Here is a 907,933-nt window from a genome sequence, read left to right on the forward strand (position 1 = left end):
ATTTGCGGGACGACCTTGCTGCCCGTACCCACGAACATGATGATCGCCGCAGCAGCGATCCCCAGCGCGACAATATCGCGCCGGGCGCTGGCGAGCCCGTCCTGTCTCTTGCCCGGAAACTTTGCCATGATCCCCCAGTAGGCGGCTTCCCCTTCTTGAGGGGTTGGTAAGCTGCCGTTTATGACCACTGCGGTTGAAAATTGGGTAAATTGCTTGTTTACCCATCCCTTACCCTACCAGCCCTGCAGTCGGCAGGCTGGAGCGATCCATCGAATGAACAAGGAGATAGCCCGGCATGGCGCGGTATTGGCTGATGAAATCGGAACCCTTCAAGTACAGCTGGGACGATCTCGTTGCCGAGAAGGAAGGCACCTGGGACGGGGTCCGCAATTACCGCGCGCGTAACAACCTTGCGGCGATGAAGGTTGGGGACGAAGCCTTCTTCTACCACTCGCGTGAAGGGCTGGAGATAGTCGGCATCTGCGAAGTCAGCGTCGATGGGATCATGGATCCGACCGATCCCGAGCAGAAGTGGAACGCTGTGAAGGTCAAGCCCAAGACCAAGCTCCCTCAGCCGGTAACGCTCAAGCAGATCAAGGCAGAACCCAAGCTGGCCGATTGCGAGCTGGTGCGCCTGTCGCGCCTTTCCGTGGCTGAGATTACCCCCGCCGAATGGAAGGTCATCTGCAAGATGGGTGGGCTCTAGCGCGAACGCAAACCACTGACGGTCGCTCCGCTGGCGGCCAGCTGTTCGACATCTATGACGCAATGGATCAGGCGCAGGCCCTTGCGGCCCTGTGCCTCGAGCAAGGCGGATTTGAACTGATCGGTAGTCTCGGCCCGGGCTGCCCAACCCCCAAAGGAGATGGCAAGCGCCGCAAAGTCGGGGTTCTTCAATTCAGTCGCAGAGATTCGCGCGGGGAACTCGCGTTCCTGGTGCATGCGGATCGTGCCGTAAGCGCCGTTGTCGACAACCACCACCAGCAGGTCGACACCGTATTGCACAGCTGTTGCCAGCTCTTGCCCGTTCATCAGGAAATCGCCGTCGCCTGACACGGCTACGACAGTACGATCGGGGAAGCGGCGTGCGGCAGCGACCGCTGCGGGGACGCCATAGCCCATCGCTCCGCAAGTGGGCGCGAGCTGGGTGGGGTGCCCGTCGTATCGCCAGTAGCGGTGCCACCAGCCGCCGAAATTGCCCGCACCGTTGCAGATCATCGTGTCCGCAGGCAGCGTCTCGCGCATAAACCCGACACATGACGCGAGATCTAGAGGCCAGTCCGAGGGAGCCGGTGTAGACCATTCCTCCCATTCGGCATGGGCCTGCGGCCCGGCATCGAAGGGAATGATGCTGCCGTCGTCCCACAACGCAGCGGCTTCGGCGAATTCGGGCATGTCGGCACATAGCGCCAGGTCGGTACGGTAGACCCGGCCGAGCTCGCCCGGATCGGGATGGACATGGATCAGTTGCTGGTCCGGGTGATCCGGGGTGACGATGGTGTAGCCATCGGTGGTCGCTTCGCCCAGCCGCGCCCCGACCGCGAGGATCAGGTCCGCCGCCTTGATCCGCTCGACCAGTTTCGGATTGGGGCCATAGCCGAGGTTGCCGGCATAGACCGGCGAGCGCGGCGAGATCGCATCCTGCCGGCGGAAGGCCGTCGCCACCGGCAGGCCGATCCGTTCGGCAAAGGCCTGGAAGTGCTCGCGCGCCTTGGCGTTCCAGCCGGCCCCGCCGATGATGGCGACGGGGGAGGCAGCATCGCCGATCATGGCCATCATCGCCTGCATCGCGTCGGGGCAGGGTGGCTGCGCCGGACGGATGGCTTCGGGGCGCGGTTTGGCCTCGGTGGCGTCGGACAGCATGTCTTCCGGCAGGGCCAGTACCACCGGTCCGGGCCTGCCCGACATGGCGACGGACCAGGCACGAGCGACATATTCGGGGATGCGGTCGGCACTGTCGATGCGCGCCGCCCACTTGGCGATAGGGCCAAAGAAGGCCGCGAAGTCGACTTCCTGGAATCCCTCGCGGTCGCGCATCTCGCGTGCGACATCGCCTACGAACAAGACCATCGGCTGCGAATCCTGATACGCGACATGTACGCCGATGCTGGCGTTGGTTGCCCCCGGTCCGCGGGTTACGAAAGCGACGCCTGGGCGACCGGTCATGGCCCCGTCGGCGCAGGCCATGAAGCTAACACCGCCTTCTTGCCGACAGGTAATGACGTCGATGTCGGTCTGGCCGTGAAGCCCATCGAGGACCTGCAGGAAACTCTCGCCCGGAACTGTGAAGATGCGGTCGCAGTGCTGCTCGACGAGGCATTGGACCAGCAGGCGGGCAGCATCGGGCGTGGTATGTTCGTTCATCCAGCGGCCTCTAGCGCCACAGCGATTTTCCCACAACGCGGATGGCGCACACGGTGAACAGGAAAACTTAATGTCCCATCGCGCGACAACGCCGATTCATGCCGCGCGCAATGGTTAGCAAAGTGTAAACGCTTGTCTCATGACAACGAGAAAACAACGCCGGTCGCTGGTGCTCACCGATGAGGGTGCGCGCCATTCCTTCCTCGCTTCGCTGCCACCACATGTGCGCGGTGACACTATTGCGAGGGCACCGCGCTCTGCCTGGACTGTCAGCCGCGATGACGTGCGAGGTTTTGCCAGCGCCTATTTTGCTTGCCTTGCGGCAGCGCTGGTCTTCCTGGTCTGATCAAGGGCCTAGGCCGCTTCCGGTTGGTCGGCTAATTCGGCCTGGTGTAGCCGCTTGCCCAACCAGGCCGAAACGAGGCACATCGCGGCGCTCAGGAGGACCTGCTCGGCAATCGGCACACCTGCAGCGGTTAGAACCATTGCCATGAGCGACCCGGCCACCATTGCTCCGGAATTGACGATATTGTTGGCGGCGATCGTGCGTGACGCCTGGTCGGTCGAAACCCGTGTCGTGAGGAATGCGTAGAGCGGCACCACGAACATGCCGCCAGCCACAGATATGCCGAGCAGGCACAGCAGCAAGACCGATGCCATCGGCCAGGCGATGAACTCGGAAACATCGAGCAGTTCTGTCGGCTGGTCCATCTGCCACAGCTTGCAGACCAGATAGAATGCAAAGACAAAGCCTGCCATTGCCAGTACGGAGAAGGGTGCATATCGCGCCGAGACATCGCCCTTGAGCAAGTGGTTGATGGTTACGGAACCAAGCGCCACCCCGACCGAAAACACTACCAGGAACACGCTGGCGACTTCCTTGCTTGCCATGATCACGTTTTTCGCAAGCGGTGGGAACTGGATGAACAGCACTGCGCCGATGGTCCAGAAGAAGCTGATGGCAAGTATGGCGTAGAACACCTGCTTGTCATGCATGGTGTTGCGCACCAGCGCGATCGATGCGCGGATGATATGGAGGTCGATCTTCTCGACCTTGCCCAGCGGCGGTGCAGTGGGAACCTGACGTGCCGAAATATAGCCCAGGATTGACACGCCGATGATGCTGGCGGCGGCATACTGGACCGGGATCCAGCCGGCCAGGATCGTCCCGGCGAGGATGGCGACATAGGTTCCAGCCTCGACCAGTCCGGTACCCGCCAGCACCTCGTCCTTGTGCAGGTGCTGCGGCAGGATGGCGTATTTGATCGGGCCGAGGAAGGTCGACTGCACGCCAGTGAGGAACAGCGCGAACAACAACAGGATGATCGGGAAGGTCGTGTCTAGAGTGGTAAAGCCTAGCGGGATCGCCACCGGCATTTCGAACCCCTTCCACGACAGGTAAAGACCGGTCGCGCCGATCAGCATCAGTCCGATCTCGCAGAATTTGACGATGCGGATGATGCGCGCCTTGTCGCGCATGTCGGCGAGCTGCCCGGCGAGCGCCGACAGCACGAAGAACGGCAGGATGAACAGGCCCGAGGCGACCGCGCTGAACAACCCTTCCGCTTCTTCCGAATTGTAGACGAAATAGACCACGAACAGGACCATCGCGGTCTTGTAGAGATTGTCGTTGAAAGCGTTCAGCAGCTGCGTCGTGAACAGCGGCAGGAAGCGGCGGCGGCGCAGCAATTTGAGCGTCGTCATGGATTCCCCTCACGCGCGGATGCGCGCCTCGCGGCCGACACTAGAGGCACATCGCAGCTAGGGATAGGGGGTATGCAAGTGCTTTTGCCCGGCAGCAGAACGCGCTAAGCGCTAGGTTGACATGCTGACCTTGCCCAACCTCCTGACCCTGTCGCGCATCTTTGCGGTGCCGCTGCTGGCTTTCTTCTTGTGGTGGCCGGGATGGGAGCTGGGCTATGCCATCGGCTTCGTGCTGTATTCGATCATCGGCATCACAGACTATCTGGACGGGTACCTGGCCCGCGCGCAAGGTACGGTGTCGAAACTCGGCCAGTTCCTCGATCCGATTGCCGACAAGATCATGGTTGCCTCGATCATCCTTGTATTGACGGCGCAAGGCTTCCTGCGTGGGCCTGTGATGGGTGATTTTCACGTCATTGCCGGGCTGATCATCCTCGTGCGCGAGATCACTGTCTCGGGCTTGCGCGAATTCCTCGCCGGGCTGCAGGTGTCGGTGCCGGTGACCAAGCTCGCCAAATGGAAGACGACTTTCCAGCTGCTGTCGCTTGGGGCCCTGATCTTTTCGGGGGCTACACCGCAATGGCTGGCAACCGTGGGTGAGACGACCTTCAACGTCTCGCATACGATCGGCATCTGGAGCCTGTGGGGAGCAGCGATCCTGACGCTCGTGACCGGTTGGGATTACCTGCGAGTCGGCCTCAAGCACATGGATTGAGTCGATCGGCTCAACGATAGGCGGCGAGTGCTTCGCTGAAGGCAGCAACCGAACGGTTGAGCCTACGCGCTTTCGGCGGCTGGGCAAGCCGGGGCGCTGCCTCTTCGCTGAAACTGAGAGCGAGGTCTGCCATCATTCGATCAATCTCTCGCGCGGTGTGTGCTTCCATCTGAGACATGCCAGGCAAGTGTTTCAGGTCGAGATGCGTAAGCCCGAACGGAAACAGTTCACGGAAAGCGACCCGCTCGCTCAGGCCCTGGCCGATGCGGAAGTCGAGCTCACGTGAAAGCGCCTGCAAGGCTTCCGCGATCCGCTCGCCCTGGCGCTTTTCGGCATGGCGGACGCGGTTCTTGAACACGATCCAGTCGGTCGGAGCGAATCCGGCCTCGATGCGCTCTGCCCGCAGTTCCGTGACGAGTGAGGCAAAGCAGCCGGTCTGGCTGATCTCGCGGGTGACGGGATTGTGCCGACCCAGCAGTTCGAGATCGAGGAATGAGGAATTGACGGGAGTTACCAGCGTATCGGCGAGCGCCACGGCGCGGCGGAAGATCGGCGAGTCCGCCCCGGCGGCGTCGATAACGATGAAATCGGCAGCTGCATCGAGCCGCAGCACTTCCTGCCACAATTGCGCGGCGCTGGGCCGATCGAGCACTGCCCCAACGGGCATCGGCAGGTGCACGCCCACACTTGATGCTGTGCCGTGTCGGTATTGCAAGCCCCGGTGAAGTGTCCTCTGACGACGATCGAGGTCGATCGCGACCACGCGCTGGCCGAGACTCGCAAGTGCTACAGCCGTGTGAAAGGCGAGGGTGGATTTTCCGACGCCGCCTTTCTCATTGGCAAAGGTAATGACATGGCCGGGCAGGCGAAATCGGGCGGCGATGTCTGCGACGACGACCCGGGGATGCTCATCAGTAGCTATCCCGTCGCGAGATTGGGGCGGCTGGTCATTGTCATTGAGCATGCGCGGCGCTCCCCCTGTCTGCCGATGCTGGCAGACTTATCCACAAGGTGCTAACAGTTGGTGCACAGAGATGTCCCGGGCAAAAGGGGCTGTGGAGCGACGTCAGCCAAACAGAGGCAGTCCGAAGCGGTCGCGCGGATCCTCGGCATCGAACTTTTCGCTGGTTGCGGCGTAGCCGAGCATTTGCACGATCTTGTGATGCACCGGCGTGCCGAATTTGATCCCGGCATGCTGGTCGATGCGCCAGACAATGGCGCCTTGCGCTGTCACCATGTCACGCAGGTTGACTTCGACCTCTGCGCCTTCGCGGGCAGCCGAATTGCGGATCTCGATCATGCACCCGCCCGGGGACAGGTTATAGAGCGTCGCGACGTCGCGTTCGCCATTGATGATGACGTTGATTTCCTCGTCGGTTGCGAACCGGTTGTATGACCGCATGATGGCAGCCTTCCTGCATTATTGGACCCTTGAGTAGAGCACATTGTTACAAATAGGCAAAAATTTCGTGAACGCCGCGTTTAGGGCAATTTAGTGATTGAACACTGGCGTAATCCACCGGGTTAACGATACCGCTTTTGTCAGCCGGCACGCAATTCTTCGGCGAACAGCCTGAATTCATCACCCCGCGGCGAATTCTTGCGCCATATCAAAGCGATTTCGCGCTTGGCCGCAGCAGACTTGAGCGGTCTTGCCACGACATTGGTACCCGCAAGGATGTTCGCCTCCAGCGCCATTTCCGGCAGCATTGTCAGGCCAAGCCCGTTGTCGACCATCTGCACCAACGTGTGCAGCGAAGTGCCGATCATGGTGGCGCTGCCGCGCAATTCGGGCCGGTTGCAGGCAGCGAGGGCGTGCTCCTTCAGGCAATGCCCGTCTTCGAGCAGCAGCAGGCGGCCTTCGTCGATCATGCTGGGCTTCACGATCTCTGGCGGATCGCGCGGATCGTCCTTCGGGAAAGCGACATAGAGCCGGTCATCGGCAATATGCTCCATCTCGATATCGCCGGTGGCAAAGGGCAGGGCCAGCAGCACGCAATCGACCCGCCCGTGATGCAGCGATTCCACTGCATCGTGACTGGTCTCCTCGCGCAGGAACAGTTTAAGCTCGGGCCGTTCCTTGCGCAGCCGCGGGAGGATACGCGGCAGCAGGAACGGCGCGATAGTGGGGATGACGCTCATGCGGAGAGTGCCCGACAGCGGCTTGCCCGCCGCCTGCACCAGATCGGAAAGCTCTTCCGCCTCGCGCAGCAACCGGTGGGCCTTCTCCACCACCTGGTTGCCCAGCGGCGTAAACCGCACCACCCGGCGGCTGCGCTCGACCAGCGTCACACCGAGCAGCGATTCCAACTCGCGAATGCCGGCTGACAGGGTGGACTGCGAAACAAACGAAGCCTCCGCTGCACGCCCGAAATGCCCATGCTCATGTAGCGCGACGAGGTACTGCAGCTGCTTGATGGTGGGGAGGTAGGTGGACATGGGCGAACCCTACTCCGCCGCCTGCCGCTCCGCCAGTTCTTCGGCCATGTCGTCGACATGGGTCATGGTAAGCTTGCCGTTCTTCACTGCGAAGGCGAGCTTGCCTTCGACCAGTTCGAGCGCGTCCTTGCCGAAGACTTCATAGCGCCAGCCTTCGAGGATCGGCAAGTCGCGCACACCGGCGGCGAGGGCTTCCATTTCATCGGCGCGGGTCAGCAGGCGGGCGGCGATGTCGATTTCACGGGCGCGGATCTTGAGCAGCAGCTTGAGGAGGTCGGCCACGAGCGCGCCTTCCTTGCCCAGCGGGGCCCCGCGCTTGGCCTTTTCCGGCATTTCTTCCTTAGGCAGCGGCTCGGCCTTTTCCAGGACCTTGAGCAGCCGCTTGCCAATCTCGTTGTCGCGCCAGGCCTGGCTGAGGCCGCGGACCTTGGCGAGATCGGACTGCTTTTTGGGCGGATGGCTGGCGATATCGGCCAGCGTCTCGTCGCGGACGATGCGGCCGCGCGGGATGTTCTTGTGCTGCGCTTCGCTCTCGCGCCACGCGGCCAGCGCCTTGAGCCGACCCAGCACGGTCGGGTTGCGCCCCGGCGAGCGAATCCTCCGCCAGGCAAGGTCGCCATCGTTCTCGTAATTGGCTGGGTCAGCGAGCTTGTCCATCTCGGCATTAAGCCACGCCCCGCGCCCGGTCTTGATCAGCTTGTTCAGGATCTTGGGGAAGATGGTCGCGAGGTATGTCACGTCGCCGATGGCATATTCGATCTGGCGATCGGTTAGCGGGCGGCGGCTCCAGTCGGTGAAGCGCGCGCCCTTGTCGATGGTCTTGTTAAGCCAGCTTTCAACAAGGTTGGCATAGCCGATCTGTTCGCTCTGGCTGATTGCCATCATGGCGATCTGGGTATCGAAGATCGGGTGCGGTGTCTTGCCAGTGAAGTTGAAGACGATTTCCACGTCTTGCCCGCCGGCGTGGAAGACCTTCAGCACGTCCTCATTGTCGCACATCAGCTCCCATAGTGGGGCGAGGTCGATGCCGTCCGCCAGCGGGTCGACCGCGGCGGCCTCTTCCTCGTTGCCGATCTGGATCAGGCAGAGTTCGGGCCAGTAGGTGTTTTCGCGCATGAACTCCGTGTCCACGCAAACGAATTCGGATTTTGCGAGGCGTTCGCACAGTTCGCGAAGCGGCTCGGTGGTCGTGATCAGCTCGTGTATCTTCATCGGTCTTTCTTCGGTTGGGCGGAGTACCGCCCTCGGGAGTGATCCCAGTGACGCTCATGCGACTTGACAAAGTGCGGAGCATCCCCTGTTAGCGCGCGCGAAATCCGGCTAGGGGGCCAGCTCTAAAGCGAGTCAGGCCAAACCGTGCACGCGAACGCGCGCGCCCTTAGCCTCATAGCTCCGAAAATGGAAAGATTTTAGATGCACGCCTATCGTACCCACAACTGCGCAGCGCTGAGCAAGGAAAATGTCGGCGAAACCGTCCGCCTGTCGGGCTGGGTGCATAACAAGCGCGATCATGGGGGCGTGCTGTTCGTCGACCTGCGCGACCATTATGGCATCACGCAGGTGGTGGCCGACAGCGACAGCCCGGCGCTGCCGGTGCTGGAGAAACTCAAGCTGGAATCGGTCGTCACTATCGACGGTGACGTAAAGGCGCGTGCGGCAGAGGCGGTGAACCCCAACCTGCCGACCGGCGAGATCGAAGTCTTCGCTCGCAGCGTGACGGTGCAAAGCCGCGCCGAGGAGCTGCCGCTGATCGTCAACTCGGCGGAAGACTATCCGGAAGACATCCGCCTCAAGTACCGCTTTGTCGATCTGCGGCGCGAGCGCGTGCACAAGAACATTATGCTGCGTTCGCAGGTCATCACTTCGATCCGCAACCGCATGACGGCGCAGGGCTTTACCGAGTTCCAGACCCCGATCCTCGCTGCCTCGAGCCCCGAAGGCGCGCGTGACTACATCGTGCCGAGCCGCCTGCACCCGGGCAGCTTCTACGCGCTGCCGCAGGCACCGCAGATGTTCAAGCAGCTGCTGATGGTCGCCGGTTTCGACCGCTATTTCCAGATCGCGCCGTGCTTCCGCGATGAAGACCTGCGCGCCGACCGTTCGCCGGAATTTTACCAGCTCGACTTCGAAATGAGCTTCGTCACGCAGGAAGACGTGTTCCAGGCGATCGAGCCGGTGCTGGCCGGCGTGTTCGAGGAATTCGCGAACGGCAAGAGCGTGACTCCGGCCGGCAGCTTCCCACGCATCCCCTATGCGGATGCGATGCTGAAATACGGCACCGACAAGCCGGACCTGCGCAACCCGCTGGTCATCAGCGACGTGACCGATCACTTCCAGTCGAGCGGATTCGGTCTGTTCGAGAAGATCGTCGGCACCGGTGGCCGTGTCCGCGTGGTTCCGGCGCCGAATACGCATGAGAAGAGCCGCAAGTTCTTCGACGACATGAACGACTGGGCGCGCAAGGAAGGCTTCGCCGGCCTCGGCTACGTCACCCGCAAGGGCGGCGAATTCGGCGGGCCGATCGCCAAGAACCACGGCACCGAGGGCATGGAGAAGCTCTATGCCGAACTGAGGCTGGGCGAGAACGACGGCCTGTTCTTCGCTGCGGGCAAGGAAAAGGACGCCGCCAAGCTCGCCGGTGCCGCACGCACCCGCGTGGGCGAGGAGCTGGGCCTGATCGGGCAGGGCTGCTTCAAGTTCTGCTGGATCGTCGACTTCCCGATGTTCGAATACGACGAAGAGGCGAAGAAGGTTGATTTCAGCCACAACCCGTTCTCTATGCCGCAAGGCGAGATGGAAGCGCTGGAATCGAAGGACCCGCTCGAAATCCTCGCCTGGCAGTACGATATCGTCTGTAATGGCTATGAGCTCAGCTCGGGCGCGATCCGGAACCACAAGCCTGAGATCATGTATAAGGCCTTCGAGATCGCCGGTTACAGCCAGGAAGATGTCGATCGTGACTTTGCCGGGATGATCGAAGCATTCAAGCTCGGCGCACCGCCGCACGGCGGTTCTGCTCCGGGCATCGACCGCATCGTGATGCTGCTGGCCGATGAGCCCAACATCCGCGAAGTAATCGCCTTCCCGCTCAACCAGCGGGCGCAGGACCTGATGATGGGGGCCCCTAGCGCCGTGCCTCCGCGGGCGCTACGCGACGTCCATATCCGCACCGTCGAACCGCCGAAGAAGGAAGGCGCATAAGGCTTCCGCGACGGGTTGACCCCTCGCCAGCGTTTGGCCAAGCCTTCGGGCAAAGTTTGGAAGCGGAGTGGTTGATAATGCGTGGTTTCTTGCAGCTTGCTCTGGTTGCGGCGTTTGCGATTTTTCCGGCGGGCACCATGGCCGAAACGCTGATGGTCACCGGAATCTATCCAGCCGGGAACGATCGTGCCGCCGCGCTGGACTCGATTGCTGTCGAGCAATTCGGGGGTGTCGATGGCGGCACGCTTTCGATCAAGATCGAGGACCGCTTGCGTGGCGCAATTGTCGATGGCGATCCGTGGTTCACGATTTACGCGGCCAGCCTTTCCAGTGATGCCGAAGCGGCGCTGCGTGGGGCGGTGACGACTCGAGTCGATGTGGAGGATTCCTACGACAAGACAGTCGAGGACTGCATCAAGCGTGATGCCAAGAAGAAGTGTGTCGAGAAGCGCAAGCGCAAGATCCGCTGCCACAAGCTCGTGGTGCGGGTGGATCCCACCCTGCGACTGGTCGGCCGCAATGGAGACCTGATCGATACCGATGAAAGCTCCGCCACGCGCGAGCAGCGTTTCTGCATGGATGAGCGCCGCCCCGATTCCGAGCCGCTGGTTGAAGCTGCCCTCGACGAGGTCGCCGACCGGCTGAGATATGCGCTGGCTCCTGTCCAGCGCAGTGAAGGGATTCGCGTGCTGGAATCGCGCAAGGGCATGCCTAAAGCAGCTGGCGGCGAATTTCGCGATGCCATTCGCCAAACAAAGAGTGATGAATTGGGCGCATGTGCGTCATTCGCCGCACTGGAACCGGCAATTGGCGAGCACGAATCGCTGCTGTTCAACATCGGCTTGTGCGCTGAAGCGGCTGGGGATTTTGACGCTGCCGAAGGCTATTATCGCCGCGCTATCGCTGTCGACGGTAGCAGCGCCTATGCCAGCCTGGGTTTGGCGCGTATTGACGAGCGTCTAAGGGCGTTCGACCAAATGGATTCGCGCAACTGAGCCGATACGCGATGCCGCAGGGGAAAGGGGGATTTTCCATCCCTCTTGCCTATATCCCTTGCGTTCATTAGGGCGAAAGCCAACATTGTAACCCCACCAAACAGAGGGACACCTAAATGAGCGATACCGCTGACCGCGTGCAGAAGATTGTCGTCGAGCATCTCGGCGTCGAGGCCGACAAGGTCACCCAGGAAGCCAGCTTCATCGACGATCTGGGCGCAGACAGCCTCGACATCGTCGAACTCGTGATGGCGTTCGAAGAAGAATTCGGCGTCGAAATCCCCGACGATGCGGCGGAAAAGATCGCCACTGTCGGCGATGCGACCAAGTACATCGAAGAGCACAAGGGTTAAGCCTTTCGTGCTGCTCGCCCCGCCGGCCCGGCTGGCGGGGACTGACAGGCCCGACCCCCTATCGCGGGCCGGGCCTGTTCCATTTTGACGGAGAATTGCATGCGCCGCGTAGTTGTCACCGGGCTTGGTCTTGTCACTCCCCTCGGTGGGGACGTCGAGACGACGTGGAAGAACCTGATCGCCGGGGAAAGCGGCGCCGGGCAGATCACCCGTTTCGATACCTCCGACCAGAAGTGCACCATCGCGTGCGAGGTCAAGGGCAAGGATCATCCGTGGGGATTCGATCCTGACAAGCGCGTCGATCCCAAGATCCAACGTCAGGTCGATCCCTTCATCGTTTACGGCATCGATGCTGCCGGGCAGGCACTCGAAGACGCTGGCCTCACTGAGATGTCGGATGAGGAAAAGCGCCGCACCGGCTGCTCGATCGGCTCGGGCATCGGCGGCCTGCCAGGGATCGAAAAGGAATCGATCGTCTTGCACGAACGCGGCCCGGGCAGGGTCTCACCGCACTTTGTCCATGGCCGTCTGATCAACCTCATCACCGGCCAGGTGCAGATCAAATACGGCTTCATGGGCCCGAACCATGCCGTCGTAACCGCTTGTTCGACCGGCGCACACTCGATCGGCGATGCCGCGCGGATGATCGCGATGGACGATGCCGATGTGATGCTGGCGGGTGGGGCGGAAAGCACCATCAACCCGCTGGGCATTGCCGGTTTCGCGCAGGCACGCGCGCTCAACATGAGCATGAACGATCGCCCGACCGAGGCCAGCCGCCCCTATGACCAGGGCCGCGATGGCTTTGTCATGGGTGAGGGCGCGGGTGTGATCGTGCTGGAGGAATACGAACGCGCCAAGGCGCGCGGGGCCACCATTTACGGTGAAGTCACCGGCTATGGCCTCTCCGGCGACGCATACCACGTCACTGCGCCGCACCCCGATGGGCTTGGCGCGCAGCTGGCGATGGAAATGGCGCTGCGCAAGGCTGACCTCAGCGCCGGCGACATCGACTACGTCAATGCCCACGGAACCTCGACCATGGCCGACACCATCGAGCTCGCGGCAGTCCGCCGCGTGCTCGGCAGTGACCTTGGCGGGGCATCGATGAGTTCGACCAAGTCCGCCATCGGTCACCTGCTGGGCGGTGCGGGGGCAGTGGAAGCGATCTTCTGCTTGCTCGCCATGCGCGACCAAATCGTGCCGCCGACGCTCAACCTGCACAATCCGGACGAAGGGACCGAAGGCGTCGACCTTGTGCCGCTCAAGGCCAAGAGCCGAGAAGTGCGTGCGGTGCTCAACAACAGCTTCGGCTTCGGCGGCACCAATGCGTCGCTGGTGATGCAGAAGGTCGACTGATGCGGAAACTCGGCTGCCTCCTTGCAGCCGTCGTCCTGCTGGTGCTGGGGGCGGGCGCGTGGTTCGCCTCGGGCTGGTATGGTGCCAGTGCGCTGCAGGAAGATGCCAATTTCGTGGTTCCTTCCGGCTCCACGCTGACAGCTGTTGCGGAGAAGCTCGAGGAAGAAGGTGTGATCGGTTCGGCCGATGCCTTCCTGCTGCGGGCCAAGCTGCTGGGCGGTGGCGACCCGATCCAGGCCGGTGAGTTCGAGCTCGAGGCCGGTATCAGCCCGTCGGGAATCTTTGACAAGCTCCAGCGTGGCGAGACGATCAATCGCTTTGTCACCATCCCGGAAGGCATGCCTTCGATCATGGTCTGGGAACGGCTGATGGCGGAAGACCTGCTGACAGGCGAAATCCCGGTGCCCGAAGAAGGCTCGGTCCTGCCTGATACCTATTCCTTCGAGCGCGGCGAGGAGCGCACCGCAGTGCTCGCGCGAATGCAAGCCGCAATGCGCAATTATCTTGCTGAGGCCTGGCCAAAGCGTGGACCGGATACCGCTGTCGACAACATGAAGGACGCGGTTATCCTTGCTTCGATTGTCGAGAAGGAAACCGGCAAGGCTTCCGAGCGCGAGATGGTCGCCGGGCTATATTCCAACCGCGTGAAGACCGGGATGCTGCTGCAGGCCGACCCGACGATTATCTACCCCATCACCAAGGGTAAGCCGCTTGGTCGTCGTATCCGCCAATCGGAGATCGCGGCGATCAACGGGTACAACACCTATACGCGGCTTGGGTTGCCTGAAGGCCCGATCACCAATCCTGGGCGCGAGGCGATTGCTGCTGTGCTCAACCCGGCGAAAACCAGCGCGATTTACATGGTCGCTGACGGCACTGGCGGACACAAGTTCGCCGATACGCTGGATGAGCACAACGCCAATGTCGAAGAGTGGTACAAGCTGCGGGAAGAACGGGGCGAAATGTGACCCCCGATCGGGGTCCGGGGTGACATCGTGAGCCATCCACTGATCCTGACCGCATTGCTGCCCAAGGACCTGCATGGCTGGGCCACGGCCCTGCGAACTGCGCATTTCCCGCCCGAGCGGAACTATCTCGAAGCGCATGTCACGCTGTTTCATGCGATCCCCGCGCAATGCGAACGCGAGCTGGGCGAGCTGTGCAAGCGGCTGGCCGCGGAGTTCGCCCCGGTCGACGCGCGCCTGCTGGGCCTGATGTCGCTGGGGCGGGGCACGGCGCTCAGGCTTGAAAGCGAGGGCATCCTGCGCCTGCGCGATGGCATCGCCGGGCACTTTCGCGGCATGTTGACGACGCAGGACATGCATCGCCCACGGCTGCATGTGACGATCCAGAACAAGGTCTCTCCGAAGGAAGCCGAGCGGCTTCAGGCCCTGCTCGATGGCACTATCGAGCCTCGCGCGTTCGCCTTTCGCGGGTTGGGCCTGCACCGTTATATCGGCGGCCCGTGGGAGCATATTCGCGACTTCGTGTTCAGGGGCCAAGAAAAGGCCTGAAACGAGGTTGACCGGGGCGCACACCCGCCCTAAATGCGCGCCCTGCTTGCGGCCAATCGCCCTGGCAGAGATGCCTCCAAAGGCGACTTTGGTATGGCGGAGTAGCTCAGGTGGTTAGAGCAGCGGAATCATAATCCGCGTGTCGGGGGTTCGAGTCCCTCCTCCGCTACCAATTCCTTGAATTGCAGTCGGTTACGGTCGTTTTTTCCTGAACGAGCCTTTGGGGGGCTTGGCGGCCTTGCCATCCTGCTTGTTCTTGGCCCTGTCGAACTTCTTTTTGGTGGGCTTGGCCTTTACCCGCGGTTCGCCGGCATTTCCGCGTGCATGGTGTCGCTTGCGATTGCCCTTGGCTGCGTCACGAGGCCCGGTTTCCGACCTTTCGATAAGAACGGGATCTTCGTCACCGTCCGTACGCGCCGATCGTACAGTGGCCTCCGCGAATTTGTCGGCAATCTGGCGCGGGATCTGGAAGTAGGTTTCATCGGGTCCGATGCGGATCGCGCCGACTTCGTTGCGGGTGATATGGCCGCGGCGGCATAGTAGCGGCAGGATCCAGCGCGGGTCGGCATTCTGGCGGCGGCCCAGGTCAAGCCGGAACCAGACAGTGTCCTCGAAGCCGGGCCGGTGTCGCTCCTTCTGCGCTTCCCGCCGTGCCTCCGGCGTGTTGGCGATCAGGTCTTCGGGTTCGGGCATGGACGCACGGTGGGCCTGCACAAGCATGGCAGCGATTTCCGTGGGCGTCCGCTCGGCGAGCAAACGTTTGGCCAGTTCCCGGTCACCGTCGTCGACTTCGACAGGGGCGAGCAGCTTCTCCAGCAAACGCTCCTGGTCCCTTGTCTTGATTGCATCGCGATCCGGAGCTTCGGTCCACTGCGCGTTGATCTTCGCGTGGCGCATCATCGATTCGACACGTTTGCGACGTGAGAAGGGCACGATCAGCACGGCAGTGCCTTTCTTCCCGGCGCGCCCGGTGCGACCGGATCGGTGCTGCAAAGTTTCCGCGTCTCGCGGAATCTCGACATGGATGACCAGGCTGAGCGTCGGCAGGTCGATCCCGCGCGCGGCAACGTCGGTTGCGACGCAAACCCGAGCGCGACGGTCCCGCAACGCCTGCAGCGCCTGGTTGCGCTCGGATTGGGAATGCTCGCCCGACAGCGCCACGACGGCAAAGCCGCGTTCCTGCAGTGTGGCATGCAGATGACGCACCTTTTCCCGTGTCGCGCAGAACAGGATCGCGGTTTCAGCTTCGTGATACCGCAGCAGGTTAACGACGGCGTTCTCGATCTCGGGCGGAGATACGGTCACCGCCTGATAGGAGATGTCGCCATGGCCGCGTCCTTCGCTGATGGTGGCGATCCGCAAGGCATCGCGTTGGTACCGGCGGGCGAGTGCTTCGATCGGTCGTGGCATGGTGGCGGAGAACAGCAACGTCCGTCGCGTTTCCGGTGTAGCGTCGAGGATTTCCTCAAGCTCTTCGCGAAAGCCCATGTCGAGCATTTCGTCCGCTTCATCGAGCACCACTGCCTTGAGTGCCGAAAGGTCCAGCGCGCCCCGTTCGAGATGGTCCCGGAGCCGCCCAGGCGTTCCGACAACGATTGTTGCCCCCGAACGCAGCGTCTTGCGCTCCTGTTGCGGGTTCATGCCGCCGACGCAGGTGGCGATCCGGGCGCCGGCTTTGCCATACAACCAGGCGAGTTCGCGGCTGACCTGCAGGGCAAGTTCGCGCGTTGGCGCAATGATCAGCGCGAGCGGCCTCTCTGCGAATGGAATGGTGTCGCTGTGGCCCAGCAATTGTTCGGCCATGGCAAGGCCGAACGCAATCGTCTTGCCCGATCCGGTTTGGGCAGAGACGACCAGATCGCGTCCGGCCGCTTGGGGCTGCATGACTTCGGCCTGCACGGGAGTCGCAGCGGCATATCCGCGTTCGACAAGGGCAGCCTGAAGGCTGGAGGGAAGGGGAGGGAAGTTCATGGCGTGGGCCTGCAATCAGAGGGGTATGAGCATTCGCTGCGAATGGCGAATTCGCTCTTCGCATGGTGAGTGCTTGGGCAATCGGGCTTGCGTGCTCGCCGTCCCCATAGGCTGGTAATTCGATCTTGGCTTGCGAAAAATGGAATTCGCCCGCCGGCCCTTCGTTTCATTGGCAGGAATGAGCCCCGTTCACAGGGGCCGATCTTGCAACCGGCGAGAGGAAAGAAGCGGCGCGACCAGACACTAAGTACCAGCGCTACCGTCAGAATCCTCCAGGGCATGCTTGATAGCGAGGACCGCTTGGAACATGTCACGGGGCTTGGCGCCACTGGCAGCGGAAAGTGCATTGGCGATGGTCTTGGTCGATACGCCGTCAGCGAGAAGGCTGGTCGCCATTCTTGCCAGATCATCGGGCAGGTCGATCTCTTGGACCGGCTCGCCAGGAGCGATGACAATCGTGTACTCTCCGCTGACCGTTGGCCAGGTCGCAACTTCATCCAGCATTTCTTGCGCAGTACCGCGAAGGACGCTCTCACCCGGCTTGGTCAAGTTCCGGCAGACAGCCAACCTGCGGTTTGCCAGCAGCTGTGCGATATGGTGCAGCGTTTCTTTGAGCCGGTGCGGCGCTTCGAAGACAACCGTCGTATGCTCGGCTTCTCGCAGTTTCTTGAGCGTTCGTTCGCGCGCACCTGCCTTGGTAGGCAAGAAGCCCATGAAGCGGAAGTCATTGGTCGGCAGTCCCGCTATCGAAAGTGCTGTACCAATCGAGCTTGGGCCGGGTACAGGCGCGATCGCGATATCCGCGTCGATAGCGGCGCACAAAAGGGGATAGCCCGGGTCCGACAGCATCGGCATTCCGGCTTCCGAAATCAACGCGACCCGGCGTCCATCCTCGAGTGCGGCCATCGCCATGTCCGTTCTCTGCGCTTCGTTATGCGCGTGAAAAGAGACGATATTTGCTCGGACACTGCCGAGGACGTTCTTGGCCGAACGCGTGTCCTCCGCCAGGATCAGGTCGGCACTTTCAAGGGTGGCGATCGCGCGAGGCGACATATCCGAAACGTTGCCGATCGGCATGCCGACGACGAAGAGCGCTCCGCACCGGTCTCCTCCAGTCTCATTCACCAATATTTCCAGCTCCGCTCCCGGCAACCGAAGGGCAGCGACAAGGTCGCGATCGAGGGCTGCTGCACCCTTGTCTGCATCGACAAAAAGGCTGCGATGCTGGAATTGTGAGTTGGTGCGAATGATCAGGGGATCGGATGTGATGTAGAAAGGATTGACCCGGGCGTGGACTATGTCGCGGAAGTCGCCGCACACGAGTTCGATCCGGACCTCGCCGCGCAGTTCGAGAAGTTCTTCCCTGTTGCCGGTGGCTGCAACCCCGATGATACAGGTCCCCGACGCGCTGAGGTCCGTTTCCGGGACAAACTCGAACGTTCGCGCATGCGTGGCCTTGATGTTGGGATGCCCGTGCGCATGCAGGCGGACGGACGAATTCTCAGTCTTCTTGGACAATCTCGCCCTTTCTGATCGGTTCGTTTGGCGTTCTCGGCTAGATTGATCCGCTTCGCAACCAAAGGCGCACCTGCAAGAGTTCATGACGATCCCGGCCGAGCCTTGAAATGGCCGTTCATGGTCGCCAGACGGTATCAGGAAGGTGGCCTTCCGGGGCCGGCTCAAAACTATAGCCCTGCATGAAAGTCGAGAACAAATGGAAACGAGTGACTCAGCCAAGTTCCGGCAGATCCGCCACAAGCCGGTCCTTGAGGCGACGTCGGATGCCGACCTGATAGTCGCCTGCATGCAAATGCGAACCAACGCGAATCTTTCGGCGATCCTGCGAACTGCGAGTTGCTGTGGCTTGCAGCGAGTCCTGGTGGAGGGAAGGGCATCGGTCGAGAAAAAGATCGCGCGCGATGGCGCTAACACCATCGAGATCGAGAAGCGCAACACGCTGGAGCCAGCGCTGTTGCAGCTGCGGAAAGAGGGATACCGCCTCATCGGGCTTGAGCAGACCACGAACTCGAGCTGCTTGTACGACTTTGCCTACCCGCAGAAATCCGTGCTTGTGATCGGGAACGAGCGCTCGGGAATTAGCGAGGGCCTGCTCGATATTCTAGACGACGTGGTCGAGATCCCGATGTACGGGGTGCCGTACAGCTTCAACGCAGCCGTCGCGACGTCGCTGGCAATCTACGAGTTTCGCCGACAGCATAGGTAATGTGGCGACTCTGGGTGTAGTTTTCTTGGCCGATGTGAGGTCTGATCGCACGCCATGCGTTAGTCTGGGGGTAAGCCAAGAGGTCGCTATGCATTTGCCGGACGGGGAAGGGCACCTTTGGGTGGCGCCCATTGAAGATGAGGACAGCCAGGCGAGTGAGCGCTGGATAGAATGGCTCTCCGAGAACGAGCGCAAGCGCTATGAAGGGATCGTTCTGCCGGGGGCAAAGACCCAGTTTGCTGCCGGTCGGGCCTTGCTGAAGTCCCTCCTGTCGGAATATTGCCAAATCCATCCTCGGGAATGTGTCATTCGCCCAGATCATCTGGGTCGGCCATTTCTTGAATTCCCAACTGGCTTTGAAGCCTTTGATTTCAACCTTTCGCACACAGGTGGAATGGTTGTGTGCATGATTGCTAGGAATTGCAGATTGGGAGTCGATGTCGAGAATGTGCAAAGACGGCTAGAATACCCGACGCTCGCGCCGCTATTTCTTTCAGCGGAAGAACAGGCCCGAATTAGCCGATTGCAGCCTGCAGAGCGCGACCAATCGCTGATCGAAACCTGGGTTACCAAGGAAGCCTATGCCAAGGCCAGAGGTCTTGGATTACGACTTCCTTTGACAGGATTGATGTGCGACTTCACCAATAAGGTGCCAGAGGTGATTTTCTCAGAAGGATTCGAGCCAGATCCACCGTCTTGGTGTTTCTGGCGATTTGATCAATACGGCTTCAAAATCGCAGTCGCCGCGTCATCCAATCCGCCACTGTCACGGGTCATTGTAAAAGAACGATGCCTTTCACAGGCTTCGATATGATCAAGACCAATCCAGATCGGGCCAATTGCAGGGATCAGAAAGTCGACTCTGCATGCGATTGGGCTTTCTTCCATTCGCCGAGCAGACGATTGATTTCGGCGTTCGAATCATTGGGTGCACCTTGGTTCTCCGTCGCCAAGGCGATCATGGCTTTCGCCAGCCCTCCATGAAGGTCAATCCGAGGCTCGAACGGACCGATAAGGCTTTCCAGAAGGGTGAGATCGTAACGCTGATCCCAGCTCGACATTTCTGCAAGGAAGCAGTCAGGCCCCAATTTTTCTATCAACCAATCCGAGGGTATGCCGATTGGCTTGAAAATTCCCCCGACAGACTTGGCACACAGTTCATAATAATCGCGCCAAGATATGGTTTCCGGGTTAGCAAGCAGCACGGTGCGGCCGAATGCCTCGGGCCGCTCAATCAGTCTGGCGATCGCTGTTCCCGCATCGTTGGAGTGCAACACATTCCATAGTGCCGAACCATCGTCAGCCAGAACCGAGGGGCCCCCGGTCACCAACGGGGCTATCCAGTAGTCATCTTCAAACAATTGCCCGTCAAGATAACATCCCTCTCGGTAACATGCACCAAGACGAAGGATCAACGATGAAACCCTTCCGCCGATGGTGGCATCGTTGAATACCTGCTCCATTTCGTATTTGGCTGACGCGTATTCGGTAAGAACTGAAACTTGCGAACTCTCTGTAATTGGCCGAGGAATTCCGCCGCCATTAACCAGAACAGTCGATGTCGTTACGATACGCTGGCCAATCGGCACTGCCTCGATCAACTCCGCAGCTTCATCGGCGGTATAGCATGCAAGGTCGATAATGACCTCGAAGCGTTGCTGCTGCAGGAATTCCGAAAATGCGCCCTGCTTTCTATCGATAAGAATAGTTGAAGCAGGCGTCTCGAGAAAGGCATGCGTTGATTGGCCACGGTGAAGAAGCGTGACTTCGTGGCCGGCCTGGATACATTGGTCGACGACACCGACGCCTACCATTCCTGTGCCGCCAACTACCAAAACTCTCATTGTCCGCCTGGTCCTCGGGCTAGGTCGAGTCGTCGGCCATGTTTCCTGTTGCAGCGGCTCTGTCTGCCGCATGGAAGATGGATCGGTTGGAAATCCGGAAGCACGGGACGCATCCTAACTCTCCATGCTCATCGCGCGCGCCTTCGGCCGCGAAGACGAGGACATGCGGTCAAGAACGCGTTCAATGACGGTCTTGTGCACGGGAATGAGGGGAAGCTGCGAGGAGCCTGCGACCTTTCCGATGTCTTCGAGCAGGACCATCGCGACTTCATCGGCTGCACAGGATATCCTGCCGCGCTTGTTATCCTTCAATATTAGCTCGTGCACCCGATCGAGTCTGACGCTGCTCGGAATTCGTGTCGGGAGCCCGCACGCCTCCAGGAAACCGATATGATCTTCAGCGAGTCCGCGGCGGGCCACCCCGATCTCTTCGGCTACGTAGGCCGCAGCACACATTCCGATCGAAACTGCAAGGCCGTGCCTAATTGCATCGCTGCCATGCTGCTCAAGATCGGCCAGCTCTATGGCATGCCCCACAGTGTGGCCGTACTCGAACACTACGGCAGGGCCCTGTTCATAGGGATCGTCCAGCATCACTTGCTGTTTGGCAATCGTACCCAACTCGATCAGGCGCAGCCAGGTGTCGTTATCCCATGGCTGTGGCCGCCGGGCCAACCGGGTTATTTCCGACATCGTTTTGGGGGCTACAGACAAAGCGTTCTTTGCAAGTTCGGCGAGGCCGGAACGCCTTTCAACCTCCGGTAAAGTCGAAAAGACAGGCGCGTCAACAACAATTGCCGACGCGGCCAGATAACTTCCAAACGCATTCTTTCCGTTGTCGGAATTCACCCCGTTCTTAAGAGAAATGACCACATCAGCAGCTGCAAGCAATGTGGTCGGAACATATACGACTCGCAGTCCTCGATAGATCAGATTGGCCACAAGTCCAGCAATGTTGCAGACAACACCTCCGCCAAATCCGACCACCAATGTTCGCCGGGAAACCCCTGCCTGGATTGCCTCTTCGCAAAGCCTGTTCAAAGTTGTGAAGTTCTTTTCAGTTTCGCCTGCCTCCACAAGTAGCGAAACAACCGGTGCGTGTATTTCGAGGAGTCTCTGAATTTCTTCGCCATGCAAAGAATAAACAGTCTTGTCGGATATTAGCAAAATGCGATCTGTCGGCGGATCAACGTCTAACCATGAATGATCAGCTTCGCGGTCGAGCGACCAAAAATACGAAATGCGATGGTTGCCAAGGTCGACATTTGGAAGCATGTAAGAGACATATCGCCAGGCCAAGTTTCAGTCTAGATGTTTTAGTCGTGTAGTTCCTTAATCAGTCACAGTAATGATGTGAATCCCAGAGGTGGCTTGGGAATCGACGGGCGAATAGGAAAGAGACGTGCGGGCTGGCATTATTTGGTGAGGAGGGTCGAAGAGTCGATGCAAGCTCTCATAATGACGGGTTCGGGTCGCATGGCACTTGAGAACATCCCCGATCCCGAACCCGGCCCGGACGATGTGTTGATCGCGGTTGATGGGTGCACGATCTGTGGAAGCGACCTGCGCATTCTCGAGGGCAGCATGGACGGCGTGGATTATCCGCTGGTTCCTGGCCATGAGTGGGGAGGGAAGGTTGTAGACAGCGGCAAGGGGGCGTCTGATTTGGTTGGCGCGCAGGTTGTTGCCGATATTTTGCAGAGCTGTGGGAGCTGTTCAAACTGCCAGACCGGGTGGCGTAATCACTGCACAAATCTCATAGAGCCGGGTTTGAGCGCGCAGGGTGCGTTCGCCGATTATATCGTTGTTCCGCGCCAATCGGTGCGCAAGCTTCCAACCGGTATCGATGCCAACTTGGCATGCCTCGTGGAACCCATCGCGGTTGTCCTGCATGCGATCGCGCGCCAACCGGCATTTCATGGCGACAGGATTCTCATTATCGGTGGCGGTGGTATCGGCCAGATGTGTTTGGCAGTGCTTGCAAGCAGGGGGCTTGGGCCAATTGCCTTGATCGATCCCAATGAAGGACGCCGTGCCCATGCAAAGGCGTTGGGAGCAAGCGCTTTTCCGTCTTGGCACGATTTTCGAGAGGAGGTTGTAGACGCGCTCGGTGGGGTACCCGACATAGTATACAACGCGGCCAACAAGGCGGGCGCATTGGTCGATGCAGTGGACGCCTGCAGGACACGTGGCCGGATCTGCCAGATAGGTTACACCGGCTCGGAATTCGGCCAGATTCGCCCAGCCGAAATAATGGTGAAGGAGCTCTCGATTGTCGGGGCATTGTCTCCAACCGCCGACTGGAGTGCCGCGATTGATGTCGTCGCTCGTTGTGGTGAAACCCTTAGACCATTGGTGACACATGAGTTCGCGCTGTCGGAATACGAGCAGGCCTTCGCGATGATGCGAGACCGGAAGGAAGCGGCAATCCGCGTGATGCTCACCGGTGCAGCAGCTTCACGCCAGCACTAAACCAATCGAGTGTGGCTCTGGCAGCATCGGGAAGTGCCATGGAAACCGAATTAGACGACGTCATTTTCGAGCAAATCCCGCCTTCCAATGACGGGACAAATCCCAAGCTCTACGCTGAAAGGGCTTCCTGGTGGCCATTGATGTCGCCAAGATCCCACTACTGTAACGAGGCGGAATTTTTCACTCTCCTCTTCAAGCAACATGGTGCGCCAAAAGCGGCCACTTTGTTGGAATTGGGGAGTGGCGGCGGTCATCTTGCATCATACCTAAGTGATGAATTTGTCATCACCCTGAGTGACCTTTCAGAGGGGATGCTCACGGCGAGCCGGGCATTGAATCCTGACTGTGAACATATCGCCGGCGACATGCGCAGTCTCCGGACGGGGTGCGAATATGACATCGTCATAATCCACGACGCGATTCATTACATGACCACCCTGGATGACTTGGAGCGCGCTCTCATGACCGCTGCCTTGCATTGCAGGGAAGGCGGGCTCGCACTGTTTGTTCCCGATCATGTTGCCGAAACTTTCGTTCCCGGGACCCGCTGTCAGGACACCACGCTAGGCAAGAGGCGGCTGCGCTTCATGGAGACGGTCGACGATTTTGATCCAACGGACAATGCGTGCACTGCGGAACATGTCTTCCTATTCGAAGAACAGGGAAAGCCTCGCAAGATCAGTTACCAGCGGCTGACGTGGGGGGTGTTCAGCATCGACACCTGGCTGGCTGCCCTGCAGCGTTGTGGGTTTGAAGGAGAGGTTTTGGATGACGTTGAAGGTCGCCGTATCTTTCTGGCCAAGCGCACCTGAGTTTGTCGGTCTTTGGCTGCTGGGCTGAAATATCGAGAGAAGACGACCGTTGCCGTCGTCGCATCCATCGTATTCATAGATATGCTTGGGTTGGGCTTGATCCTTCCTGTCATGCCAGGGTTGCTCGGCGAGCTTACCGGGGCCGGGCCGGCCGACGCAGCGGCTTATGGAGGGCTGCTCCTTCTCTCCTATGCTGCCATGCAGTTCCTCTTTGCGCCCGTCATCGGCAACCTCAGTGACCGTTTCGGGCGTAAACCAGTTTTACTCGCAACGTTATTCGCATTGGCGATCGACTACTTGATAATGGCCTTTGCCCCCAGCCTGACCTGGCTGGTCATTGGAAGAATCCTCGCTGGGATAATGGGTGCTGCATGGGTCGCGGCCAATTCCTGCATCGCAGATGTGATGCCAGTCGATCGTCGGGGATCAGGGTTTGGCTGGATTGCCGGAGCCGGTGCAGCGGGCATCGTCCTCGGGCCGGTCGCCGGTGGAGTTACTGGTGAATTCGGGATCCGAGTACCATTCTTGCTCGCAGCAGGCCTTGCTTTGCTGGGAGCGATCATTGGCTGGTTCGTACTCCATGAAACTCTCTCCAAAGATGCGAGGAGTCCCTTCCGTTTGGCAAGCATCAACCCTCTGGCTGTTCTCTTTCGGGTTGCTAGAAATCCGGTCATTTCGACATGCCTTGTCGCAATCTTCCTGGTACAACTTTCGTCCCAGGCGCACATGTCCATTTGGGCTTTTTGGGGCGAGCAACGGTTTGGCTGGACCCCGTTTCTGAGCGGCCTCACGGCATCAATGTTCGCTGTTGTTCTAGGGACTGTCCAGGCAGTGCTTACTGGTCCAAGCATTGCACGTTTCGGGGCACTTCCTGCGGCGATCGGTGCGCTTGTATTCGGCATTCCCTCGTACCTATTGCTCGCTTTCGCCCCTTCCATGGGTTTTGTGCTTCTCGCAATTGTGCTGGGCGGGTTGACGGGAATCGCATTTCCCGCGCTTCAGACCATGATGACCGCCCAGACCGACAAGAGTGCACAGGGCGAACTTCAAGGCGCGATAGGGAGCACGCACAGCCTTTCAGCGATGGTCGGCCCGATTCTCATGACGCAGGTGTTTGCGCATTCAGCAGATGACCAGGGTGTTTACTTCCCCGGGGCGGCTTTTGTCCTGGCAACCTGTTTGCTCTGCATTGCCATAGTCCTCTTGCTATCACGCAAGAGCGAGATCGAACGGCGGGTTGGCGCAAGTGCGTCTACTGCCGACTAGAAGGAAGCTTGGCTCCGCAGCTTTTCACGAAGTGACTGTACGATGGGCTTGTCCGATAGAAACTTGTGACAGAAGTCGCAAATACTCTTGTCACTGCAATTCTGCGGAACTCTGGCTAGCAACTCTTCATCGAGGTTATCGATGAGAAACTGATGTCCCTTTTGTTCGATCGCCCTTGCGATGACATTCTTCTGGTCCCGGCGCAGGACGGTCCTGGCATCTTCGCGGATCAGGTTTCCGCTGTATAGGGGGAGATCGCGCCGCGCATGGGACCCTCGCAGTGCACCTGCGCATGAAATGATGTCACCATTCGTCAGGACTGTCGCTCCGATGCTGTCGCATCTCTTGGTTTGCAGCAGTACGGCATCGTTCGAAATCGTGTCGCCGCGCCCGACCGAAAGCAGTTCCTCGTAGAAATACGGGATTCCTCGCTGACGCAGCTCAGACAGAATCCGATCGTCAGAGCCGACATCCTCCGAGGCGACAACCAGGATTCTGCAAGGCAGATCATGACGAGTCGCATGCTCGTGAATGCGGATACAATACTCAATCCCACCAAAGGGTTCGTGATAGCTGTCCATACTGATCGCGATGCAATCGCATCCTGCCTCAATCAGTTGGGCCATTCTGCGTTTGGTTCTTCTATCGTCGATCGCCCATGAGCCATTGGTCTCAAGGATGCTATGCATACCTAGATCGCTGATCTTCTTTATGAGCCTGAGGATCTCCTTGTAGTAGAGCATTACTTCTCCACCCGTCAGATAGATTACGCGGTATCCGCAGGCGGCGGCGCTCTCGATAATGACCTCGGCATCTCTCTCGAGCATTTTTTCGGTCCGGTCAGGGCCGGAAGAGACGAAACAATGTTTACAAGCGTAATTGCACTTCAACGTATAGATGAGGTATAGGCGTTGGTGGTGGGGAGTATCGAGAAAGTAGTCTCGCTCGCTAGCCGATGACCCGTATGGCGTTGTCATGCCGACATCCCCCTTGGAGTATCGTTCTTGACCTGCAGGTCACGAAGAGTCCTTTTAAGACCCTCTTTTCGATCTGAGTGGAAAAGCTCCAACCAGTATTCGGTCGACGAGTAATACTCGCGCGTCGCAATCAGGCTGTTGTACCATTCTTGATGCTCGGGGTCGGCGCTTAGGTGAGCATCTACGATGGCTGGACTGGTCTCTTGCATTAGTCGGATCAATGGGTCGCCGGCTTCGCGGGTTAGGACCTCCTCGATTCCTTCCCTCCTGATGCTTCCAAGGGAGAACGGAGTGCCCTCAAACTCCTTGTTGTCGTAGCTGATATCCACATTTGCAAAGCAGTCGCCCCTGGGCGATACTCCAAGGTGCATGGAACCGATATCATGCAACTCCGCCGGTATCCGCTTGGGAAAATAGCTCTTCAGGTCTTCGACGTCGTTTCCATTCAAGCTTAGCCCATCGGAAAAAAATCCCCTCGCTTCGAGATCGAGCTCCTTGACGATCTGCGCGTTCAGGGTGTGATCCGGCCCTGGGCAATAGTTGATTTCGCAAGTCAATCCCACGGCGTCACACGCATCGATTACGTTTCTTACTTTTGTGAGGGATATGAATGGCAAGTGGTACGCATCTGCGCTCGGAAACAAACCATCGAGCCCGGCATCCTTTAGCTCTTGCGCAATGGAAAGCGCCTTCTTCTCACTCCCGCCCCAGTAGGCATTCGTGTCGCTGAAGACGGCGTACCCACGTGCCTTCGCTTCGCGGATCAAGTCGAGAGCGAATGGCAGATGAAGGAGGGGTTCGCCGCCTGTGAAAGAAACATAGTGTTTGCCATAGTTGCGCGCGATTTCGAGGAATGAAATCACTTCCTCTTTTTCTAGCCATTCTTTTCGGTAGGGGTTGGAACTCGTAATGCAATGAGCACAACTGGCATTGCATTGATATGTAAGTAGAAAGTCAATCTTGGTATGGTTCGGATATTCAAAGCATACGCCGTCGGCGGTCTCGTTTCGGTTTGAATTCTCCGTGAGGAAGCTCCCGTCAAACCGCCCGGGCTTTTCTTCGTCGCAGGAAGATAGGGAATTCATCCGGTTATCTCCCGAGGGCAAGCGCATTAGAGTCAGGGGCGTTTGTTTCCCGATAGCTAATGGCAGCACGTGTCAGGGCGTCGCGAAACCGCTGCTCAGCCAATGCATCTAGATAGAACTCGGTGGCGGAGTGGTATGTCTTTTGACCGAATGTGGAGACGTATTCCTGTCCGACGATCGGATCGTTGCGCAATACATCATCAATGACATTTTTCTGCTCAGCCATAAGGTATTGCAAGACCGGATCCTCGGCTTCGCGTTGGAAGACCGCATCAGCACCGTCATCAAAAATATTTCCAAGATCGAATACCGAGCCTTTGAACTCATCGTATCTGTACGTGATATTGCAATTGGCGATAGCATCGCCTCGCGGTGTGATTGCAAGATGGATCGAGCCGCAATCGTCGAGTGCATCGGGGCGTCGTTCTTCGAAAACAGGCTCAAGGTGGGAAACGTCTCTGCCTGACAGGATAAGCCCGTCAGTATAGAAGGGTTGTTCGTCGAGACCCAGCATCCCAATTATCTTGTTGTCTTTTTCGGGATCCAATGAAGGATAGAAATTGATTTCGCAAACCAGGCCAAGTTTGGCACATGCTTCTGCAGCATACGCCACTCTCTCGGTCGGAACATACTCGGCGTGGAAAGCCGTTGCGCTTGGGAACAGGGCTTGCAGCCCGGCATCGCGTAGGCGGCTTAGGCGCTCGTATGCAATTTCGGGTGACTTGGCCCAGAACGCATTGCTGCCCAGGCAGCAATAATACCCCAATTTCGTCGCTTCAGTATAGATGGCTTCGATTTCTCGGCGATACATAAGCGGCTCGCCCCCGGAAATCATGAGCCAGTTCTTTCCGTACCGGGTTCCCTTTTCGAGAAGGGTTTTGACCGCGTCGAGCGTCAGTTTTTCGGTCTTGGATGGGTCTGATTCTGTGAGGCAATGCTCGCAGGCGGCATTGCACTTGTAAGTGTACAGAAGAAAGATCTTCTCGCTTTGTTTGACAGAGTCGTAACAAACACCCTCCTTGTAGTAGTATTCCTCTGCCATTGTCTGTCTCCTTCTACGTTCCCTCGTGGAGCAAGCGAACCAGTTGTTAGCGTGGGGATAAAATCATGCTCTCACTGCAAGACCTTCGCGCGAGCCCGATACGAAGCTGCTGGGATCTCCATTCGTTTCATCGAAAAGATCACAACAGCGCATGCAGGTGGGCAATAAATTCTGGGCAATCTCGTTGCGGAAATCTTCGTATTTCTGGCCATGCCAGACTTCCGACATGCCTGTTTCCAGCACATTGCCGACTACGACATCCGGGTAGATCGTGCAGGGCGTAACATCGCCGTTCGGCAGAACGGTCGTTCGGAAAGACAGGACTTGGCAGGTTCGTTTCTTTGCCTGCTGTTCCCATGAGGGTTGGAAATAGGTGGCCAGTTCCTGCGGAGAGTACTCAACCGGTTGCAGGTACAGGTCGAACGGCCAGTCTCCGTTCAGTCCGCTAATAATAGCCTCGAGTTCATCAGGCGGGATCCCTGCAACTTCACTATCGATCTGGAAACCTCGCCAGGAATTGAACTCGATCGCTAGCTTTTCAGACAGGACGCGTTGCGCCTCTAACCCTTCATGTTTGTGGACGAAGCTGGGAAGATTGAAGAACAACTCATCGATCTCAAGTTCCTCGGCAAGCCGGGCCATGTCGAGCAGGTCGGTGAAGTTGCGGTTAGTGATAGTATAGTTGAGGGCTACCTTGGTCGGAGCGTTTCGGTGAGCGATGCTCTGCTTCAAATGCCGTATTCCGGCAATCGAAGCAGCGAATGACCCAGTCCCTCTCAGGGCATCGTTCTTCTCCTCCGATGAGCCATCGAGTGAAACATATATGGCATCGATACCTGCCTCAATGAGGTCGTCCGCGCATCGATCGAGGAACATGCCGTTGGTATTCATGTCGACATAGCTCGTCGACGCCTTCTTTATGTAGGAGATCATCGCGGGAAGATTTGTATGAAGACACGGCTCTCCACCCATGAGAAACACCGTCAACGGGTTACCTGCTTCAATCAGTGGGTCCACTGAGCGGGTAAAGACCTCCCAACTCATCGCACTGGCTTTGTTGGTTGTCATGTACGATCGTTCGACATCGGCCACTCCGTAGAGATAGCAGTGTCGGCATCGGAGATTGCAGGCATAGTTGACGTATAGCGTCAGTTGCTGCGGCAAAGGGCGCTGCGAGTCTTCCAGATTCATTCGGGCGGCTCCAGGTCGAAGGGCTGGTCAAAAAGCGATAGGAAGGCTTGGGCTACTTCAGGGGGCAAGGGGTCATTTAGCGTCGGCTGCATGGCAGCTCGCAACTGATCCGGGGTTCTTGTGCCTACCACCACAAACCGCGCCACGGGGTTACCGAGGAGGAAGCGCATTGCAGCAGAGTAGATGTCGAGGCCGTAATCCTCGCATACTTCGGCCACGCGCTCGCGCGCAGACTCGCCTGCAGCGTACCATTCACGGCGATGGTCCCCGGCCGCGAAATCTTGGAGGTTGCGATACCTATCCGTCAGCCAGCCACCCGCTAACGGGCGGATTGCAATGAAGTCGACTTCACCAGATTCAATCTCTCGCGGAACTGGGTCCACAGGAACGGTCTGTCGGATCAATGACTGATCACCAACGACAAAGTCCAAATCGCATTGGAGGGCCAACGCCAGGTGGGCTGCACTTTGGATTTCGGCACCCAGCTTCCTGATTTTTCCAGCCCTGCGGGCCTCTTCAAGCCTGTGCCGCAAGCGTTTCCCAGGCTTCAATTGTTCCAGCACTTCAGTCATCGAGACTTGGTTGGGAACATCTTCCCGACTTTCGACTACCTGGGCGAAATCGATGACCTCACGATCCAGCGCCGTCAAACTGCTGTCGATTCCCTCGGGCCCATTTAGCAGGCGATCGTTCTGCCCTTCGATCTTCACGCAAACTTGTGAGTGCGCCCTTGCATCCCCGGTGAGGGTCTGACGCAGAAGCGAAAATGCGTATCCGTTCCCGTAATGTCCGGCGCAATGGAAAAGTCGAATGCCTGAGTCGAACGCTTCTTCGATAACCGCTTTGGCAGCGGAGGTGTCTTGGCGTTCATTATAGGTCGAAACGAGCGCCATCGTACCGAGTGCAATCGGGCAACAAGGTCGCGTGTAGTTGTTTTCCTTGTTCATTGAACAGGCCCGAAACCGCGTAGGTTCAGTGTTCTATCTAAGGGTTGTCTTGATTGCCAGTATAATCGGCATTCTTTGGCCCAATGCCAAAATGTATTGTTACCCAAGAATTGTGGAAATTCTGAATTGCCCTGACTCGATTTGATTTTGAGTGCGTTTCATTACGTCACTATGGGCAGGTCATCCATTTTCTTTGGCAGGCTCTGACCTATCAAGCTCTGATATATTCGGGTGAGCATCCGAGTAGCCGAAGTTTGGGAGAAGTACCTGTTTACGCGCTCGGTTGCCGCGTTGGTCAATTGCCTCTTTGAATCGGGCGAGGCCAGGAGTTCAGCAATCGATCGCGCCATCGATCCAAAGTCTCCGTCGGTCACAAGGACGCCGGCTTCGCCGTCAGCGAGGACGTCTGGAATGCCGCCTACTCTGAATGCCACGCATGGTATTCCGGCTGTCATCGCCTCCAGCAGGACGCTGCCGAATTCCTCATGTCGAGAAGGCAGTACGAATACATCACAACACGACAACGCGATCGCTACATCTTCATTCGGGATGTAGCCTGTAACGATGAAGCGCGAAGCCAGGTCTTGCCGTTCAATTTCGTTCGCTAGTAGATCTCGCTCATTTCCGTCACCGCAAATCAGGAATACGGCATTTGCCAGCTCCGGGCTTTTCGCCAATTCGAGAAGGCCGCGCCATCCTTTTTCGCGCGCAATCCTGCCGACGTATCCTACCACAGGGCGATCCGAAGGTATGGCATGTCGGTTTTGAAACCGGGTCTTGGCCATGGGACCGGCTCGCATTCCGAAGGCTTGGGTATCGATGGAGTCCGGTACTACCCAAGTCTTTGCCGGGTTGATGCCGACCAGGTCCTGAAGGCGCTTTTCGGTTCGCTGGGTCAGCGTGACAACCGCGTCCATTTTCACGAGGGCGCTGGCTTCCACCTTGCGGGCAAACATGTGTTGCAAGTGATCCAGCCGCGACATCGCATGATACGTGACCAGGCTCGAACAATGCACTGTGGCAATTGATGGGATACCGGTGCTCCGTTTGAGATACCGTGAAAGCAGAGGGGGAATAGAAACACCACTCCAGTGGCAGTGGATGACATCCGGCGTTTCGATATGGCCAATTTGGGAAAGTACGCCAGCAGCCCACGAGGAATTAAGGTCGGCCATCCCGCGCAGCCTTGACCGGATAGGGAGAAGGGGGATGCGAACGCCGATGACCCTGGTCCTTTCGTCCACGTCCCACACCCGCGGGGCACCGGGAATCTTAAGTGTCAGAATGGTCTGGCGAATACCGGCATGTGACAAGGCAAGCGTTTGTCGGTAGATTTGCGTCTGCATTCCGCCAATGGCATCGAACTTCACTGGCCATCCGCTGTCAGCGAGTTGGGGCCAGTAGAAATGAGGCGTCAATCGGAGGACATGCATGGCAGTGTCTTTAGCCTTGTTTGACCAAAACAAGCCGCAAGTCGCGGTACAATGCCTCTGCAGCTGTAACGGCATGTCGAGAAAAAGACTTGTCTAGTTGGTCTTTGCAGAAACGGCGAGCGCACCAAGCGGGAATCGCGGGTGGTTCATAGGCGTAGCCGAACTGACGGGCTCCCTGAGCGCTTTCAACCCGGAACCCGGATTGCTGCGGAAGGGCCAGATGCTGAGCGAGGCTCAGTCTATTGATCCACGTTGAGGATTCGACGTACTCTGCCAAACGTCGACCGTCGCTTTCCCCGTTGAGTTCGATTGCGAGCTTCAAGAACTCATACGGCTCAAGCACAAGATGGCTCCACGATGGCATTTTTGCACCGTCCCAGAAGCTGTAACACCCGCCGTCCAGTTCGACATTTTCGAAATGCATTCCGTCGGGAGCAGTCCAGATTGGACCATAGTGTGCGAAGATCGCGGCACCTGGACGCATCACTCCGGCTAGCTGCCTGTAGGCCGATTCCAAGGATTCGATATGCTGGAAACTGTTGCAGGCGAAGACAAGGTCAACGTCATGGATCTCATCCGGCAGGTCTTCGGCACAAGCCGGGATCCGCTGCTGATGACCTGTATGACCAGCGGCTGCGTGAGCAGGATCGACCGACCACCAGATTGCTGCATCCTTGGTCATTGAGGCAGGTATGCATCCTCCCAACTCAAGCACACGTTTGCCAGAGATATCGAAATGCGCGAGAAAATCTGCAAGTACAGTCAATTCGTCGACAGCCAAATTAGCGTCGAGAATTTCAATTTGATCCGGGCTCAATTTTGCCATTATTTTCCAAGTCGCACGATTCGAGGCTCTCTGCACGGTGCCAACCTGTATTTGGCAATTGCCTTGTAATCGGTGCAGCATCCCCACTACAATAGAAAAAAAGTTCGGTTCAAGTTAGTCTGATCGTTTGCGGCCTTCGATGTGCAATTCGCCATTGGACAATAGGCACGCGCGTTCGTGTTTGGGGGATCGGGATGCGAAGTGCGATAAATCCGCAAGCGCTCCTCCCTTTCCGCTCGGGCCGTGAGAAGGCATGGTAACGACTGGAATGACTGCAATCTACGAAAGTGATGTTTGTATCATCGGGACCGGGCCCGCCGGTGCGATGGTCGCGACAAAGTTGGCCGGTGAGGGGCTGACTATCCATATGGTCGAACAGGGTGCGGCCGTCTCGCAAGCGAGCCTGGATGACGTAATCACGTCTTCCGAGCCAGCCTACGTCCGTTTGGAGAATGGTGCCTGGGGGCCTCTGGGCTACCCTTGGACGACTTGCAATATTGGGGGTGGCTCTGTCTTCTACGGCGCGGCCAGCTTTCGATTGAGGCGTGTCGACTTCGACCCTGCTCGTCATATTTCTTCCACAGACATCCCTATCGATTGGCCGATCGACTTTGAATGTTTGCGTCCACATTATGATGCCATCGAAAGTCAATTGGGCTTATCGGGGGCCCACCCCAGCGAAGACCCGACACATCCTGGCGGCTCGACTCCAGCCTTGCCGCCGTTAAGGCAAAGCCCGCAAGGGCGCCGGCTAAGAGCTGCCGCAGTCAACGCCGGCCTGTCTCCCTTTGCCACTCCGATGATGATCGTCTCAGAGGACTTTGGTGATCGGAAGGGATGCGATTATTGTTCGCCGTGTATCGAGCACGTTTGTACTCGCGGCTCCAAATTTGATGCCTATCGCCATCTCTTGGCCCCGCTGGAGAGGCGAAACGAAATACGCATCTTCCCCAATACGAAGGCTGTTAGGCTCCGGGATGACGACGGGGGGGGAGGGGTGTTCCTCGAAGGGATAGATCCACACAGCGGCGTCCATACGCAGTTTCGCGCTCGCAGGTTCGTTCTATGTGCAAATGCAGTGCAAACTGCTGCGCTGCTTTTGCGGTCATCGGCAACCCTGCGCCACGGTACACCTGCCGGTCGCCAACTGGTGGGGCGCGGGCTTTGCATGAAGCTGAACGAGTACGTGGTGGGCTATCCCAGCGAGCCGGCTGATGGTCTGGATGACGGAGATCCATGGATAAAAGGCCACGGACCATTTTCTACCTTCGCGGTGACGGACTACTACGTGGACAGCGAATGTCCTACTGGTCTTGGAGGACTGATCTACGAGACGCGCCCCGGGTGGAAATATGGGATAGCTCCGGAGGACGACATCGCACGACTAGAATGCCTGGTCGGCGATACACCTAGCTACAACAACCGGGTCCGGCTCAGTTCATCGACCGACAAGCATGGCATTCCCGAACTTATGATCGATTACCGTCCGCATCCGCAGGACTTGGCGCGCCTGGACTGGTTATGCGAGAAGGCCGAGACGCTTCTGGGTGCAGCGGGTTACCGAAGGAGTTGGCGCGAACCTGGCGGCTACATGCTTGGCAGCAGTCATTTCCATGGCACATGCCGCGCCGGCATCGACCCGGAAAAAAGCGTGATCGATGCGGAAGGCAGGCTGCATGAGCAAGAGCGGGTCTTTATCGCAGACGGCTCCTACATGCCTTTCCCGGGAGCGGTTAACCCTACCCTGTCGATTCAGGCGATCGCTTCGCATGTAGCCGATGGGGTGCGCAAATCACTTGGGTTTGCACCTCAACAATTTGTGTGCCCTTAGGCTTCGCCTGATGAGGTTCGGGCTTCGGTGCTCTGTCATCCCCGACCGGAATGAAAGTGCTCTCGTGCGGACCGAAAGGCAGCGGGAATAGCTTCCATTTTCTTGCCTTCCGCAAGCAGCGCGCGATGATGGACGATGACGGTGGTACGATGAATTTCGGCGCAATTGCTTAGTGGATCTGTGAATTCGAAGATTGCCGACCGGTGCTGGTCATTTACAGCATGACGCCTTTCTTCCGAGGCGCGCCAAAGCCGGTTTCTATTCATGGGCGGGTAAGTGCATGCCCATGGCAATCCGAGTTCAGCAGTAAGGTACTCAGCCAGCTGATCGGGAAATGCGTTACCGAAACTCTCCGGATCAAACCTCACCGGAAAGTGATAGACCGATTGGCGGTCGACCTGCTCGGGCCGTGACACCGTGCCAACGCCATCAATGTCGCCAAGTGACATCTCAAGGTACGCCAGCGCGGCCTCGCGATGAGCGATCTGTTCGTCTAGCCGGGCAAGGCCATCAAGCAATAGCGCCGCCTGAAATTCGGATAGCGCCATGTTGGTCCCAAGCACATCGCCGATCTCGACCAAATCAAACTCGCCTGGCCGGGCTGGTGGGTCGCGATGGCGTCGACCATTGGCTCGGAGTTGCTCCAGGCGGGCGGAAAGCTCAGGATCGTTGGTACATGCGGCACCACCTTCGCCCGAAGTCAGTGGCTTGCCCTGATGCATACTGAATATCCCAATATGCCCATGGCCACCGACCTTTTGCCCGGCGTAAATCGTTCCGTGACTTTGCGCGCAATCCTCGATCAAATAGATTCCGTATCGCTCTGCAACCGCTTTGATCTGTTCAATGTCACAGGTCGATGCATACAGATGGACGATAATGATCGCCTTCGTTCGAGGCGTGATCGCCGCTTCGATGGCCTCCGATGCGATGCAAAGGCTCCCTTTGTCGACATCGACTGGTACCGGAACTGCATTGACCGCTGTCACTGCTACGGCTGGTGCGACCCACGTAAGGCCGGGCACGATCACCTCATCTCCCACCCCTATATCCAGCGCAGCCAAGGCTGCGACGAGTGCGCTGGAGCCGCTTGCCATTGGGATGCAATGCGAAACGCCCACATAGTCAGCAAAGGCTTCGGAGAAACGACGTTCCAACGGCGTAGCCTTGACCGACGCGCCCGATATTGACCAACGGCCGCTCGTGTGAGCGTCAATTAGGAATTTGCGGGCTTGAGTCGTTGCAACCGGCCAATCCGGCCATCCCTGAGCATCGAGCCGATGCGCTTCACCGTCGGCATATTGGAATGGAGCGCGATCCAGAAAGGCGGCTCTATCGGTTGGTGAAGACAGAGGTAAGTGCGTCATCCCTGGGCTGCAGAGCTCGCACTATCAACACGGTTTTCTCTGGGCAAACGATCCAGGGCTGCCAGGGTACAGTCTACAACCCGGTCATCCAGCAAGATGCTGTGATGGAAAACCAAGAGCTGATCGAAGATCTTCGAGGCGTTGGGTGCGGCGCGTTCAATCGTCGACAATGCCATCATCGGACAATCTTGCGTAGGCTCGTCAGTCTCATGGATCGGAAATTTGAGAATTTTCTCAAGCAGTGGGCCCATGCGCGCAGCCGGCGATGGACCGAAAACGCTTGGCGAGAGCGAGAAGGCGAACTCGTGGAAAGCGCGGGTGGTTGTCCCTTCGGAAGTCTGGAGGGGATCGACGCCGTCCAGTTTGGATAATTCCTCTGACAGGCGAAGTGCATTCTTTCTGCGTCGCCTGCTCTCTTCTTCGAACCGCTCCAGCTGTACAGGTACCAAAGCTGCTGCGAATTCGCTCATGCAGGCGTTGCCCCCCATCACATCTTGCTGTGGAGCGTAGGAACGGCCAGTTCCTCCTTCTCTCAAGTAACCGTCCGTTCGCAGTGCGTGCAACCGGCGGTAGTAGGTTTCATCTGCCGTAATAACGCAACCGCCTTCTCCAACGGCAATCATTTTCTCCTGATTGAGACTGAAGCAGGCCATGGCTCCAAAGGTGCCGACCGGGCGACCGTCAAAGGCTGCGCCATGCGCCTGAGCGCAATCTTCGATCAAGGTCAGACCATGACGCTCGCACAAGGGGACAAGCGCCGAAAGGTTCGCGAGCGCGCAATGGAGATGCACTGCAACTACAGCTATCACATCAGGCCCGATCAATGATTCCACTGCAACCGGGTCGATGCAGCTCGTCAACGGATCGACATCGGCGAATACCGGCGTAGCGCCCGCACGCTTCACCGCAGCAGCGGTGGCGAACCACCCAAGAGCTGGAACGATCACCTTTGCTCCGGGTGGAGGCTTCAATGCACGAACAGCAAGTTCGACGGCGGTTGTACCCGACGAGACCATCAATGCGTACGGGCTCCCGGCAAACGAGGCGAATGCCTTTTCAGCAATCTCCGTGCGCGAAAGATCGGCGCCAGGCGAACGGATGGTCCAAGTCGTGCTGTGCAGAATCTCCTCGAACGAATGCAAGACGGCATTGATGTCGGTCCGTGGCCAAACGGGCCACGGCTTGCCTTTCAGGACAGTCTCAATGTCAAGCATCGAAGGCCCTCAATATGCTAGCCGCATTCTCTCCAGCGGATTGAACGCGTTCATAATTTCGAAGAGGGCGGCTAGTGTGCTGACACGGACCGGAACCCTGTTGCTCATCTCATCATTACCCAGGCCTGCAAGAACGATTAGCTTTCGGAAGCGATGTCTTGCTGACCTCTATTCGCCCTCCCGGGGATCACCACGACATAGTGCCCATGTCAGCCATCCAGCCGACTCTTGAGGATTCACGCAATTGTTTGGCAAGGCTGTTGTCTTGCAACACCACACTAACGGCGGCTTCCATGGCCACATTGATCGCCCGGATCGAGGGGTCTTCGGACCTCGCGAGCAAGGCCGCCCATTCCGCATCGAGCTTTTCCGGATTGTCACGAATAAACTCAGCAAGCTCCACTGCGAACTTACTGTTCTCGCGCATTTTGGATTTCTTCATAACCACTCTCCCTTGAGGTAACACGTCTATTGAAAGCTATCACGCACCGTCGAATTTTCAAGAAAATACAAAACTAACGATCCTTGCGACAGACTAAATCCGTTCTCTTGGGGGAGGGAACGTCTATCGGTCATCCTGATGCCAAACGTGCGGAATTTGATCGATTGGCAGGCGATAATCCACTAAGCCCCCAAATTCATGCAGCGTCCTGTAATTGAGAGCGACATCACTTGGCTTCCCGCTGCTGGCAATTGCCCTTTCCGGCCGGCGTGTGCGTACGGTCGTTATCGCAGAAGCCATGGTATCCAAGACCTTCTGAATGTTTGCTTGGGTATGAGCTACAGTGATCATTTGCGCGTCAAACGGGTGTAGTAGGACGCCTCCCTTCCGGCATTCGGCAACGATGTCTTGCCATAGGTCTTCATCATCGAACAGGATATGGAACAGCCCAGGATGACGAAAGGCTTCGGCGACGACTCCCTGCTGTTCAAATACGGCGTTGAGGCCATCGACAAGCATGTGTCCGTGAGCAAAAAGTTGATCGTACCGACCCGGTGCTCCCAGAACATCCAATGTGGCCAACGCAGCAGCAAACGGCGAGCGATCATGGTGGAACGTCCCGACGAGGTGTGTTTCTTCGCGGCGCGCCAAGATTTCCTTCCGACCAATGACGGCGGAAAGCGCGTGCCCGTTGGCCAAACCCTTGGCGATCGTCGCCATGTCGGGAATGACATTGCAGGCTGACTGATACCCTCCCAATCCATAACGAAATCCCGAAACAACCTCGTCGAAGATCAGGACGATACCGTGGGCGTCGGCTATCGCGCGCACCTCGAGGATGTAGTCGTCATCGAAGAAGTTCGGCTCGGGTGTGATTATGATGCATGCGATGTCGCCGGGATGTTCGGCGATCGTCTGCTCGAGCAAGTTCAGATTATACCGAAAATCTATGACGTCTGGGCATTTCTGCCGAAAGCGTGGAAATGGCGTAAGATGCCAATCATGCCACCCATGATAGCCGCTCGTAAGCACGATTGAACGGCCCGTATGCAGTCTCGCAAGGCGGATTGCTGCCGTCGTGGCGCAGGAACCCGTTCTGAAGAACAGGGTACGCTCCGCACATGGGAACACAGCACCCAGACGTTCTGCCAACTCGAGTTGAAGAGGAGACAGCGTTGATGGAAGCAAACCTCCACCTCGGCGCAGTTCATGGCAGACCGCGTCGGTAACCTGTGGATGTCCATATCCCAACAGTATGGCACCTGAACTTGCGGTCATGTCGATGTATTCTCGCTCATCGACATCATAGACGTAAGCCCCATCTCCGTAATCTATTATGACCGGCAGTGTGGCTTCGAGATCAGCGCGCATGGAAGCAGTCGTGGCGGTCGCCCGCGCCAAGATTTCTTCTGATTGGGAGGATTTGGAGTATTGGCTAGCGTCGCTCAATTTCTTTTTCCCCTGATGAATTCCATCGCGCTACTTCCTGACCCAGTATCGCTCCACGGCAAGGCCATTCCCTAGCTTTCTCGCATGATTCTTGACACACGAGCGAAGGTTGTTGTCGATCTGGCTCTCGTACACCCCAAGATTGCGGATCTTCTCGTCCAGCGCGGCTTCGATGTCGATATCGAGAGTGCCGGCGATAGCAAACCGGTCCGGTGTCGCAGACTGCCAATCGTGTTCTGCAGCGTAAGGCAGGTCCTGATAGAAAAGGACTGCCAGACCCGGGACTTGCCTCAATTCGTTTATGGCATCCGAGACAATCACATGATCGATATGGTTTCCGATCCCGGCTGGCCCGATCACCAGGTCGGGTCGAAACTGCATGACCCGTCCGTGGAGCGAAGCCTTGATCTGCTCGCGCCATGAAGCTGGATCGTGCGATTGCTCCCGCTCGCCGACATCGTCGTAATTCCTCAGGCTTGTATCCTCGAACGGCAAGACGTCACAGTCGGCTGCCAGCTGGCGGGCATATTTCATGTCTTCTCGCCTGCGGAGGGCGGTAACCGCCTCGACGTCTTTGACCTGGTTCACGGCATTGTGCGAGATCCAACGGCTTCGACCAAAGACCGTCAACAGCCCGATAGTGCTGGAACGATGCAGGTTCCATAACAGACCGCCTGCGGACAGGGCGACATCGTCCGGATGCGGCGAAACAGCCAATACCCGCAATCCCAATGGGCCGGCAGTTAAACCCAGGACGGACTGCAGGACCTGTTCGTTTGTCATATCGAAGCGCTTAGTTCGCCAGAATCCGGGTCGATAGATGCAGCGACTGGCGATCGGCACCGCGTACCAGTTGGCGGCCCCACTGGCTCTTGAACGGCGGATCACCACTGAAGAGCGTCCGTTCAGGTCGGGCAAAGCCTGCCTCGACATAGGTTTCGAGCAATGACGGATCGGTGGCCGGATCGGTGCTTTCGGAAAATCCAAGCCGGTCGAGATATTCCGGGTCCGTGAAAGTGCTGTAATTCAAGTAGATATCTACCCTGGCTCCCTGCTTTCCGCAGCCCTTTATCCGTTCGAGAAGCGTCTTTTGAGGGATGGAAACAATCTTCAGCAGCGATCCCCAAGGATAATTGATGGTGATGCGGTCGGCCAGGCCGGCGAATGGCCCCGGCAGCATTTCGGCAGTACCACGGATGAAGATGGCGTTGGGTACGCCGCCGCGCTTGATGCTGCTTTGGGCGGTACGAGCCGACTTCGCCATATTTTCCTTCACCGGATCGAGACCGATCCAGAGCCAATCAGGCTCTTCACGGGCGGCTGCGATGACGAAACGGCCGTCTCCGGTGCCAATATCGAGCGCTACGCCACTGTAGTCCTCTGCCCGTTGGCGGAGCCAATCCTCGTCAAGAGAAGAGGATTTTTTTCCAACGACGGTCTCGAAGTCTGCCGGCATGAAAAATCTCTCGCTTGAATGAGTTAGATCGGAGCGGTTTTGACGCCGGAGAGCGCGTGATAGATCGATCCCGGTGTCAGTTCCATCCGTTTGCTGATCATGCGCCTGATTGCGCTTGCCACTTCGGCGGGATCGTCCGGTGCGTCGGGGCCGCCCATATCTGTTCTCATCCAACCTGGATCGACGCCTATCATCCTGATGCCTTCGCGATGGAGGGCTGGCGCTGCATTTACGGTGAATGCCAATGCGTAGGCTTTCGCAGCACAATAGTGCGGGTAGGTGCCTTCCCAATGGCGAGGGAAGGCCATGTCCGAAAGGACATTTACTATCAATGATCCAGTCGTCAGAAATGGGTGTGCCGCGTGGGTTAGCGCCGCCACTGCAAAGCCGTTCACCATGCTGATTTCCACCTGAAGATCATGGTGCAATTGGAGGAATGTGGTTTCTTCAGTTTCGCTGAAGCACCCGGCATTGTTTATGAGGCATCCGATCCTGGCCCCCTTCGGCAAAGCTCTTGGGAATATCTCAAGGATGTCTTGTGGCCTGGCCAAATCGGCCTCTGCAACAATGATCTGGCCCGATGCGGTGTCTAAGATAGGCGCGAGTCTGGCGGTACTTCTGCCGATCAGGCAAAGCGGCAAACCCTCAGCAGCCATTTGCGTTGCAAGCTCGTGACCGAGCCCCCGAGTGGCACCTGTTATTACCGTGAAATCGTTGATCACTTCACCCATTGTGCGAAAGGCAATCCGTTCCTTTAGCCCAACGGCGCTCAACCACTCGTGCCGCAATTCACACAGTGGGCCGACCGTGCGACTTGGGCCGTACTAGCGCAGGGCCGAGAAAAGTGTCAATGTTAGGGGATGAGGTCTAGCTTGCGGGATTGCTTGCTGCAAATCTATGATTTGGAAGCGCAAAAGATCGTTCCCGTCAAGGCGCGCTCACTCGAGCATTCCGCGTATCGGCTCGATACACAAACCGGATCGTTCTTCCTCAAACCGCTGCCAAATTATCGATCGCAGATTGACCTGGAAGGGACGATCAGATTCCAGCAGGCGCTGTCTGAGCAAGGCTTACGAGTGGCAAAGTTCGTAGCGACGCGGAATGGCGATGTCTTGGGTGACATGCCGTTTGGCAAGGCGTCGTTGCAGTCTTGGCTAGAAGGTCGTCAAGGGCGGCCTGCATCGTGCGATGATTGTCGTGCGACACTGCTCGAACTTGATCGGCTTGATATCCTCGTTTCTTCACCCACTGCCAGGTTCGACAGTGCATTTGGCCGGAGGCGACCACTCCATCCTTGGCCTGATACGAAAGGAGATTGGAGTCGGCTCTCCAAGCACATTGTGGACATTGCCCAGCGCCACTCCGATCATTTGGGAAGGATAGCAGAAAGACTTCAGGACTCCGTAGCGATGCTCTCACATCGGATAGCCTGGCAACGATTGTCTTGTCGCTTGATCCATGGAGATCCGGGCCCGGGCAATACGATCTTTGAAGATCAGGAGGCTCATCTCATCGATTTCGATGATGCGCGGCTCGGCTATCCTCTATTTGACCAAGCCCGTGCAGTCGCGGAATACGCTGTCTTGCCGAGTGTCGGACCGAATGAACATTGCGAAGAAATCGAGATGAACTTCGTCGCGGAAATGATTGCTCGCGGGTGCGCCTTGAGAAACCCCAAGCCAGCAGAGTTGGAGGCTTGGTCGCCTGCCGTGGGATTGTCGCTCTGCTACGTTCTGATTGCCATGACCGATCTCGACTGGGAGATCTACGGACTTTCGGAACCACGACTTGTGGACGATGCAGAGGGGCTCGAGGCGCTTCTTTCACGGATCCTGGCGGCGATCTCACCGATCGTGTCCGGTTGATCTCTTTCTTGTTCCCTTTTGCATGGGGAGCGGCAGCAGTTCATTCGCTTTACCGCTCGTCAGGCCGATCGCATCCAATCCCGTGCCTCATCCATGATCTTGTTGACCGGTCTGTTGTTCGAGAGTGCGGAGCGCAATCGGGCTCCCAGAGCTGTTGCGAACTGAAGCTCTTCGAAATCCAGCCGATCGGTTCGGACATTCACATCATAACCCGTGAGTTGGTCGTGCTTGAAGGCGAGCCAGCCTTTCTCGTTGGCCTCCTTGTAGAATGCTGTCCCGGGATAGGCCGTGATCGTTGAAAGGTTAAACTCTTCCGGGCGAAGGTCGAGACGGTCAATAAACTCAAGTGTGCCGACAATATTCTCGCGGCCATCGCCGACCAACCCGATTACGAAAAGGAACTCAATGTGGATGCCGAGCTCTCTAGCCTGGTCACGGATCGCTACGACCCGGTCGAGATCGAGATTCTTCCTGGTGTTCCTTTGTTGGCTGCTGGCCTCTCCGCTTTCGATCCCAATTTCGATGCCGCGGCAATTGGCTTTACGCATATGATGCAAAAGCTCGGGCGTCAGGCGATCCAGCCTGGTTTCGCACCACCAGGGGATCGATAAACCAGCCAACAGCAATTCAGAGCAAAAGTCGCGGGTTCGGTTCATATCCATTGAAAAAACCGGATCGCGAAAGACAACGCCACCGATACCCAATGATTCGACTTGGGCAAATTCCGCTAGCAATCGATCCAGTGAAACTGCCGAGAACTTGCTGCCTTCAGCTGCTGGATAGGGGCAGTAATAACCACAGGGATAAGGGCACCCGTATCCGGCGTTCATGGTGGTGATGGTTTCTGCCTTGGAATCCAATCGCCGTAGTGGTTCGAACCGGTACGGTGAATGGTCCAAAAGGCTGCGATCAATTGGTAGCGCTAGATGGGAAGGCTGCGCGCTGCCAAGCAGAAATTCCGCAGCGTCCGCCAGGTTCCGGGGCGACACCAGCAGATCGGCGCCTGACTTTTCAAGTATGGTCCGGGTAATGTCCGGATCGGTAAGGGAGGTAACGATAATCAAGCGCTCGGCCTGTGTCCGATGCCGCAGGTTTCGAGCAAACGAGGAGTCTTCGACCAGAGTGGGCAGCGACAGGGTCACCACCAATCCATCTGGCCTTGCCGCCGGGAGCTGAGTTTCTTGAGCCTGCCAATCGAGTATCAGCGTGTCCTTGCCTGCCGCACGGAGAATGGTCCCTAGTCGGAGCAATTCCAGCGGCGGGAAGAAAATTGTCCCAGCCTGATCGGGATCGAGGACATCACCGTATCCGCCCGAATACGACCGAACCAAACGAGTGCCGAGAGTACTTGGAGCGTTGACAAGCAAATAGGTCATAGTTCTTTCTGAAAAAACCTATCGTCTTGCCTGCGAGAAATACGAGCTAAGAGCGAACTATGCTGCACGCGAACGAAGCTAACAGATCACCAGAGCGCTGCATAGCAGCGATGTCGCCCGAGCTTACGGGCATTGCAGAGCGGTTTGCTGATTTGGTCGATATGCCTCTGGCGAATGAGGCAAAGGATAGTTCGTATTCCAACGTCTGGGCGATGTTGGTTCTCGCTAAAGACTGGAGCCCCCGTGTTGCCAGGATTCTGCGGGGCGGCAATGATAGAATATCGGCCCCGGGCCTGATCCTGGCGATCGACGAAGCCGATGCGGAACGGCAAGTCGACCGATGGATTGAAGCGGCTTCACAGCCTGTGAAACCGGCCATGACGAGCCTTGAATTCCGCATATCGGAGCCGGGCGATATTCGACCTGCGGGACCAGGCCAACTCATCGCCGGGAACGCCACAAGTGGACCAGTCTTGCGCGCCTTGTTCAGCGCAGGGGCCGATGTGGTCAGGATTGCAACGCATGGCGATGGGTTGGATGCTTCGCTTGGGCAGGCGGGCCCGCTTTGCGCTTTGGCCGGAAGGCGTCCCGAAGTCTTGTCGAACTTGGAAGGTCCATTGCCAGCCTGCCTTGCGCAAGCAAGATGCTATCGTATGGATTGCGACGTCGAAGAAGCGTTGGATAGCGGACATTTGGTGTCTCCGTCCGAGGTCAATGCGCGTGTGGTGATTCTAGATACGTGCTCTGGATCGCATTTTTCGACCGCGTCGTTCGACGGTAGCCTCAGCCTTGCCATGTCGCTCCTCGCTGGCCCCAATCCCCCGGTTGTCATTACGCGATCAGGCATTTCCTTTGGTTATGCGGAAGCGGATCGCCAATTGATGGAAGACCTTAGGAAAGGTGCTACGATCGGCGAAGCGGTTGCGCGTTACAATGTTTCGAAGGAGCCGCAACGGATCGGGCGTGATTACCTGATAATCGGCAACCCGGCTGTGCGCGTCGCGAGCCCCTCAGGTGTTGTCAGCACCCACAACGCTGAGATGACCGTCAGGCTCCGGGACCCTGCGCTACCTGTGCGATCGGGTAGGGGCAAGAAAGTGCCGGTGAACTCTAGAAGCTCTTGGCTTGCTAACATTGCTGCGCGGGCTTGCGAATCTAGCGAGTTGAAGCGGCTGGACACTGCCACAAGGGCGAAACTGAAGGCACTGGCGAATACTCTTCAGCGCTCCGGGCTGCACGGCAATGGCAAGTCTGTATCCCCTGTTGCGATCGAGCGGTCCCAAGCCTCGCTAATCCGACTTGTTCCGTTACTGGGGCGCGATGCGTTGACGGATCTATGGGAAGCGCAGGCGGGCATGCATCTGCACCGCTTCGGGAAATGCGCAGCTTGCGGGGCGTTGGAAATGACTTTCCACGCGCGCATTTCCAAAGCTGAGGATCGCACTCTGGTTATATGCGAAGCCTGCGGTCTCATCGCCGACAGACCGGCGAGTTGGCCAAAATCACAGGTGCTTGCGGTCACTGGCAACGGCACCGTCGTTATACCGAAATTGCTCCGTGCTCCTGACACCGTAATGTCGCTGTATGCCTACGATATGCGCCCGGCAAAGCTATTGGAGAACAGACCATTTGCGAAGACTGTGCGCTTGCCGTTGCCGGCGGCATCCGGACCGTTCCAGATAGGCTATTGGCTTTACCGGGATGGTGCCATCGCAGTCCATTACTCCAGGGTCTATCTCGACAAGGAGACGGAAGCAGGAGGGCGCTGGGTCGTCCCCAAATGTTCTCCAACACAAGTGTGATCGCGGTTCGAAAACGCACCGCTATTGTCCCGACTATATAGAAGATAACTAACAAAAATTAGGCGAAAAGCAGCGATATCATCTGCTTGACTGACTTTGAAAAGAGTATAGCCTGAAAAAAGCGCGATTAACGTCCGTCACAGGATTGGACATGGCGAATTTGAATAAGGCCCAGGATGATTTTGTTTCTGCCTACATCAGGCAGCGGTTGGGAAATTTGCCACGAGAAGAAGTGTCGCGCCAAGGCGCTGGCCGATCACTTTTTTCCTTCAAACAACAAGAATGTATCGCTGCTGAAGAATGCGATCCGTTAGCGCGTGAATGCTCGAAGCAATTCATAATACTCTCTGTCGATGGGGCGATCATCGACCAAATGGTCCTCGCCATCAAAGACGTAGTCTCGTTGCAAGACGCCCTGAGGTTGAAGGTGGCCCAACGTGGTGGCGGCGGTTACGATTCTCAGCGCCACGAGATGAAGGATTTCCAAGTACATGTAATTTATGATCCGGAAGCTGATGACCAGGCTGTGATGGATGCGCTCACGCACTTCGCACTTGCGGACTACAGTCTTCTGAGTGGTGGTTGGTTATGTCGAGCTGCCATATTTTCGCGTGGTCGAGGTTCGTTCTGGATTTGCTTTGCTGTCCATCACATTGTTTTTGACTACTGGTCGCTAGGTCTTGTGGCCACTGGCCTGAAGCAGGCTTACGCTGACCGGCTTGCGGGGAGGGCGCATGGGCTACGCAAGTTGGCGCGGTCCTATGGAGAGTTCGCTGAATGGCAGCGAAGCCCGGAATTTTCTGATCGAGCTGCCCGTGAAATACCGGTTTGGCAGAAGCTCTACGATGGATACGAAAGGCCATCGCGTCTTTCACTCCGTGTCAATAATCCTGGTGCGTTCAGGCAGGGCCGTTTGGAAGTTCTCTTGTCTCGAGACAAGGTAACCAAGATCCGTCAACTGGCGCGTCATTGTAAGACGTCTTTCTACGCGGCCGCAATGTCGGCGTTCTTGCTCACGCTCGCCAAATTCGAAGCAGAGAAGGTTGTCCTTGTTGGTATGCCGGTGGTCGGGCGGCCGGATATTTCGTTCTACAAGACGATAGGACTGTTTGCGAACAATCTTGTCGTGCCGTTTGTGATCGACAAGACGGCTGCAGCTGAAGAATTTGTGCAGGATGTTTCGGCGCGAATAAAGTTATCAATGGCAAATCAATCCATACCGGGCAGCAAGATACAGGAGGCCGTTGGTAGTAGTTCGAGCTACCAGTTCATGTTTCTCCTTCAGGTCGCCGATGAAGTTTTACCGGAATTTCAAGACGCTGAGGCCCGGCTAGAAGCGCTGGAGGTCGGTCATAATACTGGTGCGAATTTCGGCGAACTTTGTTTGAGTCTTGTGGCCCCTGATGGATCAATGGCCGTGGATCGGGATGTATCCGGTTACATTGATTTCAATGGAGGTCTCTATCGCTCTCAAGATGTTGAAGAATTTTGGCATGCCATGGGCCAGATAGTCGACGACCTGAATGCGCGCATTGTGAAGCCGGAGCGATCCGATGCCTAGGAAGTGAGAGTCTGAAGCGCTCATGCAAATTAATGACAACAATTGCGCAGAATAAGTCGTATTGTAGAACAAATGGTTATAATTGAGGGTTGAAAACTATTTCGGAGTGAAAGTGTGAAATTCGGCGTTTTCTTCGAACTTCAGAATCCACGACCATGGTCGGAAGGCTGTGAACTCCAACTGTATCACGAAGCGCTCGACCAAGCGGAGCTGGCCGACAGGATCGGGATACAATACTGTTGGGCTCAAGAGCACCACTTTCTTGAAGAGTACTCGCATTCGACAGCACCTGAGGTTTTTCTTTCGGCGGTCAGCCAACGAACTGAAAGAATCCGGCTCGGACATGGCATCTGTCTAATGCCCCCGAAATACAATCACCCCGCTCGTATAGCGGAACGTGTATCGGCGTTGGACCTGGTCAGCCGCGGACGCGTAGAGTGGGGTACCGGGGAGTCTAGCTCGCGGATCGAGCTGGAAGGTTTCGGGGTCGATTTCGTAGAGAAACGCAGTATGTGGGCAGAGGCTCTCCGCGAGACCTGCCTGATGATGAGCTGCACACCTTATCCTGGGCACGTCGGCAAATACTTCTCAATGCCGGCCCGTAACGTCGTTCCAAAGCCTGCGCAAAAGCCACACCCACCCGTCTGGGTTGCATGCACCAATCGCGATACGATGAAGTTGGCAGCGCGCTTGGGGCTGGGGGCCCTAACTTTCGCCTTCATGGATGCATCCGAAGCGCGCTGGTGGGTCGAAGAATACTACGAGATTTTTGAGCGAGAGGTGAGACCAATAGCGCGGTCGGTAAATCCGAACATCGCGATGTTGGGAGGCCTGATGTGCAGACCAGATGGTGATGAGGCACGCCGGATGGGCTTGGAGGGGCAGCAATTCTTCAAGTACGGTTTGGCGCATTACTATCGCTTTGGGTCGCACGTTCCCGGGCTCACGAACATCTGGGAGAACTTCCAGAACGCTCCGCGGGAGCCAATGGCTGGGATTGCTGGAGTCGGCAGTCCGTCAGAGGTAACAGATGCCTTTGCCGCGCTTGAGGAAGCGGGGGTCGATCAGGTCATCCTGCTACAGCAAGCAGGAGGATACAAACACGAAGACATTATGGATTCCCTGCAACTCTTCGGAGAGGAAGTCCTACCGCAATTTCTTCGACGCGATGAGGAGGCGTCCGCTCGAAAAGCCGAGCGACTGAAAGCCCCGATCGAGCGTGCGTTGGCGAACCTTCCGGAAATTCCCGACCGTGAAATAGCGCCTGTCGATGCCTATCCATTGCTTGCGAAGAAAGAAGGGCATCGCGAGGAGATGGCACCGAAGCGTTCACTCGACAGTGTTTCCTTCTGGAAGAATCACATCGTCGGCAAGTCTCCGGTCAGCGACCAGGATTGAGGGATGCGCGGAGTCTCGCCACCTGAAAATGCAGGTCTCCCCGATCTGCTCCGTCATTGGGCAAGACACGGAGGAGACCGTCCGCTCTATCGCCACCTCGTCAATGGCGAAGATAGGGAAGAAGTATTGACCGCCGGCGAATTCCTGCGCCAGGTCAACTTGCTGTCGGACGATCTTCGGGCGCGGTATGAGCCCGGCACACGCTTGCTGCTTATGTTCCCAACCGGGCTGGAATTCTTAGTGGCGTTCTGCAGTGCGCTGTGCGCAGGAATGATTGCCGTGCCAATTCCGGCGGTGGGCCCGAACCGATTTGCGCGAGCGGTTCCCCGATTGCTCGGCATTGTTCAGGACTGTCGTCCCGGTGCGATTCTCACCACTCCCGCTCTGTCCGTCATGCGGGCAGTCGCGGCCGAGACAAGCTGGGAGCTTGCAGTCCCCGATTGGCGCTCCGTGGTGCTTGATCCTGCAGACCCGCGAACTCCAAGCGACCACTTTGCTCACAGCGCGGCCGAGGATATCGCATTCCTGCAATACACTTCTGGGTCCACGGCAGCGCCCAAAGGCGTAATCGTGACGTTTGATAACCTTCGGAACAATCAGCGTGCGATTGGTGACCTGATATCCCGAACCGATCGACCAACGCAGTCAGTAGCAGGATGGCTCCCCCATTATCATGACATGGGCCTGGCAGAGAAGATCTTCGGGCTTTTTCACGGTGTTCCAACGACGTTCTTTAGCCCAGCGCATTTTGTCCAGAAACCTGTTCGTTGGTTGGACATGCTTTCAAGGTACAAGGCGTCGACGACTTGTGCACCCAACTTCGCCTTGGAAGTGTGTGCTAAACGCATTCCTGAGGTTCGTCGCGGCGATATCGACTTGAGCGCGCTGAACTATCTGATTTTGGGTGCCGAGCCGATCGCCGCTTCTACGCTCGATCGCTTTGCTGCGACATTTCGCGACTGCGGATTCCGTTCTTCATCCTATCTCCCATCCTTCGGAATGGCTGAGACAACAGTGCTCGCCACCGGAGCGAGTCTGCGCGAGCCAGTCGTCAAGTCGATATGCAAGGAAGTGAAAATCGGCAGTTTGGTCTACCCGCCACCCAACGGAAACACGGATACCCGGCGTGTTGTCAGTTGCGGTCCGCCGCCGGAAGGTCACAGTGTTGAAATCGTAGAACCCGAATCAAAGGAAATACTCGCGGAAGGTTTTGTAGGGGAAATCTGGTATCGTGGCCCCAGCGTGGGAGCTGGATACTGGCAAAGCGAACCCTCCGCTGTCTCAGGCTTCAATGGAACATTGGCAGACGGTCGGTCGGGCTACCTGCGTACAGGAGATCTTGGTCTACTGATCGATCAGGAGCTCTTCATTGTTGGCCGGATCAAAGACGTCATAATTACAAGAGGGCGCAACATTTTCCCTCAGGACATTGAGCACTACGTTGCAGCAAGCATTGACGGAGTATCAGCGCACGGAGTTGTAGCAATTGGCAGCGCGCCGGAGGAAGCAGAGTCGGAAGCTGTCGTGATACTTGTGGAGGCGCATCGAACGCTATGCTCCACACACGATAATTATCGCCTTCATGAAATTGCCATGGAGATTCACAAAGAGATTCAATCGGAGTTCGAGATTACCGTTCAAGAGGTAGTCCTCGTGGGACCGAACCGGCTTCCAAAAACGTCGAGTGGCAAGCTGCGCAGAATGGCTTGCCATCAACAATGGAAAGAAGAGTTGTTTCCAAGGCTCGCTGACAGCCTTTTGCAGGACCAAGGGGAAGTGCGGGTATGAACGCTCCGGAAGTCGTTCGCTGGCTGAGAGAATATCTTGTCGCCAAATACCCGCTTCTCGAACGTGAGTTTGACCCGAACCTTTCGTTTGCCGCGCTCGGATTGGACTCGCAAGTCGCGCTGGAGATGCTTGGGGAACTACAAGATCGGCTGGGTCGCAACATAAGCCCGGCTCTTTTGTACGATAGCCAGTCGATCGCCGATTTCGTCGCGATGTTGTCCATGTCGCCTGACATGCCAGAGGAGCCCATAGCGTCAGCAACTCCAGATGAACCGGTAGCCATCGTGGGAATGTCCTGTCGGTTTCCCGGATGTGAAGATGGCTTAGGTTCCTTCTGGCTTTGCTTGCAGAACGGCCATGATCAGATTCGAGCTTTTTCTGAACTGGAACGGCCGGCAACGGACGTCCTGCCGCACCGGCGAGCAGGCTGGTTGGCCGACATCGACAGATTTGACGCTGACTTCTTTGCCATCCCACCGCGGGAGGCTCGAGCGCTCGATCCCCAACAGCGAATGCTGATGGAGCTGTCCTGGAACTGCTTTGAGGACGCGCTCATTGATCCCAGGAAATTGAGAGGCAGAAATGTTGGGGTTTTCCTTGGGATATCAACCAGCGAATATAGTGACCACCAACCTCGCAATGCCGATGCGTCGAGCATTACAGGGTCGGCACTCAGCATTGCAGCCAATCGTCTGTCCTATTTCTATGACTTTGGCGGGCCCAGCCTGGCAGTTGATACTGCATGCTCGTCGTCGCTGGTTGCAGTACATCTGGCATGCAATGCGATCAGGCGAGGGGAGGCAGAACTTGCCTTGGCTGCAGGTGCCAACCTCATTCTCAATGAAAAAGTCAGCCACGCTTTCGAGGCAGGCGGCCTGTTGTCTCCGACCGGGCGCTGCAATACCTTCGATGCTTCGGCGGACGGCTATGTGAGAGGTGAGGGGGCTGGTGTCGTTCTGCTCAAACCGCTGAGACAGGCGATTGCCGACGGCAACAAGATCTATTCGGTCATTCTAGGCAGTGCGATGGTTCAGGATGGTCGCACGAACGGATTGATGGCTCCAAGCGGCCGCGCGCAGCGCAAGGTGATCCGGGAAGCCTGCGCGCGAGCCGGATTGAAGCCCTCGCAACTGGATTATGTTGAAGCCCATGGTACCGGAACAAACTTGGGTGACCTTATCGAGCTGAGCTCGATGGAGGCAACGGTCGGCACGGCTCGTGGTGCTGGCAAGTGTCGAATTGGTTCGGTCAAGACCAATATCGGCCACCTCGAAGCGGCAGCAGGGATAGCGGGGCTCATAAAGACCTCGCTTTGCATGTTCCATGAGACATTGGTGCCATCTATCAACTTCCGCGAGCCCAATACGAACGCAGGGCTGTCGGAAATGGGACTTGAGGTTCAGGTTTCGCTTGAGCCCTGGCGACGAGAAAATCCTGATACCTTGGCGGGACATGGTCACGCGCAAGTCGATTCGAGGTATGCTGGTGTAAGTTCATTCGGCTTCGGTGGAACCAATGCGCATGCGGTGCTCACGTCGCCGCCTCGACGTGAAAATGCGAAGCCTGCTGCATTTCCCGCGGTCTTGCCGTTGTCAGCGAAGTCGGAAGAGTCTCTCAGCCGGCTGGCAGGTGCCTACGTTGATCTTCTGGAGCAGCCCGAGCCGCCGGTATTTTCACATCTCATCGACGCTACCAGGCGACGTCCGGCGGCGGCACCGGTTCGGGTGGCCATCAGTTTTCGCGATGAGGAGGCACTACGGCAAGAACTCAGGCAGGTTGAACAGAATCCGCATGGAAAGTCGTCTCAACCAAGTATCCAGAACAATGGGCCAGTGTTTGTCTATTCCGGGCAAGGGACGCAGTGGTCCGGCATGGGACGAGGGCTCTTCCAAGAGGATCCGATCTTTCGCAATGAGTTATTGCTGGTCGACGACCTAGTCAGGGAACACGTTCGCTGGTCATTGGTGGAGATGCTGTTCGACGAAGCGAATGCGGCGTCGCTTGCTCGCACTGAATTCGCGCAACCAGCGCTTTTCGCCATACAGTATGCGCTTTCAAAATCGCTCGGCTCTTTCAACGTAGAACCAGTGGCGACAATCGGTCACAGCGCTGGCGAGTACGCCGCGTTGGTCCAATCTGGCATCATTGAGCTCAATGAGGCTGTCGGTCTGGTCGTCGAGCGTGCATCCTTGATGGCTGATCGCGACGATGGAGCGATGTTGGCAATATCGGGCCAGTCAGAGGAAGAGCTTTCCACCATGATTGTGGAGCATGGCCTGCCAATCGACATTGCATGTCGTAACGCGCCGCGCTCATTGGTAATTTCTGGTCGACGCGACGCTGTCAAAGAGCTCGGTCGGGTGATGGCAGAACAAGGCATCGCCAGCTTGCCTGTTTCGGAAGACTATGCCTTCCACAGCCATTTGTTGTCCGATCAGGCTGATCGATTTGCTGCAATGGCCAAAAGCGTCTCGCCGCACTCAGGCAATCTCCCCTTCTATTCGAGCGTCACGGGTGGACGGCTTGAACAGCTTCAGGATTCCTATTGGCGGTCCAGCATCGTTGGCGCTGTGGAGTTCGAGAATGCTGTCGGAGCGGCTTTGGCCGATCAGCATACGCATTTCATAGAAATCGGGCCAAAGCCTGCTCTGTTGGCTCACATCAGGAAAATCGGCGAGAGCCAGCAGGTTGCGGCCCACACTTTCGCAACGTTGAAGCCGGGCAGTCCGGATACCCAACAAATTGCAACAGGATTGGCTCGGCTGTTTGAGAGCGGAGTTGACGTCCGCTGGCATCGGCGTTTCGAGACGATTGTCAACAACACTGCCATTCCCACCTACCCTTGGTCGGACATGCGCTTCTGGCAAGTACCATCACTGGGCACACAACTGCCGGGTGAAGGCCGATTTGTCCGTCAGACACTCCAGATTGCAGGCACAAATCGGCGCGTTTCGACGATACGCATTGATGGGAATCTGGGCGAAAATCTGAAAGATCACGTCATCCATGGCCGGGTTCTTCTTCCCGCAGCTGCCGTGATAGAAATTCTCCTTGAGGCTATCGAGACATCAGGTTCAAAGTCACGGCCTCAGGTCATTCTTGATGAGATTGAATTCCACACTCCTTTGGAACTGTCAGGGGAAGGAAATGACCTTCAAGTCGTTCATGAAGCCATGGGCGATGCCGTTTCTCTTGGAGTATTTGCCCGGGGCAAGGATGAGACCTGGATAAGCATCGCGACAGCGCGTGCGCTCACAACAGAATCTTCACCGCGAGAGAATGGTATCAATCCGGATTCGGTCAAGGAATTCTCCTATGAGATCATCGAAGGTGCCGACCTGTACGAACGCCTGCGGGAAGTCGGCTATGAATATGGTCACTCGTTCAGACGCCTTGACCGGGCCTGGCTCGATGGCGATTGCGCGGTGGCCAACGTAGCGACCGGGCACGCCCAATCGTTCATTTGTGACCCGATGTCGCTTGATAGCTCCTTTCATCTGGCAGGGGTCTTCGCCAGCCGTGACGGCTCTGACAAAACAATGTTTGTTCCAACGCGGGTTGGCCAACTTTCTGTTCAGCGAAAAGCCTTGGGACCGTGGACGGTTGCAATGCAGCTTACCGAGCGCACTTCTTCATCGTTCACCGTCGATTGTGAGCTGATCGACGACAAAGGTGTTTGGGCTCGCATAGAGGGACTGCGATTCAACCCGCTTGCGAACCAACCTCGAACCGATACCGGTCGTGTCGATGCTCTGGAGTTCTACAACGTAGGATGGTTGCCATGGGTGCCCAGCGCCAGGCTCCCCGATCTTGCAGGTGAATGGATTGTTCTTACCAATGACACAAAGTTGGGAAGTACCATTGCAGGTTCGTTGAAAGACCGAGGCGCCGGGAGCACGGTCGTTACCCCGTCCCCCGTTTTCGAATGTTTCGGCGATCGAAGTTTTGGAATGGACTTCGGCTCAGCCGAGGATTTGCATAAGCTGTTTTCTACGGTCACGGCCGATGGGAAGCGCATCGGCGGCGTCGTCTATTGTGGACTGCTTGATGGCAACGCCACCGCCACCGCCACCGCGATGCCGGCATGCAGCACAGGGCCGGTTTTCCTCCGGGAATTGATTCATGCTCTGATGGCGGTCGGAGCCGGTGGATCGGCGCACGTTCATATTGTTACAGAGGCTTGCCAGCCGGTTGTAGAGAAGGATGTTCGCAATCCTCGTCAAGCGGCAATATGGGGGTTTGCAAGGGCGGTCCCTTTCGAACATCCCGATCTGCGATGCACCCGCATAGATATCGGCGACAGCGCGAACGAGCGAGAGGTTGCCACCTTGTGTTCCTTGCTTGGCCTGCCCGATAACGAAGATCAATTTGCGATCCGCGGAGATCGGTCCTTTGTCGCGAGGTTGCTTGAAGGTGAGATCCAACCCAAGCAGACCGCCCTGGACCAGATGCCTGAAACGGATGGCGTGTGCCTTGTAACAGGGGCAACCGGGGCTCTTGCGATCCATGCCGCCCGGGCGGCCATAGCAGCTGGCTATCGAAATCTGGTTCTGTTGGGCGGTTCGAAGGCAGTGGATCTCGATCAGGACGCATGGATGGAACTTGGACGCCATGCGAGGATGGCAGCCCTAAAATGTGATCTACGCGATCAAGCGGCGGTTCGGACGGCAATCAAGGATATCGAGGAAACGGACGGCCGGATTGTTGCGATTGTCCACCTTGCTGGCGTGCTGGACGATGGAGCTATTGCGAAGCTGACGCCGCAGCGCATCACGAATGTAGTTACAGCGAAGGCGGATGGTCTCTGGTTCATTCTCGATGCTGTCGGAACGGACGCGCTCAAAACGGTAATGCTGTTTTCGTCGGCAGCAACCATTCTTGGTTCACCCGGTCAGGCCAGCTACATGGCAGCTAACGCAGTCTTGGATGCGACAGCGCATTTTCTTTCCGGCCGGGGGATATCGGCGACCAGCGTGAATTGGGGGCCCTGGGAAGGGCCGGGTATGGCGAGCGATATAACAGCCAGAGAAGGCAGGAATTCTCAGCTGGCGAGATCGATTAATCCAGCACAGGCCGTTGATCTCACACGAACACTGCTTGAGTCAGATGAAGTGCAGGTCGCCATTCTTCCCTTTGACGTGAAACCCTTGGTCCAATTCTATCCCAGCATGCGCGGCCTCGAGTTCTTCGAGAAGATCATGAACGACGATATGGAGGTTTTGCGTAGCGATGGGGGGCGTGAGCAATTGTACAAGCGGCCCAATCTCGACACGCCCTTCGTGGCTCCCGAGACGGAACTTGAACGCTACATCGCTGGCCTTTGGAGCAGATCGCTAGGTATGTCGGATATCGGCATAAACGACGAATTTTTCGCACTGGGTGGGGATTCAGTATTTGCCGGTCAGATCATCTCGGAGCTTGTCGCCACTTTCGATATTTCGCTGGATCTAGAGCAGGCATTCGACACCTTTACCATTTCCTCTATTTCGAAGTTGATCGAGGAAGCGATCGCAAAGAAAGCGGATGCGGTACAGGTCCATACCAATTCGGGCGCATGAGCTGGTACAGCTTCATACGTGGGTTCGAGATTGCAGGTATTCCAGACGTCGCTCATCTTCGAAGCATTTGTGACAGAAATCGCAGATCGAAGTGAATCGCGCCTTCTCCAAACCTGCAAAGACATCCTCTGAAGCGACCAGCCTACGAAAATAGGTTGGCGATGACTCATCGTAGAATTCTCGCAAGAGAGAGGCCTGCTGATGTGCACTACCTATGTCGATTTCCGATGCGTCCTTTGCAGTGTACCGGATCGGAGCAGGGCTGAGTGCTTCCTTGGCGGCGTTGATTTCGCAGCATGAGTAAATTTCTCCGTCAGCGTGCAAAGTCATCATCAAGGCATCACAATCCGGAAGCTCGGATAAAGCGAAGCTCTGTTCTCCTACCAGCTGCTGGTCGCTTGCCCTGCCTACATCCAGCAGAGGATTAATGATCGGATCTATCCCGGCGACCTCCAACGCGGTCAGAATATCGTCATCGATCTCCTGCTCCCCACAAGGGCAGAAATTCACTTCGACGAGCAAGCCCAGGTTGCGTGCTGCTTTGGCAGCGTTGATTGTCTTCCGGAGAGGCATTTCGCGAGTGTGAAACGCGTCTGCGCTTAGGACCAGGGCGGCTAATCCGTCTTGTTTTAGTGGCCTTAACCGATCTTCTGCTTGTTCGATCGAGCGAGCCCAATAGGCGTTGGTTTCAATGTCGACCGCATAGCCCAGATCATGGGCGGCGGTGACGAGCTCACTCAGTCGATTGCTGTCGAGGAAGGGCTCCCCGCCACTGAATATCACGTGTCGCTTCCCCACGGCCCAGCCATCGCGTAGCGCTTTAAGTACGGCGGCCGTATCCAACCTTTCCGTTCGCGAGGGGTTCGCCGCGACATTGCAGTGCCAGCAGGACAAGTTGCATTTCAGGAGCAGGTTGATGGCAAGGCGCTGAGAGATCGGGAATCGATCCCAGACTTTGTCGCGCTCAGTCTTTTTGTGCATGGCTTGCAACTCCGAGATACTTGTCCAAATGCCTGAGATCGAAGAGGGCATACCGGTAATCGGCGTCCTCAGTCCGAACGCGAAGCGCGCTCGCCCCCACTCGTCTTGGCAGGGCGCGATACACTCTCCACATCTGATGGCCGGGTTCAGACTCTTCGGGCAGGAATGGAAACTGATGGAGAGCAAATTTTCGAAGTTTGCGAGTCTTCATGAAAGCGGCAATTCCACGCAGCAAGATGGCAAGCCAATCTCGTTGGAATACCCGTCGAAGCGTGCGTATCGTACTGACGGCACCAAGACCTTCGACCGGTCCTCTGCCGATAGAAATTTCGTCGCCGTTCCTGATCTCGGTGGGCTGTCGTGATTGCATCAAATAGGAATAGCGCGCAGCAAGGTCGCTCTGGATTCCCGACACGTACAATGTATCGCCGTCTGTCGAACCGATCGCATAACCAACATAGCCCGGCATGCCAGCATCCATGAAATTCCAATCGGCCGCTTCAAACAATCGTTGCGGTAGCTCAGGGCAGTTTTTTAGGTAAAACCGCAGCGTCACTGCTTCACCGAACTTGGCGAAGCGTTCTCCAGCGTAGTCGTCACACAAGCCCAGCATTGGGACGACCTCAAAATCGTTCGTCTTGTTACGATATCTGACAGGCTCGCCCAAGGGTGCCGTATCGTTCATGCTTCGCAGCAGGGTTCCAAGCGTCACGCCCCGCCGACGCGCAATCTCGCTCCGGTCATCCTCGGAACAGATCGTTGTGGCATATTCTGTGCGGCGTGCCCCCAGATACTCGTTCATTGTAACATGACGGCAGAAAAAATCCTGCTCGCTGGTGGCCTTGTATTGTGTTTCGCAGGGTTCTGTTGCTGGCATTGTCGAAACCCCCCGATCAGTGATGGGCGAACAATGCCCTGTCGCTCTCTTGCAGGAGAGGCATCAGGGAACCTACCAGCCATTCAGCCTGGTCTTTTCGTGGCAATTTGCAGCGGGCGCACATGGGCGGGATCGGGCGCGCCTCGAGAACGGCACGTTTGCGCTGCTTGAGTGTTTCCCAATCATCGGTGAGCACCGATCCCAGGGGTATGCGGGAGCCGTTGAAGTAGTCGCAGCAACACATCAGGCACTCGCCGTTCCAGCCAAACGTTAGGCTGAAAGCGACTTCCGTGCACCAGATCGGCTTCGAGGTATCCGGTGCCTCAATCTGGTCAGGCAGATATTGTTGGTATTCGGCCGGAAGTTGATCTGCGCGGTTCCACAACTTGCCTCCAGTCAGACCGCAGGCGACTCCTCTACTTGTCCAGAACTCAACTATCTCCTTGTCAGTGCTCTTGATTTCCGGAACACCCACCCACTCTACCTTGAATGGTACTCCAGCCACGCGCGCTGCTCTCGCTGTCTTGATGACGCGGTCGAGCGATCGCTCATATGGCAGCCGCATTGCCGCTTCATACTCGTCCTGCGCGATACCCCAGAAACTACACGTTATCGATGCTGGTGCGACCTCCATCAGCTCTTCGATGCGCTTTGATGTAAGGGCACTGGCGTTCGTAATGATATGGAAGTTCTCTGTGTGCCCCTTGATCTGTTCCAGCAGCTGAATCGCATTTGAGTTCAGGAAAGGCTCCCCACCTCCTGCGATTGTTATTCTTGGCAGGTCATCCAAAGGCAAGTCGGCGAGCGGACGGTAGTCCTCCAAAATAGCTGCACGAATGGCAAGGATCCGCTCAAGTGTAACTGAGTCCAAACGACCCTGTGCTGGTAAATTGTCGCGCGGGCAAGCTACGCAATTTGCATTGCATTGGCTGATGAACTCTATTTCAATCTCGGTGGGCAATACCCGTTCGGCAAGCAGTCCAGGTTTTCCCATTCAAACCTCCGGTCAAACAGCAACAATATACATCTTGCCTGTGGTTCATAATGAAATACACCCGAACATAATAATCTGCTACATGAAAACTAATTCAGTTGTCGGCTGACTGCGGAATAAAAGCGCCTTTTTGATGAAATAACGGCATCAAGTCGCTTTGCGCCGTAGATTTTGGAGTGTTGATGCTCCGGGGCCCGCTTCGCCAAATGCAAGAATCTTGCCGTTTTCGAATGACCGCAATCTAGTCGATCAAACTTGGTAAGCGCGAGGAGCGGCTCATACTGCGCTCTCGTTGTACTGGTGCACAAGCGAACAGCGCACGAGTCGAAATATTGAGAGTGGTCGCCAGGAGATCCTGTAGTCCCCGTACCGAACTCATTGAGTCCTGGCTGGGATCCTGTCGAACTTGGCCAAGCCATGGTTGATAGTCTGCGAAACAGACTCAAATCCGTCGAACAGTTTGCGATCAGGCTAGGTATGGCGCGTGCGCTTCGCTGGCTGTTTTCCGGCCAGTGTAGGGCGAAGTTCCATGGCTGAATGCGTGAGCGCAGCGTCGCCCAGCGAGGTGGTCAGCCTTACTCAACCATGTAGCGGGTGCGCAGCGTGAAACTGGTGCTCGCCTTGAACTTACCCGAAGGCGTGAGGCGAATGTGGGTTATGTTGGTGTCGCAGCCATCGGCGTCGGCGGTAGGGGCGTAGGTCCAGCTGGTGCCACCGTCACTGGAAAACTCCAGATCGTCTGCAGTATTGCCGAGCGCGACATAATTGTAGGTCAGTCCTGAGACGGGAGACCCGTCGGTAAAGGCAACCGGCAGGCCGGTGCCATTGGCATCGAAGCAGATCTTGGCATTGGCCGGGCCGGCATCGGTGATCACTACCGTATCGGTATCCGCAGGCGAGATGCCGGCGTTGGAGACCGTGATCAGGTAATCGATCAGTGCGCCCGGAATCGCTTTGGGATTGGTCGCACCATTAACCGGATCCGAAGAGACCGAGCTGATCTTGGTGACAGACAGATCCGCATAGGGATTGCAGAAGGTAATGTCGTGGATGGCGATTGCCTGCCCGTCTGGATCAGAGGGGGCAGTATTGGCGTTGCCATAGATGATGGTGATGGCGTCGACCGCCTGCGTAAAGGTCACTACCACGTTGCCGTCACTCGAGGTTTCAGCTGAGCCACCGTCACCTACGGCAGTGTTGCCGATCACATAGTTGACCACGCCATTTGTCAGCGTGGGGTAGACGGTGGTCCCCTGGTAGCTGCCGACCACCGTCAACCTGTCGGCGAAGTCATTCGCGGCATAGTCGATATCGAACACCGTGAACTGCAGGCCCGGAACCGCCGTCGAGAGGGCAATGCTCGTGGTTGCCGTTTGATAGATGTCAGCGAAATCCAGGTACTGGTGCAGCGAATTCCCAGGCGTTGCCTGGCCGCCGGTGTTGGCGGCGCTGAGCGTCGGCGACTGGCCGCCAAAAGTCGGGTCGCTTACCCACGTGCCGCTGGACGAAAGGGTGAAGTCGAGCGTGCCGATATTACCTAGCGTGTAGGAATTGCTGAGCGAGCCAGCGGTCCAGCTGCGGGTGTCCCAATCGAACAGGGTCGAGCCGCGCGGGCAGGAGAGCGTGGGCGGGGTTCCAGCCGTTCGCGTGCCCTGCACGGTGAAGGCAGCCGAAGCGTAGTCATCCTCGGTAGAGAGCGAGTTTCCAGGCGAGGAATCGGGATCGTAGCTCGAACTGGACGCTACATAGGCAATGTTAGTGACAGTCACGCCTGCTGGAGCTGCGACTGTGCCTGTTATGGTCAGTGTTCGAGTGACCCCCGAAGAGATGGAACCTACATTCCATAGGCCGGTCGAGCTGTTGTAGGTCCCCGTTCCAGTCGCGGAAACGAAGGTAAATCCATCGGGCAGGATGTCGCTGACCGTCACGCTGGATGCGGTTTGCGGCCCGGAGTTGGTCACGCGTACCGTGTAACTTACCGTCGAGCCGATTGTCGGCGCGGTGTTGCTGACACTCTTGGTTACCGAGAGATCTGAAGTGTTGATACCGCTCTGCTGCCAGGTGAAGTCGGACAAGCCGATATATTGGTAGTCACCGGAAGGATTGCTGCCCGGGCTGCCCTGGCCGAACAGGTAGCGGATGCGCACCCGCTTCACCGTGGTCGTGCCGAAATTGACCGCGATATTGCCCGTGGTGCTGGTGATGCCGCCCGAGTAGTTGGTGCCGTGGAAGCCCGCCTGTCCGTTGATCGTCGTCGTACCAACCGCGCTGCCAAGCGTATAGGAGCCCCCAAGGTTGCGCAGGTTCTGCCAGCTCCCGCTCCCGGTATCGTATTCGATCACCACAGCATCATGGAAATAGGGATTGGCAAGGTACCGGTCGACATTGGCCACGGTGAAACGCAAGTTCGTTACGGCACTGCCGAGCGTGTAAGTCGTTTGGAAATAGTCACCCGCATCGAAGACGGAATGGTCCATGCTGTAGATCAGCGTGCCGGTCTGGCTGCCGATCTGGCCAGTGTAGTAGGCCAGCATCTGAGTCGAATAGTAGTTCGTGAAATTGGCGTCGTTGCTGTCGCCATCGGTCACGACCGCTGTGTTGACCGTCAGCGTGTTCACACCGAGGTTCAGCGTAGTGCCGTCGCTGACCGCCGACATGTTGACCTTGCCCAGCGAAGTCCAGTCAGCCGTGACGGTGGTCTGAGCGTATGCAACCTCAGGCCGGATCGCGAAATTCGCGAGCAACGCCAAGGTGGCGGCGAAGACAATTCTCAGCGCGCTCATCGACCAAGCCCCAGGAACGAGAAGGTATCGGCATCGAACTTGGCCCGGACAGCCACGAACACGCCTTTGTCGGTATTGCGCGATGCCGAAAAATCTTCGTCGCGGAAACCGGTAATGTTGTAACCAACAGTAACCAGCACGCCATCTGCCGGTACGAAACCGACCTGCGGTCCGACCGAGAAGCTGGTGGTACCATCGTCGACATTGGCCCGCACGGTGGCGCTGCCGCCGATTTCGAGACGTTCGCCGATGCCGATCCGGGCATCGACGCCGGCGAGGGCCGTGAAGCTGCCGAGGTCGAAGCCTTCGAAGCGGTCGAAATTGTAGCGCGCGCCCAGGAACAGGCCGAACTCGTCGCGGCGGGTCATCAGGCCATCGTCATCTTCGCCTTCGGGCGACCAGTTGGTCGAAAGGCTGGCGATGAGGCGGCGCGAGGTGGCATCGCCGTCGACCAGCAGCGTGGTGCGCCCGACCGGGCCGGTTTCGCCGGCCACGGCGCCCGTCACCTGGTCGCTGCGGTACTCGAGCTTGCCGAGGAAAGCGACTTCGGATTCGTCCGGACGGTGGGCGAAGGCGAGGGTGGCATCCATGATCTCGGTCGAAGCGCCGTTGACGCCATCGGCCTTGGTCCAGGTGAAGCCCGAGCCGACCACACTGCCTTCGCCAAGCTGGCGGATGGCGCCAAAGGTGAAGCCTTTGCGGTCAGCAAACTCGCCGTCACGGTATTCGCCGCGCGCGGTCGCGCTCCAGCGGGCCTTGCGCCAGGCAGCGCCGAGCGTGACGGCGGTGAAATCCTCGAACAAGAGGTTATCCTGCCCGATCGGTCCGCCGTTGGCGACCGGCTGGGCCGGGTTGACAATATCAGCGAGGGCAGGGGAGCTGCCCAAGGTCTTGTTGCCGTCGACAGTGGCGTCGATGGTCAGTGTGGGCGTCACTTGGAAGGTCTGGGCGAGACCGTAGGCAGCGAAACTGCGGTTCCCGTACTCGCCGATGCCCTGCTGGCCAAGCGTGGTTATGACCCGGCCACCCTGCCACGGAGTGACCTCGACGCCGCCTCGCACTGTGCGTGCGTCGATGGTGTCGCCATTGGCGATTTCATAGGAACCGATCAGCTTGACCGCTTGCGAGACAGCATAACGTGCCTCGAACCTGTGGCGAGCCGGCAGGTCGACCGAATCCGGGCCATCAAGCGCGATGCTCGTGGCTGCGCTCAGTTCGAGCTTGTTGTCGAGCAGGCGCTGCGTCGCACCGGCTTCGAGCAGGGTCGACGTGTTGCGGGTCCCGTCGGCCAGCCGATCATTGAAGTGCGAGATACCCAGGCGCAGGTCGGTATCGTTAGAGCGGTAGCCCAGCTGTACCTGCGCCGCGCGGCGGCGGCCGATGTCGGCCAGGCTATCGTCCTGCCACAGGCTGGTGAGCACGCTGAAGCGCTCGGACAATTCGTAGCGGGCATCGAGGCCGAACTTGCGACGACCGAGTTCGGCGTTGTTCTGCTGGCCGACGCCATACTGCTGGTCAACCGAGCGGGCGTAGGCGAGCACGTCGAGTTTGCCGGTCTGGTGATGGGCTTCGACCAGCCAGCCGTTCGAAGTATCGCCATCGCGCTTGCTGAAAGCGAGCTCGGCGCGGATTTCCGTGGCCTCTCCTACGCGAACCCGGGCATCCACGGCACCGATGTTGGTGCGCGAAGCGTCGCCCTGGTCGGAGATGGCTGTGGCGCCGATGCGGACGTCACCCGACTTGCTCGTCCAGTCGGCCCGTAGGCCGCCGTTCCATTCGCCGCCGCGGGCCTGTCCGGTTTCGTATTCGATCACGATGAACTGCGGGTTCAAGTCGAAATCGCGGCTGGTGATCGGCTGGCTGAAGGTGATTGTGCCCGACAGGACATCGACATCGTAGTCGATGAAGCGGGTCAGAGTGCGCGAGCTGACGATCAGCTCGGAACGAAAGCGATCGCGCACTTCCAACGTCACGGTTTCGCTGTTGGCCACGATAGCGCGGCTGGACAGGCGATAGGGGCCGCTGAGGCCATTGCCCTGGATCTCGTCGCGGCGGAAGCGGGTGCCGATCTTGGCGGCAAAGGCCTTGGCCCGGACTTCGCCGAAGCGCGCCTCTGCCTTCATGCCGGTCGCGGTCCGCTGGTAACGGGCGAGGCGGGTGTCATCGAACCCTGTCTCGAAATCGCCATAGAGGGCGAAGAAGGTGGAGGTTTCGATGCGGACGTAGAGCTTCTCGCGCGAAGGCGCGTCGAAGCGTCGGCTCGAGCCGTCGGCGAACACGGTGTAATAGGCATCGGGGTCAAGCGTGCCCAGCACGCGCTGGTCTTCGCGCTGCTTGGCGCTGTCATACGCCAGCGTCATGAGGTACTTACCCAGCACGCGGCCCTTGGCATAGAGCGCCACGCGGGCCTTCTCGCCCAGGTCGCTGTCGAAATTGCCGGTGCGCTCCATGTTGTCGGCTACGGTGCGAGCGCCGATCGAACCCTCGGCAAGGCCGACGATTGTCCATTCGATATCGCCGGGAACGACCCATGCATCGATGGCTTCGCGGCGCTGGATGGTGGTCCCATTGTCGAAGTTGAATTCGAGGCGCAGTGAACCGCTGACCATGGTCGGGGCGAGCTCGATGCGGGCTAGGCCCTGGTCGCCCTCGATCACCCAGCGGGCCGAAGAGCTGCCGATACCGGTCAGCTGGCGCAGTTGCTGCAGTTCGATCTGCGACGCACTTTCAAACGGCTCGTTGACAGTGAACTCACCCGAGACGCCTTCGCGGACAGGGCGGCCGTTGCGATCGGTCAGGCGAACCACGGCAACTGGGCGGGTGACGCCATCGGCGACCAGCACCGACTGTTCCTCTACCAGCTCAACCTTGGCCGGCTGTGAGGTGAAATACACCACCCGCTCGAGCGTGTCGTTGATGCCACCCATCGAATTGACGATCTCGGCCTTCAGCACGGTTCGCTCGTCGTCCAGCGGGATGCCGCGCCACAGGCTGACGGCAAAGGGACCGTTCTGCGCCGCCTTGGTGCCGTCGAAGGCATAGGGATCGACCGGCTTGCCATCGACATAGAGATTGATCGACTGGCCCTTGCGGTGGCGGAACGCGACCTTCACGGCAGGTGCGCGCGGGTTGGCGTCTTCAGCGGGCGTAAGCCAGCCATCGGGGCCGTCGCCGAGCGCCAGCCAATCCTGTTCGACAGCGCTTGCTGCTTCTTCCGGCTTTGCAAACGACAGGGCAGAGCGCTGCACGGGAAGTGTGGCTCCGGCCAGCGAAGGTCGGTCGAGAGCAATGCCATCGCTGGTGACATCGACGGGCAGCGCAGCGCTATCGACCTGCGAACCGGCATTGAGACGGCGTTCCTCCCTTGCGGCCGTTAGGGCGGCAAGGACATCTTCAGGGATCACGGCATGGAAATCGGCTTCGATCAGCGAGCCGCCCTGGCCAATGACGAACCGCGAATTGGTGCTTCCGGCATTGCGGCTGGAACGGCTGCAGTCAACGAACTCGCCGCCTTCGGGCAGGGTCATCCGTGCGGCCTGCACGACGTGAGTGCCGGGCACAACGCCTTCGAAGTGATAGCGTCCATCGGCATCGGTCACGGCAAAGCTGCCGTCTTCCATCATCACGCGTACACCGGGAATGCCTATGCGGTTCTCATGGATCGAACAATCGCCCGCAGTGATCCGGCCAATGATGGTCATGCGCCCCGCGATGGTGTCGCGCTCAATGTCCAGCGATGCGGATGCAGTTGCAGTCCGCCCCAGCGAATCAGTGGTTTGTGCACGGTTGATGGCTTGCCCTGGGGGGGCGTCGGCACGCACGACCATGGCGTAGGTCACACGCCGCTGGTCGCCGCCCTGGATGTCCCCGAGCGAGAAGGCAAGGGTTCGGCCGTCGTCCGAAACAGTAGCGGCAGCAGGCGCTGGTTGACCGTCGATGCGGATCGAATCCGTGCGGATTCGAAGCCATGGCGAGGGCGTGTCGACGAGCACGACATTGCGTTTGACCCGCTCGAGATCTGAATTGCGGGCGACGATGGTGTAGAACACGGCATCACCAGGCTGTGCCTGCTGGCGTGAGACATTCTTGCTCAGGCTGATGTCCAGGCTTGGCCGGTCGAGCGGGATATCGATCTGGATCGGTACCGGGCTATCCAGCACCAAGGTCCCACCATACGATGCATCTTCGATGATGAAGGCCCCGCCGTCCGGCCGCGTCAGCCGAGCAAGTTCATCGGGCGTAACCACCGATGGGGCTGTGTAAGGATCGGGCGGCTCGATAACCAGGCGGTATTGCCCAAGGAACGTGAGTGGGAACCAATACTCACCAGGCTCCATCGGGTAGACGTTGCCGGCTCCGTCCGTGATAGGCTGACCCGAAATAACTGTTGATGGCCAAGGGGTTACACCATCCTCGGCAAAGACCGTTGCTGGCTGGCCGGTGACAGCATCGACCAGCGTGATGCGCGCGCCGGAGACGGGCGTGCCGGTCTCGCTGTCGAACACAACGCCGAACGGATCGGCCAGGACATCGACGTCGGCATGGACGATGACGTCCGTGCCATCGGGTGTCAGTGCTGAAATGCCGATCACAGTTCCGCGCGCAACACTCAATTCGCAGTCACCGGCAACAGGTTGCGGCGGCATGCGTCGCGTGGCGATCCGGCCCATGAAAACGCCGGTGTTTTCACCGGTTTCATAGACGATCAGCTCTTCCCGGTCGCCTGTACTGGTCTGGATTTCGACCCGCAGGCTGTCGACTTGCGAGGAATCCGTGTTGGCTGCGGCGGCAATGATCTCGAAAATGACGAATTCGCCAGCCCGATACGTGCTGGAAGGGGTGATCGAGGCCGTAACGGCAGGTGCTTCGCTAGCCTCGCCGCCAGATCCGGTCGATTGGCTGGCTCCGCACCGAGGATCGGTAAAGGTGACCTCGTTGCCGGTTCCGATAACCGAAGTGAAAGTCGTAATTTGCGGAGGGAGGGGCTGCACTGTCACCGAGACGGTGTTGGATTGGCCCGCATCCGCTTCACCATCGAACTGCCAGCTTGCAAAGGCAGTGTTATCAATGGTTTGGGCACTGGCCCCACTCATAATGCAGACAAGCGACAGCAACGCTACGAATAGCGCTGCTGCCGCCTGCTTGAGTGGGACCAGTGTGCTCATTGACGCTCAGGCTGCCGCGATCAGTTGATCGTGGCCCGGAAATAGAGCGTGCGGGTTACGCCAGCGGCGATGTCGCTGAGCGACCCGCTGACTTCACCTGCAGAGAACGAGCCGCCCGACGAACCATCGGCCTGGCAAACGCCGCCGCCGTCGACTGTACCATCGACAAAGATGCCGAAGGTCGCGTCGTAGGTAACGTCAGCCGGCAGCGTATCGCTGACAGCAACGCCGGTGGCCGTAGCACTGCCCGAAGCGTTTGAAACGGCGATACAATATTCGATCGTCGCCCCAGGAATCGCCTTGGGATTGGTCGTACCGTTGACCGGATCGCTGATGATGGTGCTGGTCTTCACCGCCGACAGGGCAGCCGCCGAAACGGTATAGCTGTCAGTGTCGGAGAAGGCACCGTCGTTGGCGGCATCGGTATCGCCGGCACCATCTGCGAGGACGGTATCCACGCCGGAGGTGTTGGCACCCGCAGTTGCCGTCAATTCGGTACCGAGCGAGCTCGCGGTTCCACCAGCATGCGCATCGGCGGTCAGGATGACTTCCGAAACGTCGCCGGTTGCCTGTCCGAGCGGAACATCACCAACAACGAACACCGTGACGGTCTGGTCTTCGGCAATTTCGTCGAGATAGGTGACGAGCGTGTCGCCGGAATCGAACACACCATCGCCATCATCCAGGTAGATCTGGACGCTGGTCACGTCGAAATCGTCCGAAGTCGGCTGGGCGACGGTCAGAGCGAGGTCGATCGTGTCGTTCGACAGGTTGGTAACGGTAAAGGTGGTCACCGCCTGGGTCTGTCCAGGCGAGACACTGGTCGTGGCCGAACCAACCTCGGCAACCGTCACGTTGACCTTGCGGTCGACCGTGAAGGTGTCCGAAGCAGTAACGGCAGTCTGATCCACTCCGCCGACCTGGAAGTCCACAGTGACGGTGTTGGTGATCAGATCACCAGCGGTCGTCCCCGCGGCCAGGGCAGGCGAAGCACTGAATGCGATGAGCGCGAAGGAGCTCACGGCACCCAGCAGTTGCTTGCTGCGTTTCATGGTACTGGTCCTCAGTATTGCCCTCGCGCGAACCCGACCGCCCGCGAGGATTGGCGGTTATCGACCGCTTCTCAGCGGATGATTGCTGGATATTCGAGGCGTCCCTTTTCGCCGGGCTGGACCACGGCGAGGGTCCAACGGACATGGGTTACGTCGGCAGCGCTTGCAGCCCGCGTCACCATGTCGTCGGATGCGACTGTCAATTCGGCGAGTGTTCCCCAGCTCTTGCCGCCATCGACCGAGACGACCAACGCCGGATCGGCATCGTCGGCGAGCCGCACAGCGGACGGGAGGGGGTTTGTTACAACAAACTTTTCAACGGGTTCAGCGCCAGTATTGTGGTATTCCGTGCCAAAGATCAGGCGATCTCCCGGTACCACGACATCCGGCTTCACCAGTTCGGTGGAGCTGTTGCCAGCATCGTCGACGACGGTCTTCTCGACCATCACGTCACCGGACAGCTGGAGCGGCTGCTGGGCCAAGGCCGGCGCGGCCGGAATGGCAAGCACGAGTGCTGCAAAGGCGCCGAGTTTGAAGAGATTATTCATCATTTTAACAATTCCTTACTCGTCGATCTTCACGTCGAATGTGATATTCTGGGTGGTGCCACCTGCGACGGTGCCCAGGTCAACGGAAATCCCGGTTGCCGTTGCTTCGCCGGCATCATCGCCGGACGCATCGGTGAGCGAACCGCCATCGAGGGCCAGCGAGCTGGTGACGTAGGTGGTACCGACGGGGAAAGCGTCTGTGACAACCAGGCTGTCGACCGATCCGCTGCCTTCGACGATGGCGCTAATGGTATAGGTGATGGTGGCACCGGGGACCGGTGCGGAGCCACCGAATTGGTCGGTTACGACGGCTGATTTGACGAGTTCTACCGTGGTGATGCCCACTAGAAGGGCGCCATTGTCGCTATCGTCGGCACCGCTGGCACCCACGATTGCGTCGGAGCCACTTTCGCCAGCACCGGCGAAGGTCGTTCCTGGCGCGCCTGTGCCCGTAACGGCCTCGGCGATGAGCTCAACTTCGCTTGTATCGGTATCGACGGCGGTAGCGGGAACCGTCACCAGGACGAAGACCGTCAGCGTAGCGTCAGGGTCAAGGACATCGGTGGTCTCGGGTCCCGTCAGGATCTGGTCGATACCGTCGTCGTAGACCCCGTTGCCATTGGTATCGACCGCAATCCCGTCGACAGTGGCGTCAAAGTCGTTCCCGGCAACCGCAGGGTTTGCAGTCAGAGTGAAGGCTTCCGGTCCATTGCCGGTGTTGGTGATTTCGAAAGTGAGAACGTCCGTGCCGGGACGCGTTGCGATCGGGCCTGAATCCAGCGAGGCAACAGTGACATCGAGCAACTCGTCGACACGGATCGTAACCGTATTGGAATCGACGGTTTGTGTGCCATCGGCCGTCTCATAGGTGGCCTGCGCAGTGTTTTCGATCAAGGTTCCTGCATCGACTCCGCCAGCAATCGCAGCCGAAGGCATGGCGAGTGTGAGCAGTGTGCCGATAGCGGTCGAACGAAGAAGTTTTGCGGTCTTTTTCATGCCGCAAAAATCGCAGAAACTGGTTAACAACCCCCTTTCGGTTGCCCCCTAATTCGCATCCCCGATGTAAAATCCTGTATCATAAACGCCCGGAAATCCGCGAGTTCTTGTACATTTCCGCCAAACGGGAGGGTTCGGCAGGTTAGCTTCCAAGATAGGTTAACGCGGTTGCGACTTTCTTGCCGATTTCTTCAAAGCTGTGCGGCCCGGGGCATCGATACTAGCCAACCTGCTTCGCGACCGTTGCAAACACATCCACTGCGCGATCGATCTCCTCGCGGGTTATGGCCGAGGACATCTGAGTGCGAATGCGAGCCTGACCCCTGGGTACGACCGGGAACGAGAAGGCGGTGACATAGATCCCGGCTGCCCGCGCGCCAGCCGCGAAATCGGCCGCTTTCTTGGCATCGTAGAGCATGATCGGGATGATCGGGTGCTCGCCGGGCAGGACGTCGAAGCCGGCTTCTTCCAGCTTGCCACGGAAGTAGGCAGTGTTGTCCCACAAGGTTGCACGTTGCTCGCCGCGGCGGGCGAGTTCGAGCGCCTTGATCGACCCGGCGACCACTGGCGGGGCGACCGAGTTCGAAAACAGGTAGGGCCGCGAGCGCTGGCGCAGCAGGCCGACCACTTCCTTGCGCGCGCTGGTGTAGCCGCCGCTCGCCCCGCCGAGCGCTTTGCCTAGCGTGCCGGTGGTGATGTCGACCCTATCCATGCAGCCACGATATTCGTGCGTCCCGCGGCCGTTCTCGCCCAGGAAGCCGGTAGCGTGGCAATCGTCGAAGTGGACCAGCGCGTCGTATTTCTCTGCCAGGTTGCAGATCTCATCGAGCCGGGCGATAAAGCCGTCCATGGAGAACACGCCATCGGTAGTGATGAGTTTGAAACGGGCACCCGCCGCATCAGCATCTTTCAGGCATTGTTCCAGCTCGCCCATGTCATTGTTGGAATAGCGATAGCGCTTTGCCTTGCTGAGGCGAACGCCATCGATGATGCTGGCATGGTTGAGCGCATCGGAAATGATCGCGTCTTCCGGCCCCAGAAGTGTCTCAAACAGCCCTCCATTGGCATCGAAGCAGGAGGGGTAGAGGATCGTGTCCTCAAACCCCACGAAGTCGGAGATGCTCGCTTCCAGCTCCTTGTGCTGGTCCTGCGTGCCGCAGATGAAGCGAACCGAGGCCATGCCGAAACCGTATTCGTCGAGTGCGGCGCGGCTGGCGGCGAGGATTTCGGGATGGTCGGCAAGGCCGAGGTAGTTGTTGGCGCACAGGTTCACGACCTCGCGGTCGCCCAGTTCCACCGTTCCGCTCTGAGGCGAAGTGATCTGTTGTTCGTGCTTGGTCAGGCCCTGTTCCTCGATCGAATCGAGTTCAGCGGCCAGGTGCTCGTAGAATGCGGTGCTCATGGCTTTATTCCTCCCAGTTCAGCACGACCTTGCAGGCTTCGCCTGACGCCATGGCGGCAAAGCCTTCCTCGAAGCGGTCGACCGGCAGGCGGTGAGTGATGATCGGTGACAGGTCCAGCCCGGACTGGATGAAGACCGACATCTTGTACCAGGTCTCGAAGATTTCGCGGCCGTAGACGCCCTTGAGCGTCAGCATGCTGAAGATGACCTTGTCCATGTCGATGGTCGGCTTCTCTGCCGGCAGGCCGAGTATCGCCACGCGCCCACCGTGCGCCATGTTGTCGATCAGCGAAGCGAAGCCGGGTTGCGAGCCGGACATCTCAAGCCCGACATCGAAGCCTTCGCTCATGCCGAGCTCTTTCTGGATATCCTTGATGTCGCGCTTGGTGGGGTTGACGGTCGCTGTCGCCCCCATGCGGGCGGCGAGGGCGAGGCGATCCTCGTTGAGGTCGCTGACGACAATATGGCGCGCCCCGGCATGTCGGCAGACGGCTGCGGCCATGATGCCGATCGGGCCGGCTCCGACGACCAGCACGTCTTCGCCCAGAACGTCGAATTGCAATGCGGTGTGCACGGCATTGCCGAAAGGGTCGAAAATACTTGCAATATCGAGATCAATATCTTGATTATGAACCCAAAGATTAGCTGCGGGAAGCACCAGATACTCGGCAAATGCACCCGAGCGATTGACCCCGATTCCCTGCGCATCGGCGCACATGTGGCGGCGGCCGGCCATGCAATTGCGGCACCGGCCGCACACGACATGGCCTTCGCCCGAGACGATCTGGCCGATCTCGAAACCGGAGACATTGTCGCCGAACGCGACGATCTTGCCGACGAATTCGTGGCCCACCACCATGGGCACGGGGATGGTTCGCTGGGCCCATTCGTCCCAGTTCCAGATATGCATGTCGGTGCCGCAGATCGCGGTGCGCAGGATCTTCACCTTGACGTCATTGGGGCCGATGTCGGGTTCAGGGACATCCTGCAACCATAGGCCTTTTTCAGCCTTCGCCTTGACCAGTGCCTTCACTTTTTCACTCCTGAGAATTGCAAGCCGCGCACCGCCACCTGTGGGTCGCGACGCGGTCTCGCTTCAATGCCCGGCCCTATGCCCGACAGCGGAGCTGGGGACAACGCTAACCGCCGGTGAAATTGGGCGGGCGTTTTTCCATAAAGGCATCGACCGCTTCGGCGTGGTCGTCGGTCGTGTGGGCGAGCGCCTGGTAGGCAGCCGATAGCTCGAGAATATCCGACATGCGGCTGTGCTGCGCCTCGCGCAGGAGCCGCTTGGTGAGTCGCAGCGAGCGGGCCGGGTTGGCGGCGATGCGTTCCGCGATCTCCAGCGAGGCGTCGAGGAGTTCCGCATCGGGCACCACCCGGCTGACGAGGCCGAAGCCCTTCGCCTCTTCGGCCGAATAGCGATCCCCCGTAAGGAACATTTCAGCTGCCTGCGAATAACCGACCACGCGCTGCAGCGACCAGGCACCGCCATCGCCCGGGACAATCCCGACCTTGATGAAGCTGGCGGAGAATTTGGCGCTTTCTGCCGCCAAGCGAATATCGCACAGGCAGGCGAGGTCGCAGCCGAGGCCGACGGCATGGCCATTGACCGCCGCGATCAGCGGGACCTCGCAATCCATGAAAGCGCGGGTTATGCGCTGGACCCCGCGGCGATAGTTGCTGCGGGTCTCATCGGGCTTGTCGCGCGGGCCGATCCCGCTCTTTTCCTTCATTGCCTTGATATTGCCGCCTGCGCTGAAGCCCTTGCCGGTACCGGTTAGGATGGCGCAGGAAACGCCCGTGTCGTCCCCGATGGCGTGGAGTGCGGCGATCACATCCTCGCAATCCTCCTGCGTGCCAATGGCATTGAGCGTTTCCGGGCTGTTGAGCGTCATGATCGCGACCTTGCCGCGTTCTTCCAGCTTTACGAAATCGCCCATACTGTCTCTCCTTGTCGCTTTGCCGCTTCCCTAGCAGCACTTTTGTTGGTGACCAGATATTGCGACCAGAGCTTGCACCCACACGCGCTTTTGCGCATCAGGCGTGGGTGCAGACTTTTGTCATCCATCCCTTCGAAACGCCGCCCGATGCAATCGGCTGGCGCAAGCGGGTGCGCGCCACGGTGAGCGATTTCATTCGTCACCAGGCGCCCGAAAAGCTGGCCAATTGCTGGTCGGTCGCCGATCCGGAATGCTCGCGTGCGATGGGGCAGGCGGGGCTGGTCGGCATGCTGTGGCCGGAGCAGTATGGCGGGCATGAGCGCGACCCGCTGGAGCGCTACATCGTGCTGGAGGAAGTGCTGGCCGCCGGAGCGCCGGTCGGGGCGCACTGGATCGCCGACCGCCAGACCGGCCCGCTGCTGCTGCGTTATGGTACCGAGGCGCAGCGGGAGAAATACCTGCCCGGCATGGCGGCGGGCGAGCTATACGCCTGCATAGGCCTGTCCGAACCCAATGCTGGCTCGGATCTTGCGGCAGTGCGCACGACCGCTCGCAAGACCGACAAGGGTTGGCTCATCAACGGGCAGAAGATCTGGACCAGCGGTGCGCATTATGCCCATGTCATGCTGGCTCTGGTCCGCAGCGAGGAAGGCAGCGAGCGGCAGCAGGGGCTGAGCCAGTTCCTGATCGATCTCGACACGCCCGGCATCACTATCCGCCCGATCATGGACATGTTCGGGACTGCCGAATTCAACGAGGTCTTTTTTGAAGACGTTCTGGTCCCGCATGAGGCCTTGGTGGGGGTCGAGGGCGAGGGCTGGAAACAAGCCACCGCGGAGCTGGCGCTGGAGCGCTCGGGCCCCGAGCGCTATCTTTCCAGTCACGCCCTGCTGGCGGCGCTGATCAACGAGCTCAATCCCAGCTACCCGCCCGAGATTGTGGGCCTTGTCGGCAAGCTGTGGGCCGACATGTGGACCTTGCGGCAGATGTCGATGTCGGTCGCGGCCAAGCTGGCCAGCGGGCAGGACCCGACAGTGGAAGCGGCCATCGTCAAGGACCTGGGCAATAGCTACGAGCAGGAAATGCCGGTAGCAGTGCAGGCGGTGCTTGAATGCGACCTTGCGAACGACCGCCCAATCGAGCGGATACTTTCGCTATTGTTGCAAACCTCTCCGAGCTTTTCGCTGCGCGGCGGGACCAGGGAAATCATGCGCGGGATCATTGCCCGGGGGCTGGGCCTCAGATGAGCGAGAACCAGGCCCAACTGGTCGAGATGGCCGAACGCCTGTTCGCTGAGCTGCGCGGACTGCCTTTCGAGCAGGCGTGGCCGCGCATCGAGGAGGCCGGGTTCGGGCTGATGATGATCCCCGAGGAAGACGGCGGATTCGGGGGCGATTTCCGTGACCTCGGCGCGGTCATGCGGCTCGCCGGGATGCATGCGCTGTCAGCGCCGCTGGGCGAACATATCCTAGCGCGGCATGTCCTGCACCAGGCCGGCGTCGAAGCACCCGACGGGATGCTGTCGCTGGCGGAAAAGCATGGCGCGCGGGTGCCGTGGGGCCGTTTTGCCGCCGGAGTGGTAGTCGAGCATGACGAGGCTGCGCTGCTCGTCAGCGGCGCGATCGAAGAAGGCAGCAATCCGGCTGGAGAGCCGCGCGATGGCCTGCGCTACGAGATTGATCAGGCTACGCCGCTCGGACCGGCGTATCCGTTGTTCGACTGGGTAGCCTGGCTGCGGGTGTGCCAGACCGCCGGAGCGCTCGATGCCGCGTTGGCGCTGGCGATCGAGCATTGCAGCCAGCGCACCCAGTTCGGGCGACCCTTGTCGAAATTCCAGGCCGTGCAGCAAAGTATTGCCCTGATCGCGTGCGAGGCAGCGGCGGTGAATTGCGCGGCGCAAGGCGCGGCACGGGCGCTCGACTATGGCGGCGCGCGGTTCGAAGTGGGGGCTGCCAAACTGCGCGCCAACCGGGCGATCGGCACGGGTACGGCGCTGGCGCACCAGGTCCACGGTGCCATCGGCTTCACCCGCGAATATCCGCTCAACGAGTTGACCCGGCGCATGATGGGCTGGCGCAGCGAGGGTGGCACCGATGCCTACTGGAGCCTGTGGCTGGGCCGCCATGTCAGCATGATGCATTCGGTCGAGATGTGGGACCAGCTCACTCTGCGGTCCGATCTGATGAATCAAGACCTCATTTGAGGGCTGCATAGCTATCCATAGGCCCGGTGCCTTGCATGGTGCCTCCAAGCCGCTATGCCTGTGATCCATGTTGCAGCGCAGCACTCTCCCGCCGCCTCCGCCGCTCGCCGAGCTGGAGCGGGCGGCGTTGTTCCTCGATTTCGACGGGACGCTGGTGGAGATTGCCGAAGGGCCGGATGCTATCAACGTGGGTGAGGGGCTGGGTGCCCGACTGGAAGCGCTGGCTGGCAGGTTGGGGGGACGGCTGGCGCTGGTTTCCGGGCGCAGCATCGACAATTTGACTCAGTTCCTCGGACAGCTCTCGCTGCATCTCGCCGGATCGCATGGCGGGCATGTGCAGTCGCATGATGGCGAGGAGTTGCAAGAGGCGGAGCCTTTGCCGCCGGCAATCGGCGAAAGCCTTGGCCAGTTCGCGCAGGCTCATGGCCTCCTCTACGAACGCAAGTCGCATGGAGCCGCGCTGCATTATCGCGGCAAACCCGATCTCGAAGGGGAAGCGCATCGTTTCGCGGGCGAGCTGGCGGAGGAGCATGGCCTCGCCACCAAGTCCGGCAAATGCGTGATCGAGCTCGTCCGGCCGGGTGCCGACAAGGGGGGAGCGGTGCGATTGCTGATGGAGCGGAATCCTTTTGCGGGCACGACGCCGATCTTCATTGGCGACGATGTGACTGATGAAGACGGCTTTGCCGCCTGCCATGCGCTTGGCGGGTTCGGTATCCTGGTTGGCGACCGCCCTGAAACCGCTGCCCGCTACCAACTCTCCACCGTGAAAGACGTTCATGCATGGCTGAACCTGTGACTGCAGACCTTGAACTTTGGCCTATCGGCAATTGCCAGGTCTCAGGCTTGATCGACCGCACTGGGGCGCTGGTGTGGGGCTGTGTCCCCCGGGTCGATGGCGATCCGGTGTTCTGTGCACTGCTCAATGGCGATACACGAGACAAGGGCATCTGGCGCTTCGAGCTGGAGGGGCAGGTCTCCGCCAGCCAGCACTACATCCGCAACACGCCGATCCTGATCACCCGGCTGGAGGCCGAAGACGGCAGCGTGGTGGAGGTGCTCGACTTCTGTCCGCGCTATGAAGGCAAGGGGCGGATGTACCGCCCGGTCGCCTTCGGCCGGATCGTGCGCCCGATTGCCGGCAATCCGCGCATCAAGGTCGTGCTGCGGCCTATGAAGAACTACGGCGCGCAGACGGTCGAGACGACCAACGGCACCAACCATATTCGCTACCTAGTCGGACCACAGGCATTGCGGCTCAGCACCGATGCGCCAGTCGGCTATGTGCTCGAACAGCGTACATTCCGGGTCGAGGACGATTTGCATTTCTTCCTCGGGCCGGACGAACCATTTGTCGGGAACCTGCGCGAAGAAATCCGGCGGATGGAGCAATCGACCCGCAAGTACTGGCAGCAATGGGTGCGCGGGCTCGCCACCCCGTTCGAATGGCAGGACGAGGTCATCCGCTGCGCCATTGTGCTCAAGCTGTGCCAACATGAGGAAACCGGGGCCATTGTCGCTGCGCTGACGACCTCGATCCCCGAGGCCGCGCATTCGGAGCGCAACTGGGACTACCGCTACTGCTGGATTCGCGATTCCTATTACACCGTGCAGGCGCTCAACCGGCTGGGTGCGCTGGATGTGCTCGAGAAATACCTCGGCTACCTCAGGAATATCGTCGACGGTGCCAAGGGCGGGCAGATCCAGCCGCTCTATTCGGTGATGGGCGAAAGCGAGCTTGATGAGCTCACTGCCGCACATCTTGCCGGCTATCGCGGCATGGGCCCGGTGCGGCGCGGGAATGCCGCCTACAAGCAGGTGCAGCACGATTGCTACGGCCAGATCGTGTTGCCCACTGTGCAGGGCTTTATCGATCGGCGCTTGCTGCGGATTGCCGACGATCGCGATTTCGAAAGCCTCGAACAGGTCGGCGAAATGGCGTGGCAGATGCACGACCAGCCCGACGCCGGGCTATGGGAATTCCGCACGCGGCAGGAAGTACACACCTATTCCGCTGTAATGAGTTGGGCGGCTTGCGATCGATTGGCCGGGACCGCCGAACGCCTCGGCAAGCCAGAACGCGCCAAGCTGTGGCGCGAACGGGCCGATGCCATCAGGGCGAAGATCGAGACCGAAGCCTGGGTCGAAGGCGACGGGAATGGCAGTACGGGACACTACAAGGCCAGCTTCCAAACCGATTATCTCGATGCCAGCCTGCTGCAGATGATCGACCTGCGCTTCCTGCAACCCAGCGATCCGCGCTTCCAGTCGACCTTCGCTGCTATCGAAAAGGAACTGCGCCGCGGCGAGCACATGCTGCGCTATGCAACGGAAGACGATTTCGGTGCGCCGGAGACTGCTTTCAACGTCTGCACTTTCTGGCTTATCGAAGCCTTGCACCTGGCTGGTCGCAGCGAGGAAGCGCGCGGATTGTTCTGCACCATGCTCCAGCATCGCACCGGTTCGGGCATGCTCAGCGAGGATCTCGATTGGGAGAGCGGCGAGCTATGGGGGAACTTCCCGCAGACCTACTCGCTGGTAGGCATAATCAACTGTGCCGGGCTGCTGTCCCGACCCTGGAGCGAAGTGAGGTGATATGAGGTGAGCCGGCTGGTCGTCATTTCGAACCGTGTTGCGGTGCCCAAGGCCCGCGGTGCGGCGGGTGCGCAAGGCGGGCTGGCAGGTGCGCTCAACTCGGCGCTGAAGAAATTCGGCGGCATCTGGTTCGGCTGGTCAGGCCAGGAAAGCGAGGATCGCACCGGCAATATCAACCTCCAGCGCAACGATGGCGTGACCACTGCAACCATCGACCTCTCGACCCGCGACGTGGACGAATATTACAATGGTTACGCCAATTCCACGCTGTGGCCACTGTTTCACTATCGGCTCGATCTCACAGAATACGAACGCGAAACCGGCAAGGGCTACGAGCGCGTCAACGAACGCTTCGCCGAATGTGTCGAAGCGCTGATCGAGCAGGATGACCTCGTCTGGGTCCACGACTACCACCTGATCCCGCTGGGCGAACGCTTGCGGGCGAGGGGCCTCAAGAACCGGATCGGCTTCTTCCTCCACATCCCGTGGCCGCCGACCCGGCTGTTCGTCTCGCTGCCATTCCACGAGCGGCTGGTGAAGACGATGCTGCATTACGACGTGATCGGTTTCCAGACCCAGGAATGGCTGGAGAGTTTCCTGCATTATTGCGCCAAGGAGCTGGGTGCCGAGGTCAACGAAGCGACTGGCGAAGTTACCCATGAAGGGCGCACAGTGCTGGCGAAGGCCTATCCCATCGGTATCGACTGGGATCACTTCCAAGCCCAGGGCGAAACCGGCGAAGCGCGACAGGGCGCGCAGCGGCTGCTTGCCTCGACCCGGCATCGTACGGCCATGATCGGGGTCGACAGGCTCGACTATTCCAAGGGATTGCCGGAGCGGATCGACGGGATCGGGCGCTTCTTCGACCAGAATCCGGAGCGCGTGCGTGACCTGGTCTATATCCAGATAGCCCCACCGAGCCGCGAGGACGTCGAAAGCTATCAGAAAATCCGCAACACGCTCGAGCAAAAGACCGGCCAGATCAACGGTGCCCGCAGCGAAGTCGATATTGTCCCGATCCGCTATGTCAACAAGGGCTACAGCCACGCTGAGCTGTACGGATTCTTCCGTGCGGCCAAGATCGGGATGGTCACGCCGCTTCGCGACGGCATGAACCTGGTCGCGAAGGAATATGTTGCGGCGCAAGACCCGGACGATCCCGGCGTGCTGATCCTCTCACGCTTTGCAGGGGCGGCGGCGCAGATGCCGGATGCTGTGTTGGTCAACCCGCACAGTCCGGATGATCTCAGCCATGCGATCAAGACCGCGCTCGACATGCCGCTGGAGGAGCGCAAGCGGCGGTATCAGGCCATGATCGGCACAGTCCGCGACGACAATGTGCAGGAGTGGACAGCCAGCTTCATTGGCGACCTGAAGGGCTAGGGCCTCACACAAAACGCCGCGTTGGGATATGCGGTTGGTTCTCCGCTCGTATGCCGTTGGATTGGGCCAGAAACTCACGCAGGTCGCGATGCTTGGGGCCTTCGGCTCGCGCTGCCAGCACCTGGCGGATCTTGAGCAGCATGAACTTCTGGTCGAACGGCTTGCGAATATAGTCCTGCGCTCCGTTGTAGCGTGCCTGCTCTTCGTCGCTCGCGCCGCTCATGGCGGTAAACATGATCACCGGCAGGTCGTAAAGGCTTGGGGAAGCGCGGATTTGGCGCAGCACTTGCGCTCCGGACATGCCCGGCATGTCCTGGTCGAGCAGAACCAGGTCAGGTCGCTTCCAGTTTAGAAGTTCAAGCGCCTTCTTCCCGTCTGTGACCCAACCACAGGCGTGGCCGCCTGAAATCAGGATTTCCGCCGCCAGCTCGGCAATCAGCTCGTCATCGTCGACTATCAGGATATGCGCCATGGGCCCCGGCTCCTTGGGATTTGGTCATGCCGCGAGGATAGGCGGGAGTATGGCAAGCATCCGGAAACCGTACCCTAGGGATTTGTCCTGATAGGCGCAGACACAGCGGTGCTTGTGTCATCCGGATTCGTCATGCCAAGGCAGCGCGCATGAAATCCGATCGCGTCCTACCGCTCGAGCATGTCCACAATTTCCGCGACTATGGTGGCTATGCCATCCCCGGCGGAGGCCGTGTGAAGCGCGGGCTGCTGTTTCGTTCAGGCCACCACGCCGAAGCCAGCGAGGCAGACCTTCAGGCGATGGACGCGCTGGCGCTGGCGCATGTCGTCGATTTGCGCGGGAATGGAGAGCGGGCGGGGCAGCCGGTCAATCTGCCCGGCGGCTTCTCAGGTGAGCTGCTCTATTTCGATGGCGAGACAGCCGGGCTCGGCCATCACATGGAAGCGGTGGAAGGTGCCATGACGGCAGAGGATGCCCGCCAGGCGATGGAAAGGCTCTATTCGGCGCTACCGACGCGCACAAACCTGTTGTGGATCATGCGGCGGTATTTCGATGCCTTGGCGAAGGGGGAAGGGGCGAGCCTGGTTCATTGCCATGCGGGCAAAGACCGCACCGGCATGGCGGTTGACCTGTTGCATCAAGCATTGGGCGTTCACCCCGACGATGCGATGGAGGACTTCCTTCTCACCAACAAGGTGGGCGACCAGGAAGCCCGCATCGCGCAAAGTGCCCCGACCATCCGCGCCCGCTACGGTGATGTCGATGATGAGACCGTACGCGTGGTGATGGGCGTCGATGAGCGTTACCTGCTGGCCGCGCGCAAGGCGTTGACGGAACAATACGGTTCGGTCGAGACGTTCCTTGAAGAGGCGCTCGGGGTGGACGAAGCAAAGCGAGCCGCGCTGCGCTTGCATCTGGTGGAAAGCTGACCACATCGGCTGGACGGGCGCCGCGCCCCGTCGCAAAGGAACTTCTTTCGCGGGCAACCGCTCCGCGCGCTGACAGGACACTGACAATGGCTACCCACCGTACCAAGATGCTCATCATCGGCTCCGGCCCGGCCGGATATTCAGCCGCCATTTACGGCGCGCGGGCGATGATGGAACCGATCGTGGTGCAGGGCATCCAGCCCGGCGGGCAGCTGACCATCACCACCGATGTCGAGAACTATCCCGGCTTCGCTGACGTGATCCAGGGCCCGTGGCTGATGGAGCAGATGCAGAAGCAGGCCGAACATGTCGGCACGAAGATGATGTGGGATACCATCGTAGAAGTCGATATTGCCGGGGGCTCGCCCTTCCGCGCTGTTGGCGACAGCGGTGATGAGTATATCGGAGATGTGCTTGTCATTGCGACCGGAGCGCAGGCCAAATGGCTGGGCGTGCCGGGCGAACAGGAACTGGGCGGCAAGGGTGTGAGCGCTTGCGCCACCTGCGACGGGTTCTTCTATCGTGGCAAGAAGGTCGCAGTGATCGGCGGTGGGAATACCGCAGTCGAAGAGGCACTGTACCTGACCAATCACTCCGACGACGTGACGCTGATCCACCGGCGCGACGAGTTGCGCAGCGAAAAGATCCTGCAGGAACGGCTGTTCAAGAACCCCAAGATCTCGACGCTCTGGAACAAGACCGTCGAGAGGTTCGAAGCAGGCGAGAACGGCACTCTGGGCCATCTCGTGCTCAAAGACACCCAGACGGGTGAGGCCTCGACCCTGGAAGTCGATGGTGCCTTCGTTGCGATTGGTCACGCGCCGGCAACCGAATTGTTCAAGGGCAAGCTGCCGATGGACGAAGGCGGCTACCTGCTGACCGAACCGGGCTCACCGAAGACAGAGGTTCCGGGCGTCTTTGCGGCCGGCGATGTGACCGACCACACCTATCGCCAGGCCGTCACGGCAGCGGGTATGGGTTGCATGGCTGCGCTCGATGCCGAGCGATTCCTCGCCACGCTCGAGTTCGCTGAGGCTGAAGCGGCGGAATAGCCCCAAGGATTCAGCCCCAGCGTAGGCTGGGGCCTCCTGAAACTAATGTGCAGCCAGTTTGTGGGCGGTCCCAGCCTGCGCTGGGACACACCGCAACGTTACATGTGAATGTCGAACAGGAACAGGGTCGCGTGCAGAATAAGCGCGATCAGTACCAGGCTCGACAGTGCGAACAGGATGAAACGCACCAGCACCTTGTTTGCGGTAACCTGGACCAGCGAGTGGATCACCCGCAGCCCCATGTACATCCAGCCCAGCAAGGCATTGATCCCATCGCCCTGGCCGACAATGGCGAGGGTGATGGCAATAGCATAGAACACCGTTGGTTGTTCATGCAGGTGATTGTAATTGTGCGCTTTCCACTGGACGTTAGCAGGCAGGACCGCATCCAGGTCCTTGCCCGTGCCTCCAGTGAGGTTGGCCGTGTCTATTTCAGGCGCTTTGTTCATCGCCGGGATGCGGGTGGCGTACATCCACAGCCACATCACCATCGTCCAGATGGCGAGCGCAACGACAGGTTGAAGAATGGCCATGCCGGTGGTCATGCAAGAACTCCAGGATTGTGGAACAGGGTTGCCATCACTGCACGGATCGCAAGCGCAGTCAGAACGATGGTGGAAACGAGGAAGATCAGGAAGCGGACGCTGACGACATTGACCAGCGCTTGCCACAGCGAATGGACGATGCGCAGCCCGACATAGCCCCATGCCAGCAGCACGTCTGTCCCCGTGGCACCCATCATGGCGAGGATCAGGACGGTCGGATAGAAGATCGTCGGCTGTTCCATCAGGTGGGCGTAGTTATGCGACTTCCAGTTGACCTTGTCGGGGATCACCCCTTCCAGGTCCTGGCCGCGTCCGCCGGGCTTGGCTTCTTTCAGGTCCATCCCTGACTTGGCCATCGCTGGAAACCGCGTCCCCGCAGTCCAGAACAGCATGATGATTGACCAGACGACCAATACGGCGGCCGGCGCGAGCATTTGTGCTTGCATGGGCTCCCCTCCCTTGTGAAGCGCAAGTGGTGGCGGGGGCGCTGGCGATTGTCAAACGCAACCTATCCTGCGGCAATCGTCTCCGCATAGCTGGCCGCATCGGTATTGCCGCCGGTGAGCATGATCACCGTGTTCTGATCAAGCGGGACCTTACCGGCGAGGGCGGCGGCAAGTGCGGCAGCGCCACCGGGCTCCACGACCAGCCGCATCTTCGAAAATGCGAAACGCTGGGCCGCACGGACTTCGTCATCGGTGACAGCTACGCCGGCATCCGAACGGTCCTTGAGCACAGCGAGATTGATCGGCTTGGTGGCGGTTGGTTGCAGCGCATCGCAGATTGTCTTCGGCGGATTGGCACCGACCGACACGATCTCGCCGGCTTCGATGGCTTGTCCGACCATGTCCCACCCAACGGGCTCGACCGGGACGATGGCACTTTCTGGGCAGGCCAGCGACAGGCCCGCAGCTAGCCCACCGCCGCCGCAGCAGGCGAGTATGCGAGAGGGTTCACGCCCCAACTGTTCGGTGATTTCGATACCGGCGGTGCCTTGGCCCTCGATCACCCATGGGTCGCCAAAGGCATGGACCAGCGTGCCGCCCTGTTGCTCGATCAGGCTTGCCGCCACGGCATCACGATCCTCACCCGGGCGCTCGTACAGCACGATCTCTGCACCCAGCGCGGCGGTCGCGTCCAGCTTCACCTTGGGCGCATCACGCGGCATGACGATGGTTGCGGCGATACCGAGCTTGCGCGCCGCCCAAGCCACGCCTTGCGCATGGTTGCCGGAGGACACCGCGACTACGCCGCGTGCCTTCTCCTCGTCGGAAAGGGCAGACAGCCTGTGCCACGCGCCTCTGATCTTGAAGGCACCAACCGGTTGCAGCACTTCGGCCTTGGCCCAGCACTGCACGCCGTCGATCTCGACGGGGAGCAATGGGGTGGGCCGCAGGATCGCAGCGATCTTCTCCATCGCTTCGATGATGCCTGTGCGAGTTGGTGTTCGGATCATATTGCCCTGCCAGTGCATTTCCTTATGTGAGTCCCCGCGAAGGCGGGGACCTCGGGCAACCGGCGTTCCGCCAGAAATCATGAGGCCCCCGCCTTCGCGGGGGATCAGTAATGAAAGAGGGTTCCATGTCCACAGTTCTCGTGATCGGTGCCGGCGGCGTCAGCTCGGTCTGCGTCCACAAGATGGCGTTCAATCCGGAAATCTTCAGCGATATCCACCTTGCCAGCCGGACCAAGAGCAAGTGCGATGCCATCGCTGCCAGCGTGAAGACCCGCTGCGGGGTCGAAGTAAAGACCTACGAGATCGACGCCGAGGAAGTTCCGGCGATGGTCAACCTGATCCGCAAGATCCAGCCGAGCCTCGTGGTCAACCTCGCGCTGCCATACCAGGACCTGCCGATCATGGACGCCTGCCTCGAAGCGGGCGTGAACTATCTCGACACCGCCAATTACGAGCCCAAGGACGAGGCCAAGTTCGAATACAAGTGGCAGTGGGCCTATCACGACCGCTTCAAGCAGGCTGGGCTGATGGCGCTGCTCGGTTCGGGCTTCGACCCGGGCGTGACCAGCGTCTTCACCATGTGGCTGAAGAAGCACAAGCTCAAGACCATCCGCACGCTCGACATCCTCGATTGCAACGGCGGCGATCACGGCCAGGCCTTCGCCACCAACTTCAACCCCGAAATCAACATCCGCGAAGTGACCGCGCCCGCGCGGCACTGGGAGAATGGTGAATTCGTCGAGACCCCGGCGATGGGCAAGAAGGTCGAGTTCGACTTCGAGGGCGTGGGGCCCAAGAACATGTACATGATGTATCACGAGGAGCTGGAGAGCCTCGCCAGGTTCAATCCCGAGATGGAGCGCGCACGCTTCTGGATGACCTTCGGTGATGCCTATATCACCCACCTGACCGTGCTGCAGAATGTCGGCATGACCTCGATCGAGCCGATCAAGTACAAGGGCAAGGAAATCATCCCGCTGCAGTTCCTCGCCGCGGTGCTGCCCAAGCCGGAAACCCTGGGCGAGACGACCAAGGGCAACACCAATATCGGCTGTATCGCGACGGGCGAGACACTGGATGGTTCAGGCGAGAAGACCTTCTACATCAACAACATCTGCAGCCACGAAGCCGCCTATGAGGAAACCGGCAACCAGGCGGTGAGCTACACCACCGGCGTCCCGGCGATGATCGGCAGCGCCATGATGATGCAGGGCAAGTGGGCTGGTGACGGTGTCTTCAACATGGAAGAGATGGACCCAGATCCCTTCATGGACATGCTCAACCAGCACGGCCTGCCGTGGCAGGTGAAGGAACTGGACGGACCGGTGGATTTCTAACCATCGGGCGTCGCGACTGTTGTCAGTCTATGGTACCAATCCGTCATGCGAGTTTTGCCTACGACCTACAGAGGCGTGGAATTTAGATCGCGTGCCGAGGCGCGATGGGCATTCGCTTTTGATCGTCTGGGACTCGATTGGGACTACGAACCGGAGGGCTTCGATCTGCATCACGGCTGGTATTTGCCCGATTTCTATATCCCGTATTGGGATGCCTATTTTGAGGTTAAGGGGCGAAAACCAACTGCGCATGAAATCTTACTCTGCGATGATCTCTCGGTTTTCACCGAGAAGCCGGTGATCATTTCACATGGACCACCGCATCCTGACCGTTCGATTTTCGAGGGACACTTCTCAACCTTTCAACCTGAATTTGACGTTGATGGTAACCTGTATGCGGACTGGCATACTGGCGGTTTTGTTTATGGCAGGCGTGCCGATCACCCTAATTGCTCGTTCCATATCGGCAATCTGAATTTCCTAGGTTGTCCTCGAGGTGCTGAGCTTCGACGCGCCATTTCTATGGCGGCTAGCCACCGGTTTGGAAGTCACTAGAAATGGAAACCAAAGCCGGCGATCCGGGCGCGTTTGCGCATTTTGACCTGAACCGCGTCGATAGCCCTGCTTTCATTGTCGATGCCCCGAAATTGCGGTCGAATTTGCAGATCCTCGCTGAAATCCGCGACGCGGCCGAGATCAAGGTGCTGGCCGCGCTCAAGGCTTTCAGCATGTGGTCGGTGGCGCCGATCATCGGAGAATATCTCGATGGGGTCTGCACCAGCGGTTTGTGGGAAGCACGGCTCGCCAGCGAGTTCTATGATGGCGAGATCAGCACCTATTGCGCGGCCTACAAGCCGGAGGACCTCGAAGAGGTCTGCCGCCTGTCCGACCATGTCATCTTCAACTCGCCGCAGCAGATCGAGCGGGCGCGGCTGATCTTGGAACAGGCGCGGCTGACGGCGGGCGATTTCGAGATCGGGCTGCGCATCAACCCGATGGTGCCGACCGGCGAAGTCCCGCGCTACGACCCTTCCAGCCCCGGCTCTCGTCTCGGCTTCCCGATCGACCAGCTGACGCCGGAGGTCATGGAAGGGATCGATGGCATCCACTTCCACAATCTGTGCGAGCAGGATTTCGAGCCGCTGCACCAGACCTGGGACAAGGTGTTCGACGCGATCGAGCCGTGGTTCGGCCAGCTCAAGTGGATCAACATGGGCGGCGGCCACCATATCACCCGTGCCGACTACCAGCGCGAGGAGCTGGTCGAATTCCTGAGGGATGCCAAGGACGATACCGGGGCCGAGATCTATCTCGAGCCGGGCGAGGCGGTGGCACTCGATGCCGGGATCCTGGTCGGCACCATTCTCGATGCCGGTGTCAACGAAGTGCCCTTTGCGATCACAGATGTCTCGGCCACCTGCCATATGCCCGATGTCATCGAAGCGCCGTATCGTCCGGCGATGCTGCACGAGAGCGTGGAAGGTGAGGCGGTCCGCCTCGGCGGCCCTTCCTGCCTCGCCGGTGATGTTATCGGCGACTACCACCTGCCGGTGCCCTGCGAGCCGGGCCAGCGTTTCGCTTTCCTCGACCAGGCGCATTATTCGATGGTCAAGACCAACACCTTCAACGGCGTGCCTTTGCCGAGTATCTGGCTGTGGGACAGCGAAAACGACCAGCTCGAGCTGGTGAAGGAGTTCGGCTACGAGGACTTCCGCGACCGCTTGAGCTGAGCGCTAGCCGGACTGGTCGCTCCAGCCCAGCTGCTGGTTCACCTGCTTGGCAAGGTTGCCCATCGACGCGAATTGCTGGGCGCACTGTTCGACCATGGCGCGGTCACGCTCAGGGTTCATCGTGCCGCCTTCGAACATGTTGCCACCGCGAACCGCCACGATGATGTCGCCTTCGACGAAAAGCGAACAGACGTCTTTTCCTTCGAAGGCGTTTTCCATCGCCAGCAGCCGCTCGACATAGAGTGGATCTACCAGGTAGCGGGCTTCGACCTGGTCGTCGCTCCAGACCTCAAAGGTGTCCTCGAAATCCGGATGGACCATGTCGACCGCATCGAGCTGGTGGCCCTTGAACTTGACGCTGTCTTTCCGCCCGCCGAGCCCGAACCAGCTCTGGTGCTTGCCGGCACGCTGGACCAGTGTCGTGCCATGGAAGCGGCGTCCGGAGGCAATGCGGATGATTGCCCCGCGAAATACCGTAACCCAGCGCCGGTTCTTGCCTGATCCGCGTCGTTCCTCAAGGTGCGCCTCGTGCAGCAGGAACTGGTGCCCTTCGAGCTCACCGCTCCAATAGTCTTCGGTCGAAGACCGGTCATGCGAAGGCAGCAGGCGGAATTGCTTTGCCAGTTCGAACTCGCGCCCTTCGTCGCCATCGTGTGAATAAAGGATACCCAGCGCCTCGGCGATGCCTTGGTTGATGCCGATCTTGACCCGCTTCTTGGCTTCGCGGATCGGCCCGGTGGCCCATCCATAGGCAGCAACACAGGCAAAGCCGGCCCCCCAAAGCTTTACGGTGAAGTCGATCGGGATCAGGATAAGGCCAGCAAGCAGCAACGGACCGAGCACGATGGCCGCCTTCCAGCCACGGCTCCAGGCTTGCGACTTGGCTTCGGCACGGGCGCTGCGCTGCTCTTCAAGGAATTGCCCCAGCGATCCGGCCATCAGCCGGTCGATGTCAGGCATGCTAACCATTGGTCTTGACCCCCCTTGCGCCATGCTCTCCTATAGTCGGGTCATTAACAAGGGGGTAGGGCAATGGGCGTGATAATCGTTTTGGTCGTGGTGGCGGTCATCGCCCTGCTCGTGGTGGGGATATACAACCGCCTTGTCGGCTTGCGGCAGAATGTCCGCCAGGGGGTCGCCGATATCGACGCCCAGCTGCGCCAGCGGCACGACTTGATCCCCAACCTTGTCGAGACAGTGAAGGGCTATGCCACGCACGAGCAGGACACGTTCGAACAGGTGACCGAAGCCCGCAATCGCGCCGCAGCCGGGAACCTTTCGTCATCGGACGAAGCCCAGCTGAAGGTCGCTCTCGATCGTCTCCTGGCGCTGGCTGAAAACTATCCCGATCTCAAGGCCAACACCAATTTCCAGGAACTCCAGCGCGAACTCGCCAACACTGAAGACAAGCTGGCCGCTGCCCGCCGCGCGCTCAATGCAGCGGTGGCTCGCTTCAACACCGCGCGCGAGAGTTTCCCGGCCGTGATGTTCGCCGGCGCGTTGGGGTTCCAGGAAGCGGACTTCCACCGCCTCGACGACAGCGAGCAGGGTGTTGTTGACCAGGTTCCGCAGGTCAGCTTCAAGTAACTTTCCGGCTTTTTCGGAACACCTGCAATTCGCACCCATTGGTCAGGAAAACAGGGCACTTTTTCCTTGCGCTTGAGACGGTGCGCACGTAATGCGCGCGCTCCGCTGCCCCAAGGGGACTCTTAACCGCAAGGCAGCCTTGTTCAGAACTAAACCTTCTGGGGGTCCCTTGAGTTGCACATTTTTCCTGATGCCAAGGCTGTAGTCCGCGCCCTCGCGCCGGACGAGCCCGTAATCCTCAACCGCCCGCATGCCGCTGCGCGCGCCGCCCGCTTCTTTGTCGAGAAGTTCCCGGGCCGGGTGCTCTATGCCGTGAAGGCGAATCCGTCGCCTGAACTGCTCACCATCCTGTTTGCCAACGGCGTGACGCATTACGACGTGGCGTCGATTGCCGAAGTCAGGCTGGTGCGGGAGACGTTGCCGGAAGCGACGCTGTGTTTCATGCATCCGGTCAAGACGCAGCGCGCGATTGCCGAGGCCTATCACCAGCACGGCGTGCGTACCTTCAGCCTCGATACTGCCGAGGAACTGGAGAAGATCGTAGATGCCTGCAGCGATGAGCAGGGAAATCCTGCCAAGGACCTGAAGCTCTGCGTCCGCATCCGTGTCTCGTCCGACTATTCGGAGCTGTCGCTGGCAAGCAAGTTCGGCTGTGATCTCACTGAAGCTCCCGGCCTGCTGCAGCTGGCCCGCCAGCATTGCGACTGGCTGGGCGTCTGCTTCCATGTCGGCAGCCAGGCGATGACGCCGTTTGCCTATGTCCAGGCTATCGAGCGCACTCGCGCGGCGATTGCCGATGCGTCGGTCGTTATCGACATGATCGATGTGGGGGGCGGGTTCCCGAGTGTCTATCCGGGCATGGAGCCGCCGCCGATGGAAGATTACTTCGCCATCATCCACAAGCACTTCGAGGCGCTGCCGGTCGCTTACAACGCCGAGCTGTGGTGCGAGCCTGGTCGCGCGTTGTGCGCTGAATACAGCTCGCTGGTGGTGCGGGTCGAGAAGCGTCGTGGTGACGAGCTGTACATCAACGACGGTGCCTATGGCGCTCTTTATGACGCCGCGCATGTCGGCTGGAAGTTCCCGGTGCGCGCGCTTGAAGACGACCTGATCAAACCGGAGATGGACTTCGCTTTCTACGGCCCGACCTGCGATGATGCGGACTTCATGGAAGGGCCCTTCGCGCTGCCTGAAGACATCCAGGCCGGCGACTTCATCGAAGTCGGCATGCTGGGTGCCTATGGCGCAGCGATGAAGACCGGCTTCAACGGCTTCGGCAATGCCGAGCAGATCATTGTCGAAGATGAGCCGATGCAGAGCCTTTATCGAGGCGACCGCGAAATCCCGCAGACGGATAACGTCGTCAACTTGCGCTGATTATTCCTGATATTGCCGGATAAGGAAGACCGCCGCAGACGGGATCGGTCGCGGCGGTCTTCGGAGGAGCGACCCTCTGTTCGCAAGGATGCGACCAAGGCGGCTCTCGTCGCATGCTCGCTAGTGCCGGGTCGGTCGGAAGACGCTTCGGGAGGGACAGGAGGAAACTGTCGACAACCGACCCCGGCACTCGATTCGCTTAGGCCTGCTGTAGAAAGAAGAAAATACGGACCTTGGGCTATGGTCTGCGCCACCGCTCAAGCGTCACACACCGGCTTCGACGGCGATCCTGACGAGGTCTGCACTGGTCTTGAGGCCCAGCTTCTCCATCACAAGGCCCCGGTGCATCTTCACGGTCTTCTCGGAAAGGCCGAGTTTGGCAGCCACTTCCTTGTTGCGCAGGCCTGAAGCGACCAGCGTGGTCACTTCCAGCTGGCGTGGGGAAAGGGTCTTGAGCATCTGCGCAGCGCGCTCACGTCGGGCCATGCCCATGTTCGGCTGGTCGTCGGCGATCTCGACCTGGCTGCCGAGAAAATACTGCAATTGGTCATCATCGTCGAAAATCGGCGCTACAAGCACGGCGTTACGAAAGGGCGTACCGTCTTTCTTGTAGTTGAGGATCTCGACCAGGACGGATTTGTGTTCGCGCACGCCTTCCCGGATTTTCTCGGTCAGCCACGGTTCGGTACCGGTCCCGGCAAGAAACCGGCAATTGCGACCGACGCATTCTTCCTGAGTGTAGCCGGTCAGCTCGACAAAGGCGTCGTTGACGGCAACGAGCGGATTGTCGGCCTGGCGAGGATCGGAAATGACCGACGCAATCGGGCTGGCTTCGATCAGGTCGCGCACCCATTTGGCTGGCAAGGGCACGGGATGACGTTCGCCATCACCCGGCGTTGCAGCGCCCTGGTCGGTTGTTTGTCCCATCACAGTCATATTGAACCAACGCAAAAGGATTGCAAAGGTTGCAATGTGGCGGGAGTTTAGCCGTGGCCAACCTGCACTTCGAGGAACTGCGGCTTGCTTGTCGCGGCCCCGTGCATGCGCTCCATGGGATAGCTGCCCTGAGGCAGCGAAGTGAGCGGCATGCCGGCTGCGGCAAGCGCATAGGGTGAGACGCGATGACGCGTCACCAGCCCGCCAGCACCATCGCTGACAAGCGGAGTTTCGAATTCGACCGCGATCATGGCATCCGTGCTGCGGGTGACTTCGCACACCACCAGCTGGCCTGAACCAAGGTCGAGCACCAGCGGGGTTCCGATCGGGACACCGGCGATGCCATCGATGCGGGCTCCGGTGGTCGAGAGGTCGCGGATGACGGCTCGATAGTGGTGGTCATCGTGGATGATGCCGATCCGTCGGAACATGCTGCGGCGCTCGCGCCGATGTGTATCCGGCCCCTCGGGTTCGATCTTGAATTCGCCGGACTGGATCAGTTCGAGGATCTTTTCCTGCGGCATGGCCTTGGCGTAGAGCCAGCCCTGGATCAGGCTGGCACCCTTGTCACGCACGACCTTGAGTTGGTCGAAGGCTTCGACGCCCTCGACCGTTGTTTCCATGCTCAGCGCATTGGAAAGACCGACGATGGCGGCGATGATCTTGGCGCTGTTCTTTTCCTGCTCGGTACAGCTGTCGACGAAGCTGCGATCGACCTTGATCTTGTCGAACGGGGCTGAGCGCAAATAACTGAGCGAGGAATAGCCGGTCCCGAAGTCGTCGAGCGCCAGGCGCACTCCGAGCCCCTTGAGGGTCTTGAACGTGACTTCTGCGGCATCGGTATCGCCGAGGAAGACGCTTTCAGTCAGCTCCAGTTCCAGCCGGTCGGGATCGAGCCCGGACTGTGCAAGGACATTGGCCACGGTTTCAGGGAAGCCCTTGTGCGCGAACTGAACGGCCGAGACATTCACGGCCACGCGTACGGTGCTGGGCCATTGCTTGGCATCGTCGCAGGCCTGGCGCAGCGCCCATTCGCCCATCTGGATGATGAGGTCGGATTCCTCGGCCACGGGGATGAACACACCGGGGCTAACAAAGCCGCGCTCTTCATGGTGCCAACGCATCAACGCTTCTAGGCAGACAACCGTATTGTCCGTGGCACGAACAACGGGCTGGTAATTCAGCTCGAGATCGCCTTGGGCTAGCGCCTCACGCAAGTCGTCGAGCAGTTCCTGCCGTTCTTCTTCCTCGTCCTTGAGGTCGGCGTGGTAGAAGCGGAACTGGCCGCGCCCGCCATTCTTGGCGGAATAGAGCGCCAGGTCGGAGGCCTTGACCAATTCTTCCCGGTCGACCCCGTCGTAGGGAGCAATGGCGATGCCGACCGATGTCCCGATGACGGCACGCTTCTCGTCTTCGATGGGGTAGGGCTGGGAGACGATCTTGATGATCTTTTCGGCCATTTCACCCAAAGTGCCGCGGTCATCGAGATCAGGCAGGATGATCTGGAATTCGTCGCCGCCCAGACGGCCGATCTCACCGCGATCCCCGACAATTGCCCGGAGGCGTTCAGCCGCCTGGACCAGGACCGAGTCGCCGGCTGGGTGACCCATGGTGTCATTGACCTGCTTGAACTTGTCGAGGTCCAGCATCATCAGCGCGCAAGAGCGCTTGGCCGACCGGTACGCGGCAAGAATGCTTTCCAGCCGCTTGTTCATGTAGTGGCGGTTGGCGAGCCCTGTCAGCGAGTCATATTCTGCCAGCTTGGTATCGATGATCTTGCGTTCGTACTCGACTGTCACGTCCTTGGCATGGCCGCGATAGCCGCAGAACTTGCCCCCACGATCGAACTTCGGATGCGCTGTGATGGACCACCAGGTCTGTTTCACGTCATGGCGCGACTTGCCGTCGGCAAAGCGAACCACCAGGTCATTCAGCTTGTTATGCGCCTTGAGCTGGAAATTGAGCGGGCGCTGGGTGGCACCGTCAGGGTTGTCGGGATCGGTTTCAAACAACTCGACGATGGGCTTGCCCAGCAGCTCGCCGCGTTCCTTGCCGAGCTTCTCGCGCGCGCCGTCGGTCAGGTAAATAAGGCGGCCATCGGCATCGCTAGCCCATAGCCAGCCGATCCCGGCCTGCTCGATGTCTTCGAGCACTTCCAACCGCTTTTGCGTGTCTTCCGGTCCAATGACACCGGCAAGATCGCCTGATGCCCCGGAATCGCTGCGGGGCGATTTACCCTGGAAGAGGCTACGAACTGACATAGGCGGCGGCGTTCCCTTCTCGCGCAAGCGCGCGGCTTGGCGAGCAGGAGTAGGCCGGAAATGGTTACCATTGGGCTAAGGGCAGGCGGTAAACGCCCGTTTTTCGCGCCGTTAGTCCGGTTTGAAAAACGGCTTGTCGCCGGCGATTGTGACGCGTTCCATCACCCGCCTTGCAGGGAAATAGTCGCTCACCGCAAGGTGCTGGCACACGCGGTTGTCCCAGAACGCGATCGAGCCAGGCTGCCAGCGGAACCGGCACTGGATCTCTACGTCCCATGCAGTCTTGTAGAGATGGTCGAGCAGCCAGCGGCTTTCTTCGGGAGCCAGCCCTTCGATATGGCTGGTGAAGCCATTATTGACGTAGATCGCGCGTTCGCCGGTCTCTGGATGGGTCCGGATCACCGGGTGGCGCATCGGCGGATACTTGTCGTGCAAGTCCTCGGGTGCCTTGCCCAGCCGCTTGGCGAAGACCCGGGCGATATCGTGCACCGCTGTCAGCCCCTGGCAGAATTCCTGCATTTTCGGGCTCAGTCGCTCATAGGCGAGGTGCATGTTGGCAAACAGCGTGTCGCCGCCGACCGGCGGGATCTCGCGCGCCAGCAGGATCGAGCCCAGCGATGGGCATTCGCGCCAGGTAACGTCCGAATGCCAGTTGTTCTCTTGTCCCCGGCTCTTGGGCCCGTGGGCGATGCGCAGGACCTCCGGATTGGGCTGGTCCTTGGGCGTAGCCGGATGGATTTCGAGTTCGCCGAAGTGGCGCGCGAAGGCGATGTGCTGGTCCTGGGTCAGGTCCTGCTCGCGGAAGAAGATCACGCCGTATTTGAGCAAAGCCGAGCGGATCGCCGGGATACTGTCGGCGATGTTGCTCGCGCCAAGGTCGATTCCGTGGATCTCGGCCCCGATTGCTGGTGTCATCGGGCGTACATCGAGCGATCCCGTATCGAGCGCTTCGCGGTCGAAGGTCTTTGCGATGGTGGCCATGTCTCTCTCCCTTGCCTGAGAGAGTGCCGCGAACAACGCTGTCAGTCAAACCCCACGAAGCGCGCGGCTTCCGACACCTCACGGCGGGTGATCTTGACCGGATTCGCTGGAAAGTCAGGGTCGGGCCAACCCATGGCGACGGCTTTCATGATGACCTGGTCATCCGGAATGCCGGCATGTTCGCGCACCACAGGGCTCTGCATGATCCCCTGCGAGTTGATCACGCACCCTAGCCCGCGGCTCCACGCGGCGTTGACCAGCGCGGTGGTGACTGCTCCACAATCGAAAGCGGTATCGTCGCTGTCGGACAGTTCCTTGTCATAGGTCACGATCACGCACACCGGCGCATCGAACTGGCGGAAGCCGCGCAGCACCCAGTCTTGCCGCTTTTCCTTGTCGTCGCGCTCGATGCCCATGGCTTCGAACAGCTGGATGGCGCAGCCAACCTGCCGATCGCGGTGGACGCCCTGGAACGCATGCCCGCGGCGGAACTCGCGGCTGTCAGGGACACCGGCGAGGATGTTCTCGGTATTGCCCTTGCGGATCCGGTCGAGCGGCTCGCCGGTGATGACATGGAAGTGATAGGGCTGGGTGTTCATCGACGAAGGCGAGCGCATGGCCATCGCCAGCACCTCCTCGATCAGTGCCTGCGGCACCGGCTTGTCGAGATACCCGCGGATGGAGCGCCGCCCGAGAACGACTTCGTCAAATTTCTGGTCTGGATTGCCGTACACGCTCGTCTCTCCCGAATCTGTTTGCGGCAGAGCTAGCGCAAGCAAGAGCGAGGACAAAGGACGCTACGGAACGCGAATGCCTTATGCCGCTTTCCTGAGCTCCAGCTCCAGCCGGTCCCAGATTTCGACTAGTGCTTCGACCAATTCGCGCATCATGTCTTCAGTGTGCGCAGGGCCCGGGGTGAAGCGCAGGCGCTCGGTACCGCGCGGCACGGTGGGGAAATTGATCGGCTGCACATAGACGCCGTATTCAGCGAGGAGGATGTCGCTGATCTTCTTGGCGCGGACCGGGTCCCCCACCATCAGCGGGACGATATGCGTCGTGCTGTCCATCACCGGCAGTCCGGCATCGCGCATCAGCTGTTTGAGTTTCGCCGCAGCGGCCTGCTGCGCATCGCGTTCTTCGCTGCTGGCCTTCAGGTGACGGACTGAAGCGAGCACGCCAGCCACCAGCGGCGGAGCCAGCGAAGTGGTGAAGATGAAGCCCGGGGCATAGCTGCGGATGCAGTCGATGATCTTGGCATCGGCGGCGATATAGCCGCCCATGACGCCGAAGGCCTTGCCCATGGTGCCTTCGATGATATCGATCCGGTGCGCGGCCTCGTCCCGCTCCGAAATGCCGCCGCCATGCTCGCCATACATGCCCACGGCGTGGACTTCGTCGATGTAAGTGAGCGCGTTGTACTTCTCGGCCAGGTCGCAGATGGCGTGGATCGGAGCGACGTCGCCATCCATCGAATAGACGCTTTCGAACGCGATGACCTTGGGCGTTTCGGGTGCCTCGGCAGCGAGCAGCTCTTCAAGGTGTTCGAGGTCGTTATGTCGGAAGACGCGCTTCTCGCAGCCCGAATTGCGGATGCCGGCGATCATGCTGGCGTGGTTGAGTTCATCGGAAAAGATGATGCAGCCGGGCAGCAGCTTCGCCAGAGTCGACAAGGTCGCGTCGTTCGAGACATAGCCGCTGGTAAACAGCAGGGCGCTTTCCTTGCCATGTAGTTCGGCCAGCTCGTGCTCGAGCTGGATGTGATAGTGCGTGTTGCCGCCAATATTGCGGGTGCCGCCCGAACCGGCACCGACATCATGCAGCGCTTCTTCCATGGCTGCGATTACCTTGGGATGCTGGCCCATGGCGAGATAGTCGTTGGAGCACCACACCGTGATCGGCTTGGGACCGTTGTGACCGTGGAAACACCGCGCGTTGGGATAGGCACCCTTGTTGCGCAGGATGTCGATGAAGACCCGGTAGCGGCCTTCGGCATGAAGCCGGTCGATCGCCTGGTCGAAGATCTGGTCGTAGTTCATGGCTTGGGGAGCGCAGATAGTGCGATTTTTGCAAGGATTCCACCGTGATCTTTGCGAACGATTCGCAGCATCGCGCTTCAGCCGGGGCTGAACTCTTGCGGCAACGGGCCGTCGGTGTCGGTGCGCCAGAATTCCGGGCGGACCGAGTCCACGAAAGCGCACACCTCGGCGCGGATTTCCAGCCACATGGCGCGTTCGTCGGCAGCGTTTTCGGGAAGCGTCGCGAAGAGTACCTCCAGCATGCTGTCGACCAGCCCCATGTACCATTGCGGGCCGACCTTCAGAGTGTCGTGATGGTGGCCGATGGTGGTGCCTTGCTCGATCATGGTAGACTGCCGGTCGCTCGCCCATTGCAGCAGCATGTAGGCGGTGGCGGTGACCATGCGGGCTTCCAGCTCGGCGGTGTCGCCCAGTCCATGCTCGACGAAGGCTGCGCGCACATCGGGAAACCGTCGATAGTAGCTGGCCAGCACGTCTGCCGTGAAATCGCCGCGCTGCTCGACCAGTCGTTCCATGCCGCGCTCGGCGAGCTCCGCGCGGCCGGTCATGTCACAACTGCTCGATCCGATCGAAGCCGTAGGGCCTGAAGGCATCGAGCATGGCCTGGTCGGGCGGGGCAGTCACCACCACGCGGTCGCCATCACCCCTCGCGAATTCCTGTCCCTCGGTGAGATAGGCTATCCGACGCGCTATTCCTTCGGCACCGTGAACAAATCGGACCCCGCCGCCCATCGCCGCGCGCAGTTCGTCCTCCAGCAGGGGGAAATGCGTGCAGGCCAGCACCACAGTGTCGATCTCCATGCCTCGGGTATGGTCGCGTAATCCGGCGACCGTTGCGGCGATCGCGGCGCTATCGATCGTGTCACCGCGCAGCTTGCGCTCGGCCTGCTCGACCAGCTCGGGCGCGGCATGGCGGATCAGCAGCTTGTCGCTCGCAAACTGGCGCTCAAGCTCGTCGACATAGCCCTGGCGGACGGTAGCGGCGGTGCCAAGCAGGCCAATGACCCCGGTTTGCGTCATTTCCGCGGCAGGCTTGATCGCGGGGACGGTGCCGATGACCGGAACCTCAAGCACTTCGCGGACCATGCCAAGGGCGATGGTGCTGGCGGTGTTGCATGCGATGCAGATGGCGCGCGGGTGATAGCGCTCGCTCATCCGGCCCAGCAGGCCGCAGACCCGCGCGGCGACTTCGGCCTCGGTCTTGGTGCCATAGGGCAGGCCGGCATAGTCGGCAGCGTAGATCACGGGTGCTTCGGGCAAGACCTTGCGCAGCTCTGCCAGTACCGTGAGCCCGCCAACACCGGTATCGAACAGCACGATGGGTGCTGCCGGATCGACGGCCTGGTTGGCGAAGTGTCCCATTCTTGCTTGCTTCCTCGGCTGCGGAGCTATCTCCTTATTTTTCCGTAGCCCGATTGCAAGCGATCTGCCTATGATGGTTCGAAATGGGAGGGGCCCACACAATGGATTACAATCTCGATCCGTCGCTGGCTGCGCTGCTCGGTTATGCCTTCGGTTCGATCCCGTTCGGCTTGTTGCTGACGAAAATGGCCGGGCTGGGCGATGTCCGCAATATCGGCAGCGGCAACATCGGTGCCACCAACGTCCTGCGCACCGGCAACAAGGGGCTGGCAGCGGTGACCTTGCTGCTCGATCTGGCCAAGGGTTTCATTCCGGTATTCCTGGCCTGGCAGTGGTTCCAGAACGACATTGGCTGGGCGGCGCTAGGCGCGGTGGTGGGGCACTGTTTCCCGGTCTGGCTCGGGTTCAAGGGCGGCAAGGGGGTCGCGACCAATGCCGGTGTGTGCTTCGGACTCGGGTGGCAGATTGGGCTCGCATACGCCGTGGTATGGCTGGGCATGCTCGCAGTTACCCGGATCAGTTCGGTAGCCGGGATGACGTCGGTCATCGCCGCAGCCGGTGCCGCATGGTATTTCGACAGGCCGACCTTCGTTCCGCCGCTAGTGCTGATTGCGCTCCTCATCATCTGGTTGCATCGGGCCAATATCGGCCGCTTGCTGAAGGGAGAGGAACCCAAGGTAGGGAGCAAGCAGCAGTGATCTCCTGCGAAGACAGGAGTCTCAGGCCACCTGGTCCAAACCTCAGGGTGACCCCGGCCTGCGCCGGGGGTGGGTGATATTTGGCAGAGGTCGCACTCTCACAGGCTGAAGCTTTTGCCCGGATCCGGTTGTTGCGCTCGCCGAACATCGGGCCGGTCAGCTATGCGCAGCTGTTGCGGCGGTTCGGGTCGGCGGAGGCCGCGCTTCAAGGATTGCCGGATATCGGCAAGCGCGGGGGCCGCAGCTACAAGCCGATCGCAGCCGAAAAGGTCGAGCGCGAGATAGAGTCCGTGCGCAAGGGCGGAGCGCGCTACGTCTTCCATGACCAGCCCGAATATCCGGCGCTGCTGGGCGAGATCGAAAGCGCGCCGCCCATCCTGACATATCGCGGGGACCTGGCGCTGGCGGCCAAGCCTTGCGTGGCGATGGTCGGTGCGCGCAACGCCAGCGCCGCAGCGGTCAAGCTGGCGAGAGAGTTTGCCTCTGCACTAGCGGGCGAAGGCTTCACGGTCGTCTCCGGCTTGGCCCGGGGCATAGACGGAGCCTGCCACGAAGGCGCTTTCCCGTCGACGATCGGGGTCATCGCCAGTGGGATCGACATTGCCTATCCGCCGCAACACGCCGAATTGCAGGAACGGATCGCCAGTGAAGGCCTGTTGCTGGCTGAGCAACCTCCCGGCACTGAACCACGAGGCAGCCATTTTCCCAGCCGCAACCGGATAATCGCGGGCATGGCTGGCGGTACGCTGGTGGTCGAGGCTGCGCCCAAGTCCGGCTCGCTCATCACCGCGCGGCTGGCAGGCGAAGCGGGGAGGGAGGTCATGGCGATCCCCGGTTCGCCGCTCGATGCCCGATCCGCCGGCTGCAACCAGCTGATCCGCGAAGGCGCGGTCCTGGTCCAGGGACCTGAGGACGTGATCGAGCTGCTGCATGGCTTCGATGGCAATCCGCATTCGACTTTCCGTGATACCGGCCCCATCGAATTCGATCATGCGCCCGAGGAACTGGCAGAGGCGGAACCGGCAGACGTCGGTCGTTTGCTGACAACAGCGCCGGTGGCGGTTGACGAACTGATCCGGCAATCGGGCGAAAGCTCGGCTTCGGTCCAGCTGGCCCTGCTCGAACTGGAAATCGCGGGAAAACTAACGCGCCATGCTGGTGGGCGGGTGTCATTGGCCGCATGAAGTATAGATCATGGTCTTGGGGGTAATACTGTGAAGAGAAACTCCGATTTTGGCGGCTTCCTCGGCGAAGCCTTTGCCCTGGTTCGCGACGCCCTGCCTGGGGTGACGGTCTATGTCATCGTGATGGCCATGCTGGGGACGGTTCAGCTCTATTTCCAGGGTGGGGCCGATTCAAACTTCGGCTTCAGCCGGGGCTTCATGCTCACGGAATCGGTCGTGGCACAGGGCGCGCTTGCCATCCTGGTTGTCCTGGCAACGGGAATCGCCGGTCTGGTGGTGCAGTATTTTTATTTTTCCTACCTGCTTGCGAACCGTGGATACACCATCCCTCATAACCGTATCCTGGCCTACGTCGGGTTCACGATCCTGTTCGGGCTTGGCGTTGGCCTGGGGATTGTGCTGTTCATCATTCCCGGGCTTATCCTGCTGACTCGCTGGTCACCTGCGACGGGGCTGGTGGTGGGCACCGACACTCCGGTGATGGATAGTTTCGGGCAGAGCTGGGACATGACTGCTGGCTACGGCTGGCCGATCTTCTTTGGTTATGTCGTGCTGGGCATCGCGACTTCGATCGTCACCGCCATGGTGATCTTCCCGGTCGTCGGGTTTCTTGGTCAAACCAGCATCACCTATTTCTTCGTAAGCTCGCTGGCGGAGAACTTGCTGGGTGCGATCATCGGGGCCTTCACCATCGGCGTGTTTTACCTGCTGCACGACAGCAGCGAACAGTTCAGCGAGGTGTTTGAGTGAACGAGCAGGGCTACGCGGCCGATTTCTGGCCGCGCTTGGTTGACGAACAGGTCCGGGTAGCCATTGCCGGGAAATGGTACTTGGTCGGCTGCACAGTCGCGACCATGGCCCCCTACATGTATCTCGACGTCTACGCTTTCGAGAACGATGGCTTGTACGGGCTCATGGGCTTGGTCAGCTGGGCAATCAACTATGTCCTCTTCGTGGGCCTGATGAACAAGGCCGGTTACCTGGACCAGGGAATGAAGACCGGGATCGGGACATATTTCGCGCTCTGCATTGCGACCGGCATACCGATTGCCCTTGCGCTTGTGATGTTGATCCTGCCCGGCCTCTATCTCGCGATGCGCTGGCTGCCAGCCTTCTCAAGGGCGATGACGACCACAGACGGTATCGGCAATGCGATGCGCTGGAGCTGGGACAAGACGGAACCGGTACAGGGTTCGTTGGCGAGGACGCTGATCATTCCGGTCCTGCTCTATGCGGCAGGTATTGGCCTCCCGTTTGCCTATGAACGCTACTACGACCTGCTCGACTGGAATGCGTACGTCGCACTGGCGCTGGGGTGGAACTTCCTTGTAACGGCTGCAGCATTCTGGTGGACGCTGGCCGGAGTGGCGGCATTCGGCTGTATCGAAGGGCGCGATCGGTCTTGGGAGGCTGTCTTTGAATGACGACTTGACGAAGCGCGAATCCCGGCCCCACCTTCGCGCGTACGTACACGTATACGCGTAAGGGACCTCGCGCACATCTATGCAACTTGTAATCGTTGAATCGCCAGCCAAGGCGAAGACCATCGAGAAATACCTCGGCAAGGACTTCAAGGTTCTTGCCAGCTATGGCCATGTCCGCGACCTGCCGCCCAAGGACGGCAGCGTCCGCCCGGACGAGGATTTCGCGATGGACTGGGAACTCTATCGCGACAAGCAGAGCCGCTTCAAGGAAATCGCCGACGCGGCCAAGAAGGCAGACCGGCTTGTGCTGGCGACCGACCCCGACCGCGAAGGCGAGGCAATCAGCTGGCACGTTCAAGAGCTGCTGGCCAAGCGCAAGGTGCTCCCGGCCAAGGTCGACCGGGTTACCTTCAATGCCATCACCAAGAACGCCGTCACCGAAGCGATGGCCAAGCCGCGCGAGCTCGACCAACCGCTGATCGATGCCTATCTCGCCCGCCGCGCGCTCGATTACCTGTTTGGCTTCACGCTCAGCCCGGTGCTGTGGCGCAAGCTGCCCGGCGCGAAGAGCGCGGGCCGGGTGCAGTCGGTGGCGCTGCGCCTGATCTGCGAGCGCGAGCACGAGATCGAGATCTTCAAGCCGGAGGAATACTGGTCGGTCCTCGCCAGGCTGCAGCATGACGGGACCGAGTTCGACGCACGGCTGGTGAAGTTCGAAGGCAAGAAGCTCGACAAGATGGCGCTGGGCAATGAAGGCTCGGCGATGGCGGCCAAGGCTGCCGTCGAGCAGGGGCGCTTTACGGTCGAGGAGATCGAGACCAAGCCCCTCAAGCGCAATCCCGCGCCGCCGTTCACCACCTCGACGCTGCAGCAGGAGGCCGCGCGCAAGCTCGGCTATTCGGCCAGCCATACCATGCGGCTGGCGCAATCGCTCTACGAGGCCGGCGCGATCACCTACATGCGAACCGACGGTGTGCAGATGGACATGTCGGCCATCATGGCCGCGCGCGATGCCATCGTAGAAGATTTCGGCGAGGATTATCGCCCGGAAAAGCCGCGGTTCTATGCCACCAAGGCCAAGAACGCGCAGGAGGCCCACGAAGCGATCCGCCCCACCAGCTTCCTGCGCAAGACCGCCGGTTCGGGCGATGAGGCCAAGCTCTACAGCCTGATCTACAAGCGCGCGATGGCGAGCCAGATGGCGACGGCGCAGCTGGAGCGCACCACGGTCACCCTGCGCGACCCGACCGGCCAGCACGAGCTGCGCGCGACCGGGCAAGTGGTGAAGTTTCCGGGCTATTTCGCGGTCTACCAGGAGGGGCAGGACGACAAGGATGACGATGAGGATGGCTTGCTGCCGGTCCTCAACAAGGGCGACATGCCGGCCAAGAAGGCAGTCGAGGCCAACCAGCACTTTACCCAGCCGCCTCCGCGTTTTTCAGAGGCTTCGCTGGTCAAGCGGCTCGAGGAGCTCGGCATCGGGCGCCCGTCGACCTATGCATCGACGATCCAGACGCTGCGCGACCGCAACTATGTGCGGATGGAGAAAAACCGTTTCTTTGCAGAGGAATCGGGACGGCTCCTCACAGCTTTCCTGGAGCGGTTCTTCCCGCAATATGTGGCTTACGATTACACCGCAGGGCTCGAGGACGAGCTCGACGTCGTCTCCGACGGGCGCGAGGCCTACAAGGACCTGCTGACCAAGTTCTGGGCCGACTTCAAGCCCAAGGCCGACGAGGTGATGGAGAAGATGCCCTCGGAAGTGACCGAGGTGCTCGACGAATATCTGTCGGACTTCCTGTTCCCGCCGGTCGAGGGCGGCGGCGATCCGCGCGCCTGCCCGCTGTGTCGGGACGAAGGCCGCGAAGGCGGTCGGCTGTCGCTGCGCGGTGGCCGCAACGGGGCCTTCGTCGCCTGCAACAACTATCCCGAGTGCAAGTACACCCGCAATTTCGGCCGCCCCGGCGTGGATGGCGGGGCGGGGGCCGAAGATGGCCTCATGGGGCAGCACCCCGAAACAGGCGCCGATATCCATCGCAAGTCGGGCCGCTTCGGGCCCTACATCGAGATGGAAGTCGACGGGGAGAAGGCGCGCGCTTCGATTCCCAAGGACCTGGACGATTTCGATCTCGAGTGGGCGGTCAAGCTGCTCGAGCTGCCGCGTATCGTCGGCCAGCATCCCGATACCGGCGAGGATATCGAGGCGGGGCTGTGGCGCTATGGCCCGGCGGTCCGGCACCAGGGCAAGTATGGCAAGCTCCAGAACACGCGCGAGATTTTCGAAATCGGGATGAACCGCGCGGTCGACCTGATCGCCCAGGCCGCCAATCGCGGCGGTGGCACCCGGGGCAAGGCTGAACCGATCAAGACGCTCGGTGAACATCCGACCAGCGGCGGCGAGATCAAGGTCATGCCTGGCCGCTATGGCCCCTACGTAACCGACGGCACCACCAACGCGACCATCCCCAAGGACGTGAAGCCTGAGGACATCGAGGCCGCCCAGGCCATCGAACTGATCGATGCCCGGGCCGCCAAGGGTCCGCCGAAGAAGCGCAAGCGCAAGGCTCCGGCCAAGAAGAAAAAGGCGGCAACCAAGAAGGCCGGTTGAAGGAGTGTGTGAACCGATGCGAACGGCACTTTTCAGGATCTCCACGTCTCTCGTTGCTTTGCTGGTAGGGAGCGTGGCTGCTGCCGATATCCCGCGCGACGCGCAGTTGGGGCCGGACTATGCCGAGGTGACATTTGTCAGGGGTGCCCCGGCGGAGAAAAAGGCGACCCGGGTGCAGACCTATTCCAAGGCCTATGACCAGCATTGCCTTGCCAAGGAGAAGGTTGCGGAGTTTGCTCGTTCGAAGGGCAAGGACAAGGCCAGCTTGGTGGAGACGGGGCGTCCAACCCTGTTTTATGCTGAAACAGCCTATCTTGATTTTCGCAGCTCCGGCGCGGCGGTGCTCACCATGCGCGAACGAACTTGCGCCAACCGCGTGTTCTTTACGCCGCAACCAGGCGGACGGTATTCGATCAAGCAAACCAGCCTTAGTCCAGAAAGCTGTTCGCTCGAAGTGGTTGACCTTGCCACCGGGGCAGAACCCGAGGGGCTCACCCACAGTACCAAGCCATACTGCTCCTATATCAAGGGTTTGCCCGTGGAATAGGCAACCACGACAGGCAATCTTCATCCTGTTGGTAAATCATCAAGCATTGGCTGTTAGGGCTATCCCCAAGTTAGGGGATCTCGCGTGATCGAAATCGAAGTCCAGAACGAAACGCACCAGTCGCAGGAGCGTCTCCGCTTCGCTGCGGTGCCGCGCATTGGCGAAGGCCTGCGGCTGCGAGAGAAGAGCGGCATGTGGGCAAGCTATGACGTGCTCGACGTCTGGTACCAGAAGGCCGATTTCGGCGATGTCTGGATGCCGTATGTGCATGTCCGCCTGACTCCGGGTGAGGAAGTCGGCGGCGACAATGATGATGATGGCTACGATCGCGAATTCGATGACGATTTCGCGATGCAGGCAGCAGCTATGGGCGGGGAGATCGAACCATTCAAAATCTGATCAAGCGCCGCACCGGCCCGCATGCGGGTGAAGGTCAACCGGTCGAGGAAGCGAAAGCTCCCTTGAAGCCGCAGGCCGTGCCGCAGCCGGAACTGGAATCGCAGCAGGACCCTGCGCCCGAAGCAGCTCTCGACGACACCGACGCCATCATCCAGGCCGCCAAGGCCATGCGTGAGGGCAACGCCGCGCCTGCAGTTGGCGAGAAACGCTGCCTGGTGGTCGACGATTCGCGGGTCGTACGCAAGCTGTCGCGCAAGATTGCCGAAGAGCTGGGCTACCGCGTGGCCGAGGCCGAGAACGGCGAAGAAGCGCTCGCGCGCTGCCGCAAGGGCATGCCCGACCTCGTCATCACCGACTGGCAGATGCCGGTCATGAGCGGCCCGGTGTTCGTCTCGCAACTGCGCGCCATCCCCGGTGCCGATCGCGCCAAGGTGATCTTCTGCACCTCCAAGGGTGAAGCCACCGACATCCACGAAGGCATCGCCGCCGGCGCCGATGACTATATCGTCAAGCCGTTCGACGAAGCGAAGCTGAAGGCGAAGGTGGAGCGGTTGGTGGCGGGTTGAACCGAACGGTTCACCTAGCTTATCCAAGTTCCTTGCTCTTCTTTGAACTTCCACGAACCATCGTCCGCACGTTCATACATTACCAGAGTACCAGCGCCGCATAGCGGGCCACAAACCCTTGCGACGTTGAACCCGGCTGTCCCATTGTCGAAGTCTATGAAAGGCATCTCGATCGACAGCGTTTCGTAGCGATAGGATAGGCCATCCGCCGTCGTCGCGGGGTAGGCCTCGTTCGATTTGGGCTCATACGAATTTCTTTCGCTGAATTTCCTTAGCTCGGGACAAGCTTCAAGGGGCGTCATCTGGGAAGCGCGAAGCTGCGCGACGACCTGCTTTCTGACAGTGTCCGGCTTTGGGTTGCGACCTTGAGATCGCTCAAATTCAATGAAAGTCTGTATCCTTTCCTCCACCCCTTCGACGGGCGGGGTACGCCCAGTTTTCTCCCGGGAAAGATGAAGGGGTAGCCTACGCTCTTTCTTGAATTCATGTTCCACGAAATCGAGCAGTATTGAGCATCCGGTATCGACGGTTCTAGCTTGCTCCAGCTCGAGTTCATTTGCATCCGAAGCCGATGAACCGCAGCCACTCGCGACCAGGGAGGTCATTGCCGAAAACGTCAAGACGGGTCTCAAAGGCATTTCCTCACAATCCTAAATACCCCACCACCAAGCTCCCCACCAGTCCCAGCATGCTCGCGCCCAGCGCCAGCGCTGCGGGTCGTGCGGCGTTGCGGCCGTAAGCAATCGTCACCCCCAGCTTGACCGCCATATTGGCAAGGATCGTCCCGGCGATGGCCAGCGCGGCGAGTTCGTCGCCGATGGTGCCGGGCTCGAGCCCGCCGGCGGTGACGATGGCGGCGTCGACATCCATGCTCCCCATCAGCAGCAGCAACACCGCGATGCCCTGTTCACCGAACTCTCCCTGCGCCCAGCGCGCGGCCACAGCGGCTCCGGCGACAAAGGCGGTGAAGGTGAGGGCAGGGATCATGGCGATGGGGTTGCCGGGCGGGGCGGGGCCAGTGCTATGCGGGGCCTTGCGGTAGAGCCACCAGCTAACCGCGGCACCTGTCATCAGCGCGGGCAGGATTACTATCAAAAATGGCTTGAGCAGCGAGGTCGCGAGGATCGCGACCAGGACCAGTACCCGCAGGTACATCACCGCTGTCGCCAGCGCGATCCCGGCGTTCTCCGCGCCGCCGCCATGCCCGGCTCCGAGTTTCTGCGAGAAGGAATGGGTCACCGCGGTAGAACTGTAGGCTCCGCCGATGATCGCTGTCGCAATCGTCCCGCGCCGCGCCCCGAAGATACGGTTGGCGACATAGCCCACGAAGGAAAACCCGGTGACGAGGACAACCACCAGCCACAGTGTCTGCGGATGCCAGGCATCGTAGGGGCCGAAGCGACCGTGCGGCAGGAATGGGAACACAGCCAGCGCGATCACTGCATAGCGGGCGAAGGCCTTGATATCGGCGGCGTCGAGCCGGTCTATCAGCCCATGCATTTCGGCCCGTAGCGCCAGCACGAGCGTGACGATCGCGCCCCCGGCGACGGCCAGTGCCGGCTCTCCCACCCCGCCGAGGAAGCCAAGCGCAAGCGTGACCACGGCCGAGACCGATGTAGTGGCATCGGTGCGCCCGTCAGCCGCAACCGAGCGCGAATAGCCGATAGCGATAACAGCGGCGGTCACGGCAATGAAAGCGCCGCCCGCGATCTCGTATCCCGCTGCGGTGGCAAGCCCCGAAAGCGCGGCGACCAGCCCGATGAGAGTGAAGGTCCTGATCCCGGCGACACGCGAACCATCGGCCTGCGCACGCAGGTTCCAGCCACGCTCGATGCCGATCAGCAGGCCGACCGCCAATCCGGAGCCGGCCTGAAGCAAGATGTCGAGCGAGGGCACCATCGCGCCCATCTACCGGACCCAGTCGAGCCCGATTTCTTCGAAGATCTCGCGGCTCTCGGCCCAGTTCTCCTCCACCTTCACATGCAGGAACAGGTGCACCTTGATACCCAGCAGCTCGCTCAGTTCCTTGCGTGCAGCTTCGCCGATGGCCTTGATCCGACTGCCGCCCTTGCCGAGCACGATGGCGCGCTGGTTGTCGCGGGTGACGATGATCTGCTGGTGGATCTCGAGGCTGCCGTCGGGCCGGTGCTGGTAAAGCTCTGGCCGCACCGCGCTGTCATAGGGCAATTCTTCGTGCAGCTGCTGGTAGAGCTGCTCACGGGTGATTTCCGTCGCCAGCAAGCGTTCGCTGGCATCGGAGACCTGGTCTTCCGGATAGTGCCAGTCGCCTGCGGGCATCAACCCGGCCAGCGCATCTTTCAATTCCGGCACGCCATCGCCGGTCAGCGCAGAGACGAAGAATATCTCTGTGAAATCGACCTTCTGCGAAAGCTCCTGTGCCAACGCCAGCAGCGGCTCCTTCTTCGCTACGTCGACCTTGTTGAGGACGAGGATCTTGCGCTCGGGCCGGGTAGAAAGGCTTTCCAGCAGCGGTTCCAGCTCGTGCCGCCGTTGCTTGACCGGGTCGACCAGCAGCACGACGGCATCGGCTGCTTCCGCGCCTTCCCAGGCTGCGCTGACCATTGCCCGGTCAAGCCGCCGACGCGGGGCAAAAATACCCGGCGTATCGACGAGGATCATCTGAGTATTGGCGGTCTCGCTTTCATGGAGGGCAATGCCCAGCATCCGCGCACGCGTGGTTTGCGCCTTGGGGCTGGTGATGGCGACTTTTTGCCCGACGAGCTGGTTGACCAGCGTAGACTTGCCAGCGTTGGGCGCACCCAGGATGGCAACAACCCCGCATTTCGTGACGGTTTCACTCACCCGTATTGCTCCATGAAAAGGCGTGCGGCTTCGGTTTCCGCTTCCTGCTTGCTGTTGGCGGTCGCTTCGGTTTGGCCGACATTCTTGACGCTCACCTGCACGGTAAATCGCGCCGCGTGGTCGGGCCCGGAACGATCGACCAGCTTGTATTCCGGCGGCTTGCGCTGGTTGCCGGCGGCCCATTCCTGCAGCGCGGACTTGGGGTGCTTGGCCCGGCCCGCATGCCCGTTGAGTTCCTTGGCCCACAGCCGGTGGACGAGCTCTGCCGTGGCACCGTAGCCGGCTTCGATATAGTTAGCGCCGAGCAGAGATTCCATCACGTCGCCAAGGATGTTCTGGCTGCCTGCCGCGCCATCTTCGCGCGCCTGCTTGCCCAGCACGATGTGTTCGGGAACGCCCATTGTCCGGGCGATCTTGGCACAGGCACCCTTGCTGACCAGCGCATTGAGCCGCTGCGCCAATGCACCTTCGGCCCCACCCACATTGCGGTAAAGGGATGCGGCAATCGCGAGGCCGAGCACCCGGTCGCCGAGGAATTCGAGCCGCTGGTAATCGCGCAGGGCCCCAGTGCTGCCGTGGGTCAGGGCTTCCTGCCACAGCTCTTCGTCTTCCACGACGAAGCCGTGTTCAGTAAGCCAATCCTTGGTTGCGGGGTCGAGCATGATCATATCCCGTTTCCCATACGCCCGTCGCGGCCCGCCGTGAACCATGTCCACGGCTTGAGCCATTCCGCGCTGCCATCGGTCGACCACAGGATCATTTGCGCCTTGCCGACCAGCAGCAATTGCGGGACGAAGCCGATGCCCTTGCCGGGTTCGGCTGCGAAGCGGCTGTCCTGCGAATTGTCGCGATTGTCGCCCATCAGGAACAGCATGCCTTCAGGCACCTGTTCCGGCCCCCAATAGTCTTGCGGCACATCGCCGAAGTCGAACACGTCGTAGCTAACGCCATTGGGAAGCGTTTCGCGAGCGGCGGCATATTCGCACCACAGGCCTCCGTTAGCATCACGGACCTGCTCTGCACCCCAGGCGCAATTGGTGTTCTCGGACACGGGAATGCGGATGTCGGGAACAACTTCCTGCGGTACAAGCTCGCCGTTGATTGAAATGCGTCCTTCCTGGATGGAGATCATGTCACCCGGCAGGCCGATCACGCGCTTGATGTAGTCGGTGCCGTCTACCGGGTGCTTGAAGATCACCACGTCGCCGCGTTCGGGCTGGCCGGCGAAGATGCGGCCGGAGATCAGCGGGATGTCGAACGGCAGCGAATTGCGCGTGAAGCCGTAGTTCCACTTTGACGCAACCAGGTAGTCCCCGTTCATCAGCCGCGGCAGCATGCTCTCGCTCGGGATGCTGTAGAGCGAAAAGGCGAAGCTGCGGAAGCTGAGCGAGGCGAGCACGACGATAGCCAGGAAAGCCGGGAAGCTGAGGCCGCCCTTCTTCTCCTGTTCTGGCTCGACTGCATCCGTATTCGCGACGGTTTCGGGGTTTTCATCCATCGGCGCCTTCCCTAGGCGCGAGAGGACGAACGGCAAGGGGAAATTGCACAATGTCCGATGCAGCGACAGCGGCCTGGAAGGCCATCGAAAGCGTCGAGAGCAAGACTCTCAAGGAACTGTTCGCAGCCAACCCTGAGCGGGTGGCCAGGCTTAGTGGCCGGATCGAGTGGGGTTCGGACGAGACCGCCGGCGGCATCCTGTTCGACTGGTCGAAGACGCATATTGAGGATGGTTTGCTCGACGGGTTCGAGGCGCTGGCGGAGGCGATGGACTTCACCGGCGCGCGCGAGAAGCTGCTGACCGGCGCGAAGATCAACGTCACCGAAGGCCGCGCGGCCGAGCACACCGCGCAGCGCGGGACGGGTGCAGAGGCGAGCGTCGAGGAAGCGCAGGCACTGCTGGCGCGGATGAAGATGCTGGTCGATGCCATCCATGACGGCGCGCTGGGGGATGTAAAGCACCTGATCCATGTCGGCATCGGTGGCAGCGCGCTCGGGCCCAAGCTGGCGATCGACGCGCTGACCCGCGACCTTGCCAAGGTCGACGTGCATGTCGTCTCCAATATTGACGGTGTGGCGCTGGAGCAGGCGTTCGAGGCCTGCGATCCGGCCACGACGCTGGTCGCGGTTGCGTCGAAAACCTTCACCACTATCGAGACCATGACCAATGCACAGAGTGCGCTGGCGTGGCTGGCCGACAATGGCGTGAGCGATCCCAGCGGGCGGGTGATCGCGCTTACCGCCAATCCCGAGGCGGCGGTGGAGTTCGGGGTCGACGAGACCCGCATCCTGCCCTTCATGGAAAGCGTCGGCGGGCGTTATTCGTTGTGGTCGAGCATCGGCTTCCCGGTCGCGCTGGGCGCGGGGTGGGACGAGTTCGAGGCGATGCTGGCGGGCGCGCAGGTGGTCGACCGGCACTTTGCCGAGGCCGAGGGCCGCGCCAACTTGCCGCTGCGGGCCGCCTTTGCCGACCAGTACTACACCCGCGTGCGCCGCTGCCAGACCCGCGCCGTTTTCGCCTATGACGAGCGATTGGGGCTGTTCCCCGACTACCTCCAGCAGCTGGAGATGGAATCGAACGGCAAGCGGGTGAAGGCCGACGGCTCACCCGTCGACGGGCCGACCGCGCCGATCACCTGGGGCGGGGTGGGGACCGATGCTCAGCACGCGGTGTTCCAGCTGCTGCACCAGGGCACCAATCTCGTGCCGGTGGACTTCATCGCCAGCATCGCGCCGGGCGACATGCTCGATCCCGCGCATCACCGCATCCTGCTGACCAACTGCTTCGCGCAAGGGGCGGCACTGATGGCGGGCGGCAATATGGCCGCGGACGGAAAAGACCCCGCACGCGCCTTCCCCGGCGACCGCCCCAGCGCCACCATGCTGTGCGACGATCTCGACGCCGCAACACTCGGCGCGCTGATTGCCTTCCACGAACACCGCACCTTTGCGAACGCCGTGCTGATGGGCATCAACCCCTTCGACCAGTTCGGCGTCGAGCTGGGCAAGAAAATGGCGAAGGATATCGAAGCGGGTGGGGGTGAGTTCGACGCGAGTACGAAGGCGTTGCTGGAGGCGGCGGGGTTATGAGCATGGTATATGTTTTTATTGGACTCGCCATTCTAACAGCGCTCTCCGGAAGATTTCTCGCAACGGAAGGAACCATAGGTCCAAGTCTTCTGACTTTGGCGGTCGTCTATGCGCTCGTAGCGTTCTCCGTCTTTCTCGATACGCCTCCACGTCCTTTCGGGCTTGCGCTTGCGCGCGCTGCAACTTTGGTGGTCTACCTTTTACCGGTCGCATCAATCGCAGTGTTTGTTGCGTGGTTCGGATCCGAAAAAACAACCTGGTCTAGTACTGCCGTATTCGCCTTTGCTGGAATAGGGCTTGTGTTTGGAGGCATCCTGTCAGTCGGGCGGTTGCTTACCGGTGGCTGAGATGACCTTCCAACTCATCTTCGCCATCGCATGGGCCCTGATCCTCGGCCTCGGCGGTGGGCTGCTGACCAAGATCGGCCAATGGTACTACGCCCTCGAGAAACCCAGCTGGCAGCCGCCGGACTGGCTGTTCGGGCCGGCGTGGACGATCATCCTGGGCCTTGCGGCGTGGGCCTTCGTGCTCAGCTGGAACGGCACGGCAAGCGAGGGCGCGCGGCAGCTGCTGATCGCGCTCTATTGCGTCAACGGGCTGTTCCACTTCCTCTGGTCGCCGCTGTTCTTCACGCTCAGGCGGCCCGACTGGGCGCTGGTCGAGGTACCGTTCCTGTGGGCTTCGGTGCTGGCGCTGTGCGTGGCCTTGCGCGATTTCTCCGTGCTCGCGAGCTGGCTGATCGTGCCCTACCTCGCGTGGGTCAGCTTCGCGGCCTGTCTCAACTTCGTCATCGTCAGGCTCAACCGGCCGTTTGGGCACGCGCGATCTTAGCGCTGTCCTACCGCCGGTGAGGTGTGCCAGAACCCCTCGCATGATCGAACGGAAATCCAGCAGGGGGCGGGGGCCTACCCCATGCGGTGTCAAGCACCGGCCAGACCTTATTTGTACGCAAAAACATTAGGTTATACGCCGCTTCTGAAATTGACACGGTGTCAACTTCGTCAAGCAAATGTCAAGCAGGCACCGCATTTCATTGACTTTCATGTTGCGCTGCACCATATGCGCCGCAATCGAAACGCCCGAGCCAGCGTGAAGCGGCGGCTCTTGCAACATCCGCCCCGGCCGCGTTTCGTTCGATTTTCCCTGAGACTTCCCTTTTCACGCGGGTCGTTTTGACACCCGCGCTGCGCGACGATTCCGCCTGGAATCCGTCGACGCACCGCATTGAATGCGAGTACATATGACTACCACTTTCGAACACCTCGGGCTGTCGCAGCCCGTTCTCGCGGCCCTCGACATGAAGGGCTACAACACCCCCACGCCGATCCAGCAGCAGGCCATTCCCACGCTGCTCGAAGGGCGCGACCTGCTGGGTATTGCCCAGACGGGCACCGGCAAGACCGCCGCCTTCATGCTCCCCAGCATTGACCGGCTGCGCGAGGCCGACAACCAGACCCCGTTCAAGTCCTGCCGTATGCTGGTGCTGGCGCCGACGCGCGAGCTGGCCGGGCAGATCGCCCAGTCGGCCAAGGATTACGGCGCGATGGCGGGCCTCAAGGTCCAGTCGATCGTCGGCGGCACCTCGGTCGGCAAGGATCGCAACAAGCTGCACCGCGGCACCGATATCCTCGTCGCCACGCCGGGCCGCCTGCTCGACCTGATCGACCAGAAGGCGTTCAAGCTCAATGGGGTCGAGATCCTCGTCCTCGACGAGGCTGACCAGATGCTCGACCTCGGTTTCATCCACGCGCTGCGCCAGATCGTCCCGCTGCTCCCGGCCGAGCGGCAGACGCTGCTGTTCAGCGCCACCATGCCTTCGAGCATCAAGGAGCTGAGCAAGAACTACCTGACCAACCCCGCGCATGTCTCCGTCACCCCGGCGGCGACCACGGCGGAGCGGGTCGACCAGTATCTGTTCATGGTCCAGCAGGACGAGAAGCAGGCGCTGCTCGAGCTGATCCTCAAGGGCCGCCACGAGGTGCCGGGCAAGTTCGAACGCATCCTCATCTTCACCCGCACCAAGCATGGCGCGGACCGCGTCGTGAAGAAGCTGGCGCAAGTCGGCGTCGCTGCCAACGCCATCCACGGCAACAAGAGCCAGCCGCAACGGCAGCGCGCGCTCGACGAGTTCAAGCGGGCCAAGGTGCCGGTGCTGGTGGCGACCGATGTCGCCGCGCGCGGGATCGATATCCCGGGCGTGAGCCATGTCATCAATTACGAACTGCCCAATGTGCCCGAGCAATATGTCCACCGCATCGGCCGCACCGCGCGCGCCGGGGCCGATGGTATCGCCATTGCCTTCTGCGCCGAGGACGAACGCGCCTATCTGAAGGATATCCGCAAGAACACCGATGCCGAGTTCGAGCGCCTGCCGCTGCCGGACAACTTCCGCGCCGTGGTCGAAGGCGTCGGCCCGACCAAGCGCGAGCAGAAGCAGCGCGGACCCAAGGTGCGGGCCAAGCCGCGCGGTGACAGCGCCCGTCGCGATTCGCGCGGACCGGTCGAGAACCCGGCTAAAAAGGCTGGAGGCCCGGGCAAGAAGCACCCGAACCGCGCCGGCAAGCCGCGCCGCGATGGCGGTGCAGGGCGTCCGGGGGGTCATCCCGGCGGCCAGCGCAGCGCCGGTGGTGGCGGAAGCAGCCGTCGCCGTCGGAGTGGCGGGCGCCCCGGCGGCTCGCGCGCCTAGGCACCAAATCCCGCTGTGCGCGTTAAGCGGGCATGGCGGGTGAGAAAACCACTGTTGAACAGGTATTTGAAGCGCTCGTCATCGATGATGACGGGCGCGCTTGTCGTGACATTCCCGACAGCGCCTGCGGTGAAGAGCCACGCAATTTCCTCACCCATGTTGGTTCGCTGAGTCTCAGCAAGCTGGCTGACGGGCTGGTCGATCCCAAGCTGGTGCTGAGCTGGCTTATGACGACGCTTGGCGCGCCAGGCTATCTCATCGGCTTGCTGGTACCGGTGCGCGAGGCCGGCGCGCTGCTTCCGCAGATGTTCACCGCCGGTTCTATCCGGGCGATGCAACGCCGCAAGTACGCCTGGGCTGTGGGTGCCTTTGTCCAGGGACTGGGCGCATTGGGCATCCTCGCCAGCGCGCTCCTGATGGAAGGGAGGCATGCAGGCTGGGCCATCCTTGCCTCGCTGGCGATGCTGGCGCTCGCGCGCAGCGTCTGCTCGGTTTCGTACAAGGATGTCCTCGGCAAGACGGTGTCAATGTCGCGCCGTGGTTCGGCAACCGGCCTTGCTGGGTCGCTCTCGGCTGCTTTCGTCATTGCCTTCGCGCTCCTGCTTGTATCGGGCTGGATCGAGCGGATGGACATCGTTCTTGCGGGGTTGGCGCTCGCCGGAGCCTGCTGGATAGGCGGGGCCTTGCTGTTCGCGACGCTGGCCGAAGCCAGGGGCTCGACCGAGGGCGGGGCCAATGCCTTTGCTGTAGCAAAGGAGAACCTCTCGCTGTTGCGGGATGACCGACAGCTACGAACTTTCATTGCCACACGGGGCTTCCTGACCGCCACGGCGCTGGCACCCCCGTTCATGATCTCAGCCGGTTCGGCCGACGGGCAGTCGGCATTTGAAGGGCTGGGGTTCCTGGTCCTCGCGTCGTCAGGAGCCGCCTTGGTCAGTTCGGCCTTATGGGGCCGACTAGCCGACCGCTCGAGCCGCAAGGTGCTGCTGATCTCAGCGCTTGCCGGTGCTGTTGCACTGGGCGCTACAGCCGCTGCCGGGTGGGCGGGGATGTTACAAGGTACATGGGCGTTGCCGCTCTTGTTGCTAGGTCTGATGATCGCTTACCAAGGTGTTCGCCTGGGTCGATCGACCCACCTTGTCGATATGGCGAGCGAAGACACGCGCGCGGCCTATACAGCGCTTTCCAATACGATCATCGGTGTGATCCTGCTTGCGGGCAGCCTGTTGGGAGTCGCCGCACAGCTCTTTGGCAACGTATCGACAATTGGAGTCATGGCGCTGCTCTGCCTCGCCGGAGCATGGTTCGCCTCGCGCCTCGAGGAAGTCCAGGCGCGCTAGCGAGGGCGTAACCACAGACGGTTGGCAAGCGAAGCCCGGCGCGCCATATCGCGCGCCTGACAGGAGAATTTCATGGCCGAGTATGACTTTGACCTCTTCACCATCGGTGCCGGCTCGGGCGGCGTTCGGGCAAGCCGTGTTGCCGCTGCGCACGGCGCAAGGGTCGCAGTGGCGGAGGAATACCGGGTTGGAGGGACCTGTGTCATCCGAGGCTGTGTGCCCAAGAAGATGCTGGTCTACGGCTCCATGTTCGCCGAGGAGCTGGGCCATGCCGACAACTACGGATGGACAATCGAAGGCAAGAGCTTCGACTGGGCGGCGTTGCGCAATTTCGTCAATGCCGACGTCGACCGGCTTGAAGGGCTCTACGGCAAGACCTTGGCTAGTCACGAGGTCGAAGTTTTTGCCGAGCGTGCCACCATTACCGGGCCGCATGGTGTGAAGCTGGCCAGTGGGCGTGAAGTGAGCGCGAAATACATCCTCGTCGCCACCGGTGGTTGGCCGGCGATGCCTGATTTCCCGGGGGCCGAGCACTGCATCAGCTCCAACGAGGTGTTCCACCTTGAAGAGCAACCGAAGTGCCTGATGGTCGTCGGCGGCGGCTACATCGCGATGGAGTTTGCCGGAATTTTCAACGCGCTGGGCAGTGAAGTTACCGTCGTCAACCGGACCGACAGGATCCTGCGTAGTTATGACGAGCAGATCGTCGAGCGGATGCTGCATATCGCCATGGGTCGCGGGATCGATTTCAAGATGCACAGCCAGATCCAGTCGGTCGAGAAGCTCGACGATGGTTGTCTCAGTGTCGACCTTGGTGGGGCCAACCCGGTCAAGGTCGATCAGGTGCTGATCGCCACGGGGCGCAAGCCCAATTCAGCGGGCCTGGGCCTGGAGAACGCAGGGATCGAGCTCGGCGAAGGTGGCGAAATCCCGGTCGATGAATACAACCGCACCAGCTGCGAGAGCATCTATGCCGTCGGCGATGTCACCGATCGCGTGCAGCTGACACCCGTCGCCATTCGCGAAGGTCATGCCTTTGCCGATACCGTGTTCGGCGAAAATCCGCGCACGATTGACTATACCGCGATTCCCAGCGCGGTGTTCAGCCAGCCGCCGCTTGCCGGTGTGGGACTGACCGAAGCTCAGGCTCGCGAGCAGTACGGGAACATCAAGGTCTATTCCTCCGATTTCCGCCCGATGAAGAACATCTTCTCGCCGCACGCCGAGCGCGGGCTCTACAAGATGATCGTCGAGGCGACGTCGGAGAAGGTGCTGGGTGTGCACATGATCGGTCCGGAATCGCCGGAGATCCTGCAGGTCGCCGCCGTGGCGGTGAAGGCCGGGCTGACCAAGCAGGCTTTCGACGATACCGTCGCGCTGCATCCCTCCATGGCCGAGGAGCTGGTGCTGCTGAAATAGGCTAGCCGAAGCGTGCGGGGCTGAACTGCTCCGGTGACAGATCGTAGCGCTCGAACTCATCCGGCCATTCAAGGCCGAACAACAGCGCCTCGGCGATATCGGCAAGGGCGGGGGAGGTTTGCAGGCCGAACCCGCCTTGCCCGGCGAACCAGAAGAACCCCGGAGCATCGGCCGCAAAGCCTACCACGGGGCGCTCATCCGGTGCGAAGCTGCGCAAGCCGGCCCAGCTGTGATGGATGCGGCGGATTTCGAGGGTGGTGGCTTGCTCGACTCGGTGTGCGCCGGTGGCGATATCGATCTCCTCCGGCGCGGCATCGCAGGGTTCGCAAGGAGTTGCGTCCATCGGCGAAGCGAGAAGGCGACCGGTACCTTCAGGCAGCATGTAGAAGCCTTCGCCAACGGTCTTGGTAAAGGGCCAATGCGCGATATCTTCGCCTGCGGGTCCGTCGAACGAAATGACGGTCCGGCGGCGCGGCTCAAGGCCGATGGTGGCGACACCGGCCATGGCGGCTACGACATCCACCCATGCCCCGGCTGCATTGACGATCCGCTTGGCCATGTAGTTCTCGCCAGCCGTGCCGACGTTCCAGCCATCACCATCGCGCGCAACCGACAGTACCCTTGCATCGGCGACCAGCTCCCCACCGCCCGCGCGAACGGCGCGCAGGTGCCCTTGAAGCATTGTGTCGGCATCCAGCTTCAGCGCGGCGCGGTCGAGCAGTGCGCCAGCTGCGGCCTCGCGCTTGAGGATCGGCACCAGAGCTTGTGCCTCGGCTGTTCCGATCCGCTCGAAGTCTGCAGCATAGCGTTGGTGCTGCGCTTCCAGTTCGTCCAGCGCGGCAAGCTGGCCGGCATCGGCGATATGTAGCGAAGGATGGACAGTACCAGCTGGAGGGCTGCCATCCTGCGGCACTTGCGCAAGCCGCGCCATGCTCAAAGCCGTCAGCGCCCGCACTACCTCGTCGCCGAGCCCGAAATGCGCATGCGCCACGCTGCGTCCGGAGGAGTGGTAGCCTGGTGCGCTCTCCGCCTCCAGCACGACCACCGAGCCATGCTGCACGCAGCGTGCTGCCAGTGACAGCCCGGCAATTCCGGCTCCGATCACGATGGTATCGACGGTGCGCATGAGGAAGGGACTGACGCAATCCGTTGCGCGCTGCAACCATTCCTCTTACGCATGGCGCAAAGGAGAGAACCGATGGTGGGCACGGTCCTGGTAACAGGTGGTACGGGATATATCGGCGGGGAACTGATCAAGCAGCTCCTCGCCAAGGGTTGGACCGTCCACACGACGGTACGCAACACAGCGAAGAGCGAAGCACGGCTGCGCGAACGGTTCGGCCATCCGGATGATGACCTTCTGAAGATCTTCCAGGCCGAGTTGCTCAGCGATGACGGCTGGGCTGAAGCGGTCGCCGGATGCACTCATTTGGCGCATGTCGCTTCGCCGGTATCGGATACCGTGCCTGACGATGAAGATGAGCTGATCGTGCCGGCCCGCGAAGGCACGTTGCGCGCACTCCGCTTTGCCAAGCAGGCGGGCGTTACACGCTTCGTCCACACCAGCTCCATCGCGGCGGTCGCCTATGGCCGGGGCGAGATGGAATACACCGTCACTGAAGCGGACTGGACCGACGTCAACTCGCCCGACACCACGGCTTACGCCAAGTCCAAGACCATCGCCGAACGCACTGCGCGCGATTGGATTGCGGCAGAGGGTAGCGGGATGGAATATGTCTCGATCAATCCGGTGCTGGTGCTGGGCCCGGTCGACAGCGACGATTTCTCGGCCTCGGTCACGCCCGTTGTCATGCTGCTGACCGGCAAGGTGCCGATGGCACCCGACCTCGGCTTTGGCGTGGTCGACCTGCGCGACGTCGCCGACCTGCACGTGCGCTGCCTCGAAACGCCGGGCATCGATGGGGAACGGTTCATTGCCTCGGGCAAATTCATGAAGATGATCGAGATTGCCGATGTGATGCGCGCATGCCTGACGAGCGAGCAGGCGAAGAAGCTGCCCAAACGGACCATGCCCGGGTGGGTGGTGAAGCTCTTCATGCTGATCAACCCGCCGTTCCGCTCGGTGAAGAACGAGCTGGGCCGGGTGCGCCATTCGGATGCCAGCCATGCCGAGCAAGTGCTCGGCTGGAAAACCCGGGCCGAGGAAGAGAGCATCCTCGATTGCGCGCGCAGCCTGTTCGAACACGGTGTTGTCAAGCCCTGAATCGACGCAAAACATCTAGCAATTTACGTAAAACATAAAAAAGACATTGCGAATCGTATTGGCTGCTGTCATTGAACCTCCAACACAGTTTGGAGGAATCGAAATGACTGCAGTTTGGACGCGGCGCCTTGTGGATGCGTTGATCGTGTTGGTCGCGCTGGCGGCGCTGGGCGGGATCATCAAGGCCGGGGCCTCGATTGGCGAGGGCAAGTTCCACATGGTGAGCTATGCCGCATCAAGCGAGAATATCCGGATGGAGCATCTCGACAAGGAAGGGACGGCCTTCTGGCAGCTCCAGGAAGGAACGATCAGGGTCGACAATTACACCTGGTTGCGGTTGTTGCGGGTCGCGCTCCAGTTTACCTTTGTCGGGCTTTTTGCTGCAGCGCTGTGGAACCTCCGAGGGTTCCTGAGCCGGATTGCCGAAGGCCATGTTTTCACCGACGAGAATATCGCTGCGCTGACACGGATTGGGCAAATCCTGCTCGTCGGCGTGGCTTTGTCGGTGGTTGGAACCATCTTCATCCAGCACGTGATCATCAACGCTATCCCGCCGGTTGACGGGCGGGTCATTCATAGTTCGATCAGCTGGCGTGTGCAGGGGGTCGAGAACATCTGGCTCGAGTATTCACCCCCGATCGAAGCGCTCGTTCTTTCATTGCTCGCCTTTTCGGCAGCCGGGGCATTTCGCGCAGGAAAGGCCTACCGCGAAGACAGCGAGAGCGTGGTCTGATGGCGATCATCACCAATCTCGATGTGATGATGGCGAAACGGAAGGTCAGCTTGAAAGAGCTGGCTGACCGCATCGGCATTTCCAATACCAACCTGTCGCTGCTCAAGACCGGCAAGGTGCAGGGCGTGCGCTATCGCACGCTCGATGCGCTGTGCCGCGAACTCGACTGCCAACCGGGAGACATTCTCGAATTCCGCCCGGACGATGGCGACGAGGCAGCTGACTAGCAATGAGAGGCGATTGACGCGCGCGCTCAGGCATGGCTAGGCGGTTATCAACTGGTCGAACGGGAGAGTGCATGTCCGCCAATATCGCTGAAATGGAACGTCGCCGAGCAGCCTCGAAGATGGGCGGGGGCGAGAAGCGCATTGCCGCGCAGCATGCCAAGGGCAAGCTGACCGCGCGCGAGCGGCTCGACGTGCTGCTGGACGAAGGCTCGTTCGAAGAGCTCGACACCTATGTCGAGCATGACTGCACCGATTTCGGCATGGAGACACAGAAGATCCCGGGCGACGGCGTCGTCACCGGATCGGGCACCATCAACGGCCGACTGGTCTATGTCTTTTCGCAGGATTTTACCGTGTTCGGCGGCTCGCTGTCGAAGCGCCATGCGGAGAAGATCTGCAAGGTGATGGACACCGCGATGAAGGTGGGCGCGCCGGTGATCGGCCTCAACGATTCTGGCGGCGCGCGTATCCAGGAAGGTGTCGCCTCATTGGGCGGCTATGCCGAGGTATTCCAGCGCAATGTGCTGGCCAGCGGCGTGGTGCCGCAGATCAGCCTCATCATGGGGCCATGCGCGGGCGGGGCGGTCTATTCCCCGGCGATGACCGACTTCATCTTCATGGTGAAAGACAGCTCCTACATGTTCGTCACCGGGCCGGACGTAGTGAAGACCGTCACCAACGAGACCGTGACGCAGGAAGAGCTGGGCGGGGCGATCACGCACACCACCAAGACCAGCGTCGCCGATATCGCCTTCGAGAACGATCTCGAGGTTCTGCTGGCGACGCGCAATTTCTTCGATTTCCTGCCGCTGTCGAACCGAGAGACCGTGCCCGAGCGGCCCACCGCCGACCCGTTCGACCGCGAGGAAGAGAGCCTCGACACGCTGATCCCGGCCAATGCCAACCAGCCCTATGACATGCACGAAGTGATCCGGAAGGTGCTCGACGAAGGCGACTTCTTCGAAATCCAGCCGGCCCATGCGGGCAATATCCTGTGCGGCTTCGGCCGGGTCGAGGGGCGCACCGTGGGCGTGGTCGCCAACCAGCCAATGGTGCTGGCGGGCGTGCTCGATATCAACAGTAGCAAGAAAGCCGCGCGCTTCGTGCGCTTCTGCGATGCGTTCGAGATCCCGATCCTGACCTTCGTCGATGTCCCCGGCTTCCTCCCCGGCACCGACCAGGAGCACAACGGCATCATCAAGCACGGCGCGAAGTTGCTGTTCGCCTATGCCGAAGCCACCGTGCCCAAGATCACCGTGATTACCCGCAAGGCCTATGGCGGGGCTTACGACGTGATGGCGAGCAAGCACTTGCGCGGGGACTTGAACTACGCCTGGCCGACCGCCGAAATCGCCGTGATGGGTGCGAAGGGCGCGGTGGAGATCATCTTCCGCCAAGACCGCGACGATCCCGACAAGATCGCCGAGAAAACGAAGGAATACGAAGACCGCTTCGCCAACCCCTTCGTGGCGGCCCAGCGCGGCTATATCGACGAGGTGATCTACCCGCATTCGACCCGCAAGCGGATCGCGGTGGGGCTCAGGAAGCTAAGGACGAAGCAGCTTGAGAACCCGTGGAAGAAGCATGATAATATTCCGCTATGAACTTGTTGCGGAAATGGAGATTGTTCCGGCGTCTTAAGAACGAAGCCAAAAATTGCCCCGGCGGCTGGGTCTATGAGATCGACTGGGACTATGGCGACGACTACGTTCCACCCGAAGCGATTGTTGCCGGATTGGAGGTTGGTGCGAACGGGGAGCTTACTGGCATACGCAAGGAAAATCCCAACTATCGGGCAGTGATCCGACCAACGCGAAAGCCGAGAGACTATATGGAACGCTGCTTGAAGGGCGCATCGCATCTGCGGCAGAAGTGGGTTGTCGAAATTGACCCTGCGTTCGACGATCTGTTTCCTGACGTTCCCGAAGAGGGGCAAACTGGCAGCTGGTTCGTGGGAAGATCAGGGCGATTCACAGGAGAATTTCGTCCCAATCCACATTACAAAGGCGATTTGAAATGAAACTCGGCCGTCTCAACCATATCGGTGTCGCCACGCCTTCGATCGAGGAATCGATCCGCTATTACCGTGAGGTGATGGGCGCGACTTCGTTCCACAAACCGTTCGATCTCGAGGCGCAGGGAGTTAAGGTCTGCTTCGTCGATACGCCCGGTGAGGATGGCACCCACGGCACGCAAATCGAGCTGATCGAGCCGCTTGGGCCGGACAGCCCGATCGCCAGCTTCCTCGAGAAGAACCCTTCGGGCGGGCAGCACCATCTCTGCTACGAGGTCGAGGACATCGAAGATGCGCGCAAGTGGTTCGAGGACATGGGCAAGCGTATCCTCGGCCCGACCCGCATCGGCGCACATGGCACGCCGATCTTCTTCCTCCACCCCAAGGACATGATGGGCCAACTGACCGAGATCATGGAAACGCCCAAGGAAGGCAGCCACTGGTCAAATTGAAGACCTACCCCGCCAATCTCGTCATCCCCGCGCAGGCGGGGATCCAGATACGGTATCGATTGGCGAGAGGTCGGTTGGGCCCCTGCCATCGCAGGGGCGACGGAAGTTCTTTGCGGCATTGTACCTAGGCCCTCCAGTTTCACAGGGTTGCCACCCTGCGCCATCCGCGCCACAGACGGTTGCGAAACGAGACTTGTAGGGAGAGAGAACGCGTGAGCTACGAAACCATCATCGTCGAGCGGGACGGCCCGCTGATGACCATCACCCTCAACCGCCCCGACCGGCTCAACGCCATGCCTCCGCAGATGGCGGACGAGATCGGCGCGGCGTTCTATGACCTGCGCGATGCGCGCGCGGTGCTGATCACCGGGGCGGGCAAGGGCTTCTGCTCGGGCGCGGACCTTTCCGCACGCGGCGAACGTAGCGCGCTGGAGATGAAGGGCGGCAGCCACCTGGCGCTGCAGAACCACTATAACCCCGCCGTCAGCCAGGTGCTGCGCGCGCCGGTGCCGGTGGTCTGCGCGGTCAATGGGCCGGCGGCGGGGGTCGGCTGCTCGCTCGCGCTGGCGGCGGACTTCACCCTTGCCGGACGCTCTGCGTATTTCCTGCAAGCCTTCGTCAATATCGGCCTCGTGCCCGATGGCGGCTCGACCTGGCTGCTGACCCGCGCCATTGGCCGTGCCCGCGCCACCCGCATGATGATGCTGGGCGAGAAGATCGGCGCCGAGCAGGCCGAGGATTGGGGCCTGATCTACAAGGCGGTCGACAATGACGGGCTGCTGGCCGAAGCCCGCGAACTGGCGCTGAAGCTTGCCAATGGCCCGACCGTGGCGCTGCGCACCATGAAGCAGAACATCGCACTCGCCACCGACGGCTCGCTGCAGCAGGTCCTGCTGGCAGAGGCCGAGGGCCAGCGGCTCGCCGGCGCCACGGCTGATGCGCGCGAAGGCGGCATGGCCTTCCTCGAAAAGCGCAAGGCCGAGTTCAAGGGCGCCTGATGCTGTTCTACGACAGCCCGAACCCGGCGCCCAATCCGCGCCGGGTGCGCATCTTCGCCGCCGAGAAAGGCATCGGACTCCCGAGCCGCGAGATTTCGATCCCCGCGCGCGAGCAGAAATCCGAGGAGTTCCTCAAGATCAACCCGCGCGGGCAGACCCCGGCGCTGGAAACCGACGATGGCGAGGTGGTCACGGAGAGCGTGGCGATCTGCCGCTATCTCGAGGCGCTGCATCCCGATCCGCCGATGTTCGGGACCACGCCGCTCGAAATCGCGCATGTCGAGCAATGGTGCCGCCGGGTCGAGATGATCCTGATGGCACCGATTGGCGCGGTCTGGGTCCACACCCATGCCTTCACGGCGAAGCTACCGGGCCGCAACGAGGAATGGGGCGAGACCAACCGTCCGCGCGTGGAGGAGGCGTTCCGTTTCTTCGACGCCTCGCTGGAAGGGAGTGAGTTTCTCGCCACGGACAGCTATACGCTGGCGGACATTTTGCTCCTCACCACGATGGATTTTGCCGGGTTCGTGGGTTGCGGAGCGCCGGACAATTGTGCAGCGCTTCATGCGTGGCACGAACGTGTAAGCGCAAGGCCCAGCGCCAGCGCCTGAAGGACCGAGAATGACCGACAAGCCGACCCCCGCCGACTGGAAGGCCCTTGCCGACAAGGAAGTGAAGGGCCGCGATCTCGATTGGGAGACGCCCGAGGGTTTCACCATCAAGCCGCTCTACACGGCGGAAGACACCGCCGATGTTGATCCAGGCCTGCCGGGCTTCGCGCCGTTCACGCGCGGGGTGAAAGCGAGCATGTATGCCGGCCGTCCATGGACGATCCGGCAATACGCGGGCTTCTCGACCGCCGAGGAATCGAACGCCTTCTACCGCCGCAACCTCGCGATGGGGCAGAAGGGCCTCTCGGTCGCCTTCGACCTCGCCACCCACCGTGGCTATGACAGCGATCACCCGCGCGTGGTCGGTGATGTCGGCAAGGCGGGCGTTGCGATCGACACCGTCGCCGACATGCAGATCCTGTTCGACCAGATCCCGCTCGATCAGATGTCGGTCAGCATGACCATGAACGGCGCTGTGATCCCGGTGATGGCATTCTACATCGTTGCTGGCGAGCGGCAGGGCGTTTCGACCGAGCAGCTTTCGGGGACCATCCAGAACGACATCCTCAAGGAGTTCATGGTCCGCAACACCTATATCTACCCGCCCGAGCCGAGCATGCGGATAGTCAGCGATATCATCGCCTATACCTCCACCAACATGCCGAAATTCAACAGCATTTCGATCAGCGGCTATCACATGCACGAGGCCGGGGCGACGGCGGTGCAGGAGCTTGCCTTCACCATCGCCGACGGCAAGGAATATGCCCAGCGCGCGATGGCGACCGGGCTCGATATCGATGCCTTCGCCGGACGGCTGAGCTTCTTCTTCGGCATCGGCATGAACTTCTTCATGGAGATCGCCAAGCTGCGCGCCGCGCGCACGCTGTGGTGGCGGGTGATGGACGGGCTGGGGGCAAAGAGCGAACGTTCCAAGATGCTGCGCACGCACTGCCAGACGTCGGGCGTGTCTCTGCAGGAGCAGGATCCCTACAACAACGTCATCCGCACCACGATCGAGGCGATGGCCGCGACGCTGGGCGGCACGCAGTCGCTGCACACCAATGCGCTCGATGAAGCCATCGCGCTGCCGACCGATTTCTCCGCCCGCATCGCACGCAACACCCAGCTGGTGCTGCAGGAAGAAAGCGGCATCACCAATGTCGTCGATCCGTTGGGTGGCAGCTACTACATCGAAGCGCTGACGAAGCAGCTGGTGGACGATGCCTGGGCGCTGATCGAGGAGGTCGACGCGGCCGGGGGGATGACCGCCTATGTCGCCACCGGCAAGCCCAAAGCGGCAATTGAAACCGCTGCTGCCGAGAAGCAGACCGGCATCGACCGGGGCGAGACCGTGATCGTCGGGGTCAACAAGTACCGCAAGGACACCGAAGATCCGATCGAGACGCTCGAGGTCGATAACCACAAGGTCCGCCAGGGCCAGATTGCCCGCCTCAAACGCGTCCGCGACGAGCGTGATGAAGCAGCATGCCAGGCTGCGCTCAAGGCACTGAGCGATGGGGCGAGGCACAGTGTGAGTCCCCGCGCAGGCGGGGACCTCAGTCAGTCTGGCGCTACCCCTCCTGGGGCCCCCGCCTTCGCGGGGGAGCACAATCTCTTGGCCCTCGCAGTCGAAGCCGCACGTCACGATGCGACACTGGGCGAGATTTCCTCGGCGATGGAAGCGGTGTTCGGTCGCCACGATGCCACCCCGCAGCCGGTGAAAGGCGTCTACAAGAGCGCCTATGAGTTCGACCGTCGCTGGCAGCAGGTCACCGACGGGGTCGCCGCCGTCGAGCGTCGCCTCGGCCGCAAGCCCAAGATCATAGTCGCCAAGATGGGCCAGGACGGCCACGATCGCGGCGCCAACGTTATCGCCAGCGCTTTCGCCGACATGGGATTCGAGGTCGTCTCCGGCCCGCTGTTCCAGACGCCGCAAGAGACGATGGAGATGGCGCTGGAACACGGCGTCGACGCCATCGGCGCGAGTTCGCTTGCGGCCGGGCACAAGACACTGATCCCCGAGCTGATCAACCTGCTCAAGGAAGCGGGCCGCAGCGACATCAAGGTCGTAGCTGGCGGCGTGATCCCGCCGCAGGACTATGACTTCCTGCGCGAAGCCGGGGTACAGGGCATCTACGGCCCGGGCTCGAACGTGGTCGAATGCGGCGCCGACATGCTGCGCCTGCTGGGCCACAACATGCCGCCTGCCGGCGATGAGCTGGACGAGGCGGCGGAGTGAACTGATGCTGTTTGATCACTGCTCGAAGTTCATCAAGGGTATCCTTCTGGCTATCCCAAATATCCCTTTGCTCTTGCTTTGGTTCAGTGAGCGAACCGCGACAGAGAAAATCGTCGGCACTCTTATCTGGCTCGTAGTCATCGTTGCTCTCGCCGTCGTAATCACAATATGGCGAGCCCGACGCTATAACGGAGGCATTCCGCGTTGACCCAAATCCGCACCGACTGGACCCGCGCCGAAATCGCGGCCCTTTTCGATCTCCCGTTCACCGAACTGCTGTTCCAGGCCGCTACGGTTCACCGTGAGTACCACCCGCCCGAGCAGGTGCAGCTCTGCACGCTGCTCTCGATCAAGACCGGCGGGTGTCCGGAGGATTGCGGCTATTGCTCGCAGTCGGTGCATGCCGAAAGCGGCGTCGAAGCGACCAAGCTGATGGATGTGCAGGCTGTGCTTCAGCGCGCGGCGCAGGCCAAGGATGCGGGCAGCCAGCGCTTCTGCATGGGCGCGGCGTGGCGCAATCCAAAGGACCGGGACATGCCCGCCATCGTCGAGATCGTGAAGGGCGTGCGCGATATGGGGCTGGAGACCTGCATGACGCTGGGCATGCTGACGCCGCAGCAATCGGCGCAGCTGGCCGAGGCGGGGCTCGACTATTACAACCACAATATCGACAGCAGCCCGGAATATTACGAGCGGATCATCTCGACCCGCTCGATGAAGGAGCGGCTCGATACGCTGCAGAATGTCCGCGATGCCGGGATCAATGTCTGCAGCGGCGGCATTATCGGCATGGGCGAAACGCGCGAGGACCGTGTTGGCTTTGTCCACACGCTGGCAACGCTGGAGCAGCATCCCGAAAGCGTGCCGGTCAATGCGCTGGTGCCGATCAAGGGCACGGTGCTGGGCGACATGCTGGCCGACACGCCGCTGGCGAAGATTGACGACATCGAATTCGTCCGCACCGTTGCGGTGGCGCGGATCTGTATGCCCAAGAGCATGGTTCGCCTGAGCGCCGGGCGCGAGAGCATGAGCGAAGCAACGCAGGCGCTGTGCTTCCTCGCCGGCGCGAACTCGATATTCACGGGAGACAAGCTGCTGACCGCGCCCAATGCCGGCGACGACAGCGATGCTGCGTTGTTTGCCAAGCTAGGGCTGACGGCGCTGCAGGGCGAGGAACCTATGCGGGCCGAGAGATCGACGGTGCCAGCGGAATGAGTAAACGCCCGATCCTCACCAGCGTTGCCTACTGGTTGGTTGTGCTTGGAATTGTTCTCTACAACTTTTTCGACTGCGGCATCGGGGCGGGCTGGGATGAAGAGAGCCATCAGATGATTGTCGACTGCCACGCCGGGGCGGAGATCACCAACCAGGCGGTCGTGACAGTGGCGATCATTGTCTACTCAATCTGGTGTGTCGTCACGATCAAGCGTTTTCGCCGCGAGCAGGATGCGTGACGCTCGGCTTTTCTGTCCCCGAACTGCTCCCACACGCCCGCAATGGCGAAAAGCTCAAGATCGGCCTGCGCGCGCTGGGCGAGGATGAGTGGCTCCAGCCGCAACCCGACCTTGCAACCAGGGCGTCTGCTTTCGATACCCGTCCCGAAGCCGTCCAATTGACCGAGGAATCCGAGACACCCGGCGTAGAACTTGCCGAAATGCTTGGCCTTTCCGGCGGCTTGCCCGAAGCTGCTCGGGCGCACTGGGAGGATATGTGCCTCCTGACCCGTCAGCCCGATGAGGATTTCTACCGCCTGATTGGCGCCGCCGTTGGTTTCCCCACTGACTGGCGGGTAGAGGACAAGATGGGCCTGCCGCTCGCCGCGATGCACGCCCCGATCCACGGCTATGCCGAGCAGCTAGCCACCGGTGTCGATCGCTTCATGGCCAAGCTCAAACCGGGTGCGCTCTACGGCCGCAGTAACTGGTTCGTGGTCGACAGCGGGAACCTGTGCCACTTGCCGGGCGAGCGAGAATTGTTCGCCGGTGTGACTGCGGCGAACGCCGGAGAGCGCCTCTTCGCTCGCTGCGAACGACAGACCCTGCGCCGCTTGCCGCGAACCGGCGCAATCCTGTTCACCATCGGTGTCTATGTCGAGCCGCTCGGCAAACTGCGTGGAGATAGTGTCCAGTGGCTCGCCGAAGCCGTGAAGGCCATCCCGCCCGGGGAACGCGAACGGCGCGGGATAGGGGCTTACCTTCCAGCTCTGATAGGCTATGCGAACCGGCGAAGAGAGGAATTGACGGACTGATGTTCAAGAAAATCCTGATTGCCAATCGCGGCGAGATTGCCTGCCGCGTCATCAAGACTGCTCGCCGGATGGGTATCCAGACCGTCGCGGTTTATTCCGACGCCGATGCCCGCGCGCCGTTCGTGAAGATGGCGGATGAAGCAGTGCATATCGGCCCGGCACCGGCGGCGGAAAGCTACCTCATCGCTGACAAGATCATCGCGGCTGCCAAGCAGAGCGGGGCTGAAGCCATCCACCCTGGCTACGGTTTCCTGTCCGAACGCGCGAGCTTCGTCGAGGCGCTGGAGAAGGAAGGCATCGCCTTCATCGGCCCGCCTGCGGGTGCCATCGCGGCGATGGGCGACAAGATCGAGTCCAAGAAGCTGGCCAAGGAAGCGGGCGTCAATGTCGTACCTGGCTTCGTCGGCGAAATTCGCGATACCGACCATGCGGTCGAGATCAGCAACGACATCGGCTACCCTGTAATGATGAAGGCATCCGCTGGTGGCGGGGGCAAGGGCATGCGGCTCGCCTATAGCGAGAAGGACGTACGCGAAGGCTTCGAAAGTGTGAAGCGCGAAGGGCTCAATTCCTTCGGCGATGACCGGGTCTTCATCGAGAAGTTCATCGAGGACCCGCGCCACATCGAGATCCAGATCCTGGGCGATAAGCACGGCAACGTTCTCTATCTGAACGAGCGCGAATGCAGCATCCAGCGGCGACACCAGAAGGTCGTCGAGGAAGCCCCGTCACCCTTCGTCACGCCCAAGATGCGCAAGGCCATGGGCGAGCAATGTGTCGCGCTGTCAAAGGCAGTCGATTACCACTCGGCGGGCACAGTCGAGCTGATCGTCAGCGGCAAGGACCCGACTGGCGAGAGCTTCTACTTCCTCGAGATGAACACCCGCCTGCAGGTCGAACACCCGGTCACCGAAGCAATCACCGGGATCGACCTGGTCGAGCAGATGATCCGCGTTGCTGCCGGCGAGAAGCTGTCGATGACGCAGGAAGATATCGGCATCCAGGGCTGGGCGATCGAGAACCGCGTCTATGCCGAAGATCCCTATCGCGGCTTCCTGCCAAGCACGGGCCGCTTGGTCGAATACCAGCCGCCGCTGGAAGGCTGGACCGACGATGGCAGCGCCAATGGCCGCCGCGGTGTCGATGGCGTGCGGGTCGATGATGGCGTCTACGAAGGCGGCGAAGTCTCGATGTTCTACGATCCGATGATCGCCAAGCTGATCACCTGGGGCGAAACCCGCGACGAGGCGGCGGACCTGCAGATCCAGGCTCTCGATGCCTTCCGCATCCAGGGGCTGGGGCACAATGTCGACTTCCTTAGCGCCCTGATGCAGCATCCGCGGTTCCGCTCGGGCGAGCTGACCACAGGCTTCATCGTCGAGGAGTTTCCTGACGGCTTCACCGGCGCAGCGGTTTCCGACGATTTGCTGCGTGGGTTGGCGGCGGTTGCGGGTGTGATCGCCACCGCCGATGCCGACCGGGCGCGGCGGATCGACCAGCAACTCGACGGTCCGCTCTATGCTCCGGGCGACTGGGCCATCCGCATCGGCCTCACCGAAGCGGATGCGAAGCACTACGAGGTCAGCCTGATCGAGGATGCCATCCTGGTCGACGGCGAACCGGTCGAGCTCAGCTTCGACTACACGCCGGGGGACTGGATGGTGGATGTCGAGCTGGGTGACGAAGCGATGACGTTGCAGCTAGCACCGACCCGTATGGGTTATGCCATCACCACGCGCGGCGCGACACAGCATATCCGTGTCCTGCCGCAGCGGGTGGCGCATCTCGCCGGACACATGATCGAGAAGGAACCACCTGACCTTTCGAAGCTGCTGATCTGCCCGATGCCGGGCCTGCTGGTGAAGCTGCATGTGGGCGAAGGCGAGGAAGTCCAGCCGGGCCAGCCGCTGGCGACGGTCGAGGCGATGAAAATGGAAAACATCCTGCGCGCCGAGAAGCAGGCGACCGTAGCCAAGATCAATGCCGGTGAGGGTGACAGCCTCGCGGTCGATGCGATCATTCTCGAGCTGGAGTAGCAAACGGGGAAACCGCCAATGTCTAAACGTTGGGCTGGATTGTTGGCCTTTGTAGCTCTGTTGCTGAGCCATCACCCGGCTGTTGTGGCTGAGGAATTTTCAGGCGATCGTTATTCGGTTTCGGTCCAGTCGGACGTTACCTACGCACAGGGTCTGGTCGGTGCATCGGGCAGTGATCCGCAGGTGCGCGATCTGAAGCTGGACATCTATCGGCCGGTTGCCGACGGCAAGCTGTTGGCTGATCGTCCTGCAGTGATCCTTGCCTTTGGCGGTGCCTTCTTGCGGGGTTCGAAAGGCACCGCGCGATTCGAGGAAGATGGTGCTTCGGATTCAGCGATGGGCGAGTATTGCCGCGTCTTCGCGGCTGAGGGCTATGTCTGTCTGTCGATCGAGTATCGCGTGATGGTTGAGGATCCGGCCATGCCTCACGGCATGGATCCCGTCACGATGTTTCCCAAGTCGAGCGTGTGGAACCCGGCGGCAACCTCGCGCGTGGACGTGGTCAGGGGCAGGATGGGGCTGCCGCCACTCGACGATCAGACCCGCGAGCAGCTTTGGAGTACCATTTTTGCTGCTGCCGAAGATTTGGCAAGTGCGGTCGATTTTGCCCGAAGCCATTCGGACGAGCTTGGGATTGACCCTGATCGCCTGGCCATCGGTGGCTTCTCGGCAGGCGCCGTAACCGCGATCAATGCGGCCTATGGATTGGGCGTGCCGGTGAAGGCGATGTTTTCCCTGTCCGGTTCGACCGTTGGCTTCGACCTGCGCAGGACGGCAAGGGCCGGGATGCCGCCCGGCCTGTTCGTGGTCGGCCAAAACGATCTTGGAGGGATGCTGCTTGGTACGCGCGCGGTGATCGATGTGTTGGACAAGGCCGGTATCGAAACAGAATCTGCCTGGATACCCGGTTTCGGCCATTTCTATCCCATGGGCGCGCCGAGCCTTGGCGGCGATCTCGGCAAGATGACATTAAGGACGCGACTCCTGCAGTTCCTTGATCGCAACCTGCGAACAGAACAATAGCTGAGGAGAACCAAGTTGCTGCAACGAATTCCTGATCTATGCGGCTTGGCCTTGCTCGTCGCTGCAACGGGCTGCATCGCGCCGCAGGATGAGCCACAGCCCGGGCCGCCTGAGGGCGAGTTCGGGCACTCTGAAACCTCAAAGGCCGAGTGCGAGGCGAAGAAAGGCACCTACGCCAGGCGCGGCATGCTGGGGAGCTACACGTGTGCGGTGCCTTATCCCGATGCCGGCAAGGCATGCACCAAGCCAAGCGACTGCGAGGGGCAGTGCCGGGTGGAAAGCCCGCAGGACGAATTCGGCAAGTGCCAGGCCAACAGCAATCCCTTCGGTTGCTATTCCTACATCAACGAAGAGGACCAGGTCGTCGCGATCTGTGTGGACTGACCGATGTCGGGTGTTGCCGGGTGGAAGCGTGTGGATCCCAAATGGGCTGGAGTCGATGCGTTGATCGAATCCACCCTGCTGGGCGAGGACGAGGCTACCGCGCAAGCCGCACGTCACAGTGCCGCGTCCGGCCTGCCGGATATCGCTGTTTCGCCGGCGCAAGGCCGCTTCCTGCAAATGGTGTGTGAACTGATTGGAGCCCGCCGCGTACTCGAAATCGGCACTCTTGGCGGGTATTCCACCCTGTTCCTGGCGCGCGGCGTTGGCGTCGGCGGCGAGGTCGTGACGCTTGAGGCAAAGAAGACCTACGCCAAAGTCGCTCAAGAGAATTTTGACGCAAGCGGGCTGGGAGACCGGATTACCATGCACATTCGCGCTGCGCTCAAGTCGCTGGCCGACCTTGATGGCGTGTTCGACCTGACATTCATCGATGCCGACAAGCCCAACAATGTGAACTACGTTGAGCACGCGCTCTGCCTGTCAAGGCCGGGCAGTCTCATCATCGTCGACAATGTCGTGCGTGAGGGCAACATTCTCGATCCCGCCGAGGGCGATGAATCTGCCAAGGGTACGCGCGCGCTCTACGAACATGTGAAAGACCATCCGCGCCTGGAAGCGACGGCGCTCCAGACCGTCGGCGCCAAGGGTTGGGACGGTATGATGTTCCTGCGGGTGAAGAGCTGATGCATCTGAGCCATGATCCTGAAGCGCCCGCTGCCGAGCAAATCACCTTCGATGATTTCCTGAAGGCTGATATTCGCATCGGCACGATCATCGCCGCCGAGGAGTTTCCGGAGGCCCGCAAGCCAAGCTACAAGCTGCGGATCGATTTCGGCCCTGCCATTGGCGAGAAGAAGAGCTGTGCGCAGATCGCCGCCAACTATAATCTCGATGAACTGGTTGGCCGACAAGTCGCCGCCGTTGTCAATTTTCCGCCGCGCCAGATCGGTCCGGCCATGTCCGAAGTGCTGACACTGGGGTTTGCCGATCAGTCTGGTGATGTCGTGTTGTTTGCGCCGGATGTGAAGGTGCCCGACGGCTCGCGCCTATTCTGACGGCTTTGTCCGATGCCCGCAGTCAGGCAAGGGACAAGTGCAGGCACTGGTTGAAGGCAGTATTGGCATAGCCCGCGAATGCTTCGCCATTCTCGAAGCCACGCTTGCGGTAGAGTGCCAACGCGGCATCGAAGTGGGGCCCGCTGCCGGTTTCAAGGCTGAGGATTGCGAACCCTTCAATTATGGCGCGTTCGATAATAGCGTCGAGCAGGACTCCTGCGAGGCCTCGGCGCACAAAGTCGGGGTGGGTGCGCATGGATTTCAGCTCGATTCGCTCGGCATCGAGCCGCTTCATCGCTCCAATCGCTGCCACCCTGCCATCTAGCCGCACTGCAAGGACAGTAACGCGTGGATCGCGCAACCCTTCAAGATCGAGCGGGAAGCACATGTCGGGCGGCGAATTGCGCTGCATCTCCGCGTGATGGAAACGGACAAGATCGACGACCTCTGGATTTTCGAGGTCGGCAATTTCGACCTGCATCTATTCCTCCACCAGCGCGACCGCGCGGATCCAGCCGGCGCTGGCGCGCTCGATCTTTACCGGGAAGCAGCTGAAGGTGAAGCCGTGGCTGGGCAGGGCGGCAAGGTTGGTCAGCTTCTCGATCTGGTAATAGGGGCGGATCCGACCGGCCTTGTGTCCTTCCCAGATTATCGCCGGATCGCGGTTCTCGGCCCAGCGCCGGGCGGTATGGCTGAAGGGCGCATCCCAGCTCCAGGCATCGGTGCCCACGACTTCGACGCCGTGCTCCGTAAGCCAAAGGGTTGCCTCGGCCCCGAGGCCAACTCCCTGGTCGGTGAAGTTATCCGTCCCGTACTCCGCACCTGATTGCACCAGCACGATATCGAGCGGTTGCAGGTCGTAGCCAATCCTGTCGAATGCTTCTTCAACTTCGGTCGCCGACACGACATGCCCATGCGGCAAATGCGAGAAATCGAGCTTCACCCCAGGGCGGAAGAACCTGTCGAGTGGCGCTTCGTCAATGCTGGGAGCCGGGGCCGCGCCGCTATCTGTCGTCGAATGATAATGCCACGGTGCATCCATGTGCGTCCCATTGTGGGTGCTCAGCTCGAGCATCTCGACTGCCCAGCCTTCGCCATCGGGCAGGTCTGCTTTCTCTAGCCCGGGAAAGAACATGGCTATCTGCTGCCAGGTGTCTTCATGAGTCATGTAGGTGACCTTGGGGCGCATCACCTCGGGGTCGGAAATGACGTCGTTGGTGATCGGGATCGAGAGGTCGATGAAGCGTGTCATGCTGCGCACAATCGCCCGCAGCATGCGCGCCGTCAACGGGCGATCAGCTGCTCATCGAGAAAGGCAGCAACATCCTGAAGATCAACATCTTTTGCCAGATATGCTGCACCTGTGCTGCGCAACAAGAGAAAGGGGAGTGTGCCTGCATCCATCTTCTTGTCGTGCAACATGTGCTGAACGAGGGCAGCGCCATCGGCTGCGAGACCCAATGCGGATATTTCGCAAGGGAGGCCAACGCCGGCAATCGCTTCTGCAACGCGCTCCGCATCGCTGTCTGCCAACTCGCCACGCCGCGCAGAATAGCGCGCCGCGAGGACCATTCCGAGCGCGACCCCTTCGCCGTGCAAGAGCTTGTCCGAAAAGCCGGTTTCCGCCTCTAGCGCATGCCCAAAGGTATGACCGAGGTTGAGCAGCGCCCGCACACCGGTCGTCTCGCGTTCGTCTTCGGCCACGATCCGGGCCTTGGCCGCAACGCTGGTCGCAACAGCTTGTTCAAGCGCGGCGGGATCGCGTGCGAGGACTTTGGCACCGTTGGTTTCGAGCCATTCGAAGAAGCCGATGTCTCCGAGGATTCCGTATTTGATGACTTCGGCAAAGCCGCAGCGCATCTCGCGGTCCGGCAGGGTATCGAGCGCGCCAAGGTCGGCCAATACCAGCGATGGCTGGTGGAAGGCACCGATCAGGTTCTTGCCCGCGCGCGTGTTGATAGCGGTTTTGCCGCCCACCGAGCTGTCGACCTGTGCCAATAGCGTTGTGGGGATCTGGATGAAGCCGCAACCGCGCTTGAGGATCGAGCAGGCAAATCCGGTCAGGTCGCCCACCACGCCGCCGCCCAGCGCCACGACATTATCACCGCGTTCGACGCCCTGCGTCAGCATCCAGTCGGTAAGGGTTTCGAGGCTTTGCCAGCTCTTCGAATCCTCACCCGGCGGGACTTTGTAGAGCGCCACTTCCTTGCCAGCGCCCGCAAGACCCTCTGCCAGCGCCGCGCCATGGTGTTCCCATGCGTTCGCATCGGCCACGACTGGAACAACCGATTTGCGCAGCTTGGGCCCGGCGAGCTCGGCCAGCCTGCCGATCAAGCCGCGATCGACGTGCACGTCATAGCTTCGTCCTGCCAATTGCACCGGGATTACAGCCATTGATCAATCGCCTCTAGGATGCGGTTGGCAGTGTGCATATGCGGCCCGTCTTCGCTGCGTACGTGGATCGGGGCCTGCGAATAAAAGGGCTCGCGTTCATTATAGAGCCGCGTCAGGATTTCCTGCGGATTGCCCTGTTTGAGCAGCGGGCGTGTATTGCGGCGGCTCGTCCGTTCTACCAGTGTGGCAATATCCGCAGTGATCCACACAGCGATGGACTTGTCGAGGATGAGGGCGCGAGTTTCGTCGTTAACAAACGCGCCGCCACCCGTGGCAATGACCCCCTGCTTTTCTTCCATGAGGCGAGCGATGACGCGCCGTTCCCCGTCACGAAAGTACTCCTCGCCGAACTCTGCAAAAATTTCGGAGATCGACATCTGCGCTGCATCCTCGATCTCTTCGTCAGCATCGATGAAGTCGCGCCCAATCAGGCTGGCGAGGCGTCGACCCACCGTCGATTTGCCAACACCCATCAGGCCGACCAGCACGATCGGTCGATCGATCCGTTCGGCAAGGCCGGCGTAGTCCATGTTGCCGGGGGAGGGTGTTCCAGTTTGCATTGAAGCATGGCCTAGAGATGGGCTAGGGCGAAGGCAATAAAGGGTAACTTTTGTTGGAAGCGGGTTTGGTTATGGGTCGGAGGCGGCTGGGCATGGGCGCGCTGCTGGTTGTTCTGGTGACCCTCCTCTGGGCATGGTGGGATGGCGGCCGAGAACCCCTGCGCCCGATCGAACAGGAGATTCCCGTGCCGGAGGGTATGGAATGAAGCGGTTTCTGGTGTGTGGTCTGCTGGCTGGCGCGGGAGCGTTAGCGCTGACGACGGCCTATGCCGGTTTGCAGGCGGCGCCTGAATCACTGTTGCCGCCCGGATTCGATGATCCGGCACCGGCTCCGAGTCCTGCCCCACGGCCCACTGCGGCACCGAGACCTGTGGCTCCGGGTGGACCCGCCGCCCCAGGTTCGGGCAGCGTGCCGGTTATCCAACCCTTGCCGGTGGGCCCGGCACCCGATGCGGAAATCGCCTTGCCGGTGGAGCTTCCATCGCTGGAAGAACTGGAAGAGCTCGATCCGGATGAGCTCGACGAATTGCTCGGCCTCAAGCCCAAATACGACATTCCACCGGCTGCCCGTCGGTCGATGGAGCGGATCGGCATCATCAACTCCGCTGAAGGAGGCTTGCCAGTCGGCTCGCTCGGCCGGCAACCGGCTTCCATTGTCCGCGCTGCATTAGGTGGAATTCAGAGGCCCATGGTTTCGCGTTGGGGCCACATCATGCTGCGCCGTGCTCTGGCTAGTCGGCTTGAAACCCCGATGGGCATGGAGCCGGCGGAATTCGCCGGGATGCGCGCGGCGGCTCTCAATGCGATCGGCGAATTCGAGATATCGAGGGCGCTGGCCCAGGATGTCGATACCGGCAACTGGGGCAGGCCGCTCGCAGATGCGGCGGTTGAGGCTTATGTTGCGACGGGGGACATCGTCGGCGCTTGTCCGCTAGTCCGGTTCCAGGGCGGGCTACGCGAAGACGCCCAATGGGAGATGCTGCGGGCGATCTGCAATGCCTTCTCCGGGGAAAGCGCCCGTGCCCGCAGCGACCTGATCCGTATGCGCAGGGATGGTGATGCAGCGGCAATCGATGTCCTGCTGGCACAGCGGTATGCCGGTGCAGCCGGACGGGGACGTAGCGCCGTCAACCTGGAATGGGACGGGGTAGAGGAGCTGACACCCTGGCGCTTTGGACTCGCGACTGCGCTTGGTGCTGAAATTCCCGCATCCCTTTTGGAGGATCTTGGACCCGACTATCTCAAGGTGGCGGCCCGATCGGCCGCGTTGCCGCTGTCGCAGCGTTTGCGCGGAGCCGAACTCGCTGCCAGCGAGGGTATCCTCTCCTCCTCGGCACTGATTGACCTCTACTCACAGTTCTATGCGGAAGATGGCACAGGCGGGATATTCGGCCCTCAGGCGGTGCAATTGCGCGAGGCATATGTCGGCGTCGATCCGGCGACGAGAATGGCGGCAATCCAGTCGCTTTGGGGAGAGGGGTCGAACCCGGACTACGCCCGACTGGTGCTGACCGCCTATGCCGCAGCGCGAATTCCCGCGAGTGACGACCTTGCCGATCAAGCCGGAAAACTGATCGCGGCGATGCTTGCAGCCGGACTTGACCGTGATGCGATGGCATGGGGCAATGTGGTGGCTGAAGGCAGTGAAGGCTGGGCCTTGCTCGTTCTGGCCCAACCGACCCGTTCCAACCCTGTCGGTTCGGCGGCCATCGACAGCTTTGCCGGTGATGATGACAGCGAGGGAAAGCGCAAGTCAGCCTTCCTGATTGCCGGGCTGGCAGGTCTTGGCCGGTTGGAGACCGGCACCGCCAATGAGTATTCGGAGGCGCTCGGCCTTGAACTGCAACGAACGACGCGCTGGAGCCAACTGATCGATCGCTCAGGCGAACTGCAGAACCAGGCGCTTGTGGCGTATCTAGCAGGGGTCGGCATGCAAGGCCGCAACTGGGGCAGCATGTCTCCGCGTCATTTGTTCCACATCGTCCGCGCGCTCAATCGGGCAGGCATGCAGGCCGAAGCGCGCATGATCGCTGCGGAGGCAGTCGCTCGCGGATAGGACCGGCATGGCTATAGGTTCGGCAGAGATCGACGAGTTCCTCGCCATGCTGGCGGCAGAACGCGGGGCTGCTGCCAACACGCTGGCGGCCTACCGACGAGACCTCGAAGGCGCTGCTGAGCTTGTTGGTGACCTGGCCGCGGCTGAACGGTCGCAATTGTCCGGGCTTGGCAGCGCATGGGAAGCGCTTGCGCCGGCCACAGTAGCCCGCAAATCTTCGGCGCTACGGCAATTCTTCGGATTTCTTGTCGATGAGGGCATACGAGACGATGATCCGTCTCCTGCCCTTCCGCGGCCGGCCACCCGCAGGTCTCTCCCCAAGATTCTCTCGCACGGTGAAGTGGGAGCACTGTTTGCTCGCGCTGAACTCGAGGCAGAGCCGGGCCGGCCGACCGCCATCAGGATGCTGGCGCTGCTCGAACTGCTCTATGGCTCGGGGTTGCGGGCAACCGAACTGGTATCATTGCCGGTTGCAGCGGTACCCAGGGATGCGCCGTTCTTGACGGTCACAGGGAAGGGCGGCCAGGCGCGGATGGTTCCCGTTAGCGGTCGGGCACAGCAAGCGCTCGCGAAATGGATGCCGGTGCGAAATGCCGATTCGGCATTCCTCTTTCCTTCACGCAAGTCGCACCTGACCCGGGTGCGGCTGTTCCAGTTGCTCAAGGATCTTGCGGTTAGAGCCGGTCTGAAGCCAGAGAAGGTCAGTCCGCATGTCTTGCGGCATGCCTTCGCCACGCATTTGCTGGAGGGCGGGGCGGATCTCAGGGTTTTGCAAACGCTGCTCGGGCACGCCGACATCGCGACCACGCAGATCTACACCCATGTCGATGCATCGCGCCTCGTTGCGCTAGTAAACGAGCGGCACCCGCTTGCGGAACGCCGCCGAGGGGACTAGCGCAATCGCATGAACGCCTATCTCGAATTCGAGAAGCCTGTTGCCCAGCTTGAAAGCCGGATCGCGGAACTGCGCGCCGCGGCTGAAGGTGACGAGGTTGATATTTCAAATGAGCTCAAGCGCCTTGAAAAGAAGAGCGCGGACTTGCTCGCGAGCACCTATGCTGCGCTCACGCCGTGGCAGAAAACGCAGGTTGCCCGCCATCCGCAAAGGCCGCACTTTCGCGACTTTGTAGAGCATGCGTTCGATGAATTCATGCCGCTTGGCGGGGATCGCTACTACGGCGATGATGAAGCGATCATGGGTGGCTTCGCTACGCTTCGCGGGCGCAGGGTCATCCTGATCGGGCATGAAAAAGGCAACGATACCGAAAGCCGCCTGCGGCACAATTTCGGGATGGGCAAGCCAGAGGGCTATCGCAAGGCGATTCGCCTGATGGACCTAGCGGGCCGGTTCGGCCTGCCCGTGGTAACCCTGGTCGATACATCGGGCGCTTTCCCGGGTGTGGAAGCCGAAGAGCGCGGCCAGGCCGAAGCGATTGCCCGGTCGACCGAAGCATGCCTTGCCTTGCCGGTGCCAATGGTTTCCACCATCGTCGGAGAAGGAGGGTCTGGCGGGGCCGTGGCCCTTGCCAGTGCCGAGCGTGTGCTGATGTTGGAGCATGCGGTGTATTCGGTGATTTCGCCTGAAGGCTGCGCGTCGATCCTGTGGCGGACTGCGGAGAAGGCACCAGAGGCGGCCGAAGCGATGAAAGTGACCGCACAGCATCTCAAGAAGCTGGGTGTGATCGACCGCATCGTCAATGAACCGACCGGGGGTGCGCATCGCGATCCCATCGCTGTTGCAAATGCCTTGGCCGATGCAATCGACGAGGAGCTCGATGCCTTGGTCGACCTTCCCAGCGCTACAGTGCGCCGGATGCGCGAAGAACGGTTCCTCCAGCTCGGAGCATAATCGCGCCTGCAGTGTTACATCTTCTGAAGCGCATGGTCCTTGCAATTGTGCTAGGGCCTTGATGCAGTTGAAGAAGAGGAGACGCAGCTGATGGCTTACCGCTCAAAATTCGCCCTTTTGACAGGAGCTGCACTGAGCGTCGGTTTGACTGGCTGTATGGGTGCAGGCGGGGGCAGCATTCCCAGCGCATCGGCACCGATCTCCCAAAGCGAAGCACAGCAAGGTGCGGAAAACCACCCCAAGCTGCTGGCGGAGTTCGGCGGCGCGATGAGCGGGCCGCAAGCCGCCTATGTAGAGCAGGTAGGCAAGAACATTGCCGTGCAATCGGGCCTCGGCAATGCGCGCGAGGATTTCACCGTCAGCCTCGTCAACAGTCCGGTCAACAATGCTTTCGCGATTCCGGGCGGCTATATCTACACCACCCGGCAGCTGGTTGCGCTGATGAACAACGAGGCTGAGCTTGCAGCCGTGCTGGGGCACGAGGTCGGCCATGTGGCTGCGCGCCATTCTCAGCGGCGTCAGCAGACAGCGCAGCGCAATTCCATTGCCGGACTGCTCGGGGCGGTCGTCTCGTCCGTCTTGTTGCGGGATTCGGGCATTGGCAACACCCTGTCGAAGGCCTTCCTGCAAGGCTCGCAGCTGCTGACCTTGAAATTCTCGCGCAGCCAGGAACTGCAGGCCGATGAGCTGGGGATCCAATACCTTACCCAGGCTGGATACGATCCGCAGGCCATGAGCACTGTCTTGCGCAGCCTGGCGCTGCAGAACAGTCTCGACGCGCAGCTGCAGGGTCGCAATGCGTCGATCCCGGCCTGGGCATCGACGCATCCCGATCCGGCCAGCCGTGTAAGGACAGCCTCGGAGAAAGCGCAGGGCCTGCCGGGCTCTGTTGCCAACCGTGATACCTTCCTCGCTCGGATCGATGGTATTCTTTACGGCGATGATCCGGAGCAGGGTGTCATCGAGGGGCAGGATTTCATCCATCCCGACCTGCGCCTGCGGTTCAGCGCGCCGGCGGGATTCTATATGGTCAATGGTACGCGCGCTGTTTCGATTAACGGGCAATCCGGACAGGCCAAGCTAACGCTCGGGCAATATAATGGTGATCTAGAGGCCTATGTTCGCAGTGCCTTTGCCGGATTGAGCAACCAGCAACAGATTTCGCCGGCGTCGATCCGGCGAACAACTGTCAACGGCTTGCCGGCGGCCTATGGCACTGCACGGGTCAACAATGGATCCAGCCAAATCGACCTGACCGTGTTTGCCTACGAGTTTGCGCCGAACCAGGCGTATCATTTCCAGGCTATCACGCAGGCCGACAAGGCGAATGTCTTCAATTCGATGTATCAATCGATGCGCAGGATTTCGGCGGCGGAAGCCGGAGCTGTGATCCCCCGCAGGATCGACGTTGTGACGGTCCAACGTGGCGATTCCGTTGCGTCTCTGGCACGGCGGATGGCTTACGATACCGCCCAGGTGGAGCGTTTCCGTGTGCTCAATGCACTTGGAACCAATGATGTCCTGCAGGCTGGCCAGAAGGTAAAGCTCGTGGTGCGTGGTCGCTGACCTCCCGCCACATCTTCAAGGCACAAACAAAAACGGCGGGGATTGCTCCCCGCCGTCTTCGTTTTCGGTTTTGACCGAGGCTTAGACAGCCATCGTGGTCGAAACGTTGGTGAAGGTGTTGGTCAGCTGGTTGCCGAGGCCCTGCATGGCAGTGATGGCAGCAACAGCGATCAGAGCAGCGATCAGGCCATACTCGATAGCGGTAGCGCCTTCGTTGTCCTTCACGAGGTTCTTGAAGAAAGTCATGTGTAGTCTCCTGGTTTTCAGTCTTTGGTACCCGACTCTTTCCAGTTGATCCGGATCGAGTGATTTTGGGTTTAGGGCTGACCGGTTGACAAATTCCTAATGGAACCGCCGGATTTTTTTACGCCCCGGATCAGACGTTGGACTGGTTGATTGCTGCTTCGGATGAGGTCGAAATGGTGTTCCACAGCGCGATCGTCTCGTTGCCGACGCCTTGCACGGCACTGACCATGGCGAGGAAGACCATTGCTAGGATGAGGCCGTACTCGACGGCAGTAGCCCCGGATTCGTCGGCAAGAACCTTGCTGATCGTGTCGTCCATTGTAAATTCCACCCACTGCTACCCTTGAGGCCCCAATTTTCAGGGGCGAAGGTTAAGAATAGGTTTCCAACCCGGTCCGAAATGGCAAAAAATCTTACACCTTTGATTGTCGTAGCTGCGGCCCTGCAGGCTGCGGACGGCCGCTGGCTCATGCATCGCAGGCCGGAGGGAAAGGACCATGCCGGCCTGTGGGAGTTTCCCGGCGGCAAGGTCGAACCCGGTGAAACGCCGCCGGCGGCGCTGCGAAGAGAACTGGAAGAGGAAACGGGCCTGTTGGTCAACGAGCTGGAACTTCGCGAGATCGGGTTCGCGGTTTCAGAGCCGGATCATGTCGAACGGCAGATTGTCATACTTCTTTACACGACCCAGTCCTGGACGGGGTTGCTCGAGGCGCGGGAGGGCGGCACTTTCGCTTGGCATGATCACACTGGAATCGACGACTTGCCGAAGCCCCCGCTCGATGTCGCTCTTGCCCGGCAGCTGTTCGAAAAATCGGGCTAAAGGGGATTGCCAAGCTGTAGCGGCCCCCCTATGTGCCGCCCTCCGATGCGCGCCAGTAGCTCAGCTGGATAGAGTACCTGACTACGAATCAGGCGGTCGGAGGTTCGAATCCTTCCTGGCGCGCCAGAAAAGCCCATCCCGGCAACGGGGTGGGCTTTTTTGGTACGACGGGCGCTGGATTGTCGGGAACCCTTGTCATACCTAGGCCTTAATGCTTGGACGGCGGCCCGATGCTGCCGATATCTCGAGGAAGGCAAGATACACATGGGCTGCGATGCAGATCACGAAGACGATAACCCGCTTGGCAAGCCCGATGTGCCCGAAAACGTACAAGAGGCGATCCGCACCTTGATCGAATGGGCTGGTGACGATCCCACACGGGAAGGGGTGCTCGATACGCCTAAGCGGGTGGGGCGGGCCTGGCTCGAGTATTGCCAGGGATATGCAGAAGATCCCGCGATCCACCTCAGCCGCGTGTTCGAGGAAGTGGGCGGCTATGACGAGATTGTGCTGCTCAAGGACATTCCGTTCCAGAGCCATTGCGAACATCACATGGCACCCATTACTGGCAAGGCAGCGATTGCCTACCTGCCGCACAAGCACGTTGTGGGTATCTCCAAACTTGCCCGCGTGCTGCATGGCTATGCTCGCCGGCTGCAAATCCAGGAACGACTGACGGCCGAAGTTGCCCAATGTATATGGGACCATCTCGAGCCCAAGGGTGTTGCCGTGGTCATCGAAGCTCAACACGGCTGTATGACAGGTCGAGGCGTTCGCACTCCTGGTGTAGGCATGGTCACCAGCCAGATGATGGGGACTTTCCTGGAAGACCAGCGTAGCCGCAAGGAAGTACTGAGCCTGATGGGCTACGGCTGAAGCCGCTGACGGGGGAGGGACGATGGCACGCACATTCGAATTGGCGATGACCGCGGATGAGCTCTCGGCTTTCTTTGTCGAAGCCTTTCCAGGCGATCCCCAGCGCAATTTCACTTTCGATCGGTTCGAACCCGGATTCCTGCGTATCAAGATGGTCCCAGACGAGACGATGCTGCGGCCAGGAGAGCTGGTCTCCGGGCCGACCCAGATGGCTTTGGCGGATCGAGCGGCCTACGCCGTGATCCTCGCGCATATTGGTCCCGTTGCGATGGCGGTGACCAGCAATCTCAACATGAGTTTCTTGCGCGGCGTCAAGAAAGCCCCGGTCTTTGCCGATACGTCCTTGCTGAAGCTCGGGCGGAAACTGGCGTCAGTCGATGTTCGGCTCTGGCAGGGTGAAGAAACCCATATCGTGGCGCAATCGACTGTGACTTACGCCATTCCATGATCGAAACGAAAAGGCCCGCCAGCTGATCACTGACGGGCCTTTTTGCGATTTATTGCGATGCAGGCTCAGAGCTGGCCGAGCATGTGCTCCGCGCTGGACACCGAGAAGTCGCCAGGAGCTTCAACGTTGAGTTCTGTAACCTTGCCGTCTTCTACGATCATCGAATAGCGCTGGCTGCGGGTGCCGAGGCCGAATCCGCTGCCGTCCATGGTCAGGCCAATCGCTTTGGCGAGGTCGCCATTGCCATCCGCCAGGAATGTAATTTCCGGAGAACCATCGGCCTTCTGCCAGGCACCCATCACAAAGGGATCGTTGACCGAGGTGCAGACGATCTCGTCAATACCCTTGGCTTTCAGTTCGGCGGCTTTCTCGACGTAACCCGGCAGGTGCTTGGCCGAGCAGGTCGGGGTGAATGCGCCGGGGACAGCGAACAGCGCCACCTTCTTGCCGGCGAAATAATCACCCGACTGGACCTGTTCCGGCCCGGCCTCTGTCGGCTTGACGAGAGTGACGTTGGGAAGCGTATCGCCCTTGGAAATCGACATGTCGGCTGCATCCTTTGTTGCTGGAGGGATTTCGTGTCCCTCCACATAGGCTGCAATTGGCTGGGCGCAATGGCCTTGCTGCTGCTGCGATGATGGTGAATTCCGGTTCACCAATGAAGTTTAAGAACGGGTAAATCGGCTCGGTCAGTTTCCCATGCGCGAACGAGGGGGTTCGCCGGGGAGAACGACATAATGACTGCAACGGGGTTCAGGGCTGCGCTTGCGCTCGCAGCCATCGCGGCGAGCTTGCCTCTGGCGGCGCCGGCACAGGCGCAATTTTCATCAGGCGATGCGGAGGCCATTCGCAAGCTGGACATCATGCTGATGGTCAGTTCGCTCAGGTGCCGGTTTGGCGAAGACAATTTTCAGGCGGATTACGCGCGTTTTTCAGCCAAACACTTGCCGGCTTTGAATGCCGCGTACCAGTCGCTTCACGGCGACCTTGCGCGGCAATACGGAGCCAAGCGTGCCAAGCTCATGCTCGACAAGATCAGCGTTAGCATGGCCAATCGCTACGGGCAGGGACATCCCTGGCTCGATTGCGCGGCGCTCAAGACAACGACGCGAGAGCTGGCTGATCGACCGGCAGGTGCAGAGTTGCATGTCTCTGCGCAACATCTGTTGGCAGACCGCCCATCTGGTGCGCCAATGCTTGCGGCGCGCAAGTAGGCTCTGGCAAGATCATATAAAGATATCTTTATATTTGCCCTTGGGCATGCAGGTCGCTAAGGCGCGCAGGATTGTTTTTGCGCGCCTTTCCCCGATGGGTGACAAGGCGCGCTTCCTCCAAAGGAGCCGTTCATGTCTGCCCATGCTGCTTATGTCATCAAGGATATCGCGCTCGCCAAATATGGCCGCGACGAGATAGCCATTGCCGAAACTGAAATGCCCGGCCTGATGGCCCTGCGCGATGAATATGGCGAGGCGCAGCCGCTCAAGGGTGCCCGCATCACCGGCTCGCTGCATATGACGATCCAGACCGCCGTTCTGATCGAGACGTTGGTCGCATTGGGAGCCGAGGTCCGCTGGGCCACCTGCAACATTTTCTCGACGCAGGACCATGCAGCTGCAGCGATTGCTGATCAGGGCATTCCGGTGTTCGCGGTGAAGGGCGAGAGCCTGGCCGACTATTGGGACTATGTCGGGCGCATTTTCGATTGGTCGACCAACGATGATCCCGACCGCACCGCCAACATCATCCTCGATGATGGCGGGGACGCCACCATGTTCGCGCTGTGGGGCCAGCGCCTCGAAGCAGGCGAAGAACTGCCTGAACCCGAAAATGCCGAGGAGATCGAATTCCAGCGTGCGCTCAAGGCGTTCGTGAAGGAGAAGCCGGGCTACCTTACCCGTTCGGTCAAGAACATCGTTGGCGTTTCTGAAGAAACCACCACCGGCGTCCACCGCCTTTATCACATCGCCAAGGACGGCAAGCTACCGTTCCCCGCCATCAATGTGAACGACAGCGTGACCAAGTCGAAGTTCGACAACCTTTATGGCTGTCGCGAGTCGCTGGTCGACGCCATCCGCCGCGCCACCGACGTGATGCTTTCTGGCAAAGTCGCCTGCGTCGCGGGCTTCGGCGATGTCGGCAAGGGTTCGGCCCAGTCGCTCCGCAATGGCGGCGCGCGGGTGCTGGTGACGGAGATCGACCCGATCTGCGCGCTGCAGGCAGCCATGGATGGCTTCGAAGTCGTGACCATGGAAGACGCCGTGAAGGTCGCCGACATCTTCGTCACCGCTACCGGCAACGAGCACGTCATCACCGCCACCCACATGGAGGGAATGAAGGACAAGGCGATCGTCTGCAACATCGGCCACTTCGACAGCGAGATCCAGATCTCGGCGCTCAACAATTACGAATGGAACGAGCTCAAGCCGGGCACCGATGTCGTCAAGTTCCCTGACGGGAAGGAAATCATCGTTCTTGGCCAGGGTCGCCTCGTGAATCTTGCTTGCGCCACCGGCCACCCCAGCTTCGTTATGAGCTTCAGCTTTACCAACCAGACGCTGGCCCAGATCGAATTGTGGACCAGGGGCGACGAGTACAAGAACGACGTCTATGTCCTGCCCAAGCACCTCGATGAAAAGGTTGCGGCGCTGCACCTCGACAAGCTGGGTGTGAAGCTGACTCAGCTGAGCCAAAAGCAGGCCGACTATATCGGTGTCCCGGTGGCGGGTCCGTTCAAGCCGGACCACTATCGCTACTGATTGCGCGCAAATCATCGAAAATTCGGAAAGGCCCCCGCAATTGCGGGGGCTTTTCTGTTTCCGGCCAGTTGCATCGCATCGCTGCCCCGCATAGCTGCATAAGGACATGGAATTTACGCCGACCCTCTTGGCTATGCTTGGGCTGTTGCTTGCCGCTTGGACGGCAGGTGCGGCTTGGCTAATGATCGCCGCCGGAGCGAAGGCGAAAGGCGCGGAAACCAGTCGCAAGGCGGCGCGGCGCATGGCTCGGATGCTCGATGAAGCCCCGGCAATTCCCCTGCTGGTTCGGGCTGACGGCCGCATCGAAGGGTCTGAACGGCTCGCGCATTGGCTCGGTTTCGAGCGTTTGCCGCAATTCATCAGCGAGCTGGCCGACGGTGAGGATCGCGGGCTGACCAAGGCGCAACTGGCAGAACTGAGTGAAAAGGTTCGCCGAGCGCAGAAGACGGCAGCTCCTTTCCGGATGAACCTTACTGTACCAGGCTCTCAACGCAGCCTAGCTTTGAGAGGGCAATTGGCTGATCCCCAGGTTTCGCCGGGCGGTGCAGCATTGGTGTGGGTGTTCGACTTCAGCGAAAGCGCGACAGAGCTGGGGAGGATGCGCGAAGAGTCGGCGCGCGCCAAAGGGGATTTTGCCGCCTTGGTCGGGTTGATCGAAGCAGCGCCGATGCCGATGTGGTTCAGGGGACCCGACACGAAGCTCCGGCTGGTAAACAGCGCCTATGTCACAGCCGTCGGGGCGAAGAATGCCGATACGGTGGTGACTGAGCAGGTGGAATTGATCGAACCCGTCGATGGCCTCACTGCGGCCCAGGTTTCCGGACAGGCAGCGCAGCAAAACCATCCGATCGAACGCATTGTCCAGGCTACGATCGGAGGGGAACGCCGCGCACTTAGAGTATCGGACTTGCCCTTGGGCGAGGAGGGTATCGCCGGCTATGCGGTCGATATCCAGGAGATGGAGGAACAGGCACGTGAGCACCGTGCCTATACAGAAGCCCAGCGTGGAATGATGGATCGCCTTTCGGTCGGGGTGGCGCAGTTCAATGCCGAGCGCAAACTCACCTTCGCGAACCAGCCGTTCCGACGCATATTCGGCATGCGGCTCGGTATTGGCGGCGATGGTCTCACGCTTGACCGCTTGCTGACCGAGGCTCGTGACGCAGGCAAGACACCGGAGGTCCGCGATTTCCCGGCCTGGCGGGCAGATCATTTGGAATGGTTTGGCGCGGGCGAAGCGCAAGAAGAGGCCTGGACGCTATCTGACGGTACGCATTTGCGCATAGTCGCCCAGCCGATGCCTGATGGCGGCTTGGCGGTCATCGCCGAGGACCGGACAGAGCAGCTGGCACTCTCGGCCACACGTGACACGTTACTGCGCACCCGAACCGCCACGCTCGACAGTCTCTTCGAAGCGCTGGCCGTATTCGCTCCAGACGGACATCTGCAGCTGTGGAATCGCAGTTTTGCCGGGACGTGGGGCGTGGAGCAGGAAACACTCGACGCGCACCCGCTGGTTGACGACCTGCTGGAAGAAATCGCCGGTAACCTCACACGTCCGAAACGGGTCAAGGTTATCGGAGAAGTGATCCGCTCAGCCACACTCGATCGCAAGGAACAGGCCGGGCGTGTGTCGCTTGCCGATGGGCGGACGCTGGAGTTCGCGGGGATCCCGCTGCCGGATGGCAATGGCCTGCTGACGACGCTGGACGTGACGGCCAACGAACAAGCCGAAACGGCGCTGCGCGAGCGCAACCAGGCGCTCGAGCAGGCTGATGAAGTCAAGACCCGCTTCCTAGCCAACATGTCCTACGAATTTCGCACTCCACTGACTTCGATTGGGGGGTTCGCAGAGCTCCTGCAGGAAGGCGTGGCAGGTGAATTGTCGGCCCAGGGCAAGGAATATGCTGCCGCCATACTCGAATCGGTCGCCCGGCTGACTGACCAGGTCGAGAATGTACTCGACCTTTCACAGAGCGAAGCGGGGTTGATGCCGATCCAGAAGGAGAAGCTGGAACTGCAGTCTTTTGTCACCCGTGTCGTGCGCGAGCGTGAACAGGAGATCGAAGCCAAGGGACTGACACTGGACCTTCGCGGCGGTGCCAACCTGAAGTTCGAAGTCGATCGGCGGCAGATGGCCCGGGCCATCGGGCATTTGCTCGACAATGCCATTGTCGCAACCGATCATGGTGGGAAAATCCTCGTCGATCTTTCCAAGAAACCCGAAGGAACGCGCATTGTTATTTCCGACAATGGCTGCGGCATGTCGCCAGATGAATTGCGCCGGGCGATGGAAGGCTTGAGGCTGAAGCCCGATGGGTCCGGAATGGAGCGGCGGCAAGGTCTCGGCATCCCCTTGGCCCGGCAGCTGGTCGAAGCTCACGGCGGCGAGCTCACCATCCAGTCGCGCAAGAAGCTCGGCACAAGCGCCATGATACTGTTGCCGTGATTATCGACCTTCCGGATTTGCCCGCGATGAAGAGCTACGGGGCCCGTATTGCTGCCAAGCTCCAGCCAGGTGACATCGTGGCGCTGTCCGGAGGTTTGGGTGCGGGCAAGACGACACTGGCACGCGCCATCCTTGCGGCCCTCGGCCACCGGGGCGAAGTGCCATCGCCGACGTTTACGATCATCGAAACTTACGAAACACTCGCTCCGCCGATCGTCCACGCGGACTTCTATCGGCTGGAGACGCCGGGAGAAGCGGATGAGATCGGATTGGACGATTACCGCCAAGGCGCTGTGCTGATCGCGGAATGGCCGGACAATGCTGGTGGTTTCACGAATGAGCCCGGTTGTCTTTCGCTGACGCTGGAATTTGCGGAACAGGGGCGCAGGGCGATTGCCCTGGGTGGAACGGATTGGCTAGGGCGCATGCCATGAACGATACGGCAAGTGTGCTGCCCGCAAGTGGTGCAGAGTTTCTCGCTTCAGCAGGTTGGGCCGGGTGCTTGGTCGACCCAATTCCCGGCGATGCCAGTTTCCGGCGCTATTTTCGTCTGCGTCGCGAAGGCGAGGGTGCCATGCTGATGCATGCACCTCCTCCACACGAAGATCCTAGGCCGTTCCTGGACGTTGCTCGGTGGCTGTCGGGCAAGGGGGCGAGGGCACCTGAGATTTATGCCGCAAACGCGAGCCAGGGGTGGGTGCTCACAGAGGATTTCGGTACGGACCGCATGCGGGACTGGCTTGATGCCAACCCGCAAGGTGAAGAAGGGGCCTATTCGGCGGCCATCGATGCACTTGTGCCCTTGCATCGCGTCGAAGCGGGGCCATTCGCACCATATGACTGGGAAACGTATCAGCGCGAGGCCAACCTCCTGACCGAGTGGTATGCGCCGGCGATGGGCCTTGAGGTCGATGCTGAAACCTATGGGCATGCTTGGCGAGAAGCGCTGAGTCCCTTGCTCGCGAGGCAAGGAAACGGGGTTACCGTGCTAAGGGATTATCATGCAGAGAATATCATGCTGCTCAAACCATCTGACGATGGTTCAGGCCAGCAGGGCCTGATAGATTTCCAGGACGCATTGGCCGGGCACCCGGCCTATGATCTCGTGTCACTATTGCAGGATGCCCGGCGCGACGTGGATCCCGCGCTCGAAGCGCGGATGCTGGAACGGTACAAGGCACAAGCGAATGTGACTGATCATTTCGATGCCGACTACGCTCTGCTTGGCGCACAACGCAATGCCAAGATCGTTGGCATCTTCACGCGCCTCTACAAACGCGACGGCAAGCCGCGTTACCTCGATTTCATCCCGCGGGTCTGGGAAGCGATGGAGCGCGACTTGCAGCATCCCGCGCTGGGCCCAGTAGCTGCCTGGTTCGATCGCAATATCCCGCAGGAAGTTCGGAGAGATCTGGGCGGGAGGCCTGAGTGAGCAAGCTCGTTTCAGACACCGCCATGGTCATGGCTGCCGGTATGGGCAAGCGAATGCGCCCGCTGACCGCGACTCAGCCAAAACCGATGGTGCGTGTGGCGGGCAAGCCGTTGATCGACCACACGCTCGACCGCATCGCTGAGGCGGGGATCGCAAAAGCTGTCGTCAACGTCCACTACCTTGCCGATGCCATCGAGGCACATGTTCGGAACCGCAAGGCACCGTCAATCACGATCTCGGATGAGCGCGATGGATTGCTGGAAACCGGCGGCGGCATGATAAGGGCACAACCCCACTTGCCCGACCCCTTCTTCTGTCTCAATTCGGACAACATCTGGCTCGACGGGCCAAGGAATGCGTTTCATGAACTGTCTGCCCGCTGGGACCCGGCCGAAATGGATGCGCTCTTGTTGGTCGTCCCTCACTCGCGGGCAATGAATTTTGGCGGCAAAGGCGATTTCCATCTCGATCCGCTTGGGCGCATCCGGCGGCGCCAGTCAGGCCGTATTGCGCCTTATATCTACACCGGCATCCAGATCGTTTCGCACCGCCTTCTTCGCGATGCACCTGCTGGCAAATTTTCGACCAACGTGTTGTGGAACCGGGCGCTGGATGAGGGCAAGCTCTTCGCCCTGCCGTTTACCGGGCTGTGGTTCGAGGTTGGTACACCGGATGCGATCCGTCCCACCGAACTGGCTTTGACGAGTGGCTGACGCGCCCAGGCCTCAGGTCTACTCGATCGCCGCGGACCGTGGCTTTGTGGACGCGCTGGTGGCCGGGCTTGTCTCACGATACTCGAAAGAAGGGCTTGGCTTGGCCCGGTTGACGCTCCTGCTGCCGAGCACCCGCGCCATACGTACTGTCACCGAGGCTTTCATCCGCCAATTCGGCACCACCGGTGAAAGCGGTATGCTGATGCCGCGGATGGCCGTGGTTGGCGATCTCGATCTCGACGAGACTCTCGGCAGTCTCCTTGACCCATTGGGATCCGCAGACATCCCGGCAGCAGTGGATCCAATGTATCGCTGGCTGCGCATTGCCGAACTCTTGCGCGAGACGTCGGGAGACACGGCACCCAAGGGCGCAGCGCTCTATGGCCTCGCGCGGGAAACCGTCCGAACGATGGACCGACTGCTGGTTGAAGACATCGGGCCGGAAGAGCTGCTGCAAGATCGAGTGCTGGACCAGTATTGGAACCTGGCCGGGCACTGGCAGGCTTCATTGCATCAGTTTGCGACGGTCCAGAACCGTTGGCTCAAGGAACTTGATGCGAAGGGAGCGTTGGATGCTGCGGCGCGTCGAAACCGATTATTCGACCATACGGCTCGACGCTGGAAAGAGGCTCCGCCTGCCACCCCGATCGTCGCTGCCGGGGTGACGAGCGCTGCACCTGCGCTCGCACGCCTGCTGCGGGTGATCTCCGAATTGCCGGACGGGGCGGTGATCCTGCCCGATCTTGACCTGACGATGGACGACGAGGTGTGGGATGAACTGGGCTGTGCCGGTGCTCCTGTAGAACCGGGCGGACCGCCCTTTGCCAAGGGCGATGCAGTCACCCATCCGCAATATCACCTGAAGCTGTTGCTGAACCGGATGGGGATCGCGCGCGGCGAAGTACAACATTGGCATCGCAAAGGCACGGGCGCTGCGCGGCCCGAACGCAGCAAGGCAGTGAGTGCTGTCTTCCTTCCGCCAGAGGCAAGCAAGCGTTGGGTCTCGCTGAAGTCCGGAGAACGTCATCTCACCGGTATTCGGTTGCTGGAAACACCCAACCCGGAGGCCGAGGCGCAGGCGGTTGCACTGGCAGTCCGCGAAGCGCTGGAAGAACCCGAACGTCGCATTGCCATTGTCACCCCGGATCGCTCACTGGCCCGCCGGATCGTTCATCATCTGCAGCGGTGGAATATCGAAGCAGACGATTCCGCTGGTCGGCCTCTGTCGCAATCAACGGCGGGGCGGTTATTTCTGCTGTTGGCCGAACTTGTCGCCGAGCGCGCGGCACCGGTGCCACTGGTTGCGCTGCTGGGTCACCCCTTGGTGTGCCGCAACAATGACCGGCGCGAGTGGCTGCACTCCTTGCGGGCCTTCGAGCGGGAATTGCGGGGACCCCGCCCGAGGCCGGGGCTGGAAGCCCTGCGGGAGAAGGCCGGCGCAGCCAAGGTGAGCGAATGGTGGAGCGAGGCTGAAACGATTGTCGCGCAACTGCTTGAACTCCCTGATCCGATGCCGCTTGCCGACTTGCTCGATATGCTTGTGGCTGCGGGAGAGGCTCTCTGCGGTTTGGACTTGTGGGGGCAGGAAGACGGCCGGGCGCTGTCGGCTTTCGTCGAGGATCTGCGAATGCAGGCGAGGGCTGTTGGGACGTCGATCGATCCGCAGGATCTCCACGGAATCCTGACAGAGGCCATGGATAGTCAAGCAGTTCGGCCGCCTTATGGTGGGCATCCCCGCGTGGCGATCTACGGCCTGCTGGAAGCGCGTATGACGCGGGCGGACCTGGTCATCTGTGCCGGACTTAACGAGGGCAGCTGGCCCGCGCGGCCCACGGTCGATCCCTTGCTGGCACCGCAGGTGTTGCGCGCACTCGGGGTTCCGGGCGCGGATTTCCGCATCGGCCTGGCGGCCCATGACCTTGCCGGGGCGCTGGGCGCTCCCGAAGTGCTCCTCAGCCGCTCTGAGCGCGATGCAGAAGGACCGGCGCTGGCCTCACGCTTCTTGCTCCGGGTCAAGGCGCTACTCGGCGATTTGCTTGAGATCTACGAGGAGAAGGACCTTCCCGCGCTGGCCGGTGCGCTTGACGATGCGGATCTGGTCGAACGCTATCCGCAGCCGAAGCCGTTGCCGACCGCGGAGCAACGACGCGAGCGCATTAGTGTCACCGCGCTCGACCGCCTGCGCTCGGATCCGTATCAGTTCTACGCTTCTTCGATTCTGCGTTTGAAAGAGATCGAGTTGCTCGATGCCGAGCCCACCCCGGCATGGCAGGGGCAGCTGGCGCATGACATCCTCGAGCACTGGCACGGCAATGGTGGTTCGCTCAACGAAATCGCGCGCGAAAAGCTGCGTGAAATGGATCACCATCCGCTGTCTCGCGCATTATGGGAACCGCGCTTGCTCAAGGGCTTGGAATGGGTGGAACAAGAGCTGGAAAGGGATCCCAACCGCACACCCGTCCTATGGGAGGAGTGGGGCGAAATCGAACATCGTGGAGTCACGATCTTCGGCCGCATCGACCGGCTCGACCGGCTCGATGACGGGACATTCGCGGTCGTTGATTACAAGACCGGGAAGCTACCAACGGGCAAGCAGGTCGAGAAAGGCTATTCCTTGCAGTTGGGTACTTTGGGCCTCCTGGTAGAGGAGGGCGGATTTGCCAACCATGATATCACCGGGTCAGCCAGCAAGTTTGAATACTGGTCGCTGTCCAAGGACAAGAAGAAGAGCAAGTCGGACAGCGATTTTGGTTTCGTCGAAACGCCTCTGAGAGTGGGACGGAAAAATTCAGGTATCCTCCCAGAAGACTTTCTTCCAATGACCGTGACGTATCTCGACGAGGCCCTCAACCGTTGGATTCTCGGCAATGAGCCTTTCACCGCGCGGCTCAATCCGGACGCACCGAGATACGATACCTACGACCAGCTGATGCGGCTCGATGAGTGGCAGGGGCGGGAGGAATGAGCGGCAAGCAGCTCGTTTACCCACTCAGGGACCAGCAGTCTGAAGCGGTCGAACCGCGTGACAGCGTGTGGCTTTCCGCCAGCGCTGGTACCGGCAAGACCCAGGTGCTTTCGGCCCGTGTCCTGCGACTACTACTGAAAGAGGACTGCGAGCCCGAAAGCATACTCTGCCTGACCTTCACCAAGGCAGGCGCGGCTGAGATGGCCACTCGCGTCAATGAAGTGCTGGCCAGCTGGGTGCGGATGGATGACGACGCACTGAAGAAGGATCTTGAGGCCATCGGCGCGAGGTGCGGCCCTGAGGAGCAGGCCCGCGCTCGTACCCTGTTTGCGAAGGTGCTTGATTGCCTTGGTGGCGGCTTGCGGATCGATACCATCCACGCTTTCTCGCAGTGGATACTGGCAGCTTTTCCGGTGGAAGCAGAGCTTGTTCCGGGGACCAAGGCGATGGAGGATCGCGAGAAGGTCCTGTTGTTCCGCCAGGTGTTGTCCGAGTTGTTGCTGGAAGGCAATCCGGCCGACATGGAAGCGCTTGCCGACCTCTCGGTCAATCATGCCCCGGATGGTGCGAAAGGTTGGCTGATGCGCTGCGCCGAAGCGATCGAAGTTTGGACGGGCAGCAATGGCTGGGAGGAACCACGACCATTGCGCGAGCGGGTAATGAACTTGCTAGAGCTACCGGCGGACTTTGACGCCGCCCAACTCGCCCTGATGTGCACAGACGATGCGTTCGATGTGCAATCGCTCAAGAGGATTCGCGATTCCTACAAGGAGTGGGGGACGAAGAGTGGTCTCGAAATGGCAGGGTTCATTGACGAGTGGCTGACTCTGGCCCCGACCGAGCGCCTCGCAGCAATGGGTTTGCTGACCAAGAGTGTTCTGGTTGCGGATGGCAGCAAGATCAGGAGCTTCACGAATGTCCTGAAGGTTGACCCGGACATTGTATCTTTTGCGGACCGTGTATTCGATGCCTATTGGGAAGTTGTCGGTCGGCAAAACCTGTTGAGCCTCGCCGATCGCCTGACCCCTGCGCTCACGCTTGGTCGAAAATTCGCCCTGGCATGGGACGAGCGCAAGAAACGCGCCGGATTGATCGACTTCGATGACCAGATTCGTCGTGCGGCAGAGCTACTTGGTCGCGAAGGGCTGGGACAGTGGATCAATTACAAGCTCGACCGGCAGTTCGATCATATCCTTGTCGACGAGGCGCAGGACACCAATGAAGCGCAATGGCAGATCATCCGAGCGCTCACCGGCGAATTCTTCGCCGGTTATGGCCAGCACGACAACAAGGTGCGTACAATTTTCGTTGTCGGGGACTACAAACAGGCGATCTTTGGCTTCCAGGGGACCAGCCCGGAGAATTTCCGCCGCCAGAAGGAGATCTACCGGGCCGAGATTGAGGCCGCGATCAAGAACGCTCGCGAACTGGCTGAAGACGCGCGCACCAACATGCCCATCGAGCTGCGTGAGCTGCGCGAACTCGGTTTGGGCCGTAGCTTCCGCACTGCGCAGAAAGTGCTCGATTTCGTAGATGCTGCGATCGACACGATTGGGCGCGATGCCATTGGCCTTGGCGACGGAGATGAGCGGCATGTCGGGGAAGATCGGCCCGGACTTGTTACCTTGTGGAACCCGGTTTTCAGCACGGAGGATCAGGGCAACGCCACTGATTCCGATGATGAGAGCTGGCTCACACCATCGGATCGGAGAATGGCAGACCGGATCGCTGAGCAGGTCACACTCTGGCTCAAGCAGGGCCACCCTCTCGCGAAGGGCGAACCGCGCAACGCCGGACCGGGCGACATCATGGTGCTGGTGCGCAAGCGGCGTGCGCTGGCTGGCCTGATCGTCGCTAGGCTCCATGCTGCGGGGGTGCCGGTGGCTGGCGTGGACCGCTTGCGGCTTGGTGCACCGCTTGCCGTCAAGGACCTTGTCGCCGCATTGCGCTTTGCCGCGCAACCGCTCGACGATCTCAACCTCGCCAACCTGCTGGTCTCGCCGCTTGGGGAGTGGTCGCAGGAAGACCTGCTCGAATATGGCGACCGTGCGGACAAGGTACGCTTGTGGGACCATCTGCGCAAACATGACGCGCCGTTCGTGATGGCCACCGTCGACCGGTTACGTGCACTGCTGGAGCGGGTCGATTTCGAGCCACCCGAGTCCTTGCTGCACTGGATGCTCACCGGCCCATGGCAAGGTCGGCGCAAGTTGGTGGCCCGACTGGGGCGCGAGGCCAACGATCCGATCGACGAATTGCTCAACGCCGCTTTCGCTTACTCCTCTGCACATACGGCAAGCCTGGCCGGTTTCATCCATTGGTTTGATGCCGGGGATGCCGACGTCAAGCGCGAATCCGGTGGTGACAATGACCTGGTCCGGGTGATGACCGTACATGGCTCGAAGGGCCTGCAGGCACCCATCGTCATCCTGGCGGATGCAGTCGGCAATCCCAAACCGGGGGACAATCTCTCGCTATCGTTGGAAGATGAGGGAAGCGGAGAGCAGGTCCCAGTCTTGCCTGTCGCCAAGAAAGAGCGTGTCGGTCGAATCCTGGACCGTGCAGAAGCCATGACTGCGGCAGAGCTCGAGGAACACTGGCGGTTGCTCTATGTCGCCATGACCCGGGCAGAGGAAGCGCTTTATGTTGGCGGCGCACTGGGCAAGCAGGAGAAAGAACCCGCGCCTGATAGCTGGTACGCCCGGCTCGAACCGCTGATGACAGGTGATGATCTTGCCGATGATATCTGGGGTGGCCGGCGCGAATGGGGCGCTCTCCCCGCGAAGGTTGCCGAGAGCAAGCAGGGGAAGGACGAGCAAAGAGTCTCCGTTCCCACCTGGGCCAGGACGCCGATCGGTCCGGAACCGCGCCCGCCGCGGCCGCTCGCGCCTTCCAATGCGGGGGAGGATCGCAGTGCCGATCCACCGCTGCCCCCGGATCAAGTCGTGAAGGCTGCGCGCCGAGGAGTGCTAATACATGGCCTACTCGAACGCTTGCCGGACGTGCCCGGCGGTGAGCGCTCAATCTGCGCGCGGGCTTGGCTGCAACGGCAGGCGGCGGAGCTTTCCGACCCTGAGCGGGATGAAATCTTGAGTAGCGCACTGACAGTCATCGAGGATTCGGAGTTCGCGGCGCTGTTCAGTGAAGAGGCGCTTGCGGAAGTGCCCCTGGCTGCGATTGTCGGGGGGCAGGTCATCGCCGGGAGTGCCGACCGTCTCCTCATCACTGCCGACGAAGTAACGGTGATCGACTTCAAGACGGCCCGCCGCCCGCCGGCAACGCTCGATGCAGTCTCCGAACCGGTAATCAAGCAGATGGCGGCCTATGTCGCCGCGCTCGAAGTGATCTACCCCGGCAGGAGGGTGCGAGCGGGCGTCCTTTATACGCATACGCCGCAACTGTTCGTTCTGCCTGAAGCGACACTTGCGCCACACAAAGCGGCGTTGCAGACGTAGCAGGAAAGTTTGTCACCGATCCTGTTGCGAGAGCGAAGCCAGCACCTAGATTGGTACCAACCAACAGGAGAATGCCACCATGGCTACCGTCAATGTCACCGATGCCAGCTTCAAGGCCGACGTCATCGATTCAGACAAGCCCGTCCTCGTCGATTTCTGGGCCGAATGGTGCGGCCCTTGCAAGATGATCGCACCCGCTTTGGAAGAGATCAGCGCTGAGCTCGCGGACCAGGTCACAATTGCCAAGATGGATATCATGGCCAACACCGACACGCCGAGCCAGCTGGGAGTCCAGGGAATTCCCTATCTTGCGCTTTACAAGGGTGGCGAGAAGATTGCCGAGTTGACCGGCGCACGGCCGAAGAGCCAGCTCAAGGCCTGGCTCGAAGGCGAACTCTGAGAATTGAATTGTCCGGGTGGTCAGCCGCCCGGACGATACCCCGACTGATCGAGCCGGCTGACGAATTCGTCCCACAGGGCGGAATTGGCGGCGGCGATCATCCCTTTGCGATTGCTGTCGACGCGATAGGACGAACCGTCTTGTCGTGCGCATTTGCCGCCGGCCTCGTTGAGGAACAAGCAACCTGCCGCATGGTCCCAGGCAAGGGTCCGCTCGTAGATAGCGATGTCGCGGTCGCCAAAGGTGACTTGCGGATATTCCTCTGCGGCGCAGCCGGGTGCGGTAGCCTTGCCGTAATGAGGTGCGATCTCGGCCTCGAAAAGCTCGCGTTGGTCCGGAGCCATGAAGCGCGTCATTGCTGACAGGAGAGGCGGGTCCTCTCCGCTAGCTGCCGCGCGTACTTTCTCGCCATCCACGGATGCGCCGCCGTCCTTGCGGGCAGTCAGCAGGCGCGGCCTGACAGGATCGTAAATCCAGCTGGCAATGGTTTCACCGCCATCGGCGAGCGCCAGCATGATCGCGAAATGCCCCGAACCTTTCGCAAAGTTCGAAGTCCCGTCAATCGGATCGATGATCCAGCACTGGTCCGACAGGCGATCAAGGACAGACGAATCCGAGTGCGCTGCTTCTTCGCCTACTATCGCGATGCCGGGCTGTAGCTTTTCTAGCGCTTCGCTGAGGAACTCCTCCACCTCCCGATCTACAATGGTTACGAGATCGCCTTTGGCTTTCTCTTCGATTTCGCTCTCCCGCAGGTTCTGCCACCGCGGCAGGATCGAACGTTCCGCTGCAAAGCGCATCAGCGCCAGGATTTCCTCGTCGAGTGCGCTCATTGCTGCTCGCTCATGAGCGGTAATCGGCGTTGATGGCGATGTAGCCATGGGTGAGATCGCAGGTCCAAACGGTCGCGCGACCGGCCCCCATACCCATTTCGATATCGATGGCGATGTCTTGCCCCTCAAGGTGCTTTGCCAAAGGGGTTTCGTCGAAATCGGGAAGGGGCTGCCCTTGTCTGGCTGCCCAATGCCCGCCGAACCCGATCGAAAGCAGGTCGCGGTCCGCCGGTTCACCAGCCTTGCCGACAGCCATGACGACACGCCCCCAGTTGGCATCCTCCCCGGCGATGGCAGTCTTCACGAGCGGGGAGTTGGCTACCGAAAGGCCGATCCGTTGTGCGCTTTCATCGGATACGGCTCCCGTCACGCGAATTTCGATGAACTTGCTCGCCCCTTCACCATCGCGAACCACTAGCTGGGCGAGCTGACGGCAGACGTCTTCGAGCGCTGCGCCAAAGGCATCGGCACCAGGATCATCGAAGGATGCCAGTGGCGGATTGCCGGCCTTGCCAGTCGCGAATACCATCACCGTATCGCTGGTTGAAGTGTCGCCATCCACAGTGATGCACGAGTAGGTGCGGAGCTTTGCTCTTTCGAGCAGCTGTTGCAGGAAAGCGGGCGCGACCGCCGCATCGGTGAAGATGTATCCCAGCATTGTCGCCATGTCCGGCGCGATCATGCCGCTGCCCTTGATGATCCCGCAAAGCTCGACGCGAGTGCCTCCTAACATCGCGGAAGCATGGGCACCCTTGGGGAATGTATCGGTTGTCGAAATCGCCCGCGCTGCGTCCTCCCAATTGCACGGCTCTGCACGGAAAGCGGTGTCGAGGCCGGCATCTGCAACATCGATGGGTAGGGGGACACCGATCACTCCGGTCGAAGACACGAAGACTTCGTCATTCGCACAACCAGCATGGCTTGCGACTTTGGCGATGATCCGTTCCACAGCTTCACGCCCACGATAGCCGGTAAATGCGTTGGAGTTTCCTGCGTTCACTACCTGGGCGCGGGCGCTGCCATGCTTCACTGACTCGCGACCGATTTCCACTTCACTGGAGGCACAGGCGCTCTTTGTGAACACTCCAGCCACAGAGGTGCCTTCTGTAAACTCGATCAGCGTCAGGTCGGCTCGGTCCCACCCCTTGTAGCCGGCGCGCACTGTTCGCAGTGTGACGCCTTCGATCGCTGGCATGTCTGGAAACGGGCGTGCGAGAGGGGATGTCTCAAGGTCCATGCAATGCCCTCTACGGTGCAAGCTCCGCTGGGTAAATCACCAACGTGGCTGGACGACTGCTGGCGAAACCCCTATCTGGGGCTCATGCGTCGCTATATCCTCACCTTGCTTGCGCTCCTGACCGGGCTTGCCGCTGTCGGCACGCCTGCCAGCGCCGCAATGGGTGATCTGCTTGGTTCGCAAGTTCAGGCCGGATCGCAGGACAAGTCCGACGAAAAGCGTGAGGAGTGCCGCTTGCGCAAGGAGCGCGAGCGTAATCCGACGAAGCGTGAAGATACGCGCGATTGCGCGCTCCCCAAGCCGGTGAGAGTTTACCTGCCGACGGTGATGTTCGGCAGCGACCGCGCCTACGAATAGGGCACCTGTCCGACATTCCAGAATGCGACCGCTCCCGCGCGCCTAGCCGGGAGCGATTTTCCTATATCAGTCCCGTCAGGCATAATTCCAATGATCAACAAGTTCATGAAATCGATCTTCGGCTCGTCGAATGATCGCTACGTCAAATCGATCGGCAAGGTCGTCGACCAGGTCAACGCGCTGGAAGAGCAGGTCAAGGCGCTCAGCGACGATGAGCTCAAGGCTCAGACGCAGAAATTCCGCGACCAGCTCGCCGATGGCAAGACCCTCGATGACATCCTCCCCGAAGCCTTCGCTACCGTTCGAGAAGCTTCGATCCGCGTGCTCGGAATGCGGCACTTCGATGTCCAGCTGGTCGGCGGTGTCGTGCTTCACCGTGGCGAAATTTCCGAAATGAAGACAGGCGAAGGCAAGACCCTCGTCGCGACGCTAGCCACCTATCTCAATGCCATCGAGGGCAAGGGCGTGCATGTCGTCACTGTCAACGATTACCTCGCCCGGCGCGACGCTGAATGGATGGGGCAACTCTACAACTGGCTCGGGCTTACGGTTGGAGTGATCGTACCAAACCTTTCCGAGATGGAGCGTCGCGAAGCCTACAATTCCGACATTACCTACGGGACCAACAACGAATTCGGCTTCGACTACTTGCGCGACAATATGAAGCACGAGCGCAGTGCCATGGTGCAGCGACCCTTCAATTTCGCCATCGTTGACGAAGTTGACTCGATCCTGATCGACGAAGCACGCACGCCGCTGATCATCTCTGGCCCGACCGAGGACAAGACCGATCTTTACGTAACTGTCGATGCAGTCGTGAAGCAGATCGACCCGGAGTGGTATGAGGCTGACGAGAAGACCAAGAACATCAATTGGACCGAAGAAGGCAACGAGGCGGTCGAGCAGATGCTCAAGGACGCCGGCCTGCTGGAAACCGACAACCTTTACGATGTCGAAAATACGCAGGTGGTTCACCACCTCGACCAGGCCCTCAAGGCCAACATCATGTTCAAGAAGGACACTGACTACATCGTAAAGGACGACAAGGTCGTCATCATCGATGAGTTCACGGGACGCATGATGGATGGACGGCGCTGGTCGAATGGCCTGCACCAGGCCGTCGAAGCCAAGGAAGGTGTGAAGATCGAGCCTGAAAACCAGACCATGGCTTCGATCACCTTCCAGAACTATTTCCGCATGTATCCCAAGCTCGCCGGCATGACTGGTACCGCTGCGACGGAAGCCTCGGAATTCTGGGACATCTACAAGATGAATGTGGTCGAGATTCCGACCAATGTTCCGGTCCAGCGGATCGACGAAGAAGACGAGTTCTACAAGAACACGCAGGACAAGTTCCAGGCCATCGCCAAGGCGATCGCTGAGAAGAGCCAGATCGGCCAGCCAGTGCTGGTCGGTACGGTCTCGATCGAGAAATCCGAGTTGCTCAGCCAGTTCCTCGACAAGGAGGGCGTCAAACACGCCGTCCTCAACGCCCGCTTCCATGAGAGCGAAGCGCATATCGTAGCCCAGGCGGGCCGATTGGGAGCGGTCACCATCGCTACAAACATGGCCGGCCGCGGGACAGACATCCAGCTCGGCGGTAACGTCGAGTTCCGGATCGAGGACGAGCTCAAGGATCTGGAAGAGGGTCCCAAGCGTGAAGCGGCGATCGATCGCATCAAGGCTGAAGTGAAAGCTGAACGCGAGAAGGTTCTCGAGGCTGGCGGTCTGTTCGTCCTCGGTACTGAACGCCATGAATCCCGCCGCATCGACAACCAGCTGCGCGGGCGCTCGGGCCGTCAGGGCGACCCGGGCCTCAGCCGCTTTTACCTCTGCCTGGAGGACGACTTGCTGCGCATCTTCGGGCCGGACACGCTGTTCGCCCGGATGATGAACTCCAACCTCGAGGATGGTGAGGCGATCGGTTCGAAATGGCTCAGCAAGGCTATCGAGACCGCCCAGAAGAAGGTTGAAGCGCGCAACTACGACATCCGCAAGCAGGTCGTCGAATTCGACGACGTGATGAATGACCAGCGCAAGGTCATCTACGAACAGCGCGCTGAGATCATGGACAGTGAAGCCGTGGACGACGTCGTGATCGACATGCGCCATGACACGGTCAACGGTCTTGTCATGACTGCCTGTCCTCCCGGTTCTTATCCTGAGCAATGGGATATCGAAGGGCTCAAGGAACGGGTCGAAGAAGTCCTCGGCCTGACTCCTCCGATCGAAGCGTGGATGGAAGAGGAAGCGATCGAGCCAGAAGTCTTCGAAGAACGCATTCGCTCCGAGGCGGACGCAATCATGGAAGCCAAGATCGCCGCAACCGACGCCGGTATGTGGAAGCGGGTGGAGAAGGGCATCCTGCTCGACCGGCTCGATCATCACTGGAAGGAACACCTCGCGACGCTCGACGCGCTGCGGCAGGTGGTGTTCCTGCGCGCCTATGCGCAAAAGCAGCCGATCAACGAGTACAAGCAGGAAGCGTTTGGCCTGTTCGAAGGAATGCTGGACAAGCTGCGCGAGGATATCACCAGTATCCTGATCAAGAGCGAGTTCCGCATGGCTGCACCGCCACAGCAGGAGCTGCCGGATTTACCGGATTTCCTCACCGGCCATATCGATCCGTTGACCGGTCTCGACAACTCCAACGATGGTGATGGCTCTGCCAACAGGCCCGAACTGTTTGGAGCACTTGCCGGTTCGTCGCGTGCGGCCTTTGGTCCGGGCGGCGCTGCCACCGTGACCGATAACCCCTATGCGGGGCAGGAGATCAGCCGCAATGCGCCGTGTCCTTGCGGATCAGGAAACAAGTACAAGCATTGCCACGGAGCGGCAGTCTAAAGCGCTGCCTGCTCCGTCAGCGCGGCTGGCGGACCATGGCTTCGAGCGGGGGCGATCCTTCCACGGAATGGATCATTTGCACCCGCTCGAAACCGCATGAGCCATAAAAGCCGCGATTGTCAGGGTTGGAATTCTCGAGATAGGCCGGGACCCTCGCATCGTCGCAGGCGTCAAGCACAGGCTGGATGAGCTTGCGGCCAAGCCCCTTACCCTGTGCGCGCTGTCTCACGCCGATGGTAAAAAGATAGGCGTGGTCATAGCTGGGATGGTGAGATTCCATTGCCTCGACCGTGCGATTGATCCGGCGAAACCCGCCACGGCTGCTGCGCAAGCCCGCGAGCAGGACCGTTGGCATGGCGGCCAGGGGCAAGTCGCTGTTGCCACCCGGCAGCATCCACATCGCCGCGCCTTCGTCGCCGATCCGGTAGCAAAATCCGCGGGGTGCGTAGAGATGCCGGGCTAGACCTTTGAAAGCGGTTCCCATCGCCTTCGTGTTGCCGAACAGCCAGCGGTTGAACGGATCGTTGGTGAAGGCATCTGTGGTAATGTCACCAAGCTGGTCTGCTTCGGGTTGCAGGACCCGGGTAAGCCCGTCGCCGAGCGTTATGTCGTCAGGTGTCATTCCGTCCTCCCGCGCCGCGCGGCTTGTGGGCTAGCACTCGCGCCCCTGCACGTATAGGGACCGTGCATGCCGCTGCTCGCTGCCGCTTTCCTCATCACAGCCATACTGTATGCCAGCGTGGGGTTTGGCGGCGGTTCGACTTACAGCGCCCTGCTGGCGCTTGCCGGCTTCGACTATCGCCTTCTCCCGGTGCTGTCTCTCGTCTGCAATATCGCGGTGGTGGCGGGGAGCTCCGTGCGGTTCGCCCGGGCAGGCGTTACGCCGTGGAAAAGTGCCTTGGCCGTGACGGGCGTGGCTGCGCCCGCAGCCCTGCTGGGCGGTCTTACACCAATCGGAGAAGGGCAGTTCTTCCTGTTGCTGGGGAGTAGCCTGGTGCTGGCAGGCCTGGCGCTGTTTCTGCCGCACAGCTCCGTTGGAGCAGAGCCATCCCGGTTGGCCAAGGCGATGCCCTTGGTCGCGCTGCCACTGGGCTATCTGTCCGGTCTTGTCGGGATCGGCGGGGGTATCTTTCTCGCTCCGCTGCTGCACCTGACGCGCTGGAACGAAGCAAAGAGCATTGCAGCGACAGCGAGTCTCTTCATACTCATCAACTCGCTATTCGGTCTGATCGGTCAGTTGCTCAAGAATGGTCCGGATACGCTGGGATCAGCGGTCACGTTTGGCCTGCCGCTGATGATCGCAGTGGTCATCGGCGGCCAAATCGGGAGCCTGCTGGCGCTGAAAGTGTTCCCGGCCCGGGTCATCCGCTGGATGACGGCTGCGCTCACGATCTGGGTCGGATCGCGGCTCTTGCTGGGGCTTTAGGAAAGAATGGCTCCCCGAGTTGGATTCGAACCAACGACCAAGTGATTAACAGTCACCTACTCTACCGCTGAGCTATCGGGGAGCAGCCCGTTTCCGAGCGAGCCGCGCGTATATGGAAGCCGATTCCGTTTGGCAAGCCCTTCAGGTGACGAATTGTTCGGCGACGATTCTTTCGTCCAGCGAATGCCCCGGATCGAACAGCAGAGTGAACTCCGAAGAGCGATCGATAGCGACGGAAACCTCCGCAACATCGCGATATTCACGCTGGTCGGCAACGGCCGCGACAGGGCGTTTGGCAGGCTCGAGTACGCGAAAGGTAATGTCGCTGTATTCGGGCAGGATCGCTCCTCGCCACCGGCGTGGGCGAAAGGCGCTGATCGGGGTGAGGGCAAGGACCTGCGAATCGAGCGGAAGGATCGGGCCGTTGGCGGACAGATTGTAAGCCGTCGAACCGACCGGTGTTGCAACCAGCACTCCATCGCAGACCAGCTCGGCAATGCGTACCTTGTCACCCACCAAGATTTCGATCTTGGCTGTCTGGCGCGTTTCACGCAGCAACGACACCTCATTGATCGCGAAGGTGGCATGTTGTCTGCCGTCTTGATCGGTCGCCACCATGCGCAGTGGCGCAACCGTTCGAGCAGAGGCACGGTTGATTGCGGCCAGCAAGTCGGCTCGTTTGCGTGGTCTGTTCATCAGGAACCCCACAGTTCCGCGATTGATGCCATAGGCTGGCTTGACATCTCCAGCCTCAAGCATTGCATGCAGGGTCTGGAGCATGAAACCGTCGCCGCCGAGGACGACAACAGCGTCGGCCTCCTCCAATGGCACGAATTGGAAATCTTGCGAAAGCTCTGCAGCCGCTTCCTGCGCGCGCTCGGTATCAGTCGCAAGCAGGGCCAGCGTTTTGATGTGATGATCCTTGGCCAAGCTGCCCCTCCCGGTTGTGCAACCGCGCCCTAACTATGAAGGACCGTGCCATTTGGCAACGCTCGCGGATTGGCACGAGATTTCCTGACCGCTGCCGGTTAGGAAAGGGGGTGTCCGAAATGAACCTCCTCGACCCACAGCTGGCCCGTGTGCTCGATCACTCACCTGATCTTGCCGCCGCGATCGGGCGTGGCGAGATCGAGACTGTGTATCAGCCTCAATATGGCTTGCCGGCCGAACAGGTGATCGGGGCTGAGGCGCTTGCCCGTTGGCAGCACCCTGACCTGGGCGAGATAGGTGCGGGACCTTTGTTCGCCATCGCGGCGGAACAGGGAGCCAGGATTCGCCTGTCGCAACATATTGTCGACAATGCCTTCGCGGAGTTCGCCCGTTGGCCGGGGCAATTCCGCCTGTCCGTCAATGTCCTGCCGGAGGAAGTGGCGGCACCAGACTTTGCACCTGCGTTTCTTGCCCGTGTGAACGCATCGGGCATTGATCCTCGCAGGCTCACGCTTGAGATAACCGAAGAAGTCCTGCTGGGAGAACTCGCACGAGTGGCTGTCTCGCTTGATACGCTGCGCGAAGCCGGCCTCAGGATCGCTCTCGACGATTTCGGTGCAGGATTCTGCAACTTCCGGTATCTCAAGATCCTGCCGCTGGACTATCTCAAGCTCGACCGCTCGATGGTCGACGGCATCGCCGCCGATGCGCGCGACCTTGCCGTGCTGCGCGGTATCATTGCAATGGCCAGCGCCCTGGACCTGCGTGTTATCGCCGAGGGGATCGAGACTGAACGGCAATTGGCGATTGTGACGCAGGAAGGATGCGACACTTTCCAGGGTTTCCTGCGCGCTGCGCCGATGCCAGCGGAGCGGTTTCGGGCCTTGCTTGAGGATCAGCTGGCGGTTTGAGCCTTGCGATACCTGCGCACAACGCCGCTCAGGCCCTTGGTCAGCTGGAACAGGCCATTGAGGCGGCTCTGCGGATCGCCCCAGGCCCGGTTGATGACCAGTTTCATGTCGGGGCGCAGTTTGGCGGTGCCTTTGAGCCTGTCGACATAGGCAATAAGGCCGGGACCGTCGGGGAAATCGTCCTTATGGAAGGTCACCAGCGTACCCTTCGCGCCAACATCGATCTTGGCGATATTTGCAGTGATTGCCTGGTGCTTGATCTCGATCAGTCGGACAAGGTTCGCGGTGGCTTCGGGTAAGGGGCCGAAGCGATCGATCATCTCGGCCGCCAATGCTTCGATCTCGGCCTTATCCTGGGCCTGGTTCAGGCGGCGATAAAGCGCCATGCGAACAGCGAGGTCAGGGATGTACTCCTCCGAAATCATGATCGGCGCGTCGACGGTGATTTGCGGGCTGAGCGGATCGCGATCTTCAAGCAGCCCGGCGTCACCGGCCTTGGCGGCGAGGATCGCTTCCTCCAGCATCGACTGGTAAAGTTCGAACCCGACCTCGCGGATATGGCCCGACTGCTCGTCGCCCAGCAGGTTGCCGGCACCGCGAATGTCGAGATCGTGGCTGGCGAGCTGGAACCCGGCACCCAGCGAATCGAGATCGCCCAGAACCTTGAGCCGCTTCTCCGCGACTTCGCTCAGCTGGGTGTCGGCGGCGTAGGTGAGATAAGCGTAGGCGCGCAGCTTCGAGCGCCCAACACGCCCCCGGAGCTGATATAGCTGCGCGAGGCCGAAAATGTCGGCGCGGTGAATGATAATGGTGTTGGCATTGGGCAGGTCGAGCCCGCTTTCGACGATGGTAGTGGAGAGCAGCACCTCGTACTTGCCCTCGTAGAAGGCGCTCATGCGCTTTTCGATCTCGCCAGCGCCCATCTGGCCATGCGCCGAGATTGCCTTGATCTCTGGCACATTGTCTCGCAGCCATTGTTCCACGCCTTCCATGTCGGAAATGCGAGGCACGACGATGAAGCTCTGCCCACCGCGATGATGTTCGCGCAGCAAGGCCTCGCGCATTACCATGTCGTCCCATTCCATCACGTAGGTCCGGACCGCCAGGCGATCGACCGGCGGTGTCTGGATTGTGGAGAGTTCTCGCAATCCTGTCATCGCCATTTGTAGCGTGCGTGGGATCGGAGTTGCCGTAAGCGTCAGCATGTGAACATCCGCGCGCAATTGCTTGAGCTTCTCCTTGTGGGTCACTCCGAAGCGCTGTTCTTCGTCGACGATGACGAGGCCGAGGTTCTTGAACTCGGTCGATTTGCCCAGGATTGCATGAGTGCCGACGACGATATCCATATCGCCGTTCTTCAGGCCTTCGCGCGTGTCGCTGACTTCCTTGGCCGGGACGAGCCGGCTCAGGCGGCCAACCTTGAGGGGGAAACCGGCAAAACGTTCGGAGAAATTCTCGAAATGCTGGCGCGCCAGGAGGGTCGTAGGAGCTACAACGGCGACTTGCTGCCCGTTCATGGCGGCGACGAAGGCAGCGCGCAGGGCCACCTCGGTCTTGCCGAAGCCGACATCGCCGCAAACGAGCCGGTCCATTGGCTTGCCGCTCTCGAGGTCGCGCAGGACGTCGGCGATGGCCTGGTCCTGGTCGTCGGTTTCTTCCCACGGGAAGCGCTCGACGAACTGGTTGAAGGAGGATTCGTCGGTTGCGAGCACCGGAGCCTTGCGCAGGGCGCGGAGTGCGGCGGTCTTCATCAGCTCGCCGGCAATTTCGCGGATCCGCTCGCGCATGGCGGCGCGGCGTCTTTGCCATGCTTCCCCGCCGAGGCGATCGAGCATCGCTGCATCTTCGGATGAGCCATAGCGACTGAGGACATCGATGTTCTCGACCGGGATGTAGAGCTTGTCACCGCCCTTGTATTCCAGCATCACGCAGTCGTGTTGGCTCTTGCCGACGGCGATGGGCTCAAGACCCAGGTACTTGCCGATCCCATGCTCGACATGGACCACCAGGTCACCGCGGTTCAATGTTTGAAGTTCGGCAAGGAACGCATCGGAATCCTTGCGTTTTTTCTTTCTGCGAACAAGGCGGTCGCCGAGCAGGTCCTGCTCGGTCAGCAACTCCATCTGGTCATTGGCAAAGCCGGTCTCGACCGGCAGGACCAGCGCGACAGGTGTACCTTTGGCGGACAGCCCAATTGCTTCCTGCCAGCTGTCCGCCAACTTGGTTTCGCAACCCGCCTCCGAGAGGATTGATGCGATGCGGCTGCGGCTGCCGGTTGAATAGGCAGCAAGGAGCGGACGCTTGCCCTGGTTTGCCAGTCCTTTGAGATGTTTGGCAGCGACTTCGTAGATGTTGTCACCGCGCCCGCGTTCAGGCGTGAAATCGCGCGCAGAGGCAAACCCGAAGTCGACTACGGTTTCGCTTTCAGGCTCGGCAAAGAGGGTGGTGCGGTGCGCCGGGGCCTGCTCCAGCAGGTCTCGCCATTCGTCTTGGGCCAGGTAGAGCGCCTGCGGATCGAGCGGGCGATAGCCTCCTTTGGCCTGCCCGGTCGCGTTGCTACGGCTTTCGCGATAGTCGGTGATATCCTTGAGACGTTCTTCGACCGCGCTGGTGGCGGCGCCATCGACGACTACCAGGTCATCTGCCCCGAGATGGTCGAACAGCGTCACTAGCCGGTCTTCGAACAGCGGCAGCCAGTGCTCCATCCCGGCAAGACGGCGTCCATCACTCACAGCTTCGTAGAGCGGGTCCTGCGTCGCCGCTGCACCGAACAGCTCGCGGTACCGCCCGCGAAATCGCTTGATGCTGTCTTCGTCGAGCAAGGCTTCACTGGCGGGCAGCAGGAGGTGCGATCCGATGACCTCGGTGCTCATTTGCGTCGAGGGATCGAACAACCGCAGGCTCTCAAGCTCGTCGCCGAAGAAATCGAGCCGCAGTCCCTGCTCCAGACCCGAGGGGAAAATATCGACGATCGAGCCCCGAATGGCGTATTCGCCGCTGTCGACCACTGTGTCGACGCGCGAATAACCTTGACGGCGGAGCAGGGCGGAAAGGCGCTCCATCCCGATCTCGGTTCCGACGGCAAATTCGCGCACGCTCTCGCGGATACGGAACGGTGTCAGGGCTCGTTGCAGTGCAGCGTTGACGGTGGTGACGAGCAATTGCGCGCCGGCCTTGCCCGCTTGCAGGCGATGCAGTGCGGCGAGCCGCTTGGCGCTGACGCTCAGCGCAGGGCTGGCGCGGTCATACGGTAGGCAGTCCCAGGCCGGATACTCGATGACCTCGAGTTCGGGTGCGAAGTATTTGGCTGCCTCGGTGACGGCATGCATGGCTGCTTCGTCTGGGGCGATGAATACCGCTCGACCCTTTGCTGCTCGGGCAAGATCGCTCACCACCAGCGGCTGCGCACCGCGCGCGACCGAAGCGAGGGTAAGCTGCTTGTCGGCTTTCAGGATGCGGGAGAGATCGGGCATCGAAACGGGCTTTCCTGCATACGCAAAAGCCCCCTTCCGAGTTCGGGAGGGGGTGCAACGGATTGAATATGCGGCGGCGATAGCGGGTCCGATGCGACCGCGCTACCCCGACCAAGGTTCAGCGTGGAATATCTACGTAATCGAGCTTGCGCATGGCATCCATCAGCGCACCGGCAAAGCTATCCGGCACCGGTTGTGTGCCGAGCGCCCACGCCATGATGTCGACGTCATCTTCATCGAGCAACGCTTCGAACCATGCCAGCTCGGTTTCGCTCCAGCCTGTGGCATAGCGATCAAAGAACCCGCCGATCATGAAATCGGCCTCGCGTGTGCCGCGATGCCAGCCGCGAAACTTGGCCCGGGCGAGACGGGTGCTGAAGTCGGTCATGCGGGCCGGGTAGGGCACTCGCAATGGGCGTGCAAGCGGCTATAGGTGCCATCATGCGCCCGGATATCCTCAACCCGCTGTTTGCTGAGGTCGATACGCTCGACGGCGTGGGGCCGAAGCTGAAGAAGCCGCTCGACAAGCTCGGTCTCACCCGGGTGCGCGATGTTGCCTACCACTTGCCCGACCGCTTCGTCACCCGGCGGGCGGTTCAGAACCTCGATGAAGCAGGCGAGGGTGAACAGATCGTCATTGCGCTTACCGCGACCGAGCACCGCCCATCGCGCAACAATCGCGGGCCGCACCGGGTGTTTGCGCAGGATGCGATCGGCAATATCTGCGCGCTGACCTATTTCGGGCGTGCCAGCTACACTGCCAAGAAGCTACTGCCGGTGGGCGAGCTGCGCTGGGTGGCGGGAAAACTGGAGCGCTATGGCGACATGCTGCAGATCGTCCATCCTGACCATGTGCTGGAGCAAGGCGGAGAGAGCCTGCAGCGATTGTGCGAGCCGGTCTATGCATTATCCGAAGGGCTTACCCAACCAAAGGTGGCGAGCCTGGTCGGACAAGCCCTGGGCAACCTACCACGGCTTCCCGAATGGATCGAACCGGGCCAGTTCGAGAAGCAGCAATGGCCGGACTGGGCCGATGCGCTCAAGTTGGCGCACAAGTCCGAAAACGCGCTGGCACGCGATCGGCTTGCCTATGATGAACTGCTCGCCAACAGCCTCGCGCTGATGCTGGTGCGGGCTGACAATCGCCAACGCAGGGGCAGGGCCTTGGTTGGCACTGGCCAACTGCGCAACAGGTTGCAACTGCCGTTCCCCCTTACGGGGGCGCAGAAGCGTTCAATTGCCGAGATCGAAGGCGACATGGCGCAGGAAGCGCCGATGCTGCGCCTGCTTCAAGGCGATGTCGGTGCGGGTAAGACTGTGGTCGCGCTCGAGGCCATGCTGGTCGCGGTCGAGGCCGGAGCGCAGGCGGCCTTGCTCGCCCCAACTGAAATCCTCGCCCGACAGCATTTCGAGACCCTGCGTGACATGGCTCGCCCGACGGGCGTGGAGGTTGCGCTGCTGACTGGCCGCGACAAGGGTCGGGCGCGCGAGAGTATCCTGATGGGCTTGCTCGACGGTTCGATCCAGATCGTGGTCGGCACACATGCGATCTTCCAGGATTCGGTGAACTATCGAGACCTTGGACTGGTGGTGATCGATGAGCAGCACCGCTTTGGTGTTGCCCAACGGTTGCAACTGGCTCGCAAGGGCAAGCGAACGCCGCATACGCTGGCTATGACCGCCACCCCAATCCCGCGCACGCTGACCCTCGCGCAATATGGCGAGATGGACGTCAGCAAGCTCGACGAAATGCCGCTCGGGCGTCAGGCCATCGATACCCGCGTTGTTGGGCAGGATCGGCTCGGCGAGGTCGTCGATGCAGTCGGGCGCCATATCGAAAGCGGCCAGCAGGCCTATTGGGTTTGCCCCATGGTGCATGACAGTGAGACCACTGACCTCGCCGCGGCCGAAGCGCGCTATGCGGTATTGAGGGAACGGTTCGGTGACACCGTCGTGCTGGTCCATGGCCAATTGGAACCGGCGGCCAAGGATGCCGCAATGGAGCGTTTCGCCAGCGGCCAGGCGAAATTGCTGGTTGCGACTACAGTCATCGAAGTCGGTGTCGATGTCCCAGCGGCTACGCTGATGGTGATCGAGCAGGCAGAGCGTTTCGGCCTCGCCCAGTTGCACCAACTGCGCGGCCGAGTAGGGCGTGGATCGGAGAAGTCCGTCTGTCTTCTGCTACGTGGGGAGGCCCTGTCAGAAACCGGACGGAAGCGCCTTGCCCTGATGCGCGAAACGCAAGACGGGTTCCGTATTGCCGAGGAGGACCTCGCGCTTCGCGGCGGCGGCGAGTTGCTGGGCACGCGGCAATCGGGCGACACGCCGTTTCGGGTTGCGGACCTTGAGCAGATACAGCGTCTGCTACCGATCGCTCATGATGATGCCCGCCTGCTGATAGATCGCGATGGCGGCCTCAACTCGCACCGCGGTGAAGCAGCGAGAGTGCTACTTTACTTGTTCGACCGTGACTGGGGCGTACAGCTTTTGCGAGGAGGCTAGCCAAATCAAATTTGGGGACGCGATTTGTCGAATATTTCGGATACACGTCGATAACGAATTCGCGTTATTCCGATATGATAACGGATATTCACTCCGCTAAACGAGATCAGTACAAGACATGAATTCAACATCGATAGATTGACGGACGATCAATCTACTATACAAGGTCACCCATCCAAGGCGGCAGGTTCTTAATAATTGGGGCTTGTCAGTGAGAAAAAATGCCTTGGTAAGGAGTGGTGACGAAGATGAAAAAGATGTCAGTGAATTTCGACGACTTTGATCTTGGCGAACTCGATGCATTCGATGTCGATGTGGTTGAAACCTCGGCCGGCGCTGCCCGGGCTGAGACGGCCGCTTCATGCATTATTTTCTCGTGCAATGGATGCAGCTGCTCTTGTGATGGTGAGGAGCCCGACAAGGTAGCCTGATCGGGGCGTGGCGGCAGCATTCATGCCGCCACATCTCCCTTCTTGCATGGGTTGCCAGGTGATTCGAGTTGCCAAGTTGCGTGAAGGCGATTCCGAATTGTTTGGCGATTGTACCAAGCCGTTACGCGGCGCATGCTGGGAATCGACATTATTGATCCGATGTTTCTCACCACATTTACTGGTTCATGGTGATCTGATGTGCACTGACAATGGATTTCCCGGATTCTTGGTGAACTGTAGCAGTTTGTGAATCAGCAAGAGATCCTGGCAAACCTTGGTGTCTCCAATTCCTATGTCGATCAGCGCTCTCCAGGCAAATTGACCTCGGATATGCAGGATGCAACTGCGCGAAATTTCGTTGAAGATCAGTCTGCTTTGGCGGCGCGCTCCGCAGTCACGGTAGCGCCCCATCTATTCGTCCGGCTTGCTGGCCTCCCCATTTCCCACTCCTTGCTGACCGATCACACGGCAGCAAGAGCGCTCTTGCTGGTCGAAGAAGCGGATCTGGAAAGAATGCATGCTGTCGCGGCTGCCTGTTCCAGGTTGGAAGTCCTGGTGCCCAGCGGTTTTGAAGCGAGTCCGGAGATTGGCCGTGGGCTCATCACCATCAAACGCGATCTCTTCAACCATCGGGCTCTTCGACGCGAGAGGAACCGAGCCGCGGTAGATTGGCTCGGCTCAAGCGATCGACAACTTATTGATACGGCTTATCAAGCGATCGAGGACTCCGAAGCAACGCGAACACAATACGAGCGGGCACATGAAGAAGAGAGGCTGCGGACGCGCATTGCCGCGCTGAATGGCACTGCAGATGGTCGCCTGGGCGCAGGTCTCGCGGTGATCAACCCTGCTCTCTACGACGTTCTTGAAGCTGCGAGGGCGGATCGAACTGGCTTAACCGACAAGGAGTTCAACCAACTTACCTCGACCGCCATGCGATATCTTCTTCGCGCCTCCCGGAAAACCAGTCCCATCGCCACATTTGGTCCCGTTTGGACGGCAGGATGGGAGGGGGAATACACGGTTGGGCAAGGCATCGGCGCACCCGAGCTTATTAGCTGTACCAGGAAGGTACGCTCCGCTTTGCTCCAGCGGCTCATGCAACACCTTCTGATCGATTGGGAAAATTTGGCTGGTGACGCGCCAGTCGCACTCAACCGGTCATTGAGCTTTAGCGAAGAAGGGGCTTGGGATTGGTGGAAGCGTCGCTTTGATGAAGCACCCAATGCCATACTGTCAGGCGCGCAACTCGAGCGAGTTTCCGGTCGGTCCGGAGCGATCTCGGCGATAGCGAGGGTTTTTGGATCGCATGGCCACGGTTTCATGACCGTCGCTGAACTTCGACAGGTCCTAGGGACTGCAGGCGGCGAGCATGTGAGTGATCGAATGGAGAAGGCCCTCCGATCTGCGTGGCAATCCCAACTCCTGGTTCCGATGCTCCATGACCATCAGGATGGCCTCGCTTGGGCGCGCGCAGCGACGAAACTACTTGCCCCGCACCTGGCATCAGCCATCGGCCCCAGGATCGAGGCACTTTGCGAATTGAGCGTTGACGAAGACCTACCGACGCGCGTTCTCGTGAGAGAATACCAAGAGGAATTCGCAGGGCTGCACGAGGCTGCCGGTATTCAGGGTAGCGAAGCGGTCCGGTCGATACTGACGGTCGACGCGCGAGCTGGGGGATTGGGCGATCGCCATCCCCGTCTGCCCGGTTCTTTGATCGCCACGTTGACGTCGCTGTGTCGTGCCATGCCTGCGCTAGCGGCCGACACGCCGAGTGCTCAGATGTTGGCCGGGATGCGCCGTCTCTTCGATGATCGGAACCCACGTGGTTCGGAAGGCAAGGAGCCGCTGTCTTCATTCGTGCAAGCATATTTCGATGCTGGAGGGGAAACCCAGTCGGAGATTCTTCAGCGCGCGATGGGGATGCCCGGAGCCACTGGTGAATTCGACCCGGATCCGATAAATCGTGGCGGTGCAAGGTTTCTCGATGATCTCGCTGCAGAGGCACGATCTTGCGAGGAAATCCGGTTGTCCTCTGGTGAACTTGAGAGTTTCTCCGACAAGACAAGTGGGCACGATTTCGACTACGTATCGCTGCAGTTCCATATCCAGTCGATTGGGGGAGGGAAGACCTTCGTCCTCAATCAGATATTCCCCGGGGCATGCTCGACATTGACCCGTTTCCTTCCTCGGAAAAAGGCCCCAGAGCAAAGCGATTACCTACGCAGAACACTCGGTCCACGCATTCCGTTTGAGATAAATGCCGCCTTCGGATTCAACGCAAGTGCGCATCCCGATCTCGTGGACCTTGCCCTTTCCATTCCGCCAATTCCCGACTGCAGCGAACGTGAATTGATCGATATCAAGTCTTTGTGGGTTGAGCGGGGCAGCCGTCCGGACGAGTTGCGTGTAAGAGGTCCCGAAGGACAAGAATACGCTCCCATATTCGTTGCTGCGCTCAATCCCATGTCTTTGCCAAAACAGTATCAGGCATTGCATGCGCTTTGCGTAAATCACTGGCGACATTCGGGGCTTTCAACTTCGATCATTCGTCGCGCCATGGAGGGTTTTGACGGTTTCTGTGCGCTTGCGCGGGTAAGTATCGATGATGTGATCGTCTTGCGTCGAACCTGGCTGGTGTCAGTTGAAGAGCTGCCCGATGTGGAAATCGGGTCAGCGGATTTTTTCCGGGCATTCAATACTTGGGCCGATCAAAAAGGCCTGCCGGTGCATCTGTTCTACCAAGCCAATGCCTTTCCCATGCCAGGAGACGAAAGGCCATTGGATCGACCCCACAATCGAAAGAAGCCCCGCCTGTACAAACCCATGCCGCTCGATCGCAATTGCGCCCTCGGAGTTGAACTGTTCCAACAGGCCGCCAGGAAATCGACTCTGGGATTGCTGCTGTGTGAGGCTTTGCCGTCGCCAACGGATGGAAGCTACACGTGCGGCGGGGAACCTGTGGCGGCGGAACTGGCGGTTGAGATCACCTGCCACAGGTTGATCGATGATTGAGTACGGCCTCCGCGTCGGTTTTCCCGATCCAACCGATTGGGGTTCAGGAGTCTCGCTGTTGTGGGAGGCGCTGACCTGCTGTTCCACTGAGACAGGTTTTACCTTTGCCTTGAGTCTGTGTCCCGAACGGAAGAATTCAGTGCTCGTCGGTGTTCGCGGAGCATTCGAATGGTTGGAACTTGAAGAGCGTATCGAGAAAGCCGCACAAAGCTCAGGTCTAGCGGTGCAACTGGAACGCGGCACCTTTCACAGTCAAATCCCTCTCGGCTTGCCGAAACTTGCAAGCGTTCGTGATGATTTTCGAGAGGCTATGTTCGGCAATTTGTCCTGCCTGATGAAAGGTCATCCCCAGGACGCGCCCTCTCGTCTCATCGCCGTAGGCGAAACATTCCTGTTGCTTGACCGTATCGATTGGGCGGACGGTCTGCGCTTGTGGCCATTATCACTGATAGGGCAAGTTTGGGCATTTGAACGGACGGGGGGAAGCGCGGTACAACCGGCGTTTCAAGCGGCAGAGCGGTTGATCCCGGTTCTTGCTGCGTCAGAAAAGACGCATGGGCTTTTCCAGCACGACACGACGCTGCCCGAGCATTTGGCCGCACGCCTCAGTTGCCTCCAGACTGCCTATAAGGGAGTCTGCACTTTGGTTGCCGAAATCGCACCAGCCGAGCGCGACCGCCTGAGCGAAAGTGCCGGGACTTTGCTGGCCGATATCCTGTCCGCAACCCACACGGCTGACGAAGCTCGCCGCACAGCCGCCCATCCCAATCACATGGCATACAGGATTTTCATGAGTTTGATCTACGACCTGGCTCCCCTCATTGCGCTACCCACTACGCGCCGGATCATGATTTTTCGGGCCACTATTGAGCTTTTGCGGCGGCATTATCCGTCCGTGATGACAAATGTGTTCGAGAGCGGAAACCAGTTGAGGCAGCCAAGCCTGTGACCGGTATCGAACCGTCCCGTCTCAAACCGTCGGTGATCTGGCGGCGAACGAACGCAGGTATCCTTGTCGAGCATGGACGCAGAAGTTTCGAGATGCGTGGAAGCAGCAAGGTTTTTTCAGCTGTTACGCGCCTCCTCGGGTTACTGGATGGAACCCGCTCAATCGACGAAATCCACCAAGGCATTCCCGAGCCGGTTCAGAGCTTGCTCGATCGTTTGGTAGTCGAACTCACAAGCCGGAACATGCTTACGGCGAGCGGTGAGGTTCCGGCAGAATGCCGTCAGGTGCCCAATGAAGTCGTCCGTCTGGTCCAGGACAGGTGCGAAGACTGGCAAAGCGCTCTCACGAGTTGGTGCAAGCAAGACGTGAGAATTTTTGCGCCGGGCGAACTGACCGAGAAGATTGGGCGCTATTGCACCGGCTTGGGCGTACATTCTGTGCAGGGCTGCGAGCCCGATGGTCAACAGTTGTCCCAGCAAAAACCGCTATGGATCTGGGTCGCGACAAATTCATCGGACGCGCATCGAGCGTTGGAAGTCGGAGACTGCGCCGGTGTAGTAGGCGCGGCCATGCGGGGGCCGTTGGCAGCCTTGCTATCGGGAGAACACAACAGGCTGGCGCATTTGCCCGCATTGCTGGACAAACTTCCAGACCTTGACGAGGGCTTGAGTGAAGCGGTCGTCAGCGGATTCTGCGCATTGCTTGCTCATGAGGCGCTACAGCTACATTTGCAGCCATTTCAGGATGAAGACGGCCGACAGGCCAATGAGATGCGGCTGTTCCGGCGCGACGGTTCGGTGCGGAGGTTACAGTTGGATGCAGCACTGCTGTCATCAGGGCCGTTTGACGTTGACAGCGCATCGCTTGCAGCGATCCCGCAGGCCGAAGGTCACCTTGCGCCCTTGTTCGATCGCGATACGCGTCTAATGAGTTGGACTGATGATCGCACCCCCGGGGTGCCCTTTCCGCTCTTTCATCGCAGTCTTGCCTTGGCGCAGTTCGGTGTGGCGGAGCACGATTCAAAATCGGTCTGTGAATGGGGTCTGACACCGGAAGAGGCGGAAAATCGCGCGATCCGGAGTGCGTTGCTGGAGATTGCCCGACGGAGCGAAACTCATCCTGTTCCAGATAGTTATTCGCCCCTGCTGGTCGAAGCTGATGAGAGCGACGCGCTACACATGGCTCGTGCCCTGCTGGCTGCACAGGATCATAAGTTGTGGAATCGCTCGAACCAGACACGCGTTGAACTGGACCAGGGCTGTGACGCCGAGCTTGATGCAATGGTGAGGCTTGCCCGGCTTTTTGCTGGAGGCCGCATGCCAAAACTGTTCGTCGGGTCGGATCCGCATAAGGCGGCATTCGTAGGCACGGCGGAGATTGCCGAACGATCAGCCAGCCGATTGTCCACGACAAGAGATCGCGCGCTCTACGAGGCAATCGGGACAATTTTGAGCAGCGTCCAACGGGGCACTGAGCTGGAGGACTGTCTTCCAGACAAATTGGTTGGGGAGGGGGGAGAGTCTACTTTCGTACCTAACGACGTGCTTGAATTCAGCAACTATGGCTTCGCGGTTGGTCGCGTGCGGTTCGGGTAGTTGCATTGGGCCTGCAGGATGAAGATCGAATGGCGGTTATCGGACGGGCCGTCGCGCCGGGTCAAAGGCTTTGCTTTGCTCACTTGGCCGATCATTCGAGTTTGCAGGACATGGTTGCGGAAGCGCGGGAGCAGGGTGAAACGACCCTGTTGGTGGCTGGCGATCAACGCGATGTGTGGATTATCCCGGCGATCACCCAATCGGCTTGTTTTCATTGCTTTGAGCTCTGGCGATATCAAGACAAGCTACTCGAAACGCCGGTATCCTGGTCTGGCGACGATCAACTTGGCTGGTGCCGCTTGCCCGAAGCAGCACAGGCTTTCGTCGACATGGCAATAGCTACCTATCCGTCGCAAAGTCCGGAATCGGCGGCGAATGCGCGCCATTGCGATCTTGTTTCCCGGACCGTGGAGGATCACCGTCTCCTGCGGCATCCATCGTGCCGGCTTTGTGCGGCAAGCAACAAGCTAGAAGTGCCACCGCCGGCGTCCAGCACGTTTGACGAGTCCGGCCAATCAGCCTTTGAACGCGCGCTGAGTCTGGGACACTTGCAGGTCATCCTTCGCGAACGAATATTCGATGTCGAGCACGGGATTGTGAGATCTCTCACCCGCCAGAGCGGTAGCAGGATTATCCCGGTCGCTTCCGTCAATGGATACAACTACTCCGGCCCTGGATCGGCCACATGGAGCTTTGGTCGAACAGGCCACTGCAACACCGATTGGACCGTCGCATGTTTAGAGGCGGTCGAACGGTTGTCCGGGTTGAGGCCGGTTCGCGGGCGGCGCACGGTCAGGGGATCTTTTGAAGAGCTTTCCGACAGCGCCGTCGACCCTCGGCTGTTCCTGTTGCCCGAGCCTCCCGGGCCAGATGAAGACGGTTCGGTGTTTTCACCCTTTTCGCCCGAGATACGGTATGATTGGTGCGAAGGCTTCTCTGTCGCGCGGGCTGGACCCGTCCATGTCCCTCTGCAGCTGGCATATTATGGCATGGCAAAGTCCGAGATTGCCGGCGGTATTTTCGTTGATGAGAACTCGAACGGTTGTTCGCTTGGTGGATCGATCCTGGAAGCGGCCTTCCACGGCCTGCTGGAGCTGCTCGAGCGAGACGCGTTCCTGCGACATTATTATGCCGATGCAGTGGTGCCGACATTTCCCGCAGAGGCATTCTCAGATCCGTTCATCGATGGCCTTGCTGCGCGAATTCGCGCGGACGGCTATGAGATCGATTTTCTGCAATTGCCTACGGGCACTTTGGCTTGCGCGATTGCGGCGCGAATTCGCCACGAAGCGAGCACCACGGGACCAGCCCTGGCTTTTGCTGCGGGTGCGCATCTTTCGCCCACGCGCGCAGCGCGGGCAGCGGCATGCGAAGTCGCGTCGAACATTGCTTCCCCTTCATCGGAAACCCTTGCCGAAAATCGCCAGCGAGGATTGCAGCTGTTGAATGCGCCGCATGAAGTTAAAACGATGAAGGACCATGGATTGCAGGGTTGGCCGAACGATGCATTCGACATGCGTGACTTTCGTACACGGACCGGAAGCGGCTTGAACCCGTCTTCACTTGATATTGGGCTGAGTGAGGCGTTCCATTCGTTGACCGACTCACTCGCAGGCAGCGGCATTGATGTCATCGTCGTCGATCAAAGCCATCCCAACCTGGTCAAAAGTGGGCTGCATTGCGTTAAGGTGCTTGCACCCGGGCTATTGCCAATGACCTTCGGTCATCGCCGCCGCCGCTTGAATGCCAAGGCATTGGCGCGGCTTCCTCTGGATGATGCAAGGGTGACGGATCCAAGAACCGTTCGCCCGCATCTGTTCCAATAGAATGACTGTGCGCGACCTATCAAAGCAGGAGGCCATTCAGGCGGTTGCCGCCTATATCGTCGCAACCTGTGAACGCAGGTTGGAGTTGCAAGGCTACAAATGGGATGAAATTCGCGCTCTTACCTTGGGAGAGACGCCTCCTTCCACAGCGCGACCCAATGGTCCGCTTCAGCCTTCTGAAAGGGGGTGGGAGCGGTTCCTGCCTGGGGGCAATCCTGTCGAAGGATGGGCCATCGCCCGCAATTCAGAGGGAAGTCTGGCCGAAATACTCAGCCTTAGCTGTATGCCGCTTCGGTTCGAACCATCCAACGCTTCGCTTTTTCACAGAGGCATCGCATCGGCCGGGGCAACATATCCGATAGACGTGCGGCTGGATATTTCTGGTCTGGTAGGAGATAGTTTCTGGCTTCAACTCGATCCGTACCAGTCTTGCCTGTTGCAGACCGGGCAATCGGTGGGGACCGATGCTGCCTCCGGCGAGGTTCGGATCGTGCTGAGCGGCGACCTTCGCAAATGCCTTCACCCGTATGGCGACATGAGCGCCAATCTGGCGGCATTTGAAGCTGGTATGATCGCGCACCAGATATTGTCGTTCGCACAGGCATTTGGCTGGCACGCCGAGGCGTACCTCGTTGGCGACGCGCATAAGGCAAGGCGAGAGCTTGGCATCGGGACGCCCGACCTTTGGCCGCTGCTCCAATTGCATATTTCCACTGGGGCAGACGAACCTGGAAAAGGCTTGAATCGTGGGATGTTTCAACCCTCGGGGATGCCGTCGAGCGATTTGTCTGGAGCCAATTTCCCATTCCTGGAACGCTACCGTCATGCTTGTGAATGTCGCGCGTCTCGGATGGAGAACCTCAAGCTCGCCGCAACGCGGCTGGGTCTAGGTCGTTACCACTCGCGCGATGAACTGCGGAACCTTTGCCTGCGCCGAACCTCGGGAGCATTGTCCGGCAACGGTCGTCCCGACGAGGTGTGGTCCAACGACGAGATATCCGGGATTATCGATCATCTTTCCACCTCGATGGCCGCAGGTCCATGCGAACAAATGGCACGACTTTCGTCCGTCCATCTCTCGTTTCGTGTATCAGAGACCACAATTCGCTCGATCCAGTGGGAGCCCTCGACGGGCGAGTTTCTTGAGCGGCCGACAATGCCCGGCGAGATGGCGGCGCTGGAAGGCATGCAAGCAAGTTTCATCGCTACTTTCGCGATCGATGATACCGAAATGCTGTGCGAGGTCGGACCACGCGGTCATCTGGCATCGACTATCTTGGTGGGCTTGCTTGTCCAAATGGTGTCTTTGGCCGCTACATCATTGGGGCGAGATGCACGGGCTATCGGGGCGTATGACGGCACTGCGGCAAACTGTCTCTTCTCCTTCGACCGACGGGCACTTTTGCAGGTCAAGGCCAGCCGATCGGTAAGGCCGAATCCTTCTTTTGTGATCGGGTAGGGCGATGACAAAGCCTCGCGAGGCATATCCCGAGACCGGCTCACTCCTCACAAGCGACCTTCCTCCGGTCGATGGCTGGTCGGCGTGGCATGTCTTCCTCTATGATTTCGGGGAGCAGGATGCCTTCCTTCACGAAGTCGTTGCGCCCCTGCTCGAAGGGATGAAAGCTCGGCAAGGCGAGACCTTCCGCTGGTTCTACATCCGCTACTGGGAAAATGGCTCACACCTACGCTTGCGCTTCCGGCACCTCGGCAGGAGCGATTTTGAAGACATCGGCAGGCAATTGCTTGCTTCAGTCGAGCGGTTTGCAGGCACACCAAGCGCAAGTATGCTCCAGGCATCCGCATCGCCATCTGCCGGAGGTTCGGGTGGTCCTGAGATACCAGTGCTCTTTCCGGCCGGGACAGTTGCGGAGATTGCCTACGAGCCGGAAACACGGCGCTATGGTGGCCGGCAATGCATTCGGGGGTGCGAAGATGCCTTCGAAGTGTCCAGCTCGATAGCCCTGCACTTTCTGGGGAGCGACCGGGCCACTGCAGCGGGACGGCGTGGGCTGGGGCTCTTGCTGACTGCCATTGGTGCGGCAATGGCGACCTCGAACGAGATGGAACTGTCCGCCTTCATGGCAGAAACACAATCGACATGGGCGCACTACCTTGGCGATCTGGTCTCCGGTACATCATCGCCGCACAGTCGTGCTCCGCGCTCACAGGAGATCGCACACCACGTGCTTTCCCTCGCATTGGCATCGCGCGAAGGCCAAATCCCTAATGACCCGCTTGCTGGGCAATGGACCGACCTGCTTGTCGCTGAGAAGGAACGAATGACAGCCCTGCATGTGCTGGGCGCGCTGGTTTGCCCAAGGACAGGGGCTGTAACGCGGTCAGATCATGATCGGGACCGGGCGATCGCGAGCATATTCTCATCCTACAACCACATGATGATGAACCGGCTGGGGATCACACCAGCGCTGGAGTATGAGTTTGCCTCTCTGCTGGCAGAAGCTCTGGCAAGCAGTCCTTCTTTGAGTGAGAACTGAATGCTGGCTCCTCGGCGGTTGAGCTAAAGCTCAGAGCGGAAAGACCGGACCAGCGCCTGCGCAGCCATCCAGACGTCTTCCCATGTGTCTGCGAAGTTCTCTTCGCCGCCATAGTAGGGGTCCGCCACCGCTGCACCTTCACGGCCCGGAACCATATCCATCAGAAGCGCGACGTGTGCCTCATGGTCGCCGGGTGCAATGCGCCGGATATTTGGCAAGTTCGAATGGTCCAGCGCGAGGATGTGGGTGAAGCGGGTGAAATCCGCTGCCTGGATCTGTCGGCCCCGATAATGGGCAATTTCTATGCCATGCCTGGCAGCGGTGCGGATGCTTCGAACATCGGGTGGTTCGCCGACATGATAGGCTGCGGTTCCGGCACTGTCCGCCTCTGCGTCCAGACCGGCATCGGCCGCAGCCTTGCGAAAAGCGGCCTCGGCCAGCGGCGAACGGCAGATATTGCCGAGACAGACGAACAGGACAGCGGGCGTGATGCTCATGCGGTTTCTGCTAGCACATCTTCGACCGCTGCGCGGACATTGACGACAGCCTTGAGCCTTGCCCCGAGCAGCGCCGTTCCGCTGACCTTGCGTTGGACGAACAACGTTTCCGCCGGCGGCAGGTGCCAGCTCTGACGGTCCTGGGCGATGGCTATGCCTTCGTCGCGCAGCAGCGGGACGAAGGACCGGTCGCCGAAGTCGAAATCGGCATCGCGGCTCATTTCGGTCACGATGATGTCGATCATCCGGTCGATCCGCTCAGGATGGCGCTCGAGCACGGGTTCGTTGATGAAACCGGCAGCGAGCGCCTCCTGTTGCACTGCAATCGGATCTTGCCGCAATCCGGCTTCCACCAAGCGGCGGTAGGCCGCCCCCACTGCCGGATCGACTGCGCGGGTCGCCCCGAAATCCAGCAGCACAACCTTGCCGCTGGCCCTGTGGTAGCGGAAGTTGGCAAAGTTGGGATCGGTCTGCATCACACCGAATTCGAAAAGTTCGCGGGTGACCAGCCGGATCAGCCGCTCAAACACTTCGTTGCGTAGGACCTGTGGTTCGTGTTCGAGCGATTCGATGGGGATGCCTTCCTCGAAGCTCATGGCCAGGATGCGGTCGCGGGTCAGGCCTTCGTGGAGCCTGGGGACAATGAATTCGGGCCGGTCCACCAGCCGCTCGCGATAGAGCCGCATCTGCTCGCCTTCGCGGCGGTAGTCGGCCTCTTCGTGCAATTGCTCCTTGGAGGCCTTGAGCAAGGGCGCGGCGTCCAGCTCCTTCGGCAAGAGACCCGAGACCCGCAGCAGGGTCGCGACATTATCTACGTCGCTGTCAATGCTCTGCGCCACGCCGGGATACTGCACCTTGATCGCCAGCAACTCGCCCTCACGGGTCAGCGCGCGGTGGACCTGTCCGATACTGGCCGCTGCGATCGGGCGCGGCTCGAAACGGCGGAATTGCTTGCGCCAGTCCTTGCCCCATTCGCTGGACAAGACTTTGTCGAGTTGGGCAGGTGGCATGAAATTGGCCTGGTCGCGCAAGGTCGAAAGGATCTGTGACAGCTCGGCAGGGAGCATGTCGCCCGCATCCATGCTGATCATCTGCCCCAGCTTCATGGCTGCACCGCGCAGGTGTGCAAGTCTCTCGGTCAGGCGCCTCGCATTGCCTGGCGTCAGTACCAGCTCTTCGAAGCGAGGGCGCTCTCCAGCTGCCAGCCGCTTGGCGCCTTCGCCCAATACAGAACCCGCGACGCCGCCGGCCAATCGGCCAAAGCCGGCCAGACGTGAAAGTCGCCCGCTGGGAACCGCGCGGTGGCGCGAAGGATTGTCAGTGTCGGACATTGAAGATCGCAAGCAACGGGGGAACGAAGATTATGCAGGACAAACCGGCCAAGCCGCCGAGCGTTCCGGGCATGGCAAAATGGCTTGGTTATGCCGGCCTGCTACCGCAACTGATCGCGCTGGTGCTTGTGGTCCGCGGTGGGGCGCTGGAATGGATCGCGCTGGCCTCTAGCTACGCCTACGCCGCGCTGATCTTCAGCTTCCTTGGCGGGGTCTGGTGGGGACAGGCCGTCACTACGTCCGATTCGCCGAAATGGATTTACGGAGCTGCCGTGTTGCCCAGCCTGATCGGCTTGGCACTGTTCCTGCCGTGGACATTCGGCTCTGAATGGCCGGGGCCTTCGCTGTTGTGGCTTGGGCTAGCCATCGTGTTGTCGCCGCTAGTCGATCGCAAGCTGGGGTGGGGCGGCGGTGACTGGCTCACACTGCGCTGGCGGCTATCGCTCGGCCTTGGTGGGCTTAGCGTGGCGCTGGCACTGCTGGCAATGGAGCGGGCCTGACATCGCCGAAAGTTTTGAAACGGCGAAACTGGTCGGGGAGAGAGGATTCGAACCTCCGGCCCCTGCCTCCCGAAGACAGTGCTCTACCAGGCTGAGCTACTCCCCGACCGTGTCGGTCCCGCCGGACAAAGTGCCGTGGCGGGTCGAGGCAAGGCGCGCCCTATAGGTGGGACAAGCCGGGGTGGCAAGCGGGCAATTGCGCGCCTATGGAAATTGCATGGCCACTGCCTCTTCCCTGACCGATTCTTCGCCCGCGGCGCATCCTGAGCAGCAATATCTCGAGCTGATGCGCCAGATCTGGGAGCAGGGCAGCGAGCGGGTTGACCGCACCGGGGTCGGCACGCGCTCGGTGTTCGGCGCGCAGCTCCGATTCGACTTGGCCGGTGGCGCAATGCCGCTGCTCACCACCAAGCGGGTGTACTGGAAGACCGCCACGCGCGAGATGTTATGGTTCCTCACCGGCGATACCAATATTCGCCCGCTGGTGCTGCAAGGCGTGAAGATCTGGAACGAATGGCCGCATGCGCGTTACGTAAGAGAAACCGGCCAGGACATCGCGCTCGATGATTTCATCCAGCGGATCGCCGATGACGAGACCTTTGCCGAGCGCTGGGGGGATCTCGGCCCGGTCTATGGCAAGCAATGGGTCGACTGGCCGACATACCGCTATCGCAAGGACGGGCTCTACGAGAAGGGCAAAGGGATCAACCAGGTGGCCGATGTGGTCGAAAGCCTGCGCACCAATCCCGGCAGTCGCCGCCATATCATCGAAGGCTGGAATGTCGCCGAGCTCGATCGCATGGCCTTGCCGCCGTGCCACAAGACTTACCAGTTTCATGTCGCCGGAGACCGGCTCAATTGCCTGCTCTACCAGCGTAGCTGCGATGTTGCGCTGGGGCTCCCGTTCAACCTTTGGTCGGCGGCGTTGCTCCAGCGGATGATTGCGCAGCAGACCGACCTCGAACCGGGCGAACTGGTGTGGATGGGGGGCGACACGCACCTCTATCTCAACCATGAGCACTTGATCACAGAACAGCTGGCGCGGGAACCGCAAGGGCATCCGGTGCTTGAGATGGTCAGGCGGCCGGCAAGCATTTTCGACTACGCAATCGACGATTTCGTAGTGCAAAATTACACGCCGCATGCCCCGATCAAGGCACCTGTTGCGGTCTGAGCCCTCGGGGGTGCATTTGCTTGACCGCAGGCCGCGCGCGCAATAAAAGTACGCGCAATTGTAAGAATGCATCTGCCGGTTTGGGCAGAGGGGAGAGCGCCACATGGCCGATCGGCCCGCGGGGTCCAACAAGCCCCATCTCGAATTGCACGTGCCCGAGCCGAAGTACCGGCCGGGTGACAAGGCCGACTTTTCCTATCTCGACATACCCGAGGCAGGGGCGCAGCCTCGGCCTGACGAAGCCTGCGACCCGCGTGAGACCACGCCGCTGGTGCATGACCTGATCCGTGTCCTGGGCGATGATGACAAGGCGCACGGGCCCTGGGATCCCAAGCTCGATCCGGACACGCTGCGCACAATGCTGCGGCATTTCTCCATGGTCCGCGCCTTCGATGAGCGCATGTTCCGCGGGCAGCGGCAGGGCAAGACCAGCTTCTACATGAAGTGTACCGGTGAGGAGGCGACCAGCGTCTCCGCCGCCATGGCGCTCGCCAGCGACGACATGGTGTTCCCGAGTTATCGCCAGCAGGGCATATTGATCGCGCGTGGCTACCCGCTGGTCGAGATGATCAACCAGATCTACTCGAACAAGGCCGACAAGCTGAAGGGCCGCCAGCTGCCGATCATGTATTCGAGCCGCGAGCACAGCTTCTTCTCGATTTCCGGCAACCTTGCGACCCAGCTGCCGCAGGCGGTCGGTTGGGCGATGGCGAGCGCTTCGAAGAACGACAGTCGCATCGCCGCGACCTGGGTGGGTGAGGGCTCGACCGCCGAGGGTGACTTCCACGCCGCCTGCACCTTCGCCACTGTCTACAACGCGCCGGTCATCTTCAACGTCGTGAACAACCAGTGGGCGATTTCGAGCTTTTCAGGGTTCGCCGGGGCGGAACGGACGACTTTTGCGGCGCGCGGCCTCGGCTATGGCATCGCCTCGCTTCGCGTCGACGGGAACGATCCGCTGGCGGTCTATGCTGCCGAACGCTGGGCCGCCAACCGCGCCCGCGCCAACGGGGGGCCGACGCTGATCGAGCACTTCACTTACCGTTCCGAGGGGCACTCGACTTCGGACGATCCCAGCGCCTACCGCAGCGCGCAGGAGCGCGAGGAATGGCCGCTGGGCGATCCGATCAACCGGCTCAAGAAACATCTCATCGCCATCGGGGGGTGGGATGAAGATCGACACGCGGCGATGGACCTCGAAGCCGCAGAATACGTAAAGACCACGACCAAGGAGGCCGAGAAGAACGGCATTCTAGGCCATGGCTTGCACCAGCCGTTCCGGACGATGTTCCAGGACGTATACGAAGAACTGCCCTGGCACCTTGAAGAGCAGGCCGCGCAGGCGCGCCGCGAGCGCGAGGTCAAATGGCCCGGAGAGGAGCCCTGGTCATGAGCGACGTGAAGGAACAGGCTGTGGCGAAAGCGGGCACCGAGCGGCGGCTCAACATGATCGAGGCGATCAATGACGCGCTCGACATCATGCTGGAGCGCGATCCGAACGTTATCATCATGGGCGAGGACGTGGGCTACTTTGGCGGCGTGTTCCGCGCCACGGCTCACCTGCAAGAGAAATATGGCAAGAACCGCGTCTTTGACACGCCAATTTCCGAATGCGGCATTATCGGCGCCGCGGTGGGGATGGGGGCTTATGGCCTGCGCCCGGTGCCGGAAATCCAGTTTGCCGACTACATCTATCCCGGGCTCGACCAGCTGATCTCCGAAGCGGCGCGGCTGCGCTATCGCTCGGCCTGCGACTATATCGCGCCGATGACCGTGCGGTCGCCCTTTGGCGGCGGCATCTTCGGCGGCCAGACCCACAGCCAGAGCCCGGAGGCGCTGTTCACCCATGTGGCGGGCCTCAAGACAGTGATCCCATCGACACCCTATGATGCGAAGGGCCTGCTGATCAGCTGCATCGAAGATGATGATCCGGTCATCTTTTTCGAGCCAAAGCGCATCTATAACGGTCCGTTCTCAGGATATTACGACAAGCCGGTCGAGCCGTGGAAAAAGCACCAGGACAGCGCTGTGCCGGAAGGGCACTACACAATCCCGCTGGGGAAGGCGCGGGTGGTGACCGAGGGCGAGCAGCTGACCGTGCTTGCTTATGGCACCATGGTCCATGTGGCCGAGGCGGTCTGCCGCGAGAAAGGCGTCGATGCCGAAATTCTCGACCTGCGCACGTTGGTCCCGCTCGATATCGAAGCTATCGAAGCCTCTGTCGCGAAGACCGGCAGGTGCATGATCGTGCATGAGGCCACCCGCACCTCCGGCTTCGGCGCGGAGCTTTCCGCCCTTGTACAGGAACGCTGCTTCTATCACCTCGAAGCCCCGATCGAACGTGTGACCGGTTTCGACACTCCCTATCCGCACAGCCTCGAGTGGGCCTATTTCCCTGGCCCGATCCGCATCGGTGAGGCCATCGACAAGCTTTTGAAGGACTAACCCCATGGCAAAGTTTGTATTCAACATGCCTGATGTGGGCGAAGGTGTTGCCGAGGCTGAAATCGTCGAGTGGCACGTCAAGGTCGGCGACACGGTGTCGGAAGACCAGCATCTGGTCGATGTGATGACCGACAAGGCAACGATCGATATCGAGAGCCCGGTCGACGGCAAGGTACTCGAAATCGCCGGCGAGCCAGGCGATGTGGTGTCGGTCGGCGCAATGCTGCTGGTGATCGAAGTCGAGGGTGAAGTTCCCGAAGAGGTCGAAGAAGCCAGCGCGGCAGTTGCGGATGAGGCTCCTGCGCCTGAACCGGTGTCTGCGCCCGCTCCAGAACCGGTACCTGCGCCAGCACCCGTACCGAGCCCGGCACCCGCACCGGCAGCGGCGCAGAAGGTTGAGAGCAAGGTCCTCGCCTCCCCCGCCGTCCGCGCCCGCGCCAGGGATCTCGGCATCGACCTCGGCGATGTTAAGCCCGCTGAAGACGGCCGTATCCGCCACAGCGATCTCGACGCGTACCTGTCCTACACCGGCGGTTTCAGCGCAGCAGCGCCGACGCGCGGCGACGAAGAGATCAAAGTCATCGGCATGCGCCGCCGCATTGCCGAGAACATGGCCGCAGCCAAGCGCCACATCCCGCATTTCACCTATGTCGAGGAATGCGACGTCACCGATCTTGAGGCCATGCGGGCCCAGCTCAACGCCAATCGCGGAGAAAAGCCCAAGCTGACGATCCTGCCGCTGCTGATCACGGCGATCTGCAAGACATTGCCGGATTTCCCGATGATCAATGCCCGCTACGACGACGAGGGCGACGTAGTGACACGGCACGGTGCGGTGCACATGGGCATGGCGGCGCAAACCGACGCGGGACTGATGGTCCCGGTCATTCGCAACGCCCAGTCGCACAATATCTGGCAGCTCGCCAACGAGATCGCTCGGCTTGCCGAGGCGGCGCGAACCGGCAAGGCCAAGTCGGAAGAACTGTCCGGGGGTACTCTTACCGTTACGTCACTCGGCCCGCTGGGCGGGGTTGCCACGACCCCGGTCATCAACCGGCCCGAAGTCGCGATCATCGGCCCCAACCGGATTATCGAGCGCCCGATGTTCGTGCCTGATGGCATGGGCGGCGAGCGGATCGCGAAGCGCAAGCTGATGAATATCTCGATCAGCTGCGACCACCGCGTGGTTGATGGCTATGATGCTGCGAGCTTCATCCAGGCGCTCAAGCGACTGACAGAGGCTCCGGCGCTGATTCTTGCGGTTTGATCAGCGCACGATCGCGCTGTAGCTGAACACTCCACGGCCAAGGGCAGCCTGCGCGTTACTGACTTGCCAGCGCAAGTGCGTCACGTCCTCGGGACTGGCTTTGCGTGATCCAGTTCGCAGTTTGGTGAGATGGCCCCAGCTCTTGCCGCCATCGATCGACACTTCGGGTTCGTGTCCACCGCTGCGCTGGTAAGCGAGGTCGCGCGGCACACGGCTCGAAACGGTGAAGCTGTCACTGCGCCCTGCTGCGCTCCAGTTGAGCATGAGGACAACCGAATCGCCCCGTCGCAGCTCGTAGGCCGGCTCCAGCGCACGCACTATTCGATTGCCGTCGCGTTCGGCACGTTCGATGTAGACTGACCGCTCGATTTCGATCCCGGCTTGTGCTGCAACTGCACCTGCGGCGAGGCTGGCGATACTCATGAACAGCATCAATGTACGCACGGCCTACCCCCCGTTTGCCAGCGAATTGCGGTGCTTCGTGAAGTGCCGGAAAGAGCCGAATATATGGTTAACGGGTCAGTAAATTTCCGGCCTGAGAAATTTGCGTTCAATCCTTGTTGACAGCCTTGGGAGCCTGCCCTAATTGCGCCGCTCCCAAGAGGCGCTGACGCGCAAATGCGCGGGTGTAGCTCAGTTGGTTAGAGTATCGGCCTGTCACGCCGAGGGTCGCGGGTTCGAGTCCCGTCACTCGCGCCACTTGGGACCTAACCCTTCATTCTGAAGTCCCGGCCGCAGCTCCTTGCAGCTTGCGACCGTGCTAGCAATTCTATCCTTGAGCTTTGCCGCGTGTCGGGCAAGTGTCGCCAACAACGCGATACAGGGAGAGAATGCCATGAAGACTGCCATCACCGAAATGTTCGGAATCAAGCACCCCATTATCCAGGGCGGGATGCACTACGTGGGGTTCGCCGAGATGGCAGCGGCGGTCTCCAATGCGGGCGGGCTGGGGATCATTACGGGCCTGACGCTGGGTACCCCGGAAAAGCTCGCCAATGAGATCGCCAAGTGCAAGGACATGACCGACAAGCCGTTCGGTGTGAACCTGACCTTCCTGCCCAGCCTGACCCCGCCGGACTATCCCGGCCTGGTCAAGGCGATCATCGATGGCGGCGTCAAGGCGGTGGAGACTGCCGGCCGCAACCCGGTACAGGTGATGCCCGCGTTGAAGGATGCGGGGATCAAGGTGATCCACAAATGCACCAGCGTGCGCCACAGCCTGAAAGCGCAGGAGATCGGCTGCGATGCCGTTTCGGTGGATGGTTTCGAATGCGGCGGACATCCGGGCGAGGATGATATCCCGAACTTCATCCTGCTGCCCCGCGCGGCCGACGAGTTGGAAATTCCTTTCGTTTCCTCGGGCGGCATGGCCGATGGGCGCAGCCTCGTCGCTTCGCTCGCCATGGGTGCAGCAGGCATGAACATGGGCACGCGCTTTATCGCCACCAAGGAAGCGCCGGTGCACGAGAACGTGAAGAAGGCCATCGTCGCCGCCAGCGAACTCGACACTCGACTCGTCATGCGTCCGCTGCGCAATACCGAGCGGGTGATGACAAATGATGCGGTCGAGGAACTGCTCAAGATCGAGAAAGAGAAGGGCGACGATCTCAAGTTCGAGGACATTATCGAACAGGTCGCCGGGATCTATCCGCGCATCATGACCGAAGGCGACATGGATGCGGGCGCGTGGAGCTGTGGCATGGTTGCCGGGCTGATCCATGACATCCCGACCTGCCAGGAACTGATCGACGGGATCATGCAGCAGGCCGAGGACATTATTGCCCGGATGAACAGGCTGCAGGCGGGCTAATTCCTCGTCAGCGAGGAGAGCCGTTCAAGGTTCGCCTCGTGTTCCTCCTTGGTGATCCGGTAGCGGCTGATGGCAAAGATCATTGACAGCCATAGTAGCAGCAGGCTGGGAGCGTAGAGCGCGCCCAGCCACCACAGTGTGTCGGCCGGAACGTCCGCAGCGTTCTCCTGGCCCTGCGGGAAAGACACTGCCGACAGGATCAGCCCGCCGATAAAGGAACCAAGCCCGACCGTGCATTTGCGGGTGAAGGTCACCGCAGCATAAAACACGCCCTCTGAGCGGCGGCCGGTGCGCAGCTCGCTGCTTTCAACGAGATCTGCGATCATCGAATAAAGGACAGCCTGCAAAGCAATGATAAGGCTCAGGTCGAACAGGTTGATTGCTGCCACCAGCGGAAACAGGATCGGGTCCCCATTGTCCGGCATTAGGTCGAACAGGCGCAGGATCACCGGCATTGGCGCAACGGTGAAGGCGACGAGGCCCATGATGACGACGGCCTTCTTCTTGCCCCACCAACGCACAGTTCTGGGCGCAATGAAAAAGCCGACAATGGCCGAGAAGAAGACCGACGCGGTCCAGAGGAACTGCTGGAAGCTGGAAAAGCCCCAGAAGTATGTCAGGATGGTGAAGGCCAGCGCGGCAGCGAGACCGGTCGCGATCGAACCCAGCATCGTCGCCACAAACAGCGCCAGGAAGCTCTTTTCGCGGAGGGTTTCGAACATTTCGCCAAACAGCTTGCGCAGGGAGAAGGCGCTCTTTTCTGGCGGCTGCCGCAGCTGCGGAATATTTCGGTGTGTGAAAAGCGACGACACAACGATGGCGGTGAACATCAGCGCAGAGGCAATAACACCATAGGTTGCATAGCCATCGCGGTTGAGGATGCCGAGCTTGTAGGTCGCGGTTGGAACCAGCAGCGCGCCAAACATCAGGACCGTCATGGCATTGCCGCCGATCCAGCCGAACATGATGCGGTAGCTCTGCAGGCTGGCGCGTTCCTGGTAGTCGGAGGAGAGCTCGGGCAGAAGTGCGGCGCTGGGTGTTTCGTAGAAAGTGATAAAGGTGCGGATTAGCACCGCAAGACCGAGCAGATACACGAACAGCTCGCCCTGGCTCCAGTCGGGTGGGTTCCACAAGAGGTAGTAGCTGGCGGCGACAGGGATAGCTGAAGCATACATGAAAGGGTGTCTGCGGCCCCACCGTGAATGCAGGTTGTCGGACCAATAGCCCACCAACGGGTCGCTGATGGCATCGAGCACCAGCGCAATGAGGATGGCGAGGCCGACTAGGCCTGGTTCAAGGCCCACCACCGTGCCGTAGAACAGCAGGAGGAAGTAATTGAACCCCCCGTCCTTGACCCCGAAGGCGACCGAGCCAAATCCATAAGCGAGCTTGGTTCCGATGCCCGGAGCATCGGCCGCGCGATCAGGCGAAGCGGTTGGTTGTGCAGCCAGCTTTGTCTCTCCCTTATAGGGAGGCTAGCCGGTTGCAGGGCGGCGTCAACAACGCTGGTCGATTACTTTGCGCTTCCTGTCTCCATCCACACCAGGAAGTGCCGCAGCGGTAGTAGCCAGATCACGCCGAGAACGAGGTAGACTATGGTTTGGAACGCCACATGCCAGTCGCCGATCAGCTCCGGCACATAGCGCGCAATGACCAGGGCATAGGCGACGAGCGCGACGATCAGGATAAGGATCCCGACGGGAATGCGCCAGGTTGGCTCAGTTCTCATGCAAAAGGTCCGTATATCCGGGTCGGCGTGATAACTGCATCGAGCTGCTGGTCATGCGGTTCGAGAGGAAGGGATTCCACCAGCTGGACATCCCACGCAAGACCGACCTTGGTCTTGCCCGGATGGGCATCAAGCCAGCGATCGTAATGCCCACCGCCCTGGCCCAGCCGATGCCCATCGGCAGTAAATCCGACCAATGGCATGAACAGGACATCCGGCTCCATCGTTTCGGCATCGGGGGCCGGCTGCATGATTCCGAAAGGGCCTTTTGCAAGATCGCTTGCGCCGAATGGATCAGTATGAGTCGCGAACTCCATCGTGGAATCGCGCTGGGCAAAGCGGGGCAGGACAATCGCATGACCTCGCTCGTAAAAGAACTTTGCATAGGACGCCGTCGGCGCTTCATCCGGGGTAGAGTGATAGAGCCCGATGACCGCATCATCGGCAATCATCGCAAGCAAGGGAGCGGGTGGCCGATTGAACAGAAGCGCGCGGATAGCCTTAGGCTGCGCTCCTACATGGTCGCGCCGGAACTGGCGCAGTGATTTCCGGAGCTCTTGCTTGTCCTGCACTGAGTACTCTCTCCGAAAATCGAGTGGCGGAACCACCATGGGTCGTTGCCCGAGAAATCCTCTGACGCCTAAACGTCAGGTGGGCGCCGTTTACCCTGGTCCCCAGGACGAACCCGTTAACCAGGGCAGGGACAGCTCCCTAGGATTGCTTATAGCCTCAGGGATATTCAAACGGCTCGTGCCGGGCAGTCCCGCCGCCTGGCTATTTAGGATGGAGTGCTCGACGTCTCAAGTTTGGCGACGCAGTTTTCTAGCAATTCGGCAAACCGTTCGAGTGAGGGGGCGAGATCGGGATCCGTCATTGCTGCTGTCGGATTGGGGAAACTCTGCCGCTCGCTACTGGCAGGAAGTTCCGCAAGACGCTGTTCAAACGTATCCCTCTCCCGCTTGGCGGTCGCAAGTTCCGCATCCAGGCGAGACTTTTCCGCGTCAGCTTCCATAACGGCGATCTTGAACCGCTCGTTGTCCGCTGCGAGGTCATTATACTTGTTCGCTTCTTGCTGGTTGGCCGATTGAAGCCTGTCGAGTTCGCGTTCCAGGTCGGCGACGCGCACCTTGAGCTTTTCCGCCTGACTGACGGCAAGATCTGCCTCCCGCTTTGCGTTCGCGACATGGGTATCTGTGGCGGCCAGGTCTGCTGCGGCCTTTTCGGCAGTCAGCTGCGCGCGGTGGAGATCATCTGCCAGCTGCAGCGTGGCAAACAGGAGATTTTGCGAATAACGCGGCGCGAGCTGCTGAAATTTGGCGTCAATCTGTGCGCCGAGATTCTGGATATGCGGTTCGTCACCGGGTTGGCAGGCGATGGCAAAGGTTCGCCCACCGACCGTAAGATTGAGTGTGTTCATCCTTCGAGTTTCCCGATGATCTCATCGAGGCGCTTCAGCTCGTTCAGCACTGTTTCCCGAAGTTCCTCGTGCCGCACGACCAGCTGCGAAACATTGGGCGGCATCGGGGCTGGTGTGGCTGTCTGAGCCGCCGGAGGCTCGCGATCGGCGATCTCGGCAATTCGCGCCAAAGCCCGCTCGATACGTTGCACTGCAGTCTCGATCCGATTGCCGTCCATACTCCGTGATTTACCGCTATTATCTTGGATAGGCAAAGCCTTGGGTGGGGCTGTTGATAACTGGCCTGAACGATGCGACGCGAAGTAGCTGTTTGGGGACCGCTACCGCACCTGTCCTTGACCTTGCCCGGTGCCTCCGCGAAGGGTTCCGGCGCAGCGAATCGCCCTGCTACCTAGCTTGCCGGAGCCACTTGCCCATGAGCGTCGATCCCACCCGCCTTGCCCCGATGGCCAATGCTATCAGGGCGCTATCCATGGATGCGGTGCAGGCAGCGAATTCCGGTCACCCCGGAATGCCAATGGGCATGGCCGATGTGGCGACAGTCTTGTGGTCCAGCTACCTGAAGTTCGATCCTTCGGCCCCTGACTGGGCCGACCGCGATCGCTTTGTGCTGAGCGCAGGTCATGGCTCGATGCTGATCTACAGCCTGCTGCACCTGTCGGGCTATGCCGCGCCGACGATGGATGACATCCGCAATTTCCGACAACTGGGCAGTCCCTGTGCCGGCCACCCCGAAAACTTCCTGCTGCCGGGCGTCGAATGCACCACGGGTCCGCTCGGCCAGGGCCTGGCGATGGCCGTTGGCATGGCGATGGCCGAGCGCCACCTCAATGCCACTTTCGGAGACGAACTGGTTGATCACCGCACCTGGGTGATCGCTGGTGATGGCTGCTTGATGGAAGGGATCAATCACGAGGCCATCGGTCTCGCCGGACACCTGAAGCTCGGGCAGCTCAACGTATTGTGGGATGACAACGCGATCACAATCGACGGTGCGACCGATCTTTCAACGAGCGAGAATATCCGCGCCCGCTATGAAGCGACCGGATGGCATGTTGCCGAATGCGATGGGCATGATTTCGAAGATATTGCTCGAGCAATGGATGAAGCGATCGCCGACGAACGACCTTCGCTGATCGCGTGCCGTACGATCATCGGCAAAGGGGCACCCAACAAGCAGGGCACCAGCGCAACGCACGGAGCCCCGCTTGGGCCGGATGAGATCGCGGCGGCGCGCGCGACGCTAGGGTGGGAATCGGAGCCGTTCGTCATTCCCGACGGCATTATGGGAGCATGGCGCTCGATCGGTGATCGTGGACGCGACGCCCATTCCGAATGGGCCGGACGCTTGGCCGCTAGCGATCACATGGATGAATTCAACCGTCGGATGGCCGGTATCCTGCCCGAAGGCGAAGCGATGGAAGCCTATATTGCGGGCTTGATCGCCGAGCCGGTGAAGGTGGCGACCCGCAAGGCCAGCGAGATGGCACTGGCGCAGATCAATCCGCTGTTGCCGGAAACCATCGGCGGCAGCGCCGACCTGACCGGTTCCAACAACACCAAGGCGGGCGGTATCGAGCCCTTCACGGCTGACAATTACAGTGGTCGTTACGTCTATTGGGGCATTCGTGAGTTCGGCATGGCCGCGGCGATGAACGGGATGGCGCTGCATGGCGGAGTGATTCCTTACGGCGGTACGTTCCTTGTCTTCACGGACTACGCTCGAGGCGCGATCCGCCTTTCCGCGCTTCAACAAGTGCGGGCAATCTACGTCATGACTCACGACAGCATCGGCCTTGGGGAAGACGGGCCGACCCACCAGCCGGTCGAGCATCTGGCTTCGCTGCGGGCCATGCCGAATGTGCTGGTCATGCGTCCGGCCGATGCAGTCGAGACGGCGGAATGCTGGGCCATCGCGCTCAAGCAGTCGGACCGGCCTTCGATCCTCGCGCTCAGCCGCCAAGGCCTGCCGCAGATGCGGCTTGAGGCGATCGACGGCGTGCTTAGCACCAAGGGCGGCTACCGCATCAAGGTTGCAGAGAACGACCGCAAGGTTGTGTTGGTGGCAACTGGCTCGGAACTGCACATTGCCGCAGAATGTGCTGCGAGACTTGAAGAACAGGGCATCGGTGCGGATGTCGTTTCGATGGTCTGCACAGAACTGTTCGACGAACAAGACGAAACATATCGCGGGGATATCCTTCCCGCTGACGTGCTCAAGGTCTCCATCGAGGCAGGAACGACATTCGGTTGGGATCGGTATGTCGGATCGGACGGCCTGAAGATTGGTCTCGATCGCTTCGGCGCATCGGCACCGACAGAACAATTGTTCGAGAAATTCGGTTTCACAGCGGATGCCATCGTTCCGCAAATCACAGAAAAATTGAACGGATAAGCAGGAGTTTATCATGGCCACCAAAGTTGCCATCAACGGTTTCGGACGTATCGGACGCCTTGTCGCGCGCGCTATCCTTGAGCGCACGGATCACGACCTCGACCTCGTTTCGATCAATGACCTGGCTGACACCAAGTCTAACGCGCTGCTGTTCCAGTACGACAGCACTCATGGCCGTTTCCCCGGTACGGTCGAGGTTGGGGACAACGCGATCATCGTGAATGGCAAGAGCATTGCGGTTACCAGCGAGCGTGACCCTGGCAACTTGCCGCACGCAGCGCAGGGCATCGATATCGTTCTCGAGTGCACGGGCTTTTTCCAAAGCCATGAAGCAGCCGAACCGCACATCAAGGCTGGTGCCAAGCGTGTGCTCATCTCTGCCCCGGCCAAGAATGTCTCGGCCACCATTGTCTATGGTGTGAACCATGACACGCTGACCAGCGACGACATAATCGTCTCCAATGCCAGCTGCACCACCAACTGCCTCTCCCCTATGGCGAAGGTGCTGCATGAGACGGTCGGCATCGAGCGCGGATTCATGACCACCATCCACAGCTACACCAACGATCAGCGGATGCTCGATCAGATGCATGGCGACATGCGTCGTGCCCGTGGCGGTGCGCAGAACATGATCCCGACCACCACCGGTGCAGCCCGCGCGGTCGGCCTTGTCCTGCCCGAACTGGCCGGCAAGCTCGACGGCAGTTCGGTTCGCGTGCCGACGCCGAATGTTTCGCTGGTCGATCTCGTCTTCACCCCCGGTCGCGACACCACGGCGGAAGAACTCAACGCCGCGCTCAAGGCCGCTGCGGAGGGCAAGATGAAAGGCGTGCTCGACTATACCGACCAGCCGCTCGTCAGCAGCGACTTCAACCACTATCCGGCCAGCTCGACAATCGACAGCCTCGAGACTTCGGTCATGGAAGGCAAGCTGTGCCGCGTCGTCAGCTGGTATGACAACGAATGGGGTTTCTCCAACCGCATGATTGACACCACCGGCGTGATGGCGGGGCTGCTCTAGGTACGCATCCGACATTCGTACGTGCTGAGCCTGTTGAAGCGCGGTTGTGCCAACACCCTTCGACAGGCTCAGGGCGAACGGCTAAGTAGGTGATATGAGCATATTCAAGACCCTTGACGACCTTGGCGACATCACCGGCAAGGTCGCGCTGGTGCGCGTCGACCTGAACCTGCCGATGAAGGACGGCTCGGCCACCGATTTGACTCGGGTCGAGGCGGTCAAGCCGACCATCCTTGAGTTGGCAGACCGCGGAGCAAAGGTGCTCTTGCTGGCTCATTTCGGCCGTCCGAAGGGTGCAAGGCATTCGACCATGTCCACCAGCATGGTCCAGGGCGATGTCGAGAAAGTGCTCGATCGTGAAATCATGTTCATTCCCGAGGTGATGGGACCGGTAGTCGAACAGGCTATCGGCATCCTTTCTGACGGGGATATCGGCTTGCTCGACAACGTCCGTTTCTGGCCGGGTGAGGAAGCCAACGACCCGGATTTCGCCAGAGGCATTGCGGCGCATGGGGACTTTTACGTCAATGACGCGTTTTCCGCTGCCCACCGTGCGCATGCTTCGACCGAAGGCCTAGCCCATTGCTTGCCAGCCTATGCCGGCAGGGCAATGGAAAGGGAGCTCAAGGCGCTTGACGCGGCGCTGGGCAATCCGGAGCCGCCGGTTGCCGCCGTTGTAGGCGGTGCCAAGGTCTCTACCAAGCTTGACGTGCTGAAGAACCTCGTTGGCCGCGTGCATCATCTGATCATCGGCGGCGGCATGGCCAACACCTTCCTCGCCGCGCGCGGGGTCGATGTCGGCAAGAGCCTTTGCGAGCACGATCTGGCCGACACTGCCAACGCCATCATGGACGAAGCCGACCACGCCGGGTGCACAGTGCATTTGCCCTATGATGTTGTGGTGGCGAAAGAGTTTGCCGCCAATCCACCTTCTGTCCGCACTTGCAATGTGCATGAAGTTGGTGCCGACGAGATGATCCTCGATGTCGGTCCGCAAGCGGTCGAGGCCTTGGGTGACGTTCTCAAGACCTGCCGCACGCTGGTGTGGAACGGACCGATGGGCGCGTTCGAGATTGAACCCTTCGATGCCGCCACGGTGGCTCTCGCTAAGACCGTTGCTGCCCTGACGCAGGACGGTTCGTTGATCTCGGTCGCAGGCGGCGGTGATACCGTTGCCGCGCTGGCGCATGCCGGTGTGACAGATGATGTGACCTACATCTCGACAGCGGGCGGCGCTTTCCTCGAATGGATGGAAGGCAAGGAGCTGCCAGGGGTCAAGGCGCTGGGATGATCCGCTGGCTTGCAGCCATGTTCTTACTCGCGGCGGCGGGGCCGCTTGCAGCAGCCGACGAGGACTACCAATCCTTCGGCGAATTCCTTGAGCAGTTCCGGAAGGAGAGCGGCACACCGTCGCTCAGCGCCGTCATCATTCGCAACGACGAAGTCGTGTGGGAAGGCTACTTCGGGACCTATGACGATGAGGGCGAGCTGCCCACCGTCGCCGAGACAACCTACAAGATTGCTTCGGTCACCAAGCCGATCGTTGCGACGGCGCTCTATTCAGAGGCTTTCGCGGGCAGGCTCAACTTGGATATGCCCATGTCGAGCGACGGGCGCTGGCGCGAAATCTGCGAGTATTTTGTCACAACACCTATTCCCTTCATGAAAGGCGGGATTGATCCCCATGGCAATCCGATCCCGCCGATGCAGTGCGACAAACCAACAACGCTGCGTGAACTGCTGGATATGCGGGCCAATGGTGATGCTTTCGTCTATAATCCGATTGCCTTCGCCAGGATTGATCGTGCTCTGCCCCACGATCGTTCGCGTACATTGCGGGACATAGTGCGGGAACGTGTCGTCGATTACTCGCTGGGGCTCGATTACGATGTAGCGCTTGGCTGGCGTGATCCGTTCGGTGGGTCGGCCTTGCGGTATTTGGCGGAACCCTTCCACGTGGTGGACGGGAAGGCTGTAAAGCAACCTCTGCCGGACGACGACTTTCGTGCTGCGGCAGGGATCATCGCCAGCCCAAGGGCGATTGCCGAGATCGACATTTTCTTTGATCAGGGGCGTATCCTGGGCAGCGGACCGCTGCGCAAACGACTCGTTGAAATGGCGATTGGACCGCTAGGAGACTATCGCGCAGGATGGTGGCTGGAGGACTGGGAAGGCAAGCGCCTGATGTGGCATTCCGGATGGAACGAGAAGCAGTATTCAGCGCTCTATCTAAAGGTCCCGGAGGAAAGGCTCACTTTGATTGTCATGGCTAACACTGAGGCAATTTATTGGGGTAACTCGCTGGTGAAGGCCGAAGTGGTCAATAGCCCGATAGCGGCGCGCTTCCTGGAAGGTTTTGCGAGGTCGGAATGAGTGAGAACGAAGCGGTCGGTGCCACCGGCGGGTTGCAGCCCGTCACGGAAGGCGAATGGGCAGGGTGGTCGACCTGGCAAAGCGATGCTTTTGAACAGCGCGCCGGTCCGTTTTACGAGAAGCTGGAGGCTGATGGATCACGCGTGGCCGCATTCCGTGCAGAGGGACGGCACATGAATGGTGCGGGTTTTATGCATGGCGGTTGCCTGATGACCTTTGCAGATTCTGCGATCTTCACGATTGCGAGCGCCGAGATGGCGGATTCGCACGGTGTGACCATGAACCTGTCGGGCGATTTCCTCGATGCAGCGCGCGAAGGCCAGTTAATGGAGGCACGCGGTGAAGTGACGCGAGGAGGAGGCAAGACGATCTACGTTCGCGGTCTCGTGACAGCCGATAAGCAGCCGGTGTTGAGTTTCACCGGCATCATCCGCAAGGTCGGGCCGCGCAAGAGCTGACCATGGCAGAGACCCGCCGCCTTTTCTCGACTCCGTTCGTCATCGACACACTGCAGAGTGAGGAAGGCATTGGGATGCTTCGGCAGGCGATCGAAGACGAGCATGCGCGCGACTGTCAGGGTATCAGCATTTCGAACATCGGCGGATGGCATTCAAACACACGGATGCTCGAGTGGGGCGGTGAAGCGGCGCGTGCGCTGGTCTACAAGGCCATGACAATGGCCGATACCCAGACGTTGGACATCAAAAGCCAGCAAGAAAGCCGCTTTGGCTGGGTCCCGGAACTGTGGGCCAATGTTTCGACCAGGGGCAACGCCAACCAGTATCACTTCCACCCGGGCAGCTTCTGGTCAGTGGTTGCCTATGTCGATGATGGCTACAAGGGCAGCGACGATCCGGCGCTCGGCGGTGAGCTGCAATTGCTCGATCCACGCATGCCGATGGTTCGAATGACTGCGCCGGACTTGCGATTGCTCGATGTGGACGGCCAGGTTCAGTTGAACGAGATTCCTATCCGCCCGAAGACGGGGATGATCGTGATGTTTCCCAGTTGGCTGCAGCATGCGGTGCGCCCGTTTTATGGCGAAGGCACGCGGATTTCGATCGCGATCAACCTCGTCCCGGCGTTGAAAGCGCAAAACCTGGCTTAAGGACGTTGCCCCGAGAGCAGGCTCTGGCTAAGGGCGCGTGCATACCTATGCACGGCTACGAGATCGAGGGATTAGCACTGCCATGAACACCGAACAGATGACCGCCAAGATCGCCACCGGGAACGGCTTTATTGCTGCGCTCGACCAATCGGGTGGCTCAACTCCCAAGGCACTGCGCGGCTATGGCGTGGAAGATAGCGAATGGTCCGGCGACGATGAAATGTTCGCTGAGATCCACAAGATGCGTAGCCGCGTGATCACGGCACCCAGTTTCGGCAACGGCAAGGTCATCGGGGCGATCCTGTTCGAGAAGACCATGGACGGCGAAGTCGATGGCAAGCCGGCCCCTGACGCGCTTAAGGATCGTGGTGTGGTTCCGTTCATCAAAGTCGACCAGGGCCTCGAGGACGAGGCGAATGGCGTGCAGATGATGAAGCCGCTCGACAAGCTGCCCGCGCTGCTGGAAAAGGCGGTTGCCAAGGGGATGTTCGGGACAAAAATGCGCTCGGTCATCAAGTCGGCCAACGCCGGGGGCATCGCCGCAATCGTCGCACAGCAATTCGAGGTCGGCAAGCAGATCCTCGATGCCGGACTCGTGCCGATGCTGGAGCCGGAATATGACATCACCGCTGCCGACCGCGCTGAAGGCGAGCAGGTCCTGCTGGCGGAGATCATGAAGGGACTCGATGCCCTGGGCGACCGCATGGTCATGCTCAAGCTGTCCATCCCGGTCGAGCCTGGCCTTTATACGCCCGCAATCAACCATCCGAACGTGCTGCGCGTAGTGGCACTCTCGGGCGGCTATTCGACTGACGATGCCTGCGAACACCTGGCAAAGAACCCCGGCATGATCGCGAGCTTCAGCCGCGGCTTGCTGCAGGACTTGCGCAAGGGCCAGTCGGACGACGAGTTCGATGCAGCACTGGGCGGTGCGATTGACCAGATCTGCACCGCTTCTATGGCGGGTTGAGACTAGTCGAGCCGGGTCGGATGCCTGACGTCCGGGAGCTCCATTACTTCCGTGGTCTAGCCCCCATGATGTGGGTGCTGTTCGGGCTATCGATCATAGAGATTGGTGTCGTTCACTTGCTCGTAGCGCTCAGCTGGCCATGGATCGGATGGCCCTTGTCGATTGTATCGATCCTGGGCGCGATCTGGCTGGTATTCTTTATCCGCTCGCTCCGGAGGACCCCGCATCTTGCCGAGACCGATCGTCTGTTGCTCCGGCTCGGCACGCTCAAAACCGTTGAGGTAGCATATGCTCAGATTAGCTGTTGGACTGGAAGCTGGGAATCCGGTGCGCACAAATCCAAAGGTTCGCTGAACCTGGCCGCAATTGCCTATCCCAATCGGGCGATCCATTTGAAAGTACCGCTCAAAGGTGGAAAAAACCGAGTGTTCGTGCGCTTCGATGCGCCGGACGATTTTGACCAGCTGATGTCGCAACACGGCATTCTGCATTGCGGCGATTGAGACTGTCATTAGAGCATCGGTGGCGCTAACGGAACGCCATGAGCGAAACCGAAATCCCGACGCAGCTTTACTTGGTTTCACCGCTGGATGTCAGCGGTGACTTTCCCTCCCGGCTCGAACGTGCATTTGATGCGGGGGAGGGTTTGGTTACAGCGTTCCAGTTCCGTGTGAAGGATATCGACCAGCACGAAGCTGCCAGGCTGGCCGAGCCGCTACAGGCAATCTGTGCCACCCATGACGTGGCTTTCATCGTCAATGACAGCATTGCGCTGGCAAAGCGGCTCAAGGCGGACGGGGTTCACCTTGGGCAAGAAGATGGCTCGCCGAAGGAAGCGCGCGAGCAGCTTGGACGGGAAGCGCAGATCGGGGTTACGTGCCATGCTTCGCGGCATCTTGCGATGGAGGCCGGGGAAGCTGGAGCCGACTATGTGGCGTTTGGCGCTTTCTTTCCTTCTGCCACGAAGGAAACCAAGCATCAGCCAGAGCCGGAGATCCTGCAGTGGTGGTCGAATTTGTTCGAGATTCCCTGTGTAGCTATTGGAGGGATAACCCCCGAGAACTGCACTCCACTAGTCGACGCCGGTGCCGATTTCCTAGCCGTCTCCGGTGCTGTCTGGAACGGAGACGAAGCAGAGGTGATCAGGAAATTCGCCAAAGTCCTGCGGTAAGTGCTAGAATGCGCGTATGAATTTCATTGATCGCCTGCTCACTATCGTCATCACCGCAACTGTCACCTCCATGATCTGGATCGTGGCAGGTGGTAGCTTGATGGAAATGGCCTCCAGTGACAGCCAGATCCAATCGACGCGCCCGGCAGCAGCTGCGCCCAGCCCGCAAGCCAGCCTGGCCCGGAAACCGAGCGCAACTGAAGCGGCACCTTCGGTCGCCAGCGACGCGCCTTCGCTCGATATCGACGAATCTTCGCAGCCGACGGCGGGCGAATCCGCCAACCTGTTGATACCGGTGCTCAATGTTCGAGCATCCGATCTCACCGATACATTCAGCAATACCACCGATGGGGGTGTGCGACTGCACGAAGCACTCGACATCATGGCACCTGTGGGCACCACCGTGGTCACAGCAGCACCGGGCACGATTGAGAAGCTGTACCAGTCCAGTGCCGGCGGCAAGACGGTCTACGTTCGTTCAGCCGATGGCCGCACAATCCATTATTATGCACATATGGCCGAATACGCCGACGGATTGCGCGAAGGGCAGCGTGTCCGCCGTGGACAAAGGCTTGGAACCGTCGGATCGACCGGGAATGCGAGCGATGAAGCCCCTCATTTGCATTTCGCCATCCTCCGCACGACGGAGGATGCGGAATGGTGGGAGCCAGCCAACGCCATTAACCCGTATCCCCTGCTGGCAGGAGAGTAGGCCCTATTGCAGTGGACCCGTCCTGACGCAACGAACCCGGCTAAGTGATCCGTCGGCATTCTTGAGCCTAAGCATACCCGTGCCTTGTCGCTTGTATTGTTCGTCCTTGAGTGGACCCCGAGTGAAGACAAGGTCGTCCCCTGTCATGAGATAGGTCCCGGAGCCCTTCGGGCTGAGATAGCGAGAGGCGTTCTTGATGGAGAACTTCTTGTCAATCGGCACCCAGGCGCTGCCACCGGCATCCCCGGGCAGCGAGCATTGGTAGCGGCCAACGGGCAAGGTCTTGAGTGGCCCGTCGGCCAGCACCGGCGAGGCTGCGCCGGCCAGTGCGGCGCCACCTGCAACGATAATTGCCAGTCGTTTCATAGGGAGTAGTCCTAGCATGGCGGCCCGCTTAGCTCCACTAACCTTGCTCCTCCCTTAGCGCCAAGCTAAAGGGCGCTGCCAACAGCTGCGCCAAGGTGCGGCAATCACACCCTTACAAGGCTCTTGTCTCATGAAAATCAGCGGCGTGGACATCCGTCCCGGCAACATTCTCGAATATGAAGGCGGCATCTGGAAGGTTGCCAAGATCCAGCATACCCAGCCGGGCAAGGGCGGGGCCTATATGCAGGTTGAAATGAAAAACCTGCAAGATGGCCGCAAGACCAACGTGCGTTTTCGCAGCGCGGATACGGTTGAGAAAGTACGTTTGGATACCAAGGAATACCAATTCCTCTACGAGGATGGCGACATGCTGGTGTTCATGGAACAGGAAACCTACGAACAGATCTACCTCCCGAGCGACCTGTTGGGTGATGCACGACCATTCTTGCAGGACGGCATGCAAGTGCAGCTCGAACTGTGGGAAGAAAAGCCGATCAGCGTGCAGCTGCCGCAACAGGTCGAGGCCGATATCGTCGAAGCCGATGCGGTGGTGAAAGGCCAGACCGCATCTTCCAGTTACAAGCCGGCCGTGCTGGACAATGGGGTCCGCATCATGGTTCCGCCACATATCGAGAGTGGCACACGCATCGTTGTCGACGTCTACGAACAGACGTATGTCGGCAAGGCAAGCTAACGCACGGCCCTAGAAGGGGAAAGCAATGGGCACCCATCCGAAACTTGAGAAGATCAACCTCGACAAGAGTTACATCCTGGGGGTGATCTACGATGATGAATCGCTGACGCTGGAAATGGATTTCCGGCTTGAAGCGGACCATCCGGAGTTCAAGGCCCCCGAAGCCGGGCAGGATGGTTGCTATCGACAGGGCTTTGTTCGTTTCTCCGACATGGATGATTTGCGCCTGCGCAAGACCAAGGTCGAAGAAGGCAAGAACGTCGATCTCAGCATCATCAATGCGGCGACGATCGATGCCGACTATGCCTTTATCGACAGCGGTTGGGGCGAAATCGAATTGACGGCGCAATCGATCCAGATCGCGTTCGACTGACACAGAAAGAATTTGAGTAATGGCAGCCCTATCGGGTCTCATTCGCGTCATGGAAAAGGCTGCCCGCAAGGCGGGTGGCAAGCTGCGGCGTGACTTCGGCGAAGTCGAACATCTGCAGGTAAGCCGCAAAGGCCCTGCGGACTTCGTCTCAAAGGCAGATCGTATCGCTGAGCGGACGATCTATGACGAGTTGATTCATGCCCGCCCCGACTGGGGATTCGTGCTGGAAGAAGCAGGCATAATCGAAGGTGATCCGAACAAGCCGCGCTGGATCATCGATCCGCTCGATGGGACCAGTAATTTCCTGCATGGAATTCCGCATTTCGCAATCAGTATTGCAGTACAGGAACCCAAACTCGACGGTTCGGGCTGGGGCGAGGTAACTGCGGCGCTAATCTACCAGCCGATCACAGATGAGACATACTGGGCTGAGAAAACTCGCGGTGCCTGGCTCCATGACGGACGCCTGCGCGTTTCCGCGCGACGCACCCTTCCGGAGGCTCTGGTTGCAACAGGCATCCCGTTCCAGGGACATGGCGACTTCGCAGAATGGAGCCGCATTTTCGGAGCGATCGGCCCGGAAGTGGCCGGAATTCGCCGCTTCGGTGCGGCCTCGCTCGATCTCGCGTGGCTTGCTGCCGGCCGGTTCGACGGTTTCTGGGAGAGTGGCCTCAATGATTGGGATACTGCCGCCGGCTGCCTGATCGTGCGGGAAGCAGGCGGCTTTGTCAGCGATTTCCGTGGCCGATCGCAGCCCATTCATTCGGCGCAGGTTCTGGCGGCCAATGATGCGTTGCACTCGAAGCTGCACAAACTTCTCGCTAATGCGCTGAAGTAGACTACTTGCAGCCGAGGGCCGGCAGCGCTATCCGCCGCCCTCCTGGAAGCGTGCCCCTGTGGCGGAATTGGTAGACGCGCTCGACTCAAAATCGAGTTTCTAACGAAGTGCCGGTTCGAGTCCGGCCAGGGGTACCAATCCGACAATCCCTTACCTGGCAACTTGGCCTTGTAACCTGTCGTGTCTCCTGCACGAATAGCGACGGGTTGAACGCGGCGTGGCAAGCGCACACAATGCCCGCCGCAAACAGGGGATTGCACAATGACCTTCACACCTCGCGGGGCCGCCAAGGCTGTGGCCTGGGCTCTGCTGGCAACCGTCGCTACTCAGATATTCTACATGGCGGTGGTTGCGCCGACGGACGATGCGCTGTTGCGCAAGGCAACCTGGACGGCAGAGATGGCGCTGTTCTCGCTCGTCTTCGTAGCATCGCTTCCACTGGCTGGACGGAGCAAGGCACCGCTTGTCTGGTCAACCGTTGCCTTGGCAGGCGTGGTCAATGTCATCCAAGTGGGAATGGGGCTCGCTGAGTTCGGCCCGGCTCGTGAGGCAGCCGATGAACACGTATTCCGGACAGTTCTCAACGGCGCCTTCTTCCTCTATTTTCACGGAAAGGCGATGATGGGTCTCGCTGCGGTCGGGGTTGGCCTCGCAGCTATTCGGCAATCGAACACCACTGTGAGGATTATTGGTGGATTGTCGTTCCTGTCCGGTGCCGCTGCTGTCGTGCTTAATCTCTATAGTATGGCGAACGGGATGGACATCGTGTTTGCAGCGGGAGCGGCAGGTACGGTTGCGACAGCGTTCTTCGCCTTGATCGTTCTTGTAGGTAAGAATGAACCATAAATATCTGAATGGGATAGAAAAAATGGCATAGCCCACAGGATAAGCGAGGCCCCGGAAGAGATTACCGTTTGCGTCCTCCGAATGAGACGGTAACCTGTGCCTGGCTATGATCGAGGCACCTTCCTTTCATGCGATAGCTGCCATGGTCGTAACGATCGCGATGTTCGTGGCCTTCGTTCGCGGCAAAATGTCGATCGAGATCATCTCGCTGCTCACCATCGCCGTTATTGCCGTCGGGCTCTATTTCTTCCCTCTCGACGGTCATAACCCGGCAGACGGCCTTGCGATCGCGTTTTCCGGTTTTGGGCACTACGCCCTCATTACCATTTGCGCGTTGATGATAATGGGGCGGGGGCTTGTCGTTACCGGAGCGCTGGAGCCGGCAGCGCGGTTCCTCGAAGGCGTCTTCAAATACAATCTCCAGCTTGGGATGCTGGTCAGCCTGCTGATCGCCTTTGTTCTCTCCATGGGGGTCAACAACACCCCGGTGCTGGTGCTGCTGATCCCGATCTTCGTCACGCTGGCGGCGAGGGGGGCCTTGCCCGCCTCGAAAACGCTGATTCCGCTCAACGCGGCATCGCTGTTGGGTGGGCTGGCAACGACGATCGGCACATCGACCAATATCCTGGTCGTCTCCATCGCGGTCGATCTGGGCATGGATCCGATGGGTGTTTTCCATTTCACACCGATCGTGCTTGTCGCAGCAGCTGTCGCCTTGCCGTACCTCTGGCTGGTTATGCCTAGGCTGTTGCGCGACAACCGGGTCGAGAACCTGCAGCAAACGCGGCGGTTTCACACGCGACTGCGGGTTAATGCCGATAGCACTATAGCCAATGAGGAACTGGCGAGCGTAATTCCAAAGCTGCCTGCCGACTTCGAATTCCACCGGAAGGGTGATGGACCTGTCCGCCCGCAGGAACAGATCCATGTATCCGGCACGCACGACGCGCTTGAGGAAGCTATGCGCACGCTGGGCAGCGAAGTCGCTCCGGCGTGGGTGCTCGACAAGATCAAGCGCAAATCGAACGAGACCGGCAAGGACATCATCGTGTCGGAGATGGCCGTGACGGCTGACTCGCGACTGATCAGGCGTACCTTGCCCAGTTCGGGCATTGCCGATCTGTTTGGCGTCGCCGTTCTCGGGATCCACCGGCCTGACAGGCTGGTTGGAGAACGCGACACCTATAGTGAAGGTGGTGACCTCCGAATTGCGGAAGGCGATGTCTTGCTCGTCATGGGTGTGCAGGAAGACCTGCAGGATTTTGCCCGTGGCGACAGCCTCCTCATTCTCGAAGGCATGCGCGAATTGCCGCGTCGATCCAAGGCATTGCTCGCGGCGACCATCATGGGCGTTTCTGTAGGCCTTGCCGCCTTTGGCTTCCTTCCTATCGCCATTGCGGCGCTGGCGGGCGCGATCGTGATGTTCGTGACCGGTTGCGTGAAGTTTGACCGGGTTGGGCGGGCCTTGTCGGGCCAGGTTATCGTTCTGGTCGCGGCAAGCATCGCAATCGGGCGAATCATCGACGAAAGCGGGGCAGCGGAATGGCTGGGGCAGGTGCTCGCCTACGGGCTGCGGTTCGATGCACCCGGATCGCTGCAGCTGGCCATCGTTATCGCAGCGATCATGCTGTTTATGACCTTCCTGACCAATTTTGCGTCCAATGCCACAGCAGCAACAGTGGGGACGCCAATTGCGTTCAGCATTGCCAAACAGTTGGGTCTCCCGGCAGAGCCGCTGGTGCTGGCCGTCCTGTTCGGCTGCAACCTGTGTTACGCGACCCCGATTGCCTATCAGACAAACATGCTGATCATGGCAGAGGGGTCATACAATTTCAGCGACTATGTCCGCACCGGCATCCCATTGGTGCTGATCATGGTGACAACGCTCTCGTTCCTGTTGGCGCTGACCTACGGGATGTGAGCGTTTTTCCGCTCCGGTTCGGTTTTGAGATGAAGGGAAGAGCATGAACAAGGTTTGGGGAATCGGATCGGCGCTTGCGCTGGCTATGGTGCCGCAGGCAGCCCTGGCGGATGATCTTCGCGATGATGTCGCCGACGACCTGCCCGGTTTGATGGAGGTGTACAAGGACCTGCATGCCAATCCGGAACTGAGCTTTGAAGAAGTCCGGACGGCGGCCAAGTTGGCAACGCTTGTTCGGGAGCTCGGGTTCGAAGTCACCGAAGGGGTTGGACAGACCGGCGTAGTTGCAGTCTTGCGCAATGGTGACGGTCCCACCGTGATGTTGCGGGCAGATATGGATGGCTTGCCGGTGATTGAGCAGACCGGCTTGCCGTTTGCCTCCAAGGTCACTGCAACCCCGGCATCCGGCGTCACCACCGGTGTCATGCACGCATGTGGGCACGATACGCATATGGCGGCGTGGGTAGGTGCCGCGCAGCTGCTGGTTGAGCGCAAGCAGCAATGGTCGGGTACGCTGGTCATGATCCTGCAACCGGCGGAGGAGATCGGCCTTGGCGCGCTGGCGATGCTCGACGACGGACTCTTCGAGCGGTTTCCCAAGCCCGATTATGTGCTTGGCTTTCATGATGCGGCGCAATTCCCTGCCGGCATGATCGGGTATTCCCCGGGCTTCGCGCTCGCCAATGTCGATAGCGTCGATATCACGGTAAAGGGCGTCGGTGGCCATGGGGCCTATCCGCATACGACCAAGGACCCCATTGTCATCGCCAGTTCGATCGTGATGCGCTTGCAGACGTTGGTAAGCCGCGAAAGCTCGCCGCTGGATCCCGCAGTGGTTACTGTCGGTAGCTTCCTGGCCGGTGCCAAGCACAACATCATTCCCGATGAGGCGCGGCTGCAGCTGACGGTACGCTCGTATAGCGATGCTTCGCGCAAGCTCCTGCTTGATGGCATCAAGCGGATCGCCCGCGCCGAGGCGCTGGCCGCCGGATTGCCGGAGGAACTATTGCCGGTCGTCACCATCGAAGATCCCTACACCCCGGCCACATACAACACCCCGGAATTTACCGAACAGGTGATGGCCGGGTTGCGTTTGCGTTTTGGCGGGGATCGCGTGATGCAGGTCCCATCCGTTATGGGCGGGGAGGATTTCAGCCAGTTCTACCGCGCAGATCGCGAGAATATCGAATCCCTGATATTCTGGGTTGGAGGCGTTCCGCAGGAGGACATGGAGAGGGCCGAACGCGGTGAGATCACCCTGCCATCGCTGCACAGTCCCTTCTGGGCGCCGGATGCCGAGAAAGTGATTGCAACTGCAACAGAAGCCATGGTTGCAACGACGCTCGACCTGATGGCGCAGAAAGGCGGCTAGTAGTCGGATTCTTCCGGTTGTTGGCCGGGATTCGGATTGGCTCTCGAACGCGATGCCTCCGACATCTTCTTCATCGCCTCTCGCCGTTCTTCTTCCGTCCCGATGATCATCGGGTCATTGGTGCCGGCGAGCGATTTGCGAGTCTCGCTTGGCAACGCGAACCATTCCGCCTCCGTCAGGCCGAGCCGTTCCCAGATTTCCATGCCCGGCTTGGCACCCGGCGGCAGCCTGATGAAATCGCGCGAGCTAGAAGTGGCGGTTCCCATGCTGGCTGAACCTATGGCGCTGTCTGATCCGAAGCTACCAGCTGCCCCTGTCGCGTGCGGATCCTTGCGAATGATCTCCCGACTGCCGGAATTCTTGTCTGCTTCTTCGAGCCGGCGCTGCTCCGATTGCTTGGCCAGCTCGGTTTCGATCGCTTGCTGGGCCTCGCCGTCCGCAAGAACACCGACAAGCGCAGTCAAGCCAACCGTAACGATGGCGAAGTGGCGATACATCTTCGCCGTGTCGATCTTCTTGTGTTTCCGGTTGCGGATCATCTCGCCACAATAGCAGGAAATCGGTTAATCTTTCGCAAGGGATATGGTTTGAAAGTTGACGGCCGCCGGGGCGTTAACCCCGACGGCCGTAGTCTCCTCCCCAGGAGATTGGTTTGCGTTCAGCTTGGCGGGTTAGCCATAGTTACCCAAGCGGTGGTGCAAGGCATTGATCTTGGCGAGTTCCTCGCGGTCCTCGGTCGCCTTTGCGTGGCTTTCCAGCGCTCGACGCAACAGCTTGAAGTCAGCGGTCGAGAGCAGGGCGCGGGCCCGGCCAGGTTCTTTGGCGGTGGTATCGCTCATCATCACTCTCCTTACGCAGCTTCGAACTGGTTCATGGTGTTGTCCTTGCCGCCAGCCTTGAGGGCCGCTTCACCGGCGAAGTATTCCTTGTGGTCGTCGCCGATGTCGGAGCCGGCCATGTTCTGGTGCTTCACACAGGCGATGCCCTGGCGAATTTCTTCGCGCTGGACGTTCTTGACGTAGCCCAGCATGCCTTCGTCACCGAAGTAGCGTTTGGCAAGGTTGTCCGTGCTCAACGCAGCCGTGTGATAGGTTGGCAGGGTGATAAGGTGGTGGAAGATCCCTGCTTCGCGTGCGGCATCGGCCTGGAAGGTCTGGATACGGGCATCGGCTTCGGCAGCGAGTTCGGTCGCGTCATACTCGGCGTCCATCAAGCGGGCGCGGTCATAATTGGCGAGATCGCGGCCTTCCTCCTGCCAGGCGTCGAACACCTGCTGGCGGAAGTTGAGTGTCCAGTTGAAGCTCGGCGAGTTGTTGTAGACGAGCTTGGCATTCGGGATGACTTCGCGAATGCGGCTGACCATCCCCCCGATCTGGCCGATGTGCGGCTTCTCGGTCTCGATCCACAGCAGGTCGGCACCGTGCTGGAGCGAGGTGATGCAGTCTAGCACGCAGCGATCTTCGCCGGTCCCGGCACGGAACTGGTAGAGGTTCGAGGGCAGGCGCTTCGGACGCAGCAGCTTCCCTTCGCGGCTGAGGAAGACGTCGCCATTCTGGATGTCAGCCGGATCGACCTCTTCGCAATCGAGGAAGCTGTTGTACTGGTCGCCCAGATCGCCTTCTTCCTTGGTGTAGGCGATCGACTTGGTGAGGCCGGCGCCAAGGCTGTCGGTACGGGCAACGATGATACCGTCAGGAACGCCCAGCTCGAGGAAGGCATAACGGATCGCGCGGATCTTCTGCAGGAATTCCTCGTGCGGAACGGTAACCTTGCCGTCCTGGTGGCCGCACTGCTTCTCGTCCGACACCTGGTTCTCGATCTGCAGCGCGCAGGCACCGGCTTCGATCATCTTCTTGGCGAGCAGGTAGGTCGCTTCGGCGTTACCGAAACCGGCATCGATATCGGCAATGATCGGAACGACGTGAGTCTGATGCTCGTCGATCTTGCGCAGCAGGCGGTGCGTGTTGACGGCATCCCCGGCAGCCTTGGCTTCGTCGAGTTCGCGGAACAGGCCGCCCAGCTCGCGGGCATCAGCCTGCTTCAGGAAGGTGTAGAGTTCGCCGATCAGCGCCGGGACGCTGGTCTTCTCGTGCATCGACTGGTCGGGCAGGGGGCCGAACTCGCTGCGCAGGGCGGCAACCATCCAGCCCGAGAGGTAGAGGTAACGGCGCTTGGTGCTGCCGAAGTGCTTCTTGATCGAAATCATCTTTTGCTGCGCGATGAAACCGTGCCAGCAGCCCAGCGATTGGGTATAGTTAGCCGGATCCTTGTCATAGGCCTCCATGTCGGCGCGCATGATCTTGGCAGTGTAGCGAGCGATATCGATGCCTGTTGGGAAACGGTTCTGGATCTGCATGCGGGCCGCCGATTCGGCGTCGATCGCATTCCAGGGCGCACCATTGGCTTCGATGGTGCTGCGCAGCTGGTTGATGGCGTTGCTGTAGGTCACGGTCAGTCTCCAATCTGGGGAAGCGGGGCTATGCAGTCTATTTCGCACCAGCAGCATTACAGAGATAGAGAAAGTTACAGACTTTTTTGTCTTCAATCGCTAAGTCGGGCCTCATCGCGTGTAATAATGTAAGGAAAATGACAATGGCTGAACAGTCGCTTTTCGCCGGAGCAGCACTGCGAAGGCTGCGAAAACGCGAAGGCATGACACAGGCTGCGATGGCCAAATTACTCGGCATTTCAGCTAGCTACCTTACATTGATGGAGAGAAATCAGCGCCCCGTCTCAGCGCGGGTGATCGTGCAACTGGCCGAACAGTTCGATTTCGATCCGCGGTCCTTGCGCGAAGATGAGGCGATTGGGGGACTCGATGGCCTGTACCGCCGACTCAAGGATGAACGGTTCGCCGATCTCGATATCGACCGTGAAGAGGCGACCGAATTCCTCAACAATGCACCGCAGGCAGCAGCTGCATTTGCCCGGATGTTCGATGTGGGATCGGCTGATGTCGAGACATTCGATGATCCAATTGCCCTTTGCCGGCGCGAGATTGATCGGTGGCGCAACCACTTCGCCGATCTCGACGTTGCGGCTGAAGACCTGGCCGATACGCTCCGCCTCTCGCGGCAGGATTTCCTCGCCGCAGTGACCGATCGCCTGCGTGAGAAGCATCACCTCGCGATCCGTATCCTTCCGCGAGAAGTGATGCCTGACGCCATTCGTCGTTTGGATTTCCATGCCCGCCAGGTGCAGCTCTCGGAAATGCTATCGCCGGCGTCACGCAACTTTCAGCTCGCCCTTCAAATTGGTGAACTTGAACAAGGGCAGGTCATCGGCAGTATTGCCGCCGGGGCGGGCTTCCGGGATGAAGCGGCCCGCAAGCTGTTCGAGCGGCACCTCTCAGGCTATTTCGCGGCCGCCTTGATGATGCCTTACGGCCGGTTCCTGCGGGCTTGCGAAGCGACGGGGTATGATCTGGAAGTGCTGACGCGCCGCTTCGGTGCCAGCGTTGAACAGGTGGCACAACGCCTCACAACACTGCAGCGTGTAGGTCAGCGCGGCTTGCCCTTCTTCATGGCGCGGTTCGACCGGGCAGGGCAGTTTTCCAAACGCATAGCGGGGGCCAGCGGGACAACACTGATCGACGGCGAGCATTCCTGCCCGCTGTGGCAGGTCCATCATTCGTTTGGACGGCGCGAGGGTTGGCTGGTGCAGGCGGTCCTGCTTGAGGAAAGTGCGGGCGGGCCTTCGCACTGGCTCACGATGAGCTATGCCGTGGCGTCCGACGAAGGAGCGGCTTCAGGCCAATTCGCCATTGCCCTCGGTCTCGAAGCCCGGCTCGCAGCCGACCTCGCCCAAGCCCAAGATGTGTCATCACGCCCGGAAGATGCCACGCGGATCGGGCTGGGTTGTGCCCGGTGCTATTGGCCAGATTGCCGCCAGCGGGCCTTGCCGCCACGTGGGGCGACACTGGAATTCGGGCTCATTTCGCGACCGAACACCCCGTTTTCTTTCGGTCAGCGTTCTGCACTGAAGTAAGCTGAAATTAACCACGGAAGCCTGCGGATTGGGGCAATTTGCCGCTCAGTGTAAGATTTACCGACATTTCATATCTTTCGCTTAATCCGGAAATCCAATGAGAAGGATTTCCGGGCAGCGATCATGATCCGCCTCTTCAAGCACTATATTCCGCATGCCGTGCTGCTGCTCGGCCTGTTCGACCTTGCCCTGCTAATCGTTGCAGGTGAGGCCGCATGGCTTGTGCGGGCGTCGCAGATCGAAATGGACGCCGGGCCGATCATTGAACGGTTCGGGCTCCTCATGACCTTTGCGGTGATTGTCTGGACCGCGATGATTGCAGTCGGCGTCTACGGCGCGGAAGCCCTTCGCTCGATGCAGTTCGCCGGGACACGATTGCTTGTTGCCATCAGCCTGGGGATCATCGCTTTGTCAGTGATCGATTTCGTTCTCCCGGGCGCGACGATGTGGCGCTCGACATTGCTCTATTCGATGTTCATCGCGACCGGCCTCCTGGTAGCCAATCGCCTGATCCTTGGTAGCTTTCTCGGTACGTCGGCCTTCCGACGACGGGTGGTAGTGCTTGGGGCCGGCCCCCGCGCCAAGCGCCTGTCGGATCTGGCCAATCGCCCTGAGAGCGGGTTCGTGATCGTGGCTTACATCGCCATGACCGAAGCTGCCCGCGAGGTCCCGGAAGCCATCGCTCGCGAGGCTATTCATGACCTCGGACAATTCGTCAGCAATCTCGGCGCGAGCGAGGTCGTGCTGGCGCTGGAAGAGCGCCGCAATTCCCTGCCGCTGAAAGACCTGCTTCGGATCAAGACCAAGGGTGTGCACGTCAACGAATTCTCGAGCTTTCTTGAACGTGAAACAGGCCGGGTCGACCTCGACACGGTCAATCCCAGCTGGCTGATTTTCTCCGATGGTTTCAGCGCTGGCCGCACTTTCTCCAGCGCTGCCAAGCGGATTTTCGATGTGCTCGCATCCGGCCTGCTGCTGGTGATGACCCTGCCAGTAATCGCGCTTTTTGCGTTGTTGATCAAACTCGACAGCAAAGGGCCGGCGTTCTTTCGCCAGCCACGTGTCGGCCTCTATGGCGAGACTTTCGACGTCATCAAACTCCGTTCGATGCGGACCGATGCTGAAAAGGACGGCGTCAAATGGGCGGAAAAGGATGACCCGCGGATCACACGGCTCGGCAAATTCATTCGCAAGGTTCGGATCGATGAATTGCCACAAACGTGGAGCGTGCTGAAAGGCGAGATGAGTTTTGTCGGGCCTCGCCCGGAAGTCCCGAAATTCGTTGGCGAGCTCGAGCAGGAACTGCCGTATTATGCCGAGCGCCATATGGTGAAGCCCGGGATCACCGGGTGGGCGCAAATCAACTATCCTTATGGTGCCAGCATTGAAGATGCTCGGCACAAGCTGGAATACGATCTCTACTACGCCAAGAACTACACGCCGTTCCTGGACCTCTTGATCCTGCTTCAGACCCTGCGGGTTGTCCTGTGGCCTGAGGGAGCGCGCTGATCGACATGCTCTCCTTCTGGGCCTTTACCAGCTTCATGCTGCATCTGCTGGGAGCGGCTGCGTGCGCTATGGGTGTGGTCTGGCTTGTCAGGCAGCCAACGACCAAGCGGAGCGATCGCCGACCGACCATGGTTGCCTTGGCTATCTCTGGCGTATGGGCAGCGGTCGTCGCTGCTTATGGCATGGGTTCGGCTGCGGCGCAGCTGGCGGAAGCGGCGCGAAATATGGCGTGGCTCCTCGTGCTGTACCGACTGTTCGCCCATGACGGGCGCGATCTGGCGATGGTCGGGGTACGTCCGGTCGTGGTCGCATTGGCCTTTGTCGTGCTGCTGCAACCCGCGTTGCTCTATGTCGACGACAACTGGGCGATCACGCAAGAGCTGGTGGCCGCTACGGAACAGACATCTGCCATGTTCCATATCCTGGTGGCGATCGGTGTGCTTGTCCTGTTGCACAACCTCTATGGTGGTGCTGCACGCGAGACCCGAGAGGCTCTCCGCTGGAGTGCCGCAGGCCTGGCCGGTTTCTGGGCCTTCGAGTTGAATTTCTACGTGGTGGCCTATCTCACCGGTGAGACAACCCCGGAGTTGGCAGCGATGCGTGGCCTGGTGGCGGGCCTCATGGCTCTTCCCCTCACAGTAGGAGCGAGCAATGGCCTCGCCGGGCGCAAATTGCAGGCGAGCCATTCGGTGGCGTTCCAGACATTGTCATTGCTGGTGATCGGTGGTTACCTCGTTCTGATGGTCGTCGCTGCAGAGCTGCTGTCCCTGCTGGGCGGCAATCTCGGACGATTGGCACAGATCGGCTTCCTGGTCGCGGCGGCAACAGTCACGTTGTTGTGGCTCCCCTCCCAGCGAATGCGGGGCTGGCTGCGGGTCACAGTGCTCAAGCACCTTTTCCAGCACCGCTACGACTATCGCGAAGAATGGATGCGGTTCACCCGCACCATGGGCCAGACGGCGGAGGGTGCAGAAAGCCTGTACCAGCGCAGCGCCAAGGCTCTCGCCGATATCGTAGACAGTCCAGCCGCCCTGCTGTTCCTGCCGGGGGATGATGGCTTGTTGCGGGAAGCGGCGAGTTGGAACTGGCGGGGAGAGCAGCGTCCGGCGATTGAATTGCCGGGCGATTTGACCACTCGCCTGGAACGGGATGACTACATCCTCGAACTCGATGTAGTCCGGCAGGGCAAGCAGGATCAGGCGATCCTCCTGCCGCAGTCGCTGTTCACGGATCAGGATGCATGGGTTCTTGTCCCGCTAATTCACTACGACAGGCTGGTTGGCGTGGTGTTGATGGCGCGTCCGATGGTTCCGCGGAGGCTGGATTGGGAAGACTTCGATCTCCTGCGCGTGGTCGGCAGGCAATTGGCCAGCTACCTCGCCGAGCATGACAGCCACAGTGCGCTGATGGAGTCTGCACAATTCGATGATTTCAATCGCCGCATGGCGTTTGTGATGCACGATATCAAGAATCTCGCCAGCCAGCTTGCGCTGCTGACGCGCAATGCCGAAAAACACGCCGATAATCCCGAATTCCGTAAGGATATGCTGGTCACTCTTCGCAATGGGGCCGACAAGCTGAACCTGCTGCTCGCTCGGCTTGGAAGATATGGCACCGGACAGCCGAATGACGTGGCTCCGATCGACCTGGTGGCGACCGCTCGCCGTGTTGTCGGACGCTTTGAGAAGCATGGAACAGTTACGCTGACGCGCGCCGATTCCTGCATTGTGCTTGGCGATGCCGAAGGTCTGGAACAGGCTCTCGTGCACCTCGTCCAGAACGCAATCGATGCCAGCGATCCGGGAATGCCCATCGCTCTGGATGTTTCGTCGGACGGTCTCATCGGCCGTGTCGAAGTCATCGACAGTGGCAGCGGCATGGACGCCGAGTTTCTCCGCCACCGCCTCTTCAAGCCTTTCGTGTCATCGAAAGACGGCGGATTTGGCATTGGTGCATTTGAAGCGCGGGAACTTGTTCGCGGGATGGGAGGGAGGCTCGATGTCCAGTCTCGCCCCGGCGTCGGTACCCGCTTCACGATAGCGATCCCCCTTTCCGAAGCGAGGCAATTCCTTGTTTCGAAATCCAGCCAGGAGGCAGCCTGATCATGGCAGATTCAAAGCCCAAGCTCCTTATCATTGAAGACGACGAAGGCCTGCAGGCCCAGTTGAAATGGGCGTATGAGGATTTCGACGTAACCATCGCCGGCAATCGCGACCAGGCACTGGCAGCCTTGCGTTCGGATGAGCCTGCCGTGGTGACACTGGACCTGGGATTGCCGCCAGATCCCGATGGCACGAGCGAAGGGTTTGCCGTGCTCGACGCGATCATGGCGATGAAACCGGATACCAAGGTAATCGTCGCATCCGGCCACGGTGCTCGAGAAAGCGCACTTCAGGCCATCGCACGCGGGGCCTACGACTTCTACCAAAAGCCCGTCGACATTGATGATCTGGGGCTGATCGTGCGCCGCGCTTTCAACCTGCACGCAATTGAGCGCGAGAACCAGCGTCTGGCGGAGAAGGTCGGTGAAGAAGGCAAGGTGCTAGGCACGCTGATCACTGCGGCACCGGAAATGGCCAAGGTTGCCCGTACGATCGAACGGGTAGCCAATACCGATGTCTCGGTCATGCTGCTCGGCGCAAGCGGGACCGGCAAGGAGCTACTGGCGCGCGGACTGCATGAAGCGAGTAATCGTCGTGCTGCAGCGTTCGTCGCGATCAATTGCGCCGCGATCCCTGAAAACTTGCTCGAAAGTGAGTTGTTCGGGCATGAGAAGGGAGCGTTTACGGGTGCGGTGAAGACCACCGAGGGAAAGATCGAGCAGGCCCATGGCGGCACGCTGTTCCTCGACGAGGTCGGCGACATCCCGTTGCCGCTTCAGGTCAAACTGCTCCGCTTCCTGCAGGAACGTACGATCGAGCGAATTGGCGGTCGCAAGCAGATCGCCGTCGACACCCGGATCGTCTGCGCCACCCACCAGGATCTTGAATCGATGACGGTTGCAGGCACTTTCCGCGAAGACCTGTTCTATCGCCTCGCGGAAATCGTCGTGAAAATACCGTCTCTGGCCGAACGTCCCGGCGATGCGGCGCTGCTCGCAAAAGCCTTCCTCAACCGCTTCGCCAAGGAAATGAACCCGCAGGTGAAGGGGTTTGCACCTGACGCATTGGCAGCGATTGATGGATGGGGCTGGCCTGGCAACGTCCGCGAACTCGAGAACCGTGTAAAACGCGCCGTCATCATGGCCGATGCCCGGCTGATCAGTGCAGAGGATCTTGACTTAGCGCCTGAAGGCGATGGAGCCGAACAGGCGCTCAACCTCAAGGCAGCGCGCGAAATGGCCGATCGGCGTGTCATCCGCCACGCATTGGCAAGAAGCGAAGGCAATATTTCCAGCACTGCAAAGATGCTCGGGATTAGCCGTCCAACGCTCTACGACCTGCTCAAGCAATATGATCTCCAGGCTTGAGATAAGGCGCATCTGGTTGCTGCTGGCTGCATGCGCTCTCGCAGCGTGCAGCGAAACCGAGGTCGAATTGCCGCCGCTGCAAAGGGTGACGTCGGCGCTCGAATCAGGCGACGGTTTTGGTGCCGAGCTGGTTCTGCGCCAGATGCTTGCCGATGGAACTTCACGTGATCGGTTGGCAGCATACATGGGAGAGGCCGAGCTGCTGCAAGGCCAGCCTGTGGAAGCCCGCAAGTGGCTAGGTGACGGCGAATTCTCGAAGGATACAGCCGGTAGAGGTTTTCATATCCTCGGCCGGCTCGAAATGCGTGAAGGAAATCTTCCGGCCGCCGGGCAGGCGTTTGACCGGGCGATTGGGTATATTCCCGAGGACCCGCAACTCTGGGTCGATATTGGTCGCCTGCGCTATCGCGGGGGGGAACAATCAATGGCGGTCGAAGCGGCGCTCAAGGCTGTCGAGCTCGATCCCGGAGATCCCGAAGCGCTGCTCTTTCGTGGGCAGTTGGCGCGGGATGCCGAGGGCATGGTTGCCGCTCTACCGTGGTTCGAGCAAGCGCTGGAACGGAGGCCTGACAGGCTCGACCTCCTGGCCGAATATGCCGCGACGCTCGGCGAGGCTGGCGAAGCTCAGGACATGCTCGAGATCGTCCGCCGGATGGCTGAATTGAACCCGGGGTATCTGCGTGCCTACTACCTTCAAGCGGTGGTCGCTGCGCGCGCCGGGAAATACGATCTCGCTCGCAAGCTGTTGGTCCGCAGCGGGGATTTCGTGAAGAACAGTCCTGCCGGCAATCTTCTCGCTGGCGTTATTGACCTCGAGACAGGCAACTACGCCAGCGCTGCCCAGGTGTTCGACCGACTTTACCGACAACAGCCGCAAAATGCCCGTGTGAGAGAACTGCTCGCGCGCTCGTTATCGATGGGAGGAAACCATCGCGAGCTTATCGCGCGTTTCGGAGAGGGGGCGCGGATGACCAGCGGGTCGCCATACCTCCAGGCAGTTGTTGCTCGTTCCCATGAAGCCTTGGGTCAACGTGAGCAGGCCGCGGCGCTAATCGATCTGGCTGCGGCCAGGGAAACGGGTAATCTGGTTGCGCTTCGACCAGCGGGGAATTTTGAAACCGTGTCCCGGCGTGATGCTCGCTCAGGTGAAGATGCCATGGCGCTCGTCCGCAACAACATTGTCAATGGGCGAGGGAACGAAGCGATCCGCGTGGCGGAGCAGTTTCGCCAGCGTTTTGCCGGTTCAGCAGATGCATTGGCGCTGGCAGGTGACGCCCAGTTGGCTGGACGCAACGTATCGAAGGCCTTGCAGTATTACGCGCAATCGGCCCGCATCAGGCAATCATGGCCCCTCGCGCGACGCAGGATTGTCGCTTTGCGTGCTGCCGGTCGGAGCACAGAGGCACACAGCCTGTTGGAAAAATTTGTCAGCGGGCATCCTGCCGCACTCGAACCACTGATGCTGCTTGCCCGGGCGCAGTATGACCGCGGCAATTTGCCACGCGCTGCAGTTTTGCTCGACCATGCCATTCTTGTCGGGGCGGATCGAGATCCCGAGCTGCTGGCACTGCGGGCTGTCGTTGCGTTGCGACTGGACGATCCTGAGCTGGCGGAGATGCTCGCGCAGAGGGCGATGGAAGTGCAACCTACGCATCCCGCCTCGCTCCAGGCTTTGGCGATGGTAGGGGGAGATGACCTTGCATCGGTGTTGATCGCGAAAGCGGACAATCTCGACCGGAGCGTCCAGCTCGCAAGGCGCTAGGCCGTCTCCACTCGACTCCCCGCCTGGAAAGCGGCAGGGGAAGAGTGGCCATGGCGTCTTGGTTCTCCCTCCTGCGCGATCCGATGATCGCCGTATTGCTCCTCGCAACTGCACTGGCGATCGTTTCCCCTGCAAAGGGGGAAGCGCGCGAGATCGCGGCGGGGATATCCAACGCAGCGATTTTCCTGCTCTTTCTTGTTAACGGCATGCGGATCGCCCGGCGGGAAATTTGGGCGGGCGCGCGCAACTGGCGGTTCTTCCTCCCGCTCGGGCTTTGGGTATTCGGAGCAATGGCGCTTGCCGGACTTGGATTTTCGACTCTGGCTAGCGAAGCGCTGCCCCCACTGGTTGCGCTCGGTTTCCTCTATCTTGGTACGCTCCCTTCGACGATCCAGTCAGCGACTTCCTACACCACCATGGCCGGCGGTAACGCCGCTCTCTCGGTCATCGGGGCAGCCCTCATCAACATCGTCGGTGTTTTCATCAGCGCGCCCTTGTTTGCACTGCTGGGCGGAGGCGAGGCGGCCGATGTAGGAAGCGGTGTGATTACACGTATCGCACTGCTGCTGATCCTGCCGTTTGTGATCGGCCAGGCCGTGCAGGGGCTGACGTGGGACTGGATCAGCCGCCATCGGAGCCGGATCGTTTGGCTCGACCGGATTGTGATCGGAATTGCGGTTTATGTCGCGTTTTCGGGTGCAGTCGAACAGGGCATCGGCCAATCCATCGAGCCGCGCGGATGGGCCATACTGCTTGGCCTGGTCATCCTGTTCCTGCTGCTTGCCAACATCGGCGTATGGTGGCTGAGCCGTTTGCTGCGTTTCCCTTTCAAAGACCGGGTCGCGTTTCTATTCGCGGGGAGCCAGAAAAGCGTGGCGATCGGCGCGCCGTTGGCGGCGTTGCTGTTTCCTCCAGCAGATGCAGGCTTCGTAATCGCGCCCCTGCTGCTCTATCACCTGATCCAGTTGATGGCGGCAGCACCGCTTGCGACAGTGCTCAGCCGTTCGGAGCGATAGGCCCGTCGCTCTGGTGCTGGCGATTGTGCCGGATCGACCACCACAAGGACAAGCCGATCAGCATGGCGCCGATCAGCCCTGTGACGGTTTCCGGAATGTGCACCTTGGCCGAGATCAGCATGATCGCGCCCAGGACGATAATGGCCCAGAATGCCCCGTGTTCAAGGAAGCGATATTGCGCCAGCGTGCCCTTGCGGACGAGGTGGATCGTCATCGAACGGACGAACATGGCGCCGATCGATAAGCCAAGGGCAATCACCACCATGTTGTTGGACAAGGCGAACGCACCAATGACGCCGTCAAAGCTGAAGCTCGCATCGAGCACGTTAAGATAGAGGAATCCGCCAAGCCCGCTGCGCACGACTGCGCCTGCGAGACGCTGCTTCTCTTCATGCAGTTCCAGCATTGTATTGATACCTTCGACTGCAATGAAGGTCACCAGCCCGAGGATACCCGAGACGAGGAAAGTCAGGGCTTCGGACGGGTCGAGCAGCGTCGAAATCCCCCACAGGGTGAGCAACAGAACTGCGATCTCGGCAGCCGGCAGGGCTGCGAATTTTGACAGCTGGCGCTCGAGCACACCGATCCAGTGGATGTCCTTGTCGAGATCGAAGAAGAACTTCAGACCGACCATGGCTAGGAAAGCGCCGCCAAAACCGGCAATTCCGACGTGAGCCGAGCTGACAATCCGCTCATATTCTTGCGGGTCGTTGAGCGATAAGTGGATGGTTTCGATCGGACCGAGCCCCGCAGCAATGGCAACTATTGCCAACGGGAACACAATCCGCATGCCGAAAACTGCAAAGGCAATGCCCCAGGTCAGGAAGCGCCTTTGCCAGACCTCGTCCATCTCCTTGAGCACAGACGCATTCACGACCGCGTTGTCAAAGCTCAGCGAAATCTCGAGCACGGAGAGGACGACGATGATCCACAACATGCTGGCGGTGCCAGCGACTGTACCAGTGCTTTCCCACCCGTACCAGACGCCAAGGCCCAGGCAGAGCAAGGTAAAGAAGAACGAGAAGCCGTAAAAGCGCCAGAGGGTCTGCATGGGTGGTCAGCTAGAACCTTTGATGCCGTCGGACAACGGTTTGCTTGTGACCTTCCCCAATGCCGGCTGTCGCCTACTTGGGCTGGTAGGTCTGGTCTTCACCCGGGAAGGTGCGGGAACGGACTTCGTCGGCATAGGTCTTTGCCGTCTGCTCGATAATTTCCGCAATGGCGTTGTACTTCTTTACGAAGCGCGGGACGCGTTCGAACATGCCCAGCATGTCTTCCGTCACCAGCACCTGGCCATCGCATCGGGCCGAGGCACCAATGCCGATGGTAGGGCAACTGACCGCCTCGGTGGCCGCAATGGCAATCGGTTCCACCACTCCCTCGATGACGATAGCGAAGGCACCGGCTTCATCCAGCGCCTTGGCGTCGCTGACGATCTTGTCCGCCTCGGCATCGCTCCGACCGCGTGCCATATAGCCGCCAAGGACATTGACCGCCTGCGGGGTCAGGCCGACATGGCCCATCACCGGGATGCCGCGCTGGTTGAGGAAGGCGACCGTTTCCGCCATCGCTTCCCCGCCTTCGAGCTTGACCGCTGCGGCACCACTTTCCTTGAGCAGGAAGCTGGCGCTTTCGAAGGCGTGCTGCGGCGATTGCTCGTAGGATCCGAACGGCATGTCGACGACAACGACCGAATGATAGCTGCCCCGGACGACCGCTGCGGCGTGGTCGGCCATCATCCGCAAGGTCACCGGAATTGTCGATGGAAGGCCGTAAATGACCTGGCCAAGGGAATCCCCGACCAGCAGCAGGTCGCAATGAGCATCGAGCAATTGCGCCTGCCGAGCGGTGTAGGCGGTCAGCATAACCAGAGGTTGTTCGATCTTGCCATCCTGCTTTCGCGCACGGATGCGTGGCACCGTCAGCCGCTTCATCGGTGCAGGGGTCGGATTGGCGCGGCTCGTGCTCGTATCGAGCTGGAATGTTGTCGACATGGGAGCGGATTAGCGTTGCTATGCGGCAAAGGCAAAGCATCCCCCCTTGGCGAGCGCGGTATTTTCTTGCACTAAGGCCATATCAAGAGAGCGTGCCCAAGGGCCTGGGCTGGCGCATCGAGGGGAATTTTCACACATGGTAGCAGCAGCATCTGCAAGCGGCGCTTCGCGCGACGGGTGGTCTTCGCGTTCGGCATTTATCCTTGCCGCAATCGGCGCGGCCGTGGGCTTGGGCAACGTTTGGCGTTTCCCGACTCTGGCCGGAGAAAGCGGCGGCGGAGCCTTCGTGATTTTCTATATCGCCTGCGTTTTCCTGCTCGGCCTTCCTTTGGTGCTGTCGGAAATTTTCATCGGGCGCGCGGGTCAGACCGACGCGGTGGGATCGATCAAGAAAGTGGCCGAGGATTCCGGTGCTTCACCCCGCTGGTCGATCTTCGGTGCGATGGGTGCCGTCGCGGCATTCCTCATCGTTTCCTTTTACTCCGTCGTGGCGGGCTGGGTTCTTTATTATGCAGGCGTGATGGGCTGGGACCTGTTGCAGGCCATCGGTTCAGGCGAACCGTTCCGCGGAGCGCTGGTGGGTGAGAGCCAGGAAATGATCCAGGGCCGCATGGGCAATCTCTTCGCCAGCCCGGGAATGCTGCTATCGATGCACCTGCTGTTTATGGGTCTGACTTTATGGATCGTGGCGCGCGGGGTCGGCTCCGGGATCGAAAAGGCAGCGACGTGGCTGATGCCAATGTTCTTCGTGCTACTGGTAGGTATCACCATCTATGGCGCGGTGGTCGGCGACATGACCGACGCGATCAAGTTCCTGTTCACGCCTGACTGGTCGAAATTGACGCCTGCGGTAATGAACTCGGCACTGGGGCAGGCGCTGTTTTCGCTGTCGCTCGGTGTTGCGGGACTGATCACATACGGTTCTTACATCCAGGAAGGCAGCAAGCTCGGTTCGACTTCGGCGGCGATTGCGATTGCCGATACCAGCGTGGCGCTGATTGCCGGGATGATGATTTTTCCCATCGTCTTTGCCGTTGGCCTGGACCCCGCGGCGGGGCCGACCCTCGTGTTCCAGACGCTGCCCTTCGCGTTCCAGTCGATGCCGGCGGGTGCCTTGATCGGCTTCCTGTTCTTCGTCCTTATCCTTGTGGCAGCTGTGACCAGCTCGATCTCTCTGCTCGAAGTTCCGACAGCATGGGGCATCGGCGAACGTGGCTGGAGTCGGCACAAATCGGCGCTGATTTTTGGCGGCGGGGCATTCCTGATCGGGATCGCTTGCCTGCTTGGCTACAATGTCTGGGCGGACGTGCGCCTACTGGGATTCTGGTCGCTGTTCGAGAATACCGACATCCTCGATACGGTGGATGGCTTTACGGGCAAGGTCATGCTCCCGTTGGGTGCGCTCCTCACGTCGATCTTCGTTGGCTGGAAAGCCGACCAGAAGATGGTGCAGGACGTGACAGGTCTCACCGGGCCTATGTTCGGGGTGTGGCGTTTCCTGATCGCCTGGTTGTGCCCGCTGGCGGTCGGCATCATCCTTGTTACCGGCCTGTTCCCGTCGGTTCTGGGGGGATGATTTTCTCCATTGGCGTGCGCATAATTCGGGAGTAGCTCTCGCTTTCGACTGGCAGGGCGAGAGGGTCTCGCTGCGGGTCGGTGGGAGCTCTCCCGGTTATGTTTCTTGATCGTGTAAAACCGCTCGATGCGATCCTTGCGACCGCTCAAAAGAAATCGCTGCATCGCTCGCTCGGGTGGCTGCAACTGACGCTACTGGGGATCGGCTGCGTTATCGGCACCGGCATCTTCGTTCTCACTGCAGTCGGGGCCCAGAAAGCGGGTCCGGGCCTGATGGTGGCTTTCGCCATTGCCGGGGCGGTCTGCATCGTGGCAGCGCTCTGCTATGCCGAGATTGCGGCGATGGTTCCTGTTGCGGGGAGCGCCTATACCTACAGCTATGCCACTATGGGCGAGTTCCTGGCGTGGACAGTGGGTTGGGCGCTGATTATGGAATATGCGATTGCCGCCAGTGCCGTGTCGGTCGGATGGTCGGGATATTTCAGCGGTACGATCCTCAACGAATTCTTTGGTATCCAGTTGCCCGCCTGGCTCAGTGCTGGGCCTTTGGCACTTGGCGGTGCTGAAGGCGGGTTTGTCAACCTGCCGGCATTGTTCATCGCGCTGGTTGTTACTGGCCTGCTGGTGATCGGGACCAGCGAGAGCGCCAAGGTCAATGCGATCCTCGTCGCAATCAAGGTCACGGCACTGACCGCTTTTATCGCGCTCACGTTGACTAGTTCGGAATTCAGCGCCGAGAAGTTCAACCCCTTCCTTCCTGCGGGTCTGTTCGGGGGGTGGGGTACCGGTGTTGGAGCGGTCGGTGCGGCGGCGACGATGTTCTTCGCCTACGTTGGGTTTGATGCGGTTTCGACTGCCGCAGAAGAGACCAAGGACCCCCAGCGGAATGTGCCTATCGGATTGGTGGGGTCGCTGCTCTTTTGCACTGTGTTCTACATCCTAGTGGCTGCCGGAGCGATCGGGACGCTGGGCGGTCAACCGATCATGGATGCCGCCGGTTTCCCGCTTGAGGCCGGGTCGGCTGAATTGGCGCGGCAATGCGCCATGCCAGAACACGCCGGTGCGCTGGTGTGCTCGAACGAAGCATTGGCACATGTCCTGCGGGCGATTGGTTTCTCCGGTATCGGTAATATGCTCGGCATCGCGGCTTTCCTGGCTTTGCCTTCGGTCATTCTCGTGCTGATCTTCGGACAGACCCGTATCTTTTTCGTGATGAGCCGCGACGGTTTGCTACCGGAAAGGCTCAGCGCCGTGCACCCGAAGTACAAGACTCCGCACGTGGTGACGATCCTGACCGGGCTTGCTGTTGCCATCGGTGCGGCGTTTTTCCCGGTTGGCCAGCTGGCTGACATTTCCAATGCCGGCACGCTCTATGCCTTCCTGATGGTTGCAGTGGCAGTGATGGTGTTGCGCAAACGGGATCCCGACCGCCAGCGACATTTCCGTGTGCCGTTTGTGTGGGTGATTGCGCCGCTGACGATCATCGGTTGCGTCCTGCTGTTCTTCAACCTGCCCAGTGCAGCGATGCTTTTCCTGCCGGGTTGGGGCCTGATCGGCATTGTGATCTACTTCGCCTACAGCCGTGGCCGGAGCCATCTGGGCCGCGGGATTGTCGAGGTTGTCGACGATGTTGCAGGCGAGGAGACGATGGTTCCCATCCATCCGGACCAGCCATAGTTTTTGGTGCATTGTGAGATCAGGGCCGTCCTCGGGGCGGTCCTTTTCGTATGACCATTGCATATCCAGGCGCGATGGAACATAAACGGAACATACGAGTAGATTCGCCATGCGCCCGACAGACACCCTGCCAGCGCTCCCGACTCTGGGAAGCGCCGATATCGCCGCCCTTTCGGCGGCGCGGAGCAATCGCTGGCGTCCGGGTCTTGCCCGGCAGGGGCAGTTTGCACGGCATAGCGAGGTTTTCGCCAGCGCGCGTGAAGCAAGCGGGGCGGGGGTGGCACTGTCGCTGGCACTGGACGAGCTGCGCTCGCGGGTTTCGGGCGAAACCGATGAGGCGGAGGATCGCCGGGCGATCATCTGGGTGCAGGACCGGCAGGCGGCGCGGCTGACCGGACGACCGTATCGCCCGGGCCTGCCGCAGGCGATCCGACACCGGCTCATCCATGTGCTGGCAGACAAGCCGCAAGACCTGTTGTTCGCGCTCGAGGAAAGTCTGCGCTGCCGCGAGGTGGCCTGTGTGATCGGCGAACTGGCCGGCAATCCGAAGGCGCTCGATTTCACCGCTTCGCGTCGCCTCAGCCTCGCGGCAGAAAAGCATGGCGTGTCGCTGTGGCTGGTGCGGCTCGATGCCGCGCGCGATCTTTCGTCCGCCCGCCTCAGGTGGGACGTGACCAGCGCGCCATCGCCTGCCCCCGAATGGAACCCGCAGGCTCCGGGCATGCCGAGCTGGAAAGCCGAACTGTTCCGGGCGCGCAGCCATGCGCCGGGCAAATGGATGATGCGTGATGACGGTACAGGATGTGTCGCCAGTCGCCCGCACCACAATGACGGCAAGCGATCCGCCCCGGCGAATCCTTTCCATCTGGTGCGCGCGTCTCGCGATCGATCGCTGGCGGCTTGCTGAAGGGTGCGAGCGGGGGGAAGGGCCAGACGCCGAACCGCTCGCGCTGATCACCGAGACCGCCCATGGCCCGCGGATCGACGCGGCCAACAATGCTGGCACCGCTGCCGGTGCGCGCAAGGGGATGATGCTGGCCGATGCGCGGACGCTGTGTCCGCAGCTGAAAGTTGCTCCCTCCGATCCCGCCGGCGATCTCGATGCGCTGGAGAAGCTCGCGCTGTGGGCACAGCGCTGGGGGCCATGGAGCGCGCTCGACCCGCCCGACGGAGTGATCGTCGATGTCGCTGCGGTTGCGCACCTGTTCGGCGGGGAAGCGACGCTGCTGGCCGATGCGCAGGCGCTGTTCGAGAAGCGCGGGATCACCGCCCGGCTCGCCATTGCACCCACTGCGGGGGCGGCCTGGGCGTTGGCGCATCATGGCCCGCCGCGCAGCATCCTGTCGCCCGATGACGATATGGCCACGCGCCTGTCCGAACTGCCTGTCGCAGCACTGCGGCTTGACGACGATGTCATCACCATCCTGCGCCGCCTGGGCCTCAAGAAACTCGGCGAACTGGGCTCTGTCGGCCGCGATGCACTGCTGCGCCGGTTCCGCAACCGCCGTTCGCCCGCTGCCAACCCGCTGGTGCGGATGGACCAGCTGCTGGGCAAGGTGCCGGAACCGCTGCTGCCTGTCATCGCCCAGCATGATCCGCTGGTCCAACGGCGCCTGCTGGAGCCGATCCGGCATCGCCAGCTCCTCGACCAGGTGCTGGCCGACTTGGCCGAAGACATGGCGCGCGAGCTGGAAGGGCAGGGCAAGGGCGCCCGACGGCTCGAACTGGGCCTGTGGCGGGTCGATGGCGAAGTGGTGGTGCGGCGGCTCGAACTCGCCGCCGCCACCCGTGATCCGGCGCATATCTGCCGCCTGTTTTCCGAGAAGCTCGAGGGGATCGACGCCGGTTTCGGGATCGAGACCGTGCGCTTGCGCGCCAGTTGGGCCGAGCCGCTAGCGCTGGCGCAAGGGGATATCGAGCAGGCGGCAGAACAGCATGGCACTTCGCTCGCGGCTTTTATCGACCGGCTGACCACGCGACTCGGCGCTCAAGCGGTGCGGCGTCCGATACCCTATGGCAGCCACATCCCCGAACGGGCCCAGCGCTGGCAGCCCCCGCTGGAGTCGCCGCCAAGCGAGCAGGAGGAACTGCGCTTCCACACCCGCCCGCTCAAGCTGCTCGACCGGGCCGAGCCTATCGCAGTTCTCTATGCCACCCCCGATGGCTATCCCCAGCGCTTCCGCTGGCGCGGCAAAGTGCATGAGGTGACCCGCTGCGAGGGGCCTGAACGAATCGCGCCGGAATGGTGGCGCGAACGCTCGACTGTGCGCCTGCGCGATTACTACCGGATCGAAGACAGCAAGGGGCGGCGCTACTGGATCTATCGTCACGGCATCATCGGCGATGGGCGGGGTGGCTTGCCCGAATGGTTCCTGCAGGGTCTATGTGCCTAGCCGCCAGCGACCAATCCCCTGCGCCCACGCCGTGCAACAGGGATGTTGCCGAAGTTTGCAATCGGACCCGATTCCACTTCCTCAATATAGACAGTCGCGTTGAACACGGCCTGCGGGATAGGCCGCTCGAAAACGAAGCCGCACCGGCCATCTTCCGTCCACACCACAGTGCCGAAAAATTCGCGCCCGTTCCAAGAGAGTAGGCCCGACACACCTTTCGCAGGAGGAGTTTCGGTATCAAAGCGAGCCCCTGTGCGAGAGAGGTCCGACAGGACCACATCCAGAACCCCGCCATGCGTTTCGAAACAAGCTGGGCAATGCACCGTCTGGCGCTGCATCTTGCGGCGTTCTTCCCGCACCGGCTCTGTCAGTTCCTGCCCCCCTGACAGCATGGCCATCGCCTGCATCCTGTTCATCTGTGCACCCCGTTTTTCCTTATGGGACCGGAATGCCTTGCAATGGTTACCCATGGGGCAGCGTAAATGGTTAGCGGCGCAGGAAGGATACAAAGAAAGGCCCGCCCCATGACGTCACGATCACAAGGCGGGCCTGATATATCCTGCAGGCAGGATGGGGGGGATCTTACTCTGCCGGTGCAACCAGCAAGCGGTTGCCAAGCGGCTGCACGGAACGTGCCGACGGGCCAAGCGCTTCATACAACGCTTCGATCTGTTCGGCGCTGGCGGTCATGGTATTGCTGGCGACATGCCAGTTGACGCCTTCGCTGCACGGCGGCGTGGTGAGCGAACCCATGTAACGATAGACCGTGAGATCGGCCGGGATCATGGCCGAAGTGTCGAGCATTACATCGGTGCCGGCGCCGGTGGTCATGGCGGCGATGATCTTGTCGAGTTCCGGGTTGGCATCGCCTTCCACGAACATGACGCCAATGACGCCCAGCGCGCCGTCGTCGGTGGCATGCACGAAGTGCGCAACCAGCGGGTGACGCTCTCCGTCGAAGGCGTGTTCTGCCGGAGTGTGGAAGTGTACTTGCAGCAGGTTGAAGTGCTGCGTGCCCGAATGCATGAACTGGCCCGGTGCGAAGTCGACCTGGACCTTCTCTTCACCCACGACCAGCTTGCCACCGGTGGCGCCGTAATTGGTCATGACGGTGATATTGCCGATGACCTTGGACGAGCCGAGATCGATCGGTGACTGCATGTCACCGGCATCGCACATCGCATAGTCGGGGTTCACCTTCGACCATTCTTCCGGGGTCGTGCCATCGCCAAAGTTCCAGTCCTTGCCATGATGGTCAAAGGCGAAGGCGGGTGTGGCAGCAAGCGCGGTGGCTACGAGAAAAGCAACGGGTTTCATATCCTACTCCTACTTGGCGAGAGTATGGCGGGAGTAGGGGCCACACGCTCGCATCTTGCGAAACTAATTGGCCGATACTGTGAAGGTGTTAATCGGCCTGGTGTTGCGTCCGACATCACGAATGCTTGTGCATTCGCCAGAGGGGCCCGGTCCGTGCCCCCAATACGCCATCGGAAAACCTTGGTTCCCGGCTTTCGGCTAGGAGTTGCAAATTTTGAACTGGTGCGTGTGCAGGAAGGAACATATAAAGAACATATGTCCGCTCAGACGATCCTTCAAAAGCTCGAAATCCTTGCAGATGCGGCGAAATACGATGCCTCCTGCGCATCGTCAGGCACGGCGAAGAAGAACTCTCTCGGCGGGAAAGGTATCGGCTCGACAGAGGGGATGGGCATCTGCCACGCCTATGCGCCTGATGGTCGCTGCATCTCGTTGCTCAAGGTACTGCTGAGCAATCACTGCATCTTCGACTGCCATTATTGCATCAACCGCAAGAGCAGCAATGTCCGCCGTGCGCGCTTCACGCCGCAGGAGATCGCCGACCTCACCATCAGTTGCTACAAGCGCAACTATATCGAAGGGCTGTTCCTCTCTTCCGGCATCATCAAGAGCTCCAACCACACGATGGAACAACTGGTGGAGGCAGCGCGGATCCTGCGCGAGGAGTATGATTTCCGTGGCTACATCCACCTCAAGTCGATCCCCGAGGCCGACCCGGAGTTGATCAGGCAAGCCGGGCTTTATGCCGATCGCCTCTCCATCAATGTCGAACTGCCGACCGAGGCCGGGCTGACGCGGCTCGCGCCGGACAAGGATGCACGCCAGATCGAAGGCGCCATGGGCGGAACCAAGTCGGCGATTATCGAGGCGAAGGATGCGAGGAAGCGTTTTCGCCACGCGCCGCGCTTTGCCCCGGCCGGCCAGTCGACGCAGATGATCGTCGGGGCGGACGGGGCGAGCGATGCCGATATCGTCGGCAAGGCGAGTGGGCTCTACGGCACCTTCGGGCTGCGGCGGGTCTATTACAGTGCTTTCAGCCCGATCCCTGATGCCAGCGCGGTACTGCCCCTCAAGCGTCCGCCGCTGGTGCGCGAACACCGGCTTTACCAGTCGGACTGGCTGATGCGCTTCTATGGCTACCAGCCCGGCGAGATCGTGCAGGCGGCGGAGGCCGACGGGATGCTGCCGCTCGATATCGACCCCAAGCTGGCCTGGGCGATCAAGTTCCGCGAACACTTCCCGGTCGATGTCAACCGCGCGAGCCGCGAGCAATTGCTGCGCGTGCCGGGGCTGGGGACACGGGCGGTCGGCAGGATACTGATCGCGCGGCGGCACCGGACCTTGCGGCTTGAAGATGTCGCGAAGCTGACGGTTTCGCTCGCCAAGGTGCGGCCCTTCATCGTCACCTGCGACTGGCGACCGACCTTGTTGACCGACCGCGCCGATTTGCGACGGATGCTCGCGCCGAAGCAGGAACAGCTGGAGTTGTTTGCGGCATGACCGCCCTAAACGCTCTTGGGCAAAACGTCCGCCTCGGCGCCTATTACGCGGTCAACCTGCCGCGGCCCGACGACTTTACCTTCTGGCGCGAGCGGGCGCGGCAGCTGGTGCAGAGCGATGTCCCTCCTGACCGGGTGGCATGGACCCTGCCGGGTGGTCCGGGCGACTTGTTCACCGGTGGAGATACGCGGCTGCCGGTCCCGCCTGCCGATGCCCGGCCGATCCGGGCCAGCAAGCGTTTCCTGCAGCTGGCACGCAATGCCGCGCTGCATTCGGACCCGGAGCGGTTCGCGCTGCTCTATCGGCTCGTCTGGCGGCTGCAGTCGAATCCGCGGCTGATGGAGGACTCGACCGATGGCGATGTCCGCCGCGTGGAAGAACTCAACAAGGCGGTGCGGCGCGACAGCCACAAGATGCACGCATTCGTCCGCTTCCGGCAGGTGAAGGAAGAGGGTGGCGGCGAACACTATGTCGCCTGGTTCGAGCCCGAGCATCACATCCTGCGCGCCAATGCCGGGTTCTTCAAACGCCGTTTCGCCAATATGCGCTGGTCGATCCTGACCCCGCGCGGGACGCTGCACTGGGATGGGCAGGTCATGCGCGAAGGGCCGCCCGCGCAGAAAGGCGACGCACCGCAGGGAGATCCGGCGGAAGACCTTTGGCGGACCTATTACGCGTCGATCTTCAACCCGGCGCGGCTGAAGGTCGGGGCGATGCTCTCCGAAATGCCCAAGAAGTACTGGAAGAACCTGCCCGAAGCGTCGCTGATCCCCGAACTCATTGCCGGGGCACAATCGCGCGAGGCAGCGATGGTAGCGGCGGGCGCACGCGATGTGGTGGAACGGCCCGACAATCTCAAAGCCATCGATCGCGCGATCCACCAGTGCCGCCAGTGCGATATCGGCTGTCTCGATAATCAGGCGGTGATGGGCGAGGGGCCTCATGACGCCACTTTGATGATCGTCGGTGAGCAACCGGGGGAGCAGGAGGATCGCGCCGGCCGGCCTTTCGTCGGGCCGACCGGGCAACTGCTTGATCGCTACCTCGAGCAAGCCGGGATCGAACGGCGCAGCGCCTATGTCACCAATGCAGTGAAGCACTTCAAGTTCACGATGCGCGGCAAGCGTCGCCTGCACCAGTCGCCGACGGCCAAGGAGATCGATACCTGCCGCTGGTGGCTGGAAAGCGAGCGCGCTTTGGTGCAGCCGAGGATCGTGCTGGCGCTGGGAGCGAGCGCAGCGCGCGGGATGCTGGGCAAGACTGTCAGCATGGCCAAGGTGCGCGGCGCCCCGATGGTGCTGGAGGACGGCAGTGAATTGTGGGTAACGGCGCACCCTTCTTACCTCCTGCGCCTCGATGGTGCGGCACAGGAGGAGCAGGCGGCGCTGTTCGCACGCGATCTCGCTGCGGTGAAGGCGCGGTTGGGGGAGTTGGGAGCGTGACGCGCTCACAAACCTTGTCCGTCGCCCCTGCGAAGGCAGGGGCCCATATATCCTCGCAGCAACTTGCAACCGTTATCTGGATCCCTGCCTGCGCAGGGATGACAGCGCGCTGAGGGCCTGTCCGTCATGCCCGACCAGCCCCTAACCCCCGACAAGCGCCGGATCGAGCTCGATCCCGATGCGATAGACCCACCGCCCCGTGCAACTTTCGTGGAACTGGGGCTGGTGAGTTGCTTCAGCTTCCTGCGCGGGGCGAGCGATGCAGTCGACCTGGTGATGACCGCCCACGCCCATGGCTATGACGCGATTGGGATTGCTGACGCCAACACCATGGCGGGCGTGGTGCGGATCCATACCGAGGCGCAGACGCTCAAGCTACGCCCGGTCATCGGTACGCGGATCGAAACGGTCGAGGGACTGTCCTTCCTGGCCTATCCGAAAAACCGCGCCGCCTATGGCCGCCTGTGCCGCCTGATCAGCGCCGGTCGGATGGCGACGCTCGATGGCGAATGGCAGGTGAAGGGCGAGTGCGACATCTCGCTCAGGATGCTGGCCGAGCATAGCGAGGATGTGCAGCTGATCCTGCTCCCGCCGGACGATCTGGAGACGGAGTTCACCATTGAAGTGGAGAGCAACGTAGTCCCCTTCCGTCACCCCGGACTTGATCCGGGGTCCCACTGCACTTCGGGCGCAGCGCAAAAGGAAGTGGGACCCCGGCTCGGGGGCCGGGGTGACGAGAGAGTTGAGTTCAAGGGCAAGTTTCCCGATCTCCTGCCCCATCTCACCCGCCAGCTACCCACGTTTCGCCACCTCGCCGCGAGCTATCTTTATCGTGGCGATGACCTTGCCCGGATCGACCGGCTCGATGCGCTCGCGAGGACCAATAGTCTGACCATTCTCGCGACAAATAACGTTCATTATCATGTGCCTGAACGGCGTCCCTTACAGGATGTCATGACCGCGATCCGCCACAAGACGACCGTCGCCAGGGCCGGACACCTGCTGCATGGCAACGCCGAGCGCTATCTCAAGCCGCCCGAGACGATGCTGCACCTGTTCGCCCGCTGGCCACACGCCATCGCCGCAGCACGCGAAGTGGCAGATACCTGCAATTTCAGTCTCGAAGAGCTCAGATATGAATATCCGCAGGAGATCTATCCTGACGGCATGACGCCACAGCAATTCCTCGAGAAATCGGTCTGGAAAGGCTCGAAAACGCGTTATCCCAATGGCTTACCCGAGAGTGTGCGTGATACCCTGCTGCGCGAACTGGCGCTGATCGAAAAGCTCGATCTCGCGCGCTACTTCCTCACCATCAAGGATATCGTTGATTTTGCACGCGAAGGTGTCTCGCCGCCGATCCTGTGCCAGGGGCGGGGCAGTGCGGCGAACTCGGCAGTGTGCTTCGTGCTTGGGATAACCAGCGTAGACCCGGCCAGGCACCAGCTGCTGTTCGATCGCTTCATTTCAGAGGAGCGCAAGGAACCGCCCGATATCGACGTCGACTTCGAACACGAGCGGCGCGAAGAGGTTATCCAGCATATCTACAGCAAGTACGGTCGCCACCGTGCAGGGCTGTGCGCCACGGTGATCCACTATCGCCCGCGCATGGCGATCCGCGAGGTTGGCAAGGCGATGGGCCTCAGCGAGGATGTGACCAGCGCGCTGTCGCGCACCGTCTGGGGCGGGTGGGGGCGCGAGATCGGCGAAGACCATGTCGCCGAGACCGGGATGGATGTTAGCGATCCGCAGCTGAAACGGGTTCTGACTCTCACCCGGCAAATGATTGGAATGCCGCGACATCTATCCCAACATGTCGGCGGGTTCATCCTCACCGAAGGCGCGCTGACGGAGACCGTGCCGATCGGCAATGGCGCGATGCCCGACCGCAGCTTCATCGAATGGGACAAGGATGACATCGAAGCGCTTGGCATCCTCAAGGTCGACGTGCTGGCGCTGGGGATGCTGACCTGCATCAGGAAATGCCTCGATCTGCTTGAAAACCATCATGAAAGGCGGATCGAACTGGCCACAGTCCCGCGCGAAGATCCCGAGACCTATGCCATGCTGCGCAAAGGGGATTCGCTGGGGGTGTTCCAGGTCGAAAGTCGGGCGCAGATGAACATGCTGCCGCGCCTGCGCCCCCGCGAGTTCTACGACCTGGTGATCCAGGTCGCGATTGTCCGTCCCGGGCCGATCCAGGGCGACATGGTGCATCCCTATCTCAAGCGGCGGCGCGGGGCGGAAAAGGTCGTGATTCCAGCACCTTCGCCTGAGCATGGCCCGCCGGACGAGCTCTCCAGCATCCTCGGGCGCACGCTGGGCGTGCCGATCTTCCAGGAGCAGGCGATGAAGATCGCCCTCGATGCGGCAAAATTTTCCAGCCTGGAAGCCAACCGCCTGCGCAAGGCAATGGCAACCTTCCGCAGCCGCGGCATGGTCGACGAGTTGCAGGACATGATGGTCGGCCGCATGGTCACCCGTGGCTATGATCCCAACTTTGCCGAGCGCTGCTTCAACCAGATCCGTGGTTTCGGTGAATACGGCTTCCCTGAGAGCCACGCAGCGAGTTTTGCGCACCTGGTCTATGTCTCGAGCTGGCTCAAATGCCATTTCCCCGCCGCCTTCGCCTGCGCTCTGCTCAATTCGCAGCCAATGGGGTTCTACGCTCCGGCGCAGATCGTACGCGATGCGGCCGAGCATGGCGTCACGGTGCTGCCGGCTGACGTCAATCATTCGGATTGGGACTGCACGCTGGAGCAGGTGGGTGAGGCACGCGATGCCCGCGAGGGTCGTTTCGACCGTCACATCGCGCTGCGCCTGGGCCTACGGCAGGTCGATGGCTTGCCCGAGCATGTGGCGGCCCAGCTGATCGCAAACCGCGAAAGTCAGGGGTTTTTCGATGACGTCATGACGTTGCGGGATCGTGCAGGCATCGGCCCGGCGCATGTCGAACGGCTCGCCAGCGCGGACTGTTTTGGATCGCTGGGTCTGTCACGACGTCAGGCGCTGTGGGATGCCCGCAGCTTGCTCGCCGGGCCCGATCTCCCGCTGTTCCGTGCGGCACAGGAGCGTGATGAAGGGGCGGAACGACGTCAGACCGTCTTGCCCGCGATGCCGCTGAGCGAGGAAGTGGTGGCGGATTACCAGACCATGCGGCTGAGCCTGAAGGCGCATCCCATGGCCTTCCTGCGCCCTGAACTGGCCGAACGTGGCTTTGTGCGAGCCTGTGACCTCAGGGATCGAAAGTTCCGCAGCATGGTGCAGGTCGCCGGTGTAGTGCTGATCCGCCAGCGCCCGGGCAGCGCCAAGGGTGTCTGCTTCATCACCCTCGAAGACGAGACGGGGGTGGTAAACTTGGTCGTCTGGCCCGATCTCAAGGAGAAGCAGCGCAAGGTGGTGATGGGTTCACGCCTGATGGAGGTGCGGGGGCGCGTGGAATATGACGACGAGGTAATCCACGTGATCGCCCATCACATGACCGATGCCACCCACCAGTTGGCGCGCCTGTCCGAAGACATGCTGCAGGCACCGCTCGCGAGAGCCGACCATGTCAACAATCCCCTTCCTGAAAAACACAATTTAGGAAAGGGTTTAGGCGCTGAAGTTGTCACGACCTACGATCCGGTCGAACCGTGGCAGGAGGGCACCGGCGCACAAAAGATCCGTCCCCGCGAACTGATCGACGAATTGCCACCGACGCGCGGTCATCCCCGCAATGCGCGAATCATTCCCAAGTCACGCGATTTTCACTGAGGAAGGGTCGCCTCAGGCAGATTCGAGCGAGTAACCAGCAGAGCGCACCGTACGGATCGGGTCGTCTGCCCCGGGCACCTCAATTGCCTTGCGCAGGCGGCGGATATGCACATCGACCGTGCGCAGCTCGATATCGCTGCCGGTACCCCACACACCGTCGAGCAGCTGGTTTCGGCTGAACACGCGGCCAGGGCTCTCCATGAAGAATTTAAGCAGCCGATATTCAGTCGGGCCAAGCTGCAAGATTTCACCCCGGCGCTTCACCTTGTGCGCAACCGGATCGAGATGAATGTCGCCGACCTGGATGGTCTCGCCAGCGAGCGCCGGGCGAATGCGCCGCATGACGGCGGCAACGCGGGCCAGCAGTTCACGCGGGCTGAAAGGCTTGGTGACATAGTCGTCAGCCCCGGTATCGAGCCCTCGAATGCGGTCATCCTCGGCCTCGCGCGCGGTCAACATGATGATCGGGACATGGGCGGTCGCCTTGTCGCGCCGCAGGCGCCGGCAGACCTCAATGCCGCTGGTTCCTTCGATCATCCAGTCGAGCAGGATCAGGTCCGGCACATCCTCGCTGGCAAGCAGCAAGGCCTCATCACCGTCACCAGTGACGCGGACCTGGTAGCCTTCGTTGGTGAATCGATATTCCAGCAGCTCCGAAAGAGCAGGATCATCCTCCACCAGGAGGAGTTTGGCTGACGGCACTTCTACCACCCCATGTAATTACCTTGGCGATGGCTAGTAAGGCAATCCAGCGTCAGGATTGTTTCAACGGTGACAGTTTTTAGTCAGCGTCAGCCGGATAATCTCCGGTGACCGCAAAGTGCACCATTTCGGCAACATTGGTCGCATGGTCGCCGATCCGCTCGATATTGCGTGCGATAAAGAGCAGCTGTGCGGCGCTGGAGATCGTCGCAGGATTTTCCACCATGTGACTGACAAGGTTGCGGAAAATGCTGTTGTAAAAGGCATCGACCTTCTCGTCGGTGGCAATTACCTCGAGCGCCAGTGCCGCATCACGCGCGGAATAGGCAGTCAGTACGTCATGAACCATTTCAGCGGCAATATCGGCCATGGCCGGCAGCAAGGTAAGCGGCTCGAACCGATCATGACCTTCAATCCGGCCGACCCGCTTGGCGATGTTCTTGGAATAGTCGCCAATCCGCTCGACAACGCCGGCGATCTTCAAGGCAGCGATGACCTCACGCAGGTCGTCGGCCATTGGCGCACGCAAGGCGATGATCCGCACCGCCAGCTTGTCGACTTCGGATTCGAGTGCATCGATTTCCTTGTCGCCTTGCACGACCTTGGCTGCACGCTCTTCGTCGCCCTTGACCAGCGCCGCGAGGGACTCCTGCAAAGCGACCTCGGCTAGCCCACCCATCTCTGCGATCAACCCGCGCAGGCGGGTGATGTCCTCATCAAAGGCTTTTACTGTGTGTTCCTGGCTCATCCGTATCGTCCGGTAATGTAGTCTTTTGTACGCTCTTCCAGAGGATTGGTGAAGATTTCTTCGGTGGGGCCATATTCGACCATTTCACCAAGGTGGAAGAAGGCCGTGCGCTGCGAAACGCGGGCGGCCTGCTGCATGGAGTGTGTGACGATCACAATGGCATAGTTGCCCTGTAATTCGTCGATCAATTCTTCGATCTTCGCTGTCGCTATCGGATCGAGCGCAGAGCATGGCTCGTCCATGAGGATCACCTCTGGATCGACTGCAATGGCTCGGGCGATGCAAAGGCGCTGTTGCTGCCCGCCGGAAAGAGCCGTGCCTGACTCCTGAAGGCGATCCTTCACTTCGTTCCAAAGGCCTGCACGCTGGAGCGAGCGTTCCACGATACCGTCGAGCTCGGTCTTGTCATTGGCAAGGCCATGGATGGTCGGGCCATAGGCGATGTTGTCATAGATCGACTTGGGGAAGGGGTTGGGCTTCTGGAAAACCATCCCTACTCGTGCCCGCAGCTGCACGACATCCATGCTGCTGCCGTAAATGTCCTCGCCATCGAGTTCGATGGTTCCTTCGACGCGAGCGGTGGGAATGGTGTCGTTCATACGGTTAAGGACGCGCAGGAAAGTCGACTTGCCGCAGCCCGACGGGCCGATGAATGCCGTCACGAACTGGGCCGGGATCCCGATGGATACATCGTTGATCGCGCGTTTGTCGCCATAATAGACCGAGACATTGCTTGCCCGCATTTTCGGGTTCGTCGGCTGTTCCATGTCGTGGATGATGGTCACCAGGTCTTCTCGAATTTGTTGCGGAGGTAGATGGCAAGGCCGTTCATAAGCAGCAGGAACAGCAGGAGCACGATAATAGCGGCACTGGTCCGCTCGATGAAGCCGCGGTCGATTTCATCGGACCACAGGAAAATTTGCACCGGTAGGACGGTGGCGGGCGAGGTGAAGCCATCAGGCGGGGTTGCGACGAATGCCCGCATGCCGATCATCAACAGTGGTGCGGTTTCGCCCAGCGCCCGGGCCATGCCGATGATGGTACCAGTCAGGATTCCGGGCAAAGCCAGCGGCAGGACGTGATGGAAGACGACCTGCACCGGAGAAGCACCGACGGCCAACGCCCCGTCGCGAATCGATGGGGGAACCGCCTTGATGGCATTGCGCCCGGAAATGACAATCACCGGCATGGTCATGAGCGCGAGCGTCATCCCGCCGATCAGCGGCGCAGAACGCATGTTGGGGAACATCCAGAGGAATACTGCAAGACCCAGCAGACCGAAGATGATTGAAGGAACTGCTGCCAGATTGTTGATCGAGACTTCGATGATGTCGGTCCAGCGGTTCTTGGGCGCATATTCTTCGAGATAGACTGCGGCCAGCACACCGATGGGGAATGCCATCACGAGTGTCACCAGCATGGTAAGCATCGAGCCTTTGAGCGCGCCCCAAATACCCACCATTTGCGGATCGGTCGCGTCAGATCGTGTCAGGAATCCCTGGTCGAAATTGGCGTCGAGCTTACCTTCTGCCTCCAGCTTGCTGGCCAACTGCTGGATTTCAGGTGTCCCTTCGCCATCCACACCTTGCGCTAGGTCTCCCGATGCTGGGAGCCAGAAAACGGTTTCCTTGGCCATCAGAGAAGGGTCGGCAACGATCTGCTGGGCGACTTCCCGCCAGGCCTCGTCGCTGACCTCGGCCGCACCTTCAGCGCCCAATTCCTGGGTGGCAGCGAAATCGACGACCTGCGGCAAACCCTGCAACTGCAGCGATTGAACGGCACCTGTCGCCTTCAGCGTCTGCGCGTCTGCGGCAATGCCAGATTCCGCCAGATTGATGGGGACCCTTAACTCATCGCGCTGAAACCCGGAAATGCCGGTCAACAGCATGTTGCCCAGCAGCAGGATGAGGATGGCGACGGAAAATGCAATCGCGCCAAGCCCGATCAGCTTGAAGCGCTTCTCTGCGGCATAGCGCTGCTTCAGGCGCTTCTCGAACGCCGGCGTGCGAGTGGGCCCGCCTTCGGTGGGTGCGGAACTATTCATAGGCTTCCCGGAACCGCTTGACGACGCTGAGCGCGATGAAGTTCAGGCCCAGTGTGACCATGAACAGGACAAACCCCAGCGCGAAGGCGCTGAGTGTGGCGGGATGATCGAAGCTGCCTTCACCGGTCAGCAAGGCAACGATCTGCACGGTCACCGTGGTCATGGCTTCGAGCGGGTTGGCGGAGAGATTGGCGGCGGTCGACGCGGCCATCACCACGATCATGGTTTCGCCTATCGCACGGCTGATGGCGAGCATGACCCCAGCGACGATCCCGGGCAGGGCGGCGGGGATAAGTACACGCTTGATGGTTTCCGACTTGGTCGCACCCATGGCCAGGCTGCCGTCGCGCATCGCCTGCGGGACTGCGGCGATGCTATCGTCAGCCATGGATGACACGAACGGAATGATCATCACGCCCATGACAAGCCCCGCAGCCAGTGCGCTTTCGCTCGAGGCATTCGAGATGCCGACGGAAATCGCGATATCGCGAATAAAGGGTGCCACGGTCAGCGCTGCGAAATAGCCATAGACCACGGTCGGGACGCCGGCGAGGATCTCAAGCGCAGGCTTGAGCCACTTGCGCCACTTCGGATTGGCATATTGTGTGAGGTAGATCGCGCTCATCAGCCCGAGCGGAATCGCTACGATCATGGCGATGATGGCACCGATAAAAATCGTGCCCCAGAACAGTGGGATAGCACCATAGCGATCGCCCTGCGGCGCGTCCGGATTTGCCATGGGGTCGGGATTCCAGCTGGTCCCGAACAGGAAGTCTATCGGCGAAACCATCCCGAAGAACCGTATGGTCTCGAAAATAAGGCTCGCAAGGATACCGAACGTCGTGAGGATCGCGACCAGCGAAGCGACCAGAAGGATCACCATCACACCTTTTTCGACCCGATTACGGGCATGAAAATCGGGCTTGAGCCGGGTGTAAGCCCACAGGCCTGTAACGACCGCGATGCAAGCCGCCAGTGCGGCGCCGATCCAGTTGTAGAAGGAGATTGCTTCGCGAAACGGTTCGACCAGTCCGCTTGCAGCGGGATTGAAGACACTAGCCGAAGCGCCCGTCGCCACGGCGCGGGCTTCTGCGAGCATGGTATCGCGCTGAAATCCGAAGGCGGGCAGGGCCTGTGCCGCCGGGTCGGCCATAACCGACTGCAGCACCAGCGAGGGGGCCAGTGAGCTCCAGATAATCGCGAAAAGGATCATCGGTATGCCGACCCAGAGAGCGACATACCAGGCATGATAATTGGGGCGTGCCAACATTCGGCGATCGGGTGACGCCCTCAGGAAAGACCATGCCCGAGCGCGACCAGCCAGCCAGCCTGCAAGCCCGAGGGCAATAGCCAAGAGAAGGAGGAATGCTGGCGACATTACCTGAATACGTCCCTGAAGGTTTCCAAGTGAATCCGTGGCTCGATTATCCGGGCGATCTGTAGCGATCCCTGCTGCGGACCTGGGCCAGCATTCATCCCCTGCGCCTTGATGAAGCTGTATGACAGATTGATGACAGTGCGCATCGGATCAGGCCACCTTGTCATCCGGTTCTGGCAAGGGTCGCCCGATCGCCGCCATTTCCGTTTCGTTCCAGCGCGGAATGCGAACGGTGATCGTCGTGCCTACGCCCGCTTCGCTGGCAATATCGAGCCTGCCCCTGTGACGCTGCACGATATGCTTCACGATCGCCAGTCCGAGCCCGGTCCCGCCTGAGGCAAGGCTGCGACCTGGATCCGTGCGATAGAAGCGCCGGGTCAGATGTGGCAAATGCTCGGCACTGATGCCGGGACCGCGATCAATGACTTCCAGCTTGGTATCGCCATTGGCGGCGGTTGATAGCCGTACAGTCACCGGCGATTCCGCTCCGCCGTACTTGAATGCATTGTCGACGAGATTGCGAACCAACTGTTCGACCTGCTGTTCGTCCCCGGCAATCGGATACTCACCGGCGAGGTCGAGTTCCAGCCTGCCGTCGCGCTCTGACGAGATCGAAACATCGCGCGATGCCCGCTCAACCAGCTGTCGAAGGTCGACCCGCGACTGTGGCCGCTCATGCTTTTCAGCCTCGATTCGTGACAGCGACATCAGGTCGCTGACAAGCGCCTGCAACCTGCGAGCTTCGCGATGGATGGTATCGAGAAACTTCTTGGCCGTGGACGAGTCAAGGTTCTCTGGCGCTTCGCTGAGGGTTTCGACATAGCCTATGATCGAAGCGAGTGGTGTGCGCAGTTCATGGCTGGCGTTCGCGACGAAGTCGGTGTGAGCGCGACTGATATCGACTTCGGCTGTCTTGCTAACCAGTTCCAGGACCGCCAGTTCGTTTTCCATCTGATAACGTGAGAGACGCCAGATATCCTTGGGTCGCACAAGCCCGGTTATGATGGCCTCACCAGCAGTCTTGCGATCGACCAGCGACACCGCTTCGGGATGGCGCAAGGCAACTCTGACATCCTGACCGATGATGTGCTTGCCCAGGATATTACGTGCCGAACGATTGGCAATGATCACGCGGTTGCGTTCTGTGAGGAGAAGTGGTGAGCCGGAATGCTCGATCATTTCGGCCATCCCTTCGCGTGAGAAGGGTGTCTCCTGAGGCCTTGCAATAAGCTCTCGCGGGGTCGGCCTGACCAGCCATAGTGAACCCGTCCAGACGACCAGCGCCAGGAAAGCGAGCAAGGGATCAACCCCTGCGAGTGCGAGCACGACTGTCGTCGATACTGCCAGAGCAAAGCCAGACCAGGGAAAGGAATCACCCGCTTCCATGTTTGCGGGCCTTAGTGATCTTGGCAGGGTGGTTCCAGCCGGGCCGTGGACAAAGCCGTGTATTGCGCGAGATTGCGCGAAAAATGGATGCTCAGCGATGTTTGAAATGCGCCTCCGGGTGGTGACCCGTACGGGAATCGAACCCGTGTTTCAGCCGTGAAAGGGCCGCGTCCTAACCGCTAGACGAACGGGCCAAAGGTGCCCATCCCGGAGGCGAGCCGCGCAATTAGGGATGTGAATTCGAGCGGTCAAGTGTTGAATGCACATGACAGCGAGGTTTTGCGTTCAATCAGCCCAGGCAGCGTCTTCCAGATGCAGTTCAGCTGCCGGCCGCGCTCCCCAATCGTCGATCTTGGCCCGGCCTGCCAACCACAGTTTTCGCCCGCGCGCACTGTGCAGGATTGCCTGGCCCCAATCTGTTTCCGCCGCCCGGAATGCGATTGCCTTGATGGAACCTCCCTCAGGGCTGCCCGCGATCAAGCGAAGGTGGTCATTCCCGACGATATCGGCCTTGATGACATGCACTGGCCCGATGGCCACGCGCGGCCCGGGCCATCCTACGCCATAAGGACCGGCCCGGTCGAGCGAGTGCACGAGCTCGGGCGTAAGGCCCCGCGGGCCGACCGCCAGGTCTAGAGTCATGACCTGCTCCGCCATGGCCCGACCGACCGGTCCTTCAAGCCGTTCACACAGCCAATCATGAAAGGTTTCGATCTTGCCTGATTCGATCGTCAGTCCGGCGGCCATGGCGTGCCCGCCGCCTGCAACCAGCAAATCATCTTCGCGCGCGCCGATAATCGCTGCGCCCAGATCCACGCCGGATATCGAGCGCCCCGATCCCTTGCCTTCACCGGTCTGGCCGTCGACAGCGATAACGATAGTTGGCTTGCCAGTCTTTTCCTTGATCCGCCCAGCCACGATCCCGATCACTCCGGGATGCCAGCCTTCACCTGATACCAGGTGGACAGGGCGATTGTGCTGTCCGGACAATTGCGCTTCGGCATCGGCCTGAACGGCAGCCTCAATGGCACGGCGCTCTTCGTTCAGCCCGGACAGCTGCGAGGAGATGGTCCGCGCCTCGTCAGGATCCTCAGTTGTGAGCAACCTGACCCCGAGAGTAGATTCTCCGACGCGACCTCCTGCATTGATACGCGGGCCTAGAGCAAACCCGAGGTCGCTGCATATCGGGGCCCGTTTGAGCCTGCTGGCGTCGATCAAGGCACTCATGCCGGTATTATTGCGCTTCGCCATGACCTTCAGCCCTTGCGAAACAAACGCCCGGTTGAGGCCATGCAGAGCAGCGACATCTGCAACAGTGCCAAGTGCGACGAGATCCAGCAGGCCGCGGATGTCCGGTTCGGCCCGGTCGGTGAAGTAGGCGCGCTCTCTCAGTGTGCGAACCACGGCGATGGCAAGGAGAAACGCCACACCCACGGCAGCCAGGTGCCCGTGGGCGGCGGCTTCATCGGTTTCATCGAGTCGGTTGGGATTGACCAAAGCGATCGCAGGCGGGAGTTCTGGTGGACATTTGTGATGATCCACGACGATGACATCGACCCCGGCATCTCGTGCCATGGAAAGTGCTTCCTGGGCCATGGCACCGCAATCGACGGTTACGATCAGGCTCGATCCACCCCGGCCAATCTCGACCAATGCCTCGCCGCTTGGGCCATACCCTTCGAGCAGGCGATCCGGGATGTAATAGTCGGCATCATGGCCAAGCAACCGGAAGAGCCGGATCATCAACGCAGCACTGGTCGCGCCGTCGACATCATAGTCGCCGTAAATCGTTACCTTCTCGCGGGAGATAATCGCCTGTGCGATCCGTTCCGCCGCTGTATCCATATCCTGGAAGCAAGATGGATCGGGCAGGAAACCACCAAGTGTCGGCGTGCGATGGCGATCCAGATCATCGCGATCCACCCCACGTGAGAGCAGTAACTGAGTGACGATATCGTCTTCCAGTCCGATGGCTCCTCCATCGAGTTCCATATTGCCGCCTCGCCATCTCCAGGCACGACCGGATAGCGAGCAGGAAACGCCAAAGACGTGAGATAGAGCATGCGATGCCATGTTCGGATACTAGCCTGCTTAAGCCACCGGGCAAATGCAACGGGATTGACTTTCGACAGCTGGCAGCGAACCCTTGGCATGTGATGCAATCCGGCAAACTCCTCATTGCCTGGCACAGTCGAACCGGAGCGAGCCGGGCGATGGCCCACAGTGCTGCTGTGGGAGCGGGCGATGGTTCCCTCCTGCTTGCTGCCGAAGATGTCTGTGCCGATCACCTGTTGCAGGCGGCTGGCTATCTTTTCGTGTGTCCCGAGAATCTCGCAACCATGAGCGGGATCATGAAAGACATGTTTGATCGCTGCTATTATCCGGTTCTTGGAAAGATCGAGGGACGTCCTTACGCTACGGCTATCGCTGCGGGATCGGACGGCGAGGGCGCACAACGGCAAATTGACAGGATTGCCAAGGGCTGGCGGCTCAAGCGTGTGGCTGATCCGCTCATCATTTGTACGGAAGCTCAGCAGCCCGAGGATATCCTGCGAGAAAAGCGACTTTCAGGTCACCAAATGGTCCAGTGTCGCCAACTGGGCGAGGCATTGGCATCCGGACTGGAAATGGGCATTTTCTAGAAAACTGTATCCATCACGGATGGTTATCGCCCGCAGCGACTCGACTACGCCCTCAAATCACGGCAGAAATAGTTCGGGCAGCAATTGGAGGTCGGGTCGATTCCTAGTGAAGACCATCGAGCAGGATCGCGGTATCGCGAGCCGGACCTTCTTTATCTCTTCCCGCGGGAAGGGCGTCCGGATTTTCCAGCAGTTCGTAACGCGGTCGATGCCAGCGAAGGCGTTTCGATTTCGCTAGACCCTCTGGGCTCCGAACATGGAACTGATGGATTAAATGGTCCGGATACGCTGTGGATCGAGTTGCACTATGAAGGGCTGACCTTCGATCTGTCGGGCCTCGCCCCTGGCAAGCCAGCGGCTTTGCCGCGCATACAAAGCTGGCTCGGAATTCCGGATCACAAGCATGCCGAGGCGCTCCGTTGTGTCGGCTTGGCGTTTGGTCCCCATATCCGTGCGGGGAGCTCCACTCTCCCCGTGTTGCGGGGCTTTCTCGATGTCGCTGCCAAGCTGAGTGTGTCGCTGGATGCCTGTCGCGGCGTTTGCTGGGCTGCCTCAGGAACAGTCATCTCGTGTGATGCATTCGTGCAGCTGGTCGACCGTTGGTTCAAGGACGGTGTTCTACCCGATTACCTCTTCGCTTCGCTGAAGAGCAATAGTGAGGGTGCGCTTGAAACCTGTGGGCTGGCATACTTTACGGGCCAGGAGCTGGAGATACATCCGGGATTGGTTGGAGACCGGCATCAAGCGAGCCTGCTGGCCCTGCGTATCGTCAGCCAGTTGGTCCACCGCGGGGCACTAACGAAAGCGGAGCATGCCATAGCACCAGATGGGTCAGTGCTTCAGCTCGTTCCCACACCCGACGGGAAGACCGTTCTCGTCGGGGCTGGTTAGATTCCGGTCTCAGCCGTAGGGAGCTGAATTGGCCAGAAGCGCATCGCGGGCAGCGAGATATTCGGCCTCCAGCCTGGCAACGCGCTCTTCAACAGTTTCGACAGCCTTGACCGCACCGACCCCCTGGCCCGATCCCCATATATCCTTCCATGCCTTGGCCTTGGTGTTACCACCACTGCCGAAGTTCATCTTGGACGGATCGCTTTCCGGCAGGTTGTCGGGATCGAGTCCCGAGCTTTCGATCGAGGAGCGCAGGTAGTTGCCGTGCACGCCGGTAAACAGGTTGGTGTAGACGATGCCTTCGGCGCTCCCCTCAACGATGCCTTGTTTGTACCCCGGGTCGGCATTTGCTTCATGCGTGGCGATCCATGCACTGCCGATATAGGCAAAGTCGGCGGAAAGCGCTTGCGCAGCCAGGACCGAGCGACCGTGAGCGATTGCTCCCGACAGTGCGACAAGCCCGTCAAACCATTCGCGAATTTCCTGCATCAGCGCGAAAGGAGACTGGGTGCCTGCATGGCCGCCGGCCCCAGCGGCGACCGGGATCAGGCCCGTCGCACCTTTCTCGATAGCTTTCTGAGCGAAGCGATTGTTGATCACGTCATGCAAAGTGATCCCGCCCCAATTCTTGACGGCGTCAAAAACCTCGGTCCGTGCTCCTAACGAGGTGATCACCATGGGCACTTGCCATTTCTCGCAAGTTGCCATGTCGGCATCGAGCCGGTCGTTGGACTTGTGGACGATCTGATTGACGGCAAAGGGCGCCGCCGGACGATCCGGGTTTTCCCGGTTATGCTTGGCCAGTTCCTCGGTAATCTGGTGCAGCCATTCATCAAGAAGGGATTGCGGCCTGGCATTGAGCGCGGGGAAACTGCCGATAATCCCCGCCTTGCACTGGGCAATGACGAGCTCCGGCCCGGAGACGATGAAGAGCGGCGAACCGATGACAGGGAGGCGCAGTTTGTCGAACGGGGCGGGAAGCGGCATCCAGTGAACTCCGGTTTTGTTTTGCAATTGATCGCAGCGCTTATGCGGTAGCGTCGCTGTTGTCGAGGGGGAGCTGTGATCTACGCGAGCAGGTCTTCGATGTCATAGACTCTCGCCGCAGTACCGGCGAACAGTGCACGCTTCTCGTCATCAGAGTGGCCGCGTGCGAGACGTTTGAAGGAATTCCACAACACGTCGTAACTCGCACCCCATCGATCGACCGGATAATTGCTTTCAAACATCCCGCGCTCGGGTCCAAAGGCTTCTATGCAAGTTTCGATGTAGGGGCGCCACAGCGCCGCCAAATGCTCCGAGCCGTAGCCCATGGCGGGACCATCTTCCGGCAGGCCACAGAACGCCATGGCAAGACCACCGAGCTTGATTGAAACATTGGGGCATTCGGCCAGTTCATGGATCGCATGGCGCCAACGGTCGAAGTTTTCATGCAGGGTGCCACGATAGCTGGCGATGTTGAGTGGTGTCCCGCAGTGGTCGAGTACGATGGGCTGGTCCGGGAAGGCTCGGGCAAGATCGGTGACATCCCCAATCTGCGGCTCCAGCACCCAGGCATCGAAAGTCAGTCCCAATTCACCCACGTGTTTGAAACCTGTGCGGAAGGTGCTGTCCCGATACAGGCCCTCTGGTGCATGGAAGGGTGCACCCAGGACCGCAGGATCAGCGTCCCACGCACCTTGATGGCGGATACCCTTGAAGCGAGGAGAAGCAGCCATGAGGGCTTCGAGGACCGGCCTTGCACCATCGCCCAACAACAAATCGGCATGGCCAAGTATGGCATGGCACGGACGATAGCTTCCATAGATGCCACTTGCCCCCTGTGCGGCGACACCGTTGACGAATTCTACCTCGCCGACAACTTTCTTAGCCTCCCCATAGGCACCATTGTAGAATGCTCCGCATTCCATGAAGCAGGTGCCGACGATGTTATGGCCGCCTGGAATTCCGCCCTTGGTATCTGCCTGCAACTCATCGAAGGTGTAGTAAGCGGCATCAATCAAAGCGGCGATGAAATCATGATGTGGTTCCTGCAGGGCAGGGAGCATTGGCCTGAGGTCCCACAGGTGGTGATGCGGATCGATGATCGGCAGGTCAGGTTCGAGAATCGATTCGGTCATGCTGGGCTTCCTCTCCCGTGAAATCCGTCAGGTGGAACACATGGAACACTGTCCGGGAGATTGGAAGGGGGTGGCTGCATGGTACCTCGCCGGCCTGATGCTGTGGGCAGATGGGGGTGGGGGCTGTCCTGACGTGGGGTCGCCGAAGGCGAGAAACGAGGCCGTTTGGGTTCGATACCATCAACTCCAGGCGAAGGCTCCGGACAAGATGTCTTTCGACGCAATATTGTTGCTCCGGCAATAGTTGCATTGTGCAATGCGATAGCACTCGCCAGCGGGCATGAAATGTTGTAACCTCCCATGTGATTTTGGGGAGAAGAACAATGGGTTATTCTACATTGAAGCGTCACCTTGCTCTCGGAGCTACCTGTGCTGCGCTCCTGATAGGCGGCATCCCCCTTTCCGCTCAGGACTCTGCGCCTACTGAGGATGATGAGGACTATTCGTCAGGGACAATTATCGTAACGGCTACCCGCATCCGTCAGGGCGGTGCACAGGACATCAAACATTTCCGTTCGGTCTCGCTGGATGGCAACTTTTTCCCTCCCGCATCAAGCCTCACTATGGAGGGGCTGTTGGGCGAGCATGACCTGACCCTGCCGAGCGTGCGTGATTGCGACCAGCTCTTCTGCGTTGCCGCGCATTCCATGCCCGCCGCGCTTCCCGGCAGGCCGCAGGATGACCTGTTTATCGGCCTGGGTTTCGAGAGCGGAGTAGACGAAGAAGCCTACAAAGGCGAACCGGTCAGCCTGATCGCGGTGGTCGACCGTTCCGGCTCCATGTCGGGCGAGCCGCTTGCGCGGGTCAAGGAAGGGCTGCGTTCGGTCGTCCGCAACCTGCGCGAAGGCGATCGCTTCGGGATTGTCATCTACGGTAGCGACACCGTCGTCCACCTGCCGGTGACGGATGTTGCCGGCAATGTTGCTGACATCAACCGGGCCATCACGGGGATCGAGATAAACGGGTCCACCTATATGGAGGCCGGCCTCAAGCTGGGCTACGCGACCGCGTTCAAGGAGCTCGAGACGGCGCGCGGAAAGACCCGGCTGATGCTGTTCACCGACGAGAATCCCAACGTCGGCAATACGGCTCCCGAAGGCTTCATGGGCCTTGCGACCGAAGGTTCGCGGCGCGGTGTGGGCCTGACCACCATCGGCGTGGGCGTCCACTTCGATGCCCAGCTGGCGACCAAGGTTTCCAGCGTGCGTGGCGGGAACCTGTTCTTTGTCGACCGTGAAGGCGATGCATCTGCGCTGTTTGCAAAGGAACTCTACAACATGGTCGGCGAGGTCGCGCACGATGTTGCGATCAGCATTGACCCGGCCGACGGTTACAAAGTGACTGGAGTATTCGGAGTTCCTGCCAACCTGATGACCCAGGCAGATGACGGGACCATCACCGTGACTATTGGCAGCGCGTTCCTGTCCAGCAATGGTGGCGGCATTTACGCAACCCTCGGCAAGGCCAGTGGACTTGAATATCTGCCGGTGAAGGACCTGGGAGGCGTCGCACCGGCGCAGGTCTCGATAGCCTATACCGATGCGATTTCCGGCAAACAGGAAGCAGATAGCGTCGCTGTCATGCCCATCGCTGATGCACCCCCAGAGCGCTTGCTGGCCGCGCAAATGCTGGTCGATGAATACCTTACGCTTAGTGACGCGCTCGCCATTCATCACAAGGGCGGGGACAAGAAAGCAGTCTATCACGCGCTCAATGGCCTTAGCCAACGTATCGAGCAGGCCGGGCTCAAGGGCTTCGACAAGGAAGTTGAACTGGTTACCGGATTGCGCGACCGCGCGGCATATCTTGCCGGTTTCTCCGGCGAGTTACCCAAGGCCCTCAAGCCAATGACAGCGGTTGGGGAATGGCGCGTCTTGCGGACTGCAGGTGTCGAAGACCTCGATAGCGGGGACCTGGTCGAACTCACCAGGTATGGTGAATTCATCACCCAGCGTACCAAGGGTCGCAACAAGGGCGAAGAAATCTACCAGGATTTCGAGATCAACGAGAAAGAGATCTACATCCGCGGCACGGACCTGGTGCTGACCTATCTCGTCGAAGGCGACCGCATGCGCCTGAAAGACCGTCGCGGGGTCGAGATCCTGCTCGAACGAAGCGAGACGAGCTAGAGCTACATTTCATACTCATGAATTGAAAAGGGCCGGAACTCATGTCCGGCCCTTTTGCGATGAGTTACCCGCGATCTAGTCGCGGAAGCTCGGATCCATACGGTCCAGTTTCCGCAGCAGCGCCGGCCAGGCCAACATGTTGGCTACCATTCCCATACCTTCGGGCTTGGTCTGCTCCCGGACCTTCTCCGGCGTACCTTGCGGCGGATTGTGCAGCATCTCGCGACCGCCGGCGAGCATCTTGACCTGCGCATCACAGGCGCGCTCGACGAAATAAAGCCGCAAGAAGCATTCGGCGACAGTCTTGCCGATGGCCAGCGTGCCGTGGTTGCGCAGGATCATCACGTGCTTGTCGCCCATGTCCTGCACCAGGCGCTCGCGCTCCTCGAGATCGGTCGCGATGCCTTCATACTCGTGATAGGCGATGTCCGCGCGGGCGATCATGCCAGTCTGGGTATGCTCCATCAGCCCGTCGCTCATCGCGCTCACGGCCTGCCCGGCGGGCGTGTGCAGGTGCATCACCGCGTGCGCATCTTCGCAATTCATGTGCAGTGCCGAATGGATGGTGAAGCCGGCCGGGTTGACCGGGTGCGAGGTCGGCAGCACCGGCTTCCCCTCGACGTCGATCTTTACCAGCGAGGAAGCGGTGATCTCGTCGAACATCATGTCATACGGATTGATCAGGAAATGATGCTCGGGCCCCGGCACGCGGGCCGAGAGGTGGGTGAAAATCAAATCGTCCCACCCGTAATATGCCACAAGGCGATAGGCGGCGGCGAGGTCGACGCGGACCTGCCATTCTTCTTCGCTGACGGAGCCGCGGATGTGGCTGTCGTCATTGGCGCTCTTGGTTTCGAGTACTGTGGCCATCGGGCTGCTCCTCTAATGTTCCTGCAATCAATCTACGGCGGCTTTGTACACGCTGGCGCGCGGACGTTCAAACAGACGCATCACCATCGGTTCGAAGAATTCCAAGGGCAGCGTGTCGTAGTCCGGATCGAAGGCCGGGCAATCGTACTTGTCGATGAATTCCTTCGTCGCCTCGAAATAGGGCGAGTCGGCATATTTGTCTCGCATGTCCGGATCGAGCCCGATGAAATGGAAGAAGTTGTTGCCCTGGAAAATGGCGTGGTGCTTGACGATCCAGTGCAATTCTTCCGAGAGGAAAGGCTCCATGATCGCAGCGGCGATATCGGCGTGGTTATAGGCTCCGAGCGTATCGCCGATGTCGTGTAGTAGGGCCATCACCACATAGTCTTCGGGCTTGCCGTCGCGATAGGCGCGGGTAGCTGTCTGCAGGCAGTGTGTCAGCCGGTCGACGGCAAACCCGCCGCAGTCGCCTTCGAGCAGGCGCAAATGATCGAGAACGCGCGCACCGCCGCTCTGCGCGAAGGGCTTCATGTGCGACATGATGATGTCCCAGTCTTCCTGCGTGCCTTCGGTCATGGTGTGGAAGGCGGCGGTCTTGTCGAGCACGTCGGTCATCGCGATGATCCTCTCCCGAATCGATTGAACTTGTCATCTGTTATCTAGCCGTGCATCACGACTAAGAATGCAAAGGACTTATCATTTCTCGAACATTGGGCCGACCAGGGCGGAAGGTGACATCTTTGCGATTCTGGTGGAGGCCGGTCGCCGTCAGGTCTTTGACCATGGCACGCAAGTGCTTCACCGAGGTGACCCGCCGAAGGGGTTCTGGTTGATAGAAGAAGGACAGGTAATGGCCTGTCGGTTCACCAGGGAAGGGGAACGTATCCTCTATGGCGTCCTCGGTAGTGGCGACCTCATTGGCGAACTGGCTTGCTTCACTGGCTTGCTCCAACAGATGAACGCCTTCGCTGAAGGCAGCGCCACCTTGGTGTGGGTTCCACTGCCCCAAATTGACGGATTGCTTGAAGATGAGCCGCAATTTGCGCGCTGGTTGCTCAGCGCGATGGCGCACAAGATGCGTCTGGCATTGGACAGGATTGAAGTCGACTCCAGCCTTTCCGCCAAGGCCCGCATCGCTCGCGTCCTTGCAGACCTGGTTTTGGAAGAGGGACAGGATCTGGAGATAACCCAGCAGCAACTGGCCGATTTCATAGGGGTTTCACGCGTGACTGTTGGCCAGGTCTTGGGGGCCCTCGAACGTGAGGGGTTGGTGCAGCGGAACTACAGCAGGATCCGCGTGTGCAATGCTGGTGGCCTTGTCGAACTGGCCGGTTGAACTTATCTCCATACCAGTTTGACGAAAAGCGCGGAGGTTAAGACCCCGTTAGGCAATATTGTCTAACAGGTGCCCGGTGGGAAATCGGGAGAGGACAGGTGCACCACGAGAAGATCGATCTGCAGGCAGCTGAAGATGCAGAACGCCTTAAATCCTTCGGAGTTTCGGACAAGGCCAATGAAGCCTTCGTCAAGATCGCCGACTTGCTTCGTCCGCATGCACGCGAACTGGCTACCACATATCTTGATCACTTTCTGGATTTTGCCGGCCTGATGGTGACCCCTGAACAGCGTGAGTTCCAGATCGGCAAGACTGCTGCTTACAGCGCCAATAAATATACCCCGCCAATCGACGGTGAATGGATCGCCCGCGTGCGTAAGATGGGCCAGATGCAGTACAAGCTCGGCACTGACGCATACGCCAATCTCGGGGCCCTGAGCCGCTCACAGCGCCAGTCCGCCGCAATCATCTTTGCCGGCGCAGACAGTGTTTCCGAGGGCCAATACCTGGTGGAACAGTTCATGCGTGTTGCTGCGCTTGAATCCGAGATCATGATGTCGACAATCCAGCAGGAACATCATGCGGCCTACCGCGCCAAGGCGGCAGAGCAGGCGCAAAAGTTCCGTAGCGAGATCGCGTCTGCCGTCGAAGAAGCCGTCACCAAGAGCCGTTCTTCGCGCGAGCAATGCGAAGAAGCCGCCAATATGACCAACCAGCTGCTCAATTTGGCGAGCGAAGTCGCAGCGTCCTCGCAGCAATCGTATAGCGCGATGGCCGAAGCGGCTCAGACGTCCGGCGGGATCAAGGATACCATCGAAACCATCAAGCATGATCTCGCAGCGACCGTTTCCTCGCTGCACAGCGCCACATCGGTAGCGGACAAGGCCGCTCATAATGCCGATCAACTCGCTGATCACAGTACGTCGATCGAAAAAATCCTGCAGCTGATCAAGGCCATCACTGAACAGACCAACATTCTGGCGCTGAATGCCACCATCGAGGCGGCGCGCGCAGGTGAGGCAGGGCGAGGTTTCTCTGTCGTGGCCAATGAGATCAAGGATCTGGCCGGTAAGACCGCCCGCGCGACAGATGAAATCGCCGATCGCCTCGGTGCGATTGAGGAAGTGGCGGCAAACTCGACAGATTCAAACCGTGAAATGTTGGCCACCTTCGACCAGATCCGCAGTTCGGCCGACCGTTTGACCGACATCATGCAGGAGCAGTCCTCAAATGTGACCCGCATCGCGGCTTGCGTGGACGAAACTGCGACCAGCGCGGAAGCCTCGACCAATGTCATGGCCCAGATCACCAGCATGGTTGAAGGCATTGCCTTCGATCTCGGGACAGTGACCCAGAGCGCTGGCGAGCTGGACGGCGATATTGCCGAGCTCAAACTCCATGCTGACAATTTCGTCGCCAGTCTTTCACAGGTCAACCGCAGCTAGGTTGTAGGGGAACCAACCGATCCATTGGCCGCGCTCAGCACCGCTCGGACGCTGGCCGTGGCGACGTCTTCGTCGATCCCGCAACCCCAGATGGTTTTGCCTTCCGGCGTGCGACACTCGAGATAGGCGGCCGCACGGGCATCGGTCCCTGTCCCAAGGGCATGCTCGGTATAATCGAGTACTTCTAGCTGGACTCCGAAAGCTGCACGTAGAGTTGCCATGACGCTGGAGATCAGGCCGTTACCGCGCCCGCTCACGCTTTGCTCCTTGCCGTCAACTGCAATTGTTCCGGCAAACAAGCGGGTGCCGTCGCTGGCACGGCTTTCTTCGTAGCTCACCAGCTGGAAATGCTTGGGGTGGGTCTGAACATGATAGGCGGTCTTGAAAGTCTGCCAGATATCAGCCGCGTTGAGCTCACGCCCGAGCCGGTCGGCCATTTCCTGCACATGTGGTGAGAAATCGGCCTGCATTTTCTTGGGGAGCTTGAGGCCCTGATCCTGCTCCAACACCCAAGCGAAACCGCCTTTGCCGCTTTGCGAATTGACCCGGATCACGGCTTCGTAATTGCGACCGAGGTCAGCCGGGTCGATCGGGAGGTATGGCACCCGCCAACGCTCGTCGTTTTGGCGCTCGTGCGCGGCGAAGCCCTTCTTGATGGCGTCCTGGTGGCTACCGGAGAAGGCTGTGTAGACCAGTTCACCGCCATAGGGGTGGCGTTGGTGCACGGGGATCTGATTGCAATATTCGACCGTTTCGATGACGCGATCGATGTCGGAGAAATCCAGGCCCGGATCTACCCCTTGCGTGTACATGTTGAGCGCCATGGTCACGAGGCAGCAATTGCCGGTCCGCTCGCCATTGCCGAACAGGCACCCTTCAACGCGATCAGCCCCTGCCATCAAGCCGAGTTCCGCTGCTGCGACGCCAGTGCCGCGATCATTGTGGGTGTGCAGGCTGATGATCGCTCTCTCGCGATTCGGCAGGTGACGGCAGAAATATTCGATCTGGTCGGCGTAGATATTGGGGGTTGCTGCCTCGACCGTAGCCGGCAGATTCAGGATGATGGGCCTTTCGGGTGTGGGCTGGAGCACTTCCATCACTGCTGCGCAAACCTCGATGCTGAAATCGATTTCGGCGGTGGAGAAGGTCTCGGGCGAATACTCGAAGTGCCACTCGGTGTTCGGGCGCTTGTCGGCTTCGTCTGCGAGAACCTGTGCCCCCTTGATCGCGACCCCGACGACCTCGTCGGTTGTCATGCCGAACACGATTTCCCGCCAGGCAGGGCTGACCGCGTTGTAGAGATGGACAATCGCAGCACGCGCACCGTCGAGGCTTGCGAAGCTGGTACGGATCAGCTCTTCGCGGCTCTGCGTCAAAACCTGCACCAGCACGTCGTCGGGAATACGCCCTGAGCGCACCAGGCCCTGAATGAAGTCGAACTCGGTTGCCCCGGCGCTGGGGAAGCCGACTTCGATTTCCTTGATCCCTACTTCCACCAGCAGGTCGAAGAAGCGGTTCTTCTTCACCGCATCCATCGGGTCGATGATCGACTGGTTGCCGTCGCGCAGGTCGGTGCTGAGCCATCGCGGCGGGCTGCCGATGGTGCGGCTCGGCCATTGACGATCAGGCAAGTCGATCTGCGGGAATGGGCGATACTTACCGGACGGATCGCTCAACATATTGCGCATGCGATTTTGGGGCTGGGTACTCATGGTCTCGGCTTTTCGAAATCTGGTCAGGTGCTGCTGCGATACCCCTTGAGCGCGTGGCGCGCTCTTATCGCACGCCGAACGTCACGCCCAAGGGCGTGTAAGTCGAATAAGCAGTCCGATCTTCGTAGCCATGCAGGCTGTATGCGGACAAGGTGAGGGCTTGTAAAGGCAAAGCTCAAGCGGCATCGCAGGTAATTATCTTTCACCACAAGAAGGCCTGCCATGTCCGAAGAGTCCACTGGAGAGAACGAAGTCACCCATTCCCTCTACGAAACCATGGGGCTGGTCCGGATTATTGATGTAGATCCGGCAGGGCGTGCGAGCCTGGAGTATGAAGCTAAGCGAGAGCAATGCCATTCGGGAGGGGTGGTGCAAGGCGGCTTCATCAGCGGGTGGATCGACGCTGCAATGGCGCACGCTGCAATGGCCAGGAACGGCGAAGGCATCGTACCTATGACGCTCGAACTCAAGGTTAGTTATTTTGCGCCGACGCGTCCCGGCCCGGTCATTGCCGAGGCATGGGTCGAGCGACACGGCAAACGCACCAGCTTTTACGAGGGCCACCTCAGAGACAAGGATGGAACTGTCCTCGCCAAGGCAACCAGCACCATCCTGCTGGCCGATGTTTCGCGCGTGTTAGCAGCTTCGAAGAAGGCGACAGGGGATGCTGCATGAGCGATATTCGTCCCTTTACGCTCGATGTTTCGCAAGCAGAGATCGATCGCCTCCACCGGAAGATCGATGATACCCGCTGGCCCGAACCGGAGACGGTAGATGACTGGTCGCAGGGGACACCGCTGGCAGATTTGCAAGACCTCGTGGCGTACTGGCGTGACGGTTATGACTGGCGGGCCTGCGAAGCAAAGCTCAACAATTTCGGGCAATTTGTGACAGAGATCGAAGGGCTCGACATCCATTTCCTTCACATACGGTCCTCACAAGAAGACGCGCTTCCCTTGGTTCTAACGCATGGTTGGCCGGGTTCTGTGAGGGAATTCTTCGATGTCATCCCGCTGCTCACAGAACCCGCAAAGGGACAGGCATTCCACCTCGTCATTCCGTCGCTCCCCGGGTTCGGATTTTCGGCCAAGCCGGTCACGACCGGATGGGGGGTCGAGAAGATCGCTTTGGCTTGGTCCGCCCTGATGAAGCGACTGGGCTATTCGCGATGGGTAGCGCAAGGTGGAGACTGGGGCTCTGCAGTGACCACGGCCATCGGTGCCCAGGCTCCCGAGGGTTGCCTTGGCATCCATATCAACATGCCGATCGGCAGGCCCGGCCCGGACGATCTCGCCAACCCAGCGCCTGACGAGGCGAAGGCGCTCAAGGCACTGCAATTCTACCAGGACTGGGATTCGGGATACTCCAAGCAGCAGAGCACCCGTCCGCAGACGGTTGGCTACGGGTTGGTCGACTCGCCTGTTGGACTGGCGGGCTGGATATTCGAGAAGATGTATGCGTGGACCGATAATGCAGGTTCGCCGTTCGATGCACTCTCGAAAGATGCGATCCTCGATAACATCATGCTCTACTGGCTTCCGGCTACAGGGGCTTCGGCCGGGCGGCTGTACTGGGAAAGTTTTTCCAAATTTGGCGAAGGCGAAGTCGCAATTCCCAGCGGCGTGAGTGCCTTTCCGAAAGAAATCATCCCCGCACCGCGCAAATGGGCCGAGCGACGGTATACCAATCTCATCTATTGGAATGATGTGGCCAGAGGCGGACATTTCGCAGCTTGGGAGCAGCCAGAACTCTTCGTTTCCGAGCTTCAGGGGTGCTTTTCCAAGCTGCGTTGAAACTACTTAGGTCACCCGCAAGAAGGGCATCATCTTTGTAACGCTATCCAGTTCGTGCCTCCGAATTTCCCCACCCTGGATTGGAGGTAACGGGCCCATCCTGGCCCCTGTCTTGGCCCGATGAGGAAGGGGCACCCGAAGCGATCGCACAGGTGCCTCTTCCTCCTTTCATCTCATTTGCGCCAACGCAGTCGCTCAGGCGTCAGTTGGCTGGTCGTTGTCACGCCCATCAATCGCATCCCCCGCTCGATCTCGTCCTTCAATATGCCGACGGCGCGTTCGACTCCAGCCTGGCCTGCTGCAGCCAAGGCATAGAGATAAAGCCTGCCCCCGCTGGCCGCTGTTGCACCGGCACAGACGGCCTTGAGCGCATGCGTGCCGCGCCGGACACCGCCGTCACAGATGATCTCGATCTCACCGCCGACCGCATCGACGATCTCTCGCAACTGGTCGAAGGGCGCGCGACTGCCATCGAGTTGCCGTCCGCCGTGGTTGGAGATCATGATCGCATCGGCACCGATTTCGACCGCCCGGCGCGCATCGGCGGCGCTCATCACGCCCTTGAGGCAAAAGGTGCCGCCCCAGTCCTGCCTGATCTTTGCCGCCGTATCCCAGTCCATCGAGGTATCGAGCATGGTGTTGAAATAATCGGCGATAGAAACTGCCCGGCTCGAACCTTCGCTGACATGGGTGTCCAGATTTGGAAGGCGGAAATTCTCGCGCAGCAGATAGTTGAGCGTCCATTGCGGGCGCGTGGCATAGCTCCACACAGCGCTGGGCGAGAAGCGGGGCGGGGTGGTGAAGCCACTGCGGAGGCAGCGCTCGCGCTTGCCGGAAACTATGGTGTCGACTGTCAGCGCCAGTGCATCGAACTGCGCAGCCTGGCAGCGTTCGATCATTGACTGGTTCAGACCCTTGTCCTTGTGGACATAGAGCTGGAATAGTTTGGGCCCGCTGGTGAGCCCCGCGATTTCCTCGATGCTGCGGGTCGCAAGGCTGGAGATACCGAACCACAGGCCATACTTGTCCGCTGCCCGCGCAACCGCAGTCTCGCCCTGCCAATGGAAGGCGCGTTGCACCGCAGTGGGACTGAGCAGCAGGGGAAGGGTGCTCCTGCGGCCCATGATCGTGCAGCCAGTGTCGATCTCTGCCACTCCCGCCAGCACATCAGGGACCAGGTCGGCATCGTCATAGGCACTGGTGTTCCTGGCCTTGGTGAGCTCGTCATCCGCAGCACCGTCGATATAATCGAACACCGGCCACGGTAGCCGCGCCTGCGCCAGCTTTCGAAAGTCGTCGATATTGTGGCAATCGGAGAGTCTCATGCGCGGCCCAATGCTTGCTGTTCCTCAAACGTGAGGTGACGCGGTTTTATGACTGGCTCGAGCGTCTTTGCATCGAACAAAGGATTGCGTCGGCGATCGCCGGACGCAATGTCCTTGATCATTCGCGTGAAGAACCTGCGCAGGAGCCTGCTCATTGTTAACTCTGGCAAGCCGCTGGTATCGCCCTTGGCATCTTTCAGGAAAAGGTGCCCCAACGGATCTCCCAGACGCAATCTGCTTTCGACATCGCAATTTCCCAACAGGGTCGTGACATAGGGCAAACGCCCGTTCTTGTAGGTATTGAACATCGGGGTTCCACAACAGCGCGCGTACCAGCGCAGTGTCGGCGCATCGGTCATATGGAGTCCGGCAAGCTCATCCAATCCGCGATCGATCTGAAGCCGGGCGCAGCGCGACTGGTAGAGCGCAGTGCCGTCGTGATCATCAAGGAACCGGGATTCCTGACCGAAATGCCGCACTAGATCGCGGCAGTCGGTGCAATGACAAACGACGTGGTCGCCCTGCTTGCAATCAGCATGCTCTACCTTGCCGGCTACGGCACCGCATTTGCAGGCAAAATGGAGATCGGCAGTCATGCGTGAACCCTACCGCGCTGTTGCCTCGCACGGTAGGGGTTTCGGCCCAGTTGCACGCATTCAGTCGCGTTCAAAGGCGACGCTGATATCCAGTTCCACGTCCGTTCCGACCAGCCCGATACCATAATTGACGTCCCACTCGGTCCGGTCAATTATTGCCCGAGCTTCAAATCCAACGGTTTCCTTCTTGCTAAAGGGGTTGGTGCCGGCACCGGTAAGATTAACAAGCATGGTCACCGGTCCGGTCTTGCCGTTCATCGTCAGCATGCCGGATACGACCGCGGTGGTATCGCCGGTCTTGCGAACAGAGGTCGAGACAAACTTTGCAGGTTCGGGATCCGGACCAAAGAAGTCCGGTGCTGCTCCGTCTTTCCCGGGCCGGAACAGGTGATCCCTTAAACCATCGCTCGAAACTGCGACCGATGCGATCGGGATTGTGATGTCGAACCCTGCTTCCTCAATAGCTGCAGGGTCCATGGTCATGGTGCCGGTAACTTGGCCGAAGATGCCGAGATAATCGTTGAAGCCGAAATGGCTGACGCGCCAGCCGACCTGGGTGTGTGCAGGATCGATGGTGTAGCTGCCAGCCTGAACCCGGCTCGCATCGACGATGCCTGGAGGCTGGGGTGCATCCTGCGCGGCGATAGTGGTGGCAGTGAGCGTTCCAGCCCCAAGCAGGGCGAGCGCGAGCAGTCTTTTCTTCATGCGAACCTCCGGTCTGTCCCGTCCTCTTCCCAACAAGGCAGGACAGCCGAGGTTCCGCATAACGACAAGCGCCTAGTTCTTGGCCTTGTCGACCAGCTTGTTCTTGCCAATCCATGGCATCATGCCGCGTAGCTTTGCACCGGTCTGTTCGATCGGATGTGTTTCTGCGGCCTTGCGAGCAGCCTTGAGTTCCGGTTGCCCGGCACGGTTGTCGAGCACGAAGTTCTTCACGAAACGGCCCGACTGGATATCCGCCAGCACGCGCTTCATCTCGGCCTTGGTCTCATCGGTAATGATGCGTGGCCCGGTGGTGATGTCGCCATACTCGGCGGTGTTGCTGATCGAATAGCGCATGTTGGCGATGCCGCCTTCATAGAGCAGGTCGACGATCAGCTTGGTCTCGTGGAGGCATTCGAAATAGGCCATTTCAGGCGCGTAACCGGCTTCGGTCAGGGTTTCGAACCCGGCCTGTATCAGGTGGGTGATGCCGCCGCACAGCACCGCCTGCTCACCGAACAAGTCGGTTTCACACTCTTCCTTGAAGTTGGTTTCGATAATGCCTGAGCGACCACCACCGACACCCGACGCGTAGGCGAGGGCGATATCGTGGGCCGCGCCGCTTGCATCCTGGTGGACGGCGATGAGGCACGGCACGCCCCCGCCGCGCTGGTATTCGCTGCGTACGGTGTGTCCGGGACCCTTCGGTGCGATCATGATGACGTCGATATCGGCCGGCGGCTCGATCAGGCCGAAGTGGATGTTGAGGCCATGGGCGAAGGCGAGGGCGCTGCCGGGTTTCATGTTGCCGACAAGGTCATCGGCCCAGATCGCCGCCTGGTGCTCGTCGGGTGCCAGGATCATCAGCACATCGGCCCACTGTGCCGCTTCCTTGTTACTCAAGACCTTGAAGCCGGCGTCTTCGGCCTTCTTGGCGGTGGCGGAGCCTTCGCGAAGAGCAATGGCGACTTCCTTGATCCCGCTGTCGCGCAGGTTCTGGGCATGGGCATGGCCCTGGCTGCCGTAACCAAGCACTGCAATCTTCTTGCCTGTGATCAGGCCCAGGTCGGCATCGGCGTCGTAGTAAACTTTCATTGTCTTTGGTCCCTTAATGATCCGCCATGCTGAACTCGTTTCAGCATCCATCTCACCATCGGCGCTTGCGCTAGAGTATAGATGGACCCTGAAACAAGTTCAGGGTGACGTGGAAATTCTTGATGCTGCGCTAGATCGCCTCCGCGCCGCGCATCATCCCGACGATGCCGGTCCGGCCAACCTCTACCAGGCCGAGCTCACGCATCAGGGCAATGAAACTGTCGACCTTGTCGGGCGGGCCGGTGATCTCGAAAATGAAGCTCTCGGTCGTGGTATCGACCGGGCGAGCACGGAAGATGTCGGCGAGGCGCAGGGCCTCGACACGCTTCTCGCCCGTGCCGGAGACTTTCACCAGCGCGAGCTCGCGCTCCACATGTGGACCTGCTTCGGTCAGGTCAGTCACTTTGTGTACCGGCACGAGCCGCTCAAGCTGGGCATGGATCTGGTCGATCACCTCGGGCGGTCCGTTGGTGACGATGGTGATGCGGCTGATCGCATGGTCTTCGGTAATGTCCGCCACGGTAAGGCTGTCGATATTGTAGCCTCGCGCAGTGAACAGGCCGGTGATCTTGGCGAGGATACCCGGCTCGTTATCAACGGTAACGGCAAGAACGTGCCGCTCGGCGGCTTTTGCAGTGATTTTCATGGCGCTCGCCCCTTACACCAAAGCCTTGGCTTCGTCGTCCATGGTACCTTCGACCCGGTCGCCATAGAGCAGCATTTCGGTATGCGCGGCTCCCGAAGGTATCATCGGGAAGCAATTGGCTTCCTTTGACACGAGGCAATCAACGATGACGGGACCATCAGCGGCGAGCATGGCTTCGATCCCAGCGTCGAGACCGGCTTCATCCTCGATGCGGATACCGGTCCAGCCATAGGCTTCGGCCAGCGCTACGAAATCGGGCAGGCTGTCGGAATAACTGTTCGAATAGCGGCTCTCATAGGTCAGTTCCTGCCACTGGCGGACCATACCCATGTATTCGTTGTTGAGGATGAAGATCTTGACCGGCAGGCGATACTGGCTCGCAGTGCCGAGCTCCTGGATGTTCATCTGGATCGAGGCTTCCCCGGCGATATCGATCACCAGGCTATCGGGATTGCCCAATTGTGCTCCGATCGCGGCCGGCAGGCCATAGCCCATTGTGCCGAGGCCGCCGCTGGTAAGCCACTTGTTCGGGCCGAAGAAGCCGAAGTACTGCGCCGCCCACATCTGGTGCTGGCCAACTTCCGTGGTGATGATGGGATCGTGATCCCTGGTGAGTGCGAAGAGGCGCTCGACCGCCTTCTGCGGCATGAGCGCGTCCTTCTTTTCTGGATAGGCCAAGCACTCGCGCGCCCGCCAGCCCGCGATCCGGGCTTTCCATTCACCCATGTCCTGTGGCTTGCGATCACCCCATGCAGCAATCAATTGCTCAAGCACGGTGCCACAATCGCCGACGATACCGAGATCGACCGGCACGATCTTGTTGATGCTGGCGCGGTCGATATCGATATGGATCTTCTTCGCCTCGGGAGCGAAAGCGTTGAGCCTGCCCGTCACCCGGTCATCGAAGCGCGCACCGACGGCGATGATCAGGTCGGCCTTGTTCATCGCCATATTGGCTTCGAACGTCCCGTGCATGCCCAGCATGCCGAGCCAGTCTGGATGATCGGATGGGAAAGCGCCGAGGCCCATCAACGTTGAGGTGAGCGGTGCATTGGTTAGCGACTGCAGCGTCCGCAGCGCTTCGCTGGCCTTGGGGCCGGAGTTGATGACGCCGCCGCCTGTGTAGAACACCGGGCGTTGCGCCGCCGCGATCATGTCGATGGCATCGAGCACTTCCTCGGCATGGGCAACCGTGCGAGGCTGGTAGCGGAAAGAAGCCAGCGGCTTGGCTTTCTCGGCCGCATCGGCATCGGCCATGGCGATCTGTACATCCTTGGGGATGTCGATCAGCACTGGTCCTGGACGACCGGATGTTGCGATCCGGAACGCCTCGTGAATGGTCGGTCCGAGTTCGTCGGGATTCTTCACGAGATAGTTGTGTTTCGTACAATGCCGCGTGATGCCCACCGTATCGGCTTCCTGGAACGCATCCGTGCCGATCAGACCGCTGGGAACCTGGCCGGTGATGACGACCATGGGGATCGAATCCATGTAGGCATCGGCGATCCCGGTCACTGCATTGGTTGCCCCCGGGCCGCTGGTAACCAGCACAACACCCGGCTTGCCGGTGGAACGGGCATAGCCCTCTGCCGCATGCGCAGCACCGGCCTCGTGACGGACGAGAATATGCCGGATGCGTTCGTCCCCGAACAGCTCATCATAGATCGGCAGGACCGCGCCGCCCGGATAGCCGAAAACGAACTCGACGCCTTCACGAACGAGGCAATCGACGAGGATCGCCGCTCCACTGCGTTCGCTAGGGGGTGTCATTTCCAACTCTCCAGTAAAGATCAGGCCCGGCGCTCTGGGTAGAACGTCGGGCCCGAGGGGTTTGTCCAAGGCCCGTGTACGAGTCTCTTTATGTCCTGTCAAACGCTAATTTTGGAATAATCCTTCAAAAACGTCTTCCAGATTGAAATTCGCTTCGTCAACTCGCGCCCAGTCCGCGGGTGGTTGGTTGCGGAACCAGGTGTATTGCCGCTTCGCATAATTGCGTGTGGCCTGCTGCCCGGCAGCGATCGCATCCTCGACCGCGTCCACGCCTTGCACAAAGGCGGCAATTTCGGGAACGCCGATAGCACGCATGACAGGCAGAGCCGGATCGAGATTTCTTTCTAGCAGCTGAGCAACTTCTTCCACCCCGCCATGCTGCATCATCAGTTCGAACCGCCGATCACAACGCTCGAACAGCCAATCCCGCTCTGGCAGCAGGATCAACGGGTGGAGATCAACCAGATCCCCAATCCCGCCAACCAGCGTACGTCTTTGCCAGACATGCAAGGGTGTGCCGGTAGAACGGACAACCTCAAGCGCGCGCGCCATACGCTGGGAATCATTGGCATTGAGTCGCTCGGCTGCGACGGGATCCTCTTCGACCAGGCAAGTCCGCAGCTCCCGGGTTGCCAGCTTGCGCACGGCAGAGCGAACATTGGTGTCGATGTCCGGAATGGGCGCAATACCTTCCAGCAGGGTGCGCATGTAGAGTCCGGTCCCACCACACAGGATCGGTACGGCACCCTTCGCGTGAAGCTGGCCTATCTCGCGCTTGGCAGCGTCGGCCCAGTCTGCGGTACTGCAGGCCACGCCACCGTCCCAGGTTCCAAACAGGCGGTGTTCGATGCCGGACATGTCTTCCGGGCATGGACGTGCGGAGACTATGCGCAGATCGGCATAAACCTGCTGGCTGTCGGCATTGAGGACCACCGCCTCCCGGCCACGGTCCTTCAACGCCAGGGCTAGCTGCACTGCCACATCGCTCTTGCCGCTGGCAGTAGGCCCTGCAATGAGCGCCAGCGGCCCGCCAATCGGAGAATCTTCTTTGCTCATTGCCCGCCTGATAGCAGACCAAGTCGACCTGTTGAGCCGTATCGAAGCGCTCAAGGCAAAGCTTGAGCCGGAAGGGATGGCTTTTTCTGCCTCGGCAGAGCAGGCTGGCCCTAGAATGCTCCTGGAATTCCAGACCATAGGCAGTCGCCGCATCCTGCGCGATTCACTGGAACAGGTCTTCCCTGACAGCGATGGAATGATTGCGGACAACTCCATAGAGGTACCGGCTCTGTTCGTGTCCGACATGGATTCGACCATGATCGGGCAGGAGTGTATCGATGAACTCGCGGACTATGCCGGTCTCAAGGACCATATCGCCGCGATAACCGAACGGGCGATGCAGGGGGTGCTCGACTTCGAGGCCGCGCTACGGGAACGGGTAGGTTTGCTCAAAGGCCTTGATGAAGGAGCAATCCAGCAATGTCTTGATGAACGCATCCGACCAAATCCGGGGGCTCGCATCCTGGTCGAGACACTCAAGTCCAAAGGCTGCAAGACGGTGCTCGTGACCGGAGGGTTCCATCATTTCGCCGATCCGGTCGCGCAACAGATCGGTTTCGAGAAGGTGGTTGGTAATCGCCTCGATGTGGCAGGCGGGTTCCTTACCGGTGAACTGGCGGGACCCGTGGTGGATAGCGCTGTCAAGAAGTCGGTTCTCGATCGTGAAATGGGTGTGCTGAAGGCTGGCACAACAAGCCTCGCGGCGGGCGATGGCGCGAACGACATCCCCATGCTCAGGGCTGCAACTATCGGCGTGGCCTATCATGCCAAGCCGAAGGCGCGCGAGGCCGCCAACTGCTGGATCGGGCGCGGTGACCTGACTTCGATCCTCGATCTCTTGGGTGTTCCTCGCGACGAGTGGTCAGGATCATGACAGCGGATGGCGCATTCATCCTATATTGACATTACTGTCAGTACTACCGGGAAAGAAACGTCAGCCCCTGAAGTCCTGCCATGACCGAAACAATTCGTAACTTTCCCGTCGGCACCCAGGTCGACATGGCTCCTGACGGGACCATTTTCCGCCATCCAGATCGCCCTGAGCCGCGCCGTAACATTCGCGCGGCTGTGCATCATTTCCGCGAGTTGCTGAAGGACAAGGAAGACACGTCGCATGTCTTCAAGATCTTCGAAGCGCTGCCATCGGCCAAGTTTGTCCCCATGGCCCGACGGTTCGCGCTGAGCCGCGAAGGGCAGCGGGTACGGGAGAGCGAACCCTACCTCCCAACCATCCTCGACGATCATGAAGCGTTGCGGCAGATGCCGGCAGGGTCGGTGGCCCATGCCTATTGCGAATTCATGGAACGCGAAGATCTGACCGCGGCGGGTCTCGTCGAAGAAGGTCAACGAGCCTGGCCCGATCGCCCGCATTACGGTGACCTGATCGAGTGGTACGCGTGGCGACGACGCGACACGCATGACTTGTTGCATGTCCTGACCGGATACGGCCGCGATGCGCTGGGCGAACAATGCGTGTTGGCGTTCACATATGGCCAGAATGGTGGCTTCGCACATCTGTTCATTGCCTATCTCGGCGCGCTCAATGTGAAGCGGGGCGTCAAGACGTCTGCCCCCGTGCTACGGGCGGTTCGGCAGGCGCACAAGGCCGGCGCAGGGGCGCCCCGCTTGTGTGAAATGCCGATCCGGCAATTGCTTGCGATGCCGCTCGACGAGGCCCGGGAACTGATGAGAGTCGGTGATCCGAGCGAATACTACCGTTGCCATCGGCTGTGGCGTGATCGCGGGATCGATCCCTACGACCTCCTGGGCAAGGATCTAGCCGAAGCCTAAAGCCAGGTGGAGATTTTCTCGAGCGGCTTTTTCTTCAGCGCATAGGTCGGGACAGTCGCATCAGGTGAGGGTTGGCCGACGACGACAACCATAAGCGGCTTCTCGTGTTCGGGCCGCCCGCAGAGCTCCCGCAGGAAGCCCATGGGCGATGGGGTGTGCGTGAGTGTCGCAAGACCTGCTTCGTGCAGTGTCGTCAACATCATGCCGACAGCTATCCCAACGCTCTCGCTGACATAATAGTTCTGCGTCCGAGCGTCCTCTTCAATACCACCCTTGCGTTGTGCAAACACGACGATGAGGTAGGGAGCCGTTTCCAGGAACGGCTTGCTGGCGTCGGTGCCGATCGGGGCAAGAGCATCAAGCCATTCCTTTCCCGCCTTGGCCTTGTCGCCATCTTCGCCATAAAACTGGCGTTCCTCGCGCTCGGCTGCTTCTCGAATGGCGCGCTTCTTTTCCGGGGTCGAAACAACGGCAAAGTGCCAGGGTTGGTGGTTTGCCCCGTTGGGTGCACCGCCGGCAGCAAGGATCGCCTGTTCGACAACCTCCCGCGGTATTGGGGCGTCGGAGAAGAAGCGGCATGTTCGGCGCTGTGCGAGTTTCTCTCGCAAGGCTGTGGCGCGTGCGATGCGCGATTCGTCGTCCATTTCAGGGAGAGTGTATGGAACCGATTCATGATCTTGCATGACACGGTCTATGGCGGCGCTGAGTAATGATTGGAAGGGGCCTGCAGCTCACAGTATTGACAGCAATGTCAGTAAGGGGCAGATTTCGGCGAAGAGGAGCTGAATATGAGCCTGTCTGATCGCCCGCTAGTCCACCCCGACCGCAAAGTCTCCGGGTTTCGGCCCTTCAAGGCCTTCCATCACTTCAGCAAGCTGGTGAAAGACAAGGAAGACACCGAACAGGTTTTCCATATCATCGATGCGCTGAAGACCCGGAAGAGCGTGCGCCAGATGGAGGAATTCCTCGCCACGGACGAAGCGAAGATCCTGCTGGAGCGGGATGAAGAGCTCCCGAAACTTCTGGATGATCATGCGCGCTGGAGCCAATGTCCGCCGAATTCACTGGCTAGGCATTACATTGATTTCATGGAGCGCGAACAGCTGACGGCAGCCGGGCTGGTGGCCGAAAGCTACAAGTTCAAGCCGAAAGAGGAACGGCTGCCCGACCTCTATGAATGGTACATTGAGCGGTTGCGCGACACGCATGACCTGTTCCACGTCCTCACCGGTTATGGGCGCGACCCGCTGGGTGAGATGTGTCTGCTTGGATTTAGCTACGAACAGAACCATTCGCCCGGGGTACTCTTCATCACATTGATGGCGGCACGCCAGAACAAGAAGGAGAGCGGCCTCAAGGAGCCGGTCGATGCAGCGGTAAGGGAAGGGCGCAGGCTAGGGCGCGAAGCACAGAAAATCGCGCATTCCGATCTGCTCTCGATGATGTCTGAGGATATCGGCGATGTGCGGACAAGGCTGAATATCGGCACGCCTGTAGCTTACCGTCGGTGCTTTGACCTTTATCGCGAGATCAACCCGCAATACGGGACGCTTGAAGAGAGGCTGGCGCTTGCGGCCTGACCTTAGGGTCTTTGCGCCAGAATCGCGTTGCTGCTGCGGTAGATAGCAGAGGCCATTTCAGTCGGGTTTGCCGTCAACCGTCCTGCTACCCACGCGCCCAAAGCAGCAATCACAGTCCCACCGACCAGGATGCCCGCGAGCCTCTTGTCGCCTTCCCAGTCAAGCCGTTGCGACACCGCGCGTGCCAGCTCAGCCTCTGCCCGTTCTCCGCGCGGACCGGTAAGCAACTCGCGGGCCAAAAGCCGGTTCTCGTCGATATGCGCAGTCAACCATTCCAACCGGTCCAAGTCTTCTTGCCCCACAAGGCATTTTGCAATCTCGCCGAGCAGTGTGCCCAAACTTTCGTTGAGCAGCGCTTCGACCCCATCGAAATGATCGTAGAATGTTGATCGCGCTACACCTGCCTCGGCGATGATTTCGGCCACTTTGGGCCTGCCACTCTGTCTCTGCAGCAGTAATGCATTGAAGACAGCCACCAACCTGGCTCGCGTCACTGCGCGTTCGCCGTACTTTTCGGCCTGATTGTTCATTGCTCGTCGTTCCTGACCGTGGTCGATGCGAAGCAGGATTTGAAGCAGGAAATGATACATGACAAGCAACAAGGCTGCCGCCGGAACACTGGTAGGAACTAGCATCGCAGCGATTGGATTGATGGCAATGCACCCGACAGGGGAGGCCTCTGACACGCTCATATCGGGGGTTCATGGCAGCCTGCTGATAGTCCTACTGCTGCAGGCATCAGCGCTCTTGTGGATACTGCGTGCCAGCAGCTTCCGCGATCTCAACGCGAGTGTTTTCTTCGCTGCAGGAACCATTGCAACTATCGCAGCCGGTACGCTGAACGGCTTCGTCTACCCGGCGATGCGTGCTTACCAGGAAGGCGAGATCGGACATGACATATTCGACCTCGTCTGGCGAACGAACCAGGCCCTGGCTGAACTGGGGTTGCTTGGCGTCGGACTAGGCTTCGCCCTATGGAGCGTCAGCCTGTTCAAGCAAGGCGACAAAGCAATTGCAGTGTTCGGACTCGTGGCCGGGCTGGCACCGGGTGTTTTGTTACTGTCCGGCCATCTGGGCATGGACTTGCCTGGAGCCATGCTCGCTTATGCGATCCACGTGCTTTGGGTTGCGGTCCTCGGCGTGAGCCGCTGGCGCAGGAGCTAGCGCAGCTCCTTGCGGATCACGAGCTTGAGGCCGGACCAGGTCTCGTCGACAGCACACACCTTGGTATCGACCAGCCCCAGCGGCAGGCAAACCTCGCGCACGGTATCCTCGGTAATGTCGGTCGGAACTTTGGAGGCCTTCTTCGGCCAGCTGACCCAGATTTGTCCGTCCTTGGCCATCTGGTACCGGAGTTGCGCTAGCAGGGCCTCGAGCTCAGTGCGGGCGGTCGTGAAAATATGTGCTGCGTCGACACCTTCGGAGGGATCGCCGACGAAAGTCAGCTCAAGCGCGTATTCGTCGATCTCGTCCTGTACGCTGTCCGGCATGGCGTGGAACCAGCAACGTTGCCCATCCCGCAAGGAGAGTTTCTTGGCGAGTGGAGTACCGGAATAGCCGCTGGTCATGTCACCATCCTTGCATGATACAATCGCCATAGTCGACGGCCAGATGCCACAAGGCCCCGAGACCGAAGGCTCGTAACCACCAGCGCGGCATCAGCAGCATCGCTGCATAGAGAGCCGCAGCGTAGGCTGTGTGAAGCGGATGGAACCCGATGCTGCATCGATTCGGATCGAAGACCGGGCTCGCAAGCAAGTGATCGATGTCGATCAGGTTGGCGGCGATCATGACCAAACCTGCCTGCTTCCACCGATCGCGCCAGAGCAACCAGGCGGCAGCAAAAGGTATCAGCCAGTGGCCGCCGTAGTGCAGGGCTGGCTGGACGAAACCCACCGGGGCTGCTGTCAGGCTTCCATCCAATCGCGGAAGAAGCTGGCGTGAGCTTCTCGCAGGTCAGCCAGTGAAACTGGCGAACCGTTGAAGACCAGCGAATCCCCGCCAACCGTACCGATTGGCGTAAACGGCACTTCAGACCGATCGAGATCCGCTTCGTTGCGATAGGTCACGATGTAACGGGCCTGGCATTCATTGAAGGCAAATTCGGCATTCATGCCGTCGAGCTCCGCCCCAATGCCCCCAGCCAGCGCCATCTCTGCGACTGCAACTGCAAGTCCGCCATCGCTTATGTCGTGGACCGCCGTGACCTTACCTTCGGCGATCAGCTTGCGGATGATCTCGCCGTGGAGCAGCTCGTCCTTCAGGTCGACCTTGGGCGGCTCGCCGGCTTCCACCCCATGGATTTCACGTAGCCATAGTGACTGCCCGATCTCCGGGTAGTGCGGGCCGATGGCGGCGATGAGCTCGCCTTCGGCCTTGAAACCCATGGTCATCATCCGATCGTAATCGTCGATGATGCCGACCCCACCGATCGCCGGGGTAGGCAGGATCGCCGAACCACCGCCGGTCGACTTGCTCTCGTTGTAGAGGCTGACATTGCCGCTCACGATCGGATAGTCGAGCGCGCGGCAGGCATCACCCATGCCGCGCAAGGATTCGACGAACTGAGTCATGATCTCGGGCCGTTGCGGGTTGCCGAAATTGAGGCAATTGGTGATCGCCAGTGGTCGTGCGCCCACCGCGCACAGATTGCGATAGGTCTCCGCCACCGCCTGCTTGCCGCCTTCATAAGGATCGGCGAAGACATAGCGCGGGGTGCAATCAGTGCTGATCGCCAGCGCTTTCTTGGTCCCGTGGACACGAACCACCCCGGCATCGCCGCCGGTCTGCAGGGTATCGGCACCGACCTGGCTGTCATATTGTTGCGAAATCCAGCTGCGCGAGGCGAGGGCGGGGGTCGCCATCAGTTTGAGCAGATCATTCGTGATTTCGAGGCTGTGCGGAACGTCCGGGAGCGGCGCAACCTTGGCCCACGCCTTGTATTCTTCGGCCGAAATCGTCGGGCGGTCATACAGCGGTGCTTCGTCGGCCAGCGGACCGAGGGGGATGTCGCAGACAACCTCGCCGCCAAACTCCAGCACCATGCGCTGGGTATCGGTCACTTCGCCGATAACCGCAAAATCGAGCTCCCATTTTTTGAAGATTGCCTCGGCCATCGCTTCCTTGCCGGGCTTCAAGACCATGAGCATGCGTTCCTGGCTCTCGCTCAGCATCATCTCGTAGGGGGTCATGCCCTCTTCACGGCACGGTACCTTGTCCATGTCGAGCCGGATGCCGGTCTTGCCATTTGTGGCCATTTCAACGCTGGAAGAGGTCAGGCCCGCTGCGCCCATGTCCTGGATCGCGACGATGGCATCGGTTGCCATCAGTTCGAGGCAGGCTTCGATCAGCAGCTTTTCCGTGAACGGATCGCCCACTTGCACGGTTGGGCGTTTGGCATCGCTGTCTTCCTCGAAATCGGTTGAGGCCATGGTCGCGCCATGGATCCCGTCGCGCCCGGTCTTGGAACCGACATAGACGATCGGGTTTCCCACGCCGGTAGCGGCGGAATAGAATATCTTATCGGTATCGGCGACACCCACGGTCATCGCGTTGACGAGGATGTTGCCGTCGTAGGCGGGGTGGAAATTGGTCTCGCCACACACCGTCGGTACGCCGACGCAATTGCCGTACCCGCCGATCCCTGCGACTACACCCTGCACCAAGTGCTTCATCTTCGGATGTTCGGGACGCCCGAAGCGCAGCGCGTTGGCATTCGCCACCGGGCGCGCTCCCATGGTGAAAACGTCGCGCAGGATCCCGCCAACCCCCGTTGCTGCGCCCTGGTAAGGCTCGATATAGCTCGGGTGGTTGTGGCTCTCCATCTTGAAGATGGCAGCTTGTCCGTCGCCGATATCGATCACCCCGGCGTTCTCGCCCGGACCGCAGATGACCCATGGCGCCTCGGTCGGGAGTTTTTTCAGGTGGACGCGTGATGACTTGTAGGAGCAGTGCTCGCTCCACATCACGGAGAAAATGCCCAGTTCAACGAGGTTGGGCTCGCGTCCCAGCGCGTGAATAAGGGTCTCATATTCTTCGGATGACAGGCCGTGCGACTCGACGACCTCGGGTGTGATCTCGGACATGGCAGCGCCCCTAGCGAAGCACGCTGGGGACCGCTAGTCCGACCTCCCTTTTATGCCAACGTGTCGAACCGACCCACACCGCAATCAAGGTGGGCAGGCCAAAGCCGACAAAGCCGAGCAGGGGGGTTGCGATGGTCCATTGATCGGGTTCCGGGGCGAGCCAGTTGAACGTCTGCAAGCCCAACAGCACCACCAGAAGGATGGCCGGCGGCGCGATCGGCCCTTTGGTACTACGCATGTAGAGGATGAAAGCGCCTACCAGCAGGAACAGCTCCAGCGGTATTTCAATCGCCGGATAGTTCCACAAGCCGAGCCCCAACTTGGGCGGTGCCCCGGTCAATGTGAGGTCCTGTGTGTGAACGAGGAAATCGAGCAACCAGTGCGAAACTACGACTAGCCCACCTACGATGGCTGCGAAAAGATCGCGACGCCAGAGGATGAGGATCGCCGCAAACGCCAATCCCCAAACGGCGCTGCCCAAGAGACTATGTGTATACGGCATGTAGTAGAGGTCCATGGAGTTCATGGTCGTCATGCCAGGGGTAATCCGCATCTTTTCGATGCCGACGATGCTGAGGGCAAAGAAGCCCCAGTCGACGAGCTGTCCGGCCACGAACAGGGTTCCAAGTTTCGGAGCGCGCGGGGAAGCGGCAGCGGCGAGAAATGCGGGAGCCCAGTGGCCGATGAACATCAGGCAAATTTTCCTACGATCCAGGTAGCCGCCGTCGCCGACACGCAGGTGGCAAATGCACCCCATACTATGTCGGTGAAGGTCACATATGTCGGCCACGTCTTCATGATGACTTGGTTCGTAAGGTCGAACGTCGCGTAACACAACGCCCCTAAGAGCGCGCCATTCAGTGCGGCCGCACCCAGACCGCCGGCCAGGCCTGGCTTGACCGCGAACCATACGGTCCCTGCGACATAGATGAGGTAGAAGGGCACAGCGACACCCATGCGAAACTCGGTTGCGAGGATATCACCCAGGGCTGGGCGGTAGAAATTGGGGCCAGCCCAGCTCAACCAGATCGCGTCAAGCAAGCCAAACACAAGAGCGGTCGCGAGGAACGCGTATATCCAGATCATAATCGGTTTCCTTTCAAGCTCGCCGCTTGACCCGCGCGGGGGGCAAGGCCAATGCTGCAGCCATGGATGAGGTAGGAACCGCCGACACGGCGAAAATATCCGAAATGAGTTTCGAAGATGCGCTTCGGGCGCTTGAGCAGGTGGTACGCCAGCTCGAAAGCGGGGAGGTGGCGCTCGACCAGTCGATCACGCTTTATGAGCGTGGAGAGAAACTGCGCCAGCACTGCCAGGCGCGGCTCGACTCGGCGCAGGCCCGGATCGAGGCCATTGTGCAGGATTCGCAAGGCCGGGCCAGCAGTACCAAGCCGTTTGATTCCGATGGGTGACATGCATCTTGTCGACAGTGACGGCGCCAAGCTCAAAGCGGCGCTGACGCGCATCGCGCGCGATGTCGATGCGGTTTTCGATGCACTCCTGCCGGTCCCGGAAGATACCAGGGCTCCGTTGGTTGAGGCCATGCGCTATTCTGCCATGGACGGCGGGAAACGCGTGCGTCCCTTGCTGTTGATCTCGACGGCGGAAATGCTCGGCGTCAGTCGCGATCCCGCCCTGCGCGCTGCATGTGCAGTGGAATCGATCCATGTTTACTCGCTTATCCATGACGATTTGCCCTGCATGGACGACGATGATTTGCGCCGCGGGCGGCCGACCACGCACAAGGCTTTCGATGAAGCGACCGCTGTGCTGGCTGGCGACTCCCTCCATGCCCTCGCGTTCGAGATCCTGACTGACGAAGAGACGACCAGCGATCCTTTCACCCAGGCCGAACTGGTGCGATGCCTGGCCACTGCAAGCGGAATGAGCGGTATGGCAGGTGGCCAGATGATGGATATGGCTGCCGAGAGTTCGGAATACGACCTGCGCACGATCACGCGCCTGCAGCAGCTGAAGACCGGGGCACTGCTTGCCGCCTCTGTCGAGATGGGGGCGATCCTCGGCAAGTTGCCACCAGAGGGCAGGACGCCCTTGCGGGCCTATGCCCGGGATATCGGTCTTGCCTTCCAGATCGCGGACGACTTGCTCGACGTCGAAGGCGATGAGCAGAAAGCCGGAAAGGCGCTGCGCAAGGATGACGGCCAAGGCAAGCAAACCTTTGTCAGCCTGATGGGGATCGAAGGAGCCAGGAACCAGGCTCGTGCACTGGTGGACCAGGCTATCGGGCACCTTGGCCAATATGGCGAAGATGCCGCCGTTCTTCGTGCGCTGGCGCGCTATATCGTAGAGAGAGACAGGTAATGGCAGACCGGATTGGGGTTTATCCCGGCACCTTCGATCCCATCACGCGCGGGCATCGCGACATTATCCGGCGCGGGGCCAAGCTGGTCGACAAGCTGATCATCGGTGTCACGACCAATCCATCCAAGAACCCCATGTTCACGCCGGAAGAGCGAATGGAGATGGTAACACAGGAGCTCGCCGACATGGGTCTCGGCAACACCGAGGTCGTCGGGTTCGACGCGCTATTGATGAAATTCGCCAAGGCACAGGGGGCGAACGTCATCGTACGCGGCCTTCGCGCGGTCGCCGACTTCGAATATGAGTACCAGATGGCAGGAATGAACCAGCAACTCGATGCCAATATCGAGACAGTGTTCCTGATGGCTGATGTCTCGCTGCAACCGATCGCCTCCAAGCTGGTCAAGGAGATCGCCCTCTACGGCGGCGATATCGCACCTTTCGTCAGCCCCTCGGTGAAAGCCCAGGTCGAAGCAAGGGTGGAGGAAATCGGCCGTCGGGGTGACTACTGAGCGAGCCCATCCTATTCATTGCAGTGACAGAGGCAGGGCGCTAGACGGCCCGCCAAGATGACCAAATCCGCCAGGATCGAATTTTCCAGGACAACCATGATCAAACGCCTCATCGCCGCCACCGCTTTTGCAGCCCTGTTCTCTAGTCCGCTGGTAGCCCAGGACGCAGAAGCTACGCCTGCCGCTGCCGCAGCAAAACGCTCGCCGCTCAGCTATGCGAAGATCAACTACAACCTGAACGAAGATCGCGAGAACATTCTGTTCCTGGATCTGTCGACGGGTGAGCGAGTGGCGATCCGCCTGATGCCGGACTGGGCCCCGAACCATGTCGAACGCATCAAGACGTTGACCCGCCAGGGGTTTTACGACGGCATTATTTTCCACCGCGTGATCGAAGGATTCATGGCCCAGACGGGGGATCCGACGGGCACCGGACAAGGCGGCTCCAGCCTTCCCGACCTTGAGGAAGAGTTCAATCCGATGCCGCATGTGCGCGGGTCTGTTTCCATGGCCCGCGCGCAATCGGAAGACAGCGCCAACAGCCAGTTCTTCCTGGTGTTTTATCCCCGCTTCAATCTCGACAAGACCTACACCAACTTCGGTCGGATCATTTCGAACATGGCTGCCGTTGATCATATTGCCCGAGGCGAGCCGCCGGCGTCCCCGACCCGCATCCTGCAAGCCTCTATCGCTGCCGATAACAAGCCTGTGCCGCAACCGGCCCCGGCCCCAGCACAGCAGGACATCTCGGTCGACGATCTCAACGCTCCGATCGGCGAGTGATCGCTGCAGTTGAGGGGTGACGCTGGCGTTGGCGGCGGCTAACGGCGCAGGCCATGCGCGTTGACCTCTTCGATTTCGAGCTTCCGCCAGAGCTCATTGCCCTGCGACCGGCAAGCCCGCGCGATGCCGCGCGCATGCTTGTGGCACAAGGGCCTGGAGGATTGGACGACTGCAGGGTTTTGGACCTGCCGGATATCCTCAAGGCCGGCGACGTGTTGGTCTTCAATGATACCAAAGTCATACCCGCCCAGCTGACCGGCAAACGTGGCGATGCAACTATCGGGGCTACTTTGCACAAGCGGCTCGACCTCCGGCGCTGGCAGGCGTTCATCCGCAATGCGAAGCGCTTGAAGCCGGGAGACACAGTCGACTTCGGGTCCGGAGTCGAAGCACTGGCCGAAAGCAGAGGGGATGATGGCAGCTACACCTTGGTCTTCCTCGGCGAGGAACCCGTCGAAGTGCTGCTGGAGCGGGCCGGAACCATGCCGCTGCCGCCCTATATCGCGGGCAAGCGCGCCACCGACGAGCGCGACCGCGAGGATTACCAGACCCTGTTCGCAAGAGAGGAGGGTGCCGTGGCGGCTCCGACCGCGGCGTTGCATTTCACGCCACGGCTGACCGACGCGCTCGATGCAGCCGGGATTGGTCGCGAGACACTGACCCTCCATGTCGGTGCCGGAACCTTCATGCCGGTGAAGGTGGAAGATACCGAGGATCACCGGATGCATTCTGAATGGGGCCGGATCGAACCCGAGGTGGCAGAGCGGCTCAATGCGGTGCGTGCAGCGGGCGGACGGATAATTGCGGTCGGTACCACCAGCCTTCGTCTCCTGGAAAGTGCGACGGGCGAGGATGGCGTGGTCAAGCCATTTGCAGGTGACACCGAGATTTTCATCACCCCCGGCTATCGCTTCCGCGCCATCGATGGCTTGATGACCAATTTCCATCTGCCCAAGTCCACGCTCATCATGCTCGTCAGCGCTCTGATGGGACGCGAGCGAATGATGGAGGTCTATGCCCATGCCATCGCGCAGGGCTATCGCTTCTACTCCTACGGGGATTCGTCGCTGTTAATTCCCGGCGAAGCAGCTACGTAGCTGTCTGCAACTGAATAGCGGGGCGCGTATGTCGGAACCGATCCTCGAAATCGAGGGACTGTCAAAGACCTATCCTGGCGGGTTAAGGGCGCTCGAAAACGTTGACCTTACCATTCGCAAGGGTGAAATCTTTGCTCTGCTGGGACCCAACGGTGCAGGCAAGACCACCTTGATCGGGTCAGTCTGCGGCCTAGTGCGTCCGACCGGCGGCACAATCCGCGCTTTCGGCTATGACATGGCAACGCACTGGCGCAAGGCGCGCAGCCGGATCGGCTTGGTGCCGCAGGAACTTTCGACCGACATGTTCGAACCGGTTATCCGCGCCGTCAGCTATTCGCGTGGTCTTTTCGGCCTCTCTCCTGACAAGGCACGGATCGAGGAGATATTGCGTTCGCTGAGCCTGTGGGAAAAGCGCGACGAACGCATCATGGCGCTTTCGGGCGGGATGAAGCGACGTGTGTTGATAGCAAAGGCGTTGGCACATGAGCCTGACCTGTTGTTCCTCGACGAGCCTACCGCCGGGGTCGACGTCGAGCTACGCAAGGGCATGTGGCAGATCGTCGGCGAAATGCGCAACCGCGGCGTGACCATCATCCTTACGACGCATTACATCGAGGAAGCGGAGCTGATGGCCGACCGGGTCGGGATCATCAACGGCGGCAAGCTGCTGATGGTCGATGACAAGGATGCCATGATGGGCCGGCTCGGGCGGACCGAGGCGCATATTGCGCTTGCCGCACCGCTCGCTGCGCTGCCCGATGCGCTGTCGGACTTCCCGCTGGAACTGGAGAATGACGGCCACTCGCTATGCTATCGCGGCGGGGACGGTACCGGTAAAGGCAAGGCCGAAGTGGCCGCCGTTGCCAAGGCACTGGTGGCCGCTGGGATCGACTTTACCGGCATCGAGACCCGTGAAAGCAGCCTAGAGGACATCTTCGTCTCGCTCCTGGGCGAGGAGGCTTCGGTATGATCAATTTCCGTTCCACCTGGTCGATTTACGAGCGCGAGCTGTTTCGCTTCCTGCGCACGGCGTTCCAGTCGGTGCTGGCACCTGTGTTGACCACCTCGCTCTATTTCATCGTGTTCGGCGCTGCCATCGGCGGGCGCATGCCCGACCTGGGCGGGGTTGACTACGCCGCTTTCATTATCCCCGGCCTGCTGATGCTGACCTTGCTAGGCGAGACCACCAGCAATTCGAGCTTTGGCATCTATATGCCTAAATTCACGGGGACAATTTACGAACTTCTCTCAGCTCCGGTGGGCGTGGCGGAGACGCTGATCGGTTTTGTGGGAGCCGCCGCAACCAAGAGCCTGATCCTCGCCACCATCATCTTGCTGACCGCGCGCCTGTTCGTGGATTACAGCATTGCCCATCCCTTGCTTGCGATGGGCTACATCGTGCTGGTCGCCGCCGCCTTCAGCCTGTTTGGCTTTATCTTGGGCATATGGGCCGATAATTTCGAGAAGCTCGGCATTATTCCCATGCTTTTCCTGACCCCGCTGACATTCCTTGGCGGGACATTCTATTCCATCGAGATGCTGCCCAAACCGTGGGACCAGCTCGCGCTCGCCAACCCGATTGTCTACCTCGTAAGCGGGCTGCGCTGGACCTTTTACGGCAGTTCCGATGTCGATATCCGTATCTCGTTTGCGATTACCCTGGCTTTCCTTGCGATATGCGTCGGGATCATTGCCTGGATCTTCAAGACTGGCTGGCGGCTGCGCAGCTGACATGCCGTTCGTCGAACGCCGTTACCGTCTGATCTGATTGTCTTTTTCCTGACAACGCCGTTCATTTTCCGGCAATTGGGAATGGCCCAATTCGCTCTCGCCCGCTGAGGGCGGATTATCAGGAATCAGAACATGAATACCAAATTTCTCCCGGCAACTGCCGCAGTTGCTGCATCGCTCGCGTTCGCTACCCCCGCGTTCGCACAGGACTCCGACAGTGGCGCAGAGCCGTTCGTTGGTGCCTCCATCGGTTATCATGACATTGGGGCCGGTATCCCCGACGATGACGGCATGATCTACGGTGCCGTAGCCGGGGTCGATGTCCCGGTCAGCAAGACGTTCTTCATCGGCGCGGAAGCAAATTACCACTTCGGCGACGGCGCGATCGACAGTGAGTATGGCGTCGCTGCCCGGGCCGGCGTCAAGCTCAAGGGTGGCACCAAGCTCTACGTTAAGGGCGGCTACCAGGAAGTCGACTTCGACCTCGCCTCCATCCTCGGCGCTCCTGTCCCGGCCGGTCTCGACGACACCGATGGCGATTATCTGGTCGGTGTCGGCGCTGATATTGCGCTCGGCGAGTCGCCCGTGAGCCTGCGCCTCAACGCGGATACCATCGCATTTGATTCGACCCGGATCACCGCAGGCGTTCTCTACAAGTTCTAAGAGCCACCGCTCTTCGGATACCCGGCGGGGTCGGCCTTGCGGTCGGCCCCGTTTTGGTTTGGCGTGACACAGCGGGCCCGCATCGCTACGCGGCGCTGGCAATGAGCACGCGCTTCTCTTTCTCGATCCACGCCACCGATGGGAAGGCCCGCACCGGGCTGATCCGCATGCAGCGTGGCGATATCCGCACGCCTGCTTTCATGCCGGTGGGAACCGCGGCGACAGTCAAGGCGATGAAGCCGGAAAGTGTGCGCGCTGCGGGCGCGGATATCATCCTGGGCAATACCTATCACCTTATGCTGAGACCGGGTGCGGAGCGGGTCGCGCGGCTAGGCGGTCTGCACAAGTTTATGAACTGGGACCGCCCCATCCTGACCGACAGTGGCGGCTACCAGGTGATGAGCCTGAGCGATCTGCGCAAGCTGAGCGAACAAGGTGTTGAGTTTCGGAGCCATATCGACGGCTCGAAGCACATGCTCACCCCGGAAAGATCGATGGAAATCCAGCGCCTGCTGGGGTCGGACATCGTCATGGCCTTTGATGAATGCCCCCGCGCCGATCAGCCCCGCGATATGATTGCCCGGAGCATGGAGCTCTCCATGCGCTGGGCCAGGCGCAGCCGCGATGGGTTCGATGCTGGCAAGGAGCATGCCGAACGGGCTGCCTTGTTTGGCATACAACAGGGCGCGCTCGATGAAGGGCTTCGGCGGGAAAGCGCGCAGAAACTCACCGAGATCGGCTTTGACGGTTATGCCATCGGTGGCCTTGCGGTGGGCGAGGGACAGGAAGCAATGTTCGCCACGCTAGACTTCGCGCCAGGCCAGCTGCCTGACGATCGCCCGCGCTACCTGATGGGGGTGGGGAAACCCGACGATCTTGTCGGTGCGGTCGAACGCGGGGTGGACATGTTCGATTGCGTGCTGCCAAGCCGCTCGGGCCGCAACGGCCAGGCTTTCACCTGGAACGGCCCGCTCAACCTGCGCAATGCGCGCTTCGCCGAGGATCAGGAGCCTCTCGACAGCCGTTGCCAGTGCCCGACCTGCTCAACCTATAGCCGTGCCTATCTCCATCATCTCGTAAAGTCTCAGGAGATACTTGGGGCTATGCTCATGACCGACCATAACATCGGCTTCTACCAGCAATTGATGCAAGCCATGCGCGATGCCATTTCGGACGCTCGATTTGGCGCCTTTGCAGCGCAGTTCCGCCAGGAATACCTGAACCGGGAAGACTAACCGAAGCCCCCTCTTTTCAAATCAATCCAGCCCGCTAATCTCCAAGTATCTGATTGGGGAATACAAGGGTCTGTTCATGCGTTCTTCGTTCTCGCTCGCTGCGATTGCAGCTGTACTTTCGGCTGCACCGGCGGTTGGCCAGACGCTGGCGGAAGACGCCGCCGCGTTCGGCGCGCGCCAATCGGTCGCGGAGATCTCGATCTCACCCTCTGGGGACAAGATCCTTTATATCCAGCCCGGCAACCAGTCCGATGAAACGATCTATGTCGTTGACCTGGCAAGCGGTGGAGCCCCCAAGGGGATCATCACCATGAATGAAGCCACGGCGCGGCTTAGCTGGTGCCAATGGGCTACAGACGAGCGGATCGTGTGCGAGATTTTTGGCACGGCCGACGCGGGGGGACTGCTGCTCAGCTTTACCCGGGTGATATCGATCGCAGCAGACGGATCCGATACCGAGATGCTCACACCAACGCAGACCTACAAGACCATGGGTGTCCTGCAGGATGGCGGCGACGTGATTGCGTTGGAGGCCAATGGTAATCCGGGTGAGGTCCTGATGACCAAACGCTACATCAAGGAAGACAGCCGCAACACGCGCTTGTTCAACGACAAGGAAGGTCTGGGCGTCGATCGCGTCGACGTGGTCAACGGCAAGGGACGCGCTGTGGAAGATGCTGCGTTGCGCGCAGTGTCCTACATGGCCGATGAAGAGGGGCGGGTGCGGATCATGCTGGCAGGCGACACCCGTGCCAGCGGCTATGATGGCAGCGAATATCGCTACCTCTATCGCAAGAAGGATTCGAAGGAATGGCTGCCGCTTTCCAGCATCGATGCCTCCGGGCCGCTCGAAGTCGGTTTCCGTCCGCTTGCCATCGATAGTGCCAAGAATGTGGTCTACGGCATTGATCGCAAGGATGGCTATGACGCGCTATTTGCCTTCTCGCTCGACGGGACGGAAACCAAGACCGAAGTCCTTTCTATCGATGGTATCGACGTAGATGGAATTGCACAGATTGGCCGGCAGCGCCGGGTCGTCGGTGCCAATTTCGCGACCGAGAAATCTTACACTCGCTATTTCGACGAGGAACTGAGCAAGCTCGCCGGCGCATTTGCCAAGGCGCTGCCTGGCGACCCTCAGATCACCATTGCTGATGCCAGCGCAGACGAGAACGAGCTTGTCCTCATCGCATCGAGCGATACCAATCCCGGAAAGGCCTACCTGTTCGAGAAAGACACACGGTCTTTGAGCGAGTTGCTCGACCTGCGCTTGCCTTTGGTAGGGCGCGAGATGGGAGCGATGAAACCCATCACCTATACCGCAGCCGACGGCACGGAAGTGCCCGGGTACCTCACCCTGCCGCCAGGCAGCGATGGGAAGAACTTGCCAACCATTGTCATGCCGCACGGCGGCCCCGGTTCCCGCGATGTTTGGGGGTTCGACTGGCTGGTGCAGTTCTTCGCGGCGCGCGGTTATGCCGTGATGCAACCCAATTTCCGCGGCTCTGCCGGTTACGGTTCCGACTGGTTCGGAAAGAATGGTTTCCAGGCATGGGATACCGCTATTGGGGATGTGAATGATGCCGGGCGCTGGCTCGTAGCTCAAGGCATTGCCGACCCTACCAAGCTGGCTGCCGTGGGATGGTCTTACGGCGGCTATGCCGCGCTCCAGTCGCAAGTTGTGGATCCGGACCTTTACAAGGCAGTGGTTGCAATTGCGCCCGTGTCCGACCTTGAACTGTTGCGTGAGGAGAACCGCAAGTACACCAGCTATAGCTACTGGGACCGCGTGATCGGTAACGGGCCCCACGTCGCGGCTGGCTCGCCGGCTCGTCATGCCGACCGGTTCAAGGCTCCGGTCCTGCTGGTCCATGGGACGTTTGACCAGAACACCAGCGTGGCACAGTCTAAGCTGATGGAGGACCGCCTCCAGAGCGCAGGCAAGAGTGTCGATTACCTCGAGTTCGATGGGCTCGATCACAACATCGTACATAGCCAGGCGCGCGGGATAATGCTCAAGAGGATCGGCGAATTCCTCGAGGGTTCGCTGCAATGAGGCGACTCGTTCGCGCGGTCCGCTGGCCCGCATCGCTTCTGGTCGCTGGCCTCACGGTCCAGTTATCGGCTGAAACGCTGCAGGAAAGTGCTGAGAAGTTTGGCGCCCGATCATCGGTGCTGGACGTCAGCCTGTCCCCGTCTGGCAACAAGGTTGCCTGGATCGCTCCTGGACCAACGAACGAAGAGGTCCTCCACGTGGTCGATCTTGCCGGCGACGGGGCCATGCGCACAATCCTCAACAACACCGGCCCTGATGTAGACCTGACGCAATGCGACTGGGCGACCGAAACCAGGCTGGTGTGCGAAATCGAAGGTATCCTCGTCCGGACCGATGGAGTGCTTCTCGGGCTATCGCGGCTCTTCGCCGTCGATGACGATGGATCCAATGTCGAGGTGCTGAGCGAACGAACGAGCTCGCGCGCGTTTGGCACCGTGCAAGATGGTGGTACCATTGTAGCGCTGGATCTACCCGGCGAGGAAGACGGCATCCTGATGACCCGGCAATATGTCGAAGAGGCCACGACCGGCTCTCGCTTCGGCAGTGACAAGTCGGGCTTGGGTCTCGACCGGGTGGACATATCGAACGGCCGCAAGCGTGCTGTCGAACAGCCGGACGATCGCAATGTGCGTTATGTGGCCGATCAGTTTGGGAATGTCCGCATCCGGGTCTGGCGACTGATCGATTCCTACGATGGCTACCAGACGGGTGATATCGTCTATTTCTATCGCGATATTGGCGAGAAGACGTGGACCAGGCTCGGTGATGTCACGATTGACGGAAACCCCGGCGCGCGCTTCACGCCGGTCGCGGTCGATGCAGATCGCAACCTGGCGTATGGTTTTACGACCATCAACGGATTCGATGCCATTGCCGAGCTCCCGCTTGACGGAAGCGGGCAGGGCAAGGTGTTGATGAAGCGGGGCGATGTCGACGTCGACCGCCTGATCCGCATCGGTCGCCAGCGCCGCGTTGTCGGTGCCAGCTACGCCACGGAGAAACGGGCTATCCAGTACTTTGATCCGGCGCTGGCCGAACTCGCCAGGCAACTGGGAGAAGTCCTGCCCGGAAAACCGCTCGTCGATATCGTAAGCGCGAGTGCTGACGAGAACATCCTGCTGCTGGTGGCATCGAGCGATACCGATCCCGGCATGGTGTACCTGTATGACCGGACAGCGCTGACGCTAGAACCTCTGTTGCCCATGCGCGATGCGCTGGTTGATCAATCGCTCGGGGCCATGCAACCGGTGAGCTTTCCCGCCGCCGATGGTACTATGATCCCCGGCTATCTTACCTTGCCGCCAGGTTCCGAAGGCAAGAACCTTCCTGCGGTCGTCCTGCCGCATGGCGGGCCCGGTGCACGTGACGAATGGGGTTTCGACTGGCTGGTCCAGTTCTTTGCGGCTCGCGGCTATGCCGTGCTTCAGCCCAACTTTCGCGGCTCTGCCGGCTACGGGGAAGACTGGTTTGGGCGCAACGGCTTCCAGGCATGGGAAACCGCCGTTGGTGATGTGAATGACGCAGGAAGATGGCTTGTGTCGCAAGGTATCGCGGACCCGTCAAAGCTGGCTATCGCTGGATGGTCCTATGGCGGCTACGCAGCGTTGCAATCACAAGTGCTTGACCCTTCACTGTACAAAGCTGTGGTAGCGATCGCGCCGGTTACCGATCTCGATTACTTGCGAGAGGAAGCGAGAGCCTATCGCAATTTCGAGCTGGTGGACGAGTTTATCGGGCGTGGCGACCATGTCGCAGCAGGCAGTCCTGCGCGCCACGCCAAGGGTTTTTCCGCGCCGGTTTTGCTGGTCCACGGCACGCTCGACCAAAATGTCGAAGTTCGTCAGTCACGCTTGATGAAGGACCGTCTGGAAGATGCGGGCAAACGCGTCGACTATGTCGAGTTCAAGGATTTGGAGCACAGCCTGAAAGATAGCAAGGCGCGTGCAAGGATGCTAAAGAGGATCGGGGAATTCCTCGAACGGAGCCTGGAAAGCTGACTTAGGCGCTGGTCGAAGCTGCCTTTGACTGCTGGAGGAAACCTTCCAAGCGGGCAGCTTTTTCCTGGGGCTTGCTAGGTCCGGCTGTTCGCGCCAGCTTTTCGATCTTAGCGGTCCATTTGACCCAGTTCTTCTCGGCCGAGCCCTGTTTGACCGGGCCCAGTGGCAGTACGCGCGCAGGCTTGAAACCGCAAAAGTCGAGCACCTGCTTGCGCCAACGGCGAACGATGGAATCGCCATAGGCAAAACGCAGGAAGATCCGCGGCGTGTCCATGGTGATAATGGCATCAGCCGAACGCCCCGCCATCAGCCGGTCCCACCACGGGTCATCGCTATGATAGGCAAACGTGAAACCAGGCAGAAGCAAACGATCGAGCAACCCTTTGACGATGGCGGGTTCGGCACCCCACCACATCGGGAAGCAAACGACGAGATGGTCACAGGCATCAAGCTCTTCAGCCAGTCGTGAGATATCGGGTTCCCAGGGCGTTCGCCTGGCGTAGCCGAACCGCAGGTTGGGCGTGAAATCGAGGTCGCGCACCGCAATTCGTACAATGTCGGATCCAGACGGGAGCGCAGCCTCGTAGATATCAAGCAATGCAGACGTTAGCCGGCTCTCATCAGGGTGACCGTCGATCAAGACCACACGCATCGTCATCTCCTGCCTGTGCGCGCATCATGACAGCTTGTGCAACAAACAAAAAGGGCGGCCGTTTCTGGCCGCCCTCTTCGTATTCGCAATGGTCAAACGTTAGCGCGAGTAGAACTCGACCACGAGGTTCGGTTCCATGGTGACCGGGTAAGGCACTTCGTCGAGCTTGGGCACGCGGGTGAAGGTCACCTTGTCGTTGCCGTCAGGAGCGACGTAGTCCGGAATGTCCCGCTCGGGCAGGCTCTGCGCTTCGATGACGAGAGCCATTTCCTTGGCCTTGTTGCCGAGGCTGACGACGTCGCCGACCTTGACGCGTGCGCTAGGGATGTTGGTCTTCACGCCGTTCAGGTAGATGTGGCCGTGGTTGACGATCTGGCGAGCGGCAAAGACGGTCGGCGCAAACTTGGCGCGGTAGACGACCATGTCGAGACGCTGCTCAAGCAGGCCGATCAGGTTCTGACCGGTGTCACCCTTCATGCGGCTGGCTTCGGCATAGGTGCGGCGGAACTGCTTTTCCGTCACATCGCCGTAATAGCCCTTGAGCTTCTGCTTGGCGCGCAGCTGCAGGCCGAAGTCGCTCATCTTGCCCTTGCGGCGCTGGCCGTGCTGGCCCGGGCCGTAGGAACGCTTGTTGACGGGGGAATTCGGGCGACCCCAGATGTTTTCGCCCATACGACGGTCAAGTTTGTACTTGGCGCTCTTGCGCTTCGACATAAGTCTTTCCTTCAATTTGCTCAGGTCCGCCGTGTGCGAACCCATCGAACCCGGTGCGCACCACCCGGCCTATTATGCCGGGCGCGGCCACCGCTTCACCGGGGTGCGGGGCCAATCGGGCGCGCAAGTAGCGCGGTGCCGAAGTGAAGGGCGCCCAATAACGCCCGGACGCCTCAAGTCAAGCAGAACCGCCGCTGAATCTAGAAGGCAACTTGGCGAGCCAGCAGTTGACCAAGGTGCCGCAGGTTCGGCTGCGCATTGGCCATCGTCACCGCCTTGCTCCATTCCTTGCGAGTGATGCAGATGCTGCCGTCGCTCGGCCGATCAAGGCAGAGAACTTCGCCCTCAGTCTGGCCTGCAAGCACCATCTCCGCCTTCTCGGACACGAATGTCTTGTCTGCCGCAAGCCGGCCATCGTCAGCGTTGATGGTAACGAGTGGCAGGCTACCAGCTAGGATAATGGCAGTGAGCATAGGTTTTCCCCTTCGTCGGTCATGTCCCCTTGCCGCGATTAAAGCGTTGCAATGATGACATTTTCCTGAACCATTGAAGGCATTACATTACCCGAGGAGATCCGCTCAGTTGCCCTGGTTGGCGTCCTGCCACTGCTCCTTCGTCAGGCAGACCTTCTTCTTGCGCCGGCTATTCATGTCTTCGCGGATATAGCGACAGATCTTTGCGCTTTCAGTCCGCTCTTCGACCTGCGGCTGAGCTTCGACTTCTGGTTTCTCAGCAACTGCATCGGGTTGGGCACTGCCTAGAAGCAGCATGGCGACCACGGTCGTAAACATCGGGATGATCCTAGGTTGGGGTTGGGGGAGGGGGACTATTAGGTGTCTTGCGCACAAACGTCATCTGGGTCGGGGCGTTCCCGGTCGGATCGCTGCAACGATGACAGGACTCCTCGCAAGGTCCGAATCTCAAGATGATTCCAACCAGGCTTGGTGAGAACGTTGCGCAAGGTAAGCCGCGTAGCCGCTTCGCGCGATGCGGGCATGAAATAGCCTTTCGGCCGCAACATGCGCTCGAGATGGTCGACCAATCCGTCAAGCTCTGCCTGCGGGGCGGGCGGCATGAGCTCTTCTTGTGTTGGTTGAACCAATTGTGCACCCTTTGACCACTCGTATGCACACAGGATGACCGCCTGCGCGAGGTTGAGCGAGCCGAAATCGGGGTCGATCGGCACGGTCAAAATAGCGCGGGCGAGTGCGACATCATCTGTCTCGAGACCTGATCTTTCGGGTCCGAACAGGATCGCCGACCGGCCCGGTTCGGTGTGGATAGCCTTCGCAGCTTCCTCCGGAGTGGCGACAGGCTTGGTCACGCCTCGTTTACGCACTGTCGTGGCATAGATATTCGCGCAATCCGCAACAGCTTCAGCCGTTGTCTCATACACTTGCGCGGCCACTAGTACATCATCGGCACCGGCGGCCGACGGGCCGGCATCGGGATTGGGCCAGCCATCCCGCGGTGCTACCAGGCGCAACTCGGTCAACCCGAAGTTTCGCATGGCGCGGGCTGCCTTGCCGATATTCTCGCCCAGCTGGGGGCGAACGAGGACGATGATCGGTTTCCCCGCCAAGTTCACTCTTTCCCCGCTGCCGCTTCCTGCACGGTACTGGCAAATTCTTCAAAGTCTCGCGCCTCGCTGAAATCGCGATAGACGCTGGCGAAACGAATATAGGCCACGCTGTCGATCTGTCGCAGGCCGTCCATCACCATCTCCCCGATCCGGGCTGATGGCATCTCATTATCTCCGGCAGTTTCCACCTGTCGCTGGATGCCGGATACGAGCTGGTCGATCTGTTCCTGCGTTACGCCACGCTTGCGACAAGCCAGGGAAACCGATTGCTCCAGCTTGGCACGTTCGAAGGGTTCACGTCGGTCGCCCGACTTGACCACGGTGACGTCGCGCAGTTGCACGCGTTCGAAAGTGGTGAAGCGTGCACCGCAGCTGGAACACTGGCGCCGGCGACGGATCGCGGCGTTATCCTCTGCGGGCCGCGAATCCTTTACCTGGCTGTCGTCATGCGCACAGAAAGGACAGCGCATTCAGGGGCGAAGCCGTTTGTAGAGCATCACACCGGCACCGGCGACACCGCCGATAATCGGTCCAACCACCGGCAGTATCCACCCGGCCACGGCCCCAACGGCTGCGCCGGTCAGGACCGGTTTGGTCGAGGGGTGGTGCATGCCTTCCTTGAGCATGCCTTGCAGCTCGGCCTTGGCATCGGGCAGCAGGTCATGATCCTGCGCGCGGGGTTCTTCGGGTTCATCGTTAGGCATATCAGTCTCTTCAGCCCTGGGGGTAAACGGGGAATTGCGAGCATAGCTCACTTACTCGCCGGCGGACACTTTCTTCGACCTGGGCATCACCTTCGGGGCCATTCTTCGACAAACCGTCGACCACTTCCGCTATCAGGGCACCGACCTTGCGGAACTCTGCCGGACCGAAACCGCGGGTGGTGCCCGCCGGGGTGCCGAGGCGTACGCCACTGGTAACGAATGGGCTGCGGGTATCGTAGGGGATGCCGTTCTTGTTGCAGGTTAGCCAGGCGCGATCGAGGCCCTTCTCGGCATCCTTGCCGGTCACATCCTTGGACGTGAGGTCGACCAGCATGGAGTGATTGTCAGTCCCACCGGAGACGATCCGCAGGCCATGCTCTTCCAAGCTGGCTGCAAGCGCACGGGCGTTTTCGACCACAGCGCGGGCATAGGCCTTGAATTCGGGCCGTAGCGCCTCGCGGAAGGCAACTGCCTTGGCCGCGACGATGTGCATAAGCGGGCCGCCTTGCAGGCCCGGGAATACCGCCATGTTGAGCGGCTTGGTCAGTTCCTCGTCATCCCACAGGATCACGCCTGAACGCGGGCCGCGCAGGCTCTTGTGTGTAGTGGTGGTGACGACATGGGCATGCGGGAAGGGCGAGGGATGCGCGCCGCCCGCGACGAGCCCCGAAATATGGCTCATGTCGACCATCAGGTAGGCACCTACTTCGTCGGCTACCTTGCGGAAGGCTTCCCAGTCCCACACCCGCGAATAGGCGGTGCCGCCGGCGATGATCAGCTTCGGCTTGTGCTCCTTGGCGATCGCCATGACTTCGTCCATGTCGATGCGCTCGTCATCCTTGCGCACGCCATAGGCAACCGGGTTGAACCACTTGCCGCTCATGTTGACTGGCGAGCCGTGAGTCAGGTGTCCGCCCGAATTCAAGTCGAGACCCATGAAGGTATCGCCGGGGTTGAGCAGGGCGAGGAACACGGCCTGGTTCATCTGCGAGCCCGAATTGGGCTGCACATTGGCAAAATTGCACCCGAACAGCTGCTTGGCCCGCTCGATCGCAAGTGTTTCGACCACGTCGGCATAGTCACAGCCGCCGTAGTAGCGCTTGCCCGGATAGCCCTCGGCATATTTGTTGGTAAAGACGCTACCGGCGGCTTCCAGCACAGCCTTGCTGGCGATGTTCTCGCTGGCGATCAGCTCGATCTTGTCCTGCTGGCGCTTCAGCTCCTTGGCAACTGCGTCTGCCACTTCGGGATCGGCGTCTGCCAGGCTGTCGTGCCAGAAACGGTGCATGATGTCGGCGGTGGTCTGTTCGGCGGTGCTCATGCTCAAAGTGTTCCCGTTTCTGGGGGATTGGAGAGTTTATCGACGCGGCGCTGGTGGCGGCCACCGGCGAATTCGGTTTCCAGGAACGCAGTGACGCAGGCCTTGGCCATGTCGCTGCCTGTCAGGCGAGCGCCGATGGCGATGCAGTTCGCGTCATTATGTTCGCGGCACAGGGCAGCGGACAGCGGTTCCGACACTAGCGCGCAGCGGACGGCCGTGTTGCGGTTGACGGAAATCGAGATCCCGATCCCACTGCCGCACAGGGCTATTCCGCGTTCGGCGGTGCCATCGGCTACGACCGAGGCCAGCCTGTAGCCATAGTCGGGGTAGTCGACGCTGTCGGCGGTCTCGGGGCCGAGGTCAGCGACCTCGTGACCCTGTTCGATCAACCAGTCGCGCAGCTCGGCCTTCAGGTCCACGGCTGCATGGTCGGATGCAAGGGCGATACGCATGCGCGCGCCATAGGGGAGGCGGGTGATTCCCTCCACCCCTGATCGCGGTCTTTCCTCAAGCGGGTGCAACGGCCGGGATGGAGAGGCTTGCCTAGCGCAAATCGTCGGCGCACAGGTAGGTAATGCAATGGGTTGAACCATCCGGATCGCCAGAAGAGAGCGTGCTTCGATCCGCCGATTCCGGTGATGACCTGCCCGAGCGTATCCAGTCGGAACTGTTCCGCATCCGAGAGGCAATGCGACAGGGCCGGCATGCCGAGGCCGTAGACGGTTTCGAAGCCATGATCGCGAGGGGTGAGGGCGCCTATGTCAACTGGTCAGCACTAAGCTCGAGTTACCTCGCTTTGAGGCGAGCCGCGGAGGCATTGCAGGCGTGCCAACGTGGCGAAGAGCTTGGCGTGGATGAACCCCGCCTCTTCATGTGCAAGGCGAGGGCGCTGGCGGCGCTTGGGCAACACGCAGCATCAATCGAAGTTTTTGACCGGGAGTTCCAGCGAACCGGCGATATCCATTCGCTGTTCGGCGCGCTGCGCCTGCTGGTGCGTGCGGGTGATGGGGCTGAGGTATTGAGGTACTGCTCTCTTGCCAGTGATACCCATGGCGACAACACGGTGCTGAGGGCGATCCGTGCCATCGCGTATTCAATGACAGGCGATCGCGACGCCGCCTGTGCCCTGGTCGATCTCGATCGCCATGTGGCGGTAGCCTCAATCGAAGGTAGACAATCGGGCGATCTGGTCGATTTCAATGCTCGTTTGGCCACCGAGGGACGCCTCCTGCTTGATCCGTCACCCGATTTTACGCTGATCAACGAAGTTCATCTGCCGCCGCCTGAATGCAGCGCATTAGTCGAGTTGCGATCTATCGTGAAGACTGCCGTGGATTCCTACGTGCAGGAGGCTTCGAAACGGGGGCTCGGCCACTGGTTGCCCTCGCAACTGCCCCCCGTGCGTCTTCGTAGCGGCGTAACCATGGTGCGGGCGGGCGGAACAGCCGGGCAGCATATCCATCGCACCTCGCTCTTTTCGATTGTCTACCATGTGGATGTACCCGAAGCGGTACTCGTAGCGAAGGATGGGCGTGGTGACCTGCAAATCGGTGCAGTGGAGAAGTTTAGTGGAGGTCACAAGGCATGCTGGGGTGAGCGCAGAGTTCCTGCGCAACCGGGTCAACTGACCATCTTCCCGGCGCATTTCTTCCACGATGTCATTCCGACAGGTGTTGATCCGGTACGTACATCGATGGTGTTCGACGTAATCCCAGCCTGATCGGCTAGCCGAGCTGCTTCTTCACCCACTTCCACAGCTTCTTAGCCTCCTTGGCCGCCTTGCCGCCGGAATCGATCTCCGCAGCGACCTCTCCCTTGGCTGAAGATTTATGGAAATCTGCGCGTTCGCCGAAGGTTACGGGGCAAACCTCAAGGCCCAGTTGCTTGGCGGCTTCGGTTGCTTCGGCAATCTGCCTGGTGGCACCCGATGGAACCGCATTGAGGACGACAAAAGCGGGCTTGCCTGAATGCTGCAGCATGTCGGCTACGCCTTCAAGCGCGTGCAGGTCGAAAGCGCGTGGACGCGAAGGGATCAGGACGAGGTCGGCCGCCTTGATCGCTTCGCGCATGGCCGCTTCGGCATGCGGCGGGGTATCAATCACGACAATCTCGACATCATCCTGCTTTCGGGCTCGCTCGATCGTCTTGCCTAGCCGTGCCGGGGGGCTGGTGACCACGATCGGGAGGAAGTCCCCGCGCCAGTCACCCCACGCAGCGGCTGTGGCCTGGGGATCGGTATCGATAATACATGCAGGCAGTTTGCCCTGCGTGGAGCTAGCAGCAAGATGCAGGGCAAGGGTGGTCTTCCCGGACCCGCCTTTTTGGCTGACGATGGCGATAACGGACATGGAAAGGCTTCCCCGACTAGATGGCGCTCGATCCTCTCCCGACCCGACATCTGCCAGCCCGCACTTGCTAAGTCCAGCCCACCTGCTGCGAGCCTAGTCGCCCTCTTCCGCAGTAGCGAAATTGATCGTGCGCGAGGTCAGATCCAGATAGTAGCGCCGTGCCTGTTTGCCTTCATCCGTCAGGGAATATGATCTGCCGTAGGATCCTTCGCAGAACTTGTCCGTACTGGCGATAGGTACCCTCTGGCTGCGGACGAGGTTCATCGCCTCAAGTGAGTCCAGCGAACCCAGCAGGCGGCGGCGAGCCTCCAGTTCATCCAGTCGCGCAGCGACAAAGTCGGCTGTCTCCCGGTTCGCACGCCTGATGGCCGCTTCGAAACCAGTGAGCGTGCACATGTTTTCCAGCGGGTAGAGTTCACCGATGGCCAACAGGGTTTCTCGCTCGTCGTTATCGAGAGAAGCGAGTTTCGCTGCAATAGTGGCATCCAGCTCGGGCATCCTTGCTGCTTCGCTGCCGTTGAACTCGACATTGAACGAGCCGATCGACACGCGCTGGGCATCCTGCGCCGACATACGCTCCACGAACCCATAAATGGGCGAATAGAACAGGAACAACAGGATGCCGGCAGTTGCAGGCCAGGCTAGTCGACCAAAAAAATCCAGGTATTTCTGCTGGATGTCGAACTTGCTCGCATTTGAGCGTCCGTCTCGCGGCGCGTCTTCTTGCTCTGCCACCAATGCCCCCTGTTACTGATCCAGGAAGCTCCGCATCTTGCGGCTCCGGCTTGGGTGCTTGAGCTTCCTAAGCGCTTTGGCCTCGATCTGGCGAATGCGTTCGCGGGTCACCGAGAATTGCTGGCCTACTTCCTCGAGCGTGTGATCGGTGTTCATGCCGATACCAAAGCGCATGCGCAGTACGCGCTCCTCACGCGGGGTGAGTGAGGCGAGCACGCGAGTAACCGTCTCCTTGAGGTTGGCCTGGATCGCGGCATCGACCGGGATAATGGCGTTCTTATCCTCAATAAAGTCGCCCAGATGACTGTCTTCCTCATCGCCGATCGGCGTTTCGAGGGAGATCGGTTCCTTGGCGATCTTCATCACCTTGCGGACCTTCTCCAACGGCATGGAGAGGCGTTCGGCCATTTCCTCCGGCGTTGGCTCGCGGCCTTGTTCGTGGAGGAACTGGCGGCTGGTGCGGACGAGCTTGTTGATCGTCTCGATCATGTGCACCGGGATGCGGATGGTGCGGGCCTGGTCGGCAATCGAGCGGGTGATCGCCTGACGGATCCACCAGGTGGCATAGGTGCTGAACTTGTAGCCGCGGCGGTATTCGAACTTGTCGACCGCCTTCATCAGGCCGATGTTGCCTTCCTGAATGAGATCAAGGAATTGCAGGCCGCGGTTGGTGTATTTCTTGGCGATCGAGATGACCAGACGCAGGTTCGCCTCGACCATTTCCTTCTTGGCTATGCGCGCTTCACGTTCGCCCTTCTGCACCATGTTCACGATGCGGCGGAATTCCGGCAAAGCCATGCCGGTCTGGCTGGCGATGTCGGCAATCTCGGCACGGATACGATCGATCGCATCGGCTTCCTTCTCTGCGAAGGCAGCCCACTTCTTGTCCTTCTTTGCGTTGGCCTTGAGCCAGTCTTCATCGAGCTCATTGCCGATATAGGCATTGAGGAAGTCCAGGCGCTTCACCTTGTGTCGTTCGGCCAGGCGCAGCATCTGCCCGCCAAGCGCCGTAAGGCGCCGGTTGAAGGCATAGAGATTGTCGACCAGGAATTCGATCTTGGTCGCATGGAACTGCATGCTTTCCACTTCCGAGGTGAGCTCCTCGCCGAGCTTTTCGTATTTGGCTTCCTTCGCCTTGGGTAACGTTTCACCCCGGGCCAGCGTTTCGACACGCTCTGCCTGCAGCTTCTCGAATTTCTTGAACAGGTCGGTGATGCGCGCAAACCGTTCGATGGCGTCGGGCTTCAGGGCAGCTTCCATCTGAGCCAAAGACATGGTGTTGTCTTCGTCATCATCGTCGTCGCGGCTCTTGCCTTCGCCCTCTTCGCCGTCTTCGTCTTCGCTATCATCTTCGTCATCGTCGTCTTCATCGTCGACAATGGTTGGTCCGGTGTTCTCCTCCGAGATTTCGCCGTCGTCATCGTCCTCGGCACCTTCTTCGAGCTTCTCGGCGGGAGGCTCCTTGGAAAGCATCGCATCGAGATCGAGGATCTCGCGCAGCTGCATTTCCTCATTATTGAGTGCTTCGGACCACTGGATAATGGCGTGGAAAGTGATCGGGCTTTCGCACAGGCCGATGATCATGGTGTCGCGACCGGCCTCAATGCGCTTGGCAATAGCGATTTCGCCTTCGCGGCTAAGCAGCTCGACCGCGCCCATCTCACGCAGGTACATGCGCACCGGATCGTCGGTCCGGTCACCGGTTGCAGTTTTCTTGGCTGCAGCCGCCGGTTTCTTGGCTTCCTTCTTGTCGTCGGTCGAGATTTCCTCGACTTCGTTTTCCTGCTCAGCCTCGGCTTCGGCTTCCTCGTCGTTCTCGACGATCTGCACGCCCATTTCCGACAGCGCGGTCTGGATGTCCTCGATCTGGTCGGGGCTCATTTCGCCCGAAGGGAGCGCTTCATTGAGCTCGTCATAAGTGACATAGCCCTTGCGCTTGGCCTTGGTGATGAGCTTCTTGATCGACGCTTCGTTGAGATCGATCAGCGGCGCGTCGTCTTTTTCGGCTGTCTTGGTCTTGGAAGCCATAAATCCCGTTTCAGTCCGTTTCCTGTTCGCCCGCCGTTTCCGGTTTGCGCGAAGGGCCTAAATCCTGTGGCGAGCCCGCATTGGCGCGTGCAGCCTTCAAACTCGTCATTTGGCCGAGTCGCGCTTCGAAATCCAGCTTTCGCTTCAACAGCCTCTGCTGTTCGGCGAAAGCACCTTCCGGGTCGGTTTCGAACCGCGCGGTGGCTGCGGCGAGGGCAGCTTCCAGCGCAGGTCTTTCGACCAGCAACGATACGGCTTCAGCCAGGTCTTCGCGCGCATCCTCGGTCTCGGTGCCTTCTCTAAGGAAGGAAAAATGACTTAGGTCCGGGGGCGCAAGTTGGCCGCTGCTGCCTGATATGGGCAATTCGCCGCCGTCTTCAAGCATTTCTGCCATGTCGAGCAACGGATTTATCGCAGCCGCGATATTCGCGTCACGCTCGGCAGCTTCTGCCAAGGCCTCCTCGTGCCGTTCGAGCTGGCTCGGATGCCGCATGAGCCCGGCCACAACGGCAGCAGTCAATCGATCCCGACCTTGTCCGGAAACCAGCTGCTGCAATCGCTTCAAAGCGGCAGGATCGACCTTGGCAACGGGGCGTTGCTGTCCGCGGAAGCCTTCGGGCTTCCACGGCTGGCGCTCGCGCTGCGGAAAAGCGAAGGCCGAGAACCGATCCAGCAGCTCGCGGCGATACAAGGCCTTGATGTCCGGATCGGCGATAGCATCGACATGCACCAGCAGCCGCGCCTTGAGCCCGGCCTTGGCTTCTGGGCTGTCGAGCGGTTGCGCATCGCGCTCGAATTCCCACAGGGTGTCGAGCAGGCCGGCTGGCTCGGAGAGTATCTCTTCCATCGCCTTCGCGCCACGCTGTTTGATCAGGTCGTCGGGGTCGAGCCCGCTGGGCAAGCGCACAATCGCCAGCGAATGCGCCGGACGCAGCAGCGGCAGGGCGCGCTGGATTGCCCGCATCGCCGCCTTCTGGCCTGCGGCGTCACCGTCGAAACACAGGATGGGTCGTTCAACCATCCGCCACAGCATCTCTATCTGGCGCTCGGTCAGGGCTGTTCCCAGCGGAGCCACCGCATCCTCGATCCCGGCATTGGCGAGGGCGATCACGTCCATATAGCCCTCGACCACCACCATCCGCCCGGTCTGGCGGGAGGCAGGGCCTGCGCGGTGGAGGTTATAGAGGGTTCGGCCCTTGTCGAACAACGGGGTGTCGGGCGAGTTGAGGTACTTGGCTACGCCGTCGCGCTTGTCGAGGATACGGCCACCGAAAGCGATCACGCGTCCGCGCGCATCCTGGATCGGCAGCATCAGGCGGTCGCGAAAGCGATCGTAATGGTTGCCGTCGTCAGTTTCGATCCGCATCCCGCTTTCGACCAGCATCTGCTCGTCGAATGCCAGCGCATTCTTGATTGCCTGCTTGTTATCCGGCGCAAAACCAAAACCGAATTCACGCACGATCGCATCCGAGAAACCGCGTGAGGCAAGATAGTCGCGCGCTTTGGCTCCTCCATCACTGCGAAGTTCCCGGACAAACCAATCCTGCGCCGCTTCCGTCACGTCGATCAGGCTGGCGCGCTTTTCCGCCTGCTTCGCCGCGCGGGGATCCGCGGCAGGGACTTCCATCCCGGCTTCCTGCGCCAGCTCTTTCACCGCATCCATGAACTGCAGGCCGCGCTGGTCGGTCATCCAGCGGATGACGTCGCCATGCGCCCCGCAGCCGAAGCAGTGGTAGAAGCCCTTTTCGTCGGAAACGGTGAAGCTGGGGCTCTTCTCGTTGTGGAAAGGGCAACACGCTTTCCACTCGCGCCCGGCCCGCTGCAGCTTGGTCGTGCGCATGATGACGCTGGAGAGCGTCACCCGTGCGCGCAATTCGTCAAGCCATTGGGGACTCAGCATTTGTCCGCTCGCTCACGGCGAGACGGACTCCACAAACTCCCCTCCCTCTTGCGGGAGGGGCTGGGGGAGGGCATGTCAGCCAGGGTCTGCTCAATCCGCCGTAACACGCCTTCCACATTATCCATGACCTCGTGATTCCAAAAGCGAATGACGGTGTAGCCCTGTGCATGGAGGAATCTGGTCCGACACGCATCGGCCTCATGCGCTTCGTCGGAAGCATGGGTTCCTCCATCCAATTCAATGACAAGGCGCGGACCTCGGGCAACGAAGTCGCAAATGAACTGTCCGATCGGAAATTGGCGATTGAACCGCACGCCCGCCAGTTGGCGGCTTCGCAAATGTTGCCACAGGACCCGCTCTGGTTCGGTCGCATTCATTCGCAGCTCTCGCGAGCGGAGGGTTGGCCGCTTGTAGCCCTTGTCTTCGAATGGAGGCGGGCCAACTGGCATCGCTTACATTCCCTCCCCCAGCCCCTCCCGCAAGCGGGAGGGGAGAGTTAAGACAGCGCCGCCTTCACCAGCCCGCTGGCCTTGCCCATGTCGAGTTGTGAACCATGGCGTGCCTTGAGCTCGCCCATTACGCGGCCCATGTCCTTCATGCCGTCGGCGCCGAGTTCGGCCTTTATCGCTTCGATCGCGGCCCTGGTCTCGTCCTCGTTCATCATGGCGGGGAGGAATTCCTCGATCACGGCGACTTCGGCCTTCTCCTTGTCGGCCAGTTCCTGGCGGCCACCGTCCTCGTACATCTTGATGGAGTCGTTGCGCTGCTTGACCATTTTCTGGAGCACCTCAACCACCAGGTCATCATCCGGGATTTCCTTGGAAGAAGTGCGCAGTTCGATATCGCGATCCTTGATCTTGGCCCCGATCAGCCGCAGCGCGGCGGTGCGTTCCTTGTCGCCGGCCTTCATTGCAGCGATGGTGGCGGCCTTGATGTCATCTCTCAGCATGGTCAGTCCCGTAGAAAATTGCCTGATAGTGGATTGATCCCCAAGTGGCGTGCCATGGCGCTTGACGCAAGGGGAGGGTGTCCCTAGCGGCAGTGTCTTAGCGACATCGCCGGAAACCCCTGACTCGGAGCAGCCCCATGGCCACCGCCGACATTACGCCTGCGCAACCCAAAGGTGCGACGGGAGTCCTGCTCCTGAGCGACGGCACCGCATTATGGGGCAAGGGCTTCGGCGCGACCGGCAGCGCCGTGGGCGAAGTATGCTTCAACACCTCGATGACCGGCTACCAGGAGGTGATGACCGATCCCTCCTACGCTGGGCAGGTGGTGACCTTCACGTTCCCGCATATCGGCAATGTCGGCACCAATGACGAGGATATCGAAAGCAAGGTCGAAGGCGCGATCGGCTGCGTAGTGCGCGAGGAAGTGACGCCGCAGAGCAATTTCCGCAGCCAGCAGGAATTCACCGACTGGATGGCGGCCAATGGCAAGATCGGGCTTAGCGGGATCGACACCCGCGCGCTGACCCGCTTCATCCGCCTCAACGGCGCGCCCAATGCGGTGATTGCGCATGAGCCGGATGGCAAGTTCGACCTGCCAGCGCTGCTGAAGAAGGCGCAGGAATGGCCGGGGCTTGAAGGTATGGACCTTGCGCAGAAGGTCACGCGCGATGCACGCGAGGACTGGGGTGGTGGTTATTGCCGGCTCGGCCACGGCTATGGACATGCCGACTGGCATGACAAGCCGCACGTCGTGGCGATCGACTATGGCGCGAAGGACAATATCTTCCGCAACCTCGTGAAGGCGGGGGCGAAGGTAACGGTCGTCCCGGCCAAGACCAGCCTAGAGGATATCCTCGCGTTGGAGCCGGCGGGCGTGTTCCTCTCCAATGGGCCGGGCGATCCGGCGGCGACGGGTGAGTATGCGGTGCCGGTGATCAAGGCGCTGCTGGAACGCGACATCCCGCTGTTCGGGATATGCCTAGGCCACCAGATGTTGGCGCTGGCCGCGGGCGCGAAGACGGTCAAGATGCACCAGGGCCACCGCGGCGCCAACCACCCCGTCCAGCGCGTGGGTGAGGGCTGGGGCGAGACCAGCGGCCTCGTCGAGATTACCAGCATGAACCACGGCTTTGCGGTGGATGCCGACACTTTGCCGGAAGGCGTGGAGCAGACCCATGTGAGCCTGTTCGACGGCAGCAACTGCGGGATCAGCATCATCGGCAAGAAGGCGTTCGGGGTGCAGTATCACCCGGAGGCAAGCCCGGGGCCGCAGGACAGCTTCTACCTGTTCGAGAAGTTTGTGGGGATGTTGGGGTGACAAATACAGAGCTCATCACGATTGCTGCGATACTGATCGGGCCAATATTTGCGGTTCTCATTTCTCTATGGCTGACGAACAAGAAGCAGGAGCGCGACCAGAAACTGGTAGTTCTTAGGATGCTTCTGTCGACGCGTCATTTGCCAGCTGATCCTGGTTTTTCCGTTGCGATCAACCTGGTCCCTGTCGAGTTCAGTTCATCCCGCCCTGTTATGAGCGCCTACAAAGAGTTCATTAGAGCGGTCCAAGATCCAGCTGCGGCTGATCCGAACGCTCCACCACTACAATCAACCAGCGCCAAGACTACCAAACTAATTTTTGAGATCGTCCGTCATCTTGGCTTCGAAATTCTTGAGAGTGATATCCAGCACGCGGGTTATGCGGCCGCTGGGTTCGTTGATCGTGACAACCTGCTTTTGGATAGCCAACGTGCAACCAAGAACATTGCAGACATACTCTGGATACAAACCCGTTTGCTTGCTGGCGAGTCTTGGGATTCGATCCAATCTTCGCCTGTGCCCAACATTGAATCGCCCCCTGAAGAGAAGGGCAAGAAGAAGAAATAATGCCCAAACGCACTGACATCTCCTCCATCCTCGTTATCGGCGCCGGCCCGATCATTATCGGCCAGGCTTGCGAGTTCGATTATTCCGGCACGCAGGCGATCAAGGCGCTGCGTGAGGAGGGGTATCGGGTCATTCTCGTCAACTCCAACCCGGCCACGATCATGACCGATCCGGAGATGGCGGATGCGACCTATGTCGAGCCGATCACGCCCGAGATCGTGGCCAAGATCATCGCCAAGGAGAAGCCCGACGCGCTGCTGCCGACCATGGGCGGGCAGACCGCGCTCAATTGTGCGCTCAAGCTCGATGAAATGGGCGTGCTGGCCGAGCATGGCGTCGAGATGATCGGGGCCAAGGCCGATGCCATCGACAAGGCCGAGAACCGCCAGCGTTTCCGCGAAGCGATGGACAAGATCGGTTTGGAAAGCGCGCGCAGCGGCGTCGCGCACACCATCGACGAGGCGTTCAAGGTGCTGGAGACCACCGGCCTGCCATCGATCATCCGCCCCAGCTTCACCCTGGGCGGCACCGGCGGCGGCATCGCTTACAACAAGGCCGAGTTCGAGCGGATCGTGCGTGAAGGGCTGGAGGCGTCCCCAACCACCGAAGTCCTGATCGAGGAATCGCTGCTCGGGTGGAAAGAGTTCGAGATGGAGGTGGTGCGCGACAAGAACGACAACGCCATCATCATCTGCGCCATCGAAAATGTCGATCCGATGGGCGTCCACACCGGGGATTCCATCACTGTCGCGCCAGCGCTGACCCTGACCGACAAGGAATACCAGATCATGCGCACCGCCAGCATCAATGTGCTGCGCGAGATCGGGGTCGAGACCGGCGGATCCAATGTCCAGTTTGCGGTCAATCCCAAGGATGGCCGTCTGATCGTGATCGAGATGAACCCGCGCGTTTCGCGGTCGTCTGCGCTGGCATCAAAGGCCACCGGCTTCCCCATCGCCCGCGTCGCGGCCAAGCTGGCGGTCGGCTACACGCTGGACGAGATCACCAACGAGATCACCGGCGCGACCCCGGCTTCGTTCGAGCCGACCATCGACTATGTCGTGACCAAGATCCCGCGCTTCGCCTTCGAGAAGTTCAAGGGCGCCGAGCCGCTGCTCGCCACCGCGATGAAGTCGGTCGGCGAAGTCATGGCCATCGGCCGCAACTTCCAGGAATCGATGCAGAAGGCCCTGCGCGGGCTGGAAACCGATCTCGACGGCTTCAACCGCGTGGTCGAACTGGAAGGCGTACACAAGGATGTGATCACCGCCTCGCTCAGCCAGCGTACGCCCGACAGATTGCTGAAGGTGGCGCAGGCTTTCCGCGAAGGCCTGAACCTCGAGGAAATCCACGAAGTCACCAGCTACGATCCGTGGTTCCTGCGCCAGATCGAAGCCATCATCGCCGCCGAGAAAGACGTCAGCGCCAACGGCCTGCCCAACGATGCGGCGGGCCTGCGCCGCCTCAAGGCTATGGGCTTCTCCGACAAGCGGCTTGCCACGCTGGCGGTGCGTTCGGTCGGTGTTGCGGGCGGGCTGGGCGAGACCCAGGCGCGCCGTTCGGGTCTGCTGCACGATGCGCTGGTCGCCATGGCCGGGGCTACCAGCGAACAGGAAGTGCGCGACCTGCGCAAGAAGCTGGGCGTCTATCCCGTCTTCAAGCGGATCGATAGCTGCGCCGCCGAGTTCGAAGCCATCACGCCCTACATGTATTCGACCTACGAGGCCCCGACCTTCGGCGAGCCCGAGGACGAGTCCATGCCGTCCGATCGCAAGAAGATCGTCATCCTCGGCGGCGGACCGAACCGGATCGGGCAGGGCATCGAGTTCGATTATTGCTGCGTACACGCCTGTTTCGCGCTGAGCGAAGCCGGGTTCGAGACCATCATGGTCAATTGCAACCCGGAAACGGTCTCGACCGACTACGACACCTCCGACCGGCTCTATTTCGAGCCGCTGACGGCGGAAGACGTGCTGGAAATCCTGCGCGTCGAGCAGTCGAAGGGCGAGCTCGTGGGCGTCATCGTGCAGTTCGGCGGGCAGACTCCGCTCAAGCTGGCGCAGGCGCTGGAGGATGCGGGGATCCCGATCCTCGGCACTTCGCCCGACGCCATCGACCTTGCCGAAGACCGCGAGCGCTTTGCCAAGCTGGTCAACCAGCTCAAGCTCAAGCAGCCGGACAACGGCATCGCCTACAGCCGCGATGAAGCGGCCGCCGTCGCTGCGCGGATCGGCTATCCGGTGCTCCTGCGCCCCAGCTACGTGCTCGGAGGCCGGGCGATGGAGATCGTCGACAGCCTTGCGCAGCTGGATGACTACATCAAGACTGCGGTCAATGTGTCCGGCGAGAGCCCGGTGCTTGTCGACCAGTACCTGCGCGACGCGATCGAATGCGACGTGGACGTGATCTCCGACGGCAAGGAAGTGCGCATTGCCGGGGTGATGCAGCATATCGAGGAGGCCGGGGTCCATTCGGGCGACAGCGCCTGCACGCTGCCGCCTTACAGCCTGCCCGACGATGTCGTGGCCGAGATGGAACGCCAGGCCGAAGCGCTGGCCATCGCGCTCAAGGTCAAGGGGCTGATGAACGTCCAGTTCGCGGTCAAGGACGGCGAGGTCTACCTGATCGAAGTCAACCCGCGCGCGAGCCGTACGGTGCCCTTCGTCGCCAAGGCAATCGGCCGGCCGGTGGCCAAGATCGCCAGCCTCGTGATGGCCGGCGAGCCCCTCTCCAGCTTCGAACCTTTCAACCTGCGACCCGATCACATGGCGGTGAAAGAAGCGGTGTTCCCATTCAGCCGCTTCCCCGGGGCCGACCCGGTGCTCTCGCCCGAGATGAAATCGACCGGCGAAGTGATGGGGATCGACCGGGCCTTCCCTGAGGCGTTCCTCAAGTCGCAGCTGGGTGTCGGCATGCCGTTGCCTGAAAGTGGCACACTGTTCGTCTCCGTCAAGGATACCGACAAGGCGACCATTGTCCCGGCGGTGAAGACGCTGATCGACAAGGGCTTCCGCGTGATCGCCACCGGCGGGACGCAGGCCTATCTTGCCGAGCAGGGCCTGCCGGTCGAGCGGGTCAATAAGGTGGCGCAGGGGCAGCCACATATTGTCGATGCGATTATCGATGGCGAGGTCGACCTGATCTTCAACACCACCGAGGGTTGGCAGAGCCTGCGCGACAGCAAATCCATCCGTGCCGGGGCGCTTGAGGCCAAGCTGCCATACTATACGACAGCCGCTGCCAGCCTTGCTGTCGCTCAAGCGATTGCGACGGTTCAATCAAGCATGCTTGAAGTCCGCTCGCTGCAAGACTATTATAGCGAGACGTAACACAAGTACCTCCCCACAGTTCGCTATGCTGATCCGCGCGCTCCAAGGCGCGGCAGAGGATCGAATTGACGGTCGAAAAGGGCCGTTGGGTGGGTCAACTGGAAAGTGATGAAGTGGGGACAGTGATGGAAAAGGTTCCGATGCTGGCAGAAGGCTATGAGCGGCTGACCGCCGATCTCAAGGCCCTGCGGGCGGAACGCCCGAAGGTTGTCGACGCGATCGAAGAAGCGCGCGCGCATGGCGACCTGTCGGAGAATGCCGAATATCACGCGGCGAAGGAACGCCAGGGCCAGATCGAAGCACAAATCGCTGAGATCGAGGACCGTGTGACCCGCGCTCAGATCATCGACCCCTCGACGCTGTCAGGCGACAAGATCGTGTTTGGTGCCACTGTCACCCTCCAAGACGAAGACGAGAAGTCCGTCAGGTACCAGATCGTTGGCCAGACGGAAGCGGATGCCGCCAAGGGCCGGATCTCCTACAACTCGCCGATCGGCCGCGCGCTGATAGGCAAGATGGTAGGCGAAGAAATCGAAGTGACGGTTCCGTCGGGCGACAAGTTCTACCTTGTCGACAAGATCGAGTTCATCTGAGAGATTTTCACCCTCTTCCAAGCTGCGCTAGCACCTGAAGGCGCCAGCTTCGCTATCCTTCTCCCATTGGGAGAACGATAAGCAGACTTGGCGCGAAGCGCCTAGTCGGAGTTGGATGAGGGTGAAGAGAGCACCTTCTCCATCGCGTAGTTGTGAATAGGCACGCCGTCGATCGCGAAATCGCGGCGCCGCGTCACTGAATATCCGGCCCGCTCAAATGCAGGACGAGCGAGTTCGCTGGCCTCGGTATAGAGACGCGTTATTCCCTCTGCCCGCGCATGGGTTTCGGCAGCCATCAGTAACTGCAAGGCCAATCCCCGCCGCGTATGATTGGGGTGGTTGTACAGTCGATCGAGATGACCATCGCCCTCGAGCAAAGCATAGGCAACGGGCCGGTCTTGCGCATCGGCGGCGACAAAGATGACATGACCGCTCGACACGCGCTCGCGATACATGTCCTCACCGCCATGCCGGGCAGCCCACGCTTCCACCTGTTCTGGGGAATATCCATGCACACCGATTGTGCGGATCGCCGCCAAGGCGAGTTTGCTCAACGCCTCCGCATCTAAGTCGCGATAGAGGCGGATGGAATAGGCCATCCGGTCCGCTTAGTCGTCCGGCGTCAGCAATTTGTGGATGTGCACCACCACATAGCGCATTTCCGCATCATCCACGGTGCGCTGCGCCTGGGCACGCCAGGCATCGACGGCAGAATCATAATCACTGTAGATACCGACGACATGCAGGCTCTCGGGATCTTGGAATTCGAGGGTCCGCGGGTCCTTCACACGGCCGCCCATAACGAGATGCAAACGCTGTTGAGGTGTGGTTTCTTCCATGGTGTCTTACCTTCCTGGGGAGGGAATCTGGCGTGCCCTTAGCTCAAGCGCCCGCCAAGGCAAACTGCCCGCGCGCGCACTGGATGGTGAATTCATGCAGGAGATCAGTGCGTAATGCGCTTGCGCGTCTGGCGGAAGGTCCGACCAGCCTTGCGCCCCGCGCGGCGACCCAGATCGTGCACTGCATCGCGGGCTGAACTAGCGAGGTAAGTGCCTTCACGCTTGGCCTTGCGCCGCGTGCGATCAAGTGTATCCCCCAGGTCCTCCAGCTTCTCCGTACCCGCTTCCTTAACATCGTCCGCCAGTTCGCCGGCCGTGTCGATCACACCCATCGCATAGGCAATGCCCGCTTCAGTCGCGAAGCTGGCAAGCCCCGCGGCGCGACTACCGAGCCGGCGCCCTGGCTTGGTCATTGCCCCGATAACGATACCAATCAAGGCAACACCCGCGACTGTCGCAACCGGGTGGGCGCGGACAAAATCTTTCGCTGCGGCACCGGCTTCCCTCGCTGCAGCGATAAGGTCGCGATCTGCGAGGCGGGCTTCGCCTTCCTCGATACGGCGACGGAGTGCATCACGGCTATTTTCGGTACTCATTGGTGTTCTCCGCTGGGGGTCTCGCCTTCATCGCCGTCGGGGTCCGCGGGCTCGGCGGTGGTCAACATATCGAGCAATGGCGCGCGCGCTGCCCATAGCCCCACCGCTCCGAGCAAGACAGTCGCCAGCCCGGCGATGGTACCGCCATTCTCCTTCGCCCGGTCGACCAGCTCAGCGGTTCCGTCCTTCACGCGTCCCACGGCCCGTTGGCCGAGGCTGCGCTCCTCCAGGTCACTCTTGACCCGTGCCACATTGGCCTTGACGAGCGCGTGCGCGGAATCTCGCAGCAACTTGTCTTCGCGCAGCTGCCGTTCAAACTTGCTCATCGGTCTCGCTCTTGAACGCCGAACCAAGTGCCTTGAAACGACGGGAAGCCAGCATGGCAAATACCGCCACCCCAATTAGCAGGGTGCCAACCACAGCAGCCAGCGACCCGAAAGCAGTAAGGAAAGGTTCCAAAGCAATGATGAGGCCAACAACCAGCCCAATCAGGGCCAGATGAAGAAAGGCAAGTGCACCAAGACCGAGCACCAGGCCCTGCCGTGCCTGTTCCCCCGCATAGCTAGCGCGCGTCTTCTGATAGGCGATTTCGGCATCGAGGTAAGTCTTCCCATCCTCGATCAGCGCGCTGACATCGTCTGCCAGAGAAGCAAAGGGTGGGGCGCTCTGTTCGGCTTCATCGCCGGTTGAAACCGGCTCCAGGCTATCGGGCTGCGCCTTGGACGCGTCATCATCCAGCATTCGCGCAGCCCCTTTTCTTCTTAACGGCGGAACAATCGCGATAGGAGGTAGCCTGCAACGGCCGCAATACCAAGGGCCGTGCCGGGCTTTTCACGCACGAAGGTACGGGCATCCTCGCCAATTTCCTCGATGCTCTTGGCCTCGAGCTTGGCAGCGTTTTCCTGCAGGCTGCGCGCAGCATTGCGAGCATAGTCGCCATATTGCGGGCCGAAATTCTCGTCGATCTTGGCAGCATTGTCAGCCACCATCTGACCGAGCGCGGCCAGAGCGTCGCTGGCCTTGGTCTTGCCTTCGACAGCCAGTTCCCCAGCGCGTACCTTGGCTTCCTCTCCATAGGTCTTGGCATCGGTAACGAGATCCGTGCTGCGGCCCTTGGCCTGCTCACGGTAAGTGCCAACGACTTCGCCAGCTTCGGCCTTGAGCGCTGCGGCACCGGCCTTGGCTTCCTCGAGCGCCGCGTTGAAGCGCGACTTGGCCTCTTCGCGATGTGTCACTTCGGGCTCCTTCGCCGGCGTGGCTTTCTTCGCCGGGGCGCGCTTGGCGGGGGTCTTCGGGGTGGTGCTCTTGGCCATGGTCATGTCCCTCACAAGTGGTTTTCATCGAGCGTATCCGGGGGAATACGCATGCACTAACACAACGCGCCTTGCACCGGTACGTTCCGACGCATAGAGCGCTCGCAACCCCGATATGGGGGTGTCTTAGAAATATACAACACCCACGCTCCGGAGCCAAGCCAAGATGACTGCGATTATCGACCTCCATGCCCGTGAAATCCTCGACAGCCGTGGCAATCCCACTGTTGAAGTGGATGTTCTGCTCGAGGACGGCAGCTTTGGCCGCGCCGCCGTGCCATCGGGCGCATCGACAGGCGCACATGAAGCGGTCGAATTGCGTGATGGTAACAAGAGTCGGTATCTCGGCAAGGGAGTGCTGAAAGCGGTGGAGGCCGTCAACTCCACCATTTCTGACACTCTGCTGGGTCTCGATGCGGAGGATCAACGCGACATCGACGGTGTCCTGATAGACCTTGATGGTACTGACAACAAGGCCAAGCTCGGTGCCAATGCGATCCTCGGTACGAGTCTCGCGATAGCGAAGGCGGCAGCAGCGGCGCGAGGGATGCCATTGTGGGCCTATGTCGGTGGTGTCTCCGCTCACGTCCTGCCGGTCCCGATGATGAACATTGTCAACGGCGGCGAGCATGCCGACAATCCCATCGACATCCAGGAATTCATGGTCATGCCGGTTGGCGCAAGCTCGATTGCCGAGGCGGTGCGTTGGGGATCCGAGATCTTCCACACGCTCAAGAAGGGCCTCTCGGCCAAGGGCCTGTCGACTTCGGTCGGCGACGAAGGCGGCTTTGCGCCTGACCTCTCCAGCACCCGCGATGCGCTGGATTTTATCATGCAGTCGATCGAGGCAGCCGGGTTCAAGCCCGGTGAAGAGGTCGCGCTGGCGCTCGATTGCGCTTCGACCGAGTTCTTCAAGGGCGGCAAGTACGAGGTTTCGGGCGAAGGCCTGTCGCTTTCGGGCGGCGAAATGGCCGAATATCTCGCCAGGCTGTGTGCCGACTACCCGATCCGTTCGATCGAGGACGGCATGGCCGAAGACGACTTCGAAGGCTGGAAGGCGCTAACCGACCTGATCGGCGACAAGGTCCAGTTGGTCGGCGATGACCTGTTTGTGACCAATCCGGCGCGCCTTGCCATGGGCATCGAGAAGGGGCTTGCCAATTCACTGTTGGTAAAAGTCAACCAGATCGGCACGCTTAGCGAAACACTGGAAGCCGTCGAGATGGCTCACCGCGCTGGATATACCAGCGTGATGAGCCACCGCTCCGGTGAAACCGAAGACGCGACCATTGCCGATCTCGCGGTCGCCACCAACTGCGGCCAGATCAAGACAGGCTCGCTCGCTCGCTCCGACCGGCTCGCCAAATACAACCAGTTGATCCGGATTGAAGAAGAGCTTGGTGCCAGCGCACAATACGCCGGCGCAGCGTGTTTCGGTCGCCTCGCTGGCTAGGCGCGCTAGCCGACTTCTTCCCTCAGACGCGTTATCGCAACGTCCAGATGGGCGGCGGCGATATGCGCCCCCAGCTTGTCTAGCGTTCGGAGATTGGCTTCGAGGTTGTTCGCGACTTCCAATCGAGTATTGCTCCGCCGTTCAGCGGAGGCGTCGGGAGCGATCTTTCCCATTGCTGTCCTCTTTGTTTCATTCTGCTGACCCGCTGCGCTCTTTGGCGAGAGAGCGCGCATCAATCCATGGAGGATGGATCGGATACGGAGCTATCTTGGCAGTACCGCCGATGGACGGCATAGTCCCGCCAGCATGGGAGGGTATATGGAAGCGTTTCCGTCACAACCGGAAGCTGTTTCAGCGGAGTGGCTTAGCGATGTGCTGGGCTTCCAGGTCGAGCATGTCCGGTGGGAGCCGATCGGGACCGGCCAGGTAGGTGACAGTGCCCGGTTTACTCTCGGCATTCCCGATGGCAGCTCGGCACCCGCTACAGTGGCAGGCAAGTTCCCGGCTGCGGATGAGACGAGCCGGGCTACGGCAGCCATGTTCGGGCTTTATGCCAAGGAAGTGAGCTTTTATCGCGATATCGCGCCTCAGCTCGATGTGCGTGTGCCCGATGTGCATTTCTCCGGACTGGCGCAAAATGGTGGCGAGTTCATCCTCCTGTTCGAAGATCTCGGGCCGTGCCGGGGCGGGAACCAGATCATAGGTTGCGACCTCGCCGATGCCCAAGCCGCGATAAGGCAAGGTGCGGCCATCCATGCACCAAGCTGGCACAATCGACAGATACTCGACACTGATTGGCTCGTGACCAGGCCTGAAGTCTCCGCGCAAATCCGGGCGCTGTACCCACAGGCGCAAGCCGTTTGGCGCGATCGCTACGCTGATACACTAGAGCCTGAATACATGCAGCTTTGCGAGGAGGTAGCGGAATACACCGCGAGCGTATTCCGTGACGACCAGCCTGCGCCCATCAGCCTTGTTCATGGCGATTTCCGCCTCGACAACATGCTGTTCGACATCAAGGGCGGGGCGGAGCCCATCGCTGTGCTCGACTGGCAGACGGTGACCATCGGCAATCCCATGACCGACATCGGCTATTTCCTCGGTTGTGGAATTGGTCACGATTTGCGAACCGAGCACGAGGATCGCTTGCTGGACCTTTGGCTATCGGAAATGGGTAGGCGCGGGGTGCAACTGAGCCGGAATGACATCTGGGATGATTATCGCCGCGGTGCTTTGCATGGGCTGACGACCGCCGTTTTCAGCGCGGCCTTTGTCGAAAGGACAGAGCGCGGTGATGCCAACTTCCTGTCCATGGCACGCGGTGCCTGTTCGCTGGCACTTGAACACGACAGCCTTGGTGCATTGAAGGGAGAATCCACATGACCCTCAGCAAGGGCGACGAGTATCCGATCCACCAAACCCCCGAACCCGTTGCGTTCTCGGGTACCGATCGCAATTTCTACGATCGATTCTTCTTCAACGGCTACGGGCCCGATGGCGAGGATTTCTTTGCCGTAGCTTTCGGGATCTATCCGCACCTCGACGTCGCCGACGCGCATTTCTGCGCCATTCGTGACGGCAAGCAATACTGCCTCCACGCCAGTCGCAAGCTGGGGATGGAACGGATGGACCTGCATTGCGGACCAGTCCGGATCGAGGTTGTCGAGCCGCTTGAAAAAGTGCGCGTCATCGTAGAGGGCGAGGGCATTTCAGCCGACCTGCTGTTCACCGGTCGTGCGTTCCCGATCGAAGAGCCGCGCTTCACCTGGCGGGTCGGCCCGCGCACGGTGATGGACTACACCCGCATGACGCAGAACGGCCACTACGAAGGCTGGATCGACATTGACGGAAAGCGCCGCGCGCTGTCATCGGGCACCGCCGGTACCCGCGATCGCAGTTGGGGCGTCCGTCCGATTGGCGCGGCTGACCCCCAATTCAGCGGTGGCGCTGCGGTTCCGCAGTTCTTCTGGCAATGGACACCCGTCAACATGGTGGGGCGCAGCCTGTTCTTCCACGTCAACGCCTATGGAGACGGGACACCATGGAACACGCGCGGGGTTGTGGCTCCTGATGGCAATGGTCCAGAAGCCTTCACCGACTATCAGGAACCAATGATGGAGACACCGCTGGAGGCAGGAACCCGCTGGCCCTCAGGTGGCACACTGAAAATGGGTGGCGAGAGCTTCACCTTCGAACCGGTCGGCCGTTTCCAGATGCGCGGGCTAGGGTATACTTCGCCCAAGTGGAACCATGGGCTCGATCACGGCACACTCAAGGTTGAGCGGGAGGATATCGACCTCCAAGGCATCGAACCGGTGCGGCCGGACAATCTTCATGTACAGATGCTATGTCGCGTCACCAGCGATAACGGCGACCATGGCATGGGGGTCTTCGAACAGCTCGCCATTGGCGACTACGCGCCACTTGGCCTCAAAGGTTTGTCTGATCCGGCCTAGTTTGCAGACGTAAGGCGGGCAACCTGATCATCGCTCAGTTCGACGCGTGTGAACTCAAGCAGTTCGTCGAGCTGCGCCACTGTCCGGGCGCTGGCGATGGGTGCTGGTATCCCAGGCTGGCGCACCAGCCATGCCAGCGCGATGGCAGCGAGACTTGCACCGGTTTCACCTGCTACTTGATCCATCACAGCCAGCACCTTGGGACCTATGCCCCCGGCCAGTTCCTTTGCGCGGCCGCCACGGAGCGACTTCGCGAAGTCCTCCTCGGTCCGATACTTGCCGGTGAGATAGCCGGAAGCGAGGCCAAAGAACGGGAGCATCGCAATGCCATGCGCGGTGACGAGTTCCTGCAAATCCTCGCCATAGGCATTGCGCGCGACGAGGTTGTACTCGTTCTGAAGCGCCGTGAACGGGGTTGCCCCGGTGTCGCGTGCATGAGCGAGGGCAGCGTCCAGACGAGCGGCGTTGAAATTCGAAGCACCGATGGCGCGAACCTTGCCTGACTTCACAGCCCCGTCGAACGCCTCGACAATGGCTCCGATCTCGAGCTCTTCGTAATCCTTGTGAGCATAGTAAAGATCGATCGCGTCGCTCTGCAGCCGCTCCAGCGAGGCGTCGAGCGACTGGAGCACGCGAGCTGGGTCGTAGAGTTCCTTCCCGCCCAGCATGCCCGTCTTCGTGTGCAGGCGCATCTCGCTGCGCACGCCGCGGCTCGCCAGCCATTCACCGAGGACAGTCTCAGATTCCCCGCCCTTGTGACCCGGCACCCAGGCCGAATAGACATCGGCGGTGTCGATCATGCGGCCACCGGCTTCGTAGAATGCGTCCAGCACGGTGAAGGCTTCGTCGCCCTTGCTTGTCCAGCCAAACACGTTGCCACCGAGGACGAGCGGTATTCCCGCAATGAAATCGTGCGCCTCGCTCATGCAAATTTCTCCTGCAAGGCTAGCAGCGCCATGGCTGCTTTGGCCGCTTCGCCACCCTTGTTCTTTTGTTCGGGGTCCGCTCGCACCAATGTCTGCGCTTCGTTCTCGGTCGTGAGGATACCGTTCCCGATTGCAATGCCGTCCATGGTCAGCGCGAGAATGCCGCGGGCACTTTCCCCAGCCACGATCTCGAAATGATAGGTTTCACCCCGGATCACTACGCCAATGGCCACGAAGCCGTCATACTGGCCACTCTCAGCTGCCAATGCGATGGCTCCGGGGATTTCCAACGCGCCAGGAACAGTCAACACTTCAACTTTATGCCCTTCAGCCTCGAGTGCCGAGCTGGCGCCAGCAATCAGCATGTCATTGAATCGGTCGTAGAACCGGGCTTCGACAATCAGGAAACGGGCCATTGCTTACTCCGGGATTGGGCGATGATCGACGATTTCGAGGCCATACCCTTCGATCGCGACGACATTGGGTTGCGAATTCGTCAAAAGGATCATGTCGTGCACATTCAGGTCGGCGAGGATCTGCGAGCCGATGCCCACATTGCGGACTTCGTCTTCCTCGCTGTAGCTGCCTGAGGCTCGGCGACCGGTGATGATGACGATGATCCCGGATCCGTGCTCACCGACTGCATTCATGGCCCGTTGCAGCGTCCGCTTGCGTGGCCCGGGCTGACCCAAGACGTCGTCGAAGATCGAAATCGGATGGACCCTGGTGAGAGTGGGTTGGTCTTCGACGACCTGGCCTTTCTGCAGCACGTAGTGCTCGCTCCCATCGACGGTGTTGCGATAGGTCAGCATCCGCCATTGCCCGCCGTAGTCGGATTCAAATGCGTTATCGTCGACGCGTTTGACCAAGTGATCATAGCGCAGCCGATACTCGATCAGGTCACGGATGGTGCCGATCTTGAGATTGTGCTTGCGCGCAAAGGCTACGAGATCGTCAAGCCGGGCCATGGTGCCATCCTCGTTCATGATCTCGCAGATCACGCCCGAGGGATTGAGCCCGGCAAGACGCGAGATATCGACCGCTGCTTCCGTATGGCCGGCACGTACCAGCACGCCGCCCTTTCGAGCGGCGAGGGGGAATACATGGCCCGGCATAACAATGTCGCCAGGGCCCTTGGTCGCATCGATGGCGACCGATACGGTCCGCGCCCGGTCGGCCGCAGAAATCCCTGTGGTGACGCCTTCCTTTGCCTCGATAGAGATAGTGAAGGCGGTCTGCATGCTTTCGGTGTTGTTGCGCGTCATTGGTTGCAGGTCGAGAGCATCGATGCGCGCCTTGTCGAGCGCGAGACAGATAAGACCGCGGCCATAAGTCGCCATGAAATTGATCGCATCCGGCGTAGCCATCTGCGCCGGGATGATGAGATCGCCCTCATTCTCCCGATCCTCATCATCGACGAGGATGTACATCCGCCCGTTGCGGGCTTCGTTGATGATCTCTTCAGCGCCCACAAGCACAGGCGTTTCATCGTTGGCTTCAAGGAAGCGCTCGAGCTTTCCCAAAGTGTCGGCCGTTGGGTTCCAGCCTTCGTCGGTGCAATCCCGCAAAGTGTTGGCGTGGAGCCCGGCGGCCCTTGCGAGACCAGCGCGGGTCATCAAACCTTCGCCGATGAGCGCGCGTACCTTTTCGATCGTGTCCATCCACCCGCAATATCACATCATAATGTGATGTCAAACTTCACATCACATTATGACATTACCCCCTGATCGGACCGCCTACGCCTTAACGATCGTCTGCAACCGCGACAACCTGTCCGGCCTCGCGGCGGACGTTGGCTCGCCGCTGGGCCTGCCGTTGTTGCTGCTGCAACGCGGCCCTTTGCTGCTGCGCTTCAGCCCGCCTTCGAGCCTGTTCCGCCCTTTCGGCAGCAAGGCGCTGACGCTCCTGCTGTGCCGCCATCTGCTGCTGGCGCCGAGCCTCGGCCTGCTGCCGGGCCTGCTCGCGCTGTGCCGCCAGCTGTCGCCGCTGCTCCGCGGCAGCCGCCTGCTGCTGTTGCCGTTGCTCCGCGGCAGCCGCTTGCTGTTGTTGCCGTTCGCGCTGCGCGGCCTCACGCCGAGCTTGCAGTTCGCGGGCCTGCGCCGCCCGCTGGACCCGCTGCTCCCTCGCATCGGCAACACGCCGGGCTTCCGCCTCACGCTCAGCAGCCAGACGACTACGTTCCGCACGCGCAGCTTGTTGCTGCTGTCGGCGCGCTTCTGCCTGCTGTCGCGCCTGCTCTCGCTGCGCAGCCAGTTGGCGACGCTGCTCTGCAGCCGCCAATTGTTGCTGCTGCCGTTCACGCTGGGCGGCAAGGCGCTCCTGTCGCTGGCGTTGGGTATCGAGTCTCTCTTGGCGCTGCTGCGCGACGGCCTGCTGCTGCCTTTGCCGTTGCACAGCCAGGCGCTGTTCGTTTTCCCGCTGAGCTGTCAGCCGCGCCTCGCGGTCGCGTTGGTTGGCAAGGCGCTGCTCCCTTTGGAGCCGCACTGCCTCTCGCCGTTGCTGCATCAACTGGCGCGCATCGTCTTGGCTCTGGACGCGGTTTGCACGCTCCGTCAATTGACGGGGCTGCGCCCGAGTACCATCGGTCCGCTGCTGGCGCCGCTGCAGTGTCGAGCGGCGCTCGGCACGATCACGGCGTTGGGCGCGGCGGTTTGATATCCCTGATGTTTCGGCAGCGGGGTCCGCGCGGGCAATCCTATCCTGCAGCGCTTGCCGCCGCTCTGTTACCGGACCGTTCCTACTTGCCCGTAGCTGTCGCCGCGCTTCACGGCGCTCCATAGCAACCCTCCGCGCCTGAGCGCGTCCTTGCCGGAGGACTTCGGCCCTTTGCTGCTGCTGCTGCTGCTGGAGTGCCGCTTCGCGGCGTTGTTGACGTTCGGCTATTCGACGCTCGCGTTCTCGGCGTTCGGCCTCGTAGAACTGTGGTGCCGGGCCAGTGTATGAAGCGGCCTGCCACTCGGCATAACGTTCCGTGGCGGCTTGGCGAATGTTCCGCTCGTCTTGCCAACGTTGGCGGAGCGGGCGCTCATGGCGCTGGTTCCAGGCCTGCCACGCCTGACGCCGCTCACGGGCCCTTTCGAAGGTGCGCCGGTCCGCGGCGACAGCATCGCGCCGAGCCTCCCACCGGCGTGCCGCCACACCATGCCGCCGCTCCGGCCGGCTCGCACCATGAAGTTGTTGGGCCCGCTGGAAATAGCTTCGTGCCGCACGCCGTTGGCGCATCACTGCGCGGCGGTTCATTACCCGGCCTTCGCGGTCGTAGATCGCAGCCAGGCGATCACCTCGATAGCCATAGCTGTAGTGGGGGTCACGGACGAGGAACGGCCGCGACGCTCCCGGCGCATAGTAGTAATAGCGATGCCCGCCGCGGATCGGCTCCGAGTAGCGGACATAACCTTCACCGGTTCGCCAGGCCCACGGCCGCACACCTCGGTGATCGAAGCCATAGTCAGGCGGAGCATCTCCGATGACATTGGCTACGAGCGCTGCGAGCGCGAGCCAGGCGTATTGATCGCTATCGGGGGAGTCTTCGTAATAGTCCGACTGATCCCCGTCATAGGGGACATAATCGTCATCGTACTCCTGCGGCTCGTCAGAGCCATAATAGTCGTCGTAACCGGCATAATCCCCTTCCGGGCGATCGTCGCGATCGTCAAAAGACGCCTTGGCAGGTTGGTAATCGGTGTAAGAGTTGCTGCCGTAATCCCAACTGGGAGCATAGGCATAAGGGCCCGTGTCCCGGACTTTCATTGGCAAGGCTGCAGGCAGTGGCGCAGGAGCAGCTAGATCGCCGCTATCCTCACCGTCGAGCGCCCAGTCTTCCCCCCTCGTGGCGTCTTCAATCGTGAAGTTCGCAAGATCGCTGTTCGTGGGCGGCGCTTCACCGCCGCAGGCGGCAAGGGCCATCGCCAGCACGGTGAGGCTGCCAAGGCGGAAGGTTGATCTGGAACGGCCCATCATAGCAAGTCTCCGTGGCGACCCTTGGTTGGAGTAGCTACGGAAACTAACCGGGCGTGACTGAACGGCCCTTGGTCGAGCTGTTCATCTTGAGTCATATTTTAATGAATGGATTGAGCCGTTCGCTGAAATGGTATGGTGGACGCACTAGGGCTCGAACCTAGGACCCGCTGATTAAGAGTCAGCTGCTCTACCAACTGAGCTATGCGTCCACACACCGACATGTCGGCCTGTCCCGATTCCCGGGAGGCGCGTCATCTAGCGATTCTCGTGCGCGATGCAAGCGCTATCTCGCGAGCAACCCAGTACTGCCAGAGTCCCGCCGCCAGCGGTGCACCATCAGCAATGTCCCAAGGCAGATCATGTTGGTCATCATCGAGGACCCGCCGTGGCTCATGAAGGGCAGGGGTATTCCGACGACAGGTGCCAGGCCCATCACCATCATGAGGTTGATAGCAATATAGAAGAACATCGTCGCGACCATGCCGCCAGCAAGGAGGCGGTCGAACCGGACTTGCGACTGACGGGCCACCTTGAGGCCCCAGCCCAGGATGAAGCCGAACATCGCCAACACGAACAGCCCGCCCAACAAACCCCATTCTTCTGCCATCGTCGCAAACACGAAATCGGTGTGGGGTTCAGGCAGGTAGTTGAGATGGCTTTGCGAACCTTCGTTAAACCCCTTGCCGGTCAACCCGCCCGAGCCAATGGCAATTTTCGACTGGGTGATGTGGTAGCCGGTACCGAGGGGATCACTTTCGGGGTCGAGGAAGGTCGTTACCCGCTTTTGCTGGTAATCCTTCAGCGCGAAAAAATAGGCCAACGGTACGGCAATCACACCCAGTACGCCGGCTCCGACGAACCAACGCATGGGCAATCCGGCGAGGAACATGACGACTGCTGCCCCGAACCCAATCGCCAGGGCGGTTCCCAGGTCCGGCTGCATCAACACCAGCCCCATCGGCAAGATAACCAGCCCTCCGGCCGGTATGAGCGAGCGCCATGTCCCGACCATGCCGACAGGCAGGGTATCGTAGAACCGAGCGAGCGCGAGGACGATCGCAGGCTTCATCAATTCGGAGGGCTGGATGCGGATAGGGCCGACCTCGAGCCAGCGCTGGCTACCGCCTCCCATGGCACCCATGAGTTCGACACCCAGCAGCATGACCAGGACAATGCCGTAACCGGGATAGGCCACAAACTTGACCAGATCGCGCGGAAAAACCGCCATGACCATTGCCATGACAAAGGTCACTGCAAACCGCAGCAAGTGAGACGAGGCAAAGGGCTGGAAATTTCCACCCGCCGCGGAATAGAGCACAGCGGCACCGAAGATGACCAGCAGGAACAACGGGATGAGCATGCCCCAAGGCTGGCGTGCGATGGGTGCAGGGACGACGGAATTCATTCGCGTCGTGCTCCGTCCCTGGACCCCTCGGGTTGTCCCTCTGCCGCAGTTTCACGGGCGATGGCTTCTTGTTGTGCAGCTGCCGCGCGGGCTTCTGCATCGACCCGGTCCAGCAGCTCGTCCTGCCGCTCCTTGAGAGGCACGACGGTTTCGCCAGCAGCTTCCGCGTAGGCCGCATACTTGCGTTCGAGCCGTTCCTTGGCGGTTCCGCCCCACTGTTTCTCATAGTCTCGCAATACTTCGAGACCTTTTGCCGGGTCGAACAGATAGGTCATCACGTCGCGCGCAATGGGATATGCTGCGCCAGACCCTCCTCCGTGCTCGATGACAACAGCGCCCGCATACTTCGGCTTGTCGGCGGGGGCGAAGAACACGAACAAACCGTGGTCGCGATATTTCCACGGGCCAGACCGACCGTCGGAGACGCTCAGCGACACAACTTGCGCAGTGCCGGTCTTGCCAGCCATCTTGATATCGTCGAACGGCAAGCGACCGCGCCCTGCAGTACCGGGGCCGTTCACCACATCGCTCATGGCCTGGCGGATGTAAGCGAGCTGATCCTGGTTGAAGCCTTCACTCTTGAATACTGGCTGCTTGCGATCGATCAGGAGCCGGGGCGTCACCGCCTTGCCGGTAGCAAGACGGGTTGCCATGACCGCCAGTTGGAGCGGGCTTGTGAGGTAATAGCCCTGGCCAATTGAAGCGTTGACCGTGTCGAACGGCTCCCACGCGCGATCGTATTTGCGCTGCTTCCAGGCCGGATCAGGCACAGTGCCATAGAACTGGCTCAGGACCGGCAGGTCGAACTCCTGTCCGAGACCGAATTCCTTGGCAAAAGCCGCCACCTTGTCGAAGCCGACTTGCTGGGCGAAGTGATAATAATAGCTGTCGCAGCTCTGGTAGACGCTCTTCGCCATGTCCACGACGCCGTGGTTGCTCCAGCAATTGAAGAAGCGGTTGCCGACGCGACGTCCCCCACCGCAGACGATCGTTTCGGATGGATCGACCCCGTGTTTCATGAAGGCCATGGAATGCATGGGCTTGACGGTAGAACCCGGCGGATAGAGCCCTTTGAGAACCTTGTTACGGAGTGGCACCCGGTCATCGTCGCGCAACATGGCATATTCGACGCTGCCGATGCCGGCCGAGAAGCTGTTGGGATCAAAACTGGGCATGGAAGCCATGCAAAGCAGGTCGCCGGTATCGCAGTCCATCACGACAACTGAGCCGCTCTCCAGCCCGATGCGGCGCGCTGCATAATCCTGCAACGGTCCATCGATGGTGGTGTGGAGCGGGTCGCCTTGCTTGTCCGGACGGGTCGAGAGGTCGCGTACGATACGGCCGGACGCAGTCACTTCGACACGGCGCGCGCCGGGCTCACCGCGGATCTTTTGCTCGAACTGCTTCTCAAGACCATCCTTGCCGATCTTGTAGCCCGGCGTCACGAGCAAGGGGTCGCGTTCCTGCTGGTACTCCTCGGCATTGGCCACGCCGACATACCCGATCAGGTGGCCGACGCTTGGCCCGGTGGGGTAGTAGCGTGAGAAGCCACGCTGTGGAATTACCCCGGGCAGCTCCGGTAGGCGGAGGCTCACCGCAGCAAATTCTTCATAGTCGAGCCCGCTGGCAACTTCGACCGGCTGGTAGCTGGTGCCTTTGTCGATCTGTTCGAGCAAATCGGCCTTTCGAGTTTCGTCGAAACCGAGCAGCTGCGCCAGCGTTGCCACCTCGCGCTCCGGGTTCACCAGGCGTTCGGGAATGATATCGACCCGGAAGTCGGCACGGTTCGAGGCAAGGGGGGCACCATTGCGATCGAGGATCCATCCACGGCGAGGCGGGATCAGCGTGAGATTGACCCGGTTGCTCTCGCTCTCAGTCGCGTATTTCTCATTTTCGGCAATCGCGATGTATCCCATCCGCACCGCGAGCAGCATGCCGACGCCAGCCCCGAAACTGCCAAGCACGAAGCTGCGTCGATCGAAACGGTTCTTGAGAGTTGTTGAGCTGACAGGAAGTTTCGCGGATCCAAGGGCCATCAGCCGATCACTCTCACGCGTAGCAACCGGATCCTGTCAAGCGCAGCCACAAGCCGCGCGACAATAGGGAAGGCCAGGATCGCCAACACGACCTGTGGGAGTATGGAAACAACGACGGTCACGCTGATATCTGCCCCCGAGAACATGGCACCCAGCCAAAGAAAGGCGAAGATTGCCAGTGATGCTGTGATCCAGTCCTGAACGAAATTACGCCAAGGGAAGCGGCTGTCGAGAATTTCGATCGCCAGCATTGTCAAGGAGAACAGGAGCACCGAACAGCCCATCGGCTGCCCGCTGAAAAGGTCGTTCCACAGGCCCAGGGGCAGGCCCGCCCAGACAGGCAAGACGCCGGGTCGCACCAAGCGCCAACCCAAGAGGAACAAGAATGCAAGCGGTGGAACGATCGGCATCCCGGACGTAAGGATGAAGAACGGGACGATTGCCCCCAGCATGATCGAGCCCCACGGGACCAATGCCAGCAGCAGAGGCGAATGGTCGCGATTGATCCGACTACCGTAGCGGTCTCGCCGCGATGCAGGATTAAGCCGCTCCATCAGTCTTCCGTCTCAGCCGCAAGCGCTTGCTCAATCGGCGTTTGCGAGGCGCGCACCGTTTCCGGCTGGAACACCGGTTCAACTGCTACGAAATCAGTTTCCGCCGGATCGCTTATGATGCGGGCGATTGCCCCATCGTCGTTGACTTTGGTCACAATGGCGACAGCAACGCCCGGGCGGAAGAATCCACCCGCACCGCTGGTTACGAAGATGTCTCCGGCTTCGAGCGGGTTGATCCCGAGATTGATGAGGCGGATATTGATAAGTCCGTCACCGCGACCTTCCGCGAAAGCTACAACGTCATCGGTCGCTCGCCGGACGGGTACCACGCTCTCGCTGTCGGTGAGCAGCAGGACGCGGGAGGTATTTGGTGAAACTTCCAGCACTCGCCCGATGAAGCCCTGGGGCGAGCGGACCGGCATCCCCCGTCTCACCCCATCGGTGGATCCAACACCCAGATACGCAAAACGCCTGGTGCTGGCCGCTGTCGCCCCGACAACCCTCGAAATGACGATTGCTTCGCTTTCACTGTCGTCAATATCGACCAGCGACTTGAGCCGCGCGTTTTCCTGCTTGATGGCTTCCGCTTCGGCGAGGCGGATGCGCGCAAGTTCGACTTCTTTCTTGAGAGCGTCGTTCTGGCTGCCTGCTTGCAAATATCCTGCGATGCTATCGAGCCAGCTGCGACTTTCGGATCGCACCACGGCGACCCCTTCGCCTGCGGGAGCAACGACTTCGTTGGCCGCACCCCTGACCCCGCCAAAGGCGGAAGGGTTGAAGAGAGAGATAATCAGCAGCACAGCGCCGACCAACGCCCCGATCGAAGCGAGTACGTAACCGGTAAATTGTCCGTATTGCGCCCTGCGAGAATGCCCGGAGCGCCGTTTGGAAGGCGGCGCCATGTCCTTGCCCCTCCTTCGCTTAGGCGGTCATCAACACGCCGCGGTAGATCGGATCTTCCATCGCGCGGCCGGTCCCCACGGCAACGCAGGAAAGCGGATCTTCGGCGATGCTCACCGGCAGGCCGGTTTCTTCGCGCAGATGTTCATCAAGACCGGCGATGAGCGCGCCGCCACCCGTCAGAACGATACCCTGGTCTACGATATCGGCAGCGAGTTCCGGGGCGGTATTCTCGAGCGCGATACGGACGCCTTCGACGATTGCGCCGATAGGCTCGCTCAGCGCTTCGGCAATATGCGCCTGGTTGATGGTGATTTCCTTCGGCACGCCGTTCACCAGGTCGCGCCCCTTGATGGTAATGGTCTCGCCAACGCCGTCGGCAGGCGAAACGGCAACGCCGTAATCCTTCTTGATCCGCTCGGCGGTGGATTCACCGATCAGCAGGTTGTGGTGACGACGGACGTAGGAAACGATCGCTTCGTCCATCTTGTCGCCACCGGTGCGGACCGAAGTGGTGTAGGCGAGGCCGCGCAGCGACAGCACCGCAACTTCGGTCGTGCCGCCGCCGATGTCGACGACCATGGAACCGACCGGCTCGGTCACTGGCATGTCTGCACCAATCGCAGCCGCCATCGGCTCGAGGATCAGGTACACCTGCGATGCACCAGCGTTGGACGCGGCATCACGGATTGCGCGGCGTTCGACCGAGGTCGAGCCTGAAGGGACACAAATGGTAATTTCCGGATAGCGGAAAAGGCTCTTCTTCCCATGCACCTTGCGGATGAAGTGCTTGATCATTTCTTCGGCGATTTCGATGTCGGCAATAACACCGTCGCGCAGTGGGCGGATAGCCTCGATGCTGTCGGGCGTCTTGCCCATCATCATCTTCGCATCGTCACCTACGGCCTTGACCCGCTTGATCCCGTTGATCGTCTCGATCGCGACGACGGACGGCTCGTTGAGGATGATGCCCTGGTCCTGGACATAAACGAGGGTGTTCGCGGTCCCAAGGTCGATAGCCATGTTCTGGGAGCCGAATTTCAGGAGGTTGGAAAAGAAACTCATCGCGATCGGAAATCCGTAAATTTATACGAGGGATGGCCCGCAGAGTTGCGAAAAAGGCAATCCCGGTGTGAGGGAATGCGCCCCCTTACCGAGTCGCGCGCAAAAAGGGAAAAAAATTATCCCCATTTGCCCCGGAAAATCCGCAGGTCGGCTCGAATTTCATACCGCTCGGCGCTAGGCTCGAGAAATGCCGACAATTCGCCGTCTTCCCGAAGCCCTGGTCAACCGCATTGCGGCCGGTGAAGTCGTCGAGCGTCCGTCGGCTGCGCTCAAGGAACTGGTGGAGAATTCAGTCGATGCCGGTGCCACGCGAATTGCGGTCAAACTGGTCGACGGCGGGCTGACGCGGATCGAAGTGACAGACGATGGTTGCGGGATGGATCCGACGACGATGGAGATCGCGCTGGAACGTCATGCGACATCCAAACTGCCTGACGAGCTGATCGGCGAGGAGCAAGCGATCGAGCGTGTGGCAACGCTCGGTTTTCGCGGCGAAGCGCTGCCATCGATTGCCAGTGTCTCACGCTTCACCTTGGAAAGCCGGCCACATGATGCCGCCGAAGGTTGGCGACGCGTCGTAGATCATGGGCTGCTCGTGGAGGAGGGGCCCGCCGCCCTACCTCCGGGCACTCGGGCGCGGATCGAGCAGGTCTTCGCCAAGGTGCCCGCGCGGCGCAAGTTCCTGCGCACGCCACGCAGCGAATACGCCGCTTGCCTCGATGTCATCCGCCGCTTGGCGATGGCTCGCCCCGACATTGGCTTCACGCTCGATCATGGTGAGCGGCGGACACTTTCCGTTCAGCCGGATGAGAACCTGCCTGATCGCGTGGCCCAGATCGTCGCGCGGGAACTCAAGGACAACGGCGTGCTGCTGAACATGCAGCGCGGCGAGATGACGCTCACCGGCGTGGCGGGTCTGCCGACCTACAATCGCGGCGTGGCCGATCACCAGTACCTGTTCGTGAATGGCCGCCCGGTGAAGGACCGCCTGCTGGTCGGTGCAGTGCGCGGGGCCTATTCGGACATGTTGGCGCGTGATCGGCATGCGGTGTTGGCGCTGTTCCTCGACCTGCCGAGCGAGGATGTCGACGTAAATGTCCACCCGGCCAAGACCGAGGTCCGCTTCCGCGATGCGGCGGCGGTGCGCGGCTTTATCGTCTCCGGTTTGCGCCAGGCCCTATCGACCGGAGATCGGCGCAGTGCGCAAACTCCGGATGCCGGCGCGATGACGCGCTGGCAGCAAGAACCTGTGCGGGAGGAAGTTTCTCCAGCGTTGCGCTCGATTTTCGAAGGCCGCGACTGGAGCGGGCCGTCCGCAGGTGTTCGCGAGACATCACGCGAATGGCACGCCTACGAAGGCGAAGTGATGGCCGCGCCACAGGGCAGGGCGGTCGAGGCTGAAGAGGTAGCAACAGAACCACAGGATTACCCGCTCGGCATCGCGCGTGGCCAGGTCGCCAACACCTACATCGTCGCCGAAGCCAAGGACGGGCTGGTGCTGGTCGACCAGCACGCCGCGCACGAACGGCTCGTTCTCGAACGCCTCAAGGCTGCCGGGGCGGGGGAAGCAGTTGCCCGCAGCCAGGCGTTGTTGCTGCCTGAAGTGGTCGAAATGGACGAACCCGCCTGCGACCGGCTCGAGGAGTCAGCCGACAAGCTGGATGCCATGGGACTCTCCATCGAGCGCTTCGGCCCTGGCGCGATGCTGGTGCGTTCGCTCCCGCATGCGCTGGCGGGCTCTGACCCGCACAAGCTGCTACAGGATATCGCCGACGATCTCGCCAAGCATGGCGATGCGCTGTGGCTCGAGGAGAAGCTCGACCTCGTGCTCGGCACGATGGCCTGCCACGGCTCTGTCAGGGCCGGTCGCGTCCTGCGCGTCGACGAGATGAACGCATTGCTGCGCGAGATGGAGCGGACCCCGCGCTCAGGACAGTGCAACCACGGTCGCCCGACATGGGTAAAACTGAGCATGGAAGACGTCGAGAAGCTGTTCGGGCGGCATTGAGCCTAATTGCCGCCTGTCACGGTGCGTGGCTGCTCGACAATTGTGGCGCACCTTATCCTAAAGCCGCTCCGCGATTGCTAGTACCAGCAGGATCAGGGAGCCAGTACACGCTATCGTTCGGACGTGGTTCCAGATCATCCATTTCCGTAGGTATTCCGCCCACATTTCGGCTCCTTCTTGACCGTCTGCAGGGGTCGCTTCCAACCGATTGTTGAGCGGGACATTTCCGGCGATGGTCACGACAAACATCCCCACGACGTATGCCGCACTGCCCGACAGCGTCCAAATCGCTCCTGCGGCCCCAAGATCCAAGGCGGCGATAACCACCAGCACCGCACAGGCGATCGTGCTGACAAAGAAAATCGGCAAGAATGACGACTTGACGATTATCCGGTTGATCGATTGCATCGCCAGCATCCCAGCGGGAGCTTTGATCGCATCGAGCGACCTCATGACGAAGGCAGAGAAGGTGAAAAACACGCCTGCCATCAGTCCTGCCGAAATGGCGGCAATCCAAAGCAAGATGTCACTCAGATAAGCCATGCAATGCTCCACAGTCGCGCGCGAACCCTCGTGAAGCTAGCAAACCTTCAAGGAACCGCAAATTCGGGGGCAAATCACCGGTGACCGTGATCGGCGTAGCGTTTCCTAGAGACTGGGCCTGACAATCATCCACACCGCCATCCCGATCATCGCCACGTTCTCAGTCAGCGAGACAAAGCCTAGCGGCACATTTGCGCTGCCGCCGACGCAGGCGCATTTGATGTCGCGCTGCTGTATGTAGACCGCGTAAAACACGCTGATCGCTCCGATCATTCCAATGGTGAAAGCGATGGGGATGGACAGCCACGGCAGCACGCGCCCGGCCATCAGCACGGCGGCCAATGCCTCCAGATAGGGATAGGCATAGGCATACGGCACCCAGCGCTTGCCCAGCAGGTCGTAACCGACGAACATGCTCGAGAAAGTTTCGACATCCTGCAGCTTGAGCATGGCCAGCATCGCCATGGAGAAGGCGACAAACCATTCGGCCGTGCGGATTGTCAGCGGCGTCCCGAACACAAACTGGCTTAGCGAGAGGGCGAGGGCGAGGCCGACCGCGAACACCGCCAGAACCGGGCGGTAGCTCTTGGCATTCGGATCGCGTGCCTTGCCGAAATGCTCGCGAAGGGCGTCGTAGCCACCGACACGCTCACCTCCGATGAACGTCTGCGGCGTTGTCTGGACCCCGTGCTTGTCCTTGAACGCGTCGGTTTCCTCACGTGTGGTGAGGGGATGATCCTCGACCTTGAAGCCCTGGCTTTCGAGCAGCCATTTCGACTTGATGCCATAGGGACAGACATGTTTGTCCATCACCATGCGATAGAGCTGGGCAGTCCTGGTCATGGCCGCGATATATACCCTATGGGGGTATATTCAAGGCACCGCGCGAGCGTTGTCAGACGTTGAACTTGAACAGCATCACGTCGCCGTCCTGCACCAAATATTCCTTGCCTTCCTGGCGCAGTTTTCCGGCATCGCGCGCAGCGGCTTCGCCGCCCAAGGTCACATAGTCATCGTAAGCAATGGTCTCGGCCCGAATGAACCCGCGCTCGAAGTCGGTGTGGATCTCGCCTGCCGCCTGCGGTGCCTTGGCCCCGGTGGGGAACGTCCAGGCGCGCGACTCCTTCGGGCCGGCGGTGAAGAAGGTCTGCAAACCGAGGAGCTTGTAACCCGCCTTGATCACGCGGCTGAGGCCACTTTCTTCGAGCCCGAGGGATTCGAGGTATTCCGCCCGGTCTTCAGGCTCCATCCCCACCAATTCGGATTCAATAGCGGCAGATACGACAACCGCTTCAGCACCTTCCTCCGATGCCTTGGCGAAAACCGCTTCCGACATCGCATTGCCGGTCGCAGCTTCGTCTTCGGCGACGTTGCAGACGTAAAGGACTGGCTTAGCCGTAAGCAGCTGCGCCTGGCGGAAGATACGGGCTTCTTCTTCATCCTTGGGTTCAGTCAGCCGCGCGGGTTTGCCGTCGCGCAGCAGTGCCAACGCCTGTCCCAGCACACTAGCGGTCAGCTTGGCTTCCTTGTCACCGGCGGTTGCGCGCTTCTCTGCAGCAGGGACACGCTTTTCGAGGCTTTCGAGGTCGGAGAGCATCAGTTCGGTCTCGACCACTTCGGCGTCAGCCAAAGGGTCGACCTTGTTGGCGACATGCTGGATGTCGTCGTCTTCGAAGCACCGCAAGACGTGCACGATTGCATCGACCTCGCGAATATTGCCGAGGAACTGGTTGCCCAGGCCTTCACCCTTGCTCGCACCTTTCACCAGGCCGGCGATATCGACGAAGGCCAGCTGGGTCGGGATGATCTTGGCCGACTTGGCGATGGCAGCAATCTTGTCGAGCCGCTCGTCGGGCACCGCTACTTGCCCGACATTGGGTTCGATGGTGCAGAACGGATAGTTCGCGGCCTGCGCAGCCTGCGTCTCGGTCAAGGCATTGAACAGGGTGGACTTGCCGACATTGGGCAGGCCGACGATCCCGCAACGGAAACCCATTTTTCACTCCGGATTTTTGTGTGGCGCGCCCCTTAGCCGCTCCCACCGGTGAAGGGAAGCGCCGCGCTCGACAGCGTGAGCAGCAATGCTAAGCATGGATCAACCCATCAGGAGGATTGCATGCGCCCATTGGTCTTCGCCGCCGCCCTTGCCCTGTCGACCGCTCTTAGCCCGACGATTATACATGCACAGGATGGATTGCTGCAGATCTCGGCAGAGGTCGATGACGGGACCATAAAGGTTACGCTGCCCAAACCCGGCGAGGATGGCATCGCGGCGCGGTATATCTACATCGCCCAGGTAGAAACGGGCCTCGGTTCCGCCGCAGTCGGCGTAGACCGGGGTGCCTGGCTCCAAAACGGCATGATCCGCTTCCGCCGTGTCGGCGGCAAGGTAGTGGCGGAGATGGAAAACCAGACTTTCGTCGCGCCCAATGGCAGTTCGGCCGAACAGGAGGCCGTTGCCAACAGCTTCAGCAGTGCAACGCTATGGGTCGGCGATATCGAGTCCACCGCGGAAGATGGCAGCTTCACCTTCGACTTCGCATCGTTCCTGACCAAGGACCATTTCGGCTTCGCTCGCCAACTGGGCGGAGACAGCAATCCCTACAAGCTCGACAGCGCACGCTCACTGGCCGATCCCAGCAGGGTCAAGGTCTTCCCGAAAAATGCCGAGTTCAGCGCTCTCTTGAGCTTTTCCTCGGACAAACCTTCGGCTGAATTGCGCAATGTCTCGCCGACCGGACCGGACGTCGCCATGTGGGTTCGGCATTCGCTGATTGCACTACCGACGGAGCCCTTCGCGGAGCGGACCGATCCCTATGGTTTCGTCTTTTCGAACTTCAAATACGACTATTCTGCCCCGCTGGGGCAACCCATGCTGAAGAAGCAGGCGTTGAGGCATCGGTTGGAGAAGGTCGATCCTTCCGCTGCCACGTCTCCGGTCAAGGAACCGATCGTGTTCTATATCGATCCGGCAGCACCGGTACCGGTTCGGCAAGCACTGGCTGACGGGGTTGGTTGGTGGTCGGAGGCATTCGATGCGGCCGGGCTCCCCGGTGCCTTCCGGGTCGATATCTTGCCGGAGGGCGCTGACCCGCTCGACGTGCGTTACAATGTCGTCAACTGGGTCAACCGAGCGACCCGGGGCTGGTCCTATGGTGGGATGATGGTCGATCCGCGCACCGGTGAAGTCATCAAGGGCAGCGTGATGCTCGGATCGCTGCGGGTGCGGCAGGACATACTGATCTTCCAGGCTCTCGTTGGCGCGGGCTTGACCGATACCGGCAACCCGAATGATCCCGTACCCGCTGCGCTGGCCCGGATCCGCCAGCTGGGTGCCCATGAAGTCGGGCATGCACTTGGCTTCTCGCACAATTTCGCCGGCAGCAGCCAAGGCCGCTACTCGGTGATGGATTACCCGGCCCCGCGCATCCGTCTCACGGATGGAGTGATCGACCTCACCGATGCCTATGGCACGGGTGTGGGCGAATGGGACAAGTTCGTCGTCCGCTATCTTTACGGAACCAACAGTGACGCGGAAGCCAAGGCAATGGTTGCAGGGGCCAGGGCACAGGGCCTGCGTTTCGTCAGCGATGGCGATGCGCGCGGAACCGGCACGGCCAATCCGCAAGGCGCGCTGTGGGACGATTTCGGCGATCCTGTGGCGGAGCTCGGGCGGGTCCTGCAAGTGCGACAGGCCGCGCTGCAGCGGTTCAATATCGATGCTGTCCCTGACGGGCAGGACCTCGCCAGCCTGCGCCGTGCATTCGTGCCGATCTGGCTGCTGCACCGCTATCAGGTGGAAGCAACTGCCAAGGCCATTGGCGGGGTCGTTGCGCCGGTGGCATTGGCAGGGGAAGATGCAAGGGTCGAAACAGTCGCGCCGGAAGTGCAACAGGCGGCGATCCAGCATCTGCTGGCAGCGCTGGCTAATGATAGCCTGACTGTCCCGCAGCGCCTGCAACCGCTGTTGTCGTTCGGCCCCGGCAGGGATGGAGATTACCAGACCGCCATCGAAGTGATGCCGACGGCCGGAGGGCCGGTATTTGACAGCCTGCGCGCAACGGAAATCGCGACTGTTATGGTGCTCGACAGCCTGCTTGACCCGCAGCGGCTCAACCGGCTGGACCTGCAGCACTCAGTCGATCCGCGCATTCCCTCCGTTCTGGAACTCGTCGGCAAGCTGATCGGGCATGGCGATGCGACAGCTACTACAAGCGGTGCTGTCGGGCGGCGAAGCGCCACCACGATCGCGCTTCATCTCGCGCGGACCGCCCAAGATGCCCGGCTATCCCCTGCGCTGGCCGTACAGATTGACGACACCCTCAGGAAGTGGGGCGAATCACTGTCACGCGCGCGATCGAGCGGTGAAGAGGGCAGCTGGCGGCGAGGGCTGGGGGCCCTGCTGCTTGATCGCGAGGCCCTCACTGAAGCACTGAAGAACAAGGACCTGCTACCGGATATCCCTCCGGGCATGCCGATCTGACGAGATGCACTCAGCGTTGGTGGACGCCCTTGATGAGCGGTCCGACACCGCTTTCGCCCAGCCATCCGACCTGCGTTGCGGCAGTCACTTCGTTGATCCGCACTTGCGGAATGCGGCCGCCGCTCACCGGTAAACGCAGCGGACGGGTGCCGGGGATCATCGCAATCGTTCTGGCAATCGCGCGCGGGACATCCATGGGATCGGCACTCCTGCCCGAGCCGTCTTCCATCCCCATACGAGCGACCTGCTGCGGGTAGCCAGAAGTGTGCAGATCCGATGCGCGCTCGCGAAGAGCCTTTGTATAGATATTGCGATTGACCCAGACCTTGGTCGGATAGCCGCCGGGTTCGATGATGGTGACATCGATATTGTGCGGGACCATTTCGTAAGCGAGCTGCTCACTCATTGCTTCGAGCGCGAACTTGGTGGCGGAATAGTGCCCAGAGTAAGGTACGATAACGCGGCCAAGCTGCGAGCTGATCTGGAAAATCTGCCCGCCGCCCTTCTTGCGCATGCCCGGAAGGATCGCCCGCGCCATGCGATGGCAGCCAAAGACATTGGTGTCGAAGATCAGTTTCGTCGCTTCCATGTCCTGCACTTCGACAGGCGAAGTGATCCCGATCCCAGCGTTGTTGATCAGGACATCGATCGGGCCGCCATTGATACTTTCCGCGCGCAGGACACCGGCTTCGACCTGCTTGTCGGACAGGACATCGATTTCGATGATGTGAATGTCGAGCCCTTCGGCCTGAGCCAGCGTAGCGAGTTCATCGGCTTCAGGGCGGGGCAGGTTGCGCATGGTGGCAAATACACGCGCGCCGAGCCGGGCATAGTGCTCTGCGCCGAGCCTGCCGAATCCAGAAGAACAACCTGTGATCAGGATCGACTTGCCCGAGAGGTCGGGATCCGCCTTGATGACATCCGGCTGCGCAAGCGCGCCGGTAGCTGTCAGAGCAGCGGTGGCAGCGGCGCTTGCAAGCAAGGTGCGGCGATCAATTGCAGGCATGTTTTCTCTCCAACTTCACGAGCCAGTCCTCCATTGCGCGTGGACTCGTGAAACGGTGAACCTTCCCTTCCGATCCCGCAAGCAGTGCTTCGGTCCTCGGACGCGCGTGGCGGTTCCAGTTTGCGATGTAGAGGAAGAACGCGAAATCGAAGCGTTCCGGGCATCCTTCGGTCATGTCTGGCCGGGTTCGCCCGCGAAACCTCCAGACGCGCTTCGCCGCTCGCCAAAGGCAAAGCGACACGGGGTAATCCAGGTAGATGACAGCATCCGATCGTACAATTCGCTGCTGCATCGTGCTGCCGTAGTTGCCATCGATTATCCAGCGATCTTCGGCAAGGATGGGAGCGAGAAGCTCATGCAGCTCTTCCTTGCTGCCCTCTACCCAACCTGCCTTCCAGTGCAAGCGGTCGAGGTGGTGAAGGGGCAACGCGAGTACCGCCGCGATACGGCGCGATGCGGTGCTCTTACCGGCACCGCAGGGACCGATGACAAGCACGCGCTCCATTCCATCAGTCCTGCATCCTGAGCGCCATTTCGCTCATGAAACGGGCATCGTCGCCTTTCGCCAGCCATTCGGCTTCGGCACCAATCGCTCCGAGCATCTGGACAAGATCGTCCTGTTCGCTCTTGGCGTAGTTGCCCAGAACGTGGCCGTGGACCCGTTCCTTATGGCCAGGGTGGCCGATCCCGATGCGCACGCGACGAAAATCGGGACCCAGGTGCTTGTCGATCGAGCGCAAGCCATTGTGGCCCGCGGTCCCACCGCCGCGCTTCACCTTGACCTTGAACGGTGCGAGGTCGAGCTCGTCATGGAATACTGTCAGCGCGTCGAGATCTAGCTTGTAGAACCGCAACGCTTCGCCGACGCTCCGACCACTCTCGTTCATGAAGGTCCCGGGCTTGAGCAACAGTATCTTTTCCGTGCCGATCCGCCCTTCCTGAACCCAGCCCTGGAATTTCTTCGTTACCGGGCCGAAGCTGTGCATTTCGGCGATCACATCACACGCCATGAAGCCGACATTGTGTCGGTGCATCGCGTATCCCGGTCCGGGATTTCCAAGTCCTGCCCAAATCTGCATTTTTTGCCTTTAGCACGCTACGCGTGCCCCTCAAGCGCCGGGCGCCCGCAGCGATTGGGCCGTCAGGCCCCTTGAGCGAGGAGGACGCACGCCGGATGGCGTGCGCAAAACAAAAGTGCCGGACTTCGTATGAAGCCCGGCACCTTGGTGATCTGTGTCGAATGGGGAAGAGTTTACTCTTCGCCGCCCTCTTCGCCTTCGTCGTCGCCCTTCTGTTCGGTGGCTTCGACTTCATCGGCTGCGACTTCTTCTTCGCCTTCTTCACCGGCTGCGCCTTCGGCCTTCTTCAGCGCCGACGGAGCGACCAGCGTCGCGATGGTGTAGTCGCGATCGGTAATCGCGCTCTCGCTGCCTTCGGGCAGGGTGACTTCGCTGATGTGGATCGAATCGCCCACTTCCTTGCCGGTGACGTCGATCTCTATTTCACTCGGGATCTTGTCGGCAGCACAGATAAGGTCGAGGTCGTGACGGATCACGTTGAGCACGCCGCCCTTCTTGAGGCCGGGGCTCTTCTCTTCGTTGACGAACACGACCGGGATCTGGACTTCAACCTTGGCGTCCTTGGACAGGCGCAGGAAGTCGACATGTTCCGGACGGTCGGTCACAGGGTGCAAAGCGACATCTTTCGGCAGCGTACGCACGGTCTTGCCGCCGACTTCGATATTCACGATCGAGTTCATGAAGTGGCCGGTGCCGAGCTGCTTGACCAGCTCCTTGGCTTCGACGTGAATCATCGTGGGTTCTTCTTTTCCGCCATAGATCACAGCGGGTACACGGCCATCGCGACGCAATGCACGGGAGGCTCCCTTGCCAGCCCGTTCGCGCGCTTCGGCCGGCAGGGTCAGAGCGTCGCTCATGTCACTTACCTTTCGAATTGCTTGCTTGGTTCAATCCGGATCCGCCACGCCTCCAGGGATGACCATGGCGTCCGAAGGGCGCGCGCATAGTGGCATTGCCCAACCGATGCAAGGAATTCCTTGGCTGCCAGCCTAGTACGCGCTGTCGCTGCGATGCCACTTCTTGAAGTTCGACATCCGCGCTTCCAGCTGCGGCGGGATGTGCAGCACGTCGGGCTGGTCCTGGTTGATGTAGACCAGCACATTGGGCGTCCATTTGGCAGTGCCATAGACTTCACCGGGTTCACGGTCGGGACGCGCAGCCTCGAAAACCTCGCCTTTCTCGGCATGCCACGCCCACGTTCCTTGGCCCTGACCGCCAAAACGCAGGCCCCGGATCACTTGCATTCCGGCACTGTAACCTTCCTGCTCCATCCGTTCGGTAGCCGAGACGACTGAGGCGGAGACGGTATCTCCTACTAGCCGGAAAGCGATCACACCGCCGGCATCGCTGGTCCAGTTGCCCAACAACCAATCCCAGCGGGTGCAAATGGGTTCCGTCGTTCCCATCGGGCAGGGATCGTCACTGATCGGTTCACCCTGCGCTTGGTCATCGTCAAAGCTGATGGGTTTCTTGGTCTTCTCTTCCTTCTCCTCCTTCTTGGGCGGTTCCTTTTTCTCAGGAGGACAGGGATCGGTCGCAGCCTGCATCTTGGGTAATGCAGCTTCCATTTCCTTGATGATCTTCTGAAGATGCCCGGTGCTGGGCGCAGCAAGACCATCCGAGCGCGGATCGATCCTGATTTTGCTCGCATTGGGCCCCAGCGAGAGCGCTGTACTCAACTCGCGTTTGCGCTGGCGCAGCAGGCGGACGAAACGGTTGAAACGCAAGCGCGCCAATGCCTTGCGCCGTGCCTCAGGGGTCGCACAATCGGCAAGTCCGGAGTGAAAGCTGGAGGCAATAATTGCACCGTCGCAAGCCTGTTCAACGGACCGCCACAGCCCGCCAAAGAAATCCAAAGTGATTTCCTTGTCCGCAATCAGGGCGGGGTGGTCCTTGAGCGGCGCGTAGGTATTGACGCGATATGCGTCATCCTCGACGAGGTAGTACAGGTCCGAAAAGCCTTCGCGCGAGCGCATGAAGCCGAGATAATTGCAGGAGTTGATAACCTGCTGGGCTTCCTTGCGGTAGCTCCCCGTATTGTACTCCTCGAAGAAGAAGTTGGAGTTCTTCGGGCGAGGCGGAAGTGGGTCGATATCGCTGATCTGTGATCCCGCCGTGGTTTGGGCCACTGCCGCTGGCAAAAGGCAGGCCAGGAGAAGCGCCAGGCTTGCGCCAACCATGCGTGCCAGGATGAGCTGCACGCCCAGCATCACCGCACCCATTGCTTGAAGTTGGAAATCCGGCCTTCAAGCGCGCTCGGCAAATAGAGGACGCCGGGGCGCACTTTCTCAATATACACGATGGCCCCTGGCGACCAGCGCGCTGTCCCCCGAACCTGGTCGGGCTTGCGGTCGGGCTTCTTCGCTTCGTAGTGCGCCCCGCCTTCGGCATGCCAAGCCCAGGTTCCCTGGTTTCGCCCGCCGAACTTGAGGTCGCTGATCAGCGGAGTGCCGGCCGTGTACCCTTCTTCTGCCATCTGCTTGTTCGGAGTCACGACAAAGGCTGCGACGGTCTTGCCATCAAGCCGGAATTCGATGACTCCGCCATATTCGCGATTGGTCCAGCGACCCAGCAGCCATTCCCACTGGATGCAGAGTGGATCCACGGTGTCCTTTGGGCACCGTTCGATGATGGAGCCAACTTCACGGACAGCTTCTGCTTGCGGTCCTTCTCCTTCACGCAAGCCCTCGATAAAGGTATCGAGGTCACGCGAATGGCTGGGATCGGTCAGCTCGTAGGCGCGCACAGCCACCTGGTAATCTTCCTGAACATTCTTTCGAACAGTGTCGCCGACATCGGGATTCGACGCCACGCTGGTAACTCGCTTGCGATGCCATTCGATCAACCGTTGCAAGCGAGATCGATGGCGGTCGAGCAACTCCTGGCGCGCTTGCAAGTCGGGATATGCGGCGTCGTCTCGATTGCGATAGGCAGCGATATAATCGGCCAGTATCCGCCCCGCCGAAGTGGCATCGAATACTTCCTCTGACTGGTCGGCCTTTGCCGGCCCGGTACGGTGATCGGTTTGAGCTTGTGCGGGTCCAGCGAGGACGTTGAGCGCAATAACAGCTGCCAAGAACAGCGACTTTCCTGCAAGCACGGGTCGAGCCTCCGCAACACCAGACACGCTGCTGCCTTCCAGCAGCGCGTGCAACCTTCGACCCGCGGTGAAAATGGTAGCAGAACCCGGCAAATGGGCCAAATTGCCGCAAATCAAGGTGTGCGGCGTATGCTATATCCCTTGCTGCGCAACAGTGAGACCAGCCCCCCCGGACCGACAAGATGCGCTGCTCCGACGGCAACCAGAGGCCGTTCAGGGACGGCCAGCATAGCCTCGATCTGCTTGCTCCAGTTGAGGTTGCGACTGACCAGGAGGGCTTGCCGCAGCTCCGGATCGGCGAGCATGCCGTCCTCAAGCTCATCGACGAGCGCGGCCTCGTCGCCGGCAAGCCAGAGTTCGGCCGGACGCATGGCGGCGGCTGGATCCTGCGCTTGTGCCACAACGGCGGCAAGCAAGGCTCGCTGGTCTTCCTCCGCCAGGGCGTCGAAGATGGCGAATTGCCGTTTTGCCCCTTCCAGTTCAGCGATACGGCGCCCGGCAAATTGCTTAAGCAACGCCATATCGACACCGTTTGCATTGTCGGATTGCGTCGGAACCGCTTGGGCAATGATGAGCGCAGCAGCCCATGTCTCAATCTCGCGATAGTCTTCAGGAGAATAGGGCGTCTTGCGCGCCAGGTCCTCCAGCGCCGAGCGCTTGCCAACAGGAACTCGTTGATGGAGGAGTGGATGTCCGCTCGAACGGGCCGCTTCCGAAAATGCCTTCGACAATGCCTGGCTGTCATCGAGGTCGGCGACTTCGACAACGAGGAAATCGGCCCGATCGATAATGTCGGCGACAGCGCCGGTTTGCCAATCGACTCCGTCGGGCAGAGCGTGGATGGTCCCGTAGAGCCACCCCTCGACCTGTCCTTCCGAATTGGCGATTTCCCACAGCAGGGGATTCTCCGCCGTGGTCGGCGGTGAATCTACTTCACTGCATGCGCCCAGCAGCAAAGCCGCCAGGCAGGCGATGGCAAACCGGCCTCCGATCATTGCACCCGCGTGACTGTGATACCGCGCTGGGCCAGCAAATCCTGCACGCTCCGCTCCCCGGCAAGATGGCCTGCGCCCACCGCGACGAAGACAGTACCCGGCTGGTCAAGGCGCTCATCGATCCAGACCGCCCAATTGGCATTGCGGCTGTAAAGCACCGCTTCAGCCAATTCAGGCGTTTCCGCCATGCCTTCATTCATGATGGCACCCAGTCCATCAGGATCGCCTTCGACCCATTCCGCTACCATAGCATCGACCATGGTTTTGACCTCGTCGACGCCATCGACGATCTGTTCCAGGTAGGCAATCTGGGCCTCTATCGGCGCACCGTCGAAGATCGACATCTGGAACTCGATTGTTTCCAGCGCTCCACGCTCCAGGCGGCTGTCAGCAGTCGCCTCCAGCACCTTTTCGACGCCCTGGTCGATCTGGTAGCCATGCTTGATAAGCGGCAACAGGGACAGGTTCAGCGTCGCAAACCACGGCTCATAAGGGTCGAACGCGGCAGGTGGCATTCCCAGAGACAGCATGGCGGCCTCATACTTCAACCTTTGCTCTTCAGACAGCAGGCTACGCAAGGTCGTCCCCGCAGGAAGCATGCCCAGTTCAGCCACCAGTTGCTGGGTTCTGACAGTCGTTTCGGGAGACATGAGAATCTCCGTGACCAACATGTCGGAGCTGTCGAGCGCGGTATCGATTTCGGGTGTCATCCACTTAACACCGTCGGGCAATACATGGACCGTGCCGAACAGGTAGATGGTGGTATCTTCATCAGCCACTTTCCACAGCGCGGGGCCCGTAGGCGCGGGAGCGACCATCTCCGACGCATCGATCGGGACCTGGGCCATAGCTGCTGGGGAAATCAGCAAGGCCAATGCGGCAACTGCGGCGGTGAGGGATGATTTGAGCGGATTCATGTGGGGGTCTTTCCTGATTTGGGGGGCATTGAGGGAAAGTGAACAAGATGACCAAGGAGACACCCGTTCAGCGTTGGTCGTCGAATATTTCTTCAATTGGCATGGCGAACAGCCGGGCAATGCGAAAGGCCAACGGGAGCGAGGGATCGTGCTTGCCGGTTTCGATCGCGTTGACTGCCTGTCGAGACACATCGAGCCGGCTCGCCAGTTCCGCCTGGCTCCAGTCGCGCTCGGCACGGAGCACTTTGAGGCGGTTCTTCATGCAACCACGCCCCGGAACCGGTAGGTGAAATAACCGACCGACCAGCTGCCAAGCAGCAATGCCATCATCTGCCCAGTGGTCGGCGTTCCCAGCCAACGGGACAGAAGCAAATCGCTCGACCAGATAAAACCGACGAACAGCGTCGTAGCGACCGCTACGAGGGCGGCACTGGAAATCAGCTGGAAGGAATATTCCTCCGTGCCGCGCCGATCCAGCGCTGCAAGCCTGGTCACGAGGAAACCCACGATCGCCATCAGTAGAACGACAGTGCCCGCAGTAATCCATGGGTTGGGCGCGATGATCACGCTCTTGGTCGCATCGAAGGAATCGACAGTCAGGCCAGCAATTCCAATCACGGTCATGATGGCGAACGAGACATCGGCCTTGCGCATTTGCCAGTCGCGCCGGGACAATTTTTCCATGTCAGGTCTCCGGTTACGGGTGATAAAACAAGAAGGGGGAACAAGACGCCATGCAGGCCCTGCTGAGTAGGAGCGAGGCAGGTTGAACTTTCATTCGCCCGTGCCGCGCCAGCGGAGGAAAGCGTATCCTATGGACCATGCGAGACCCGCCATGGGAATTGCGCCAAGCGTCATCGGGCGGCTGATGGGAACGCCGAAGAGATGAAACGCAGTTACTTCGGCGAGTGCTGCCGCGATGATGAAGGTCACCATGCCGATCAGGGCCGACTGCGCAACCACCTGGCGCATGTAGTCATCCCACCGTTGTCGATCGAACCGATGCGACAATGCGGTCGCGATGCCTGCCGCTACGACAAAGGCGAGAAGCCAATGGCCGGCCCGGGCCTGGAACTCTCCTTCAAGCATAGGCAGGTCTGGCCGCTCCGCACCGAAGCCAAGGATGGCTAGTGATCCGGTCCCGATAATGGCGAAAGTGAGGTCTGCCAGTCGTGGCGCGTAGAGACCTTTGGACGTTTGAGGCATGAGAGATAGTCCGTTCTGCAATTCTGACTCAGTGTCAGGTATAATTGACTATATGTCGCGATTCGCTGACCATGTCAACATTACCTGACTTTTAGTAATACCTACCCGACATCCACGATTGCTGGCGCCGTGCCAATGGCTCTGCTAATCCCGGGCCGGAGGAGAGCACCATGACCACTATCCATCAACGCACCTGCCACATTTGCGAAGCCAATTGCGGCGTGCTGGTAGAGATGGACGGGCGCAAGGTTGTCTCCATCAAGGGCAATCCCGATCATGTATTGAGCCGGGGGCATATCTGCCCGAAAGCTACGGCAATCGCCGATTTACAAGATGATCCGGATCGCCTGCGCCGTCCGGTCAAGCGCACCGCCGATGGCTGGCAGGAGCTCGACTGGGACACCGCCTTTCGCGAAATCGCGCAGAGGGCTGTGGCCCTGCAGGGCGAGGGCGCCCGCGCAGCCTTCTACCGCGGCAATCCCGGCGCGCATGATTATGCCCTGTCGACCCAATCGGGATATCTTCAGCGCGCGGTTGGCGCACGCGGCACTTTTTCCGCCTCTACGCTCGACCAGATCCCGCATCACTATGCACAGTACCAGCTTTACGGCCATGTCAGCCTGGCTGCAGTGCCCGATATCGATCGTTCGCAGCTGATCGTTATCGTCGGCGGCAATCCGATGGCGTCGAACGGGAGCCTGTGGACCGTCCCCGACTTCCGCAACCGGGTGAAGGAAATGCAGGCGCGCGGTGGCAAGCTGGTGGTGATCGACCCCCGCAAGACCGAAACCGCCCGCGTTGCCGACGAATGGCATCCGGTCATTCCCGGCACGGACACGGCACTTCTTATCGGTATCCTGCAATGCGTACTGGCCGATGGTGATGCGCTGCGACCGGGCCTGGCAGAACTGGTCGACAATAGCTGGACGGATGTGAAACCGGCAGTCGATGCTTTCGACCTAGAGCAACTTGCGGTGCACTGCGGCATCGATGCAGATACAATCCGCAATCTGGCGGCAGAGCTATCCAGCGGCCGGCCTGCAGTCCTCTATGGCCGCATGGGTGTCTCGGTGTGCGAGTTCGGCGCGCTCAACCAGTGGCTGATACAACTGGTCAACCTCGCCACCGGCAATCTCGACCGCGAAGGCGGGGCGATGTTCCCGCAGCCGCTGCTTGACCTGGTCGGCATGGTCGGCCGCGGGGGAATCAAGACCGTCGAGACTGCACGTGGCACCTTGCCCTCCGTCATGAGCGAGATCCCTACCATCGCTTTCGCCGACGAGCTGCTGCGCGAGGATGACCAGCGCATCCGCACGCTGTTCGTGATCGCCGGCAACCCGGTGCTGTCAGCCCCCGATGGCGAGCGGACCGAGCAGGCGCTGCAAGGCCTCGACCTGATGGTGAGCATGGACATGCACATCACCGAGACGAGCCGCCACGCGCATTACATCCTGCCGCCGTGCGGCCCGCTCGAGAAGGATCACTACACCTTCTTCTTCGGCCCGCTCGCGGTGCGCAATTTCGGGGCCTATTCGCCGCAGACCATCCCGATGGAGGAAGGTGCCAAGGCCGACTGGGAGATTGCGAGCGAACTGGCACAGGCGATCCTGGCCGAGAAGGGCAAGCCTGCGCCCAATTTCGAGACCCCGCGCGAACGGCTCGATGCGATGCTCAAGGCTTCGCCGGCGGGCATGTCTCTGGCGGAAGTCGAGGCGCAGCCCAATGGCGTCGACCTGGGGCCGCTCAAACCGTGCCTCAAGGACCGGCTGATGACCGAAAGCCGCAAGATCGAAGTCCTGTCCGATGCGCTGCAAGAAGATCTGCGGCGCTTTGCCGAGAGCATGGCAGCGAAGCCCGATGGCGCGCTGAGCCTGATCGGACGTCGCCATGTCCGCTCCAACAACAGCTGGTTGCACAATGCCCAGCGGCTGGTGAAGGGGCCGGATCGCTGCACCCTGATGATCCATCCTGCAGATGCTGCCGAACGCGGGCTGGAGGACGGCGATCTCGCCAGCGTTGCCAGCAGGGTTGGGCAGGTCGAAGTCGCTGTGGAAGTGACCGAGGACATCATGCCCGGCGTGGTCAGCATTCCGCACGGCTGGGGGCACCACCGCGAAGGCGTGAGCTGGAAGACCGCTGCTGCCCACGCCGGGGTATCGCTGAACGACCTGACCGATCCGGAACGGTACGACAGGTTGACCGGCAATGCGGTACTGAACGGGACGCCCGTAACAGTGGCGAAGGCAGCCGAGGTGGTTGCGGCAGAATAAAAGGTCCGGGGAGGCCTAGTTCTCGCTGTACTCAATCAACTGGCTCGGCAAGTCGGCGGTCGAGGGGTTGAGCCGCTCCACTTCATACCCCTTCTTCGCCAACAGACGCTGGACGGCGTCGGGGCCTTCGAAATGCCCGCCGCCAACTGCAATCAGCACCGTCCCGGGTCGATCCATGCGATCGATGATCCAGTCGGTCCATTGCCTGTTCCGGTCGATGAGCAACACTTTGTAGAGCGCCTTGGAAAACGGGTCGGCCATCCATGACTGGAAGCTCTGCGGATCCTCGATGCCCAGCGCCCAAAGGTGTTCGAGCCGCCAATTGTAGCCGGTCATATCCGGCTCGAACCCGGCCAGGTCGACCCCGTCCCAATTGCTGAGGGCACCATCAAGTGTAGCGAGCGCCAGTTCTTCATCGAGCCCGATCACTGATTGCAAAACCGCCGCCGGATCCTCGATCGCGTAGATGGGTTTGCCCGCCGCGCGGAATTCACGCTCGAGCACGGTTTCGACACCATATTCGCCCTCGGAACCACGCAACGCGCTGGTCGCGACGCTTATGAACATTAGCGACATGCTTGGAGGCATGTAGTCGAACGATCTGAAATCAAGCGCCGTGAGCTGGGCCAGCCTGCGCCACTTTGCCCGGTTGTCTTCGCTCAGGCGCGCGGAAATCGGGCTCCTGTCGGTCGATGCCGAAAAGATCGTTTCAAGCATGGTCGCATAGGCTTCGTCCTCGCTCGATTCGCTGCTCCGGGACTCGAAAACAATCTCGTCCGACTTCCCGATCACCTCTTCCAGCAGCGGACTGCGCCAGCGAAATCCCTCGGGCAGGGCGTGAACCGTCCCGAAGAAATACAGCGTCGTATCGCCATCGGCGAGCCGCCAGATCGCAGGGTCCGGGTCATAATCCTGGATGACAGGATTGGCCGCCTTGTAGGACGGCCTGCCGCCGGACTCGGCGATTTCCGTAGGGGCACCGTTCTCTTCAGCGGTAGGTTGGGCCAGTGTCTCCCAGGCCGAAGCCGGCTGGAAGGGAAGAATGAGAAGCGCGGCAAGAGCGAGCGACCGGAGAAAATCAAGCATTCGCAATTGGTAGCGCGGGGCAACAGCAGATCAAGCCCGGATCGCACTGCCCGGTGACTTTGCTGCATTGCGGCATTGACGGTTTTTGAGCGCTACGCCATGGCCTCCCGCCATGGACCGCAATCCGCAAAAGTCTTTCCAGGACATGATCCTGGCGCTCCACGATTTCTGGAGCGCGCACGGCTGCCTGATCCTCCAGCCCTATGACATGCGCATGGGGGCGGGGACGTTTCACACCGCCACGACCCTGCGCGCGCTTGGCCCGGAGCCGTGGAACGCCGCCTTCGTGCAGCCTTGTCGCCGCCCCACCGACGGCCGCTATGGCGAAAACCCGAACCGCCTGCAGCACTATTACCAGTACCAGGTGATCCTGAAGCCAAGCCCGCCCGATATCCAGGACCTCTATCTCGCAAGCCTGCGCGTGATCGGCATCGATCCGCTCAAGCACGATATCCGCTTTGTCGAGGACGACTGGGAGAGCCCGACGCTCGGCGCATGGGGCCTTGGCTGGGAAGTCTGGTGTGACGGGATGGAAGTGACCCAGTTCACCTATTTCCAGCAGATGGGCGGCTTCGACTGCAAGCCGGTTGCGGGCGAGCTGACCTACGGGCTCGAGCGCCTCGCGATGTATATCCAGGGTGTCGACAACGTCTACGATCTCGACTTCAACGGCCACGGCGTGACCTATGGCGACGTTTTTCTCGAAAACGAGAAGCAGATGTCGAAGTGGAACTTCGAGGTTGCCGAGACCGGCGCGCTGTTCGACCTGTTCAACAAAGCCGAGGCCGAATGCAAGAACTGTCTTGCCAATGAGGTGCCTATTGCGGCTTATGAGCAGGCAGTCGAGGCCAGCCACATCTTCAATCTCCTGCAAGCCCGCGGTGTGATCAGCGTACAGGAACGTGCCAGCTACATGGGCCGGGTGCGTGATCTGGCGCGTGGTTCGTGTGAGGCACACATGGAGAAAGAGGCCGACGGCTGGGCGGAAAAGTATCCGGAGTGGTCGAAATGAGCGCGCTGTCCGCAAACTCCCTCTCCCCGCGGGAGAGGGAAGGGGCCCGTTGCGCCAGCAACGGGAAGGGTGAGGGTGTCTCGCTTTTGCCTATGACCCTCACCCTTCCGGCGCTGCGCGCCTCCCTCCCTCTCCCGGTAGGAGAGGGTTTATGAGCGGCTTTCTCCTCGAACTTCGCTGCGAGGAAATCCCCGCGCGTATGCAAGCTGGCGCGCGTGCTGAGCTGGAGAAGCTCTTCCGCCGCGAACTGGAAGCGGCCGGGGTTTCGCCGGGTGATCTCACCGTCTGGTCCACTCCGCGCCGCCTTGCGCTGATCGCGCGTGGTTTGCCGCAAGCCACCGAAGCTGTGCGCGAGGAAGCCAAGGGGCCGCCGGTTGGCGCTCCCGATCAGGCTATCGACGGCTTCTGCCGCAAGAACGGCGTGACCCGCGAACAGCTGGAAACGCGCGACGTGAAAGGCCGGGCGACCTATTTCGCGGTGATCGAGGAGCCCGGCAAAGCGGTGAACGACCTGCTCGCCGAGGCGATCCCTACCATTGTCCGTGATTTCAGCTGGCCCAAGAGCCAGCGCTGGGGTGCTGCATCTATCAGCACCGAAAGCACGCGCTGGGTCCGCCCGCTCTCAGGCATTGTCGCATTGTTCGATGGCGAAGTGGTCGAGTGTAGCGTCGGCGATATCGACAGCGGCAATCAGACGCGTGGCCACCGTTTCCACTCGGAAGGCGACATCGCCATCGACGGCGCGGATGACTACGCTGACAAGCTCCGCGCGGCACATGTCATTGTCGATCACGAAGAACGGCAGGACGCCATTCGCGACGGCGCCAAGAAGGCCGCCACCGATGCCGGACTGGTGCTGGTTGAGGATGAAGGCCTGGTCATCGAGAACGCCGGCCTGACCGAATGGCCGGTGCCGCTGCTCGGGCGCTTCGACGAGAGCTATCTCGACGTCCCGCCAGAGGTCATCCAGCTCACCGCGCGGGTGAACCAGAAGTACTTCGTCTGCGAAGACGCACAGGGCAAACTCGCCAACGCCTTCATCTGCACCGCCAATATCGATGCAGTCGATCCGGCGGTTGTGGTCGATGGCAACCGCAAGGTCCTCGCCGCGCGCCTCAGCGATGCGCGGTTCTTCTGGGAACTGGACCAGAAAACGCCGCTGGCCGAGCATGCGAAGAAGCTGGAGCGGATTACCTTCCACGAGAAGCTGGGCAGCGTTGCTCAACGGCAGGAAAGATTCTCGCAGCTTGCGAACGATTTCCAAGGTGAGATGCAGGATAGCGTTTCAGCTGCACGAGAAGCTGCAAAGATCCTAAAGGCTGACCTTGTAACGGAAATGGTAGGCGAATTCCCTGAACTCCAAGGCTTGATGGGTGGCTACTACGCCGAAAAGGAAGGGCTAGGCGAGCATATATCGGCAGCACTGAGGGATCACTACAAGCCTGCGGGGCCGTCCGATTCACTTCCTGAGAATCCGGTAGCGACAATTGCCGCCCTTTCCGACAAAGTCGACGCTCTGGTCGGCTTCTTTGGTGCTGATCTGAAACCAACAGGATCCAAGGATCCCTTCGCGCTTCGTCGGGCGGCTCTTGGAATTATTAGACTCGTAACCGAGAATGGCTTGCGTCTACGTCTAAAAAGCTTGTTCGAAGCGGCGGGCCAACTCTACCTAAATCAGAGCATCTACATTGATCTCGATTCCGATGAGCTGCTGACCTTTATTGCCGACCGCCTCAAGGTTCAGCAACGCGAGGCAGGTATCCGTCACGACCTGATCGATGCAGTCTTCGCTCTCGGCGGAGAGGACGATCTCGTCCGCCTTCTCGCCCGCGTCCATGCGCTCCAGTCCTTCATGGAAACCGAAGACGGCACCAATCTCCTCGCCGGCTACAAGCGCGCGGCCAATATCCTCAAGAAGGAGGAATGGGACGCCGATGACAACAAAACGCTGTCCTACACGCCCGAACCTGCGGAAAGGGCACTGATGGACGCGCTTGCTGCTTCAGAACCCAAGGCCGTACAGGCTGTCGCTGCGGAAGACTTCGCGGCAGCTATGTCGGCGCTAGCATCGTTGCGCGCACCGATCGACCGCTTCTTTGAAGACGTGATTGTGAACGCTGAAGAAAAGGAAGTCCGCGCGGCGCGGCTCGACCTGCTAGCGCGGTTCCGCGATGCGGTGCACCGCGTGGCGGACTTCTCGAAAATCGAGGGATGAATTTTTGCCCCATGGACTGTGTAACATGCGGTCCATGTCTCGAACAAACGGGCCTCCCAACAAAGAGGGACTAGAATGAGCACGACGGTCTATCCATTCGGCGGAAATGCGGCGTCGGACGACCCACGCGCGAAGGACAAGACCATTGTTGGCGGCAAGGGTGCCAACCTTGCCGAAATGGCCAGCATCGGCCTGCCGGTCCCTCCCGGTTTCACCATCACCACCGAGGAATGCCTCGACTACCTCGCCAAGGGAGCAGATTTCTCGGACAAGCTGCGCGAAGACGTACGGCAGGCGCTCGGCCATATCGAAGCGACGGTCGGCAAGCGTTTGGGCGACAAGGACGACCCGCTGCTGGTTTCGGTCCGTTCGGGCGCGGCGATTTCCATGCCGGGGATGATGGACACGGTCCTCAACCTGGGCCTCAATGACGCAACAGTTGAGGGACTTTCGAGGGTCAGCGGCGACGAACGCTTCGCCTGGGACAGCTATCGCCGTTTCATCCAGATGTATTCCGATGTCGTGCTCGGGCTCGACCATGGCCTGTTCGAGGAAGCGCTCGAAATCGCCAAGGAAGACAAGGGGCTATACGCCGATACCGAGATGTCGGCGGATGACTGGAAAGAGCTGGTTGCCGAATACAAACAGATTGCCGAGGACGAGCGCGACGGGCAGCCGTTCCCGCAGGACGTGAACGAGCAGCTGTGGGGCGCGATCCGGGCCGTGTTCGACAGCTGGGACAGCGAGCGCGCCAAGGTTTACCGCCGCCTCAACGATATCCCGCACGACATGGGCACGGCAGTGAACGTCCAGGCGATGGTGTTCGGCAACATGGGCGACACTTCGGCCACCGGCGTTGCCTTCACCCGCGACCCCGCAACGGGCGAGAAGGCCTATTACGGCGAGTTCCTGATCAATGCGCAGGGCGAAGACGTCGTCGCCGGCATCCGTACGCCGCAATATCTTACAAAGGCCGCGCGCGAAACCGCCGGGGCCGAGAAGGCGAGCATGGAAGAAGCCATGCCCGATGCCTATGCCGAGCTCGCCCGCGTGTTCGACCTGCTTGAGCGGCATTACCGCGACATGCAGGACATCGAGTTCACTGTCGAGCGCGGCACGCTGTGGATGCTGCAGACCCGCAGTGGCAAGCGGACCGCCAAGGCCGCCCTCAAGCTGGCCGTCGACATGGTCGGCGAAGGATTGATCAGCGAGGACGAAGCGATCCGGCGGGTCGATCCGATGGCTCTCGACCAGTTGCTCCACCCGACGCTCGATCCCGACGCGCCGCGCGATGTGCTCACCACCGGGCTGCCGGCGTCGCCCGGCGCGGCCTCCGGCAAGATCGTGCTCGATGCCGATACCGCCGAGCAATGGGCGGGGCGGGGCGAGAAGGTGATCCTTGTCAGGGTCGAGACCAGCCCTGAGGATATTCACGGCATGCACGCCGCCACCGGCATCCTCACCGCCCGCGGCGGGATGACCAGCCACGCTGCCGTTGTGGCGCGCGGGATGGGCCGGCCCTGTGTTTCCGGTGCCTCGGCAGTGATGATCGCGCGGGAAGGGCGCACGCTCAAGATTGGCAATCGCGATCTCAAGGAAGGCGATGTCATCACCATCGATGGCGCTAATGGCCAGGTCATGGCAGGCGAAGTCGCCACCATTGAGCCAGAGCTGGCCGGGGACTTCGGCACGCTGATGGAATGGGCGGACAAGCACCGCCGCATGGGTGTGCGCACCAATGCCGAAACCCCTGCGGATTGCAAAATGGCGCGCCAGTTCGGGGCTGAGGGGATTGGCCTGTGCCGCACCGAACACATGTTCTTCGATGCCGAACGGATCAGCGCCGTTCGGCAGATGATCCTGGCCGAGAATGAGGCCGGGCGGCGCACGGCGCTGGCCAAGTTGCTCCCTGAACAGCAATCTGACTTCAAGGCGATCTTCGAAGTGATGACGGGCCTGCCGTGCACGATCCGCCTGCTCGACCCGCCGCTGCACGAATTCCTGCCGCATGGCGATGCCGAGTTCGAGGAGCTGGCGGCGGCGACGGGGCATACAGTCGAGCATCTCAGGCGGCGCGCGGACGAGCTGCATGAATTCAACCCCATGCTCGGCCACCGCGGCTGCCGGCTCGGGATCACTTACCCCGAGATCTACGAAATGCAGGCGCGGGCGATCTTCCAGGCGGCTTGCGAAGTCGCCACGGAATCGGGCGAGGCTCCCGTTCCCGAGATCATGATCCCGCTGGTCGGGACCAAGCGCGAGCTCGAGATCCTGCGCGCGCTCGTCAACCGGGTGGCAAAGGAAGTCTTCGCGGAAACCGGCCAACAGGTCGATTACCTCGTCGGCACCATGATCGAGCTGCCGCGCGCTGCGCTGATGGCAGGCGAGATCGCCGAGGAAGCGCGGTTCTTCTCGTTCGGTACCAACGATCTCACCCAGACCACGCTGGGCGTCAGCCGCGACGATGCCGGGCGCTTCCTCACCCCATATGTTGAAAAGGGCATCTACGCCCGTGACCCCTTCGTCAGCCTCGATGTCGATGGCGTCGGGCAGCTTGTGCAGATGGGTGCCGAGCGGGGCAGGGCGACGAGGCCCAATATCAAGCTCGGAATTTGCGGCGAGCATGGCGGCGATCCGGCCAGCATCGCATTCTGCGAAGAGGTTGGGCTCGACTACGTCAGCGCCTCACCCTACCGCGTGCCGATCGCGCGGCTGGCGGCAGCACAGGCATCGCTCAAGGCGGGCTAGCGCCAGCCAGTAAGTGTCAGGATTTCAAACACTTCGGTGACCTTTCCGTCATCGTCGCGCAAGGCATCGAACGCCGCTTCGGCGCGATTGAGACCTTCCCGAGTGATCGGCGAGGCGGGCGAAGCGAGGGAACGCGTCAAACCATGGTCACGCAGGTCGGAGAGCATACGCTGGAACGAGAGAAAGCGCACCCGGATCGGGTAGCTGTCGACCACCTGTCGCTTGAACCCGGCACGCTGCAGAAGGCCTGACGCTGCCTGGTTGTCCACCAGCGGATGCATCCGCGCCGCCGGTCGCTCGCCATCCGCCGCCAGCGCCAGCTGGCGCAGTACCGGCTGGCTCCCGGCACCGGGGAAGGCGGCGATAAAAAGACCGTCATCCTTCAGCGCATTCCGCGCATGGATCAGCGCACCGGGCAGGTCGTTGACGTGGCCCAGGCCGAGCAAATGGATGATGAGGTCGAACATCGCGCTCGGCCCGGGTTGCTCCTCTTCGAACTCGCCAAGCAATCCTGCCTTTCCTACACCTCCGCGTTGGCTTAACCATGGCGCTATGGTGTTGGTCGTATCGCCAATGATGAGCGAATGCGCGGGTTCGGCCCGCATGAATTCCAGACGCTCGACAATATCACTGGCGATAGTGCGCGTCAGGAAATCGGCTGCGTCATCACGACGTTGGCGCGACCGTGCTCGAGCGAATTTGGCGGCACTTTGCCGACGCGAGAAAATTTGCGGAATCGAGCGCTCTTCCATGGCTGCGCCCTGCCGTGCCCAAGGCGCAATGGCAAGCGATGCGGGTATTCACGCATGAGCTCCGCGCAACTTCTGATGAATTCGCTGAGGCCTGTGGTGGACTTCGTCTATCCGCCTCGTTGTCCCTTGTGCGGCGACGCAATCGAGCAGCAAAGTGGCCTGTGTGTCGGGTGCTGGAGCGGCCTTGTCATCCCCGCCGAGCCACAATGCGCAACTTGCCAGCGACCGCTCGATCCGAGAACAGCTGGAGCGGGCACCATGTGTGCACCATGCCTTGCCGTTCCGCCCCGCCATGCAGGCATTGCAGCCGCCACGCTTTACAACGACGCCTCGCGCAAGCTGGTCCTCATGTACAAGCATGGCCGCAGGATTGCCCTTGCGAAGTTGATGGCGCGTCTCATGACGTCCCGCCTGGGCCGCCTGGAAGAGGGCGCGCTTTTGATCCCGGTTCCATTGCATCGCTGGCGATTGTGGCGCCGCGGCTTCAACCAGGCAGCACTGCTGGCGCGGGAAATATCTGCCTTGACCTCGGCAGAACTGGCGGTCGGGTTGATGCATCGACGGATTTCCACGCCATCGCTGGGCGGACTCGGACGCAAGGCACGGGAGAAAGCGCTGACAGGTGCAATCGTTGTTCCCGAGCCTGCAAAGTCGAAGCTGGAAGGTGCGTCCGTGGTCCTCGTGGACGACGTACTCACCAGCGGCGCGACCAGCGATGCCTGCGTCAACGCCTTGCTCAAGGCTGGGGCAGGATCGGTGCGGATCGCGTGCTTTGCAAGAGTGCTGGCTGGGGAACCTGGCGGGACCGGTTTCTCGCAGGAAAACGAAACGCCCGAGGCCGCTAGGACCTCGGGCGCCACGTGACGAAAACTGTAGAACCCGGCGGCCGTCCCCCGATGGCCGCGCGAGGGTCCTGTCCCTCATCGTCTGTTCCGAAAGCGGCATCACCCCCATGATGCGGTGCCTTCGGCTTACCCCCTGAACCTGGCTTCTTACAGGCCGGAATTCCGGTGGACGACACATTCATGCCGTAACGGAAGGTGTTCCATTCATCTGCCCGACAGGAAAGTGGGATTGCGCGGCTCGTCCTATTTTGGCACCGCTCTGTGGTGTTCCTGCAACAAAACTGTCGCATTGATCCAATTGCCCAGAGGAGACCGACAAGGTGAGTAATAGCGATAATGCGCTGCTTCGCGAGAGTGGTACGGTCTTCATGCCGAAATTCGACCCAGTGTCAGGTCTTCTGACAGCGGTGGTGCAGCACGCTGAGACCAACGCCGTACTGATGGTTGCCTTCATGAATGCGGAAGCACTGGCGGCCACTCGTGAAACCAAGGTAGCGCACTTCTACTCTCGGTCTCGTCAGGCTCTTTGGCAGAAAGGCGAAACATCGGGCAACACACTGCGAGTCACAGACATTCTCGTAGATTGCGATCAGGACGCGCTGGTCCTGAAAGCCCTGCCCGGCGGACCAACCTGTCATACAGGGGCATCGTCCTGCTTTTATCGCGTCCTCGGTGATAGTACTCTCGCCCCCGTCAAGTCTTGACCTTTACGTAAAGGTTAGATAGCAAAAGCGACATGGCAAACGTCGCTGCAACAGACTCGCGAAACCGATCAAGCACCCATGGTGGCGCTCATCTCGATCGCCCGGACAAGCTCGAGCGCGAGCAATACAGCATTTCCGATCTGACGACCGAGTTCGAATGCACCGCCCGTGCGCTCCGCTTCTACGAAGACGAAGGGTTGATAAACCCGTCGCGCGTCGGGCTGGCGCGGGTTTATTCCAAGCGTGACCGGGCAAGACTGGCGTGGATCATGCGGGCCAAGAACGTCGGCTTCAGCCTGGGGGAGATCAAGGAAATGATCGACCTCTACGACCTCGGCGATGGTCGGGTGGAGCAGCGCCGGGTGACGATCGAGAAGTGCAAGACCCACATCGCCAAGCTCAAGCGCCAGCGCGCCGATATCGATTCCTCCATCAAGGAACTCACTGAATTCGTCGCTCAGATCGAGAAACTCGACCTGGGCTGACCAGTCCCCTGAAACCCCTTTCGCCAAGGAACCAAAATGCCGATCTACACCGCGCCGACCCGCGACACCCGCTTCGTGGTCAACGAACTGCTCGACCTCGCCAGCTTCGGTAACTTGCCCGGCTTTGAGAACGCTACGCCGGACATGATCGACACGGTCATTAACGAAGCCGGCAAGTTCTGCGCCGAGGTGCTGGCCCCGCTCAACCAGAGCGGCGACCAGGAGGGCTGCACACGGCATGAAGACGGCTCTGTCACCACGCCGAAAGGTTTCAAGGAAGCCTTCGACCAATATCGCGAAAGCGGCTGGGGCACGATTTCGCAGCCGGAGGAATTCGGCGGGCAAGGCATGCCGCATGTCATGGGCTTCGTGATCGAGGAATTCGTGGCAACGTCCAACCAAGCCTTCGGTATGTATCCGGGCCTGACCACCGGGGCCGTCTCCGCCCTGATCGCCAAGGGTTCGCCCAAGCAGCAGGCGACCTACCTGCCGAAAATGGTTTCGGGCGAATGGCTCGGCACCATGAACCTGACGGAGCCGCATTGCGGCACCGACCTCGGCATGATCCGGACCAAGGCCGAACCGCAGGCGGACGGCTCCTATGCCATCACCGGCACCAAGATCTTCATTTCGGCCGGCGAGCATGACCTGACCGAGAACATCATCCACCTCGTCCTCGCCAAGACCCCGGACGCGCCCGATAGCTCGAAGGGGATCTCGCTGTTCGTGGTGCCCAAGGTGCTGGTCAATGACGACGCTTCGCTGGGCGAGCGCAACGCGGTCAGCTGCGGCTCGATCGAGCACAAGATGGGCATCCACGGCAACGCCACCTGCGTCATGAACTATGACGGGGCGAAAGGCTGGATGGTCGGCGAGGAAAACAAGGGTCTCGCCGCCATGTTCATCATGATGAACGCGGCGCGCCTCGGCGTCGGCATCCAGGGTCTCGGCCAGGCCGAAGTCGCTTACCAGAATGCCGTCGCCTATGCGCTCGACCGGCGTCAGGGCCGCGCGTTGACCGGTCCCGCCGATCCCGAAGCCAAGGCCGATCCGATCTTCGTCCACCCCGACGTGCGCCGCATGCTGATGGACGCCAAGGCCTTTACCGAGGGGCAGCGCGCGCTGTGCCTGTGGGGCGCTTTGCTGGTCGATCTCGCGCACAAGGCGCCGACCGAGGAAGAACGCGCCGACGCCGATGCGCTGATCGGCCTGCTGACCCCGGTCATCAAGGGCTATGGCACCGACAAGGGCTATGAAGTCGCCACCAACATGCAGCAGGTCTTTGGCGGCCACGGCTATATCGAGGAATGGGGCATGAGCCAGTTCGTGCGCGATGCCCGCATCGCCATGATCTACGAAGGCACCAACGGCGTTCAGGCAATGGACCTGTGCGGTCGCAAGCTCGCACAGAATGGCGGCGCTGCGGTGCAGGCCTTCTTCAAGCTGGTCGGCGAAGAGATCGAAGCGGCCAAGAGCGACGCAACGCTCGCTCCGCTGGCAGAGGCGCTGGGCAAGGCGCTGAACGAACAGCAGGCGGCTACGATGTGGTTCATGCAGAATGCCATGACCAATCCCAACAACCTCGGGGCCGGCGCGCATAACTACATGCACATCATGGGGATCGTGACGCTCGGCCTGATGTGGCTGCGGATGGCCAAGGTGTCGCTGGAGAAGCTGGCCGGTGAGCCCGAAGACAAGGCCTTCTACGAAGCCAAGCTCGCCACGGCGCGCTACTACATGGATCGCTTCATCCCCGAAGCCGGCGCGCTGCGCCGCAAGCTCGAAGCCGGTGCCGACAGCATGATGGCGCTGGGCGAAGAGGCGTTCCAGACGGCAGCCTGATCCCGAGTCGCAGCGTCACGCTGGGGTTTCGTTATTGAAGTACATGCGCGGGGTGCCTTGTTTATGGGGCATCCCGCGTTTTGGTGCTGGATCGACGTTTCAAAGAGCCGATGCGAAGGTAGCAGGACGGCTCGATGTAGGAAAATGCTGAGTGTAGCAGCCCCATCACGGTTGCAGGCTTTCCTTCCATTCGCGGCAGAATGATCGCTCGTCCGGATTCGACTCCGGATACGGTGCGTTTCGCCAATAGCGGGCCGCCATCTCCTCGAATGCGCATGATAGTTCCGGCGTCAACAGCGTTTCGCCGGAGATGGGTCCGCCGCATTGCGGATAAACCTCTTCGAGCTTGATCGCTACAGTTCGGCGGAAATGCTTGACTTGCTCTGAATTCGACTGATCGAAGAACGCTGGACCAAACTGCACGTAGCGCTCTCTCGGATCATCGAAGGAATTGCCGGGAAAGCACGTGGGTGTCTGCAAGAACATCGAAAGCGAGTGCTCACCCACCAGGTCAGGTGCTTCATACCGCACAGTGACATGCACTTGCTCGTTGCAGGCGGACATCGACCCCCAATTGACAGGATGACCAGTCGGAAACGTCACGCCAGTTTCGCTACAGCCAACCCATTGGCCACGCTCAAACGTAACATTCTGACCGGAGGGTAGCCGTCCCGACGGTTCGACTCGAACCACATCTGAGGGAAGTTGCTCACGCGGTAGAATCGATGGCACGGTCCAGAACGCCAACACAGCAATCGCTGCAAGGCTAAGAAAGATCCTGCGAAGCGTGACTGAGCGAGTAATGCCTCACTCCTCCGGCAGGAAGTCCGGCACGCTCAGATACCGTTCACCGGTATCGTAGTTGAAGCCCAGCACCCGCGAGCCGGCGGGCAGCTCCGGCAGCTTCTTGGCAATCGCCGCCAAGGTTGCGCCTGAAGAAATCCCGACCAGCATCCCTTCTTCGGCGGCGCAGCGGCGGGCCATTTCCTTGGCGGCGTCGGCATCCACGGGGATCGCCCCGTCGATCGCCTGAGTGTGCAGGTTCGCCGGGATGAAGCCCGCGCCAATACCCTGGATCGGGTGCGGGCCGGGCTGGCCGCCGTTGATGACGGGGGAAAGCTCGGGCTCGACGCCATAGGCCTTAATCCCGCTCCAGTGGCGCTTGAGCTCCTCGGCGCAACCGGTCAGGTGTCCCCCGGTACCGACGCCCGTGATCAGCACATCGATCGGCGTGTCCTTGAAGTCGGCGAGGATTTCCTGCGCGGTGGTGCGGACGTGGACCTTCCAGTTGCTTTCGTTATCGAACTGGCTCGGCATCCAGGCGTTCTCGGTCAGCTCGACCAGCTCGGTCGCGCGTTCGATCGCGCCCTTCATCCCCTTGGCTTTGTCGGTCAGGTCGAAGCTCGCGCCATAGGCCAGCATCAACCGCCGCCGCTCGAGGCTCATGCTTTCGGGCATGACCAGGATCAACTTGTAACCCTTGACCGCGGCGACCATGGCGAGGCCGATGCCGGTGTTGCCGCTGGTCGGCTCGATGATGGTACCGCCCGGCTTGAGCGCGCCCGAAGCCTCGGCATCCTCGACCATGGCGAGCCCGATCCGGTCCTTGATCGAGCCGCCGGGATTGGAGCGCTCCGATTTCACCCATACCTCGTGATCCGGGAACAGCTTGCTGAGGCGGATGTGCGGGGTGCCGCCGATGGTAGCGAGAATATTGTCGGCTTTCATGGTCTCTCTCCCGGGGGTTGAAGGCTTAAAGGTCGTCCTTAGCCAATTCCGGCGGCGGATCGAAGGTCTTGGTGGTCCTGAGGACCGGGAACAGGCGACTCCACAGCGCCACGGTGACAATAGCGCCCACGCCGCCCGCGACAACCGCTGTCACCGGCCCGAGCAGGTAGGCGAGGCTGCCCGAAAAGAAGTCACCGCCTTCGTTGGAAGCGCTGATGGTCAAGTGGCTGACCGAAGACACGCGGCCGCGCTTGTCATCGGGCGTGTGCAACTGGACCAGCGACTGGCGGATGTAGACACTGAACATGTCCGCCGCGCCAACCACGAACAGCGCCGCGAGGCTGAGCGGCATCGAGGTCGAAAGACCGAAAGTGATGGTGGCAACGCCGAACACCGCCACTGCCAACAGCATGGCCGGGCCGACATTGTTGGCGAGCGGACGGTAGGAGAAGAACAGCCCCGTCAACACTGCGCCGATGGCAGGGGCCATGGCGAGCTGGGCCAGGCCTTCCTCGCCCACCATCAGGATGTCGCGGGCGTAGACCGGGAACAGCGCGGTAGCCCCGGCGAGGAACACGGCGAACAGGTCGAGCGTGATCGAACCCAGCACCATCTTGTTCTTCACGACATAGTGCAGCCCGTCGACCATCTGCCGGATCGGATGCGCGGCGCCGACAATGTTGGGCTGCGGCACATTGCCGATCGTTCCAAGCGCGAGGAAAGCGATGACGAACAGCCCGGTAGCCACAGTATAGGGCAGGGAGGGCTCAATCGCATGGAGATAACCACCAAGGCCCGGCCCGACGATCATACCCACCTGCCACGAAATCGAGCTCAACGCGATGGCCGTTGGCAGGATCGCCTTTGGGACGAGGTTGGGTGACAGGGCTGACAGGGCAGGGCCGTTGAAAGCACGAACGACACCCAGCACCACGGCAATCCCGAACAGCCATGGCAGCGAGATGGCATTGGTCCATGTCAGCCATGCGAGAACGGCTCCCGATGCGAACTGCAGCATGATGGTCGCCTGCGCCAGCTTGCGCCGGTCGAGCCGGTCCGCAGCCAGCCCGGAAAACGGCGTCAGCAGGAATAATGGCACAAACTGGAGCAGGCCGATCAGCGCCAGCTGGCCCGCAGCCCCTTCAATGCTCATGCCGCCGGTGCGGGCGAGGTCATACGTCTGCCAGCCAATCACCAGCATCATGGCGTACTGGCCCAGCGTCATGGTAAGCCGGGAAAACCAGTAGGCGCGGAAATTGGCAACCCTGAACGGGTGCGAAGGCTGGTCTGGCGTGTGGCTCACCATGCGGCTGTGGCAGGTGAGGTGGGCGTTGGGAAGAAAGATTAGGTGTTGGGGACCCTCATCCAAGCTGCGGTAGCGAGCAAGCTCGCAACCTTCGCTTTCCTTCTCCCATTGGGAGAAGGATACGCAGACATGGCGCCTTGGCGCCTAGTCGGAGTTGGATGAGGGTGAGTACCGCTCCGCTTAACGCGGGCGGCGCAGGCGCGGATTGGGCTGCAGCTCATCGATGATCGACATGAAGTCGTCGAGGCGGATGATCCGTTCGAACTGGAAACCGGCGCGGTTTTCGCGCACCCAGATGCAGTATGCCTCGATGCGACCGATGACGGGCAAGCGAACAATGACGCGATCGCCTCGCGAAAGGTCGTGCGCATCGTCGATCATGAAGCCATGGGCCGACAGATTGGAGATATGCATGTTCATGTCACCGTGCACATGGTGCTCGGCAATAACCGGGAAGTCGACCGGATGGCGCGTCGCGCGGCGCTGGTCGGTCACAGTGAGCTGGGCTCCGGTAGGCATGATTGCACGACCCTCCATGTTCGTGGTGCAAGCATGTGTTATGATGTAAATTCGCTGATATTCGGTTAAGGCCCAGCGTCCCGAAATGGCACAAAACCACGCAATTCTGTGGGTTTGGAAGATAAGCTAAATACCTAGTGCACGAGAATCCCGTGCCGTTTCTTGCCGAGGCTCAGCTTTACTTCGCTGCCTTCGGAGACGGTCACTACCAGCGCGGGATCGGTGATTGGTTGACCATCGAGCTTAACGGCACCTTCCGCAATCTTGCGCTTGGCTTCGCCGTTGGAAGCGGTGAAGCCGATGGCCGTGAGGGCCGCCGGCAAGGCCATTCCGTCTGCGCCAAGCGAGAGGGTGGGGAGGTCTTCACCCGCACCGCCGCCGGCAAAGGTTTGCTTCGCGGTCGTTTCAGCCGAGCGGGCCGCATCTTCGCCGCGCACCATGGCGGTCACTTCATTGGCGAGAACCACCTTGGCATCATTGATCTCCGCACCCTGGAGCGCTTCGAGCCGGGCGATCTCGTCCAGCGGCAGGTCCGTGAACAGGCGCAGGAACTTGCCGACATCGCGGTCATCAGTATTGCGCCAGTATTGCCAGAAGTCATAGGCTGGCAGCTGCTCTTCATTGAGCCAGATTGCGCCATCGACCGACTTGCCCATCTTGGCCCCGTCTGCACGGGTGATCAGCGGTGCGGTCACGCCGTAGACCTCCTTGCCATCGATCCGCCGGGTCAGCTCGATCCCGTTGACGATATTACCCCACTGGTCACTGCCGCCGAGCTGCAGCCTGCATCCGTGCTCGCGGTTGAGCACGAGGAAATCATAGGCCTGCATGATCATGTAGTTGAATTCGAGGAAGGTCAGCGGCTGCTCGCGATCGAGCCGCAGCTTGACCGAATCGAAGGTCAGCATGCGGTTGATGGTGAAATGCGGGCCGACATCGCGCAGCATCTCGATATAGCCCAGTTCGCTCAGCCAATCGTCATTGTTGATCAGCAGCGCGCCGGTTTCACTGTCATCGAAGCGCAGAATCCGCTCGAAGCTACCCTTGATCCCCGCGATATTGCTGGCGAGCTTTTCATCGGTCAGCATGGTGCGGGTCTCGTCGCGACCACTTGGATCACCGACCTTGGCGGTACCGCCGCCCATGATCACGATGGGCCTGTGCCCGGCCTGTTGCAGCCGCTTGAGCAGCATGATCGAAGCGAGGTTGCCGATATGCAGCGACGGCGCGGTGGGGTCGAAGCCGACGTATCCGGTCACGATCTCCTTCGTCGCCAGCGCGTCGAGCGCGCCCGCATCGGTGACCTGGTGCAAATGACCGCGCTCTTCGAGCAGGCGCAGGAGATCGGATTCGTATTGGCTCATAGCGCGCGGCCTCTAGCAGCGGGGGGCAGCGGCTCCAAGTGGCTTGCGAGCGATGCGCACCTCAGTAATAGCATTCCCCATGCAAGAGCTTGTTCTCCACCCCGAATGCGCACCCGGCCCGATCACCCGCCTGGCTGCCTCCGTCGAAGCGACTGCCGATGGATGCCGCGCCCGTTTCCGCCTCGAAGGCGACGTTACCGCAATCAAGGTCCCCGAACCTGCCACGGGCGAGCGGATGGACAACCTCTGGAAGACCACCTGTTTCGAGATCTTCTGGCAGCCGCATGGCGGCAGCTATTATCGCGAATTCAACCTTAGCCCCTCGTCGCGCTGGGCCTGCTACGATTTCGATGATTTCCGCCTCAACAGCCGCGATGCGCCGGTTTCGGCCATATCGATCGCCTGCGCCGTCAGCGACGACGCCCTGGAGCTGGAGACGACCATCGCCAGCGAACTGCCGCTGCCGGCCGACATCGCGCTCAACGCCATCGTTGAGGACCGGGAGGGCAATATCCAGTTCTGGGCACTCGCCTTCGCCCCCGGCAAGCCCGAGTTCCACAGCGAGACCTGCCGCGCCATCACCCTCGAGGCCAGCGCATGAAGTTCGGCATCGACCGGCTGCTCAGCGAGCCTGAGCTGCGCAAACCGCTCGAGGGCAAGCGCGTTGCCCTCGTCGCCCATCCGGCCTCAGTGACGGAGAACCTCACGCACAGCCTCGACGCGCTGATCGCCGCTGGGATCAACGTCACCAGCGCGTTCGGCCCGCAGCACGGGCTCAAGGGCGACAAGCAGGACAATATGGTCGAGACCGCGGACGAGATCGATCCGCACTACGGCATCCCGGTCTTCAGCCTCTATGGCGAGGTCCGCCGACCCACCGGCCAGATGATGTCGAGCGCGGACGTGTTCCTGTTCGACCTGCAGGACCTCGGCTGCCGCATCTATACCTTTGTCACAACTTTGCTCTATCTCCTTGAAGAAGCAGCGAAGCACGGCAAGAGCGTGTGGGTGCTCGACCGGCCCAATCCCGCCGGGCGGCCGGTCGAGGGCACGCTGCTGGTGCCGGGCAACGAGAGCTTTGTCGGGGCGGCTCCGATGCCGATGCGGCACGGCCTGACCATGGGCGAGATGGGGCACTGGTTCATCCGCCACTTCGGACTCGACGTCGATTACCGCGTGATCGACATGCATTACTGGCTGCCCGAATCCGGCTCAGGTTATGGCTGGCCGGAGGCCCGCATCTGGATCAATCCGTCACCCAATGCCGCCAATCTCAACATGGCGCGGGCCTATGCCGGCACCGTGATGATCGAAGGCGCAACGCTGAGTGAGGGCAGGGGTACCACGCGCCCGCTCGAAGTGCTGTTCGGAGCGCCCGATGTCGATGCCAAGGCTGCGCTGGTCGAAATGGCAAGAATGGCGCCCGAATGGCTGGCGGGCTGCGCCTTGCGCGACTGCTGGTTCGAACCGACCTTCCACAAACACCAGGGCAAGCTGTGCAATGCGCTGATGATCCATGCCGAAGGGCAGCACTACAATCACGACGCCTTCCGGCCGTGGCGCTTGCAGGCCCTGGCTTTCAAGGCGATCCGTAATCTCTATCCCGACTACCCGATCTGGCGCGGCACTGACTTCAAGTACGAGTACACCAACGACGTGCTGGCGATCGATGTAATCAATGGCGGCCCGGCCTTGCGCGAATGGGTCGACAATCCAGCGGCAACACCGCACGACCTCGACCAGCTTGCCGCGCATGACGAGGCGGCGTGGATCGCGCAGGTACGCAACCTGCTGCTTTACTGATCGGGCTTTCGAACCGGCTGCACCAGCGACACCAGCACAAAACTGATAAGCATCAATAGGTACCACGCACCGAGCTTGGTGATGGAAACCATCTCCCAGCCATCCTCCTGCCCGGGATAATTCCACGCGTTGGCGAAAGTGGCGATGTTCTCAGCAAACCAGATGAACAGGGCGACGAGCCCGAACCCTAGCAACAGCGGCATCCAGCGATGCTCCCGCCAGTTGCGAAAGTGGATACTGGTTCGCCAGAAGAGCAGCGCGGTCACCGCAAACAGGCCAAGGCGGATATCGACGGTCCAGTGATGGGCGAAGAAATTGACGTAGATCGCCGCCGCCAGCAACCAGGTCGCCCATGGTTTGGGGTAGTGACTGAAGCGGAAGTCGAAGATCCGCCAGACGCGCGCGATGTAGCTGCCGACCGAGGCATACATGAAGCCCGAGAACAGCGGCACCGCGCCGATATGGAGGTAGCTCGCTTCCGGATACGTCCATGATCCCGCAGCGGTCTTGAACAGCTCCATCACGGTGCCGACGATGTGGAACAGCAGGATGACCTTCGCCTCGTCCCAGGTTTCGAGCCGGAACAGCAGCATTCCGGCCTGGATCGTAATGGCGGCGAGAGTCAGGAAGTCATAGCGGTGTAGCGGCACGTCATCGGGATAGAAAAGATGCGTTGCGAGCAGCAGGAACAACAGCAACCCACCGAACAGGCACGCCCACGCCTGCTTGAACCCGAACAGCAGGAATTCGTAGAGATAAAGTCGCCAACCCAACCCAGGGTCGAAGGCTTCTAGTCGCTCGCGAATTACAGCGAAGCGAGAGTGCCGGATCTGTTGTGCGGTCACGCCCCGTGCTTACGGCTCAGTTCTCGCATCGCATCATCAAGCCCGTCGAGTGTCAGCGGGTACATCCGGTCGTTGACCAGCTGCTTCAGGATCTTGGTCGACTGTGAGTAGCCCCATTGCTTCTCCGGCACCGGATTGAGCCAAACGGTTGCCGGATAGGTGTTTGTCACCCGCTGCATCCACGTCGCTCCGGCTTCCTCGTTCATGTGTTCGACGCTGCCGCCGGGATGGGTGATCTCATAGGGGCTCATTGCGGCGTCACCGACGAAGATGATCTTGTAATCGTGCCCGTACTTGTGGAGCACGTCCCAGGTCTTGGTGCGTTCCTGCCAGCGACGCTTGTTGTCCTTCCACACGCCTTCGTAGAGGCAGTTATGGAAGTAGAAGAATTCGAGGTTCTTGAACTCGGTCGTGGCGGCGCTGAACAGCTCTTCGCATAGCTTGATGAAAGGATCCATCGATCCGCCGACATCGAGGAAAAGCAGCAATTTCACAGCATTACGGCGCTCTGCTCGCATATGGATATCGAGCCAGCCTTGCTTTGCGGTCCCTTCGATGGTTGCATCAAGATCCAACTGGTCCTGCGCCCCTTCGCGGGCAAACCGGCGCAAGCGGCGCAGTGCCATCTTGATGTTGCGAGTGCCGAGTTCCTTGGTGTTGTCGAGGTTCTTGAATTCGCGCTTTTCCCAAACCTTGACCGCACGCTTGTGCTTGCTCTCGCCGCCGATGCGGACGCCTTCGGGGTTGTATCCCGAATTGCCGAACGGCGAGGTGCCGCCGGTCCCAATCCACTTGTTGCCGCCCTGGTGGCGCTCCTCCTGCTCGGCGAGGCGTTTCTTGAGCGTTTCCATCAGCTCGTCCCAGTCGCCGAGCTTCTCGATCTCCGCCATTTCTTCCGGCGTGAGGAATTTTTCGGCAACCGCTTTCAGCCAGTCTTCCGGAATCTCCACCGGATTCTGCCCATAATCAGTCAATAACCCTTTGAAAACCTTGTTAAAGACCTGATCGAACCGATCCAGCATGCCTTCATCTTTCACGAAGGTTGCGCGGCTGAGATAATAGAACGCCTCAGGCGTCTGCTCGATGACATCGCGATCCAGCGCCTCGAGCAGTGTCAGGTGTTCCTTGAAGCTCGCGCCGATCCCGGCCTCGCGCAATTCGTCGACGAAATTGAAGAACATGCGAAATCAGACCTCTTTTCCGACCGAGCGTTTACGGGGAAGTAACCATCATGCCCCTAGGAATGCCGTAACCGAACAGGGGCGCTCATGGAACATAGCAAAATCATAGCATCTGACCAATCGGCTTTGGAGCTGATCCCAGCCAAGTGCGGCGACGTGACAGTTGGCTGCACAGACGTGGCCGGCGTGGTCCAGGCAGTCATCGAATCCTCCCAGAAGCTGCGCGAAGAACACGCCGCGCTGCATGGGACAATCAGCGATCTCGAATCCGACCAGAACAGGGTCAGCGAAGCAAGCGATGAGGCTCGCCTGTTGTCCGAACGCGCCATTGCGCGTCTTGGTGACGGGAATGCTTTGATCCGCTCATCGCTCTCTCAGATTACGAACCTCCTCGACCTCGTCGAAACTCTGACCCGGCATGTTACGGGTTTTGCCTCGGCGATGGACCAGGTGAAGAAGAGCTCACAGCGTATCGAGGAAATCGCCGAGACAACCAATATCCTCGCACTCAATGCGACAATCGAAGCGATGCGGGCCGGCGAAAGCGGTCGTGCTTTCGCAGTCGTCGCAGATGAAGTGAAGAGCCTCGCAGGGTCGACGCGCCAGGCGACGGAAGAAATCTCGCGCACCATCGAAACGCTTGAAGGCGAAGCGCGCGCCGTGATCGGCCAGATTGAAGGTGGTGCGGCCGCCTCAACCGAAGCGAAGGAATCTGTCGCCAAGATCGAGGAAACGATCTCTGGGGTTTCCGAGCTGGTTGAGGAAGTCGACCGCCAGAACGACCAGATTGCCCGGGCCACCGGTACCATTAGTGGCCATGTTGCCAAGGTGCAGGATGTGCTGACGAGCTTCGATGCCGCTGCTCTTGCCAACGAAGCCAAGCTCGATCGTGCGCATGCACGGATGGAAGATCTCGAGATGACCGCCAGCGAGATGTTCGACAGCATAGTCAAGGCAGGCCTGTCGCCTCGTGACAGTGATATGGTGGCCAAGGCTCAGGAACACGCCGAGAGACTTGCCCGGCTGGCTGAAGAGGCCATCGATAAGGGCGATTTGAGCATGGAAGACCTGTTCGACCAGGACTACCAGCTGATCCCTGGCAGCAATCCGCCACGCTATCGCACCCGCCTTACGGACTGGGCCGACGCCAATTGGCGCCCGGCAATCGATGCGATGGTCGCCCAGGGTGGAGCGATCAAGATGTGTTCGCCTGCAGACATGAAGGGCTTCCTGCCGACGCATGTCAGCGACCGCTCGCGCCAGCCCACGGGCAATCTCGAGCACGACACCAAATATTGCCGCAACGGTCGACTGATTTTCTATCCAATCGACAAGAAGGCCAAAGCGAGCAACGATCCCTACCTGATGGCGGTCTACCGCCAGGAAGGCGACGGCAAACGCTACGATGTCGTGCGGAACGTCTATGTCCCGCTCGTTATCAAGGGCCGCCGTTGGGGCGATTCCGAACTCGCATACGCGTTCTAAACGGCAGTCCAGCCCCTTATTCCTAGCGCTGGTCGGACCCGGGGATGGCACCGCTTACCTTGCCCGGATGTTCAAGATACCGTTCCAGTTCGCCCGCAAACGGCGGGCAAGTGCGCCACTGGCCCATATTCTCGCCGGTCGGGTAGGGCCAAAGTTATTGGCCAATGCTTGCCCCGCTGGACTTGTCCAACTAACCGTTAGTTAACTGAACTAACGGAGGCGCGCTTTTGCGCAGGCAAACACTGACGCAGTTGGTACTGGCAGCATCGTTGCTGCTGATTTCAGCATGCGTGCCGGATGTTGAAGCGCAAGAGCGTAATCCCGTCGAGCAAGCTATTCCGACTGCCACCGCTCAAGTTGCACCCGTTGCGGTCGAAGAAGCGCAGAAGACGACAATCAGTTCATTCCTGTCCACGGGCGTGGTCATCGTCATCAGCAAGGCGTCGCAGCAAATGTATGTTTTTGCAGACGGTGCCTTGTGGGGATCCAGCCCGGTTTCCACCGGGCGCAAGGGCAAGGAGACGCCGTCTGGCGTGTTTGCCATCCTGCAGAAGAAGGTCTTCCATCGATCAAACCTCTATAACAACGCACCGATGCCCTTCATGCAAAGGCTCACATGGAGCGGGATCGCCATCCATGCTGGGCATCTGCCTGGCTATCCGGCGTCGCATGGCTGCATCCGGCTGCCGCAAGCATTCGCGAAGGACCTTTACGATCTGACCGGATTCACGACGACTGGCGTGATTATCACCAATGACCCGCTAGCGACGGACGAGGAAGCGCTGCTGCTGGCGCAGGCGACCGATGCAAAGGTGCCGATCGATCCCCGGCGTCTATCACCCGGTAAGCCAGATAAGCGCCCGGCAGCCCGATCAATCCCGCAAAGGCGTGGTGATCAGACCATCCAGCTGATTGCGGCATTGTCGTCAGCCGAAGCATCGGCGCACTGGGGCAAACTGTTGCAACGACGGCCAGAGCTCGGACGCATGCGAATGACGATAGTACCGGCTGTTGTGAATGGACGGCAATATTATCGGCTACGCGCAACCGCCAGCGGTGCGCATTCAACCTGTCGGGACCTCAAGCGGTCCGGCATCGATTGCTTTCCGGTGAGCTAGCTCAACTCTGGCGGCGCGCCATGAAGGCAAGCCGCTCGAACAGCATCACATCCTGCTCGTTCTTCAACAGCGCGCCATGCAGTGGCGGGATCGCGCTGTTGGGATTGGCATCCTGCAGCACGTCCATCGGCATGTCTTCATTGAGCAGCAGCCTGAGCCAGTCGAGCAGCTCGCTGGTGGAGGGCTTCTTCTTCAGCCCCGGCACTTCGCGGATCTCGTAGAAGACATCCATCGCCTTCTTCACCAGCTGCTTCTGGATACCGGGGAAATGCACGTCGATGATGTCCGCCATCGTCTCGCGGTCGGGGAACTTTATGTAATGGAAGAAACAGCGGCGCAGGAATGCGTCAGGCAGTTCCTTCTCGTTGTTCGAAGTGATGACCACGATAGGGCGGTCCTTGGCCGAGATCCGCTCATGGGTTTCATAGACATCGAACTCGTTGCGATCGAGCTCCTGCAGCAAGTCGTTGGGGAACTCGATATCGGCCTTGTCGATCTCGTCGATCAGCAGGACTGGCAGCTGCTCGCTGGTGAAGGCTTCCCACAGCTTGCCCTTCTTGATGTAGTTCGAAATGTCGTGGACGCGCTCGTCACCCAGCTGGCCATCGCGCAGGCGGGCGACCGCGTCATATTCATACAGGCCCTGCTGTGCCTTGGTGGTGGACTTGATGTTCCACTCGATCAGCGGGGCTCCGATGGCCTTGGCGATTTCATGCGCCAGCACGGTCTTGCCGGTACCGGGTTCACCCTTCACCAGCAGCGGGCGGCGCAATGTCACAGCGGCGTCGACAGCGACCTTGAGGTCATCGGTCGCGATGTAGTCACTGGTTCCTTCGAAACGCTTTGGAGTATCGGCCATGAGTTTCCCTATGCAACTTGCTTTACGTGAGCGTTAGGGAAGCCGTGCGGGCGGGGCAAGGGCGAAACTGCGAAGCCATCGCTTCGCCGTAACCGATCGGCTAGGACGGGCGGACTCCGCCTCGAGAAAGGACCAATCGATGCCGACCGAGAAAATCTCCATCGCCACCGAGGCGGGTTACGAGCTTTCAGGGGCGCTGGAGATGCCAACCGGCCTGCAACGCGGCGTGGCGCTGTTTGCACATTGCTTCACCTGCACCAAGCAGTCGAAAGCGGCGGTGGAAGTGACCCGCGCACTGGCCCGCGAAGGCATTGCCACGCTGCGGTTCGACTTTACCGGGCTGGGCGCTAGCGAAGGAGAGTTCGGACGGGCGGGGTTCGCCAGCGATATTAACGATCTGATCGCGAGCGCCGGCGCCCTGTGCGAGCGGTTCGGGGACGGCATCCTGCTGGTCGGACATAGCCTTGGCGGAGCGGCAGTCCTTGCGGCTGCTCACCGCATGCCCAAAGGCAAGGTGGCCGCAGTTGCGACAATCGGCGCGCCCTCTGATGTCACGCATGTGCTGCACAATTTGAAAGGCGACCTGGACGCCATCGAGCGCGAAGGCGAAGGCGAAGTCGCTATTGGCGGCAGGCCGTTCAAGCTGAGCAAGCAATTCCTCGACGCGACACGCGATGTGGACCTGCTTGGCCAGGTAGAAGCACTGCGCGTCCCGCTGATGTTCTGCCATGCACCGACCGACCAGATCGTGGGGATCGAGCATGCGGGCAAGTTGTTCGACGCTGCCAAGCATCCCAAGAGCTTCATCAGCCTGGCTGGGGCCGATCATTTGCTGACCGATCCCGCCGATGCCGACTTCGCCGCACGCGTGATCGCCAGCTGGGCGCAGCGCTACATGCCAATGAAGGAGGATTGGCCGATGCCGGAGGAAGGCGTGATTGCCTGCACCGGACACGGAAAGTTCGGCACTGAAGTGCACACGGTGAGCCACCGCTTCGTAGCAGACGAACCGCGCAGCTATGGCGGCGATGACACCGGCCCAACGCCCTATGACTTGCTAGGGGCAGCTCTCGGCACCTGCACGGCGATGACGATGAAGATGTATGCCGAATACAAGGGCCTGCCCCTGGAAGGCGTCAGCGTCCACGTGACCCATGAGCGCGACCACGCCAGGGATTGCGACCACTGCACCGAGGAAGAGGTTACCAGCAAAGTTCAGGCACTGAACCGGGCTATCACCATCAGGGGTGACGAATTAGACGAACAGGCGCGTGTGAAGCTGATGGAAATTGCCGACAAATGCCCGGTCCACCGGACGTTGGAGGGGAAACTGCATATTCACACGGAGGAAGCGGCATGATCATCATCACTGGCACGGTCCAGCTCAAACCCGAATCGCGCGAAGATGCCATTCGCCTTGGTTGCGAACATTCGGCCCGGTCGCGCGGCGAGCCTGGTTGCCTGGCGCACAATTGCTACGTGGATGCGGAAGACGAATTGCGTATCCACTTCTTCGAGAAGTGGGCTGACGAAGCGGCAGTGAAGCAGCACTTCGCTGTTCCTGAATCGCGGGCTTTCGTGGGGGAGATTTCTGGGTTTGCTTCAGCCCCGCCGCAGATCGAACTCTTTGCCGCGCGGGCTGTCGAAGGGACGCCGTTCTAGTCCCTCAAACCCGGGGCAGCGCGCCCAGCACGCTCAGACCCAGCTGCAACACTAGCACAATCACCGTAGCCAAGCGCCATCCCGTGCCAGCGCCCGACATTCCCCGTTCCCACGTCCAGATCCAGATTAGCACCGTAGCCATCAGCGAAAATGCGATCGTGAAGAAGCCGTTGAAGCTCGCCAGCGCGATGAAGATCACGAACAGCACGACCATCTGCAGCAGGAAGGCCCCGGCAAACCAGGCGATTGGGATGGGCCGGTACTGCGCATCGGGCGCATACCAGTCCGGCAGAGCGGTATCCGGCCTCGCGATGCGGCGATCCTCGAACACGACGTCGCCCTCTTCGTTCTCCTGAGGATCAGGCATCAATGAGGTCACGGTCGACCTCTCCAGCCCGGTTCTGGATGAAGTTGAAGCGATGTTCAGGATTGCGGCCCATCAGGCGGTCGACCAGCTCCTTTACCGCAAAGCGTTGCTCGTGCTCGGCGGGCAGGGTGATGCGGATCAGCGATCGGGTGTCGGGGTCCATGGTCGTTTCGCGCAGCTGCGCCGGATTCATCTCGCCGAGGCCCTTGAAGCGGCCGACCTCGACCTTCTTGCCCTTGAAGACCGTGGCTTCCAGCTCGGCGCGGTGCGCGTCATCGCGGGCGTAGCGGCTCTCCTTGCCGGCAGTCAGGCGGTAAAGCGGCGGCTGGGCGAGATAGAGGTGCCCGCCGCGCACGATCTCGGCCATCTCCTGGAAGAAGAAGGTCATCAGCAGCGTGGCGATATGCGCGCCGTCGACATCGGCGTCGGTCATGATGATGATGCGGTCGTAACGCAGGTTCTGCGGGTCGCAGTCCTTGCGCATGCCGCATCCCAGCGCGAGGCCAAGGTCGGCGATTTCCTGATTGGCGCGGATCTTGTCCGCGGTGGCGCTGGCGACGTTGAGGATCTTGCCCCGGATTGGCAGGATCGCCTGAGTCTTGCGGTTGCGCGCCTGCTTCGCACTGCCACCGGCGGAATCGCCTTCGACGATGAACAGCTCGGTCTCGGCGTCGGTTTCGCCGCTGCAATCGGTCAGCTTGCCGGGCAGGCGCAGCTTCTTGGCGTTGGTGGCGGTCTTGCGCTTGACCTCGCGCTCGGCCTTGCGGCGCAAGCGCTCGTCCATCCGCTCCATGACACTGCCGAGCAGCGCCTTGCCGCGCTCCATATTGTCGGACAGGAAATGGTCGAAGTGATCGCGCACCGCGTTCTCGACCAGTCGCGTAGCCTCGGGCGAGGTCAGCCGGTCCTTGGTCTGGCTCTGGAACTGCGGATCGCGGATGAAGACGCTGAGCATGATCTCGGCGCCGGTCATCACATCGTCGGCCGAGATATCCTTGGCCTTCTTCTGGCCGGTCAGCTCGCCGAAAGCGCGCAGTCCCTTGGTCAGCGCCGCGCGCAGGCCCTGTTCATGCGTCCCGCCATCGGGGGTAGGGACGGTGTTGCAATACCAGCTGGTCGATCCATCCGACCACAGGGGCCAGGCGATCGCCCATTCGACGCGGCCCTGCTCGTCAGGAAAGTCCTGCCGCCCGGTGAAGTGATCGGCGGTCACGCATTCACGGGCCCCCACCTGTTCGCGCAGGTGATCGGCCAGCCCGCCGGGGAACTTGAACACCGCCTCTTCGGGCACATCCTCGCCGGTGAGGCTGGCGGCGCATTTCCAGCGGATCTCGACCCCCGCAAAGAGATAGGCCTTGGACCGCGCCAGCTTGAACAGCCGCGCAGGCTTGAACTGGCGATCGCCGAAGATCTCGGTGTCGGGGGTGAAGGTGACCGTGGTACCGCGCCGGTTGGGCGTGGGACCGAGCTTCTGGATCGGCCCGAGCGTCTGCCCCTTGGAAAATTCCTGCGCATAGAGCTCGCGATCCCGCGCCACTTCGACCCGCGTGTGGCTGGACAATGCGTTGACCACGCTGACGCCCACCCCGTGAAGGCCGCCCGATGTAGCATATGCCTTGCCGGAGAACTTGCCGCCCGAGTGCAGTGTCGAGAGGATCACTTCCAGCGTCGACTTGCCCGGAAACTTTGGATGCTCATCGACCGGGATCCCGCGACCGTTATCAGCAATGGAAACGGTGTTGCCTTCCTCAACCCGGATTTCGATCCGGCTGGCATGGCCAGCCACCGCTTCGTCCATCGCATTGTCGAGCACTTCGGCGACAAGGTGATGAAGGGCGCGATCATCGGTCCCGCCGATATACATGCCCGGCCGGCGACGCACAGGCTCGAGCCCTTCGAGAACCTCGATGGAAGAGCTATCGTAATCGCCGCTGGAAGCGGGGGTGTTTTCGAACAGGTCGTCAGGCGCGGAGTCAGGCATAGGCCAAGGCTATAGGCCCCGGTTTCACCGCGCTACAAGCTACCCGGCAAAGGTTTTGCGCAGGCCGCGCGCCTTGTCAGAATTTTGTCGGTGCGGCATCCACGATCACGACGCCGCCGGCGCGCACTTCGCGCACTTCCATTGCCCGTTGCACAACGCCGTTGCGCCCGAAGCGGAACGCTCCGTCAAGGCCGAGGAAACCGTCATCTGCATAGAGCGCGCCGGTCGGGAAACTGCTACCGACTTTCCAGTCCCGCGCGACCCGCAGCGCCAACAGCACGCTGTCGTACCCGAGCGTTGCGATACGGAAAGGCTGGCCGCCGAAGCGCGAATTGTAGCTCTCGGAGAAACGCTTGAAGCGGCCGTCGGACACTGCCGAGAACCAGGTGCCACGAAGAGCACTGGCCTGCGTTACAGAGGATTCCCCGCTGAGCAACTCCGTGCCCAACAACTGGGTTGTGCCCGGCTTGAACACTCCGGCCGCCTGGATGACAAGGCGGGCGCCATCGGCAATCAGTACGGCATCGAACCCACCGCGCGCCTTCAACCGCTCGCTCGCGCTCACGATCGAGGTATTGCCACGAGCGTACCGTTCGATCCCGCCAAGCGACATTGCATTCTCGCGCAGCGCCTGGGTCAGCGACAGTTCGGCGCGCTGGCCATACTCTCCGTCGGGTACAATCGCAGCCACGCTCTGTGCACCCCGGCTGCGGGCATAGGCAATGGTCCGGCTGATCGACTGGCTGGGCAAGTGGCCCATCACGAAGGAATCGGTTGCGGCCACGCTCTCGTCATTGGAAAACGAAATCAGCGGCACACGGGCAGGGCGAGCTTCAGCCAGCACCTGAGCGACATTGCCGGACAGCAGCGGGCCGAGGATCAGCTTGTTGCCATCGGCGATTGCCTTGCGCGCGGCACCTCGCGGATCGGTTGACGTGTCATACGTCGTGATCCGCAAATTGCTGGCGTTGGTATCAAGCAGCGCCATGGTGGTGGCATTGGCGATCGACTGACCGACGCGGGCGTTGTCGCCGCTCATCGGAACCAGCAGGGCGACGCGGTGGCGGGTCTCGTCGGTGGGCAGGGCAGTGGCGCTGGGTTCGGGTGCCGGACCGGTATCGACCGGACCGGTAGAAGTCGCTGGCCCTTTCGGGATAACCTGGCAGGCGGCCAGCAACGCCGCCGAACCTGCGATGACCAGCGCGCGACGCGCCAGTTTGAACCCCGTCATGCTTGCGACTCCCTCAACTTCTGTCCATGCCAACAATCGTGCAGCCCGAGATCCCCACCGACCCCTTGCCTGCGGGCCTCTATATAGTCGCCACGCCTATTGGCAATCTTGGCGATGTAACACTGCGGGCAATCGAGACCCTTGCACGGTGCGATGCCGTCGCTTGCGAAGACACCCGTGTTGCAGGCAAGTTCCTCAAGCATCTGGGGATAACCAAACCCTTGTGGCGCTACGACGATCATGTCGATGCCAAGACCCGCGATGCCATCGTCTCCAGCCTCGCTGACAAGGCCGTTGCGCTGATAAGCGATGCCGGCACTCCGCTGGTATCCGATCCTGGCTATCGGCTGGCACGGGCCGCGCGGGATGCAGGTCGTTCAATGACGACTGTCCCCGGTGCCTGTGCTGCGATTGCCGGACTGACTCTTTCTGGACTGCCTAGCGACCGCTTCCTGTTCGCTGGTTTTTTGCCGGTCAAGGACAAGGCCCGACGAGACTTGCTGGAGGAACTCTCACCGGTCGACACCTCACTCATCTTCTACGAAACCGGACCGCGACTGATGAAAAGCCTTGCCGCAATTGACGAGGTGTTGCCCGGTCGCGAGATCGCTGTCGCGCGCGAGATTACCAAGTTGCACGAGGAATGTCGCCGCGGGATGGGAGCAGGGCTGATGGCCCATTTCGACGCCCATCCACCAAAGGGCGAAATTGTCCTGATGGTCGGACCTCCACCAGAGGAAGCTTGCCAGGCCGACCCGGACGACCTCTTGCGCGAAGCGCTTAAGACTATGAAAATTTCGCAGGCCGCGGCCTACGTCGCCAAGGCCACGGGCCTCGACCGCAAGCAGCTCTATGCTCGTGCCATGGAACTGAAGGAATGAAGCGCCAACTCGCGGAACTCAGTGGCCGCGACGGTGAGAAGCGCGCAGCCCTGTGGCTGCGTGCCAAAGGCTGGTCGATCCTGGCAAACCGCGTCAGGACACCGCTGGGTGAAATCGACCTTGTCGCGCGGCGCGGCAAGCTGGTCGCCTTCGTCGAAGTCAAATGGCGCAAGGACAAAGCGGAGCTGGACCATGCCATTGACGAACGTCGGCTGAGCCGGGTTGCCGCCGCCGCCGAGGCTGTAGCGCACGACTATGCCCGCGAGGGGGAAGACATCCGGATCGACGTGATCCTGCTTGCACCCGGCAGCTTCCCGCGCCACATCGCCAATGCCTGGCAGCCGTAGTTCAAAACCCGTCGCCCCTGCGCAGGCAGGGGCCTATCCACCATCCCGATCAGGCGGTATGCCTTCCTGAATTGCGGCGTTGCTGACTATCGGTGCGCCGACTGTGAAGCAATCTGGGCCCCTGCCTGCGCAGGGGCGACGAGGAACGAGAATGGCCCTGAAAGTCGCGGTCCAGATGGACCCCATGGAAAGCATCAATATCGCCGGGGATTCGAGCTTTGCCCTGATGCTCAGCGCTCAGGCGCGCGGACACACGGTCTATCACTACGATGTCGGTTCGCTGGCTTATGAGGATGGCCGCATCACCGCCCATGCGGCGCCGGTGACGGTCCAGCGGGTCGCAGGCGATCACTTCACCATGGGCGAGCGGCGCAAAATCGACCTTGCTACCGACATCGACGTGGTACTGATGCGGCAGGACCCGCCGTTCCACCTGGGGTATATCTCGGCGGCATTGCTTCTCGACCGGCTCAAGGGCACGACGCTGGTCGTCAATGACCCACGCGAAGTGATCAACGCGCCTGAGAAGATGTTCGTGCTGGACTACGCCCGCTTCATGCCGCCGACGCTGGTCGCGCGCGAGCTGAGCGACATTCGCGAATTCCAGAAGAAACATGGTGCCGTGGTGGTGAAGCCGCTGCATGGCAATGGCGGCAAGGCAATTTTCCGCGTCGACGCCGAAGGGACCAACCTCTCGGCCCTGAGCGAAGTCTTCAACCAGACCTGGCCCGAACCGCACATGGTCCAACCCTTCCTCCCCGAGGTGGCCGAGGGCGACAAACGTATCGTATTGGTCGACGGCGAGGTCAGCGGCGCGATCAACCGTTTCCCGGGCGAGGGCGAGTTCCGCTCCAACCTGGCGCAGGGCGGCTATGCCGAAGCGACGACACTGACCGGGCGCGAAGAAGAAATCTGTGCTGCCATGGGGCCTGAGCTCAAGCGGCGAGGGCTGGTCTTCGTCGGCATAGACGTGATCGGCGGCAAGTACCTTACAGAGATCAATGTCACTTCGCCGACGGGAATCGTCGTGATCGACAGGTTCAACGGGACGGACACACCCGCACTGATCTGGGACGCGATCGAAGCGCGCCACGCCGCGATGTAGTCAGCCCTTCTCGCGCGGATGCGCCCCGCGATAGGTTTCCAGCAGCGTCGCTGCATCCACCTTGGTGTAGATCTGGGTCGAGCCGAGGCTGGCGTGTCCGAGAAGTTCCTGCAGGCTTCTGAGGTCCGCACCCGCCCCTAGCAGGTGGGTCGCGAAGCTGTGGCGGAGCGCATGCGGAGTGGCAGTTTCGGGCAGGCCGAGCGCCTTGCGCGCCCGGGCCGTCGCTTTCTGGATCATGCCCTGCGAGAGCGGCCCGCCCTTGGCCCCAAGGAACAATGGTCCGTCCTGCTCGATCGGCCATGGGCAGGCCTCGGCATAGTCTGCCGCTGCCGCACTGATGATTGGCAGGATCGGGACCACTCGCTGCTTGCCACCCTTGCCGGTGACTTGCAGGCGCTCATTGAGCGGCAGGTCGCTCCCTTTGAGAGACAGCGCCTCGGCAATCCGCATCCCGGCACCATAGAGCAGCAACAGCACCGCGCGGTCGCGCTTGCCGATCCAGTCGTCCGCCGCATTTGCTTCGACCAAATCGGCGAGGTTGACCGCTTCGTCCGGCGTGACGGGGCGGGGCAGGCCCTTCTTGATCCGCGGCCCGCGCAGGCGCGGCGCGCCGGCCTCTTCCTCCCCGGCTTCGCTGCGGGCATAGGCGATAAAGGCCTTGAGAGCCGACAATTCACGAGCGGCGGAGCTGTTAGCCAATCCTTCCGCCCGGCGCTGGGCGAGATGACGGCGCAGCATGCCGGAATCGACCGCTGCCACGTCCCCCCATTCGGCAAGGTCGCGCGCAAACAGCAAACGCTCGGCGGCCTTGTGATAGGCCCTCACGGTATGTGGGGAACGGCGGCGTTCGACGGCCAGATGGGTGTGCCACTGGGCGAGGATGTCCGCCACACTCACGCCAGCACCAGTTCGGAGGAAACTAGCTCGCCCAGCAGCGCATCGAGCAGCGGCATGCCCTTGGGTGTAACCGACAGACGGTCGCCGTCATGTTCGACCATGCCCAGGCGTGCGTAGAATTGGGCCCGCTCATCATCAACCAACCCTTCCGGTGCAATCCCGAACCGGCGCGCCATAACCGCGAGATCGACACCCTCGGTGAGGCGCAGTCCCATCATCAGGGCTTCGGAGGCTTGCTCTGCCGCTGCGAGGGCGCGCTCTTCCTGCGTACCACTCCCTGCATCCTCGATAGCAGTCAGCCAGTTCTCCGGCTTCTTATGGCGGGTGGTGGCAATCCCGCTCCGACGGCCATGCGCACCGGGGCCGATCCCGCAATAGTCCTCGTAACGCCAGTAGGTTAGGTTGTGCCGGCTTTCCTCGCCGGGTCGGGCATGATTGCTGACCTCATAGGCTGGGAGGCCTGCAGCAGCTGTCATCGCCTGCGTCACGGCGAACATGTCGGCCGCTGGGTCGTCATCGAGCGGTGTGAAAGTGCCTTGCCGCACATCGGTGGCAAAGCGCGTGCCGGGCTCGATGGTCAGCTGGTAGAGCGAGAGGTGCGACGTGCCGAAGCCAAGCGCGCATGCCAGCTCGGCGCGCCACTGCGCCTCGGTCTGGCCGGGCCGGGCATAGATCAGGTCGAAACTGACCCGGCCGAAGTTCGCTTGTGCGGTATCGAGTGCGGCCAGCGCTTCGTCCGCACCATGCAACCGCCCGAGGAACCGCAGGGTTGCATCGTCCAGTGCCTGCACGCCGAGCGAGACGCGGTTCACCCCGGCTGCGGCGAGGTCGGCAAAATTGGCCGCTTCGACCGAGGACGGATTGGCTTCCAGCGTAATCTCGATATCGGGCGCGAAGCCCCACAGGGCCTGGGCCTCGCTCAGCAATGACGCCACGAGGGCAGGGGGCATCAGCGACGGCGTACCGCCGCCGAAGAAGACCGATGTCAGCGGTTCACCGCCCGCCAGCCCGGCCTCATAGCGCATGTCGGCCAGCATCGCTCGCTCCCACAGCGCATGATCAACGCTGGCGCGGACATGGCTGTTGAAGTCGCAATAGGGGCATTTCTTCGCGCAGAAGGGCCAGTGAATGTAGAGTGCGCGGGCCATAGAAAGGTCTCTAGCACCTTCGTGATCCCCCGCGAAGGCGGGGGTCTCAGGCAATCGGGCAAATCACGGGCGGGCTGAGGTCCCCGCCTGCGCGGGGACACACGCTAGCCGAATTGCTCCGCTACCAGCTTCGCGAAGGCATCGGCGCGGTGGCTGATGGCGTGCTTCTGCGCCGGATCGATCTCGGCAAAGGTCTGCTCGCGTCCGGTTGGTACGAACACGGGGTCATAGCCAAAGCCGAGCGTACCCCTAGGGGGCCAGGTCAGCGATCCGGTGCACTTGCCTTCGTAGATTGCATGCTCCCCGTCTGGCCAGGCGATGGCCAGCACGCAATGGAACGCCGCACTGCGATCGACGTCTGGCCCCAATTGCTGCAGCATCCCTTCGACCTTGCCCATCGCCATGTACCAGTCCCGGCCCGGCTCGCCTTCGAACCATTGCCGCTCGGCCCAGTCGGCGGTGTAGACACCGGGCCGGCCATCCAGTGAATCGACCGCCAACCCACTGTCATCAGCTAGCGCCGCCATCCCCGAGGCCTCGGCTGCTGCGCGCGCCTTGATGAGGGCGTTCTCGACAAAGGTCTTGCCGGTCTCTGCCGGCTCCGGCAGGCCCAGTGAACCGGCACTGATGCATTTGACCCCGTAGGGATCGAGCAGCGCCGAGATTTCCTTCAGCTTGCCTGCATTGTGCGTGGCGATCACCAGCGAGCCGGAGCCGAGACGGCGTGTCATGCGGTAGCCTTGCCCTGGGCCGTGAAGATCTCTGCGCAACCGATCTGAGCCAGTCGAAGCAGGCGCAGAAAGCCTTCCTCGTCATAGGGTGCGCCCTCGGCGGTTGCCTGAGCCTCTGCGATCTTGCCGCCTTCGATCAGTACGAAGTTGGCGTCTGCATCAGCGTTGCTGTCCTCTGGGTAGTCGAGATCGAGCACTGGCGTGCCATCATAGATGCCGCAGGAAATAGCAGCGACCTTCGCCGTGATCGGATCTTCTTTGAGGGCACCTGACTTGAGCAGGCCGTTGACAGCAAGCCGCAACGCCACCCATGCGCCAGAGATGGAGGCAGTACGTGTCCCGCCATCGGCCTGGATGACGTCGCAATCGAGCGTGATCTGGTGCTCGCCGAGTTTCTTGAGATCGACAACGGCCCGCAGCGACCGCCCGATCAGGCGCTGGATCTCCTGCGTCCGGCCCGATTGTTTCCCCCGTGCCGCTTCGCGCGAGCCGCGCGTATGTGTCGCGCGCGGGAGCATGGAATACTCGCCTGTTACCCAGCCTTCTCCCTTGCCGCGCAACCATGGCGGCAAGCGGTCTTCGACGCTGGCGGTGCACAACACACGTGTGTCGCCGAAGCTGATCAGACAGGAGCCCTCGGCGTGCTTGGTATAGCCGGTCTCGATAGTGATAGCGCGCATCTCGTCGGGCGCGCGTCCGGAAGGTCGCATGAAAATCCTTTCGTTTGGATGCAGGCGGCCATAAATCAACTGCCGAAGCGTTCAACCCGAAAGGACCGGTATGATACTGCCAGCAGCACTGTTCCTGAGCATGGTCTTGACTGGTACCATGCCCGAAGACAGCTCGAACAGCGGTAACGAAAGCGCTGAAGCTAGCAATGACCGGATGGCGGATGCACCGGACCTGGCGGTAGCGCGCGCCATGAGCGGACTGCAGCAGAAGACGCAATTTCATATCGGCACCTGGAAGCTGGACGAGAGCTCTTGGGCCGTCGATCTCGACCGGGGTGTGATCGAATTCACCAACAAGGAAGGATGGCTGATATCCGCTCCGGTGCAAGTCATCGGCACTCACGATACCCGTGACGGCACCTTCATGTGGGGCTGGGATCATCCATCGGTACCGGCGGCGAGTGCGCAGGCGGCCCTTTTGCTCAAGACTTACGCCGAAGCCCACGGACTCACCGAAGTCTCGACCCAACTGGGCGTGCTTTCTGATGAACGCGCATGGGAACTGACAGCGCTCGCGGATTACCTTGCGGAGTCCAACGGCGCGTATCGTGCCCCCATCGGGACAACCAATGTGTACATGACCTTTGGGCAGCTCAACATCGCGAAAGAATGACAGCAGAGATTTCCGACCTGACCGACCGCGCACGGGCAATCTTCCAGCTCGTCGTCGAAGGCTATCTGGAAAGCGGACAGCCGGTCGGTTCCAAGACCTTGTCGCAAGATCAGGCACTCGATCTGTCTCCCGCTTCGATCCGATCCGTGCTGGCAGACCTCGAATCCATCGGCTTGCTTGCCGCGCCGCACACCAGCGCCGGGCGCATGCCGACCGAAACGGGCCTGCGGTTGTTTGTCGACGGGATGATGCAGGTTGCCGAACCGACACGGGCCGAACGCGAAACCATCCAAGCGCGTCTGGGGCATTCCGGCCCGATCGAGCAAGCGCTTGAAGCGACCAGCTCCATGCTGTCAGACCTCTCGGGAGCAGCAGGCATGGTCATGGTCCCTAGCCGCGAACCACGCCTCGCCCAGATCTCGCTGGTACCTCTGGGCCAGGGTCGTGCGCTCGCCGTCCTGGTCGGCGAAGACGGCGGGATCGAAAACCGCGTAATCGAGATCGGCGATACGCCTGCCAATGTGCTGGAACAGGTCAGCAATTACATCACCGCACGGCTTGCAGGGCGGACGCTCAGCGAAGCCACCCGTGCTGTGCGTGCGGAAATTTCCGCTGGCCGGTCGGCTCTCGACAAGGCGAGCCAGGACCTCGTCGAACGCGGCCTTGCGGTATGGACAGAGGACGCCACCCAGCGCCCGGTACTGATCGTGCGCGGTCAGGCGAACTTACTCGACGAAAGCGCTCTCGAGGACCTCGACCGGGTCCGCTCCTTGCTCGACGACCTGGAAAACAAGCAATCCGTGGCCGAGCTGCTGGAGACCGCGCGTGACGCTGATTCAACGCGCATATTTATCGGCAGCGAGAACCGCCTTTTTGCACTTTCAGGTTCGTCCGTCATCGCATCCCCCTATCGCGACCGCGAAGGAAAAGTCGTTGGCGTGCTGGGCGTGATCGGCCCCACGCGGTTGAATTACGCGCGCGTCGTCCCCATGGTGGATTTTACGGCCCGTTCGCTGGGCAAACTGATCGGTTAACCGAAAGCCTCAAAAGAACAATGATCGACAACGACAAGAAGCAGGACACTGCGGCTGACGCAGAGGTTGAGAAAGAAATGGCCAAGGAAATGGAGGGCGTTCCCGAACACCTTCGCGATGATGGCGGCAGTGACGCTGAAGAGAGCGGCGACATTACCGCTGCTCTGGAGGCGCTGAAGAACGATCTCGAGACCGCCAAGCAGGAAACGCTCTACGCCAAGGCCGAGACCCAGAACGTCCGCCGCCGCATGGAGAAAGACGTTGCCGACGCCCGCGCCTATGCCGCCACCGGCTTTGCCCGCGATATCCTGTCAGTATCGGACAACCTGACCCGTGCGGTCGATGCGATCCCGGAGGAGTTGCGCGAAGACGAGAAGTTCAAGGGTCTCGTCGCCGGTATCGATGCCACCCGCCGCGAGATCGACAAGGTTTTCGCCCAGCATGGGGTAAGCCGCATTGCCGCGATGGGCCTGCCGCTTGATCCGAACCAACATCAGGCGATGATGGAAGTTCCGACCGATGACGCCGAACCCGGTACCATCGTGCAGGAGATGCAGGCCGGCTACATGATCAAGGATCGCCTGCTCCGCCCGGCGCTGGTAGGCGTGGCGAAGAAGCCCGACTAAATCACAGCTCCGGCATCTTCGTCGCCTTGATCCCTTCGATCACACCAGCGTTCACCTGCGCCTTGTTCCCGGCGAATGCGGGCAATTTCATGCTGTCGAAATAGTTGGGCAAAGCCGCGCGTTCGATCTCCAGCGCCTCTGCGTCCACCAGCCGGTCGAGATATCCCACCCGCAGCGCTTCGTCGGGATCGAACATCATGCCCGTACTGATCGCCTTTCGGCCCGATGGGGCCAGGCGATGGGTGGCCAGAACGACGGCAAATGCAGGCAAGACCAACCCGATCAAAGTCTCGTTCATGCCGATCTTGAAGTCGCCACGGATGCCGATTGCGCGGTCCGATGCCATCATCAGGAACGCGCCCGCAGGATAGGCATTGCCGGTGCAGATCGTGACCACTGGGGCTGGGTGCGTCAGGATGTCGAGGATCGCATCCTGCCCGGCCTGCAGCATCTCCAGCGCCGGGCCCGGTCCCTGGGCAAAGGTCTTGAGGTCGAACCCGGCCGAGAACAGGCCCGGCTTGCCTTCCAACACCACTGGCAGTTGCTTCGCCGCTGCATTGGCCAGCACTTCGCGGATGCGCGCCAGCATGGGGATCGACATGGCATTGACCTTGCCATCGTCCATTCTTGCATGGACGGCCGGCCCCAATTCACTTGTCTCGATCATGTATCCTCCCTCGAATTGCCAGCCACAGCACGCCTTCGGTTTGCGAAACCGAGCACGCCTCTGGCGGGTGGGCTGAAGCGATGTTAGGCCCTTCATGACAGGCGCCTGAAGCCGGCGCAAAGGTTTGGAGGTACTCTATCGTGAAATTCCTGCCCATCGTCACCGCTACCCTGCTGGCAACGACTGCCGCACCTGCATTGGCGACGACCAACGCAAATGACGAGCTGGAGGCCCTGACCGGGGAGTATTACGAGTTCCAGGTCATACAATCGGGGCGGACACTGGACGAAAAGGGCAATCCCCAGCCGACCACCTCATTGCCTTCGGTCACGCCCGAAGCACAGTTGGCACGCGCAGCATTCGCGCAGGAAATGCTGGAACTTCTCGACTCGATCGACAGCACGGAACTCTCCGAGAAATCCAGGATCGATGCCGCCGTCTTCCGCACGCTGCTCAATGAAGAGGTCGGCGATGCCCAATACCGCGAATGGGAAATGCCCTTCGACAGCGACAATAATTTCTGGAGCTACCTGGCGGGGCGGCGCGGTTTCCGCTCCGTAGAGGACTACGAGCGTTACATCGGGCAGATGCGCGACCTGCCGCGCTATTTCGCAGAGCATACCGCGAATGCGCGAACTGGCCTCGCTCGGGGGTTCTCCGTGCCGCGAGTGACGCTGGAAGGCCGCGATGCATCGCTCGCCGCCTATGTCACGGACAAAGCCGAGGATAGTCCGTTCTGGGTACCTTTCACACAAATGCCTGACGGGATCCCGGCCAGCGAGGCCAATCGGCTCAAGGAAGCGGGAGTGGCCGCAATCCAAGAGGCTGTAACGCCCGCCTATGCCGAGCTGCTGACGTTCTTCCGCGAAGAATATCTCCCGCAGACCCGCACCGAACTCGCTGCCGAAGCCATGCCTGATGGCCCTGCCTATTATGCCCAGCAGATCCGGCAATACACGACGCTCGATCTTTCAGCCGAGCAGATCCATCAGATTGGGCTCGAAGAAGTCGCAAGAATCACCGCCGAAATGGCGAAGGTGAAAGCCGAGGCTGGGTTCGAAGGCACGCTGGACGAATTCGTCCGTTTCCTGCGCACCGACCCTCAATTCGTTGCCAGCTCGCCCGATGAGCTGATGGGCGTCTCGGCCTATACCGCCAAGAGGGTCGATGGAGTGCTGGATGAGTTCTTCGGCTTCTTGCCTCGTCACCGCTTCTCGATCGTCGAAGTCGATCCGGCAATCGCCCCGTTCTATACGGCCGGGCGTGGTGGCTACGAAGCGTGCCAGATGAACACCTATGACCTGCCGTCGCGACCGCTCTACAATATCCCCGCGCTGACCCTGCATGAATGCGCCCCGGGTCACAGTTTCCAGGCCGCTGTCGCCAACGAACAGCCCGAAGCGGCCAGATTCCGCCGCCGCACCTATTTTTCCGGCTTTGGCGAGGGCTGGGGGCTCTACACCGAGTACCTCGGTGAAGAGATGGGGATATACCGCACCCCTTACGAGCGCTTCGGGAAGCTCAGCTACGAGATGTGGCGCGCCGTTCGGCTGGTGATCGATACCGGTATCCATCACTATGGCTGGAGCCGTGAACGGGCGGTCGACTACCTAGCATCGCGCACTGCCCTCTCCACGCACGAGGTCAACACAGAGGTCGATCGCTACATCAGCTGGCCAGGGCAGGCGCTGGCTTACAAACTCGGAGAGATGACAATCCGCCGGGTCCGAAAGAAAGCCGAGGCCGAACTGGGCGATCAGTTCGATCTCCGTAAATTCCACGATGTAGTTCTGTCGCTGGGTTCGGTGCCGTTGCCGGTCCTGGAAGAACGGATCGATGCCTTCATCGCCGATGGTGGTCAGGGACTTGAAGGTGTCAAATACGACTAAGGAGACAGCGCTATGAAGATCCGAAAGGCCTGGCCAGCCATTGCGCTTGTGGTAGGAACGGTCGTCCTTGGCGGCGACCTCTCAGCGCAAGAGGAGGCAGGAGCAAGTCCTCCGCCTACGGTGACAATGGACGCGATCGACGTCGTCGCTGCTCGGCGAAATGCTTTCTTCCTTTCGACCCGTGCCGTTGCCCAGATCAAGCAAGGCCTGGCGAAAGACGGCGATCTTCGCTTCACTCGGGGCGGCGCAATCTTGTTGGCCCGCTGGGCGGAAACGCTTCCCAGAATGTTTCCGGACGGGTCGAATGTCTCGCCCACACGAGCGTTGGACACAGTGTGGAGCGACCGTGAAGGATTTGAAGCGAGGGCCAGCGCTTATCGTGAAGCCGCAGTGGAGTTGGCGAAACTCGCTGAATCAGGTGACAGGGCAGGTGCCAACGAAGCCTTCATGGCAATGGCTGACACCTGCAAGGCCTGTCACGACGGTTACCGCGAGGAATAGCCTCGTCAGACAAGCTGAGCGGCGTTTTCGTCGCGGTGCTTTTTCAGATATTTCATGAACGGCGTACCACCGGTGCCGACATCGGGGTCGTTCCCTGCAATGCTGCCCGCCTGCTTGTTGATGTAGCTCGCGGCATATTCCAGGTGCCGGGTGCGGAAACGGGCCGACTGGTTGAGACACGCGTTGAAGGCATCTTTCAGGCTTTGGCTGCCCGATGCTTCGACGAAGCTACGCAGTGTCGTGTGCGCTGCCAGGTCTTCGATGAAGCGGCGGTGCTGGACCGGGCGATACTGGTGGAGCTCGTCGAGGAAGCTCTTGAGTGGGTCGTCGCTATGGCCGACCTTGAACAACGCATCCATCGCCGGAACGATCGAAGACTGGCTACCGGTTTGCCCACGCAGTGCCTGCGGTTTGCCGCCCAGCTTCTCGACGCCTTCGTAAATAAGGCCACCATGTTCCAGCGCCGGGTTGTTGGCCCAGCCATGGATGTAAGGGCGCACGCGGTGGAAATAGACATACGGGTCGCAGCGCTCGGGCATCCGCGCAAAATGGGCGTAGATTCGTTCCCATGCCTGATCCATCTCCACGAGCAGGCGCTCCGCCTCGGCATCATCGCCGTTTTTCGCGACACTGACCAGCTTCGCCGCATTATCCAGCAGGACACCGGCTTCGGCCTCTATCGCGACGTGGATCATCACGAACCAGTTCTCGTCATCTCCGCCGACGAAGTTCTGGTACATATAGATATTGTCGAGCGCGATCGGACCGGATTTGTCCAGCCTCGCCCAGTTGTCGAGGACATAGCCGGAGTAGGGGAGCAACGGAGCCTGTCCCAACCGGTCGGATACCGCCACCATCGGTCTGGCAAGGTTCGCCGGGAGGAAGGCGGGCGGGGTGGCTTCGCCCCAGACATAGGCCTGCACGAGGAAGGAATAGTGCACCATCGCGGTGCGAACTTCTTCATCGCGAGCCTCGCGCGCCCATTCTTCGAGTCCCGGATCGGGCAGCTGGTCGAGCCAGTGGCGAACCCTGCCGGTCGAGAGCAGGCCGGAGAGGTTTCCGGCGGCTTCGCGCACGCTGGCAAGGTGCGAGGGCAGGGTGATCACGTCGATCTCGTAATGCGAAAGGTAACCGCGTTCGCGGCTCAAACCGTAGTCTTTAAGCTCCATTGTTGAGACTCTTTGGCCAAGCGCGGGTTGGGCCGCTTGGACGGCAATCCGGTATCAATTGAAACCGGATTGCACAAGATCGCTACGGTAAAAAGTCGGTAGTGTCAGAGCGTGGCACCAGGGAAATTCACCAACAGGTCGTAGGCCGCAGAATCGCCGACACCGCCAACCTTGATCCCCGTGCGCAGCCAGAAGGCATGCTTCACGATCTCGGCTTGCTGCTCGATGCCATATTGCTCGAGCTTCCAACCCGGCTTGAGAGAATAGTCGTAGCGGCAAAAGGGATGACGATGGAGCGGCAGGTACCAATCACCCTTCTGCTGGGTCTGCCAGACATGCGTCATCTCATGAATGAAATGACCGCGTTTGTAGAAATCTGCCAGCGAGAAATCATCGCAATAGCTTTCGCCGCGAGGGTGGAAATGGAGATGTCCGCGCGGTGCCATGGTCGTCTTGCGTGGCTGGAAGGGCCACCACTTGCGGCGACGGATCGTGACCTTGTCATAGCGAATGGCATCGCCGAAGACCCCGTGTGCAAGCGCGACCTCACCCTCGGTCAATCGCCGCTCACCCCCTATCGGGCAGAAGTCCGGCTCGTGATGGTCGTGGCCGTGGCTCAAACCTACTCCGACTCCCCGATTGCCTGGACCTTCACCGGAAAGACCAGATCGTCGCGATCTGAAAACGTGAGCGTCACATCGACCAGATCACCGGACTGAACGGACTCATCGAGCTTCATCGCCATGACATGTTTGCCGCCTGGGGCGAATTCGACAGAAGCCCCGTCGGAGAGCGTCGTTGGCTTGAGCGGGACCATGCGCGTTACGCCGTCCTCCTTTTCTACGTCATGCATCATCGCCATCTGTGCACCTTCAACTTCCACCCCATCGATCGTCGCCTCGCCGTCGCCGTCGTAGGTGATGGTGAAGTAGACCGCAGCAGGATTACCCTCCACGGCTGGCAGGACGAGACGGCCCTCGCTGATCTCGATTTCGGTCCGCGTTCCTGACTCCATTTCGTCACAGCCCGCCAGTCCCATCGCGGATGCAAACAGGGTCAAGGCGGCAAAAGCGTGTTTCATTGCAAGAAATGTCCCTCGTCGAGAATGTTCGGATTCTAGGCATCCCGATCCCTTGTGCCAAGCAAAACCGCACCTATATCCGCCTCACAATCCGAGCTGCCAAGCGGCCTTGCCGATGATCGGGAGGTCCACCGTGCAGCGTCCAACAAACGACTACTGATGGGGTAGAAATGAGCAAAGTAATCGGGATCGACCTCGGCACCACCAACAGCTGCGTATCCGTTATGGATGGCGGCAAGCCCAAGGTCATCGAGAATTCGGAAGGCGCGCGCACCACGCCGTCGATCGTTGCTTTCACCAAGGATGGCGAGCGCCTGATCGGCCAGCCTGCCAAGCGCCAGGCCGTCACCAACCCTGACAACACGCTGTTCGCGATCAAGCGCCTGATCGGGCGCCGGTTCGATGATCCCATGACCAAGAAGGACATGGAAATCGTCCCCTACAACATCGTCAAGGGCAAGAATGGCGATGCATGGGTCGAGGCCGGTGGCGAACAATATTCGCCCAGCCAGATCTCGGCCTTCATCCTGCAGAAAATGAAGGAAACCGCCGAAGGTTACCTCGGCGAAACCGTGACGCAGGCGGTCATCACCGTTCCCGCATATTTCAACGACGCCCAGCGCCAGGCAACCAAGGATGCCGGCCAGATCGCGGGCCTCGAAGTGCTGCGCATCATCAACGAGCCGACCGCAGCCGCGCTCGCCTATGGGATGGACAAGGACGATGGCAAGACCATCGCCGTCTATGACCTTGGCGGCGGCACCTTCGACGTCTCGATCCTCGAGATCGGTGACGGCGTATTCGAAGTGAAGTCGACCAATGGCGACACGTTCCTCGGCGGCGAAGACTTCGACAATGCCATCGTCGAATATCTCGCCGACGAGTTCAAGAAGAAGGAAAACATGGACCTGAAGGCCGACAAGCTCGCCCTCCAGCGTCTCAAGGAAGCGGCTGAAAAGGCCAAGATCGAGCTTTCCAGCTCGGCCTCGACCGAAGTCAACCTGCCCTTCATCACCGCTCGCATGGAAGGTGGCAGCTCGACCCCGCTGCACCTCGTGGAAACCATCAGCCGTTCGAAGCTCGAGCAGCTGGTCGGCGATCTCGTCAAGCGGACGCTCGAGCCGTGCAAGAAGGCGCTGGCCGATGCCGGCATTGAAAAGGGCGGCGTCGACGAAGTGATCCTCGTCGGCGGGATGACCCGCATGCCCAAGGTTCGCGAAGTGGTGAAGGACTTCTTCGGCAAGGATCCGCACACCGGCGTCAACCCGGACGAAGTCGTGGCCATGGGTGCCGCGATCCAGGCCGGCGTGCTGCAGGGCGACGTCAAGGACGTGTTGCTGCTCGACGTGACCCCGCTTTCGCTGGGCATCGAAACGCTGGGCGGTGTCTTCACCCGCATGATCGACCGTAACACGACGATCCCGACCAAGAAGACGCAGACTTACTCGACCGCTGAAGACAATCAGAACGCGGTGACCATCCGCGTGCTGCAAGGCGAGCGCGAGATGGCGGCAGACAACAAGCTGCTCGGTAATTTCGACCTCGTCGGGATCCCGGCCGCTCCGCGCGGCGTACCGCAGATCGAAGTCACCTTCGATATCGACGCCAACGGCATCGTCAACGTCAGCGCCAAGGACAAGGGCACTGGCAAGGAACAGCAGATCAAGATCCAGGCCTCAGGCGGCCTCTCGGAAGCTGACATCGATCAGATGGTGCAGGACGCCGAGAAGTTTGCCGAAGAAGACAAGAAGCGCAAGGAAGCGGCTGAAGCCCGCAACCAGGCCGACAGCCTGGTCCACGCGACAGAAAAGCAGCTCGAAGAACACGGCGACAAGATCGACGCTTCGCTCAAGAGCGACGTCGAAGCGGCGCTGGCAGAAGCCAAGGCCGCGCTCGAAGGCGAAGATGTCGACGCCATCAACGCCAAGGCGCAGGCGCTGACCGAAGTGGCCATGAAGATGGGCCAGTCGATCTACGAGCAGGAGCAGGCCAATGCCTCTGCCGAAGGCGACGCCGGCGAAGGCGAAGCCAAGAAAGACGACGAGGAAGTGGTCGACGCCGAATTCTCGGAAGTCGACGAAGACAACAAGGGCTGATGTCCTGATGAAAATCCGGGCCGCCGTCGATGTTTCGCCATCGATGGCGGCCTGAGTTTTACGGGGACGGGGTAGTACATGTCAGCCGAAGCCGACCTTTACGAATTGCTGGGTGTTGATCGCGGCGCAGATGATGGGGCGATCAAGTCTGCCTATCGCAAGCTCGCCATGAAGTATCACCCGGACCGCAATCCGGGTGACGCGGAGGCGGAAGCTCATTTCAAGGCGGTGGGTGCCGCCTATGAGGTCCTCAAGGACCCGCAAAAGCGCGCCGCCTATGATCGCTTCGGCCATGCCGCCTTCCAGAACGGCGGCCCCGGTGGTGGTGCCGGTGGGCCCGATTTCGGCGATATCGGTGATATCTTCGAGACCATTTTCGGCAGCGCCTTCGGTGGCGGCGGGCGGCAACGCCCTCAGCGCGGCGCGGACCTGCGCTACGACATGGAAATCACGCTCGACGATGCATTCCATGGCAAGGAAACGGAGATCGAGATCGAAGTTTCGGTCGCTTGCGATACCTGCAGCGGCTCGGGAGCCGAGCCCGGCACCAGTACGCGCGGCTGCAACCTATGCAACGGCTATGGCAAGGTCCGTGCCCAGCAGGGTTTCTTCATGGTCGAGCGGCCGTGCCCCAACTGCCATGGCCGCGGCGAAGTATTGGAAGACCCCTGCCACAGCTGCCGCGGGGAAGGCCGCGTAGACAAGCCACAGGCACTGAAAATCGATATCCCGCGCGGGGTCGATACCGGCACGCGCATCCGCCTGAACGGCAAGGGAGAGGCCGGCCCGCGCGGTGCGCCTCCAGGTGACTTGTACATTTTCCTGCATGTGAAGAAGCACGATGTGTTCGAACGTGAGGGGACATCGCTGATCACTCGCGTGCCCGTCAGTTTCACGACAGCTGCGCTCGGCGGCTGCGTCAACATTCCAGACCTGGACGGATCGACCAACGAGATCGAGATCCCGGTCGGGATCCAGTCAGGCAAGCAGCTGCGCAAACGTGGTGCAGGCATGCCTGTGCTACAAGGGCGCGGGCGGGGCGATCTCGTCGTTGAAGTGATCGTGGAAACGCCCACCAGGCTGTCGAAGGACCAGAAGGCTATCCTGGAGCAGTTCCGCGAGACGGAGACTGGGGACGAATGCCCGCAGAGCCGCGGATTCTTCGACAAACTCAAGGATGCATTCGGCGCTTAGTACCGGTAGCAGGAACCCTCGTACTGTCCGTTCGTATTGGGATGGAAAAGGGGATTGCCATGAAAACTGCCGCTACGCTTGCATGCCTGTCGCTGTTCGCCCTTGCCGCGCCAGCGAGCGCGCAAACCAATTGGGATGAGGTCGAATTCGAAACCATACCCCTCGCACCGGGTGTGGCGGTCCTCATCAGCGGGCGCGCTGGCAATCTCGGCGTGAGCTATGGCGAAGACGGCACGATCCTGATCGACGACCAGTTCGCGCCGCTGACCGACAAGATTGAAGCTGCGATCGCCGAACTGGGTGCCGATCCGGTCAAGTTCCTCATCAACACCCATTACCATGGCGATCACACGGGCGGGAACGAGAACCTCGGCAAGAAGGGCGCCCTCATCTTCGCACAGAAGAACGTGCGCGTGCGATTGCTGGAAGGACGCCAGGGAGAGCGGCCCATCCCGCCAGCACCCAAGGAAGCGCTGCCGGTCGTCACCTATGACCAGGGGCTGACGCTCAACGTCAATGGCGACACTGTCGACGTCATGTTCGTCGGCGGTGGCCACACCGATGGCGACAGTGTTATCTTCTGGCGCGAGGACAACATCGTCCACATGGGCGATCTCTATTTCAAGATCCCCGGCTATCCCTTCATCGATGTCGCTTCAGGCGGCAATGTGTTCAATGCCATGAACTCACTCGACACGGTCATCCGGATGATCGACGACGAGACCAAGGTCATCCCCGGTCATGGCCCGATGTCCAACAAGGCAGAACTGGTCGTTTACCGGGCGATGGTCGGCGATGCTGTGGCGCGGGTGAAGGCTCTCAGGGACGAAGGCAAGACACTGGAAGAAGCAGTTGCAGCCGATCCGCTGGCAGATTTCAATCGCGGCGAAGGCTTCATCAGCAAGGACAGCTTCGTCACGGCTATCTGGAACAGCATGGACTGAAGAGCCGGCTAGCCAAGCCGCTCTGCCACTTCGGACCGGAGCTGCGCGATCAGGCTTTTTTCACAGCGCCCCGCCGCCTCTTCCTCGTCGAGGATTGCAACGAATGCGTCGCGCTTGAAACTGCGACAGCGATCCTCCGGCAAGGGCTGGTCGAGGGTTGAGCAGACCAGGTCCACCATCCGTTCGGCCCCGTGCAGGCGGCCCCACAGATAGTCGTTCTCACGATAGTCGCGACTGAAGAACGCACCGAAGTTGTAGAATTCGATCCCGCGCAACGTCGCCCGTGTCCCTCCCTCGCGGATGGTGCGAGCATCGTCGGGGCTGATCCGGTCGACCTTGACGGGATCGAATTCCGTCAATCCGTCCTGCCCGAGCAACGGCAAGGTCGCGACATCGTAGAACGGGAAACCGAGATAGGTCAGCAGCATCCGCCGCCGCAGGTTCTTGGGCATGGCCTGCATCGCAGCTGCGAGCATTTCTTCGGCCTGGGCATCGACTGATGGCAGCAGGTGCTTGTCCGCGAACGCATCGATGACCGCGCCCGGATCCTCGAAGACCTTGTTTGCCAGCATCGGAAAATCTGGGCCCATGTTATCCAGACCCTCGCGACCGAAATAGAGCGCCAGGATCTCGTAGATAGCCTCGCGTGCTTCATCGAGGGCCTCATCATCGAGTTCAGGGTCTGCGTCCCAGTCGCGAGACAGGCGCCGGGCGAGCAGGCGCAAACGCCTGATACGGAATCCGAGATCGTGCGACCGGAAGAAGGCGATGGCCTCTTGCGTTGCCCCGCCGCTCGCGAGCGTCAGGCTGGAAAGACCTCGGCGATTCAGCTCATCGCGCAGAACATCGATGATCGGCACTGCGTCGGGCAATTGCAGGTGCGGAGCGGCTTCGTGGACCAGCTCGCCTAGTCGCTCCACGATTCCGGTGAACTTGGTCTGCGCATAGGCATGGAAAGCGTATCCAGCGCTCTCGGCAGCTGCTTGCTGCGCCTTGTTGCGCCACGCCACAAGGCGCTTGGGCGTGGGGCTGTCGAGGAAGAATGTACGACCGAACAGACGCTCTATGGCATCCTCTATCCCGGGCCGCATGCCGGTAATGATGCGGCGCAGCCGCTCTGCCTCTCGCGACTGTTCTTCCAGCGCTTCGAGGTTGTCGCGGATCGGCTGTTCCCGCGGAATGGTCGAAAGCGAACCGAAGATGGCGGCGAAGAAACCGACATCGCGATCATCGGATTCCCTGATCGACCCGAAGCGATCGGGGCGAGGGTCGATATAGACGAAGCGGCGGTCGACTTCACGATGCGCGGGTCGGCCCCGAAGAGCCTCGATGGCCCCGCCGAACGGACGATTGACCAGCACGGAACCGTCGATCAGTGACACCGAGCAGGTTGTCTCTAGCCGCACGTGCGCAGGCATGATCCGTTTCAGGAAAGCCTCACGGGTCCGCCATTGGCGGTCCAGATCTTTGGCAAGCTGATCGATCTCAGCCAGCATCAATGGGGGAAATGCGCCCGGGAAGCTGGAGGTTGCACGCGCCGCCAGCGTCAGTTCAAGCGGATCGGCCAGCATCTGCCCGCTTTCCTTGCTGGCATGAGCATGGAACGAAACCGGCATGCGATGTTCGCTTTCCTCGACCAGCGCCGGGCTATGGAGGCGCAGCGTTTCCAGATAGCCGCGAAAATCGGTGGCGGTGACAAACAGGTCTATCGGATGCCCCGGCGGCAACAGAGGCGGGCCGGGCACGGCTTCGCTCATCGCCTGCAGGGCATTGTAGAGCAGCTTCGACATGCCGAGACCGGAGAAGGGCGGTTGGAACCAGCGACTGCGGATGAAGCGCGAAACCTTCATCCGCACTTCATCGCGGGTCTCCTCAGCCACGCTTTCGGTGACGGCATTGCCTGGCCGATTGAGCAACCACCAGGCAATCGGCTGCGCCCAGAACTTGGCGAAGCGCCACAGCGGACGGGCATCGGGATCGATCAGCCGGTCGACATCGGCATTGTCCAGCCAAAGCTCGGTCAATGGCTCGAGCGAAGCGCCTGAATGGATGGCCTGCGCGAGGAACACCGCATTGATGCCGCCTGCGCTGGCGCCGCTCAGGATATCGGGCAACACCCGCAAGCGCAGCCCCTTGTCCTCTTCGATAGTCCGCAACAGCTCGGCGTAGACATGCGCGCTACCCATCGGCGCAATGTCATCCGCGTGGTGAGCGCGGCTGGCCCTTGCCAGATGCCACAGCTCTTTCGTTACGCCGTGCATGTATACAGCGAGGCTGACCCCACCGTAGCAGACAAGCGCAATACGAAGTTCCTTTTGCCGCATATGCGGATAGTGGCGAGGCCGGGCGCACTTGGCAATTGCGTTCTGCAAATGTTCTGTTTATCGCTTGGCCATGGCAAAGACCAAGAAGCGCTATGTATGTCAGGCCTGCGGGGCCGTCGCACATCGTTGGCAAGGGCAATGCGCCGATTGTGCGGAGTGGAACTCACTGGTCGAAGACGTACCGGCGACGGTGTTTTCCCAGAAACATGACCTGTCGAGCGGCGGGCGGGCGATCGAGTTTGTCGATCTTAACCAGCCCGGTGACGAACTTGTCCGGCGGACGACCGGGCTGGCAGAGTTTGACCGGGCATTGGGTGGGGGTCTGGTCCCGGGCTGTGCGATCCTGATGGGCGGCGATCCCGGCATCGGCAAGTCGACCCTGCTGCTGCAAGCTGCCGCCAATATCGCCAAGGCGGGCCAGCAGGTCGTTTACGTCAGCGGTGAAGAAGCTGCCGGTCAGGTCCGCATGCGCGCATCGCGACTCGGCGTTGCCGATGCGCCGCTCAAGCTCGCCTCCAGCACGTCGGTGCGCGATATCCTCACCACGCTAGGCGGGATGGATGCGCCCGCCATGCTGGTGATCGATTCCATCCAGACCATGCATTCCGACACCATTGAAGGCGCGCCCGGCACCGTCAGCCAGGTTCGTGGCTGCGCTTTCGAACTGATCCGCTATGCCAAGGAGAGTGGCGTTGCGCTGGTGTTGGTCGGCCATGTGACGAAGGATGGCAATATTGCCGGGCCTCGGGTCCTCGAACACATGGTCGACGTTGTCATGAGTTTCGAAGGCGAACGCAGCCACCAGTACCGAATCCTGCGCGCACTGAAGAACCGCTTCGGCGCAGTCGATGAAATCGGCGTCTTCGCCATGGCCAGCAAGGGGCTGGAGGAAGTTGCCAACCCATCTCTTCTGTTCCTCTCGGGCCGCGACGAACCGCTGGCTGGCAGCGCGGTTTTCCCGGCGCTGGAAGGCACGCGACCCGTGCTGATCGAAGTGCAAGCACTGATCGTGCGTTTGCAATCTGGAGCCACTCCGCGGCGCGCAGTTGTCGGCTGGGACAACGGTCGCCTCGCAATGCTGCTTGCGGTGCTGGAATCGCGGTGTGGACTGAACTTCAGCTCGGCCGAAGTCTATCTCAACGTAGCCGGCGGTTATCGCCTGTCTGATCCGGCGGCAGACCTCGCAGTTGCAGCGGCTCTCGTCTCTGCATTGGCCGACAAGCCATTGCCGGAACGCTCGGTCTGGTTTGGCGAGGTCTCGCTTGCAGGTGAAGTCCGCCCGGTGGCGCATGCCGGCCTGCGATTGCGAGAGGCCGCAAAACTGGGCTTTGCAACAGGGTGCGGACCTCGAAACGGCGGAGAGAAGGTGGCGAACATGCGCTTTACCGGCGTGGATCGGCTCGCAAACCTCGTTGACCGGGTCATGGCAAGGACCTAAGTCACCGAGCTGTAATGACTGGCTTCGACATCATTGTGCTTATCATTGTAGGGGTCGCCGCGATTGGTGGCTTCATGCGCGGTTTCGTGCAGGAAGTGCTGTCGTTGGCAGCATGGGTCCTTGTGGTCTTTGCGATCCGATATCTTCATACGCCGCTCTATCAGGGAATTGAGCCCTACGTCCCGACGCAGACAGGGGCATCGATCCTTGCTTTCACGATGTTGCTGCTCATTCCCTACGCAGCGATGAAGCTGATTGCCGGTCGTGCCGGTGAAGGCGCTCGAAGTTCCCTGCTTGGCCCAATTGATCGAGTCCTTGGCTTTGGCTTCGGCGCCATCAAGGGAGGGATCGTGGTCATCCTTGCCTTCTCCCTGCTTGTCCTCGGCTATGACACCGTATGGGGCTATCAGGGCCGGCCTGTGTGGATCACGACAGCGCGGACTTATCCGGTGGTGAACGCCAGCACCGAGGCAATGGTGCAGTATGTCTCGGAGCGCAGGGCAGCCTTGCGCGCGCAACAGGAAGCTCAGGCGCGGATGCTGGGGCAATGACCTCAGCTCGAAATGCCGAGCAACTCTACACCCCTCAAATCCTCAGCCTGGCAGTTGAACTCGCTAAGGTTCCGTTCGACCCGTCGTCACCATTGAACGGCAGCGCGCGGTCGCAAAGTTGCGGTAGCACCGTCGAACTGAGCCTGTATCTGGATCGGCACGCCGCTATCGATACTGTCGGGCTCAAGGTCGCAGCCTGCGCTATTGGACAGGCGAGCGCCGCGATATTTGCCCGCCACGCCACAGGCAACCGCTCCGACGACATCGAACGGGCCCTGGAAGCCATTCGCTCTTGGTTGGCAGACGAGGGGGAGATGCCTCACTGGCCGGACTTCCATTTCCTCGCTGCCGCGCGCGATTATCCCGGGCGTCACGGTGCCATACTGTTGCCGTGGAAGGCGGCAGCTGAGGCGCTTTCCAAGGACAGGGACCGCCGCTAGGGAAGGGCCAACCAGTCCAGGGGAGAGCTATGAGCGAAGCCGCCGCATTGCAAGGCCGCGAACCAACCGAAAAAGAAATCCGCCTCGTCATCGCAGCTTCGTCTGCCGGGACGGTTTTCGAATGGTATGATTTCTTCATCTACGGCACGCTGTTTGCGCTCATTGGCGCAGCATTCTTCCCGAGCGACAACGAAACACTGCAGGTCTTGCTGGTGTGGGCGGGGTTTGCCATCGGCTTCGGCTTTCGGCCCCTCGGCGCGATACTGTTCGGTTTCCTTGGTGACCGGTTGGGGCGGAAATATACCTTCCTCGTAACTGTAACACTCATGGGGATCGCCACGGCAGGTGTGGGACTTGTGCCTAGCGCGGCTTCGATCGGCCTGTGGGCACCCGCCATCGTCATCCTGCTACGCATCCTGCAGGGACTCGCGCTGGGCGGTGAATATGGTGGTGCGGCGATCTATGTTGCCGAGCACGCGCCGCCCGAAAAACGGGGCTATTACACCAGCTATATCCAGGCCAGCGTCGTAGGCGGATTTGTCTTGTCGATCCTTGTCGTGCTGGGTTGCCGGGCGCTGATCCCGGCGGAGGAATTCGCCGCCTGGGGCTGGCGCATTCCGTTCCTTCTATCGGTGGTCCTGCTCGGAATTTCGCTGTGGATGCGGCTCAAGCTGTCGGAAAGCCCGGTGTTCCAGGCAATGAAAGAGGCGGGCGAAACGGCCAAGAACCCGTTCGTCGAGAGCTTTACCTTCCCGGGCAACAAGAAGCGCATTTTCGTCGCCCTGTTCGGGGTGACGGGCATCCTCACGACAATCTGGTACACCGCGTTCTTCTCCAGCCTGTCTTTCCTGCAGCGCGACATGCGGCTGGAACCGCTCACGGTCGAACTGACCCTGCTGGTGGCAGCCACCATCGCAATGTCATTCTACATTTTCGTGGGCAAATGGTCTGACCGGGTGGGCCGCAAGAAGCCGATCATGGTCGGTGCGATCTTGACGTTGTTGCTCATCTTCCCGCTGTTTTGGGGAATGGGCAGTCTCGCCAATCCGGGCCTCTCTGAAGCGGCAGAACGCAATCCGGTGGTCGTTACAGGTCCGGAGTGCACTACGGATCCCTTCGCCGAACTGTTCAAGCGGACTCAGTCACCGTGCGGGAATATCCTGCAGACCCTGACTTCCAGCGGCGTGCGGTATTCAGTCGAGGCAGGCTCGGAACTGGGCATGACAGTTGGCGGTGAAGCGATTGCTATCGGCCCGGATTGGGACAGTGACGGTGCGGCGCGCCGCGACGACATCCAGGGCGCCCTGACTACCAGGGGTTTCGACTTCGCCCTGCAATCCCCACCATTGGCAAACCTTGCCGGGATTGTCGGCATCTTGCTCGTGTGGGGCCTCCTTTCCGCCCTTACCTATGGCTCGGTCGCTGCGCTTCTTTCGGAAATGTTTCCGCCGCGCATCCGCTACAGTTCCATGTCGATCCCCTACCACATCGGGGCAGGCTACCTCGGTGGGTTTCTGCCGCTGATCGCAGGCGTCATTGTCGCCTCCACAGGCAACATTTACGCCGGGCTGTGGTACACATTCGGTGTCGTGGCCTTCGGGCTCGTGGTGCTGTGGTGGGGTATACCCGATGGCCCTCCACGCGATTTCGAGCACAACCCGGACAGCTAGAAGGGCATGGCCATCGCCCCCCCAACACCAACCTTGCGGCTCGATATCGACCACGAGGCGCTGGCTGCCAATTGGCGCAAGCTCGATCGCCTGTCCGGCGGTGCCCGCGCAGGGGCCGCCGTGAAGGCCGATTGCTACGGACTTGGAGTAGACACCTGTGTCCCGGTATTGCGTGATGCCGGAGCGCGCGACTTCTTCGTCGCCCACTGGAGCGAAGTAGAACCGGTCCTGAAACATGTCCCGGCGGAGCAGCTTTCAGTTCTGCATGGGCCGAACACCGCCGAAGAAGCCGCCTACGCCATTGCCACCGGGGTCCGTCCGGTGATCAATTCGCTGCACCAGGCCAAAGTATGGAAGGAAGCCGGCAACGGTGTGTGCCAGCTCATGGTGGACACCGGCATCCACCGGCTCGGGATCAGGCCGGAAGACGTCGGCAATCCCGCCATTGCCGCGCTCGATGTCGACGTCCTGATGTCGCACCTATCCTCGGCCGACGAAGACGTCGCGGCAAATTCGAACCAGCTATCGTCTTTCAAGTCAGTCTTGGGGCAGGTTGCAGCTCGCAAGGCGAGTCTCGCCAATAGCGCCGGAATTGGGCTGGGGAGCGATTTTGCCTTCGATCTGACCCGCCCGGGGCTAGCGCTCTATGGCGGCATCCCTCGTCCGGAACTCGCCAACGACATTCGACAGGTCGCCTTTCCCAAAGCCGCACTCATACAGCTTGCCAGTCTGAGGGCCGGAGAAAGCGTCGGCTACAATGGCGAATTCACCGCTACTGCCGACATGCAGGTCGGCACGGTCTCGCTTGGCTATGCCGACGGCTTCCTGCGCAGCTGGGGCGGCAAGGGCAACACGCTACGACACGAAGGCCGCGCACTCGCGATCCTTGGCAAGGTCTCGATGGACATGGTGGTAGTCGACGTCTCAGCTGCGCCGGAGCTCGAGGTAGGTGACTGGCTCGATGTTCCCTACCACTTGCCCGAAGCCTCTCATGCGAGCGGACTGTCACAGTATGAGCTTCTCACCGTTCTTGGGCAAAGATTCCTGCGCTGATTGCGCTGCATTGCGCTGTGCATGTTGCAGGTGCTAAGGCCGATTGCAGTGCAGCATTGTGCGCAGCAAAAACGAAACGGCAGTTGCATCCATGGCCAAGAAAAACGCGAGCGAAGGCGACACCGTCGTCATCAAGAAATACGCCAACCGTCGCCTCTACAATACCCAGAGCTCGAGCTACATCACGCTGGACGATCTGGCCGCGATGACACGCGAAGGGGTCGATTTTCAGGTCGTGGATGCCAAATCGGGCGATGACATTACCCACACGATCCTGACTCAGATCATCATGGAAGAGGAAACCAGTGGCAAGCAGATGCTGCCGGTCAGCTTCCTGCGCGACATTATCTCGATGTATGGCAATTCGATGCAGGCCATGATGCCGAGCTACCTCGAAGCCAGCATGCAGAACCTCCGCCAGAATCGCGAGAAGCTGCAGGAGGCCTTTCGCGATGGTCTCGCCGCCAATCCGCTGACGAAGATCCACGAAACCAACATGGCGATGATGCGGGCCATGGGCGAAGCGTTTATCCCGGGCGGGAAATCCGTTTCCAAGTCGGCAGCCAAGGACGAAGAGCTGGCTGCGCTAAAGCAACAAATGGCTGAAATGCAGAAGAAGCTGGACGAGTTGGGCAAATAGGCCGCTCATCCCGCTCAAACATACTCCAACACAGGAATACTCCAAAGTGACGAACATCCGCCACGCCCTCAACGTCAAGCGTGAGGACGATTTTGCCGCCTGGTACCAGGCTGTCATTTCCGAAGCCGGGTTGGCCGAGGAATCGGGTGTGCGCGGCTGCATGGTCATCAAGCCTTGGGGCTATGGTATCTGGGAGCGCATCCAGCGCCTGCTCGATGATCGGATCAAGGCGACCGGGCACGACAATGCCTATTTCCCGCTTCTGATCCCGCTCTCGAATTTCGAGCGCGAGGCCGAGCATGTCGATGGCTTTGCCAAGGAAATGGCTGTCGTCACTCACCACCGCCTGATCGCCGGCCCGGATGGCGGACTGATTCCCGATCCCGAGGCCAAGCTGGAAGAACCGCTGGTTGTCCGCCCGACCTCGGAGACAATCATCGGCGATGCCATGGCGCGCTGGATCCAGAGTTGGCGGGACCTGCCGCTGAAACTCAACCAGTGGGCCAATGTGATGCGCTGGGAAATGCGTACCCGCATGTTCCTGCGCACGAGTGAGTTCCTGTGGCAGGAAGGGCATACCGCCCACGCCACTGCCGAAGAGGCCAAGGAGCATACGCTGACCATGCTCGAGGTCTATCGCGCGCATGCCGAGGAAGACTTGTCGCTGCCGGTGATCGCTGGCGAGAAGCCGGAGAACGAGCGTTTCCCCGGCGCTGTCGAGACGTGGTCGATCGAAGCCATGATGCAGGACGGCAAGGCGCTGCAGGCCGGCACCAGCCACTATCTCGGTACCAATTTCGCCGAGGCATCGGGCATCAAGTACCAGGCCAAGGAAGGCGGCGAACAATACTGCCACACCACCAGCTGGGGCGTTTCGACCCGCATGATCGGCGGCGTCATCATGACCCATGGCGACGACGACGGGCTGCGCGTTCCGCCGAAGATCGCGCCGTGGCAGGTGGTGATCCTGCCGATGCTGCGCGAGAAGCCCGAAGACGAAGCGTTGCTCGCCTATTGCCGCGACCTCCATGCCAAGCTGGCGGCTGAAAGCGCGCTGGGCGAACCCGTGCGCGTGCTGCTGGACGACAAGCCCGGCAAGGCTGCGGCCAAGCGCTGGGATTGGGTCCGCAAGGGCGCACCCCTGATCATCGAGGTCGGCGGGCGTGACATGGAAAATGGTGTCGTCAGCCTGCTCCGCCGCGACCAGCTGTGGGACCTGGAAACGGGCAAGCCTGCCTTCCAGTCACCAACGCCGGGGCAATTGGCTGACAATGTCGCGCCGCTGCTGGGCGAGATCCAGGCTAGCCTGTTCGGCGAGGCGCAGGCCCGCCGCAACCGGAATGTCGTGGGTGGCTGCACCTCTTTCGACCAGATCCGGGAGTATTTCAGCGAGGATCGCAAGTTCCCCGGCTGGGTCGAAGTGCAGTGGTCCAAGCCCACTGGAGCAGCGCTTGAGAAGGTTGTCGAGCAGCTCAAGGAGCTGAAACTCACCATCCGCAACGTCCCGATGAATGCGCCGGATACCACCGGGACCTGCATTTTCACCGGCGAGCCGGCCGTTGAGTGGATCTATATCGCCAAGGCTTACTGAGGGGAGGGCGGCGAGATGCTCGGAGCGATTAGATACAATCTCGCCAACCTCGCCAACTTCAGCGGTCGGGATTCCCGCCAGACTTTCTGGTACTTCATGCTGTTCATCATTGTGGTCCAGTTCGGACTGGGCATGATTGCATCAATCCCGAGCTACATCGAGATGTTCTCCAACGCGTTTGAGGCAGCGCAGGGCGGGGCCGACGAAGCGGAAATGCAGGCTGCCATGGCTAGCGAGATGGGCGGCATGATGCGCACTCAGATGAACATCGCGGTCGTCTCAGGACTGGTGTCGACCGTTTTGTTCAGCGCTGCTTTTGTCCGACGGCTGCACGATTCTGGCAAACCCGGCTGGTTCCTGCTGCTGGCCCTAGTGCCGCACCTTGGCGCGCTTGCCTACAGTGTCACGCAGATCGACCACCTCGTTGAAATCATGCAGCAAGTCATGAGTGCTAGCGATCCCGGCCAAGCGATGGCCATGCAGCAGCAAATCTATGCCTACAGCGCGGTCGGCTATGTCGGTTACATCGTTGTCGCAATCTTCGGGATCATGAAATCCGATCCCGGCCCGAATGCCTATGGTGAAGAGCCTGTGCGCTTCTGACAGTCGGGCCGTCGTTCGCCGGTATTGTGTTTGATCGGGAGGGAAGGCATCAGGCGCGCATGAAGAAACTCGCACTCGCCCCCGTCGCCCTCATCGCCGCCCCGCTCGCCGCACAGGATCATCCAGCGGACAATGTGTCAGCCGATCGTCTCAAGGCAGACGTGGAACGCCTGGTTGCTTTCGGCACGCGCCACACGCTTTCGGAACAGGATAACCCGGAACGCGGGATCGGCGCTGCTGTCGATTGGGGCGCAGACCAGTTTCGCGCTATCTCCGAGAAGTGCGGTGGATGTCTGGAAGTCGTCTTGCCAGAGCGGATGGTACAGGGACGCCGCATCCCCGAGCCCGTCCGGTTGCGCAATGCGGTGGCCATCCAGAAGGGCACTGATCGCCCCATGGAAGTCGTCATCGTACAGGGACATATCGATAGCCGCGCCACCGATCCCTTTGACTGGCAAAGCGATGCCCCTGGCGCGAACGACGATGGCTCGGGTACGGCCCTGGTTATCGAAGCAGCGCGGGTTCTGACCGGTAAGCGTTATCCCACCACCATCATCTATGCGCTCCTCTCTGGCGAGGAGCAGGGCCTCTATGGTGGCCGCCTGCTGGCCGACTGGGTCGAGAGCCAAGGCTATACCGTCAAGGCCGTGCTCAACAACGATGTCGTCGGCAACAGCTGCGGCAGCGACGGATATTGCGATGCCGACAATGTCCGCGTCTTCTCCGAGGGGCCGCGTGCCGATCTGACCGAGGCCTTGCGGGCCGCGCAGCGCCGCGAAGGCGGTGAAAACGACAGTCCCGGCCGTAACCTCTCACGCTGGCTGGACGGACTGGCAGATACGGCGGAAGGCGGCCTCAACGTTCGCCAGATATGGCGGACAGATCGCATGGGGCGGGGCGGGGACCAGATCCCGTTCCTCGAAAAAGGCTATCCAGCAGTGCGCATCACTGTCGCCGTCGAAGACTATGAACACCAGCACCAGGATCTCCGAGTGGAAGACGGGGTCACCTACGGCGACACCGTTGACGAAATGGACTTCTCCTATCTCGCCAAGGTGACACAGCTCAATGTGCGGGCACTTGATCGTCTGGCACAGGCACCGATGCCACCTGCGCCAACGGTCCAGGCAGCTGTGCTCACCTATTCCGAGTTGGAATGGGGCCCCGTGCAAGGCGCGGATTCCTATCGTGTCTATATGCGCCGGACTGACGAGGCGGCCTGGCCGGCTGAACCCGCTGCAATCGACACGCTCGATCCGGACGATGAGGCTTCGTTTGCCGTTTCCTCCATCGGCTGGGTGTTCGATGGGATCCGCGGCGACGATTGGTTCTTTGGCGTCAGCGCATGCAACGGCGATATTTGCAGCCCGGTCGCCAGCGCCGTCCCTGCCGGTGCATTCGCGCCCATCGCCAAGGAAGAGGGTGACAGCGAGTAAGCACTCGCCCATAGGCCGCCGATATGGCCAAACGCCCACTCAAACGCCCCGAAGGCCTGCCGTCCCGCGAGCAGGTGCTCGAGTTCATCCAGACCTCCGACACCCCCGCCGGCAAGCGCGAGATTGCCAAGGCGTTCGGGCTCAAGGGGCAGGAAAAGATCGCGCTCAAGCGGCTGCTCAAGGACATGGCCGAGGAAGGCCTGATCGACGGCAAGAAAACCGCCTATCACCGGATGGGCGGCATCCCCAAGGTCACTGTCCTGCGGGTCGTCGAGATCGAGGATGGCGAGCCTGTGGCAGAGCCCGACAACTGGAACCCGGAATCGGGCGACAAGCCGCCGCGTCTGGTTTTGGTCGAGGTCAAGCGCGGTCGTGGGGCCAAGGGCATGCCGGCGCTCAAGCGGGGCGACCGTGTGCTTGCCCGCACCGAGGAAACCGACAAGGGCTGGCGCGCTTTTCCGATGAAGAAGCTGCCCGCCCGCACCGAGGGCATGATGGGCGTGATCGAGCTCGATGGCAGCGGCAAGCCGTGGCTTGCCCCGGTCGACAAGCGCATCCGCAATTCGGTGCATGTGGTCGATCTTGGCCAGGCCGAGGCCGGGCAATTGGTGCTGGCCGAGCAGGCGGGCAAGTCGCCGCGTTCGGGCGTGCGGGTGGTCGAGGTCTATGGCGACCCGCTCGCCCCGCGCAGCTTCAGCCTGATCGCCATCGCCAAGCACGGCATTCCTCACATCTTCCCCGAGGAAGCCATCGATGAGGCCGGACGCGCAGCAAAACTGCCGCTGAGCGAGGACAAGCGCGAGGACCTGCGCAACGTTCCGATCCTCGCCATCGATCCTGCCGATGCCCGCGACTATGACGATGCCATCTGGGCCGAGCCCGACAGGGAGGGCGGCTTCAAAGCCATCATCGCCATTGCCGACGTCAGCTTCTACGTCCGTCCCGGTGGAGCGCTTGATCGCGAGGCCCGCAAGCGTGGCAATTCGGTCTATTTCCCCGATCGCGTCGTGCCCATGCTGCCGGAGGTGCTAAGCGCCGATGTCTGCTCACTGCGGCATGGCGAGGATCGCGCGGCGATGGCTTGCCACCTCAAGGTCTCAGGCGAAGGGAAGGTGACGTCATGGCGTTTCACCCGCGCCGTCGTGCGCCTGACGCACAACATCCCCTATGAAAAGGCGCAAGAGGCGATCGACGATGGTTCTGCCAGCCAGGAGCTACAGAACCTGTGGGCCTGCTGGAAGGCACTCGCCAAGGCCCGTCATGAGCGCGACCCGTTGGAGCTGGAGATCCCCGAACGACGCGTGATGCTCGATGACAAGGGTCGCATCGCCGATATCGCCGTGCGCGAACGGCTCGATGCGCACCGCGTGGTCGAGGACTTCATGATCGCGGCCAATGTCGCTGCAGCCAAGGCTCTGGAGGCCAAGACCGCACCGGTGGTCTATCGCATCCACGAGCCACCCAACCGTGAGAAACTGATCGCCTTGCGCGACTACCTCGCCACGCAGGGCCGCAAGCTGGCGCTGGGGCAGGTCGTCACGCCGACGCTTTTCAACCGCTTTCTCAAGGATGTATCGGACGATGCTGAGAGAACATTGCTGATGGAAGCGGTATTGCGCAGCCAGACGCAGGCCTACTACGGGCCGAAGAATGCCGGGCATTTCGGGCTGGCGCTTGGCTCCTACGCCCACTTTACCTCGCCGATCCGCCGCTATTCCGACCTGCTGGTGCACCGCGCGCTGGTCGATGCCTATGGGCTCGAGCAGCCCAAGCCGAGCAACGGTTTGCCCGATTTCTCAGGACTTTCCGATCGGGATCGCGACGACCTCCAGCAAGTCTCCGACGCCATCAGCACCACTGAACGGCGCGCGATGGAGGCCGAACGGGATACCATCGACCGCTATGTTGCCTCCTTCCTGTCGCAGCATGTCGGTCAGGTCTTCCAGACCCGCATCACGGGTGTCCAGAGCTTCGGCTTTTTTGCGACGATCCAGGACCTTGGCGGCGATGGCCTTGTTCCCGTCTCAACACTGGGACGTGAGTATTTCCGGCATGACGAAGCCGCGCAGGCACTGATCGGTGAGGATAGCGGGACCCGCTACGAAGTCGGACAGCGGCTCGAACTGAAGCTCGCCGAAGCCAATCCGTTGACCGGTGCACTAAAGTTCGAACCTGTCGATGCCCAGGGTGACCCGATCGAACCGCGCGGCCATCGCACGCCGCCGCGCAAGAAAGGCAAGTTCGTCCAGGGCAAGCGTGGTCGGCCCGGCAATATCCGCCACCAGGGCAAACGGCGGAAATAACCTCAGGTCACGCGGTCGATATCCTCGTTGGTGAACCCACCCGGGACGATGAACAACGGGCAAGGCAGGGTCGAAGCACTCTCGCTGAAATGCATCACCAACGGGCCCGAGCTTTGCTCGCCAGCGGCAAGTACCAGCGCGTGAACTTCCGGATGCTCTTCGAGATATTCAGCGATCACCTTCTTGCCTTCACCCACCTTGACGGTGATCTGAGGCATGTTGCCGCTTTCGGCGAGTATCGAGCCGGCAGCGCTGCTCGCGACAGCTTCGGCCCGGTCGCGCGCTTCCTGTTCGATGGTCGCCTGGATGCTGCCGAAAGCATTGAAGTTCTGTGGCTGGACCAGGGCCAGGATATGCACCACGCCATCGACGGCGACGGCCCGGCGCGAAGCCCAGCGCAGCGCCTTGAGCGCTTCTTCGGTCTCGTCGATGATCACCAGGAATACGCGCAAACTCATAGACAGAAGGTCCCCCGTAGCGGCATCGGTATCCGCTGAAATCGTATGCTTTGCAAGATTGGCGCAAGAACCTTGCCGCGAGCCTTCAAATTGGCCAAAGCGTAGCGGAAATCACGCCTCCCCAGCTGAAGGATCCACGCCGACCCATGCCGACCCAGATCAAGATGCCCGCGCTTTCGCCCACCATGGAAGAAGGCACGCTCGCCAAATGGCTGGTCAAGGTCGGCGATACCATTAGCGCCGGCGACATCATGGCGGAGATCGAAACCGACAAGGCGACGATGGAGTTCGAGGCCGTTGACGAAGGGACTGTGGCACAGATCCTGATCGACGAGGGCAGCGAGAATGTGAAGGTTGGCGAGGTGATCATGATTCTCGCCGAAGAGGGTGAGGATGTGGAGGATGCGAAGGGGGCCGCGCCAGCGAGCGCGCCTGCCCCGGCACCAACGCCCGCACCAGCGCCCGCACCAGCGCCGGCCAAGGAGGAGGCTGCTCAGCCTGCGCCTGCCCCATCAACTGCTCCCTCTGATAAGCCAAGCGGCGACCGCGTGATCGCTTCTCCTCTGGCGAAGCGTATTGCCGAGCAGAGAGGTCTCGACCTCTCGACCATCAAGGGCAGCGGCCCGAATGGCAGGATAGTGAAGGCCGATGTCGAAGGCGCAAAGGCTGGAGCGCCTGCAGCCGCCCAGGCAGCTGCTCCGGCCCCGGCCAAGCCTGCATCTCTCGGCGGCGATCTCGACGCGCCATACGAAGCGCAGAAGCTCAACAATGTCCGCAAGGTCATCGCCCGCCGCCTGACCGAGGCCAAGCAGACCATCCCGCATATCTATCTCACCGTGGACGTGCGGCTTGATGCGCTGCTCAAGCTGCGCAGCCAGCTCAATGCCTCGCTCGAGGCTGACGGGGTGAAGCTCTCGGTCAACGACCTGCTGATCAAGGCGCTGGCGCGTGCGCTGCAGCGCGTGCCCAAGTGCAATGTCAGCTTCCAGGGCGACGAGCTGTTCGAATATTCGCGGCAGGATATCTCCGTCGCGGTGGCCGCGCCTTCGGGCCTGATCACCCCGATCATCCGCGATGCGGGCCGCAAGGGCCTCGCCCAGATCAGCACCGAAATGAAGGAACTGGCGGGCAAGGCCAAGGACGGCAAGCTGCAGCCGCATGAATTCCAGGGCGGCACCGCCAGCCTCTCCAACCTCGGCATGTTCGGCACCAAGCAGTTCGACGCCGTGATCAACCCGCCGCAGGCGATGATCCTCGCGGTCGGCGCAGGCGAGCAGCGCCCGTGGGTCGAGGACGGCCAGATCGTCCCCGCCACCGTGATGAGCGCCACCGGCAGCTTCGACCACCGCGCGATTGACGGCGCGGACGGCGCGCAGCTGATGGAGGCGTTCAAGCAGCTATGCGAGAACCCGATGGGGCTGGTGGTATAATCACATGCAATCTGGCGAGCTGACCATAAGGGCCACCGCCATGCCGACCGACCTCAACCCTTATGGCGGGGTGTTTGGCGGGTGGCTGATGGCGCAGATGGCGCTGGGCGCAGGTTCACTTGCCAGCCGCGAGGGGAAGGGCAAGGCGGTGGTCGTCTCGGCCAGCGATTTCGCCTTCCCCGGCGCGATGGCGGTAGGGGACGAGCTATCGGTTTACTGCGCCATCGCTGCCACCGGCACCACCTCGCTCACCATCACCGCCGAAGCCATCGCCCGCGAGCGCAATGGCGAGGCGACTACCAAGGTCGCCAGCGGCACATTCAAATTTGTCCTTCTCGATGACAATGACAGGCCGCGCGCAGTCGACGCGATGGCCACGCCTCTCCCCAAGGAAAATGACAATGGCTGACCAATACGACGTTATCGTTCTCGGCTCCGGACCCGGCGGCTATGTCGCGGCGATCCGTTGCGCGCAGCTGGGGCTCAAGACCGCGATTGTCGAGCGCGAGAACCTTGGCGGCATCTGCCTCAACTGGGGCTGCATCCCGACCAAGGCGCTGCTGCGTTCGGCAGAGATCTTTCACTACATGCAGCATGCGGGCGATTATGGCCTCAAGGCGAAAGGGATCGAGGCGGATCTCGAAGCGGTGGTGAAGCGCTCACGCGGCGTGGCGAAGCAGCTCAACCAAGGCGTCACCCATCTGATGAAGAAGAACAAGATCACCGTGCATATGGGCGAGGGCACGCTGACCGGCCCGACCTCGCTCACGGTCAAAGGCGAGAAGGGTGAGGAGAAGCTCACCGCCAAGCATGTGATCGTCGCCACCGGCGCCCGCGCTCGCGATCTGCCCTTCGCTCCTGCCGACGGCAAGCGCGTGTGGACCTATCGCACCGCTATGACTCCACCGGAAATGCCCAAGAAGCTGCTGGTGATCGGCAGCGGCGCTATCGGGATCGAATTCGCCAGCTTCTACAACGACATGGGCGCAGACGTGACCGTGGTCGAAATGCTCGACCGGATCGTTCCGGTGGAGGACAAGGACGTCTCGACCTTCCTCGAAAAGAGCCTGACCAAGCAGGGCATGACCATTATGACCGGCGCGGGCGTGGAAGACATCAAGGCCGATGCCAAAGGTGTGAAAGCCAAGATAAAGGCCAAGGACGGCAAGGTCAGCGAGCAGGAGTTCACCCACTGCATCGTCGCCATCGGCATCGTCCCCAACACCGAGAATATAGGGCTGGAGAAGCTCGCAGAGATGGATCGCGGCTTCATCCAGATCGACCCTTATGGCCGGACAAAGTCCAAGGGCCTGTGGGCCATCGGCGATTGCACTCCGGGCCCGTGGCTGGCGCACAAGGCATCGCATGAGGGTGTCACCGCCGCAGAGGCCATCGCGCAGGAGTTGGGCAACAAGGACGTCCACCCACACGGGCTCGACCGCAACAACATTCCCGGCTGTACCTATTGCCACCCGCAGGTCGCCAGCGTCGGCATGACCGAGGCCAAGGCGAAGGAGGCGGGCTACGAGGTCAAGGTCGGCAATTTCCCCTTCATCGGCAACGGCAAGGCCATCGCGCTGGGCGAGGCCGAGGGCTTCATCAAGACGGTGTTCGACGCCAAGACCGGCGAGTTGCTGGGCGCGCATATGATCGGCGCGGAAGTGACCGAGCTGATCCAGGGCTATACCGTCGGCAAGCAGCTGGAGACGACCGAAGCTGAGCTGATGCAAACTGTCTTCCCGCACCCGACGCTTTCTGAAATGATGCACGAAAGTGTGCTGGGGGCCTACGGGCGGGCGCTGCATATCTGATTGGCAACGATGGGAGAGGGGAATGACTGACGATTTGCGAGTAACATTCCCCAAACCTTGCAGCGAGGATTGGAACACGATGTCGCGTCAAGGCTGCAACCGCCATTGCAGCGCTTGCGACAAGACCATCCATGACCTTTCGCAGCTGACGCTCGATCAGGCCGAGGAATTGCTCAAGAGCGAGGATGAAGTCTGCGTTCGCGCTGAAATAGCGGACAACGGCATGGTCCGACTTGCAGACAGTGGCAGCACGACCAAGCGCAAATTGGTTGCCGTCGCCGGCGCCTCCCTGTCACTGGCGCTTGCGGCGTGCCAGACAATGGGAAGCAACGCCGTCACTCCGCTTTACGAGATCTCCGGCGCTACCAATTACTATGAATACGACGCCGTGGTCACGCTGACCGACCAGTATGGCAAGGTCCGAACAACCAAGGTGCGCCGGGACAAGAGCTTTCGTTTCACCAACCTGCTTCCCGGCACGTTCACCCTGACTATCACCCGCTGGTGCGGCGATCCGGTCGAAGAGACCGAGATAGTTGTCACTGAGGACGATGTCTCGCTTGGAACACTCAAATGGGGCGAGAACCAGTGTATCATCATCGGGGTGATGACGCCCATCGGGCCTGGCCGCGGCTAGTTGGAATCTGCATTTCTTGTTGGAGCACACAATGCCCAAAACACTACTCTTTGCCTCCGCTATTCTCGTCGCCTCAACAGCTGCGCTTGCCGAGCCGACCTATGTAGTTGCCGACCGGATGCTGGATGTCGAAAGCGGCAAATACATCGCCAACCCGGTGATCGGGATGGATGACGGCAAGATCGTCTCGGTCAGCACCGGGGCGGCTCCGGATGGGGCTGAGGTTATCGACCTGACCGGCCACACCATCCTGCCGGGTCTGATAGACATGCATGTCCATCTCGACGGGCGGCCCGAATATGGCGGCTACAGCGGGTTGCAGTTCACCGACCGGTTCTGGACATTCCTTGCAGCAGCGAATGCGGACAAGATGCTCAAGGTCGGCTTCACCACCGTGCGCAACGTGGGTGATACCGATTACAATGTCGCCGGGCTCGACCAGGCGATTGAGGAAGGCTGGCTGCAAGGTCCGCGCATCGTCAATGCGAACTATGCCCTCGGCGCGACCGGTGGGCATTGCGACGAGACCTTCCTGCCGCCGAGCTTCAATCGCAAGAGCCCGGCAGTGGGCGACAGCCCCGAGGAATTGCGCAAGCGCGTACGCGAGCAGCGCAAGTACGGGGCCGAAGTCATCAAGGCCTGCGCCACCGGTGGCGTGTTCAGCCGCAACACCGCTCCGGGAATCCAGCAGCTAAACCTCGAAGAATTGACGGCGATTGCCGAGGAAACCCATTTCTGGGGCCTCAAGGCAGCCGCCCATGCGCACGGAGCAGCGGGGATCAAGGCCGCGATCCTCGCCGGTTTCGACACAATCGAGCACGCCAGCTTCATCGATGACGAAGGTATCCGCCTCGCCAAGGAACGCGGCACATTCCTGTCGATGGACATTTTCAATACCGAATACACGCTGTCGGAAGGCGAAAAGAACGGGGTACTGAAGGAGAACCTCGACAAGGAGCGGCTGGTCTCCAAGGCGCAGCGCGACAATTTCAGCAAGGCGCACAAGGCCGGGGTGAAGATGGTGTTCGGCAGCGACGCCGGGGTCATGCCGCATGAGTCCGTGCCCGGACAGTTTGCAGTGATGGTGCGGCTGGGCATGACCCCGCTGGAGGCCATCCGCGCCGCGACGATCAATGCCGCCGATGCGCTCGGCCAGAAAGGGCAGGTCGGGACGATCGCGGTCGGTGCATGGGCCGATATCATCGCTGTCGACGGCGACGTACTGGCCAATGTCCGCGAACTCGAGGATGTCGATGCGGTGGTGAAAGGCGGAAAGCTCGTCGAATAAGCCCGGGGAGGGTGGGCCGCACCGCTGGGAGGATGAGTGCGATGCGGCCCTGGACCATCAGAGGAGGTCTTCCCAATAGGCTTCCGAAGCTGACCGCCAGCTTGCCCACTTGTAAGAGGTTGTAACGCTCGCCAAGGTTCCGCGACCATTGACGCGAGGGCGGGAGCGTATACTCCCTGCGCATGGGCGATTTCCTTATTCTCGCATTCAGCCTGCTCGTTGCCGGGGTGGTTGCCGTGCCTCTCGCCACCCGCTTCGGGCTCGGGACTGTCCTTGGCTACTTGCTCGCCGGTATGGCGCTCAGCCCTCTGCTGTCGTTCCTCAACGTCAATGTCGAACAGATGCAGCAATTCGCCGAATTCGGCGTCGTCATGATGCTGTTCGTGATCGGACTGGAGCTGGAGCCTAAGCGGTTGTGGGAGATGCGACGCCGGCTCGTGGCATTTGGTGGTGGGCAAGTACTGCTGACTACGGTCGTGTTGGCAGGCATCGGTTTACTGGCAGGCAATGCCTGGCAAACGGCACTGGCGATCGGGATGATCCTGGCGCTTTCGTCCACGGCGATCGTGCTGCAGACGCTCGAAGAGAAGAAGCTGATGCGTACGCAAGGGGGCGAAGCGAGCTTCTCTGTCCTGCTGGTGCAAGATGTTGCCGTCATTCCCATGCTTGCGCTGTTGCCGTTGCTCGCTTTGCCCGAATTGGCCGGTGCCGTTCATGGAGCAGACGGATCGCATGGTCACGGCGGTGCGAGCCTCGTCGAAGGCCTTCCCGCATGGCTCGGTGCCATCGTGACACTTGGCTCTGTCGGGCTGGTTGTGCTGATCGGCGTCTACCTCACCCGCCCGCTGTTCCGCATGATCGCAGGGCTGAAGCTGCGCGAGATGTTCACTGCAGCTGCTTTGATGATCGTAATCGGGATCGCACTGCTGATGACGCTGGTCGGGCTGTCTCCCGCATTGGGGGCCTTTATCGCCGGGGTTGTCCTCGCCAACAGCGAATTCCGGCATGAGCTCGAGGCGGATATCGACCCCTTCAAGAGCTTGCTGCTGGGTCTGTTCTTCATCACCGTGGGTGCCGGGATCGACTTCGTACTGGTCCAGTCAATCTGGGGCGATGTGCTATTCTGGACGGCCGTCGTGATCGCAACCAAGATGGCAGTGCTCTTCGGGATCGGGAAGGCTTTCCACTTGATGGGCCAGGACCGCTGGCTGTTCAGCCTTGGCCTTGCGCAGGCAGGTGAGTTCGGGTTCGTGCTTGTTTCCTTCGCTGTCGGCAATGCCGTGCTAGGGGAAGAACTGGCGAGCCTGCTTCTGCTCGTGATCGCCTTTTCGATGCTGGTTACCCCCTTGCTGTTCATCTTCTACGACCAGGTCGTGGTGCCGCGTTACACAGGTGGCGACGAGCGCGAGCCCGATACGATCGACGAATCGAATGATATCATCATTGCCGGGCGCGGCCGGGTTGGGGGGATCGTAGACCGCATGCTCAATGCTGCAGGTTACCAGGCAACGGTGATCGACTACGATTCACGCCACATCAGCAACATGGAAAAATTCGGCACCAAGGCATATTTTGGCGACGCAACGAGGCCCGACCTGCTCGCCAGCGCGGGCATCGCACATGCCAAGATCCTGGTCGTGGCGCTCGACGAGAAAGAGCAAATCGACAAGATCGTCACTCATGTCCACCAGAATTATCCCGAAGTGCACATCGTCGCCCGCGCCATAGATCGCGATCACGTGTTCAAGCTGTGGGCGATCGGATGCCGCGATATCATCCGCGAGACCTATGACGGGTCGGTGCGCATCGGGCGTTCCGTGTTTGAGGCGTTAGGGCATGACCGGCAGGCAGCACAGGCGATGGCCGATGCGTTCGAAGAGGCTGATCGCAGCACGATGATCGAGTTCGCATCGGTCTACAAGATCGACGTGCCCTCATGGGACAACGAGGAACTGATCGAGAAGGTCAAGGAAATGCGCAAGGAATGGGACCCCAAGCTGCGCGACATGATGGACACCATCATGGACCGTGGACGGGGGCGCTAGGGAGCAAACGGATGGCCGTGCCTGTCGACTTCTTCTTCGACCTGTCTTCCCCTTGGACGCGGTTGGCGTTCCACAATTTCCAGCGAATGCCAGAATTCTCGCTTACGAGCACGCGCTGGCGGCCGTTTCTTGTCGGGGGCGTGTTCAACGCCGTAAATCCCCGCGTCTACGAAGCGCGCGAAGGGGACCAGACGCGTATGCTGCTCGGATTCGGCTGGCTCAAGGAATGGGCTCGGCTGGCCGACTTGCCGATGAACTTCCCGTCGGAGCATCACCCGGTCAAATCGGTCCATGCCATGCGCTGCTGTTGCGTGCTGGAGGATGACCAGCCGAGCCTGCTGCGCTTCGCCGAAGCGGCCTTCCACGCCTATTTTGCTGACCAGCGCAACCTCGATGATCCGGCAGAGCTCGCCGCCATTGCCGACGCAATCGGGATGGATGGTGCAAAACTGCTCGAACGCGCGAGTTCGCAACCGGTGAAGGATCTGCTACGCGCAAACACGCAGGAAGCGATCGATCACGGCGCTTTCGGATCACCGACAATCTTCGTGGGTCGCGAGTCGATGTATTTCGGGAACGACCAGCTGCCACTGGTAGCTCAGCGGATCAGGGAACTGGCCGAAGCCTGATCAGGCCGCTTGCGGATAGAACATCGCTCGCTGGCCGCTGCGGTCGAACGGTGCCCATTCGCCTTCCGGCTGCGCCAGCCGATCGGCAACAGCGAACCACACCGCCGGATTGAACACCAGGCCCATGTGGCTGCCGTAGAGTTCGATGTTCTCGGTCTCGCCGCTCAGATCGGCATCGAGGCAGTTCTCCCACGCGGTCACCCCGTCCTGCCGGGAAAAGATCGCAGTCGATGGCACCGGCAACGGTGCGCTTTCCTCGGCAATCCGCTCGCGGACGAGGTCTTCCTCGAGGTAATCCCCCGTCATCCATTCATAGAGCGCAGTGACATTGGTCGCGCCGGGGTTGCCAGTGAACGGGCTGCCGAGCGTAATCACCTGCCGCACCATTTCCGGATGCTTTCGCGCCAGCTGGCGCGCCATGATCCCGCCCAGGCTCCAGCCGACGAGGCTGACCTTGCGCCCGTGCTCCCTGTAGAGCAACTCGACGCGGTCCTTGACTCGCTCGCCATCGATCCCGGTCGAGCGGATGCCTAGGTTGCGCCCCAGCTCCCACGGGTAGGTCTGGTAGCCGAGGCTGTCGAGATAGCGGCGCATGGCGAAAGTCGACATGTCCGATGTCATGAAGCCGGGCAGGACCAGCACGGGGTGCCCATCACCGCGGGGCGCATTGGCCAGCACGGGTGAGCAGAAAGGGATCAACGCCATCTCGAACAGCGAGCGCGGGACCTCCGTCAGCGCGAGGGCTAGCGATGGCCGCTGGATGGTGACATCGAGCATGCGGGTGTCCTTATCTATGCGAGGTGCGGCCTACTGGCCGAGGCCGAGCATGGACCGGCGACCGGTCCCTTGCGCCATATCATGCGAGAAGATGGCCAAGTCGCAAGTCTCGCCCTCATGCGTCTTCACATGGTCCCTCAGCAGCGCTTCGCCGCGAAAGCCCATATCCTCGAACAGCGCGATGGCACCGTGCTGGTCGACCGTCATTGATGCCGTGAGCTTGGCCAGCCCCAGCTCCAGAGCTTTCTCGAAGGCGGCCTGCGCCAGCATCTTGCCAACGCCGTGCCTACGATACTTCTCGCCCACCATTATGCGGATCTCGCCGACGTGTGACGACCAGGAATGCGGATCGACGATCAGCGCATTATAGCCGGCGATTTCCCCACCACTGACGGCAATCTGCGAATGGATCTCGCCGGCTTCGACCGCCTCGAACCAGGCGCGAACAACCCGCGGCTCGGTCAGGTCGCGCCGGGCAAACAACAGGTCGTGTTTCGGAAGGCCGCGTGCAAATGCCAGAACTGCGTCCTCATCCGAGGATTCGAGCGCTCGCAGGGTGATGGTGTCTGTGGTGGTGGTCATAGCGATCTCTCCTGCAGCCAGGCATCCATGGCAGGCCAAAGTCTCTTTGCGGCATTGGCTCCGGCCACGAGGCTGACGTGCCCGCCCTTGAGCACGATTTCTTCCTTGTCCTCCGACCCGACAAGCGAAATCAGCGGATGCGACGCCTCGTAGGGCACAAGATCGTCATGCAGCGCCACCGCGTGCAGGAAAGGCACGGTAATGTTGCGCGGGTCCGCGATCTTGCCCTCTACGTCCAGCTTGCCGGTCAGCAGCTCGTTGTCCCACATCAGCTTCTTGGTCGTGTCACGGAAGTACTCACCCGCCAGCGGCAGCATGTCGACCGCCCAGGCATCGACCTTGCGGTAGCTGTCGACAAAGGCATCGTTCCACATGTTGTCATAGAGGCGCGCGGTCGCCGCTGCCTGCGACACCGGAGTGCGCATGCTGAAGCCCTGGAATACCATCTCGCTTGGTACATTGCCGATGGTATCGACCAGCCGGTCGACATCGAAATGTTCCTTTGCGGTGAAGACGTTGAACATCTCCATCTTGCTGAAATCGGTCGGCGTGGTGAAGGTGATGAGGTTCTTGACCGGGCCATCCGGGTGCATCGCCTGGTAGATCACCGAGAGCACACCGCCCATGCAATAGCCGATCAGCGTGATATCGTCTTCGCCCGACCTTTCCTGCACCCGCTCGATACATTCGGGGATGAAGCGAGCGGTATAGTCTGCCAGCGTCAGCGTCTTCTCATGGGGAAGGGGGGCCTCCCAATCCATCATGTAAACGTCGTAGCCGCTCTTCAGCAGGAACTCGACAAGGCTATGGCCGGGCATCAGGTCGAAGATCGAGCCCCGGTTGGTGGTTGCCATCACCAGCAGCAGCGGCACGCGATAGATTTCGTCTGCCTGCGGGCGATAGTGATAGAGCTTGAGCGTACCGCGCTCGAAGATCAGGTCCTTGGGCGTAACCCCCAGCTTGGGCTTGGGCGAACGGAAGTATTCCAGCCCCTTGATATTGCGGTCGATGGTCCGCTGGATCAGGGTCTGGACCTGGTTGCCGATATCGTCCTGGTTGGTGTCGGCCATGGTCGCTCTACTTCTTCGCCGCCGGCTTCTTGGTGCGGGGCGGACCTTTGGCAGGGCCGACGGACCCACCGTCCTCCTTCGCCAGCCTTTCCAGCTTGCGTTCGATCCGGTCGAGCTTTTCGTCCAGCTTGCCTACTGCACCACGCAGTTCCGCGATCTCGTCCCGGTTGGGCATGTTCGCGGCCTCGAGGAAGCGAGTCATTTGCTCGTGCATGGTCTCGCGCAGCTTGAGAGACATCGCCATCGCCGCGTCCTGCGTCTTGCCGAACTGCGGCGTACTCATGAAGTTGTTGGCGAATTGGTTGGACATGTCCTCCCACTGCGTGAGCATCTGCCCGAACAGCTGGTTGATATCGCCCTTTTGATCTGCGGCCATGGTTCGCGTCCTTTCAGGAGGCAGTGGCGGATGGGGTGGGATTCGAACCCACGGTACGGTTACCCGCACGCCGGTTTTCAAGACCGGTGCATTCAACCACTCTGCCACCCATCCATCAAGCCCGCTCGCTAGCGAGACAAAACGCTATTGTCACCAGCATTCAGCCGCCTAGGAACGGACTATGGCAAAAGGCACCCACGATTTTGCGCCGGACCCGCGCAACGAGAGCATCCTGATCAACGTCAATGGCACGCTTGTGCCGCGGCCCGAGGCGACCGTATCCGTTTTCGACAGCGGCTTCATGCTGGGCGACGGGGTGTGGGAAGGGCTGCGCGTGCACAAGGGCAGGATCGCCTTCCTCGCCGCCCATCTCGACCGGTTGTACGAGGGAGCCAAGGCGATTGCGATGGACATCGGCCTGACGCGTGACGAACTGACGTCACGACTGTACGAGACCATCGATGCCAACGCCATGCGCGAAGAGGAAGGCGTACACATCCGCCTGATGGTGACGCGCGGGATCCGCTCGACGCCTTATCAGGACCCGCGGGTGGTGATCTCGCCCGCGACAATCGTCATCATCCCCGAATACAAGGCCCCGCTGCCGTCCACCATCGAGACCGGCATCCGGCTGTTCACGGTCCACGTCAGGCGCGGCGACCCGGCGGTGCAGGACCAAAAGCTGAACTCGCATTCCAAGCTCAACTGCATCACCGCTTGCATCCAGGCCACGCAGGCCGGAGCGGACGAAGCGCTGATGCTCGACCCGCACGGCTTCGTTGCCACCTGCAATTCCACGCACTTTTTCATCGTCCGCAAGGGCGAGGTGTGGACCTCTAGCGGCGACTATTGCCTTGGCGGCATCACGCGATCCAATGTCATCCAGGTCTGCCGCGAAGCCGGCATCCCGGTATTCGAGAAGAACTTCTCGCTGACCGATGTCTATGGCGCGGACGAGGCCTTCGTGACGGGAACATTCGCTGGTGTCGTGCCGGCAACCGAAGTCGACGGACGCCAGCTGACCGAGGGCAGGGGGCCGATGGTGGAGCGACTACAGGGCCTCTACAAGGCGCTTATCGAGCGGGATGTGACGCAATGACGTCATCGCAAGGCACTGATTGTATTAGGATTGCCATGTGGAGCGGCCCCCGCAACCTCTCCACCGCGATGATGCGCAGCTTCTCTGGTCGCAGCGATACTTACGTCAGCGATGAGCCTTTCTACGGAGCATATCTCAAGGAGACCGGAGATCCGCAACCGATGGCTGCGGAGGTGATCGCCGACATGAATTGCGACTGGCGCTCCGTCGCTGAAGCCATGCGCGCTCCGGTGCCCGATGGCAGCCCGATCTGGTACCAGAAGCATATGCCGCACCACATGGAAGGGCCAATCGACATCCTCGACTTTCCCGCGATGCGGCATGCCTTCCTTATCCGCGACCCCATTCGCGTGGCGGCGAGCTATGCCAATAAGCGCAGCGCAATCAATTCGGACCATTTGGGTATCACGCGCCAGTGGGAGTATTTTCAGAAAATCAGCGAGTTGCAGGGCAAGGTTCCCCCTGTGGTAGATAGCGCCGATATTCTCACCGATCCTGAAAATGTCTTGAAGAAACTCTGCAAAGCACTTGATATTCCATGGGATTCAGGAATGCTTTCCTGGAACCTGGGGCCTCATCCGCAAGACGGCATCTGGGGTTCGCACTGGTACGATAAGGTCAACGCCTCGACCGGCTTCGGTGACCCGCCGGGGCCGCTCCCGGAACTTTCATCCGAATATCAAGCCGTTGCCGATGCTTGTCGCGAGGATTACGAAGCCTTGCGCGAGCATGCGCTGACGCCTTAGCCGACCGCTGCCATCATTTGCGCGCACAGGATCGCACCATAGGTCCCCAGCGCATAACCCAGCACCGCCAGCAGCACACCAACCGGGGCGAGGGCGGGGTGGAAGGCCGCTGCCACCACCGGGGCAGAGGCAGCTCCACCGACATTGGCCTTGCTGCCCACTGCGACGAAGAAGAACGGTGCCTTGATCAGCTTGGCAACCACCAGCAGCAGCACAACGTGGAACAGCATCCAGATCGCCCCGATGGCCATGAAGGCAGGGGCATCAGCGATCTTGGTGACATCCATGCGGGTGCCGATGATGGCCACCAGCAGGAAAATGAACACAGTCCCGAACTTGCTGGCACCGATCCCTTCCAGCTCGCGAACGCGGGTGAAACTGGCCAGCAGCCCGGCCGTCGTCGTCAGCACCACGACCCAGAAGAACTCGCTCGCCAGCGTGGCTTCCTCGCCCCAAAGCCCGGCGAAAACCCCGCCGAGCCAGCCGCCGGCAAGGTGCGACAGGCCAACCACCGCAAAGGTTCCGCCGAACAGCAGGACATAGTCATTTGCCGTAGCGACACGTTCGATCGAGCTGGAATAGTCAGCCATCTTGTCGCGCAGCCGGTCGATGGCGGAACTATCGGCCCCGAGCCAGCGATCGACCCGCTCGCTCGCGCCAGCGCCATAGAGCAGGAAGATCATCCAGATCTCGGCAACGATGATATCGACGGCGAGCAAAGCGGAGAAGCCCTCGATGGGGTAGCCATAGACCTCCAGCATCGCAGTCTGGTTGGCACCGCCGCCAATCCAGCTACCGGCCAGAGTTGCCAGCCCGCGCCAGGCAGCATCCTGTCCACTGCCGATGATCGAAGGTTCGAACTGAGCGACGATGAAGAGTGCAATCGGGCCGCCAAGGACGATCCCGACTGTCGCCGTCAGGAACATGATCAAGGCTTTAGACCCGAGCCCGAGGATACCCTTCATGTCGATGCTGAGCGTCATCAGGAACAGCGCCGCAGGCAGGAAATAGTCCTTCGCCACCGGCCACAGCTGCGATTCGCTGGCATCGACGAAGCCTGTCGTCACCAACAGCGAAGGAACGAGATAGCAGACCAGGATGATCGGGACGAAGACGTAGAACTTCTTCCATCCCTCCCGTTCGCGGGTAAAAAACACGAAAGCCAGTAGTGCAGCCAGCAGGCCGAGAATGATGCGGTCGTCGCTAATCACATGTCTCTCCGGTGAATTCTCGTTTCGGTACGACCTAGCGAGAGCCAGGCTTCAAGTCATCCCGCATCCCCAGCCAACCGCCGCTTCGTCATTGGCGATTCATTTGAGCTGTGAGAAGAAAGGCCATGCGCTTCAAGACACTTTTGCTCGCTTTTGCCGCTCTAACGTCGCTGTCGCCGGTTCCGCCGGCAGCGGCCCAAGACATGGAGTTCGACGCTTACCTGCAGCTCCTGATTGCGCGGGCGAGGGCGGAAGGTGTCGGCGAAAACACGCTTCAACGCATGACTGTTGGATTGACGCCCAACCCGACCGTAATCCGCCTCGATCGGGGCCAACCGGGCAGCCCGACCAGCACGGGCTATCCGGCCATGCAACCCTACCTCGATACGCATGTGAACCCGACGCGGATTGCTCGGGGCCGAGACATGTTTGCTGCGACGCGCGGGCTCCATAGAGGGATCGAGCAACGCTATGGTGTGCCCGCTGAAGTGCTGATGGCGATATGGGGGCATGAGACCAATTACGGGGGATACAAGGGCGATTTCGACCTCGCCCGCTCGCTCGCCACGCTGGCTTGGGAGGGGCGTCGCCGCGAACTCTTCTCTGACGAGTTCGTCGCACTGATGAAGGTGGCGGACAAGGGCTATTCACGCTCGCAATTGGTCGGTAGCTGGGCCGGAGCCTTCGGCAACCCACAATTCCTCCCCAGTGTATACCTTCGCCTTGCTACTGACGGTGACGGCGACGGGCGCGCCGATATCTTCAACAGCCGCGCCGACACACTTGCCTCGATCGCGCGCTACTTCCAGGATTCGGGCTGGAGGCCGGGCCAACCGTGGGGCGTCCGCACTTACCTGCCGGCCGGTTTCGATCCGGATATCTACAGCACCGAACTCAGCGCGCCCGTGTGCCCGCGCGTGCACGAGCGGCATAGCCAATGGAAGACCGTGGGTGAGTGGCGTGCGCTTGGCCTGCAACCCCAGGTTCCGATCCCCGACGACACACTGACATCCGTTTTCCAGCCCGACGGACCCGGGACCCGCGCCTGGCTCTTAACCTCAAATTATCGAGTTATCCTCGAATATAACTGCTCCAATTACTACGCCATGAGTGTGGGGCTGTTAGCCGATGAGATTGCCCGTTGATGTTCGCAAGGCCTTCCTTGCCCTTGGTCTGAGCGCCTTGCTCGCCGCGTGTGGCGGCGGTTCGGGCGGCTATGATGTTGCAAGCACGCAGGCATCCCCCCGCACTGCTGCCAACGGACCTGAGGCGGACTATCCGCAGGTTCTGGGCGAACCTTTCGCCGTCGATGGCCAGCTTTACACCCCCGAAGACACCTACAGCTATGACTCGGTCGGTTATGCCACCGTCGAAAAGGGAGGCGGCAATGGCGTGTCGGTCGCGCACAAGACGCTGCCAATGCCAAGCTATGTCGAAGTAACTTCGCTTGAGTCCGGTCGCACGGTCCTTGCCCGCGTCGAACGTCGTGGCCCGATGACGTCACAGCGCCTCGTCGCACTTTCGCAAGGGGCCGCGGCACAACTCGGGCTGGCAGAGGGCGCTCCGGTTCGCGTCCGCCGGGTCAATCCGCCGGAGTACGAGCGTGCTGAACTGCGTGCCGGCAAAACAGTGCCTGAACGCCTGGCCACACCTGATTCGCTCCTCGTTGTGCTGAAGAAGAAGCTCCCGACAGCCGGCGGCTTTGCCAGCCTTGCCGGACCAACGCGAGCTTCAACGGCCACAGGTATTGCCTCGACGCCGGTCCAGCCATCGACCGCGAGTGCGCGACCTGCCGGGGTTGCGGCACCGGTCGAGCAGACCTTTGATCGCACTTTCACGAACGAACGCCAGGCCAACAGGGCCTACCCGCTACCGGCCCTTGCTGGTCCGCAATCGGTCGCGTCCGTGCCAGTTGCGCGCGCCGTGCCGCCGACAGCCACCATGGCCCGAGCCCCTGAAGTCCAGCGCTACTCGCTTCCCGGTGTGCAAACGGCAGCGCCCATTGCCGCTACGCCGCGCCCAGCGCCTGCTCCGGTTCTGCCCGCTCCACCCACTACTGAAAGCGGAGCTTTCGTTGTCCAGGCGGCAGCCTTTTCCAGCAAAGGTAATGCCGACCGCCTTGCCAGCAAGCTCGACGGGGGATTCGTGACCAAGGCCGGCAATTTTTACCGCGTTCGATGCGGACCCTACGCGACCCGTGGACAGGCCGAGGCAGCGCTCGCCAAGGTGCGCGCTGCGGGTTATAGCGACGCCCGCGTCTTTTCAGCAGGATAGACCGCCGGTTCCTGCCGGTGGGCAGGAGCACAGGTGAAAGCATTCTTCGGCAAACTGGCGGCGATGGCGGCGCTGGCGCTGGCTGTGCCCGCAACTGCCAGTCCTGCGCCCGTTCCCGACACCGTCCCGATAGCCATGCTGGTCGACCTGTCGAGCGGGCAAGTGCTGTTTGCCCGCAATGCCGACCGCCGGTTTGTCCCTGCTTCGATCACCAAGGCGATGACGGTCTATACCGCATTCGACCTGCTGGCGCGGGGGAAGTTGCAGCCAGAGCAGAGCTTTACCTTCTCTGAAACGGCTGCCGAGGAATGGCGCCGGACCGGCTCCACAATGTTCCTCGAACCCGGCGACGAAACAACTGTCCGCAACTTGCTGTTGGGGGTCACTACCGTCTCTGCCAACGACGGGGCTATCGTCCTTGCCGAAGGTGCCGCAGGTTCAGTTGCAAGATGGCTCGAACTGATGAATGCAAATGCTCGCAGGCTAGGCATGACGCAGAGCCACTTTGGCACGCCCAACGGCTTCCCCGATGGCGCCCGTACCTTCACCACGGCGCGCGATCTCGTGACGCTGGGCCGGGCTCTAACTCTTGAGCATGCAGAGCTGTACCAATCCTATTTTGGACGCCGCGGCCTGGTTACCAACGGGTTCGCACAGTCCAACCACGATCCACTTACCGGCAGGGTCGCGGGAGCGGACGGGATCAAGACCGGCTTTACCCGCCAGGCCGGCAACGGCTTCCTGGGCAGTGCCGAGCGTGACGGTCGTCGGCTGGTCCTGGTGGTCGCTGGCGTCGCCGAACAGGACGATCGCGATGATGCCGCCCGGGCGCTGATGGAATGGGGTTTCGCTACATTCACCAGCCGGCAGTTGTTCGGCAAGGGTGCAACAGTCGGTGAAGCTCAGGTACAGGATGGTACTTCCGACACAGTAAAGCTAGTCGCTGCCAGCCCGATCCGCTTTGCGATGCCGCGTGCTACGGACAGGCCCGTCAAACTCTCGGTGCGCTACGAAGGGCCGCTGCGCGCGCCAATCGCAGCGGGTGAGGCGGTTGCAGAGTTGCAGATATCGGTGGAAGGCATGGAGCCGTCGCTCGTTCCGCTGCTCGCCGCAGAACCGGTTGAGCGGGCGGGATTCCTCGGCCGGATCGCCAACGCCTTGAAAGGTTTGCTGTCATGACCCGCGGGCGTTTCATCGCACTCGAAGGGGGAGAGGGGACTGGCAAGTCTACCCAGGCAAGGCTGCTGGCGCAGGCGTTGGAGCAGCAGGGCCTCGAAGTCGTCCTGACGCGCGAGCCGGGCGGAACACCGGGAGCGGAAGCGATCCGGCAGCTGCTACTCGCCCCGCCGGGCGAAGGGTGGGGCGCAAGGGCCGAGGCCCTGCTGTTTGCCGCTGCCCGGTCCGACCATGTCGAAAAGCTGATTCGTCCTGCGCTGGAGCGCGGTGCATGGGTCGTCTGCGACCGATTCGTCGATTCGAGCCGCGCCTATCAGGGTGGGGCAGGGGGCATTGGCGACGACGCCGTGCGGGCTTTGCACCAGGTTGGTAGCGACGGACTGCGTCCTGACCTGACGGTTCTGGTCGATGTGGCCCCGGATACTGTGGCACAAAGGCTAGCGGCCCGCGACGGGGACGCCAGCGATGCCATTGGCGGCCGCAGCACCGAGTATCATGCTGCCGTGGCCGAAGCGTTCCGGAAAATTGCAGGCGTGGAGCCGGACGCCTTCGTCATTGTCGATGGCAACGGTTCCATCGAACAGGTCCATGAACGCATCCTAAGGGCGGTTGAGCCGGTAGTGGAGGGCGCAACCTGATGCTCCTCAATCACGAGCAGCCCTGGCGCGAATGGGATGCTGCGCTCGCCGGGCCGCGCATGCATCATGGCTGGATCATCGCCGGGCGGCAGGGGCTGGGCAAGCATGAGTTCGCGCTAGGGGCGGCACAGAAGCTGGTGGGCGACGGCCCGATGGGACCGGACCACCCGGATATCATCCTTCTCAATCGCCCGCCCAAGGATGACAAGGAAGCGAGGAAGCGAGACGAAGGCAAACCGTTCGAGCGCAAGCGCAATATCTCGGTCGACCAGATCCGCGAGATGCAGCGCCGCCTTACTACGCGGCCAACGCTGGGCGCGCGCCGAGCGATCATCATCGACCCCGCCGACGATCTCGAGAAGGGCGCATCCAACGCGTTGCTAAAGAGCCTGGAAGAACCACCGGAGGGTACATTCTTCCTGCTGGTGACGCACCGTCCCGCAAGACTGTTACCGACCATCCGCTCGCGCTGCCGCATCATTCGTTTTGCACCGCTAAGCACGAGTGACGTCGAGCGCATACTGCAGGAAGAAGCTCCCAACGCCACCGACGAAGCGCGCGCCGCCGCGGTGGCAGCATCTGGCGGCTCACCGGGCGCAGCGCTTGAGTTTGTCGAGCAGGACCTGGCACCGATAGCGGTCCTGATGCGGAAGATTCTCAACGACGGTGATCCGGATTTCGCCCTGCGAGGCAAGCTGTCAGGCAGTATCGGGGCAAGGCCCGACCGTGAGCGGATCGGAGCGGTGTTCGACCTCGCTCGCGCAGTGCTGGCAGAAAGGATGACGGAAACACCTGCAAGCCAACTTTCCGCGCTGGCCGATGCCCATGCCGATATGGCGGCATTGGCCGGGCAGGCCCCGACCTACAATTTCGATCCCGGATTCCTCGCGATGGAAATCGGCAGCTTGCTCGCATCGGCTGCTCCCAATAAGGAGCGCGCCCATGTCTGATACCAATTCCGATCCTTTCTACATCACCACGGCCATCAACTATCCCAACGGGCGCCCACATATCGGCCATGCCTATGAAGGGATCGCGACCGATGTCGTCGCGCGCTTCCAGCGGATGCGGGGGCGCGATGTGCGTCTGGTCACCGGGACCGACGAACACGGGCTCAAGATGGACCAGACCGCGCGCAAGGCGGGCATGGCGACGATCGACCTCGCGACCGAGATGTCGGGCCATTTCCGCGACATGTGCGCGAAGCTCGACATCGCCTATGACGATTTCGTCCGCACCACCGAGCCGCGCCACCACGCCGCCAGCACCGCGCTGTGGAAACGGATGGAGGCCAACGGCGACCTCTATCTCGATCGCTACGAAGGCTGGTACTCGGTCCGCGACGAGGCGTTTTATGACGAGAGCGAGCTGACCGAAGGCGAGGATGGCGCAAAGCTTTCCCCGCAGGGCACGCCGGTCGAGTGGACCGTCGAGGAAACCTGGTTCTTCCGCCTCTCGAAATACCAGGACCGGTTGCTGGCGCTCTATGCCGAGCAGCCCGATTTCATCCGCCCGGAAAGCCGCCGCAACGAGGTGCTGCGCTTCGTCGAAGGCGGGTTGAAGGATCTTTCCGTCAGCCGCACCAGCTTCGACTGGGGCGTGCCGGTGCCCGATAGCGACGGGCATGTGATGTATGTCTGGGTCGACGCGCTGACGACCTACATGACCGGGGTCGGCTTCCCTGACACCGAAGGCGACATGTTCAGCCGTTACTGGCCGGCCGACATCCACATGATCGGCAAGGACATCGTCCGCTTCCACACGGTCTATTGGCCGGCCTTCCTGATGAGCGCGGACCTGCCGCTGCCGAAGCAGGTCTTCGCGCATGGCTTCCTGCTAGCACGCGGCGGCGAGAAGATGAGCAAGAGCGCCGGCAATGTCGTCGATCCGATGGACCTTGCCGAACGCTTCGGGGTCGATCAGCTGCGCTATTTCTTCATGCGCGAGATCGCATTCGGGCAGGACGGCAGCTATTCCGCCGAAGCCATCGTCAACCGCGCCAATGGCGAGCTCGGCAATGCCTTCGGCAACCTCGCGCAGCGCACGCTCGGCTTCATCGCAAAGAACCTCGAGGGTTACCTCCCGGCCATTCGCGGGCATGATCCGGCCGATGCCGCGCTGTTTGAAGCGATCGACAAGGCCGTACGGAGCGAAATTCCCGAGGCGTTCGAAGCACTGGCCCTGCAGCAGGGCGTCGAGGCGTGGCTGCAGGCCGTGTTCGCCTGCAACGCCTATATCGACGCGCAGGCGCCGTGGACCCTGCGCAAGACCGATCCCGAGCGGATGGAGACAGTGCTCGCCACGCTCTACATCTGCATCGCCCAGCTGGCCGTCGCGATTGCGCCCGTTATCCCTTCCAGCAGCGCCAGGCTGCTTGACATGATGGGGGTAGGGGAAGAGCTGCGCAGCTATGACGCAATTGGCAGCCACTGGTATTCCCCGCTGGCTGAAAGCGACTTCCAGATCGCAGCCCCCACGCCGCTGTTCCCGCGGCTCGAGCTGGCAGAGGAAGAGGCGGGCTGATGCTGGTCGATAGCCACTGCCATCTCCAATACAAGGGCTTGGTCGAGGACCAGCAGGGTGTGCTCGAGCGGGCGCGCGCTGCGGGCGTACAGGGCTTCCTCAATATCTCAACCAAGACCCGCGAGTGGGACGATGTCATCGGCACCGCCCAGCGTGAGCCCGATATCTGGGCCAGCGTGGGCATCCACCCGCACGAGGCCGATGCGCATGAAGACCTCGGCCGCGATGTGCTGCGCGAAGCGACGGACCGGGACAAAGTGATCGCCATCGGCGAGACCGGGCTTGACTACTATTACGATCGCTCCGACCGCGCAGTGCAGCGGGCCTTGTTCCGCATGCATATCGATGTCGCGCGCGAGACCCAGCTGCCGGTGATCATCCATACCCGCGATGCGGAGGACGATACGGCGCAGATCCTGACCGAGGAAATGGAGAAGGGCGCCTTCCCGGCCCTGATCCACTGCTTCACGGCCTCGGCGGAATTCGGCAAGACCGTCCTCGACCTGGGGCTGACCATTTCGCTGTCCGGCATCGTCACCTTCAAGAATGCGCAGGACCTTCAGGCGGTGGCGAAGGATGTGCCGGCAGATCGCTTGTTGGTGGAAACCGACAGCCCGTTCCTCGCGCCGATCCCGCATCGTGGCAAGCCGTGCGAACCCGCCTTCGTGCGCAACACCGCCGAATTCCTCGCCGAGCTGCGCGGCGAGCCGTTGGAAGAACTGGCGGCCAACACCACGCGCAATTTCCACGCCCTGTTCACCCGCGCTGGCCAGAAGGCGGCGGCGTGAAGGTCATCATGCTCGGAACCGGGACCTCCACCGGGGTTCCGCGGATCAATGGCGACTGGGGCGAATGCGATCCCAACGAGCCGAGAAACCGCCGCTCGCGCGTCTCGATCCTGGTAGAAAACAAGGCAGGACAAAGGGTTCTGGTCGATACCTCGACCGATTTGCGCTCGCAGTTCCTGGCCAATGGCATCGACAGCCTCGACGGCGTGTTCTGGACTCATGACCATGCGGACCATTGCCACGGCATCGATGATCTGCGCTCGATGCGCTATGGCCGCTCAGCACCGATTCCCGGGTTCGCGAGCAAGGTGACGTGCCAGCGACTGCGAATGCGCTTCAGCTATGTCTTTGCCGGCGAGCATGGCTATCCCACCATCGTGTCGCTGGCAGAGCTTGATCGCCAGCGGATGCATGCCGGTTTCGGGCTTGACTGGGTCGAGATGCCGCACGGGCCGACGCAGTCCACCGGATTCCTCTTCGAAGCCGACGGAAAAACAATTGGTTACGCGACGGATTTCAGCGAAATCACCTCTGAGATGATCGCGGTTTTCAAGGGCATCGACATCCTCGTCTGCGATTGCCTGCGCCGCGATCCGCATCCGACCCATGCGCACCTGGGCATGGCGCTGCAGTTCAAGCAGCGCACCAAGGCCAAGCGTATGATCCTGACGCATATGGACAAGAGCATGGACTATCGCAGCCTGTGCGACGAAGTACCGGCGGGCGTGATCGTCGGCTACGACGGGCTGGAGTTGGAAGCATGAGCGAATTCGACACCATACAATTGATTGCGCTGGTCGGCTGGTTGATCCTTGCTGGCGGCGCACTGGCTTCCTATCGGCTGGAATGGAAGTCCGGGCTGAAGATGGCGCTGATCTGGGCGTGTATCTTCGCCAGCGTGTTCCTGTTCATATCGGTCATCATGTAAGCGAGAGGGGCCAAGAGGGCCAAGACCCCCTTGGCAAGCTCGGATTTCATTTAACATAATATATATTATCATTCCCATTTAGTCGATACAAGCAGGCCGCACTCTCTTCCCCTCTGGTCCGAAAAACGGCAGGACAGCCGCATGAGCGCACCCCTGCCTTATCGCCCGATCCTCGAAACGCTGGTCGGCTTCGACACGACCTCGCGCAACAGCAATCTCGAGCTGATCACCTGGGTCGAGCAATTCCTTGCCGGATACGACATAGCAAGCAAGCGTGTCGCAAATGCTGATGGATCAAAAGCAAATCTCTACGCCACAGTCGGTCCAGTTGTCTCAGGTGGCATCGTCTTGTCGGGCCACAGCGATGTCGTGCCGGTCGATGGCCAACCATGGACCAGCGATCCGTGGAGCGTGACCGAACGCGAAAACAAGCTGGTCGGGCGCGGAGTGACCGATATGAAGGGATTCCTCGCACTCGCACTGGCCCATGTGCCGGTGTTCAAGACCTGTTCGATCCCCGTGCACCTGGCCTTCAGCTATGACGAGGAAATCGGCTGCCTGGGCGCACCATCGATGATCGATGCCATGCGCGCAGAATTACCAGACCCACGCCTTGCCATCATTGGCGAACCAACCAGCATGCATCCGGTGATTGGACATAAGGGCAGCTCAAACTGGACTGTCAACATAACTGGACACGAGGCACATAGCTCGCTCGTGAACCATGGCGTCTCGGCTAACATGGTCGCCATCGAGCTGATGGCAGAGTTATCCCGGCTGGCACACGAGTTGAGGGAAAGCGCCGATCCCAACAACGGTTTCGACCCGCCTCAGGCAACTCTGACCGTGGGGCTGATGCAAGGTGGCACCGCAGCCAATATCCTCGCACGCCAAGCCAGCTTCACCTTCGACCTGCGCTGCCCGCCGGGTGACGACCCGGATGCGATCATTGCGCCTTTCCTCTTACGCTGTGCCGAGCTTGATGCGGAGATTTCGGCACGTTTCCCCGAATGCGGGGTAGTGGTGACACGCAAGAGTGCCGCCCCTCCCCTCAGGCCGGAGAACAGCGAGGAAGCGGTCCAATTCGTCCGCAAGCTCACCGGTGACAACAGCGCGGCAACGACGGTGCCCTATGCAGCCGAGGCCGGGCAGTTTCAGCGCGCTGGCTTCAGTGCCATCATCTGCGGGCCGGGATCGATCGAGCAGGCCCACCAGCCCGATGAATGGATCGCCATCGAACAGCTCGAAAGGGGTGCCCGCTTCATGCAGAATCTGGCACGGGAGCTGGCATGACCGACCAGCTTGACCGACTGCTCACTATCATGGCCACCCTGCGCGATCCCGAGCGCGGGTGCGAGTGGGACCTGGTACAGGATTTCAGCACCATTGCGCCCTACACCATCGAGGAAGCCTATGAAGTTGCCGACGCCATTGAGCGTGAAGCGATGGACGAATTGCGCGAAGAGCTGGGCGACTTGCTGCTACAGGTGGTGTTCCATTCGCGTATGGCCGAGGAAGCCGGACATTTTGCTTTCACGGATGTAGCCCGCGCAATCTCCGACAAGATGGAAACCCGTCATCCGCATATTTTCGGCGACGGTGAAGGCCAGATGACCGAGCGGCGCTGGGAAGAACTCAAGGCCAAGGAACGCGACGAAAAGGGTGCAACCAGCGCGATGGACGGCGTGGCGCGTGCCCTCCCCGCCCTGCTCCGCGCAGAGAAGCTGCAAAAGCGTGCAGCAAGGACCGGCTTTGACTGGCCCGATACGGAAGGCCCGAGGGCCAAGCTGCGCGAGGAAATGGACGAGCTGGCCGAGGCACCTCCAGAGAAGCGTGAAGAAGAAGCTGGCGACCTGCTGTTCGCCGCAGTCAACCTCGTCCGCGCCTATGGCATTGCTCCCGAAGATGCCCTGCGCGCGGCCAACAGCAAGTTCGAGCGTCGATTTCGCGGCATGGAAGCCAGGTCAGGCGGTGCCTTTCCCGATCTGTCGCTCGATGAACAGGAGGCGCTCTGGCAAGCGGTCAAGGCCGAAGAATAACCCGGATCAGAGCGTTTCGAATTGGCCCAGTTCCTTGGGATTGAGCCGGACGACCAGCCTGCGCCGGGGCCCATTCTCCCCTTCCCCGCCATCCTCATCGGCCAGTACTTCGCCATGCGCATGCAACCAGGCAATCTTCCGCCCTTCGGCAACGGGAAGGAAGAATTCGCGGGTCTGTGCAGCGTGAGTCAGGGCCTCGCCCAGACGTTCCTTCAGGACATCCACATTCCATCCGGTCTCAGCTGAGATCGGTATCACCCTTGCATCACCGGCAGCGACACCGGACAGATCTTCGGCCCGGTCGTGGTCGAGCAGGTCCCACTTGTTCCAGACCTCGAGGATCGGGATCGAGCTGACACCATCCTCGCCATCGATCACGCCGAGGTCGCGCAAGACCTCGAGCACCTGCGTCTTCTGCGCAGCGCTCGAGGCATTCGCGATATCGCGCACATGCAGGATGATATCCGCGCCGGTGACTTCTTCCAGCGTGGCACGGAAGGCGGCGACCAACTGAGTCGGCAGGTCGGAGATGAAGCCCACGGTATCGGACAGGATCGCTTTCTCGACGCCCGGCAGCGAGATCGCCCGCATGGTTGGGTCGAGCGTGGCGAAGAGCAGGTCTTCCGCCATCACCTCCGCCCCGGTCAGCCGGTTGAACAGGGTGGACTTGCCGGCATTGGTATAGCCGACCAGCGCAATGACGGGCCACGGAGCCCTGCCTCGCCGTTCACGGTGCAAGCCGCGGGTCTTGCGGACCTGTTCCAGCTCCTTGCGCAGCCGCCCCATGCGCTGGCGGATCATCCGCCGGTCGGCCTCGATCTGAGTCTCGCCCGGGCCGCCGAGGAAGCCGAAACCGCCGCGCTGCCGCTCCAGGTGGGTCCAGCTGCGGACCAGGCGGCTTTGCTGGTAATCGAGGTGGGCCAATTCGACCTGCAGTCGCCCTTCTGCTGTTGCCGCGCGTTCGCCGAAAATTTCAAGGATCAGCCCGGTGCGATCGATCACTTTGCGCTTGAGCTTTTCTTCAAGGTTGCGCTGCTGGATCGGACTGAGCGCGCCGTCGACCACGACCAGCTCGATCTCGCCCATCTCGCAGTCGGTAGCGATCCGTTCAACCTGGCCTGAACCGAACAGCGTATTGGGCCGCACGTCTCGTACAGGCAGGATGTAGCTCTCGGCGATGACTATGCCGATTGCCATGGTCAGGCCGCAGATCTCCTCCAGCCGCGCCTCGGGTTCGAGATCGTAGCGTTCCCGCCTAATATCCGGGCATACGACGAGAGCCCGCGCCCCGCGCGAGACTTCGCCCATCAGGTTGTCATCGAAGCTCAGTCTTCTTCGTCCTCTTCCCAGTCGGTCAGGTCGACCGCACTGGCAGGCTGCACGGTCGAAACCGCGTGCTTGTAGGCCAATTGGACATAGCCGTCTCGCTCCAGCAGCACGCAGAACAGGTCATAGGCGCTGATCCGGCCCTGCAGCATGACCCCATTGATGAGGAACATCGTCACCTGCACCCCGGCATCGCGCACACGACTCAGGAAGACGTCCTGCAGCAATCGCTGCTTCTTGTTGCCGTCCTGGCTGGCGAACTGGCCGGCATCCATCGGTGCTCCGGGCATTATGGTGCTGATGGCATGCTTGTACACCAGCTGCGACTGCCCGTCTCGGCGCAGCAACATGGAGAAATTGTCGAACCAGGTCACGATACCCTGGAGCTTTACGCCCTTGACTAGGAACACCGTAACCGGGGTCTTGTTGCGGCGCAGCAGGTTGAGAAAGTTATCCTGCAAATTGCCTTGTTTGCCCCCCCTCGCTTCGCTGTCTTGCGAACGGGGGCGTGCGGAGAGGGTATTTCCGGCGGACATCTTGGTCTCCTGTTATTGGCGGCCACATGCGTGACCGCAATCTGGCATGCGGGCCACCAAGTCCGCTGCCGGTTGTTCGTTACAATTATGGAGGCACAACGGCCCGGATTCAATCCGGTATTTCTATCAGTCGATAGCAAATCTTGCTGAAACCACGCTCTAGTCTTCGCCCTTGCGCTCAGTCATTCCGAGAATCTTGAGTTTGCGGTGGAGCGCCGAGCGTTCCATTCCGATGAAACTCGCCGTCTTGGAAATGTTGCCGGAAAAGCGGCGGATCTGGACGCTGAGGTATTCACGTTCGAAACTTTCGCGAGCCTCGCGCAGCGGCACGCCCATGAGATTGGTCATGCCCGTCCCGCCACCAAGCTTTCCGCTAGTGACCTCGCTTGGGAGCATGTCAGGCTGGACTTCTTCCATGCGATCGCGCGGCGAGAGGATCACCGTGCGTTCGACGACATTACGCAGCTGACGCACATTTCCGGGCCAGTCGTAAGCCTGCAAAGCTGCCATCGCTTCTTCGCTGATCTCGGGTGCCGGAATGCCCTGCTCCGCAGCGTAGCGAGTGAAGAAATGCTCCGCCAACGCAGGAATATCGTCGCGCCGCTCGCTAAGAGAGGGAATAGCTACCGGCACGACATTGAGCCGGTAAAACAGGTCCTCGCGGAAGTTCTTCTCGTCGATCTCTTCCTGCAGGTCGCGCGCCGTTGAAGAGACCACGCGCACATCGACACCGATCTGTCGCGAACCGCCGACGCGCACAAAGCTCTGCTCTGTCAGCACGCGCAGGATCCGGGCCTGGGTCGACAGCGGCATGTCTGCCACCTCGTCGAGATAGAGCGTCCCACCATCGGCAAGTTCCAGCAAGCCAGGACGTTCCAGCTTGCCATCGACTTCCTCGCCGAACAGCTCCTGCTCGAACCGTTCGGGGGTGATCCGGGCCGAATTGACTGTCACGAACGGATGATCGGCGCGCGGGCTCCAGCTGTGGAGTAGCCGCGCAGCGACTTCCTTGCCCGCACCCGCCGGGCCGGAAATCAACACGCGGCTGCCGGTGTTGGCGACCCGTTTCAACGTAGCCCGAACCTGGTTGATGGCCGAGCTGTTGCCGGTGAATTCCTCGCCGCTGGTAAAGCCCTGCCGCAAACGAACATTCTCTCGCCGTAGCCGTTGCGTTTCAGTCGCCCTGGAAACCAGGTGGAGCAGGCGTGTCGCTTCGAAAGGCTTCTCGATGAAGTCCATCGCGCCGCGGCCGACAGCCGACACGGCAGTGTCGATGTTGCCGTGGCCGGAGAATATAATGACCGGGAGATCCGGCTCGCGTTCCTTGATCACGTCGAGCACTTCGAGGCCATCCATCTGCGAACCATGAAGCCAGACGTCGAGCAAAACGACACTCGGCCGACGTTCGTCGAACATGTTGAGCGCGCTGGCGCTGTCCCCGGCGGTGCGGCATTCATAGCCTTCATCGCTGAGCACCCCGGAGACAAGCTCACGTATGTCGCGTTCGTCGTCTACTACGAGAATATCGAGCGCCATTACAGCGTCTCCTCTTTCTGGAAATTCATCATTCGGCTGCCTCGCTTTCTGGCAGCACCGGATTGCGGGCGAACCGCAGCGTAACGCATGTGCCGCCACCAGCCGTGCTGGCGAAAGTCATGTCGCCGCCATGTTCCTCGACGATCTTGTTGACGATCGCGAGGCCTAGGCCCGTGCCCTTCTCGCGGGTCGTCATATAGGGTTCGACGATCCGTTCGCGGTCTTGCGGCAAGCCGATACCGTTGTCTTCGACTGCAATTTCAATCGCATCGCTCGTGCTTCGAAGTTCGACACCGATCCGACCACGAAAATCGATCTCTGCTTCGCGCGCCCGCGCTTCGACAGCCTCAGCGGCGTTTTTGAGTACATTGGTAAGGGCCTGGCCGAACTGGTGCCGGTCGCAGGCAATCAGCAGCGGCGCATGCTCTTCGTGAGTGAATGCAAAATCGATCGAGGGATGCGCGACCTCTTGCAGGAACAACGCCTGCTTGAGCAGGTCGAGCGCATCTTCCTGCCGGAACACCGGCTTGGGCAAGCGTGCGAAGGACGAGAATTCGTCGACCATCGTCCGCAAGGCACCGACCTGGCGAACGATAGTGCTGGTCAGCTCGTCGAACAGCTCGCCATCGCTGTCGATCTGCTTGCGATAGCGGCGCTTGAGCCGTTCCGTGGCGAGCTGGATCGGCGTCAGTGGGTTCTTGATTTCATGCGCAATCCGCCGCGCGACATCAGACCAGGCCGCTTGGCGCTGGTCGAGCAGTTGCCTGGTGATGTCCTCGAAGGTGATCACATGGCCGCCGGATGCGGGCGTCAGCTTGACCGCAAGGGTGAGCAACTCGCTACCCTTGGAATAGTTCACAATTCCGCCATTTACTCCGGCTTCCACCAATTGTGCCATCTGCGGTACGAACTGATCCAGCGGCTCTCCGCGGTGCGACGCTTCAGCATCTTCCTGGAGGATATTCTTGGCAGAGCTGTTCATGAGCAGGACCCGGCCATCGCCGTCAGTCGAAATCACTCCGGCTGTCACCGATTCCAGCACGGTTTCGATAAAGTGGCGCCGTTCACCCAGCTCATGATTGGCACTGACCAACGCATCGGTCTGCTTCTCGATCTGTGCCGTCATGCGGTTGAAGGCACGGTTGAGCAGGCCAATCTCATCGCCACGCGAGCGCTCTCCTACGCGCAAGGCGAAATTGCCCGCACCGACTTTTCGCGCCGCTGCAACAAGGTCTGTCAGTGGCTCCACTTGACGGTCGGCGAAGCGCAAGGCGAACCAGACCGCGAGGCCAACAAGGGCAAGGCTCACGAAGAAAAGCGCCAGGTTGAACCGCAACTGCAGCGCACGGGCCCGGGCCGTGAGTGCCTGATACGATGAGACCACCTCGCGTGCCTGGTCCCACTGGCTGAACGACAGGGATTCCGATGTTCGCGCATTGTAGAGATAGATTCCTGCCCCGCGATCAATCGGGGCGACCGCTTCTATTCTGCGCTCATCGGCAAAAACCGCCTGTGTCTCTCCCCGGCGATAGAGCTCCAGGGCGTCACCAACAATTTTGGTGGGGTCATTCCCTTCGACGAGTCCGACGGCGACCGCTGTATTGACGCGTCCGTCACCGAATACCTGCAGGATTGCCGACTCATTAAAGTCACGCCCTTGCATCTGGTAGTTGTAGTCTTCGAGGAATGCCTGGTCGGCCAGGTCCGCCTGGCTCCTTCCCTGCAAGAGGTAAAGCATGTCGCTCGCCATGGCCTGGGTGTTCTGCGCGACATCAACCTGGTTTTGTTCGTAGTAGCCCTCGGCGAAGCGATTGACGCTGTCCATCATGCCGCGTGACTGGCCGGAGAACCAGAAATCGACACCCGACTGGAACAGGAAAGCAGCAAAGCCGGCGACCAGCAGCGTTGGAACAGCCGCAATCAGCGAAAACAGGAATACCAGGCGCACGTGCAGGCGCGCGGTGCTGCCGGCGGCGCGGCGCAGGGCAAACCGGCGCCCGATCAGAACGAGCAGGGCAATTGACGGGATCAATGTCCCGATGAGCAGGCCGGTAATCTGGCGGGTCGGCAACAACTGCCCGTCTGGCGGAGCCGTGGTAAAGGCCAGATAGGTCAGCGCAATCATGCCGAGAACGGCAAGGACGCAGGCAATTTCCAGGTAGCGGAAGAGATTGGCGCGGCGCGACGCGATGACGAATTGCCGCCACCAGCGCGGGCTGCGCCCCTCCAAGATCCCCGACTGCTCCATCGTTGCCCAATTACAACGCGAGTGTTGCGTTCCTGCAAGCCTTTTCTGTTGCAAAAATGCGACTAGGCCCGCGTCGAGAACGCTTCAGCGACAATTCCCAGTTCGCCGAGACGCTTGCGCAAAGTGTTGCGATTGATGCCCAGCAGCTCTGCTGCGCGCAGTTGGTTTCCTGCAGTGGCCCGCAAGGCATGCTCGAACAGCGGCTTCTCGAAAGCAGCAGATGCCGCTCGATAAAGCGAACCTGGAGCGGGATGGTGCTCATCGATCCAGTCAAGCATCGCCCGATCGACCGACGAAGACCGTTCCGACGTCGACAGCGATTGTTCCTTGCCCAGGACTTCGCGGGCCAATTCCGCGTCGATAACATCGTTTCTGGCCAGAAGTGCAAGGCGATAGATCAAGTTCCGCAGCTCGCGCACGTTGCCCCGCCATGGCTGCTTTTCGAGCAAGCCGATCGCCTGTTCGTCGATCTGGCGGCGCGGGAGCCCCTCATCCTCCGCCAGAGAAAGGAAATGTCGTGTGAGCGCGCCGATGTCGTCACGTCGGGCGCGCAGCGGTGGCAACTCGATCGGAACAACGTTGAGGCGATAATAGAGATCTTCGCGGAACTTGCCGCTGGCAATCATTGGGGCAAGGTCGCGGTTTGTCGCAGCAATGATACGGACGTCGACCGCCACGTCTTGCCGACCACCAACACGCCTGATCCGCCCTGACTGCAGCGCCCGCAGAAGTCGGGTTTGCGCATCGAGTGGCATGTCTCCGATCTCGTCAAGGAACAGCGTCCCGCCGTTGGCCTGTTCGAACTTGCCGATCGATTGCCCGACGGCGCCGGTGAACGCGCCTTTCTCATGCCCGAAAAGCTCGCTTTCGATCAGTTCGCGCGGAATGGCAGCGGCGTTTACAGCGACAAACGGACCGGTCTTGCGTGATCCCAGCTGGTGAATGGCTTCGGCGACAAGTTCCTTGCCGGTACCCGATTCCCCCAGCACCAGCACGGTCAGGTCGTTGCGCAGCACGCGCGTTATCATCCGGAACACGCCCTGCATCGCCTGGCTCCGACCGACCAGGGGCAAGTTACCTTCGTCGCCTTGCCCTTCCGAGCCCGCACCGCTCGATGCACCGGCTGCCTGTCGAACAGCGCGGATCAGTTCATCGAGGTCGAACGGCTTGGGAAAGTATTCGAATGCTTCGTTCTCGCTTGCCCTGACCGCCGTATCCAGGGTGTTCTGGGCCGAAAGAATGATGATCGGCATGTGCGGATGCTGCTCACGCACGCGAGCCAGCGAGGCAATCCCGTCACCATCTTCCAGCACGACATCGGTCAACATCGCGGCATAGTGCTGGGCGTCGAGCAGTCGGTCACGTTGGGCGATCGCCGCACAGCGATCGACCCGGTAGCCCTCGCCCTCCAGCGCACTCACGATCACAGCTGCAATGGCATTGTCGTCTTCTACCAGCAGGATCGGGTCGCTCATGCCATTTTCTCCTGCGCCATCGCGAGATTGATGCGGAATTTTGTCAAGCGGGCACGCTGGTCCCGCTCATGGGCGATGCGACCGTCCATGTCGTTGACGAGCTTGCGTACCAACGCGAGGCCCAACCCCTGCCCGCCCTTCTTCGAGGTTACAAAAGGCTCGAACACGCGGTCGCGCACAGCGGGATCGATGCCAGGTCCATTGTCGGTAACAGTAAGCTCGATCGGCAAGCGGATCGAACGGCCCGGTCGCAGCACATTCATCACGAGGCCACTGACGAAACGAGTCTGTACCGTCACTACACCACTGTCATCTTCGGTTTCAGCGGCATCACGGGCGTTGCTGAGCAGGTTGATGAGCACTTGCTGCAACGAATCCGGGCTGGCCCAGACTGGCGGAAGCGATGGATCGAACTCTTCCAGGAAGGTCACACCCTTGTCGCCTGCAGAGCGCACTACTGTGAGCGCGGCTCGAACGATTTCGTGCAAGTTGACGGCCTCCATCGGATCGACATTGCGGCTGCCGAGCCGCTGCATCCGGTCGACCAGGCGCGCAATCCGGTCCACTTCGCTGCCGATCAGCCGGGCGAACGGACGGTCGGCTTCCGGCAATTTGCGGATCAGCAACTGCCCGGCCCCGCGAATAGCGGCGAGCGGATTCTTTATTTCATGTGCGAGGACCGACGGCGCGCCGACCATTGCGTCATCATAGGTGCGATCCATGTCTGCCTGACCACTGTCTGACAGTGTGATAACACGCCAGCCCGGATGGCTTGCGATTGGCGAGAGAGTCATATTGACCTGCCGCGTCGCATCTCCCGAAGCAATGGCCAGGCCTCGCGCCGTCAGACGCGCTTCGGTGTCGCTGAACCGCTCAAGCACGCGCTGATCAACAATCTCTACGGATTCGAGGAACGGAGTGCCCAACAAGCGGCTCGCGCTCTTCCCCAACAGGTCTTCTGCCGCAGGATTGACCTCCGCCACAGCACCGTGAGGATCAAGCAACAGGACTGCGAAGACCATGTTGGCGATCTGCGCGGTGGGATCGGGGCGAGTATCCGATGACGGACCCGACCGGGCCTCTACATCGCTCATGCTGCCCGGCGCCGCAGGAACGGCTCGTAGAACCGTTCGATCTCGCCCAGCACCTGTTTCGGATCATCGATGAAATTGACGAAATTGCGGAACTCGGCAGAGCCGTGCATCCCCTTCGTGTACCAGCCAAGATGCTTGCGGGCGATCTTGGTGCCGACATTCTCGCCATAGTGATCGAGCATCCGCTGGTAGTGCTCGACCAGCGTTTCATACTGTTCATCGAAGCTCGGGCTTTCAAGCGTCTCGCCCGTGCGCCACCAATGCATCACCTGCGCCAGCAGCCACGGCTTGCCATAGGCACCACGGCCGATCATCAAGCCGTCGGCCCCCGATTGCTCGAGCGCCTTTGCAGCATCCTCAACCCCGCAAATGTCGCCATTGACGATGACCGGGATCGAAACCGCTTCCTTCACCTGGCGGATGAACGACCAGTCGGCATGCCCCTTGTACATCTGGTTGCGGGTACGGCCGTGGACAGTGACCATCTTCACACCGAGATCTTCAGCAATGCGAGCGAGCTCAGGGGCATTGAGGCTGGCATGGTCCCAACCCATACGCATCTTCACAGTTACCGGGACATCGACAGCCTTTACGGTCGCTTCCATCAGCTTGGTCGCCAGCGGCACTTCACGCATCAGGGCGCTGCCGGCGAGCTGGCCCACCACCTTGCGCACCGGGCAGCCGAAATTGATATCGATGATCGCTGCGCCATTGCCTTCCTGCAGCTTGGCCGCTTCCGCCATCGAAACAGGATCACAGCCGACAAGCTGCATCGACACAGGGTCTTCGCTTTCGTCCCACTCAGCCTTTTGAACCGACTGGCGGGTTTCGCGAATGGCGGCTTCGCTAGCTATCATCTCGGTGACATTAAGTCCCGAGCCATAGCGCCGCACCAGCGTCCGGAAAGGCAGGTCCGTAACGCCCGTCATCGGGGCAAGCACCACCGGCGTCTCGATCGAGACGGGACCGACATTGATCGGCTTCAGCGGAGGTGGAGGCGGTAAATCGCTCATGGTGCAATGCAGAATGCCTAAAATTTGGGCAGCCACTAGTGGATTGCAGCGATGCGCGCAAGGCGTTAGCGGGAATGTTCAATGAGCAGACATGATCCACTCCCGTCCTTCGCAGCAATTGTTGTCGCCGCTGGCAAAGGCGCGCGTGCCGGACAGAAGGTCCCGAAGCAATTCGCCGACTGGCAGGGCAAGCCGGTGGTGCGTCATTCGGTGGAAGCGCTGGCAGCGGCTGGAGCCGATCCGATTGTCGTCGCGATCCCGGCCGGGGCGGAAATCCAGGCCATGATGGCGCTGACCGGGTTTGACAGCGTCCGGTTCGTCACAGGCGGTGCGACGCGGCAGGAATCGGTCGCGAAAGCGCTCAATTCGCTGAGCGAAGACGCTCCGGAACGGGTGCTCATTCACGATGCGGCCCGGCCCGGCTTGCCACAGGACGTGATCGAGCGCTTGCTGCATTCGCTGGCAGATCATGCAGGGGCCATCCCGACCTTGCCCGTCGTCGACAGCCTTGCGGTCGACGCCGACGGCGTCATGGCAGGATCGGCAGACCGTGAGACATTGCGCCGGGTCCAGACGCCACAGGCGTTTCGATTTGAATCCATTCATTCTGCTCACCGCGCATGGCAAGGTGATCCCACTGCTGGCGACGATGCGCAGGTGCTGGCCGCGAGAGGCGAAACAGTTGCCCTGGTCGAAGGGGCCGAGTCGCTGCGAAAACTGACCTTTGCAGAAGACTTCAATGACTGATCTGCTTCCGGTCCGCGTCGGCATGGGCTTCGATGTGCACCGGCTGACCGAGGGGGAAGAACTCTGGCTTGGCGGCCTGCGGATCGAGCACGATCTTGGCCTGGCAGGCCACAGTGATGCTGACGTTGCGCTGCATGCCATTGTCGATGCACTGCTTGGCGCGATTGCCAATGGCGACATCGGCAGCCATTTCCCGCCCAGCGATCCGCAATGGAAAGGCGCGGCGTCCTCCGCTTTCGTCGAACACGCCGCGAAGCTGGTTACCGAAGCGGGCTACCGCGTGGGTAATGTCGACCTGACGATTATCTGTGAAGCGCCCAAGATCGGGCCGCATCGCGAAGCCATGCGCGAACGGATTGCCGCTTTGCTGGGGACACCTGTGACTGCGATCAGCGTGAAAGCAACCACGACCGAGCGACTGGGCTTCACCGGACGCGGCGAAGGTATCGCGGCACAAGCGGTTGCTACGGTACTGGCGGATACGTAGAAGCCGGGCAATGACCACTGATACCCTCCTCCCCGCAGACATCCAGGACCTCGCCCGCAAGGTCGTGGAAGCGAACACCGCAGCCGGACGCACAATTGCCCTGGCGGAAAGCTGCACCGGTGGGCTGGTTGCCGGATCGATTACCGAGATACCCGGTTCTTCGGCCGTGCTGGATCGCGGATTCGTGACCTATTCCAACGAAGCAAAGATGGAGATGCTCGACGTCTCCAGCGACATTATCGAAACTTTCGGGGCTGTTTCCATCGCCTGTGTGTGGGCCATGGCGCAGGGCGCTCTCAAGAACAGCCGGGCCGATGTTGCCGTTGCCATCAGCGGCGTCGCCGGTCCTGGCGGAGGAACGCCCCAGAAGCCCGTGGGAACGGTGGTATTCGCCCGGGTGACCCGCGGCGAGGACGGCGAGCCGGAAGGCGAACTCAAGAGCTTCGGCGACTTGGGGCGCGGCGAAATCCGACGTCAGGCGACGCTTTGCGCGTTGGAATTGCTGCTGCCATAAAGCCTGTCTGCGCGCGCTTCGAAGGCTTCGACCATGCGGCGAAAGGCACGGTCGAAATATTGCCCGGCAATGGTCTCGAAAACGCGGCTCTTGAAAGTGAAATCGACTGCAAAATCGACTGCACAGCCTTGTTCGCCGTACGGGGCAAACTGCCATTGGTTGTCGAGATCGCGTAACGGCCCGTCGACATAGTGGACCCGGATGAAATCCGGCCGCTGCTTCTCGACCCGCGAGGTAAATTTCTCGCGCAGGTTCTTGAAGCCGACCACCATGTCGGCGATCATTTCCGTATCGCTGTCGCTCCGAACCCGGGTCGCCACAACCCAGGGCAGGAATTCCGCATAGCGGCCGACGTCGGCCACCAGATCGTACATCTGTTCAGGCGTATATGGCAGATGCCGCGTTTCGCGGATGCCGGGCATCAGCCCCCCGACCTTTCCCGCTCCTTCGCGAGCCTGGCTTCGCGGGCAGTCCGCATCTCGGCGAAATCGTCGCCTGCATGGTAGCTCGAACGGGTCAACGGGCTTGAGGCGACCTGCAAGAAGCCCTTGGCGCGGGCAATCGCACCATAGGCGTTGAATGCCTTCGGTGTGACGAAATCCTCGACCTTGGCGTGCTTGGGTGTGGGCTGGAGATATTGGCCCATGGTGATGAAATCGACATCCGCGCTGCGCATGTCGTCCATCACCTGGTGAACTTCGAGCCGTTGCTCGCCCAGCCCCAGCATGATGCCGGACTTGGTAAAGATCAGCGGATCATGGGCTTTCACTTCTTCCAGCAAACGAAGCGAGGCGTAGTAGCGTGCGCCCGGGCGGATGGTAGGATATAGCCGCGGAACGGTTTCGAGATTGTGGTTGTAGACATCCGGACCTGCCTCACAGATCGCTTCGACTGCCGGCCGCATCTTGCCCCGGAAGTCCGGCGTCAGGATCTCGATGGTGGTGTTCGGCGTCTCGCGACGCAGGGCCTTGATCACCTTGACGAATTGACCGGCCCCGCCGTCGGGCAAATCATCGCGGTCGACGCTGGTGATGACAATGTGCTCCAGCCCCATCTTGCCCGCCGCAATAGCGACGTTTTCCGGTTCCATCGGATCGACGATACGCGGCATGCCGGTCTTTACGTTGCAAAAGGCGCAGGCGCGGGTGCACACGTCGCCAAGGATCATGACGGTGGCGTGTTTTTTCTCCCAGCACTCACCGATATTGGGGCACGCCGCTTCCTCGCATACGGTGTTGAGCTTGAGATCACGCATCAGCTTGCGCGTCTCGTGATAGCCCTTGCTCACCGGTGCCTTTACGCGAATCCAGTCCGGCTTGCGCTGACGTGCGGGACGCTCTTCGTTCGGCTCGGGTGCGGAGGAAAGGTCGTTCATGGTGGCCCATCTAGTGCCCTCCCTTCGTCACGGCAACCGTGCATAGCGATGCGCAATCCCTCTTGCCTTGCGGAAAGTTTCGCGGCAGCAGCGCAGGCATGAAATCATTCGAAGAGATGCTCGACGGCTATCGAGAATTCCGGTCTGGCGACTGGAAAGTTCAGCGGGAACGCTGGGAGAAGCTGGCGCAGGGCCAGTCGCCCCAGGTGATGGTCATTTCCTGCTCCGACAGCCGCGTCGATCCGGCTCAGATTCTGGGGGTGGCACCAGGTGAAATCTTCGTTGTCCGCAATGTCGCGGCGTTAGTCCCTCCCTTTGAGACGTCTCCGGGCCGCCACGGCGTTTCCGCCGCACTGGAATTTGCAGTGCAGTTCCTCAAGGTGCGCGAAGTTGTTGTCATGGGCCATGGCATGTGCGGCGGTTGTCAGGCTGCACTGACGCAGGACCTCCACGGTAACGAACTTGGCGAAGGCGGTTTCGTCGCGCACTGGATCGATATGCTCGATGATGTGCGCGAGCCAATTGCCGCCGAACTCGGCACTGAAGGTCGCGATGCTGAACGGGCTATGGAGTTGGCAGCAATCAAGGTCAGCCTCGAAAACCTGCGCACCTTCCCTTGTGTCCAGCAGAAAGAAGCGGCTGGAACGCTGACCTTGCGAGGGGCACATTTCGCCATCTCCGACGGAATTCTCTATCTGCTGGATGAGACAACAGGCGACTTCCGACCCGCCGACTAGCGCGACAAGCGCCTTGCGCTCCGCTTGCCGCGCGCCCATGTGGCCTCCATGTCTGACACTCCACTCAAGAATATCGCCCTTCTCATCGACGCGGACAACACCACGCCCAAGGGGATTGACCCGGTGCTGACCGTCATGGCCGAACTGGGCCAGGTCAACATCAAGCGGGCCTATGGCAACTTCGCCAAGAACAACCTGCAAAACTGGGACAAGATCACCCACAAATACGGCATTCGCCCGCAACAGCAGTTCGACCTTACGGCTGGCAAGAACGCGACAGACATGGCGATGACGATCGATGCGATCGACCTGCTTTACCAGGGCAAGGTCGATGGTTTCGGGATCATGAGCTCCGACAGCGACTTTACCCCCCTTGTCACCCGACTGCGCCAGGACGGGCTGGTCGTTTACGGGTTCGGCAGCACCAGCAAGACCCCGGGGGCATTCAAGTCTGCCTGTACCCGGTTCATCGATATCGATGCACTGATCAAGGGTGCTGAGGATGAAAGCGATAATCGCAAGGACAGCAAGCAGCCGGCTGCCAAGGGTACTGTCGATGATGAGCTGGTCGACCTGCTTGGAACCGCGTGGAAAGCGGCGAAGCGAGACGATGAGGGATTTGCACGCCTGCAAGAAGTCGGGCAGATCGCCGGGAACCGGTCCAGCTTCGATGTGCGCAACTACGGGTTCAAGCGCCTGTCAGAACTGGTCCGTTCGCTCGACCGGTTCGAAATGAAGCGCGGCGACGATGGCCAGCTCTACGTCAAGCGTTTGCGGTAACCGGACACTGCCAAAAAGAAACGGCGCGAACCCACCGGGGGTCCGCGCCGTTCGTATTTGCTCGGCTAGGGTTTACTGAGCCGCTGGTGCCGCAGCCGAAGCTCGTGCAATGGCGTCGGCAAGCTGCTTGGCATAAGCCGCCCAGAGAGCCGAAACGTCGGCGTAGGCACCCGACGCCGCGTTGAAATTCTCAACCGCTTCGGCGGCCTTGCCCTGGCGCACCTGGGCAATGCCCAGACGGGTCAGCGTACGATCGCGGTCGACACCCGGCAGAGTCAGCGCCTTGGCGTAGAATTCCTCCGCCCGCGGGTTCATCGAATAGCTCAGGAAAGCATCGCCGGCAGCCATGACGGTGGTCAGCGAATCGCCGTTGCGGGCGTCATCTTCCAGTTCCGGCAAGTCGCTCTGGTCGGTTGCAATACGATCCTTCGCACCGCTTAGGGCTTCGGCAACGTAGACATCATCAGGCCGCAGCAGACCCTTTTCGATACCTTCGTCGATGATGGCCTTCACTTCGCCGGGCAAACGGCGGAAGTCGGCAGCTTCGACATAGTCGACATAATCGCGTTCCTGGCGCATGCCGTTGGTGAGGCGTGCCAGGCGCAGCGCGTCCAGCGTGACCTGACCATCGAGGTCCGACGTATTGCGCAGGATGGCAATCGCATCGCCCCAGCTTTCAGCCGAAGGATACTTGGCAGCGTACATGCGCGAGAACATCTTCGCCTGCGCGTTGAGGTCGTTCTGGTACGCCACCGTCAGGCCACGGCGCAGCCATGCAGCGGGAATTTCGGTTCCGGCTGCATCACGCGCGTCGATCACACCCTTGAGGTAAGACAGACCGTCGCCATACATGTCTTCGTTGAAGTAGGCTTCGGCGATGATCGCTTCGGGCTCATTGTCGGTATAGCCGGCAGCGATCGCCTTCTTGATCCAGTCGCGTGCCGCGGCCCAGTCTTCGTCCTGGTAGGCGAGCTGACCGGCGAGGAAGGTGTAGGCAGCAGTGTTTTCTGCCGGCACCTTGCCGCTTTCGAGCATCATGGCAACGCCCTTGCGCTGGATCGCCATGTCATCCGAATCGCGTCCGACAACATAGAACAGGTTGCCTGCCGCCATCTTGTCGTCGTCGGTGCTGACCGCAGCTTCGACACCGGGCAGCGCAGCCTTGATCGAAGCCCAATCAGGGGCTTCCGCCTTGGCCATCGCATCGACGGGTGAATAAGCGGCAATGAATTCCTTGGAATAGTCAGCCTTGCCGGCCTTCGCCTTCTTCTTCGCTGCGTAGGCCGGGGTTTCCAGCGCGGCAGCGCCGACTACGGTGCCGGCGACGAGGGCCAGAGCCAGAGCGATCGAGGAGCCCGGACGGGCGGGGTTGCGATTGATGAGACGCATGTGCGTTTCTCCCGTTTCTTATAGGTTCAAAAACTGTGTGATGGCAGCGGTTGCCCAATACCTCTACGCGCGGGCAAGCGAGTTGATCCGCTGTATGTCCCGTAATCTAGGGAATCCGCGCTGAATGAGGATTGAATGATGCTGTCAGGGTTCACGGCGGCCTCCTCTAGGTAAATGTGGAAAACAACGCAACATCACCCCATATAGGCGCTGTGCGAGTGGCCTGTTGCTGCTCCTTCCCCTAGTCTCCTGCGCAGCAATTTTGCCCGCAATCATGAGCGGATTGAACACGTTTTGAGCGACGATAGCGACATTCCACCGCCGGAAGGCACCGAACCGTCCCCGATGGGCGATTACGAACGCATCGACATCGTCGATGAAATGAAGACCAGCTACCTCGATTACGCGATGAGCGTGATCGTGAGCCGAGCGCTTCCCGACGTACGCGACGGTCTCAAGCCGGTCCATCGCCGCATCCTGTTTGCCAGCAAGCAAGGCAATTTCGTCGCCGGGCGGCCCTATGTGAAGAGCGCCAAGATCGTGGGCGACGTGATGGGTGACTATCACCCGCACGGCGACAGCGCGATCTACGATGCGCTGGCCCGCATGACGCAGGACTGGTCGCTCCGGGTTCCGCTGATCGATGGTCAAGGCAACTTCGGCTCAATGGACCCCGATCCGCCGGCCTCGATGCGCTATACCGAAGCGCGGCTGGCCCGGGTTGCCAACACGCTGCTCGATGATCTCGACAAGGACACCGTCGATTTCGTCGACAACTACGACGGCCGCGTGCAGGAACCCTCGGTCCTCCCTGCCCGCTTCCCCAACCTGCTGGTTAACGGTGCGGGCGGGATCGCGGTCGGCATGGCCACCAATGTCCCGCCGCACAACCTCGGCGAAGTGATCGACGGCTGCCTCGCCTTCATCGAGAACCCGGCAATCACCAGCGAAGAGCTGATGCAGTACATCCCGGGGCCGGACTTCCCGACAGCTCCGCTGATTCTCGGCCAATCGGGTGCCCGCTCGGCTTATACCACGGGGCGTGGTTCGATCCTGATGCGAGCGCGGCATGAGATCGAGGAAAAGCGTGGCGACCGACGGTCGATCGTCTTCACTTCGATCCCCTACCAGGTCGGCAAGTCGGGCCTGGTCGAGAAGATCGCAGACGCGGCCAAGGAAAAGCGCATCGAAGGCATTTCCGATATCCGCGACGAAAGCTCGCGCGAAGGCGTGCGGGTGGTCGTCGACCTCAAGCGCGATGCTTCGCCCGAGGTCGTGCTCAACCAGATCTGGCGCTACACCCCGGCACAGGCGAGCTTCCCGGCGAACATGCTGGCGATCAAGGGCGGCCGTCCGGAAACGCTGGCGCTGCGCGACATTATCCAGGCCTTCATCACCTTCCGTGAAGAGGTCATTACCCGCCGCACCAAGTTCGAGCTCAACAAGGTGCGCGAACGGGCGCATATCTTGCTCGGCCTGGTAGTAGCGGTTTCCAACCTCGACGAAGTCGTAGCGATGATCCGCGGCTCGTCAAACCCACAGATCGCCCGCCAGAAGCTGCTGGCCAAGGAATGGCCGATCGGCGAGATCGCGCAATATATCAGGCTGGTCGAAGCGATCGACCCGTCGACGGACGAAGAAAGCGGCACTTACCGCCTGAGCGAACGCCAGGTGAAAGCTATCCTCGACCTGCGCCTGCATCGCCTCACCGCGCTGGGCCGCGACGAGATCGGCGACGAGTTGAAGGAACTGGCCGAGCGGATCGAATATTATCTTTCGATCCTCGCCGACCGGGTAAAGCTCTACGGCGTGCTGCGCGAAGAGCTGGTCGAGATCAAGGACCAGTACGCTACCCCGCGCGTTTCCGAGATCGCCCCGGCCTGGGACGGGCTCGAGGACGAAGACCTGATCGAGCGTGAGGACATGGTGGTTACCGTCACCCACGGCGGCTATATCAAACGCACGCCCCTCACTACCTTCCGGGCCCAGGCGCGTGGCGGCAAGGGTCGCAGCGGGATGGCGACCAAGGACGAAGACGCCGTTGTCGAGCTTTTCGTCACCAGCACGCACAACCCGGTGCTGTTCTTCACCAATACCGGCCGGGTCTATCGGATGAAGGTCTGGAAGCTGCCTGAAGGCGGGCCACAGACCAAGGGCCGCCCGATGGTCAACCTGCTGCCGCTGGGTGACGACGAACGCGTAACCAATGTCCTGCCGCTGCCTGAAGACGAAAACGAATGGGGTTCGCTCAACATCGTCTTCGCTACTGAACAGGGCATGGTGCGGCGCAATTCGATGGATGCCTTCACCAATGTTCCGACGGCAGGCAAGTATGCCATGGGCTTTGTCGAGGGATCGGGCGACCGCCTCATCGGGGTGGAATTGCTGACCGAGGAGCAGGAGATCTTCCTCGCTTCCGACGCTGGCAAGGCCATCCGTTTCTCCGCCACCGATGCGCGCGAAACCAAGAGCCGCACAGGCATCGGCGTTCGCGGGATGACGCTGAAGGACGACGCCAAGGTCGTTTCCATGGCCGTCCTCAATGCCTTGTCGGAAGACATGGAAACGCGCGAGGCGTACCTGCGCGCGGCGGTGTGGAAGAACAACGAGACCGAGCACAGCCTGCCTGTCGACAAGGTCGAGCAGATGGAAGGGGACGAGGAGTTCATCCTCACGCTGACGGCTAACGGCTATGGCAAGATTTCGTCGGCCTATGAGTATCGCACCATCGGTCGCGGCGGACAGGGCCTGACCAATATCGGCACGCCCGACAGCAATCCCGAGCGCAATGGCCCAGTGGTTGCCAGCTTCCCGGTCAGGCACGGCTCGCAGCTCATGCTGGTGACCGATCAGGCCAAGCTGATCCGCATGCCGATCCAGTTCCGGCACCTGGTCCCCGGCGGGTTCGAGGAACACAAGGGCTTCTCGGTCTATGGCCGCGGTTCTTCCGGCCTCAAGATCTTCGACGTCGCCAAAGGCGAAACCATTGTCGGCGCAGCGCTGATCGACGAGACCGACGAACCGGAGAACGAAGCCGAAGAAGCCATTGCCGAAGAGATGGCCGACCGCGAAGCACAACAGACCACGCCGCCGACAACCATGGACAGAGACAGCAACGAGGGCGAGGATCCACCTGAATGAACCTGAACATTGAGCCCAGCGGACAGTCCTGCGGCGCCACGGTCAGGGGCGTCGACCTGTCCGCGCCGCTCGATGACACGCTCGTCGCGGAAATCCGAACCGCTTGGCTCAAACACCGGGTGCTCGCCTTTGCCGAGCAGTCGATGGATGATGATGCGCTGGAGCGCTTCACCTTGGCGATGGGCGGGTTCGGCGAGGATCCGTTCTTCGACCCGATCCCGGGCCGCAAGAATATCGCCGCCATCCTGCGCGAAGCGGACGAGAACGCGCCGCTGTTTGCCGAAAACTGGCATAGCGACTGGAGCTTCCTGCCGCGCCCTCCCGCCGGGACCTGCCTGATGGCGATCGATATCCCACCGACCGGCGGTGACACGCTGTTCGCCAACCAGATCGCTGCCTTTGCAGCCCTGCCTGACGAGCGGAAGGCGTACCTGCGTACACTCACCGCCATTCACAGCGCCAAGCTCGCCTATGCGCCCGATGGCACCTATGGCGAGAAGGACCAGGCGACCGACCGTTCGATGGCCATTCGCCCCGATGAGAGCGCCAACAAGACCGAGGTTCATCCCCTGATCCAGCCCCATCCGGAGACTGGCGAAGAAGCGATCTTCTCGACGCTAGGCTACATCATCGGCATCGAAGGCATGGCGCAGGCCGAGGCCATCGCCCTGCTGTCAGAGCTGGCACAATGGCAGGTTCGCGATGAGTTCGTCTATCGCCACCGGTGGGAACCGGGAATGCTGGTGCTGTGGGACAACCGCAGCGTGCTGCACAAGGCGACCGGCGGCTATGAAGGTCACCGCCGCGAACTTCACCGTACGACCATCGCTGCTGCGGCCTAGTGCTGCCAAGCGCTTTCGAGCCTGTCAGCCAGCAGCGTCTGCACCACTCCCGTCGCGATCATGAACTGGCCGAGATAGTACAATGGCCATATCAGCAAGCCGGGTATCGGTGACAGGTCGACAGGCCCCATTTCGCTGAAGATCAGCAAGTCCGAAATGACGAACAGCACGGCCCCTGTCCCGACCCGATAGCGCGGGAACCGGCTCAACCACGCAGCTGCGGCCATACCGCCCAGCGCCACGCCATAGAGGCCGACCTGCAGGCTTCCTGATAAGAGCCAGCACAGTACCGGGGTGAGCAACAGCAAGGCTACGCCTGCGCCCTTTTGGCTTCCCGTGGGTTCAGCTCGCGGGTTGCGCAGGAACATCGCGATGGCGGCAATATGACCGGCAAAGAAAGCTGCCCCGCCGTAAAGCGTCTCGATCTCGATCAGCATGTCTCCCAATGCGCCAAACGCGAGATAGGTCGCCAACAAGCGATCGTCGGACCCGCTGCCACGTCGCAGGGCATAGACTGCGAGCAACGCCACCCCCGCACCCTTCAGCAACATCAGCTGGATCCCTCCAATCGGATTGTCGCGGAGGAAGTAGAAGGCAAGCGCTGCAATAACGCTCGCCAGCAACCACGGACGGTGTTCAATCAGGGCACGTTTGGGCATCAGGTCGGTACTCCTGCTTTCGTCAATGCATCCCTGAGCGGTTGCAGCTGATTCTGATAGGGTGCGCTGGAGCTCACCATCGATGTCGATGGTGCCTTGCGGACCTGCGCCGAGCTCAGCGTTGTCACCGTTGAATCGCGCTCGAAATAGCGCAGCACGGCCTCCTCCCATGGCAACCCTGCAAACTCGAGCAGGTGCCGTAATTCGTTCTCAAAGTCCTCTGCCAGTGCCTCCAGCCGCACTTCCGCCATGCTCGCACCAAACGCCGACCGCCAATGTTCCATCAAACGCACATACTGGCCGTAATAGTGCCCGATATCTTCCATCGCGGTGGAATAGCGCCACGACTTGGTGAAGTTGTTGCGAAAGATGGACAAACCGTTCTCGACCGGGTCGCGGGCAATATGGATGATCGGCGAGTCGGGAAAGAGCCGCCGGATCAACCCCACGCCAAGCACATTGGCCGGCTGCTTGTCAGTGACGTAGCGCGCGGCGGGGATGCCGTATCGCGTATACTGCTGCAGGTAGGCATGGCGCATTTCCTCAAGCATCGGCGACGGAATCGGTCCCCCCTGCCAGTTGGACGCGTCTGCCCAGGCCATGAAACGATCCAGCAGGATCGGCATGACCGGAAGCTCGCCGCCGGATGCCACCTGTGAATGCGCAGCAAGCGCAGTTTCGAGCAGCGTTGTGCCCGATCGCGGCATTCCGACGATGAATAAAGGCGTAGGGTTTTCGTGACCTGCACTTGCTGCCGGTGCATCCATGCTCGCGTCGAGGGCTGCGATGCGCTGGAAGCGGGCTTCGGAATCGGCTGCATCGTAGCGCCAGCTATCAGACTTCCCGGCTTCGGCATGCTTGAGCGCATTGGCATTTTCCCATGCCGCAAATGCACTGTCGTGCTCCCGGCGTTTGTGCAGGACATCGCCGAGCGTGAAGAGCGCAATGGCACGATGTGAGGAATCAGCACTGGCCTCACCTTCAAGGGACCTCAGCCCGGCGAGCTCGCTGTCTGTCAGCTGCATGTCCGTTGCCAGTGCGAGCTGGGAATAGCCGTCGACATTGGCCGGGTTGGCTTCGATTGCCTTTCGTGCAAACGACGCCGCCTCAGCCAGATTGCCGCGGTACACGTTCAGCCGGGCCAGTCCGGAAGCGGCAGTCGAATGCCGTGGATCGATCGACAAGGCCCGCTCATAGAGCGCTCCCGCAGCATCGAAGTCGCGTGACCACAATAGGTATTGCGCCAGGGTCGCTGCGTGATCGGCATTGTCGGAATTGCCCTCTACCAGCGGGCGATAGACCTCCACTGCGGTGTGAAAATCATCCTGTTGTGCCAGTCCGTGGGCCAGCGATGCCCGGGCTTCTTCCGACTGCGGCTCTGCTGCAAGCCAGACCTTTGCCCGCTCGATAAACGCAGCATTGTCGCCCAGCCGACGCGCAACATGCATGCGGAGACGAAGTGTTTCGGTCGTTTCTGGCGCAGTTCCTTCGAGCATGTCCAATGCCGTCGAAGCGGTGTCGTACTTCCCCGCTTCATAGGCCGCTGCGGCAAGCAATCGTGCGACACCGACATGATCGGGTTTCAGAGCCAGCGCCCGCGAAAGCGCCTCGGCAGCAGTTTCAAAATCGCCCGCTCGCCCGGCAAGGTCCCCCAACCTGCCCCAACTCTCGAAGCGGTCGCTGCCACGCTCTGTTGCGGAACGCGCCGCTTCCATTGCGTCATCCATTCGGCCCTGGGCTTCGCGCAGTACAGACAGGTTGAGCTGCAGCCGCCAGTTTCCGGGCTCGGCCCGCACCGTCTCCTCGATCAGCGGACCGGCGCGGTCGATATGCCCGGCTTCGACGAAGCAGACCGCGAGCAGGCTCCGCGCTTCGCGGTTGTCCGGTTCATCCGCCAGCACGGCGCGGCAGATATCGACCGTCCGCTGGGGCTGCCCTCCCTGCCGCGCGGCATAGGCCTCGGCCAATTTCGGATTATCCATGGCTCTCTCACGTCGATGGGGTTTGGCCCAGCCGCTGCAAGCGGTTAAGGAGCCGCCATGAGCGATGTCAATATTATCGGAGGCGGTCTCGCCGGTTGTGAAGCGGCGTGGCAACTCGCGCGGCGCGGCTACAAGGTGCGCCTGTCGGAAATGCGTGGATCAGGTGAGATGACGCCTGCTCACCAGACCGATGGCCTGGCCGAACTGGTATGCTCCAACAGCTTTCGTAGCGATGACAGCGACAAGAATGCAGTCGGCTTGCTCCACCACGAAATGCGTGCGCTCGACAGTATCATCATGCGTGCGGGTGAAAAGGCACGCGTTCCGGCCGGTAGCGCGATGGCGGTTGATCGCGATGTTTTCTCGGCCGAGGTCCAACGCACGCTGGACGAACATCCCAATGTCACGATTGTGCGCGAACGGGTCGATGCATTGCCGGCATCGGGGCATACGATCGTCGCAACCGGCCCGCTGACTGCGCAGGCACTGGCAGACAGTATTGTCAAGGCTACCGGGCAAGAGCGGCTGGCCTTCTTCGATGCGATTGCTCCGATCGTCCACCACGACAGCATCGACATGTCGAAATGCTGGATCCAGTCGCGCTGGAACAAGCGCACCGAAGCGTCGAATGCAGACGGCGACTATATCAACTGCCCAATGACCAAGGAGCAGTATCTCGCCTTCCACCAGGGGCTGATGGACGGCGAGAAGACGGAATTTCGCGAGTGGGAGAAGGACACCCCGTATTTCGATGGCTGCATGCCGATCGAAGTCATGGCAGCGCGCGGGGTCGAGACGCTACGCTATGGCCCGATGAAGGGCGTGGGCCTCGATAATCCCTACGATACGTCCGAAGACTTCCCTCAGGGTCGCTGGCCCTATGCGGTCGTGCAGCTGCGGCAGGACAACAAGCTGGGCACATTGTGGAACATGGTCGGCTTCCAGACCAAGTTGAAATATGCAGCGCAGGTCGACCTGTTCCGCACCATACCGGGGCTGGAGAATGCCGAGTTCGCGCGTCTGGGCGGCTTGCATCGCAACACTTTCCTCAATTCCCCGATGGTGCTGGATCGGCAATTGCGGCTGAAGGACGCCGGGCATATCCGCTTTGCCGGGCAAGTGACCGGGTGCGAAGGCTATGTCGAAAGTTCGGCGGTGGGCCTGATGGCGGGGATGATGGTAGCAGCCGAACTGGGCGGGGAGCCTTGGCAAGCACCGCCGGCAACCACTGCGCTGGGAGCCTTGCTTTCGCACATTACCGGCGATGCCGAGGCCGCAACCTACCAGCCGATGAACATCAATTTCGGATTGTTCCCGCCCTTGCACGAGGTGAAGAAGAAGGCCCGCAAGGAAGCCTACACTGCACGCGCCAAGGCCGATCTCGCTGAGTGGATCGCAGGTGTGGAACGCGTCCCTGCCTAGCAGTTGCAGCGTTTCTTGGGCTTGCGCTTGGGGGCGGTGGTGGCGAATTCCTCAGGTGTCAGCTCAAGGTCACCATTGGCATCTGCACCCTCGAAGCGTTTGACGGTGGCAACGGCCCATTCCTCGAATGTGAGCAAGTTGTTGCCGTCAACGTCGAGCTTGCGGAAGCTGCTGGTGCGCGAAGAGAGCATCTCGCGGCGGGTGATCTTCAGGTCGCGATTGCGGTCATAGAGAAAGAATCGCCGCTGCTCGCGCGTCAGTTCCGTAGCCTCCGGAGGTTCGGGCCCTTCCAGGTCGGTGACATCGGCGACCGGCAAGGTATCTTCGGCCGGTGTTTCGACCGGGATTGGCAACGGCGGCGGTGCCCCGGTTTCGACCACGGCCCTGCCCTGCCACCAGAACAACCCAACACCAACCAGCAAAAGCGCCCCGACAGCGCCGAGTACCACACGATTCATCGCGTGCTCCCTCGTTCCAACGCTGTCCTCGTGTGCAGCCTAACCTAACGCCCGAAAATGCCAACCCGCATGGCAAGCCCGAGCGAGGCCGGTCCTGACAACAAGGGTTTTCCAAGTCGGTGGGCCCGCAATGCGAGCGCTGCAAGGACGGCAAGCGGACGCAACGACCTGAAGGCAGCAGGATCGATGGATGCAATATCGCTTCCTTCCACATCCCAAGTGCTCGCAAGCGCATCGCCAGGCAGCCGGTCAGCGATATCGGCGAGCGCCCACAGCCGCCCCGCTGCCAACAGCTCCTCTTGTTCGCAGCCATTATGGAGCTTTCCTGCCACTGCCAGCCACCCTGCCGCGCGCCCCGTTGCGAAATCCGCCAGTGTCTGCGGACCGATTGTCTCTGCGGCGAACAACGCTTCCCACCCGTCGACCAACGCCGACAAATGCGCGCGTTCCAGCCCCAGCCGTACAAGCTCCTGCAGCAACGGTTCGCCACGCGGCCACGCGTCGAAGTTCCTGGCAAACTGGTCACGCCACCAGGCCAGCTTCATCTGGGCAATGATCGGCTCGCTCGCTTGCGACCCGATCCGCGACAAGCGGGTATCCAGCGCAAAGATTGCTGCATAGGCAGGGCGATCAGCCGCAGGTGCATAGGCCAGCGCCAAGCGCAATGGTGCAGCAAGGTGTTCGGGGTTGGTCGGGTCCACGGCCCTCCCCATCCGCGCAGCGCCCCTGCAAAGTCAAGCATGGCGATCAGAGATGGGTTGATTCGACTGGCTCAGCCTTAACCATCTGCTTACCCTCACACACTATTGCAGGTCCTTGAGATTGCCACTCCGGGTCGCTGACCTTTCTCGCCATTCCCGACCAATGAACAAATTAACCATTCCCGTTGAGGATGCGCTTACCGGTCGGGCTTATGGCGCAGGATGTGATCATGCGCATGCCATCCTTCCCCTGCACTGAGCGAGGATTCCTCTCGCGCATTGCCCGCGACCGGTCCGGCAATACGCTGGCGCTGGTGGCAGCGGCGATGTTGCCGTTGCTCGCCATTGTCGGCAGCGGGGTCGACATGGGCCGCGCCTATGTCGTGCAGACACGCCTGCAACAGGCCTGCGACGCCGCCACGCTGGCCGCGCGCAAGAAGCTGGGTTCCGAAGTCGTTGTAACCGGAGACGTGCCTGCTGCGGTGGCGGACGTCGGCAACCAGTTCTTCGACCTCAACTTCCAGGATACCAGCTACGCCAGTTACGACCGGACATTCCAGATGACGCTGGAATCCGACTATTCGATCACCGGCCAGGCGAGTCTCAAATTGCCGATGGCGGTGATGCAGGTGTTCGGCAAGGACCAGATGGATATCGCCGTCAACTGCGGCAGCGTGCTCAACTTCAACAATCTCGACATCATGATGTCGATCGATGTCACCGGCTCGATGCGCCACACCAACCCCGGCGACACCATGTCGCGGCTGGATTCGGTGAAGGCGGTGGTCCGCAATTTCCATGGCCAGCTGGAAGGCGCCAAGGCACCCACCACCCGCATCCGCTATGGCTTCGTTCCCTATGCTTCGAACGTCAACGTTGGCGCGCTGTTGCAGGATGACTGGGTCACGACCACCTGGAATTACCAGTCGCGCGAAGAGACTGGGGTCACAATTCCGTCGGTCAGCTATACCGAGTGGAAGAACTGGGTCTACGTCTCTGGCTCCGCGACCGACTGGGCTGAAGAAAGCCGGTATGACGCCAAGTGGAATCCGCCGCCTTCACCCGACCAGGCTGGCTGGTATGAGTGCGACCAACCGGAACCAGCCGAAACCTATAGCTATGTCGATACCTTCGGCGATCCCGTCGTTACAACACAGCTTGACCCACCTGCTGTCGTCACGACCGAACCAGGTACGCGCGTGGAAAACGGCATCCGCTATCGCGACCGGGTCGTTGGCAATCAGTGCATTGTCGAGAAGCGGGTCTACACCGACTACACGAACACGTTTGACAAGGTCACTGTTGTCCCTTCGCTGGACCAGACTCAATACCGCTACGACCAGTTGACCTTTGATGTGTCGGACTGGCGCACGGCGACCGACGGCTGCATCGAAGAGCGCAAGTCCACCCAGCTCACTGATTTCAGCAATGTCGACCTGTCGCAGAACCTCGACCTGGATATCAATACCGTGCCCACTCCGGGTGATCCGGACACGCAATGGCGTCCACACTATCCGAGCCTGATCTATGCCCGCAAAATCTCCAGCGGCGGATCAGGATCGTTCTTCAAGCCTGCGGTCATCACAACCGACAATTACGCGCAAACCGGCTCGTGGTGGTTTTCCGATTGCCCCCCAGCAGCATCGAAGCTGGCCGAGCGAACGCTGGACGAGCTCAACACCTATCTCGATACGCTGGTGCCCTATAGCGCGACCTATCACGATATCGGCATGATCTGGGGTGGGCGCTTGCTCTCGCAGAATGGGCTGTTCGCGGCGGAGAATGCCGACGTATCGACCAGCCAGCCGACTTCGCGCCACCTGATCTTCCTTACCGACGGCCAAACCGAGCCCTACGACCTGGCCTATACCACGTATGGTCTCGAGCCCCTCGACGAGCGCCGCTGGGACAGCTCGATGAGCCTGACACTGCCCGAGACCATCGAAGCGCGCTTCAAATTCGCGTGCGAAGAAGTGAAGAAGAACAGCATCACGGTGTGGATCATCGCTTTCGGCACCTATGCCAACCAGGCGATGAAGGACTGCGCCGGCGAAGGGTATTATTTCGAAGCGAGCGATTCCGTGCAGCTCAACGAAGCCTTTGTTTCCATCGCCAAGTCGATGGGTGACTTGAGGATTTCGAGCTGATGTTGCGCGCGCTCCACTCCCTTTACGACAATCGCGATGGCGTGACTTTCGTCGAGTTCGCCCTGATCTCGCCGGTCCTGTTGATTGCGATGATGGGCGGGCTCGACCTGGCCTTCAATGCCTATACCAGCACCATGCTGCGCGGGGCAGTGCAGGATGCCGCACGCGATGCGACCATCGAGAACTCAAACACCACCGCCCTCGACACACAGGTGACCAACAGCGTCCACAATGTGCTGCCCACTGCCACACTGAGCTTCGATCGCTGGTCTTATGCCTCGTTCTCCGAAATCGCCACGCCAGAGGATTTCAACGATCTCAACGGCGATGGCCTGTGCAATGATGGCGAACCGTTCGAGGATTCCAACGGCAACGGCGTTTATGATCTCGATCGCGCCAAGGCCGGCGACAATGGCGGTGCGCGCGACGTTGTCGTCTATTCGGTAACGATGTCCTATGACCGGCTGTTCCCTGCCCCGGCACTGATCGGCCTGCCCGAGGAATATTCCACCACGGCCACCACCATCGTGCGCAACCAGCCCTATGACAATCTGCGCCCTGCCCCCGCGACGGGGAATTGCGCATGAAGCGGCTGGTCTCACGTCTGCGCAGCCACACCAGCGGCGTCGCCATGACCGAGTTTGCGCTCGCCGCGCCGTTACTGATGACGGCCGGCCTCTATGGTGCGGAAACGACCTGGCTCACAGTCACACACATGCGGGTGAACCAGACGGCACTGGAAATCGCCGACGATGCCTCACGCATCGGCGACCTGTCGACGCTGACCAGCCGCAAGATCTACGAAAGCGACATCAACGAGCTGTTCTACGGCGCGCATCTGGAAAGCGACGAACTCGACCTGTTCACGCATGGCCGGGTGATCCTGAGCAGCCTCGAAGTCTATCCCGACAGCGATCCTGCGCAGCAATACATCCACTGGCAGCGCTGCAAGGGGTCGCTCAACGTCTCGTCAAGCTACGGTCAAACCGGCGATGGTATCGGCGATGCGACCTTCACCGGCATGGGGCCGATCGGCAACAAGGTCATGGCCATGGAAGACGACGCAGTGATGTTCGTCGAGATCGCCTATGACTACCAGCCGCTGTTCGGCGACATTTTCGTTTCCGACCGTCGTATTGTCGGACACGCCGCCTTCAATGTGCGTTCCGACCGCGACCTCTCGCAGGTCTACCAGCGCGACGCCTTCGATCCCGATCCGGTCTCCAGCTGTGGCACCTATGACGGCTTTTCCGGCGGCAGTTTGCCGACGCCGGGCACAGGCGGCGCTGCTGGTGCTTCGGCAGCCCCGGACACTTCCACCACGACCAGCTCAGGCAGTAGCTCGACATCTGGCAGCTCGACGACCAGCGGCTCTTCGACAGGTGGCGCCTCGACTACCGGCGGCTCGTCTTCGGGTGGTGCCTCGAGCAGCGGAGGCCCAAGCTCCACCACCAGCGGCGGCGGAAGCACCGGCTCACCTGCCTTCTTCGGCATGGGATTCTAAAGGCAACCTTCCTGCCCCTGCCGACAAGCGGCCTGAAACATTCAATCCCTGTAGCAGACCTTCTTCGCCGCCGCGACGATGCGGGCGGTGTCGATCAGGGCCAGCTTCTCGAGATTGGCGGCGTAGGGCAGCGGCACATCCTCGTCGGTCACCCGCAGTACCGGTGCATCGAGATGGTCGAAGCCCTCCTCCATGCAGATCGCGGCGATTTCCGAAGCGATCGAGCAGGTCGGCCAGCCCTCTTCCGCGACGATCAGGCGATTGGTCTTGGCGAGTGAATTGAGCACCGTTTCCTTGTCGAGCGGACGCAGCGTTCTGAGGTCGATAACTTCGGCATCGATGCCCTCTTCCGCCAGCTGCTCAGCGGCTTCGAGCGCCCAGCCCACCGCGATCGAATAGCTGACGATGGTCACGTCCGAACCTTCGCGCATGATCCGCGCCTTGCCGATCGGCAGCACGTGGCCGTCAAGCTCGGGCAATTCGAAGCTGCGGCCATAGACCAGCTCGTTTTCGAGGAAGACGACCGGATCATCGCTACGGATCGCCGCCTTCAGCAGGCCCTTGGCGTCCGACGAGTCATACGGCGCGATCACGATGAGGCCGGGCACGCTGGCGTACCACGGGCCATAGTTCTGGCTATGCTGGGCGCCGACACGGCTGGCCGCACCATTGGGGCCGCGGAACACCACGGGGCAGCGCATCTGGCCACCCGACATGTAATTGGTCTTGGCCGCCGAGTTGATGATGTGGTCGATCGCCTGCATGGCAAAGTTGAAGGTCATGAATTCGACCACCGGTCGCAGGCCGCCCATGGCCGCCCCCGCACCGATACCGGCAAAGCCGTACTCGGTGATCGGCGTATCGATCACGCGCTTGGGCCCGAATTCGTCGAGCAGCCCCTGGGTCACCTTGTAGGCACCCTGGTATTCGGCAACTTCCTCACCCATCACGAACACGCGCTCGTCGCGGCGCATTTCCTCGGCCATGGCATCGCGCAGCGCCTCGCGGACGCTGACAGTGGCCATGTTGGTGCCGGCGGGGACTTCGGGATCGTCCTTGGGCTTGCTTGGAGCCGGCCGCGCAGGAGCCTGCTCCCCCGCGGAGGCGGGGGCCTCAGTCGGTTGCGCGCTACTGCCTGAGGTCTCCGCCTTCGCGGAGACTCCGACGTCGTCGCCTTCACCACCAAGCATGGCGATGACCGTGCCCACCTTCACATTCTCGGTCCCTTCGGGGACCAGGATCTTGCCGAGAATGCCGTCATCGACGGCTTCGAATTCCATCGTCGCCTTATCGGTCTCGATCTCAGCGATGATGTCACCGATGGCGATTTCGTCACCTTCGGCTTTGAGCCACTTGGCGAGGGTGCCTTCTTCCATGGTCGGCGAAAGCGCGGGCATTTTGAGTTCGATAGCCATCGATCAATACTCCCCCACCAGCACATCGGTGTAGAGTTCGCTCGGTGCTGGCTCCGGTGAGTTCTCGGCGAAGTCGGCACTTTCGGCGACCTGCGCACGAATAGCCTTGTCGATGGCTTTCAGGTCGTCCTCGCTCTTGCCCTTCTCGATCAGGGTTTTCTTCAAGCCTTCGATCGGGTCATGCTGCTCACGCTGTTCCTGCACTTCCTCGCGGGTGCGGTACTTGGCCGGGTCCGACATCGAGTGCCCGCGATAGCGATAGGTATTGCACTCCATCAGAACCGGGCCATTGCCTTCGCGGACATGCTTGAAGGCGACTTCGGCGGCGGCGCGCACTTCGAGCACGTCCATCCCGTTCACTTCCATGCCGGGGATGCGGAAGGCGGTGCCGCGGCGGTGGAAACGCGTCTCGGCCGAGCTGCGCTTGGATGCGGTGCCCATGGCATACTGGTTGTCCTCGACCACGAACACGATCGGCAGGTTCCACAGCGCTGCCATGTTGAAGGTCTCGTAGACCTGGCCCTGGTTGGCCGCGCCGTCGCCGAAATAGGCGAGGCACAGCCCGCCATCTTCGTTGTACTTATGCGCGAAAGCGAGCCCTCCGCCGAGCGCCACCTGCGCGCCGACAATGCCGTGGCCACCGTAGAATTTGTGCTCGGTGCTGAACATGTGCATCGAACCGCCCTTGCCCTTGGAAATGCCGGCTTCACGGCCCGTCAGCTCGGCCATGATGACCTTGGGATCGATGCCATAGGCGAGCATGTGGCCATGGTCGCGATAGCCGGTGATGACGCTGTCCTTGTCCCCGTCGAGCGCCGACTGCAGGCCAATGGCTACCGCTTCCTGCCCGATGTAGAGGTGGCAGAAGCCGCCGATCAGACCGAGGCCGTAGAGCTGCCCTGCCCGCTCCTCGAAGCGACGGATGAGCAGCATCTGCTCATAGAAATGGAGCAGCTCCTCGTCGCTGGCCTTGTAGCGCTTGTTCTTCTCGAACTCCTCTTGCAGGCTGTGCAGGATAAAGTCCTCGTCCTGCATCGCGCCGCTGGTGGCGGGCTTGGCAGCAGGCGTCTTTTTTGCAGGCGTCTTGCGAGTGCTGGCTTTAGCCAAGAGATCAATCCTCCGATGAGTCCCGGCGTCCTGGGGAGGTGGATGCCTTGAGCAGGCCTATAAGACCAAGGGGCGCGCGCGCGCAACGCTTGGCAGCGTTTGACGTTACGGAAATACCTATGCGCGGGGAAAGTTCAGTCTTTTCAGCCTTCAGGGGTCAGCTCAAGAACGACTTCGTCAGGATGGACAACATTGAGGTTCTTGCGGACGATCTCTGTCGCCATGTCCGGATCGACATTGTCGGGATCCAGTGCATCAACGCGGGTCTTGAGCGCATCGCGTTCTTCCAGGAGCACAGCGATCTGGCCTTGCCGCTGCTCGAGCAACTGGGCCTCTTCACTCCATGCGAGGAGACCGCTGGGGCCGAAAACGGCCAGGCCCGCCATGAGCAGCAGCGCGACAAGCGCCAGCCCGTGGGTGAACTGCTCCCGCGGCAGTGTGATCTTGTGCCCCTCTCGCGTCATGAAGACGACAGAATCAGCTTTGATTCGCAGCATCAAGCCGTCTTTCCAGAATTGCGACGAAACGAGTCAGGCATGAGTCGAACCGTGCACGATAAGCCGCCGATTCGCCAGCCGACCCAACGCACAATCGTCACTGGCGAACGAATTCATCGGGGGAGAAGTCTTCCGGCGCATCGACTTCGACAATCGGCTCATCACGGTCGTCGAATTCGGTGTGGAGCGCCCGGCTCATTACGGCGTGCATCAGGTACATCGACGTGATGTAGGTCAGCTCGAGAATCTGCTCGTCGTCGAGATGCTCCTTGAGTTCGTCAAACAGCGCATCGGCAACCCTGCCCCGGTGCGACACGAGCCGGTCGCAATAGGCCAGAACGACGCGTTCGCGCTGATCGAAACATTCGGCAGTTTCCCACTGCGGGATCGCTGCGATCTTCCCTTCGCTCACACCTAACCCGCGCAAGGTCTTGCACTGCTGCGAAAACACGAACTGGCTTTCCGTCGCGTAACCAGCCAATGCCTGTCCATAGGTGCGCAGCACGGGATCGAGCTTGCGCTTCGGGCTGCGATAGTAGGCGAAGCCGTGCACCGCATGCTGGAACGCTTCCGGAGAGTTGGCGAAGACCGTCCACCAGTCTCCCGGCGTCCCGGTCGAAGTGCCGGGCTCTGCCACCGGGTCACGCTCCCCAAACAGCAGGCGATAGATCGGCAGCACCTTCTCAGGGTCGGCCTCGGCCTTGGGGACTTGCCTCAGGCGCGGCATCTAGGCCTCGACCGTCGCTGGTTCATGGCGGATATCACCGGGCGTGAATTCTTTCGTCAGTGCCGCGAACTCCAGCATGATGCCATTGGGATCGGTGAAATAGACCGAACGCACGAAGACGCCTTCATGCATCTCGGGTGCAACACCGCCCGGGCTGTCATCATGATTCACTACAGCAGGCGTGAACGGCACACCTGCTTCCTCCAGCCGCACCAGAGCAGCTTCGAGTTCGCTTTCGGCCATGTTGAAGGCAAGATGGTTCATCGAACCGACCGCAGTCTTCGCATCATAGGGGAACTGCTTGACTGAAGCGATGCCGGGCGCGGCAGGCGGCATCTCAGGCCACCAGAAAAACGCCACCAGTGATCCGCCACCACAATCGAAGAAGAAATGCTGCCCGCCGTCGGGAAGCGCCACGGTCTTGACCAGCGGCATATGCAGGATCTCGGTATAGAAGCGTACGGTTTCCGCCATGTCGCGGCAAACCAGCGCGATGTGATTGATGCCATGCGTCCGGATCATATCGTCCCCTCTCCCGTTAGTCTTGCACATACCACCACCAGCGTACGGCTGACAATTTCAAGCGGCCAACCCTCTTGCATTTTTGCAGTTCAGCGAATATAGTTTCGTTTGAAACCAGTTTGAACAGATACCGAATTTCAGGAGATCCCCATGGCAGACCTTTTCGAGAACCCCGCTGGCCTCGACGGATTCGAGTTCGTCGAATTCTGCGCGCCGGAAAAGGGCCAACTCGAACCGGTGTTCGAAGCGATGGGCTTCACCCATGTCGCCACTCACAGGTCCAAAGACGTGCACCTGTGGCGCCAGGGCGGCATCAACCTGATCGCCAACTATGAGCCGCGCAGCGCAGCCTGGTTCTTTGCCCGCGAACATGGCCCCTCGGCCTGCGGCATGGCCTTCCGCGTGCGTGACGCTCGGAAGGCCTATGACCACCTGATCGCCAAGGGTGCCGAACCGGTCCAGGTCCAAACCGGCCCGATGGAACTGCACATCCCCGCCATCCGCGGCATCGGCGGCGCGATCCTCTACCTGGTCGATCGCTATGCAGACGAGGCAGGTGACGGCCTTTCCATCTACGATATCGATTTCGAATATTTGCCGGGCGTCGAAAAGCACCCAGTCGGTGCGGGCTTCAAGCTGATCGATCACCTGACCCATAACGTGTATGGTGGCCGCATGAAATACTGGGCGGACTATTACGAGACGCTCTTCAACTTCCGCGAGATCCGCTTCTTCGACATCAAGGGCGAGTATACCGGCCTGACCTCCAAGGCGCTGACGGCGCCCGACGGCAAGATCCGCATCCCGCTCAACGAGGAAGGCGAAGGCGGCAAGGGACAGATCGAAGAGTTCCTGCGTGAGTTCAACGGCGAAGGCATCCAGCACATTGCACTCATCTGCGACGACTTGCTGAAGTGCTGGGACAACCTCAAGGACCTCGGTGTGCCGTTCATGACCGCACCGCCGGAAACATATTACGAGATGCTGTCCGAGCGCCTTCCCGGTCACGGCGAAGACGAGAGCGAACTCAAGATGCGTGGCATCCTGCTCGACGGCACCACCGAAGGCGGCCATCCGCGACTGCTGCTCCAGATCTTTGCCGAAGCACAGGTCGGCCCGGTGTTCTTCGAGTTCATCCAGCGCAAGGGCGACGAAGGCTTCGGCGAAGGCAACTTCAAGGCGCTGTTCGAAAGCATGGAACGCGACCAGATTCGCCGCGGCGTGCTGGAAGTCGAAGGAGAACCGGCAGAATGAGTGCGGTAAAGCCCAGCGGCATCCACCACGCCGCCTATCGCTGCAAGGACGCGAAGGAGACCGTCGAATGGTACTCGCGCGTGCTCGGGATGGAATACACCACCGCCTTTGCCGAGGACCATGTGCCCTCCACCGGCGAATACGATCCCTACATGCATGTCTTCCTCGATGCGGGTAACGGGAACATCCTGGCGTTCTTCGAGTTACCCAACCAACCCACGATGGGACGTGACGAGAACACGCCTGCATGGGTCCAGCATCTCGCCTTTCGGGTCGCATCGGAAGACGAACTGCTGAAGGCCAAGGACCACATTGAATCGCAAGGCATTGATGTCCTTGGCCCTACCCACCACGGGATCTTCAAGTCGATCTACTTCTTCGATCCGAACGGCCACCGCGTCGAGCTGGCGGCGGACATCGGCACCGAAGAGCAATATGCCGAGCTCAAGCGGGTCGCCCCGCTGATGCTCGACGAATGGAGCGAGACCAAGAAGGCCCCGCGCCACGCCGACTGGCTGCATGAGATAGCCCGCAAGGAACATGGCGTAGACTAAGTTTGCCCGAGGGCCCGCGGCAAGGCCCCCTTGCCCTTCGCTGCAGCCGTTGTTAACGTTCCCAACCGAAGAAGTCTTGTCTCGGGGGGGAACCCATGGTCGCGTTCAGATTCGCCAGGTTGGCGCTGCTTTCGTTTGCCCTTGCGCTGGTTTCGCAACCAGCATCCGCTCAGTCACTGTCGCCCGAACTCAAGGCGTTGGAAGAGCAATTGCCTGGCCGGCTGGTCAACGATCCTTCACGGATCGACTGGGACAGCTACGGGCCGGAATTCCATGCCGAATCCATCGTCGACGAAAGCATTCCGGGCGGTGGCGCGGCGCGGCGATTTCACGTCAAGCAGGCATCGGAATTCATCTACGCTGCCGGGACCAACATCCCGCTGATCCGCAACGTGAAGCGCGGGGATACTGTTACGATCGGTTTCTACGCCCGCACTCTCGAAAGCAGCGAAAGCAGCGGCAAGGGTATCCTGCGGGTCCGCTTCCAGAAGGATGCCGCGCCCTACCCCGGTTTTGGCGAACAGACGCTGGAGATCGGGACCGAATGGGACTGGTACGAAGTGACGGCTTCGGCAGAACAAGGGCTGGATCGCAAGAATGGCATCGTCGCCATCCAGTTCGGCCGGACCAGGCAGGTGCTGGAAATCGGGCAGGCTATCGTGATCACCGGTGCCAGCTCGATCATCGGCCGGACTGCGCCCCAACCGGAACCAGCGGTCGCACCGCTTGCCGCACCAGAGCTGCCCAAGCCGCTGCAGGGCCTGGGTACGTTGATCAACGATCCGACCGATCGCGATTGGGGCTTTGCCGCCACTGAGGGGGTCGTCGGTGTCGAGGAATATGACGACAGCACCATCTGGCTAGGCAAGACCACGCGCCTGTCGACAGTGCCCAGCACGGACGAAACCGCTGGCGTCGATGCCTTGGTCAGCCTCAACCACCCCGTCGGAAAAGGGGACGAGATCCTCGTCGCGCTCGCAGCCAAGACCGTGACCAGCCCGACCGGAGACGGCAAGGCGACGCTGGGCGTGCGTTTCTTTGCACCGGCTGCCGGTGAGACCTTCGGGGAAGCTGTCGTCGGGGTCGGCGATGCCTGGCAACTCGTGCGCTTCGTCACCAAGGCCGATCGAAACATGACTGCGCGTGAGGCCATGGTCGGCCTGCGGATTACCGGAGGCACCCAGGCCATCGACGTCGGCCCCGTTTACGTTCTTCGGACAGGAACCTCGGTCGAATAGCTCCGCTTCGGAACCCGGCAGGCAACATTCCGTTGGAATACCGATAGATAAGGGGATTCCATGACGATTACTGCCAGTGCCGGGGCCGAACAGGGCCTCGAACAAACGTTCGATACGCTCGCTACTTTGCAAGACCAGTTGACCGGTATGGCCGACGGTGCCGTGCGCGCCTTGCCCGGGCTCGTAATCGCCCTTGTGATCCTGTTCGTGACGTGGATCGCAGTGAAGATTGCCCTGCGTGCTGCGACCAGGGTCATGGACAGGACGGACATGCGCCCGAGCCTGCGCAACCTGGTCAGGACGCTGGTAAAGCTGGCGATCTGGCTGCTCGGCCTGATGGTTGCTCTGATCGTCGTTATGCCGGGCCTCACCCCTGCTAGTCTTATTGCCGGGCTCGGAATCGGCGCCGTTGCCATCGGTTTCGCCTTCCAGGACATCTTCGAGAACTTTCTCGCCGGCGTGCTGATCATGCTGCGCGAGAAGATGCGCATCGGCGACGTGATCGAATGCGAAGGCATCACCGGCAAGGTCGAGCATATCACCCTGCGCGAGACCTATGTCCGCAAGCTGTCGGGCGAAGTGACGCTGGTGCCCAATTCCATGCTGTTCAAGAATCCGGTCGAGATCCTGACCGACGAGGTCCAGCGCCGGCATGAAGTGGTGGCGGGCGTTTCCTATGATACCGATCTCGACCACGCGGCGGAAGTCATCCGCAAGGCCGTGGAAGGCGTAGAGGAAGTCGATACCGACAAGGGCATCGATGTCTTCGCTTGCGAGTTCAACTCCAGTTCGGTCGATTTCAAGGTCCGCTGGTGGGCCGGGTCAAAGCCTCGCGACGGGCATGAAAGCCGTGATCGCGTGATCCGCGCTGTCAAACGCGCGCTGGACGATGCGGGGATCGAGATCCCCTTCCCCTACATCACCCATACCTTCAAGGAAGCGGTTCCGCTTGGGAAGGCCGCCGAAAGCTGATAGCCGCATCGAGTGGCTGATCAGGACCTATCCCCTTCCCCGACCGATGCGCACGCAAGCCTGAGTCGGCGGGACACGGCGCTGTTGGCCTTGCTCAGCGGTGTGACGGTGGCCAACGCCTACTACATCCACCCGATCATCGCCGAGGTCGGCGAACACTTCGATGTCTCTCCCGCACAGATCGGGCTGGTCCCAGCCTTCAACCAGATGGCGTTGGCGCTGGGCATCTTCCTGCTGCTGCCGTTGGGAGACCGGATCAGCAACCGGACGCTTTCGATAGTCCTTGCATCGCTGCAGACTCTGGCGCTGCTGGTCATGGCTGTCGCGCCCAGTTTTGCAGTCTTCGTGACCGCTTCGACCCTGCTCGGGTTCGTCACTATCGTGCCCTATCTCGTTCCTGCCTATGCCTCAAAGCGAGCGCCAGCCAAGGAACTTGGGCGCGTAACCGCTTTCCTTACTGCTGGGGTGATCGTCGCGATCCTGCTCGCTCGGGTGGGTGCCGGCATTATCGCCCACTGGGCCGGCTGGCATATGGTCTATGCCGTCGCAGCAGTGCTGATGGCCGGTGTGACCATGGCCATTCCGTTCATCATGGAAGGGCGCGCAAAGGACAGGCCTCCTCCTCCAAGCATCGGCTATTTTGCGCTGGTTGGCTCAACGCTGACCCTGCTCGCCAAATATCCGCGCGTGATCCTGTCCGGCGCGATCCAGGCGCTCAATTTCGGCATGTTCCTGGTCGTTTGGCTGGGCCTCGCCTTCCATCTCACCAGCGCCGAGATGGGCTATGGCACCGACACGGTGGGCTATCTCGCCGCGATCACCGTGGTCAGCATATTCGCGACTCCGCGCCTTGGCCGTTGGGCCGACCGCGTCGGGCCCTATCGTGCAAGGCTGATCCTGAGCACGGTGCAAGCGTTCGGGATCCTGCTCTACTGGCCAACCGGATCGAGCCTGTGGCTGCTGATGATCCCGCTTATGATCACCAACATCGTCGGCCCCACGATAGATGTCGCCGGGCGCATGACCTTTTTATCTCTCGAACCAGCTATCAGGACCCGGCTCATGACCGGCTACATCATCCTCATGTTCTCAGGCGCAGGCATCGCCAGCTGGGGTGCGCCGGTAGCCTATGACATTGGGCAATGGCACGGCATCGCTGGGCTATGTGCCGCGATGTCGCTAACTATCGTCCTGCTCAGCTGGCTGGGGCTGAGGTCTCAGGATTCCTGAAGTGCGGCCAGGAACTCACGGATCCGCTTGGCATTCTCGCCGAGGTCGCTGATGCCCACCCTGCTGATCGACCGCATGTCGACCAGTGTTTCGCCATTTTCCAACGGCACGGCACGCAGCACCACGATGTCCTCGAACTTGATCCAGGACGCATAGGCCACTGCTTCGAAGCGTCCTTCATCCGGCGCGACGGCTGCGATGGTCCAGCCGCGTTCCTTTGCCAGCTCTTCGGCCTTGGCGACGACCGCTGCGGGCGTCGCATTCACCGTGACAGGCGTCAGGTCGCTGTAGCCCTCAGCGTGTGCTTCTTTCCAGGCTTCAACGGTATCGACGCCCCGGAGGTTGTCTTCCGGGATCGCCAGCTCGACAAATTCGGGAGGGTTCTCGAGGTCGGTCGTTGCGTCGTGGATGTAGGGATATTCAGCAGCAGTGCTGCGCAGCAGCGAAAGCCCGCCGAAAGCGGCGGCACCGATAACGACTGCCAACACCGCTTTGCGTGCAGCCGGCCAGCCCGAACGCCAATTCATGACGAGGGCCACAAGGCCAAGCACCGCCACGCCGCCACCAGCCATTGCCGAATAGACGAACGACATGAAGCCCGGCAGCTTGCCGATCACATCGAAGCGCGCCAGCGTCGTACCGGCCAGCGCGATCACGACAATCGCGATACCAAGCCAGAATGCGAGCGCGCTGGCGCGGCGGGTCCATGGGCTGTCGTTCATTGTCGTTCTCTCCCCGAAGAAACTGGTGGTGCGCCCGACAGGATTCGAACCTGTGGCCCCCAGATTAGGAATCTGGTGCTCTATCCGACTGAGCTACGGGCGCCCCTTGTGGCCGTTTAGCAGCGTTCACTTGACGCGCAAGAACGGTCCGTAGGACCGCAAGCGCGACTGCGCGCCCGCAGCGATTAGGCCGTCAGGCTTCTGGAGCGAGGATTTCGCACACCCGGAGGAGTGTGCGGACTACAATAAACTCATCAGTTGAGATCGTCGGGATCGGCAACCGGGATCAGCAGCGGGGCGACATTGATGCCCTCTTCAGCGAGTTCCTTCGCCTCTTCGGGCGTCGCCTTGCCGTGGATCAGCGCTTCGTCACGCTCGCCATAGTGCATCTCGCGCGATTGCTTGGCGAATTCCTTGCCGACCCAGGTGCTGTCCTTGATGGTCTCCGCCTGGACCTTCGCCAGCGCTTTCATCGCTTCGACGAGCTTGGGCGGGAGCGACTGCTCCCCCGCACCCCCACTAACTGCGGAGGACCGGTCATCCTTCGAGGAAAGCTCGCTGCGTGTATTGCCCTTGGCCGGGACAGCAGGTGCCATCGGTGCCTTGTCGACCTTTTCGCAGCCGCATTCCGGGCAAAGCAGCCAGCCTTTCTCGCGCTGGTCTGCGAAGTCGCTGGTCGAGCGGAACCAGCCTTCGAAACGGTGGCTGTTGGAACAGGCGAGGTCGAATACGATCATGGCGCGGGTGATTTAGGGATATCGCGGCGGTTGGCAAGGCTTGGCACTTGGGCGCGGACTTCGGCGATGCGGCCGAGGTCAATGTCGGCGAAGCCTAGGCCTGGCGCTTCACCGCCCATATCGAGCAGGACTTGCCCCCACGGATCGACCACCAGGCTGTGGCCATAGGTGACGCGACCATCTGGATGCTTGCCCACCTGCGCTGCTGCCACAACAAAGGCACTGGCCTCGATAGCACGTGCTCGCTGCATGACATGCCAATGCGCCTTGCCGGTCGGGACGGTGAACGCAGCGGGAATGGCAATGACGTCGCATTTCCGCTGACCCAGTTCTTCGAAAAGCGCCGGAAAGCGCAGGTCGTAGCAAATCGTCAGCCCGAGCCGCCCCACAGGTGTTTCGGCAGTGACGACTTCACTGCCTGCCCGATAGGCATTCGATTCCCGCCAGCTCTCACCACTGGCAAGATCGACGTCGAACATATGCATCTTGTCATATCGGGCAGCGATTTCACCATGCGGATTGATGAGCAATGACCGGTTGGACCACTTGCCTTCGCCCGTGTTTAGCGCAAGCGAGCCGATCGCGACCCAGATCGCATGCGTCTTCGCAGCGGCTTTTGCCTTGCTCAGGACGACGTCGTCATCCTCGGTCCGGATGTTTTCCGCACCGCGTTGGCGGTCGCGGTCAAGCAAGCCAGTCATTTCCGGCGTAAACAGCATCACCGCACCACCTTCGGCCGCGGCAGCGATATGCTGTTCCAGCACCAGGGCATTGGCATCGGGATCGATCCCCGATTGCATCTGGGCAACGGAAATGCGGATCATGAGTAGATCATGCGGGTCTCAACTGCCCGCCAACAGCGCGTCGAGCTTGCCGTCACGCTCCAGCGCGTGGAGCTCGTCAGAGCCGCCGACATGCGTTTCGCCGATAAAGATCTGCGGCACCGTGCGCGCCATCGGCGCGCGTTCCATCATCTCGTCACGCTTGGGGCCGCCCATGGTGATGTCGAACTCGTTGTAGCTGACGCCTTTCTCATCGAGCAGGCGCTTGGCCCGGAAGCAATAGCCGCAGCCGAACTTGGTGTAGATGTCGATTTTCACTTCAGACATTGAAAATCCTTGTTTTTCATTCCTTTGTGGGTTCTTGAAACCCGATAATCCGCTCCTATATCGTCGATGTGGAGCGGGGCCGCAATGGGCCGCTTCACAGACTTAACGGAATGCCGCCGAGCCGGGTTCCGCAGAGACCAGATTGCTCATTGGAGGATTTGCATATGTCACGTCTTGATTTCACCCCCTATCGCCGCAGCACCGTCGGTTTTGACCGCCTGTTCGACATGCTGGAAAGCAATGTCCGCCAGGGCGGCAGCGATAACTATCCGCCGTTCAATATCGAAAAGCGTGGCGATGACGACTATCGCATCACGCTCGCGATCGCTGGCTTCCGTCCCGGCGACCTCGATATCACGGCCCAGCAGAACCTGCTGACCATCACCGGCAAGAAGCGCGATGAAACCGTCGACGGCGAAATGCTGCACATCGGTATCGCCAACCGCGGGTTCGAGCGCCGCTTCGAGCTGGCCGACTATGTCCGCGTTGCCAACGCCGACCTTTCCGACGGCCTGCTGGTAATCGATCTGGTGCGCGAAGTGCCGGAAGCGATGAAGCCGAAGAAGATCCTGATTGGAGACCAGAAGACACTGAATGTGGTCGATGGCGACAAGAAGGACACCGACGCCGCCTGATCTTCCGTAAGGGCTGAAATGAACAAGGGCCTGCCCTCATGCGAGGGTAGGCCCTTTTGCCGTCACGACGTCATGCGATGCGGTCGAGGTGTGGGGCGGACCCGCTTGAAGATCCGCCCCGCGACGATTCACGCCGCCTCGTCCGTCTCTAACCGTCCGGGTCGCAGAAGACGATCAAAGCCGGGACAAGCTCACAAACTCGGTAAGCGCGACCCCCGTTTAGTCAGTTGCGATCAGCAACTGTGCCACCTTCATGCGTTGGTACCCTCAAAAGATAAAGAGGTGACCCGCAAAAATGGTAACCATTGGCCTACTATGGGTAGTCCGGCTGAGCGAATATTGCACAAACGCGACACTTTGCCGCATAAATGAAATTAGTTAATGCTCACACGAGTCGCGACTGGTGCAGCGCAGCCTTGATGAACCCGGAAAAAAGCGGGTGCGGGTCGAACGGCTTCGACTTCAGCTCGGGGTGAAACTGGACGCCGACGAACCACGGGTGATCCGGACGCTCGACGATTTCGGGCAGCAGGCCGTCAGGCGACATGCCGGAGAAGATCAGGCCTTGCCCTTCCAGTGCATCGCGGTAGGCCGCATTGACTTCATAGCGATGGCGGTGGCGCTCCGAAATCATGCTCGCGCCGCCATAGATAGCGCTGACATGGCTGTTGCCGGCCAGTTTGGCATCATAGGCCCCGAGCCGCATGGTCCCACCCAGGTCGCCGCCCGCCTCGCGGGTTTCCAGCCCTTCTTCAGTCATCCATTCGGTGATGATGCCCACCACCGGCTCTTCAGTCTCGCCAAATTCGGTCGAGCTGGCCTTGGCATGGCCTGCTGAACGGGCTGCTTCGACGCAGGCCATCTGCATGCCGAGGCAGATACCGAAGAACGGCACGCCGCGCTCGCGTGCGAAGCGAACGCTGGCGATCTTTCCTTCGCTGCCGCGCTCACCAAAACCGCCGGGAACGAGAATCCCGTGCATCGGCTCGAGCTGGGCCGCGATATCGCTATCGTCCTGCTCGAAGATTTCAGCATCGATCCAGCGGATATTGACCTTCACCCGGTTGGCCATCCCGCCGTGGACCAGTGCTTCGTTCAAGGACTTGTAGGCATCCTGCAGCCCGACATATTTTCCGACCACGCCGATGGTGACTTCGCCTTCCGGGTGGAAGTAGCGGTCCGTGACATCGTTCCACGCCGACAGATCAGGGGCCGGTGCATCGGTAATACCGAACCCGCGCAGCACCTCGGCGTCGAGGCCTTCCTCGTGATACTGCAGCGGAACCGAATAGATCGACGGCGCATCGAGTGCCGGGATGACCGCTTCCTTGCGGACGTTACAGAAGTTGGCGATTTTCTGCCGCTCGCCATCGGGCAGAGGGTGCTCGCAGCGGCACAGCAGCACGTCCGGCTTGATGCCCAGGCTCGCCAGTTCGCGTACCGAGTGCTGGGTCGGCTTGGTCTTCAGTTCGCCGGCCGCCGCAATATAGGGCACCAGCGTGACATGGACGCTGAGCGTCTGGTTGGGTTCGAGCTCGTTCCGCAGCTGGCGAATCGCTTCCATGAACGGCAGCGACTCGATGTCGCCCACGGTCCCGCCGATCTCGCATAAGATAAAGTCGAGATCGTCCTGGTCGGCCAGCGCGAAATTCTTGATCGCGTCGGTGACATGGGGGATCACCTGTACCGTCGCACCGAGATAGTCACCGCGCCGTTCCTTGGCGATGATGTCCTGATAGACGCGCCCCGACGTGATGTTGTCGCTCTGGCGCGCCGAGACGCCTGTGAAGCGTTCGTAGTGTCCCAGGTCGAGGTCGGTCTCGGCCCCATCGTCCGTGACATAGACTTCGCCATGCTGATACGGGCTCATCGTGCCCGGATCGACGTTCAGATAGGGGTCGAACTTGCGAATGCGGACCTTGTAGCCGCGCGCCTGCAGCAACGCGCCAAGCGATGCCGCCATGAGACCTTTTCCGAGCGAGGAGACCACGCCGCCGGTGATGAAAATATACCGCGCCATGGGAGTTGGGCCTTAAGCTGAGGAATGGATTCGGCGCAAGCGGAATGACGAGCCTGTCGCCCGCAATCCACATATTGCTTGCCGGTTGTGCTTATTCGGATGCTGGAGCGAGCGGATCACCAGCGGATTCCGGTGCCGCTTCTCCTGCCGGTGCAGCAACGCCATCGGCCGGGGCCGCCAGCGGATCCGGCTCGGCAGCGGGAACGGAGCGATCGAGCGTCGATTCGATATCCGAATCACCGGTCGTCTCAACGGCGACCGCTGCCAGGGCAATCGAAAGGCTCACGAAAGCCACCGCCAGCCACTTGGTCGTGCGGCTGAGAAAATCGGCCGCACCGCGTGCGCTCATCATGCCACCGGGACTGCCGCCGATACCAAGGCCACCGCCTTCGCTACGCTGCATCAGCACCACGCCGACCAGCGCAGCAGCGACAATGGTCTGGACAACGAACAGGAATATGAAAAGCGACATGGATGTTTTCCGAAAAGCTCAGCTGCCCGCGCATCTAGGAGCGCAGGAGCGCTGAGACAAGGTTTGACGCTTACTGGTCTTCGCCGTCACCGGCAGCCAGAGCGATGTTCATGAAGCTGTCGGCCGTCAGGCTGGCACCGCCAACGAGCGCTCCACCAACATTTTCGACCGACAGGATTTCGCGGGCATTCTCGGGTTTCACCGACCCGCCATAGAGGATCCTTACCAGCCCGCCCTGCTCTTCCCCGAACTTCTCGACGAGAAAAGCGCGGATGGATGCATGCATGGCAGCAATATCGTTGAGGGTGGGCGTGCGACCGGTGCCGATGGCCCAGATCGGCTCGTAAGCGATGGTCAGGCGATCGCCTGGCTCTTCGATCTCTTCCGGCAGCGACAGGCGCAGCTGGTTGAGCACGAACTTCTCGTGCTTGCCTTCCTCGCGCTTTTCCTCCGGCTCACCGCAACACAGGATCACGTTTAGCCCGGCACCCAAGGCCGATTCGACCTTGGTACGAACCAGTTCGTTCGATTCGCCATGGTCCTGTCGCCGCTCGCTGTGGCCGAGGATCACGAACTTGGCCCCGGCATCGGCCGCCATGACTGCAGAGATGTCACCGGTATGTGCGCCTTCCACGCCCGGATGACAGTCCTGCGCGCCTACGGCAATCTGTTCGGCTTCGCGGTGAACGGCGTGGATCAACGTGTAAGGCGGAGCAACAGCCACTTCGACCTTCATGTAACGCTGCGCAGCGCGGTCGATCGCGCGGGCTTCGGAAAGCATTGCGCGAGTACCGTTCATTTTCCAGTTGCCGACAATATAAGGTCGGAGAGACATGTGTTCGTCCTGCAATTGTTCTTTGCGCAGTTAGATAGCGCGTCGGGGGCCGGGTCCGCTAGCCGACCCTGACGATCCAGTCAAAACCCTTTGCGACCTGTTGCGGCTGGGTCGCAGCCCCTCTAAGGCGTTGCCCAGACGCGCGGATGCCCCCACATTGCGCGCAACCCTTATTGCCTTGGATATGCGTTCCCATGATCAATACGTTCCGCAAGTTCTTCCAGTCGAAGATCGGTATCGGTGTGACCCTTGCCTTCCTCGCGCTGATCGCCGTCGCCTTTGCCAGTGCCGACGTATCGGGATCGGGTACGTTCGGCGGGGTGTCGGGTGGAGACAGGGTGGCAGTTGTCGGCAATGAAAAGGTCGGCACCGCAGATCTGCGCCGGGCAGCCGAAACTGCGGTTGACCAGCTAAGGCAGAACGATCCGACGCTTTCCATGCCGGCCTTCATCGGACAGGGCGGGCTCGACCGCGTGGTCGATACTTTGCTTGATCGAGTGGCAATCGCCGAGTTCGGCCGGAAATACGGCATCCGCGCCGGCGACAACCTTATCAACAGCGAAATTCGCCGGATTCCCGCTTTTCGTGGAGCCGACGGCAATTTCGATGAAGAAGCCTATCGCGGCGCCATCTCTCGCCAGGGGCTGACCGATGCGCTGGTGCGCGATGATCTGGGAGACAGCCTCATCGCCCAGCAAGTCGTTCAACCGAGCGGCTACGGAGCGGTCATCCCGAACAAGCTCGCGAGCCGCTATGCTGCGTTGTTCAAGGAACGCCGCAAGGGCGCCATCGGCCTGCTGGAAAGCTCGGCCTATGCCCCGACCAAGGATCCGAGCGAAGACCAGCTCGCGAAATACTACGGTGCCAACCGGGACGATTATATTCGCCCTGAACGCCGCATAATCCGCTACGCAACCTTCGGAGCCGACGCTGTAGGAGACATCGCTGCACCAACGCAGGCGGAGATCGCCGCTCGCTACGAAGAGGATTCGGCGCTTTATGCGGCCAGCGAAGAACGCACGCTCAAGCAATTGATCCTGCCGACCCGTGCCGCAGCCGAATCGATCCGCGAACGCGTCCAGGGTGGTGCGTCACTGGAAGCGGTGGCGCGCGAAGCAGGTCTCGAAGCCGCCACGCTCGGCCCGATTTCGCGTTCCGATTTTGGCACGCAGGCTTCGGCAAATGTCGCGACTGGCGCATTTGCCGCAGAGCTCGGGCAGGTCGCCGCCATCAACCGTAGCGGGCTCGGTTGGCATGTCGTCAGGGTCGACGGCATCGACCGCAAGCCAGGACGCTCGCTCGAGCAGGCACGTAGTGAGATCATTGCGACGTTGACCGAGGAAAAGCGCCGCGTCGCGTTCAACGAGCTCGCAGCCGATATCGAGGATCGTTTCGCTGATGGGGAATCGCTGACCGATGTAGCGAAAACAGTAGGCGTGGAAATCCAGTCGACAAAACCGCTGACAGGAGCCGGAATCGTTTACGGTTCGAACGGCGAACAGGCGCCTGAGATCCTGCGCCGCGCGCTTTCTACCGCATTCCAGATGGATGAAGGCGAGCCCCAGCTTGCCGAGGCCATTCCCGGCCAGACGTTCCTGCTGTTCGAAGCTGGCGACATCACCCCGTCTGCCTCCGCACCGCTGTCGGAGATTCGCGACCAGGTGATTGCCGACTGGCGCCGCGCCGAAGGGGCCAAGCTGGCCAAGACTGCGGCTGACCGGGTCATGAAGCGTGTCAAAGGCGGCCAGTCGCTCGCGGCGGCAATCCAGGCCGAGAACAAGCGTTTGCCTAGTGTGGATCAGCTCAATCTGACCCGCGAAGACCTTTTGCAGCGCCAGCAGAGGGTACCCGCTCCGCTCGCGCTGTTGTTCAGCATGGCGCAGGGCACGCAGAAAAAACTCGAAGGGCCCCGCAACATGGGCTGGTTCGTCATCGACCTCGACAGCATCGAGGCAGGGGCCATCAGCCCCAGCGACCCGCTGTTTCAGCAGGCCAAGATCCAGTTCTCTCGTGCAGCTGGCGACGAGTATTCGCAGCAGCTGAGCAAGGCCATTCGGAAAGACGTCTCGGTCGAAAAGAACGACACTGCCATCGAAGCCGTGCGGCGCCAGCTGACCGGCGAAGCCCAGCAGTAGGGGGCCATCCTGTCCACAGCCGGCCTTCGCAACCGCGATGCAGCGCGTGTCCAGCTGGAAACGGGCCAGCCGGCGCTGGTGTGGCGCGAGGTCGTAGCGGATACAGAGACACCTGTAGGTGCAGCGCTCAAGCTGATTGAGCCTGAGCGCGGCGATTTCCTGCTCGAATCGGTCGAAGGCGGAGAAGTGCGTGGTCGGTACAGCCTGCTGGGGCTGGACCCTGACCTGGTCTTTCGCGCTCGCGGGGAAGTCGGGGAAATCAACCGCCTGTGGCAGCATGATCGCGCCGCATTCGCGCCTCTGGAAGGCAAGAGCCTCGACGCCTTGCGGGCGCTGATCGGCGAATGCCGGATCGATGTTCCGCAAGGCTTGCCGCCCGCCCTCGCCTGCCTGGTCGGCTATTTTGCTTACGAAACCATCGGCCAGGTCGAGGTCCTCCCCCGCGCGCCGCAAAGCGAACTCGACCTGCCGGACATGGTCTTTACCCGGCCCACCTTGTTGCTGGTGTTCGACTCGCTCAACGACGCGCTGTTCGTCATTGCCCCGCTGTGGCCGGGTAGCGGCGATCCCGATGTCGCCATCGAGCGGGCAGCCGACCGTATCGATGAAACCCTGCGCAAGCTGTCTTCCGGCCTTCCCGAGAGCGAGACCGTTTCGGAATTGCCTGCGATGGCGCTCGAACCGCAGCTTGCGGAAGGCGACTATGCCGCCATGGTCCGCCGCGCGAAGGACTACATTACAGCGGGAGACATCTTCCAGGTGGTGCTTGCGCAACGCTTCACCTGCCCGTTCCCGCTGCCGCCATTGGCGCTCTACAGGGCGCTACGAAGAGTAAACCCCTCACCGTTCCTCTACCTTCTCGACCTGCCCGGCTTTGCCGTGGTCGGCTCAAGCCCGGAAATTCTCGTGCGCCTGCGCGATGGCGAAGTGACGATCCGCCCGATCGCCGGCACTCGCCCGCGCGGCGCAACGCCCGAGGCCGACCGCGCCGCCGAGGAAAGCCTGCTGGCCGATCCCAAGGAGCGCGCCGAACACCTCATGCTGCTCGACCTCGGTCGCAACGATGTCGGGCGCGTGGCGGCCAAGGGCACGGTGGAGGTCACCGACAGCTTCACTGTCGAACGCTACAGCCATGTGATGCACATCGTCAGCAATGTCGTGGGCCGGCTCGATCCGACCAAGGACGCGCTCGACGCGCTGTTCGCGGGATTCCCGGCTGGCACCGTCAGCGGCGCGCCCAAGATCAGGGCGTGCGAGATTATCGCCGAACTCGAACCCGAAACCCGCGGGCCCTATGCCGGCGGGGTCGGCTATTTCGCCCCTGACGGCAGTTTCGACAGCTGCATCGTCCTGCGCACTGCGGTGGTTAAGGACGGGACCATGCATGTGCAGGCGGGTGCCGGGATCGTCGCCGACAGCGATCCTGCCTATGAACAGCGCGAATGCGAGGCCAAGGCCGGGGCGTTGATCGCCGCCGCCCGAGAAGCTGCCCGCGTCGCCAGCGAAGCCGGATTTGGACAATGAGAACGGTCGCCCTGCCCCTCTTGCTGGTACTCGGCGCCTGCGGACAGCAGGCTGAAGGCGAGCCTGTAACCGTAATCGAGTTCGGCGAGAATGGTGCCACAACCACGACGACTACCGGTGGAGAGGATGAGCAAGTCGTAGAGGCCGCTGTTCCCGCTGATGGCGCGTGCGAGAAAGTCACTTACCAGGATGTCCCGCTGACCCATTGCATCGCCGACCCGGCCAGGCATCGCATCACCACAATGCTTGGCAGCCCCTATCGCAGCTTCGCCAAGCTCGCCGAGGCGCGCGGCGACAGCTTGCCGGTGTTCGCCATGAACGGCGGCATGTTCGACGGCGAAGGCAAGCCGATCGGCTACTATGTCGAGAAAGGCGAGCGTACCAAGGAGCTCAACACCGCCGATGGCCCGGGCAACTTCCATTTGAAGCCCAACGGCGTGTTTTACGGCACCGAAGGGGCTTGGAGAGTCCGCTCGACCGACAGCTTCCTTGCCAATGTCTCAGACCGCCCGCAATTCGGGACCCAGAGCGGCCCGATGCTGCTGATCGAAGGGAAGATGCACCCCGAGATCACCGATGATGGCCCTTCGCGCCAGATCCGCAACGGCGTCGGCGTCGACCGCGAAGGGCGCGCGCATTTCGTGATCAGCGATGGCCCCATCAGCTTCGGCAAGTTCGCGCGCTTCTTCCGCGACGTCGCCGACACCCCCAACGCCCTGTTCCTTGACGGCAATGTTTCGTCCTTGTGGGACCCGGCCTCGGGCCGCATGGACGCCCGTGCGCCGATCGGGCCGATGATTGTCGTGGAGACCAAGTAGATGGGCAGCAATTTGATCGATTACGAACGCACGCTCTACCCCGAGATCGAACCTTACGAGACCGGGATGCTCGACGTTGGCGAAGGGCATCAGCTCTATTACGAACGCGTCGGTACGCCGGGCGCAAAACCGGCGGTGTTCCTCCATGGCGGCCCCGGCGGCGGGATGGCCCCGTCGCACCGGCGGCAATGGAATCCCGAGAAATATGACGTGCTGCTGTTCGACCAGCGCGGCTGCGGCAAGTCGCTTCCCTTTGCCGAGATCGAGCACAACGACACCTGGCGCATCGTCGAGGATATCGAGCGGCTGCGCGAAATGTGCGGGCATCCAGCCTGGCAGGTGTTCGGCGGCAGCTGGGGCGCGACGCTCGCCCTCGCCTATGCCCAGAAATACCCCGAGCGGACGACAGAGATTATCCTGCGTGGCGTGTTTCTCGGCCGCGAGAAGGAGAAGAACTGGCTGTACAGCTACGGTGCTAGCGAAATCATGGCCGAGCAATGGGCCAGCTTCAGCGGTCACATCCCCGAAGATGAGCACGGCAATCTTGTAAAAGCCTATCACGATCGCCTGACCAGCGACGACGAAGCCACGCGTCTCGCGGCGGCCAAGGAATGGTCGCTGTGGGAGGGTTCGGTTGCGACACTGCTGCCCAACGAAGACCTGATGGCCGACTTCGCCGAACCGGCCAAGGCAGTGCCCTTCGCCCGCATCTGCGCGCGCTTCTTCCTCAACGATTTCTACCTCGAGGAAGGACAGCTGCTCCGCGACGCGCACAAGCTCAAGGACATCCCAGGCATCATCGTCCAGGGTCGCCATGACATCTGCTGCCCGCCGACTTCGGCCTGGGAGCTCAAGCAAGCCTGGCCCGAAGTCGAGCTGCGCATCGTCCATGACGCCGGCCACGCTGCCAGCGAACCGGGCATCGTCGACGGGCTGGTGCGGGCGACGGACGAGTTTGCAGGCAGAATCCCATGATCCTCGTCATCGACAATTACGACAGCTTCACCTTCAACCTCGTCCATTACCTGATGGAGCTGGGGACGGAGGTCCGCGTCGAACGCAATGATGCCATCTCCGCCGGACAGGCTGTCTCCAGTGGCGCGAAGGGCATTCTTATCTCGCCCGGGCCGTGCACGCCCAATGAGGCGGGGATCAGCCTCGACTTGGTCGGGGCCTGCGCCGACAAGGCGTTGCCGCTGCTCGGCGTGTGCCTGGGGCACCAGTCAATCGGGCAGTATTTCGGAGGGCGCGTGGTCCAGGGCGGGCTAATGCATGGCAAGACTTCGCCGGTGACACATGACGGAACGGGGGTCTTCGCCGGGCTGCCCACGCCCTTCACCGCCACCCGCTATCACTCGCTGGTGGTGGAGGACATTCCCGCCAGCCTCGTGGTGAACGCCACCAGTGACGATGCCCATGTGCAAGGCTTTCGCCATGCCGAGCTGCCGATTCACGGGGTGCAGTTCCACCCGGAAAGCATTGCCACCGAGCACGGGCATGACCTGCTGGCCAATTTCCTGCGCCTATGCGGTATAGAAGCAAAGGTGCTCGCATGAAGACTCTCCCCCTCGCCGTCCCGCACATGAGCGAAGCCGAGGCCGAGGAAGTGTTCGGCTGGATCCTCGACGGCGAGGCGAGCGACGAGGAAATCGCCCGCTTCCTGCTGGCGATGACCGAGCGCAGCGAGACGGCCGAGGAAATCGCCGGCGCGGCACGCGCGCTCCGCGCCCGGCTGATCCCGATTGACGCGCCTGCCAATGCCGTCGATTGCTGCGGCACCGGGGGCGACGGGCATCACACGCTCAATGTCTCGACCGCCGTCAGCCTTGTCGTCGCCGCTGCCGGAGTGCCAGTGGCCAAGCACGGCAACCGCGCCGCCTCGTCCAAGTCCGGCGCAGCCGATACGCTCGAAGCGCTCGGCCTCGACATGGAGGCCGCCGGGCGCACGGCGGAAAAGACACTGGCCGAGATCGGAATCTGTTTCCTCTTCGCCAAGAACCACCACCCGGCAATGGGCCGGATCCAGCCGATCCGCCAGAAACTGGGCAAGCGCACCATCTTCAACCTGATGGGTCCGCTGTCCAATCCGGCGGGCGTCAAGCGTCAGCTGATCGGGATTGCCCGCCCCGGCTATGTGCCGATCTACGCCGACGCCAAGGCGCGGCTGGGGACGGAGCGGACCTTTATCGTCTCCGGCGATGAAGGGCTAGACGAGCTGAGCCTAGCTGGTGGAAACGAGCTGGCTAACGTCCATGGCAATGAATTCGAGATGCGGCGGGTCGATTGCACCATGGCCGGGCTCGAGCATTCGCCGGTCGAAGCCATCCGCGGCGGCGATGCGGCGCACAATGCCAAGGCCCTGACCGCGCTGCTCGATGGCACGCCCGGCCCCTATCGCGATGCAGTGATCTTCAACGCTGCCGCCACGCTGATGGTGGCGAGCGATGTCGACGACTGGGAAGCAGGCGCCGCCACCGCCGCCGAAGCGCTCGACAGCGGCAAGGCCAAGGCCCTGCTGGCGCGCTGGATCGAGATGGCGCGATGAACAAGCTCGAAGAAATCTGCGCCGGCAAATACGACGAAGTCGCCACCCGCAAGGCCGCAACCTCGCCTGCCGAGCTGGCAGAGCGCATCGCCGCGCAATCCGCTCCGCGCGGCTTCGAAGCGGCCCTGCGCGCCAAGGCCGAGACCGGCTTTGCCCTGATCGCCGAGGTCAAGAAGGCCTCACCTTCCAAGGGCCTGATCCGCGCCGAATTCCACCCGGCCGCTCATGCTCAGGCCTATGAAGCAGGCGGTGCAGCGTGCCTCTCCGTCCTCACCGACGAACCCCATTTCCAGGGCCACGCCGATTACCTGCGCGAAGCCCGCGCGGCTTGCACCCTGCCGGCCCTGCGCAAGGATTTCATGGTCGATCCGTGGCAATGCGCCGAAGCCCGCGCGATGGGGGCCGATGCGATCCTCATTATCGTCGCTGCCCTGTCCGATGCGCAGATGCAGGAGATCGAAGCCGCCGCCCGCGAGGACGGCATGGATGTGCTGGTCGAGGTGCATGACGAAACCGAGATGGAGCGCGCGCACGCGCTGCAATCGCGGCTGGTCGGCGTGAACAACCGCGATCTCAAGACCTTCACCACCGATCTTGCCACCACCGAACGGCTCGCCCCGCTTGCACCCGCAGGCGCGCTGCTGGTCGGGGAGAGCGGGATCAACACCCACGCCGACTGTGTGCGCCTGTCCCGGGCCGGTGTACGCACCTTCCTCGTCGGCGAGAGCCTGATGCGGCAGGACGATGTCGAAGCCGCCACGAGGGCGCTCATAGCACCCTGATCCGTTCGCCCTGAGCTTGTCGAAGGGCAGCCACCACGTTTCTACAAGCGTCTTAACCGGGCTTCGACAAGCTCAGCCCGAACGGGGATGGGAGCAGTTGGTCAGACCTCTGTCCTACTCCCTTCGACTCTGGCATGGAGGCCGCATGACAACCTGCAACAACCTTCCAATTCTGCGGTATCAACCACCGATTGAGGCCGCCGATTTTTTCGCGCTTGGACTGTGTAACATGCGGTCCATGTGTGCCGGGGTGACGACGAAATGAGTGGGCTGACACACCTCGACGAATCGGGCGCGGCGCACATGGTCGATGTCGGCGGCAAGCCTGCAACCCAGCGGCTGGCCCGCGCGGGCGGCGTGATCCGCATGAGCGCCGAAGCCCTCGCCGCGATCAAGGCCGGCGATGCGCCCAAGGGCGACGTGCTCGGCACGGCGCGGATCGCCGGGATCATGGCGGCGAAGAAAACTGCCGAGCTCATTCCCCTGTGCCACCCGCTCGGGCTCGACGCGATCGACGTGACTTTCGACTATGCCGATGGCGGGATCTCGGTCAGCGCGGCCGCTTCGCTCACCGGCAAGACCGGGGTGGAAATGGAAGCAATGACAGCGGCTTCCGTCGCATTGCTCACGATTTACGACATGGCCAAGGCGCTCGACAAGGGCATGGTCATCGGCGAGGTCCGCTTGCTGGAAAAACGCGGCGGCAAGTCGGGCCACTGGACCGCCGAATGAGCAGCCCACAGCTGAGCCTGGAAGACGCGCAGGCGCGGATGCTGGCACTGGTCGAGCCGCTGGCGGCGGAGACGGTAACGCCGGAAGCGGCCGTGGGGCGCTACGTAGCCACACCGCTGGTCGCCCAGCGCACCCAGCCCCCGGCCGACCTTTCGGCGATGGATGGCTATGCCGTGGCTGGCCAAGGCCCGTGGCAGCGGGTCGGCGAAAGCCGCTGCGGCGCGCCATTCGAAGGCAGCATTGCGCCGGGCGAATGTGTCCGCATCTCGACCGGGGCGATCATGCCCGATGGTGGCGAGCGCGTCCTGCTGCAGGAAGATGCCGAGGTCAGCGGCGAAACAGTCACAGCGCTGGAGGACCCGCCCACCGGCAAGCACATCCGGCGCAAGGCCTTCGAGTTCTCGCCCGGCGATGTCCTGCTTGAGGCGGGAACCCGCATCGGACCGGCTGCGCTGGCGCTGGTCCGCTCATCCGGCAACGCACAGGTCGCGGTTCATGCCCGCCCCACCCTCGCGATCTTCGACAGCGGGGACGAGCTGGCCAGCGATCCGACCGAGTGCGCCCGGCATCAGATCCCGGCCAGCAATGGCGCGATGCTGGCGGCGCTCGCATCGAGCCTGCCCTGCACTATCCGCACCGGCGCGCCATTGCCCGACCAGCTCGATGCCATCGTCGCCGCGCTGGAGGCCAATGCCGATGCCGATATGATCGTGCTGACCGGCGGCGCCTCGGTCGGCGACCATGACCTCGCCAGGCCTGCGCTTGAAGCTGTCGGCGCCGAGCTCAACTTCTGGAAAGTGGCGATGAAGCCGGGCAAGCCACTGATGGTAGCGCGGCGCGGCAAACAACTGGTGCTGGGGCTGCCGGGCAACCCGGTCTCGGCCTTCGTCACCGGCTTCCTGTTCATGCTGCCTGCGCTGCGCAAGCTCTCCGGTGCGCACAGCTGCCTGCCGACCGCACTGCCCCTGCCGCTGGCTGCGGATTGCCCGCCCGGTGGTGTGCGGCGCGAATTCCTGCGTGCCGAATGGACGCCGCAGGGGCTGGTTCCGCTGGTCGAACAGGACAGCAGCGCGCTCCTTTCGCTGTCCAAAGCGCACGCGCTGATCGACCGTCCCGCGCATGGAGATGGGACGAAAGCGGGAACATCTGTTCCGGCGTTCCTGGTGGAAAACCCCTGAAATGCTTGACTTGGCAAAATTGGTTGCCTAATTGTTCCGCATTCGTTCGCATCCGCGGGCGGAGTTGGAACAGGCTATAGGGAGCCACCCGACATGCTGACCGCAAAGCAGCACGAATTGATCCGCTTCATCCAGCAGCGACTGGAAGATACGGGAATTTCCCCCTCGTTCGAGGAAATGAAGGAAGCGCTTGATCTCAAGAGCAAGTCCGGGGTCCACCGGCTGATCTCGGCGCTGGAAGAGCGCGGCTTTATCCGCCGCTTGCCCAATCGCGCCCGTGCACTGGAAGTGCTCAAGCAACCTGAAGATGTCGTGGGCGGTGGCAAGCCTGCCAACGACGTCGTTGCTAGCCGCACAATTGCCCCCACGGTTGCGCCGCAGGCGGCCAACGATGTGATCGAGATCCCGCTGCATGGCCGCATTGCCGCTGGTGCCCCGATCGAAGCGCTGGAGGACTACCAGTCGCTGCCGGTCCCGGCCGCGTTGCTTGGCCCGGGTGATCACTATGCATTGGAGGTTTCCGGCGACTCGATGATCGAAGCCGGCATTTTCGATGGCGACTTCGCGCTGATCCGCCGCACCGATACCGCTCGCGATGGCGAGATCGTCGTAGCGCTGGTCAACAATGAGGAAGCGACGCTCAAGTACCTGCATCGCGACAGCGGGCAGATCCGGCTCGACCCGGCCAATGCCGCTTACGAAGCGCAGGTCTATGCCCCCCAGCAGGTGCAGGTACAGGGCAAGCTCGCGGGGCTTCTGCGCCGCTACCACTGATTTCTACCCCGTGGGGAGCGGCTGTCCCCGCTTGAGGCTGTCCCGCCTACTGCCGCTCCCCCAACCCTCTGTGATGGCGACCTAGTCCTCGCGTCGGCTCCGCCACCAGCCATGCTCGCCCTCGCTCTCGGCAACGCTAGTGAAACGCTCCTCTTCCAGGAACAGGGCCAGTCCTCCTTCCCGGCTCAGGAACCGCCCATCGGCCTTGAGCCATTGCGGCCTGCAACTCCTCGGCAGCCAACGGTCGGCAATGACGATATCCGCCCGGTCACATGCTGCCGCCAGCGCCCGCTCCTCGATCCGGTCGCGGCTGCGCGCCATCAGCAGCTGCCAGTCCCTGCCCTCGCGCCGGAGCGTGAGCGAACAGAAGTCACGACTGCAACGCGCGCCGTGCCAGTCGGTGATGGTGACAGGTTCACCCTGCATCCCGGCCAGCTCCATCAGGTTGTCGCGGGCATAGTCCGACCGGCTCTCCCGCAGCATGATCAAGCCGTCCCCTTCGACAATACCGACGTGTCGCCCGTCTCCGGAAACAAGGACATCAGGTGCGGGCGTCAGCAGCAGCGACAGCGTCGCCATGACCGTCGGAACAAAGCCGAGCAACCGCTTGCGGCCCTGCCACAGGGCCAGCCAAAGCCCGCCGAGCACAAACAGCGCCAATGTCCCCATGCCCATCTGCGGCATCAGTTTGACCGCTCCAGGCTGTTCCGCCGTGAAATGTGCAATGTTCAACAACAGGTCAAGCGACTGTCCGACCAGCCACCACAACGGGTCTCCGAGACCGACAAGATCGAAGCAAAGCGCGACTGCGATCAGCGGCATCGAGACAAAGGTGACCAACGGGATCGCCATCACATTCGCCAGTGCGCCGTAGACTCCGGCCCGATGGAAATGAAACAGCACGATCGGCATCAGCGCGATCTCGATCACCAATCCGGTCATCAGCAGCATCAGGACTCGCCGGCCCGTGTGGAAGAACCAGCTCTCCTCACGCGGAGCGAGGAAGCGTTTGACCGGACTGGAGTTGTGCAAGGCAACGATAGCCATGACGGCGGCATAGCTCATCTGGAAGCTCGGCCCGATCACAGCTTCGGGCCAGAGCAGCATCACAAACCCCGCAGCCACGGCCAGCATTCGCAGCGATAATGGTTCACGACCCAGCGCGATCGCTATCAGGACCAACACCGCCGCTGCGCAGCTTCGCACGGTCGGCACTTCTGCCCCGGTCAACAGCGTATAGCCGATTCCCGCCCCGGCCCCGACCGCTGCAGCCACCAGCGGCAAACGCACCCGCAAGGCAAACCACGGCCACAGCGCCAACAGCTTGATGGCGAGAAGATAAGCTGCCGCAATAATCGCACTGACATGCAGGCCACTGATGGAAAGCAGGTGCGTCAAGCCAGCATCGCGCATGGCCTCCTCATCGGCCTCAGCGATGGCTCCGCGATCCCCGCTGGCAAATGCAGCAGCGATGGATCCGGCAGACCCTTGCAGCTTGCTGCGAACATGGGTGGAAAGTGCCCTTTGCACAGCGACAAGGCCCGACGGTGGCGGCGCCGGCTCCACTAACTCGATCTGACCGAGCACTGAGCCAGTCGCCGAATACCCATCGAACCATGCCCTGCGGGCGAAATTGTAGGCACCCGGAACCATCGGCGGCGATGGCGGCATCAACCGCGCCCTCAGCCGTACGACAGCGCCTTCACGATATTCCGGTTGCGCCTGATCCAGGGGCACGTTGACACGGATCTTGCGTGCGGTGCCCGTTTCTGCATCGCGAACCGCCAGCACCAGCCTGATCCGGTCGCGCGCCGGCTGTTCTTCGCGAGCGAGCACCCGACCCGAGTACCACTCGACCGCAGGTGCGGGAATCGCTTCCGCCCCGACCATTGCCGATCGAGCCCAGATCAGGCCGGTACCGAAGCCCAGTGCCAGGCTCAGCGCAACACATGCCATGCCCATGTGCACGAACCTTGACTGTCCCAGGATCATCCAGCCGCACAGCGCGCCCAGCCCGCACAAGCCCAAGAGAGCCACCCATTGCCACGGGCCCGGCAACACGAACCAGAGAATGATCCCGACGGCCATGGCGACAGCGACCCAGGGGGCCCTGTCGAAGCCGGAACTGCCGAGTTCTCGCTCCAGCACATCGGCTACGCTGGACAAGCGCCAGCGCGAGTGCCAAGGGCGTTGCTGCATTGCAGCATGACCTGGCCCCGGATCGCCTGCCAGAGGTATTTCGGGAGCGCCGTTGGTCGCCATGGATTTGAATTGAAAGGAAGCCACGCAAGATGGCAAGCACTGATGGAGCAGGAACGGGGACAGTCGTTACCCGCTTTGCCCCTTCGCCAACCGGATATTTGCATCTGGGTGGTGCGAGAACCGCACTCTTCAACTGGCTTTTCGCAAGGCACAATGGCGGCAAGGCGCTGCTCAGGATCGAGGATACCGACAAGAAGCGCAGCACACAGGATGCGATCGACAAGATCCTCGAAGGCCTGGACTGGCTTGGGCTCGACTATGATGAAGCGCCGGTATTCCAGTCGGAACGCGGTTCGCGCCATGTCGAAGTAGCAGAGAAGCTGCTCGAACACGGCTACGCCTATCGCTGCTACGCAACGCAGGAAGAGCTTGAGGAGATGCGTGCCGCCCAGCGCGCCTCCAAGCAACCGCTACGCTATGACGGGCGTTGGCGCCATCGCGACGCAGCGGATGCGCCTCCCGGGGCCCCTTTTGTCGTTCGCCTGAAGACACCGGAAGACGGCGAAACGACAATCGAAGACAAGGTCCAGGGCAGGGTCACCGTTCGCAACGGGGAACTTGACGACTATATCCTGCTCCGCGCTGATGGTTCGCCGACCTATATGCTGGCGGTCGTGGTCGACGACCATGACATGGGAATAACCCACGTCATTCGCGGCGACGATCACCTCAACAACGCATTCCGCCAGCTGCCGATCTATCATGCCATGCAGGCCATCGAAGGCGGCTGGGAAACCCCGACCTATGCCCATGTCCCGCTGATCCATGGGCAAGATGGTGCCAAGCTGTCGAAACGCCACGGTGCGGTCGGAGTCGAAGCCTATCGCGACGAGATGGGTGTATTGCCCGAAGCGCTGTTCAACTATCTGTTGCGCCTTGGTTGGGGCCATGGGGATCAGGAAGAATTCACCAAGCAGCAAGCCATCGAGCTGTTTACGCTAGAAGGCGTCGGCAAGAGCGCTTCGCGCTTCGACACCAAGAAGCTTCTCAACCTCAACGGCTTCCACATCCGAGAGGCTGACAACACCCGATTAGCGCATCTGGTCGCCGACAAGATTGGCCCGTCAGCGGATGCCGCAGTGCTGGCCGAAGCGATGCCCGTGCTCAAGGTCAGGGCCAGGGACATCAATGAACTGGCGGAAGGCGCAGCCTTTTTGTTCAGCAAACGCCCGCTGCAGATGACCGAGAAGGCAGCAGCGTTGCTCACCGACGATGCCCGCGCAATTTTGGCGAAGATTTCCGCCGTATTGCATGCGGAAAATGACTGGACAATCGAGGCCCTCGAAGCCACTACGAAGCAGCTCGCCGAGAGCCTCGAGCTGGGCCTTGGCAAACTCGCGCAACCCATGCGTGCAGCTTTAACCGGAACGACAACGTCACCCGGTATTTTCGACGTACTCGTCCTGCTCGGCAGGGAAGAGTCCCTCGCGCGGATCGACGCGCAGGCGACGCCCTCCGAGTAAGGAACGAGAGAAAAGAATTTGTAGGAGAACGCAAATGGCAGACACGACCGCAACACTCGGCGTTGCCGGACAGACTCACGAATATCCGATCCTCAAGGGTTCGACCGGGCCTGACGTGATCGATATTCGCAAGCTCTATGGCCAGACTGGTGCGTTCACCTTCGATCCCGGCTACAAGTCGACCGCTTCGTGCGAAAGCGCGCTGACCTATATCGATGGCAACGAAGGCGTGCTGCTGCACCGCGGCTACCCCATCGGCCAGCTGGCCGAGCACTCGAGCTTCATGGAAGTCAGCTACTTGCTGCTCAATGGCGAATTGCCGACGCAGGAAGAGCTCGATGACTTCACCTACACCATTACCCGGCACACCATGGTGCACGACCAGCTGCGCCAATTCTATCAGGGATTCCGCCGTGATGCGCACCCGATGGCAATCATGTGCGGAGTCGTTGGCGCACTGTCCGCGTTCTATCATGACAGCACCGACATTTCAGATCCCGAACACCGCAAGATCAGCAGCCACCGCCTGATCGCCAAGATGCCAACGATTGCGGCCATGGCTTACAAATATGCCGTCGGCCAACCCTTCCTTCAGCCGAAGAATTCGCTCAGCTACACCGGCAACTTCCTGCGCATGACGTTTGGCGTGCCGGCCGAGGACTATGAGATCCACCCTGCGATCGAACGTGCCATGGATCGCATCTTCATCCTTCACGCTGACCACGAGCAGAACGCATCGACCTCGACGGTCCGCCTTGCCGGTTCCTCTGGCGCGAATCCATTCGCCTGTATCGCAGCCGGCATCGCCTGCCTGTGGGGTCCGGCCCACGGTGGTGCCAATGAAGCCGCGCTCAACATGCTCCAGGAAATCGGCACGCCGGACAAGATCCCGCATTACATCGAGCGCGCCAAGGACAAGAATGACCCGTTCCGCCTGATGGGCTTCGGCCACCGCGTGTACAAGAACTACGACCCGCGCGCGACTGTCATGCAGCAGACCCTGCGCGAAGTGTTCGAAGCGCTCAACGTCAGCGATCCGGTGTTCGAAACCGCTCTGCAACTCGAGGAAATCGCGCTCAACGACGATTACTTCAAGGAAAAGAAGCTGTTCCCGAATGTGGACTTCTATTCAGGCATCATCCTGAACTCGATCGGCTTCCCGACTACGATGTTCACTGCACTGTTTGCGCTCGCCCGCACAGTCGGCTGGGTCGCGCAGTGGAACGAAATGATCTCCGATCCCGGCCAGGTCATCGGTCGCCCGCGCCAGCTCTACACCGGCCCGACCGAGCGCGACTACGTTCCTATCGCCAACCGGTAAGAGGAGGCCCGGATGAAACTGCCGGGCTACCTACTGCAAATTCTTGGTCTCACCATGCTCCTCACCGGGGCATGGTGGGTCTTGCAGGGCATGGGCTGGATCGGCGATCCGGCAGAAAGCTACATCGTCGGACGGCAGGATTGGGCCTTCGGCGGGGCAGCCGTCTTTGCACTGGGAGGGGTTGTGTTCGGCTGGTCGCGACGGTTTCGCGGCTAGGAGCGACTATGCCTCACCGCCGACAGGCAGAGTGAGGGTGAAAATTGCGCCTTCGCCCGGCTGGCTGCGCACCTTGAGATCGCCTCCCATGGCACGGGCCAGTCGGCGAGAAATATACAGCCCCAAACCGGACCCACCATCGCCGCTGCGTCCAAGCCGTTCAAATTTCTGGAAGATTGCCGCTTGCTGCTCTTTGTCGATCCCCGGTCCCTGATCGATAACGCGTGCGCCCGCTACCTTGCCGTTACGAGCCAGCTCGATGCGGATCTCCGATCCGGCCGGGGAATAGCGGATAGCATTGCCGATCAGGTTGAGCAGCACTTGCAGGACCCGGCGAAACTCGCCGACCGCGGGGCAATGTTTGTCACGATCCGGGGCGATGATCGTGATGCCTTTTTCCTGCGCAGTAACGCCCAGGATGCCGGCTGCCTGCCGAACCACGTCGGCCAGATCGATCCTGTCAGGGGCGGTTGAGAATCCGTCCGCTTCGATCACTTCTAGATCGGCGAGATCGTCTATCAGCGACAGCAAATGCTGTCCGGCGGCGGCAATATCCGAGGCATAGTCGCTATACTCGTCTGCCAAGGGCCCGGCCAGCTTGGTCCGTATCGTCTCGGCATTGGCGATGATACGTGAGATCGGTTGACGCAGGACCGGTGACAGTTCGCGACCCAAACGGGCCTGCACTTCCTGGTTCTGGCTGCGACGTCGGTCTGACCGCCGGACCCATGCACGATTGGCAACTAGGTAGAGCTCGAAGCCTTCGCTACCGGCGAGCGGCCCTCCGATGGGAATGAGCCGTGCGGTCCATTGTCTCGGGCTGCCTTCAATGTCGCAGCGTGCCTGGTCGAGCAGTCGCCAGTGCAGTGGCTGGGCATGGTGCATTCCAGGGAGGCTGACGTAGTCGGTCCATGGTCGGGCGGGATTGGCCCGGATTGCCTTGACCAAGCCTTGTAGGTCCTCTGCTTCCGTATCGACCGTAAGCACACGCTGCTGGGCGTCCAGCCGGGCATGCAGTTCCGCCAATGCGTTGTCGATGGCGTCGCGCCGTGCGCCGGCATCGTCCTCGGCTGCCATCACCGGGCTTGATGTCTGCCAAGTCGCAATGGAGACAGAGCAGCCACTTTCGGACTTGCCCTTGTAAGGCACCACCTCGACCCAGGCAGTGATCCGTTCGTCTCCATCGAAGGCACGGACAGTACGAGCAAGTCGCAGGTCCATGGTTCGCGCCTTGCGCACCAGTTGCCGCAATTCGTGGATCGCGATCGCACCGGGCAGCTCGCCACCGCATTTGCGCTGCAAGCTGGCAAGCGGTTCATCCGCCTCAACCAACCTGTCGTCCGCGTCGGTACGGGCTTTCGCAATCAGAGTGTCACCAGCGCGCTTCACCGGTCAATTCGCCTGCCATCCGCTTGAGGCCGCGAGGATCGATTGCGCGCGATCAACCCGCAATTGCGCAAAACCTTCGGGCAATGAGACGTCCGGGTGGATATAGAGGAACTGCTCTTCCACTTCCTTGGGATTCAGCCCGGCGCTCCGCAATGCGAGGGCCAGCCGGGCAAGCTGGCGATCATTGGTCGAAAGCGCGACCACATCGCGCTCCTGTTCCGAAGCAGATGCCAGCGCTGTCAGGAACAGGGCAACGCCCGCATGCGATATGGACAGGGCCGCGCGGGCACCGCCGCCCAATCCTTCGATCAGGCGCGAGAGCAGGCCGAGGCGGCTGTTGCTTTCGTCAAAATCCTTGCGGATGCGGGTCTCGATCCGCCCTGCAATCTCGCTATCGAGACCCTCGGCAAAGCTGCGCCAGCTCACCAGCGCATGATGGAACAGATCGGCAGGCAGTTCGCTCAGGGGCAATTGCATCCGCTTCTGCCGCTGCGAAAATCGCGCCTGGGATGTCAGCACCTGCATGGCAAGGCCAGCTGTATCCGGGTCATCCGACGCAATCAGCGACTGCATCAAGGGTGACAGCACTGGGTCGATCGCATTGCGCAGCTTGAGCCGGTCGGCGACATGACACTCGATGGCCAGACCATGGCAATGGGTCAGGAAGGCGGGATTCCCGGCAATCATCTCAGCCAGGTCGTCCTTGTTGCGCACCGCAAACCCGTGCGGATCGGTATCGTCCACCTCGGTTGCATGGATTTCCAGCAACTGCTGCGCGATCCCTGAAATCATGCCCCTGATGCGGGAAACAATCTCGTCACTGAACAGCGAGTGGTCATGGTTGGCGATCAGGTGGCCGAGAATCGGTCCGATCGTGCCAAGCATGACATCGCCATGCGCGAGCTCTTCGCGCAGGATCGCCTCGACAGGCGCTTCGGCAGAGGTAGGTGTGTCAGCGTTGGTCATTACGGCCTCGATCATCGGCCACCCTTAGCGCGCCATGGTTAAGCCTGCGTTATTGCTGGCCGGTTTCTCAAATTAAGCAAAATTCCTACCAGCGCCGCCGCACTGGCTACTGCGGCACCTACGAACCAAGACCCCGCCAGCGCGGCAAGGCCGCACCCCAGCCAAACCAACGAACGATCCTGGAAGAATGCTGCGAACCGACCCTTTCCGAGCATCGCCAACAGCCATGTAGCAGATGTAAGAATCGTAATGTAAGCACTTGATTGCAAGCCAAACTCTGTCCGCAAACCCAGGAATAGAGCCGCTATCCCGACCAGATCGGGAACCACCGCGAACCAGTCCTTCGACTGACCGCCATTACCCACTGAAAATACCCGGGGGTTGCCCTGTCTCCGCGCCGAACCCCATGTCCTGAACAGGATTGCCGCCAGTCCCACCAGCACGAGCGAGGCTGCAGGATAGGCGTAGGCGAACGAAACCAGGCCTGCCAGGGTCAATAATCCGCCGCCTGCCATGCTCGTCCAGACGAGCCTCGGGCGGTTCACCAGCCATTTTCCGACCGGATCGATCAGGAATCGGGCCAACGGGCTGGGGCGCTGCTGTGGTGTTGCGGTCGCCGTGAAAGTCGGCACACGCTCCGCTGCAAGCGACCAGCGCCCCGACCGGACCCATTCCACCGGCAAGTCGCGTTCGACTACCCGGGACACACGCCCTGCTCTTACAAGGGCAGAAACCGGATCGATGTCTTCGCCAAGTTCATCCAGCCGTTCAAGCACCCGGCCCGGCAGGATCATGGCTCCTGCCCAGCAAAAGTCACGATCGAGCCGCTCGAAACCGGCTCTCAGGCCCTGTTCCGACGGCAGACGCAAGATCACTGGCCCACTTTCGAGCAATTCCAACATGTCCCGATCGGCGGGCAAGAGTCCTTCAGCCAGCACCAGCAGTTCGTCCTGGTGGGTCATTCCTCCCAGCAATTGCCGTCCGCGCTGGATCAGGCGGAACTTCGCGCCCGAGGTTTCGGCCAACTGCTGTGCGCGGATCGCCAATTCATCTTGCCCCGCAGCGAACAGCCAAATCCGCTTGCAGCCGAGCGCCAGCGCGACATCGACCTGCCGTTCGAGCACACTTGCGCCTCCAATCGTGCGGCGATTGGATTGTGCATCATCGAATGCTGCATCGAGACAGAGCAGCGCCGTGCGGGGTGGAGAACTCGCTTCCATCGCCTGCGCAGCGATAAGTTCTGGTCAGGGGGAATCCAAGCGGGTTGAGGAATTTGGTCCCAAACTTAGTTCCGCGCGTCGAAATCCTCGACGAACCGCCCCAGCTTCCTGAGCACCACCGGGTCGCCAGGAGCACTGTCAATCGCTTCCTGCGCCAGCAGCATCAGCGGCTCTGCGTGGAAGCTGGCTGCCAGTCCCTTGATCCGTTGCGCTGCAATCAGCCAGTTGCCGTCGCAGCGGGCCCGCGATAGCAGGTCGACCTGCTGGGCAACGCTTTCCCTGAACGCCACGCGCAGTTCTGCATGAAGGGCAGCATCGTCCCCCGCAGCAGCTGCCAAGGTGGCAGAAAAGGCACCATTTTCGAAAGCCATCAGTGAGCCGTATTACCGACACGGTTAATATGGGGTTTAATCGAGGCCCAAAAGTGATAGAATCGCAGGTATGAGCGGGGGTCACCACATCAGGGCTGTCGGCGCTTCGGGCGACGACAAGGCACCGAAATCGCAGGCCGAAGGCGAGGAACTTGTCCTTTCCGAAGAGGTCGTCACTGTCGAAGAGACGTGGGATGCGGATTGGGAAGAAGAACCGCCTCACCGCAATCTTGGCTGGATTGCCCCTGCACTTGCGATCCTTGCGGTCATCGGCTGGACCGGCTTCTTCGCCTGGGCCAATCGCGCCCAAATGCTGGCTGGGGCCGCTCCGCTGCAATGGATCGATTGGGTCGCACAATGGTCGGCCCCTGTCCTGTTGCTGGTGGCAACATGGCTGCTGATCCAGCGCAACAGCGTGCGTGAGGCAAACCGCTTCGCTGAGGCAGCACGAGCTCTGTCGAATGAATCCGATCGTCTCGAAAACCGCCTTACGACTGTCAACCGGGAGCTCAGCCTGGCACGGGAATTCCTGTCTTCCCAGGGTCTTGAGCTCGAAAGTTTCGGCCGGATGACCAGTGAACGCCTGAGCGAACATGCCGACAGGCTACAATCGCTCGTGCAGAACAATTCGGCACAGGTAGACCAGATCGCCAGCGTCAGCACCACCGCGCTCGAGAACATGGACAAGCTGCGCGACGACTTGCCTGTGATCGCCAACTCCGCCCGCGATGTCGCCAACCAGATCGGCAATGCCGGGGGCACTGCAGAAGCCCAGATCGAACGGCTCGTTAGCGGGTTCGAGCGGCTTAATGAGTTCGGCTCGGCCAGCGAGCGGCAGGTCACCGCACTGACTGAGAGAGTCGATGCAACTCTTGCCGCCTTTGAAACTCAGGCGGCGCAGATGGAGGATATCACCACCACCCGCTTTGCTGCATTGCGCGAGAAGAGCGAGGAATTCCGTGGCGAGCTGGACACGCGCGAAGTCGAAAGCCTTGCTGCGCTGCGACGCCGGGCCGACCAGCTGGCGCAGGAACTTGGCTCGACCCGTAGCGAATTGGAAGACCAGGAAGAAGAAGCGCTGAAATCCATGCGAGCGCGCCTCACCGGGCTACGCAATGAAAGCGAAACAATCGCCCGAGCGATCCGCGAGGGTGAGGAAGAGGCAAAGGCCCTGTGGATCGCGCAGATCGAGGCCATGAGGGAGCGACTTGCCGAAGCCGTTGAGCAAATCCGCAACCTTGACGAACAGGCGCTGGCCGAACGTCGCACGAAACTGCTCGCGCTCAGCGAGGAAGCCAGCCAGATCGACGCCAAGCTGACTGAACGCAACACTCAGTTCCTCACCAATCTTGAAGAGCGGAGGACCAGTTTTGCCGAAGGCGAGGACGCCGCCCTCGAAGCTCTCAACGCACAGCTTGCGGCGCTCGATGCGGAATTGGAGGCGCGGCGTGAACGGCAGGTTGAACAGGCCCGTGCGCTGCAGGAAAGCACCGAAGCTGTGACGGCGCAGGTGTCCGAACTGACAGAGCAGATCGAAGCGCTCGTCAGCCAGGGAAGAGAAGCCCAGCAAGGCATGCTCGAGACAACCTCGTCGATGGCCAGCAACCTGGCCGAAAGCCGGGAGGACATGGTCGCAACCCAGGCGGTGGTCCAGGACATGACAGAGGCCTGCGTACGCCTGCTGGAACTCATCCAGGCCAGCGCCCAACACAGCAAGAGCGAGTTGCCTTCCGCCATCGGCCTCGCGGAGGAGCGATTGCAAGCTGCCCGCGAGTCGAGCGAAGCATTGGGCGTTCTCTTGTCCGATGCCCTCTCCCGATCTGAGTCGATCTCCGGCTATGTCATCGCCGCCAACGAAGGTGGTGAGACACTCGACACCCGTACCAGCGAGTTGCAAACACGTCTGCAAGCCCTGAGCAGCACCTATGGTGACGAGATCGCCAGCCTGCGCGAGACCATGGCGACGCTCGAAGAGGACGGCGAGCGAGTGTCCGAGAAGACGCAGACCGCCCTTCGCGAGGCCATCTCGACACTGGAAGGCAAGGTCCGCGAGGCGCTGGCCCTTGTAGGCGAGGAAAGTGGCGAAGCCATCGACAAGATTGCCCACGGTATTGGCGAACGCGCAGCCGGTGCCATCGACCGCGCTGTTCGTGAACAGTCCGACCATGCAATTGCAGAGCTGGATGAAGCGGCAACCCGTTCATCCGGTGCCGCCCGCGATGCAGCGATACAGCTGCGCGACCAGCTAGCGCTCGTCAACGAACTGGCAGGCAATCTCGAGAACCGTGTTGAGCGCGCCCGCGAGCGCGCCGAAGAGCAGGTCGACAATGATTTTGCACGGCGGGTGGCGCTAATCACGGAAGCGCTCAATTCCAATGCGATCGACATCGCCAAGGCCCTGTCGACCGATGTCACCGACACAGCCTGGGCGCACTACCTGCGCGGCGATCGCGGTATTTTCACACGACGCGCGGTCTCGTTGGTGTCGAACACGCAGGCGCGTGAGATTGCCGAACTCTATGATGCCGACATGGATTTCCGCGATCATGTCAGCCGCTACATCCACGATTTCGAATCAATGTTGCGCACCATGCTGTCGACCCGCGATGGCAATGCGATCGGTGTGACCCTGCTCAGCAGCGACATGGGCAAACTCTATGTCGCGCTGGCTCAGGCCATAGAGCGCTTGCGGAGCGAGTAAGCTAAGACTGTGAAGTCGGGTCCGACTGGCTGAAGAAGTCGATCACATCGATTCCGACCCAGCGGTATTCCCAATTGAGCACCCATACCGTGGTCAGCAATGCCGCGACAATGGTGGCGCGCACAGCGACCCTGCCGGGCCGAAAGTTACCCGGTGCGCTATCGGCCTGTCCGGGCACTTTCTCCAGCCCGAGCTCGTCGTGAGTCTTCACGCCGAAGGGCAGCAGGATAAAGGCGCTCATGACCCAGAACAGGGCATAGATCGCCAGGATGGATGTCCAAGCCATTGCCTCAACCTTCTGCCAGCATGACCTTGACTTGCGGACGCTTGCCTGACCAGCGGGTTGCCGCGCGGCGTGCGGCCAAGCGAGCTGCCTCGATCACCGCTTCGCGGCTGCTGGCATCCCTGCCGCGCAGGCGCTTCAGTGCTTCGACAATGTCCGCCTGCGCTTCGGCGATGAAATCGGCATAGTCCTCGACCAAGGGCAGCCCCATGGCTTCCACTTGCGGGCGTCCCTTCGCATCGAGCACCACCATGACGACACCGTTGAATGCGAGCCGACGCCGCATGACGATACTGTCGCCATCGGCCGGCACGATGATATCGCCATCGAGCACGAGCCGCCCGGCCTCGATCTGCGCCACGCGACCTGGTGCGCCCGGTGCTAACCGCACGATGTCTCCGTTGCGCTGGAAGACCGTCTGCTCGATGCCCTCCGACCGGCCAAACCGGCACTGCTCCTGCATATGACGGATCTCTCCATGCACCGGGACCAGGGTTTCAGGTCGGAGCCATTCGTACAGCGCTGCCAACTCCGGCCGACCGGGGTGGCCGGAAACGTGGATCATGCTCTGACGGTCGGTGACCATCACAATCCCGCGCTCGGCCAGCTGGTTCTGGACCTTGCCAATGCTGATCTCGTTGCCCGGGATCTGGCGGCTGGAGAACAGCACGACATCGCCGCTGGACAGTTCAAGCGGGTGGTTCTCGTCGGCAATCCGGGCCAGCGCCGCGCGCGGTTCCCCCTGCCCCCCGGTGGCGAGGATCAGCACCTGTCCGCGTGGCAGGCCCATCGCAGTATCCCAGTCGATCACTTGCGGAAAATCCTGCAAATAGCCCGACTGTTTCGAGACATCGATGATCCGGTCAAGCGAACGTCCGGCGACACAAAGCTGGCGACCGGTTGCCTTGGCAACATCGCCCAGCGTCTGCAGCCGCGCGACATTGGAGGCGAAGGTGGTGACCAGCACCCGTCGCCCTTCCCACTTGCCCACTTCCCCGAGCAGGCCCTTGTAGACTGCGCCTTCCGAGCCGCTCGGATTGGGGTTGAAGACATTGGTGCTGTCACACACCAGCGCCAGCACGCCTTCATCGCCGATTTCGCGTAATTCTTCCTCGGTCGTCGGCTCGCCGATGATCGGATCTTCGTCGAGCTTCCAGTCGCCGGTGTGGAAGATACGGCCATGCGGCGTGTCGATCAGCAACGCGTTACCCTCGGCAATCGAATGCGCCAGCGGGAGGTAAGTAACGGTGAACGGCCCCAGCTCTATCTCGCCGTGGTCTTCCTCGATAATGTTGATCTCGATCTCGCCGTCTAAGTCAGCTTCCTCGAGCTTGCGCCGCACCAGCTCTGCCGTGAACGGAGTGGCATAGAGCGGCACACCGAGCTCAGCGGCGAAATAGGGCACCGCGCCGATATGATCTTCATGCGCATGGGTCAGCACGATTCCGAGCAGGTCCTGCGCACGCGCCTCGATGAAATCGAGGTCGGCAAAGACCAGCTCGGTGCCGGGATATTCGTTAGCGCCGAAGGTCATGCCCAGATCAACCATCAGCCACTTGCCCTGGCAGCCGTAGAGATTGACGTTCATGCCAATCTCGCCGGAGCCACCAAGGGCCAGGAACAGCAGTTCGTCTTCGGGGGTGTAGTCTTTTTTCAAGTGTATTCCGTTTATCCGGACGAGCGTTCCGCGAGGATCGCCAGCCCTTCCAGGGTCAGGTCAGGATCGACCTCGTCAAAAATATCGGTGTGCTTGTCGAACAGGATGGCCAGCCCACCAGTGGCAATGACCTTGGCCGGGCGGCCGATCTCCTTGCGCATACGGGCGATCAGGCCCTCCATCATGGCAACATAGCCCCAGAAGACGCCGATCAGCATCTGGTCTTCGGTGTTGCGGCCGATCACGCTGTCGGTGGCCGGATTTTCGATGGCGATACGCGGCAGCTTGGCAGTGTTGTTGACGAGCGCATCGAGGGAGAGGTTGATCCCCGGCGCGATGATGCCGCCCTTGTAGGCTCCGGTAAAATCGACCGCGTCGAACGTCGTGGCGGTGCCGAAATCTATGATGATCAGGTCGCCATCGTATTTGGCGTGGCCGGCAATGGCATTGAGAGCGCGGTCGGCGCCGAGCGAATTGGGCTGGTCGACATCGACCACGATGCCCCACCCGGCCTTGCCCTGCCCCGAGATCAGCGGCTCGACCCCGAAGTACTTCTCGCACAAGACAGTCAGGTTATGCACGGCGCGCGGAACGACGGAACCGACGATGATCTGCGTGATCTCGCTCTTGGCGACGCCTTCGATTGCCAGCAGTTGCAGTAACCAGACAGCGTATTCGTCACCCGTACGGCGCGGGTCGGTAGCTATGCGCCAGCGCGCGCGGATCTTGCGCCCTTCAAATAGGGCAAAGACCACATTGGTGTTCCCGGCGTCGATGGCGAGCAGCATTCTCTCGATTCCTTCAGGCGAGCATCACGTCGCCGGCGTGAATGGCACGGACTGACCCGTCTTCCAAGCGCAGTCGCAGTGTTCCTTCGCCATCGAGCCCGGCGAACTGCCCGGCAAGCACGCCGCCGTCTGGCTCGTGGACGGTCAATACAGTGCCTTCAGGCGTCCCGACCGCGAGCCATCGGCGGATGATCGGCGCGAGACCAAAGGTGCGCCAGCGTTCCAGTTCCCGATCAAGCGAGGCTGCCAGTTGTGCTGCAAAGGAATCACGGTCTGGTGCAGGCCCCAGCGATGACAGCGCGACAGTCCTGCGATCAGGCAGGTCAGGCGCTGCAGCGAGATTGACACCGATCCCGATCACAACCGCATCTCCGGCACGCTCAAGCAGGATCCCGCACAGCTTGGCTCCGGCCAACAGCACGTCATTGGGCCATTTCAGCATCAACGCAGAAGGATTGGGGCACAGCGGCTGGATCGCTTCATACACCGCCAGCCCCGCCACCAGCGCCAGCGAATGCGCCGGAGGATCGTTCGGAGCGGTATGAACAACCGTCGAACCCATGAAATTGCCGTGCCCGTCGAACCAGGTCCGCCCCTGCCGCCCGCGTCCGGCGGTCTGGCGGTCGGCCACCAGCCAGTCGCCTTCGCCCACGCGCTCGCCCGCGGATAGCAGCGCGATCAGGTCGGCATTGGTGGAGCCGGTCTCGGCTACAGTGCGGATCAAGAAGCGATGAAGAGCGCGGCGGCTGCGCTATCGGTCAGCGTACCGAGCCAGCGGGTCAACAGATACCCTACCGGCGAGATCAGCACCGATGCGACGACCAGGATCACCCAGTGCGCCTTGTCGCTCTGCCCCTTCACACGGTCCACCGCTTCATCGAAGAACATCACCTTGACGAATTTGATGTAGTAGAACGCGCCTATGACGCTGGCAGCGATACCGATGGCGGCAATCGCCACCATGTTCGCCTCGACCGCAGCCTGGAACACCACGAACTTGCCCCAGAAGCCCAGCAGCGGCGGGATCCCGGCGAGGCTGAACATCAGCAGCAGCAGGCACCATGCGATGGCCGGACGCGTGGTCGAAAGACCCGCGATATCGTCGAAAGTCTCGAGCGGGGTGCCATCCTCTGCCTTGAGCATCGCCAGCGCGACGAAGCTGCCGAGCGACATCACGACATAGATCGCGAGGTAGGTCAGCATCGCGCTGAGGCCCGCCACCGTCGCGGCCCCAAGGCCGATCAGGATGAAGCCGACGTTGTTGATCGAGGAATAGGCCAGCAGGCGCTTGAGGTTGTTCTGGCCGATCGCGCCAAGCGCCCCGATGACGATGGAGAGCAGCGCCGCAACGACGACGATCTGCCGCCAAGCATCGGGCTGGCTGCCGAACGCATCGAGCGCCACCCGCGCGGTCAACGCGACAGCGGCTACCTTGGGCGCGGTGGCGAAGAAGGTTGTCACCGGCATCGGTGCGCCTTCGTAGACGTCGGGCGTCCACATGTGGAACGGCGCGGCAGCGATCTTGAAGGCCAGACCGGCCAGCACGAAGATTACACCCATCATGGCACCGGTCGACATTTCGCCCGCCAGTGCCGCCTGTACGCCGCCGAAATTGGTCGTGCCGGTGAAGCCGTAGACCAGGCTCATGCCGTAGAGCAGGATACCCGAGGCCAGCGCGCCGAGGACGAAGTACTTGAGGCCCGCTTCCGCCGAACGCGTGTCGTTGCGCAGGAAGCTCGCCAGCACATAGGCCGAGAGGCTGTTGAGCTCGAGCCCGATGTAGAGCGTGATCAGGTCCCCGGCGGAAACCATGATCCCCATGCCGAGCGATGCGAACAGCACCAGCACCGGATATTCGGGCTTCATCGCACCGATGCGGCCGAAGAAGGCCGGGGCGATGGCAAGGCACCCGATCGCAGCAAGATAGATCAGCAGCTTGGCAAAGCTGGCATAGCTGTCAGCCAGCACCTGACCGCCGAATGCGACCGTCGCCGGTCCGGCAGCACCGCTGGTCAGGGCCGGAACCGTGATGACCGCTGCCGCGCCGAGTGCCACCGCAGCAAGGATGCTGACGAGGCGCGAGGACTTGTCCCCTGCCCATGCCGCGACGAGCAGCAGGACGAGACCCGACAGGCTGAGAACCAGCTCGGGCAGGATCAGCGAAAGGGAGTTCTGGAGATCCATCAGTGTTCTCCCTCCCCGCCTTCATCGTGCCCGCCTTCTCCCTCGTGAGCGATGTAGTTGGCATTGTGCTCACGCGGCTTGCCCGCTGCGAGCTCTGCATCGCCATGCGGCGCGGCACGCGCAACGCGGGCTTCAAGAGCGGCAATGTCCTGCCGCATCGGGGCGAGGAAACTTTCCGGATAGACGCCCATCCACAGCACAGCCGCGGCGATCGGCGCAAGGATGGCCCACTCGCGGGCGTTGAGATCGGTCATCTGGGCAGCGTCTTCATTGTCCTGGGTGCCGAACACGACCCGGCGGTAGAGATAGAGCATGTACCCTGCCCCGAGGATGATCCCCGTGGTCAGGAACAGCGTCACGGTGCTGGAGACCTGGTAGACCCCGGCAAGGCTGAGGAATTCCGCCACAAAGCCGCTGGTCCCCGGCAGGCCAATGCTGGCCATGGTGAACAGCATAAAGAACAGAGCATACTTCGGCATGTTGATCGCCAGCCCGCCGTAGCGGCCGATCTCGCGGGTATGCAGCCGGTCGTAGATCACGCCCACGCACAGGAACAGCGCGCCCGATACGAGGCCGTGGCTCAGCATCACGATCATCGCGCCTTCGAGGCCCTGCACATTGAAGGCGAACAGCGCAGCGGTGACGATCGCCATGTGCGCAACCGAGGAATAGGCAATCAGCTTCTTCATGTCCTCCTGCACCAGCGCCACCAGCGAGGTGTAGATGACTGCAATCATGCTGAGCGCGAATACCAGCCACGTGAACTGAGCGGAGGCCTCAGGGAACATCGGCAGGCTGAACCGGATGAAGCCATAGCCACCGAGCTTGAGCAGCACGCCGGCAAGGATGACCGAACCAGCGGTCGGCGCCTGCACGTGCGCTGCCGGAAGCCAGGTGTGGAACGGGAACATCGGGACCTTGACCGCAAAGCTGGCGAAGAAGGCGAGCCACAGCCAGGTCTGCGCATGGCTGTCGAAATCATACTGCATCAGCGTAGGGATGTACGACGTGCCCGCGACCTTCACCATCCACAGCATGGCGACCAGCATCAGCACCGAGCCGACCAGCGTGTAGAGGAAGAATTTGAACGCCGCGTAGATGCGGTCCGCCCCGCCCCAGATGCCGATCAGCAGGTACATCGGGATCAGGCCGGCTTCGAAAAAGATGTAGAACAGGAACAGGTCCTGCGCCGCGAACACACCGATCATCAGCGTCTCAGTGAACAGCAGCGCGGCCATGTATTCGCCGACACGCTTCTGGATCGATTCCCAGCTGGCGAGGACGCAGGCTGGCATCAGGAAGACGCTGAGCATGATCAGCATCAGCGCAATGCCATCAATGCCGAGCTGGTACTTGAAGCCGGCGAACAGGTCGGCTTCCTCCTGGAACTGCCACTGCGCGCCGCCGATGTCGTAATTGGCCCACAGCACGATGCCGAGCGCGAGGTTCAACAGCGTCGCACCAAGGGCGAGCACGCGCGCGGTCTGCGCATTGACGAAGAAACACGCGATCCCGGCGATCACCGGCACCAGCAGAATGGTGGTAAGGATAGGGAAGCCTTCCATTACATCAGCACCCAGGTGATCGCTGCGACAAGCCCGAGGAGCATGACCAGCGCGTAGCTATAGAGATATCCGGACTGCAGGCGCCTGGCAGCGCCCGTGCCCTGCAGCACGATCCACGCCGCCCCATCAGGGCCAAAGCGCTTGATCACGCCGACGTCGACCACGGTCCAGAACTTCCGGCCGAGCCAGAAGGCCGGCTTGACGAACAGCACGTTGTAGAGCTCGTCGAAGTACCACTTGTTGTAGAGGAACTTGTAGACCGGGCCGAGCTGGTCGGCGGTCTTCTTCGGCATCGAGGTGTTGCGGATATAGGCATACCAGGCAGTGAAGAGCCCCAGCACCATCACGATGAAGGCGGCATATTTCACGATGCCGGGCACCGCGTGCATCGCATGGATCAACGGTTCGTTGTAGAAGATCGAGCTGCCCCAGAATTCGCCGCTGTCGAGGAAGTATGGCGCGAACACCTGCCCGGCGGCAATCGCGCCGACCGACAGCAGGCCCAGCGGGACGAGCATCGAGAGCGGGCTTTCATGCGGGTGATAGCCACCGGTGGTGTCTTCCCCGGCCTGCTCCGGCGTCTTGTGGACCGAATGCTGGATATGCTCGCTCTCGATCCAGCGTGGCTTGCCCCAGAAGGTCAGGAACATCAGGCGCCAGCTGTAGAAGCTCGTCAGCAGCGCCGCGAAGACGCCCATCCAGAAGGCGAACTGGGCGACATCGGTGCCGCGCGCGAAGGCGACTTCGATGATCGCGTCCTTCGACCAGAACCCGGCAAAGCCGAGATGCAGGTCGTAGATACCGACGCCAGTAATCGCCAGCGTGCCCATCATCATGGCCCAGAAGGTCAGCGGAATGCTTTTGCGCAGCCCGCCGTAATACCGCATGTCCTGCTCGTGGTGCATGGCGTGGATGACCGAGCCGGCGCCGAGGAACAGCAGCGCCTTGAAGAAGGCGTGCGTGAACAGGTGGAACATGGCCGCGCCATAGGCGCCGACACCGGCAGCGAAGAACATGTAGCCGAGCTGCGAGCAGGTCGAATAGGCAATAACCCGCTTGATGTCCCACTGCGTCGTGCCGACGGTGGCGGCGAAGATGCAGGTGGCAGCACCGATGAAAGTAACGATGCCCAGCGCAACCGGCGCAGTCTCGAACATCGGCGACAGGCGGCAGACCATGAACACGCCGGCCGTCACCATGGTCGCGGCGTGGATCAGCGCCGACACTGGGGTCGGGCCTTCCATCGCGTCGGGCAGCCAGGTGTGGAGGCCCAGCTGCGCCGATTTGCCCATCGCGCCGATGAACAGCAGGATGCAGAGGATATCCATGGTGTGGAAACGGTAGCCGAAAGCACCGATGGTGCTGCCGCTCATGGCGGGCGCGGCACCGAGGATCTCGGGGATCGACACCGTCCCGAACACCAGGAAAGTGCCGAAGATGCCGAGCATGAAGCCGAGGTCGCCCACGCGGTTGACCACGAAGGCCTTGATCGCGGCGGCATTGGCGCTCGGCTTGCGGAACCAGAAGCCGATCAGCAGGTAAGATGCGAGACCGACGCCTTCCCAGCCGAAAAACATCTGCACGAGGTTGTCGGCGGTCACCAGCATCAGCATGGCGAAAGTGAACAGCGAGAGATAGGCGAAGAACCGCGGCTGGTCCGGGTCTTCGTCCATGTAACCCCAGCTGTAGAGGTGGACGAGCGCGGATACGCTGGTGATCACTACCAGCATGACAGCGGTCAGCGTATCGACCCGCAGCGCCCAGTCGAAGCTCATGGTGCCTGACTGCACCCATTGCAGCACCGGCACGACCTGTGCAGTCTCGCTGCCGCTGATGAAGCCGAGGAAGATCGGCCAGCTCAGCGCGCACGACAGGAACAGCGCACCGGTGGTCACGCCCTTGGCAAACACGCTCGGCGCGGACTTGTTGGTGAAGCCTGCGATGATCGCAGCCAGCAGCGGCCCAAAGACGATTATCGGGATGAAGGTATCGATCACGAAATTACCCCTTCAGCCTGTCGACATCGTCGACCGCGATGGTGCCGCGGCCACGGAAATAGATCACGAGGATAGCAAGCCCGATCGCGGCCTCGCCCGCTGCCACGGTCAATACGAACATGGCGAAAATCTGACCGGTCAGGTCACCGAGGAAAGCGCTGAAAGCGACGAGATTGATGTTCACCGCGAGCAGGATCAGCTCGATCGCCATCAGGATGACGATGATGTTCTTGCGATTGAGGAAGATGCCCAGCACGCCCAGCACGAACAGGATCGCGCTGACGACGACATAGTGCTCGATGCCGATCACAGCTCGACCCCCTTGCCGATTTCCGGCTGTTTCATGACGGTTGCATCCTCTGGGCGGCGCTGCACCTGCTTCGAGATGTTCTGGTGGCCCCGCGTGGTCTTGAGATCGCGATGGGTCAGCACGATCGCACCGATCATCGCCACCAGCAGGATGATCCCGGCGGTTTCGAACAGGAACAGGTAGTCGCTGTACAGCAACGCGCCGAGGCTCTCGATATTGCTCTCGCCCACCATCGGCGCGGCGCTGCCATCGGGCGTGCCCAGCTTGAGCGCGCCGGCGCGATAGGCGCCGATGCCCAGCACCAGCTCGGCCAGCAGCACGATGGCGACCAGCATCCCGAGCGGGAAATTCTTGATAAAGCCGGCGCGCAGTTCGGCGAAATCGATGTCCAGCATCATGACTACGAACAGGAACAGCACGGCGACCGCACCGACGTAGACGATCACCAGCAGCATGGCGATGAATTCGGCACCCACGATCACCATCAGCCCCGCCGCGTTGAAGAAGGCGAGGATCAGCCACAGCACCGAATGCACCGGGTTGCGGCTCATGATCGTGAGCACCCCGCTGGCGATGACCAGCGCGGCGAACAGGTAGAAGGCGATGGCTTGAATCATGACGATTCCCCCAAATCGTCACCCCTGCGCAGGCAGGGGTCCAGAACGCCAAGCGTCATGCGAACCATTTCCGTTAGCTGGGCCCCTGCCTTCGCAGGGGCGACGTGGAAAGACTGAAAAGCTGCCCCAATCACGCGCGGCCCCCTAGCGATACGGCGCATCGGCTTCAAGGTTCGCGGCGATCGCCCGCTCCCACTTGTCACCATTAGCGAGCAGCTTGGCCTTGTCATAGAGCAGCTCCTCGCGGGTTTCGGTTGCATATTCGAAGTTCGGACCCTCGACGATGGCATCCACCGGGCAGGCTTCCTGGCAGAAACCGCAATAAATGCACTTGGTCATGTCGATGTCATACCGGGTGGTGCGGCGGCTGCCATCGTCACGCGGTTCGGCCTCGATAGTGATCGCCTGCGCCGGGCAGATCGCTTCGCACAGCTTGCAGGCGATGCAGCGCTCTTCTCCGTTGGGATAGCGCCGCAGCGCATGCTCGCCGCGGAATCGCGGGCTCAGCGGGTTCTTCTCGAACGGATAGTTGATCGTCACCTTGGGCTTGAAGAAATACTTCAGCGTGAGAGCATGCGCCTTCACGAACTCCCACAGGGTGAACGACTTGATGAGATGTGCGACGGTGCTCATGCAGCGCCTCCGAAACGGGTCAGCATCAGCCAGCCGCTCACCAGCACGACGAACAGCAAGCTCATCGGCAGGAAGACTTTCCAGCCCAGCCGCATCAGCTGGTCGTAGCGGTAGCGCGGGACCGTCGCCATTACCCAGCTGAACATGAAGAAGAAGAAGAACGTTTTGAGCAGGAACCACACGATCCCGGGCACCCAATAGAGCGGTGCCCAGTCCACCGGCGGCAGCCACCCGCCCCAGAACAGGATCGTGTTGAGGCTGCACATCAGCAGGATATTGGCATATTCGCCCAGCCAGAACAGTGCGAAGCTCATCGAGCTGTATTCGGTCTGATACCCGGCGACGAGCTCGGACTCGGCCTCGGTCAGGTCGAACGGCACGCGCTGGGTCTCGGCCAGGGCGGAGATGAAGAACACCACCCACATCGGGAACAGCAGCAGGTTGAAGAAATAGCCGTTGACGATGCCGAAGCCATGGCCCCGCTGCGCCTCGACGATTTCGCTGAGGTTGAACGTGCCCGCATAGAGCACCACGCAGATCAGGATGAAGCCAATCGAGACTTCGTAGCTGATCATCTGCGCGGCGGCGCGCATGGCGGAGAAGAACGGGTATTTGGAGTTACTCGCCCACCCGCTCATCACCACGCCGTAAACGCCAAGCGAGCTGATCGCGAGGACATAAAGCAGGCCGACATTGATATCGGCCAGCACCACACCGGCATCGAACGGGATCACCGCCCAGGCCATCAGCGCCACGGTGAAGGTAACGATCGGCGCGAGGATGAAGATGCCCTTGTTTGCCGCGCTCGGGATGATGGTTTCCTGCAGGAACACCTTGAGCCCGTCGGCGAAGGACTGGAGCAAGCCGAACGGCCCGACCACATTGGGCCCGCGCCGCAGGTTGATCGCGGCCCACACCTTGCGGTCGACATAGATGATCATCGCCACCGCCAGCATCAGCGGCAACGCGATCAGCAGGATGCCCGCGATCGTGGCAACGAACCACGCGCCCTGGTAGCTCAGCGAATAGCCGAACAGGCCAAGAGACTGGAAGAACTCAGTCATCCGATTTACCCTCCGGTTTGCGCCGCTGGAGGGTCCAAACCATTGCTGCGCCAACGAATGGCCAAACAGCTTCACTCAAGGCCATTCTGAGACCGTCAAAGAACAAATAATAGCGCGTCCCGTCACTGGTGGAGTCATTTTCCACCCTGATGAGATATTGAGCAGAATATAATGCGGCTGTGATCAAGACCAATGCAATTGCGGACCACAGTAAAATCGGCACAGCATTGCTCATCGCGAAATGGACTATTACGCTGTGGACTTGCCTAGAGGACTTACTCATTCCGCAGCCTCCTTTAGCTCGTCGCCATGGAGCAGTTCCGCCGAACATTGCTGCATCACCGCGCTGGCGCGGGCGATGGGGTTGGTGAGGTAGAAATCCTTGATCGGATAGGCGTCGATCGTGCCCTCGGCCTTGGCCTTGCTGTCCGCCTTGGGCAGCGCACCGTAATCAGCCAGGCCTTCTTCGCCCAGCGCCGGGACTTCGGCGATCATCGCGGCCTGCAGCTCGGCAAAGCTGTCGAAGCCGACCTCGACCCCGATGGCATCGGCCAGCGCGCGCAGGATGGTCCAGTCCTCGCGCGCATCGCCCGGCGCAAACACGGCCTTTTCGGCGTATTGCACGCGGCCTTCGGTATTGACGTAGGTGCCGTCCTTCTCGGCAAAGCTAGCTGCGGGCAGGATGATATCCGCAGCATGCGCGCCCTTGTCGCCGTGGTGGCCGATATAGACCTTGAGCGTATCGGCGAAGGGCTCGAAATCCATCTCGTCAGCGCCGAGGCTCAGCACCACCTTGGGCTTGGCCGCGACGATATCCTTCATCCCGCCCTTCTGAGCGAAGCCGAGCATCAGCCCGCCCATCCGCGCGGCGGAGAAGTGCATCACGTTGAAGCCGTTCCAGCCATCTTTGACCACGCCCAACTTCTCGGCAGCGGCGAGACCGGCATGGAGCGCACCCCGGCCCACTGCCGCACCGCCGAGGATGATGGCGGGGCGTTCGGCAGCCTTGAAGGTATCGACCAGGTCCTTCGGGAGCTTCGACAGCACCGCAAGATCGCTGCCGAGGAAGGTTGCGGGATAGGTCGTCTCCCACTCCGGTCCGATGATGTAAACCTTCGCGCCGCGCTTTGCCGCCTTGCGCAGGCGGACGTTGACCAGCGGGGCTTCCCAGCGGACGTGGCTGCCGACGATCAGGATCGCATCGGCGGTCTCGATCCCGGCGAAGGTGGTGTTGAAATTGACCGCCGCGAGGTTCGACACGTCATAGTCCATGCCGGTCTGGCGGCCTTCGATCAGCGAGGAACCGCAGGCCTTGAGCAGCGCCTTGGCCGCGAACATCGTCTCGCAATCGACCATATCGCCCGCGACGGCGGCGATCGCCTTGGTGTCGCCCTTGAGCGCTTTTGAGATAGCCTTGAAGGCCTCGTCCCAACCAGCGGGCTGCAGACCACCGCGTTTTCGCATGAAGACCTTGTCGAGCCGCCGCTTGCCGAGGCCATCGACCATGTAGCGGCCCTTGTCGCTGACCCATTCCTCGTTGACGTCGTCATTGATGCGCGGCAGCGCGCGCATGACTTCGCGGCCCTTGGAGTGGAGCGAGATGTTCGCGCCGACCGCATCCGAAACATCGATGCTGAGCGTGCGCTTCAGTTCCCATGGGCGCGCCTCGAAGGCGTAGGGACGGCTGGTGAGCGCGCCGACCGGGCACAGGTCAATCACATTGGCGCTGAGCTCATGCTCGGCGGCCTGCTCGAGATAGGTCGTGATCTGCATGTCCTCGCCGCGATAGATCGCGCCGATTTCGTCCACGCCGGCGATTTCTTCGGAGAAACGCACGCAGCGGGTGCAGTGGATGCAGCGGGTCATGACCGTCTTGATCAGCGGACCCATATATTTCTCGGTCACCGCCCGCTTGTTCATCTGGTAGCGGCTGCCGCCCCGGCCATAGGCCACGGCCTGGTCCTGCAAGTCGCATTCGCCGCCCTGATCGCAGATCGGGCAATCGAGCGGGTGATTGATGAGGAGGAATTCCATCACCCCTTCGCGCGCCTTCTTGACCATTTCGGTGTCGGTGCGGATTTCCTGGCCTTCGCTGGTCGGCAGCGCACAGCTCGCCTGCGGCTTGGGCGGCCCCGGCTTCACTTCAACCAGGCACATGCGGCAATTGCCGGCAATGCTCAGCCGCTCGTGATAGCAGAAGCGCGGGATTTCCTTCCCCGCCTGCTCGCACGCCTGCAGGACGGTCGCGCCCTCAGGGACTTCGAGTTCCTGTCCGTCTACGGTGACTTTAGGCATTTTCCGCGCTCTCTTGAACTTTGGTGTTCCCCAGCATTTCGATGATCCCTCCGCCTGCACTCAGCAGGAGGCCAAAGATGAGGAGCAGCGAATCTTGGGCCAACTGCAGCCCGAAAAACTCAGGAAATACGTAGACCACCATCAAGGCGAATCCCGCACCATAGAGAACTCCAGGAAAGCGCTTCATCGGGCTCATTCCGCCGCCTCCGCGAACTTCGCGTTGTGCTCTTCGATGCGCCGCTCCAGCTCGGGGCGGAAGTGGCGGATCAGGCCCTGGATCGGCCATGCGGCGGCGTCGCCCAGCGCGCAGATGGTGTGGCCTTCGACCTGCTTTGTGACCTGCTGCAGCATGTCGATTTCCTCGATTGCCGCATCGCCGGTGCGCAGGCGTTCCATCATGCGCCACATCCAGCCGGTACCTTCGCGGCACGGGGTGCACTGGCCGCAGGACTCATGCTTGTAGAAATAGCTGATGCGGCTGATCGCGCGGACGATGTCGGTCGACTTGTCCATGACGATCACCGCCGCCGTGCCGAGGCCCGATCCGACCGCCTTGAGCCCGTCGAAATCCATCGGTGCATCGATGATGTCCTTGGCCGGGACCAGCGGAACCGAGCTGCCGCCCGGGATCACCGCCAGCAGGTTGTCCCAGCCGCCACGAATTCCGCCGCAATGCGTCTCGATCAGCTCGCGGAAGGAAATGCTCATCGATTCTTCGACCACGCAGGGCTTTTCGACATGCCCGCTGATCTGGAACAATTTTGTGCCGTGGTTGCCTTCATTGCCGAAGCTGGCGAACCAGCTCGCGCCGCGTCGCAGGATCGTAGGGACGACCGCAATGCTCTCGACATTGTTGACCGTGGTCGGGCAGCCATAGAGGCCCGCGCCGGCCGGGAACGGCGGCTTGAGGCGCGGCTGGCCTTTCTTGCCTTCGAGGCTTTCGATCATCGCGGTTTCTTCGCCGCAGATGTAAGCGCCTGCACCGCGGTGCATGAAGACATCGAAATCATAGCCGGTGCCACTGGCATTCTTGCCGATCAGGCCCGCGTCATAGGCCTCGTCGATCGCCGCCTGCAGCGTTTCCGCCTCGCGGATGTACTCGCCGCGAATGTAGATGTAGGCCGCCCGCGCGCGCATGGCGAAACCGGCGACCAGCGCGCCTTCGATCAGCTTGTGCGGATCGTGGCGGATGATCTCGCGGTCCTTGCACGAACCCGGCTCGGACTCGTCGGCATTGATGACGAGGAAGCTCGGGCGACCGTCCTTCGATTCCTTGGGCATGAACGACCATTTGAGACCGGTTGGGAAGCCTGCCCCGCCGCGCCCGCGCAGGCCCGAAGCCTTGATCTCGTCGATGATCGAATCCTGCCCACGCTCGATCAGGGCCTTGGTATTGTCCCAGTCCCCGCGCGCCTGCGCTGCCTTGAGGCCCCAATCCTGGAAGCCATACACATTGGTGAAGATGCGATCCTTGTCAGCCAGCATCGTTCTCATCCTTCTCGACGACTTCGACCGTCTCCTCCATCGCCAGCGCATCTCCAGTCGGGACCTGCACCAGCATGGCGGTGCCGCCCAGCATGAGGACAGCGCCCGAGATCATGGCGATGTCCCCGGCATTCGGCAGGCCGCGCCAGATGGCAATGCCGCCGGTGATCAGCGCCGTCGCACCTAGCGACAAAGATGACTTGGCGAGAATGTGAAGGTGGCGCAGGGTCATCACCATTCCCCCCGGTAGTCATGGTTCCCGGTGACCATTTCCTTGAGCGTGGTCGGCCCGCCCGAAGGCTCCGACGTGTGCCGCCCCGGCTCCTGCGTCCCAGCCTTCGGCGTTTCGCCCTTGGCCAGCGCATCGAGCACGGCATCGAGCCGCTCGACGGTCAAGTCCTCGTAATTGTCGTCATTGATCTGGACCATCGGTGCGGTGGCGCAATTGCCCATGCATTCGACTTCGGTGAGGGTCCACAGGCCATCCTCGGAGACCTTGCCCTTTTCCATACCGCGCTTCTTGCAGGCGGTGATGATATCGTCGCTGCCGCGCAGCATGCAGGGCGTCGTGCCACACACTTGCACGTGATATTTCCCAACCGGAACAAGGTTATACATGAAATAGAAGGTCGCGACCTCGACCACGCGGATCACAGGCATGTCGAGATAGTTGGCGACATATTCCATCACCGGCAGCGGCAGCCAGCCCTGCGTGTCGGTCTCTTCGCCAACCTGCCGCTGGGCGAGGTCGAGCAGCGGCATCACCGCGCTGCGCTGGCGCCCTTCAGGATACTTGGCGATATGCTTGTCCGCTTGTCGCTTGTACTCGGGCGAGAACGCGAACGAACCCCAGCGCTCGCGCAGCTCGGGCGTATCGGGGGCGAGATGACGATCAGCCACGTTCGGAATCCTTTGCAAGCGCGCGCTCCGATGCCTCGCGCTCGAGATATTTGCGGTCGAGACGGCCACCCACCCACAGGATGGGCAACCAGATACAGAGCGGGATGGCGACCACGACCAGGGCAATAGCCCAGATGTTGGCCGCGAAGAAATCGAGATAGCCAGCCTGACCCGCAGCCAGCAGGCCGAAAAAGAGCAGCGGCCCTGCGATTACCAGCAACGCGAACATGCCCACCACGACAAGCGCGCTCTTGCCGTCGGCCTTAGATCTGGCGAGTTCGTTGTCGGTCAGCTGCTCAGCCATTGCTCAGCCTCGCTTGCAGGTAGCGACCGACATAGAGGCCAATGACGGCGGCGAAGGCCGTCGAGAGGATTTCCTTGAGGCTCGAGGCCCCGTGAAACACGGCCAGATACGCCGCCACCGCCGAAGCGAAGGCCGCAAACGCCGCGACAAAGATGAAGAGTTCACGGGCGACCATCAAGATTTCCTGCCTCGCGTCATTTCCTCAACTGAATTCAAAGCTTTAAATACCTGACATTCGACCTGACCATCATTGACCAAGCAGTAGTGGAGTGTAGCAACTTCATTGCCGTAATCGTTGGTACGTTTAGATTGCAGCTTATAAAATCTGGCGCCTTCAAACTGCGGTTCGTGGAGAAACTCCGAAGCGGACCTGGAGGAAATGCCCGCTTCGTCGAAAGCAGCGGCAAACTCAGCCAATGGGACCTCTTCAACTTCGGAAAACGTTGCGCCCGGCATCCGTCCTTCGAGATGTTCGCGCACGCTCGATGCATCAGAGCATGCTGCAAGTGCCAACATCAGTATAGCCATAAAGGCAACGCCTAGATGCCTCACCGGTCACACTCCCCGAACACCACGTCGATCGCGCCAAGAATTGCGGTCGCGTCAGGTAGCATGTGGCCCTTGGACATGAAGTCCATCGCCTGCAGGTGGCTGAAGGCAGTCGGGCGGATCTTGCAGCGATACGGCTTGTTGGTGCCGTCGCTGACGAGGTAGACGCCGAACTCGCCCTTCGGGCTTTCCGTGGCGACGTAGACTTCGCCTGCCGGGACATGGAAGCCTTCGGTGTAGAGCTTGAAGTGGTGGATCAGGCTTTCCATCGACTGCTTCATCTCGCCGCGCTTGGGCGGGGAGACCTTACCGTCGGTGCTGGCGACCGGACCCTTGGGCATCTGGGCCAGGCACTGCTTGATGATCTTCGCGCTCTCGTAGACTTCCTTCACGCGCACCATGAAGCGGTCGTAGCAGTCCGAATTGGTGCCAACGGGGATGTCGAACTCCATCCGGTCATAGACTTCGTAAGGCTGGCTCTTGCGGATATCCCACGGGATGCCGGCCGCGCGGATCATCGGGCCGCTGAAGCCCCAGGCCACCGCGTCGTCCTTGGAAACCACCGCGATGTCGACATTGCGCTGCTTGAAGATGCGGTTGTCGATGACAAGGCTCATGGCATCGCCGAACAGCTCGGGCAGGCGCGTGTCGAGCCAGTCGCCGATGTCGACCAGCAGCTTCTCCGGCACATCCTGGTGCACACCGCCGGGGCGGAACCAGGCGCTGTGCATGCGCGCGCCGCTGGCGCGTTCGAAGAAGTTCATGCAGTCTTCGCGCAGTTCGAACACCCACAAATTGGGCGTCATCGCGCCCACGTCCATCACATGCGCGCCGATGTTGAGCATGTGGTTGCAGATGCGGGTCAGCTCGGCAAACAGCACGCGCAGATATTGGGCACGCTCGGGTACCTCGAGGTTGAGCAGCTTTTCGATCGCGAGGACGTAGCTGTGCTCCATGCACAGCGGGCTGCAGTAATCGAGCCGGTCGAAATAGGGCAGCGCCTGCAAATAGGTCTTGTGCTCGATCAGCTTCTCGGTGCCGCGGTGCAGCAGGCCGACATGCGGGTCGATCCGTTCGATGATCTCGCCGTCGAGCTCCATCACCATGCGCAGCACGCCGTGCGCCGCTGGGTGCTGCGGCCCGAAGTTGATGGTGTAGTTGGAGATGACTTCGTCGCCGGTGGTCGGCGACTGTTCCAGTTGCACGCTCATCCGCAAATCCAATCGCCGCTATAGCTCTGTGTCACGCCGCCTGCATCAGTCACAACCATGTTGGCAGGTCGGCGGGTCTCGTTGCCCGCTGCCGGGGCAACGCTGATGCTGACGCCGGGTGCCGAGAAAGTGGTGCCGGTCTTGATGGCGTCGACATTGCCCTTGGCATCGACCGTAACCAGTTCGCCGCCGACGCGGATCACGCCCTTGCCGCTTTGTGGGTTGCCCGAGGTGAAGAAGACTTCGCGCCCCACCTCCATGAATGTGCAACCGCCAGTGCGCTGGCCCAGATCGACCGAACCGATGTCTCCAAGCCGCTGGAGCTGAGTGGCCTGGACCCCGGCCGGGAGCGCGGGCGCTGCAACAGCTGCTGCAGGTTGCTGGTTCGGCGTGGTCACACCGGATGCGCCGATGCGCCCGGCGTAGTCATCCGCGGTTTCCGCATCGCCCGGAGGTGAACACGCGATCAACGCCGGAACGGCAAGGAGGATGGCGGTGCGCCTCACTTTGGCTCACCCTCCGCCTTTTCGTCACCGGGCAGCACGTAGTCGGAGCCTTCCCAGGGTGAGAGGAAATCGAACTGCCGCAGGTCCTGCGCCAGCTCGACCGGCTCGTACACCACGCGCTTTTCCTCTTCGGAATAGCGCAGCTCGGTATAGCCGGTGAGCGGGAAGTCCTTGCGGAAGGGATGCCCCTCAAAGCCGTAATCAGTCAGGATCCGGCGCAGGTCCGGGTTGCCGCTGAACAGCACGCCATACATGTCGAACACTTCGCGCTCGAGCCAGCCGGCGTTGGGCCAAAGCGTTGTGACGGTCGGCACCGGGGTGATTTCGCTGGCGGTGACCTTGAGCATGACGCGGTGGTTCTTGGTCAGGCTCAACAGCATGTAGACGACTTCGAACCGCTCCGCGCGGTCCGGGTAATCGACCCCGGCCATTTCTACCAGCTGCTGGTAGGCATGATCGTCGCGCAAGGTCCGCAGCGCATCCTCGATCCGGTCGCGCGCGACAGTGATGACGATCTCGCCGAACTCTTCTTTCGAGCCGACGACCATGTCGCCCAGCGCCTTGGTCAGCGTGTCGAGAACGCCATCGTTAGGTGCCATGCGGGGGCCTGAATGAACGAAACTCATCGCTCGATCGTCCCTTCGCGGCGGATCTTCCGCTGCAGCTGCATCACGCCATAGAGCAGCGCCTCTGCCGTCGGAGGACAGCCGGGGACATAGATATCGACCGGCACGATGCGGTCGCATCCGCGCACAACTGAATAGCTGTAGTGATAATAGCCGCCACCATTGGCGCAGCTGCCCATCGAGATGACGTATTTCGGCTCCGACATCTGGTCGTAGACCTTGCGCAGCGCCGGGGCCATCTTGTTGCACAGCGTTCCGGCCACGATCATCACGTCGCTCTGGCGCGGGCTGGCGCGAGGGGCGACGCCGAACCGCTCCATGTCATAGCGCGGCATGTTGACGTGGATCATCTCTACCGCGCAGCAGGCGAGGCCAAAGGTCATCCACCACAGCGAGCCGGTGCGCGCCCACTGGAACAGGTCTTCCGTGCTGGTGACGAGGAAACCCTTGTCGTTCACTTCAGTCTGCAGCGCATGGAAATAGTCCGCATCGGGCTGGCGAACTTCGCCGCCCTGTGCGGTCGGCATCTGGCCGATGGTATCAGGCGTCAGGCCGGCGAGCGTGGTGTTGGTCGTGTTCATGTCATTCCCACTCCAGCGCGCCCTTCTTCCACGCGTAAGCGAGGCCGATGGCCAGCTCGCCGAGGAAGATCATCATGGTGGCCCACCCGGCCCAACCGGTCAGGTCAAGGCTGACGGCCCAGGGAAACAGGAACGCGACTTCAAGATCGAAGATAATGAACAGGATCGCCACGAGATAAAAGCGCACGTCGAACTGGCTGCGCGGGTCCTCGAAGGCGGGGAAACCGCACTCGTATTCGCTGAGCTTTTCCGCAGTCGGCTTGTGCGATCCCGTCAGTCGCGAGACGCCCATCGGCAGGAACACGAACAGCGCGGAAAGCCCGACCGCGATGAACAGGAAGATCAGGATCGGCAGGTATTGCGAAAGGTCGACCAAGAGACTGACTCGCGAGGCTGATTTGGGGTTGGGTGCGCCCTAGTCCCGCCACCGCCAAGGCGCAAGGGGGCGAAGGGCTGTATTGCCCCTGCAATCGTGCAAAATGTGCAATAGCACGTGAACCCCAGCGCAGGCTGGGGTCTCCTGCAATCCTGTGCCGGGATCAGGGAGGTCCCGGCCTACGCCGGGACACTCGCTTCGCTCACGCCTTCTTCATCTCCCGCGCAATGTTCTTGCGGGTGGTGTCGCCATAGGGCGGTTTGAGCCCGGCGAGCTTGGCTACATCCACCTTTGGCTGTGTGTAGACACTGCGGGCGTGGCTGAATTCCTTGAAGCCTTCGGGCCCATGGTAGGACCCGATACCGCTCGGCCCGACCCCGCCAAAGGGCAGGTCTTCCATCGACACATGCATGATCACATCGTTGACGGTCACCCCGCCCGAGATCGTGCGGGTCAGCACATGCTCGCGCTCGCCTGCATCTGCACCGAAGTAGTACAGGCCCAGCGGGCGGTCGTTCTCGTTCACATAATCGATCGCTTCATCGACATTCTTGTAGGTCTTGACCGGCAAGACCGGTCCGAAGATTTCCTCCTGCATCGCCATCATGTCGTCATTGACATTGCGCAGGATGGTGAGCGGCATCTTGCGAGTGTTGGTGGAGGAGAAATCCTCGTTCGCCGGGTTTACTTCGATCACATCCGCTCCCTTGTCGCGGGCATCGGCGACCATGGTCTGCAGACGGTCGAAATGGCGATCTGTCACGACTGATGTGTAGTCATCGTTGTCGAGCAGGGTCGGATACATGTTGTGCGCAGCCTGGCGAACGGAATCGACGGCCACCTGCTCCTTGTCTTCCGGCACATAGAGATAGTCCGGCGCGAGGCAGATCTGCCCGGCGTTGAGCATCTTGCCCAGCGCGATGCGTTCGCCGGCCTGCTCGAAATTGGCGCTGCGGCCGAGGAAGACAGGCGACTTGCCGCCCAGTTCCAGCGTCACGGGCACGAGGTTGCGTCCGGCAGCTTCCATGACCTTGCGGCCAGTCGCTGTCGAACCGGTGAACAGCAAGTGATCGAACGGCAGCGAAGAAAATGCTGCAGCCACTTCCGGGCTGCCGGTGATCACCGCCACTTCGTCCTCGGCGAAATACCTGGCCACGACCTCCGCTGTGAGCTCGCTGGTCTTCTCCGTGAATTCGCTCGGCTTGATCATCGCCCGGTTGCCCGCTGCGAGGATCTGCATGAGCGGGCCGATCGATAGGTTCACCGGGAAGTTCCAGGGTGAGAGGATGCCAACGACGCCCTTGGGCTCGTAACGCAGTTCCGCCTTGGCTCCCATCAGGCCCAGCGGGAAACGCAGGCCGCGCTTCTCCGGACGCGCCCATTTGTCCATGTGCTTGAGGCAGTACTTGCCGAACCCGATGGTGCCGGTGATGTCGGTCAGCATCGATTGTTCGTGACTGCGATTGCCGAAGTCGGCGCTCATGGCCTTGGCCAGCTCGTCGCCATGGTCGACCAGCATGGCAATCGCTCGCTTGATCCGGTCGCGGCGCATGCTCAACGGTTCCGGGCGAGCAGCGGTGAAGGCCTCGCGCTGCTTGCGCAGGATGGCTTCCATCTCTGCCTTCTTGTCTTCGGCCATGGCTTATCTCCTCCTCAGGTTTCTCTTTGCGACTTATCTCGACCATTGCGCGGGGTATGACAAGCGACATCGTGATCGCTGCTATCGCCCCTGCAAACGTATCCTGTTTGTAATTGCCGCAGTGCAGCACTAGGTGACGTGTCGCTATTCCAACGCATAAGACTCGCAGAAAGGTCCCTCTCCATGGCCCAGTTCTCCGCCGCAGATCCCGTCGTCATCCTGTCCTACGCCCGCACCCCGATGGGTGGAATGCAGGGCGCCCTGTCCGATGTCTCCGCGACTGACCTTGGCGCGACTGCAGTGAAGGCAGCAGTCGAGCGCTCCGGCGTCCCGGGCGAGAAATTCGACCGCACTTACATGGGCTGTGTCCTCCCGGCCGGCCTCGGCCAGGCACCCGCGCGCCAGGCGACCATCAAGGCGGGCCTGCCGGAATCAGTCCAGGCGACGACCGTCAACAAGGTCTGCGGCAGCGGCATGCAGACCGTCATCATGGGCGCGGAAGCGCTCGCCAGCGGCACCATCGATTATGTCGTGGCCGGCGGAATGGAGAGCATGACCAATGCTCCCTACCTGCTCAAGAAGCACCGCAGCGGCGCGCGCATCGGACATGACACCGCTTACGACCACATGTTCCTCGACGGGCTGGAAGATGCTTATGAGGCAGGCCGCGCGATGGGCACTTTCGCGCAGGACACCGCCAACGAATACCAGCTGACCCGCGAAGACATGGACGGTTATTCCATCGAGTCGCTGCGCCGCGCCAATGCTGCCATCGAAAGCGGGGCATTTGCCGATGAAGTCGTTCCGGTCACCTTCGCCACCCGCAAGGGCGATGTCACGGTCGACACTGACGAACAGCCCGGCCGCGGCATGCCGGACAAGATCCCGACCCTGCGTCCTGCCTTCGCCAAGGACGGCACTATTACCGCTGCCACTTCCAGCTCCATTTCCGATGGTGCGGCGGCGATCGTCCTGACCCGCGAAAGCGTTGCCAAGGGAAATGGCCAGCAACCGGTCGCGAAAATCGTCGCCATGGCTGCCCACGCGCGTGCGCCCAAGGACTTCACCGTCGCCCCGGTCGGCGCGATCGAGAAGGTGCTGGATAGGGCCGGCTGGAGCGTCGACGATGTCGACCTGTGGGAAGTCAACGAAGCCTTCGCCTGCGTTTCCATGTTCGCCATGCGTGACATCGGCATCCCGCACGAGAAGATCAACGTCAACGGCGGTGCGACGGCACTGGGCCACCCGATCGGCGCCAGCGGCACACGCATCATTGTCACGCTGCTCAACGCACTGAAGCAGCAGGGCAAGACCAAGGGCGTCGCGAGCCTTTGCATCGGCGGCGGCGAAGCCACCGCTGTGGCGGTCGAGCTGGTCTGATTTCCACCAGCTGCGCCGGCGCGATTCGCTGTCCGGCGCGTTTGGTGGTATCCTCTCACCTCCTTGAAAAAGGAGGGAGAGATGGAGAAATGGACTGCGTTACTCGCGGCAGCCGCATTGGCTGCTTGTTCTCAAACCGCTGAACCTGCAGCCGAAGCAGAAGAACCGGCCCCGGCGATTACGCCCGGTACATACGACTTCTCATTCGACAGTGATGGAACGGTCAATCGGGCCGTGCTGGAGGCCGACGGTACTTACACCACCTTCCAGCCTGACGGAAACCAGATTGCCCGCGGCAGCTGGACCAGTATCGGCCAGCGAACCTGTTTCGATCCCGAGGGCGACAATCCTCAGGTTTGCTACACTGATGAGGTTCCAGGCGACGACGGCAGATTCAGCGCGACCAGCGACGATGGTCGGACGATTTACGTTACCCCTGTCGCGGAAGAAGTGCCTGCGGAATAAGCGGCTTCGGCACGGATCGTTGAGCCAGCAGCCGGGCGATCCGGCTCACGTCAGGGCGCGCCTGCTCCATAGAGACGGTCCGCCGGGACATAGCCTTCGCGTCCTGCGACCGAGAGCTCGCACCAGCCCGCCTCGCATTCGCCGAGCTTGCCGACAACGCCCGGTTCGAGGTTCCATTTGAGCGATGAATTGTCCGCCGGGGCGGTACGCATCGGTGCAAGCCCTTCCCCCACGACGAGCCCACCGCGTTCGGCGCTCAGCATGGTCTTGGCAACCCAACCGCGATCACCGTCGCTATCTTCAATGTAGCGCCAACCTTCCTTGAGCCGCAGTACTTTGATCGGCAGCCCCTTGCGCTTGTAGACCCAGTTGATCCGATACTCAGTGCTGGGACCGACCCGGAGGTTGAGCTTGGTCGTATCGATTGTCGCCCAATAAGGCGTCTCGCGCTGCTGCGCGCTCGCTTCGCCGCAGGCGGCGAGGAGCAGTGTCAACGATGTAAGAAGCAGTACCCGGGTCATGGCAAGGCATCTTATGGTAAATGAACGCTTCCCCGCAAGAGTTTGCCCGGCCCGACTTGACCGCAATGCGCGCTATGTCCAATCACGGGACAGATGACCGACAGCAGCGACACGACCGCCCGGCGTATCGGAGGCACTCCCAGGGTGGTAGTTACCCGCCACCTGATGCCCTCCGTCGAAGCGCGCATGAGCGAGCTCTACGATGCAACGCTCAATACCGGCGACATCCCCTTGACCCGCGAACAATTGGCCGACGCGATGGCCGATTGCGACGTTCTGGTGCCGACAGTCACTGACCGAATCGACGCCGAATTGATCGAAGGCGCTGGCGAGCGCCTGAAGCTGATCGCCAATTTCGGTGCCGGTACCGATCATATCGACCTCGCCGCCGCTGCGAAGCGCAAGATCATGGTCACCAATACGCCCGGAGTCTTCACCGATGACACCGCCGACATTGCCATGCTCGGCATCATCGGGGTCCCACGCCGTATCCGCGAGGGCGTCGAGCTGGTGCGGACCGGCAAGTGGACCGGCTGGGCACCCTCGCGCATGCTGGGGCGTCGGATCGGCGGGAAAGTGCTGGGCATCGTAGGGATGGGCCGCATCGGGCAAGCGGTGGCGCACCGCGCTCGGGCTTTCGGGCTCGATATCGCCTATCACAACCGCAAGCGGTTACCTGAAGCAATCGAGCGGATGTTGGCGGCGCGCTATGTCCCTGATCTCGATACTCTGTTGGCAGAAGCTGACATACTTACCCTGCACTGCCCGGCGACCGAGGAGACGACAGGGATGCTCGATGCGCGCAGGATCGGGTTGATGAAACAGGGCGCGAGCCTGATCAACACGGCCCGCGGCGAACTGGTCGACCAGGAAGCGCTCATCGCGGCGCTGGAAAGTGGCCACCTCGCCGGCGCCGGGCTGGATGTCTATCCGGATGAGCCCAGGGTCGACAAGCGCCTGATCCGGCATCCGAACGTCATGACCTTGCCTCACATCGGCAGCGCCACGGCGGAGGGCCGCGAAGCCTCGGGCGAGAAAGTCATCGCCAATATCCGCTTCTGGGCCGACGGCCATCGTCCGCCCGACCAGGTGCTCGACGCGCTGGTTTAGGTTGGGGAAAGTCAATTCGGGGCGCACAGACGAGACGGAGGAAAAATCCCATGTCCAGACTGCTTGGTGCCATACTTGGTGCCACCACTTTGACTGCCGGTTTGGTGGTTCCAGCGCTTCCGGTCTACGCGGCCGACGATGCGCAGACCGAGATCACGGTGTTGGTCAAGACTCTCACTGGCAAGGTTATCCCGATCCGCATCACCCCTGGCTCGACAATCTTCCAGGCCAAACAAGCGGTCCTAGCGAAAGAAGGCATCCCGCCGGAGCAGCAGCGGCTTATTTTCGCAGGCAAGCAGCTGGAGGACGAGCGGACCTTGCGTGACTACAATATCCAGAACGAATCGACTTTGTTCCTGGTCCTGAACCTGAGGGGGTAATGCCTTGAACGACGCGACCGGCGACGACAGTCGCTACCAGTCCGGATTGGTGCGCGATTTGTGGTTGCTGCCGCAGACTGTCCGCAATTCCTTCACATTCGAAGGCCGTTCTCGCCGCACGGAAATGGTCGTCTATCTGATCGTCGGCAGCATCCTGTTACAGCTGGTCGTAGGGCTGATCGATCTCACCGGATTGATAGAAGAAGATGCAATTGGCTGGGGATCGGCGATCACCTTTTTCATACCCTTGCCGGCGTTACTCACCCGTCGATTGCACGACATGGGCCGGACCGGATGGCTCACACTGCCGGTCATCGCTCTCATGCTGGTTGCTACCTATGAAGATTGGCTGGTGAGCACCATGGACACATCGGACCCTGCGTGGCCCGATCCGTGGGGGCTGACGGGGGACATGATCAGCCTGGCAGGGGCCCTGTGCGTGGTCGCGATCCTGCTGCTGCCGGAGAAGAACGAAAACAATCCTTACGGCCGCGACCCGCGGCTGGACTAGTCCCCCGCGCCAACCTCTTCGCGCAAGACCGAAAGGATTTCTGCAATCGCCCGTCGCGAGCTGCCGAGTTCCAAATGGCGATAGGGCAATTCGACTTGCCGGTCCGATTGTTCGGGAAGACCGCGCGCGCTTTCCGGAGCAATAATACCGTCGACGGCAGACCACATGGCGATGGTGCGAACCGGCGGCTTGGCTCCGACATTTTCCTTGAACGGCGTGGCATCGACGCGGTGATCATTGAGCAATTGGTACACCCGCCACGCATTGTTGGCCCGGCGATCGCCTGAAAACGGAGAGCCCAAGGTCATCACCAACGCAACAAGTTCAGGTCGCCGGTGCGCCAGCAGCCGCGCATAGAGGCCGCCAAGGCTCCATCCGATCAGGATGACACCTTGCCCTGTTTGTCGAGCAATGTCCGCGAGCCTCTTCTCCACGCGCTCGACAGATTCTGCGTTAACGGTCGTATTCAGGCCGCCACCCCAGCCGTAGGTGTCGAATCCGGCACTTTCCAGCGACACCCGAAGCAATGCCGTGGTGGCATCACCCGAGAGCATCCCCGGGATGACCATAACCGGCCGGTCTTCCCCGAATGGCTTGACCTTGACAGGACCGCGCAGCGGAGCGGTCAGCACCTTGGGCAGCGCACCCACCTCGCTGGCCCAAAGCCTGAGGGAAGGTGGCTTGCTCAAGTGCGGATCAGTCCCCGGTCAGGATTCGTTCGACCAGTTCCTTCACCGTCGGGGTGAAGTTGTTGGAATAGAACGGATCCTGCTTGAAACGGTACGCCGCGTGACCGGCGAAGGCGAGGTTCTCGTCCGGGTCGCCGCCATGGGCGATGTCCTGCAGCGTCTTCTGGATGCAGAAGCTGCGCGGATCGGCCAGGCGACCGGTGGTGTGATTGTCGTGATCCTTCCAGCTCGAGAACTGGCAATGCGACAGGCAGCCCATGCAGCCCTGCTGGTCGGCGCGGATCTGTTCGGCGCTTTCAGGGGTCACGAACACCACGGTGTCGTCAGGCGTCTTGAGCGGCTCGGAAAACCCTTCGTGCATCCATGCCAGCGCCTTGCGCTGGTCGCCCGGGTGAACGTAAAAATATTTGGCCTTGCCGTGATCGAGCAGCGGAATGGTGCCCTCTTCCTCCTCGCGCTTGAAGATCGGGATCTGCCGCTCGCTGCGGTGCATCAGGTCATAGAGGAACGGCGTCTTGACCGCGCTGGAATAGAAGCCGGTGGGGCTGAACTTGTGCAGCAGCACGTCTCCTGGCTCGACCGTGCGCAACATCTCTTTCCAGACATTGGGAATCGGGCTTTCCCTGGTCAGCAACGGGCGGGTGCCGAACTGGAAAGCGATCTTGCCCAGCTCCGGATTGTCTATCCAGTCGTTCCATTCGCGCAGGAACCACACGCCCCCGGCCATGACGATGGCGGTATCCTCGGAGACACCTTCGGCCCGCATGGTCTCGCGCAGCGCCTTGACGCGGGGATAGGGATCCTCCGGCTTGGTCGGGTCTTCGGCATTGGAAAGGCCGTTGTGCCCACCCGCCAGCCACGGGTCTTCGTAGACGACTGCAGCCAGCAGCTCGGGTACCTTGGAATAGCTGCGCTTCCACAGTGCGCGAAAAGCGCGGGCCGAGCTGACGATGGGCAGGTAGTGGACGTTGAAGCGCTGGGCGATCTCGGCGAGCTTGTAAGGCATGCCCGCTCCACAGGTGACGCCGGTGATCTTGTCGCTGCAGTTCTCAAGCACACCTTCAAGCACTTGCTGGGCACCGCCCTGTTCCCACAGCACGTTGATGTTGATTGCACCCTTGCCGTCCGCAATCTCATACGCCCGGTTTACCTGTTCGGTCGCACCATCAATGGCGTAGCGGACGAGCTGTTCGAAGCGTTCCTTGCGGGTGGCCTGCGGATAGATTTGGGGAATCGGGTTGCCATCTTCGTCATAACTGTCGGCATTGACCGCGCTGACAGTGCCGATACCGCCCGCAGCCGCCCACGCGCCTGAGGACATGTGGTTGGTGGCAGAGACACCCTTGCCCCCTTCGACCAGCGGCCAAACTTCGCGGCCGCCATAATTGATCGGCTGCAATCCCTTGAAAGTCATTGAAATTCCAATTCTGTTTTTATTTCTTTGCGCCGCCCCCTGCGGCACGTGCGACCCCGCCTTTGCAGGGCTTAATTTCTCCCGGCTCCGGCCTCGTAGCGAGTCTGCGGAACTGTGCATAGTACCCCGCAAGTTCTGGCGCGTCGCGGAAGGTGTCGAGCTTGAAGCCGACCTGTTCGAATTCGCATTTGAGCAGGAAGGGGTCGATCCCGTGCTGGTCGGTCGGCCGGTCGACATCGACAACGATAGCCTGCCCGCCCTCTTTCAGAGAAGGCCACAGCCGCCAAAGGAACGCGTAGGGCTCCTCCACCTCGTGATACATGTGGACCATGAAGACACGGTCGAAACTGTCATCGGGCAAGCGCGGATCGTCAGGCGCGCCGAGCTTGATCGAGACATTGTCGAGCCGTTCCTTCTCGACCCTGAGGCCCAACCGCTGGATCGCGTCCTGGTCGATATCCTGCGCCAGCACGCGGCCGTCCTCGCCCACGCGTTGTGCCAGACGAACGGTGTAATATCCCTCGCCCGCTCCGATATCGGCCACGGTCATACCCGGCTCGATGCTGGCAAAATCCATCACCTTGCGCGCCTCGTCGACCTTGTCGCGGGCAGTCTCAGTACTGAACTGGTTGGCACCAAGTTCGGATACCGGGCGATCGGGTCGAGGGAATTCGCGTGCACTTTCGAGGCGGTCGCTGTCATCCATCGAAGGCACACGGTTGCAGGCGGCGAGTGCCAACCCCGCCGAGAGCACGGCCATGGATGCGATGCGGATCACTCCACGTCCTCCACATCGACCTTCTCGCCCGTTACGCGCTGCGCCAGGGCGGCGGAGATGTAGGGGTCGAGCGCGCCGTCGAGCACGTCGTCGGGGGCGCTTGAGGTCACGCCGGTGCGCAGGTCCTTGACCATCTGGTAGGGCTGCAAGACATAGCTGCGGATCTGGTGCCCCCAGCCGATTTCGGTCTTTTCCTGATATTCGCCGCTCGCCGCAGCCTCGCGTTCGGCCATCTCGCGTTCGAACAGGCGCGCCTTGAGCATGCTCATAGCGGTTGCTCTGTTCTTGTGCTGGCTGCGGTCGTTCTGACTGGCAACGACGATCCCGGTCGGCTGGTGGGTGATGCGGACGGCGGAATCGGTCGTGTTGACGTGCTGCCCGCCTGCACCCGATGCGCGATAGGTGTCGATCTTGAGGTCACTCTCGTTGATCTCGATCTCGATGTCGTCATCGATCACCGGATAGACCCAGACCGAACTGAACGAGGTGTGCCGCCGGGCCGAGCTGTCATAGGGGCTGATCCGAACCAGCCGGTGCACCCCGCTCTCGGTCTTGGCATAGCCATAGGCGTTGTCGCCCTTCACCAGCAGCGTTGCCGACTTGATCCCGGCCTGCTCGCCGGCCTGGTACTCGATCGTCTCGACCTTGTAGCCGCGCTTTTCCGCCCACCGGGCATACATGCGCATAAGCATTTCGGCCCAATCCTGGCTTTCCGTTCCACCGGCACCGGCATGGATTTCGATATAGGTATCGTTGGCATCGGCCTCGCCCGATAGCAGTGCCTGCACCTTGTCGGCGTCGGCGCGATTGGCGAGCTTTTCGAGGCTGGCGAGCCCTTCCTTTACGACATCCTCGTCGCCTTCCGCTTCGCCCATGTCGACGAACTCTATGGCGTCGGCCATTTCGGAGCTGATTTCGTTGACCGTGTTGACCGCGCTTTCCAGCGACTTCTGCTCACGGCTGATAGCCTGGGCTTCCTTGGGGTCATTCCACAGGTTCGGGTCCTGCACCCGCGCGTTGAGCTCATCCAGCCGGCGCAGCGCGCGCTCCCAGTCTAGCGACTGGCGTACGAGGCTGAGCGCGGCTTCGATGCGGTCGATATTGGCCTGCCCTTCGGCACGCATGGGTAATTCCTTCAATTCGCTTGGTTCGCTCGCTTAGCGAAACTGGCAGCGCGGGCCAATGGCCGATCACGCTGCCATGTCACAATCGACCGATCAGTAGATGCCGCCCTGGTCTTCAACAAAGTCTTCCAGCGCTTCGACTTCGTCGCTTTCGCTGCGGGTCTCGTCGCTCGCCTGCGACCCGCGCCGGATGAGGTCGAGGATCTCCTTGCGGCGCGCTTCTATCTCGTCGGCCCGGGTCGAGCGCGGCGGTTCGGTATCCGGCTTGAAAGCCTCCCAGATGACAGCCGAGTCCCAGCTGTCGCTGGGCCAGCCATCGAATACCCGCTTGCCAGTGCGACGATCGACCCGCACCATCCGCACGCCCGACGGCGCGATCGGCGGGTGGTCGGACCAGCGATTGCGGGTCTCCGTGATCACGCGTTTGACGATCGGTGCCGCGAGCGAGCCGCCTTCCACCCCGCCAAGGTTGCGCGGGTTGTCATAGCCGACATAGGCCCCGACAATATATTCCTGCGTCCCGCCAACGAACCACACATCCGTGGGACCGGTGGTGGTGCCGGTCTTGCCGAACAGCGGCAGGTCCAGGTCTCGCAACCGCTTGGCGGTTCCGCGGGTGATGACGCCTTCGAGCATGTGCATGGTCTGGAATGCAGTGCGCGCGTCCATCGCCTGCTTGCCGGCCGGCTTGAGCCGGGGCATCCGCTTGCCGTCCCACTCCGGCATGTTGCAGCCGTTGCAGGCCCGCTTGTCGGCCCGCCAGATCACCTTGCCGTGGCGATCCTGCACGAAATCGACGAGGGTCGGAGTGTTCAGCCGTCCATGGTTTGCCAATGCAGCATAGGCATTGACCATGTTGAGTACCGTCGTCTCCCCTGCCCCCAGCGCGAAGGCCGGATAAGGCTGGTAATTGCTGCCCGCGCTCGGGATTTCCAGCGCCTTGAAGGTGTTGATGACGTTGGGCATGCCCGATTCCATCGCGATCTGGACGGTCATGATGTTCTGCGACTGCTCCAGGCCATAGCGCAGCGGGAACTGGCCCCCGCGCCCACCTCTGAAGCATTTTTCACCCAGCCGCGCGCCCTGGTAATAGCAATAGCTCGAATTCTCGACCTGCGTCGCGGGGGTAAAACCGTTCTCGAGCCCCGTCGCGTAGACAAACGGCTTGATCGTGGAGCCCGGTTGCCGTTCGGCCTGCGTTGCCCGGTTGAACGCGCCAAGCCGGCTGTCGAAGCCACCCTGCATCGCCAGTACCCGACCGGTCATCGGATCTTCCACCACCAATCCGCCCGAGACCGAAGGGATGCCCCGCACGCTGTAGCCATTGCCAGCCGGTGCGGCAGCGATGATATCGCCAGCCTTGAGCGAATTGGGCAGGTTGGAAAGCGGCGCGGTCGACCCATCCGTAAAGCCGATGGTCGCGCTTGGGCCATTCCGTTCCGTCACAACGCCGACCCGCCAGTTCTCGTAGTTGATCGACAGGAACGAGCTCTGCAGCTGACCCTGCCAATTGCCGGCTGCCATATCGAGTGTCGCAATCGGCCCACGATAAGTGCTGCCGCCGTTGTAGCGCAGCAACCCTTCGCGCAGGGCCTTGCGTGCCGCATCCTGCATTTCCATGTCGAGCGACGTGCGCACCCACAGCCCGCCGGCATAGACGCTGTTCTTGTTCGCCTCGCCGGTCTCCTCGTCTTCGGCTGCTTCACCGAAATCGGCAATCAGCTGGCGGCGTACTTCCTCGAGGAAATAGCCGGCATCGGCGGAGCGCTGGCTGCGCTGGGTGACGAGGCCTAGCGGCTTGGCCTTGGCGGCATTGGCCTGCGCTTCGCTGATGAAATCACTGGCGACCATCTGGTCGAGAACGAAATTGCGCCGGTTGAGCGCGGCCTGCTCTTCACCTTTGCGGCCATAGCGTTCCGGAGCCTTGGGAAGAACCGCGAGAAATGCCGCTTCGTGCAGTTCCAGCTCGCCCACGTCCTTGTCAAAATATGCCCGCGCTGCGGCCTGGACCCCGAATGAACGGCGACCAAGCGGGATTTCATTGAGGTACAGCTCAAGAATCTCCTGCTTTGTCAGCACGCCTTCGATGCGGCGCGCGAGCAGCATTTCCTTGAGCTTGCGAGTGATCGAATACTCGTTGCTGAGCAGGATGTTCTTCGCCACCTGCTGGGTGATGGTCGAACCGCCGACCGCGCGCTCACCCGAACCCAGCTTGCTGACATAGTCGACAACTGCGCCGACCAGGCCGCCGGCATCAATGCCCCCGTGGCTGAAAAAGGTCTTGTCCTCGGCCGCGAGATAGGCCTCGATCAGTTCTTGCGGGAAATCGGCATATTGCAGCTGCACACGCCGCTCACGGGCATAGGAATGGACGATCTCGCCATCGATCCCGCGCACGACAGTGGGCAGCGGCGGTTCGTAATCGAGCAGCTTCTCCGCATCCGGCAGATCGCGAGCGAGCACCGCCCACAGCACGATCCATGCGGCCAGCAACAACCCGAGCAGGATCATGGCCCAGCGGAACCAGCGGCTTTCGCGCCACTGCCGCTTGACCCAGTTGATCGCCCCGGTCGCCTCGCGCCGGATGCGATAGCGAATTGCTTCGATGGAAGAACCTTCAGCCATAGTCACGGCAAGCCCCTAGCACGCGGATTCTGCACCGCGCTATAACCAACTGCGGGATTATTCGCGGGTTTGGCGCGCAAAGTAGATCCGCACGGCCCGCGCCAGCGCCTCGGCAAAGGCTCGTTGCCCTTCGGGTGAGGTCAACCGGGCAGCATCGGCGGGATTGGTGATGTAGCCCGATTCATAAAGGACCGCCGGGACATCGGGTGCCCGCAAGACCGCTAGCGCAGCAGAGCGCCGTGCCTGCGGATGGAATTTCAGCGTTGAGCGCCCCTCGCGCACGATCAGCGCAGCGAATTCAGCCGAATTTTGCTGCACGCGGCGCTGTGAAAGCTGGACCAGGATGTCGCTGACCGCATCCGACTGGCCCGTGACTTCGACCCCGTTCAACCGGTCGGCATTGTTCTCGCGCTCAGCGAAGCGGGCGGCCGCCTCGTCCGAGGCTTGGCTCGACAAGGTGTAGATACTTGCCCCGCTGATCCCGGTAATCTCACCCGCCGAATCGGCATGGATCGAGATAAACAGGTCCGCATCCATGCGCCTGGCAATCTCAGGCCGCTCTTCCAGCACCAGGAAGGTATCGTCCTCGCGCGTCAGCGCGACGCGAACACCACCTTGATCCAGCAATGCATCCTTGAGCGCGAGGGCAAGACCCAGCACAAGTGTCTTCTCGCGCCGTCCGCTGCCGCTGGAGCCGGGATCCTTGCCGCCGTGCCCGGCATCGATCACGACCAGCGGGCGCGAGCGGTCCTGCGGCCCGTATATCGTTGGCAGGTCGACCGGTTCATTTCCCTGCGGAAGGTCGATCCTGAGGACATAGTCGCGCCCCAGATGCGGGACGGGAATCGTCAGGCCAAAGGCATAAAGCCCGGCCATGATGGCTACCGGCAAGAGGAAAACCAGCCAGAGTTGGGCGCGCAGCGACATAATCTTAGCAGCGTGTTAGGGCGTTGGTGGCTAAGTGCGCAATATAGTTGCCGGAGTTCTCCCGCGATGCTAGCAAGAGTCCGACCGGAAGTTGGGCCTTCCGCTCTTGCCTCTCAGAATGCAAGGCGGTGACTCAACAGGAAAATCCGGCTCCCACCCGCACCCATTCGCAGGTGGCATAAGAATAACAGGTTGATACGCCACATGAGACTCCACCCCCCGTATTCCGGCAGGCAATCGCAAGGTTGCAGCGCCGTTGCGGCAGGTATGGGCACGCTACAGCAGCGAGGTCTCCTTGGCGTAGACACAGCATCCCGCGCCCCGAAGCCTTGTGCGCTTCCGGGCCGGTCTATCCATTCCGCCCGTGGCCAATCCACCGGCGGTTCCCACACATATCTGCGCGAGGGATTGCGGCCCGAGGCCGTCCCCGTTCGCGCATGGAGACAATTCAATGGCTACGCGCATGCTTATCGATGCGCGCCACCAGGAAGAAACCCGGGTGGCGGTGCTCAAGGGCAACCGGATTGAGGAATTCGATTTCGAATCTGCCGAACACAAGCAGATCAAAGGCAACATCTATCTCGCCAAGGTAACACGGGTCGAACCGTCGCTGCAGGCAGCGTTCGTCGATTTCGGCGGCAATCGCCATGGTTTCCTGGCCTTCAGCGAAATCCACCCCGATTATTACCAGATCCCGCAGTCCGACCGCGAAGCGCTGCTGGCGGAAGAGGCCGAGGCAGCCGAGGAAGAGGCTCGCCTGCGCGCCGAAGAGGAAGAGCGCGGCGAAATTCCCGGTGACGAGTACGACGCCGAAGACGAGGAAAGCGCCGAGGCGCTGGTCGAGGACCTGGCCGAAGACGGGCTTGAGGAAATCGACACATCGGAAAAGGACAAGGTCGCTACCATCGAGGAAGGCCAGGTAGAAGGCGACGACGATAGCGACGAAGACGACAGCGAAGACGAGGACGGCGAATCGGACGAGAACGAAGCCTCGGATGACGACAACGGCAGGCAACGCGGCCGCCGTGGGCGCGGTCGACGGCAGGGCAAGGGCGGCAAAGCCCGCGCCAAGGCCGTCGATGAAGCGCGAGCCAAGCGCCAGGCATTGCGTCGCCGCTACAAGATCCAGGATGTCATCCAGCGCCGCCAGGTAATGCTGGTGCAGGTTGTCAAGGAAGAGCGCGGCAACAAGGGTGCCGCCCTCACCACCTATCTCAGCCTTGCCGGTCGCTACACTGTGCTGATGCCGAACAGCAGCCACGGCGGCGGCATCTCGCGCAAGATTTCCAGCGCCGGCGACCGCAAGCGGCTCAAACAGATCGTCAGCGATCTCAGCCTGCCGCGTAGCATGGGCCTGATCGTCCGCACGGCGGGGCTCCAGCGCAACAAGACCGAGATCAAGCGCGACTTCGATTACCTCGCCCGGCTGTGGGACGAGATTCGCGAAAAGACGCTGTCTTCCAGCGCGCCCACGTTGATCCATTCGGATAGCGACCTGATCAAACGCGCCATCCGCGACATCTACAATCGCGAGATCGAGGAAGTGGTGGTTGAAGGCGAGGAAGGCTACAAGTCGGCCAAGGCCTTCATGAAACTGCTGATGCCCAGCCACGCGCGCCGGGTGAAGCCTTATTCCGACCCCATGCCACTGTTCCAGCGTTATGGCGCGGAAGACCAGCTGCGGGCGATGTACGACCCGGTCGTCCAGCTCAAGTCGGGCGGCTACCTGGTGATCAACCCCACCGAAGCACTGGTCTCGATCGACATCAACTCCGGCCGTTCGACCAAGGAACACGGGATCGAGCAGACCGCGCTTGCGACCAACCTGGAAGCGGCCAAGGAAATCGCCCGCCAGCTGCGCCTTCGCGATATGGCCGGCCTCGTCGTGATCGACTTCATCGACATGGAGTACAACAACAACGTCCGTAAGGTTGAGCGCGCCATGAAGGACGCGCTCAAGAATGACCGCGCGCGGATCCAGGTGGGCCGCATCTCGGGCTTCGGCCTGATGGAAATGAGCCGCCAGCGCCTGCGCACCGGTGTGCTCGAAGCGACAACCCGCGATTGCCCGCATTGCGATGGCACCGGCCTCGTCCGCACAGCATCCAGCGCCGGCCTCTCGGCCCTGCGCCTGATCGAGGACGAAGCAGCCAAGGGCAAGGGAACGATCATCACCCTGCGAGCCAGCACCGAAGCAGCGATCTACCTGCTCAACGCCAAGCGCGGGGACCTGCAGGAGATCGAAGATCGTTACGGCGTGAGCGTCGAAGTTATCCCCGAGGGCGAAGATGAAGGTGCCAAGATGAGCGTAAGCAGCTCTGGCCCTCGCCCCTCACAGGCGCCCAAATTCGATCCAATCGTCGACGACGACGAGGATGACGATGATTTCACTGACGATGCGGACGACGAAGACGACGATACCGAGGATAGCGAGGACAAGCCCAAGAAGCGCCGTCGCCGCCGCCGCGGTGGCCGTGGTCGCAACAAGAAACGTCAGGAACAGTCCGACGATAGCGACGAAGACCTGGAAGACAGCTCGGATGACGAAGAGGCGTCCGACGACGATTCCGAGGACAAGCCGAAGAAGCGCCGCCGTCGTGGGGGTCGCCGGCGCGGTGGCCGCGGTCGCGGAGCCGGTGATGATACTGGCGATGATACTGGCGAAAGCGATACCGAAGACACCGTAGAGGAGGCTTCCGAAGCCGAACACACCGAGGAACCGGTCTCGGCCAAGGAAGAGGTAGCCGAAGAGAAACCGAAGAAGCGTCGGGCTCCGCGCAAAAAGAAGGCCGAGGAAGCACCTGCTGAAGACGTGCCTGCTGAGGAAGCCCCCGCTGAAGAGGCCAAGGAAGAAAAGCCAAAGCGTCGCGCTCCGCGCAAGAAGAAGGCTGAGGAAGCTCCTGCTGAAGAGGCCGCAAGCGACGCTCCGACAGAGGAAGCCCCGGCCAAGCCGAAGCGCACCCGTCGCAAGAAGGCCGATGCTGAACCGGCTGCCGATGAAGCCGCTCCGACACCGGCCCCGGCACCCGCCAATGACGCAGCGGGAGTTGGTTCGTCTCCTGGAGATGCATCCGGAGAAGACACCGATGGCACTCCTCGCCGCGGCTGGTGGCAGCGAACTTTTGGTGAATAGGGCTCCATCGTGGGCCGATTGACGCGACTACTGCTGCCAATTCTTGCGACATTCGCCGTGCCGACCGCTTTGCTTGCGTCGGCCGGCGAGGAGGTGCCCGATGCGATCGCTGCCTACAAGGCTGGCGATTGGGAAACGGCGCGCGTCCTGTGGCAGGGGGCCTGCGATGCAGGCAATCCAGCCGCGTGTCATGAAGTGGCGGTCGTCTATCGTGACGGCGAAGGTGTCCCAGCCGATGCCGAACGAGCCAAGCAGTTGTTCGAACAGGCCTGTACAGGAGGCTTCGGCGATTCCTGTTTCAACCTCGGCAACAAGGCTGAGGGCGAAACGCGCCTATCCTATTTCGAGAGGGGGTGCGCGCTCGATAGTGTCGGTTCCTGTGCGCGGATCGGGATGGCCTATCGCGATGGTAAGGACACCGGAAAAGACGCTGGAAAGGCGGTCGATTACCTGACCAGGGCGTGCCTGATCGACAAACAACAGGCGGGGCCAGCCTGCTTCATGTTGGCTGGCCTGTATGACATCCATGACGAATTTGTGATCGAAGATGATGGGGCCACGGCCAACCGCTGGCTGGCGCGCGGCTGCAGCCTGACGGATGTCCAGAGCTGCCAGAACCTCGGCTTCCATTATCGCGCCGGCTACGGCATCGGGAAGGACCTGGTGAAAAGCAATGCGCTCTATGCCATGGCCTGCAACGATGCATCCAGTCTCGCATGCCCCATGTTCTCACCTCGCGAGTACTTCGGTGCCGCCCCGGCCTATCGCGGCTCGGAAATCAAGCCGGACAAGCGGCAGGCCGCCGGGCTGTATCGGACCGCTTGCGAACGGGGACTGGCATTGGGTTGCGCGCAGTTTGCCTATGCCATCCTGCGTGGCGGCAAAGCGGCCAAGAACCGGGCGACCATCGACCGCTATCTGAAGCAAACTCTGGAGCTTGATCCGGGCAACTGGTTCGCGGAATTCCTCATCGATCTTATCGAGAAGGACGGGATCGAGGCCTGGGACAGGCGCAACCGCTGATCAGCCTCCTGCCTTGATCCCCATGCCCCATTCGTTCCAGCCAAGCGACTTGGGTGTTTTCGGCAGGTAAGTCGCACCCATGGGTTCGACCACGAAGCCCCCTGCCCTGACCGCTTCGGTCACCGGCCGGGTCAGGTGACAGCCACCGGCAAATGGCTTCCAATAAGGCTCGATCCGCTCCTGGAACCGCGCGACATCGGCATCGGGGGCCCGGCCATGTTCGAGGAAAAGCAACTTGCCGCCCGGTTTGAGGATGCGGCGCATTTCCCTGATCACCTGCGCCTGATCCTGCACCGAGCACATGGTGTAGGTGCACACCACGGTGTCAAAACTGTTGTCGTCAAACGGGATGTCTTCGCCGATTCCTGATCGGATATCGACGTTCCAGCCCTTCTTCTGCGCTTCGGCGCGAGCATATTCGAGCAGCGTGGGATCGGGATCGATGCCAGCATAGCTGTCGATGGCATCGGGATTGTAGAACTGCTGGTTGATTCCTCCGCCGCATCCCAATTCGAACACATGACCGTTGGCAAGTGGTACGATCCGCGAGCGCCGCTTCATGATCGCCGGCATGCCGCAAGCGAACTTTATTACGCGCGGCACCCCATGGCGGCCCCACCATTCACCCAAGCTCATGTATCGATCTCCCTTCAATACTGACTGTTATTGTGCCAGATTTATTTGGCAATTGGGAGAGACAGCATGCCAACAATTATCCGCACTCCGGAAGAACGTTTCGCCAACTTGCCTGATTACCCTTTCGCGCCGCACTATCATGAACTTACAGATGGCATCAGGCTCCATTATATCGACGAAGGACCGCGCGATGGCAGTCCCGTGCTGATGCTGCACGGCGAACCCAGCTGGAGCTTCCTCTATCGCTTCATGATCCCGCAAGTGGTCGAGGCCGGGTACCGCGCTGTCGCGCCGGACCTCGTCGGCTTTGGCAAATCGGACAAGCTCTCGCGCAAGAGCGACTACAGCTATGCCGGGCATGTGGCATGGATGCGCGAATGGGTCGAAGCAATGGACTTGCAGGACATCGTGCTTGCTTGTCAGGACTGGGGTTCGCTGGTCGGTTTACGACTGGTTGCAGCCATGCCGGAACGCTTTGCTGCCGTGGTCCTGTCCAACGGTGGGCTCCCGGCTGGGCAGGAGGCACCACCCGCCTTTGCCAAGTGGCGGAACTTCTCGAAATGGAGCCCGGTTTTCCCGATCGGAAAGATCCTCCAGCGCGCCACAACGCGGGAGTTGAGCAAGGCCGAAGTTGCGGCCTACGATGCGCCTTTTCACAGCCGCGCCAGCAAGGCCGGGGCTCGCATATTCCCGTCACTTGTGCCGCTTGGCGAGAATGTGGCCGTACCCGACCAACTCGCGGCATGGGAAGTGCTGGAGCGCTTCGACAAGCCCTTCACCTGTTGCTTTTCCGACCAGGACCCGATCACGCGCGGCGGCGATGCCCAATTCCGCGAGCGCGTGCCAGGTGCACGCAACAACGACCTGCATCGCACGTTGAGCGGCCACCATTTCATCCAGGAAGACGATCCGCACGGATTTGCCGCAGCCATTCTCGAAACCGCGAAGAAAGCCGGGCTTTAGTCCCAAATGGACGTTTAGCGCTTTCGAAGCTGCCCGCATGGTTGTAATCGCGTCGCCGCACAGGGTTCGCCCACGACAAGGAACGGTTCGCCAGATGACTGAGATCAAGCCACTTCGCATTCCGCAACAGGACAAGGACCGCGTCCGCTTGTTGTTCATGGCCAAACACGCGCTTTGGGGCGGGGGCATGCACCCCGAAGATGGCAACCATGCCATCTACCACCACGAAGTGCGCACTACGCTCGAAGGGCTTGGCCTCAACCTGACCTTTGCTGACAAGTACGATGTGCTGTTTACCCGCCCGGATGTCGATTTCGTGTTCCCGCTGCTCAACCGCGGCGGCTTCGTGAACAGCGAGATGCTGATCCCGATCCTGTGCAACATGCACCGCATTCCGTATCTCGGCGCGATGCCGTTCCTGCGAGGGCTCGGCGATGACAAGTCGGTCTCCAAGCTCGTCTGCACCCATGCCGGCGTGCCGACCGCACCGTGGTTCTGCTATCGTCGCGGCGCACCGGTGCTCGAAGCGGACCTGCCCCCCTCGCCCGATGGCCGCTGGGTCATCAAGCCCAACGCATCTTCCGCCAGCTGGGGCATTTCCGATGCCTTCGACTGGAACGGCGTGACCAATGCAATCGCCGACATCCACGGCCAGGGGCATGACGCCATCGTCGAGCCCTATCTCGATGGGTACGACGTGCAATGTGCGTTCATCACCATCGACAGCGAACCCGTCGCCCTGCCGATGCTGTGGTACGAGCGCGAAAACACTCAGAAGCTGTGGACCTATTACGAGAAGCGCGACCTGGTACAGAACACCGAGAAGGCCGCGCTCAAGACCTTCGACCATGCCGATTTCGCGCCGAAGATCACCGAAATGGCGAAAAAGGTCGCACGCGAATTCGTGCCGTTCGACTATGGAAGGATCGAATTCCGGGTCGACCTCAAGACCGGCGACATCAATTTCATCGAGATCAACCTCAACTGCAATTTGTGGTCGGAAAAGGTCATGGCGAAGGCGGCGAGCTATGCCGGGTTCAGCCACGCCGACCTGCTGGAAACATTGTTGGCGGAAAGCTGGCGTCGCAACGCGTTGATTGCATGATGCGAGCACGGCTATGGGGGCTGGCATGAGCCAGAACCCCACTACCGTCATCATCCTTGCCGCCCAGCGCGCCGGCGTCGTCAACCCGCTCGCCGAACGGGCTGGCGTTTCGCACAAGTGCGTCGCGCCGATTTGCGGACGCCCGCTGATCGAATGGGTGCTCGACGTCGTCACTGAACGTCCCGATCTCGCGGAAATCCGCATTTCCATCGAGCCGGATGCCCAGGCGGTGGTCGAGCCGTTGCTGGCACCTTATGCCGGGCGCACTCCCATCCGTTTCGTTGATTCGCATACCGGTATCGTCGACAGCGTCATGGCGGCCGTCGGCGATGACGAGGGCCCCTTCATCATCACCACAGCCGACAATGTCCTGCTCAGCGCAGAAGGCTTCGAGCAGGTTCGCGAAACCATCCGCCACGCCGATGCCACGCTGGCGCTGGCGCGGGAGGCGGATGTCAAAGCCGCACATTCGGAGGGCCAGCGTAACTTCTACCAGTTCCGGGATAGCGGCTATGCCAATTGCAACATTTACGGCATCGCCAGCCGCCGCGCATTCGGAGCCGCGGAGATCTTTCGCGAAGGCGGCCAGTTCCAGGCCAATCGCGACCGCATGATCCGCGCTTTCGGCTTGTTCAATATCCTGCTGATGGGTCTCAAGCTGGTCGATGCCAGGGGCGCCATGAAGCGCATCAGCAAGCGCTTTGGCCTGGCCATCGAGGCAACTTTCTTCGATGATGGGGCGCTGGCGATCGATGTCGACAATGAACGCACCTACAGCGTGTGTGAGGCATTGCTGCCCAAGCGAAAACAGGTGCCGGAAAGCTGGACGTCGCCTTCCTGATCTGGCCCGCCTGACTTAGTCGGGCACGCGTTGACCTTCCCAGTCGAACTGGTGGCCGCTGTCTTCAGGCCCCAATCCGTCGATGACAGCGAGCAGGTTGCGCGCGGCCTCGGCCGGATCGGTTAGTTGGCCTGCGGGAAGGTTCGACTGGAACGGCGCGGACAGCGCGGTGTCGACAGTACCGGGATGCAAGGACACCGCCACAGCCTGCTTGTGCGTACGGCCAAGCTCGATAGCGAAGTTCCTGACCAGCATGTTGAGAGCAGCCTTGGATGCGCGATAGCTGTGCCAGCCGCCGATGCCATTGTCGCCGATCGAGCCGACCCGGGCCGACAGCGCCGCGAACACGGCACGCCGGTCGCGCGGGAACAAGGGCAGCATGTGCTTGGCAACAATCGCGGGACCGATGGTGTTGAGATGCAGCACCCGCGCCATCGTCTCCCCATCCAGCTGCTTGTAGCTGCGCTCGGGCCCGGTCCCATCATCCAGAGTCAACACTCCCGTGGCGACAATGACGAGTTGCGGCGGATCGTCGGAGAAGGCCTTGGCAGCTGCGGAGAGGCTGGCGGGATCATCATAGTCGAAGCGTAACGGAATGATGCCGGGGCCGAGACGTGTTTCGCCCCGGCGCGAGCCGGCATGGATCGTCTCCACGCCGCGCGCTGCCAGCTCCTCGACCAGTGCCCGGCCAATGCCGCCACTGGCGCCGAAAATCGCTGCCCGCTCGAAGTTCTGTCCTACATTGGCCATACCCGATAGACCCTCGGCATGGCTCACAGGTTCCCCGAATGCTCGCACCGTTCCTGCCGCGCCTCCCGGTTCGGCATTTTTCGCACCTGGACTGTGTAACATGCGGTCCATGTCTCCGGGTCGGGCCTGCAAAATTGGCCACAATCCGGGCTTTTGGCCACCTTGTGCATCGCGGCATATCCGCTAGATAGGCCGCAACACGAAACGCAGGACAGTAGATCACCATGGCGACCTTCACTCTCCCCAAGAACTCGAAGATCACGGGCAAGACCCGCGAGCATAAGGTTGAAGGCGGGTCGCGCATCAAGAAGTTCAAGATCTACCGCTACGATCCCGACAGCGGCGAGAACCCACGCTATGATACCTTTGAGGTCGATCTCGACGACTGCGGCCCGATGGTCCTCGATGCACTGTTCAAGATCAAGAACGATATCGACCCGACGCTGACCTTCCGCCGTTCCTGCCGCGAGGGGATCTGTGGCTCCTGCGCGATGAACATGAACGGCAAGAACGGGCTCGCCTGCACGACCTCGATCGAAGACCTCAAGGGCGAAGTGCGGATCACTCCCCTTCCCCATATGGAAGTGGTCAAGGACCTGGTGCCGGACTTCACGCATTTCTACGCTCAGTATGCTTCGATCCGTCCGTGGCTGCAGACTGTCACCCCGACCCCGTCGGGCAAGGAACGCCTGCAATCGCCCGAACAGCGCGAGAAGCTCGATGGCCTCTACGAGTGCATCCTGTGCGCCTGCTGCTCGACTTCGTGCCCGAGCTACTGGTGGAACAGCGACAAGTTCCTTGGCCCGGCGATCCTGCTGCAGGCCTATCGCTGGCTGGCCGACAGCCGCGACGAGATGACCGGCGAGCGGCTCGACCAGTTGGAAGACCCCTTCCGCCTCTATCGCTGCCACACCATCATGAATTGTGCGAATGTCTGCCCCAAGGGCCTGAGCCCGGCCAAGGCAATCGCCGAAACCAAGAAGATGATGGCCGAACGCGCGATCTGATGGCGCTGCCGGAAGAGATTTTCCAGCACGGGCCGGATCCCGATAACCCCGGCTGGAAGCACTGGAACCTCAAGGACGATACGCTGTTCAATGGCGCGGTGATGGGCAAGCTCATCACTCGCCGCGAAGGCGACAAATGCCGTCTGCGGATGTTCCCGGAGCGGCGGCATGAGAACCTGCAGGGCATCATCCATGGCGCGGTAAGCCTGGCACTCATCGACATCTCGCTGTTCACTACCATGCATGTGGTCGGCAGCGGCAACGCCGGGCCATCGGTGACGCTCGAGCTTTCGACTCAGTTCCTTGCCGGGGGCGACCCCAAGAAACCGCTCGATGCGGTGACGGAGATCATGCGCGAGACGGGCAAGCTGGTGTTCGTACGCGGCGAGGTCGTGCAGGACGAAACCTGCGTCTGTGCTTATAGCGGGATCATCCGCAAGCTGCCCCCGCGCGACCTGCCGGGCCTCAAGTCGGGGCCGACCGAAGGGTGAGCGGCGTCCTCGCGCGTTATCGCCAATTGGTCGAAGTCGGCGAGCTCAAGCCCGATGCGGAACAAGCGGCAATCGCTGAACGGCTCGAACGCCTGCAACAGGAACTGGAAGCAACGCCGAAGCGCGGATCGATCCTGTGGCGCGCGCTCAAGGGCAAGCCGGAAGCGCCCAAGGGCGTCTACATGTGGGGCGGTGTCGGGCGCGGCAAATCGATGCTGATGGATCTGTTTCACGAAACGCTCGCCATCAGCCGCAAGCGTCGGGCGCACTTCCACGCCTTCATGCAGGAGGTGCACGCCCGCCTGCGCGAGGCCCGCAAGAGCGAAACCGGCGATCCGATTCCGCCCGTCGCAGGACAGCTGGCCGCAGACGTGCGCTGTCTTGCCTTTGACGAGATGGTGGTCAACAATTCCGCCGACGCGATGATCATGAGCCGACTGTTCCGCGCGCTGATCGTCGATGAAGGCGTCGTGGTGGTGACCACCAGCAACCGCCCTCCTCACGACCTCTACAAGGACGGACTCAACCGTGAGCATTTCCTGCCCTTTATCGACCTGATCGAGACAAGGCTCGATGTGTTGCCGCTAAACGGCCCGACCGATTACCGGATGGATCGCTTGGGGGATCTTGGCACCTGGCACACCCCACTGGGCGATGCTGCCACGGCGCAAGTACGCGAAGCCTTCTTTCGCCTGACCGATTACAAACCCGAGGATGCCGATCACGTCCCCAACAGCGAGCTCGACGTTGGTGGCGGGCGATTGTTGCATGTGCCCAAGAGCCTGAAGGGTGTCGCCGTGTTCAGCTTCAGCCGGCTATGCCGCGAAGCGCGCGGCGCGCCGGATTATCTGGCCATAGCCCGCGCCTATCACACGGTTATCGTCGTCGGCATCCCGGTGATGGGGCCGCAAGAGCGAAACGAGGCGGCGCGCTTCGTCACGCTGATCGATGCGCTCTACGAATATCGGGTGAAGCTGTTCGCGACTGCCGCGGCTGAACCCGATGCCCTTTACCAGGCCGGCGACGGCAGCTTCGAGTTCGAGCGTACCGCCAGCCGGCTGATGGAAATGCGCAGCCCCGAGTACATGGCGCTGGGCCACGGCGAAGCAGAAAGTTCCGGTTAGCGTCAGGCCGCCTTGCGTGCTCCGCGCTCCTGCGCCGAGGCAAGCCGCTCCATCAGTTTGAGATCCTGCTCGCTCAGCGACAGTGCCGCATCGGCCCAAATCTCCGTGATCCGGGTCAGTTCCGACAGCTCCAGTGCCCACGAGACCTTGGTCGCACGACGGGCGGCTACGAGCCCGGAATGGCGACGGTCGGACCTGCGGATGAACTCACGCGTGGCATCGAGACCTTCACCGTCTTCCGCCACATGGTGCACGATCCCGAGATCGAACATGTCTTGCGCACTGTAGGTCTCGTTGGAGACGATGATACGGTCGGCCATCGCACTCCCCAGCTTGCGACTGAGCAATGCATGCGCCCCCATGCCTGGAAACAGGCCGAACATGATCTCCGGCAGGCCGAAGGTCGCGCTGCGCTCGGCAATGATATAGTCGAAAGACAGCAGTGCCTCGAACCCGCCGCCCAGCGCCGCGCCTTCGACCAGGCCAATCGTCAGGATCGGCAGGTTGAGCGTGTTAATGTTGCGGTGCAGGATCTGGCAGCAGCGGTGGCCATAGCGGACCAACCCGTCGCGATTGTGGTCAAGGATCAATTGGCGAAACAGCGCCAGGTCCCCGCCATAGCAGAACACGCCCGGAGCACGACTACCGAGAATGAGATATTTGAGCGGAACCTGGTCCGGACCGAAACTTTCGCCGATAAGTCTTTGCCAGTCCTCGAAATCCCCCAGCATAGGTGGGGTGAAGCTGGGTCGGCCATCCGGCCGCATGAAGGTCCACAGGGCCTCATGTTCAGGTTGGTAAAGTACGTCGAGTTCATTCAACTGGAGCAAGTGAGCCGGGATTCCCGGATGCCCCATCGCCAGACTGGCCATGCCATAGCCTCCATCTGCTGCGGCATGAGAATGCGACCCCCCGTGCGCGCTGGTTACGCTGTCCTCGAATTCAGTTCCTACGCGGTCCATTCGACCCCCCGAAACTTTCCTCACGCTTTTGCGCAAGTTCCTGTCCCTTGGGAGAATGTAAAGTATCCGGACTCGCCGTTGCAAACAATTTATTGAAATGTGCGTTGAGACGAGTCCCGTTTCGGGCCAACCGAGTCAGGCTGAAATGCCGAGCTTTCGCAGCGATCGATCGAGCATGATCAGTTGCCAAAGCAGCCTCGAATGATCGCTTCGACCGGAAATGTGTTGATTTGCCAATAACTTCAGGGCTGAAGTTGAGAACCATCCGGTTTCACCCAGAACACCACTGGTTGCGACACCTAGCGCCTCTGACTGAAGCGGGCCGCGCAGCCATTCTGCAATCGGGGTCACAAACCCCTGCTTGGGCCGGTACAGCACGTCATGGGGCAACATTCGCTCCATAGTGTGCTTCAAAAGCCACTTTCCCTGTCGTCCCCTGATCCGTGCCGAATGGGGCAATCCCGCTGCGAATTCGATCAAGCGATGATCCAGCAGAGGTTCGCGCGCTTCGAGGCTGACCGCCATGCTGGTACGGTCGACCTTGGTCAGAATATCGCCCGGCAACCAGAATTTGAGGTCGACATATTGCGCCCGGTCGAGCCCCGAGCGTGCCGGAGCCGAACGCATCAGCTCCATCAGGGGCCGCTCTGCCTGGTAGCCCCCGAGTTCCTTTGCCATGGCATCGGTATAGAGCTGCTCGCGAAGCTCTGGTGGCGTAACAGACAAGGCGCGCGCATAGCCCTCCTCGCCCGCGGCACCCAGCGATTGGAAGGTCGATTTGGCCCGCAGGGGCTGTGGCGCCCAGTCTGCCTTTGGCCAGACCCTGCCAAGGGTCCCGAAGATCGGACGGCGCAGCGACTGCGGGAAAATCGAGCGGACCTGCTCCTCGCGGGCATGGAACACCTGCCGGCGATAGCCGGCGAATGCCTCGTCCGCTCCGTCCCCAGACAGGGCCACTGTCACTGTCTCGCGCGCCAGCTGGCATACCCGCCAGGTCGGCAGCGCAGAGGCATCGGCGAAGGGCTCATCGAACATCCCCGCCAGCAGGTCGACCGCGCCGAAATCGTTCGGATCGACGATCCGCTCGTGGTGGTCGGTGCCAAACTGCTCGGCGATCCGGCGGGCGTAGGAAGTCTCGTCGAGCGCAGCGACATCGAAGCCGATCGAGCAGGTCCTGACCGGCTCGCGGCTGGCTTCCGCCATCAGCGCGACGACGCTGGAGCTATCGACCCCGCCCGACAGGAAGGCCCCCAGCGGCACATCGGCCACCATGCGGCTCTCCACACCTTCGCGGAGCAGGTGCAACAATTGGGCGGAAAGATCGGCGGTCTTTCCCTTGTGACGCTGGCTGAAGTCGATGTCCCACCATCGCACCGGCGCAGCGGGTGGCTGGTCGTGCCGGAGCAAGCGATAGTGGCCTGCCGACAGCTTCTCGACACCTTTTAGGATCGAGGTGTGATCGGGGACATTGCCCCAGGTCAAATAGTCCTCGATCGCCTGCGGATTGACTTCGCGCCGCAGCAACGGGTGTGCCAGGAGGCCCTTCAACTCCGAGGCGAAGGCCACGCTACCGTCGCTGAGGTGCGCCATGAACAGCGGCTTCACCCCGAACCGGTCGCGAGCGAGGAACAGGCACTTCTCCGCCCGGTCATAGATCGCGAAAGCGAACATGCCGTCGAGTTTCGTCAAGCAATCCGGGCCCCATTGTTGCCACGCGGCGAGGATCGCCTCGCTATCGCCATCGGTGTGGAACTTCGCCCCGAGGTCCCGAAGTTCGCGGCGCAACTCGCGGAAATTGTAGATCTCGCCATTGAAGATCAGCACAGACCGCCCGTCGCTCGAATGCATTGGCTGCGGCGAACCTTCAATGTCGATGATCGACAGCCTGCGATGTCCCAGCCCGACTCCGTGGTCGACCCACACATCGCCGCCATCGGGGCCGCGATGCAGCATGGCATCGGTCATCCGCTCGACGCGGCGCGGATCGACCGGCTTGGGCGTCCCGCAATGGAAGATACCGGCAATCCCGCACATGGTGCTGCGCCTACTTGCTTTGGACGATGCGGTCTATCCACGGCCCGAGGGGCCCTGTGGAATGGCGGAACGAGGCGATCGCGCCATCGGGCTGCTGGTCGGGCCGCTCGACGGCGGAAAGGATCAGCATGGTGGTCGGCTCAGCGCGCAACAGCAACCGGTCGCCAATGGTCGCCAGCTTCAGATCGGTGGCGCTGCCACTCAGCATGTCGCCTTGCCGATAACGCGTCTCCGCCGTGCGCTTGATCCGGCCGAGCGCATAGAGATGGTCGACCCTGGCGCTATCGACCCCCTCGCCGCCGTTCATCCAGCGCCACGGCGTATCGGGCACGAGCGCGCCTTCGTTGGGTGCGCTCGGCTCGCGCCCCGGGCCTTGCGCAGCGTAGAGAGCAAGGAAGACGTCGACCTGCTGCCCTGCCGCATTGCTGTAGCTACCCAGCAGACGGTGATCGGCGCCGCTCGCGCGGGGCTCCCATGCCAGTTCGGATTGCACTTCCGTCAACTCCCAGCCCTCAACCGCTGGCAAGGCGATCTCGGCAGGGACATTCGCCGCAAGTCGACCGGCAAGCATGGCCCAGATGGCCAACAGCATGATCAGCGCAGCGCTGCCCATCATGGCCCGGCGCGGGCAAATCGCGAAGCGCTCCACGGGTGCGAAGGCAGGCATGGCGGAAATCGCCTCACCGTCGATGCCCGGATCCTCCGGATTGCGGTCGAACCAGCGCCACGCCCCGCCCAACACAATGGCAATGACGATGGCGAAGAAGACCCAACCGTAGAAGATATGATCGAACCCGGCGGCGAATTCGATGCCCTGCGACTGGGCGATATAGATCGTCCCCCATGCGCGGATGCCATTGGCGATGATCGGCACGGCCACACACACTGCGAGGAATATGATCCTCCGTTTCCAGCTGTGGAAGCATGTCTGCGCCACCAGCACCCCCAGCGCGATCATGGCGATGAGGAATTTCACGCCGGAACACGCCTCCGCCACTTCGAACAGGCCGGCAGGGGTATCGATGAAGACACCCTCGATCTCGGCCTGGATCCCGCTCCAGTGGGTCAGGGCGATGGTGATCTCGGCCGTGATCATCTGCAGCGCCGGGACCAGTTCGTCGCCGAATGGCACGAGGAACAGCATGTAGCCAAGCGGAAACAGCAGGGCGAAAGCGACCCGCGGCCCCAGCAGCGTCAGCACCGCTCCCTGCAGGGCAGCCACCGCGCCCAGCTGGCTGAAGGTATTGACCTCTCCAATCGTGCCGAGGAACCACAGGAACAGCGCCCCGCCCAGCGCCAAGAGCCCCGGCCACCAGGCCCGGGGAGCGAGCTTGGCCAGCTCCTCACGCCGGATCCACACGATCCCGGCGACAATGGGCGGGACCAGCAGCACATGGTTATAGGTGGAGATATTCCACCACTGGTCCGCCATTGCGATCCAGTCGCGGACCGTCACCAGCAGGATCGCTGCCCACAGCGTCGCCAATCGCGCCAAGGGCTGGCGCCACGCCGGTGCGATCCGCTTGCGCATGGTCCCGATGCCATGGGTGTCGAGAATAGCCTCAGGCGGCATCGCGCGCTGCCCCCTTCGGACTGACAATATCCGCCAACGGGGCCAGCATCGCCGACCAGCTCTGATGTGCGAGCACATAGTCGCGGGCGGCGCGGCCCATCGCGGCGGCCTTGTCGCGCTCTTCGAGCAGGGTCAGGGCACGACCGACCATCATCTGGTCACCATCTGCAACTGCGAAGTGCCTGCCATCTGCAGCGTCGATCCCTGTTGCTGCCTCGGGGGAGAGCAGCACCGGGCGCGCCATGGCCATGGCTTCCAGTACCTTGTTCTGGATCCCGCGAGCGATGGTCAGCGGGGCGATAACGATGTCCGCCGCAGCGAGGAATGGTTTCACATCGGGAACTTCGCCCCAGACGCGGACATTGCCCTTTCCATTTTGATCGAGCAGCCTCTGCACCGGGGCTCGCCCGACGATATGGAACATCGCATCCGGATGATGTTCGCGAATGCCTGGCAGGATCGTATGGATCGCTCGCTCGGCGGCGACCACGTTGGGCTGGTAATCCATTTGCCCAGTGAAAACGATCTGCGGCCCCTGCGCCGTGAACAGCTCAGGGTGCGGAGCTACCTTCGCGGGATCGAACAGGTCGGCATCGATGCCGTTGCGGATCGCGCGGATGGTCGTGCCAGCAGGATCGCGGAGGCGCGACTGGAACAGCCCCGCTTCGTTCTCGCTGATCAGCAGTGTCACATCGGCCCTGTGCGCCAGCCGCTCTTCCTCGCGCGCAAGCACCTTTCCTTCGCGCCGGTCGATGATCGAACGCGGAAAGCTGCCGGACTTGCCATAGGCTTCGAACTTGGCGCTATCGACATCGCACAGGTCGACCACAACGCGCCCGGAGAAACCCTCGGGCACGTACTGTCCCATCTGGCCGGAGAAAACGAAGATGGTGTCGATCGGCCGTTCTGCGAGCACTCTTTTCACCCATGCGCGCATCGCGGCGCTGTCAAAGGCAGTCAGGCTGACGGGCTTGCCAGAACCCAGCGCTTCCAACCCGGCAAGTGGCAGCGGCTTGGTGCGTCGGACAAGACAATGGCTCGCCGCGACCTTCGCCAGCTCGCTTTCCGCAGCCATGTCGGCATCGGTTTCGCCGAAAGTGCCGACATGCACGGGCGCCATGCCAACCAGTGCATTGAGCAGGTGATGCGAGCGAATCTTGTCGCCCCGGTCCGGCGGGAACGGGATGCGGTGACCGAGGAACAGGATCTCGCCCATCAGGCAAGCCCGCGAGCGATCACCGGACCGATGGTGTTGGCGACGGAAACCGGCAGCTTCTTCCACAGCGCGATCTTGCGCTGGTAGCTTTCGCTGGTCGGATCGACATCGCGCCCTTCATGGCCGGGCGCGGTCCAGCTGGCATAGGTCAGCGGTTCCGGCTCGAAACCCCAGTTCTTCTTGAAATTGTAGGGGCCGCTCCCGGTCTTGGAACGGCCGAAGTCGAAGCGGATGCAGCCCTTGCTGCGAGCATGGCACATCAGCCTGTAATACATCAGCTCGTTGGCGCGCAGTGCACGCGCATCCCACACCCCGCCACCCCAATAGGGCATGACCGCACCCATGTGGTACAGCGACAGGACGCTCGCCACCGGGCGGCTCTCGTCCCAGACGGTCAGGATATCGGCTTCCTCGCCAAAAGCATCGAGGACGGCATCGAACAGCTGGCGCGGGAACACCGGCGTCCCGAGGTTGCGGACGCTTTCGGCATAGCAGGCGTAGTGCGCGGCACGGTCACCTTCCGCCGTGCCGATGGTAACGCGCAGGTCCTTGTCGAGCCCCTTGCGCACTTCTGCGCGCTGCTTGCGCGGAATGGCAACCAATTGGGCTTCGTCGTCGGCAGCCAGCAGCCCGGCAAAGCCGCAATGGCTATCGGACTGGACCTGCCAGCCTTCCGGTACACTGCCGCCTCGCAACTCCACTGAAGCGCAGCTCTCGCGCACCGCAAGTTCGGTCGCGGCACGGCACAGGCGTTTGGCGGTCTTGTCGGAGAACGCGAGCGCTCCGCCCTCAACAGCGAACCCGCTAGAGACCAGCGCGCGCGGGAACAGCAACGAGTGCACGACGCTCAGCGGCAACCAGCCGGTGACCTGCCCGCCCTTCTCTGCCACCAGCCCGGTGGCGCGCTGCCCGGTGCCTTGCTCCACCGCCAGCAGCCAGCGCGGCAGGTGGAAGGGCGAACCATTTGCGACATAAACAAAATCGGCAATCCGCGCGGCCTCGCCCGGATCGTGCAGGTCCGCGACCGCGACAGTCTCTTCGCAAAGGGCGAAAGGTGCGTTCATGCCGCAAGTTCCTCTGCGCGGCTGGCTTCACGGGCGGCGATCAAGTCCATTCGACCCCAGGCGAATTCGTGCACCAGCTCGCCTAGCTTCTCCGCCATCTTGTCGAGATTTGTGTAATGGCGCAGCCGCGACTTGACCGGGGCATGGCCTACGCGTGGTTGGTCAGGGTCGATTTCCCATGGGTGGAAATAGAACACCGCCGGGCGCTGTTCGCGGCGATTGACCTGCCGGATCGCCCAACGGCTGAATGCATACGGCAACACGCGGAAGAACCCGCCCCCGCCTGCGGCTACACGCTTGCCGCCAAGGATCGCGGTGGTGACCGGAATCTCGACAATGTCGGCCCACGGCAGCGGCTTGAACGCGAAACGCGGGGCTTCGGGCCAGCCGTAGTGGTCATGCATGATCGGGGCGACACTGGAGGAATAGGCATAGCCCTGCTCGGCCAGCTCCATATAGGCCCAGGGCGTGCGGCTATCGATCGAGAAACTCGGCGCGCGATAGCCGGTGATCTTCACGCCGGCCGCGTCCTCGAGGATCATCCGCGCCAGCTTGATATCGCCGGCGAACTGCTTGCGGTCGAAGGTGAAGACGCGGGCGTGGTCATAGCCGTGGCTCGCGAGTTCGTGCCCGCGCTCGACTATGCGGCGCATCAGCGGACCGTTCTTCTTCGCCACCCAGCCGAGGGTGAAGAAGGTTGCCTTCACATCGGCAGCGTCGAACAGGTCGAGGATACGCAGGACATTGTCTTCGACGCGCAGAGACATCCCGTCCCAGTCGTCGCGATCGATCACGTTCTCGAACGCGCCGACCTGGAACCAGTCTTCGACATCGACCGACAGGCCATTGGTAATGACGGGCGCGTTCATCGCGACCTCTTCCTTCCTGTTCAGGCAGCCTTGCGGTTCTGGCCTTCAATCCACTCGATCATCATCGCCAGCACCTGACGCACGCTCTGCTCCTGCTCGGAAACCTTGCGTTCGAGCGCTTCAAGCCGGGCGTAGAAATCCTGCGGCATGCCGCCTTCGACGTTGCCTGCTCCTTGCGAAAGGTTGGCAATCGCCTGCTTGAGCTCAGCGATCTGCGCATCGCGTTCGGCCAGCATGGCTTCGAATTTGCCAGCCTGGTCAAGAGCCGCGTGCTTGATCGGACCCGGAGCCGGGCCACGCTCGACCTTCTCCATCGGCTTGGGTGCCGCCTCGGGGAAGGTGTTGTCGTTCTGCATTTCCTTGAGCACGGAGGACAGCATGGCGCTGTCGATCCGGGTGCGCTGCTCGACTGCACCCAGCAGCAGCAGGCGCGTTGCGACCTGGTTGACGCGGCGCGGAATGCCACCGGTTGCGTCATACATTTCCGTGAACACGCGCTGGTCCCAGGCCGGGTTGCCTTCCCAGCCGACGCAGCTGAGGCGGTGCTCGATATAGGGCTGCAGCTCGTCCGTTTCCATTGGGCCCAGGTGGTGCGCGGCGATCACGCGCTGGCGCAGCTGCTCCAGCTGGCCGCTATTGGCGAGCACATCCTTGAACTCCGGCTGGCCCAGCAGCAGCTGTTGCAGCAGCGGGTGCGAACCGAGCTGGAAGTTCGACATCATCCGCAGCTCTTCGAGCGCTTCCACGCTGAGGTTCTGCGATTCGTCGACCACCAGCAGGCAGCGGCGGCCGGCACGGGCTTCCTCGTGCAGGAATTCCTCGATCGCGCCCAGCGCGCTGGCCTTGTCGTGCCCTTCGATCTCCAGCCCGAAGCTCTGCGCCACCACATGCACCAGCTCCTCGCCGTCGAGATTGCTGGTAACGATCTGGCCGACGGTCATCTGCGCCGGGTCGATCTTCTTCATCAGGTGCGCGACCAGGGTCGATTTACCCGAGCCGATCTCGCCGGTGATGACGATGAAGCCCTCACCCTGCGCGAGGCCATAGCCAAGGTACGACAGCGCCTTGCGGTGCGTCGCGCTCTCGAAATAGAAATCGGGGTCCGGCGTTAGCTGGAAGGGACGCCCCGTCAGGCCGTAGAAATCATCGAACATCGCTTGTCCTTTCGCGGGCTCAGAAGTCGTAGCGCAGGCCGACAAGGGCCGACGCGGTCTTGAGGTCTTCGCCGACGACATCGCTGTCGAGATAGTCGAGCGAGACCGCGGCCCGGGCCGAAAGGCCCTGGTACAGCCGCTGGTTGTAGGAAGCCGAAGTACCCAGCACGAGCGCATCGCCATCAGTAAAGTCGCTGGTCAGGTAATTGGCATAGGCATTGACAGTGAAACCGGCGCTGCGACCGATGTCGCCGCTGAGGTAGACCGCGCCGTACAGGCTTTCCTCGGTCAACCCGTCCGCCGCGGCAAGCACCGTACCCTGCGCGGCAATAAAGGTGCGACGATCGTAGCCGACACCGAAGCCCGCCGTCATCCGGCCCATGGTTTCCGAATAGCTGAGCGAATAGCCTCGGCTGCGGAACACCGCGCTGCGGACAGAGGCCAGCGCACCGCCGAAGCAGCTGCCGCCCGTCGTCGAGCTGACACAACCATTGATGTCGCCTGTCACCGCATTGCGGCTGGCTTCGAAGTTGGTGGGCAGCGCGACCAGCGCATTGTTGAGCAAGCCGCCGAAGCCCGAAATCCCATCATAGACCGAGACATTGAGCGCGCTGCGGCTGTTAGGCGCATAGGCGAAGCTGCCGTAATAGGTGTCGCTGTCGTAGCGGCGACCGTAGTGCCCCTCGAAAGCGGTTCGGCTGGACGGACGCCAGACCGCGCCGACATCCCAGATCAACCCGTCAGTTTCGAAAGCGATCCGGCGCGGTGCACTCGGATCGGTGACGAAGCGACCGTTGCTGTCGATCTGCGGCAGGCCCGTTGCGCCATCGATCAGCGCATCTCGGCTCGACACTTCAACGTCTTCGTAGCCTACCCCACCAACCACGGCGAGCGTGCGGCTGACCGGTACGGTTACATCGGCGCGGACATAGGCATCGCGCACGCGCTGGTCGAGATTGTCGATATCTTCCTGGTAGAAGCCACCACCGACGGCGGCACCAATACCGCCGACAGCGTTGGTGTAAGGGCGCAGGCCGACACGGGCATTGGCGCTGTGAACGACGCTTTCGTCGAACACATCGACAGGGTCCGTGCCCGGCGTCACCACAACGGCATCAGGCGCTTCCACGCGGGTATAGCCCAAGCGATAATTGGCACTGACATCGAGAACGCCCACGCGGGTCGAAACATTGGGCCCGGCATAGGCGGAGTAAGTGCGGCTTTCATTGCCGCTGTTGAGGCCCTCCGCCCCGTTGAGCGAGGCCCCTGCCCCGTCTACAGTTGTGCGGGCAGCGAGTGCACCCGCCTCCACGGTCAGGACATTTGGAACCACAGAAGCATAGCCGCGCGCGACACCCGAAACCGTGGTCGTGTCGAGATCCGCATCGTCATACCCGATGTTGCGTTCAACCCGCAGCGAAACCGAGCCGCCATTGTTGCGGCCCTGGATGCTGGCATCCACTCCGGCGGCGACCTGCGTATAGGTCACGACATCGTCGCCCGGGGAAAGCTCAGCCAGTACGACTTGGCTGACTTCAAGATAGGGCTCGATACGCGGACGCTGGCGGCCTTCACCGCGGTCTTCGCGCGAAGATGTTGTGCGGTCACCGCCGCCGGTCACGCCGTCATCGCCGCCATAGACCTGCGCTTGCGCAGCCGCTGGCAAGGCCAGCGCAATCGCTGCGATAGAGCTGAGATAATGGACCCGTTTCATCGGACGTCCCCCTTTACCCGTAGGTTCCGAAGCGGCGACCGCTCGGGCTGAAATTGGCTGCATTGAGCAGGAGCTTGATATCGTCGCAGGCGCTCAGCAGCTGGCAGGCGTCCTCCAGCGCGCTGCGCCCGGTCTGGTCTGCGCGCGCCACCAGCACGACCTGGCCCACATGCTTGGCAAGATCGGCCGCAGGCGATGCGGCAAGCGCAGGCGGCGTGTCGAAAATGACGATGCGGTTGGGCACGCCCACGGTCAGGCGGTCGAGCACTTCGGCAGTTGCCCCGCTGGAAAGATACTCAGCGCCGTTTTTGTCCACATGACCCGCCGGCAGGACCCAGAGTCCCGGAATATCCGTACCCAGCACCAGGTCTTCCACCGGCACCTCTTCGTGGCTGAGCGCATCCATGAAACCGGATGCCTTGGGCAGGCCCAGCGTCGAGAGGATAGATGGCTTGGCGATATCGGCATCGACCAGCAGCACTTCCATGTCGCGCTCGGCCGCCATGGCGATGGCGAGATTGACCGCACAGAAGGTCTTGCCCTCATCGGGATGCGGCGAGCTGACGAGAATCCGGCGAGATTGGGCGGTTCCGCGCGTCTTGGCCGCGCTCAGCAGCTGGCGCTTCACGATACGGAATTCTTCCAGCAGCTCGCTGACCTTGCCGTCGGGATCGATCAGTCCCTGGTCGCGCAAGTGCTGGCGATTGACCTTGTGATGTTCGCCTTCGAACACGGGTGCAACCGGAGCTGCATCGATGACAGCCGGTGCAGGGGCTGAAGCTGCAGGCACGGGCAGCTGCGGCTCGGGTGCAGCCTGCTCGACCTCGACCTCAGCGCTTTCAGCCGGGGCACCCTTGCGCTCGACCTTCTTGGCGCGCTTCATGCGCCTTTCGTCGAGCTGCTTGGGCATCGGTGCCGCACCGAAATTGTCGAGCCCGAAAGCGCCGCTGGCTTTCTCCAGCAGCGATGCTTCCTTGTTGGAACCGTCTTCGCCGTTGCCGGGGAGCGGGATCTTGCTGTGTTCGGTCATTATCCCTCTCCTCAGGCCACGCTGCCGACCTGGATGAACTCGACGACCAGCAGGATCGCCAGCACGCCGACGAGCGCAGCAGCACCACCGAAGAACATCTTCGTACGGCGCGCTTCTTCGGTCCGTTGGACTGGTGTCAGGCTGGTCGAAATCGCCCCCAGCACCGGCAGGCCCAGCGCCCGCTCGAGCCCGTTGGTAGTGGCGAAGGTCGATTTGAGCTGCGACATCGCGAAAGCTGTTCCCACGCCTGCACCCACGCCGAGCAGCAACACCCCGAAAAGCAGGATCGGCCGGTTCGGAGCGGCGGGCTTGAGCGGCAATGCCGGGGCATCGATGATGTCGAAACGGAACGAGCTGCGTTCGGTCTCGAGGTTCGAGCGCAGTTGCAGTTCCTCGCGGTCCTGCAGCAGCTCGTCATATTTCTTCTTGAGCACTTCGTAGTCGCGCCCGATGCGCTGAGCCTCGGCGGCAAGCGCCGGCTCGCTGGCCTGGTCAGCGAGGCTCATCGAGACATCGGCCTGTAGCGCCGCCTTGCGAGCCAGCAGCGCCTGCAGATTGGCCTGCCGTTCGGCCTTGATCGATATCAGCGAGCTATAGGCCGGGTTGGGAATGCCGCCCGCACCGCCGCCGCCTTCGCGCTGAGCCTGCTGGCGCAGCAATTCCATCTGCTTGATTGCGGCCTGCATGTCCGGGTGATTGTTGGTTAGCCCGCGAGCCCGCAGCTGCGCCACCTGAGCCTGGGCCTGGGCATAGGCCCCGGCGGCACCGCCTGCGCTTGCAGCCGTACCGGGCAGCGAGGCCGGCGTTCCGGCAATCTGGCCATTGATCGCAGCAAGCGCACTCTGCGCCGCAGCGATATCCGCCTCGACGCCCCGCAGTTCGGTACGGGTCTGGTTGAGACGGTTGGAAATGGCATTGGCACCCCCGGCCAGTTCGGGATGCTCGGCCTCGAAGGCGGTAAGGCGAGCCTCAGCGGATTCGAGATCCTTGGCGCGCTCTTCCAGCTGCTGGTCGAGCACGGCCACGGCATCGGCAACTTCGCCGCGGTTGCCGGCGATGTTCTCCTCACGGAAGATATCGAGCAGCTTCTGCACGACTTCCTGCGACAGGCGCGCATTCTCGGCGTCGGAGAAGTGCCCCTTGCCGATCTTGGCGTTGATTTCGAAGAGGTTGTCTTCCTCGCTCTTAACGGAAACCGCAGTCGCGAGACCGGTAATCTCGCGCTCCATCTGTTGTGGAGTGCTGACGCCCTCACCCAACTTGGTCGAGCGGATCACCTTCTCCAGCGTCGAGGCGCTGGCGAGCGTCTGGCGCACGCGCTGGATGTCCGACTTGTCGCTGCCGGCGATGCCGGTCTGCTTGGTCAGGATATCGTCGAGCTGGACAAATATCTTGGCCTTGGACTCATAGCTGTTGGGGATCATCGCGACGACCAGCCAACCGGCCAGGCACACACCCCATGCAACGCCGAGCACGAGCCATTTCCTGGCCCATGCCGAATAGAGCGCCGCGCGGACTTCTTCGAAGACTTCGTTCATACGTCAGGCCGCCTTCAGAATGCGCTCTCGGGGATGATGATGACGTCGCCGGGGGCGAGCAGCACGTTGGCGCGGCTGTCACCCTTCCTCAGGAGGTCGCTGAGGCGCAGCGCATACTCCGTCTGCTTGCCGGTGCGCTGGTCTCGCCGGATCAGCTTGGCGCGGTTGCCGGCAGCGAACTCACTCAGGCCGCCGACTGCGATCATCGCATCGAGCACGGTCATGTTGGCGCGATAGTTGATGGCAGCTGGCTGTTCGGTTGCGCCGATTACGCGGACCTGCTGGCTGAACGTGCCGGCAAACTTGGTCACGATCACAGAGACGATTGGCTGTTCGATATACTGGGAAAGGTGCAGGCGGATGTCTTCCTGCAGCATCGCCGGAGTTTTGCCGACCGCTGGCATGTCAGTCACCAGCGGGATGCTGATGCGGCCATCGGGGCGAACCTGGATCTTGTCGGCGCTGAGTTCGGGATTGCGCCAGACATTGATGGAAAGCTCGTCGAGCGGGCCGATCACATACTCCTGGCTCGGGCCTTCCTGCAGCGCCACGAAATTGGCGGGCGGCAGCTGCTGGCCGCCGCCAGCGGCACAGCCGCTGAGCGCGAGCGCCGCCATGGCGCTGCCAGCCATGAGGGTGGGAAACCGGGGTTGAGACATCGAAACGCGTCCTTGGTCATGTGCATGAACCCTGCCATCCGCCGAACTACGGACAGACGGGTCCCCGCGATTTGGCTGCGTTTCTCGCCAAAAAAGGTGAATATCTTGTTAGCTTTGGCCGGTTTGTGAGGGGCGTTCCCGAAACGGGACAGCGCCTTTGTAAAGGTTAAGCGCCCGGTTACCTAAACCAGCACTTCTTGGGCCGGACCCTGGCCGAGGAATTGTGCCGGCGAAGCGCTGGCCCCGTATGCCCCGGCACAGAAAATGGCGACGATATCGTCCACCTCGGCGCGGGGTAGAAATCCCTTGTCCGACAGTTTGTCGAGCGGGGTGCACAGGCATCCAACGATGTGCTGGACCTCTTCCGGCGGAGCATCGAAGCGGGTCGCAATGGCCGCCGGATAATTGCGGCGCACGACTGTGCCGAAATTGCCCGAAGCCGCCAACTGGTGATGCAACCCACCATCCGTGACCAGGAAGGTCTCCCCATGGCTGACCTTGCGGTCGACAACACGGCACAGGTAAACACCAGCTAATCCAACGAGATAGCGACCCAGCTCGATACACAGATGGGAATCCTTGAGGCTTGCCGGAAGGTCGCCAAAACGCTCCTCCAATGCCGCGCCGATAGCTTCGATATCGAGCGGTTCGTCTCCATGGAAATAGGGAATGCCATATCCGCCGCCCATATTGAGCTTGGGCAATGGGTGGCCAGTATCGGTTGCGATGCGGTCGGCCAGTTCCAGCACATTGGCCTGCGTCTCGATGATGGCTTCTGCCGAGAGCGCCTGGCTGCCTGTGTAGATATGCAGGCCCCTCCATTCAGCCCCGGCCGCGATGATCTTCCGCCCGAGTTCGGGCACCCGCTCGGCATCGACACCAAAGGGTTTGGCCCCCCCGCCCATCTTCATGCCGGAGCCCTTCATATCGAAATCGGGGTTCACGCGGATAGCTAACCGAGGAGTGATCCCGAGCTGGTTGCCAATTGCCAACGCACGCTCAGCCTCGCTTTCGGACTCGAGATTGAGCGTGACGCTTGCCCTGATTGCGGCTTCCAGTTCCCAGTCGCGTTTGCCAGGACCCGCAAAGCTGACCCGTGAAGCATCGATCCCGGAGGCCTGGATCTTCTCCAGCTCGCCACCCGAAGCGATGTCAAAACCATCCACAAGATCGGCCATGTAGGACAGCACATCGGGATGCGAATTGGCCTTGATCGCGTAATTGATATGCAACCGCGCCGGCATCGCTTCGCGCAATCGCATCATGGTGTTGGCGATGATCTCGCGCGAATAGACGAACAGGGGTGTCCCGCCGGCCTGTTGAACCAATTGTGCAGCCGTTTGCCCCCCTATGGCGAGCTGTCCGTTGAAGGTTTCATACCCTTGCGGCAACGGGCCCAATGGTTTTCCAGGCGGTTTTTCAGCGGCGCTCATGACCCGATCTCCCGCGCAATCGCCGTGCGGTCAAGTTTCCCGTTGGGATTGAGCGGCAAGGTCTCTCGCCAATGGATCACCTGCGGCAGCATGAAGTTGGGTAGTTCATGCTTCAGCGCCTTGGGAAGCATTTCCTCTGCATTTTCAGCGCCCTGCATGCGCCTGACAACAAGATGGACGGCATGTCCCAGGCGGTCATCCTTGACCCCTAGTGCCACCGCTTCGGCAACCAGCCCGGTCGCGCGGGCCGCGTCCTCGATTTCCTGCGGGCTGATACGGTTACCAGCGCTCTTGATCATCGCGTCGCGCCTACCAACAAAGTACAGCAAGCCATTGATATCGCGTTTAACCCTGTCGCCCGACCAAACTGCCATGCCGCCGTATTCCGAGGCTCCAGGAGCCGGTTTGAATCGCTCCGCCGTTCGCTCGGGATCCTGCCAATAGCCCTGCGCCACCAGCGGGCCGCAATGGACCAGCTCGCCTTCTTCGTCCGGCTCGGCGACATTGCCTTGATCGTCGATCACAAGGATCTCGGCGAAGGGAATCGCCGTGCCCATCGATGTCGGATGGCTGTCCACCAACTCCGGATCGAGATACGTCGAGCGAAACGCCTCGGTCAGGCCGTACATGGGAAAAAGCCGTGATTGCGGGAAGATAGCGCGCAAATCTCGCACAAGTTCTTCGGTCAGCGCACCGCCCGAATTGGTCATGCGCCGCATGCTGGCGACAGCCTCCGGCGGCCACTCGATCTCGGTCAGCTGCACCCACAGCGGTGGCACCGCCGCCAGCGTCGTCACCTTGTGCTTGGCGCAAGCCTTGGCGACATCCTTCGGGAACAAATAGTCGAGCGGAACGACACTGCCCCCGGCATACCAGGTCGAAAGCAACTGGTTCTGCCCATAATCGAAGCTCAGCGGGAGCACCGCCAGCGTCACATCATCGGCCGCTAAACCAAGGTAATCACTCACGGAAACTGCGCCCAGCCACATGTTGGCATGGCTCAGCATCACACCCTTGGGGCGCCCAGTCGATCCGCTGGTGTAAAGGATGGCAGCAAGATTGTCGGGCGATGCATCCGACAGACCCAGTGCACTATCATGTTCCCCCACGGCCTCCCACACAGCATCCTCGTCTATCGTCGCGCAGCAATCAGGCACATCACCCGGCTCAAGCGTCTTCAACCGGGCCGCTGTGCCCATCAGCATTTTCGCACCACTATCGGACAGGATGTGCGCCACCTGCGCATGCTTCAGCAGCGGGTTGACCGGCACATGCACCAGCCCTGCCCGCGCGCAAGCCAATGGCAAAAGGCATGTCAGCACACCCTTGGCCGCCCAGCTGGCCACCCGTTCGCCTTCACCAGGAACCTGTTGTTTGAGCCAAGAGGCCAACGCGGCGACACGGCTTCTTAAGTCCTTGTAGCTAAGGGTCTCCTCGCGCAGGACCAGCGCCGGGGCATCGCCCTCGCCACATTCGGCGAGGTGATCGAGCGGCTTGGGTGTCGGGTCAGGCGTGAGAATCATGGTTTTCCAAGAGGAATTTCGTGTCTGCGATTGCTGCCAGCTATCACGACAGGGTTAATGTCTTGCAAGGGCTGATGCCAGAACATGCATCGCCCTTCGACAGGCCTGAATGGTATGCCCTGCTAGCCGAGCGCAAGCCGCCGCTGCTGGCACTGGCAAGCGATGGCGAACATAGCGCCGCGCTACCGCTGACCCGCGCGAATGGCAGGCTCGAGCCGCTCAACCACTGGTACAGCTTCACCTGGCGGCAATTGGCCCCTGCGAGTGCCGATGGTGACCGGCTGCTGACCGCACTCGCCGACGACCTGCGCGGTCAGTCGCACCGGGTCACGCTGTCGCCAGTGCCGGACGAAGATGACTCCGCCACAAGGCTCGAAGCCGCGTTTCGCGCTGCCGGCTGGCTGGTCCACCGCGAACAATGCGACTTCAACCATGTACTGCCGGTCAACGGTCGCAGCTTTGACGAATACTGGGCCAGCCGCGACGGCCGCATGCGCACCACGCTCAAACGCAAGGCGAAGAAGGTCGACGTCGAACTGTTGACCCGCTTCGATGCCTCGGCATGGGCCGCCTACGAAGCGATCTACGCCGAAAGCTGGAAGCCTGCGGAGGACACGCCGGAGATCCTGCGCAAGTTTGCTGAGGAAGAAGGTGCCGCGGGCCGTATCCGTCTCGCTATCGCTCGCCATGAAGGCCGCCCGGTCGCTGCGCAGTTCTGGACCGTCGAGAACGGCGTCGCCTACATCCACAAACTGGCACATCTCGAAGAGATGAAGCACCTTAGCGCGGGCACCACGCTGAGCGCCGCGTTGTTTGAGCATGTGATCGACGCCGACAAGGTCGCGCTGGTCGATTTTGGTACCGGCAATGATCGCTACAAGGCCGACTGGATGGAGCAGGTTCGGCCCCGCTTCCTGATCGATTGCCTCGATCCGCGCCAGCCCAAGGCGTGGGCACCGCTGGGAAAGCGAATCCTTACCCGGCTTGCGCGCAAACCGGCACGAAGCTAGGGACGCCCCCTGTCTTCAGGGGCAAGCAGGACACGCGATGGGATCCGATACCGTCAACGCTGGTGACACGCCGGGGAAAGACCCGCTGGGCATGAGCCGCGCCAAGATCGATGCGGCGCTGCGTTCCGTGCTGTGCGATGTGCTTGGCCTCGATCCTGAGGATGTCGAAGAGTTCGACAACGACACCGGTCTGTTCGGTCACTTGCCCGAGCTCGATTCCATGGCAGTCGCTGGCCTACTTACAGAGCTGGAAGACCGGCTCGATATCCTGATCGAGGATGATGACGTCGATGGCGAAATGCTGGAGACTTACGGCGCGCTTCTCGCGTTCGCCGAAGCCAAAGTCATCGAGGGCTGATCGGCGGCATGTTTGCCGAATGGCCTTGCCCCCTTCCCGGCGGCGAAACCCACAATGAGATGGCGCGTGTCTTCGGCAAGGATCGCAAGCACCGCCTGCTGGTGATTCCCCCGCTGTTCGACGAGCATAACAAGCTGCGCCACCAGTTGGTCGAAGTGATGTACAGGCTCGATTTGTCCGGCATCGACAGCGTTTTGCCCGACCTGCCGGGCTGGAACGAGAGCACCCAACCGCTGCCCGCGCAATCGCTGGAAAGCTGGCGCGAAGCGATCAAGGCTGCCGTTGTCCATTTCAAACCCACCCGGTTCCTTGCCGTGCGCGCGGGGACGCTGCTCGTGCCGATCGGTTTGCCGGGGTGGGACTACGCCGCGACGAGCGGCAGGCAAGTTCTGCGCGGCATGGTTCGCGCCCGCATGATCGCCGCCAAGGAGGCTGGCCGTGACGAGACCAGCGATGCCCTGATGGAACTCGCTCGCCGCGAGGGGGTTGAGCTCGCCGGATGGCATCTGGGTGCTCCCATGGTCCGCCAGCTGGAAGAGGCGGAGCCTGGTGAAAGCCCGATCCGCACGCGCATCGACCAGGCCACTGTAGGCGGCAAACCCCTTTGGCTCCGCGCAGAACCGGACGACGATCCCGAACAGGCCGATGCGGTGGCGGCGATCATCGCCATTGCGGTCGATAGTGCGGGAGGCTTCGAATGAACCGCTTGCACCTGACCTTCAACTGCAACGGCAGTACGCTCGCCGGCACGCTCGATACCGCACCTTCGACCACCGGCTTGCTACTGGTCAGCGGCGGCAACGAACTGCGTTCGGGCGCCTTTGGCGGCCAGGCAGCGCTGGCAGCGCGGATCGCGCGCGCCGGCTTCCCTGTCTTCCGCTATGATCGGCGCGGGATCGGCGACAGCGAAGGCGACAACCGCGGGTTCGAAAAGAGCGAAGCGGATATCCATGCCGCGGTCGAGGCCTTCCAGGCCATGGCCCCATCGGTCGCCACCGTCGTCGGGTTCGGCAATTGCGACGCGGCAAGCGCGCTGATGCTGGCGGGCGGTGCCGGGTGCGAGCGATTGGTGTTATCCAATCCCTGGACCATCGAGGACGACAGCGACGATGCGCCTCCGCCCGAAGCAGTGCGCGCGCGCTATGTCGAAAAGCTAAAGAACCCAAAGGAAATCAAGCGGCTACTGACCGGCGGAGTCAATCTTAGGAAGCTATTCAAAGGATTGCGGCAGGCCTCGAAAACCGATGCACCAGCCCCGAGCGGGCTGGCCGAACGAATGGCTGCCGGAATCGCGGATTTTGCCGGCGATGTGCACTTCCTGCTCGCCAGCGAGGACCGTACCGCCCAGGTGTTCGACAGCGTCTGGCCCAAGGATGATGCGCGGGTGCAGCGCTGCGATGGTGCCAGTCACGCCTATGTCGAGGAACACGCCCGGCAGTGGCTGGAGAAGAAAATCCTCGCCGTCTTACGCAGCTGACGGGCGCACGAAAAGGCTGGCAAGCTCGACATGGGTCGACCAGCGAAACTGGCCCACCGGGCGCACTTCCTCAAGCACGAAACCCGCCTCTACGAGCCGCGTAGCATCCTTTGCCCAGCTGGCGGGATTGCAGCTGATATAGACGACGCGTGAGATGGTGCTGGCGGCGATTTGCTCGATTTGCTCGCGCGCGCCTGCCCGAGGGGGATCGAGCAGGACAGCTCCAAACTTGCTGACTTCATCTGCCATGTAGGGATTGCGGAACAGGTCGCGGTGCTGCGCGAACACGGGCTTGCCGGATGCGCGGGCCGCTTGCTGGCAAGCGAGGTGGGCGTCGCGCGACGCTTCGGCGGCAAGAACCTTCTCTGGTCCTGCCAATGCAATGGCGAAGGTCCCAAGGCCAGAGAACAGGTCGGCGACGGGCGTGACGCCAGCCAGCCATTCCTTCGCGGAACCGACCAGCGCCGCTTCGCCATCTTCGGTTGCCTGCAGGAATGCGCCCGGCGGAAATGCGACTGGCACCCGACTGAGTGTTATCGTCGCCGCTTCAGGCTCCCACACGGTCTCGGGCCCAAAGCCATCGTCGGCGCTCAGCCGCGCAAGACCGTTGTCCCGCGCGAAATCGAGCAGGGCTTCGGTCTGCGCCAGCCCCTCGGGCCGGATGCCCTTGATACCGCAGGTGACACCCTGGTCGGCCATCGCCAGTTCGATATCCGCCGATATCCGACCTTCCCACACTGCCAGCATGGCGCGCAGCGGCTTGACCAGCGCGAGCAGCTCAGGCCACAGCACAGGGCATTCCTTGAGGTCGACGATCTTGTGCGAGCGCCCTTCACGATACCCCAGCAGTATCTGCTTGCCGCGACGTTGCGCGTGCAAGGTCGCACGCCGCCGGGTGCCAGCTGGCGAAAGGTGCACCGGGGCGACTCTTGCGGATGTGATCCCCTGGCCCTCTGCCGCCAGCACCACACGGTCGGTCACGAACTGCGCCAGTGCCTCGTTGTCGACATGCTGCAGCTGGCACCCGCCGCAGGTGCCGAAATGCCGGCACGGCGGATCGACGTGATGCGGCCCATGCGCCAGCGTCCCGTCCGGCTGCACGAAGTCACCTGGGGCCGACAGGGCGACATGCTGCCCGTCCGCCGTGACGCCATCGCCCTTGGCGGCGATGCGAATGATCTCTTTCGGTTCGCTCACAGGAAGGCGGCGTAGGCGCAGGCTACGGATTGTGCCAGATCGCTGGCTGAGAAAGCCACGCCTGCCTGCCGGGCTGCCTCGTGATGCAGCCATACGCCCTCGCTGGCGGCGCGGACAGGATCACCGTGAGCGGCCAGCCTGCTCGCGACGATCCCGGCCAATACGTCACCGCTCCCAGCAACCGAGAGCCAGCTCGCTCCCGCCGGGAAGTAGGTGACTCCGCCAGCATGGGTCAGCAACGTGTCCGGGCCCTTGGCGAGGACCGTCGCCCCAGTACGTTCGTGCAGTGCGATGGCACGTTCGCGCTTGTCTGCGCCTTCAATGCCGAAAGTCTCGCACAGCTTGGCCAGCTCGCCTTCGTGCGGGGTGATAACCATGCGACTCGTATCGACGCCTTCGAGGAGGTCGTTGTCGAGAAGAACCAGCGCGTCGGCGTCGAGGACGATGGGACGTCCGCTCGATAACGCGTCGGCGAGGCGCGCCCTTGCCGCCTCGTCACGCCCCAACCCCGGACCTATGAGCACCGCAGCGATGCGGCTGCCCGACAGCGCAACAGGTAAGGGGGCAACGTCATGGACAAGATCGGCAGGGACCGGGCCCGCCACTTCAGAGAACAGCTTCACATAGCCGGCACCTGCGCCCATTGCCGAGCGGGCGGCGAGGACCGCAGCCCCCGGCATCGCTCCACCAGCAACCGCGACCAGCCCGCGCCGATATTTGTGCGCGTCCCATTGCGGCGTGGCCAGCATGGGACGCGGCGAGAGGGTTTCGCGACAACCTTGATCCGCCACGCCGATCTCGACCAATCGCTTCGTGCCTGACCTTGCAGCAGCTTCACCCAGCCAGTGCGCCCGCTTCCATGCGCCAAGGGCAATGGTGCAATCGAACGCCGCCAGCTCAACAGGCCAGTTCCCGGAGTTAGCATCGACCCCGCTGGGAACGTCAATGGCCACCGAATGCACGTGATGCGCCTGCAACCCGGCGACCAGGCGGCGAAATGTTTCGGAAAGTGGCCGCGACAAACCGCTGCCGAACAGGCAATCGACGAACACGTCTCCGCGTATCTCTCCAGACTTGCCGAGGACCTCACCGTCGAAGCCGAAGGCAGCATCGCGGGCCGCATCGGTTTTGGGCGGGAGTGGTGCAATCACGCGCGCTTCACCACCCCGGCGCATGATCTCGGTCGCGATGACATAGCCGTCGCCGCCGTTGTTGCCAGGGCCGCACAAGACCGTCACCGGACGGCCGCCACTGATGCGCCATACCCACTCTGCCGCACCCTTGCCCGCGCGTTGCATCAGTTCCTCGACCGAGGTTCCAGCATCAATCAGCGCCTGCTCCGCCGCCTGCATCTGCGCGACGGTCAGGATCTGGCGCAGGCGGGCGTTATCGGGCATTGGACCTGGCCGGGAAGCGGTAGCGATCCTCACCTATCGCAACCTCCAGCACGTCGCCATCGAGCGCATTCGCCGCGCTTTCGGCCCCGTCATGCGGGACGAGGCCGCTGCCATCTGCGGCCACGTCGAACAAACGAAAGCCGCCACCGGGATGGTTGACGCGGTAGATCGTCGCGCCATCGCGCTCGAATTTCTGCAGCGTGCAACTGTCGCTGAATTCGGAGCCTGGGCCGATGGCGCAAGAAAGCATCTGATCGCCGTCCTCGACAGCGTTGGCGGCCTCTTCCTCGTTGCCCGAACAGGCCGCGAGCGTGGCCAGCACGATGATGCCCAACCCCCGCCGCATGTCAGCTTCGCTTAAGCTGCGAGATATCGCGAACGGCGCCGCGCGCAGCGCTGGTGGTCATGGCGGCATAGGCTTGCAGCGCCTGGCTGACCTGGCGCGGGCGCTCCTGCGCAGGCTTCCAGCCGCTGGCTTCCTGCGCAGCGCGGCGTTCGGCCAGCACTTCGTCAGAGACCGCGAGGTTGATCGCGCGGTCTGGAATCGAGATTTCGATCAGGTCGCCATCCTCGACCAATCCGATCGCCCCGCCCTCTGCCGCTTCAGGGCTGACATGGCCGATCGAGAGGCCCGAGGTGCCGCCCGAAAAGCGTCCATCGGTGAGCAAAGCGCAGGCCGCGCCCAGTCCCTTCGATTTGAGATAGCTGGTCGGGTAGAGCATTTCCTGCATCCCCGGCCCGCCGCGCGGCCCTTCGTAGCGGATGACGACAACATCGCCTTCCCTGACCTGTTCGGTCAGTATCGCAGTGACGGCATCGTCCTGGCTCTCGTAGACTTTCGCCGGCCCGCTGAAGGTGAGGATGCTTTCGTCGACCCCGGCGGTCTTCACGATGCAGCCATCCTCGGCGATATTGCCATAGAGCACCGCCAGCCCGCCATCCTGGCTGAAGGCATGCTCGGGGCTGCGAATGACGCCGTTCTCGCGGTCGAGATCGAGGCTTTCCCACCGCGCCGACTGGCTGAACGCGACCTGCGTGGGCACCCCGCCCGGCGCGGCGGCGAAGAATTCGTGGACCTTGTTGTTCTGCGTACGGCTGATGTCCCAGTCATCCAGCGCATCGCCCATGGTCGGGCTGTGCACTGTGGGCAGCGCGGTGTGGAGCAGCCCGGCCCGCTCAAGCTGGCCGAGGATCGCCATGATCCCGCCGGCGCGGTGGACGTCTTCCATATGCACATCGTCCTTGGCCGGGGCGACCTTGGAAAGGCACGGCACGCGACGGCTGAGCCGGTCGATATCCTTCATGGTGAAGTCCACCCCTGCCTCGTGCGCGGCAGCGAGCAGGTGAAGCACCGTGTTGGTCGAGCCGCCCATGGCAATGTCGAGGCTCATGGCGTTCTCGAAGGCTTCGAAGCTGGCGATGCTGCGCGGCAGGACGCTTTCGTCATCTTCCTCGTAATAGCGCCTGGCGAGCGTCACGACGAGGCGCCCCGCCCGCTTGAACAGCGCCTCGCGGTCGGCATGGGTCGCCAGCGTCGAGCCATTGCCGGGCAGCGAGAGGCCCAGCGCCTCGGTCAGGCAGTTCATCGAGTTGGCAGTGAACATGCCCGAGCAAGAACCACAGGTCGGGCAGGCGTTCTGCTCGATCGCGGTCACTTCTTCGTCGGAATAGCTGTCGTCTGCCGCCGCAACCATCGCATCGACGAGGTCGAGCGCTTTCTCCTTGCCCTTCACCACCACCTTGCCGGCCTCCATCGGGCCGCCGCTGACGAACACCACCGGGATATTGAGCCGCAGCGCCGCCATCAGCATGCCCGGCGTGATCTTGTCGCAGTTGGAAATGCACACCAGCGCATCGGCGCAGTGGGCATTGGTCATATATTCGACGCTATCGGCGATGAGGTCGCGGCTGGGGAGCGAATAGAGCATCCCGTCATGGCCCATGGCGATCCCGTCATCGACAGCTATGGTGTTGAATTCCTTGGCCACACCCCCTGCCGCCTCGACTTCGCGCGCGACCAGCTGGCCCAGGTCCTTCAGGTGCACGTGCCCCGGCACGAACTGGGTGAAGCTGTTGGCGATGGCGATGATCGGCTTGCCGAAATCCTCGTCCTTCATCCCCGTCGCGCGCCACAATCCGCGCGCGCCGGCCATGTTGCGGCCATGGGTGGTAGTGCGGGAACGATAGGCGGGCATGGGTCGGGTCCTAGCAGTGCGATTGGTGTGCACACCAGTTCTAGACCATGGGCGTCTCTCGTCGAAACGGATTTTCTTTGGGCGCTTGAGGGTTGAGTTTTGGCTCGTGGCACCCTCAATTCCAGCCGTCGCCCCGGACTTGATCCGGGGCCCCACTTCTTCGAGTGGCGCGCTAAAGGCAGTGGAACCCCGGCTCAGAGGCCGGGGTGACGGGAGTTGATCAAACGCCCTTGAGCGCCAGCGCCGTGCGGTTGGCGACATCGGCAATCAGCGCCGCCCAGCGGGCCTGGTCGGCCTCGGTCGTGATCAGGTCCTGCCGCACTTCGATGGTAAGGTAGGGCCGCCCCTTCGCTTCGGCATGGCGGTCCATCGTCGCGTTGAGCAGCTTGCCCGAATAGGGCTGGTTGTCGCCGACGGTCAGCCCTTCCTCCTCGAACAGGCGGATGGCGTGGCGCGCGGCGCTGTCGTCCTGGTTATAGAGCAGCGCGACTTCCCACGGGCGCTCCTCGTCGCTGGTCTCCAGCGTCGGGGTGAAGCTGTGCAAGGCAACGATCAGCTCGGGCCGCGCTACCTCCAGCCATGCCTCCAGCGCCGTGTGATAGGGCCGGTGGTAGAGCCTCAACCGCTTCTCGAGATCGGCGCCGATATTGCCGGGGATCAAGTGCCCGTCGCTGGTGGTCGGCATGACTCCGTCCTGGTCTGCATGCCGGTGCAAGTCGATCACGAGGCGGCTGACGCAGGCGATATGCGCGGGGATGCCGTGGCGGCGTGCCAGCCGGTCGGCGATCCCTTCGGTCCCGATATCATAGGCGATGTGGTTCTGCAGCAGCGCCGGATCGATGCCGAGCTCGACCTCATCGGGCACGAAGTTGGAGGCATGGTCGGCCACGCAGACGATCCTGCCCGGGATGGGTTCGCCCACCTGCCGGTACGGATTGTCGTCGTAGATCATCTCAGCCTTCCCTGCATCTGCCACCAGTCCGGGTGCGAGGAAGCCAGCCTTGCGGCGGCGTCGCGCGCGGTATCCTCGCTGTGGTAGAGCGCAAAACACGTTGCCCCTGAACCAGACATACGGGCGAGCAGCGGGTTTGTTTCCCCAAGCGCCGCCAGCACATCGGCTATCACAGGGCATTGGGCGATGGCGGGCGCTTCCAAGTCGTTGCGTCCGGCAAGCATGACGGCGCGGGCATCGCCTTCGGGCAGCGGCCCGCGATCCTCGCCATCCCACGCTGCAAAAACCGGCCCGGTGCTCAAGGGAACACGCGGATTGATGAGCAGCACCGGGGTTCCGGCGAGATCGCTGTCGATCGGCTCCAACTCGGTGCCGGTGCCGCGCCCGACGCAGGTGAAGCTCTTGACGCAGGCGGGCACATCGGCGCCGAGCTTCGCCGCGCGCTCCTCCCAGTCGTCGGGCAGACCATGCATCTGTTCGATAATGCGGAACACCGCCCCGGCATCGGCCGAGCCGCCGCCCAGCCCGGCGGCGACGGGCAGATTCTTCTCCAGCGTGATCGCCAGCCCGCCCGGACGCGGCAACGCGCCCAGCGCCTGCATCACAATATTGTCGAACGGATTGTCGAGCGCGGTGGCGAACTCACCGACGGTTTCGAGCGCATCCTGCTCCGCCGCCCGCGCCGTCAGCCGGTCACCCTTGTCGACAAAGGCGAACAGCGTCTCGAGCTCATGATACCCATCCTCCCGACGCCGCCGCACATGCAGCGCCAGGTTGATCTTGGCGTAGGCGGTATCTGAAGTTCGCAACTCTCGACTCTTTGGCAATCAGATTCCTACGCCCCATAATCCCACGATTGCAGCAATGATGAGAAGTGGAATGGCAACAACCGCGACCGCAGCAAGAATCATCATGCAGCCTGCGACAGCCTCAGGATTAAAGATCCATGTTACGAGGCCTGAAACAAGTGCGCCTCCAATCCCACCGACAATCAGAAATAGAATTGCGCCGCCCAGACCTCCCACTGAGAACCCATGAGCGGCACCAAGAAGCCCGCCAAGCGCAGAAAAGATCAGGAGAATCCTATCCCCATGGCTTTCGTCAAACCAAGACAAGAGAACGCCTCTCCAATTCTGTCAGCAATCACATATTCGGATAATTCGGCCCACCGCCGCCTTCAGGCGTGGTCCAGTTGATGTTCTGGTTGGGGTCCTTGATGTCGCAGGTCTTGCAGTGGACGCAGTTCTGCGAGTTGATCTGGAACTTCGCCTCGCCGGTGTCCTCGTCGGTCAGCCATTCATAGACGCCCGCCGGGCAGTAACGCGCCGAGGGGCCGCCATAGACCGCCAGTTCGCTGGCCTTCTGCAACTCGGCATCCTTGAGCTGCAGGTGGCAGGGTTGGTCTTCGGCATGGTTGGTGTAGCTGTAGGCGACATTGGTCAGCCGGTCGAAGCTGATCTCGCCATCGGGCTTGGGATAGTCAATCTTGGGATAGAGATCGGCGCGGCCGGTGTGGGTGTAGTCAGGCGTGTGCTTCATGGTGATCGGTAGACCGATCTTGAGCGTGCGCATCCACATGTCGATGCCGGCGAGCACGGTGCCGATATCGCCGCCGAACTTGGCGACGGCCGGCTGGGCGTTCTTCACCTTCTTGAGCTCGGTCGCGATCCAGCTTTCGCGCAGGTTGGCATCGTAGTCGGCCAGCTCGTCATGTTCACGCTCGGCAGCGATGGCGGCGGCGGCGGATTCGGCCGCCAACATCCCGCTCTTCATGGCGGTGTGGCTGCCCTTGATGCGGGGCACGTTGACGAAGCCTGCCGCGCAACCGATCAGCGCGCCGCCCGGGAAGGCGAGCTTGGGCACCGACTGCCAGCCGCCTTCGTTGATCGCGCGCGCGCCGTATGCGACGCGCTTGCCGCCTTCGAGATATTCGCGGATCGCCGGGTGGTGCTTCCAGCGCTGGAATTCCTGGTAAGGCGAAACCCACGGGTTCTCGTAATCGAGCGCGGTGACGAAGCCCAAGGCGACCTGGCCATTGGCCTGGTGGTAGAGGAAGCCCCCGCCCCAGCTGTCGGATTCGGACAGCGGCCAGCCTTGGGTGTGGATCACGCGGCCCGGGACGTGCTTGTCCGGATCGATGTCCCACAGCTCCTTGATGCCCAAGCCATAGACCTGCGGCTGGCAATTCGCCTCGAGGTCGTATTTGGCCTTCATCTGCTTGGTGAGGTTGCCGCGCGCGCCCTCGGCAAACAGCGTGTATTTGGCTTCGATTTCCATGCCGGGCTGGAAATCGTCCTTGTGGCTGCCGTCGGCGGCGATGCCCATGTCCTGCGTGATGACGCCCTTCACCGCGCCCTTGTCGTCGAACATCACTTCGGCAGCGGGGAAGCCCGGGAAGACCATTACGCCGAGCTCTTCCGCGCGCTCGCCGAGCCAGCGGGTGAGATTGCCGAGCGAGCCGGTGTAACAACCGTTGTTGGAGAGGAACGGCGGCATCGCGAGGTGCGGCATGCCGAGCTTGCCGTTCTTGCTCAGCACCCAGTGCCAGTTATCGGTGACGGGGGTTTCCGCCATCGGGCAATCCATGTCGCGCCATTCGGGCAGCAGCTCGTCGAGCGCCTTGGGATCGACCACCGCGCCGGACAGGATATGCGCGCCGATCTCCGAGCCCTTCTCGAGCACGACGACTTCGAGGTCCTCGTTGATCTGCTTGAGCCGGATCGCGGCGGACAGGCCAGCTGGGCCGCCCCCCACGATCACTACATCGCATGGCATGGATTCGCGTTCGATCGTCATTCTGTCTCGCCCCTGATTGAAACGGGTGAAAATGCCCGGAAAGCCTTGATTGCTGGCAGGTCAGAGGTCAAGACCTGCGCAAGGCCATGACCGCGCAATCCCCTCTGATTTCTGCCGATGAAATCGCCGGCGCCATCGAATGGTGGCGGTTGGCCGGAATCGGTACCGATGCGCTCGATGAACCGAGCGGCTGGCTCGATGTCGAGACCGCGCCTGCAACCGCTGACGCTACGACAGCGCCTGCTCCAGCGCCCCCGCCCAAGCCCGCACCGCCTCCGCCGCGCAGCATCGGTGCAGAGATCGAAGGACTGGCCAAAGTGCCGGGAAAACCTGGCGATTGGCCCGACGAATTGGCCACATTCCAGCGCTGGTGGTTCGAGGATGAAAATTTTGCGCCAACCGGTGCATTTCCCCGCATTGCCCCACGCGGCGCGGTAAATGCACCGCTGATGGTGGTCGTGGGAGAGCCCGAGGAGACGGACAGCGACCGGCTTCTCGGCGGGCCGCAGGGACAAGTGCTGACAGGCTTCCTGCGCGCTGCCGGGTTAGCCGTCGACAGTATCTATTTCGCCAGTGTCCTGCCCCGCCACACCTTGCGCCCTGACTGGGGCGAAGTGGCCGGTGCAGGATACGGCCAACTGCTTGCCCACCATATCGGTTTGGTGGCCCCCCAGCGACTGATTGTCTTCGGACGCGACATTCTGGCGCTTATTCCGCACGAATCGGCGCAAGACCCTGCAAGTTTACGGGTTTTTAACCATGACGGTCGAAGCATTCCGCTGTTGCCGACGCGCGATCTCGCCAATTTGGCGCGACGCGGGGGGTTTCGCTCCCAGTTCTGGCGACAGTGGCTCGATTTTTCGGATGGCTGACATGGTCACAACACGAACGTTCCGCTCCCTTGCCGCCGCCACCATGCTCGCTGGCGCTGCTTTCACTGCGGCTATCCCGGCTCATGCCAACAGCTCGGCTGCCGACTATTTCCGCGCTCGGGCCGAACGCAACAATATCCCCGACCTGCTGAGCAACTCCGACAAAGGCTATTATCGCGAGCTGTTTGCCGCAATCGATGACGAGAAGTGGGACGCCGTCGACAAGCTTTTGCAGGATCGCGCCGAGGGCCCGCTGCACCAGGTCGCACTGGCGGAATACTACCTCCACGCCAACAGCCCCAGAGTCGAACTGCCGCAAATCCAGGCCTGGCTTGCCAGCGGGACGCAACTGCCGATGGCAGAGCAGATTTCCAACCTCGGCCTCAAGCGCGGGCTTATGTCGGCGCCTTACCTGCCGCGCGAGCAGAGCTTTGTGCGCAAACCCTACATCACCAAGCGCGTCGCCCCCGGTTCGGTGCGCGACGGCTCCATGCCGGACTCGGTCCGCAGCGCCATTCTCGACCGGATCAAGAATGACGATCCAGATGGTGCTCGCCAGTTGCTCGACGGGATCGATGCCTCGCTCAGCGCAGAGGCCCGGGCCGAATGGCGCAAGCGGGTGGCTTGGAGTTACTACATCGAGAACCAGGACGCCGCCGCCCTTGCGATGGCCAAGACCGTCGGGCTCGATGGCTCCGGCGCATGGGTTGCAGAAGGTGAATGGGTCGCCGGCCTCGCCGCCTGGCGTATAGGCGATTGCGACGAAGCCGCCGACAGCTTCCGCCGGGCCGCCTCGTGGGCGATGAACCCCGAGCTTGGCGCAGCCGCCTATTACTGGGCCAGCCGCGCGCTGATCCGTTGCCGCGAGCCGGAGAAAGCTGCCGAGCAATTGCGCGGTGCGGCGATGATGCACGAGACGCTCTATGGCATGCTCGCGCGCGAGCAGCTGGGCCAGAAGTTGCCCGATCAGGGCGAAACGCCCGATCTTTCGCCAGCCGACTGGCAGCAGCTGCGCGGCAATGACAATGTCCGCGCTGCGGTCGCTCTTGCTGAAATCGGGCGCGACGATCTGTCGGACGAGATCCTGCGTCACGAAGCGCGCATCGGTGACCCTTCGAATTACGAAGCCTTGTCGCGGCTCGCCCGCGAGCTTGGCCTTCCCTCGACCCAGCTGTGGATGGCGCACAATGCGCCGCGCGGCGGCACTCCGGATCCGGCGCTGCGCTTCCCGGCACCGAAATGGCAACCGGTCGATGGCTGGCAGGTCGACCCTGCGCTCGCTTATGCCCATACCTTGCAGGAATCGGTCTTCCAGCCGCGTGTCGTAAGCCCGGCCGGTGCGCGCGGCCTGATGCAGATCATGCCCGCCGCTGCGCGTGACCACGAGGCAAGGGTTGGCGTGCGCGGCACCGCCGGAAATCTCTCGCGCCCGGAAGTCAATCTCGCCTTCGGACAGAAGCATCTGCAGATGCTGCGCGACAGCGGGGCGACCGGCGGCCTGCTGCCCAAGATCATGGCAGCTTACAACGCCGGCCTGACCCCCGTTACTCGCTGGAACACCGAAGTGCGCGACCAGGGCGATGCACTGCTCTACATGGAGAGCATCCCCTATTGGGAAACGCGCGGCTATGTCGCCATCGTTATGCGCAACTACTGGATGTATGAGCGACAGGCCGATGTCGAAAGCTCCAGCCGCAAGGCGCTGGCAGAGGGCAAGTGGCCGACTTTCCCCGGTCTCGCCGGGAGTGACGGCGTGCTGCTCGCCCGGGCCGACTGATGGCGATCGACGAGAGCCTTGCTTTCAAGCCGATCCGCATCGCGCTGCTGACCATTTCCGACACGCGCTCGCTGGCTGATGACACCTCGGGCGATATCCTTGCCGAGCGCATCGCAACCAAGGGTCACGAGCTGGCCGCACGCGAGATCAGCCACGATAGTGTCGAAGAAATCGCTGCTCACTTGCACCGCTGGATCGATGATGAGGAGATCGACGCGGTCATCACCACGGGCGGTACAGGCCTGACGGGTCGCGATGTCACTCCCGAAGCACTCGACCGCGTGAAGAGCAAGGACATCCCAGGCTTCGGAGAGCTGTTCCGTTGGCTGAGTTTCGAGAAGATCGGAACCAGCACCTTGCAATCGCGCGCTTGCGCGGTGGTGGCCCGCGGAACCTATATCTTTGCCCTGCCGGGCTCCAATGGCGCGGTGAAAGACGGCTGGGACGGCATCTTGCACTACCAGCTCGACAGCCGACACAAGCCCTGCAATTTCGTCGAGCTGATGCCGCGCCTCAGGGAGCGCTGACACTTCCATTTGTTCCATATTTGTTCTATTCAACAGTGATGGAGCAAACTTGCGAGAAACCCGTCGCCGGGAGAGGCGCGCAGTCGGGTGACGTATCGACCCGGTTCGGCCTTTCCCCGCGCGAGACTGACGGCGAATGGCGCGACCATATGGAATTGCTGGATGGCAAACCGCCTAAACTGCGTACTGAAGTCATCGAGGAACATCCCAGGTCGATCCTCAGCTTCAACCAGTCGCCCGACATCTTCTTCGACCGCTCGATCAACGCCTATCGCGGCTGCGAGCACGGCTGTGTCTATTGTTTTGCGCGCCCTACCCACGCCTATCACGACCTGTCGCCAGGGCTGGACTTCGAGACCAAGCTTTTTGCCAAACCCAATGCAGCGGACCTGCTGCGGCAAACACTGGCCAAAGCGCGCTACACCCCTCGCCCGATCGCGATGGGTACCAATACCGATCCCTACCAGCCGATCGAGAGCCGCTATCGTATCACGCGTGAGGTGCTGGAAGTATGCTTGGATGCGCGCCATCCGGTTACCATCACCACCAAATCCGACCGGGTCTTGGCCGATCTCGACTTGCTGGAGGAAATGGCGAAGAAGCGGCTGGTGGCCGTAGCAATTTCCGTCACTTCGCTCGATCCGGTCCTGTCAGGCAAGCTGGAACCGCGCGCCGCCTCGCCGGCCAAGCGACTCGCCGCGCTGGGACGATTGGCAGACGCACGTGTCCCCACGCATTGCTCCGTCGCACCCGTTATCCCCGCCGTCACCGATCAATTCATGGAAGAGATAGTCCAGCGCGCCGCAGCACTCGGAGTTGCCTCCGTCGGATGGATTCCGCTGCGGTTGCCGCACGAAGTCTCGCCGCTGTTTCGCGAGTGGTTGGAGGTCCACTATCCCGACCGGGCCGGCAAGGTGATGAGTATCGTCCGCTCGATCCGTGCCGACGCGACAGGAGGGGGCAAGGACAACGACCCCAATTTCTTCAGCCGCCTAAAACCCACCGGGGTGTGGGCCGATCTATTCCGTGCCCGCTTCGCCCTCGCCTGCAAGCGTGCCGGGATCGGCAAGGCCCGGTTCGAGCTCGACACCAGCCATTTCCGCAAACCTACGTTGAACGGCCAGTTAAGGCTGCTGTAAGCGGTCGTGTTATTACAAGGGTTTCAAGGGTTGCGATTGCTAGAACCACGGTGTTAGCTTCACACCAGATCGCACAGAGGGGGAATACCATGCGTACTATGTTCTTCGCCGCCGCACTTGCTCTCGGCACCGCTACCGTTGCCGTGACACCGGCACCTGCCAATGCGCAGAGTTTTTCGGAATCGCGGATCATCAAGCATTTCGACCTGCCAACCTTGCGCGCAGTAGTGGTGGAAATGGGTGGTACGATCGAAGACAGCCCCAATGATGGCTATCTGATCAAGTTTCCCAACGGCACCGCCGCGACTGCCAATTTCACCGCCTGCGCGACGGGGCAATGTCTCGGCACCAATATCTCGGCCCGCTTTGGCAAACCCAGCGACAAGAGCGATGCCGAGATCGAGCGGCTGGTGGTCGACTACAACCGCCGCTGGTCAGCCGGGAAAAGCTACCTCACCGACGATGGCCGCCCGGTGGTCCAGGCCTACATGATTGCCGATGGCGGCATCACCATGGAAAACTATCGCATGCAGCTCGTGGTCTATTCGCAGATGCTGCAGAAGATGCGCGAGACGATCTACACCGAAGGCTGATCGGTCTAATGACGTTGAAAAGGGCGCACCGGCTCGATCCGGTGTGCCCTTTTTCCTGGCACAAGGAAATGTGAGTTAGCCGAAACCTTCGCCGGCTTCGCCCGGCTTGAATCGCACCAATCGACTATCGACCAGGGCGGCAGTCCGATTCATGACAGCCAGCTGATAATCCGGGTCCTTGATCATCTCGAAGAAAGCCCCGCTGTTGGGGTATTGCGCGACGAAACCATCGTCCCAGCGCATGTCATCCTGTCCGGTCACCATGGTCTGGAACGCACCCCGCCAGACAATCGAACCACCGACACGGCTGAAGATCGGGCCGCTGGTCTTGCCGTATTCCTGATAGGCTCGCCGCCCGCTCCAGCCATTGCCGTGGTGCTGGTGCCCCTCAGGGTATTCCGCCAGCTCGCGGTAACGCAGCAGGTTGAGCATATGGATCGGCTCGTCGCGTGGTAACGCCTTGAAGGCCGCGAAATTGGCCGGGCTGGGATCTATGAAAACGTCGGTCATGCCGGGGTGTCCCCTCCTGTCAGATCGTATTGCATATACACCGTATCGAGCTTGCGTCCGAACTTGAAGCCGACATTGCGCATGCGGCCGGCGTGAACGAAGCCGAGCTTGCCATGGAGCGCAACCGAGGCCGGCTCGCCGCCGCCGATGACAGCAATCATCTGCTCGAACCCGCTTTCGCGGGCAGCATCGAGCAAGTGTCCCAACAATACGGTGCCAACGCCGGTGCCACGCGCTGTATCGGCAACGTAGATGCTGTTCTCACAGGTTCTCGCATAGGCGGCCCGCGGGCGGAATTGCGTAGCGTAGGCATAGCCCAGCACCTCCCCATCCCGGTCGGCGACGAGGAACGGCCAGCCATGCGCGAGGACATCGGTGATCTTGCCGGCCCACCCGGCCTCGCTTGGCCCTTCACTGTCAAACGACGCGGTGCCGTGGGCCACGTGGTAGTCGTAGATCGCAGAAACGGCCCGCGCATCATCTCTACGCGCGGGCCGGATGTGCAGCTCAGGCAAGCGTGTAGTCCGCAAAGCGGTCGCGCAAATCCTTCTTGCTGATCTTGCCGGTAGCAGTGTGCGGGATGTCATCGACGAATTCGACCGCATCGGGCAGCCACCACTTGGCGACCTTGTCAGTCAGGAACGCCGTGATCTCGTCACTGGTCACCTCGGCACCTTCCTTCCTGACGACGAACAGCACCGGGCGCTCATCCCACTTGGGGTGCGGCATGCCGACGCAGGCAGCCTCTGCCACAGCCGGATGCCCGACCGCCGCGTTCTCCAGTTCTACCGAGCTGATCCATTCGCCGCCGGACTTGATCACGTCCTTGGTCCGGTCGGTCAACTGCAGCGTACCGTCGGGGTGGATAATCCCGACATCGCCGGTATCGAACCAGCCTTCATTGTTCACGGCATCCTGCTCGGCCTTGAAATAGCGCTTGATGATCCATGGACCGCGGATCTGCAGTGCGCCCGAGCTTTCACCATCGCGTGGAAGCTCCGTCATCATGTCGTCGAGGTCGACCGTACGCAGCTCGACACCGAACACCGGCCGACCCTGCATCGCCGTCTTGTTGACTTTCTCTTCGAAGCTGAGCTGGTCCCAATCCCAGGTCGGCCCGCCAACGGTGCCAATCGGGCTCGTCTCCGTCATGCCCCAGGCGTGTTGCACGCGGGTGCCATTCTTCATCAGTCGTTCGATCATGAAGCGCGGACACGCCGAACCGCCGATAGTGGCGGCCTTGAGCGGCGGCAGGTCGATGCCTTCCTTGTCGCAATACTGGAAGTGCGCCAGCCACACCGTGGGCACGCCGGCGCTGTCGGTTACGCCTTCGTCCATCATCAGCTGGTGCAGCACCGCCGGATCGTTGACTGCGCTGAAGACAAACTTGATGCCCGCCATCGCACCGGCATAGGGCAGGCCCCAACTGGCGGCATGGAACATCGGCACGACCGGCAACATCACTGACGATGCGCTGAAATTGAATGAGGCCGGTTGCAGCCCTGCGAGCGCGTGGATCACAGTAGAGCGATGTTCGTACTGCACCCCCTTGGGATTACCGGTGGTGCCGGATGTGTAACAGATCATGCACGGGTCGGTCTCCGCGCCGGTGACCCATTCGAAATTGCCATCCTGCGCGCCGATCCAGTCTTCGAAGGACTGGCTGTGTTCGCCCGAATCGTAGCAAATGTAATGGTCGACGGTTGTCCAGCGATCCCGCATCTTGTCGATGATCGGCTGGAACGCTGCATCGTACAGCATCACGCGGTCTTCGGCATGGTTGACGATATACTCGAGCTGGTCCTCGAACAGGCGCGGATTCACGGTGTGGAGCACCCCGCCCATGCCCGCGACGCCATACCAGCTGACCAGGTGGCGCGAGTGGTTCATGGCCAGGCTGGCGACCCGTTCTCCCTTCTTGATGCCCAAGGCCTGTAGCGCTTGTGCCATCTTCAGTGCATCGGTGCGGACCCCGGCCCAGTTGGTGCGCGTCTCGCTACCGTCGGCCCAGCGCGTCACGATCTCGCGCGTGCCCGCTTCGCGCGCCGCGTGATCGATCACGTGCGTCACGCGCATGGTCCAGTCCTGCATGGCTCCCAATGACATGCTCTCTCCTCTTATGAAGTTATGTTTGCAGGCAGAATGTGCGTGATTTGCCCGCACGGCAAGCCCGAAAATGGCGGAAATGCTTGGTTTCAGGCCGCGCGATTGAACCTGCGCCCCTGTGGGCCAGTCTTGGGGATCAGGTTGACCTTGCCGACGCCCTCGATCGCTTGCAGCTGCTCAGCCAGCTTGCCGTCGAGCTGAAAATCATGACCCAACCGCATGAGACAATGCTCGCCTTCACCGAGATCGAGCCTGACCTGCACTTCGCCATGGCCTTCCTTGCCGGGCTGCAACACCAGCTCCAGCTCGCTCAGCGCCTGTTGGCTATGAACGTCGAGCGCCAGCAGCATCCTCTGGCTCCCTGCGACCGCATCAAGTGGGCGAGCGCTGCGCACGGTCACGCGCGGCGGTTCATCAGGCGACGGGGAGTCCAGTTCCACCGTGAGCAGGACGCAGGTTCCATCAGCCGCCCATTTTTTGAAGTTCTCGACCAGCCCTTCCTCAAAGCAAGCGGCGCTGAACTGGCCCGAGCTGTCAGAGAAGTCAGCGCGAACGAACTGCCCGCCGCGCCGCGTAGTGCCCATGTTCACTTTCTCGACCATCGCCGCCATCATCGCCTTGGCCCGCCCGCCAGCGGGCGCGCCGCCCTGCATCAGCGAAGCATAGGAACGTGCACCATTGGCGCTGGCGACATCGCGGTAGGTCTCGACCGGATGGGCCGAGAAATAGAATCCGAAATTTTCGCGTTCCTTCGCCATTCGGGTGGCGCGGTCCCAATCATCAGCTTCCTTCAGCCGCAACGTATCGTCGGCGGCCATGTCCTCGGCCCCGAACAGCGCTTCCTGTCCGCTGTTGCGTTCGCGCAGGGCTGCGTCGGCAGTAGCGAGCAGCAAGTCGACATTGGCGGCAAGCAGGCCCCTGTTAGGCTCGAGTCCATCGAGCGCTCCGGCGGCAATCAACGCCTCAAGCTGGCGCGAATTCATTGCCCCTTGCGGCAGCCTTTCGAACAGGTCTGCCAGGCTGGCGAACTCGCCATGCGCCTCCCGCTCGCCGACGATGGCCGCCATTGCCTTCTCGCCAACATTGCGAATGCCCGCCAGCGCATAGCGCACGGCATAGCCATCATCGGTCCGTTCGACTGTGAACTCGGCTTCGGACGCATTGATATCGGGCGGTGCGACCTCGCGCCCACCCCGGCGCGCATCATCGACAAAGATCGCCAGCTTTTCCGACTGGTGCATGTCGAAGCACATTGACGCCGCGTAGAATTCCTCTGGGTAATGTGCCTTGAGCCACCCGGTCTGGTAAGCGAGCAACGCATAGGCAGCGGCGTGTGACTTGTTGAAGCCATAGCCGGCGAACTTGTTGATCAAGTCGAACAGCTCGTTGGCCTTTTCTGCATTGATGTCCGACACACGCGCGCACCCTTCGACGAAGATTGCGCGCTGCTTGTCCATCTCGGCCTGGTTTTTCTTGCCCATGGCGCGGCGCAGCAGGTCTGCATCGCCGAGCGAGTAGCCGGCGAGGATCTGTGCCGCCTGCATGACCTGTTCCTGGTAAACGAAGATACCGTAGGTTTCGGCCAGGATTTCCTCGAGCTTGGCATGCGGATACTCGATCGGCTCAAGCCCGGCCTTGCGCTTGCCAAACAGCGGTATGTTGTCCATCGGACCGGGGCGGTACAGCGAAACGAGCGCAATGATGTCTTCGAACTTGGTCGGCTTCACCGCCGTCAGCGTGCGCCGCATGCCTTCGGATTCCAGCTGGAACACCCCCACCGTGTCGCCGCGTTTCATGAGGTCGTAAACGGCCTCGTCATCCCATGCGAGCGCGCCGAGATCGACTTCGATCCCGCGCCTGGCGAGCAGGTCGACTGCCTTCTGCAGGACTGACAGCGTTTTCAGCCCAAGGAAGTCGAACTTCACCAGCCCGCTCGATTCGACATGCTTCATGTCGAACTGCGTCACCGGCATGTCCGAGCGCGGGTCGCGATAGAGCGGCACCAGCTGACTCAGCGGGCGGTCGCCGATCACCACGCCTGCAGCATGGGTCGAACTGTTGCGCGGCAGCCCTTCCAGCTGCATCGCCAGGTCGATCAGCGCCTTGGTGTCGTTGTCGTTGGAATACTCGGCCTTGAACTCGGCCGAACCGTTGAGCGCGCGCGGCAAGGTCCATGGGTCGGTCGGGTGGTTGGGCACCATTTTGCAGAGCCGGTCGGTACGATTGTAGCCATAGTCGGCGATGCGCCCGACATCGCGCAGCACCGCCCTTGCCTTGAGCTTGCCGAAGGTGATGATCTGCGCGACCTTGTCATGCCCATAGCGCTGCTGGACATAGCGGATCACCTCGCCGCGACGGGTTTCACAGAAGTCGATATCGAAGTCCGGCATGGACACGCGCTCGGGATTGAGGAAGCGCTCGAACAGCAGTCCCAGCCGGATCGGGTCCAAATCGGTAATGGTCAGCGCCCATGCGACCAGCGAGCCCGCGCCTGAACCGCGCCCCGGCCCCACCGGGATGCCATTGTCCTTGGCCCACTGGATGAAGTCGGCAACGATCAGGAAGTAACCGGGGAATCCCATCCGGTTGATGATCCCGATCTCGTAATCGAGCCGTGCGAAATACTCGGCGCGCTCGTCCTCCGTCAGCTCCTCATACGGCTCCAGCCGTGCTTCCAATCCCTTGATGGACTGCTCGCGCAGCATCCGCTCCTCGCCTTCCAGGTCGCCGGCGAGGCTGGGCAGGATCGGATCGCGATAGGGCGGCGCATAGGCGCAGCGCTGGGCGATCACGAGGCTGTTAGCGGTCGCTTCAGGGAGATCTTCGAAGATCTCCTCCATCATCCGCGCCGACTTGACCCAAGCCTGCGGGTCAGTGTGCGGGCGTTCCTCTTCCTCCAGCTTGTAGCTGCCGGCAATGCACAGCATCGCATCATGCGCCTTGGCAAAGCCGGGCTCGGCGAAATTGGCCGGGTTGGTCGCCACCAGCGGCAGGTCGCGGGCATAGGCCAGTTCGATCAGCGCTTCTTCGGCAGCGATCTCGATCTCGTTCCCGCGCCGGGCCAGTTCGACGTACAGCCGCCCGGGAAACAGCGCTTCGAGGCGCTCGACATAGCGCGCGGCATGGTCGCGCTGCCCCTCGGCCAGCAGCCGCGTCAGCGCGCCCTCGCTGGCACCCGTCAGTGCGATCAGCCCGTCGGTGTGCCCGGCAAAATCGTCCAGCGAGACATGCGGTACCAGCTCCACCGGCCGGTCCAGATGCGCCTTGCTGACGAGGTGGCACAGGTTGAGGTAGCCGGCATCGTCCTGCGCAAACAGCGGCAGGTGGTCGATCGCATCGCTGTCAGGCCGCGCCACGCCAACCAGCGCGCCGATGATCGGCTGGATGCCTTCGTCCTTGCACGCCCCGGCAAAGGCGACCGCGCCATAGAGTCCGTTGCGGTCGCAAATGGCGATGGCGGGAAAGCCGCGTTCCTTGGCCAGTTTCGCCAGCGCCTTGGGATCGATCGCCCCTTCAAGCATCGAGTAACTCGACAAAACGCGCAAGGGGACGAAGGGTGCGAAAGCCATGACAGGCACTATGGATATTGCGCCGGGATTCGCAAAGCAGGCGCGGCACGGATTGGGGATAATCCGGTTCAAAACCGGCGCCCACACCAATCCATTGCCGTCGCCCCTGCGCAGGCAGGGGCCTAGATGCCGTAGCTGTTGTCGGGACGGTGGCAGCCATGGGCGCCGTGGACGATCATCGGCGCGCTGGTTTACATCAGAAGTTATCTGGGCCCCTGCCTGCGCAGGGGCGACGCGTCATGTTTGAGAGGGAGTGTTTTCCTCCCCACCCTTCGTCGCAGCGATCTTCTTCCTCGTCTCGCGCACCTGCGAAACCGCGCCATAGATCACCAGCGCGGCGAGGAATATCCACACCCACAACGGGATATCCTGCCCGAAAATGGCGAGGTAGATATAGGCCGAAACGAAGAAGAACCCCGCCAGCATTGTCGGCAGCACGGTCGACTTGCCGGCGCGGGCATTCTTCACCAGCCACGCGATGGAGGCGAAGAAGAACGGGATCGCCCCGACATAGATCGTCACGAAGACATAGGGGTTCACATTGTACTGCGCCCCCTGCGCCAGGATCCAGGTGTTGATCGCTTCGAGCATGACGGGCCTTTCGACGCTTCAGGCAAGGCGGTTACAGCAGCTTCTCGATGTGCTTTTCGAGGCTGCTCGGCGAATCCTGCGGGGCGAAGCGCTTCACGACATTGCCTTCGCGGTCGATCAGGAACTTGGTGAAGTTCCACTTGATGCCGGTGGAGCCCATCAGCCCCTTGGCTTCGCCCTTCATCCAGTCGAACACCGGCGAGGCGTTGGCACCATTGACATCGACCTTATCCATCAGCGGGAAGGTGACTCCGAAGTTGATCTTGCAGAACTCGGCAATCTCGTCGGCACTACCCGGCTCCTGCGCGCCAAACTGGTTGCATGGGAAGCCGAGCACTTCGAAGCCCTGGTCCTTGTACTTCTGGTAGAGCGCTTCCAGCCCGTCATATTGCGGGGTGAAGCCGCACTTGCTGGCGGTGTTGACCACCAGCAGGACTTTGCCCTTCTTGTCGGCGAGGTCGATTTCCTCGCCGCGGTTGTTGGTTACTTTGAAATCCGCAATCGTGGTCATGCGTCGGGATCTTTCGGTCGATAGATGAAGTCGAACGACACTTGCCACGAAAGGCCATGATCCGTCGAGGCCTCTCCGAATTGTCGCACGCTGCCGTCTTTCTGCAGTGAATATGTCATCCGGATCAGCTGGTGCGGCGCGGTGGCACTTGGCCAGTTGCCGGTCAGCACCATCTTGCCATCGGCCAACCCGCCACTGAATTCGACTGCCCCGGGGGAAGAACCAATCCATTTCTGGTGCCAGATTCCGGTTTCAGGATCGACATGATTGAGGCTGGTCCCGCCCCGTGCGCGCAGCGGCATCCAGTTTTCGATGATGGCACACCCGCCGTGCTTCTTCTCGATCCGGCTATCGGCGACCTTGATGTCCTGCCCATTGGGGTAGACGTCCCACTCGCCGACCCAGAAATCGAACTGCCCATGGGCTTCACTGGTGCACTGTGGTGGAGGCAGTAGGTGCGGCGGTGTGGGCTGCGGCAGTGTCGTCGACTGCAGCAATACGGCAAGAGCCATTGTCGAGATCATTAAGTCCCCCTTTTCATGCGGAGGAAGGAGGGCATCGAAGGGTTCGGTCAGGCAATGGTGGATCGACCAGCGACCTCCCTCGCTCGGCAGACCCTATTCGAGAACGCCGTCATGCAGGCGAACGACCCGGTCCATTTTCAGAGCCAGCCGCTCGTTATGGGTAGCGATCAGCGCCGCACTGCCCTCTCCGCGGACCAGCGACAGGAACTGTTCAAGCACTTTATCGGATGTCGCTTCGTCGAGGTTTCCGGTTGGCTCGTCGGCCAGCACCAGTTCGGGCTTGTTGGCGAGGCCACGGGCGACGGCCACACGCTGCTGTTCACCGCCCGAGAGCTGGCTCGGCCGGTGGTCCAGCCGTTCGCCGAGGCCGAGTGCGCGGAGCAACTCCTCCGCCCGCACTTCAGCCTCTTCGCGGGTCTTGTCCGCAATCATCTGCGGCAGGATGACGTTCTCCAGCGCATTGAAATCGGGCAGCAGGTGATGGAACTGGTAAACGAAGCCCAGATGGTCGCGCCGCAGCGTCGTCCGCGCATGCGAATCGGACTTTTCCGCCGGAGTGCCGGCGATGATGATTTCGCCGCCGAAGCCGCCTTCGAGCAGGCCGACCGCTTGCAGCAGCGTCGATTTGCCGGAGCCGGACGGACCAAGCAGCGCAACAATCTCGCCGGGCTGCACAGCCAGGTTCACGCCGCGCAGCACATCGATGCGGGTGTCGCCCTGCTCGAAGCTGCGGGTGACGCCGCGCAATTCCACGACGGGGCTACTCATAACGCAATACCTGGACCGGATCCGTGCTCGACGCTTTCAGCGCCGGATAGAGCGTAGCAAGGAAGCTCATCACCAGAGCCAGCAGGATGATCCCGGCGATCTCCAACGGATCGGCCTTCGACGGAAGCGTTGTGAGGAACCGCACTTCGGGATTCCACAATTCCTGCCCTGTCACAAAGGCAAAGAACGAGACGATGGGCTCGCGGAAGTAAAGCACCACTGTGCCAAGGATCAGGCCCGCGACAGTTCCGATCGCCCCAACGGTAAAGCCGGTCGTTACAAAGATCTTGAGCAAGGATTTCCGTGTTGCGCCCATGGTGCGCATGATGGCGATATCCCGCGTTTTCGCCCGAACCAGCATCACCAGGCTTGAAAGGATATTGAACGCAGCGACGACCACCATGAAGCTCAAGGCAAAGAACATCGCTGCCCGCTCGACCTGCAAGGCCTCGAATATCGAGCCATTGATCTGCTGCCAGGTCCGCACCTGCGCCCGGCCGCTGAGTTTCTGTTCGAGCGGTGCCATGATGGCACCAACGTTGTCCGCATTTTCGGTCTTAACTTCGATCATGGCGATTGTGTCGCCCATCAGAAGCAGGGTCTGCGCATCGGGGATCGGCATGACGACAAACGCTTCGTCGTAATCGTACAGTCCGACTTCGAAGATGGCTGCGACTTCGTAGCCGATCTGGCGCGGGACGGTGCCGAAGGGCGTGGTGCGCCCGGCCGGATTGATGATGGTGATGGTATCGCCTACCCGAACGCCGATGTTTTCCGCCAGCCGGGCTCCGATGGCGACAACACCCGCGTCCGGCTGTAACCGATCAAGGTTGCCCATGATGACCTTGTCGCCGAGCGCGGCGATATCTTCCTGCGTGTTGCCGCGCACGAAAACCGCCACAGCCCTTCCGTCATAGCTCGCCAGCAGGGCTTGTTCGATCAGTGGGGAAGCATCGGTGACGCCGGGCGTTGCCTTCACATCCTCCAGCACGCTTTCCCAATCATCCAGCCTGCCGCCGTAAGCCTGGACGATGGCATGGCCGTTCACACCCACGATCTTGTCGAGCAGTTCAGCGCGGAAACCGTTCATGACGCTCATGACGATGACCAGCATCGCCACCGACAGCATCACCACGCCCACGCTGATCCCGGCGACGAGCGCGATGAACGCCTCACCCCTGCCCGGGAGCAGGTAGCGCTTGGCAATGGTCCATTCGAAGGGGCTGAGCAGCAAGAGCAGTTCCGGTCGGTTGCCTGAAGGCCTTCCCCTCTAGGAAGCACTACCTTTCTGCGCAATGAAATTGGCCATGGTTATAGACGGCTTAGGAAAGCCGCCGATCGACCCTTGTAATCGCACCGTAACATCGCCATTGAGGCGCGCATCGGGGCAGCTGCGGGCGCGTGTTTGATGATCACTACCCATCCCTTTTACGATGAGCATGGCGACAAGCTGCGCGAAGAGTGCGGCGTGTTTGGCGCCATCAACGCCGGCGATGACGCTTCTGCGGCGACCGCGCTGGGCCTTCACGCCCTGCAGCATCGCGGGCAGGAAGCTGTCGGCATAACCAGTTTCGACGGCAAGCATTTTTTCACCCGGCGCGGGCTCGGCCATGTGGCAGAGAACTTCTCCAGCCCCGAATCGATTGCCGAGTTGCCGGGCCACATGGCTGCCGGACATGTCCGTTATTCAACCACCGGCGGCGCGGGCCTACGCAATGTCCAGCCGCTTTATGCCGACCTTGCCACCGGCGGTTTTGCCGTCGCGCACAATGGCAATTTCTCCAACGCCGGTGCGCTGCGGGCCGAGCTGGTGCAGAAAGGTGCGATCTTCCAGTCTACCAGCGATACCGAGGTGGTCATCCACCTCGTTGCAACCAGCCGCTATCCAACCCTGCGCGACCGGTTGGTCGACGCACTGCGCTTGGTCGAAGGTGCCTATGCGCTGATCGTGATGACGCCCGAAGGCATGATCGCCTGCCGCGATCCGCTCGGCATCCGCCCGCTGCAAATGGGCCGGATGGGGGATGCCGTGGTGTTCGCCTCCGAAACCGTCGCCTTCGACGTGGTCGGTGCACAATTCGAGCGGCAAGTCGAGCCGGGAGAGCTGATCGAGGTCGATTTCGAAGGCAAGGTGAAGAGCTTCCGGCCTTTTGGCGAGAGCCCCTCACGCCCGTGCATCTTCGAGCATGTCTATTTCAGCCGCCCCGATTCGGTTTTCGACGGGCGCAGCATTTACGAAGCGCGCAAGGCCATCGGTCAGCAACTCGCCATCGAAAGCCCGTGCGAAGCCGACCTGGTCGTGCCGGTACCTGATAGCGGCGTTCCGGCAGCGATCGGATACGCGCAGGAATCAGGCATCCCGTTCGAGCTCGGCATCATCCGCTCGCATTACGTCGGGCGTACCTTCATCCAACCTTCCGATGGTGCGCGGCATGCCGGGGTGAAGCGCAAGCACAACGCCAACCGCGCCATGGTCGAAGGCAAGCGCATCGTGCTCATCGACGATTCGATCGTGCGCGGCACCACTTCGCTTCAGATCGTCGAGATGATGCGTGACGCCGGTGCCAAGGAAGTCCACTTCCGCGTCGCCAGCCCGCCAACGGCGCACAGCTGCTTCTATGGTGTCGACACCCCGGAGCGGAACAAGCTGTTGGCCGCGCAGATGGAACTCGAGCCGATGCGCGAGTATATCAAGGCCGACAGCTTGGCATTCGTCTCGATCGACGGTCTGTACCGCGCCGTGGGCGAGAAGCCACGCGTCGCCAAATGCCCGCAGTTTTGCGATGCCTGCTTTACCGGTGACTACCCGACCTCGCTGACCGACCTCGAAATGAAGGAAAAAGGCACAGCGCAGCTGTCTTTCCCTGTAAACAAGGTCGCCTGAATGCCTGAAACCAAACCTTTTTCGGGCAAGCTTGCCCTTGTTACCGGCGCGTCCAAGGGGATTGGTGCTGCCACTGCGAAAGCGCTCGCTGCCGGCGGGGCCCACGTGGTGCTGACAGCGCGCGATGTAAAGGGCCTGGAAGCGGTTGAAGATTCCATTCATTCGGCCGGCGGAAGTTCCACCATCGCCCCGGTAGACCTGACCGAGCCAGACGGTGTCGCGCGCCTCGCCACGGCCATTGCCGGGCGCTGGGATGCACTTGACTATCTCGTTATTTCAGCTGCTTACCTGCCGATGCTCACACCAGTTACACAGATCGACCAGAAGCAATTCAACCAGGCGTTGACGATCAATGTCCTCGCCACGCAAGCGCTCCTGGCCAATTTCGACCCATTGCTGAAGCGCGCTGATGCCGGTCGCGTGATCGGGCTTACCAGCAGCGTCGGGGAAACCCCTCGGGCCTATTGGTCGGCGTATGGCTCTAGCAAGGCGGCGTTCGACAATTTGCTCCAGTGCTATGCACAGGAGATCGAGAAGATCAGCCAGGTGCGGGTCGCCATAGTCGACCCCGGGGCCACGCGCACGAACATGCGGGCCAAGGCCTATCCCGGCGAGGATCCGCAGACGGTCAAACCGCCCGAAGCCGTGGCCGAACGCCTGGTTGCGCTCCTGCAAGAGGAGTTCCCCACCGGCCACCGCGAACGCGTCAATTAGCGGCTTGGTTAATTTCCCTTAAGGCTCGATCATTACCTGCAGGTAAATTCTCCCCCTGCATGGTTCCCCTACCGCGCGCCGCCAAGTGCGTGTGGAGAGGGAAGACAGCCATGTTCGATACCGCAGACGATCGCTACAGCATTGCAGCGCAGGAAGACCGCTGCGCCCCGCGCACCAAACTCTCGATTCCCGCGCAGATGCGTGCATCGGGCGGTCGCCGGTTCCAGACAGTGGTCCACGACCTCTCGATCTCGGGTTTCAGTGCCGCGGCGATCAACCGGATGCACGAGGGACAAGTCGTGTGGCTCACGCTGCCCGGTCTCGAATCGCAGATGGCGCACGTCGTCTGGTGGGACAATTGCATCGTTGGTTGCGCCTTTGCCGACCTTCTCAGTCCAATCGTCCACGACAACATTCTCGCCCGCTATTCCGGAAACTCGGGGATGTTCCGCCCGCTGATCTGATCCGGCAGCGGCAAGTTACTCCGCAGCCACGGCTTCCTTGTCAGCCATGATCGGCGGACCTCGTTTGTCGACGGCAGACTGCACCGCACGATAAAACTCTTCACGCTGTGGGCCTACACCCTCAGGGTCTGTGGCAGTGGGCCAGTTCGAATTCGATGCGATCACCAGCTTGCGGGCCGGATCTATGAAGATGCCCTGCCCGAAGATGCCCTGCGCCGCGAAAGTGCCATCGTCATTGGTCCACCACTGGTAGCCATAACCACGCCCCGGCGCGCCGATATCGGCCTGCTTGGTGGTCGCAGCGGCAAACCAGTCAGACGGGACCACCTGTTTGCCGCCAGCGACACCGCCGCCCATCACGAACAGCCCGAAGCGGGCCATGTCTCGAGTCGCGGCCTGGATGCAGCAGCCGGCGATCTCGTGCCCGGTCGAACCCAGCAGCCAGGTCGCGTCCTGCTCCATCCCGAACGGCTGCCAAACCTTCTCTGACAAGTACTCAGCCAGCTTCTTGCCTGTGGCTTCGCTCACCAGCACGCCTATGAGGTTGGTCTCGCCGGTCTTGTAGACCCACTTATCGCCTGCCGGTGCCTCGCGCGGGAGCCCCCGCATATAGCTGACGGTAACATCGAGTCCGTCCTCGGCCTTGTGTTCGTTGAACAGGGCCACATCGGAGTTGGGATCGGTGTAATCCTCGTTCCACTTCACCCCCGAAGTCATGGTCAGCAGTTCCCTGACTGAGACATCGTCATAGGCGGAACCCTTCAGCCCTTCGATATACTTGGTCACCGGGTCGTCCACGCTCTCGATCGCGCCGTCCTGGATTGCCGCGCCGACCATGGTTGAAGTCAGGCTCTTGGCGACGGAGAAACTGGTCCACTTGCCCTGCGGCCCGAAGTCGAGTCCGTAGCGCTCCAGCACCACCTTGCCGTCGAGCACAATGACGAGCGCGGAGGTCCGCTGGGTCTTGAAATAGCCATCGAGGTCGTAGTCCAGCTGCAGCGGCAGGCCTTCCGGCAGGGGATAGGGATTATCGCCCGCTTTGATCGTGCGGGTCTCCGCCAGCACCGGCAGCGCGTCCATCGACCGGAAAGCGGCATCACGCTGCTCGACCGACCAGAACAGCACGTTGCGATCGGTCGGCAGGTTGGAGAGCAGCATGCGCTGCTCCTTGTCGAGTGAGTAATATCCGACCACGAACATAACGCCGAGCACTGCGAGCGCCGCCAGGATCCATTTCTTCATCGCTTCTCTCCCAACCCGTATTCTGTCTTATCTCTTGACCAGCGTCACCTGGTGGACATCGATGAAACCGCTGCGGAAGCCGCCTTCGCAATATTGCAGGTAAAAACGCCATAGCTGCCGGAACCGCTCGTCGAAGCCTTCCGGCAGGGTACCCTGCTCTACCGCCAGATCGAAATTGCTTCGCCACGCTCTGAGCGTCTGGGCGTAATCCTGCCCAAAATCGACTCTGTTCTGCCAAGTGAGCCCACGAGCTTCAGCCAGCTCGCGGAATTCGCTGGTGCGGATCAACAGGCCCCCGGGGAAGATGTAGGCCTGGATGAAATCTGCACTGTCGGCATAGGCTTCAAAGCTGTCTTCCGCCATCGAGATATACTGGATCGCGGCTTTGCCACCCGGCCTCAAATTGCGCGCGACGCAATCCATGAAGGTCGGCCAGTATTCGCGGCCCAGCGCCTCGACCATCTCGACGCTGGCGATGGCATCGTATTGACCATTTGTATCGCGATAATCCTGCTTGAGGAAGCGGGTCGCGTCGCCCGCGCCCCTCCTTGCCCACGCGAGCTGTTCGTCCGAGAGGCTGATGGCATCGACCTGCGCCCCGCGCGCGGCCGCGGCCTTGGCCAGCGTGCCCCAGCCACAGCCGATTTCCAGCATGGATTTGCCCGGCTCGAGATCGATCCGGTCGAGCACTGCGGAGACTTTCGCCCGCTGCGCGTCGTCGAGCGAGGCCCCCGGCGCGAACAGCGCGCTGGAATAGGTCATCGTTTCGCCAAGCCAGGCAGCGTAGAAATCGTTGCCTATGTCATAATGCGCCTGGATGTTACGGGCCGAACCTTCGCGGGTGTTGCGGTTGAGCCGGTGCGCCTGCCGCAGCGCCCGCTGCCACAGACCGCGGGCCCGGCCGGTGTCCCCGAGAGACGCCGCGTTGTCGCCAAAAACGGCAAACACCGGCACGAGGTCCGGACTGTCCCACTCGCCGGCTTCCCATGCCTGGTACCAGCCGATCGAGCCGCTGGTGGCGAGCCGCAGCAGTGCGCGCCAGCTGTGGAGGTTCACAACCGCGTCAAAGCCGGGATTGCGCCCACCCAGCACGCGGGTGGTCCCATCGGGCAAGTGGCCGGTGATCGAGCCTTTATCCAGCCCCCTGTCGATCTGGTCGAGGACCTTGCCGAAACCGGGCGCGAGCAAGCGTGCAAAGAGGCCCGGCGGGCGCTCGAAACGCGCCGCCCCGGCTAGCAAATCCCTACCTCGCTGCATCCTTCCAACTGACATGGATGTAGATATGCCGCGCGCCGCTTACGCGGGCAAGCGCGCTCCTGGATTTTCAGTCGCCTTTCATCGCCTTGTACGCAGCAAGGGCGCGCTCGCGGCCTTGCTTGTGGCCGATGATCTTTTCCGGATAGCGCCCGCGCCGCCCCTCGGCAGGATCATGTACCTCGCTGTCGGGCAAGTGCTTCAATTCGGGGACGTATTCGCGGATATAGCCCGCCGCATCGAATTTCTCGCTCTGCGTCAGCGGGGCCATGATGCGCACGAACATGTTGCTGTCGACCCCGGTGCCTGCGACCCATTGCCAGTTGGCACCGTTGGACCCGTAATCGGCATCAACCAGCGTATCCCAGAACCACTGCTCGCCCACGCGCCAGTCGATCAGCAGATGCTTGATGAGGAAGCTCGCTGCGATCATGCGCACGCGGTTGTGCATCCAGCCGGTCTGCCACAGCTGGCGCATGCCGGCATCGACGATGGGGTAGCCGGTGCGGCCTTGCTGCCAGGCCTTGAGGTCGGCGGCGGCCTCGCCGGTGTGATCGCGCCATTCGAGCTTGTCGAATTCTTCGCGATAGCTTTGCGTGGCATAGGCCGGGAACTGGCAGATGACGTTCTGGGCGTAGTCGCGCCAGATCAGTTCCTTCTCGTAGGTCTTCCAACCATCACCGCGCCGCCCCTTGAGCGCGTGCCAGACCTGCACCGCTGAAATCTCGCCGAAATGCAGGTGCGGCGAAAGCTGGCTGGTCTTGTCGACCGAAGGCAAGTTCCGCGCCTCGTCATAGTCGGCGACATGATCCGCCCACCACTCCAGCCGCTCGTGCGCTGCGGCTTCGCCGACAGTCCAGAAATCACGCAAACCGCCGGCCCAATCGGGCCTGCTGGGGAGCAGGTCCCAGTCCTCCAGCGCATCGCTCGCGGGCCAGCTGTCGGGCGATGACAGCGTCTCCGGCTCGGGCAGCGCATCGCGCGGCGGGAGCTGTTCCAGCGTCGCTTTCGAGAACGGAGTGTAAATCTTGTAGGGGCTGCCCGACCCCGTCGTCACCGCGCCGGGCGGGAGCAGGTAGTTGGCATCGTAAAGCTGCAGGTCGAGCCTGTCCTTGAGCTCCGACTGCGCCTTGCGCCACCACGGTTCGTAGTGGCGGTTGGCGTGGATCGTCCCGGCACCGATTTCCTCTGCGACCTTGCACAGCTCCTCCACCTCATCGCCGCGCCGCAGGATGATCTTCGCGTGGCGCTTCGCAAAGCTGGCGGAAAGGCTCTCCAGCGAATGATGCAACCACCAGCGCGATGCCCCACCATAGGCGTGGGACTTGGCCCGCTCGTCATCGAGCACATAGACTGCCACCACCGGCCCGGCCTGCGCCGCGTGATACAGCGCCGGATTGTCCGCCATGCGCAAGTCGCGCCGCAGCCATACGATCTGGGGAGAACTCAAACCCACCTCCGTTCGCCCTGAGCCTGTCGAAGGGCCGCCCTTGCTTCTGCCCGTTGCTCTCGAAAGAAGAACAGGGCTTCGACAAGCTCAGCCCGAACGGTGTTGGTAGGGAAGCGCGCTACTTGGCGGGAAGTTCCTCACACTCCACATCCGGTAGCGCGACAGTGAAACGATCCCGTGCCAGCGGATCGTAGAACCGCGCATCACGGAGCAACACCGAACCGTCTTCGGCTCGTTCGGCAAAAGGTGCGCGAGACCAGAAGAGGAAGGCGTCGAGTTCTCTTGTTACGCTTGCCCCGTCGAGAGCCCTATCAAGATCGCAGAATTGGTCGGCAAGATCGGAGATCCCCACACCTGTATGAGTGTCCGCTTCTCCGTCAAACTGGCCCCAATAGCCCTTCTCTCCCACAAGGAGCTCCCGCTCCCAAAATACGACCGGTAGTGGGCTGGCTATAACCGTTTCAGGCTCGAGCCCTAGCCCCAACATTTCACTTTCGACGTTCTGCGCAGCGGAGGTGGAAATCACTCCGTTCAACCCAATATACGCCAGCGAAACTGCCCCCGCCCACCGCGCGGGCTTCATCCACTCCCCGCCCCGCTTCTCGCGCCGCAGCGAGAGCCACAGGCCTACGCCCATGATCGCCCACAGCCACACATCGATGATGAACAGCGTGTCGCCATAGAACCACTGGCTCGAGAACGGCTCCAGCAGGCGAATGCCGTAGACATTGAGCCAGTCGAGCGCCGGGTGGGTCAGGCAGGCGATGAAGCTGAGCAGGAACAGCCATTTGAAGCTGACCGGCAGCCGTCCTTCGGGACGCTTGCCCCGGCTCGCCTGCCAGCGGTCAAAGCCCCACAACAGCCCCGCCAGTATCAGCGGCAACAGCACCAGTGCCGGCGGCCCATGCGTAATCCCGCGCCGGAAGCCGAGATGCTCGGCGCCCTCCAGCCAGAAGAAGCACGCCGCATCGACATCGGGCAGGTTCGCCCCGATGATCAACGCAGGCATCGCGAGCCCGGTCTTTGTCTTGAGCCCCGCCTGCCCCAGCAATGCGCCGACGAGGCTATGGGTCAGGTTGTCCATGGCGTGGGACTACGCCGGGTGCCCTTCTGGCCCGTCCACAGTCCAGGTCTGGCCCGAACCCAGCAGCTTCGCCAAATTCGCCTGCTTGCCTGCAGTCGCTTTCTCGCGTTCTTCGGCGACTGCGGCCTCGTAGGACGGGCGCGGGTCGTCGTAGATCACGCCGAGCGCCATCGGGAACGGGCCGAACGGCATTTCGACCAGCAAGTGCGCCACCACGCGGTTGGTTTGGTCATGCACCAGCACGCCGGCGGCCTGCCAGTCGTCACCTTCGACATCGACCACTGTCAGCGCCAGCCCTTCGCGGTCGAGCGCGATGCCCTTGACCCCGCCGGTCTTCTCACTGCCGAACAGCATGGGTTCGCCGTGTTTGAGCCACAGCTGGCGATCCTCCGCTCCCTTGGGTGCGGCGAAATCGTTGAACACATCCTTGTTGTAGACAATGCAGTTCTGGAAGATTTCGATGAAGGCCGCGCCCTGGTGCGCGTGCGCCGCCATCAGCACATCGGGCAGGTTCTTCGAAACGTCGAAGCCGCGTCCGACAAAGCGCGCGCCCGCTCCCAGCGCAAAGCTGGCCGGGTTAGCGGGGCGATCGACGGAACCGACCGGGGTCGAGGGGCTGCGTGTCCCGATCCGGCTGGTGGGCGAGAACTGGCCCTTGGTCAGGCCGTATATCTCGTTGTTGAACAGCATGATCTGCATGTTCACATTGCGCCGCAGCACATGCAGCATGTGGTTGCCGCCGATGGAGAGGCCATCGCCGTCACCCGTCACCAGCCACACGTCGAGATCGGGATTGGCCAGCTTGGCCCCCGTCGCCACCGCCGGGGCGCGGCCGTGGATGGTGTGGAAGCCATAGGTCTCCATGTAATAGGGAAAGCGACTGGAGCAGCCGATCCCGCTGATGAAAACGGTGTTCGTCGGATCGCATCCCAGCTGCGGCAGCGTGCGCTGCACCGCCTTGAGAATGGCATAGTCCCCGCAGCCCGGGCACCAGCGGACCTCCTGGTCGGTTTCCCAGTCCTTGAGGGTGGTTTCGATTTTAGCTGGTGCGTTCATTGGGCTTGCCTTCTTGATAGGCTATGATTGTGTGGACAAAATATTGAGCGATGGTGGCAGCACCGAGGTACACGATGACCTGACTTGAACTGGCTCCAAACCACAGGATCGGCACGAGTAACACTGCGATTGCCATTCCTCCAAGTACCAGCTGGCCGGCAGTGTTAAGTTCTCCAGGAATCCAAGCCTTGAACAGCAATTCGGTACCCAGTTTGATCGGTGCCATCAGCACGCCAAAAACCGCTGCGAGCAACAGCGATTCAAGGCGCGCAGCGATTGCCAGGGCACCAAGTGCCAATACGAAGTAGAAGGCCAAGGCATATTTCCATGCCATGGTTATGCCAACGCCTCCTCGATCGCCGCTTCCAGCTCGTGGATATAGAACGGCAGCCCGTTGGTCTTGTTGAGCGGCTGGGCGTCGATCAGGAACTGGTCGCGCAGCACGGTCTTGAACTGGCCGGTGTTCATTTCCGGCACCAACACCTTGTCGAAGCTCCTGAGCAGCTCTCCGGTGTTCTTCGGCATCGGCCAGACATGGCGGAAATGGACATGGGCGACGTCGTGGCCCTTCTCGCGCGCCTGCGTCACCGCGCGGTGGATCGGGCCGTAGGTCGAACCCCAGCCGACTACGGCGAGTTTGGCACCCGCTTCGCCCAGGCAGCAACCTTGCGCGGGCACGTCATTGGCAATCCCGTCAACCTTGGCCTTGCGGGCGTCGGTCATCGCCTGGTGGTTCTCCGGCGAATAGTCGATATTGCCGGTTTCCTGATGCTTCTCGATCCCGCCGATGCGGTGCATGAGGTCGGGCGTGCCGGGCTTGATCCACGGTCGCGCGCCCTTGGCATCGCGCTTGTAGGGCAGTAGGGTGTCGCCATCATTCTTCTCGGTCAGGAAGGTCGCCGGGAACGGCTCGAAGCTGGCCGGATCGGGCACCTTCCACGGCTCGGCGGCGTTCGCGATATAGCCGTCGGTCAGCAGCATCACCGGTGTCATATATTGCACCGCGATCCGCACCGCCTCGATCGCGCATTCGAACGCGTCTGCCGGGCTGCTGGCAGCAATCACCGGCATCGGCGCATCGCCATTGCGGCCATAGATCGCCTGGTACAGGTCGCTCTGCTCGGTCTTCGTAGGCAAGCCAGTTGACGGCCCGCCGCGCTGCGAATTGACGATCACCAGCGGCAGCTCGGTCATGATCGCAAGCCCCATCGCCTCACCCTTCAAGGCAATACCGGGGCCGGATGACGAGGTAACGCCAAGGCTACCCGCCCAGCTCGCCCCGATGGCGGCGCAGATCGCGGCAATCTCGTCTTCCGCCTGGAAAGTGGTGACGTCGTACTCCTTGAGCCTTGCCAGATGGTGCAGGATCGCTGAAGCAGGCGTAATCGGATAGCCGCCAAAGAACATCGGCAACTCGGCCAGCTGCGCCCCGGCGACCAAGCCGAGGCTGACCGATTCTGCCCCGGTTATGGTGCGCCACAGGCCTGCTTCGCTCTTGGTCGGCGAAACATGCACCTGGCTGAGCGGGCCGGAGAGCTCCGCTGTTTCGCCATAGGCATGACCCGCATCGAGCGCGGCAATATTTGCGTTGGCGATATCGGGCTTCGACTTGAACTTGGCCTTCAGCCAGTCATGGATCGGATCGCGCGGACGGTCGAACATCCACAGCGCGAGGCCAAGCGTCCACATGTTCTTCGAACGCAGCGCGTCCTTGTTGCCAAGGCCGAAATCCTTGACCGCTTCGATGGTGAGCGCGCTGATATCGAAAGCCAGCACTTTGTACTTGGCAAGGCTGCCATCTTCGAGTGGGTTGGTCTCGTACTTGGCTTTGTCGAGGTTACGCTTAGAAAACTCGCCAGTGTCGGCAATGATCAAGCCACCGGGCTTGAGCGCCGGGAGGTTTACCTTGAGCGCCGCCGGGTTCATCGCCACCAACACATCGGGCGCATCGCCGGCGGTGGAAATCTCGCGGCTACCGAAATTGATCTGGAACGCCGATACGCCGAACAAAGTGCCTTGCGGGGCCCGAATTTCCGCCGGAAAATCCGGGAAAGTCGCAAGGTCATTGCCCGCCAAAGCGGTCGAGAGCGTAAACTGCCCGCCTGTAAGCTGCATGCCATCGCCGCTGTCGCCGGCAAACCGAACAACAACTGCTTCTGGATTTTCGGAAAGGTCGGGGCTGAGGGCCGCCTGCGTCGCCATACAATTTCCTCTCACGCGTGTCCGCCGCGCTGAAAAGCCTTCGGGGCTGGCCACCTAGGTGCGCCTAACGAACCGGGCAATCAAGTTTTTCTGTCCGGATTACTACCAGCAAAGTGGACAGGATTGCCATCCGCGCTATCTCTCTTGTCCCAAAGGGAGAGACGATTGTGAGCGAATCCGGACCATATGTGCGTGACGATGTGAAGGCCTTGCTGGCGTTGCTGGAAGCCGCCGGTGCGCCGCCAATCAACGAAGTCACCACTGAAGAAGCCCGCGCCGCCTACCAGGCTCTGCACGATATGGCCGATGCGCCTGCACGCGAATTGGCGGTGATCAGGAACCTCGCCTGCCCGGGCCCGGCGGGCGACATCCCGTTGCGGCTCTATGACGCGCGGGAAAGCCGCGAACCCGGGCCGGTGATCTGTTTTTACCACGGCGGCGGCTTCGTGATCGGCGATCTCGACACCCACCACAATCTCTGCACAGAGATTGCGTACCAGATGGATTTGCCAGTTGTAGCTGTCGATTATCGCTGCGCGCCCGAAGCACCCTTCCCCGCAGCAATCGAGGATTGCGTGGCTGCGACTCGCTGGATCGCCGGTTCGCCAGCCGAGCTCGGTCGGAACGTTACCGGACTTGTCCCTATCGGCGACAGCGCGGGCGGCAATGCTACAATCGTCGTAACGCAGGCGCTGATGCGCGAGGCAGCAGCGGTGCCGGTGCTGCTGCAAGTGCCGATTTTCCCGCTCGCCAGCGACTGGCAAGGATCGGCAAGCACCGAGCAATTCGCCGAAGGCTTCGTGCTGACCAAGGCGGCGATGGAATTCTTCGAAGCTGCCTACCAACCGGACAAGACTGACTGGCGCGCGATGCCGATCCTCGGTGATCACGCGGGCACACCTCCTGCTGTCCTCGTGACTGCGAGCCTAGACCCGATCCGCGATTCGGGTCGTGACTATGGTGCTGCATTGAGCGGGGCCGGCATCGACCATGTCTTCATCGAAGTACACGGCGGCACCCATAGCTTCACCAATTTGCGGCAGGCGGTCCCGAGCTATCAGAAGGACCTGGAGAACGTCTTCGCGGCGATGAAGATGATGCTTGCGAGGCAGGGATGACGGATCTTCCCTATCGCCCCTGTGTCGGGGTGATGCTGGTGAACATGGACGGCAAGGTCTTCGTTGGCCAGCGGATCGACAATCCGGAAAGCGACGCCTGGCAGATGCCGCAGGGTGGGATCGACAAGGGCGAAGAACCCGAGTCCGCCGCCTTGCGCGAATTGCAGGAAGAGACCGGCCTCAGCCCTGAACACGTCACCATCATCCAGCGGATGGAGGAACCGGTTCGCTATGACTTGCCTCCTGAACTTCTCGGCAGAATCTGGGGCGGGAAGTATCGTGGGCAGGAACAGGTCTGGTACCTCGCGCGGTTCACGGCCGGCGACGACGCCATCGATATTGCTGCCGACGACCACCAGGAATTCTCAGTCTGGAAATGGGCCGACCCGGAGGACCTGCCTGATATGATCGTGCCGTTCAAACGGCAGGTCTACCGCAAGGTGCTGGAGGCATTCCGGGAATTGGTCTGAAGGGGGCCGAATCCCCTAGTTCTGCGTGACCACTGCCTCGGGCATCACCGCTTCGGCGCGCAGCACGCGCGGTTGTGGGCCGCGGGCGATGGCGGTGGCGAGTTGCTGGGTCTCAGGGCAATTTTCGCCGCACAGGGCCCGCAGACGGGACAGGTTGAGGCGCGCCTTCTCGACCGCTCCTTTCTCCACCAGTGCCGCCCCTTCTCCCGACATTGCAGCAAAATTGTCGGGATCGCGTTTCAAGGTTTCACGATAATAGCGGATGGCCTTGCCCTGCATTCCTTCTCGGCGCGATGCCTCGGCGAGATCGAGGAAGATCGGCGTATAGGCCGGGTCGACCGCCAGCGCAGCTTCGAAAGCGTCGATGGCCCTTTGTGGTTGCCCGGCAGCAAGCGCGGCGCGCCCCTCGGCAATCAGCTGTGCCGCGCGCGGATCGGGAGTCGTGTCCCCGGCATGGCCCACGCTGGCCTGTACGGCGAGAAACAGCGAAAGTGCGGCAGCAACCGGAGCGAAACGCATAATCAGGTCCTTCCAGCGGAGACTAGCAGGTGACGAAGCATCAACCATACCGCGCAGCGCTAGCATGGCAATGTCGCGCGAGCGATGAAAAACCCGTCCGTGCCGTCATGGAACGGGGTCAACCGCAAACCCTTACCGCGTGAACGGCCGAGTGGGATCTGCGGAACATCGGCTTGCCACCCGGGGTGGCGGGCAAGGAAGGCATTGAAGCGATCCGCCCCTTCGGCATCGAGCAGTGAGCAAGTGACAAACACCAGCCGTCCGCCCGGTTTCACCAGCTGCGCGGCGATATCGAGGATATGGTCCTGAGTCGCGGCAAAACGCTGGAGCCGCTCAGGCGTGAGCCGCCACTTGGCCTCGGGCTTACGCCGCCAAGTGCCGGTGCCGGAGCACGGAGCGTCGACGAGGACGCAATCGGCGGCGCCATGGTGTTGGGCGAGCGCTCCCAGTTCCTGCCCGGGATTGAGCAGCACGGCTTCGATCATGCCTGCCCCGGCTCGCTCAGCGCGCGGAGCCAGCCGCGATAACCGTCCGCGATCCGTGTCGCTGGCGACCAGAACGCCACGGTTTTCCATCGCCGCGGCCAGCGCAAGGGTCTTGCCCCCTGCCCCGGCGCACAGGTCGATCACGGTTTCGCCTGGCTGCGCCTCAGCCACAAGGCAGGCAGCTTGCGAGCCGAGGTCCTGCACTTCAATCTGGCCGTCGCGGTAAGCTGGCCATTGTTCGACTTGAGTTCCCGATGCAAAACGCAAGGCCTGTGGCAGCGCCAGCTCTTCGCCGTGCTCAGGCAGTTCAATCCCGTTCCGATCAGCCTTGATCGTATTGACCCGCACATCCAATGGTGCGCGATCCATCGTGGCGGAAATCTCCGCGTCTTCCAGTCCGGAAGCGGTCAATGCGCGCTGGAGCCAACCTGGAACCGCACCAGCTTCCGCAGCCACTTCATTCTCGCCAATCAGCGCCGGGCCATAGTTTGAGCCATCGAAGCAATCGCGGACCGCCGGATCGCTCGCGGCTACCCGCAGCATGGCGGCACGACCATTAGCCGGAACCTCCCCGCACAGGCGCACCGCGCCATACACCAGCTCACGTACCGCGCGGCGGTCCTTGCTTCCGGCATAGCGATTGCTGCGGGCCCAGTCGGCGATGATGCGATCGGCCGGCGCGCCTTCACTGCGCGCGGCTTCAATCACGCGGTCGAGGATCTCGATTGCGGCCTGCACCCGCGCGGCGGGGGTCATATCGGCTGTGATCCCTCGCGAAGGCGGGGGTCTCGGGCAGCTATGTTCAACCAGGCGGCCTGAGGTCCCCGCCTTCGCGGGGACTCACAAGATGGCATATTCGATGTCATCTTGTTGGATAGTTCGGTGCCTCGCGGGTGATCGAGACATCATGGACATGGCTCTCGGTCAGCCCGGCGTTGGTGATGCGCACGAACTGCGCGCGGGTGCGCAGATCCTCGATGGACTTGCTACCGGTATAGCCCATCGCCGCCTTGATCCCGCCGACGAGCTGGTGGACGACATCCTTGGCCGGACCCTTGTAGGGTACCTGGCCTTCGATCCCTTCCGGCACCAGCTTGAGCGCGGAGACGTCCTGCTGGAAATAGCGGTCAGCCGAGCCACGCGCCATTGCGCCGACGCTGCCCATGCCGCGATAGCTCTTGTAGCTGCGGCCCTGGTAGATGAAGGTTTCGCCCGGCGCTTCTTCGGTCCCCGCCAGCATAGAGCCGATCATCACGGTCGAAGCCCCGGCGGCAAGCGCCTTGGCCGCATCGCCGCTGGTTCGCAGGCCGCCGTCGCCGATGATCGGGACATTGGACTTCGCCGCTTCCTCAGCGCTTTCCATGATCGCGGTCAGCTGCGGTACGCCGACGCCCGCGACAACGCGGGTGGTGCAGATCGAGCCCGGCCCGATGCCGACCTTCACCGCATCTGCCCCGGCATCGATCAGCGCGCGGGTGGCTTCCGCCGTGGCGACATTGCCGGCCACGATCTGGACCGAATTGCTGAGCGTCTTGGCCCGCTCGACCGCGCGCGCCACATCCTTGTTGTGGCCATGCGCAGTGTCGATGATGATCACGTCGACTTCGGCATCGATCAGCGCCGCTGTGCGCTCGAAGCCCTTGTCGCCAACGGTCGTCGCCGCGGCCACGCGCAGGCGCCCGCCGATATCCTTGGTGGCATCGGGATAATTCACGGCCTTTTCGATATCCTTGACGGTGATCAGGCCGACGCACTTGCCATCGTCATCCACCACCAGCAGCTTCTCGATCCGGCGCTGGTGCAGCAAGCGGCGTGCCTCCTCCTGGCTGGTACCAAGCGGGACAGTGGCGAGGTTGTCCGTCGTCATCAGCTCGCGCACCGGCTGGCCGGGATTCTCGGCAAAACGCACGTCGCGGTTGGTCAGGATGCCAACCAGCCTGCCTGAGCCATCGGTTACCGGGATACCGCTGATGCGGTTCTGTTCCATGATCGCCTGCGCATCACCAAGGGACGCATCCGGCGTGATGGTGATCGGGTTCACAACCATGCCGCTTTCAAAGCGCTTGACCGCGCGCACGGCTGCACATTGCTCGGCAATTTCGAGGTTACGGTGAAGTACGCCAATGCCGCCCATCTGCGCCATGGCGATAGCCATGTCGGCTTCGGTCACAGTGTCCATGGCGGCAGAAATCACCGGGATGTTGAGCGCGATCTCGCGCGTCAGGCGGGTGCTGGTGTCTGCCATGGAGGGAAGCACTTCGCTTTCCGCCGGGCGCAGCAGCACGTCGTCGAAGGTCAGGCCGAGGGGAATGTCTTTGATGGGCACGAGGCAGCTTTCCGGGTCAGGAGGAGGGAATCGTGCGCCGCCCTGTAACCTGATGCCTTGCGCTTAGCTAGGGGGAGAAATTCAGTCCTCCCCCGGTTGGTACTCCGTGACGCTGCCGAAATGATGCAGAAGGGCAATGTGCAGGAAGATATCGTCGGTTGCGCCGCCCAGCTCCATATCAGGTGACCACTCGTCATTGGGACGGTGATACGGCCCGCCGAGGAAGGCCTGGAAGGCTGCCTCATCTCCAAACGAGCTCGACACCAGCACAGCCGGTACATCGCGGCTGAGCAGCGCCCAGCCATCTTGCCGTCGCACGAACTGTTGGTGCTCTTCCTTCACATCGAGCTTGGCCCCGATACTGGCGATGACTTCGGAGATCCCCTTGTCGAGCGGGGTCCGCCCCCAACCAATCACTGTCGCCGCCGATCCGCGTGGAGCGATGGCGACAGTGTCCATGTTGAAAGCCGCGACAATCGTCGGCAGCGGGAATGGCGGGTCGCTGGCGAAGACCTCCGCCCCGACGAGACCCAGTTCCTCGGCGGTTGTGCCCATGACATAGAGATCGCGGTCGAGACCTCCTTCTTTCGAAATCCTGCGCGCGGTTTCCAGCATCACGCCGATGCCCGAGGCATTGTCGACTGCGCCGTTGCAAAGCCGGTCGACCGCCCCTTCCGGCCCGCAGATTCCAAGATGGTCCCAATGCGCCAACAGCAACACCGCGCCACTATCGCGCACCTTGCCGGGCAGCTTGCCGATGACATTGGCGGTTTCGGCCCGCTCGATTGTGGCACTGGCCGTTATCGACAGCGGGTTGCGATACTGCCACTCGCCATTGTCGCGACCGGTGGCGAGGCTGCGCATCGATTCGAGACTCTGCGTCAATCCTCCAGCAAAGACCCGCGATCCGGCTGGGGAGACCAGTACATAGGGCATGACTGCGGCATCGGCATCGCCTTCCAGCACCCAGCGGCCATCGCGATAGAAGCCTTGCGCACGTTCGAACTGGGCTTCGTCTTCGAACAGGATGATTATCGCATCAAAGCCGGCATCGGACAGCGAACGCGCATCGCCTGAAAAGAAGGCGTCGCCGAACACCACTGCCACCCGGCCATTCTGCGAGCCGTCTGGCGGTGCCGGAGCGCCGGGTGCGAACACCGTTATCCGGCTATCCTTGATCGACAGTTCGCTACCGGACATGCGCACCATGACGTCTGCGTCGGCAATGGATCTGCCGGACGGGAAGTTAATTGTCGCCTGGTCGGGAACGCTGCGGACCAGTGTCACCTTCTGGCGCCAATCCGGTTCACCCTCGCTATCGACGGCACCTGGCTGGAAGCCATAGCTTTGCAAGGCGTCGACGAGATATTGCTGAGTCTTGCGACCGCCCTCGGTGCCTGGCTCGCGCCCGCCATAATCTTCGCCCGAAAGCGTCTGGATATGCAGCGACAAGGCAGATTGCGCGGCCTGGAATTCTTCTTCCGCAGTGGGAACCGTCGCACAGCCGGCCAGAGCAACGCCGACAAGCGCAGCGATCGCAAATGTCGTGATCCGTTTCATACGCCCCTGCTCCAAGCCTATTCGGCGGTCCAGCCGCCATCGATGCTCCAGTTGGCACCATTGACGTTTTGCGCCTCATCCCGGCAGAGGAACACGGCCAGGGCACCTATCTCTGCCGGCTGGACGAACTTCTTGGTCGCCTGTTTCACCAGCAGCACATCGTTGATGACCTCGTCACGCGTCATGTCGCGCGCCTTCATCGTATCGGGGATCTGGTTCTCCACCAGCGGGGTCCAGACATAACCGGGGCTGATGCAATTGGCAGTGATGCCGAACTCGGCCAGCTCCAGCGCGATGGTCTTGGTAAAGCCGGCGATGCCATGCTTGCTGGCGTTGTAAGCGCTCTTGAACGGGCTCGCGACCTTGGAGTGGGCGCTGGCGGTATTGATGATCCGTCCCCACCCCTTTTCCTTCATCCCCGGCGCTGCCAGCCGCGTGGTGTGGAAAGCAGCGCTGAGGTTGAGCGCAATAATGAGGTTCCATTTGTCGACCGGGAAATCCTCGACGGGCGAGACATGCTGCATCCCGGCATTGTTGACGAGGATATCGATCGGCCCGACCTCGGCCATCATCGCTTCCACCGCTGCGACGTCGGTCAGGTCGGTTCCGAAATGTGCTGCCCCGCCGAGTTCTTCCTGCAGAGCAGCAATCTCATCCGCGTTACCGAACCCGTTGAGGATCACTTCCGCCCCCTCGGCATACATGGCCCGGGCAATTGCGAGGCCGATGCCGGAGGTCGAACCAGTGATGAGTGCACGCTTGCCTGACAGGAGCATAGGGGACCCTTTGGTTTAGACTATGGACTGCAACGCGGTTTTGCGGCCAAAGTGCCTGCTGTCCAGCCCAAACACCGGGCCAATGGCAAATGGGGAGCAGGAATGCGGCTGAATCGCTTCGATACATCGAAAATCAGGGTCCGTTCGAGCCGTGCAGGCGGGGGTGGAGGCTTTCCCGGCGGGCGCGGGGGCGGTGTCGGATGTGGCACGCTGGTGATCGTCATCATCGGCGCGCTCGTGTTCGGGGTCGATCCGGGCCAGATGCTGGGCACGATGGAAGGGATGCAGCAACAAGCCCCGGCCACACAACAAGGCAGCGGCGATCTCAGCGAAGAGCAGGTCTGCACTTCCGGCCCCTATGCACAAGAGGCATGCAACGCGCTAACTTCGCTGAACGAGACTTGGCAGCCGGTTTTCCAGCGCGCCAGGGTGCCGTTCCAGGACCCCATTCTAGATCTCTATAGAGACGGCCGCGTCTCGACCGAAGGCTGCGGCAACGCCAGCGCAGCAGCAGGTCCGTTTTATTGCCCGGCTGACCAGGGCATCTATATCGACACGAGCTTCTACGACCAACTGGCGCGCATGTCCGGGACCGGGGGCGATTTCGCCCGCTACTATGTGATCGCACATGAATACGGCCACCATATCCAGAACCTGACCGGGCTGGCCGGGCAAGTCCGCAGCCTGCAACAGCAGAACCCGCGCCGCGCCAACGAGCTTCAGGTGCGAATGGAGCTCCAGGCCGACTGCTATGCAGGTGTATGGGCGGGCAAGAACCGCAATTTGATCGAACCCGGCGATATGGAAGAAGGGCTCAAGGCCGCCAGCTCCATCGGCGACGACACCTTGCAGCGCAATGCCGGCCAACGGATCAATCCGGAAGGCTTTACCCACGGTACCAGCGCCCAGCGGATGGACGCCTTGCGGTCCGGGGTGCGGGCAGCCGATGATACGGTCTGCGACCGTTATTTCGACATGCAGTGACGGAACAAGGCAGGGGAAGGCCACGCCTCCCCCTGCCCTTCCTGCGATCAAGCTTGCGGCGTAGAGGGATCCTCGTCGCCACCCACCATGCTGGTCCAGTCGAGTTGGCGCGTGGCATACATCACTGCGGCAAGCGCGATGAACAGCAGCACCGAGCCGATCAGTAGCGACCAGGCATCTAGGCTAAGCAATACATAGAGTGTGGCGTATAGCCCGGCGAGTAGCCCGCCGATCATACTGGCCCGGCGCCATCCGCCCAATACCGCCGCGCTGTAAGCCGTCAGCAGGCCGATGATGGCGGCGCTGGCGACGAGATAGGCCAGCGTAAAGCCGATGACTTCGGCAAAGGCCAGCAAGAGCACGAAGAACAGTACCAGGCCCACGCCGGTGAGCAGATACTCGGCCGATGCCACGCGCGCACCCGCGATCACGTCGAACATGAAGAACGCCATGAAAGTGAATCCGATGAACAGGAAGCCATACTTCACTGCCCGATCTACCTGGCTGTAGAGGTCGACAGGCTCGATCAGGCGCACCGCAGCCGCCTTGGCTTGCTGTCCGCTTTCGGCCACCGGCTGGATCGAACGATCATAGGCGATATCTTCGTAGTCGCTGGCAGTCTGTATCACTGGCGGAGCCAAGTCATTGAGGTTCACAAGTGCTTCGCCCAGCGCAAGATTGGTGATGCCCTTGTATGTGGCTGAAAATCCCTCACTGGAAACATCGCTGCTGTCTGGACGGAAACTACCCACGAAGCTCGGATGCTGCCACGGCGATGTCACTGTCCATTCCGTTTCGCCGCCGCGCGGAATCAATGCGATCGAACGGCTGCCGCGCAGGCCGTAGGTCCAGTCGACCGAGAGAGGTTGCTCCCCATCCCATTCGACGGCGGTTGAAAAGCCCGAACTACGTGTGCTGGCGGGGCCATTGCCTGGATGCAGCACCAACGCCTCGCCGGCAATCGTCACCTTGGTGTCATCGGTCAGCCCACGGGGATCGGAAACACCAAACCGCAACTCGGCCTGATCAAACAGCAAGCTGGCACGCTTGACACCGCTACGATCGAGATCGTCGGGCAACGCAAAGGACGCACGCCCGCTAACGTCAGCCTTGTAGATGACCGAGCGATAGATCGAATAGCTTTTGACGCTCGGTTCCAAAGCGGTTTCCATGCTCTGTTTGGTGGGTGAGACAAAAAGTTCACGGCGCGTCGTCACAGTGCGCGTGCGGCTCTGCCCGTCGACACTTTCGGTCTGCACGGATTCTTCATTGTAGGGGATCACAAGCACCGGCCCCGCCACCAGCTGTTCGCCACCCCAGCCCGAGGTGATCGAGGCCTGTGCAGTCTCGGATTGGTGCTGCCGGTCGCTGACCAGCGCATAGACCATCAGCAGCGGTATTAGCAGCACGCCGCCGATCATGGCGGCGAAGAAGAGTTTTACGCCGGGGCTTCGGTTTCGTATCATTTCATCCTCCCTTGGTTACGATGAACCGTGCATTGAGAGCGACGAATTGAACCGCAAGTGAATACGCGATCAATGCCATGTTTATGGCAACGGCTACCTTGCGCGGGCATGAAAAAGGGCGCCCTCCGGGGTTGGAGAGCGCCCTTCTCGCTGGAGACTGGTGGCTCCGGCGGATCAGCCCTCGCGGCCGATCCGGGCAATTTCCTCGTCGATGGCCTGCAGCGCTTCAGAACGCTCCTCGGCTGAGAGGTTGCTGTCCTTTTCGATCGCGACACGCGCCGATTTGAGGCTCTTGGCAACCATCTTCATCGCATCCTTCGCCATGCCTTCGGCGCAAACCGCGATGGCGACATTGCCGCTCTTGGTCTTGACGTCAGCCTTGTGGCCGTCGGTCCCATCACAGCCGAGATGGATCATCTGCTCCTGGAACTCGCTGCCTTCTCCGAACTGCAGTTCCATGCGCTTGCCCATCTTCTCGAAATCTTTCTCGTGGAGCTTCATCTTCTCCTCGAGCATCTTTTCGAGTTCTTTTTCGTCCAGTTCCTTGCCGTCTTCGGTCTTGAACTTGAACTTGTGCACGCGGCGTTCCTCGACGCGGACCTTGCCGTCCTCGTCTCGGGTCCTGAACACGAAGACGTTGCTGTCATCGTCGTCGCCATCGCGGTTGACGATGACCTTGCGCTTCACAACCTTCTCACCGTCCTCGCCATCGCCGAAGGCGATTTCGAAATCATCATCGTCAGATGACCATGCATAGACCTTAGGTGCGTCGGGCGCATCGGCGGGCACAGGCGCTTCAGGCGCACGCGGCGGGGCCGGCGGTGCGGGTGCTTCGGGCGCATCCTGCACGGCTTCAGCATAGGAAATCGACGCTGTCAGCGGCAAAGCGAGCGCGCCGGCGAGCAGCAGCGATCGACCGGCCCAGCGGCGGCGAGTGGAAATATCGGACATTGTGAGGCTCCTCAAACGATGGATTATCGATTTGTCGCCAAGCACCGGACAGGCCATCGGAGCGGCCAGCGCGACCCGGGGGCCTGCAGCAAAACTAGCTATGGTTTGCGCATAGGTTGCGCGGATCCCGGCATCAGCAGTCCCCACGACGCGCGCATCGCACGCCGCTTCCTGGTCGCGCCGCATGGCACGCCAGCCAACCCAGCCGAGCGGGTTGAACCAGTGCAGCGCAAACAGCGGTTGCACGGCGAAATTCGCAATCAGGTCAGCGCCCTTGTGGTGGGCCAGCTCGTGCGCCAGCGCCAGGTCGCGCATCGGCCGCTCGGCCATGGCGAGGAAGCGCGGCGGCAGGGCGATGACGCGATCGTGTACCCCGAAGGCGAGCGGTGCATTGGTGGCGGGCGTCTCTACCAGGCGCACCGCCCCCAGCACCCCACCATCCAGACGACCGACTTCGCGGGCATCGGCAAGCAGCTCACGCCGCATTTCGAAATAGGCCCGGAACCGAACGATCAGGAACACCACAGCTCCGGTCAACCAGGCAGCGAGCCCCAGCGCGAGCCAGTCGATCGGCGGGTTTGCCATCGGTTCGGCCAAGACGGGAACGACCGGTTCTGCACCGGCACCCGTCAACACGTAGTACGTTTCGGACGCCGAACCGACCGCCTCGGGCGAAGGGTTCATCCAGGCCGGGAGGGTTATCGCCGGTGTCACGAGCCGCAAGAACGGCAGCGCCCATAATGCGTAGGCCGCCTGCGGGCCGAAATGGCGCGCCACTGGGCGGCGAAGAACCAGCACCAGAGCGAGCAGCACCCCTGTCCAAAGAAGAGTATCGAGGAGCCAGTCGGTCATGCCTTCAGCTCCCTCAACAGCGCTTCGATTTCAGCGATGTCACTTTCCGTCAGGGCTTCCGCTTCAGCGAGATGGGCCACCAGCGAGGCGGCCTTGCCTCCAAACAGCCGGTCAACCAGCCTCCGGCTCTCGCCCCCGACATAGTCGGCCCGAGCGATGGCCGGCGAGTAAAGGAAACGGCGACCGTCGGGCTCAGTGGCGACGGCATCCTTGGAGACGAGACGCGACAAAAGCGTCTTGACCGTGGCGAGACTCCAGTCGCGCGTTTCGCAGACCGTGTCGCATACTTCCGCAGCCGTCAGCGGGCTGCGCTGCCATAGCGCTTCCATGACCGCATGTTCAGCTTCGCTGATCTGCGGCGGCGCACCATTCCTGTCCCTGTTGTCGCTCATGCTTCAACCTCCCGACCCGAAGAAGCTCGTGAACCGGCTTCGATTACAGATGTAGGCGGAGCGATTACGTCTGTAAACATGAAGCCTATGTGAACGGCCGTTCATACTGCTTGCCAATCGTCAAACGGCGCATCAGACAGGATGAATGACATGTCGCATCTCTCTGTTCGCCCTGTCCATCCTGCTGCTCACGCCCCCAGTGAGCGCTCAGGATGCGCATGAATCACCCACTACCGACCCTGTCGAGGCGGCGCGTGACGTACCAATCATCGTCACTGCCTTGCCAAAGGAGGAAACGCGCCAATCAAACTCTGCCTCGCGCATCCCCAAGAAGCCTCGCTTCACCAACCAGAATGTCCGCAGTGAAACAGGCATCGCCGGGCTGACGCCTGGATCGGGCATGACCCCGTTTGCAGGTGAAAACCGCACCCACCGCCTGCGTACCGTTACTTGCGTCGGCGAAAGCGATGGAGAAGCGCTCGGTGAACGCGCCGCATGCCTGATATGGCGTGCGCAGGAGGATATCACTGATGGCGAGGTTGGACTGGCAAAAGACGTTTATCGCTATCTCGCCTCGTCACCCGACTTCACCCCAGCCGAACGCCTGGCCGGCGGCAATTTGCTCTATGAGCTGGGCGTGGCGAATGAAGATGACGCGCTGCGCGAAGAGGCGCTGATCCGCTTGCTCGATGCAGAGGCGTTGCAAGGGCGCGAGGCGACCAGCGCGCGACGCACGTTGGTGGCGATGGCACTCAAGCGGAAGGACAATGTGCTGACCATCGAACGGCTGGAAGATGTCGTGACGTACGATCCGCAGGATTCGCGCAGTCTGGCAAATCTCGCCGTGCTGATGCGGCAGGAAGGCCGCGACGGTGCCGAGGTCCGTATGGAGCAAGCCATTGCCGCGCGCGAAGCCAATGGCAGCAATGTGCCCAAGGGCTGGCGGGATTTCCTCAGCCTCGGCAGCTAGTCTTCGCCGTATTCCTCCGCCGACAACCGGCTCATCAGGATCGCGGCGCGCTGGGCCTGGCGGGTGAAGCTCTTCAAATCGACGCTTTCGCCGGGGGCGTGGGCACCGCTGCCATCGGGGCCGAGGCCGGCTAAGCCATCTACCAGGTCGGCGACGAAGTTGATGTCCCCTGCCCCGCGCCGCGCTGGCGGGAACACCGGCATCGGCGCCAGCCCCATGTCGGCATTCACCGCGTTGAGCCGGTCGAGCAGCGCATAGTTGCCTGCAGTCGGCGCCATCGGCGGGTAGCGCCAGGCGAAGGTGATCCGGGCCGAAGTGCCCGGTAGGCTGTCCGCAACGATCGCTTCCATCGCCGCGGCGGTACGGTCTGACTGTTCCTGCGAGATCGTGCGGATGTCACCGCGCGCCACGGCGGTCGAAGGGATGATGTTGGTCTTGCCGACAGCCTCGACCGAGAGCCCGTCCTCGGCCAGCGAAGCAGGCGTGCCAGCGGCCATCACGCCGACATTGAAGGTAAGGTTCTCCTCCGGCAGCTCCTGCCGGAAGCGGTCGAGGATGCGCGCAAGCTCGTAGGCCGCGCCATAGGGCACGCCCTCGGCGAAGATGCCCGAGCTATGGCCAGTGCCGGATTCCACTTCGAGCACCCAGGTGTTGGCCGAGCGGCGGGCGACGACGCCCATGTCCTGCCCGTCCATCACCGAGAGCCCTTCGAAATCGAGCGCGACATCGGCCCATTCGGCGGCATCGCGCAGGTCCTTGCGCGAAACTTCAAGCGGATTGCCCGCCTCTTCCTCGTCGCCGGTCAGCGCGACGATGATATTGGCGTTTTCGAGTGTCCCGGCCGCCTGCATAGCCCGCAGCGCGGCGAGGATGACGACGATCCCGCCCTTGTCATCGCCGACGCCGGGACCTGTCGCAGTGTCGCCGTCGCGGCTGAAAGTCTGGAACGATGCCTCCGGCTCGAACACGGTATCGAGGTGCGCGATCAGCAGCATCTTGGTCGTGCCCGGCTTGCCGGTGTGCCGCGCAAACAGGTGCCCCGCCCGGCCCGCTTCCGACTGGTCGATCCACTCGACCTCGAACCCAAGCGCTTCGAATTCGGGCACCAGCATGTCGGCCACGGCCTTCACGCCCTCGTGGTTATGGGTACCGCTGTTCTGCGCGACGATCTTTTCGAGCAGCGAAACATCTTGCTCGAACCCGGCCTCGACCGTTGCGAGCATGACCTGCTCGGGCGCGGAGAGCTGGGCCGACGCAGGAGCCGCCACTGCGGCCAGAATACCCGCAAGCAGCGACAATCCCGGCAGCCGCATCAATACACCCGCTTCTTCGGCTTGATGTACTCGGCGTCGTCGGTGAGCGTGTATTCGTGGACCGGGCGGTAGTCGATCTTCATCTTGCCGCCCCCAGAACCGCAAGCACCGCCGCCCCAGCCGTCGAACCAGGCGACGGTGTGCTTCATCCACTCCTTGTCGTCACGCTCGGGGTAGTCCTCATGCGCATGGGCGCCGCGCGATTCCTTGCGGTTTTCTGCCGAGGCAATCGTAACATTGGCCTGCGCCATGAGGTTGTCGAGCTCGAGTGTTTCGATGAGGTCGCTGTTCCAGATCAGCGAGCGGTCGGCGACAGAGATGTCCTCCATCCGCTTGTTGACCTTGGCCAGCAGGTCGACACCTTCGCTCAGCAGCTTGCTGTCACGGAACACGGCGGCGTGCTTCTGCATGCCCTTCTGCATTTCCTCGCGGATGCGCGCGGTAGGCGAGCCACCCTTGGCATTGCGGAAGTGATCGACACGGGCGAGCGCCAGTTCGGCGCTGTCGGCGGGGAGCGCATCATGCGCCGAGTTTGGCTTGAGGTTTTCTTTCAGGTGCAGGCCGGTCGCGCGACCGAACACCACCAAGTCGATCAGCGAGTTCGAGCCGAGGCGGTTGGCCCCGTGGACGCTGACGCAGGCCGCTTCGCCGACTGCATAGAGGCCGGGCACGACATTGTCGGGATCGTCAGCCGTCGGGTTCACTACCTGCCCGTGATAGTTACAGGGGATGCCGCCCATGTTGTAATGCACGGTCGGTGTCACCGGCAGCGGCTGGCGGGTCAGGTCGACACCGGCAAAGATCTTGCCGCTCTCGGTGATGCCCGGCAGGCGTTCAGCCAGCACCTTGGGATCGATATGATCCAGGTGCAGGTAGATGTGGTCGCCTTCCGGCCCCACGCCGCGCCCTTCGCGCATTTCCAGCGCCATCGAGCGGCTGACGACGTCGCGGCTGGCCAAGTCCTTCGCGCTCGGGGCATAGCGTTCCATGAACCGCTCGCCCTCGGAATTGGTGAGATAGCCGCCCTCGCCGCGTGCGCCCTCGGTGATGAGCACGCCCGCGCCGTAGATGCCGGTCGGGTGGAACTGCACGAATTCCATGTCCTGCAGCGGCAGTCCCGCGCGCAGCACCATGCCGCCACCGTCACCGGTGCAGGTGTGGGCCGAAGTCGCTGTATAGTAGCAACGGCCATAGCCGCCGGTCGCGAGAACCACGGCATGTGCCTTGAAGCGGTGGATGGTGCCATCATCGAGGCACATCGCGATCACGCCGCGGCACTTGCCGTTCTCCATGATCAGGTCGAGCGCGAAATACTCGATGAAGAAGTCCGCGTCATACTTGAGGCTCTGCTGGTAGAGCGCGTGCAGCATGGCGTGACCAGTGCGGTCGGCCGCAGCGCAGGTGCGCTGGACCGGAGGGCCTTCGCCCATATTCTGCATGTGGCCACCGAACGGGCGCTGGTAGATCGTGCCATCTTCGTTGCGGCTGAAGGGAACACCGGCATGCTCGAGCTCGTAGACAGCAGCGGGGGCTTCGCGCGCGAGATATTCGATCGCGTCCTGGTCACCCAGCCAGTCGGCACCCTTCACCGTGTCGTACATGTGCCACGACCAGTGATCGGGCGTGTTGTTGCCGAGCGAAGCGGCGATGCCGCCCTGTGCCGCGACGGTGTGCGAACGGGTCGGGAAAACCTTGGAGATATTGGCGGTCTTCAGACCCGCCTCGGCGGCGCCCATGGTCGCGCGCAGGCCCGAACCGCCGGCACCCACGACAACGACGTCGAAGGTGTGGTCAATAATGGTGTAAGCGGGGGTAGCTTTGTCAGCGGCGGCCATCAGAGGGCACCTCCAAGGGGATCGGCTGAACCACCGGCGGTGGCAGCAAGAACAAGGCGAACGACGCAGAAGATGGCGAACACGCCGCCACCGATGGTCGCAAGGTTGAGCAGCGCGAGCGTGGCGAACTTGGTGCCGGCTTCATGCACATAGTCCTCGACCAGCACCTGCAGGCCCAGCCGCGCGTGCCAGAACACGCTGATGATCAGCAGCACCATGGCCGCCGCCGGGATCGGCTGCGAGAGCCAGCCGGTAATCGTCTCGTAGGAAAAGTCGGGCATCAGCGCGAAGCTGGTGATCAGCCATAGCATCAGCACGAAATTGCCGATCGCAGTGAAGCGCTGGACCAGCCAGTGATGCGCCCCTTCGTGGGCCGAGCCGAGGCCGCGTACGCGGCCGATGGAAGTTCCGTTACCCATGCTGTGGGCCCCCTATTTCAGCAGGACGTAGGCCCAGAAGGCCATGGTGAGGAGGATGGCGATGATAGGCGATGCGATCGACCACATCTTGTTGGTGTCCAACTCGTAACCGGCACCGATATCGAGGACGAAGTGCCGAAGGCCGCTCATCAGGTGCGTGAAGAACGCCCAGGTCAGACCGATAAGCACGATCTTGCCAGGGATCGAAGACGCCATGAAGAGGAAGAAGTCGTAGGCTTCGGGTCCACTCGCCAGCGCGCCCAGCCACCAAAGCCCGACAGCCAATCCAACCAGCGCCATCCCGTCGCCTGTGATGCGGTGCAGGATCGAGACCAGCATATGCGGGCCCCATTTCCAAATTTGCAGGTGCGGTGAGAGTGGTCGGTTGGCCATAAATTCCTTGCCCCGAAGGTCTGTCGGTGAATCGCGCTCTCACTTAGCGGAACGAGCCGCAGGTGCAAGGACGGGCTAAATGCCGTGCACCGCCCGATTGCTGCGGTCAATGGCTTGCCATCGGTGCTCGACAGCACGTGCGGCTCGGCTATACCCTTTTGAGAATGAAAACTATTCTCCTCACAGGATCGAGCCGCGGTATCGGCGCCGCTACCCGCGAGTTGCTGGAAGCGCGCGGCGCGACAGTGATCGGCCAATCCACCAGAGGCGATGGTGAACGCGAGATCGCTGCCGATTTCACTGACCCCGGCGCCCCGGCAGAACTGTGGGAAGACGCGTTGGAGATGGCCGGCGGCAGTATCGATGTGCTCATCAACAATGCCGGTCTGTTCAAGCAAAATCCGCTCGACTCGGCCGATATCCGCTGGCTGGACGAATGGGAAGACACGCTGCGGATCAACCTCACCGCTGCTGCCCAGCTCAGCCGCTTCGCTGTGCAACACTGGCTCGAGCGTGGAGTTGAAGGCCGCATCGTCCATATCGCAAGCCGCGCCGGGCATCGCGGCGACTCGCCCGCGCACTGGCACTATGCCGCCGCCAAGGGCGGGATGCTGGCGATGCACAAGACCATCGCCCGGCAATATGCCGCGCAGGGCATCCTCAGCTACGCGGTCACCCCCGGCTTTACCGATACGGCGATGGCGGGCGATTATCTCGAAAGCCGCGGCGGCCCAGGCCTGCTCGCCGATATCCCGCTCGGGCGCGTGGCCGAGCCTGAGGAGATCGCCAACATCGCGGCGTATCTCGCACTGGAAGCCCCGCCCAGCCTCACCGGGGCGACGCTTGATGCCAATGGTGCCAGTTATGTTCGGTAACGGCTGGAAGCTCACGGCCTTTGCTCCAAAACCCGTCGTGCAGGCGGCATTGCTGGCGCATGACGAGGCGTGGGACTGGCCTGCCGACGTGGTCATTGCCGGGCGCGAAAAGGCCGAACATCTGCCCGACGAATGGGTGCTGGAATGCTGGTACCCGCACAAACCCGGGAAGGCGGATCTCGCCGCGGTCAGCGCGCTGTTCGAACAGCCGCCCGGTGCGTTCCAGGTCGAGAAACTGCCGGAGGAAGACTGGGTCACCTTGAGCCAGCAAGGAGTCGAACCGATCCACGCCGGGCGGTTCTACATTCACACGCCCGAATATCCGCCCGATCGATCTCCCGGCATCGCCGATTTCACCATTCCAGCCAGCCAGGCATTCGGAACGGGGCAGCATGAAACAACTGCCGGCTGCCTCTCCATGCTCGACCTGATGAAACGCGAGGGCGTGGTTGCGCGCAATATTGCCGATATCGGTACAGGCACCGGCCTGCTGGCGTTTGGGGCACTGGCGTTGTGGCCGCACGCGCTTGCAACCGCGAGCGATATCGATGCCGTGTGCGTGCCGGTGGTCGAGGAGAACGCTGAGACCAACGGTATTGCTATGGGTGGCGCCCGAGGCGAAGTAACCATGGTAGTAGCTGCAGGGACGGACCACCCGCTGATACATGCCCGAGCGCCCTATGACCTGGTCATCGCCAATATCTTGTCCGGCCCGCTGATCGAACTCGCCCCTGATTTCGCTGCTCATACGGCCCCAGGGGCGCATGTCCTGTTGGCAGGCCTGCTGGAGACGCAAGAAGCAAGGGTCCGCCGGGCTTATCGCCGCGCCGGCTTCCGGCTGGCCCGGCGGCTCGTAAACGGAGACTGGTCGATCCTATGGCTGCGCAAACGAAGCAGCTGGCGCTAACAGGATTCTCAAGTGGGGGAGAAGATGCCCGAATACACCACCATCACGATAGAGAAGCGCGGCGAAGTCGACTGGCTGACGCTGGACCGGCCCGAGGCGATGAACGCCATCAACCTGCAGATGGTCGGCGAACTCAACGACTATTTCGGGCGGCTTTACAATGACGGATCGGTGCGTGTGGTGGTCATGCGCGGTGCAGGCAAGGCCTATTGCGCGGGGCTCGACATAAAAGAGCGTGCGGACGATCGCGGCGAAGTTCCGTTCGGTGGCGGGTTCGGCTTCCAGGGCTACCTTGCGGATGTCTACATAAAGATGCGCCGCTGCCCGCAAGTAATCGTCTCGCTGGTGCATGGCCCGGCCTGCGGCGGGGGATTTGCCTTCGCGCTGGCTTCAGACATTCGCCTTGCGGGAGAAAGTGCGCGGATGAATTCGGCCTTCATCCGCATTGGCCTTTCCTCCTGTGACATGGGGGTCAGCTATTTCCTACCGCGCCTGGTCGGGCATTCGCTGGCCAGCGAACTCATGTTGACGGGGCGCTTCATCAACGCCGAGCGGGCTCTGGCAGCCAATCTCGTCAGCGAAGTCGTGCCCGATGCCGACTTGGATGCGGCAGGCGAACGTTGGGCAGAGGAATTGCTTGCCGCTTCGCCGATGGGCCTGAGGATGACCAAGGAGGGGCTCCAAATCGCCACCGATGCAGGCAGCCTCGAAGCGGCCATGGCGATCGAAAACCGCAACCAGCTGATGACCAGCGCCAGCCCCAACTTCCGTGAAGGCATGGGGGCATTCCTCGAAAAGCGGAAACCGAATTACACGTCCGACTGAGCATCAACGACACAGCAGGACCAGCCAGATTGCCATGGTCATCCGTCTCGCTACGAGAGGTTCAGGCCCGCTAGTTCTACTGCTTCCGGTGCATGGGGAATTCCGGCGCGAGACTAGAACCCAAAAGAAAAAGGGAAAGTACTACAAAATAGAATTTTAGGGCAATTTGCCGTAATTTCGGCAAATTTCGATGTGAAACTTCGACAAATCGCCCTCATCTTTGCTATGTAGCAACCTTGTGTACACACCTTCATCAAGAAGTTCTGTCCTCGAACTCGTTATCGAGCATGTGCTCGACACGATTTACTTCGACCTGAGTCGTTATCTCATCACCGCCGGTCTGGTGACATTGCTGCTGTGGGCGTTCGGGCGTTGGCTAGAGATTCGCCGTATTCAGAAACGGCACGCAAAGGCGGAAGACTATCGGCGCGAGTTCTTGTCTTCGCTACGCACGGTGTTCGTGTTCAGTATCACGACACTCAGCTCCTTGCTGATGCGCGAGACTGGCTTGGTCCGGTTCTCCTTCGAGACCCCTGACCTCACCATCCTCGCGCTAGAATGCATCACCATAATCATTGCCCATGATGCTTACTTCTACTGGATGCACCGGACCATCCATCACAGGCGCCTGTTTCGCACATGGCACTTGCACCACCATAAATCGCGTACGCCCACCGCATGGGCAGCCTACAGCTTCTCTGGCTGGGAAGCGGCGGCGGAGGCAGCGTTTGTCCCTTTGTTCCTGCTCGCAGCCACGACCCTGGGCGTGGAATATTCAGGGTGGGCAATATTCGTGTTCCTGTGGCACATGATTTTTCGCAATGTGATAGGACACTGCGGGGTGGAGATTTATCCCCGCTGGTGGGTCGACAGCCCGCTGACCCAGTGGTGGAACACTGTCACCCATCACGACCTCCATCACTCGAGCGGGACCTGGAATTTCGGTCTCTATTTCACCTGGTGGGACCGATGGATGGGCACCGAACATCCACGCTATCGGGAGACCTTTCGCGAAGTGACAGGACGACAAGAAGGCCGGCCCGGGCCAGAATCTGTGCCTTCGCAATAGACCGTAGGGGTACCGAGGCGGTCAGTCGTTGCGCTCTAGCCTATTCACTCATAAGCGCGTCTGCATGAAATATGACGACGCGTCCTGGCACTATGGCGGCCAGTTCCCCGCAGACCTGCCACAGGTTGCCGGGGCCACTCATATCGGCATGTACCTGGCTTGGGCGATAATGGCCGGGCTTGGGGTGGATCCGGTGGACGAAGTCGATGCGGAGGAGCTGAAGGAACTGAGCCGCTATGCCATCACGCCAGGCCGGTGGTTCCATGAGAAGCGAGACGGCATATTCTCAAGCGGCGACCTCAATGCCGAAGGCCAGGCTTTCACCCGGGCTTATTATGCGAATGAGAAGGGACCGCTCGAAGGTCCCAACACCTATTTCGCAGACTATAACGATGTCTTTCAAACCAACGAGACCTATCGCGTGACCGATCGCTGGTCGAACTTCTACCACTTGCGAGCGCGGCTCGATCCGCGACTGGCGATGTGGCGACAATTGGGGCGGCCCTGGATCAAGGACGGCGAAAGCATCACTGTGGGCGGCAAAACCTATCCACCGCCAGAGTGACTAGCTGGTAGGAGGCACGCCGAGAGCGGTATCAAGAAAATCCAGCGCGGCCCGCGTAAACGCTGCCATGTTGGCGATCCGGTCCTCGCTACCGGTTTCCGTTATATGCGTGAACTCCCCTTTTGGGCCAACCACTGCGACACAGCTGCGCCCTGCCGGTGCTCCGCTCGGGTGGCTTGAACCGCCAACCGAGCCGCTCTCGGCGATCCCCCACTCGGCACCGAAATTGTCACGGATGGCGCGAGCCTGGAGCAAGGCGTACTCTTCGCTGGCCCCGCGCATCCCTCGATAAGCCTCACGCGGCAGGTCGAACAGCACGTCGCGCGCCCGCAGCGAGTAGACCACCCCTCCCCCGACGAAGAAATCGAGTGCGCCCGGTACAGTCAGCAATGAAGCGGCGATCATCCCGCCGGTCGCGCCATCAGCGACAGCGATCTTTTCACCCCGAACACGCAGGGCAGTCGCGATACGCAGCGCCTGCGGGTGTAATTCTTCAAGCATCGGTCACATCTTCTGGCGGTAGCAGCCCTTCAGGAACCGGTTCACCCTTTGCCGCATAGTGATAGGCAACCACTGCGCGAACGATCCGGTGCATCATGTCCATCCGTTCCGGGACCGGGACACGCGTGCGCCCGATCATCACTGCGATGGTATAACGATGGCCGTCTGGCGCGGTCAGGATACCGACATCATTGTACCCTGCCTGCTCGCCGATGACACCCCGCGGGACTGTATCAAGCACCTGCCCGGTGCCGGTCTTGTGCCCAATGCTCCAGCCCGCCGGGACTCCGCCTTTGAGCCGGTTGGGACCGCTCTTCACTTTTTCCAGCAGGCCGAGGAAATGCGTTGTCGTAGCCTTCCCCAGCAATTCGCCTTTCGCCAGCCGAGCCAGTGCCGAGGCGACCGCGCGCGGGCTGGCCCCGTCAACAGGATCCTCCACATAGGCGTCGAACGCCGCCTTGCGCTCGTCTGCAGGGACCCGTTTGCGCGCCTCGAAGAAACGTTCGCCGTAAGAATAGCTTGGACGCCATTCCATCGCGGCGATCCCACTTTGCATGGCGATCTCGCCTGGACCGAACCGGATGCTGCCCAGCCGCGCTCCGGCAATCGAATCGCGCACCGCGTCGGGCCCTCCAACTCGTTTCAGCAGCAGGTCATTGGCGGTGTTATCGCTCTCCGTGATAGCCCGGCGCATGAGGTCGGCGTAGTTGGTGTGGAATGCCCCCTGCCGCAGCACGATCTGCCTGAGCGGCTGGTGGAACACCGTCAGGTCGCGCACGCCCACGCTCACTGCCTCGCCGAGATCCATGTCCCCTGCATCCACCTTTTGCAGGGCAGTCAATGTGACCCACAGTTTGCTGAGGCTTTGCTGCGGGAACAGCAGATCACCATTGAACTGGACCGTGCGCCCGCGCTCCACATCATGGATCGCCACGCCAAGATAGCCGTCAAACGGGCTGGCGATGGCGAATACGGCATCGTCGAGCGCCTTTTCCTGGGCCGTGCGCGTCGGCTTGAGAGGCGCTTGCGCGATATCCTCGATCCGCTGCTGGTAGGCGGTGGCGTCCTCGCCCTGTCCATCGCCGCATCCCGCAACCATCACCGTGGCGAGAAGGAGCAAAGGCATTGCCCGTATTTTGGCCGTTCCGATCATGGATCGCTGCGACCGAGTTCGGCGAGATAATGATAGACAGCGGATATCTCGCTGTCCGTAAACTCAGCATAACGCCGTCGCGCGACGGCGCTCATGAGTTCCAGTTTGCGTCCGCCGGCGGCCTCTCCCGTGCGCATCAGCTTGACGAAATCTGCTTCATCATAGGCCGCGACGATCCGCAGGTCGGGCCGCGCCGGAGCATCCGGGAACGGAGCATCGCTTCCCCGCAGGTCCATCCCGTGACATTCCACACACGTCGCGCGCAGGATGTGGCGACCTAATGCATGCTCCGGCCCAAGGTCGGGCGGACCCTTGCCACGCTTTCGCTCGATATCCTGGACCGAGTCGACCCATTCGCCATCGTCGATCATGCGCTGCAGCTGTGGGCCGATTGTGGGGGCAGGATGCACCTTGCCAGCCGGTTCGAGTGTCGTGAGGTAGGCCACGAGTGCATCGAGATCGCCTGCATGCATGCTGGTGAAGAGGTAGGATGGCATGTCCATCAACGCGCGGTCCGGACGCCTGCCCTCTGCTATCATTGCGCGCAGTTCTTCCGGCGGATGGCTGGCGGCACTTTGAGTCAGGTTGGCGGTCCACAGCACGCCCATGCCCGGTTCCGTCCAGTCGGCACCCGTCAGCTCGGTCTCGTGGCAGCCGGTGCAGCCAAGCACGCTGGCGAGCCGCTTGCCGTGTTCGACCGGATCGGCCGATACGCGTTCGAATTGCGGGACCTCAGCCGCCGGCTTGGGAACTGCGTCATCCTGTGCGGAGCAGGCCGAAAGCAACAAAACGACCAACCCTGCTGCTATCCTGGGCACGAACCCGCCTAACCTGCCGCCGCCACGATGTCCGCCCAGGCGGCTTCGTCGATAACTTCTATTCCAAGTTCCTGCGCCTTCTTGAGCTTGCTACCCGCGCCTGGACCGGCCACCAACAGGTCGGTCTTGGCGCTGACGCTTCCGCTCGCCTTTGCGCCCAGACGCTCGGCCTGCGCCTTGGCCTCATCGCGGCTCATGGTTTCGAGCTTTCCGGTGAAGACCACGGTCTTGCCCGCAACAGGGCTGTCGAGTGTTTCGACCTCATAGCGCGGCGGGGCGACTTCGCTCAGCAGGTCGTCCCACACAGCGCGGTTGTGCTCTTCGTGGAAGAAATCGCCCAGCGCTTCGACCACGGCACTGCCGATGCCGTCGATACTGGTGAAAAGTCCAACCGCTTCCTCATCACCTGCGCGTGCCATCTCAGCAGCCTCACGAAGCGCCGGTAACTCGTGGAAATACTTGAGCAAGTCGCGCGCGGTCACGGCCCCTACATGGCGAATGCCGAGCCCGAACAACAGCCGTGCAGCATCCGGTTCGCGCCGGTTCTCCACTGACATCAACAGGTTATCCACAGACCTGTCCTTCCACCCTTCGAGCGCCAAAATTTCATCTCGGCGTTCCTTGAGGCGGAAAATATCGGCCGGGCTTTCAAGCCAGCCCAGCGCAAAGAACTGGGCGATGGTCTTTTCGCCAAGCCCGTCGATATCGAGCGCCGCGCGGCTGACGAAATGTTTCAGCCTTTCCGTCCTTTGCGCCGGACAGATGAGGCCGCCGGTGCAACGGACATCGACTTCGCCCTCTTCGCTGACAGCCTCGCTGCCGCATTCCGGGCAATGATCCGGGAAAACGAAGGGCGCGCGCTCAAAATCCGGCGTAAGATTGCGCACCACCTGCGGGATCACATCGCCCGCGCGCTGGACCAGCACCCGGTCGCCCGGGCGCACGCCCAGCCGTTCGATCTCGTCGCGGTTGTGCAGCGTGACATTGGTCACCGTCACCCCGCCCACCAGCACCGGGGCAAGGCGCCCGACCGGGGTCAGCTTGCCCGTACGCCCGACCTGGATATCGATCGATTCCAGCGTGGTCTCGGCCTGCTCGGCGGGGAACTTGCGAGCGATCGCCCAGCGCGGTGCCTTGGCGACGAAGCCGAGCCGCTGCTGGTAGTCCAGCCTATCGACCTTGTAGACAACGCCGTCGATCTCATACGGCAGGCCGGGCCGAGCGGTGCCGATCTCGGCATAGGCCGCGAGCATGTCGTCCAGCGTCCCGCAACGGCGGAACAGCGGCGAGACCGGCAATCCCCATGCCTTGAAGCGCTCGACGATCCCGGCTTGCGTGTCCGTTGGAAGCTCCGACGCCGCGCCCCAGGCATAGGCCCAGAACCGCAGCGGGCGTCTTGCCGTGACGCTGGCATCCTTCTGCCGCAAAGACCCCGCCGCTGCATTGCGCGGATTGGCGAACTGGCGAACTTTGGCCGGGTCGAATTCCGCCCCCTTCGCCTCGGCATCGGCGCGAGCCTCCTCCATCAGCCGCTCGTTCAAGGCAGTGAATTCATCGCGTGCCATATAGACCTCGCCGCGGATCTCGAACACCTCCGGCACGTCGCCCAAGAGCTGCTGCGGGATATCGGCGATATGCGCGACGTTCGGCGTGACGTCTTCACCCACCTGCCCGTCCCCGCGCGTCGCCGCGCGCACCAGTACGCCACTTTCATACCGCAGTGAGCAAGACAGGCCGTCGATCTTGTCTTCGGCGGTGAAAGCCAGCGGCTCATCCTCGCCAAGATTGAGGTAGCGCCGCACGCGGGCGACGAATTCCTCCACTTCCTCGTCCGAGAACGCGTTGTCGAGGCTCATCATGCGAACCTCATGCGTCACTTTCCCCAGCGGCGAGGCGGCGACTTCATGCCCGACCGCCTTCGACGGACTATCTTCGCGCACGAGATGCGGGAACGCCGTCTCCAGCGCTTCGTTGCGCCGCACCAGCGCATCGAATTCCGGATCGCTGATCTCGGGCGCATCCTCGGCATGGTAGAGCCTGTTGTGATGCGCGATCTGCTTCGCCAGCCGCATCAGTTCGTTGGCGGCTTCGGCCTCATCCATGTCCACAGGGCTTCTGCCGGGGGTTTGCTCGATTCCCATGTGCTTCGCTATGCATGAGCACGGGCATGGCGAAAAGTGCCCAGTGGCGGGTCGCGCGATCTCTATGGGGGGTAACCGATGATCGACCGCTATCTGAAGATGCTTATGAGCGTGATTATCGGCGCGATGGCGCTGACTTATGTCGCGCACAACATCGCCAATCTGGAACAGGCGCATGCCTTCTTCGTCTATGTGACAAGCCACGCGGGGCAGGAAGCCTACCCGGTCACCCTGTTCCCCGTGCCGCCTGGACCGTTGGTGGTGCTGGCAATGATCCTGGTCTTTACGCTCGAGATCGCCGCCGGGGTCCTTTGCTGGTGGGGTGCCTGGAAGATGTGGCAGGCCCGCAATGCCGGGGCGGACGAGTTCAACGCCACCAAGTCTATCGCAAAGCTCGGTCTTGGCTGCGCCATCGCCAACTGGTGGGGCCTGTTCCAGGTCATCGCGGTGGCAGGATACCAGCTGTGGCAGATGCCCAATGGCGCAGGGCCGGACCATGGCTCATGGGTGTTCGGCGCTATGTCGATGCTGTCGCTGATCTACCTCAGCATGAAAGAGGATTAGGCAAGTGCCAATATCGTCGAGATCATGTTTCGGCGAGGCCTGAATCCCAATGATTTGTACAAACCGATTGCGCCTTCGTTGTGGGAATAGGAGTGCAGGTAGGAAACCTCGCCCCGCGCCCGCTGGCCTGCCATCACCCGCTTGATCAGCCGCCGGGCAAGACCCTGTCCGCGATACTCGGGCCAGGTGCATACGCCACTGACTTCGGCGAGACCGGGCGCTGGCAACATGCGCTCGCCCGCCATCGCCGCCAGCCTGCCGTCGATGCGGATGCCATAGAATTGGCCATAGCGGTGGGTGAGCGTGCCCCACGGCCCAGGCTCGGTCGCGAGCGCGATTTCGGCCATCTCGGGCGCGTCTTCTTCGGTCAGGGCGATGATGTCTGGGTCCGGTTCATCGTCCGGCGCGTCACCATCGGCGAGCATCTGCAGCAACGGCGCGACCCGTTCGACCCGTGTACCCGGCGGTGCGGGCCATTCTTCGGTCTCGACCAGCCACAACCGGTCATCCGGGCCTTGCAGCAGGCTCGCCAGCGCCGCCTGCGCCTCCTCTCCCGCATCGCGCGCCGCCGCGAAAGGCCCGTAACGCGGATCGATCCGCTTTGCAGCCTGCGGCCCCTGCGCCAGGTGCGCAAAGCGGCCGTGGAGCATGTTCCACACCTGCCGGTCGAGAGGGGAGAGGTCGGTCATGAAGTCATATTGAGATTACTGCTCGAAATACTCTAACCAAAAGCCGCTGTTGGGATCATTGATCGGCCTGTTGGTGTCCTTGCTCCAAGGCAAGATCACCTTGCGCCCCTCGTCGTCCAAGTACCGAATTGCAAGCCGCGTCGCGTGCTCCTCACGGAACACATAGGCAGGTCTCCGCAAAACTTTGGACTGAGAATTCTCGCAAAGCCACAACTTGGTCTTTACTGGCAACGACCTGATTTCCTTGGGGCTTACCGGCTTCATCAAACCCCCTCGAGCAACCGATCCGCTTGCGCCCGCGCTTCGTCGGTGATCTCGGCGCCGCTCAGCATCCGGGCGATCTCTTCCTGCCGCCCGGCTTCGTCGAGCCGCTCGACCGAAGTACGGGTGACAGTGCCTTCGCTGGACTTGGCTATGCGGTAATGCGTCGTTCCGCGCGCGGCGACTTGCGGGCTGTGCGTTACCGCCAGCAACTGCCCGTCTCGCGCCAGCCTTGCCAGCCGTTCGCCGATCGCGCTCGCGACTGCGCCGCCGACGCCGCGGTCGATCTCGTCGAAGATCACTGTCGCCGCCCCGCCCTGCTCGGCCAGCGCGACCTTGAGCGCGAGGATGAAGCGCGAGAGCTCGCCGCCGCTGGCAATCTTGGCCAGCGGAGCGAAGCCCGCGCCGGGGTTGGTCTCGATCAGGAATTCGACCGCATCGATCCCGCTCGGGCCCCACTTCTCCTCGGGCATCTCCTGCACATCAGTGCGGAACTGCGCGGCGTCGAGCTTGAGCGGGGCGAGTTCGGCGGCAACCGCTGCATCCAGTTTCTGCGCGCCTGACACACGGGCATCGTGGAGCTGGCGGGCGGCCTTGCGATAGACCTCGCCATTCTCGCGCTCGGCCGCTTCCAGCGCATCGAGTTGCGCCTCGCCGCCTTCGATGGCGTCGAGCTGGGCGCGGAACGCGCGCATTTTGCCGGGCAGTTCGTCGACTTCGCAGCGATGCTTGCGGGCAAGAGCGCGCAACTCGAACAGGCGGGTCTCGGCGGCATCGAGCGCGGCGGGATCGTGGACCAGTGCCTCGGCGGCCTTCTCGAGCTTCTCTTCCGCCTCACTCGCTTCGATCACCGCGCGGTCGAGCGCATCGAGCGCTTCCTTGAGCAGCGGATGCTCGGGCGCGATCCGGTCGAGCCGCCGCGCTGCGCTGCGCAGCTGCGCCAGCGGGGCATCGCTGCCATCCCAGACATGGCGCAATTCCTCCAGGTCACCGGCCAGCTTTTCGCCCTTCTGCATGTCGGCGCGGGCATTGGCGAGCCGCTCTTCCTCGCCGGCTTGCGGCTCCAACGTGGTCAGTTCAGTCAGGTGCGCCAGCAGCAAGTCCTGCTCGGCCTTGGCCTCTTCGATTTGCTCGCGCGCGGTGCGCAGCGCTTCGGCCGTATGGCGCCATTCGGCCCAGGCCTGCGCGACCGCATCCACGCCGCCACCAGCAAAGCGGTCAAGCAGCGCCCGATGCCCGCGCGGATTGACGAGTCCGCGATCGTCGTGCTGGCCGTGCAGTTCCACGAGCGCGCCGGAAATCTCCCGCAGCAGGGCCACGCCCACCGGCTGGTCGTTGATGAAGGCCTTGCTACCCCCGTCCGCCTTGAGCTGGCGCCGGATCAGCAGCGGCTCGCCCGCTTCGATCTCGATATCGGCATCGTCGAGCGCTTCGGCGACGGCAGAGGGGAGGCGGGCGAACTCGAAACTGGCGGTGACGCTGGCCTTGTCCTCTCCGGCCCGCACCAATCCGCTGTCCGCGCGATTGCCGAGGACCAGCCCCAGCGCATCGAGCAGGATCGACTTGCCCGCCCCCGTCTCACCGGTGAGCACACCCAGCCCGCGCCCGAACTCCAGCTCGAGCGACTCGATCAACACGATATTACGGATTGTGAGCCGGGTTAACATCTTGGGGCCAACCCCTAGCTCAAGCGTGACCTCCCGTCACCGCCCAGCCGCATTCGCGATGTGGAATTATCGTGCGGCTACACGGCCTTTGCTGCGCTGGCGACGGTGGGTGAACCACCATGCGCGCGGGCGGTCACGCTGCGCCGCTTCCGGCGGCCATTCGATCAGTTCGACATCGTCGAACAGGGTCGTGAAGCCTTCGCTCCGTAGCGGGCCGGTATACTTGATGCGCAGGATCGGGCGGAACGGATGTGCTGCGCCCGATGGCCCCGGCGGCAGGCGCGGCTCGGGCGCTGGGGGCAACCAGAAGTCGAACTTGATAGTCTGCCAATCGCCGGTCGCGTGAAACCGCTTGGTCTCCATGCTTTCGCCCAGGATGGACAAGGTCGGACGCGCACCTTCAGGCGGCTTGTCACGGATGATGAGCTCGATATCGGCATCATGCGGCAGTTTGACCCGGGCCTGGTAAGTAAAGCGAGTGGCATAGATATCGCGGATGTAGCTCGCCGGATGCAGGTAGAAGCTCTTGTGCGCGGCCAGCGGTTCGACTTCGAGATAGCCTTCGGCCTCAGGTGTCTGGCGCAGGAACACCTTGGCGTTGCTGGCCTTCCAATAGCGATCCTGTGCCACGCCCATCATGGTGTTCGAGAAGTCGCCACGCGGGATAATGTTACGACCGTATTCGCTCGCCCGATCGCCGCATGAAGGTGCAAGGCCGGCAAGCGTAAAGGGCCCAAATGCAGGGGACGGCTGGCGGCATCCGTTATTTCCCTGCGGCGGGTTCTCGCGCCAAACAGCCGCGTGCCCGCCGCTGAGAGCCAAATTGGTGCCCATTTCCTCCGAGAGCCAGAACACCCGGCGCAGCACGCTCTCACGCATCCCGCCGACTGCCGGAACCGGGCGATAGTCAAGCATCTGCAAAGGGATCACTTCAGCGCGGAGGAACTTGCCGTTCTCCAGCCAAACCTTCAGTGCATAGGTCGAATGGGTGTGGGGATGGTCCTGGTCAAACAGGAAATTGCCTAGCGAATGGGCGATCAGCGCGCCCTTGTATATCTCCAGCCCGTGCGTGACGTGCGGGTGATGCCCCACGACCAGCGGCGCGCCAAGATCGACCGCCATGCGGAACCGAGGCAGCGACAGTTCCGACGGTCGGTCCTTGTATTCCATGTTGCCGTGGTATTCCATCACCGGAACATAACCGGCGGCCAGCTCACGCCGTGTGACGCGCTCGATGGCATCCTTGGTCCCCCAGGCCGCCCCACCCTTGGTCGGGGTCGCGACCTGATCGGGTGTCCAGTCTCCGCGCCAGCCGACAAAACCATAGAACGCCAGCGGGGTATCGCCGACTTTCACCCGTGCGGCTTTCTCCGCCTGCGTGATATTCATCCCGCCCCCGGACGTTTCCAGCCGGGCCGCGCGGATTGCCCGCATCGTCGTCTTCATACCGATGTCGCGATAGTCGGCGACATGGTTGTTGCCGAGCGAGACGTGGTCGATCCCTGCCCGTTTCATCGCCGCTACAAGCTCCGGCGGAGAGAAGAACTTGTACTTCTTGGGTGCCGGCTCGCCAGGAACCATGCTGGCGACGGTTGATTCAAGGTTGACCGAAGCAAAATCGCTGGGCCCGAAATAGGGCTTCATATGCACGAACAGCTTGTCGAGATCGTCGTCGAGCGTGTCGTGATCGAGCACCGGCTCGTCGCGCAGGCCCATGTGGAAATAGCGCCGCCCGGCCATGCTGTCGCCGCCGAAGAACAGCTCGATCCGCCCGGGTTTCTTCGCCACCAGCTCGACCGCCGGGATCGCAAGGCAATCGCAGTCCGTTCCCTTGAGTTCGGCATTGCCGAATGTCTGCACCATCGGGAAGATTCCCTGCCCGCCAATATCTAGCCGGTAGTAAGGCGCCAACGGTACCTTGGCAGAAAAGCGGCCCCGCGTGTCGACATCGACAGGCTGGTCATTGATTGCCAGGGTTACGCCTGAAAAGCGGATACCGTCGCGCGAACCATCCAGCGTGCCTTCGATGGAGACCGACAGCTCCGCTGCTGCAGCTTCACTGCCCGGGCCCTCGACAGGGTTCAGCCAGGCGAGAACACCGATGGCGCACGCCAGCCCGGCCAAGATGGCCAGCAACCACAGGAAAAACCCCCTCATCATGAGAGGTTTTTCGCAGGACATTCACAAGATTGCGTTAACCTTGAAGAGCCGCCCGTTCAGCGAAGAAAACGGCTCAGCGGGAAGCTAGCGACGGGGCCTTGTCCTGGATCAGGTCGTAGGCTTTCTCATACCATTCGTTGCCGGGATAGTTGGCACCCAGCACGGCAGCGTATTTCTTCGCCTCGCTGGGAATCCCCAGCGCGAGGTTGGATTCGACCAACCGGTACAACGCCTCAGGCGTGTGGCTGGTGCTCTGATATGTCTCGATCACGTTCTGGAACCGGATTACCGCCGCCGCCCATTTGGCAGTCTTCTGGTAGAAGCGGCCGATCTCCATCTCCTTGCCAGCGAGGTGATCCTGCACCAGGTCCATCTTCAGCCGGGCATCAGCGGCATATTCCGTGGTCGGGAAACGGCGGTCGACTTCGCGCAGCGCTGTCAGCGCCTGCTCGGTCACCTTCTGGTCACGCTGCACATCGCTGATCTGCTCATAATAGCTGAGCGCGATCAGGTAATAAGCATAGGGGGCGTCCTTGTTACCCGGGTGGATCTGCAGGAAGCGCTGCGCGGCCTGGATCGACTTGGTGTAGTCGCGCGCGACATAGTAGCTGAACGAACTCATCAGCTGCGCGCGGCGAGCCCAGGGCGAATAGGGATGCTGGCGCTCAACCTCGTCGAACAGCGCGGCGGCGAGCTTGGCATTGCCGCGATCGAGCCGGTCCTTGGCCGAGGCATAGAGCGTCTCGACATCGCGCGCGACATAGGCCGTGTCCTTGGCCCCGCCACCGCCGGTGGAACAGCCCGCGAGTGTGGTCGCAGCAAGGACGGAAAGAGCGAAGGCGCGCACCGGCGCAGCATGGATTCTGCCGAACATGGGGGCGCTATAGCCACGCCCCCGCTGAACGCCAAGTGAAGTTCGGAGCTAGTATGGGGAAGGAGAAGTCGCCGCTCAGAGTCTGAACGCAGTTTCGTGGGTGTTCTCGCCAATCTCGGCGAGTCGACTGTCGATCGACTTCAGAACCTGCACCACCTGCCTGAGCAATTCGTTGGTCTCGTCGCTGCCGTGCTGGATTTCGCCCTTTGCAGCTTCATTCGTGGGAACATGTGCCATGATCACGGACCCCCATATGCGTCGCCTTCGACGCAACTATCATTCTATCCGGAAGCCCTCCCCAAGCCAACAGGCCCTATTCACGTCTCTGCCACCGCCCCGGATTGCCTGCGAGGCCAGTCCGTTTCATAGTGCGCCCGGGCAGAGCCCACTGGCTCGAGCCCTAGAGTGTAGGATGCTGTGAAATGGAAAGAATTTTCACAATCATCGCATCGCGCACTGCAATCGCTGCGGGACAGCCTACCGCTTTCGTCCTTGCCGTTTGCGTGATCGCGGTGTGGTTGGTGAGCGGACCGATTTTCGACTGGTCGGATACCTGGCAACTGGCAGTAAACACCGGAACGACGATCGCGACGTTCCTGATGGTGTTCCTGATCCAGAACTCGCAGAATCGCGACGCCGCCGCCATCCAGGCCAAGCTCGACGAACTCATTCGCTCCGTGCATGACGCGCGAAACGAATTTGTCGGGATCGAACATCTGACCGATCGAGAGATCGAAAGGATCCGAGCGGAACTGGAACAGGAAGTTGCCACCCAGATGCCGGGTCGGCGAAGACACGAAAGCATCAACAGGATGCTGAACCGGCGTTGAGCGCGGCGTGGTCGAATCTCACCCCAGCGGGTCGTCTTCCAGCGGCACTACCCTGCGCTGTCCGCTTTCTTCTTCGGGCGCGTCCCACGTCAGGTGATGGTCCGCCAGCGCCACGAGGTTGTTGCTGCGGATGATCTCGGCATGGGTCTGGTAGCCGAGCAGCTGGTCGGCGGGCAGGTCCGGGTTGGCGATCATCACACGGGTCTCTTCCGATGTGAAATCGGTCAGCCCGCGGGCACGCTCGACGCCTTCGCTGTCGTAGATGTGCAGCACGTCGCCGCGGGTGTAGTCGCCATCCATCGAGAGCACGTCGTCGCGATGGATATGCCGGCTGCCCAGCGTCGCCACCGCCTCGTCGGCAATGACCAGGTGACCGGCCATCTGCAGACGGTCGGCCAGCCATGTATCCCACACCGAAGCGGGTTCGGGATTGGGCAGGCACTTGGTACCGCGTCGCTTACCTGACAAGATCGAAGAAATCGGCCGGTCGGCATCACCATCGGCAATCCAACCAGTACAGCCCGCATTCTGCGCCATGTTGACCGCCTGTAGCTTGGTCAGCATGCCTCCGGTGCCGAGGGTCGTCTTTCCGACCGTGGCTTGGAGATACTCGCTGACATCGCTGACTTCTTCGACCAGCCGGGCATCGGGATCATCCGGATTGCGATCATACAAACCATCGATGGTGGTGAGGATCACGAAGTCATCGGCCTGCACCATCTGCGCAATCTTGGCGGCCAGCCGGTCGTTGTCGCCAACGCGGATCTCTTCAGTGGTGATGCTGTCGTTCTCGTTGACGATCGGAATGATCTTGGACTGCAGCAGGCGGTGAACGGTGTTCTTGGTGTTGAGGAACCTACGGTGGTCCTCGAAATCGCCCAGCGTCAGCAGGATCTGCGCGATCTCGAAATCGAATTCGTAGCCGACCTGTTTGTAAGCGTTGAGCAGCTGCGGCATGCCGCAGGCGGCAGCGGCCTGCTTGTCGGTCAAGCCGGCCTTGCCCGGTTCGACCCCAACCACCTTCATCCCCAGCGCAACCGCGCCGCTGGAGCACAGGATCACCTCATGCCCCTGCGAGCGCAGGCGCGCGATATCTTCCATGAGTCGTTGGATGAAGCCGTAGCGCGGCGTTAGCCGCTCGGAATTGGCCAGCAGGGCCGACCCGATCTTGACGACGATTTTCTTGGATTTTGCCACATGGCACCTTTGAAATATTCAGAAATTATGCGGAAACTTTCTGCCGCTCGTTCGTAGGTAGAAGGTATGAGGCGCGCGCGCGGTTCCGAAAAATTCGGGCATGGCGCGCACATAGGGTCGCTATCGCCGGCCAGCGCCGCCCTGTCGCTCGGCTCTCGCCGGGCACAAAAAAATCCGATATTGAAGGACCGTCATGAACGATCAGACCCTCGACCCCGCAATCCATATCCAGCAGCTCGGCATGGCTGCGCGCGATGCTGCGCGCGGGCTCAACGCTGCTTCAGCCGAGGCGAAGAACCTCGCGCTCACGGAAGCTGCCAAGGCCCTGCGCGCGGCTACGCCAGCGCTGCTTGAAGCCAATGCCAAGGATGTCGCCAGTGTCGAAGGCAAGAAGCCGGAGAGCTTCATCGACCGTCTGCGCCTGACCGATGAACGGATCGAAGGCATGGCGTGCGCACTGGAGCAGATTGCCGAGCTACCAGATCCCGTCGGCCGGGTGCTGGCGACGTTCGAGCGGCCCAATGGGCTGAAGATCGAGCGCGTGGCGGTCCCCATCGGGGTGATCGGCATGATTTACGAATCGCGCCCCAATGTCGGAGCCGATGCGAGTGCGTTGTGCCTCAAGAGCGGTAACGCGGTGATCCTGCGCGGTGGCAGCGAAAGCCGTCATTCGACCCGCGAGATTGTTGCCTGCATGCAGGCCGGACTCAAGGCCGCCGGCCTGCCTGAAGACGCAGTGCAGACGGTGCAGACGACCAGCCGCGATGCCGTGGCGGAACTGCTCAAGGCCGATCAGTTCGTCGACCTGGTAATTCCGCGTGGCGGACGCGGCCTCGTCGAGCTGGTGCGCGACCAGGCCAGTGTGCCGACGCTGCTGCACCTTGACGGCAACTGCCACAGCTACGTCCATGCGGCGGCGGACGTCGCCAAGGCGGTCGATGTGATCAAGAACGCCAAGCTGCGCCGGACCGGTATTTGCGGTGCAACCGAGAGCATCGTGGTCGACCGTGCGATCGCCGCAGACGCTATCCCTGCCCTCGCCGAGGCGATGGCCGGGGAATGCGAACTGCGTGGCGATGCCGACGCCGTTGCGCTCGACAGCCGGATCAAGCTGGCCAATGACGACGACTGGTCAACCGAATATCTGGGCCCCATCGCCAGCGTGAAGATCGTCGACGGTCTCGACGAAGCGATCGAGTGGGTAGAAAGCCACAGCTCGCATCACACCGATGCTATCATGACCGAAGACGCTGACGCCGCGCGTCGTTTCATGACTGCGATCGACAGCGCCATCGTGATGCACAACGCCTCGACCCAGTTCGCCGACGGCGGCGAGTTCGGCATGGGCGCGGAAATCGGCATCGCCACCGGCAAGATGCACGCCCGCGGGCCGGTTGGCCTGGAGCAGCTGACGAGCTTCAAATATCTCGTCCACGGCACGGGCCAGACCAGGTCCTGACCTCAAAATCAGAACTTTAGATACAGCATTCCGTTCGAACCCTGGGTCGGGATGCTGAGCCTGCGGTAGGCGATGGCCTCCAGTCCGGCGTCGCATGACGGGCCGGTCGCCTTGTCGCGGCTGAGACCGAATTTCTTGCCGGTGTTGGTGCAGAACTGCCGGTCGCCGCTATCGCCGGTCCAATACAGCGGCTTGTCGCCATGGGTCCGGGCGTAATAGTGGATCAGTGGGATCGTGCCGAAGGGGATGTTGTGCTTGTCCTTCAGGAACTGCGAGACGCCGATGTCGCGGCATTGCCCCTTGGCGATATTCCACCAGCCGTGGCTGAAGCTGCCATAGTTCGTCTCGAAGCCTAGCGTGAACCAGATATCGTCATCGAACCGGTCGTTGCAGACCCGCAGCGTGTATTTGGTGCGGATATTCTTGAACCGCGAGAAACCGAACCGCCCGCCGGTGCCGACAAGGATCTTGCCCGTGTCGGCCGGCAGGTCGCGCGCGTAGAGATATTTGTCGATCAGCTTGCGCTTCTGGTAGACCTTGACCTTGAACGGCGTGAACTGCCCTTCGCGGTTCCAGTAGATGTTCTCGCCCGGCGCCAGCGTGACGCAGCCGATGGCGAACAGCGTGACGGTCTTGTCCTTGTGAAAACAGACCTTGCGGACTTCGTCGCCGGTGTTCCTGATCTCGACCGCCGGGTTGGTGCTCATCGATTGAGCGGCGGCGGGCTGGGCCGCCAGGCTGGCGGCCAGTGCCGCAGCGCCAGCCATGAGATTGCGTAGGGTCATCATCAGAAATCCACCTTTCCGATCTGGACATCCTTGTCGAGCGTCGGGCCGTAACGAAAGCGCTTCCAGGTCTCGCCTTCCTTGTCGCAAAGGTAGCGTTCCGCTATCGGATTGCCGTCCTTCGCGATCCACGGATTGATCGTGAATTGCTTTTGCGTGTTGACGCAGAAATCCGGGTCCTCATTCTCGCGGGTGCCGCTCCACAGCCGGCCATTCTCGCCCGTGGTGAAGGCGCGGTACATGACCAGCAAGCCATCGTCGGGATAGCCGCCACCGGCCCGCATGAAGCGTTCGGAATAGTTGATGGTGGTGCATTCGCCGCGTTCGATGCTCCAGTACCCTTCGGCCATTGCCATCTGTCCGCCGGATACCGCAATCGTCAGCCACACTGGTTCTGCCTGCGACCGGTTGCAGAACTTGACCCGGTATTCGGGCCGCGGCGGCACGGTTGACCGGGGCTTCCATCTCGACTGACCGAACCTGCCCTCCTTCGCCATCCGCACTTCGGACACGTCACCGGGCAGGTCGCCGCTGCGCAACAGCTTGTCGAACAGCGGCCGCGGTTCATAGACCGCGTAGCGGAACGGCTGCGGGTTATCGCCGCGGATCCACACCGTCATGGTGTCGGGCTTGAGCCGGAAGCAGCGCTGCGGCAGCAGCTTCCACTTCTCCAACGCGAAGACGCAGAACTTGCGATCGCCCTCTGACGTGTTGTGGATCTCGACCTCTCCCAGCGGCCGCTGGCCGTCCTTCGCAGCAGCCGGCACGGCAAGAGCGGCGGCGCAAGCGGCGGCGAGAATGGTCAAAGCGCGGATCATGGTGTGTTCCCCTCAGGATCATCAGTGTGCCTGAGAGGTGCTAGACACGCAAACCGCCGCCCGCTGTATGGGGCAGATCCCCCAATGTGACCGCAGCACAACGCGGTGAACATTTTGCCCGAAGGCTGAAGAGCTTGTTAACCAGCGCAGCGTATTTCTGCGTGCTGGAACCACATGTCCGGGCCGTTCCGGGCAGTTCGCATAGGGGACCAAGATCGTGACCAAGACCTTCCTGAAGAGCCTCGTCCGTGACGAAGCCGGCGCCACCGCCATCGAATACGGCCTCATCGCCGCGCTGATCGCCGTTGCCGCTATCACCGCCATGCAGGGCCTGGGCAACCAGCTCACCAACACCTTCACCACCGTCAGCACGACGATGGCTGTCTAAGCAATCGCGGCTCATCGGGCCGGCCCCGCGCCGCGCCCGGTGAGCCGGTTGCTTCCCGATCCTCCATTCTGCACGCCACAAGGTACCAGACCATGCCAAGCGCCTTCCTGAAATCCTTGCTGCGTGACGAACAGGGCGCGACCGCCATCGAATATGGCCTGATCGCCGCCCTGATCTGCCTTGCCGCCATCACCGCCATGCAAAGCATCGGCAACCAGGTCGGCAACAGCTTCCAGAACGCCGCCGACATCATGGCGAGCGTCTAGGGGGCCGCCTCCACCTGCCCCGGCATCGGCCGCCAGGCTACCCTGCCCAAGCCGCCAGACGCCTCCCCCGACATGGACCGCAGGACGCAGTTTGTAAGACCTGTGACCTTCCGCTTTTCTTGTTGCCCGACAGGAGCTTACCCGGCTTCTTCGCCATCAGGGTGTGACTTTTGGCAGTCGTACTCCTCCATGGCTGCGTCTGAACCAGCATGGGCCAGGTAGAGGCGAGGCTAGCAAATGCCCGGAAAGTAGGAAAATGGAGTGGACCCCCTCCCGCTTGCGGGAGGGGCAGCGAGACTTGCGAGCTTGCTCGTTAGTCGCAGCGGGGTGGGTCAATCCAGCCTTGCGCTAGATCGCACTGGAGCCATGGGCTCGGCACTCAGTTTCTCAAAATACCACCGATGAAATATCTGACGAGTTATAGTACTCTGCAGGGTTGCGCGAACGAAGTAAATAATGTTCCTTCTCGCGATCATCAGGGGATCATCTTATGTCCAGCGGTATCCGTATTTCTGAACTATCGATCAGCGAGGTTCTCGACAACCTGCGCGAGCGGAAGTGGCAGATCCCACGATTTCAGAGAGAGTTCGTGTGGGATACCTCTGCAGTTGCTGGCTTAGCGACCTCTGTCATTGATGGATACCCAATCGGTATGGTTACCTTGTGGGAGCAACCAACTGAGTCTCACATAGAACTCGAACCCCTTTCCATTGACGATTGGGATACAAAGGCAAAAGCCAAAATAACGCGTGAATTTGGCCACGAAAATTCGAATCCATCGACCGTAAAGGCGATCCTTGATGGGCGACAAAGAAGCACTGCCTTGGCCATGGCCTTCGCTGGCTTTGCACCAACTTTCGGCCTCAACAAGTACGCAGGCAAGTACTTCCTGAATGCCTCATTGAAAGATCCGCTGGAACGGGTCATATTTAAGAAGAAGTCGACGATTGAAAAGGAAGGACTTACTAACCTCCATGCCTGTATAGCAAAAGGCTATTTCCCATTAGCTAGTTTTGAGAAAGAACAATCGATACTGAAGCAATGGTACGGATATATTCAGCTTCTGCGTGACGAAAAAGTCTATACAGAGGGAGAGTATCCGGATGCAGAAGAACTCGAACGTAGAGATGAGATCCTCCAAAGAGCTTTTGAGGGCATTAGTGAAACGAAATTAGGTGCCTGCACAGTCCCGCAAAGGTACGACCTGGGTCAGATTTGCGAGATATTCGAAACCCTCAACCTAACGGGCATGAAAGTATCTACTGTTGATTTGATCAATTCTTGGCTACTGCGCGACACAGACGACGAACTCCACCTTCGCGAATGGATGGATACACTGGCAGAAGAAGACGGAGCTGTGGGATGGTCAGTTCCGAGGAAAAGGCCAGAATTGGTCGCCCAGTTAGCCACAGCGTGCTTCGTTGCTCTTACGGACTTGCCGACTAAGCCGGAAGCAAGGCGAGTTGCTGGAGCGAGCAAGACCAAGAGTATCACCACTGTAAAATCCTCAGACTTGCTCGCAACACCCACTCAACACTGGTTGAATATTACAAATCACACAGACGAATTTGCAGGTTACATCGGCGCCTTCCAGAACGTTGTGGGGGGAGGCGAATTCGGTTACCAGCAGTGTCCCTACCCAATTTCTTCAGGTATTTATGTTGGCCTAAGATGGCATAAGAAGTTTGATCCTGAACACACACACAGTAGTTGGCAAGTCAGCGATTTAGATCGTGTTTACCGTGCATTCTTTTGGCGCAACGCACTTTCGACTCGATATGATCAGGGCTTCCTTAGCCAGATGGGAACAGACCTCGTCACATTGAAAGCCCTTCTTGCGACCAAAGGTGCTTATGAGACGGAGACTGAATGGCTCGAGCAAGTGGAAGGCCAATTTCAGAAAGAGATACGACCGGTAGATATCCCATCGCGGGAAGATTTGATCGAATACCTCACCAACGGGAGACCTGGTGGCGCGTTGCAGTCAGCTCTGATGCTGCCGATGGTGGCTCGCAGCACAGTTGATTTCAGCGGTAGCCAGCTGATCGGCGATACGGATACACGGACCGAGATTCATCACATTTATCCAACGCGATGGTGCCGGGAAAACGCATCCAATGAATACAAAGAACTCTTGAGCCAGGATGGAGAAGGACCGAATTTTGTTAACTCGATAGCCAACTTGATGCCTCTTTCGCGCGAACTCAACTCGGAGTGGAGCTCGAAGAGTCCTGCTACATTCTTTTCCGGGAAAGGTATCCAATATGAGGGTGCTGTCGCCGAAGCATTAGGCCAGGTTTTCATCGATAAAGAGAGCTTTGAACTTCTGCGCCAAGGCTTGCCTTCAATAAAGAAGTTCTGGCTTCATCGAGCTGGCTTAATTGCCGATCACCTGCTCGAACAAACCAAGCTCTGATGCCTGGATCGCTTCTTGAGTTCCTGTTTCGCGCATATAGGGACGGCGCGGAATGTACGCTTGCGGAGCTCAGAGCGTATGAGGAATTTGGGGGCCTTAGCCTTCTACAGTCTCTCACGGCGATCGATGAGCGATTGCAGGATGAAGGGCTGTGCATCGTTCCGCCGGTTAATGAAGGCGAAATGGACCAGGCGAGAGTCGTAAGCCGGGCTGTGAGAGATGAGACGTTCGAAGCGGCTTACAAGCGAGCTTTGGAACAGGACGAAAGCCAGGAAGTCGAATACAAAGAAAGTCTCTACCTGAAGAAAAAGGTCTACGGAAATCAAAATATTCCGAAGAGTGCCTGGGTTGGCGAGGAGATCGTTTTCGAAGTCGTAGCGACTATTTGTAGCTTCCTAAATGGCGATGGCGGAGTCTTGTTGATTGGCGTTGCAGACGATGGAAGCAGTCCAGGAATTGACTGTGAGTTGCCTTTCATTCCCGGAAACAAGAACGACTTAGATCAGTGGGAATTGCACCTTTCCAACTGCCTGAAGAAGTACATCTATGACTTCACCAGTGTCATAGGATATATAAAGCGAAAGATAATCCAGACAGGTGATGGAAATCACATCTGCGTGGTCATAGTGAGCAAGCGGACTTCGTCATTAACTGTTTGCCAAACACCCAGCGAGCCTGGCTCCGAAGTTGTTTACGTTCGCAATGGGAACGGCAAAGCGGAAATTAAAGCTAGAGCAATTGAAGAGCTGATCCGGTCGCGCTTAACTAGCTGAACTGCTGGGACTATTGGCGCCTCGCTCCTCCCGCATCTTCAGAATGAGGTCACTCCTCACCCATGCGTAGCGCGGCGATGAAGGCTTCCTGCGGAATACTGACGTTGCCGTACTCTCTCATTCTGGCCTTCCCCTTCTTCTGCTTCTCCAGCAGCTTCTTCTTCCGCGAGATATCCCCCCCGTAACACTTCGCCGTCACGTCCTTGCGCAACGCGGCGATGGTTTCGCGGGCGATGATCTTGCCGCCGATGGCGGCCTGGATCGGGATCTTGAAGAGGTGGCGCGGGATCAGGTCTTTGAGGCGCTCGCACATGCCGCGGCCGCGCTCTTCGGCCACGCTGCGGTGGACGATCAGGCTGAGCGCGTCGACCGGCTCCGCGTTGACGAGGATGTTCATCTTGACGAGGTCGCCCTCGCGGCTGCCGATCTGTTCGTAATCGAAGGAGGCATAGCCGCGCGAGATGGACTTCAGCCGGTCGTAGAAATCGAACACCACTTCGTTGAGCGGGAGCTCGTACGTAACCTGCGCGCGGCCGCCGACATAGGTGAGGTTGGTCTGGATGCCGCGCCGGTCCTGGCACAGCTTGAGGATGGCGCCCAGATAGTCGTCCGGCGTGTAGATCGTGGCCTTGATCCACGGTTCCTCGATGGTGTCGATACGGTTGACGTCGGGCCAGTCGGCCGGGTTGTGGATCTCGACCGTCCTGGCGTCCTCGTTCTTCGTATGGCCGAGATGGACGGTGTAGACCACGCTGGGCGCGGTGGTGATGAGGTCGAGATCGTATTCTCTGGAGAGGCGTTCCTGGATGATCTCGAGGTGCAGCAGGCCGAGGAAGCCGGCGCGGAAGCCGAAGCCCAGCGCGGCGGAGCTTTCCATCTCGTAGGAGAAGGAAGCGTCGTTGAGGCGCAGCTTGCCGATGCTCTCGCGCAGCTTCTCGAAATCGGCCGCGTCGACCGGGAACAGGCCGCAGAACACCACCGGCTGCACTTCCTTGTAGCCGGGCAGCGGGGTCTCCGCCCCGCCCTTCACCGTGGTGATGGTGTCGCCCACGCGGGCCTGCTCGACCTCCTTGATCTGGGCGGTGATGAAGCCGATTTCGCCGGGGCCGATCTCGGGCAGGTCGACGCGCTTGGGCGTGAAGCATCCGACGCGGTCGATCAGGTGCTGGGTGCCGCCCTGCATGAACTTGACGTTGAGGCCCTTCTTGATGACGCCGTCGATGACGCGGACGAGGATGACGACGCCGAGGTAGGGGTCGTACCAGCTGTCGACGAGGCTGGCCTTGAGCGGGGCGTCGCGATCGCCGTGCGGCGGCGGGATCTTGGCGACGACGGCCTCCAGCACATCCTCGATGCCGATGCCGGACTTGGCGCTGGTCATCACCGCTTCGCTGGCGTCCAAGCCGATGATGTCCTCGATCTCAGCGCGGACTTTCTCGGGCTCGGCGGCGGGCAGGTCGATCTTGTTGATGACGGGGACGATTTCGTGGTCGTGCTCGATCGACTGGTAGACATTGGCGAGGGTCTGCGCCTCGACCCCCTGCGCGGCGTCGACCACGAGCAGCGCGCCCTCGCAAGCGGCGAGGCTGCGCGAGACTTCATAGGCGAAGTCGACATGGCCGGGCGTGTCCATGAGGTTGAGCTCGTAGGTCTCACCATCCTTCGCGGTGTAATTGAGGCGCACGGTCTGGGCCTTGATGGTGATCCCGCGCTCCTTCTCGATGTCCATGTTATCAAGGACTTGCTCGGACATCTCGCGCTCGGTCAGCCCGCCGGTGGCCTGGATCAGCCGGTCGGCGAGCGTGCTCTTCCCGTGGTCGATGTGAGCGATGATGGAGAAGTTGCGGATCTTGGAGAGGTCAGTCATCAGGCCGCCCCATTAGACGCGTCTGAAACGCTTGTCAGCAGGGACTATCGTCTCAATGCGAGGTGCCTAATGTTCCCTGCGCGCTGCTTCCGTTGTGAGGTCCAGTTGCATGAAGCGGGGAGGTTTCTTGTCGTTCTCCCGGGTCTTGGGCATCTGGTAAGCTCCGGGCGGCAGAGCGGCCAGCGGCATCCCGGCCGCCGCCAGCATGTAAGGCGATACGCGATGGCGTGTGCAAAGGCCGTCGGCCCCGTCGCTGATCAGCGGGACTTCGAACTCCACGCCCTGCTCGCCTCCTTCCGACCTGCGGACCGTGCAAACGGCCAATTGTCCGCCACCAAGGTCCAGCACGAGTTGCGTTCCCAGCGGAACATCCAGCAAGCCTTCGATCCGCGCACCGGTCTTGGAAAGGTTGCGCATCACTGCGTCATAGCGGTGGTCCTCATGGATCACGCCGATCCGGCGGAACATGGAAATCCGGTCCGCGCGATATTTCGCCGGGCCGTGCGCCTTGAACTTGAGTTCACCGCTTTCCAGGCGCTCCAGCACCTGCCCCTGCGGGAGCGCCCTGGAGAATATCCACCCCTGAATCAAATCGGCCCCGCGCCCGCTCACAAGCTCCAGCTCATCCTTGGCTTCGACGCCTTCGGCAACCGTGACCATGTTCAGCGCGCCTGCGAGGCTGACGATCGCGGTAATGATCGCGGAGTTGTTGTTGTCGGGCTCCGTCGAACCGCGAACGAAACTCTGGTCGATCTTGATCTTGTCGAAAGGAGCGTTCTTCAGATAGCCGAGCGAGGAATAGCCGGTCCCGAAATCATCAAGCGCCAGCCGAACTCCCAGCTTCTTGAGCGCTTTGAACATTTCCTTGGTTGTTTCCGGGTCCCCGATGAAGACACTTTCGGTCAGTTCCAGTTCCAGCCTCGACGGCGGCAGTCCCGAGGCATCCAGCGCAGCAGCAACGATCTTGGGCAATTCCGGATTGGCAAATTGAACGGCCGAGACGTTGACCGCGACGGACAGGTCGCCGGGCCACGCCGCCGCATCTTCGCAGGACTGGCGCAGCACCCACTCACCAAGCGGCCCGATCAGGTTGGAATCCTCGGCCACGGGAATGAAGTCGGCGGGGCTGATGTAGCCCCGCTGCGGATGGTTCCAGCGTATCAACGCTTCGAAACACTTCACGTTGTGGGTCTTGGCGTCGACCAGCGGCTGGTAATGCATTTCGAGCCCGCTCTGCATCGCTAGTGCATCGCGCAGGTCTTCTTCGATCACCCGCCTGATCCGGGCTCCGTCCTTGAGCTCGCTGGAATAAAAACGGTACTGGCCGCGCCCGCCGCCCTTTGCCGAGTAGAGCGCCAGATCGGCTGCGCTCACCAGCTCTTCCGTTTCGATACCGTCAAACGGCGCAACGGCGATGCCTATCGAGGTACCAATTATCGCGCGCGCGCCGTCGACCGAGTAAGGTTGCGACACCATCTGGATGACACGTCCAGCCAGTTCGCCAAGACGCCCGCGATCCTCGATGTCCGGCAGGATTACCTGGAACTCATCCCCGCCGAGCCGGCCAATTTCACCATTCGTCCCGATGATACGTTCGAGACGCTGAGCAACCTGCTTGAGCAGTTCGTCGCCAGCAGGATGGCCAAGAGTGTCGTTGACCTGCTTGAAGCGATCCAGATCCAGCATCATCAGTGCACATGAGCGCTTGGCCGCCTTGTACGCGGTCAGCGTGGTGGCAAGTCGCTTTGTCATGCTGTGGCGATTTGCGAGGCCCGTCAGGGCATCGAACTTTGCCATCCGTCCGACTTCGATTTCGTTTTCACGCGCGGCGGTGATGTCCTTGGCGCTACCCCGATACCCGAGAAACTCGCCTTCACCGTCGAATTGGGCTTTGCCGGAAAGCGACCACCAGGTTTCCTTGTCATCAACTGCAAGGCGCACGGGGAGATCAATGATGGTGCTGCGCGCACGAAGAAGGAATGCAAGTGGCCGTCGGACCCGCTCTTCGACGCCATCATCAGCTACCTGGAAGAGCTGGGACAGCGGTTGCCCCAGCAGCCCTCCCCCTTTCGCACAGTCGAACCGCGCGGCGGCATTGTCGGACAGGTAGATCAGCTTGCAATCGGCGTCGGTGGCCCAGAACCAGCCAATGTCGGCATTTTCGAGGTCATCAAGCAGGGCAAGGCGCCGCGGATCGGACTTGCCGATCGGACGTTGGCCGCCTTTCGCCGCATCATTGCGCTTTGAGAAGAGGTTCCCAATTGCCATGCTGTTTCAGTACTCTGTCCTCTTGTCCTACGGACTGCTCTGCAGCGTAACGCTGGTACTGCGAACAATCCCCTTGTTCTCTCGTGTCTACTTTCCCTCTGACCTAACTCGCCTTCCTCAGCGCAAAGGTCGTGTCGCTGACGTGCAATTCGATCTTGCCGGCATCGGATTCCGGCAGGCGTTGGGCAAATTCGACACCCATCCGGTCTTCCTTGCTCCAGCGCGTGGTTCCGGTGACGATGATCTTCTCTGTCAGTGCCACTCTGAAAATCGTTCCCGGCGGAACATTCCAAAGTCCTTCGATCATCGCGCCAGTCGATGAGATATTGCGGATGGTCCCGTGATAATGCTGGTTCTCATGCTCGAGAACGATCTTGCGGAGCATGCTTTGCCGCGGTGCACGGGCCGATTGCGGCCCACGGGCGACAGCGGTCAAGCCAGTGCGCAACCGCTCGGTTGCATTCGCAACATTCAGCGGCTTTTCATAGATATAACCCTGCACGTGGCTACACCCATGCATACGCACGAGGTCGAGTTCATCCAGGGTTTCCACCCCTTCCGCAGTCGTGTCCATGCCCAACTCCTGGGCAAGGCTGGTGATCGAAGCGATAATGGCACCATTGCGGCTGCCCGGCTGGGTCGCGCCACGCACGAAGCTCTGGTCGATCTTGATCTTGTTGAAAGGCGCGGTCTTGAGATAGCCGAGCGAGGAATAGCCCGTCCCGAAATCGTCGAGCGCCAGCCTGACTCCGATTCCGCTCAAGGCAGTGAACATGGCATCGGTGCCTTCGTCATCATTGAGGAAGACGCTCTCCGTGATCTCCAGTTCGAGGCGCGAGGGCGTAATTCCCGCCTGCGCAATAGCATTGGTAATTACCGCGGGTAGCTGCTGGTTGGCGAACTGCAGGGGGGAAACGTTGACTGCGCAGCGAATTTCCTCGGGCCAGCCAGCGAGATCACGGCACGCCGTGCGCAAGGCCCACTCGCCGATAGGATGGATCAGGCCGGTGTCCTCGGCAATCGGGATGAACTTTTCCGGGCTGATGTACCCGTGCTCGACATGCTTCCAGCGCAGGAGTGCTTCGAAGCCGGCAATCCGTTCTGTCGCCGTGTGCACGACCGGCTGGTAGTGCAACTCGAGCGCACCTTCGCCGATGGCATCGCGCAGGTCTTGCTCCAGCTTGGCGCGTTCTTCGGCTGCGGAGTGCAAGTCGTTGGAATAGAAATGATAGCGCCCGCGACCGCCGTCCTTGGCTGCATAAAGCGCAAGGTCGGCGTTACGGATGACATCCTCGCTGGTTTCACCATGTTCGGGTGAGATAGCAATGCCTATGGAAGCACCGATGACAACCCGCTGCCCTTCGATCGAATAGGGCTGAGAAAGCGAGTTGATGATATCGGCGGCGAGATAACCAAGCCTTTCGCGCGGGACCCGCCCGGGCAGGATTACTTCGAATTCGTCACCGCCGAGGCGCCCGACACGTCCCATCTCTCCGACAGTCGATTCCAGCCGTTGCGAGACCTGCTTGAGCAAGGCATCACCGGCCGGATGTCCGAGCGTATCGTTGACATGCTTGAACCGGTCGAGGTCGAGCAGGAAGACAGCGCATTCGCGATTGGCCTGCTGCGGCGTGGTGAGGATCTTCTCCAGCGTCTGCGACATCTGGTGACGATTGGCGAGCCCGGTCAGTGAATCGAAATGGGCGAGGCGCGAGGCATGTTCCTGGCTGCGCTTCTTCTCGGTCAAGTCCGTCCCAGAACCGCGGAACCCGCAGAAGTTCTGGAAGGAATCGAATATGGGCCGACCCGAAATCGACCACCATCGGTCTTCCTGCGAATGCGCCGCCTTTACTGCCAGTTCATGGAAGGCGGAACGAGCCGACAGGTGGAAGGAAATGGTGCGCTCGCCTTCGCGGTTGTCATGCGAAAGATCGAAAAGCTCTGTGATCGGGCGGCCGATCAGCCGCTTGGCCTTGGTCCCGAGGCGCACGGCTACCGGATCAGAGACGTAGGTCAGCAAGCCGCGACGATCAGTCTCCCAGAACCAGCCGTTGCCCGTCTCTTCATAGTCGCGCAGGATATCGATGGCCCGGTTGAGGATGCGTTCGTCAGCTTGCCGGCGTTCGGCTCGCACTCGCTCGGTCTTCGACTGGTATTGTGCAAGCAACACAAGCCCGGCGGCAAAGACCGCGAAGACACCTATCGTCCGGTAGTCATTCGAGAACAACGCCAAGGGTGCCCAGGATGCAGCAAGGCAACCATACATGAATTGCGGCCGACCGCTCATGAGCGTGGCTGCCAGCGCATTGGTGCTGACGATTCCTGCGATGGCAAAGGCGATATTGAGCTGGCCAATGGTGACCCAGCGCGCAAAGCAGAAACCGATCAGCAGGCATGGCAACAGCGTTACCAGGACGGTTATCGCAACGGCCTGGCCCCGGTCCCGCGTGAAAGCACGCTCCCAGTCACTGGCGACCTTGCTGGCGGCAAACAGGCCGAAGGCACCGATGAAGGACAATATTGTCGGGACCGTCGGCATCGTCCCGTGCAGGACCGTTCCGACCACACCCCACGCGACCGGCATGGCCGCCATGAAGTTCCAGTTCTGCGGAAGGTAGTACTTATTTGAAATACGGTGTTTTTTTATCGATCGACCGGACCCGCGGGCGGTTGCGGGATCACGGCGATCGTCACTCTTGCGATCGGGTCGTTTGGACGGAGTGGCTGGGGGGGTGTCCGGCGCGCGCGCGGGGGCACGTGATACATCACGCGCGCCCTCCCCGGGATGCCGCTGTCTAGCATTCGGTCCGCCCATGCAGACTCTATGCGCTCAAAGCTGTTTATAAAGGCTAAAGAGCATCCTCTCCGATCAAGGTTACCCGGTGTTAACCATACCAGCTGAAGCCAATGGAAACGCGGAGTTTTTCCTCCCTCTTGCCAGTTGCCGACACAGGGTGCATCCTCATGAAGATTCTGGAGGGGGATGGCAGTGCGGCATATCGCAATTATCGGCTCAGGGCCGGCCGGATATTACACCGCAGAAGCAGCACAAAAACACTGGGGGGACGATGTCCATGTCGATATCTTCGACATGCTGCCTGTCCCATATGGCCTGATCCGCACCGGCGTGGCACCCGACCACCAATCCATCAAGGGCGTGTCGAGAAGGTTCGAGAAGACCAACCTCAACGAGAATGTGCGGTTTGTCGGCAATATCACCATCGGCAAGGACATCTCGATCGGCGAGTTGCAGGACCTGTACGATGCCGTAGTCCTGGCAACTGGCGCTCCGCACGACCGTGAACTGGACCTGCCGGGCAAGGAACTGGGCAATATCTTCGGCAGCGCTGCCTTCGTCGGCTGGTACAATGGACACCCAGCCTTTGCCGATCTTGCCCCGGATCTGTCGGGCAAGCATGCAGTCGTGATCGGCATGGGCAATGTCGCACTCGACGTAGCGCGCATACTGTCGAAGACTCCGGAGGAATTTGCCGGGGCGGATATCGTGCAACACGCACTCGACGCGCTTGCCGCCAGTAACATCAGCACCATTACCATTGTCGGTCGGCGCGGCCCGCACCAGATCATGATGACACCCAAGGAACTGGGCGAGCTGATGCATCTCGAGCGCGCCAGTCCCTATGTCGATCCGCAAGATCTGCCCGATGAAGCGGAAGACGCCCTTCTCGAGCCAGGCCTGCGCAAATCAGTGCGACACTTGCGGGACTTCGCAGCCATCCCTGCCAGCATTCATGGCGACACGCCGGTCACGATCGAATTCGACATGTTCGCCAGCCCTCTCGCCTTCCATGGCAATGGGAAGGTCGAAGAGATCGAAGTCGAGGAAACTACGGTCGAGGCCGGGCGTGCTGTCGGCACCGGGAAAAAGTACCGGATCAAGGCCGACCTGGTCGTGAGTTGCATCGGTTATCGGACGTCGCCCATCCCCGATGTCCCGTTTGACGATCGGGCCGGACGGTTTGCCAATGACGATGGCCGGATCCTGTCGGGCCTCTACGCCGTCGGTTGGGCTCGACGAGGACCGTCGGGGACGATCGGCACCAACCGACCCGATGGCTATTCCGTCATTGAAAAGATTGTCGAAGACAGCGAATCGGGCGCACTCGGCAATGGCGGAAAGAAGGGGCGTGAGGGCTTCGATGCGCTGGCGGCCGAACGCGGGCTGGACGTCGTGACCTTCCGGGACTGGAAAAAGATCGAGGAAGCCGAAGAAGCCGCAGCTCGCGACGGTGCCCCGCGCGAGAAATTCGTCGATGTCGCCAGCATGATTGCGGCGCGGAAATGAGCACGGCCATGAATACGTAGCCCGCAGGCCCTTTCGCCCTACCCTGCCCCTAGGTCGCGATGGCCAAGCGCTGGAGGATTTTGCTAAAGGGCCGCATTAGATTCTCACGCCCGCGCGCAATCGCTGCAGGCGCAAGACAAGGAGAGCCCGAAGATGGCCGTAGAATTCGAAGATGAAGCCGCTCAGTACACCACCGCGCTCGGCCCGCTCGTTGGCCTGACGCGCGAGGATATTTTCGGCGCCGTCGCCGTCCTGCTGCGCGAAACCGCTTCCGACCCCCAGCGTCTGATGCGCCATGGGCAGGAAATGGGCAGCGACATGATCAAGATCATGACCGGCAAGAGCGAGCTTGCGCCCAATCCGCGTGACAAGCGTTTTATGGACCCGGCCTGGCAATACAATCCGTTCATGCGCGCCGGGATGCAGTATTACCTTGCCGTGCAGAAAGGCATGTCGAAATGGCTCGAGGAGCTTGAGCTGGACGAACTGGAGAAGGACCGTGCCCGGTTCATCTCCAACATCATCATTGACGGGCTCGCCCCCACCAACACGCTGATGGGCAACCCGACCGCCCAGAAGCGGTTGATCGACAGCGGCGGGCTCAGCCTGATCAAGGGTCTCAAGAACGCTTACACCGACCTGACCCAGAACAAGGGCATGGTGAGCCAGGTCGACAAGCGTCCGTTCAAGCTGGGCGAAAATGTCGCCACCTCCAAAGGCTCGGTCGTGCTGCGGACGGACATGATGGAGCTGGTCCATTACGCTCCGACCACCGACGAGGTCTACGAGATCCCGCAGCTGACGATCCCGCCGCAGATCAACAAGATGTACATCAACGACCTCTCGCCAGAGAAGTCGGTCGTGAAGTACCAGCTCGACAATGGCGTCCAGACCTTTGTCATCAGCTGGCGCAATCCGTCGAAGGAACAGGGCCATTGGGACATGGCCGACTATGTCCGTTCCTGCCGCGAAGCGATGGAGGCGGTCAGCGCCATCACCGGCTCCAAGAAGGTCAATGTCTCGGCCGGTTGTTCGGGCGGGCAGACCGCAACCATGCTGGCCAGCAAGATGGCCAGCGACAAGGATGATTTGCTTGGCGCGCTCACATTGATGGTGTGCGTGCTGCACCCCAAACAGAACGATATCGAAGCCGGCTCACTGATCAGCCAGAACGGCCTGGAACTCGCACGTCGTCGCGCAGCCAAGAAGGGCATCATCAAGGGCGACGACCTCGCCCGCGGCTTCGCCTGGCTGCGACCCAACGACCTGATCTGGAACTACGTCATCAACAACTACCTGCTGGGCGACGATCCGCCTGCGTTCGACGTGCTGTTCTGGAATGCCGACGCAACCAACCTCTCAGCCGCACTGATGGGCGATTTCCTGACCATTTTCGAGACGCTGGCCTTCACCAAGAAAGGCGAAGTCGAGATGTGCGATCACAAGATCGATCTCAGCAAGGTGAAGAGCGACCTCTTCATCCTTGGCGGCGTGACCGACCACATCACGCCGTGGAAGGCGACCTACCGTTCGACGCAGCTGTTCGGGTCGAAGGACATCACCTACGTCCTCTCGCATTCGGGCCACATGCAGGCGATCCTCAACCCGCCGGGCAACCCCAAGGCGCGCTACTACCTCAACAACGGCAAGAAGCTGCCGGCAACCGCCGACGAATGGCAGGCCGGGGCTGAGGAAATGGCCGGCAGCTGGTGGCCCTACTGGATGGAATGGGTGCAAAAGCGCAGTGGCAAGAAACACGCGGCACCCAAGGAACTGGGGAATGCGGAGTACAAACCGCTGGACCCGGCCCCCGGTCTCTACGTAGTGGAGGAGGTCTAACCGGTCCGGCTCCCTGCCGGGCTGCGCAGGGGGATCGAAATTGACGAAGAAGCAGGAACTTACCGCCGATATCTCGATGGTAGAAGTCGGTGGACGGACATTGCGGGTGGCAGCCTGGCGGCTCGATGAGCCGTCCGATCACCCGCCGGTCCTGTTCTTCAATGGCATTGGCGCCAATATCGAGGCGGTCGCCCCGCTGGCCGAAGCGCTCGACGATCGCGGCTTCATCATGTTCGACATGCCCGGGGTCGGGGAATCGCCTGATCCGGTCGTGCCCTACAATCCCTTCACCATGAGCTGGACCACCGCCAGCCTGCTCGACAAGTATGGCATCGAGATGGTCGACGTGGTCGGCATCAGCTGGGGCGGCGCGATGGCGCAGCATTTCGCGCTCCAGCACGGCGGGCGCGTGCGCAAGCTGGCGCTGATCGCCACCACTGCGGGCATGCTGATGGTACCGGGCAACCCCGCCGCCTTCACCAAGATGGCCGACCCGCGCCGCTACATCGACCCCGAATTCATGAACGAGCATTTCGCCACGCTCTATGGCGGCATCGATGCCGATGGCGCGGAGCATCAGAAGGACAGCCATATTGGCCGCCTCAAGCCACCTTCCCCAAGGGGTTATGTCTACCAGCTGCTATGCATGCTGGGCTGGACCAGCGCCCCTGCGCTGCCGTTCCTGACCAAGGAAACGCTGATAATGATGGGCGATGACGACCAGATCGTACTGCCCATCAATGGCAAGTTCCTCAACACGTTGATCCCCAACAGCCGTCTCTACACCGTCAAGGGTGGCGGGCACCTGTTCCTGCTGACTCATGCCGACGAGAGCATTGCCGAGCTGCGTGGGTTCCTCGATGGGGTCGAGGCAAACGAAGCCGAAGCTGCCTGACATCCCTGTCGCTCGTCGGTGCAGGTGCGGCATTGAAACCTATTCGCTAGACAGCCGTCTGCGCATGTGACACGCCTCCGCCCGGAGAGGAGCGTTTGGCCTGGGTGGCGTAGACCATCACCGCGCGCTCGCATTCGGGAGCACGCAACGCCTGTGACGGTCACCACCCCTGCGCATCATGACGATGCCTTCAACGATCCTCATCATCCGGAAACGACGGCCCGACCCAGTACGGGTATCGGCGGCGCGATGGGCAAGACGGGTTTTGCCTGGGCAGTCTTCGAATTGGCGCGCAACCCGTACTACATCCTGATCGTCATCTATATTTTCGCGCCCTATTTCGCGCGCGATATCATCGGGGCGGACCTGCTTGCCAGCGGGACGCTTGACGGGCTGGATCCGGATACCGCGCGCGCCACCGCCAATGCACAAGGCCAGGCCACCATTGCTTCGGTCACCAAATGGGCCGGCTTTATCGCGGCCTTGACCGCCCCCTTCCTCGGCGCTGCACTCGATCGCGGCGGACGGCTGAAGCCGATCCTGGCCATTTTCCTGGGTTCGATCGTGACCTGTTCGGCCCTGCTGTGGTTCGCCATGCCGGGCGGACAGGGGCTGCCGGTCGGCGCAATCATGGCGCTGCTGGTGGTGGCCTATGTCAGCTACACCTATTCCGAAGTCACCCATAATGCGATGCTGAGCGTGGCGGGGGAGCCCAACCGGCTGGGCATGATTTCGGGCCTCGGTCTTGGCCTCGGTAACCTGGGCGGGGTTCTCATCTTTGCCGCGATGGCGCTGCTCTTCATCCTCCCCGGTACGATGCAATGGCCATTTGCAGCACCATTGTTCGGGATCGACCTCGCCAGTTTCGAACATGCCCGCATCGCCGGCCCCATCTGCGCGGTATGGCTGGCGGTGTTCTCCATTCCGTTCTTCCTCAATGCCCGCGATCCGGGCGTGCCGGGCGCAAGCTGGGCCACGGCGGTCAGGACCGGGGCTCGCAGCGTGATCCAGACCTTCCGCGAGGCAACCCGCTATCGCGAGCTGCTCAAATACCTGCTGGCACGCATGTTCTACGCCGATGGCATGGCGGCCTTGCTGGCGCTGGGTGCGGTCTATGTCGCTCTGTTCCTCGAATGGAATTTCCTGGAAATGCTCTGCTACGCCATCTTCGCCTCGGCCTGGGCCTTCCTTGGCGGGTTGTTCGGCGGGTGGCTGGAGAACAAGGTCGGCGTGAAATACGCGCTGATCCTTGTCATCTTCGGGATGGTGCTGACTCTTCTGGTGCAACTGTCCATCACGCAGGAGAGCCTGTTCTTTGGCGCAATCGCCAATTACCAGGTCTGGGACGGGCCCGTTTTCCAGACCCTGTCGGACCTTGTCTACCTTGGCCTCATCGGCATCGTCGGGGTGACGGCGACGGCGAGCATATCCTCCAGCCGGACCATGCTGGTCGCGCTCGCTCCATCCGGCCGCAGCGGCGAATTCTTCGGGCTCTATGCCATTGCCGGAACGATCACCGTGTGGATGGGGCCGCTGCTGGTGGAATACTTCACGCTGTGGTCGAACAGCCAGCGCATCGGCATGGCGTCGATCTCCATGCTGTTCGTGATCGGGCTGGCGGTGCTGTTCTCGATCAGGATGCCGAGTAGTCCGGCAGCCAGTCACTGAGGATCGCGTTGACCTGGTCTGGCGCATCCTGCTGGACCCAGTGCGAGACTCCCGGCAGCCGCTTCACGGTGATCTGCGGGACCCATTCTTCGGTTCCCTCGGTACACTTGATGTTGAGCGCGACATCTTCCTCGCCCCACACCAGCAAGGTCGGGATTTCGATGCGCATGTCGCCAACGTCAATGGTATTCCGGCACTGCAGCAAGGCGCGGTAGTAGTTGAACATCGCCGTCAGAGCGCCGGGCTTGGCCGCAGCACGGCTGTAGACCTCCTGCACTTCGCGCCCGAACCGCTCAGGGTGGCAACTGGTACGCTGGAAAAGCTGGCCGATCGCCCGGCCCTTGCCGCCGCGCCCCAGCATCTTCTCCGGCAACCATGGCAGCTGGAAGAAGAAGATATACCAGCTCTTCTTGAACTGCCGCCAATGTTTGATCTCGCGCTGGCCCACGGCAGGATGCGGGACATTCATGATCACCAGCCGCTCCAGCGGGCGCAGCCTCAGGATGGCAAAGGCCCAGGCCACGATCGCCCCCCAGTCGTGCGCGATGAGAGTGACTTTCGTCGCACCGCTCGCATCGATCAGCGCGGCGAGGTCCTGCGTCAAATGGTCGAGCGCGTAGCTACGAATGCCCTCAGGCCGCGTGGTTTCCCCATAGCCGCGCATGTTGGGTGCCCATACGCGATAACCCATCTTCGCGAGATGCTGCATCTGGTGGCGCCAGCTGTAATGCAGCTCTGGAAAGCCGTGCACGCATAGCGCCAGGTGCTCACCCTCACCCGCTTTTGCGACCTCGAAGGTCAGCCCATTGGCATCGACCCAGTCGATGGTGATCCCGCTCGCCGCATCGGGCGTCCAGCTTGTCTGCCTCTCCATATTTGCGGGCTTACCACCGCCCGATTGTATGTGCTACATCAGTTGCAAAGAGAAATGGGAGAGGAGAGCACAATGGCCAATTTCGATCTTGTCATCCGTGGCGGAACCATCGTCGACGGGACCGGGGCAGAGCGCTTCACTGGCGACGTCGCCATCAAGGACGGCCTGATCGCGCAGGTTGGCGAAGTCGCAGGGAGCGGCGCTGAAGAAATCGATGCGACAGGCATGGTCGTCACCCCCGGCTTCGTCGATATTCATACCCACTATGATGGCCAGGCCACGTGGGACCAGGAAATGGCCCCCTCCAGCTGGCATGGCGTCACCACGGTGGTGATGGGCAATTGCGGCGTCGGCTTTGCGCCCGCCAAGCCCGACAAGCACGAGTGGCTGATCCAGCTGATGGAAGGCGTCGAGGATATTCCGGGCACCGCGCTGGCCGAAGGCATCACCTGGGAATGGGAGACCTTCCCCGAGTATCTCGACGCGCTTGAGAAAATGCCGCGCACGGTCGATGTCGGCACCCATGTGCCGCATGGAGCAGTAAGGGCCTATGTCCTTGAAGAGCGCGAGGAGCCCGGTGCCGTCCCCACCGAAGACGACATCCGCCAGATGGCGCAGATCGTCGAGGACGGCGTACGCGCTGGCGCGCTGGGCTTTTCGACCAGCCGCACTGTGCTGCACAAGGACGTCAACGGCGTGCTGGTGCCCGGCACCACCGCCACTGCAGAAGAACTGGTCGAACTCGGTCGGGCAATGGGCCGCGCGGGCCATGGCGTGTTCGAAATGGCCAGCGACCTGCGCCGCGAATGGAACGAGTTCGAGTGGATGGGCAATCTGAGCCGCGAGACCGGCCTGCCGGTGACCTTCGCCGCGCTGCAATCGATCGCCAAGGAACAGCCGCTCGACGAGCAGATCAGCAACATGCGCGCCGAGAACGACAATGGTGCCAACATCGTCGCGCAGATCGCGCTGCGCGGCAACGGCATCATCATGGCCTGGCAGGGGACCGTGAACCCGTTCGTCCTGCGCCCCAGCTGGCAGGCGATGGAAGAACTGCCATGGGACGAGAAGAAAGCGAAGCTGCTCGACCCTGCGTTCAAGGCGCAGCTGCTGGCCGAACCCAACGACTATTCCGAAGTCGCGGAAGACGTGAAGGAAGTCATTTTCGCCCTCACCAACGGCTGGGGCCTGATGTTCGAAATGGATGAGGACTTCGACTACGAACCGCCACAGGATGCGACCGTTCAGGCGCGCGGCACCGCATCCGGAGTCGCGCCGCAAGAGTATGCCTATGACATGCTCTGCCGCGATGACGGGAAAGGCTTCATCTACTTCCCGATCCTCAACTATGCCGATGGCGACCTGGAATTCCTGCTGCCCCTGCAGCACAGCGATGACACGGTGAACTCGCTCTCGGACGGCGGCGCTCATTGCGGCACCATCTGCGATGCGGCTTCACCTACCTTCATGCTCCAGCACTGGGTCCGTGATCGCAGGCGCGGCGCCACCATCAGCCTCGAGAACGCCATCAAGCGGCAATGCTGGGACACCGCCAAGCTCTATGGGCTGGAGGATCGCGGCGTGCTCGCGCCCGGCTACCTTGCCGACCTCAATATCATCGACATGGAGCGGCTCAAGCTCGGCAAGCCATGGCTTGCGTTCGACCTGCCGGCGGGCGGCAAGCGGCTGCTGCAGAAGGCCGATGGCTATGTCGCCACCATCAAGAACGGAACCATTACGTTCCGGGACGGTAAATGGACGGGGGCCACGCCGGGCGGACTGATCCGCGGGCCTCAGCGTGTAGAAATGGCAGAGGCAGCAGAATGAAAGCAATCCGCACGGGCGCTCAGCCCTCTTCGCTCGATACCCTCGAATATGTCGATATCGACGAAGCTCCAGCGCCCGGGCCGGGCGAAATCACTGTCCGGCTGAAGGCGAGCTCGCTCAACTTCCATGACTTTGCCGTGGTGGTCGGGATGATCCCGGCGGCAAAGGGCCGCATCCCGATGTCGGATGGTGCTGGTGAAGTGACTGCGGTGGGTGAAGGTGTCACCGAGTATGCGGTCGGCGACCATGTCGTCTCGACCTTCTTCCCGAGCTGGCTCGACGGCGCACCGCCAACGACTGCCTTCACCGGTGTCCCCGGCGACGGGATTGACGGTTACGCCCGCGAAGCCATCACTGCGCCGACCACCTGGTTCACCAAGGCACCCAAGGGCTACTCCGCCGCACAGGCCGCGACCCTGACTTGCGCCGGCCTGACAGCGTGGCGCGCGCTGTTTGTCGACAATTCCATCAAGCCCGGCGACATCGTCCTGACGCAGGGCAGCGGCGGGGTCTCGGTCTTCGCACTGCAATTCGCCAAGATGGCTGGTGCGACCGTCATCTCGACCAGCTCTTCGGGCGAGAAGCTCGATCGGCTCAAGGACCTCGGGGCAGACCACTTGATCAATTACAAGGAAACCGAAGCCTGGGGTGCGAAGGCACTCGAGCTGACTGGCGGCCGCGGTGTTGATTGCGTGGTTGAAATCGGTGGTCCGGGTACGCTCGACCAATCGATCATCGCCACCCGTGTCGGCGGGCACATCGCGCTGATCGGGGTGTTGACCGGGATGGCCGGCAATGTCTCGACCGCGATGCTGATGGGCAAGAACCAACGCCTGCAGGGCCTCACCGTCGGCAGCCGCGCGCAGCAGCTCGACATGATCGCCGCCATCGAAGCCAATGGCATCGCGCCGGTGATCTCCGATCACTTCCCGCTGCAGGACCTCGCCGCAGCTTTCGCCCACCAGGCAGCGAACAAGCACTTCGGCAAGATCTGCGTCGATATTTGATCTGACCCACTAACACCCATGCAAAGCCCGTTCGGGCTGAGCTTGTCGAAGCCCAGCCATTGCCATTGCGAACGGTGGTGCCTGCCCTTCGACAGGCTCAGGGCGAACGGGGATGGGCGCTGAGGCCAACAAGCTTAGGGCTCGATCACGATCCCGACTGACGGATCGGCCTTGCCCGCCAGTGTCTCGAGATAGGCGTTCCGCGCCGCTTCGAGGCCCTGGCGGCGGTCGATACTGATGGTGCCACTGGCGGCGTCGAGGAAATAAGCCCAGCTTTCGGCCATCTGCCTGCCCGCACCCTCGGGCCCAAGCTCCTTGAACAGTGCGACGGCATGGTCGGGCGCGAAGAACAGCGTCGGGGTTGCGCCGGGCAAGTCTGCTCCTGCGCCCATCCCTTCGCCGCGATCCTCGACATGGGTCGCACCGACAAGGCAGGAGTATTTGAGGTCGTCCCCGAAGTGCTTGTGCAGGCTGGCGAGCAATCCCGCATTGCCGGCGAAATCGACGGTTACCGTAGGCACCACTTCGAGTGATCCCACATCGCCATAAGCCACGACTTCGTCGTACATCCCCGTGCCCTTCACAAAATCGACATTGCCCGCCGAGGTCAGCCCGATCCGCCTGATGCCGGGCGAGCGTTGCTTCGCCACCGCCGCGAGGCCCATAGCGGTCTTGGAGGAGGCGCTGGTCAGGATCACCTGCCCGGCCCCGAACCAGTCCTGCCCGCGCATGAAATACTCGATCAGGAAGCCGGTCTTGAACAGCGGGCCGAAGATCATCCGCTCGCCCTCGCGCGCGGGATCATGCTCGGGATCGGCGGCGAGGCGCGAATACTGGTTGTAGATCGGGCTCATCGGCTGGCGATGTGCGGCCGTGTCGACGAAGCTGCTCTTCGAGACATTGCCCGGCACGACATCCAGATGGGTCGCCATGGGGAGGTAGCCATAGACCCGCTCGCCCACGGCGATGTCGGGCAAATTGCTCTCGGTCACTCGGGCGTGGCCCCACATCGGAACGATGCCCATGCCATCCGGCGCGGGGAAGAAGTTCCAGTAGCCGAACCCGTCGCCGACCACGGCGTAGGTGACGTTGTTAGCGGTGACGGAGAAACTCTCGATCTCCAGCCTCACAGCGCCTTCTGCCAGCGGCACGTCCGCAATGTCAGCGATGGCAGTGGTGGCCAGTTCGTCCTTCTGGACGTGGACGGCTTGAGTCATGCGAGGGCTCCTCTCGGTTTCCCCAATCCATCGGTTGCCGCGCCGCGCTAGTCAACCTGCAGCCGAAATTGGCCGCGCGAAGCCTGCTCGATCCGGCGCGCAGTACGCGGACGAATCTTGACGCCCTTTTCTTCAGGTGAACCCAGGCCAAGACGAACATAGGAGAACAGGAACACGCGCGCATGGCTGGTCGCAATGTGACGCCACGGCACCAGGAAAGGCTTCGCAAAGGGCCCGAAGATTTTCCAGACCTTGAACCTCAGGCCACCTGTGCAGACCTGCAGCGTCAGGCAGCCGTTGAAATTGACCCCACCGAAGGCCGATCCACCAAAGATAGCCGACTGCATCGGCAACGAGAGGAGCAATTCCTCGCGCTCATCATCGGGAAACCGCTCTTCAAGCGCATACCAACCCGACATGCGCATGAGCAGCGAGCTTATCAGCAGCCAGAGACCGGCAAAGACAATCGGAAACAGAGTGAGGACGATCGGGAGCGGATCCATCCTCGCCCGGGTCCTACACCCGCATCGGCATCAGCACGTAGAGCGCCGGGCTGTTCTCGTCCTTGCGGATCAGAGTCGGGGCGCCGGCATCGGCCAAGTGCAGTTCGACCGTATCGCTGTCGATCTGGCTGAGGATGTCCTTGAGGTAACCGGCGTTGAAGCCGATCTCGAAACCATCGCTGCTGTATTCGGCAGCGAGTTCCTCGGTCGCAGTGCCGTTGTCGGGCGAAGTGACCGAAAGCGTGACCTTGTCGGCATCGAGGCCCATCTTGACCGCGCGGGTTTTTTCCGTGGCGATGGTCGCCACGCGGTCGACACCTTCGAAGAAGCTCTTCGGGTCGACCTTGAGCAGCTTGTCGTTCCCGGTCGGGATGACGCGCGTATAGTCCGGGAAGGTCCCGTCGATCAGCTTGGAGGTCAGCACGGTGCCGCCCTCCCCACCGAGCGTGAAGCGGATCTTGCTGGCCGAAAGATCGACCTGCACATTGCCGTCCATCCGCTCTTCCAGCAGCTTGCGCAGCTCGGCCACGGCTTTGCGTGGCACGATCACGTCGGGCATGCCGTCGGCACCATCGGGGCGCGCAATGGTGTAGCGCGCCAAACGGTGGCCATCGGTGGCGGCGGCCTTGAGCACAGGCTCGTCTTCATCCGAAACGTGGAAGAAGATGCCGTTGAGGTAATAGCGGGTTTCCTCGGTGCTGATGGCGAAGCGGGTGCGGTCGATCAGCTCGGCCAGCACCTTGGCCGGGATTTCAAAGCTGGTCGGCAGATCGCCTTCGACGATAACCGGGAAATCATCCTTCGGCAGGGTCGGCAGCTGGAAGCGGCTGCGCCCGGCCTTGATCGTCATCCGATTGTCGGCGGTTTCCAGGCTGACCTGGCTGCCATCGGGCAGCTTGCGCGCGATATCGAACAGCAGGTGGGCGGAAACCGTTGTCGAACCGGCGGCATCGACGCCCGCCGCAGCCATGGTTTCCACCACTTGCAGGTCGAGGTCGGTCGCCATCACCTTGACCGCACCACCTTCGCCAGCCTCGATCAGGATGTTCGAGAGGATCGGAATGGTGTTGCGGCGTTCGACAACCGACTGGACATGGGAGAGGCAACGGAGGAGCGTTGCGCGTTCGATGGTGGCCTTCATCGGTCTTTCTCTCGTTTCAGGGGCGCCCAACAGGTGCAAAAACCCCACCGGAATCGCCCCGGGCGCCGGGTAAATTGCCTCTAAACCCTAGCGCACCTGCGAAGCCCCGCAAGGAGTATCGCCCAAGCGGCGGGATTCCTTGGGGATAACCACGAGGTTGTCCCCAAATTCGGACCCGATCAGGCGCTCACCATCGCCATGCCGCCGTTTACATGCAGCGTCTGGCCGGTGATGTAGCCCGCCTCCTTGCTGGCAAGGTAGGCGACAGCAGCGCCGATATCCTCGCCTTCGCCCATGCGGGCCATGGGGATGCGGGCGTTGATCGCCGCCTTCTGGTCGTCGGTCAGCTGGTCGGTCATGGCGGTACGGATAAAGCCGGGGGCGACGCAGTTCACGGTGATGCCACGGCTGGCAAGTTCCTGTGCCAGTGCCTTTGACATGCCGGTGAGCCCGGCCTTGGCCGCAACATAGTTCATTTGGCCTGGGTTTCCGGTCGCTCCGACCACGCTTGTGATGGAGATCATCCGTCCAAACTTCGCCTTCATCATCGGCCGCGCAGCAGCACGCATCAGGCGGAAGGCGGATTCGAGATTGATCTTCATAACCTCGTCCCACTCCTCGTCCTTCATCCGCATGGCGAGGTTGTCACGCGTGATGCCGGCGTTGTTGACGAGAATGTCGATCTTGCCGAGCGTATCGATTGTCGCCGGAATCAGCTCCTCGACCTGCGTGCTGTCGGAAAGGTTGCAGGTGATCTCGACATGATCGTGTCCGAACTCGCTGTTGAGCTCTTCGCGGAAAGACCGGAGCTTCGATGGATTCGAGCCCGACAGCGCCAGCCGCGCACCCTGACGGGCAAGCGCCCGCGCAATGGAGGAGCCGATCCCGCCGCTTGCTCCGGTCACGAGGGCGGTCATTCCTTCAAGCGAGAACATCAACCAATCTCCTTTGCGAGGGCTTCCAGGTCTTCCATTGTGATAGCGCTGGTCACGGCAGCATCCTTGGCGATGCGGCCCACCATCGGGCCAACGACCTTGCCGCCGAGTTCCACGAAATGTGTCACACCCGCAGTGGCCATCGCTTCGACACTCTCGCGCCAACGGACGCGGCCCGTCACCTGCTGGACCAGCAGGTCGCGCTCTGCATCGGCGTCGGTGACCTGTGCTGCGGTGACATTGGCGTATACCGGCAAAGTAAAGCTCTGCGGTGGGGTATCTTCGAAGGCGGCTGCCATGGCATCTGCGGCAGGCTGCATCAGCGAGCAGTGGAATGGCGCAGAAACGGGCAGCATGATGCCGCGCTTGATCCCGTGTTCTTTCGCCAGTTCGATGGCCCGCTCGATCGCGCCCCGATGGCCGGAGATGACCACCTGCGTGGGATCGTTGTCGTTGGCCACTTCGCAGACCTCGCTCTGTGCGGCGGCTGCGGCGAGAGCAGTCGCCTTCTCGATATCGGCTCCGAGCAGCGCGGCCATCGCGCCTACGCCAACCGGCACTGCCGCCTGCATTGCCTGTCCGCGCAACTTCAGCAGACGAGCCGTGTCGGCCAGCGAGAACGCGCCAACAGCACACAGCGCAGTGTATTCGCCCAAGCTGTGACCAGCAACGCAATCGCCCTTGTCAGCCAGCGACACACCGAATTCCTGCTCCAGGACCCGCAGCGTGGCGATGGCATTAGCCATGATAGCCGGCTGGGCGTTTTCGGTCAGCGTCAGATCCGCTTCGGGCCCTTCGCGCATGATGGTACTGAGCGTCTGGCTCAGCGCCTCGTCGACTTCCTCGAACACTTCGCGAGCGGCGGCGCTAGCGACGGCAAGGTCTGCCCCCATGCCGACTTTCTGGCTGCCCTGCCCGGGAAAGATAAATGCGCGCATTGGTAATCTCCTGTCTTGGAGAGCCGGTTAGGTCGGCTGCGGCGGACTCGCAACCCCGAACGGCACGACATGGTTGTCGACCGTATGCCCTATCTTCGCGCGCCCGAGGTAGGGAATACCCGCCCTGTCGCACCAGAATTGCGCGATCTCTTCGGGCGTCTGGCCGAAATCCCGGTCGTTCTCGGGCACGTTTGTAACGTAGCCCAACCGCAATCCTGCAAGGCGCGGCAAAGTATTGGCAAGGCTGAAGAACAGGCGATCGATAGCGTAAAGATGCTCGCTGACTTCTTCGACCATCACGACATGGCCGGAGAGATCCGGTAGCAGCGGCGTATCGACCAGCATCGCCAGCGTGATGAGGTTGAAGGCGACCGTCGGCGTCTTGCCATCGACCGAGGGTTCGACCCCGCTGGCATCGCCGGAAAACCAGTTGAGCACGCGGCGCAGCGCCACCCTGCCGCGCTCGCTGCGCGCGCTCACCGGCATGGATCCGTGCACAGGCTGGCCGATTCCCGCCCGATAGAGCGCGGCGAGCATGTAGCCCATGTCGGAATAGCCGACATAGGTTTTCTCGCGCGCGGCATCGTTCATGCGGGCGATGGCGGCCTGAGCAATACGGTTTGAACCATAGCCGCCCTTGGCGAACCACACGGCGTCGAATTCGGGGTTGTTGGCGCAGTCGACCAGCGCACTGAGCCGGGTCAGGTCGTCCCCGGCATAATGCGCGTAGGTTTCGAAGCACTGGTCATGAAACCACAGCTCGTGCTGGGGATACTCAGCGGCGACGAATTCATGCGCGGCTTCCGCGTGTTCGCGGGTGATGGCCGTGGCCGGGGCGCAGATGGCGATGCGGGTCATGGACAACGGTCTAGCATTCGCTTCACAAAGTGCGAGTCCCCGCGTAGGCGGGGACCTCAGTCCGCCTGTTCCGCCTCAACTGCATGAGATTCCCGCCTGCGCGGGAAATCACTCGGGATTACAATGACCGACCTGCCCGATCCGACCGCCGACCTCACTGCGCGCCCGTGGTTCTTCTGCGGCATCGGCGGCTCGGGGATGCAGCCGCTGGCAGCAATCCTCAAGGGGCGCGGCGCCGAAGTCGCCGGGTCCGACCGCAGCCGCGACCAGGGTCGTACACCGGAGAAATTCGCCGCGCTGGAGGCGCAAGGCTTCGAGCTCTTCCCGCAGGACGGCAGCGGGATCACCCGGCCCGAGCAGGTGCTGGTTGCAAGCGCTGCAGTTGAAGACACAGTGCCTGAAATCGTCCGCGCGAAAGAGCTCGGCCTGCCGCGCCTGACCCGCGCCGATCTCAACGCCGCATTGTTCAATTCTGCCGAGACCGGGATCGCCGTAGCCGGGACCAGCGGCAAGTCCACGGTCACCGCCATGCTTGGCTGGATCCTGCACCATGCCGGGCGCGATCCGACCATCATGAATGGCGCGGTGATGAAGAACTTCGTCTCTCCCGAGCGCCCTTTCGCCAGCGCGGCGGTGGGCGACGCGAACCTCTATGTGTCCGAGGTGGATGAAAGCGACGGGTCGATTGCGTCCTACAAGCCCACGGTCGGTGTCCTCCTCAACGTCAGCCTCGATCACAAGAGCATGGAGGAATTGCGCCAGCTGTTCGGTGACTACGTCGCAGCCTCGGACGTGGCTGTCATCAACGCTGATGACGACGAGGCGCTGCAACTGGAAGGCCGCGCAAAACACGCGATCACATTTGCCATCGATGATCTGGGCGCGAGCATCGGCATCGTCGAAGGCAGCCATGCGGATGGCCCGACCCGGCAGGCAGCGACCGTGATCGATCGACACGACGACAGCGAGCATGCGCTGGTGCTGCATATGCCGGGACTGCACAACCTCTCCAATGCGCTGGCCGCGATCGCCGGGGCGAGTGCGGCTGGCGTGCCCGTCTCCGATGCTGTCGCGGCATTGAGCGAATTCAAGGGCCTCGCGCGCCGGTTCGACATCGTCGGCACCAGTCCTTCAGGCGTGACGGTAATCGACGACTTCGGCCACAACCCGGAGAAATGCCGCGCCACTTTGCGCACGCTCAAGGCGCATCCGGGCCGCGTGCTCGCCTTCTTCCAGCCGCATGGTTACGGGCCCTTGAGGCAGATGGGTGCAGAACTGGCAGAAACCTTTGCCCATGAACTGGGGCCCGATGATCTCACGCTGCTGTGCGACCCGGTCTATTTCGGCGGCACAGTCGACCGCAGCGAAGGCAGCGAGCGCATCGTCGACCTAATCGCCAAGGCGGGCGGAAAAGCTCTGCATATCAATACCCGCGAAGGCTGCGGCGATTTCCTTGTCGCCAATGCCAGGCCGGGCGACCGCATAGTGGTAATGGGCGCGCGCGACGATACGCTGACGGAATTTGCGGCGTCGATCCTGGTGCGACTGGGTTAGACCGACGCCGGTCCCGCCTTTTCGCGTTCGACCGCTCGCTGGTAGCCTTCGCGCGCTTCCAGCCGCTCGCGATAGGCCTTGAGGCTCTCTGGCACCCCTTCGTCGAGGCCTACGCTGCGCGCGAGAATCAACGCGTAGCCGACACAGATATCGGCGACGGTAAAGCGGTCGGCGCACAAGAACTCGCGACCCTCCAGCCGCTGCTCGACCTTGATCAGCCGCTTCCAGAACCACTTGGCATAGGCGTCGCCCGCTTCGGCCCAGCCCTTGTCCTTCTCGAACAGTGCGAAACGCATGTAGACCGTTTGCGGGAAAGTGATTGTCGCATCGGCGTGATAGGTGAAGTCGAGATATTCGGCATAGTCCCGCTCACCGGGCGCGATGGCCAGGTCGGTATAGCCGTCCTTTGTCGCTAGGTAGTGCGCGATGGCGCAGCTCTCGGTCATCCGCGAGTCGCCATCGACCAACAACGGGATCGTCCCCAGCGGGTTGATTTCCAGGTACTCCGGCGCCTTGAAGCGCGGAGGAAACGGGAGCAGCCTGAGCTCGACATCGACCCCGGCTTCCTCTGCAGCCCAGGTGCAGCGCAGCCCGCGCGAGCCACGGCAGGTATGGAGGATAGGACGCGCCGTCATCTCAATGCGCCTGAGCTCCATCATCGCCATGCGCGCCGAACTTCAGCACATGGTGCAGCACAAACACGATGATCGCGCCCAGGACCAGGCCGAAGATAGCCGAGAGGCCGGCATAGGTCGTCCAGCCCAGCACGCCCGAAAGCGCTCCCGTCGTTTCCTCGACGGCGTGCTGAACGCTGTGCGCAAGGTCGGACGGGGCGTGAATCCCGATCTCGTGCAGCCCGTGCAGGATGATCCCGCCACCAACCCACAGCATCGCGATGGTCCCGATGAACGACAGCGCGACCAGCAGCCGCGGCATCGCCAACAGCAGGAACTCGCCGATTTTCTGCCCTGCCTCGCCACCTTCTTCCTTCAAATGCAGGCCGACATCATCCATCTTCACGATCAGGGCGACCGCGCCATAAACCACCAGCGTGATGGCGATCCCCACCGCAGCAAGCGCTGCTGCGCGGATCCAGAATTCATCGCTGATCTTGGCAATCTCGTTCAGCGATATCGCCATGATCTCGGCAGAAAGGATCAGATCGGTCCGAATCGCACCGTTGATCCGCTTCTTCTCGAACTCCTCCACGTCCTCGATCGGATCTTCCAGCGTCTTGCCATGCTTCGGCTCACCCAGCTTTTCCATCACCTTCTCAGCGCCTTCGTAGCAAAGGTAGCTGCCGCCCATGATAAGGATGTAAGTAATCGCCTGAGGTAACAGCCAACTGAGCAGCAATGCCCCTGGCAACAGCAGGATCAGCTTGTTCTTGAGGCTGCCCTTGGTGATGCTCCAGATGATCGGCAGTTCCCGCGCAGGCGAGAGGCCTGTGACATAACCCGGCGTCACTGCGGCATCGTCGATCACCACTCCGGCGGCCTTGGTGCCCGCCTTGCTCGCCGCGACGCTGACATCGTCGATCGAAGCCGCCGCTGCCCGCGCAATCACCGCAACATCGTCTAACAGTGCCATCAGGCCACCGGGCACAGGCATTCTCCCATTCGTAAAGCGTGTCTCGAACGCCGCACTGCCTGCGCAATGGCGGCGAGGCAAGGCTTGCATTATGCGCCGATCCCGCTATGTGCGCCGCTTCCGTGCTTCAGGGCTCGGAAACGAAGAAAGCCGGAGGGGCCCCCGCGCGGTGTGGGACAAGCCAGCGATCGGCGTGGAAATGAAAGGACGCGAGATGGCTCTGTACGAGCATATCTTTCTCGCGCGTCAGGATCTGAGCCAGGCTCAGGTCGACGCGCTGGCGGCTACCGCCACTGAAATTGTCGAGGCCAACGAAGGCAAGGTCACCAAGACCGAAACCTGGGGCCTGAAGAACCTGGCTTACAAGATCGACCGCAACCGCAAGGCGCACTTCGTGATGTTGAACATCGAAGGCCCCGGCAGCGTCGTTGCCGAGCTGGAGCGCCAGACGCGCATCAACGAAGACGTCATCCGTTACATGACCATCCGTGTCGAAGAGCACGAAGAAGGTCCGAGCGTGATGATGCGCAAGAACGACCGCGACAGCAAGAAGCGTCGCGAACGCGAGGAGCGCAACTGATGGCCCGCCCGTTTTTCCGTCGCCGCAAGACTTGCCCGTTCTCGGCCAAGAATGCACCCAAGATCGACTACAAGGACACGCGCCTGCTGCAGGGCTTCATGTCCGAGCGTGGCAAGATCGTCCCCAGCCGCATCACCGCCGTCAGCGCGAAGAAGCAGCGTGAGCTCGCCAAGGCGATCAAGCGCGCGCGCCACATCGGCCTGCTGCCCTACATCGTGAAGTAAGGAGAAGGCATCATGGATATCATTCTCCTCGAACGCATCGGCAACCTCGGCTCGATCGGTGACGTTGTTACCGTGAAGGACGGCTACGCCCGCAACTTCCTGCTCCCGCAGAAGAAGGCCCTGCGTGCCAACGAAGCCAACAAGAAGGTCTTCGAAGCCAATCGTGAACGCCTCGAGCAGGAAAATGCCGAGAAGCGCAGCGAAGCCGAAAAGCTGGGCGAAAAGGTCGCTGGCACCGAGATCGTCCTGATCCGTGCTTCGTCCAACGCCGGGCAGCTTTATGGTTCGGTCAACCTGCGTGACGTCGTTGCCGGTCTCGAAGAAAAGGGCCACGCGATCGACAAGAAGCAGGTCGTGATGGGTCACCCGATCAAGACCATCGGCATGCACGATGTCACCATCGCGCTCCACCCCGAGGTCCACATCACCGTCAAGGCCAATGTCGCCCGTTCGGACGACGAAGCCGAACTGCAGAGCCAGGGCGTGGACGTGCTCGCCCAGCTGTTCGAAGAAGAGCAGAAGGAAATCGAGGAAGCCGCTGCGGCGACTGCGATTCCCGCTCAGCTCGAGCCGGGCGAGATCCCCGCTGAACTGCTGGAAGATGGCGCTGAGACTGAAGCCTCTGCCGAAGACGGCGAAGAAACCACCGAAGGCTGATTTACCTGCCTTTCGGGTTGCAAAAAGGGCGTGGCCTATGCGGGCTGCGCCCTTTTTCTATGCGTGGCACAGACCTGGCGAGCAGGGGTCCGACCGCTTGAATTGTCACAAAAAGGCGTTAGGGGCTGGTCATGCAGACTGTTTCCAACATCATCAAAGACCTCCACCGCGTTTTCGATGCGGCAACCATAACCCTGCGCGAAGACGTGCTCGCCTATGCCAAGGACGGCACCTTGCCTCCTGCTTCGCGCCGCACCGATGGCAGCTATTCCTACCCCGAGTTGCGGCTGCACTTTGCCGGCAAGGGCAACCCCTCGGACCGCTCGCGGGCATTCGGACGGCTGGAGCAAGCCGGGACTTTCGTCACCACGATCACCCGCCCGGCGCTGTTCGAAAGCTACCTTACTGAACAACTGGAGCTGATCACCAGCGACTATGACGTGACTCTCGAAGTCACGCGTTCGGACCAGGAAATACCGTTCCCCTACGTCCTCGATGGCGATGCCGGGGCCAAGATGGCCGGGATCGCGCCGATGGAACTGGCCGAACATTTTCCCTCGACCGATCTCGCACTGATCGGGGACGAACTGGCCGACGGGCATGAGATCTTCGACATGGATGGCACGGCCATGCCGCTGTCGCTGTTCGACGGCCTGCGCACCGATTATTCGCTAGCCCGGCTGGCCCATTACACCGGCACACGGACGGAGGATTTCCAGCACTTCATCCTGTTCACCAACTACCATCGCTATGTCGATGAATTCGTGGACTGGGCAGCGCAGCAGATCGGCAGCGACGGCTACACCGGGCTGACAGGCGCTGGCGGACTCGACATTGGCGAGCGGACCGACAACGCCCGCGAGCAACTGTCCGACACCGCCTGGCGCAAGCACCAGATGCCCGCCTATCACCTCTTGCGCGGTGACAAGACCGGGATCACGCTGGTCAATATCGGGGTCGGCCCCTCCAACGCCAAGACCATCTGCGATCACCTTGCAGTGCTGCGTCCGCACAGCTGGCTGATGATCGGCCACTGCGGGGGCCTGCGCTCCAGCCAGAAGATCGGCGATTTCGTGCTTGCTCACGCCTATCTACGCGACGATCACGTGCTCGACGCGGTGCTGCCGCCGGAGATCCCGATCCCGCCGATTGCCGAAGTGCAGCAGGCACTGGCCGGTGCGGCGGAGCAAGTCTCGGGCGAGCAAGGCTCCAACCTCAAGCAGCGTATGCGCACCGGCACCGTCGTCACCACCGACGATCGCAACTGGGAGCTACTCTATTCGTCCAGCGCGATGCGTTTTTCGCAGAGCCGTGCCATCGCCATCGAGATGGAAAGCGCCACCATCGCCGCGCAGGGTTATCGCTTCCGCGTCCCCTACGGCACGCTGCTGTGCGTGAGCGACAAGCCGCTTCACGGCGAGATCAAGCTGCCCGGGCAGGCCAACCAGTTCTATGAAGAAGCCATCGCCGCGCACCTGCAAATGGGCATCGAAGCCTGCAAACGCCTGCGCGACGAAGGCGACCGTTTGCACAGTCGCAAGCTGCGCGCCTTCAACGAGCCGCCGTTCCGGTAATCGCCGTATTAGTATGTGTTACTTAGCTTAACGTGATTTAAAGACCTTCCCTGCGACTAGCGCGCTCGATGATATCGATCGATCGCACTCAAGACGCGCGGCCGTGGCCTGTGCGCCTGTTCGGGCTTGGCCAGCTGGCGCTGTGCACAGCGGCGATCGGCTCGCTTCTCCTCACGCCGCCTGCGCAAGGGCAGATGGCGCTTTACCCGGTCACGGAAGCCGGCAAGCACGAGCTTGCGCGGATCGCTACTTCCGACGGCCGCTCCATCATCTCCATGGCACCTATTTCGGGCGGGCTGGTCATCCAGGGCCAGCGCCCGGATTGGATCCCCCTCCTGCTCGACCATGGAATCCTCGCCCTCGCCGTCCAGGACAGCGGCTGCATCGGAATTCAAACCACATGACCAACGAACTCGATCGCTTGCGCCAACAAGGCGTGAAGTGGATCACTCTGGGCGGCTGGGGCGCGACCTTCGCCATAGGCTTGCTGAGCGTGCCGATGGGCCGCCAGGCGCTGGTCGCCTGCGGGATCAGCGCACTGCTCAACCTGCTTCCTACGCTGGCTACCCTGACGAAGCGCGCCGATGTATCCGCTCGCTATGCGGTTGCCTTGATGGCGGCGCTACAACCTGCCTTGCTGCTCTACGCCATGCGCGGGGCGGAGTGGCAGATCGACATGCACATGTATTTCTTCGTCGGGCTCGCGGTGCTCACGATCCTGTGCGACCCGCGTCCGATCCTGCTGGCGGCAGCGACCATCGCCGCGCACCACTTGCTGTTGGCATTTCTTTCGCCGACCTGGGTCTTCTCCGGTGGAGGCGGGATCGAACGCGTTCTGGTGCACGCGCTCGCTGTTGTGCTCCAGGCCGGGGCGCTATCTTACCTTGCGATGCATCTTGGCTCGGTCCTGTCGAGACTGGGCCAGGCAGTAGTCGAAAGCGAACGTGCCAAGGTCGAAGCGACCGATGCCCTGCGGCAGGCCGACCAGGAACGCGCCGCTCGCGTGCAAGCCGAGCTCGAACAGGCTGAAAGTCGACGGGCGGATATGCTCCGCATTGCACAGGAGTTCGAATCATCGGTCGCTGAGCTGACAGCTTCGGTTGCGAAGAGCGCCGAGGAACTCGACCGCGCCATGGACACGCTTGACGAGACCGTGAAGGACACGGGCCGTGAAGCGAGTGAAGTCGCCGCATCGGCGTCGCAGGTTTCCAATGCCGCCGGGCATGTCGCCCACGGCGTAACCAAGCTCTCGCACTCGATCAGCAATATCGCGGTGACAGCGGGCCAGCAGGATACATTGGCCAGCACTGCGGGTGCACGCTCGACCTCTGGCGTCGCAGCAGTCGGCAGCCTTTCAGGCCATTCCATGACCATCGGCGAAGCAACCAAGTCCATCGCCAGCGTCGCCGCCAAGACCAATTTGCTAGCGCTCAACGCCGCCATCGAAGCCGCTTCGGCAGGCGATGCCGGGCGCGGGTTTGCGGTAGTGGCGCAGGAAGTCAAGGACCTGGCCAACCAGGCCGCGCGTGCGACCGACCAGATCGACGAGCTTCTCTCAGGCGTGCAATCGGGCACGCTGGAAGCGGAAACGAGCTTTGCCGAGCTGAGCGAGACCATTGCCGAAGTTGCCCGCTCTGCCGCCGCGATCAAGAACGACGTCGACAGCCAGCGCTCGGTTGCCGCCAGCATCGAAAGCAACGCCAGCGAAACCGCGCAGGGGACCGACGAAATGGCCCGCCGCAGTGCGTCCCTGGCTCAGAACGCCAGCACGACCGAGAAGCTGTTCAGCGACACGCGCGGAACGGTGAAAGGCCTGCTGGAGAACATCCGCTCGCTGGAAAGCTCGGCCAACCGCTTTGTGGCGAACATCAAGGTCGCTTGAGCGCTTGCCATTGTCATCCGGCTGGCTAGGCTTTCAGGATGACCGATACACCCAACCGCTCCCGCTCGATCGCCGGGCGTGTCGCCATCGTTACCGGGGCCGCCAGCGGTATGGGCCGCGCGACGGCCAAGCTCTTTGCAGCCGAGGGCGCGAGGGTGGCGGTGACCGATCTCGACCTTGCCGCCTGCGAGGCGGTCGCGGCGGAGTGTGGCGAAGGCGCGCGGGCCTATGCGCTCGATGTGGCGGACAAGCATGCAATTGCGCGGGTCGTCGCGCAGATCGCCGAGGACTTTGGACGCGTCGACATCCTCGTCAACAATGCCGGGGTTTCGAGCTTCTGCGCGCTTGATGACGAGGAATATGACGACACCTTCGCCCGCGCGCTGGCAGTGATGCTGACCGCGCATCAGCGCATGGTTCGCGCTGCCCTGCCGCACCTGCGCAAGAGCGACGCGGCCAGAATCGTCAATATCGCCAGCACCGAAGGCCTGGGCGCGACGCCCGGCGACACGCCCTATGTCGCGGCCAAGACCGGGGTGACGGGCCTGACCCGCGGCCTCGCGGTCGATCTCGGCCCGGAAGGCATCACCTGCAACTGCATCTGTCCCGGCCCGATCAGCACCGCGATGACGAAGGGCGTGCCCGACGAGCACAAGGTGATCTTCGCCAAGCGCCGCACTGCCCTCAAACGCTACGGCGAACCGGAAGAAGTGGCGCATATGACGCTGTCACTGGTGCTCCCGGCGGCCAGTTACATCACCGGCGCAGTGATCCCCGTCGATGGCGGGCTGATGGCGCGGAATGCTTGAGGGGTCGCTAGTCGGCCCTATACTCACTCGTCATGCTGAACTCGTTTCAGCATCCATTCGTCAGCCCGCACCGCCTACGAAGGTGGAGAGATGGACCCTGAAACAAGTTCAGGGTGACGGCTTTTCGGTAGTCGCTCGATAATCGTAATAGTCGATGCCCAGCAGAGAGGGCGCTGTAGTCAGGTGATCGATCGCCTCAGCTTTCGCCTCAGGATCGCATCCGAGATCGATCCGTAGCCTGTCTGTCTTCAAGGGACTGCGCCATTCAATCAGCACGTCGCCTAGATGCGGGACCTCCACAACGCATTCAGCAGTATTAGCACTCCAACCTTCTCGGGCTGTCCAAAACCTGTCCAAGCGGTCCTTGAATGCGGACAATTGGTCATTCGAGACCTGAACCGTGGAGAGTTGTGTCTTCCAATTGCGATAACGGCCCGCCCAATGGCCATCTTCGATCAAGACCTTGCCATCATCGTGAACATAGAGAGTACGTTTGTCACACCTCCCGCAATAGGGTCCGCCACTTGAAATTGAAAAGACAATCTGAGTCTCGGCGTTCGATGCCGAGAAAGCCTCATAGCCCTCCCCTCCACAAGATGCAGAAAGAAAAGCCAGCAACAACGCGGGTGGTAAAGTGCGCGATCTCACCCCTTACCCTTGGTCTTCGTCTTCCCCGCCTTCGCGTTGGCGGCGATGTAGTCGATGATCATCCCCGCAATATCCTTGCCGGTGGCGTTCTCGATGCCTTCCAACCCCGGTGACGAATTCACCTCCATGATCACCGGGCCGTGATTGCTGCGCAGCATGTCGACGCCACAGACGTTGAGGCCCATGTGCTTGGCGGCGCGGACGGCGGTGCTGCGTTCTTCCGGCGTGATCTTGATCAGCTGCGCGCTGCCGCCGCGATGGAGGTTGCTACGGAAATCGTCGGGCGCGCCGGTGCGCTTCATGGCCGCGACAACCTTGCCGCCGACCACCAGCGCGCGGATGTCTGTCCCGCCGGCTTCCTTGATGAACTCCTGCACCAGGATGTTGACGTTGGCCCCGCGGAAGGCCTCGATCACGGACTTGGCGCTCGACATGGTCTCCGCAAGCACGACCCCGATGCCCTGTGTCCCCTCCAGCAGCTTGATCACCACCGGCGGGCCGTTGACCGCCTTGATGATCTCCTCGGCCGCCTTGGGATCGTTGGCATAGGCGGTCAGCGGCAGGCCGAGCCCGTGCTTGGCGAGGATCTGCATGCTGCGCAGCTTGTCGCGGCTACGGCCGATGGCGACGCTTTCGTTAAGCGGCCACACCCCGCCCATTTCGAACTGGCGCAGCACGGCGAGGCCATAGTTGGTAATCGACGCACCGATGCGCGGGATCACAGCGTCATATTTGGGCACCGTCTGCCCGTTGTAGCTCAGCGTCGGACGATGGCTGGCAATATTGACCGTGCAGCGGGTCGTGTTGAGGATATCGAACTCGTGGCCGCGCTCCTCCGCCGCTTCCTTCAAGCGCTTGTGCGAATAAAGGTTCGGGTTGCGAGCCAGCATGGCGATTTTCATTTGAGTATCCTTTGGCACTCTGCGGCGCTCGACTGGAGATAGGATCGGCCCGAATCCACGAGGAACCGGCGGCGCAGGGCCGTCCTGCCGATGAGAATTGGAAATTTCATGTCGCTGCGGTCGGCGAGGCTGAATTCCGCCTTGAAGCGAAGCTCGCCGAGTTCAAGCGTGGTGCGGATGATGAAGCGCTCCTGCGCTTCACCGTTGGAACTGGTGACGATGCGCTTGTCGGCACGGGGGGCTTCGACGGTAACCGGCTCGCTCCGCCCTTCGCCGATGTCGAGGAGGAAGCGGACCCAGCGATGTCCGTCGCGGTCGAACCGCTCGATTTCCAGCGCGTGCAACGAGGAAGTGCGCGCGCCGGTGTCGATCTTGGCCGGAATCCGGGCCTCGGTCAGGTCCGGCAACGCGACCATTTCACGCCACCCGACAATGGGGAGCGCAGGTTTATTCGTCACCGCTGCCTTCGCTCTCAGGAAGCGCAACCACCGCCAGCCCGTCACCATCTTCGCCGACCAAGAAGTGGCGCAGGACCTTGCCGCCGGCATAGTCGACTTCGGCTACGGTATTGCTGCCGGTCTCAGCGACATAGATGCGGCTGCCGTCGTCGGACCACAGCACTGTGACCTGGAAGCGTTGCTCGGCCTGCCCCGGCCCGCCGACCTTGATCGTGCGGGTCAGTTCGCCGGAGGCCAGCTCGATCACCGACAGCGTCGCATCTTCCAGGTTGGATGTGATCGCGACATCGCCTTGCGGACGGATCGCCAGCCGCAGCGGGAAGCGCCCGGTCTCAAGTCGCTTGCGCACCTCCAGCGTCGCCGGGTCGAGCTCGAATGCCTCGTTAGACCCGCGCGCAGACACCCACAGCGCGGTCCCATCGGGCGACAAGGAAATCCCCTCGGGCTCTTCCCCCATCGGCACTGAGAGCGGAGGGCTGTCACCGGCGAGATCGATGCGTGTCACTGTGCCCGACCCCATGTCGACGGTCCATGCCGCGCTGCCATCGGGGGCAACGGTGAGCATATGCGTGCCCTTCTTGTTAGTCTTGAATTCAGCCAGCACGGGCGCTTCGCCGAGCGGGTCCTCTACCCGGACCATCGCTTCCCGCCCTTCAGCGGTGGCGTAGAGATTGCCGTTGGCGTGCCAGACGATGCCGTGCGGCCGCGCGCCTTCGCCAAGCTCGATCTCCTTGACCACGACCAGATCGGCGGTGCGCAGGATCGTGATCGAGCGCCCGCCATAGCAGCCCAGCGCGACATGCCGGCCGTCTGGCGATACAGCCAGTTCATGCGGGGTCGTGCAGCTGTCGACACGCTGCACTTCCTCGCCTGTCGCGAGGTCAACCTTGCTCAGCGTGTCTTCGCCCTTGTTGGTGACAAACAGGACTTGCCCCTCCATCGCTCCATCGGCGACAACTTCGGGTGGCGGCAGGTCGGCGGCCGCAGGCGAGCAACCTGCCAGCCACAACGCCGGGGCGGCCAGCCGCAGCATGGTCTTGCCAACATGGGCATTCCTGGATGCGGGAAATGATGTCATGCAAAATCCTTTAGCAGCATCGATACACAACCGAAACGGCGCGCGCGGCGATCACTTGGCCTTGCGATATTCCTCGCGGAAGAGCTTCCTGGGTCGCTTGCGGCACCCCTCGATAGTCTTCGCGAACTTGCCGTTCCAGCGCTCCATCCGGTCCTTGAATCCCTTGGTGTCGCCGGATTTGCTGATGGCGACGAGGAATTCGGCACCGATCAGCATCTTGCGCAAATCGTAGTCGTCTGGATCGGCTTCAGGAAAGGCACTGCGCCACCAGTCGTACTCTTTGATGAACGCTTCGCAGCGATAGGTCTCGATCCCGCTCAGATAGCTGCCGCCATCCTTGCCCTGGCCGAAGTCCAGCGCGAAAACGACATCATAAGAGGCCGGTTCTCCCTGCAGATCGAAGGGCGCAGCATAGCGCCACCCCTTGACGGCTTCGAGCGCCGCCGCATCGAGGATCGTTGAACGGCTGCTGGCGGACACTTCTGCATTGCCGATGCTGCCATCGGGCATGATCGTGCCGGCGATACGGACGGCTCCATGGTGACCGAGCGCCTTGGCCTCTTCAGGCATCGCCGGCTGGCCGCCTTCGAGACGGTCGGGAAACTTGCCGATAAACCACGAAAACTTGGCCAGGCTGGGAACGGCTTCCCCATCCTTTCGGCCGGCCCACAGCTTCCATCCGGCAAGCGCCTCGAGGATCTTCGCGTCGAGTTCGGTATCGCCGCTGCCGAGTAAAAGCTCGGGCTCGGCAATGGCCCCTTCGCGTGTCACGATCGCCTGAGCTTTCACCCGCTGCCCGCGCCCTTGTTCAGCGTAGGCTTTGGCCTCGGGAAATTCGGCGGGGTCGTCTCCCGATCGGTATCGCGGCGGGGTCTCCAGCAGGCTGAGTTCCGTGACGACAACTTCGTCATCATAGCGCAACGATTCCGTGTCGGGCATGGCCTCTGACAGAGGCTCCGAAGAGGGGGCCTCTTGGGCCAGGACCGGGAACGACAGGGACGAAGCAGCCAGCAGCGCGACCCACACAGCCTGCCTCACCATCCTTGCGGCTGTCCTTTGTTCTGCTCTTCGAGCCAGGCCATCAACGGGGCGAAGTATTCGATCATCGCTTCGCCGCTCATCTCGCGGCTGCCCGTGAAGGCTTCCAGCGCATCGGGCCATGGCTTCGACGCGCCCATTTCCAGCATCGCGCCCAGCTTCTCTCCGACATCCTTGTTGCCGTAGAAGCTGCAGCGGTGCAGCGGCCCTTCCCACCCGGCAGCATCGCAGGCCGCCTTGTAGAACTGGAACTGCAGCACCCGGGCGAGGAAATAGCGGGTGTAGGGCGTGTTACCCGGGATATGATACTTCGCGCCCGGATCGAAGGCGTCGGCGGGCCGCTCGACCGGCGGGACAATGCCCTGGTACTCGGTCCGCAGCTCGGTCCAGGCGGTGTTGTAATCCTCCGGCGCGATCGAACCGTCGAACACGCCCCAGCGCCATTTGTCGACGAGGTGCGCGAAGGGCAGGAAGGCGACCTTGTCCATCGCTTGCCGCAGCAGCAGCCCGATATCCTTGTCCGCGCCGGGGACTTCGCTTTCGTCGAGCATGCCGATCTGCACGAGATATTCAGGCGTGATCGAAAGCGCGATGGCATCGCCGATCGCTTCATGGAAGCCATCATTCGCGCCATCGAGGTGGAGGTAGTCTTGGTCCTTGTAGGCGCGCTGGTAGTAATTGTGGCCAAGCTCGTGGTGGATCGTCACGAAGTCATCGCCATTGCGCTTGATGCACATCTTGATGCGGATGTCGTTTCCGTCCTCAACATTCCATGCGCTGGCATGGCAGACGACTTCGCGGTCCGCCGGTTTGGTGAACTGGCTGCGCTCCCAGAATGTCTCCGGCAAGGGATCGAATCCGAGCGAGGAGAAGAATCCTTCACCGACCTTGACCATGCCTTGCTCGTCTAGCCCCTTGGCCTCGATCAGCGCGGTCAGGTCGTAGCCGATATCACCTGCCCCTTCCGGCGCGACGAGGGGGTAGATATTGCCCCATTCCTGCGCCCACATGTTGCCGAGCAAATCGGCGCGGATCGGACCGGTGGCGGGCTGGACCGCGTCGCCATATTTCTCGTTGAGCTTGCGACGGGTGTAAGTGTGCAGCTGCATGTAGAGCGGCTTGACCTGATCCCACAGCTTTTCCTTGGCTGCGGCGAATTCCTCTGCGCTCATATCGTAGTTGGAGCGCCACATGGCACCGACATCGGCGAAGCCCAGTTCCTTGGCACCTTCATTGGCGATAGCGACCATGCGGACGTATTCGTCCTTCATCGGCGCGCCGACCTGATCGTTCCAACTGGTCCACATTTCGGCGAATTCTTCCGGGGTGTGGTCAAGATTGCCCATCTCGGCTTCGATATCGCTGCCGCTGATCGCTTCGCCGTTTAGGGTACCCTTGCCCTTGCCATACTGGCTGTTGAGGCTGGTCGTGATTGTCGCCAGTTCGTTGGCCGAACCTTCTGTCGTTGGAGCAGGCAACACGATCCCGGTGCGCAGCTTGTCGAGCTTGCGAGCCACCTCCGGATCGAGCCCTTCAATGGTAGCAAACTTGGCCGCTTCCAAGGCATACAGAACCGACTTTTTCGTACCTTCAGCGCTGACCCTGGCCGCCAGGGCATCAGTGTCATGGGTAATATAGGTTTCATTGATCCAGTAGATACGGCCGGCATCGACCGAGAAAGCATCAAGATCGGCTTCGACCATCGCTACCCAGTTGGCCGCACCTTCGGGAGTCATCGGAAATTCGGTAGTGGCTTCGGCCTCGGCAGGCTCGTGATGTTCGGCATAGGCTGGAGCAGCCATGACCAGCGCGAGGGCGGTGACAGCGGGGGCGAACAGTTTCATGGGGACACTTCCTCTCAAGTCCGGAGACAACCGGTTTCCATTGATATCGGTTTGGACCCGCGCGGGGTATGAATCAAGCGGCCATCGCGGACCTATCAGGCCGGGCGGCGCTGGCTCCGCTCCAGGATCAGGCCGTTGAGCGGCAGGATGAAGCAGGCGATCCACGAGATCAGCTTGGGATAGTGCATCGCTGCCGCCAGGTGCGCCTTGACGTCATCCCCCTTGCCGGCAGTGAGTTGCTGGATCTGCATCGCCGTTTCCGTAAGGTCGCTGGCAAGGAACACCAGGGCCGAGCCGACCAGCGCCCAACCGATCATGCGCAAGGTTCCCTGCCCTGTGCGCAGGAAATAGAGCCCGCCCATCAGGCTACCGATACCGTAAAGCAGGATAAAACCGAAATCGCTGAGCATCGCCGTAAAGGCGTTGCGATACACGCCGGCCTCGGCCCATGCTTGCTGGATGGCGTCGACCCGTGCCCCGGTGGTGGCGGTCTGGTGATCTACGATACCTTCAGGCACCGCTTCGATCGTCAGCGGCATGTGTAATGCCAGAGCGATGGCAAACGCGATCAACCCGCCCACCCAGAACATCAGGAATCGCCGCCGCGAAATCATCTTACAGGAGCCCCCTCAAGCATCCTTCAACCAGTTTGCGATGGCCTCACCCAAATCGGGCTTGGTCACGCTCGACATGTGCGTACCGGGAATTTCGACATAGGTGGCATCGGGCAATAACCCTGCCAGCTCGATGGCCGATCCGTTGTCGCGATCCTCATCCCCGCATACGACAAGCGTGGGCATAGTGATATTCTTCAGCGCTGCAAGATCAAGATCGGGCAATGTTTGCAATAACATACGTGCCGCGACCCGATCAGTCCCCTGACTCTTGAGAAACTGGCGCGAGAAATAGGCTGGGTCGTCGCGACCTATGGTGTCGAACTCGTCGATCACGCGCAGGAAATGGGCCGAGCGCTTCGACCATTCGCCGAGACCCGCCGTGCCCATCCCACCGATCACCAACCGCTGCGGATCGAGGATACCTTGCGCCACCGCATGGATCGACGTGCGCGCGCCGAGCGAGAAGCCGCCAAGGACATAATCCTCGAGGCCGAGGTGATCGACCAGAGCCGCGACATCGCGCACCAGCACGTTTTCAGGGTACTTGGCCGGATCATGCGGCGCATCGCTCATCCCGTGGACGCGGAAATCGAGCATGATCACCTCGAAGCCCGCCGCGGCAATCGCCTCGGCATGGCCCCACCGGATCCAATTCATGTCGGCATTGGAAAACAGGCCATGGAGCAGCACGAAAGGCGTGCCCTCACCGATCCGGTGCACCGCCAGTTCTGTGTCGTCGAATGAAGCAAAGCGGGTCGTCGAATGGGCGCTCATGCGCGGCTCACTAACCGCAAGAGCAGGGCTTATCCAGCCGCATTTGGCGTCTGCACCCATCGTTGCCTTTAATAAGCATCCTTATTATATGTGCGGCTATGGACAAGAATCTTGGCTGGCTGATGGCGGACAATTCACGGCTGCTGCGGCGCGCTTTCGAAGAGCGTGTGCGCACCACGGGAATTACGGCGCCGCAAGCGCGCCTGTTGCTGGCACTGGAACGGGCCCCGGGCGAAAATCAGGCCTTCTATGCCGACCTGCTGGAAGTGGAACCGATCTCATTGTGCCGCATGGTCGACCGGATGGAGGATTCGGGCCTGGTCGAAAGACGTCCCAACCCCACCGACCGGCGCGCCCGGTTGCTGCATCTGACCAAGCGCGCCCTTGGTGAGATCGCGCGTATCCGGGCCGCGCTCGATGGGTTGCTCGACCGGATGGTCGAAGGGCTCAGCCCCCGCGAGCAGGACGAGCTTGTACGCATGCTCCAGGTTGTGACGGCCAATCTCACCCCGGCTGGCGAGGCCAGGGAGATTGCTCATGGCTGAAGCGGATCCGACCGTCGTGCAAGACCAAGCTCCCGCCGAAGCGCAATCCGACGCGCCCCCTCGGTCCAAGCGCCGCTGGGGACGCATCGTCCTGATGGTTTCGCTGCCGCTGGCACTGGCCCTTGGTGCGCTGACCTATTGGTGGAGCCTGCAAGGCAAGGTCTCGACAGACAACGCCTATATCCAGCAAGATCGCGTGGCGATTTCCTCGGAGGTCGGCGGCCGCATTGTCGAAGTGTTGGTTGGCGAAGGTGACACGGTCAAAGCCGGGCAGCTGCTCTATCGGCTCGATGAAGAACCCTTCCGGGTGGAGATCGCCGAAGCCAATGCCACCATCGCGCAGGCGCAGGCAAACCTCACTGCCCTGGGAAACGATGCCGACCTGTCCGGTGCCGCGATTTCCGCTGCGCAGGAGGACATCGCTTTCGCTGAAGCAAATTTTGCGCGCAAGGACGCGCTCTACAAGCGCGGCTTCCTGACCCTGACCGAGCATGACGCCGCTCGCCATGCCGTATCGCAAGCGCGCGAGCAGCTCCGCATGGCGCAGGCCCGCCAGACAGAAGCGCGGGCGCGCCTGGCGCGAGGTCCCGCGGTACCAGACAAAGACCCGCAAGTGGCCGCCGGAGAGGCACGCAAGGCCTCTGCCGAGCTCAATTTGCGCCGGACGGAGGTTCGCTCGCCGAGCGCTGGCACGGTGACCCAGGCCGACCGCCTCCAAGTCGGACAGCAGGTCGTACAAGGCTTGCCGGTGCTGACACTGGTGGAAGACGGCAGCTCCTATGTCGAAGCCAATTTCAAGGAGACTGACCTTGCCGACATGGTAGTGGGCCAACGAGCTGAAATCCGCCTCGACGCCTATCCGGATGTTGTGCTGGAAGGTCGGGTCGAGACGATTGGTGCCGGTACGGGCTCTGAATTTTCCGTCCTGCCGGCGCAGAATGCGACTGGCAACTGGGTCAAGGTGACGCAGCGCGTGCCGGTGCGTATACGCATCGACAGCAAGAGCCCACGGCGCCTGATTGCCGGGCTTTCGACCGAAGTCACTGTCTTCACCGACGAGGACTGAGGGAGTGGCCAGCGCCGCGCGCCCTGCCTCTCCTGCGCCCGGTGCGGCTGATCCGGTAAGCGACCATGCCTTGCTGGAAGTCCGCAACCAGCCTTTGCTGATGGTCGGGATCATGGCGGCCTCGCTGATCCAGATTCTCGACACCACCATCGCCAATGTCGCGATCCCGCATATGCAGAGCAGCCTGGGCGCAACGGTCGAGAGCGTGACCTGGGTGCTGACCAGCTACATCCTGGCGAGCGCGGTGGCGATGCCCATCACCGGCTGGCTGGCCGACCGGTTCGGGGCGCGGCGGTTGTTTCTCCTCTCCGTGCTCGGCTTCATCATCACATCGATGATGTGCGGGCTGGCACAGAACCTCGAGGAAATGGTGATCTTCCGCGCCTTGCAGGGAATCACCGGGGCCTTTATCCCGCCGCTGAGCCAGAGCTTCATGCTCGATACCTCGCGCCCCAGCCGCCACCCACAGGTGATGGCGATCTGGGGCCTTGGCATCATGATCGGCCCGATCCTGGGTCCGGTGGTCGGCGGCTGGCTGACGGAAAGCGCCAACTGGCGATGGGTCTTTTTCGTCAACTTGCCGATCGGCTTGCTCGCGCTCGCGATCCTGATGGCGGAACTTCCGCACCGGGATGCAAAGGCACGCAAGTTCGACCTGTTCGGCTTCCTCATGCTGGGGATCGCGCTGACCGCGCTGCAACTGATGCTAGACCGGGGGACGCAGCAGGACTGGTTCGATTCAGCGGAGATATGGATCTATGCCTTGCTCGCCGCCAGCACAGGTTGGATCGCAATTGTCCATTTCGCCACCGCTGGAGAGCCACTGTTCGACAAGGCGATATTCGCCGACCGCAATTTCGTCATCGCGCTCAGTTTCATGTTGATCATTGGCGTGGTCATGTTTGCCAACATGGCGCTGATGCCGCCGATGCTGCAGCGATTGTTCGGTTACGGCGTGATCGACACCGGTATCGTGCTGATGCCGCGCGGCGTGGGGGTGATGCTGAGCATGCAGCTGTCCGGCCTGTTGATCCGCCGCGGAGTCGATGCGCGAATCATTGTCGCCACTGGATTCGCCATCGCCGCGTGGTCGCAGTGGTTGATGGCAGGCTGGTCACTGCAGGCTGACAGCTGGCATTTCATCACCACAGGCCTGATCCAGGGGCTGGGCCTGGGACTGGTGTTCATCCCGCTCAATGTGACTGCGTTTTCGACGCTGGAAGGGCGGCTGCGGACCGATGGGTCGAGCCTGCTCAATCTCACCCGCTCGCTCGGCGCATCGGTGGGCATTTCGATCACCAGCGCCCTGCTCGGTGCCAATCTCCAGACCGCGCATGAAGAGCTGGGCGGCCATGTGACAGGTGCAAGCACAGACTTGATTGACCTGTCGACCGTTGACCGCTTCCAGATGGCCGGAGAAGTCATGCTGCGCCTGGTCGATTCGGAAGTGAACCGGCAAGCGGCCATGATCGCCTATGTCGACGATTTCTACCTGATGATGTGGCTGACGCTGGCTGCGATCCCCTTCGCCTTCGTGATGCGCAAGGCGGGGCCGCCGCCCGGTGCCAAGCCGGGTTAGCGATCGACCTATTCCGGGATTGAAACCTCGATGATCTCCTTTGGCATCGGCAATTCAATCGCTGCGCGCTCAACGATTGCGAAATCCACCAGCCGGATCTTCAGGAATTCAGCTGAATTTGGACCGTCCCAGGCAATCAGGGTCACAGTATCGCGGTCGATCGTGTTTGCTGCATCGACAAATCTCAGGCGCTTCGCGAGCGTCACTTGCTCGAGATCGGAAAAGCGCCCGATGATAAGGTCCAGCCTGCCATCAGCGTAGTCCTGCCGTGTACCGACCAGCGCCACATAGGCCACAGTGACTTGCCTGACTTCATCGTCGCCCCAGCGGCGCGGTACCTCGAGCGTAGTCCAGTTGAAGAGCAGTTGGTCGGAGCCCTCCGGGAGGAGCAGGCGCGACTTTCCGGTGGTCATATTGACCAACGACAGGTTTTCGCCGTCAACGTCGAGATCCTCGGCGTCGTCCGGTACAATGCGATACTTGACGATGGTTCCTTCCGGAGTTTCGATTTCCTCGCCCTCGTAGCGGGATTCTCCATCGAGACCGGGATCTCCGTAGACCTCGAGCTCCGATCCCCACTCGATTGACCAGTCGCCAGCCTCATCGACCGCTTCAGCGACATCTTCCAAAGCGGCGTCGACGGCATCGGCGGCTGAGTCCGAATCCATTTGCCTGGTATCTGGCACATCCTGCGCCTGCGCCGCGAAAGAGGTCGACAAAGCGAAAGCTGCGGCCATTGTCAGCAGTTTGCTCACCGCTTGTCCAGCCCCTTCTGCTCCATCCGCCATTGCACCATCTCGATCCGGTCCTGGCCAAAGAAGGGCTCGCCTTCGAACACCAGCGTCGGCACGCCCCAGTGGCCGGCCGCCTCGAGCGCGTCCTGGTTGGCGGCGATCTCGGCGTCGAGCTGGTCCGCCTCCGCGCTCACTTCGGCGTCGAGATCGGCAAGGTCGAGCCCGGCCCGCTCGGCTGCACCAGCGAGGTGGTCACCCTCGTGCCAGTTCTCCGCCCCGCCCCAGATGAGCCGTCCAGCTTCGGCAGCAAAAGCCAGCCCCTTGCCGCGCCGGGCCGCCGCCTGCCCCAGCCTTGTGACGCGGCGGATGTAGGGCTGATCGGCGGCAATCTCGCGGGTCTGGACATTCTGGATGATCGGATCGGGCCGCGGCGGGCCGAACGGGATGCCGTGGAACTGCGCTACGCGGAACATGTCGCGGAAAGTGTAGCCGAGCCAGTTGGGATGGTTGCGTTCGAAGAAATCGGGCTGCCGCACCGCCAGCGGATAGACCGGACGCAGCGCGATATCGACGGTGTAGTCCTCGCTCATCGCGCGATAGCGTCCGATGGCGAGGTAGCTGTAAGGTGAGCGGAAGCTGAAATAGAGATCGGCTTGCAAGGTCATGATCTTCACCTGAAAACACAGCTGGTGCCGGCCCACAAATCCTGCACGTCGCCATCGCCAAAGATGCCGGAAACAACGCCGTCGTTGCTGTCCGTGATGGTGAACTCCTCGCCCAGCGTGCTTTCTTCGTAGAGCTCGTAGCCGTCGAGCGCTTCGACCTTGGCCCGTGCGGTACCGATACCGGTACCATCGCTGGTAGCGATGTCGCTATCGCCGCGCAGCCACCAGCCGACGAAGACATCGTCCTGCACATTGATGGTCAGCGGGCCGAAATCGATGAACTCCATCGGTCCCGCGCCGCATTCGTCATTGCTTTCCTGTCCGCGCGGTGCGCCAATCGATTGCGCCAGCGTGGCAGCGACATGGTCGGCAGCGGTGCCAAAGGGCAGGACCGTGACGGCAACATCGCTACGGCGGACAATCCCCAGCCCTTCACCATCAAGCACGACGAAATAACGGCTGTCGTCATAGGCCTCGCCCGGTTCGGCGTCCGTATCCTCCTCGGCCTCCGTGTCTCCCTCATCGTCGACAAGCCCAACTGCGCTGTCTTCATCGGCATAGGCCTCAGCGTCTTCGTCGCAAGCGACCAGCGCGAGTGCCAGCGCGGCCATGCCGCCAATCAGGATTGTTCGCATGTCTTCCCCCTTCTTTCCCCGCGGGAGGTGCCACCAAGCGGAAGCGAGGTCAAACTGCGTTGGGTCGCCCCAAACTGCGGCGCAGCGCAATCACCGCCGCCGCCACCAGCGATCCGAGGAACGCCAGCGCCATGTCCTTTTGCGCGTCCCAGTAATCGCCCTGCTGGCCGTTGTAGGCCTCGACATTGTCGGGCGCGAGCAGGATCGACAGTGTCCATTCAACGATCTCGTAGATGCCGCTGATCGCCACCACGAACTCGACTGCGAAATAGAGTGCCAGCTTGCGCGCTACCCCGGCATGGTCGCGCAGGAACTCCACCAGTGGCAACACGAACAGCAGGCCGAAGCTGAAATGCACCAGCCGGTCGTAGTTGTTGCGCTGCCACCCCATCAGCTCGTTGAAGCCGGTGCCGGTCAGCGCCTCGAACCAGGCGTCATAGGGCATGTTGGTATAGGTGTAGCGCCCGCCCACCGTGTGCAGCACGAGGAACAGCATCAGGCAGCCGAACGCCGCGTTGGAGAGCGGAAACCGCCTGAGCAGGAACGGTGCGGAAATGAGCGCGATCAGCGTCGGCGTATGATGCAGCACCGCGACTTCAGGGTAAGGCTGCCCGATCTGCATGAGCGCTAGGCCGATTAGGCCAAAGCCGATCATCCAGCGCTGCGGTGCAGGCAAGGCGCGCCAGGCTTCCACGAAAGTGCTGCTCAGCCTTTCTGCAGGTGACGCCGCCCCAGCAGCTCGGCAATCTGTACCGCGTTGAGCGCAGCTCCCTTGCGCAGATTGTCAGAGACGCACCACAGGGTGAGGCCATTTTCGACCGTCGGATCGTCGCGCACGCGGCTGACATAGGTCGCGCCATCTCCCGCGCTTTCCACGGGTGTGACGTATCCGCCGTCCTCGCGCTTGTCGACGAGCATCACGCCCGGCGCCTCGCGCAAAATCTCCATTGCCTGGTCTGCGCCCAGCTCGTTCTCGAACTCGATGTTGACGGCTTCGGAGTGGCCGACGAACACCGGTACGCGCACGCAGGTGGCATTGAGCTTGATCTTCGGGTCGAGGATTTTCTTGGTCTCGACCACCATCTTCCACTCTTCCTTGGTCGAGCCGTCATCCATGAACACGTCGATGTGCGGGATAACGTTGAAGGCGATCTGCTTGGTGAACTTTACCGGCTCCACCGGATCGCCCACGAAGATCGCGCGGCTCTGGTTGAAGAGCTCGTCCATCCCCGCCTTGCCGGCACCGGAAACCGACTGATAGGTGCTCACCACCACGCGCTTGATCGTCGCGGCGTCGTGCAGCGGTTTCAATGCCACCACCAGCTGCGCTGTCGAGCAGTTGGGATTGGCGATGATGTTCTTCTTCTTGTAATCGTCGATCGCGTCGGGGTTCACTTCCGGCACGATCAGCGGCACATCCGGGTCCATACGGTATAGCGAGCTGTTGTCGATCACGACACAGCCGGCGGCCGCCGCCTTGGGCGCATATTCCTTGGCCGGGCCGCTGCCCGCCGCGAACAAGGCGATATCCCAGCCGGTGAAATCGAAATGCTCGATGTTCTTGCATTTGAGCATCTTGCCGGTGTCGCCGAACTCGACCTCTGTCCCGACCGAGCGCGAGGACGCAACTGCAGCCACTTCGTCGCACGGGAATTCCCGCTCGGCGAGGATCTGCATCATTTCACGACCGACATTCCCGGTCGCACCGACAACGGCTACGCGATAGCCCAAGGTATTTCTCCGCACGTCAAAGATTTCCGGACCGCGCCGCTGCACCCCTGTGCTGCGCTTGGCAAGCAAGAATGCGTATGCGCGGACCAAACCGCCTTTCGCACATGCAACATTACGTGCAGCTAAACCAGCCCCAGCAGTAAGAGCGGTCAACCATGAATTCGAACTGGGCGTTCGGCATGGCCAGGCGTTGACCGCAAACGCAATCACTGTATTGCCGACCTAATACAGGGAGAGAATAATGCGTTTCACTATCGGCTTCGCGGCACTGGCAGCCATCGCGGCTTCACCGATTCTGGCGCAGGATGACACCGATCCGATGGTCGATGCCATTGCTGCCAACACCTTGGAGATTGAGCGCGGTACGGACGGCTCTCTCTCCGGACCGGGATTCGATCAACTGATGGAGGAAGCCGACGCGGCACAATTCTTCCTGGTCGGGGAGACCCACGCGACCGCCGACATCGCCGACGTGATCGGTAATTTGCAGGCTGGCATCATGGTCGGCGGCTATGACTACTTTGCTGTCGAGATCGGCCCTTGGTCCACGCGTGAGGTCGAACGGCTGGTCCGATCCGATGGCAGTGCGCTCACAGCGCGAATAAACCAGCCGCAAAGCGCCTTCCTGTTTCCCTTCCTCTCTTCGGTGGAGGAGATTGCGCTGGTTGAGACAGCCATTGCGCTCTCGCCCAAGGATAGGCCGGTGCTGTGGGGCGTTGACCAGGAGTTTATCGCTGCCGGGCCGCTGCTCGGACCGATGCTGCTGGAACTGTCTGAAACCGACGCACAGCGCGCTGCCGCGCAAAGCCTGACCGACAAGTCGGCGAGCAACTTCATGTATATCGGCGCTGCGCCGCAGGAGGAGATTGACGCGCTGGTGGCAGCTTTCGCCGATGGCCCGGCCAAGGCAAAGGCACTGGTCGATGACATCGCCATCAGCCACCGGATCTACGGGGCGTTCGTACGCCAGGCTGGACCGATCTATGACGCCAATCTGGAACGCGAAAATTACATGAAGGCCAACTTCCTCAAGCACTGGAAGGCAGCCGTTGCGGGCGACGGAAAGGCACCGAAGGTGTTCTTCAAGTTCGGCGGCTATCATATGGAGCGCGGGCTGAGCGGCACCAACGTCCCCAGCTTCGGCAATTTCCTGATGGAATGGGGTCGGGCGCAGGACTTCGGTACCGTGCACCTTATGATCGATTGCCTCAGCGGCGAAGCATGGCAGATCCAGGCCAACAAGCCGGGTCCTTGCAAGCCCTATGGCCTCAAGGAGGGATCACCGATCCTGACCGTACTGGACGGCAAACCCATCGGGCTGGTGAACCTGAAGGCACTCCGTCCGCTGCTTCGCAGAAGCACCAAGATCGACGCCGAAACGCGCGACCTGATCCTGTCCTATGACTACTATATCGGCATTAGCGACGTGAAGGCTGCAACACCTGCGGCAGACCTCACCTTCCCACCCCAATAGGTTGTTGTCGGAATCTACTCGGGAGGGGTCACCCCATTCTCTTCAAGGAAGCGGAAGATCGTGTTCCACATATGGGGTGAAATCATCTCGCCGCCCACGCTGTGGGTATAGCCGGGATAGAGCATCATCTCGAACGGTCGGTTGGCTTCCTGCAGCACCGAGATCAGCTCCGACGAGTTCTCGAACACGACATTGTCGTCCGCCATGCCGTGGATCAGCAGCAGCGGATCGGTCATCTTCGTGGCATCGGGAATGGCGCTCGCTTTCTCGTAGGCTTCGGGCATTGTGCGCGGATCGCCCATGAACCGTTCGGTGTAGTGGGTGTCATAAAGCTCCCACTTGGTCACCGGCGCGCCGGTGATGCCGGCTGCATAGAGCCCCGGATCAGCCTGCATCTGCTTAAGGGTCATGTAGCCCCCATAGGACCAGCCGTAGAGCGCGATCTTGTCGGGATCGACAAAGTCGAGCGTCTTGAGATAATCCGCCCCCGCCTTCTGGTCGCGCACTTCGACCCCGCCCATGGCACGGTAGATCGACTGCTCAAAAGCGACGCCGCGGTTGGCACTGCCGCGATTGTCGAGGGCAAACCAGATATAGCCCCTGTCGACGATCGCCTGCCGCAGCGCGCCGTTCCATCCATTGGCAACCGTCTGCGGCCCCGGACCACCATAGTGGCTGTAGAACACCGGGTAGCGCTTGCCCGGCTCCAGCTCGGGCGTGACCATCTCCCAGTAAAGCGCCGTGCCGTCCTCCGCCTCCACCGTCCCGTAGGTGGTCGGGCGATGGCTGGCGAGAAACGGCGCATAGGGATGGTCCGCATCGAGGGCGTTTTCCTCGATCCAGGTCAGCAGCTTGCCGTCGCTGTCAGCGAGATAGCTTTGCGGCGGGCTGTCGTCGCTGGAACGGGTGATGAGCAGGGTCTGCCCCTTGTCGTCCATGCTGGCGCTGTAGGTGAAGCCGGGCTCAGTCAGGCGGGTGATCTCATCTGGCTTGGTCAGATCGAGGCTATAGATGTGTTGTTCGAGCACGCCATCCATGGTGCCGGTGAAGAATACCGTGCCGGTCTCTTCGTCCACGCCTATCAGCTTGGTCACCACCCATTCGCCATCAGTCAACTGCCGCCAGTCATCGCCATCCTTGCGGTACAGATGGGCGAAGCCATCGCGCTCCGACCACCAGATCAGCGAGCCATCTTTGAGCCAACGATAGTCGTCAGAGAGGTTGATCCAGTAATCCTCGACAGCGGCCCGCTCGGAGAAGGCGACGGAACTCGCGCCGGTCGCCGGATCGACACGCAACACGTCAAGCACGGTCTGCTCTCGGTTCTGCCGTTGCACATAGATGGCGCTGCCATCGGGTGCCCAGTCTACGCGGGCCACGTAGATGTCGGTTTCAGAGCCGAGATCGACCTTCACCTTGTTCCCGCCATCGGGGGCAATCACGAACAGCTCGACGATGGCGTTGTCGCTGCCTGCGACCGGATAGCGCTGGTCGAACACCTTGGTGCCGGTCGCGCCGATGGATGCGCGGGTGACGATGCCGACAGGGCTTTCATCGGTACGCTGGACGACGATGCGTGTGTCATCGGGTGACCACCAATAGCCAGCGAGTCGCGCCATTTCCTCCTGCGCCACGAATTCGGCTTCGCCCCAGCGGATGGTGTCGCCTTCCTTGGGCGTGACGGGAGCAGCCTCGCCGCCGGTCTCGCCCACCCACAGCTGGCGATCACGGACGAAGGAGACAAACTTGCCGGTCTTGCTGAGCGACGGGTTGAGCTCGCTTTCCTCGGTATCGGTCAGGCGCTGCACCGTGCCATCGAGCTTCGCCAGGTAGAGATCGCCATCGAGCGGCACCAGCAGGCCCGACCCGTCGGAATTCCACTGGTAGGAGACGATCCCCTTGAGGCTGCCTATGCGGGCGCGCTCGCGCTGCATCTTCTCGTCTTCCGACAGCTCGCGCCCACTGCTGAGTTTCTCACTGTCGACCAACATAGACCATGCTCCGCTCTCGCGATCATAGGCCCACAGGTCGTAGCGCTCGCGGTCATCGTCGCGGTTGCGCAGCAAGGTGAGATAGCGTCCATCGGGCGACAGCTTGGCCTGCCGCGGGCTCGGCCCGTTGAGCGAAGGCGAAGCGAAGACGCGCTCGAAGGTGAGGTCCTGCGGTTCGCTCACTGGGTCGTCCTCGGCGATGGCTGGGGACGCGAGAAGCAGGGTTGCAGCCAACAGAAATCGCATTCCAATGGACACCTCGTCATTGCGAGCAGCCGCCAGGCTGCGCGGCAATCCATTACCTTGGCCGGAGTCGACCGCTGGATTGCTTCGTCGCTTCGCTCCTCGCAATGACGAGTGGGAAAGGCAAGCCCAACGAAAAAGGGCGGCTCCCGCAGGAACCGCCCTCTCGAACCTTAAGGTTGGTGCGCTTATTCGCCCTTGGCTGGGCGGGTGTCGCGACGTTCGGCGATACGCGCCGACTTACCGGTGCGGCCACGCAGGTAGTAGAGCTTGGCGCGACGCACGATACCGCGGCGTACCACGGTGATGCTGTCGACGATCGGCGAGTAGAGCGGGAACACGCGTTCCACGCCTTCGCCGAAGCTCATCTTGCGGACGGTGAAGTTGGAGCCCATGCCACGGTTCGAACGGGCAATGCACACGCCTTCGAACATCTGGATACGCTCGCGGCTGCCTTCGACAACCTTCACGCCGACGCGCACGGTGTCACCGGCGCGGAATTCGGGGATCTCTTTGCCAGCCTTGGTGATTTCCTCGGCTTCGATCTGCTGGATCAGGTTCACTGGTCCATTTCCTTCTTCTTTCGCCGCGCGCCAGAGGCAGACTGGTCCCGAGCGTCACTATAACGCTCCCAAAGGTCCGGCCTGCGTAACCGTGTAATCTCTTCCGCCTGCGCCTTGCGCCAAGCGGCAATCTTCGCATGATCCCCCGATCGCAGCACTTCAGGGATCGTGCGCCCTTCCCATTCCTGAGGTCGGGTATAGTGCGGATATTCGAGCAATCCGTCTTCGAAGGATTCCTCATGCCCGCTTGAAGGCGCGCCCATTACCCCCGGAAGCAGGCGAATGCAAGCGTCGAGTATGGCTATGGCAGCGGTCTCACCGCCGGAGAGGACGATGTCGGCGAGCGACACCTCCTCGATCTCGGGCCGCGCGTCAAACAGCCGCTGGTCGAACCCCTCGAACCGCCCGCACAGCATGATGACGCCGGGGCCGGATGCAAGCTCGCGGATGCGGGCCTGGGTGATGGGTTTTCCGCGCGGGGTCATGGCAAGGATGGGCCTCGCGCCGACGCCCGTATCCGTTCGTGCTGAGCCTGTCGAAGTACGAATAGTCTGGCGCTCCGCCTGCCCTTCGACAGGCTCAGGGCGACCGGGATTGCCGTTTGTGACGTGGTCAAGCGCCCTCGCCATCACATCCGCCTTAAGCACCATCCCCGCCCCGCCTCCGGCCGGCGTATCATCGACCGTGCGGTGCCTGTCGGTGGCAAAGTCGCGCGGATTGACGGTCTCGCACGACCAGTCCCCCCGCTCGAGCGCCTTGCCCGCCAGCGACACGCCCAGCGGCCCGGGAAACATCTCCGGATAGAGAGTGAGGATGGTGGCGGCGAAGGTCATGATTTCAGAGGATATTGTGATTGCCAGACAACTTCAGAGACTTGGTGGACGACTTCCGCACAATTCCTCACGAATTCTTCGTCTGCCAAGACCAGCGTGTCGATCTCAGAACAATCACCTTCGTTGAAGAATTCCTCGTCGGGTGCCTTGATACGAAACGGTAGCTCACCTGCTTTCTTGGAGAGGCTTTCGTAGCTTCTTCCGTTACCATGCTTCAGGGCGTTGATCGCCTCGCAGTAAATTTCGAAACGATCGAGTAGATCCTGTTCTCCTTGCTCCTGCAGAAGCTTCCGGGCAGCCACAAAACCATTCTTTTCTCCAAGCTCTCTCTGCAAATCCGCATCGAACATGGAAAAAATTCCAACTGCGCTAACTGCATACTGGAGTTGAATCGACTGAAGGTTTTTGACGTGCACAGACGAGCCGCCCTTCGACATTAAGTCTAAGATTTCTGCGCGAGCCTCTTCAAGACGAGTTGAAACAAACCCGACACAGCTTTCGATCAGAAGGGTGAACCTATGCAAATTTCACTCCATCCTTCTCCCGCGTATCGACGCTTAGCTCGAAGACATCGGGCCGCGAGTAGTGGCCGTCGGTGTCGAGGCTGGCGAGGCCTTCGTTGATGGCGGACAGGTCGAGCTGGGCGTGGAGGATTTCCTCGCCCTCGCCCGCCTGTGCGATCACGCTGGCATCGGGTGCGGCAATCAGGCTGCCGCCCTTGTTGAGGACATCCGCCGGGATCGCCTCGATCAACTTGCGCGCCTCGGCTGAACCACCACAACGCTCCAGCCCGTCCAGCATATCCTCCTTATGCTGCACCAGCCCGGCCGCCAGCACATAGCACCGCCCCTCCATCGCATAGTGCCGACCGGCAATGGCGTAACTTTCGCGCACCGTCGGCCACGCGGCGACATGGACGCTCTCGCCGAGATTGTGCATCGCCGCGCGGGCCAGCGGCATCCAGTGCTCCCAGCAGATCAGGCTGCCGACCCGGCCCCATTCGGCCTGGTGTACGCCCAATGTCGAACCATCGCCGCGCATCCACACCAGCCGCTCGCCATGGGTGGGCACCAGCTTGCGATGCGGCAGCGGGTCCTCGCCCGGGCGGAAGATCAGCTGGGTGTTGGTGAGCGAATTGCGCACGCGTTCATGCGCGCCGATGGAAATCACCGCGCCACTGGCATCGCACAGCTCCTGCAACGGCAGCAGCCGCTCATCATTGGACACGACCGCATTCTCCAGCAGGATGCGATGCAGCGCCTTGCTGCCCGGATGATCCCACAGCGCCGCGCCGGGCGCCTCGTCGAGCCACAGCGGATAGCCGCCGAGGAAGGTCTCGCCGAAAGCGACAACCTGCGCGCCGCCATCAATGGCCTCGCGCGCCAGATCAGTCGCCTGCGCAATCCCGTCCCCAATGGCGAGCGGAATCGGGCGTCCCTGGACAATGGCGGCAGCAATGGTGCTCATGTGGCCCGCCTAGCCTGCGGGGGCGAGCAAATCCACCACAAGCACTACCTTTCGATGCGCGGCAATCCCTCAGGCGTTGGCTTGCGCGTTGCCTGGCGGCCGACCAAGGTTGCGATACCAGTACCTACCAACACCAGCCCACCGACTGACAGAAGGTCCGCACCGGTCAGCGCAACAGAGTCCTCGCGCACCAGCTCTTCGCCATAGATAACTGCCAGCGGCGCAAACCCGGCAAACAGGCTGCGGACACGGGTCGAAATAGTCGGCGATGCCTTCGCCATGATGTAGCTGATGGCTGCAGAACCGCCGGAATATGCGGCAAAGACCGCTGGGAGATTGTCGATCATGGACTAGCCCGTTTTGAAAGTGGGATGGGTTATATGGCGTCTTAATACACCATAACACCTTGCTGTCCATGGGCGACGGTGAAATCGACCGTCGGTTAGTCGTCGGCGAAATCCGCCGCGATCACAAGCCGTTGGCTGTCCCACTCCAGCACCGCCTGCTTCGTCATCGGCACCATGAAGGTCTTCATGCCCTTCTCCGGCACCGGCTCCTTCTCGATCTCTACGATATCGGTCGCGCCGAAATTGTGGACATCGATGACCGTGCCAAGGTGTGTGCCCGCATCGGTCACTGCATCGAGACCAATCAGGTCAGCAAAGTAGTATTCATCCTCCTCCAGCTCGGGGAGAACATCGCGTGTGACGTTGAGCGTGGTGCCGCGCAGCTTCTCGGCCTGGTCGCGGCCCTGCACCTCGGCGAAGCGCGCGATAGCGCCACCTTTGTTGTCGCTGCGAACCTTCTTCAGGGTCAGCGTGCCGTCATTGAAGCTGGTGTGCGCCTTGAGCGCCTCCAGCCCGTCACCAAGCAGCTTCAGACGCACTTCGCCCGCCACGCCGTGCGCACCGGTGATGGCGGCCAGCGTGACGGGCGTTGTGTCGGTCATCGGTTTTTGTCCCTCATCCAAGCTTCGCTAACGCGCTGCGCGCTTAAGCTGCGCTTTCCTTCTCCCAATGGGAGAAGGATACGAAGGCTTGGCGCCTTAGCGCCTAGCCGGAGTTGGATGAGGGTCAGAACCAGATCAGCCCTCGGACTTCTCTTCGCCAGCTTCTTCAGCCGGTGCTTCCTCAGCGGGAGCCTCTTCGGCAGCGGCTTCTTCAGCGGGAGCTTCTTCAGCAGCCGGAGCTTCCTCGGCGGCCACTTCTTCAACTGGAGCCTCTTCAACCGGAGCTTCAGCCGCTTCCTTGGCGGCTTCTTCGGCTTCGGCCAGCTTGGCAGCCTTTTCTTCAGCGCGTTCCTTGGCGGCTTCGCCCGGTTCGCCCTTCTGCGGGTTGTTGCGCGGCGCGCGCTCGAGGACGCCGGCGGCGTCGAGGAAGCGGTGGACGCGGTCACTCGGCTTGGCGCCGACGCTCAGCCAGTGGCGGGCGCGGTCTTCGTCGAGCTTGACGCGCTCGGCCGAATCCTTCGGCAGCATCGGGTTGTAGGTGCCGATCTGCTCAAGATATTTGCCGTCACGCGGCGAACGCACGTCGGCGACGACGATACGGTAGTAGGGGCGCTTCTTCGCACCACCGCGCGAAAGACGGATTGCAACTGCCATTATAACTTACCTTTCCAATTCAAATCACTGTAATTCGGTTATTTCTTGTTCAACATGTCACGCAGGTCGGGGGGCAGCGTATCGGGATCGACCGAAGGACCCTTGCCGCCGCCCGGGCCGCCGAGACCGGGAAGGTTGGGCATGCCGCCCCCGCCCATTCCCGGGATACCGCCGCCGCCGCCAAACATGGCAGCGAGGCCCTTGAGCCCGCCCATCTTGCGGATCTGCTTCATCGCGCGGGACATTTCCTGGTGCATCTTCAGCACCTTGTTCACTTCCTGCACCGAAGTGCCGGAGCCGGCCGCGACGCGCTTCTTGCGCTTGGCGTTGAGCAGTGCAGGATTGGCGCGTTCCTTGGGCGTCATCGAGCCGATCAGCGCGTCCATGTGGACCAGCACCTTGTCGTCCATGTCGCTGGCCGCCATCGCTGCCTTGGCTTTCTTCATGCCCGGCATCATACCCGCCAGCGCGCCCAGCCCGCCCATGTTCTGCATCTGCTTCAGCTGCATACGCAAATCGTTGAGGTCGAACTTGCCTTTCTCCATGCGCTTGGCGAGCGCTTCGGCTTCTTCGACCTTGATGGTCTCGGCAGCTTTTTCCACCAGCGAGACGACGTCGCCCATGCCGAGGATGCGGTCGGCCACGCGCGCCGGGTGGAAAGCCTCGATCGCATCGAGCTTCTCGCCGGTCCCGGCAAACTTGATCGGCTTGCCGGTGACCGCGCGCATGGAAAGCGCCGCACCGCCGCGGGCGTCGCCGTCCATCCGGGTGAGGATCACCCCGGTAAGCGGAACCTCGTCGGAGAAATTCTGCGCGACATTGACCGCGTCCTGCCCCGTCAGGCTGTCGACGACCAGCAGCACTTCGGTCGGCGCGGAAACGCCGGCGACGGCCTTCATCTCGGCCATCAGCGCTTCATCGACATGCAGGCGGCCCGCAGTATCGAGCAGCAGCACGTCGACATTCTGCAGCTTGGCCGCTTCAAGCGCACGGCGGGCGATATCGACCGGCTGCTGGCCCTTGATGATCGGCAGTGTCGCGACTTCGACCTGCTCGCCCAGCACCGCCAGCTGCTCCTGCGCGGCCGGACGGTTGACGTCGAGCGAGGCCATCATCGGCTTCTTGCCGTGCTTCTCGCGGATATACTTGGCCAGCTTGGCGGTCGAGGTGGTCTTGCCCGAACCCTGCAGGCCGACCATCATGATCACGACCGGCGGGCGCGCGTTCAGGTCGAGCGGGACATGGCCCGCTTCGCCTTCATCGCCGCCGAGCATCGCTACCAGCTCGTCATTGACGATCTTGATGACCTGCTGGCCAGGCGTGACCGATTTCAGGACATTCTCGCCGACGGCCTTCTCTGTGACCTTGTCGATGAAGCTGCGGGCGACCGGCAGCGCGACATCCGCTTCGAGCAGCGCAATGCGCACTTCGCGCATGGCATCGCGCACATCCTGCTCGCGCAGCGCACCCCGGCCGCGCAGGCGGTCGAAAGTGGCTCCAAGGCGATCGGACAATGCGTCGAACATGCGCTACTCAAACTCCTGTCAGCGCTGGCTGGGCGCCAAATGCAAAAAGCGCCGGCGGATGAAAACTCATCGGCCAGCGTGTGGTTTCGACCACAAAATCAATCAAGTGGTGGAGCCTAGCGGGGTCGAACCGCTGACCTCTACAATGCCATTGTAGCGCTCTACCAACTGAGCTAAGGCCCCGATCACTTGCTGTAGAGAGGCACCTTGGTTCGTGCCCCACCCTTGCGGGAAGCGCCCATTATAAAGGCCGCTTCCCCTTTGCAACAAGAAAATCAGTTATCGTCGTCTCCGTCGTCGTCATTGCTGGTGGTGACGCCCAGATCGTCATCCCCGCCAAGATCGACTTCGTTGTCCGGCGAATCATCGTCTTCGTCGACGTCGATGTCCAGATCGTCATCGCCAAGGTCGCTGTCGGCTTCCTTGTCCTTCTTCTTCTCGTCTTCCTCGAACGGAATTGGCTGCTTGGTCTTCAGCACCGGCTCCGGAGTCCACTCTTCGCCGCATTCGATGCAGGCGACAGGATCTTCCTTGCCGAGGTCATAAAAGCGGGTACCGCATTTGGGGCAGCTACGCTTGGTGCCCCATTCTGGCTTGGCCATGTCTCACTGTTCCTTTGGTCGGGCTGGCAAGATCACCGTGGCCCGCGAAAAATTCTCTTTCTTGATGGGTAGCAAAAGGCCCCGAATCAAGAGCGCGGCGCGCCTTGCCATAGGCCCATGCCCCTGTCAAAGACCGCGCCCGTGATTGACCAGCCCGCCCCGCATCGTTTTTCCGCTTCCGGCCCGCTAAAGGGGCGCATTCGCGTGCCCGGCGACAAGTCGATCAGCCATCGCTCGATCATGCTCGGCGCGCTGGCGGTGGGCGAGACGCGGGTGACCGGCCTGCTCGAAGGCGAAGACGTGATGGCGACCGCCGCCGCGATGCGCAGCATGGGCGCGCGGGTCGAGAAGATCGGCGAAGAATGGCGTATCCACGGCGTTGGCGTGGGCGGGCTGCTGCAGCCGCAAGCGGCGCTCGACATGGGTAACAGCGGCACATCGACCCGGCTGCTGATGGGCCTTGTCGCCAGCCACGGCGTCACCGCGACCTTCACCGGCGATGCCAGCCTTTCCAAGCGGCCGATGGGCCGGGTGATCGAACCGCTCAGCCAGATGGGCGCGCAGTTCCATGGGTCTGCCGACGGCACACTGCCGCTGACCATGCAAGGCCTCTGCCCGGCCGTGCCGATCGAATACCGCCTGCCCGTCGCCAGCGCGCAGGTGAAGAGCGCAGTCATGCTGGCTGGCCTCAACACGCCGGGCATTACCACGGTGATCGAACCAGTTCCGACCCGCGATCATTCCGAACGAATGCTGCGCGGTTTCGGCGCAGATGTGGAAGTCGAGGAGATCGACGGTGAACGGATCATCCGCGTCCATGGCGATGCCGACCTCAGGCCGCAGACCATCGACGTGCCGGGCGATCCCTCTTCGGCGGCATTCTTTGTTGTTGCCGCCCTGTTAGTCGAAGGCAGCGACCTCGTGATCGAGAACGTCGGCCTCAACCCGACGCGCGCCGGACTTTTCGATGTGCTGCGCCAGATGGGTGGTAGCATCGAAGAACAGGACCGGCGCGAAGTCGGCGGCGAACCGGTCGCGGACCTTCGGGTGAAGCACTCGACGTTGACCGGTATCGATGTCGATCCGGCGATCGCACCGAGCATGATCGACGAATTCCCGGTCCTGTTCGTGGCCGCCTCGTTGGCAGAGGGTATCACGACCACCAGCGGACTCGAAGAGTTGCGGGTCAAGGAAAGCGACCGCCTCTCTGCCATGGCTGCCGCACTGACCGGCGCGGGCGCGCAGATCGAAGAGCGCGAGGACGGCCTCGTCATCACCGGCACTGGCGGCGAACCGCTGCGTGGCTCGTCCAACAGCCGCACCAAGACCCTGCTCGACCACCGCATTGCCATGAGCATGGCCGTGTGCGGCCTCGCCAGCCGCGACGGGGTGGAAGTGGACGACACACGCCCGATCGCGACGAGCTTTCCTAATTTCGTGGCGCGGCTGGAAGGCGCGGCAAGCTGATGCCGCTCGATATCTTCTCGCTCATCGGCTTCGTCGGCACCGCCTGCATTATCGGCGCCTACGCCTATCTCACGCTCGACGACGCACCGAACCCCTATGTCCTGCACGGCACCAACCTCGCCGGCGCGGCGCTGCTGACAATTTCGCTGATCGTCCATACCAACTGGCCAAGCCTCGTGCTGGAAGGGTTCTGGGCTGTCATAGCAATCACCGGGCTGGTGAAGGCCGCCAGAACGCGTAAGACCGCGTCATGATCATCGCAGTCGACGGTCCCACCGCCTCTGGCAAAGGCACCATCGCTCAGGCACTGGCCGAGCATTTCGGCTTGCCACATCTCGATACCGGGCTGCTCTATCGCGCGGTTGGGCGGCAGGTGGCGATCAATGATGGCGATGCAGACGATCCCGCCCAGGCGCTGGCGGCGTGCGACTTTCCCGATGAGCTGCTGGACGATCCGGCGCTGCGTTCGGAAGAAACCGGCGGGCTCGCGAGCCGGGTATCGGTCCATCCTGCGGTGCGTCAGGCTCTGTTCGAGCGGCAGCGGGCCTTTGCCACTCAGCCGGAAGGCGCGGTACTCGACGGGCGCGACATTGGCACGGTGATCGCGCCGGAAGCCGAAGTGAAGCTCTATGTCACCGCCAGCGTGCAGGAACGCGCACGGCGGCGGTGGCTGGAGATGACCGGTCGCGAAGTCGAAATCAGCCTCGACGCGATCGAACAGGATATTGCCAAGCGGGACGCGCGCGATATCGGCCGTGCCGATGCTCCACTGCGCGCTGCGCCTGACGCACTGGTGTTCGATACCAGCCACTTCGACCGCGATCAGGCAATTGCCGAGGCAATTGCGGCGGTGGAGGCGGCGCTGGCATAGCCCGCACCGCAAGCCGCATTTTCCTTGCTTTCCGCTCGCCTTTGGCCTAGGCGCGCGCCCGTTCTGGAAATCGCTGGATGGAAAGAACCTCTGCGCTGGCATGCGGCCTCGCGGAGATGTCGGCCTCTTGCCCCGTAAGCCCACGCAATCGTGCGCGGGAGACGGAGAAAGACCCGGAGAAAAACTCCGTGGCCGGTAGCAAACAGTAAACGGGATACCCCAACCTATGGCAACTTCTGCCAACCCTACGCGCGACGATTTCGAAGCGCTTCTTAACGAACAACTCGGCGGTGCAGGCGAAGAAGGCTTTGAAGGCCGCGTCGTCAAAGGCACCGTGACCGCGATCGAAAACGGTTTTGCGATCGTGGATGTCGGCCTCAAGAGCGAAGGCCGCATCGATCTCAAGGAATTCATGCGCGTCGATGACGAGCACGGCCTGTCGGTCGGCAGCGAAGTCGAAGTGTTCGTCGACCGCGTCGAAAACGCCGACGGCGAAGCGATGCTGTCGCGCGACCGCGCCCGCCGCGAAGCCGCGTGGGACAAGCTGGAAAGCGAATTCGGCGAAGGCAAGCGCGTCGAAGGTCGTATCTTCGGCCGCGTCAAGGGCGGCTTCACCGTCGACCTCGACGGCGCCGTGGCGTTCCTGCCCGGCTCGCAGGTCGATATCCGCCCGGTACGTGACGTTACCCCGCTGATGGACCAGCCGCAGCCGTTCCAGATCCTCAAGATGGACCGTCGCCGCGGCAACATCGTTGTCTCGCGTCGCGCCGTGCTCGAAGAAACCCGCGCCGAACAGCGCAGCGAGCTGATCAGCGATCTCGCTGAAGGCCAGGTTATCGATGGTGTCGTCAAGAACATCACCGATTACGGTGCGTTCGTCGACCTCGGCGGCATCGACGGCCTGCTGCATGTCACCGACATGAGCTACAAGCGCGTCAACCACCCGAGCGAAGTGATCGAGATCGGCCAGACCGTGACCGTCCAGATCGTTCGCATCAACGAAGACACCCAGCGCATCAGCCTCGGCATGAAGCAGCTGGAGTCGGATCCGTGGGATGGCGTCTCGGCCAAGTATCCGGTGGGCATGAAGCTGACCGGTACTGTCACCAACATTACCGAATACGGTGCGTTCGTGGAGCTGGAGCCGGGCATCGAAGGCCTGGTCCACGTCAGCGAAATGAGCTGGACCAAGAAGAACGTCCACCCGGGCAAGATCGTTTCGACCTCGCAGGAAGTCGAAGTCATGGTGCTCGAAGTCGACAGCGACAAGCGCCGCATCAGCCTCGGCCTCAAGCAGGCCCAGCGCAACCCGTGGGAAGAGTTCGCCGAGAAGCATCCGATGGGCACCGAAGTCGAAGGCGAAGTCAAGAACGCCACCGAATTCGGCCTCTTCATCGGCCTCGACGGCGATGTCGACGGCATGGTCCACATGTCGGATATCGCCTGGGGCATCTCGGGCGAAGACGCGCTGGCGCTCCACCGCAAGGGTGAGATGGTCAAGGCCGTCGTGCTCGACGTCGACACCGACAAGGAGCGCATCAGCCTCGGCATGAAGCAGCTCGAAAAGGGTGCGCCGTCGGCCGATGGCGCCGATGCCAGCAGCCTGCGCAAGAACCAGACCGTCACCGTCACTGTCCTCGAAGTCCGCGATGGCGGCCTCGAAGTGCAGGTTGGCGAAGACGGCGCGACCGGCTTCATCAAGCGGAGCGACCTCGGCCGCGACCGCGACGAGCAGCGTACCGATCGTTTCCAGCCGGGTGCGAAGGTCGATGCCATGGTCATCGGCTTCGACCGTTCGAAGAAGCCCAACTTCTCGATCAAGGCGCGCCAGATCGCCGAAGAGAAGGAAGCTGTGGCACAGTTCGGCTCGTCCGATTCGGGTGCATCGCTGGGCGACATCCTCGGCGAAGCGCTGAAGAAGAAGGAAGATTAAGGTTGGCACGAGCCCCCGCGCAGGCGGGGGCCTCAAGCCACCTGGTCCAAGCCATGCGGAGACCCCCGCCTGCGCGGGGGATCACAGCCAGAATCAGGCCCGCCCTCATTGCGAGTGGCGGGCCTTTTCTCATGCGAGCAGAGGGAGTAGGCTCACACCATGCTGACGATCCACCAATTCCCCTGCCTGTCCGACAATTACGGGTATTTGCTCCACGATACCGACAGCCATGAGACTGTCGCCATCGATACGCCCGATGCGCAGGAGTATCTCAAACAGGCTGAGCTCAAGGGATGGCGGATCACGCAGATCTGGAACACCCATTGGCACCCCGACCATGCCGGCGGGAACAAGGCCATTGTCGAGGCCACCGGAGCGACCATCGTCGCCCCGCAGGAGGTCGAAAGGATTTCCTCGATCGACCGCGTGGTGGCGCATGGCGATACCGTGTCCATAGGAGCCCACACCGCGCATGTGATCGATGTCAGCGGGCACACCAATGGCCACGTCGCCTTTCACCTGCCCGATGCGGGCATCGCGTTCGTCGGCGACAGCGTGTTCGCGCTCGGCTGCGGGCGGATGTTCGAAGGCGAGCCGCAGCAGTTCTGGGACAGCCTCAGCCGGATCAGGGCGCTGCCGGGCGAGACCATGCTCTATTGCGCGCATGAATACACCGCCTCGAACGCGAAGTTTGCCAGCCATGCCGATCCCGACAACGCCGCCCTCGCCGCCTATGTCGAGGAGATCGCTGCCAAGCGGGCGAAGGACGAACCCACCGTACCGACCCAGCTGGCGCGCGAACTCGACACCAACCCTTTCCTGCGAGCCGACGATCCGGTGCTGGCGGCAAAATGGGGCGGCTCGACACCCGCTGAAACCTTTGCCGCGCTACGGGCTGGCAAGGACAATTTCTAGCCACATGAAGGCCCTGCGCGTCCAGCACCTGTCCGAGGACCTCTCGGGCGTCGAACTGGTCGACTTGCCCAAGCCCGAGCGCGGCCCAGGCGAAGTCCTTGTTCGCGTGCGGGCTGCCTCGCTCAACTTCCCCGACCTGCTGATGACGCGAGGCGCATACCAGTTCAAACCCGAGCCGCCCTTTATCAGCGGGATGGAGCTCGCCGGCGAAGTGGTCGAAGCAGATACCGATAGCGGCTTCGCGCCGGGCGCTCACGTGATGGGCGGCGCAAAGACCGGGGGATTCGCCGAGTTCGCCTGCGTCCCCGCCCGCTCGCTTCGCAAAGTGCCCGAGGGCGTGTCGCTGGCGGCCGCTTCATCCATGGGCGCGGCGTATTCCACCGCCTACACCGGGCTGGTCGAGCTTGGCGGGCTGAAGGAGGGTCAGACGGTGCTGGCACATGGAGCCAGCGGCGGGGTGGGCCTTGCCACCTGCGATCTGGCCAAGGCGCTGGGCGCGAGGGTTATTGCCGCCACGCACCGCGCGGACAAGCTGGACGCGCTCAAGGCAGCCTCAGGCGCGCACCATGTCATCCTCAACACTGGGCGTTTCCGCGAAGAGGTGAGCAAGCTGACGGGTGGCAGGCTGTGCGACCTCGTGTTCGACACCGTCGGCGGCGACGTTTTCGATGAAAGCACCCGCTGCGTCGCCTTCGGCGGCAAACTGCTGGTCGTGGGCTTCGTTGCCGGGCGGATACCGGAGATTGCGGTCAATATCCCGCTGATCAAGGGATTCTCGGTCGTCGGAGTTCGCGCCGGAGAATATGGCCGCCGCTTCCCCGATCGCGGGGCCCGGATCATGGCCGAGGTTGCAAAGCTGGCAAGCGCGGGGAAAATCACGCCGCATATCGACCGAACTCTGCCGCTCGAGCGCTGGCGCGAAGCCTTCGACGCGATGGCCGGCGGCGAGTTGATCGGAAAAGTGGTGCTGGAGCCTTAGGAGAGCTGTGAGTCCCAGCGCAGGCTGGGACCTTCTCGGAGCCTGGCCCTGGTGGCAAGAGACCCCAACCTTCGCTGGGGATCACCGAATGAAAAAGGGCGGCCCGCTGGCCGCCCCCTCTTGATCCCACAATAGGTCCAGCCTCAGAGGTTCGAAATCACCTCGTCCGCCAGCGCCTTGTCGGCGGCGGCATCGTGGCCTTCCGCGATCAGCTTGCGGCTGGCAGCGGTGGCAGCAGCAGCAGCGGTGGCGCGGACTTCGTCGATTGCATCGCGCTCGGCAGCGGAAATCTTGTCTTCAGCCATCTTCTTGCGGCGTTCGATCAGCGCCTTGCTGTCGGCTTCGGCCTTCTCGAGGATGGCGTCAGCTTCGTGCCTGGCGTTTTCCATCATCGCTTCGGCGTCTTTCTCCGCATTGGCGATCTTGGAGCTATATTCGTCGCGCAGCGCCTCTGCTTCGGCGCGCAAAGTCTTGGCTTCGTCGAGCTGCTGCTTGATCTCGGCGATCTTGTTGTCGAGCCCGCCAGCAATCAGCGCCGGGACCTTCTTCCACAAAACCACGAGGATGAGCACCAGCATGGCCACGGAGACCCACTGGTAAGGCTCCAGCCCGAAAGCGGTCGGATCGGCGTGCGCCACGGTTTCGCCGTGCCCTTCGGCGACGAATACCTCGGCAGCTTCGGTCTCGAACACCTCGGGTGCGTTGGTCTGAGCGTTAGCCATGGGTCATGGCCTCCTTCACGGCCTTGGCCGCCGCCGCACCGGTCACCTTCACGCCAGCAAGGCGCGATACGATGTCCTGCGCAGCCTCGGCAGCCACGGTTTCCACTTCGGCCATGGCTTCGGCGCGAGCGGTGCCAATCCGTTCTTCAGCCTCGGCCAGCTTCTTGTCGAGCCGCTTCTGGGCTGCAGCGACTTTCTTTTCCGAGGCCGCCGCGGCTTCCGCCTTGGCTTCGGCCACGAGTTTCTGCGCCGCAGCGCGGTTCTCGTTTTCGCGCACCCGCCAGGCTTCTTCCTCGGCATCGGCCTTGTCGCGCGCGGCCTGCGCAGCGGCAAGGTCGCCCGCGATCTGCTGGTCGCGCTGCCCCACCGTCGCCATCACGCGCGGAACCATGCCCCGGCCAATGACGAAGAACGTGAACCCGAAGAATACCAGCAACCAGAAGATCTGGCTGGAGTAGGTTTCAGCGAGCTGGGCTATCTGGGGCATGAGTGCGGTCCCGGAAAGTCAGTCAGGAAAGGGATGTGACGGGGCCGGAACTTATGCCCGGCCCTGCCAAAGCTGTTGGCTGTCTTAAGCGACGAAGATCAGGATCATCGCGACGACGAACGCCAGCAGGCCGAGAAGCTCGGCAGCGGCGAAGCCGATGAACAGGCGGCCCTGCTGGCCGTCGGCAGCACCCGGGTTGCGGAGAGCCGATTCGAGGAACGAGCCGAACACGTTACCCACACCGATGGCGGCCATGCCGGCACCGATAGCTGCGAGACCCGCACCGACCAGCTTTGCTGCTTCTGCGTCCATTGTACTAACTCCTTGGAAAAATTCTGTTTGGTTGAAAAAGCGACTTAGTGAAGGTTTTCAGCGTCGTTGAGATACAGCGAGGTCAACAACGCGAAGACATAGGCCTGGATGCCGGCAACGAGGATCTCCAGCGCGGAGATGCCGATCATCAGGGCGAAGCTCGGGACCGATACCAGCAGGCCGATCCCGGCACCGGCATTGATGCCATTGATGACAAAGCCCGAGAGCACCTTCAGCAGCACGTGCCCGGCCATCATGGCCACGAACAGTCGCAGGCCAAGGCTGAAGGGGCGAACCATGAAGCTGATAAGCTCGATCGGGAAGATCACCGGAACCATCGGCAACGGCGTGCCATGCGGCACGAACAGGCTGAAAAAGTGGAAGCCGTGCTTCCAGAAGCCCACGATCAGCACGATCGAGAAGCTGATGATCGCCAGCACACCGGTGATGGTGAAATGGCTGGTGAAGGTGAACGGGTGGATGCCCAAGACGCCCAGCGGCAGCAGGCCCAGCATGTTGCCAAACAGGATGAACATGAACAGCGAGAAGACGTAGGGCACGTACTTTTTGCCCGCCTTGCCGATGTTCACTTCCAGCATGTTGTCGATGAAGCCGGTGAAGAATTCCACCATCATCTGCCAGCGACCGGGGACCAGCTGGCCCTTCATCCCGCCCCACACGAACGCGGCCAGCAGGATGGTGGTGACCAGCATCCATGCAGCGCTGTTGGTGAACGCGATGTTGTAGCCGGCAATTTCCCAGTTCGCCGAGCCGAGAATCGGCTCGATGGTGAACTGGTGCATCGGATCGACTTTGCCTTCTTCGGCCGCCACGTGAAATCCTTACGCGTTTCGGCGAACCCGCCTTGCCGTCAGCCCCTATTCGACAAGTCGTCGGAGCCTTCGGGCGGCGTGTTCGCCATCCGGAACACATTCCTGAAGGCAACGACTATCCCGAGGAACAGCCCCACCAACAGGCCCCACGGATTGGTGTCACTCAGATAGCCGACGGCATATCCGATCACCGTTCCGCCCAGGAGCCCGCCGAGAAGGTCCGCCAGCACCCGGTTTCCGCTGCGATAGTTCGCGTCGGAACCGCTGCCCCGCGGCCGGTTGCGCTCCTCTTCACGCTCGCGTGCGGCCTTTAACCGCTCTTCGAGCGCGTCGATACGCGCATCCTCGGCAATGGGTTCCCGTGCGGGCTTCTCGTCGCTCATGCCTTGCTCCTTTTGGGAAGGGTTGCGCGGCACGGGCAAGAGCTGCCCGCCAAGGGCGCCGCCCCCTTAGAAGGGGGGTAAAAGCAAGTCAACCGGACAGCGGGGGAATCCGCGGTCCGGTTGACGATATTTCTGCAACCTGTGTTGCGATGGAGCTAGGGGCAGCGCGGATCACGCGTCGGCGCAGCGCTGGTGCGGGTTTCCCAAGCGCCCGCAGGCGTCTGGTACTTTTCCCCCGGGACAGTCCGCTGGATCAGCTCGCAACCCTGCGCAAAGGCGTATTCCTGCAACGTCACGTTCTGGGCCTGCGCACGCTCGGTATAGTTGGCGCGGCGCTTGATATTGATGTCAGCAACCAGCGCTTCGATATCGCCCGACTGCGCTCCGACAACACCGAGATAGCCGTCGGGCTTCTCGCCAACCTGGCCTGCGGCGCGCGCTGCGGCATAGGCGGGCGAACGCTGGAAATAGGCCGAAGCGGGTACTGCCAGCGCTGCTGCCAGCACGGTTGCGATTGCGGTCTTGCCAAAGCTGCTTTTCAACATGGCTTCAAAATCCCTCAAAAACACACCGTCAGAAAATTCCGGCGTTCTCTTCGATATTGTCCTCGACGTCAGCGGCCAGGCGGTAGATGACTTCCTGCCGGATATTGATGTTGAGCTCGATCACGATGGGCTCCGAGGGCGCATTCACATTGATGCACCCGCCCAGCATGACCGGTGCCAGCACCGATCCGGACATCAGCCAGAACCCCCGTTTCATGCCCGCTGTTGTCGCACCGGACAGGAGACCCGTCAAATTCGCTTGCATCATGGCTAATCCTCGCTTTCGCGGTCCTGAATAGGTGGTGTGCCGTCGGTTAAGCCGGCGGCTGGTGGTGTCGGTTTGTCGAGCAGCCCCAGCCCTTGCGGGTCGGGCACGTAGTCGGGGTCGTACAGCGAGCGCATGTTGTTGAGCAGCTGGTAGAAAGGTGCCCGGATATTGACGTTGAAGCGGATCGGCAGCTTTGCCAATCGCCTGGTCACGAAATTGCGGCTGGCACCCTCGCCCTGGCTCACCCCTTCAAAACTGATGGCGGTCAGCACCTCGCCCGACAATGGCCCTTCGACGCCGACACGCATCTGCCTGAAATCGAGCGACTGGAGCGACCGGAAGGCAAAATTGGCAATCGCGCCCATGTCCTCATAAGTCAGCTCGCCGACATAGGAGAGATTGCCACCTGGTGGCCGAGCGATCAGCACGCTTTCCTCGATGAAGCCGTTGCCGAATTCGTCGAAATAGACCTGCACCGTGCCGTCGAAAGTACCGCGGGCCGCAAGGTTGCTCATCTCCAGCCGCTCGATGAACAGCGCGGCATCGAGCCCTTCGATCTCGAAGATGTAGCGGCGCTCCTCGGGTTTCGAGAAATCCAGCAGCGAACGGCGCATGGTCAGCGTCCCGCCCAGCCACGGCCAGGTCCCGCCTTTGAGGTCGAGCAGCGTGCCATTAGTCAGTTGCCAAACAATCTCCCCATCTTCGGCTTCGATCCCGGGATTGACCGATTGCACGAACAGCCGCTGGTTCGGAGCTGTAGTAAGGCTCAGCAAATCATCGAACACGATGGTCCCCGATGCGCCTTTCACGGGGCCAAATGGGGCGGCGAGATCAAACCTGTCGGTGCTGAAGCGGCCCGTACTTGTCACTGCATCGCCATTCCAGTCGATCCGGCCTTCGCCGCGAATGGTACCGTCGGCCAGCGCAACCAGCCCCTTGGCAAGCTCTGTCAGAGTGACAGGCTGCAACTGGCCGTCGAAGCGCAGCCCGGCGGTATCCAGATCGGCGGACCCAACTCCGCTGCCGAGGTCATGCCTAATCTCTACTGCAGTAACGACCCGCTGGCTGGACGGTTCGCGCAAGGCCGCATTGGCCATGATCCTGCTGTCCTGCAGGACGAGCCCGGCACCGCGCGCAACAAGCGGATAGAACCGGTCCTCATCCTCACGATCCTCGACCCGGAACGCGCCATTGCCGATCGTGAGCACGCTGTCCTGGTAGCTCCAGTTGCCACTGGCATCGAAGATGTCGAGCGGTACCGGGTCCAGAGCGATGTCCGCCATCGCAAACGTGCCGGACAACACCTGGCCCAGCTCACCGCCGAATTCCGCGACCTTAAAGCGGGCGGCACTACCGTCATTCCCGATCACCATCGACACGTCGTTCGCAACCAACGTGCCTGGCCATGCAAGCCCGACCGGGCCTGTCGAAAGCGTCAGCGGCGAACCGGCAAGGTTACCCTTGATATCGAGCGCCGCAGTACCCGCAGCCACTCGCAAGCCATCGGCATCGTAGCGCACGATCGGCTGGCCCGACTGCGGGCACAGCGTCATCTGCTTGGCATCGAGCGTCAGGTCGTAATAGCTGAGGCGCTCGAACGCGATCGGGGTGCAGCCCTGCCACATGCTGAAATTGCCATTCGCTGCCAGCTGACCGGCAATCGGCACATTGAGCCCGCGCACTTCGCCACCGGGAAGCGGGCCATCAGCCTGCATGGCCCCTGCCAGCTGCATGGCGCCAGAGCGTGCCTGGCGGATCTCAAGGTCGGAAAAGGCCAGCCTGCTGCCCTGCGCCTCGTAGGGAGCCATGCGGATGCGGAAGACCGAATTCCCGCCGCCATCTCGCTCCATCCGCCCCTGCACCTGCGGCAAGCCAGCGCCACCCATGGCGATATTGCCGGAGAGCAGCGGTACACCACGGGCACCAAAACGAGCTTCTACGCGCGACAGGGCTGCCAGGGTGTCCCCGCCCCTGCCCGCAAGGCTGATCCGCGGTGCGACGAACGTCACTGTCCCATCGCTTGTCCGCACGGTGAGGTCGGCAGCAAGCGACGCTCCGCGCACTTCGCGCTCGATCGCTCCGGCCAGCTGGCCAAGCAGGGGTGCCGCAAGGGTCCCCACTGCCGAACCCTGCGCCTCGCGCAATGCGGCCGACAGCGCCGGATCGAGCAGCAGGTCCTCTCCCTCCAGTTCGATATCCGATTGCAGCGCAGCGAGGCCTACATCAGTGCGAGCAGACCCGGTCACCCGTACTACCGCGAAGCCCATCTGCGCCGCCATCGCCTGGCCCAGGGCAGCGTCAAAGCCGGAGACCAGCCGTTCGCCGCGCAGGCTGGCATCGGCCTTGAGCTCAGTCACCTGCACCGCCCCGCCATTGAATGCGAGGCGCCCCAGCGTGCCGTTGACCGAACCCTCCCCGCCATCGAGGGTTGCATCACCCGTCAGCCTGAGCGCCAGCTCCGCCCCATCGAGCGCGATACCACTCGCCGCGCAGCGCGAAGGATCCATGCGGAGCGGACCAGCGAACGCGGGCTTGCCAGCGGAAACAGTGACATCGCCATAGAGCGTCAGCCGCTGCAGATCGCAGCCGCCATAGGCAAGGTTGGGCGCAATCGCCGCCAGCTTGCCGGCAAATCCATCATCCAGTTCGCCCTCACCTTCGGCCTTGATACCGACGCCGCCCCACGGCGTTTCGATTCGGGCGCGGCCATCGGTGAGCTTGAGATCAAGATCGGGCAGGCCGGGCGGCCGATCGCTTCCGGCATAGATCACCTTGTCGAGCGTGCCGAAACTCAGCGTGCCGTCTTCCTTGACCCGCCCTAAGAGTCGCGGCCGCACCAGTTCGACCCGTCCAATGGCAGGAAAGCCGAAGCGATAACGCAGGTTGACGGTGACCTGCTCGATGGTGAGGTCAGGATTGTCAGGGTCGCCCAGAATCACATTGCGCACGACCTGCCTGGCCGGTCCGATCGATCCGATCTCATAGGTGGCAGGCAAGTCATATTGAGCGAGCTGGTCACCGATGACGTTGTCGGCAATCCTTTCGCGCGTGAGCCAGACTATGAGCAGGCCGACAACGAGCATGGCGAGCAACCCGAGCCCGCCGATCCGCACCACGCGCCAGATCGCCCGATCGGTCCGGGCCGCTGCAACCGCCGTATCTTCGCCCGTTTCCATTACCCTCCACTTGCGCGTTTCGCCCAGCAAAGGCAATGGTTTGCACTTGCTTGGATTTGTCATGGGGGTTGCTTGCCGCAGACAGACGGAAAATCCGGGGCTGCAAAGCCTGCGCACGACGCGGTCGGCCATCGCGCCCGCCTGCGCGAGCGGCTGCTCGGTGGCGGGTCGGAGGCGCTGGCTGATTATGAAGTGCTGGAATACTTGCTGTTCGCTGCCTTTCGCCAGGGCGATACCAAGCCCATAGCAAAGCGTCTGATAAAGCGGTTCGGGTCGCTTTCCGCCGTGCTCAATGCGGAACCAGGCGCGCTTGCCCGCGAGAAGGGTATGGGCGAAGCCAGTGCCGCCGCGCTAAAGGCTGTTGCCCTTGCCGCCCGCCGCATGGCACGCAACGAAGTGCAGGCGAAACCGGTGCTGGGCAGCTGGCAAGCGCTGCTCGACTATCTCACCGTCGACATGGCGCATCTCACGGTTGAGCGGGTACGTGTTCTCTACCTCAATGCCCGCAATGAACTGATCCAGGACCACCATGTCGGCGACGGCTCGATCGACGAGGCCGCGATACACCCCCGCGAAGTCATCCGCCGCGGGCTTGACCTGGGCGCGACCGCGCTGATCCTTGTCCACAACCACCCGAGCGGCAATCCCGAGCCGAGTCGGGCCGACGTCCAGATCACGGCTCGCATCGCCGAGGCCGGGCGGCTGCTGGGCATCATTGTCCACGATCATGTCATTGTCGGCCGAGACGGGCATACCAGCCTGCGGGCCAAAGGCCTGATCTGAGCGCCTGGGATCGCCCTCAGCTTGGCGGCAACAGGTTCCAGAGCTTGTACTCGGTCTCGCTCACTGGTCGCATGGCCAGGCCGGCATCGACGTCTTCCTTGCCCTTGGCATCGCCCATCGCCAGCCGGATCAGCCCGCGCAGGTAGCGCGAGCCGGCCATCGCCGGAGACAGTGCCAGCGCGGCATCGACATCGGCCAGCGCCTTGTCCAGTTCGCCGACCCGGTAATAGGCCAGAGCCCGGCTATCGAGCGAGGAAGCAGGGCTGCCCGACGATTCGACCGCGTCGGTGCAGATGTCGAGCACGCCATCGTCGACATCATCGAAGATCGCCGCTTGCCAGCAGGCCGTGTTGAGCAGCCAGGTCTCGTCTGGCTCAAGCAGGATCGTCTCTTCCAGCAAGGCCGAGCCTTCGTCGCGCTTGCCGGCATAGGACAGCGCATAGCTCAGCGTTTCGGCGGCATTGGCTTCCTCGGCAAACGCCTCATATTCCTCGGCCACGGCGATAGCTTCGTCGTGGCGACCCAGATAGGCAAGGATCTCCATCTGCATGTAGAGCGTGTCGCCGTTGCCGGTCAGCTCTTCGACCTGGCGATAGTCATCCAGCGCCGCTTCCAGCCGGCCCAGCAGGTAGTTGTTGGCAGCGCGCTCTTCGAGATACACGCTCGAAGCTTCTTCGTCATTGGCCCGGGTGTAATCGGCCACTGCCCCGGCGTAATCATACACGCTGCGACGGAACGCACCCCGCAAGGCATAGGCTGCGGCAATGCCTTCATCGAGCTCGATTGACCGGTCGATGACCCTGTCGAGGGACTGTTCGATGGGTTCCAGCAGCTTGCGATCCTTGCCGAAGTACTGCCACCGTTCGCGTGCATCGGTGTTGGCCCTGAGACGCGGGAGGTTGCGGGTCAGCCGGGCCGCAGCGATCTTCTCCGCCCGGATCCGGTCAGCCGGGATTTCGCGCTCGACCGTACGGTAGGACTGTTCCAGCCTGAGGACGTCCCCGTCGAGGGTCGCGACCGATTCGACCCGCGCCCCGGCGGCGACCTGATCGATCGAATCCTCACCGCGCATGGAGATCCCGTCGCCATCGTGCGGCAGCAGGATCGTGGTTTCGCTGCGCGAGTAGGAAGGTCCATAAACGGCCAGCGGAAGCTCCTTCCATTCAGCCCGGGCCCGATCGGCAGATACCGACAGGCTGGACAGCACCTGCGCCGGGACGGTCGATTCGGAATAGCCACGCTTGCGATCCCAACCCGACCAGATCACGCCCTTGGCGGTAACGGTCGCGACCGACAGCTCCTTGTCGTAAGTGACATCGGCTTCGATCACATTGGCTTCGCCGAGCGCGCCGGCAACAGCTGCATCGAGCGATTGCTGACGCATCTTCTCGTTGGCTTTCAGCACCAGTTCCCACTGGCTGGCAGCAGCGCCGCGGGTTTCGATCGTAACGTCGAACAACCCGGGCAGGAACAGACCGGCGCTCTGGTCGACTTTCAGCGAAACCAGCTGGTCCGGCAACGCCTTGGGACGTTCGGCCATATCGATCAGCTCCGCGCCCTTTTCGCCGATCGGCAGCGCGAAATAGAACCGCGGCACGTCGGCGATATTTTCCAGCCGTGTGCCGGCGCTGGTCCCGTCGAGCCAGTAGGTCTCCCCATCGATTTGCGCTCGCACGATGACATGATCGAAATTGCCCGCCAGCGGCAGCAGGACGGAAACGGTATCGCCGCCTGAGCTCTTTACCAGCACAGGATCGGCCTCGATCCCCATTTCATGCAGCATCGCCAGCAGCAGCAAGGTCTTCGCCTTGCAATCGCCATAGCGTTGCTCCCACGTCTCTGCCGGGCTTTGCGGCAGATAGTTGCCGCCATCGAGACCATTGAGAAGATAGCTGATCTCATCCTGCACCAGCTTGGTCGCAGCAGCAGCGCGAGCCAGCGGCGTATCATGCTCGGCCATGATCCTCGCAACCTGCGCGGCAATCTCGCCTTCCGGATCAATCGTACCGGTAGTCGCATAGTACGGGGCCATCACCCGCGAGAGATCGGCGTATCCGTCAAGATTGGTTGCTTGCACGAGCGGCGGCAGCCGGAAGCGCGCCGGCGCATCGGAGGGTTTGTCTTTCTGTTCTGCTAGCGGCAGGTCGATGGTTAGCTTGTAGTAGCCATCTTCGAGCACCGGTTCAGGGGTCGGGAGTTCACCCTGCGTCGCCCAGACGATGTCTTCATCCTCAGGCCAAGAGATCGACACGGCAGCCTTGCCGACCGGCAGGTCCCCGGCGAGCAGCCGCTCGGTGAATTGCATCTTGTCGCCCAGCGCCTGGTCGGACAGTGTCACAGAATAGGCCAGCCTGACAATGTCACCGACCCGCGCACCGGGCAGGTTGATGGTTGCCGTCAGCTGCCCGTCGACCATCCGCCGCTCCAGCCGCCTTTCGCGCCGAATGACCTCGAATTTCGCTCCATCCGCAATCAGGTCGATGGTTCCGCCATCGCGAACCAGCTCCAGCCGGTGCACGATCAGATCGCCCTTGTCAGGCAGCCAATTGGCACTGAGCGTGCCGAACTGCGTCAGCATTTGAGGTGTGCTCAGGCTGAGCACTGCGTCCTGATACCGCCACACCCTGCCATCTTCGAGCCGCGCCTGCTTGTCAGCCAGTACGACCGGGAATTCCGCGTCGGCAGGCATTTCCGGTAGCGCAGCAATCTCCACCCATTCCGGAGCCGGCTCGTAGAGCACTTCTTCCCCGGCCTGCACCGGCTGCGCAAGCAGTACCGTCGGAACAATGATCGGTGCCGCAAAGCAAAAATAGCGATTCATCAAAGTACTACCCCTGAGCCCAATTTCCTCAGTAGACATAACGGGCAACAACACCTTTGCAATCAGGGTCGAAAGTCCACCGGACGATTGTGGCCGGTAATTGCGTTCCGCATTGGCGACAAAGCCCCCAGCACGCTTGCAATGGCAGCAGACCCGCCCTAGCCGCGCTGGGCGCAACGCAACAGTTTCACCAATTCCTTCACTTGGAGCCCGACGATGGTCCCCCGCTATGCCCGCCCCGCCATGACTGCGATCTGGGAGCCTGAAGCCAAATACGAAATCTGGTTCCTGATCGAAGCCCATGCGACGCAGAAGCTGGCCGATCTGGGCGTCGTGCCGGAAAGCGGGGCCAAGGCGCTGTGGGACTGGTGGCAGACCAACCCCGGCATCGATGTCGCCGCGATCGATGCCAAGGAAGCGGTACTCAAGCACGACGTGATCGCTTTCCTCGACTGGGTGGCCGAGCAAGTCGGTCCCGAAGCGCGGTTCATGCACCAGGGCATGACCAGCTCCGACGTGCTGGACACCACGCTGGCGGTGCAGCTGGCACGGGCTACCGACCTGTTGCTCGAAGACATGGATGCGCTGCTCGCAGCCATCGAGCGGCGCGCACAGGAGCACAAGTACACCGCCACTATCGGGCGCAGCCACGGCATCCACGCCGAGCCGACGACATTCGGGCTCAAGCTGGCCCAGGCCTATGCCGAGTTCGACCGCTGCCGCTCGCGTCTGGTAGCGGCGCGCGCTGAAATCGCCACCTGTGCGATCAGCGGCGCGGTCGGGACGTTCGCCAATGTCGACCCAAGCGTGGAAGAGTATGTCGCCGAACAGCTTGGGCTGGCGGTCGAACCGGTGAGCACGCAGGTGATCCCGCGCGATCGCCATGCGGCGTATTTCTCCACCCTCGCAGTGATCGCTTCGAGCATCGAACGGCTGGCAGTCGAGATCCGCCACCTGCAGCGCACCGAAGTGCTCGAAGCGGAGGAATATTTTTCCCCCGGACAAAAGGGTTCATCGGCGATGCCGCACAAGCGCAATCCGATCCTGACCGAAAACCTGACCGGTCAGGCGCGCATGATCCGCGCCTACGCCATGCCCGCGCTCGAAAACGTGGCGCTGTGGCATGAGCGGGATATCTCGCACAGCTCGGTGGAACGCTTCATCGGTCCCGATGCCACCATCACGCTCGACTTTGCCCTCGCTCGCCTGACCGGCGTAGTCGACAAGCTGCTGGTCTACCCCGAACGGATGCAGAAGAACCTCGACCGCATGGGCGGCCTCGTCCACTCGCAACGGGTGTTGCTGGCGCTGACGCAAGCGGGCATCACCCGCGACAACGCCTATCGCCTGGTCCAGCGCAACGCGATGAAAGTTTGGGAATCGGACGGCCAGCTTTCGCTTCTCGAACTGCTGAAGGCAGACGAGGAAGTCGCCGCCGCCATGAGCGAACAGGAACTGGAAGAGAAATTCGACTTGGACTACCACTTCAAGCACGTCGATACGATCTTCGCGCGGGTATTTGGCTAAGCGAACGGCTGGACGCGACGCTGGCTTCGCCCTAGCATTCGCACGAAAAGAGGGAGGAAATCGCCTTGCAGATCATCCGCACTATTGTCTGGGTCCTGATCCTGGCGGTCCTGCTGATCTTTTCGTGGTTCAACTGGACGCCAGTCGAAGTGCGAATCTGGGAAAACCTGCTGGTCGAGACCAAGGTCCCGGCGCTGGTGATTGTCTCGTTCCTGCTCGGCCTGCTGCCGATGTGGCTTTATCATCGCGGAGCCAAGTGGAGCCTTAATCGCAAGATCGTGAGCCTGGAAAATGCCGCCCGCGCCACCATCGCGCCGGTAGCCAAGGCGGACCCTGCCCCCTCGCCCGCTCCGCCGCCAGCTGCGGCACCGCACCCCAGCGCCGCCCCGCCGCAGCCTGAAAGCGACCACCTCAAACCGGAAAGCAATACGCCGTGAGCAACCCCGTTTTTCTCGCCCTCGACGTTCCGCGGCTCGAGGCGGGAAAAACCCTTGTCGACAAGGTCAAGGCGCATATCGGCGGCGTGAAGCTGGGCATGGAATTCTTCTATGCCCACGGCCATCACGGCGTGCACGAGATCGCCCATTGCGGCCTGCCGATCTTCCTCGACCTGAAGCTGCACGATATTCCCAACACCGTCGCCGCCGCGATGCAGTCCATCCATGTGCTGGAACCGGCGATTGTCACAGTCCATGCCAGCGGCGGGCGGGCGATGATGGAAGATGCCAAGGCCGCCGCCGGCGAGAACACGAGAGTCGTTGCTGTCACCATGCTCACCAGCCTCGACGAGCGCGATCTCGAGCGGACCGGAGTGAATGGATCTGCCCACGATCACGTGCTGCGGCTGGCCGAACTGGCGGAAAGTGCCGGGCTCGACGGGATCGTGTGCTCGGGCCACGAAGTCGGCGCGGTCCACAAGCAATGGAAGAAGGGCTTCTTCGTCGTCCCCGGCCTGCGACCGGCAGGCAGCGCATCCGGCGACCAGAAGCGCGTTGTAACCCCGCGACAGGCCCGCGACGATGGTGCCAGCGTCCTCGTCATCGGCCGTCCGATCAGCAAGGCTGACGACCCGGTACAAGCCGCGAGGGCGATCGAGGCAACACTGTGAGTCTCCGCGCCTCAGTGCTGCTCGTCACACTTGCGCTCACCGCTTGCATCCCGTCCGAAATCCATGCGCCGATCGCGCAGCAGGAGGCTGACCGACAGGTCATTCGCTTTGGCGAAGTGTCCTTCACCAAGCTCGCCGAGGGCGTGTGGATGCATACGACCTATCTCGACCTGATGGGGTTCGGGCCGATCCCTTCCAACGGCTTGCTGGTGGTCGATGGCGAGAACACCATCCTTGTCGACACAGCATGGACCGACCCGCAGACCGAGCAGGTGCTGCGCTGGGCCGAACAGGTGCTGACAAAGCCCGTGCGCGCAGCGGTCGTGACCCATGCTCACCAGGACAAGATGGGTGGCATGGCAGCGCTCAGAGCGCGGGGCATTCCGAGCTGGGCGCATCCGTGGAGCAATGAAGACGCGCCGAAGAACGACTTGCTACCGGCCGACAGAGCGTTGGTGTTCGATGCCAATGGCTGGGCCACGGGTTCGGGTGCAGCAGCATTGGCTCCGCTGCAGGTCTACTATCCCGGCGGTGCCCACACGCGCGACAACATCACGGTCGGCCTGCCGATACAGGGGATCGCGTTCGGCGGGTGCATGATAAAATCAAGCGATTCAGCGACACTGGGCAATCTCGCCGATGCCGATCTCAAGGGCTATGCGCAGTCGACACGTAATTTCGGCGCAGCGTTTGCGGACTACGCAATCATCGCGATGAGCCATTCGCCGCCGGAAGGCCGCAAGGCGATCGAACGGACCGAAAAGCTGGCGAAAGAGCTTTAGCTGGTCTCAGCCGGCGCTGCAGTTCCGGTAGGGGCATTGTTCGGCACGGGCGGCTCCTTGCCGGGAATGACACTACGATTGTAGCCCTGCAGCAGCAACCCATCGCCAGCGCGGCGGAACAGGAAGGTCTCTGTCGCCTCCCCGGCCTCGAATTGCGTCGTATGAGTCACCCGCAGCGTCGTCACGCCATTGTTGGTGTTGATGTTGAAGCCTTCGCGCTCGGTCGATTTCGTCTTGCCCCAGACTTGCATCAGCCGGGTGATCGTTGCCTCGAATTCCCCGCGAGAGCCAGCACGCCGGAGTTCGTCGGCCGCAGTGCTCCAGATGGCTCCGAGGTGACCGTCGTCATAGCGCTGGTGGAACTGCGCTACGGCGGCATCGGCATCTTCCAGCTCGGCCATCGGATTACAGGCCGCGACCAGCAGCAGCATCGCCCCGGCCATGAACATGCGCAATTGTGTCATAAGTGCCCCCGTCTTTTCCCCTGCGAAAGCTGTCACAGGTGCCAGCGCAAGGCAAGCCAGGGCCAAAGTGCAGGCTTGCGGCCAGATGTGCGCCCGCTAGGAGCATCCCATGGCCAGCATCGGCATCAAGATCTGCGGCATCGACCGGGCCGAAGCGCTCGACGCGGCGATTGCGGCGCGGGCGAGCCATGTCGGTTTCGTGTTCTTTCCGCCCTCGCCGCGGTTTCTCAAGGCAGACGCAGCGGCAGCGCTGGCAGGTCGAGCCGCAGGCAAGGTCGAGCGGGTCGGCCTGTTCGTCGATCCTGACGATGCCTCGCTGGCCGAAGGCGTTGCCACCGGGCTCGACACGATCCAGCTGCACGGCGAGGAAACACCCGAGCGGGTGGCGCAGGTCAAGGCGCGGTTCGGCAAGTCGGTGTGGAAGGTGCTGCCGGTTGCCTCCGCCGAGGATATTGCCCGCGCGGAAGGCTATCATGGGGTCGCTGACTTCCTGCTGTTCGATGCCAAGACGCCCAAGGGGGCGCTGCCCGGCGGGATGGGCCTGCGTTTCGACTGGTCGCTGCTGGCGGGCTACCGTGGTGCGACGCCCTGGGGCCTGGCCGGCGGTCTCAACGCCGCCAATGTCGCCGAGGCTATCGCGCTCACCGGTGCGCCGCTGGTCGACGCCTCGAGCGGGATCGAGAGAGAGCCCGGCGTCAAGGATGTTGCGAAGATCAGAGACTTTTGTGCAGCCGCAAGGAAAACCACTAGCAATTCCCCTTGACCCGTTCGCCCTGAGCCTGTCGAAGGGCAGGCAGAAGCGCCCGCCAATCGTACTTCGACAAGCTCAGCACGAACGGATTTCCAAATTTCGATGAATACCCCCAACACCTTCCGCAACCAGCCTGACGAGCGCGGGCATTTCGGCGATTATGGCGGGCGCTATGTCGCCGAAACGCTGATGCCGCTGATCCTCGACCTGGAGAAGGAATACCGCGCGGCGCAGGCCGATCCGGCGTTCCAGGCGCAGTTCGACGACCTGCTCGAGCATTATGTCGGTAGGCCCTCGCCGCTCTATTTCGCCGAGCGGCTGACCGAAGCGCTCGGGGGCGCGCAGGTGTGGTTCAAGCGCGACGAGCTCAACCATACGGGCGCGCACAAGATCAACAATTGCATCGGGCAGATCCTGCTCGCCATGCGCATGGGCAAGACCCGCATCATCGCGGAAACCGGCGCGGGCCAGCACGGGGTTGCCACCGCCACCGTCTGCGCGCGGTTCGGCCTGCCCTGCGTGATCTACATGGGCGCGACCGACGTGGCGCGGCAGCAGCCCAACGTGTTCCGCATGAAACTGCTCGGCGCGGAAGTGGTGCCCGTCCACAGCGGCGCGGCGACGCTCAAGGACGCGATGAACGAGGGGCTGCGCGACTGGGTCGCGAACGTCCACGACACCTTCTACATCATCGGCACTGCCGCCGGCCCGCATCCCTATCCGGAGCTGGTGCGCGATTTCCAGAGCGTGATCGGCCGCGAGGCCCGCGCGCAGATGCTCGACCGCACCGGCCGCCTGCCCGATCTGCTGGTAGCGGCCATCGGTGGCGGCTCCAACGCGCTCGGCCTGTTCCACCCTTTCCTCGACGATCCCGAAGTGAAGATGCTCGGCGTCGAAGCGGCCGGCTATGGCCTCGACGGCGACCAGCATGCCGCCAGCCTGCTCGGCGGCTTCCCCGGCATTCTGCACGGCAACAAGACCTACCTGCTGCAGGACGAGGACGGCCAGATCACCGAAGGCCACTCGATCAGCGCCGGGCTCGACTATCCCGGCATCGGGCCTGAACATGCCTGGCTCAAGGACATGGAGCGGGTCGAATACACCGCCGTCACCGACGACGAAGCGCTGGATGCGTTCCAACTGCTGTGCCGCACCGAAGGCATCATTCCCGCGCTGGAGCCAAGCCACGCGATTGCCGCGGTGGCGAAGCGGGCGAAGGACATGCCCGAGGACTCAATCATCCTTGCGAACCTCTGTGGGCGCGGGGACAAGGACATTTTCACGGTGGCCGAGAAGCTTGGGGTGGAGATGTGAAGCGAGACAATCGGATATTGTCGGCGATTTTTCTGCAGATCTTGATGTGGATTTCGGCAATCGCCTGGTACCGTATGCTCGGCGCTCGCATCCGGCGCACCGACACCAACTTCATCAACAATTATATGCCGCACATGCCCGAGATGTTCGCGTTCTTTTTCGCACTCCTTTGCGGATTCCTCACGCTTCTGATTCTTGGCTGGACATGGTGGAGACCGAAGCCATGACCCGCCTCTCCGCCACCTTATCCAAGCCCCGCCCCGCTCTCGTCTGCTTCCTTACCGCGGGCGATGGCGATACGGCGGCCAATCTCGATGCGCTGGTCGCGGGCGGTGCGGATGTGATCGAGCTGGGGATGCCCTTTACCGATCCGATGGCCGATGGCCCTGCGATCCAGGCGGCGAATTTGCGCTCGCTCGGTGCGGGGACGACCACGCGCGACGTGCTGATGATCGCCAACGAGTTCCGCGACCGCCACCCCGATGTGCCGCTGGTGCTGATGGGCTATGCCAACCCGATGGTGCGGCGCGGGCCGGAATGGTTTGCCGCCGAATGCGCTGGCTGCGGCGTCGACGGGGTGATCTGCGTCGATATCCCGCCGGAGGAAGACGATGCGCTCGGCCCTGCCCTGCGCGCCAACGGTATCGCCCCGATCCGGCTCGCCACGCCCACCACCGATGCGGCGCGGCTTCCCGCCGTGATCGAAGGCTCCGAAGGGTTCCTCTACTATGTCGCGGTCGCCGGGATCACCGGCATGCAGCAGGCGGCGATCGAATCGATCGAGGCTAACGTCACCCGGATCAAGCAATCGACCGACATCCCCGTTGCCGTCGGATTTGGCGTGCGCACGCCCGGGCAGGCGGCAGAGATCGCCCGCGTGGCGGACGGGGTCGTGGTCGGCTCGGCGCTGGTCGAGCTGGTCGCAGAATACGGCAAGGATGCGCCTGCGAAGCTGCGCGAGCTCACCAGCGCGCTGGCGACAGCGGTCCATTCGGCGCGGTAGCCAACAGCCGTCGCCCCTGCGCAGGCAGGGGCCTAGATAACTTCACCGTTGGAAATGACCTCGCGGATACGAGGAACCGTTGCCTTGGATCAGTGATGCAGCGCGAAACGCCAGCTTATCTGGGCCCCCGCTTGCGCAGGAGTGACGGCCAGGTATGAGGACAGGGCTTTTTTTGGCCGCGATAGGCGACTAAGGCACCCGCATGAACTGGTTTACACGCGTTCGCAATTCGCTCGGCTTCGGGGGTGACAAGCGCACCACCGAGAAGGATCTGTGGGTCAAGTGCCCCTCCTGCGCCGAAATGCTCTTCGTCAAGGAATACGAGGACAACCAGATGGTCTGCCCGCGCTGCGACCATCATGGCCGTATCGGCGCCGACGAGCGGCTGCGGCAGCTGCTCGACCAGGGCTACGAAGTCCTGGAGCAGCCGCAGGTCACGGAGGACCCGCTCAAGTTCAAGGATTCGAAGAAGTACCCCGACCGGCTCAAGGAAGCTCGCGCCAAGAACCCGCACGACGATGCCTTCTCGGTCGGCTCGGGCGCGATCGATGGCCGCCCGACAGTGGTCGGCGTGCAGGATTTCGGCTTCATGGGCGGCTCGATGGGCATGGCCGTGGGCACCGCCTTCTGCGCCGGGGCCGAGCGCGCGCTGCGCCGCAAATGCGCCTATATCGTGGTGACTGCCGCGGGCGGTGCGCGGATGCAGGAAGGTATTCTGTCGCTCATGCAGATGCCAAAGGCGACGGTGATGACGCGCCGCCTGAAAGAGGCCGGCCTGCCCTATATCGTAGTGCTGACCGACCCCACCACCGGCGGGGTCACTGCCAGCTATGCCATGCTGGGCGACATCCACATTGCCGAGCCGGGCGCGCTGATCGGCTTTGCCGGACAGCGGGTGATCCAGGACACCATTCGCGAACAGCTACCCGAAGGCTTCCAGCGCGCCGAATATCTGCACAAGCACGGCATGGTCGACCGCGTGGTGCACCGGCACCAGCTCAAGGAAGAGCTCGCTACACTGCTCGACTATCTGCAGCCAAAGGCGGCGGCCTAATGATCGCCGTCATCCCAGCGAAAGCTGGGATCTCGATCAGCATGGTCCAGCGCTGGTGGCGAGAGACCCCAGCTTTCGCTGGGGTGACGTGCGGGTGAAAGACTTCGCCACCTCGACCGACCCCGGTGTACAGGCCCAGCTTGACCGGCTGGCGCAGCTCAGCGTGCCCGACGGGCGGCTGGGGCTGGAGACCGAGCGCGCGCTGCTTGCGCGGTTGGGCGATCCGCACAAACGCCTGCCGCCCACCTTCCATGTCGCCGGGACCAACGGCAAAGGTTCGACCTGCGCCTTCCTGCGGGCGATGCTGGAGGCCGAGGGCTACCGCGTCCACACCACCACCAGCCCGCACCTGGTGCGCTACAACGAGCGCATCCGGCTGGCGGGGACGCTGATCAGCGACGAGGAACTGGCGGCAACGCTGACCGAAGTGCTGGATGCCAGCGAGGGCCTCAACCCCAGCTTCTTCGAAGTCACCATCGCCGCCGCTTTTCTGGCCTTCAGCCGCACAGCCGCCGATGCCTGCGTGGTTGAAGTTGGGCTCGGCGGGCGGTTCGACGCCACCAATGTGCTGGAGCCGGAAGTGCTGGCGGCGTGCGGGATCGCCGCGCTGGGCATCGACCATGAGCGCTTCCTGCTCGCGCCCGAGGAAGGCGTGCCGGAAGAGCCAATCGCAAGGATTGCATTCGAGAAGGCAGGGATTACGAAACCGGGCGTGCCGCTGGTGACGTTTGGCGAAGGCTATCCTGAACCAGCAAGGTCAGCGATCATAGCGACTGCCAAGCGACTTCAATCGCCACTCCGCGAGTTTGGTCCGGATTGGTATTGCGATGACTTCAATGCAGGTCCGGGAATGCTTTTCTATCGCGAGCGATACTGGGAAGAACTGTCTCTTCCAGCCCCCTCGATCACAGGTGAGCATCAATACTTCAATGCAGGATTGGCAATCGCCATGCTCCGCTCGCAGGACCGCCTTGGCGTTGATGAGGCTGCACTTGCGAAGGGACTTCGATCTGTTCAATGGCCTGCGCGGCTTCAAAGGCTCTCCGCTGGCCCTCTGACTGCCCTAGTCCCGAACCAACAGATCACAGTCGATGGTGGCCATAACCCGAGCGCCGGGGCTGCCATTTCAAAGGCTTTCGATAGTCCACTCCACCTCATCATCGGCATGCTCGACAACAAGCATCCACGCGCGCTGATCGAACCGCTGGGTGACCGCATCCGCAGCCTCACGGTGGTCCCGGTGCCCCATCACGACAGCCACCAGGTCGAAGCCTTCGGGCCGGATGCCCACGCCGCCGCCAATGTCGAAGAAGCACTGCTCGGCCTGCCCTCGGACGACTATCCGATCCTCATCGCAGGCTCGCTCTATCTCGCGGGCGAAGTCCTGCGGCTCAATGGCGAAGTGCCGGACTAAAGCCCTCTCCCCTTCAGGGGAGAGGGTTGGGAGAGGGGAATGTGCGCGCCCCACTCAACTCCGGCTAGCCTGCTGCGCAGCCAAGCCTTCGTATCTCTCTCCTGAAGGGGAGAGAGCAGGAAGTTACTCCGCCGGTTCTGCCGCCGCCTCGGGCGCGACTACACCCGCCGCCTTGCCCAGCCGCGCTTGCCGGATCCATTCGATCACGCACAGCACCACTGCGAACATCCCGATCAGCGTGGTCAGGATAAAGACGTCGTAATAGCCCCGCTCCTCGATCATCTGCCCCAACGCCCCGCGACCGAGCGTGCCGACCAGCAGGGTGAGCGATGACAGCAGCGCATATTGCACCGCGCTGTAACCCTTGGAGACGATGCTGGAGAGGTACGCCACAAAGGCCGCGCCCGCGACACCGACGGCGATGTTCTCGCCCGCGATCGCCATCATCAGCTTTGACAGACGCTCGTCGCCGCCCAGCTGCGTGACCAGCCAGGTGAAACCGGTGTTGTCCGCTACCGCCTGCACCACTGCCCCGCCCCGCGCGAGATCGGCATAGAGCAGGTTGGTCGCAGCGGCGAAGAACGCACCCAGCGTCAGCGTCAGCATCCGCCCGATGGCGGTAAGCAGGTAGCCGCCCAGCGCCAGGCCCAGCAGCAGAGCGCCGACGCCGAAGAACTTCGACGCAACCGCGACTTCGTCCTTCGTATACTCAAGCTCGCCCAGGTAGAACGGATAGGCGAAGCTGCCCCAGATCGCGTCCGTGATGCGATAGGTAAGCACCAGCGCGATAACGATGATCATGGCCCAGCCGAGCCGCCCGATCAGGTCTGTCAGTGGCAGCACCAGTGCGCGGTAGAGATGGTCCATCACCCGATCCGTGCTGCTTTGCGCCGGAGCGGCTTCGGCGAGGAGGTTCGTGCCCTTGCGCTCCTGCCGCACCAGCCACGCGGCGATCAGTGACGGCACCACGACGGTCGCAACCACCACCAGCGGCCCCATGGTGGAGATGAACTCGACCGAATCCGGACGCGTTTCGGGATTACTGGAGAGCGAGCGGACCATGAACACGCCGACGGTCAGCAGCGCCCAGCCCCACAGCACGCCAACCGCCGCCAGCGCCCAGCCGCGCAGGCGCGGGTCGATTTGCCCAGCCTTGCGCAGGCCATAGGGGTCGTCCTTGTCCTCGCCATCGAGCGCCTTGATCGCGGCTGCGTCGGCATCGGGTGCCCACAGCCCGGCAAAGCCCACCGCCAGCATCAGCACGCCCATACCGAAATAGGTCGCCGGCCAGCCGAACCGCTCCGCCGCGAACAGCGCCAGCGCCCCGCCCACCAGCGCGGCGATCCGGTAGCCCATCTGGTAGACGGTGGAGAGCATGTCGATGGTCGCGACTTCGTCCGCGACGTCGACGCGCCAGGCGTCGATCACCACGTCCTGCGTCGCGCTGGCAAAGGCGGCAAGGCCCGCCAGCAGGCTGAAGATGCCGATGGTCTCGTTGCTCGGAGAAATGAAGCTAAGCGAGGTCAGCGCCGCGCCGATCAGCAGCTGCGCAGTGACGATCCACTGCTTGCGCTTGCCGAGCTTGCTCAAGCCCGGGATGTCGATCCGGTCGAGCGCGGGCGACCACAGGAACTTGAAGGCGTAGGCGAGCCCGATCAACGAGAATACACCCATTGTCTCCAGGTCGATCTCGCCGCTGTCGGACAGCCAGGCGTAGAGCGTACCCAACACCAGCGCATAGGGCAGCCCCGCGGCAAAGCCGAACAGCAGCATATAGGCGGTCTTGCGCTGACCCAGCGCGCGGAAAACCTCGCGCCAGCCGGGCTTGGATTTGGTCGCCGTTGCTTCGGCCATCTGCGAAACTCCCTTTGCGCGCGACACTAGCGCGCGCTCCCAACAAGGAAAGCCCCGCCGCATCGCGCTTCCACCATGCCGTTTCCGCGTGTAGGGGCGCGTGCATGGCTCCTCCCCGCAAGAAACCCTACAAACCACGCACACCCGGTCCGAAAGCTGAACGCGCACCAGATCGCCCCGAAGGCGACCGCATCGCCAAGTTGCTCGCGCGTGCCGGTGTCGCCAGCCGCCGCGAGGTCGAACGGATGATCGCCGACGGGCGCGTGGCGCTGCGCGGCAAGCCGGTGGAGACGCCCGCGACCTTCCTCGAATCGCTGCGCGGGGTGACAGTCGACGGCAAGCCTGTCGGCAAGGCCGAGGAGACGCGCCTTTTTGCGTTCCACAAGCCGGCCGGGCTCTTGACCGCCGAGCGCGATCCCAAGGGGCGGCCGACGATCTACAACGCGCTTGCCAATGCCCTGCCCAAGGACGCGGGCCGCGTGATGCCGATCGGGCGGCTCGACTTCAACACCGAGGGCCTGCTGCTGCTGACCAATGACGGCGGGCTCAAGCGGCGGATGGAGCTGCCCTCCAGCGGCATCCCGCGCACCTATCGCGCGCGCGCTTTTGGTGACATCACGCAGGAGCAGCTCGAAAGCCTGATCGAAGGGATCGAGATCGACGGCGTCCGTTACGGCCGGATCGACGCCAATATGGAGCGACGGACGGGCCGCAACCAGTGGATCGAGATGACCATCACCGAAGGCAAGAACCGCGAAGTGCGCAAGGTGCTCGAGCATTTCGGGTTGGAAGTGAACCGCCTGATGCGCACCGCCTATGGCCCGTTCGAACTGGCCGACCTGCCGCGCGGGCAGGCGGTCGAAATCCGCAAGGGCGACCTAGGGCGCTTCCTGAGCACGTTGAAGAAGGCATGAGGATCATCGCCGGAGAATGGCGCGGGCGGAGGCTGGTTGCGCCCAAGGGCGATGCGACCCGCCCCACTGCCGACCGCACCCGCGAGACGCTGTTTTCCATGCTTGCGAGCCGGTTGGGCAGTTTCGAGGAGCTGTCGGTGCTCGACCTGTTCGCTGGCTCGGGCGCACTCGGGCTGGAGGCGCTGTCGCGCGGCGCGGCCAAGTGCCTGTTTGTCGAGCAAGAAAAACCGGCGCTCGATACCATCCGTGCCAATATCGCCGCGCTGGGCGCGCGCGAGCGGAGCAATGTCACCGCCGGTTCGGCCTTGCAGCTCGGCCCTGCCCGCGAGAGCGTCGACCTGATCCTTGCCGACCCGCCCTATGAGACCGGCGCCGGTGCGGTGGCGCTCGACAAGCTGCTGCGGCTCGGCTGGATCGGCGAACAAACCTGGATCGCGGTCGAGACCTCCGCCAAGGAGACGGTCGACGTCAAGGGGCTGGAAATAGAGGCAGAACGCAAGGTCGGCAAAGCCAAGCTCACTCTGTTGACCCGCACCGTATAGCGGTTGCGCAAGGGACCTGTGTTCCCTAACTGTTCACCGACAGCATGACCGACCCCGCCCCCGCATATCCCCTCGCTACCGCCGCCGGAGACGACGGCCTGCCCCCCTACGCCGAACGGCTCAACATGCCGCAGCGCGAGGCAGTTCTGACCAGCGAAGGGCCGGTGCTGATGCTGGCAGGCGCGGGTACGGGCAAGACTGCGGCGCTGACCGCCCGGCTCGCGCACCTCATCGCTATGCGCAAGGCGTGGCCGAGCGAGATCTTGTGCGTCACCTTCACCAACAAGGCCGCGCGCGAAATGCGCCACCGTGTCGCCCAGCATATCGGCGATGCGGTGGAAGGGATGCCGTGGCTCGGCACCTTTCATTCGATCTGCGCCAAAATGCTGCGCCGCCATGCCGAGCTGGTCGGGCTGAAGAGCAATTACACCATCATCGACACCGACGACCAGCTGCGCCTTTTGAAGCAGCTGATCCAGCAGAACGATCTCGATGAGAAGCGCTGGCCGGCGCGCCAGCTCGCCAGTCTGATCGACCGCTGGAAGAACCGCGGGCTCAACCCCGGCGATCTCGATGCGGTCGAGAACGAAAGCTACGCCAATGGCAAGGGCCAGCAGTTCTACCAGCTCTACCAGGACCGTCTGAAGGCGCTCAACGCCTGCGATTTCGGCGATTTGATGCTGCACATGCTCAACATCTTCCGCAAGCATCGCGAGATCCTCGAGCAATACCAGCAGCGCTTCAAATACATCCTCGTCGACGAGTACCAGGACACCAACGCCGTGCAGTATCTGTGGTTGCGGCTGCTGGCGCAGGAGCGCAAGAACATCTGCGTCGTGGGGGATGACGACCAGTCGATCTATTCGTGGCGCGGGGCCGAGGTCGCCAACATCCTGCGTTTCGAGAAGGATTTTCCCGGCGCCAAGGTGATCAAGCTGGAGCAGAACTATCGCTCCACGCCGCATATCCTTGCCGCCGCCAGCGGCCTGATCCGCGCCAATAGCGAGCGGCACGAGAAGACGCTGTGGACCGAGGTCAACGCTGGCGAGAAAGTCCGCGTGATCGGCGTGTGGGACGGACCGGAAGAAGCGCGCCGGGTGGGCGAAGAGATCGAGCGGCTGGAACGCGAAGGCGCGCCGCTGGACGAGGTCGCCATCCTCGTCCGCGCGCAGTACCAGACCCGCGAGTTCGAGGACCGCTTCATCCAGATCGGCCTCAACTATCGCATCATCGGCGGTTTCCGCTTCTACGAACGCGCCGAGATTCGCGATGCGCTCGCCTATCTGCGCGTCATCGCGCAGCCGCAGGACGACCTCGCGTTCGAGCGCATCTACAACCAGCCCAAGCGCGGGCTTGGCGCGAAGACGCTGGAGAAGATGCACCAGCATGCCCGGCGCACCGGCCTTCCGCTGGCGGCGGCCTCGCTGCAACTGGCCGACAGCGACGAGCTGCCGGCGCGCGCGGCGGGGACCATCGCTGCGCTGATGGGCCAGTTCCTCGGCTGGCGCGAACGCGCCGAGGGCACTGAACCGGCCGAGCTTCTGCGCATGGTGCTCGAAGAATGCGGCTACACCGCCATGCTGGAAGCTGAGAAGACCGCCGAAGCCAAGGGACGGCTCGAAAACCTCTCCGAACTCGCCCGCGCGATGGAGGATTACGACACGCTCGGCGACTTCCTCGAGCATGTCTCGCTCGTCATGGACAATGACGCTGCCGACGATGCCGAGAAGGTAACCATCATGACCATGCACGCGGCCAAGGGGCTGGAGTTCAACCACGTGTTCCTGCCCGGCTGGGAGGAAGGCGTGTTTCCCAGCCAGCGCGCGCTCGACGAAGGTGGGCTGGCGAGCCTGGAGGAGGAACGTCGCCTCGCCTATGTCGCGATCACCCGCGCGCGGCGGCGCTGCACCATCCTCCACGCCGCCAACCGTCGCATCTATGGCCAGTGGACCTGCAGCATCCCCAGCCGCTTCATCGAGGAACTGCCCGAAGAGCAGATCGACATGGAAACCACGTTGACGGGTGGCGCGAGCCTGTGGCGCGCGGGTCTATCCGAACAGGACGATCCCTTCGCCCACGTCACCCGCGACCGCCCCGACCGCAGCGCCCAGCGCGGCCCCGGCTGGCAGCGCGCGCTCGAGAGCGGGTATGACCACAAGCAGCTGGTGGTAAAGGAAAGCCGCCGCAGCGCCGCCAGCTTCGCCGCCCAGCCCCGCACCGACATCGCGATTGGCGCGCGCGTGTTCCACGACAAGTTCGGTTATGGCGTGGTCACCGACCAGGAAGGCAACAAGCTCGAGATCGAATTCGAGAAAGCCGGGACCAAGCGGGTGATCGATAGTTTCGTGACGGTGGCGGGTTAATCATCGACCAATTGTGCCAGCGTGCTTCGACACGGTCGAAAATATGTTCCTGCACGGACCGGACCCGATACTGCTCATTCCGCCACAGTACCTTGTGAAACTCCGCTGCAAAAAGTCCCGCCATCCAGCGCGACTTTCGCTTTCTTGCGCAAACTCTCCGAAAAAATTTCCACCGCGCGTGTGCGTGACTTTAGTAAGTTTATGCGCCCTATTTGGGCCAACAGAAAAACCAAAACCCCCGCCGGGAGAGCTCGGCGGGGGCTGGTTTGCGGAGAGTGGAGTAGCTCTCCGCCGGGGGGACGCGCCGATCAGGCGGAGAGGATCGCCAGCGGCGAGGTAGCGAGAGCAATCGCGAAGGTGTTCAGCGAAGCCACGAGAGCACCGGCGAAGGCGAAAATGTTGAACTTGGTCATGGTCTGTCTCCAATCCTTGGTCTGTGTCAGGCGGTGGACCGTTCCATCGTCTTGAGGATTGGATACGCCTCGATTTCCGCAGGCGCTAACACTCTTCCTGCGCTTGTGTTATGCAGGAATGCATACCCCCTCTGGCACGCGGAGACCCGCCCATGCTCGACTGGAATGACCTGCGCTATTTCCTCGCCGTGGCGAGGACCGGCAGCACGCTGGCGGCATCGAAGGACCTCAAGGTCAGCCAGTCGACCGTCTCGCGCCGCATCACTGCGCTGGAGGATGCCATCGAGGTCAAGCTCTTCGTCCGCAAGCCCTCCGGCTATGACCTCACCCCGCGCGGGCAGGCGGTGCTGCCGATCGCCCAAAAGGCAGAGGAGGCGATGCTGGCCTTTGCCGATGGAGTCGCGGCGGAATCGCGGCGGCTCAGCGGAACGGTGCGCCTTTCGACCGTCGAGAGTGCCGCCAATGCCTGGGTCATCCCGGCGATGGGCGTGCTGCGCGAACAGCATCCCGAAGTACGCGTCGAGATCCTTACCTCCGAGCACTATGTCGACCTCGCGCGCGGCGAAGCCGATGTCGCGGTCCGCTTCGGGCCGAAGCCGACGCAGGAGACGCTGGTCGTACGTCACCTGGTCGATATGCTGGAGAGCTTCTACGCGCCGCGCGACATGGTCGACCGACTGGGCATGCCGAAGGATGTAGCTGACCTCGCGCGCTACCCGCTGGTCGCTTCAACCGATGACAACAGCCTCACCAACCGCTGGATCGCGCAGCACCTGCCTGGCACCGAAATTACCCAGCGCGCCAGCTCGATGTCGAGCATCATAGCCAGCGTCCGCTCAGGCCTCGGGGCCGCGATCCTGCCTTGCATGATGGCCGACGGCATGCCCGAGCTGGTCCGGCTGCTTCCGCCAATCGAGGAACTGACCACGCCCGGTTGGATGGTCACCACCGACGAAGCCCGCCGCCAGCCGCATATCCGGGCAGTGATCGACCTTGTTGTCGAGCAGATCCGGCAGACACTGGCGCGGCAACCTGCGGATCTGACTTTGGTTCAAGCCGCCTAGCAGGTGTCATGCCTCGGCCGGCTCCCGGGGTGCATCCACGGCGCGGCTACCCGCCCAGGCCTCGAACGGACGAGCGACTTCGCCGATCAGGCCGCGCGAGCCGCCATCGACGCCAGTGGAGCAATCCACATAGGATGCAGGGTCGATATAGGTCCCGAACACGCGGTCCCACAGTGTCAGCACGCCGCCATAGTTACTGCCGCACAGCTCGAAATCGTCTATATGGTGGAGCCGGTGCGCAGCTGGTGAGATGATCCACTTGCCGAACAGGCCGAGCGTCCACGGCACATCAGCATGGATGAAATGCCCCCACCAGGCCCGCGCAACCGCTACCGCCGCGATGGCCCAGATCGGCAGCCCCAGCAGCAACAGTGGAGCGGTGTCCACAAACAACGCCAGGACATACGCCAGCGGGTGCTTCCTCAGCAGCGCCAGCCAGGTCATCGCTTCATCGGAGTGATGCACGGCATGCATCGGCCACAGCAGCGGGATATGCTCCAGCCGGTGGCGCCAGTAGATCACGAACTCCCCCAACAGCAGAGTGACGGCGAGCGTCACGACCGGGTTGGCCGCCGCCCATAACGCCGCAAGGTTCTCGCTGACGGAGAGATTTTGTGCCCACCACGCTGCGGCACTGGCGAAGAAGGTCGCCAGCAGCACATAGTTGATAAGGACCAGCGCAATGTTGGTCTCGGTTTCCCTGCGTGTGCGCCGAAGCGCCTCGACAATCCGCCCGCGCTTGAGAACGAGCGCAAGCAAGCCGAAAAGCACGGCCAGCGGGGCCAGCTTCAGCCCGAGCGCAAGCGCAGTGGCGGCAAGCGTATCCATGCCGCACTCCATGCTCCCGGCATGGTAAGGGAAACGTTAAAACGCGGCGGTTTACTTGGTAGCGGAAACGCCGAGGAACCCGGGCTGCGGCCCATTCCATTCGCCGGGCGCAGTCGGTTCGTCCTGTTCGTCCCTGCGTGAGCGACCACGCGGTGCCCGCTGCGGCTTGGCGTCGCTGTCGTCCTTGCGCGAGCGGCGCTGTGGCTTCTCGTCTCGCTGGGGCTGTTCCTGCTCGGGACGCGGCTTGCGCTCGCGCTTTGGCTTGTCCTCGGATTTCTCCTCCGACGGCTGCTTCAGCTCGACGCGGACATCGGCCTTGCCGAACACCGGTATTTCAGCCTTGGTCAGTTTCTCGACATTCTCGATCGCTTCGGCATCTTCCGGCGAGACGAATGTGAAAGCGCGACCCTTGGCCCCGGCCCGGCCCGTACGGCCGATACGATGGACATAGTCGTCCGGGTGCCACGGTGTGTCGAAGTTGAAGACGTGGCTTACGCCCTTGATGTCGAGCCCGCGCGCGGCGACGTCGCTGGCGACGAGGATGTTGATCTCGCCAGCCTTGAAGCGGTCGAGTTCCTTGATGCGGTTGGCCTGGTCCATGTCCCCATGGATTTCGCCCGACGAGAACCCATGGCTTTGCAGGCTCTTGTTAAGCTCGCGTACCGTGGTCTTGCGGTTGGCAAAGATGATGGCTGTCTCGACATGGTCGTGCCGCAGCAGCCAGCGCAGCGTCTCGCGCTTCTGGCGCTGGCCGACCGGAATCTTGAAGGCGGTGATATCCTTGTTGGTCGTAGCCGCGCGGCTCACTTCGATCCGCTTGGGATTCGACATGAAGGTCTTGGCCAGCTTTTCGATCGGCGGCGGCATGGTCGCGCTGAACAGCATGGTCTGGCGCTGTTCGGGCAATTTCGAGCAGATGAACTCGATGTCCGGGATGAAGCCCATGTCGAGCATGCGGTCGGCTTCATCGATCACCAGCAGCTCGCAGCCATTGAGCAGGATCTTGCCGCGCTCGAACAGGTCCATCAGGCGGCCCGGCGTGGCGATCAGGACATCAACGCCTTCGTTGAGCGCCTTGACCTGGTCGCCCATCTGCACGCCGCCGATCAGCAGCGCCATCCTGAGGTCGTGATTGACGCCGTATTTCTCGAAGTTCTCAGCCACCTGGGCAGCGAGTTCCCGGGTCGGCTCAAGAATGAGCGAACGCGGCATCAGTGCGCGGCGGCGACCGGCGGCCATGATGTCGATCATTGGCAGCACGAAGCTGGCGGTCTTGCCCGTGCCGGTCTGGGCGATGCCGATGATGTCCTTCATCATCAGTACCGGCGGGATCGCCTGCGCCTGGATCGGCGTTGGTTCGGTGTAGCCAGCGGCTTCCACCGCTTTCAGCAATTCGGGTGATAGGCCGAGATCGGCAAAGGTCATTCAGATGTCCGGATATATCGCTGGCCCGTAACCGGACCCTGGGCAAACTGTGCGAAGCTCTTGCGCCGCACTCGGCGCGCCCTTCGCCAAAAATGCAAAAATGTCAAGATTTACCGAGGGCACTTGCCCGTTCGGTTGTGTCAGTTGCGCACCAGTTCCAGCCTGCTGAAGCGCGATAGCTCGCACTTGGTGCCGTTGCGCGAGAGCAGTTCATCGCGCTTGATGCAGAGCTTCCCGTCCTTGCTCGGCTCGACATAGAAGCCGGAATAGAAGTCGCGCGCGCTGCAGGCCTTTTCCAGCTGCGCGCTGATCATCCCCCGGTCGCGCATGAACAGGATCAGCTTGGTAGTGCCGCCTGTTTGCACCCCGACGACATCCTTGGCCGCGATGCAGTCGCCCATTTTCCGCTCGACCAGCCGGTCAGGGAAATTCCTTGGCAGGTCTGCTACGAGATTGCTGCGTGGACGCGCGGGTGCCACGCGAATGGTGACACGCTGTTCGATCCGCACCTGCATCGGAGGTTGCTCACCGCGCCAGGGCTGGAACGCGGTCCAGCGCTCCTGTGCTGACTGTTCTGTGACCGCCTGCTCTTCCGGGCCGGACAGCGCGCGCGCATCGTCGCCCGGGGCCGCATGGACGACCGGAAACAGCAATGCGATCGGCGCAACAAAGGCGGTCCAGCTGATCATGTACGGAAGAACTGCCTCCCATCGAGACCCGTCGCAAGCCGGCGCATCCGTGCCTGCGGTGCAAGCCAAATAGCGCAACGGATTGAACGGCGGCTTAATCCATTTGTCATGAAGAGCAAGTGCTGGCGACAATGCGCCAGAGTGTGGCATAGCTGCACTCATGTCGCACACTGACGCATTCATAGAGCAGGCAAGCGCCCTTCTCGGCCAGCGCGGATTCACGCGCGACACCGATCTCATGACCCCCTGGCTGACCGATTGGCGCGGCCGTTACACGGGCAAGGCACTGGGGCTCGCCTCTCCGGCTTCAACCAATGAAGTCGCGAAACTGGTCGGGCTATGCGCCGAACATGGCGTGCCCATCGTTCCGCAGGGCGGCAACAGCGGCATGTGCGGGGGTGCCACGCCAGATACAGAAGGCACCGCGATCCTCCTTTCGTTGCGAAGAATGGACAAGATCCGGGTCATCGATGCGGACTCCCGGCAGGCGGTTTGCGAAGCGGGCGTAATATTGCAGACCTTGCATGAAGCCGCGGATGCCCGGCAGATGCGGTTTCCCCTTACGCTTGGTGGCAAGGGCTCGGCGACGATCGGTGGGCTGATTTCGACCAATGCGGGGGGTACACAAGTGCTTCGTCACGGTACCATGCGCGCGCAGGTGCTGGGCCTCGAAGCCGTGCTTCCCGATGGCAGCGTATTCGAAGGGCTGGTCCCACTCAAGAAGGACAATCGCGGCTTCGACATGAAGCAGCTGCTGATCGGTTCGGAAGGAACGCTTGGCATCGTCACGGCGGCGACACTGCGGTTGTTGCCCGCGATGGCCGGGCGCACGGTGCTGTGGGTTGGCCTCGACACGTTGCAGGATGCACGCCGGCTGCTTCTCCATGCCGACAAGATCGCTGGCGATGCACTGGAGGGGTTCGAAGTCATGCCCCGGCATTCGCTGGAGGCCGTGCTCGATCATTTGCCTGACGCACGCGACCCGCTGGGCGAACCACACCATTGGTATGCCCTGATTGAGCTGGTCGGCAGCGAAGACTCGGTCGAACGCCTGCCTGCACTGGTCGAGACCATCCTGGAAGGCGCGCTGGAAGCAGGATTGCTCGAAGATGCCACCATCGCAGCCAGCGAGACGCAGGCCGAACAGTTCTGGCTGCTGCGCGACAGCATTTCGCCCGCCGAACGCGCGATCGGTCCGGCGATGCAGCACGATATCTCCGTGCCGGTCGAGAAGATGCCCGATTTCGTCGACATGGCCGCGCCGGAGATGGAGCGTCGCTTCCCCGGGACCAAGGCGATCGCCTTCGGCCACCTGGGCGACGGCAATGTCCATTTCCACATCCTAGCCCCACCCGGCGTCACTCCCGGTGATTGGGAGGAAGGCGTAGGAAAGGATATCAGCGCCCTGGTGCACGATCTCGTTACTCAATGGGGCGGATCGATCAGTGCCGAACACGGGATCGGGCAAATGAAACGGGATGAACTGGGCCGCCTGGGTGACCCGGTCTCGCTGGCGATGATGCGCAGCATCAAGCGAGCACTTGACCCACAGGGATTGATGAACCCAGGCAAGCTGGTTCCGCAATAGCGCGCATCTGCCTCGTTGCGCTTGCACCTTTGGCCGTCACCGCCTAAAGCGCCGCGCATCACGCGCGGCAGCGGAATAGCTGCCGCCTGACCATCCAAAGTTTCTCGGAGAAATTCCATGGCCAGCGCGCCGCAGCCCAGCCTGCCCCTTCTGTACAATGACCTGATGCCGCTCAACACGCGCGATCACGGCAAGTTCAAGTCGCGTCCGATGGACGAGGCCAAGTTCCTCAGCAAGCATCACGCGATTCCGCTGACCGTGGACGAATTTGTCCAGGCTCAGCGCAGTTTCCCGATCGTGTTCTCCTCGGGCGACAACCCGCTGCCGCTGGCCCTCATGGGCCTGAACGAGGGTGTGAACACCTTCGTAGACGCTGACGGCAAGATCAACGATCCGATCTACCTGCCGGCCTATATCCGCCGCTATCCCTTCATCCTCGCCAAGCTGAACCAGGACAGCGAAGAACTGTCGCTGTGCTTCGACCCGACTGCTGGATCGCTGGGCGAATTCGAAGAGGGCGAAGCCCTGTTCGACGAAAACGGCGGCACCACGGCGACCACCAAGAACATCCTCGATTTCTGCGAGAAGTTCGAAGAAGCCGGCATGCGCACCAAGGCGTTCATCGAGCAGCTCAAGGAAAACGACCTGCTGATGGCGGGTGAGATTTCCATCGAGCGGACCGAAATGCCGGGCAAGCCGTACATTTACCGCGGCTTCCAGATGATCAACCAGGAAAAGCTGCGCGAAGTCAGCGGCGAAAAGCTGGAAGAGTGGAACAAGAACGGCATGATCGCGCTGATCTATGCCCACCTGTTCTCGCTCGACCTGATGCGGACCATTTTTGCCCGCCAGGTCAACAACGGCCAGCTGCCCGATCCGGTTGCCCAACCGGCTGGCTAACAGCGCCAGGACACACGTGGAATCGCGGCGCGGGGACTTGATTTTCGCGCCGCAGACCACACATTTGTAGGGTCCGGGCAGGTCACCCCCTCATCACCTGCGCGGATGATGCACCAAGGTGCATCACCTCCCTGAACCTTGGCCACCTCGTGCATTCTTGCGCGAGGTGGTTTTTTCATGGTGTGAGCGGCCTATTCGGCTGCTTGGCGGAGGTCGCGGCCACCGGCCGACGACAGCAGTTCCCCGGCCAGTTCGCGCACCAGCCCGGCCAGCAGCTTCGCCACGACAGGCATTCTCGCGCTCGCTTCCTCATACCGAGAATCGAGATAGAGCGATCGGCAGACTTCCAGTTGCATGGCATGGATCCCCAACGAAGGTTTGCCATGCCTGTCGAGCACGTATCCGCCGGCGTAAGGGCGATTATGCGCTGCCCGGCGTTGGTTGCGGGCGAGGAACCGCAGCGCGGTAGCCGACAGCATGCCATTGCTGGAGGCCCCGAAGCGGTCACCGACTACAAACTCTGCAGGCTGGTCGTCGGGGTGGCGCTTCTTCAGCGGTGGCATGGAATGGAGATCCAGCAGCAATGCGGTTCCCCAACGACGCCGGATAGTCGAAAGCGAATCGGACATTGCACGATGATAAGGTTCATGAATGTGCTGGATCCGCGCGTTCACTTCCTCCTGCGTATGTCGCGACCGCCAGATTTCGCCGAGGCCTGACAAGCGCCGTGGAATGAGCCCTAGCCCGCTGCGCGCACGCCGATTGGCGCGCGAATGCGGCGCATCGGCCGGCGCGCCTTCCGCCACCATGGTCCAGTCCATGTCGTCATCGGCGCGGTTGAGGTCCAGCATTGCCCGCGGGGCCCGGGCCAGGATCAGCGGCGCCCCGGTTTCCCGGGCAATCTCGACTGCAAGCAGGTCAATCAGCCGGTCTTCCAGCCGTAACTGCGAATAGCGTGGATCGCGCATCCGATCTATCACCTGAGGAGGATAGTTCCGCCCGCCATGCGGCGCGGCGATGAGGACCGGGCATTCCGGCTTTTCTGTCGCCTGGACCAGGAAAGCAGGCTCGTTCGTCCCCGGTATCCGCCCGCCCATGGTGATATCCTGCTGCATTCATTCTTTGCTGGAGGGAAATTTCCCCTGTGTCAAAGCAGGGCGTCTCGCAAACCGCGAAAGATTTCTTAAGCGATTGGCGCTATAGCGCGCTGCATGGAGAACACCCTGCCTTCGCGTCGCATCCTGCTCGCCGAAGATGAGGAGGCCATGCGGACCTACCTCTCCCGGGCGCTGGAAAATGCCGGATATGAAGTCGTCTCGGTCGACCGGGGCACGGCCGCCTTGCCGGCGCTCGAATCGGAGCACTTCGACCTGCTCCTGTCCGACATAGTCATGCCGGAAATGGACGGAATCGAACTGGCCCAGCGCTGCAATGAAGTGAGTCCACGGACCAAGGTGATGTTCATCACCGGATTCGCCGCCGTGTCGCTCAAGGCCAGCCGCGACCAGCCGCAAGCCAAGGTGCTGTCGAAACCGTTCCACCTGCGCGACCTGGTGCTGGAAGTGGAGCGTGTCTTCGAAGATCGCGAGCAGGCGCGCGTTTAACCCCTTGCACGGTGCCGGTGGCCTCGCTAAAGGGCCGCTCCTGCCGAGAAGCACGGCAAACCGATGGTGCGGGCGTATAGCTCAGTGGTAGAGCACTATGTTGACATCGTAGGGGTCCCAAGTTCGAACCTTGGTACGCCCACCATCGCCTCCTTGTTATTGTCCCTCAGACGCCGGGCGGCGGGCATCCGCCCGCCCGCAGCGACCGAAGGGAGCGAGGAAAGCCAAGGCTGCGTATGCATCCGCCGGCACCTGAGGCACAACAAGGCAGCGCTAACCTTGCGTCAACGCCCCCCTCTGCTAAAGCGCGGCCAACTTAGGAACACCCGCTAAGAGGCAACAGGCACACCATGCAGAAAATCAAGGTGAAAAACCCGGTCGTCGAGCTCGACGGCGACGAAATGACGAAGATCATCTGGCAGTGGATCCGCGAACGGCTGATCCTGCCTTATCTCGATGTCGACCTGAAGTACTACGATCTCTCGGTCGAGAAGCGTGACGAGACCGATGACCAGATCACCGTCGATGCTGCCAATGCCATCAAGCAGTATGGTGTGGGCGTGAAGTGCGCCACGATCACGCCGGACGAAGCTCGCGTCGAGGAATTCCACCTCAAGAAGATGTGGAAGTCGCCCAACGGCACGATCCGCAACATCCTGGGCGGCGTTGTCTTCCGTGAGCCGATCGTGATCGACAACGTGCCGCGGCTGGTGCCGGGCTGGACCGACCCGATCGTGGTCGGCCGTCATGCCTTTGGTGACCAGTACCGCGCCACCGATACGCTGATCCCCGGCCCGGGCGAGCTCCGCCTCGTTTTCAAGGGTGAAGACGGTCAGGAAATCGACCTCAAGGTGTTCGACTTCCCGAGTGCGGGTGTCGCCATGGCGATGTACAACCTCGACGATTCGATTCGCGACTTCGCCCGCGCCAGCTTCAATTACGGCTTGAACCTCGGTTGGCCGGTGTACCTCAGCACCAAGAACACCATCATGAAAGCCTATGACGGCCGCTTCAAGGACTTGTTCCAGGAAGTGTTCGACACCGAAGGCTTCGCTGAGAAGTTCAAGGAAGCCGGTATCGTCTACGAACACCGCCTGATCGACGACATGGTCGCATCGGCGCTCAAGTGGAACGGCAAGTTCGTGTGGGCCTGCAAGAACTACGATGGCGACGTCCAGTCTGACACCGTCGCGCAGGGCTTCGGCTCGCTCGGGCTGATGACCTCGGTGCTGATGACGCCCGATGGCAAGACGGTTGAGGCAGAAGCTGCCCACGGCACTGTTACCCGCCACTACCGCCAGCACCAGCAGGGCAAGGCGACCTCGACAAACCCGATCGCCTCGATCTTCGCCTGGACCCGCGGCCTGATGTATCGCGGCAAGTTCGACGACACGCCCGATGTCGTACGCTTTGCCGAAACGCTTGAGCGGGTCTGCATCAAGACGGTAGAAAGCGGATCGATGACAAAGGATCTCGCGCTGCTGATCGGTCCGAACCAGAACTGGCTCACCACCGAGCAGTTCTTCGAGGCAATCGTGACCAACCTCGAGAAGGAAATGGCGAACTGGGCCTGAGCCCGGAACCGCTCTTCCGCGACTGCGTAAATCAAGGGCGACCTATCCAAGCGATGGGTCGCCCTTTTCGATTCCGGGGACTACCAAGACGCCATGACCGACACCCGCGCCAAAGCCCGTCTCGAGGTTCGACAGGCCAAGCTGTCTGACGTGCGCGCCATCGCCGACCTCGTGCGCCGCGCCTATGATGACTTGCCCGCCTATACCCACGGCGAGATCAGAGGCCAGATCAACAATTACCCGGACGGTTGCTTCGTCGCCAAGCTGGACGGGAAGCTGGTGGGCTATTGCGCCTCCATGCGGCTGAGCGAACGAGTCGCTTTTTCAGATCACAGCTGGGACGAAGTGACAGGCAACGGTTTTGGCAGCCGCCATAATGCCAAGGGCGACTGGCTCTATGGTTACGAGATGTGCGTCGATCCCAAGACCCGTGGCACCCGGATCGGGCGGCGGCTGTACGAAGAGCGCCGCGCACTCGCCGAACGCCTCGACCTGACCGGTATCGTATTCGGCGGTCGCATGCCCGGTTTTGCCCGCGCTACCCGTCGCAAGCGCAACCGAGCGGACACGCCGCAAGACTATCTGGAAATGTTGCTGGAAGGGAAGATCCACGACCCCGTACTGCGTTTCCAGCTTGCCAACGGGTTCGAACCGCAGGGGATCCTCGAGGGCTACTTGCCCGAGGACAAGGCCTCGAAAGCCAATGCCGTGCGGATGGTGTGGCGCAACCCCTACGTCGATAGCGATGCCCCGCCCAAGCACCGGGTACCGCGCGATGTCGAAAGCGTCCGCATTGCGACCTGCCAGTTGCAGGCCCGCGCGGTCTCCGACTTCGATGAGTTCATGCGCCAGGTGGAGTATTTCGTCGATGTTGCAGCCGATTACGAGGCAGACTTCATCGTCTTTCCCGAGCTCTTCACTTTGATGCTGCTGAGCGCCGAGGAAAAGGAACTCAATCCCGCCGAAGCCATTGAAGCCCTAAGCCGCTACACGCCGCGCCTGCGCACCCAGCTCAGCGAGTTCGCGCTCAATTACAACATCAACATCATCGGCGGGTCGCACCCGACCCGGATGGACGACGGCGACATCCACAATGTCGCCTATGTCTGCCTGCGCGATGGTTCGGTCCATGCCCAGGAAAAGATTCACCCCACCCCCAACGAAGCCTATTGGTGGAACATAAAGGGCGGCGACACGATCGATGCGATCCAGACAGATTGCGGACCGATCGGGGTGTTGATTTGTTATGACAGCGAATTTCCCGAGCTCGCTCGTCGGCTGGTCGACGAAGGCGCGCGAATCATCTTCGTGCCCTTCTGCACCGATAGCCGCCAGGGCTATATGCGCGTGCGATATTGCGCACAGGCACGGGCAATCGAGAACCAGTGCTATGTCGTGATGAGCGGCAATGTCGGGAACCTGCCTAACGTCGCGAACATGGACATCCAGTACGCGCAAAGCTGCATCCTGACACCCTGCGATTTCCCGTTTGCCCGCGACGGCATCGCAGCGGAAGCCAGCGAGAATGTCGAGACGTTGACCATTAGCGACGTCAATCTCGCTGATCTCAGCTGGGCCCGGGCGGAAGGCACCGTGCAGAACCTCGCCGATCGCCGCTTCGACCTTTACCGCATCGAATGGGATAAGCGCGTGGGACAGGTTTCGCCGCGCATTGGCGAAGACAGCGAGGCACCGTCGGCCGGTCCGCATGGCGGACGCGGAGGCTAACAGGGCTGACGCCGCCAATCGGCCCGTGACCTGCGCCGTTCACGCGCTATAGGTGGTGCATGGCCGGTGAACTCGAACTCTCCCCAGTCCTTTCCGACGCGCTGGTGATCCTCGGCTCGGCCGGGATCGTGATTCCGGTTTTCACTCGCTTCAAGATCACTCCCGTAATCGGATTCATTCTGATCGGAATCGCTGTCGGACCCTTCGGCCTGGGGGCCTGGGTGTATGAATACGACTGGCTGAAACACATAACCATATCAGATCCGGAAGGGTTGGCGCCGTTTGCCGAATTCGGGATCATATTGCTGCTGTTCGCCATCGGGCTTGAACTGTCGTTCAAGCGATTATGGACCTTGCGCAAGCTGGTGTTCGGCCTTGGTGCCATGGAATTGCTGGTCATCGGCAGCTGTATCGCTGCCGTGCTTGCCATGATGGGCCAATACTGGACCGGGGCACTTGCACTTGGCTTTGCGCTGGCATTCTCATCGACTGCGATCGTGCTGCCTATTTCCGGAACCAAGTCACCTGTCGGCCGCGCAGCCCTTTCCATGCTGTTGTTCGAAGATATCATGATCGTGCCGATCATTTTCATCCTCGGTGCGCTCGCCCCTTATGCACAGAGCGATGGTGTCAGCGGGCTGGTCGATACGCTGTGGCAAGGCGGCCTCGTGATCGTTGCCCTGCTCGTGCTCGGCCGGATCGCCCTGCCCCGCCTGTTTGCGCAAGCGGCGCGAACCAAGAGCCCCGAGTTGTTTCTCGCCGCCTCGTTGCTGGTCGTCATCGGAGCGAGCCTGGCAACCGCAGTGACCGGCCTCTCGCCCATCGTCGGCGCCCTCATCGCCGGGTTGCTGATCGCGGAAACCGAATACCACAGCGAAGTCGAATCGATCATGGAGCCGTTCAAGGGACTCGCGCTCGGTGTGTTCCTGATCACAGTCGGCATGAGTATCGATCTTTCCAGCATTTGGGAGCACCTTTGGACGATACTCGCCGCCGTCATGCTGGTGCTTGTGTTCAAGGCGCTGGTCACTGGCATGTTGCTGCGTTTGATGGGTGCGCGCCGCTCGACCGCTGCGGAAACCGGGATCCTGATGGCAAGCCCGTCGGAAACCACACTGATCGTGATGTCGGCTGCCGGCTCGGCCATGCTGATCCAGCCCGGCACCGCACAGTTCTGGCAGATCGTCACAGCCATCGGCCTTACCATCACGCCGCTGCTCGCCATGCTCGGTCGTGCCATCGGGCGGCGGGTTGAGCCGGTGCCGGTTACCGACGATGTCGATGACGACGTGCCGCGCGTCATCATTATCGGGATCGGGCGCGTCGGGATGTTGGTGGCAGACATGCTCAAGGCGCATGACCGCGCCTATGTCGCAATCGATAGCGACGCCGACCTCATTTCCAGTGCCCGCAGGAAAGGCTATCATGCCGTTTTCGGCGATGCCAGTCGCGGCGATGCGCTCAGCCGGCTGGGAGTCGAAATTTCACCTGCAGTCGTACTGACGATGGACGAGCCGGTGCTGGCCGAACGCCTGACTCGAAAATTGCGCACCGATCACCCAGAGCTGCTGATTGTTTCCCGTGCCCGGGACAGCCAGCATGCCGCAGAACTCTATCGCGCAGGTGCCAGCCATGCCGTACCGGAGCAGCTGGAGAGTTCGTTGCAGCTTTCGGAAGCTGTCCTGGCAGATATCGGCGTCCCGATGGGCCCGGTGATTGCCTCCATCCACGAAAAGCGCGACGAGTTCCGCGATATGATCCAGGAAGAAGCGGGTCTCTCTCATAAACCGAAGCTGAGGACGAGCACGCTGAGGACCTGAGCGGCATTGTCAGCCCTTGGTGGCCGCCACAATCCAGGCTCCGGCTTTCAACGCGACGATCGAACCGCTGGCATGGCGTTTGAGATAGCGCCTCAGCCTGGCTTGGAAGCGCTCCTTCTCGGCATCCCCCAGCTGCGAAGCTGCGCGCGCGGCCGGACCGATAACTGCGAAATAGGCCAGGGCATCTTCTATCGGGTCTTCTCCTGCGCCCACCACGAAAGCGAAATCGACGGATTCGATCGTGACATCGAGCCAACCTGCCTTGGTGAGGATGGCTTCGACGCGGGTTGCATCGGAAAATGCGAAAGGGCCCGGTGCAAACGGATCACCCGGTTCATCACTACCGGGCGGGAGGAGGCCGACAACATCCTGCGCCCAAAGATTCTCCGACACCGCCCGGAAGCAACTGAAGACAAGCCGTCCATCGACTGCCGCGATACCGTGAAGATGCGAGAAGGCAGCGACAGGATCGTCGAAGAACATCACCCCGTGGCGGGAAACCAGCAAATCGGGTGAGAATCCCTCGCGTTGCCAGATCGCGGCATCGCCGAGTTCAAAGCCGACATTGGGAAGTTTTGCTCCTCGTTCACGCGCCACTGCAACAAGATCTTCGCTGACGTCCACACCGACGATCTCGGCCGCAGGATGCGCGCGTGCGAGAGCCAGCGATAGCTCCCCTGCCCCGCAGCCGATATCCAGCACCCGCTCAATCGGCCGGGCACTGGCCCTCGCCAGCAACAGATCGGTGAGACCGGTGAAACTTCGGTCGGTGCGCGACCAGTGCGTGGCCCAGGTCATTCCAACTCGACCTTCCCAGGCTGCCTTGTCGGTCATCCGCTCATCTCCTCGCTGGCGTCCCGGCCACTTACTTGCCCGGATCGGTTCGGCGGCGATCCTCGATATTGTCGCGTTAGCGGCCCTGGGCCAAGCTGCAAGAACCAACGGAAAAGCCGGCGCGGACTTCGGGGCATCCGCGCCGGCGATCCATGTGTTCGGGTGCATGAAATGGGAGTCGAACCCGCAGCGGCACCCGCTTGAGAAGAGCGTCTCAGTCCTCCGCGTCAGGACCGGCCATCATCTCCTCGGCGACCTCGTCGGTTTTACCGCGAATGGCGGCTTCCAACTTGTCGCAAATTTCCGGGTTTTCCTTGAGATAGGTCTTGGCGTTCTCACGCCCCTGCCCGATGCGGATGCTGTCATAGCTGAACCACGAGCCTGACTTCTCCACGATCCCGGCCTTGACACCCAGGTCGAGGATTTCGCCGATCTTGGAGATGCCCTCGCCATACATGATGTCGAATTCGACCTGCTTGAACGGCGGGGCAACCTTGTTCTTGACCACCTTGACGCGGGTCGAGTTGCCGACGACCTCGTCGCGATCCTTGATCTGGCCGGTGCGGCGGATGTCCAGGCGAACCGAAGCATAGAACTTGAGCGCATTGCCACCGGTTGTCGTTTCCGGATTGCCGTACATCACGCCGATCTTCATGCGCAGCTGGTTGATGAAAATCACCATGCACTTGCTGCGGTTGATCGAGCCGGTCAGCTTGCGCAGCGACTGCGACATCAGGCGCGCCTGCAGGCCAACGTGGCTGTCGCCCATCTCGCCTTCGATTTCCGCCCGCGGCACCAACGCGGCAACCGAATCGACCACCAGCACGTCGATCGCATTCGAACGCACCAGCGTATCGGTGATCTCGAGCGCCTGCTCGCCGGTATCGGGCTGCGACACGATCAATTCGTCGATATCGACGCCCAGCTTCTTGGCATAGACCGGGTCGAGCGCATGCTCGGCATCTACAAAGGCTGCTGTGCCGCCAGCCTTCTGCGCTTCAGCAATCACATGCAGGGCCAGCGTGGTCTTGCCCGAACTTTCCGGGCCATAGACTTCGATCACCCGCCCCTTGGGCAGGCCACCGATGCCAAGCGCGATATCGAGGCCGAGCGAGCCGGTCGAAATCGATTCGACATTCATCGCTTCTTTCGAGCCCAGCTTCATCGCCGAACCCTTGCCGAATGCGCGGTCGATCTGGGCGAGTGCTGCGTCAAGCGCCTTCTGACGGTCCACGTTGGATTCCTTGTCTACCAGTTTCAGTTCCGCAGCCATGTCATACCCCTTCGTCAGTTGCCACCGGCACTCGTTTGCCTTTCAACTGTTGAGGTATGTACCGCGTTTGTTCCAAAAGAACAAGAGCGGAACAAAAAGATTTGTTCGGAACGGATCTATCTCGCTGGTACGGAGCGGATCATGCGTCGCCCTCGCCAGTGGCGGGCATGCGAACGTCCCAACGCACTTCGCGTTCTTCGCCGGGTCGCAACTTGAGTTCGAGGATGAAATCCCCGTCCTTGGTCTTGAGCGCCCTGCGCCCCTGCCGGATTTCCCACTGAGCCGTGCTGCCAAGCAACAGCCGCATACGCACGCTGCCATTACGGGCATTGCTGAGCCGGGCACCCACGGTCACCCATTCACCGAGGCGATCCGCCGGGCGTTCTTCCAGCTCGCGCCCGCAAGCACCGAACACCATCGAGCTCTGGCCCAGATCGATCTCGACGTCCTGGCCTTCCGCATAATCGCGCAGGCGATTCTCAGCGACGAGCTGGTCGCCGAACGCGCTCGGTTCGAACAGCGTAAGGCCGCCGGTGGGCAGGGCGACGCCCAGCCCGTGCTCCTCGTCATTGACGGTTTCGAACACGATGTCGGCGGGCTGCGGTGACCACTCCTGCATCTCGAACCGGTTAGGCAAGTTCCACGGGTCACAGCGCAGAGTGTAGACGTATTCGCCCTCGACCTTGTCCTTGTCGAGGAAGGCAACCTGCTTCAGCCCCTTGGCATTGACGGTAATCGCTTCCGGGACACGGTAGAGCTTCAGGTCGCCCAATTGCTCTTCCTGCGCCACCATGCCGACGACCGACTTCTGCTGCATGCGGGCACCTGTGACCATGATGCCGTCGGCCATGGCCGATTCCATCATTGGTGCCATAGGCGGCGGCGGAGGGGGCGGCGGATAGCGCGGGTCGTAGTTCGGCACCGGCGATCCGCGCGCAGTGCTGCCGATGGGATAGCAGGTCAGCCGCAGCGGTCTTGCCGTGGGAGGATCGGACAGCTGTTCGAAATTGCTTTCGATATTGAGCGTGCCCGCCACTGCCATCAGCTCGGCATCCGGGAAACTCTGGCCGTTATCGTTGAGCAGGGTGAGCCAGCTCATCAGCCGCATGCGGACCTTGCCACGTGCCCCACCCTCATCCAGCGTGCCGACATAGTGCGCTTCCCAGTCGAAGCCCCAGGCAAGATAGGTGAGCGTAACAGTAAAGGTTCCGCCGCTATCGCTGTTGGTATTGATAGAGAACACAGGCTTGGCAGAGAGCCCGGCTGGTACGCGGTCGAACGCAAGGCCTTCAGGCAGACCCGAGCAGCGCACCGCTTCATAACCGTCCTGCGTCTGCAGCACGATGCCGCCATCGGCACGAGTGCGAACGATGGCCTGTTCGCTGGTCTGCGCCCCTGTTCCCGGATTGGTCCGGGTAATGCGAACACGGTTGCCCAGCGTGCCATCGACCAATGCCGCCGGGCTCAGCAAATCGGCATCGCGGTTCTTCTCGATGGTCCCGCCGGGCAGCCCAGTCACGATCGCACTGACCGCCACCATGCCTTCCGCCACCCCGGTGAAGCGGATTGTCGATTCACCCGGCGGCAGAGTGACACTGCGAGTCTCACTGATCATGGCGAAACCGCGCGGCCAACCAGGGTTCATGGCCTGGTATTCGCCGCGAGACGGATCACGATAGATCGTGACGGAAAGCCCTTGCGGATCCGACGCATCGACGGTTTCCCGCGCCAGTGCCGGATGGGCTGGCAAGGTAACCGCCGCGGCGGCGAGGAGGAAAGAGGCAAGCCGCCTCATCGGCCCACTCCTACCAGCGAGTTTCGAAAGTGACGCGGACGGTGCGCTCGCCCTCGGCCGGCACCGACACGACCCATTTTCGGCGATCGTTATTGATTTGCGTGCCGGCTATATCTTCGCTCACGACACGGAAATCATTGCCCCACCATCCGCGATCAAGCCCGGCCTGGACCAGGTCCACATTGACCGGCGTGTTCTTGGCGTTGGTGAGTTTGTATCGCATCGTCGTGCGGTAATATCGCTTGGGCCGCTCGACATCGACGCGCTCGACTTCCTGACCTTCGCGGATCACACGATAGCGTGCGGAGCGTTCCCAATCGGCGCTGGTGATTGTCTCGCGCTTTTCGACCTCTGCCTGCACAAAGATGTCGAAAGCATCGCCGGTACGCAGGCTGAGCTCGCTGCCCATCGGCGTGTGACCGATCCCGTTCTCGCCGATGAATTGCGGCGTGCCGCGACTATCGCGCTGGTAGAAACGAACCGTCCCGGCAGGCAGCGCATCGCCCAGGCCTCCGTCACGCGAAGAGGAAAATGCAATCTCGCTCGAGGCATTCACAGGGCGACCATCGTTTTGCATCCAGCCGACCGTGCGGGCATAGACCTTGCGAGCGGCGACGCCTTGGACATCGAGGAAGCTGACCTGCTTGGTCTGGTTATTGGCGATCGTCGTACGACCACTGATCGGATAGAGATAGAAATCGCCCAATTGTTCGCGGTCGGCTGCCTCCGATCCGGGGCGGACCATGCCACGCGAAGACGACGAACCGAAGCTGCGACCGCTGCCGTTGGGATTGCCCGCGACCAGCAGCGTGTTGGCTCGGGTGAAGGTAGTGCCGGTGCTATTGTTCAGCGTCACCCAGCCCTGCATGTCGATCGTGCCGTCGCCTTCATTATAGAGCGCGACATAATCGGCCTCCCAGTCGAGCCCGGACGTCAAATAGCGGATCTGCGCCGGTCGGCGGCCCGAGCGAGTCGAGTCGAGGTTGACTGAAAGCGTGGGCCTTGCGCGCAGGTTCGGCGGAACCCTGTCAAAGACCACACGCACCGGCAGGCCATCGTCGCGCAGCACTTCGATCCGGCTGCCGATCCGTACCACCACGCCGCCTGCGGTCGAAAGCACTTCGGCCCGCTCGCGGGTTTCCTGCCCGGTCGCCGGGTTGGTCCGCACCAGTGTGACAGTCTGGCCGATGGCCTTCTCCATCATCTTCTGTGGAGTGAGGATGTCGAAATCGAAATTCTGCTCGATAATCGCAGTATCGGCAGCCGCGAAACTCAACGTCTGCGGACGGATGCGGGCCGAGACATCGGGGAATTCGACCTTGCTGCGCCCGCGCTGGATATCAAGCTGGCGGATATCCTGCACCAGCGCCACATCGTTGTTGTAGATGGTGACGGAGACATCGCCTTGTGCGGTCTCTTCGTCAGCGCTCTGTGCAGCTGCACCGGCAGCCAGCGCCAGCGTGGCTACAGCGGCAAAGCGAAGCGGAAATTTCATCTGTCCCTCCCCAATCGAGTTCCTCGTGCAATTCAGGGCAAAGATGCGACCCCCAGCTTTACCTCACCTGAATGTAACTTTGTATCATTCGCCTGATCAGGCCTTGGCCTTCTCCATCACTTCGCCGACCTTCTGCGAAATCTGCTGCACGCTGAAAGGCTTGGCGATGAAATGCATGTTGTCGATATCGATGTCGTTGCGCAACTGCTCTTCAGCATAGCCGGACATGAACAGGAACGGTAATTCAGGAGCGACATTGCGGATTGCCCGCGCCATGGCCGGTCCATCCATGCCCGGCATGACCACGTCGGACACAACCAGGTCGAATTCGCCGCCATTGGCAATAGCAGCCAGCCCGGTCTCGCCGTCATCGGCCGCAGTGACGGTATAACCCGCCCGCGTCAGCGCCCGTTCGGCGACCGCGCGGACCATGTCTTCATCCTCGACCAGCAGCACCCGGCCTCCACCTGACCAGTTGCTCGGTGCCTCGCTGGAATCGTCCTGTCGCTCGCTTTCAGGAACGACCCCGTTGTGGACCGGCAGGTAGATCGTAAAGCGGGCACCGGCAGGCTGTCCGTCGGCACCGGCGATATTGTCGGCAAAGATGAACCCACCCGACTGCTTGATAATGCCATAGACTGTCGAAAGTCCGAGGCCGGTGCCCTTCCCCTGCTCCTTGGTGGTAAAGAAGGGTTCGAAGATCTTGGGTAGCACTTCGTCCGGGATGCCGCCGCCGGTGTCCTGCACGATCAGCGCGGTGTAATCGCCAACGGGTAGGATGTCCGACCCCATGGCGCGCACGTCCCGCGCCGCCACGCGCCTGGTCGCCATGGTCAGGCGCCGCTTCATCGCACCGGAGGCAAGAATGGCGTCACGGGCATTTACGGCGAGGTTGATAATGACCTGCTCCAGCTGCCGCGGATCGGCCCTGACCGGCCCCAGGTCGCGATCGTGTCGTACACTGAACTCGATCTTTTCGCCCACCAGTCGCTTGAGCAGCTGGCTCACTTCACTCACCACGTCGGGCAGCTGCAGCACTTCAGGGCGCAGCGTCTGCTGGCGGCTGAAGGCCAGCAATTGCCGCGTCAGCGACGCCGCGCGATTGGAATTGGCAAGTATCTGCTGGATGTCGTCATAATCGCTGTCACCCGGCGTATGGCGCAGCAGCATCAGGTCACAATATCCGATAATGGCGGTCAGCACATTGTTGAAATCATGTGCTACGCCGCCAGCCAACTGGCCAACCGCCTGCATCTTCGTCGCCTGCGCCACCTGGCGCTTGAGCTTGGTCTCCTCGGAGCTGTCGGCAAGGCTCAACAACACCGCCGCATCGCCCAGCCCGCGTACCCCTGCAAGGCCGAGTGATACGGGTTCTTCCGGAGCAATCTTGAGCCGCACTGCCATGTCGCCGCTGTTCGACGGTCCTTTGGCGTGGCGTCGTACGGCATCAGCCAGCGCGCCCTTGTCATCCTTTACCGCAAGATCGCTCGGATACTGTGGCAATCCCTGCTCTTCGCGTCCGATCGCGCGCAAGAACGGAGGGTTGGCAAACAGGAAACGCCCATCGCGATCGGTCATCGCGAGCCCGAGTGGCAGCGCCCCGATCAGCGCCTCCAGCTGCGGGGTGGCATTGCCGGTGCCGCCTTCATCGCTCGCCCCAATGGCCACCCCGGGCTCCATCAGCAACATCAGCGATGGCGCTTGGTCAGCCCCTGCACCGGCCGTGTCGTGCGGATCGTTGAGGGGAACATGCAGCAATTGGTGCGGCGTCCCGTCCTTACCTTCGCGAGCAAAGAAAATGCGGTCTTTCTCGTCCGTCCGCAGCAGGGAGACGAATTCCTGCCCCGCCAGCGTGGCCTTTGCATCGCCGGTCGCCCGCTCGGCAAAACCGGGACCGGCTGCCCTGATGGTACCGTCGGGCGCGACCAAGGCTGCCTCGACGCCGGCACGCGAAAGCATCATGCCGAAGTCTCCGGCAATCTGGGCAGCATAGGTTCCTGCAGTGTCTTCCGCTGCAAGTGAACGGAACCGCCAGACCAAATAATCGTCGCCCCGCCCGGCCCGCTCGGCCCCGACCTGCCAGCTGCGCGCTCCGTCCGCCGCAGTCGCCTTGTCGAGAGTGGCAGTGCCATCGCGCCATGCTTCACGCGCCAGCCGGGTAAGCGCTTCCAGCGAAGGACCATCGACCTGCAAATTGGGGGGGGCTTTGGCGACACCGAACTGATCGGCGAACAGCGCACTCGCGCAAACCAGCCGATTGGCGCGGTCGGTAATGGCAACAGCCATATCGGGCCGCTCGATAGCCGCCACGGTCACCGACCAGTCCGGCGGTGCCAAGCCATCCTGCGCTGCCGCCGGACGCATTCTTTGGAGCGCAATCCCCAGCGCCAGCAAGGTCGCGAGGCCGCCCGCATAAGCCACTGTAAGCAGGGGCAAGCCGCTCAGGAACCAGACGGCAGCAATGCTTGCCACCAGCGCCAGCGCAAGGCCCGCCCAGAAAGGCGACAGGGCCACCGCCCGCGATGCCGATGGCGTTTCGCTCATCCCTGCTTCGCTTCCAGCCTCTGGTTGAGGCGCTGCTCCATCTTCTTCAGCCGCCTGGCGCGCTTGCGATGCACTACCCAGCGCCAGAACCAGCCGGAGAAAAGAAAACCGAGCGCCGCACTGACAACCGCCAGGACAACGAAACCAAAGGCCGTGACTCCTGCCAGTTCGAAACCCTGTGCCAGCCAACCGCCGTCATCGGCCAGTTGACCGGCTGCGCCGACCCCCATGGCAACGTCGATGTTGAGCACCAGTTCACCAACGTTCTTCGCCACTACGACCCAGAACGGAAAGGTGAAGGGATTGGTGATGAATGTCACCAGCGCCGCCAACGGGACATTCGCCCGCGCCGGGAGCGCCATGAATGCTGCGAGAAAAATCTGCCCGATCGGGATGATGAAGCCGCAAAAGAGGCCCAGCGCCACACCGCGGGGAACAGAGCGGCGCGTGAAGCGCCACAGTTCGGGGCTGAGGAAACGATGCGCGATGGGCCTGAGATACTTGTTCCCTGCCATCTCCTCGCGCGAAGGCATGGCCGGCAAATAGCGCCGGAGCAGGTCAGCCAGGAAAGTCTTGTTGCTGCTCATCGTCTCTTCGGTGCCCATGCGCTCACCCTGTGCGTTAAGCAAGCGCGCGGCGGCGGGTTTCCGCCGACCGTGTCTTGAATGCGATATGGGTAGCATCGAAAGGATAGCCAGATGCTGAATCAGGCGCGAAGAAATTATCCTTTGTCGCGCAGGATGCGGGCCTTGTCGCGTTTCCAGTCACGATCCTTGATATAGGCACGCTTGTCCTGCGACTGGCGACCCTTGGCGAGGCCCAGTTCGACCTTGGCCCGCCCCTTGGAATTGAAGTAGATACACAGGGGTATCAGCGTCATACCTTTGCGCTCGACCGCGCCCAGCAGGCGTTCGATCTCGCGGGCATGAAGCAACAGCTTGCGTGGGCGGCGCGGTTCGTGATTGAGCCGGTTGCCATGGCTGTATTCGGGGATATTGGCATTGATCAGCCAGGCCTGCCCGTCGCGAACCTCGGCATAGCTTTCGGCAATGCTCGCTTCGCCGGCCCGCAACGCCTTGACTTCGGTCCCCTGCAGGGCGAGCCCCGCTTCGAACTTGTCCTCGACGGCATAGTCGAACCGCGCGCGCCGGTTCTCGGCGACGGTCTTCTGCTTGTCGAATGTTTCGGGTTTGGGACGGGCCATAAGCTGCGCGCATGTAGGGACTTGTATAGCAGAGGGAAAGGGGGTGATCGTCTGCATTGCAACATAGCCGTTGCATTCACCTGCAACTTGGGCACCTTGATTTCGCTTGAATATCTGACTTGGGGTCCCCTCCATCATGAACCGTCGTATCGCCCGTGCCCTCTCTGCCTTTGCCGGGGCCGCAATGTCCCTGCCGCTACATGCACAACAGCCCGCTCCGCCACTCGAAGCCTACGGCGATCTCGAGGCCGTTGAGAGCGCAGAGATTTCGCCGACCGGTCGCTTCAGCGCGATGGTCATGACCGTTGGCGGTGAACGGCAGGTGCTGGTGTTCGATGCCACCGGGGCTCCGGTGCAGCGCTTCGTGATCGGCGATACCAAGGTGCGCTGGATCGAATGGGTCGGCGACAGCGCCATCCTGTTGGTGCGTAGTGAGACCGGGCGCGTCGGACGGCTGTATGGCAACCGCAAGCGCGAGTGGTTCCGCGCCAATGTCATCCCGCTCGATCCCAATGGCGAAATCATCTCCGTCTTCGCCAACCAGCGCAACATCGCCAATGCCATCGTTGGATACCATGGCGTGCGGCAGGTTGACGGGCGCTGGCTTGGCTATTTCGGGGGTTTCATGAAAGGGCGCTCATCAGGCGAAGGCGAGCGCATCCTCAATGGCAATCCTGCGCTGTTCGCGGTCGACCTGACGACCGGCAAGGCCAACCAGGTCGCCTACCCCAGCCAGTATCCCATCGGGCGTGACTGGCAAGTCGGCGCAAATGGCAAGGTCGCTGCCACGCTGGAAACCAACTACGAAAATGGCGACTGGAAGATCGAGGGGCCAAGCGGCCAGCGTATTGCCTCGGGGAATTCCCCGCGCGGCTCGATCGGCCTTGTCGGGCTCGGTGCCGGTGGCGATACGATCATCTATTCCACCTTCAACGAGGACGAGGAAAGCGCTGTTCGCTACGAAGTGCCATTGAACGGAGGTGAGGCAACCGAGGTCTACGATGTTCGCGTTCGGCAATGGATCCGCAATTCCTACGACGGGCGAGTGCTGGGCGCGATCACGCCGTGGGGAGACGTGCGCATGGCCGATGCGGCAACCGAAGAAACACTTGAGAAGACTCTCGGCCTGTTTTCGCGTGTCCACCAAACACTTGCCGACAATACACCTGACATGGGCACGGTGATCGTGCGCACAAGCGGCAACTACGATAGCGGCAGCTGGTACCGGGTCGACACCACTACCGGGCAACGCATGTTGATGGGGCTGGAGCGACCGGCCATCCAGGGACCGGCCATCGGCAAGATCAGCACCTTCGAATATTCTGCCTCCGACGGGCTTGAAATGGATGCGATCCTTACGTTGCCCCCAGGCAAGCCGGCAAAGGGTTTGCCAGTCGTTGTCATGCCGCATGGCGGCCCAACCGCCCACGACAGCCCGGTGTTCGACTGGTGGGCGCAAGCGTTCGCTTCGCGCGGTTATGCCGTGCTGCAACCCAACTTCCGCGGCTCGACCCACAAGGGCGAAGCATTCCGTGCGGCGGGCGACGGCGAATGGGGCCGCAAGATGCAGACCGATATCTCCGACGGGCTGGCAGCTTTGGCCGAGGCGGGCATTGCCGACGCCCGACGTGCCTGCATCGTAGGGGCGAGCTATGGCGGCTACGCGGCTCTGGCTGGCGTAACCCTGCAGAACGACATCTATCGGTGTGCGGTTTCCGTGAATGGTGTTGCTGATCTGCGCACCATGTTTCGTGACGCATTGACCGGCAGCCGGACGATCTTCCGCAACTCGGTCGAACAGTACTTCGGCAAGGATGCCGATCTCGATGCCCTGTCACCGACCAAGCTGGCCGACCGGGCCGATGCGCCGGTCCTGATCATCCACGGACGTGACGATACAAGGGTGCCTTACGAGCAGGGATTGCGAATGGAAGATGCGCTGGCGGATGCGGGCAAGGATGTGTCCTTCGTCACATTGGAAGGCGAAGACCATTTCCTTTCAAGCGCAGCGACCCGCAAACAGACCCTGCTTGAATCGGTCAATTTCGTGATCCGGCACAACCCGCCCAACTAGGCTCCGGCGCGACGCGCAGCTTGCCAATTCTCCTCGGCTGGACAAATGTACCGGCGAGAGAGGGGACAATCGCATGCTTGCAAACCGCCGTGCCGTCCTGGCCGGGATAGCGGCGTCACCGCTGCTGGCCGCCACCGGTCAAGGAACCGAGATCACCGTGTTCGAAGCGCGGCGGATCGTCACGATGGAAAGCGGCCTGCCGGAGGCCCGCTTCATGGCTGTCGCCAATGGCATGGTGCTGGCCTTGGCAGGCACGCTCGATGAGCTCTCGGCCTGGACCGGGCATCGCCAGCACCGCGTCGACCGTCGATTTGCGGACAAGATGCTGTTTCCCGGGCTCATCGACCCGCATATCCACCCGATGCAATCGGCCGTGATGCTGGCACTGCCATTCCTGGCACCCGATGAGTGGCACCTTCCATCGGGCCACTGGCCTGGCATTGTCGGACAGGACGCTTACCGCGCGCGACTGCGCAAGCTGGTGCAGGAAGACGTCACTGATCCCTTGATCACATGGGGTCACCACGAGTTGTTCCATGGCCCGCTGGGCAAGGCGGAGCTGGACGAGATCGCACCGGACCGGCCGTTGTTTGTTTGGCAGCGCAGCTTTCACGAAATCATCGCCAACAGCGCTGGGCTGAGGCGTATCGGACTTGGCGACAAGGCCCGGTTTGAGGCTGCCATGGCGGCTGCCAAGGTCGAACCCGGGCACGGCGACTACGATACAGGCGTATTCTCCGAGACAGCCCTGCTGGTCGCCATCGGCAAGCTCCAGCCGGTGTTGCTTGCCCCCGAGCGAATGGCCAGCGGCTTTGCCGGGCTCCACCAGATGATGCGCGAACGTGGAGTGACCACGACATCCGACATGGCGACCGGCATCTTTGCACGTTTCGATACCGAGGCAGGGCTCATCGCCAGCAGCTTCGGCCGCAGCGACACTGCTGCCCGGGTGATGCTGATGCCTATGGCGGCCGAGCTGGATACTGCTGACGACCTCGATGCGTGGATGATGAAGGCACGCAAGTATGCCTCTGACACCGTATTGCTCGATCGGCGCGTAAAGCTGTTCGCGGATGGAGCTTTCTTCGCCCAAAACATGCGCATGGGGCCGCCCGGCTACGCCGATGGGCATGTCGGCAAGTGGCTGACTCAGCCGGAAGACTTCCACAAGCAGGCAAACCGCTATTGGGATGCGGGATTTTCGCTGCATATCCATGTCAATGGCGACGAAGGCCTCGACCTCGTGCTCGACGCCGTGGCCGGATTGTCGCGGCGCGTGCGCCAATCGGTTACGCTGGAACATCTGGGCTATTGTACGGAGGCACAGATTCAGCGGATCCGGGACCTGGCGGTGATGGTTTCTGCCCAGCCCAACTATATCCGTGTGTTGGGCGAGGCCTATGGCCGCGAGGGCCTCGGCGTGGACCGGGCTTCGCAGATGAATCGACTGGGCAGCCTCGAGCGGTACTTCGTCCCGCTGGGCCTGCATTCCGATTTCAACATGGCACCGATCGATCCGTTCTATCTCGCCTGGATTGCCGAGACCCGCGAGGGGATCGACGGCAAGGTTCGCGCCCCTGCCCTGCAACTCTCGCGCGAGAAAGCCTTGCGCGCGATTACGATTGAAGCAGCGCAAGTGATCGGCATGGATAGCATGATCGGCTCGCTGGCAGCCGGCAAGAAAGCCGATTTCATTGCGCTCGACTCCGACCCGTTCGAAGTCGAACAGGATGCGCTCAAGGAAATGCCTATCGCCGCGACCGTTTTCGAAGGGCGGGTCTAAAGGTTGCGCCTAGAGGTCACCAGGCAAGGTCGGTTCGCTGAGCAGCTGTTCCATCCGCTGCCAGCGTGCTTCCTGTGACGGGCCTGCTTCCTCAACTCCTGCCTGCACCATGTCGCGTCCGAGGCCATAATTGATGATGTAGCTGCGGTAGGTATCGGAAAACTTCAGTGATTGCTCTGCCCGCTCAGGCGAAACGAGCTGGTATTTCTGAAGCAGGCGCTTGGCTTCATCAGCACCGATTTCGCCACCGAGATATCCGGCAACGATGGTGTAACGCGCCGATCCCAGCGCGCGCGTCGCCTCGCGCAACCTCGCGTAGGTAGCAAGCTCGTCGGTCGGCAGGCCCGCCAGCGGAGCCAGCACCTCCATTTCGAACGCCAGCTGCTCGCCATCGGGAAACGCGAGATCGATACCGTAATTGGCCGAACCCTCGGCAATGAGCGACTGCGGTGAGAACAGCGGATAGACCGAAAACTCGACCCAGCCGCGATCGGCCACTAGATTTTTCTCAAGGAGCGCATTGAACGCGTGGTGCCCCGGATAGCCTTCATGACAGCCGAGATCGACCGCGCGATTGAGGCGGATCGGCAGGTCCGTGTTGATTTCGATCTTGGACGCGTAGCCGCCCTGATAATAATTGTAGCCACTCCACGGCTTGTCGGCGACGAATGCGAGCGTGAAACTGTTGCCCTCGGGTAGCTGGAAGTGTTCAATCGTGCGCCGCTTGCACTCGGCAATCGCGGCATCCATCACCGGTTGCAGGCGGTCGGTCGGAATGTTGAACTTGTCGTAGAAGCTCTCGAGTCGCTGCCACAAAGGCCCATCGCCGGGGACCAGCGCATCGACTTCGGCGATGACCGGATCGAAGCTCTCCAGCGGCGGCAGTTCGACATCGACACCGAACAGCCCCTTGGCTTCTTCGACGAATGACAACTCTTGCCCCCGCATCATCCTCAGCCGGGTGCGCGCGGCGACCAGTTGCGCGGCCAGGAAGCGTGCCCTGCGTTCCTCGATGCTGGTGCCTTCGACCCCGTCATCGGCAAATTGTTCGGCCCTAACCCGCAACGCAACGGTGCGTGCTTCCAACATCGGCAGCGATTGCCCTTCGGCCTCGGCTACGGCTTTCTCCGCGATTGAAGGGTCGCCATAGTAAGCGTCGATATAGCCCGCTTCCTTCTCGCCAATGGTAAGCTGCAGAAGGAGGTAATCCCGCGCGATGCGATCAAGGCTGTCGGGTGCGCGTTGCGGCGCTGTAGCGCAGCTGGCTGCTGCTAGGGCAAGCGGTACGAACATGTATGAGCGAAGCGTCACGATGTGTCCCCGTTAGTCGATGTCAGCTGGCAATGCCGAATTCGAGCACGCCTGCCAAGCTTGAGGCCAGCAGGAGTAGCAGCGCTGCCCAGACTGCAAAGATGCCTGCGGTCATACGCCAACTGCGCGGCGGCAATCCTTGCAACAGGAAGGTGGCGATCCCGGCCACATTCACACAGACGAGATTGACCATGAAGAGATAGGCCGCCCCGCCCGCCAATGCGTTGTTACCAGTTGCAAGGAATATCCCGCACGCAGCGAGCGGCGGGACCAATGCGACGGCGATCATGACACCCACAAGCGACAGCGAAGTCCCCCGACTGAAGGCTAGCACGCCCGCAGCGCCGCAGGCCAAGGCCAGCGCGATGTCCGCAGGCTGGACAAGTGTGCGATTGCGCAATTCGGCCACGGTCGCATCGATAGGGACAGTCCAGCCGACAAACATCCCCGCGAATATGGCAACAAGCGTACCCACCGCCAGCGTTGCAGCAGCCCTCCGCCCGAGCTTCAGGTCCCCCACCGTCGCTGCCATCGCCATCCCCATCGTCGGCCCCAGCAACGGCGCAATTACCATCGCACCGATCACCACAGCCACTTGCCCGCTGCGCATGCCCAAGCCGGCAATCAGGGAAGAGAGCAGCACTGTTATGAGATAGCTTGGCCGCAGGCGCAGGCTTTCCTCGACATCGTCATAGAGCTCGTCCGTGCTCAGCCGATCACGGCTGAACCAGCGCTCGAGTGCGGTGCGCGGGCGCAAGCGACCGGGTTCGGGGATGACCGTATCGGCATCCTCAATCACGGGGGGAATGGCGGCTTCGACCCGCGAGACCACGACCGAAAGGCTGGGTACGGTGCCGAAAGCATCTTCCAGTTCGTCCAGCAACCGCGCGGTGTAGCGTTGCTGGACAAGGCAGGTCAGCTTTTCATTCTCGCCCGGCACATCTTCGCGCCAGAACCGGCGGCAGTGCCTGGCAACGATCTCTTCGAGCCGGATAAATTCGTTCTCCGGCAGGAAGATCTCGACTTTCTGCGCACCCACCGAAGTACCTCCCCTTTCGCGCCCGTCAGATCAACCCGGCAAACTCCAGCGCTTCGTCGACCGCCTTGCGCGAGGCTTCGCTGGCCGGGACCAGCGGCAGGCGCACTTCATCGGTAAAGCCTTCCATGACCCTGCTGAGCGCATATTTGACCGGTGCCGGCGAGGCATCCGAGAACATCGCATAATGCAACGGGAACAGCTTGTCGTTGAGCTCACGCGCCCTTGCCAATTCATTGGCGGCAATCGCGGCGTGGAATTCCGCACAGAGCTCAGGGGCGACATTGGCAGTAACGGAGATCGCCCCGCTTCCCCCTGCCGCCGAATGTGGGAGCCACAGCTCGTCATTGCCCGACAGCTGGCAGAACTCGCGCCCGATGCCCATGCGGTGGTCCGCCACTCGCGAAAGGTCGCCGCTGGCGTCCTTGATGGCGACAATCCTATCCGGGTACTTTGTGACCAGTTCGACCACGGTTTCGTCTTCGATATCGGTCACCGTACGGCCCGGGACGTTATAAAGAACGATCGGCAGGTCGCTGTTTTCAGCAAGGAAACTGAAATGCGCAATCAATCCGGCCTGGCTCGGGCGGTTGTAGTAGGGTGCCACGCACAACCCGGCCGCCGCACCCGCCTTCTTGGAAAAATTCATATGCAGCAGCGCATTGCGCGTGTCGTTGCTGCCGCACCCGGCAATCACCGGCACGCGCCCGGCGGCCTGTTCGATGCAGACTTCGATCACCCGGTGGTGTTCGGCATTGCTCAGGGTCGATGCTTCACCGGTCGTGCCGCAAGGCACGAGCGCGCTCGATCCGCTATCGATCTGCCAGTCGACCAGCCGCCTGAAGGTCGCTTCGTCGAACGATCCGTCGCGAAAAGGAGTCGCCAGAGCCGGAATGGAGCCCGAAAACATTGCTAACGGTCCTTTCGTGACCAATGGGAATCGCGTAACTTGGCCTGCATGATCGCACATGGCCGTCATTCAGCGCCTGATAAGGAGACATGGGACAGGATGTCCAGCATGAGCCGTACGCCCTTTCTTGCTTTTGCGCTTGTCGCCTCGACTTCACTGGTCCCTCCGGGACTGTCGGCTGACCCGGCAAGCTGGGACCAGGCCCGCGCCGATCTCGTCGCGCGCCAGCCGAGCCAGATGGCGCAGGTCATCTCCCGCTGGGAATATTTGATCGGGCAACGCGACCTGACTTTCGACCAGTATGCCGGCTTCGTGCTTGCCTACCCTGATTTTCCCCAAATCGACCGTTTGCGCACCCGCGCTGAGGAATCTCTGGGCGAGGAAGCCATCGGGGCCGAGCAACTGGTGGCATTTTTCGATCGCCACCCGCCACTGACCAATCACGCCAGGGCGCGCTATGCCCTTGCCCTGGCGGCCCTTGGCCGGTCCGACGCGTTCGACATTGCCCGCGGTGCGTGGCGTGGCGGCGAAATGAGCGGCCCGTCCGAAGCCTATATGCTGGGACTGTTCGGGTCGCGTTTCACGTCGGGTGATCACGACGCACGCATGAATGCATTGCTGTGGCAGGGCGAACAAGAAGCCGCGGTGAGGCAGATCAACAATGTTTCGGCCGGAGAGCGCTCGCTGTTCATGGCCCGGCTTGCGCTCACGCAGGGCGCAACTCCCGAAAGCTCGGGCCTCGCCACTCCGGCGAATGCCGGGCAGGATGCCGGCTATACCTACAACCTCGCCCGGTTCTATCGATCCAAGGGGAATTTGCCAGGCGCGATCGAGTTGCTGGCCTATCGCCCGCGCTTCGATGCCCCTGCGTTCGATGCCGAGACCTTCGTTGGCGAGATGCTCCGGATCGCGCGCGCGGCAGGCTCGGACCCGGCTTCACGAATTGCCGCGTCGGTAGATGACCTGTTCCCTGCCGGTTACGACGTCAGCAAGGGCGCCTATCGCCTGCGGGACGACTATACCTCGCTGATGTGGCTGGGAGGGACCAAGGCGCTGTGGAACCTTGGCGACGGCGCGCGGGCAGCACCATTGTTCTATCGCTATGGGGCCGCCGCGCAGACCCCGCAAACCCGCTCGAAAGGCTTCTACTGGGCCGGGCTCGCCGCCCAGCGCGCAGGGCAAGCAGCTGAGGCGGAGCGTTATTACAGCGAAGCCGCAGCGTATCCCGATCGCTTCTACGGCCAGCTAGCCCTTGCCAAACTGGGTCGCCCGGTACCTTCGCTAGCCGGCAAGACCGTGCCGGAGCCCAGTTTCGAGCAACGCGCGGCATTCAACCAAGCCACCCTCACCCGCGCGGTGAAAGAGGTTGCCCGCGATGCACCGTGGCGCACCGGGATCCAGTTCTACCGTGAGATCGCCCAGACTGCCGATACGCCAGAAGAGCACTTGCTGCGGGCTGACCTCGCCCGCGAGATCGGGCGGCGCGACCTGGCAGTCAATGTCGCCGAGGCCGCCGGAGCCGACGGCCTCGACCAGTTCGTGGCACAGGGATTCCCGCGCCTGCAGCTACCGCCGGGTGTCGACTGGACGATGGTTCATGCCATCAGCCGGCAGGAAAGCCAGTTTGCGCAGAACGCCATCAGCCACGCCGGGGCGCGGGGGTTGATGCAGCTGATGCCGGGCACGGCGCGCGAACAGGCCGGCAAGCTCGGCATGCAATATATGAGCGCGAGCCTGATCGACAGCCCGAGCTACAACATCCAGCTCGGCAATGGCTATTTCGCACGGATGATGGATTATTACGGCGGCAGCTATCCGTTGGCAGTCGCTGCCTATAATGCAGGCCCCGGCAATGTGAACAAGTGGCTGCGCGTCAATGGCGACCCGCGCAACGGGGGGATCGACTGGATCACATGGATCGAACGGATCCCGATCTACGAGACCAAGAACTACGTCCAGCGCGTGATCGAAAATGCCGCCGTCTATGAGCAGCTCTATCCCGACAGCGCAGCCTTGGGCCGGCCACGGATGGCAGGCGACTTCCTGAAATAGAAGCGTGGCAGCGCCGTCCCATCCCATAACACCGGCAGGTTATGCCGCACTCAAGGCGCGGTATGACCACTTGCTGGGTACCGAACGGCCGGAGATCGTCGAAATCGTGAGCTGGGCAGCCGGCAATGGCGACCGCAGCGAGAACGGGGACTATCTCTATGGCCGCAAGCGCATGCGCGAGATCGACCGCGAGCTGGCCCACCTGGCCCGCCGGATGAAGAATTCACGCGTGATCGATCCGGCCGAGCAACCTGACCAGGACCGCTGTTTCTTCGGCGCCACCGTGGAACTCGCCGACGAAGACGACGGGCGAAAGGTTGTAACCCTGGTCGGCGACGATGAGCAGGACGCCAGCTGCGGAAAGATCGGCTGGTCGAGCCCCCTTGCCCGCGCGCTCAAGGGCGCAAGCGTAGGCGATGTGCGCACTGTCCGCCTGCCCTCGGGCGAGAAGGAATGGGAAGTGCTTGCGATAACCTACAGCGGGGTCGCTTCCGACTAGACCAGTGCAGCCTGCCGGGCCTTGAGCATTTCCATGGTCACGCTGACAAGCACATTGCCTTGCTTGTCGAGCCTCTGCGAGAGGATCCCGTCGGGCGCATAGATGCTGAACAGCACCAACGCCCCATCGGGCCCGCCGCGCTCCATGTGATCTTCCGTCTCAGGCCGGTGTGCCCAGTCACCGCGCTTGCGAACGCGCGTTTCGCCCGGCTCGCCATCGATCACTTCAGTTACGTGCAGCTCGCCTTCGAGTACCAGCGACGTGGTCGGCGCGGTGTGGCGGTGAAAATGGCAATAGGCGTTGGGTGCCCATCGATAAAGCACGTCGAGATGGCCATCATCGCGCACGTCCAGCACTGTGCCCTGGTAATCGATCGGCCAGTTGAACGAGGTATCGTCGCAGCTCTCGTCGCCGAGATAGTGGTCCCACACGAGATTACGATTATTGAGCAGGTCCACGATGTTCTCCTTCGCCAGCGCAGCCCCAGACCTTGCATAAAGCTGCAAGGCAGGCAATCTTCCCCGCATGTACCTGCGCCTCGCCTCTGTACTTGCCCTGGCCATTGCCGCGCCCGCTGCAGCGAAGGATTCGCTCGGCATTTTCGGCGATTGGGGCGCGTTCCGCGATCCCGCCGCGCCACGATGCTATGCCATCGCCAAGGCAGCCCCGAGCCGGATGCAGCGTGACTATGATCCCTACGCCAGCGTCGGCACCTGGCCCCGCCGCAAGATACGCGGGCAGGTCCATTTCCGCCTCTCACGCGCACTCAATGCCGAGCGTGACATCACTCTCATCATCAACGATCGCCGCTTTGCCCTGATCGGCGGTGGAGGCGATGCGTGGGCGCAGGACAAGGCGATGGATGCTGCCATTGTCGCTGCGATGCGCTCTGGCGCGCAGATGGTGATCAATGCCACCGATGCCCGCGGGCGGCGATTCTCCAACACCTATGACCTGACCGGTGCGGCCACGGCAATGGACGCCGCCACGGTTGGCTGCGCACGGTTGTGAGCATGACCAAGCGGTCAAAGATCACCGGGCTCAATTTCGTGCTCGCGGTGCCCGACGCCATGGCAACCGCCCGCTGGTGGATCGATGTGATGAAGTTCGATTCCCTGCGCGATCTAGGCGGGTGGGTCTTCGTCAGTCGCGGCCCTTGCACAATCATGCTCGGTAGCTGCCCGGACGCGATCCCGCCCAAGGAGCTCGGCGACCACCAGTATTTCGGCTATATCGAGTTCGACGACATCGACGCCTATTTCGCCGAGATCGACCGCGATCGCGCCGATATCATCAAGAAGCCGACCAGCGAGGAATGGGACATGCGCGAATTCGCCGTTCGCACGCCTGACGGCCACCGCGTGATGTTTGGCGAGGATCTCTCCCGCTAGCCAAACCGCTTCGGCGAAACTATATGCGCGGCTCCCATGGCCGATACGCAACTCATGCCGATCCCCGGACAGGTGGATCCCGTTCCCGTCGCGCGTGACATCACGCCGCGTGCCGATGGCCGTATCGACCTGATGGGCCTGCCGAAGGCGCGCATTCGCGAGCTGTTCCTTGAAGCAGGAATGGACGACAAGCAGGCCAAGCTGCGTTCGAAGCAAGTGTACCACTGGCTCTACCACCGCGGCGTCACCGATTTCGAAGCGATGACCGATATCGCCAAGACCATGCGTCCGTGGCTGGCCGAGCGGTTCGTGGTCGGGCGGCCCAATGTGGTCGAGGCCCAGCATTCGACCGACGGGACGCGCAAATGGCTGCTCGCTACCGATGACGGCCACGAGTTCGAGATGGTCTTCATCCCCGATGCCGATCGCGGGACGCTGTGTGTCAGCTCGCAGGTCGGCTGCACGCTCAATTGCCGGTTCTGCCATACCGGCACGATGAAGCTGGTGCGCAACCTCACGCCGGGCGAGATCGTCGGCCAGGTCATGCTGGCACGCGATGCGCTGGGCGAATGGCCCAAGGGCAAGATGGACTTCGCCGACCTCTCTGATGATGACGGGGCCAACGAAAGCGAATACCGCGCCGATGGCCGCCTGCTGACCAATATCGTCATGATGGGCATGGGCGAGCCGCTGTACAATTTCGACAATGTCCGCAACGCGCTGCGGCTGGTGATGGACGGCGAAGGCCTCGCCCTGTCCAAGCGCCGGATCACGCTCTCCACCAGCGGCGTGGTGCCGATGATGGATCGCTGCGGCGAAGAGATCGGCGTGAACCTGGCCGTTTCGCTCCACGCGGTGACGAAGGACATCCGCGACGAGATCGTCCCGATCAACAAGAAATACGGCATCGAGGAACTGCTACAGGCCTGCGCTGATTATCCCGGCGCCAGCAATGCCCGGCGCATCACCTTCGAATATGTCATGCTCAGGGACAAGAACGACACCGACGAGCATGCGCATGAGCTGGTCCGCCTGCTCAAGCAGTATGACCTGCCTGCCAAGGTCAATCTTATACCGTTCAACCCCTGGCCTGGCGCGGCCTATGAATGCTCGACGCCGGAGCGGATCAGGGCCTTCAGCAACATTATCTTCGAAGCCGGCATCAGCGCCCCTGTCCGCACCCCGCGCGGGCGCGATATCGACGCCGCTTGCGGCCAGTTGAAAACCGCCGCCCAGAAGAAAAGCCGCGCCGAGCGTGACCGTGAGGCCGCCGCTGCAGAGGCCACAGCGGAGTGAGCGACCCGGCGACCATTGCCTATTACAAGGACAATGCGCCGCGCTACACGTTGAGCTTCGGGCAAGCCCCAAGCCGCCATCTCGACGCTTTTCTCGACCGATTGGAACCGGGCGCGCGGGTGCTGGAGCTGGGCTGCGGCGGCGGGCGCGATTCTGCGCGGATCAGGGAGCGCGGGTTCGATCTCGACGCGACAGACGGAACTCCGGCGATGGTGCGCAAGGCTAATGAACGCTTTGATGTTGGCGCGCGGGTGATGCGGTTCGAAGAGCTAGATGTAGAGGCTGAGTATGAGGCGGTCTGGGCCCATGCCTGCCTGTTGCATGCCTCGCGCGCCGATTTGCCGGTCTTCCTGTCTGCAATCTGCCGCGCGCTAAAGCCGGGCGGTTGGCACTATGCCAGCTACAAGCTGGGCGACGGCGAAGGGCGGGACCTGCTCGGCCGACTGCACAACTTCCCAGATCAGGACTGGATCGAATCCGCCTATCACGATGCGGACTTTAGGCTAGAGAATGTCGAAGTCTTCCCCGGAAAGGGGGCTGACGGGACCATGCGAGACTGGATCGCGCTCACTGTGCGGCGGCCATAGCGCTCCATCCAAGCATCTTTCCTACGGAGCGATTCTATGCTCCACGTAACTTCATGAGAAGGGCCGATCCGAACCTGTCGATCTTCGCGACTTCAAGCAGGCTCTTCGCTCCGGATTTTCTTGCCCTTGTACAGTGGTCCATGTCTACCGCTTCGGAGGCTTGGCGATGACACGCCCCGCCGTCCTTATCACCGGTGCTGCCAAGCGAATCGGGGCCGCCTTGGCCCGCGCCTTCGCCGAAACCGGTTGGCACGTGGTAATCCACTATGGCCGCAGCGCCGAAGAAGCTGAAGCGCTCGCTGCGTCCCTCTCCTCTGCGGAGACGGTCCAGTGCGACCTTGCCGATGGGACAGCAGCAGTTGCGATGATCGAAGCGCTGGCCGAGCGCCTGCCCGACTGGCGCGTGCTGGTGAACTCGGCATCGGTTTTCGAATATGACGGTGTAACCGGGCTCGATCCGGCGACGTATAGAAGGGCAATGCAGGTCAATGCGCAATCCCCCGCCCTGATGGCACAGGCGTTCTTCCGCACGGCGAAAACCGAGGCCGGGCGGCGCGTGATCCAGCTGACCGATCAGAAGCTCGCCAACACCAATCCCGATTTCTTCAGCTATACCATGAGCAAGCATGCCGTGGATGGCGCTATCGGCATGCTAGCCAAAGCTCACACTGACCCGCGCGATCGCATTTATGGCCTCGCCCCGGGCGCAATCCTGCCGAGCCATGACCAGCGACCGGAAGAGACCGATATCTCGCACCGGCTCAACCTATTGCAGCGCAAGACCGGAGCCGACGAGATCGCTGATGCGGCGCTTTTCCTTGCCGAAGGGGACCTCGCCAGCGGTGAAACACTCTACATCGACAGCGGCCAGCACCTGATGAACCAGCCGCGCGACGTTATCTATCTCGCCCGCGAAGGCACCGGCCAATGAAGAAGCACGTGCTCGCGACACGGATCTGGCACTGGACCAACCTCGTCTGCGTGGTGATCCTGTTCATGTCCGGACTGAACATCTCGAACGCGCACCGGCGGCTCTATTGGGGTGAATGGGGTTTTGCGCCGGAACAGGCATGGCTCACCGTGCCGCGCTTCCCCGGCTGGATGACGATCCCCGACTATTACAGCCTCGCCGAAGCGCGCGACTGGCACGTGCTGATGGCCTGGCCCTTTGCAGTCATGTTGCTGGTGATGTGGGCCGCGATGCTGGTCAACGGTCACTTCAAGCGCGACCTCCTGACCACCCGAGGGGAATGGCAACCGGCGGCCATCTGGGAAGACATCAAGCAGCATGCGAAGTTCAATTTCGAGCATCACAACGGCAAGTTCAATTTCCTGCAGAAACTCAGCTACGGCGTGGTGCTCGGCGTCTTCCTCCCGATGATGGTCTTTACCGGCATGGCGATCAGCCCGGGGTCGGAGCCGTTTTTCGGCTGGTTTGCCGATCTTGTCGGCGGTCGCCAGAGCGCGCGCAGCCTGCACTTCATCTTCGCCTGGGCCATCGCCGCATTTTTCGTGGTCCATATCCTGCTGGTGATCGTGCACAAGCCGCTGGCCCAGCTGCGCGACATGGTGACCGGAGGAAAAGCATGAGCCTGAACCTCAAACGCCGCGGCGTGATCGCCGGCATGGGCGCGCTGTTCGTCGCCGGATGCCAGAAAGTCGCCGACAGCAGCACCGGGCGGTCGCTGTTCGAGGCCGCCCAAGGCTGGCACGAAGGAACGCAGCGCCTGCTGGGTGGTCGCACCGGGCTGGCGAAGGAATATGCGAAGGCCGACATCTCGCCGGTGTTCAAGGGCAATGGCACGCTCAATCCGCAGAGCGAGAGCTACCAGGCCTCGCTCGCCAACGGCTTTGCCGACTGGCGGCTGGAAGTGCGCGGGCTGGTCGACAATCCGATGAGCCTGACGCTGGACAACATCCGCGCCCTGCCCCAGCGCACGCAGATTACCCGCCACGACTGTGTTGAGGGATGGAGCGCGATCGGCGAATGGACCGGACCGCAGCTCTCCGTGCTGCTCGAAGCCGCAGGTGTCCAGGAGGAAGCGCGGTTCATCGTCTTCCGTTGCGCCGATTCGCTACGCGGCGGGGAATATTACGAGAGCGTCGACATGATCGACGCCTGGCATCCGCAGACCATCGTCGCGCATTTGCTCAACGGTGAGCCGCTGGAAGTGAAGAACGGCGCGCCCCTGCGGATGCGAGTGGAGCGGCAGTTGGGCTACAAGCACCCGAAGTACCTCACTGCGATCGAAGCCGTTGCCTCGCTGGAGGATATCGGCGGTGGCAAGGGAGGATACTGGGAAGATCGCGCCGGCTACCAATGGTATGCGGGGGTTTAGCGGTGATCCCCTCATCCAACTCCGACTATCTCGCTTCGCTCGAAGTCTTCGTATCCTTCTCCCATCGGGAGAAGGATGGCGTAGCTTGGCGATGCAGCGCCTAGTGGAGCCTGGATGAGGGTGTTCAGTCCTCCGGATACAACCGTTTCATCGTCGCCCAGTCTGCGGCCAGCATCTCTTCCAGCACCTCCATATCAATGTTCGCCAACTTGTTGATATAAAGGCAACTCTTTCCCGTCGAATGTTTGCCCAGCCGCTTCAAATGTGCATCACGCCGCTTGCCGGTCGCCTCATCGCAATAGCCGCCCATCAAGTAGAGCGAATGCCTGGCCTTGCGCGGTGAGAACCCGGTCCGCAGCCAGTGCACGTCGCGCCCGCTGGCATAGGTGGTGCGATAAGAGCCGTAGCCGATGATCGAAGGGCCCCACATCTTCGGCGCTTCGCCCGTGACCTTGCGGAAGAGCGCGTCGAGCTGCTTCGCCTCTTCCCGCTTCCGCTCAGGCTCCACAGCGGCGATGAAATTCGCCGGGTCGATATCGGTGATCTGCGTCTTCGCTTCCGCCATCGTAGATTGTCCTCTCCACCCCACTACACTTCGCGAGCCTTTGTGTTAGAGCGCACGCCAACGCGGCAACAGATCGCATCTGATGGGGGAGAATACGAATGAGCGTCACGCTTCTCAAGAAGCTGATGGGCAGCAAGATCAAACAGGGTGTTCTCACGCTGATCGATCATCAGGGAAAATCGGACAGCTTCGGCACGCCGACGGAAGGCTTTCCCAATGTCACCCTGCGCCTTGCAGACGGCAAGGTCGCCCGCGACATTTTGCTCGACCCGCGGCTCGGTGCCGGTGAATGCTACATGGACGGGCGCCTGATCATCGAGGAAGGCGGCGGGATCATGGAGATGATCCAGTTGATCCGCGCCAACACCCCGTGGGAGCGCGGCGAGCGGCTCAAAGCCCCTTCCCCACTCAAGCGCGTCACCAACCATCTGTCATTCCTGAAGGACAGCTTCAACCGGCCTGACAGCGCCAAGCGCAACATCGCCCATCACTACGATATCGGGAACGATCTTTACGACCTGTTCCTCGATCCCGAGCACTGGCAGTACAGCTGCGCCTACTGGCCGGGCTATCCCGGTCGCACGGATATGACGCTCGACGAGGCCCAGGAACGCAAGCTGGCGCATATCGCGGCCAAGCTGGCGCTCGAGCCGGGCATGCGCGTAGTCGAAATCGGCTGTGGCTGGGGCGGCCTCGCGATCTACCTCGCACGCAAGTTCGACGTGCATGTCACCGGGATTACCCTGAGCGAAGAACAGGCCAAGCTGGCGGTAGAACGCGCCAAGGCGGCGGGCGTGGCCGACAAGGTCGAGATCAAGTTGATCGACTATCGCGACTTTGCAGAGAGCGGTGAGAAGTTCGACCGCGTCGTATCCATCGCCATGTTCGAAGCCGTCGGCCGCCCGCAGTTCGAGACCTACTTCCGTTGCTGCGGCAATTTGATGAAGGAGGATGGCGTCTTCCTCGTCCACACCATCGGCCGGATGGGCGTGCCCGGCGCGACCGACGCCTTTACCTCCAAATACATCTTCCCCGGCGGATACATCCCGGCGTTGAGCGAGACACTGGCGGCGAGCGAAAAGTTCCGGCTGATCGCTAGCGATATCGAGACACTGCGGCTGCACTACGCCCCCACCTTGCGTGCATGGTACGACCGCTGCATGGCCAACAAGGACAAGATCGTCGAACTCTACGATGAACGCTTTTTCCGCATGTGGACCTTCTACCTCGCCGGGGCGACAGCAGCCTTTGAAAGCGGCGGCATGTGTAACTACCAGATCCAGTACGTCCGCAATCGGCACGCGCTGCCGATCACCCGCGACTACATGGCAGAGGGCGAACGCAAGCTGATGGGCGAGTAGGCCTCAGCTGCCTTTCTTGACCCACTGGTAGACCGGCCCGAAACCAAGGAAGGCCGCGCCTACGTATGGCAGCGCGACGACCCAGATCCGCACACCGGTGATCCCTTCCGGGCTGGCAATGCTGATCGCAGCGGTCATGGCGAGACCGAGGCAGATCATGGCGACGCCCGCCACCACCCGCGCTTTGGGCACAGTGCGCCCGCCGCGGATCGGTCCGAAGGCGCGCTCGTGCCTGGCGAACACTGCGATCATCGGCAGCAGGGCGAGGATATAGAGCAAGAACCACACCGGCCGTGTCCACCACCAGGCAGCAGTGCCCGGATAGAGATCGAGTCCCAATCCGCCCAGCAGCCATGCTGATACCATCACCAGCACGAAGGCCGTGAGGTGCCACAAGTAAACCGTCATGATCATCCCGTTCATCAGCACCGTCGCAGTCCAGAGCGAGGTGTGGTCGAGCATCCTGCGCCCCCACGGCTCGAGCGCCAGCACCAGCCCCGCCTGCAGCACGCCCAGTGCGAACAGCGCCAACGTGGGCGGCATGGAGTTGGTCATGTCGGCGCCCGGCACGCCGATCATGGCGATGGGATAGGGACCGAACACTGTGAGTCCCAACAGCGCCGCCAACCCAGCGGCAAAGGTCGCCAGAGCCACCCCGGCTGAGGCAAAGCGTCCGTCCTGCCAAGCATAGCCGAGCTGGTGGATGCCGACCCAGACGAACAGGAAGTTCGCGAAGTTCACCCATGGAACGCCCTGCGCAAGCGTCAGCCAGTCGATGGCTACCGCCGCCACGACCAGCGCAAAGAAGCTGCCGAAGCCAAACCGCTCCCACGCCCATTTGCTCAAGGGTGTGAGCCCCGTCACTAGCAGGTAGACCGCGAGGAACCACACTGGGATCAGCGCAAGCTCGGTCGCCATGCGGACATTGGCCCGGTCCATACCCGCCAGCGTCATCCCCAGCGCCAGCACAGCCCACAGCAACAGCACCGGGAACACCGGGTTGATCAAACGTTGGACGCGCGACGCGAACCAGTCGCGATAGACACCGGCCTGCCCAGGTTCGGCCTTACGCTTGGTCGCTGCCCAGCTGACTCCGTTCGAATATCCGCCGACGAGGAAGAATATCGGCATCACCTGGAAGCCCCAGGTCAGCCATTGCGACCACGGCAGTATCCCGAGCAAATGCCCGCCGACCACCTCGCCATTGCCATCGAGATAGGGCGCCGCGACGAGCCAGTGGCCGATCACCACCGCCATGATCGACAGCGCGCGCAGGAAATCGACCCAACGGTTGCGCTCCGGCGGCGCCTGTTCAGCGAGCTCGCGCGCTTTGGTCCATAGGCTCATAGATTAGCGTCCCCCTCCCAAGGTTGGTTTGGGGGATATAAGGATCGATTGCGAAATTGCCCAACAGGGGCGCAAGACCTTGCCCCGAAACTTCAAACTCGAAGTTCAATCCGGAATGGGAATACGTTCCGACGAGCCATCCGAACCGCTCACCACCAGGGTCTCTCCGTCATCTTCGAACCGCGCGTTGATCTGCCCGAAATACTCCCAATCGATTTCCATCCACGAGGATACCAGCACGGTCCCCTCGGCATCGCGCACCTCGATATCTTTGGACATCGTGCCTTCATTGTTTCCGGTGTGCGTAAAACTGTTGTGGCGCGCGAATATCTGGCGGCCTGATGCCTGGTGTGTTTCCCGCAATTCCCACGGCGCGTCACGCATGCTTCACTCCCGTCCTGTGCTTCCTCCTATGACAGAAAGAGCCTTGGTTGACCATTTGGCGGTGGTCCTCCTTGGCCGGCCGAGAGCCATTCTTCATTGCAGTCGCACCAAGCCGCTGATACCCGCGCGCCCAAGCTAGGAGCGCTACCGAAATGCCAGATATCAAACGTGTCGTCCTCGCCTATTCCGGCGGCCTCGATACTTCCGTTATTGCCAAGTGGCTCGAGGTCGAGCGCGGGCTGGAAGTGGTCACCTTCACCGCCGACCTCGGACAGGGCGAGGAACTGGAGCCGGCGCGGGCCAAGGCGCAGGCGATGGGCATTCCGGACAAGCACATCTTCATCGAGGACCTGCGCGAGGAATTCGTGCGCGATTTCGTGTTCCCGATGATGCGCGCCAATGCCCGCTACGAAGGCGACTATTTGCTCGGCACATCGATCGCGCGGCCTCTGATTTCCAAGCGGCTGGTCGAGATCGCGCATGAAACCGGCGCCGATGCCATTGCCCATGGTGCGACCGGCAAAGGTAACGACCAGGTCCGTTTCGAACTCAGCGCCTACGCGCTTGATCCGGACATTACTGTCATCGCCCCTTGGCGCGAGTGGGACCTGACCAGCCGGACCGCGCTGATCGCCTGGGCGGAGAAGCACCAGATTCAAGTGCCCAAGGACAAGCGCGGCGAAAGCCCCTTCTCCACCGACGCCAACCTCCTGCACACCTCCTCCGAGGGCAAGGTTCTGGAGGATCCGTGGGAAGAGACGCCCGACTATGTCTATTCGCGCACGGTCAATCCGGAAGATGCGCCCGAAACGCCCGAATACATCACCATCGATTTCGAGAAGGGCGATGGCGTGGCGCTTAACGGTGAAGCCATGTCGCCTGCCACGCTGCTGGCCGCGCTCAACGAGCTTGGCCGCAAGCACGGCATCGGCAGGCTCGACCTGGTCGAGAACCGCTTCGTCGGCATGAAGAGCCGCGGCATGTACGAGACGCCGGGCGGCGAGATCTATGCCCGCGCCCATCGCGGGATAGAGCAGATCACGCTCGATCGCGGCGCAGCGCATCTCAAGGACGAGCTGATGCCCAAATATGCCGAGCTCATCTACAACGGCTTCTGGTTCAGCCCCGAGCGCGAGATGCTGCAGGCGGCGATCGACCTGAGCCAGGAAAAGGTCAGCGGCACCGTGCGGCTCAAGCTCTACAAGGGCAATGCCGATGTGGTCGGACGCAAGAGCCCCAACTCGCTCTATTCCGAAGCCCATGTGACGTTTGAGGACGACGCCGGGGCCTATGACCAGAAGGACGCGGAAGGGTTCATTCGCCTGAATGCACTGCGACTCAAGCTGCTGGGCAAGCGCGACAGGTGAGTCGCAACCGTGGTCTCCCGCCATGCTGCAGCGCAACAATCACGAATCCTGAGCGCATTCTTGCGAAATTTTCGGAATGAATCGACGAGCGGTTGAGTTATCCACCGCCCTCCACAGGCAAATCGATTGAAAGTGGAAAAGTCGACGATGCCGTGCTTGCCAGAATTCGATTCGAGGCGCAGTTTGAATGTGTCGAGAGGGAAAGATGACTTCGAGTTTCTCATCCGAAAGGATTGAAAAACTTGAGAATTTCAGAACCTCACGATGTGGAAGCGACTGTCCACGCAACCAGCGAGAGCTGACTGCAGAAGGTTCACGCCGGAAGCAGGAAAGTTCGATGACCTGGATGCGGAGTATCGCAACCACGGTCGGGAAAACCCGATCGGGAAGAAAGGGAAACGGACGCGCCTTCGGGCGGGAAAGAGAACCGGACGGAACGATCATCAAAGGGTTGGAACGGCTGCGGGGAAATCGATGGAGCCACAGGAAACGTGGAAGCGGGCTTCGGCCCGGTGAAACAGGACCTTCCAACGATCGAACCGGATGCCGGCGCGAGCGCCGGTGACAGAACGCGGGCCTCAGGGCACGCGGAAAGACATCGGGCGCCAAGCGCTTCCGAAACAGAACCGCCTCCGGGCGGGAAAGAGAAGGAAGACCACGCGCTGGTGAGAGTGGGGTCGGCAGCAATGCCGGCCCCATTTGCATTTCCCCGGGGCAGCAGTCCCGTAATACCGCGGCTGATGGCGCAGTCGGGATGCCCATCGACACTCCAAAAAGGGATGTGTTGGGTCCCGGATTTGGCTGACCTGTCCCGCCCATGCCTGTGCAGGACAGCACAATTCGTCGTGTTTTGAGGGCATTCCAAGGCAGATCGCCCCTATGACGCGGCCAAAACCGATCCGTTTACTCCCTCTTTGGTCCTGATGGAGGTATGGGGCCTGCCATGTCTGGAGGGACATTCTCGAAACCGTGGCGCATCGGATCCGGTGTCGCAATCGCGGTATTGCTGGCCCTGCCTGCAATGGCTTCGACCCCTGCCGTTTTGGCCGATGGTGTCAGCGAGCAGGAGTTCGTCGACACTTTCGAGACCTTCGAAGAGCTGCCGCCTTCCCCTGAACCTGCAGGCGAGGCGGTCGATCTCAATAGTTTCGATCCCCCGCTCGAACCCGAAGCAAAGCCCGCAACGCGTTCGCTAGGCAGCGGTGTCGCCTCTTACTACGGTCGCCGGTTCCATGGACGCCGAACCGCCAGCGGCGAAGCCTTCGACATGCGGGCCATGACGGCCGCACACAAGACCCTGCCTTTTGGCACCAGGGTACGGGTGACCAACCCGCGCAACGGTCGCTCCGTAATTGTCCGCATCAACGACCGAGGGCCATATGCGCGAGGCCGCACCATCGACCTTTCCCGCGCTGCTGCGGAGGAAATCGGCATCGTCCGCTCCGGTCATGGCCCGGTGGAACTGGAACTGGTAGCGTCCTGAAGACAAGCCGAGAGACGGACGGCGACTACTGGAGCTGCATGACGAACGTCAGCAATGCGCCTCGTCCCTGCGTTGCTTCGAATTCGCTGTCGATGATTTCGTCGAACAGCGCCAGCTCGTAACCGGAATTGTCGAAATCCCAACGCATTGAAAGCCTGAGCTCCATGTCAGTCCGATCCAGCTTGCGCTGGAGCCAGGGCGTGAAGTTCACTTCGGCTTCAGCGCGCAATGACCTGTCATGCAATTGCAGCGCGCCTTCGGCGGAGGAAATGTCCATGGTGTCCCGCCCGATCCTGAGGTCGATCGTTGGCATGCCTTTGCGGGCATAGCGCGCACCCACACCAAACGAGCCGACGTTCGAACCATCGCGCAACGCGCGCAGGCTGCGGCTCGCCTCCCGGTTGCTGATGTAATCGAGGTCCACACTCCAGTCACCGAGGTAGAGGGTGTGGCTCACAAGCAAGAAGGTCTCGCTCCCATCGGTGGACCTGCCAAAGCGATCGCTACCCTTGGCCCGGTCGTTGCGGAAGCTGATGATCGTGTCTCCGATCGGGGTTGTCCAAAGGCCCAATGCGCTCACCCCTTTGCTACGGTAACCGCTGGCATTGCCACCGTCGAACCTGTCGATAGTCTTCGTTTCCAGCTCCAATGTCAGCGTCTTGGGCAGGAGCGAAGCGAACCCTTCATCGGCCATCGCCAGCATGGGGGCGAGTTCGAAGGTCGAGACATCGAGACCATAGGTTCGGCTCGCAGTCTCGGTCCAGCGACCGGATTGGTCATGGCCTGTCCAGCTGGACTGACCGCGGCGCTCGGTCCACCTGGCGGTTATTCCCCCCTTCGACACAGAGAGTGCGTTGCGTCGGCTGGACAAGAAGGTGTTGTCTATGGTCGAGAACCCTGCCCTGAGGTTCCACCCATCGATGGCGAGGCGGGTATCAAGACGAGTTGTCTCGCCCTCGGTCGCAAACAAGCGGTCCGGTAACGAAACATAGAACGGGCGATAGCCGGCGTCTGCGGTGGAGTATTTGCCTTCGACCGACCAGGTCACTCCAGGACTGTCGATCAGCGTGGCCTTGATCCGGTGTTCCGAAGCCGCACCTGTGTCTTCTGACAGCCGCAGCGGCCTGATGGGCGAATCTGCCACCGGCACTTCCCATTCACGGCTCCAGCTGATCCGGCTCTCCCACTCCAGCCGGCCGTCAAGCAGCTTTGCATCCAATCCGATTGCAGCGAGCGTGGCCTCTGCGTTCATGCCTGCGCGATAACCGCGCATGATGTGATCGAGCGCGAAAGCACCGCTCGTGCCGCGAGCGAAAGACGCTTCAATCCCGATCCCTCCACCTGCTAGCTCGATAGTGTCTGCCAGCTTGAAGCCGAGCGTGGTGTCTTCAAAGGCACAGCCGAGGGCACTCGCTTCGCTACGGCGTGGGACCATCGACAGCCTGCAGGCTCCCTCGTTTTCGAAGTAGCCCGAGGCCGGAGCGAGTTTCCCGGAGGCCGGATATGCGTCCAGAGTTGGCAGCTCCACATCATCGCCCGAGCTGTCTTGCGCTTGAACGACCGATGGCGCGACCAGTTGCAGCGCGACAATTGCCGCAATGCCCGGCGCCACCAATGCAGTGAATCTTCGTGATCGGTGCTTCATACCCAGCTCGCCTCAATGGCGATTCCCGGCTTGCCGCCGGAAATCGCCATCAAGCATAGTCACCCTGCGAGTCTGTCAGAGCTTGCCCTGGCGGACAGTGCAGCGCAGCGTTGCCTTGCCGCTCGGCGAGACCGTCAGGATTGTGTCAGTGGCGACATTGCCTGCCACGGTGCAGCCAAAGCCCTTGAGCACGAATGCCTTGGAGACACTGCCCGAGGTCACGTCGATGTTGCAGAAGCCGGTGACATTGCCGGATGAGGTGGTGACTACTCGGGTCGGGCTGTCGCCCTGGGCAATCACGATACCCTCAGGTGTTGCGACGGCAAAGCCGCAGCCGAAGTCCTTGTTGATGGTGGCCGCATTGTCCGACTTGGCAGCCAGCGGTGCCATAGGTGCAGCAAGGCCTGCAACCATGAGGGCAGCTCCGGCGACGGCAGTAATGGTCTTTCTCATCTGTGTTCTCCTGTCCTGAATTTTACGGACAGGCACTCGCCCCCGGCGTTTCTACGCTCTGAGTATGCGAGTCACCCCTCCGTTCGACTCGCGACCATGGAGCAAGGGTAACAGTTTATTGACCATGCGATTGCACGGATGCGACATCGGGCCGCCCGCCGTCAGAGTTTCAGCTCGCTGACATCGCGGAAGCTGCCGATCGTCCCTCGCACGAAAGTGTTGAAGGCGATCGAGTAGCGGTTCTGGTTCGAATTGTTGGTCTCGACATAGTGCTGCAGGCTCGAACTGAAGAGCACCAGGTCGCCCATTTTCGGCACCACGGCATTGCGCGGCGCGTTGTAGATGTTCTGCTTGCGGCCATCGATACCGAGCTCGATCTGGCGGTAGGTGTTGTGGCGTTCAAAGATCATGTTGCCAGGCGGATCGGGCATGTCGGTATAATAGAGTGAACCTGAGATCATCGAGTTCGAATGGGTATGCCCGTGCATGCCGACGCCCGGCGGGTTCATCAGCGCCCAGCTCTGAGTCACCTCGAGCTTCTGCGGGATACCCATCACCTCGCTGGCATAAGTGTCCAGGCATTCCTGCACCGCCTTGGCAATGCTCTTCATCTCCGGCTTGGCGAACAGGTAGAGTTCGTCGGAGATCTGGTTCACCTGATTGGTGTTCATCTTCAGTGACTGGATGAATTTCACCTGCTTCGGCGAGATCGCGTCGGCAATATTGGTAACGAAATACGGCTCCGCAAATAGCGGTTTGACGTCGAAAGCGCGTGTGGCCATCGGCTTGGCAGTCCCCAGATTATCAGTCCCGGCATCGACTCTAGACCTTCGCCCCGCCCGCTAGCAAGGGGGCGAAGGGTCAACGCCCACCGGCGCTACTCCTCCAGCTGGCCGCGGATCGCACCGCCGGGGAACTCCGCAGTGTGGACGTTGACGTAGTAATTGCCAGGCTTGCCGCCGATATCCTTCGCCAGCTTGGTATCGATTGTTTCGCACACCGAATCTTCCTCGGGTGTCTGCTGCAGCGTCATTACCGGCGCACCATTCTCGCCAGGCTTGCCCTTGTGGATATGCGCAACGGTCATCTGGAGGTCGGTACTGAGCGTGTAGCAGATTTCGCCGGTGGACGGATCGATCTCCGCACTGAAGTCGGCATAGCCTTCGTCCGATCCGCCACCGACCACGCTGTCACCATCGGCCGAAGTGAAGACATAGTGCTTGAGCGGCTCCTGCTCGTCCTGCGCAGACAGCGCGACAGCAGAACCGAAGGCTAGCGTACCCGCGAACAGCGCGGCAGCGAAAGGTGCATTCCAGGACATCACGAGGGTTCTCCGCGCTTCCTGCCGGTGCCCCGTGGGACGGCCCCACGTCCGGGACGGCGGGAAGCGCAGACCGCAATATAGTAATGAAACAAATACGCGAATAGATGCAATGTGAGGTGCGGGACGAGCCTCGCGCAACTACCCCCGCTTCTTGCGTTCGACCTTGAGCGCTTCCGCCGTGCGGCGAGCGGCAGCAAAGGCTTCCATCGTCGCCTTGGTATTGCCGCCCGGCTCTATCCCGATCGCGGTATCGCAGGTGCCGCAAGTGATCTTGTCACCGCGCACCAGCAAGGTCGCGTCGAAGACGAGCGGCGATTGGCACACCGGACATGCGATCTCGGTCTCTGGCAAGCGATCCTCCCTTACTTGCCGGGGGCTAACGAAGTGCCTGATACAGCCATGATTTTTCGCCGAATTGTATGCAAACGACATTTGTAAGCCAGTGTTAGGTATGGACGTTCCGCCGTCGCAGACGGACACTGTCGAACGACCCCTCGGTTGCTGCGACACGACTTCGACATCTCAAAGGGTTACAGCCTGCTTGGCAAATGTGCACTTGGGCCCGATGACGATACCTGGCCGATGCCGCCACGGGGGTGGGCAATGCTCGGGCCGGGGCAGTGGAGCGGGAAGCGGACAATGATTGAGATCATAACCGAAGCTGCAAAAAAGCGCCGCCTGCAGTGGATCGATGAGATCGTGACCTTGAGCGGTAGTTTCGGAGCGGATTCCAGCCGCGTCGAAGCAGAGCTGAACCGCGAGATTGGCACGGATGGCTTGCCGGCCCTGCTCGATCACTTGCGGCTTTGCTCCGCCATCCCGGAGTCCTACGGTCACGATTCGAGCGAGGAGAAGCTCTACTCCAAATACACCGATGCGCTGATCTCTGCGGCGTACGCCTTCATGGGGATGGACAGCGCTGTGCTGACCGAGCGCGCCGATGCGGCGGATGTCGAAGTCGAGGCCGACGACTTCAGCTTTGTCGCCGATGCCAAGGTGTTTCGCCTGAGCCGCACGGCCAAGAACCAGAAGGACTTCAAGGTCCAGGCCATGGATGGCTGGAAGCGGGGCAAGCCCTACGCCATGGTGGTCTGCCCGCTCTACCAACTCCCTTCGCGCAGCAGCCAGATCTACCACCAGGCAGCACAGCGCAATGTCTGCGTGTTCTCCTATTCCCATCTCGCCGTGCTGGCCCAGCTGGCCGATGCGCAAGGCAGCGAGGCAGCGATCGGCCTGCTGCTGCAGGTCTTCCAGGCGGTCGAGGCACTGACCCCGTCCAAGGATGCCGCCCCCTATTGGCGCGCCGTCAACCGGACGATGCTGGGCCATCACCCATCAGTGGCGGCGCTGTGGGAGCAGGAGCAACAGGCAACCACGGAAAGCATCGCCATTTCGCAACAGATCGCCCTCGACCATCTCGCAGCCGAGCGCGACAAGATCGCCCGCCTGTCGCATCAGGAAGCCGTCAGGCAGCTCGTTTCGATGCACAAGATCGACAGCCGCTCCGATGTCATCTCGGCCGTCTCCGGCAACGCGCTCATGAACCCGGGCTAGTCGCGAACAGGTCATCCCTGAGGCGACTGCGAGCCGTGTCGACATAGTCCGGGTTGGCTTCCATCCCGAGATAGTGCCGGCCCAGATCGCGCGCCGCCACCAGCGTCGAGCCGCTCCCGGCGAACGGGTCGAGCACGAGCTGCCCGCGCTTCGTGGTCAGCTCGATGATCGACTGCATCAGCAGCACCGGCTTCTGCGTCGGATGCAGGCCCGCCTCGCCCTTGCCAAAGCCGCCGCCGAGCACATTCTCCGGCTCGGCCCGATAGCGCAGGAAGGCGTCCTGGTTATACGCCCCCACCCCGTGCGCCAGCGCATTGTCCGCCAGCGTGGTGCCGATCTTGTAAGGCTTGGTGAACCACAGCACGGGCTCGAAGGTCGGGCGCAGGTTGCCCACCCTCCAGCCGCGCCAGTCCTCGGCCGAGGCGGCATCGCCGCGTCTTTCATACACCACGCTGAGCCTTTGCGCCCGGTGCGGCGCCCGCTCGCGCATCCACGCCAGCTGGTCCTTGAGGCTGAACCCGGCATCTTCCATCGCGCAGATGCAGCGGTGCGCCAGCCGCCGCCCGGCAAAGACAAACGCACTCGCCCCCGGCTTGAGCACGCGGAACCATTCGCCGGCCCAGCTGCTGCACCAGTCCTGGTACTCGCGCGGGATGGCCCGGTCGGCCTCCGACCAGCCATTGATCGGCTTGCCCCGCTTCTTGAACACCGCCCCCGCCGATTGCTGCGCCGGGCTGCTGCCGAGATAGGCGCTGTTGGTATTGCTGTGCAGCACATCCCAGTCTTCGGCCCCGATGCCATAGGGAATGTCGCTCAGGATCAGGTGGACCGAACCCGACGCCACGCTCTTCAGCAGCTCGATACAGTCGCCCTGATGCACCTCGTCGAGGGGCAGCCCCGTTGCAGGGGGCGCAGCGATGCGAGCGGCCTTGGACATGCCCCGAGGGGTAGCAACTTCGCACCCGGCTGTCTGCGCCCGAACCCGGCTTTTAGACCGCTTTGCAAGGCGGCGTCCGGCCCTCAGGCAACTTGGGCGAGCTCCGCGCCCGATGCGGGCAAGGCAGAGGCCAGGCGCTCCTCCAGCTCCTCCTCGCTTTCGATCAGCCACCACTCGGCGAGCCCGGCTTCGAAGGCCTCGATATGGATCTCGTCGATGCCCCAGTCTTGCGGCCCAATATTCAGCCCCCGCACCCGCCGCTCGCCCGGGGGCACGGCATCGTACATCCGCTCGAGCCGGTTGCCGAACCACTGGCAGTCGGCCTGGGTCAGCTTGGCCTCCGGGTCATTGCAGAGGCCGCCGCATTGGGAGCAGGGAACGTGATCCCTCGCGGAGGCGGGGACTCGGGAATCTCCACCGTCCTCATGTAGCGCAGCGGTAGGACAACCATCACGCGACATGGACCGCATGGACCACTGTCCAGGCGACAAAATCTCTCCGGTGGCGGAATCGCGAGTGTCACCCTCCCGGCGCACGCTCTCAGTGCGAGCCCCAGCCACCTTCCCGTGAGCCCCAGCGACCTTCCCGTGAGCCCCAGCGCAGGCTGGGGCCTCCCGCGGTGGCGCGCAACCGTTGGAGGTCCCTGCCTGCGCAGGGACACATGCTGAAGGAACCTCAATCCCCTCCCCCGCCCGCATCCGGCGGATCAGCCCGTCGAAATCCTCCGCCATCGCCGCGACGCGGGCATCGTCGCACTTGCGGTCGAGCCGCGCGAGGTGCGCCAGCATCAGCCGGTCGGAATGGACGGTGCGCTGGCCGACGATCTCGCCGTGATACCACACGTCGACGACGCGCCCGTGCATGGCCCACTCGGCCAGCTGCGCCTCGGCCGAGGCCCGCGCGATCACCAGCGCCGCATCCCACGCCCGCCCGAACGCCGCCGAGCCGCGCCGCGCGCGATAGCAGGTCTGGTGCGAGACCTTGACCCGCCGCGCCGCCGCGCGGACCGAGCCGGTAACCGCCAGCGCCTCGAGAAAGGCAATCTGCCGCTCCAGCACAAACTGCGTCTGCGGCGCCCGCGGGTCCTCTCCATAAAGGTCCTCGAACAGGACAATCGGGTGGGTGGTATCGGGATCGAGCCGGGGGTTGATCTGCATCGGTTCCTCCTTTGGGGGGATTGAGGGGAACCGGGTTATTTATACATCGAGGGGGGTGTAGGACAGAGGCTCCAAACACCAAACGTCCAGACCGTTTTCAGTCGCCCCCATTGACCAGCGGTAACACCTGATCCACGCTCATGCAGATCAGCGTAATAGTTAGGTAGCACAATGCAGGAACTCTTCTCTCCTTTGGTTTCCAGTGCAGTTTCAAGCGGAATTGGTCCCGCAGGTCGGTTATTGAAAAAGTTGGGCACGAAGAAATACGATGAATTCATCGTGAAATATACCAATGCGTTCGAAGGGCACCTTTCCTGGGCAGACGACCGCACAAAAACAGTCAAAAACATGATATATCGAGACCAAAGCGCCCTACTAAAGGATTGCTATGTTTCCGGTACATTCCGGCACCGCGAACATGCATGCACCGACGACAGATTGCTTGAAGTAGTGAAAAGCGGAAATAAAATCGTTCTCTCCGGAACGGCTGGGTCCGGGAAAACAATCTTCATGAAATGGGCAGTCCAAGAGCTGATATCATCGGTTCTACATCACCAGACTATCCCGCTCTTCGTCGATATTAAGGAAATAAATGAAGCAGATCTCCAAACCAATTTCGCTGCATTTCTGTATCGTACGACGGTCGACTCCAATTCCGAACTCACTCTAAACCAGTTCATGCTAGGATTTCAGGAGGGGCTTTTAACCGTATTCATTGATGCAGTCGATGAAATACCCCCTCGGCTACGTGAAGGAACCATACGAAGCATCCAGTACCTCGGGCGAAATCATAAGAATGTGGGAGTTGTTGTCTCGACGAGACCAGATGAGCGGCTTGAACTTGCGAGCGAATTCAGCACCTTTCACACTGAACCCTTAAGTCTTAGCCAATCAATCGAGGTAGTTCAGAAGATTGAATTCCATGACGGTACGAAGAAAAACCTCATACGCGCAATGGAAAACGGGCTCTATGAGAGGCATGAGAGTTTTCTATCGAATCCACTCTTAGTGACCATAATGCTACTAACTTACAACCAGTGGGCCGATGTTCCGATAAAGATAACAAATTATTTCAAACTTGCGTACGAAGCACTTTACCAGCGCCATGATGCGACGAAGTCTTTTACACGCGAAAAACATGCAAATCTTGAGATTGATGAGTTTCGATCAATATTTTCTCATTTTTGCTATAAGTCTTACATAAACAGCATACGCGAGTTCAGTGATGATGAACTAAATACCCTCATAAGATCATCGATCAACTATTTTCTCAAGGAAAGCTCTGATAGCGGGAGAAAAATTAGCGCTTCAGCGGTAGCTAACGACTGCATTGAGTCCACATGCCTTTTGCAGAGAGATGGTCTATTGAACGTTTTTTCTCATCGGTCTTTCCAGGAGTACTTCACTGCAAGATTCTGTTGCGACTACAACGGTAAGAACGCGAGTGAAATATTCGAAACGGCCCTATCAAGGGGCTATACCGAAAACGTCTTCCCAATGATGCATGAGATTGATGTAGCGCTTGTAGAGTCTCGCTTCGTATCGCCTTACATCGCTGGTCTAATTAGAGAATTGCGAAATATGACCAAGGAGGACGATGGGGTGTATGAATTCTTGTCAAAATATATCTCGGAGATGGATGTCGACTTCAAGAAGGGATCTTTGACCCGTGTATCATACCCGCAAGAGAGCCCTCTCCGCATTCTCAATACTCTGAGCCGCGTATATCCAAGTATGCAGACCGAGGAGTTAGTCTTCGGATCGTATGTCGATCCCTTCAAGACATGGAAGTCAGACCTCTATGAGCGCGACGAGAACAAGGAAGTATGGGATCGCATCCAGAAAATAGCGAAGAAAAACAACGGCGCCTTTGAGATACGAGGTTCCCATGCAAGAGGGTGGCTACAGAACACAGACTTGCGCGAGATGATCGTGGGTTTCTCTCAAAAGCTACAAGAATTTCAGAAGCAGCTTCGAGCGTCGGAGAAGGCTCGCGTTTCGGTTAGAGACGATCTTCTCAAACCCTTATGAGTGTGTGTTCCTGTGGCGGAATCATCTGGTCGCGGGCTGTAGCAAGAGGTTGAGCTACAGCGCCTTCATGTTGCATTTCACTACTCCGCCGCCTCCGCCTGCCGCTCCAACATCGGCTTCAAATACTGCCCGGTATAACTCCCCTTCACCGCCGTGATCCTGAAACAAGTTCAGGACAGGCCATCCGCCGCTACTCGGCAGCTTCCCGCTGCCGCGCCAGCATCGGCTTCAGATACTGACCCGTATAACTCCCCTTCACCGCAGCAACCTCCTCGGGAGTCCCCTGCGCCACAACCTGCCCGCCCCGCACGCCGCCATCCGGGCCGAGGTCGAGGATAAAGTCAGCCGTCTTGATCACATCCAGATTGTGCTCGATCACCACCACGCTGTTCCGCTGGTCCACCAGCCGGTGCAGCACTTCGAGCAGTTTGCGCACGTCTTCGAAGTGCAGGCCGGTGGTCGGTTCGTCGAGGATATAGAGCGTCTGCCCGGTGCTGCGTTTGGCTAACTCCTTGGCGAGCTTTACGCGCTGCGCCTCGCCGCCTGACAGGGTCGTCGCCTGCTGGCCGACCTTGACGTAGCCGAGCCCGACCTCGTTGAGCATATGCATCTTGTCGCGGATCGGGGGGACGGCCTTGAAGAATTCCTCCGCATCCTCGATCGTCATGTCGAGCACGTCGGCGATGGAGTGGCCCTTGAACTTCACCTCCAGCGTTTCGCGGTTGTAGCGCTTGCCGCCGCATTCCTCGCAGGTGACGTAGACGTCGGGGAGGAAGTGCATCTCGATCTTGATCAGCCCGTCGCCGGTGCAGGCCTCGCAGCGGCCGCCCTTGACGTTGAAGCTGAAGCGGCCGGGCTTGTAGCCGCGCGCCTGCGCCTCCGGCAGGCCGGCGAACCAGTCGCGGATATTGGTGAAGGCGCCGGTGTAGGTGGCGGGGTTGGAGCGCGGCGTGCGGCCGATGGGCGACTGGTCGATCTCGATCACCTTGTCGCAATATTCGAGGCCGGTGACCTTGTCATGCGCGCCCGCGATCACCCGCGCGCCGTTGAGCGTGCGCGCGGCGGCGGCATAGAGCGTGTCGATGGTGAAGCTGGACTTGCCGCTGCCCGAAACGCCGGTGATGCAGGTGAAGGTGCCGAGCGGTAGGGAGGCGGTGACGTCCTTGAGGTTGTTCGCCCGCGCGCCATGGACGGTCAGCTGGTGGCCGTTGCCCTTGCGGCGCGTTTGCGGGACGGCGATTTCGCGCCGGCCGGAGAGGTAATCGGCGGTGAGCGAGTTCTTCGCCTTGAGCACTTGCTTGAGCGTGCCCTGCGCCACCACCTCGCCCCCGCGCACCCCCGCGCCGGGGCCGAGATCGACCACATGGTCAGCCTGGCGGATCGCGTCTTCGTCGTGCTCGACCACGATCACCGTGTTGCCAAGGTCGCGCAGCCGCTTGAGGGTTTCCAGCAGCCGGTCGTTGTCGCGCTGGTGCAGGCCGATGCTGGGCTCGTCGAGCACGTAGAGCACGCCCGAGAGGCCGGAGCCGATCTGGCTGGCGAGGCGGATGCGCTGGCTCTCCCCGCCTGAGAGCGTGCCGCTGGTGCGGTCGAGATTGAGGTAGTCGAGCCCGACATTATCGAGGAAGCCCAGTCGCTCGTTGATTTCCTTCAGGATCGCGCGGGCGATCTGCTGCTGCTGGTCATTGAGGTGGCGGTCGAGATCGAGGAACCAGTCCTTCGCATCGCTGACGCTCATCTTGACCGGAGCGGCGATATCGGTCGGGCCTTTCGCGCTGGGGATCTTCACCGCCAGCGCCTTCTCGTTCAATCGCTTGCCCTCGCAGGTCTCGCACGGCTGCGCGGTCTGGAACTTGGCCAGCTCCTCGCGCATCCACGCGCTGTCGGTCTGCCGCAGGCGGCGGTTGAGATTGCCGATCACCCCCTCGAACGGCTTGGTGACGGTATATTCCTTGCGCCCGTCCTTGAAGGTGAGCGCCACCGGCATGCCGCCCGTGCCGTGGAGGATGATATCGCGCTGGTCGCGCTCAAGCTCGTTCCACGGGGTAGTGAGGTCGAACTCATAGGCGCGCGCGAGGCTCTGCAGCACCTGCATGTAATAGGGCGACGGCGGGTTGGACTTGGCCCACGGCACCACCGCCCCCTGCTTCAGGCTGAGCGCTTCATTCGGCACCACCAGCTGCGGATCGAACAGCTGCTTCTCGCCGATCCCGTCGCAGGTCGGGCATGCCCCCTGAGGCGCGTTGAAGGAGAACAGCCGCGGTTCGATTTCCTCGATGGTGAAGCCGCTGACGGGGCAGGCGAATTTCTCGGAGAAGACGATGCGGTTGGCGGGGATGCCCGCGCCCTTCATCTTGCCGCCATCCTGCGCCCCCGCGGAGGCGGGGGCCTCAGTCGGTTGAGCGCCTTCGCCTGAGGTCCCCGCCTTCGCGGGGACTCGGTCCAGGTCAGCCAGATCGACGTACGCCAGCCCTTCGGCCAGCTTGAGCGCAGTCTCGAAACTGTCTGCCAGCCGCGTCTCCAGCCCCTCTTTCACCGCCAGCCGGTCGACCACGACCTCGATGTCATGCTTGAACTTCTTGTCGAGCGCAGGCGCCTCCTCGATAGGATACATCTCGCCATCGATCCGCACGCGGGTAAAGCCGGCCTTCTGCCATTCGGCCAGTTCCTTGCGGTATTCGCCCTTGCGTCCGCGCACCACCGGCGCGAGCAGGTACAGCCGCGTGCCTTCGGGCAGAGCCATCACCCGATCGACCATGTTGGAGACGGTCTGCGCCTCGATCGGCTGGCCGGTCGCGGGAGAATACGGCACACCCACGCGCGCCCACAGCAGGCGCATGTAGTCGTAGATCTCGGTGACGGTCGCCACGGTCGAGCGCGGGTTGCGGCTGGTGGTCTTCTGCTCGATGCTGATAGCGGGGCTCAAGCCATCGATATGCTCGACATCGGGCTTCTGCATCATCTCGAGGAACTGCCGCGCATAGGCGCTCAAGGACTCGACATAGCGCCGCTGCCCCTCGGCATAGATGGTGTCGAACGCGAGCGACGACTTGCCCGAGCCCGAAAGCCCGGTGATGACGATCAGGCTGTCCCGCGGCAGGTCGATATCGACCCCCTTGAGATTATGCTCGCGCGCGCCGCGGACGGAAATTGTGGTGAGTGCCATGGGCGCTCCAGATGGGGTGTGTTGCGATCAGAGTCCAGCGGGGCTTTGGGCGGTGGTGCCACTGGCCGGTTTTGGACCGCATGTTCCTGAAATGTTCGCACAGGTCAAGAGCGCGCGGGCGGCTTTCCCACCCGTGACGGCGATCACGCGCCAGAGTTTCCACACATGCCAGGATGCATCTCGATCTGAGGAGATAGAGATGCCCACAGGCCATGCAATTCACATAGGACTCAACTCCGTCGACCCTGACCAATACGATGGCTGGGATGGGCAGCTGAACGCGCCGGAAAATGATCTCCAAGAAATGGAGGATCTGACCACCGACGCAGGATTTGGGAAGAAGGACATCCTCAAGGGTGAAGCCGCGACCCGCGAAAATGTCCGAAATGCCATTGCCTCGGCCGCGCAGAGTCTAGAATCCGACGATCTGCTGGTAATCTCCTATTCGGGGCACGGTACGAGGGTGCCTGACTTAAATGGAGACGAACGGCGCGACGGCAAAGACGACGCCTGGTGCCTCTACGATGGCCTGCTCTTTGATGATGAGCTCGAGTACCATTGGTACCTGTTTGAAAAAGACGTTCGTATCATCCTGATCTCGGACAGCTGCCATTCTGGCACAATGTCGCGTGACAGCGTCTTGCCGCGTTCATTTGGAAACTTCGTCGACCTGAAGGTTCCAAGAATCATGCCGACGTCGGTGGCCCGCAGAACCATCAGAGAGTCGCGTGAAAAATATACTGAGATTCAATTGGCTGCTGCTTCTGCCATTGAAACTGTGCGAGCCGAGAAAGGCATTGATCGCCCCCAATGTGCCGTCCGGTTGCTCGCCGCATGCATGGAGTCCCAGCTAGCATTCGAAGTTGGGGCCAACGGCGTCTTCACCGAAGCAATCATGCAAGCGTGGGACGAAGGCAAATTCAGGGGAAGTTACCAATCCTTCTACCGGCTCGTGACGGCGCTAACTCCCCGATACCAGACGCCGCAGCACAGGGTGGATTGGAACCGCCTGCCAGCATTTGACCAACAGAATCCATTCCAGATCTAGGAGAGTAACGATGCGCCTGTCTAAGATGATTACAGTTAGCCTCGGGGCAATCGCGTTGGGCCTCGGTCAAAATGTGCTGGCCGAAGAGAGCGAGGATGCGTCCTCCTCTGATAAGCCTTCGATTACAGAGGAGATGACATCCCTTTCCGAGCTCATCCAGGGCCTGAAAGATAATGACGACACCACAGTTGAAGAGAATGGCGGCGAAATTGAAGCCGCTCTCCTTTCAGCGGGCGCTATCTCATCAGCTGCGCAAAAGATCTGTGATGACATAGGTGCGCAATCTCCAGGTACCACTGAATTCCTGATGCTGACCGATCAAGATCGCAAGGATGTGCAAAAGGGGGCAGCCTACGAAGCCCAGATCCGGATTGTCACTGAAGCCCTTCGTGCGTCAATCGAAGGTGGCCAGGCTGGCGGGCCTGCAGTGGCGGGTGGTGACGGTTCTCGCGGATTCTTGACGACATTCGGAACCGTACTGCAGCTGATCTCTGCAATCTCGGCATCGGACGACACTGTTTCGAAGATCGAAGGCACCATCAATGATGTCGAGGTCCTCAAGGATGCTGTAGGGGCGTGCTTGGTCAAAGGTCAAAAGACAGTTCGCCAACCACGGTCAATTCTTCCCCGAAGTGATGACGCTGGTCTTGTCTTTCAGCCCCTAGCGGAAGCGACAGAGGCCTATTCAAATGTAATTGCCATACCTCAGGACAAACGTAGCGATGCGCAAAAAGCAGCTATCGGTGCCTATGAAAATCTCCTCAAGAAGCTAGGGGATGCCGCCAACGATGGAGCACTCTTCGAACAAATCGTACGTGCGCGAACCTGGTCGGATAGCCTGGGTGACACAGCACCTGGCGGCGCTGTAGCCGTAATCGATCTCAGCATCGCCAAATCCGGTGGAACGCTGCTGAAGCGCAAGAATTTGGGCACTGCCCTGGGATTCAAATCCCTCGCTGTGACCGCCGGCCTGATCGTCAACTACAAACTTTCATCTCCGGCAAACGGTGCCATTGCTGCCAGCGGCATTGTCTATTGCACAACAACCCAACGGTCATTTGGCGCCATCCACAAGCTGGACGACACCTCAAAGGTTGCAAATTGCAAGTCGACCCTTCCCAAGAATTGACATTCTCAATCGCACTTACCCACCCTCGTGTCGCTAACATCCAAGACTCGCGGCGCACGGCGGGAGCATATTGGCAGCTGACACGGGAGGGGAACCATGCCCAAGGGCAAGCTCGATACATTCGGCAATCTCGAGAAGCTGATCGACGGGATCGGCGGCGGCAAGGCGGGCGATCTGCCTGCTATCGACACGGCTTCGCTGCTGGCCGAGCTGGCCGTGATCAAGCAGCTGGTTGCAAAGTCGTCGCTGCCTGACATCAAGGTCCCCATTCCCGGGACAATCCGGCCGTCGGTCACCGGGCCGGAAATCAAGGTGCCGCGCTGGACCGGGCCGGAAATCGTCCTGCCCGGCAGCGATGAGGAAAACGTCACCGGGCCGGAAATCGGCACCAAGCGCTGCCCCACCTGCAAGCGGCCCTATTGAGCCGGAGGAGCCTGAACCATGCCTACCGCATCCGTCTTCAGCAACATCTTCGTCGGCAAGCGCTGGCAGGTCGCCCAATACAAGGCCAACGACCCCGATCCTTTCGCCAAGGACATCTATTTCGGCATGCGCAAGGTCGGCAAGGTTGCCGAACCTGAGGAAGAGACGCCCGACCCCGCCCCGTCGGAAGACCAGCAGGCCGGCGTTGAAACTGAAGCAGGCGACGAAGTCCCCGCAGAAGGAGACCGAGACGGAGACGGCGGCGATACAGATACCGCAGGCGACGGCGAAACACCACCGAGCACTCCGGACACAGTGAAAAACTCGATCGTCGATCCTTTCGAAATTGCCTTCAAGAACCGGGTCGAACAGACCATGAGCACGCTCAAGGCGATCTACCGCCCGCCCGAGATCGACAGCGACCGGTCCGGGTTGCCCGGCCTGTTCGACCGCATGATGACGGCAGGGCAAAAGCAAAGCGAAGCGAGCCGGAAGCAGCGCATTGCGCGCTTCAACGAAGCCTATGACCGGCTCTTCAGCCTCGCTGCGCTCGGCCTCGGCACCGATGACAGCGAAGCCGCCTTGCGCGGCAAGGTCAACATCGCCTCAGGCGCGCTAGATGCGTTGCGAACCGATGTCCGCAACCGCGAAGCGGGCCTGGTCAAGAATACCTATATGAAGAAGCTCGGCATGCCGGCGCTACTCGCGGGCCTGTGCTTCCTTTTGCTGTACCTCCTGTACGACAAGTCACCGGGGTTCTTCACTGCAGGTTGCGGTGTCGATGACGGTTGGCGGTCGGCTCTTCCCTGTGTTGCCGCGAGCGACGGGATGATCCCGGCATTATTCCCGTCCGAGCTGTATGAGCTGCGCAACCTGTTCGTGCTGATGGCGGGCTGCATGATGGGGACCTGGGCCAGTTTCGGGGCGAGGAAAATCGTGCTGACGTTCGACGACCTCGCCGAGCTGGAACAGGACAACCTTTCCCCGGTGATGCGGCTGATCTTCACCGCCGCCATGACACTGATCCTCGCGCTCGTATTCCTGACCGGCATCGTGCAAGTCGAGATTGGCGACTTCGAGACCAAGTCGCTGGCGAGCAACGGCCTCATCGCGTTCCTGATCGGTGCATTCTTCGGCCTGCTTGAACAAAGCCTGCCGACCGCCGTGATGGATCGGGCGCGCGGGTTTCTCGAATCCGCCAGTGCCAAGTAGCGACCGGGCAACACTCGCTCCCAGCCGGCCGGAGGTGCCCCTTGCACCTCCGGCCATCGGCGGTTTGACACTTCGACCAACCTGCGCCCGGGCTCGACCAACGCCGCATGCCCGGTTGCAATTGTAATCAATCTCCGGTTCAAGCAGCCCCAGCTAGATCCAGCTCGCACGTCTGGAGCAGCACTTGCCTGCTCCCGTCGGGTCGCAACCAACGATTGGAGAGATTGATGAAGGCCCAGATCCTGGCCACCACCGCAGCCGCAGCCATGCTGGCGACGATTTCCCTTCCTACGGAGCCTGCCATGGCGAAGACAGCCGAGCGGAACGATATCGATTGGCAAGTCGCCTATTTTGCCAATGACAGCGTGTTGCCGTTCCGCACTCCTGATTTCGACAGGATTTCCGAAGAGGTTTATCTGCCTGCCTTCAAGACCGCCATGGCGATCCAGAAGGCCGAAGTGCAGGCCATCATTGACAATCCGGATGCGCCGACCTTCGAAAACACGATCGTCGCGCTTGAGAAATCGGGCCGCATGCTTGGCCGTGTCGGGCGGGTGTTTTTCGCGCTGACCGGGTCCAACACCACCCCCGGTCTCGACACAATCAACCAGGAAGTGAGCCCGCTTCTGTCCGCCCATGGGGACAGCATCACGCTCAATCCCGCTCTCTTTGCGCGCGTGAAGGCGGTGTATGACAACCGCGCCTCGATGACGATGACCCGCGAAGACGCCAAGCTGCTGGAAGAAACCTACAAGGGCATGGTCCACGCCGGCGCACTGCTGACCGGGCAGGAGCGTGAGCGGGTCAAGGCGATCAACAGCGAGTTGTCGACGCTGACGACGGACTTCAGCCAGCTGGTGCGCAATGCCACCAATGACCAGCCGCTGATCGTCGATACGCGTGAAGAACTGGCGGGCCTGAGCGATGCCGACATCAATGCGGCCGCCAAGCTGGCAGCGGACAAGGGGCACAAGGGCAAATTCGCCATCGCGCTCCAGAACACCACGCAGCAGCCGCTTCTGCCGAGCCTGGAAAACCGCGCCACGCGCGAAAAGCTGTTCAAGCTCAGCTATCACCGCGCCGATGGTAGCAAGGCCGATTATGACAGCCGCATGCTGCTGGCGAAAATTGCTACCCTGCGGGCCGAAAAGGCTGCGATCTTCGGTGAAGATGACTGGGCCAGCTATACCATGTACGACCGCATGGCGCAGAAACCCGCAACTGCGCTCGGCTTCATGGAACAGATGGTCCCCGCCCTCGCTGCGACCCAGCGCCGCGAGGCGGAAGTGCTGAACGGGCAGATCGCAGCCAAGGGCGGTGATTTCGAAGTCAAGCCGTGGGACTGGTATCGCTACGCTAACCAGGTCAAGGCCGAACGTTACGAGCTCGATGAAGACGCCATGATGGAGTATTTCCAGCTCGACAAGGTGCTGGAAGACGGCGTGTTCTACGCCGCCGGGAAGCTCTACGGCCTGACCTTCGAGAAGCGTACCGACCTGCCCGTCTACCACCCCGATGTATGGGTCTACACCGTGTACGATGCCGACGGCAGCGAACTGGGTCTGTTCTATTTCGACCCGTTCCAGCGCCCGTCCAAGCGCGGCGGGGCATGGATGTCGAACTTCGTCGACCAGAGCTACATGTGGGGCGCCAAGCCGGTTATTTACAACGTGCTCAATATTCCCAAGGCAGCCGAAGGCGAAGTCCAGCTGGTCGACTTCGACAACGTCAACACGATCTTCCACGAGTTCGGTCACGCGCTGCACGGCTTCTTCGCCGACCAGAAGTATGAGAGCCTTTCGGGTACCGCTACAGCACGCGACTTCGTGGAGTATCCCAGCCAGGTCAACGAGATGTGGGCGACCTATCCCGAAGTGCTCGCCAACTATGCCGTGCACTACAAGACCGGCGAACCGATCCCGCAGGCGATGATCGACAAGATCGATGCCGCGTCCAAGTTCAACCAGGGCTATGATTTCGGCGAAGTCGTCGAAGCGGCGCTGCTGGACATGAAGTGGGCCGCGCTGTCGCCGCAAGAGGCCGCCGCGATCGATAGCCCGGAAAAGGTCGACGCGTTCGAACGCAAGGCGCTGGAAGAGCTGGGCCTCGAGATCGGGCTGGTGCCGCCACGCTATCGCAGCACCTATTTCAACCACATCTTCAGCTCGCCGGCCGGCTATTCGGCGGGCTATTACAGCTACCTGTGGACCGAGATGCTCGACCGCGATAGCCGCAAGTGGTTCCTCGACAATGGCGGGCTGACCCGCGCCAATGGCGATCACTACCGCAAGACCGTGATCAGCCGCGGCGGCACGATGGACTATTTCGAGATGTTCAAGAACTTCGCCGGGCGCGAACCTGACGTGACGCCGATGCTCGAAGCGCGCGGCCTCACCGACGGCGACGAAGCCGAGTAGGCGTTCCGCCCTCACCGGCATGAAAAGGGCCCCGTCGCTTCACAGCGGCGGGGCCCTTTCTTTTCGGCTGCAGCCGGGATCAGCCGCCCAGCAATGCTTCCCAGGTCTTGCGGCCGACGATCCCGTCGTCGGTCAGCCCCTTGTCTTGCTGGAACTTCTTCACGGCGGCGTGAGTCATCGGGCCGAAATCGCCATCGACATAGATGCCGAGCTTTTCCTGCAGGAACTCGACATCCTCACCCTGGTCGCCGATCCGCAAGGGGGCCCGGCTGCGCTGGGATTCGTCGGCCTTGGCCTTCTCGCTATCGGGCTTCTTCTCTTTCGACTTGAGCAGTTCCGCCCAGGTCTGCCCACCAACGATCCCGTCGGCATAGAGCCCGGCTTTCTTCTGGAACTTGATGACCGCTTCCTTGGTTCCGGGGCCAAAGTCGCCGTCCTGCGTCAGGCCTAGCAGCTCCTGCAAATGCATCACCGCCTGCCCCCGGCTGCCCATTCGCAGCACCGGATGCGGATTATCGGTATGCGATCCCCCGGCGCTGAAGGTGCGATAGGCATTGGCCATCTTCTCATCGTACTTGTTGATGCGATAGTTCGAGCCGTTGTAGCCGCGGGCAAAGCCGGCCCAGTCGAGCCGCCGAAGCTCGTCATCGAGCCGGCTGGCCTTGATGAAGGCCACAAACGCATCGAGCTGCTTGCCCGAGCTTTCGACCATCGCCTTTACGAAATCCTCGACATTGTCATAGCCGACGATCTTGTGATTGAAGCCCATGATCTGGAATGCGCCCCAGCTGGCTGACAGCAGCGCTGCCTTCCGGTCCAGCGCGATGGCTTCTTCCAGCCGGTCATACTCTCTCGCGCCACCTTTATACCCCCCAGCCTTGGGCCAGGAGATATGCGAGTGGGTCGAGCTCCACTTGCCGCCAGAGTACTTGTGGAACTTGTGGCGTTCGAACAGGATCTTGGGCCGCCCGTCGGACAGGTAACCCCCACCCAGGCTTTCGACCTGGGCAACGGCCCGGATCGCGGGGACCGAACATCCCAACTTGGTCGCCGAACGTTCGAAATCGGCATCGGTCAGTGGCGAAGGGTCGCCCTTGAATTCACTCGGCATCGCGTATTCCTCCCCTTAATTAGAGATATCGGTGCGATCTTGGACCCGAGTCTATTCTGGTTATTTGCCTGTAGGATAGCAGGAAAACGCCATTTGGCCGAGGGTGCCTATCCATTCACCGTTAACGCCAAACGCATCGGCTATGACTTGCGGTGCCAGCGCTGCTGCGGGTGCGCCTTCGGCAATCAGCTGGCCGCTCTGCATGACCAGCACATGGTCGGCATGGTTCATGGCCAGCGCCAGGTCATGCAGCACCAGCACCACGCCTGTGCCCGTGCGGGCTTGATCCCGAAGGTGAGCAAGGAGGGCAAACTGGTGCGCGAGATCAAGTGCGGCGAGCGGTTCGTCGGCGAGGATCCAGCGCGGTTCACCGGCGAGGACGCGGGCCAGCAGCGCCCGCGCCCTCTCGCCGCCCGACAGGGTCGAAACGGGGCGGTCGGCGAAGGCTTCTAGATCAAGCGCAGCCAAGGCACCGTCGATGGCCTCCTCGCCGCGGTCGCGATGCGGCAACCGGCCAAGCGCCACGAGATTTCTCACCGCGACGTCCCACGCCACTTTGCCCTCCTGGGGCAAATAACCGATGGCCTTGGCACGCTGGCGCGGGTGAAGTGCAGCAAGGTATTCACCGTCGAGGAGCACTTCTCCCCCATCAAGCGGCTGCAACCCTGCAAGCGCCGTGAGCAGGCTCGACTTGCCGGCACCGTTGGGTCCGCAGATAGCAGTGACCTGTCCCGGTCGCAGGACGAAGGAGACGTCCGCCAACCGCTTGGCGAGGGAGATGTTGCGTGCTTCCAGCGTCATGCCAGCCCCCTCCTCATCCGCAGCAACAGCCACAGGAAGAACGGCGCCCCGATGAGGCTGAGTGCAATGCCGAGCCGCAGTTCGGTCACCAATGGCAGCACCCGCACCACGCTGTCAGCAACAAGCAACAGCACCGCCCCCGCCAGCGCGCTCGGCAACAGCAGGCTCGACGGCTTGCGGTCGGTCAGCGGGCGCACCAGATGCGGGACGATCAGCCCGACGAAGCCGATGATCCCGGCCACCGCGACTCCGCTGCCGACGGTGAGGCCGATGCCGCAGATCAGCCACGCCAGCAGCCGCCCCGGCTCTACCCCCAGCGACCGGGCGGCAGCATCGCCCAGCGTCAGCGCATCGAGCGCGCGCGCAGTCTGCCACAGGCAGGCGATGCCCAGCACGGTCAGCGGCGCGGCGAGGTACACATCCTGCCAGCTGCGATCGGTCAGCGCTCCCATCAACCAGGTCACGATCTGGCTCATGGCGAAGGCATTGGGGGCCAGGCTGATGGCAAGGCTGGTCAGCGCACCCGCCAGGCTGGCGATCATCAGGCCGGCGAGCGTGAACAGCGCGATCCCGCCTGTCCGGCCCGCGATCAACGCCAGCAGCGCCATTGCCCCTCCGGCACCGATCAGCGCGAACAGCGGCAACAGGTAAGGCTCAGCGGCATAGCCGAACCAGAAGCTCGCCACCGCTCCCAGCGCAGCACCCGGCGCGATGCCGAAAAGGCCGGGATCGGCCAGCGGGTTGCGCAGGTAGCCCTGCATCGCCGCCCCAGCTACGCCCAGCCCCGCGCCGATAGTGATGGCCAACAGCGCGCGCGGCAGGCGCAACTCCATCAGGATCACGGCGGCATTGGGTGTTGTCGCCGGGTCGATCCAGACGCGCCCCGCGAGCAGCGACAGCGGGAACGCGATGGCAAGAAAGACGAGGAAGGTGAGCGAGGCCTTGTTCAAGAACCTGCTCCCCCGCGCAGGCGGGGGCCTCCTGCAGTCTGGCGTTCCGCTTGCGGCCCTAGACTCCCGCTTGAGCGTGGGCTTACGACTCTAATTTCCTTCAATCGCTCCACCGCCCGGATAATGGTCGGTCCGCCGCAATAGAGGAGGTTGGCATCGAACCGCTCGGTCCGCATGTCGCTGAGCCGGGCCAGCGCCGGGTGATGCTGCGCCCGCTCCCCGCCCGCGACCAGCAGCAGTTCGGGCGGATCGGCCAGCATCCGTTCCAGTGACAAGTAGTCCGCCTGCCTGAGGCCGCGCGCGGCGCTGTGGCTGGCAAAACCGGTATGCGCCATCAGCTCGTTCACCAGCGCGCCTTCGCCCGGTACGATCCCGCCCGGCTGCCACAGCACTGTTGGGGTGGGCTCGCCGGGAAAGGCCGTGGCCGCCAGCGCCGCGTCGATGCGAGCGACCAACGCCTCGCCATGCTCCGGCTGTCCGGCCAGCGTGGCCAGTTGGCGAACCTGCGCTTCGTTGTCAGCCACCGTCGAAGCAATGCCGAGCGTTTCGACCCGGATGCCCAACCGCTGGAACGCGGCGCTGGTGGCCGGGTCCATGAAGCTGGAGCCGACCACGATATCGGGATCGAGCGCCAGCACTTCCTCCACCGTCCCGCCGGTCACCGGGAAGTGGCGCGCGACGGCGAGGTCCATCGAGGTCGAGGCGGGATCATGGCTGTAATGGCTGATCGCCTTGAGCTGCCCCGGTGCGGTGACTTCGGCCAGGATCGCATCGGCGCAGGGATTGAGGCTGACGATTGTGGGGCCGTCGGTCGCCGGCGCAACGGAATGCGATGGCGCGCACCCAACCAGCGCCACGATAACGAGAAGGCCCGCCTCAGCCCTCAAAAGCCGAACCTCACCCCGCCGAAAACGCCCCGGCCTGCCTGCGCATAACCCGCAGCAGTCTGGTATTGTGCGTCAAACAGGTTCTCGACACGCGCGAACAGCACCAGCGGCTGGTCGCTGCCGAGATCGGCAACCGGCATCTCCGCACGCAGGTCAACCACGACATAGCTATCAAGCCGCACGCTATTGAACGCATCGTCGAACGAATCCGACACCATCCGCACATCGGCCCCGAAGCGCGGGCGCAGCAGCTCGCCACTGCCAGCCGCGCTGTCCCAGTCTACCGAAAGGTTCACCGCATGACGCGGTCGGCGCGCAAGCCGGTTGCCGGTGGTGCGATCCTCGCTGTCGACGTAACTGTAGGTCGCGCGGACCTGCAGCGCATCGCCCAGCGTCGCCCCGCCCTCGACCTCGACCCCCTGCGCCCTTGCCTGCGCGACATTGTCATAGGTGCCGAAGGGGCGATTGGTGCAGATCCCGCCAACCATGCCAAAACAGCTGACGAACTGGATCAGGTCCTCGCTGTCACGGCGGAAGAACGTCACCCCGGCATAGAAAGGCGCGCCACGATCCTTGTACGCCAGACCGAGGTCGAAGCTGGTACTCTTTTCCGGCACCAGCAGCTCGTTGCCGAAATCGCTGTAAAGCTGGAACAGCGTCGGGGCCTTGAAACCTTCGCCGACGCTGGCCTTGAGCCGCAGGTCGCCAGCAATGGCATAGCTCACATCTGCGCCGAAGCTGGTTGCCCCGCCGTAACGATCATGCTCGTCATGGCGCAAGCCGACATGGCCCGACAGCCCGCCGAACTCGATCCCCGCCTGCAGGTAGCCACCGTAGATCGATGTATCCTGCCGCGGCGTGAAATTGGTCTCGAGACTGGTCCACTCGGCATCGGCACCGAAGTTGAGCAGCAGCGGACCAATGACGCGGTACTCGCCCTTGACCTCGAAGCGATCGGAATGGCCATCGCTGGTGAAGCCCGGCGCCGTGTCAAAGTTTGGGTCGAAATTCGCGCGTTCAGTGTCGGCAAAGCTGTAGGTCGCCTGGAGATAGAGCGGCCCGTTGTCATGCAACAGGCCAACCGCGCCCGAATATTGCGTAGTCTCCTGGTATTCGAGCGTGTCCGACAGGGTGAAACTCGGGAACGGGAAGCCGTCGATCTCCAGCATCCCCTCGGCATAGCGGCCGCTGGCGAACAGCTCGGTCGTGCCCGACAGGAACCAGCGCCCGCGCGCGGTGACGGCGAACTGCTCGAAGCCATCGGACTCGGTACCGCTGGCGGCAGCCGAGAAACCATCCGAAGTGTAGTATCCACCCGCCACGCTGAGGAAGGCATCGTCGCTCTCGATGCTGCCCGAAAGATTGGCGCTCAGCGTATCCCGCGCGCCGTATTCGGCGCTGCCGTTGATACCGCTGTCGGAGCGGGTCTTGACCGCCAGCACGCCGGCCACGGCATCGCTGCCCCATACGGTGGAGTTGGAACCGCGCAGCAGATCGATCTGGGCGATCGTGCCGGGCAGGATATTGCCGAAGTCGAACCCGCCCGCAGGCGACGCGGGATCGCCTACGCGCACGCCGTCAACCAGCACCAGCAGCTGTTCGGCTTCGCCTCCCCGCACGCGCACCCCGGTGAAGCTGCCGACCCCGCCATTGCGGCTGATCGTTACCCCCGGCGCGCGCTGGAGGATGCGAGCGATGTCCTCACCCTGCACCCGCTCGATCTCGTCGCGGGGAATGATCGTCACGGGTTGGCCGGTATCCTCGGTCTCGATCGGTGTGCCTGTGACCGTTATGGTAATTGTCGAGGGGCGAATGGGACGCGACCCGAATTCGGTCCTGCAATCTGCCTCTTCGTCGCCATTGCAGATACGGTATGGAACCGTTTCCCGTGGCGCCCGAGGGTCATAGCTTTGCGCCACAACAGGCGAAGACGCCGCCACACAACTCAACAAGAACAGATATTTACGCACATTTCCTCCATCACAAGCAGATGCCGCTCATGACGGAGCTTCGCGGGAGTGCGAGAGCCCATTCGCCTTGCCATCGGTACACCCCGCCCGGCAGCTCGAACGACGGTCGCAGGCAGGTCTCCTGGCTCCCGGATCATCGCTCATCCGCCGCCTTCCCGGCCCAGGAAATCCCTCGGACCAGTGGCCTGTGGCGGGATCGCTCCCCGGTCACAGTTGCGGGGGCAGCGGAGGTATCGCACCTCCTTCCCTCTTAGGCCCGCTCTCGCAGGCAACCCGTGACGTGCCGCGCGGGATACGGCTCAAAGGCGGTGAAGGCAAGGTTTTCCGCCGTTCCCTACCGCGCTGTTAACCACTGATTATCCACCCGGTTTAACTCGCCATTGCAGGCTGTGCCGCGATAGGACGCAGCCAATTCAGGCGTCGCTGCTCCTCCCGCTACAGGATAGGGGAAATGCTGCCCCCGATTGCATGCGAAGGACTGCCCCGCTTGACCCCACTAGCCGCCAGTGATGCACCCCGCTTTGCGTTCCAGCGCAAGCGCAGCGGCATGCGGGCATGGATGGGCAGCAAGCGCGGCAAGGCGTTAATCACCCTGGCGGCGGCCGTGACCGTGCCTGCCGTGGCAGCGCCATCGGAATGGACCGCCTTCGGTCTGGCACCGGACGAAGCGGCGCTGGCTCCTGCGGTCGAACCGATGCCGTTCGAGCAGGCTGGCGGCAGCTTTCCGGGTTCGGCCTTCTACTACCTCGAAGACGCCCCGCAGCTGGCGGTCGAATTCGACACCGCGACCCACGGCACGGGCGGTCAGTACTTCAATCCGCTCGAAGTGCTGAACGGCGACCCGTCGCGCGCGGTCGAAACCCACGACGCCGGCCCCGCCGCCCGCGCGTTCCGTTCAGGCGGAAGCGGGCTCGACAAGGCCCGCGCGCTGCAATGCCTCGCGACGGCGGTGTACTATGAAGCGGCATCGGAAAGCATCGGCGGACAGAAGGCCGTGGCACAGGTAGTGCTCAACCGAGTGGCCCACCCCACCTACCCGCGCAGCGTTTGCGGCGTGGTTTACCAGGGCTCGGAACGGCAGACCGGTTGCCAGTTCAGCTTCACCTGCGACGGCTCCTTGAACCGCAAGCCTTCAGCCAGTGGATGGGCACGCGCACAACGCGTTGCCCGCGAAGCGCTGGCGGGCGAAGTTTACGCCCCGGTCGGCCTCGCCACGCATTATCACACGACATGGGTCAGCCCGTACTGGGCACCCAGCCTAGACTATCTCGGGACCATCGGCGCGCACCGGTTCTATCGCTGGCGCGGTGCCGCCGGGAAGCCGGGCGCATTCGGCACCGTCTACATCGGCGGCGAGCCGCTCCCCCGGCCCAACCCGCGCTCCAGCCTGGCCAAGGACACGCCGACGGCCGACCCGCTGGATCCGGTTGCCCTCGCCCGTGCCTATGAAGAGGCCAGGCGGAAAGCCGAAGCCGAGGCCCGTGCGGCAACCGCACCGCGCTATACGCCGGCTGTCGAGGCTGCCGGCGGTGATGCCCAGTTCCGGGCCGAAAAGCTGCCGCAATCGGGCAGCGTGCGCGAAGAATTTGCCAATGCCGGACAGTGGAAAGAACAACCCTGACCATCCGAGCGGCGCACAAATCTTAACGCCCGCGAAACCTTGTGAATGAGCAAAGCCTTCAGCGGTTGAGCCTATACCGCCCTCACCCCAGAAGACGCCCCATCAAGGACGCCCCCTTATGACCCTGCACTTCGCCGCCGCGCGATCCACCACCCGTTCGCCGCTTGCTCGCGCTTTTGCGCGCCGCACGATCGCGCGCGCTGCGAACGACAATGGTGATCCGGTTGCCGGTCAGGGCAATGACCAGTTGCTGCACGCAGCCTTGCGCCATTTCGCTGCCCATGGGCTGGGCGCGGCGCGGGAAGCACGCAAGCAAGCCGAACAGGCTTTCTTTGCCGGTGATCGACAGTCTTACGATTGGTGGCTCGGCATTTGTCGGACACTGGACCGACGTATGGCTGAAGAGCTGGATCGCCGCAAACGCTGCTGAGCCAGCCTTCCATGCTGCGCGCGATCACACTGGCCGATCGCAGCGCATCCGCTCGGCTGTCACCATGGTAAGCATGGCGTTAACCTAATCGTGACCCTTTGCCTCTAGGCGGGTACGATATGTCGGGCAAAACCCTTTTGCACGCGCTGCGCAAGCGCATGGATCGGAAGACCGGACGCGACGCCATCAACGATCGCGTGCGCCGGACGCTGGTGCGTACGCTCTACACACAGCCGACCAGCCTTGCGATCGGCGCACTCAACGGGGTCGTGTCCGGCTCTATCGCCGCCTATATTATCGACGACCTGCTGTTTACCGGCTTTGTCGTGCTGTTCAGCCTGGTCGGGATCGCTCGCGTGATAACGGCGAGCATGCTCTCCCCCGACAACACCGCCAATACCACCCGCAAGCTCGAACTGTTCTACGAAGCTGGCGCATTTAGCTATGCCTTCCTTTATGGCGCGATCGGCGCGCTGACACTGCTTTACCATCCCGGTTCTGCAGTCGAGATCCTGATCGTCGCCAACGCGCTGTGCTATGGCATCGGGGTTAGTGCCCGCAACGCCGGCTCGCCGATCATTGCCAATGGCCAGCTGGTGCTGACTTTCCTGCCGATCCTGATTGCCTGCCTGGTCATTGGCTCGCTGCCGCTGGTGGTCCTGGCCGTGACGATGGTGCTGGTGGCTCCGGCCATGGCTTCGATCACGCACAATGTGCACCAGGTGCTGCGCGAATCCATTGCTGCCGCTGAAAACAGCGAGCGCATGGCCAAGAAGATGGAAACGCTCGCGCACACCGATGTGGTGACCGGGTTGACCAACAGAGCCGGGCTCAACCACCTGCTGGTCGAGGCCATGATGGACGTGCCACAGGATACCATGCTGGCCATGTTCTGGCTCGACCTCGACCGGTTCAAGGAAGTGAACGACCTGCTCGGCCACCAGATTGGCGACCGGGTGCTCAACGAAATGGCCGTCCGCCTGCGCGACATCATGCCCGAAGACGCCATCGTGGCGCGCTTCGGCGGGGATGAGTTTACCGTCGTCGCCAAGATCGACGACCGTCGCCACGCCGAACGGCTTGCGAGCGAAGTCCATGCCGACCTGATGCGCCCGATCCGCTTGGACGGCGACCGGCTCGAAGTCGGTGCCTCCATCGGTGTCGCGCTGCTCCCGGATGACGGGACCGATGCCGACACGCTGATGCAGAATGCTGACCTTGCGCTCTACCACGCCAAGGTCAACGGCCGGAAGCAGACCCAGTTCTACGACAGCTCGATGAGCCGCAACCTCGCCCGCAAGCGCGAAATCGAGGCCGAGCTGCGCGCCGCCATCCAGAAGGACGAGCTGTCGATCTTCTTCCAGCCGATCGTCGATCTCGAAACCGGCCGGATCAAGACCTTCGAAGCGCTGGTGCGCTGGTTCCACCCGGAAAAAGGCGAGCTGCGCCCCGACGAGTTCATCCCTGTCGCGGAAGACAGCGGGCTGATCGTGACACTTGGCAACTGGATCACAGTGCAGGCTGCCAAGGCGGCGGCAAAATGGCCAGAGGAAGTGACCCTGGCGGTCAACCTCTCCCCGCTCCAGATCAAGGCGCCGGGCGCTTCGCTCGGTATCTTCAACGCGCTGCGAGAAGCCAAGCTGGCACCCGAGCGGCTCGAACTGGAAGTGACGGAAAGCCTGTTCGTCGACGACAGCGAAGCCACCGAACTGTTCATCAGCGAACTCTCGGCCAAGGGCGTCCGCTTTGCACTGGACGATTTCGGGACCGGCTATTCCTCGCTCGCTTACATCCAGAAATATCCCTTCTCCAAGGTCAAGATCGACCGCAGCTTCGTCTCCGGCCCCGACGTCGGCAAGAAGACCGAAGCCATCATCCGCGCAGTGGCCGAAATGGGCGCACAGCTCGACATGTCGATTGTCGCTGAAGGACTGGAAGAAATCGAGCAGGTCAAGGCCGTGCGCGAGGCAGGCTGTACGCTGGGCCAGGGCTATTACTTCAGCCGTGCCGTACCCGATTACCTGGCCGCCATGCTGCTGGCGCAGGAACGCGAAAGCGACGAGGCGCTGCGCAAGGTCGGCTGACGCGCGGTTTCGGGGCCTGCGGGAACCGGATGCAATCCGTAACGTAAGAGACTCCGAAGGCGCGAATTCGACGCCCCCTCTCGCATTTGCCGGAAACCTTATTGCAATTGCGAACTATTTGCAGAAATAGTTGTATCGCAACCGCTTTTGCCGGTTGCATTCCCCTTGCTGCACGCCTAGGCCGCTGTTGTGATTCCGGGTGCGGCTTCCTCGCGGGACGCGAGCGCGCGCCAATCGGGTATATGAGCAGCGGTCCCGCGCGTTGGAAGGACTGATTTCCCCTATGGCTCGCAAAAAGATTGCCCTCATCGGCGCCGGCATGATCGGCGGCACCCTCGCCCACCTCGCCGCGAAGAAGGAAATGGGCGACATCGTCCTGTTCGACATCGCCGAGGGCATGCCGCAGGGGAAGGCGCTCGATCTTTCGCAGTGCGGCCCGATCGAAGGCTTCGACGCCAAGATCACCGGCTCCAACGATTACGCCGATATCGCTGGCGCTGACGTCGTGATCGTCACCGCCGGTGTCCCGCGCAAGCCGGGCATGAGCCGCGATGACCTGCTCGGTATCAACCTCTCGGTGATGAAGGCGGTCGGCGAAGGCATCAAGAACAACTGCCCCGACGCGTTCGTGATCTGCATCACCAACCCATTGGACGCGATGGTCTGGGCACTGCGCGAATTCAGCGGCCTGCCGCACAACAAGGTCGTCGGTATGGCCGGCGTGCTCGACAGCGCGCGCTTCGCGACCTTCCTGGCATGGGAGTTCGGCTGCTCGGTGAAGGACGTCAACGCCTTCGTCCTCGGCGGCCACGGCGACACCATGGTCCCCGTCACCAGCTACACCACCATTTCGGGCATCCCGGTCAACGACCTGGCCAAGATCAAGGGCATCGACCCCGCGCGCATCGACGACATCGTCCAGCGCACCCGCTCGGGCGGCGGCGAGATCGTCGGTCTGCTCAAGACCGGCTCGGCCTATTACGCCCCCGCCACCAGCGCCATCGCGATGGCAGAAGCCTATCTCGGCGACCAGAAGCGCATCCTGCCCTGCGCCGCCTATGTCGACGGCAAATACGGCCTCGACGGCCTCTATGTCGGCGTCCCGGCCGTGATCGGCGCGGACGGCATCGAGGACGTGGTCGAAATCGAACTGTCGGACGAAGAAGCCGCCAACCTCAAGGTCTCGACCGACGCGGTCGAGGAACTGCTCGAGGCGTGCAAGGGGCTGGATAGCTCGCTGGCGTGATGCTTTTCGGCGCAGTCCTCTTTGCTATGAGTGGAGCAGGTATGGCGGCCTCCGCTTACCCTGCACATGATGTCCTCGATCATGCGCGGCAAAGCTGCGCGGCCGTCGGCCTTGCTGGCCGCGAGGCACCGCCAGGATGGACCAGCCCCGCTGGAGAGAATGCGAGGATCGCTAAGGCCTTCAAGGAGGAGGGGGAAAAGAGCTTCGAAGGTCACCCTCTTTTCGAGCCGGAGACGATTGCGTTTGAAACGCTGAAGTCCGAACGGTCTCTGCTCATGGTCGTGGTCCACCTCAAGTCGGGAGAGGATGTGGTCTTCACCTCGTGCTCGGTGAGAGACCTTCAGGCTCCGCAAGCCGACTGGGAATCGCTGTTCCGTGAATGGGCGGGTCGCGAGGGGCGAAGCGGGCTGACTTTCATGACTGCCCCCGGGGCCGTCCATGATCCCGAGGCCGAGCGCAAGGAGCGGGCGAAATACCCGGTCCGTTTGGCCTGGAAGCCGGGATTGAACGATGGCAGCGAGGAAACCGAGCTTTCGTATCGCGGCGAAGACCAGCCATCGAGCACAGGTATAACTTTTGGGCTAACCTACACTGACAATTTTTCGGCCATAGGTTGAAGCAGTTTCTCCGGGAGTATTGAATGTCCATCCTCGTAAACAAAGACACCAAGGTCATCACCCAGGGTATGACCGGCAACACCGGTACCTTCCACACCCAGCAGGCGCTCGATTACGGGACGCAGATGGTCGCCGGTGTGACTCCCGGCAAGGGCGGCAGCGAGCATATTGGCCTGCCGCAGTTTGATACCGTGCGCGAGGCCAAGGAAGCGACCGGCGCGACCGCGACCTGCATCTATGTCCCGCCGCCCTTCGCGGCTGACGCGATCTGCGAAGCGATCGATGCCGAGATGGAGCTGATCGTCTGCATCACCGAAGGCATCCCGGTGCTCGACATGGTCCGCGCCAAGGCTGCGCTCAAGAGCAGCAAATCGCGCCTGATCGGCCCGAACTGCCCCGGCGTGTTGACCCCCAATGAATGCAAGATCGGCATCATGCCGGGCTCGATCTTCAAGAAGGGCAGCGTCGGCGTCGTCTCGCGCTCGGGCACGCTGACCTATGAAGCCGTGCATCAGACCACCATGGTCGGCCTGGGCCAGACCACTGCGGTCGGCATCGGCGGCGACCCCGTCAACGGCACCAACTTCATCGACGTGCTCGACATGTTCCTCGACGACGAGGAAACCAAGAGCATCATCATGATCGGCGAAATCGGCGGCAGCGCCGAGGAAGAAGCCGCCGAGTTCATCAAGCAGGAAGCTGCCAAGGGTCGCAAGAAGCCGATGGTCGGCTTCATCGCCGGCCGCACGGCACCTCCGGGCCGCCGCATGGGACACGCCGGCGCGATCGTCTCGGGCGGCCAGGGCGGCGCAGACGACAAGATCAAGGCGATGGAAGCCGCCGGCATTCGTGTCAGCCCCTCGCCCAGCGAACTCGGCACCACGCTCGACGCGATGCTGAAGGAAATGGCGTAGGTCCGATGTGCGTCCCCGCGAAGGCGGGGACCTCAGGCCGCCGGCGAAAGGGATGAAACCAGGCTATGTCTACATCCTCACTAACAAGCCAATGGGGGTCCTCTACATCGGCGTCACAGATGATCTTCCCGGCCGGATCGAGCAGCATCGATCTGGGGCCGTTTCGAGTTTCACGAAGACTTACAATTGCCACACGCTCGTCTGGTTTGAGGAATTCGAGAACATCCACGACGCACGCGCGTTCGAAAAGCAAATGAAGAAATGGAATCGCGCATGGAGAGTCAATCGGATCGTCGAGCGAAACCCGACATGGCGCGATCTGGCGAACGACTTGTAGCCGAGCGCCAGCGGCCTGAGGCCCCCGCCTTCGCGGGGGCTCACGGAGAATACTATGGGTAACGAGAGCCATGATTTCCTGCCCGAGATGGGCGACCAGGAAGGCCCGCAGCAAGGCCCCAGCTGGGGCAATCCTCGCTGGCTGGCCGAAGTTGTCGATAGTGATGCCGACCTGACGGCGGCGCTCGACCCGACGCAGATGAAGCTGGCCGTGGAAGCGGCGGCACAGAAAGCCGGGAAGGCGACCGATCCCAAGGCGATCGAGCGGGCTGCACAGGATTCGATCAGCGCGATGCTGCTGGTGCGCCTCTACCGCGTACGCGGGCACCTAGCCGCCAAGCTCGACCCGCTCGGCCTGTCGCACCGTGACGAGCCGGAGGACCTGAGCCTCAGGTGGCACGGCTTCGAAGGCCAGGAAGACAAGGAAGTCTATGTCGGCGGTGTGTTCGGTTTCGAATGGGTCACCGTCGGCGAGCTCTACCAGGCCCTGCGCCACACCTATTGCGGCCATGTCGGCCTCGAGTACATGCATATCTCGGACACCGAGGAACGCCGGTTCCTGCAGGACAAGTTCGAGAGCCCCGAAGATACCATCCACTTTACGCCGGAAGGCAAGCGGGCGATCCTGCAGGCGGTGATCCGCGGCGAGGAATACGAGAAGTACCTCGCCAAGAAATACGTCGGCACCAAGCGCTTCGGCCTCGATGGCGGCGAAGCGATGATCCCGGCGCTGGAAGCGGTCATCAAGTGGGGCGGCGTGCAGGGCGTGCGCGAGATCGTCTATGGCATGGCCCACCGCGGGCGGCTCAACGTGCTCGCGAATGTGATGGCCAAGCCCTACAAGGTCATCTTCCACGAATTCTCCGGCGGCAGCGCCAACCCCGACGATGTCGGCGGCTCAGGCGACGTGAAGTATCACCTCGGCACCAGCACCGACCGCGAGTTCGACGGGATCAAGGTGCATATGTCGCTGGTCCCCAACCCCAGCCACCTCGAAGCGGTCAACCCGGTCGTGCTCGGCAAGGTCCGCGCGCAGCAGGCAATCCGCGAGGACCTCGCCGCGCATGAGCAAGTGCTCCCTGTGCTGCTGCACGGCGATGCCGCTTTCGCCGGCCAGGGCATCGTGTGGGAGTGCCTCGGCTTCTCGGGCGTCAACGGCTACAACACCGGCGGCTGCATCCACTTCGTAATCAATAACCAGATTGGTTTTACTACCAGCCCCAAATTTGCCAGATCGTCACCCTATCCCAGCGACGTCGCCAAGGGCGTGCAGGCACCGATCCTGCATGTGAACGGCGACGATCCCGAAGCGGTGACCTTCGCCTGCAAGCTGGCGGTCGAATACCGCCAGAAGTTCAAGCGCGACATCGTGATCGACATGTGGTGCTATCGCCGCTTCGGCCACAACGAAGGCGACGAGCCGAGCTTCACCCAGCCGCTGATGTACGCCGCGATCAAGAACCACCCGCGGGTGAGCGAGATCTATTCCGAAGAGCTGATCCGCCAGGGCGTGATCGAGCAGGGCACTGCCCCTGCCCTTCGCGACGAATTCATCGCCCAGCTCGACGAGGAGTTCGAAGCCTCCAAGAGCTACAAGCCCAATGAAGCCGACTGGTTCGGCGGCCGCTGGGCGGGCCTCAACAAGCCGGCCGATCCGGAAACCGCGCGCCGCAATGTCGAAACCGCGATCGAGAAGAAGCTGTTCGACAGCCTCGGCAAAACACTGACCACGGTTCCGGACAACCTCACTCCGCACAAGACGCTGCTGCGCGTGCTCGATGCCAAGCGCGAGATGTTCGACAACGGCGACGGCTTCGACTGGGCCACCGCCGAAGCGCTCGCCTATGGCAGCCTCGTGACCGAAGGCTTCGGAGTACGGTTGTCAGGCCAGGATTCCGGACGCGGTACCTTCAGCCAGCGTCATGCAGTGTGGGTCGACCAGAACAGCGAGGAAAAATACATCCCGCTGTGCCAGCTCCCGCATGGCAAGTTCGAGGTCTATGACAGCCCCCTGTCGGAGTACGGCGTGCTCGGCTTCGAATACGGCTTCGCGCTGGCCGATCCGAAAACGCTAGTGCTTTGGGAAGCGCAGTTCGGCGACTTTGCCAATGGCGCGCAGATCATGATCGACCAGTTCATCGCCGCCGGCGAAGCCAAGTGGCTGCGCGCCAATGGCCTCGTGCTGCTGCTGCCGCATGGCTACGAAGGCCAGGGCCCGGAGCACAGCTCGGCCCGGCTCGAACGCTTCCTGCAGCTATGCGCGAACGACAATATCCAGGTCTGCAACATCACCACCCCGGCGAACTATTTCCATGTGTTGCGCCGACAAATGCTGCGCCCGTTCCGCAAGCCGCTGGTGATCATGACCCCCAAGAGCCTGCTGCGCCATCCGCTCGCCAAGAGCAGCGCGGAAGAGTTCATGGGCGAACATCACTTCATGCGGATCAAGTCCGATCTCACGGAAATCGACGACAAGAAGGTCAAACGCCTCGTACTGTGCAGCGGCAAGGTCGCATACGACCTGATGCAGAAGCGCGACGATGAAGGGCTGGAAGACGTCTCTGTCGTTCGCATCGAGCAGCTCTATCCCTTCCCCGGCGAACCGCTGGCCGTCAGGCTCAAGCGGATGACCAACCTCGAAAGCGTCATCTGGTGCCAGGAAGAGCCCAAGAACAACGGCAGTTGGTTCTTCGTTGAAGAAAAGATCGAACGCGCGCTGACCGTAGCCGGGCATGATGGCATGCGCCCTCGCTACGCAGGGCGCGATGTCGCGGCATCGCCCGCCACCGGTTTTGCCAAGCGTCACCAGGAACAGCAGGAAGCGCTGGTCGCCGACGCACTGGGTATCGACACCGCTGCATCCACCACCAAGTCCACAAAGAAGAAGGCCTGATCCATCATGGCTACTGACATCACAGTCCCCCAGCTCGGTGAATCGGTCACCGAAGGCACCATCGGCGAATGGCTGAAGCAGCCCGGCGATGCCGTGGCCTTGGACGAACCCATCGCCAGTCTCGAGACCGACAAGGTCGCGGTCGAGGTGCCCTCGCCTGTTGCCGGCGTTATTGCCGAGCTGAAGGCCGAAGTCGGCGATACGGTCGAAGTCGGTGCGGTCATCGCCACGGTCGAGGAAGGCGGCACGCCCGCAGCCAAGAGCGAGAGCAGCGCACCTGCTCCCTCGCCCAGCCCCGCACCTGCCCCGGCACCTGCCCCCGCGTCGGAGGACGACGGCTCGGTCACCATGTCACCGGCCGTGCGCCGCGCGGTATTGGAGCACGGCGTCGACCCGACCACCATCAAGGGCACTGGCAAGGACGGCCGCCTGACCAAGGAAGACGTGGTTGCCGCGGCCAAGGCCAAGACTGCAGCTCCGGCCCCATCGGAAAGCGCGCCTGCACCGGCCCCGGCTGCCACTGGCGGCGCGCGCCGCGAGGAACGGGTCAAGATGACCCGCATGCGCCAGACCATCGCCAAGCGTTTGAAGGGCGCGCAAGACAATGCCGCGCTGCTCACGACCTTCAACGATGTCGATATGTCGGCGGTGATCGAAGCGCGCACCAAGTACAAGGACCTGTTCGCCAAGAAGCACGACATCCGACTCGGCTTCATGGGCTTCTTCGCCAAGGCCGCATGCCTTGCGCTGAAGGACGTGCCAGCCGTCAACGCCTATATCGAAGGCGATGAGATCGTTTATCACGACTATGTCGATATCTCGGTCGCGGTCAGCGCGCCCAACGGTCTTGTCGTCCCGGTCATTCGCGATTGCCAGGACAAGGGCTTCGCGCAGATCGAGAAAGACATCGCCGATTTCGGCAAGCGAGCCAAGGAAGGCACGCTGACGATGGACGACATGAAGGGCGGTACCTTCACCATCTCCAACGGCGGCGTGTTCGGCAGCCTGATGTCGACCCCGATCATCAACCCGCCGCAGAGCGCCGTGTTGGGCCTCCACCGCATCGAAGACCGCCCGGTGGCGGTGAACGGCCAGGTCGTGATCCGCCCGATGATGTATATCGCGCTCAGCTACGACCACCGCCTGATCGACGGCCGCGAAGCCGTGACCGCACTCAAGATCATCAAGGAAGCGATCGAAGATCCGACCCGGATGCTGATCGATTTGTGATGTGAGCGTCTACTGCACCCTTTACAGCGAAGCTGACGCGGAAATCAGGCTTGAGCTCGAGCGGCGATGGGGCGTGCTCGACTACCTGTTCTCACAATGCGGCGGTGATCATTCCGATTTCCTCAATCGCGAGTGGGAGGAGCTTGCCCCGGAAGCGCATCGCATTGGGGCAGCTGACGCAGCGGCGATAGCAACCTGGCTCGAAGCGACGAGCGACGCCGATTTCATGGACGCGTTCGATCCGAAAGCCATGGCGGCGGCGGAAGTGTATGGCGGTGATCAGCTGGATCAGCTGGGACCACTTTTAGAGAGCTACCGCTCGCAGCTGGTCAACGACATTAGCCAGATGCGCCAATTCATGATTGGCATCCGCCAGTCCGGCGACAATGTGATTCGAGTACTAGCCTGACGGAAGGCAAAAGAGAGACTTATGGCTGAATACGACTACGACGTCCTTGTTATCGGCGCTGGCCCAGGTGGCTATGTCGCCGCAATCCGCGCGGCGCAGCTGGGGCTGAAGACCGCTTGCGCCGAGGGCCGCGAAACGCTGGGCGGGACTTGCCTCAACGTCGGCTGTATCCCGTCGAAAGCGATGCTCCATGCGTCGGAATATTTCGATGCCGCCGCCAATGGCACGATGGCCGATATGGGCATCGACGTGAAGCCCAAGCTCAACCTCGACAAGATGCATGGCCAGCGGATCGACGCGGTTGACGGCCTCACCAAGGGCATCGAATTCCTGTTCAAGAAGAACAAGGTCGACTGGAAAAAGGGCTATGCCACTTTCGAGGATGCGCACACCGTCAAGGTCGGTGACGAGACGGTCACCGCCAAGAATATCGTGATCGCGACCGGCTCTTCGGTCACCCCCCTGCCCGGCGTCGATGTGGACAATGACAAGGGCGTGGTGGTCGATTCCACCGGCGCGCTCGAGCTCAAATCCGTACCCAAGAAAATGGTCGTCATCGGCGGCGGCGTGATCGGGCTCGAGCTTGGCAGCGTCTGGCGGCGGCTTGGCGCGGAAGTCACCTGCATCGAATTCCTCGATGAGATCCTGCCCGGCATGGACGGCGATGTGCGCAAGGAAGCGCGCAAGATCTTCAAGAAGCAGGGCATCGAATTCAAGCTTTCGACCAAGGTCACCGGCGTGACGGTCAAAGGCAAGAAGGCCACGCTCACGCTTGAACCTGCCGCAGGTGGCGACGCGGAAACGATGGAAGCCGATTGCGTTCTCGTGTCCATCGGACGGCGTCCCAACACCGATGGCCTGGGGCTCGATGCCATCGGCCTCGAAACCAACCAGCGTGGCCAGATCGAGACGGACCATGACTTCCGCACCAAGGTCGATGGCGTCTGGGCCATCGGCGACGTGATCCCCGGCCCGATGCTGGCGCACAAGGCCGAGGATGAAGGCATCGCCGTGGCGGAAAACATTGCCGGGCAGACCGGCATCGTGAACCACGATGTCATCCCCAGCGTCGTCTATACCCTGCCCGAAATCGCCGGGGTCGGCCTGACCACCGAACAGGCGATCGAGAAGGCCGGCGGCGACAAGGCCAAGGTCAAGATCGGCAAATTCCCGATGGCCGCCAACAGCCGCGCCAAGACCAACCACGAGCCCGATGGCTTCGTGAAGGTCATCGCCGATGCAGAAACCGACCGCGTGCTGGGCGTATGGGCCATCGCCAGCGTGGCCGGAACGATGATCGCCGAAGCGGGCATCGCAATGGAATTCGGCGCGACGAGCGAAGACATCGCCTACACCTGCCACGCCCACCCGACCCACGCCGAAGCGATGAAGGAAGCGGCCATGGGCGTGACCGGCAAACCGATCCATATTTGATCTTCGAATCGCTTTTTTTCGCGTCATTGCGAGCGTAGCGAAGCAATCCAGAGCAGTTTGCTGTAAGGCTCTGGAGTGCCGCGTCGCCTGCGGCTCCTCGCAATGACGGGAAAGTAGGATGACCATGCCGCCCTTCCACCTCGCCTTCCCGGTCCATTGCCTCACAGCGGCGCGCGCCTTCTACGGCGAGCTGCTCGGTTGCCCTGAAGGACGCTCCTCCGACGAATGGATCGATTTCGATTTCCATGGGCACCAGATCGTGGCGCACCTGGCGCCCTCGCCCAGCAGCGATGCGGCGAGCAACCATGTCGATGGGCACGGCGTGCCGGTGCCGCATTTCGGGCTGGTGCTGGGCATGGCAGACTGGCGGGCAATGGCGGATCGGCTGACCACCGCCGGGGTCGAGTTCGTGATCGAGCCGACGATCCGCTTTGCCGGCGAGCCCGGCGAGCAGGCGACGATGTTCTTCCGCGATCCCAGTGGCAATGCGCTGGAGATCAAGGCCATGGCGAACCCCGCCAACCTGTTCGCAAAATAGCGGCTTTGCGGCTCTCCCCGCGCGTGGCAGGATGCATGCCGAGGGAGAGACACACATGGCTTATCCGCATCTGACCGACGAACCGGGCGGGATCGCAACCGCCACCCAAATTCGCGAGGGGCATATCTCGCCGCTGGAAGCGGTCGATGCCATGATCGCGCGGATCGAAAAGCTCGATCCTGCCATTAACGCCGTTGTGGTGCGCGACTTCGACCGTGCGCGCAGCGCCGCCAAGGCGATGGACGGGTTGGACATCATGCCGCACCAGCCGCTGTTCGGCGTACCGATGACGATCAAGGAGAGCTTCGCCATCGGCGGGCTGCCCAGCTGCTGGGGCTTCAAGGAATACGAAGGCCAGCTGCAGGATGCCGATTCCACTGTCGTGCGCCAGCTCAAGGCGGCAGGCGCGATCTTCCTCGGCAAGACCAATGTCCCCCCGGCCCTGGCTGACTGGCAGAGCACCAACCCGGTCTATGGCCGCACCGGCAACCCGCATGACACCAGTCGCAGTCCAGGCGGATCCTCGGGCGGATCGGCAGCGGCGGTGGCGAGCGGGATGTCGCCGCTGGAGTATGGTACCGACATCGGCGGCTCGGTCCGCGTCCCTGCGCATTTCTGCGGCGTATGGGGGCACAAGACCAGCTGGGGGCTCGTGTCGAAGCAAGGCCATGACCACCCCGCTTTCAAGGGTACTGACGCCCACGATGGCGTGCTGAGCATCGCCGGGCCGATCACCCGCAATGCAGACGATCTCGCGCTGCTGCTTGAACTCACCGCCATCCTGCCGCTGCGGCGGCACGAGAAGCCGCTCAAGGATTGCCGCTTCCTATTGCTGGCCGAACACCCGGTCAGCGAAGTCGATGCCGGGGTGCGCGGTCCGATCGAAGCGGCGGTGGATTCCATGCGCAAGGCCGGGATCACTGTCGATGATCACAGCCCAGACCTGCCCGACCTTGCCGGCGACCATGGTGCCTATATGCGAATGCTCAATATCGCCATGGCGCGCGGGGCCCCGGCCCCGGATGGCAGTGTTGCGAGCGCAGCAGACTGGTTCGACCTGCTCGATCTTCAGGCGCGGTGTGAGCTGAGCTGGGCAAACCTTTTCGAAAGCTACGATTTTGTCTTGGCACCGCCGGCACCGGTGCTCGCCATCGAAGCAGTCGAGGGGCAATCCTTCCAAGGCGATACGCTGATCAACGGGCAGATGGTCCCTGCCGCCAACGGACTCGCCTGGGCCGGAATCGCTACATTTCCCAACCTGCCCTCGACGGTCTTGCCAGTCGGCGGGACCGGCAACCTGCCGTGCGGGATGCAGGTGATCGGCCCTCGCTGGGCCGACTTCGATTGCATCGCGGCGGCCAAGGCCATAGGGGCGCTCCTGCACGGCTGACAGGAGGACCCATGGCCCGCAAATTGTGGATGCAGCGCTTCGCCAAATGGCACATCTGGCTTGGATGGCTGGTCGGCGTGCCAGTGCTGATGTGGACGCTGACCGGGCTTGTCATGGTGATCAAGCCGATCGAGGAAGTCCGCGGCAACCATTTGCGGGTCGAAGTGGAAGAGCAAGCGCTTCCCCCCGAGACCAATATCGCCATTGCCCTGCCGACCGATCCAGCCAGCAAAGTCCGGTCGGTGACCACTGCCATGCAGGGCGGCCGCGCCATCACCACGCTCGCCTATGCGGATGGCACGCTGGAGCGCTACGACGCAGACGGCCGGAAGCTCTCGCCACTAACCGATGTGGAAGCGCGCCTGCTGGTGGCTGAGCAGATCAAGGGCGGCGACAGGGTACAAAGCGTCACCGCTTTCTCTGCCGACGCAGTCCCGTTCGATTTCCGCCGCCCGGTCGATGTCTGGCAGGTCGCGTTGGCGGACGGCACGCATGTCTATGTCGGGCAGCATACCGGCAAGATTGAATCCGTGCGCACACGCTGGTGGCGGGTATTCGATTTCATGTGGGGCCTGCACATCATGGATTTGCAGATGCGCGAAGACACCTCGCACCCAATCCTGATCCTGTTCGCCATCCTCGGCGTGATCGGGTCGCTGCTCGGATGCATCCTGATGTTCCGCCGCCGCAAGGCCCGCGTTCGCGCCTGAGATGGTGGAAGCGCAGGTCATCCTGACTCCACTGCTCGACGGGCTCGACCTCGTCGGGGTGGCGGTGTTTGCGCTTTCGGGCGCGCTGATCGCGGCCAAGGAACGCCAGACCTTCGTCACGCTTGCCTTCTTCGCGCTTATCACCGGCGTCGGCGGGGGCACCGTGCGCGACTTGCTGATCGGCGCACCGGTGTTCTGGATCAGCGATCCGTGGGTGGCAGCAGCCTGCCTGGCGGTGGCACTGCTGGTGTGGCTCACGCCTACTCGCTGGTGGGACGGCAAGCTGCTCGACTATGCCGACGGCATTGGGCTGACCGCCTATGCCGTGCTTGGGAGCGCCAAGGCGGTCAGCTATGGTATCCCGCCGGTCCCGGCGATGATGATGGGCGTGGTGACGGGGACAGTCGGCGGGGTTATCCGTGACGTTGTCGCGGGCCGCCCTTCGATCCTGATGCGGCCGGAGCTCTATGTGACGGCGGCTGCGCTGTCTGCCAGCCTGTGCGTGCTGGGCGAATGGCTCAAGCTGCCGCGCGAGATCAGTTGGACCGGGGCGACACTGGCGGGGCTGGCCCTGCGCAGTGCCGCAATCCGGTTCAACCTGTCGCTGCCGGCCTATAACGAGCGGATGGCAGCCACCGATGCCGAAGCACGTGAGGCTGTCCCGCCTGCGGACTAGCCGCCGAGATCGCCGTCGATTTCTTCACCCGGCAGCGGACCGCCCGGATAGCTCGGCCGCGGTCCTTCGGGCGCAACCAGTGGAGCGTCCTGACCGGCCTGGGCCTGGCGGGCACGAGAATAATCATCGTCTGCCCACTGTTTGTCGTCGGCTTTCTCGGCGCCGCTGTAGTCATTCGAAGCGCCTGAGAAGCTGCCAGCATAGTCGATCCGGTCGATGCGCCCATCGCCGCTGACGCTGCAGGTAAAGCCATTGCCGTCATAAAGCCGACCGCTGACCTGCCAGCCTTCGCCTGAGCGGCTCACGCTGTCGACACTGTCGACCCGGACATCGCGCTCGATGGCGCTGGTGCAGGTGCTGACCGCCCGGTCGAGATTGCTCGACTGGTAACGGCGCGGGTTGTCATCGCGATATTGACGATCCTGATAACGGCGATCCTGGTAGCGGCGATCATCATAGCGATCGCGGCGCTTGTTGTTGCTGGCGGCACTGGCAATGGCGGCGATGCCGCCAAGGATGGCGATCCCCGCGATGACATCACCGGCATCGACGCGGTTGCGATGACGCCAGCGGCGATGGCGCTCTGCCGTGTCCTGGGCCGTGTCATATCCGGTTTGCGCATAGTCGCTGCGCTGGCTGGATACCGGCAGGTCAGCTGCTGCAACCGGCGTTGCGAGCATCGAAAGCGTGGCCGAGGCCAGCGCAACGGTCTTGAGATGGGTCATGTCAGCACCCCCTGTGCTTGGAAGCGGCATGGCAGCCGCTGTGGTGGAATCGAGCTAGGCGGCCCCGGCTGTCACCAGCCTGAACCGCCCAACCCGGGAGAAGATGGTTCTCATCGATCAGTGGAGTCCACGGATACCGCTGAAGTCGACAGAAGCACCGCGTCCACGCTCGATGTAGCAAGTGAACTTGCCCTTGTCGTAGCCACGCTCGGACTGGCGATAGCGGTAACGATCATTGTAGCGGTAGCGATCGTCATAGCGACCGCGGTAGTTGTAGCCTTGGTAGCCGTAGCCACGCTGGCCATCGACCACGATGCGGCCCTTCACGCGCCAGCCGTAGCGGGTGTCGTCGACATCGCGGATGTCAGTGACATTGGCGAAACGATAGCCATAACGGCGAGCTTCGCGTTCCGCAGCATTGACGCAGCGCTCGACGGCACGGCGCGGGTTGTTGCCGCGTTGGCGCCAGGCATTGCTGCGATAGGCTCGACGGTCATTGTAATAGCGTCCGTCGCGATCCCTGCTCGCTGCCGAGGCAATGGCAGCGATCCCACCGAGGATCACGGCACCGGCAATGACATCGCCGGCACTGATCCCGCCATCGCGGTCACGGTGTTCGGCCATTGCAGGAGTCGCGGACACCGCCAGCGCACCTGCGGCGACGGTTCCGATCAGGGCTTTGGATACGGTCTTTTTCATGTCTGGTCCTCGCTCTGCCGGGGCGGGATTGCCCCGGACAGATGAAGGACTAGCGATTCGCCAGTGAGATCACGCTGAATTGGTGTTACAGGTGATGTTCAGGAAAGTAGGTCTTTTTCTGAACATGAAGTTTTGGCCTGATTTCAGTCCTCTAGTGCCGCCAGCACATCGCGTGTAAAGCTGACTATGTCGAAACGGCTGCCAACCGGATCCTCTCCGCGCCGCACGATCACGACGTTGCGACTGGGAACGATGACCACATATTGCCCGCGATTTCCCATCGCCGCGAAGGTATCTGGCGGCACGCCTTCGCTCTTGTTGAACAGCCAGAACCCCGCGCCATAGCCCAGCGGCCCATTCGGCTGCGGGCCGGACGGGGTGGAGACGTACTTCACCCAGCCTTCGGGAAGGATGCGGGTGCCATCAGGCAGCTTGCCGTCGTTGAGGTAGAGCTGGCCGAAGCGCATCAGATCGGGCGCGGTCGACCAGACCTGACTTGATAGGACATAGTCGCCGCGCCAGTCCATCTCGGCCACGGTATTGCCCATGCGGACCTGCCTGAAGAAATCCGCCGGCGCATAGCTTGCAAACACGTGGTCGATCGATCTGACCGCCATCAATGTGTCGTTGTTGGCATAGCGATAGACTGTGGCGGGAGCATGGACGATGGGCCAATGCGCTGCAGTCTCCGCCACGGTCGAACCACCGAAATACAGCGCATCGGTGCGATTACCTGGCGTGTCCGAATACCTGCCCGATGCCATGCGCAACATGTGATCGATGGTGATATCGGTACGCGGATCGGTCGGACCTACTTCAAGGTCTGCCGCCATCGTCACATCCGCGTCACCGCGCTGGACGGCAACGCCAACCAGTGTGGCTGCGATACTTTTGGCAACCGACCAGGTTCGCTGAGGCGTTGCTGGCCCAAAATCTCCGGCATAGCGCCACATGCCATCACCTGACTGCCCGCTCACGATCACAGCGGTCGTACGCGACCCTTTGCCATAGCTCCCGTCAAAAGCAGCATCGAAGACTTCCGCGCGCTTGCCGGTGATGATGCGATCATGATCATTGACGATGGCATCGGGATAGCTGCGCGGAAGTTTCTCACGCTCGGGTGGCACGGCCATGCCGATTGGCCCCAGCGAACACCCCCCCTCTTCCTTGTGCCAGGCAAGCCGGGGCTGCATGTTGTCGGCCCAATCGACTTCTACGTATGAGAGCACGCCTTCGCCATTTTGGGCCCGCATTACGCGGTACTCCAGTGTGGGCACGATGGTGTCGAGCGGAGCCTGAATGCCTGTCAGTTCCCATCTCTCGACACTCTCGACAGATCGCGTGACGCCATTCGCTTCCGCATTGGCGATCGCGCTGCACAGGAACAGCGCCTTGTACCCGGCAGCAAGCGCGCGGTCGTAGCGGGCGTCGAGCTGCTCCTGCTGGCTCTGGGCGGCGGCGGGGCTAGCGAATGCGAGGGCCGCGACGGCGGCGGCAAGGGTCGGCTGCTTCATGCCGCGCAGGATTGGCCGCTGGCTTCGGGCGAGTCAAAAGCAATCGCACAGCCCTCGCCATCGCACAGCTCGTGCACCATGCCGAGCGCGGCGAAATCCTGCGCGAAATCCTCCAGCGCGAGGATACCTGAACAGACATGCGCGCCGGATGCAGGGAGCACGCCATCCCGATAGCGCCGGATCAGCGCCAGTGCAGCGAGCACCGGGACATAGGGCCCGCGATTGGCATCGGCCTGCAGCACCCAGCGGCGCTCGACCCAATCGCCATTGGCATCACGACCGGTCGCCCGCACCGTCATCGCCCCGCGGTCGCTGCCGAAGGGCAGGAACCATCGCGCCACCGCCAGCATCGGCCTTGCCAGCGGGCGCATGCTCTTCGCCCATCCCCAGCGGACCGGTAGCGCCATCGCCGCAAGGCCCAGATGCAGGAAGCCAAGCTCGAGCCCGGCAAAGAACTCCGCTCCCTCACGCGGTTGATAGCGCTCCACCAGCAGGTCCTGCTCGGGCGTGTCGCAGACGCTAGCCCAGCGCTTGCCAATGCCGGGAATGTCCTCGCGATGGGTCAGGCCCCAGCCAGGTAACTGCTGCCATTGCCGATCGCGGAAGACCTTCACCGGCCTGCCGACATAGGAGAGGATCGCCTCCACCACCGAGAGGCCGCGCGGTGCCCGGTTGCCGGGATAGATGCCCACCCGCAGATGATCGATCCGCTGCCACCCTTGGGTCAATTCGTCGATCACCGCATGCGAGAGCGCGGGGATCGAGCTGGCCCCGGTCACGAGCGGCACCTCGGCCCCCTTGGCGATCTCGTCGAAGCGGGCGAAGGCGCGCACGAACTCGCGCCCGTCGGCAAGGTCGATATAGGGCACCCGCGCGGCAATGGCGGACTCGACTACCCGCATATGCGATCTCTGGAACGGACCGGCAGCATCGATGACAAGATTGTATCTCGCCAGATCATGCGCGGTCAGCCGGTCGCGATCGAGCGCGATGCAGCGGGGCGAACCGGGCAGGCCTCCTGCCACTTCCTTGAGCTTGGTAAGATTGCGGGCAGCGAGCGTCAGCGCCACGCCCTTCTCAAGGCTCGCCCGCTCGGCCAGTCGCGAGCCGAACACGCCGCTGGCGCCCAGGATCAGCACATTGAGCACCTCAGCCATCGCGGAACTGCCCTTGCTGATAGACCAGCTCGCCAAGCCAGCGATGGGTCAGTTGGAGCGAGAAGGTGAAGCGCCCATCCCCGCATTCGATATGCCGCACCACGGTCTCGCCGGGTGCCAGCCAGCGCGGCATCCGAATGCGGTGATCCCGAACTTGCAGGAAGTAGTGATCGCTGCGGAATTCCAGTCCGCCTGCGACCGCTTCGACGCGCAGCGCCATGCCGATGCCGCAGCCGATATGCTCCTCCAGCCCTGTGCTGCCGTTGAACTGTTTGGCGCTGTGGATCACCTGCGGAAAGCCGATCTGACGGCCATAGACCCGCGTCCAGCATTGCCCGCCGTTGGCATGGTCTTCCGACACTGTAACCACAGCCGGCACGCCGCTGTCGAAATTGAGTGGCAGCGGGCCCCCGATCAGCCGTGCCAGCTGGACAAACAACCGTCCGATGCGCGAGCAACGCGCTTCGGTGATTTCACCGGGATAGATTGCCACCCGCGCCCCTTCGATCCGCTTCGAAAACCGCCGCTGGACAGCCTCGGGCAAGCCATTCCAGGCATCGCGCCCTAGCAACCGCCGGAACCGCGCATCGTAAAGGTCTCCAGCCTTGCGCGCTGCGGGTTGTGGTCGGTTGCTGGCACGTGCAGGTTCCATGATCAGTCCCCTGAGAAGTAGTCCGCGTTGCTCAGTCGGCTCCCTTGCCGGGGCGCCAGTTGATGAGCTTGGTGACGCCTGCTCCCATCTTGATCAGCCGGGTCAACGCCGGCTTGGGGACCTTGAGCATCTCGTCATGCCAGCCCGACATGGTGGTGACGAAATCGAGCATCGCGGCGAGCTTCTCGCGCGCCTGCGGGCTGACCTCGGTGTCATGCGCGGCCTCTTCGTTACACAGACGCAGCGCTTCCTCCGCTGGATCGATCTCGCGCGCCTTGCGGCCCTGAGCGATCTTGATCGCCATTTCCCAAATATCGGCCTCGGCACTGAAATGATCGCGGCGGTCGCCGAACACAGGCACGCGGTGGATCAGACGCCAGCCCAGCAATTCCTTGATCGAGTTGGAAACGTTGGAACGCGCCATGCCCAGCTTCTCGGCGATTTCCTCAGCCGTCAGCGGCGTGTCCGAAATGAACAGCAGCGCATGGATCTGGGCCACCGAGCGGTTGACGCCCCACTGCCCGCCAAGGTCACCCCAATGAAGCACGAAGCGTGCTACCGAAGGAGGAAGTTCCGACTCGACTTTAATTTCTGTCATAACAGAAATATCCGACGAAACGGATAGCAAGTCAAGCACGCAAAGAGAAAGGGCCGGCGGATCGTCTCCGCCGGCCCTTTTGAAATCTGGTGTTCGAGAGCGGCTTACGCTTCTTCGAAACTTTCCTCGTCGGCCATCACCGGGCCGCTGTCCTGGCCCTTGGCGTCTTCATCGCGGTCGACGAATTCAATGACCGCCATTTGCGCAGCGTCGCTGCCGCGATAGCCAGCCTTGATGATGCGGGTGTAGCCGCCGTCGCGGTCCGAGTAACGCTCGGCCAGCACGTCGAACAGCTTCTTCAGCTGGGTTTCGTCACCGAGACGGCTCATGGCCAGGCGGCGGTTCGAAAGGCCGCCACGCTTGGCCAGCGTGATCAGCTTCTCGACGTAAGGGCGCAGTTCCTTCGCCTTCGGCAGGGTGGTGACGATCTGCTCGTGCTTGATCAGGGCCGCCGACATGTTGCGAAACATGGCAGTGCGGTGACCCGACTTGCGACCGAGCTTGCGCTGTGAAATTCCGTGACGCATTTGATACTTCCTTCAGTTCGAAAAGGGCCCGTGCAAGGTAGCCCAGTGCTGGCAAAGCGATGTACTGCTACGCCAAGGGCGCGCTCCTAGTGCGCCAAGGAAAAATGTCAAGCACGTTTCACTACATCAAGGGGGATGCACCAAGCCTGGTTCTCGGCTCAAGAAATTTGGCTCTTTGGCCGCGACTCAAGAACGCACGTGACGCGCGTTGCGCGGTGATGATTAGCCGTCGACTAAGGGAAATCACGCGTGAATTTTCGTCGTCGTCTAACGCTTCAGAAGTGAAAAATTCCTGCCCATCAGCGTTATCGTTGGCTCCCTCGGGCTTCTCTTGTCGCGCAGCCTCCAAGTCCTCTCGCCTCAGCTGATCCGCAAACACTTCACAATCGTAGCCATAGGCAAAGATCCTATGACTTGGATGGCGGGACTCTGCAGAACAAAGGTAAACTACGATCGTGTGTGTTTCACGCGAAAGCAACTGACACATGTCGATCAGCTTCTTGCTCCGATTGTATGAAGGCACAAAAATGACGTCTGGGGCTTGATGTGCAAATCGACTGCGTCGGCCCTTCGTGTCAAGCACGAGTCTGACGACCGAGAGGAAAATCGTAGGATCGAATGCGTCAAAACAGATCAGCACCGCCGCAACCCCCTGCGGTGTCACAAAAACATCAAACTCCCATTGCCCTACTGAATCGAGATATTCTCCTATCTTCCGAGCGGGACTCTTCTTCATGCAATAGACTGGGTGCTGACCCCTTCTATCGATCTGGGAGACATAAGTGAAATAACTTAAGGCATGTTGGTAAACTTGTTCGGAAATCTCACCGGCTTCTTTCAAATATCTAGCCTGCCCAACGGACGAAACTTTATGCTCCACTCCTCTATTGTCCCGAATCTTGAGCCCAATATCCTGCTCACCTCGAGCTCTTGAGGAACTATCTGGTAACGGAACATCCTCCTGAATGGAGTCAGGCCACCCCGCTCCTTCTCTTAAATTTTCAAACTTAGATAGAATGACCTCACTAATTGGCATCTTCGGAGAGGACGCATTTGGAAATACCGGCGCAATGTTTCCGCGAATGTTGGGGTCGCTAGAATCATTATCAAACGAACGGTAGATCTTGTGCTGTGAGCCGAGGCACACAAATACGCCTTCGTTGGGAAGAACGCTGTCTTTAATCCGTCCCCAGTTTGGATCGTCACTCTTTGACGAAGCCAAGCGCCAATTTCGACCAGCTTCACCATGATCCGATGATACTAGCCCGATCGGGAGGCCGAACTCAGGCACACAGATAAAATCAGGTTTCGCCCTGATCATCCTGCTCAGATCATCCTTATAACCATCTATCCAGGCTTCAAATTTCGCCATCGCCTTATCGTTCTGGATGTTTGGCCTGAGAAAAATCATACCGCCAGAACCCACGACCGTCTCTGCAATCAACGGTGCATCCACGCGCGTGTTCTCTTCGGTTTCAGGCAGCGCGACTTCAGGCATCACCTTTCGAAGCGAGATTGAAACAGGCCTCGTATTGATTGCAAACCGGATTTTATCGCGCGGTGGACCGCGCCCATCAGCCCTACTTGCTCGCTCCCCAAAGAGACGGGCCGCCGAATCAGCGCAATAGTAATGATATCTTGGTAGACAAATGTCGCGAGTCGCTTCAATCAGCGTTGCAAGTGTTTCCCTCGCCTGCTGCGCAAGGACCTTCTCTTCCGACCGTCCTATGTCATCCTCCCGCCCTGAATTAGTTAACGAAATTCGGTCGGTGGATGATTAAAATAGTTCGCCTAGATCGGCAACTCTTTTGGCTGAGATAGTGTTAGCGGGTGAGTGGGAGAGGTTGATTACAACCCTCTCATCTGCAAGGCGGTCTGCACCAGGCTTTTCAAAACTGCTTGTAACTCCCAGGCCCTTTAACTCAAATGGGCCCGAGACTGCGTCAGTCTCCCCCATTCTCGTCTCAATATAAAATCCGTGCGCCCAATCGAAATCGGTCTCCACAACCGTGTCAATACTGTCGCAGTTACCCGACATTGATCTCCCACAGTGCAAGTAGGACGCCGCATTTTCGCTGGAGAAAAATTTGTCGAGAACCCTAAATGACTTTGATGCACCATCGTCGCGGATTCGCAATTCGCCATCTCGAATCTCTTCCAGGCATTCTCTGAAGGAAGGATCGTCAATTTGCAGCATCAAATCATCTAGCGTAATGTTTCCATTAGGCCTGATCTCTACCTTGTATCCAACCGCACTCTCAAACGCTCCTGCGTAGATTGGCAATGTCGCGCGACAAACCACATCTGCGGCAGCTTCGATCAAGCTCAGGCAATCAATCAATAATGGCTCGTCACCGACCGGATCGAACTCGTTTTCGAGGATCGCTGAGAACCAAAACTTCGAACGGATATCCTCAAAGTCTGAGCCATCCAGATTCGGCAACTTCACACAAATTGTATATGTAAAACTCAGATAGATCTTGATGCCGTGAAAATCGATCAAAGCGTAGTCAGAATGATAAACTTGGCCGCGATTTTCATGCGGTGCATGCACATCACTAGACCGAGCGTATTCGATGACGTCCAGCAATTCCACGTTCTCAATTTCCGCCAGCGTCGCGGCAAGAACTGCGGTCAAGTCTTTGTGGTAGCTAGTCTGAAGGGTTTCTAGAACTACTTCCGCTTGGGATACGGTGAGGGCAATATCCGAAGACAAAACGCGACCAACACGCTTTGTCGCTTGCTTGATGGCTTTGCCCCAGTCCGTCATGGCGAAATCATTACTATGCGATTACCACCAATCATTGGTCGATAACCTACGTTAACGGGATGTTGCCAAGCGTCAAGGCTTCCGGCGACGCCATCACCGGAAGCCTCATTCACTGCAAACATTCTAAGCATGTCAGCCCAACAGTTCCTGTTCGAGCTTTTTGGCCATTTCTTCGATGTTCTCTGGCGGCCAGCCCGGGATGTCCATGCCGAGGCGCAGGCCCATGCTGGAGAGGACTTCCTTGATCTCGTTGAGCGACTTGCGGCCGAAGTTCGGCGTGCGCAGCATCTCGGCTTCGGTCTTCTGGACCAGGTCGCCGATGTAGATGATGTTGTCGTTCTTGAGGCAGTTGGCCGAACGTACCGACAGCTCCAGCTCGTCGACCTTCTTGAGGAGGTAACGGTTGAGTTGGTTGGCATCGTCTTGGGCCGGTTCTGCAGCGACACCGATCATGGCGCTCTGCGGCTGCGGGATACCGTCTTCGAAGTGGACGAACAGCGTCAGCTGGTCCTGCAGGATGCGCGCAGCATAGGCCACGGCGTCTTCAGGGGTGACGGTGCCGTCGGTCTCGATGGTCAGCGAGAGCTTGTCGTAGTCCAGTTCCTGGCCAACACGTGCATTCTCGACCTTGTAGCTGACCTGGCGGATCGGCGAATACAGGCTGTCGACCGGAATCAGGCCGATCGGCGCATCGACCGGGCGGTTCTGCACGGCCGGGACATAGCCCTTGCCGACGTCAGCCGTCAGTTCCATGTTGAGCGTCGCACCTTCGTCGAGATGACAGATCACCAGATCCTTGTTCATCACTTCGATGTCGCCCGAAACGGCGATATCGCCGGCCTTCACTTCGGCCGGGCCGGTGGCGGAAAGCTGCAGCCGCTTGGGACCTTCGCCTTCCATCTTCAGCGCGATCTGCTTCACGTTGAGGACGATGTCGGTGACATCTTCACGCACGCCGGCGAGCGACGAGAATTCGTGCAGCACGTTCTCGATCTTGATCGAAGTGATCGCGGCGCCCTGCAGCGAGCTCAGCAGCACGCGGCGCAGCGCGTTGCCGAGAGTAAGGCCGAAGCCACGCTCGAGCGGTTCGGCCACGAAAGTCGCCTTGCGGGCCTTGTCGCTGCTTTCCTTCAGTTCGAGCTGATTGGGTTTCTTGAGTTCCTGCCAGTTCTTGGTGTTCACGGACATGGATTTCCCCTTGGGGTTCGGATGCGGGCAGGACCGGCAGCGCTGGTAAGAGCGCGTCCGGTCCGTGAGAAAGTGTCGGCGACCGGGAAGGCCGCCGGGCAGGTACGGATCAGACGCGGCGACGCTTGGAAGGCCGGACCCCGTTGTGCGGGATCGGCGTCACGTCGCGGATCGAAGTGATCGTGAAGCCTACTGCCTGCAGGGCACGCAGCGCGCTTTCACGGCCCGAACCCGGGCCCTTCACTTCGACTTCGAGGGTGCGTACGCCGTGCTCTGCAGCCTTGCGGCCTGCATCGTCAGCGGCGACCTGGGCAGCGTAGGGAGTCGACTTGCGGCTACCCTTGAAGCCCATCATGCCGGCCGAAGACCAGCTGATCGCATTGCCCTGCGCGTCGGTGATAGTGATCATGGTGTTGTTGAAGCTGGCGTTGACGTGCGCAACACCGCTGGTGATGTTCTTGCGCTCGCGGCGCCGGATACGGCCTGGTTCGCGTGCCATGGTGGTATTCCCCTAAATCAGTCTGGGAAGCAAAAGCGGGACGAGCCGCTTACTTCTTCTTGCCGGCGATCGGCTTCGCCTTGCCCTTGCGGGTGCGCGCATTGGTGTGCGTGCGCTGGCCACGAACGGGCAGGCCGTTACGATGACGCAGACCGCGATAGGACTTGAGGTCCATCAGGCGCTTGATGTTCATGGCAGTTTCGCGACGAAGGTCGCCTTCCACCATGTAGTCGGCGTCGATCGCTTCACGCAGGCGCAGGACTTCCTCGTCGGAAAGGTCGTGCACACGACGGGCGTGATCGATGCCCAGCTTGTCGGCGATTTCCACAGCGGTCGTACGACCGATCCCGTGGATATAGGTGAGCGCGATGATCACGCGCTTGTTGGTGGGGATATTGACCCCGGCAATACGAGCCACTTACTTCTCCATGCTCCACAAGGGCTTGGGCGTTGACGCCGGCCCCTATCTCATCGCTCAAAACAATCGATGGTTCCGCACATTGGGCCTCACGGCAAAAAGCCCGGATGGCGCGCAAGTAAGGCTGCCGCCTGCCGGACTCGTCCGAAACTGTCGAATGAATGGCGCGCTTAGGGTGATTCTGACCTCTCGTCAACCGCCAGCACGCGCAAAACGACGCGAGTGCCGAAATAGGCACCGCGCGATCAGTATCGAGAAGTCTATCGCGTTAGTTCGCGGCTGTCAAAACCCTCTCGCCTCGAAATCCTGCGGTATTCATGCCCGGCCCGGATCCTCGACTTCCACGCCGTCGAGGAAATCAGCGCCGATGGCGCTCTCGACCTCCGCTTCCGCATCCGTGCCTTCGTCTTCCCCTTCACCGGTCTCAGCGGCAGTATTGTCTTCCACAACTGCCTCTTCAGGGGCTTCCGGATCATCGATCCGCCCGAGCTTGTCGGCCAGCCCGTCAAGCTGCTGCGTCATGACCCCGTCAACGGCCTTGGAAATGCTGTCGACCGGATAGCGCATGAAGCCGCCCACGACATATTCCCACAGGATCCTTGTCCCACCGTCGACCGGCTTGAGCGTTACCGTCAGCACACCTGACACAGGTTCACTCTGCAGCGGCCCCAAGGCACCCTGCATCCGCAATACCTTGCGCGGGTAAGCCTGCAGTACCACCATGTGCTGGGCACTTCCGGCAAGCCCGATCGCGCCGTCGTCTTCCTGCGCCGGGATGCGTTCACAGAAACAGCCACCGCCCTGCGGGGTGATCATCATATTGGCAGCGTCACCCGACCAAGTGTGCGCATCGTTCCACCAGTTCCCGGGCGTGATGAGTTCCAGCCAGACCGTCTGCGGGTCGGATTCGACCACGGCGGAATCGCGGGTCACGAAGCCGCCGTCGACCTGCTGGATGATCTCGGCCTGCGCCGGGGCAGCGAACAGGCTGGCAGCCGCTACGGCCACAGCGATCAAACGGATTGTCATGCATCCCTCCTTGGTCCCTGCCCTATTCCACGGACCGGGGTGAAGGGAAAGGGTTTAGCTCAGCAGGGCTTCGATCGAAGCGGTGACTTCGTCCATCGAGGCCATACCGTCGACCCGCTCGACGAGACCGCGCGCTTCGTAGATCGGCAGGATCGGCGCGGTCTTGCCGCGATATTCCTGCATCCGCGTACGCACCGTTTCCTCGGTATCGTCAGGACGGCGCTTGAACTCGGTCGAACCGCACACGTCGCACACACCTTCCTTCTCAGGCAGCTTGTGGCGGTCGTGGTAACCGGCCCCGCACCTGGCGCATGTGAAGCGGCCGGTGATCCGGTCGACCAGCGCCTCTTCGTTGACTTCGAGTTCGATGACCTTGTCGAGGCTGCGGCCGTGTTGCTTCAGGATGGCGTCGAGCGAATGGGCCTGCGCTTCGGTGCGCGGATAGCCATCGAAGATCGCGCCGACATCATCGCCCATGGCGGCCAGCTCGTCGGAGATCAGGGCAGACACGATCTCGTCGCTGACCAGCTCGCCCGCTTCCATGATCGCCTTGACCTTGAGCCCGGTCGGGGTTTCGTTCTTCACTGCCGCGCGCAGCATGTCGCCGGTCGACAGTTGCTTCATGCCGTGGTTTTCGACGAGACGCTGGGCCTGCGTACCCTTGCCCGCGCCCGGAGGCCCCAGAAGGATGATGTTCACTTAGCGATTACCCCCTCAATGGTTCCGCCGCGGATCTAGCGCGTGCGGCCCTTCAGTTTCGCTTTCTTGATAAGGTCACCGTACTGGTGTGCAAGCAGGTGTGACTGGATCTGGCTGATCGTATCGACCGTCACATTCACCACGATGAGCAGGCTGGTACCGCCAAGGAACAGCGGGATGCCGGTCTGTGCGATGACATATTCTGGCAGCACACAGACGATCGTCAGATAGATCGCGCCGACCACGGTGATACGGGTCAGGACATAGTCGAGATAATCTGCCGTGCGCTTGCCCGGGCGGATGCCAGGGATGAAGCCGCCATTCTTCTTCAGGTTCTCAGCCGTCTCTTCCGGGTTGAACACAACCGCGGTGTAGAAGAAGGCGAAGAACATGATGCCGATGGCATAAAGCGTCATGTAGATCGGCTGGCCGTGCTGCAGGTACTGGTTGAGCGTCACAATGACACTGCCCGCAGTGCTCGATGTATCGACCGAGTTACCGGCAAACTGGCTGATCGTCAGCGGCAGCAGCAGCAGCGAGCTGGCGAAGATCGGCGGGATTACGCCTGCGGTGTTGAGCTTCAATGGCAGGTGCGAGCGATCCGCCTGCATCATGCCGCGCTGGGTCGCACGCTTGGGATACTGGATCAGCAGCCGCCGCTGGGCGCGCTCCATGAAGCAGATGACCAGGATCAGGCCGACAATCATGATCAGGAAACCGACGATCAGGAAGGCGCTGATCGAACCGGTACGGCCGCCTTCGAACATGTTTGCGGCAAAGCTCGGGAACTGCGCAACGATGCCCGCCATGATGATCAGCGACACGCCGTTGCCGATACCGCGGCTGGTAATCTGTTCGCCCAGCCACAGCAGGAACATGGTGCCGCCGACAAGGCTGACTACCGCGCCGACGCGGAACATGTATCCCGGCTGCACCACTGCCTGCAGGCCGGCGGAGTTGGAGAAACTTTCAAGCCCGGCGGCGAGGAACCAACCCTGCATCATGCACAGGAACACCGTGCCGTAGCGGGTGTACTGGTTGAGCTTCTGCCGCCCGGTCGCGCCTTCCTTCTTCAGCGCCATCAGCGTCGGATGCAGGGCCGCAGCCATCTGCACCACGATCGAGGCGGTGATGTAAGGCATGACGCCCAGCGCGATCAGGCTCATGCGCTCGAGACTGCCCCCGGTGAACATGTTGAACATGTCCAGGATACCGCCCTGCGTTTGCTCGGTCAGCTGGCTCAGCGCCTGGGCGTTGATGCCCGGCAGCGGCACAAAGCTGAGGAAGCGGAACACGATCAGCGCACCGATAGTGAACCAGATACGGTTCTGCAGCTCGGTGGCCTTGGAGAAATTGGCGAGGCTGAGATTGCTCGCAATATTGTCGGCGCGTGATGCCATGGGAACGTCTGAATCCTAGCTTGTCGCCGGTCCCTCCCGGCTGTCGGAAGGACACATAGGAAGCGACGGGCCCGATGTCGAACCCGTCGCGACCTTTTTTCCGATTATTCGGCGTCTGCCGCTGCGGCCTTGGGAGCGGTGACTGCGACCGATCCACCAGCCTTTTCAACAGCTTCGATAGCACCCTTCGAGGCACCGGCGACGACGAATTTTACCTTCGCCTTGATCTCGCCCTTGCCCAGCAGGCGAACACCGTCCTTGCCGCCGCGCACCAGACCGCAGGCACGCAGGGCATCTTCAGTGACGTCCTTCTTGCCGTCGAGCTTCTTGGCGTCGATGAACTTCTGCACCATGCCGATGTTCACTTCGGCGTAGTCCTTGCCGAACGGGTTGTTGAAGCCACGCTTCGGCAGGCGCATGTGCAGCGGCATCTGGCCGCCTTCGAAGCCCTTGATGGCTACGCCCGAGCGGCTCTTCTGGCCCTTCTGGCCGCGCGCAGCAGTCTTGCCCTTGCCCGAGCCGATACCACGGCCGACGCGCATGCGCCCCTTACGGGCACCATCATTGTCACGGATGTCGTTGAGTTTCATAGTTGCACTCGCTTTCGCTTTGTTTCGCGCTGATTGGGAAGGCGGCCCCTTAGCGAAGCGCCACCCCCTTGTCACCCCTTAGATTTGCAATTCCGCGGGTGCTTGATACACTTTTGCCACGATCGCACGGACCTCAGGAACTTGGGGAGAGAGTCATGCCTGCGATTACCGATCCGCCACCCGCTGTTGTCGCTGCCGAGCTGGACGCGCTCAAGACCGCACTCGATGCCTCGATCCCGGCGAAAACCGACGACAACACGCTGGTTGCGACCTGGAACATCCGCTCCTTCGGCGACCTGACCCGCAAGTGGGAGAGCAAGTCCGGCGACAGCCCGACGCGCGACCTGCATTCCGCGCTCGCCATCGCCCGCATTCTCGAGCGGTTCGACGTGATTGCCATCCAGGAGGTCAAGTCCAACCTGCGCGCCTTGCGTGACGTATTGAAGGTGCTGGGTCCGGGCTGGTCCTTTGCCCTTACCGACGTCACCTATGGCGACGCCGGCAATGGAGAGCGGCTATGTTACCTCTTCAACACCGACCGCGCACAGCTTTCAGGCCTCGCCTGCGAACTGGTCGTACCAGAAGACCTCGACACGCCCTATTCCACCGCCGCCAACGCCTTCCAGCGCCAGTTCGTGCGTACGCCCTACGCAGTGAGCTTTCGCGCCGGGCGCGATACCTTCGTGCTGGTGACGCTGCACGTCATCTACGGTGATCGCGGCTCCGACCGGCGCAAGGAGCTGGAGGGTATCGCCAAATGGCTGCGCGAATGGGCCGAGCGGACCGAGGATTACTCGCAAAATCTGATCTGCCTCGGCGACTTCAACATCGATCGCGAGGGTGATGACCAGTACATGGCGTTCACATCGACCGGGCTCAAACCTGCGCCTGACCACACCAACCTGCCGCGTACCGTCTTCGACGACTCGCACGAAACCGGCGCGCTCAGCAATTTCTATGACCAGGTCGCCTGGTTCGAGACGCTCAAGGGCAAGCCGTACCTGACCATGCAGTACAAGACCGGCGGCAACTTCGACTTCCGCGGGATACTGAAGCAAGGGATGTCGACCCGATCGATGAGCTACCGGATATCCGATCACTTCCCGCTCTGGGTTGAATTCGAGCGCTTACGCTAGCCTGCCGAAAGCAGACAGGGCACCCATCCGCACTGGATGGGCGCCCTGCCGGAACCGGATTCCTCAGAAGACCTCCGGGCTGTCCTCAAGGACTTAGTCGATCACTTGCACCAGGTGCGGGATCTTGGCGATCGCGCCGAGCACCTCGGGGGTGTCTTCGCGTTCCACGACCTTGTGCATCTTGTTGAGGCCCAGACCGATAAGGATCTTGCGCTGGCTCTCGGGGCGACGGATCGGCGAACCGACCTGCTTGATCTTGATCTTCGCCATAATGCTTACTCCACGACAGCGGCAGCGTCGGCTTCCGCTTCGGTTTCGCTCGCACCACCACGACCAAGTAGGTCAGCGACCTTCTTGCCGCGGCGCTGCGCAACCGACTTCGGCGAAGTCTGGTCCTGCAGCGCTTCGAATGTGGCGCGGATCATGTTGTAGGGGTTCGACGTACCGACCGACTTGGTCACGACGTCGGCAACACCCAGGCTCTCGAACACGGCGCGCATCGGACCACCGGCGATGATGCCGGTACCCGGAGGCGCGGTGCGAACGGTGACCTTGCCGGCACCGAAACGGCCCTTGCCGTCGTGATGCAGCGTGCGGCCTTCCTTGAGCGGGACGCGGATCATCTTCTTGCGGGCAGAAGCCGTCGCCTTGGTGATGGCTTCCGGCACTTCGCGTGCCTTGCCATGACCGAAGCCGACGCGGCCCGAACCGTCACCCACCACGACCAGCGCTGCGAAGCCAAAGCGCTTACCGCCCTTCACTGTCTTCGAAACGCGGTTGATGTGGACGAGCTTCTCGATGATGCCGTCGTCTTCTTCCTCGCGCTTGCCGCGACGATCGTCACGACCGCGACCACGACCACGACCACCTTCACGGTTGCCACCGCGACCGCCACGACCCTGGCGTTCCTGCTGCGGCGCTTCGGCCGGAGCTTCTTCTGCCGGGGCAGCTTCGGCAGCCGGAGCTGCTTCAGCGGCGGGCGCTTCCGTTGCCGGAGCTTCGGTTGCTGCGGTCTCTTCGACCTTAGCTTCTTCGTTCTTGTTTTCGTCAGCCATCATCAGAACTCCAGCCCGCCTTCGCGGGCGGCGTCGGCCAGCGCTTTCACGCGGCCATGGAACAGGAACCCGCCGCGATCGAACACGACAGTGGTGACGCCAGCCTTCTTGGCGGCGGCGGCGATATCCTTGCCCACCTTGGCAGCGGCATCGACATTCGCACCCGAGGTCTTGGACCCCAGGGTCGACGCGGCGGCAAGCGTCTTGCCGTCCATGTCATCGATGACCTGTGCGTAGATGTGCTTGCCGGTGCGGTGCACGGACAGGCGCGGCTTGGAACCGGCGCGCTTGCGCAGCGCAGTGCGCACACGCTGGCGGCGGCGTTCAAAGAGAGAAAGCTTTGCCATCTTACTTCTTCTTCCCTTCCTTGCGGAAGACATACTCGCCTTCGTACTTGATGCCCTTGCCCTTGTACGGTTCCGGCTTGCGCCAGCGGCGAATTTCAGCAGCGAGCTGGCCGACGGCCTGCTTGTCGATGCCGGTGACGATAACTGTCGTCTGGTCCGGTGTTTCGACCGTCAGGCCTTCCGGCACGTCGATGTTCACGTCGTGGCTGTAGCCGAGCTGCAGGTTCAGGATCTTGCCCTGGGCCTTGGCACGGTAGCCGACGCCGGAGATTTCCAGCTTGCGCGAGAAGCCATCGGTAACGCCTTCGACGAGGTTGGAAACCAGCGTTCGCTGCATGCCCCAGTGGTTGCGGGCAGCGCGCGAATCATTGGCCGGCTTCACCGACAGTTCGCCGTCTTCCAGCTTGTACTCGACGAGTTCGCTCAGGCCCATGGACAGCGTGCCCTTGGGTCCTTTGACGCTCAGCGTGCCTTCTTCAATGGTGGCCGTGACCCCACCAGGGATCGCCACCGGCTTTTTGCCAATGCGGCTCATCAGAATACCTCCGCCAGCACTTCGCCGCCGACGTTCTGAGTGCGGGCTTCCGCATCGGAAAGCACACCCTTGGGCGTCGAGACGATGGTGATGCCGAGGCCGTTGCGTACGATCGGCAGTTCCTTCGAACCCGAATAGACGCGACGGCCAGGCTTGGAGACGCGAGCGACATGCTTGATGGCAGGCTCGCCTTCGAAATACTTCAGTTCGATCCGCAGTTGCGGGTGCTTGCCCGAAGCGTCGTCGCTGTAGCCACGGATGTAGCCTTCGCGCTGGAGCACTTCGAGAACGTTTGCACGCAGCTTGGAAGCAGGCGAGAGGACGCTGTCCTTCTTCGCACGCTGGCCGTTGCGGATGCGGGTGAGCATATCACCCAGGGGATCGGTCATAGCCATGTCTTAGATCCTCACCAGCTCGACTTGGTCAGGCCCGGAATCAGGCCCCTGTTGCCGAGTTCGCGCAGCTCGATACGGTTGATGCCGAACTTGCGGTAATAGCCGCGCGGGCGGCCGGTGGTGGCGCAGCGGTTGCGCACGCGGGTCGGGTTAGCGTTCCGCGGCAGTTCCGCCATCTTCAGGCGCGCAATGAGACGCTCGGTTTCGTCGAGCGACTTGTCATTCGCGATCGCCTTCAGCTTCTCGTACTTCGCAGCATACTGCTTGACGAGCTTCTTGCGCTTTTCGTTCTTATTGATCGAACTCAGTTTCGCCATTGGACTTAAGTTCCTCTGTTAGCGGCTCACGCCGCTTCCTTCTCTTGTTCCGCGGGGAACGGGAAACCGAACAGGCGCAGCAATTCCTTCGCCTCTTCGTCGGTTTTCGCCGTGGTGGTGACGATGATGTCCATGCCACGCACCTTCTCGATCTTGTCGTACGAGATTTCCGGGAAGATGATCTGTTCCTTCAGGCCCATGGCGTAGTTGCCACGGCCGTCGAACGACTTGGGGTTGAGACCACGGAAGTCGCGAATACGCGGCATCGCGATGGTCACAAGGCGGTCGAGGAATTCGTACATGCGTTCGCGGCGCAGGGTGACCTTGCAACCGATCGGCATGCCTTCACGCAGCTTGAACTGCGCAATCGACTTCTTGGCCTTGGTGATAACCGGCTTCTGGCCGGCAATCAGGGCCATTTCCTCGGCAGCCGTCTGGACCTTTTTCTTGTCCTGGCTCGCCTCGCCCACGCCCATGTTGAGCGTGATCTTTTCCAGCTTCGGCACTTCGAGACGGTTCTTGTAACCGAACTTCTCGGTCATCGCCTTGACGATTTCGTCCTCGAAGCGGGCCTTCATGCGGGGGGTATAATCAGCCATCGATGGTCTCCCCACTTTTCACGGCAACACGCACCTTCTTGCCGTCCTTCTCTTCGATACGGACGCGGGTGGGCTTGCCATCCTTCGGATCTGCCACGGCTACCTTGGCGATGTGCATCGGCGCTTCGTAGCGGTCGATGCCACCCTGCGGGTTGGCCTGGCTCGGCTTGCGGTGACGGGCGATCATGTTGACGCCCGAGACGACGACCTTGCCTTCTTTCGGCATGATCTTCGCGACGGTGCCGGTCTTGCCCTTGTCCTTACCGGACAGGACGACGACGCTGTCACCCTTCTTGATCTTGGCAGCCATTACAGCACCTCCGGAGCAAGCGAGACGATCTTCATGAAGCCGCGGCCGCGCAGTTCGCGCACCACCGGGCCAAAGATACGGGTGCCGATCGGCTCTTCGTTCTTGCTGACGAGGACCGCAGCATTGCTGTCGAAGCGGATCACGCTGCCATCGGGGCGGCGGACGTCCTTCTTCGTACGCACGATGACAGCGCGATGGACATCGCCCTTCTTCACCTTGGCGCGCGGCTGGGCTTCCTTCACGGAAACCACGATCACGTCCCCGACACTCGCGGTGCGCCGCTTCGAGCCGCCCAGTACCTTGATGCACTGGACGCGCTTGGCGCCGCTATTGTCCGCGACGTCGAGATTGGATTGCATCTGGATCATTGATCCGGTTCCTTCTCTTGGCTTGCCGGGACACCCAAAACGACTGGGGCCTGGCAGTTCCTACGTCTAATTACTCAGCACCACCGGGGGTTGCTTCGGCCACATCGAGATCAGCCTCGACCGCCTGCGTACCGCCCGCAGTTACGCGGTCCTTTACAGTCCAGGTCTTGGTCTTCGAGATCGGCTTGGTCTCTTCGATGCGGACGACGTCGCCCAGCGTGTATTCGTTCTGCTCGTCATGAGCGTGGTACTTCTTCGAACGACGGATGATCTTCCCGTACAGCGGGTGTTTCACCTTCCGTTCGACCAGCACGGTCACGGTCTTGTCGGTCTTGTCGGAGGTGACAGTCCCGATCAGGATACGTTTCGGCATTGTCTAACTCCTCAAGCCTTCGCTGCGCGGGCGCGTTCGCCCTGCAGCGTCTTGATCTTGGCGATGGTGCGACGGACTTCGCGGATGCGAGCCGGAGCTTCGAGCTGGTTCGTGGCAGCCTGGAAGCGCAGGTTGAACTGCTCTTTCTTCAGCTGGGTCAGCTCTTCGGTAAGCTGGTCGTCGCTCTTCTGACGCAGGTCTTCGACTTTAGCCATCAGTTGCCTCCCAGGTGCGAGGTGTCGCCGAGACGGGCAACGACCTTGGTCTTGATCGGAAGCTTCATCGCAGCGCGCTCGAATGCAGTTGCAGCGATCGGACCGGGGACACCGTCGAGTTCGAACAGGATGCGGCCCGGCTTGACGCGGGCTGCCCAGTATTCGACCGAGCCTTTGCCCTTACCCTGGCGCACTTCAGCCGGCTTCTTGGAAACCGGAACGTCGGGGAAGACGCGGATCCACAGGCGGCCCTGACGCTTGATGGCGCGGGTGATGGCACGACGCGCGGCTTCAATCTGGCGAGCGGTGAGACGCTCAGGTTCGAGAGCCTTGAGGCCGTAGGAGCCGAAGTTCAGGGAGGTGCCGCCCTTGGCATCGCCCTTGATCTTGCCCTTGAAGGCCTTGCGGTACTTGGTTTTCTTCGGTTGCAGCATGGTTCTTTCCTAATCCTGCAATCAGCGAGCCGGACGCACGCCGGAAGTCTGCGCTTCCATCATGAGGCGGTCCTGCGCGGTCGGGTCATGGCCGAGGATCTCGCCCTTGAAGACCCACACCTTGATGCCGATGATGCCGTATGCGGTCAGCGCTTCGGCTTCGGCATAGTCGATATTGGCACGCAGCGTGTGCAGCGGAACGCGACCTTCGCGATACTGCTCGACGCGGGCGATTTCCGCACCACCGAGACGGCCGCCACAGACGATCTTGATGCCTTCGGCACCCAGACGCATGGCAGACTGCATGGCGCGCTTCATCGCGCGGCGGAAAGCGACACGGCGGATCAGCTGGTCGGCGATGCCCTGAGCGACGAGCTTGGCGTCGATTTCCGGCTTGCGGATCTCGACGATGTTCAGCTTCACTTCGCTTTCAGTCATGGTCGACAGCTTCTGGCGCAGCTTCTCGATGTCTGCGCCCTTCTTGCCGATGATCACGCCGGGGCGCGCCGCGTAGATCGATATCCGGCACAGCTTGGCCGGGCGCTCGATCACAACCTTCGAAATCGCGGCCTGGGCAGCGTTTTCAAGGATGTACTTGCGGATTGCGATGTCCTCGGCCAGCAGCTTGGCATAGTCGTTGCCTTCGGCATACCAGCGGCTGTCCCAGGTGCGGTTGATCTGCAGGCGCAGACCGATCGGATTGCTCTTCTGGCCCATCTTACGCCTCTTCCACTTCGCGCACGACAATCCGAAGCTTGCTGAACGGCTTCAGGATGCGGGTGCTCTTGCCGCGGCCACGGGTGTGGAACCGCTTCATGGTGATCGACTTGCCCACGGAAGCCTCGGCAACGACAAGAGCGTCGACGTCGAGGTCGTGGTTGTTTTCGGCATTGGCGATGGCCGAGGCGAGCACCTTGCTCGCATCCTTGGCCATGGCCTTCTTCGAGAAAGCGAGAATGTTCAGCGCTTCCTCTGCCTTCTTGCCGCGGATCAGTTCGGCAACGAGGTTCAGCTTCTGCGCCGAACCACGGATGGTGGTGCCGACAGCCAGTGCCTCGTTGTCCGCCACGCGGCGGGGGGATTTAGCCTTGCCCATTAGCGCTTGCCCTTCTTGTCGGCAGCGTGGCCCGGGAAGGTACGCGTGGGCGCGAATTCACCGAGCTTGTGACCGACCATTTCTTCCGAAACGGAGACGGGGATGAACTTGTGGCCGTTGTAGACGTTGAACGTCAGACCAACGAACTGCGGGAGGATAGTCGAGCGGCGCGACCAGGTCTTGATCGGCTTGTTGCTGCTCGCTTCCTGTGCGTCCTCCGCCTTCTTCAGAAGGCTGAGTTCGACGAAAGGACCTTTCCAGACGGAACGTGCCATCGTGTCTTACCTCTTCTTCTTGGCGTGGCGCGAACGGATGATCATCTTGTCCGTCTGCTTGTTGTTGCGGGTGCGGGCACCCTTGGTCGGCTTGCCCCACGGGGTAACCGGATGGCGACCACCGCTGGTGCGGCCTTCACCACCACCGTGCGGGTGGTCGACCGGGTTCTTCGCAACACCACGCGTGAGGGGCTTCTTGCCCTTCCAGCGGGTGCGACCGGCCTTGCCGAAATTCTGGTTCTGGTTGTCGGGGTTCGAAACCGCACCAACCGTACCCATGCAATCGGCCCGCAGGTAACGCTGCTCGCCCGAGTTCAGGCGGACGATAACCATGCCGCGGTCACGACCGACGAGCTGGACATAAGCGCCTGCCGAACGGGCGATCTGGCCGCCCTTGCCCGGCTTCATCTCCACATTGTGGCAAATGGTGCCGACCGGCATCTGGCCCAACAGCATCGCGTTGCCCGGCTTGGTGTCGCACTTCTCAGCAGCGATCACCTTGTCACCGATAGCGAGGCGCTGCGGAGCGATGATGTAAGCCAGCTCACCGTCGTCATACTTGATGAGCGCGATGAAAGCGGTGCGGTTGGGATCGTACTCGATCCGCTCCACGGTGCCTTCGACGTCCCACTTGCGACGCTTGAAGTCGATGAAGCGATACTTCTGCTTGTGACCGCCGCCAATGCCGCGCGAGGTCACGTGGCCCTTGTTGTTGCGGCCACCCGTCTTGCGCTTGCCTTCGGTGAGCGACTTGACCGGCTTGCCTTTGTACAGGCCGGACTTGTCGACCAGGATCAGGCCGCGACGTGCGGGGCTGGTCGGGTTGTAGTTCTTGAGTGCCATGTTCCTCTAGCCCCTCAGATACCGCTGGTGACGTCGATCGAGTCGCCGTCCTTCAGGGTGACAACGGCCTTCTTCACGTCGGTCCGCTTGTAGGGCTTGCCGCGCCAGCGCTTGGTCTTGCCCTTCACGTTGATCGTGTTGACGCCGGTCACGCTCACGCCAAAGATCGCCTCGACGGCTTCCTTGATCTGCGGCTTGGTTGCGTCATTGGCCACCTTGAACACGACGGCGTTGTGCTCGGAAGCCAGCGTCGCTTTCTCAGTGATGTGCGGTGCGAGCACGACATCGTAGTGGCGTGCGTCCACTTCTTTCGCCTTAGCCATTGAAACGGCCCTCCAGCTTCTCGACCGCGTCCTTGGTGAGGACCAGCGTGTCGTGCTTCAGGATGTCGTAGACATTCGCGCCCATTGCCGGCAGCACGTTGACACCCTTGAGGTTGCCAGCGGCCTTCTTGAAGCCTTCGTTGACGGTTTCGCCGTCGATCACGAGGACCTTGCCGTTCCAGCCGTTCTTGCCGAAAGCAGCGGCCAGAGCCTTGGTCTTGGCGTCCTTGAGCTCAAGGCTGTCGACGACAACGAGGCCGTCCTTCGCCTTGCTCGAGAGGGCCATCTTCAGACCGAGAGCACGGATCTTCTTGTTCAGCGACTGGTTGAAGTCGCGCTTGCGGGCACCGTGAGCCTTACCGCCACCGATGAAGATCGGAGCGCCGCGATCGCCGTGGCGAGCGCCGCCCGAACCCTTTTGACGGCCGAACTTCTTGCCGGTGCGGGCCACGTCCGAACGCTCGCGCGTCGGGCGGGCAGTGCCGCGGCGGTTTTCCAGCTGCCAGGTGACAACACGGTGGAGGATGTCGGCCCGCGGCTCAACACCGAATACGGCGTCGTTGAGCTCGACATCACCGGCAGCCTTGCCGTCGATTTTCTGGACCTTCACCTTCACGGCTTAGCCCTCCTTGCCTGCATCGCTGTCGTCGGCCTTGGGAGCCTCTTCAGCGGGGGTTTCTTCAGCCGGAGCTGCGGTGTCGACGGCCTGCTCTTCGGCAGCTGCCTCTTCGACCACGGCCTCTTCGGTTGCGACATCGTCGAGCTTCTGCTCGTCAGCCACCGGAGCGTCAGCTTCCTTGGCCGGAGCATTCTTCTCGAGCACGGCACCGGGGAACGGCACACCTTCGGGGAGCGGCAGCTTCACGGCGTCGCGGATCAGCATCCAGCTGTTCTTCGCGCCCGGGACCGAGCCCTTGACGAAGATCAGGCCGCGATCGGCGTCAGTGCGCACGATCTCGAGGTTCTGCTGGGTACGCTGACGGTCGCCCATATGGCCGGCCATCTTCTTGCCCTTGAACACGCGGCCCGGATCCTGGCGGTTACCGGTCGAACCGTGCGAACGGTGCGAGAGCGAAACGCCGTGGGTGGCACGCAGACCACCGAAGCCCCAACGCTTCATCGCACCAGCAAAACCCTTACCCTGGGTATAGCCGGTAACATCGACCTTCTGGCCGGCGACGAAGTGTTCCGCGCTGATCGAAGCACCGACCGGCAGCAGCCCGTCTTCGCCTTCGACGCGGAATTCAGCGACCTTCATCTTCAGGCCGACTTCGGCCTTGGCGAAGGCTTCGCGCTGAGGCTTGTTGACATTCTTCTGCTTGGCCACGCCCGAGCCGACCTGCAGTGCGAAGTAACCATCGCGGTCTGCAGTCCGCTGGGACACGACCTGGCAATCTTCCAGGGCCAGAACAGTCACGGGAACGTGACGTCCATCCTCCTGGAACAGGCGGGTCATCCCGACTTTCTTTGCGATCACGCCAGTGCGCATCGTCAAAACTCCTAACAGAGGCACATGAGGCCCATCCCCATGTGCATGCGGGCCTGCCATTCACGGACAGACCCGTTTCAACCCGAATTGTTATGCGTCGCCCCGTCCGGGCTGAATGCTCGCACAGCCACATGGCCGATTGAGCGAGACGGGGGACGCAGACCCAGACAATGCCTGGCGGTATCCCAATGTCTTGCCGATCCGGTTGGACCAGCGGGGCCGTTGGAGCCCCTTTAAAGTCTCCGCGTCGTTTAAGGTCCGACCGGAAGGACCGAAATCCTGTCGCTTACGCGAGCTTGATTTCCACGTTCACGCCCGCAGCGAGGTCGAGCTTCATCAACGCGTCGACAGTCTGGGCGTTGGGCTGCACGATATCGAGCAGCCGCTTGTAGGTGCGCACCTCGAACTGCTCACGCGACTTCTTGTCGATGTGCGGGCCGCGGTTCACGGTGAACTTCTCAATGCGCGTCGGCATGGGAATGGGGCCACGAATAAGCGCGCCGGTCCGGCGAGCTGTTTCTGCGATTTCGCCAGTTGCCTGGTCGAGAACGCGGTGGTCGAACGCCTTGAGGCGAATGCGGATATTCTGAGCTTCCATTACCTACACCGATGCGAAAGAGCCAAAAATCGCCGGTCCGCCAGGTCACCCTGCCGTTCCGGCTCTTCTAATCTTGTTCATCCGCCCCATAGCTTCCGCCTGACCGTGTCTCACATCGAGAGGCCAAACCGAACCAACGGGTTGGAAAAATTTGTGCCCGCTCAGGAGCGGGCTTGGGCGCGCCTATACGGGCACATCCGATTCTGGGCAACCCCCAATTCGGAACATTTTTCAGGCGGCCGGCTTTGCCCTTCCCTCAATGTGAAAACGCCCCCTTCCCGAAGGAAGAGGGCGCTTTCGAAACGCTAGTGCGCGTCAGTCAGATCAGACAGTGATCTTCGAGACAACGCCCGAGCCGACGGTGCGACCGCCTTCGCGGATAGCGAAGCGCAGGCCTTCGTCCATGGCGATCGGCGCGATCAGCTTGACCGAGATGGTCACGTTGTCGCCCGGCATCACCATTTCGGTGCCTTCCGGCAGGATCACTTCGCCGGTCACGTCGGTGGTGCGGAAGTAGAACTGCGGACGGTAGTTGGCGAAGAACGGCGTGTGACGGCCACCTTCGTCCTTCGACAGGACGTAGACTTCGGCGCTGAATTCGGTGTGCGGGGTAACCGAACCCGGCTTCGCGAGGACCTGGCCACGCTCCACGTCTTCACGGCCGATGCCGCGGATCAGGGCGCCGATGTTGTCGCCGGCTTCACCACGGTCGAGCAGCTTGCGGAACATTTCCACGCCGGTGACGGTGGTCTTCTGGGTGTCCTTGATGCCGACGATTTCGACTTCGTCACCAACGTTCACGACACCGGTTTCGACACGACCGGTCACAACGGTACCACGGCCCGAGATCGAGAACACGTCCTCGATCGGCATCAGGAATGCCTGGTCAACCGGACGCTCCGGCTGCGGGATGTTCTCGTCGACAGCCTTCATCAGTTCGATGATCGAGTTCTTGCCGATTTCGTCGTCACGACCTTCAAGAGCGGCCAGGGCCGAACCCTTGACGATGGCGATGTTGTCGCCGTCGAAGTCGTATTCGCTGAGCAGTTCGCGAACTTCCAGTTCGACCAGCTCGAGCAGTTCTTCGTCGTCAACCTGGTCGACCTTGTTCAGGTAAACGACCAGAGCCGGAACGCCGACCTGACGCGACAGCAGGATGTGCTCGCGGGTCTGCGGCATCGGGCCGTCAGCAGCGTTCACAACCAGGATAGCGCCGTCCATCTGCGCCGCACCGGTGATCATGTTCTTCACATAGTCAGCGTGGCCCGGGCAGTCGACGTGAGCGTAGTGACGCGCGTCGGTTTCGTACTCGACGTGTGCGGTCGAGATGGTGATGCCGCGCTCGCGCTCTTCCGGAGCCTTGTCGATGTTGGCGAAATCGACAGCTGCACCGCCATAGGTTTCAGCCATCACCTTGGTGATAGCGGCCGTCAGCGTGGTCTTGCCGTGGTCAACGTGACCGATGGTGCCGACGTTGCAGTGCGGCTTATTGCGCTCGAATTTTTCCTTAGCCATTTCTCAAATAACCTCTGCTTGAAAATTGAATCCTTGCGGGATTGGGTCGGCACCCGCGGAAACAGGCGCCGCCCCTAGACCGATCGCTCGCCTTAGGCAAGCTTCTCCTTGACTTCCTGCGCCACGTTGGCCGGGACTTCGTCATAGTGGCTGAACTGCATCGTGTACTGGGCGCGGCCCTGAGTGAACGAACGGAGCTCATTGACGTAGCCGAACATGTTGGCGAGCGGGACGAAGGCGTCGACCGACATGGCATTGCCACGCGTGTCCTGGCCCTGGACCTGCCCACGACGGCTGTTCAGGTCGCCGATCACGTCGCCGAGATATTCCTCGGGAGTGACGACTTCCACCTTCATGATCGGCTCGAGCAGCTTGATGCCAGCCTTTTCAGCCGCTTCGCGCATGGCACCGCGACCGGTGATCTCGAACGCCACCGTGCTGGAGTCGACGTCGTGGTACTTGCCGTCGATCAGGCGAATGGTGAAGTCGATGATCGGGAAGCCAACAAGGTAACCGCTCTCGGCCTGCTCGCGCATGCCTTTTTCGACCGACGGGATGTATTCGCGCGGGATGTTACCGCCCTTGATCTCGTCTTCGAAGATGATGCCCTGGCCGCGTTCACCCGGAGTGACGACAACCTTGGCTTCACCGAACTGACCCGAACCACCCGACTGCTTCTTGTGGGTATAGGTCACTTCGACTTCGCGGCCGATCGATTCGCGGTAAGCCACCTGCGGCGCACCGACGTTGGCTTCGACCTTGAATTCGCGCTTCATGCGATCGACCAGGATGTCGAGGTGAAGCTCGCCCATGCCCTTGATGATCGTCTGGCCCGATTCGTGGTCGGTGCTGACGCGGAAGCTGGGATCCTCGGCAGCCAGGCGGTTGAGCGCAACGCCCATCTTTTCCTGGTCGGCCTTGGTCTTCGGTTCCACCGACAGCTCGATCACGGGGTCCGGGAACTCCATGCGCTCGAGAATGATCGGGTTGGCCGGATCGCACAGCGTATCGCCGGTCGTGGTCTCCTTGAGGCCAGCAATGGCAACGATATCGCCGGCGAATGCTTCTTCGATGTCCTCGCGGTTGTTCGAGTGCATCAGCAGCATGCGGCCGATCTTTTCCTTCTTGTCCTTGACCGAGTTCAGCACCGAACCCTTGGCCAGCTTGCCCGAATAGATGCGGGTGAAGGTCAGCGAGCCGACGAACGGGTCGTTCATGATCTTGAACGCCAGCGCAGCGAAAGGCGCTTCGTCCGACGACGGACGGCTGTCTTCTTCTTCGCTGTCAGGCAGCACGCCCTTGATCGCCGGAACGTCGAGCGGAGACGGCATGTAGTCGACCACTGCGTCGAGCAGCGGCTGCACGCCCTTGTTCTTGAACGCCGAACCGCACAGCACGGGCACGAATGCCTGATCCATGGTGCCCTTGCGGATGAGCCGCTTCAGCTCGGCCGCATCGGGGATCTCGCCTTCGAAGAACTTTTCCATTGCTTCGTCTTCGAGCTCGACGACGGTCTCGATCAGCTTGTCGCGATACTCGGCGGCCTTGTCCGCGAGATCGGCAGGGATGTCGACATAATTGAACTTCGCGCCGAGGCTCTCGTCTTCCCAGACGATGCCACGGTTGTTCACGAGGTCGACGACACCCTTGAGGTCGCTTTCAGCGCCGATCGGGAGATACAGCACCAGCGGGGTGGCGCCGAGGCGGTCGATGATCGACTGCACGCAGTAGTAGAAGTCGGCACCCGTACGGTCGAGCTTGTTGATGAAGCACATCCGCGGGACCTTGTACTTGTCGGCCTGGCGCCAGACGGTCTCGGACTGCGGCTCAACGCCGGCCACGCCGTCGAACACCGCGACAGCGCCGTCGAGGACGCGCAGCGAACGCTCGACTTCGATGGTGAAGTCGACGTGCCCGGGGGTGTCGATGATGTTGATGCGGTGCTTGGGACCTTCGCCATCTTCGGCCGACCAGAAGGTCGTGGTCGCAGCCGAGGTGATGGTGATGCCGCGTTCCTGCTCCTGCTCCATCCAGTCCATGGTGGCGGCGCCGTCGTGGACTTCGCCGATCTTGTAGGACTTGCCGGTGTAGTAGAGGATACGCTCGGTCGTGGTGGTCTTGCCGGCATCGATGTGAGCCATGATGCCGATATTGCGGTAACGCTCCAGCGGATACTCGCGGGCCATGTTAAATTCCTTAGCGTCTTGTGGGGGCCGCCGGGTCGCGGTCTGGCCCCCATATAGTGACGATTGTGACGACTGGAAGACGGGCCAAAGCCCCTTCCCAGCCTCGGCTCACAACCTTACCAGCGGTAATGCGAGAACGCGCGGTTGGCTTCCGCCATCCGGTGCGTGTCTTCGCGCTTCTTGACCGCGTTGCCGCGGTTGTTGGCCGCATCCATCAGCTCGCCCGAAAGGCGCGCCGACATGGTGGTTTCCGGACGGCCGCGCGCTGCGCTGATCATCCAGCGGATGGCGAGGGCCTGGGCACGCTCGGGGCGGACCTCGACCGGGACCTGGTAGGTCGCACCACCGACACGGCGGCTGCGGACCTCGACCTGCGGCTTCACATTGTTCAGCGCATCGTGGAACAGCGCGACCGGATCGGTCTTGGCCTTGGCTTCGACAGCATCGAGAGCCGAATAGACGATACCTTCAGCGACGGCCTTCTTACCGTCGAGCATCAGGTTGTTCATGAACTTCGAAAGGACCTGATCACCAAACTTGGGATCAGGCAGGATTACCCGCTTCTCTGGGCGACGACGACGTGACATGTTTAAAACTCCAAACTCGGGAGCGAAGCGACCTCTTCAACCGTCATCCCGGCGAAGGCCGGGATCCAGATAAGGTCTGTGGCTCCGTGAAACCTCTGAACCACCCGGCCACTCCCCTTATCTAGGCCCCTGCCTGCGCAGGGGTGACGGGAAAGGACGGACGGTCCCGCTCCAGATTACTTCGGACGCTTGGCGCCGTACTTCGAGCGCGACTGCTTGCGGTCCTTCACACCCTGCGTATCGAGCACGCCGCGCAGGACGTGGTAGCGAACACCGGGAAGGTCGCGCACACGGCCGCCGCGGATGAGCACAACGGCGTGCTCCTGCAGGTTGTGGCCTTCGCCCGGGATATAGGAAATGACTTCGCGCTGGTTCGTGAGGCGCACCTTGGCAACCTTGCGCAGAGCGGAGTTCGGCTTCTTCGGCGTCGTGGTATAGACGCGCGTGCAGACACCGCGCTTCTGCGGGTTCTGCTCCATCGCAGGGACCTTCGACTTGGCCTTCTGCGGGGTGCGGCCCTTGCGGACCAGCTGGTTGATCGTCGGCATAACTTCTCGCTTCACCGTGTGGAGGTGACACTTGCGACCATCGGGAGGAGGAAAGCCTGCACAACATCCGTTCGTGCTGAGCCTGTCGAAGTGCGACGGACTGGCACGCGCTGCCATGCAAGCTGAAACGCTCCACCCAGATCGCCACATCGGCCACCGGGTTACTTTGACAGCTGCCCCAGACGTTCGCTCGCGCCAACGCTCCAATAGAAAAGAGCCACGCCGCAGTTGCGACTGGCCCCCGGGACTGACCGGCAATGTTCAGCTCTATTGCCCGTTTGAGGTGCAAGACCTCGCTCGGTTGGGCGCGCCATTAGGGGCAAACGCGGTGAAGGTCAACCTCGCAATGCCCCCTCGCGCGACAGGGCGGTGGCGGCATGCTATGCCCCGCTCCAACAACGGGAGAACAACCATGCCGGAGCATCTGGGGTTTGACTCTTGGCCCTACCAGGATCCGAACTTCCCCTACCCCATCAGCGACATCGACCTCGAGACCGCCAGCGAGCGGCTGCTCGTAGGAAAGGTCGAAATCGCGCTTCCTCGCAAGCTAGCCAAGCCCAAGCTGTTCGCCGAGCGCGGCGTGGGCATCAACGAGATCGGCGAGCTGACCTTCGGCGTGCGCTGTACCCGCAAGGCCAATGGGGCAATCGATGTGGTCGGCGTGTTCTCCATCGTGCATGGGCATTTTTTCCCTGCACATGGCGAGACCGACAGCGGCACGCGCCAGACCTTCCTCATCCCCGATGCCAACATGCGCAAGGGCGGCTTTCTCGAGGCGCTGCTGCCCCACGGCCCGCATTGCGACATCGCCCAACTGTCGTGGATGGTCGTGAAAGGCGGTGTCTGGGTCCACCTGTCGCTGCTCCACATGGACGTGACCCCCAAACGCCTGCTTGAACAGCGTGAGGAGAGCAAACGCAGGGCCAAGCACAAGCCGAAGCGCGACTATCCCCTGCCACCCTTCCCTCTCCCCCGGTTCGAAGACAAGGACTACGAGAAACCCAAGGAAGAGAAGAAACCAACACCTGTCGGCGCAGTACCCAAAAGCGGCATCGGCGAAGCCGTGGCCGGCCTGCTGGAGCGCGCAGCGCGCTGGATAAGAGGTGCCTGAACCCAACTTCCAGCCGCCGCCTATGCTACTGGCACGCAACGGTCGTCGCATTCTGTAATGGCTCGAGTGGCAAGGTGGTGGGGAACGGCGCAGACAGAAGAGCGCAAGGGCGACTGGTACGGCCTTCCGTACGTCCAGCACGGACGCTCGCACGAAGGTGCGAGCGAAAAACTCGGAAAACCAACGAAAACTAAGACGTCAAAAACGCCACCAGCGCCTTGACCTTCTTCTGGCGCCATTGCGGCAGCGGGGCGACGAGCCAGTAGGCGCGGCGGCCTTCGTCAGGGCCTTCGAGGATTTCGGCCTTCCCGGCACCGACGCTTTCCTCGACCAGCAGGTAGGGCAGCACCGCCTTGCCGAGGCCGCTGACCGCGCTGGAAAGCGCCTGTCCGGCGTTGCCGACAGTGACGGTCGCTTTCACACCCTCTGGCAAGGGCACGCCTGGCCAGTCGATCCATTCATCGCCCTCGTATCCGGGCGCGGCGATGACCACGCGGCGTGCGGGGGCAAGTTCGACGCCCTCCAGTTCGCCCGGGCCATCGACCAGACGGATCGCGACATCGAGGTTGGCTTCAGTGAAGTCGGCATTCTCGTTCTCGACCAGCGAATAGGCGATGCCGGGGTTGGCCTCGCGGTAGGCGGCGAGCTTGGGTGCGAGCCACTGGGCGTAGAATTCGCGCGGGGCAGCGATGGTGTAGCGGTCGCTGGCCTGCCCGGCCTGCATGTTCTGGACCGATTCCTCGAATTTGAGGAAGCCTTCGCGCAAGGGTTCGAGCCCGGCGGCGCCTTCCTCGGTCAGCTCCAGGCCCTTGGAGGTGCGGCGGAACAGCACGGTGCCCAAGTGGTCTTCCAGCGCGCGGATCTGCTGGCCGACCGCGGCCGGCGTCACCGCCAGCTCGTCCGCCGCACGGGTGAACGAGAGGTGCCGCGCCGCAGCATCGTAGACGCGCAGGGCGTTCAAAGGCAGGTGGGTCCGCTTCATGGTGAGCGGGGATTTAGGGCGATGCGCTTCATACCGCAACTGCGAAGAAGCCAAGGCCTCGTTGCAGGACTGGTAGCGCTTCTACCTTTTCGCGCTCAAGCAGCGAAGCGGTAGCGCAGAAAAGACTTCTTACCTCTCCGCCGTCTCCGGCGCGGCGAGCGGGAAGAACGGGATGCGCACTTCCATCGGAGTGCCGTCTTCGCGGTGGAAGGTGTAGAACCCTTCCATCGAGCCATAGGGCGTCGCCAGCGGGCAGCCGCTGACATAGTCATGGCTCTGCCCCGGGCGCAGGACCGGTTGTTCGCCGACCACGCCTTCGCCATCGACATGGCTGACCATTTCACGCGCATCGGTGATCCGCCAGTGGCGGCTGATGAGCTGCACGCGCTCGTTAGAGTGGTTCTCGATCCGGATGTGATAGACCCAGAACCACTTGCCCGCGCTCGGCCGGCTCTGCTCGGGCAGGAAATTGGCCGTGACGCGGACGGTGATGTCCTCGGTCGTGGCGGCGTGCTGGAACAGTTCCTTCATGACGATTCGCGAAGTTAGCTGCCCCGCCGCGCTCTGCAAGAGGGACCAAGGGCTATTTCTCCACTGATGCCCGGCTGCAACGCGCCGAGATGGCCCCGCTGCCGTGATCGCCCGGACGGCCCGTCATCCCTACCACCTTTGGTTAACGCGGCCCCAACCTCTCGTTTACAGTTTGTTTGCCCCGCCCCGGTAAAAGTACCGCGTGAAAAACCTTATCAAACGTGGAACTTGTCATGGCTGAAGCCGGATTTCTGAGCCGCATACTGCGCGACACCAAGGCCAACATGATGGCTATTGGCGCCGCTGCGATCATCCCGCTTGTGGGCGTGGTCGGTGGAGGCGTCGATGCCAGCCGGATGTATCTCGCCCAGTCGCGCCTGCAGCAGGCCTGCGATAGCGCCACTCTGGCCGCGCGCAAGGAATTGTCCGGCGGTGCGATCGTCGACGGCACCATCCCCTCGGACCTCGAGGCAACGGCGGACAACTTCTTCGAAACCAACTTCACCCCGGGCATGTATGGCACGACTGGCGTGAACTACGACCTGACCGCCGGTACCGGCACTGCGCTCAACGGATCGGCTACCGCTTCGGTACCGACAACGCTGATGCGGGTGTTCAACATGCCGCAGATCGACATCGCGGTAACCTGCAGCGCCGACCTGTCGCTGCCCAATATCGACGTTGTGCTGGTGCTGGATAACTCTGGCTCGATGCGCAATACGCGAATCGCCGCGCTGAAGACCGCCGTGCTGTCGTTCTATGACGAAATGATGGCTGCCGCGCCCGATGGCGCGCGCATCCGTATCGGTCTGGTCCCCTATGCCAACACCGTAAACGTCGGCTCATTGGTGATGGCCGAAAATGCCGACTGGATCACTGACAGCCATACTTACCAGTCCCGCGAAGCGACCTTCGAAGAAGTGGCGCGCGAGGTCGAAACGACCGACTTGCTCCCGCGGGGCATCCCGAACCTGGGTTCGACCAACAGCGCCCACTATCACTGGAACGCAAACTGGAGCGCCGGCCATCGCGAAGATTGCATGGACTACGAAGGCGGCGTCTACACGGTGGGCGACGAGATCTGGTATATCAGCAATGTCGAGTGGGATCGCAGCTATTGGGGCAATGACTGGCCCATGGCCGACAAGGCCGCATGCCGCGCCGATATCCGCAAGGTCAGCACGACCGAGACCGAAACGGTCTTCGACGAATATGTCTACAAGCCGATCGTCTATGACACTTCGCTTTTCAAGCTCGGCAGTTCGGTATCTGCAGCTGTAGGCACTGAAGGTGCCTTGGTCTCGGCCACCTGGGAAGGCTGCATCGAGGAAGCCAAGACGGTCGCCACGACCGACTACAGCTCGATACCCTCGGGTGCCTATGACATGGATATCGACCTGATACCCGATGCCACGGATTCGGATACGCAATGGGCCCCGTTATGGCCAGAGATCGTATTCGATCGAAGGGTGCCGGAGAACGTCTATACGACCTACACCTACACCAGCGACTATGAGTACGATTGCCCGGTAACCTCCTACAAGCTGCAGGAATGGCCGCTGTCGGGCACCGCTCGCAACTCGGCCTTCGAAGCCGCCGTCAACAGCATGGTCGCCAGCGGCTATACCATGCACGACATCGGCATGATCTGGGCCGGTCGCCTGATCTCGCCGGACGGTATCTTCGCCGCCGACAACGCCACGGCGCCCAATGGCGATGCGATTTCGCGCCACGTCATCTTCATGACCGATGGTTACATGGAGCCGGGCCCGAACAGCTATCACGCCTATGGCGACTATGATGTCGAAGGCCGCGTGGCCGGGTTTGCCTCCGATGGCAGTTGGTCGACCAGCCAGATCGGCGTCCACCACAGCAACCGCCTGGCGCTGATCTGCAATGCGATCAAGAACAAGAACGTCACCATCTGGTCGGTCGCGTTCGAGCTGCCGCACACCGATTACACGCGCGATTGCGCCACCGGTGGCAGCACGCGTGCCTTCACCGCCGACGATGACGACGAGTTGATCGCAGCCTTCAAGGAAATCGCTGCTTCGATCGCTGAACTGCGCCTGGTGAGCTAAGTCATGAAGCTGGGTTCGCATCTCCGCCGTATCGGGCGCAATGAAGACGGCGTGACGCTGATCGAATTCGCCTTTGCGGCACCGGTCTTCATCATGATGCTGATGGCGCTGTTCGACATGGGCTTCCAGATCTACGCCCAGTCGGTGCTGCAAGGTGCGGTACAGAACGCTGCCCGTGCTTCGACCATCGAAGGCAATGATCCGGATGCGCTCGACAGCGCTGTTCGGGACAATGTGCAGGAAGTGATCCCCGGCGCGACCGTCACCTTCACGCGCACTGCCTATGCCAATTTCGAAGATATCGGGATTGCCGAGGATTTCACCGACACGGCCGGGGCGGAAGACGGTATCTGCAACAATGGCGAACCGTTCGAAGACGTGAACGGCAACGGGATCTGGGACGCCGACCGCGGCGTGGATGGAGCCGGCGGCGCACGCGATGCCGTGCTTTACAGCGCGACGGCCACTTTCGACCGGGTCTTCCCCTTCCACGAATTCGTCGGCCTGGCCGAAGAAATCACCATCGAAGGGGCAACTGTGCTGCGCAACCAGCCGTTCAACGACTTGGACAATTGGGAAACAACCATAGAGAACTGCACGTGAGCAAGAGCACTCCCCGCCCTTTCCTGGCCCGACTGCGGCACCCGCTGGCTTCGCTGCGCGATTCGCGCGGTGTGGCACTGGTCGAGATGGCGTTCATCACCCCTATCATCCTGCTGATGGGCGTCGCCGGTATCGAAATGGCCAATCTGGCTGTCACCACCATGCGGGTCAGCCAGGCCGCGATGCATATTGCCGATAACGCTTCGCGCATCGGCGACACGGACGACCTGACCGCGCGCAAGGTCTATGAAGGCGACATCAACGACCTCTTTATCGGTGTCCGCCTGCAGGCCGGTGACGGGATCGACCTGTATGAGAACGGGCGCGTGATCCTCAGCAGCCTGGAACAGAATGCCGATGGCGGCCAGTGGATCCACTGGCAGCGCTGCATGGGCAAGAAGAACGTTGATTCCGACTATGGTGCTCAAGGCGAAGGCGAAACCGGCACCGATTTCGACGGCATGGGCCCCGACGGCGATGAGCTGACGGCGGCCAGCGGCGAGGCTGTGATGTATGTCGAGATCGAATACGACTACCAGCCGCTGATCGATAATGGCTTTACCGAAGCCTTCCTGCCGACCGAGCCCATCCGGTCCGAAGCCGCCTTCTATGTCCGTTCATCGCGCGACCTGACCGGCACCTATCAACGATCGACCCCGTCGACGGTCTATACCTGCGACAAGTACGAAGCGATCTGAGGAGACCCCTGGCATGAAACCGATGACTTCAGCCCTGTTTGCCGGTGCAGTCCTGTTGATCGTCGCCAACATGATGGAGACGGACGGCACGGTTTCGAAGATGACCGACCTTGAGAAAGGCGAGCTGCGCAAGGGAGGAGCGCCGGAGAAGATCGTGGGGCAGTTCTCCAAAGCCGCCGAGGTCGATCCCAACGCGGGCAGCGAAGTAACCGACACGGAAGACGGCGAAGATCCGTTCGCGGATGCCGGCGGTGAACAGCCGGTGATCGGCGACTTCAACATGGGCGAGGCGAGCGCCAATGCGCTGGCCGAAGACACATCCACTGCCAGCAACCGCCGCAAAGGCCCGCGCGACCTCAAGCCGGGCGAAGTGTCCGACAATTTCAATCCGACGATCGGTTAATAGGCTCCGACACGCCCTGACTGCACGGGATCGACGCCAGAACCGCTACGATTGAAATCCAATCTATCGAGGCTTTTCAGCCTGTTGCATGGTTACCAGCCGGTAAACTCTGTATTCTTAACTCCCCTTAATGGTTTTCTGGTGGATTGTCCGGAGAACTAAAATCAGGGGAAGCAGCGCATGAAGCGCCTTTGGAACCGCCTCAAGAGCATTGGCAAGGACGCTTCAGGCAATGTCCTGATCGTTGTCGGCATCGGCACGACCTCGCTCGTCGGTGCCGCCGGCATCGGTGTCGATACGGTGCAATGGTACCTGTGGAACCGCCAGCTCCAGCAGGCAGTCGATTCCGGAGCGCTGGCCGGGGCGCTCTCGCTTTATGCCGGTAGTGGCTATTCGCAGCCGGCCCGCGACGAAGTGCAACGCAACTTCCCCGGCACCTATACCATCACCGACCTGCGCAACCCGCCGACCAGCGGCAGCTATTCAGGCGACAATGCTGCGGTGGAAGTGATCGCCACCACCAGCCAGCGCCTGCCGTTCTCCAGCCTGTTCCTCAGCACGCCGCCGACCATCCGGGTCCGCTCGGTCGCAGCTACGGTTGCCGATGGTGAATATTGCGTAATTTCGCTCGCCAGCAGCGGCACCGGAGTGGAAGTCCAGGGCTCGGCTCAGGTCGACCTGGGTTGCGGCACTTCTGCCAACTCGCCCGATGGCATCGCGGTCGACCTCAGCGGTTCGAGCCTGCTCAAGTCCAACCCGATCAGCGCGGTCGGGGGGATCGACTACACCAGCACCAACGTCGACAGCGGCACCACCATGCTGCCGTATGGCCTGGAGGTAACTGACCCCATGGCCAACCGCGGCCTGAGCGTGCCCAGCACGCCTTCGACCTGCACCGCGACCAATCTCAACGTCACGCCGAACCAGACTGTGACGCTGAACCCGGGCCGCTATTGCGGCGGCATGGACCTGAAAGGCGACGTCACCCTCAACCCCGGCGTCTACATCATCGATGGCGGCACGCTGAACATCAACTCGCAAGCCGAGGTCTATGGCGACGGAGTTACCTTCGTCCTCACGGGAGCTGACCCGTATTCGATTGCTACCGTCTCAATCAACGGCGGCGCTGACGTAGAGATTAGTGCGCCAGACGATATCCAGGACCCCACCTGGGCCGGTGTGCTGTTCTTCCAGGACCCCTCGGGCGATGCAACGCACACCATCAACGGCGGCGCAGACCTGGAATTCGATGGCATCATCTATATGCCGACCGGCGATATTAGCTTCTCCGGCGGAGCCACGCAAAAGGCCGATTGTCTGCTGCTGATCGCCGAAACCGTCCGTTTCACCGGCGACACGGGCCTCGGCAACAATTGCCCGACCTATGTCGACTCGCTGGATACCGGGGCCAAGATCGTCCGGGTAGTGGAGTAAACACTATGATCTGTTTCTTCTTCTCGCGCCTCTGGCATGACAATCGCGGCTTCGGAGCGATGGAGCTGGGCCTCGCCTCGCCTTTCCTGTTCCTGCTCAGCCTCGGCATGATCGATGCCTCGATGCTGATCGGCACCAAGATCGAGTACGAACAGGCCGCACAGCGCACCACCGACTTTGCGCTGGCGAAGCGCCCGAACTCCAGCGACGGCACCTATCTCAGGAACGAGGCCGCAACCGCCTCCGGCGTCGATGCGCAGTATATCACGGTCGAGATCTACCGAACCTGCAACGGCACCCGGCAAGGCACATTCGACGGAGCTTGCAACAGCGGGGAATCGCTGGCGCGCTATGTCAACGTCAGCATCTCGCAGCCGGTCATGACCGAGTTCGACTGGTCGGCGATGGCGCAGGTGCTGGGCATCAACGCCTTCGGTCGCGCCGTGACCGTCAGCGGCGACAGCCTGGTACGGATCCAGTAATGCTCCGCCGGTTTTCAAACAGGGCCCTGGCCAAGGATACGCGGGGCTCCAGCACCGTCGATTTTGCCTTCGCCCTGCCGATCCTGGCGGTGATCATGATCGCGACATTGCAGGCCGGGCAGGTACTGCATGCGCGCGGTTCGCTGCGGCATGCCGTCGGCGAAGGCGTGCGGCTGGCCAAGGTCAACCCGAGCGCAACGCAGACCGAAGTCATCACTCTGGTCAAGGCCGAGCTGCCCTCGCTCAAGGCTAACCGCCTCAGCAACCTGACCTTCACGCGCGGCACCCAGAACGGCGCCGACATCGCGACCGTGACGGCCAGCTACACGACCGAGGCCAACTACCCGATCATCAGCTTCCCGGTGACCATCACCGAGACCAAGACGGTGTATCTGCCGAGCTAGACGACCAAATTTCTCAACGCTTGAAATTGGATGATTGGAGTTCCGACTGCACCCATGATTGCAACGGTGTGGGGCAAAATCCAATCATGATAAGCGAACATTCGTGTATCAGATGCGTTGAGTTCATCAGAGAATTTGTAGTAATTCTCAAGGTCTAGGCGAATGCGCCCGACAGCCTTCTCAAGCCGCTCCAAATATCTCTCATTGACGGCTTCGATCTCACCAATCGCCTCTTCATTTTCTTCGGAGCTTTGACCAATTTTCCGGAGTGCATCCTCAAGACCGCTCTTTGCGCTATCGACACTTCCCGCAAAAAATCCTTCTAGCAACTCGCGCTCAAAGCGTTCTCCCGAATCCTTTTCTCCACTAGAAATTGAACCCATGAGCGATTGGTGGTTCGATACAATTAGGTCGATATCTCGCAACACACCCCTTATGTCTGTGGAAACGTCAGGCTTCCTATCAGTTGGCGTTTTGAAAGACAGGGCATCGAGCCGCGAATGCCATTCGATCAATTTCCGAGATACTCCATACGCGGTTTTTACGACAGAACTTGAAGCCTTCCTATCGCGCTCAATATCGTCGAAGACTGGGACCGAATTCCGGCGTGTAACTCTTAGCCCCTCATATCGAAATCTAAGCCAAAGATAACCAACATAGGAGCTCACAAGCAGGACGAGGAATCCGGCATGGACTTTCAAGCCCGAGACAAGTGGTGCCGTCACTTCATATGGCTTCTCCAAATTCGAAACAGCAAGCAGGATCGCGAATGATGAAGCCCAAAGGAGATTGCGCTTACTATCTCTGAATTCTTTGGAGATTTCGATCGGTCGTCCATTTGGCTTTACGCGAATGAGTTGAGCGAAAATGCCCTTTGTATGGACCCAACCTCGCGAACCGGCTGCGCTGATCTTAGCAGTGAATTGCGATGTTACTTTCATGTCTGCGCCGCCGACTCCAGCATCTCCTCCATCTGCCCCAACCGTTCCTTGCCGAAGAACATTTCTTCACCAATGTAGAACGTCGGGATGCCGAAGGCGCCGCGGTCTACGGCGGCCTGGGTGTTGTCGATCAGCTGCTGTTTGATCGCCGGGTCCTGCGTCTTCGCAAGCAGCCCCGCTGCATCGAAGCCTGCCTCAGTCAATCTGGCCCCGATCGCGGCGGGATCGTCGACCGGCAGGCCATCTTCCCACAGCGCCGGGAGCAATGTCTCCACCAGCTTGATCCGTTCCGCACCCTCGACCGCCAGCAGCAAACGCTGGAACGTCACCGAGTTGAACGGGAACTGCGGATGCATCCGGTATTTGCTGTAGCCGTGCTTCTCGATGAAGCGCCGCATTTCCAGCATCGAATACTCGACCTTGCCCTTCACATCGGCATCGCGGATCATCGGCGGGGCATTGCCGGTTAGCTTGTGCATTCCGCCGAGGAGCACCGGGGTGACAATCAGTTCCGCCCCCGTCCGCTCCACCAGCTCGCGCACCGGATACCATGCAAGGTAGCCATTGGGACTGACGAAATCGAAGATGAACTCAAGCGTCCTGGTCATACATGCTCCTATAACCCGGCAGCTTTCAGCGCCTGGTCCATATCCTCTTTCACATCCTCGACATCTTCCAGCCCGACGTTGATGCGCAACAGGCCCTCGGTGACGCCCATCTCGGCGCGCGCTTCAGCGGTCATGCCAGCGTGGGTCGTGCTGGCCGGGTGGCACATCAGGCTGCGCGCGTCGCCGATATTGTTGGAGATATCTACCAGCTGCAATGCATCGAGCACGGCGAAGGCGGTGGCCCGGTCGCCGACGTCGAAGGCGAAGATCGAGCCGGTCGCGCGCATCTGCGCTTTCGCCAGTTCGTGGCACGGGTGGCTGGCGAGGCCCGGGTGGAGCATCTTCGGCACCCGGCCTTCCATGAAGCGGCCCAGCGCCACCGCGTTTTCGCTCTGGCGCATGGCGCGCAGTTCGAGCGTTTCCAGCCCCTTGAAAACGACCCAGGCATTGAACGGCGCGATGTTGGGCCCGGTGTTGCGCTGGAAAGGCAGCAGTACTTCGTTGATCCATTGTTCGCTGCCGCACACAGCGCCGGCGAGCACGCGGCCCTGCCCGTCCATCAGCTTGGTCGCACTGTAGGCCACGACGTCGGCCCCGAACTCAAGCGGCTTTTGCAGCGCGCTGGTGGCGAAAGCGTTGTCGACCACGGTGGTGATGCCATGCGCCTTCGCCAGGTCGCAAACGAACTGCAGGTCGACCACGTCGAGCGTCGGGTTGGCCGGCGTTTCGAAGAAGAACACCTTGGTGTTGGGCCGGATAGAGGCTTCCCATGCGGCGTTGTCAGTACTGTCGATCACACTGACTTCGATACCGAAGCGCGGGCACAGGTGATCCAGCAACCAACGGCACGAGCCGAAGGCGGCGCGCGCGCCGACGACATGGTCCCCGGCCGAAAGCTGGCACAGCAGCGCGGTGGTCATCGCCGCCATCCCGCTGGCCTGCGCGCGGCAGGCCTCAGCCCCTTCCATCAGCGCGATGCGTTCTTCCAGCATGGCGACGGTGGGGTTCTGCAGGCGCGAATAGGTCATCCCCTCGGCCTCGCCGGCAAATCGGTCGGCGACGGTCTGGGCGTCGTCATAGGTATAGCCGGAGGTGAGGAACAGCGCCTCGCTGGTTTCGCCGTGCTCGCTGCGCCAGGTGCCGCCGCGCACAGCCTGCGTGGCCGGGCGCCAGCCCTGGGTGATCGAGCGGTCGGTGCCGGTAGTCTTCTTCATGATGTGCCGCTTACGCAGCGGCGCGCCACGCGGCAAGCAGTCCGCGCTTTAAGGATACCAAGGGAGGGTATCAATTGACCCGGGTTCCAGACGCAAAAGGGGTGGCGCCGGATTGGCACCACCCCTCTCGTATCTCGTGAGAGAGTGTCTAGCGCTTAGTCGCTGACGGGATCGTCATCATCGGCGATGATGATGATACCGGCGATCACTGCAGCAGCAGCGAGAACCGCGATCAGGATCCCGTTTTCGCCTTCGAGTTCGCTAGTTGCTTCGACCGGAGCCATGGCGCGATCGGCTGAGACTGCCGATGCTGTCACCGGCGCTGCGGCGGCGGCCATGGCGGCGAGGCCAAGGGCAAGAGTCTTCATCTTCATGTTTTCGTCTCCAGTTGTCCGGCATTTGCCGTGTCGTTGTTCGCCCTGCCAAATCGGCGGGGTTTTGCCCCCGCTCGAACCATAGGCCCCTAACAGCGCAGGGGTATAACAAATTGTATCAATGCGACGTTTTCGCGACGAACTGCGATCAATTGAGCCGATGTCGGGACGAAGTGAGTCGAATCTGAAATTTCATTACTCAATTCAATGCGAATCCGACCCTCTTTGTGAAAGATTTCTTCCCAACAGCGTCGAGCATTTGACTGCCTTCGATCATTGTAAGCACGAATCGCGCTCCGGCGGACGGATCGGGATCGTCTTCCGGCAGGTGCCGTTCGACCCAGTCAAGCAACAGTTCCATGATGTCGCCAGCGCTCGCAAGATGGGCTGAATTCCCCCGGGCACAGCCGGCAACAATGTCCCACCAAAGACGCAGGAAGGGGGCAAACTCCGGCCGGCCAGTGACTTCCATGACTTGCTCGTAGCAGGCCCGGCGTGACGAACACCGACCGGTGGGGAAGGCCTGGTCAAGTGCGCCTGCAAACGTTTGCGCCAGGTACTCCAGCAAGCCGGCGACGAGCTTTTCCTTGGAACCGAAGTGGTAAAGCAGCATGCGGTCGCTGGTCCCGGCCGCCTTCGCCAGCGGGCGCAGGCTCAGCCCGGCCAGTCCATGATCCAGCACATGCGCCGCCAACTGCGGCAAGAGCATTTCGCGTGACATCGCGCCGGAACGGGAAGGCTTGCTCATGGTCACTCTTGTAGCGACCGCTACATAAGGCTACAAGTGTAGCAGTTGCTACATTCAACCTGCAAAGGACCTGCCGATGTCTCCCCACATGATCCTCTTCCTCGCTGGCGTCGCCGCCGCCGCGGCAGCAATCCTCTCCATCGCGCTCGCCCGCAACGCGACCGGTAGCGCGACACTGGCCGCAGCCCTTTTCGCAGGCTTCGCGGGATTCACTGCAGTCACGATCTGGTCTGAAGGCGTGTTGCTGGTGGTGGAGAACCACACGGTCAACTTGTGGGGTATTCAGGTCTGGTATGACCTGCTGTTCTCTGTCGGAATCGCGCTGTTCTTCATCCTGCCCCGCGCCCGCGCTGCCGGAATGCAGGTCGCCCCTTGGATCGTGTTCGTGGCCTTGACTGCCTCCATCGGGTTGCTGGCGATGGTGGCGCGACTGTTCTGGCTGGAACGGCAGACAGCGGCAAAGCCCTGAATCCTAAGCTGCTTGCAGATGTGCCGGGGCGGCATTATCGCCTGCGGTCATCATGCAGGCGGCGCACGACCGATCAGAGGATCCCCGGCTGGCGACGCTGGCGCTGACATCGCTGTTCCTTGCCGTGTGCCTGTGGCGGGTCGCCACCCCATCGATCGCCTATTTCGACGAAGTGCATTACCTGCCCGCCGCGCGCGCACTGCTCGACGGCAGCGAGTGGATCAACGCCGAGCATCCGCCGCTGGGCAAGCACATTCTCGCCGCCGGGATCGCGATCTTCGGCGACAATCCGTTCGGCTGGCGCTTCTTCCCGGCATTGTTCGGCGCGATCGCGCTCTACGCCTTTAGCCGCGCGCTGTGGGAAGCGAGTCGGCTGCGGTTTGCGACGCTCGCCTATTGCTGGTTGCTGGGGACGGGTTTCCAGCTCATCGTCCAGGCCCGCATTGCCATGCTCGACATCTTCATGGTGGCGTTCTTCGCGCTGGCGCTGTGGCAGCTTGCCCGCGCTGTGCGCGCACCGGAAGAAGGTCGCAAGCGGCTGGCTCTCGCAGGGTTGGCGCTGGGCGCGGCGATGGCGAGCAAATGGAACGCCGTGCCGCTGGCCATGCTGCCCGGGATGGCCTTCCTCGGGGCCCGTTTCATGGCCGGGCGGCGGCGACTCCTCGTCAGCAAGCGCGGCGCACCTGTGCCGGGCGTTTCGCTGCTCGAGGCGACAGTGTGGCTCGGCGCAGTGCCGCTGGCGGTGTATTTTGCCAGCTTTGTGCCCGTCTGGATGATGGCTGAGCACCCCTTTGGCGATCGCGGGCTGATCGGTATCCAGCAGATGATGCTGGAAATGCAGCAGAGCGTGAAGCAGCCCCATCCCTACCAGAGCACTTGGGCGCAATGGATCACCAACACCCGCGGCATCTGGTATCTCTATGAGGAGGTCGACGGCGCATATCGCGGTGTGCTCCTGATCGGCAATCCCTTCACCATGCTGGCAGGCCTGCCAGCGCTGCTGTGGTGCGGCTGGGTGGCGCTAGCGAAGAAACGCATAGATGCGCTGGCGGTGGCGGTGCTGTTCGCTGCCAGCTTCGGCTTCTGGATCGTCGCCGCCAAGCCGATCCAGTTCTACTACCACTATCTCCTGCCCAGCTGCTTTCTTCTCGCGGCGCTGGCCTTGGCGCTCGATGCACTCAAGCAGCGCGGAATGGCGCCAGTGAGCTATGCTACACTGGCCGCAAGCGCGGCGTTCTTCGTGTTCTTCTTCCCGGTGCTGACGGCGATGAAGCTCCAGGATTCGGGCAGCTTCGTCACCTGGACCTGGATCGAGGGCTGGCGCTAGAAGCGCCCCCAGACGAAGCGGCTCGACAGCGCGTAGTTCCAAACCGCGCCGATCACGATCCCGGCCAACGCTGCCAGCACCCAGTACACGCCTGCTTCTTTCAGCCAGCTTGCCAGCGCAACATTGGCTATCGCGCCGATCGCGCAGGTCAGGCAGAAACTGGTCCAGCCGCGCAGTACCGCCCAAGCGCCTTTCAACCGCTGGTCGCGGTAGGTCAGCCAGTTGTTGAGCCAGAAGTTGAAGCTCATCGCGCCGAAGGTCGCCAGCGCCTGTGCCAGCGCGAAGCCGCTACCAAGCACAGCGAACAGCAGCGCCAACACGGCCATGTGGACGCCTACGCCCAGCCCACCGACAGTCGCAAACAGCATGAAGCGGGTCGGCACGATCTGGCCGAAATAGCGCTCGTAGAGCCCGACGAGGAACTCGAACGCCACAACCTTGTCGAGCTTGCTCTCTCCTGTCCGCCGCTCAGCGAATTGCAGCGGGACTTCGGCCACGCGCAGCCGCTCGGGCGAGGCTGACAGAATATCGAGCAGGATCTTGAAGCCGATCCCTGACAGGCGCGGGGCAAGGTCGCGCACGCGCCCGGTTTCAAGCAGGAAGTAGCCGGACATGGGATCGGAGAGCTCGGTCCCGGTCAACCGCCGGGCCAGCGCATTGGCGAGCCGTGAACCCTGCTCCCGCCGCGCAGTGTCCAGCCCCGCTGCACTCCCACCGACAAGGAAGCGACTGGCAACGACGACATCCGCCGCGCCGCTGCGAACGGTCTCCAGCATGTTAGGCAATAGCTTCGGGTCGTGCTGGTGGTCGGCATCCATCACTGCAACATGCGGTGCAGCGGTGGCACATGCCCCTTCGATCACCGCGCTCGCCAATCCGCGCCGCCCGATGCGCTGGATCACCCGGATGCGCGGGTCGCTGCGGGCCAGCTCGCGCGCGGTATCGGCGGTGCCGTCAACGCTGTTGTCGTCGACCACGATGGCTTCCCACGTGATCCCATGCAGCGCCGCGTCCAGCCGCTCGACCAGCGGGGCAATATTGTCGCGCTCGTTCAGCGTCGGCAGGATGATGGCGAGGTCGAGGGGCACGAGCGTCTACTTCCACGTCGCCCCTGCGCAGGCAGGGGCCCAGATAAGGTCAAGGCTTGGTCTTCGATTGCCGACCATAGCCGTCGGCGCGTTAGCCACAACTGCGTTGCAATACAGTGACGGCGGATAGGCCCCTGCCTGCGCAGGGGCGACGACAGTTTTCTAAAGCCGCGCGAGCACCGCGTCAGCAATTTCCTTGGTCGAGGCGGTGCCGCCGAGGTCTGCCCCCAGCACACCGTCGCGCACGGTCGCACCGACCGCCGCTTCGACCTTCGCCGCAGCTTCCTCCAGCCCGAAGCTGTGGCGCAGCATCATGGCGGCAGAAAGGATCGCCGCCAGCGGATTGGCCTTGCCCTGCCCGGCGATATCGGGCGCGCTGCCGTGGATGGGTTCGTAGAGCCCGAAGGTGCCATGTGCGGTCTGCCGCTCGCCCAGCGACGCGCTCGGCAGCAGGCCGATCGAGCCGACGCACATGCTGGCCTGGTCGGACAGGATATCGCCGAAGAGGTTGCCGGTGACGATCACGTCGAACTGCCCCGGCGCGCGCACCAGCTGCATCGCGGCGTTGTCGACATAGAGGTGGTCGAGGCTGACCTCGGGATAGTCCGCCGCCACTTCGATTACGACATCGCGCCACAGCTGGCTGGTTTCCAGCACATTGGCCTTGTCGACGCTGGTCAGCTTCTTGCCGCGCCCCTGCGCCGCGCGGAAGGCGGTGTGAGCAATGCGGCGTACTTCGCTTTCGGAATAGGACATATTGTCCCACCCTTCGCGCTCGCCGCTCTCGGTCACGCGCTGGCCCTTGGCCCCGAAATAGACATCGCCATTGAGTTCGCGGACGATCAGCAGGTCGATCTGGCGCGCGACTTCCGGGCGCAACGCTGAATGCTCTTCCAGCCCCGCAAACATCGTCGCCGGGCGGAGGTTGGCGAACAGCCCCAGCTCGGCACGCAGGCCCAGCACCGCCTGCTCGGGCCGCAGCGCGCGTTCGAGGTGGTCGCACGCCGGATCGCCGACCGCGCCGAACAGCACGGCATCGGCCTCGCGCGCCATGATCAGTGTCTCTTCGGGCAGCGGGTGGCCATGCCGACGGTAAGCGGTCGCACCCACGTCGCCTTCGAACAGCGTCAGCCCCGGCAGCCTCAGCGCCTCGAGCACGCGTACGGCCTCTGCGGTCACTTCGGGGCCGATACCGTCACCGGGAAAAACCGCTATTTTCATCGGAGTTACCGTCAATCCTTCAGACCATCTTGCGCAGCCGCTCCATCAGCTGCTCGCGCGCTGCCAGCGTGTCGCCGCGCCGGTCGGCTAGCAAATAGCGCTGCAGCGGGTCAGCCAGTTTTTCCATCGCCGCCAAAACCTGCGGTAGCGCACCCGCCTCGGGCCGCGCCCCGCCATAGCCCAGCTCGCGCAGCAGCAGCGCTTCATAGGCCAGCATCGCCGGGGCCCAGCCGCGCGCCGAAGGTGCCTGGCACACCGCCTCAAGAAGTGCCGACAAGGCGCTGTAAAGACTGGGATAGGGATTGCGTTCAGGCAGTGCTGTTGCGGTCAGCGCGGTCGCCCACTGGATCGCCGCGGCGGGCAGCGGTTCGCCCAGCCAGGGTCCACGGCTCTGGACCAGTTCCAGCCTGGCAAAGGGCAACTGGCTGTCGGACTTCGCGCGCAAGTCCATCTCGACCATATTGCCCGGAATCACCACCGGCCGCAGCTGCCGCCCGCGCCCGCCGGCAACATAGCCGGCGACGAGCCCGAACTCCTCGGTCAACAGCCGCGCGATCACCGCCGTCTCGCCATGCGAGCGGGCAGCGACAAGGATGGCAGGGGCGCGGATGTTCATGGTGCCCAACTGCTACCCCAATTCGTCATCCCCGCGAAAGCGGGGATCGCGCTTCTTCTGTTGGCACGAGCCAAAAGGTAGCGGGACCCCGGATCAAGTCCGGGGCGACGGGTTATGCAGATTTAGGACCTTCGGCCTACTTGCTGAGCTTCGCTTCCAGCTCATCAAGCCGCTTCTTCAGCGCTTCGTTCTCTTCGCGCGCCTTGGCGGCCATGGCTTTGACCGTGTCGAATTCCTCGCGACTGACGAAGTCGATCCCACCCATCGCTTCGCGGACCCGCTCGCGCGCGCTTTCGCGCGCTTCGCGGCCCATGCCGGCGAAGGTGCCGGCGGCTCCGTTCACCAGTTTGACGAAATCGGCGATGGCGGGGTTCTTGCTTTGCATGCGCGCTAGATGGTCCTGTCGGCGGGCAAAGACAATACCCTACAATTCAATCGTCTGCACGACCCCGCCGTCGTCATCGCCCATGCCGCTGGCATCAGGGTTCAATTGCAGGAACTGGAAGTTGAGCACGGTCGCGAACAGGATCCACGCAAGATAGGGTAGCAGCAGGATACCGGCCAGCATCCGCACCCGCCAGAACAGCACGATGGTCGCGATCACCAGCACGTCGAGCACGACGATCAGGCCAAGCGCCCAGTCGATTTGCTGAAGCGAGAAATACACCGGGCTCCACGCCAGGTTGACTACGAACTGGACTACGAAGAGCACGATTGCCGCCGTGCGCCCCTTGGCACCCCAGGCCGACAGCACCAGCGCCAGTGCGATGCCCATCAGCACATAGAGGATAGGCCACACGATCCCGAACAGGTAGCTCGGCGGATTGATCGCGGGCTTTTCAAGGCTGTCGTACCAGTAATTGCCGGGGCCACCCGGCGTGAACTGCTGCACCAGGAATGCCGCCAGCAGGACTGCGGGCACCGCAAACAGGGCCCAACGGATAAAACTCGCGCGCAATTGCGCCTTGGAAGCCAGCGTGCTCATCAATTCCCTTCTTGTGGCGAATCCTTGCGATCACTCGCGCCGCTGTTTGCCGGGGCTTGCCCGTGTTAGCAAGCGGGCCAAAGCCGGTATGCGCCAGCATGAGCCCGCACGACGGCCTGATGGCCCGCCTCGCGACAGGTCCTGGTCAGTCCGGCACGTCTTTGCCATTTACGCAGAGGCGGTTAGCGCCCATTGTGAAGCGATGCACAGCCGCCTGTCCCCGATCGCCCGCTATGCCACCCTCGCCAGCGCGCTGGCTCTCGCCTGCTGCGCCCCGCCACCGCCGCCGCCGATTGTCAGCACCCCTGCTCCGGTGCCGGCACCGACCCCGACACCGGCTCCGCCACCGCCGGTGGTTGAGCAGCCAGAATATGCCAACTGGCTCGATGCGCCACAGACGCCGGGCGACTGGAGCTATCGCGACGGCCCGGCCACCAGCATAGCGGTGTTCGTGGAGACCGGGGGAATGGAGAGCTTTGCCATTGTCTGCACCAAGGGCGGAGAGGTTACGCTGTCGCGCGCGGGCCGCGCCAGCCAGCCGGTGCCGCTGCAGATCATCACTGAAACCGGGCGGCAGTTCTTCAATGCCGAGCCCGATGCGAGCGGCGGCTCGTTCCTCAATGTGCAGCTGCGCAGCCGCAACCCGATCCTCGACGCGATGGCGCTGTCACGCGGACGCTTCGGCATCGAAACCGCCGGGCTGAAGACGCTCTACCTGCCGGCATGGGCCGAAGTAACTCGCGTGATCGAGGATTGCCGCTAGGGATTCGTTTTGCGCTTTCCACAGTTGAACGACTCCCCGCCCGCATCTGATCGACAGACACAAAAAAAGCCCGGAGGATCACCTCGGGCGGCGCGCCCGATATGCCGGGCGAAGGCGCATGATTATGACGTGGGAAAAACTAATTTCAAGACTTGTGTGCGCGAATCACATGATTCAAAACATGCACTGAGGCCAGCAATTCGATGCGGTTCTCGGCCCCCGGTGATACGGCGGTGTCTTGGCTCTACAGCGCGAAAGGAGGTGATCCGATGTCTCATGGTTCAGCAGAGAGGTCGGCAAGTTTCCGCGCGAGGCACTATCGGTAATTTCGACTACCCTTAGAGGCTTCGTGAGCGGCACTTCCTGGCCGCTGACCATGAAAGGGCGGTTCCCCGACGGGCGGAACCGCCCTTTTCATTTTTGTTTCGCCTCAAGCGCCGGCGTTCGCGTCTGCTCACTTGGCTATCCTCCGGGGGCCCGACCCCTGTGGGGCCACCCCTCCGGGCGCGCGGTCGCACTTGCGGGCTGCTGGTCGCAGCCCGACCCTTCCTGAACACAAAGCCTGGTCGCGGAGCACGGCTTGCGACTAGCAAGCCGCAAGGCCGACCGGCCGCCCGCAGGGGCCCGTAGCGTAGCGAAGGATCAGCCCCGAGGATGCTCGCACGTAGGTGCGAGCGAAAAACGAGAACGCCTTGCTCTCGCCTCACCCTCACAGTAATTGCGCCCCATGCAATTCACCACCCTTCCCCACCCCTCGCCCATGCCTGCTGCCGAGCGCGATGCGCGGCTGGCCGATCCCGGTTTCGGCACGCTGTTTTCCGATCATATGGTCACCATCGACTATGACGAAGCGGCAGGCGGCTGGCAGGACGGCGTGGTCGGCCCGCGCCAGCCGATCGCGCTCGATCCGGCGGCGGCCGTGCTGCACTACGCGCAGGAAATCTTTGAGGGGATGAAGGCCTACAAGCAGCCCGATGGCGGGATTGCGCTGTTCCGGCCCGAGGCTAATGCCGCGCGCTTCAACGCTTCTGCCGATCGCCTCGCCATGCCGCATTTGCCCGAGGATGTGTTCATCGAAGCGATCCGGCAGCTGCTGGCGGCAGACAAGGACTGGTTCCCGACCGTCGAAGGCGGCTCACTCTACCTGCGCCCCTTCATGATCGCGACCGAGGCCTTCCTCGGCGTGCGTCCGGCCAAGCAATACAAGTTCATGGTCATCGCTTCGCCGGCAGGCAATTACTTCAAGTCGGGTGCCAAGGCGGTCAGCATCTGGATTTCGGACTATACCCGCGCGGCCCCCGGCGGCACCGGCGCGGCCAAGTGCGGCGGCAACTACGCCGCCAGCCTCGTCCCCACCGGGCAGGCCTTTGCCAAGGGGCATGACCAGGTGCTGTTCCTCGACGCGGTCGAGCGCAAGTGGATAGAGGAGCTAGGCGGCATGAACCTGTTCTTCGTGATGGACGACGGGCGCGTTATCACCCCGCCGCTGACCGGCACGATCCTGCCCGGTATCACCCGCGACAGCCTCATCACCCTGCTGCGCGAGGAAGGCCTCGACGTGCGCGAGGAAATGTACAGCATCGACCAGTGGCGCGAGGATGCGGCGAGCGGCAAGCTCGTCGAGACCATGGCCTGCGGCACCGCTGCGGTTGTGACAGCGGTTGGGAAAGTCGCGGGGCCCGACGGCGAATTCACCATCGGCGCCGGCGGCATTGGCCAGACCACCGCCAAGCTGCGCGAAAAGCTGGTCGGCATCCAGACCGGCACGGTGGCGGATACGCACGGCTGGGTGATGAAGGTCTAGTGGCAAAAGACCCACTAGCTGAGAGCTTGGTAACGGAGGTGAGGCGCAACCTCATCTGGATTTTGGTCCTCGCCGGTTCCATTGCCCTAATTGCTTCAGCCTACCTCCGCGATCAATCCGTCTACGAGTCTCCTGGAACTGTTGAGATTCATACGATCATCGCCTTTGGGATGACTCCCGGCGGCGGAAATCCAATCGACGCAATTGTCCGTACGCAAGATCAAGCTGGGCGTGAGTATACTGCCCACATCAGCCCTAGGCTTGCAGAGCATTGCGCAGTCGGAGATGCGGTCAAGGTCGAGCGAAGGGGAATTGCTATTAGTTTGGCTCCTGATGCTTGTAGTCCGAATGCGGGGACCCATGATTGAAGCACCAATCACCGTTGCCGCGCTTTACCAGTTTACGCGGTTCGAGGATCCCACGGCCATCCGCGGGCCATTGCTCGCGGCCTGTGAGGAAGCCGGGATCAAAGGCACGCTGCTACTCGCGCGCGAGGGGATCAACGGGACGATTGCCGGGTCGCACAACGGCATCGGCGCAGTGCTGGCGCATATCCGCAAGCTGCCGGGATGCGCCAATCTCGACGTAAAATTCTCCGGCGCGGACGAGCCGCCGTTCCACCGCATGAAGGTGCGCCTCAAGCGCGAGATCGTGACCATGGGCGAGCCCGATATCGATCCCACGCTGGGCGTCGGCCACTATGTCGATCCGCATGACTGGAACGCGCTGATCAGCGATCCCGATACGATCGTGATTGACACCCGCAACGACTATGAAGTCGCTGCCGGGACCTTTCGCGGCGCGCTCGATCCTTCGACCAAAAGCTTCCGCGAGTTCCCCGAATGGTTCCGCGCCCACCGCGCAGAGCTGGAAGGCAAGAAAATCGCGATGTTCTGCACCGGCGGGATCCGCTGCGAGAAATCGACCAGCTTCCTGCGCTCCGAAGGGATCGACGAGGTCTATCACTTGAAGGGCGGCATCCTGAAATATCTCGAGGACGTCCCCGAGAACGAGACGCTGTGGGATGGCGAATGCTTCGTCTTCGACGAGCGGGTCACTGTGACGCACGGGCTCGAGCAAGGCACCCATGTCCTGTGCCGCGCCTGCCGCCGCCCGGTCAGCCCCGAAGGCCAGCAGTCACCCGCCTACGAGGAAGGCATCAGCTGCCCCGCCTGCGTGGACGAGCGCGACGAAGCGCAGCGCGCCCGCTACCGCGAACGCCAGCGGCAGGAAGAGCTCGCTCGAAAGCGCGGCGCAGCGCATGTCGGCGCGGAATTCCCGCCGGAGGGCTAGCCCGGACAAGCCACCCTACACCCGTTCGCGCTGAGCCTGTCGAAGCGCAGGCGATGTGGCTGGCCTTCGACAGGCTCAGGCCGAGCGGAGGCTGAAAAAGCTAGGCAGGACACTCCGCCAGTCGCTCGCGAAAGGCGTCGATCAGCCAGCTGGTGGCAGGGCCCGGCCGCGCGTCGCGCCGCCAGATTGCGCTGAGCACATAGGGCGCGCCGGGCTTCTCAGGCAGGTCGAGCTCTACCAGCGAGCCGCTCGCGAGATCGCCCCGAATCATGTGGCGCGGCATGTTGCCCCAGCCGATCCCTTGTTTGAGCAGCGCGTGCTTGGCCCCGAGGTCGCCCAGCCGCCAGCTCTGCGGGCTGAGGACGGAAAATTCGCGCCCTTCGGTGAGGGACGAGCGGTCGGTGAGGATCAGCTGTAGGTGCTCGCGGCTTGCGCCCGGGGCGATACCGGGCTGCGCCAACGGGTGATCGGGGGCCGCGACCGGCACCAGCTCCTCCTCGCCGATGACTTGCCGCTCGAGCTCAGGATGATCGCCAATCACCGGGCCGCCGATGGCCAGAAGGGAACCGCCGTCGAGCAGGCAGGCGGCCACCGCCCCCAGGCCTTCGACCCGCAGCTCCAGCGCAACGGTCGGGAACATGGTGCGGAAATCACGCAGCACCTGCGCGGTCGCCTCGCCCGGCACCATGACGTCGACCACCAGCCCGACTTCGCTTTCCAGCCCGGCGTGCAGGCTGCGGGTCTTGGCAAGCAAGGCATCGGCGCGGTCGGCGATTGCGCGGGCTTCAGGCAGCAAGCCCTTGCCCGCCTCGGTCAGGACAGGCTTGCGCGATCCTTCGCGGGCAAACAGCGTCACGCCCAGCTGCGCTTCCATCTGCGCGATGCCGTAACTGATGGCGGAAACCGCCCGCCCCATGCGCCGCGCGGCGCCGCCAAAACTGCCCTCTTCCTCCACGCTCAGGAAGATGCGCAGCTGGTCGAGGCTGGGCTCGCCGATCTTCATTGTTCGACATATCTGAACATTTCAGCTCTATTTATCTCACTTATCGGATGGGACGACAAGGCCTATCTCCGCGTCATTCAAGCAAACCCTCCTTCAGGAGACACGCCATGATCGAATTACGTCCCTTTGAAACCCTCGGCTCGGCCAACCACGGCTGGCTGCAGGCCAACCACCATTTCTCCTTCGCCGGCTACCATGATCCTGCGCGGGTCAACTGGGGCAGCCTGCGCGTGTGGAACGATGACACGATCGCTCCCAAGAGCGGCTTCCCCACCCATCCGCACAACGACATGGAGATCATCACCTATGTCCGCACCGGGGCCATCACCCACCGCGACAGCATGGGCAATGAAGGCCGCACCGAAGCGGGCGACGTGCAGGTGATGAGCGCCGGTACCGGCGTGCAACATTCCGAGTTCAACCTCGAGGATGAAGACACCACACTGTTCCAGCTGTGGATCATCCCGTCCGAGCGCGGTGGTGCGCCGAGCTGGGGTGCGCGCAAGTTCCCCAAGGATGCGCGCAGCGGCCAGTTCGTCCCGCTCGCCAGCGGTTTCGCCAATGACGATGACGCGCTGCCGATCCGTACTGATGCCCGTGTGCTGGGCGCAACGGTGAAGGCCGGTGAAAGCGTGACCTACACCCCCGCCGACCCGTCACGACATCTCTACATGGTGCCCGCCACCGGCAAGGTGCGCGTCGAGGACGTCGAAGCCAAGGCGCGCGACGGCATCGCCATCACCCAGCTGGCCAGCGTCACCGTGACCGCGCTCGAAGACAGCGAGCTGGTGCTCGTCGACGCGGCGTAAGCCCCTCGGCCCTGTCCCTCCTCCTCCCTCTCCCTCCCGAGGGGCAGGGCCACCCCATCACTGCCAGGAGATTCCCAATGCCCAACATCCTCCACATCACCGCCAGCATCCGCAGCGACGCCGAATCCGTCAGCCGCAGCCTGTCGGGCAGACTGGTCGACCGCCTTGCCGCCGACGGTTTGACCGTCGTGACGCGCGACCTCTCGACCAATGATCTGCCCTTCATCACCGCCGAGCGCTTTGCCGCCAACCTGACCCCGGCCGCCGAGCGCACACCCGAGCAGCAGGAACTCGCCGCCATCGCCGATGAACTGATCGACGAACTCAATGCCGCCGACACCATCGTGTTCGGCGTGCCGATCTACAATTTCACCATTCCCTCGACGCTGAAGGCCTGGGCCGACCTGGTCGCCCGCGCCGGGACCACCTTCAAATACACTCCGACCGGCCCCGAAGGGCAGCTGACCGGCAAGAAGGCCTATATCGCCATCGCGTCCGGTGGCACGCCGGTGGGCAGCGAGATCGACTTCATGAGCCCGTGGCTGAAGCACTTCCTCGGCTTCCTCGGCATCACCGATGTCGCAATGGTCGCTGCCGACGGCATCATGGGCGAAGGCGGCGAAGAGAAGATCGCCGCGGCCCATGCGCAGGTCGAGCAGATGGCGGCCTGACACTGATGTCCGTCATCCCCGCGCAGGCGGGGATCCAGATGAGCCAACGTTTTGCATGAAGTCGGCGATACGAGGAGACGCTTCCTCGTATCGCCGATTCTCTTGCAGTCAGTGCCGTTGTCTGGACCCCCGCCTGCGCGGGGGTGACGGAAGGGGGCCGGCAAGCGAACCGCTTCCTACAACCTCGGCCGCACCAGCATCGGCTTGAAGATCGCCCGGCTCGGGCGCAGCACGATGATCGCCACACCGGCCACCGCCAGTGCTGCACCAATCAGCAGGCGCGGACCGATTGGGTCCCCCGTCAGCCACGCCCCGAAGGCGATGGTCAGCAGCGGCGTCATCAGCGTTAGCGGGACCAGCAGGTTGGCATCGTGCTTCTGCAGCATCTGGTAATAGGCCGAGTGCGCCCCGACCGAGGTGATGAGCCCGGCGAACACCACGCAGGCCGCGACCGGCCAGATATTGGCCGACACCGCGCCCAGCTGCCCGCTTTCCAGCCCGAAAGAGAGCGGAAACAGCAGCGCCACCGAAGCGATCCCGGCCCAGCCCTGCATTTCGACCGCGCCGATCTCGATCCGCTTGAAGAATACCGCGCCGAGCGATCCGATCACTGCAGCGGCGAAAACATAGAGCAGGCCAATCCCGCTCTCCATGCCGCTGGGTGAGGCGACTGCCACCACCACCCCGGCAAAAGTCAGCGCGATCCCGAGCCCGCGCCGCCAGCGCACTTCTTCCTTCAGGATCAGGATCGCGAACAGCACCGTCAGCGGCGCGCCTGAAAGGTTGACGATCCCCGCCGCCGAAGGGCTGGCGGTCTTGAGCCCGATGAACAGCAGCCCGAAGGATCCCCCGCTTATGGCGAGCCCGACCAGCAGCACCCGCACCGGGTCAGCCGGGATCCGCCGCAGGAACGGCGCCACCGCCGCGACCACCATCAGCGAACGCAGCGCGGCAAAGAACAGCGGAGGCACGGCATAATCGTCGACCGCCCACTTGCTGACGACGATATTGAACGCCCATACCACGTTGCACAGCATGAGGGCGGCGAAGCTGGCGGGGTTCATGTGAGGCTGACTTTCGAAAGCGTTCGAGGCGTTTCTAGCGGATTGCTCGCTCAACCCCAGAAATTTCGCCAATGGCCACCATAGTCACGCTCAAAAGTCTCTCGGCTATCAATGCGGACGTGGACTGGGCGGCGCGCGAAGTAGCCGTATCGATCCTTCGAGAAAAGGATCTCGTTATATCGGTCGATGCAGCGCTGGCTGCCACCGTTTGAAATCGCCAGCTCGGCTTGCGCGTCCGTATGGAACAGAAATGCGACGGCATCGAAGATCGGGTAGATCGTCCATACGCCCAAGGGACGAAGCTCTTGCTTCAAGTCTTCGAGCTCTTGCTTCGAGATTGATGCGTTAGCCTCTTCCCGGGCAGGCCTTTCGAATGAGCTGAAAAGGGCAAAAAGGCGGTGGCAGTCGTCAATGGTTGGCCACGCCGGCCTGCTTCCCAAAAACCGAGCGATAATAGACGGTTCTCGGGGTGGCGGATAGTTCGCCAAGATATTCACAAATTCGGCGACCGCCACTTTTTGCTTCTCTTCATCAGGACCCGCGTAGATTTCCGCCGACACGTGCTCGTCGAATCCGCAGGCGGTCTCTTCAAGATCGAAGATTATGTCCAAGCGCGGGATGAGGAGTAGGCTTCCATCTGGATATTCGAACCGGACTAGCAGCGGGCGCGGCACCCCGAATTCATTCGCAACCCAGTCTGCCATCTGAGCGAAGGGACCGACCAGTTTGCGCCTGCCTTCCTTGAAGAGGCGCGCTTCCTCATACTCTTTCTCGTGGTGCGAGATTATCATCCGTGGGGTACGTTCGTTTCGAGTTCCGCCAGCCACACCTCGGCCACCGCATCGCTTGGCGCGCGCCAGTCGCCGCGGGGGCTCAGTGCTCCGCCGGCGCTGACCTTGGGCCCGTTGGGGATGGCGCTGCGCTTGAACTGGCTGAACTGGAAGAAGCGCCACAGGAATTTCTCCAGCCAGTGGCGGATGGTCGCGAGCGTGTACTGGCTCTTGGCTTCCTCGGGGAAGCCTTCAGGCCACAGCCCTTCCTCGGCATCCTTCCACGCGTGCCAGGCGAGGAAGGCGACCTTGCTCGGCGTCTGGCCGTAGCAGATGATGTGGTGGAGGAAGAAGTCGTTGAGCTCGTAAGGGCCGATGATGCTCTCGGTGCTCTGGATCTCGCCATCTTCCCCTGCCGGGACGAGCTCGGGCGAAATCTCCGTATCGAGCACCGCCAGCAGTACCTTGCCTGCCTCCTCGTCGAACTGCCCGGTCGTGACCGACCAGCGGATGAGGTACTGGATCAGCGTCTTGGGCACGCCGCTGTTGACCGCATAATGGCTCATGTGGTCGCCGACGCCATAGGTGCACCAGCCGAGCGCGAGCTCGCTCAAGTCGCCGGTGCCGACCACCCAGCCCTTGTGCTGGCCCGCCAGCCGGAACAGGTAATCGGTGCGCAGCCCCGCCTGCACGTTCTCGAAGGTCACGTCATAGACCGGCTCGCCATCTGCGAAGGCGTGGCCGATATCCTCCAGCATGGTGCGCGCGGCGGGCTTGATGTCGATCTCCTCGGCGGTGATCCCCATCGCCCGCATCAGCTTCCACGCGTTGGATTTGGTCCCCTCTGACGTAGCAAAGCCAGGCATGGTGTAGCCACGGATGGTGGTGCGCGGCAGGCCAAGCCGGTCGCAGGCCTTGGCCGCGACGATCAGCGCGTGGGTGCTGTCGAGCCCGCCTGAAATGCCGATGACGAGGCTCTGCGGTCTGGTCGCCTGGATGCGGCGCATCAGCGCATCGACCTGGATGTTGAAGGCCTCGTAGCAATCCTCGTCGAGCTTCTCGCGCCGGTTGGGGACGAAGGGGAAGCGGCGGATGGGGCGGTTTAGGCCGATGTCGCCGGGCGCGGCCTTGTGGGTGAAGCGCACGGTGCGGAATGTGTTCTCGGGCCGCCCTTCATGCTCGGCGGCATCGGTGAAAGTGCCGTTGCGCATCCGCTCGGCCAGTATCCTTTGCGTGTCGATATCACTCACGCACAGCTCTGGCTCGAGGTCGAAACGGCTCGATTCCACCATCAAATCGCCGAATTCGTAGATCATGCCCTGCCCGTCCCAGCTGAGATCGGTGGTGCTCTCGCCGTGCCCGCTGGCGGAATAGGCATAGGCGCAGATGCCGCGCGCCGAGGACGCCCGCGCGAGCAGATGGCGTTCGTCGGACTTGCCGACAGTGATGTTGGACGCGCTGGGATTGAGCAGGATCGTCGCCCCGGCGAGCGCGGCCAGCATTCCCGGCGGACGCGGTGCCCAGTAATCCTCGCATATCTCGATCCCGAAGGTGAAGCCCTTCAAGTTCTCGGCGGCGAAGACAAGGTCGGTGCCGAAGGGAACGGTGTGCCCGGCGACATCAATCTCCAGCCCCACACAGCCACGCCCGTGGGCGAACCAGCGCTTCTCGTAATATTCGCGGTAGTTGGGCAGGAAGCTCTTGGGCACGACGCCGAGTAGCCGCCCGCCGGCGATCGCCAGCGCGCAATTGTAGATCTTGCCATTGCGGCGCAGCGGCGCGCCAACCACCAGCACCGGGGTCCACTCGCGGCTGGCCTCGACCAGTTCGCCCACCGCCTGCTCGACCGCATCGAGTAGCGCAAGCTGCAGGTGCAGATCGTCGATGGCGTAGGAGCTCAACCCCAGCTCGGGATAGAGCAGCAAGTCGACGTGCCCGTCATGCGCCTTGCGGGCTTCGGCCAGCGTGCCTTCGAGGTTGAAGGCGACGTCGGCAGTGCGCAGCTGCGGCGTGCTGGTCGCCACGCGCACGAAGCCGTGGCGGTGCATGTCGTAGAAGTCGCTGGTCCCCGACGAGGCTTGCGGAGCCGCTTCGCCATCGTCCGCTGGTTCCAGCCAGTCGCCCGGCTCGCAAATGCCCAGCTCCGCCAGCCGCTTCTGCACCGGCGCGCGGGCGACCTTTCCCTTGACCTCCCAGCCATAGACCGTGCGGCTCGCCCACGGCTCCGGCGCGCCGTAGCGCTCGCCGAATTCCTCGGCCGAAAGCGGGGGCTCATGCGCTTCGCGCCAGTTGCGGATCTTCTCGCCTGCTCTATGCATGGGATACCAGTATCCCGTTAGGATACTGCACGCAAGCGAATTGCGCGAGCTGCTGGCGGATCGTTTGGGAAACAAGCCCCGCGTTACGGGTTGAGCACCCATGGCGCACGAGCGAATCGGAAAATTCGAGAAGATCGGATACGGGGTCGGCGACCTCGCCTCCGGCCTCTATCTCAACTTCTTCGGCGTGTTCCTGTTCTACTATTTCGTCGACCTGGGCGGCGTAGCACCGGCGGCGATTGCGCTGATGCTACTGCTCAGCAAGCTGGTCGATGCAGTGACGGACCCGGTGATGGGTGCCATCGCTGATCGCACCCGCACCCGCTGGGGCCGCTATCGCCCCTACCTGCTGTTCGGCGCGATCCCGTTCGGATTTGTCGGGGCAGCGGTGTTTGCCATGCCTCAACTTGCTCCGGGCCCCATGCTTATCTGGGCCTATGTCACCTACACGCTGGCCATGCTCGCCTACACTGCCGTGAACGTGCCCTACTCCGGTCTGCTTGGCGTCATTTCACCAAGCGCTTCTGAGCGCGCCAGCGTCACCGCCTATCGCATGTTCTTCTCCTCGCTCTCCGGTATCGCCATCGGCATCTTTGGCACGACGCTGGTGCGCGAGTTGGGCGGCGCGGACGAAGCGCGCGGCATTTTCCTCACCATGACACTGATCGCCGCGCTCGGCGCGCTGTGCATCTTCACTAGCTTCGCCACCACCAGGGAGCGTATCCCGCCAGCTCATACCAATGGTAGCGTGTGGGGCGACCTGCGCGTGCTGGTGCGCACCGGTCCTTGGATCGCGGTCGCTATCGCCGCCATCCTCGGGGTGCTGGCGATCGCTTCACGCGCGGCCAGCGCCAAGTTCTGGTTCAAATACGTAGTCGGGGATGACGGAACGCCGGTGTTCCTGTTCCTCGACCGGCTCGGGCTCTTCCTCACTGCGCTGGCACTGGGCCAAGTCAGCGGGGTCATCATCGGCAACATCCTCCAGCGCAAATTCGAAAAGCGCAACCTCATCATCGCCGCCGGCGCGCTCAAGTTTGTTGCCATCCTGTATTTCTATACCTTGCCGCTCGATGCCGTCTGGCCGCAGACGCTGGTGCAATACTTCGTCGGCATCGGCTTCGGCATGCTGATGGTCGGCGCTTTCGCCATGTTCACCGACATCGCCGAATATGTCGACTGGAAGAGCGGGCTTCAGATGACGGGGCTGGTGGTCGCCGCCTCGGTCTTTGCGGTGAAGGTCGGGGTCGGCCTCGGTTCCGCCTTGCCCGGCTTTGCCATGGACCTGACAGGTTTCGACCCCGGAGGGGCGCAGACCACGGGAGCGCTGCTTGGCATCAATCTCGCCTTCGCCCTCATTCCCGCAGCCTCGCTGCTTCCGGCAATGGTCGCCATGCTGTTCTACCGTCTCGACCGGGCGCTGATCAGGCAAGTCGAAGCAGAGCTGTCCACACGCCGCGCCACCCCGGTCTGAAGACCCCCTTCACATCCCCGCAAGAGCCGCTATAGAGCGCGCCCACTGCTGGGGTGTAGCCAAGTGGTAAGGCATCGGTTTTTGGTACCGACATTCGCAGGTTCGATCCCTGCCACCCCAGCCATCTTCTTACCTTTCGAGCAGCGCTGACGGGCTGCAAATGGCAGTCCGGCGCGCTTCCGGTGCTCACGTGCCGAATCCACGGTGCGCGCCGGGTCACGAAAAGCCACAGTCTTCGGCTCGCCATCACCCGGATGGGAAACGGCCTGGCCCTGGCCAGCATGCGCTCACTCTTGCCGTGTATCCCAGTCGATCGCGGGTTGCGGGTTGTTGGGGACGAGGATCAGCTCGCGCTGTTCGATACGGACCGAAGCCAGGCGGCTCAAAAGGTTCATCCCGATCACATTGGTGTCGCCGATATTGCTGGCGATGACCGCGTCGAGCCCGCGCGCGGCGACATTCCCGAAGCGCAGTTCGTCGATCGTCGCCATCGGCACGGTGACGGTGCCATTGGCGGTGCTCATCTGCATCGGCAACCGGTCACGGCGCGCGGCTCGATCCCGGCACGTTCGGCGGTTTCTTGCGAGATGGCGGTCAGTGTGGCGCCAGTATCGACCAAGAATGCAGCCTCCGTCCCGTTGATCTTCGCACGCAGCCAATAGTGGCCATCGTCCGCCAGAGGGATGCGTGTCTCGCCGCCCTCCACGACCTGGCCAGGCATGCCGAGCTCGGCCACCGCGACATCGAAGCGCGGATCGATCCGGGCGACCTGCATCACGACAGTTACCAGCACGCCGACCAGCGCCACGGTGCTGAGGCTGCGCACCAAGCCGCCCAGGGGCACGCCGCGCCGCAGCATGGTGCCGCCGATCCAGCTCGCCAGCATCGCTGCCAGCGCCAGCATCAGCAGGCTGCTCTTGGGCACGGAAGCAACCAGCGCCACTGCGCGGTCGAACCATTCGGCAAACATCGCGTCTTGTTCCACCCGCCCGCTATAGGCGCGCATGGGTGGCAAATCCATGAACGGATTACTCCGTCATCAAGGCGGCGAGCTCCAGCCCGCTGAGGAAAGCATTTTCGACCCGGGGACCTGCCAGCCAGTCACCGCAAACCCCGAGCGCGAGCTGCGGATCCCACAGCGCAGCCGCTCCATCAGCCTTGCCAACCATGGCATAGCGCCAGCGATGCGCATCCGAGTGCAGAGGTTGCTGGAGCGTTATGCCGGCTTCCGCGAAGAAGGCTGCGAGCAATTTGGGTGCAGCCGTATCCTTGTCGAGTTCGAGATGCTCGGCCGACCATTCGGGCGAAGCGTGGATCACCCAGTCCTCACCCTCCCCACGTCCCGGCTTGGCCGAATTGCGCGCCGCCCAGGCGACAGCCTCGCCCCGGAAGGTGTCAGCCAGGTCGAGCCGATCGGCAAAGCGCGCCATCAGCGCCCAGCACGGCTTGGACTGCACCGCCGTTGCTTGTGCCGCGAAGTCCGGCGCTTCCCTTTCCAGCAATTCAGCCGCCTGTTCGGCCGGGATCGCACACACCAGTTGCTGCGCACGGAAGATCGTATCGCCGGCGCGCAGGTGCCAGGTGTGCTCGTCGTGCAGCACGCCATCGATGCGCTTGCCCCATACAATGTTGAAGAACTGCGCCATCTGCTTGATCGGCGCGTTCATGCCCGGCGTGCCGACATAGGCATCCTCGCCAGCTGCCGGCCACGGCGCGGCATACCCAGCCGACCGCCAACCTTCGACAGCCTTGGCGAAGCGCGGATCGCGGGCGGTGAAATACTGCGCGCCGTGATCGAACGAGGCCTCGCCTGTACCGATATGCGCGCGCCGGGTCGCCATCCGACCACCGGGCCCACGCCCCTTGTCGAACAGCACCGGGTTCAGCCCCCGCGCCTTCAGTTTCATGGCGCAGGAAAGCCCGGCCATCCCGGCCCCGATGATTGCGATTGTCTTGCTCATGCGCGCCCTATTAAGGCGCGCTGCGCGGGATGGAAGCCTCTGCGAGAATCAGGCTGAAACGTTCTTCACTGTCGAGCCAGCGCGCCACCGGGGTCCAGCCCCCTGCCAGCAGCAGCATGTTGCCACTGCGGCGCGTGAACTTGTGGCTGTTCTCGGTGTGAATACTCTCGCCTGCCGCCATGGCGAAGGATCGTCCGGCGACTTCGAATGCAAGGTCGGCTTGCGCCACCAGATGCATTTCGATCCGCGCGAATTCATCATTCCAGCGCGCTTCATGGCTGAGCTGATCGACGGGGATCGTCCCGCCAAGTTCGCGGTTGATGCGGCGCACGAGGTTTCGATTGAAATCGGCGGTGATTCCGCGCGCATCGTCATAGGCCGCTTCGAGCACAGCGGGATCCTTCACCAGGTCCATCCCGATCAGCAGCTTGGAACTCTCGCCCAGCGTTTCGCGCATGGTGCGCAGCAGGTCGGTCGCGGTGCGCGGGACCATGTTGCCAATGGTCGAGCCGGGGAAAAAGCCGAGCTTGGGCATGTCTGCAACGGCTTCGGGCAGCTCGACCCGGCGCATGAAATCGGCTTCGACCGGATAGACCGGCAGGCCCGGGAACTTGCCGCGCAACTCCTCTGCCGAAGCGCGCAGGAAATCGCCTGAAATGTCGAGCGGGACATAGGCTGCGGGCGCGATCTGGCTCAACAGCAGCGGGGTCTTGACCGAGCTACCGCTGCCGAATTCCACCACCGCGCGTCCGGGTCCGATGGCCTCGGAAAAGTCGCTGCCCCGCCCCTTGAGGATCTCGGTCTCGGCGCGGGTCGGATAGTACTCTTCCAGCTCCGTGATGTCTTCGAACAGCTGTGAGCCGGCATCGTCATAGAGCCATCGCGCTGGGATCGCCTTCTGGGCTTCGGAAAGCCCCTGCAGCACATCGGCCCGGAAGGCGGTGTTGACGCCATCTTCGTCCAGCTCGACCAGACGCAGTTCGTGCTTGGAGGGCATCAGGCGTCCTTCGCCAACCGCAGCCCGGTGAACTGCCAGCGCTGGTGGGGGTAGAAGAAATTGCGATAGCTACGGCGCGAATGGCCGCGCACCGTGGCACAGCTGGCCCCGCGCAGCACAACCTGCCCGCTCATGAACTTGCCATTGTATTCACCCACCGCACCAGCAGGCGGCTGGTAGCGCGGGTAGGGCAGGTAAGCGCTGCGGGTGAATTGCCAGCAATCGCCGAACAGGCGGTCCGAGCCGACGGGCATAGGCGGCCCGGCGGTATCGAGCTGGTTGCCGCCAGCCGGATCATGCTCCTGCGCGATCGCTTCCCATTCGAACTCGGTCGGCAGGCGCGCCCCGGCCCATGTCGCATAGGCATCGGCCTCGTAGAAGGAGATATGCGTGACCGGGGCATGCGCGTCGCGTTCCTGCCAGCCCTGATGAGTGAAATACTCGCCCGCTCCGCCATTGGCGCGCCAGTAATCGGGCGCGGCGATGCCATGCTGGCGGACCCAGGCCCAACCATCCGATAGCCACAGCGACGCCGTCTCATAGCCGCGATCGTCGATAAATTCCTGCCACTCGGCATTGGTCACCAGCGTGCTGGCCAGCGCGAAGGGCTCCAGCAGGACGCGATGGCGCGGGCCTTCGTTGTCGAAGGCAAAGCCTGCGCCTTCATGGCCGACCAGCGCGATGCCGCCGGGGTGGGAGTGCCAAGCTGATCCCTCGCGAAGCCGGGGGTCTCGAGCCGCTGGCGATTCGTTCGATGGCCTGAGGCCCCCGCCTTCGCGGGGGCGCGCACTTTCCCACATCGCCGGGCCGAGCGGGTTCTGGAACAGGCCGTGCTTGATATCGGTCAGCAACAGCTCCTGATGCTGCTGCTCATGCGCGATACCCAGCTCGACCAGCGGGCGCAGCTCCTCGCGTTCGAGCAGCGGTGCCATCGCTTCCGTCACCGCCTGGCGATAGTCGAACACCTCCGCCAGGCTCGGCCGCGTTATCAGCCCGCGATGACTGCGCGCATGACGCTCGCCTTCGGCCTCGTAATAACTGTTGAACAGGAACGGCCAACGCTCGTCGAACAGCGCGTAGTCCGGCAGGTGGTTGCGCAGCAGGAACGTCTCCCAGAACCACGTCACATGCGCCAGATGCCACTTGGCGGGCGAGGCATCTTCCATCGACTGGATCGTGGCATCGCTTTCGCTGAGCGGCGCAGCCAGCGCCTCGGTCAATGCGCGGGTGGCACGAAACCGCTCGGCAAGCGTCGTGGTCAAGGATGCGGCATCATGCGCCTGTGCATGGGCCAAGGACTGTCTCCTGTTTCTCCCAGTCCTTACGCATAATGGCGACTAGCCGTTACAATGGAAAGGCTTGCCTTCCGGTTTTCTGGTCAAGCCGGGGCTCAGGCCGCGTCGGCCTGTTGCTCCTTGGCCGCCAGTTGCAGCATCTCGGCAATCGCAAAGGCCAGTTCGATAGACTGCGCGGCGTTGAGGCGCGGGTCGCAATGGGTGTGATAGCGGTCGCCAAGATCCTCGTCGGCAATCGCCACCGCCCCGCCGACGCATTCGGTCACGTCCTGCCCAGTCATCTCCAGGTGGATACCTCCGGCATGGGTGCCTTCGGCGCGGTGGACATCGAAGAAGCCGCGCACTTCAGCCTTGATCCGATCGAACGGGCGGGTCTTGTAGCCGCTGTCGGCCTTGATCACGTTGCCGTGCATCGGGTCGCAGCTCCAGACCACCGGGTGCCCTTCGCGGGTGATGGCGCGGACGAGGCGCGGCAGTCCGGCCTCGACCTTGTCGTGCCCGAAGCGGCTGATCAGCGTGATCCGCCCCGGCTCACGCGCAGGGTTGAGCTCGTCGAGCAGCTTGAGCAGCACGTCCGGCTCGAGGCTCGGCCCGCATTTCACTCCCAGCGGATTGATGATCCCGCGCGCAAACTCGATATGCGCGCTGCCTTCGAAGCGGGTGCGGTCGCCGATCCAGATCATGTGGCCGCTGGTGTCGACCCAGTCGCCGGTCAGCGAATCCTGCCGCGTCAGCGCCTGCTCGTACGGCAACAGCAACCCTTCGTGGCTGGTATAGAAGCTGGTACCCTTTAGCTGCGGCAGGGTGGCCGGATCGACACCACAGGCTTCCATGAAGTCGAGCGCTTCGCTGATCCGTTCGGACAGCGCAGCGAACTTGTCGGCCCATGGGCTGCGGCCCATGAAATCGAGCGTCCACTGGTGAACCTGCCGCAAATTGGCATACCCACCCCCGGCAAAGGCGCGCAGCAGATTGAGCGTGGCGGCGGCCTGCGAATAGGCCTTCACCATCCGCTCGGGATCGTTGCGGCGGATGTCCGGGTCGAACTCGATCCCGTTGACGTTGTCACCGAAATAGCTCGGCAGCGTCAAATCGCCCTGCGTTTCAGTGTCGGAACTGCGCGGCTTGGCGAACTGGCCCGCCATGCGCCCGACCTTCACCACCGGCAGCTTGCCAGCGAAGGTCAGCACCACCGCCATCTGCAGGATCACGCGGAAGGTGTCGCGGATGTTGTTGGGGTGGAATTCGGCAAAGCTCTCGGCACAGTCTCCACCCTGCAGCAGGAACGCGCGCCCCTCGGCCACTTCGGCCAGGTCGGCCTTCAGCGCGCGCGCTTCACCGGCAAAGACCAGCGGCGGATAATTGGCCAGCGTGCTTTCGGCAGCGCCAAGCGCTGCGGAGTCTTCGTATGTCGGCAGGTGCCGCGCTTCGAAGCCCTTCCAGCTATCCGGTGTCCAGTTGCGAGCCATAGTCATTTCAGTCTTTTACCATTCCAAGCCGCCCTAGATACGGCTTGGGCGCCCTCAATGCCAAGGCAAATAAACCTTGGGCACGGCCAAGGTGGCGTCAGCGACCCTGCACGGCCTGGCCTGCGCTAGGCAAGGCTGCACCGCCTTTTGCCAGCTCCTGTCCTTCGGGAATGATCGCCACGCGATAACCGGGTCGCACCGTCAAGTAACGCTGCGCGAGCGCCTGCATCGCCTCAGGTGTCGTCTGAGTATAGTCGTTGAGCAGGCTGCGCAGCACCAACACCCGGCGCGGATCATAGGTCGCGCCTTCCAGCTGGTACATCCAGAAACCGTTGCCAGTTGACGCCCGGGTCAACAGCTGCCGCAGCGGCTCTGTTACGCGGTCGAGTTCGTCCTGCGACGGCGGGTTCGTTGCCAGGTCGGCGGCAATCGCTTCCGCTTCCGTGAAGAAGGCTGGCACGACATCCGGGCTGACCTGCGCGAACGCCGTCATGGTTCCGCCCTGCTGCATGTCGAGCGGCCAGTCGGCGGTAACGAAGGGAGCGTAACTCGCCCCTGCTTTCTCGCGCAGGCTATCGAGCAGGCGGTTGCTGAATAACCGCGAGAGGATTTCGAGCTGGCGCGATTCGTGCACATTCTCGATCCCGCCACCAAGCGGCCACGAGATCACGGCGGCCGCCTGGTCCTGACCCCCGCGATGGGTCAGCACGGTCGGCTTGCCTGGATCGGGGAAGCTCGGCACCCGTGCCCGCACCGAGGCCGGAATTGGCTGGCGGGGCGGTAAGGCGCCGAAGGTCTTCTTCAACGCTTCCACCGCCGCATTACGATCGAACTCGCCGTAAATCAGCACTTCGACCGGTCCTTGCCTGAGCAGCGGCTCCCACACCTTGCGGAAACCCTCTGGCGTGGTCCTGGCGATGGCTGCCGGATCGGGCGTGGCGAAGCGCGGATCCTCGTCCGACAGCAGGAAATCGAGGTCACGGGTGAGCAATCCACCGGGGCTGGTGGCATAGGACTCGTAGGCAAGCCGAGATGCGGCCTGGGCGCGGATCACCGGGTTCGGATCCCACCGCGGCATCCCCAGCTTGGCCGCGAACAGGTAGAGCTGGTCGGCCAGATCCTCGCCGCGTGTCTGGGCGTCGAAGGTAAAGACCGTGTTTTCGATCCCGAAGTCGAACCCCAGTTTGCGCCCAGTCGCGATGCGATCGAGCTCTTCCTGCCCGAGGTTGCCCAGCCCGGCCCCGATCAGCGCCATCTGGCCAAGATGCGCATAGGGCGCATCCTCGGCCGAAAAACCCTGGTAGCCGCTGCCGAAGCGCACTTTCACGGCCACCCGGCCCGGTTCGGCATCGTTGGGCCAAAGCTGCACGCGTACGCCATTGCTCAGTTCGAGCTGCTCGATCCCGAGGATGCCGAGGGGGCCTTCAGCCACGACTTCGCCAGGAGCGCCAATGGCGGGCTGGTCTTCGAAATTGACGGTAGCGGCGGCCAGCCGGGCGCTGGCATCGGCCATGACCGGTTGCAACAACGCCGTGCGCAAGGCCTGCGCGTCCGCTTCGCCGATGGCAGGGGTGATGTAGAAGGAACGGATCACATCGCCTTCGAACAACGCTTGCGTGCGGGCGAGGATTGCTGCGGGCGTCACCTTGTCGAGCATGCCATTGAAGATTTCCAGCACGGTGTCAGGCGCAGCCGTGGTCTCCCGAATATCGATCGCTTCGATAAAGTTGTCGGCCAAACGCGAACCGGGTGCGACACCCTGTTCATCGACCAATTGCTTGAAAGCATCGCCATATTCGGCGATCTCGCGAGCAATTTCTTCCTCGGTCGGGGGATTGTTCGAGGCATCGGCGATGACGCCCCGCACATCGGCGAGCGCGGCCTGCCAGTCTTCCGTGAGAGGCGCAAAACTGACCAGGGTGGCATCAGTCGAGCGGCTGATATCTTCCTGTTCGACCTGAGCGTAGAGATAGCTGCCACCACCGCGTGCCCGCGCCTCCAGCCGGCGATTGATCAGCGCCAGCGCCAGGCCGTCCATCAGCAGGCCCTCGTTGTACTCGACAGTGTCTACCACCGGACGCCACGGCCGCATGACGGCATAGGTGTAACTGCGTGGCAGGTCGGGCTCGATCAACACCGCCGTCTCTCCAACGGGCGGCAAGCCTGTGGCACCTTGGGGCGCGACCGGATCGCCGAAATCGGGTTCGACATCGCCCTTGCCTGCAACGCTCCAGTCGGTGAAATATGTCTCGATCAGGCGGGCCAGGTCTTCGGGATCGGCATCACCGGCGACAGCAATCACCGTTTTTTCCGGGCGATACCATCTACGGTGGAAATCGTTGAGCGCATCAGCCGTCGCGGCTCGAAGCGTCTCTTCGGTCCCGATCGGTGCCCGTTCGGCCAGCCTTTGTCCGGCAAACAGCGTCGCCCGGCGGGCGTCGTTGACACGTTCGAGCGCACCGCCCGTCTCGCGTTTTTCAGCCAGCACAATCGGCACCTCGGCAGCCACATTGCCCGGGGTGATGACAGGGTCGCGGACCATACCGGACAACAGCTTGAAAGTCTCGTCGAGCTTGCCGGCCGCTTCGGGCATGTCGAGCTGGTAGACCGTTGCAGTCGGCGTGGTCATGGCATTGGTGTCATTGCCAAAACTGGCCCCAAGTCGCTGCCACGTCGCAATTGCCTCGCCGGGGCCCATGTGCTTGCTCTGCCGGAAGAGCAGGTGCTCCAGCAAATGTGCGTAGCCCCGCTCTTCGTCGCGTTCGTGGAGCGATCCGGCGTCGATACGGATACGGATCGATACCTGCCCCGGGGGCACGCCATTGCGGCGCACGGCGTAGCGGAGCCCGTTCTCGAGGATGCCGAATTTCCACTCCCGATCGACAGGGACGTTGCTGCCTTCGTAGAGCCACGGGGTCTCGTCTTCGCCCTGCAACGATTGCGGGCGCACCTTCGGCGCAACCTCCGGCACATGCGCGGTTGTATCCTGAGCGGGAAGCGGACCGGCGAGCATGGCAAAGGGAAGCAGTAGCGCGAACCTGCGCGCTGCGCGGGGGATCTTGATCATGGTGCTGACTATAAAGGCCCAATCGGTGAAGGGACAGTGAATAGCTTGCCGGAAAGCAGCACGGACCCTACATTCCGCAGATGTTCATCGAAACCGAAACCACGCCCAACCCTTCCACGCTCAAGTTCCTGCCCGGCCAGCAGGTTATGCCGAGTGGCACCCGCGAATTCACCTCGCCGGAGGACGCCGAAGTGAGCCCGCTGGCCCAGGCTCTGTTCGACACAGGCGAAGTCACAAACGTCTTCTTCGGTGGCGATTTCGTGTCCGTTTCCAAGGCGCCAGGTGCAGACTGGCCCAGCCTGAAGGGCATGGTAGTCTCGATCCTGCTCGACCACTACGTCAGCCAGGCCCCGCTGTTTGTCGGCGGCGATGCCAGCGGCATTTCCGTACCCGCCGAAGAGGACATGCTGGTCGAGGAAAATCCCGAGGATGCCGAGATCGTCGCGCAAATTCATGAATTGCTGGAAACCCGTGTTCGCCCCGCCGTGGCGGGCGACGGCGGGGACATTGCCTATCGCGGGTTCAAGGACGGGATCGTCTACCTCACGCTGCAAGGCGCCTGCTCGGGCTGCCCATCGTCCACCGCCACGCTCAAGCACGGGATCGAAGGCCTGCTGAAACATTACGTGCCCGAAGTCGTTGAAGTACGAGCCGCCTGACTTTCAACGACCAGACTTCAACCGGGGCACTTCATGACCAAGCAATTCCACGACCACTCCCTGTCGGCTGACGCGCTCGACCAGCTTTTCAACGAAGCACGCAGCTATAATGACTGGCTCGACAAGCCGGTCAGCGACGAGCAAATCGCGGCCATCTATGACTTGCTGAAGATGGCCCCGACCAGCGCCAACATGCAACCGGTGCGGATTGTATGGGTCCGCTCGGAAGAAGCGAAGGAGAAGCTCGCCGCCTGCGCGATGGAGGGAAACAAGGCCAAGATCATGGCCGCGCCTGTCACTGCCATCATTGGTTATGACATCGATTTCCACGAGCACCTGCCATGGCTTTTCCCGCATACTGACGCCAAGAGCTGGTTCGATGGCGACGAGGAAGGGCGCAAGAGCGGAGCGTTCCGCAACTCCTCGTTGCAAGGCGCTTACCTGATGCTTGCCGCGCGGGCGCTCGGGCTCGATTGCGGGCCAATGTCGGGCTTTGACAATGACGCGGTCGACAAGGCCTTCTTCGCCGATGACGAGACGTTCGGACCGAAGGTGAAGAGCAATTTCATCTGCTCGATCGGCTATGGCGATCCGGAATCGATCTTCGACCGCAGCCCGCGCCCCGATTTCGAGCGCTTCAACACCCTCGCCTGACGTCGCTGCCCGATGAAGACACTCGCCATCGACTGTTCGACCGAGGCCTGCTCGATCGCATTGTTCGACGGCAAGGCGCTCGTCGGGCATGATCACCGGATTCTCGGTCGCGGCCATGCCGAACAGCTGGTGCCGATGATCGCAGCTCTGCCTGCCAAGGGCCGGGCAAACTGTATCCTTGTCGCACTCGGCCCTGGCAGTTTCACCGGTATCCGTATCGGCATCGCTACCGCCCGCGCACTTGGCCTTGCATGGAAAGCTGAGGTGCTGGGCTATCCAACCCTCGCACTGGTCGCGGCCATCGCGCAGGAAGGCGCAGGCGCACAACCGATCGATGTGGCGATGAACGGCGGGCACGGCGAATGGTTTGTCCAGCCGTTCGATGCTGCCGGTTTACCCGTTGCGGAGGTGCAATCCCTCACCCCTGAGGCCGCTGCCGGGTTCGCCCGGGCCGCGCTGGTCGTGGGCACCCAGGCCGAGGCGCTCGCGCAATTGCGTGGGACGGGACGGGGTATCACCCGGCATCCCGATGCGCGCCATGCTCTTCGTCTTTCCGGCAAACTTCTGACGGAGCAGGTCCAGCCAATCTACGGCCGGGCACCCGATGCCAGGCCGGCACTTGCACGATGATGGATGATCTCGATCGCATCATGGCAGTAATGGAAAGTGCGTTCGACCCGCAATGGGGCGAAGCATGGACGCGCCGCCAGGTCGAAACCTCGCTGGTCCTGCCGACCACCCACTATCGGCTCATAGCTGCAGATGGAAAAGCACCCGCAGAAGGCCAAAATGCTGCAGGATTTGCAATGACAAGGGCTGCCCCGGGCGAAGAAGAGCTGCTCCTGATTGCAGTACTCCCATCGCAACGGGGCAAAGGACTGGGTGGAAAATTGCTGGATATTCTGTCGCAAGACGCTCGCTCCAGAGGCGCAAGTAAAATTTTCCTAGAAATGCGCGAAAACAATCCAGCACAATCCCTTTACCATAAGTATGAATTTAACCAAATTGGTCGAAGGAAAGACTATTATACAACAAGTGATGGCAGTCGCATGGACGCCCTAACCTTTGTAAAAACTCTATAATTCATCCATTACCGATACAATTCCGGAATTTTCGCTCGATTTATCGACATGTGACTATTGAAAAACATGCAAATGTGGAGCATGGGCGTAGGTGGGTCGCACGGCAAAAGCCGAACCTAAATCGATCGCAATGAAGTTGAGGAAAATATGGAAGAGTTCGACACCGACATGTCGGAGACGTTGATTACATTGACGTCCGACATCGTAGCCGCGCACGTCAGCAATAATAATGTAGAAGTCTCTGACGTGCCTGCCCTTATCACCAGCGTCTATGGCGCGCTTGCCGGCCTCGGCCAGGATGAAGAACCCGAAGAAGTTCGCCCTGACCCCGCCGTTTCGGTCCGTTCTTCGGTCAAGAAGGATCACATCGTTTGCCTCGATTGCGGCAAGAAGATGAAGATGCTCAAGCGTCACCTGATGACCGAGCACGGCCTGTCGATCGACGACTATCGCGCGCGCTGGAACCTTGGCGCCGACTACCCGATGGTTGCGCCCGATTACGCCGAAACACGCCGCGACCTGGCCAAGAAGATCGGCCTCGGCCGGAAGCCGGGCCAGAAGCGCGGTCGCCGGAAGAAAGCGGCTTAATCTGTTAATTCGATAAGAGTGGCCGCAAGCGGTCGCTTGAGTGCAGCGCCCCGTGCCTCTAAGGCCACGGGGCGTTTCATTTGTTGCCGCATGTTTGCGGCGCTGCATTTTCCGGCCGCATGATACCGGCCTGACCTTCGGAGACTGGGCTTGCCCGAACGGATCGACCTCGAACAGCTGTGCGCGGACAAGGGGCTGCGCATCACCGAACAGCGCAAGGTGATCGCGCGGGTGCTGTCCGACAGCGACGATCACCCCGATGTCGAGCTGTTGCACCAGCGCGCCAGCGCGATCGACCCCAAGATCTCGATCGCCACGGTCTATCGCACCGTGCGCCTGTTCGAAGAGGCCGGTATCCTCGACCGCCACGATTTCGGTGATGGGCGCGCGCGCTATGAGCCCGCACCGGAGGCGCATCACGACCACCTGATTGACGTTGAAACCGGCAAAGTCGTCGAATTCGTCGATCCCGAGTTGGAAGCGCTGCAAAAGCAGATCGCCGAGAAGCTCGGCTACCGGCTGGTCGATCACCGCATGGAACTCTACGGCGTGCGGATCGGCCGTGACGACTAGGACGGCGCATATCGCCGATCCGGATTCCAAGGAATGGAAGCTGCGGCAGGCTGCGTCGACCGGTGAAAGCACACCGCTGAGCTGGGCGGGATGGTTTCGCGTCATCGTTCGCACCTTCATGATTTTCCTGGCGCTGCTGGTGTTCGTGCCGCTGCATTATCTCTATCGCATCTTCGCCTATGGTTCGCCTTTCCCGATGTGGTTCCTGGGCGTCACCGGCTGGATCGTCGGTGCCCGCGTGGTCCGGTACGGTACGCCGCTCAGGCGCGACGTGTTCTTCATCGCCAACCATGTCAGCTGGATCGATATCCTGACCATCGCCGGAGCCAGCGGCACGGCATTTGTCGCCAAGGCCGAACTGGCCGACGCGCCGCTGGTCGGTTGGCTGTGCCGCCTCAACCGCACGGTCTTCGTCAAGCGCGAGAACCGGCTTGGCGTCGCCGACCAGATCAACCAGCTGCGCGAAGCACTGATGGACAATTGGTCGGTCACGGTCTTCCCCGAAGGCACCACCACCGATGGGCATTCGCTGTTGCCGTTCAAGAGCTCGATGCTGAGCGTGCTGGAACCGCCCCCACCCGGCGTGCTCGTGCAGCCAGTGGTGCTCGACTACGGCGAGGTCGCCGAATGGATCGGCTGGGTCGGCGACGAGAGCGGGGTCAACAATTTCAAGCGCGTGCTGAGCCGCAAGGGCAGCTTCCGCCTGGGCATGCACTTCCTCGAGCCCTTCAGCCCTGGCGAGTTTCGCGGCCGCAAGGCCATCGCCGCCAAGGCCCGCGAGGAGATCGAGGAGCGGCTGGAGCAATGCCTCGGCCATCCTGTGCGCCCGTTCAAGCACGACGTCCTGCCGATCCGCTACAGCGCCCCCGCGGTACCGATCGAATAGCGTGCAGAATGTGAGTCCCAGCGCAGGCTGGGACCTCGTTCAGGTAAAGTGCTATGGGTATCGGACAGTCGGCAGGAGGTCGCTGCCTTCGCAGGGATTCACAAAAGGTTTCAAAACATCCGGCCGTCCCGCTATAGGCGCGCCTTCATGAAACCGACCACTTCCCCCAAGACCTACAGGGTCAAGAGCTTCGGCTGCCAGATGAACGTCTATGACGGCGAGCGCATGGCCGAGCTGCTGGCGACACGCGGCATTGCACCTGCGCCAGAGGGCGAGGATGCGGACCTGGTCGTGCTCAATACCTGTCACATCCGCGAGAAGGCGGCGGAGAAGGTCTATTCCGATATCGGCCGGCTGGTGAAGGCGGGCGATGAAGCCGGCAAATCGCCGCTGATCGCGGTCGCCGGCTGCGTGGCGCAGGCCGAGGGCGAGGAAATCATGGCGCGCGCACCTGCGGTCTCCATGGTGGTCGGCCCGCAGGCCTATCACCGGCTGCCCGGCATGATCGACGATGCAGTCGCAGGCAAACGCGGGGTCGATACCGCCATGCCCGCCGACGCCAAATTTGCCGCCCTGCCCAGCCGCCGCAAATCGCCTCCAGCTGCGTTCCTGACAATCCAGGAAGGGTGCGACAAGTTCTGCACCTATTGCGTCGTTCCCTACACACGCGGAGCGGAAATATCGCGGCCCTACATTGCCTTGGTCGAAGAGGCGAAGAGGCTGGTCGAAGCGGGCGCGAAGGAAATCACGCTGCTGGGCCAGAATGTCAGCGCCTGGACCGGCGAAGATGACAAGGGCCGCAAGCTCGGCATGGCGGGCCTGATCCGCGAACTGGCCAAAGACCCGGATCTCAAGCGCATCCGCTATACCACCAGCCACCCCGCCGACATGGATGACGAGCTGATCGCCACCCATGGCGAGGTCGACAAGCTGATGCCCTATCTCCACCTGCCGGTGCAGAGCGGCAATGACCGCGTGCTCAAGGCCATGAACCGCAGCCATACCGCAGAGAGCTATCTGCGGCTGCTGGAGCGTTTCCGCGCTGCGCGGCCCGACCTCGCACTGTCAGGCGACTTCATCGTCGGCTTCCCCGGCGAGACCGAGGCGGAATTCGAAGACACGCTCAAGATCGTCGACGAAGTCCGCTATGCGCAGGCCTACAGCTTCAAATACTCACCCCGCCCCGGCACCCCCGCTGCGACGATGGACGGGCAAGTGTCCAAAGAGGTGATGGATGAGCGCCTCCAACGCCTGCAAGCCTCGCTCAACCGCGACCAGGCGGCGTTCAACGCGGCCAGCGTTGGCAAGACCTGCGATGTCCTGGTCGAACGCAAGGGCAAGCACCCCGGGCAATGGCTCGGCAAGTCACCCTGGCTGCAAAGCGTATGGTTCGAAGGCGATGTCGGGATCGGCGACCTGGTGCAGGTCGAGCTAGTCGAGGCAGGGCCGAATTCGCTGGCGGGACGGTTGCTGGTCCCAGCGACCGTCTGACCACTCATCCGGTTCCCTCTCTTCGTCATCCCGGCAAAGGGGGACTGAGGTTGCGCCGATGCGACAAAGCGACACCCCTATGACTTTCCCCAGCCCCGTTTGCACCCGCAACTTGCGCTCCGCCCGCATCGGCGTAAGTTTCGACTCGCACAACGCGAAAGGACCGCTTTCAAGCACCCATGGGCCGTAAACCCTCCCGCAGACCCGATCCGGCCATTTCGCCCGATCCGGTGCCGCTCCGCGAAGTCCGCCGGGCCAAGGTGGACATGGAATTCGAGAACCAGTCGCTGCTGGTTCCCCTGTTCGGACAATTCGATGCCAACCTCGTGCAGGTCGAGAACCGCCTCGGCGTGTTCATCTCGGCACGCGGGGACCATGTCCAGATCGAAGGGCCGGAAGACAGTGTTGCCCGTGCCCGCGACGTGCTCAAGGGCATGTATGACCGGCTCGCCATCGGACAGGATCTCGATGCCGGAGCGATCGAAGCGCTGATAGCCATGTCCGACGAGCCGACCCTGGACGGGATCGTCAAAGGAGAACTGAGCGGCGGCAACGGCGGCCCGCCGATCATGATCCGCACGCGGCGCAAGACAATCGTGCCGCGCAGTGCGATGCAGGCAACCTATATGCGCAGCCTCGCCCGCGACGACATCATCTTCGCGCTCGGCCCGGCGGGCACCGGCAAGACCTATCTGGCGGTGGCACAAGCAGTGGCGCAGCTGATCACCGGCAGCGTGCAGCGCCTGATCCTGTCGCGCCCGGCGGTGGAGGCCGGCGAGAAGCTCGGGTTCCTGCCCGGCGACATGAAGGACAAGGTCGACCCCTATCTGCGCCCGCTCTACGACGCGCTCTACGACTGCATGCCACCCGAGCAGGTCGAGCGGCGGCTGGCGAGCGGCGAGATCGAGATTGCGCCCATCGCCTTCATGCGCGGGCGCACGCTAGCCGATGCCTTCGTCATCTTGGACGAAGCGCAGAACACGACGCGCGAACAGATGAAGATGTTCCTGACCCGGTTCGGTCAGAACAGCCGCATGGTCATCTGCGGCGACCCGCGTCAGGTCGACATTCCCGGCGGCGACCGGATGAGCGGCCTCGCCGATGCGGTCGAGAAACTGGAAGGCGTCGAAGGCTTCGGCACGATCCGGTTCACCGCTGCCGACGTTGTCCGCCATCCGATCGTGGGGCGGATCGTCGAAGCCTATGAAGGAAAACCCGAATGACGCTGCGCCTTGTTTCCGCCGGCCTTGCTGCGGCATTTTTCGCTGCCAGTCCTGCCGCAGCCGGATGGGAATACACCGACTGGGGAATGACACCCCATGAAGTCGTCGCTGCCGCCAACGGGGAGGTCTGGGCGACCGAGCACGATCCCGACAATGTCCTCTACGACTACCAGCAATTGGCGCGTGGACAGGTGAAATACCTCGGCATCACCATGCAGGTAAATTTCTACTTCGACCCGGATGACAAGACCCTTCGGATGATCGACATCCTGCCGACCGTGGCCGATTGCGACAAGGCGCTGGAGAAAGCCGAGGCTGCCTTCGGCAAGGTGGATCCCGAAATCTCGCCATTGTGGCTGGCCGATGACCTGCCGACAATGCGCCAGGATTCGCGGATTTGGGAAGATGCGGCGACGGGCGACGAGATCGAGTTCTTCGAAGCCAAGATGCCCGAGGGCAAGACCCTGCTCTGCAAGTTCCTGATCTCGCCGGATGGACCGCCGACCGACTGACGATGGAACCGGGACCGGCACTGAGGCCAGCCACTTGAGATACGACCCGGCACGCACTAGCCGTCATTGGCCAACATACTGGCTCATCAGGCATTACCTGCTGCAGCTCGGCGCGGTTCTCCTAAGTTTCGCGCTGTTCTTTGAAAGTGACTACTGGTTTTCGGCCTGGTCGATTATCGCCACTATCGGCGTCGGCCTGCTGGCATGGCGAAATGCCGATGACCGGATCGGCTGGAAGTGGTGGTCAGCACTATACGGTATGATGCTCGCAACCGTGGCGTTCACAGCGATCGCAGTCTATGCGGGACCGGGGGACACCACCATTTGCTCGCCGCGCCATGTAAAGCCGCATTTGTGGGAGACTCCGAAATCCATTGGTCCCGACCCCATGTGTCAGGGATTGCTTCCGGAAAGTGTGGAAACGGGCTAAAAATTGCAGCTGGAAGCGGAAATCGAGCACTGGCCCGAAGGAGAGTGGCAGGCCATCGCCGAGCGCGCTGCCCTGGCTACGGCTGGAGTAGAGGCTGCCATTGCCAACCAGCGCCTCGAAACGTCAATCCTGTTCACCTCTGACGAGCAGGTCCACATCCTCAACCGCGACTGGCGACAGCGCGACAAGCCGACCAATGTGCTCTCATTCCCGATGCTCGATCGCGACAGCTTGCTCGCTCTCGATCCCGAAGGGCCGCCCGAACTGCTCGGCGACATCGCTCTTGCCTACGAGACCTGCGCACGGGAAGCGGCTGATAAAGGGATCAGCCTCGAACATCACGCCACCCATCTGATCGTCCACGGACTGCTCCATCTGGCCGGCCACGACCATGTCGATTCCGACGCACAGGCGGAGGAAATGGAAGCGCTGGAAATCGCAGCGCTTGCCAAACTGGGCATCGCGGACCCATATGGGGACCGCTAACAGTGACAGGAGCACGACAGAGGGCCATGCCCGACAGTGATCAATCCGCGGGAGACGCGGAGAGTAGGAACGGTCTGATGACCGCCCTCCGCAAATTCTTCGATCCCCACGCAGGCGAGCGCTCGCTGCGCGCTGCGCTAGAAGAAGCCATCGACGAACACGAGGAAGACGCAGAGTCAGGCAGCGATGCGCCGGCTTCCGGAGACCTGTCGCCGGTCGAGCGCCAGATGCTGCGCAACCTGCTGCATTTCAGCGAGCACGATGCCGATGACGTCGCGGTGCCGCGCGGCGAGATCGTTGCCGTCAACGCTGCGGCCAGCTGGAACGACCTGTTGGAGGTTTTCTCCCAGAACGGCCATTCGCGCCTTCCGGTCTATCGCGACCAGCTCGATGAAGTGATCGGCATGATCCACATCAAGGACGTCTTTCCTTACCTCATCAATGACAAGACCCCGCCGGAGGACTGGACCATCCTGATGCGGCAGCCACTATACGTCCCGCAGACACGCGGGGCGCTGGATGTGCTGGCCGACATGCGCGCCAATCGCACCCACTTGGCCATCGTCCTCGACGAATTCTCCGGTACCGATGGCATCATCACCATCGAGGACCTGGTCGAGGAAATCGTCGGCGAGATCGAAGACGAGCATGACGACGCGCCCGAAGTCTGGATCGCTGATATCGGCGACGGGATGTGGGACTGCGATGCCCGCTCAGAACTCGACGATGTCGCAGAACAGATTGATCCGCGCCTGGCCGAAGTCGAGGAATCGGTCGATACGCTGGGCGGGCTCACCTTCGTACTGGCGGAACGGGTTCCGCCGGTAGGCGAGATCGTCGAACATCCCAGCGGTTGGCGGATCGAAGTCATCGATGGCGACGAGACCCATGTGAAGCGATTAAGGTTGCACGCCCCGCAACAGGAAGCGGACGCGGCAGAGGAGTAGGTCGCCGGGGCTACGGCACAAATGCCGCCTCGACATTGCGCTTTTTGCACTCCACATGGGGCGCATGGTTACTCGCCGCCTCCCCCCGCTCCGCGCCCTCGAAGCCTTTATGCGTACGGTCCGCCTCGGTTCCGCCCGGGCGGCCGCCGAGGAGCTCAACCTCAGCCCCAGCGCCTTGAGCCGCCGCATCGCCAATCTCGAGGAATTCGTCGGCAAGAAGCTGTTCACCCGCGCCCGGCAGGCGATGGCGCTGACCGACGAAGGCCACCAGTTCTACGAAGCGGTGAACCCGCATTTCGAAGCCCTTGCACGCGCAGTGGAGGGTCAATCGGACAATCTCTCCTTGCTGCGCTTGCGGCTGGGCGTGTTGCCGCTGTTCGGCAGCCAGCGCCTGTTCCCGCACATGGCTCAGTTGCGCAAGCTCCACCCCCTGCTGCACATCGACATCGACACCGGTCCGCACCTGGAAGACAGGGTGGGCGACACACTGGATGCCGCCATCATCCTCAGCCGCGGTCCGGAACGCGGGCTGCATGCAGTCAGGCTCGACGAGAACAAGGTGCATGCGATTTGCAGCGCGGAGGTAGCGCAAAGGGTCGGAAATCACCCCGACGAAGCCGTGCTCGCAAAGCAGACTTTCCTGATCCACAACGAACTGCCCGACAGCTTCGTGGCGTGGAAGGACGCGATCGGCATGCGCGACCTCGATCCTTCGGCAATCGATCACTACGATTCCGGCCAGCTGATGCTGGAAGCTGCCGCGCAGGGTCTCGGCATCGCCATCATGCATGACGACCACCTGCGCCGCGCCGATGATGACCGGCTGCACGAGCTGTTCGACCTCGATGTCGACAGCCCTTACAGCTACTGGTTCGTGTGCAAGCCGATCGCGCTGGAAAGCCGCCCGGTGCGGTTGTTCCACGACTGGCTGGTGAAGGCAGGACTCTAGGGATTACTTTCCAGCGCGCGGAGGCGAACCAGGTCCTTGGGCCGCCCGAACGCGCGCAGGATCTCGCACAGCTCGCTTGCCTCGGGCACGAACAGCCGGCTTGCCCCAAGAACAACAGGCATCCGTGTCAGCGGTTGGATCGGCTGGCGTTTGCCTTTCACGGCAAAGGTAGTACCGGCCATGAATTCGGCGGGAAGCGGCGGTTCCTCCCACCTGCCGAACAGGCGCGAAGCGAAGCGGTCATCGGGTATCCCACTCCGCTTTTCCATGCCAAGCCTTTCAAACAGGATTGCGGCATCCGTCTCGCTCAGCAAGACGTCGATATCGGCAACCGTTCCGGCCTCTGCTCCGTGCAGTGCTACAGCCGCGCTGCCGATGATCCACCAGTCGTCACCCGCCGATTCTAGCTCCCGCGCAACCATCGCCAACGAGGCTGCAAGTTTCTGCTCAATCATTCTCTGGCCGCGATATGTGGATACAGGGCACGCCCGGAGTGCCGCCGACCCCGGGGTGGACCTTGTCGACCTCGCCGCACTCGACAGGAGGCTTGGTGACGGTGTTGGGGCCGAGCAAGGCAAGCGCAGCGTGGCTGTCGTAGGCCGCGATCCAGGTCAGGCAATCGCCCAGGCGGCGGATCGAATGCTTTTCGCCGCTGCCTGCTTCCGGCGCGCAATTGATCTCGAACAGGTCGGCCGCCGGCGGTGAGCGGTACTTGCGAAAGGTGCGCAGGAATTCGCCGCGTTCGTTGATGGCTGTCCTGTCCTGGTCATTGACGGTGGAATCGCCGCGGTAGAAGGGCGAGACGTTGAAGGTCCATGCCTTCACACCAGGATTGTCGATCGAAATCTGCGTTGCCAGCGCGCCGCCGAGCGAATGGCCCGTGACGACCATTGGCACCTGGCCTTCCACCCGCGCCAGTTCCGCCGCGAAATAACGGCGGGCGATTTCGATCTGGTTGTCCTTTATCGTACCGTGGAGAATGTCCGTCGCACCGTCGAAATCTGTCCCTCGGAAGGCCAGCACGCGGGCCTGCCGCGCACCGCGCAGCAGCTGGCCGTGCTCGTCGGCGACAACTTCGAACTGGTCGTAGAGGATGTAATCAAAGCCCTTGTCGGCATCTTCCGCCGATATTTCGAGGCGCTCGACCAGTTCGAAAGCAGGGCCGAGCTCGACGTAAGTGTCCTCGTCGCGATAGGCGTTGCTGGAGAGCATGGCATAACCATAGCTCTCCACCGCCGCATCGCGCACGAAGCTGCACCAGCCGCCCGGCTCCATCCGGCACGGGCTGCGCGACTGAGTGATGTCGGGATAGGTGACGCAGCCGCCGAGGCCGAGCAGCGTCAGCGCCAATGCGAACGCAGGTGCGACCCGGCGCAGCGTCACCTGGAGTGTCCCGGCAGGATCAGGAAACGGTCGCCTTGGTGATCGTGCCCGGGCTTGCCGGCGGCTCGCCCTTGGGCAGAGCATCGACATGTTCCATACCGCTCTCGACCTGGCCCCAGACGGTATACTGGCCATCAAGGAAGTGCGCGTCGTCGAAGCAGATGAAAAACTGCGAATTGGCGCTGTCGGGTACCTGGGTGCGCGCCATGGAGCACGTGCCCCGGACATGCGGTTCGCTGTTGAATTCCGCCTTCAGATCGGGCTTGCTGCTGCCGCCCATGCCGGTGCCGTTGGGGCAACCGCCCTGCGCCATGAAGCCCGGGATCACGCGGTGGAACTTGATCCCGTCATAGAAGCCTTCGTTAGCGAGCTCGGTAATGCGGGCGACATGGCCGGGCGCGAGGTCGGGACGCAGCTTGATCACGACGTCGCCGGTACCGTTGCCGGTGTCGAGCGTAAGGGTGAGAGTGTCTGCCATCGGGGAATCTCCTGTTGCTGTGTTGGTGGCCTCTTAGGGGCAGAATGGGGACGATGTCACCCCGCCGCTTGCAATCATTCGCCAGCGGCCTAGACCCCGGCCCATGGGGAGCAACGACCGCCTTGACGAAGACCTGCTGACGGCGCCGCCGCAGGAAGAAGGCGCACACCCTGACGACCGCCTTGATGACGAGCGGCTCGACGAGGAAAATACGCTCAAGCCGGAATATGTCCGCGCCGTGCGCGATGCGCTCGAGGCGGGCGAGAACGCAGCGGTTTATGAACTGGTCGAACCGCTTCATCCGGCCGACATCGCCGACCTGTTCGAACTGTGCGACAAGGACGAGCGCGCACCGCTCGCTACCGCCATCAGCGACCTGATGAGTTCCGACGTCGTCGCCGAGCTTAACGACTTCGTCCGCGAAGACATGATGGAGGCACTCGAGCCCGAGGCCGTCGCCACCATCATCGAACAGCTGGAGACCGACGATGCGGTCCAGCTGATCGAAGACCTCGACGAAGACGACCAGCAGGCTGTCCTCGCCGAAGTCGAGGCCGAAGACCGCGCCGCCATCGAAAGCGCGCTTGCGTATCCGGAAGAGACCGCCGGCCGCCTGATGAGCCGCGACTTCGTGGCGGTACCCGAACACGTTACGGTCGGCGACTTGATCGATTTCCTGCGCGCCGAGCAGGAGCTTCCGACGGAATTCTACGAAATCTTCGTCGTGGATGCTTCGCACCACCCGGTCGGGACCTGCGCGCTGAGCTGGATCCTCACTACCCCGCGGCAGGTTTCACTCAGCGATGTGATGAAGCGCGACCAGACGCTGATCCCTGTCACGCTCGACCAGGAAGAGGTCGCGCTGATGTTCCAGAAGTACAATTTGATCAGTGCCGCCGTGGTCGACGAAGACGGGCGACTTGTCGGGCAGATGACGGTCGACGATATCGTCCACATCATTTCCGAAGAGGCTGGTGAAGACGCACTGCTGCTGTCAGGTGCAGGTGACGGCGACATCAACGAGCCGATCCGCGATGCCTATTCCAGCCGCGTCCGCTGGCTGGTTGCGAACCTCGGCACAGCGCTGGTGGCGAGCCTGATCATCGCGGCCTTCGGTGCAGCAATCGAGAAGCTGGTCGCATTGGCAGTCCTCATGCCGATCGTCGCTAGCATCGGGGGCAACGCCGGAACGCAGACCATGGCGGTGACCGTGCGCGCCATCGCCACCAACCAGCTCACTCGCTCCAACACCGGACGGATCCTGTGGCGCGAGATGCGCGTTGCGTTGCTCAATGGTGCGACGATCGCTGTACTGATCGGTGCTGCAACGGCGGTAATCTTCACTCCGGTGCTGGGCGGCGTGATCGCGCTGGCGATGATCGTGAACATCGTCGTTGCCGGGCTGGCCGGCGTGCTGGTGCCGGTAGCCTTCGAGCGGCTTGACCAGGACCCGGCGGTGGCTTCGAGCGTGTTCGTCACCATGATCACCGATTCGATGGGTTTCTTCGCCTTCCTCGGGCTGGCGGTGGCGAGCGGGATTGTTGGCTAACGGCGGGCTTGAGCCTGCCGCATGCTACCCTATCTTGACCCCATGCCGCTGCACATGACCAAGATCGCCTTTGGCGCTAAGAGCTGGGATGACCTTGCCGGCTGGTACGAGAACCGCAGCGAGATCAAGCTCACCACCCGCTACCTTCCCAAGCGGCACGAAGAGATGGTCGGCGGCTCGCTATACTGGATCCTCGACCACCACCTGGTCGCGCGGAGCCCGATCCTCGGCTTCCCGCGAGCGCCGGACGGGCGCTGGCATATCCAGCTCGAACCCCGACTGATCCGGGTCGACCCGCTGCCCAAGCGCGCGCATCAGGGCTGGCGCTATCTCACCGAGGAAAAGGCTCCACGCGATTTGTCAGACGACGAAGCGGCCGGCGACGTGCTGCCCGGCAGGCTGGCGACGAAGTTGCAGGGACTGGGGCTGATTTAACTGCCTGACCTGACCTTCAGGCAATGTTCACAAGGTGATTGCAAAATCTCACCCACAACTGGTGGAGAAACCTGCAATGCTGTTCGCAACAACACTTTTCCTAGCGACTATTGTTCAAAACAGCGACCCTATAATCCTCAGGCATGCCAAGCCTGCTCAAGAGGTCACAATGACCAAAGTGCTGACCTGTGAAGATACTCTCTTTGAGATTTCTTATACTTCCAAGAACGGTATGGTCTTGGGGCATATACGCGCCCGCACCGGCGACGCATTGCATGAAGCTCGGACGGCCCAGACAGCACTCTTCGACAAGCTTTCATACATTGATGGAGCGTCGGCGACTTGCGGCGATTCCGAGCTCCCCTCAAGCATTTTGATCTCAGGCGTCGACAAGATGTCCGGGGAAGTTGACCAGCTCTACGTAGTCGGCTTTCTCCCGGAGACTGGCTTCGGCCAGGTTCAGGCCCCTGGCTGAGCCGGGGAAATCTATCCTTTGTTTGGCAAGAGTGCGTTCAAGACACACCTGACATCATACGCATCGTCGCCTTCGTCGCGGGGCGCGTATGTGTCGTAGGCAGTGAGCAACGGATCGATCCGTTCCTTGATGCGGCGGACGTTGGAATAGTGGCTGACCACGAAGCGCTCATTGGCCAGCAATTGCGGGACGATGATGTCGGCATAGTCGTTTACGTCCATGCCGAATTTCATGAAGCGTTCCTCGCCCAAGGGCGTGAACACCCAGCCGGGGACGATCAGGCCGGCGTGGACGTGATCGGGCAGGTCTTCGCGCAGGCTTTCCGTCATCCCCAGTACGGCATGCTTGGCAGCGATATAGGCTGCGGTCTGAGGGACAGCGCAGAAGAAGCTGTTCTCGCTGCCAGTGTTGTAGATTGCTGATCGATGATCCTGCGCGATCATGCGCGGGGCGAAGACGCGGCATCCGTTCCAGACACCCCAGAAGTTGATATCGAAATGCGCCCGCGCAGCATCGGGATCGACCTCCCACATCTTTCCACGCACCCCGCCGACCCCGGCGTTGTTGAGCAGCAGGTCTATCCGGTCCTTCCAGCCAAACGCGGCATCGGCGAGCGCCTCGACCTGCTCGAGCTCGGAAGTGTCGGTGCGCCAGGTGAGCGCAGCTTCGCCGAACTCGTCAGCGGCCCTGGCCAGCGCATCGCTATTGAAATCGGCCAGCACCACGGAACCGCCCATGCCGACGAGCTTGCGCGCGACGGCGAGGCCGATACCCGATGCACCGCCTGCAATGACTGCGACCTTGCCGGTGAAATCGGTCACGCCCCTGCTCTTTGGGCAGTCTTCTCTGCCACGCGGCGCAACGCGTTGACATAGGTCTCCGGTGCCTGCGCACCGGGGATCATGAACTTGCCTTCGACGACCATCGCCGGGACCCCGGTGATGTTGAGGTCCCACGCCTGCTTCTCCTCGGCCCGGACGCGCGCGGCCAAGGCTGGATCGCTCAGGGCGGCAAGCGCGCCCGATCGGTCCAGCCCGACGCTTTCCGCGACATCCAGCAGCACATCGCGCGAGGAGACATTGAGGCGCTCGTTGAAATGCGCGCGGAATAGCGCCAGCTTGAGCTCGGTCTGTGTCCCTGGCCCCGCAGTCTCCCCAGCCCATGTCAGCAGGCAGTGCGCCGCGAAGGTGTTCCACATCATCGCCGGCGGTGAGTCGCCCTCACCTTCATATTGCAGCGAGACGCCCGCCTCCTCGGCGATCGCCTTCATTCGCCCGCGGATTTCCGAACCTTCGGCAGCGCTGCGGCCATACTTGCGCTGCAAGTGCGCTTCCTGCTCCTCACCGCTTTCCGGCATGTCGGGATTCAACTCGAAAGCATGCCAGCGCACCTCGGCTCCAAGCTCGCCTTCCAGTTCACCGAGGGCCTTGCGCAGTTGGCCGTAGCCAATCGCGCACCACGGACACATCACATCGGACCATACGTCGATCGTAAGCGTACGGGGTGCAGTATCGGTCATTTTTCCAACCACCATTTCATCAAGGTGTGAGCAATCGCATGGCGTGGTGGGCAGCGGAACGGACCGTTTCCATCCAACGCAGCCTGCACGTCTTCGCGCGTGAAGAAGCGAACTTCGGCCATCTCGGTCTCGTCGATGGTCAACTCGTCGCTGTCGGTATGGCTGGTGCAGCCGATCATCAGCTGGCTGGGAAACGGCCATGGCTGGCTGGCGATATATTCGACATCGCGCACCCGGATGCCGGCTTCCTCCAGCACTTCGCGCTGGACGGCTTCTTCCAGCGTCTCGCCCGGTTCGACGAATCCTGCAAGCGCAGAGAACGAGCCTTCCGGCCAACCCAGCCCGCGACCCAACATCAGAGTGCCGTTGTACTCGACCAGCATGATGGTGACAGGATCGGTGCGCGGAAAATGCTGCGCAGTGCAGGCCTCGCAATTGCGTTGCCAGCCTCCCTTGGCGAGTTTCGTCGGGCCGCCACACTGAGCGCAGAAGCGATGCCGCGCGTGCCAATCAACCAGGCTGCGCGCACCGCCATAGAGCGCGAGGTCGCCCGGTTCGAGCGTCGCCATCAGCGACCACAGCTGCGGATTGGCCATGCGCGGGCTCGCATCGCCCTGGGGCGGGACAGCGGCGAAGCAGGCCTTCTCACCACCATCGCTGCGATCCAATCCGAGGAATACCAGCTCGGCATCATCTGCCGCGTCAGCCAGTGTTCCCCACGCCAGCCGCCCGTGATCGTCCAGCGATGGCATCAGCGCATCAAGCGCCAATAACCGCGCCTTCCAGTTCATATAGCCCGTCAGCCGCTCCGGATCGGCACGAACATGGTCCGCGCGGTCGAGCGGCGAACCCGAGAAGGCAACCGGTGGTGTCGCCATCAAGCGCCCTGCATCGCAGCGAGATCCTTCAGCACCAGCTCAGGGAAGCCGGACTGGATCGGGTAGCTGTCGCTTGGCATGTACTGGGTGTACAACTGTGCGCGCAGCCCGGCTTTGAAGCTGACGAAAGCCGCAGTCCCGGCTGCGCCGCCCCAGCCATAGGCACCATCGCTTGCGCGACCACCCGCACCGAAGCCCTGTCCGCTGACCCATGTGCCTTCAAGGCTCGCGCCTTCTGGCAGGATGTTGGAGGTGCCGACCCGCACGGCCAGCTCGCTCATCACCCGCTTGCCATCGATCTTGCCGTAGCCCAGCAGCATCTTGAGGAAGCGGTCGTAGTCGCGTGCGCTCGAAACCAGCCCTGCCCCGCCGAACGGGAAGGCCGGGGTCTCGAGATAGATAGAGCTTTCCGCCGGATCGATCGGCAGCGGGATGCCCGCCGCGATGGCATAGTTGGTAGTGAAGCGTTCGATCTCGCTTTCAGGCACCTTGAAGAAGGTGCTGGTCATGCCACACGGATCAAACAGCCGTTCTTGCAGCACCTGGTCGAACGGCTTCTTCTCGACCACTTCGATCACCCGCCCGAGCAGGTCGAGCCCGACCGAATAGCTCCACTTCGTCCCCGGCTGGTAGACCAGCGGCATCTCGGCGAGCCCGTCGGCGAAGGCTTCGAGGCTCTTCACCGGCTTGCCGCGGCCAAGACCGGGCAGCGGGATGCGGCTGACCTGGCCGGGGATCAGGCCCTTCGTTTCATAAGCCTTCTGGATCGGGCCTTTCTGCACGATCCCGTAACCAAGCCCCGCAGTGTGCGTCATCAGCTGGCGGATCGTGATTGGCCGCTTGGCCGGCTCTAGGTTGTCCTCGGTGATGGCACCGTCATATTCCTTCTGCACCATCATGTTGGCATAGGCAGGCAGGATGTCGGCCACCGGCTGGTCGAGGCCTAGCACCCCATCCTCGATCAGCATCATGGCGCACATGCCGGTGATCGGCTTGGTCTGCGAATAGATGCGATAAAGGCTGTCGAGATCGACCTTGGTCGGCCCGCCCAGCGTCAGCGAGCCGGCAGCAATCGCGGATGGTTCGCCCATGCCCCAACCGAAGCTGGCGAGCATGTTTGCAACCTTGCCCTCTGCGACATAGCTTTCGACCGTCGAGCGCACGCCCGGCCACATCGCCGCGTGCCCGTCATAGGCGAGCGCGCGGCTGAACGGCACCTGCGCCAGCGCTCCAGCCGCACTGAGATAGGCACTTCCGCGTAGCAAGGAACGGCGGGAAAGCTGCGCATCGGAGAAATCGCGATAGGCCATGGGGGCAGGTCCTTTTCTGAAACTGTTTGCACCTGTGTGAGGGATGCAACGCGGAGCGTCAATTGCCGATTCCCTCTTGAAAGCCCGTGGTGTTATATTCATATAACACACATGCTCAACCTACTCTCCATCCTGATCGGGATCGTCGCCCTCGTCATCGTCATTCCGGCCCAGATACCCTTCCTGGGCTGGGCCAACTGGATTGCCTTGCCGCTGCTCGTCATCGGCATCGGCCTGGGCCAGCTGTCCTTCAGCAATAGCGGACGCAATTTCTGCCTGATCGTCGGCCTGATCGCCGTCGTGCGCCTGAGCCTGGGCGGCGGACTGCTCTAGTCCGCGAGCGCGCGCCGCGCGGCTTTGGCAAACAGCGTCGGCAGGCCGGCATCGTCAAGTCGGGCCAACGGCCACCACTCCCCCTCGCCTACCGGTTCGGTTGAGCCGAGGTAGGTCCTGACAGATAACTCCAGGGCAAAGTGGGTGAAGGTGTGCGAGACACTGCCCGCCTCGTCCCAATGTCCCGGTAGTGGCGGCCTGCCGTGCCCATCGGCGCGCGCGGACCAGCCGTCATCAGGTAGCGCGCGCATGCCGCCCAGCATTCCCGTTCCTTCGCGCCGGACCAGCCACACAGTCGCATCGCGCTCTATCCAGAATGCCTGGCCTTGCCGCACGGGCTTGGCTTTCTTGAGCGGTTTGACCGGAAAGCGTTCAGGCTCCAGCGTCCGCGCGGCGCAATCCTGCGCCAGCGGACACAGCAGGCATTGCGGCTTTTTTGCCGTGCAGACCTGCGAGCCGAGGTCCATCATTGCTTGCGCAAAGTCCCCCGCGCGCTCGTCAGGCGTGATGGCATCGGCCTGCTCCCGGATCGCCTTGCGCGCCTTTGGCAACGGTTCTTCGATCGCAGACAACCGGGCCACGACCCGCTCGACATTGGCATCGACCACCACAGCTCGCTTGCCAAAAGCGATCGCTGTGATTGCAGCGGCGGTGTAGTCGCCCACGCCGGGCAGTTTGCGCAGTTCGGATTCGGTAACGGGAAACCCGCCCAGCCCGGAAACGACCTTGGCCGCTTTCACCAAGTTGCGGGCGCGTGAATAGTATCCCAGCCCGGCCCATGCCGCCATGACGTCCGATTCGTCGGCTCCGGCAAGGTCTTCGACTCCGGGCCATGTCGCAGTGAACTTGGCGAAATAGGGTTTCACCGCCGCTACGGTGGTCTGTTGCAGCATGATCTCGCTAAGCCACACGCGATAGGGATCAGGGGCAGGCTCGCCCGGCATGGCCCGCCATGGCAAATCGCGTGCATGGCGGTCATACCAGTCGAGAAGTTTTCGGCTGATGGTGTTGTCGCTGGCGGTCACGCCGCGCCTATGGCATGGGCGCATCCGCGATGGAACGGGACAAAGACCAGCCTTCAACGAAACGGCCACGCAAGCCGGCCGCAAGCAGCAAGGCGGTAGGCCGACAGAAAACCGCCAGACCTTATGAAAGGCCGCGCGGTGGCGGTGCCAAGGCGGTGGGTGACCTGATGCCGCAGATTGGTCGCACGGCTTTTCGCCGCTTCGGCTTCGTGCAGAGCTCGGTCGTCACCCGCTGGCCCGAGATCGTTGGCCCGCGCCACGCCAAGGTCTGCGCACCGGAAGCGATCCGTTTTCCGCCCGGCGAGAAATCCGAAGGCATCCTGCAACTGGTTGTGTTGCCCGCGCATGCCCCGATCATCCAGCACGTGATCCCGGAGATTATCGAGCGCGTGAACCGTTTCTTCGGCTACCAGGCCGTCGCCCGGGTGAAACTGCGGCAAGGTGCGGTTAAGGCGACAGGTGCTGAAGAAAAGCCCAAGGCACCGCCATCGCTCAAGCCGATCCCCATGGAGCTGGGAGACAGCTTGCGCGACATCGGCGATCCTGAAATGCGTGCCGTGCTCGAAGGGCTGGCGCGAAGCCTGGGGCAACAGGAGGATAACAAGCAATGAGACTCTTGCGCGTCTGGAAGACGGGCTTGAAAGCCGCAGCACTTGTCGGTGCGGGCCTCGCCCTGTCCGGGCAGAACGGGGCAAACATCGCCAAGATAGAACGAACCGAGACATCGCACATTATCGGCGACCCCAACGCGCCGGTTACGCTGACGGAATGGGTAAGCTACACTTGCCCTGCTTGCGGCAACTTCGCGCGTACGGGCGAGCCGGTGGTCAAGATCGCCTATGTCGATCCCGGCAAGGCCAAGTTCGAAATCCGCTATCTCCAGCGCAATGTTGTCGATGTGGCAGTGACATTGGCGGCCTGGTGCGGCGGGGCAGACAAGTTTGCCCTCAACCATTCGCTGTTGATGCACCAGCAGGGAACCTGGCTGGCAAAAGCGCAGCAGGCGAGCAAAGCGCAGCAGGACCGCTGGTTCTCGGGCGCGCAGGCCGAGCGGCGTAAGGCGATTGCCAGCGACATCGATCTCTACAGCCTGATGGAAGGGCGCGGCATCGGTCGGGCCGAACTCAATCGCTGCCTGTCCGACGATGCATTGGCAGACCGCCTCACTGCCGCATCCAGTGCCGACACGACCAGCTTCGAACTTCATGGCACTCCGAGCTTCGCGATCGATGGCAAGCTGCTCAAGGACGTCCACGGGTGGTCGCAGGTTGCGCCGCTACTCAGCGCTGCGACAGCTCCCCAGTCCTCCTCCTACGGTCCCAATTGAGCCGAAACCCTGTGGGCACCCCTGTGGATACAGCTATCGTTACTATCCCCCTGCCCTTTCCACCCGCTAGCCATACGGTCTAGCCTCCCGCAATTCCGCTGAAGGAATCCTAACCCATGACGATTTTTCGCCGTGTCACCCTTGCCACCCTCGCTGCGCCGCTGGCGCTAGGCCTTGCCGCGTGCGGCTCCGAAACTGAGACCGATGCTGCACTGAACGGTGAACCGGTCGCTGCCGTCCCTGCACCGGAAGGGCAGGAATGGTCGGAAGTGACTCAGGTGACCGATTACGACGGCTACCAGATCGGTAACCCCGATGCCCCGATCAAGATCGTCGAATATGGCTCGCTGACCTGCGGCGCTTGCGCCTATTTCACTCAGACCGGGTTCGAACCGATGCGCAGCGAATACATCAATTCGGGCCGTGTCAGCTTCGAATTGCGCAACCAGGTGCATAACGGGATCGACCTGGTGCTCGCGCGCCTCGTGCGCTGTAGCGGACCGGAAGCGATGGTGCCGCTGTCGGAGCAGGTCTGGCTCAACCTCAATGAAGTTCTCGGCGGCGCGCAGGCCAATGGCGAAGCGCTTGAGCGGGCGATGACCTTGCCTGAAAACGAGCGCTTCGTGGCAGCGGCAGAAGCAGCCGGGCTGCTCGATTTCTTCGCCGCGCGCGGGCTCAGTCGCGACCAGGCCCGGACCTGCCTCGCCGATGTCGAATCGGTGAAAGCGATCTCCGACCGGTCGGACCAGCAGAGCAAGGAATTCGACGTTACCGGGACGCCGACCTTCTTCATCAACGGCAAGAAGATCGACGACAACGCCTGGGCCAAGATCGAACCGATCCTGCAGAAGGCCGGGGCACGCTAAGGCGAAACGATGCAGATCAGGCGGCTCAAACTTAGCGGTTTCAAAAGCTTCGTAGAGCCGTCCGAGCTGCGCATCGAGCCGGGGCTGACAGGTGTCGTTGGCCCGAATGGCTGCGGCAAGTCCAACCTGCTTGAGGCGATCCGCTGGGTCATGGGCGAAAACTCGCCCAAATCCATGCGTTCGGGCGGGATGGACGATGTGATCTTTGCCGGGACCGAAACCCGCCCGGCGCGTGATTTCGCCGAGGTCGTATTGCAAGCGGTCGACAGCGACGGTGAGGAACTGGATGTCACCCGCCGCATCGAACGCGGTGCCGGCAGCGCCTACCGCGTCAACGGGCGCGATGTCCGGGCCAAGGATGTCGCGCTGACCTTTGCCGATGCTGCAACCGGTGCGCACAGCCCGGCGCTGGTGAGCCAGGGCAAGATCGCGCAGGTCATTTCCGCCAAGCCGGTCGAACGGCGGCAGATGCTGGAAGAGGCTGCAGGGATCGCAGGCCTGCACGTCCGCAAGCGCGATGCCGAGAGCAAGCTGCGCTCGACGGAGAAGAACCTCGAGCGGCTGGAAGACCTTATGGCAGGTCTCGACAGCCAGATCGCTTCGCTGCGACGGCAGGCCAAGCAGGCTGAACGCTACACCAAACTGACCGACCAGATTTCTATCGCCGAAGCGCGGCTGCTCTATGCCCGCTGGCGCGATGCTGCGGCAGCGGCCGACACCGCACGGGCCGAGGCCAAGACCTCCGAAGAGCGCGTGGCTGCGGCCCAGAAGGCCGTCGAGGAAGCCCAGAAGGCGCAGCGCGAAGCCGCCGGGAAGCTGGCCGAAGCGCGCGAGGAACAGGCCGACCGGCGCGACGATGCCAGCGCGCATGGTCACCGCATGGCAGCACTCACCAGCCAGCTGGAAGCGGCCGAACAGCGATTGGCGGATCTCGACCGCCAGAAAGCGCGGCTGGAAGAAGACCGGGTCGAAGCCGACCGGCTAACCCGCGATGCGGCCGAAGCGCTCGGGCGGCTGGAGAAGGATTTGCTGGCCGGTGAAGCGCTGTTGGCGGAAGACGAGGCCCGCCGCCCTGCCCTGGCCGCGAAGCTGGACGACACCGACCGCGCAGGCCGTGCCGCCGAACTCGCCTTGGCGAAGGCAACGGCAGATCATGCAGGGGTCGAAGCCGAATGGCGTGTTGCCGGGGCTGCGATCGAACAGGCCGAAGCGCGACTGGCGCGGCTCGACCGTGAAGTCGCTCGACAGGAAGACATCCGTGCTTCGCTGGCGGAAGGCGGCGATCCTGAGGCAGCGGTCGAAGAGGCCAAAGCGGGTGCTGAAGCGGCAACCCGCGAACTGGCCCGGCTGCGCGATGAACTCGAAGCCCAGCGTGCCCGCAAGGACGAATTGCAGCAGGCACGCGATGCTGCTGCCGACGCTCTTTCAACAGCGCAGGCTGAACTGGCCGGGCTCGAACGCGAATACCAGGCGCTCGAGCGCGACCGACAAGCGCGCGAGAAGCAGGCCGCCGGGCGGCAAGGCCTGCCTGCGGCTCTTGACAAGGTTCGCGCTGCTCCCGGCTATGAGCGTGCACTCGCTGCCGTGCTCGGTCGCGATGCCAAGGCTCCGCTGGGTAAGCCCGAAGGCGATCCCGAAGGCCGTTTCTGGACCGGACGCGATGCCCCGGCACAGGTAGCTGATAGCCTGGCTGCGCATGTCATGGACTGCCCACCGCAGCTGTCCGCGCGATTGGCGCTGGTGCACGTCGCCGACGGCGACGATGGCCGCTCGCTTGATCCGGGCGAATGGCTGGTGACCAAGGACGGCGCGCTGCGCCGGTGGGACGGGCTGGTGGCGCGCGGGCAGGGTTCCGCCGAAGCAGCCCGGCTGGAGGCCGCAAACCGGCTGGCCGAGCTGGAAGCCGAGCTGCCGGCCAGGCGCACCGCGCGCGAGCAGGCGCAGGCCCAACAGGCCAGTGCGCAGGAAGAGCTCTCCGAGCTGCAGCGCGGCCTTGTGGCGGCAGAACGTGCCGTAGGCGAAGCCTCCGAAGCCGAGCGGCAGGCGCTGCGCAGGCTCGACCAGGCCGAAACCGCTCGCGAGCGAGTCGCTGCGCGGCTGGAAGAACTGGCACATGCCGCAACCGATCTTGCCGACCAGCGCAAACAAGCTGAAGCTGAGCTTGAAGCCGCCCGGGACAAGCGCTCGGCCCTGCCCGATCCTGAAGCCGGGCGCGCCCAGCTGGAGGCGGCGCAGGCCAGGAACGATGCCGCCCGCTCGGCCATGCAGGCTGCCACCGCAGAACTGGCTGCACATGACCAGGCGCTGGCCGTGTCGCGCGAGCGCGCGGCTGCCCAGCGAGCGGAAAAATCCAATTGGGAAGCCCGCTCAGGCGAGGCTGCCCAACGCCTTGCCGGGATGGAAGCCCGTTTCGAAGAGATCGCCGCAGAGCGCGCTATCACCGCCGCCAAGCCCGAAGGCCTGATGCGCGAGATCGAGCAAGGCGATGTCGTGCGGGCCCGGCTTGGTGAAGAACTCGCCCAGGCGAATCAGGATGTCGAAGCCGCGCAAACGGTCGCTACCGAAGCCGAGCGCGCGCTGTCGGATGCGACCGAGCGGCTCGCCACCACCCGCGAAACCCGCGCTACCCTCGTCGCCAGGGCCGAAAACGAGGAAGGCCGGCGGCAGGAAATGGCGCGCATCTCCGGGGAGCGGTTCCAGTGCCCGCCGCCAATGCTGGCGGAGAAATTCGCCTTCGATCCCGAACAGGTGCAGTCGAAAGAGCTCGAAGGCGAGGAAATGGATCGCCTTACCGCCAGCCGCGAGCGGATTGGACCGGTCAACCTCGTGGCGCAGGAAGAGCTCGCCAAGATCGAGGAAGAACACGGTGCCAGCGCTGCTGAGCAGGCAGAGCTCGTCGAAGCGGTCCACCGCCTGCGTGGCAGCATCGGCAACTTGAACCGCGAAGGCCGCCAACGCCTGCAGGCGGCCTTTGAACAGGTCAACGGCCACTTCCAGGAGCTGTTCACAAAACTGTTCCAGGGCGGGCAGGCGCATCTGGCGCTGATTGACAGCGATGACCCGCTCGAAGCGGGGCTGGAGATCTACGCCCAGCCGCCGGGCAAGAAGTTGCAATCGCTCACGCTGCTGTCAGGCGGCGAGCAGGCCCTCACTGCGACGGCGCTTATCTTTGCATTGTTCCTGACCAACCCGGCCCCGATCTGCGTGCTGGACGAAGTCGATGCGCCATTGGACGATGCCAATATCGATCGCTTCTGTGACCTGCTCGATTCGATGGTGCGCGAAACCGACACCCGCTACCTGATCGTCACCCACAACGCCGTGACCATGAGCCGCATGCACCGCCTGTTCGGCGTGACCATGGTGGAGCAAGGCATCAGCCGCCTGGTCAGCGTGGACCTGCAGGAAGCCGAACTGATGGCTGCGGAGTAACCGCCAAAGAGTCAGGCGCCGATGGCGTCAGCCAGGTTCCGTCGGATTTCCTTAAGCTCGCGAAGAATCTCCGGCGCAACCGTGTTCGGGTTCTCGTCACCTTCAACTTCGGGTCCGGTTTGCGCTTGAACTGGTGATGTATCCCGGATTGCACCGCGCCCATCGACCGACTGCTCCAGCGATGGAACCGGCTCCACCTTGCCCTCGGTGATCGCCTGCCTGGCCCCCTTCAGCGTGTAGCCTTCATGGTTGACCAGCCGGTCGATCGTCTCGACCAGCGCTACGTCTTCCGGGCGATAGTACCGGCGATTGCCGCTGCGCTTCAGCGGCTGGAGCATCGGGAACTGTTCTTCCCAATAGCGCAGCACATGGGGCTTGAGGCCCAGCGCGTTGCCGACTTCGCCGATGGTCCTGAGGGCTCCCTCGTCCTTGCCATCGTCGAATGTCGTCACGCTCAGCCTCCCTTAGCTATCTTCTCCCGTAATAGCTGGCTGGCGCGGAATGTCATGACCCGGCGCGGAGTTATCGGCACCTCGACGCCGGTCTTGGGATTGCGGCCAATGCGCTCCCTCTTGTCGCGCAAGACAAAGCTGCCAAATCCGGAGATTTTGACATTCTCGCCACGTTCGAGCGCGGCCGTCATGTGGTTGAGAATGGCCTCCACCATCTCCAGCGATTCCGCCCGGCTGAAACCCATCTTGCGGTTGATGGCTTCGGCCAGGTCAGCCCGTGTCAGCGTTCCCACCGATCGCGACATGTGCCTCCCTCCTCGTCTTCCTAACGCGCCCCGATTATCACGGTTTCATGTTAACAACGTATACCTTTTGCGACCTGTTCGCAACGCAGGTAGCACAAGAAATCCTTTCCGACCGCCTATTTAGCGGTGGAAATCCATTTTACATCTTACATGTCGGTTACAGCCGGGTGAGGCTGGCACCCCAGGTGAAGCCGCCACCCATGGCTTCAAACATCACCAGGTCTCCGGGCTTGATGCGCCCGTCCCGCATCGCCGTATCGAACGCCAGCGGCACGGAAGCCGCAGATGTATTGGCATGGCGATCGACAGTGACGACGACCTTTTCCATAGGCAGGCCCAGCTTGCGCGCGGTCGCGTCGAGGATCCGGGCATTGGCCTGGTGCGGCACCACCCAGTCGATATCGCTGGCAGAAACCCCTGCATCCTCAAGGACTTCATTCAAGACTTCGGCAAGGTTTACGACCGCATGGCGGAAGACTTCACGGCCCTTCATGCGCAGGTGGCCGACCGTTTGCGTCGTGGACGGACCGCCATCGACATAGAGCAGGTCGTGCTGTGCACCGTCGGCGTGCAAGCGGCTCGAGATGATGCCAGGGGCCGAGGTATCGTTCTCGTCCCCCTCGACCGCTTCGAGCACCATGGCACCGGCACCATCTCCGAACAGGACGCAAGTGGTGCGGTCTTCCCAGTCGAGGATCCGGCTGAAAGTTTCCGCCCCGATGACCAGCGCGCGTTTCGCCATGCCGGTCTTGAGCAGCGAATCGGCAGTCGCCAGGGCGTAGAGAAAACCTGAGCAAACGGCCTGAACGTCGAACGCGATGCAGCCATGCGCGCCCAGCGCGCTCTGCACCTTGGTCGCGGTGGCAGGAAAGGTGTTGTCGGGCGTAGCGGTGGCGAGGATGATGAGCCCGATCGATGCCGGGTCCATGTCGGCCGCGGCCAACGCCTTGCGCGCCGCTTCGATCGCCAGTGTCGAGGTCGTCTCGCCCTCGCCGGCGATATAGCGCTGGCGGATGCCGGTTCGCTCGACGATCCATTCGTCGCTGGTGTCGATCTGCTCGGCCAGTTCGGCATTCGGCACGCAGCGCGCAGGCAAGGCCGATCCGCTGCCCCGGATGACCGAACGGATCACTTGGAGTCCCCGGCTTCGACGCCGCCGCCATTGTTTCCATTGCCGCCGTTGGTACCGGTCGCGTGCCACATGCGGTCGCCCAGCTCGTGCAGGTCGGACGCGATACGTTCAGTGAGCTTGTCTTCCAGCAAGCGGGCGGCAACCGCCACGGCATTGGCGACACCGGTGGCATTGGCGCTGCCGTGGCTTTTCACCACAACGCCGTTGAGCCCGAGAAAAACTGCGCCATTGTGGTTGTTCGGATCGAGGTGATGCTTGAGCAGCTCGGTCGCGGGGCGCGAGACAAGAAAACCGACCTTGGAGCGGATCGAGCTGGTGAAGGCGCGGCGCAGCAAGTCAGTCACGAAGCGCGCAGTGCCTTCGATCGCCTTCAATGCGATATTTCCGGAGAACCCGTCCGTCACCACCACATCGACTTCGCCACGATTGATCTTGTCGCTTTCGACATAGCCGTCAAACTGCATGTCGAGATGGGCTTCCTGCAATTGGGCCGCCGCCTCGCGCAGCCGGTCGAAGCCCTTGATCTCTTCAGTGCCGATATTGAGCAGGCGCACGCGGGGCTTTTCACGCCCGGTCAGGATGCGCGAATAGGCCGCCCCCATGATCGCGAACTGGACGAGGTTGCGGGCATCGGCTTCGGTATTGGCACCAAGGTCGAGCATGATGACATCGTCATCGGTCAGCGTGGGCATGATACCGGCCAGCGCCGGCCGGTCGATCCCGGGCATGGTGCGCAGCGCCAGCTTGCTCATCGCCATCAGCGCGCCAGTGTTGCCGGCACTCACCGCAGCGCCTGCCTCACCAACCTTCACTGCATTGACGGCCAGGCCCATGCTTGTGGTCTTGGCCCGGCGCAGCGCCTGAGTCGGCACTTCATCGCCACCCACGACATCGTCGGCATGGAGGATTTCGGAGGCACCACGCATATTGGGGTGCGCCTCGAGCGCGCGCTCGATCCGCTGCTGGTCGCCGACCAGCAGGAACTTGAACTGGTCATGTCGACGGCGGGCCTCTGCCGCGCCATCGATCATCACCCGAACGCCTTCATCGCCGCCCATCGCATCGATGGCGATACGCGGCAGGCTCATGGCGTTCTCCCGCTAGCGGAAATTAAAGGCTCGGGGCGAGGACTTCGCGGCCGTTGTAGAAGCCGCAGTGGCCGCACATGTTGTGCGGGCGCTTGAGTTCGCCGCAGTTGTTGCATTCGTGGAAGGCTTCGACCTTCAGCGAATCATGGGCACGACGGTTGCCACGGCGATGCGGCGATACTTTTCTCTTAGGGACAGCCATGGCGGCACCTGTTCCTTGAATTCAATCGAATTTGTCTATGTCGAAACCGCCCTAGGCGAAGCATCCGGCGCGCACAAGTGTGCGTGAATCGGGTGCCCGGCCCTGACGGGAAGACGCGCCCTATAGCCGAATTTGCTTGTGTTGCAAGCAATCCGGGCAATAAGTAGCAATTGAAAACCAAATGGGAGAGACCTCGATGCTGCTACCTGTAACCCTGACCGCTGCTGCTGCGGCGGCGTTGATCAACATCTGGCTCGGTATTCGAGTCGGGCAACTGCGGGCCAAGCACAAGATTTCCATTGGTGACGATTCGGGTGGACCGCTGACCGCCCGCATGCGCGCCCAGCTCAACTTTGTCGAGAACACCGCCTTCGTTTTGATCCTGGTCGCCGCGATCGAACTCGCCGGCAAGGGCCAGCCGTGGCTGGCGTGGGTTGCCGGTATATACATGCTGGGGCGTGTCGCACATGGCCTCGGCATGGACGGCGGCACATTCGCCAAGGGCCGCACGGTAGGCGTTTTGGTGACCATGCTGACCCAGCTGGGCCTCGCCATCGTGGCAGTGCTGATCGCGCTGGGGTTGATGTAGCAATCCGGCCCCCCCGTCGCACAGCCACGGGGGGCAACTGTTCACCCCAGCGCGTAATCGCTCACAAAAGCGTTGGTCTTGCGTTCCTGGCCAAAGGTGCTCGTGGGCCCATGGCCGGGGATGAAGGTCACGTCATTGCCCAGCGGCCACAGCTTCTTGGTGATCGCGTCGATCAGGTCCTGGTGGTTGCCCATCGGGAAGTCAGTGCGCCCGATACTGCCCTGGAACAGGACATCGCCGACGATCGCGAACTTGCTGGGGGCGTGGTAGAAAACTACGTGGCCTGGGGTGTGGCCGGGGCAATGGATGACGTCGAGCTCGAGTTCACCGACGGTCACTGTGTCGCCATCCTCGAGCCAGCGGTCGGGTTCAAACACTTCGCCGCGGATGCCGTATTTCGCGCCATCCTCGTCGAGCCTTGAGATCCAGAATCGGTCGGCTTCGTGCGGGCCCTCGATCGGCACGCCCATTTCCTTCGCCAGCACCCCGGCCTCGCCGCAGTGGTCGATATGGCCGTGGGTGATGAGGATTTTCTCCAGCTCTGCCCCGATCTTGGCGAGGCCGGCCTTGAGCCTGTCAAGGTCGCCGCCCGGATCGATCAGCGCCGCCTTGTTGGTCTTGGTGCACCAGATCACCGAACAGTTCTGCTGGAGCGGCGTAACGGGAATGATCCCGGCTTTCATCGGCGGTAGGGTCGCGGTTTCGGTCATACGGCACGATGTGGCTTGGCCTGAGGCGAAGCGCAAGGGTCAGACTCGCCCACCTTTCCAAACGACGCGACCGATGACGTCTATATCCTTCACCTCCATATCGACGGGCGGGTAGGCCAAGTTCTGGCTCAGCAGCGATACACGGTTCCGTCCCAAGCGGGCGAGGCGCTTGACCGCCAGTGCCCCGGCGACGCGGACCACGTGGATTCCGTCGCGCCACGGACCGGGTCGGCGATCGATCAACACTTCATCGCCATGCCGCAGCAGCGGCTCCATGCTGTCGCCATCCACAGTGACAGAACTGAGCATGGTAGGATCGAGCCCATTGTCACGCAGCCAGCGGCCGGAGAATCCAAAGTTGTCGAACGGGGTCTCGCCACCCGTGAACCGGCCCGGACGGCCCGAAACGGCAATCGAAAGGCGTGGAACGGCAACAAAATCTTCGTCCCGCAAAGAGGAATTTATGTAGGATTTTTCCTTTCTACCACCAAGCTCCTCCTCGCTGACGTTGAAATACTCCGCCAATGTCTGGCGATCCCTCTCTTCCAGTTTTCGCGGACTCCCTCTCTTGACAAATTGCTGCAAATAGCTGGAATTACGCCCTATTAACGCCGAAAGCTTCGACAGGCTGACACCCGACCGATTGGCCAATTCGAGCAGCTTTGCCCGTGCATCAATTTGGCTGGCATCAGCAATCATGGGAACGTTATCTCCCCCTTTTTAGGAAATTGCAAAAGAATTTTCCTAGACTTGTAGGATTTCGACATTCACGACTCACTCCATTGGACGGCGAATCGACTTGGAAATTGAGGCTTGCATGCTCATCAGGACCATCGAAAAATTTTTGCGCGAACAGGACATGGCGGCGACAAAGTTCGGTCGCCTCGCCGCCCAGGACCCGCGTTTCGTGCTCGACCTGCGCAACGGACGCATTCCGCGCACGGTTACAGAGCGCAGGGTGGAAGGCTTCATGAACGCCTATCGGGCAGCCCAATATGCGGCCTGAACAGATTACTCTCTCGACCCGCACACCGCGTCCGGCAAGAAAATCAACAGGAGAACGATTGAGAACCGCCCTGTTGGCGCTCTCTGGAAACCAAGGTGAAGTCCGGCACCATTCCGAAACCGCATGGGCCAGCATCACTTTCGCCGGCACGCGACACCGGCTGCGCTTGGAGTTCGAAGGCGTAGAAGCAGTGGCTGCGGGCGAAGAACTGGTGGCCGCCCTACCCGACCACGAGTTCACCATCCCTCGCCAGCTGGTCGCCGATGCAACTGTGACCGGGGTCGAAAGCGCGCTGGAACCTGCCCCGCGCATGCTGGTGGAATGCGAATTGCTCCTGCTGGAAGACGTCTAGCAATCGCCTAATACCCCAGCGTCAGGTCGAACTGCGGTTCGACCGGCTCTCCCGCCACATATCTGCGGCAATTCTGGATGAACCGCTCAGCCGAGCGCTGGAACATCTTTGTCTGCGCCCGGCCCGACAGGTGCATGGTGACATGGGCATTGTCGAGCGACCAAAGCGGGTGATCGGCAGGCAGCGGCTCGGGCGTGGTCACGTCGAGGAATGCCCCGCCGATTGCCTTGCTCTCCAGCGCTTCGACCAAGGCGGGCTGATCGACCACTTCGCCGCGTGCGATGTTGATCAGCACTGCATCGGATTTCATCGCCGCCAGTTCATCCTTGCCGATCATGCCGGTCGTCTCGGGGGTGGCGGGCACGGCGAGGATAACCCAGTCGAAGGTGCCGAGCTCGCTGCGCCACTGGTCGGGTGTGAGCACACCCTCTCCGCCCGAGCGACGGACCACGGTGACATCAACGTCGAAAGCCTCGAGCCGAGGCTTGATCAGCTTGCCGATGGCACCATAGCCGAGCAGCAGCGCCTTCGACCCGGCCAGCTCAACCTTGCCCGGCGAATCCACTAGCCAATCGTGCTTTTCCTGCGCGCGGACGACATCGCGATAGCCCTTGGCGTGGACCAGCATACCCATCACGACATATTCAGCGATGGTTATGGCGTTGATGCCGACCCCGTTCGTCACGGTTACCCCGCGCTCCAGCATCAGCTCGTGTGGAAGGAAATCGAGCCCGGCATAGATCGAGCTCATCCATTTCATCCTGGTCGCCAGCTTCACGGCTTCGACCATCGGTTCCTTCTTGTCGAGGTCGAACCAGCCGATCTCGGCCTCGGGTGCGAGCTCCAGCAATTCCTCGACAGAGGTGAAATATTTCGCTTCTATGCTGTCGGGCAGATGCGGTTCGACCAGTGGGCGGACCAGAGCGGAGAGGACGGCAACGGGCATGGACAACCTCTGTCAATTTGGCGTTGGACCGTCTCCTAGCGCGATATTGATAGGTAATGCCAGCGTATGAGCGGCAGCCTGATCCCCAAATTCGCCATGATCGACAATTTCCTCCCGACGGAGTCGGCGCAGGCACTGCTCGATCACGCGCTGGAGAATGCCGGCTTGTTCGAGCCGGCCAAAGTTGTCGATACCGGCAGCCACGAAGTCAAGGCACACCACCGCCAGGCCCTGGCGACGGCAGACCTGGGCGATGCGCGCAGCCAGTTCACTGCGGCGGTCGAGGCGCATTTCGAGTACCTGTGCAAGGCGGTGGGAATAGCGCCTTTTCCCATTGCCGCGTGGGACGTCGAGATGGCCGCCCATCGCGATGGCGGGTTCTTCAACGAACATATCGACACCAAGACCGCCGCCAACCGCGACCAGCACATCGGTGACCGGATGATCAGCATGGTCTATTACCTGCATCGCCCAGAGGTCGCCTTCACCGGCGGTGACCTGCTGCTCAAGCCATACCTTGGCAATGCTGAGGCGGTCCGCATTACCCCCGAGCATAACCGGCTGGTCGCCTTCCCATCGATCGCACGCCACCAGGTCGAGACAGTCCACGTGCCCGGCGATGCCTGGCAGGATGCCCGCTTCTCGATCAATTGCTGGCTGCTGCGTTCAAGCGGCGACCAGGCGTGAATTTGTAACTTTTAGAGGGTTTTACATTCGCGAAAGGTTTGGGAAAGGCCTGCGTCCTAAACGGGTCCTTGTATCGTTCGATCGATGCATCCCCGGGGGCCGCGCATCCCACTCCACACACCTTCCGCGGCCCCCACATTTCCCTTCCATCCCACAGATCAGGAACGCGGCAGGCTCAGCGTCTGGCGGAAGTCGAATGGCCTCGTGGCAAGTGGCCGAACCGCTGCCGACGCAGGATGGGCCGGGTTCATCATTATGATATCGGCCTCAGGCAGGACTGCAGACCGGACCGCTGCCAGCAGTGAGCGACCGGATTGCAGCCAATCATCGCCGATCCGGCGCTTTTCCGCCTGGTCCTCGACGAATGGCAATCGTTCGGGCGTGGCATCGATCTCGGTCCAGCCGAGCAAGTAGTCGTCGTCGATCCCGGCAAGGTTGCGCGGCAGGTAACGCAGCACTACGAGCACCGCGAGCCCCGGCTCCGAAGCGAAATTGACCACCGGCCGGCCTGGAGAAACCCACCTTGCGCCATGCTTTTCCGGCCCCGACCCGTCGAGCGCCAGGAACGGCGCGCGGGTGAGGCGCCAGAGTTTCATTCTGCTTCAGCCCCACTACCCAGCTCCGTTCGGGCTGAGCTTGTCGAAGCCCAGCCGCAACGGTCGTGGCTGCGCTTCGACAAGCTCAGCGCGAACGGGATATTGGAATCGGGATATTGGAATAGTGCAAGATCACGAACCAAGCTTCCACTCCCAGCCAAGCGGGTCGCCATCCATCACCTCGACGCCCTTGGCCGCGAGTTCATCGCGCAGCGCGTCGGAGCGGGCGAAGTCCTTGGCGTCGCGGGCTTCCTTACGCTCGGCCAGCTGGGCTTCGATCTCGGCCTCGGTGATCTGCGCGTCCCTGGGGCGGATGCGGAGATCGGCGCGGGTGAGGTTGAAGAGGTTGAGGCCGAGGACAGAGTCCATTGCTCCCACCAAAGCCAGTTTCGTCGCTGGCTCGACCTTCTTGGTCGCCAGCGCATCTTCCAGCGCAGTCAGTGCGATCGCCGTGTTGAGATCATCACCGAGGGCCGCATCGAACTTTGCGACCGCAGCGCCCAGCTTCCCCCAGTCGTCACCCTGAACTTGTTTCAGGGTCCATCCTTCCGCCCGCACCCACGGTTCGGAGTTCGGCATGGATGCTGAAACAAGTTCAGCATGACGAGACTTGAGGGATTCAACCGCCATCATCATCCGCTTCAGCCGCGTCAGCGCCGCTTCCAGCCCCTCCCACGAGAACTCCAGCTCGCTGCGGTAATGCGCCTGCAGGCACATCATGCGGTAGGCGAGCGGGTGGTAGCCCTTGTCGACCAGCAGTTGCAGCCGCAGGAACTCGCCCGACGACTTGGACATCTTGCCCGACCGCTCGACCAGGAAGTTGTTGTGCATCCAGATTTTCGCGCCGCTGTTCTCGGCAACGTTCAGGCCATCGGTGCAGCAATAGGCCTGGTTCTGGGCGATCTCGTTCGGGTGGTGGATCTCGCGGTGATCGATCCCGCCGGTGTGGATATCGAACGGGAAGCCGAGCAGCTTACCGCCCATGACCGAGCATTCCAGATGCCAGCCGGGCGCGCCCCTGCCCCAGGGGCTGTCCCATTCCATCTGCCGCGTCTCGCCCGGCGGAGTCTTGCGCCAGATGGCGAAGTCGGCGGCGTTGCGCTTGCCTTCGACCGTCTCGATCCGGCCTTCACCCTCTTCGGTGACAGCGCGCGCCAGCTTGCCGTAATCATCGACCGTCGAGACATCGAAATAGAGCCCGCTTTCCAGCTCGTAGCAGTGCTCGGGCGCAATCTGTTTCGCGAACTCCAGCATGTCTTCGATGTAGTCCGTCGCCACCGACCACTTGGCCGGCTCGCGGATATTGAGCGCCTTCACATCGGCCCAATAGGCCTCGGTATAGTGCCGCGCGATGTCCCAGATCGACTGCGCCTTCTGGGCAGCCATCTTCTCCATCTTGTCCTCACCCGCATCGGCGTCGTCGGTCAGGTGGCCGACATCGGTGATGTTGATGATGTGGGTAAGCTTGTAGCCCTTCCAGCTCAGCGTTCGGCCCAGCACGTCGGCAAAGACATAGGCGCGCATGTTGCCGATGTGGGGGTAGTTGTAGACCGTCGGCCCGCAGGTATAGACGCGCGCCTCACCCGGATGGACGGGCTCGAAGGGTTCGAGCTTTCGAGTAAGCGAATTGAACAGCTGGAGCGGCGTATCGGTCATGGTGGGCCGCATAGGTCGGCGCGTGGCCTTCGACAAGCTCAGGCCGAACGGAACTTGGAGCTAATCCCGTTCGTGCTGAGCCTGTCGAAGCACAGCCACAGGTCTCACCACCCCTCCCAGCGCACGCATTCATCTATCGGTGCGCGGGCGACGGTGAAGTTGTTCACCGGGGCCTCCGGATCGCGATAACCGATGGCGACGCCGCAGAAGAAGATGTGGTCCTCGGGGATATCGACCATCTCGCGGATTTGCGGCGTGTAGACCGCCCACGCTTCCTGGAAGCAGGTGTCGAGCCCTTCCTCGCGGCACAGCAGGCCGATGGTCTGGAGCCA

Annotated in this window: 875 protein-coding genes, 13 tRNA genes, 1 other RNA gene, 2 pseudogenes and 1 riboswitch (2 of these 892 only partly in view); of the genes and pseudogenes, 416 read left to right on the plus strand and 475 right to left on the minus strand. The window is 61.5% G+C overall.

Features of this window, described 5'->3' with window-relative positions:
• Nucleotides 1-128, minus strand: partial view of a putative bifunctional diguanylate cyclase/phosphodiesterase gene (locus QPW08_RS07225; protein ID WP_284125055.1) — the start only. Its footprint begins 1,531 nt before the window's first position; the window shows 128 of its 1,659 coding nt (coding positions 1-128); it begins with the start codon at nt 126-128; the stop codon falls past the left edge of the window.
• A 167-nt stretch (nt 129-295) separates the two neighbouring features.
• Between QPW08_RS07225 and QPW08_RS07230 the strand changes: the two genes are divergently transcribed.
• Complete coding sequence (locus QPW08_RS07230; protein WP_284125056.1) at nt 296-706, plus strand: EVE domain-containing protein; 411 nt, start codon at nt 296-298, stop codon at nt 704-706.
• Here QPW08_RS07230 and QPW08_RS07235 read toward each other — a convergent pair.
• Entirely contained in the window at nt 703-2,364 is a 1,662-nt protein-coding gene (locus QPW08_RS07235; RefSeq protein ID WP_284125057.1) for a thiamine pyrophosphate-binding protein, read from the minus strand. The genes QPW08_RS07230 and QPW08_RS07235 overlap by 4 nt on opposite strands.
• Before the next feature lie 139 nt (nt 2,365-2,503).
• Between QPW08_RS07235 and QPW08_RS07240 the strand changes: the two genes are divergently transcribed.
• Nucleotides 2,504-2,710, plus strand: a complete 207-nt coding sequence (locus tag QPW08_RS07240; RefSeq protein ID WP_284125058.1) for a hypothetical protein — start codon at nt 2,504-2,506, stop codon at nt 2,708-2,710.
• Between the two features lie 8 nt (nt 2,711-2,718).
• Here the strand turns inward: QPW08_RS07240 and QPW08_RS07245 are convergent, their stop codons facing one another.
• Nucleotides 2,719-4,068 carry an MFS transporter gene (locus QPW08_RS07245; protein ID WP_284125059.1) on the minus strand — a complete coding sequence of 450 codons (1,350 nt, stop codon included), beginning with the start codon at nt 4,066-4,068 and terminating at the stop codon, nt 2,719-2,721.
• A gap of 121 nt (nt 4,069-4,189) precedes the next feature.
• Between QPW08_RS07245 and pgsA the strand changes: the two genes are divergently transcribed.
• Nucleotides 4,190-4,783: a CDP-diacylglycerol--glycerol-3-phosphate 3-phosphatidyltransferase gene (gene pgsA, locus QPW08_RS07250; RefSeq protein WP_284125060.1), complete on the plus strand. Its 594-nt coding sequence runs from the start codon at nt 4,190-4,192 to the stop codon at nt 4,781-4,783.
• A gap of 10 nt (nt 4,784-4,793) precedes the next feature.
• On the opposite strand, the gene QPW08_RS07255 is transcribed toward pgsA, so the two are convergent.
• The 4 genes from QPW08_RS07255 to rnd form a co-directional block, all read right to left on the minus strand.
• Nucleotides 4,794-5,747: a division plane positioning ATPase MipZ gene (locus QPW08_RS07255; RefSeq protein ID WP_284125061.1), complete on the minus strand. Its 954-nt coding sequence runs from the start codon at nt 5,745-5,747 to the stop codon at nt 4,794-4,796.
• 102 nt (nt 5,748-5,849) lie between these two features.
• Nucleotides 5,850-6,185 (minus strand): PilZ domain-containing protein, encoded by a 336-nt coding sequence (locus QPW08_RS07260; RefSeq protein ID WP_284125062.1) that lies wholly within the window; start codon nt 6,183-6,185, stop codon nt 5,850-5,852.
• Between the two features lie 140 nt (nt 6,186-6,325).
• Nucleotides 6,326-7,222, minus strand: a complete 897-nt coding sequence (locus QPW08_RS07265) for a hydrogen peroxide-inducible genes activator (protein ID WP_284125063.1) — start codon at nt 7,220-7,222, stop codon at nt 6,326-6,328.
• A gap of 9 nt (nt 7,223-7,231) precedes the next feature.
• A complete protein-coding gene (gene rnd, locus QPW08_RS07270) occupies nt 7,232-8,434 on the minus strand; it encodes a ribonuclease D (RefSeq protein WP_284125064.1) in 1,203 nt (400 codons plus the stop codon).
• A 201-nt stretch (nt 8,435-8,635) separates the two neighbouring features.
• Here rnd and aspS point away from each other — a divergent pair, with 201 nt between their 5' ends.
• The 7 genes from aspS to QPW08_RS07305 all read left to right on the plus strand — a co-directional run bounded on the left by aspS (nt 8,636) and on the right by QPW08_RS07305 (nt 14,816).
• Nucleotides 8,636-10,423, plus strand: coding sequence for an aspartate--tRNA ligase (gene aspS, locus QPW08_RS07275; RefSeq protein WP_284125065.1), 1,788 nt, complete (start codon nt 8,636-8,638; stop codon nt 10,421-10,423).
• 77 nt (nt 10,424-10,500) lie between these two features.
• Complete coding sequence (locus tag QPW08_RS07280) at nt 10,501-11,418, plus strand: tetratricopeptide repeat protein (protein WP_284125066.1); 918 nt, start codon at nt 10,501-10,503, stop codon at nt 11,416-11,418.
• A 116-nt stretch (nt 11,419-11,534) separates the two neighbouring features.
• On the plus strand, nt 11,535-11,771 hold the full coding sequence (locus QPW08_RS07285) for an acyl carrier protein (protein ID WP_057883643.1): 237 nt from the start codon (nt 11,535-11,537) through the stop codon (nt 11,769-11,771).
• Between the two features lie 99 nt (nt 11,772-11,870).
• On the plus strand, nt 11,871-13,130 hold the full coding sequence (gene fabF / locus QPW08_RS07290; protein ID WP_284125067.1) for a beta-ketoacyl-ACP synthase II: 1,260 nt from the start codon (nt 11,871-11,873) through the stop codon (nt 13,128-13,130).
• The gene (gene mltG, locus QPW08_RS07295; protein WP_284125068.1) at nt 13,130-14,098 is read left to right on the plus strand and encodes an endolytic transglycosylase MltG; all 969 of its coding nucleotides are present in this window, start codon (nt 13,130-13,132) and stop codon (nt 14,096-14,098) included. The genes fabF and mltG overlap by 1 nt, the downstream gene beginning before the upstream one ends.
• 27 nt (nt 14,099-14,125) lie before the next feature.
• Nucleotides 14,126-14,644 (plus strand): 2'-5' RNA ligase family protein, encoded by a 519-nt coding sequence (locus QPW08_RS07300; protein ID WP_326521302.1) that lies wholly within the window; start codon nt 14,126-14,128, stop codon nt 14,642-14,644.
• Between the two features lie 95 nt (nt 14,645-14,739).
• Nucleotides 14,740-14,816: transfer RNA gene (locus QPW08_RS07305), tRNA-Met, on the plus strand.
• A gap of 20 nt (nt 14,817-14,836) precedes the next feature.
• Here QPW08_RS07305 and QPW08_RS07310 read toward each other — a convergent pair.
• On the minus strand, nt 14,837-16,615 hold the full coding sequence (locus QPW08_RS07310; RefSeq protein ID WP_284125069.1) for a DEAD/DEAH box helicase: 1,779 nt from the start codon (nt 16,613-16,615) through the stop codon (nt 14,837-14,839).
• A gap of 243 nt (nt 16,616-16,858) precedes the next feature.
• Nucleotides 16,859-18,133, minus strand: a complete 1,275-nt coding sequence (gene rsmI, locus QPW08_RS07315; RefSeq protein ID WP_284125070.1) for a 16S rRNA (cytidine(1402)-2'-O)-methyltransferase — start codon at nt 18,131-18,133, stop codon at nt 16,859-16,861.
• A 196-nt stretch (nt 18,134-18,329) separates the two neighbouring features.
• Between rsmI (QPW08_RS07315) and QPW08_RS07320 the strand changes: the two genes are divergently transcribed.
• Both QPW08_RS07320 and QPW08_RS07325 read left to right on the plus strand, forming a co-directional pair.
• The gene (locus QPW08_RS07320) at nt 18,330-18,839 is read left to right on the plus strand and encodes a TrmH family RNA methyltransferase (RefSeq protein ID WP_284125071.1); all 510 of its coding nucleotides are present in this window, start codon (nt 18,330-18,332) and stop codon (nt 18,837-18,839) included.
• A gap of 88 nt (nt 18,840-18,927) precedes the next feature.
• Nucleotides 18,928-19,653: a 4'-phosphopantetheinyl transferase family protein gene (locus QPW08_RS07325; RefSeq protein WP_284125072.1), complete on the plus strand. Its 726-nt coding sequence runs from the start codon at nt 18,928-18,930 to the stop codon at nt 19,651-19,653.
• 34 nt (nt 19,654-19,687) lie between these two features.
• Here the strand turns inward: QPW08_RS07325 and QPW08_RS07330 are convergent, their stop codons facing one another.
• On the minus strand, nt 19,688-20,683 hold the full coding sequence (locus QPW08_RS07330) for an NAD-dependent epimerase/dehydratase family protein (protein ID WP_284125073.1): 996 nt from the start codon (nt 20,681-20,683) through the stop codon (nt 19,688-19,690).
• Nucleotides 20,684-20,797: 114 nt separating this feature from the next.
• The gene (locus QPW08_RS07335; RefSeq protein WP_284125074.1) at nt 20,798-21,958 is read right to left on the minus strand and encodes an iron-containing alcohol dehydrogenase; all 1,161 of its coding nucleotides are present in this window, start codon (nt 21,956-21,958) and stop codon (nt 20,798-20,800) included.
• A gap of 201 nt (nt 21,959-22,159) precedes the next feature.
• On the opposite strand from QPW08_RS07335, the gene QPW08_RS07340 reads away from it, so the two are divergent.
• From QPW08_RS07340 to QPW08_RS07350, 3 genes are read left to right on the plus strand one after another with little or no spacing between them, the layout of a single operon-like run.
• Nucleotides 22,160-23,155 (plus strand): zinc-dependent alcohol dehydrogenase, encoded by a 996-nt coding sequence (locus tag QPW08_RS07340; protein ID WP_284125075.1) that lies wholly within the window; start codon nt 22,160-22,162, stop codon nt 23,153-23,155.
• A 38-nt stretch (nt 23,156-23,193) separates the two neighbouring features.
• Nucleotides 23,194-23,967, plus strand: coding sequence for a class I SAM-dependent methyltransferase (locus QPW08_RS07345; RefSeq protein ID WP_284125076.1), 774 nt, complete (start codon nt 23,194-23,196; stop codon nt 23,965-23,967).
• Between the two features lie 12 nt (nt 23,968-23,979).
• Nucleotides 23,980-25,233 carry an MFS transporter gene (locus QPW08_RS07350; RefSeq protein WP_284125077.1) on the plus strand — a complete coding sequence of 418 codons (1,254 nt, stop codon included), beginning with the start codon at nt 23,980-23,982 and terminating at the stop codon, nt 25,231-25,233.
• On the opposite strand, the gene QPW08_RS07355 is transcribed toward QPW08_RS07350, so the two are convergent.
• The 7 genes from QPW08_RS07355 to QPW08_RS07385 form a co-directional block, all read right to left on the minus strand.
• Nucleotides 25,230-26,210, minus strand: a complete 981-nt coding sequence (locus QPW08_RS07355) for a radical SAM protein (protein WP_284125078.1) — start codon at nt 26,208-26,210, stop codon at nt 25,230-25,232. The two genes, QPW08_RS07350 and QPW08_RS07355, sit on opposite strands and share 4 nt — an antisense overlap.
• Complete coding sequence (locus QPW08_RS07360) at nt 26,207-27,295, minus strand: radical SAM protein (RefSeq protein WP_284125079.1); 1,089 nt, start codon at nt 27,293-27,295, stop codon at nt 26,207-26,209. Before QPW08_RS07360 ends, QPW08_RS07355 begins: the two co-directional genes overlap by 4 nt.
• A 4-nt stretch (nt 27,296-27,299) precedes the next feature.
• Nucleotides 27,300-28,337 carry a radical SAM protein gene (locus QPW08_RS07365; RefSeq protein WP_284125080.1) on the minus strand — a complete coding sequence of 346 codons (1,038 nt, stop codon included), beginning with the start codon at nt 28,335-28,337 and terminating at the stop codon, nt 27,300-27,302.
• Nucleotides 28,338-28,400: 63 nt separating this feature from the next.
• On the minus strand, nt 28,401-29,528 hold the full coding sequence (locus QPW08_RS07370; protein ID WP_284125081.1) for a radical SAM protein: 1,128 nt from the start codon (nt 29,526-29,528) through the stop codon (nt 28,401-28,403).
• Nucleotides 29,525-30,475, minus strand: a complete 951-nt coding sequence (locus tag QPW08_RS07375; RefSeq protein WP_284125082.1) for an aldo/keto reductase — start codon at nt 30,473-30,475, stop codon at nt 29,525-29,527. Before QPW08_RS07375 ends, QPW08_RS07370 begins: the two co-directional genes overlap by 4 nt.
• Before the next feature lie 161 nt (nt 30,476-30,636).
• A complete protein-coding gene (locus QPW08_RS07380) occupies nt 30,637-31,845 on the minus strand; it encodes a glycosyltransferase (RefSeq protein ID WP_284125083.1) in 1,209 nt (402 codons plus the stop codon).
• 73 nt (nt 31,846-31,918) lie between these two features.
• A complete protein-coding gene (locus QPW08_RS07385; protein ID WP_284125084.1) occupies nt 31,919-32,734 on the minus strand; it encodes a class I SAM-dependent methyltransferase in 816 nt (271 codons plus the stop codon).
• A gap of 268 nt (nt 32,735-33,002) precedes the next feature.
• Between QPW08_RS07385 and QPW08_RS07390 the strand changes: the two genes are divergently transcribed.
• Nucleotides 33,003-34,565 (plus strand): GMC oxidoreductase, encoded by a 1,563-nt coding sequence (locus QPW08_RS07390; protein WP_284125085.1) that lies wholly within the window; start codon nt 33,003-33,005, stop codon nt 34,563-34,565.
• 35 nt (nt 34,566-34,600) lie between these two features.
• On the opposite strand, the gene QPW08_RS07395 is transcribed toward QPW08_RS07390, so the two are convergent.
• From QPW08_RS07395 to QPW08_RS07425, 7 genes are all read right to left on the minus strand, one after another.
• A complete protein-coding gene (locus QPW08_RS07395) occupies nt 34,601-35,722 on the minus strand; it encodes an aminotransferase class I/II-fold pyridoxal phosphate-dependent enzyme (RefSeq protein WP_284125086.1) in 1,122 nt (373 codons plus the stop codon).
• Nucleotides 35,723-35,928: 206 nt separating this feature from the next.
• A complete protein-coding gene (locus tag QPW08_RS07400; protein ID WP_284125087.1) occupies nt 35,929-37,146 on the minus strand; it encodes an aminotransferase class I/II-fold pyridoxal phosphate-dependent enzyme in 1,218 nt (405 codons plus the stop codon).
• Nucleotides 37,147-37,333: 187 nt separating this feature from the next.
• Nucleotides 37,334-37,588 (minus strand): hypothetical protein, encoded by a 255-nt coding sequence (locus QPW08_RS07405; RefSeq protein ID WP_284125088.1) that lies wholly within the window; start codon nt 37,586-37,588, stop codon nt 37,334-37,336.
• A gap of 123 nt (nt 37,589-37,711) precedes the next feature.
• A complete protein-coding gene (locus QPW08_RS07410; RefSeq protein ID WP_284125089.1) occupies nt 37,712-39,037 on the minus strand; it encodes an aminotransferase class III-fold pyridoxal phosphate-dependent enzyme in 1,326 nt (441 codons plus the stop codon).
• 30 nt (nt 39,038-39,067) lie between these two features.
• Nucleotides 39,068-39,820, minus strand: coding sequence for a PIG-L deacetylase family protein (locus QPW08_RS07415; RefSeq protein ID WP_284125090.1), 753 nt, complete (start codon nt 39,818-39,820; stop codon nt 39,068-39,070).
• Between the two features lie 10 nt (nt 39,821-39,830).
• Nucleotides 39,831-40,493, minus strand: coding sequence for a class I SAM-dependent methyltransferase (locus QPW08_RS07420; protein ID WP_284125091.1), 663 nt, complete (start codon nt 40,491-40,493; stop codon nt 39,831-39,833).
• Nucleotides 40,494-40,516: 23 nt separating this feature from the next.
• Nucleotides 40,517-41,224 carry an SDR family NAD(P)-dependent oxidoreductase gene (locus QPW08_RS07425; RefSeq protein ID WP_284125092.1) on the minus strand — a complete coding sequence of 236 codons (708 nt, stop codon included), beginning with the start codon at nt 41,222-41,224 and terminating at the stop codon, nt 40,517-40,519.
• A 153-nt stretch (nt 41,225-41,377) separates the two neighbouring features.
• On the opposite strand from QPW08_RS07425, the gene QPW08_RS07430 reads away from it, so the two are divergent.
• The gene (locus tag QPW08_RS07430; protein WP_284125093.1) at nt 41,378-42,358 is read left to right on the plus strand and encodes a phosphotransferase enzyme family protein; all 981 of its coding nucleotides are present in this window, start codon (nt 41,378-41,380) and stop codon (nt 42,356-42,358) included.
• Between the two features lie 59 nt (nt 42,359-42,417).
• Here the strand turns inward: QPW08_RS07430 and QPW08_RS07435 are convergent, their stop codons facing one another.
• Entirely contained in the window at nt 42,418-43,734 is a 1,317-nt protein-coding gene (locus QPW08_RS07435) for a radical SAM protein (RefSeq protein WP_284125094.1), read from the minus strand.
• A gap of 59 nt (nt 43,735-43,793) precedes the next feature.
• Here QPW08_RS07435 and QPW08_RS07440 point away from each other — a divergent pair, with 59 nt between their 5' ends.
• The 5 genes from QPW08_RS07440 to QPW08_RS07460 all read left to right on the plus strand — a co-directional run bounded on the left by QPW08_RS07440 (nt 43,794) and on the right by QPW08_RS07460 (nt 55,841).
• Nucleotides 43,794-45,536, plus strand: a complete 1,743-nt coding sequence (locus QPW08_RS07440; protein WP_284125095.1) for a hypothetical protein — start codon at nt 43,794-43,796, stop codon at nt 45,534-45,536.
• Nucleotides 45,537-45,687: 151 nt separating this feature from the next.
• Nucleotides 45,688-47,097 (plus strand): condensation domain-containing protein, encoded by a 1,410-nt coding sequence (locus tag QPW08_RS07445; RefSeq protein WP_284125096.1) that lies wholly within the window; start codon nt 45,688-45,690, stop codon nt 47,095-47,097.
• Between the two features lie 114 nt (nt 47,098-47,211).
• Nucleotides 47,212-48,495, plus strand: a complete 1,284-nt coding sequence (locus QPW08_RS07450; RefSeq protein WP_284125097.1) for an LLM class flavin-dependent oxidoreductase — start codon at nt 47,212-47,214, stop codon at nt 48,493-48,495.
• A 3-nt stretch (nt 48,496-48,498) separates the two neighbouring features.
• Entirely contained in the window at nt 48,499-50,283 is a 1,785-nt protein-coding gene (locus QPW08_RS07455) for a fatty acyl-AMP ligase (protein WP_284125098.1), read from the plus strand.
• Complete coding sequence (locus QPW08_RS07460) at nt 50,280-55,841, plus strand: type I polyketide synthase (protein ID WP_284125099.1); 5,562 nt, start codon at nt 50,280-50,282, stop codon at nt 55,839-55,841. Before QPW08_RS07455 ends, QPW08_RS07460 begins: the two co-directional genes overlap by 4 nt.
• A gap of 12 nt (nt 55,842-55,853) precedes the next feature.
• On the opposite strand, the gene QPW08_RS07465 is transcribed toward QPW08_RS07460, so the two are convergent.
• From QPW08_RS07465 to QPW08_RS07515, 11 genes are all read right to left on the minus strand, one after another.
• Nucleotides 55,854-56,822: a radical SAM protein gene (locus QPW08_RS07465; protein WP_284125100.1), complete on the minus strand. Its 969-nt coding sequence runs from the start codon at nt 56,820-56,822 to the stop codon at nt 55,854-55,856.
• Nucleotides 56,806-57,699, minus strand: a complete 894-nt coding sequence (locus QPW08_RS07470; RefSeq protein WP_284125101.1) for a hypothetical protein — start codon at nt 57,697-57,699, stop codon at nt 56,806-56,808. The genes QPW08_RS07465 and QPW08_RS07470 overlap by 17 nt, the downstream gene beginning before the upstream one ends.
• 16 nt (nt 57,700-57,715) lie before the next feature.
• Nucleotides 57,716-58,693 (minus strand): radical SAM/SPASM domain-containing protein, encoded by a 978-nt coding sequence (locus tag QPW08_RS07475; RefSeq protein WP_284125102.1) that lies wholly within the window; start codon nt 58,691-58,693, stop codon nt 57,716-57,718.
• A gap of 575 nt (nt 58,694-59,268) precedes the next feature.
• Nucleotides 59,269-61,476 (minus strand): DUF11 domain-containing protein, encoded by a 2,208-nt coding sequence (locus tag QPW08_RS07480; protein WP_284125103.1) that lies wholly within the window; start codon nt 61,474-61,476, stop codon nt 59,269-59,271.
• On the minus strand, nt 61,473-66,641 hold the full coding sequence (locus QPW08_RS07485; protein ID WP_284125104.1) for a hypothetical protein: 5,169 nt from the start codon (nt 66,639-66,641) through the stop codon (nt 61,473-61,475). The genes QPW08_RS07480 and QPW08_RS07485 overlap by 4 nt, the downstream gene beginning before the upstream one ends.
• Before the next feature lie 20 nt (nt 66,642-66,661).
• A complete protein-coding gene (locus QPW08_RS07490) occupies nt 66,662-67,693 on the minus strand; it encodes a hypothetical protein (protein ID WP_284125105.1) in 1,032 nt (343 codons plus the stop codon).
• A gap of 71 nt (nt 67,694-67,764) precedes the next feature.
• A complete protein-coding gene (locus tag QPW08_RS07495; RefSeq protein WP_284125106.1) occupies nt 67,765-68,244 on the minus strand; it encodes a hypothetical protein in 480 nt (159 codons plus the stop codon).
• 12 nt (nt 68,245-68,256) lie between these two features.
• Nucleotides 68,257-69,237, minus strand: a complete 981-nt coding sequence (locus QPW08_RS07500) for a hypothetical protein (protein ID WP_284125107.1) — start codon at nt 69,235-69,237, stop codon at nt 68,257-68,259.
• Nucleotides 69,238-69,457: 220 nt separating this feature from the next.
• The gene (locus QPW08_RS07505; RefSeq protein WP_284125108.1) at nt 69,458-70,639 is read right to left on the minus strand and encodes a glycine C-acetyltransferase; all 1,182 of its coding nucleotides are present in this window, start codon (nt 70,637-70,639) and stop codon (nt 69,458-69,460) included.
• A 4-nt stretch (nt 70,640-70,643) separates the two neighbouring features.
• Entirely contained in the window at nt 70,644-71,672 is a 1,029-nt protein-coding gene (tdh, locus tag QPW08_RS07510) for an L-threonine 3-dehydrogenase (protein WP_284125109.1), read from the minus strand.
• Between the two features lie 106 nt (nt 71,673-71,778).
• Nucleotides 71,779-72,582, minus strand: coding sequence for a crotonase/enoyl-CoA hydratase family protein (locus QPW08_RS07515; RefSeq protein ID WP_284125110.1), 804 nt, complete (start codon nt 72,580-72,582; stop codon nt 71,779-71,781).
• Between the two features lie 107 nt (nt 72,583-72,689).
• Between QPW08_RS07515 and QPW08_RS07520 the strand changes: the two genes are divergently transcribed.
• From QPW08_RS07520 to QPW08_RS07540, 5 genes are all read left to right on the plus strand, one after another.
• Nucleotides 72,690-73,829: an acyl-CoA dehydrogenase family protein gene (locus QPW08_RS07520; protein ID WP_284125111.1), complete on the plus strand. Its 1,140-nt coding sequence runs from the start codon at nt 72,690-72,692 to the stop codon at nt 73,827-73,829.
• Nucleotides 73,826-74,785 (plus strand): acyl-CoA dehydrogenase family protein, encoded by a 960-nt coding sequence (locus QPW08_RS07525; RefSeq protein ID WP_284125112.1) that lies wholly within the window; start codon nt 73,826-73,828, stop codon nt 74,783-74,785. Before QPW08_RS07520 ends, QPW08_RS07525 begins: the two co-directional genes overlap by 4 nt.
• 67 nt (nt 74,786-74,852) lie before the next feature.
• A complete protein-coding gene (otsB, locus tag QPW08_RS07530; RefSeq protein WP_284125113.1) occupies nt 74,853-75,584 on the plus strand; it encodes a trehalose-phosphatase in 732 nt (243 codons plus the stop codon).
• Nucleotides 75,569-77,380: a glycoside hydrolase family 15 protein gene (locus QPW08_RS07535; RefSeq protein ID WP_284125114.1), complete on the plus strand. Its 1,812-nt coding sequence runs from the start codon at nt 75,569-75,571 to the stop codon at nt 77,378-77,380. Before otsB ends, QPW08_RS07535 begins: the two co-directional genes overlap by 16 nt.
• A gap of 6 nt (nt 77,381-77,386) precedes the next feature.
• Complete coding sequence (locus tag QPW08_RS07540) at nt 77,387-78,763, plus strand: alpha,alpha-trehalose-phosphate synthase (UDP-forming) (protein WP_284125115.1); 1,377 nt, start codon at nt 77,387-77,389, stop codon at nt 78,761-78,763.
• 4 nt (nt 78,764-78,767) lie between these two features.
• On the opposite strand, the gene QPW08_RS07545 is transcribed toward QPW08_RS07540, so the two are convergent.
• Nucleotides 78,768-79,235 (minus strand): response regulator, encoded by a 468-nt coding sequence (locus QPW08_RS07545; RefSeq protein WP_284125116.1) that lies wholly within the window; start codon nt 79,233-79,235, stop codon nt 78,768-78,770.
• Nucleotides 79,236-79,384: 149 nt separating this feature from the next.
• On the opposite strand from QPW08_RS07545, the gene QPW08_RS07550 reads away from it, so the two are divergent.
• Both QPW08_RS07550 and trxB read left to right on the plus strand, forming a co-directional pair.
• Entirely contained in the window at nt 79,385-80,164 is a 780-nt protein-coding gene (locus tag QPW08_RS07550; protein ID WP_284125117.1) for a tyrosine-protein phosphatase, read from the plus strand.
• An 86-nt stretch (nt 80,165-80,250) separates the two neighbouring features.
• On the plus strand, nt 80,251-81,216 hold the full coding sequence (gene trxB / locus QPW08_RS07555; protein WP_284125118.1) for a thioredoxin-disulfide reductase: 966 nt from the start codon (nt 80,251-80,253) through the stop codon (nt 81,214-81,216).
• A 98-nt stretch (nt 81,217-81,314) separates the two neighbouring features.
• On the opposite strand, the gene QPW08_RS07560 is transcribed toward trxB, so the two are convergent.
• The 3 genes from QPW08_RS07560 to QPW08_RS07570 form a co-directional block, all read right to left on the minus strand.
• Entirely contained in the window at nt 81,315-81,761 is a 447-nt protein-coding gene (locus QPW08_RS07560) for an MAPEG family protein (RefSeq protein WP_284125119.1), read from the minus strand.
• Complete coding sequence (locus QPW08_RS07565; RefSeq protein WP_284125120.1) at nt 81,758-82,207, minus strand: MAPEG family protein; 450 nt, start codon at nt 82,205-82,207, stop codon at nt 81,758-81,760. The genes QPW08_RS07560 and QPW08_RS07565 overlap by 4 nt, the downstream gene beginning before the upstream one ends.
• Before the next feature lie 62 nt (nt 82,208-82,269).
• The gene (locus QPW08_RS07570) at nt 82,270-83,217 is read right to left on the minus strand and encodes a threonine ammonia-lyase (protein ID WP_284125121.1); all 948 of its coding nucleotides are present in this window, start codon (nt 83,215-83,217) and stop codon (nt 82,270-82,272) included.
• 125 nt (nt 83,218-83,342) lie between these two features.
• Between QPW08_RS07570 and QPW08_RS07575 the strand changes: the two genes are divergently transcribed.
• The 3 genes from QPW08_RS07575 (at nt 83,343) to QPW08_RS07585 (ending at nt 86,284) form a co-directional block, all read left to right on the plus strand.
• Nucleotides 83,343-84,554: a saccharopine dehydrogenase family protein gene (locus QPW08_RS07575; RefSeq protein WP_284125122.1), complete on the plus strand. Its 1,212-nt coding sequence runs from the start codon at nt 83,343-83,345 to the stop codon at nt 84,552-84,554.
• 75 nt (nt 84,555-84,629) lie between these two features.
• The gene (locus tag QPW08_RS07580; RefSeq protein ID WP_284125123.1) at nt 84,630-85,109 is read left to right on the plus strand and encodes a PDDEXK family nuclease; all 480 of its coding nucleotides are present in this window, start codon (nt 84,630-84,632) and stop codon (nt 85,107-85,109) included.
• Nucleotides 85,110-85,111: 2 nt separating this feature from the next.
• Complete coding sequence (locus QPW08_RS07585) at nt 85,112-86,284, plus strand: carboxynorspermidine decarboxylase (RefSeq protein ID WP_284125124.1); 1,173 nt, start codon at nt 85,112-85,114, stop codon at nt 86,282-86,284.
• Nucleotides 86,285-86,287: 3 nt separating this feature from the next.
• Here the strand turns inward: QPW08_RS07585 and QPW08_RS07590 are convergent, their stop codons facing one another.
• Nucleotides 86,288-87,244, minus strand: a complete 957-nt coding sequence (locus tag QPW08_RS07590; protein ID WP_284125125.1) for a DUF3137 domain-containing protein — start codon at nt 87,242-87,244, stop codon at nt 86,288-86,290.
• Between the two features lie 72 nt (nt 87,245-87,316).
• Here QPW08_RS07590 and QPW08_RS07595 point away from each other — a divergent pair, with 72 nt between their 5' ends.
• Both QPW08_RS07595 and QPW08_RS07600 read left to right on the plus strand, forming a co-directional pair.
• Complete coding sequence (locus tag QPW08_RS07595) at nt 87,317-87,871, plus strand: LemA family protein (protein ID WP_284125126.1); 555 nt, start codon at nt 87,317-87,319, stop codon at nt 87,869-87,871.
• Nucleotides 87,872-88,045: 174 nt separating this feature from the next.
• Nucleotides 88,046-89,248 carry a type III PLP-dependent enzyme gene (locus QPW08_RS07600; RefSeq protein ID WP_284125127.1) on the plus strand — a complete coding sequence of 401 codons (1,203 nt, stop codon included), beginning with the start codon at nt 88,046-88,048 and terminating at the stop codon, nt 89,246-89,248.
• 264 nt (nt 89,249-89,512) lie between these two features.
• On the opposite strand, the gene QPW08_RS07605 is transcribed toward QPW08_RS07600, so the two are convergent.
• The 7 genes from QPW08_RS07605 to murI all read right to left on the minus strand — a co-directional run bounded on the left by QPW08_RS07605 (nt 89,513) and on the right by murI (nt 96,824).
• Nucleotides 89,513-90,175 carry a LuxR C-terminal-related transcriptional regulator gene (locus tag QPW08_RS07605; RefSeq protein ID WP_284125128.1) on the minus strand — a complete coding sequence of 221 codons (663 nt, stop codon included), beginning with the start codon at nt 90,173-90,175 and terminating at the stop codon, nt 89,513-89,515.
• Nucleotides 90,176-90,231: 56 nt separating this feature from the next.
• Nucleotides 90,232-92,445 carry an EAL domain-containing protein gene (locus QPW08_RS07610; protein WP_284125129.1) on the minus strand — a complete coding sequence of 738 codons (2,214 nt, stop codon included), beginning with the start codon at nt 92,443-92,445 and terminating at the stop codon, nt 90,232-90,234.
• A gap of 111 nt (nt 92,446-92,556) precedes the next feature.
• Nucleotides 92,557-93,426 (minus strand): TauD/TfdA dioxygenase family protein, encoded by an 870-nt coding sequence (locus QPW08_RS07615; RefSeq protein ID WP_284125130.1) that lies wholly within the window; start codon nt 93,424-93,426, stop codon nt 92,557-92,559.
• A 41-nt stretch (nt 93,427-93,467) separates the two neighbouring features.
• Nucleotides 93,468-94,160 (minus strand): nitroreductase, encoded by a 693-nt coding sequence (locus tag QPW08_RS07620; RefSeq protein ID WP_284125131.1) that lies wholly within the window; start codon nt 94,158-94,160, stop codon nt 93,468-93,470.
• 81 nt (nt 94,161-94,241) lie between these two features.
• Complete coding sequence (gene hemA, locus QPW08_RS07625) at nt 94,242-95,462, minus strand: 5-aminolevulinate synthase (RefSeq protein ID WP_284125132.1); 1,221 nt, start codon at nt 95,460-95,462, stop codon at nt 94,242-94,244.
• Nucleotides 95,463-95,539: 77 nt separating this feature from the next.
• Nucleotides 95,540-96,010: a protoglobin domain-containing protein gene (locus tag QPW08_RS07630; RefSeq protein ID WP_284125133.1), complete on the minus strand. Its 471-nt coding sequence runs from the start codon at nt 96,008-96,010 to the stop codon at nt 95,540-95,542.
• Nucleotide 96,011: 1 nt separating this feature from the next.
• Nucleotides 96,012-96,824 carry a glutamate racemase gene (gene murI, locus QPW08_RS07635; RefSeq protein ID WP_284125134.1) on the minus strand — a complete coding sequence of 271 codons (813 nt, stop codon included), beginning with the start codon at nt 96,822-96,824 and terminating at the stop codon, nt 96,012-96,014.
• Nucleotides 96,825-96,925: 101 nt separating this feature from the next.
• On the opposite strand from murI, the gene plsY reads away from it, so the two are divergent.
• The 8 genes from plsY to QPW08_RS07675 all read left to right on the plus strand — a co-directional run bounded on the left by plsY (nt 96,926) and on the right by QPW08_RS07675 (nt 104,250).
• Nucleotides 96,926-97,522, plus strand: coding sequence for a glycerol-3-phosphate 1-O-acyltransferase PlsY (plsY, locus tag QPW08_RS07640; protein ID WP_284125135.1), 597 nt, complete (start codon nt 96,926-96,928; stop codon nt 97,520-97,522).
• Between the two features lie 80 nt (nt 97,523-97,602).
• Nucleotides 97,603-98,706 (plus strand): DNA-processing protein DprA, encoded by a 1,104-nt coding sequence (gene dprA / locus QPW08_RS07645; protein ID WP_284125136.1) that lies wholly within the window; start codon nt 97,603-97,605, stop codon nt 98,704-98,706.
• A 30-nt stretch (nt 98,707-98,736) separates the two neighbouring features.
• A complete protein-coding gene (locus tag QPW08_RS07650) occupies nt 98,737-99,456 on the plus strand; it encodes a hypothetical protein (protein WP_284125137.1) in 720 nt (239 codons plus the stop codon).
• Complete coding sequence (locus QPW08_RS07655; RefSeq protein ID WP_284125138.1) at nt 99,453-100,130, plus strand: hypothetical protein; 678 nt, start codon at nt 99,453-99,455, stop codon at nt 100,128-100,130. Before QPW08_RS07650 ends, QPW08_RS07655 begins: the two co-directional genes overlap by 4 nt.
• A gap of 79 nt (nt 100,131-100,209) precedes the next feature.
• Nucleotides 100,210-102,738, plus strand: a complete 2,529-nt coding sequence (gene topA, locus QPW08_RS07660; protein ID WP_284125139.1) for a type I DNA topoisomerase — start codon at nt 100,210-100,212, stop codon at nt 102,736-102,738.
• A 16-nt stretch (nt 102,739-102,754) separates the two neighbouring features.
• Entirely contained in the window at nt 102,755-103,285 is a 531-nt protein-coding gene (locus QPW08_RS07665) for a hypothetical protein (protein ID WP_284125140.1), read from the plus strand.
• A gap of 84 nt (nt 103,286-103,369) precedes the next feature.
• Nucleotides 103,370-103,684, plus strand: a complete 315-nt coding sequence (locus QPW08_RS07670) for a hypothetical protein (protein WP_284125141.1) — start codon at nt 103,370-103,372, stop codon at nt 103,682-103,684.
• 62 nt (nt 103,685-103,746) lie between these two features.
• On the plus strand, nt 103,747-104,250 hold the full coding sequence (locus tag QPW08_RS07675) for a response regulator (RefSeq protein ID WP_284125142.1): 504 nt from the start codon (nt 103,747-103,749) through the stop codon (nt 104,248-104,250).
• 14 nt (nt 104,251-104,264) lie between these two features.
• Here the strand turns inward: QPW08_RS07675 and QPW08_RS07680 are convergent, their stop codons facing one another.
• From QPW08_RS07680 to lepB, 5 genes are read right to left on the minus strand one after another with little or no spacing between them, the layout of a single operon-like run.
• Nucleotides 104,265-104,855, minus strand: a complete 591-nt coding sequence (locus QPW08_RS07680) for a hypothetical protein (RefSeq protein ID WP_284125143.1) — start codon at nt 104,853-104,855, stop codon at nt 104,265-104,267.
• Nucleotides 104,856-104,892: 37 nt separating this feature from the next.
• Entirely contained in the window at nt 104,893-106,158 is a 1,266-nt protein-coding gene (locus QPW08_RS07685; protein ID WP_284125144.1) for an MgtC/SapB family protein, read from the minus strand.
• Nucleotides 106,159-107,073: a GTPase Era gene (era, locus tag QPW08_RS07690; protein WP_284125145.1), complete on the minus strand. Its 915-nt coding sequence runs from the start codon at nt 107,071-107,073 to the stop codon at nt 106,159-106,161.
• Nucleotides 107,070-107,741, minus strand: a complete 672-nt coding sequence (gene rnc, locus QPW08_RS07695) for a ribonuclease III (RefSeq protein WP_284125146.1) — start codon at nt 107,739-107,741, stop codon at nt 107,070-107,072. Before rnc ends, era begins: the two co-directional genes overlap by 4 nt.
• The gene (gene lepB / locus QPW08_RS07700; protein ID WP_284125147.1) at nt 107,738-108,571 is read right to left on the minus strand and encodes a signal peptidase I; all 834 of its coding nucleotides are present in this window, start codon (nt 108,569-108,571) and stop codon (nt 107,738-107,740) included. The genes rnc and lepB overlap by 4 nt, the downstream gene beginning before the upstream one ends.
• Nucleotides 108,572-108,621: 50 nt before the next feature.
• Here lepB and pgi point away from each other — a divergent pair, with 50 nt between their 5' ends.
• From pgi to gorA, 6 genes are all read left to right on the plus strand, one after another.
• Complete coding sequence (gene pgi, locus QPW08_RS07705; RefSeq protein WP_284125148.1) at nt 108,622-110,160, plus strand: glucose-6-phosphate isomerase; 1,539 nt, start codon at nt 108,622-108,624, stop codon at nt 110,158-110,160.
• Nucleotides 110,157-110,507 carry a hypothetical protein gene (locus tag QPW08_RS07710; RefSeq protein WP_284125149.1) on the plus strand — a complete coding sequence of 117 codons (351 nt, stop codon included), beginning with the start codon at nt 110,157-110,159 and terminating at the stop codon, nt 110,505-110,507. The genes pgi and QPW08_RS07710 overlap by 4 nt, the downstream gene beginning before the upstream one ends.
• A 1-nt stretch (nt 110,508) precedes the next feature.
• Nucleotides 110,509-110,991 carry a TspO/MBR family protein gene (locus QPW08_RS07715; protein ID WP_284125150.1) on the plus strand — a complete coding sequence of 161 codons (483 nt, stop codon included), beginning with the start codon at nt 110,509-110,511 and terminating at the stop codon, nt 110,989-110,991.
• 409 nt (nt 110,992-111,400) lie between these two features.
• Entirely contained in the window at nt 111,401-112,846 is a 1,446-nt protein-coding gene (locus QPW08_RS07720) for a DEAD/DEAH box helicase (RefSeq protein ID WP_284125151.1), read from the plus strand.
• 32 nt (nt 112,847-112,878) lie between these two features.
• The gene (locus tag QPW08_RS07725) at nt 112,879-114,186 is read left to right on the plus strand and encodes an MFS transporter (RefSeq protein ID WP_284125152.1); all 1,308 of its coding nucleotides are present in this window, start codon (nt 112,879-112,881) and stop codon (nt 114,184-114,186) included.
• Between the two features lie 72 nt (nt 114,187-114,258).
• Nucleotides 114,259-115,605, plus strand: coding sequence for a glutathione-disulfide reductase (gene gorA / locus QPW08_RS07730; RefSeq protein WP_284125153.1), 1,347 nt, complete (start codon nt 114,259-114,261; stop codon nt 115,603-115,605).
• Nucleotide 115,606: 1 nt separating this feature from the next.
• Here the strand turns inward: gorA and QPW08_RS07735 are convergent, their stop codons facing one another.
• Nucleotides 115,607-116,731 (minus strand): NAD(P)/FAD-dependent oxidoreductase, encoded by a 1,125-nt coding sequence (locus QPW08_RS07735; RefSeq protein WP_284125154.1) that lies wholly within the window; start codon nt 116,729-116,731, stop codon nt 115,607-115,609.
• A gap of 72 nt (nt 116,732-116,803) precedes the next feature.
• Between QPW08_RS07735 and QPW08_RS07740 the strand changes: the two genes are divergently transcribed.
• The 17 genes from QPW08_RS07740 (at nt 116,804) to QPW08_RS07820 (ending at nt 131,849) form a co-directional block, all read left to right on the plus strand.
• Nucleotides 116,804-117,829 carry an NAD-dependent epimerase/dehydratase family protein gene (locus QPW08_RS07740; RefSeq protein ID WP_284125155.1) on the plus strand — a complete coding sequence of 342 codons (1,026 nt, stop codon included), beginning with the start codon at nt 116,804-116,806 and terminating at the stop codon, nt 117,827-117,829.
• A 103-nt stretch (nt 117,830-117,932) separates the two neighbouring features.
• Nucleotides 117,933-118,562: a DUF2975 domain-containing protein gene (locus tag QPW08_RS07745; RefSeq protein ID WP_284125156.1), complete on the plus strand. Its 630-nt coding sequence runs from the start codon at nt 117,933-117,935 to the stop codon at nt 118,560-118,562.
• A complete protein-coding gene (locus QPW08_RS07750) occupies nt 118,562-118,789 on the plus strand; it encodes a helix-turn-helix domain-containing protein (protein WP_284125157.1) in 228 nt (75 codons plus the stop codon). The genes QPW08_RS07745 and QPW08_RS07750 overlap by 1 nt, the downstream gene beginning before the upstream one ends.
• Before the next feature lie 71 nt (nt 118,790-118,860).
• The gene (locus QPW08_RS07755; RefSeq protein WP_284125158.1) at nt 118,861-120,393 is read left to right on the plus strand and encodes an acyl-CoA carboxylase subunit beta; all 1,533 of its coding nucleotides are present in this window, start codon (nt 118,861-118,863) and stop codon (nt 120,391-120,393) included.
• A complete protein-coding gene (locus QPW08_RS07760) occupies nt 120,390-120,809 on the plus strand; it encodes a hypothetical protein (protein WP_284125159.1) in 420 nt (139 codons plus the stop codon). The genes QPW08_RS07755 and QPW08_RS07760 overlap by 4 nt, the downstream gene beginning before the upstream one ends.
• Nucleotides 120,806-121,255 carry a methylmalonyl-CoA epimerase gene (gene mce, locus QPW08_RS07765; protein WP_284125160.1) on the plus strand — a complete coding sequence of 150 codons (450 nt, stop codon included), beginning with the start codon at nt 120,806-120,808 and terminating at the stop codon, nt 121,253-121,255. The genes QPW08_RS07760 and mce overlap by 4 nt, the downstream gene beginning before the upstream one ends.
• A gap of 212 nt (nt 121,256-121,467) precedes the next feature.
• The gene (locus QPW08_RS07770; RefSeq protein WP_284125161.1) at nt 121,468-122,253 is read left to right on the plus strand and encodes an enoyl-CoA hydratase-related protein; all 786 of its coding nucleotides are present in this window, start codon (nt 121,468-121,470) and stop codon (nt 122,251-122,253) included.
• The gene (locus QPW08_RS07775) at nt 122,253-122,864 is read left to right on the plus strand and encodes a glutathione S-transferase family protein (protein WP_284125162.1); all 612 of its coding nucleotides are present in this window, start codon (nt 122,253-122,255) and stop codon (nt 122,862-122,864) included. Before QPW08_RS07770 ends, QPW08_RS07775 begins: the two co-directional genes overlap by 1 nt.
• Before the next feature lie 10 nt (nt 122,865-122,874).
• A complete protein-coding gene (gene scpA / locus QPW08_RS07780) occupies nt 122,875-125,103 on the plus strand; it encodes a methylmalonyl-CoA mutase (protein ID WP_284125163.1) in 2,229 nt (742 codons plus the stop codon).
• Nucleotides 125,104-125,307: 204 nt separating this feature from the next.
• Nucleotides 125,308-126,318, plus strand: coding sequence for a biotin synthase BioB (gene bioB, locus QPW08_RS07785; RefSeq protein ID WP_284125164.1), 1,011 nt, complete (start codon nt 125,308-125,310; stop codon nt 126,316-126,318).
• Entirely contained in the window at nt 126,315-126,557 is a 243-nt protein-coding gene (locus QPW08_RS07790; protein WP_284125165.1) for a hypothetical protein, read from the plus strand. Before bioB ends, QPW08_RS07790 begins: the two co-directional genes overlap by 4 nt.
• The gene (locus QPW08_RS07795) at nt 126,554-127,351 is read left to right on the plus strand and encodes a heme-dependent oxidative N-demethylase family protein (RefSeq protein WP_284125166.1); all 798 of its coding nucleotides are present in this window, start codon (nt 126,554-126,556) and stop codon (nt 127,349-127,351) included. The genes QPW08_RS07790 and QPW08_RS07795 overlap by 4 nt, the downstream gene beginning before the upstream one ends.
• Nucleotides 127,351-129,387 (plus strand): acetyl-CoA carboxylase biotin carboxylase subunit, encoded by a 2,037-nt coding sequence (locus QPW08_RS07800; protein WP_284125167.1) that lies wholly within the window; start codon nt 127,351-127,353, stop codon nt 129,385-129,387. The genes QPW08_RS07795 and QPW08_RS07800 overlap by 1 nt, the downstream gene beginning before the upstream one ends.
• An 18-nt stretch (nt 129,388-129,405) precedes the next feature.
• Nucleotides 129,406-130,410, plus strand: a complete 1,005-nt coding sequence (locus QPW08_RS07805; RefSeq protein WP_284125168.1) for an alpha/beta hydrolase — start codon at nt 129,406-129,408, stop codon at nt 130,408-130,410.
• Nucleotides 130,411-130,425: 15 nt separating this feature from the next.
• A complete protein-coding gene (locus QPW08_RS07810) occupies nt 130,426-130,794 on the plus strand; it encodes a hypothetical protein (RefSeq protein ID WP_284125169.1) in 369 nt (122 codons plus the stop codon).
• Between the two features lie 60 nt (nt 130,795-130,854).
• Nucleotides 130,855-131,478, plus strand: a complete 624-nt coding sequence (locus tag QPW08_RS07815) for an O-methyltransferase (RefSeq protein WP_284125170.1) — start codon at nt 130,855-130,857, stop codon at nt 131,476-131,478.
• Nucleotides 131,478-131,849, plus strand: coding sequence for a tRNA-binding protein (locus tag QPW08_RS07820; protein WP_284125171.1), 372 nt, complete (start codon nt 131,478-131,480; stop codon nt 131,847-131,849). Before QPW08_RS07815 ends, QPW08_RS07820 begins: the two co-directional genes overlap by 1 nt.
• Before the next feature lie 22 nt (nt 131,850-131,871).
• On the opposite strand, the gene QPW08_RS07825 is transcribed toward QPW08_RS07820, so the two are convergent.
• From QPW08_RS07825 to QPW08_RS07840, 4 genes are read right to left on the minus strand one after another with little or no spacing between them, the layout of a single operon-like run.
• Nucleotides 131,872-132,330 carry a GNAT family N-acetyltransferase gene (locus QPW08_RS07825; RefSeq protein ID WP_284125172.1) on the minus strand — a complete coding sequence of 153 codons (459 nt, stop codon included), beginning with the start codon at nt 132,328-132,330 and terminating at the stop codon, nt 131,872-131,874.
• Nucleotides 132,331-133,125, minus strand: coding sequence for a cyclase family protein (locus QPW08_RS07830; protein WP_407674551.1), 795 nt, complete (start codon nt 133,123-133,125; stop codon nt 132,331-132,333). It abuts the gene before it with no gap.
• Between the two features lie 8 nt (nt 133,126-133,133).
• On the minus strand, nt 133,134-134,243 hold the full coding sequence (gene aroB, locus QPW08_RS07835; protein WP_284125173.1) for a 3-dehydroquinate synthase: 1,110 nt from the start codon (nt 134,241-134,243) through the stop codon (nt 133,134-133,136).
• Nucleotides 134,234-134,803 carry a shikimate kinase gene (locus QPW08_RS07840; RefSeq protein WP_284125174.1) on the minus strand — a complete coding sequence of 190 codons (570 nt, stop codon included), beginning with the start codon at nt 134,801-134,803 and terminating at the stop codon, nt 134,234-134,236. Before QPW08_RS07840 ends, aroB begins: the two co-directional genes overlap by 10 nt.
• Nucleotides 134,804-135,005: 202 nt before the next feature.
• On the opposite strand from QPW08_RS07840, the gene QPW08_RS07845 reads away from it, so the two are divergent.
• The 4 genes from QPW08_RS07845 (at nt 135,006) to QPW08_RS07860 (ending at nt 140,274) form a co-directional block, all read left to right on the plus strand.
• The gene (locus tag QPW08_RS07845) at nt 135,006-136,859 is read left to right on the plus strand and encodes a hypothetical protein (protein ID WP_284125175.1); all 1,854 of its coding nucleotides are present in this window, start codon (nt 135,006-135,008) and stop codon (nt 136,857-136,859) included.
• A gap of 7 nt (nt 136,860-136,866) precedes the next feature.
• Nucleotides 136,867-137,754 carry a tyrosine recombinase gene (locus tag QPW08_RS07850; RefSeq protein WP_284125176.1) on the plus strand — a complete coding sequence of 296 codons (888 nt, stop codon included), beginning with the start codon at nt 136,867-136,869 and terminating at the stop codon, nt 137,752-137,754.
• Nucleotides 137,755-137,763: 9 nt separating this feature from the next.
• Complete coding sequence (locus tag QPW08_RS07855; protein WP_284125177.1) at nt 137,764-138,708, plus strand: acetyl-CoA carboxylase carboxyltransferase subunit alpha; 945 nt, start codon at nt 137,764-137,766, stop codon at nt 138,706-138,708.
• A 90-nt stretch (nt 138,709-138,798) separates the two neighbouring features.
• A complete protein-coding gene (locus tag QPW08_RS07860; protein ID WP_407674552.1) occupies nt 138,799-140,274 on the plus strand; it encodes a M48 family metalloprotease in 1,476 nt (491 codons plus the stop codon).
• A gap of 81 nt (nt 140,275-140,355) precedes the next feature.
• Here the strand turns inward: QPW08_RS07860 and QPW08_RS07865 are convergent, their stop codons facing one another.
• Entirely contained in the window at nt 140,356-140,520 is a 165-nt protein-coding gene (locus QPW08_RS07865; protein WP_284125179.1) for a Flp family type IVb pilin, read from the minus strand.
• Nucleotides 140,521-140,650: 130 nt separating this feature from the next.
• Nucleotides 140,651-140,839: a Flp family type IVb pilin gene (locus tag QPW08_RS07870; RefSeq protein WP_284125180.1), complete on the minus strand. Its 189-nt coding sequence runs from the start codon at nt 140,837-140,839 to the stop codon at nt 140,651-140,653.
• Between the two features lie 81 nt (nt 140,840-140,920).
• On the opposite strand from QPW08_RS07870, the gene QPW08_RS07875 reads away from it, so the two are divergent.
• The 4 genes from QPW08_RS07875 to QPW08_RS07890 all read left to right on the plus strand — a co-directional run bounded on the left by QPW08_RS07875 (nt 140,921) and on the right by QPW08_RS07890 (nt 142,664).
• Complete coding sequence (locus tag QPW08_RS07875) at nt 140,921-141,340, plus strand: (deoxy)nucleoside triphosphate pyrophosphohydrolase (RefSeq protein WP_284125181.1); 420 nt, start codon at nt 140,921-140,923, stop codon at nt 141,338-141,340.
• 49 nt (nt 141,341-141,389) lie between these two features.
• A tRNA-Arg gene (locus QPW08_RS07880) sits at nt 141,390-141,466 on the plus strand.
• A 138-nt stretch (nt 141,467-141,604) separates the two neighbouring features.
• Nucleotides 141,605-142,216, plus strand: a complete 612-nt coding sequence (gene folE, locus QPW08_RS07885) for a GTP cyclohydrolase I FolE (protein WP_284125182.1) — start codon at nt 141,605-141,607, stop codon at nt 142,214-142,216.
• A gap of 22 nt (nt 142,217-142,238) precedes the next feature.
• The gene (locus QPW08_RS07890; protein WP_284125183.1) at nt 142,239-142,664 is read left to right on the plus strand and encodes a PaaI family thioesterase; all 426 of its coding nucleotides are present in this window, start codon (nt 142,239-142,241) and stop codon (nt 142,662-142,664) included.
• Between the two features lie 65 nt (nt 142,665-142,729).
• Here QPW08_RS07890 and QPW08_RS07895 read toward each other — a convergent pair whose 3' ends face one another.
• Nucleotides 142,730-143,209 (minus strand): peroxiredoxin, encoded by a 480-nt coding sequence (locus tag QPW08_RS07895; protein WP_284125184.1) that lies wholly within the window; start codon nt 143,207-143,209, stop codon nt 142,730-142,732.
• Between the two features lie 192 nt (nt 143,210-143,401).
• Between QPW08_RS07895 and QPW08_RS07900 the strand changes: the two genes are divergently transcribed.
• The 9 genes from QPW08_RS07900 (at nt 143,402) to trxA (ending at nt 156,834) form a co-directional block, all read left to right on the plus strand.
• Nucleotides 143,402-143,878: an S-adenosyl-L-homocysteine hydrolase gene (locus QPW08_RS07900; RefSeq protein ID WP_284125185.1), complete on the plus strand. Its 477-nt coding sequence runs from the start codon at nt 143,402-143,404 to the stop codon at nt 143,876-143,878.
• A gap of 132 nt (nt 143,879-144,010) precedes the next feature.
• Nucleotides 144,011-145,420: an adenosylhomocysteinase gene (gene ahcY / locus QPW08_RS07905; RefSeq protein WP_284125186.1), complete on the plus strand. Its 1,410-nt coding sequence runs from the start codon at nt 144,011-144,013 to the stop codon at nt 145,418-145,420.
• Between the two features lie 106 nt (nt 145,421-145,526).
• Nucleotides 145,527-147,869, plus strand: coding sequence for a PAS domain-containing sensor histidine kinase (locus QPW08_RS07910; RefSeq protein WP_284125187.1), 2,343 nt, complete (start codon nt 145,527-145,529; stop codon nt 147,867-147,869).
• Nucleotides 147,866-148,303 carry a tRNA (adenosine(37)-N6)-threonylcarbamoyltransferase complex ATPase subunit type 1 TsaE gene (gene tsaE, locus QPW08_RS07915; RefSeq protein ID WP_284125188.1) on the plus strand — a complete coding sequence of 146 codons (438 nt, stop codon included), beginning with the start codon at nt 147,866-147,868 and terminating at the stop codon, nt 148,301-148,303. The genes QPW08_RS07910 and tsaE overlap by 4 nt, the downstream gene beginning before the upstream one ends.
• Nucleotides 148,300-149,301 (plus strand): aminoglycoside phosphotransferase family protein, encoded by a 1,002-nt coding sequence (locus tag QPW08_RS07920; RefSeq protein WP_284125189.1) that lies wholly within the window; start codon nt 148,300-148,302, stop codon nt 149,299-149,301. The genes tsaE and QPW08_RS07920 overlap by 4 nt, the downstream gene beginning before the upstream one ends.
• Nucleotides 149,298-150,014 carry a nucleotidyltransferase family protein gene (locus QPW08_RS07925; RefSeq protein ID WP_284125190.1) on the plus strand — a complete coding sequence of 239 codons (717 nt, stop codon included), beginning with the start codon at nt 149,298-149,300 and terminating at the stop codon, nt 150,012-150,014. Before QPW08_RS07920 ends, QPW08_RS07925 begins: the two co-directional genes overlap by 4 nt.
• Nucleotides 150,007-152,979 (plus strand): PD-(D/E)XK nuclease family protein, encoded by a 2,973-nt coding sequence (locus QPW08_RS07930; protein ID WP_284125191.1) that lies wholly within the window; start codon nt 150,007-150,009, stop codon nt 152,977-152,979. Before QPW08_RS07925 ends, QPW08_RS07930 begins: the two co-directional genes overlap by 8 nt.
• On the plus strand, nt 152,976-156,434 hold the full coding sequence (addA, locus tag QPW08_RS07935; RefSeq protein WP_284125192.1) for a double-strand break repair helicase AddA: 3,459 nt from the start codon (nt 152,976-152,978) through the stop codon (nt 156,432-156,434). Before QPW08_RS07930 ends, addA begins: the two co-directional genes overlap by 4 nt.
• A gap of 79 nt (nt 156,435-156,513) precedes the next feature.
• Entirely contained in the window at nt 156,514-156,834 is a 321-nt protein-coding gene (trxA, locus tag QPW08_RS07940; protein ID WP_284125193.1) for a thioredoxin, read from the plus strand.
• Between the two features lie 20 nt (nt 156,835-156,854).
• On the opposite strand, the gene QPW08_RS07945 is transcribed toward trxA, so the two are convergent.
• Both QPW08_RS07945 and argJ read right to left on the minus strand, forming a co-directional pair.
• Nucleotides 156,855-157,667, minus strand: coding sequence for an inositol monophosphatase family protein (locus QPW08_RS07945; RefSeq protein WP_284125194.1), 813 nt, complete (start codon nt 157,665-157,667; stop codon nt 156,855-156,857).
• A 10-nt stretch (nt 157,668-157,677) separates the two neighbouring features.
• Nucleotides 157,678-158,904, minus strand: a complete 1,227-nt coding sequence (gene argJ, locus QPW08_RS07950) for a bifunctional glutamate N-acetyltransferase/amino-acid acetyltransferase ArgJ (protein WP_284125195.1) — start codon at nt 158,902-158,904, stop codon at nt 157,678-157,680.
• Nucleotides 158,905-158,988: 84 nt separating this feature from the next.
• On the opposite strand from argJ, the gene QPW08_RS07955 reads away from it, so the two are divergent.
• Nucleotides 158,989-159,261, plus strand: coding sequence for a hypothetical protein (locus QPW08_RS07955; protein WP_284125196.1), 273 nt, complete (start codon nt 158,989-158,991; stop codon nt 159,259-159,261).
• Nucleotides 159,262-159,351: 90 nt separating this feature from the next.
• Entirely contained in the window at nt 159,352-162,105 is a 2,754-nt protein-coding gene (gene secA, locus QPW08_RS07960; RefSeq protein WP_284125197.1) for a preprotein translocase subunit SecA, read from the plus strand.
• 16 nt (nt 162,106-162,121) lie between these two features.
• Here the strand turns inward: secA and QPW08_RS07965 are convergent, their stop codons facing one another.
• Nucleotides 162,122-162,727: a GNAT family N-acetyltransferase gene (locus tag QPW08_RS07965; protein WP_284125198.1), complete on the minus strand. Its 606-nt coding sequence runs from the start codon at nt 162,725-162,727 to the stop codon at nt 162,122-162,124.
• Between the two features lie 66 nt (nt 162,728-162,793).
• Between QPW08_RS07965 and QPW08_RS07970 the strand changes: the two genes are divergently transcribed.
• Nucleotides 162,794-163,531 carry a sulfite exporter TauE/SafE family protein gene (locus QPW08_RS07970; protein WP_284125199.1) on the plus strand — a complete coding sequence of 246 codons (738 nt, stop codon included), beginning with the start codon at nt 162,794-162,796 and terminating at the stop codon, nt 163,529-163,531.
• A 7-nt stretch (nt 163,532-163,538) separates the two neighbouring features.
• On the opposite strand, the gene QPW08_RS07975 is transcribed toward QPW08_RS07970, so the two are convergent.
• Both QPW08_RS07975 and QPW08_RS07980 read right to left on the minus strand, forming a co-directional pair.
• A tRNA-Asn gene (locus QPW08_RS07975) sits at nt 163,539-163,613 on the minus strand.
• Between the two features lie 59 nt (nt 163,614-163,672).
• Nucleotides 163,673-164,461 (minus strand): NAD kinase, encoded by a 789-nt coding sequence (locus QPW08_RS07980; RefSeq protein WP_284125200.1) that lies wholly within the window; start codon nt 164,459-164,461, stop codon nt 163,673-163,675.
• A 119-nt stretch (nt 164,462-164,580) separates the two neighbouring features.
• Here QPW08_RS07980 and QPW08_RS07985 point away from each other — a divergent pair, with 119 nt between their 5' ends.
• The gene (locus tag QPW08_RS07985; RefSeq protein ID WP_284125201.1) at nt 164,581-165,372 is read left to right on the plus strand and encodes an EAL domain-containing protein; all 792 of its coding nucleotides are present in this window, start codon (nt 164,581-164,583) and stop codon (nt 165,370-165,372) included.
• Here the strand turns inward: QPW08_RS07985 and mfd are convergent.
• Nucleotides 165,357-168,845 (minus strand): transcription-repair coupling factor, encoded by a 3,489-nt coding sequence (gene mfd, locus QPW08_RS07990; protein ID WP_284125202.1) that lies wholly within the window; start codon nt 168,843-168,845, stop codon nt 165,357-165,359. The two genes, QPW08_RS07985 and mfd, sit on opposite strands and share 16 nt — an antisense overlap.
• Before the next feature lie 118 nt (nt 168,846-168,963).
• The gene (locus tag QPW08_RS07995) at nt 168,964-169,233 is read right to left on the minus strand and encodes an FAD assembly factor SdhE (protein ID WP_284125203.1); all 270 of its coding nucleotides are present in this window, start codon (nt 169,231-169,233) and stop codon (nt 168,964-168,966) included.
• A gap of 53 nt (nt 169,234-169,286) precedes the next feature.
• Between QPW08_RS07995 and recG the strand changes: the two genes are divergently transcribed.
• From recG to QPW08_RS08035, 8 genes are all read left to right on the plus strand, one after another.
• Nucleotides 169,287-171,347 (plus strand): ATP-dependent DNA helicase RecG, encoded by a 2,061-nt coding sequence (recG, locus tag QPW08_RS08000; protein ID WP_284125204.1) that lies wholly within the window; start codon nt 169,287-169,289, stop codon nt 171,345-171,347.
• A gap of 239 nt (nt 171,348-171,586) precedes the next feature.
• Nucleotides 171,587-171,778 (plus strand): hypothetical protein, encoded by a 192-nt coding sequence (locus QPW08_RS08005; RefSeq protein WP_284125205.1) that lies wholly within the window; start codon nt 171,587-171,589, stop codon nt 171,776-171,778.
• Between the two features lie 246 nt (nt 171,779-172,024).
• Nucleotides 172,025-174,796: a hypothetical protein gene (locus tag QPW08_RS08010; RefSeq protein ID WP_284125206.1), complete on the plus strand. Its 2,772-nt coding sequence runs from the start codon at nt 172,025-172,027 to the stop codon at nt 174,794-174,796.
• A complete protein-coding gene (locus tag QPW08_RS08015; protein WP_284125207.1) occupies nt 174,789-175,745 on the plus strand; it encodes a hypothetical protein in 957 nt (318 codons plus the stop codon). Before QPW08_RS08010 ends, QPW08_RS08015 begins: the two co-directional genes overlap by 8 nt.
• A complete protein-coding gene (locus tag QPW08_RS08020; protein ID WP_284125208.1) occupies nt 175,742-177,340 on the plus strand; it encodes a hypothetical protein in 1,599 nt (532 codons plus the stop codon). The genes QPW08_RS08015 and QPW08_RS08020 overlap by 4 nt, the downstream gene beginning before the upstream one ends.
• A gap of 29 nt (nt 177,341-177,369) precedes the next feature.
• Nucleotides 177,370-179,166 carry a YcaO-like family protein gene (locus tag QPW08_RS08025; protein WP_284125209.1) on the plus strand — a complete coding sequence of 599 codons (1,797 nt, stop codon included), beginning with the start codon at nt 177,370-177,372 and terminating at the stop codon, nt 179,164-179,166.
• Between the two features lies 1 nt (nt 179,167).
• Nucleotides 179,168-180,625: a nitroreductase family protein gene (locus tag QPW08_RS08030; RefSeq protein ID WP_284125210.1), complete on the plus strand. Its 1,458-nt coding sequence runs from the start codon at nt 179,168-179,170 to the stop codon at nt 180,623-180,625.
• Between the two features lie 4 nt (nt 180,626-180,629).
• The gene (locus QPW08_RS08035) at nt 180,630-181,664 is read left to right on the plus strand and encodes a thiopeptide-type bacteriocin biosynthesis protein (RefSeq protein WP_284125211.1); all 1,035 of its coding nucleotides are present in this window, start codon (nt 180,630-180,632) and stop codon (nt 181,662-181,664) included.
• A 23-nt stretch (nt 181,665-181,687) separates the two neighbouring features.
• Here the strand turns inward: QPW08_RS08035 and QPW08_RS08040 are convergent, their stop codons facing one another.
• Together QPW08_RS08040 and QPW08_RS08045 are read right to left on the minus strand one after the other, a co-directional pair.
• Entirely contained in the window at nt 181,688-182,161 is a 474-nt protein-coding gene (locus tag QPW08_RS08040) for a low molecular weight protein-tyrosine-phosphatase (protein WP_284125212.1), read from the minus strand.
• A complete protein-coding gene (locus QPW08_RS08045) occupies nt 182,158-183,492 on the minus strand; it encodes an ABC1 kinase family protein (RefSeq protein ID WP_284125213.1) in 1,335 nt (444 codons plus the stop codon). Before QPW08_RS08045 ends, QPW08_RS08040 begins: the two co-directional genes overlap by 4 nt.
• 32 nt (nt 183,493-183,524) lie before the next feature.
• On the opposite strand from QPW08_RS08045, the gene QPW08_RS08050 reads away from it, so the two are divergent.
• Entirely contained in the window at nt 183,525-183,992 is a 468-nt protein-coding gene (locus QPW08_RS08050; RefSeq protein WP_284125214.1) for a DUF3429 domain-containing protein, read from the plus strand.
• A gap of 29 nt (nt 183,993-184,021) precedes the next feature.
• On the opposite strand, the gene QPW08_RS08055 is transcribed toward QPW08_RS08050, so the two are convergent.
• A tRNA-Pro gene (locus tag QPW08_RS08055) sits at nt 184,022-184,098 on the minus strand.
• A gap of 111 nt (nt 184,099-184,209) precedes the next feature.
• On the opposite strand from QPW08_RS08055, the gene thyA reads away from it, so the two are divergent.
• From thyA to QPW08_RS08075, 4 genes are all read left to right on the plus strand, one after another.
• Nucleotides 184,210-185,166 (plus strand): thymidylate synthase, encoded by a 957-nt coding sequence (gene thyA, locus QPW08_RS08060; protein WP_284125215.1) that lies wholly within the window; start codon nt 184,210-184,212, stop codon nt 185,164-185,166.
• Nucleotides 185,167-185,269: 103 nt separating this feature from the next.
• The gene (locus QPW08_RS08065) at nt 185,270-186,559 is read left to right on the plus strand and encodes a 3-methyl-2-oxobutanoate dehydrogenase (2-methylpropanoyl-transferring) subunit alpha (protein ID WP_284125216.1); all 1,290 of its coding nucleotides are present in this window, start codon (nt 185,270-185,272) and stop codon (nt 186,557-186,559) included.
• A complete protein-coding gene (locus QPW08_RS08070; RefSeq protein WP_284125217.1) occupies nt 186,556-187,611 on the plus strand; it encodes an alpha-ketoacid dehydrogenase subunit beta in 1,056 nt (351 codons plus the stop codon). The genes QPW08_RS08065 and QPW08_RS08070 overlap by 4 nt, the downstream gene beginning before the upstream one ends.
• 4 nt (nt 187,612-187,615) lie before the next feature.
• Nucleotides 187,616-188,878 (plus strand): dihydrolipoamide acetyltransferase family protein, encoded by a 1,263-nt coding sequence (locus tag QPW08_RS08075; protein ID WP_284125218.1) that lies wholly within the window; start codon nt 187,616-187,618, stop codon nt 188,876-188,878.
• On the opposite strand, the gene QPW08_RS08080 is transcribed toward QPW08_RS08075, so the two are convergent.
• On the minus strand, nt 188,879-189,322 hold the full coding sequence (locus tag QPW08_RS08080) for a hypothetical protein (protein ID WP_284125219.1): 444 nt from the start codon (nt 189,320-189,322) through the stop codon (nt 188,879-188,881).
• Nucleotides 189,323-189,500: 178 nt separating this feature from the next.
• On the opposite strand from QPW08_RS08080, the gene QPW08_RS08085 reads away from it, so the two are divergent.
• Both QPW08_RS08085 and QPW08_RS08090 read left to right on the plus strand, forming a co-directional pair.
• Nucleotides 189,501-189,577 (plus strand) — tRNA-Asp (locus tag QPW08_RS08085).
• 136 nt (nt 189,578-189,713) lie between these two features.
• On the plus strand, nt 189,714-190,688 hold the full coding sequence (locus QPW08_RS08090) for an NAD(P)H-dependent flavin oxidoreductase (protein WP_284125220.1): 975 nt from the start codon (nt 189,714-189,716) through the stop codon (nt 190,686-190,688).
• On the opposite strand, the gene QPW08_RS08095 is transcribed toward QPW08_RS08090, so the two are convergent.
• The 6 genes from QPW08_RS08095 to QPW08_RS08120 form a co-directional block, all read right to left on the minus strand.
• Nucleotides 190,685-192,139, minus strand: coding sequence for an MFS transporter (locus tag QPW08_RS08095; protein ID WP_284126318.1), 1,455 nt, complete (start codon nt 192,137-192,139; stop codon nt 190,685-190,687). The genes QPW08_RS08090 and QPW08_RS08095 overlap by 4 nt on opposite strands.
• Nucleotides 192,140-192,201: 62 nt before the next feature.
• Entirely contained in the window at nt 192,202-192,417 is a 216-nt protein-coding gene (locus tag QPW08_RS08100; RefSeq protein WP_284125221.1) for a DUF2842 domain-containing protein, read from the minus strand.
• Nucleotides 192,414-193,028: a 5-formyltetrahydrofolate cyclo-ligase gene (locus QPW08_RS08105; protein ID WP_284125222.1), complete on the minus strand. Its 615-nt coding sequence runs from the start codon at nt 193,026-193,028 to the stop codon at nt 192,414-192,416. Before QPW08_RS08105 ends, QPW08_RS08100 begins: the two co-directional genes overlap by 4 nt.
• Nucleotides 193,015-193,184: non-coding RNA, 6S RNA (gene ssrS, locus QPW08_RS08110), on the minus strand. Before ssrS ends, QPW08_RS08105 begins: the two co-directional genes overlap by 14 nt.
• A gap of 11 nt (nt 193,185-193,195) precedes the next feature.
• Nucleotides 193,196-193,834 carry a cell division protein ZapA gene (gene zapA / locus QPW08_RS08115; protein ID WP_284125223.1) on the minus strand — a complete coding sequence of 213 codons (639 nt, stop codon included), beginning with the start codon at nt 193,832-193,834 and terminating at the stop codon, nt 193,196-193,198.
• Nucleotides 193,831-194,052, minus strand: a complete 222-nt coding sequence (locus QPW08_RS08120; protein ID WP_284125225.1) for a hypothetical protein — start codon at nt 194,050-194,052, stop codon at nt 193,831-193,833. Before QPW08_RS08120 ends, zapA begins: the two co-directional genes overlap by 4 nt.
• A 197-nt stretch (nt 194,053-194,249) precedes the next feature.
• Here QPW08_RS08120 and tkt point away from each other — a divergent pair, with 197 nt between their 5' ends.
• The 10 genes from tkt (at nt 194,250) to QPW08_RS08170 (ending at nt 203,584) form a co-directional block, all read left to right on the plus strand.
• On the plus strand, nt 194,250-196,229 hold the full coding sequence (gene tkt / locus QPW08_RS08125) for a transketolase (protein ID WP_284125227.1): 1,980 nt from the start codon (nt 194,250-194,252) through the stop codon (nt 196,227-196,229).
• 13 nt (nt 196,230-196,242) lie between these two features.
• The gene (gap, locus tag QPW08_RS08130) at nt 196,243-197,250 is read left to right on the plus strand and encodes a type I glyceraldehyde-3-phosphate dehydrogenase (RefSeq protein ID WP_284125228.1); all 1,008 of its coding nucleotides are present in this window, start codon (nt 196,243-196,245) and stop codon (nt 197,248-197,250) included.
• Between the two features lie 94 nt (nt 197,251-197,344).
• Nucleotides 197,345-198,541, plus strand: coding sequence for a phosphoglycerate kinase (locus QPW08_RS08135; RefSeq protein ID WP_284125230.1), 1,197 nt, complete (start codon nt 197,345-197,347; stop codon nt 198,539-198,541).
• Nucleotides 198,538-199,623 carry a serine hydrolase domain-containing protein gene (locus QPW08_RS08140; RefSeq protein ID WP_284125231.1) on the plus strand — a complete coding sequence of 362 codons (1,086 nt, stop codon included), beginning with the start codon at nt 198,538-198,540 and terminating at the stop codon, nt 199,621-199,623. The genes QPW08_RS08135 and QPW08_RS08140 overlap by 4 nt, the downstream gene beginning before the upstream one ends.
• Nucleotides 199,620-200,081: a PaaI family thioesterase gene (locus QPW08_RS08145; protein ID WP_284125232.1), complete on the plus strand. Its 462-nt coding sequence runs from the start codon at nt 199,620-199,622 to the stop codon at nt 200,079-200,081. The genes QPW08_RS08140 and QPW08_RS08145 overlap by 4 nt, the downstream gene beginning before the upstream one ends.
• A gap of 2 nt (nt 200,082-200,083) precedes the next feature.
• Nucleotides 200,084-200,731, plus strand: a complete 648-nt coding sequence (locus QPW08_RS08150) for a 2OG-Fe(II) oxygenase family protein (protein WP_284125233.1) — start codon at nt 200,084-200,086, stop codon at nt 200,729-200,731.
• Nucleotides 200,732-200,813: 82 nt separating this feature from the next.
• Complete coding sequence (locus tag QPW08_RS08155; protein WP_284125234.1) at nt 200,814-201,701, plus strand: fructose bisphosphate aldolase; 888 nt, start codon at nt 200,814-200,816, stop codon at nt 201,699-201,701.
• Nucleotides 201,702-201,766: 65 nt separating this feature from the next.
• A complete protein-coding gene (locus QPW08_RS08160; protein WP_284125235.1) occupies nt 201,767-202,204 on the plus strand; it encodes a hypothetical protein in 438 nt (145 codons plus the stop codon).
• Nucleotides 202,205-202,242: 38 nt separating this feature from the next.
• Nucleotides 202,243-202,872, plus strand: a complete 630-nt coding sequence (thiE, locus tag QPW08_RS08165) for a thiamine phosphate synthase (RefSeq protein WP_284125236.1) — start codon at nt 202,243-202,245, stop codon at nt 202,870-202,872.
• 16 nt (nt 202,873-202,888) lie between these two features.
• Nucleotides 202,889-203,584 (plus strand): M23 family metallopeptidase, encoded by a 696-nt coding sequence (locus QPW08_RS08170; protein ID WP_284125237.1) that lies wholly within the window; start codon nt 202,889-202,891, stop codon nt 203,582-203,584.
• Nucleotides 203,585-203,587: 3 nt separating this feature from the next.
• On the opposite strand, the gene QPW08_RS08175 is transcribed toward QPW08_RS08170, so the two are convergent.
• Complete coding sequence (locus tag QPW08_RS08175; protein ID WP_284125238.1) at nt 203,588-203,950, minus strand: elongation factor P; 363 nt, start codon at nt 203,948-203,950, stop codon at nt 203,588-203,590.
• A gap of 130 nt (nt 203,951-204,080) precedes the next feature.
• Between QPW08_RS08175 and efp the strand changes: the two genes are divergently transcribed.
• The 7 genes from efp to QPW08_RS08210 all read left to right on the plus strand — a co-directional run bounded on the left by efp (nt 204,081) and on the right by QPW08_RS08210 (nt 209,994).
• Nucleotides 204,081-204,644 (plus strand): elongation factor P, encoded by a 564-nt coding sequence (gene efp, locus QPW08_RS08180; protein ID WP_284125239.1) that lies wholly within the window; start codon nt 204,081-204,083, stop codon nt 204,642-204,644.
• A 25-nt stretch (nt 204,645-204,669) separates the two neighbouring features.
• Entirely contained in the window at nt 204,670-205,017 is a 348-nt protein-coding gene (locus QPW08_RS08185) for a hypothetical protein (protein WP_284125240.1), read from the plus strand.
• A 19-nt stretch (nt 205,018-205,036) separates the two neighbouring features.
• On the plus strand, nt 205,037-205,855 hold the full coding sequence (locus QPW08_RS08190) for an inositol monophosphatase family protein (RefSeq protein ID WP_284125241.1): 819 nt from the start codon (nt 205,037-205,039) through the stop codon (nt 205,853-205,855).
• A 52-nt stretch (nt 205,856-205,907) separates the two neighbouring features.
• Nucleotides 205,908-205,992: transfer RNA gene (locus QPW08_RS08195), tRNA-Leu, on the plus strand.
• A 124-nt stretch (nt 205,993-206,116) separates the two neighbouring features.
• Entirely contained in the window at nt 206,117-206,701 is a 585-nt protein-coding gene (locus QPW08_RS08200) for a hypothetical protein (protein ID WP_284125242.1), read from the plus strand.
• Nucleotides 206,702-206,807: 106 nt separating this feature from the next.
• Entirely contained in the window at nt 206,808-208,622 is a 1,815-nt protein-coding gene (locus QPW08_RS08205) for an SLC13 family permease (protein ID WP_284125243.1), read from the plus strand.
• Nucleotides 208,623-208,665: 43 nt separating this feature from the next.
• Nucleotides 208,666-209,994: an amidohydrolase gene (locus tag QPW08_RS08210; protein ID WP_284125244.1), complete on the plus strand. Its 1,329-nt coding sequence runs from the start codon at nt 208,666-208,668 to the stop codon at nt 209,992-209,994.
• On the opposite strand, the gene QPW08_RS08215 is transcribed toward QPW08_RS08210, so the two are convergent.
• From QPW08_RS08215 to QPW08_RS08225, 3 genes are all read right to left on the minus strand, one after another.
• The gene (locus QPW08_RS08215; protein ID WP_284125245.1) at nt 209,991-210,533 is read right to left on the minus strand and encodes a hypothetical protein; all 543 of its coding nucleotides are present in this window, start codon (nt 210,531-210,533) and stop codon (nt 209,991-209,993) included. The two genes, QPW08_RS08210 and QPW08_RS08215, sit on opposite strands and share 4 nt — an antisense overlap.
• A 132-nt stretch (nt 210,534-210,665) precedes the next feature.
• On the minus strand, nt 210,666-210,833 hold the full coding sequence (locus tag QPW08_RS08220) for a hypothetical protein (RefSeq protein ID WP_284125246.1): 168 nt from the start codon (nt 210,831-210,833) through the stop codon (nt 210,666-210,668).
• A gap of 11 nt (nt 210,834-210,844) precedes the next feature.
• Entirely contained in the window at nt 210,845-212,443 is a 1,599-nt protein-coding gene (locus QPW08_RS08225) for an isocitrate lyase (RefSeq protein WP_284125248.1), read from the minus strand.
• Between the two features lie 143 nt (nt 212,444-212,586).
• Here QPW08_RS08225 and QPW08_RS08230 point away from each other — a divergent pair, with 143 nt between their 5' ends.
• The 6 genes from QPW08_RS08230 to QPW08_RS08255 all read left to right on the plus strand — a co-directional run bounded on the left by QPW08_RS08230 (nt 212,587) and on the right by QPW08_RS08255 (nt 221,737).
• Nucleotides 212,587-213,981: a helix-turn-helix domain-containing protein gene (locus tag QPW08_RS08230; RefSeq protein WP_284125249.1), complete on the plus strand. Its 1,395-nt coding sequence runs from the start codon at nt 212,587-212,589 to the stop codon at nt 213,979-213,981.
• Between the two features lie 123 nt (nt 213,982-214,104).
• Nucleotides 214,105-215,490, plus strand: a complete 1,386-nt coding sequence (locus tag QPW08_RS08235; RefSeq protein ID WP_284125250.1) for a TIGR03013 family XrtA/PEP-CTERM system glycosyltransferase — start codon at nt 214,105-214,107, stop codon at nt 215,488-215,490.
• Nucleotides 215,491-215,495: 5 nt separating this feature from the next.
• Nucleotides 215,496-217,592, plus strand: coding sequence for an XrtA/PEP-CTERM system histidine kinase PrsK (gene prsK / locus QPW08_RS08240; protein WP_284125251.1), 2,097 nt, complete (start codon nt 215,496-215,498; stop codon nt 217,590-217,592).
• A gap of 2 nt (nt 217,593-217,594) precedes the next feature.
• Nucleotides 217,595-218,959 carry a PEP-CTERM-box response regulator transcription factor gene (prsR, locus tag QPW08_RS08245; RefSeq protein ID WP_284125252.1) on the plus strand — a complete coding sequence of 455 codons (1,365 nt, stop codon included), beginning with the start codon at nt 217,595-217,597 and terminating at the stop codon, nt 218,957-218,959.
• On the plus strand, nt 218,943-220,721 hold the full coding sequence (locus QPW08_RS08250; RefSeq protein ID WP_284125253.1) for a tetratricopeptide repeat protein: 1,779 nt from the start codon (nt 218,943-218,945) through the stop codon (nt 220,719-220,721). The genes prsR and QPW08_RS08250 overlap by 17 nt, the downstream gene beginning before the upstream one ends.
• A gap of 50 nt (nt 220,722-220,771) precedes the next feature.
• Entirely contained in the window at nt 220,772-221,737 is a 966-nt protein-coding gene (locus tag QPW08_RS08255; protein WP_284125254.1) for a bile acid:sodium symporter family protein, read from the plus strand.
• Here the strand turns inward: QPW08_RS08255 and QPW08_RS08260 are convergent.
• A complete protein-coding gene (locus tag QPW08_RS08260) occupies nt 221,718-222,788 on the minus strand; it encodes a DUF475 domain-containing protein (RefSeq protein ID WP_284125255.1) in 1,071 nt (356 codons plus the stop codon). The genes QPW08_RS08255 and QPW08_RS08260 overlap by 20 nt on opposite strands.
• Before the next feature lie 73 nt (nt 222,789-222,861).
• Entirely contained in the window at nt 222,862-223,731 is an 870-nt protein-coding gene (gene panB, locus QPW08_RS08265) for a 3-methyl-2-oxobutanoate hydroxymethyltransferase (RefSeq protein WP_284125256.1), read from the minus strand.
• Between the two features lie 136 nt (nt 223,732-223,867).
• Here panB and QPW08_RS08270 point away from each other — a divergent pair, with 136 nt between their 5' ends.
• From QPW08_RS08270 to QPW08_RS08285, 4 genes are all read left to right on the plus strand, one after another.
• Entirely contained in the window at nt 223,868-225,307 is a 1,440-nt protein-coding gene (locus tag QPW08_RS08270; protein WP_284125257.1) for a sodium-dependent transporter, read from the plus strand.
• Nucleotides 225,308-225,405: 98 nt separating this feature from the next.
• Nucleotides 225,406-226,983: an amino acid permease gene (locus QPW08_RS08275; protein ID WP_284125258.1), complete on the plus strand. Its 1,578-nt coding sequence runs from the start codon at nt 225,406-225,408 to the stop codon at nt 226,981-226,983.
• 109 nt (nt 226,984-227,092) lie between these two features.
• Nucleotides 227,093-227,890, plus strand: a complete 798-nt coding sequence (locus tag QPW08_RS08280; protein ID WP_284125259.1) for an ImuA family protein — start codon at nt 227,093-227,095, stop codon at nt 227,888-227,890.
• On the plus strand, nt 227,772-229,376 hold the full coding sequence (locus QPW08_RS08285; protein ID WP_284125260.1) for a DUF6504 family protein: 1,605 nt from the start codon (nt 227,772-227,774) through the stop codon (nt 229,374-229,376). Before QPW08_RS08280 ends, QPW08_RS08285 begins: the two co-directional genes overlap by 119 nt.
• Here QPW08_RS08285 and QPW08_RS08290 read toward each other — a convergent pair.
• Both QPW08_RS08290 and QPW08_RS08295 read right to left on the minus strand, forming a co-directional pair.
• Nucleotides 229,373-229,792, minus strand: a complete 420-nt coding sequence (locus QPW08_RS08290) for a PilZ domain-containing protein (protein ID WP_284125261.1) — start codon at nt 229,790-229,792, stop codon at nt 229,373-229,375. The two genes, QPW08_RS08285 and QPW08_RS08290, sit on opposite strands and share 4 nt — an antisense overlap.
• Before the next feature lie 166 nt (nt 229,793-229,958).
• The gene (locus QPW08_RS08295) at nt 229,959-230,693 is read right to left on the minus strand and encodes a carbonic anhydrase (RefSeq protein ID WP_284125262.1); all 735 of its coding nucleotides are present in this window, start codon (nt 230,691-230,693) and stop codon (nt 229,959-229,961) included.
• 255 nt (nt 230,694-230,948) lie between these two features.
• On the opposite strand from QPW08_RS08295, the gene QPW08_RS08300 reads away from it, so the two are divergent.
• From QPW08_RS08300 to QPW08_RS08310, 3 genes are all read left to right on the plus strand, one after another.
• Nucleotides 230,949-232,193 (plus strand): putative DNA modification/repair radical SAM protein, encoded by a 1,245-nt coding sequence (locus QPW08_RS08300; RefSeq protein ID WP_284125264.1) that lies wholly within the window; start codon nt 230,949-230,951, stop codon nt 232,191-232,193.
• Complete coding sequence (locus QPW08_RS08305; RefSeq protein ID WP_284125265.1) at nt 232,190-233,635, plus strand: UdgX family uracil-DNA binding protein; 1,446 nt, start codon at nt 232,190-232,192, stop codon at nt 233,633-233,635. Before QPW08_RS08300 ends, QPW08_RS08305 begins: the two co-directional genes overlap by 4 nt.
• 126 nt (nt 233,636-233,761) lie before the next feature.
• Complete coding sequence (locus QPW08_RS08310) at nt 233,762-237,391, plus strand: error-prone DNA polymerase (protein ID WP_284125266.1); 3,630 nt, start codon at nt 233,762-233,764, stop codon at nt 237,389-237,391.
• Between the two features lie 12 nt (nt 237,392-237,403).
• Here the strand turns inward: QPW08_RS08310 and phoB are convergent, their stop codons facing one another.
• The 8 genes from phoB to recJ all read right to left on the minus strand — a co-directional run bounded on the left by phoB (nt 237,404) and on the right by recJ (nt 245,722).
• Nucleotides 237,404-238,093: a phosphate regulon transcriptional regulator PhoB gene (gene phoB, locus QPW08_RS08315; protein ID WP_284125267.1), complete on the minus strand. Its 690-nt coding sequence runs from the start codon at nt 238,091-238,093 to the stop codon at nt 237,404-237,406.
• A gap of 79 nt (nt 238,094-238,172) precedes the next feature.
• Complete coding sequence (phoU, locus tag QPW08_RS08320) at nt 238,173-238,841, minus strand: phosphate signaling complex protein PhoU (protein WP_284125268.1); 669 nt, start codon at nt 238,839-238,841, stop codon at nt 238,173-238,175.
• The gene (gene pstB, locus QPW08_RS08325) at nt 238,838-239,608 is read right to left on the minus strand and encodes a phosphate ABC transporter ATP-binding protein PstB (protein ID WP_284126319.1); all 771 of its coding nucleotides are present in this window, start codon (nt 239,606-239,608) and stop codon (nt 238,838-238,840) included. Before pstB ends, phoU begins: the two co-directional genes overlap by 4 nt.
• Before the next feature lie 14 nt (nt 239,609-239,622).
• Nucleotides 239,623-240,885, minus strand: a complete 1,263-nt coding sequence (gene pstA / locus QPW08_RS08330; RefSeq protein ID WP_284125269.1) for a phosphate ABC transporter permease PstA — start codon at nt 240,883-240,885, stop codon at nt 239,623-239,625.
• Nucleotides 240,878-242,263 carry a phosphate ABC transporter permease subunit PstC gene (gene pstC, locus QPW08_RS08335; protein ID WP_284125270.1) on the minus strand — a complete coding sequence of 462 codons (1,386 nt, stop codon included), beginning with the start codon at nt 242,261-242,263 and terminating at the stop codon, nt 240,878-240,880. The genes pstA and pstC overlap by 8 nt, the downstream gene beginning before the upstream one ends.
• Before the next feature lie 150 nt (nt 242,264-242,413).
• Nucleotides 242,414-243,649 carry an ATP-binding protein gene (locus QPW08_RS08340; protein ID WP_284125271.1) on the minus strand — a complete coding sequence of 412 codons (1,236 nt, stop codon included), beginning with the start codon at nt 243,647-243,649 and terminating at the stop codon, nt 242,414-242,416.
• Nucleotides 243,650-243,768: 119 nt separating this feature from the next.
• Nucleotides 243,769-243,843 (minus strand) — tRNA-Glu (locus QPW08_RS08345).
• 91 nt (nt 243,844-243,934) lie between these two features.
• On the minus strand, nt 243,935-245,722 hold the full coding sequence (recJ, locus tag QPW08_RS08350; protein WP_284125272.1) for a single-stranded-DNA-specific exonuclease RecJ: 1,788 nt from the start codon (nt 245,720-245,722) through the stop codon (nt 243,935-243,937).
• A gap of 83 nt (nt 245,723-245,805) precedes the next feature.
• Here recJ and QPW08_RS08355 point away from each other — a divergent pair, with 83 nt between their 5' ends.
• Nucleotides 245,806-246,291, plus strand: coding sequence for a flavodoxin family protein (locus tag QPW08_RS08355; RefSeq protein ID WP_284126320.1), 486 nt, complete (start codon nt 245,806-245,808; stop codon nt 246,289-246,291).
• A gap of 474 nt (nt 246,292-246,765) precedes the next feature.
• Complete coding sequence (locus QPW08_RS08360) at nt 246,766-247,182, plus strand: hypothetical protein (RefSeq protein WP_284125273.1); 417 nt, start codon at nt 246,766-246,768, stop codon at nt 247,180-247,182.
• A gap of 9 nt (nt 247,183-247,191) precedes the next feature.
• Here QPW08_RS08360 and QPW08_RS08365 read toward each other — a convergent pair whose 3' ends face one another.
• Both QPW08_RS08365 and QPW08_RS08370 read right to left on the minus strand, forming a co-directional pair.
• Nucleotides 247,192-248,169: an NAD(P)H-dependent flavin oxidoreductase gene (locus tag QPW08_RS08365; protein ID WP_284125274.1), complete on the minus strand. Its 978-nt coding sequence runs from the start codon at nt 248,167-248,169 to the stop codon at nt 247,192-247,194.
• Between the two features lie 80 nt (nt 248,170-248,249).
• On the minus strand, nt 248,250-249,302 hold the full coding sequence (locus QPW08_RS08370; RefSeq protein WP_284125275.1) for an amidohydrolase family protein: 1,053 nt from the start codon (nt 249,300-249,302) through the stop codon (nt 248,250-248,252).
• Nucleotides 249,303-249,877: 575 nt separating this feature from the next.
• On the opposite strand from QPW08_RS08370, the gene QPW08_RS08375 reads away from it, so the two are divergent.
• Nucleotides 249,878-251,431 (plus strand): vWA domain-containing protein, encoded by a 1,554-nt coding sequence (locus QPW08_RS08375; RefSeq protein WP_284125276.1) that lies wholly within the window; start codon nt 249,878-249,880, stop codon nt 251,429-251,431.
• A 75-nt stretch (nt 251,432-251,506) separates the two neighbouring features.
• Here QPW08_RS08375 and QPW08_RS08380 read toward each other — a convergent pair whose 3' ends face one another.
• Entirely contained in the window at nt 251,507-252,301 is a 795-nt protein-coding gene (locus QPW08_RS08380; protein ID WP_284125277.1) for a class II aldolase/adducin family protein, read from the minus strand.
• A gap of 27 nt (nt 252,302-252,328) precedes the next feature.
• Entirely contained in the window at nt 252,329-252,916 is a 588-nt protein-coding gene (locus QPW08_RS08385) for an HD domain-containing protein (protein WP_284125278.1), read from the minus strand.
• 136 nt (nt 252,917-253,052) lie between these two features.
• Between QPW08_RS08385 and QPW08_RS08390 the strand changes: the two genes are divergently transcribed.
• Nucleotides 253,053-253,637, plus strand: a complete 585-nt coding sequence (locus tag QPW08_RS08390; protein ID WP_284125279.1) for a Crp/Fnr family transcriptional regulator — start codon at nt 253,053-253,055, stop codon at nt 253,635-253,637.
• A gap of 98 nt (nt 253,638-253,735) precedes the next feature.
• Nucleotides 253,736-255,082: a methyl-accepting chemotaxis protein gene (locus tag QPW08_RS08395; protein WP_284125280.1), complete on the plus strand. Its 1,347-nt coding sequence runs from the start codon at nt 253,736-253,738 to the stop codon at nt 255,080-255,082.
• On the opposite strand, the gene leuA is transcribed toward QPW08_RS08395, so the two are convergent.
• Complete coding sequence (gene leuA / locus QPW08_RS08400; protein WP_284126321.1) at nt 255,079-256,761, minus strand: 2-isopropylmalate synthase; 1,683 nt, start codon at nt 256,759-256,761, stop codon at nt 255,079-255,081. The genes QPW08_RS08395 and leuA overlap by 4 nt on opposite strands.
• A gap of 255 nt (nt 256,762-257,016) precedes the next feature.
• On the opposite strand from leuA, the gene QPW08_RS08405 reads away from it, so the two are divergent.
• Together QPW08_RS08405 and QPW08_RS08410 are read left to right on the plus strand one after the other, a co-directional pair.
• Nucleotides 257,017-257,469: a PaaI family thioesterase gene (locus QPW08_RS08405; RefSeq protein WP_284125281.1), complete on the plus strand. Its 453-nt coding sequence runs from the start codon at nt 257,017-257,019 to the stop codon at nt 257,467-257,469.
• Entirely contained in the window at nt 257,466-258,587 is a 1,122-nt protein-coding gene (locus tag QPW08_RS08410; protein WP_284125282.1) for an epoxide hydrolase family protein, read from the plus strand. Before QPW08_RS08405 ends, QPW08_RS08410 begins: the two co-directional genes overlap by 4 nt.
• A 173-nt stretch (nt 258,588-258,760) precedes the next feature.
• Here the strand turns inward: QPW08_RS08410 and QPW08_RS08415 are convergent, their stop codons facing one another.
• The 7 genes from QPW08_RS08415 to miaA form a co-directional block, all read right to left on the minus strand.
• On the minus strand, nt 258,761-259,912 hold the full coding sequence (locus tag QPW08_RS08415; protein WP_284125283.1) for an alpha-hydroxy acid oxidase: 1,152 nt from the start codon (nt 259,910-259,912) through the stop codon (nt 258,761-258,763).
• Entirely contained in the window at nt 259,909-260,508 is a 600-nt protein-coding gene (locus tag QPW08_RS08420; protein WP_284125284.1) for a DUF6151 family protein, read from the minus strand. The genes QPW08_RS08415 and QPW08_RS08420 overlap by 4 nt, the downstream gene beginning before the upstream one ends.
• A 60-nt stretch (nt 260,509-260,568) precedes the next feature.
• Complete coding sequence (locus tag QPW08_RS08425) at nt 260,569-261,213, minus strand: YceI family protein (protein ID WP_284125285.1); 645 nt, start codon at nt 261,211-261,213, stop codon at nt 260,569-260,571.
• Nucleotides 261,214-261,285: 72 nt separating this feature from the next.
• Nucleotides 261,286-262,305 carry a ketol-acid reductoisomerase gene (gene ilvC, locus QPW08_RS08430; RefSeq protein WP_284125286.1) on the minus strand — a complete coding sequence of 340 codons (1,020 nt, stop codon included), beginning with the start codon at nt 262,303-262,305 and terminating at the stop codon, nt 261,286-261,288.
• 130 nt (nt 262,306-262,435) lie between these two features.
• Nucleotides 262,436-262,951 carry an acetolactate synthase small subunit gene (ilvN, locus tag QPW08_RS08435; protein ID WP_284125287.1) on the minus strand — a complete coding sequence of 172 codons (516 nt, stop codon included), beginning with the start codon at nt 262,949-262,951 and terminating at the stop codon, nt 262,436-262,438.
• Nucleotides 262,952-262,963: 12 nt separating this feature from the next.
• On the minus strand, nt 262,964-264,721 hold the full coding sequence (gene ilvB, locus QPW08_RS08440; RefSeq protein WP_284125289.1) for a biosynthetic-type acetolactate synthase large subunit: 1,758 nt from the start codon (nt 264,719-264,721) through the stop codon (nt 262,964-262,966).
• Nucleotides 264,722-264,826: 105 nt separating this feature from the next.
• Nucleotides 264,827-265,777, minus strand: coding sequence for a tRNA (adenosine(37)-N6)-dimethylallyltransferase MiaA (gene miaA / locus QPW08_RS08445; RefSeq protein ID WP_284125290.1), 951 nt, complete (start codon nt 265,775-265,777; stop codon nt 264,827-264,829).
• Between the two features lie 115 nt (nt 265,778-265,892).
• On the opposite strand from miaA, the gene serB reads away from it, so the two are divergent.
• Nucleotides 265,893-266,651: a phosphoserine phosphatase SerB gene (serB, locus tag QPW08_RS08450; protein ID WP_284126322.1), complete on the plus strand. Its 759-nt coding sequence runs from the start codon at nt 265,893-265,895 to the stop codon at nt 266,649-266,651.
• An 80-nt stretch (nt 266,652-266,731) separates the two neighbouring features.
• Nucleotides 266,732-267,568 carry a Coq4 family protein gene (locus tag QPW08_RS08455; RefSeq protein WP_284125291.1) on the plus strand — a complete coding sequence of 279 codons (837 nt, stop codon included), beginning with the start codon at nt 266,732-266,734 and terminating at the stop codon, nt 267,566-267,568.
• On the opposite strand, the gene QPW08_RS08460 is transcribed toward QPW08_RS08455, so the two are convergent.
• Nucleotides 267,565-268,251: a nitroreductase family protein gene (locus tag QPW08_RS08460; protein ID WP_407674553.1), complete on the minus strand. Its 687-nt coding sequence runs from the start codon at nt 268,249-268,251 to the stop codon at nt 267,565-267,567. The two genes, QPW08_RS08455 and QPW08_RS08460, sit on opposite strands and share 4 nt — an antisense overlap.
• A gap of 105 nt (nt 268,252-268,356) precedes the next feature.
• Between QPW08_RS08460 and QPW08_RS08465 the strand changes: the two genes are divergently transcribed.
• The gene (locus QPW08_RS08465) at nt 268,357-269,148 is read left to right on the plus strand and encodes a Coq4 family protein (protein ID WP_284125293.1); all 792 of its coding nucleotides are present in this window, start codon (nt 268,357-268,359) and stop codon (nt 269,146-269,148) included.
• Nucleotides 269,149-269,150: 2 nt separating this feature from the next.
• On the opposite strand, the gene QPW08_RS08470 is transcribed toward QPW08_RS08465, so the two are convergent.
• Nucleotides 269,151-269,738 (minus strand): TetR/AcrR family transcriptional regulator, encoded by a 588-nt coding sequence (locus QPW08_RS08470; RefSeq protein WP_284125294.1) that lies wholly within the window; start codon nt 269,736-269,738, stop codon nt 269,151-269,153.
• Between QPW08_RS08470 and QPW08_RS08475 the strand changes: the two genes are divergently transcribed.
• Entirely contained in the window at nt 269,737-270,312 is a 576-nt protein-coding gene (locus tag QPW08_RS08475; protein ID WP_284125295.1) for a hypothetical protein, read from the plus strand. The genes QPW08_RS08470 and QPW08_RS08475 overlap by 2 nt on opposite strands.
• On the opposite strand, the gene QPW08_RS08480 is transcribed toward QPW08_RS08475, so the two are convergent.
• From QPW08_RS08480 to QPW08_RS08500, 5 genes are read right to left on the minus strand one after another with little or no spacing between them, the layout of a single operon-like run.
• The gene (locus QPW08_RS08480) at nt 270,309-270,716 is read right to left on the minus strand and encodes a DUF3052 family protein (protein ID WP_284125296.1); all 408 of its coding nucleotides are present in this window, start codon (nt 270,714-270,716) and stop codon (nt 270,309-270,311) included. The two genes, QPW08_RS08475 and QPW08_RS08480, sit on opposite strands and share 4 nt — an antisense overlap.
• Nucleotide 270,717: 1 nt before the next feature.
• Nucleotides 270,718-271,044, minus strand: a complete 327-nt coding sequence (locus tag QPW08_RS08485) for a DUF6122 family protein (protein WP_284125298.1) — start codon at nt 271,042-271,044, stop codon at nt 270,718-270,720.
• 11 nt (nt 271,045-271,055) lie between these two features.
• On the minus strand, nt 271,056-273,233 hold the full coding sequence (gene purL, locus QPW08_RS08490) for a phosphoribosylformylglycinamidine synthase subunit PurL (RefSeq protein ID WP_284125299.1): 2,178 nt from the start codon (nt 273,231-273,233) through the stop codon (nt 271,056-271,058).
• A 10-nt stretch (nt 273,234-273,243) separates the two neighbouring features.
• Entirely contained in the window at nt 273,244-273,924 is a 681-nt protein-coding gene (locus QPW08_RS08495) for a hypothetical protein (RefSeq protein ID WP_284125300.1), read from the minus strand.
• The gene (locus QPW08_RS08500; protein WP_284125301.1) at nt 273,924-274,319 is read right to left on the minus strand and encodes a DUF2177 family protein; all 396 of its coding nucleotides are present in this window, start codon (nt 274,317-274,319) and stop codon (nt 273,924-273,926) included. Before QPW08_RS08500 ends, QPW08_RS08495 begins: the two co-directional genes overlap by 1 nt.
• A 62-nt stretch (nt 274,320-274,381) precedes the next feature.
• On the opposite strand from QPW08_RS08500, the gene QPW08_RS08505 reads away from it, so the two are divergent.
• From QPW08_RS08505 to QPW08_RS08555, 11 genes are all read left to right on the plus strand, one after another.
• Complete coding sequence (locus QPW08_RS08505) at nt 274,382-274,645, plus strand: exodeoxyribonuclease VII small subunit (protein ID WP_284125302.1); 264 nt, start codon at nt 274,382-274,384, stop codon at nt 274,643-274,645.
• 1 nt (nt 274,646) lies between these two features.
• Nucleotides 274,647-275,555 carry a polyprenyl synthetase family protein gene (locus QPW08_RS08510; RefSeq protein WP_407674566.1) on the plus strand — a complete coding sequence of 303 codons (909 nt, stop codon included), beginning with the start codon at nt 274,647-274,649 and terminating at the stop codon, nt 275,553-275,555.
• Complete coding sequence (gene coaD / locus QPW08_RS08515; protein WP_284125304.1) at nt 275,555-276,067, plus strand: pantetheine-phosphate adenylyltransferase; 513 nt, start codon at nt 275,555-275,557, stop codon at nt 276,065-276,067. The genes QPW08_RS08510 and coaD overlap by 1 nt, the downstream gene beginning before the upstream one ends.
• 96 nt (nt 276,068-276,163) lie before the next feature.
• Nucleotides 276,164-276,850 carry a peptidylprolyl isomerase gene (locus QPW08_RS08520; RefSeq protein WP_284125306.1) on the plus strand — a complete coding sequence of 229 codons (687 nt, stop codon included), beginning with the start codon at nt 276,164-276,166 and terminating at the stop codon, nt 276,848-276,850.
• 53 nt (nt 276,851-276,903) lie between these two features.
• Nucleotides 276,904-277,947, plus strand: a complete 1,044-nt coding sequence (gene queA, locus QPW08_RS08525; RefSeq protein WP_284125307.1) for a tRNA preQ1(34) S-adenosylmethionine ribosyltransferase-isomerase QueA — start codon at nt 276,904-276,906, stop codon at nt 277,945-277,947.
• Nucleotides 277,948-277,975: 28 nt separating this feature from the next.
• A complete protein-coding gene (locus QPW08_RS08530; RefSeq protein ID WP_284125308.1) occupies nt 277,976-278,917 on the plus strand; it encodes an ABC transporter ATP-binding protein in 942 nt (313 codons plus the stop codon).
• The gene (locus QPW08_RS08535; RefSeq protein ID WP_284125309.1) at nt 278,914-279,678 is read left to right on the plus strand and encodes an ABC transporter permease; all 765 of its coding nucleotides are present in this window, start codon (nt 278,914-278,916) and stop codon (nt 279,676-279,678) included. Before QPW08_RS08530 ends, QPW08_RS08535 begins: the two co-directional genes overlap by 4 nt.
• A gap of 132 nt (nt 279,679-279,810) precedes the next feature.
• Nucleotides 279,811-280,341, plus strand: coding sequence for an outer membrane protein (locus QPW08_RS08540; RefSeq protein WP_284125310.1), 531 nt, complete (start codon nt 279,811-279,813; stop codon nt 280,339-280,341).
• A gap of 101 nt (nt 280,342-280,442) precedes the next feature.
• Complete coding sequence (gene tgt, locus QPW08_RS08545) at nt 280,443-281,576, plus strand: tRNA guanosine(34) transglycosylase Tgt (protein WP_284125311.1); 1,134 nt, start codon at nt 280,443-280,445, stop codon at nt 281,574-281,576.
• Nucleotides 281,577-281,652: 76 nt separating this feature from the next.
• Nucleotides 281,653-283,632 carry an alpha/beta hydrolase family protein gene (locus QPW08_RS08550; RefSeq protein WP_284125313.1) on the plus strand — a complete coding sequence of 660 codons (1,980 nt, stop codon included), beginning with the start codon at nt 281,653-281,655 and terminating at the stop codon, nt 283,630-283,632.
• Complete coding sequence (locus QPW08_RS08555) at nt 283,629-285,629, plus strand: alpha/beta hydrolase family protein (RefSeq protein WP_284125314.1); 2,001 nt, start codon at nt 283,629-283,631, stop codon at nt 285,627-285,629. Before QPW08_RS08550 ends, QPW08_RS08555 begins: the two co-directional genes overlap by 4 nt.
• Nucleotide 285,630: 1 nt before the next feature.
• Here QPW08_RS08555 and QPW08_RS08560 read toward each other — a convergent pair whose 3' ends face one another.
• From QPW08_RS08560 to rpiB, 9 genes are all read right to left on the minus strand, one after another.
• A complete protein-coding gene (locus QPW08_RS08560; protein ID WP_284125315.1) occupies nt 285,631-286,281 on the minus strand; it encodes an NAD(P)H-dependent oxidoreductase in 651 nt (216 codons plus the stop codon).
• Between the two features lie 99 nt (nt 286,282-286,380).
• The gene (gene rpsD, locus QPW08_RS08565; RefSeq protein WP_284125316.1) at nt 286,381-286,995 is read right to left on the minus strand and encodes a 30S ribosomal protein S4; all 615 of its coding nucleotides are present in this window, start codon (nt 286,993-286,995) and stop codon (nt 286,381-286,383) included.
• 200 nt (nt 286,996-287,195) lie between these two features.
• Complete coding sequence (locus QPW08_RS08570) at nt 287,196-287,468, minus strand: hypothetical protein (protein ID WP_284125317.1); 273 nt, start codon at nt 287,466-287,468, stop codon at nt 287,196-287,198.
• Nucleotides 287,469-287,573: 105 nt separating this feature from the next.
• A complete protein-coding gene (locus QPW08_RS08575; protein WP_284125318.1) occupies nt 287,574-287,786 on the minus strand; it encodes a hypothetical protein in 213 nt (70 codons plus the stop codon).
• A 38-nt stretch (nt 287,787-287,824) separates the two neighbouring features.
• The gene (locus QPW08_RS08580) at nt 287,825-288,583 is read right to left on the minus strand and encodes an RNA methyltransferase (protein ID WP_284125320.1); all 759 of its coding nucleotides are present in this window, start codon (nt 288,581-288,583) and stop codon (nt 287,825-287,827) included.
• Entirely contained in the window at nt 288,580-289,047 is a 468-nt protein-coding gene (gene nrdR / locus QPW08_RS08585; protein WP_284125321.1) for a transcriptional regulator NrdR, read from the minus strand. The genes QPW08_RS08580 and nrdR overlap by 4 nt, the downstream gene beginning before the upstream one ends.
• Nucleotides 289,048-289,281 (minus strand): hypothetical protein, encoded by a 234-nt coding sequence (locus QPW08_RS08590; protein WP_284125323.1) that lies wholly within the window; start codon nt 289,279-289,281, stop codon nt 289,048-289,050.
• Between the two features lie 10 nt (nt 289,282-289,291).
• A complete protein-coding gene (gene glyA, locus QPW08_RS08595; RefSeq protein ID WP_284125324.1) occupies nt 289,292-290,602 on the minus strand; it encodes a serine hydroxymethyltransferase in 1,311 nt (436 codons plus the stop codon).
• 2 nt (nt 290,603-290,604) lie between these two features.
• Nucleotides 290,605-291,054 (minus strand): ribose 5-phosphate isomerase B, encoded by a 450-nt coding sequence (rpiB, locus tag QPW08_RS08600; protein WP_284125325.1) that lies wholly within the window; start codon nt 291,052-291,054, stop codon nt 290,605-290,607.
• A 122-nt stretch (nt 291,055-291,176) separates the two neighbouring features.
• Here rpiB and QPW08_RS08605 point away from each other — a divergent pair, with 122 nt between their 5' ends.
• Nucleotides 291,177-292,322: a putative 2OG-Fe(II) oxygenase gene (locus QPW08_RS08605; RefSeq protein WP_284125326.1), complete on the plus strand. Its 1,146-nt coding sequence runs from the start codon at nt 291,177-291,179 to the stop codon at nt 292,320-292,322.
• Between the two features lie 4 nt (nt 292,323-292,326).
• Here QPW08_RS08605 and QPW08_RS08610 read toward each other — a convergent pair whose 3' ends face one another.
• The 6 genes from QPW08_RS08610 to QPW08_RS08635 form a co-directional block, all read right to left on the minus strand.
• A complete protein-coding gene (locus QPW08_RS08610; protein ID WP_284125327.1) occupies nt 292,327-292,950 on the minus strand; it encodes a ParA family protein in 624 nt (207 codons plus the stop codon).
• Between the two features lie 93 nt (nt 292,951-293,043).
• Entirely contained in the window at nt 293,044-293,685 is a 642-nt protein-coding gene (locus QPW08_RS08615; protein WP_284125328.1) for a hypothetical protein, read from the minus strand.
• A 12-nt stretch (nt 293,686-293,697) separates the two neighbouring features.
• Nucleotides 293,698-295,713 carry an RNA polymerase sigma factor RpoD gene (gene rpoD / locus QPW08_RS08620; RefSeq protein ID WP_284125329.1) on the minus strand — a complete coding sequence of 672 codons (2,016 nt, stop codon included), beginning with the start codon at nt 295,711-295,713 and terminating at the stop codon, nt 293,698-293,700.
• Nucleotides 295,714-295,723: 10 nt separating this feature from the next.
• Nucleotides 295,724-297,613, minus strand: coding sequence for a DNA primase (gene dnaG / locus QPW08_RS08625; protein ID WP_284125330.1), 1,890 nt, complete (start codon nt 297,611-297,613; stop codon nt 295,724-295,726).
• Entirely contained in the window at nt 297,607-298,062 is a 456-nt protein-coding gene (locus QPW08_RS08630) for an endonuclease domain-containing protein (RefSeq protein WP_284125331.1), read from the minus strand. Before QPW08_RS08630 ends, dnaG begins: the two co-directional genes overlap by 7 nt.
• A gap of 47 nt (nt 298,063-298,109) precedes the next feature.
• Nucleotides 298,110-298,562 (minus strand): GatB/YqeY domain-containing protein, encoded by a 453-nt coding sequence (locus tag QPW08_RS08635; protein ID WP_284125333.1) that lies wholly within the window; start codon nt 298,560-298,562, stop codon nt 298,110-298,112.
• A gap of 137 nt (nt 298,563-298,699) precedes the next feature.
• Between QPW08_RS08635 and carA the strand changes: the two genes are divergently transcribed.
• From carA to greA, 4 genes are all read left to right on the plus strand, one after another.
• Nucleotides 298,700-299,881, plus strand: a complete 1,182-nt coding sequence (carA, locus tag QPW08_RS08640) for a glutamine-hydrolyzing carbamoyl-phosphate synthase small subunit (RefSeq protein ID WP_284125335.1) — start codon at nt 298,700-298,702, stop codon at nt 299,879-299,881.
• Entirely contained in the window at nt 299,878-300,447 is a 570-nt protein-coding gene (locus tag QPW08_RS08645; RefSeq protein ID WP_284125337.1) for a DUF6680 family protein, read from the plus strand. The genes carA and QPW08_RS08645 overlap by 4 nt, the downstream gene beginning before the upstream one ends.
• Nucleotides 300,447-303,776, plus strand: coding sequence for a carbamoyl-phosphate synthase large subunit (carB, locus tag QPW08_RS08650; RefSeq protein WP_284125339.1), 3,330 nt, complete (start codon nt 300,447-300,449; stop codon nt 303,774-303,776). The genes QPW08_RS08645 and carB overlap by 1 nt, the downstream gene beginning before the upstream one ends.
• Nucleotides 303,777-303,901: 125 nt before the next feature.
• The gene (gene greA, locus QPW08_RS08655; protein ID WP_284126323.1) at nt 303,902-304,369 is read left to right on the plus strand and encodes a transcription elongation factor GreA; all 468 of its coding nucleotides are present in this window, start codon (nt 303,902-303,904) and stop codon (nt 304,367-304,369) included.
• Between the two features lie 101 nt (nt 304,370-304,470).
• Here greA and QPW08_RS08660 read toward each other — a convergent pair whose 3' ends face one another.
• The 6 genes from QPW08_RS08660 to QPW08_RS08685 form a co-directional block, all read right to left on the minus strand.
• Nucleotides 304,471-304,968 carry a GNAT family N-acetyltransferase gene (locus QPW08_RS08660; protein ID WP_284125341.1) on the minus strand — a complete coding sequence of 166 codons (498 nt, stop codon included), beginning with the start codon at nt 304,966-304,968 and terminating at the stop codon, nt 304,471-304,473.
• A 9-nt stretch (nt 304,969-304,977) separates the two neighbouring features.
• A complete protein-coding gene (locus QPW08_RS08665) occupies nt 304,978-305,208 on the minus strand; it encodes a DUF4170 domain-containing protein (RefSeq protein WP_284125343.1) in 231 nt (76 codons plus the stop codon).
• A 104-nt stretch (nt 305,209-305,312) separates the two neighbouring features.
• Nucleotides 305,313-305,804 (minus strand): hypothetical protein, encoded by a 492-nt coding sequence (locus tag QPW08_RS08670; RefSeq protein ID WP_284125344.1) that lies wholly within the window; start codon nt 305,802-305,804, stop codon nt 305,313-305,315.
• Nucleotides 305,801-306,130, minus strand: coding sequence for a hypothetical protein (locus QPW08_RS08675; protein WP_284125345.1), 330 nt, complete (start codon nt 306,128-306,130; stop codon nt 305,801-305,803). Before QPW08_RS08675 ends, QPW08_RS08670 begins: the two co-directional genes overlap by 4 nt.
• Nucleotides 306,117-306,545: a phage holin family protein gene (locus tag QPW08_RS08680; RefSeq protein ID WP_284125347.1), complete on the minus strand. Its 429-nt coding sequence runs from the start codon at nt 306,543-306,545 to the stop codon at nt 306,117-306,119. The genes QPW08_RS08675 and QPW08_RS08680 overlap by 14 nt, the downstream gene beginning before the upstream one ends.
• Nucleotides 306,546-306,565: 20 nt before the next feature.
• Complete coding sequence (locus QPW08_RS08685) at nt 306,566-307,117, minus strand: hypothetical protein (RefSeq protein ID WP_284125348.1); 552 nt, start codon at nt 307,115-307,117, stop codon at nt 306,566-306,568.
• 166 nt (nt 307,118-307,283) lie between these two features.
• On the opposite strand from QPW08_RS08685, the gene eno reads away from it, so the two are divergent.
• Nucleotides 307,284-308,570 carry a phosphopyruvate hydratase gene (gene eno, locus QPW08_RS08690; RefSeq protein ID WP_284125350.1) on the plus strand — a complete coding sequence of 429 codons (1,287 nt, stop codon included), beginning with the start codon at nt 307,284-307,286 and terminating at the stop codon, nt 308,568-308,570.
• 5 nt (nt 308,571-308,575) lie between these two features.
• On the opposite strand, the gene QPW08_RS08695 is transcribed toward eno, so the two are convergent.
• Entirely contained in the window at nt 308,576-308,743 is a 168-nt protein-coding gene (locus tag QPW08_RS08695) for a hypothetical protein (protein WP_284125352.1), read from the minus strand.
• Nucleotides 308,744-308,876: 133 nt separating this feature from the next.
• Between QPW08_RS08695 and QPW08_RS08700 the strand changes: the two genes are divergently transcribed.
• On the plus strand, nt 308,877-309,953 hold the full coding sequence (locus tag QPW08_RS08700) for an aminoglycoside phosphotransferase family protein (protein ID WP_284125354.1): 1,077 nt from the start codon (nt 308,877-308,879) through the stop codon (nt 309,951-309,953).
• Nucleotides 309,950-311,026 carry a hypothetical protein gene (locus QPW08_RS08705; RefSeq protein WP_284125355.1) on the plus strand — a complete coding sequence of 359 codons (1,077 nt, stop codon included), beginning with the start codon at nt 309,950-309,952 and terminating at the stop codon, nt 311,024-311,026. The genes QPW08_RS08700 and QPW08_RS08705 overlap by 4 nt, the downstream gene beginning before the upstream one ends.
• Here the strand turns inward: QPW08_RS08705 and QPW08_RS08710 are convergent.
• The 3 genes from QPW08_RS08710 to ribB are packed head-to-tail and all read right to left on the minus strand — an operon-like array spanning nt 311,023 to nt 313,613.
• On the minus strand, nt 311,023-311,952 hold the full coding sequence (locus QPW08_RS08710) for an aldo/keto reductase (RefSeq protein ID WP_284125357.1): 930 nt from the start codon (nt 311,950-311,952) through the stop codon (nt 311,023-311,025). The genes QPW08_RS08705 and QPW08_RS08710 overlap by 4 nt on opposite strands.
• Nucleotides 311,949-312,368, minus strand: a complete 420-nt coding sequence (ribH, locus tag QPW08_RS08715; protein WP_284125359.1) for a 6,7-dimethyl-8-ribityllumazine synthase — start codon at nt 312,366-312,368, stop codon at nt 311,949-311,951. The genes QPW08_RS08710 and ribH overlap by 4 nt, the downstream gene beginning before the upstream one ends.
• Before the next feature lie 3 nt (nt 312,369-312,371).
• Nucleotides 312,372-313,613, minus strand: coding sequence for a 3,4-dihydroxy-2-butanone-4-phosphate synthase (gene ribB, locus QPW08_RS08720; protein ID WP_284125361.1), 1,242 nt, complete (start codon nt 313,611-313,613; stop codon nt 312,372-312,374).
• A 49-nt stretch (nt 313,614-313,662) separates the two neighbouring features.
• Here ribB and QPW08_RS08725 point away from each other — a divergent pair, with 49 nt between their 5' ends.
• Together QPW08_RS08725 and QPW08_RS08730 are read left to right on the plus strand one after the other, a co-directional pair.
• A complete protein-coding gene (locus QPW08_RS08725) occupies nt 313,663-314,607 on the plus strand; it encodes a hypothetical protein (protein ID WP_284125363.1) in 945 nt (314 codons plus the stop codon).
• A 513-nt stretch (nt 314,608-315,120) separates the two neighbouring features.
• The gene (locus tag QPW08_RS08730) at nt 315,121-315,738 is read left to right on the plus strand and encodes a hypothetical protein (RefSeq protein ID WP_284125365.1); all 618 of its coding nucleotides are present in this window, start codon (nt 315,121-315,123) and stop codon (nt 315,736-315,738) included.
• A 307-nt stretch (nt 315,739-316,045) separates the two neighbouring features.
• Here the strand turns inward: QPW08_RS08730 and QPW08_RS08735 are convergent.
• The 6 genes from QPW08_RS08735 to QPW08_RS08760 form a co-directional block, all read right to left on the minus strand.
• Nucleotides 316,046-316,121, minus strand: a tRNA-Lys gene (locus tag QPW08_RS08735).
• Nucleotides 316,122-316,195: 74 nt separating this feature from the next.
• Nucleotides 316,196-317,317, minus strand: a complete 1,122-nt coding sequence (gene rodA, locus QPW08_RS08740) for a rod shape-determining protein RodA (RefSeq protein WP_284125367.1) — start codon at nt 317,315-317,317, stop codon at nt 316,196-316,198.
• Nucleotides 317,314-319,353: a penicillin-binding protein 2 gene (gene mrdA, locus QPW08_RS08745; protein ID WP_284125369.1), complete on the minus strand. Its 2,040-nt coding sequence runs from the start codon at nt 319,351-319,353 to the stop codon at nt 317,314-317,316. Before mrdA ends, rodA begins: the two co-directional genes overlap by 4 nt.
• On the minus strand, nt 319,353-319,907 hold the full coding sequence (mreD, locus tag QPW08_RS08750) for a rod shape-determining protein MreD (protein WP_284125371.1): 555 nt from the start codon (nt 319,905-319,907) through the stop codon (nt 319,353-319,355). Before mreD ends, mrdA begins: the two co-directional genes overlap by 1 nt.
• Nucleotides 319,907-320,809 (minus strand): rod shape-determining protein MreC, encoded by a 903-nt coding sequence (gene mreC, locus QPW08_RS08755; protein WP_284125373.1) that lies wholly within the window; start codon nt 320,807-320,809, stop codon nt 319,907-319,909. The genes mreD and mreC overlap by 1 nt, the downstream gene beginning before the upstream one ends.
• 19 nt (nt 320,810-320,828) lie before the next feature.
• Nucleotides 320,829-321,872 carry a rod shape-determining protein gene (locus QPW08_RS08760; RefSeq protein ID WP_284125375.1) on the minus strand — a complete coding sequence of 348 codons (1,044 nt, stop codon included), beginning with the start codon at nt 321,870-321,872 and terminating at the stop codon, nt 320,829-320,831.
• Nucleotides 321,873-322,059: 187 nt separating this feature from the next.
• Between QPW08_RS08760 and mutL the strand changes: the two genes are divergently transcribed.
• The gene (mutL, locus tag QPW08_RS08765) at nt 322,060-323,880 is read left to right on the plus strand and encodes a DNA mismatch repair endonuclease MutL (RefSeq protein WP_284125377.1); all 1,821 of its coding nucleotides are present in this window, start codon (nt 322,060-322,062) and stop codon (nt 323,878-323,880) included.
• A 57-nt stretch (nt 323,881-323,937) separates the two neighbouring features.
• Here the strand turns inward: mutL and QPW08_RS08770 are convergent, their stop codons facing one another.
• The 3 genes from QPW08_RS08770 to ychF all read right to left on the minus strand — a co-directional run bounded on the left by QPW08_RS08770 (nt 323,938) and on the right by ychF (nt 326,419).
• Nucleotides 323,938-324,423 (minus strand): anthrone oxygenase family protein, encoded by a 486-nt coding sequence (locus QPW08_RS08770; protein WP_284125379.1) that lies wholly within the window; start codon nt 324,421-324,423, stop codon nt 323,938-323,940.
• Between the two features lie 105 nt (nt 324,424-324,528).
• Nucleotides 324,529-325,266 (minus strand): glutaredoxin, encoded by a 738-nt coding sequence (locus QPW08_RS08775; protein WP_284125381.1) that lies wholly within the window; start codon nt 325,264-325,266, stop codon nt 324,529-324,531.
• A gap of 52 nt (nt 325,267-325,318) precedes the next feature.
• Nucleotides 325,319-326,419 (minus strand): redox-regulated ATPase YchF, encoded by a 1,101-nt coding sequence (gene ychF / locus QPW08_RS08780; protein ID WP_284125383.1) that lies wholly within the window; start codon nt 326,417-326,419, stop codon nt 325,319-325,321.
• 120 nt (nt 326,420-326,539) lie between these two features.
• On the opposite strand from ychF, the gene QPW08_RS08785 reads away from it, so the two are divergent.
• A complete protein-coding gene (locus QPW08_RS08785) occupies nt 326,540-328,906 on the plus strand; it encodes a zinc-dependent metalloprotease (RefSeq protein ID WP_284125385.1) in 2,367 nt (788 codons plus the stop codon).
• 10 nt (nt 328,907-328,916) lie between these two features.
• Here QPW08_RS08785 and QPW08_RS08790 read toward each other — a convergent pair whose 3' ends face one another.
• From QPW08_RS08790 to QPW08_RS08840, 11 genes are all read right to left on the minus strand, one after another.
• Nucleotides 328,917-329,912: an SDR family oxidoreductase gene (locus QPW08_RS08790; protein WP_284125387.1), complete on the minus strand. Its 996-nt coding sequence runs from the start codon at nt 329,910-329,912 to the stop codon at nt 328,917-328,919.
• Entirely contained in the window at nt 329,899-330,417 is a 519-nt protein-coding gene (locus tag QPW08_RS08795; protein ID WP_284125389.1) for a P-loop NTPase family protein, read from the minus strand. The genes QPW08_RS08790 and QPW08_RS08795 overlap by 14 nt, the downstream gene beginning before the upstream one ends.
• A 4-nt stretch (nt 330,418-330,421) precedes the next feature.
• Nucleotides 330,422-330,991, minus strand: coding sequence for an aminoacyl-tRNA hydrolase (gene pth / locus QPW08_RS08800; RefSeq protein ID WP_284125391.1), 570 nt, complete (start codon nt 330,989-330,991; stop codon nt 330,422-330,424).
• Between the two features lie 173 nt (nt 330,992-331,164).
• Nucleotides 331,165-331,848, minus strand: coding sequence for a 50S ribosomal protein L25/general stress protein Ctc (locus tag QPW08_RS08805; RefSeq protein WP_284125393.1), 684 nt, complete (start codon nt 331,846-331,848; stop codon nt 331,165-331,167).
• A 132-nt stretch (nt 331,849-331,980) separates the two neighbouring features.
• Entirely contained in the window at nt 331,981-333,120 is a 1,140-nt protein-coding gene (locus QPW08_RS08810) for a hypothetical protein (RefSeq protein ID WP_284125394.1), read from the minus strand.
• Nucleotides 333,121-333,200: 80 nt separating this feature from the next.
• Nucleotides 333,201-334,067, minus strand: coding sequence for a hypothetical protein (locus tag QPW08_RS08815; protein ID WP_284125397.1), 867 nt, complete (start codon nt 334,065-334,067; stop codon nt 333,201-333,203).
• A 137-nt stretch (nt 334,068-334,204) separates the two neighbouring features.
• Entirely contained in the window at nt 334,205-335,086 is an 882-nt protein-coding gene (locus QPW08_RS08820) for a TraB/GumN family protein (RefSeq protein WP_284125399.1), read from the minus strand.
• Nucleotides 335,083-336,003 (minus strand): TraB/GumN family protein, encoded by a 921-nt coding sequence (locus tag QPW08_RS08825; protein ID WP_284125401.1) that lies wholly within the window; start codon nt 336,001-336,003, stop codon nt 335,083-335,085. Before QPW08_RS08825 ends, QPW08_RS08820 begins: the two co-directional genes overlap by 4 nt.
• Before the next feature lie 67 nt (nt 336,004-336,070).
• The gene (locus tag QPW08_RS08830; RefSeq protein ID WP_284125403.1) at nt 336,071-336,265 is read right to left on the minus strand and encodes a helix-turn-helix transcriptional regulator; all 195 of its coding nucleotides are present in this window, start codon (nt 336,263-336,265) and stop codon (nt 336,071-336,073) included.
• Nucleotides 336,262-336,687, minus strand: coding sequence for a hypothetical protein (locus QPW08_RS08835; protein ID WP_284125405.1), 426 nt, complete (start codon nt 336,685-336,687; stop codon nt 336,262-336,264). Before QPW08_RS08835 ends, QPW08_RS08830 begins: the two co-directional genes overlap by 4 nt.
• A 90-nt stretch (nt 336,688-336,777) precedes the next feature.
• Nucleotides 336,778-337,209, minus strand: coding sequence for a hypothetical protein (locus QPW08_RS08840; RefSeq protein WP_284125407.1), 432 nt, complete (start codon nt 337,207-337,209; stop codon nt 336,778-336,780).
• Between the two features lie 170 nt (nt 337,210-337,379).
• On the opposite strand from QPW08_RS08840, the gene QPW08_RS08845 reads away from it, so the two are divergent.
• Nucleotides 337,380-339,479, plus strand: coding sequence for a molybdopterin oxidoreductase family protein (locus tag QPW08_RS08845; protein ID WP_284125409.1), 2,100 nt, complete (start codon nt 337,380-337,382; stop codon nt 339,477-339,479).
• Nucleotides 339,480-339,494: 15 nt separating this feature from the next.
• Here QPW08_RS08845 and QPW08_RS08850 read toward each other — a convergent pair whose 3' ends face one another.
• Nucleotides 339,495-340,565, minus strand: a complete 1,071-nt coding sequence (locus QPW08_RS08850) for a TraB/GumN family protein (protein ID WP_284125411.1) — start codon at nt 340,563-340,565, stop codon at nt 339,495-339,497.
• Between the two features lie 112 nt (nt 340,566-340,677).
• Between QPW08_RS08850 and QPW08_RS08855 the strand changes: the two genes are divergently transcribed.
• The 3 genes from QPW08_RS08855 to ppdK all read left to right on the plus strand — a co-directional run bounded on the left by QPW08_RS08855 (nt 340,678) and on the right by ppdK (nt 346,540).
• A complete protein-coding gene (locus QPW08_RS08855; RefSeq protein WP_284125413.1) occupies nt 340,678-341,577 on the plus strand; it encodes a glycine--tRNA ligase subunit alpha in 900 nt (299 codons plus the stop codon).
• Nucleotides 341,578-341,728: 151 nt separating this feature from the next.
• Nucleotides 341,729-343,792 (plus strand): glycine--tRNA ligase subunit beta, encoded by a 2,064-nt coding sequence (gene glyS / locus QPW08_RS08860; protein ID WP_284125415.1) that lies wholly within the window; start codon nt 341,729-341,731, stop codon nt 343,790-343,792.
• A 75-nt stretch (nt 343,793-343,867) separates the two neighbouring features.
• Nucleotides 343,868-346,540 carry a pyruvate, phosphate dikinase gene (gene ppdK, locus QPW08_RS08865; RefSeq protein ID WP_284125417.1) on the plus strand — a complete coding sequence of 891 codons (2,673 nt, stop codon included), beginning with the start codon at nt 343,868-343,870 and terminating at the stop codon, nt 346,538-346,540.
• Here ppdK and QPW08_RS08870 read toward each other — a convergent pair.
• A complete protein-coding gene (locus tag QPW08_RS08870) occupies nt 346,537-347,292 on the minus strand; it encodes a methyltransferase domain-containing protein (protein ID WP_284125419.1) in 756 nt (251 codons plus the stop codon). The genes ppdK and QPW08_RS08870 overlap by 4 nt on opposite strands.
• A 75-nt stretch (nt 347,293-347,367) precedes the next feature.
• Between QPW08_RS08870 and QPW08_RS08875 the strand changes: the two genes are divergently transcribed.
• From QPW08_RS08875 to QPW08_RS08890, 4 genes are all read left to right on the plus strand, one after another.
• Nucleotides 347,368-348,156 (plus strand): ComF family protein, encoded by a 789-nt coding sequence (locus QPW08_RS08875; RefSeq protein WP_326521303.1) that lies wholly within the window; start codon nt 347,368-347,370, stop codon nt 348,154-348,156.
• 349 nt (nt 348,157-348,505) lie between these two features.
• Nucleotides 348,506-348,841 (plus strand): phosphoribosyl-AMP cyclohydrolase, encoded by a 336-nt coding sequence (gene hisI / locus QPW08_RS08880; protein WP_284126324.1) that lies wholly within the window; start codon nt 348,506-348,508, stop codon nt 348,839-348,841.
• A 32-nt stretch (nt 348,842-348,873) separates the two neighbouring features.
• On the plus strand, nt 348,874-349,326 hold the full coding sequence (locus QPW08_RS08885) for a MerR family transcriptional regulator (protein WP_284125423.1): 453 nt from the start codon (nt 348,874-348,876) through the stop codon (nt 349,324-349,326).
• A 36-nt stretch (nt 349,327-349,362) separates the two neighbouring features.
• Complete coding sequence (locus QPW08_RS08890; protein WP_284125425.1) at nt 349,363-351,168, plus strand: acyl-CoA dehydrogenase C-terminal domain-containing protein; 1,806 nt, start codon at nt 349,363-349,365, stop codon at nt 351,166-351,168.
• Nucleotides 351,169-351,333: 165 nt separating this feature from the next.
• On the opposite strand, the gene QPW08_RS08895 is transcribed toward QPW08_RS08890, so the two are convergent.
• The 5 genes from QPW08_RS08895 to tyrS form a co-directional block, all read right to left on the minus strand.
• Nucleotides 351,334-351,771 carry a hypothetical protein gene (locus tag QPW08_RS08895; RefSeq protein WP_284125426.1) on the minus strand — a complete coding sequence of 146 codons (438 nt, stop codon included), beginning with the start codon at nt 351,769-351,771 and terminating at the stop codon, nt 351,334-351,336.
• Nucleotides 351,772-351,975: 204 nt separating this feature from the next.
• Nucleotides 351,976-352,896, minus strand: coding sequence for a cysteine synthase A (gene cysK / locus QPW08_RS08900; RefSeq protein WP_284125428.1), 921 nt, complete (start codon nt 352,894-352,896; stop codon nt 351,976-351,978).
• A 25-nt stretch (nt 352,897-352,921) separates the two neighbouring features.
• Nucleotides 352,922-354,121 (minus strand): MFS transporter, encoded by a 1,200-nt coding sequence (locus tag QPW08_RS08905; protein WP_407674567.1) that lies wholly within the window; start codon nt 354,119-354,121, stop codon nt 352,922-352,924.
• Nucleotides 354,122-354,382: 261 nt separating this feature from the next.
• The gene (locus QPW08_RS08910; RefSeq protein ID WP_284125432.1) at nt 354,383-354,721 is read right to left on the minus strand and encodes a PilZ domain-containing protein; all 339 of its coding nucleotides are present in this window, start codon (nt 354,719-354,721) and stop codon (nt 354,383-354,385) included.
• Between the two features lie 134 nt (nt 354,722-354,855).
• Nucleotides 354,856-356,085 carry a tyrosine--tRNA ligase gene (gene tyrS / locus QPW08_RS08915; RefSeq protein WP_284125434.1) on the minus strand — a complete coding sequence of 410 codons (1,230 nt, stop codon included), beginning with the start codon at nt 356,083-356,085 and terminating at the stop codon, nt 354,856-354,858.
• Between the two features lie 79 nt (nt 356,086-356,164).
• On the opposite strand from tyrS, the gene QPW08_RS08920 reads away from it, so the two are divergent.
• On the plus strand, nt 356,165-356,686 hold the full coding sequence (locus QPW08_RS08920; protein WP_284125436.1) for a DOMON domain-containing protein: 522 nt from the start codon (nt 356,165-356,167) through the stop codon (nt 356,684-356,686).
• On the plus strand, nt 356,683-357,888 hold the full coding sequence (locus QPW08_RS08925; protein ID WP_284125438.1) for an exo-beta-N-acetylmuramidase NamZ family protein: 1,206 nt from the start codon (nt 356,683-356,685) through the stop codon (nt 357,886-357,888). The genes QPW08_RS08920 and QPW08_RS08925 overlap by 4 nt, the downstream gene beginning before the upstream one ends.
• On the opposite strand, the gene QPW08_RS08930 is transcribed toward QPW08_RS08925, so the two are convergent.
• Both QPW08_RS08930 and QPW08_RS08935 read right to left on the minus strand, forming a co-directional pair.
• Entirely contained in the window at nt 357,882-358,733 is an 852-nt protein-coding gene (locus QPW08_RS08930) for a DUF817 domain-containing protein (protein WP_407674554.1), read from the minus strand. The genes QPW08_RS08925 and QPW08_RS08930 overlap by 7 nt on opposite strands.
• Complete coding sequence (locus tag QPW08_RS08935; protein WP_284125440.1) at nt 358,730-359,914, minus strand: vWA domain-containing protein; 1,185 nt, start codon at nt 359,912-359,914, stop codon at nt 358,730-358,732. Before QPW08_RS08935 ends, QPW08_RS08930 begins: the two co-directional genes overlap by 4 nt.
• A gap of 87 nt (nt 359,915-360,001) precedes the next feature.
• Between QPW08_RS08935 and QPW08_RS08940 the strand changes: the two genes are divergently transcribed.
• Both QPW08_RS08940 and QPW08_RS08945 read left to right on the plus strand, forming a co-directional pair.
• Nucleotides 360,002-361,399 carry a methyl-accepting chemotaxis protein gene (locus QPW08_RS08940; RefSeq protein ID WP_284125442.1) on the plus strand — a complete coding sequence of 466 codons (1,398 nt, stop codon included), beginning with the start codon at nt 360,002-360,004 and terminating at the stop codon, nt 361,397-361,399.
• A 251-nt stretch (nt 361,400-361,650) separates the two neighbouring features.
• A complete protein-coding gene (locus QPW08_RS08945) occupies nt 361,651-362,517 on the plus strand; it encodes a L,D-transpeptidase family protein (protein WP_284125444.1) in 867 nt (288 codons plus the stop codon).
• A gap of 1 nt (nt 362,518) precedes the next feature.
• On the opposite strand, the gene QPW08_RS08950 is transcribed toward QPW08_RS08945, so the two are convergent.
• A complete protein-coding gene (locus QPW08_RS08950) occupies nt 362,519-363,376 on the minus strand; it encodes an AAA family ATPase (RefSeq protein ID WP_284125446.1) in 858 nt (285 codons plus the stop codon).
• Nucleotides 363,377-363,515: 139 nt separating this feature from the next.
• Between QPW08_RS08950 and QPW08_RS08955 the strand changes: the two genes are divergently transcribed.
• Both QPW08_RS08955 and QPW08_RS08960 read left to right on the plus strand, forming a co-directional pair.
• Nucleotides 363,516-364,736 (plus strand): bifunctional alpha/beta hydrolase/OsmC family protein, encoded by a 1,221-nt coding sequence (locus QPW08_RS08955; RefSeq protein ID WP_284125447.1) that lies wholly within the window; start codon nt 363,516-363,518, stop codon nt 364,734-364,736.
• Nucleotides 364,733-365,038: a putative quinol monooxygenase gene (locus QPW08_RS08960; RefSeq protein WP_284125449.1), complete on the plus strand. Its 306-nt coding sequence runs from the start codon at nt 364,733-364,735 to the stop codon at nt 365,036-365,038. The genes QPW08_RS08955 and QPW08_RS08960 overlap by 4 nt, the downstream gene beginning before the upstream one ends.
• A 4-nt stretch (nt 365,039-365,042) precedes the next feature.
• Here QPW08_RS08960 and QPW08_RS08965 read toward each other — a convergent pair whose 3' ends face one another.
• The 3 genes from QPW08_RS08965 to QPW08_RS08975 all read right to left on the minus strand — a co-directional run bounded on the left by QPW08_RS08965 (nt 365,043) and on the right by QPW08_RS08975 (nt 368,617).
• Nucleotides 365,043-365,405 (minus strand): hypothetical protein, encoded by a 363-nt coding sequence (locus tag QPW08_RS08965; RefSeq protein ID WP_284125451.1) that lies wholly within the window; start codon nt 365,403-365,405, stop codon nt 365,043-365,045.
• Complete coding sequence (gene parE, locus QPW08_RS08970; protein ID WP_284125453.1) at nt 365,398-367,386, minus strand: DNA topoisomerase IV subunit B; 1,989 nt, start codon at nt 367,384-367,386, stop codon at nt 365,398-365,400. The genes QPW08_RS08965 and parE overlap by 8 nt, the downstream gene beginning before the upstream one ends.
• A 76-nt stretch (nt 367,387-367,462) precedes the next feature.
• Nucleotides 367,463-368,617, minus strand: a complete 1,155-nt coding sequence (locus QPW08_RS08975; RefSeq protein ID WP_284125455.1) for a penicillin-binding protein activator — start codon at nt 368,615-368,617, stop codon at nt 367,463-367,465.
• Nucleotides 368,618-368,643: 26 nt separating this feature from the next.
• On the opposite strand from QPW08_RS08975, the gene rsmI (QPW08_RS08980) reads away from it, so the two are divergent.
• The 3 genes from rsmI (QPW08_RS08980) to gshB all read left to right on the plus strand — a co-directional run bounded on the left by rsmI (QPW08_RS08980) (nt 368,644) and on the right by gshB (nt 370,950).
• Entirely contained in the window at nt 368,644-369,498 is an 855-nt protein-coding gene (rsmI, locus tag QPW08_RS08980) for a 16S rRNA (cytidine(1402)-2'-O)-methyltransferase (protein ID WP_284125457.1), read from the plus strand.
• Complete coding sequence (locus QPW08_RS08985) at nt 369,495-369,845, plus strand: YraN family protein (protein WP_284125459.1); 351 nt, start codon at nt 369,495-369,497, stop codon at nt 369,843-369,845. Before rsmI (QPW08_RS08980) ends, QPW08_RS08985 begins: the two co-directional genes overlap by 4 nt.
• Nucleotides 369,846-369,996: 151 nt before the next feature.
• The gene (gene gshB / locus QPW08_RS08990; protein WP_284125461.1) at nt 369,997-370,950 is read left to right on the plus strand and encodes a glutathione synthase; all 954 of its coding nucleotides are present in this window, start codon (nt 369,997-369,999) and stop codon (nt 370,948-370,950) included.
• Here the strand turns inward: gshB and QPW08_RS08995 are convergent, their stop codons facing one another.
• The 4 genes from QPW08_RS08995 to rph all read right to left on the minus strand — a co-directional run bounded on the left by QPW08_RS08995 (nt 370,951) and on the right by rph (nt 374,436).
• Nucleotides 370,951-371,847 (minus strand): tyrosine recombinase XerC, encoded by an 897-nt coding sequence (locus QPW08_RS08995; protein WP_284125463.1) that lies wholly within the window; start codon nt 371,845-371,847, stop codon nt 370,951-370,953.
• Nucleotides 371,844-372,995 carry a radical SAM family heme chaperone HemW gene (hemW, locus tag QPW08_RS09000; RefSeq protein ID WP_284125465.1) on the minus strand — a complete coding sequence of 384 codons (1,152 nt, stop codon included), beginning with the start codon at nt 372,993-372,995 and terminating at the stop codon, nt 371,844-371,846. The genes QPW08_RS08995 and hemW overlap by 4 nt, the downstream gene beginning before the upstream one ends.
• A 104-nt stretch (nt 372,996-373,099) precedes the next feature.
• Nucleotides 373,100-373,726, minus strand: coding sequence for an RdgB/HAM1 family non-canonical purine NTP pyrophosphatase (gene rdgB, locus QPW08_RS09005; protein WP_284125466.1), 627 nt, complete (start codon nt 373,724-373,726; stop codon nt 373,100-373,102).
• Entirely contained in the window at nt 373,723-374,436 is a 714-nt protein-coding gene (gene rph / locus QPW08_RS09010) for a ribonuclease PH (RefSeq protein ID WP_284125468.1), read from the minus strand. The genes rdgB and rph overlap by 4 nt, the downstream gene beginning before the upstream one ends.
• A gap of 70 nt (nt 374,437-374,506) precedes the next feature.
• Between rph and QPW08_RS09015 the strand changes: the two genes are divergently transcribed.
• Genes QPW08_RS09015 through grpE form a run of 3 tightly spaced genes read left to right on the plus strand, consistent with a single transcriptional unit; the run spans nt 374,507 to nt 376,730 of the window.
• Nucleotides 374,507-375,070, plus strand: a complete 564-nt coding sequence (locus QPW08_RS09015) for a DUF6882 domain-containing protein (protein WP_284125470.1) — start codon at nt 374,507-374,509, stop codon at nt 375,068-375,070.
• A complete protein-coding gene (gene hrcA, locus QPW08_RS09020) occupies nt 375,067-376,104 on the plus strand; it encodes a heat-inducible transcriptional repressor HrcA (RefSeq protein ID WP_284125472.1) in 1,038 nt (345 codons plus the stop codon). The genes QPW08_RS09015 and hrcA overlap by 4 nt, the downstream gene beginning before the upstream one ends.
• Nucleotides 376,105-376,124: 20 nt before the next feature.
• On the plus strand, nt 376,125-376,730 hold the full coding sequence (gene grpE / locus QPW08_RS09025; protein ID WP_284125474.1) for a nucleotide exchange factor GrpE: 606 nt from the start codon (nt 376,125-376,127) through the stop codon (nt 376,728-376,730).
• Between the two features lies 1 nt (nt 376,731).
• Here the strand turns inward: grpE and QPW08_RS09030 are convergent, their stop codons facing one another.
• A complete protein-coding gene (locus QPW08_RS09030; RefSeq protein WP_284125476.1) occupies nt 376,732-377,397 on the minus strand; it encodes a crotonase/enoyl-CoA hydratase family protein in 666 nt (221 codons plus the stop codon).
• Between the two features lie 140 nt (nt 377,398-377,537).
• On the opposite strand from QPW08_RS09030, the gene QPW08_RS09035 reads away from it, so the two are divergent.
• Entirely contained in the window at nt 377,538-379,286 is a 1,749-nt protein-coding gene (locus QPW08_RS09035; protein ID WP_284125478.1) for a DUF885 domain-containing protein, read from the plus strand.
• A 12-nt stretch (nt 379,287-379,298) separates the two neighbouring features.
• Complete coding sequence (locus QPW08_RS09040; protein WP_284125480.1) at nt 379,299-379,787, plus strand: c-type cytochrome; 489 nt, start codon at nt 379,299-379,301, stop codon at nt 379,785-379,787.
• A 5-nt stretch (nt 379,788-379,792) separates the two neighbouring features.
• Here the strand turns inward: QPW08_RS09040 and QPW08_RS09045 are convergent, their stop codons facing one another.
• From QPW08_RS09045 to QPW08_RS09055, 3 genes are all read right to left on the minus strand, one after another.
• The gene (locus tag QPW08_RS09045; protein ID WP_284125482.1) at nt 379,793-380,956 is read right to left on the minus strand and encodes a PrnB family protein; all 1,164 of its coding nucleotides are present in this window, start codon (nt 380,954-380,956) and stop codon (nt 379,793-379,795) included.
• A gap of 104 nt (nt 380,957-381,060) precedes the next feature.
• Complete coding sequence (locus tag QPW08_RS09050; RefSeq protein WP_284125484.1) at nt 381,061-381,516, minus strand: vgr related protein; 456 nt, start codon at nt 381,514-381,516, stop codon at nt 381,061-381,063.
• A 62-nt stretch (nt 381,517-381,578) separates the two neighbouring features.
• The gene (locus QPW08_RS09055; protein WP_284125486.1) at nt 381,579-382,037 is read right to left on the minus strand and encodes a copper chaperone PCu(A)C; all 459 of its coding nucleotides are present in this window, start codon (nt 382,035-382,037) and stop codon (nt 381,579-381,581) included.
• A gap of 170 nt (nt 382,038-382,207) precedes the next feature.
• On the opposite strand from QPW08_RS09055, the gene dnaK reads away from it, so the two are divergent.
• From dnaK to QPW08_RS09070, 3 genes are all read left to right on the plus strand, one after another.
• The gene (gene dnaK / locus QPW08_RS09060) at nt 382,208-384,133 is read left to right on the plus strand and encodes a molecular chaperone DnaK (protein ID WP_284125488.1); all 1,926 of its coding nucleotides are present in this window, start codon (nt 382,208-382,210) and stop codon (nt 384,131-384,133) included.
• A gap of 78 nt (nt 384,134-384,211) precedes the next feature.
• Nucleotides 384,212-385,327 (plus strand): molecular chaperone DnaJ, encoded by a 1,116-nt coding sequence (gene dnaJ, locus QPW08_RS09065; protein WP_284125490.1) that lies wholly within the window; start codon nt 384,212-384,214, stop codon nt 385,325-385,327.
• Between the two features lie 59 nt (nt 385,328-385,386).
• On the plus strand, nt 385,387-386,271 hold the full coding sequence (locus QPW08_RS09070; protein ID WP_284125492.1) for an MBL fold metallo-hydrolase: 885 nt from the start codon (nt 385,387-385,389) through the stop codon (nt 386,269-386,271).
• A gap of 8 nt (nt 386,272-386,279) precedes the next feature.
• On the opposite strand, the gene QPW08_RS09075 is transcribed toward QPW08_RS09070, so the two are convergent.
• Nucleotides 386,280-388,595, minus strand: a complete 2,316-nt coding sequence (locus QPW08_RS09075) for a patatin-like protein (protein ID WP_284125494.1) — start codon at nt 388,593-388,595, stop codon at nt 386,280-386,282.
• Between the two features lie 70 nt (nt 388,596-388,665).
• Here QPW08_RS09075 and radA point away from each other — a divergent pair, with 70 nt between their 5' ends.
• The 10 genes from radA (at nt 388,666) to rnr (ending at nt 400,320) form a co-directional block, all read left to right on the plus strand.
• Nucleotides 388,666-390,033, plus strand: a complete 1,368-nt coding sequence (gene radA / locus QPW08_RS09080) for a DNA repair protein RadA (RefSeq protein ID WP_284125496.1) — start codon at nt 388,666-388,668, stop codon at nt 390,031-390,033.
• Between the two features lie 14 nt (nt 390,034-390,047).
• Nucleotides 390,048-390,584 carry a CvpA family protein gene (locus QPW08_RS09085; protein WP_284125497.1) on the plus strand — a complete coding sequence of 179 codons (537 nt, stop codon included), beginning with the start codon at nt 390,048-390,050 and terminating at the stop codon, nt 390,582-390,584.
• Nucleotides 390,581-391,024 carry an iron-sulfur cluster assembly scaffold protein gene (locus QPW08_RS09090; protein WP_284125498.1) on the plus strand — a complete coding sequence of 148 codons (444 nt, stop codon included), beginning with the start codon at nt 390,581-390,583 and terminating at the stop codon, nt 391,022-391,024. The genes QPW08_RS09085 and QPW08_RS09090 overlap by 4 nt, the downstream gene beginning before the upstream one ends.
• Nucleotides 391,025-391,053: 29 nt before the next feature.
• Nucleotides 391,054-392,694: an MFS transporter gene (locus QPW08_RS09095; protein ID WP_284125499.1), complete on the plus strand. Its 1,641-nt coding sequence runs from the start codon at nt 391,054-391,056 to the stop codon at nt 392,692-392,694.
• Nucleotides 392,695-392,700: 6 nt separating this feature from the next.
• Nucleotides 392,701-393,747, plus strand: a complete 1,047-nt coding sequence (alr, locus tag QPW08_RS09100) for an alanine racemase (RefSeq protein ID WP_284125500.1) — start codon at nt 392,701-392,703, stop codon at nt 393,745-393,747.
• A gap of 91 nt (nt 393,748-393,838) precedes the next feature.
• The gene (gene phaR, locus QPW08_RS09105; protein ID WP_284125501.1) at nt 393,839-394,387 is read left to right on the plus strand and encodes a polyhydroxyalkanoate synthesis repressor PhaR; all 549 of its coding nucleotides are present in this window, start codon (nt 393,839-393,841) and stop codon (nt 394,385-394,387) included.
• A 46-nt stretch (nt 394,388-394,433) separates the two neighbouring features.
• A complete protein-coding gene (gene proS / locus QPW08_RS09110) occupies nt 394,434-395,978 on the plus strand; it encodes a proline--tRNA ligase (protein WP_284125502.1) in 1,545 nt (514 codons plus the stop codon).
• Nucleotides 395,979-395,993: 15 nt separating this feature from the next.
• Nucleotides 395,994-396,581 carry a DUF805 domain-containing protein gene (locus QPW08_RS09115; RefSeq protein ID WP_284125503.1) on the plus strand — a complete coding sequence of 196 codons (588 nt, stop codon included), beginning with the start codon at nt 395,994-395,996 and terminating at the stop codon, nt 396,579-396,581.
• Nucleotides 396,582-396,640: 59 nt separating this feature from the next.
• Nucleotides 396,641-398,017, plus strand: coding sequence for a M28 family peptidase (locus QPW08_RS09120; protein ID WP_284125504.1), 1,377 nt, complete (start codon nt 396,641-396,643; stop codon nt 398,015-398,017).
• Between the two features lie 23 nt (nt 398,018-398,040).
• Nucleotides 398,041-400,320, plus strand: a complete 2,280-nt coding sequence (rnr, locus tag QPW08_RS09125) for a ribonuclease R (RefSeq protein ID WP_284125505.1) — start codon at nt 398,041-398,043, stop codon at nt 400,318-400,320.
• 2 nt (nt 400,321-400,322) lie between these two features.
• Here the strand turns inward: rnr and QPW08_RS09130 are convergent, their stop codons facing one another.
• Nucleotides 400,323-400,772 (minus strand): universal stress protein, encoded by a 450-nt coding sequence (locus tag QPW08_RS09130; protein ID WP_284126326.1) that lies wholly within the window; start codon nt 400,770-400,772, stop codon nt 400,323-400,325.
• A gap of 152 nt (nt 400,773-400,924) precedes the next feature.
• Between QPW08_RS09130 and QPW08_RS09135 the strand changes: the two genes are divergently transcribed.
• From QPW08_RS09135 to QPW08_RS09165, 7 genes are all read left to right on the plus strand, one after another.
• A complete protein-coding gene (locus QPW08_RS09135) occupies nt 400,925-402,208 on the plus strand; it encodes a pyruvate dehydrogenase complex dihydrolipoamide acetyltransferase (protein ID WP_284125506.1) in 1,284 nt (427 codons plus the stop codon).
• Nucleotides 402,209-402,212: 4 nt separating this feature from the next.
• Entirely contained in the window at nt 402,213-402,617 is a 405-nt protein-coding gene (locus QPW08_RS09140) for an acyl-CoA thioesterase (protein ID WP_284125507.1), read from the plus strand.
• A complete protein-coding gene (gene lpdA / locus QPW08_RS09145; protein ID WP_284125508.1) occupies nt 402,610-404,019 on the plus strand; it encodes a dihydrolipoyl dehydrogenase in 1,410 nt (469 codons plus the stop codon). The genes QPW08_RS09140 and lpdA (QPW08_RS09145) overlap by 8 nt, the downstream gene beginning before the upstream one ends.
• Nucleotides 404,020-404,098: 79 nt before the next feature.
• Complete coding sequence (locus QPW08_RS09150) at nt 404,099-404,656, plus strand: carboxypeptidase-like regulatory domain-containing protein (protein WP_284125509.1); 558 nt, start codon at nt 404,099-404,101, stop codon at nt 404,654-404,656.
• Between the two features lie 31 nt (nt 404,657-404,687).
• Nucleotides 404,688-405,944, plus strand: a complete 1,257-nt coding sequence (locus QPW08_RS09155; RefSeq protein WP_284125510.1) for a Xaa-Pro dipeptidase — start codon at nt 404,688-404,690, stop codon at nt 405,942-405,944.
• Between the two features lie 182 nt (nt 405,945-406,126).
• On the plus strand, nt 406,127-407,989 hold the full coding sequence (locus QPW08_RS09160) for a cation:proton antiporter domain-containing protein (RefSeq protein ID WP_284125511.1): 1,863 nt from the start codon (nt 406,127-406,129) through the stop codon (nt 407,987-407,989).
• A gap of 11 nt (nt 407,990-408,000) precedes the next feature.
• Nucleotides 408,001-408,618, plus strand: a complete 618-nt coding sequence (locus QPW08_RS09165) for a 2-hydroxychromene-2-carboxylate isomerase (RefSeq protein ID WP_284125512.1) — start codon at nt 408,001-408,003, stop codon at nt 408,616-408,618.
• Here the strand turns inward: QPW08_RS09165 and QPW08_RS09170 are convergent, their stop codons facing one another.
• The 5 genes from QPW08_RS09170 to QPW08_RS09190 form a co-directional block, all read right to left on the minus strand.
• Nucleotides 408,619-409,395, minus strand: coding sequence for an esterase/lipase family protein (locus tag QPW08_RS09170; RefSeq protein ID WP_284125513.1), 777 nt, complete (start codon nt 409,393-409,395; stop codon nt 408,619-408,621). It lies immediately after the preceding gene.
• A 30-nt stretch (nt 409,396-409,425) separates the two neighbouring features.
• Nucleotides 409,426-409,977, minus strand: coding sequence for a GNAT family N-acetyltransferase (locus tag QPW08_RS09175; RefSeq protein ID WP_284125514.1), 552 nt, complete (start codon nt 409,975-409,977; stop codon nt 409,426-409,428).
• Entirely contained in the window at nt 409,974-411,047 is a 1,074-nt protein-coding gene (locus QPW08_RS09180) for an alpha/beta fold hydrolase (protein ID WP_284125515.1), read from the minus strand. The genes QPW08_RS09175 and QPW08_RS09180 overlap by 4 nt, the downstream gene beginning before the upstream one ends.
• A gap of 7 nt (nt 411,048-411,054) precedes the next feature.
• Complete coding sequence (locus QPW08_RS09185; RefSeq protein ID WP_284125516.1) at nt 411,055-411,423, minus strand: hypothetical protein; 369 nt, start codon at nt 411,421-411,423, stop codon at nt 411,055-411,057.
• 24 nt (nt 411,424-411,447) lie between these two features.
• A tRNA-Ser gene (locus QPW08_RS09190) sits at nt 411,448-411,537 on the minus strand.
• 67 nt (nt 411,538-411,604) lie between these two features.
• On the opposite strand from QPW08_RS09190, the gene QPW08_RS09195 reads away from it, so the two are divergent.
• Entirely contained in the window at nt 411,605-412,522 is a 918-nt protein-coding gene (locus QPW08_RS09195) for an aminotransferase class IV (protein ID WP_284125517.1), read from the plus strand.
• Nucleotides 412,523-412,557: 35 nt separating this feature from the next.
• Nucleotides 412,558-413,268: a sulfotransferase-like domain-containing protein gene (locus QPW08_RS09200; RefSeq protein WP_284125518.1), complete on the plus strand. Its 711-nt coding sequence runs from the start codon at nt 412,558-412,560 to the stop codon at nt 413,266-413,268.
• Here the strand turns inward: QPW08_RS09200 and QPW08_RS09205 are convergent.
• Entirely contained in the window at nt 413,265-414,479 is a 1,215-nt protein-coding gene (locus tag QPW08_RS09205) for a DUF819 family protein (RefSeq protein ID WP_284125519.1), read from the minus strand. The genes QPW08_RS09200 and QPW08_RS09205 overlap by 4 nt on opposite strands.
• Before the next feature lie 125 nt (nt 414,480-414,604).
• Here QPW08_RS09205 and QPW08_RS09210 point away from each other — a divergent pair, with 125 nt between their 5' ends.
• The 11 genes from QPW08_RS09210 to mazG all read left to right on the plus strand — a co-directional run bounded on the left by QPW08_RS09210 (nt 414,605) and on the right by mazG (nt 424,845).
• Nucleotides 414,605-415,624, plus strand: coding sequence for a lytic murein transglycosylase (locus tag QPW08_RS09210; protein ID WP_284125520.1), 1,020 nt, complete (start codon nt 414,605-414,607; stop codon nt 415,622-415,624).
• Complete coding sequence (locus tag QPW08_RS09215; RefSeq protein WP_284125521.1) at nt 415,608-416,753, plus strand: SPOR domain-containing protein; 1,146 nt, start codon at nt 415,608-415,610, stop codon at nt 416,751-416,753. The genes QPW08_RS09210 and QPW08_RS09215 overlap by 17 nt, the downstream gene beginning before the upstream one ends.
• Nucleotides 416,754-416,786: 33 nt before the next feature.
• Nucleotides 416,787-417,932 carry a D-alanyl-D-alanine carboxypeptidase family protein gene (locus QPW08_RS09220; RefSeq protein WP_284125522.1) on the plus strand — a complete coding sequence of 382 codons (1,146 nt, stop codon included), beginning with the start codon at nt 416,787-416,789 and terminating at the stop codon, nt 417,930-417,932.
• The gene (gene tmk, locus QPW08_RS09225; protein WP_284125523.1) at nt 417,929-418,567 is read left to right on the plus strand and encodes a dTMP kinase; all 639 of its coding nucleotides are present in this window, start codon (nt 417,929-417,931) and stop codon (nt 418,565-418,567) included. The genes QPW08_RS09220 and tmk overlap by 4 nt, the downstream gene beginning before the upstream one ends.
• The gene (locus QPW08_RS09230; RefSeq protein WP_284125524.1) at nt 418,567-419,517 is read left to right on the plus strand and encodes a DNA polymerase III subunit delta'; all 951 of its coding nucleotides are present in this window, start codon (nt 418,567-418,569) and stop codon (nt 419,515-419,517) included. Before tmk ends, QPW08_RS09230 begins: the two co-directional genes overlap by 1 nt.
• Nucleotides 419,510-421,090, plus strand: coding sequence for a methionine--tRNA ligase (metG, locus tag QPW08_RS09235; RefSeq protein WP_284125525.1), 1,581 nt, complete (start codon nt 419,510-419,512; stop codon nt 421,088-421,090). Before QPW08_RS09230 ends, metG begins: the two co-directional genes overlap by 8 nt.
• Nucleotides 421,090-421,878, plus strand: a complete 789-nt coding sequence (locus QPW08_RS09240; RefSeq protein ID WP_284125526.1) for a TatD family hydrolase — start codon at nt 421,090-421,092, stop codon at nt 421,876-421,878. Before metG ends, QPW08_RS09240 begins: the two co-directional genes overlap by 1 nt.
• Complete coding sequence (locus tag QPW08_RS09245) at nt 421,875-422,642, plus strand: MBL fold metallo-hydrolase (RefSeq protein WP_284125527.1); 768 nt, start codon at nt 421,875-421,877, stop codon at nt 422,640-422,642. The genes QPW08_RS09240 and QPW08_RS09245 overlap by 4 nt, the downstream gene beginning before the upstream one ends.
• Complete coding sequence (locus QPW08_RS09250) at nt 422,639-422,806, plus strand: hypothetical protein (RefSeq protein ID WP_284125528.1); 168 nt, start codon at nt 422,639-422,641, stop codon at nt 422,804-422,806. The genes QPW08_RS09245 and QPW08_RS09250 overlap by 4 nt, the downstream gene beginning before the upstream one ends.
• 141 nt (nt 422,807-422,947) lie before the next feature.
• Nucleotides 422,948-424,099, plus strand: a complete 1,152-nt coding sequence (argE, locus tag QPW08_RS09255; protein ID WP_284125529.1) for an acetylornithine deacetylase — start codon at nt 422,948-422,950, stop codon at nt 424,097-424,099.
• On the plus strand, nt 424,096-424,845 hold the full coding sequence (mazG, locus tag QPW08_RS09260) for a nucleoside triphosphate pyrophosphohydrolase (RefSeq protein WP_284125530.1): 750 nt from the start codon (nt 424,096-424,098) through the stop codon (nt 424,843-424,845). Before argE ends, mazG begins: the two co-directional genes overlap by 4 nt.
• Nucleotides 424,846-424,851: 6 nt before the next feature.
• Here mazG and hflX read toward each other — a convergent pair whose 3' ends face one another.
• From hflX to dusB, 7 genes are all read right to left on the minus strand, one after another.
• The gene (gene hflX, locus QPW08_RS09265) at nt 424,852-426,153 is read right to left on the minus strand and encodes a GTPase HflX (protein WP_284125531.1); all 1,302 of its coding nucleotides are present in this window, start codon (nt 426,151-426,153) and stop codon (nt 424,852-424,854) included.
• 17 nt (nt 426,154-426,170) lie between these two features.
• A complete protein-coding gene (hfq, locus tag QPW08_RS09270; RefSeq protein WP_284125532.1) occupies nt 426,171-426,707 on the minus strand; it encodes an RNA chaperone Hfq in 537 nt (178 codons plus the stop codon).
• Nucleotides 426,708-426,866: 159 nt separating this feature from the next.
• Nucleotides 426,867-428,243: a nitrogen assimilation response regulator NtrX gene (gene ntrX / locus QPW08_RS09275; protein ID WP_284125533.1), complete on the minus strand. Its 1,377-nt coding sequence runs from the start codon at nt 428,241-428,243 to the stop codon at nt 426,867-426,869.
• Between the two features lie 28 nt (nt 428,244-428,271).
• Nucleotides 428,272-430,491: a sensor histidine kinase gene (locus tag QPW08_RS09280; RefSeq protein ID WP_284125534.1), complete on the minus strand. Its 2,220-nt coding sequence runs from the start codon at nt 430,489-430,491 to the stop codon at nt 428,272-428,274.
• Between the two features lie 62 nt (nt 430,492-430,553).
• Complete coding sequence (locus tag QPW08_RS09285; protein WP_284125535.1) at nt 430,554-431,966, minus strand: sigma-54-dependent transcriptional regulator; 1,413 nt, start codon at nt 431,964-431,966, stop codon at nt 430,554-430,556.
• Nucleotides 431,963-433,060, minus strand: coding sequence for a two-component system sensor histidine kinase NtrB (locus tag QPW08_RS09290; protein ID WP_284125536.1), 1,098 nt, complete (start codon nt 433,058-433,060; stop codon nt 431,963-431,965). The genes QPW08_RS09285 and QPW08_RS09290 overlap by 4 nt, the downstream gene beginning before the upstream one ends.
• Complete coding sequence (gene dusB, locus QPW08_RS09295; protein WP_284125537.1) at nt 433,057-434,073, minus strand: tRNA dihydrouridine synthase DusB; 1,017 nt, start codon at nt 434,071-434,073, stop codon at nt 433,057-433,059. The genes QPW08_RS09290 and dusB overlap by 4 nt, the downstream gene beginning before the upstream one ends.
• 81 nt (nt 434,074-434,154) lie before the next feature.
• Between dusB and QPW08_RS09300 the strand changes: the two are divergent.
• Both QPW08_RS09300 and QPW08_RS09305 read left to right on the plus strand, forming a co-directional pair.
• Nucleotides 434,155-435,307: pseudogene (locus QPW08_RS09300) on the plus strand (bifunctional 2-C-methyl-D-erythritol 4-phosphate cytidylyltransferase/2-C-methyl-D-erythritol 2,4-cyclodiphosphate synthase).
• Nucleotides 435,308-435,317: 10 nt separating this feature from the next.
• Nucleotides 435,318-435,821: a CinA family protein gene (locus tag QPW08_RS09305; protein WP_284125538.1), complete on the plus strand. Its 504-nt coding sequence runs from the start codon at nt 435,318-435,320 to the stop codon at nt 435,819-435,821.
• Here QPW08_RS09305 and QPW08_RS09310 read toward each other — a convergent pair.
• Nucleotides 435,782-436,243, minus strand: coding sequence for a type II toxin-antitoxin system RatA family toxin (locus QPW08_RS09310; protein ID WP_284125539.1), 462 nt, complete (start codon nt 436,241-436,243; stop codon nt 435,782-435,784). The two genes, QPW08_RS09305 and QPW08_RS09310, sit on opposite strands and share 40 nt — an antisense overlap.
• Complete coding sequence (gene lipA / locus QPW08_RS09315) at nt 436,243-437,196, minus strand: lipoyl synthase (protein ID WP_284125540.1); 954 nt, start codon at nt 437,194-437,196, stop codon at nt 436,243-436,245. The genes QPW08_RS09310 and lipA overlap by 1 nt, the downstream gene beginning before the upstream one ends.
• A 98-nt stretch (nt 437,197-437,294) precedes the next feature.
• Between lipA and QPW08_RS09320 the strand changes: the two genes are divergently transcribed.
• Nucleotides 437,295-437,933: a carbonic anhydrase gene (locus QPW08_RS09320; protein WP_284125541.1), complete on the plus strand. Its 639-nt coding sequence runs from the start codon at nt 437,295-437,297 to the stop codon at nt 437,931-437,933.
• A 48-nt stretch (nt 437,934-437,981) separates the two neighbouring features.
• A complete protein-coding gene (locus tag QPW08_RS09325) occupies nt 437,982-438,713 on the plus strand; it encodes an NYN domain-containing protein (protein ID WP_284125542.1) in 732 nt (243 codons plus the stop codon).
• A 72-nt stretch (nt 438,714-438,785) separates the two neighbouring features.
• Here QPW08_RS09325 and QPW08_RS09330 read toward each other — a convergent pair whose 3' ends face one another.
• Complete coding sequence (locus QPW08_RS09330) at nt 438,786-440,102, minus strand: hypothetical protein (protein WP_284125543.1); 1,317 nt, start codon at nt 440,100-440,102, stop codon at nt 438,786-438,788.
• Nucleotides 440,103-440,396: 294 nt separating this feature from the next.
• On the opposite strand from QPW08_RS09330, the gene gyrA reads away from it, so the two are divergent.
• Together gyrA and QPW08_RS09340 are read left to right on the plus strand one after the other, a co-directional pair.
• On the plus strand, nt 440,397-443,243 hold the full coding sequence (gene gyrA, locus QPW08_RS09335; protein WP_407674555.1) for a DNA gyrase subunit A: 2,847 nt from the start codon (nt 440,397-440,399) through the stop codon (nt 443,241-443,243).
• A complete protein-coding gene (locus QPW08_RS09340) occupies nt 443,240-444,085 on the plus strand; it encodes a TauD/TfdA dioxygenase family protein (protein ID WP_284125544.1) in 846 nt (281 codons plus the stop codon). Before gyrA ends, QPW08_RS09340 begins: the two co-directional genes overlap by 4 nt.
• On the opposite strand, the gene QPW08_RS09345 is transcribed toward QPW08_RS09340, so the two are convergent.
• Together QPW08_RS09345 and QPW08_RS09350 are read right to left on the minus strand one after the other, a co-directional pair.
• The gene (locus QPW08_RS09345; protein ID WP_284125545.1) at nt 444,082-444,744 is read right to left on the minus strand and encodes a lysoplasmalogenase; all 663 of its coding nucleotides are present in this window, start codon (nt 444,742-444,744) and stop codon (nt 444,082-444,084) included. The genes QPW08_RS09340 and QPW08_RS09345 overlap by 4 nt on opposite strands.
• A complete protein-coding gene (locus QPW08_RS09350) occupies nt 444,744-446,726 on the minus strand; it encodes a tetratricopeptide repeat-containing sulfotransferase family protein (RefSeq protein WP_284125546.1) in 1,983 nt (660 codons plus the stop codon). The genes QPW08_RS09345 and QPW08_RS09350 overlap by 1 nt, the downstream gene beginning before the upstream one ends.
• Nucleotides 446,727-446,783: 57 nt before the next feature.
• Between QPW08_RS09350 and trmFO the strand changes: the two genes are divergently transcribed.
• A complete protein-coding gene (gene trmFO, locus QPW08_RS09355; protein ID WP_284125547.1) occupies nt 446,784-448,148 on the plus strand; it encodes a methylenetetrahydrofolate--tRNA-(uracil(54)-C(5))-methyltransferase (FADH(2)-oxidizing) TrmFO in 1,365 nt (454 codons plus the stop codon).
• On the opposite strand, the gene QPW08_RS09360 is transcribed toward trmFO, so the two are convergent.
• Both QPW08_RS09360 and QPW08_RS09365 read right to left on the minus strand, forming a co-directional pair.
• Nucleotides 448,145-448,606 carry an EF-hand domain-containing protein gene (locus QPW08_RS09360; RefSeq protein ID WP_284125548.1) on the minus strand — a complete coding sequence of 154 codons (462 nt, stop codon included), beginning with the start codon at nt 448,604-448,606 and terminating at the stop codon, nt 448,145-448,147. The genes trmFO and QPW08_RS09360 overlap by 4 nt on opposite strands.
• A 44-nt stretch (nt 448,607-448,650) precedes the next feature.
• Nucleotides 448,651-449,307 (minus strand): squalene/phytoene synthase family protein, encoded by a 657-nt coding sequence (locus QPW08_RS09365; protein WP_284125549.1) that lies wholly within the window; start codon nt 449,305-449,307, stop codon nt 448,651-448,653.
• 230 nt (nt 449,308-449,537) lie between these two features.
• Here QPW08_RS09365 and QPW08_RS09370 point away from each other — a divergent pair, with 230 nt between their 5' ends.
• From QPW08_RS09370 to QPW08_RS09380, 3 genes are read left to right on the plus strand one after another with little or no spacing between them, the layout of a single operon-like run.
• Nucleotides 449,538-451,454, plus strand: a complete 1,917-nt coding sequence (locus QPW08_RS09370; protein WP_284125550.1) for a Tad domain-containing protein — start codon at nt 449,538-449,540, stop codon at nt 451,452-451,454.
• A complete protein-coding gene (locus QPW08_RS09375; protein ID WP_284125551.1) occupies nt 451,454-452,041 on the plus strand; it encodes a TadE/TadG family type IV pilus assembly protein in 588 nt (195 codons plus the stop codon). Before QPW08_RS09370 ends, QPW08_RS09375 begins: the two co-directional genes overlap by 1 nt.
• Complete coding sequence (locus tag QPW08_RS09380; RefSeq protein WP_284125552.1) at nt 452,038-452,958, plus strand: TadE/TadG family type IV pilus assembly protein; 921 nt, start codon at nt 452,038-452,040, stop codon at nt 452,956-452,958. Before QPW08_RS09375 ends, QPW08_RS09380 begins: the two co-directional genes overlap by 4 nt.
• A gap of 41 nt (nt 452,959-452,999) precedes the next feature.
• Here the strand turns inward: QPW08_RS09380 and QPW08_RS09385 are convergent, their stop codons facing one another.
• From QPW08_RS09385 to QPW08_RS09405, 5 genes are all read right to left on the minus strand, one after another.
• Complete coding sequence (locus QPW08_RS09385; protein WP_284125553.1) at nt 453,000-454,373, minus strand: pyruvate dehydrogenase complex E1 component subunit beta; 1,374 nt, start codon at nt 454,371-454,373, stop codon at nt 453,000-453,002.
• A gap of 3 nt (nt 454,374-454,376) precedes the next feature.
• Nucleotides 454,377-455,480: a pyruvate dehydrogenase (acetyl-transferring) E1 component subunit alpha gene (gene pdhA / locus QPW08_RS09390; RefSeq protein ID WP_407674556.1), complete on the minus strand. Its 1,104-nt coding sequence runs from the start codon at nt 455,478-455,480 to the stop codon at nt 454,377-454,379.
• A gap of 143 nt (nt 455,481-455,623) precedes the next feature.
• Complete coding sequence (locus QPW08_RS09395; RefSeq protein ID WP_284125554.1) at nt 455,624-455,977, minus strand: FtsB family cell division protein; 354 nt, start codon at nt 455,975-455,977, stop codon at nt 455,624-455,626.
• A gap of 97 nt (nt 455,978-456,074) precedes the next feature.
• The gene (locus QPW08_RS09400; RefSeq protein ID WP_284125555.1) at nt 456,075-456,704 is read right to left on the minus strand and encodes a carboxymuconolactone decarboxylase family protein; all 630 of its coding nucleotides are present in this window, start codon (nt 456,702-456,704) and stop codon (nt 456,075-456,077) included.
• Complete coding sequence (locus QPW08_RS09405) at nt 456,705-457,226, minus strand: VOC family protein (RefSeq protein ID WP_284125556.1); 522 nt, start codon at nt 457,224-457,226, stop codon at nt 456,705-456,707. It abuts the gene before it with no gap.
• A 150-nt stretch (nt 457,227-457,376) separates the two neighbouring features.
• On the opposite strand from QPW08_RS09405, the gene hppD reads away from it, so the two are divergent.
• The 5 genes from hppD to QPW08_RS09430 all read left to right on the plus strand — a co-directional run bounded on the left by hppD (nt 457,377) and on the right by QPW08_RS09430 (nt 462,474).
• Nucleotides 457,377-458,480 (plus strand): 4-hydroxyphenylpyruvate dioxygenase, encoded by a 1,104-nt coding sequence (hppD, locus tag QPW08_RS09410; RefSeq protein ID WP_284125557.1) that lies wholly within the window; start codon nt 457,377-457,379, stop codon nt 458,478-458,480.
• Nucleotides 458,477-459,034 carry a VOC family protein gene (locus tag QPW08_RS09415; protein WP_284125558.1) on the plus strand — a complete coding sequence of 186 codons (558 nt, stop codon included), beginning with the start codon at nt 458,477-458,479 and terminating at the stop codon, nt 459,032-459,034. Before hppD ends, QPW08_RS09415 begins: the two co-directional genes overlap by 4 nt.
• Nucleotides 459,035-459,129: 95 nt before the next feature.
• On the plus strand, nt 459,130-460,272 hold the full coding sequence (locus tag QPW08_RS09420) for a hypothetical protein (protein ID WP_284125559.1): 1,143 nt from the start codon (nt 459,130-459,132) through the stop codon (nt 460,270-460,272).
• Nucleotides 460,273-460,332: 60 nt separating this feature from the next.
• Nucleotides 460,333-461,244 (plus strand): mechanosensitive ion channel family protein, encoded by a 912-nt coding sequence (locus tag QPW08_RS09425; protein ID WP_284125560.1) that lies wholly within the window; start codon nt 460,333-460,335, stop codon nt 461,242-461,244.
• A gap of 12 nt (nt 461,245-461,256) precedes the next feature.
• A complete protein-coding gene (locus QPW08_RS09430) occupies nt 461,257-462,474 on the plus strand; it encodes an MFS transporter (protein WP_284125561.1) in 1,218 nt (405 codons plus the stop codon).
• Here the strand turns inward: QPW08_RS09430 and QPW08_RS09435 are convergent.
• The 5 genes from QPW08_RS09435 to grxC all read right to left on the minus strand — a co-directional run bounded on the left by QPW08_RS09435 (nt 462,462) and on the right by grxC (nt 465,042).
• Nucleotides 462,462-463,196, minus strand: a complete 735-nt coding sequence (locus QPW08_RS09435) for a DUF1499 domain-containing protein (protein ID WP_284125562.1) — start codon at nt 463,194-463,196, stop codon at nt 462,462-462,464. The two genes, QPW08_RS09430 and QPW08_RS09435, sit on opposite strands and share 13 nt — an antisense overlap.
• A gap of 26 nt (nt 463,197-463,222) precedes the next feature.
• A tRNA-Arg gene (locus QPW08_RS09440) sits at nt 463,223-463,299 on the minus strand.
• A gap of 151 nt (nt 463,300-463,450) precedes the next feature.
• On the minus strand, nt 463,451-463,933 hold the full coding sequence (locus tag QPW08_RS09445; protein ID WP_284125563.1) for a DUF1178 family protein: 483 nt from the start codon (nt 463,931-463,933) through the stop codon (nt 463,451-463,453).
• Entirely contained in the window at nt 463,930-464,757 is an 828-nt protein-coding gene (locus QPW08_RS09450; protein ID WP_284125564.1) for a carbon-nitrogen hydrolase family protein, read from the minus strand. The genes QPW08_RS09445 and QPW08_RS09450 overlap by 4 nt, the downstream gene beginning before the upstream one ends.
• Before the next feature lie 18 nt (nt 464,758-464,775).
• Entirely contained in the window at nt 464,776-465,042 is a 267-nt protein-coding gene (gene grxC / locus QPW08_RS09455) for a glutaredoxin 3 (protein WP_284125565.1), read from the minus strand.
• 164 nt (nt 465,043-465,206) lie between these two features.
• On the opposite strand from grxC, the gene QPW08_RS09460 reads away from it, so the two are divergent.
• A complete protein-coding gene (locus tag QPW08_RS09460; RefSeq protein WP_284125566.1) occupies nt 465,207-465,677 on the plus strand; it encodes an Hsp20 family protein in 471 nt (156 codons plus the stop codon).
• A gap of 385 nt (nt 465,678-466,062) precedes the next feature.
• Here the strand turns inward: QPW08_RS09460 and QPW08_RS09465 are convergent, their stop codons facing one another.
• The 3 genes from QPW08_RS09465 to tpiA all read right to left on the minus strand — a co-directional run bounded on the left by QPW08_RS09465 (nt 466,063) and on the right by tpiA (nt 469,004).
• Complete coding sequence (locus QPW08_RS09465; protein ID WP_284125567.1) at nt 466,063-467,697, minus strand: CTP synthase; 1,635 nt, start codon at nt 467,695-467,697, stop codon at nt 466,063-466,065.
• A 91-nt stretch (nt 467,698-467,788) separates the two neighbouring features.
• Nucleotides 467,789-468,169, minus strand: coding sequence for a preprotein translocase subunit SecG (gene secG, locus QPW08_RS09470; protein ID WP_284125568.1), 381 nt, complete (start codon nt 468,167-468,169; stop codon nt 467,789-467,791).
• Between the two features lie 70 nt (nt 468,170-468,239).
• Complete coding sequence (gene tpiA, locus QPW08_RS09475) at nt 468,240-469,004, minus strand: triose-phosphate isomerase (RefSeq protein WP_284125569.1); 765 nt, start codon at nt 469,002-469,004, stop codon at nt 468,240-468,242.
• Nucleotides 469,005-469,198: 194 nt separating this feature from the next.
• Here tpiA and QPW08_RS09480 point away from each other — a divergent pair, with 194 nt between their 5' ends.
• The 10 genes from QPW08_RS09480 (at nt 469,199) to lexA (ending at nt 479,492) form a co-directional block, all read left to right on the plus strand.
• The gene (locus QPW08_RS09480; RefSeq protein WP_284125570.1) at nt 469,199-471,139 is read left to right on the plus strand and encodes a peptidylprolyl isomerase; all 1,941 of its coding nucleotides are present in this window, start codon (nt 469,199-469,201) and stop codon (nt 471,137-471,139) included.
• Nucleotides 471,140-471,217: 78 nt separating this feature from the next.
• Entirely contained in the window at nt 471,218-472,663 is a 1,446-nt protein-coding gene (gene trpE, locus QPW08_RS09485) for an anthranilate synthase component I (protein WP_284125571.1), read from the plus strand.
• On the plus strand, nt 472,660-473,481 hold the full coding sequence (locus QPW08_RS09490; protein ID WP_284125572.1) for a phosphodiester glycosidase family protein: 822 nt from the start codon (nt 472,660-472,662) through the stop codon (nt 473,479-473,481). Before trpE ends, QPW08_RS09490 begins: the two co-directional genes overlap by 4 nt.
• Entirely contained in the window at nt 473,482-474,456 is a 975-nt protein-coding gene (gene pip, locus QPW08_RS09495) for a prolyl aminopeptidase (protein WP_284125573.1), read from the plus strand.
• Nucleotides 474,453-475,037 (plus strand): anthranilate synthase component II, encoded by a 585-nt coding sequence (locus tag QPW08_RS09500; protein WP_284125574.1) that lies wholly within the window; start codon nt 474,453-474,455, stop codon nt 475,035-475,037. The genes pip and QPW08_RS09500 overlap by 4 nt, the downstream gene beginning before the upstream one ends.
• Nucleotides 475,034-476,026, plus strand: coding sequence for an anthranilate phosphoribosyltransferase (gene trpD / locus QPW08_RS09505; protein ID WP_284125575.1), 993 nt, complete (start codon nt 475,034-475,036; stop codon nt 476,024-476,026). Before QPW08_RS09500 ends, trpD begins: the two co-directional genes overlap by 4 nt.
• Nucleotides 476,023-476,808, plus strand: a complete 786-nt coding sequence (gene trpC / locus QPW08_RS09510; RefSeq protein ID WP_284125576.1) for an indole-3-glycerol phosphate synthase TrpC — start codon at nt 476,023-476,025, stop codon at nt 476,806-476,808. Before trpD ends, trpC begins: the two co-directional genes overlap by 4 nt.
• 261 nt (nt 476,809-477,069) lie before the next feature.
• Nucleotides 477,070-477,540 carry a cyclic pyranopterin monophosphate synthase MoaC gene (gene moaC / locus QPW08_RS09515; protein ID WP_284125577.1) on the plus strand — a complete coding sequence of 157 codons (471 nt, stop codon included), beginning with the start codon at nt 477,070-477,072 and terminating at the stop codon, nt 477,538-477,540.
• Nucleotides 477,537-478,718 carry a molybdopterin molybdotransferase MoeA gene (locus QPW08_RS09520; RefSeq protein ID WP_284125578.1) on the plus strand — a complete coding sequence of 394 codons (1,182 nt, stop codon included), beginning with the start codon at nt 477,537-477,539 and terminating at the stop codon, nt 478,716-478,718. The genes moaC and QPW08_RS09520 overlap by 4 nt, the downstream gene beginning before the upstream one ends.
• Before the next feature lie 93 nt (nt 478,719-478,811).
• Nucleotides 478,812-479,492, plus strand: coding sequence for a transcriptional repressor LexA (gene lexA / locus QPW08_RS09525; protein ID WP_284125579.1), 681 nt, complete (start codon nt 478,812-478,814; stop codon nt 479,490-479,492).
• Between the two features lie 81 nt (nt 479,493-479,573).
• On the opposite strand, the gene QPW08_RS09530 is transcribed toward lexA, so the two are convergent.
• The gene (locus QPW08_RS09530) at nt 479,574-481,754 is read right to left on the minus strand and encodes a ComEC/Rec2 family competence protein (protein ID WP_284125580.1); all 2,181 of its coding nucleotides are present in this window, start codon (nt 481,752-481,754) and stop codon (nt 479,574-479,576) included.
• 29 nt (nt 481,755-481,783) lie between these two features.
• Between QPW08_RS09530 and gltX the strand changes: the two genes are divergently transcribed.
• From gltX to QPW08_RS09545, 3 genes are read left to right on the plus strand one after another with little or no spacing between them, the layout of a single operon-like run.
• Nucleotides 481,784-483,217, plus strand: coding sequence for a glutamate--tRNA ligase (gene gltX, locus QPW08_RS09535; RefSeq protein ID WP_284125581.1), 1,434 nt, complete (start codon nt 481,784-481,786; stop codon nt 483,215-483,217).
• Between the two features lie 34 nt (nt 483,218-483,251).
• Nucleotides 483,252-484,538 (plus strand): citrate synthase, encoded by a 1,287-nt coding sequence (locus QPW08_RS09540; RefSeq protein WP_284125582.1) that lies wholly within the window; start codon nt 483,252-483,254, stop codon nt 484,536-484,538.
• Nucleotides 484,539-484,550: 12 nt separating this feature from the next.
• A complete protein-coding gene (locus tag QPW08_RS09545; protein ID WP_284125583.1) occupies nt 484,551-484,754 on the plus strand; it encodes a hypothetical protein in 204 nt (67 codons plus the stop codon).
• A 6-nt stretch (nt 484,755-484,760) separates the two neighbouring features.
• On the opposite strand, the gene QPW08_RS09550 is transcribed toward QPW08_RS09545, so the two are convergent.
• The 4 genes from QPW08_RS09550 to QPW08_RS09565 all read right to left on the minus strand — a co-directional run bounded on the left by QPW08_RS09550 (nt 484,761) and on the right by QPW08_RS09565 (nt 488,700).
• Nucleotides 484,761-486,143 (minus strand): sensor histidine kinase, encoded by a 1,383-nt coding sequence (locus QPW08_RS09550; RefSeq protein WP_284125584.1) that lies wholly within the window; start codon nt 486,141-486,143, stop codon nt 484,761-484,763.
• Between the two features lie 3 nt (nt 486,144-486,146).
• Nucleotides 486,147-487,124 (minus strand): hypothetical protein, encoded by a 978-nt coding sequence (locus tag QPW08_RS09555; protein ID WP_284125585.1) that lies wholly within the window; start codon nt 487,122-487,124, stop codon nt 486,147-486,149.
• A 23-nt stretch (nt 487,125-487,147) separates the two neighbouring features.
• Nucleotides 487,148-488,329, minus strand: a complete 1,182-nt coding sequence (locus QPW08_RS09560) for a hypothetical protein (protein WP_284125586.1) — start codon at nt 488,327-488,329, stop codon at nt 487,148-487,150.
• A gap of 65 nt (nt 488,330-488,394) precedes the next feature.
• Nucleotides 488,395-488,700 (minus strand): Hpt domain-containing protein, encoded by a 306-nt coding sequence (locus tag QPW08_RS09565; RefSeq protein WP_284125587.1) that lies wholly within the window; start codon nt 488,698-488,700, stop codon nt 488,395-488,397.
• A 70-nt stretch (nt 488,701-488,770) separates the two neighbouring features.
• Here QPW08_RS09565 and QPW08_RS09570 point away from each other — a divergent pair, with 70 nt between their 5' ends.
• A complete protein-coding gene (locus QPW08_RS09570; protein WP_284125588.1) occupies nt 488,771-491,401 on the plus strand; it encodes a coiled-coil domain-containing protein in 2,631 nt (876 codons plus the stop codon).
• A gap of 1 nt (nt 491,402) precedes the next feature.
• On the opposite strand, the gene QPW08_RS09575 is transcribed toward QPW08_RS09570, so the two are convergent.
• From QPW08_RS09575 to QPW08_RS09700, 26 genes and pseudogenes are all read right to left on the minus strand, one after another.
• Complete coding sequence (locus QPW08_RS09575; protein WP_284125589.1) at nt 491,403-491,687, minus strand: DUF1467 family protein; 285 nt, start codon at nt 491,685-491,687, stop codon at nt 491,403-491,405.
• A gap of 4 nt (nt 491,688-491,691) precedes the next feature.
• A complete protein-coding gene (locus QPW08_RS09580) occupies nt 491,692-493,341 on the minus strand; it encodes a ribonuclease J (protein WP_284125590.1) in 1,650 nt (549 codons plus the stop codon).
• Between the two features lie 11 nt (nt 493,342-493,352).
• Nucleotides 493,353-494,129: a type III pantothenate kinase gene (locus QPW08_RS09585; RefSeq protein ID WP_284125591.1), complete on the minus strand. Its 777-nt coding sequence runs from the start codon at nt 494,127-494,129 to the stop codon at nt 493,353-493,355.
• A gap of 13 nt (nt 494,130-494,142) precedes the next feature.
• Nucleotides 494,143-494,853 (minus strand): biotin--[acetyl-CoA-carboxylase] ligase, encoded by a 711-nt coding sequence (locus QPW08_RS09590; RefSeq protein ID WP_284125592.1) that lies wholly within the window; start codon nt 494,851-494,853, stop codon nt 494,143-494,145.
• Nucleotides 494,850-496,313 carry an NADH-quinone oxidoreductase subunit NuoN gene (nuoN, locus tag QPW08_RS09595; RefSeq protein WP_284125593.1) on the minus strand — a complete coding sequence of 488 codons (1,464 nt, stop codon included), beginning with the start codon at nt 496,311-496,313 and terminating at the stop codon, nt 494,850-494,852. Before nuoN ends, QPW08_RS09590 begins: the two co-directional genes overlap by 4 nt.
• Nucleotides 496,313-497,878 carry an NADH-quinone oxidoreductase subunit M gene (locus QPW08_RS09600; protein ID WP_284125594.1) on the minus strand — a complete coding sequence of 522 codons (1,566 nt, stop codon included), beginning with the start codon at nt 497,876-497,878 and terminating at the stop codon, nt 496,313-496,315. Before QPW08_RS09600 ends, nuoN begins: the two co-directional genes overlap by 1 nt.
• Nucleotides 497,878-499,872, minus strand: a complete 1,995-nt coding sequence (nuoL, locus tag QPW08_RS09605) for an NADH-quinone oxidoreductase subunit L (RefSeq protein WP_284126329.1) — start codon at nt 499,870-499,872, stop codon at nt 497,878-497,880. The genes QPW08_RS09600 and nuoL overlap by 1 nt, the downstream gene beginning before the upstream one ends.
• Before the next feature lie 7 nt (nt 499,873-499,879).
• Nucleotides 499,880-500,185, minus strand: coding sequence for an NADH-quinone oxidoreductase subunit NuoK (gene nuoK / locus QPW08_RS09610; RefSeq protein WP_284125595.1), 306 nt, complete (start codon nt 500,183-500,185; stop codon nt 499,880-499,882).
• On the minus strand, nt 500,182-500,802 hold the full coding sequence (locus tag QPW08_RS09615; RefSeq protein ID WP_284125596.1) for an NADH-quinone oxidoreductase subunit J: 621 nt from the start codon (nt 500,800-500,802) through the stop codon (nt 500,182-500,184). The genes nuoK and QPW08_RS09615 overlap by 4 nt, the downstream gene beginning before the upstream one ends.
• 144 nt (nt 500,803-500,946) lie before the next feature.
• Complete coding sequence (nuoI, locus tag QPW08_RS09620; protein ID WP_284125597.1) at nt 500,947-501,435, minus strand: NADH-quinone oxidoreductase subunit NuoI; 489 nt, start codon at nt 501,433-501,435, stop codon at nt 500,947-500,949.
• Entirely contained in the window at nt 501,432-502,499 is a 1,068-nt protein-coding gene (nuoH, locus tag QPW08_RS09625) for an NADH-quinone oxidoreductase subunit NuoH (RefSeq protein WP_284125598.1), read from the minus strand. The genes nuoI and nuoH overlap by 4 nt, the downstream gene beginning before the upstream one ends.
• Nucleotides 502,492-502,782: a hypothetical protein gene (locus tag QPW08_RS09630; protein WP_284125599.1), complete on the minus strand. Its 291-nt coding sequence runs from the start codon at nt 502,780-502,782 to the stop codon at nt 502,492-502,494. Before QPW08_RS09630 ends, nuoH begins: the two co-directional genes overlap by 8 nt.
• On the minus strand, nt 502,779-504,794 hold the full coding sequence (gene nuoG / locus QPW08_RS09635) for an NADH-quinone oxidoreductase subunit NuoG (protein ID WP_284125600.1): 2,016 nt from the start codon (nt 504,792-504,794) through the stop codon (nt 502,779-502,781). Before nuoG ends, QPW08_RS09630 begins: the two co-directional genes overlap by 4 nt.
• Nucleotides 504,787-504,990, minus strand: coding sequence for a hypothetical protein (locus QPW08_RS09640; protein WP_284125601.1), 204 nt, complete (start codon nt 504,988-504,990; stop codon nt 504,787-504,789). The genes nuoG and QPW08_RS09640 overlap by 8 nt, the downstream gene beginning before the upstream one ends.
• Nucleotides 504,987-506,279 carry an NADH-quinone oxidoreductase subunit NuoF gene (nuoF, locus tag QPW08_RS09645; protein WP_284126330.1) on the minus strand — a complete coding sequence of 431 codons (1,293 nt, stop codon included), beginning with the start codon at nt 506,277-506,279 and terminating at the stop codon, nt 504,987-504,989. Before nuoF ends, QPW08_RS09640 begins: the two co-directional genes overlap by 4 nt.
• On the minus strand, nt 506,269-506,511 hold the full coding sequence (locus QPW08_RS09650; RefSeq protein ID WP_284125602.1) for a hypothetical protein: 243 nt from the start codon (nt 506,509-506,511) through the stop codon (nt 506,269-506,271). The genes nuoF and QPW08_RS09650 overlap by 11 nt, the downstream gene beginning before the upstream one ends.
• Nucleotides 506,511-507,179, minus strand: coding sequence for an NADH-quinone oxidoreductase subunit NuoE (nuoE, locus tag QPW08_RS09655; protein ID WP_284125603.1), 669 nt, complete (start codon nt 507,177-507,179; stop codon nt 506,511-506,513). Before nuoE ends, QPW08_RS09650 begins: the two co-directional genes overlap by 1 nt.
• On the minus strand, nt 507,172-507,483 hold the full coding sequence (locus tag QPW08_RS09660; RefSeq protein ID WP_284125604.1) for a hypothetical protein: 312 nt from the start codon (nt 507,481-507,483) through the stop codon (nt 507,172-507,174). Before QPW08_RS09660 ends, nuoE begins: the two co-directional genes overlap by 8 nt.
• On the minus strand, nt 507,476-507,658 hold the full coding sequence (locus QPW08_RS09665; RefSeq protein ID WP_284125605.1) for a hypothetical protein: 183 nt from the start codon (nt 507,656-507,658) through the stop codon (nt 507,476-507,478). The genes QPW08_RS09660 and QPW08_RS09665 overlap by 8 nt, the downstream gene beginning before the upstream one ends.
• Nucleotides 507,658-508,011 carry a hypothetical protein gene (locus tag QPW08_RS09670; protein ID WP_284125606.1) on the minus strand — a complete coding sequence of 118 codons (354 nt, stop codon included), beginning with the start codon at nt 508,009-508,011 and terminating at the stop codon, nt 507,658-507,660. Before QPW08_RS09670 ends, QPW08_RS09665 begins: the two co-directional genes overlap by 1 nt.
• Nucleotides 508,012-508,031: 20 nt before the next feature.
• Nucleotides 508,032-509,243 carry an NADH-quinone oxidoreductase subunit D gene (locus QPW08_RS09675; protein WP_284125607.1) on the minus strand — a complete coding sequence of 404 codons (1,212 nt, stop codon included), beginning with the start codon at nt 509,241-509,243 and terminating at the stop codon, nt 508,032-508,034.
• Entirely contained in the window at nt 509,240-509,749 is a 510-nt protein-coding gene (locus QPW08_RS09680; RefSeq protein ID WP_284125608.1) for a hypothetical protein, read from the minus strand. The genes QPW08_RS09675 and QPW08_RS09680 overlap by 4 nt, the downstream gene beginning before the upstream one ends.
• Nucleotides 509,750-509,751: 2 nt before the next feature.
• Nucleotides 509,752-510,375, minus strand: a pseudogene (locus tag QPW08_RS09685) (NADH-quinone oxidoreductase subunit C); the annotation flags it as partial.
• Entirely contained in the window at nt 510,372-510,902 is a 531-nt protein-coding gene (locus QPW08_RS09690; RefSeq protein ID WP_284126331.1) for a NuoB/complex I 20 kDa subunit family protein, read from the minus strand. The gene QPW08_RS09690 and the pseudogene QPW08_RS09685, both read right to left, overlap by 4 nt.
• Nucleotides 510,903-510,957: 55 nt before the next feature.
• Nucleotides 510,958-511,332 carry an NADH-quinone oxidoreductase subunit A gene (gene ndhC / locus QPW08_RS09695; RefSeq protein WP_284125609.1) on the minus strand — a complete coding sequence of 125 codons (375 nt, stop codon included), beginning with the start codon at nt 511,330-511,332 and terminating at the stop codon, nt 510,958-510,960.
• Between the two features lie 202 nt (nt 511,333-511,534).
• Nucleotides 511,535-512,971, minus strand: coding sequence for a coniferyl aldehyde dehydrogenase (locus tag QPW08_RS09700; RefSeq protein ID WP_284125610.1), 1,437 nt, complete (start codon nt 512,969-512,971; stop codon nt 511,535-511,537).
• A 183-nt stretch (nt 512,972-513,154) separates the two neighbouring features.
• Here QPW08_RS09700 and QPW08_RS09705 point away from each other — a divergent pair, with 183 nt between their 5' ends.
• Together QPW08_RS09705 and QPW08_RS09710 are read left to right on the plus strand one after the other, a co-directional pair.
• The gene (locus QPW08_RS09705; protein WP_284125611.1) at nt 513,155-514,351 is read left to right on the plus strand and encodes a thiolase family protein; all 1,197 of its coding nucleotides are present in this window, start codon (nt 513,155-513,157) and stop codon (nt 514,349-514,351) included.
• Nucleotides 514,352-514,432: 81 nt separating this feature from the next.
• Nucleotides 514,433-514,816, plus strand: a complete 384-nt coding sequence (locus tag QPW08_RS09710; RefSeq protein ID WP_284125612.1) for a hypothetical protein — start codon at nt 514,433-514,435, stop codon at nt 514,814-514,816.
• Between the two features lie 50 nt (nt 514,817-514,866).
• Here the strand turns inward: QPW08_RS09710 and QPW08_RS09715 are convergent, their stop codons facing one another.
• Complete coding sequence (locus QPW08_RS09715) at nt 514,867-515,310, minus strand: SH3 domain-containing protein (RefSeq protein ID WP_284125613.1); 444 nt, start codon at nt 515,308-515,310, stop codon at nt 514,867-514,869.
• Between the two features lie 120 nt (nt 515,311-515,430).
• Here QPW08_RS09715 and QPW08_RS09720 point away from each other — a divergent pair, with 120 nt between their 5' ends.
• The 3 genes from QPW08_RS09720 to QPW08_RS09730 are packed head-to-tail and all read left to right on the plus strand — an operon-like array spanning nt 515,431 to nt 517,338.
• Nucleotides 515,431-516,447, plus strand: coding sequence for a 2-hydroxyacid dehydrogenase (locus QPW08_RS09720; RefSeq protein ID WP_284125614.1), 1,017 nt, complete (start codon nt 515,431-515,433; stop codon nt 516,445-516,447).
• A gap of 50 nt (nt 516,448-516,497) precedes the next feature.
• Nucleotides 516,498-516,827 carry a ubiquitin-like protein gene (locus QPW08_RS09725; protein WP_284125615.1) on the plus strand — a complete coding sequence of 110 codons (330 nt, stop codon included), beginning with the start codon at nt 516,498-516,500 and terminating at the stop codon, nt 516,825-516,827.
• A gap of 4 nt (nt 516,828-516,831) precedes the next feature.
• On the plus strand, nt 516,832-517,338 hold the full coding sequence (locus QPW08_RS09730) for a DUF805 domain-containing protein (protein ID WP_284125616.1): 507 nt from the start codon (nt 516,832-516,834) through the stop codon (nt 517,336-517,338).
• On the opposite strand, the gene QPW08_RS09735 is transcribed toward QPW08_RS09730, so the two are convergent.
• The 6 genes from QPW08_RS09735 to QPW08_RS09760 all read right to left on the minus strand — a co-directional run bounded on the left by QPW08_RS09735 (nt 517,335) and on the right by QPW08_RS09760 (nt 524,895).
• Nucleotides 517,335-518,027, minus strand: coding sequence for a lipase family protein (locus QPW08_RS09735; RefSeq protein WP_284125617.1), 693 nt, complete (start codon nt 518,025-518,027; stop codon nt 517,335-517,337). The two genes, QPW08_RS09730 and QPW08_RS09735, sit on opposite strands and share 4 nt — an antisense overlap.
• Nucleotides 518,028-518,034: 7 nt before the next feature.
• Entirely contained in the window at nt 518,035-519,441 is a 1,407-nt protein-coding gene (locus QPW08_RS09740) for an NAD(P)H-dependent flavin oxidoreductase (protein ID WP_284125618.1), read from the minus strand.
• 19 nt (nt 519,442-519,460) lie between these two features.
• Complete coding sequence (locus QPW08_RS09745) at nt 519,461-520,201, minus strand: class I SAM-dependent methyltransferase (RefSeq protein ID WP_284126332.1); 741 nt, start codon at nt 520,199-520,201, stop codon at nt 519,461-519,463.
• Between the two features lie 14 nt (nt 520,202-520,215).
• Entirely contained in the window at nt 520,216-521,343 is a 1,128-nt protein-coding gene (gene prfB, locus QPW08_RS09750) for a peptide chain release factor 2 (protein ID WP_284125619.1), read from the minus strand.
• A 93-nt stretch (nt 521,344-521,436) separates the two neighbouring features.
• A complete protein-coding gene (locus QPW08_RS09755; protein WP_284126333.1) occupies nt 521,437-523,968 on the minus strand; it encodes a penicillin-binding protein 1A in 2,532 nt (843 codons plus the stop codon).
• A gap of 57 nt (nt 523,969-524,025) precedes the next feature.
• Complete coding sequence (locus QPW08_RS09760; protein ID WP_284125620.1) at nt 524,026-524,895, minus strand: N-acetylmuramoyl-L-alanine amidase family protein; 870 nt, start codon at nt 524,893-524,895, stop codon at nt 524,026-524,028.
• A gap of 451 nt (nt 524,896-525,346) precedes the next feature.
• On the opposite strand from QPW08_RS09760, the gene QPW08_RS09765 reads away from it, so the two are divergent.
• Nucleotides 525,347-528,028 carry an Rne/Rng family ribonuclease gene (locus tag QPW08_RS09765; RefSeq protein ID WP_284125621.1) on the plus strand — a complete coding sequence of 894 codons (2,682 nt, stop codon included), beginning with the start codon at nt 525,347-525,349 and terminating at the stop codon, nt 528,026-528,028.
• Between the two features lie 57 nt (nt 528,029-528,085).
• Nucleotides 528,086-529,051: a tetratricopeptide repeat protein gene (locus QPW08_RS09770; protein WP_284125622.1), complete on the plus strand. Its 966-nt coding sequence runs from the start codon at nt 528,086-528,088 to the stop codon at nt 529,049-529,051.
• On the opposite strand, the gene QPW08_RS09775 is transcribed toward QPW08_RS09770, so the two are convergent.
• Nucleotides 529,052-529,687: a class I SAM-dependent methyltransferase gene (locus QPW08_RS09775; RefSeq protein WP_284125623.1), complete on the minus strand. Its 636-nt coding sequence runs from the start codon at nt 529,685-529,687 to the stop codon at nt 529,052-529,054.
• Nucleotides 529,688-529,753: 66 nt separating this feature from the next.
• On the opposite strand from QPW08_RS09775, the gene QPW08_RS09780 reads away from it, so the two are divergent.
• The 3 genes from QPW08_RS09780 (at nt 529,754) to QPW08_RS09790 (ending at nt 532,596) form a co-directional block, all read left to right on the plus strand.
• Nucleotides 529,754-530,650, plus strand: a complete 897-nt coding sequence (locus QPW08_RS09780; RefSeq protein WP_284125624.1) for a haloalkane dehalogenase — start codon at nt 529,754-529,756, stop codon at nt 530,648-530,650.
• Between the two features lie 94 nt (nt 530,651-530,744).
• Nucleotides 530,745-531,755: a D-alanine--D-alanine ligase family protein gene (locus tag QPW08_RS09785; protein WP_284125625.1), complete on the plus strand. Its 1,011-nt coding sequence runs from the start codon at nt 530,745-530,747 to the stop codon at nt 531,753-531,755.
• 25 nt (nt 531,756-531,780) lie between these two features.
• Nucleotides 531,781-532,596, plus strand: coding sequence for an NTP transferase domain-containing protein (locus tag QPW08_RS09790; protein ID WP_284125626.1), 816 nt, complete (start codon nt 531,781-531,783; stop codon nt 532,594-532,596).
• Between the two features lie 15 nt (nt 532,597-532,611).
• On the opposite strand, the gene QPW08_RS09795 is transcribed toward QPW08_RS09790, so the two are convergent.
• Nucleotides 532,612-533,346, minus strand: a complete 735-nt coding sequence (locus tag QPW08_RS09795; protein ID WP_284125627.1) for an SDR family NAD(P)-dependent oxidoreductase — start codon at nt 533,344-533,346, stop codon at nt 532,612-532,614.
• Between the two features lie 224 nt (nt 533,347-533,570).
• Here QPW08_RS09795 and QPW08_RS09800 point away from each other — a divergent pair, with 224 nt between their 5' ends.
• The 3 genes from QPW08_RS09800 to zapE are packed head-to-tail and all read left to right on the plus strand — an operon-like array spanning nt 533,571 to nt 535,968.
• Entirely contained in the window at nt 533,571-534,353 is a 783-nt protein-coding gene (locus tag QPW08_RS09800; protein WP_284125628.1) for a succinate dehydrogenase iron-sulfur subunit, read from the plus strand.
• On the plus strand, nt 534,353-534,844 hold the full coding sequence (locus QPW08_RS09805; RefSeq protein ID WP_284125629.1) for a PaaI family thioesterase: 492 nt from the start codon (nt 534,353-534,355) through the stop codon (nt 534,842-534,844). Before QPW08_RS09800 ends, QPW08_RS09805 begins: the two co-directional genes overlap by 1 nt.
• On the plus strand, nt 534,841-535,968 hold the full coding sequence (gene zapE, locus QPW08_RS09810; protein WP_284125630.1) for a cell division protein ZapE: 1,128 nt from the start codon (nt 534,841-534,843) through the stop codon (nt 535,966-535,968). Before QPW08_RS09805 ends, zapE begins: the two co-directional genes overlap by 4 nt.
• 2 nt (nt 535,969-535,970) lie before the next feature.
• Here zapE and QPW08_RS09815 read toward each other — a convergent pair whose 3' ends face one another.
• The 13 genes from QPW08_RS09815 to QPW08_RS09875 form a co-directional block, all read right to left on the minus strand.
• Nucleotides 535,971-536,930 carry a crotonase/enoyl-CoA hydratase family protein gene (locus tag QPW08_RS09815; protein ID WP_284125631.1) on the minus strand — a complete coding sequence of 320 codons (960 nt, stop codon included), beginning with the start codon at nt 536,928-536,930 and terminating at the stop codon, nt 535,971-535,973.
• 135 nt (nt 536,931-537,065) lie between these two features.
• Nucleotides 537,066-538,964, minus strand: a complete 1,899-nt coding sequence (locus tag QPW08_RS09820; protein ID WP_284125632.1) for an XrtA/PEP-CTERM system amidotransferase — start codon at nt 538,962-538,964, stop codon at nt 537,066-537,068.
• Between the two features lie 10 nt (nt 538,965-538,974).
• Nucleotides 538,975-540,537, minus strand: coding sequence for an exosortase A (xrtA, locus tag QPW08_RS09825; protein WP_284125633.1), 1,563 nt, complete (start codon nt 540,535-540,537; stop codon nt 538,975-538,977).
• Nucleotides 540,527-541,753, minus strand: a complete 1,227-nt coding sequence (locus QPW08_RS09830) for a TIGR03087 family PEP-CTERM/XrtA system glycosyltransferase (RefSeq protein WP_284125634.1) — start codon at nt 541,751-541,753, stop codon at nt 540,527-540,529. Before QPW08_RS09830 ends, xrtA begins: the two co-directional genes overlap by 11 nt.
• Complete coding sequence (locus QPW08_RS09835; RefSeq protein WP_284125635.1) at nt 541,753-542,817, minus strand: FemAB family XrtA/PEP-CTERM system-associated protein; 1,065 nt, start codon at nt 542,815-542,817, stop codon at nt 541,753-541,755. Before QPW08_RS09835 ends, QPW08_RS09830 begins: the two co-directional genes overlap by 1 nt.
• On the minus strand, nt 542,814-543,686 hold the full coding sequence (locus tag QPW08_RS09840; RefSeq protein ID WP_284125636.1) for an XrtA system polysaccharide deacetylase: 873 nt from the start codon (nt 543,684-543,686) through the stop codon (nt 542,814-542,816). Before QPW08_RS09840 ends, QPW08_RS09835 begins: the two co-directional genes overlap by 4 nt.
• 20 nt (nt 543,687-543,706) lie before the next feature.
• A complete protein-coding gene (locus tag QPW08_RS09845) occupies nt 543,707-544,840 on the minus strand; it encodes an XrtA/PEP-CTERM system-associated ATPase (RefSeq protein ID WP_284125637.1) in 1,134 nt (377 codons plus the stop codon).
• 19 nt (nt 544,841-544,859) lie between these two features.
• On the minus strand, nt 544,860-546,554 hold the full coding sequence (locus QPW08_RS09850; protein WP_284125638.1) for a preprotein translocase subunit YajC: 1,695 nt from the start codon (nt 546,552-546,554) through the stop codon (nt 544,860-544,862).
• 13 nt (nt 546,555-546,567) lie between these two features.
• Nucleotides 546,568-547,584, minus strand: coding sequence for a P-loop NTPase family protein (locus QPW08_RS09855; protein WP_284125639.1), 1,017 nt, complete (start codon nt 547,582-547,584; stop codon nt 546,568-546,570).
• Between the two features lie 11 nt (nt 547,585-547,595).
• Entirely contained in the window at nt 547,596-549,122 is a 1,527-nt protein-coding gene (locus QPW08_RS09860; RefSeq protein ID WP_284125640.1) for an XrtA system polysaccharide chain length determinant, read from the minus strand.
• 14 nt (nt 549,123-549,136) lie between these two features.
• Complete coding sequence (locus QPW08_RS09865) at nt 549,137-549,781, minus strand: XrtA/PEP-CTERM system exopolysaccharide export protein (protein ID WP_284125641.1); 645 nt, start codon at nt 549,779-549,781, stop codon at nt 549,137-549,139.
• A 182-nt stretch (nt 549,782-549,963) separates the two neighbouring features.
• The gene (locus QPW08_RS09870; protein ID WP_284125642.1) at nt 549,964-551,214 is read right to left on the minus strand and encodes a pyridoxal-dependent decarboxylase, exosortase A system-associated; all 1,251 of its coding nucleotides are present in this window, start codon (nt 551,212-551,214) and stop codon (nt 549,964-549,966) included.
• Nucleotides 551,211-552,737: an acyl-CoA ligase (AMP-forming), exosortase A system-associated gene (locus QPW08_RS09875; RefSeq protein WP_284125643.1), complete on the minus strand. Its 1,527-nt coding sequence runs from the start codon at nt 552,735-552,737 to the stop codon at nt 551,211-551,213. The genes QPW08_RS09870 and QPW08_RS09875 overlap by 4 nt, the downstream gene beginning before the upstream one ends.
• Before the next feature lie 74 nt (nt 552,738-552,811).
• Here QPW08_RS09875 and QPW08_RS09880 point away from each other — a divergent pair, with 74 nt between their 5' ends.
• The 4 genes from QPW08_RS09880 (at nt 552,812) to QPW08_RS09895 (ending at nt 555,582) form a co-directional block, all read left to right on the plus strand.
• Nucleotides 552,812-553,747, plus strand: coding sequence for a GNAT family N-acetyltransferase (locus tag QPW08_RS09880; protein WP_284125644.1), 936 nt, complete (start codon nt 552,812-552,814; stop codon nt 553,745-553,747).
• Nucleotides 553,748-553,838: 91 nt separating this feature from the next.
• Nucleotides 553,839-554,105, plus strand: a complete 267-nt coding sequence (locus tag QPW08_RS09885) for an acyl carrier protein (protein ID WP_284126334.1) — start codon at nt 553,839-553,841, stop codon at nt 554,103-554,105.
• A 59-nt stretch (nt 554,106-554,164) separates the two neighbouring features.
• Nucleotides 554,165-554,806 (plus strand): hypothetical protein, encoded by a 642-nt coding sequence (locus QPW08_RS09890; protein WP_284125645.1) that lies wholly within the window; start codon nt 554,165-554,167, stop codon nt 554,804-554,806.
• The gene (locus QPW08_RS09895) at nt 554,803-555,582 is read left to right on the plus strand and encodes a hydrolase 1, exosortase A system-associated (RefSeq protein ID WP_284125646.1); all 780 of its coding nucleotides are present in this window, start codon (nt 554,803-554,805) and stop codon (nt 555,580-555,582) included. The genes QPW08_RS09890 and QPW08_RS09895 overlap by 4 nt, the downstream gene beginning before the upstream one ends.
• On the opposite strand, the gene QPW08_RS09900 is transcribed toward QPW08_RS09895, so the two are convergent.
• The 8 genes from QPW08_RS09900 to QPW08_RS09935 form a co-directional block, all read right to left on the minus strand.
• The gene (locus tag QPW08_RS09900; protein ID WP_284125647.1) at nt 555,571-556,779 is read right to left on the minus strand and encodes a class I SAM-dependent RNA methyltransferase; all 1,209 of its coding nucleotides are present in this window, start codon (nt 556,777-556,779) and stop codon (nt 555,571-555,573) included. The two genes, QPW08_RS09895 and QPW08_RS09900, sit on opposite strands and share 12 nt — an antisense overlap.
• Entirely contained in the window at nt 556,776-558,176 is a 1,401-nt protein-coding gene (locus QPW08_RS09905; RefSeq protein ID WP_284125648.1) for an NAD(P)H-hydrate epimerase, read from the minus strand. Before QPW08_RS09905 ends, QPW08_RS09900 begins: the two co-directional genes overlap by 4 nt.
• Nucleotides 558,166-558,522, minus strand: coding sequence for a hypothetical protein (locus QPW08_RS09910; RefSeq protein ID WP_284125649.1), 357 nt, complete (start codon nt 558,520-558,522; stop codon nt 558,166-558,168). The genes QPW08_RS09905 and QPW08_RS09910 overlap by 11 nt, the downstream gene beginning before the upstream one ends.
• Before the next feature lies 1 nt (nt 558,523).
• Nucleotides 558,524-560,371 carry a dihydroxy-acid dehydratase gene (gene ilvD, locus QPW08_RS09915; RefSeq protein WP_284125650.1) on the minus strand — a complete coding sequence of 616 codons (1,848 nt, stop codon included), beginning with the start codon at nt 560,369-560,371 and terminating at the stop codon, nt 558,524-558,526.
• Nucleotides 560,372-560,591: 220 nt separating this feature from the next.
• Nucleotides 560,592-561,323: an N-formylglutamate amidohydrolase gene (locus QPW08_RS09920; protein WP_284125651.1), complete on the minus strand. Its 732-nt coding sequence runs from the start codon at nt 561,321-561,323 to the stop codon at nt 560,592-560,594.
• Nucleotides 561,320-562,132 carry a 4-(cytidine 5'-diphospho)-2-C-methyl-D-erythritol kinase gene (locus QPW08_RS09925; protein ID WP_284125652.1) on the minus strand — a complete coding sequence of 271 codons (813 nt, stop codon included), beginning with the start codon at nt 562,130-562,132 and terminating at the stop codon, nt 561,320-561,322. The genes QPW08_RS09920 and QPW08_RS09925 overlap by 4 nt, the downstream gene beginning before the upstream one ends.
• An 18-nt stretch (nt 562,133-562,150) precedes the next feature.
• Complete coding sequence (locus tag QPW08_RS09930; RefSeq protein ID WP_284125653.1) at nt 562,151-562,438, minus strand: hypothetical protein; 288 nt, start codon at nt 562,436-562,438, stop codon at nt 562,151-562,153.
• 28 nt (nt 562,439-562,466) lie between these two features.
• Complete coding sequence (locus QPW08_RS09935; RefSeq protein ID WP_284125654.1) at nt 562,467-564,119, minus strand: electron transfer flavoprotein-ubiquinone oxidoreductase; 1,653 nt, start codon at nt 564,117-564,119, stop codon at nt 562,467-562,469.
• An 86-nt stretch (nt 564,120-564,205) separates the two neighbouring features.
• Between QPW08_RS09935 and QPW08_RS09940 the strand changes: the two genes are divergently transcribed.
• The 5 genes from QPW08_RS09940 to QPW08_RS09960 all read left to right on the plus strand — a co-directional run bounded on the left by QPW08_RS09940 (nt 564,206) and on the right by QPW08_RS09960 (nt 569,027).
• Nucleotides 564,206-564,991 (plus strand): uracil-DNA glycosylase family protein, encoded by a 786-nt coding sequence (locus QPW08_RS09940; protein WP_284125655.1) that lies wholly within the window; start codon nt 564,206-564,208, stop codon nt 564,989-564,991.
• A gap of 1 nt (nt 564,992) precedes the next feature.
• Nucleotides 564,993-566,768 (plus strand): lytic transglycosylase domain-containing protein, encoded by a 1,776-nt coding sequence (locus tag QPW08_RS09945; RefSeq protein WP_284125656.1) that lies wholly within the window; start codon nt 564,993-564,995, stop codon nt 566,766-566,768.
• Nucleotides 566,768-567,295, plus strand: a complete 528-nt coding sequence (gene moaB / locus QPW08_RS09950; RefSeq protein WP_284125657.1) for a molybdenum cofactor biosynthesis protein B — start codon at nt 566,768-566,770, stop codon at nt 567,293-567,295. Before QPW08_RS09945 ends, moaB begins: the two co-directional genes overlap by 1 nt.
• 38 nt (nt 567,296-567,333) lie before the next feature.
• The gene (locus QPW08_RS09955; protein ID WP_284125658.1) at nt 567,334-568,434 is read left to right on the plus strand and encodes a PA0069 family radical SAM protein; all 1,101 of its coding nucleotides are present in this window, start codon (nt 567,334-567,336) and stop codon (nt 568,432-568,434) included.
• Between the two features lie 89 nt (nt 568,435-568,523).
• The gene (locus QPW08_RS09960; RefSeq protein WP_284125659.1) at nt 568,524-569,027 is read left to right on the plus strand and encodes a YbjN domain-containing protein; all 504 of its coding nucleotides are present in this window, start codon (nt 568,524-568,526) and stop codon (nt 569,025-569,027) included.
• Between the two features lie 75 nt (nt 569,028-569,102).
• Here QPW08_RS09960 and QPW08_RS09965 read toward each other — a convergent pair whose 3' ends face one another.
• From QPW08_RS09965 to QPW08_RS10005, 9 genes are all read right to left on the minus strand, one after another.
• Nucleotides 569,103-569,537 carry a DUF1330 domain-containing protein gene (locus QPW08_RS09965; RefSeq protein WP_284125660.1) on the minus strand — a complete coding sequence of 145 codons (435 nt, stop codon included), beginning with the start codon at nt 569,535-569,537 and terminating at the stop codon, nt 569,103-569,105.
• Nucleotides 569,534-570,052: a GNAT family N-acetyltransferase gene (locus tag QPW08_RS09970; protein WP_284125661.1), complete on the minus strand. Its 519-nt coding sequence runs from the start codon at nt 570,050-570,052 to the stop codon at nt 569,534-569,536. Before QPW08_RS09970 ends, QPW08_RS09965 begins: the two co-directional genes overlap by 4 nt.
• On the minus strand, nt 570,045-571,643 hold the full coding sequence (locus QPW08_RS09975; protein ID WP_284125662.1) for a long-chain fatty acid--CoA ligase: 1,599 nt from the start codon (nt 571,641-571,643) through the stop codon (nt 570,045-570,047). Before QPW08_RS09975 ends, QPW08_RS09970 begins: the two co-directional genes overlap by 8 nt.
• Before the next feature lie 89 nt (nt 571,644-571,732).
• Nucleotides 571,733-575,212, minus strand: a complete 3,480-nt coding sequence (gene dnaE, locus QPW08_RS09980) for a DNA polymerase III subunit alpha (protein ID WP_284125663.1) — start codon at nt 575,210-575,212, stop codon at nt 571,733-571,735.
• Nucleotides 575,213-575,449: 237 nt separating this feature from the next.
• The gene (locus tag QPW08_RS09985) at nt 575,450-575,803 is read right to left on the minus strand and encodes a hypothetical protein (RefSeq protein ID WP_284125664.1); all 354 of its coding nucleotides are present in this window, start codon (nt 575,801-575,803) and stop codon (nt 575,450-575,452) included.
• 31 nt (nt 575,804-575,834) lie between these two features.
• Nucleotides 575,835-576,314 (minus strand): glutathione peroxidase, encoded by a 480-nt coding sequence (locus QPW08_RS09990; RefSeq protein ID WP_284125665.1) that lies wholly within the window; start codon nt 576,312-576,314, stop codon nt 575,835-575,837.
• Entirely contained in the window at nt 576,311-576,838 is a 528-nt protein-coding gene (locus QPW08_RS09995) for a hypothetical protein (RefSeq protein WP_284125666.1), read from the minus strand. Before QPW08_RS09995 ends, QPW08_RS09990 begins: the two co-directional genes overlap by 4 nt.
• Nucleotides 576,839-576,931: 93 nt before the next feature.
• Nucleotides 576,932-577,606 carry an ABC transporter ATP-binding protein gene (locus tag QPW08_RS10000; protein ID WP_284125667.1) on the minus strand — a complete coding sequence of 225 codons (675 nt, stop codon included), beginning with the start codon at nt 577,604-577,606 and terminating at the stop codon, nt 576,932-576,934.
• On the minus strand, nt 577,599-578,840 hold the full coding sequence (locus tag QPW08_RS10005; protein ID WP_284125668.1) for a lipoprotein-releasing ABC transporter permease subunit: 1,242 nt from the start codon (nt 578,838-578,840) through the stop codon (nt 577,599-577,601). Before QPW08_RS10005 ends, QPW08_RS10000 begins: the two co-directional genes overlap by 8 nt.
• Nucleotides 578,841-579,014: 174 nt before the next feature.
• Here QPW08_RS10005 and purF point away from each other — a divergent pair, with 174 nt between their 5' ends.
• From purF to QPW08_RS10020, 3 genes are all read left to right on the plus strand, one after another.
• Nucleotides 579,015-580,490 (plus strand): amidophosphoribosyltransferase, encoded by a 1,476-nt coding sequence (purF, locus tag QPW08_RS10010; protein WP_284125669.1) that lies wholly within the window; start codon nt 579,015-579,017, stop codon nt 580,488-580,490.
• On the plus strand, nt 580,491-581,204 hold the full coding sequence (locus tag QPW08_RS10015; protein ID WP_284125670.1) for an SDR family NAD(P)-dependent oxidoreductase: 714 nt from the start codon (nt 580,491-580,493) through the stop codon (nt 581,202-581,204).
• 110 nt (nt 581,205-581,314) lie between these two features.
• Nucleotides 581,315-581,668: a PilZ domain-containing protein gene (locus tag QPW08_RS10020; protein WP_284125671.1), complete on the plus strand. Its 354-nt coding sequence runs from the start codon at nt 581,315-581,317 to the stop codon at nt 581,666-581,668.
• Nucleotides 581,669-581,683: 15 nt separating this feature from the next.
• On the opposite strand, the gene QPW08_RS10025 is transcribed toward QPW08_RS10020, so the two are convergent.
• The 7 genes from QPW08_RS10025 to QPW08_RS10055 all read right to left on the minus strand — a co-directional run bounded on the left by QPW08_RS10025 (nt 581,684) and on the right by QPW08_RS10055 (nt 589,956).
• Nucleotides 581,684-582,910, minus strand: a complete 1,227-nt coding sequence (locus QPW08_RS10025) for a serine hydrolase domain-containing protein (RefSeq protein ID WP_284125672.1) — start codon at nt 582,908-582,910, stop codon at nt 581,684-581,686.
• Nucleotides 582,911-582,937: 27 nt separating this feature from the next.
• Entirely contained in the window at nt 582,938-584,182 is a 1,245-nt protein-coding gene (locus QPW08_RS10030; RefSeq protein ID WP_284125673.1) for an SAM-dependent methyltransferase, read from the minus strand.
• A 52-nt stretch (nt 584,183-584,234) separates the two neighbouring features.
• Entirely contained in the window at nt 584,235-585,614 is a 1,380-nt protein-coding gene (locus QPW08_RS10035) for a cryptochrome/photolyase family protein (RefSeq protein WP_284125674.1), read from the minus strand.
• A gap of 118 nt (nt 585,615-585,732) precedes the next feature.
• Nucleotides 585,733-586,698 (minus strand): metal-dependent hydrolase, encoded by a 966-nt coding sequence (locus QPW08_RS10040; RefSeq protein ID WP_284125675.1) that lies wholly within the window; start codon nt 586,696-586,698, stop codon nt 585,733-585,735.
• A 9-nt stretch (nt 586,699-586,707) separates the two neighbouring features.
• Complete coding sequence (locus QPW08_RS10045) at nt 586,708-587,754, minus strand: 2-oxoacid:ferredoxin oxidoreductase subunit beta (protein WP_284125676.1); 1,047 nt, start codon at nt 587,752-587,754, stop codon at nt 586,708-586,710.
• On the minus strand, nt 587,738-588,088 hold the full coding sequence (locus QPW08_RS10050) for a hypothetical protein (protein ID WP_284125677.1): 351 nt from the start codon (nt 588,086-588,088) through the stop codon (nt 587,738-587,740). The genes QPW08_RS10045 and QPW08_RS10050 overlap by 17 nt, the downstream gene beginning before the upstream one ends.
• Before the next feature lie 2 nt (nt 588,089-588,090).
• Nucleotides 588,091-589,956, minus strand: coding sequence for a 2-oxoacid:acceptor oxidoreductase subunit alpha (locus QPW08_RS10055; protein ID WP_284125678.1), 1,866 nt, complete (start codon nt 589,954-589,956; stop codon nt 588,091-588,093).
• 167 nt (nt 589,957-590,123) lie between these two features.
• Here QPW08_RS10055 and QPW08_RS10060 point away from each other — a divergent pair, with 167 nt between their 5' ends.
• The gene (locus tag QPW08_RS10060) at nt 590,124-591,074 is read left to right on the plus strand and encodes an alpha/beta hydrolase (RefSeq protein ID WP_284125679.1); all 951 of its coding nucleotides are present in this window, start codon (nt 590,124-590,126) and stop codon (nt 591,072-591,074) included.
• Complete coding sequence (locus tag QPW08_RS10065; protein ID WP_284125680.1) at nt 591,071-591,544, plus strand: RNA pyrophosphohydrolase; 474 nt, start codon at nt 591,071-591,073, stop codon at nt 591,542-591,544. The genes QPW08_RS10060 and QPW08_RS10065 overlap by 4 nt, the downstream gene beginning before the upstream one ends.
• 15 nt (nt 591,545-591,559) lie before the next feature.
• On the opposite strand, the gene QPW08_RS10070 is transcribed toward QPW08_RS10065, so the two are convergent.
• The 5 genes from QPW08_RS10070 to QPW08_RS10090 form a co-directional block, all read right to left on the minus strand.
• Nucleotides 591,560-592,063: a tetratricopeptide repeat protein gene (locus tag QPW08_RS10070; RefSeq protein ID WP_284125681.1), complete on the minus strand. Its 504-nt coding sequence runs from the start codon at nt 592,061-592,063 to the stop codon at nt 591,560-591,562.
• A 59-nt stretch (nt 592,064-592,122) separates the two neighbouring features.
• Nucleotides 592,123-593,304, minus strand: a complete 1,182-nt coding sequence (locus QPW08_RS10075) for an RsmB/NOP family class I SAM-dependent RNA methyltransferase (protein WP_284125682.1) — start codon at nt 593,302-593,304, stop codon at nt 592,123-592,125.
• A gap of 106 nt (nt 593,305-593,410) precedes the next feature.
• The gene (gene guaB / locus QPW08_RS10080; protein ID WP_284125683.1) at nt 593,411-594,874 is read right to left on the minus strand and encodes an IMP dehydrogenase; all 1,464 of its coding nucleotides are present in this window, start codon (nt 594,872-594,874) and stop codon (nt 593,411-593,413) included.
• 81 nt (nt 594,875-594,955) lie between these two features.
• Complete coding sequence (locus QPW08_RS10085; protein WP_284125684.1) at nt 594,956-596,434, minus strand: M28 family peptidase; 1,479 nt, start codon at nt 596,432-596,434, stop codon at nt 594,956-594,958.
• A gap of 17 nt (nt 596,435-596,451) precedes the next feature.
• Nucleotides 596,452-597,210 (minus strand): 3-hydroxybutyrate dehydrogenase, encoded by a 759-nt coding sequence (locus tag QPW08_RS10090; RefSeq protein WP_284125685.1) that lies wholly within the window; start codon nt 597,208-597,210, stop codon nt 596,452-596,454.
• Between the two features lie 102 nt (nt 597,211-597,312).
• On the opposite strand from QPW08_RS10090, the gene ypfJ reads away from it, so the two are divergent.
• Nucleotides 597,313-598,194, plus strand: a complete 882-nt coding sequence (gene ypfJ / locus QPW08_RS10095) for a KPN_02809 family neutral zinc metallopeptidase (RefSeq protein WP_284125686.1) — start codon at nt 597,313-597,315, stop codon at nt 598,192-598,194.
• A gap of 47 nt (nt 598,195-598,241) precedes the next feature.
• Here the strand turns inward: ypfJ and creD are convergent, their stop codons facing one another.
• The 3 genes from creD to QPW08_RS10110 form a co-directional block, all read right to left on the minus strand.
• Nucleotides 598,242-599,660: a cell envelope integrity protein CreD gene (creD, locus tag QPW08_RS10100; RefSeq protein WP_284125687.1), complete on the minus strand. Its 1,419-nt coding sequence runs from the start codon at nt 599,658-599,660 to the stop codon at nt 598,242-598,244.
• 174 nt (nt 599,661-599,834) lie between these two features.
• A complete protein-coding gene (locus QPW08_RS10105; RefSeq protein WP_284125688.1) occupies nt 599,835-601,463 on the minus strand; it encodes a M56 family metallopeptidase in 1,629 nt (542 codons plus the stop codon).
• Nucleotides 601,460-601,855 (minus strand): BlaI/MecI/CopY family transcriptional regulator, encoded by a 396-nt coding sequence (locus QPW08_RS10110; RefSeq protein ID WP_284125689.1) that lies wholly within the window; start codon nt 601,853-601,855, stop codon nt 601,460-601,462. The genes QPW08_RS10105 and QPW08_RS10110 overlap by 4 nt, the downstream gene beginning before the upstream one ends.
• Before the next feature lie 145 nt (nt 601,856-602,000).
• Here QPW08_RS10110 and QPW08_RS10115 point away from each other — a divergent pair, with 145 nt between their 5' ends.
• Nucleotides 602,001-602,825: a hypothetical protein gene (locus QPW08_RS10115; protein ID WP_284125690.1), complete on the plus strand. Its 825-nt coding sequence runs from the start codon at nt 602,001-602,003 to the stop codon at nt 602,823-602,825.
• On the opposite strand, the gene QPW08_RS10120 is transcribed toward QPW08_RS10115, so the two are convergent.
• The 4 genes from QPW08_RS10120 to sdhC are packed head-to-tail and all read right to left on the minus strand — an operon-like array spanning nt 602,822 to nt 606,785.
• Nucleotides 602,822-604,138, minus strand: coding sequence for a M20/M25/M40 family metallo-hydrolase (locus tag QPW08_RS10120; protein ID WP_284125691.1), 1,317 nt, complete (start codon nt 604,136-604,138; stop codon nt 602,822-602,824). The genes QPW08_RS10115 and QPW08_RS10120 overlap by 4 nt on opposite strands.
• Nucleotides 604,138-605,973, minus strand: coding sequence for a succinate dehydrogenase flavoprotein subunit (sdhA, locus tag QPW08_RS10125; protein ID WP_284125692.1), 1,836 nt, complete (start codon nt 605,971-605,973; stop codon nt 604,138-604,140). Before sdhA ends, QPW08_RS10120 begins: the two co-directional genes overlap by 1 nt.
• Nucleotides 605,973-606,392 carry a succinate dehydrogenase, hydrophobic membrane anchor protein gene (gene sdhD / locus QPW08_RS10130; protein WP_284125693.1) on the minus strand — a complete coding sequence of 140 codons (420 nt, stop codon included), beginning with the start codon at nt 606,390-606,392 and terminating at the stop codon, nt 605,973-605,975. Before sdhD ends, sdhA begins: the two co-directional genes overlap by 1 nt.
• A 12-nt stretch (nt 606,393-606,404) precedes the next feature.
• Nucleotides 606,405-606,785, minus strand: coding sequence for a succinate dehydrogenase, cytochrome b556 subunit (sdhC, locus tag QPW08_RS10135; protein WP_284125694.1), 381 nt, complete (start codon nt 606,783-606,785; stop codon nt 606,405-606,407).
• A 164-nt stretch (nt 606,786-606,949) separates the two neighbouring features.
• Here sdhC and QPW08_RS10140 point away from each other — a divergent pair, with 164 nt between their 5' ends.
• From QPW08_RS10140 to QPW08_RS10160, 5 genes are all read left to right on the plus strand, one after another.
• Nucleotides 606,950-607,660, plus strand: coding sequence for an SDR family NAD(P)-dependent oxidoreductase (locus tag QPW08_RS10140; protein WP_284125695.1), 711 nt, complete (start codon nt 606,950-606,952; stop codon nt 607,658-607,660).
• Nucleotides 607,632-608,567 carry a 50S ribosomal protein L11 methyltransferase gene (locus QPW08_RS10145; RefSeq protein WP_284125696.1) on the plus strand — a complete coding sequence of 312 codons (936 nt, stop codon included), beginning with the start codon at nt 607,632-607,634 and terminating at the stop codon, nt 608,565-608,567. Before QPW08_RS10140 ends, QPW08_RS10145 begins: the two co-directional genes overlap by 29 nt.
• Nucleotides 608,568-608,591: 24 nt before the next feature.
• On the plus strand, nt 608,592-609,392 hold the full coding sequence (locus tag QPW08_RS10150) for an enoyl-CoA hydratase/isomerase family protein (RefSeq protein WP_284125697.1): 801 nt from the start codon (nt 608,592-608,594) through the stop codon (nt 609,390-609,392).
• A gap of 289 nt (nt 609,393-609,681) precedes the next feature.
• A complete protein-coding gene (locus QPW08_RS10155; protein WP_284125698.1) occupies nt 609,682-610,461 on the plus strand; it encodes a sterol desaturase family protein in 780 nt (259 codons plus the stop codon).
• A 64-nt stretch (nt 610,462-610,525) separates the two neighbouring features.
• Nucleotides 610,526-611,026 (plus strand): DUF7832 domain-containing protein, encoded by a 501-nt coding sequence (locus QPW08_RS10160; protein WP_284125699.1) that lies wholly within the window; start codon nt 610,526-610,528, stop codon nt 611,024-611,026.
• Here QPW08_RS10160 and QPW08_RS10165 read toward each other — a convergent pair whose 3' ends face one another.
• From QPW08_RS10165 to ligA, 4 genes are read right to left on the minus strand one after another with little or no spacing between them, the layout of a single operon-like run.
• A complete protein-coding gene (locus QPW08_RS10165; RefSeq protein ID WP_284125700.1) occupies nt 611,027-611,527 on the minus strand; it encodes a CinA family protein in 501 nt (166 codons plus the stop codon).
• Nucleotides 611,520-612,653, minus strand: coding sequence for a serine hydrolase (locus tag QPW08_RS10170; RefSeq protein ID WP_284125701.1), 1,134 nt, complete (start codon nt 612,651-612,653; stop codon nt 611,520-611,522). Before QPW08_RS10170 ends, QPW08_RS10165 begins: the two co-directional genes overlap by 8 nt.
• Before the next feature lie 23 nt (nt 612,654-612,676).
• A complete protein-coding gene (locus QPW08_RS10175; RefSeq protein WP_284125702.1) occupies nt 612,677-613,498 on the minus strand; it encodes a c-type cytochrome in 822 nt (273 codons plus the stop codon).
• An 8-nt stretch (nt 613,499-613,506) separates the two neighbouring features.
• Nucleotides 613,507-615,600: an NAD-dependent DNA ligase LigA gene (ligA, locus tag QPW08_RS10180; protein WP_284125703.1), complete on the minus strand. Its 2,094-nt coding sequence runs from the start codon at nt 615,598-615,600 to the stop codon at nt 613,507-613,509.
• Between the two features lie 117 nt (nt 615,601-615,717).
• Between ligA and QPW08_RS10185 the strand changes: the two genes are divergently transcribed.
• The gene (locus QPW08_RS10185; RefSeq protein ID WP_284125704.1) at nt 615,718-616,203 is read left to right on the plus strand and encodes a DUF2165 family protein; all 486 of its coding nucleotides are present in this window, start codon (nt 615,718-615,720) and stop codon (nt 616,201-616,203) included.
• Here QPW08_RS10185 and QPW08_RS10190 read toward each other — a convergent pair.
• The 5 genes from QPW08_RS10190 to QPW08_RS10210 form a co-directional block, all read right to left on the minus strand.
• Entirely contained in the window at nt 616,200-616,892 is a 693-nt protein-coding gene (locus QPW08_RS10190) for a GNAT family N-acetyltransferase (RefSeq protein ID WP_284125705.1), read from the minus strand. The genes QPW08_RS10185 and QPW08_RS10190 overlap by 4 nt on opposite strands.
• A gap of 263 nt (nt 616,893-617,155) precedes the next feature.
• Nucleotides 617,156-618,820 carry a DNA repair protein RecN gene (gene recN / locus QPW08_RS10195; RefSeq protein WP_284125706.1) on the minus strand — a complete coding sequence of 555 codons (1,665 nt, stop codon included), beginning with the start codon at nt 618,818-618,820 and terminating at the stop codon, nt 617,156-617,158.
• Nucleotides 618,821-618,886: 66 nt separating this feature from the next.
• A complete protein-coding gene (locus tag QPW08_RS10200) occupies nt 618,887-620,980 on the minus strand; it encodes a CapA family protein (RefSeq protein WP_284125707.1) in 2,094 nt (697 codons plus the stop codon).
• Between the two features lie 73 nt (nt 620,981-621,053).
• Nucleotides 621,054-621,854: an outer membrane protein assembly factor BamD gene (locus QPW08_RS10205; protein WP_284125708.1), complete on the minus strand. Its 801-nt coding sequence runs from the start codon at nt 621,852-621,854 to the stop codon at nt 621,054-621,056.
• Nucleotides 621,855-621,929: 75 nt separating this feature from the next.
• Nucleotides 621,930-622,091 carry a hypothetical protein gene (locus tag QPW08_RS10210; RefSeq protein WP_284125709.1) on the minus strand — a complete coding sequence of 54 codons (162 nt, stop codon included), beginning with the start codon at nt 622,089-622,091 and terminating at the stop codon, nt 621,930-621,932.
• Between the two features lie 185 nt (nt 622,092-622,276).
• On the opposite strand from QPW08_RS10210, the gene QPW08_RS10215 reads away from it, so the two are divergent.
• Nucleotides 622,277-622,684, plus strand: coding sequence for a low affinity iron permease family protein (locus tag QPW08_RS10215; protein WP_284125710.1), 408 nt, complete (start codon nt 622,277-622,279; stop codon nt 622,682-622,684).
• 18 nt (nt 622,685-622,702) lie between these two features.
• Here QPW08_RS10215 and proB read toward each other — a convergent pair whose 3' ends face one another.
• Entirely contained in the window at nt 622,703-623,881 is a 1,179-nt protein-coding gene (gene proB, locus QPW08_RS10220; RefSeq protein WP_284125711.1) for a glutamate 5-kinase, read from the minus strand.
• Nucleotides 623,882-624,074: 193 nt separating this feature from the next.
• Here proB and QPW08_RS10225 point away from each other — a divergent pair, with 193 nt between their 5' ends.
• Nucleotides 624,075-625,340, plus strand: coding sequence for a glutamate-5-semialdehyde dehydrogenase (locus QPW08_RS10225; RefSeq protein ID WP_284125712.1), 1,266 nt, complete (start codon nt 624,075-624,077; stop codon nt 625,338-625,340).
• A gap of 8 nt (nt 625,341-625,348) precedes the next feature.
• Here the strand turns inward: QPW08_RS10225 and QPW08_RS10230 are convergent, their stop codons facing one another.
• A complete protein-coding gene (locus tag QPW08_RS10230; RefSeq protein WP_284125713.1) occupies nt 625,349-626,128 on the minus strand; it encodes a DUF1036 domain-containing protein in 780 nt (259 codons plus the stop codon).
• A complete protein-coding gene (locus tag QPW08_RS10235) occupies nt 626,128-626,943 on the minus strand; it encodes a DUF1036 domain-containing protein (RefSeq protein ID WP_284125714.1) in 816 nt (271 codons plus the stop codon). The genes QPW08_RS10230 and QPW08_RS10235 overlap by 1 nt, the downstream gene beginning before the upstream one ends.
• A 217-nt stretch (nt 626,944-627,160) precedes the next feature.
• Here QPW08_RS10235 and QPW08_RS10240 point away from each other — a divergent pair, with 217 nt between their 5' ends.
• The 4 genes from QPW08_RS10240 to QPW08_RS10255 all read left to right on the plus strand — a co-directional run bounded on the left by QPW08_RS10240 (nt 627,161) and on the right by QPW08_RS10255 (nt 630,786).
• On the plus strand, nt 627,161-627,331 hold the full coding sequence (locus tag QPW08_RS10240) for a Flp family type IVb pilin (protein WP_284125715.1): 171 nt from the start codon (nt 627,161-627,163) through the stop codon (nt 627,329-627,331).
• A 92-nt stretch (nt 627,332-627,423) separates the two neighbouring features.
• Nucleotides 627,424-627,597 carry a Flp family type IVb pilin gene (locus QPW08_RS10245; protein WP_284125716.1) on the plus strand — a complete coding sequence of 58 codons (174 nt, stop codon included), beginning with the start codon at nt 627,424-627,426 and terminating at the stop codon, nt 627,595-627,597.
• Nucleotides 627,598-628,087: 490 nt separating this feature from the next.
• Nucleotides 628,088-630,013: a DUF262 domain-containing protein gene (locus tag QPW08_RS10250; protein ID WP_284125717.1), complete on the plus strand. Its 1,926-nt coding sequence runs from the start codon at nt 628,088-628,090 to the stop codon at nt 630,011-630,013.
• A complete protein-coding gene (locus tag QPW08_RS10255) occupies nt 630,013-630,786 on the plus strand; it encodes an AlbA family DNA-binding domain-containing protein (protein ID WP_284125718.1) in 774 nt (257 codons plus the stop codon). The genes QPW08_RS10250 and QPW08_RS10255 overlap by 1 nt, the downstream gene beginning before the upstream one ends.
• Nucleotides 630,787-630,835: 49 nt before the next feature.
• Here QPW08_RS10255 and lepA read toward each other — a convergent pair whose 3' ends face one another.
• The 3 genes from lepA to QPW08_RS10270 form a co-directional block, all read right to left on the minus strand.
• Complete coding sequence (gene lepA / locus QPW08_RS10260) at nt 630,836-632,653, minus strand: translation elongation factor 4 (protein WP_284125719.1); 1,818 nt, start codon at nt 632,651-632,653, stop codon at nt 630,836-630,838.
• 66 nt (nt 632,654-632,719) lie between these two features.
• Complete coding sequence (locus QPW08_RS10265; protein ID WP_284125720.1) at nt 632,720-634,921, minus strand: EAL domain-containing protein; 2,202 nt, start codon at nt 634,919-634,921, stop codon at nt 632,720-632,722.
• Nucleotides 634,922-635,024: 103 nt separating this feature from the next.
• The gene (locus tag QPW08_RS10270) at nt 635,025-637,514 is read right to left on the minus strand and encodes an EAL domain-containing protein (RefSeq protein ID WP_284125721.1); all 2,490 of its coding nucleotides are present in this window, start codon (nt 637,512-637,514) and stop codon (nt 635,025-635,027) included.
• Nucleotides 637,515-637,910: 396 nt separating this feature from the next.
• On the opposite strand from QPW08_RS10270, the gene QPW08_RS10275 reads away from it, so the two are divergent.
• From QPW08_RS10275 to QPW08_RS10290, 4 genes are all read left to right on the plus strand, one after another.
• Nucleotides 637,911-639,227 carry an FAD-dependent oxidoreductase gene (locus QPW08_RS10275; RefSeq protein WP_284125722.1) on the plus strand — a complete coding sequence of 439 codons (1,317 nt, stop codon included), beginning with the start codon at nt 637,911-637,913 and terminating at the stop codon, nt 639,225-639,227.
• Between the two features lie 153 nt (nt 639,228-639,380).
• The gene (locus tag QPW08_RS10280; RefSeq protein ID WP_284125723.1) at nt 639,381-641,066 is read left to right on the plus strand and encodes a PHA/PHB synthase family protein; all 1,686 of its coding nucleotides are present in this window, start codon (nt 639,381-639,383) and stop codon (nt 641,064-641,066) included.
• 40 nt (nt 641,067-641,106) lie between these two features.
• Nucleotides 641,107-641,961: an alpha/beta fold hydrolase gene (locus tag QPW08_RS10285; protein WP_284125724.1), complete on the plus strand. Its 855-nt coding sequence runs from the start codon at nt 641,107-641,109 to the stop codon at nt 641,959-641,961.
• Nucleotides 641,962-642,114: 153 nt separating this feature from the next.
• Nucleotides 642,115-643,629 carry an MFS transporter gene (locus QPW08_RS10290; RefSeq protein ID WP_284125725.1) on the plus strand — a complete coding sequence of 505 codons (1,515 nt, stop codon included), beginning with the start codon at nt 642,115-642,117 and terminating at the stop codon, nt 643,627-643,629.
• Here QPW08_RS10290 and QPW08_RS10295 read toward each other — a convergent pair.
• On the minus strand, nt 643,595-644,503 hold the full coding sequence (locus QPW08_RS10295; protein WP_284125726.1) for an alpha/beta fold hydrolase: 909 nt from the start codon (nt 644,501-644,503) through the stop codon (nt 643,595-643,597). The two genes, QPW08_RS10290 and QPW08_RS10295, sit on opposite strands and share 35 nt — an antisense overlap.
• Before the next feature lie 72 nt (nt 644,504-644,575).
• On the opposite strand from QPW08_RS10295, the gene QPW08_RS10300 reads away from it, so the two are divergent.
• Nucleotides 644,576-646,330 carry an N-acyl-D-amino-acid deacylase family protein gene (locus QPW08_RS10300; RefSeq protein ID WP_284125727.1) on the plus strand — a complete coding sequence of 585 codons (1,755 nt, stop codon included), beginning with the start codon at nt 644,576-644,578 and terminating at the stop codon, nt 646,328-646,330.
• Nucleotides 646,327-647,337: a zinc-dependent alcohol dehydrogenase family protein gene (locus QPW08_RS10305; RefSeq protein WP_284125728.1), complete on the plus strand. Its 1,011-nt coding sequence runs from the start codon at nt 646,327-646,329 to the stop codon at nt 647,335-647,337. Before QPW08_RS10300 ends, QPW08_RS10305 begins: the two co-directional genes overlap by 4 nt.
• Nucleotides 647,338-647,471: 134 nt before the next feature.
• On the opposite strand, the gene QPW08_RS10310 is transcribed toward QPW08_RS10305, so the two are convergent.
• The 6 genes from QPW08_RS10310 to QPW08_RS10335 all read right to left on the minus strand — a co-directional run bounded on the left by QPW08_RS10310 (nt 647,472) and on the right by QPW08_RS10335 (nt 652,929).
• Nucleotides 647,472-648,554: a DUF2855 family protein gene (locus QPW08_RS10310; RefSeq protein WP_284125729.1), complete on the minus strand. Its 1,083-nt coding sequence runs from the start codon at nt 648,552-648,554 to the stop codon at nt 647,472-647,474.
• A 47-nt stretch (nt 648,555-648,601) separates the two neighbouring features.
• A complete protein-coding gene (locus tag QPW08_RS10315) occupies nt 648,602-649,057 on the minus strand; it encodes a hypothetical protein (protein WP_284125730.1) in 456 nt (151 codons plus the stop codon).
• Nucleotides 649,058-649,070: 13 nt separating this feature from the next.
• Nucleotides 649,071-650,198, minus strand: coding sequence for a DNA polymerase III subunit beta (gene dnaN / locus QPW08_RS10320; protein WP_284125731.1), 1,128 nt, complete (start codon nt 650,196-650,198; stop codon nt 649,071-649,073).
• Nucleotides 650,199-650,377: 179 nt separating this feature from the next.
• The gene (gene fabG / locus QPW08_RS10325) at nt 650,378-651,133 is read right to left on the minus strand and encodes a 3-oxoacyl-[acyl-carrier-protein] reductase (protein ID WP_284125732.1); all 756 of its coding nucleotides are present in this window, start codon (nt 651,131-651,133) and stop codon (nt 650,378-650,380) included.
• Nucleotides 651,133-652,071 (minus strand): ACP S-malonyltransferase, encoded by a 939-nt coding sequence (gene fabD / locus QPW08_RS10330; protein WP_284125733.1) that lies wholly within the window; start codon nt 652,069-652,071, stop codon nt 651,133-651,135. The genes fabG and fabD overlap by 1 nt, the downstream gene beginning before the upstream one ends.
• Before the next feature lie 27 nt (nt 652,072-652,098).
• A complete protein-coding gene (locus tag QPW08_RS10335; protein WP_284125734.1) occupies nt 652,099-652,929 on the minus strand; it encodes an LD-carboxypeptidase in 831 nt (276 codons plus the stop codon).
• 123 nt (nt 652,930-653,052) lie between these two features.
• Between QPW08_RS10335 and QPW08_RS10340 the strand changes: the two genes are divergently transcribed.
• Nucleotides 653,053-654,483 carry a glutamate ligase domain-containing protein gene (locus QPW08_RS10340; RefSeq protein WP_284125735.1) on the plus strand — a complete coding sequence of 477 codons (1,431 nt, stop codon included), beginning with the start codon at nt 653,053-653,055 and terminating at the stop codon, nt 654,481-654,483.
• Here the strand turns inward: QPW08_RS10340 and QPW08_RS10345 are convergent.
• On the minus strand, nt 654,480-655,118 hold the full coding sequence (locus QPW08_RS10345) for a glutathione S-transferase family protein (protein ID WP_284125736.1): 639 nt from the start codon (nt 655,116-655,118) through the stop codon (nt 654,480-654,482). The genes QPW08_RS10340 and QPW08_RS10345 overlap by 4 nt on opposite strands.
• 1 nt (nt 655,119) lies before the next feature.
• Nucleotides 655,120-656,088: a DUF808 domain-containing protein gene (locus QPW08_RS10350; protein ID WP_284126335.1), complete on the minus strand. Its 969-nt coding sequence runs from the start codon at nt 656,086-656,088 to the stop codon at nt 655,120-655,122.
• Between the two features lie 199 nt (nt 656,089-656,287).
• On the opposite strand from QPW08_RS10350, the gene rpsF reads away from it, so the two are divergent.
• The 7 genes from rpsF (at nt 656,288) to QPW08_RS10385 (ending at nt 661,799) form a co-directional block, all read left to right on the plus strand.
• Nucleotides 656,288-656,653 carry a 30S ribosomal protein S6 gene (rpsF, locus tag QPW08_RS10355; protein ID WP_284126336.1) on the plus strand — a complete coding sequence of 122 codons (366 nt, stop codon included), beginning with the start codon at nt 656,288-656,290 and terminating at the stop codon, nt 656,651-656,653.
• Nucleotides 656,653-656,877, plus strand: a complete 225-nt coding sequence (rpsR, locus tag QPW08_RS10360) for a 30S ribosomal protein S18 (RefSeq protein WP_011414399.1) — start codon at nt 656,653-656,655, stop codon at nt 656,875-656,877. Before rpsF ends, rpsR begins: the two co-directional genes overlap by 1 nt.
• Before the next feature lie 12 nt (nt 656,878-656,889).
• The gene (gene rplI, locus QPW08_RS10365; RefSeq protein WP_284125737.1) at nt 656,890-657,534 is read left to right on the plus strand and encodes a 50S ribosomal protein L9; all 645 of its coding nucleotides are present in this window, start codon (nt 656,890-656,892) and stop codon (nt 657,532-657,534) included.
• Between the two features lie 131 nt (nt 657,535-657,665).
• A complete protein-coding gene (locus QPW08_RS10370; RefSeq protein ID WP_284125738.1) occupies nt 657,666-659,108 on the plus strand; it encodes an AMP nucleosidase in 1,443 nt (480 codons plus the stop codon).
• A 68-nt stretch (nt 659,109-659,176) separates the two neighbouring features.
• Nucleotides 659,177-659,512 carry a hypothetical protein gene (locus QPW08_RS10375; protein ID WP_284125739.1) on the plus strand — a complete coding sequence of 112 codons (336 nt, stop codon included), beginning with the start codon at nt 659,177-659,179 and terminating at the stop codon, nt 659,510-659,512.
• Complete coding sequence (locus QPW08_RS10380) at nt 659,509-660,990, plus strand: methyl-accepting chemotaxis protein (protein ID WP_284125740.1); 1,482 nt, start codon at nt 659,509-659,511, stop codon at nt 660,988-660,990. Before QPW08_RS10375 ends, QPW08_RS10380 begins: the two co-directional genes overlap by 4 nt.
• 38 nt (nt 660,991-661,028) lie before the next feature.
• Entirely contained in the window at nt 661,029-661,799 is a 771-nt protein-coding gene (locus QPW08_RS10385) for an SDR family NAD(P)-dependent oxidoreductase (protein WP_284125741.1), read from the plus strand.
• A 644-nt stretch (nt 661,800-662,443) separates the two neighbouring features.
• On the opposite strand, the gene rimK is transcribed toward QPW08_RS10385, so the two are convergent.
• From rimK to QPW08_RS10420, 7 genes are all read right to left on the minus strand, one after another.
• Nucleotides 662,444-663,349: a 30S ribosomal protein S6--L-glutamate ligase gene (gene rimK, locus QPW08_RS10390; RefSeq protein WP_284125742.1), complete on the minus strand. Its 906-nt coding sequence runs from the start codon at nt 663,347-663,349 to the stop codon at nt 662,444-662,446.
• Nucleotides 663,346-663,807: an ATP-dependent zinc protease family protein gene (locus QPW08_RS10395; protein WP_284125743.1), complete on the minus strand. Its 462-nt coding sequence runs from the start codon at nt 663,805-663,807 to the stop codon at nt 663,346-663,348. Before QPW08_RS10395 ends, rimK begins: the two co-directional genes overlap by 4 nt.
• Entirely contained in the window at nt 663,797-664,885 is a 1,089-nt protein-coding gene (locus QPW08_RS10400) for a YncE family protein (protein ID WP_284125744.1), read from the minus strand. Before QPW08_RS10400 ends, QPW08_RS10395 begins: the two co-directional genes overlap by 11 nt.
• A 51-nt stretch (nt 664,886-664,936) precedes the next feature.
• Nucleotides 664,937-665,824: an energy transducer TonB gene (locus QPW08_RS10405; protein WP_284125745.1), complete on the minus strand. Its 888-nt coding sequence runs from the start codon at nt 665,822-665,824 to the stop codon at nt 664,937-664,939.
• Between the two features lie 95 nt (nt 665,825-665,919).
• Complete coding sequence (locus QPW08_RS10410; protein WP_284125746.1) at nt 665,920-667,767, minus strand: M2 family metallopeptidase; 1,848 nt, start codon at nt 667,765-667,767, stop codon at nt 665,920-665,922.
• 95 nt (nt 667,768-667,862) lie between these two features.
• A complete protein-coding gene (locus QPW08_RS10415; RefSeq protein WP_284125747.1) occupies nt 667,863-668,381 on the minus strand; it encodes a hypothetical protein in 519 nt (172 codons plus the stop codon).
• A 15-nt stretch (nt 668,382-668,396) separates the two neighbouring features.
• Entirely contained in the window at nt 668,397-669,158 is a 762-nt protein-coding gene (locus tag QPW08_RS10420) for an alpha/beta fold hydrolase (protein ID WP_284125748.1), read from the minus strand.
• Between the two features lie 98 nt (nt 669,159-669,256).
• Here QPW08_RS10420 and QPW08_RS10425 point away from each other — a divergent pair, with 98 nt between their 5' ends.
• The 3 genes from QPW08_RS10425 to QPW08_RS10435 are packed head-to-tail and all read left to right on the plus strand — an operon-like array spanning nt 669,257 to nt 672,348.
• Entirely contained in the window at nt 669,257-669,703 is a 447-nt protein-coding gene (locus QPW08_RS10425) for a MarR family winged helix-turn-helix transcriptional regulator (protein ID WP_284125749.1), read from the plus strand.
• On the plus strand, nt 669,696-670,769 hold the full coding sequence (locus tag QPW08_RS10430) for an HlyD family secretion protein (RefSeq protein ID WP_284125750.1): 1,074 nt from the start codon (nt 669,696-669,698) through the stop codon (nt 670,767-670,769). Before QPW08_RS10425 ends, QPW08_RS10430 begins: the two co-directional genes overlap by 8 nt.
• A 4-nt stretch (nt 670,770-670,773) precedes the next feature.
• Nucleotides 670,774-672,348, plus strand: a complete 1,575-nt coding sequence (locus QPW08_RS10435) for a DHA2 family efflux MFS transporter permease subunit (RefSeq protein WP_284125751.1) — start codon at nt 670,774-670,776, stop codon at nt 672,346-672,348.
• A gap of 8 nt (nt 672,349-672,356) precedes the next feature.
• On the opposite strand, the gene QPW08_RS10440 is transcribed toward QPW08_RS10435, so the two are convergent.
• The 5 genes from QPW08_RS10440 to QPW08_RS10460 are packed head-to-tail and all read right to left on the minus strand — an operon-like array spanning nt 672,357 to nt 676,113.
• Nucleotides 672,357-673,103, minus strand: coding sequence for a hypothetical protein (locus tag QPW08_RS10440; RefSeq protein WP_284125752.1), 747 nt, complete (start codon nt 673,101-673,103; stop codon nt 672,357-672,359).
• Nucleotides 673,100-673,747, minus strand: a complete 648-nt coding sequence (locus tag QPW08_RS10445; protein ID WP_284125753.1) for a 2-hydroxychromene-2-carboxylate isomerase — start codon at nt 673,745-673,747, stop codon at nt 673,100-673,102. Before QPW08_RS10445 ends, QPW08_RS10440 begins: the two co-directional genes overlap by 4 nt.
• Before the next feature lie 5 nt (nt 673,748-673,752).
• Nucleotides 673,753-674,382 carry a hypothetical protein gene (locus tag QPW08_RS10450; protein WP_284125754.1) on the minus strand — a complete coding sequence of 210 codons (630 nt, stop codon included), beginning with the start codon at nt 674,380-674,382 and terminating at the stop codon, nt 673,753-673,755.
• 49 nt (nt 674,383-674,431) lie between these two features.
• Nucleotides 674,432-675,076, minus strand: a complete 645-nt coding sequence (locus tag QPW08_RS10455) for a DUF2238 domain-containing protein (RefSeq protein WP_284125755.1) — start codon at nt 675,074-675,076, stop codon at nt 674,432-674,434.
• Between the two features lie 11 nt (nt 675,077-675,087).
• A complete protein-coding gene (locus QPW08_RS10460; protein ID WP_284125756.1) occupies nt 675,088-676,113 on the minus strand; it encodes an aspartate-semialdehyde dehydrogenase in 1,026 nt (341 codons plus the stop codon).
• Between the two features lie 241 nt (nt 676,114-676,354).
• Between QPW08_RS10460 and QPW08_RS10465 the strand changes: the two genes are divergently transcribed.
• Complete coding sequence (locus tag QPW08_RS10465) at nt 676,355-677,587, plus strand: hypothetical protein (RefSeq protein ID WP_284125757.1); 1,233 nt, start codon at nt 676,355-676,357, stop codon at nt 677,585-677,587.
• A gap of 14 nt (nt 677,588-677,601) precedes the next feature.
• Here QPW08_RS10465 and QPW08_RS10470 read toward each other — a convergent pair whose 3' ends face one another.
• The 11 genes from QPW08_RS10470 to QPW08_RS10520 form a co-directional block, all read right to left on the minus strand.
• Complete coding sequence (locus tag QPW08_RS10470; protein WP_284125758.1) at nt 677,602-679,824, minus strand: S9 family peptidase; 2,223 nt, start codon at nt 679,822-679,824, stop codon at nt 677,602-677,604.
• Between the two features lie 185 nt (nt 679,825-680,009).
• Nucleotides 680,010-680,384 carry a 50S ribosomal protein L19 gene (gene rplS, locus QPW08_RS10475; protein WP_284125759.1) on the minus strand — a complete coding sequence of 125 codons (375 nt, stop codon included), beginning with the start codon at nt 680,382-680,384 and terminating at the stop codon, nt 680,010-680,012.
• Nucleotides 680,381-681,217: a tRNA (guanosine(37)-N1)-methyltransferase TrmD gene (gene trmD / locus QPW08_RS10480; protein ID WP_284125760.1), complete on the minus strand. Its 837-nt coding sequence runs from the start codon at nt 681,215-681,217 to the stop codon at nt 680,381-680,383. The genes rplS and trmD overlap by 4 nt, the downstream gene beginning before the upstream one ends.
• Nucleotides 681,214-681,741: a hypothetical protein gene (locus QPW08_RS10485; protein ID WP_284125761.1), complete on the minus strand. Its 528-nt coding sequence runs from the start codon at nt 681,739-681,741 to the stop codon at nt 681,214-681,216. Before QPW08_RS10485 ends, trmD begins: the two co-directional genes overlap by 4 nt.
• Nucleotides 681,734-682,684, minus strand: coding sequence for a carbon-nitrogen hydrolase family protein (locus QPW08_RS10490; protein ID WP_284125762.1), 951 nt, complete (start codon nt 682,682-682,684; stop codon nt 681,734-681,736). The genes QPW08_RS10485 and QPW08_RS10490 overlap by 8 nt, the downstream gene beginning before the upstream one ends.
• Before the next feature lie 44 nt (nt 682,685-682,728).
• Nucleotides 682,729-683,031, minus strand: a complete 303-nt coding sequence (locus QPW08_RS10495; protein ID WP_284125763.1) for a hypothetical protein — start codon at nt 683,029-683,031, stop codon at nt 682,729-682,731.
• 95 nt (nt 683,032-683,126) lie between these two features.
• Nucleotides 683,127-683,633 carry a ribosome maturation factor RimM gene (rimM, locus tag QPW08_RS10500; RefSeq protein WP_284125764.1) on the minus strand — a complete coding sequence of 169 codons (507 nt, stop codon included), beginning with the start codon at nt 683,631-683,633 and terminating at the stop codon, nt 683,127-683,129.
• Nucleotides 683,634-683,768: 135 nt separating this feature from the next.
• The gene (rpsP, locus tag QPW08_RS10505; RefSeq protein ID WP_284125765.1) at nt 683,769-684,287 is read right to left on the minus strand and encodes a 30S ribosomal protein S16; all 519 of its coding nucleotides are present in this window, start codon (nt 684,285-684,287) and stop codon (nt 683,769-683,771) included.
• Between the two features lie 38 nt (nt 684,288-684,325).
• Nucleotides 684,326-685,813 carry a signal recognition particle protein gene (ffh, locus tag QPW08_RS10510; RefSeq protein ID WP_284125766.1) on the minus strand — a complete coding sequence of 496 codons (1,488 nt, stop codon included), beginning with the start codon at nt 685,811-685,813 and terminating at the stop codon, nt 684,326-684,328.
• 107 nt (nt 685,814-685,920) lie between these two features.
• Nucleotides 685,921-685,996, minus strand: a tRNA-Ala gene (locus tag QPW08_RS10515).
• Nucleotides 685,997-686,088: 92 nt separating this feature from the next.
• Nucleotides 686,089-686,415, minus strand: coding sequence for a TIGR02300 family protein (locus QPW08_RS10520; protein ID WP_284125767.1), 327 nt, complete (start codon nt 686,413-686,415; stop codon nt 686,089-686,091).
• 117 nt (nt 686,416-686,532) lie between these two features.
• Here QPW08_RS10520 and aroA point away from each other — a divergent pair, with 117 nt between their 5' ends.
• The 6 genes from aroA (at nt 686,533) to QPW08_RS10550 (ending at nt 692,580) form a co-directional block, all read left to right on the plus strand.
• Nucleotides 686,533-687,882, plus strand: coding sequence for a 3-phosphoshikimate 1-carboxyvinyltransferase (gene aroA / locus QPW08_RS10525; protein ID WP_284125768.1), 1,350 nt, complete (start codon nt 686,533-686,535; stop codon nt 687,880-687,882).
• Nucleotides 687,882-688,136, plus strand: a complete 255-nt coding sequence (locus tag QPW08_RS10530) for a CBU_0592 family membrane protein (RefSeq protein WP_284125769.1) — start codon at nt 687,882-687,884, stop codon at nt 688,134-688,136. Before aroA ends, QPW08_RS10530 begins: the two co-directional genes overlap by 1 nt.
• The gene (locus tag QPW08_RS10535) at nt 688,133-688,753 is read left to right on the plus strand and encodes a (d)CMP kinase (RefSeq protein WP_284125770.1); all 621 of its coding nucleotides are present in this window, start codon (nt 688,133-688,135) and stop codon (nt 688,751-688,753) included. Before QPW08_RS10530 ends, QPW08_RS10535 begins: the two co-directional genes overlap by 4 nt.
• Before the next feature lie 226 nt (nt 688,754-688,979).
• A complete protein-coding gene (rpsA, locus tag QPW08_RS10540) occupies nt 688,980-690,686 on the plus strand; it encodes a 30S ribosomal protein S1 (RefSeq protein ID WP_284125771.1) in 1,707 nt (568 codons plus the stop codon).
• A 159-nt stretch (nt 690,687-690,845) separates the two neighbouring features.
• Entirely contained in the window at nt 690,846-691,601 is a 756-nt protein-coding gene (gene gloB / locus QPW08_RS10545; RefSeq protein ID WP_284125772.1) for a hydroxyacylglutathione hydrolase, read from the plus strand.
• Between the two features lie 4 nt (nt 691,602-691,605).
• Nucleotides 691,606-692,580, plus strand: a complete 975-nt coding sequence (locus QPW08_RS10550) for an NADPH:quinone oxidoreductase family protein (protein WP_284125773.1) — start codon at nt 691,606-691,608, stop codon at nt 692,578-692,580.
• Between the two features lie 143 nt (nt 692,581-692,723).
• On the opposite strand, the gene QPW08_RS10555 is transcribed toward QPW08_RS10550, so the two are convergent.
• The 8 genes from QPW08_RS10555 to QPW08_RS10590 all read right to left on the minus strand — a co-directional run bounded on the left by QPW08_RS10555 (nt 692,724) and on the right by QPW08_RS10590 (nt 699,306).
• On the minus strand, nt 692,724-693,302 hold the full coding sequence (locus QPW08_RS10555; protein ID WP_284125774.1) for a F0F1 ATP synthase subunit B family protein: 579 nt from the start codon (nt 693,300-693,302) through the stop codon (nt 692,724-692,726).
• Complete coding sequence (locus QPW08_RS10560) at nt 693,295-693,789, minus strand: F0F1 ATP synthase subunit B family protein (RefSeq protein WP_284125775.1); 495 nt, start codon at nt 693,787-693,789, stop codon at nt 693,295-693,297. Before QPW08_RS10560 ends, QPW08_RS10555 begins: the two co-directional genes overlap by 8 nt.
• Nucleotides 693,790-693,873: 84 nt before the next feature.
• Entirely contained in the window at nt 693,874-694,101 is a 228-nt protein-coding gene (locus QPW08_RS10565; RefSeq protein ID WP_011414432.1) for a F0F1 ATP synthase subunit C, read from the minus strand.
• 44 nt (nt 694,102-694,145) lie between these two features.
• A complete protein-coding gene (locus QPW08_RS10570) occupies nt 694,146-694,904 on the minus strand; it encodes a F0F1 ATP synthase subunit A (protein WP_284126337.1) in 759 nt (252 codons plus the stop codon).
• A 68-nt stretch (nt 694,905-694,972) separates the two neighbouring features.
• The gene (locus QPW08_RS10575; protein WP_284125776.1) at nt 694,973-695,317 is read right to left on the minus strand and encodes an AtpZ/AtpI family protein; all 345 of its coding nucleotides are present in this window, start codon (nt 695,315-695,317) and stop codon (nt 694,973-694,975) included.
• 155 nt (nt 695,318-695,472) lie between these two features.
• Nucleotides 695,473-695,862 carry a YdbL family protein gene (locus tag QPW08_RS10580; protein WP_284125777.1) on the minus strand — a complete coding sequence of 130 codons (390 nt, stop codon included), beginning with the start codon at nt 695,860-695,862 and terminating at the stop codon, nt 695,473-695,475.
• Nucleotides 695,863-695,890: 28 nt separating this feature from the next.
• Nucleotides 695,891-696,079: a YnbE family lipoprotein gene (locus tag QPW08_RS10585; RefSeq protein WP_284125778.1), complete on the minus strand. Its 189-nt coding sequence runs from the start codon at nt 696,077-696,079 to the stop codon at nt 695,891-695,893.
• 53 nt (nt 696,080-696,132) lie between these two features.
• The gene (locus QPW08_RS10590) at nt 696,133-699,306 is read right to left on the minus strand and encodes an intermembrane phospholipid transport protein YdbH family protein (protein ID WP_284125779.1); all 3,174 of its coding nucleotides are present in this window, start codon (nt 699,304-699,306) and stop codon (nt 696,133-696,135) included.
• A gap of 72 nt (nt 699,307-699,378) precedes the next feature.
• Between QPW08_RS10590 and radC the strand changes: the two genes are divergently transcribed.
• Nucleotides 699,379-700,089 carry a RadC family protein gene (radC, locus tag QPW08_RS10595; RefSeq protein ID WP_284125780.1) on the plus strand — a complete coding sequence of 237 codons (711 nt, stop codon included), beginning with the start codon at nt 699,379-699,381 and terminating at the stop codon, nt 700,087-700,089.
• A 16-nt stretch (nt 700,090-700,105) separates the two neighbouring features.
• On the opposite strand, the gene QPW08_RS10600 is transcribed toward radC, so the two are convergent.
• A complete protein-coding gene (locus QPW08_RS10600; RefSeq protein WP_284125781.1) occupies nt 700,106-702,910 on the minus strand; it encodes a DUF3857 domain-containing protein in 2,805 nt (934 codons plus the stop codon).
• A gap of 216 nt (nt 702,911-703,126) precedes the next feature.
• On the opposite strand from QPW08_RS10600, the gene purB reads away from it, so the two are divergent.
• From purB to bla, 4 genes are all read left to right on the plus strand, one after another.
• Nucleotides 703,127-704,437: an adenylosuccinate lyase gene (purB, locus tag QPW08_RS10605; protein WP_284125782.1), complete on the plus strand. Its 1,311-nt coding sequence runs from the start codon at nt 703,127-703,129 to the stop codon at nt 704,435-704,437.
• A 65-nt stretch (nt 704,438-704,502) separates the two neighbouring features.
• On the plus strand, nt 704,503-704,874 hold the full coding sequence (locus tag QPW08_RS10610; protein ID WP_284125783.1) for a LapA family protein: 372 nt from the start codon (nt 704,503-704,505) through the stop codon (nt 704,872-704,874).
• Nucleotides 704,871-705,545, plus strand: a complete 675-nt coding sequence (gene pyrF, locus QPW08_RS10615; RefSeq protein WP_284125784.1) for an orotidine-5'-phosphate decarboxylase — start codon at nt 704,871-704,873, stop codon at nt 705,543-705,545. Before QPW08_RS10610 ends, pyrF begins: the two co-directional genes overlap by 4 nt.
• Complete coding sequence (gene bla, locus QPW08_RS10620) at nt 705,542-706,327, plus strand: subclass B1 metallo-beta-lactamase (protein WP_284125785.1); 786 nt, start codon at nt 705,542-705,544, stop codon at nt 706,325-706,327. The genes pyrF and bla overlap by 4 nt, the downstream gene beginning before the upstream one ends.
• Here bla and QPW08_RS10625 read toward each other — a convergent pair.
• A complete protein-coding gene (locus QPW08_RS10625) occupies nt 706,324-706,791 on the minus strand; it encodes a hypothetical protein (protein ID WP_284125786.1) in 468 nt (155 codons plus the stop codon). The two genes, bla and QPW08_RS10625, sit on opposite strands and share 4 nt — an antisense overlap.
• A 109-nt stretch (nt 706,792-706,900) precedes the next feature.
• On the opposite strand from QPW08_RS10625, the gene QPW08_RS10630 reads away from it, so the two are divergent.
• The 5 genes from QPW08_RS10630 (at nt 706,901) to QPW08_RS10650 (ending at nt 712,327) form a co-directional block, all read left to right on the plus strand.
• Nucleotides 706,901-707,554 (plus strand): phosphoribosylanthranilate isomerase, encoded by a 654-nt coding sequence (locus QPW08_RS10630; protein WP_284125787.1) that lies wholly within the window; start codon nt 706,901-706,903, stop codon nt 707,552-707,554.
• A gap of 90 nt (nt 707,555-707,644) precedes the next feature.
• Complete coding sequence (trpB, locus tag QPW08_RS10635) at nt 707,645-708,856, plus strand: tryptophan synthase subunit beta (protein ID WP_284125788.1); 1,212 nt, start codon at nt 707,645-707,647, stop codon at nt 708,854-708,856.
• A 223-nt stretch (nt 708,857-709,079) separates the two neighbouring features.
• Nucleotides 709,080-709,859: a tryptophan synthase subunit alpha gene (trpA, locus tag QPW08_RS10640; protein WP_284126338.1), complete on the plus strand. Its 780-nt coding sequence runs from the start codon at nt 709,080-709,082 to the stop codon at nt 709,857-709,859.
• 202 nt (nt 709,860-710,061) lie between these two features.
• Nucleotides 710,062-710,913: an acetyl-CoA carboxylase, carboxyltransferase subunit beta gene (gene accD, locus QPW08_RS10645; RefSeq protein WP_284125789.1), complete on the plus strand. Its 852-nt coding sequence runs from the start codon at nt 710,062-710,064 to the stop codon at nt 710,911-710,913.
• Nucleotides 710,914-711,007: 94 nt separating this feature from the next.
• A complete protein-coding gene (locus QPW08_RS10650) occupies nt 711,008-712,327 on the plus strand; it encodes a bifunctional folylpolyglutamate synthase/dihydrofolate synthase (RefSeq protein ID WP_284126339.1) in 1,320 nt (439 codons plus the stop codon).
• Between the two features lie 123 nt (nt 712,328-712,450).
• Here the strand turns inward: QPW08_RS10650 and QPW08_RS10655 are convergent, their stop codons facing one another.
• Complete coding sequence (locus QPW08_RS10655; protein WP_284125790.1) at nt 712,451-714,181, minus strand: AmpG family muropeptide MFS transporter; 1,731 nt, start codon at nt 714,179-714,181, stop codon at nt 712,451-712,453.
• A gap of 104 nt (nt 714,182-714,285) precedes the next feature.
• On the opposite strand from QPW08_RS10655, the gene QPW08_RS10660 reads away from it, so the two are divergent.
• The 4 genes from QPW08_RS10660 (at nt 714,286) to QPW08_RS10675 (ending at nt 719,477) form a co-directional block, all read left to right on the plus strand.
• Nucleotides 714,286-715,095, plus strand: coding sequence for a pseudouridine synthase (locus tag QPW08_RS10660; RefSeq protein WP_284125791.1), 810 nt, complete (start codon nt 714,286-714,288; stop codon nt 715,093-715,095).
• On the plus strand, nt 715,092-715,637 hold the full coding sequence (gene rsmD, locus QPW08_RS10665) for a 16S rRNA (guanine(966)-N(2))-methyltransferase RsmD (RefSeq protein WP_284125792.1): 546 nt from the start codon (nt 715,092-715,094) through the stop codon (nt 715,635-715,637). The genes QPW08_RS10660 and rsmD overlap by 4 nt, the downstream gene beginning before the upstream one ends.
• Nucleotides 715,638-715,681: 44 nt before the next feature.
• Nucleotides 715,682-718,000, plus strand: coding sequence for an ATP-dependent helicase (locus QPW08_RS10670; protein ID WP_284125793.1), 2,319 nt, complete (start codon nt 715,682-715,684; stop codon nt 717,998-718,000).
• Between the two features lie 565 nt (nt 718,001-718,565).
• On the plus strand, nt 718,566-719,477 hold the full coding sequence (locus tag QPW08_RS10675) for a LysR family transcriptional regulator (RefSeq protein ID WP_284125794.1): 912 nt from the start codon (nt 718,566-718,568) through the stop codon (nt 719,475-719,477).
• A gap of 6 nt (nt 719,478-719,483) precedes the next feature.
• On the opposite strand, the gene QPW08_RS10680 is transcribed toward QPW08_RS10675, so the two are convergent.
• The 3 genes from QPW08_RS10680 to QPW08_RS10690 form a co-directional block, all read right to left on the minus strand.
• The gene (locus QPW08_RS10680; RefSeq protein ID WP_284125795.1) at nt 719,484-720,305 is read right to left on the minus strand and encodes a sterol desaturase family protein; all 822 of its coding nucleotides are present in this window, start codon (nt 720,303-720,305) and stop codon (nt 719,484-719,486) included.
• A gap of 51 nt (nt 720,306-720,356) precedes the next feature.
• Nucleotides 720,357-721,730, minus strand: a complete 1,374-nt coding sequence (locus tag QPW08_RS10685) for a DEAD/DEAH box helicase (protein WP_284125796.1) — start codon at nt 721,728-721,730, stop codon at nt 720,357-720,359.
• Nucleotides 721,731-721,870: 140 nt separating this feature from the next.
• Nucleotides 721,871-722,419, minus strand: coding sequence for a hypothetical protein (locus tag QPW08_RS10690; protein ID WP_284125797.1), 549 nt, complete (start codon nt 722,417-722,419; stop codon nt 721,871-721,873).
• A gap of 160 nt (nt 722,420-722,579) precedes the next feature.
• Between QPW08_RS10690 and QPW08_RS10695 the strand changes: the two genes are divergently transcribed.
• Nucleotides 722,580-724,007: an FAD-binding oxidoreductase gene (locus QPW08_RS10695; protein WP_284125798.1), complete on the plus strand. Its 1,428-nt coding sequence runs from the start codon at nt 722,580-722,582 to the stop codon at nt 724,005-724,007.
• Nucleotides 724,008-724,124: 117 nt separating this feature from the next.
• Entirely contained in the window at nt 724,125-724,907 is a 783-nt protein-coding gene (locus QPW08_RS10700; RefSeq protein WP_284125799.1) for a SapC family protein, read from the plus strand.
• Nucleotides 724,908-725,098: 191 nt separating this feature from the next.
• On the opposite strand, the gene QPW08_RS10705 is transcribed toward QPW08_RS10700, so the two are convergent.
• A complete protein-coding gene (locus tag QPW08_RS10705) occupies nt 725,099-726,022 on the minus strand; it encodes an N-formylglutamate amidohydrolase (protein WP_284125800.1) in 924 nt (307 codons plus the stop codon).
• A gap of 96 nt (nt 726,023-726,118) precedes the next feature.
• On the opposite strand from QPW08_RS10705, the gene cpdR reads away from it, so the two are divergent.
• The 5 genes from cpdR (at nt 726,119) to QPW08_RS10730 (ending at nt 731,633) form a co-directional block, all read left to right on the plus strand.
• Entirely contained in the window at nt 726,119-726,511 is a 393-nt protein-coding gene (cpdR, locus tag QPW08_RS10710; RefSeq protein WP_284125801.1) for a cell cycle two-component system response regulator CpdR, read from the plus strand.
• Nucleotides 726,512-726,581: 70 nt separating this feature from the next.
• Nucleotides 726,582-726,656, plus strand: a tRNA-Val gene (locus tag QPW08_RS10715).
• Nucleotides 726,657-726,861: 205 nt separating this feature from the next.
• Entirely contained in the window at nt 726,862-728,085 is a 1,224-nt protein-coding gene (locus QPW08_RS10720; RefSeq protein ID WP_284125802.1) for an NADP-dependent isocitrate dehydrogenase, read from the plus strand.
• Nucleotides 728,086-728,178: 93 nt separating this feature from the next.
• Nucleotides 728,179-729,813, plus strand: a complete 1,635-nt coding sequence (locus QPW08_RS10725; RefSeq protein WP_284125803.1) for a bifunctional GNAT family N-acetyltransferase/carbon-nitrogen hydrolase family protein — start codon at nt 728,179-728,181, stop codon at nt 729,811-729,813.
• 59 nt (nt 729,814-729,872) lie between these two features.
• A complete protein-coding gene (locus QPW08_RS10730) occupies nt 729,873-731,633 on the plus strand; it encodes a cation:proton antiporter domain-containing protein (RefSeq protein ID WP_284125804.1) in 1,761 nt (586 codons plus the stop codon).
• A gap of 9 nt (nt 731,634-731,642) precedes the next feature.
• Here the strand turns inward: QPW08_RS10730 and QPW08_RS10735 are convergent, their stop codons facing one another.
• From QPW08_RS10735 to smpB, 7 genes are all read right to left on the minus strand, one after another.
• Complete coding sequence (locus QPW08_RS10735; RefSeq protein ID WP_284125805.1) at nt 731,643-732,467, minus strand: class I SAM-dependent methyltransferase; 825 nt, start codon at nt 732,465-732,467, stop codon at nt 731,643-731,645.
• A gap of 214 nt (nt 732,468-732,681) precedes the next feature.
• Nucleotides 732,682-733,740 (minus strand): recombinase RecA, encoded by a 1,059-nt coding sequence (gene recA / locus QPW08_RS10740; protein WP_284125806.1) that lies wholly within the window; start codon nt 733,738-733,740, stop codon nt 732,682-732,684.
• A 139-nt stretch (nt 733,741-733,879) separates the two neighbouring features.
• Nucleotides 733,880-735,535 carry a DUF4139 domain-containing protein gene (locus tag QPW08_RS10745; protein WP_284125807.1) on the minus strand — a complete coding sequence of 552 codons (1,656 nt, stop codon included), beginning with the start codon at nt 735,533-735,535 and terminating at the stop codon, nt 733,880-733,882.
• Nucleotides 735,536-735,545: 10 nt separating this feature from the next.
• On the minus strand, nt 735,546-737,030 hold the full coding sequence (locus tag QPW08_RS10750; protein ID WP_284125808.1) for a DUF4139 domain-containing protein: 1,485 nt from the start codon (nt 737,028-737,030) through the stop codon (nt 735,546-735,548).
• A gap of 96 nt (nt 737,031-737,126) precedes the next feature.
• The gene (locus tag QPW08_RS10755; protein WP_284125809.1) at nt 737,127-739,574 is read right to left on the minus strand and encodes a PAS domain-containing sensor histidine kinase; all 2,448 of its coding nucleotides are present in this window, start codon (nt 739,572-739,574) and stop codon (nt 737,127-737,129) included.
• Nucleotides 739,571-740,179 (minus strand): DUF2062 domain-containing protein, encoded by a 609-nt coding sequence (locus QPW08_RS10760; RefSeq protein ID WP_326521304.1) that lies wholly within the window; start codon nt 740,177-740,179, stop codon nt 739,571-739,573. The genes QPW08_RS10755 and QPW08_RS10760 overlap by 4 nt, the downstream gene beginning before the upstream one ends.
• A gap of 116 nt (nt 740,180-740,295) precedes the next feature.
• Entirely contained in the window at nt 740,296-740,778 is a 483-nt protein-coding gene (gene smpB, locus QPW08_RS10765) for an SsrA-binding protein SmpB (RefSeq protein WP_284125810.1), read from the minus strand.
• 136 nt (nt 740,779-740,914) lie between these two features.
• Here smpB and QPW08_RS10770 point away from each other — a divergent pair, with 136 nt between their 5' ends.
• Together QPW08_RS10770 and QPW08_RS10775 are read left to right on the plus strand one after the other, a co-directional pair.
• The gene (locus QPW08_RS10770) at nt 740,915-742,852 is read left to right on the plus strand and encodes an alpha/beta hydrolase family protein (RefSeq protein WP_284125811.1); all 1,938 of its coding nucleotides are present in this window, start codon (nt 740,915-740,917) and stop codon (nt 742,850-742,852) included.
• 73 nt (nt 742,853-742,925) lie between these two features.
• The gene (locus tag QPW08_RS10775; RefSeq protein WP_284125812.1) at nt 742,926-744,635 is read left to right on the plus strand and encodes an amidohydrolase; all 1,710 of its coding nucleotides are present in this window, start codon (nt 742,926-742,928) and stop codon (nt 744,633-744,635) included.
• A gap of 9 nt (nt 744,636-744,644) precedes the next feature.
• Here the strand turns inward: QPW08_RS10775 and QPW08_RS10780 are convergent, their stop codons facing one another.
• From QPW08_RS10780 to dapA, 3 genes are read right to left on the minus strand one after another with little or no spacing between them, the layout of a single operon-like run.
• Complete coding sequence (locus QPW08_RS10780; protein ID WP_284125813.1) at nt 744,645-745,946, minus strand: hypothetical protein; 1,302 nt, start codon at nt 745,944-745,946, stop codon at nt 744,645-744,647.
• Nucleotides 745,947-745,968: 22 nt separating this feature from the next.
• Nucleotides 745,969-746,985 carry a TIGR00341 family protein gene (locus QPW08_RS10785; protein ID WP_284125814.1) on the minus strand — a complete coding sequence of 339 codons (1,017 nt, stop codon included), beginning with the start codon at nt 746,983-746,985 and terminating at the stop codon, nt 745,969-745,971.
• 25 nt (nt 746,986-747,010) lie between these two features.
• Nucleotides 747,011-747,892, minus strand: a complete 882-nt coding sequence (gene dapA, locus QPW08_RS10790) for a 4-hydroxy-tetrahydrodipicolinate synthase (RefSeq protein WP_284125815.1) — start codon at nt 747,890-747,892, stop codon at nt 747,011-747,013.
• Between the two features lie 108 nt (nt 747,893-748,000).
• Here dapA and QPW08_RS10795 point away from each other — a divergent pair, with 108 nt between their 5' ends.
• Nucleotides 748,001-749,944 carry a lytic transglycosylase domain-containing protein gene (locus QPW08_RS10795; RefSeq protein ID WP_284125816.1) on the plus strand — a complete coding sequence of 648 codons (1,944 nt, stop codon included), beginning with the start codon at nt 748,001-748,003 and terminating at the stop codon, nt 749,942-749,944.
• 4 nt (nt 749,945-749,948) lie between these two features.
• Nucleotides 749,949-750,443, plus strand: a complete 495-nt coding sequence (gene greB, locus QPW08_RS10800; protein WP_284125817.1) for a transcription elongation factor GreB — start codon at nt 749,949-749,951, stop codon at nt 750,441-750,443.
• On the opposite strand, the gene QPW08_RS10805 is transcribed toward greB, so the two are convergent.
• Entirely contained in the window at nt 750,440-750,901 is a 462-nt protein-coding gene (locus QPW08_RS10805; protein WP_284125818.1) for a cupin domain-containing protein, read from the minus strand. The two genes, greB and QPW08_RS10805, sit on opposite strands and share 4 nt — an antisense overlap.
• Before the next feature lie 67 nt (nt 750,902-750,968).
• Between QPW08_RS10805 and QPW08_RS10810 the strand changes: the two genes are divergently transcribed.
• From QPW08_RS10810 to QPW08_RS10840, 7 genes are all read left to right on the plus strand, one after another.
• The gene (locus QPW08_RS10810; RefSeq protein ID WP_284125819.1) at nt 750,969-751,454 is read left to right on the plus strand and encodes an invasion associated locus B family protein; all 486 of its coding nucleotides are present in this window, start codon (nt 750,969-750,971) and stop codon (nt 751,452-751,454) included.
• Nucleotides 751,455-751,456: 2 nt separating this feature from the next.
• Complete coding sequence (locus tag QPW08_RS10815; RefSeq protein ID WP_284125820.1) at nt 751,457-751,834, plus strand: VOC family protein; 378 nt, start codon at nt 751,457-751,459, stop codon at nt 751,832-751,834.
• 36 nt (nt 751,835-751,870) lie between these two features.
• A complete protein-coding gene (gene rlmN, locus QPW08_RS10820; protein WP_284125821.1) occupies nt 751,871-753,130 on the plus strand; it encodes a 23S rRNA (adenine(2503)-C(2))-methyltransferase RlmN in 1,260 nt (419 codons plus the stop codon).
• Complete coding sequence (locus tag QPW08_RS10825; protein WP_284125822.1) at nt 753,127-753,717, plus strand: class I SAM-dependent methyltransferase; 591 nt, start codon at nt 753,127-753,129, stop codon at nt 753,715-753,717. The genes rlmN and QPW08_RS10825 overlap by 4 nt, the downstream gene beginning before the upstream one ends.
• Before the next feature lie 166 nt (nt 753,718-753,883).
• Nucleotides 753,884-754,648: an SDR family oxidoreductase gene (locus QPW08_RS10830; protein ID WP_284125823.1), complete on the plus strand. Its 765-nt coding sequence runs from the start codon at nt 753,884-753,886 to the stop codon at nt 754,646-754,648.
• The gene (locus QPW08_RS10835) at nt 754,645-755,307 is read left to right on the plus strand and encodes a cytochrome b/b6 domain-containing protein (RefSeq protein ID WP_284125824.1); all 663 of its coding nucleotides are present in this window, start codon (nt 754,645-754,647) and stop codon (nt 755,305-755,307) included. Before QPW08_RS10830 ends, QPW08_RS10835 begins: the two co-directional genes overlap by 4 nt.
• The gene (locus QPW08_RS10840; RefSeq protein WP_284125825.1) at nt 755,304-756,056 is read left to right on the plus strand and encodes a molybdopterin-binding protein; all 753 of its coding nucleotides are present in this window, start codon (nt 755,304-755,306) and stop codon (nt 756,054-756,056) included. The genes QPW08_RS10835 and QPW08_RS10840 overlap by 4 nt, the downstream gene beginning before the upstream one ends.
• A 124-nt stretch (nt 756,057-756,180) precedes the next feature.
• Here the strand turns inward: QPW08_RS10840 and QPW08_RS10845 are convergent, their stop codons facing one another.
• Complete coding sequence (locus QPW08_RS10845; protein ID WP_284125826.1) at nt 756,181-756,621, minus strand: DUF1801 domain-containing protein; 441 nt, start codon at nt 756,619-756,621, stop codon at nt 756,181-756,183.
• A gap of 98 nt (nt 756,622-756,719) precedes the next feature.
• On the opposite strand from QPW08_RS10845, the gene QPW08_RS10850 reads away from it, so the two are divergent.
• Entirely contained in the window at nt 756,720-757,982 is a 1,263-nt protein-coding gene (locus QPW08_RS10850; protein ID WP_284125827.1) for an SAM-dependent methyltransferase, read from the plus strand.
• Between the two features lie 3 nt (nt 757,983-757,985).
• Here QPW08_RS10850 and QPW08_RS10855 read toward each other — a convergent pair whose 3' ends face one another.
• Both QPW08_RS10855 and QPW08_RS10860 read right to left on the minus strand, forming a co-directional pair.
• Nucleotides 757,986-759,329 carry an acyltransferase family protein gene (locus tag QPW08_RS10855; protein ID WP_284125828.1) on the minus strand — a complete coding sequence of 448 codons (1,344 nt, stop codon included), beginning with the start codon at nt 759,327-759,329 and terminating at the stop codon, nt 757,986-757,988.
• A gap of 105 nt (nt 759,330-759,434) precedes the next feature.
• Nucleotides 759,435-759,713, minus strand: a complete 279-nt coding sequence (locus tag QPW08_RS10860) for a hypothetical protein (RefSeq protein WP_284125829.1) — start codon at nt 759,711-759,713, stop codon at nt 759,435-759,437.
• Between the two features lie 152 nt (nt 759,714-759,865).
• On the opposite strand from QPW08_RS10860, the gene QPW08_RS10865 reads away from it, so the two are divergent.
• The gene (locus QPW08_RS10865) at nt 759,866-761,080 is read left to right on the plus strand and encodes an argininosuccinate synthase (RefSeq protein WP_284125830.1); all 1,215 of its coding nucleotides are present in this window, start codon (nt 759,866-759,868) and stop codon (nt 761,078-761,080) included.
• Between the two features lie 943 nt (nt 761,081-762,023).
• A complete protein-coding gene (locus tag QPW08_RS10870) occupies nt 762,024-762,563 on the plus strand; it encodes a septal ring lytic transglycosylase RlpA family protein (RefSeq protein WP_284125831.1) in 540 nt (179 codons plus the stop codon).
• Between the two features lie 25 nt (nt 762,564-762,588).
• Here QPW08_RS10870 and QPW08_RS10875 read toward each other — a convergent pair whose 3' ends face one another.
• The 5 genes from QPW08_RS10875 to QPW08_RS10895 form a co-directional block, all read right to left on the minus strand.
• Nucleotides 762,589-764,208 (minus strand): hypothetical protein, encoded by a 1,620-nt coding sequence (locus tag QPW08_RS10875; RefSeq protein WP_284125832.1) that lies wholly within the window; start codon nt 764,206-764,208, stop codon nt 762,589-762,591.
• A 75-nt stretch (nt 764,209-764,283) separates the two neighbouring features.
• On the minus strand, nt 764,284-764,661 hold the full coding sequence (locus QPW08_RS10880) for a hypothetical protein (RefSeq protein ID WP_284125833.1): 378 nt from the start codon (nt 764,659-764,661) through the stop codon (nt 764,284-764,286).
• Nucleotides 764,662-764,822: 161 nt separating this feature from the next.
• Nucleotides 764,823-765,443 (minus strand): TIGR02466 family protein, encoded by a 621-nt coding sequence (locus QPW08_RS10885; RefSeq protein WP_284125834.1) that lies wholly within the window; start codon nt 765,441-765,443, stop codon nt 764,823-764,825.
• A 95-nt stretch (nt 765,444-765,538) separates the two neighbouring features.
• Nucleotides 765,539-765,982 (minus strand): CHRD domain-containing protein, encoded by a 444-nt coding sequence (locus tag QPW08_RS10890; protein WP_284125835.1) that lies wholly within the window; start codon nt 765,980-765,982, stop codon nt 765,539-765,541.
• 141 nt (nt 765,983-766,123) lie between these two features.
• Complete coding sequence (locus tag QPW08_RS10895; protein ID WP_284125836.1) at nt 766,124-766,336, minus strand: hypothetical protein; 213 nt, start codon at nt 766,334-766,336, stop codon at nt 766,124-766,126.
• A 288-nt stretch (nt 766,337-766,624) separates the two neighbouring features.
• Here QPW08_RS10895 and QPW08_RS10900 point away from each other — a divergent pair, with 288 nt between their 5' ends.
• Nucleotides 766,625-767,539 (plus strand): HindIII family type II restriction endonuclease, encoded by a 915-nt coding sequence (locus QPW08_RS10900; protein ID WP_284125837.1) that lies wholly within the window; start codon nt 766,625-766,627, stop codon nt 767,537-767,539.
• On the opposite strand, the gene QPW08_RS10905 is transcribed toward QPW08_RS10900, so the two are convergent.
• Nucleotides 767,523-768,476: a DNA-methyltransferase gene (locus QPW08_RS10905; protein ID WP_284125838.1), complete on the minus strand. Its 954-nt coding sequence runs from the start codon at nt 768,474-768,476 to the stop codon at nt 767,523-767,525. The two genes, QPW08_RS10900 and QPW08_RS10905, sit on opposite strands and share 17 nt — an antisense overlap.
• A gap of 83 nt (nt 768,477-768,559) precedes the next feature.
• Nucleotides 768,560-769,633 carry a hypothetical protein gene (locus QPW08_RS10910; protein WP_284125839.1) on the minus strand — a complete coding sequence of 358 codons (1,074 nt, stop codon included), beginning with the start codon at nt 769,631-769,633 and terminating at the stop codon, nt 768,560-768,562.
• 171 nt (nt 769,634-769,804) lie between these two features.
• Here QPW08_RS10910 and QPW08_RS10915 point away from each other — a divergent pair, with 171 nt between their 5' ends.
• Complete coding sequence (locus QPW08_RS10915; RefSeq protein WP_284125840.1) at nt 769,805-771,664, plus strand: NACHT domain-containing protein; 1,860 nt, start codon at nt 769,805-769,807, stop codon at nt 771,662-771,664.
• 190 nt (nt 771,665-771,854) lie between these two features.
• Here the strand turns inward: QPW08_RS10915 and uvrA are convergent, their stop codons facing one another.
• Nucleotides 771,855-774,830, minus strand: a complete 2,976-nt coding sequence (uvrA, locus tag QPW08_RS10920; RefSeq protein ID WP_284125841.1) for an excinuclease ABC subunit UvrA — start codon at nt 774,828-774,830, stop codon at nt 771,855-771,857.
• Between uvrA and QPW08_RS10925 the strand changes: the two genes are divergently transcribed.
• From QPW08_RS10925 to QPW08_RS10945, 5 genes are all read left to right on the plus strand, one after another.
• The gene (locus QPW08_RS10925) at nt 774,829-775,878 is read left to right on the plus strand and encodes a caspase family protein (protein WP_284126341.1); all 1,050 of its coding nucleotides are present in this window, start codon (nt 774,829-774,831) and stop codon (nt 775,876-775,878) included. The genes uvrA and QPW08_RS10925 overlap by 2 nt on opposite strands.
• A 10-nt stretch (nt 775,879-775,888) precedes the next feature.
• Nucleotides 775,889-777,007, plus strand: coding sequence for a hypothetical protein (locus QPW08_RS10930; protein WP_284125842.1), 1,119 nt, complete (start codon nt 775,889-775,891; stop codon nt 777,005-777,007).
• 96 nt (nt 777,008-777,103) lie between these two features.
• Nucleotides 777,104-777,430: a hypothetical protein gene (locus tag QPW08_RS10935; protein WP_284125843.1), complete on the plus strand. Its 327-nt coding sequence runs from the start codon at nt 777,104-777,106 to the stop codon at nt 777,428-777,430.
• Nucleotides 777,431-777,448: 18 nt separating this feature from the next.
• Complete coding sequence (locus tag QPW08_RS10940; protein WP_284125844.1) at nt 777,449-778,642, plus strand: hypothetical protein; 1,194 nt, start codon at nt 777,449-777,451, stop codon at nt 778,640-778,642.
• Nucleotides 778,643-778,869: 227 nt separating this feature from the next.
• Nucleotides 778,870-781,059: a M3 family metallopeptidase gene (locus QPW08_RS10945; RefSeq protein ID WP_284125845.1), complete on the plus strand. Its 2,190-nt coding sequence runs from the start codon at nt 778,870-778,872 to the stop codon at nt 781,057-781,059.
• Nucleotides 781,060-781,138: 79 nt separating this feature from the next.
• On the opposite strand, the gene QPW08_RS10950 is transcribed toward QPW08_RS10945, so the two are convergent.
• Genes QPW08_RS10950 through QPW08_RS10970 form a run of 5 tightly spaced genes read right to left on the minus strand, consistent with a single transcriptional unit; the run spans nt 781,139 to nt 786,778 of the window.
• Complete coding sequence (locus tag QPW08_RS10950) at nt 781,139-782,170, minus strand: N-acetylmuramidase domain-containing protein (RefSeq protein ID WP_284125846.1); 1,032 nt, start codon at nt 782,168-782,170, stop codon at nt 781,139-781,141.
• Between the two features lie 60 nt (nt 782,171-782,230).
• The gene (locus QPW08_RS10955) at nt 782,231-782,971 is read right to left on the minus strand and encodes an ABC transporter ATP-binding protein (RefSeq protein WP_284125847.1); all 741 of its coding nucleotides are present in this window, start codon (nt 782,969-782,971) and stop codon (nt 782,231-782,233) included.
• Complete coding sequence (locus QPW08_RS10960) at nt 782,968-783,921, minus strand: FecCD family ABC transporter permease (protein WP_284125848.1); 954 nt, start codon at nt 783,919-783,921, stop codon at nt 782,968-782,970. The genes QPW08_RS10955 and QPW08_RS10960 overlap by 4 nt, the downstream gene beginning before the upstream one ends.
• A complete protein-coding gene (locus QPW08_RS10965) occupies nt 783,918-784,778 on the minus strand; it encodes an ABC transporter substrate-binding protein (RefSeq protein ID WP_284125849.1) in 861 nt (286 codons plus the stop codon). The genes QPW08_RS10960 and QPW08_RS10965 overlap by 4 nt, the downstream gene beginning before the upstream one ends.
• A 26-nt stretch (nt 784,779-784,804) precedes the next feature.
• A complete protein-coding gene (locus tag QPW08_RS10970; RefSeq protein WP_407674557.1) occupies nt 784,805-786,778 on the minus strand; it encodes a TonB-dependent receptor plug domain-containing protein in 1,974 nt (657 codons plus the stop codon).
• A 94-nt stretch (nt 786,779-786,872) separates the two neighbouring features.
• A riboswitch (cobalamin riboswitch) is annotated at nt 786,873-787,070 on the minus strand.
• A gap of 195 nt (nt 787,071-787,265) precedes the next feature.
• Between QPW08_RS10970 and QPW08_RS10975 the strand changes: the two genes are divergently transcribed.
• The 15 genes from QPW08_RS10975 (at nt 787,266) to QPW08_RS11045 (ending at nt 803,306) form a co-directional block, all read left to right on the plus strand.
• Nucleotides 787,266-788,399 (plus strand): cell wall hydrolase, encoded by a 1,134-nt coding sequence (locus QPW08_RS10975; protein ID WP_284125850.1) that lies wholly within the window; start codon nt 787,266-787,268, stop codon nt 788,397-788,399.
• A gap of 118 nt (nt 788,400-788,517) precedes the next feature.
• On the plus strand, nt 788,518-788,829 hold the full coding sequence (locus QPW08_RS10980) for a hypothetical protein (RefSeq protein ID WP_284125851.1): 312 nt from the start codon (nt 788,518-788,520) through the stop codon (nt 788,827-788,829).
• A gap of 158 nt (nt 788,830-788,987) precedes the next feature.
• Nucleotides 788,988-790,913, plus strand: a complete 1,926-nt coding sequence (locus QPW08_RS10985) for a putative bifunctional diguanylate cyclase/phosphodiesterase (RefSeq protein WP_284125852.1) — start codon at nt 788,988-788,990, stop codon at nt 790,911-790,913.
• Between the two features lie 283 nt (nt 790,914-791,196).
• On the plus strand, nt 791,197-792,159 hold the full coding sequence (mdh, locus tag QPW08_RS10990) for a malate dehydrogenase (RefSeq protein WP_284125853.1): 963 nt from the start codon (nt 791,197-791,199) through the stop codon (nt 792,157-792,159).
• A gap of 41 nt (nt 792,160-792,200) precedes the next feature.
• Nucleotides 792,201-792,776: a hypothetical protein gene (locus tag QPW08_RS10995; protein WP_284125854.1), complete on the plus strand. Its 576-nt coding sequence runs from the start codon at nt 792,201-792,203 to the stop codon at nt 792,774-792,776.
• Nucleotides 792,777-792,799: 23 nt separating this feature from the next.
• A complete protein-coding gene (sucD, locus tag QPW08_RS11000) occupies nt 792,800-793,690 on the plus strand; it encodes a succinate--CoA ligase subunit alpha (RefSeq protein ID WP_284125855.1) in 891 nt (296 codons plus the stop codon).
• 52 nt (nt 793,691-793,742) lie between these two features.
• Entirely contained in the window at nt 793,743-794,027 is a 285-nt protein-coding gene (locus QPW08_RS11005; protein WP_284125856.1) for a GIY-YIG nuclease family protein, read from the plus strand.
• Nucleotides 794,028-794,081: 54 nt separating this feature from the next.
• Nucleotides 794,082-796,919, plus strand: coding sequence for a 2-oxoglutarate dehydrogenase E1 component (locus QPW08_RS11010; RefSeq protein WP_284125857.1), 2,838 nt, complete (start codon nt 794,082-794,084; stop codon nt 796,917-796,919).
• A gap of 6 nt (nt 796,920-796,925) precedes the next feature.
• The gene (gene odhB / locus QPW08_RS11015) at nt 796,926-798,149 is read left to right on the plus strand and encodes a 2-oxoglutarate dehydrogenase complex dihydrolipoyllysine-residue succinyltransferase (protein WP_284125858.1); all 1,224 of its coding nucleotides are present in this window, start codon (nt 796,926-796,928) and stop codon (nt 798,147-798,149) included.
• A gap of 1 nt (nt 798,150) precedes the next feature.
• Complete coding sequence (locus tag QPW08_RS11020) at nt 798,151-798,558, plus strand: DUF1877 family protein (RefSeq protein ID WP_284125859.1); 408 nt, start codon at nt 798,151-798,153, stop codon at nt 798,556-798,558.
• 21 nt (nt 798,559-798,579) lie between these two features.
• The gene (gene lpdA / locus QPW08_RS11025; protein WP_284125860.1) at nt 798,580-799,992 is read left to right on the plus strand and encodes a dihydrolipoyl dehydrogenase; all 1,413 of its coding nucleotides are present in this window, start codon (nt 798,580-798,582) and stop codon (nt 799,990-799,992) included.
• Nucleotides 799,993-800,110: 118 nt separating this feature from the next.
• A complete protein-coding gene (locus QPW08_RS11030) occupies nt 800,111-800,530 on the plus strand; it encodes a VOC family protein (RefSeq protein WP_284125861.1) in 420 nt (139 codons plus the stop codon).
• A gap of 55 nt (nt 800,531-800,585) precedes the next feature.
• Complete coding sequence (locus QPW08_RS11035; RefSeq protein WP_284125862.1) at nt 800,586-801,920, plus strand: amidase family protein; 1,335 nt, start codon at nt 800,586-800,588, stop codon at nt 801,918-801,920.
• 11 nt (nt 801,921-801,931) lie between these two features.
• A complete protein-coding gene (locus tag QPW08_RS11040) occupies nt 801,932-802,630 on the plus strand; it encodes a PepSY domain-containing protein (RefSeq protein ID WP_284125863.1) in 699 nt (232 codons plus the stop codon).
• Between the two features lies 1 nt (nt 802,631).
• Nucleotides 802,632-803,306 (plus strand): trimeric intracellular cation channel family protein, encoded by a 675-nt coding sequence (locus QPW08_RS11045; RefSeq protein WP_284125864.1) that lies wholly within the window; start codon nt 802,632-802,634, stop codon nt 803,304-803,306.
• Here QPW08_RS11045 and QPW08_RS11050 read toward each other — a convergent pair.
• From QPW08_RS11050 to rplO, 16 genes are all read right to left on the minus strand, one after another.
• On the minus strand, nt 803,303-804,031 hold the full coding sequence (locus tag QPW08_RS11050; RefSeq protein WP_284125865.1) for a hypothetical protein: 729 nt from the start codon (nt 804,029-804,031) through the stop codon (nt 803,303-803,305). The two genes, QPW08_RS11045 and QPW08_RS11050, sit on opposite strands and share 4 nt — an antisense overlap.
• A gap of 117 nt (nt 804,032-804,148) precedes the next feature.
• A complete protein-coding gene (locus QPW08_RS11055) occupies nt 804,149-804,730 on the minus strand; it encodes a hypothetical protein (protein WP_284125866.1) in 582 nt (193 codons plus the stop codon).
• 143 nt (nt 804,731-804,873) lie between these two features.
• Nucleotides 804,874-806,244 (minus strand): serine hydrolase domain-containing protein, encoded by a 1,371-nt coding sequence (locus tag QPW08_RS11060; RefSeq protein ID WP_284125867.1) that lies wholly within the window; start codon nt 806,242-806,244, stop codon nt 804,874-804,876.
• Entirely contained in the window at nt 806,241-807,401 is a 1,161-nt protein-coding gene (locus QPW08_RS11065) for a saccharopine dehydrogenase family protein (RefSeq protein WP_284125868.1), read from the minus strand. The genes QPW08_RS11060 and QPW08_RS11065 overlap by 4 nt, the downstream gene beginning before the upstream one ends.
• Entirely contained in the window at nt 807,394-808,053 is a 660-nt protein-coding gene (locus tag QPW08_RS11070) for a DUF4166 domain-containing protein (protein WP_284125869.1), read from the minus strand. The genes QPW08_RS11065 and QPW08_RS11070 overlap by 8 nt, the downstream gene beginning before the upstream one ends.
• A gap of 31 nt (nt 808,054-808,084) precedes the next feature.
• On the minus strand, nt 808,085-808,651 hold the full coding sequence (locus tag QPW08_RS11075) for a GbsR/MarR family transcriptional regulator (protein WP_284125870.1): 567 nt from the start codon (nt 808,649-808,651) through the stop codon (nt 808,085-808,087).
• 104 nt (nt 808,652-808,755) lie between these two features.
• Nucleotides 808,756-809,178 (minus strand): 50S ribosomal protein L17, encoded by a 423-nt coding sequence (gene rplQ / locus QPW08_RS11080; RefSeq protein ID WP_284125871.1) that lies wholly within the window; start codon nt 809,176-809,178, stop codon nt 808,756-808,758.
• A gap of 121 nt (nt 809,179-809,299) precedes the next feature.
• The gene (locus tag QPW08_RS11085; protein WP_284125872.1) at nt 809,300-810,676 is read right to left on the minus strand and encodes a hypothetical protein; all 1,377 of its coding nucleotides are present in this window, start codon (nt 810,674-810,676) and stop codon (nt 809,300-809,302) included.
• A 279-nt stretch (nt 810,677-810,955) separates the two neighbouring features.
• Nucleotides 810,956-811,948 carry a hypothetical protein gene (locus tag QPW08_RS11090; protein WP_284125873.1) on the minus strand — a complete coding sequence of 331 codons (993 nt, stop codon included), beginning with the start codon at nt 811,946-811,948 and terminating at the stop codon, nt 810,956-810,958.
• Nucleotides 811,949-812,080: 132 nt separating this feature from the next.
• The gene (locus QPW08_RS11095; RefSeq protein WP_284125874.1) at nt 812,081-813,136 is read right to left on the minus strand and encodes a DNA-directed RNA polymerase subunit alpha; all 1,056 of its coding nucleotides are present in this window, start codon (nt 813,134-813,136) and stop codon (nt 812,081-812,083) included.
• A 109-nt stretch (nt 813,137-813,245) separates the two neighbouring features.
• Nucleotides 813,246-813,635 carry a 30S ribosomal protein S11 gene (gene rpsK / locus QPW08_RS11100; protein ID WP_284125875.1) on the minus strand — a complete coding sequence of 130 codons (390 nt, stop codon included), beginning with the start codon at nt 813,633-813,635 and terminating at the stop codon, nt 813,246-813,248.
• Between the two features lie 49 nt (nt 813,636-813,684).
• Nucleotides 813,685-814,053 carry a 30S ribosomal protein S13 gene (gene rpsM, locus QPW08_RS11105; RefSeq protein WP_284125876.1) on the minus strand — a complete coding sequence of 123 codons (369 nt, stop codon included), beginning with the start codon at nt 814,051-814,053 and terminating at the stop codon, nt 813,685-813,687.
• Nucleotides 814,054-814,368: 315 nt separating this feature from the next.
• Nucleotides 814,369-815,082 carry an SRPBCC family protein gene (locus tag QPW08_RS11110; RefSeq protein ID WP_284125877.1) on the minus strand — a complete coding sequence of 238 codons (714 nt, stop codon included), beginning with the start codon at nt 815,080-815,082 and terminating at the stop codon, nt 814,369-814,371.
• A 54-nt stretch (nt 815,083-815,136) separates the two neighbouring features.
• The gene (locus tag QPW08_RS11115) at nt 815,137-815,781 is read right to left on the minus strand and encodes an adenylate kinase (protein ID WP_284125878.1); all 645 of its coding nucleotides are present in this window, start codon (nt 815,779-815,781) and stop codon (nt 815,137-815,139) included.
• Between the two features lie 35 nt (nt 815,782-815,816).
• Nucleotides 815,817-817,181 carry a preprotein translocase subunit SecY gene (gene secY, locus QPW08_RS11120; protein WP_284125879.1) on the minus strand — a complete coding sequence of 455 codons (1,365 nt, stop codon included), beginning with the start codon at nt 817,179-817,181 and terminating at the stop codon, nt 815,817-815,819.
• Nucleotides 817,182-817,285: 104 nt separating this feature from the next.
• Complete coding sequence (gene rplO / locus QPW08_RS11125; protein WP_284125880.1) at nt 817,286-817,771, minus strand: 50S ribosomal protein L15; 486 nt, start codon at nt 817,769-817,771, stop codon at nt 817,286-817,288.
• 155 nt (nt 817,772-817,926) lie between these two features.
• On the opposite strand from rplO, the gene QPW08_RS11130 reads away from it, so the two are divergent.
• A complete protein-coding gene (locus QPW08_RS11130; protein ID WP_284125881.1) occupies nt 817,927-818,907 on the plus strand; it encodes an endonuclease/exonuclease/phosphatase family protein in 981 nt (326 codons plus the stop codon).
• 93 nt (nt 818,908-819,000) lie between these two features.
• Here the strand turns inward: QPW08_RS11130 and rpmD are convergent, their stop codons facing one another.
• The 24 genes from rpmD to rpsL form a co-directional block, all read right to left on the minus strand.
• Nucleotides 819,001-819,177 carry a 50S ribosomal protein L30 gene (rpmD, locus tag QPW08_RS11135; protein WP_284125882.1) on the minus strand — a complete coding sequence of 59 codons (177 nt, stop codon included), beginning with the start codon at nt 819,175-819,177 and terminating at the stop codon, nt 819,001-819,003.
• Nucleotides 819,178-819,182: 5 nt separating this feature from the next.
• Nucleotides 819,183-819,965, minus strand: coding sequence for a 30S ribosomal protein S5 (gene rpsE, locus QPW08_RS11140; RefSeq protein WP_284125883.1), 783 nt, complete (start codon nt 819,963-819,965; stop codon nt 819,183-819,185).
• Nucleotides 819,965-820,309 carry a 50S ribosomal protein L18 gene (gene rplR / locus QPW08_RS11145; protein ID WP_284125884.1) on the minus strand — a complete coding sequence of 115 codons (345 nt, stop codon included), beginning with the start codon at nt 820,307-820,309 and terminating at the stop codon, nt 819,965-819,967. Before rplR ends, rpsE begins: the two co-directional genes overlap by 1 nt.
• A 1-nt stretch (nt 820,310) precedes the next feature.
• Nucleotides 820,311-820,844 carry a 50S ribosomal protein L6 gene (gene rplF, locus QPW08_RS11150; RefSeq protein ID WP_284125885.1) on the minus strand — a complete coding sequence of 178 codons (534 nt, stop codon included), beginning with the start codon at nt 820,842-820,844 and terminating at the stop codon, nt 820,311-820,313.
• Complete coding sequence (gene rpsH / locus QPW08_RS11155; protein ID WP_284125886.1) at nt 820,844-821,239, minus strand: 30S ribosomal protein S8; 396 nt, start codon at nt 821,237-821,239, stop codon at nt 820,844-820,846. The genes rplF and rpsH overlap by 1 nt, the downstream gene beginning before the upstream one ends.
• 11 nt (nt 821,240-821,250) lie before the next feature.
• Nucleotides 821,251-821,556, minus strand: coding sequence for a 30S ribosomal protein S14 (gene rpsN, locus QPW08_RS11160; RefSeq protein WP_284125887.1), 306 nt, complete (start codon nt 821,554-821,556; stop codon nt 821,251-821,253).
• 26 nt (nt 821,557-821,582) lie between these two features.
• Complete coding sequence (gene rplE / locus QPW08_RS11165) at nt 821,583-822,155, minus strand: 50S ribosomal protein L5 (protein WP_284125888.1); 573 nt, start codon at nt 822,153-822,155, stop codon at nt 821,583-821,585.
• Nucleotides 822,148-822,465 (minus strand): 50S ribosomal protein L24, encoded by a 318-nt coding sequence (rplX, locus tag QPW08_RS11170; RefSeq protein ID WP_284125889.1) that lies wholly within the window; start codon nt 822,463-822,465, stop codon nt 822,148-822,150. The genes rplE and rplX overlap by 8 nt, the downstream gene beginning before the upstream one ends.
• Nucleotides 822,465-822,833 (minus strand): 50S ribosomal protein L14, encoded by a 369-nt coding sequence (gene rplN / locus QPW08_RS11175; protein ID WP_284125890.1) that lies wholly within the window; start codon nt 822,831-822,833, stop codon nt 822,465-822,467. Before rplN ends, rplX begins: the two co-directional genes overlap by 1 nt.
• Before the next feature lie 70 nt (nt 822,834-822,903).
• Nucleotides 822,904-823,206 (minus strand): 30S ribosomal protein S17, encoded by a 303-nt coding sequence (gene rpsQ / locus QPW08_RS11180; protein ID WP_284125891.1) that lies wholly within the window; start codon nt 823,204-823,206, stop codon nt 822,904-822,906.
• An 11-nt stretch (nt 823,207-823,217) separates the two neighbouring features.
• A complete protein-coding gene (gene rpmC / locus QPW08_RS11185) occupies nt 823,218-823,421 on the minus strand; it encodes a 50S ribosomal protein L29 (RefSeq protein WP_284125892.1) in 204 nt (67 codons plus the stop codon).
• Nucleotides 823,421-823,855 carry a 50S ribosomal protein L16 gene (gene rplP, locus QPW08_RS11190; RefSeq protein WP_284125893.1) on the minus strand — a complete coding sequence of 145 codons (435 nt, stop codon included), beginning with the start codon at nt 823,853-823,855 and terminating at the stop codon, nt 823,421-823,423. The genes rpmC and rplP overlap by 1 nt, the downstream gene beginning before the upstream one ends.
• Nucleotides 823,856-823,876: 21 nt before the next feature.
• Nucleotides 823,877-824,572, minus strand: coding sequence for a 30S ribosomal protein S3 (gene rpsC, locus QPW08_RS11195; RefSeq protein ID WP_284125894.1), 696 nt, complete (start codon nt 824,570-824,572; stop codon nt 823,877-823,879).
• Between the two features lies 1 nt (nt 824,573).
• Nucleotides 824,574-824,951, minus strand: coding sequence for a 50S ribosomal protein L22 (gene rplV, locus QPW08_RS11200; RefSeq protein ID WP_284125895.1), 378 nt, complete (start codon nt 824,949-824,951; stop codon nt 824,574-824,576).
• On the minus strand, nt 824,951-825,226 hold the full coding sequence (gene rpsS / locus QPW08_RS11205) for a 30S ribosomal protein S19 (protein ID WP_284125896.1): 276 nt from the start codon (nt 825,224-825,226) through the stop codon (nt 824,951-824,953). Before rpsS ends, rplV begins: the two co-directional genes overlap by 1 nt.
• A gap of 6 nt (nt 825,227-825,232) precedes the next feature.
• Nucleotides 825,233-826,069 (minus strand): 50S ribosomal protein L2, encoded by an 837-nt coding sequence (gene rplB, locus QPW08_RS11210; RefSeq protein ID WP_284125897.1) that lies wholly within the window; start codon nt 826,067-826,069, stop codon nt 825,233-825,235.
• A gap of 14 nt (nt 826,070-826,083) precedes the next feature.
• Nucleotides 826,084-826,392, minus strand: coding sequence for a 50S ribosomal protein L23 (locus QPW08_RS11215; protein WP_284125898.1), 309 nt, complete (start codon nt 826,390-826,392; stop codon nt 826,084-826,086).
• Nucleotides 826,385-827,008: a 50S ribosomal protein L4 gene (gene rplD, locus QPW08_RS11220; RefSeq protein ID WP_284125899.1), complete on the minus strand. Its 624-nt coding sequence runs from the start codon at nt 827,006-827,008 to the stop codon at nt 826,385-826,387. Before rplD ends, QPW08_RS11215 begins: the two co-directional genes overlap by 8 nt.
• Nucleotides 827,009-827,011: 3 nt before the next feature.
• Entirely contained in the window at nt 827,012-827,881 is an 870-nt protein-coding gene (rplC, locus tag QPW08_RS11225) for a 50S ribosomal protein L3 (protein ID WP_284125900.1), read from the minus strand.
• A 286-nt stretch (nt 827,882-828,167) separates the two neighbouring features.
• Nucleotides 828,168-828,479, minus strand: a complete 312-nt coding sequence (rpsJ, locus tag QPW08_RS11230; RefSeq protein ID WP_061924928.1) for a 30S ribosomal protein S10 — start codon at nt 828,477-828,479, stop codon at nt 828,168-828,170.
• Nucleotides 828,480-828,803: 324 nt separating this feature from the next.
• Nucleotides 828,804-829,994 (minus strand): elongation factor Tu, encoded by a 1,191-nt coding sequence (tuf, locus tag QPW08_RS11235; protein ID WP_284125901.1) that lies wholly within the window; start codon nt 829,992-829,994, stop codon nt 828,804-828,806.
• A gap of 92 nt (nt 829,995-830,086) precedes the next feature.
• A complete protein-coding gene (gene fusA / locus QPW08_RS11240) occupies nt 830,087-832,180 on the minus strand; it encodes an elongation factor G (protein ID WP_284125902.1) in 2,094 nt (697 codons plus the stop codon).
• A gap of 116 nt (nt 832,181-832,296) precedes the next feature.
• Nucleotides 832,297-832,767 carry a 30S ribosomal protein S7 gene (gene rpsG, locus QPW08_RS11245; RefSeq protein ID WP_284125903.1) on the minus strand — a complete coding sequence of 157 codons (471 nt, stop codon included), beginning with the start codon at nt 832,765-832,767 and terminating at the stop codon, nt 832,297-832,299.
• 176 nt (nt 832,768-832,943) lie between these two features.
• Entirely contained in the window at nt 832,944-833,315 is a 372-nt protein-coding gene (gene rpsL / locus QPW08_RS11250; protein ID WP_284126343.1) for a 30S ribosomal protein S12, read from the minus strand.
• A gap of 412 nt (nt 833,316-833,727) precedes the next feature.
• Here rpsL and QPW08_RS11255 point away from each other — a divergent pair, with 412 nt between their 5' ends.
• A complete protein-coding gene (locus QPW08_RS11255; RefSeq protein WP_284125904.1) occupies nt 833,728-834,426 on the plus strand; it encodes a hypothetical protein in 699 nt (232 codons plus the stop codon).
• 190 nt (nt 834,427-834,616) lie between these two features.
• Here QPW08_RS11255 and QPW08_RS11260 read toward each other — a convergent pair whose 3' ends face one another.
• Complete coding sequence (locus tag QPW08_RS11260; RefSeq protein ID WP_284125905.1) at nt 834,617-835,408, minus strand: LysR family transcriptional regulator; 792 nt, start codon at nt 835,406-835,408, stop codon at nt 834,617-834,619.
• Between the two features lie 129 nt (nt 835,409-835,537).
• A complete protein-coding gene (gene apaG / locus QPW08_RS11265; protein WP_284125906.1) occupies nt 835,538-835,939 on the minus strand; it encodes a Co2+/Mg2+ efflux protein ApaG in 402 nt (133 codons plus the stop codon).
• A 233-nt stretch (nt 835,940-836,172) separates the two neighbouring features.
• Here apaG and QPW08_RS11270 point away from each other — a divergent pair, with 233 nt between their 5' ends.
• The 7 genes from QPW08_RS11270 to QPW08_RS11300 all read left to right on the plus strand — a co-directional run bounded on the left by QPW08_RS11270 (nt 836,173) and on the right by QPW08_RS11300 (nt 842,044).
• Complete coding sequence (locus QPW08_RS11270; protein WP_284125907.1) at nt 836,173-838,020, plus strand: VWA domain-containing protein; 1,848 nt, start codon at nt 836,173-836,175, stop codon at nt 838,018-838,020.
• A gap of 3 nt (nt 838,021-838,023) precedes the next feature.
• Complete coding sequence (locus QPW08_RS11275) at nt 838,024-838,623, plus strand: TadE/TadG family type IV pilus assembly protein (protein WP_284125908.1); 600 nt, start codon at nt 838,024-838,026, stop codon at nt 838,621-838,623.
• Complete coding sequence (locus QPW08_RS11280; protein ID WP_284125909.1) at nt 838,620-839,321, plus strand: TadE/TadG family type IV pilus assembly protein; 702 nt, start codon at nt 838,620-838,622, stop codon at nt 839,319-839,321. The genes QPW08_RS11275 and QPW08_RS11280 overlap by 4 nt, the downstream gene beginning before the upstream one ends.
• 13 nt (nt 839,322-839,334) lie before the next feature.
• Nucleotides 839,335-839,724, plus strand: coding sequence for a hypothetical protein (locus QPW08_RS11285; protein WP_284125910.1), 390 nt, complete (start codon nt 839,335-839,337; stop codon nt 839,722-839,724).
• A 180-nt stretch (nt 839,725-839,904) separates the two neighbouring features.
• Nucleotides 839,905-841,158, plus strand: coding sequence for a Tad domain-containing protein (locus QPW08_RS11290; RefSeq protein ID WP_284125911.1), 1,254 nt, complete (start codon nt 839,905-839,907; stop codon nt 841,156-841,158).
• Between the two features lie 5 nt (nt 841,159-841,163).
• Complete coding sequence (locus tag QPW08_RS11295; protein WP_284125912.1) at nt 841,164-841,640, plus strand: TadE/TadG family type IV pilus assembly protein; 477 nt, start codon at nt 841,164-841,166, stop codon at nt 841,638-841,640.
• The gene (locus QPW08_RS11300; RefSeq protein WP_284125913.1) at nt 841,640-842,044 is read left to right on the plus strand and encodes a TadE/TadG family type IV pilus assembly protein; all 405 of its coding nucleotides are present in this window, start codon (nt 841,640-841,642) and stop codon (nt 842,042-842,044) included. The genes QPW08_RS11295 and QPW08_RS11300 overlap by 1 nt, the downstream gene beginning before the upstream one ends.
• Here QPW08_RS11300 and QPW08_RS11305 read toward each other — a convergent pair.
• The 5 genes from QPW08_RS11305 to QPW08_RS11325 all read right to left on the minus strand — a co-directional run bounded on the left by QPW08_RS11305 (nt 842,041) and on the right by QPW08_RS11325 (nt 845,929).
• Nucleotides 842,041-842,985, minus strand: coding sequence for a hypothetical protein (locus tag QPW08_RS11305; protein ID WP_284125914.1), 945 nt, complete (start codon nt 842,983-842,985; stop codon nt 842,041-842,043). The two genes, QPW08_RS11300 and QPW08_RS11305, sit on opposite strands and share 4 nt — an antisense overlap.
• Nucleotides 842,982-843,593: a 2-hydroxychromene-2-carboxylate isomerase gene (locus tag QPW08_RS11310; protein ID WP_284125915.1), complete on the minus strand. Its 612-nt coding sequence runs from the start codon at nt 843,591-843,593 to the stop codon at nt 842,982-842,984. Before QPW08_RS11310 ends, QPW08_RS11305 begins: the two co-directional genes overlap by 4 nt.
• 8 nt (nt 843,594-843,601) lie before the next feature.
• Nucleotides 843,602-844,807 (minus strand): trans-sulfuration enzyme family protein, encoded by a 1,206-nt coding sequence (locus QPW08_RS11315; protein WP_284125916.1) that lies wholly within the window; start codon nt 844,805-844,807, stop codon nt 843,602-843,604.
• Nucleotides 844,808-844,962: 155 nt separating this feature from the next.
• Nucleotides 844,963-845,181 carry a hypothetical protein gene (locus QPW08_RS11320; RefSeq protein ID WP_284125917.1) on the minus strand — a complete coding sequence of 73 codons (219 nt, stop codon included), beginning with the start codon at nt 845,179-845,181 and terminating at the stop codon, nt 844,963-844,965.
• A gap of 199 nt (nt 845,182-845,380) precedes the next feature.
• Entirely contained in the window at nt 845,381-845,929 is a 549-nt protein-coding gene (locus QPW08_RS11325) for a TetR/AcrR family transcriptional regulator (protein WP_284125918.1), read from the minus strand.
• Nucleotides 845,930-846,017: 88 nt separating this feature from the next.
• On the opposite strand from QPW08_RS11325, the gene QPW08_RS11330 reads away from it, so the two are divergent.
• Together QPW08_RS11330 and QPW08_RS11335 are read left to right on the plus strand one after the other, a co-directional pair.
• On the plus strand, nt 846,018-846,398 hold the full coding sequence (locus tag QPW08_RS11330) for a hypothetical protein (protein WP_284125919.1): 381 nt from the start codon (nt 846,018-846,020) through the stop codon (nt 846,396-846,398).
• Nucleotides 846,399-846,450: 52 nt separating this feature from the next.
• Nucleotides 846,451-847,725 (plus strand): phospholipid carrier-dependent glycosyltransferase, encoded by a 1,275-nt coding sequence (locus tag QPW08_RS11335; protein WP_284125920.1) that lies wholly within the window; start codon nt 846,451-846,453, stop codon nt 847,723-847,725.
• On the opposite strand, the gene QPW08_RS11340 is transcribed toward QPW08_RS11335, so the two are convergent.
• From QPW08_RS11340 to QPW08_RS11360, 5 genes are all read right to left on the minus strand, one after another.
• On the minus strand, nt 847,722-848,813 hold the full coding sequence (locus QPW08_RS11340) for a glycosyltransferase (RefSeq protein ID WP_284125921.1): 1,092 nt from the start codon (nt 848,811-848,813) through the stop codon (nt 847,722-847,724). The genes QPW08_RS11335 and QPW08_RS11340 overlap by 4 nt on opposite strands.
• A 162-nt stretch (nt 848,814-848,975) precedes the next feature.
• Entirely contained in the window at nt 848,976-850,034 is a 1,059-nt protein-coding gene (gene leuB / locus QPW08_RS11345; RefSeq protein ID WP_284125922.1) for a 3-isopropylmalate dehydrogenase, read from the minus strand.
• A gap of 19 nt (nt 850,035-850,053) precedes the next feature.
• Nucleotides 850,054-850,650 (minus strand): DNA repair protein RecO, encoded by a 597-nt coding sequence (recO, locus tag QPW08_RS11350; RefSeq protein WP_284125923.1) that lies wholly within the window; start codon nt 850,648-850,650, stop codon nt 850,054-850,056.
• Between the two features lie 136 nt (nt 850,651-850,786).
• The gene (locus QPW08_RS11355; RefSeq protein WP_284125924.1) at nt 850,787-851,035 is read right to left on the minus strand and encodes an accessory factor UbiK family protein; all 249 of its coding nucleotides are present in this window, start codon (nt 851,033-851,035) and stop codon (nt 850,787-850,789) included.
• Nucleotides 851,036-851,074: 39 nt separating this feature from the next.
• The gene (locus QPW08_RS11360) at nt 851,075-851,635 is read right to left on the minus strand and encodes a TspO/MBR family protein (protein WP_284125925.1); all 561 of its coding nucleotides are present in this window, start codon (nt 851,633-851,635) and stop codon (nt 851,075-851,077) included.
• 202 nt (nt 851,636-851,837) lie between these two features.
• Between QPW08_RS11360 and QPW08_RS11365 the strand changes: the two genes are divergently transcribed.
• From QPW08_RS11365 to trhO, 3 genes are all read left to right on the plus strand, one after another.
• Complete coding sequence (locus tag QPW08_RS11365; protein WP_284125926.1) at nt 851,838-852,398, plus strand: hypothetical protein; 561 nt, start codon at nt 851,838-851,840, stop codon at nt 852,396-852,398.
• Between the two features lie 727 nt (nt 852,399-853,125).
• Nucleotides 853,126-854,202: a branched-chain amino acid aminotransferase gene (locus QPW08_RS11370; protein WP_284125927.1), complete on the plus strand. Its 1,077-nt coding sequence runs from the start codon at nt 853,126-853,128 to the stop codon at nt 854,200-854,202.
• Between the two features lie 360 nt (nt 854,203-854,562).
• A complete protein-coding gene (trhO, locus tag QPW08_RS11375) occupies nt 854,563-855,495 on the plus strand; it encodes an oxygen-dependent tRNA uridine(34) hydroxylase TrhO (protein ID WP_284125928.1) in 933 nt (310 codons plus the stop codon).
• Nucleotides 855,496-855,595: 100 nt separating this feature from the next.
• Here the strand turns inward: trhO and QPW08_RS11380 are convergent, their stop codons facing one another.
• The gene (locus tag QPW08_RS11380) at nt 855,596-856,498 is read right to left on the minus strand and encodes a LysR family transcriptional regulator (RefSeq protein WP_284125929.1); all 903 of its coding nucleotides are present in this window, start codon (nt 856,496-856,498) and stop codon (nt 855,596-855,598) included.
• A gap of 107 nt (nt 856,499-856,605) precedes the next feature.
• Here QPW08_RS11380 and QPW08_RS11385 point away from each other — a divergent pair, with 107 nt between their 5' ends.
• Both QPW08_RS11385 and QPW08_RS11390 read left to right on the plus strand, forming a co-directional pair.
• Nucleotides 856,606-857,307, plus strand: a complete 702-nt coding sequence (locus QPW08_RS11385; protein ID WP_284125930.1) for a pirin family protein — start codon at nt 856,606-856,608, stop codon at nt 857,305-857,307.
• A 77-nt stretch (nt 857,308-857,384) separates the two neighbouring features.
• Complete coding sequence (locus QPW08_RS11390) at nt 857,385-857,978, plus strand: FMN-dependent NADH-azoreductase (protein WP_284125931.1); 594 nt, start codon at nt 857,385-857,387, stop codon at nt 857,976-857,978.
• Nucleotides 857,979-858,154: 176 nt separating this feature from the next.
• Here the strand turns inward: QPW08_RS11390 and QPW08_RS11395 are convergent, their stop codons facing one another.
• From QPW08_RS11395 to QPW08_RS11405, 3 genes are read right to left on the minus strand one after another with little or no spacing between them, the layout of a single operon-like run.
• Complete coding sequence (locus tag QPW08_RS11395) at nt 858,155-859,042, minus strand: DMT family transporter (protein WP_284125932.1); 888 nt, start codon at nt 859,040-859,042, stop codon at nt 858,155-858,157.
• A gap of 50 nt (nt 859,043-859,092) precedes the next feature.
• Nucleotides 859,093-859,833 (minus strand): hypothetical protein, encoded by a 741-nt coding sequence (locus tag QPW08_RS11400; protein WP_284125933.1) that lies wholly within the window; start codon nt 859,831-859,833, stop codon nt 859,093-859,095.
• A complete protein-coding gene (locus tag QPW08_RS11405; RefSeq protein ID WP_284126344.1) occupies nt 859,830-861,860 on the minus strand; it encodes an NAD(+) synthase in 2,031 nt (676 codons plus the stop codon). Before QPW08_RS11405 ends, QPW08_RS11400 begins: the two co-directional genes overlap by 4 nt.
• Before the next feature lie 370 nt (nt 861,861-862,230).
• Here QPW08_RS11405 and QPW08_RS11410 point away from each other — a divergent pair, with 370 nt between their 5' ends.
• The gene (locus QPW08_RS11410; RefSeq protein ID WP_284125934.1) at nt 862,231-863,601 is read left to right on the plus strand and encodes an MFS transporter; all 1,371 of its coding nucleotides are present in this window, start codon (nt 862,231-862,233) and stop codon (nt 863,599-863,601) included.
• 49 nt (nt 863,602-863,650) lie between these two features.
• Nucleotides 863,651-863,725, plus strand: a tRNA-Gln gene (locus tag QPW08_RS11415).
• Nucleotides 863,726-863,888: 163 nt separating this feature from the next.
• Here QPW08_RS11415 and QPW08_RS14725 read toward each other — a convergent pair.
• The 7 genes from QPW08_RS14725 to QPW08_RS11445 form a co-directional block, all read right to left on the minus strand.
• Nucleotides 863,889-864,125 carry a retropepsin-like aspartic protease gene (locus tag QPW08_RS14725; protein ID WP_326521305.1) on the minus strand — a complete coding sequence of 79 codons (237 nt, stop codon included), beginning with the start codon at nt 864,123-864,125 and terminating at the stop codon, nt 863,889-863,891.
• A complete protein-coding gene (locus QPW08_RS14730; RefSeq protein ID WP_326521306.1) occupies nt 864,122-864,622 on the minus strand; it encodes a retropepsin-like aspartic protease family protein in 501 nt (166 codons plus the stop codon). The genes QPW08_RS14725 and QPW08_RS14730 overlap by 4 nt, the downstream gene beginning before the upstream one ends.
• Before the next feature lie 7 nt (nt 864,623-864,629).
• Nucleotides 864,630-865,562 (minus strand): NAD(P)/FAD-dependent oxidoreductase, encoded by a 933-nt coding sequence (locus QPW08_RS11425; protein ID WP_284125935.1) that lies wholly within the window; start codon nt 865,560-865,562, stop codon nt 864,630-864,632.
• 10 nt (nt 865,563-865,572) lie between these two features.
• Nucleotides 865,573-866,559, minus strand: a complete 987-nt coding sequence (gene egtD / locus QPW08_RS11430; protein ID WP_284125936.1) for an L-histidine N(alpha)-methyltransferase — start codon at nt 866,557-866,559, stop codon at nt 865,573-865,575.
• Nucleotides 866,559-867,854, minus strand: coding sequence for an ergothioneine biosynthesis protein EgtB (egtB, locus tag QPW08_RS11435; RefSeq protein ID WP_284125937.1), 1,296 nt, complete (start codon nt 867,852-867,854; stop codon nt 866,559-866,561). The genes egtD and egtB overlap by 1 nt, the downstream gene beginning before the upstream one ends.
• 95 nt (nt 867,855-867,949) lie before the next feature.
• Nucleotides 867,950-869,323: a class II 3-deoxy-7-phosphoheptulonate synthase gene (locus tag QPW08_RS11440; RefSeq protein ID WP_284126345.1), complete on the minus strand. Its 1,374-nt coding sequence runs from the start codon at nt 869,321-869,323 to the stop codon at nt 867,950-867,952.
• 97 nt (nt 869,324-869,420) lie between these two features.
• Nucleotides 869,421-872,390, minus strand: a complete 2,970-nt coding sequence (locus tag QPW08_RS11445; RefSeq protein WP_284125938.1) for a M16 family metallopeptidase — start codon at nt 872,388-872,390, stop codon at nt 869,421-869,423.
• Nucleotides 872,391-872,470: 80 nt separating this feature from the next.
• On the opposite strand from QPW08_RS11445, the gene QPW08_RS11450 reads away from it, so the two are divergent.
• The 14 genes from QPW08_RS11450 (at nt 872,471) to QPW08_RS11515 (ending at nt 882,870) form a co-directional block, all read left to right on the plus strand.
• Nucleotides 872,471-873,049 carry a NifU family protein gene (locus QPW08_RS11450; RefSeq protein ID WP_284125939.1) on the plus strand — a complete coding sequence of 193 codons (579 nt, stop codon included), beginning with the start codon at nt 872,471-872,473 and terminating at the stop codon, nt 873,047-873,049.
• 33 nt (nt 873,050-873,082) lie between these two features.
• The gene (locus QPW08_RS11455) at nt 873,083-873,703 is read left to right on the plus strand and encodes a malonic semialdehyde reductase (protein ID WP_284125940.1); all 621 of its coding nucleotides are present in this window, start codon (nt 873,083-873,085) and stop codon (nt 873,701-873,703) included.
• A gap of 12 nt (nt 873,704-873,715) precedes the next feature.
• Nucleotides 873,716-874,333, plus strand: coding sequence for a tRNA (adenosine(37)-N6)-threonylcarbamoyltransferase complex dimerization subunit type 1 TsaB (tsaB, locus tag QPW08_RS11460; RefSeq protein WP_284125941.1), 618 nt, complete (start codon nt 873,716-873,718; stop codon nt 874,331-874,333).
• Nucleotides 874,330-874,785: a ribosomal protein S18-alanine N-acetyltransferase gene (gene rimI / locus QPW08_RS11465; protein ID WP_284125942.1), complete on the plus strand. Its 456-nt coding sequence runs from the start codon at nt 874,330-874,332 to the stop codon at nt 874,783-874,785. Before tsaB ends, rimI begins: the two co-directional genes overlap by 4 nt.
• 147 nt (nt 874,786-874,932) lie before the next feature.
• Entirely contained in the window at nt 874,933-875,373 is a 441-nt protein-coding gene (locus tag QPW08_RS11470) for a MucR family transcriptional regulator (RefSeq protein WP_284125943.1), read from the plus strand.
• A 150-nt stretch (nt 875,374-875,523) separates the two neighbouring features.
• The gene (locus QPW08_RS11475; protein WP_284125944.1) at nt 875,524-875,946 is read left to right on the plus strand and encodes a Fur family transcriptional regulator; all 423 of its coding nucleotides are present in this window, start codon (nt 875,524-875,526) and stop codon (nt 875,944-875,946) included.
• Nucleotides 875,936-876,832, plus strand: coding sequence for a lysophospholipid acyltransferase family protein (locus QPW08_RS11480; RefSeq protein ID WP_284125945.1), 897 nt, complete (start codon nt 875,936-875,938; stop codon nt 876,830-876,832). Before QPW08_RS11475 ends, QPW08_RS11480 begins: the two co-directional genes overlap by 11 nt.
• A 147-nt stretch (nt 876,833-876,979) precedes the next feature.
• On the plus strand, nt 876,980-878,323 hold the full coding sequence (miaB, locus tag QPW08_RS11485) for a tRNA (N6-isopentenyl adenosine(37)-C2)-methylthiotransferase MiaB (protein WP_284125946.1): 1,344 nt from the start codon (nt 876,980-876,982) through the stop codon (nt 878,321-878,323).
• Between the two features lie 179 nt (nt 878,324-878,502).
• On the plus strand, nt 878,503-879,546 hold the full coding sequence (locus QPW08_RS11490) for a PhoH family protein (RefSeq protein WP_284125947.1): 1,044 nt from the start codon (nt 878,503-878,505) through the stop codon (nt 879,544-879,546).
• Nucleotides 879,543-880,058 carry a hypothetical protein gene (locus tag QPW08_RS11495; RefSeq protein ID WP_284125948.1) on the plus strand — a complete coding sequence of 172 codons (516 nt, stop codon included), beginning with the start codon at nt 879,543-879,545 and terminating at the stop codon, nt 880,056-880,058. Before QPW08_RS11490 ends, QPW08_RS11495 begins: the two co-directional genes overlap by 4 nt.
• Complete coding sequence (locus QPW08_RS11500; RefSeq protein ID WP_284125949.1) at nt 880,039-880,488, plus strand: hypothetical protein; 450 nt, start codon at nt 880,039-880,041, stop codon at nt 880,486-880,488. The genes QPW08_RS11495 and QPW08_RS11500 overlap by 20 nt, the downstream gene beginning before the upstream one ends.
• A gap of 3 nt (nt 880,489-880,491) precedes the next feature.
• The gene (ybeY, locus tag QPW08_RS11505) at nt 880,492-880,974 is read left to right on the plus strand and encodes an rRNA maturation RNase YbeY (protein WP_284125950.1); all 483 of its coding nucleotides are present in this window, start codon (nt 880,492-880,494) and stop codon (nt 880,972-880,974) included.
• Nucleotides 880,975-881,051: 77 nt separating this feature from the next.
• A complete protein-coding gene (locus tag QPW08_RS11510) occupies nt 881,052-881,921 on the plus strand; it encodes a hemolysin family protein (RefSeq protein WP_284125951.1) in 870 nt (289 codons plus the stop codon).
• Nucleotides 881,922-881,985: 64 nt separating this feature from the next.
• Entirely contained in the window at nt 881,986-882,870 is an 885-nt protein-coding gene (locus tag QPW08_RS11515) for a LysR substrate-binding domain-containing protein (protein ID WP_284125952.1), read from the plus strand.
• Here the strand turns inward: QPW08_RS11515 and QPW08_RS11520 are convergent.
• From QPW08_RS11520 to QPW08_RS11530, 3 genes are read right to left on the minus strand one after another with little or no spacing between them, the layout of a single operon-like run.
• Nucleotides 882,867-883,325, minus strand: a complete 459-nt coding sequence (locus tag QPW08_RS11520; RefSeq protein WP_284125953.1) for a hypothetical protein — start codon at nt 883,323-883,325, stop codon at nt 882,867-882,869. The genes QPW08_RS11515 and QPW08_RS11520 overlap by 4 nt on opposite strands.
• Complete coding sequence (locus QPW08_RS11525; protein ID WP_284125954.1) at nt 883,318-884,253, minus strand: lipase family protein; 936 nt, start codon at nt 884,251-884,253, stop codon at nt 883,318-883,320. The genes QPW08_RS11520 and QPW08_RS11525 overlap by 8 nt, the downstream gene beginning before the upstream one ends.
• Before the next feature lie 19 nt (nt 884,254-884,272).
• Nucleotides 884,273-884,731 (minus strand): peptidylprolyl isomerase, encoded by a 459-nt coding sequence (locus tag QPW08_RS11530; protein ID WP_284125955.1) that lies wholly within the window; start codon nt 884,729-884,731, stop codon nt 884,273-884,275.
• A 103-nt stretch (nt 884,732-884,834) separates the two neighbouring features.
• On the opposite strand from QPW08_RS11530, the gene mgtE reads away from it, so the two are divergent.
• The 3 genes from mgtE (at nt 884,835) to QPW08_RS11545 (ending at nt 887,190) form a co-directional block, all read left to right on the plus strand.
• Nucleotides 884,835-886,280, plus strand: a complete 1,446-nt coding sequence (gene mgtE, locus QPW08_RS11535; RefSeq protein ID WP_284125956.1) for a magnesium transporter — start codon at nt 884,835-884,837, stop codon at nt 886,278-886,280.
• Between the two features lie 42 nt (nt 886,281-886,322).
• Nucleotides 886,323-886,715: a DUF1489 family protein gene (locus QPW08_RS11540; protein ID WP_284126346.1), complete on the plus strand. Its 393-nt coding sequence runs from the start codon at nt 886,323-886,325 to the stop codon at nt 886,713-886,715.
• A 76-nt stretch (nt 886,716-886,791) separates the two neighbouring features.
• Nucleotides 886,792-887,190 (plus strand): hypothetical protein, encoded by a 399-nt coding sequence (locus QPW08_RS11545; protein WP_284125957.1) that lies wholly within the window; start codon nt 886,792-886,794, stop codon nt 887,188-887,190.
• Nucleotides 887,191-887,201: 11 nt separating this feature from the next.
• Here QPW08_RS11545 and QPW08_RS11550 read toward each other — a convergent pair whose 3' ends face one another.
• The 4 genes from QPW08_RS11550 to QPW08_RS11565 are packed head-to-tail and all read right to left on the minus strand — an operon-like array spanning nt 887,202 to nt 890,897.
• Nucleotides 887,202-888,011, minus strand: a complete 810-nt coding sequence (locus tag QPW08_RS11550) for an SDR family NAD(P)-dependent oxidoreductase (protein ID WP_284125958.1) — start codon at nt 888,009-888,011, stop codon at nt 887,202-887,204.
• Nucleotides 888,008-888,709, minus strand: coding sequence for a DsbA family oxidoreductase (locus tag QPW08_RS11555; protein WP_284125959.1), 702 nt, complete (start codon nt 888,707-888,709; stop codon nt 888,008-888,010). Before QPW08_RS11555 ends, QPW08_RS11550 begins: the two co-directional genes overlap by 4 nt.
• Nucleotides 888,706-889,587 carry an NAD(+) diphosphatase gene (gene nudC / locus QPW08_RS11560; protein ID WP_284125960.1) on the minus strand — a complete coding sequence of 294 codons (882 nt, stop codon included), beginning with the start codon at nt 889,585-889,587 and terminating at the stop codon, nt 888,706-888,708. The genes QPW08_RS11555 and nudC overlap by 4 nt, the downstream gene beginning before the upstream one ends.
• Nucleotides 889,587-890,897, minus strand: a complete 1,311-nt coding sequence (locus tag QPW08_RS11565) for a serine hydrolase domain-containing protein (protein ID WP_284125961.1) — start codon at nt 890,895-890,897, stop codon at nt 889,587-889,589. The genes nudC and QPW08_RS11565 overlap by 1 nt, the downstream gene beginning before the upstream one ends.
• Nucleotides 890,898-891,008: 111 nt before the next feature.
• On the opposite strand from QPW08_RS11565, the gene QPW08_RS11570 reads away from it, so the two are divergent.
• Nucleotides 891,009-891,230 carry a hypothetical protein gene (locus tag QPW08_RS11570; protein ID WP_284125962.1) on the plus strand — a complete coding sequence of 74 codons (222 nt, stop codon included), beginning with the start codon at nt 891,009-891,011 and terminating at the stop codon, nt 891,228-891,230.
• Here the strand turns inward: QPW08_RS11570 and QPW08_RS11575 are convergent.
• Complete coding sequence (locus tag QPW08_RS11575; RefSeq protein WP_407674558.1) at nt 891,227-892,255, minus strand: A/G-specific adenine glycosylase; 1,029 nt, start codon at nt 892,253-892,255, stop codon at nt 891,227-891,229. The two genes, QPW08_RS11570 and QPW08_RS11575, sit on opposite strands and share 4 nt — an antisense overlap.
• A 29-nt stretch (nt 892,256-892,284) precedes the next feature.
• Here QPW08_RS11575 and QPW08_RS11580 point away from each other — a divergent pair, with 29 nt between their 5' ends.
• The 4 genes from QPW08_RS11580 to QPW08_RS11595 all read left to right on the plus strand — a co-directional run bounded on the left by QPW08_RS11580 (nt 892,285) and on the right by QPW08_RS11595 (nt 897,880).
• Nucleotides 892,285-892,866 (plus strand): DUF721 domain-containing protein, encoded by a 582-nt coding sequence (locus QPW08_RS11580; RefSeq protein WP_284125964.1) that lies wholly within the window; start codon nt 892,285-892,287, stop codon nt 892,864-892,866.
• On the plus strand, nt 892,863-893,582 hold the full coding sequence (locus QPW08_RS11585) for a thioredoxin domain-containing protein (protein ID WP_284125965.1): 720 nt from the start codon (nt 892,863-892,865) through the stop codon (nt 893,580-893,582). The genes QPW08_RS11580 and QPW08_RS11585 overlap by 4 nt, the downstream gene beginning before the upstream one ends.
• A 116-nt stretch (nt 893,583-893,698) precedes the next feature.
• A complete protein-coding gene (locus tag QPW08_RS11590) occupies nt 893,699-894,448 on the plus strand; it encodes a thioredoxin domain-containing protein (protein ID WP_284125966.1) in 750 nt (249 codons plus the stop codon).
• A gap of 9 nt (nt 894,449-894,457) precedes the next feature.
• Nucleotides 894,458-897,880: an AAA family ATPase gene (locus tag QPW08_RS11595; RefSeq protein WP_284125967.1), complete on the plus strand. Its 3,423-nt coding sequence runs from the start codon at nt 894,458-894,460 to the stop codon at nt 897,878-897,880.
• A gap of 11 nt (nt 897,881-897,891) precedes the next feature.
• On the opposite strand, the gene QPW08_RS11600 is transcribed toward QPW08_RS11595, so the two are convergent.
• From QPW08_RS11600 to rpmF, 5 genes are all read right to left on the minus strand, one after another.
• Nucleotides 897,892-898,332, minus strand: coding sequence for a MerR family transcriptional regulator (locus QPW08_RS11600; protein WP_284125968.1), 441 nt, complete (start codon nt 898,330-898,332; stop codon nt 897,892-897,894).
• Nucleotides 898,333-898,334: 2 nt separating this feature from the next.
• A complete protein-coding gene (locus tag QPW08_RS11605) occupies nt 898,335-898,637 on the minus strand; it encodes an integration host factor subunit alpha (protein WP_284125969.1) in 303 nt (100 codons plus the stop codon).
• 157 nt (nt 898,638-898,794) lie between these two features.
• On the minus strand, nt 898,795-899,769 hold the full coding sequence (locus QPW08_RS11610; RefSeq protein ID WP_284125970.1) for a beta-ketoacyl-ACP synthase III: 975 nt from the start codon (nt 899,767-899,769) through the stop codon (nt 898,795-898,797).
• Nucleotides 899,766-900,857 (minus strand): phosphate acyltransferase PlsX, encoded by a 1,092-nt coding sequence (gene plsX / locus QPW08_RS11615; RefSeq protein ID WP_284125971.1) that lies wholly within the window; start codon nt 900,855-900,857, stop codon nt 899,766-899,768. The genes QPW08_RS11610 and plsX overlap by 4 nt, the downstream gene beginning before the upstream one ends.
• Before the next feature lie 22 nt (nt 900,858-900,879).
• Nucleotides 900,880-901,059 carry a 50S ribosomal protein L32 gene (rpmF, locus tag QPW08_RS11620; RefSeq protein WP_284125972.1) on the minus strand — a complete coding sequence of 60 codons (180 nt, stop codon included), beginning with the start codon at nt 901,057-901,059 and terminating at the stop codon, nt 900,880-900,882.
• Between the two features lie 181 nt (nt 901,060-901,240).
• On the opposite strand from rpmF, the gene QPW08_RS11625 reads away from it, so the two are divergent.
• On the plus strand, nt 901,241-901,648 hold the full coding sequence (locus tag QPW08_RS11625; protein WP_284125973.1) for an MAPEG family protein: 408 nt from the start codon (nt 901,241-901,243) through the stop codon (nt 901,646-901,648).
• Nucleotides 901,649-901,689: 41 nt separating this feature from the next.
• Here the strand turns inward: QPW08_RS11625 and QPW08_RS11630 are convergent, their stop codons facing one another.
• The gene (locus QPW08_RS11630; protein WP_284125974.1) at nt 901,690-902,358 is read right to left on the minus strand and encodes an MBL fold metallo-hydrolase; all 669 of its coding nucleotides are present in this window, start codon (nt 902,356-902,358) and stop codon (nt 901,690-901,692) included.
• A 39-nt stretch (nt 902,359-902,397) separates the two neighbouring features.
• Nucleotides 902,398-903,057: a S24 family peptidase gene (locus tag QPW08_RS11635; RefSeq protein WP_284125975.1), complete on the minus strand. Its 660-nt coding sequence runs from the start codon at nt 903,055-903,057 to the stop codon at nt 902,398-902,400.
• A gap of 118 nt (nt 903,058-903,175) precedes the next feature.
• On the opposite strand from QPW08_RS11635, the gene QPW08_RS11640 reads away from it, so the two are divergent.
• A complete protein-coding gene (locus tag QPW08_RS11640; protein ID WP_284125976.1) occupies nt 903,176-903,364 on the plus strand; it encodes a hypothetical protein in 189 nt (62 codons plus the stop codon).
• Nucleotides 903,365-903,422: 58 nt separating this feature from the next.
• Entirely contained in the window at nt 903,423-903,716 is a 294-nt protein-coding gene (locus tag QPW08_RS11645) for a hypothetical protein (RefSeq protein WP_284125977.1), read from the plus strand.
• A 7-nt stretch (nt 903,717-903,723) separates the two neighbouring features.
• On the opposite strand, the gene QPW08_RS11650 is transcribed toward QPW08_RS11645, so the two are convergent.
• Nucleotides 903,724-904,662, minus strand: coding sequence for a D-2-hydroxyacid dehydrogenase (locus tag QPW08_RS11650; RefSeq protein ID WP_284125978.1), 939 nt, complete (start codon nt 904,660-904,662; stop codon nt 903,724-903,726).
• Nucleotides 904,663-904,728: 66 nt separating this feature from the next.
• On the opposite strand from QPW08_RS11650, the gene QPW08_RS11655 reads away from it, so the two are divergent.
• Nucleotides 904,729-905,349: a 2OG-Fe(II) oxygenase gene (locus QPW08_RS11655; protein ID WP_284125979.1), complete on the plus strand. Its 621-nt coding sequence runs from the start codon at nt 904,729-904,731 to the stop codon at nt 905,347-905,349.
• Nucleotides 905,350-905,507: 158 nt separating this feature from the next.
• On the opposite strand, the gene QPW08_RS11660 is transcribed toward QPW08_RS11655, so the two are convergent.
• The 3 genes from QPW08_RS11660 to QPW08_RS11670 form a co-directional block, all read right to left on the minus strand.
• Nucleotides 905,508-905,945, minus strand: a complete 438-nt coding sequence (locus QPW08_RS11660; RefSeq protein ID WP_284125980.1) for an RES family NAD+ phosphorylase — start codon at nt 905,943-905,945, stop codon at nt 905,508-905,510.
• 132 nt (nt 905,946-906,077) lie between these two features.
• The gene (cysS, locus tag QPW08_RS11665) at nt 906,078-907,601 is read right to left on the minus strand and encodes a cysteine--tRNA ligase (protein ID WP_284125981.1); all 1,524 of its coding nucleotides are present in this window, start codon (nt 907,599-907,601) and stop codon (nt 906,078-906,080) included.
• A 104-nt stretch (nt 907,602-907,705) separates the two neighbouring features.
• On the minus strand, nt 907,706-907,933 hold the 3' portion of the coding sequence (locus QPW08_RS11670) for a nitroreductase (RefSeq protein WP_284125982.1). The gene runs 444 nt beyond the window's last position; only the last 228 of its 672 coding nucleotides appear in the window; the start codon falls outside the window, past its right edge; its stop codon occupies nt 907,706-907,708.

It is taken from the genome of Parerythrobacter aestuarii, assembly GCF_030140925.1.
GTDB classification, from domain to species: domain Bacteria; phylum Pseudomonadota; class Alphaproteobacteria; order Sphingomonadales; family Sphingomonadaceae; genus Parerythrobacter; species Parerythrobacter aestuarii.

What these genes read in the sequence shown, in the direction of transcription:
- QPW08_RS07230 (WP_284125056.1), top strand. Translation starts at nt 296, where the DNA reads ATGGCGCGGTATTGGCTGATGAAATCGGAACCCTTCAAGTACAGCTGG.
- QPW08_RS07235 (WP_284125057.1), bottom strand. Translation starts at nt 2,364, where the DNA reads ATGAACGAACATACCACGCCCGATGCTGCCCGCCTGCTGGTCCAATGC.
- QPW08_RS07240 (WP_284125058.1), top strand. Translation starts at nt 2,504, where the DNA reads ATGACAACGAGAAAACAACGCCGGTCGCTGGTGCTCACCGATGAGGGT.
- QPW08_RS07245 (WP_284125059.1), bottom strand. Translation starts at nt 4,068, where the DNA reads ATGACGACGCTCAAATTGCTGCGCCGCCGCCGCTTCCTGCCGCTGTTC.
- pgsA (WP_284125060.1), top strand. Translation starts at nt 4,190, where the DNA reads ATGCTGACCTTGCCCAACCTCCTGACCCTGTCGCGCATCTTTGCGGTG.
- QPW08_RS07255 (WP_284125061.1), bottom strand. Translation starts at nt 5,747, where the DNA reads ATGCTCAATGACAATGACCAGCCGCCCCAATCTCGCGACGGGATAGCT.
- QPW08_RS07260 (WP_284125062.1), bottom strand. Translation starts at nt 6,185, where the DNA reads ATGCGGTCATACAACCGGTTCGCAACCGACGAGGAAATCAACGTCATC.
- QPW08_RS07265 (WP_284125063.1), bottom strand. Translation starts at nt 7,222, where the DNA reads ATGTCCACCTACCTCCCCACCATCAAGCAGCTGCAGTACCTCGTCGCG.
- rnd (WP_284125064.1), bottom strand. Translation starts at nt 8,434, where the DNA reads ATGAAGATACACGAGCTGATCACGACCACCGAGCCGCTTCGCGAACTG.
- aspS (WP_284125065.1), top strand. Translation starts at nt 8,636, where the DNA reads ATGCACGCCTATCGTACCCACAACTGCGCAGCGCTGAGCAAGGAAAAT.
- QPW08_RS07280 (WP_284125066.1), top strand. Translation starts at nt 10,501, where the DNA reads ATGCGTGGTTTCTTGCAGCTTGCTCTGGTTGCGGCGTTTGCGATTTTT.
- QPW08_RS07285 (WP_057883643.1), top strand. Translation starts at nt 11,535, where the DNA reads ATGAGCGATACCGCTGACCGCGTGCAGAAGATTGTCGTCGAGCATCTC.
- fabF (WP_284125067.1), top strand. Translation starts at nt 11,871, where the DNA reads ATGCGCCGCGTAGTTGTCACCGGGCTTGGTCTTGTCACTCCCCTCGGT.
- mltG (WP_284125068.1), top strand. Translation starts at nt 13,130, where the DNA reads ATGCGGAAACTCGGCTGCCTCCTTGCAGCCGTCGTCCTGCTGGTGCTG.
- QPW08_RS07310 (WP_284125069.1), bottom strand. Translation starts at nt 16,615, where the DNA reads ATGAACTTCCCTCCCCTTCCCTCCAGCCTTCAGGCTGCCCTTGTCGAA.
- QPW08_RS07320 (WP_284125071.1), top strand. Translation starts at nt 18,330, where the DNA reads ATGGAAACGAGTGACTCAGCCAAGTTCCGGCAGATCCGCCACAAGCCG.
- QPW08_RS07325 (WP_284125072.1), top strand. Translation starts at nt 18,928, where the DNA reads ATGCATTTGCCGGACGGGGAAGGGCACCTTTGGGTGGCGCCCATTGAA.
- QPW08_RS07330 (WP_284125073.1), bottom strand. Translation starts at nt 20,683, where the DNA reads ATGAGAGTTTTGGTAGTTGGCGGCACAGGAATGGTAGGCGTCGGTGTC.
- QPW08_RS07335 (WP_284125074.1), bottom strand. Translation starts at nt 21,958, where the DNA reads ATGCTTCCAAATGTCGACCTTGGCAACCATCGCATTTCGTATTTTTGG.
- QPW08_RS07340 (WP_284125075.1), top strand. Translation starts at nt 22,160, where the DNA reads ATGGCACTTGAGAACATCCCCGATCCCGAACCCGGCCCGGACGATGTG.
- QPW08_RS07345 (WP_284125076.1), top strand. Translation starts at nt 23,194, where the DNA reads ATGGAAACCGAATTAGACGACGTCATTTTCGAGCAAATCCCGCCTTCC.
- QPW08_RS07355 (WP_284125078.1), bottom strand. Translation starts at nt 26,210, where the DNA reads ATGACAACGCCATACGGGTCATCGGCTAGCGAGCGAGACTACTTTCTC.
- QPW08_RS07360 (WP_284125079.1), bottom strand. Translation starts at nt 27,295, where the DNA reads ATGAATTCCCTATCTTCCTGCGACGAAGAAAAGCCCGGGCGGTTTGAC.
- QPW08_RS07365 (WP_284125080.1), bottom strand. Translation starts at nt 28,337, where the DNA reads ATGGCAGAGGAATACTACTACAAGGAGGGTGTTTGTTACGACTCTGTC.
- QPW08_RS07370 (WP_284125081.1), bottom strand. Translation starts at nt 29,528, where the DNA reads ATGAATCTGGAAGACTCGCAGCGCCCTTTGCCGCAGCAACTGACGCTA.
- QPW08_RS07375 (WP_284125082.1), bottom strand. Translation starts at nt 30,475, where the DNA reads ATGAACAAGGAAAACAACTACACGCGACCTTGTTGCCCGATTGCACTC.
- QPW08_RS07385 (WP_284125084.1), bottom strand. Translation starts at nt 32,734, where the DNA reads ATGGCAAAATTGAGCCCGGATCAAATTGAAATTCTCGACGCTAATTTG.
- QPW08_RS07390 (WP_284125085.1), top strand. Translation starts at nt 33,003, where the DNA reads ATGACTGCAATCTACGAAAGTGATGTTTGTATCATCGGGACCGGGCCC.
- QPW08_RS07400 (WP_284125087.1), bottom strand. Translation starts at nt 37,146, where the DNA reads ATGCTTGACATTGAGACTGTCCTGAAAGGCAAGCCGTGGCCCGTTTGG.
- QPW08_RS07405 (WP_284125088.1), bottom strand. Translation starts at nt 37,588, where the DNA reads ATGAAGAAATCCAAAATGCGCGAGAACAGTAAGTTCGCAGTGGAGCTT.
- QPW08_RS07415 (WP_284125090.1), bottom strand. Translation starts at nt 39,820, where the DNA reads ATGACAAACGAACAGGTCCTGCAGTCCGTCCTGGGTTTAACTGCCGGC.
- QPW08_RS07420 (WP_284125091.1), bottom strand. Translation starts at nt 40,493, where the DNA reads ATGCCGGCAGACTTCGAGACCGTCGTTGGAAAAAAATCCTCTTCTCTT.
- QPW08_RS07425 (WP_284125092.1), bottom strand. Translation starts at nt 41,224, where the DNA reads ATGGGTGAAGTGATCAACGATTTCACGGTAATAACAGGTGCCACTCGG.
- QPW08_RS07435 (WP_284125094.1), bottom strand. Translation starts at nt 43,734, where the DNA reads ATGACCTATTTGCTTGTCAACGCTCCAAGTACTCTCGGCACTCGTTTG.
- QPW08_RS07440 (WP_284125095.1), top strand. Translation starts at nt 43,794, where the DNA reads ATGCTGCACGCGAACGAAGCTAACAGATCACCAGAGCGCTGCATAGCA.
- QPW08_RS07445 (WP_284125096.1), top strand. Translation starts at nt 45,688, where the DNA reads ATGGCGAATTTGAATAAGGCCCAGGATGATTTTGTTTCTGCCTACATC.
- QPW08_RS07455 (WP_284125098.1), top strand. Translation starts at nt 48,499, where the DNA reads ATGCGCGGAGTCTCGCCACCTGAAAATGCAGGTCTCCCCGATCTGCTC.
- QPW08_RS07460 (WP_284125099.1), top strand. Translation starts at nt 50,280, where the DNA reads ATGAACGCTCCGGAAGTCGTTCGCTGGCTGAGAGAATATCTTGTCGCC.
- QPW08_RS07465 (WP_284125100.1), bottom strand. Translation starts at nt 56,822, where the DNA reads ATGCACAAAAAGACTGAGCGCGACAAAGTCTGGGATCGATTCCCGATC.
- QPW08_RS07470 (WP_284125101.1), bottom strand. Translation starts at nt 57,699, where the DNA reads ATGCCAGCAACAGAACCCTGCGAAACACAATACAAGGCCACCAGCGAG.
- QPW08_RS07475 (WP_284125102.1), bottom strand. Translation starts at nt 58,693, where the DNA reads ATGGGAAAACCTGGACTGCTTGCCGAACGGGTATTGCCCACCGAGATT.
- QPW08_RS07480 (WP_284125103.1), bottom strand. Translation starts at nt 61,476, where the DNA reads ATGAGCGCGCTGAGAATTGTCTTCGCCGCCACCTTGGCGTTGCTCGCG.
- QPW08_RS07485 (WP_284125104.1), bottom strand. Translation starts at nt 66,641, where the DNA reads ATGAGCACACTGGTCCCACTCAAGCAGGCGGCAGCAGCGCTATTCGTA.
- QPW08_RS07490 (WP_284125105.1), bottom strand. Translation starts at nt 67,693, where the DNA reads ATGAAACGCAGCAAGCAACTGCTGGGTGCCGTGAGCTCCTTCGCGCTC.
- QPW08_RS07495 (WP_284125106.1), bottom strand. Translation starts at nt 68,244, where the DNA reads ATGATGAATAATCTCTTCAAACTCGGCGCCTTTGCAGCACTCGTGCTT.
- QPW08_RS07500 (WP_284125107.1), bottom strand. Translation starts at nt 69,237, where the DNA reads ATGAAAAAGACCGCAAAACTTCTTCGTTCGACCGCTATCGGCACACTG.
- QPW08_RS07505 (WP_284125108.1), bottom strand. Translation starts at nt 70,639, where the DNA reads ATGAGCACCGCATTCTACGAGCACCTGGCCGCTGAACTCGATTCGATC.
- QPW08_RS07515 (WP_284125110.1), bottom strand. Translation starts at nt 72,582, where the DNA reads ATGGGCGATTTCGTAAAGCTGGAAGAACGCGGCAAGGTCGCGATCATG.
- QPW08_RS07525 (WP_284125112.1), top strand. Translation starts at nt 73,826, where the DNA reads ATGAGCGAGAACCAGGCCCAACTGGTCGAGATGGCCGAACGCCTGTTC.
- otsB (WP_284125113.1), top strand. Translation starts at nt 74,853, where the DNA reads ATGTTGCAGCGCAGCACTCTCCCGCCGCCTCCGCCGCTCGCCGAGCTG.
- QPW08_RS07535 (WP_284125114.1), top strand. Translation starts at nt 75,569, where the DNA reads ATGGCTGAACCTGTGACTGCAGACCTTGAACTTTGGCCTATCGGCAAT.
- QPW08_RS07545 (WP_284125116.1), bottom strand. Translation starts at nt 79,235, where the DNA reads ATGGCGCATATCCTGATAGTCGACGATGACGAGCTGATTGCCGAGCTG.
- QPW08_RS07550 (WP_284125117.1), top strand. Translation starts at nt 79,385, where the DNA reads ATGAAATCCGATCGCGTCCTACCGCTCGAGCATGTCCACAATTTCCGC.
- trxB (WP_284125118.1), top strand. Translation starts at nt 80,251, where the DNA reads ATGGCTACCCACCGTACCAAGATGCTCATCATCGGCTCCGGCCCGGCC.
- QPW08_RS07560 (WP_284125119.1), bottom strand. Translation starts at nt 81,761, where the DNA reads ATGACCACCGGCATGGCCATTCTTCAACCTGTCGTTGCGCTCGCCATC.
- QPW08_RS07565 (WP_284125120.1), bottom strand. Translation starts at nt 82,207, where the DNA reads ATGCAAGCACAAATGCTCGCGCCGGCCGCCGTATTGGTCGTCTGGTCA.
- QPW08_RS07570 (WP_284125121.1), bottom strand. Translation starts at nt 83,217, where the DNA reads ATGATCCGAACACCAACTCGCACAGGCATCATCGAAGCGATGGAGAAG.
- QPW08_RS07575 (WP_284125122.1), top strand. Translation starts at nt 83,343, where the DNA reads ATGTCCACAGTTCTCGTGATCGGTGCCGGCGGCGTCAGCTCGGTCTGC.
- QPW08_RS07585 (WP_284125124.1), top strand. Translation starts at nt 85,112, where the DNA reads ATGGAAACCAAAGCCGGCGATCCGGGCGCGTTTGCGCATTTTGACCTG.
- QPW08_RS07590 (WP_284125125.1), bottom strand. Translation starts at nt 87,244, where the DNA reads ATGCCTGACATCGACCGGCTGATGGCCGGATCGCTGGGGCAATTCCTT.
- QPW08_RS07595 (WP_284125126.1), top strand. Translation starts at nt 87,317, where the DNA reads ATGGGCGTGATAATCGTTTTGGTCGTGGTGGCGGTCATCGCCCTGCTC.
- QPW08_RS07605 (WP_284125128.1), bottom strand. Translation starts at nt 90,175, where the DNA reads ATGGGACAAACAACCGACCAGGGCGCTGCAACGCCGGGTGATGGCGAA.
- QPW08_RS07610 (WP_284125129.1), bottom strand. Translation starts at nt 92,445, where the DNA reads ATGTCAGTTCGTAGCCTCTTCCAGGGTAAATCGCCCCGCAGCGATTCC.
- QPW08_RS07615 (WP_284125130.1), bottom strand. Translation starts at nt 93,426, where the DNA reads ATGGCCACCATCGCAAAGACCTTCGACCGCGAAGCGCTCGATACGGGA.
- hemA (WP_284125132.1), bottom strand. Translation starts at nt 95,462, where the DNA reads ATGAACTACGACCAGATCTTCGACCAGGCGATCGACCGGCTTCATGCC.
- QPW08_RS07630 (WP_284125133.1), bottom strand. Translation starts at nt 96,010, where the DNA reads ATGACCGGCCGCGCGGAGCTCGCCGAGCGCGGCATGGAACGACTGGTC.
- murI (WP_284125134.1), bottom strand. Translation starts at nt 96,824, where the DNA reads ATGGGACACTTCGCCAACCAGGCCGTCGATCCGGCAGCACCCATCGTG.
- plsY (WP_284125135.1), top strand. Translation starts at nt 96,926, where the DNA reads ATGGATTACAATCTCGATCCGTCGCTGGCTGCGCTGCTCGGTTATGCC.
- topA (WP_284125139.1), top strand. Translation starts at nt 100,210, where the DNA reads ATGCAACTTGTAATCGTTGAATCGCCAGCCAAGGCGAAGACCATCGAG.
- QPW08_RS07665 (WP_284125140.1), top strand. Translation starts at nt 102,755, where the DNA reads ATGCGAACGGCACTTTTCAGGATCTCCACGTCTCTCGTTGCTTTGCTG.
- QPW08_RS07680 (WP_284125143.1), bottom strand. Translation starts at nt 104,855, where the DNA reads ATGACCTCCCTGGTCGCGAGTGGCTGCGGTTCATCGGCTTCGGATGCA.
- QPW08_RS07685 (WP_284125144.1), bottom strand. Translation starts at nt 106,158, where the DNA reads ATGGGCGCGATGGTGCCCTCGCTCGACATCTTGCTTCAGGCCGGCTCC.
- rnc (WP_284125146.1), bottom strand. Translation starts at nt 107,741, where the DNA reads ATGATCATGCTCGACCCCGCAACCAAGGATTGGCTTACTGAACACGGC.
- lepB (WP_284125147.1), bottom strand. Translation starts at nt 108,571, where the DNA reads ATGGATGAAAACCCCGAAACCGTCGCGAATACGGATGCAGTCGAGCCA.
- pgi (WP_284125148.1), top strand. Translation starts at nt 108,622, where the DNA reads ATGTCCGATGCAGCGACAGCGGCCTGGAAGGCCATCGAAAGCGTCGAG.
- QPW08_RS07710 (WP_284125149.1), top strand. Translation starts at nt 110,157, where the DNA reads ATGAGCATGGTATATGTTTTTATTGGACTCGCCATTCTAACAGCGCTC.
- QPW08_RS07715 (WP_284125150.1), top strand. Translation starts at nt 110,509, where the DNA reads ATGACCTTCCAACTCATCTTCGCCATCGCATGGGCCCTGATCCTCGGC.
- QPW08_RS07720 (WP_284125151.1), top strand. Translation starts at nt 111,401, where the DNA reads ATGACTACCACTTTCGAACACCTCGGGCTGTCGCAGCCCGTTCTCGCG.
- QPW08_RS07725 (WP_284125152.1), top strand. Translation starts at nt 112,879, where the DNA reads ATGGCGGGTGAGAAAACCACTGTTGAACAGGTATTTGAAGCGCTCGTC.
- gorA (WP_284125153.1), top strand. Translation starts at nt 114,259, where the DNA reads ATGGCCGAGTATGACTTTGACCTCTTCACCATCGGTGCCGGCTCGGGC.
- QPW08_RS07735 (WP_284125154.1), bottom strand. Translation starts at nt 116,731, where the DNA reads ATGCGCACCGTCGATACCATCGTGATCGGAGCCGGAATTGCCGGGCTG.
- QPW08_RS07740 (WP_284125155.1), top strand. Translation starts at nt 116,804, where the DNA reads ATGGTGGGCACGGTCCTGGTAACAGGTGGTACGGGATATATCGGCGGG.
- QPW08_RS07745 (WP_284125156.1), top strand. Translation starts at nt 117,933, where the DNA reads ATGACTGCAGTTTGGACGCGGCGCCTTGTGGATGCGTTGATCGTGTTG.
- QPW08_RS07750 (WP_284125157.1), top strand. Translation starts at nt 118,562, where the DNA reads ATGGCGATCATCACCAATCTCGATGTGATGATGGCGAAACGGAAGGTC.
- QPW08_RS07755 (WP_284125158.1), top strand. Translation starts at nt 118,861, where the DNA reads ATGTCCGCCAATATCGCTGAAATGGAACGTCGCCGAGCAGCCTCGAAG.
- QPW08_RS07760 (WP_284125159.1), top strand. Translation starts at nt 120,390, where the DNA reads ATGAACTTGTTGCGGAAATGGAGATTGTTCCGGCGTCTTAAGAACGAA.
- mce (WP_284125160.1), top strand. Translation starts at nt 120,806, where the DNA reads ATGAAACTCGGCCGTCTCAACCATATCGGTGTCGCCACGCCTTCGATC.
- QPW08_RS07775 (WP_284125162.1), top strand. Translation starts at nt 122,253, where the DNA reads ATGCTGTTCTACGACAGCCCGAACCCGGCGCCCAATCCGCGCCGGGTG.
- scpA (WP_284125163.1), top strand. Translation starts at nt 122,875, where the DNA reads ATGACCGACAAGCCGACCCCCGCCGACTGGAAGGCCCTTGCCGACAAG.
- QPW08_RS07790 (WP_284125165.1), top strand. Translation starts at nt 126,315, where the DNA reads ATGAGTAAACGCCCGATCCTCACCAGCGTTGCCTACTGGTTGGTTGTG.
- QPW08_RS07800 (WP_284125167.1), top strand. Translation starts at nt 127,351, where the DNA reads ATGTTCAAGAAAATCCTGATTGCCAATCGCGGCGAGATTGCCTGCCGC.
- QPW08_RS07805 (WP_284125168.1), top strand. Translation starts at nt 129,406, where the DNA reads ATGTCTAAACGTTGGGCTGGATTGTTGGCCTTTGTAGCTCTGTTGCTG.
- QPW08_RS07820 (WP_284125171.1), top strand. Translation starts at nt 131,478, where the DNA reads ATGCATCTGAGCCATGATCCTGAAGCGCCCGCTGCCGAGCAAATCACC.
- QPW08_RS07825 (WP_284125172.1), bottom strand. Translation starts at nt 132,330, where the DNA reads ATGCAGGTCGAAATTGCCGACCTCGAAAATCCAGAGGTCGTCGATCTT.
- QPW08_RS07830 (WP_407674551.1), bottom strand. Translation starts at nt 133,125, where the DNA reads ATGCTGCGGGCGATTGTGCGCAGCATGACACGCTTCATCGACCTCTCG.
- aroB (WP_284125173.1), bottom strand. Translation starts at nt 134,243, where the DNA reads ATGGCTGTAATCCCGGTGCAATTGGCAGGACGAAGCTATGACGTGCAC.
- QPW08_RS07840 (WP_284125174.1), bottom strand. Translation starts at nt 134,803, where the DNA reads ATGCAAACTGGAACACCCTCCCCCGGCAACATGGACTACGCCGGCCTT.
- QPW08_RS07845 (WP_284125175.1), top strand. Translation starts at nt 135,006, where the DNA reads ATGAAGCGGTTTCTGGTGTGTGGTCTGCTGGCTGGCGCGGGAGCGTTA.
- QPW08_RS07850 (WP_284125176.1), top strand. Translation starts at nt 136,867, where the DNA reads ATGGCTATAGGTTCGGCAGAGATCGACGAGTTCCTCGCCATGCTGGCG.
- QPW08_RS07855 (WP_284125177.1), top strand. Translation starts at nt 137,764, where the DNA reads ATGAACGCCTATCTCGAATTCGAGAAGCCTGTTGCCCAGCTTGAAAGC.
- QPW08_RS07860 (WP_407674552.1), top strand. Translation starts at nt 138,799, where the DNA reads ATGGCTTACCGCTCAAAATTCGCCCTTTTGACAGGAGCTGCACTGAGC.
- QPW08_RS07865 (WP_284125179.1), bottom strand. Translation starts at nt 140,520, where the DNA reads ATGACTTTCTTCAAGAACCTCGTGAAGGACAACGAAGGCGCTACCGCT.
- QPW08_RS07870 (WP_284125180.1), bottom strand. Translation starts at nt 140,839, where the DNA reads ATGGACGACACGATCAGCAAGGTTCTTGCCGACGAATCCGGGGCTACT.
- QPW08_RS07875 (WP_284125181.1), top strand. Translation starts at nt 140,921, where the DNA reads ATGGCAAAAAATCTTACACCTTTGATTGTCGTAGCTGCGGCCCTGCAG.
- folE (WP_284125182.1), top strand. Translation starts at nt 141,605, where the DNA reads ATGGGCTGCGATGCAGATCACGAAGACGATAACCCGCTTGGCAAGCCC.
- QPW08_RS07890 (WP_284125183.1), top strand. Translation starts at nt 142,239, where the DNA reads ATGGCACGCACATTCGAATTGGCGATGACCGCGGATGAGCTCTCGGCT.
- QPW08_RS07895 (WP_284125184.1), bottom strand. Translation starts at nt 143,209, where the DNA reads ATGTCGATTTCCAAGGGCGATACGCTTCCCAACGTCACTCTCGTCAAG.
- QPW08_RS07900 (WP_284125185.1), top strand. Translation starts at nt 143,402, where the DNA reads ATGACTGCAACGGGGTTCAGGGCTGCGCTTGCGCTCGCAGCCATCGCG.
- ahcY (WP_284125186.1), top strand. Translation starts at nt 144,011, where the DNA reads ATGTCTGCCCATGCTGCTTATGTCATCAAGGATATCGCGCTCGCCAAA.
- QPW08_RS07910 (WP_284125187.1), top strand. Translation starts at nt 145,527, where the DNA reads ATGGAATTTACGCCGACCCTCTTGGCTATGCTTGGGCTGTTGCTTGCC.
- QPW08_RS07920 (WP_284125189.1), top strand. Translation starts at nt 148,300, where the DNA reads ATGAACGATACGGCAAGTGTGCTGCCCGCAAGTGGTGCAGAGTTTCTC.
- addA (WP_284125192.1), top strand. Translation starts at nt 152,976, where the DNA reads ATGAGCGGCAAGCAGCTCGTTTACCCACTCAGGGACCAGCAGTCTGAA.
- trxA (WP_284125193.1), top strand. Translation starts at nt 156,514, where the DNA reads ATGGCTACCGTCAATGTCACCGATGCCAGCTTCAAGGCCGACGTCATC.
- QPW08_RS07945 (WP_284125194.1), bottom strand. Translation starts at nt 157,667, where the DNA reads ATGAGCGCACTCGACGAGGAAATCCTGGCGCTGATGCGCTTTGCAGCG.
- argJ (WP_284125195.1), bottom strand. Translation starts at nt 158,904, where the DNA reads ATGGACCTTGAGACATCCCCTCTCGCACGCCCGTTTCCAGACATGCCA.
- QPW08_RS07955 (WP_284125196.1), top strand. Translation starts at nt 158,989, where the DNA reads ATGCGTCGCTATATCCTCACCTTGCTTGCGCTCCTGACCGGGCTTGCC.
- secA (WP_284125197.1), top strand. Translation starts at nt 159,352, where the DNA reads ATGATCAACAAGTTCATGAAATCGATCTTCGGCTCGTCGAATGATCGC.
- QPW08_RS07965 (WP_284125198.1), bottom strand. Translation starts at nt 162,727, where the DNA reads ATGACACCTGACGACATAACGCTCGGCGACGGGCTTACCCGGGTCCTG.
- QPW08_RS07970 (WP_284125199.1), top strand. Translation starts at nt 162,794, where the DNA reads ATGCCGCTGCTCGCTGCCGCTTTCCTCATCACAGCCATACTGTATGCC.
- QPW08_RS07985 (WP_284125201.1), top strand. Translation starts at nt 164,581, where the DNA reads ATGAACCTCCTCGACCCACAGCTGGCCCGTGTGCTCGATCACTCACCT.
- mfd (WP_284125202.1), bottom strand. Translation starts at nt 168,845, where the DNA reads ATGCCCGATCTCTCCCGCATCCTGAAAGCCGACAAGCAGCTTACCCTC.
- QPW08_RS07995 (WP_284125203.1), bottom strand. Translation starts at nt 169,233, where the DNA reads ATGACCGACTTCAGCACCCGTCTCGCCCGGGCCAAGTTTCGCGGCTGG.
- recG (WP_284125204.1), top strand. Translation starts at nt 169,287, where the DNA reads ATGCGCCCGGATATCCTCAACCCGCTGTTTGCTGAGGTCGATACGCTC.
- QPW08_RS08015 (WP_284125207.1), top strand. Translation starts at nt 174,789, where the DNA reads ATGATTGAGTACGGCCTCCGCGTCGGTTTTCCCGATCCAACCGATTGG.
- QPW08_RS08025 (WP_284125209.1), top strand. Translation starts at nt 177,370, where the DNA reads ATGGCGGTTATCGGACGGGCCGTCGCGCCGGGTCAAAGGCTTTGCTTT.
- QPW08_RS08030 (WP_284125210.1), top strand. Translation starts at nt 179,168, where the DNA reads ATGACTGTGCGCGACCTATCAAAGCAGGAGGCCATTCAGGCGGTTGCC.
- QPW08_RS08035 (WP_284125211.1), top strand. Translation starts at nt 180,630, where the DNA reads ATGACAAAGCCTCGCGAGGCATATCCCGAGACCGGCTCACTCCTCACA.
- QPW08_RS08040 (WP_284125212.1), bottom strand. Translation starts at nt 182,161, where the DNA reads ATGAGCATCACGCCCGCTGTCCTGTTCGTCTGTCTCGGCAATATCTGC.
- QPW08_RS08045 (WP_284125213.1), bottom strand. Translation starts at nt 183,492, where the DNA reads ATGTCCGACACTGACAATCCTTCGCGCCACCGCGCGGTTCCCAGCGGG.
- QPW08_RS08050 (WP_284125214.1), top strand. Translation starts at nt 183,525, where the DNA reads ATGCAGGACAAACCGGCCAAGCCGCCGAGCGTTCCGGGCATGGCAAAA.
- thyA (WP_284125215.1), top strand. Translation starts at nt 184,210, where the DNA reads ATGGCCACTGCCTCTTCCCTGACCGATTCTTCGCCCGCGGCGCATCCT.
- QPW08_RS08065 (WP_284125216.1), top strand. Translation starts at nt 185,270, where the DNA reads ATGGCCGATCGGCCCGCGGGGTCCAACAAGCCCCATCTCGAATTGCAC.
- QPW08_RS08070 (WP_284125217.1), top strand. Translation starts at nt 186,556, where the DNA reads ATGAGCGACGTGAAGGAACAGGCTGTGGCGAAAGCGGGCACCGAGCGG.
- QPW08_RS08075 (WP_284125218.1), top strand. Translation starts at nt 187,616, where the DNA reads ATGGCAAAGTTTGTATTCAACATGCCTGATGTGGGCGAAGGTGTTGCC.
- QPW08_RS08090 (WP_284125220.1), top strand. Translation starts at nt 189,714, where the DNA reads ATGAAGACTGCCATCACCGAAATGTTCGGAATCAAGCACCCCATTATC.
- QPW08_RS08100 (WP_284125221.1), bottom strand. Translation starts at nt 192,417, where the DNA reads ATGAGAACTGAGCCAACCTGGCGCATTCCCGTCGGGATCCTTATCCTG.
- QPW08_RS08105 (WP_284125222.1), bottom strand. Translation starts at nt 193,028, where the DNA reads ATGGTGGTTCCGCCACTCGATTTTCGGAGAGAGTACTCAGTGCAGGAC.
- zapA (WP_284125223.1), bottom strand. Translation starts at nt 193,834, where the DNA reads ATGAACACACTCAATCTTACGGTCGGTGGGCGAACCTTTGCCATCGCC.
- QPW08_RS08120 (WP_284125225.1), bottom strand. Translation starts at nt 194,052, where the DNA reads ATGGACGGCAATCGGATCGAGACTGCAGTGCAACGTATCGAGCGGGCT.
- tkt (WP_284125227.1), top strand. Translation starts at nt 194,250, where the DNA reads ATGAGCGTCGATCCCACCCGCCTTGCCCCGATGGCCAATGCTATCAGG.
- gap (WP_284125228.1), top strand. Translation starts at nt 196,243, where the DNA reads ATGGCCACCAAAGTTGCCATCAACGGTTTCGGACGTATCGGACGCCTT.
- QPW08_RS08135 (WP_284125230.1), top strand. Translation starts at nt 197,345, where the DNA reads ATGAGCATATTCAAGACCCTTGACGACCTTGGCGACATCACCGGCAAG.
- QPW08_RS08140 (WP_284125231.1), top strand. Translation starts at nt 198,538, where the DNA reads ATGATCCGCTGGCTTGCAGCCATGTTCTTACTCGCGGCGGCGGGGCCG.
- QPW08_RS08145 (WP_284125232.1), top strand. Translation starts at nt 199,620, where the DNA reads ATGAGTGAGAACGAAGCGGTCGGTGCCACCGGCGGGTTGCAGCCCGTC.
- QPW08_RS08150 (WP_284125233.1), top strand. Translation starts at nt 200,084, where the DNA reads ATGGCAGAGACCCGCCGCCTTTTCTCGACTCCGTTCGTCATCGACACA.
- QPW08_RS08155 (WP_284125234.1), top strand. Translation starts at nt 200,814, where the DNA reads ATGAACACCGAACAGATGACCGCCAAGATCGCCACCGGGAACGGCTTT.
- QPW08_RS08160 (WP_284125235.1), top strand. Translation starts at nt 201,767, where the DNA reads ATGATGTGGGTGCTGTTCGGGCTATCGATCATAGAGATTGGTGTCGTT.
- thiE (WP_284125236.1), top strand. Translation starts at nt 202,243, where the DNA reads ATGAGCGAAACCGAAATCCCGACGCAGCTTTACTTGGTTTCACCGCTG.
- QPW08_RS08170 (WP_284125237.1), top strand. Translation starts at nt 202,889, where the DNA reads ATGAATTTCATTGATCGCCTGCTCACTATCGTCATCACCGCAACTGTC.
- QPW08_RS08175 (WP_284125238.1), bottom strand. Translation starts at nt 203,950, where the DNA reads ATGAAACGACTGGCAATTATCGTTGCAGGTGGCGCCGCACTGGCCGGC.
- efp (WP_284125239.1), top strand. Translation starts at nt 204,081, where the DNA reads ATGAAAATCAGCGGCGTGGACATCCGTCCCGGCAACATTCTCGAATAT.
- QPW08_RS08185 (WP_284125240.1), top strand. Translation starts at nt 204,670, where the DNA reads ATGGGCACCCATCCGAAACTTGAGAAGATCAACCTCGACAAGAGTTAC.
- QPW08_RS08190 (WP_284125241.1), top strand. Translation starts at nt 205,037, where the DNA reads ATGGCAGCCCTATCGGGTCTCATTCGCGTCATGGAAAAGGCTGCCCGC.
- QPW08_RS08200 (WP_284125242.1), top strand. Translation starts at nt 206,117, where the DNA reads ATGACCTTCACACCTCGCGGGGCCGCCAAGGCTGTGGCCTGGGCTCTG.
- QPW08_RS08205 (WP_284125243.1), top strand. Translation starts at nt 206,808, where the DNA reads ATGATCGAGGCACCTTCCTTTCATGCGATAGCTGCCATGGTCGTAACG.
- QPW08_RS08210 (WP_284125244.1), top strand. Translation starts at nt 208,666, where the DNA reads ATGAACAAGGTTTGGGGAATCGGATCGGCGCTTGCGCTGGCTATGGTG.
- QPW08_RS08215 (WP_284125245.1), bottom strand. Translation starts at nt 210,533, where the DNA reads ATGATCCGCAACCGGAAACACAAGAAGATCGACACGGCGAAGATGTAT.
- QPW08_RS08220 (WP_284125246.1), bottom strand. Translation starts at nt 210,833, where the DNA reads ATGAGCGATACCACCGCCAAAGAACCTGGCCGGGCCCGCGCCCTGCTC.
- QPW08_RS08230 (WP_284125249.1), top strand. Translation starts at nt 212,587, where the DNA reads ATGGCTGAACAGTCGCTTTTCGCCGGAGCAGCACTGCGAAGGCTGCGA.
- QPW08_RS08235 (WP_284125250.1), top strand. Translation starts at nt 214,105, where the DNA reads ATGATCCGCCTCTTCAAGCACTATATTCCGCATGCCGTGCTGCTGCTC.
- prsK (WP_284125251.1), top strand. Translation starts at nt 215,496, where the DNA reads ATGCTCTCCTTCTGGGCCTTTACCAGCTTCATGCTGCATCTGCTGGGA.
- prsR (WP_284125252.1), top strand. Translation starts at nt 217,595, where the DNA reads ATGGCAGATTCAAAGCCCAAGCTCCTTATCATTGAAGACGACGAAGGC.
- QPW08_RS08250 (WP_284125253.1), top strand. Translation starts at nt 218,943, where the DNA reads ATGATCTCCAGGCTTGAGATAAGGCGCATCTGGTTGCTGCTGGCTGCA.
- QPW08_RS08255 (WP_284125254.1), top strand. Translation starts at nt 220,772, where the DNA reads ATGGCGTCTTGGTTCTCCCTCCTGCGCGATCCGATGATCGCCGTATTG.
- QPW08_RS08260 (WP_284125255.1), bottom strand. Translation starts at nt 222,788, where the DNA reads ATGCAGACCCTCTGGCGCTTTTACGGCTTCTCGTTCTTCTTTACCTTG.
- panB (WP_284125256.1), bottom strand. Translation starts at nt 223,731, where the DNA reads ATGTCGACAACATTCCAGCTCGATACGAGCACGAGCCGCGCCAATCCG.
- QPW08_RS08270 (WP_284125257.1), top strand. Translation starts at nt 223,868, where the DNA reads ATGGTAGCAGCAGCATCTGCAAGCGGCGCTTCGCGCGACGGGTGGTCT.
- QPW08_RS08275 (WP_284125258.1), top strand. Translation starts at nt 225,406, where the DNA reads ATGTTTCTTGATCGTGTAAAACCGCTCGATGCGATCCTTGCGACCGCT.
- QPW08_RS08280 (WP_284125259.1), top strand. Translation starts at nt 227,093, where the DNA reads ATGCGCCCGACAGACACCCTGCCAGCGCTCCCGACTCTGGGAAGCGCC.
- QPW08_RS08285 (WP_284125260.1), top strand. Translation starts at nt 227,772, where the DNA reads ATGACGGTACAGGATGTGTCGCCAGTCGCCCGCACCACAATGACGGCA.
- QPW08_RS08290 (WP_284125261.1), bottom strand. Translation starts at nt 229,792, where the DNA reads ATGAACAGGATGCAGGCGATGGCCATGCTGTCAGGGGGGCAGGAACTG.
- QPW08_RS08295 (WP_284125262.1), bottom strand. Translation starts at nt 230,693, where the DNA reads ATGAAACCCGTTGCTTTTCTCGTAGCCACCGCGCTTGCTGCCACACCC.
- QPW08_RS08300 (WP_284125264.1), top strand. Translation starts at nt 230,949, where the DNA reads ATGTCCGCTCAGACGATCCTTCAAAAGCTCGAAATCCTTGCAGATGCG.
- QPW08_RS08305 (WP_284125265.1), top strand. Translation starts at nt 232,190, where the DNA reads ATGACCGCCCTAAACGCTCTTGGGCAAAACGTCCGCCTCGGCGCCTAT.
- QPW08_RS08310 (WP_284125266.1), top strand. Translation starts at nt 233,762, where the DNA reads ATGCCCGACCAGCCCCTAACCCCCGACAAGCGCCGGATCGAGCTCGAT.
- phoU (WP_284125268.1), bottom strand. Translation starts at nt 238,841, where the DNA reads ATGAGCCAGGAACACACAGTAAAAGCCTTTGATGAGGACATCACCCGC.
- pstB (WP_284126319.1), bottom strand. Translation starts at nt 239,608, where the DNA reads ATGGAACAGCCGACGAACCCGAAAATGCGGGCAAGCAATGTCTCGGTC.
- pstA (WP_284125269.1), bottom strand. Translation starts at nt 240,885, where the DNA reads ATGAATAGTTCCGCACCCACCGAAGGCGGGCCCACTCGCACGCCGGCG.
- pstC (WP_284125270.1), bottom strand. Translation starts at nt 242,263, where the DNA reads ATGTCGCCAGCATTCCTCCTTCTCTTGGCTATTGCCCTCGGGCTTGCA.
- QPW08_RS08340 (WP_284125271.1), bottom strand. Translation starts at nt 243,649, where the DNA reads ATGGAAGCGGGTGATTCCTTTCCCTGGTCTGGCTTTGCTCTGGCAGTA.
- recJ (WP_284125272.1), bottom strand. Translation starts at nt 245,722, where the DNA reads ATGGCATCGCATGCTCTATCTCACGTCTTTGGCGTTTCCTGCTCGCTA.
- QPW08_RS08355 (WP_284126320.1), top strand. Translation starts at nt 245,806, where the DNA reads ATGCAATCCGGCAAACTCCTCATTGCCTGGCACAGTCGAACCGGAGCG.
- QPW08_RS08365 (WP_284125274.1), bottom strand. Translation starts at nt 248,169, where the DNA reads ATGCCGCTTCCCGCCCCGTTCGACAAACTGCGCCTCCCTGTCATCGGT.
- QPW08_RS08370 (WP_284125275.1), bottom strand. Translation starts at nt 249,302, where the DNA reads ATGACCGAATCGATTCTCGAACCTGACCTGCCGATCATCGATCCGCAT.
- QPW08_RS08380 (WP_284125277.1), bottom strand. Translation starts at nt 252,301, where the DNA reads ATGGCCACAGTACTCGAAACCAAGAGCGCCAATGACGACAGCCACATC.
- QPW08_RS08385 (WP_284125278.1), bottom strand. Translation starts at nt 252,916, where the DNA reads ATGACCGACGTGCTCGACAAGACCGCCGCCTTCCACACCATGACCGAA.
- leuA (WP_284126321.1), bottom strand. Translation starts at nt 256,761, where the DNA reads ATGTTGAGCGATCCGTCCGGTAAGTATCGCCCATTCCCGCAGATCGAC.
- QPW08_RS08405 (WP_284125281.1), top strand. Translation starts at nt 257,017, where the DNA reads ATGTCCGAAGAGTCCACTGGAGAGAACGAAGTCACCCATTCCCTCTAC.
- QPW08_RS08410 (WP_284125282.1), top strand. Translation starts at nt 257,466, where the DNA reads ATGAGCGATATTCGTCCCTTTACGCTCGATGTTTCGCAAGCAGAGATC.
- QPW08_RS08415 (WP_284125283.1), bottom strand. Translation starts at nt 259,912, where the DNA reads ATGAGACTCTCCGATTGCCACAATATCGACGACTTTCGAAAGCTGGCG.
- QPW08_RS08420 (WP_284125284.1), bottom strand. Translation starts at nt 260,508, where the DNA reads ATGACTGCCGATCTCCATTTTGCCTGCAAATGCGGTGCCGTAGCCGGC.
- QPW08_RS08425 (WP_284125285.1), bottom strand. Translation starts at nt 261,213, where the DNA reads ATGAAGAAAAGACTGCTCGCGCTCGCCCTGCTTGGGGCTGGAACGCTC.
- ilvC (WP_284125286.1), bottom strand. Translation starts at nt 262,305, where the DNA reads ATGAAAGTTTACTACGACGCCGATGCCGACCTGGGCCTGATCACAGGC.
- ilvN (WP_284125287.1), bottom strand. Translation starts at nt 262,951, where the DNA reads ATGAAAATCACTGCAAAAGCCGCCGAGCGGCACGTTCTTGCCGTTACC.
- ilvB (WP_284125289.1), bottom strand. Translation starts at nt 264,721, where the DNA reads ATGACACCCCCTAGCGAACGCAGTGGAGCGGCGATCCTCGTCGATTGC.
- miaA (WP_284125290.1), bottom strand. Translation starts at nt 265,777, where the DNA reads ATGAGCAAAGAAGATTCTCCGATTGGCGGGCCGCTGGCGCTCATTGCA.
- serB (WP_284126322.1), top strand. Translation starts at nt 265,893, where the DNA reads ATGCTCCTGGAATTCCAGACCATAGGCAGTCGCCGCATCCTGCGCGAT.
- QPW08_RS08455 (WP_284125291.1), top strand. Translation starts at nt 266,732, where the DNA reads ATGACCGAAACAATTCGTAACTTTCCCGTCGGCACCCAGGTCGACATG.
- QPW08_RS08460 (WP_407674553.1), bottom strand. Translation starts at nt 268,251, where the DNA reads ATGCAAGATCATGAATCGGTTCCATACACTCTCCCTGAAATGGACGAC.
- QPW08_RS08465 (WP_284125293.1), top strand. Translation starts at nt 268,357, where the DNA reads ATGAGCCTGTCTGATCGCCCGCTAGTCCACCCCGACCGCAAAGTCTCC.
- QPW08_RS08475 (WP_284125295.1), top strand. Translation starts at nt 269,737, where the DNA reads ATGACAAGCAACAAGGCTGCCGCCGGAACACTGGTAGGAACTAGCATC.
- QPW08_RS08470 (WP_284125294.1), bottom strand. Translation starts at nt 269,738, where the DNA reads ATGTATCATTTCCTGCTTCAAATCCTGCTTCGCATCGACCACGGTCAG.
- QPW08_RS08480 (WP_284125296.1), bottom strand. Translation starts at nt 270,716, where the DNA reads ATGACCAGCGGCTATTCCGGTACTCCACTCGCCAAGAAACTCTCCTTG.
- purL (WP_284125299.1), bottom strand. Translation starts at nt 273,233, where the DNA reads ATGTCCGAGATCACACCCGAGGTCGTCGAGTCGCACGGCCTGTCATCC.
- QPW08_RS08495 (WP_284125300.1), bottom strand. Translation starts at nt 273,924, where the DNA reads ATGTTCATCGGCCACTGGGCTCCCGCATTTCTCGCCGCTGCCGCTTCC.
- QPW08_RS08500 (WP_284125301.1), bottom strand. Translation starts at nt 274,319, where the DNA reads ATGATCTGGATATACGCGTTCCTCGCGACCGCTCTTGTGTTTGGCTTG.
- QPW08_RS08505 (WP_284125302.1), top strand. Translation starts at nt 274,382, where the DNA reads ATGGATGAGGTAGGAACCGCCGACACGGCGAAAATATCCGAAATGAGT.
- QPW08_RS08510 (WP_407674566.1), top strand. Translation starts at nt 274,647, where the DNA reads ATGCATCTTGTCGACAGTGACGGCGCCAAGCTCAAAGCGGCGCTGACG.
- coaD (WP_284125304.1), top strand. Translation starts at nt 275,555, where the DNA reads ATGGCAGACCGGATTGGGGTTTATCCCGGCACCTTCGATCCCATCACG.
- QPW08_RS08520 (WP_284125306.1), top strand. Translation starts at nt 276,164, where the DNA reads ATGATCAAACGCCTCATCGCCGCCACCGCTTTTGCAGCCCTGTTCTCT.
- queA (WP_284125307.1), top strand. Translation starts at nt 276,904, where the DNA reads ATGCGCGTTGACCTCTTCGATTTCGAGCTTCCGCCAGAGCTCATTGCC.
- QPW08_RS08530 (WP_284125308.1), top strand. Translation starts at nt 277,976, where the DNA reads ATGTCGGAACCGATCCTCGAAATCGAGGGACTGTCAAAGACCTATCCT.
- QPW08_RS08535 (WP_284125309.1), top strand. Translation starts at nt 278,914, where the DNA reads ATGATCAATTTCCGTTCCACCTGGTCGATTTACGAGCGCGAGCTGTTT.
- QPW08_RS08540 (WP_284125310.1), top strand. Translation starts at nt 279,811, where the DNA reads ATGAATACCAAATTTCTCCCGGCAACTGCCGCAGTTGCTGCATCGCTC.
- tgt (WP_284125311.1), top strand. Translation starts at nt 280,443, where the DNA reads ATGAGCACGCGCTTCTCTTTCTCGATCCACGCCACCGATGGGAAGGCC.
- QPW08_RS08550 (WP_284125313.1), top strand. Translation starts at nt 281,653, where the DNA reads ATGCGTTCTTCGTTCTCGCTCGCTGCGATTGCAGCTGTACTTTCGGCT.
- QPW08_RS08555 (WP_284125314.1), top strand. Translation starts at nt 283,629, where the DNA reads ATGAGGCGACTCGTTCGCGCGGTCCGCTGGCCCGCATCGCTTCTGGTC.
- QPW08_RS08560 (WP_284125315.1), bottom strand. Translation starts at nt 286,281, where the DNA reads ATGCGTGTGGTCTTGATCGACGGTCACCCTGATGAGAGCCGGCTAACG.
- rpsD (WP_284125316.1), bottom strand. Translation starts at nt 286,995, where the DNA reads ATGTCGAAGCGCAAGAGCGCCAAGTACAAACTTGACCGTCGTATGGGC.
- QPW08_RS08570 (WP_284125317.1), bottom strand. Translation starts at nt 287,468, where the DNA reads ATGCTCACTGCCATTATCCTAGCTGGTAGCCTGCCACTCGTTACCATC.
- QPW08_RS08575 (WP_284125318.1), bottom strand. Translation starts at nt 287,786, where the DNA reads ATGTTTACGACCGTGGTCGCCATGCTGCTTCTAGGCAGTGCCCAACCC.
- nrdR (WP_284125321.1), bottom strand. Translation starts at nt 289,047, where the DNA reads ATGCGCTGTCCTTTCTGTGCGCATGACGACAGCCAGGTAAAGGATTCG.
- QPW08_RS08590 (WP_284125323.1), bottom strand. Translation starts at nt 289,281, where the DNA reads ATGCCTAACGATGAACCCGAAGAACCCCGCGCGCAGGATCATGACCTG.
- glyA (WP_284125324.1), bottom strand. Translation starts at nt 290,602, where the DNA reads ATGAGCACCGCCGAACAGACCACCGCCGACATCATGCACCGTTTCTGG.
- rpiB (WP_284125325.1), bottom strand. Translation starts at nt 291,054, where the DNA reads ATGCGTATCGCCCTTGCATCCGACCATGCAGCCGTGGACCTGAAGGCC.
- QPW08_RS08605 (WP_284125326.1), top strand. Translation starts at nt 291,177, where the DNA reads ATGCAATGGGTTGAACCATCCGGATCGCCAGAAGAGAGCGTGCTTCGA.
- QPW08_RS08610 (WP_284125327.1), bottom strand. Translation starts at nt 292,950, where the DNA reads ATGTCCGTTATCGCCATCGTCAGCCAAAAAGGCGGGTCCGGGAAGACC.
- rpoD (WP_284125329.1), bottom strand. Translation starts at nt 295,713, where the DNA reads ATGGCTTCCAAGACCAAGACAGCCGAAAAAGACGACGCGCCGCTGATC.
- dnaG (WP_284125330.1), bottom strand. Translation starts at nt 297,613, where the DNA reads ATGCTGAGTCCCCAATGGCTTGACGAATTGCGCGCACGGGTGACGCTC.
- QPW08_RS08630 (WP_284125331.1), bottom strand. Translation starts at nt 298,062, where the DNA reads ATGCCAGTTGGCCCGCCTCCATTCGAAGACAAGGGCTACAAGCGGCCA.
- QPW08_RS08635 (WP_284125333.1), bottom strand. Translation starts at nt 298,562, where the DNA reads ATGCTGAGAGATGACATCAAGGCCGCCACCATCGCTGCAATGAAGGCC.
- carA (WP_284125335.1), top strand. Translation starts at nt 298,700, where the DNA reads ATGGCCACCGCCGACATTACGCCTGCGCAACCCAAAGGTGCGACGGGA.
- carB (WP_284125339.1), top strand. Translation starts at nt 300,447, where the DNA reads ATGCCCAAACGCACTGACATCTCCTCCATCCTCGTTATCGGCGCCGGC.
- greA (WP_284126323.1), top strand. Translation starts at nt 303,902, where the DNA reads ATGGAAAAGGTTCCGATGCTGGCAGAAGGCTATGAGCGGCTGACCGCC.
- QPW08_RS08660 (WP_284125341.1), bottom strand. Translation starts at nt 304,968, where the DNA reads ATGGCCTATTCCATCCGCCTCTATCGCGACTTAGATGCGGAGGCGTTG.
- QPW08_RS08665 (WP_284125343.1), bottom strand. Translation starts at nt 305,208, where the DNA reads ATGGAAGAAACCACACCTCAACAGCGTTTGCATCTCGTTATGGGCGGC.
- QPW08_RS08670 (WP_284125344.1), bottom strand. Translation starts at nt 305,804, where the DNA reads ATGAGTACCGAAAATAGCCGTGATGCACTCCGTCGCCGTATCGAGGAA.
- QPW08_RS08675 (WP_284125345.1), bottom strand. Translation starts at nt 306,130, where the DNA reads ATGAGCAAGTTTGAACGGCAGCTGCGCGAAGACAAGTTGCTGCGAGAT.
- QPW08_RS08680 (WP_284125347.1), bottom strand. Translation starts at nt 306,545, where the DNA reads ATGCTGGATGATGACGCGTCCAAGGCGCAGCCCGATAGCCTGGAGCCG.
- QPW08_RS08685 (WP_284125348.1), bottom strand. Translation starts at nt 307,117, where the DNA reads ATGGCCAAGAGCACCACCCCGAAGACCCCCGCCAAGCGCGCCCCGGCG.
- eno (WP_284125350.1), top strand. Translation starts at nt 307,284, where the DNA reads ATGACTGCGATTATCGACCTCCATGCCCGTGAAATCCTCGACAGCCGT.
- QPW08_RS08695 (WP_284125352.1), bottom strand. Translation starts at nt 308,743, where the DNA reads ATGGGAAAGATCGCTCCCGACGCCTCCGCTGAACGGCGGAGCAATACT.
- QPW08_RS08700 (WP_284125354.1), top strand. Translation starts at nt 308,877, where the DNA reads ATGGGAGGGTATATGGAAGCGTTTCCGTCACAACCGGAAGCTGTTTCA.
- QPW08_RS08705 (WP_284125355.1), top strand. Translation starts at nt 309,950, where the DNA reads ATGACCCTCAGCAAGGGCGACGAGTATCCGATCCACCAAACCCCCGAA.
- QPW08_RS08710 (WP_284125357.1), bottom strand. Translation starts at nt 311,952, where the DNA reads ATGAGCGAGGCGCACGATTTCATTGCGGGAATACCGCTCGTCCTCGGT.
- ribH (WP_284125359.1), bottom strand. Translation starts at nt 312,368, where the DNA reads ATGGCCCGTTTCCTGATTGTCGAAGCCCGGTTCTACGACCGATTCAAT.
- ribB (WP_284125361.1), bottom strand. Translation starts at nt 313,613, where the DNA reads ATGGACACGATCGAAAAGGTACGCGCGCTCATCGGCGAAGGTTTGATG.
- QPW08_RS08725 (WP_284125363.1), top strand. Translation starts at nt 313,663, where the DNA reads ATGACATTACCCCCTGATCGGACCGCCTACGCCTTAACGATCGTCTGC.
- QPW08_RS08730 (WP_284125365.1), top strand. Translation starts at nt 315,121, where the DNA reads ATGAAGTTGTTGGGCCCGCTGGAAATAGCTTCGTGCCGCACGCCGTTG.
- rodA (WP_284125367.1), bottom strand. Translation starts at nt 317,317, where the DNA reads ATGAATTCCGTCGTCCCTGCACCCATCGCACGCCAGCCTTGGGGCATG.
- mrdA (WP_284125369.1), bottom strand. Translation starts at nt 319,353, where the DNA reads ATGGCCCTTGGATCCGCGAAACTTCCTGTCAGCTCAACAACTCTCAAG.
- mreD (WP_284125371.1), bottom strand. Translation starts at nt 319,907, where the DNA reads ATGGAGCGGCTTAATCCTGCATCGCGGCGAGACCGCTACGGTAGTCGG.
- mreC (WP_284125373.1), bottom strand. Translation starts at nt 320,809, where the DNA reads ATGGCGCCGCCTTCCAAACGGCGCTCCGGGCATTCTCGCAGGGCGCAA.
- QPW08_RS08760 (WP_284125375.1), bottom strand. Translation starts at nt 321,872, where the DNA reads ATGAGTTTCTTTTCCAACCTCCTGAAATTCGGCTCCCAGAACATGGCT.
- mutL (WP_284125377.1), top strand. Translation starts at nt 322,060, where the DNA reads ATGCCGACAATTCGCCGTCTTCCCGAAGCCCTGGTCAACCGCATTGCG.
- QPW08_RS08770 (WP_284125379.1), bottom strand. Translation starts at nt 324,423, where the DNA reads ATGGCTTATCTGAGTGACATCTTGCTTTGGATTGCCGCCATTTCGGCA.
- QPW08_RS08775 (WP_284125381.1), bottom strand. Translation starts at nt 325,266, where the DNA reads ATGACCAGGACTGCCCAGCTCTATCGCATGGTGATGGACAAACATGTC.
- ychF (WP_284125383.1), bottom strand. Translation starts at nt 326,419, where the DNA reads ATGGGTTTCCGTTGCGGGATCGTCGGCCTGCCCAATGTCGGCAAGTCC.
- QPW08_RS08785 (WP_284125385.1), top strand. Translation starts at nt 326,540, where the DNA reads ATGCGCCCATTGGTCTTCGCCGCCGCCCTTGCCCTGTCGACCGCTCTT.
- QPW08_RS08790 (WP_284125387.1), bottom strand. Translation starts at nt 329,912, where the DNA reads ATGCCTGCAATTGATCGCCGCACCTTGCTTGCAAGCGCCGCTGCCACC.
- QPW08_RS08795 (WP_284125389.1), bottom strand. Translation starts at nt 330,417, where the DNA reads ATGGAGCGCGTGCTTGTCATCGGTCCCTGCGGTGCCGGTAAGAGCACC.
- pth (WP_284125391.1), bottom strand. Translation starts at nt 330,991, where the DNA reads ATGCAGATTTGGGCAGGACTTGGAAATCCCGGACCGGGATACGCGATG.
- QPW08_RS08805 (WP_284125393.1), bottom strand. Translation starts at nt 331,848, where the DNA reads ATGAGCGACGCTCTGACCCTGCCGGCCGAAGCGCGCGAACGGGCTGGC.
- QPW08_RS08820 (WP_284125399.1), bottom strand. Translation starts at nt 335,086, where the DNA reads ATGATCGGAGGCCGGTTTGCCATCGCCTGCCTGGCGGCTTTGCTGCTG.
- QPW08_RS08825 (WP_284125401.1), bottom strand. Translation starts at nt 336,003, where the DNA reads ATGAATCCGCTCAAATCATCCCTCACCGCCGCAGTTGCCGCATTGGCC.
- QPW08_RS08830 (WP_284125403.1), bottom strand. Translation starts at nt 336,265, where the DNA reads ATGAAGAACCGCCTCAAAGTGCTCCGTGCCGAGCGCGACTGGAGCCAG.
- QPW08_RS08835 (WP_284125405.1), bottom strand. Translation starts at nt 336,687, where the DNA reads ATGGAAAAATTGTCCCGGCGCGACTGGCAAATGCGCAAGGCCGATGTC.
- QPW08_RS08840 (WP_284125407.1), bottom strand. Translation starts at nt 337,209, where the DNA reads ATGCCTCAAACGTCCAAAGGTCTCTACGCGCCACGACTGGCAGACCTC.
- QPW08_RS08845 (WP_284125409.1), top strand. Translation starts at nt 337,380, where the DNA reads ATGACCACTATCCATCAACGCACCTGCCACATTTGCGAAGCCAATTGC.
- QPW08_RS08850 (WP_284125411.1), bottom strand. Translation starts at nt 340,565, where the DNA reads ATGCTTGATTTTCTCCGGTCGCTCGCTCTTGCCGCGCTTCTCATTCTT.
- QPW08_RS08855 (WP_284125413.1), top strand. Translation starts at nt 340,678, where the DNA reads ATGGACCGCAATCCGCAAAAGTCTTTCCAGGACATGATCCTGGCGCTC.
- glyS (WP_284125415.1), top strand. Translation starts at nt 341,729, where the DNA reads ATGAGCGGCTTTCTCCTCGAACTTCGCTGCGAGGAAATCCCCGCGCGT.
- ppdK (WP_284125417.1), top strand. Translation starts at nt 343,868, where the DNA reads ATGAGCACGACGGTCTATCCATTCGGCGGAAATGCGGCGTCGGACGAC.
- QPW08_RS08870 (WP_284125419.1), bottom strand. Translation starts at nt 347,292, where the DNA reads ATGGAAGAGCGCTCGATTCCGCAAATTTTCTCGCGTCGGCAAAGTGCC.
- QPW08_RS08875 (WP_326521303.1), top strand. Translation starts at nt 347,368, where the DNA reads ATGAATTCGCTGAGGCCTGTGGTGGACTTCGTCTATCCGCCTCGTTGT.
- hisI (WP_284126324.1), top strand. Translation starts at nt 348,506, where the DNA reads ATGCCGAAATTCGACCCAGTGTCAGGTCTTCTGACAGCGGTGGTGCAG.
- QPW08_RS08885 (WP_284125423.1), top strand. Translation starts at nt 348,874, where the DNA reads ATGGCAAACGTCGCTGCAACAGACTCGCGAAACCGATCAAGCACCCAT.
- QPW08_RS08890 (WP_284125425.1), top strand. Translation starts at nt 349,363, where the DNA reads ATGCCGATCTACACCGCGCCGACCCGCGACACCCGCTTCGTGGTCAAC.
- cysK (WP_284125428.1), bottom strand. Translation starts at nt 352,896, where the DNA reads ATGAAAGCCGACAATATTCTCGCTACCATCGGCGGCACCCCGCACATC.
- QPW08_RS08905 (WP_407674567.1), bottom strand. Translation starts at nt 354,121, where the DNA reads ATGACGCTGGGCCAGTACGCCATGATGCTGGTGATTGGCTGGCAGACG.
- QPW08_RS08910 (WP_284125432.1), bottom strand. Translation starts at nt 354,721, where the DNA reads ATGCCTACCGGAGCCCAGCTCACTGTGACCGACCAGCGCCGCGCGACG.
- tyrS (WP_284125434.1), bottom strand. Translation starts at nt 356,085, where the DNA reads ATGAGCCAATACGAATCCGATCTCCTGCGCCTGCTCGAAGAGCGCGGT.
- QPW08_RS08920 (WP_284125436.1), top strand. Translation starts at nt 356,165, where the DNA reads ATGCAAGAGCTTGTTCTCCACCCCGAATGCGCACCCGGCCCGATCACC.
- QPW08_RS08925 (WP_284125438.1), top strand. Translation starts at nt 356,683, where the DNA reads ATGAAGTTCGGCATCGACCGGCTGCTCAGCGAGCCTGAGCTGCGCAAA.
- QPW08_RS08935 (WP_284125440.1), bottom strand. Translation starts at nt 359,914, where the DNA reads ATGTTCTTCAATTTCGTCGACGAATTGCGCGAGGCCGGGATCGGCGCG.
- QPW08_RS08940 (WP_284125442.1), top strand. Translation starts at nt 360,002, where the DNA reads ATGGAACATAGCAAAATCATAGCATCTGACCAATCGGCTTTGGAGCTG.
- QPW08_RS08950 (WP_284125446.1), bottom strand. Translation starts at nt 363,376, where the DNA reads ATGGCCGATACTCCAAAGCGTTTCGAAGGAACCAGTGACTACATCGCG.
- QPW08_RS08955 (WP_284125447.1), top strand. Translation starts at nt 363,516, where the DNA reads ATGCCGACCGAGAAAATCTCCATCGCCACCGAGGCGGGTTACGAGCTT.
- QPW08_RS08960 (WP_284125449.1), top strand. Translation starts at nt 364,733, where the DNA reads ATGATCATCATCACTGGCACGGTCCAGCTCAAACCCGAATCGCGCGAA.
- QPW08_RS08965 (WP_284125451.1), bottom strand. Translation starts at nt 365,405, where the DNA reads ATGCCTGATCCTCAGGAGAACGAAGAGGGCGACGTCGTGTTCGAGGAT.
- parE (WP_284125453.1), bottom strand. Translation starts at nt 367,386, where the DNA reads ATGCCTGACTCCGCGCCTGACGACCTGTTCGAAAACACCCCCGCTTCC.
- QPW08_RS08975 (WP_284125455.1), bottom strand. Translation starts at nt 368,617, where the DNA reads ATGACGGGGTTCAAACTGGCGCGTCGCGCGCTGGTCATCGCAGGTTCG.
- rsmI (WP_284125457.1), top strand. Translation starts at nt 368,644, where the DNA reads ATGCCAACAATCGTGCAGCCCGAGATCCCCACCGACCCCTTGCCTGCG.
- QPW08_RS08985 (WP_284125459.1), top strand. Translation starts at nt 369,495, where the DNA reads ATGAAGCGCCAACTCGCGGAACTCAGTGGCCGCGACGGTGAGAAGCGC.
- gshB (WP_284125461.1), top strand. Translation starts at nt 369,997, where the DNA reads ATGGCCCTGAAAGTCGCGGTCCAGATGGACCCCATGGAAAGCATCAAT.
- hemW (WP_284125465.1), bottom strand. Translation starts at nt 372,995, where the DNA reads ATGGCCCGCGCACTCTACATTCACTGGCCCTTCTGCGCGAAGAAATGC.
- rdgB (WP_284125466.1), bottom strand. Translation starts at nt 373,726, where the DNA reads ATGACACGCCGTCTCGGCTCCGGCTCGCTGGTGATCGCCACGCACAAT.
- rph (WP_284125468.1), bottom strand. Translation starts at nt 374,436, where the DNA reads ATGCGACCTTCCGGACGCGCGCCCGACGAGATGCGCGCTATCACTATC.
- QPW08_RS09015 (WP_284125470.1), top strand. Translation starts at nt 374,507, where the DNA reads ATGATACTGCCAGCAGCACTGTTCCTGAGCATGGTCTTGACTGGTACC.
- hrcA (WP_284125472.1), top strand. Translation starts at nt 375,067, where the DNA reads ATGACAGCAGAGATTTCCGACCTGACCGACCGCGCACGGGCAATCTTC.
- grpE (WP_284125474.1), top strand. Translation starts at nt 376,125, where the DNA reads ATGATCGACAACGACAAGAAGCAGGACACTGCGGCTGACGCAGAGGTT.
- QPW08_RS09030 (WP_284125476.1), bottom strand. Translation starts at nt 377,397, where the DNA reads ATGATCGAGACAAGTGAATTGGGGCCGGCCGTCCATGCAAGAATGGAC.
- QPW08_RS09040 (WP_284125480.1), top strand. Translation starts at nt 379,299, where the DNA reads ATGAAGATCCGAAAGGCCTGGCCAGCCATTGCGCTTGTGGTAGGAACG.
- QPW08_RS09045 (WP_284125482.1), bottom strand. Translation starts at nt 380,956, where the DNA reads ATGGAGCTTAAAGACTACGGTTTGAGCCGCGAACGCGGTTACCTTTCG.
- QPW08_RS09055 (WP_284125486.1), bottom strand. Translation starts at nt 382,037, where the DNA reads ATGAAACACGCTTTTGCCGCCTTGACCCTGTTTGCATCCGCGATGGGA.
- dnaK (WP_284125488.1), top strand. Translation starts at nt 382,208, where the DNA reads ATGAGCAAAGTAATCGGGATCGACCTCGGCACCACCAACAGCTGCGTA.
- dnaJ (WP_284125490.1), top strand. Translation starts at nt 384,212, where the DNA reads ATGTCAGCCGAAGCCGACCTTTACGAATTGCTGGGTGTTGATCGCGGC.
- QPW08_RS09070 (WP_284125492.1), top strand. Translation starts at nt 385,387, where the DNA reads ATGAAAACTGCCGCTACGCTTGCATGCCTGTCGCTGTTCGCCCTTGCC.
- QPW08_RS09075 (WP_284125494.1), bottom strand. Translation starts at nt 388,595, where the DNA reads ATGCGGCAAAAGGAACTTCGTATTGCGCTTGTCTGCTACGGTGGGGTC.
- radA (WP_284125496.1), top strand. Translation starts at nt 388,666, where the DNA reads ATGGCAAAGACCAAGAAGCGCTATGTATGTCAGGCCTGCGGGGCCGTC.
- QPW08_RS09085 (WP_284125497.1), top strand. Translation starts at nt 390,048, where the DNA reads ATGACTGGCTTCGACATCATTGTGCTTATCATTGTAGGGGTCGCCGCG.
- QPW08_RS09090 (WP_284125498.1), top strand. Translation starts at nt 390,581, where the DNA reads ATGACCTCAGCTCGAAATGCCGAGCAACTCTACACCCCTCAAATCCTC.
- QPW08_RS09095 (WP_284125499.1), top strand. Translation starts at nt 391,054, where the DNA reads ATGAGCGAAGCCGCCGCATTGCAAGGCCGCGAACCAACCGAAAAAGAA.
- alr (WP_284125500.1), top strand. Translation starts at nt 392,701, where the DNA reads ATGGCCATCGCCCCCCCAACACCAACCTTGCGGCTCGATATCGACCAC.
- phaR (WP_284125501.1), top strand. Translation starts at nt 393,839, where the DNA reads ATGGCCAAGAAAAACGCGAGCGAAGGCGACACCGTCGTCATCAAGAAA.
- QPW08_RS09115 (WP_284125503.1), top strand. Translation starts at nt 395,994, where the DNA reads ATGCTCGGAGCGATTAGATACAATCTCGCCAACCTCGCCAACTTCAGC.
- QPW08_RS09120 (WP_284125504.1), top strand. Translation starts at nt 396,641, where the DNA reads ATGAAGAAACTCGCACTCGCCCCCGTCGCCCTCATCGCCGCCCCGCTC.
- rnr (WP_284125505.1), top strand. Translation starts at nt 398,041, where the DNA reads ATGGCCAAACGCCCACTCAAACGCCCCGAAGGCCTGCCGTCCCGCGAG.
- QPW08_RS09135 (WP_284125506.1), top strand. Translation starts at nt 400,925, where the DNA reads ATGCCGACCCAGATCAAGATGCCCGCGCTTTCGCCCACCATGGAAGAA.
- QPW08_RS09140 (WP_284125507.1), top strand. Translation starts at nt 402,213, where the DNA reads ATGCAATCTGGCGAGCTGACCATAAGGGCCACCGCCATGCCGACCGAC.
- lpdA (WP_284125508.1), top strand. Translation starts at nt 402,610, where the DNA reads ATGGCTGACCAATACGACGTTATCGTTCTCGGCTCCGGACCCGGCGGC.
- QPW08_RS09150 (WP_284125509.1), top strand. Translation starts at nt 404,099, where the DNA reads ATGTCGCGTCAAGGCTGCAACCGCCATTGCAGCGCTTGCGACAAGACC.
- QPW08_RS09155 (WP_284125510.1), top strand. Translation starts at nt 404,688, where the DNA reads ATGCCCAAAACACTACTCTTTGCCTCCGCTATTCTCGTCGCCTCAACA.
- QPW08_RS09160 (WP_284125511.1), top strand. Translation starts at nt 406,127, where the DNA reads ATGGGCGATTTCCTTATTCTCGCATTCAGCCTGCTCGTTGCCGGGGTG.
- QPW08_RS09165 (WP_284125512.1), top strand. Translation starts at nt 408,001, where the DNA reads ATGGCCGTGCCTGTCGACTTCTTCTTCGACCTGTCTTCCCCTTGGACG.
- QPW08_RS09170 (WP_284125513.1), bottom strand. Translation starts at nt 409,395, where the DNA reads ATGCTCGATGTCACCATCCAGCGGCCATCGCTAGCCCTCGCGCTGACG.
- QPW08_RS09175 (WP_284125514.1), bottom strand. Translation starts at nt 409,977, where the DNA reads ATGACCACCACCACAGACACCATCACCCTGCGAGCGCTCGAATCCTCG.
- QPW08_RS09180 (WP_284125515.1), bottom strand. Translation starts at nt 411,047, where the DNA reads ATGGCCGACACCAACCAGGACGATATCGGCAACCAGGTCCAGACCCTG.
- QPW08_RS09185 (WP_284125516.1), bottom strand. Translation starts at nt 411,423, where the DNA reads ATGGCCGCAGATCAAAAGGGCGATATCAACCAGCTGTTCGGGCAGATG.
- QPW08_RS09195 (WP_284125517.1), top strand. Translation starts at nt 411,605, where the DNA reads ATGGCAAAAGGCACCCACGATTTTGCGCCGGACCCGCGCAACGAGAGC.
- QPW08_RS09200 (WP_284125518.1), top strand. Translation starts at nt 412,558, where the DNA reads ATGTGGAGCGGCCCCCGCAACCTCTCCACCGCGATGATGCGCAGCTTC.
- QPW08_RS09210 (WP_284125520.1), top strand. Translation starts at nt 414,605, where the DNA reads ATGCGCTTCAAGACACTTTTGCTCGCTTTTGCCGCTCTAACGTCGCTG.
- QPW08_RS09215 (WP_284125521.1), top strand. Translation starts at nt 415,608, where the DNA reads ATGAGATTGCCCGTTGATGTTCGCAAGGCCTTCCTTGCCCTTGGTCTG.
- tmk (WP_284125523.1), top strand. Translation starts at nt 417,929, where the DNA reads ATGACCCGCGGGCGTTTCATCGCACTCGAAGGGGGAGAGGGGACTGGC.
- QPW08_RS09230 (WP_284125524.1), top strand. Translation starts at nt 418,567, where the DNA reads ATGCTCCTCAATCACGAGCAGCCCTGGCGCGAATGGGATGCTGCGCTC.
- metG (WP_284125525.1), top strand. Translation starts at nt 419,510, where the DNA reads ATGTCTGATACCAATTCCGATCCTTTCTACATCACCACGGCCATCAAC.
- QPW08_RS09240 (WP_284125526.1), top strand. Translation starts at nt 421,090, where the DNA reads ATGCTGGTCGATAGCCACTGCCATCTCCAATACAAGGGCTTGGTCGAG.
- QPW08_RS09250 (WP_284125528.1), top strand. Translation starts at nt 422,639, where the DNA reads ATGAGCGAATTCGACACCATACAATTGATTGCGCTGGTCGGCTGGTTG.
- argE (WP_284125529.1), top strand. Translation starts at nt 422,948, where the DNA reads ATGAGCGCACCCCTGCCTTATCGCCCGATCCTCGAAACGCTGGTCGGC.
- mazG (WP_284125530.1), top strand. Translation starts at nt 424,096, where the DNA reads ATGACCGACCAGCTTGACCGACTGCTCACTATCATGGCCACCCTGCGC.
- hflX (WP_284125531.1), bottom strand. Translation starts at nt 426,153, where the DNA reads ATGGGCGAAGTCTCGCGCGGGGCGCGGGCTCTCGTCGTATGCCCGGAT.
- hfq (WP_284125532.1), bottom strand. Translation starts at nt 426,707, where the DNA reads ATGTCCGCCGGAAATACCCTCTCCGCACGCCCCCGTTCGCAAGACAGC.
- ntrX (WP_284125533.1), bottom strand. Translation starts at nt 428,243, where the DNA reads ATGGCGCTCGATATTCTCGTAGTAGACGACGAACGCGACATACGTGAG.
- QPW08_RS09280 (WP_284125534.1), bottom strand. Translation starts at nt 430,491, where the DNA reads ATGGAGCAGTCGGGGATCTTGGAGGGGCGCAGCCCGCGCTGGTGGCGG.
- QPW08_RS09285 (WP_284125535.1), bottom strand. Translation starts at nt 431,966, where the DNA reads ATGAGCGACCCGATCCTGCTGGTAGAAGACGACAATGCCATTGCAGCT.
- QPW08_RS09290 (WP_284125536.1), bottom strand. Translation starts at nt 433,060, where the DNA reads ATGAGCGATGTAGAGGCCCGGTCGGGTCCGTCATCGGATACTCGCCCC.
- dusB (WP_284125537.1), bottom strand. Translation starts at nt 434,073, where the DNA reads ATGAGCGATTTACCGCCTCCACCTCCGCTGAAGCCGATCAATGTCGGT.
- QPW08_RS09305 (WP_284125538.1), top strand. Translation starts at nt 435,318, where the DNA reads ATGACCACTGATACCCTCCTCCCCGCAGACATCCAGGACCTCGCCCGC.
- QPW08_RS09310 (WP_284125539.1), bottom strand. Translation starts at nt 436,243, where the DNA reads ATGCCCGGCATCCGCGAAACGCGGCATCTGCCATATACGCCTGAACAG.
- lipA (WP_284125540.1), bottom strand. Translation starts at nt 437,196, where the DNA reads ATGAACGACCTTTCCTCCGCACCCGAGCCGAACGAAGAGCGTCCCGCA.
- QPW08_RS09320 (WP_284125541.1), top strand. Translation starts at nt 437,295, where the DNA reads ATGAAATCATTCGAAGAGATGCTCGACGGCTATCGAGAATTCCGGTCT.
- QPW08_RS09325 (WP_284125542.1), top strand. Translation starts at nt 437,982, where the DNA reads ATGTCTGACACTCCACTCAAGAATATCGCCCTTCTCATCGACGCGGAC.
- QPW08_RS09330 (WP_284125543.1), bottom strand. Translation starts at nt 440,102, where the DNA reads ATGCGTCTCATCAATCGCAACCCCGCCCGTCCGGGCTCCTCGATCGCT.
- QPW08_RS09340 (WP_284125544.1), top strand. Translation starts at nt 443,240, where the DNA reads ATGAACCTGAACATTGAGCCCAGCGGACAGTCCTGCGGCGCCACGGTC.
- QPW08_RS09345 (WP_284125545.1), bottom strand. Translation starts at nt 444,744, where the DNA reads ATGCCCAAACGTGCCCTGATTGAACACCGTCCGTGGTTGCTGGCGAGC.
- QPW08_RS09350 (WP_284125546.1), bottom strand. Translation starts at nt 446,726, where the DNA reads ATGGATAATCCGAAATTGGCCGAGGCCTATGCCGCGCGGCAGGGAGGG.
- trmFO (WP_284125547.1), top strand. Translation starts at nt 446,784, where the DNA reads ATGAGCGATGTCAATATTATCGGAGGCGGTCTCGCCGGTTGTGAAGCG.
- QPW08_RS09360 (WP_284125548.1), bottom strand. Translation starts at nt 448,606, where the DNA reads ATGAATCGTGTGGTACTCGGCGCTGTCGGGGCGCTTTTGCTGGTTGGT.
- QPW08_RS09370 (WP_284125550.1), top strand. Translation starts at nt 449,538, where the DNA reads ATGCGCATGCCATCCTTCCCCTGCACTGAGCGAGGATTCCTCTCGCGC.
- QPW08_RS09375 (WP_284125551.1), top strand. Translation starts at nt 451,454, where the DNA reads ATGTTGCGCGCGCTCCACTCCCTTTACGACAATCGCGATGGCGTGACT.
- QPW08_RS09380 (WP_284125552.1), top strand. Translation starts at nt 452,038, where the DNA reads ATGAAGCGGCTGGTCTCACGTCTGCGCAGCCACACCAGCGGCGTCGCC.
- QPW08_RS09385 (WP_284125553.1), bottom strand. Translation starts at nt 454,373, where the DNA reads ATGGCTATCGAACTCAAAATGCCCGCGCTTTCGCCGACCATGGAAGAA.
- QPW08_RS09395 (WP_284125554.1), bottom strand. Translation starts at nt 455,977, where the DNA reads ATGCTGCGAATCAAAGCTGATTCTGTCGTCTTCATGACGCGAGAGGGG.
- QPW08_RS09400 (WP_284125555.1), bottom strand. Translation starts at nt 456,704, where the DNA reads ATGCCGCGCCTGAGGCAAGTCCCCAAGGCCGAGGCCGACCCTGAGAAG.
- QPW08_RS09405 (WP_284125556.1), bottom strand. Translation starts at nt 457,226, where the DNA reads ATGATCCGGACGCATGGCATCAATCACATCGCGCTGGTTTGCCGCGAC.
- hppD (WP_284125557.1), top strand. Translation starts at nt 457,377, where the DNA reads ATGGCAGACCTTTTCGAGAACCCCGCTGGCCTCGACGGATTCGAGTTC.
- QPW08_RS09415 (WP_284125558.1), top strand. Translation starts at nt 458,477, where the DNA reads ATGAGTGCGGTAAAGCCCAGCGGCATCCACCACGCCGCCTATCGCTGC.
- QPW08_RS09420 (WP_284125559.1), top strand. Translation starts at nt 459,130, where the DNA reads ATGGTCGCGTTCAGATTCGCCAGGTTGGCGCTGCTTTCGTTTGCCCTT.
- QPW08_RS09425 (WP_284125560.1), top strand. Translation starts at nt 460,333, where the DNA reads ATGACGATTACTGCCAGTGCCGGGGCCGAACAGGGCCTCGAACAAACG.
- QPW08_RS09435 (WP_284125562.1), bottom strand. Translation starts at nt 463,196, where the DNA reads ATGAACGACAGCCCATGGACCCGCCGCGCCAGCGCGCTCGCATTCTGG.
- QPW08_RS09445 (WP_284125563.1), bottom strand. Translation starts at nt 463,933, where the DNA reads ATGATCGTATTCGACCTCGCCTGTTCCAACAGCCACCGTTTCGAAGGC.
- QPW08_RS09450 (WP_284125564.1), bottom strand. Translation starts at nt 464,757, where the DNA reads ATGATCCGCATTTCCGTTGCCCAGATGCAATCGGGGATCGATCCCGAT.
- grxC (WP_284125565.1), bottom strand. Translation starts at nt 465,042, where the DNA reads ATGTCTGAAGTGAAAATCGACATCTACACCAAGTTCGGCTGCGGCTAT.
- QPW08_RS09460 (WP_284125566.1), top strand. Translation starts at nt 465,207, where the DNA reads ATGTCACGTCTTGATTTCACCCCCTATCGCCGCAGCACCGTCGGTTTT.
- QPW08_RS09465 (WP_284125567.1), bottom strand. Translation starts at nt 467,697, where the DNA reads ATGGCGCGGTATATTTTCATCACCGGCGGCGTGGTCTCCTCGCTCGGA.
- secG (WP_284125568.1), bottom strand. Translation starts at nt 468,169, where the DNA reads ATGTCGCTTTTCATATTCCTGTTCGTTGTCCAGACCATTGTCGCTGCT.
- tpiA (WP_284125569.1), bottom strand. Translation starts at nt 469,004, where the DNA reads ATGTCTCTCCGACCTTATATTGTCGGCAACTGGAAAATGAACGGTACT.
- QPW08_RS09480 (WP_284125570.1), top strand. Translation starts at nt 469,199, where the DNA reads ATGATCAATACGTTCCGCAAGTTCTTCCAGTCGAAGATCGGTATCGGT.
- QPW08_RS09490 (WP_284125572.1), top strand. Translation starts at nt 472,660, where the DNA reads ATGAGAACGGTCGCCCTGCCCCTCTTGCTGGTACTCGGCGCCTGCGGA.
- pip (WP_284125573.1), top strand. Translation starts at nt 473,482, where the DNA reads ATGGGCAGCAATTTGATCGATTACGAACGCACGCTCTACCCCGAGATC.
- QPW08_RS09500 (WP_284125574.1), top strand. Translation starts at nt 474,453, where the DNA reads ATGATCCTCGTCATCGACAATTACGACAGCTTCACCTTCAACCTCGTC.
- trpD (WP_284125575.1), top strand. Translation starts at nt 475,034, where the DNA reads ATGAAGACTCTCCCCCTCGCCGTCCCGCACATGAGCGAAGCCGAGGCC.
- trpC (WP_284125576.1), top strand. Translation starts at nt 476,023, where the DNA reads ATGAACAAGCTCGAAGAAATCTGCGCCGGCAAATACGACGAAGTCGCC.
- moaC (WP_284125577.1), top strand. Translation starts at nt 477,070, where the DNA reads ATGAGTGGGCTGACACACCTCGACGAATCGGGCGCGGCGCACATGGTC.
- QPW08_RS09520 (WP_284125578.1), top strand. Translation starts at nt 477,537, where the DNA reads ATGAGCAGCCCACAGCTGAGCCTGGAAGACGCGCAGGCGCGGATGCTG.
- lexA (WP_284125579.1), top strand. Translation starts at nt 478,812, where the DNA reads ATGCTGACCGCAAAGCAGCACGAATTGATCCGCTTCATCCAGCAGCGA.
- QPW08_RS09530 (WP_284125580.1), bottom strand. Translation starts at nt 481,754, where the DNA reads ATGGCGACCAACGGCGCTCCCGAAATACCTCTGGCAGGCGATCCGGGG.
- gltX (WP_284125581.1), top strand. Translation starts at nt 481,784, where the DNA reads ATGGCAAGCACTGATGGAGCAGGAACGGGGACAGTCGTTACCCGCTTT.
- QPW08_RS09540 (WP_284125582.1), top strand. Translation starts at nt 483,252, where the DNA reads ATGGCAGACACGACCGCAACACTCGGCGTTGCCGGACAGACTCACGAA.
- QPW08_RS09545 (WP_284125583.1), top strand. Translation starts at nt 484,551, where the DNA reads ATGAAACTGCCGGGCTACCTACTGCAAATTCTTGGTCTCACCATGCTC.
- QPW08_RS09555 (WP_284125585.1), bottom strand. Translation starts at nt 487,124, where the DNA reads ATGATCGAGGCCGTAATGACCAACGCTGACACACCTACCTCTGCCGAA.
- QPW08_RS09560 (WP_284125586.1), bottom strand. Translation starts at nt 488,329, where the DNA reads ATGGAAGCGAGTTCTCCACCCCGCACGGCGCTGCTCTGTCTCGATGCA.
- QPW08_RS09565 (WP_284125587.1), bottom strand. Translation starts at nt 488,700, where the DNA reads ATGGCTTTCGAAAATGGTGCCTTTTCTGCCACCTTGGCAGCTGCTGCG.
- QPW08_RS09570 (WP_284125588.1), top strand. Translation starts at nt 488,771, where the DNA reads ATGAGCGGGGGTCACCACATCAGGGCTGTCGGCGCTTCGGGCGACGAC.
- QPW08_RS09575 (WP_284125589.1), bottom strand. Translation starts at nt 491,687, where the DNA reads ATGGCTTGGACATCCATCCTGGCGATCTATGCCCTGTTCTGGGTCATG.
- QPW08_RS09585 (WP_284125591.1), bottom strand. Translation starts at nt 494,129, where the DNA reads ATGCTGCTCGCCATCGACGCCGGGAACACCAATGTGGTCTTTGCCCTA.
- nuoN (WP_284125593.1), bottom strand. Translation starts at nt 496,313, where the DNA reads ATGGATCTCCAGAACTCCCTTTCGCTGATCCTGCCCGAGCTGGTTCTC.
- QPW08_RS09600 (WP_284125594.1), bottom strand. Translation starts at nt 497,878, where the DNA reads ATGGAAGGCTTCCCTATCCTTACCACCATTCTGCTGGTGCCGGTGATC.
- QPW08_RS09615 (WP_284125596.1), bottom strand. Translation starts at nt 500,802, where the DNA reads ATGATTCAAGCCATCGCCTTCTACCTGTTCGCCGCGCTGGTCATCGCC.
- nuoI (WP_284125597.1), bottom strand. Translation starts at nt 501,435, where the DNA reads ATGAGCACCGTCGCACATCTCATCAAGTCGTTCACCCTGTGGGAGTTC.
- nuoH (WP_284125598.1), bottom strand. Translation starts at nt 502,499, where the DNA reads ATGACTGAGTTCTTCCAGTCTCTTGGCCTGTTCGGCTATTCGCTGAGC.
- QPW08_RS09630 (WP_284125599.1), bottom strand. Translation starts at nt 502,782, where the DNA reads ATGAGTAAGTCCTCTAGGCAAGTCCACAGCGTAATAGTCCATTTCGCG.
- nuoG (WP_284125600.1), bottom strand. Translation starts at nt 504,794, where the DNA reads ATGCCTAAAGTCACCGTAGACGGACAGGAACTCGAAGTCCCTGAGGGC.
- QPW08_RS09640 (WP_284125601.1), bottom strand. Translation starts at nt 504,990, where the DNA reads ATGAGCCCGATGAAGCGCTTTCCTGGAGTTCTCTATGGTGCGGGATTC.
- nuoF (WP_284126330.1), bottom strand. Translation starts at nt 506,279, where the DNA reads ATGCTGGCTGACAAGGATCGCATCTTCACCAATGTGTATGGCTTCCAG.
- QPW08_RS09650 (WP_284125602.1), bottom strand. Translation starts at nt 506,511, where the DNA reads ATGACCCTGCGCCACCTTCACATTCTCGCCAAGTCATCTTTGTCGCTA.
- QPW08_RS09660 (WP_284125604.1), bottom strand. Translation starts at nt 507,483, where the DNA reads ATGGCTGAGCAGCTGACCGACAACGAACTCGCCAGATCTAAGGCCGAC.
- QPW08_RS09665 (WP_284125605.1), bottom strand. Translation starts at nt 507,658, where the DNA reads ATGGTCGCCCGTGAACTCTTCATCTTTGTCGCGGCGTTTGCGGCCTTC.
- QPW08_RS09670 (WP_284125606.1), bottom strand. Translation starts at nt 508,011, where the DNA reads ATGGCTATACTGATGTTGGCACTTGCAGCATGCTCTGATGCATCGAGC.
- QPW08_RS09675 (WP_284125607.1), bottom strand. Translation starts at nt 509,243, where the DNA reads ATGAGCGTGCAACTGGAACAGTCGCCGACCACCGGCGACGAAGTCATC.
- QPW08_RS09690 (WP_284126331.1), bottom strand. Translation starts at nt 510,902, where the DNA reads ATGCCGACCGCACAGGGCGGCGAAGTTCGCCAGCCCGATGCGGACTAT.
- QPW08_RS09700 (WP_284125610.1), bottom strand. Translation starts at nt 512,971, where the DNA reads ATGGCCGAAGACAAGAAGGCAGAGATGGAAGCCATCCTGCGCAAGCAG.
- QPW08_RS09705 (WP_284125611.1), top strand. Translation starts at nt 513,155, where the DNA reads ATGGCCCAGTTCTCCGCCGCAGATCCCGTCGTCATCCTGTCCTACGCC.
- QPW08_RS09710 (WP_284125612.1), top strand. Translation starts at nt 514,433, where the DNA reads ATGGAGAAATGGACTGCGTTACTCGCGGCAGCCGCATTGGCTGCTTGT.
- QPW08_RS09720 (WP_284125614.1), top strand. Translation starts at nt 515,431, where the DNA reads ATGACCGACAGCAGCGACACGACCGCCCGGCGTATCGGAGGCACTCCC.
- QPW08_RS09725 (WP_284125615.1), top strand. Translation starts at nt 516,498, where the DNA reads ATGTCCAGACTGCTTGGTGCCATACTTGGTGCCACCACTTTGACTGCC.
- QPW08_RS09740 (WP_284125618.1), bottom strand. Translation starts at nt 519,441, where the DNA reads ATGACTTTCAAGGGATTGCAGCCGATCAATTATGGCGGCCGCGAAGTT.
- QPW08_RS09745 (WP_284126332.1), bottom strand. Translation starts at nt 520,201, where the DNA reads ATGGCCGTGCTCTCGGCGGGGTTGGCACTCGCCGCCTGCAACCGTGTG.
- prfB (WP_284125619.1), bottom strand. Translation starts at nt 521,343, where the DNA reads ATGCGTGCCGAAGGGCAGGCCAATATCGACCGCATCGAAGCCGCGCTC.
- QPW08_RS09755 (WP_284126333.1), bottom strand. Translation starts at nt 523,968, where the DNA reads ATGGCTGAAGGTTCTTCCATCGAAGCAATTCGCTATCGCATCCGGCGC.
- QPW08_RS09760 (WP_284125620.1), bottom strand. Translation starts at nt 524,895, where the DNA reads ATGTCGCTGCGCGCCCAACTCTGGCTGGTTTTCCTCTTGCCGGTAGCC.
- QPW08_RS09765 (WP_284125621.1), top strand. Translation starts at nt 525,347, where the DNA reads ATGGCTACGCGCATGCTTATCGATGCGCGCCACCAGGAAGAAACCCGG.
- QPW08_RS09775 (WP_284125623.1), bottom strand. Translation starts at nt 529,687, where the DNA reads ATGAGCTTGGGTGAATGGTGGGGCCGCCATGGGGTGCCGCGCGTAATA.
- QPW08_RS09780 (WP_284125624.1), top strand. Translation starts at nt 529,754, where the DNA reads ATGCCAACAATTATCCGCACTCCGGAAGAACGTTTCGCCAACTTGCCT.
- QPW08_RS09785 (WP_284125625.1), top strand. Translation starts at nt 530,745, where the DNA reads ATGACTGAGATCAAGCCACTTCGCATTCCGCAACAGGACAAGGACCGC.
- QPW08_RS09790 (WP_284125626.1), top strand. Translation starts at nt 531,781, where the DNA reads ATGAGCCAGAACCCCACTACCGTCATCATCCTTGCCGCCCAGCGCGCC.
- QPW08_RS09795 (WP_284125627.1), bottom strand. Translation starts at nt 533,346, where the DNA reads ATGGCCAATGTAGGACAGAACTTCGAGCGGGCAGCGATTTTCGGCGCC.
- QPW08_RS09800 (WP_284125628.1), top strand. Translation starts at nt 533,571, where the DNA reads ATGGCGACCTTCACTCTCCCCAAGAACTCGAAGATCACGGGCAAGACC.
- QPW08_RS09805 (WP_284125629.1), top strand. Translation starts at nt 534,353, where the DNA reads ATGGCGCTGCCGGAAGAGATTTTCCAGCACGGGCCGGATCCCGATAAC.
- QPW08_RS09815 (WP_284125631.1), bottom strand. Translation starts at nt 536,930, where the DNA reads ATGGACCGCGTAGGAACTGAATTCGAGGACAGCGTAACCAGCGCGCAC.
- QPW08_RS09820 (WP_284125632.1), bottom strand. Translation starts at nt 538,964, where the DNA reads ATGTGCGGGATTGCCGGTATCTTCCATTGCGGGACGCCCAAGCCGGTC.
- xrtA (WP_284125633.1), bottom strand. Translation starts at nt 540,537, where the DNA reads ATGCCGCCTGAGGCTATTCTCGACACCCATGGCATCGGGACCATGCGC.
- QPW08_RS09830 (WP_284125634.1), bottom strand. Translation starts at nt 541,753, where the DNA reads ATGGGCGAGATCCTGTTCCTCGGTCACCGCATCCCGTTCCCGCCGGAC.
- QPW08_RS09835 (WP_284125635.1), bottom strand. Translation starts at nt 542,817, where the DNA reads ATGAACGCACCTTTCGCCCTTTGCGAAGAGACTGTCGCGGTCGCGGAC.
- QPW08_RS09840 (WP_284125636.1), bottom strand. Translation starts at nt 543,686, where the DNA reads ATGAACGCGCCCGTCATTACCAATGGCCTGTCGGTCGATGTCGAAGAC.
- QPW08_RS09845 (WP_284125637.1), bottom strand. Translation starts at nt 544,840, where the DNA reads ATGTTCGATGATTTCTACGGCCTGACGGGGCGTCCCTTCCAGCTAACG.
- QPW08_RS09850 (WP_284125638.1), bottom strand. Translation starts at nt 546,554, where the DNA reads ATGAAACGGGTCCATTATCTCAGCTCTATCGCAGCGATTGCGCTGGCC.
- QPW08_RS09855 (WP_284125639.1), bottom strand. Translation starts at nt 547,584, where the DNA reads ATGACCGAACACAGCAAGATCCCGCTCCCCGGCAACGGCGAAGACGGT.
- QPW08_RS09860 (WP_284125640.1), bottom strand. Translation starts at nt 549,122, where the DNA reads ATGAACGAAGTCTTCGAAGAAGTCCGCGCGGCGCTCTATTCGGCATGG.
- QPW08_RS09865 (WP_284125641.1), bottom strand. Translation starts at nt 549,781, where the DNA reads ATGTCTCAACCCCGGTTTCCCACCCTCATGGCTGGCAGCGCCATGGCG.
- QPW08_RS09870 (WP_284125642.1), bottom strand. Translation starts at nt 551,214, where the DNA reads ATGAGCGCCGCTGAAAAACCGCCTGGAAAACCATTGGGCCCGTTGCCG.
- QPW08_RS09875 (WP_284125643.1), bottom strand. Translation starts at nt 552,737, where the DNA reads ATGATTCTCACGCCTGACCCGACACCCAAGCCGCTCGATCACCTCGCC.
- QPW08_RS09880 (WP_284125644.1), top strand. Translation starts at nt 552,812, where the DNA reads ATGCCAGAACATGCATCGCCCTTCGACAGGCCTGAATGGTATGCCCTG.
- QPW08_RS09885 (WP_284126334.1), top strand. Translation starts at nt 553,839, where the DNA reads ATGAGCCGCGCCAAGATCGATGCGGCGCTGCGTTCCGTGCTGTGCGAT.
- QPW08_RS09890 (WP_284125645.1), top strand. Translation starts at nt 554,165, where the DNA reads ATGGCGCGTGTCTTCGGCAAGGATCGCAAGCACCGCCTGCTGGTGATT.
- QPW08_RS09895 (WP_284125646.1), top strand. Translation starts at nt 554,803, where the DNA reads ATGAACCGCTTGCACCTGACCTTCAACTGCAACGGCAGTACGCTCGCC.
- QPW08_RS09905 (WP_284125648.1), bottom strand. Translation starts at nt 558,176, where the DNA reads ATGCCCGATAACGCCCGCCTGCGCCAGATCCTGACCGTCGCGCAGATG.
- QPW08_RS09910 (WP_284125649.1), bottom strand. Translation starts at nt 558,522, where the DNA reads ATGCGGCGGGGGTTGGGCATCATCGTGCTGGCCACGCTCGCGGCCTGT.
- ilvD (WP_284125650.1), bottom strand. Translation starts at nt 560,371, where the DNA reads ATGCCCGCCTATCGTTCCCGCACTACCACCCATGGCCGCAACATGGCC.
- QPW08_RS09920 (WP_284125651.1), bottom strand. Translation starts at nt 561,323, where the DNA reads ATGATCTACGACGACAATCCGTACCGGCAGGTGGGCGAACCCATCCCG.
- QPW08_RS09935 (WP_284125654.1), bottom strand. Translation starts at nt 564,119, where the DNA reads ATGACGATCGAACGCGAATCCATGCCATGCGATGTAGTGATCGTGGGG.
- QPW08_RS09940 (WP_284125655.1), top strand. Translation starts at nt 564,206, where the DNA reads ATGACCGCGCAATCCCCTCTGATTTCTGCCGATGAAATCGCCGGCGCC.
- QPW08_RS09945 (WP_284125656.1), top strand. Translation starts at nt 564,993, where the DNA reads ATGGTCACAACACGAACGTTCCGCTCCCTTGCCGCCGCCACCATGCTC.
- moaB (WP_284125657.1), top strand. Translation starts at nt 566,768, where the DNA reads ATGGCGATCGACGAGAGCCTTGCTTTCAAGCCGATCCGCATCGCGCTG.
- QPW08_RS09955 (WP_284125658.1), top strand. Translation starts at nt 567,334, where the DNA reads ATGGAGCAAACTTGCGAGAAACCCGTCGCCGGGAGAGGCGCGCAGTCG.
- QPW08_RS09960 (WP_284125659.1), top strand. Translation starts at nt 568,524, where the DNA reads ATGCGTACTATGTTCTTCGCCGCCGCACTTGCTCTCGGCACCGCTACC.
- QPW08_RS09965 (WP_284125660.1), bottom strand. Translation starts at nt 569,537, where the DNA reads ATGACCGACGTTTTCATAGATCCCAGCCCGGCCAATTTCGCGGCCTTC.
- QPW08_RS09975 (WP_284125662.1), bottom strand. Translation starts at nt 571,643, where the DNA reads ATGTCATTGGGAGCCATGCAGGACTGGACCATGCGCGTGACGCACGTG.
- dnaE (WP_284125663.1), bottom strand. Translation starts at nt 575,212, where the DNA reads ATGGCTTTCGCACCCTTCGTCCCCTTGCGCGTTTTGTCGAGTTACTCG.
- QPW08_RS09985 (WP_284125664.1), bottom strand. Translation starts at nt 575,803, where the DNA reads ATGCTCGAAGCGATCAACACCTGGATCCTGGCGCAGGGGGCGCAGTAC.
- QPW08_RS09990 (WP_284125665.1), bottom strand. Translation starts at nt 576,314, where the DNA reads ATGACCACGATTGCGGATTTCAAAGTAACCAACAACCGCGGCGAGGAA.
- QPW08_RS09995 (WP_284125666.1), bottom strand. Translation starts at nt 576,838, where the DNA reads ATGATCTCGACAATGGCTCTTGCCGTATTGCTGCAGTCGACGACACTG.
- QPW08_RS10000 (WP_284125667.1), bottom strand. Translation starts at nt 577,606, where the DNA reads ATGAGTAGCCCCGTCGTGGAATTGCGCGGCGTCACCCGCAGCTTCGAG.
- purF (WP_284125669.1), top strand. Translation starts at nt 579,015, where the DNA reads ATGATCACTACCCATCCCTTTTACGATGAGCATGGCGACAAGCTGCGC.
- QPW08_RS10015 (WP_284125670.1), top strand. Translation starts at nt 580,491, where the DNA reads ATGCCTGAAACCAAACCTTTTTCGGGCAAGCTTGCCCTTGTTACCGGC.
- QPW08_RS10020 (WP_284125671.1), top strand. Translation starts at nt 581,315, where the DNA reads ATGTTCGATACCGCAGACGATCGCTACAGCATTGCAGCGCAGGAAGAC.
- QPW08_RS10025 (WP_284125672.1), bottom strand. Translation starts at nt 582,910, where the DNA reads ATGAAGAAATGGATCCTGGCGGCGCTCGCAGTGCTCGGCGTTATGTTC.
- QPW08_RS10030 (WP_284125673.1), bottom strand. Translation starts at nt 584,182, where the DNA reads ATGTCAGTTGGAAGGATGCAGCGAGGTAGGGATTTGCTAGCCGGGGCG.
- QPW08_RS10040 (WP_284125675.1), bottom strand. Translation starts at nt 586,698, where the DNA reads ATGGACAACCTGACCCATAGCCTCGTCGGCGCATTGCTGGGGCAGGCG.
- QPW08_RS10045 (WP_284125676.1), bottom strand. Translation starts at nt 587,754, where the DNA reads ATGAACGCACCAGCTAAAATCGAAACCACCCTCAAGGACTGGGAAACC.
- QPW08_RS10050 (WP_284125677.1), bottom strand. Translation starts at nt 588,088, where the DNA reads ATGGCATGGAAATATGCCTTGGCCTTCTACTTCGTATTGGCACTTGGT.
- QPW08_RS10055 (WP_284125678.1), bottom strand. Translation starts at nt 589,956, where the DNA reads ATGGCGACGCAGGCGGCCCTCAGCCCCGACCTTTCCGAAAATCCAGAA.
- QPW08_RS10065 (WP_284125680.1), top strand. Translation starts at nt 591,071, where the DNA reads ATGACGGATCTTCCCTATCGCCCCTGTGTCGGGGTGATGCTGGTGAAC.
- QPW08_RS10070 (WP_284125681.1), bottom strand. Translation starts at nt 592,063, where the DNA reads ATGCGTTTCGCTCCGGTTGCTGCCGCACTTTCGCTGTTTCTCGCCGTA.
- QPW08_RS10075 (WP_284125682.1), bottom strand. Translation starts at nt 593,304, where the DNA reads ATGACCCCCGCCGCGCGGGTGCAGGCCGCAATCGAGATCCTCGACCGC.
- QPW08_RS10085 (WP_284125684.1), bottom strand. Translation starts at nt 596,434, where the DNA reads ATGAAACGGATCACGACATTTGCGATCGCTGCGCTTGTCGGCGTTGCT.
- QPW08_RS10090 (WP_284125685.1), bottom strand. Translation starts at nt 597,210, where the DNA reads ATGCTCCTGTCAGGCAAGCGTGCACTCATCACTGGTTCGACCTCCGGC.
- ypfJ (WP_284125686.1), top strand. Translation starts at nt 597,313, where the DNA reads ATGCGGCTGAATCGCTTCGATACATCGAAAATCAGGGTCCGTTCGAGC.
- creD (WP_284125687.1), bottom strand. Translation starts at nt 599,660, where the DNA reads ATGATACGAAACCGAAGCCCCGGCGTAAAACTCTTCTTCGCCGCCATG.
- QPW08_RS10105 (WP_284125688.1), bottom strand. Translation starts at nt 601,463, where the DNA reads ATGACCGACTGGCTCCTCGATACTCTTCTTTGGACAGGGGTGCTGCTC.
- QPW08_RS10110 (WP_284125689.1), bottom strand. Translation starts at nt 601,855, where the DNA reads ATGAGCGACAACAGGGACAGGAATGGTGCGCCGCCGCAGATCAGCGAA.
- QPW08_RS10115 (WP_284125690.1), top strand. Translation starts at nt 602,001, where the DNA reads ATGACATGTCGCATCTCTCTGTTCGCCCTGTCCATCCTGCTGCTCACG.
- QPW08_RS10120 (WP_284125691.1), bottom strand. Translation starts at nt 604,138, where the DNA reads ATGCGGCTGCCGGGATTGTCGCTGCTTGCGGGTATTCTGGCCGCAGTG.
- sdhA (WP_284125692.1), bottom strand. Translation starts at nt 605,973, where the DNA reads ATGGCCGCCGCTGACAAAGCTACCCCCGCTTACACCATTATTGACCAC.
- sdhD (WP_284125693.1), bottom strand. Translation starts at nt 606,392, where the DNA reads ATGGGTAACGGAACTTCCATCGGCCGCGTACGCGGCCTCGGCTCGGCC.
- sdhC (WP_284125694.1), bottom strand. Translation starts at nt 606,785, where the DNA reads ATGGCCAACCGACCACTCTCACCGCACCTGCAAATTTGGAAATGGGGC.
- QPW08_RS10140 (WP_284125695.1), top strand. Translation starts at nt 606,950, where the DNA reads ATGAAAACTATTCTCCTCACAGGATCGAGCCGCGGTATCGGCGCCGCT.
- QPW08_RS10145 (WP_284125696.1), top strand. Translation starts at nt 607,632, where the DNA reads ATGCCAATGGTGCCAGTTATGTTCGGTAACGGCTGGAAGCTCACGGCC.
- QPW08_RS10150 (WP_284125697.1), top strand. Translation starts at nt 608,592, where the DNA reads ATGCCCGAATACACCACCATCACGATAGAGAAGCGCGGCGAAGTCGAC.
- QPW08_RS10160 (WP_284125699.1), top strand. Translation starts at nt 610,526, where the DNA reads ATGAAATATGACGACGCGTCCTGGCACTATGGCGGCCAGTTCCCCGCA.
- QPW08_RS10165 (WP_284125700.1), bottom strand. Translation starts at nt 611,527, where the DNA reads ATGCTTGAAGAATTACACCCGCAGGCGCTGCGTATCGCGACTGCCCTG.
- QPW08_RS10170 (WP_284125701.1), bottom strand. Translation starts at nt 612,653, where the DNA reads ATGCCTTTGCTCCTTCTCGCCACGGTGATGGTTGCGGGATGCGGCGAT.
- ligA (WP_284125703.1), bottom strand. Translation starts at nt 615,600, where the DNA reads ATGGATGAGGCCGAAGCCGCCAACGAACTGATGCGGCTGGCGAAGCAG.
- QPW08_RS10185 (WP_284125704.1), top strand. Translation starts at nt 615,718, where the DNA reads ATGATCGACCGCTATCTGAAGATGCTTATGAGCGTGATTATCGGCGCG.
- QPW08_RS10190 (WP_284125705.1), bottom strand. Translation starts at nt 616,892, where the DNA reads ATGACCGACCTCTCCCCTCTCGACCGGCAGGTGTGGAACATGCTCCAC.
- recN (WP_284125706.1), bottom strand. Translation starts at nt 618,820, where the DNA reads ATGTTAACCCGGCTCACAATCCGTAATATCGTGTTGATCGAGTCGCTC.
- QPW08_RS10200 (WP_284125707.1), bottom strand. Translation starts at nt 620,980, where the DNA reads ATGATGAGGGGGTTTTTCCTGTGGTTGCTGGCCATCTTGGCCGGGCTG.
- QPW08_RS10205 (WP_284125708.1), bottom strand. Translation starts at nt 621,854, where the DNA reads ATGTTCGGCAGAATCCATGCTGCGCCGGTGCGCGCCTTCGCTCTTTCC.
- QPW08_RS10210 (WP_284125709.1), bottom strand. Translation starts at nt 622,091, where the DNA reads ATGGCACATGTTCCCACGAATGAAGCTGCAAAGGGCGAAATCCAGCAC.
- QPW08_RS10215 (WP_284125710.1), top strand. Translation starts at nt 622,277, where the DNA reads ATGGAAAGAATTTTCACAATCATCGCATCGCGCACTGCAATCGCTGCG.
- QPW08_RS10225 (WP_284125712.1), top strand. Translation starts at nt 624,075, where the DNA reads ATGAACGATCAGACCCTCGACCCCGCAATCCATATCCAGCAGCTCGGC.
- QPW08_RS10230 (WP_284125713.1), bottom strand. Translation starts at nt 626,128, where the DNA reads ATGATGACCCTACGCAATCTCATGGCTGGCGCTGCGGCACTGGCCGCC.
- QPW08_RS10235 (WP_284125714.1), bottom strand. Translation starts at nt 626,943, where the DNA reads ATGATCCGCGCTTTGACCATTCTCGCCGCCGCTTGCGCCGCCGCTCTT.
- QPW08_RS10245 (WP_284125716.1), top strand. Translation starts at nt 627,424, where the DNA reads ATGCCAAGCGCCTTCCTGAAATCCTTGCTGCGTGACGAACAGGGCGCG.
- QPW08_RS10250 (WP_284125717.1), top strand. Translation starts at nt 628,088, where the DNA reads ATGTCCAGCGGTATCCGTATTTCTGAACTATCGATCAGCGAGGTTCTC.
- QPW08_RS10255 (WP_284125718.1), top strand. Translation starts at nt 630,013, where the DNA reads ATGCCTGGATCGCTTCTTGAGTTCCTGTTTCGCGCATATAGGGACGGC.
- lepA (WP_284125719.1), bottom strand. Translation starts at nt 632,653, where the DNA reads ATGACTGACCTCTCCAAGATCCGCAACTTCTCCATCATCGCTCACATC.
- QPW08_RS10265 (WP_284125720.1), bottom strand. Translation starts at nt 634,921, where the DNA reads ATGGCAATTGGGAACCTCTTCTCAAAGCGCAATGATGCGGCGAAAGGC.
- QPW08_RS10270 (WP_284125721.1), bottom strand. Translation starts at nt 637,514, where the DNA reads ATGGCGGCCATGCCGGTCGCGTGGGGTGTGGTCGGAACGGTCCTGCAC.
- QPW08_RS10280 (WP_284125723.1), top strand. Translation starts at nt 639,381, where the DNA reads ATGGCCGTAGAATTCGAAGATGAAGCCGCTCAGTACACCACCGCGCTC.
- QPW08_RS10295 (WP_284125726.1), bottom strand. Translation starts at nt 644,503, where the DNA reads ATGGAGAGGCAGACAAGCTGGACGCCCGATGCGGCGAGCGGGATCACC.
- QPW08_RS10300 (WP_284125727.1), top strand. Translation starts at nt 644,576, where the DNA reads ATGGCCAATTTCGATCTTGTCATCCGTGGCGGAACCATCGTCGACGGG.
- QPW08_RS10305 (WP_284125728.1), top strand. Translation starts at nt 646,327, where the DNA reads ATGAAAGCAATCCGCACGGGCGCTCAGCCCTCTTCGCTCGATACCCTC.
- QPW08_RS10310 (WP_284125729.1), bottom strand. Translation starts at nt 648,554, where the DNA reads ATGACTCAAGCCGTCCACGTCCAGAAGGACGAACTGGCCACCACTGCC.
- QPW08_RS10315 (WP_284125730.1), bottom strand. Translation starts at nt 649,057, where the DNA reads ATGGATCCGCTCCCGATCGTCCTCACTCTGTTTCCGATTGTCTTTGCC.
- dnaN (WP_284125731.1), bottom strand. Translation starts at nt 650,198, where the DNA reads ATGAAGGCCACCATCGAACGCGCAACGCTCCTCCGTTGCCTCTCCCAT.
- fabG (WP_284125732.1), bottom strand. Translation starts at nt 651,133, where the DNA reads ATGTTCTCGCTTGAAGGAATGACCGCCCTCGTGACCGGAGCAAGCGGC.
- fabD (WP_284125733.1), bottom strand. Translation starts at nt 652,071, where the DNA reads ATGCGCGCATTTATCTTTCCCGGGCAGGGCAGCCAGAAAGTCGGCATG.
- QPW08_RS10335 (WP_284125734.1), bottom strand. Translation starts at nt 652,929, where the DNA reads ATGACCCGCATCGCCATCTGCGCCCCGGCCACGGCCATCACCCGCGAA.
- QPW08_RS10340 (WP_284125735.1), top strand. Translation starts at nt 653,053, where the DNA reads ATGACCGACCTGCCCGATCCGACCGCCGACCTCACTGCGCGCCCGTGG.
- QPW08_RS10345 (WP_284125736.1), bottom strand. Translation starts at nt 655,118, where the DNA reads ATGACGGCGCGTCCTATCCTCCATACCTGCCGTGGCTCGCGCGGGCTG.
- rpsF (WP_284126336.1), top strand. Translation starts at nt 656,288, where the DNA reads ATGGCTCTGTACGAGCATATCTTTCTCGCGCGTCAGGATCTGAGCCAG.
- rpsR (WP_011414399.1), top strand. Translation starts at nt 656,653, where the DNA reads ATGGCCCGCCCGTTTTTCCGTCGCCGCAAGACTTGCCCGTTCTCGGCC.
- rplI (WP_284125737.1), top strand. Translation starts at nt 656,890, where the DNA reads ATGGATATCATTCTCCTCGAACGCATCGGCAACCTCGGCTCGATCGGT.
- QPW08_RS10370 (WP_284125738.1), top strand. Translation starts at nt 657,666, where the DNA reads ATGCAGACTGTTTCCAACATCATCAAAGACCTCCACCGCGTTTTCGAT.
- QPW08_RS10375 (WP_284125739.1), top strand. Translation starts at nt 659,177, where the DNA reads ATGATATCGATCGATCGCACTCAAGACGCGCGGCCGTGGCCTGTGCGC.
- QPW08_RS10380 (WP_284125740.1), top strand. Translation starts at nt 659,509, where the DNA reads ATGACCAACGAACTCGATCGCTTGCGCCAACAAGGCGTGAAGTGGATC.
- QPW08_RS10385 (WP_284125741.1), top strand. Translation starts at nt 661,029, where the DNA reads ATGACCGATACACCCAACCGCTCCCGCTCGATCGCCGGGCGTGTCGCC.
- rimK (WP_284125742.1), bottom strand. Translation starts at nt 663,349, where the DNA reads ATGAAAATCGCCATGCTGGCTCGCAACCCGAACCTTTATTCGCACAAG.
- QPW08_RS10400 (WP_284125744.1), bottom strand. Translation starts at nt 664,885, where the DNA reads ATGACATCATTTCCCGCATCCAGGAATGCCCATGTTGGCAAGACCATG.
- QPW08_RS10405 (WP_284125745.1), bottom strand. Translation starts at nt 665,824, where the DNA reads ATGCCCGACACGGAATCGTTGCGCTATGATGACGAAGTTGTCGTCACG.
- QPW08_RS10410 (WP_284125746.1), bottom strand. Translation starts at nt 667,767, where the DNA reads ATGAAACTGTTCGCCCCCGCTGTCACCGCCCTCGCGCTGGTCATGGCT.
- QPW08_RS10415 (WP_284125747.1), bottom strand. Translation starts at nt 668,381, where the DNA reads ATGATTTCGCGGCGGCGATTCCTGATGTTCTGGGTGGGCGGGTTGATC.
- QPW08_RS10420 (WP_284125748.1), bottom strand. Translation starts at nt 669,158, where the DNA reads ATGAGCGCCCATTCGACGACCCGCTTTGCTTCATTCGACGACACAGAA.
- QPW08_RS10425 (WP_284125749.1), top strand. Translation starts at nt 669,257, where the DNA reads ATGGACAAGAATCTTGGCTGGCTGATGGCGGACAATTCACGGCTGCTG.
- QPW08_RS10430 (WP_284125750.1), top strand. Translation starts at nt 669,696, where the DNA reads ATGGCTGAAGCGGATCCGACCGTCGTGCAAGACCAAGCTCCCGCCGAA.
- QPW08_RS10445 (WP_284125753.1), bottom strand. Translation starts at nt 673,747, where the DNA reads ATGACCTTGCAAGCCGATCTCTATTTCAGCTTCCGCTCACCTTACAGC.
- QPW08_RS10450 (WP_284125754.1), bottom strand. Translation starts at nt 674,382, where the DNA reads ATGCGAACAATCCTGATTGGCGGCATGGCCGCGCTGGCACTCGCGCTG.
- QPW08_RS10465 (WP_284125757.1), top strand. Translation starts at nt 676,355, where the DNA reads ATGCGTTTCACTATCGGCTTCGCGGCACTGGCAGCCATCGCGGCTTCA.
- QPW08_RS10470 (WP_284125758.1), bottom strand. Translation starts at nt 679,824, where the DNA reads ATGCGATTTCTGTTGGCTGCAACCCTGCTTCTCGCGTCCCCAGCCATC.
- trmD (WP_284125760.1), bottom strand. Translation starts at nt 681,217, where the DNA reads ATGACCTTCGCCGCCACCATCCTCACTCTCTATCCGGAGATGTTTCCC.
- QPW08_RS10490 (WP_284125762.1), bottom strand. Translation starts at nt 682,684, where the DNA reads ATGAGCACCATTGCTGCCGCCATTGTCCAGGGACGCCCGATTCCGCTC.
- QPW08_RS10495 (WP_284125763.1), bottom strand. Translation starts at nt 683,031, where the DNA reads ATGATCGACAATCTCCCAGCGGTCTTTGCCGCATATTCCGGCGGTTCT.
- rimM (WP_284125764.1), bottom strand. Translation starts at nt 683,633, where the DNA reads ATGACCGACACAACGCCCGTCACGCTGGCCGCCATCACCGGTGCGCAC.
- rpsP (WP_284125765.1), bottom strand. Translation starts at nt 684,287, where the DNA reads ATGGCAGTTGCAATCCGTCTTTCGCGCGGTGGTGCGAAGAAGCGCCCC.
- ffh (WP_284125766.1), bottom strand. Translation starts at nt 685,813, where the DNA reads ATGTTCGACGCATTGTCCGATCGCCTTGGAGCCACTTTCGACCGCCTG.
- QPW08_RS10520 (WP_284125767.1), bottom strand. Translation starts at nt 686,415, where the DNA reads ATGGCCAAGCCAGAATGGGGCACCAAGCGTAGCTGCCCCAAATGCGGT.
- aroA (WP_284125768.1), top strand. Translation starts at nt 686,533, where the DNA reads ATGCCCCTGTCAAAGACCGCGCCCGTGATTGACCAGCCCGCCCCGCAT.
- QPW08_RS10530 (WP_284125769.1), top strand. Translation starts at nt 687,882, where the DNA reads ATGCCGCTCGATATCTTCTCGCTCATCGGCTTCGTCGGCACCGCCTGC.
- QPW08_RS10535 (WP_284125770.1), top strand. Translation starts at nt 688,133, where the DNA reads ATGATCATCGCAGTCGACGGTCCCACCGCCTCTGGCAAAGGCACCATC.
- rpsA (WP_284125771.1), top strand. Translation starts at nt 688,980, where the DNA reads ATGGCAACTTCTGCCAACCCTACGCGCGACGATTTCGAAGCGCTTCTT.
- gloB (WP_284125772.1), top strand. Translation starts at nt 690,846, where the DNA reads ATGCTGACGATCCACCAATTCCCCTGCCTGTCCGACAATTACGGGTAT.
- QPW08_RS10550 (WP_284125773.1), top strand. Translation starts at nt 691,606, where the DNA reads ATGAAGGCCCTGCGCGTCCAGCACCTGTCCGAGGACCTCTCGGGCGTC.
- QPW08_RS10555 (WP_284125774.1), bottom strand. Translation starts at nt 693,302, where the DNA reads ATGGCTAACGCTCAGACCAACGCACCCGAGGTGTTCGAGACCGAAGCT.
- QPW08_RS10560 (WP_284125775.1), bottom strand. Translation starts at nt 693,789, where the DNA reads ATGCCCCAGATAGCCCAGCTCGCTGAAACCTACTCCAGCCAGATCTTC.
- QPW08_RS10565 (WP_011414432.1), bottom strand. Translation starts at nt 694,101, where the DNA reads ATGGACGCAGAAGCAGCAAAGCTGGTCGGTGCGGGTCTCGCAGCTATC.
- QPW08_RS10570 (WP_284126337.1), bottom strand. Translation starts at nt 694,904, where the DNA reads ATGCACCAGTTCACCATCGAGCCGATTCTCGGCTCGGCGAACTGGGAA.
- QPW08_RS10575 (WP_284125776.1), bottom strand. Translation starts at nt 695,317, where the DNA reads ATGAGCGACGAGAAGCCCGCACGGGAACCCATTGCCGAGGATGCGCGT.
- QPW08_RS10580 (WP_284125777.1), bottom strand. Translation starts at nt 695,862, where the DNA reads ATGTTGAAAAGCAGCTTTGGCAAGACCGCAATCGCAACCGTGCTGGCA.
- QPW08_RS10585 (WP_284125778.1), bottom strand. Translation starts at nt 696,079, where the DNA reads ATGAAACGGGGGTTCTGGCTGATGTCCGGATCGGTGCTGGCACCGGTC.
- QPW08_RS10590 (WP_284125779.1), bottom strand. Translation starts at nt 699,306, where the DNA reads ATGGAAACGGGCGAAGATACGGCGGTTGCAGCGGCCCGGACCGATCGG.
- QPW08_RS10600 (WP_284125781.1), bottom strand. Translation starts at nt 702,910, where the DNA reads ATGAATCGCTATTTTTGCTTTGCGGCACCGATCATTGTTCCGACGGTA.
- purB (WP_284125782.1), top strand. Translation starts at nt 703,127, where the DNA reads ATGGTCCCCCGCTATGCCCGCCCCGCCATGACTGCGATCTGGGAGCCT.
- QPW08_RS10625 (WP_284125786.1), bottom strand. Translation starts at nt 706,791, where the DNA reads ATGACACAATTGCGCATGTTCATGGCCGGGGCGATGCTGCTGCTGGTC.
- QPW08_RS10630 (WP_284125787.1), top strand. Translation starts at nt 706,901, where the DNA reads ATGGCCAGCATCGGCATCAAGATCTGCGGCATCGACCGGGCCGAAGCG.
- trpB (WP_284125788.1), top strand. Translation starts at nt 707,645, where the DNA reads ATGAATACCCCCAACACCTTCCGCAACCAGCCTGACGAGCGCGGGCAT.
- trpA (WP_284126338.1), top strand. Translation starts at nt 709,080, where the DNA reads ATGACCCGCCTCTCCGCCACCTTATCCAAGCCCCGCCCCGCTCTCGTC.
- accD (WP_284125789.1), top strand. Translation starts at nt 710,062, where the DNA reads ATGAACTGGTTTACACGCGTTCGCAATTCGCTCGGCTTCGGGGGTGAC.
- QPW08_RS10655 (WP_284125790.1), bottom strand. Translation starts at nt 714,181, where the DNA reads ATGGCCGAAGCAACGGCGACCAAATCCAAGCCCGGCTGGCGCGAGGTT.
- QPW08_RS10660 (WP_284125791.1), top strand. Translation starts at nt 714,286, where the DNA reads ATGGCTCCTCCCCGCAAGAAACCCTACAAACCACGCACACCCGGTCCG.
- rsmD (WP_284125792.1), top strand. Translation starts at nt 715,092, where the DNA reads ATGAGGATCATCGCCGGAGAATGGCGCGGGCGGAGGCTGGTTGCGCCC.
- QPW08_RS10670 (WP_284125793.1), top strand. Translation starts at nt 715,682, where the DNA reads ATGACCGACCCCGCCCCCGCATATCCCCTCGCTACCGCCGCCGGAGAC.
- QPW08_RS10675 (WP_284125794.1), top strand. Translation starts at nt 718,566, where the DNA reads ATGCTCGACTGGAATGACCTGCGCTATTTCCTCGCCGTGGCGAGGACC.
- QPW08_RS10680 (WP_284125795.1), bottom strand. Translation starts at nt 720,305, where the DNA reads ATGGATACGCTTGCCGCCACTGCGCTTGCGCTCGGGCTGAAGCTGGCC.
- QPW08_RS10685 (WP_284125796.1), bottom strand. Translation starts at nt 721,730, where the DNA reads ATGACCTTTGCCGATCTCGGCCTATCACCCGAATTGCTGAAAGCGGTG.
- QPW08_RS10690 (WP_284125797.1), bottom strand. Translation starts at nt 722,419, where the DNA reads ATGATCAGCTGGACCGCCTTTGTTGCGCCGATCGCATTGCTGTTTCCG.
- QPW08_RS10695 (WP_284125798.1), top strand. Translation starts at nt 722,580, where the DNA reads ATGTCGCACACTGACGCATTCATAGAGCAGGCAAGCGCCCTTCTCGGC.
- QPW08_RS10700 (WP_284125799.1), top strand. Translation starts at nt 724,125, where the DNA reads ATGGCCAGCGCGCCGCAGCCCAGCCTGCCCCTTCTGTACAATGACCTG.
- QPW08_RS10705 (WP_284125800.1), bottom strand. Translation starts at nt 726,022, where the DNA reads ATGCAGCAGGATATCACCATGGGCGGGCGGATACCGGGGACGAACGAG.
- cpdR (WP_284125801.1), top strand. Translation starts at nt 726,119, where the DNA reads ATGGAGAACACCCTGCCTTCGCGTCGCATCCTGCTCGCCGAAGATGAG.
- QPW08_RS10720 (WP_284125802.1), top strand. Translation starts at nt 726,862, where the DNA reads ATGCAGAAAATCAAGGTGAAAAACCCGGTCGTCGAGCTCGACGGCGAC.
- QPW08_RS10725 (WP_284125803.1), top strand. Translation starts at nt 728,179, where the DNA reads ATGACCGACACCCGCGCCAAAGCCCGTCTCGAGGTTCGACAGGCCAAG.
- QPW08_RS10730 (WP_284125804.1), top strand. Translation starts at nt 729,873, where the DNA reads ATGGCCGGTGAACTCGAACTCTCCCCAGTCCTTTCCGACGCGCTGGTG.
- QPW08_RS10735 (WP_284125805.1), bottom strand. Translation starts at nt 732,467, where the DNA reads ATGACCGACAAGGCAGCCTGGGAAGGTCGAGTTGGAATGACCTGGGCC.
- recA (WP_284125806.1), bottom strand. Translation starts at nt 733,740, where the DNA reads ATGGCTGCGGAACTGAAACTGGTAGACAAGGAATCCAACGTGGACCGT.
- QPW08_RS10745 (WP_284125807.1), bottom strand. Translation starts at nt 735,535, where the DNA reads ATGAGGCGGCTTGCCTCTTTCCTCCTCGCCGCCGCGGCGGTTACCTTG.
- QPW08_RS10750 (WP_284125808.1), bottom strand. Translation starts at nt 737,030, where the DNA reads ATGAAATTTCCGCTTCGCTTTGCCGCTGTAGCCACGCTGGCGCTGGCT.
- QPW08_RS10755 (WP_284125809.1), bottom strand. Translation starts at nt 739,574, where the DNA reads ATGAGCGAAACGCCATCGGCATCGCGGGCGGTGGCCCTGTCGCCTTTC.
- QPW08_RS10760 (WP_326521304.1), bottom strand. Translation starts at nt 740,179, where the DNA reads ATGGGCACCGAAGAGACGATGAGCAGCAACAAGACTTTCCTGGCTGAC.
- smpB (WP_284125810.1), bottom strand. Translation starts at nt 740,778, where the DNA reads ATGGCCCGTCCCAAACCCGAAACATTCGACAAGCAGAAGACCGTCGCC.
- QPW08_RS10770 (WP_284125811.1), top strand. Translation starts at nt 740,915, where the DNA reads ATGAACCGTCGTATCGCCCGTGCCCTCTCTGCCTTTGCCGGGGCCGCA.
- QPW08_RS10775 (WP_284125812.1), top strand. Translation starts at nt 742,926, where the DNA reads ATGCTTGCAAACCGCCGTGCCGTCCTGGCCGGGATAGCGGCGTCACCG.
- dapA (WP_284125815.1), bottom strand. Translation starts at nt 747,892, where the DNA reads ATGTTTTCGGGCTCCATTCCGGCTCTGGCGACTCCTTTTCGCGACGGA.
- QPW08_RS10795 (WP_284125816.1), top strand. Translation starts at nt 748,001, where the DNA reads ATGAGCCGTACGCCCTTTCTTGCTTTTGCGCTTGTCGCCTCGACTTCA.
- QPW08_RS10810 (WP_284125819.1), top strand. Translation starts at nt 750,969, where the DNA reads ATGTACCTGCGCCTCGCCTCTGTACTTGCCCTGGCCATTGCCGCGCCC.
- QPW08_RS10815 (WP_284125820.1), top strand. Translation starts at nt 751,457, where the DNA reads ATGACCAAGCGGTCAAAGATCACCGGGCTCAATTTCGTGCTCGCGGTG.
- rlmN (WP_284125821.1), top strand. Translation starts at nt 751,871, where the DNA reads ATGGCCGATACGCAACTCATGCCGATCCCCGGACAGGTGGATCCCGTT.
- QPW08_RS10830 (WP_284125823.1), top strand. Translation starts at nt 753,884, where the DNA reads ATGACACGCCCCGCCGTCCTTATCACCGGTGCTGCCAAGCGAATCGGG.
- QPW08_RS10835 (WP_284125824.1), top strand. Translation starts at nt 754,645, where the DNA reads ATGAAGAAGCACGTGCTCGCGACACGGATCTGGCACTGGACCAACCTC.
- QPW08_RS10840 (WP_284125825.1), top strand. Translation starts at nt 755,304, where the DNA reads ATGAGCCTGAACCTCAAACGCCGCGGCGTGATCGCCGGCATGGGCGCG.
- QPW08_RS10845 (WP_284125826.1), bottom strand. Translation starts at nt 756,621, where the DNA reads ATGGCGGAAGCGAAGACGCAGATCACCGATATCGACCCGGCGAATTTC.
- QPW08_RS10850 (WP_284125827.1), top strand. Translation starts at nt 756,720, where the DNA reads ATGAGCGTCACGCTTCTCAAGAAGCTGATGGGCAGCAAGATCAAACAG.
- QPW08_RS10855 (WP_284125828.1), bottom strand. Translation starts at nt 759,329, where the DNA reads ATGAGCCTATGGACCAAAGCGCGCGAGCTCGCTGAACAGGCGCCGCCG.
- QPW08_RS10860 (WP_284125829.1), bottom strand. Translation starts at nt 759,713, where the DNA reads ATGCGTGACGCGCCGTGGGAATTGCGGGAAACACACCAGGCATCAGGC.
- QPW08_RS10865 (WP_284125830.1), top strand. Translation starts at nt 759,866, where the DNA reads ATGCCAGATATCAAACGTGTCGTCCTCGCCTATTCCGGCGGCCTCGAT.
- QPW08_RS10870 (WP_284125831.1), top strand. Translation starts at nt 762,024, where the DNA reads ATGTCTGGAGGGACATTCTCGAAACCGTGGCGCATCGGATCCGGTGTC.
- QPW08_RS10875 (WP_284125832.1), bottom strand. Translation starts at nt 764,208, where the DNA reads ATGAAGCACCGATCACGAAGATTCACTGCATTGGTGGCGCCGGGCATT.
- QPW08_RS10880 (WP_284125833.1), bottom strand. Translation starts at nt 764,661, where the DNA reads ATGAGAAAGACCATTACTGCCGTCGCCGGAGCTGCCCTCATGGTTGCA.
- QPW08_RS10885 (WP_284125834.1), bottom strand. Translation starts at nt 765,443, where the DNA reads ATGGCCACACGCGCTTTCGACGTCAAACCGCTATTTGCGGAGCCGTAT.
- QPW08_RS10890 (WP_284125835.1), bottom strand. Translation starts at nt 765,982, where the DNA reads ATGTCCTGGAATGCACCTTTCGCTGCCGCGCTGTTCGCGGGTACGCTA.
- QPW08_RS10900 (WP_284125837.1), top strand. Translation starts at nt 766,625, where the DNA reads ATGATTGAGATCATAACCGAAGCTGCAAAAAAGCGCCGCCTGCAGTGG.
- QPW08_RS10905 (WP_284125838.1), bottom strand. Translation starts at nt 768,476, where the DNA reads ATGTCCAAGGCCGCTCGCATCGCTGCGCCCCCTGCAACGGGGCTGCCC.
- QPW08_RS10910 (WP_284125839.1), bottom strand. Translation starts at nt 769,633, where the DNA reads ATGCAGATCAACCCCCGGCTCGATCCCGATACCACCCACCCGATTGTC.
- QPW08_RS10915 (WP_284125840.1), top strand. Translation starts at nt 769,805, where the DNA reads ATGCAGGAACTCTTCTCTCCTTTGGTTTCCAGTGCAGTTTCAAGCGGA.
- QPW08_RS10925 (WP_284126341.1), top strand. Translation starts at nt 774,829, where the DNA reads ATGGGCGCTCCAGATGGGGTGTGTTGCGATCAGAGTCCAGCGGGGCTT.
- uvrA (WP_284125841.1), bottom strand. Translation starts at nt 774,830, where the DNA reads ATGGCACTCACCACAATTTCCGTCCGCGGCGCGCGCGAGCATAATCTC.
- QPW08_RS10930 (WP_284125842.1), top strand. Translation starts at nt 775,889, where the DNA reads ATGCGCCTGTCTAAGATGATTACAGTTAGCCTCGGGGCAATCGCGTTG.
- QPW08_RS10935 (WP_284125843.1), top strand. Translation starts at nt 777,104, where the DNA reads ATGCCCAAGGGCAAGCTCGATACATTCGGCAATCTCGAGAAGCTGATC.
- QPW08_RS10940 (WP_284125844.1), top strand. Translation starts at nt 777,449, where the DNA reads ATGCCTACCGCATCCGTCTTCAGCAACATCTTCGTCGGCAAGCGCTGG.
- QPW08_RS10945 (WP_284125845.1), top strand. Translation starts at nt 778,870, where the DNA reads ATGAAGGCCCAGATCCTGGCCACCACCGCAGCCGCAGCCATGCTGGCG.
- QPW08_RS10950 (WP_284125846.1), bottom strand. Translation starts at nt 782,170, where the DNA reads ATGCCGAGTGAATTCAAGGGCGACCCTTCGCCACTGACCGATGCCGAT.
- QPW08_RS10955 (WP_284125847.1), bottom strand. Translation starts at nt 782,971, where the DNA reads ATGACGCTGGAAGCACGCAACATCTCCCTCGCCAAGCGGTTGGCGGAC.
- QPW08_RS10980 (WP_284125851.1), top strand. Translation starts at nt 788,518, where the DNA reads ATGACCCTGCACTTCGCCGCCGCGCGATCCACCACCCGTTCGCCGCTT.
- QPW08_RS10985 (WP_284125852.1), top strand. Translation starts at nt 788,988, where the DNA reads ATGGATCGGAAGACCGGACGCGACGCCATCAACGATCGCGTGCGCCGG.
- mdh (WP_284125853.1), top strand. Translation starts at nt 791,197, where the DNA reads ATGGCTCGCAAAAAGATTGCCCTCATCGGCGCCGGCATGATCGGCGGC.
- QPW08_RS10995 (WP_284125854.1), top strand. Translation starts at nt 792,201, where the DNA reads ATGGCGGCCTCCGCTTACCCTGCACATGATGTCCTCGATCATGCGCGG.
- sucD (WP_284125855.1), top strand. Translation starts at nt 792,800, where the DNA reads ATGTCCATCCTCGTAAACAAAGACACCAAGGTCATCACCCAGGGTATG.
- QPW08_RS11005 (WP_284125856.1), top strand. Translation starts at nt 793,743, where the DNA reads ATGAAACCAGGCTATGTCTACATCCTCACTAACAAGCCAATGGGGGTC.
- QPW08_RS11010 (WP_284125857.1), top strand. Translation starts at nt 794,082, where the DNA reads ATGGGTAACGAGAGCCATGATTTCCTGCCCGAGATGGGCGACCAGGAA.
- odhB (WP_284125858.1), top strand. Translation starts at nt 796,926, where the DNA reads ATGGCTACTGACATCACAGTCCCCCAGCTCGGTGAATCGGTCACCGAA.
- lpdA (WP_284125860.1), top strand. Translation starts at nt 798,580, where the DNA reads ATGGCTGAATACGACTACGACGTCCTTGTTATCGGCGCTGGCCCAGGT.
- QPW08_RS11030 (WP_284125861.1), top strand. Translation starts at nt 800,111, where the DNA reads ATGACCATGCCGCCCTTCCACCTCGCCTTCCCGGTCCATTGCCTCACA.
- QPW08_RS11035 (WP_284125862.1), top strand. Translation starts at nt 800,586, where the DNA reads ATGGCTTATCCGCATCTGACCGACGAACCGGGCGGGATCGCAACCGCC.
- QPW08_RS11040 (WP_284125863.1), top strand. Translation starts at nt 801,932, where the DNA reads ATGGCCCGCAAATTGTGGATGCAGCGCTTCGCCAAATGGCACATCTGG.
- QPW08_RS11045 (WP_284125864.1), top strand. Translation starts at nt 802,632, where the DNA reads ATGGTGGAAGCGCAGGTCATCCTGACTCCACTGCTCGACGGGCTCGAC.
- QPW08_RS11050 (WP_284125865.1), bottom strand. Translation starts at nt 804,031, where the DNA reads ATGACCCATCTCAAGACCGTTGCGCTGGCCTCGGCCACGCTTTCGATG.
- QPW08_RS11055 (WP_284125866.1), bottom strand. Translation starts at nt 804,730, where the DNA reads ATGAAAAAGACCGTATCCAAAGCCCTGATCGGAACCGTCGCCGCAGGT.
- QPW08_RS11060 (WP_284125867.1), bottom strand. Translation starts at nt 806,244, where the DNA reads ATGAAGCAGCCGACCCTTGCCGCCGCCGTCGCGGCCCTCGCATTCGCT.
- QPW08_RS11065 (WP_284125868.1), bottom strand. Translation starts at nt 807,401, where the DNA reads ATGGCTGAGGTGCTCAATGTGCTGATCCTGGGCGCCAGCGGCGTGTTC.
- QPW08_RS11070 (WP_284125869.1), bottom strand. Translation starts at nt 808,053, where the DNA reads ATGGAACCTGCACGTGCCAGCAACCGACCACAACCCGCAGCGCGCAAG.
- QPW08_RS11075 (WP_284125870.1), bottom strand. Translation starts at nt 808,651, where the DNA reads ATGACAGAAATTAAAGTCGAGTCGGAACTTCCTCCTTCGGTAGCACGC.
- rplQ (WP_284125871.1), bottom strand. Translation starts at nt 809,178, where the DNA reads ATGCGTCACGGAATTTCACAGCGCAAGCTCGGTCGCAAGTCGGGTCAC.
- QPW08_RS11085 (WP_284125872.1), bottom strand. Translation starts at nt 810,676, where the DNA reads ATGCCTGAAGTCGCGCTGCCTGAAACCGAAGAGAACACGCGCGTGGAT.
- QPW08_RS11090 (WP_284125873.1), bottom strand. Translation starts at nt 811,948, where the DNA reads ATGACGGACTGGGGCAAAGCCATCAAGCAAGCGACAAAGCGTGTTGGT.
- QPW08_RS11095 (WP_284125874.1), bottom strand. Translation starts at nt 813,136, where the DNA reads ATGTCCGTGAACACCAAGAACTGGCAGGAACTCAAGAAACCCAATCAG.
- rpsK (WP_284125875.1), bottom strand. Translation starts at nt 813,635, where the DNA reads ATGGCACGCGAACCAGGCCGTATCCGGCGCCGCGAGCGCAAGAACATC.
- QPW08_RS11110 (WP_284125877.1), bottom strand. Translation starts at nt 815,082, where the DNA reads ATGACAATCCGTTTGATCGCTGTGGCCGTAGCGGCTGCCAGCCTGTTC.
- secY (WP_284125879.1), bottom strand. Translation starts at nt 817,181, where the DNA reads ATGGCATCACGCGCCGACAATATTGCGAGCAATCTCAGCCTCGCCAAT.
- rplO (WP_284125880.1), bottom strand. Translation starts at nt 817,771, where the DNA reads ATGAAACTCAACGACATCCGTGACAATGATGGTGCCCGTAAGGGGCGC.
- QPW08_RS11130 (WP_284125881.1), top strand. Translation starts at nt 817,927, where the DNA reads ATGCCTGCGATTACCGATCCGCCACCCGCTGTTGTCGCTGCCGAGCTG.
- rpmD (WP_284125882.1), bottom strand. Translation starts at nt 819,177, where the DNA reads ATGGCGAAGATCAAGATCAAGCAGGTCGGTTCGCCGATCCGTCGCCCC.
- rpsE (WP_284125883.1), bottom strand. Translation starts at nt 819,965, where the DNA reads ATGATGGCTGACGAAAACAAGAACGAAGAAGCTAAGGTCGAAGAGACC.
- rplR (WP_284125884.1), bottom strand. Translation starts at nt 820,309, where the DNA reads ATGGCAAAGCTTTCTCTCTTTGAACGCCGCCGCCAGCGTGTGCGCACT.
- rplF (WP_284125885.1), bottom strand. Translation starts at nt 820,844, where the DNA reads ATGAGCCGCATTGGCAAAAAGCCGGTGGCGATCCCTGGTGGGGTCACG.
- rpsH (WP_284125886.1), bottom strand. Translation starts at nt 821,239, where the DNA reads ATGGCTATGACCGATCCCCTGGGTGATATGCTCACCCGCATCCGCAAC.
- rpsN (WP_284125887.1), bottom strand. Translation starts at nt 821,556, where the DNA reads ATGGCGAAACTGAGTTCGATCAATAAGAACGAAAAGCGCAAGAAGCTC.
- rplE (WP_284125888.1), bottom strand. Translation starts at nt 822,155, where the DNA reads ATGGCTGATTATACCCCCCGCATGAAGGCCCGCTTCGAGGACGAAATC.
- rplX (WP_284125889.1), bottom strand. Translation starts at nt 822,465, where the DNA reads ATGGCTGCCAAGATCAAGAAGGGTGACAGCGTCGTCGTCCTGTCCGGT.
- rplN (WP_284125890.1), bottom strand. Translation starts at nt 822,833, where the DNA reads ATGATCCAGATGCAATCCAATCTCGACGTCGCGGACAATAGCGGCGCC.
- rpsQ (WP_284125891.1), bottom strand. Translation starts at nt 823,206, where the DNA reads ATGCCGAAACGTATCCTGATCGGGACTGTCACCTCCGACAAGACCGAC.
- rpmC (WP_284125892.1), bottom strand. Translation starts at nt 823,421, where the DNA reads ATGGCTAAAGTCGAAGACCTGCGTCAGAAGAGCGACGACCAGCTTACC.
- rplP (WP_284125893.1), bottom strand. Translation starts at nt 823,855, where the DNA reads ATGCTGCAACCGAAGAAAACCAAGTACCGCAAGGCCTTCAAGGGCAAG.
- rpsC (WP_284125894.1), bottom strand. Translation starts at nt 824,572, where the DNA reads ATGGGCCAGAAGAGCAATCCGATCGGTCTGCGCCTGCAGATCAACCGC.
- rplV (WP_284125895.1), bottom strand. Translation starts at nt 824,951, where the DNA reads ATGGGCAAGGCTAAATCCCCCCGCCGCGTGGCGGACAACGAGGCACTG.
- rpsS (WP_284125896.1), bottom strand. Translation starts at nt 825,226, where the DNA reads ATGGCACGTTCCGTCTGGAAAGGTCCTTTCGTCGAACTCAGCCTTCTG.
- rplB (WP_284125897.1), bottom strand. Translation starts at nt 826,069, where the DNA reads ATGGCACTCAAGAACTACAACCCGACCAGCCCCGCACGTCGCGGCCTG.
- QPW08_RS11215 (WP_284125898.1), bottom strand. Translation starts at nt 826,392, where the DNA reads ATGGCTAAGGCGAAAGAAGTGGACGCACGCCACTACGATGTCGTGCTC.
- rplC (WP_284125900.1), bottom strand. Translation starts at nt 827,881, where the DNA reads ATGCGCACTGGCGTGATCGCAAAGAAAGTCGGGATGACCCGCCTGTTC.
- rpsJ (WP_061924928.1), bottom strand. Translation starts at nt 828,479, where the DNA reads ATGGAAGCTCAGAATATCCGCATTCGCCTCAAGGCGTTCGACCACCGC.
- tuf (WP_284125901.1), bottom strand. Translation starts at nt 829,994, where the DNA reads ATGGCTAAGGAAAAATTCGAGCGCAATAAGCCGCACTGCAACGTCGGC.
- fusA (WP_284125902.1), bottom strand. Translation starts at nt 832,180, where the DNA reads ATGGCCCGCGAGTATCCGCTGGAGCGTTACCGCAATATCGGCATCATG.
- rpsG (WP_284125903.1), bottom strand. Translation starts at nt 832,767, where the DNA reads ATGTCACGTCGTCGTCGCCCAGAGAAGCGGGTAATCCTGCCTGATCCC.
- rpsL (WP_284126343.1), bottom strand. Translation starts at nt 833,315, where the DNA reads ATGCCGACGATCAACCAGCTGGTCCGCAAGGGCCGCACCCCGCAGAAG.
- QPW08_RS11255 (WP_284125904.1), top strand. Translation starts at nt 833,728, where the DNA reads ATGCCGGAGCATCTGGGGTTTGACTCTTGGCCCTACCAGGATCCGAAC.
- QPW08_RS11260 (WP_284125905.1), bottom strand. Translation starts at nt 835,408, where the DNA reads ATGAAGCGGACCCACCTGCCTTTGAACGCCCTGCGCGTCTACGATGCT.
- apaG (WP_284125906.1), bottom strand. Translation starts at nt 835,939, where the DNA reads ATGAAGGAACTGTTCCAGCACGCCGCCACGACCGAGGACATCACCGTC.
- QPW08_RS11270 (WP_284125907.1), top strand. Translation starts at nt 836,173, where the DNA reads ATGGCTGAAGCCGGATTTCTGAGCCGCATACTGCGCGACACCAAGGCC.
- QPW08_RS11275 (WP_284125908.1), top strand. Translation starts at nt 838,024, where the DNA reads ATGAAGCTGGGTTCGCATCTCCGCCGTATCGGGCGCAATGAAGACGGC.
- QPW08_RS11285 (WP_284125910.1), top strand. Translation starts at nt 839,335, where the DNA reads ATGAAACCGATGACTTCAGCCCTGTTTGCCGGTGCAGTCCTGTTGATC.
- QPW08_RS11290 (WP_284125911.1), top strand. Translation starts at nt 839,905, where the DNA reads ATGAAGCGCCTTTGGAACCGCCTCAAGAGCATTGGCAAGGACGCTTCA.
- QPW08_RS11295 (WP_284125912.1), top strand. Translation starts at nt 841,164, where the DNA reads ATGATCTGTTTCTTCTTCTCGCGCCTCTGGCATGACAATCGCGGCTTC.
- QPW08_RS11300 (WP_284125913.1), top strand. Translation starts at nt 841,640, where the DNA reads ATGCTCCGCCGGTTTTCAAACAGGGCCCTGGCCAAGGATACGCGGGGC.
- QPW08_RS11305 (WP_284125914.1), bottom strand. Translation starts at nt 842,985, where the DNA reads ATGAAAGTAACATCGCAATTCACTGCTAAGATCAGCGCAGCCGGTTCG.
- QPW08_RS11310 (WP_284125915.1), bottom strand. Translation starts at nt 843,593, where the DNA reads ATGACCAGGACGCTTGAGTTCATCTTCGATTTCGTCAGTCCCAATGGC.
- QPW08_RS11315 (WP_284125916.1), bottom strand. Translation starts at nt 844,807, where the DNA reads ATGAAGAAGACTACCGGCACCGACCGCTCGATCACCCAGGGCTGGCGC.
- QPW08_RS11320 (WP_284125917.1), bottom strand. Translation starts at nt 845,181, where the DNA reads ATGAAGATGAAGACTCTTGCCCTTGGCCTCGCCGCCATGGCCGCCGCC.
- QPW08_RS11325 (WP_284125918.1), bottom strand. Translation starts at nt 845,929, where the DNA reads ATGAGCAAGCCTTCCCGTTCCGGCGCGATGTCACGCGAAATGCTCTTG.
- QPW08_RS11330 (WP_284125919.1), top strand. Translation starts at nt 846,018, where the DNA reads ATGATCCTCTTCCTCGCTGGCGTCGCCGCCGCCGCGGCAGCAATCCTC.
- QPW08_RS11335 (WP_284125920.1), top strand. Translation starts at nt 846,451, where the DNA reads ATGCAGGCGGCGCACGACCGATCAGAGGATCCCCGGCTGGCGACGCTG.
- leuB (WP_284125922.1), bottom strand. Translation starts at nt 850,034, where the DNA reads ATGAAAATAGCGGTTTTTCCCGGTGACGGTATCGGCCCCGAAGTGACC.
- recO (WP_284125923.1), bottom strand. Translation starts at nt 850,650, where the DNA reads ATGAACATCCGCGCCCCTGCCATCCTTGTCGCTGCCCGCTCGCATGGC.
- QPW08_RS11355 (WP_284125924.1), bottom strand. Translation starts at nt 851,035, where the DNA reads ATGCAAAGCAAGAACCCCGCCATCGCCGATTTCGTCAAACTGGTGAAC.
- QPW08_RS11360 (WP_284125925.1), bottom strand. Translation starts at nt 851,635, where the DNA reads ATGAGCACGCTGGCTTCCAAGGCGCAATTGCGCGCGAGTTTTATCCGT.
- QPW08_RS11365 (WP_284125926.1), top strand. Translation starts at nt 851,838, where the DNA reads ATGCACAGCCGCCTGTCCCCGATCGCCCGCTATGCCACCCTCGCCAGC.
- QPW08_RS11370 (WP_284125927.1), top strand. Translation starts at nt 853,126, where the DNA reads ATGCAATTCACCACCCTTCCCCACCCCTCGCCCATGCCTGCTGCCGAG.
- trhO (WP_284125928.1), top strand. Translation starts at nt 854,563, where the DNA reads ATGATTGAAGCACCAATCACCGTTGCCGCGCTTTACCAGTTTACGCGG.
- QPW08_RS11380 (WP_284125929.1), bottom strand. Translation starts at nt 856,498, where the DNA reads ATGAAGATCGGCGAGCCCAGCCTCGACCAGCTGCGCATCTTCCTGAGC.
- QPW08_RS11385 (WP_284125930.1), top strand. Translation starts at nt 856,606, where the DNA reads ATGATCGAATTACGTCCCTTTGAAACCCTCGGCTCGGCCAACCACGGC.
- QPW08_RS11390 (WP_284125931.1), top strand. Translation starts at nt 857,385, where the DNA reads ATGCCCAACATCCTCCACATCACCGCCAGCATCCGCAGCGACGCCGAA.
- QPW08_RS11395 (WP_284125932.1), bottom strand. Translation starts at nt 859,042, where the DNA reads ATGAACCCCGCCAGCTTCGCCGCCCTCATGCTGTGCAACGTGGTATGG.
- QPW08_RS11400 (WP_284125933.1), bottom strand. Translation starts at nt 859,833, where the DNA reads ATGATAATCTCGCACCACGAGAAAGAGTATGAGGAAGCGCGCCTCTTC.
- QPW08_RS11405 (WP_284126344.1), bottom strand. Translation starts at nt 861,860, where the DNA reads ATGCACCGCCACGGCTTCGTGCGCGTGGCGACCAGCACGCCGCAGCTG.
- QPW08_RS11410 (WP_284125934.1), top strand. Translation starts at nt 862,231, where the DNA reads ATGGCGCACGAGCGAATCGGAAAATTCGAGAAGATCGGATACGGGGTC.
- QPW08_RS14725 (WP_326521305.1), bottom strand. Translation starts at nt 864,125, where the DNA reads ATGAGCACCGCCAATGGCACCGTCACCGTGCCGATGGCGACGATCGAC.
- QPW08_RS14730 (WP_326521306.1), bottom strand. Translation starts at nt 864,622, where the DNA reads ATGGATTTGCCACCCATGCGCGCCTATAGCGGGCGGGTGGAACAAGAC.
- QPW08_RS11425 (WP_284125935.1), bottom strand. Translation starts at nt 865,562, where the DNA reads ATGAGCAAGACAATCGCAATCATCGGGGCCGGGATGGCCGGGCTTTCC.
- egtD (WP_284125936.1), bottom strand. Translation starts at nt 866,559, where the DNA reads ATGCCCTCCAAGCACGAACTGCGTCTGGTCGAGCTGGACGAAGATGGC.
- QPW08_RS11440 (WP_284126345.1), bottom strand. Translation starts at nt 869,323, where the DNA reads ATGGCTCGCAACTGGACACCGGATAGCTGGAAGGGCTTCGAAGCGCGG.
- QPW08_RS11445 (WP_284125938.1), bottom strand. Translation starts at nt 872,390, where the DNA reads ATGATCAAGATCCCCCGCGCAGCGCGCAGGTTCGCGCTACTGCTTCCC.
- QPW08_RS11450 (WP_284125939.1), top strand. Translation starts at nt 872,471, where the DNA reads ATGTTCATCGAAACCGAAACCACGCCCAACCCTTCCACGCTCAAGTTC.
- QPW08_RS11455 (WP_284125940.1), top strand. Translation starts at nt 873,083, where the DNA reads ATGACCAAGCAATTCCACGACCACTCCCTGTCGGCTGACGCGCTCGAC.
- tsaB (WP_284125941.1), top strand. Translation starts at nt 873,716, where the DNA reads ATGAAGACACTCGCCATCGACTGTTCGACCGAGGCCTGCTCGATCGCA.
- rimI (WP_284125942.1), top strand. Translation starts at nt 874,330, where the DNA reads ATGATGGATGATCTCGATCGCATCATGGCAGTAATGGAAAGTGCGTTC.
- QPW08_RS11470 (WP_284125943.1), top strand. Translation starts at nt 874,933, where the DNA reads ATGGAAGAGTTCGACACCGACATGTCGGAGACGTTGATTACATTGACG.
- miaB (WP_284125946.1), top strand. Translation starts at nt 876,980, where the DNA reads ATGAAACCGACCACTTCCCCCAAGACCTACAGGGTCAAGAGCTTCGGC.
- QPW08_RS11490 (WP_284125947.1), top strand. Translation starts at nt 878,503, where the DNA reads ATGGGCCGTAAACCCTCCCGCAGACCCGATCCGGCCATTTCGCCCGAT.
- QPW08_RS11495 (WP_284125948.1), top strand. Translation starts at nt 879,543, where the DNA reads ATGACGCTGCGCCTTGTTTCCGCCGGCCTTGCTGCGGCATTTTTCGCT.
- QPW08_RS11500 (WP_284125949.1), top strand. Translation starts at nt 880,039, where the DNA reads ATGGACCGCCGACCGACTGACGATGGAACCGGGACCGGCACTGAGGCC.
- QPW08_RS11510 (WP_284125951.1), top strand. Translation starts at nt 881,052, where the DNA reads ATGACCGCCCTCCGCAAATTCTTCGATCCCCACGCAGGCGAGCGCTCG.
- QPW08_RS11515 (WP_284125952.1), top strand. Translation starts at nt 881,986, where the DNA reads ATGGTTACTCGCCGCCTCCCCCCGCTCCGCGCCCTCGAAGCCTTTATG.
- QPW08_RS11520 (WP_284125953.1), bottom strand. Translation starts at nt 883,325, where the DNA reads ATGATTGAGCAGAAACTTGCAGCCTCGTTGGCGATGGTTGCGCGGGAG.
- QPW08_RS11530 (WP_284125955.1), bottom strand. Translation starts at nt 884,731, where the DNA reads ATGGCAGACACTCTCACCCTTACGCTCGACACCGGCAACGGTACCGGC.
- mgtE (WP_284125956.1), top strand. Translation starts at nt 884,835, where the DNA reads ATGGGGAGCAACGACCGCCTTGACGAAGACCTGCTGACGGCGCCGCCG.
- QPW08_RS11540 (WP_284126346.1), top strand. Translation starts at nt 886,323, where the DNA reads ATGCCGCTGCACATGACCAAGATCGCCTTTGGCGCTAAGAGCTGGGAT.
- QPW08_RS11545 (WP_284125957.1), top strand. Translation starts at nt 886,792, where the DNA reads ATGCTGTTCGCAACAACACTTTTCCTAGCGACTATTGTTCAAAACAGC.
- QPW08_RS11555 (WP_284125959.1), bottom strand. Translation starts at nt 888,709, where the DNA reads ATGACCGATACTGCACCCCGTACGCTTACGATCGACGTATGGTCCGAT.
- nudC (WP_284125960.1), bottom strand. Translation starts at nt 889,587, where the DNA reads ATGGCGACACCACCGGTTGCCTTCTCGGGTTCGCCGCTCGACCGCGCG.
- QPW08_RS11565 (WP_284125961.1), bottom strand. Translation starts at nt 890,897, where the DNA reads ATGGCCTATCGCGATTTCTCCGATGCGCAGCTTTCCCGCCGTTCCTTG.
- QPW08_RS11570 (WP_284125962.1), top strand. Translation starts at nt 891,009, where the DNA reads ATGCTCAACCTACTCTCCATCCTGATCGGGATCGTCGCCCTCGTCATC.
- QPW08_RS11580 (WP_284125964.1), top strand. Translation starts at nt 892,285, where the DNA reads ATGGAACGGGACAAAGACCAGCCTTCAACGAAACGGCCACGCAAGCCG.
- QPW08_RS11585 (WP_284125965.1), top strand. Translation starts at nt 892,863, where the DNA reads ATGAGACTCTTGCGCGTCTGGAAGACGGGCTTGAAAGCCGCAGCACTT.
- QPW08_RS11590 (WP_284125966.1), top strand. Translation starts at nt 893,699, where the DNA reads ATGACGATTTTTCGCCGTGTCACCCTTGCCACCCTCGCTGCGCCGCTG.
- QPW08_RS11595 (WP_284125967.1), top strand. Translation starts at nt 894,458, where the DNA reads ATGCAGATCAGGCGGCTCAAACTTAGCGGTTTCAAAAGCTTCGTAGAG.
- QPW08_RS11605 (WP_284125969.1), bottom strand. Translation starts at nt 898,637, where the DNA reads ATGTCGCGATCGGTGGGAACGCTGACACGGGCTGACCTGGCCGAAGCC.
- plsX (WP_284125971.1), bottom strand. Translation starts at nt 900,857, where the DNA reads ATGAGCCTGCCGCGTATCGCCATCGATGCGATGGGCGGCGATGAAGGC.
- rpmF (WP_284125972.1), bottom strand. Translation starts at nt 901,059, where the DNA reads ATGGCTGTCCCTAAGAGAAAAGTATCGCCGCATCGCCGTGGCAACCGT.
- QPW08_RS11625 (WP_284125973.1), top strand. Translation starts at nt 901,241, where the DNA reads ATGGGAGAGACCTCGATGCTGCTACCTGTAACCCTGACCGCTGCTGCT.
- QPW08_RS11630 (WP_284125974.1), bottom strand. Translation starts at nt 902,358, where the DNA reads ATGACCGAAACCGCGACCCTACCGCCGATGAAAGCCGGGATCATTCCC.
- QPW08_RS11635 (WP_284125975.1), bottom strand. Translation starts at nt 903,057, where the DNA reads ATGATTGCTGATGCCAGCCAAATTGATGCACGGGCAAAGCTGCTCGAA.
- QPW08_RS11640 (WP_284125976.1), top strand. Translation starts at nt 903,176, where the DNA reads ATGCTCATCAGGACCATCGAAAAATTTTTGCGCGAACAGGACATGGCG.
- QPW08_RS11650 (WP_284125978.1), bottom strand. Translation starts at nt 904,662, where the DNA reads ATGCCCGTTGCCGTCCTCTCCGCTCTGGTCCGCCCACTGGTCGAACCG.
- QPW08_RS11655 (WP_284125979.1), top strand. Translation starts at nt 904,729, where the DNA reads ATGAGCGGCAGCCTGATCCCCAAATTCGCCATGATCGACAATTTCCTC.
- QPW08_RS11660 (WP_284125980.1), bottom strand. Translation starts at nt 905,945, where the DNA reads ATGAAACTCTGGCGCCTCACCCGCGCGCCGTTCCTGGCGCTCGACGGG.
- cysS (WP_284125981.1), bottom strand. Translation starts at nt 907,601, where the DNA reads ATGACCGATACGCCGCTCCAGCTGTTCAATTCGCTTACTCGAAAGCTC.